Raw genomic sequence first — 922,746 nt, 5'->3', positions numbered from 1 at the left:
ATTTGACAATAATTCATATTGGAATAGATTTGTATGATCGTATTTCGACTTAGATTGAAGCTGCAATATAATTATTTTTGGTTGAAAAAAATTGAAAACTTCCTGATTTAATAAGCGTTAATCAGGAATCTAAGTGCTTTTTTCAATGATCACTGCTAACAAGAATTTGATATAACATACAAAATTCAGTATTTAGCCTATGGAATGAAGAAAAATAGATACGAAAAACGCCTGCAGTGGGGAACTACAGGCGTTTTAACTAACCAAATTATTAACCTAAATTATGAATACTACCTAAACGATTGAAATTTTAAAATAGATACAAGTAGGTTCTGTTTTTAACAGATTTTAACTTTCAAGAGTCAATTTGGTTTGTGTATTTCATTTCTCAGATGGATAAGGAACATTTACCGAAGCGCTTGTTCAAAATCGGAGATGATATCTTGAATAGATTCCAATCCCACACTAATGCGGATAAGTCCATCTGTAATCCCTGTTTGTAGTCTGATTGCTCTTGGAACTCCAGCATGAGACATCGAGGCTGGGTGAGAGACCAGTGTATCTACAGTACCTATCGAAACCGCTCGGGTGCAGATTTGAAGTTTATTGATCAGGTCAATGGATTTTTGATAACCACCTTTAAGCTCAATACTCATCACCGAGCCTGCATGACGCATCTGCTTGTTACTAATAGCATAATCTGGGTGAGAAGGAAGCCCATTATAATGTACTTGTAGGACTTCTTGATGCTCATTCAGAAAGTTAGCCACTTGTATCGCATTTTGGCAATGTTGTTCCATACGAAGCGGTAAAGTCTTGATGCCTTGTAATACTAAAAAGGCATCAAATGGGTTACTATTGACCCCAAGTAGTTTATGGGTTTGATGAATATGTGTATTCATCGCTTGATGATCTCGACCGATCAGCACACCACCAATGGCATTACCATGCCCATTCAGAAATTTGGTCGTGGAATGAAAAACAAAATCTACTCCATATTTAAATGGTTGTTGTAGATAAGGTGTCGCAAAGGTATTATCGACGGAGACGAGTTTGTTATATTTTTTTGACATCTGAACTAGCTGTTCCATGTCTATGCATTGCATGGTTGGATTAGCAGGAGACTCAAAGTGAACCAATTTTATTTCTGGATTTGCCTTTAAAAGATCTTCAACTTGATTCATATCGGTCATCGATAGAAAATAGACTTTTATCCCAAAACGAGGAAGTAACTTACTTATAAACTCGTGTGTACCACCATACAAAGAGGAAGTAGCTAGTATAGCATCACCAGCACTTAGACAGGACAAGAATAAGGTTGCCATTGCCGACTGTCCACTGGAGGTTAATAAGGCCTGTGCACGCAGTGGAGTGCCATCAGGATTGACAATGTTCCAAGTTTCGAGATCAGCAATGGCGTCTGCTGTTGCATCTGTCGTTGGATTGCCAAAACGCGAGTAGATGTATCCCTTTTCTTCGCCTGCAAATCTACGCATTCCCTGTTCAGCACTATCAAAGGTGAAGGTTGAAGAAGCATAAATAGGAGCAATATGCGCATGTTTACCATCAGAGTGTTCCTGATGTATGGCAAGTGTCCCGAAATCAATTTTATTTTTGTTCATATGGATACTGGTTTAGCTGTACTGTTTTCTGTTTATGAGCCTCAGTCAAGGATCTTGTCGATAAGCTCCCTTGACTAGATTTTATTTATACCATTTCAAACAACCGTTTTAGTTTGAATCATTTTCGTTCATCTTTCTTCTTTATAGCAGACGGCATCTTCATAAATTTAAAGAGAAATGCTGGTAAAACCACATCTCAGGTAGCTCTTTTTCATATTATTTGGATTTTGTTTCCATACAGACTATCACTAAAAAGCGAAAAGACTTGATTTCAAAATTTTTTTGATACCAAGTCTACTACTTCTATGTGCTTGTTTTTAAATTGCAAAGATCAATCTACTATACTTGTTTCTATGTTCCAAGTTTAAGAAAATTCTAAAATAGAGTTGTTGTCCATATGTATTCGTCAACAATTTGCAATAGCTATTGCTCAACTTATCTATTCGTTTTCCACTTGCTCAGGAACAAGTTCCTCCGTCAATTTTTTCTGTTTTCCAATGGATCTAACAAAAAATGATACTGCTATCAGTAACAGCACTCCCAATGTAATATAGCTATAAGATAAACCAATTGGTTTATCAATCACATAAAGATGAACAATGATGATGCTGAATACCGAGGTGAATACATAACTCCCGCCACTCGCAAGACCATTGGACACACCAGCAAATTGAGGAAATCGGGTGATGCAATAGGTAAAATAGAGGGTGTAGAGAAAACCTGTTGAAGATTGTAATAAATAGACTATGATCATCATCAAAAGGAGACTATCCGTGTAAAAGCCTGCTCCATATAACAATAAGCCCAATATAACGATACAGATACTTCCTGTCACAAGCTTGGTCGTAAAATCTTTATGTTGAAGTGTTTTCCCAATAATCCCACCAGTCAATAAACCTAACCCAGATATAAGTGCACAATACCCGGTTACAACAGCAGATAGTCCATAATGGTTTTCTATAATGAAAGAGGATGACATGCCAAATACCATTGTCATACTATAACAAGATCCTAGAACAAATAAGCCAAAGGTAAAGTCCTTGGTGGTCAAAATCGTTTTATAGGCATTCCATATTTCAGCTTTGTTGAATTTTTTATAATGCTTTATCGCCTCACCTCCATAAATAAGTTCAAGAACAAGAATCAAAAAAGAAAAGATACCTAAAAAGTAAAAATTGAATGACCACCCAAATAGCTTTTGTAAATAGCCTCCTAAAAAAGGAGCTGTGATCGGAGCCATAGACCAAACAATGGTCAGGATCGACATGTAATGTTGAAGCTTTTTTCCACTAAAGATATCCACTAAAAAAGCACGTTTACTAACTACGATAAAAGCGATAGCCAATCCTTGTAAAACACGCATCAGATTCATCATGTGGATAGAATGTGTCGTCACAATCACGATGTTTGATAAAGAAAAGATAAACAAAGCGAATATACCGATTTTGTACCTGCCAAAACTATCGATTATACTTCCGACAAAAAGCATCGAGACACCATAGCTAATCAGAAAATAAGTTAGTGTTGACTGAACAGCTGTTGGTGAAACATGAAAATAGTTTTGCATCTCAGGAAAAGAAGGCAAATAAATATCAGTCGCTAAACCCGATAATGGGATAAGTAAAAAAGTAATAAACGTACAGATCCACTCGTTTTTGGGATTATAAATTTTCATATGTTGCATCTTATTAGATAAGCAAATATAGAAGCTCTAATCATCTAATAAAATAAAAATATCAAACCAAAATGTACGAAAATCAAATCTTACACTTTTTGCTTACGATATTCATTAGGACTGATATGCATGGCTTTTTTAAAGAAATTGTTAAAATGCTGCGTGTATTCAAACCCAAGAGATTGTGAAATCTCTCCGATTCTCCAGTCGCTGTATAGTAGCAAATTGATAGCTTCTACAAGAAACCGTTCCTGGATAACTTGAGAAGTTGTCTTGCCTGTCTGGTCTTTAATTTTGTGGTTGAGATAGTTCACATGTACATGTAACTTTTCAGCAAATGCTGCTGGTGTTTTAATCAATATAGATTCCGTTGGATTGTCAATTGGAAATTGTTGTTCCAAGAGATCCAGAAACTTGCTTGTTAGATCTGAAGTATAGAGGGGAGACATTCGATGTTGGTTTTCCAATTCAATTTTTATTCCTTGATTGACCAAGATGTTGAGCAGATCTTTTAAAATGTCATGCTTGAATTTAAAGCAAGTACAGTTCTCTTTTTCAATCAATTGGAAGTAGGGAAGAAGTTCGTCGTATTGTGCTTTATTTAAAAATAAAAATGGATATACTTTTGTTTTGAATAATTCGAATAATCTGCGGAATGATTTTTTTAACGTATAATTGATGAAGTATTCGTTGAAAAGAATCGTGTATCCTTCCTGCTGATAATCTTTTTGGTTCTCCCATCCAAAGCGAACAATACGATCAGAGAAAAATAGAGCGGGTTTGTCAATATTGATAATTCCTTTCTCAGTCAACAAAGAGGCATTGCCATTTGTCAATACAATTTTGTAATAATCTCTTCGCATGAACTCGATAGAACGGTAACAGTTTATCCTTTTCATGATATTAAAATGAGGAGTTTTTCCAAGACTCTTCTTTAAATCTTCGGGAATATCTTTTTTGGTTTGTAGATAATACTGTAATAAACTTTCGGTGTGTTCCATGATTTAAAAGTTATATAAATCAAAGATGGGTTTTTTAAGGGAAATGCAAATAGAAGAGACTTGTTCTTTGGTTCAATTAGGTTCTAAGACCTTATGTGTATGCTTCATTGACAGCTATTGTCGACTATAGATACGACAATAGCTGAGTAGCTATCTAACAATGGAAAAGATTAGGTATCATTGTTAGCAATATATATAACGATAATAAACTTACAGGGTGGTTCGATATCGAATCCAAATGGAAAAGGGGAATGGTAAACTATCACTTTCTGCTGCTGTAGGAGTAGGATCTGAGACAATAATATCTTTTGTATCCTTGTCTACGGCTGCGGCATCTTTTTGGAAACTGACTGCTTGACCTGATTCCCAAGTATCGGCAATTCCATTGGCTAACATGTCCTGAAAAGTAGTTGGCATACTGTTTATTAACGTGATTTGAGTTGTTTGAAGATTAAATTTGTCTAGCATAAACTGTGGGAAGTCTGTACGAACGGCATCAATCCAAACTTGTTGGTTTACTGCTGATAAAAACAAGAATTCTTGTTGCAAGGAAGCAACACCCGCATTATCAAATGATTTTTTCATAATAGATTTATTTTTTAAGTACAAATTTATACAAAATAAAAACTGATATGGATATAAAACAAGCAAATATTTGACAAAATGAAGAAATGCACAAATGTGTATATTTATTTTTTACCGTAAGAAGTAGATAAATAGCTCTTTATAAGGATAAATTTATTCTTTAAATAAAAAAGTGACGAAAGTCATTTTTTTAGATTAAAAATCTTTTTTAGCTTACATCAATTGTGTTAAATACTGATGCTCATTTAACCAATTCTACTATCTATGAGAAACAAGATTAAAGCAAAATATACGCTGTATTTTATTGCCGTATTGGCTGTATCGCTATTGATCAATTTAGGAAGCGCTATTGATGATCCATTTCCTCGATTGATAAAACCTCTGTTTAAATGGATGTGCTTAGGAACTTCCTTGTTGCTTGTCATGTACATCCTTTGGATCAATTTCATGAATCATCTTCGCTACAGCAATGTATGGTACTGCAAACAAAAGAAAGATCTGAAAATGACCATTTTTCTATTGGTGACAATAATCCCGATCTGCAGTATCCATCTCTTCATGCTATCATTATTATTAGGGCAAAGATCAACAACTGTATTTACTTGGTTGTATTTTAAAGGAGATTTTTGGTTTTTTATTGTTCCTGTTTGCGTTTATGTGATCTTGGTATATCTGAAGCCAGATAAAGCATTACTTTGGTTATACGATCCGAAAATGCTAATGGATAAAAATAGAAAATTATATGAATTATGGCTGGAGAAGAGAAATATTTTTGTTCTACGCAGCTACCTGTACGCTATTCACCCAAATGAATATTTAGTTTTTGAGTTGAATATACCACTTTGGAAAGCTGTACTTTTTGAAAAAACAGAAATATGCACTTTTGCCGTGTTTGCAAATGGGGAGAAATGGATGATCAAGGATGAGCATATACTGATCAATCCTTGGGTTGTAAAAATTGGGAGAAGCGTTTATGCGAATATGCTATATTTTGAACAAGAAGTAGGAGCAAAAGATATTCTGCAGATGGATAGGGATGCTAAGAACCGTATTGTATCGATAATGGCCGCACATAAGCTCGATATGTTGTTATTGTTGACGCGTCGCATGAAAGCTAATTTCAAATCTTTTTGGGAAATAGATCATCTTTTGCAAATGGATGAAAATAGACTTTATGATACCTTTCAGATATTTGGTGCGAGGCAAAACTAAATTTTATACCTGTTATTTCTATCTGAAGGGACCTTTTTTCTAATCTAGTGGACATATATTGTTAAGAAAATAATCAGCTTATTTTTATTTGTCGATATATATATTACAACCATATGTGTGTAAAATATAAATGTATTTCGTAATTTCAAGGTTGAGAGTAACCAAATATAATTTAAATCAAACCTGTATGAATAGAAAGGACTTTATACGTTATTCAACCCTTTTAACAACTTCTTCCCTTTTTTTTAAATCAAACGAGCTATTTGCTGGAGCTCCTCAGGATATCCGGGTAGGCTTAATTGGGGTGAACGGTATGGGATGGTCTGATTTGGATGCCATTTTAAAAATTGAAGGTGTTTCTTGTTTAGCGCTTTGTGACGTAGATGAACGTATACTTGAAAAAAGAGTGGCTGAATTAGCGCAAAAAAACATACAAGTAGAAAAGTATACCGACTATAGGGAACTGTTGAAAAATCCGAAAATCAATACCATTATTATCGGAACACCGGATCACTGGCATTGCCTACAAATGGTGGATGCTGTAAAAGCTGGAAAACATGTTTATGTAGAAAAACCTATCGGCAATTCTATAGAAGAATGTCAGCTAATGGTGGCTGCAGCTAAAAAACATAAGGCTATCGTTCAAGTGGGACAATGGCAAAGAAGCCAACAACATTTTAAGGATGCTATTGATTTTTTACATACTGGAAAACTGGGGAAAGTACGATTAGTAAAAGCTTGGTCTTATCAAGGTTGGAAAAATAGTATCCCTATCTTGGCAGATGAACAGGTACCTAGTGGTGTACACTATGATCAATGGTTAGGACCTGCACAAAAAAGACCTTTTAATCAAAATCGCTTTCATTTTAACTTTCGCTGGTTTTGGGATTACGCTGGAGGTCTGATGACCGATTGGGGCGTTCACATGCTAGATTATGCGTTACTTGGTATGAAAGTATCGGATCCAAAATCCGTCATGGCAGCAGGAGGAAAATTGGCTTATCCAGATGATGCCGGGGAAACGCCAGATACGATGACTGCGGTATATGAGTTTGAAAATTTCAATATTCAATGGGAACATGCCAAAGGGATAGACTTAGGTCCTTATGGTCGTAATCATGGCGTTGCCTTTATTGGTAATAATGGAACCTTGGTCTTGAACCGTGAGGGGTGGGAAGTTATTCCTGAAAAAGGTAGAATGGAAGCCGTAGTTTTCCAGCCTTCGAAAGATAATGGACTGGAAAAACATATGCAAAATTTTGTAGAGGCAATATCCAAAAGAGATTCATCTTTGTTGCATGCTCCTATCGAAGCAGGGGCACACATTGCTATCTTTTCACAAATGGGAAACATCGCTTATCGAACTGGGAAAAAACTGTATTGGAATAAAGAGAGATCAAATTTTGATGACAAGAAGTCCAATCAATACCTAGCTGCGGTTTATCATAATGGCTATACTTATCCTAAAATTTAATGCTGTAATTGATCAATTAGTTTTATAAGAATCTTGATAACAACATGATCTCAATTATGAGAAAGATTACTTTTGTCATCATCATAATCGGACTATAAAATGATAAAGAAGCACCCCAATAAATGGGGTACTTCTTACAGGTTGGTAGGTTGATTAAAATAAGATATAATTAAATTGATTTTTTCTTCAATGTCACGGTCTGCGTATGAGCAGGAATTCTGTACCTTCCTACTGAATCTTGTTGATAATCGGTTACCGTATACCCACTTTCAGGATTGATGTTCAACAGAAAATGATTAGCCTGTAAGGTGGTATTATTCAATGTTAAAATTACCGTTTTAGCTTTCTTATAATAGGTGAGTTGATCAATCTCACCTACATCTGAAGTAATCCAAAGTTTTTCTTCAGCAAGGAAGATTCTGGCTCTTGATGCAGTCTTAATATCTACCGTTATGGTTTCTTTATTGTCTTTTAAAAGTCCACTAAAAGCCAGCCAACCAAATTCAGGATGTTGGATGATATAGGTGCCAGAGTTGACCGCATAACCGTAGAAGCCAGAGCCATAATCACCCGATATTCCATCGTTTGCTAATGTGGAAGGATAGGAGTGAAAGGCCGATGGGCCAAAGCCCTCTTGTGTGACATTAGCAAGCGCACCTAATGTTCCTGCATGTCCAACACGTAGCAAATAGAAATCTCGAGGATTATTTCTGAAGTCTGTCAATACCGGAATCGCATTTAAAGCAGAACCATAATGATGTAATTGTCTTTCGATGCGAGCAAGTTTACCACCATAGACGAAATCCCAATATCTTCGGGCACTACCATTATATCCCCAATGAGGCAGGGTAGGCATATAGGCTAAGATGGCATTTAAAGTCACTGCTGCTTTGTCATCAAATCCAAAAAATTTAGACCAGAGATAAACTTCTTCCTGACCCGTGGAATCCCAGGGCATTTCACTTCCAAATGGATAGTTTAAGGTTTTCCAATGTTCAGCTCTTTTCCGCATGGCACTCTCCAACAGATTCGCCTGATCGGTAAATCCTTCTCGTCTCAGATCGTTGAGTACAATCAAAAATATACTACCTTCCATCTGTCCAAACTGCGCATAATAAGGAGCCTTATTGATCATCGCCATACTGGTTTCAAAAGCCCTATTCAGGTAGGTTTCCCATTTTTCTTCCGTAACTAAATTGGAATAATTTCTAGCAAGGCGGTAAAATACCCAATGGGCAGCAGCAACATGTGGGTAATTGTACGAACGCCCGATATCATCAGCTTCTTTCTTTGGCCATGCCGACCAGGTCTTATAATTGATGTTCGCATCATAAGTTCCCACTGGCATGGAATCGGGTTCATAATAAAAAAGACTTTTTACAACGCCATATTTTTTCTCACCAGTGGTCAATTGAATCTTAGCAAATAAAGTTTTGTCGACAAATTGCTTTAGTTTATTGATCTCTGTTGGATCAGGAACCAATAGCTGTTTCATGATCGCTGCTAGCCAACTTGCGGCTCCTGCTTCATCACTTAATCCGGCAAACCACGCACGCCTTTCTTGTGTTACAGGCTGATGCGTTTCATTATCGTAGGTGATAATGGACGGAGAGCGGCCAAAAGGGTCGTTGTCATTTTCGTACCATTGTTTGGTCGTCAAGAAATTTCCAAGGTCCTTGACCACCTCTTTTTCCGATTTAATTACTTTATAATGAATGGTCTGTTGTATACCATCCCGATAATTGATTGTCAAGCGTGCTCTTCCCCAATGCTTGCCGATCACCTCATAGGATTTCCAACCATGTTTTGTTGTTGGAAGTTTCTTCAATTGTAGCGCATTACTGGGATAGATATCAATCGATGCAATCGATTTGTGGTATTGGATAAATAGTTGAGCAGGTACATCCAATGGAACGACATAACCAGGTGCTCCAATGGCAACAGGTCTTTTATTTTGAATCAATTCCGATTCTATTTCTTTGATGCTCGGCGCCAAGACAAATTTAAATCCGAATGTTTTTGATTCTCCTGGTTTTAATAGGGTAGAGGTTGCGGTATTCCAGGGTTCTACAGCTTTCCATTCGGTCTCTGTTTTCGCTTTACTATGAATCATCCATTCATGAAATCCCTCAAAGGTAATCCCACGAGGTGTCGGATCTGAGTTCAGTGGTTGATAAGCTTCAAAACCACTGTTTTCCAAAGGCAATACAAGAAGACTGGGACCTAAACCATGCAGTCTATTCACCTGAAGATATCCTGCATCACGACCAATATAAGGATCAAAGAACACATTATCTTGGTGCGCCATATCCAGATTTTTGTTCTCCATATTATTGTTGAATATCATCGGTACACCCAGATCTCCGATTTCATAGCTATCCGAAGTATTATTTTTAATTTCAAACCGAAGAATAAGATCGCCCTGTTGATTTTCCCAACTGCGGATGATCTGTAAGGGTAAATTCGGTAAAGTTGAACTTAAGTCTGCAGCTGCCAGCACAGAACCCTTTGTTTTCAATGGAAGAACGTCTTTTCGTGCTAATGCGGATGAATAAGCTGTCCAAGTTGATTCAGTTGCTTTTCTGATCGATAAATTAATATCTCCAAGATGAAAAAAGCGGTTTTTGTCTCTTTTATTTAATAATTCATCTGCTGTATAATCAAATTCTTTATCCTGAGAAAGTTTAAGCCCAGCAACAGTTTGAGAGGATTTTAGAATTTGAAGATTCAGATTTGTTAAATGAAATTCATGTGTTCCCTCTTGTATATTTAAAGTAGCTGGTTGTTGTTTAATTTCATCCCAAAACGATTGCTGTGCATACGTGTTTGGTATGGATATAATAACGGACAAACAGGCTCCTAAAAATAAGATCTTCATATTGCTTCGTATACTACGTCTTGCTGCTGATTTAAACCTCAAAATTACATTTCTATAACTTAAAACTTTGTTTTGATTTTAACCAATTCAAACATTATTTTGCGCAATAACCAGACTTATACATACTGCTTATCAGAATTTTTGAAGTTTTCTTGCATCAACACTTTTCATGAATTTGATGATAAGTGAAAATAAGGTCAGTTTTGATTAATTCATAAGAAGACCAGCAGTGAAATAGCCTATAGATTTGTCTTAAAGAACTAAAAAAATAGATTTTGATATGGCACATTTAAATTGGAAAGGAATTTATCCTGCGTTGTTAACTCCATTTGATGAAAATGGAAATTTAGATTACAATATGTTTACAAAGAACCTTGAAGCACAAATTAGTGCTGGGGTACATGGTGTAATTATAGCTGGTACATTGGGTGAGGCAAGTGTGTTGCGTACAGATGAAAAGTTTGATTTATTGCGCCATGCTTTAAAGGTCGCCAACCAAAGGATTCCTATTTTATTAAACATTGCAGAGAATACCACACAAGCGGCGATTGAAGTTGCACAGAAAGCAGCTGCTTTAGGAGCCGATGGTTTAATGCTTTTGCCCCCGATGCGTTACCGTGCGGATGACCGTGAGGTTGTCGCTTATTTTCGCGCTGTAGCACAAAGTTCTACACTTCCGATCTTAGTTTATAATAATCCTGTAGATTATAGTACATATATTAGTGTTGAAATGTTTGAAGAGTTATTACAAGAACCAACGATTCAAGCAGTCAAGGAATCTACCCGTGATTTAACGAATGTGACACGATTAAAAAATAAATTTGGAGACCGCTTGAAGATTTTAGGCGGAGTCGATACCATCAGCTTAGAAACATTAATGTTAGGAGCAGATGGTTTGGTCGCAGGTTTAGTCGATGCCTTCCCAAAAGAAACGGTAGCCATGTACGATTTGGTGTTACAAGGTGAATATGAAAAAGCTGTTGCTATCTACCGATGGTTTATGCCGTTATTGGAACTGGATATCCATCCTAAATTGGTACAATACATCAAACTTGCCGCTACAGCAGAAGGAATCAGCACAACTTATACTAGAGCTCCACGATTAGCGTTGCAAGGAGAAGAAAAAGAAAGAATTTCAAGGATTATTCGTGAGGCGATAGCGACGAGACCACAATTACAAGCATGATGAGGAAAGAATGGACAGCTAATGAAATCGATCTTATTGCACAGCAATCTGAAAGTGGATTTCGATTTTTGCAACAACTAAACAGTGATGAACGTGCAAAATTAATGCATCTGATCGCGGATGAGATTGAAGTTTTGGACGAAGCGTTGATTGAAGTAGCAGAGCAAGAAACGGCCTTAGCATTAGGTCGTCTTCAGGGAGAAAAAGCACGGACAGTAAACCAATGGCGTAGGTATGCCAATGCAGTAAAAACGGGCTTATACAGTGAAGCTCGTTTAGATGTGAGTGAAGATGGACAAATGGATTTGAGAAAGTATAACAAGGGCTTAGGCCCTGTTGTTGTATTTGGTGCAAGCAATTTTCCTTTCGCTTTTTCTACTGCTGGAGGAGATACGGCGAGTGCAATAGGCGCAGGCTGTTCCGTTATTGTTAAAGCACATCCTGGTCATGTATATACATCGCAAATGATGGCAGAGAAGATTCATCGTGCTCTGGAGAAATACGGTGCTCCAAAAGATGTTTTTACACATGTCATAGGAGATTCTTTCGAATTGGGACAAAGACTTGTGCAGCATCCGCTTATAAAAGCGGTAGCTTTTACTGGATCTTTTAAAGGAGGAAAAGCATTGTTTGATTTGGGACAAACTCGTCCTGATCCCATTCCTGTTTTCGCAGAAATGGGAAGTGTCAATCCTGTATTTGCATTACCTGATTTCATGACTCAACATGCAGAGACATTTGCCAAACAATACGTATCATCACTCGTTTTGGGAACAGGACAATTCTGCACAAACCCAGGCATTCTGATTGCGTTAGCAGGGCAAGATTTACAGCTGTTTAAGGAAGGTCTAAAAAGTGAATTATCCGAAATCCCTCCGACTAAAATGCTACATGCTGGAATCTTAGCAAATTTCCAACAATTGGCTACAGAAGTTACCCAACAGGAAGGTGTACAACTCATCGCTAAAGGAAAAGGTACCGATCAAACGGAATTAGCTCAAGCAGCCATCTATGAAACGAGTTCAACTTATTTTTTAAATAATCCCAAACTAGCAGAAGAAGTATTTGGACCTTTTGGCCTGATCGTATCTTGTTCTAATAAACAAGAATTATTGACTGTGCTAAACGCTTTTGGAGGACAATTGACAATTACTTTTTCGGCGACAGAACAGGATATAGAAAGCCAACAGGAACTGTTTCAACTGGCACAAGAGAAATGTGGTCGACTCCTATTCCAAGGAATGCCTACAGGAGTAGAAGTACAATATGCCATTCAACATGGCGGACCTTTTCCGGCAACAACAGATACACGATTTACTTCTGTTGGTCCTGATGCGGTCAAACGTTTTCTACGACCAGTTAGTTTTCAAAATTGGCCGAATACTTTTTTACCCGATGAATTAAAAAATGAAAATCCATTGCAGATAGATCGTTTGGTCAATCAACAATGGAGTAAAAATAAAATCATAAAATAGCTGTCGATGAAGAAAACTTTTTTTTGTATTGATTCGCATACCTGTGGTTGTCCTGTACGACTTGTAGCAGGTGGAGCTCCTTTGTTGACGGGAAACTCCATGATGGAACGTCGCTTGCACTTCATGCGTGAATATGACTGGATCCGAAAAGGGTTGATGTTTGAACCTCGCGGGCATGATATGATGAGTGGTAGTATGTTATATCCTCCGTTTGATTCAGATAATGATATGGGAGTTTTATATATCGAAACCAGTGGATGCTTACCGATGTGTGGACATGGAACTATTGGTACGGTGACGATCGCTATTGAAGAGGGGTTGATACAACCCAAGCAACCAGGGAAACTAAGACTGGAAACACCTGCTGGTCTGGTATATATTGATTATGTACAAGAAGGACAAAAAGTGAAAAGTGTGAAACTCACGAATGTGAAGTCTTTCCTGTATGCTGAGGGTTTAAGTGTAGACTGTCCAGACTTGGGTATTATCACAGTGGATGTTGCCTATGGAGGTAACTTTTATGGCATTATCGATCCACAAACCAATTTTAAAGATATTAGCGATTTCTCTGCAAGTCAACTCATCCACTACGGTAAATTGATTCGAAAATTGCTTAACGATCATTACACGTTTATCCATCCTGAAGATCCAAATATCCACGGACTCAGTCATATTCAATGGACAGGGACTCCTACTAAAGAAAATTCCTCAGGAAGAAACGCAGTCTTAGTCGGAGAGAATGCCTTAGATAGATCGCCTTGTGGTACAGGTACTTCGGCGCGTATGGCACAGTGGTATGCCCAAGGAAAGTTGAGCAAAGGACAAGAATTTGTACACGAAAGTTATATCGGTTCTCAATTTATTGGGAAGATCGAAGAGGAAACCACTGTTAATGGAAAGCCCGCGATCATACCATCAGTAGAAGGCTGGGCAAGGATTACGGGATATAATACCATTTTTTTGGATGATGAAGATCCCTATTTTGAAGGTTTTCAAGTCATGTAATGTTGGATATAATTAGAATACAAAAGTGAAAGAAAATAAAGGAACAGTCGTAGTCATTGGTGCTGGAATTGCAGGCCTAGCTTCAGCTTATTATTTAGTGCGCGATGGATGGCAGGTAAAGGTATTGGAAAAGGACACATTGGATAATAATTGCTCCTATGGGAATGCAGGGATGATCGTGCCCAGTCATTTCACTCCATTGGCAGCACCTGGAATTGTTGCACAAGGAGTAAAATGGATGTTAAATAGCAAAAGTCCTTTTTATGTGCGCCCATCATTAAATCCTCGTTTAATCAATTGGGGATTGAAATTTTTGAAACACGCGAATAAGGAGCATGTTGACCAGCACGCCACCAGTATTCGGGATCTGAATCAATACAGCAGTCGTTTATACGATCGTTTGGCCAATGAAGATGGTTTTGACTTCGAATTGGATCAAAATGGAATCTTGATGATGTACAAATCAAAAGAAGTCCAACATGAGGAAATTGAATTGGCAAAAAGAGCGCAAGATCTAGAGTTGGATATCGCTGTTTTGGATCGTGATGAAGCACAAGCGCTAGAACCAGATTTAAAATTAGATATTCTAGGTGCGGTCTTGTATAAATGTGATGGTAAATTGTATCCTCCAAAACTCATGAAACAACTGATTGCTTACTTGAAAGCCAATCAAGTTGAATTTTACGAAAATACAGAAGTTCTTAAATTTACGTTTGCTGACCGTAAAATCGAAACAGCTATAACAAATCAAGGGAGCTTCCCTGGAGATGCTTTTGTAATCACAGGAGGCGCTTATTTACCAAGTTTAACCGCTAAACTGAATATCAGTACCCCACTTATGCCAGGGAAAGGATATTCTTTTATGTATCAACCAGAACAAGAGCAACAGCTTAACTATGCTGCGCTATTGTTGGAAGCTAGAGTAGCGGTGACTCCAATGAATGGTATGATCCGTTTTAGCGGTACTATGGAACTAGGGCCTGCAAATGATAAAATTTACCGCAATCGCGTAAAAGGTATCGTCGAATCCATTCCTAAATATTATCCGGAACTTCATGTCGATTATCCAGAAGATAAAATCTGGTACGGCTATCGCCCTTGTTCACCTGATGGCTTACCGTACTTAGGGCGCCTGAAGAAATTTTCAAATACAGTGATTGCCGGGGGAGGTGGCATGATGGGATTGAGTTTAGGTCCAGCATTTGGAAAGATCGTATCGGATATATTGGCAGATCGGCTTTTGGAATCCGACATTTCTGGGTTTAATCCCGATCGATTTGACAGTTGATTTTTAAACCGATTAGAAAACCTAAATGATGATCATATTTCCTAAATTAAAACCTAAAAAAGTATTCTTCTACAGTTTGCTTTTTATTTTACCTTTTCCAATGAAAGCTCAAAATTTGGAATTATATAGCCATACGACTCCTATTGAACCCTATATTGTTCAATATGCAAAAGATGTCGAAGCGATCAATTATTTCTATGGACCAATGCCTAAAGATTGGGGGAGTGAATCTGCAGCGGCATCGCCAGAACAAATGGATCGCCTGTTGGAACTCAATAAAGAATACCTGGATAAATTGCAGGCATTTCCCTATAAAAAATTGGAAACCAATGGTCAAGTAGACTTTATTCTATTAAAAAGAAAAATAAAAAAGAACCTAGCGACAATAGAACAGAGTAAACAACAGTTCCAAAAGCTTGTACATTACCTGCCTTTTGCTGAAAAAATACTTGCTTTTGAAAAATTAAGACGTAGAGGAACCAGTGTAGATGGAGAAAAAATGGCTAAGGAATTTCAGGCAGTAGGATTAGTGATAACATCAGCAGAGCGGGATCTCAAAAAAGTCGATCATATCCCAAGCACTGATGTCACTTTTTTAACCAATATATTATCATCCTTAGACCTTCGTTTGACCAGCACGTTTGATTTTTATCATGAATACGATCCACAGTTTACCTGGTGGGCACCCGAGGTCTATCAAGATGTCAAGAAAAAATTACAACAGTATAAAGAAGATTTAATTGCTAAAAGTGATTGGAAGGTTTTTAACGACGGGAGTGATATTGGAGGAATTCCAATTGGCAAAGATGAGTTAAATCGACAATTGAAACAAGAGATGATCAGTTACAATGCGGATGAGCTATTGCGTTTGGCTGATCAAGAATTTGCTTGGTGTGAGGCTGAGTTACTGAAAGCCTCCAATGAAATGGGATTTGGTAATAACTGGAAAGCTGCACAAGAGAAAGTTAAAAATTCGTACGTCCCCATAGGCAAGCAACCAGAGCTCATCATGAAACTGTACGATGATGCCCAGCAATTTATAGCAAAACATGAATTAATGGATATCCCAAGCCTAGCAGATGAAACTTGGGGGATGATCATGATGTCCCCTGAAAGACAACTAGTCAATCCATTTTTTACGGGAGGAAGAGAAATTAGTATTTCCTATCCAACAAGTGGAATGAGCCAACAGGCTAAAGAAATGAGCATGCGTGGCAATAATCCTTATTTTTCAAGAGGTACGGTTCAGCATGAACTTATCCCAGGTCATCATTTGCAATATTTTATGAATAGCAGGTACAAGCCTTATCGTGAAGAAGCTTTTAATACACCATTTTGGACCGAAGGCTGGACTTTGTATTGGGAGCTGTTGCTTTATAGTAAAGGATTTGCACAGACCCCAGAAGAGCGGATAGGGATGTTGTTTTGGCGTATGCACCGTTGCGCACGCATTACGTTTAGCATTCGTTTTCATCTCGGAGAATGGACCCCGCAGCAATGTATTGATTATCTGGTAAACCGTGTTGGTTTTGAATCGGCCAATGCGCATGGAGAAGTCAAGCGCTCTTTTGAAGGCTCCTATGACCCATTATATCAATTGGCTTACCTCGTAGGCGGACTGCAACTAATGCGTATCAAAGAAGAGCTTGTAGATAAAGGGAAGATGTCGTATAAAACCTTTCATGATCGCGTGATAAAGGAGAATTATCTACCAATGGAGATGCTAAGAGCAATTCTATTGGAGGAAAATTTACCTGCAGATTATGAGACAAAATGGAAGTTTTACACCTTTAAAAAATAATGTCATGAGCCAAGAAAATCAATCTTTTCAAAAATCCTTGGGATTGTTGGATGCCACGATGTTGGTTGTTGGGAGTATGATCGGTTCAGGGATTTTTATTGTATCTGCTGATATTGCTCGTCATACGGGTTCTGCAGGCTGGATGTTGTTGGTTTGGGCTATTTGTGGTTTCATGACCCTGACAGCCGCTTTGAGTTATGGAGAACTGAGTGCCATGTTTCCTAAAGCGGGTGGGCAGTATGTGTATTTACGAGAAGCTTATGGTCCTGTGGTTAGTTTTGTTTTTGGCTGGACTTTTTTTGCCGTTATCCAAACAGCCACAATTGCTGCGATAGGGGTTGCCTTTGCTAAATTTACCGCCTATTTATTTCCTTTTTTGGATGAAGATGTTTACCTCCTGACTTTGGGAGATTTTAAAATCTCCTCCGCACAGGTATTGGCCATAGCAGTTATCATCATATTGACTTTTATCAATTCAAGAGGTATTAATAGTGGTAAACGTGTACAAACGACGATCACACTCGTAAAAATAGTGAGCCTACTGCTATTGGTATTATTTGGATTTATCGCGTTTAAATATGAAGTCTGGAACTGGAATTGGAAGCAAGCGTCCTGGTGGCAAATGCGGCATTTGAATGCAGATGGTTCCTATTCTTCGTACACAAATTTCTCTGCTATGGGAGCCTTCTCTGCAGCGATGGTAGGCGCGCTTTTCAGTAGCGACTCTTGGCATTCGTCTTCTGCTGTTGCTGGAGAAATTAAAAATCCACAACGAAATATAGGTTTGAGTTTAGCTTTAGGAACGATACTGGTCACGATTATTTATTTGCTGACAAATTTGATGTATACAGGTGTACTGACGTTAGAGCAAATGGTCAATGCACCAAAAGATCGGGTAGCGATGAGTGCTGCACAAGAAATATTTGGACCTTTTGGAATTACCATTATCGCCATCATGATCATGATCAGTACGTTTGGATGTAACAATGGGATTATACTTGCAGGAGCAAGAGTATATTATTCTATGGCTAAAGATGGTCTCTTTTTTAAAAATGCAGGGAAGTTAAATAACAAATCTGTTCCTTCTTGGGCATTATGGATTCAATGTGCTGCTGCTGCGATATGGTGCTTAAGTGGCAGATATGGTGACCTATTGGATATGATTACCTGTGTTGTTGTTATTTTTTATGTATTAGCCATTATTGGTATCATTCGTCTCAGAGTGACAAGACCAGAACTGGATAGACCTTATAAGGCTTTTGGTTATCCATTTTTACCTATTATCTATATCATCATGGGACTTTCTTTTATCTTGTTGATGGTTCTTTTTAAACCGAACTATACTTGGCCAGGTATTGCGATCGCCTTGCTTGGTGTGCCGATCTATTATGTGATCAATCCTAAACGAAAAGAAAGTAATGAAATATCTTAGTACTGTACTCTTATTGTTGGGCTTCCATATGATTTTTGCCCAAGGGACTTCAGCTGATTATAAAAGAGCGAAGGATCTGAAAAGTCAGCTTATGAATAAGGTAGATAATCTACCGGCTCAGTTTTATTGGAATGATAAAGGTGATTTATTTTGGTATGATAAATCAACCTTAAATGGTAAGGAATATGTATTGGTTGCTCCAAGTCAAAAGAAAAAAGAGATTTTGTTTGATACCAAACAGGTGTTTTCAGCAATGGAAACGCAATTGGGAAAGAAAATAGAAAACCCCTCCATCAGTAATGATCGGATTAAACTGATTGATGAAGATTATATTTCATTGGATATGGAAGGTTTTCAATGGACATGGAATCGGAAATTGAATACATTGCAACAAAATGGACAGAGTACTAAAAAAGAGCGAGATGGTGATTATTGGGGCAAAAGATACCAGGATAATACCTATATGGAGATTGAATCCCCTGATAAACGACATGTCGCTTTTATTAAAAACAGCAATGTTTATATAGCACCGAAAGGAAATTTAAATCAGGCAAAACAAGTTACTTTTGATGGGAATCCCCAAGAATATTACAGCAACTACATCCAATGGTCTTCGGATAGTAAAAAATTGGCAGCGTTGAAAATTCAAAAGGTAGATATAAGACAGCTGACCTTGATTGAGTCTTCACCTAAAGATCAACTACAACCCAAAATTCAAACCCGAGATTATGTGAAACCAGGAGATGCGTTGCCTCAAAAATTACCGATTATTTACAATTTAGAACAAGATAGACTTTATACCTGTGATCAAGCGTTAATTGATAATCAGTTTGATTTGAGTGGCTTATCTTGGCACAGTGATAGCCATGCGATCACATTTGAATATAATAAAAGAGGTCATCAAACTTATGCAGTTCTAGAAATGAATGCCAATACAGGAGCCTCCAGGTATTTAATTGAAGAGAGAAGCCCTACTTTCATTGATTATAGTGGCAAAAAATATCGGAAAGATATTCAGGATGGAAATGAAATTATCTGGACTTCAGAACGAGACGGTTGGAATCATCTGTATCTATATGATGGTAAGCATGGTTCGGTTAAAAATCAAATTACAAAAGGGGAGTGGGTGGTTAGAAAAGTAATTTTTGTGGATGAAACAAATCGGAAAATTATATTTGAAGGAAGTGGACGTCATGCAGAGGAAGATCCTTATTTGATTCATTATTATACAGTTGATTTTGATGGACGAAACATGACGGAATTGACAAAAGAAAATGCCAACCATCAAGCGACTTTTAGTCCTGACTATTCGCAATTTGTGGATGTATATTCCCGAGTGGATCAAGCGCCTATTGCTGTATTACGGGATCGAAAAGGTACTATATTAATGGAATTGGAAAAAACCAATACACAAGCACTTACATCCATCGGTTGGAAAGCTCCTGAAGTGTTTACAGCAAAAGGTCGCGATGGACATACAGATATTTGGGGTATTATCATTCGACCGACAAACTTTGATCCTACAAAATCTTATCCTGTGATTGAGTATATCTATGCGGGCCCACACAGCTCTTTTGTGCCTAAATCTTTTTATAGCAATCCAAGTGGGATGTATGAGCTGGCTGAACTAGGTTTTATCGTAGTGCAAATTGATGGGATGGGAACTTCAAATCGCTCCAAGGCATTCCAAGATGTTTGCTGGAAAAATTTGAAAGATGCAGGGTTTCCAGATCGGATACTATGGATGCAGGCTGCCGCTAAAAAATACAGCTATTTGGATATTAGTCGAGTGGGGATTTATGGAACCTCAGCAGGAGGACAAAGTTCTACCGCTGCTTTATTATTTCATCCTGAATTTTATAAAGTTGGGGTTTCTTCCTGTGGTTGCCATGATAATCGAATGGATAAAATATGGTGGAATGAACAATGGATGGGATGGCCCGTAGGTCCTGAATATGCTGCTTGTTCCAATATCGAAAATGCAGCAAAACTGGAAGGAAATCTATTGCTAATTGTTGGTGAATTGGATGATAATGTAGATCCATCGTCGACTTTTCAACTGGTAAATGCCTTAATTAAAGCCAATAAAAATCACGATTTTATTATGGTTCCTGGTATGGGACATTCTTCTGGTGGAAATTTTGGAGAAAGAAAACGTCGCGATTATTTTGTCAAGCATTTATTGGGTGTAGATCCACCTGCTTGGAATTAAGCTGATATTTTCCATAGGTATCGTTTTATACTCTTTTCAGTATGCAGCGTATAAAAAATTTTGTAGAGAATAATTAGCTTGCAGTTTCTGTGCTTTGGTTGTCAAACAGCAAGGAAAGTTGACAGGCACACGAATTGTAAAAGGATAAAAAAGACCTCCGAGGAGGTCTTTTTTAGGATATATTTTATTCGACTAATACACCTATATAATAATTGAAGGTATCAATATCGATATTTTCTTTGGTTAATCCAGGGATGTTGATTTCCGTGAATTTTTTATTTAAAGAGATGAGTTGTTTTTTATTTCCTTTAATGCCAAGATGAATAGGCATTTGAAAATTAGCAACTTCACTTATCCATCTTCCGTATACTTTTCCACTTGCATCAGTACGAATTTCTAATGTTGGAATGTCAGCATGTTGTACGTATTGTTCAAATACTTTGGTTAAATCGATACCTGACTTATTTACAATATATTGAACAATATCTTGGTAATCAACTTGCTGATGATAAAAATCTTTATTTAATCCCCTTAAAATGGCCCGCCATTTTTCGTCATTATCAATCATGGTTCGTATCATGTTGAGCATGACACCTCCCTTAGGATACATATCTCCAGAACCTTCTTTGTTTACATGATAAGGACCTTGCGTTGGGCTATCATTTTGAATACCACTTCTGTTGCCATGTACATAAGCTTGATTGGCTTCTTTACCATAAAAATAATCAATAAATAAGGCTTCTGAGTAATTGGTAAAGCTTTCATGGATCCACATATCTGCCAGGTCTGCAGAAGTAATATTATTTCCAAACCATTCATGTCCAGATTCATGTACGACAATAAAATCCCATTTTTGTCCCCAGCCTGTTCCGGATGCATCTCTTCCTCGATAGCCATTTTGATAGTGATTGCCATAAGCAACAGCACTTTGATGCTCCATACCGGTGTGGGATGTTTCTACCAGTTTATAGCCATCTTCATAGAACGGGTAGGGACCAAACCAATGTTCAAAGGCTGTTAATGTCTCTGTGGCATTTTTTATCAAATGTTGCTTTTTCTCTGCTTGATCATTTTCGCGCAGAATATAATAATCCATTGTTAAAGGTCCCTTCTCACCCTTAAAGTCTTCTTTAAAATGAATATAATCGCCGATATTTAAAGCAACATTGTAATTGTTTATGGGGTTGACAACTTTCCAATGGTACTTGTTATACCCATCTTTCATTTTCTCAACGTTTACAAGCCTTCCGTTAGAAACATTCATGACTTCTTTGGGAACAGCGACCGAAATCAACATACTATCCACTTCATCGTATTGATGGTCTTTATTTGGCCACCAAACACTAGCGCCCATGCCTTGACAGGCTGTGGCAACCCAAGGCTTACCTTTGCTATCTGTTTTCCAATCAAACCCACCATCCCAAGGGGCTCGGGCTGCAACTTGGGGATGACCTTCATAATAAACCGTAAACTCATCTATTTTCCCCTTCTCTATCTTGGATGGAAAATCGACAAATACGGCATTGAATTCTCTTTTGAAAGGGAGCTCCTTTCCTTTATATACGACCTTGTTGACTTTTAAATTGGCAAAAAGATCAAATTGCAGTCGATTAAAATCTTGGGTTGCCTTAAAACGGAACAGATTGGATCCTGAAATATATTTGTTGTCTATATCTACTTTGACGTCCAGGTGATAATATTGGATGTCATAGCATGTCCTTAAGGGTGTTAAATTTCCCCGTAAAGAATCTGCTCGGGTAAATTCAACCTTTTCTTTCATCAGCTGGGCAGATGCGTGTGGAATGCTTATTGTTAATAGCAAAATACTGCCCAATGCATATAAAACTTGTTTGTTCATCATGTTGATTTATCTTGCGCCAGGAGGGCAATGAGTTTTTAAGTAATTGGTAAATAAGGTTTTTAGATGTTCCGAAGTTCCTTCTCCTTCATGAATCGAGTGACTACGATTTGGATAGGACATCAATTGAAATTGAACATTGTGTTTGACCAGTTCATTGATCAATACTTCGGCATTTTGGTAATGTACATTATCGTCACCAGTACCATGAATATAGAGCAAATTTCCTTTGATATTCTTCGCATATTTTAATGGAGAACCATTTTCAAAATCCGCTAAATTTTCTTGAGGCAAGCCCATGTAGCGTTCCTGATACACATTGTCATATAACAATTGATTGGCTACAGCAGCAACTGCAATCCCCGTTTTGTAGATCTCTGGATATTGCCCCAGTAAATTCAAGGTGCTGGAACCGCCACCGCTCCATCCCCATACGGCGACACGGCTGCTGTCTACAAATGACCATTTTAGAATTTCTTTGGCAGCAAGTGCTTGATCGCTGATGTTGAGCTGACCAATTTTACGGTAAACGCTTTTTCTCCATTGGCTTCCTTTTGGAGCTGGTGTACCTCGGTTATCTACTGAAATATAGATATAACCATCTTTGGCCATACTGCCCACATATAAGTTGTTATAGCCTGCATAAAAATTGTCCAATACAGTTTGTGATGCTGGTTCGCCATAAACCATAAAAACTACAGGATACTTTTTAGCGGGATTAAAATCCAATGGTTTAACCATCCACCCATCCAATTCCACGTCTGCTGCAATTTTTACTTTAAAAAATTCGGCAATACCATCCGTTGCTTTTTTTGTTATTTTACGATCGAAATCAATTAATGTTTGATGTAATGGTAAGGATACTAAAGCGTTATTTTTTAATTCTTTATGATTGCTAAAACTAAAAATAGCCATCTTTCCATTTGGAGAAATATCATAGGAGCAGGTTCCCTCATATTCTTTAGGTGTTAATCTAACCGCTTGTCCTCCTTTTGTTGCTATACTATACAGATATTTTTGAGTCGCATTTGTAGGGGAAGCTGTAAAATAAATGGTTTCACCTTTTGGATCCATTAAATCAAAATTGATGATGTCAAAATCTTCTTTGCTGATTAATTTTTCTTTTCCATTGAGATCAATTTGATAGATTTTACGCCATCCATCTTTTTCAGAAATCCAAATAAAAGCTTTTCCATTTTGGATCCAATCCCAGCCAGCAGGGTCATTATTATTCCATCTGGCCTTAATATCGATCCAAGCATCGCTCTTTTCTGTGTAAATATCTTTGGCTAGGTTTTCTTGTATGTTTACCGTGAAGATTTTGCTTTCATTTTGTTTCCGATTGAGTTGTTGCAAAATGATGTTTTTACTATCTAAACACCATTCCATACGGGGGATATAATGTTGAAATGGGTCTCCAGGAAGACTAACTTTGGAAGTTTCCCCAGATTTAATTTGATAAGTCCAGATAGTACAAGCACTAGGATCTTGTCCTACCTTAGGATACTCAATCGGTATGGTATACGAATAGATACTATCGGTATTGTTGATCATTAAAAAATGACGGATGTTTCGAGCATCCAATTTCCAATAAGCAATGGTGGTACCATCTGGAGACCAACGGAATCCATCTTTACAACCAAATTCCTCTTCATATACCCAATCAAAAGTACCATTGATCATCTTGTCACTTCCATCATTGGTAATGGGTGTAATCATTCCATCGGATAGATTTTCGATGTAAATATTATGATCTGCCTTATAAACATAAGCAACATGTGTCCCTTGAGGATTGAATTTAGCGAACATCAATTGGGCTGCAGTAAATTTGGATCCCAATTGATGAAGTTGTTTGTTTTTTTTATTAAAAACCCAATAGTCACCACGCGTGTTTTCTCGCCATACACGTTGGCTGTTCGTAAAAAGCAGTATCTTTTCTTGATCAGTTGAAATTGAGAAGTCCTGAATATCTAATGCTTCCTGTTTTCCATTGGGGATGAGGGATTCACGAGAGAGGAATACAACTCTTTCTGAATTTTTAGGATTAACTATTTCAATGCCTTTTGAGGTAAATTCATAATAATGATCACCCTCAGCTGTCCATAACCGTTTGGCTGATGTGCAGAAAGGAAAAAATAGAATTAAAATAAGGGTAATGTGTAAGATGTATTTTTTCATATCTACTCATGAATTAAATTATACTGATGCAATAAAAAATTAAGATTTATCTTTTAATTGGTAAAGTTCATGGATCTCCCTTTCGAGGTATTTTCCAAGTCGTTGGAAACCTTTTTCTTGGATCAAATAATTATCCTCGATGCGGATACCTCCAAAATCCAGATGCTTAGTCAACAGATCATAGTTAATAAATTCTATGTGCAGACCTTTTTGTTGCCATAGTTGAGTAAGTTCTGGAATGATATATATACCTGGTTCCACTGTCAAGACGAAGCCAGCTTCTAATTTTCGACCTAAACGCAATGATTTTATCCCAAAAGTTTGGGTATCTTTTGGTTCACTTTTCGTGTATCCTACATATTGTTCGCCTAGATCTTCCATATCATGGACATCAAGACCTAGCATATGACCCAATCCACATTGGAAAAACAAAGCATGTGCATGATTTGCAACAGCATCTTGTGCGTTCCCTTTCATAAAACCAACTTGAATAAGACCTTCTACAAGTGCTTCACAAGCTTTAAGATGGATTTCTTTGAAAGTAATACCAGCTGTTAACGCTTGTTCTGCGGTTTTGAAAGCATGCAATACAATTGCATACATTTCTTCTTGTAAAGGAGTAAACCGATTACCAACTGGAAATGTTCTTGTTAAATCTGAAGCATAGCCTAATGAAGTCTCTACCCCTGAATCATTTAATAATAGATCACCATCATGGATGCGATGATATTGCATGTGATTGTGTAGGATTTCTCCATGTTTTGTGACAATGGGGGGGTAGGAATAGGACATTCCTTGATCTTGTGCAAAATGTTGCATTGCATTGCTTATCTCAAATTCATGTAAACCAGGTTTGGTCATTTGAATGGCTAGGCGATGCATATCAACAGCTACGTTCACAGCCTTTTCCAGTTCAGCAATCTCCTCAATAGATTTGATACTTCGTTGCGCCACGACAGCCTGAATAAAAGGTATAGATGGTTCAAGCTCAGTAAATGGGGTATGAAGGACCTGTTGTAATAATAATTTGTTATGGGACTGATAAGGAGGTAAAAAATGGATGACGCTCTTTAGTTTCTGTCTTTGTTGGATATAAGTACCCAATAGATCGAAAGGGTAAACTTGATGAATACCAGAAAGAAAAGCTTTTTCCTTTAATGTTTGTTGTTGTCCCATCCATACGATATCATCAATGGTCATCTCATCACCAAATAAAATTGTCTCTCCCTGGTCGATATCAAAAATTGCAGCAAGTTTAGGACTCTTAATACCGATATAATATAAAAAGTTACTGTCTTGACGAAAGGAATACGTATTGTGTTCAAAATTAATTGGATTCTCAATATTGCCTAATAATAGGAGCATTCCAGAGGAAAACTTGCTAATTAATCCCTTCCTCCGTTGGATGTAAAGTTCCTGATCAAACATCATATGTATTCATTTTAATAGACTATTCGAAGTTAAGAAAATAGTCTTATCATAATCGTGGTTAAGTTTATTTTTTTGATACCACTGTTCGAGCACCATAAATTGGCCCAGCTGAATTGCGTTCATCTTTAGGAATTAATTTGATGGTAACTTTTGATTTTCCTTTAGTTAGCTCTTTAGGAATCTGATAATTAATATCGTAAAATTTACTTTCTTTGAATTGATTCACATCTTGTTGAGCAATAACTTTCCCATCGACCTCTATATTAAATGTACGATCTCTGTTATCCATTCCCCAGTAGGTCAACATCAATTCATTGTTGTCCGTTGGATTCACTTTCATGGTGAAACTCATGTACCCTTTTGGAGATGCTATACGCCATTTTCGATTATGATCTTCACCTGTTTCCAGATGTTCTCCTGTAAATTCATGATCCCGTTCGGGTTGCATTTCACCTGGTCTAAAGAAAGCGAGTGTTCTCGATTCTAATTCACGTTGTGCAAACTTGTCTGCTTCATATTTAGCTTGTTGTACTTTCCATTGATCTGCTGTGAATACATCCCAATAGAGGGTATAGTGTTCATTTACAAATTGATTAAATGGTTTTAAAGCAATTGTGTTTGGATAGGCTGTTTTAGCTTTTGTTTTGAAATTTAAATAATTAGCGTTCTCCATTTGTACCCAATCTTTGGGATCATTGGAATTACTAATAAGAACAGGAATGCCTTCAACCGGATCCGGTTCGTCCAGACCCAATTGAGCGGCTAAAATAACAGGGCCATAAAAGATCGCTCTTCTGTTTGGATTGTCTGGCATTGCTTCCGTATGGAAACCACTACCCAATTGTAGCTGAATCTGATCATTCTTACCCCATTTTTGACTAATTACATAATAGCCACTTTTTTCATCTAAGATAGGTTGTATTTCTTTTCCATTAACAGAAATGGTAAAGACAGTAGTCCATGAAGGTTTACGAAAGTACAAAGGAATTACTTTCTTGGAGGTACTGTTGACTGAAAATGAAACAAAATCTGTTGTCGGAATATTTGACTGCTGGCTTAATTGAATACCTTGACTCTTATCATCCAATTGAGAGGGAATATAAAGATTCACATAGATACCCCCGTTAGGATTTTTGAAATAAATAGATTCATTGTACTTCACATGGTTCTCCATACCTGTACCCATACAACAGGTAAAAGAATGTTCGTGGTCTGAAAATTCTTTACTACCTCCCATTCTTAAGGAGGTATAGTAAGTAACCATACCATCATTGGGGTTTTGAGAAGCTAGAATATGATTATACAGGGCTCTTTCATAATAATCCATCAGGGATGTTTGTGGGTTGATAACAAATAATTGCTGCGCAAGTTTTAGCATGTTATAGGTATTACAGGTTTCAGTTGTATTGTCTGAAAGAGTATTATTGAGTTTATCCTGCTGACCGAAATACTCATAATTACTGTTTCCTCCAGTAGCATAAGTATGATGCTGAAGGACCGTCTGGAAGAAAAAGTTGGCAATATCCTGATCTTTCTTATCACCTGTTAGCTGATATCTTCTTGCACTGGCGATAGCTTTTGGAATTTGTGTATTGGCGTGCTTGCCAGGAAGGGCATCTTCTTGATTGGCTAGCGCATCTAGTAAAGGCTTATCATAAAATCGATAGGAAAGTTTGAGATATTTCTCATTACCAGTAAATGCATAGATGTTTGTCAAAACTTCCGCCATTCCTCCATACTCACATTTTAACATGTTTTGCATTTGTTCTTCGTTTAGATTGGTAAGAAGTTGATCTGCCCAGTCTGCAAATTTTGTCGCAACTGTTAGTGCTGTCGGATTTTTAGCATAAATATGGGCATCTAAAAGACCAGCCATAATTTTATGAATGGTATACCAAGGAGCCCAGCCTCCGTTAAGATCAAAACTATGTGTCCGAATATCTCCTTTGGCTACTTCCGACCAGATACGATCTTCCTCTAGTATGGCACCTATGTATCCTGTTTTTCGAGCACTTTGAATTTCATTTAATTCATCTACAATATAATTGATCCGTTGTAGGATATCATTATCTTTATTTCCCCCATAATAAAGCGATAATGCAGATAGATAATGCCCTAAGCTATGTCCTGCTAATCCCATTGATTCCCAACCACCATATTTATCTGCCTTGGGCTGAAGTCCTGCATTTGTTCTAAATCCTGCTAGAAGGCGATCGGGTTGCATCCATTTTAACAGTTTGACATCCGCTTGTTGTGCAACTAAAAATGGACTTTGGTACAATGTAACTTCTTCCAGATTATACGCTTTGGCTTGTATGTTTACCTTTTCAGAGACAGTGGTTTTTATCTGTGTATGTGGTAAAAACGTTTGAGCCTGAACTGTTGGATAGGCAAATAATAAAGGAATAACGAGGGATATATAATTTTTCATGATATTGGTTGTGGCCATAGTGTCGTCAACTATAAGGTTTTATCAGGGTGAAATTATCTTTAATGGTTACGGCATAAAGTTCTTAATTTTTTGGTTAGCGAAGTACTTGAAATTTATCATTCTCTATTTGTTTTTTAACCTATACGTAAAGAAAGACTTTGTGTTGTTGTTACACAAATAATGCCTACTTATATAGGGTATTCTATGTAAATATTGTCCATATGTAAACATATATTGACATATTTGATTCGTACTTGTAGAGCATTCATTTTTTTTAGTTTTGAATTTGGTAGATTTATGTACAGCAAATAATATCTAAATATTACCTAAAGATGAACAAACTATGAAAACTTTGCAATTTAATGTACCTACTGTTCATGGACAAAGTGTAATGGTTCAAGAAGATGTTATGGATCAGTTTTATCCTTATTTCCATCAACATCATGAAGCACAATTGATGTGGATAATCAAAGGAAGCGGTGTGCTGGTTGTAGAAGATACGTTGCATTCCTTTAAAGAAAACGATATTTTTTTTCTTGGTGCAAATCAACCACATGTCTTCAAATCAATGTCGATGGATGATTACAGTAATGAGTCTAGATCAATCTCTATTTTCTTTGATCCCAAAGGAAAATTAGGTTCCTTATTTAACTTAGGTGAATTTGAGACGCTGTTACAATTTATAAATAATAATGCGAGAGGGTTTAAAGTCCCTGAGGCATATTTTGATGCGGTATCCAAGCGAGTTATTCAGTTAAAATCTTCCGATAGTATAGACAAATTAATGCATTTCTTTTATTTACTGCGAACCTTATCCATGATGTCAAAAGATATTGAACCTTTGTGTGTGGAAAGAGGAGTTACGTTAACGAATGAAACGGTAAGTTCCAATCGGATGCATGATATTTGTAATTATATCAAGGAAAATTATAAAAAAGAGCTCACTCTTGAAGAAGTTGCGAATCAGGCGAATCTTACCCCACAAGCTTTTTGTCGTTACTTTAAAAAACACTGTGGATTGACATTTGTTTCTTACCTCAATCGCATTCGTGTCAGAGAAGTGTGTAGCCAATTGAACGAAGAGCATCTGGATAGCGTTTCCTTTGTAGCCTACAATTGTGGATTTAATAGTATAACCAATTTTAACCGGGTATTTAAACAGATTGTTGGTTGTAATCCGAAAGAATACGTGCAAAATTACAAGAAGACCGTCTCCACGATGTTATAGCTTAGGATAAGCACTATCCCCTTTTTAAGTAGGTTTGCGTATATTTTAACATGAAGGTTAAAATGTGGGGATACGTGGTTAAGATATGGTGATTTTTCAATAAAGAGTTTTAATAATTTAGGCATTACAGATAGCTGATTAAAACCAAACTATTGAAACATCATATTTATGAAAAAAAGAAGTGTAGTATTTCTAGCCGCGAATTTACTCTTAAGTACGGCAATCTATGCACAGACTGTATTAAAAGGTCGGGTAGTAGATAAAGAAGGAAAACCAATCCCCGGAGTTTCCATTACATTAAAAGATGGGACAGGTACCCAAACAGGATCAAATGGAGAATTTTCGATCAGTTACAAACAACAGGGACCATTAAGTATCTCTGCTATTGGATATGAAAGGAAGCAGGTCGCGATCTCTAATCAGACAACGATTGAAGTTACTTTAGCTTCCAATGATGAAACATTGGATGAAGTAGTAGTAACCGCAATGGGGATAACAAGAGAAAAAAAATCTCTTGGTTATGCTGTTCAGGATGTAAAGGCCAAGGAATTAACAAGTGCTGGACAGTTAAACTTGACAAATTCCCTTTCCGGTAAAGTTGCTGGTGTTCAAGTCAATCAATTTGGTGGTGCGGTAGGTGCTTCTGCTCGTATTGCTATTCGTGGTAACTCTTCACTTCTAGCGGAGCAACAACCGCTTATTGTGATCGATGGTGTGCCGATATCCAACAGAACACAACGATCAGGAGATAACACCTATAATGGGGTGGATTATGGATCGGGATTGAATGATATTAACCCAGAAGACATTGAAAGTGTAACCGTACTTAAAGGAGGTTCTGCCGCATTATACGGTATGCGTGCTGGTAAAGGAGTAATCATGATTACGACAAAGTCTGGTAAAAGAGCTAGCGATGGAGTAGTATTGTCTTACGATGGAAATTTCACTGTAGATCAAGCGGCAACTATTCCAAAATATCAAGATTTATATGGTCAGGGTAATCGAGGTGATGAATATCATTATGGTTTATTAGGAAATGGGTTATCGTATCAAGATTATGCACAACAAAAATCATTTACATACGTAGATGGTGCAGGAGCAGGAGTGAACGATAATTTCGATGAATCATGGGGACCTCGATTAGATAAAGGATTATTATTACCGCAGTTCAATAGCCCCGTTGTGAATGGTGTAAGACAAGCTACTCCTTGGATCTCTCACCCAAGTAATGTGAAAGATTTTTTTCAAACAGGGTATTCTCAGAACCACAATATTTCTCTGTTAGCAAAAGGAGCAAATTCATCTACTAGAGCATCTTTATCTTACCGAAATCAAAAGGGCACGGTTCCCAATACCGATCAAAAAAAATATACAGCCCAAGTGAATAATGATTATAAGATAAACGATAAGTTTTCTTTTGATATTATGTCTAATTATACGAGAACAGAAAGTGATAATTTAGTTTCTCAGGGTTACGATGGGGCAAATCCAATGAATGGGTTAATATGGTTTGGTCGCCAAGTGGATATGAAAGATTTGAAGGAGAATTGGGATCAACGAGACGATCAAGGTAACTATACCTATTATAACTGGAATTCATCCTATCATATGAATCCTTATTTTTCGATGAATAAAACATTAAATTCGCTCAATCTCAATCGAATCTTTGGAAAATCATCTCTTTATTACCAACCGTATGAGTTTTTGAAATTTGAAGGACGTGTGGGAATAGATCATGTGGATACCAAGATGTTTGAACGGAATTATTTCAATTATGATCATCCACTGGGTAGTTTTCGGGAGATGAAAAATCGCAATACCGAATTTAATTTAGATTTTTTAACAAACTTTAATAAGCAATTTGGTGATTTTAATGTCGTAGGAACCTTAGGAGCCAATTATCGTGATGCACAATTTGAGTCTAATACCTTAGGTGCTGATGGACTTACAGTATTGGGGGTGTACACAATAACGAATAAAGTTGGTGATGCGGTTACAGCAATGGATCATAGTCATAGTCGTTCCAATTCAGTATATGGACAAGCATCTGTTGGCTGGAGGGATCAATTGTATGTAGATGTTACTGCTCGTAATGATTGGTCTTCTACGGTAAACGATGCCTTTTTCTATCCATCGTTGAGCTTAAGTTGGATTCCTACCACTTCATTTGCCAATTTAAAAAGCGATATTTTATCCTATTGGAAATTACGATTTAATATTGCTGCTGTCGGTAACGGAACAGACCCATATCGCAATCAGAACTATTACTATGCTCAAAATAATTCATACGGAGGTATCGCCCAAATGTATAAAAGTATGATTTATGCTATAAAGGATATCCAGCCAGAACGGATCAATACATGGGAAGTAGGTACTGAAGTTGGTTTCTTTAAAGATCGTTTGCATGCTGATTTTACCTATTATCACAAAAATGCGATCAATCAAATTCTATCTGTGGCAACCTCAAATGTTGTTGGATTTAGCAATATGGTCTTAAATGCTGGAAATATAGAAAGTAAAGGGGTCGAGTTGCAACTGAGAGGTGATATCTTAAAGAATGAAAATGCTTTGAATTGGACGGCAACAATCAACTACTCCAAAGATAAAAGTAAAATTTTGGAATTGTATCCTGAATTAGATTTGAATGTTTATCAATTAGGCTGGACATGGGGAATTGCCAATACGGCTACGGTTGGCGAATCTTGGGGAGCTTTAAGAGGAAATGCTTATGATCGAGTGGAGGATGGCCCCATGAAAGGTGCTATTAAAGTCAATAATAGTGGTTTTGTAGAGAGTAAACCTGGAGAGGTTATTGGACATGTGGTTCCAGATTTTTTAGCTAGCCTGCGCAATGACTTCCGATACAAAGATTTTAGTTTTGGATTTATGCTTGACTTTAGAAAAGGAGGGGATATTTGGTCTCAGACAATGAGTCATAGTTATACAACAGGTGTTGCTGAGATTACTGCTGCAAATGGAATTCGTGAGCGCGCGATAGTAGCGGGAAAAGATGTGATGCAGAATGAACGCTATGCGATGAAACAGGGTAATGATTGGGTAGAAAATACGATCCAAGTAAACGCGCAAGATTGGTTTGAGTCAGGTGGAATTTCAGAATCTTATGTTTTCGATGGTTCATTCTTAAAATTAAGAGAAGCTTATTTAACGTATACAATACCTGAACATGTTTATAACCGCATTAAAGGAATAAAAAGAGCAAATGTATCATTAGTTGGATCCAACTTAGCTTTATTATGGGTGGACAAATCAAATACGATGCGTCTAGATCCTGAAACAGGAGGGGTGTCTAGTGATAGTAGAGGAATGGGATTTGAACAAGCGACAGTACCATCTTCTCGTAGTATTGGTTTAAAATTAGGTTTTTCATTCTAATAAAAGAAATTGATTATGAATAGTGTTCTAAAGAAATTAAGTATTCCTGCATCTGCAATCATTTTGCTGTTATCCAGTTGTACGAAAAATTTTGATGAAATAAATACAGATCCTGATGCACTAAATAATGTGCCTCCTGGTAACATGTTAATAAATGTACTTCGAAACACAGGTGAATCTTTTGGAGGTGATGTGGATGGGTATGGTACATTTGGTGGTTATATTGTGAAGATCCAATATATGGATAAATTAGACGGTTTAATCCCAACAAATAATACCTATGGAAATCGTTGGTATGCCTGTTATTATAACAATACACAGCTGAATGATTTGTTGGAAAAAACCGATGCACAAGTAGAAGGATATAAAAATATACGTATGATTGCTCGCATATGGCAAAATTATATGTGGTCTTATCTAACCGATGGTTGGCGTGATGTTCCTTATACAGAAGCATTGCAAGGAATGCCAGATAAGGGCAGTTTGTTAAAAGCAAAGTATGATAAACAAGAAGATATTTATCCTGCTGTTTTAAAAAGTTTAAAAGAGCTAGCGGACGAGATGGCGACAGGACATGGAACAGATGAGGTGGGGGATTTTGATATCATCTATAAAGGAAATATGCTCTCCTGGCAAAAATTTTGTAATTCTCTAAGACTTCGAATGGCAATGCGGATCTCGGGTGTTTCTCCTGCATTAGCAAAATCAACAATAGAGGAAATAACAGGAAATAAAGCTAAATATCCAATATTGGAAACGAATGAAGAAAATTGCGACATTAATTATCCTGGTGCATTACCTTATTTCGAGCCTTGGTATAACTCTGGAATCTATAGTAAAAGAATAGATAACTGGGGTATGTTTGATATTTTTATCGATTATATGAAATCTGTAAACGATCCTCGAATTGCTGCTGTTGCTCAAAAAAATAATACAGGTGAATATGTAGGTTTTAAAAATGGTTTAACATCTGGTCCTCCAGTACTGCGGTCGGTATCCTGGATCGGAAACCACTATATCAATGATCCTGCTGGATCTACTCCTTTTTATAAATCATGCGAAACTTATTACACGTTAGCTGAAGCAGCTATGTTAGGCTACAATGTAGGAATTTCGGCCAAAGATGCTTATGAAAAAGCAGTAAAATTATCTATGGAAGATAATGAAGTCGCTCAGACAGATATTACAGCATATCTTGCAGCTGGAGGAAAGTGGAATAATACCAAAGAAAGAATTTGGTGGGATATGTGGGTGGCTCTTTTTAAAGAGAATTTTGAGGCTTGGTCGTTATACCGAAGAACTGGTATTCCGACAACCAATTATGCTTCTTTAAATTCAATATATAAGGAGACGCATGATGAGCAACCTTATCGATTACCATATCCAAATAATGAATACTTATACAATAAGGTGAATGTGGAAGCTGCAGCTAAAGAGGTTGCTGATCACGCTTGGGGTAAAAAAATGTGGTGGGATACTCGACCTGTAAAGATTCCGCATCCGGGGGAATAAAAGTTTCATATGGTTATTTTGTAAGAAGGTAAGGCAGCTCAGCTGCTTTGCCTTTTTTTGTAGCGGTTTGGCAACTAATTTTATTCAGTTTACTTTCGCACAGTAACGATGTTAAAAATGTACCAAATAAAAAGTCCTCCAATATTGAAGGACTTTTTTATATGATAAAGGTAACTACGTTTCTATTTTTTAGCGCTCTTTATTTTTTGTGCTACAGGCAAGTCTAAAATTGCCATCAGTAATAAGTAATATCCTTTTTCCAATCCTAATTTTTTCGAGTTTTGATTTTTCGTATTCATAATTACTAAATTTTAGTTATTAGATATATTATGATATGATTTGCAAAGCCTGTGCCAGTCTATGCTGAAATATAAACTTGGACAGTGATTCTTGTGTTTTAGGTATTTAAATAAGATTGTTAAGGGATTTATACCTAATGATACTAGCAATAATACAGATGAACGTATAGTGATAAATCTGAATTGGTTTCGTACAATACTCAATTTTAAATTTATAGCTTGTTAAATATGCTCCTGATAGAAATATTCATTATATTTTGATTACCTTAATCCATTATTGAGAGTATTAACTCTTTTTACAGATGAAAAACACAATATTCTAATTCAATACATGACTATCAATATCATGCGTGTAATAAAGGAAAGTTATGGTCTAAAAAATGACGATAAAGAATATAGAATAGCATTTATTTAAAAACATCATATGACTAAAATTTTATTGGTTGAAGATCATTTGGTTGTACGCAATGGCATCAAAATGTTATTGGAGAGTCAGGATGATTTAGAAGTGATTGGCGAAGTTTCAGATGGTTTAGAAGCCTTGGAATTTTTGACAAATAACGAAAATCCCAATCTTATTGTTACAGATATGGGTATGGAGGGGATGGATGGAATGACATTAATTAAAATCATGAATGAGCAACATCCATCCATTAATATATTGGTGCTTTCTATGGTAGATCAACTCAGTTCTGTAAAAGAAGCATTTCAAAGTGGAGCGAAGGGATATGTACTCAAGAATGCGAATTTTTCTGAAGTACTTTTTGCCATTAGACACATTACAGATAATGGGTTTTATATGAGCGAGCAGATCAGTATGAATCTCCTTCAACAGACATCCGTTGAGTCTAAAGAATGTGTGGATAAAGAACTGTTATTGAAACAGCTGGATATTACTGATCGAGAATACGAAGTCTTAATCCATATTGCGAATGGACTGACCAATATTGAGATTGCAGATCAATTGTTTTTAAGTAAACGAACAGTAGAAGGACATCGTTTTAAACTGATTGAAAAATTAAAAGCAAAAAATTCTGCAGAGTTGGTGAAAGTTAGTTTTCAAATGGGTTTATTGGTTTAGTCTTTCTTATATATATGGGGACAAGTTATTTAAACTGTCCCCATATGCTATATAAAGTCATTAATATGCGATTGACTTCCTTAATTCTTAGCATACTCCTTATAGGTAACCAGTTGCTTCTGAAGTTGCTTTCTAGCCATGTGTATCCGTGTTTTAACAGTTCCTTCTGGGATACCTAAATGTTCTGCAATTTCGTAGTATTTGTAACCTTCAAAATAAAGGAAAAATGCCTCGCTGTAATCTTTATTGATTTTTTCAACAGCCTTTTGGATATCTTCACGTATAAATTTATTTTCTGACATATTATTCGCTGTTTTCTCGATATTAACATTGTTGGATAGCTCGTTATCTAAATGTTGGTGTCGCTGATTTCGACGATAATCATTAATAAATATATTGCGCATAATGGTATATAACCAAGCCATTAACTTGGGACTGTCTAGAAAACGTCCTATGTATTTAAGAGAACGTGTAATGGTCTCTTGAATCAAATCGTTTATCTCATCACTGTCTGTTGTGAATTTCCTAGCTAATGTTGTTAAATTTCGATATTTTTCTGAATAGATGTAATTCACAATTTCTTCCTCGTTTTTAAATCGCATATTTTTTTCCATTACCTATTTGTTTAGTTGTTTGAAATTAATTGCTGTTTTGACGGCAGATCTTCGATTGATGTATACCAAATTGACAATAAGGACTTATCAAAAGGAATGCTAAACTATAGTGTTTTCCAAGGGTTTTTGTATTTCGAGTAATTTTACTTAATGTTGCGGATACTACGTTTTTGTTTTTTAAAACACTGATAATTAATATTTTATGATATTTTTATCAATAGGTAAAAGTGCTCTTATTTTCTCCATAATAATAAATACGTTTTCAAGGGCGTATTAATACCTGTATATAAGAAGTGTCACTGTTTATTTTACTTGAATAAGCTAAAAAATAGCCTGAAAATAAATAAAGTATGCTTAAGTCTATTTTATTTATTTTCAGGCTAGAAAAGGATTTTCGATACTATTTTATCATGTACAGATTAAAAAGAAGACTACGAATCCACGAATGAATTATTGGAGAGTAAGAGAGCTGGTATTTCACTTTTGTTAAAATATAGTTTAACTATTGTTCCTTTCCCAATCTGACTTTCGATTTTAATTTCTGCATCTATACGTTCCAGGATGCGTTTTACGATCGCTAGTCCGATTCCAGCACCTTCAAATCTGTTGGCATTGCTGGTTTTCTTGAAAACTTCAAAGATCCGTGCACTTTCGGGTGCAGGAATACCGATGCCATTGTCTTGAATCTGATAACAAATTTTATCTTTTTCCAGATAACTTTTAATTGTTATATAAGGAGCTTCTTCTTGACTTGAAAATTTAAATGCGTTCCCAATAATATTGTTAAATAACTGCTTAAGTAAGGTTTTCTCCCCATAAACAGGAAGTAGTTGATCAAATTCATAAGATATGGAAGCATCTTTGTATTGGCTAGCACAGTCTGCACAGATGGAAGGAATAATGCGTTCTAACCCGATCCACTCTGGATAAAATTTAAAAACCTTGGCTCGAGAAAACTCCAATATTTTAGCAAGCATATTTTCGATATTGGAAACTGCTTCAAGAATATTTTGTGTTGGTTTTATGATCTTGGGTTGATCTTTTCCTATTATTTGTTGCAGAAATTGTCCTGTTAATTTTATGCTAGAGAGTGGATTTTTAAGATCATGAGCTAACGTATAGGAGTAAGTGTCCAATGCATTATTGAGTTGGATGAGCTCCGCATTAAGTTGTTCAATAGCCTCTGATTTTTGGAGCATACTCTCTTGGATAATCGATCTTAGCATATGTAAACATTGTCGATCACTTTTTGACCATTTGGGCGCTGTTCCTCTATTTTCTTTTTTCCATACTGCAAAGGATTTTCTTGGTGATAGCACATAATTTTTGTTTTTTTCATCATAGACCACCTGTTTCTCTGGATTTCCTGCCCATTCTTCCTCTATTATCTGCTCTTTCCGAAATGCGATTAAACTGAATAAGCGTTGGTGGTCGATATCAAGTTTATATACTCCTGCAAAAGGAAAATTGGACAACGCAAAATCTGTATGATGAATCAAAAACTTGTGATCATCAAAGTGTAATGGTGTGATCGTGTTGATATATTGGTTAAGGTTTAAAAGTTGTTGCTCAGACAGCTCTGCACCGAAAATTAAATTTTGTTCAGGATGAATAATTGCAAGGGCATCTGCTCCAATTAATTCAGCTATTTCAGGTAGAAGCACTTGTAATCCTTTTAATACATGATTCTTCAGTAATACTTGCTCTTTCAACTTTAAGCTGAGCACATTGATCTGTCGATCATAAGCATTATGTTGCTGTTGAAGATTAACTAAAAATGTATTGACCGTAAAGTCCGTCAAAAACTGCACTAACGTCCGTTGATTGTAATCTACGTAACAAGGAAGTTGATTTTGACAAGCGATAAGTCCCCATAATTTACCTTCTATAATGATCGAAAAACTCATGCTGGCAGATACTCCTGCATTTTTTAAATATTGAAGATGAATAGGAGATAGTGCCCGAACAGCACTTTTGGATAGATCAAACTCACGTTGTTGTCGCGATAATAAAGGAAATGTTTCGGCATCAATATCAGCAGTTTGTCGATTTTTATTTTTCAGATATAAGACACGTGCTTGTTTGGGTATATCAAATTCAGGATAACGGTATCCTTGATAAGACTCAGCTTCAGAAATTTTACTTTCTGCAATCACACGCCCACTTTCATCTTCCAAAAATTGATAAACCATCACTCTATCGTATAGAATGATTTTGCGAATATGATCACATAAAGTTGTCCATAAATTATCTCCTGCATAGGGTAGACTTGTTGCATAATCGGATACAATTGTGGCGTCAAAACTCGTATTTCCCTTTTCTTCAAATTCTAAATAACAAAGATCTTCTACCAGATAGATATGGACGAAATAATTATGTATGCCGATCTGCATACTGATCGTCTTCTGTTCAGTTTGCTTCTTAACCACTTGATCGATAGGATGAAGTAAGGTGTTCGCATCGGATAAATTACAAGCATCTAAAAGATCTACTAATGGTTTTTCTAATAGTTGTTGCGCATCCTTGATTCCCCAGTCCGTAACATGATCACTTAAAGCTATTATGCTCAGTTGATTGTTCAGAATAATCAATTTTCCAAAATACTGTGTTCTTCCAATCAAATGAATGGCTTCATGCTCACATAAAATAGGGTCAATTTTCATAGGCTAAAAAAATAGATGTTAATTTAAAGTTACTGTATTTTTATTAATTTAAAGACTAGGATTAATTTTTGTTTTAAGGAAACACTATCTTAGTTGTATATTAAACTGGTTACCTATTGGTTTTCTTTTTATTTGTTTTTATTCCTTGTTTTGGAGTGATTTTTGATATTTAATGTTAGCGTAACATACCCATGTTAAGAGACAAATATGTGTTGATTTTTACGAGATGTCTCCTATGAAAAATGAAAGTAATACTATATGATTTTAATCGTTGATGATACAACTGAGCACATTTTTTCCTTACAGCAACTATTAGCATCTAAAGGTTTTAAAGTGGATACAGCCCTTTCTGGAGAAGAGGCCTTGAAAAAGACGTTAACGAACAATTATGCTCTCATCATTTTAGATGTACAGATGCCCGGAATGGATGGTTTTGAAGTCGCATCTCATTTGGCAGATTGTAATAAAACGAAAAATATTCCCATCATCTTTTTATCAGCAGATCATCGGGATAAACGTTTCATTACGCACAGCTATTTTTCTGGGGGCATCGACTATGTCACCAAACCGATAAATGAAGATCTACTATTACTCAAGGTGAAAACTTTTTATCGGATGTATGAACAGACATTGGCGTTGAATGAAACACAACAAAATCTGCGTGCTGAAATTGAAAGTCGGAAAACGGCGCAACTCTTACTATTAGAAAAAGCAGATCATTTACGCCTAATCTTAGAATCGTTACCTCAAATTGCCTTCACTGTTAATCAGAATGGAAAAATAGATTTTGTCAATGATAATTGGTTTTTATTCGCTGCAAGTAAAAATGATTTTCCAGCATGTCATCCCGATGATCCGCTCATTGACCAAGTTTTGAGAGCACATATTTTAGAGAAAAGTGCTATTAAAATGGAAGTCCGTATAAAACCTTTGAATGCAGAACTTTATCGTTATCATCTGCTTCGTATGGTACCGATTATAGAAAAGGATGAAATAACCCATTGGGTAGGAACATTTACGGATATTGACGATCAAAAGCAGATCGAACAGAAGAAAGATGAATTTCTAAGTATTGCCTCACATGAATTAAAAACACCTTTAACGAGTATGAGGGGCTACGTGCAGTTATTAAAAAGATCTTTGCATGATTCACCCAATACGGTTGCGCATAAATACGTCGATCGTGTTCAAACACAATTGGATAAATTAAGCGCATTAATAGCAGATCTGCTGGATATATCAAAAATTGATCATGGTAAATTGAAGATCAGTCATCGACCATTTGATTTAGATCACTTAATTGATACGGTTATAGAAACGATAGATCACACACATGAAAGAAAAGCACTCAAAATCGAACGAGTAGGACAACGATTGCATACATTGATTATGGGCGATGAAATGCGAATAGAACAGGTTTTAGTTAATTTTATGACCAATGCGCTTAAATATGGACCTGATTCAGATCGGATTATCATTCATACAGAAATAGATGATCAGGAGGTGAAAGTTAGTGTGCAAGATTTTGGTATTGGGATACCTGTCCAAAATCAGGCACCTATATTTGATAAATTTTATCGTGTAGAAGAGACTTCTGTTCGATTTCAAGGCTTGGGGTTAGGATTATATATCTGTGCAGAAATTATTCAACAGCATAAAGGACAATATGGGATGAAGAGTCAATTGGGAGAAGGGACCACTTTTTATTTTACTTTACCCTTAAATTAAATAAGAAGTATGTGTTAACGATGTAAAAAATGAAAACATGAATGCAGATAAAACAATTTTAATTTTCGAAGATGATGCAACGATTTTGGAAATCGTGACCATTATTTTGGAAGATGCTGGATATCAGGTGAGCATATCAAAAACTTCTCATGATGTCATTGAAAAGGTCGCTGCGATTAAACCTGATTTGATTTTAATGGATAACTGGATTCCTAATATCGGAGGAATACAGGCAACTCGATTGTTGAAAAAGAACCCTGAATACAAACATATTCCTGTTATCTATATCACAGCAAATAGTGATATCGCTGCTCTTGCCGAATCCGCAGGTGCGGATGATTTTCTGGCGAAACCTTTTAATTTAGATGATCTGGAAGCCATCGTTGCTAAGTACGTAAACAGATAGCGTAATCGCTTATGTAATATCATCCCAAAGAGCCAGTGGAATTTTCTTCGTTTATATCTTTCTTATCACTTGTATTTAGGATTCTTTAAAGGTGTTTGAACCCTATCCTACATCAAAATATAGTATGTCTGATACCAGCAATGGTGACTATCGACATAACTAGGATACATTTTTATGTGATTTGTTTCCGTTTAATAGACTGTTCAAGCGTAAACTTACCAAAATGGTTTTTAGCTTCTATTTATGATAATTGATTTTATCGGCTACATTACTGATGTAAAACGTTTAAGAATAAAAATCCTGAAAAATGTTAAGATAATTACCCCTCTCTTTGCAAGATAAGGCTTAACAGAACAGAATAATTTCTCGAAAAATTCTGTTCCATTCTCCATGGAAATATTGATTCCTAATCAACTTGTAGTCGTTAGCAATTAACCTTTGATTATAATATTGTGAATTCAAATCATGGCTAATTGGTCTAGTTAACTTCGAAGATATATTTATCAGAAATTATCAAATAAAGCGATAATTACTTCAAGAATTTTAAAATTGAATTCAATAGGATCTAATTAATTTTGCTTTTAACCTAAAATCTTTATATTAGCAGTGCCTAATAGTCGAGGTATGGAAAGATTTATGAAAAAGCTCCTTAAGAGAAAGTTAAAAGCATATAGTTTGACCGAAATTTTGGTCGTAATGGTCATTATCGGTATTCTTGTTTTGTTAGCATTACCAAATTTGATGCCCTTGATTACCAAAGCAAAAAATACAGAAGCGAAAGTACAGCTTCAACATTTACAGACATTGGAAAAGAATCATTTTTATGAAAAATCCAAATATAGCAGTTCATTAGATGAAGTTGGTTTTATCCAAGAGAAATTGAGTACGAATGGCAAAGATGGTAAGGCAAATTACCGCGTAGAAGTGGTTCGTGCTGATCAAAATACTTTTTTAGGAAGAGCAACAGCTGTAGTGGATTTTGATGGCGATGGTACATTTAATGTCTGGGAAATAGATCAAGATAAAAATCTGAAAGAAGTAACACCCGATTAACATGTGGTTACCCGTGACAATCTGTTGTTGTTGTTTGTTTGCAATAGGTTATTTAGACTTCAAAATAAGGGCTGTATATGTCTGGTTGTTTGCGTTTCTTGCTTTGCTATTGTTATTGTTGAAACAGCAGGAAAGTAGAGCCATTCTAATGGATGAACAGGTGGGAATCAATCTGTTTTTTTTATTCCTACAATTTGCAGTTTTGCAAGTCTATTTTCGAATAAAAACCGGTACCTGGCAACAATTAATGGATAAGAAAATAGGATGGGGGGATATGGTGTTTTTACTTTGTATGGCCTTGTATCTTCCTTTCTTAAGTTTCTTTGTTTTTTACATCTTAAGTCTTCTGATCGTCCTGATCCTAACAGCACTACTACCTCGTTGGCGAAATGTTAAGATTGGGATTCCCTTAGCGGGATGTCAAGCATTACTTTTTGGATTGTGGCTCATATTGCAGAAATTAAACATTATTGATTGGGAAACTTTCTTTTCGAATTGGTTCATGAATATGACCGTTTAAAAGGAAATAAATTAACTTAAATTAAATAGAAACACTGACTTAATATTAATATTAACGTGGGGAACGAACCTATATTTTCATCTCAAATATTACACAGCATCTCCAGAGATGTGGCTTGGCATTATCGTGTCATACCTTTTGATGTTAAAGGTGGTGAAATTCATTTTTATATGGACGAAGCTGGAGATCAGCGAGCCTTAGCAGATGAGCTCGCGATCATGTTCGATGAAAAAATTACATTACAAGCTTTACCAAGTGCACAAATTGAGCTATGGCTCAACAAATATTATTTTGGAGACAAGGGTACAGAACAGCGAGATACTGTAAAAAATCTGGTTTTTAATGCTGATTTTTTAGATAACTTGATCTATGAAGCCAAGCAGCTCAAAAGTAGTGATATTCATATTGAAACATATGAAAACCGTTGTCGGGTACGTGTACGTATTGATGGGATGATGGTAGAACGGTATGTGCTACAGAAAGAAGACTATCCAGCTTTGATCAATAAGATCAAAATCATGGCAAATTTGGATATCGCTGAAAAACGATTGCCACAAGATGGACGTATTCATTATCGAAGGAATCAAGATCAATTTGATATCCGAGTATCTGTCTTACCCACACTTCACGGAGAAAAGGTTGTACTACGTTTGTTGAACAATAATGCTACCAATATTCAGTTGGATGCGCTAGGTATGTCAGAAAGTGATTATGAGAACTATTTACATGGCGTTAAGAAACCAAATGGTATTTTATTAATTAGTGGTCCTACAGGTTCGGGTAAAACAACCACCCTGTATGCGACGTTGAAACATTTAAATAAAACAACCAATAATATCCTGACGATTGAAGACCCGATTGAGTATACCTTGGAAGGAATCAATCAAGTACAATTAAAGGAAAATATAGGCTTGTCCTTTGGAGCTGCATTGCGTACTTTTCTACGACAAGATCCTGATATAATTATGGTGGGGGAGATTCGTGACCCAGATACAGCTAACATGGCTATTCGCGCAGCATTAACAGGTCACCTTGTCTTATCAACTATCCATACGAATTCGGCCTGGGGAACCATTTCACGGCTGATTGATATGGGGATACCTAATTTCTTGATTGCCAACACACTAAATACAACAGTTGCGCAACGTTTGGTGAGAACCTTATGTTCATCATGTAAGAAAATCGAACCGATGCTGGATGAGCAATATCCAAAACAATTTAAACCTTATTTCCCCGTCCAACAACAAGCAATAGCAGTAGGTTGTCCCAACTGTTACTACACGGGCTTCAAGGGACGTAAGGCGGTGTATGAAATTATACCGATGGATCAAGGACTTGTGGATGAAATCAAAAAAGGAAATATGCAGGTCGATGAGCTGCTGAAAGAGAGAAAAATAAAAACATTGGGAGAGAATGCATTTGAATTATTCGCTCAACAAGAAACTACATTAGAAGAAATCTATCCGCTATTGTTCAATTATTAAACATGAATTTAAAAATTATTATCATCACCATATTGGTTAGTTTATGTGCGCTGATGAAAGGAGTCGCACAAACTAGCGAAGAAAGCTTTTACCGTGTACAACAGCGGCTGGACGCACTTGCTGTTACAGTTCCAGGTTTGGAAAAGAAAGTTAAGTTATCCGTTTCTGGCGTATCCGTACAGGAGTTTTTAAGAGCATTGGCACAATCCAATGATTTGAATATCAATGTGGATCAAAGTGTAAATTTTAGTATAGTAAATAATTTTACAGGAGAAACAGCAAAAAATGTATTGCTGTTTTTAGCCAAGACCTATAGTTTGGATATCAATGTGATCGGCTCTATTATGTCCATTCATAAATTGCCTAATGCGCAACCTATTTTTCAACCAAAAGATATCAAGGTACAATATAATAGGGAATCAGATGGACTTAGCTATGATTTACAGAATGATACCCTGGCCAGAGTCGCTCAAAAAATTACTGCACTTTCAGGTAAAAATTTAATTGTACCTACACCTTTATTACAGAAGAGTGTGACTGGATTTATGGCGGAAGCTCCGTTTGAAACTGCGTTGGAAAAACTAGCCTATGTAAATGGACTGAAGTACAAAAAGACAAATGACAATGTGTATGTTTTTGAATCATTGGTACCCGGAGAAGAACTCTTTATCAATGATGATCAACAAACAGATGTTCGTTTCCGTCCAGGAAATACGAATAATGCTGCAAATGGAATGAATGGTGGTATGTCACCAGATGGACAGGGAATGGGCGGACAACCTGGAAATTATGCACTATATGGAAAAAGTCAAACGGGTAAAGGTAAACTATTCACCATTCAGGCAACAAATACACCCATCATTGAGTTGATCAAGCGTGCCTCAGAAGAATCTAATGTCAATTATTTCATCTATAGCCAGATTGATGGGAATATCACAACAAGTGTAAAGGATATTTCTTTTGACCAATTTTTAACCTCTATATTCCAAGGCACACCTTATACTTTTAGAGTCGATGATGGTATGTATTTGATCGGTAATCGTCGAAATGAAGGTTTACGGGAAAATAAGATTATCCATTTGCAACATCGTTCTATTGATACCATGATGACCATGATTCCAATGGATTGGCGTAAAGATGTCGAAATCAAAGAATTTCGAGAACAAAATATGTTGTTGGTTTCAGGGTCTGGTCCGCAGATACGTGAAATTGAACAGTATGTCAAGAAACTAGATAAGCTTGTCCCGATGGTATTGATTGAAGTTACCATGTTGGATATTCAAAAAGGCAATACCATCAAAACTGGGATCAGCATGGGAATTGCGGATTCTATTCCTCGAACAGGAGGAAGTATAGCGGATGGAATGACATTTGGTTCGGGATCAATCAATCGGTTTTTATCGCAATTAGGTAAAAATAATTCGTTCAATATCGGTAAGGTAACACCTAATTTTTATGTCCGATTACAAGCATTGGAAGAAAACAAAAATGTGGAATTACGATCGGTACCTAAACTTTCCACGTTAAATGGACATCACGCGAGTCTTAGCATTGGAAGTACACAATATTACAAAACACAAACGCAAAATGTAATCCCTTCATTGCAAACAACATCGGTTTTTACAGAGCAATATACAGCAGTAGATGCTAATTTGAAGATCGATATATGGCCAGTTATTTCAGGTGATGATCAAATTACTTTGAAGATCTCTGTTGATATCTCTGACTTTATTGGTACAGTAGCTAAAAATGAACCACCTCCAACTTCCAACAGTAAATTTGAATCCATTATTCGAGCTCACAATGAAGACATGATTGTATTGGGAGGTATTGAGCGAACAGAAAATGGTAATAGCGGTCGAGGGATTCCGATTTTGTCGCGTATTCCAATCTTGAAATGGTTATTCAGCAGTCGCGAGAAGACAACTAAAAAGGTAGTCTCAGTCGTGTTTATCAAACCAACGATTATCTATTAAAGGACGCATATATGCTTCAACGAATCAAACAGTTTTACAAACTATCGAAGTATACTGGGATTTCCTATCGACAGGAAAATGATCAAGATATTTTTCGATGTTGTACCGTAGAACTGGATAAAGATAAGTTAGAAATTTTGGACACGACAACTAGCTTAGATTGGGAAGAATTTGCAACAAGAAAGGATAAGCAATGGCCAGTTGCATTGCACTTGGAGAGTCGTCAGATACTTTTTAAAGAGTATATGGGACAAGTTGTTGATGAAGAGACGATCAAAAGTATTTTTCCGAGTTATGATGCCGATCGTTTTTATGTTCAACAACTTCAGGGCACTGATCGAACTTGGTTGGCTTTCGTACGAAAAGATTACATCGCGAATCTCTTAGAACGATTTAAGGAAGCTGGTTACTTGATTACAACTTTATTTGTTGGTCCCTTTGTCTTGGATAATATTCTTGGACAACTGAATAGCTACGAACATCGGTATATCATTGATAGACATCGTATTGAAATTGATGCTACTCAGGCTAAATGGCAGCATTATGACTACAACGATGCGCATGCTAGTCAGTTTGTAGTTAAAGTCGGTGATCAGCCTATTAAGCAAGAATATGTATTGGCTTATGCATCGGCTTTCAGTGCGCTGATGGATACATATGTGGAAGATTATAGCGTAGATGTTCCGAGCGTGAAAAAAACGCTGGAAACTGTACAAGAGAAAAAGAAATTTAAAACAAATGCCTTGTTTTTTGTGGGGTTATTTTTTGCACTGCTACTCATCAATACCCTGTTGTTTAGCCATTATTATCAAGATAATGAAGATTTAAGCAATCGTGTCAATACACAACAATCTACCGTAAAAGATCTTGGAAAGATTGAAGAGGACATCAAGCTTAATGAAAATTTGATTACACAATTGGGATGGAATGGAGGAGTTTCAAAAGCTTGGTTGTTGGATCAAATTGGAATTTCAATTCGCAATTTTAACTCAATCAATTTGGAACAGATTCAAATCAATCCACAGCAAAAAGGATTGGGTAATACCCTTATACAACAGCCACAATTCATCTTGATAAAAGGATCTTGTCCTTCATTGAATATATTGAACGAATGGATTCGAGAAATAAAAAACAATACATGGATCATGAAAGTCAATATAGAGGAATATGGAAATAAACAAGTTGGCGAAACAAATGACGCTTTTACGTTAAAAATTGAATACAATGATCAAGTGGAAGGAAATTGATTATAAAAAGCGTAACCAGTTGCTATATGTTGGCGCTATCTTGATGCTTGTATTGGGGTGGTGGCTTGCCTTTGGGAAAACATATGAAGCTTACCGTCTCAATAAACAATTGTCTGCACAAGTCGGAAGCGACGTCAGTCATAGCGCACAGTATCAACTGGAGCATAAAAGTAAAATATTGGATAGTCTTACGAAGGTATACCAGACAGATTCTACGAATTGGGATGATAATTTTCTATCCAATGCTAGCCGAGCTGTCAATAGTCCTACTATACAAGTATATTACAATAACAATCCTTTAAAAAATCGTCTTGTGCAAATTGATTCAAGTGCTACTAGAAATAAATTACTAACCATCAAAGGTGATTATCGAGCTATTGTACAATCCATTGCTGAATTGGAGAAAATAACAACTTTAGGTTATCTGTCTACTATCAATTTGAAAATGGACAATAAAAAAAATTACAGCGAACAACGTAAAGTGATTGAAGGGGAAGTGGGGTTTACAACATTTATTGGAATTAATAGATCATTAAAATAAAGGTCTTGCTGATACATCAGCAAGACCTTTATTCTTATTTGCTACTCTTTAAAGTATTTACTTCCGATTGCAAATCGCGAATTTGCTTGTTCTGATCAATCAGATAAAGCGTTAACTCTTCCACTTTTTGAAGCAATTGTCTATTTAATTCCCCTAATGCTATACCTTCTTTATCTACCTGTGGAGCAGGGGTGATTTTTGGTAAATGCTTATTTGTCTTTACAAACTGCTCTAAACTATCCAAAGGTAATAATGCATAATCATCATGGAATACATAATCAGGCCATGGATCCGCATCAACTTTGATTTCCTTGGCACGAATAGTACCATTGACAGCAAGTTTTTCAGAAGGAGTAGCCGTGCCTATACCGACATTTCCATTGGAAATGGCTTTAATAGCCAAAATACCTGCAGTACTCGTAAATGTATTACCAACAATAAGATCCCAATCATTGGTCATAGGTAATAGATTGACTGGATTTGTTTCTTGACCAACGATATTTGTGGTTACAAATGAGGTATTTAAGTTTATAGATCTAATTTTGATATTGACCAATAATGGTGCAGTTACGACACCTAAGGTATTGATTGCTCTTATTCGAAATGCCTTTGTACCTGGATTATGATCGATGGTAAAATTGACACCTCCTGAGGTATAAACATTGTTGTTCACGCGGCCAGCTTCTTGCCATCTCGCCGAATTTGAATGTGTGGAAGATACAATATGCGTTGCTGCTGCAGCGACGCTATTCCGTATATATGCTATTGAAACTTCATAATATGCAGATGCTCCTGATGCAACTGGTGCTGCGGTAGCAAACTCAATATAATCTCCAATAACATAATCATTTGGAAATGTTACAGTAGTCACAAAATAGTCATTGCTATTTTGGGCATAAATTGTTGGAATAAAAAATAACCAACTCAAAAATAAAATTAATTTTTTCATAAAATAATGATAATAAAGAATAAAATAATGATAATAAAGAATAAAATAATGATAATAAAGATTAAAAACTATTACTCATTTGGAACATCGGTAAATACATGGCTATAAGAATTAAACCGACAACGAGGCCTAAAAAAATAATAATAAAAGGTTCCAATAAGCTGGATAAAGTAGAAGTTTTATATTCCACTTCTTCTGTTAATTGCGTAGCTATCTTTTCGAAGAAAAAATCTAGGCGATTGACCTCTTCACCCACACGGATCAATTGGACCAGCTTGGCAGGATAAAATGTAAAACGAGCAAGTGATGCATGTAAGGATTCTCCTTGCAAGATGAACTTTTCTGTTTCTTGCAACGATTGTGCAATAGGATAGAAATCAGTCATCTGTTGTACCAGTTGAATTGATTGCAGTAAAGGAGTGTTAGTACTAACCAAAAGTCGCATGGTATTTGCAAAGCGAGCAAGATGAATTTTCCGAATGATATCTCCAAATAGTGGTAAACGCAATTGTAGGGTAGAGGACCATTTCCGCCACCAAGTTTTTTTGCGATTCACGTAAAAGAATATAAAGATAGCCAATAGTATGAGTACTCCCCACCAAAAGGTACGGTCTAAAAATTGAGAAACATGGAGAATAAATGCCGTAATGGCAGGTAATTCTCCCCCAAAACGAGAAAATACATCGGCAAACATCGGGACTACAAATTTCAACATAAAGAATACAGCTCCCAAAGAAGTCGTCATGACAATAGCAGGATAAGTCAACGCTGAAATAATCTTACGCTTTTGGCTAATCTTACTCTTGTAAAAAGAACCCAATTCTTTCATGACTTCTCCCAATTTTCCAGTTTCTTCTCCAATACGAATACTGTAAAACTCGTAACTACTGAATCGACCGTTTTTTTGAATAGCCTCTGATAGACTTTCTCCCTGAAGAACAGCATCTTTGATCGTCTGAAAAGTCTTGCCATCTTTGTTGTCTTTGTGATCCAATAGGAGGAGATCAAAGGCCGTTTTCAAATCAACTCCTGAAAGAAGAAGAGTGCTAAACTCCAAATAAAATTCTTCTTTTTTACGATCTGATAATTGTCCATTCCCAAAAGAAATATCTTTATTAAAAAAACCAATCAAGTCAAATCCCTGACGATCATCGGATGATGGAATAGCCGTATTTTTCTTTTTCTTGTATTTAGATACGTCAATCTGTGGCATAGTCAGCTTAATTTGTATGTTGGTTAGCTTGCGCGATTTGCATTAATTGTGTGGCCGCATATTTTTTTTCGAATATAAAAGTATGTGTACTTTTTTCAAAATCAACGCGCAATTGCAATTGATCGATACAAGTTGAACTTGGCGGAGTAGGCTCTATATACTTACCCTCAACTGCTATTAGATGAAGATTAAATGTGTCGGTATGCTGTTGATAATGATCCCGCAAAATATGTTGTTGATCAAACGTATAGCGAATACTACCAAGGCTATCGACTAATTGCAATTGATTTTCGGCATAATAGGCTGCATTTGCTTGCGCCAGGTCTTTTTTTATTAAATGTTGTAATAATGAGAATGCAAAACGTGCTTGTTTATCCTGTTGTTGCTTAAGGTAAAGCTGCTGGAAAAATTGGAACATATAAAAAGCCATACCAATACAAATGGCAGAGATCAATAGTGCAATGCTGATCTCCATCAGGGTAAAGGCTTTTAGTCTCTTATTTTTCATCCTGATATTCCTTTATAACGATCAAACTATCGATTATTTTTCCACTCGTTGTATTCATCGCCAATACGCTGATCCGAATACGATCTGAAAATTGTGGAAGAATCTCTTTGTTAACCTGATAATGTACAGCGTCCAATTCCATTTCTTCTGAAGCCCCTTCTTCAAGAGCCTGTTGTGCCAATACAGCCATTCTTTGCTCCACCTTTTTTGATTCTTCACTCTTTGAAGATAAAATCACATTGGTAAAAATCATCAACCCAATGCCAAACACCACGAGTAAGATCACCATAGAGATCAATACCTCCATCAGTGAGGAAGCTCGGAGTTTATGATGGATGTTAAATCTCATGATACCATTTAATAGGTTTGTTCAAAGGCTTATTTGTACCAGAATTTTGTAAATAAGAACCGATAAAATAAGGCGAACGTTTATACCGATCAAAAGTAATGTTGACCAGAAAGTTTTCGTAAAGAGAAGAAGGACTTTTATATAAAAAACGATAACAGCTTACTTTTCCATATATCGTAAAACCTTTAGCATAATCTAAGAGACCTGCGATGTACATATCACCTTCAATCACACAATCTTTACCAAAACTTGCCATAGGAGGAACGTCAGAACGTTCTTTCTCATGGAGAAACACAGTTCCTGAAATTTTACATGCATTCCCAATACTCATTTTTGGTTGATGATCTTTTTCTGTAATTAAACCAATCGTAGATGGATATTGTAACTGTACTTGATCCTCCAAGACAATGGAGTCACTCGCAAAAAACTGAGCATTTCCGTTAAAACCTTTTTCGATATGAATATTTGGAGCAATGATAATAATATCATTCAAATGACTAGATACTGAAATACGGACGGTCGTATCAGATATCAGAATCAGATTTCCAGTCAAGCTATCTTGTAGTGTCATATCTGAAGGTATGCGATACGTCTGCGTTGCAGCTAAAAAAGATACCGCTATATTGCTCGTAGGTAATACAGGATAAGGAAGAGAGTCAAATGACATTAAAGCCTGAATCCATTTCACACGATTTTCTACCACAGCAGGCATCTTGCGATCGCTATCTTTCGTTTTACCTTCAACGATGTCTTTATATCCCTTAAAATAGTCACCATCTACATAAGAAGGGCGAATACCCGATTTAGGTAAAAAGGTATTTCCTTTAATAACGGTTTTTCCGCTAACCGATAAAGGACGATCTTCATCAACAACGTACAGTACGGTGGAATCTGTTACTTGTTGACCAAGCAATGCCGCTTGTTGCAAACTGTCTTGTTGTATATGCGATTTGACAGTTACAAGATCATAGATACCCCATTGTAACCTTGATAATTGAATGGAATCTCCCTGCATAAGCACATTGGCGAGTAGGCTATCTTTAACATAAGGAAAATCCCGTGAAGATACGAGCTGATACCCAGCATCTAGCTGTTGACGCAATAGATCTTGACGATGGAAACGGGCTTCCTGATCACGAAAAAAGTAGGCCATATAGATCATCGAACCCAAGACAATAGAGACAATGAGCGATATGACCAACACCAGATATAAAGCCGAAGACTTTAACATAGTTATGATGTCTGAGGCATATCAGCAACCTCTTGTTTTTCTTTTTTTCTAAACCATTGATTGATCTTATCACCAATTAATTTTTTAGATTTTCTAAAGATATTCGTATTGGTATAGTCTTCTTTGCTGATGATTTTGCCATCCATAAAGTATAGTGTTGCCACACTGTCTTTTTGTTGTTCCTCGATGATACCATGAAAATGATTATTCTTATAATGACCACGTCTTATCCATTGACCATTTTCTTGATATTCAACAAATGGACCTTCCTGTATACCGGCCAACCATTGGGATTCTTTTTTTAAATTACCATTACTATACCAGGTTTTCCAAATCCCATCTTTCATACCAAATGCATAAGGACCTCGCTCAGCCAGATTCTTGTTGGGATAAAACTCCGTATATTGACCATAGAGCAGTTTCCCTGAATAGCCTCCCATCGTTGTGTGCAAAGTGTTGCTCGCATACCAGGTGTATGTTTTATCACTAACCGTACGGTAATCAAGATTATCAGCATAAAAAACACGCTTAGTACCATTGTCATCCGAAATGGTAAAACGATTAAAAATAGGTAGATCTTTCTTTTGGGAATACGCATGTTGACTACCCAACAAAATAAATAAGATATAGAATAACGTCTTAATTTTCATTTTTATAAATAGTTTTAATCATATTGTCAATTTTAATTTTAATATATTCCTTCGTCATACTGACTAACTTCATGCCTGATTGATGTTCACCATTATTCATCATGTATTGTTTTCCTTCAATCTGGATAATTGCTGTCGGACGTTTGTCCACTAGATTCTCGATATAACCGAGGTACTGGACATCGATTTGAGGAACTGGTTCATAGGGTTGTGGAGCAACATAAGTATCTATTGCGGTATTACTTTCCACTACTAGAGGTTCTGTTAACTCTTCATGAGTCTGATTACGCAACATCGGATCTGAATAATTTAAAAGAAGTGCCCCCGTATTTTTTGTTTTATAAAAGGACAGGTTCATTTCTTGCTCCCCAAAAGTTCGCTTGCCTGTAGTAGGGATAGTGCTATCGGAGGATAAGGAATTAAAAACTTGCATTAAGATATAACCCCAAAGTCCAATAACTGCTGCCAATAAAACGTATGTCATCGCCTTATTTTTCATTTGGTTACTGTGCTAAAATCTTAAACTGTCTACTGGAATAAATTCCTACACTTCCACGATTCTCTGGACGAACTCTCCAATGGTATTGTCCAGGTTGAAGATTAAGTTCAACATAGTCTTTGGAAACAACAGTATCAATAGCGATGCGTTGAATAGACTCAAAGTCTGGTGTCGCAATTTGTAAACGATAAGAGGTCGCATCCTCATGTGGTTCCCATAAAAAAGTTAATGTAGTATCTATTGTGCTGAGACTATCCACTGGACCAATCAAATCGACTGTCTTTTTTTCTAAAGGATAATCAACAAACTCTGAACAAGAGAAAAAACAACTTATAAATAAAACAACAACCAAGAAAGTACTTCTCATCTGAATATAATTAATAAAGCAAATATATATAATTTTTAAGTGATAGGTTTGAAATTTAGTGAAAAATGGCGTATTATATGTTGTTTTTTGTCTGTCAGTTGATGTCCTTACAATATAATAATAGAATCAGTTTTGTTATTTTAATAGATAGATGATATTCTTAATAAACACTATTGCATTGAAGTAGGGTGTCAAAATCAGAAGATTGGCTCTGGTAGTCTCTAATAGATAAGAGTCGTTATATAAATAAGAATTTCCTCCTCCTAATAGTATTAAACTAATGAGATCGGAGGTATAATTTTTTAATTTTAAGTGTGAGTCATTTAGGTATAGTTTTTTTAGTCTAAAGAACTACTTTTAATAGAATATATCCCTATTTAGAATAGAATTTTACTTATTAACCACCACAACTGTATGTTGTGTCAATTATAAATTGTTGTTGGTGAATTATTTGAGTTATTCGAAATTGTTTTGAAAAAATAAATCATCAGAATATTTAAACTTAAAATAAATAATTTTATCTTTGTAAAGTGAAAAATCACACTTTGTATACAAAAGAAGTGATATGCAATTAATGATTGCCAACCTATTAACTAAAAAGAATTTAGCGTGTCTTAAGTAAGTTTCATTCTGTGAATTAAAATGTAATTATATTAATTGAGTAAATACTTTTGATTCTGGATTGTGAAAATTTTGTATGATTTTCTAATAAAATCATATTGATTGAAGTATTTGAAAATAAGTGAACCCATAAAAACCAATTTTGATGAAAAATAAACCTTATTTATTGTATAGCCTACTCTTGTTATGTCTTGGATTAGGACTTTGGAATTTCATCCAGTCTCGTGAAAAGATCGTTTACGTGGACACCGCTAAGTTATTTCAAGAATATAGTGAAACCGTTAAAATAAATAAAAAGCTGGAAGAGCAAGCTAAACAATATGAGGAGAATATAGATACATTGATGAAGGAGGTGCAGTTGGCTATGAGTGATTATGAAAGAAAGGGATCAAAATTGGATGCTACTAGTCGATCAAAATTGGAACAAAAAATCAATGAAAAACAACTGGATCTGCAGCGTTATCAGGCTGTGATAAAAGAAAAATTAGAAAAACAGCGTGGAGAGGAATTTGCTTCTGCGGTCAATAATATCAATAGTTTTCTAAAAGAGTATGGAGTCCGTGAAGGATATCGAATGATCTTGATCGCAAATCCTGCAGGTACGATTGCTTATGCACAGGACAATACAGATATTACAAGTGATATCATAAAAGAACTTAACCAGAAGAGTAAATAACTATGCGTCTCATCTCAGCTATAGCATTGTTCATGATCATAACATTTTTGATTAGTTGTCAAAGTGACATCACAAACCAGAAAGAACTTTATACCTATATGAATAACGAAAAAAATGGGGTGAGTATGGTCAAAAATGATTCACCTTTTACTTTACGTTTGAATTATATTCCGCGTGTTCTTTTAGATGGGTTAGATTCTCAAAAATCAAGCGATCTACAGGATTATTTATATTTTCGACTATCCTATCAGAATAAAGGACGGGATATGCTGTCTACTCTAGATCAATCAGCATATTCTGTGATATTGAATAGACTTTCTTTCAAAATGAATGATTATGTAAAGTTTCTAATTGAAGGAAAAGAAAAGGAAGCTGACGATTTTCAATTTACACCACTTTTCGGAGCCACTTCCTCTACAGATGTTATAGTAGCAATATCTAGATCCAAAATTGGTAAGAGTGAAAGCATACAATTAGAATTATCTGATATTGGCTTAGGAGTGCCTACCTATCATTTTGACTTCAAACTGTCCGATCTTGAACAATTGGAAAAGCTGACCAGCAAACTAAAAATTACCGAATAGCCAAAATAGTAATGAAAAGAAAAAGAAAGATATTTGCATTTGTCTGTTTGAGTACAATACTTTATCAGACATTCAGTCCATTAACAGCTTGGGCATTGACTTCAGGACCTATATCACCTGATGCTTCAAGCTTCGAGCCTGTGGATACTTCTACAATGGTCAACCCATTAACTGGAGATTTTGTATATAATGTTCCTCTTATGGAAGTACCAGGCCCTGAAGGAAGCTATCCCCTTTCACTGTCCTATCATGCAGGAATAAATCCCGAACAGGAAAGTAGTTGGGTGGGTTTGGGATGGACCCTAAATCCTGGATCAATTACAAGATCTGTAAGCGGTTTCCCTGACGATTGGGCAAATACGTTATCCAGTAGACGAGACTACTGGGCTGGGGGAGTCACCAATGTCACTTCGGTTGGTGTCAATATTCCGGTTATTAATGTTTCAGCTGATGTAACAGTTGTAAAAGATACCTATAAAGGACTAGGAGTGGGATGGAATGTCGCGTATGGTTACGGAATCAGTGATGTAGTCCAAGCTAAAATTGGTATAGGTTCGAACCCTTATAGTAGTGGCTTTTCCGTAACAGGTGGGTTAAGTGCGGGTGCATTAAGCCTTATGGGATCTGTGGGCGAGAATAGTAATGTTGGAATATCGATTTCTACACCCTTTAATTTGTTGGGAGCATCTCTCTCCACTCAGGGATCAGGATTTTCATTCTCTCCTGCAGTCAAAACAGATCTTTCCAATAGTAAAGAAGGGATTGTACAGACTGAAACCAAGCGAACAGAACTGAACCTAATTTTCTTTAATTATTCAAAAACACGAACTCGGTATTGGTCTGATGAGACAGAGAATAGCAATATTTACGGAGCTTTAAATTCACAATCTTTCAGTGGTTTACTTACAGATAATAGTTTAGTAAATGATGCTTATCAATTAAATACTGGCCATATTGGTCTAAATGAAGAAAGCAATCCCGAAAAATTGCAGAATGGTGCTTTTCCAGCGTTTGATACTTACTCTGTAACAGGACAGGGGCTGGGGGGCTATATGAGACCGTTCCTTTTTCAAGGCTCTGTTTCCAAGCAAAATGTAATTGAAAGAGAATCATCCTCTTCTACTAAAATGACAGTACAATATGGTAACAATACGAAAGTTTCAAGTAATTTGGGCTTTCGATTTGTGGGCGACTTTTCAAATACGTTACAACAAGATTATACACCATTCTCCACAGATGCCAATACGATTTTAAATAGCACTCTACCTTTCGCATCTCCGACAGGAAATGGAGCTAACTGGTCTTCAGGATATAATGCAACAAATCAAGTTCTTACGGGATCAAAAGCTATCCAATATTTTAAAACGGATGCAAATGGGGACATTATTCTGCCAAATAGTAGTGTTAAATTTATTCAGCCAGTTGCACAGGGATTAGATAGAAAAAAACATGTAGGTCAAATTGCTGTAGGAGCAAGTAATGCAAGTATTAAAAGTATTACTGGATTTTCAATTACCAATGAAAGTGGCATGACTTATCATTATAATTTACCAGCCTATAATTATGATGAAGAAACCTACCAAGAAAATACCGTTAGAGCCAATAGCAGTGATTTAAAATTTAATCGACAAACTAAAACTGCGGGTTATGCCTATACTTGGCACCTAACCGCTGTAACGGGACCTGATTATGTTGATCGTGGATCTATAGGAGTTCTTGACGAAGCTGATTATGGATATTGGGTTAGCTTTGAATACGGAAAATGGAGTGATGAGTTTGTTTGGAGAAGCCCCACAGAGGGTTTTACAAGAAATGTTGATCAACATTTCTTCACAGTTTCAATGGGTAAGAAAGAAGTGTATTATTTAAATGCGATTAAAACTCGTACACATACTGCCTTATTTGAAAAAGATGTTCGTTCAGATGGAAAAAGTGCATCAAAAGAATCTTTCAATAAAAATTGGTCGTCACAAAACAATGTTTCTACCGATTATAGTAACCAAGGACTATTTAATATTAACTCAAATCAGAGTCTTCGTTTAAGCCATATTTATATTTTAAAAAATGATATCGCTGCCGGAATAAACCCAGCTAAAGGTGGAAGTGGAGGTTTAATCCCAGTCGGGCGCTCAGTAGTTTGTTCGGAGTGTGAATTACCAAACAATATTTTGGATAAAAATGATGTGGACTCCTACGGTAGGACACTGTTGGAAGCAAACTCATTAAGAGTAATTGATCTTAATTTTGATTATTCGCTTGCCAAAGGTAGTACAACAAGTTTTGATTTCTCCAATCCTTCCAGCAAGCTAGGTAAGCTTACTCTAAAATCATTCAAAGTTCGAGGTAAGGGAGGTCTAAGTGTATTGCCACAGACTGAATTTGGTTATAATCTCTCTACAATAGATCAAAAGAAAGGACAAGGTACAATTGCTACTGGAAGTATTACGGGTGCAAATTCATTATATGAAGTAGGAGATCTTATAGAAACTGATGAAACAAACCCAATATATTGTGGTTATGTAGACCAAGTTACCCAAAATGGATCTACTTACAATTATGTACTAAAAGGAAATGAGTCTTTAGGAAATCTTGGTCTGAAAAGTATTCGAAGAACCAAGAATCCTCCATATCAGAATGATAAATATGATTATTGGGGCATGTACAAATCTGATTACGTGTATTACTACAATCAAAATATAAGTAGAAATCCTACAAAAATCTCTAATAAATCAACCGATGTTTGGTCATTAAGAACAATCAAAACAACAGGAGGACCTTTGGTTGAAGTAAATTTTGAAGGACATGATTTTGGAGAAAGTGAATATAGTCAGAATATGTCTGTTCGTTTTATGTCAATGACCAAGCTATCTGCTCAAAATTATCGTCTTACAATGGCACCAAATGGTCGACAATGTAAAGACATGTATCAAGTAGGGGATAATATGCTAGGCGTGTTTTTCAGGGAGTTTTATCAAAAAAATCCTGAAAATAACAATAATACCAGCATGAGTACTTTCAGCATAGATCCAATTGATCCCAATTCCACAAAAATATATGATGCGTATCAGGGAGCTGTTGTTTTAGTAAAAGCCGTCAATGGAAATACAATTGATGTTGAATTGAGTGCTTCGTTTGAACAATCCTTATTTAATGTGGGATATTTAGATATATCACAAACCAAAATAATTGACGCAAATTTTTGTCCAACTCCGTATGGCAAAAAATACCTGGGAGGAAATGGGGTAAGAGTAAAATCAATTACCTTAAAAGGTTTAGATGGAGTTAAATTTACCACACAATACAGCTATACGAATGAAGATCAGCTTAATTCATCAGGTGTTGCAAATTTCGAACCTTTAAATTATGATAGTTATGAAGGGGCTGCGCCTGTAACCGGTTATGATGAGATTCGTTTTAATGATGCATTAAATACAGGCTTTTCAGTCGTAATTGGATATGGACCAGAACTATCTGGTCCTAACATGATGTATTCGAGAGTAGAGACGAGCTCGAAAGTAGAATATCCTGATGGATCGAATGACACTTCTCCGGAAAAGAGCGTCTCGGAATTCTTCACCTTTAAAGATATAAAAATAGAAAAAAATTATGCGAGCAATTCGAACTCATCTAGTACCTATTCTATAGTAAACCTAGTACTACGTAAATTTTTCAGTCTTTTGGGCTCTCCTAAATCGATGAGCTATTACGATGGTAATGGCAAATTGACTAAACGAATAATTAAACAATATCTTCATGATGGTATCACAGGAAATTTTTTCGATGATTATAAAGTGAGATTGGAAAAATTTGGGTATCAAGGTCTAGTTGCTGAGCGATTTTCAGAAGTCAAAAAAGTACTAAAAGCATCAAATAATACTTTCGTTACAATGGGTACCATGATTGCACGCGAGGATTATCCGTTGGTGAATACAGGTACAGTCGAATACGACTATATTCACAACACAAAAACCTCTACCCGTGTGAATGCTTTTGACTTCTATAGCGGAGCCGTAACCGAATCAATCAGTACAGACGCCTATGGTAATAGTTTCTTGACTAAAACTCAGGCAGCATACAATAATTACCCTGCGATGGGCTCTAGCCAGCTGATTGGAAGTAACAAGAACATGCTGGCACAGGTTGCTAGCCAGAATGTATATAAATTAAATGCTAGTGGTGTCCCTGAATACCTTGTTTCAGCAAGCTATAACGAATGGAGTAACAAAGGCCAGGTGCTGAATGAGACAGGCGCTAAAATAATACAAGATGGTTCCGTTTCTGCTAATGGAAATGTATGGCGTCAAATTTCGGATTATATCTGGATGCCAACTACAGCTGCAGCCAACGGAATGACGTTAGCTGCCAATTTTGTAGCCTTCCCATTTGCCAATCCTTCTACAGCAAATATATCATGGAAGAATAATGTGACCACGACATTGATGGATCCTTATTCACACACGCTCTCAACACGTGATTTCAAAGGTAACTCAGCCAGTGCGCGTTACGGTTACAACAATGCTAAAACAGTGTTGAGTGGTAGCTTTGCTAAGTATGGCGAGATCGTTTTTAGTGGTGCAGAGGATGATAATCTAACAAATACGAAGCTATTGGAAGTGAAAAAAGGTACAGGTACCCTTTCAACAACAGTTATGCATACGGGACAACAGAGCATACAGGTAGGGGCTGGACAAACCGCCTTTGAATATACAGCTCCTGTATCCGAACTTACCGTTGGACGGACTTACTCCGCTAGCATCTGGGTGAACAAGGGGGCTGTGAACAATATCAAGTTATATTACCAACTGGATAATGTGCAGAAAGCAGTTTCATTAGCATCGAATGTGAGTACAAAAACTTCAGGGGATTGGACATTGATACATTTCGATATACCAGTCACAACGGGTACCAATGTGAAGATCTTTGCCAAAAACGATGGTAGTACAACCACCTATGTGGATGATTTCCGTTTTCAGCCGAAAAATGGATCTGCTGTTGCTTATGTTTATGATGGTAAAACAGGTGAATTGACACATACCTTAGACCAATACAATCTGTTCACGAGATATGAATACAATGCGATGGGACAAGTTGTTACGACCTATAGAGAACAGTTTGGACGGGTGCCATATAAGAGCGCTGAAAATCAGCTCAACTACAGTACAAAAAGTTTTATTGGATTGGGCAATTAAGCAGGAGGACAGCATGAAAAGAAAAAACTACATAAAGATATGGACTCTCAGGGTTCCAATCTCTAAGTATATAGCCATTTTTATCCTGAGTATCAGTACTGCTTTGGGACAGACTCAGGTCAATACGCCAGAGGCAATTGTTTTTCCGGCTGTAGGACAAAGCACTTACATTGTTCAATCAGGACAGAGCTTGACTGCTAAAAGTGGTCAATCGATTACATTGAAGAACGGGGTGCATCTGATGGAAGGATCTAATGTACTCTTACAAGTTGATCCCAGTTTCCAGATTCCATTAGCACCAAATAATCCACAGGCTAATACGGATATGAACTGGATACTAAGTCGTAGTTTCAATGCTTTAGGACAGGTGGTTTCTGAAGGAAAGGTCTTCTATGACGATTTGGGGAAGCCGATTCAGCAACAAGTAAGGAACCTGGAAGCGGGACACGTTCTTGCGAGTCAACCTCTATATGGAGTGTATGGACAAGCTGTTGGAAGTACTTTGTCGGCACCTATTAATAATGCTTCTTTTGCTTATAAAAATGACTTTGCGACCACAACATCAGGAACAGTATACAGCTTCCGCAACTTTGGACGTTACAAGAACGGTAGTACGACTGTAGACAAAACCAATACAGCGGATCTGCTGGGAGGTACCACCGCAGGTACATTAGGCTGGTATTACAGTGCTGGAAATAATTGGGAAAAATACCAAGATGTGACAGGTTATCCCTATAGCATGAATACAGATGCCTCCAATGGTAGCGGAGTATTTAACCGTTCAGCTTCTATAGGTAACGAATTACGGATGGGTAAGGGGCACGAAAGTATCAGCTTTTCAGTGCCTGTGACTACTGAACTAGCGCTTTATGAGAGTATACGTAATAAGTACTTCACAGACGCTGTGATTGGTGGTCGGACTCTACAAGATTCTGCACAGCGAAACATGGCTGTGAGCCTTGACGCAGATCGCAACATAGGCATTTCAATCGCTATCGATGGTCGTACAGTGATGACAGCATTGGGCGGTTCGGAATTGACCATAAACAAAAGCATTCAGGTAGGTACAAGTGGCAATGTTTATTTCCCCATATTGTCCTCACAATCAGTAACATTTAGCGGTGCATCCTCTGCGCTTGTGGATTATGTTCGTAATGAGCAGGTAAGCACAGTTTCTTCAGGGGCAATTACCCTAGACAAGGGGCTTTATGAACTGCGTACGGAAGTTGGTGGACAGACAGCGAACTATAGCATGGGATTAGGTACGATTTCGATGAACTTCTATGATCAACTTGGAAGGTTGAAAGCCAGTATCCCACCCGAGGGTGTTAAGAAACTGTTGAATGGAGGAATTAACAGCTATGCAGCATTGGCAAGTATTCCCTTTGTTAACACCTATGAATACGATGGTTTGGGAAGATTGGCAGCTAATACCTCACCCGATCAGGGAAGATCCGAACTCAAGTATAATATGGAGGGAAAGGTCCGATTCTCGCAGAATGCGCTACAAAAACAAAAAGGGAGTTACAGCTATACGAACTACGATCAATACGGACGTGTGCTGCAGTCAGGAGAATACTTACCATCAGCAACAGGAGTGAAATTTGAGAGTATCTCCCAGGTGATGCTTGATGCAACAGGTCTCCCTTCAACAGTCGGTACACAGAGCGATGTGAATGAGATCCATTATGATGAGGTCAATGCATCGCATGGATTGACGGCTTATGTACAGGATAGTTATTTCCTTGGTGGAGCAGTCAGTTATACAGAGAAGTATTCGCAACTGGCAGGTAATGTGAAGGATGAAACTAAACTTGTCAATCGTACTTGGTACAACTACGATGGAGATGGAAATATCAGCTGGAGTATCTCATTGATTCAAGGCTTGGGTAACAAAACAATGGATTATACATATGACGAATTCGGTCGGGTAGTTAAAGCCATTTATCAGAAAGGCACAACGACAGAGACCTTTGTCCACTACTATGAATATAATCAGAATGGTAATCTAAAGGCTGTATATACCAATACGGTAGACAATACAAACAGTAAGGCTGTGCATGCTAAATATAGCTACTACCTGACGGGAGCACTCAAACGAATAGAATATGGAGACAAGTTACAGGGGGTGGACTATGTTTATACGGTTGACGGAAAACTGAAGAGTATCAACAATGCCGATATAGCAAACGATCCAGGAAAGGATGGTGGTAATGGCTTTGCTAAGGATGTATTCAGCTTAAATCTGGAATATTATGCAAATGACTATTCCCGTACAGGAGTGAATATCAACAGTATTCAGAATGCTACTGCCCCTGCTCGATATGCGGGATTGATCAACGGATTAAGCTGGCAAACGCAGAAACCTAGTTCTGTGACTGGACTGGATGCAGCTGTGATGAATGTGTTTAATTATGATGTTAAAGGACAGCTGTTGAACAGCACGTGGGGTAATCCTAATTATACAACCAAGACTTTTACGGGATTAAGTAATGTCAACCAGGAAAAGGGACTCAGTTATGATGGTCACGGCAATATATTGGCGCTACAGCGTACCAATGTAGCAGGTGCTTTAGCAGATAACTTTACCTATACCTATCAGGCGAATACCAATAAACTAACCAGTGTGCCAGGATATGCAACCTATACGTATGATGCCATCGGTCAGTTGGCGTCACAAGTGAAGGGAACTGTGGGTATGTATATGGATTATGATGTAACGGGCAAGGTAACCAAAATTTACAGCGATATAGGAAAGACAACAATAATCCTTAGCTTTATGTACGATGATGCTGGCAATCGTATCCTGAAAAAGGATCATCGTACTGGCCTGAATACCTGGTATAGTTATGATGCTGGAGGTTCATTGATGGCGATATTTGATAATCAAGGAGTAGCAGGAGCACTACAGTTGATCGAGCAACCTGTATATGGATCAGGCAACTTGGGAACCTTCATCAGACAAGGGGGGAGTTACCGCTATACGTTGACAGATCATTTGGGTAATACACGGGCAGTTGTCAATCGTAACAAATTGTCTAGTGGAAATACTGATGTGCTGTATTACGCCGATTACTATCCATTTGGAATGGAAGTTCGTTCAGGAGGTATTGATAATCGATACGGTTATCAAGGATTGTATGCAGAGAAGGATAAAGAAACAGGCTGGAACAATTTTGAACTGAGAAATTATGATGCTGCAGTCGGCCGTTGGTTGACGACGGATCCTTACGGACAGTATAACTCTCCATATGTTGGAATGGGAAACAATCCCGTAAGTGGATTTGATCCAAATGGTGGATGGAATATTGGCGGATGGTTTAAATCTTTATTTGATGGTGGTGGTGAGAAAATTAAACATTATACTATAGATGAAGTAGTCATTACGAGGTTTTACAATAAGAGTCAAATAACACCAGAGAAACAAAATTTCCTAAAGACATGGGGAAATAACAAAATTTTTTTTATTAGGGGATTATACAGCTTATTTGACGATCCGTACGTATATTTTACTGGGTTTGGAAATATTAATAATGCGAGGCACTTAGGAGGCTACGGAGCTGATCCTAATGAATATAGAACAGCAGGGGTAATTACTATTGCATCAGCATTGGGGCCAATTGCATCAGAAGCTAAAGCGATGACGGCAGTTACTAGCGCTGCTCCTGCTTTAACTCTGGTGGATGATGCTGCTAAGGGGGGAAAGGATATTGTTGGAACGAAATTTAATGAAGTTTTACCAACACAAGATTATATAAATCCTTTAAAAGTGGAAGAATATAAATCATTAATTCAAAGTGGGGCTAAAGTGCCAGCAAGTGAAGCTTATAGAGTTGGAGAAAGGATCTTTCTTGAAGAGGGCCATCACCGATTTGTTGCTCATATGCAACTGGGACTCAAACCTCCTTTAATAATTAGAAACACTGGAGGGCCCGTAGGTTTTCCAAACTGGTTAAACACAACTTATCAATTACACCATTAGGGTACTAAATTTAATATATATGGGACTAGAGGCAATAAACTTCTTCTTTTGTTCAAAAGAGTTGATTAAAACAATCGTGGAAAGTAATAACCAAATTGTTAAATCAAATGAAAAACAATATGTTTATAAGAAGGATGACGTTTTCTGGATAGATCTTGAAATTCAAAATGATTTATGCTTATCTATTAGAATTACTTTATGTAATCCTAAGGAAGCAGTTTTAAATGCCTTAGATAACTTGCTTGTTTTTCTCTTTAGTTTTGAAGGTGGTGTTTTAAATAACTTGAATACTAAAGAACTATTTAAGCACTATAATAAATCAGCTAGAGAAAGGATCTTCAATGCTTACGAAAATAGAAACAAGGTATTTGAGGAAATATATGGAGACTATACGGCAGCAGTAAGTTCAGAAGAGTTTTATAGAATACAAAGAGCTAATAGAGGAATTGAAGATGATAAATAGCATTTGCCACTGAGTGAAGGACAGACGGTTGTTAGAGAAGGGAATGGACTGGTTTGCATACCGGAGAGTTAGAATATTCAACAAATATGAGTATGGGTTATTATGGTCTTACTGCAGAGTTCGATGGAGGGAATTTACGTAAAAATGGAGTTGAAATTGAGCGTAAAATATCTGGAACTATTGGTTATGGAGGATTAAGTATGGAAAACAGTTTGGAGTTGATCCGCAATAAATTTTCTGCAGAATTTAAAAGTGGTTTTAATGGTGGGATCGTAATTGTTGGAGAAGGAAATGTAATCTTGAAAATGGTTCCAGTAAAAAAATAATTATATGTTATTAACAATATCTGATACGTCAATTCGAAGAGTGTTCCCTGTGTTTTTGCTAGCTGTTGGAATTCTTCTTTTTATTTTTTCTATTTCTATAGGCTACCCAATTAATATAATTTGTTTAGTTTTTTTTACATTTTTTTATTTTTTCGCTTTTTTTATAAAAAAAATTGGAATCTACTATAAACTAGAAGATTTATATTATGAAGATGAATCATTTTTCATATCTAAGTTAGATAAGCCATTTAAAGTAAGCGATGTGGAAAGCATAGAAGAACTTAAAAAAATAGATGTTACAAAAATTACATTAAATAATGGAACCATTTATTACGTGATATTTAGCACAGCAGAAAATAAAACGTTACTATCAAAAGATTGAGTAAACTTTAAAGGGACTTACTTCAGGCAGTAATCACGACTTTGATTGCTAAGTATTCAGGTATATAATGAAGTATATTAGAAAAGGCAATAGTTGGCTTTAAATTTCATAAATCTAAATAGACGAAGCAGTTTCCCAATAACATTAAAATGAACAAGCATCTGCGGATGCTTGTCTTGCGTTTATAACAAGAAGCATTAGTAGCTAGTTTTCTAGTTAATAATAGTACAAGTTATCTTAAAATTTTCTCAAAAAATCTATATCCTTATTAGAATAATAATGATTTAAATTATTAATTTTTCAGGTATTTTATTTAATTTTACCGTTAAATAGTAAACTCTATTAATTAGCCTGTAATATTATTCTATTTAATCATATTCAAATTAACCGAATGTTTAAAATAGGTGTGAGCTTTTTATGTTTAAAAGTCTAAGAAATAATATAACTCAAAAGATTATTAATTTTTAAATAACAGAATGAACCATATGAATCGTAAATTATTAGTATCGACTTTATTGTTGTGTTGTATAAGCAGCACAAAGGCACAAAATTTATTAAATCTGAATGAATGGGTGATTGGTTCCGGATCGATATCTGGGTTTAGTATGAATGGACTTATAAGCGAGAACGAACGCGAATGGGGAATTGGCCCACAAGGTACGCAAGTAGTATTATGGAAAGGAACACCGAGTGGAGACGATACTGGCGATGGTGGCTTTACTGGTGTTGGAATTCCCATTAATCATCAAAAAATGTATCGATATACGATCTGGTTAAAAAAAACAAACTCGAACGATGGTACGAGCTATTTAGGCTGTGGAGCGGTTAATACTTTAGCAGATGTAGCCAATGCAAACGCTTATTTTTGGAATGGAGATCTTCCAGAGCTTGATAAATGGTATCTCGTTGTTGGTTATGTTCATGGAAGTAATGATCCATCTACGGAGCACTTTGGAGGAATATATGATGGAACAACAGGACAGAAAGTACGTGCTATAATAGATTATAAATTTGCTTCTGGAGCAGTCAGTAATAATATCAGATCATATCTATATTATGATAAAAATACAAATGACCGACAATATTTTTATGGACCTCGCATAGAGGAAGTGAATGGAAATGAACCAACGATTGCCTCCTTGTTAAATAACCCTATGGGTAGCAGCGACTTTTTCTTTGCTGGTAAAGTCGGAATCAAAACTAATACACCACGAGAATATGATTTAGCTGTGAACGGAAAAATTCGCAGCCAAGAAATTAAGGTTGAAACAGCTAATTGGCCAGATTACGTGTTTCAAAAAGATTACGATTTAAAAAAACTAGATGCCGTTGCAGCCTTTATCGATCAGAATGGGCACTTGCCAGGTGTCCCTAAAGCAAAAGAGATAGAATCCAATGGTGTAGAACTGGGTGAAATGAATAAAATTTTACTGAAAAAGATAGAGGAATTAACGCTATATCTGATTGAGGAGAAAAAATCTAATGCTGAACAACTATTAAAATTAGAAAAAGAGATTGACAAGCTTAAAAAATCAAATAAATAATTTTCTTAAATAAATGAAAAAAATCATTACTCTTTTATTTTTATTTGTCAGTGTATATACGCTATCATTTGGTCAATCGAGCTCCTTTGAAAAAACAATTCTAGCAAATACGACTACTCGAGTTGAATTAACTGATCTTAGTAATCAATCATTAAAAGTAGGGAGTATTTATCGTGTAAAATTATCTATACTGACTACTTCTACACCTACTGGGGCTGAATATTTGGTTTGGTATAGCTTACCTGATTCCCTTTGGAAACTAAGGTTAGTAAGTGCTAACGGAAATATATCCAACCATCCTTTACTTGAGGTGAGTGATAATGTTGTCCGGGTATTTACTAACCATGCAGTGATGTATTCAATCAAAGTATTTGCAGAAGTTTTTACCAGCGGAAATGGAGCAGCTATCCCTGCTGTTTATGGTTCCTCATTTCAATGGCAACGATTTGTTAATAATCTATATTATATGGATGGCTATGTGGGTATTGGCACCACAACACCAAAAGAAGCCTTATCCGTGAACGGCAATATTCGTGCAAAAGAAATCAAGGTCGAGACGACCAATTGGCCAGATTATGTATTTGAAGAAGATTATAAACTTCCTTCTTTAACGGAAACAGAACAATTCATAAAAGAAAATAAACATTTACCTGAAGTTCCTAAAGCTTCTGAAGTGGAAGAAAATGGTGTGTCTTTAGGAGAGATGAATAAGATCCTGCTACAAAAAATTGAAGAGCTGACATTACATCTGATTGAAAAAGATAAAAGATTAGAAAAAGTGGAACAAAAACTGGTTGAATTGGAGTCTAAGAGTAAATAATCAAATTGTGAAAATGAAATACTTAATATTACTCTTTATATTAATCTCTTGCTCAAATCTACAAGCCCAAACACCAGCTTCAGCAACTGTAAATGCAAGTGGTTGGAAACGTGTTGCCCATGTAGATGGATTAGAGGGAAGAGGATTTGGGAAAATTTCCCTGTTTACTATTGGAGGAAGTAGTGCACCTTATTATTTGGATATTGAATGGTTTAAAGATTGGACGGTCACTGGAGGTCTGTCAATAAAATCAAATAGCAAAGCAGGTTTTTGGACTGGAGCCAGGTTAACATATGATAATGATACTACTTTTATTGAAGTTAATTTTTCCAAAGAACTCAGTAGTTTAAGTTTGTTATCGGACACTTACGGTTGGAATGTTGCTAAAGTATATAGTGGTGCTTTGCCTAATGGTGGAGGTACAATTCGAGCTGAAGCAAAAGCTGGACAATTAAGTCTCAATGATCAATTTTTTGTTGGATATAATGGTTTTGTTGGTATTGGTACCAACGCGCCGAAGGAGGCCTTATCAGTCAACGGCAATATTCGGGCACAGGAAATAAAAGTGGAAACGAGCAATTGGCCTGATTATGTTTTTAAAGAGGATTATAAATTAAAGACCTTAGAAGCTGTAGCTAGTTTTGTTAAGGAAAAAGGACATCTTCCAGAAATTCCAAAAGCAACAGATATCGAAAAACAAGGTTATTCTTTGAATGAAATGGATAAAATTCTTTTAAAAAAAATCGAAGAATTAACATTGTATTTGATTGAGAAGGACAATGAACTAAAAATGCTAAGAGAAGAAATGGAAGTGTTGAAAACTCAGACTAAAAATTAGATTTTAACGCTATATTATGAAAGAATAATATTACAGCGTTAATTAGATTAAAAAATACTTCTTCTAAAAAATTATTAGATCGCATATATTCAATTTTAAAAATTAATGAAAAGATATTTATCTATTTTATTTTTTTCTTTGTGTTGTCTTTTTGTGAATGAACCCCCTCTGGTTTAAGTGTTCACTATTTCTGCGGTCACTTAAATCCAATAAAACTAAGGCTTTGTCTAGAAATAGATCAGAACCAATGAAATTAAAAACTGCACGATGGCAACCAGATATAGATTTGTAGTTATGGAAAGGATATGTTCCTATAACTTTATGTAGTGCTGTATTTTGGTCTTGGGACCTCGTGGCTAAAAAGTATTTAAGTGACCCGTTGGAACATTTAAACTAAGGGGGAGTCAATGAACTATTGGCAAAAAAAATAAGAGATTTAGGATATCCGCTGTAAGCAAAGACATTTTTCTTGGTATTTTTGAAAGTACCAAAAAATCCAACTAATTATTATGTTATTAACAGTATCTAATACGTCAATTCTAAGAGTATTTCCTTTATTTTTAATAACTATAGGGATTATGCTTTTCTTTTTTCTTATTCATTTAAGCTATCCAATTAATATAATTTTTTTTACTTTTTATTCATATTTTTTTATATCTGCCTTTTTTATAAAAAAGATTGGAGTATATTATAAATTGGAAGATTTATATTGCGACGATGAATTATTTTTCACATCTAAATTGGACAAACCGTTTAAAGTAAATGATGTGAAATGCGTGGAAGACCTAAAGAAAATGAGCATTACAAAAATTATATTAAATAATGGAACTATTTATTACGTGATATTTAGCACGACAGAAAATAAAGCGTTATTATCAAAAGATTGAGTAAGACTTACTTTTGATAGCAATTAGAACTTTGATTGGCAGCAATTAGGTGTTCTTATTAATATATTGTTATCTCAGATCAGAAGAAGGCAATAGTTAATTAAACTCTCAATATTTGCAACTTATTTTAATTATATGTTATTAACAATATCTGATACGTCAATTCGAAGAGTGTTCCCTGTATTTGGTACTGCAGTAGGAATTTTCCTTATTATTCTTTCTGTTTTTTTTGGTGGTTATCCATTAAATATATTTTTATTAATTATTATAATTATATTTTAGCTTCTTCTGTATAAAACAGTTTGGAATCTACTATAAACTAGAAGATTTATATTATGAAAATGAATCATTTTTCATATCTAAGTTAGATAAGCCATTTAAAGTAAGCGATGTGGAAAGTATAGAAGAGCTTAAAAAAATAGGCGTTACAAAAATTACATTAAATAATGGAACCGTTTATTATGTGATATTTAGCACAGCCGAAAATAAAGCATTATTATCAAAAGATTGAACATTTTTTAGGAGAGGATTTACTTCAAATGTCAATCATAGCTTTGATTTTTACATCAAGTATATGACGAATTAAGTATCTAGAAAAAGGAACAGCTATTTATAGTTTAATTAATTGAACTAGAATATGAATTAATGATAATGCAGAGCTACTGATAGGGTGATCAAAACATCATGTTATCTTAACAAAGATTTATTTTATTGAAAAATACATATAAATTACATAACTATATGATGTATAGATATTTATGTTTATAATTTATTTAAATATTCTCAGCCAGTCATTTAAAAACTTTTCTCGAACTTTCTTTAGACCAACTCCTAACCAACTTCGGACTTTCTTCTAACTTCCAGTACTCTTCTACCGTCCTTTCTCCACTTTTTCACCACAGTTGGCTCGGGAAAAAGGCGGGGCAACAGCGGAAAAACAGCGATCCAGTTGTAGTGAAACTTAGAAGTTGGTTAGAAGAAAGTACGAATAAGGTATCTATTGTATTTAGCTATTTCAGAATAATATGACTTTCTATGTATAGTTATTATAGGATTCTATACACCTTGTGTATAGCTAATCTAGGATAATCAATCAAATTCTGTTCATTCTGTCTCGTCCTAAAAAAACTATACATCAGACTTATTAATTCTTAAATAGTACTTTAGAAGATGTCAATAGAAAAAGCGGACAAGAAATTTGGGCGATATTATTTAGACTCCTTTAAACGGGAAGTGGTATCCGAGGTTGAACGTGAAGGGAATTTAGCTTTAGTCTGTAGCCGTCATGGAATAAGTTATAAATCTATACATACCTGGTTGAAACAATATGGGAGTATTTCTTATCAACAGAATAAGATTAAACTACGTAGCCTTTGCGAACGGGAGGGTATAGCCAGGGAGATCGTTTCGGGCCATATCAGTATAGAGGAGGCGATGCTGAAATATAATGCGAGGAATCGTGATACAGTGAATATGTGGATCCGTCATTATAAACTCAGGCAGCAGGAACTGATAGATTTATTGCCTGCTGAGATCCCCTCAGCAGAGAGAGAATTTGTATCCTCTAATATTGCCACCGATGCTTTAAAGCTGGCGGAGCTGAAAATCAGGTCACTGGAAATAATGCTTGATATTGCAAGTAAAGAATTCCATGTGGACATCAGAAAAAAGTTTGGGGCCAAACCGTGATCACACTCCGGTTACAGGAACCGGATGTAAGTGTTAAAACACTATGTTCACTGTTTGGCAAGACCAGACATGCCCATTATGATTATCTGTGGGGCCTTGAACGTGATATTCTTCTTCAGGATGTTGTGCTACGGGAAGTAGGTCAGATCAGGGCTGACCTACCAAAGCTGGGCACCAGAAAACTGCATTTTTTGCTAAAGGACCCGTTGTTGAAACATGGCATATCTATAGGACGGGACTATCTGTTTGATCTGCTCTGCAGCCGTGGGATGCTTGTCAAAAGGCGCCGAAGGCGCAGCATTACTACAGATTCCAATCACTGGATGCACAAATATGACAACCTGATCCAGGAAATAGAAATCATCCGTGCCGAACAGGTCTGGGTGAGTGATATTACCTATCTGACCCTGAACAACTCATTTGTGTACCTGAGTTTGATCACGGATGCTTATTCTCATCAGATTATGGGTCATCGGGTGCAAAATGATCTCTCGGCAGCAGGTTGCATCGGGGCCCTGGAGATGGCTGTATTAAAAAGGACAACACCCCATTTATCGCTGGTCCATCATTCAGACCGTGGGTCACAGTACTGCAGTAAATCTTATATAGATATATTGAGAACGCAAAAAGTAGCCGTTAGTATGACCCAGAACGGAAGTCCTTATGATAATGCCATTGCAGAAAGGATCAACGGCATTCTTAAATCAGAGTTTGAAATAGAGCGAAATACGGGATCTATGATACAATTACGGGATAAAATAGACCATGCCATCAACATCTATAATAACCTTAGGCCCCATGACAGCTGTGAATCACTTACCCCAAACCAGGCACATCTAAAAACCGGGTTCTTAAACAAAAATTGGAAAAACTACAGAAAAGTCAACTGGGAACGTAAAAAACAAGAAAGTGCAAATGTTAAAAACAGCACTTCAATTGATATAGGGGACTCTTCGACCGCTATATCAACTGAAGTCGCCGAAGGCTTAATCCAATTCAAAATACAAGAAATGAAGCAAACATAAAAAGCAGAGAAAAATTAACTACATTACTGAAATATCCGAATGTATAGCCATTTCAGTACTATGAAAATAGTGTATAGTTATTATAGGATTGTATGCACAAGGTGTATAGCTAATCTAGGATAATCAATCAAATGATGTATAGCCAATTCAGGACGAGACATTTCTCTACCTTCCATACTATTCCTAGGTAGGGCTAAAGCAGGGGATAAGTAGGGACTAAGCAGGGTATAAGCGTAGACTAAGCGTACATACAGTATTAAAAGTATACCTTTAACGCACTATCAACGCTCTTAGTACGCACTTATCATCTCCAAATATCGTGCTCTCTTGAATAACGCTTTATCTATGCTTATACCCTGTAGTATCCCTTCCTAGCGAACGGAAGATCCTTAAAGAGACTGTTTAAGAGATTGAATTTCTTAAGACGTGTATTTAGTTGTTTTGAGTCCGATCGTTTGTGTCAAGGCTTTAAAATATTGTTAAATAAGAATACTGGACATGGTGAGGATACTGGTTGTAAATATGCCTGCCTAGATATTCCAAGATTTCGGCAAGCATAGCTGTGATAACTTCATATCGGGTCAATAATTTGAATTCATCATTGCGGCTGATTGTTGCAAAGAAATCGCTGACCATATTACAACGCTCATGTCATATGGTTTCTGACGTGTGCGTATTTATTCGATTTCTATCCACTTCTTCTCGAAATAAAGGGTGCGCCCAGGATTATTGTTAGCATCGATAAACATTGCTTTAACGAAATTACCTGTGGTATTGATGTATTTCAACTTCTTGGCTTCCATAGCAGAGGTTTCGTAATAGGCTCCCAATGGAAGATCAAACGGATTATTTTCGACATCATCTGTAAAGATAGAAAATAAGAACAGACGTTTTGATTGTGTATCAGGTTGTGCATAGCCAAAGATCCGATGATCGATCCGGATATTGGCATTTAATCGAATGATGCTATCACCACCATCGTTAAGATGAACATAAGCCTTGGTTACTTGATCTCCAGATTCCAAAACACTTTTATTGTTTGTGCGTTCAATACTATCTAGTCTCGATAATGATGGTGTAGGGGATTTGATATCCAAGACAGCTGCTTTTGTTTGCGCTGTTATCGTATCAACAACAATAGGCTTTTTTTGCTTTGCTTGTTCTTGCTTACAACTTAATAAAAATAATAATAATAAAATGATTACTAGTGGTTTATTATTCATTGTTTAAATTGTTTGTTAATGCAAAAATTGTTTTTATACTCTTGTCTCAAAAATTTCTTGCTTAGCTAAATAAAATGCTGACTGAACCATCATTAGAGATTATATAACAAAAAAGTGTATCCTTTACTACCTAATGATCATGTTTAATTGGCAAAATAATGAGTTTATTTGATCGTAACACTGTTCGCTTATATAATGAGTGATAACCTTATAGTTTATTATTTTTGGCATTGAGGATATGCATCAAATGGTGATTACAGTGCCATGCATAAATCCCTATATTGACTTTTAATGAAATCAATTGTTTGGTTTGTGGGTGTATAAATGTTCTCTCCAATTGTTCTTGGGTTAAGTTTCTCAACAGGATTGTCCAACGTTCATGTAGACCTTCCAATAATTTGAGCGAACTGACAATAGGTGCTATCTTTGTATCTGGTAATGCTGCCCATAGGTTTTCTTCATAAGGCTTGATTGTCGGATTTTCTTCTGTTAAAGCCAATTTGAAACGGAGGAAGCTGTTCATATGGCTATCTGCGCAATGGTGTACCACTTGACGAATAGTCCAACTTTCAGGACGGTATTGTTTGTTTAATGTGGCTTCGGAAAGTCCAGCAACTTCGGATGTTAAGCGGGAAGGAAATTCAGTGATCGTTTTTATCCATTCCTCCAGCACTTGACTGTCGATTGTAGCTGGTATAGAAAACTTACCGATTGGATATTTTAATTTTTCAAGTTCTTGTTGCATAGGATAAAGTTAAAGAAATATGCGCTGAAAGTCCTAACGCTTTTTAGAAATTTTGTACAATAATATCCAAACAGTATTCTTCTTTTCAACTTTATGCTGGGGAATCAAAATTAACGTTGTGGATAGGGGGTTAATGCTCTTCAACCGTTACCAATAGGTCACTTTTGAAAATGGAAACAGGAGAAATAACAATTTCTTCAAGTGGTATCTTGTCTCCATAGCGCTCTTTTAGTTTCGCTTTTACCTCTGAACTGCTTAAATCAAAGTCGCCGAGTTTTTCAAGTTTGCCAATGCTTAATCCTGTCGCTCTTTGGTAGATTTTCCAAATTAATTCTGAACAATAAATGCGATCGTCAGACCATTCAAAAGTGGCGTCGTAGTTCTTTCCTAAAAACTCTTTGCCTATCTTTTTCATTTTTGATACTGTTGCTGTTGTTAAGACTTTGTCAGCATTTTTGAGTCTTTTTACAACAAAATGCTTGTCTTTTCCTCTTTCAATCCAATCTTGTAATGCTGTTATAGTGACAGGCTGAACAGCTTCTAAGACATAACTTTTTTCACCTTCAGTAAAGATTAATCCGCAGTGAGAGTAGGGAGAATGTGTCGCTAATTGAATCGCTTTACATTGTGCCGATACCGATGACTGAAAAATCATATCGCCTGACTGAAAACGTTGTTTTGAAAAGATTTCATTGGTTTCTTCACTATCAGTTGCTTTAGGTCCTTTTTTTTGAGAAAAGACTTGAGAATAAACGATCCAACTGATCAGGAAGCATCCAATTATTGCAGTTATTGTTGCCAATTTTTTCATATGAGATAGTATGTTGAGATCATGAATATGTTGATGTAAAATTGTTTGATATCATTATATTGAAAGCATTCATCCTGCAATTTAAGTTTAATTTAAATCTTTCTCATGGTAAATGAGAAAATCCATTTTAATTTAATTATCTGTTAGGAATAGTATTGGACTTGATTATTGGCGGATAAATAGGAGTTATGTTGCCTGTTGGTAGGATACTGAAGGAAAATTAAAAAGTGAACCGTATGTCTTTATAGTAGTAAAACTGAATAGAGATTCTTTTTTTGAGAGCAAATAGCTATAAAAAGAAAAGGTTTTCAAACGGGGAGAATGAAAACCTTTATAACCAATTATAAACCTAAATTATGATGATACAAATATAGTGTTATTTATACACTAAGCAAAATATTTTAAAAAAATGAGATTAAAATGAAAATCGTCCTGTATTCACGTTTGTTTGAAAGGATATTCATATGTTTTTTATTTCTTTGTAAAACTGTAGCCATGTAATGAATGGCGGATGTTTGAGATGAAGTGAAAGGTTGTATCTCTTTAGTAGTTAAATGTAACGAACAGCTGACAGCTTAATTTTTCAATGTAAAATTTTGATAGATTGTTTTAGAAGATGAAAACATTAAAAGAATTAATAAATAAAAAGGAACCAGGTTGGGATTTGGTCAAAGGATGGATGAAAAGTGCGAAAAATAATTTCGAAATTTTACCAAGGAACCCCAAAAAAGCGGATGAAGAATTATTGCGGGTGCAAATTTCTACAAAATCACCCATGGGCGCTATTATTTTTGAAACTGGAGGTATCCTGATTGATAAGGGTTGGTTACGTATATTGGGCTCAGGATCGCATAAGTTGAATAGGGGCATGATGGAGTGGAATAAAAATAAAACGTATGTACATGAAGGTGAAAAGGGTGGTTTTTTACTCATTGCTGATGATATATTAGGTGGATACTTTGCTATTAATGCTGGAGAACTCGGGGATGAAATAGGTAAGATATATTATTTTGCTCCAGATACATTGAAATGGGAAAGCCTGGGCTGTGGTTATTCCGATTTTGTCAATTGGTCTTTAAATGGGGACATTGCACTATTCTATAAAACATTTAAATGGAATGGCTGGGAAAAAGAAGTTCAGGAAGTGGATGGTAATCAAGTTTTTTCATTTTTCCCCAATCTCTGGACAAAAGAAGGAAAGGATCTCAATCAGGTGAGCAGAAAACTAATTTCAGTGGAAGAACATTTTAACTTGACCAGAGATTTATTGTAGACCAGATTTGTATTTGATCATGAGTAAAATCAAAGAGTAAGTGATCAATATTATTTTTAATGCAATAAACTTATTGATATTATCCTAATGTATTATAATAGCCATCTTAAATGGTACCAAATACGGATCAAGATGAATTGTTGGGGGGAATATTAAAAATTTGTTAGTTTAGCATTTTAAATACAATATACTTTGCAAGAGGCTGAACGTAAATTATTATCCTTATTAATGCCTGAAGGGCTTTTAGAATACTTTCAAATTTTAGAGGTCGATCAGGTTGATAATCAACTCCACATTTATTTAGATGAACTTAATATAGTTCCAGCTGGTTTTGAGAACAGTAAGCTGGAGTCGAAAGGTTTTATGCCTTCCACCGAGATTTCAGACTTCCCTATTCGAGGGCAGAAAGTTACGCTACATATTCGTCGTCGTCGTTGGACGGTTCTTGATACTGGAGATATTATCACAAGAGATTGGAACCTCGTACGTGAGGGTGCTCGAATGACAACGGAATTCGGGCTTTTTTTAAAGAAGATATTTGGATAACCATCCTGTAAGCGCCCATTTGGTGGGACTATTTTTTCATGTGGATGGTAAGCAATTACAGGATCAATACAAGAATCATCTCAGTGATTTCCATGACTGGGATCAAAAGCCTCATGCTGAACAATGGATTCTTTTCCCTGAAAACATCTCCGAACACCTAAGCATTGATGAGACCAGTTTTAGTAATGGCGAACTTTATACGATAATAAGTAGCAAATCTGCAAAAGGTAGGAAAGGAACCATTTTAGCCACTATACGGGGCACTAAGGCCGAAGACATCATTACTGTCTTAGAAAAGATTCCTTTACGATCAAGAAACAAGGTTAAGGAAGTGACCATGGATATGGCGCCAAACATGGCCAAAGCTATCCGCAGATGTTTCAGGAATGCTAGACGAGTGGTCGACCGATTTCATGTTCAAAAGCTAGCTTACGACGCTGTTCAGGAGCTTCGAATAAAATATCGTTGGGAAGTATTGGATACTGAAAGTAAGAATATGACGGTATCCAGAAAACAGGGACAAACCTATGAACCTGAGCTGCTAGCCAACGGAGATACTCTTAAGCAGCTTTTAGCTAGATCTAGGCATCTCCTTTTCAAGCACCCAAGTAGATGGACAGAAAGTCAGAAACATCGTGCAGAACTTTTATTCCTGCGGTTTCCCAAACTAAAACAAGCTTACGATCTAGGAATTGCCCTGGGCGATATCTTCAACAAATGCAAAGACAAGAAAATAGCTTTTACCAAGCTAGGCCTGTGGCATAATCAGGTTGAGAATGTAGGAATAATTTCATTTGAGAGTGTAGCAAGGTCAATAGCTGCACATCATCAATATATCTTACATTACTTCGATAACAGAAGTACAAATGCATCTGCAGAATCCTTCAATGCTAAACTTAAAGCTTTTAGAAGTGTATTTCGCGGAGTAAGGGATACTACATTCTTCTTATACAGAGTGATGAAATTATATGCTTAAAAATATGATCCCCCAACTTTTCGGTATGATCCCAAAATACACCGCTACTATACATGGATGTGATCGGTTTAGGGGTAAAAAGAAAAGGTTTTCAAACGGGGAGAATGAAAACCTTTATAACCAATTATAAACCTAAATTATGATGATACAAATATAAGTGTTATTTGTACACTAAGCAAAAGAAATTTTGTAATTATTTTATTTCATGACAAAACGATGATATTCCCATCCTGAATCATAATAAATCCGTTTATATCTTGTAGCGATGTCTTTACTTTTTGATCTTTTGCCGTATTAATTTGTCAAAATTACCTACAGATTTTTTCCTATAGCCTACTTTTATATCGTCCTTCTATACCGAATTGAATTTCATATTTGTCATAATTGTGTGAAAGGAATTATTCCATTCTTTTGTCAATTTAAGTAGCCCAATTTATTTCCGTTTCAACTATATTTGTTTATGTGCACTGATGGTTAATACATTGGAAGTATTGATCAGATGTAGTGACGAAACTGACTTGCTTAAATTAAGACCCCTATACAAATTCATGCATTAATAAACTTAAATAATATGGAAAAGAACAAGGAGATACCATGTGGTTTAACAACGGATGGTCATTGCTTAGATCAGCAATATTGGGATGCACGATGGGAAAACAATCAAATAGCATGGGATATCGGTTATGCGTCACCTGCGATTAAACAGTATATGAGTCAATACGAAAACAAGGATGCAGCTATTTTAATCCCAGGATGCGGAAATGCATATGAAGCAGCCTATTTACTCGAAAATAACTTCACAAATATTACTTTGATCGATATTGCTCCAGAAGCGGTAAGAAGATTGGAGGATAAATTTGCAGGAAATCAGTTTGTAAAGGTATTATGTGAAGACTTTTTTCAGCATAAAGGAAAATACGATGTGTTGATTGAACAAACTTTTTTTTGTGCAATACCAGTTTTGAAGCGAAAAGAATATGCTGAAACTGCAGCATCATTACTTCATACTCATGGAAAGATTGTCGGATTACTTTTTGATAAAACATTTACACAACCTGGACCACCATTCGGAGGAAATACAGTCGAATATCAGCTTATTTTTTCACCGTTCTTTGCTATTAAGAAGATGGAAAAATGCGACAACAGCATCAAATCTAGAGAGGGCGCCGAAGTTTTTATAAATATGATCAAGCTAGGGGAGTAAAAGAATATTGGGTATTATGAGTTTAACACTTCTATTTTTCTACCATAAAGTAATAGACGCTTAAATGCATATAGGGCAGGAAATTTTGGGAATTGCTGATCAATACGTTTTTTATATTCGCTTATAAATTCTTCTTGCTGATTCTCCTCTAATCTGTCCAGATAAGGAATTAAGGCTGATCCAGATATAAAATCAACAAGTTCTTGTGTATTGTTCGCAATAATTGGATACACTTTTTGAATGATTTGCAAATTCTCTAAACCGCCGTTATAGAGTATTTGAGCATATTGATCAATAGATAAAACGGGGGATTCCCTTACCCATCTATCCAAATAAGTTTTAAAAGGCTCTTCTTGTACTAATGTGAGTAATAGTTGATTGAGCATATTGTCATGTTGCATTGGCATTTGTACCGCAAACTGACCTTTTTCATTCAATAATTTTAATAACTCTGGAAATATTTTTTCATGATTATCCGACCATTGTAAAGCGGCATTACTGAATATCAAATCCCAAGTTTGTTGCGTAGCGATAATATCTTCTGTCGTCGCACTTTTAAATATTAATCGTTCATTTTTTAAGTCCGCAGACTTTGACAACATGGCGTCCGATGGATCAATTCCTAAGAAATAAGAATCGTTGAATGTATTCGCTAAAATATAGGTTTGCTCGCCTGTACCGCATCCGATATCAATACAGTTTTGTCCTATTTCTGTTGAGATGAGTTGAATCAAATCATAAAAGGGTTGGTAGCGAACAGTTTTAAATTGATTGTATATTTCCGGATTCCAGTTCATCGCCTTTTTTATTTTTTTATAAGAGCATCCATAGACCAGAGTGCCCAGAAAATCAGTATGGGTTGAAAGAAAAGCCGAGCTATTCTTAATGTATCTGTATTTAAACCAAAAGCATCTCGGTGGTAGATATATTGTTCCCAGTTACCTGGAAATACAGCAATGAAAAATAATCCTATTAAAGTAGGAACCCAAGTTTTACGATGTCCGACGGTCAGAATCAGGATGGCTAATAAAATCTCAACAAAACCTGAGAGGATAACCACCTGATCAACATCTACAGGTATCCACTGCGGAACCTGTGCCTGAAACTCAACTCTGGCAAAAGTAAGATGTCCAATACCTGCGAGTAACATAACTCCGCCCATTAGCAGACGCGCGATATGTTGGAATAAACAAAGTTTTTTGCTAATAGTCTTGTCCAATTGAATTTATTTTTTTGATTTTACAACAAATGAATGATATAAATAGTTTTTGTACGTGGAGGATGTAACAAATTAAAGATTATCTGCCACATAGTCTGCTAGTTATGAAGTGGTGCAAAAAGGAAATCAATCTTCATTTTCGCATCCGATATTTCTGCAAAGAAATGATCATTTCTTTTCTTATATGTAATTTTTTTAGGAAAATCATTTTGTTGATTTTCACAGGTAAAAGATGTTGTTGTGCTTTTAATTAGTGCAAAGTTAGTTGCTGTTTTCTTAGCATCTGTTACTTGATAATACCATTTTTTATTGATTGGGGATAAAATGACATTTTCTTTCCAGATGGTATCCTTGTCTTTTAATGTAAAACTAGTTCCAACGTACGTGGAATCATTTTTTTTTCTCCAGATTTCAAAAGTCTCTTTCCCTTCTTTTTCATTGATTCTCTTCCAAGAGCCAATAATAAAATCAAAATTATGATTTGATTTTTTGTTTCCACGGTCTGCATATTGAGTTTGACAAGCACATAATAAAAGTAAAACTAAAATGATGGTAGATCCTTTATTCATTGTTTACATGTATTAGGGCGATAAAGTTAAAGAATATAATTGTGATTAAGATCATCTTACGTTGCATATTTATTTAGCATATTGACTTTCAATAAACACTCGTAAACAGGTTTTTATTAGAAATTAGACCATTTTCTATAACCATGATTGGTGCTATGGTCAATAACTTATTAAAAGGAACTAATTAGAATAGTTTATGATTAAAAAAAATAGGAATAAAAAAGTTTTGATTTTCAGTTGGTTAATCTTTTATTAGACTTTTGAGGTGTCATTTTGTCTTTTGTTAAAATATTTTTAAGACAAAATGTCTGTAAAATATAAGGGAAGCTGTTTTGGTATAAGAATTGAAATAATCTTAGAAATTGATTTAAAAAAATAAAAATATTAAGGAGGATAAAAAATGGCATTAATTAAATTTCCAACAAAAAGTTTGAATACAGATTCTGTAAATCCATTTGTAAGTACAGTATTTGATAACTTATTTAATGATTCTTTCATTTCAGATCGTTTAATTGCAAGAGTGCCTGCAGTTAATATTTCTGAAACAGAGAAAGCTTATCGTATTGAATTATCTGCTCCAGGATTGGAGAAATCAGATTTCAAAATCAATGTGGATAAAAAAGTAATCACAATCTCAGCGGATAAAAAAGAAGAGTCTGTAAGTGAAGAAAAATTGTATAGTAAAAAAGAGTTTAATTACTCTTCATTTTCAAGATCATTTACATTACCAGATACAGTGGATTACAACAGTATCGATGCGAGTTATGAAGGAGGTATCTTAGCAGTAACGGTAGGTAAGAAAGAAGATGCAATCATTGCAAAAAGATTAATTGAAGTTAAATAAGGTTTAGTTTTAGTGTTGAGCCTCTAGCGTATTTTATGCTAGAGGCTTTTTTTTATTCATTAATTTCTATATAATCTGTTGATTTCGGTATTTTATGAATGAAATCTTGCCATTCGGCTGGGATTGTTGTTAGTTTTCTTTTTTCTAAATCTAACCATGCACCGTCTACATGCACCGTTGCACTTTTGGTTCCATCGGCTTTAAATACAAGATGTCTGAAAGAAAAGCGACTATTGATCGCATTAAACTGGGTCAATTCTACCTCCACATAAATCTCTTCATCCAAGTGAATTTCCCGATGGTACAGAAGCTCTTCTCTAAATAAGATTGGACCAATACGGTGAATAGCAAATTCCGTTAAAGATAAGCCGATACTATTTAACATATTGCTTCGAGCTTGCGCACAAAAATCTGCATAAGCAGAATGACGTAAATGTCTATTGGCGTCAATCTGTGCCCAAAGAACCTGCCCCTTAAAAAATATTTTATCCATATGAATAACCTTTGGTATTGAACTAAATTAGTCAATAAAATAGAATTTTATATTATTATTTTTTGTGTAACATTTCTAAAAATACCGTACTAATTCTATAAATTAAAAGAATTTATGAGCCAATAGGCTAAAAATTTAAATGTGAAACTAAACGAACAGCAATTTTTAAGTCAAATAGAAAAGAACAAAGGTGCTATCATCAAAGTGTCTCGTATGTATATGGACAATTTAGAAGACCAGCAAGATTTGTTTCAGGAAATTGTTATGCAGTTATGGCGCTCTTATGGTTCTTTCAGAGAAGAAAGCTTATTTTCCACTTGGCTATATCGCGTTGCGATCAATACAGCTCTGATCTATCTGAAGAAAGAAAAGCGAAGACCAGATCAACATGAGCTTACGAAAGATCACGATATTGTGGAAGAGTTTGATTTTGAAAAAAAGGAAGAACAATTACGTTATTTTTACCAAGCTGTTCAACATTTGAATGCCGTGGAGAAAGCATTGATTTTTCTTTTTTTGGAAGGGCAGAGTCATCGTAATATCGCGACGAACTTAGGTATTTCGGAAGTAAATGCACGTGTGAAATTGAATCGTACGAAAGAAAAACTACAACAGATTATTAAAACACAAGGTTATGAATTTTGATGAATTAAAGGAACAATGGAATAAACAATCGGAAGATAATTTCGAAGTTAATCCAAATCTTAATCACTATAAATCGGTGGGTAATATTCTTGTGAAATTAAGGAAGAATATTAAGTTTGAATTTATATCCTGGGTATGTGCAATGCTTTTTTTAATTGTGCTGCCTAATATTGAACTCTATAAAATCACCGGTTATGTCAAAGTGATCTATTATTTTTTGCTTTTACAACTGGGATTTGGGAGCATGTTTTATTATAAACGATTTTACTATTTTTATAAAAGTACCAAACAATTTGAGCTATTAACTTCTCGAGAGAATCTTTTAAAGTTGTATTACGATTTGAAGTTTTCTATAGAAACGTATAAAATGTCTTCTTATTTGTTAATTCCTCAAGGCTTAGTTATGTTTTTTATCTTTTTCTCTTTGGGACATGCAGGAGAATGGTTGGAAAAGATTTATCATTTTTCTGATACTTGGCATAACAATCCATCATTTCTCGTTTTTATTGGATTGGGTCTAGTCGTAAGTCTTGTATTTCTCATTATTTGCCTTGAATTGATGAGTTATTATTACTATGGCAAGTTTTTAAAGATGATTAAAAGCAATATAGATGCTTTAGATGAAGAGCTGTAAAAGAAAGTGTTCAATGAACAATTCGGTAAAATTAAGGATGTGGAAATATTATGGGGATATTGGCTTTGTAGGCAGGGTTTTTGTAACTTCAATACCTTTATCGAAATAGATGATCATGCACAATCCTGCTAAAAAACTGCAACGGAGTTCTCATATTATTAGTGTATTAGCTAAGTATGGATTTCGTGATATATTGACCAGACTTCCTTGGAATACGAAACAAACTCATCTAGAAAAAGGTGTCGATGTAGCGAATATCTCTGTTTACAGACGTATTCGGATGACGTTGGAGGAATTGGGCCCTGCGTTTGTGAAACTCGGGCAATCGGCCTCTACACGTGAGGGGTTGCTACCAAAAGAATTGGTTGACGAACTGAAGTATTTGGAGGATCGCGTTGATCCGTTTTCGATCGATATCAAAAGTTATTTAGAGGAAGAGTTAAATATCCATTTCGAAGAGCATTTTTCTCATATTGACTCAGAACCTTTTGCAGCAGCGTCTATTTCTCAAGTGTACAAAGCGAATTTATTGGATGGTAAAGCAGTTGTCGTTAAGGTGCGAAGACCACATGTTGACGAAGTACTGAAGACCGATTTGGCTTTGATGAGGGATATCGCGCGTATACTGGTTGGTTATAGTGAACCGCTACAAAATCTAAATCTACCTTTAATTGTTGACTCTTTCGCAGCGACATTGGAGGAAGAGATTTCCTTGCTTAACGAGCGCTATAATATCGAACGATTTGCTAAAAATTTTAAAGGAAACAGCAAAATTGTAGTCCCTAAAGTATATCCTGCAGTAAGTTCTGATCGTGTCTTGACGATGGAATATATGGATGGTATCAAGGTAACCGATAAAGCGAAGTTAAAGGAGCTAGGATTAGACTTGGAAGAGATCGTAGACAATGGTATCAATCTTTACCTCGAACAAGTGATCGTACATGGTTTCTTTCATGGAGATCCCCATCCAGGAAATTTAATTGTAATGCGAAATGGAAAATTAGCATTTATAGATTTTGGTAATATGGGTAAATTATTATCCATAGATAGACAAAACTTAGAAGGATTTATTCAGGCTGCTGTTTCTTCCAATGCCCCGCATTTGGCAGATATTATTGAAGATGTTGCCATTGTCAGTCATATTCCTGATCGTGCTAAATTTGAACGCTCTTTATATGAGATCTTTGATCTGATCGATAATGTATCATTAGGAGATATCAGCTTAGAATCTCTATTTAATAAACTGTGGAGAATCATTGGAAATAACCGTTTGTATTTTCCAGAATACATTTATCAACTCATCCGTGGAATATCGTTGATGGAGGGAATTGGTCGTCATCTCAATCCCGATTTGAATATCATGAAAAGTATTAAACCATTCGCTAACCGCATTATGCGGGAACGTTTGGATCCAGCTTACTTATTTAAAAAGGGAAAAAATAAAGCTTTTGCTTTTGCTCGCGACATAGAAAAACTTCCTGATGATCTTCGAAGTGTTTTTAGACAGATAAAAACGGGTAATTTCACGCTTAATCATCATTTAATCAGTGCCAAATCCTTCAATCAGATTCTTAAAAAAGGTGTCAATCGTATTGTGATCGGGATTATGATGCTGTCTTTGAATATGCTGGCGGGGATGGTGATTATTGCGCATGTAGAACCTAAGTTTTGGGGTATTCCTATTTGGGCTTGGCTATTTTTAGGATCTTCTTTTGCCTTAGCTATCTATTTATTTATATCCATGCTGCGCGCCAGAAATAAAGATTAGTTTGGAGTCAATTTCCTTTATAAAGACTTTACATAGAAGAGCGTGATCAATCGTATCACGCTCTTACGTATAAGACAATAACCCACCTCAATCATTTACCTATTCTATTTCAGTGTAATTATATTGCGTATACTCGCAAATTTATCTAAGTTTGATTATCTAGATAACAGAGGTCATGCAGATAGATTTAACAGATAAAAAAGCCCTTGTAGGTGCTAGCTCAGGAGGTATTGGTGCGGCCATCGCGCAGCAATTGGCCTTGCATGGCGCAACTGTAACGTTGATGGCCAGAAACGAAGAAAAGTTAATCGCTACATTAGCCACTTTAGATAGGAGTAGGGGGCAGCAACATCAATATCTTGTTGTTGATTTTGATAACTATGAACAGTACTTGCAAATAATTTCCACTTATTTTAAACAGCATGTGGTTGATATATTGATTAATAACACACCAGGGCCAAAGGCTGGGACAATTGCTGAAAAAACATTGGATGATTATCAAAAGGCATTTGAACTGCTGTTTAAAACCCATTGTTATACAACTGAATTGGCGTTGCCGCATATGAAAGAAAGCGGGTATGGTCGAATTATCCATGTTTCTTCATTGACGGTGAAAGAACCCGTTTCTACTTTAGTTTTATCCAATACTGTGCGAACTGCCTTAATGAGCTGGAGTAAATCCTTAGCGAAAGACGTTGCTTCCTATAACATTACAGTCAATAATGTATTGACAGGACTTTTTGATACAGCACGTATTCAATCATTGACGCAAATGGATGCCGATCGATTACATATTTCGTATGAAGAAGCTTTAGCATTGCGATTGAAACAAGTACCCATGAATCGATTGGGTAAACCAGAAGAATATGGATATTTGGTTAGTTTCATTTGTTCTGAATATGCCAACTATTTGACAGGAACGAATATTCCGTTGGATGGAGGTATGATGAATGGATTTTAAATAAAAGGCCTTTAAGATTTCTTATCTTAAAAGCCTTTTATTATGCATGAATCACTTATTCAATACCAACTCGGTATTCACGGTAATTTTCACATTTGAAGTTAGCGATTCAAGTCCGAAAGGTAACTTATTCGTATGTTTCATTCCAAAATCAAAACGATTGATCGTTGTTTTAACGGTAAAGTCTGCACGTGTTTTTTCCCATTGATCTGTCGTGATTTCTCCATTTTGAGTTACATCAAAAGTAACTTTCTTTGTTACGCCACGGATGGTTAGATCGGCTATTAATATATACTTATTGTTTTTAGCTTTTTTAAATGAAATCGTTTTTAATGTGATATTAGGATATTGTTCAGCATAGAAAAAATCAGCTGATTTTAAATCACGATCACGAGTTGTGACATGTGTATCAATACTGGTGGCGTCTATTGTAAAATCTATTTTTGCATTATCAAAGCTCTCTTTATTTGGCGCATCTACAGAACCCTTCACTCTGGTAAACTGTCCGTCAATCAAGTTAATGCCTAAACGAGTAATATTAAATCTTGCATGTGTATGTGTCGGATCGACTGTCCATTTTACCTGTGCCATGGCGCTATTAATCATTAGGATTGTAACGACTAGGGTCTGAAAAGATCTATTCATGACGTTTATAATTGTTAGTTTTTAACAATTCATTGATGGAAATGTTTTTGTTTAGCGTTATTATTGGATCAAGGTCTACAATATGCTATTCATACACCTATTTTATTTGTTTGGTTTTAAAATCTGTCGTTTCATGCGGCTCAGAAACTCTTGAGACACACCAATATAGGAAGCGAGTTGCAGATTAGATATTCTGGGATAGATTTTAGGGTAACGTTTGATAAAATCTAAATAACGTTCTTGTGCGGTAAAGCCAAGTGCAGCGATAATACGATGTTGAGAGGCAACTTGCGATCGTTGAGACATGATCCTAAATAATCGTTCTACTTGAGGGCAGTTATGAAATAATCGCTCCTTTTGCTCCCGAGAAATCACAAGTATTTCAGCGTCTTCTAATGCTTGGATATATAACTGAGCTGGTTCTTGATCATTAAAACTGGCAATATCCGATATCCACCACTCTTCAATAGCAAAATATAAGATATGTTCTTCTCCGTTTGGAGTCAAATAAAAAATCTTAAATGATCCTTTTTTAACAAAACCTTCAAAATTGCAGATTTCACCAGCACGAAGAACAAAATTCTTTCTTTTAACAGTAGTAGGGGTATAGCTAGAGGTGATTAACTCCAATTGTTCGTCTGTAACCGATATTCTTTTTTTAATGTATTCCTTGAAAATTTCCATAGCATTTTACCAAACTAAAGCCATTGAGACTAGTTGACTTTTATAAATGAAATTTCTTCTAAGCTATCAGATACACCAAAAACCTGATAACCGTGTTGATGTAAGGAATTTAATAAAGACTTTGTTTTTTCTTTGCCATTATCAAAGAAACGTTCATGTATTTCCAATAAAATCTGTTTGATTTCAATAGAGGAATTTAATATGCTGTCGATTACCTTGTATTCAGAACCTTCGATATCCATTTTTAAGATATCAATATGTTGATGGTTATTTTCCTTTAAAATATCTTTTAAAGATTTCATTTGTACCTCGACAATATTATTCTCATCCACATTCTGATGATTGATAATGGATCCGGATACATGCTCTTTATTCTTGGGCAAATTAAAATGTGCCAATCCTGTTTCATTATCTAAACCTATCGGTTGAAAATGAAATTTAGGAGATAAATCTGTTCTTTTTGAGATCCAATCAATTGACTTTGGGGTTGGGTCATATCCAAATACATGACAATTGTGTTTTTCAATAATTGCTTCATCAAAAGAAGTGTCTTGACCGATTCCAAATGAATAAACGATTGACTCAGCAGCTAGTAATTCTGGATTCACATAGAAACCTCCGTATGAATTGCCGTACCAAATATGGGTGCATTTATGCTCAATTTTAAATGATGAAATTTTTCCTGAAAGGACTTTATACTGGTTCTTCAATTTACTGATCAAGCTTGGACCCATATCTTATATTGTGTTTAATGTTGCCTGTAAGTTACGAGAAAAAATTAATTTTCGATAAAATTGCAACTGATATTTATAAGATAAGTTCCGCAACTTTTGTCAATTTATCTGAAGCAGCTAAACCATTCGGATTGCAGCCTAATTTGCCTTCTGGAACTGCTAAGTTTTGTTTATGATAGAAATCTATCCAAAACTCGTCCGTTTTACCTGTCGCTGGATTGATGAAAGTCATGGGCTCTAATTGGAAAATATGAAATGTCCGAAAGGCTCTTTCTATAAAATCTGAACAATAATAACTGTCTTCTTGGAGAATATAACTCCAGTTATAAGGTTTTCCGAGCATTTCTTTTGCTTGATGGATAGCCTGAGGAATTGCTTTTTGATTTTCAGATTTGAGTCGGTAAATGATCAAGTTGTTTTCTTTCGTTTTTTGATTATCATAGAATACATGTATTTCTTCCCGAATAGATCCTTGTTTCGCGCTAGCATGCAGTACAAAAATAGTATCCTTATTCATTTCAATTAATCCGATATGATCAAAGGAAATATTTTTATCGCGTTGTGTCACACGGTTAATAGCTCCAGAAAGATTTTCTTTCTCAGCTCCGACAAAGATCAGGTCGCCATTCTTAAGACTTTCGGTATTGATTGTTTGCCCAAAACTAATTTGAGCAGTTATCATCCATAATAAGATGAATAGAAATCGAGATACTTGCATCAGGTAAAAATACAATCTATTTTGGATGAAATACGCGATAAAATAAAGATTTTTAGCATGCTAAAAACCAGCTTGTTTTTTATCTGTTTTAAGCTTGTTTTCTATTTTCCTTTCTAAGGAAATAAAAACAATAATCATAGAATGTTTGTATCTTTGCATTATGGGAAAAATGTACAATGATGTGGTCGAGTTGTTACCAGAGTTAATTCATTGCTTCAATAATCATCTGATGTTTGATAGCTTAGAAGAGGAAGATGTGATCTCGTTTCTACCTATTGAGGATAAAGAAGTTGCTAAAGAGTTTGTATCACACACCAATAAGATGTTAGGGGATTTTTTTGAGGTGGAAGACGGTGAGCTTTGTTACGCAGAAGATAGTTATTTGGATAAGGTTGATAATCCTGTTTTATTCTGGAAAGACTATTTAGGTTGTTTCTTTAATTTTGAATTGGTAGAAGATCTTTTAGATCGGGAAGATATTAAAGGTTCGAGCCTTGGCACCTATCGAATTACTCATATTGCTTATATTAATGAAGTAAATAAACGTATTCAAAAAAGAAGGCTGAATGGTATTCATTTGGAATATAAAGTTAAGTCTACACCTTTAGATAGCAATAAGCATTGGAATCGTACTTACGATAAAGAATGTTAAATTTAACACTCTTTATTGCACCAAGTTCTTGATGATGATGTTGCTGTTCGGACAGGTGTTGATCGTTCTCTAGCAAAGCCGCAATTTGATTTTCTTTTTATAACCTATTTTTATTCAAATTTGAAATAATGAAATATATATTGACAATAATGACTTTGTTTGCTTTGTGGAGCTGTTCAAATCCAGAAGATGAACAAAAATTAGAACAGTTGGATAAAAAATCTGCGCGTGAGGTTACGTTAAAAACGATAACCCAAGGAGATTCTGTCTTGCATATTACTGTTCAAAACATTTGGTATAATGGTGATAAAATAGCGACGAAGAATGATACTATAAAAACAGCTGCTGCTCCTAAAACATGGAATAAAGTTGATTCTACACAAACGCTTAGTAAAGTGCCTATTTTTGTAACGGTGCAATAGTATGAGAAAGAAAACGTCAAAAAGCATTCAGCTCGTTTTAATTACATCAGTTTTGGCTTCCTGCAGTCAGCCACAAGTACAACAACCAGATGCTAATCAGCAACGCATTTTCATGCGGGCTGACTCAACTGCGGAATATACAGAAGTAACCAACAACTACCATCAGCAAGGGCGACACTCTGCAGGAGGAGTAGGGACTGGTTTTTTGTGGTTTATGGCATTCAGACATATGAGTGGCGGATTTGGCTATGCGAACAGTAGCCTTCATCCAAGTTCCGTATCAGGTACCAATGCCGCTAAATCATCTGCTTTTAAAGCGCAAAGAGGTGGTTTTGGTAGAAGTGCGCGCTCTTCTCGATCATCTTCTTTCGGTTCTTGATGCAGATAAAAAAACTTAGAATAGATCCCAATTGGCAAACACGATTAACATCTATTGGCTATGGTTATCACAGTATGGATGGCGTTCCCTATTGGGTAGATGATTATTACTATGAAATCAGTAACAAAGAAGCTGATCTGATCTATAAAGCCTCTATGGAATTGTGGGATATGTGTCTACAGGCGGTAGAGCATGTTGTGCAAAATAAATTATACCATTTATTTCAAATCCCCAATTTTATGATTCATCATATCGAAAGATCTTGGGAGAATGATGAACCTTCGATCTATGGACGCTTTGATTTTGCTTACGATAATGATCAAAAGCAGCTTAAGCTTTTGGAATTTAATGCAGATACACCAACGTCTTTATTCGAATGTGGAATCGTGCAATGGTATTGGAAAAAGCATTATTTTCCAGAATTGACCGATCAATTTAATACCATCCATGAACAATTAGTAGAAAGTTGGGGCAATCTAAAACCTTATTTGAAAGGGGATATCCTTCATTTTTCTTGTGCAAAAGAGACGTTAGAAGATTTGACAAATGTCGAATATCTACGAGATACAGCCATTCAGACAGGTTTGCAAACAAAATTAATTTACATAGACGACATTGGTTGGAATGGACGAAATTTTGTTGACCTAGAAGGAGAACAGATACGTTCGATATTTAAGTTATATCCTTGGGAATGGATGGTTAATGAGGAATTTGGAGTACAAATTGTCAATGACCTCAATCAGGCACAATGGATCGAACCTTCTTGGAAAATGATTTTGTCAAATAAAGCGATATTGCCTATCTTATGGGAATTGTTTCCCGATCATCCTAATTTACTGGCTTCTTATTTTAACGGCCCAAACCATTTAAATCACTTTGTAAAGAAACCTATTTTGTCTCGTGAAGGAGCAAATATCGAAATGTATTATAACAATGAAATCATACATGAAACGAATGGTGAGTATGGTCATGAAGGTTATATCTATCAAGAATTGGCCACTTTACACCGAGAGGAAACTGGGTTTTCCATCATTGGAAGTTGGATGATTGGTCAAGAATCTTGTGGAATTAGTTTTAGGGAATCAACGATGCCTATAACAACAGATCAAAGTAGATTTATACCACATATCATTCGATCATAAAAGGCATCCATAACCTTAAACATCACTGCTCTTCAATAGACTGTTATCTAAAATTTCTTCGTACTCCTCAAACCGATGTTCTCTTATGGGACGAACGTAGGGCTCTGTATTGAAATACAGTAACAGACAAGGGGAGATTTGTTTGTACTTTTCCACATATTCGTATTTAATAAGTTCTCCATTGCTAATTCGTTGCTTTATTTTATTATGATAGGGATACATGCTTTATTTTTAATTAGAACTGTGCTTTTATGTTTTTGAATTAACATAACACATTACGGTTTTTGTAAATATATAATTTAACAAAACAAATTGAAGTGAATTTTGTTTGTATTTAATAAACCAATAAAAAGGAGCGTTATTATGAACCTTATTCACAAAATTGAGCATTGGGGGGATAGTCATCATCCACAATGGATAGATTACCTAAGAATTGCACTGGGCATATTAATTTTAGTAAAAGGAATGAGCTTTGTGGGAGATTTAGATGGGGTTGGTGCTTTAGTGCAGCAGGTGAATTATAAATTATACATTTGGGGCGGAGTTCATTATATTGTTTTTGCCCAAATTGTTGGCGGTTTGTTTTTAATTTTTGGATTTCAAACCAGATTAGCTGCTGCAGTGCTATTACCTATTTTATTTGGAGCCGTGTTTTTTGTTAATATTACAAATGGATTTAGTTTTCTAAATTCAGAACTTTGGTTGTCTATTATCGTATTTATATTTTTAATCGTTTTTCTTATTATGGGATCGGGTAAGTATTCATTGGATAATTTAATGGATAAACCAGGCTACAGTAGAAAAATTTAAGAATACATAGAACATAATCTGGTAGACTTTTTATACTAAACAGATTTTAATTAGCTGGGTGCCGTTTATTGAATGATGTATTCAGTAAACATAAAAAATCCTCTTGTACTTATTTGTGCAAGAGGATTTTTAATATATACTTTATCGTTTATTTTGTGTGTGTTTCGCACCAGTTTTTAGCATTGACAAATGCTTCCAACCAAGGCGTTACTTCATCCTGACGATCTGCTGGATAGTTTGCCCAGTTCCATTGAAAAGTGGAACGTTCAATGTGAGGCATGGTAACTAAATGGCGACCAGTTGTATCACATAACATGGCTGTATTGAAATCAGACCCATTTGGATTTGCAGGATACGCTTCATAAGCATATTTTGCTACAATGTTATACTGTGATTCTTCTTTTGGTAAGTTGAACTTTCCTTCACCATGAGAGATCCAAACACCTAAAGTCGTTCCAGCTAACGTAGACAGCATAATCGAATTGTTTTCCTGTACTTTCACCGACACAAAGTTAGATTCGTGCTTTTGTGAAGTGTTATGTAACATTTTTCCATGTACATCATGATCAGGATTGATTAATTCTAACTCCATGAATAACTGACAGCCATTACAAATTCCTACAGATAGGGTATCAGGACGAGCGAAGAAATTAGTCAAAGCTGTTTTTGCTTTTTCATTGTATAAGAAAGCTCCAGCCCAACCTTTTGCAGAACCTAAAACATCGGAGTTCGAGAAACCTCCAACAGCACCAATGAATTGGATATCTTCCAATGTCTCACGACCAGCAATTAAATCGGTCATGTGCACATCTTTTACATCAAATCCTGCTAGGTACATCGCATTTGCCATTTCACGTTCCGAGTTAGAACCTTTCTCTCGAATGATTGCTGCTTTTGGACGTGGTTTTGATGCATCAATTGACGGTTTTTTACCATCGAATTGCGTAGGGAATACAAAGTTTAAGGGTTGGTTTTTATAATTGTTGTAACGCTCTTGCGCCATTCCATTTTTAGATTGTTTTGAATCTAATAAGAAGGACGTTTTGTACCAAGTGTCACGTGTTTCAGCTACGTTAAATGAGAATGTATCTGCATTATTTTTGAATGAAACTTCTGTTCCTTCAACTGCCTGACCAATTTTTACCGCTTCCACATGGGCAGCTGCTAATGCGCTTTCAAATGCAGCATCATCTTTCGCTTGTAAAACAACGGCTATATTTTCATTGAATAATGCTTTTACCGTATCCGCTTCACCTAAACCAGATAAATCATAGTTAGCTGCTAAGTTCACATCTGCAAAAGTCAATTCTAATAAAGTTGTGATCAAACCACCAGAACCCACATCATGACCTGCTTTGATTTGTCCTGCTTGGATTAATTCTTGAATGGTATTGAATGCTTTTTTGAAATAAGCACCGTCTTGAATAGTCGGAACCTCTTTACCAATCTTGTTTAAGATTTGTGCAAATGATGAACCTCCTAATTTGAAGGTGTCTGTTGATAAATTGATGTAGTAAATAGAACCTGCTTTCTTGTTTAAAACGGGTTCTACAACTTTGTTGATATCTGTACAGTTACCCGCAGCAGAAATAATCAAGGTACCAGGTGCAATGACATTTTCACCATTTGGATATTTTTGTTTCATCGAAAGTGAATCTTTTCCTGTCGGAATATTGATTCCCAATTCTAAAGCAAAATCCGAACACGCTTTTACCGCTTTATATAAGCGCGCATCTTCACCCTCATTATTACAAGCCCACATCCAGTTTGCAGATAATGAAACTCCTGCTAAACCATTTTTGATAGGGGCGAAGACTAAGTTTGATAACGCTTCAGCAATAGCGGTTCTACTTGCTGCAGCTGGATCGATGATCGCAGCTACTGGAGAATGGCCTACAGTCGTCGCAATACCTTCTTTGCCTTTATAATCTAACGCCATTACACCCACATTATTCAAGGGTAGTTGTAAAGGACCTGTACATTGTTGTTTTGCAACACGACCGCCTACGCAACGATCAACTTTATTTGTTAACCAATCTTTTGATGCTACCGCTTCTAACTGCAACACTTGCTTTAAATAGGTTGGTATATTTTCTGTTGTATAAGCGACATCAGCGTAATTTCTAACAACCGTGTTGTCTCGCATGAATGTTTTTGGAGAAGAACCGAAGAAATCTTCTAGTGCGTAATCCATTGGTTTTTCACCTGTGGTTTTAGATTGGAACGTAAAACGATGATCTCCCGTTACATCACCAACAGTATACATTGGTGAACGTTCACGATCAGCAACACGCTTTAATGTATCGATATCTTTTTCTCCAATCACCAAGCCCATGCGTTCCTGCGATTCATTACCGATGATTTCTTTCGCAGATAGAGTAGGATCACCTACTGGTAAAGCATCTAAATCAATCAGACCTCCTGTTTCTTCCACTAATTCAGATAAACAGTTTAAGTGACCACCTGCACCATGGTCATGAATAGAAACAATAGGATTATGATCGGATTCTACCATACCACGAACGGCGTTAGCAGCACGTTTTTGCATCTCTGGATTAGAACGTTGGATTGCGTTTAACTCAATACCTGAACCGAAAGCACCTGTATCTGCAGAAGATACAGCAGCACCACCCATACCAATACGGTAGTTTTCACCACCCAGGATAACGATTTTATCTCCTGTTTGAGGCGTATGTTTTTTCGCTTGATCTAACTTACCATAGCCGATACCACCTGCTTGCATGATGACTTTGTCAAAGCCCAATTTGCGCGCTTCTTCTTCATGTTCAAATGTCAAGACAGAACCAGTAATCAGGGGTTGTCCAAATTTATTACCAAAATCAGAAGCACCATTAGATGCTTTGATTAAGATATCCATTGGTGTTTGGTATAACCAATCGCGCTCGTTCATGGCTTTTTCCCAAGGACGATTATCTTCTAAACGCGAGTAAGAAGTCATGTAAATCGCTGTTCCCGCCAAAGGCAAAGAACCTTGACCACCCGCTAAACGATCACGAATCTCTCCACCAGAACCTGTAGCCGCTCCTGAGAAGGGTTCAACAGTTGTCGGGAAGTTATGTGTTTCAGCTTTTACAGAAAGGACTGCATCAAATTCTTTCTCTTCATAGAAATCTGGTTTGTCAGCTGACTTTGGAGCGAATTGTGTGACACGTGGTCCCTTTACAAAAGCGACATTATCTTTATAAGCGGAAACAATCTCGTTAGGATTTGTTTCCGATGTTTTCTTGATTAATTTGAATAAGGAAGTCGGTTGTTCTTCACCATCAATAATAAAAGTACCATTGAAGATTTTATGACGACAGTGTTCTGAGTTTGCTTGAGAGAATGCGAAAACTTCGGAGTCGGTTAATTTGCGACCTAATTTAATCGCTAAATTAGTTAAATATTGAACTTCTTCCGTGTTTAATGAAAGACCTTCTTGTGTGTTATAAGCAGCAATATCATCAATTTCCAAAATTGGCTCTGGAGCAATATTGATGCTGTACATTTCTTGTGTCAATGATTCGTATTTCTGCGAAATCATGGGATCAAAATCGTTAAAATCTGCGTGTACTTTTTGAAATTCTTCTATACGAATAATTCTTGCTATCCCCATATTTTGGGTGATCTCCACGGCGTTCGTACTCCAAGGAGTAATCATTGCTGCACGAGGACCAACATAATAATCGTTTAGGATAGATTTTTCGATTTTTTTAGCATTTCCAAATAGCCAGTTGAGTTTAGAAATATCTTCGGTTGATAAATCTTGTTGGGTTTGCACACCGTAAACGATGTCGCTAGGGTTCACAAAGAAATGAATCATTATAACTGTAAATTTTGAACGTTCTTCAAATTAAAATACAAATTTACGTTAATCCTTTGACTTATCAGGAATGAAAAGTGCTAAATAATCGTAAAATTATTTTTTAAGAGAGATTTATTTCTTTGGGATCAACTTTCATGAAAGATATTCCAATAATGATCTGAGTGATTGCGAAAAGGCCTAAAAAAGTTAAAACAACCAATGGTCTACCATATCCTAAGATTTGTGTACTGATGATACCTCCAGAAATAGCAAATATAAAAGCGATAATGCTGCTATAGAAAGCGAGTTTAGAAATGACGCTTAGTTTGGCTAATCCAAATGAAAATATACTGGTGCCAATAAAAAAGGGCAAAAGTATAGGAATTAAAAACTTGACTCCTGTTGTCTGCACAAAAGTCATGAGTTGCACGATATTAGTATCCATATGTATAGAGGGATCTGTCATGAAAAATGCGAAAAGGTGAAAAAAAGCATCCACACACATACCCATTGCTCCAATGGCTAATAGGACGCTTCCTGTCATCGTATAGCTGTTGGTTTTGGGTAAATATATATTTATTTTCATTAAACTAATCAGATACAAAACAGAAGACAGGATTCCTACCATTACGGATACCAACACAGGTTGTCTGTTTTGGGAAACAATTGTTAAGATATGTTTGGTATCTGCGGTGCCTTGATCTGGCATCAAAAACCAGCTTAACCAATATAAAATGGCGGCAAGAATGAGTAATAATGCTGAACTTTTCATGTTGTTTATTTCAATCAATGTTAATTGAAAAACAATAATAATGAAAAAAGATACATGCAACTACAAAATTTTAGCAAAAGGAGAGTCTATCATCTTATTTTCTTTATCGTTAAACAAAATAATCCAATTTATAGAACCTGCTATTCAAGACAAAGTATTTTACTTTCGCAATAAAAAACACGCAAAGCTGAGGAGAAAACGATCAATTTGTGTGGATAACAATGTAATTATAATTGCGAATCAGAGCAAATTTATCTAAGTTTGTGCGTAAAATCAGATTCTAACATGAATATTTCATATAAGTGGCTTCAAGATCATATTGATATAAATAAAAAACCAGAAGAGTTATCGTTAATTTTAACCAATGTTGGATTAGAGGTAGAGGTTTTGGAAGTGGTTCAAAGTATTCCAGGAGGATTAGAGGGATTGGTCGTTGGAGAGGTGAAAACTTGTGAACAACATCCAAATGCAGATAAATTAAAAGTAACAACGGTTGATATTGGTGCTGCTGATGTATTACATGTGGTTTGTGGAGCTCCTAATGTGGCTGCTGGTCAGAAAGTAATTGTAGCAACTGTAGGTTCAACGGTACACCCGACTACTGGTGAACCTTTTAAAATCAATAAATCAAAAATACGTGGTGAAGTTTCAGAAGGCATGCTTTGTGGAGAAGATGAGGTCGGTTTAGGTACTTCGCATGCAGGGATCGTGGAATTGCCTTTGGATGCTAAGGTAGGTACATTAGTAAAAGATTTTTATAACGTACAAGACGATTACCGTTTTGAAATAGGTTTAACACCAAATCGTGCGGATGCTGCTTCTCATGTTGGCGTAGCACGTGATATCGCTGCATATTTTAGAACAGCATTGAAAAAAGCTGATCTTTCATCTTTTCAAGAAGGAAACAATAGCAACACAGAAGTTGTTGTTGAAAGTTCTATCGGTAGTCCTCGCTACTCAGGTATTAATATTTCGGGTGTAAAAGTAGCGGAATCTCCAGACTGGTTGAAAGAACGCCTAAATGTAATCGGTATACGTCCAATCAACAATATTGTTGATGTTACGAACTTCATTTTACATGATTTAGGCCAACCGTTACATGCTTTTGATCAGGATAAAATAGCTGGGAATAAAGTCGTTGTGAGACAAGCCAAACAAGATGAAATTTTCGTCACGTTAGATGGGGTTGAACGTAAACTTTCTGCAGAAGATTTAATTATTGCAGATGCTGAAAAACCAATGTGTATTGCTGGGGTTTTTGGTGGAGCTCATTCTGGAGTTTCGGAATCAACAACGAATATCTTTTTAGAATCCGCTTATTTTAATGTGGTCTCTGTTCGTAAGACTTCGAAGCGTCATAATCTGAAAACAGATGCTTCTTTTCGATATGAAAGAGGTACAGACCCTCATATAACGGTAGAAGCATTGAAAAAAGCAGCTATTTTAATCCAACAAGTTGCTGGTGGTCAAATTAGTTCCAAAATTATAGATATCTACCCCGTTGAAGTAGAACCTTTTGCATTCGATGTTAACTATAATCAGGTAAGAAGATTGATTGGTCAAGCTATTCCTAACGAAGAGATCAAGTCGATCATCTTAGCATTAGGTATTGGTATTGCGACAGAATCAGCAGAGCACTTAGCTGTTTTGGTTCCTCCTTATCGTGTTGATGTAACCCGTGAGGTTGATGTCATCGAAGAGGTATTGCGTATTTACGGTTATAATAATGTGGAATTGAAACCACAAATAAAGTCCTCATTAAATACTTCTGATAAACCTGATAAAGAGGTCGTTTTAAATCAATTAGCAGATTTATTGATCGCGAACGGGTATAGAGAGATTTTATCAAATTCGTTAACAAAGTTAGATTATGCTGACGATGAAGCGACTGCTGTGCGTCTTTATAACCCGTTAAGTTCTGATCTGGATACCATGCGTCAAAACATGCTGTTTTCAGCTTTGACTGCGGTTTCTTATAATCAAAAGAGAAAAAATGGAGATTTGAAAGTTTTTGAATTCGGTAAAACATATGCTATTACTGGTGAAGGCTATCAGGAAAAACAACATTTAGCGATTGCAATCAGTGGTAAATCGGAGATTGAGCAATGGAATAATAGCAAACAAGCGGTTAATTTCTATCATATCAAAGCGGTTGTTGATACTATTGTAAAAAGACTGAAAATCGAAGGACTTCAAATTCAAGATGCGCCTAGTGACCATTATGCTTATGGATTAACGTATCTGAAAGGCACTAAACCTTTAGTAAGCTTTGGTGCGGTAGCAACAACGGCACTGAAAAAGGCTGATGTAGAAGGACAGGTCTTCTTTGCTGATTTCGATTGGGATCAAATGATCAAAATCATTCGTAAGAATGTCATCAAATTCAAAGAAGTATCTAAATTCCCTGCGGTAAAAAGAGATTTATCTTTATTGATTGATGAGGCAGTTACATTTGAGCAGTTAAAAACAATCGCTCAAAAAACAGAACGTAAGCTACTCAAAGAGGTGAATGTGTTTGATGTTTATAAAGGAGATAAGATTCCTGAAGGGAAAAAATCGTATGCATTAAGTTTTATTCTCCAAGATGAGGAAAAAACTTTGATGGACAAACAGATTGACGCAATAGTTCAAAAATTAATTCTTAACTTTGAGAAGGAAGTAAGCGCAGAAGTGCGTGGTTAATTTGAATAATAAAATTTAATTGTATAAATTTAATATATGGCAACATTATCTTCACAAATGAATATTATCGTTGAGAAAACGAAAAATTTAATTCAAATGTGCGAAGTCTTGCAAGAAGAAAATGATTTGCTTAAATTAGAAGTTCAATCACTTCAAGTCGCCTTTAATACAAGTAGCGACAAGAATAAGCAACTTGAGGAACAGATGAAGGCAATGGCAGTTGCGCGTACTCTTGATAATTCTGAAGCTGATAAAGATGCAATAAATGAAAAAATACTTGACACAAAGCAAAAAATTAACGATTTTGTGCGAGAAATAGACAAATGTATTAGTTTGTTGAAGTAAGCTAATAGGATAGTGGGTTTAGGATAACTTATTAATACAAACGTAAAGCTCAAATAACAATGGGAGAAATTTCCATAAAAATAAACATCGCTGATCGCGTGTATCCACTACGAGTAGATACGTCGGAAGAGGAGATCATCCGCCATGCAGCGAAATTGATTAATGAAAAAGTAAAAGAATTACAAGATAATTATACTGTACGTGATAAGCAGGATTTATTGTCGATGTGTGTACTTCAATATGCAACAGGTATGTTGAAGGCAGAACGACAGGTGCAGACACAAGATCAAGGGGTGGAGCAATCCGTTCATGAACTGGATCAGTTATTATCTAATTTCTTTACAAAATAATCGTTCTTTATCGAGCTTTATTACAACGAATTTGCCGCAGTTAAATTCGGGTTGTCACTATTTTAAACTTAACGCTTCAATATTACAGGCGAAAAAGATGTAGGCCATTTTGCGTAAGCCATCTAGGTCATGATCATAGCCTAATCATATGATATAGAAGTTTAATTATATTAGATACCCGTTATTTAATTGCGGTTTTTTTTTGAAAGGAATTATAAATAAAATTACATATATAAACAATTAATAAATACATGGACATCGCAATTTATATCATACTTTCTCTGATTGTTGGTATTGCTATTGGCCGTTATCTTTTAGCTATTTTGTTTAAAAAACAAAAGGAAGAAGCTCAAGAAAAGGTGAAAAGCATTATAAAAGAAGCAGAGCAAGAGGCAGAACATCTAAAAAAGAAAAGACTATTAGAAGCAAAAGAAAAGTTTCTTCAGTTGAAATCTGAACATGAAAAAGAGGTTAGCCAACGTAATAATACCATAAGTCAGAAGGAAAATACGTTACGTCAGAAAGAACAATCTGTTAATCAAAAACTAGAAAGTTTGAGTCGTGAAAAACAAGAGTTGGATGGAAGCCGTAAGCAATTGGACAAACTTGTTGAAGTAAATGAAAAGAAATCTGAAGAAGTCGAACAACTCAAGCTTCAACAGATAAAACAATTGGAAGGTATTGCTGGTGTTACTGCTGATGAAGCTAAAAACCAATTGGTTGATTCCTTACGCGAAGAGGCCCGTTCTCAAGCGATTATGCAAATTAAGGATATTGTTGACGAAGCAAAATTAACCGCTACAAAAGAGGCGAAGAAAGTCGTTATTCAAACCATCCAACGTACTGCTACTGAGTCGGCTATCGAGAATACAGTGTCGATTTTCAATATTGAAAATGATGAAATTAAAGGTCGTATCATTGGTCGTGAAGGTCGTAATATTCGTGCTTTAGAAGCTGCAACAGGTGTAGAGATTATCGTTGATGATACACCTGAAGCGATTATTTTATCAGGTTTTGATCCTGTTCGTCGTGAAATTGCGCGTTTGGCTTTACACCGTTTGGTGACAGATGGACGTATCCACCCAGCACGTATTGAAGAAGTTGTCGCCAAAACACGTACACAAATTGAAGATGAAATTGTCGAGATTGGTGAACGTACAGCTATCGATTTAGGCATTCATGGCTTACATCCTGAGTTGATTCGTATGGTAGGGCGTATGCGTTACCGTTCATCTTATGGACAGAACTTATTACAACACTCTCGTGAGGTAGCAAATTTTGCAGCAACAATGGCTGCAGAATTGGGACTGAATGTAAAGCACGCAAAACGTGCAGGTTTATTACACGATATTGGTAAAGTACCTGATGATAATCCAGAATTACCTCACGCTATTTTGGGTATGCAATTGGCTGAAAAATATAAAGAACATCCAGACGTGTGTAATGCGATAGGTGCTCACCACGATGAAGTCGAGATGACAGCAATGATCTCTCCAATTGTACAGGCTTGTGATGCAATCTCTGGCGCTCGCCCTGGTGCTCGTCGTGAAGTGGTAGAAAGTTATATCAAACGCTTGAAAGAGTTGGAAGATTTAGCGTTATCATATCCTGGTGTTGAAAAGACATTTGCTATTCAAGCTGGTCGTGAATTGCGCGTGATTGTTGAAAGCGAGAAAATATCGGATGCACAAGCAGAGGTTTTAGCAGCAGATATTTCAAATAGAATTCAAACGGAGATGACCTACCCAGGTCAAATTAAAGTAACCGTTATTCGCGAGATTCGTTCTGTCGCCTATGCGAAGTAGAATAGGATTTTAGAAAAATAGATACAAAAGCCTCAACATTGTTGAGGCTTTTGTCGTTATTCATGTTTCGGCTACATTTCAATTTTTATTTTTAGTATTTTTGTGGCTATTATTTAGAATAAGGAAAATACCCGTTATCAGATGAAGAAAAAACAAGCTCCTGTACAAGAAATAAAAAGACCTGTCGATCAATATTTTGATGAATTGAATGAAAATTTTCAAGATCCAACCAATCGGGTGATTCAAATTGTTTTTTTGCCTTTGTTCTTTTTTGGTTTAATGGGGATCATTTGGATGATTCCTTTTCCACAATTTGATTTCTTGGTGAAATTGGGATGGCATACATTTTTGAACTGGGGATCTTTTTTTATCGCTATTCTTATCTATTGCTATTTGAAGCTTTCTCCGACATTATCTTATGCTGTCTTAATGTGTATTGGTATCATGAGTTATTTTATCGTACAACTCGAGTATGTGGCGCGAGAAGGAGGGCCAAGTGTTCTATTGGTCTCAGGTCTTATTATGTTGGTTTCTTTAGCGATACTTTGGTTTGGAAAATCAAAAGAAAAAAATACCATTTCCATCGGTCAGTTTTGGAAGTTCTTAACGATAGGCCCGATTTGGCTTTGGCACTTTGCTTTTAAAAGAATTAAACTTAAATATTAATATCCTCATAACAGAGAATCCCAATTAGAACAAATCTAATTGGGATTCTCTGTTTTTTTGAATTTTTTATTTATTAGAACTTGTAGGTGATACCAGCTCCTAGAATTTGTTTTACTTGTAAGTCTGATTTTTTACCAACTTCAACACCATTCACAATTTTTGGTAGTTCTGTATTATCATCATATATCATTTGTACGCCAGCATTAACCGTAATCCATTTATTAACTTTCATTGCTAGGTTTGCGGTATAGTCGACATCTACATTTTGTGGATCTTCCAAGTAGTTGGAGTATAGTTTTAAGATATTTTCAAAAGTGACATTCTCCATGATTTGTGTTTTGTAATAGGCATCGAATGAAGCACCAAATTCAACGCGTGAATTTTTACCCGCATCTACACCGTAAGTTGTCGCTAAACTATCATTGGTCACGAATACAAAGCGCAGAGCGGCAGGAGATAAGTTAAATTTGAAATTATCTGATTTTTTGTATGCGATACCTGGGCCAAAGCTTAAATAGGCTGGCGAAAAAGCGTCAGAGATTAATTTTCTGTTTGTTGAGGTATAATCATATCCTTTTGCAAACTGTGTATTGAAGTTCAGAAAGAAGGTATATAACCATCTTTCCTTTATTTGATACCCTAATAAACTGTTGATAGCAAAGCGATCATCATTCTTTCTCCAATCTGTTTCTTTTTGAAAAGTTTGTCCATAGGCAGCAATAACTTTATTGTCCCATGACCATTTATCTTTTTTGTAATTAAAATCGTAATTAAGCATAATATTTCCTGCGAAAGAATTAACTCCACCGGCTGCCCAGTTCGAGAATGAACTTTGATTGATTAAAAAGGTGTTTTCTCCATGAATTTTCCAATTTTTTGTTGAATCAATTGCTACATCTTGTGCTTGAACTTTAGTGACAAATAAGATTGTTAACGCAAATAATAAAAGTTGTATTTTCTTCATATTTTAAAAATTTAGTAAATTTATACACTTAAACAACACCTACAATTATATTGTTCATTAATTGTCGAATTTTTATTACAAAGTATTCGAAAAATAAGGCATTTTTACAAAAAGAGAATGAAGTATGAAAATTACGCTGTTGTGCATCGGAAAAACAGACGATAAATATTTGATTGAAGGAATAGATAAATATCTGAAAAGATTGAAGTTCTATATTACCTTTAATTTAGTTGTTATCCCAGATATAAAGAATAGTAAAAACTTAACTCAAGATCAGCAAAAGGAGAAAGAAGCACAGTTGCTACAAAAGTACATTAGTGCTCAGGATACAGTTGTTTTGTTAGATGAATTTGGAAAAGAATATCGTTCTATCGAATTTTCATCTTATTTAGAAAAGAATATGATCAATAGCATACAGCATCTTATTTTTATTATTGGAGGACCTTATGGTTTTGATGATCAGTTGTATCAACGTGCTAATCATAAAATATCCTTATCTAAAATGACATTTTCACATCAAATGATTCGTTTGTTTTTTGTTGAACAGGTTTATCGCGCATTTTCGATTTTAAAGGGTGAACCTTATCATCATGAATAATTGTGGAATTTTTGTAATTTGAACATCTACTAAAGAAAGGAGTTTATATGTTACCAAGTAAAAGAGAGTATCACTTTAAAAGTGATAATAATAATTCGAACATCACAAAGATTATTATTGTTGTGTGTATCATTATCGTATTATTATTGGCATATTTCACATAAAATTTATGCTAATACCTGATAATAGAGTCTAAATGGTTATTTAGGCTCTTTTGTTTTTTATTAGTTTTAGATTATTGAAAAAAAATAGGCGATACCGGGAGTATCGCCATAAAATCACACTAACTATTAAATAACCTATAGAACTAGGAATTTACAAATTCATGAACCAATATGTTGCTATACTTTATTTATCTTTTTTAAGATGACATGTTATCACATAATTCATATTAAAAAAATAAAACTTATTCGGGTTTTTTATTAAAGTTGTTTTTCACTTGGTTGACGTAAATTTAATACTATTTTTTATAAATACAAATTTATTTTATATCCTTATAGAAAATATTCCAAGCAGCTTGGTCTGTTTTAAAGGTTAGACTCTTCTCTTCCAAATCTTGTAGCTTTATCCATCGAAATGATTGTGCCTTACCATCTTCATATTCTTGACCTTCAAAATCGAAGGCTATTGTTGTTGTGCGGATCTGAATAGGGCTTAGGTTTTTCACTAAATAATAGATCGATATGATTTGGCTATCATTAAAACTAGATTTTTCATAAAAATCTGTTGTGTAAATATGAGATACAACCTCTATATCAAAGTTGCATTCTTCTTGATATTCTCTTTTCAAGGCATCAATTAATCCTTCCCCATATTCTAAACCACCTCCAGGGAATTTTGTAAATGATACATTTTCAGTTTTCTCATCACTGATGAGTACTTCGTTTTCATCATTAATTAAAATTCCGTATACTCTTACATTAAAAGGAAACATGCGCTATTTTTTTATTTTTTTGATAAATCTTTAAGATATATATATCTAAATTCTACAGATTGGCTCTTTTTGCGGAAACACAAATTAACTTATGGAATAGGGTCCAATGTGTACAATGAAGCCGATCGAAAATAGACGTTTGATCCTCATCCTACAAAGCCATAAAACCATTCTCTACTGTTTGCTCATCAACACCGATGTAGGAATAATGACGAGGTAAAAACCACGAGATAGAAGACATGATTTCTTTAAAATCTTTCTCGGTTTGGAACATGGTCGGTGTAATATTAAAAACTAAATCTTGGCTAACCAGATTTTCATCTTCGTAATTTCTTGCGATTAACATAATCTTAGGGTCTTTGATTCCCATGTTGATTAAGTATTCTCGCAAGTTATGACGTAAATCCTGAGGAAGAATTGTTTCAGAAGGTTGACCTACCAATATTTGTTCATCTTTATTAATATGCGCTTCTTCCGTCTTTTTAGAGAAGATAGAATCGTCTGTATAAAATTCGTTATTTAAATGAAAGTTGACTAAATCACCGTAAGAGAATATCCAATCAGGTTTTTCTTGATGTGCATTGATCGCGATACCCATTCCTTTTTTTAGGAGAAAACTTTTCAATCTATTTTTGATAACAAATGCTTGAAAATTTTGATCTTTTGGTGCATTTTCTAGTTGAAAATAGGGATAGCCATCTGGGCCGATGATCACTTCGGAATCGGCTAATTGAAAAGTTGATTCACCGATATTCTCTAGAAATTCAGCTACCCATTTTTCATCACGTTCATGAAAAGGAACTTCAATCAAGGAATTAATGATGATAGTTTTTGAAAGATCTCCTAGCAGATTTTCGGTAGAATCTTCGCTGTCGTTAAATAAATGTATTGTACTCATATTAAATTTCAATCCTGTAATGATTAGTAAAAATAGGTATTTTTATTAGGAATGGGTTATAGGTCGACCTTAACAATTTGAATTTCTTATTTTTTTCTTCTCTTTCCCTTTTTTAATTCGCTCGTAGAAATCATTTTTTGCCAACTTAATACATAAGGATGTTGGTCTTCGATTTTGATCTGCTTATTTAATGCTAATTGAAGCTGGATCCACTTGCTGTTATCTTCTGCATCACAAAAAGTATAGGCTTTGCCTATAGCTGTGTTGCGTCCTGTTCTTCCAATTCTATGGGTGTAGCCTTCAGCAGTATCCGGAATTTCATAATTAATGACAACGGGCAGATTTTCAATATCTATACCTCTTGCAACAAGATCCGTAGCCACTAATATGTGTATCTTTTTTTCTTTAAAGTCTGTCAATATCTGGATTCTATTTTTTTGAGATTTATCAGCATAAAGTGCTTCAGCACGGATTTCTTCTCTTTTTAGATCTTGCACAATTCGATCTACAGCATGCGTTGTTCTGCTGAATATTAATATTTGATCTGCAGGATTTTGTTGAATTAGATAGTTGATCAGCTTCTTTTTATCTGTTTTGTCGACATAAAATACTTTCTCTTCGATATTCGTATTCTTTTGATCTGTGGTGATCTCTATTCTGTATGGGTTTTGTAACGTTTTATTTGCAATCCGCAAGAGATCATTTGGAAGTGTTGCCGATAAAAATAGATTTTGTCGATCTTTTGGTAAGTGGTTTAGAATTTGATTGACTTCTTTCATAAAGCCTAACTGTAACAGTTGATCAAATTCATCAATAACAATCGTATGAATAGCCTCCAATAAAATTTTTCCTTGAAGAAAGAGATCTAATAAGCGACCTGGTGTTGCTATAATAACAGAGGGGTGTTGGTTGAGCTCCTCTATTTGTTGATCGTAAGATTGTCCACCACAGATTAATATCGTTTTAACGGCACTGTTTTGTGCTAAATCATTAAAGCGTAATTGTGTTTGAATGGCTAACTCGCGAGTTGGATTTAGAATGAGCGTTTTGCTACTAAGTGGAGTTTCTTTTGTTAAATAACGCTGTAAGATAGGAATTGAAAAAGCTTCTGTTTTTCCTGTTCCAGTAGGTGCAATCGCCAACAGGTCATTTTTCTTTAATATTTGGGGAATGGCAAGTTCTTGAATCGGAGTTAAATTTTTTAAACCCGCTTGATCTAAAATGTGTAAAAGATTAGAATGGATATGAAGTTCTTGAAATTTCAATTTACTATTTTTTTATTTTATCAAAGATAAGGTTTACCGATTAAATTGATAAAAATCTTTAGAAGAGTATATACGAGCGAATTATAAGCGCGAATTCTGTTAAACAAATATTTATATTGTTTAACTAGGCTTCTCCAATTTTTTATTAATGTTAATAATGATTATTTTAGAATTTTATTTTTATTAAATTTGTTGGAAACTGAAATATAGTATGTTGGAAACCACATTAGACCACAGCAGTGATTTAACTTCAGAACTAAGTTTTGACGACTTTAAAAAGATCATTGTTCAAGATTATAAGGTTGCAGTAGAAAGCAGGTATGTTAGTCTATTGGGGCGTAAGGAAGTCTTGACTGGAAAGGCAAAATTTGGAATTTTTGGAGATGGAAAAGAATTGGCACAGATTGCTGTGTCTAAAGTATTTCAAAAAGGTGATTGGCGCTCTGGTTATTATAGAGATCAGACATTGGCTTTTGCGAGTGGATTGACTACGATTTACCATTTTTTCTCCCAATTATATGCGCATCCTGATGTTGAACATGATCCTTCTTCTGCAGGTCGACAAATGAATTGCCACTTCTCCGTACGTGTCATAGATGAAGATGGTAATTGGTTGGATCAAACAAAACAAAAGAATACGTTTTCAGATGTTTCGACTACAGGGGGCCAAATGGCTCGTATTTTGGGTTTAGGCCTTGCTTCTAAATTATACCGTGAGAATGCTAATCTATCGTATTTGAAATATTTTTCAAATGGAGGTAATGAAGTTGTTTTTTGTTCAATAGGGAATGCTTCTACTTCTGAAGGTGTATTTTTTGAAGTTGTCAACGCAGTAGGAGTAAAACAAATACCTGTTGTTATTTCTGTTTGGGATGATGGTTATGGTATATCTGTGCCAAATGAAGTCCAAACAACAAAAGGAAGTATTTCCGAAGTATTAAAGGGTTTTCAAAAAGAGAACGGATCCAATGGATTTGAAATCTTTAAAGTAAAAGGTTGGGATTATCCTGGACTTTGTGAAACGTATGAACGCGCCACAAAATATGCCAGAGAAAATCATACGCCTTGTATTGTACACGTAGTCGAATTAACACAACCTCAAGGACATTCTTCTTCAGGTTCTCACGAACGCTATAAATCTAAAGAACGTTTAGATTGGGAATTGGAGAATGACTGTATTGCGAAAATGCAAAAATGGTTAATTGACTCAGCTATTGCTACAGCAGAACAATTAAAAGAAATAGAAGATGAGGCGAAGGAGTTTGTTAGACAAGAACAACGTCGCGCTTGGTCAGATTATAATAAAGCATTGGCTATTGATGCCGCTCAAGCGATTGACTTATTAAGTCAGATTGATAATGAGTTAGTCGAATTACCTTTAAAACAATTGCAGTCGTTAACAGAACCCTCTCTCAAAGAAGTATACGGTACTGTTCGTAAAGTTATTCGTGAATTGAAAGGGAAAGAAGTTTCTGGTAAATCTGAATTATTAACGTGGTATAAACAGCAACAAGAACTCAATACAAAAAGATATAATTCAAAACTTTTTACAGAAGGGGTTGATAGTCCCAGTCATATCGAAGTGATCGCTCCTGTATATTCAGATAATTCAAAAATTATTGATGGACGTGAGATTTTAAATTTTTGTTTTGAGCAGAATTTTTCAAGAGATGAACGATTATTAGCATTTGGTGAGGATGTTGGTAAAATAGGAGATGTTAATCAAGGTTTTGCCGGATTGCAAGAGAAATTTGGAGAGCTTCGAGTTTTTGATACTGGAATTAGAGAAAATTCAATTATTGGAAAAGGTATTGGTTTAGCGATTAGAGGTCTTCGACCTATTGCCGAAATTCAATATCTCGATTATCTTCTTTATGGGATTACCGTTGCGAGTGATGATTTAGCAAGTTTAAGTTATCGTACCTTTGGTGGTCAGAAAGCACCTGTCATTATCCGTACGCGTGGGCATCGTTTAGAAGGAATTTGGCATTCAGGATCTCCGATGTCGATGATCTTAGGGACATTAAGAGGTTTGCATATTTGTGTTCCACGCAATATGACGCAAGCTGCAGGTATGTACAATACATTATTTAGATCTGATGAACCTGCACTCGTTGTCGAATGTTTAAATGGCTATCGTTTAAAAGAACGTTTGCCTGATAATATTGGCGAATTCACCATACCAATAGGTTATGCGGAGCGGATCAAGGAGGGTACTGATATTACGGTGGTTTCTTATGGATCTACGTTACGAGTTGTTGAAGAAGCAGCTATGGAATTGGATCGGTTAGGGGTGAGTGTTGAGATTATCGATGCGCAAACGTTGCAACCTTTTGATAAAGCACAGTTATGTGCTACATCTTTAAAAAAGACAAATAAACTGTTAGTTGTAGATGAAGATGTACCAGGGGGTGCCTCTGCTTTTATCCTGCAACAGATATTAGAAATACAAAATGGCTATTATTTATTGGATAGTCAACCGAGAACATTAAGTGCTAAAGCACATCGCCCTCCTTACGGGTCTGACGGAGATTATTTCACAAAACCATCTAGTGATGATATTGTAGAAACTGTTTTTGAAATGATGAATGAGGGTTATCCAGATAAATATCCCTCACTTTTTAACTAAGTAAGGGATATTAAATTTTAAGAGAATTGAGCTGCTGCTCCAATAATAGCAGCCTCTTCTCCTAAAGTTGCGTTATAGATATGAAAATCTTGGATTAGATTTTTCTTTTGATCTAAAAATAGGGGTAATGCTTTAGAGATATTACCCCCTATGATAAACTCATTACAACTATATTTTTCACTAAAGAACTTTAGGAAATTAACGAGATTGGTTCCATATTCGTCACAAATGACAGGAAATGCTTTGTGATCTTGAAATTCTGTGATAATCTGTTTAAGCCCCGAGACTTCAATACCCGTTAATTCTTTAAATCTTTTTATAAACCATCTGGTTACTAAAAACTCTTCGAAAATTGAATCCTGATAAGGTGTATTCCATAGATCTGCATCAAAGGATTTATCGCCATTATTCCAAACAGCAGAACCAAGACCAGTTCCTAATGTAATACCAAGGACATTATTTTTGGTGTTTAAATTTTGAGCGAATACTTCGCCTTGTAGAAAAGCTGCAGCATCATTGATAAAGTGAATATTTTGTGTTGGTATCCCAGTTAATTCTGACAATGGTGTTTTTACATCCATTTTATAGAGCTCATCATATTTACTTTGTCCAAACATGAGGGAAATTCCATTTTCATAATCAAAGGGGCCTGGCATAGCAATACCAATATGTTTCACTTTGAAATCTACAGAGTTTAAACAAGCATTAATGGTATTTGCCCAAGTATGAAAAATCGATTTAGCATTTTCCTGTGAAAAAACGTGGTTTCTCACCACGTTATCAGAAAGTATTTCCCAATGCAATTGATTAACTAACGCTGCGGTAATATGTGTGCCACCAATATCAACGCCTAAAATGAATTCGCTATTTTCTGACATTTTTGTAAATAGATTGTTTTAATAAATGATCTGCAATCACTAATGCTGCCATTGCCTCGACAATAATAACGGCTCTTGATACGACACATGGATCATGTCTACCTTTGCCTTGTACGGTAGCTTCGTTGCCACTTGAGTCAATGGTTTGTTGATCTCTCATAATTGTTGCAACAGGTTTAAAAGCTGTTTTAAACGTAATATCCATCCCATTTGAGATGCCTCCCTGAATTCCTCCAGAAAAATTCGTATGGGTCTTTACTTTATTGATATCATGTTCATCGGATACAAATAGGTCGTTATGTTCGGAACCTAATAATTCGGAGCCTGCAAATCCAGAACCATATTCAAAGCCATGAACAGCATTAATGCTCATCATAGCTTTTGCTAGATCAGCGTGGAGTTTGTCAAATACGGGTTCTCCCAATCCAACAGGTACATTTCTAATAATCGTTGAAATACGTCCACCCACTGTGTCTCCAGATTTACGAACAGAATCAATGAAAGCAATCATTTCATTTGCTGTTGCAGGATCTGCACATCGCGCGATATTTGCCTCTCTCAATGTTAATAAGGAAGTTAGATCTTTGGTATCCAAATTTGGAGATTCAATTTTACCAACGCCAGAAACGTGTGCAAAAATTTCAATTCCATATTGTTTTAAAAAAGATTTGGCAATAGCTCCTGCAGCAACGCGAGCCGCGGTTTCTCTTGCCGAAGAACGTCCCCCTCCACGATAATCACGATGACCATATTTCATATGGTACGTATAATCTGCATGTGAAGGTCTAAAAATATCTTTTATATGTGAGTAGTCCTTGGATCTTTGATCCTCATTAGGGATCAGTATGGCAATAGGCGTTCCTGTTGATTTTCCTTCAAATACACCAGAAAGAATTTGTGCAGTATCGCTTTCCTTTCTTTGCGTGGTTATTTTTGATTGACCTGGTTTACGCTTATCCAGTTCTGATTGGATAAACTCTTCGTCAATCACGATATTTGGAGGGCAACCATCTAAAATAACACCAATCGCTTTTCCATGTGATTCCCCAAAAGTGCTAATTCTAAATATATCGCCAAATGAATTTCCTGCCATGATTTAATATAATTTCTATAAATATAGGTAAAACAGCAATGATAGGAGTATCATTGCTGTTTTTTTTTGCTAATCAATGATAAATTTTTGATCAGCTAAATGTTTCCAAAAATCTGGATACGATTTTTCGACAACATGTGGTTCTTCAATTTTAATACTTTTGAAAATTAATGAAAGAGGGGCAAATGCCATTGCCATTCTATGATCTTCATAGGTGGCAAAAGAAACGTCCGTTGGTTCAAAAACTTCATCCGTTTTGATATGATAAGTCGTGCCATCTTCTATCAGTTTGGCACCGAACTTTCCAATCTCCATTTGTAATGCTGCAATTCGATCTGTTTCTTTAATTTTCAGTGTTTCTAAGCCTGTTAATGAGATATCTCTTCTTAAAGCGGCTGCAACAACAACGACCGTTTGTGCCAAATCTGGACATTCTTTTAAGTCAAAAAATGTCTTTCCAGAAGGCTCACTAACCTTCGTCAGATGTAATCCATCTTGTTCAAATGATGAAGCTACACCAAAATGGCTCATGATCTCGACGATAGCGATATCTCCCTGCAAGCTATTTTTTTTCAATCCAGGAAGAACAATAGAGCCAGCTTTAGATAGGGCTACGATGGCATACCAATAGGAAGCTGCGCTCCAGTCTGGTTCCACATATATGGTTGCTTCTTGCGTTTCTTGAGGAGCAATATGGATGGTGTTATTTTGCCATTCAGATTGAATACCTACTTCCTTTAGCATATTCAACGTCATGGTGACATAAGGTCTTGACGTTAATTCTCCTTCGATTTCAAGTGTCAATCCTTTTTTTAATGAGGAAGCGATCAGCAATAAAGCCGAGATATACTGGCTGCTGATATTTCCTTTAATCGAAATTTTATCTTTTCCTTGAAACATACCTCCTTCAATTTTAAGAGGAGGGAAGCCAGATTTTGCTTCATAATGAACATCAGCACCAATTGTTTTTAAGGCATCTACCAAAATTCCAATAGGACGTTGTTGCATGCGTTCAGATCCCGTCAGGATAAAGTTACCTTTTATTAAATTGAGGTAAGCGGTCAAAAAACGCATTGCTGTTCCAGCCGGACCGATATCAATGGTGTTGAATCCATCTTGAGGCGTAGCTGCTTTTTGAAGAGCCGCCGCTAGGGTAACCGTATCGAAAGCATCCGAGAGATTTTGTATAGCAACTTTCCCTTTACCCAAAGCCTGTATAATGAGGGCACGGTTACTCTCTGATTTTGAACCAGTGAGTTGAACCGTGCCATGAATACTTTTTGATGGGTGAGAAAGTGTAATCACCTGTTGACTCATTATGCCTCCGCTGTAGGTTGAGCATTCATGATTGCATTTTGCTTACGAATGGATTCATTGTGAACTAATTCTAAGAATTTTACTGCGAAATCATTACTCAAAGTTAAAGCTTCTGCAAGTTGTGTACGTTTTTGGATAATTTCATCCCAACGGTTAACTTGTAAGATCGTTACATTGTTATCACGTTTGTACTCACCAATTTTTTCAGCGATTTTCATACGCTCACCAATTTTTTGGATAATCAAGTCATCTAACTTATCGATACTGCTACGTAATTCTGCTAATTTATCTTCAAAAGCAGGATTATTAGACTCCGCTTTACGTAAGTTTAAATGATCAATTAAATCTGATAATGCAGCAGGTGTAACTTGTTGTTTTGCATCTGTCCAAGCAACAGAAGGATCAATATGAGATTCGATAATTAAGCCTTGTAAATCCATATCCATTGCTTTTTGAGAAATGTATGGTAATAGCTCACGGTTACCACAAATATGACTAGGGTCATTGATGATCGGTAACTCTGGGCATAAAGATTTCAATTGGATGGCTAAATCCCACATCGGTTCATTACGGAAAGCAGATTTTTCGTAAGAAGAGAAGCCTCTATGAATGGCACCTAATTTTTTGATACCAGCACGGTTCACACGCTCTAGCGCGCCTAACCATAATGATAAATCTGGATTCACAGGGTTCTTAATAAGAACAGGAATATCAACGCCAACTAATGCATCAGCAATTTCTTGAACAGTGAATGGGTTTGCAGTAGAACGCGCACCGATCCATAATATATCCACTCCAGCAGCTAAAGCTTCTTCCACATGTTTTGCAGTTGCTACTTCAGTAGCTGTTAGTAAACCTGTTTCAGCTTTAGCTCTTTTCAACCACTCTAAACCAATAGAGCCTATACCTTCAAATTCTCCTGGACGAGTACGAGGTTTCCAGATACCTGCACGTAACACGTTTACTTTACCTGTATTGGCTAATAAATGTGCTGTTGATACTAATTGATCTTCTGTTTCAGCACTACAAGGTCCTGCGATGATTAAAGGTTTGTCGCCTGTATCTAACCAAGATTTCAAAGGGACAATATCTAATGTATTTTTCATTTATATTTTGAGGTTTTTATTTTCTAAAATTATAGTTCATTAATTCTTAAATGCGATCATTTTTTACATATTCACCCATGATATTAAAGTTGATGCTATGTTTTAATACTTTCCGTATGGCTGCATCATAATCCGATTGTTTCTTCCATTCGACATCAACAAAGAAATCGTATTCATTTCTTTTTCCAATGACAGGCATGGATTGAATCTTGCTCAGATTTACATTCTGTTCTGCAAAGCATTGTAAAATCGCGGCTAAAGAACCGACAGAATTTCCTGTTTGAAACGATAAGGAAGCTTTATTTGCATTTTTTTGATCTTCTACGTCATGCGATAATACTAAGAAACGTGTACTGTTCTTTTTGTTCGTTTCAATTTTTGCTTCCAGTATATTTAATCCATATGTTTTTGCAGCAAGTGTACCTGCAATAGCAGCAGTATCTGTTAACTTTTGATTGGCTACTTTAGCAGCGGAGGCAGCAGTATCAGAACTTTCAGAAATTTTGGCATCAGGCAATTCTTGTAAAAACTCTTCACATTGACGAATGGCCATCGGATGAGATTCTATATATTTAATATCCGAAAGCTTAACTCCTGGTAACGCTAATAAGTTCTGATGAATACTTAATGCAATCTCACCAACAATATTGAATTTATAATCTCTCAATAGATTATAGTTCGGTAGTATACTGCCAGCAATTGAATTTTCAATAGCCATCACGACATAATCGACTTTCTTTTGCTTTAATAATTCGCATGTTTTTTTGAAAGTATCACATTCGATGGTTTCGATATCTTCACCAAAATATCGAAATGATGCTTCCTCATGAAAAGAGGCTTTTACTCCTTGTATTGCAATTTTTAAACTCATTGTCTTTTTTATATGTGCATTATAAAAAGCAAAAGTTCCGATGTTGACCGGAACTTTTGCTTTTTAATATCTTGTGATTATACAAATTCGTTCCAGCCCTTATTGTTTAAAATAAAAGTAACTAAAAAAATATGTATGGTTTCGTGTCATTATTTCTTCGTTTCGATATTTCAAATATACAGGTATTTTTTATAAAAACAATAGAAATATTAAATATTTTTTTTAAACTAATTTTTGCTATTTATTGTATATAAAAACTAGTGATTTTTTATGCACTTTTACCATATAAATATCATCATTAATTTAAAGTATTTTTTTATAAAAAAATGCTTTAAATATTGTTTAAATGTATTTATTAACTTATTTGTGTCTATTTTTTAATGTGTTTTTTGTTAAAATATATACTATATTATTTCTTGTATTTTTAATATAAAATTCATTTAAAATAGGTAATTTTTAATGATATATGTTCGATTTTTTATCATTATTTATGACTATTGTTTACTGTTTTTAATGTCATATTCAAGGTAATTATGATCCACTTATTGGCAAATTCACTCAAAATCTTCTGAAAAATAATAACTAGGCATACATGTAAAAGAGAGCAACTGCTATAGAGTACAAAATAGAATTATGCACAATGCAGAGGAGTAATAAGCAACATGATGTAAACATATAGTCGTAAGAATTCTAATCCTGTACACTTCAGGTCGGAATGTAAATATTCAACCGTTTAACTATCCGAATGCTGTAAGGATAATTCAGTATAAGACATAGTAAAATAACTCATATCTAAAACGCAGCTCATACGCACTTGAACCGTACCTTATTCGCTTTTCTTCGAACGAGGTACGAACAAGGTACGAATGAGGTACGAATCAGCTCCCTACTATTTTACCAGTTAATTTTAAGAATATCCAGAATAGGTATGGATATAATTGTGTTTAAATTAGATTTATAGAAACCATAAACAGCTATTATAGCTGATTTTTGATGTAGAAAGGTTTTAAAACCTAGCAATGATTGATTAATTGCTATATCTAGCATGTATACAAAGCAGAGGGGGTGCAATACGCTATTTCAAGAAAATGCTTTAGCAAACATACGGCTAGCGGGAGAAGTCAATAGGAATAACGGATCGCTAATGATTATTTGGAGTATAAAATTGTTACTGTTATTGTGATGTAAAACAATAAGTCTTCTTGCATAATGCAGGCGCAGGTGTAGAAATATGCAGAATATTTCGTAAAATTGGGACAGAAGACCTATGAAATGCAATTGATCTTCGGAATTATTTAAATTTATGATTTTTGTCCTTTTAAGTGTTTTATGTAGTGTAACAGTGGCTGTTTTATTAAAGTATGCAAAACTTCTTCAGTTAAGTACAAAACAAATTATTGTTTGGAATTATCCTGTTGCCGTTTTACTAACCTACTTTGTATTGCAACCCCAATTGGAGATTGTCCATTTTCAAAAAATACCATGGGAACTCTATGTCCCTTTAGCAGTTTTGTTACCTAGTCTTTTTATTTTTATTTCGTTAGCTATTCAATACACGGGATTAGTGAAGGCAGAGATTGCCCAGCGATTGTCTTTATTCATTCCTTTACTAGCCTCTTTTCTGTTATTTTCAGAGACTATTAGTTGGAATAAGGGTTTGGGTATCTTTGTCGGTTTATTAGCGATAATCTGTTCTATAGGTTGGCAAAAACATGCTGGAAATAGAATGGATAGGAGAGGAACAATTGTCTACCCATTGTTGGTCTTTGTTGGGATGGGGATTATCGACATTTTTTTTAAACAGATTGCGCTAAATAAAACCGTACCCTATATTACCGCTATGTTTATTGTTTTCGTTTTGGCAATGGGTGTGGCATTTTTATTTCTTATTTATTTTTTAGTTATAGAAAAGCAGCGATTTTCTATAAAATCTTTGCTTTTAGGGATTTTGTTGGGAGTTTTTAATTTTGGAAATATTTTATTCTACATGAAGGCACATCGTGCAATACCGGAAAATCCATCTATTGTATTTACAGGTATGAATATTGGCGTCATTTCATTAGGTGCTTTAATAGGTGTATTGTTGTTTAAAGAAAAGCTAAGCTTTGTTAATAAAATTGGTTTAGGGCTTTCTATTTTATCTGTTTTAATTATTACATATTTGTGAGTTTATTTGAAGATACTTATCGCACCATTGAAAATTGTGCAGAGGGAATATTTCGTGATAAGGGAAGTAAATTTATTGCTTATGCCTACCCATTTACGCATGAGGATCAACTGAAAGATATTTTATCGGAAGTAAGGGCATTGCACCCTAAAGCGCGTCACTTTTGTTGGGCATACCGCATAAGTCCAGATCGCAACGTATATCGCCTCAATGACGATGGAGAGCCATCAGGAACTGCTGGAAGACCTATATTGAACGTTTTATTGTCCCAAGATGTAACGAATATTATTATTGTTGTTGTTCGTTATTTTGGAGGAACTTTACTCGGAGTGCCAGGACTAATCAATGCCTATAAAACAGCGACACAAGAGGTTTTAGCAGTACTTGATATCGTTGAAAAAACCGTTAATGATCACTATAAAATCGAATTTGATTACCTCGTGATGAATGACGTGATGCGGATTATAAAGGAAGAAAATATAACGGTGGGTAAACAAGTTTTTGATAATAGCTGTTATATGGAGGTAGAGGTTAGAAAAATGCAAGTGAATAGTGTGTTTGCTCGTTTTGATAAAATTGACAATTGTACACTTACATACTTAAGAACGATATGATAAATGATTCGGAATTAATTTTGAATAAAGATGGTAGTGTTTACCATTTGAATTTGTTACCAGAAGATATTGCGGAAACAATTATCACTGTTGGAGACCCTGATCGAGTAGGTAAAGTGTCGCAGTATTTTGATCGTATTGAACTTCAAAAAGGAAAACGAGAGTTTATTACCCATACTGGATATATTGGAAGTAAACGTATTTCGGTTATTTCAACTGGTATAGGAACGGATAATATTGATATTGTTTTTAACGAATTAGATGCTTTGGTTAATATTGATTTTACGTCAAAACTATTGAAACCAAAGTTGACCAGTTTAAATATTATTCGAATAGGGACGTCTGGAGCTGTCCAAGAAGATATTGAGATGGGAACTATTTTAGCGTCATCATTTGGAATCGGTTTTGATGCCCTGATGCAATATTATGTGAAACCATATTCAGTAGAAGAGAAGACGCTAGAAAAAGCAATATGGGAATATTTCCCTGGTTTGTATTTGAAACCTTATGTGGCTGAAGCAAGTACTAACTTATTGGATCAATATGCCTATGATTTGCCAAAAGGAGTAACAATGACATCTCCTGGATTTTATGCACCTCAGGGAAGAAAAGTACGTTCAGAAAATACCTTCTCAAATTTGATTGAATTAGCGAATACGTTTAAATCAAAAGAATGGAGAATAACCAATTTAGAAATGGAAACTGCTGGAATATATGCCTTATCACGTATGTTTGGGCATAAGGCATTATCCATTAATGCCATCTTGGCAAGTCGGGTAGCGGGTCAATTTAGCTCAGAACCAGATCAGGTTGTCGATAGAGCAATTAAACTGATACTCGAAAGAGTGTAGGGGGAAAAGAAACTTTAAATAGAAAAGGAATGGTGTTAAACAATTCCTTTTCTATTTGAATCAAACTTCAGCATAATGAATAGCAAGATGGTGAAACTCCACAAGGAGGACCCACCATAGCTAATGAATGGTAAAGGAATACCAATTACAGGAACAATTCCTATGGTCATTCCAATATTAATGAAGAAGTGGAAGAATAGGATAGAGGCTACTCCATAGGCATATATCCGAGCAAAAGCAGAACGCTGTCGTTCAGCAATGTGAATAATACGCAATAATAGTGTTAGGTAAATGCTGATTAACACGACACAACCTACAAATCCCCATTCTTCCCCAACGGTACAGAAGATAAAATCTGTACTTTGTTCTGGTACAAAGTTATACTTCGTTTGCGTTCCTTGTAGATACCCTTTTCCTAAAAGCTGCCCAGATCCAATGGCAATTTTTGATTGATTTAAATTATATCCTTGTCCTTTGGGATCATCCATTTTCCCAAGGATAATATCGATACGATTTCTTTGATGGGATTGTAATACATTGTTGTAAACAAAACCTACACATAATATAAACGCGGAAGAAACGGCAAAAAGAATTCCGAGATTGATTAAATCTTTTCTTTTCTTTCTCAATGTCCACATGAAAAAAGCAGCAATGATAGCAAGAACAGTAATTAAAATCCACGGATTTATTAATAAGGAAAGCACAAAAAGGACAATACATAATCCACCAAAAATCAGAAAACTGTTATTGACGTATCCCTCTCTATAAAACACAAATATGAGTGAGAAAAATGCTAGTGCAGAACCTGTATCAGGTTGAAGCATAACCAAAAATACAGGAAATAGAACAATTCCTGCACCGATCGCTAATGTTTGTAAATTTGGATTTTTATTACTTTGAGAACTCAGGTAATTTGCGAGGAGTAGACAGGCAGCAAGCTTTCCAAACTCAGAAGGTTGAAGTCTAAAACTACCCAATGGTATCCAGGCTTGATTACCGCCTACATTTCGACCAACAACTAGTACGACTATCAGTAGTAAGATAACCACTGCATAAATTATAGGAGAAACAGAGCTGAAAAATTTGGCGTCAATAATGAGAATCGTGATACCTAGTACGATTGCAGAAGCAATATACATCGACTGTTTACCATAATTTGTTGCCATATTAAATAATCCAGGATTTTCAGGATCATATACTGCCGCATGAATGTTAAACCAACCGATTAAACATAAAGCGAACCATAAAAAAATGGTTAACCAATCTATTTTTCCGAAAAAACTATTTTTTTGGTTATTCATGATTTCTCCTTACCGCGCTATGGTGAACAATTGTTTCTCTTTGATTTATCGCAACCAGACGATTCCCATTTCTTGTTGTATCTTTTTTAGATTTAGTCGAATCTGTTGTTTTTTTCAATTCCGTAGCTTTTGGATCAACTTTTTTGGCAGGCATAAAATTGGCCTTAAATATGCGATCTTGGACATATTTTGGAGTTGTTATGGTATCCTTAATATATTTTTCAATCATCATACTGGCAATCGGACCAGCCCATACTCCTCCAAAACCCGCATTTTCAACAAATATGGCTATGGCAATTTTTGGATTATCTCTAGGAGCAAAAGCAAAAAATACGGCATGATCCTTTCCATGTGGGTTCTGGGCAGTACCTGTTTTACCACACATTTCAATGCCAGGTATGCGATTGGCCCAGGCTGTTCCTTCTGGTGTGTTGACGGCATCACTCATTCCTTGTATGATTAGAGGATAATATTTTGCATCTACGCCAGCACTTATTTTTTCTGTAAATTCTTTTTTAACAATCTTCTTTTCTCCAATTCCTTTTATTAAATGGGGACGATAATAGAATCCTTTATTGGCTACTATAGCCATAATATTGGCCATTTGAAGTGGCGTTATTCCCATTTCTCCTTGACCAATAGACAAGGAAATATTGAATGATGAACGCCATTTGTCATTACCATAGCTTTTGGTGAAATGATCAGACTTATAGAGTAAACCTCCCTTTTCTCCTGGTAAGTCGATACCTAATTTATGTCCAATACCAAATTTAGAGATGGCTTCAAACCACAGATCATATGCTTTTGGACCAGATAATCCACGGCCATCGATCATGCGGGCATATACGTTACCGTAATAGGTATTGCAGGATACTGCAATGGATCTTTGTAAGCTTGTCGCTCCATGATAGTGGGTACAACGCATGAATCCCCTTCCTCCACCGTAACTATAACCGTGTGCGCAAAAGAAATTTGTATTTTGATCAATAAGACCAGCTTGTTGAGCTGTTAGGGCAGAAACTACCTTAAATACAGAACCAGGAGGATAAGATGCTTGGATCGGGCGATTAAATAACGGTTTAGTTTCATCATTTAACAGTTTCATGTAATTATTTCCTGTTTCTCGTCCTACCATATCATTAGGATTGTAGCTGGGACTACTCACATAAGCTAAGACTTCACCCGTTGCAGGTTCAATCGCAACAATAGATCCCAGCTTGTTCTTCATGAGCTTTTCTCCCAGTATTTGCAGCTCTTTGTCTAATGAAGATACAAGACCTTCCCCCGATACCGCTAAGGTATCATATCTGCCTTCCATGAATACACCTTTAGGTCTATTTAAAGCATCCACCATCAGGTTTTTAACACCTCTTTTTCCTCTCAATAAGTCTTCATAAGATCGCTCTACACCACTACGACCAATATAATCTCCAGAACGATAAAAGTCATTTGAAGATTGGATGTCTTTTTCTGTTACCTCGCTGACATAACCCAAAAACTGTGAAGCAATACTATCTGGATAACTACGTACTGTTCTATTCTGAATATAAAACCCCCTAAAGCGATATAAATACTCTTGCAAACTAGCATAAGTACGAGAAGATAGTTGTTTTTCAAAAGCAGAGGCGCGGTAAGGAGAGTGAGCCTTAGCTTTCTCCATTCGTTTAATAAATCCTTCTTTATCAATATCAATTAATTGGCAAAGCAAAGCAGTATCTATTTCTTTAGCTTCTCTCGGGGTAACCATCAAGTCGTACACAGGTTCATTTTGCACTAACACTTGACCATTACGATCTAATATCACTCCACGAGCAGGATATACAATAACTTTGCGCATCACATTGCTATTTGCTGAGCGCATATAAGAATCATCAATAATTTGAAGGTAAAATAGTCTAGCAATGATCAATAATGCAACACTAATAATGATCCCTTGAATTACGAATTTACGTGCAAAAAAACTATTCATAGATTCTTTTTCTCCTGTTTTTAAGCTATGGACTATTAAAGTCTGCTTTTCTTTTTATAAAAAAGGAAACTAAAAATTAGTAAAATAGCCATTGTAAAGATACAACTTAAGCCAATAGTTGCTATGGTATATGGGAATTGTTTGAAACTGAATGTTTCTAACATAACAAGAACAATGTGATGGATTAAGGTTCCGAAAAAGGTATAGGACAAAAACCATTTGAAATTCATTTCGCCTAAAGCAGGAGTGATGAATGATTCCATATCATTGTTTTCAATTGTAATTTTTAGAAAAAATACCCGAAACGCAGCTAAAGCGACACAAGCTGCGGCATTGACTCCCAATGTATCATAAAAGGCATCCACGGATAGCCCTGTTAAAAAAGCAAGTGTAAATAATACAAAGTTCGGTATTCCTGTAGGTAGCAAAAAGATAAAAAGAATGTAGGGAAAGGGGCTAGCTAAATTATAATAGCCAATATTTTTAAACAAAAATACCTGCATGCCAATAAGCACAAAAAATCGAACGATATTAAAAAGTAGTATTCTAGCCATTGTCCTGATTCGTTGCTTCTACTTGTTGTAATTCTTTTGCTAAAAGATCTTTCACAACGTAGACATGTTGAAGGTTTGAAAAATTAGTGCTTAACAGTATTCTTAAATCCAAGAAAGAATCTCCTGAAGATATGCCTGTTTCTACAACAGCACCTACCAGTATTCCTTTTGGAAAGTGTGCAGAGTAGCCTGATGTATATACTTTTTCAGCTTTCTTAACTTTTACGTGATTTGGAATTTCTTTTACCATCGCAAAACGATAATCGACATTATTTCCCCAAACCAATGATCCAAAGATGTCTGTATTTTCCAATGTAACGGATATTTTAGTATCTGGATGTAGGAGAGATTGAACAGTTGAAAAATGCGGGGTAACATTTAAAATAATACCCACAACTCCGTTAGGAGCAATAACACCCATTCCTTTTTCTATTCCATCTAATGAACCTTTATTTAAGGTTAAATAATTACTTTTTTGATGAATACTATTGTTGGTGACACTGGCAATAATAAACTCATATCGTCCAAAATCGCTACTATCTATAGTAGGACGTTTTAGCATAGGTACAGAGTCAGTTGTCAGGTAATTTTCAAGTTTAGCTCTCAAGGATGCATTTTCTTTTACCAGAGCGTCATTGGTTTCTGTCAACGATAGATAACTTTTCCAGGAGTTTACTTTAGCATAAATATTCCCGATAATTCTATTGGAAGAGTTAAGGGCACTTGCGCGTTGGAAAGTATTGTTTTTAACAACTAAAAACATAGAAAATCCAAAAAATAGGATAAACCAAAAGAAAGCGTTGTAACGTCTAAGGAATAACCAAAGGGTTCTCATTGTTTGGTAATTATTACTAGTTGCTATTTAATAAAGAAGCGATATAGTGAAAAATCAACTATATCGCATATAAAATTTTAATGTGAGTGGCAATTACGATTGCATTAAGAATTTAAATCTTCCGATATTTTTCAATGCGATGCCAGTACCACGAACAACGGCACGAAGAGGATCTTCTGCAATATGTACAGGTAACTTAGTCTTTGCTTGAATTCTTCTATCTAAACCTCTTAACAAAGCTCCTCCACCTGTCAAATAGATACCTGTTTGATAAATATCAGCAGATAATTCTGGAGGTGTGATTTCTAAAGCTTTTAAAATTGCTTCTTCAATTTTTGAAATAGATTTGTCTAAACAATGTGCAATTTCTGTATAAGAAACAGTAATCTGTTTCGGAATACCAGTCATTAAATCACGTCCTTGAACAGCGAAATCCTCAGGTGGATCTTGTAACTCTGGTAAGGCAGCACCAACTTCGATTTTGATCTTCTCCGCGGTACGTTCACCAATCATGATATTATGCTGTCTACGAATGTACTGAACGATATCAGAATCAAAATTATCTCCCGCAACACGGATCGATTGATCACAAACGATACCTGAAAGCGCAATAACAGCAATCTCTGTTGTTCCACCACCGATATCAATGATCATATTACCCATAGGCTCTTCTACATCAATACCGATACCTACTGCGGCAGCCATAGGTTCGTGGATTAGATATACTTCTTTAGCACCTGCAATTTCTGCAGAGTCACGTACGGCACGTTTCTCAACTTCAGTAATTCCCGATGGAATGCAGACAACCATTCTTAAAGATGGGAAAAACCAACTTTTTCCATTATTCACTAATTTCACCATTCCACGAATTAAATGTTCTGCGGCAGTGAAATCTGCAATAACTCCATCTCGAAGAGGACGTACTGTTTTTATATTATCATGCGTCTTTCCTTCCATTTGCATTGCCTGACGCCCGATTGCAATTACCTTGTTTGTGGTACGGTCAAAAGCTACAATTGAAGGTTCATCGACTACTACTTTATCATTATAGATGATTAAGGTATTTGCTGTACCTAAATCGATGGCAACTTCTTGCGTAAACCAGTTAAATAAACCCATTTGCTGTATGTTAAGCTACTTTTTATTAATATGCAAACCTACTGAAAAAATATTAATCTTTAGGAGTAAGTAATGAAAATTTTTTGAGAATTTATTACTCTTTTAAAGATTCTTATGCTGACATGAAGTAAACGATTAAAAAGCTATTTTCTTATGTTTTTGATTTTTTAATTAATCTCTTTCGACATCAATATAGTCATTAAAAGTGTCAATCATTATATTTTCTTTAGATAGCTCTGGTATATTTTATGTTTGATCGTTATTGGTACTATTAATTACTTTTAACGTATTTTTTGAAGACCTCATAAAAATAGATATTTCAAAATTCCTGATTATATTTTTCCATTTAGCGTAGATTTTACCTTGACCTTGTCAAAAAACCTTGTAGAAAATTTATTTTTGTTGGTTAATAATTGAGTGTTTGAGATAAAGGGTGATAAAATAACAATTGTGATTTAAATAAGTTAGGTCTTCAATACATTATATAGAGTCATATATATTTAATATAACTGTTTTTTGCAATTATTTCGCTAATCTTATTGGGGTATTGGTATTTAGAATGTAGAAATTGTTATTTTTTAGCGAAAAAGCTTTCTATTTCCTCTAGAGAAAAACTGTTCAAGCAGTTTTTAGCACTCAAACCACCTTTTCTTGCAGCGAAGACCCCATAATGCATATCGCGTAATCCTTCAGTTCGGTGTGCATCTGGATTGATCGATAATAATACACCTTTTTCCAGTGCATAACGATGCCATCTCCAATCTAAATCCAAACGTAATGGATTTGCATTGATTTCAATGACAACTTGATTGGCTGCACAAGCATCAATAATTTTTTTGTAATCTATCGGATAGCCTGATCTACTTAATAAAAGACGGCCTGTTGGGTGACCTAATATAGTCGTATAAGGGTTTTCAATTGCCTTCAATAATCGCGCAGTTGCTTTTTCCTCCTCCATCTTCAGATTGGAGTGAACGGAAGCAACAACAAAATCAAAACCGGCAAGAATTTCATCTGGATAATCCAATGATCCGTCAGAAAGAATATCCGATTCAATTCCTTTGAAAATTTTGAAAGGTGCTAATTGTTGATTGAGTTGATCGATCTCTTGCCTCTGTTGTTGAACGCGCTCAATCGATAATCCATTGGCATATACCGCAGTTTTAGAGTGGTCGCAAATTCCAAAATAAGAAAGTCCAAGATCTTCTTTACAGTATCGAGCCATCTCTGCCAAACTATGGGCACCATCACTATAGGTCGAGTGATTATGCAAGGTTCCTTTTAGATCTTCAAAAGTAATTAATGTTGGTAATTGATTTGTTTTTGCTAATGTTACTTCATCTAAACCTTCCCGTAATTCAGGTTCGATATACGTTAACCCATGTGCCGCATATATTTCTTCTTCAGATCCTAAAGGTGTAATTTTTTGTTGATCAAGTAGTTCGATATGGTTTTGTGAACCTGTTGTTAACAATAAGTTTTTATAAAAATCTTGCGAAGTAGTCACGTAAATATGAAATGAAAATCCATTTTCGTCTTGAAAAGAGATATAATCATTGTCTTCTTTTACATGATTGGGGTAAGTACGATGGATATACTGTAATGTTGCTTCTTTACTCGCATCTAAAATAATATCGATAGCACTTAAGACTTCACATTTTCTACGAAAATCACCTGTAAATGAACTATGGGTAGGAGATAAGCTTTGCTGTAAGGATTTTAATGTTTGATCTGCATGTGCTAAAGCTTTTGCATATAAAAACCAACCTTGGTTGGAAATAGAGAATTCAATAGATTTTTTGATTTCCTCCTGCGTTTTTAATCCAAAACCCTTAGCCTCTATGAGCCTGTTTTCGTTGCAGGCATATAGTAATTCTCCTACACTTTCAATCTCTAGATCATTCCAAATGATTTGAATTTTCTTGGGGCCTAAACCCTTTATGTTAAGCATTTCCAAAATACCTATTGGTGTAATGCTTAACATGGAATCTAATTCATCAAAGGAGCCTGTTTCTACAAGTTTCTTGATTTTTTCAGCGGTACTTTTTCCGATACCGGGTTGTGCACTTATTTCTTCAAAAGAAGCATTTTCAAGTTGAAAAGGAACTTTATCTAATTTAAAGGATGCGCTGGCAATTGCTTTTATTCGAAAAGGATTTTCATTATGTAATTCCATTAATTGACTACATAATTTGAATTTTTTAGCAATTGTCTTGTTATCCATTTTAGTGATTTTCTAATACTTCCTCTATCTTTTTTTCTGGAGTTGGTTGTTTGTATTTATAAAAAATCAAACGTACACCCGAGTTCTTGGTGAAAAATTTCACCGTCCAGTTGATAAAGGTAATCACTTTGTTTCTAAAACCAAAAATAGACATTAAATGAACAAACATCCAAACGATCCAACCGAAGAATCCGTTGAAATGTATTTTACCCATATCGACAACAGCTTTAGCACGTCCAATAGTAGCCATAGAACCTTTGTCGAAATAACTGAATTTTTCAGTAGATTGATTATTCATCACTTTACTGATGTGTTCTGCTACATACTTACCTTGTTGTTGTGCTGCTGGCGCAACACCTGGTAGTCCGCGGGGAAGATCTTCTGTAATAAAGGCCGAAACATCCCCAATTGCATATACATTTTCCATATCCAATACACGACATTGATCATCGGTTTGAATACGATTGCCACGTTGAATATTCTCTTTTTTGAAGCCACTTGGAAATTGACCCGCAACACCTGCACCCCAAATAACTGTTTTTGTTTCTATCGTACTTCCATCACCAAATGATATGGCAGTTCCATCAAAACCTGTAACAGAAACGTTTAATAATATTTTAACACCTAAGGCTTTTAAATATCTTTCAGAATCTTCAGCAGATTTCTCAGATAAGTTCGCTAATACTTTACTCTGACCCTCAACTAAGTAAACGTTCATTTCCTCTTTGCGAAGTTCAGGGTAATCTTTCTCTAGTATATTATTTCTGATTTCAGCGATTGCACCAGAGAGTTCAACGCCTGTTGGGCCACCACCAACAATGACAAAATTTAGAAATGGTTTGCGTTCTTCAGGGTTCTCAATTTGAACAGCCTCTTCCAGATTTTGCAAAACAAAACTTCGGATGTTTAATGCTTCCTGAATGCTCTTCATTGGTAAAGCATATGTTGCAATTTGTTGATTGCCAAAAAAGTTTGTCGTAGCACCAGTCGCAACAACTAGATAATCATATTCGAAGTCACCGATATCTGTTTGCACTAATTTATTGGAAGAATCAATATGTTTAACTTCTGCAATTCTAAAACTAAAATTCTCTTGAGATTTGAACATCTTACGAACAGGGAAAGAGATCGAATCTGCGGATAACGTACCCGTAGCAACTTGGTACATTAAAGGTTGGAATGTATGAAAATTATTTCTGTCTAATAACAGCACTTCTACATCCTTATTTTTTAACTTTTTAGCAACTTCAATTCCACCAAAACCTGCGCCAATGATGACTACTTTTGGGAATTTTGTATCTGAACGATTGCTTAGCATATTATCTAAAATTTATATAAAATATTCGGAAAATTGTAATCCTTCTGCAAATATCTTAATTTTCCATTCAAAAAGCTAAAATATCTTTAGGCATTACTGCTTTTTATTGTCATTTTTATTAGTGATTTGTATTTTCGTTATTTTGTTATTTTTGTTAAGTCTTGTTAATCAATCTATTGCAGATCAAATTAATTGCATAGTCTATTAATTCGATCTGCTGTTATTTTTTTAAATTAAGGTGTATAAAGTACACTTTGTATTATTTGTTATTGAAGCGCGCCTTTGATTTTAATACTTAAACCTTCATTTTCATTTGTTAATCGTAACTGACACGCTAAACGGCTATCGTTATCTGCATCTGGCAAGGTGTCCAGCATATCTAATTCTTGATCCTGGGGTTCTGGTAGGTTTTCTGCTCCAGATTTAATTTGTACATGACATGTGGCACATAAAGCCATTCCTCCACATGTTGCTAAAACCTCATATTCTGAAGCTTTCAACAACTCCATTAAGGATAAGTTAACATCTGTGGGAACTTCAATCACCTGCGTCGTGCCATCACGATCTTCAATTTCTATTTGAATAATATCTTCCATCATTAAAAAGTATTGATTCCGTTTACAGTCGTATATTTAAAGCTTAACTTTTGATCTGGATAAACATATTTGAATGCACTTTGTGCCATTAATGCTGCTTCATGGTAACCACATAAGATCAGCTTCAGTTTTCCTGCATAGGTATTGATATCGCCAATCGCATAGATACGTTCCACATTGGTAGAATAATCCATTGTATTAACTTCAATTGCATTCTTATCAATATTTAATCCCCATTCTGCTATCGGTCCCAATTTTGGTGTCAAACCAAACAAGGGTATGAAATAATCCGCTTCCATTTTAACTTCTTCTTTCAGTTTATTGGTTGCGATTACGTGTGATAGATTCTCCGCACCATGTACATCAGCAAGATTGTGAGACAATAACAGATTGATTCTACCTTTTTGGGCAAGTTCGTACACTTTATCTGCCGAATCGGGAGCTCCCCTAAAAGAATCGCTACGATGGATCAACGTAATCTCTTTTGCAATATCCGTTAAATAAATCGTCCAATCTAAAGCAGAATCTCCTCCACCTGCTATCACAATCTTCTTATCTCGATAGGATTCAGGATTTTTGACCATATAATCGATTCCTTTTCTTTCATATTTAGCTAAGTTGACAATTTCTGGTTTTCGCGGTTCAAAACAACCTAATCCACCGGCAATAACGACAACTTGACAATAAATTTTGGTGCCTTCAGAACTTATCACGATATAAGAACCGTCCTCTTGTTTTTCTAAACCATCAACACGTTCACCTAAGGTAAATGTCGGTTTAAATGGTTCAATTTGTTTCATTTGATTCTCAATCAATTCCTGCGCACGGATCGTTGGATAACCGGGGATATCATAAATTGGTTTATGTGGATATATCTCTGATAATTGACCTCCAACTTGGGGTAAAACATCAATAAGATGGCATCTCATTTTTAATAAACCTGCTTCAAATACAGCAAATAATCCGACAGGACCAGCGCCTATAATACATATGTCTGTTGTAATCATATTACGATTTTTAGTCATTTAAATTATTATAAATCTTATCAAGAATACGGGTCAGCTCTGTAAAGTCCTGCTCTGTTAAATTGTCCCAAGCCTTCATTCGAATGTTGGCAATAATAGGGGATAACAAGGCTACTTTTTTTTGTCCCTCTTCTGTTAAATGAACATAGAGTCCACGGCGATCAGAAGGATGTACTATTCTTTCGGTCAATCCCTTTTTTATTAATATATCGACAATACGTGTCAATGTGGGTTGATCCTTATTACATTTTTCCGCCAATTCTTTCTGTAATAGACTGTCATTTTCGTAGAGCGTTTTAATGATTGTCCATTGGTCTACTGTAATGTCAAATCCGTTATTGGAAAATGAATTTTGAGCAAATTGTTTTACTTTTTTTGCCGTTCGCTCCAGAATGAATGAGTATCGATTGAATTTTTCGTTTTGCATATAAATATTTGTTTTGATAATATTTAGCATAACAAATATAATGATAATAATATTTAGTACAACAAGTATTATTGTAATTTATTTTAAAATAAAAAAGGCTTTCAGATTAATTCTGAAAGCCTTTTAAAAAAGTTGCTTTAGCAGCAGTTATGGTGTCACTGGCTCTGCTTTTTTAGGAGCGTTAGCCAAATGTTTTCCTTTGCTAAAATCATAAACTGCTGGAGCAGCTAAGAATATGGATGAATAAGTACCTACAATAATACCAATTAAGATTGCGAAAGAGAATCCTCTGATTACTTCACCACCAAATATGAATAATACTGTCAATACGAATATGATCGTTAATGAAGTAATAACAGTTCTACTTAAGGTTGTATTGATCGCATGATTAATTGTTTCGCCAAAATCTTTACTTAAAGCATTTGGCTTGTTCACGTCTTCACGAATACGGTCAAATACCACCACCGTATCATTTACGGAATAACCGAGTACAGTTAAAATCGCTGCAATGAAATGTTGGTCAATATCTAACGAGAATGGAACTATACCGTCTAAAATAGAGAATAATCCCAATACGATGATAGCATCATGTAGGGTAGCAATAGCTGCCCCTGCTGAATATTGCCATTTATGGAAACGTAATAAGATGTATCCTGCAATAATAAGTAAAGAGAATATGGTCGCATATATCGATCTGGATTTCATATCTGTTGCGATACTAGGGCCTACTTTCTGAGAAGAAAGAATCTCATGTTTATTTGCACCATCTACTTTAGATAATCCTTCATTCAGTTTCGTTAACACTTCTTTATCGGCATCATCGGAAGTTTCGTTGATGTGATAAGTTGTTGTTACACGAACTTGGTTAGCGGATCCAAATATTTTAACCTCCGTTGTTTTTTGGAAGGCCTGATCTAAATGATGACGTACAGATTCCAAATCAACCGGTTTTTCGTAACGAATGGTATAGGTACGTCCACCTTGGAAATCTACCCCTTGACTAAATCCTTTAATGAAGATAGAGGCAAAGCAGGCGATTACAACAATAATAGAGACAATGTAAAGACCTTTTCTTTTCTTGATGAACTGGAAGTTTGCATTCTGTAATGTTTTTGCTGACCAAGGGAATGAAACTTTAATTTTCATATCACGATCCAACATCCATTCAAAGATAATTCGAGTAAGGAATATACCTGTGAATAAAGAGGTCACGATACCAACCATTAATGTCGTAGCAAAACCTAAAATTGGGCCAGTACCAAAGAAGAATAACACTAAGCCAACTAAGAATGTTGTGATTTGTGAATCTAAGATAGAAGGTAATGCGTGTTTATAACCATCCGCAACAGCTTGTCGCATTGACTTTCCATGTGTTAGCTCCTCGCGTATACGCTCATAAATCAATACGTTTGCATCTACTGCAGTACCCATTGTCAACACGATACCTGCAATACCTGGTAAGGTAAGTACAGCATTCAAAGATGCTAATACCCCCATGATAAAGAATACGTTGATAATAACAGCAATGTTCGCTACTAAACCAGCCGTATTATAATAAGCGATCATAAATACGAGTACCAGTACAATACCGATAACTGCTGAATTTACACCTGAATCAATCGCTGATTGACCTAATGTAGGACCTACGATTGCCTCTTCAACAATTTTAGCTGTAGTCGGTAGACGACCAGCTTTCAATACGTTGGCTAAATCTTTTGTATCTTCTACAGTGAAAGAGCCTGAAATGGAAGAGTTACCACCTGCGATTTCTTCATTTACTCCTGGAGCTGAATACACAACATTGTCTAAAACGATTGCAATAGCTTGGTGACCTTGAGCAGCTTTTCTAGTGATTTTAGCCCATTCACGAGCGCCTTCACTATTCATCTGCATAGAAACAACAGGCTCGTTTCTCTCATTAAACTCATCGCGTGCATTGCTAATAACATCACCTGTTAAAACAGGTCCGTTATCAACACCAGCAGGTCTGATCGCATATAATGAAAGAATGTTAGGTGTTTTAGCCTCAGGTTTTACTGACCAAAGTAACTTTAAGTTTCCAGGAATAATTGATTTTACTTCAGGTCTATTTAGAAACGCATTTACTTTTGCGGTATCTTTAAGATCTGCGCTACCCACCATTGCACCTGGCATTAAAGCCATTTGCTGATTTTCACCCATGTAAACAGCTGGCTTAAAGACGTCAAATAATGGATTTTCTTGTGATAGTTTTGCTGCTGAACTATCTTTACTGTTTTTATTTGCACCTAAATTGGCCAACAGATCATCTGATTTTTTAGTGGAGTCTGTCGTTGCTTTTTCTGTAGTAGCAGTAGTTTTTAAAGTTGCAGATAACGTTTTGTTAATGTTCTCTAACAACGGATATACTTCTTGATTCGCATGTGTTTCGTAAAACTCTAGCTTAGCAGATCCTTGTAATAATTTACGAACACGTTGTTCATCATTAACACCAGGTAATTCAATTAAGATACGATTTGTACCTTGTTGAATTTGAATGTTAGGAGAAGCAACACCAAACTTATCAATACGTGTACGAAGCACTTTGTATGAATTCTGAATCGCATTTTCAGCTTCTTTTTGTAAGAATGACTGTAACTGTGAATCAGAATCTCCCGCTTTAATTAAAGATGCATTATCTTTAGTCGCGAAGAAAGTTGAAAGTGGTGTCGAATTACCTGTAGCTTTATATTCTTCAATGAATAAATTTACTAGAGATTTTTGACTCGTTTTACTTTTTGTAATCGCAGTTGCTAGCGCCGCATTGAACTTTTCGTCTTTAGGATTGTCGGCTAAGTTACGGATCAACTCATCAATTGAGATTTCCATTGTAACGTTCATACCACCTTTAAGATCTAAACCCAAAGCAAGTTCTTGTGCTTTCGCTTCTCTATAGGTATACTTAGCAAAACCTAAGTTATAAACAACCTCGCCAGCGATAGAATCTAAGTACGATTTTTCACGTACCATATCTCCTTTTGCATAATTTTCAGCATCACGCTCAACTTTGCGGGTTACAAAAGTGAATGATAGGGAATATAGACATGCTATTGATACCGCTATCACCAAAAATTTAATCAGCCCTTTACCTTGCATCGTCTGTTTTTAGTGTATTAGTTTGATATTATATTTATATAATTGATAACTTATTCTTGTTCGAAAAATTACAATTCTCCAAGAATGGCAAAGGTATAAAAATTTTGTAGAATGGAAAGTTTTATTTTATGATCTTAACACCATTATTTCAAGGATTTTCGAAAATATCAGTTGTTTAATGAAAATAATAAAATTTTTCTGTGTTTAAAAACAAAAAAGAGGGCTTTCAATTAAGAAAACCCTCTTTTTTGTTTTAATTATAGTTAGATTTATTTCAAAACATATTTAACACCAAAAGTGAATCCGTCACCATTGAATCCAGAATCATTATTCAAACCTAAATATGGTTTGTAATCTAAGTGTAGACCAATTGGAATAGTAGGAATTTTGTATTCCAAACCTACTTGAGGGCGTAATCCAATAAATGTTTTGTTATCAACGTGATCAGCAGTGATGAAACCTACTTGTGCACCAACACCTACATACCAAGCTAAACCTTCAGCTCCACGTAAAGCTTTTTCATATTGCCAATCTGCACCTAATGAAAGCCATTGATCACCAAAAGCAGCTTGAAATTGCGCAGCTGTAGTTCCTGTTAAAGCTGTTTTGTATTGAATACCAACATTTGCACCATCGCTACCGTCAAATACGATACCTAATGCCGATTTGTAAGGAGTTTGAGCTTTTGCTTCTTGAGCACCTAACGCTAATATTGCAACCGCTGCTACTGATAGTAATATCTTTTTCATAATCTTAAATAAATTTTGTTTTTAAATTAATTGTGAGAACCCATGCAAATAGCTTGCCAAAGTTGTATGAGGAGTTACAAAAAAATAAAAAAATAAGGTAAAGAGATTGTTATTTTAATCATTTGAATGTAATTACTCAAATAAATTTTCATTTTTTGTGAAAAATTCTTAATTTTGCCTGGCAAATAGAAAACCCAATACATATTTGCCATGCAATTAGATCCACAAAAATTCGTAGCAGAAGGACTTACCTACGACGACGTATTATTAATTCCAGCTTATTCTGAAGTTTTACCTCGTGATGTCGATACAAGTACTTTCTTGACAAAAAAAATCAAATTAAATATTCCATTAGTCTCTGCGGCAATGGACACGGTTACGGGTGCTGATTTAGCCATCGCAATCGCACAAGCGGGCGGTATTGGTATGTTACATAAAAACATGACGATTGCGGAGCAAGCTGCGGAGGTACGTAAAGTAAAGCGTTCGGAAAGTGGCATGATCCAAGATCCAGTTACTTTATTGCAAACAGCTACGGTTGGAGATGCTTTCAAAATTATGAAAGATCATAAAATTGGGGGTATTCCTGTTATCGATGAAAAAGGTAAATTAGTTGGTATTGTGACCAATCGCGATCTTCGTTTTCAAAAAGATATGAATCAGCCTATTGCAGAATTAATGACGAAAGAAAATCTTGTGGTTGCTCCAGAAGGTACAGATTTAGTGAAAGCCGAAGAGATTCTGCAAAATTATAAAATAGAAAAACTTCCAGTTGTTAATCAAGATGGTATCTTAAAAGGTCTTATTACTTTTAAAGATATTCAGAAATATAAATATTATCCTGACGCAGCGAAAGATACACATGGACGTCTTTTAGTGGGTGGGGCAGTTGGTGTTACTCCAGATACATTAGATCGCGTAGAGGCCCTCGTTAAGGCTGGCGTTGATGTCATTACCATTGATACCGCTCATGGTCACTCAAAAGGAGTAATCGATAAGTTAAAATTAGTAAAATCCGCTTTTCCTGAATTACAAGTCATTGTTGGGAATATTGCTACTGGTGCTGCAGCAAAAGCATTAGCTGATGCGGGTGCAGATGCCGTGAAAGTAGGTATTGGACCAGGTTCTATCTGTACGACACGTATCATCGCTGGTGTAGGTGTACCTCAACTATATGCAGTTTATGAAGTTGCTAAAGCACTAAAAGGTACTGGTGTTCCATTAATCGCAGATGGTGGAATTAAACAAACAGGTGATATCGCAAAAGCAATTGCCGCTGGTGCGCATACCATTATGGCTGGATCATTATTTGCAGGTGTTGAAGAAGCTCCTGGAGAGACCATTATGTACGAAGGACGTAAGTTTAAATCCTACCGTGGGATGGGGTCTATCGAAGCGATGGAAAAAGGATCGAAAGATCGTTATTTCCAAGATGTTGAAGATGATATCAAAAAACTAGTTCCTGAGGGTATTGTTGGTCGCGTTCCTTATAAAGGTACCTTGGCAGAAGTTGTTTATCAGTATATGGGTGGTTTAAAAGCTTCTATGGGATATTGTGGTGCTGCTACGATAGAAAAATTACAAGATGCACAATTTGTTCGTATTACAGGTGCTGGATTACGTGAATCACATCCACATAACATCTCGATCACCAAAGAATCTCCTAACTATAACAGTAGAGGATAATAGATATGAAGGGTTTTAAAAAAGGGTCACGCAACACTGTTGTGTGACCCTTTTTTATGAAATTAAATTTCGTCCGTCTTTTTTCTCAGGTAATTGTAGATTTCAATTTGAGAACGACAGGGTTCTTTTTTATTCTCTACGTAATGATTATTCAGTTGATTGTTCAAGATGCGTGCTTTAACATTATCTCGCAATTGAATGTGCAACATATCTTTTAGCTCATCTTTTATTTTTTTACTGTTAATTTTAATCGCAGCTTCTATACGATGATCCAGATTTCTAGTCATCCAATCTGCTGATGAAATATAGGTGATTTCTTTTCCCGAAGCATAGAAATACATAACTCGCGCGTGTTCCAAGAACTCGTCTACAATACTGATACTGTTCATCGCTTTCTTAAATTTTGTTTGATTTGTTGCACAAAATATACCTCTCACAATCATATCAATCTGTACACCAACCTCAGCCGCATCATAAAGTTTCTTGATCAGAATCTTGTCACTTAGCGAATTCATTTTGAGTATTATTCGTGCCTTTCTGCCTGCCTTTGCTTCCTCCATTTCCTTATCGATATAGTTTAGTATACCTTGACGCATATCAGTAGGGCAAATCAATAAACTGTGACAATTTTTAATCACATCAACTGGATTGCTTTTTGGTTTTTTAAGAAAATGGAATATTTTATTGATATCGGCCATTACACTTCTGTTGCTTGTCAGTAAGCAATAATCACCATATAATTTAGCTGTTTTTTCATTGATATTCCCCGTGCTCACAAAACCATATTGAACCGTTTTATTACCGACTCTTTTTTTAATGATGCAAAGCTTAGCATGCACCTTCTTATTCGGCACACCTGTTAAAACATGAATACCTTCCAGTTCTAACCGTTCTTTCCAGAATAAATTGTTTTCCTCATCAAAACGTGCGCGAAGTTCTAACATGACAATAACATCTTTTCCATTTCTAGCGGCATTAATCAACGCATTTACTATTTTACTGTTAGAAGCTAGTCGGTATGCGGTGATTTGTATTGTTTTGACATCTGGATCCATCGCTGCTTCACGTAATAAGTCGATCACAGGACGGAAAGTATGGTAAGGTAAGGACAACAGAATATCTTTCTTAATAATGATATCGGTTATCCTATGTGTATTATTAAGCTGAGGATGAGTAAAAGGTGTTCTTTCAATAGGGTGATGTGTTTGTTTAAAAACATTAGGGAAATCCATAAAATGCTTGAAATTATGAATTTTCTGACCTGGTATAATGTTATCTTTCTTCGTTAATTGTAATTTCTTGATTAAAAATTCAATAAGCTTGGGATCCATTTCTTTATCGAAGATAAAGCGTGTTGTTTTCCCTTTTCTCCGATTTTTAATTCCTTTAGAAATTTTTTCCGCTAATGTGGTATTGATGTCATTGTCCAGATCAAATTCTGCATCTTTTGTAATCTTGAAAACATGTGCATGAAATTCATCGAAACCAAAATAGGAGAAAATATAAGGTAGATTGAACTTGATAATATCTTCTAGCAAAATGATATGTTTTTCTTTTGCAGAAGCAGGTAGAATAATAAACCGACCATTTAATGTTGTTGGGATTTCTATAATAGCAAATCTAGTTTCATATTCCCATTCCTTTTTACGCATGGAGATACCTAGGTAAAGGCTTTTGTCGCGTAGATAAGGCATTGGGCGATTGTCATCCAACAATAAAGGAATAACATTGGACTCCACTTCTTCGGAATAGAAATTTTCAACAAATTTTTCTTGTTCCAGATTTAATTGGCCAGCATCTTTTATATAGACATGCTGTTTTGCCATTTCTTTCTGTACTTGATTCCAGATGTTGTCAAATTTTCTTTGTTGCTTGATGACGATATCATTGACTTCATCGAGTATAATTTGTGGATCTTCAAAGAAAGAGGAATTCGCTTCTTTATCTTTAATGTCAATTGCCCGTTTTAATCCGGGTATGCGTACCCTGAAAAATTCGTCTAAGTTATTGGAAAATATACCTAAGAATCTTATTTTAGAAGGAAGAGGGACGGTTTCATCTGCTGCCTCTTGTAATACTCTTCCATTAAAACTTAACCAACTGACATCTCTAGGTATGAATTTCCGTGCCATATCTCTTAATAATTCTTGTTTGTGATTCGCTTCAAATGTAAATGTACTTAATTAATATTGTACTCTAAATAATATTAATTAATTGTTAAGTTTATGTTAATTGATAACGGATTAACACAAAAATGTTGTTGCATTTATTTATTATTAATTTTTACCCCAATTCCAACAGAATGTGCTGACATTTCCGGTGCGTATAAATTCTGAATAGTTGTTATTCCGTTCGAAAACTTACCTGCATTATTTGCTCTTAACTCATATTCAAATACATGACTTCCCTGTGGTAAATAATCCATAAAGAAATTCGTTGCTGCATCTTTTGTGCTTTCGTAATAACCCAAACCTTGTTTGTATTTATAAGTGGAAGTTACATTTGTAGGTTCAAAACCTGCAGCACGCATATCTTTTAAATGAATAAACGCTAAATTGCGGTCTGTTTTTATTGAAATTCTGACTTTAACGATATCTCCAAGTTGAATAGGAGTAGTGGCCGTTATGGGGATCAAAACTTCTTTCAATTGCTCTATTTTTTTGATGTATAGTTCCTTTTGTAATGCAATAGTAGAAGAAGATGATTGAATTTTATCTAGATCTTCGAAGTATTGATAGTATAAACCTCCGAGCGCAACGCCAGGACTATTTTTTGCTATTTCGACTGTTCCTAGTGTAGGTTTTATTTCGGTTTTAAACCATACCTCTTTTAAATAGCCAGACCCTGCTTGTTTATTGATACCATGGAGATCTAAGGAATTTCCAGCAACTTTTATACGTAAGTCATCTTGACCATCGATCCAATGCTCACCATAATTAAGTAGTGCATCTACAGCTGCTACAGTAGCTTTGGTTGAGTTCCAGTGACGAACCTGTTTGTTTTTGATTAACCAGATCTTCATGTTCTCAATTGCTTTTTTATCCTGGTTTACTTCTTCAAATGCTTGTATGAGCATGGCTTGGGTTTCAATAGGTGCCTGAAACCATGTCCATCCTGCTTGATTTTGATTCCAATACATCCCTTTTTCTTCGGACTCCACAGATTTTTGTTGCAATTGCTTGATGACAAGTTGAGCTTCTGATTTCTTTTGATAACGATTGAGAATGATGGCTACTTGTGCTTGCTTCGCTAAATCGTAATTAAGCTTGTCCTTATCGATTTCTTTCAAGTAATAGTCAATGACGGGTTGCAACTTATTATTTTTTGCTTGTGCTGGATAGGCACTTCTGATCAGTAAATATTGAATTCCTTGTTCAATACTTGGTTTCAGCTTATTATTTTCTTGGTAACGATTCCAACTATATAAAATCTCGTTATCTAGATATTGCAACCCTTTTGTAAGGATAGGATTAATTTTATCCATCAAGTCAAATTCTTGAATAACATGACGGGCTGTTAATTTAGTGATTCCCGTTAAGATATAACTTGAGATATTGAAACTTTGATTTCCGCCTGGGTACCAAGCAAAACCACCGTTAGCTGATTGATAAGAGGCAAGTTTATTGAGATCTATTTCTAGATTGCTTTTAATGGAATTTTGATTAAATAAATTCGCTATATTTTTCATCGTTTCTTCTTCTCTTAAAGCATCTTGAAGCCAAGGAGTTTCTTGTATCAGTATACTTTTAAGATCATCGTTAATGCTCAATTTTGAATTTAACTGCTTGTTGTTTTTCCACGAATCAAAAACTGTTTTGATTTTTGGATTTTGGTTCACCAGATGTGTCGACAGTGAATTTAAATAGAATTTACTAAAAATAGATTCTGATGATTCGTAAGGGTATTCATTGACATAAGGTAAAGCGAATAATGCATGATAGATGGGATTACTTGTTAATTCTAACGTGTATTGGTAGGGTTCAGTTGTTGCAGAAGAGTTGTTTAAATTCGGCATTTCAAACGTTTTTACCTGTCCCTCTCTTACCGAGATAGGTAAGGTTTCCGTTACGAGCATGCTGTTTTTTAAAACTGGAATCGTAGACTCCTCAGCATCCGAGAATTTCCCTGCTTTTGCTGCAATACGGTAAGTAATGGCTTCTATATTTTTCGGAATTTTAATATCCCATTCAACACTTTTACTATTTTTGGCTGACAATGTCAGTTGTTGTTCTGAAGCAATGATATCCAAAGATTTCAGGGTTAGCGCATCAAATAATTCCAGTGTAACTCCAGCATTCAATTCATTTTCTGAAAGATTATTGACTTTAGATTGGAGTGTAATCTGATCCGTTTCTCTGAAGAATCGAGGCATATTGGGAATAATCATCAAGTCCTTTTGGGTTTCAACAAAAGCTGTATAAGTACCAATGGCTAAGTCTTTGGAATGTGCTAGTGCCATAAACTTCCAACGGGTTAAACTTTCTGGAGAATCGAAACTGAAGATAACGTTTCCATCTTTGTCTGTACGAAGTTGGGGAAGGAAAAATGCCGTTTCTTGTAAGTTTTTACGGATCTGAATCGTCGTTGTCTTCTCAGGTTCGGGTACTACCACAACTTCGGAGACTTGATCGTACATTGCTCCTGCATCGCTCGTCATTGGAGCACTACTTGATACTCCGGCTACTTTTCTTTGTAGTTGACTTGTCATATTGTTAGCATCGCCCTTACTTATACCAGAAATACCTCTTATTCCTATTCTGCTATCTTGATCATAATTATTGATGTTAAATCCAAAAGTTTTAAATCGATCATAAGTGAGCTGACTGTTAAAGTCTATCCACTGATCATTGCGGAAAAACTGACTTTCTACATTCTGGTTATAATAAGACCAAGTGCTGTAAGATGGATAATTGAAACGATTCGGAACGAAGGAGAAGTTATGCGGAGAAACGTCCTTTAATTTATCTAGCGAAGCATCATACATATTCACTAAAACTTCAGCAGCTAATTTTTCACCATTATTTCCCTTAATTAAAAGTTCCCATTGCTCTTTTTGTCCTGGATACAACTTATTCCGAAACGTTCTGGTTTCAAGGATTAATGATGGTATTTTTTGAATGATATCCAATGATTTGGTATGAGTAAATAATTGACCATTCTTCATTCCTGCAAAGTTCAATACCAAACTGTTTTTAGTTGTTTTAGGAATTTCAATTTGAATACTCGTTTTATTTGAAGAGATAGTTTTAAAATCTATTTTTTCATTTTCAGAAGAAGTAATGTTCAGCTGGAGCGCATCAAAATCTGTTTGTAAACTTATTTTTGCAATATCTCCGATTTCATAGCGATCTTTATCTGTTGTTATCTTTAAGGTTGATTTTTGATCGGATTGCAACTTATTATGGAAGACTTCAAAGTTTTGTTCTTCACGAATAGTATCGCGTTCTACAATAGAAATTGCTTCGATGTTATACATTCCGACCATGTCTGTACTGTTCGGCAATTTTATTTTTTTAGATTTTGCTAAATCAAATTCAATTTCGTCTAGATTCGTATATTCATCTTTTTGGGTATATTCATTTCCATAAGATTCATACGGAAATTTCTGTAAGAACTCTTTTTGAGGTATACTGTTGTAATAGCTGTAATTATTTTCGATAGAAAATAAAGGAGGTAAAATTAATCGGGTTCTTTCTTTTTTCTTTTTGAGGATTATTTTACCTTTTGCTAATACTTCCTGTCCAGATAGATTAAGAGCTCTTATACCAATTGAATCTAAGTTATTTGCATTTGTTTGTGATGGGACAGTTAGCACTAAGTTAAAAGGAATATTTCCAATCGTTAAGCTCGTTGCGCTTTCATTCGTTTCACCTGTGACATCCATTACTGAAACCTCTACACGAAAATTCTGGGTTAATTTCAATTTCTTGTCAAGATCCTTCGGCAATTCACTTTTAAAATTAATCTTAAAATTGCCATCCTGATCCGTTAGGATAGTGTCGGCCTTAATTTTTTCGGTTCTCGGTCTAGCTATAATTCTGTCATAAGAATCGCTATAAAATCCGTCATTAATCCTAAACCTACTTTCTATCATATCGACAGTATAGGCTACTTGAGCATGGGGTAGTGGTACTCCATTAAAAGATACAGCTTTTCCAGTAATGAAAATGCTATCTCCTAATGACTTTTTATCTTTAAATTCATCAAAAGTCACTTCAAATTTTGGGCGCTTATATTCTTCGACTTGAAAAGAATAAGTTTGATTGATATTTCCTTCCTTGATCTGAATAGAATAGTTGCCCGTTAGGCCTCCGTTGTTGAGTATAAAAGATCCTGAAGCGGAGCCAAATTCGTTCGTAGTTAATGTCTTTGCGTCTACTTTTTGATTGTTTGCATCAACGAGTTCAACCACAATTTTTTTATCTGGAACAACAGTATATTTAATGGTTTCATAGTTTTTATAAACTATTGCTTTGAAATATACAATCTGTCCCGGTCTATAAATCGAACGATCGGTGAAAACTTTTGCATCATAGGTCGTCTCATTATTCTCAACATTTTGGTTTCTATAGTAATAATAGTTGTTAAATGGAACGATGATGTTTTCATCATTAACGGTTAAAAATGAGTTTCTATTTTTATCGTCATTTAAAAAAACACCTAACTCATTGGTTCTTGATGATGATTGTTCAACGTATTTATCCTGTTGAATAGCATAAAATTTGACAGCAGCACCTGTTTGTTTTTCTCCAGTTTCACGATCCAAAATCAGGACTTTATTGTCTTTATTCAGAATGGCATATTGGCTGTAATTTAATCTTAAATGCCCATAGATTGCTTTCTGATCATAACCTTGATCAAATGGAGTGGATGAATATATAAGGGTATAGGATCCAGCAGGTAATTGTGGTAGGAGTATAGTCGTTTCGTGTACGACATTGTCTTTGAAGTACCTTACTTCAAAGACACCTTCTTTCAATACGACATTATTTTTGATAAATGTATTGATCCTATCGAAGATCGTACTGTCATAATAGGTGATCAACTCGGATTCAAGGCGGTTGAAAATATTTTTAGGTTGTACAATTTTGTAATAAATTTTGTTTGCATTTTGATGTTTGACTTTCAGCAATGCTTCTTTATTTGGTATGTTAAATTCTTTAACCTCTAATTGCACATATGGTTTGAAAATGTTGGCACGGATAGCAGTTAAATAATTCTTCGTGTTTAAGCTGTCTGCTCTGGGTAGGTATGCATCAATTTTTTGAATGAATTCATCCAATTTATTTTGACGAGTTGGAGATGCTGTACTCGCATTATTTCTATAAATATTGATAAGATCAACAATCATTATTTCTTTAAGCGATGAATGATTATACTTTGCAATCCAAGTTTCAAGCTCTTTGGCTTTGAGTGAATCTTGGCTCTGTTTCTTTTGAAAGAGTTGATAGACATTGAATAAGTAGGCATCGTTATTTTTTCCTTGATGGATATCGATTAAGTTTTGATATAAACTATCAACTAATTTTATACGAATATCTTTCTGATTATTCGCTAAGGACATTTGATATTGCTGATTTCCTTCTAACAGATCAATATAGTCATAGACAGCTATATCATAGAGCGTGGGTAGATATTGATGTTTCTCAACCTCAATCAGTTTGATCCATTTTTCTTTTGATTCATTTAACAACGTATTCTTTTCTATCAATACACTTTTATAGAGTGATTCTATGTTTTGATAAAATTGATTTTTTGTCCAAAATGTGAAATCTTGCTTTGTTCCTCCTTGTATTTCTGTGCGTTGATTGATAACATAATAATTGTTTGTTAGATAGTTACTGTAATTTCGAGCCTGTTGAATTGTTAAAATTGCTTTTGCGGCTTTATTATTTACTTGTTTTATCTTATCATCAAATTCTTGAATGACTTGTACTTTTATATCGGTGTTATCAGATGTCTGTAGTTTTACTTTTTCTTGATAAAGAAAAGCTTTAATCTGTTCATCATACCAACTTCTTTTTATTGCTTCTGTTTCTATTTTAGAGAGGATAGGGGGTAATTCTTTCCAAAACTGATGATCTGCCAAGCTATCCACCTGTTTCCAAAGTGAAGAAAGATTATTTTTCTGTGCATATATAGGAGATATACAGCATATACAAAGAATCAGAAGGAGTAATTTTTTCATAATTAAGATCAATGGGACATAAAAAAAGAGAACACATGGTATTCTCTTTAAATATAAATAAATTATCTAGTGTTTTTATTCTTTATCTGATCCCGTTTTTTTGGAAATTTGAATGGCTTCATATTTCTTTCCATCATAATGTGGTGCTTCTAAAGTAAGCGTCGTCGGATAAGGCATATTTTTATCAAAAAAATAAGCTGTAGTTGTACTCCCATAATCATTGACGGGGAGCAGATCTATACAAGCTTGATAATCAGCTGCTGATGGATTACCAACAGAAATTGCATAAATTCGAATAATTTCTCCTTTATTTTGATCGTTTCTAACAAAGGCAACTTCTTTAAAGTCTCCTGGAAGATCTTCAATACTTTTTTGTGTAAATGAATCTTTAAGCATAAACGCTATAATAACGAGAAGGGGTATGATGATAAACCATACCCGTTTATTTTTTTTCATTGAAAGGAATAAGAGTTAAAGTGATATGGTGATTCCTAATAATTTGTAAAACTCTTTAAGGATAGCCTGATGACCTGGCCAAGCAGGCGAAGTAACCAGGTTGCCATCTACGACCGCTTGATCTGCAGGAATATTTTTCCAGGTTCCCCCAGCTAATTCGATATCAGGCCCCACTGCGACATAAGCGGTTAGCGTACGACCCTGAAGCACTTTTGCCGCAGTCAGCACCTGGATTCCGTGACAAATTGCAGCAACAGGTTTATTTTGATCAAAGAAATACTTTGTTATTTCTAAAACTCGTTTATTTAATCGAATATATTCCGCTGATCGCCCCCCTGCAATATACAGGCCGTCATACTCCTCTACCTGGATACTATCGAAATCTTTATTGATGCCAAAATTATGTCCACGTAATTCTTTATAAGTTTGATCGCCTGTAAAATCATGAACTGCTGTCGGTACGACATCTCCCTTTTTACGATCTGGAGCTACGGCATCAACTTCAATACCGATGGCACCCATTGCTTGGAATGGTACCATGGCTTCGTAGTCCTCTACAAAGTCTCCAACAAGTAATAATATTTTCTTAGCCATATATTTAACATTTAATAGTCCTAAGTTACAAAAAAAGCCATAGAAGACTATGCCGATTTCTGTTAAGTTGTTGTTAAACTGATTTTAATAATTTTTCTTTTAGAGCGCGTTTCGTAGCGCGTACTTTAGCTTCTAGCTTACTTCTATGTTCGATACTCGTCACGCCTTTACCTACTTCGAAGTTATTCGCAAATTGTGGTAATGAAAATGAATCCAATACTTCTGCTCCATCCCAAGTGATTCTATTGACAGCTGTGGTCAATACAGTAGTACCTCCCATAGGGCCAGGACTGGTTGCTAGTAAGAAGACGGGTTTTCCATTAAAGGTTTTACGGCCAGCAATTCTCGAAACCCAGTCAATGATATTTTTATATCCAACATTGTAAGATCCATTATATTCGGCAATTGAAATTAATAAGAAATCTGCTTCATCAATTTTAGCAGCAAAATCCAGTGCCAGTTGTGGAATACCAGATTCTAGCTCTCTATCAATTGAATAGATAGGCATTTCGTAATCATTCAGGTCTAAAATATCAATAACATCGTCCTTTTCTTTATAATATTTAGAAACCGAAGTAACGAATGTTTTGTTAATTGAATTTCTGCTATTACTAGCAGCAAACGCTAATATTTTCATGTTGTATTTTTATTTTGAAAACCAAACGTACAATAATATTTTTATGAAATTGTCAAAATAATGTTTTAAACCTATTTAAAGGCTTCTTTATTGATTTAGATCAAGATTAAAACGGTCGTACATACCTAAAAATCCCGTTAGACCTCCTGTATGAATAACTAAAATATTAGCATTGGGTTCAAAATAATCTTTGGAAATTAAGTCATCAATTGCAAAAAATAGTTTACCTGTATAAGTAGGTTCAATCATAATACCACTACTTGAAACAAACTTTTCAATAAACTGTAGTAGAGTAGGTTGTGTTCTTGCATATCCGCCAAAATGGTATCCTGTATGGAGGGTTACGGGTTTGGTTTCGGGGTATATTTTTTGAATTTCCTCTTGAATAAATTCTCCACCTTTTAAAACGGGAATTCCGTGGACTTTAGTATTGAGTTTTAAAGTATCAACAGCATGTTGAATACCTGCTAGTGTGGTTCCTGTACCGCAAGCACAAAAAATATGATCGTAAGTTTGCGTTAAAGACGTGACAATTTCTTCACAACCCTTTGCTCCATCCATTCCATATCCTCCTTCATCAATAAAATAGGCATTTGGATTTGTTGCAAAATGTTTGTCGAAAAGTGTTTGTTTATCTTTATAATCTGCACGATTAGTATAAATTAGTTCCATGCCGAATAACTTACACATAGCAATAACGGGATTGTTAATTCCCTCATCGGCACGTAAAAAAGCGGTTGTTTTGAAACCGAAAGTGGCTCCTGCACAAGCGGTGGCTAAGAGGTGATTTGACCAAGCGCCACCAAAAGTAACAAGTTGATTTTTATGAAGTTCTAAAGCTTTATTTATGTTGAACTTTAGCTTTCTCCATTTGTTGCCAGATATAAAGGGGTGAATCATATCATCCCTTTTTATTGTAACATGAATAAACCTCTCTTGCCACCTTGGAAGGCTGATTTTCTGTTCAGGACTATAAAAATCAAAAGATATCATACACTTTATTCGCAAAGGTAGTAGAATTTATACGAATTAGGTTATTTTTGTACGATGGCTGAAAATTTAGAGTTACAAGAACAAGATGAACAAGAACTATTCGAACATTTACGAATAGAGGTAGATAAAGGACAAGCATTATTGCGTATTGATAAATTCCTGATGAATAGAGTAGAGAATGCTTCTCGAAATAAGATTCAGGCTGCAATTGAAGCAGAATCTGTATTAGTAAATGATAAACCTGTAAAGGCAAGTTATAAAGTAAGACCTTTGGATATGATCACGGTCGTATTGCCTGATCCACCAAGAGATACTGAAGTTTATCCGGAAGATATTCCATTGGATATCGTTTTTGAAGATAACGATGTATTGATTGTCAACAAAGAATCAGGAATGGTTGTTCATCCTGGTTTTAATAATTATACAGGTACATTGGTCAATGCGTTAACGCACCACATTCAACAATTACCACAATTGCCAGGTAATTCGGATCGTCCAGGTTTGGTACATCGTATCGACAAGGATACTTCTGGTTTATTGGTAATTGCCAAGAATGAAAAAGCAATGACTTCTTTAGCCAAACAATTTTTTGATCATAGCATCACTAGAAAGTATGTTGCGCTAGTCTGGGGAGATATCAAAGAAGATGGTACGATAACAGGATACATTGGTCGACATGTGAAAGATAGACGCATTATGGCAATGTATGATAGTGAGGCGAATGGACGTTGGTCTGTCACACATTATCGTGTTTTGGAGCGTTTGGGATATGTTACCTTAATTGAATGTCAATTGGAAACAGGTAGAACACATCAAATTCGTGCGCATATGCAGTCTATCGGACATCCCTTATTTAATGATGCGATGTATGGGGGGGACAAGATTATAAAAGGAACTGTTTTTACAAAATATAAGCAATTTGTAGAAAATTGTTTTAAAATATTACCTCGACAAGCTCTTCATGCACAAGTTATTGGATTTGTACATCCAACAACAAAAGAAAATATCAAATTTGAAGTACCATTACCAGAAGATTTTCGTTTAGGATTAGAGAAATGGCGAAATTATGCTGCTTTATCAAAACCAATGGATGAATAATATTTAATACTTAAATGGCAACAACATATATCAATTTTAACGGAAATATTGTACCCGAAGATCAAGAAATCTTCTCCATAGAGAATAGAGCCGTACGCTATGGTGATGGATTGTTTGAGACAATGCTTTTTAAAGATGGTGAAATTAGGTTTTTATCATTTCATATGGAACGATTACAAAAAGGAATGATTGCATTACATTTTGACGATGTCAATTTGTTTGATGATTTTTTTGTTCGTTCTAAAGTGGAAGAGCTTATACGTAAAAATAATATGGTCGGACAACAGGTTCGTATTCGACTGATTGTTTTTAGAAAAGGAGGAGGGTTGTATAGTCCAAATTCAAATAAGCCATCTTATGTCTTTCAAGTAGCTCGACCTGAACCTAATCTTAAAGATAAGAAAATAGGGCTAATTGTTGATTTATATACCGAGTATAAAAAACCATTTAGTGATTTATCAAAAATTAAATCCCTCAACTCTCAAATTTATGTCTTAGCGGGTATCTATAAGAAGAAGATGGGATATGATGATGTCTTATTGTTAAATCAAGAAGGATATCTTTGTGAAGCATTAAGCTCTAATATTTTTGTACATTATGATAAGACATTATATACGCCAGCTATTTCAGAAGGATGTATTGAAGGTGTTATGCGTCGTGTTGTCATTGATATGGCGATAGACGAAGGGCTTGAAGTCGTGGAAGCACAGATCAGCCCACAGATCATGAAAGAAGCAGAAGAGATTTTCTTGACCAATGCCGTGCAAGGGGTTCAGTGGGTTATGGGGTATAAACAAAAACGATATTTTAATAAAATTTCCAGAATTTTACAAAACAAATTATTGACGTGGAACTACAATGATCCTGTTGAATAATCCCGATTGTTAAATGCTAATAAAAAAGAGTCTAGTAAAATTTATACTAGACTTTTTTTTGTTTTATATATAGCTTAAATATCTTGAAATTTCAACTACCCCCAATGTTCTTTTCTTTTTATAGGAATCTTTCGGAGGTTGAAAACAAGGTTGATTGTGTTATGCTTTCTTTGCTTTACTTCTTTTTACAAGGACATAAGAGATGTAAAGCAAAATCATCCATATCGGAATCAACTCTACTGGAAGTTTCATTCCTGTGATCCACATAATAATAAGAACTCCTGTCAAAAATAAAATACAGATATAATTACTTACGGGATAGAAAAATGATGGAAATTGCGTTTTAATATGCTGGTCCGATTTATTCTTCCTAAAGAAAAAATGCGTAATGGTGATCATAATCCAATTAATAATCAGAGAAGAGACAACCAACGACATTAATATTTCTAAAGCATCCTTAGGCATGATTTTATTGATGATAACACAGATAGCAGCGAATACTGCTGAAACTAAAATGGCGTTAATAGGGACCGAGTTCTTACTCAATTTATTTAAAAATTTAGGGGCATTCCCTTGCGCTGCTAATCCATATAGCATACGGCTATTACTGTAAACACTACTATTATAAACCGATAGTGCTGCGGTTAATACGATTATATTCAGAATATTGGCAATAATGCTCGTGAAGTATACGGTCTTTCCAAATAATGAAAATTGAAAACTTTTTAAGGAGTCAAATACAGTCACGAATGGACTGGTATCTGCTGTAATGCTCTTCCAAGGCGATAAAGAAAACAAAATTATCAATGCACCCACATAAAAGATGAGAATACGGTAGATCACTTGGTTTGTTGCCTTTGGAATATTTTTCTCTGGGTTTTCTGCTTCCGCAGCAGTAATACCCACTAACTCAAGACCTCCAAATGAAAACATGATCAAAGCCATAGCAGCAAGTAAACCTTGATACGAACCATTCTCTTGCTGTGATAACCATCCTTTTGGGAAAAAGCCACCGTCATTATATAGATTGGTTACAGAAGATGTTGGACTACCTGTACCGCTTATCAGTAAGTATGATCCGAATAATATCATGGCGATAATAGCCACAACTTTAATGATAGAAAACCAAAATTCAGCTTCTCCATATATCTTTACAGAAGCTAGATTTAATGCATTAATGACAATAAAAAAGAATAAACTAGATGTCCAAAGTGGTATTTCTGGCCACCAAAATTGGATATAGACACCAATCGCAGTTAATTCTGCCATGCTGACAAGTATATAGAGCACCCAATAATTCCATCCTGAAGCATAGCCTGCAAAGGCTCCCCAATATTTGTTCGCAAAGAAACTAAAGCTCCCGGATACAGGTTCTTCTACAACCATTTCTCCTAACTGACGCATAATAAAGAATGCAATAATCCCAGCTAATGCATACCCTAAAATAACGGAAGGTCCAGCTAATGTCGCTGCTTTACCAATACCCAAAAACAGTCCTGTTCCAATAGCTCCTCCTAATGCAATGAGCTGGATATGTCGATTTTTAAGACCTCTTTTTAATTCTTTGTTCTCTTGGAGATTCTGATCCACGATGCTATAATTTACGAAGTTAATATAGGACTAATATAGTGTTTATGTAGAGATTTTATGGATGCTAACGTAAGGAAAAAGGAATATATGTCCTTAAAAGGGGGACATTACGTTGATTTGAATGTAAACTTGATCTGTATTTTAAAAAATACAATCCATTTAATAAAAGCATTTATGAATCTGGGTAAATGAAAAACCGTTGCAATACTTATCACAACGGTTTTAAATTAATTTTTTACGATACCTCTAGGTGTTCAAACGATGTGATCGTCGAATGCAGCAGTCAGGTTATTATGAGTCGCTTTTTTGATGTATTTTAATCGATTGGTCTACATCACATTCACATCCTTTACCACAACTTTTTTTACCAGCGAAAGAAGCGCGCATGGATTTTGCAAAATATAGAATTGCAGCAATAATGATTACAGCAACAATTGTATATTGAATAGTTAAATTTGTCATGATCTTATTATTTTAAAATCTGAAAGGCAAACAGTGCTGCTATATAAGCAAGACCTGTCATAAAACCTGTCTGAATGAGTGTCCATTTCCAAGAGCCAGTTTCTTTTTTAACAATAGCAATGGTGCTCATACATTGCATTGCAAAAGCGTAAAATAATAACAATGAAACTCCTGATGCCAAATTATAGGCTGGCAACCCAGTATTCCTATTAATTTCACTCTTCATTTTACTCAAAATAGTTCTTTTTGAAGCTTCATCTTCAATATCAGCATCTTCTCCGATACTGTAAACGGTTGCCATTGTACCCACAAAAACTTCACGAGCAGCAAATGAGGATATCAAGCCGATTCCCATCTTCCAATCATAGCCCAAGGGTTCTACAACTGGCTCAATGACCATGCCTAAATACCCCAAATAAGAGTGTTCTACTTTGTAAGAGGAAATTTCATGTGCAAGATCATCTTCAGATAGGGTCGGATTGTTTTTAGTAACGATATCTGTTGCATTTTTAAATTTATCGCCAGGACCAAAACTACCCAATGCCCATAAGATAACAGATATTGCTAAAATAATCTTACCTGCACCAAGAACAAAGCTTGATGATTTATCCCAAACGTTTAAAAATAAATTTTTCCAGTCAGGTAGTTTGTAAGTTGGTAATTCAAAAATTAAAAACGATTTATGTTTCGATTTGATTATTTTACTTAATAGCCATGCCGAACCTAATGCGGCAACAATCCCTAGAATGTATAGGATAAACAGTATAATCCCTTGCAAATTGAATCCTAGATATTTTGTTTCAGGGATGACTAATCCAATAATAACAATATAAATAGGTAGACGGGCAGAACATGTCATAAAAGGAGTCACCAACATGGTCACTAAACGTTCTTTACTGTTCTCAATATTTCTTGCAGACATGACTGCTGGTACCGCACATGCTACTCCAGATATCAGCGGAATGACAGACTTTCCATTCAATCCAAATGGTCTTAACCATCTATCCATTAGAAATACAACGCGGCTCATGTAGCCCGTTTCTTCCATCAAAGAGATGAATATGTATAGAATAACAATTTGAGGAACAAAAATAACAATACCTCCAATACCTTTGATGATACCATTGGATAGTAAATCTGTCAGGGGACCAGTTGGTAGTGTCGCTTGTATGTAAGCTGCAAGATCACCAAATAAGGTGTCAATGAAATCCATAGCTGGACCTGACCAGGTGTAAATACCTTGAAAGATTAGAAATAATAAGCCAAAGAAAACAACATAACCAAAAAAAGGATGCAATAAAATTTTATCAATAGCATTGGTTTTACTTTTGACGTCATTATCCTTGGAAACAATGCCTTTTATGGACTGTTCGAGATTACTATTCCGTTTGATTGATTCTTCCTTTTGCAGTAATTGTGGCGTTAGGTTATACTTTAATCGTATAGCTGCTAAAGAATCATTCTTTTCTTTAGAAAGAAATTCCACATTTCCTTTTGCTAAATATTGCCAAGTACTATACTCATTTTCAAGTGGAAATAAGCGTTTTGATTCTTCTAAAGCAGGAAGGAAAGAAGCTGGAATATCAAAATTACTAATATATAATGGAGGTATTGAATCAAATTCTTTAATGAGTTTATCAATTCCCTCTCCAGTTCTAGCATTTGTTTGAAAGATTTTAGTCTTTAATAAAGATTCTAATTTTGGGATATCAATGCTTATTCCTTTCACCATCGCCTCATCAATCATATTAATGACGAAAATGGCAGGCAAACCTAGTTCTCTAGCTTGTTGATAAAGAATAATTGATCTTTTTAAGTTGGATGGCTCACCAACCACAACGATTAAATTAGGTTTTAAGACATTTTTTTGATCAACTAAAATATTAAATACAACTTCCTCATCCAAAGAGTTTGGGAATAAGGTATAGGTGCCTGGTAGATCAATAATTTTATATGTTTTATTATTTGCTGTTACAGACCCTTCACGTTTCTCAACAGTAATACCTGGATAATTTCCGACCTTCTGATTGAGTTTTGTAATACGATTAAAAAGCGATGTTTTACCCACATTTGGATTCCCCAAAAGTGCAATAATAGGATTGTTCATTTATTTTGAATCGATAATGATTACTTTGGCTTCAGATCTTCTGATAGCAACTAATGAGCTACTGGCAATTATATTTAGACAGATAGGGCCATTTAAGGGAGCAATATGTTTCACTTCAATTTCGGTGCCTGGAATAAATCCCATTTCATAAAACTTAGCTGGAATTTCATTTGAATTAAAATCAACTATGATCGCCTTTTTTCCCTTTTTTAGTGTGTCTAAGCTAGATATATTGCGCATTATTTATCGTATTATGTAGTTTTCAAATATAAGAATTTTATCTGATTTAGAATGATTCTAATGTAATTGTTGTGCATTTATGATAAATATGTGATATATTTAAATCATGAAAATTGATGAAGCTATACAACAAACAAAAAAATTTAGTACGGAATGGCAGAAGGCTGTTATCAATCTCGTGTATACAAGTAGTTGGGTAAGTGCAATTTTGGAAAAGCGAGCCGAACATAAACAAATTACATTAAGTCAATTCAATGTTCTCCGTATTTTGAGAGGTCAATATCCAAATCCAATCACGAATAATCTAATAAAATCTAGAATGTTAACGAATATGCCAGACATTTCAAGATTAATAGATCGATTGGTATTAAAAGGACTGGTTGATCGTTGCAAGTCAAATATTGATAAACGTGCTGTCAGCCTATTGATCACAGAAGCGGGACTTCAAGTATTACAAGAACTAGAAGAAGAAATGCTTTTGAATGATATTCTCCCTAAAAATATTTCTGAAGCAAATTGTAAACGATTAAATGAACTTTTGGATACTTTTAGAGGATGTTTAGAATCCGAATCTGAAAATAATTAGTGGTCGTGATCATGATTGATTTCTTGATGATTTTCTGCAGGATGTTCGTGATCATGACTATCAAATAAGAAATTCATAAGTGCAATTGCAACACCAACAAATACGGCAATCATTTTCTTTTTATTGAATTTGTGATGATCTGCAGACCCTGATTCAAACAGTATGGTTGTTGATATATGTAAAAATATACCAATAACGACAGCCATAATCTTATCAAAATATTGTTGAATATTTCCAATTTCACCAGTGCTGATTGCTTTACTAAAAGAGAATCCTAATGGTGTCATGGCAGCAAAAACAATTAATAGGGTGGTAATACTTTTCTTGGAGAGATGGGTACTAATTAATAAACTTCCCAATGCAAATGCAGCTGGAATATGATGAATGGCTATTCCAAAGACCAATTCTGTCTGATGAGTTGCGGCTAAAGGCATGCCCTCTAAGAATGCATGTAAACATAAACTAATCATGATACCCATTGGAAAAGCATGATGATGTCCTTCTTCGTGATGGATATGACCATGTTCTATTCCTTGAGAGAACTGTTCTAATATTAATTGAAATAAAAATCCTCCAAGTACATAAATACCTAATATTTCTGCATCTGTTGTACGTGTTTGATAGACATGTGGTATGAGATGTAAAACTGTAATAGCGAATAGATAAGCTCCACTGAACGATAGTATTAACTTAAGTAAGCTCGTGTTATTTCTTTTGACAAAGAATACGGCTAGCCCACTTGCTAGTGCAGAGATAAATAGAATACTTACTAAGATGATGGCGTTCATTTCGCTATTTCGGGATTAAAGAATTCGGGTTTTATCTTTTTAAAGATGTAACCAGTTGCTAGACCTATCAGTGTACCTAAAATAGCACCACACAGTACATCAAAAGGATAATGCACCCCTACATAAATTTGTGATATTGAAATTAAAGTAGCCCATGTAATACCTAGCCACATGGCATGTTTCCACCTTCTTTTAAATAATACAATCCAGAAAAAGGCTACCGCAAAATGATTCGTCGCATGAGAAGAAGTGAAACTAAAACCAGAACCACATCGAACACGAATATCCACTTCTTCTTTAAACTCGATATCGTTACATGGTCGTACGCGTTTGATAGACTTTTTAATCAAATGTGAAGATATCGCATCAGATGCACCAAATGTTGCTAATGTCATCACTACAATGAGAATTCCTGTTTTACCATATGTTTTAATGAAAAAAATGATTAAAAATAGATATAAGGGAGCCCATGTGTATGGATTTCTTAAAATGGGAAGTAGCCAATCAAATACAGGATTACTCAATCCTTGATTGATGGCTAAAAAAACATCTTGATCTATGTTTACAATTTGTTCAATCATGTGTATGTGTTAAAATTGAAATTCTGATAGAAAAATTCATCAATCTATCATTTCAAAAGTATAAATAATTTCAATTTAATCGTGTTATATATGTAAAAGAAACAATGTTGCAACAAAAGTATATTAATTATTTTACAAAAGGAAGCGCTTTATTATAAATATTTAGACTATTGTTTTATTTTTACAGAATAAACGTAATTGTAAGATGACTTTAATTAAATCAATATCTGGTATTAGAGGTACCATCGGAGGTCGTTCTGGAGAGGGACTAACACCTATCGATATCGTGAAATTCACCGCAGCTTATGGAAAAATCATTGTTAAGCAAACGGGTATCAATAAAATTGTAGTTGGTCGTGATGCTCGCGTATCTGGTGAAATGGTCAGTAACTTGGTTATTGGTACTTTACAAAGCATCGGTGTGGATGTGATTGATTTAGGTTTATCAACAACGCCTACTGTTGAGATTGCTGTCCCAAAAGAAAATGCTGGTGGCGGTATTATATTAACCGCTTCTCATAATCCAGGTCAGTGGAATGCTTTGAAACTTTTAAATGCTAAAGGTGAGTTTATCAACGATGCTGAAGGAAAAGAGGTACTAGCTTTAGGTGAAAGTTTAGATTTTGATTTTGCAGAATTTGAAAATCTAGGATCTGTAACGAAAGATGAGACCTATATGCAGAAGCATATTGATGATGTATTAGCATTAGATTTAGTAGATGCAGAGGCTGTCAAAAATGCAAATTTCAAAATAGCAGTAGATGCTGTAAACAGCTCTGGTGGATTATTTATACCCGCTTTGTTAGCAGCATTGGGTGTAGAGACAATTTATAAAATTCATTGTGAACCTGATGGTAAATTTTCACACAACCCTGAACCATTGAAAGAAAATCTAACGGATCTTTCTAAAGCAGTATTGGATAATGGTGCTGATTTAGGGATTGCTGTAGACCCAGATGTGGATCGACTAGTTTTTATGATGGAAGATGGTGACTTGTTTGGTGAAGAATATACTTTAGTAGCTGTTTCAGATTATATTTTACAACATACAAAAGGAAATACAGTATCTAACTTATCTTCAACGAGAGCATTACGCGACGTAACAGTAAAGCATGGTGGTCAATACTTTGCTGCTGCTGTAGGGGAGGTGAATGTTGTGACTAAGATGAAAGAGGTAGGTGCTGTTATTGGTGGAGAAGGTAATGGTGGTGTCATTTATCCAGCATCTCATTATGGTCGTGATTCTTTAGTAGGGGTAGCTATTTTCTTAACACATTTGGCTAAATTGGGTAAAAAAGTTTCTGCATATAGAGCAGAATTACCACAATATTTTATGTCTAAAAACAAGATTACTTTAACTCCTGAATTAGATATTGATCATCTATTAGCAAAAATGGAAGAAAAATATAAGCATGAGGATCATACGACTATTGATGGCTTGAAAATAGATTTTGCAAATGAATGGGTTCATTTACGTAAATCAAATACAGAGCCTATTATACGGATCTATTCAGAAGGGCCAACAGCAGAAGCTGCTGAAGCAATCGCACAAAAAATAATAGCTGAAATTGAAGAAATTATTAAATAAGATATATTTATAATTCTTATTAAGCCTCTAAAAACTACGTTTTTAGAGGCTTTTTTAGTCTTTGTAGTTGATATTTATTGCTCTCTTTTTGAATGATCCTATTAATCTTCCAATGTTGATATATCTATCTTTGGTTTAGGAAATTTCATTTTTTCTATTTCCTGTTTGCAAGTATTGACCATTTCCTGAGTCATCTCGTAATCGTATTTTCCATAATCGTCATAGGTAAACTTTCCTACATAAAAGAAACCATAAAGATTAAAAAAATCAGTTAGATCAGTTTTGGATACTTCACAAGCTGTTTTGATAAAGTTTAACTGATAAACAGCAGGGTTACTTCCACGCGACTCAGCCCATTCTCCTCGTGTATTTCTTTGTTCAGATTCTTGAGTACGCAATTTCTCGAATAGGTCAGGATAAAATGAAGGATTGTTTCCCTTCGAGGTAAAGTACAGTTGCAATTGCCAAAATGGAACTAAACGATTAAATACATCGGCGTCTTGTAAATAACTTATCTTACCATTTATGATGCTTTCTCTGGATTTTTTGTAACTCCCTAGTTCTGAAGCTCGACTTTTATTTCCATAAGAAGTGGTGACATACAAGGAAAATATATTGTTACTTACTTCCCCTAAACCACCCCAGTTGAAGTAAGGTCTCAGTTGATGTACATGTCCAACTTCGTGTGAGAACCCCCAACAAGGATCACCTTTTATAACACGAGCTGGGTCAACGACAAGTGGCATAGCATTACCTGGATTTGTTCCCATATAAGCAACGCCATCTCCATCACGAAACATATAATAATTATAATTGACACGAGCAAGAATTTTATTATCAGGTACTTTATTATATTTAATAAGTCCCATAATACGATGTTGTCTGGAAATAAGAGAGTCATAGTTGCTAATCAACTCAACTCCTTTTCCATAAGCATATTTTTTAATGTCAGCGGCAGGATAGGCAATCTGAATATGCTTACCCTTTGCATCTACGATGGGATAAACAGCATGATCAACCAAATTATTCCAATCTTGATCATTATTTTTACGAATATCAAAATAACCATTTACTTGGCTTCCGATAAAATGAACCGATATTGGAGTCTCTTTGGTTGGTTCATCAGAAAAATAATCGATATAAGCTAATCCGTCAAAGTCTTTTACATCAATGATATTTACACCGTTTCGCAATTTGAATTCTTGCTTGATAATACCCCAGCCTTTAGGATCTTTTGTTGGATCCGTTCCTTCTGGAGCATGTCTGTTCCAATTTGGAATAACCAGTTTAATAGTCTTATCACCATCAATGTGATCTACAGATACAATGTGACGACCGATAGGAAGGTATATACCCGTCATATTTTCGTATTTACTGTATCCATCACCAATCATTAATTGGCCACCTAAAGCATCTGGATTTAATAAAGCGCTATAATTTGCTAATCGATAATGATTATCGTATTTATTTTGCAAGATAGACAACGCCACTTCTTTAATCTGTGGATTTTGAATTTTAGCTAAATCGGATTTTTTAATCCCCTTTCTTAGTTTTTCCGCTAATGGTGTTTCAAAAACTTGTAAATCTTTATAAACATTAGCATAATCTTGAGCAGACTGACCCTTTAAAGTGGTTATTGCACATGTGAGCACTAACAAAGGCATAAACTTCATTATCATTTTTAGAATTATTAGGTTAATGAGCTAAAGTATAGATTTATTGACATATTTTATAAATTCCTTTGTAAGAATCTTGTGTATATTATTGTAGGATAGTAACGTGTTGTATATCAGTGGAAAAAAAGAAAGCCTTTCAAATTTACTTGAAAGGCTTTCTGATATGGAATAAGGATATTTTAATGAGCTGATAAATTTTTAGCTTTTTCCTCGTCAAAGGAAGCTTCTAATTCGGCTAGTTTCTTTTTACCATAGGCCAATCGTGTAATCACAACGAATAATACTGGTACAATAAAGATTGCTAAAATTGTTGCTGCTGTCATACCACCAAACACAGTCCAGCCAATTGTTTGACGGGAAATGGCACCAGCACCTTTGGACAACATCAAAGGTATAATACCTAAAATGAATGCAAATGAGGTCATGATAATTGGACGCAGACGAAGCTTAACCGCATCTAGCGTTGCTTCATATAGATTCATACCAATGTCAACACGTTCTTTAGCAAATTCGACAATCAGAATAGCATTTTTAGCAGCTAAACCAATAATGGCAACTAAACCAATCTGAGCATAGATATTATTATCTAATGTTGGAATTAACGTCAATGTTAAGATCGCTCCGAATACGCCAAGAGGTACAGATAATAAGATTGAAAATGGAACCGACCAACTTTCATATAATGCTGCCAATAATAAAAATACAAACAAAATACATAAGCCAAAGATCATGACGGTCATATTCCCAGACTTGGTTTCTTGTAATGCCAATCCAGAGAAATCATAACTATAACCATTTGGCAATGTTTCTGCGGCCACTTCTTGTAGCGCTTTAATCGCATCTCCCGAAGAGAAGCCAGGAGCAGCACTACCACTAACTTCAATACTTCTAAAGATATTATAGTGATTGATAATTGCAGGATTTTGAACCAAATTCCAAGTGACCAATGCACTCAATGGAACAGATTCTCCTCTTGTATTATTAACATATAATTTATTAATGTCTTCAATATTCATCCTATAATTTTGATCAGCTTGTGTCACCACACGGAAATTACGCCCATATCGACTAAAGTCATTGACATAGGATGATCCGAGGTATGCGGATACAGTAGCATAAATCGTTGAAATGGGAACACCCATTTTTTTAGCCTGCTCTCTATTGACCGATAACTTATAATTTGGTGTTTTGGAATTGAATAGGGTATAAGCCATTCCAATTTCAGGACGTTGATTAGCAGCTGCTAAAAACTTACCAACAACACTTTCAAAAACTTTAATGTCAACTGTTTGTTGATCTTGAATCATTAAACTGAAACCTCCAGAAGTACCCAAACCTGGAATGGCAGGAGGCGTAACAGCGAGTACACGCGCTTTATTATAAGTCGCATACTTACCCATGATACCTCCTGTAATTTGAGCTGCGGTACGCGCTCTTTCACCCCAAGGTTTTAATGAAACGAAAACGGTAGCCGCATTGGATTGGAAAGCACGATTTAAAATATTAATACCTGAAATAGCTGTAATATGTTTTATCTCAGGATAATCTGCTCTTAAATCTTTTTCAATCTCCTTAAGAATCTCGTTGGTACGTGTACTTGATGATCCTTCTGGTAAGGTAACACCAGCAAAGAACATTCCGTTATCTTCTCCTGGGATAAATCCTGTAGGTTTAGCACTAAACATATATCCTGTACCGATGAAGATACACAGTAAAATAATTAAAACTAATGGTGCTTTTTTTATACATTGTTTTACGCCATTAGAATATTTATTGGTTACTTTTTCGAACCATATGTTGAACTTGTGAAAGAATTTATTCAGACCTTTTGCTTCAGCATGTACTGCTGTTGGTTTTAACAAAATCGAACATAAAGCAGGGGTTAATGACAAGGCGATAAATGCCGATAACATAACGGAAACTGCAATTGTAATCGAGAACTGTTGATACAATTGACCAACCATACCTGGAATAAAACCTACGGGAACGAATACCGCTGCCAAGATTAAAGCGATCGCAATAACTGGTGCTGTAATATCCTTCATTGCCCTACGCGTGGCTTCTACAGCCGACATTTTATAATGATCGATATAATGCTGCACAGCCTCTACGACGACAATTGCGTCATCGACCACAATACCAATAGCAAGTACGAACGCTAATAAAGTCAAATTATTGATGGAGAAACCAAACAATAAAAAGAAAATAAAGGTACCAACAATGGATACTGGGATTGCTAATACTGGGATTAATGTAGCTCTCCAAGATTGTAAGAAAAAGAATACAACTAATGTAACTAATATTAAGGCCTCAATTAAGGTATGAACAACCGATTCAATAGAAGCATTTACGACAGAAATTGTTTCATAACCGACAATGTAATCCACATCTTCAGGGAAAGATTTTTTTAACTTTTCTAAAGATGCGTATATACCTTCCGCCGTTTGTACAGCATTACCTCCAGGAGTTTGTGCAATTAACATACCCGTAGAGATCATACCATTCACGCTAGTACCTGTTGCATAACTGAATTGACCCAATTCTACTTTGGCGACGTCTTTTAACAAAACAATAGATCCATCTGTATTCGATTTAACAATGATTTCTTCAAAGTCTTGTACAGATGATAAATCTGAATCTGTGATAACAGGATATTCAAATACTTGATCAGACTTTTGCGGAGTGGCTCCTACAGATCCTCCTGGGATTCTTAAGTTCTGTTCCGAGATAGCAGCAGATACATCCGCAGGTGTTAAATTTAAGTTTGTTAATTTATTTGCATCTAACCAAACCCGCATAGAGAAGGGTTGACCAAATGCGGTAACATCACCAACTCCTTGAACCCTTAAAAGGGCATCTTTAATGTATAAGTTGACATAGTTATCTAGAAATTTAGCATCACGTGTGCCTTTTGGTGACACTAATGATACTAACATTAGAATATCAGTATTGGCTTTACGCGTCGTTACCCCTAATCTTCTAACAGCCTCAGGTAAGGCTGGCTCAGCAATACCTACGCGATTTTGAACATCTAATGTTGCAATATCAATATCAGTACCCACTTCAAAGGTAACTGTAATCTGCGACTGTCCATTGGATGTACTATTTGAAGACATATAAAGCATGCCTGGAGTACCATTAATTTGACTCTCAATAGGGGTTGTTACTGTTTGCTCAACAGTTTGAGCATCAGCACCGGTATAATTTGCTGTTACAGAAACTGTTGGAGGAGCTACAGATGGGTATTGACTAATGGGCAAAGACACAATTGCGATTCCACCTATGATCATAATCAATAGGGAAATAACAATGGCTGTGACTGGCCTTTTTATAAAAACTTCTGAAATCATATTTATCGTATATTACGTTAATGCTGTTGAATTATTTTTTTGCAGGAGCGGCAGTACTTGCAGGAGGAGTATCGGTCACTTTTACCCCTGGCTGTACATTCATGATACCATCTACAATAATTTTTTCACCAACTTTAACACCAGATTTAACTACAACTTTATCACCTAATTTTAAACCTAATTCTACTTGACGGTGTTCTGCTTTACTACTATCACCAACAACATAGACATTAAATACACCCAGTTGATCTTGAATGGCTTTATAAGGAATGACAACTTCTTCTTTCGTTGAGTTTGTCTTAATATTGAGCGATACATTCATGCCTGCTCTTAATATATTGCTCGGATTCTCAAAATTTGCACGTACTTTAATCGTTCCTGTTTGCGGATCTACTGCACGATCGATAGTTGCAATTCTACCAGCAGATGTATATGCAGTTCCGTCAGGTAATGTTGCAGAAATTTGTGAAGCAGTTCCTGATTTTTGTAGTGCTACAAATTGCGGGATATCACGCTCGCTCACTTGAATTTCTACTGCAATTGGATTGATGGAAGACACTGTATTTAATTTGGTCGTTCCAGGATTAACCAAAGCTCCTAAGCGTACATCAGATATACCAACAATACCAGCAAACGGGGCACGAATAGTGGAACGGTTTAAGTTTGTTTGAGCAGTTGTCACAGCTGCTTGAGCGGCTACAATTTGTGCTTTTTGATTCGCTAAATCTGTTTTTGCATAATCAAGAGTTTGTTTAGCAATAGCGTCTTTATCTGCCAATGCTTGATAGCGATTTAAGTCTGTTTGAACACGATCAAAATTTGACTGTGCAATTTTAAGATTAGCTCTTGCTTGATCTAAGGCTGCAGTATATCTTGTGCCATCAATTTCATATAATTTTTGACCTTTAGAAACAGATGCACCATCAGTAACATATATTTTAGTAACATAACCAGAAACTTCAGCAAATAAATCAGATTCGTTTAGCGGTTTTACTGTAGCAGGGTAAGCTTGATTTCCTGTAACGACTTCTTCAGTGGCCGTCGCAAAGGTTACTTGAACCACTTTTTCCGCCTGCTGTGCAGCCTGTTGTTTCTGCGCATCTTTATTGCCACATGATTGCCAAATAAGAGTGGTTCCTATAAAAAAAGCTGTTAGTAAATGTCTTTTATTCATGATATTCTTTGGTTTCTTAATGTTATTTATTTTGTATTTACAGTACCTAAAGCTTTTTGAACATCTAACTTGCTCGAAAGAAGTGCATAAAGTGCATTTAAGTAATTTAATTGACTTGTTTTTAAATCAGTCTCAGCTGTCATTAAGTCTAAATACGTTTTAATACCTTCATCATATTGCAACTTAATGGTATCATATACTTCTTTGGACAGATCAACATTCTCTTTTGAAGTCTTCCAATCAATTAGATTTGCATTGTAAGATGCTTTGGCAAGTGAATATTCTGTGTTGATTTGATTATTCAAGTTTGCCATGCTCAAATCAATTTTACTTTCACGAAGTTTTGACTGATAGATTTGGTTTTTTCTTTTGAATCCTTGAAAAATTGGAATAGAAACAGATAACCCAGCTACTGAGCTTGGAAAGTTATCGCTATATAAATCTTTAAACGTATTATTTCTATAATTAAAAGCATAATTATAGAAAGCACTTATATTGGGTAGATAAGTCCATTTATAATATTGAGTTTCTAGTTCTTGCATCTTCTTAGAATTTTGCAATTGTTGAAATTCAATTCTGTTTGTCATATTCGCAGTAGAAGTGGTATCAATTAAGATCTCATTTTCCATACTTGCATTTTCAAAAGATAGGGTAATGTTAGCTTTCTGATCTACTGCTAAGATGTTTTTTAGATAATCATATTTATACCGTTGCAGTTCTATAGTTCTTTTCTCATCTGCATGGGCATTACTTAAAGCAATTTGGGCTCTCTTGAAATCTGTTTTGTCAACCATCCCAACTTCGTATCGCACTTTTGCATCATTATATTGCTTCTGAAGTCTGGTTATATTTTCACGGACAATTTTGATTTGTTCTTCACTTGTTAGAATATCAAAATATGCTTTACTTACTTCTACAACCGTATTAATTTTTTGACTTTCCGTGTTCTGTTTATTCGATTCACGAACGAGGGCAGCTGCTTTTGAAGCTTGCATCAAGCTTGGATTCAAGATTTGTTGATCTGCTTGAAGAACTAACGCACTTGAATTTTTCTGTCCTAAAGCAATATTATTTCCTCCTATAAATGATGTGGGAATCTTAACATTATAATTATAAGAGCCTGTTGCACCTATTTGAGGTAACCATCCTGATAAGGCTATATCAATATCTTTTTCACCAATTTCTTCATCAATTATAGCTTGTTTAAGGCTAATTCTATTGTTAAGTGCATAGTCAATGAGTTGTTGTAAACTTGCTTTAGCGGGTAGTACCTCATTGCCTTTTTGCTGCGCATAACTCACATTCAAGATTGTAATCATGGCTGCAAAAGAAGAGGCTATTTGTCTAAACTTCATATATATTATTTATTTTTAACTCCATCCCAAATGATCGTAATGACGTCTTCAATACTATCAATTGATTTTAATTTATTGTATTTAACACCTTTAATGGCTGAAACGGCAGAGCCAAAAAATATGCAAGCCAGAGCCTCCACATTTAAATTCTTCAATTCTTTTTTATTGATACCTTCTTTTAAAAATTTGAGAATATTACTCTGGCCACTAATCGTTTCGTTTATTTCGGAAGCATTCACCTTGTAATACGGAGAAGAATAAAACTGTTCAAAATAACTGAACATCTCTTCATTTTCTCTGTAAAACCGTACAAATCCTTTCCAGATATGAAAAAACGTTTCTTTGTAAGTTAACTCATCATCTAGCGTTCCAAAAATTGCTTTGTTTAATTTATCTCCACAATACTGAAACAGATGGACAATCAGATCATCTTTAGATGGAAAATAATGGTATATCGTACCTATTGCTACATCAGCTTCTTGAGCAATTTTGCTCATAGCTGTACCGTGAAATCCATGATCTTTTATAAGACGTAAAGTCGTTTCGAAAATGGAAATTACTTTGGGGTTATTTTGTGTGTATTGAACGTTCATTCGGTAACAAATGTACCTGTTTTTATTAAGCTCATCTGTCAAAATAATGTTATAAATAGATTAATTTTATTCGTTGAAGACTTTCGTTTATTTCTTAAGGTAAAAGTTAACAAAATTTAACAGTTAGTTAGTTTGCTAATCAATATCGATGACTTATATTTGTATCATCATAATTTAGGTTTATAATTGGTTAGTAAAGGTTTTCATTCTCCCCGTTTGAAAACCTTTCGTTTTTTAGGCTAACGACAAAAAAAGCCTAGTTAATTAAAACTAAGCTTTTCAAAATGAGATAAATTTTATCTATTTACAACTTTTTAAATCTCTTTGTACTTCCTCTAGACTAAATATTTTATCATGTTTTCCGAAATTAGTTGTTATGTAAGTTAATACATAAGCGATATCTATAGCTGTCAATGCTGCATTTGACGGCATATTGTTCTTGAATGTTTTTCCTGAAACAACTATTTCTTCTTCTAAACCATTTTTGACAATACATGACAACCGATTTCTATTGTTTGTAAGAAAATTAATATCAGTCAAAGGAGGGTATAGAAGACCTAATCCTTCTCCTTTAGCACCATGACAGTTTTTGCAATGGCTAACATATATTTTTTGTCCATTAACCGCGTATTGAGCTGTTTTGATATTAGTACCAGACTGACAACCAATTATGGTGCTCAAAAAATAAACAGAAATGAGAATTCCTAAAATATATAATTTAGCCATCCTATTTTTCTTCTAATAATATGGCTAGATCTTTTTGTAGTTGGGCAACTTGTTCATCATTTGTTCCATCATATGCCCCACGAATTCGTTTTTGTTTATCAACTAAAACCAAGTATCCTTGATGATCGTATCCTCCTGGAGCATTTTTATCTTCAGCAGTATAGACTAAGTATTGATTTGCTATGCCATAAACATCCGCTTTGGATCCAGTTACAAAATTCCAGTGATTATTACTAACACCTAATTTATTAGCATATTCTTTTAATACTGAAGGTTGATCATATTTAAAATCAATACTATGCGATAGGAAGTATACTTCATCATTGTTTTTGTATGCTTCATAAATCTTCAATAAGTTTCTATTCATGGTAGGACAAATACTCGGACAATGTGTGAAAAAGAAGTTCGCAATGTAGACTTTATTCTCATAATTCTTTTCCGTAATGTAGGTGCTATCTTGGTTTAAAAACTTAAAAGCAGGGATGGTATGGTATATAGTATCTGTAATTGTTTTTCCATCGACAGTTTTCTCGACAGGTTCTCGTTGACCATAAATAGGAAGCTTGGGTGCATTTGATTGACAACTTGCTAAGCTACAGGTAGCAACAGCCAAAGATAACGAAGAACGAAGCGTAAATAATTTTATCATCTTAGTACTTATTTAAAATTTCTTGTTTTTCTTTAGATACAGTTTCAAATAATGCTTTCATGGTTTTGACTTTTGCTAACTCACTATTAGCATATGTTAATGTTGTCGAGTCTGAACGATAATCTTTCATCCAGTCCATCATATGATCTGTAGCATCGTCGAGTTTCTTTTGTAATTGTGTTAATTCTTGACGACTATTCGTTGTATCTAAAGCTGGTTTAGCTGTTTTTATTGCTCCAAGATTTGTAAGGATAGAATCAATAGTAACTACACTTTTGTCAAAAGCACTTATTTGAGGCATAATCTCATCATGAATTTTTATAGTCTCTTTTTGAATTTTGACTAGATCATCTTGATTATTTGTTTTTGAACTATTGGCACAGGAAGTAATTGCGAAAGCTGACGCAATTAAAAAAGCTAATTTTTTCATATTGAAATGTTGTTATCTAATACCGACAAAGATACCAAATAGATAAGGAAGATAGTAGCTATCTATACCCTTACATATGTAAAATTCAGGTCACGAATATAGATTTCGTTTTTCGCGATTGCACATATTTCATTGAACTCATTCACGATTTCAATGGAAAAAGTTTTGATCAGTCTTCCTCTATCTTTGAGTGTGTTCATACATTCCTGAAAATCCTCGTCAGTTATTTTAATGGAGAATTTAAGACTTGATAAGCCCGGTTTTTTATATTCGATAGAAGCGGATTTTAACCAAGCTACGGTTTTCGTAAATCCATGCGACTGCAATCTTTGATCAATAAGAATGGCATAGAAAGGGTCAACGGCTGCAAATATAGTTCCACCAAAAATACTATTGTTTGTATTTCTATTGAGAAGACTTTTAATAATCTTGACGTCTGCTTTTTGAAAATCAGGATGAATTTTTTGAACCCAAATACGTTGGAACAAAAATGGAGGGTAAAATCTCAATAGCCATTTAAGGGATTTGGGGGTATACAACATCGCGCAAAGGTACTATATATTAATTAAAATTGAAGATGTTTTTAATTTGTAAAAACGAACATACAATGATATTTTTACTGTAAATTTAAAATATGTCTAACCCATTATCTCCGCGCTCAGCAAATAAAGTTTGGATCATTATCCTGGTGGCCTCTTTGGGCTATTTTGTTGATATCTATGATCTCATTATTTTTTCCATCGTTAGAATCAAATCCTTTGAAGAAATAGGCGTCTCGCCTGAAGATATGCGTTCTAAAGGAGAGTTTGTATTAAATATGCAGATGGCAGGGTTACTAATAGGAGGGATTATATGGGGAATCATTGGAGACAAATTTGGTCGATTAAAAGTTTTATTTGGCTCTATTTTGTTATACTCTTTAGCGAATATCTCTAATGGCTTCGTTCAAGATGTAATGACTTATGGAATCATTCGCTTTATTGCAGGAATTGGTTTGGCAGGTGAATTGGGAGCAGGTGTGACCCTTGTTAGTGAGAGCATGGATAAATCTAAAAGAGGATATGGTACGATGCTAGTTGCCACTGTTGGAGTTTTAGGAGCTGTTTTAGGATATTTCATTTCTGAAGAATTTGATTGGCGAACAGCCTATTTTGTAGGAGGAGGAATGGGATTATTACTATTATTAATGCGAGTAGGGGCGCTAGAATCAGGGATATTCAAAAATGCTGATCAAAAATCGGCAATTAAAGGGAAATTCAGTATGCTCTTTACCGACAAACGACGTTTCAAAAGGTATATGTATTGCCTATGTATTGGTTTACCCATTTGGTTTGTCGTAGGTGTGTTAGTCACTCAAGCACCAGAGATAGGGAAGGCATTGCATGCTCCGACAACCTTAAGTGCTGGGAAAGGAGTTTTATTTACGTATTTAGGGATATCATTAGGGGATTTATTAGCTGGATTATTAGCACAATTTTTAAAATCTAGAAAAAAAGTAGTTTTAATGTGCCAACTCATTATCTTAATTAGCGCTTCATGGTATTTATTAAGTGATGGAATATCGGAAACCAAATTTTTGTGGTTATCCTTTTTTATGGGACTAGGTATTGGCTATTGGGCTACCTTTGTAACGATTGCTGCTGAACAGTTCGGAACGAACCTGCGGGCTACTGTTGCCACTACCGCGCCTAATTTTGTTCGAGGAGCATTGATCCCTTCAACGATGTTATATGGTGTTTTAGTACAATATGGAGGTATAATTGTGGCAGCTTTTGTAATGGTTTTCTTATTATCAGGAATTGCTATTTATGCCTTGACTCAGCTCGAAGAGAGCTTTGATAAAGATTTGAATTATATAGAAGAATAATTACTTATCGCTTTGGACATTTTCCACAACGATTCCCTTTTTTATATTTCTTACAACATTTCTTAAAGCAGGCACATGAAAAAGGAGAAAATGGATTTAATGCTTTTGAATCCGCGCAAAAATCTATTTTCTCCTTTGAAAATGTATCTTGATAACTATCGTTTTGCAATTCTGACGTATTCATATTGCAAAGATATATATTATTTGTAAACAGTCTAAATAAAAAAATGTTAAACTACATCTTTTTTATCAAGCTGTCAATAACTTTTGGATATTGTTGATGTTCAAGTTGCTGTCCTTTGAACTTAATAACTTCTAAAGTGTCATTTGGTTCTATTTTGAACCTACCTTGATAAATGATTTCTCCTTCATCAAAATGCTCATTTGCAAAATGGATGGTAATACCATGTTCAGCTTCCTTATTTGCTAATACAGCTTTATGGACATGATCTCCATACATGCCTTTACCGCCATATTTGGGAAGTAGAGCAGGATGTATATTAATGATTTTATTTGGGAATGCTTTTAAAAGATTATCAGGTACCAACCAAAGAAATCCTGCTAAAACAATTAAATCAATGTTTAAATTTTTTAGCATATTGACAATTTGTTCCGATCTATAAAATTCATCTCTATCAAAAATGTGGGAAGGGATTTCGAAATTATCAGCTCTTTGGATAACATAAGCATCAGGATTATTACTCAAAACTAAAGAGATTTCAGCGTCTTCAGAATATTTAAAATATTCCATTATTTTTTGGGCATTAGAGCCAGAACCTGAAGCAAATATGGCAATACGTTTTTTCACAGTTAATTGTGTTAAATGACGTTCAAAAAAAGTAAATCAACCAAACTTACGGTATTTTTTGTAAAAAAACTAACAGATAATGTTTAATGTACACATTCTGTCATGTATATTTAAAGATTATAAATTTGTTTTTTATTTCTGAATATGATGAAATCTTTTCAACTATTTTTTATTGCTTTATTGTTCTTTTCTTGCCAAATTGTTTGTGCGCAATCTTCAGTTCAAATGCCAGCATTTTCGCTTACAGAAGTTTTCACCTGTAAACGTTTTACACAAAAAGATTTACCTAAAGATGGTGTTATTGTTTTTAATTATTATGATACAGGATGCAGCCATTGCCAGAAAATGGGAGCGGGGATTGCTCAACATATCGATACTTTTAAAAATGTGAAATTCTATTTTATATCCATGAATGATCGGGAATATGTGGAAGGTTTTATTAATATGTTTGCTAAGAAATTGAAACCAAATAATCAAGTTACGTTTATTCATGACCCAGATGGTCAATTTATAGAATTGTTTAAACCTACGCAGACTCCCTCTATTTATATCTATGATGCAAAGACAAAAAAACTACTCAAACATTTAGATGGTGAAGATGATGTTAAGAAATTGCAAGTTGCACTTCCATAAACTTGCCAATAATCTGGTTGTCTTCTAGTTGTAATTTTTATACGTAGGTGTCGTTTTTAATACAAATAATTATAATTATTTGTTATTTTTGCGACATCAAATCAAGATATGAGCGACTCTATTAAACACGAGTGCGGAATAGCACTTATTCGACTGTTAAAACCCCTTTCTTATTATCAGGAAAAATATGGTACGCCTTACTACGGCATTAATAAGCTGTACCTATTGATGGAAAAGCAACACAACCGTGGACAAGACGGTGCTGGTATTGCAACTATCAAATTCGATGTTAAACCTGGAAACAGATACATTTCTCGTTATAGAGCAATGGGGGCAAATGCCGTAGCAGATATTTTTGAATACGTTCAAAAGAAATTTGCTGCAGTACAAAAGGTTTATCCAGAGGAATCTAAGGATACACAATGGTTAAAGGATAATGTAAGTTTTACGGGTGAAGTGTTATTGGGCCACTTACGCTATGGCACACATGGCAAAAATAGCATTGAAAGTTGTCATCCATTTTTAAGACAAAATAACTGGATGTCTCGTAACTTGGTTGTTGCAGGTAATTTTAACATGACAAATGTTGATGAGTTATTGCAACAATTATACGAATTGGGACAACATCCTAAAGAAAAAGCAGATACGATTACTGTTCTGGAAAAAATTGGACATTTCTTAGATGATGAAAATCAAGATCTGTTTGATAAGTTTAAAAAAGAAGGATATTCTAATATTGAAATAAGCTCTTTAATCGCTAAAAATATAGATGTTCCTAAAATTTTAACACGTTCCGCAAAAACTTGGGATGGTGGATATACCATTGCAGGTATATTTGGTCATGGAGATGCATTTGTGATGCGTGACCCTGCAGGTATACGTCCAGCATATTATTATAAAGATGATGAAGTGCTTGTTGTTACCTCAGAAAGACCTGTTATTCAGACCGCATTCAATGTTTCGATCGATAAAGTAAAGGAAATAAAACCTGGTCATGCTTTGATTGCTAAAAAAGATGGAACGGTTACAGAAGAAATGTTTAGAGAACCTGTTGAACAGAAATCATGCTCTTTCGAGCGTATCTATTTTTCTAGAGGTTCAGACGCTGATATTTATAAAGAACGTAAACAACTGGGACGCCTTTTATGCCCACAAGTATTAGAGGCAATCGACAACAATATTAAAAATACGGTATTCTCTTTTATTCCCAATACAGCTGAGGTTTCCTATTATGGATTGATGGATGGCATCAATACCTATGTAAGAGATTTTCAAAAAGATGCACTATTAAATCGTTCAGACAAAATTGAAGATGGAGAGTTAGAAGACATTTTGAATATTCACCCTCGCTTTGAGAAGTTGAATGTGAAAGATGCTAAGCTTCGCACTTTTATCACACAAGATGCTGACCGTAATGATATGGTGCAACATGTTTATGATACCACGTATGGCATTGTGAAAGATCACGAAGATACGATCGTTGCTATTGATGATTCTATTGTACGAGGAACAACTTTAAAACAAAGTATTTTAACCATCTTAGATCGTCTAAATCCTAAGAAAATTGTCATCGTATCATCAGCACCTCAGATTCGTTACCCAGATTGTTATGGTATCGACATGTCAAGAATGGGCGAGTTTGTTGCATTTGAAGCAGCTATATCTTTATTAAGACAACGTGGTTTGGCACATATCATTGATGAAGTATATCAAAAATGTGTTTTATCTATAACAGCAGAGGTGGAAGATATCGAAAATTACGTACAAGAGATCTATGAACCATTTACTGATGATGAAATTTCAGAGGAAATAGCGAAAATCATAACTCCTCATCATTTAAAGGCGAAAGTTAAAGTTATCTTCCAAACTTTAGACAACTTACATATCGCTTGTCCTGATCATAAAGGAGATTGGTATTTCTCAGGTAATTATCCTACTCCAGGTGGAAATAAAGTTGTGAATAAAGCTTTTATGAACTGGGTTGAAGGTAAGAATGTAAGAGCTTACTTCAGTAGTTAGTTTTGGAAATATTAATATAAAGAAAGAGGCTCGATAATTCAATATCGAGCCTCTTTCTTTATATTGTTTTATAAGCGCTTTAATACAAAATAGAATCCAACAGCTGTAAGGGCTAAAAGTGCTGAGGTGCACCACCAAAGTGTTGTGAATCCATAAGTACCAACGATATTCGTACCCAATAGAGGAGAAAATATATTCGCGGCAGAAAAGGCAAGGGAGTTAAACCCCATATATGCTCCTTGTGTTTTAGGTGTTGATCTATTTATTGATGCCGTAGCCATAAAAGGTAAGGTTAACATTTCTCCTATACCAAAAATAAAAAAGGTCACATATAACATGAACAATCCTGCGTGGATATTAAACATGGCATAGGAAATAGAACAAAAGATAGTACCTAAAACTAATGTTTTTGTTAAGGAAAGTCTATTTTCAGCAATATGAACAATAAACATTTCTAATAATACAATGATGAATCCACTCCAACCCATTAAGAATCCAATCTGATGTTCATTGAGATGATGAACCTCTCTGTAGAAGATTGGAAGTGTAGATATAAGCTGAAAGAAGCATAGTGAAAATATACAACATAAGATATTAAAGATGATAAAAGGTCCATCTTTATATGGGTTTCTTTCTTTTTTATCGTGAGTTGTTATTGCAATTGCTGAATTTTTTAAAGCTTTCAGATTATTCTTTTCTTTTTTGTAGAAAAAGAGAAAGAAAACAACAGCTGCTGCTGTTGCTGCCATTGCATTTCCATAAAATATCCAATTAAACGATATACCCGCTAAAAAACCACCAACAGCAGGACCAATAGAAAACCCCAAATTGACAGCCAACCGATTCAAAGAAAACGCACGTGTTATATTTTCAGGTTTAGCATAACTCGCTACCGAGACGGAGTTTGCAGGTCTGAAAGCGTCAAAAACGGTACTGAGTATAAAAATCATAATACCTAATGACGTTACAGTCTTGAAATAAGGAGTAATCAAAAATAATGGAGCAGCTAATACCAAACTCGTAAGCTGAACTTTGAAGCTTCCAAACTTATCTGTCAACCAACCTCCAATATAAGATCCGCACACGGATCCTCCTCCAAAACACATCAAGACAATACCAACTTGCTTAATGTCGAATCCTAAAGCTTTGGTCATGTAAATTCCAAGAAAAGGGATAACCATGCTCCCCATTCTATTGATCAACATAACAATAGCAAGCAGCCATGCAGATTGAGAAAGTCCTCTAAAGGAGTCTATATAAATAGATAAAAGTTTTTTCAATTTAAATATGTAAAAAAGCCAAAGAAATACAGCTTCTGTTTTCTTTGGCTTTATGAGAAATGTATAATTATACTAATTGTGCGTCTTCCAAAGAATTATTAATTTCATAACTAGCGGCTAGTATATTTTTTTTGCCCGTTGATGGTTCAAAAATAATATCAATTCTTCCTAAATTAATACCAGCAAAGCCAACTTGATTAACAGCTGTTTTTGTGCCCTTTAAGTTGGTTATAAAAGTTGGTTCTTTTAAGAATGTATGCGTATGTCCACCGATGATCAAGTCGATATCACTTGTTTCAGCCGCTAAAACAAGATCGGAAACTTTATCACTTTCATATTGATAGCCCAGATGAGACAAGCAAATAATTAAATCGCATTTATGTTTTTCTTTTAGCTCCTTCACGACACGATTAGAAACCGAAATTGGATCTAAATATTTCATGCCTTTAAAGTTATTCGGATCAACAAGACCTTCAATATCAACTCCAAGGCCGAAAACGCCAATTTTGACACCTGCTTTTTTAAAGATTGTAAACTCTTGCGTTTTACCTTCTAAAACTGTTCCTTTAAAGTCATAGTTTGCTGTTAAAAATGGAAATTTTGCATGATCTAAATATTTAACTAAACCGTTTAGTCCATTGTCAAATTCATGATTACCAAAAGTCCCCGCATCGTATCCCAATTTCGTCATGAGATCAAGCTCTAATTTTCCACCAAACATGTTGAAATATGGGGTTCCTTGAAACATGTCTCCGGCATCTAATAAAAGAACATGTGATTCCTCACTTCTTATGGTATTAATTAACGTACTGCGACGGGCAACTCCTCCTAGACCTTGATATCTTCCTCCATCTAGAGGGAAGGGTTCAATTCGGCTATGAACATCATTGGTATGTAAAATCGTTAATTTGACTTTTTTTGAATCAGCAAAAGATGCAAATGGTAATGTACTGAATGCTGCAATAGCGGAAAGATTACCCGCTGTTTTTAGAAAGTTTCTTCTATTTAATAATTTTAACTCTTCCATCTAATTGCATTTTTATTTTTTGACCATTTTTAGTAAAATTCGAAATGTAATCCATCAAACTTTCTCTTACTTTTTGAGGATAATCATTTCTCTTGAGTGCATGGGTGAATAAATCTAAATTATCGCCACCATTAGCAAGATAATCATACGTTACAACTTTGTATACCTTATTCTTATCCAAATTTTTACCCTGTATTTGGATAGCTATCGGTTGTTTATTTTGTATAGATAACGATAGACCCGTAACAGGTTGTCCAGCAGTTGCAGCAATAAACTCGGCAAGTTTTTGAATTTGTTCTCCATTCAACTCAATGATTGTTAATTGGTTTTCAAATGGCATCACCTCAAATACATTTTCAACTGTAATTTCTCCAGCTTTGATCTCATTCCGAATTCCTCCTTTTGTAGCAAAAGCGATATCGGCTTTATTATTGACTCTTTCACTCGCATCCATTAAAGCCTGTGTGAAAAAATTTCCCATTAAAGTTTCAGGAGCTTTTTCTTTTGTCAGCGCGAATTCAGAAAATCCGATCACTCTATTCATCTCGGCCTGCATCTGCTGTTTATAAGGCGTATAAATGGCTACAATTGCATCATCATCACTTGTATTTTTGTTGATTTCGTATTGTTTAAAATCCTTTTGAGTAGGGCTCAACCTTTTACTACAGGATATGCTAAGTAAGACCGCTAAAATCCCGAAGGTTACATATTGAAGTTGATGTTTAAGTAGTTTCATTGTATGTAATAAGTAATTTTTCGATACAAATGTAGACAATAAAAGCTCAACATTTTGTTAAGCTTTTATTATCTATATGAAAAAGAAGTGTTGTTTTTAGCTTGTAAGTTCAGTTTTTTTATGATCTTTTCTAGCAACAGCATCTCGTTGATTTCTCAATTTTATAGACTTCCTACGATCTGCTATGGTAGTCTTTGTTATTTTTGCTACCATTTTGTTGTTTTTATACAATTTCCAATTCATAAGTAGAACAGAAAATAATATCACAACCAGACCGATAATCTGTACAGAAGTAACGGCATGGCTACTGAAGAAATAACTAAGTACCAATGCTACAATTGGATTTACATAGGCGTAAGTGCTGACTTCAGTTGCAGGCCTTACTTGAAGTAACCAAATGTAAGAGCTGAATGCTAAAATAGATCCAAAAAGAATTAAATAAGATAAATTGAACCAGTCCATCGGAGCAACTTGCTCAAAGTTAAAACGTGCGAATTCACCATTAAAGGTTGCGACGATCGTGAATAGAACACCAGCGATAACCATTTGCCATGCCGTTTTCACCATTACGTGTAAATCTTCTTTTTCTTCTTTCTCCGTTTTCTTTTGATATTTAGAATAAAGAGAACCCATTGTCCAAGCGATGGAACCTAGCACCATAACAATTAAAGCAATAACGGTTATTTCTTTATTTGAAGATGAATTACTAGCTACAATTTGTTCAGCAAAAAGAAGTACAACCCCTAAAAAACCTAAAATTAAACCAATAATGGTTGTCTTACTCCTAAAGTTTTCTTTCCATTTGGGTTTATCTAATAATACAAACCAAATTGCAGCAGCAGCAGCGATGATAGCTGCCACACCTCCGGAAACGTATTGTTCGGCCCATATTAAACCACCCATATCAACGAATAGTAATAAAAAACCGACGATAAAAGAATCGCGAATAGCTTTTTTATTGAAAATCTTATAACCTTTTATGATACAGTAGGTCATTAATAAAAGACTTGCTGTAGCGAATCGAAAAGATCCTAAAATAAAAGGAGAAAAACTGTGAAGTGTTTTCTCAATAAAGAAAAATGTCGAACCCCACACAATATACACAACAGCATAAGCCATTAGAACCATTACTGAACTAGTCGTATGTGTTTTATTTTTTAACATATTAAACTCCTTTCTTAATTATTCTGGTATGACTAATTGTTGATCTTCTTTTACCGTTTGTAATACAATGGTAGTACGCGTAGAAATAATGCCCTCAATTTTGGCTAATGTGTTACGCATTAAATCTACCAAAGCTGTAGAATCGGCTGTTCTAACTTTAATGAGATAACCATCATCTCCAGCGATGTCATGCACTTCTTGTACTTCAGGTATTTCCGCTAAAAGAATTCCAACCTTTTGTTCACCAATAATATCATTCGCCTTAATAAATATGAATGATAATAATTTTTGATCGATAGCGGCAGGATTAATTTTAGCATTATACTGTAGGATTACATTCTTTTGCTCCAACTTTTTAACGCGCTCTAATATAGCAGATGGTGCCATACCTAATTCTCTCGCAATATCTGCATTGTTAATTCGCGCATTGTCCTGCATTAGACTTAAGATTTTATAGTCTACATGATCTAAATTATATTCTACTTTTGTCATATCGAGTGCAAATATAAGTAAATTTCGAATTATATTCAAATTTTGTTTAACAAATCAGAATATAATTCTATGTCGGATGCTGTTAATCTAATTTAAAAATGGCTTTTGAATATGTTGTGAGGATTTTAAAATTGTTAAAATATTGATTATTAGAGCTGTATAGTATTTAGAATTATCTTTGGTTTGAAGTCTATTACATTGAATTTTATTCTTTTGGAATTTCAAGTGCATATTGTTCTCTGAGTCTTTTGATTAAATAGCTTGTACATAACGTAACCAGTAAACCAATAACACAGCCAATAGTAACACAAGCAAATCGATCTAATGCGCCAATATAAGATTTGAGTTGTTGTTCATGTATGACCACAATGATTAAGGCTACCATAGCAGTACGCGCTACACTCAAAATGTTCAGTAGCTTGCAGATAGCAACTGATGCAATAATACCTAAGAGCATAGACCACATTTGGGGTAGGTTTGTAAAATAAAAAATGATGCCAGAAGCTGATCCAATTAAATTTGACTTTGTTCTATCAATAGCAATTTTTGTTGCTTCTTTATCATCTGGAGAAATAACCAATACGATTGATATTAAAGCCCAAGTAGCTGAATATTGAGGGAATTTGATATATAGAAAGTAGCCAATGGAGAATCCAATTAAAATACGGATTAAATAAATGATAAAATCGGAGTGTAAGCTATACCTTAAAAGAGTTTTTCGCATTTTTAATCAAAGTAATGTTCCGCAAAAATACAGCTTATTCATATAATCAAGAATTAAATAAATGCGTTTTTATGCATGTTTTTGAGATATTTTTCAATTTCTTGCAATATTGATTTTTTTGATTCTTTAAATTAGTTAGATTTGTTTATAATAAAATACATAAACTGTGAGCGATAATATTTCTTTAGATGAACTAGCACGATCTTTTGTAGGTGAACTTTACTATAATGACTCATCACAACATCATATGGTACGCCTAGCCTATTCAACAGATGCTTCTGTCTATCAGGAAATGCCTTTGGCGGTTGCCATTCCCAAGAATATTGAAGATATTAAAAAATTACTTCAATTTGCTGTTGCATCTGCTGTGACAATTATTCCACGTACAGCGGGTACATCATTAGCGGGGCAGGTTGTCGGAAATGGTATTATTATGGATATTTCCAAAAACTTCAATAAAATTATCGAACTGAATGTTGAAGAGCGTTGGGTAAGCGTACAACCAGGAGTTATTCGAGATGATTTGAATCATTATCTCAAATCATTTGGTTTGATGTTTGGGCCAGAAACTTCAACAGCAAATAGAGCCATGGTTGGTGGAATGATTGGAAATAACTCATCAGGTTTACATTCTATTGTTTGGGGAGATACACGTCAAAATTTAATTTCAGCCAAGGTCATTTTGGATGATCAATCCGAAGTAATCTTCGAACAATTAGACGAAGGATCTTACTTTAAAAAGTTAATCCAAAAAGATCGAGAAGGAACAATCTATCGTCAATTCAATGAGTTATTGACTAAAGAAGAAAATATTAAAGCGATAGAAGAGGGGTATCCGAAGCGTTCCATTACGAGAAGAAATACAGGTTATGCTTTGGATATGGTTTCAGATAAATCACATCCTTTTAATATGTGTCGTCTGTTAGCAGGATCAGAAGGGACACTTGCAATTGTTACAGAAGCAAAATTACACTTACGACCATTACCACCTCCAGAACTAGGACTTTTATGCATTCATTTTGATGATATGATTGAGTGTATGCATGCCAATGTTGTTGCGCTATCACATCAACCAGAGGCCTCAGAGTTGGTCGATAAGTACATCATGGATTTCACAGTAGGACATCCAACCTATCAATATAATCGGTTTTTTATAGAAGGAGATCCTAAGGCACTTTTAATCGTTGAATTTAGAGGGGATACTGCCGCGGAAGTAGAAGCAAAAGCAATGACTTTAAAAGCCGATCTAATGAATAAAAATTTAGGTTATGCCTATCCTTTTATTACAGGAGATCAAACCGATTTGGTGTGGGATGTTCGTAAAGCAGGGCTTGGTTTGATCCGTAATCTCCCTGGTGATAGTCAACCAGTCAATTTAATAGAAGATTGTGCTGTTTCACCTGAAGACCTACCCGCATATGTCAATGACGTTCAAAACTTATTGATGGAAGAGGGCGTACATGCATCTTATTATGCACACGCTGGTGCTGGAGAGTTGCATATAGAACCTTTTGTGAATTTAAAAAGCGAAGAAGGGATTAAAACTTTTCGGTCTATTTTAGAAAAGACAACCGACTTAGTACTGAAATATAATGGTTCATTGAGCGGTGAACATGGAGATGGACGCTTGAGAGGTGAGTTTATTAAAAAAGTATTGGGTAGAAAAGTATATACATTATTGGAAGAAGTAAAAGAAATTTTTGACCCACGAGGTGTTTTTAATGCAAATAAGATTGTGAATACACCACCTATGGACACACATCTTCGTTACGATAATAACAGCAACAGGACTGAAATTAAAACTTACTTTGATTTTTCCAAAGAGGAGAGTATTCTTCGTTTAGCGGAAAAATGTTCTGGTTCCGGTGATTGCCGTAAAACGGAAATTACAGGAGGAACGATGTGTCCATCTTTTATGGCAACAAGAGATGAAAAAGATACAACAAGAGCAAGAGCGAATATGTTGCGTCAGTTTTTGACAAACTCCACACAACAAAACCGTTTCGATCATGAAGAATTGAAAGAGGTAATGGATTTATGTTTAAGTTGTAAAGCTTGTAAAACAGAATGCCCTTCAAGTGTAGATGTCGCTAAAATGAAAGCCGAGTTCTTACAACATTATTATGATGAACATGGAACTCCATTTCGAACCCAAGTAATTGCTCATTTCACGGAATCTCAAAAATTAGGATCACTTGTTGCACCAATTTATAATTTCGTTGTTAACAATAGTTTTTTAGCAGGCCTTGTTAAAAAAACGATCGGATTTGCACCAAAACGATCACTGCCAACAGTCAGTGGAACCACCTTAACACAATGGGTTAAGAAGCAAGAAAAAAACAGTGAAGCGAAGCGAAAGGTCTATTTATTTGCGGACGAATTTACAGAATATAACGATACGACTATCGGTATCACTACTTATAAATTGTTGACAGCTTTAGGGTATGAAGTTGTCATTCCTAAACATATACAAAGCGGACGTACTTACTTATCTAAAGGTTATGTAAAGGAAGCAAAGAAAATAGCGAATAAAAACATCAATTTCTTAAAAGATCTTATCTCAGATGAAACTCCTTTATTAGGGATAGAACCTTCAGGTATCATTACTTTTAGAGATGAATATTTATCATTGGTAGACAAAGATCTGTATCAAAACGCTGTAAATGTTGCTAAAAATGCGTTGATGTTCGATGAGTTCTTATTAAAAGAAATAGAAGCTGGTCGTATTCATCAAGAGCAATTTAGTTCAGAAAGTCGAAAGATAAAATTACATGGCCACTGTTATCAAAAAGCTTTTCACTTGATGCAGACAACAGAAAAGCTGTTATCTTTTCCAATGAATTATCAAGTGGAAGTTATTCCATCAGGATGTTGCGGTATGGCTGGTTCTTTTGGCTATGAAAAGGAACATTATGATGTTTCTATGAAAGTAGCAGAATTAGTGCTATTACCAGCTGTTCGAGAGACAGAAGAGTCAACTTTAATTGCGGCAGCAGGTACTTCTTGCAGACATCAAATAAAAGACGGGGTAGGGCGTAAATCTTACCATCCTGTTGAAATTTTATATGATGCTTTGATAAAGTAAAACATAAGGGGTAATTGTTTTGTTTATCAGTAAAAATCATTATTTTTAGTAAACGAATTCTACTGAGGAACTATAATTACAAACAAGATGAGAAAAATTAGTCAATTTGCTGTTTTATCAGCTTTAGTATTTGCTACGGCATGTGGTAATACTAGCCAAGATCAAAAAGGAGAGAAATCAAAATCGAATAAACCCCTTGTACAGCTGACGCTTAAAGGTCCTGTCACGAATAATAAACATTTGTTTTTACGTATCGTTGACGATGTAAAAACAGACTCTAGTCATATTTATACAACACAGGGGTTACATGATCAAGATACAGTAGGACTTAAAATTGAAGTTGTAAATCAAATTAGAGCTGGAATTATTGATGAAGAGCCTAATGATGATGTAGGATTCTCAAAAGGAAAAATTAAAATTTCTTCATTGGGGGCGCAAAGTGATGCTTTTATAAAGGCATTAGGAAGTATTTATGAAATAAAAACCTCAGATCCCTTTACATCTGCAACACTTCTTCCAAATGTATTCTCTTCTAATAAAGTGAATGTTGATTTGGACAAAACTGCAACCTATAGTTTCAAATTGTTTTTAGATAATAGTTCAGGAACTCCTGCTGAAATGTTTTTTAGTGTTGATACGTACAAAAGATCAGTTGAATTTTCTGAGAAAGATCCTAAATTTAGACCATTATTCATTGGCGCATTGACTGGTAAATAAATAAAAAAGGCTTTCTATGTATTTAGAAAGCCTTTTTTGTTTCATCTATTCTTTAAAAATCAAACTTGACACGTGCTCTTATTCCTGATTTCGGAACACCTGGATGATCCAAATAATTTAATCTCCTCACATAATCCACACGAAGAACCTTGAAAATGTTGGATAACCCAACACTAGCCTCCATGTAAGGGTCTGAACCAAATGTATAAGAAGACTGTACATTGTCAGCATTTTTTTGAAATTGAAATACCTTATTGGTATAATCGGGATTGTTCTCATCTCTAAGACCACCATAGACAGCTTTAAAACTAAATACTTCGCGAAGTTTTAATTTCTTAATTAAAGGAATCTTGTTCAACAAAAAGCCATTCATGTAATATTGTATATTTAAAGAGGCGTGATGATCACTCACAAACTCTAAGAAGTTCATCAAGTTATAGGAATTCAATTGATAAGCATACGTCTGATTGGCTCTATGGATAGTTAAGAAAGGAAACGGTATTTCTTTACCTGCGATATAAGTACCTTCAACATTAACGTCAGCATAACCTAATTGACTTAAATAGAATCTTTTGAAAGCACCAATATTAAAATTATGGTAGCTATATTCTCCCTTAAATACATCTTTTAATCCAGCTGTATAGTTGAAATTAAAGATTGGATACGGATTGAAAATTGGGGTACGGTATACTTTTCCTTGATAGAACTGCTCATGAGGAGCATATCGCACATTTAGAGACAACTCTGTTGAATTAATTTCATTAAATAGTTTGGACTGTCCATTTTCATCCAGCATCTGATAAGTTAATGTACCTGCTGGGCTTTGTTTTGTCGCATTGAATCCTAAACCAATACTTAAATGATTATCAAATTCTTTACGATAATCCAAACGATATACATCATTATAAATATAGCTCTCATTCTCTCCACGTTTAAATGATAACAAGAAATTATCTTCTTGTACAAATTCCAAAGATTGTCCAGGAATCTTAGTGTCTCGTTGAAATGATGCTCGGATATAATGCTGTGGAAAAGAATAGACCGATTTATTATTAAAAGCATATGCTCCGCTTAAAAAATATTTCCACTTTTCATCTTTAAACCCGTAAGCAGCATACGTTTCCGCATAAAATCTTTTACTCAATGCTTCTGTTGTACGACCACCCACGCGTAATCTAAATCCTTCAACTGGATTAAAGCTATAAAAAGTATTGACAGGGCCAATTTCTACAGGGCCAGCCTGTTTATACCCTGAAAATAACAAAGAAGCAATGTCCATAAAACTTTTGAAAGAAGGAATCGTTTGCAATGAATCTATGTTATGATAGATATTAATTTCATTTTGAGCTAAAGGAATTTGACGTTGTGTTTCAAATAATTTTTTAGTGCCTTTAACATCACCTACGGTATACGCAATAACAGTTTCTGGCCCGTTATAGACGCTATCGGGTTGTACAAGTCCACTTCGATAATTTTTATAGTTTACCGTCCTATTACCTCGGATACCAGTTCCTTTATCAGTCAGTGAAAAATCAATACCCAATGAACTTTGACTTAAATAGAATCTTTTATTGTCATCCCTTTCAAATTTTAATGCGATATCCATATCTCTCACAAAGTTCAAGTTGATATCGTCTGCAACGGTCATATTAGCAGCCTGTACAGCATAATTACCATCTAACGTAATATACAATTGCCCCTTGAATAACATGTCAGCTTTATTTCTAGGGAAAAAACTGAGTTCAACTAACCAAGGTTGTTGTGTTTTAATCGTATCTGTAATAAAAAACTTGTAGAAGGAAGGTGAGGAGTTTGCTATTGGACTTAAAAATTGATTCGTGATTAACGTAATATTATTATCATAAATATCAACTTGTTCGTATAACTTATTAAAATACGAACTCAACCCATCATTATCAATAAATTTTGGATCAAATTGTGCTCTTTGTTCACCAAGAATATATTGTTTTGTCTTTTTTGGATCTTTTCGGTAATAAACTTTTGATAATTTTTCTTCAATAAAAGCGGGTAAAAGATATTTATTAGCCGTTTTTGCAGAATCATTTACCTCAAAAAGGAATTGATAATTTTTGAATATTTTTTTATTCACAAATTTTTCAGAAAGATTACTAAGTCCCAATGAAATTTTCTCATATTGATCATATTGAGCATATTGCTGGCCTTCTAATCTATTCTTACTTTTATTTTCAATTACTTTTCTAATGAGTGCAACAGCAGGGTTCTCTTTATTTGAGTATTTTCTCTTTTTAGCTTTTACAACAACTTCTTCAAGCGTATTATCTTGACTATCCATCAAAATTTCAATTTGTTGCGATTCATCATTCGTAACAAATACATCTTTATTGTCATATCCAATACTAGAAACACGAATTTTCGTATAATTCGTTGGAAACTTTAATGAAAACCGACCTGACTCTTGCGTAGAAGTGGCACTACCTGGCGATGCAGGAGCACCTACAACAGCTACAGTAGCATAGGCGATAGGCTCTTTCGTCTTACTGTCTTTTACAATACCCTGTACTGATTTGAGCTGACCGAATGCAGTGGTCATACTCAAAAACAAAAATGAGAAGAGTATAAAAAAAGATTTTAAACTATTATTGCTAGAATGTTGATATTCCATGATTTCTTTACATTTGTTTCGTCTCCATTATAGATATGTGTTGTAACATAATCTTAATTTTTGACTTTTTAACTTAAATGTTCTAATATTTGTATGCAAAAGAAATAAAAAATATAGAATTAATAAAATACTTCCAGTTATTTAATGAAGAAATTTAGATGTGATGAAATTTTAATATGCTGATAAACAGTTGTTTTGTTTAAATGTCATAATTAACTGACTGTAATTTTACTTGTTTATGATTATTCTTGAAAGAAATAGCCTCTTTCTGTATTGACTATTGTAATGAAAAGGTCAATCCTATCATTAATCTCTAAAATTTTGGATTTACTGTAAAACTTATTCGTTCGTTTGATACAGGATGGTTAAATTCAATATAAGCGGCGTGTAAATGTAGTCGATTAGACTTTTGGCCATATAAGTCATCTCCAACGATTGGACAGTTCATACCATTTGGATGAGCGGAATGCACCCGTAATTGATGTGTTCTTCCTGTGACGGGAAAATATTTTATTCTGGTCTTTCCATCTTCAACGCTCAGCTTCTCCCATTTTGTAATTGCTTTTTTACCATAATCATAACAGACCAATTGACGAGGTCGATCATCCAGATCCACGTGAAGAGGTAATGATATTTCTCCAAACTCCTCTTTAATGATACCGTCTAACAATGCGATATAGTATTTAACAACACGATGGTTAATGAATTGACTTTGTAATGCCTTATGCACTTCTTTGTTCTTCGCCAGTACTAAAATTCCTGAAGTAGACATATCCAACCGGTGAACAATTAAAGGACCAGCATCGGGATATTTATTTAACATCCTTGTATATACAGAGTCTTGTATATGAATGCCAGGAACTGATAAAAACTCTTCGGGTTTATTAATGACCAATAGGCTTTCATCTTCATAAATAATAGGAATTTCTATCGTATCATCAGGACTTTGTAACATCGGGTTCTCATCTATAGCTAAACCCTGTAACATAAATCCTAAAATAGGCTCACATTTGTTTCGACAAGCTGGATAATAGTGTTGATGTCTTCTTACTTCTGCAGAAGGGGATTGTCCCCACCAAAATTCCGCTAAAGCAAGTGGTTTATACTTGTTCAAATAAGCATACTGTAACAGTTTAGGAGCAGCGCATTCACCAGAACCAGCTGGTGGTTGTAAATTGTTAAATGCTTTGAAAATTGGGATAACATTTTCGGTTTCTCCCTTGGCATTCCGAAAATTATATTGCTCGAATAATTTATGCTGTAATGCCGAAGAACGTCTTTTACGCTCTTCTTTCAATGAAGCTATACCATTTAAATAATCTAATAGAGGAACTTCAGCTTTTGCTATTTCCTCTTGATTTTGTTTTTGAAAAATGTGTAAATCATGTTTATCTCGGAGACTTTGTTTAATTAAATCTTTTTCTATAACATCGTATTCCTCTTGAGATAGCGCTCTTTTCGACTCCTCTCTTACTTGCTTACGGTTGTGTTTTTGGATCTTTAAATCTTCTTTAAATTGAGCTAAACGTAAGTTCAAAGCCATTTTGGTTTCTTTAAAAGCGGTATCCAATTTTGTTAAAAGTGGATTTTGCTCCAATGCAATTATTTGTTTGTTGAGCTTATTTAAGTTTTCTTCTTCTACAAGAAAGAAGGAATTTTCAGTCAACATATCAAAAATTGGAGGTACAAAATATTCATGATCATTTTTACCCGCCAATTTTCCAGAAAAGGCAGCTAAAAAACCAATATTCTTTTCTTGATCTTCAACTACCAGCACACCAAACATCTTTCCGATAGATTGTCCTTCACCGTGACTGTTTAAACCAAAATTGTGTAGCCATTGACGTTGGGTAGTAATATGTTTTTGAACAGATTCACTTGCCATTTTCGCTAAAATATGCGGTTCATAGCAGAATGGAAAAGTAAAATTTATAGGTAATGGGATAGTCGTAATTTCTTTATTGAAAGTATGAAAAAATGGATCTTTACGTAAACTATTTCCCTTCATCTGTGTTGTATGGATAATGATGGCAAAAATACAAAAATGATGTTATTGTAGTGACATTATAATAGAGTAAATATTGTCCCTTATGAAAGAGAATCATTAATTTAGTTATCAGTAAAACAAGATTGTCGTTTACAACATAAATAATTTATTATGAAAGCAAAAATTGGTATCAAGGAAACAGATTTAGTGAAAGTAACAGCTATTTTGAATAATTTATTAGCTGATGAAAATATTGTTTATCAAAAAACAAGAAATGCACACTGGAATGTAGAAGGGCCAGATTTTCATGCAGCACACCTGTTTTTAGAAACCCAGTATACAGAATTAGCAGAAATTATTGATGAAGTAGCAGAGCGTGTTCGTATGTTGGGACATTATGCAGTTGGTTCCTATGCTAAGTATTTGCAATTGACTCATCTAAAGGAGAGCCAATATGAAAAGACAGATAGCAATGGTTTTTATAAAGAGTTGTTGTCCGACCATGAATCTATTGCAATGAACATTAGAGGAAACTTAGCGGCGGTTGAAAAAGCTGGTGATCAGGCAACAGAAGATTTCTTGATTGGTATATTGGAACAACATGAAAAGATGGCTTGGATGCTACGTGCACATTTTGCATAAAATAGTATAAATTTTCTATTCAAGCAGTAGTCGCATGGGCTACTGCTTTTTTATGATTATAAAATTACTGCATGATAATTGTACTGACCAGTAAAATTTGTAAATAGTTGTTCAATGACTGGTATGCGATACTTTATATTTTTAACGATACTCTTCCTATTATTTTCGTCCTGTTCCGAATCCCTTTTAGTCCAATCAACAGGAGTCTTACAAAATGCTTCTAAAACATATCATTTAAAAAATGGTAATCGCGAGATTATTTATATTCCAATGCGACATTTGGGTAAACGCAACTATTATGATTTTATTCAGCGGAAAGTAGATTCTTTGCAAAAAGAAGGATTCGTTGTTTTTTATGAAAGTATTGCTTACGAAGTAGATAGTGTTCAGCAGAGAGATGTATATGATCGGAAATTTAGAAAATTAGTTGGACATGTGGTAGGAAGTACAAAAGTCTATGAAAAAACTTCCGATACAACAAAAGTATTGATGGCTCCCATTTACAAAAATTTAGGAAGCAGAATTATTCAGCAACCCGAATATTCTTTTTTTAAAGTTGACTATAATACCGCAGTGGTTGCAGATATTCCCAAAAATGTTTTATTAGACGAGTATGAATATACGCATGGACCCATAGTTTTAGATGATTGTGATTGGAATACTCCTTTGAATAAGCCGTATACTTGTAAACCAATAAAAACAAAATGGAAGAACATTTTTAATAAAGACTTTATCATGAAAAGGAGAGAAGAAAATTTAGCAGCTTTAGTTGCAGATGCTTCACAACAAAAAATTCTGATTATGTTTGGAGGCGCACATTATAAAGGTTTCTTGAAATGTTTACAAGAACGCAATCATGCTTGGAAAATTATAAAATAATTAAACATGGAAAAATTATTTATTATCATTTTGGTGCCTGTTGTTATATACTTAGTTTACTATTTATTAAATAAAACAGAAAAAAATAGTAAAGCTATTCGGAAGGTGTTAAGTCAAGAAGGTAAAGCTATTTTATCAAAAGAAGTGCATTATTATCAATCTCTGAATGATCAGGATAAAATTGAATTCGAAGAACGTTGTTTAAAATTTTTAGATCATGTAGCTGTTGAAGGCGTGGGCATAGATATCTCTTTAAAAGACTATATGTTAGTTGCCGCAAGTGCTATTATTCCTGTCTTTGCTTTTAAAAATTGGGAGTACTCCAATTTAACAACGGTATTGTTATACCCTAATACATTCAACCAAGATTACCAATTTGAGGGCTCAAGTGATAGAAAGATTTTAGGCATGGTAGGAGAAGGGGCGATGAATGGTCAAATGATTTTATCTAAATCGGCTCTAGAGGCAGGATTTTTAAATACTACAGATGCACAAAATACGGCTATTCATGAATTTGTTCATTTGTTAGATAAGACCGACGGTGAAGTTGACGGTCTACCTTCATTTTTAGTAGATCATACCTATACCTTAGCCTGGTTAGAAATGATTAGAAAAGAAATAAAAAAGATCGGAGAAGGAAAATCAGATATTGATCCTTATGGCGTAACAAATAGAGCTGAATTCTTTGCCGTAGCATCAGAATATTTTTTTGAAAATCCAGATCGGTTAAAAGCGCATCATCCAGAATTATACAAAGCTTTAAGCGAAGTCTTTAAACAAGATTTGACTTTTTCTTAAGAGTTAGATGACTTTGTAGACAACACATGGCTTTGGAAAGCTTTTCCTGTAGCTTCCATACTATTCATAAGTAGGGGTAAAGCAGTGTATAAGTAGGGGCTAAGTAGAGACTAAGCAGGGATGAAGCGTACATAGTGCGTTAAAAGTATACCTATAACGTACTATCAACGCACTTAGTACGCTCTTACCAGTTCCAAATATTGTGCTCTCTTGAATAACGCTTTTGCTACGCTTATACCCTGGAGTATCCTTGCTTAGGGACCGAATCAAGAACAGATGGGTTTTTATGGAAACAACAAGTATTGTTCCCAGTTTGGCTGATATGATGAAGATCCCTGAAAAATAACGGTTATGTTGGAGTAAAGAACATGCTTTGTCATATAGCATCGAAAGATTTCTTCAAAAACAAAATCTTTCGATGCTTATTCCAAGCGCAAAGCTTGTTAATTCTCAAGGGGAATCAAGGTGTTTCCGACAAGCTGTATGCGAATCAATCTGATTGCAGTAAGTCCCTCATCAAGTTTCTCCACTAAAGTAGAGATATCGATATTACGTCTTTTAAACTCTTGAATCAGGGCTACTTTTAACCGACCTAAAATTTCAACTTCTTGTAACGTATGCACATAAAAATTATGTTCCTGCACGAGTTGCTCGTCATTAAAAGATTCAAATCTTTTTAAAATGTTTTCGTTGTTGTTTTGAATTTGTGTTGCCATACAATTTTAATAGTTAAAGGTAAAAACCTTGATGATTAAATTGTACTCAGGATCTTTGCATGGGTGCTTGCTCATGTTTATTTTGGATGATACCCGTATTAATCTACCACCGTGGTGTCTACACTCGGTTGGTATCGTTTTTCACGATTCTGAATACTATAACACAAATATAGAAAGGATAATTTAGAAAACAAATAATATCTATTGTTTTAATAGATATTATTTGTTTTTAACTCTTTTAATGATTTATATGGCCTCTAATAATTGTTTCTCATGTAATTCGAAGTATTGTCCCTTCAGATTCATTAATTCTTCATGTGATCCCTCTTCTGCAATTTTTCCTGCATCCAGAACAATTATTTTATCTGCATTCTTAATAGTAGAAACCCGGTGCGCAATAAAAACACAGGTTTTACCTTTCATAATACGACTTAACGAAGTCAAGATCTGTTCCTCTGTTTTTGTATCTACAGCAGATAAACAATCATCAAATATAAGTATTTTTGGTTCTTTGATTAAAGCCCGAGCGATTGAAACACGTTGTTTTTGTCCTCCAGATAAAGTAATGCCACGTTCTCCGACAGAAGTCTCAAAACCCTCTTCAAATCCCATGATGTTATCATACACTGCAGCATCTTTAGCCGCTTGTTCTACTTGCTCTTGTGTAAATTGATCTACACCAAATGCAATATTATTACTAATCGTGTCTGAAAAAAGAAATACTTCCTGAGGTACAAATCCAGTTTGTTGTCTTAAATCCTGAAAATCCAGTTCCTGGATAGGTGTATTGTCGTATTTAATAACACCCTTATCGATATCAAACATTCGTAGTAATAAATTGGCGAGTGTTGATTTACCTGATCCGGTTTTTCCAATAATAGCTAATGTCTTTCCTGCAGGAATATGAAAAGATAGATTTTTAATGGCCTGAATACCCGTCTCTGGATAGGTAAATGATATATCCTCCACTTTTAGATCTCCTGTAAGTTCCTTCTTTGTGTTTCCGTTTATAATTGGAGAAGTTGTATTTAAGAATTCATTAATTCTTTTTTGAGAAGCGGATGCACGTTGTACAAGAGATGTTACCCAAGCTAAGGACATCGCAGGAAAAGTCAACTGATTGACATAGATAATAAATTCTGCAATATTCCCAGCAGTTATCGTTCCTTTGGCAACCTCTAGTCCACCAATATAAATGGTTATAATCGTACTTAGACCAATAAGCAACAGAATCAATGGGAAAAATACAGCCTGTATTTTCACAAGAGATAAAGCTGTATTTCGATAGATTGTACTTTCTTTTTCAAAAGAATCCATCTTATATTTTTCTCGATTATACGTCTTGATCACCCTTATTCCTGCAAAGTTCTCTTGTACAAAAGAAGCTAATCTAGCCAATTGCTTTTGAATTTTTTCACTTCTTTTATTGATGATCTTATTGACAAACAAGATGATAACAGAAAGTATAGGGATAGGAATTAATGCATATGTGGCTAGTTTAGCGTTGACATCATACATCGCATAAATGACCATAATAGATAAGACAATTGTGTTGATTGCATACATAATAGCAGGGCCAAGGTAATTCCGAACCTGATTCACATCTTCAGTTGCCCTACTCATGAGATCACCTGTATTATTGCGTCTAAAAAATGCGAAATCTAATTTTTGATAATGCTGATAGATTTCATTTTTTAAATCATACTCAATATGCCTAGATGTCAATATGATGGTCTGACGCATCATGAAAAGAAAAATACCTCTGAGTAATGAAAGTAGCAAAACTACCCCTCCAAAGAAAAGGAGACTAGACCCGAATACTTTATATATAAGTTCTTGTCTTTCAAATCCATTATAAAGTTTATATAAATAGATGTTTTCTTGAACTAAGTCAAAGGCTTCGCGAATTACTTTAGCAGGAAGGATACCAAAATAATTAGAAATGATAACGAAAATGACACCAGGAATTAATTTCCAACGGTACTTGTAAAAGTATTTATTTAAGTAGGATAGCTCTTTCATATAATAGTACAAATGTAAAATTTATTCAGCATTTAATTTTCTAAATTGAAACTTATACTGTCACATCGATTTCATAAGTTTTAGAATTCTTTTGAAAGAAAAATTTAGTGTGAAATATATTTTTTACTTTTGTCCCTTTATTACCATAAATAAAACTTGAAGCAGAATTTTATGTCAGCATCTCAAACACCAATTTTCGAATTATTGGGCCAATTTGGTCACCAGAATTTGTTTTTTTGTAATGATGAATTAGTAGGTTTGAAAGCAATTGTTGCGATTCACGATACTACATTAGGGCCAGCAATAGGCGGTGTCCGTATGTTACCTTACTCCAGCACTGAAGAGGCTATCGAAGATGCCCTTCGTCTTTCTAAAGCAATTACTTACAAATCAGCTATCACAGGTCTTAATTTAGGGGGAGGTAGTGCCGTTATTATTGGTAACCATCGTATCGATAAGTCTGAAGTTTTATTAAGACGATTTGGTCAATTTATTGAAGGGTTAAATGGTAATTTTATTGCTTCTATTGATGTGGGAATTGGTCAACGCGATTTAGAGCATATTTACACAGAGACTTCTCATGTTGCCGGATTGCCAAAAGCAATCAATGGAGGAGGAGATACCTCCGCTTTTGCAGCTCAAGGTGTGTTGTATGGTATCAAAGCATCGTTAAAAGAATTATATGGTTCTGATAGCTTAGCTGGTCGAAAAATAATTGTACATGGTATCGGAAGTGTAGGTGAGCGTTTGATCGAGATGTTACGTGAAGAAAACTCCCGTATATATGTCAGCGATATCACCGAAGATCGCATGTTAAAAATAGCCGCCAAATATAAAGTAGAAACTATTGCTTTTGATAAAGTCTTTGATTTTGATTGCGATGTATATGCTCCTTGTGCACTTGGAGGTACCGTTAATCCAGAAAGCGCTTCAAAAATGCAATGCAAAATTATAGCTGGAGCAGCAAATAACCAATTAAAAGAAGAGTTGATAACCAGTAATATCTTGCATGAAAGAGGTATTTTATATGCACCAGATTATTTAATCAATGCAGGAGCATTAGTGAGTTGCTACTCCGAAATACAAGGTTATGGCTCTGATCATACCGAGTTTGTGATCAAAAACATCTACAATGCGACACGAGAAGTTTTCCAAAAATCAAAACAGGAAAATATTTCTTCGTTCCAAGCTGCTAATCAAATCGCAGAAAAACGTATCTTTGATATTCGAAAACTCAAAAGGTAGCAGAAACATTAAAAATAAAACAATCGTTCTTATATACAACAATCGTTCTTTAAAATACTATGTTAAATAGAAGACACCTACGGGTCAAAGTAGTGCAGACGCTTTATGCGTACAGTTTATCGGAAGATAAAGATATTAAAGCCTTTGAAAAGGCACTTTTACAAAATGTAGATGAAGTGTATGAAATGTACATTTGGACATTAAATCTACTGGATGAAGTGTGTGATTATGCCTTAATAGACGCAGAAGGTCGTGCAAATAAATTTTTGCCAACGGAAAAAGATTTGTCATTAAATACAAAATTAAGTAGCAATACATTTATTGAGTCTTTGAGACAAAATCCGCAGTATGCAGAAGGAGTGAAAAAGTATAAAGTTTCTTGGGGTTTTGATCCTGAAATCGTTCGTACCGTATTTGCTCAATTAAAGCATTCTGAAGATTATGCCTATTATGTGCAATCAGCAGATCGTTCCATTGCAGTAGAAAAAGATATCATTAAGTTTATTTTTAAAAAAATTATCTTAAAATCTCCTGTGATCGAACAAGTTTTCGAAGAAAAATTTATCAACTGGCCAGTGGATAAAGAAGTTTTGCAAGCATTAATTGCCAAAACATTTAAAAACTTTAGTTCGGAAGAACCTAGACAAAATAGATTAGCAGATCTTACCCAAAACTGGTATGATGATAAAGATTTTATCTTGAATCTGATTGCAAAAACAATCCGAAATACCAATGAGTATCAAAAAATGATTACCGAAAAAACTAAAAATTGGGAGTCAGATCGTATTGCACTTATTGATACATTATTGATGCGTATGGCTATTTGTGAGTTGGTGAATTTCCCTTCTATTCCAGTAAAAGTTACGATCAATGAGTATATTGAGATATCAAAAGTGTTCAGTACATTGAAAAGTAATACCTTTATTAATGGTATTTTAGATAAGATTTTAGGTGATTTAAATCAAGATGGCCGCATTCAAAAAGAAGGTCGTGGATTAAAGAATTAGATAGATATTTATGAAAATTTTGAATTACTCGTTAGTTTTAGCATTAGGAATTTTAACATGCACTTCGTGTGGATCTAGTGCTAAAAATGAAAATACTTCTTCAGATTCAACTGTAGAAGTGAATGATGCCTCAGTAAAAGATAAGGGTTCTGCAGATGCTATAGGAACTGTTGAATTTGCTGAACTCGATTATGACTTTGGAAAAATAAAAGAAGGAGAAAAAGTAACACATACTTTTACGCTTACTAATTCTGGAAACGCACCATTAATCCTTTCAGATGTAAAAGCTTCTTGTGGATGTACACAACCTGAATTTTCTAAGAACCCAGTTCTTCCAGGAAAAACATCCGATATTCATGTTACTTTCAACAGCGAAGGTCAAGTGGGTAAACAACAAAAGATGATAACCATTTTTTCTAATGCTTCAAATAAATTGGCAACTGTTCAATTAAAGGGTGAAGTTTTAGCAGCTAAATAATTAAATATAATAAAGATATAACATGAACACAGTTTTTTTACAGGCAGCAGGCTCTGGTAGTAGTTTAATGAGTTTCTTACCTATGGTTCTTATCGTAGTCGTTTTTTATTTCTTCATGATTAGACCTCAAATGAAGAAACAAAAAGACCATAAAAAATACATTGAAGAATTAGGTGTAAACTCTCAAATTGTTACAACAGCAGGTATTCATGGTCGTATTGTTGAAGTTTCAGAGACAACATTTTTAGTAGATGTAGGTTCAGGGGTTAAAATTCGTTTTGACAAATCTGCCGTTGCTTTAGATGCTTCAAAAGCTGCAAATACAAAAGCATAATACTGCTAGACAAAAGGAAAGCCGATCTTACTAAAATAAGATCGGCTTTCTTATTTAAATACATGACAATTGCGAGGTATTTCCCAATGATTTGAACAGCAAAATGTTTAAGTTTGCACTATGGCAAGTAATATTCGTATTAATAAATCACAAAAAAGAAAATTAGTCACATTCACACGTTGTGTACTCATTTCTCTATTTGCCTGGTTATTATTTTCTATTTCTAATGAATATATCATTACCGTTAAAGCAGGAATAGAGTATGTGAACTTGCCAGAGAAGCGCGCCTTTCATCCCCAACAATCGGATACCGTTCAGATTAAGTTGAAAATGACCGGGTGGCAAGTGTTATTTTCCAAGGTGAAAGCAGAAATACCAACCGTCCATGTTGATATCAGCAGTCTGAAAACTAAAAACTGGATTGTCTTCTCCAATCAAATTGGGTTTATCAATCGTCAGTTTCCGCATGAACAATTGGTCGTTTCTGTTAGTCCAGATACGCTGTATTTCGATTTTTCAAAGCAAACACAACGCAAAGTACCTGTTAAGGCGATGGCTGATATTCAGTTTAAAAAGCAATTTGGCTTTATAGGAGAAACAATCGTGAACCCCAAATATGTAACGATTTCCGGACCCTATGAAGATGTTGCTAATATTGAATACTGGGCAACAGATACGATAAAAGGAAAAGAGGTAGACACAGATTTGAGAACAGTTGCTTATTTGAATAAAAATCAGCGGGCAAATATCAATGTCTATCCAACTTCTGTAGAAGTATTGATGCCAGTAGGAGAGCTAACAGAGAAAATTATAGAATTACCGCTGAAAGTCGAAAATAATACCCATTATAAATCAGTAAGAACAATGCCAAGTAAGGTAACTGTTACTGTTTTGATGTCCGTAAAAGATTATAATAATTACACCGCGAGAGATTTTGAAGCTGTTGTAGATCTCAATGATTGGGAAGAAGGAAGCGTTAAATATCTTCCTGTCATATTGACTAAAGTACCGAATTTTTGTTCTATCATAAGAATAGAACCACAAAATGTTGATTTTTTTGTCCGCAAATAATATGGGAATTAAAGTAGGAATAGCCGGAGGAATTGGTTCAGGGAAGACAATTATCTGTCATGTTTTTAAGGTTTTAGGCATACCCATTTATAATGCCGATTTAGAAGCCAAATTGATCATGAATAAAAGTGATCATGTCCGACTAGCAATCATGCAAGTGTTTGGACAAGAAGCCTATCAAAATGGTGTTTTGAACAGGGAATTTCTTTCTGCTCAGGTTTTTAGTAACGCAGAAAAGTTAGCCAAATTAAACAGTATTGTCCATCCAGCAGTTATACAAGCAGCTGCAGATTGGGCTGATGCACAAACAACAGCATATTCGCTGAAGGAGGCATCCATACTCTTTGAAAGTGGATCGTACAAAAAAGTAGATTTTAGTATTTTGGTGACTGCCCCAGAAGAAATAAGAATTGCACGTGTGATGCAACGCGATGAAGTAACAAGAGCACAAGTCTTGGAAAGAATGCGTAATCAGATGTCTGATGAAGAAAAAGCTAAACTGGCAGACTTTGTGATTATTAACGATGGAATAGAACCCATTATTCCTCAAGTGATGGCATTACACCATCGATTTCAGAAATAAATTTATGTTAAATATATTATCAGACTTTTTGGTCAGAAAACCAGAAGGTTACTATTGTCAATATGGAGATTTCTATATAGATGCATTATTACCTGTTGAGCGAGATGTCGTCTCCCACGGTCACGGAGATCATGCTCGGCCAGGGCATCAAGAAATCTATTGTACTGAAGCTACAGCTGCATTTATGCGATATCGTTATAGCCAACAGCCGTTATCCAGTTATAGAAATATTGCCTTTCATAGTAGCTTTCAGATTGGTGCAGTTGTGCTGACTTTTATACCAGCAGGTCATATTTTGGGTTCAGCCCAGATTCTCATGGAGTACAAGGGAGTTAAATACCTCTACACAGGTGACTATAAATTGCAAGAAGATGAAACCTGTGAAGCTATTGAAATTGTTCAAGCGGATGTATTGATAACAGAATGTACATTTGCAGATCCAGAGATTATCCATCCAGATCCAATTGAAGAGATAAAAAAATTAAATCAACAACCCTTTAATATCTTGTTGGGAACCTATGCATTGGGAAAAGCGCAACGATTAACTAATTTAATCAATAAACATTGTCCTGACCGTAGAGTTTTGGTTCATCATGGTATTGTGCCCCTTCATCGTATTTATGACGATATGAGGCTTAAAAAGATGGTCTACGAGCAATATAATAGAAGGGAAATGAAACAAGGAGAACCTAATAAGGTTTATTTAGTACCACCTATGACATTCAATAGTTATATACGTGCAACTAACGTAGTAAGAGCTTTTGCTTCAGGCTGGAAGAGACTACAACAACATAACGATCTTTCTCTTTATATTTCTGATCATGTGGATTGGAATGATATATTACTTTTTATTAAAGAAGTGAAACCTCAAGAAGTTTGGACCTTACATGGTGATGGAAGGATTTTGAAACAATATTTTGATGGAAACCTAGTTGTTAGAGATATATTATAAATTTTAAATCAGTATGTTAACATCTTTAAGTTTAATTTTTAATTAACTTAAAGATGAATACTGACTTTCTTTATTAAAAACGTTTTTCTTAGATTTTTTTATCAAGAGTATACAAACGACAATGCCTGCCAAGACCAAAGTTACGCTAAAAGGAAATATGAAATTCATACCAAATTGTTTGGCAACTAAACCAACGATTGGTCCAGCAACACCTAAAGAAATATCAATAAATAAACCATAAGCACCTAGTGCAGCTCCTTTGTTAGCAGCTGATGTATGTTTAACAGCTTCGACACCTAGTGCAGGAAATACCATGGAAAACCCCAGACCAGTTATGGCTGCACCGATAGTTGTAACCAAAGGAGAAGGTGAGAAGCTGATCAGCAATAGACCTAAGCTTTCAATCAACATGCAATATAACGCTATTTTGACCCCACCAATTTTATCGATACTATTTGTCAAAATAAATCTCCCTAAAACAAACATAACACTAAAACAAGTGATGCAAATAGCAGCATTGTCCCAGCCTTTATAATTGTAATAAAGTGTTATGAAAGTGGATATCGTACCAAATCCAATACCAGCCAAGGCCAATCCAATTCCAAAAGGTGAAACAGATTTTAGAACCGAAAAAAAAGGTTTTCTTGCTTCTGTTGATATCGCATACAATGCTTCTTTACTAAGGGTTGAAATAAGTCCGATTATTCCGACGAAGATGGTAAAGATTGCTATACTCCAATTGCCCACATGCTGTGCTAAAATAACACCTAAAGGAGCAGCTATAGCCATCGAACTGTAGTTTGCTATCCCATTATAAGAAATTGCTGTACTGGTATGTCGATCCCCCAAGCGTAATATAGCCCAATTGATAGGACTAGCACCTACCATACCTTCACCACAACCTGCAATTAACCGTGATAATGCCAGTAAACTAAGGGAGATGAATGGAGTTGAGGTCGTTGAAAAAGCTGTCCATAAAAGTAAGCCTGTTATTATAAAGCAAATCATACTCACAATAACAGCAGGTTTAGGACCTTTTTTATCAACGATAGTTCCTGCATAAGCGCGCATAAAAAAAGTCATTATATACTGTGACCCAATAATTGCTCCAGCGATGATGGTATTGTAACCTAATGTTTCGTGTATAAAGATGGGTAAAACAGCTAGAGATAAACCTATTGTGAAATATCCATAGAAAGTTAAAATAACATAGCTAGCAATTTGAAGGCGGTAATCTGAAGTAGTTTTTTGCAATGATTTGGATAACATGATGCAAAGGAAAGAAACTCAAGGAGTATAAAAAAATAAAACCCAATATTCTTTGATTAAAATAATTGGGTTTTATTATAGAAATAAGAAGATTACTTTACCAACCTTTGATAGCTCCTCCTTTAAATACTTTTTTTGCAGTTGCTTCTACCTCTTTTGATTGATACGCTTCTATGAATTGTTTAATACGTTCATCATTTTTATTGTCTTCTCTCGATACAATTAAATTGACGTAAGGAGACTCTTTATCTTCAGAGAATAATCCTTCTGTCTCAGGATTTAAGCCCGCCTGAGCAGCAAAAGTATTGTTGATAATAGCAATTGTAACTTCTTTATCATCTAAAACCCGAGGCAATTGTGGAGCTTCTAACTCCATTATTTTTAAATTTCTAGGATTTTCGATGATATCGGTTACTTTAGGTAGAAGCCCAACATCAGCTTTCAATTTTATTAACCCTTCTTTTTGAAGTAACAATAGCGATCGACCTCCATTGGTTGGATCATTTGGAATGACAATAGTGGCGCCAGATAGCAACTGGTCAATCGATTTTATTTTTTTTGAATAGGCGACAATAGGAAATACAAAAGTATTCGCCACGGCGGCCAATTGGTATCCACGTTGTCTAGATTGTTCTTGCAGATAAGGAAGATGCTGGAAGGCATTGATATCGATGTCACCTTGGTTTAATGCTTCATTAGGGACCACATAGTCACTAAATGAAACCAATTCAACATCGAGGTTGAACTTCTCTTTTGCCACCTTCTTGGCTGTTTCAGCAATTTCTCGCTCAGGTCCTGCTACAATACCTACTTTTAGGACTTTTGAGTCTGTTTTTTTACCATTACAAGCTATTAAGCCAAATAAGCTTAAAGCTATCATGAAAGTTTTTGAATTTAATCCCATATTTTTTTCTTAAATAGATGTATTAACGATGATTAACTTTTTTAGATAGGTAATCTCCCGTAAATTGTAAAATAAATACAATTAAAATTAATAAAATTAATACAGCATTCATAATAAAGGTATCATATCCAATGTATCCATATTGATACCCGATTTGACCAAGTCCCCCCGCGCCAACTGCTCCTCCCATAGCTGAATAACCAACCAATGTGATCAATGTAATAGTCAAATTATTAATGAGTGATGGTAATGATTCTGGAAGTAACACTTTGAAGATAATTTGAGATGTCGTAGCGCCCATAGCACGAGCAGCTTCAATGAGACCATTGGGGATTTCTAACAGACTGTTTTCTACTAATCTAGCAATAAACGGTGCAGCGGCTATACTAAGTGGTACTAAGGCAGCACTGACACCTATGGATGTACCTACTAATTGTCGGGTGAAAGGTATCATCCAAACAATTAAAATGATAAAAGGAATGGAGCGAAATACATTAACCAGTAAAGCCAGTAGTTGATGTACAAATTTGTTTTCATTCAATTGATTTTTTCTGGTCAAAAAAAGAAAAATACCAGTTGGCAGACCGATTAAAAAACCAAAGAAACCAGCTAGAAAAGTCATAATGACAGTTTCTATAGTCCCTTTTAGCAACAAATCAATAACTGTATCAGACATATCCTATAATTTCTATTTGTGAATAATTTGATTTTAAATAAGTAAGGCCAGCAAGCGTATCTTCTTGTGTTCCTTTAAGCTCTAAGTTTAATATTCCAAATTTTATAGACCCTACATAATCGATTTGAGCACTGATAATGTTTATATCTAAATGATATGCTTGATTCAGGTGTTTGATAATAGAGGTTTGATGTTCACTCTCTGCTAGATAAATCTGAACAAGTGGATGACCAGATTCTTTCAATCTTTCTTGATAAATAGGCGGCAATTCTGCATGTAATGAAGATTGAATAAAATGACGCGTTAAATGCTCTTTAGGTGAAGTGAAAATTTGTTCAATAGTACCCGTTTCGATTAATTTACCTTGATCAATAACAGCTACCTGATCACAAATGGTCTTGATCACCTCCATCTCATGCGTAATAAGCAAGATCGTGAGCTTTAACTTTTTATTGATCGCTTTTAATAGTTGTAAAATAGATTTTGTCGTCGCAGGATCCAATGCACTGGTTGCTTCATCACATAACAATATCTCCGGATCATTTGCTAATGCCCGAGCAATAGCAACACGTTGCTTTTGTCCGCCAGAAAGATTCGCTGGATAATCATTCGCTTTATCTTCAAGACCCACTAAAGAAAGTAATTCCTTTACTTTTTCATTGATTTTTTGCTTTGAAGTTCCGATAAGTTCTAATGGGAAAGCAATATTTTGATAAACCGTCCTGGAAGAAAGCAGGTTGAAATGTTGGAATATCATTCCGATCTTTCTACGTTGTTGAATCAGGTTCTGATGAGACAATGCGGTCAATTCAACTCCATGAATTAAAATCTGTCCTTCATCAGGTTTTTCTAAAAGATTGACACATCTTATTAAAGTACTTTTTCCAGCACCTGAGGTACCGATAACACCAAATATTTCTCCATCTGGAATACGAAGTGTTACTTGATCTAAAGCCTTTGTAAACTTATTTTTTACTTCAAATGTCTTGGAAATGTTAATTAATTCTATCATTTATGTATAGTAAAAACTAATCTTACAAAAAAACCTTTCAAGTATAGTATGAAAGGCTTGTTAGTTATTTAATCAATTGCCTCAAGCGAGGCGATTGTGTTATTCTTATATTTTGGACAAATGTATTAAATGTACAAGGAAATTACAAGACTAAATCGTCCAAATTACAGATTTTTGATACATTCTTCATCTAAAGTGGGGTATTTAAAGAGGAAACCCGTTTGTAATATTTTTTGATTACTTGCAGTTGTACTGGTCAGTAACACTTCATCTGCCATTTGTCCCATCGCAAACTTGATAATAAATGAGGGTATGAAAAGAGGGAGATACAAGAAACCAAATCTTTGTTTAGCAATTCTATTGATAATCGTTTTTTGAGATAAAGGCTCTGAGGAAACAGCATTGTATATTCCAGATAAATTGGGATTGCGAATCGCAGCTAAATATAGGTGACAGAGATCTGTTATATGAATCCAACTTATCACTTGCTTTCCTGATCCTATGTAAGTTGCCATTCGATACTTTAAGGATTGCGTTAACTTTTTTAAGGCACCTTCATTTTTGGTGAATACAACCCCCAACCGAAGTATGACGACTCTTTTATGCAATAACTCTACGGGCTTTATGCAGTCTTCCCAAAGCTTACACGTCCAGCTTAAAAAACTTGTTCCCTGTTCTTCATTTTCTGAAAATGCATGATCGACTTCTTTATCTGCTCCATACCAACCAACAGCTGATGTGGATATAACAGCCTTAACTTTATTAGGAATACGCTGTAAGGCTTCAACAAGTAGTTCAGAACTATTAACCCGACTGGAAATAATTTCTTGACGTCGTTTTTTTGTCCAACGTTTATCTGTGATACTCGCTCCGGCTAAATTGATGATATAATCTGCTTGTTTTATTGCATCACTATTAATCCTTTTTTCGTTTGGATCCCAGTGTATATATTGAACAGTATCATTGCGCTGATTGAATTTTGGGTTACGGGTAAATAAAATCACCTGAAATCCCTCTTGGATAAGCAATTTTGTTAATTGCTTGCCAACTGTTCCTGTGCCTCCAGTTATAATGACTGTTTCCATACTTTCTCTATATAACGCTAAAAATAGAGATAATTTAGGAAAGTCAATTTATTTTTATTTATCAAACCTAACCCGATTAAAGCTAAAAAAATAGTTATTTTGCTTCAGAAGTAAGAAGAGGATAGTATAGTATGAATTATTTTGATGAGCTTATTGCGCTATTAAATATTGAACATCAATATGATCGTGAGCAATATGAACAATTGTTGTTACGATCAAACTTAAATGAAAGACGATTAAAAGGAGTAACCTGGTTTCCTATTCAAATCAAAAATAGTGAGATGGGAAGGGGAGATTATTTGACAATCACCTTATCCAAAACAAATTTTTTAGAAGATGAACACAAGTTTCGTTTTGGAATGCCTGTTTCTCTTTTTTCTAATTATGATCCAAACACAGATCGACTGGGCGGATTGATTTCCTATGTAAGTCGAGATACGATGAAAATATCATTCCGAGTGGACGAACTACCCGACTGGACGAGGAACGGAAAGTTAGGTGTAGACCTGTTATTTGATGAAAATTCGTATAAGGAAATGAATCAAGCCTTGATGAATGCGAAAGAATTTCTTTTGGATCCATATAAAGGAAGATTTATTAGAGAAATTATAGGAGAAGAAAATATAGATGATCATCAAAAACAAGTTGAATATCATCATACCGGATTAAATGATAGTCAAAATAAAGCCATTCAACATGTATTGAGCTCACCTACCATTTCGATCGTTCATGGCCCTCCTGGCACAGGGAAAACAACCACGTTGATCAAAGCTGTAGAAGCCTTGTTGAAAAAAGAAAACAAGCAGATGCTTATTGTTGCGCCAAGTAATACAGCTGTTGATGTATTGACAGAACGTTTAGATGCCGTTGGAATCTTGGTAACGCGTATTGGTAACCCTGTAAAAATTTCAGATCATCTTCAAGAATTGACACTCGATGCCCAAGTGGATAAACATCCAGCAAACAAAGAAGTGAAATCATTAAAGAAACAAGCTCGAGCCTATACGGAGATGGCTCAAAAATATAAACGAAGCTTTGGAAAAGCGGAACGAGAACAACGAAAAGCATTGTTTAATGAAGCGCGAAAAATCATGAAAGAGGTTGAGCAAATTCAGGATTTTATCGTTGAAGATATTTTGAATAAAGCACAGGTCATTACGGCAACTTTGGTAGGCTCTAATCAATATGCGATTAAGAATAGGCTGTATGAAACGGTTATTATTGATGAAGCGGCTCAAGCTTTGGAACCTGCCTGTTGGATTCCCATATTGAAAGCAAATAAAATTGTTTTAGCTGGAGACCATTGTCAGCTATCCCCAACAGTTAAATCAAATTCGAATATGAAAACGGGACTGTATCATACTTTATTTGAGAAATTGTTGACACGTTATCCCGATCACGTCAATCTGTTAAATGTTCAATACCGTATGCATGAACAGATTATGAGATTTCCCTCATTGGCACTATATGGGAATCAATTAATAGCAGCAGAGGAAGTGGCGGATTGGAAACTGAAAGATGATGTAGAACCATTGGTTTTTATTGATACAGCAGGAGCAGGGTTTGAAGAGACTCAAGAAGATAGTGCCATATTTAATAATGAAGAAGCTCTTTTTTTAAGAAACCATTTGAAAGAACTCGTGGCTAATCTTCAAAAGACCTCTATAGAAAATGATTTCCCAAATATTGCTGTTATTGCACCCTATCGAAGACAAGTCGTACGATTGAAGGAAATTCTTCTAGCAGATGAGGAACTGGTTCCTTTTTTAAAATACATTCAAATTAATACTATTGATAGTTTTCAAGGACAAGAAAAGGATATTATTTATATCAGTTTGACACGTAGTAATGATCAACAAATCATTGGTTTCTTATCGGATATAAGGAGAATGAATGTGGCTATGACCCGAGCGAAGAAAAAATTAATTGTTATCGGAGATAGTGCTACGGTAGGTCAACATCCTTTTTATAAAGATTTCATCCATTATGTGGAATCGATCAATAGCTACCATAGTGTATGGGAGTGGGGATTGAATAATTAAAGCGAATGAACAAAAGTTGAACATTCATTTTTCGTTAGAGAATAAATAAAATTACTATTTTCGTAATTTATTAGCTAGTTACAATATGAGGTATGCATAAATATTATCAAAATAAACAACTTGTTTTTAAAACGCGTTGGATGACAACAGAAGGACTTTATTTTTCTGAAAAAGAATTGGATGAAGATACTATACTACCTGTTTTGAGTGGGCAAGAAGCAATGGGAAGTGATATTATTTTTTTACCCTTCAATCAGATAAAAAAAATGATTCCACTTTATGAAAATCAACCACCATTGTTGGATATCGATGTCATTGATGAACGTAAATACAAATCATTAGTAGCGGATTTTGAGAATAAGCATCAATTAGAAGAAGCTATCCATGAAATAGAAGCAAACAGTAGCTTAAAAGAACAGACTGAAGTCTTGAGAAACAAAACCTGGATCCGCAATCTTTTTTACACCATAGCCATCGCTTTTTTTGGATTTTCTTTGGTCATAATGGCTAGAGAAATAGAGCAGGGGCATACAATTGATTTAAATGGTAGCAAGGCAGGATTTAAAAATATCTTGTTTTCTATCGCAGAAAAATTAGGATTTCTAGGATCTATTGTACTGACTGCTGTTCTCGTTTTGGGCTTTGCTTATTTCACCTATACGATTTATAAAAGTAATAACACGGAACGCCAAATCTGGAAGAAGTAGCAGTTGTAATCGAAAGCAGCTCCTATGCGAGTACTATAAAAAAATAAGCTGTCTCGTGAGAGACAGCTTATTTCTGTTTTGTCTACTGATGTTGTTTATGCTGTTTCCTTTTTATTTAAGAAAACAAATTGTCCATCAAATACATCTAACTGAATAATAGCATCTTTATTCACTTTACCTGAAAGAATTTCTTTCGAAAGCTCATTTAAGATACGTTTTTGAATAACACGTTTCAGCGGTCGAGCTCCGTAGATCGGATCATATCCTAATTGTGCTAACCAATCCATTGCATCATCAGAGGCTGTGATGATGATATTTTGTTCTGCCAATTGTTTTTGAATATGACCGAACTGCATACGTACGATACTTCCAATTTCATCTCTACTTAAAGGCGTAAACATGATGATTTCATCAATACGATTCAAAAACTCTGGACGGATTGATTTTTGTAATAATTCAAAAACTTCAGTTCTTGTTTTAGCAATCACTTCATCCCTGTTATGATCATTCAACCGAGAGAAATTCTCCTGAATAATATGCGAACCCGTATTGGAGGTCATGATGATAATGGTGTTCTTGAAATTCACTGTTCTCCCTTTATTATCGGTCAAATGACCATCATCCAATACTTGCAGTAAGATATTAAAAACATCAGGATGTGCCTTCTCAATTTCATCTAAAAGAACCACAGAATAAGGGCGACGACGAACGGCTTCTGTCAATTGTCCGCCTTCTTCATAACCTACATATCCTGGAGGAGCTCCGATAAGTCTAGACACAGCGTGACGTTCCTGGTATTCGGACATATCAATGCGGACCATAGACTGTTCATCATCGAATAAGTATTCTGCCAAAGCTTTTGCTAATTCCGTCTTACCAACCCCAGTTGTTCCAAGGAAAATGAATGAGCCAATAGGACGTTTCGCGTCACTTAATCCAGCTCTTGAGCGACGAATAGCATCTGAAATAGCCTCAATCGCTTCTTCTTGACCAGCAACTCTTTTATGTAATTCGTCTTCTAACGAAAGCAATTTTTCACGTTCAGATTGAATCATTTTATTCACAGGAATACCGGTCCATTTCGATACAACATCCGCGATATCTTCAGAAGTAACTTCCTCCTTTAACATACGCTTGCTATCTTGCTTTTCAGCTAATTCTGCTTTTAATTTTTCCACTTTATCTTGCGCATCTTTGATGCGACCATAACGTATCTCCGCGACTTTACCATAGTCTCCGGCACGTTCTGCTTGTTCTGCCTCTTGTTTATAGTGTTCGATGTTTTCAATTTCTTGATTGACACTATCCACCAGAGTTTTTTCAGATTGCCAAGAAGCGCGTAATGAATCCCGTTCCGCAGATAAGTTCGCGATGGTTTCTGAAAGTTCTTTTACCTTCTTATCATCATGCTCGCGTTTAATTGCTTCACGCTCTATCTCCAGTTGCATGATACGACGATCGAGTTCATCAACAGCTTCAGGGACAGAGTCCATTTCCAGACGTAGTTTTGATGCCGCTTCATCGATCAAGTCAATCGCTTTATCCGGTAAGAAACGATCTGAAATATAGCGTGTCGATAATTCTACCGCAGAAATAATAGCCTCGTCCATAATTCTAACTTTATGGTGAGTTTCATAACGTTCTTTCAGACCACGTAAAATGGAAATAGCATCCTGTGTATCGGGTTCCTCGACCATAACTTTCTGAAAACGACGCTCCAAAGCTTTATCTTTCTCAAAATATTTTTGATATTCATTTAATGTCGTTGCACCGATAGCACGTAGCTCACCTCGAGCCAAAGCAGGTTTTAAGATATTAGCCGCATCCATTGCTCCCTCACCGCCACCAGCACCGACCAAGGTGTGAATCTCATCAATGAATAAGATAATCTCACCATTACTATCAGCAACCTCTTTTACAACTGCTTTTAACCGCTCTTCAAATTCACCTTTATATTTAGCGCCAGCGATCAAAGCCCCCATATCTAAAGAAAATACAATTTTTGTTTTTAAATTCTCCGGAGCATCTCCTTTGATAATACGATGTGCGATTCCTTCAGCAATAGCGGTTTTACCAACTCCAGGTTCACCGACTAAAATAGGGTTGTTCTTCGTTCTACGCGATAATATTTGCATCACACGACGAATTTCTTCATCTCGACCAATGACAGGATCTAATTTTCCTGACTCCGCAAAATCATTCAAATTACGTGCATATTTTCCGAGTGCATTGTATGTTGCTTCCGCATTTTGATCCGTTACACGGCTATTGCCACGCAATTCCTTAATGGCCAATTTAAGATCCTTTTCATTGACACCTTGATCCTTCAGTAAACTAGATGTTTTATCTCCGGCATTCAACAGCCCCAATAGGAGATGTTCTACCGAAACGAAATCATCATTAAACTCTTTTAAATAATTCTGCGCTTTTTGCAAAGCAGCATTCGCATCATTACTTAAATAAATGTTACTTCCGCTAACTTTTGGGAAAGCTAAAATTTGTTTCTCTAGTTCTCCACTTAAATAGGAAATATTAACATTTAATTTTTTTAGCAAATGGCTAACGACGTTTTCGTCAACAGCTAATAATGATTTTAATATATGTGCTGTTTCAATAGCCTGTTGTTGATTGCCGCTGGCAATCTCGGAAGCCTTTTGAATTGCCTCTTGTGCTTTAATTGTATAGTTATTGAAATTCATTTTTGTAAAGTTATTTTTGATTTTATAAAGGAATAACAATCAAAATGCCATATCTGTTTTTTTAGAATATTCGGAAAAAATGTCCTGTGTATTTATTGAGAAATGACAAAATTTCAGTCTTAAGCACTTTAAAGGGACATGTTGACTCCTGAAATCAAAATAAATGATTTGATTTTCAGAAAATTATAAAAAATATCCGATTAAAAAGGTGAGAAAGTTTGATTTTTTAGTCAAAGATTTCGATATTTGCAGCATCATAATTCGAAAGAGTTATTGAAAAAGCCTCTTTAGCTCAGCTGGTAGAGCAACTGACTTGTAATCAGTAGGTCATTGGTTCGATTCCGATAAGAGGCTCACAAAGGTTAATCTTCAAAAAAGATTAACCTTTTTTTATTAAAAAGATTAATTAAACCATAAGGGGGATCAAGGATCAAGACCAAAAGTTGTGGATCTGTTTAAAGTTTAGGGATCAATACCAAAAGTTTAGAGCTTTTCTTTCAGTTGGATGGTAAACTGTACGCTTAAAAGTATCTCCCAACAATTCCGTATAATCCGGTTTTGTACCTTCAGACAGCTAAATCCTTCAGTATCTTCAATCAAAAGTCTTTAGAAGTCCATGCAAGTCCTTAAAAGTCCATAGAAGTGCCAACAATATTCGGTACTTATTCGTATCTACTACGATACATCTACAGTTGTGTCTTACCCGACCTGTGATAGTTGTAAGGTCTCCATTCCATATATCTTCAAGAACAAGGCAGGTAAAATTCTTTTCCCAATCCAAGCGTGGTCAAGTCAGTTTTGAACCCCTTTCAGAACCAACCTGAACAATAACTGAAACCTACTTAAAAAACAGTTGATTGACAGTTGTTCTAAACTCATCCTATAGGCGTACTGCAGATAGCCATTAAGGTATACACGCATTGGCTTAACATGCTTAACCTACAGTTTATCTATGCTAAGCATCTGCTATGATGGTTCTTCTCGAAGAAACGCTTTTACAACGCCTAGCATATGCTTTATCCCTGCTTAATCCACACTTCATCCGTGGCTCAGGAGTATAATCTTACAAGTAATAATCAACTTGATTGGTACAATCATGGATTTTAAACTCAGCTAAAATCCATTAATGATTGAAGAAGACAGAAGATCTATTGGATGCCCTTTTCTCAGATAGCTATATTTTTTATCAAAAATGAGAAAAAGCGTTAAAGATTGTATGATTTATAAAGTTACTTGATCAACACCTTGCAAGTTTTTTCGAGATATCTGAAATTAGAATAGTACCTCATAGAGAATAAATAAAGATGGAACAACCTCAGCCGTTCCATCTCTACTTGTATACTAATTTACCAAAGAGGATCTTGTGGAATATTTAAACTCTTTTGGTTTTAAATGGAACTCCTGCCTGTTGCTTATCAGTTACTGAAGATATTGTAAGTATAAAAGGTTTTAAGCCCAATTCAGGTGAATTATATGAATTTATAGGAGACATAGAATTTTTTGGGATAAGGTGTAAACATAGAACCCTGGTGCCGCACCTAACTTTGCGCTAACGAGAAGGGCTTTACGTTATGGCGGATTTTAACATGCAAAAATTCAATAGAAGTACTTATGTGCTATCATATTGCCAAACCTATATTGTACGTTCGCAGATGTAACTTACTTCATTTCCAATTTCACACTTGCTTTTGTTTGGTCGTAGTATAAATGTAATGCTACAGGTTTTGCACCTGCCGGAATTGTGAATTTATCAAAATCGGAAAGTTTACTTGATTCTGGTTCTGCATTGACAAAAATTGAATTCGGTGCAATTTTATTTCCATTGTCTAATTCAAGTCTAAAATCTGTTGTGGGAATTCCTACAGCAGTGCCACCGATTGCATTTTTATTTGTTAATTCTATTTTATAGCTCAGTTCTATACCTGCGGAAGTTCCGTCTGGATTGGATAGTTCGATTGCTTTCAACTCTTTTATTCTGATGAATGCCTCTTTGTTTTTTCCTAATGATACGCTGTCGGGCAATGCCGTTAATTGATACGTTTTAGGTTCAGCTCCAGAAGTTTTAGGTTCAGCTCCAGAATTTATATCGGTAGTGCTATCCTTTGTCTGCGGTACAGTTGCTGTTTGGTTTTCTTGTTCTTTCTTTTTGTCTTTACAAGAGTAAAAAATAGTTATTACTGACAGCATTAAAATTGCGATAGTGTTTTTTTTCATTTTATTGTTTATTTATAATTTAATATTTTATACGGTTTTTGCAATAACGCATAAACGTTTCGAATATTGCCGAAGGTGGGAATTTTTGTTAAAAAAGTTCAATTTAAGCGCAGAAGCTGAATTTTACACTTCACCCCTCTGGTTTAAGTGTTTCGCAGGGTTACTTAAATCCTCTTTTGAAAACCAAGGTCTCCAGACCGAGATATAACACTAGATGTACATTTTATCTATAAGCTCACTTCTTTGCTTTTTTATCCTATACCTTTCAGATAGTTAATCAAATCAGTTTCCGAGTCCAAGGCAAACTTTTGCTTTAATCTGTATTTTGTCATCCTTACACTTTTAGCCTCTATGTTCAATATAGAAGCAATCTGTTTGGTGTCCAATCCAAGATATAAATATGCGCAGTACTTTTGGTCCAGCGAAGTCAGTTTCTGGATAGCTTTTTCGTTCAGGTTTTTGAAAAAGTTGGGGTGTATTTCCTGTATCTGGTATTTTGCCTTTTCAAATTCGTTGTCGGTACGGGTTTCTTCCCGCAGTATCTGTTGAATATTTATCGGTTCTTCATTAGCTAGTTTTTCTTGTAGCTGCAACAAAATATTGTTCTTATGCTCTAACTGTAAATGATTGGCCATAACCTCGTCATTTAGCTTTTGCTGTTTCAGGGTTAGTAGTTCCTGTTCGACTTTTAGCCGTGCCTGTTCTTCCTGTTCATACAGCACTTGCATAGCTGCTTCATTCCTTTCTGCTGTTGCCTGTTTCTCTCTTGCTATCGAATACCTGAGATTTAAGTGGTAAGATCGGAACACGAAAAATGTACCCGTTAAACCGATTCCGATTAGGGCGAGTAGAAGATAATTCTGTCTTTTTCGGCTTTCCGCCTTTTCCTGGAGGGAAGTGATCTCCTTTTCCTTCTTACCGAATTCAAATTGCGCTTCGAGCCTTTTGGTGGTAGATGCCGACTGTTTATCAAAGAGTAGACCATTGTATTCAGCCATTTTTTGCTGGTATTTCAGTGCATTTTTGTAATCTCCTTTTTTTGTATGGAGGCTCACCAGCGAGTTAAGCACATTTATCAGGGTATGATAGTAGGGTTTTTTCCTTTGTAACTGTAGTTGATATGCTTTGGAAAGGTAACTTTCGGCAGCCGTGAGATCGTTATCCGCCATGCTCAACTCGCTGAGCATACCATAGGCACTGGAGATGACATCATTGTCAGCTGGGGCAACCTCTAAAGCCTGATTGACGTTATCCCGAATTTTCTGCTTTATCAGCGGATCATTGGTGTTGTAGTACAGCAGATAATAGCTTGCTTTATTAATAAGGCAATTCGCATAGGTGTTTTTCATGACCTTCCCCGGATGCTGCTTATAAAGACTGATGACATCGTCCAAAGGTTGCATGATGCTATCGAGGTATTTTTTTTCATTTGTCAGTTCATAACGGAAGGAGTACACAACCGAGATGGCAGAATATACATTTGCCAAGAGGTTCTTATTCCCCGATTTCTGGGCATACAATAATGCGGTTTGGATATACTTTCTAGATTTTTCCATATCGTTCCATTCTGTGTATATGCCATATAGTTGATAGTAGATCTTACAGACAAGCTGTGGTTCCTTATCCTTGTCTGGAATGTTAGCCAGTGACTGTTGAAGAAATTTCAATGTACTTTCCCTGTCAAAAAGTACACTATGGAGCACTGCGGAAGCATAATGGGCATAGGCCATTGCTAGTGTGTTTTTCTGTTTTTTGGCAGACCTGTACGCTTTATCAATATATTCTTTTGAGCGTTCGAAATCCTCTCTATTGGTATATACATTTGACAAAATAGCATCAGCTTTGGTAACGCCAATGTTGTTTTCCGAAATTTCCAAAGATGTTCTTAGACTCTGCTCTGCCAGTTTTATTGCAGCTTCATCCTGTTCATCGGTACGGTACCAGTCTGCAAGCTGCTGCTGTAGATCAACAGTTTTTTCTTTTTCCGTACTTTTTGCGATTAACATCTGAAGACTATCCATATAGCTTTGTTGTGCCGAACTCAACGTACTGCCCCCAACAAGCCAAACTACTATAAGTATAAATCTCCTCATATTGCAAATGTACAAAAGCTGTAAACGGCATTATATACTCAGGTATCAAAATATTGCTTTAAGTTTAATTTTTAAATAACTGAAAATTAAACATTTAAATTCATTGTAGTTGTTTTGTAGTAGATCCATATTTTCATTGTAGCTAGTTTGACGTTACCAAAAAGTTGCAATACAGATACTTGGGGAATATTATTGTCCAATAAAATTTCACAGTATCAAAATCAAAAAAATGAACAACAAAACATTATCGATCGTATCCTACATCACCCTTATTGGATGGTTAATCGCTTATTTTAGTGGTAAAGAAAATGCAGACAGTCTTTTAAAATATCATTTAAAACAATCGTTTGGATTAATGATTGTAAGTGTCATTTTCAACTTAGCCCTAACCGTTTTGATAAACGTTATACCAGCTTTATCCATATTAAGCTTTGTCGGTTTAGTTTTCCTTGTGTTGTTGATTATCGGAATTATTAATGCCGCCAACGAAGTGCAAAAGCCTTTACCAATCTTAGGTAAAATGTTTGAAAACAGGTTTGATTTTATCGGTTAATGGTAATAATACAATCACTATGAACAAAAAACTTAATTATTACCAAGAGATCAGTACTGATGTTTACAAAAGAAAAAACCAGGATATGCAGCATATCATTATGACGGCAATTTTACTGGGTGCTGGTGCTGTTTTCTTTATTATAAAAGGACCGCAATCAGGAGCCTATGTTTTCGCTGGAATTATGTTTCTTTTCGCATGTGGATTTATTGCTAAGATAGGCAGTACGGTTGTCATTGATCTGAACAGGAAGACAATCATCCAGAAATCGGGACTGTTTTCATCCAAGCAGACGATAGCGTTTGGAGATATACAAAATTTTTCCATCAGTAACAAGATTTATGCAATCTTGTTGATTTCATCGGCATATGCGATTATTGAGCATTCAAAAAAACAGGATGGTATCCTTTTAGGGCAGAGTTTGATGAACACCAAAGTTACGGAAGCGTTACTTTTAGAAACCGAGACGTTACTTGGCAGAAGATGAGGGTGCAACTGATGCATTGGCAGGGCGGCGACCTTGTTTTGACACCGAACCGTTGTTATAGCAAAAAAACGAAAGTCTTTTTCTTTGTGGGCTTACTGCTGCTTGTGCTAGCTTTTTACCTGTCTATAAGGGTCGGTGATTTCTGGCAGATGCCCTTAATTGTGGGCGGATGCCTTGCCATCTCTACAACGGTGTATTACCTGTTGGCTGTACGAAAGCAAATCTGCATTCCTAAAGATGGAAGCATGATCAACGTGCAAACCGTTTTTGGAAAAAGACAAATCTGGAATAAACAGGAAGTAGAAATCGTTGGCAGGTCAGCAAATTATAAGCAGTTCGTGGCTATCGCTCATAAAAGCAATCCATGCGGGAGAGCCTATCAAATTAATCCTTACCTAACCAAACGGAGAATAACAGCACTTTTGAAGAGGAAATTCTACCCATTATAATTAATCAATTAAACTCAAAAAGATAATGCAATACATAAGTCTCATACGGGAGGGAAATGGTTACAGGATAAAAAATGTGGTCTCCCCGGCTCATGTCATCTTCGTTATATGGCTACTTGTAGGCATTGGTGTATTTGTTTACAGCAGCTACACCAAAACGGGGTTATCTGTTATCGCTTTTACCCTGTTAGTTTTGATATTGATGATATTGAGATCGTCTAAAACTAGGATAATACCCGATGAAAAAATCATCAAAATTGATACCGGAATACGAGGAAAAGAGCCTATACAATACAGCTTTTCAGACTTTATAAGCTTTGAGTTGGAGACAGTGTATTATTTGCGCATTCCATTAAATACAGAACTTTATGGGCGGTTTAGTGCTGACAGGAAAACCAACCGTCATCTCTTGGGACAATCTTTTGGCAAAGGGGGAATGCAACAACTGAGCAATGAATTAGAAGAATTTCTTAAATCATGAGAAAATTTGATAAAACAAGCGTTTCCGATTTTTTTTCACCCGTAAGAAACAGTACGATATTATACAATCAAATATTTTCCGTCGTCAATCTTTTTGGAAAAGCAGGGATGGAGGATAAATACATAAAATAAAGATTCATTATTGGATAGACTTCTATATGGCTCAATATAAAAATGGGAACTTTTCGCAGCAGTATGACATGTAGGCTGGCAATCCGAATTGAATACCATCATAGGAAAGGGCTGGAACTATTGTAACTGCTAGCAAAAGAATTTATGGAAAGAGATTATTTCGCCCCAATCGAACAAGATATGATTAAAAATATGTTTTCGGAACTGGAAAAATTTAAAGAACAAAAAAATTAACAATAAAATTAGAAATATGAAAAAAGCAATTGGTGTTATCCTAATCCTTATTGGGGTTTTATTAGCGATTATCCTTAAAATGGGCCCTGCTAAGGAAACCAAGTTTTTGTTTACTTATGGCGACTGGCCTCTGATCATTGGTGCATTAGCAATACTTATACCCGGCCTTATTATTTATAACAAAAACAGGTAAATGAAAAAGCTCATAATCCATTTAACTTTTGAGTTTATGTTAATAATTGTAACCGAATTAAATAAAATGCTAAAGCAATCTAATTTTTAGCGATGTAAGCTTCAATTTTCTTCTGGATTTCATTACTGAAATAATAGTAACCGTGCTCACCGTTTGCTTCTACATAATCTTCCAAGTGCAATTTATCTGCCAACTCAATTCCTTCTTTTTCAATAAGGTACACATCATCTCCGAAAAAACCATAGCCAATACCGCTGTATGAAATTACTGGTATTATTTCATCAAACTCTAGTTTAGTTATTTCCTGCCCAGTCAAATCTATAACCCCCCATTTATTTTGCTCCTGTATGGCAAAAAACTCTTTACTTAATGCTTTAAAGTCCTGGTATTTAATATCACAAATCCAGGTTTCGAAATTTGCTATCAAAAAATAAAGTCCGCATAAATTATCTTTAACTATTTTATAAATGTAATAGCGTCCCAACTCTTCTTCTGCTTGTATATTTTTGAAAAATATACTTGGCAAAACATCTAAAATTGTAGTTATTTCTACTATTTCATCATATTCAAAATCTAAAATCAAACCATTTTTACTATGATACAAACCTAGTTTTTTATTTTTTCTTATAATTAGAAAATTGGTTTCGGTTACTATAATTTTCTCAAAATTATCTACTAAAACTTCGCCAGTATTTGCCAATAACAAATTTGTATTTTGATACTTATGGTTAGTTACTAAATAATGAATTGGCTGCAAACTATAATCTAAAATTGGAGATATAAATTTGGTAGAAAACTTGCCTAGAAAATTAAAACTATCAGAATAAATCCATTGAGCGCCTCTTCCATTTTCCTTTACATAATACATTTTATCCCACTGGTCTCCTTCAAATTCGTTATCAAAATCGAATGGGAGAATTAAAGAGTCGTCCAAATTTATAACACCAAATTTACCTTTTAATTTTGCACAATAAAAGGAGCCAGGTGAACCGATTGGTGACAAATTCTCATATTTAGCAGGTAATTTTATTTTACCATCTGCGAAAATTAAACCATATTTTTCATTTTGCTTGATAACTGCATAACCTCCTTCAAAATCGTAAGCATCATCATACAATAATGGAATAACAATTTTACCTTTTTTGTTGATGTATCCATACTTACCAGCTTTAGAAACTACAGCTAAAGTACCATCCTCAAAACCATAGAATTCATCATAAAAAGGCATAATTAAAACCTCACCATTAGCTGACTTTAAACCCCAAAGTTTGTTTACTTCGTAAATTTCAACATCATTGCATTGGCTGCTATCTTCTTCATCCAAATCGAAAATATGACCTAAACCAAAATTATAGTCGGGATAGTTTAATAACTCTTTAAAACTGTTAAATCCTAAAGTTGCATCTCTGTTAAAGTGTTTGAAATCTAAAAAAGATGTATCGTTATTTTCTATAGCATTTTTAATTGCGTCATTGTTTTGTTTAATGCTGACCAATAATTGCTCCGTTTGACTTTCATGTCCTTCCTCACTCATATTAAAAACATCCCAGGCATCTACATGAAAATAGGGGTGTATAAGTCTTGCCAAATAAGTAAATAATTTTTCTTTAGCACTGAGGAAAGCATCTACATCGTCTATCAATTCATCTTGGTGTTGTTCTATAAAATTGTAGAAAAGTTTAATTTCTGCCAATCCTGATTTTGCATCGAAATATAACCCGTAATTCTCGGGCTCAGTATGGGTATTGTAAATATTACCTGTAATAAATGCATCGCCAAAAAATAAAGGTTGTAAAAGCAATGGAACTTCGTAACCCCATTCTACAAACATAACATCTGTTTCTTGAGCTTCAGCTATTTTTTCAACATTATATATATAAACTCTGTGTGACATTTAATTAATCTATAATTTTAAAATGAAAATCTAAATCTTTTTAAATTAATGCATTATTTTATTACCTCCAACACTTCACGACTTTATATTTAGTGGGGCTCGAAGTACAAAAGCTGATATTATTACTACTGTTCAATTGAAAAACAACCATTGAATTTTGCATTTAAGCCTGCCTGAGGCAAAACACCCATGTAAAAGTGATAATCCCGTTGCATCAAAAAAAGATATGGCTTAGCGTTGACTAAGCTGCAAAACAATTGATGTATGGAAATAGAAACTACTGCTTTACCGAAATTATACATTGGTATCGACATTCACAACAAAAGCTGGTCCCCTCTGGTTTAAGTGTTCCGCAGGGTTAATCAATCCCTCTTTTGAAAACCAAGGTGTTCAGACTGAAATACAACATTAAATGTACATTATTGGTACAAGCTTACTTCTTCGCTCATATTACTCCAGACTTTTTACGGTTTCCCATGAATTTAGCACGCTATGAATTGTAATAATAGATAAACCAAAAAAGGATTCCACATCATGATACGGAATCCCTTTTTCTCCTTTATAAAAAGAATGATTAAAAGTTTGGTTTTAATAAATACTTATTATAGAATCTGAAGATATGATCTGCAGCCTCTTCCGCTGTATCAACAACTCGGAATAATTTTAAATCCTCTTCACTGATATACTTATCACCTAACATCGTATTTTGAATCCAATCCAACAACCCACCCCAATAGGCTGTACCTACCAGTACAATTGGGAAACGCGCAATTTTACCCGTTTGGATCAAGGTAATTGCCTCAAATAATTCATCCATAGTACCAAATCCCCCAGGCATGACAATATAACCCTGTGAGTATTTCATGAACATCACTTTCCGAACAAAGAAATAGTTAAACTCCAATAGCTTATCCCGATCAATATATCTATTGTGAAATTGTTCAAAAGGCAATTCAATATTCAAACCCACAGATTTACCCCCAGATTCATAAGCCCCTTTATTAGCAGCCTCCATAATACCGGGACCACCACCAGATATGATACCATATCCTCTTGCGGTTAATAGACTAGCTACGTCTACAGCCATTTGATAATATTTATGATCTTGTGGAGTTCGGGCAGAACCAAATATGGATACACACGGACCTATCTTTGCTAATTTCTCAAACCCATCCACAAACTCGGACATGATTTTAAATATCTGCCACGAATCCTTTACTTTTATCTCTTGCCAAGTTTTGTTCTCAAAGGCACTTCTTATTTTGTCGTCTTTTGTAATATCCATTCGTTAAAATTCATATAAAAAATCTTCCCCATTTATTTCGGGGAATACAAGATAAGGATTATTTTTAAATTGAGATATTCTTAGTCTATTATTATTAAATTTGCGACATGAATTTTTCTTCTAAATTATTAGAAAACGCTGTAGCTGAGTTTGGACGTTTACCTGGTGTTGGTCAAAAAACAGCATTGCGACTTGTTTTGCATTTGTTAAAGCAGCCAGATGCTGAGGTTGCACGCTTTACAGGAACCATTAATCAACTGAAAGAAGAAATAAAATACTGTCGAATCTGCTTTAATATTTCTGATTTCACGGAATGTGAAATTTGTACATCCAAAAAAAGAGATCACTCCATAATATGTGTTGTTGAAGATACTCGAGATGTCATGGCCATTGAAAATACCAATTCTTATCAAGGAAGTTACCATGTGCTAGGCGGATTGATTTCCCCTATGGATGGCGTTGGACCTTCAGATTTAAAGATCGAAGGACTAGTCGATCGTATCAGAAATCAAGAAATCAAAGAGGTGATATTAGCTTTAAGCGCGACTATGGAAGGAGATACAACGATCTTTTATTTGTATAGAAAATTAAAAGAATTTAATATTCAGATCACAACGATCGCAAGAGGGATTGCTTTTGGCGGAGAATTAGAATATGTAGATGAGTTGACACTCGGTAGATCTATTGCGACACGAACATTATATGAACGACATACGATGTAAAATATAGGTCAGTTCTAATGTTTGTAAAAGCTTTGTTACCCAACAAGGCTTTTTTTTGGTCTCAAATGTATTGAAAAATCGTAATTTAACAGATTATTAAATCTAAATACAACCAAAAATCTTATTTATACCAATTACTATGAAAGAAAAAAACAGCTCCAGAAGAGATTTTCTAAAAAAATCCATCACAGGAGCAGCTGCATTCACAATTGTTCCCAGATTTGTATTAGGAGGGCAAGGATATTTGGCTCCTAGTGATCATTTAACAAAAGGAATCATTGGAGTCGGATCAATGGGACGTGGTCACTTTGGATACGCAGGAACCAAGACAGTTGCTATATGTGATGTGGATACAAGGCATTTAGCGATCGCTCAAAAAACGTTAGGGGGAGGGGTTACGGAGTATCATGATTTTCGTGATTTAATAAAATCTCCTGAAGTAGATATTGTACATATTGCTACTCCTCCACATTGGCATGGTTTGATGTCTTTAGAAGCTGCACGCGCAGGTAAAGATATCTGGTGTGAGAAACCAATGACCCGTACGATTGGAGAAGGTAAAAAAGTAAAAGAGGCCATCGCTCAACATGGCAATATATTTCGATTAAACACCTGGTTTCGTTTTGATGCTAATTTTTACGGAATGAATGTTCCAGTGAAAAAAATTAAAAAATTAGTAGATACAGGTATGTTAGGCTGGCCATTGAAAGTGACGATCAGTAAGCATACTGGTTTTGATTGGAAATTTTATTGGGTAGGAAAAGAAAATCTTCCAGTAGAACCAGTCCCTGCAGAATTGGATTACGAAATGTGGTTAGGACCAGCTCCTTATAAACCTTATAGTACACATCGTGTTCACACCACTTTCAGAGGATATTGGGATTATGATGGAGGAGGATTAGGAGATATGGGACAACATTATTTAGATCCTGTTCAATACTTCTTAGGAAAAGATGGTGAAAGCCCTGTTCAGGTAGAAGTAGATGCTCCTCAACAACATAGCGATGCGGTAGGCACTTGGAGAAGAATTACCTATACCTATGCCGATGGTTGCCAAATCATTCTAGATGGAGAAGGTAAAGATGAAGGTATGGCTTATGTAGAAGGACCAAAGGGTAAACTGTATAAAGGCTTTGTTTCCGATATCCCAGATCTAGAAAGAAAATTAGGACAATATCCAGAACCTGCTCCACAAATTACAGATTTCTTAGAGTCCGTACGTACACGAGAGAAATTTGCATTAAATGAGATAAACGGATATCGTTCATGTACATTGGTGAATATGGGCTTAATCGCTGTACGTTTAAATCGCTCATTAAAATTTGATTCTACAAAAGAAGAGTTTATTAATGATGAAGCAGCAAACCGTTTAATTTATCAACCAATGCGTGGCTCTTGGTCTATGTAATTTCCTAATCTATCTAAAATGAAAAAAGTTTTTAATACAATATCTGTTTTATTATTGCTTCAAGTTGCTGCATATGCACAACAACCTCAAAATAGGACGACAGCAACCAAAATTGCAGATGTACTCGGGCAACAACCAGCCAATGAAAAGGTCAAGTTTTTATATGCAATGAACGAACTAGAAGGATTCACTTCTAGCGATGTTGTTGCTTTGTTAAGTCGATTAAAACCGCAAGGACAAAATAATGCAGAGGTTGAATATGCGACAAATAGCTATTCATTCTTTGTGAACCAACCTGGAAAAGAAAAACAAAAAGAAGTGTATGTGCAAGGTCTATTGGAAGCCTTAAGCACAGTGGAGGAAAACACAAACCAGGCTTTTATTCTCCGTCTATTACGCCAATGTGCTGGCAATTCTGCTGTAGCAAAAGTTGCAACTTATTTGAATAATTCTTATTTGGCAGACGGTGCAGCTCGTACGTTGGTTACTATTCATAGCCAAGAGGCTAGTGATGCATTATTGAATGGTTTAGCAAATACGTCTGATGAAAAATCTGCTATAGCGGTAGTAACAGCATTAGGGGATGTTAAAAATCAAGCTGCTGAACAGCCAATTATTGCTTTACTGGATAAGTACAAATCAGACATCTTCAAGCGAACAGCATTAATCGCTTTGAGCAAAATTGGTGGCACAGCGGCATTACCTATTTTTGAGAAAGAACTAAAGGCAGCCAATTACAGTTATGACAATTTAAATGGCATTGGTTTAGGATTGGATTATGCAGAATCTTTAATCGATAACAAGAAAAACACAGAAGCGATCGCGTATTTAAATAGCTTGTTTGCTGAGGCATCTAAATTAAAAGCGATAAACGCACAAGTTGGATCTTTAACATTATTGACAGCATTGGATGCTAAAAAACAAAAGAAAAATTTGTTATTGGCAGTTCAAAATGAAAATAATACCTATCGTCATGTAGCCTTAGGTTTATTACAAAAGTATGGTGATGCCAACGATACGAAAAAACTATTAGGGTTAGCGGCGAAATCAAGCCCTGCAGTTCAAGAATCTTTATTGAATTACATTGCACAGAACGGTTCGATCAACCAATTGAAAGCGATTGAAAAACTTGTTGGTAAATCGACAGATACACATGCGAAACTAGCGGGATTGTCAGCAATCAATTTATTGTCAAAAGGTGCAGAATCAAAGTCGTTGATTTCAAACTTATCTACTGACGATCAATTGAATCAATCCATCAAAGCCTTATTGCTAAGTTCGAAAAATGAAAATACCATTGATGAAGTTAATAATGCATTAGCAAATGTGGATGATGCGAAGAAAATTCAGTTATTGGATATCTTAAGCGTTCGATCAAATAGTAATTCTTCACAAGCAGTGTTGGGATTGAAGAGTTCGAATGCTGAGGTGAATAAAGCAATTAACAATGCACTACCAAATGTAGCGCAGGAAAAAGATTTGGATGTACTCATTAATTTATTAGGAACAGCAGATGAAGCATCCAGTAAGAATTTGGAAACGGCAATTGCGAATGTTATCCAATCGAGTCCCAATAAAGAACAACATATTACCAAATTAGCAGCGAATATTTCGCGATCAGCGGCTCCAAGTGCAACAAAATATTTCCCCATATTTGCTCGATTAGGTGATCAAACATCGCTGACAGCCGTTAGCAATTACTTGAAATCGGATAATCCTGCACTTAAAGAGGCTGCTATTGCTGCTATCGCGGATTGGTCAACACCTTTAGCGTTGAATGAGTTGATTCAGCTATCAAGAGCTGATTTATCTGCTGATTTAAATCAACAGGTATTTTCTGGTTTAGTGAAGAATATCAATAAATCAACAGAAACAAATGATCAAAAAACACTTTTATTAAAAGATGCTTTTGCAGTTGCTAAAAGTAGCAATCAGAAAAAATCTGTATTGGCTTCTTTACAATCGACAGGTACTTATCAAGCGCTGATATTTGCAAGTCAATACATGAAAGATGCGGATTTAAAAGGAGCTGCTGTAAACACAGCGATGAATATTGCCTTAGAGGACAAAAGTTTTGTGGGGGCAGAAGTTCGTAATGTCTTAAACGAAGTTATTGGCAACTTGAGTGGCAGTGAAAGTTCTTACTTAAAAGAAGCTGTTATTAAGCATCTTGCGGAGATGCCAAAATCAGAAGGATTTGTGAGTCTATTCAATGGTCAGGATTTGACAGGATGGAAAGGCTTAGTTGCCAATCCGATCAAAAGAGGTCAAATGTCGCCGAAGGAATTAGCTGCTGCTCAGGTGAAAGCTGATGAACAAATGCGTCAAGGATGGTCTGCCCAAAATGGAGAATTGGTTTTCAATGGTAAAGGAGATAACATCGCCACCATTAAACAATATGGCGATTTCGAGATGTTAGTGGATTGGAAGTTGGATAAAAATGGAACAGACGGAGATGCAGGTATTTATCTTCGCGGTACACCACAGGTGCAGATCTGGGATATCGCAAGAGTAAAAGATGGTGCTCAAGTGGGATCTGGAGGTTTATATAATAACCAAAAAGCAACATCTAAACCTTTGTTAGTGGCTGATAATCCATTGGGCGAGTGGAATACCTTTAGAATTAAAATGGTTGACGACAAAGTCACAGTTTATCTAAATGGTAAATTAGTAACCGATCAGGTTCCATTAGAAAATTATTGGGATCGTAACCAATCTATTTTTCCAACAGAACAAATCGAATTACAGGCGCATGGTACGGTGGTGTATTATAGAGATATTTATTTAAAAGAACTGGCGAGAAAGCAAGTATTTCAATTAAGCGACGCAGAAAAAAAAGAAGGCTTTGAAATGTTGTTTGATGGAACAAATTTAGATAAATGGACAAAATCTGATGGTTATGTTATCAATGACGAAGGATTGTTATGGGTATATCCAAATGCTAAATTTGGTGGTAATCTGTATACCAAAGAAGAGTATAGTGATTTTGTATACCGATTTGATTTCAAATTAACGGATGGAGCAAATAATGGAGTAGGGGTTAGAGCTCCGTTAGAAGGAGATGCAGCCTATGAGGGAATGGAAATTCAAGTGTTGGATAACACGGCAGATATCTATAAAGATTTAAAACCCTATCAATACCATGGTTCTGTCTATGGTGTTGTGACTGCAAAAAAAGGACAGTTGAAACCTGTAGGTGAGTGGAATACGGAAGAAATTATTGTCAAAGGAAACCGCGTTAAAGTGACACTGAATGGCGTCGTTATTGTCGATGCAGATATTGCTGAAGCGAGTAAAAACGGTACCCTGGATGGTAAAGATCACCCTGGTTTAAAACGTACTTCTGGACATATTGCTTTCCTAGGTCATGGTTCCGAGGTATTCTTTAAAAATATAAGAGTGAAAAAATTGAAATAATAATCAGTTATTTTTAATAAAGAAGCTCCCAGTTACTTCACATGTAATTGGGAGCTTTTTGTTATAACCTGCTAATGAGTAGCCGCTTTTGAAAAAACATTCATGATGATTACTCCCAAAACGATTAGGGTTATTCCAATTACAGCTGGAAGATCCAAGGATTGTTTGAATATAATCACAGATATGGCTGTCGTCAATACGATACCCAAGCCTCCCCAAATCGCATACGCAACACTTAATGGAATAAATCTAAGCGCTAATGAAAGAAAATAAAAACAAATAATAAAAGAGATAATGGTGACGACAGATGGAATAAGTTTTGAAAATCCATTGGATACCTTCAAAAAACTACTGCCTAATAATTCAAATGCGATTGCTAAACCTAAAAATAAATATTTCATTTGCGTCTTTTATTAATGTTGTTATTAATTGTACAAAGAAACATTCAATTTGATTTGATTTTTTTGATATATGTCAAAATCATCTATTTTTTTCGAATTCGACTTAAGGTTTCTTGAGCAATACCAAGATAGGATGCGATATGTCCTAAAGAAATCCGTTGAGCAGCCTTTGGTTCGTTTTTTAACAGCGTATGGTAGCGTTCTTCTGCCGATTCTGTTTGTAAAGAAATAACTCGTTCCTCCAATATCTTACAATACTCTTCTGCTAATTTTCTTCCTATAACCTCCATTTGATGATATTTTTGATACAGTTCATTCATATCTTCTCTTGAAATGTAGTAAATAGATGAATCTTCTAAAAATTGGATATTCTCTAAAGAGGGAAGGTTGAAAAATAAAGGAATTACAGATCCCAAAATCATGTTTTCAAGACCAAACCATACTGTGATTTCTCGATCATCTTTTTTGTAAAATGCACGTACCAGTCCTTCTTCGATGACGAATAGGTTGGAAACAATTTGACCTTGTTTTAAGAAAAAATCACCTTTTTGCTTGGTTATGTGTTTTGTTTTTTTTAGCAATTCTTCTTCAAGGTCTAGAGTAAGGCTTCCATATTTTTTTAATTGCTGCAGTAAAACGTTCATCAGGTTATCTAGTTTTGTGTGGTTTTGAATACGCTATCCAATTGCAGTAGCGGCCTTATTTATTCAACAATTGTTCTGAAAGTCAAATTTATTCTTGGAGAATTGACTTTTTTAGTTGGTGGAAGTCGGTGCAACCAGTGAGTCTGTGTCGCATCTTTCATTATTAATAGACTTCCATGTGCTAAAGTCAGCTCTACTTTTTCCTTTGTTTGTTTATGCTTAAAAGCAAATTTACGCTCCGCTCCAAAACTCAATGAGCCTATAGCACCATTTTTCTTGAGATCTTTTTCTCCATCACTGTGCCAAGCCATTCCTTCATCGCCAGTATGATATAAGTTGAGTAAGCAAGAGTTAAATGTTTCACCTGTTTCTTTTTCAACTAGATTTTTCAGTTCCAACAACTCTTTCGACCAAGGTAATGCCTGTTTAGTGGTGTTGGAATAGGTATATTCAAAAGACTTTTCACCATACCAAGCAACTTTTCTTTTGGTCAATATTTTCTTTCCAAAGATAATTGCTTCATCGTTACGCCAGTCAATCTTGTCTAAGAGTTTTTGAAAATATAAATCAGCTGTTTCTGATGGCAATATTTTGCCATAATAGTATACAGTTCCATCTTGGGGAAGCCAGTTTTTTTTATGATCAATAAGATCTTCAAACAATTTCATATTTCCTCCACATTTTTATTATAAGTACTATATCTTAAATGCATGAAGTATTTCTAAAATTCGAGATTTGATTGCGCACTTTCCCAACCAATAATAGCTGTTTTTCTCGTTGGTCCCCACATATATCCCCCAGTAATACCTGTAGACTGAATAACACGATGACATGGAATAAGAAAAGCAACAGGATTACTACCAATAGCCGTTCCTACAGCTCGAGAAGCTTTCGGATTACCGATCTGATTGGCAATATTACCATAGGTAGCAAGTTTTCCCATCGGTATTTTTAGCAAGCTTTCCCAGACTTTCAATTGGAAATCTGTACCCTTTAAATGCAGTTTTATATCCGATAATTGATTCCAGTCATTTTGAAAAATAAATAAAGCATTTTCTTGTAAGCGATCTAACTTACTGTGAAATGTCGCATTTGGAAACTTACTCTTGAGATCGTTCAATGCTTTTATTTCATCTCCTTCGAAGGCAATATAGCAGATTCCTTTAGCAGTAGAAGCAATGATGATCTCACCAAACGGACTATTCGCAAAACTATAATTGATCGAGAGAGATTGACCGCCATTTTTATATTCAGCAGGAGTCATTCCTTCAATATTAATGAATAGATCGTGAAGTCGGCTTGTACTGGAAAGACCAGTTTCATAAGCCATATCAAATAAAGTGATTTGATTGTTTTCAGTCAACATTTTTTTTGCATGTTCAACACTGATGTATTGCAAAAATTTTTTAGGACTTGTACCTGCCCATTCTGTAAAGAGCCGCTGAAAATGTGATGGACTTAAATGTATTTTACCTGCTACCTCATCTAAGTTTGGCTGTCCCTTGAAATGCTGTTGTATATATTCGATTGCCTTTGCAATGCGATTGTAATTAAGACTTGCTTGCGTTTCCATTTTATTCTAATTTATATTCAAAGTTCAACATGATTTTATTTTTATAAAATCCGAAACGTGCTGAATTGATTTTTTTGTTCTAAAGTATACGCTTTGGTTCTTTCTAATCAGAAATTATTTCATACTCGTATTGAAACAACGTGTTTTTACAATTCGATTTAAAAAAGAAATGAATGCATTCTTTTACTAGAACTCAACAACGTGAAGCTATTATGCTATTCAAATATAAATCAAATGCGTGAATTTAAAAATTTAGTCCCGCATTGGTCAGCTGTTATTACTGCTGATGGATATTGTACGCTAAAAATTAGCTTATTTATCAACTCCTAATTATCGGTCTTGTTTACGGATTTCCATAAATCTGAATGATTATGCTACACTATTTTTGACAATTATCCACTAACAATGATTTTACGACACTATCCACGATAAGTTGTCCTATAATTCCATGCTAACTATAGGTTTGGATTAACTAGGGAAGATGCTAATCCAATAACTTTTTGCTTTATTCTTAAGGTGTAGTTCATGTTGTTATGTGTATTAATAAAAATAAACTGATTTGTAATAATTATAATATCTTAAAAATATTTTATATTTTTAAGATATTATCAAAGAGAGAGAAGTCGTTACGCTAATTTTATGAAAAGAAAGTGCCATTATAGAAATATTCTTGTTTTTTTAACACGAATTCAGTCTGGGTTAAAATTTAGAGTTAAAATTTTTCAGGCAATACTTGTATTCTTATTTGTCAACATGGGCTTTACGCTCCAGTCATATTCGCAACAATTAACCACGTTTAGTGGTGAAGCAGAATATAACATATCGCCCATTAATGTTATACCGAACTCACCAGATGTGACTTCATGGATTCAAAATGTTCATACGGAAGTATCACTATCAACTGGAACAGTGAATTATAAAATTCCTATTTATAAGTTTTTAAATAAAAAAATAAATTTACCCATTGAAATTTCTTATAATTCTAATGGAATCAAAGTCTCTCAACTGTCTTCCATTGTCGGACTGGGCTGGAACATGAATGTAGGAGGATTTATATCCAGAAGTATAGAAGGGCAGGCAGATGAGATGACCGGTTATGCAGTTCCACCAGCTGGGACAGATTATGAAAGTGTAGATTGGCAAAATTATATTGCAGGAATGGCTAGTGGATATGGAGATAATATGCCTGATCGATATACCTATTCAATAGAAGGTATAAATGGAACATTCATCATTGAAAATCTCGCAATAAAAAAACTAGAAGATAATAATTTAAAGATAGAAGGAGATGTACTGGAAGGATTTATACTCGTTGGTCCCTCTGGAAATAAATATTATTATCAAGTGATTGAAAATACGAAGTCTGTTAATTCATGTAATCCTACAAATAAGTTATTCAACCCTACATCTTATATGCTGAGCAGGATTGTAGATGTTTCCGGAAAGGAAATACACTTTCAGTATACTGCTGTTTCTTATTCATTCCAAGGAAATGTCGTGCAGACCGGCACAAAATTAATATCTAAAGATCCGGCACTCGAACAAACTAGTATTGTCCCTGAACACTATCCGATGAGTTCTTGTATCACCACCAATGTTGTCAATGGTTTTGTCCTGAGTGGTATTACGAGTACAGAAGGTGAACAATTAATTTTTAATTATATAGACAGACAGGATATAGTCGGCAATAAACAGCTTGCAGAAATTCAGATTAAAAGCGGAACTGAAATTTTAAAAAGGATAAAATTTTATTGTTCCTATATAACTCCTTCATCTGAATTCAGTTCCACTTATTCACCAACTAATGACAAAAGAATGTTCCTGGATTCATTAGACTTTTTAGATGGCCAAAATTCTAATCCTGAGCGATATAGATTTTCTTACGAGCGGAAGGATAAAATCTGTGCCACTGCTTCATTTTCGCAGGATCATTTAGGTTATTTTAATGGCCGGAAAAATACAACCCTGATTCCTAATCAGGACAATCAGCATATTGCTTCTCAATGGGGAATCCCCCAATTTGGGAATAGAATCCCCCAATTTAACTACGCGGTCATCGGTCAACTAAATAAAATCCAGTTTCCTGCAGGAGGGGTTGACAGCATTGTCTATGAACCCCACTATGTCTATTCTCATAAAAGTGATGCATGTACACCTCTGCAATTGATTTCTCTGTCTGGAGAATCGGAATTCAAACAAACTGCTACTTATCAGGGTACGTTAAGTGTACAGGCTAATTTACAAGACTTAAAAGTTCATTATGCCTGTACTCCGGTCGGAGATATTGAATACGACCGGGAATACTACAGTGTCAGCTTGACCATTAGAGATATGAATAACGTCGTTAGATTTTCGGAAGCAGCCTGGAAAGGAGATATCAAAGATGCGCAATTAAGTTTAGCCGCAGGCACCTATTCTGTTGTATTGACCATTAAGGGGGCATGCTGGGGAAATGCTGAGTTTTCAGGATGTATGCCACCTGCTCCGACACCAGAAGGCTTTAAAAATGAGATCGGAGGAGTGCGGGTAAAGGGGATTTATCATAATGATAAGGGAAATGTCAAAGAATCCAAAACCTATGAATATGGGGATTACGGAGGTGCTTCTATAGTCGCCAATCCTTTACCATTTTACCAAAATATTTTTATCAGGTATTTTTATTATAATGCGGGGACGCAATATTATTTTCCAGCCCAATTTATGGAACTTACCTCTTTTAGTTTTTATGATTATCCGCAATATTCCGGTAGTTACATCAGCTATTCTCGCGTTAAAGAAAATTTTGTTAGACAGGGTGAAAACGGAAGGATAGAACACAAATACAATGTATCTCTCGATCAGCCTGCACAGATTGCTTTAGGTAACCCGATACCAAATGTTGCCTTATCAAATTTTGGACTGCATACAGGTCTGGAATATTATACGGGTACGTTTGATGCCAACGACAAATTAATAGAGGAGAAATTCTATTACTATAATCATGTTGCTTCTCAAACAAAATCCAAAGATTATTATATCTTTTCCAATAGATCTTCTACGGTTGTACGGAATACTTACAATAAAATTATGAATGTAGATGTGAATAAATACACGTTGTTCAGCAAATGGAATGTACTGGATTCAGTGACAACTAAAACATATTTTGATAACCAATCCAAAGTATCAACGGAACGTGTCTCCTACAGCTATCTGAACGTGAATCATAAACTACCTTCTCAGATAACGAAAACAGATAGTAAAAATGAGGTTTCTCAAACATATTATTTATATCCTCAGGATTATGCTACAGGTAATGCTATTTTAGATACTATGATTTCCAATAACATTTTGGTCGCTCCGGTAGAGATCGTCTATGGAAAGATAAAAAGTGGAACCTTAAATGTTTTAGCTGGAAAATATACAAGTTATTTAGCTGGAGGGAAAGGAGAAGTGGATAAAAATTATCAATTCGAAAGTGCTTTGCCAATTAGTCTTGCCGGTTTTAAATTTAGCAATAAAAACTTAGGGGTTTTACCATTTACAGGAGCTTCCAATCTTCCTGTTATGGATAGTAAGTATAAGATAGCTCAAATTTTTAGCCGATATGATGGATATGGTAATCCCGTTGAAATACAATCTACTGAAAAATCTCCTCCAATCATTTATCTCTGGGGTTATGGGGGTAAATACCCGATAGCGGAGATCAAGAATGCAACCTATGCGGAAGTATTGGCGGTACTGGGTCAGACCACTATTAATAATCTCAACGCATTGACTGTTTCGGAAGCAACAATCAATACAGCCATGAATACATTGCGTACGCATGCCAGTCTTTCTAAAGCCATGGTGACCAGTTATACCTATAAACCTCTGGTGGGAATGACCAGCAAGACCGATGCACGAGTGGTTACCGAGTATTACGAATATGATGGTATGCAACGCCTGAAAACTGTTCTTGACCAGTTCAAGTACATCAACACAGCCATCGATTACCATTATAAGGCCAATTAACGACATAGATGATGAGAAAGCTCCTTTTGACATTTTTATTGGCCCCGATGCTACATGCTGCACATGGGCAGACTGTTCCCAATGTGGTGAGCGTACCCAGTGTGGGCCAGAATTATATACAGACCAGAACCTTCCGTGATACGGTTACCCTGGCCAAACTGAACAATACCCGTACGATCAAACAGGAAAACCGTACAGTCCAATATTTCGATGGTCTGGGCAGACCGTTGCAGACCGTCCAGCTGATGGCCAGTCCCGGTTATAAGGATATTGTGCAGCATATCGAATACGACGGCTTCGGCAGGGAGAGTAGTAAATATCTTCCTTATGCCGAGCAGACAAGCAATAACGGCAGCTATAAAACCACTGCTAAAACTAACCAGGCCAATTTTTATAAGAGCACAGGCTGGGATACCCATGTTAAGAAAACGGATCAACCGTTTTCGGTTACTGTTTTCGAGAACAGCCCGCTGAACAGGGTACAGCAGCAGGGCGCACCCGGTCTGGCCTGGCAGCCTGCTGCTAACAGAGAAACCATAACCACAACTTCGACCACAGGTCATACCGCTGTTACTGAGTATAGTACCAATGTAGCCAGTGATGTGAAACTATGGACAGTCACTGCTGCAGGTACGGGAGCAACCTCGGCATTCTATGCAGCAGGTAAGCTGTACAAGACCATCATCAAGGATGAGAACTGGATAAAGGCTACGGGTAAGCAGGGAACAGTCGAAGAGTACAAGGATTTTGAAGGCCGTGTCGTGCTGAAACGTGTGTGGGAAACAGATACCAAGAAACTGGAGACCCATTATGTGTATGATGACTTTGGGGACCTGCGCTATGTGATCCCACCTGGGTATACCGCTACTACGGTCACAGACAACAATGCGGACTTCAATGAACTGCTCTATGCCTACAAATATGATGGCAGACGCAGACTGGTGGAGAAAAAGATCCCTGGTAAAGGCTGGGAATACCTGGTCTACAACAAGAATGACCAGATTGTTCTCACGCAGGATGCGAACCAACGGGGACGTAAGGAATGGAGCTATACCCGTTATGATGCCTTTGGCCGTGTCACCACAACAGGACTTTATGTCAATACCAATACAGCACAGCTGACAAGGGCACAACTGGAAACCTATGTGGATACGCATGCAGGACCCTTGTGGGAAAGCCGAAATGGAGCAGCTACTTACCTGACCCCTGCAACCACTTTTCCTACAGCAGGTACGGGCATTACAATCACTCCACTTTCGGTCAACTATTATGACGATTACAGTTTTACAGGTGCAACAACCTTAGCTGTTCAGGGCATAACCAAAAGTCTGAAGATCAAAGGTCTGTTGACAGGGAGTTTAGTCTACAAGGACGATGGTACAGCACCATTGTTGACGATAAATTACTATGATGATTATGGTCGGGTGATCCAGACTGCGAGTCAGAATCATCTTGGTGGTACGGATTATGTGACTAATACCTATAACTTTCCTGGAGAACTGCTGACCAGTAAACGGGTACATACCCCAGCGACCGGAACAGCAACCACGATCCTGACGACCAACGATTATGATCATGTTGGGAGACTACTGACCACCAAGAAGAAAGTGAATGCACAGACGGAGATCCTCCAGAGCAAGCTTGTTTACAATGAGATCGGTCAGCTGAAGAGCAAAGGTATCCATAGTGAAAACAGTGGTACGAATTTCCTCACTAATGTGACCTATGCTTACAATGAACGTGGCTGGGGAATCAAGACTTCTGCTCCGCAGTTTACCTATGAGCTAAACTATAACCTGAACAGTGCAGGAGCGGTATTAACAACAGGTGCACAATACAATGGCAATATCGCCCAGCAGTTATGGGGACATGCCGCTACGATCAGCAGTACGTTTGTCTATACCTATGATGCCCTCAACAGATTGAAGAATGGAACCAGTACAGGTACGGTCATGAGTGAGGCTTTGACCTATGATGATATGGGTAATATCAAGACTTTGACAAGGGACGGTGGTACTACAATTACCTATGCTTACAACAATACGAACAAGAGTAACCGACTGTTGAGTTTGACAGGAGGATTGACAGGAGCCTTCACCTATGATCTGAACGGTAATGCGACCAAAGACCGTACGGGTATGGCCTTTACCTATAATCAGCTGAACCTGCCCAAGACAGCGGCAATAACAGGAAGAACAGTTGCTTATGTGTACGATGCAACGGGAGCTAAACTGAAAAAGACAGCAACAGTTGCAACTGTTACCACAGAACAGGATTATGTGGACGGGATCGAATACAGCAAGATTGGAGCGGCAGCCAGTGTGATCGAACGAATCGCTACAGAGGAAGGCTTTTTGTTGAACAGTGCTGGAATCTACAGTTATCATTATAACCTGACCGACCATCTGGGTAATGTACGTTCGGTGATCAAGCAGACAGGAACTCCTACTGCACCAATTGCGACGGTTGTACAGAAACAGGATTACTATCCATTTGGAAAGACTAAATCTATTGTAACTGGTGTAAATAATAAGTATCTTTATAATGGCAAGGAGATGCAGAGTGACCTGAATGTGGGTACGCATACCTTGGGAAGTTCTTATTTTCTAGAAGGGCAACTGGATTATGGAGCAAGGTTCTATGATGCTGAGATCGGTAGATGGAATGTGGTGGATCCATTGGCAGAGAAATATAGAAGATGGTCTCCTTATAACTATACTGTTAACAATCCGATCAGGTTTGTTGATCCTGACGGGATGCGAGTGGATGATTTTGTGTTCAATGAGAATGGAGACTTTGTCCGAATCGATGAGAATAATAAGCCCGATAAATTAGTGATAGAAAATTCGAAAACTGGAAAATCTAAATCTTATGAATTCAATGATCCTGAAGTGGATACCAAAGCTATAAGAAATAGTGTTGCATCTGGTGGGGAAAAGGGGATTAATCGGGTCGAGATACTGAGTGATAGTAAAGTAGAGGAAATGATTGCTAAAAGTGGGGTGCGTGGAGGAGATGCTCAAGGTTCGCCATTATCCTATGCAAAAAATGAGGGTGCCAGAAATATGGATTATGGGGTCCAAAATGTTGCTTCTGGTGATTTAAGCTCTAACATCCTTTATGTGAGAGAAAATACCGCTTATAATGTGGGAGATATTGGGAATTATATGTGGGGACGTGGTATGGCTGAACTCGGGATTAATTTGGATGTTGCCCGTTTGGGTGCCCATTACAATAATCTAATGAATGGACGTTCCCAAAAAACTTCGGCATACGATTTTGGTCCAGGGACATATGGGAGCATAGGTTTATTGGATTCTCCAGCAGATCAGAGTGCGATAAAGAATGGTTATTCTAATTCTCCTGTGGGAAAGGCAATACTTGAACGAAATACCCAAAGACAACTAGAAAGGATAAAATATGGAACGTATGGCCCTAAATGGTAAAATCGTCATGAAGATTGTTGGTGTCGCACTAATAGTTAGTGTGTTCTTCTCTTGTATGGATCCTAATGTAAAAAAGGTATATAAAAATAGAGAGTATCTCTCTAAACGGTGTTCAAATATTGAACTAATGAAAAGTAGAGGTAATAATCTTCTGTTTTTTGAAACTTATAATGACTCAACTAAGAACCAGTATTTTTTTGATCTGAAAGGTGATACAGCAATTATGGTCAGAAAAGTAATACGATATGAACCCGATGTTGTGATAAAGAACATACATGATAAAGGGGAAATAGAAGAATACGTTGAGGCTTTAAACAAGGAATTGAAAACTTACCGCATTAATGGCTGTAGTGCTGGGTTTGCCTCTTTAGGCGAGAAGATGAAATTCTATATGTCAGACGGTACGGTTGTTGTACATGTGCCAGATCGGAAAGTTATTTCTGATGAGAAGTATCAATCTTCATTAAGAGAAATAGGAGAATCGTGGTACACTTATTAGAGTTTTTTCTACTTCGAACTAAAGGCACCGCCCAATCTTTCATCGGATTGGGCTTTGTTTGATTATCGTCTACATTTTGGTGTGAAGACCTGGTAGCTAAAAAGGATTTAAGTGACCCGTTGGAACACTTAAACCAAAGGGACAATGATATGCAACCAAAGACCGTACAGGTATGGACTTTAGCTATAACCAATTGAACCTACCGAAGACTGCAACAATAACAGGAAGAACGGTTGCTTATGTGTATGATGCAACAGGAACTAAATTTTAATTGATTAGAATGACTATAGATGTTATAATACCTGAATATTCAGAAGATAAGGGCTTTCAAATTACTTGGGAACATGGGTTTGAAATCGAAGCAAAAATGGAGGGCGGATCTTTAATGATTTCAGCTAATAAAGAGGGACTTGTTTCAATAGCAAAGCAATTATTGACTCTAGCTCAGGATAATGTGCCTAAAGACTATCATTATCATTTGGATGAGTACAATTCCTTAGAAGAGGGATCGATACCATTAATTTTTCATAAGCTATAGATCTTTTTAGGATAAGCTTAGATGTGAAATTTATTAAATTATAACAACGTCCAATCCAATAAAGATTGGGCGTTGCTGTTTTATTTGAGTATCGCCTGCATCTTGCTCTTGGCGACGAGTTCATCGAGCAGACAGGAACTCCTGCTGCACCAATTGCGACTGTTGTACAGAAACAGGATTATTATCCATTTGGAAAGACGAAGTCTATTGTAACTGGTGTAAATAGTAAGTATCTTTATAATGGCAAGGAAACCGCTATGCGGTTCATGAGGTCAGCTAAAAGACAAATTATTTTCGAATAAATGCAAGCTGATCTGAATGTGGGTACGCATACCTTGGGAAGTTCCTACATATTTGAAGGACAATTAGATTACGGTGCAAGGTTCTATGATGCGGAGATCGGAAGGTGGAATGTGGTGGATCCATTGGCAGAGAAATATAGAAGATGGTCTCCTTATAACTATACTGTTAACAATCCGATCAGGTTTGTTGATCCTGACGGGATGAGTGTCGACGACTATGTGTTCAACGAGAATGGAAATTTTGTTCGAGTTGACGAGAATAAGAAACCCGATCAAATTGTTGTAGAAAATTCTAAAAGTGGAAAAGTTCAAGGAACCTATGAATTCAATGATCCAGTTAATGATGTAGAAGGTATCAAATCAGGAAAAATTAATCAAGTTTCAGTTATTTCTGAAGCTGATATCAATCAACAGATGAAAGAGAATGGATCCACAACTACAACTGAAAATAGTTTAGTATATATCGAAAGAGAAAGTAGACCGATAGGTAATTCCTCACGTTTATCTGGTGATAGCAGAGGAAAACTAGATCAAGTTGCTACAGCTTCGATCGTAGGTGGAGGAAATACTCTTCACTTGGTTAATGGAAATGGCTCTTCAAAAACAGGTGTTGCATATAATAATTTTGATTTTGGAAATTTCTTATGGGGACAAGCGGGTAAACAGTTAGGATTTAATATTTTTACATTAGAAGCAGCAGCTCATCTAAATAATGCTATAAATGGTAGAAAAGATAATCCTGGAGTTGCTGTAGGTATCTTAGATTCTCCAGAAGATCAACGAGCGATTAGAGCTGGTTTTTACTATCCACGAGGCGAGCCAAAATCTAAAGTAAGTGATCCAACCAAAAATCCAGGGGCACTTAAATATTGGGAATCTAAATGGTAAATCTTATGAAATATTTTTTAATAATGCTTTTGTTCGTTTCATGTAATACACAAAGTAAGAAAAGGGAGATTATATTAGAAAAGATAAAAGTTTGTGATGTCAACTTGTTAAAAGGTATCACAATGGAAGCACGGTTTGAAAAAGATGGCAGGTATCAAGTGCCTTTTTTCTCTAAAGAACTGAGAGGGAGAACATATATTCTTCCAAACTATTCCTATTATGGTTGTCCCTTAAATGATTTATCTTGTTTGAATGATGCTACAAAAAAGAAATTCAACATATTTGAATTTGCAACAGCAAATAGTATAGATGATAAAGCAAGAGCTTTAGAATTTACAGGGAAATATATAGAAGATGTTTTATCTGAATTTTTGAATTTGGGAATTACAGAAGTTTTGAGTTCTTCTGCAATAGGAGAATGTGTTATATTTTACTATGATAAAGAACATTTTGCTGCTTATGTTGCCAATGTAAATGAGGTCATAAATGAAAATTGGAAAATTAAGTTTACAAAAAAGAATAAAATTTCAGAACATTGGTATTCGAACTTCTAATAAGAAGATTTAATTGTTATTCGTAAATATTATAGAGTTAATTTCGCTGTATTTCCCATCGTCTGGTTTAAGTGTTCACTATTTCTGCGGTCACTTAAACCCAATAAAGCGAAGACTTTGTCTGGAAATAGATCAGAACAAATGAAATTAAAAACTGCACGAAGGTAACAAGATATAGATTTGTAGATATGGAAAGGAAGAAGTATGTCTCTATAACATTTATTTAGTGCTGTATTGTGGTCTAGAGACCTGATGGTCAAAAAAGGATTTAAGTGACCCGTTGGAACACTTAAACTAGAGGTATAAATAGTAAGTATCTTTATAATGGCAAGGAAACCGCTATGCGGTTCATGAGGTCAGCTAAAAGACAAATTATTTCCGAATAAATGCAGAGTGACCTGAATGTGGGTACGCATACCTTGGGAGCTACTTACTTTTTAGAAGGGGAGTTAGATTACGGAGCGAGGTTCTATGATGCTGAGATTGGTCGGTGGAATGTGGTAGATCCCATGGCGGAGAAGATGAGGAGATATTCACCCTATGTATATGGAAATAATAATCCGATCCGTTTTATTGATCCAGATGGAATGTTGTCTCAATCCTTTATCGATAATCTTTTGAATACATCAAATGACGGTCAGACAACCTGGACAAATCAGGGAGATGGAAGTTTCTCTGATGGAAATGGTAATTACGTTGAGCATCAGGATTCCCCCCAAGATCCTCCAAAGAAAAAGAATGGAAGTGATTTTGATAATTGGGGTGCAAATTTTAAAACTGCAACAGGTTTATTTGTTCAATGGATATCAGGAGGATTAGGAATATCTACTTACAATTCCTTTGATAATGATAGAGTTGCCAAATCTTTCAAAAATGCATCTCAAATTGAGGCAGCTAGAAAATATTTTTATAATAAATACAAAGGTAAAATCTCTTTGGATGGAGCAAGTGTAACTAGTTTTAAAGGAGTTTTTGGAATAAAGGAAGTTTTTAAAGCTGGCCTGGATCCAATAGAACAATTTGTTGGTAGTTATACTGTGAATATTTACTATCGTAAAATAGGTGGTGAGGAATATCTGGAGTATCAAATTAAAAATACAACGAGTATGACTTCATTCTTTTATCATGCGGCTCCATCTTATGATTCTGGTGGCCCTATGAGTAATGCCAATCAAACATTTTATTTTACTGAAAAACTTGAACGTGAGAAATTATAAAATACTATTAGTTTTCATATTAATACTGGTTCTAAATGGATGTGGATTTAATAAGCAGGTCGAAGTAGTGCCAAATTATTTTGTTATTGAAGTTGATAGTCCTGATGATTTGGATATATGTTACAAACTTAATAACGAAGGTTACTTAGGGTTGTTGGGAGGAAGATTAATAGGGTTGTATCAAAAGAAAGATCTACTGGTTGCTATAAAGAAGCCTAAGTTCGTAATGAATGATAGTATGCCAGAATATTACATCATCCCTGTCTATAAAGAAGGAGAGCTTGATCCAAGTAAGGGAATTTTAGGACCATTAGATAGTATTGAATTGCATAAAGAACTACAAAATTTGGGAACGAAACTTAACCAATTTAAAAAGTTTAATCTTATACAATAATTGTTCATTGAACTATGTAGCTGAGCCTTATGAACACTTCTGTTGTTCTATTAAGATCCTGACGACCAATGATTACGACCATGTGGGCAGACTGCTAACCACCAAGAAGAAAGTGAATGCACAGACGGAGATCCTCCAGAGCAAGCTTGTTTACAATGAGATCGGTCAGCTGAAGAGCAAAGGTATCCATAGTGAAAACAGTGGTACGAATTTCCTCACTAATGTGACCTATGCTTACAATGAACGTGGCTGGGGAATCAAGACTTCTGCTCCGCAGTTTACCTATGAGCTAAACTATAACCTGAACAGTGCAGGAGCGGTATTAACAACAGGTGCACAATACAATGGCAATATCGCCCAGCAGTTATGGGGACATGCCGCTACGATCAGCAGTACGTTTGTCTATACCTATGATGCCCTCAACAGATTGAAGAATGGAACCAGTACAGGTACGGTCATGAGTGAGGCTTTGACCTATGATGATATGGGTAATATCAAGACTTTGACAAGGGACGGTGGTACTACAATTACCTATGCTTACAACAATACGAACAAGAGTAACCGACTGTTGAGTTTGACAGGAGGACTGACTGGTACATTTACCTATGATCTGAACGGTAATGCGACCAAGGACCGTACAGGTATGGCTTTTACCTATAATCAGCTGAACCTGCCCAAGACAGCGGCAATAACAGGAAGAACGGTTGCTTATGTGTATGATGCAACAGGAACTAAACTGAAAAAGACAGCAACGGTTGCAGCTGTTACCACAGAACAGGACTATGTGGACGGGATCGAATACAGCAAACTGGGAGCGGCAGCAAGTGCGATCGAACGGATTGCTACAGAAGAAGGCTTTTTGTTGAACAGTGCAGGAGTCTATAGTTACCATTACAACCTGACCGATCACTTGGGCAATGTACGCTCGGTGATCAAGCAGACAGGAACTGCTGCTGCACCAATTGCGACGGTGGTACAGAAACAGGATTACTATCCATTTGGAAAGACCAAATCTATTGTAAATAGTATAAATAGTAAGTATCTTTATAATGGCAAGGAAACCGCTATGCGGTTCATGAGGTCAGCTAAAAGACAAATTATTTCCGAATAAATGCAGAGTGACCTGAATCTGGGTACGCATATCTTGGGAAGTACTTATTTTCTAGAAGGGCAACTGGATTACGGTGCTAGGTTCTATGATGCGGAGATCGGGAGATGGAACGTGGTGGATCCATTAGCGGAGAAATATTCTAATTTTTCTCAATACAATTATGTTGCCAATAATCCCATAATTGCTAAGGATCCAGATGGCAAAGAGATTATCTTTGTAGTAGGGGAAGCTAAGTACACGTATCGACAAGGCAACCTTTATTTGAATAATAAACAAGTTTTTACTCCATATACTGATGGTAAATATGATTTCTTATCTAAGGACCAACAAGTAGTACTAAATCAATACCGCAATATGGAAAATTCAGAGGATGGAGTTCTTAAAGGGACATTAAATACTTTAGTAAATAGTAGAAATAAGCATGAAGTTCGAAAAGGGGGTAAAGGTGCTATTACAGGTGTTGTTCCTATTGGAAAATGGTCACAAGATGCTTACGAAAAATATTCAAGTGGAAGGGGGAGTGACAGCTATTCAGAATTTGATTTTGAACAAACATCAAAAAGTGACTTTTCACCACTTGAGACAGTTTTTCATGAAATGAGACATATGCTTGATATTGATAAGGGAGTTATGCCGTCAAAAAGTAAATTTTCAGAATTGAATGCTGTTTCTGCTCAAAATTATATTCGTAATAAAGAAGGGAAAGGGTCAAGGAATGATTATACAACAAAAAATGGTGAGACTTATAAGTATAGTAAAAATGATTTACAACAATCATTTAATAAACTATTAAAATTAATTCAAGATAACATGAATAATATTCCTAACAATTTTACAATTTATTTTAGATAATGAAAGTATTTCCGTTCCTTCTTATGATATGTATTTTTGTTTTTTCATGTGGTTTTGATAAAAAAGACTATAGAATAAATAATATCCAAGGTAAGTGGGTATTGGATAATTCTGATTTACCAATTATAGAATCTAATAGAGTTATATCAAAAATTCGTGATAATTGTGGTTTTCAATTCGATAAAGAGGTCTGTCATATGAACTGTTCTTTTTATAGAAAGGAAAAGTCTAATGTTTACACGGGAATGAAAACGGGATATTCCACCCCTTTTAAAATAAATAATGATTCGTTAAAAATATGGGATACAGAAAAAAAAGAATGGCATCTCTATTTAGTTGAAAAACTGACAAAGGATAGCTTAATTTTATTCGATTATAATATGCAATATAACCTAAAATATATTAGGCCTATAACATTTAATGAAAATGAAAGTTTATATAATCAAATAATTATTTCTAAAATATTCTTAGGGGATAGGGATGAACGTGTAGATGAGTTGTTCTATATAGACAGAGATGATTATTTTTATTATAAAAATAGCAGAAACGAAGTTGCCTCATACAAACTGGATAATAAAATAGTGACATCTTTTTTTTCTAATTTTAGATATTTAGATCTAAATAAAATTAAAAACGAATATATAGGAGGTGGAACTGGCTCTTCTGTTCATTATTCCATTTCTTTTCTCAAAAATAATAAAGTAATCAAACGAGTTATTGACCATCAAAATACAGGACCAGATGAACTTCTTATGGGATATGTACCCATGGTTAGTGAATTGAGAGAAATGCCTAAGAGTAAAAGTGAAATAAATAGTGAGGTCAAAAAGATGTCAGAAGAAGAATATAATTTCTTTTCCAAAAAAATGGATTAGTGAAATTTTTTTAAATAATTAGCTCTTTTAATTTATAAAAAGTTATAATAAATCCCGTCCTTCTTCAAGAACGGGATTTATTGTTTGTTTGAAAGCAGGGGGAATGATTCTATGAATACAACTATTGCTTCTATAGAAACATGGTTATTAAACTTTTATAATTATTTAGAGAGGATTTGTTGAAAAAAGAATGTTTTTTTAATCATTTACTTTTATAATCTTAATAAGATTGATTGTTAGCCTTTAGTGTTAAACTAGAAGAATACTATTTGTATCCATCAAGCAGATAAAATAGTTTCTAAAGGTGGAGATATTGTCCATTTTGAGATAGAAGATAATATTTTTTGTTCAGTAAGTCAGTGATTTATATAAAAAATAAGGGAGCAAGTCTTTCTTTAGACTTACTCCCAGATGTGTCCTCGAAGGGAGTCGAACCCATATCGACAGAACCGGAATCTGTAATTTTATCCATTAAACTACGAAGACTTGTTGGCAAAGATATACTATTTCATGAAAAATGAAAAGAGCTATTCACAATCTGTTGCCAACAAGCTCATCTTTAGTCAATAAGATTTAACGTTAAATTCACTGCAATATCAGGTGTACCACCAGCAATACTTTGGTAGTTTTTACTATTCCAATCAGTAGGAGTGACATATCCTTTACTTAAACCGTGCATTAGAACAATTTTCATTGGAATGTTATTTGCCGCTTGTAGTATCTTCCAGTTGCTGGTTAAGCCAACCTGTGCATCTAAATAAGTAAAATTGATTTGTTCTTGACTAGGACCGACAAAGAAAAATTGATGCATGTTGGCATCATCTAAGATTTCTTGTTGTACCTCATGTCCTTCAAAATCGTATAACTTCATTGTCATATCGTAATTCCCTTTTTTCAAGGTTAACACCTTCGTTTCTTTATCTGTCGCATCGATGCTAACGGTTACATTTTCGTTGGTTGTTTTTTCAACGAAAGTCATGGTCATCGTTTTCATTTCCTCATTATCATGCTCGTGTACGGGTTCATCTTTTTTACAAGAATTGAAAATGAATAAAATTGCTAATAATAGAAATTTTCCACTGTAAATGATCTTTTTCATGGTACTGTTTTTAAAATGAATAATTAATGGTAAGTTGTATATTTCGACCTATTCCATGACTGTAGTAACGAAATAAGTCGGTGTAAGATTTGTAAGAAGTATTCAATAGATTTTCAACAAGGACGCGTGTTTGAAGTTTATTATTCCCGATAAGCGAACCTATACTAACGGAACTGTTTAGCAATTGGTACCCAGCAGGAGCGGGCGCCATCTCATTGCTGGTTGTTGTCAAAAATTGTTTTGCATAAATTTCTTGTCCGATTGCTAATTTTAGGTCATTCATCCATTTATTCGTTCCTTTTCTGATGTAAGCAATTTCATGTGTGTAAGAGAAAGGAGGGATGAGGGGTAAATAATTACGTTCGTCCAAATTTCGAGCATAGATAAACGATGAATTTGCTACATATTCAAGATTGGGATGAATGACATATTTTCCTTGCAAATCTATCCCAGTAAGCAAGACATTATTTTGTGTGTATTGCCAAATCGGGAACGTACCAGCGAGATTCTGAATGAATTCTGTCGTAGGTCGTACATAGATATAATTATTGATAAAGTTGGTGTACACATCAACATTTAGGAAATTTTTTCGTTCGTGGATATGTAGACTGCTGATCCATTTAATACCTTTTTCGGCATTCAAATCAGCATCACCTCTCTCAAATCGAGCGGTACTTTGATGAATATTTTGACTGTATAATTCTTGAGCAGAGGGTGCTCGCCATGCTAAACCTAAATTAGATTTTAGACTCATATGGTTATCGATTAAATAGGAAGCACCAATATTGGCAGAAAGATTATGAAATTGATCATTTCCACCGTATTCCTTGCCATAAAAGTCATAACCAGCAGCATCGAAGTTTTTGAAATCATAACGCGCACCCAACTCATAGGTGAAGCGCTCCTTTTGCCATTGATAAATACCATAGGCTCCGATATTGATGGCATCGTAATTTGGAATCAAAGGCGTGTTAAAAGTGCCTACAACATTATTATTGACTTGCGTTTGCGCTTGTAATCCTGTGATGATTTTATGATTTAGCTGTTCTACGGAATAAGAAACATCCAGTGCATGAGACTGTAAAATCATATCCATACTAGGAACAGAGCTGCGCCCAGCACGTCTTTTATCGTATTCTTGGCGATGATTGTTCTGATAAGCATATTTTACCGATAAAATTTTATGCTCAGCCAGTTGTTGATTGTAGATAAATTGCAGGACATCATGATTGACCTGTTGACGAGGTGCGTCGATCGCATAGGAAAACCCGAAAATCTCACTTGGATAAGGACGACCATAAGCTAAGCGCTCTTGAAATGAACTTAAATCACCAATATGCGTGGAAGATAAAATACCTGCTTCGTTATGATAATGTTTGTACGACAATTCAAAATTTGCATCCTTATATTGATAGTCCAAGGCCCCATTCAAATTATAGATACGTTGGCCGGTATTGTTGAGATAATAATCAGGAGTTTGTCTATTTCCACTCTTGGTATAGTTGCCATTAAACGTCCATTTCAATCCAGGGATAGGAGTGATCCCTTCTAAATTTAATGCGCCTTGCATACCTCTGCCATTGGTATAACCATTCAAGTTGATTTGTCCTGAAAGACTATCAATGTTATTCCAAGGTTTGGATGCCAACAGAACAGCTCCTCCTAAAGCCTCACCTCCATAGCGAAGGCTTTCCGCACCTTTGACAACTGTAATGGTATTGGCGGTATATACATCAATTTCAGGTGCATGATCATTACCCCATTGTTGACTTTCCAACTTCATCCCATCGTTCAAAATTGCTAATCGATTACCATATAAACCATTCACAATTGGTTTATTGATGGTAGAACCCGTTTGCAATAGCTGTACCCCTGAAATACTTTTTAAAACTTCAGCTAAAGACCGATTTCTATTTTCCGCTAGTGTTAAGCGATCGACCTGCTGAGCAATTTGTGTCTTTTGATCTACATGATAACCATAGACCTGTGTTTCTGACAATTTTTGAATATCTTTTTTTAAGCGAATGAACACCGATTGGTTATCTTTTACATACGTGGTGTCGTTTTGATACCCAACCAAAGAGGTAATTAATTTTAAGGGTAATGTATTATCGAGTTCAAATTGAAACTCACCAGAAACATTTGTGCTTACCGCTTTCTTATGACCTTCATAATGTAGATTAGCACCATGAATTGGAGACGTAGTTTCCTGATCGATGACACGCCCTTTTACGTATTGTTTTTGAGCAAATAAATGATTGGAATAACTAATCGCTATTAATCCTAATACCAATAGGTGGATGACTTTATATTGTTTCGTCATGTTTGATTTAATTACGAAACAAAAATACAACATTGTTGCATTAATAAAAATTAAAATGCAACAATGTTGTATTTTAATTTTTTAATGTTACTTTGTTAAAGGATTAAAGTCTGACGGATAGGTTCTTATGATTAAGAACGAGGATGGTATTGTGTGATGACACTTTGCAGATATTCTCGGTCGATGTGTGTATAGATCTCCGTTGTCGTAATACTTTCATGTCCAAGCATATCCTGCACAGCACGCAAATCAGCACCACCTTCAACGAGATGAGAAGCAAAACTATGTCTAAAAGTGTGTGGACTTATACTTTTTTGAAGACCAATCTTCTTGGCTAAATCTTTAATCATGATGAATACCATGACACGAGATAAAGCAGCTCCTCTTTTATTCAGAAAAACAAAATCTTCTTGTCCTGCTTTGATTTTGATATGATTTCTAACCTCATCAAGATAAATCTTTAAATATTTTATAGCTTGATTTCCGATAGGTATAAGACGTTCTTTACTTCCTTTGCCTTCGACTTTAATGAATTCTACATCAAGATATAAGTTTGATATCTTGAGTCCTACTAACTCCGATACACGTAGCCCGCAACCGTATAAAACCTCTAATATCGTTTTGTTGCGCATGCCTTCTGATTTAGACAGATCAATAGCTTGTATCAGCTGATCTATTTCTTGAATATTAAGGACACTCGGTATTTTTCGAGCCATACGAGGGGACTGTATTAACTCTACAGGATTGGTTTCCCAATCGTATTCGATTAATAGAAAATTATAGAAAGTTTTTAACCCAGATAACAAGCGAGATTGGGTAAAAGGGGAGATGCCAAATCCATTGATCCACATTAAAAATCGTTGGATATCTTTACTGGTAACTTGTTGTAAGGATAACTTTTGTTCTTCACAATAGACTTCCAATTTAGAAATATCATTTAAATAAGCTTCAATAGAATTATCGGATAATCCACGTTCGAATTTTAGAAATCTTTCAAAATTTTTCTTTAAGTAAATCCAATTTTTTTCTTCGATCATAAATGACAAAAATACAATAGATTAATTGTAATTTCGAACTGTAATTTATAAAATAAACTAAATTTATAATTAAAGGTAAATCAAAAACATGAGATTTATTAAACCTATTGCATTAACATTTTTGTTGCCAGCTTTCTTTTGTACGACTCCAAGTACAGCCGCAACATCATTCCGTGCTGAAGCGAGAGCTATACTAGCACAAGACACGGTCAGTTGGGATCAAAAACTACCATTTGACAATGAAGTTTTAACAGGTAAATTGAAAAATGGCTTTACCTATTATATCCGTCGTAATGTGGAACCTGAAAAAAGGGTGACCATGTATCTGGCAAATAAAGTAGGTTCTATTTTAGAAAACGAAGAGCAGCTAGGACTAGCGCATTTTTTAGAACACATGAACTTTAATGGTCTTAAGCATTTTCCTAAAAATGAATTAATTAATTATCTGCAAAAAGCAGGTGTCAGATTTGGTTCAGATTTGAATGCTTATACAGGATTTGACGAAACAGTATATCAACTTCCGATTCCATCCGATGATCCAGAACTTTTAAAGAATGGTTTACAAGTGATGCGCGATTGGGCACAAGATGCTTTATTAACTACGGATGAAATTGACAAAGAGCGCGGTATTGTAATGGAAGAAATGCGTGGTAATCGTGGGGTAAGTCAACGCTTGCAAGATAAATTTTTCCCTATCGTTTTAAATGGCTCTCGATATTCTAAACGTTTACCAATAGGAACAGAAAAGATTATTACCACTTTTAAACCCGAAACAATACGTAAATTTCATCAAGACTGGTACAGACCAGATTTACAATCCATTATCATTGTGGGCGATATTGATGTGAAAGATATGGAAGCTCGTGTAAAAACGTTGTTTTCTGATTTAAAAGCACCCGCTAAAAAGTTAGAGCGTACGAAATATAATGTTGATTTATTGAATAAAAATCAATTTATTGCCATTACGGATCCAGAACTTCCCTATACGGTTGTTCAGATTATGATTAAGAGCAAAGAGGAAAAAACAGTAACTGTAAAAGATTATAGAAAAGAATTATTGGTATCATCTTTTAATATGATGGTTGCTGATCGCTTTTCTGAAATTATGCAACAAGCAGACGCTCCTTTTATACATGCAGGAGGAAATATTGCTGGATTTATTGCGGGACTTGATGTTTTTTCTTTGATGGTTGTTCCGAAACCAGGTCAGTTGGAAGTAGGGTTCAAGAAGATGATGACTGAATTTGAAAGAATTCAAAAATTTGGATTTACCCAATCTGAATTAGATCGAGCAATCGTTGCGATGAATAAGGGAAATGAAACATCCTATATCGAAAGAAGTAAGAAAAAGTCAGATAGCTATGTACATCGTTATATGAACAATTTCTTAAAAGATGAGGCCGTGTTAAGTAACGACGACAATTACAAAATTACAAAACAACTTTTACCGACTTTAACATTAAAAGAAGTAAATGCCCTTATTGCCAAATATTATACGGATCTGAATCGTGATGTGATCATCATGGGACCTGAAAAAGATAAAGCTACTTTACCAACAGAACAGACTGTAAATAGCTGGATCAAGACAGTCGAATCTGAAAATGTAACGGCTTATGAGGATAAGGTGTCAAAATTACCATTGTTGTCTAAAGAGCCTATAAAAGGTTCAATCGTTTCTTCAAAAGAATTGAAAGACATCAATTCAAAAGAATTAACGTTAAGTAATGGCGTTAAAGTGATCTTGAAACCTACTAATTTTAAAAATGATGAAATTCTGATAACGGCTTCTAGTCCTGGAGGATCTTCATTATATCCCGACCAAGATTATTTTTCGGCAAGTAATGCAGCAGGTTTAGTTGATGCAAGTGGTATAGGACAATTAAAAAATGTTGAATTGCAAAAATACCTGACGGGTAAAAATGTGAGAATGAGTCCATATATCTCTGAAAACTATGAAGGTTTGTACGGAAGTTCTGATAAAGAAGGATTGAAAAATACATTTGAATTAGTTTATGGATACTTTGCAGAACCTCGTTTGGATGATGATGTTTTTCAAAGCACGATCGCTCGTACGATAGGAGGTTTAGAAAATAGAGAGAACAATCCTTCAAATGTGTTTTCTGATCAGATCAAAACAGCATTATATGGTGATAATATCAGAAGAAAAAATGCAACGATAGATTTGGTGAAAACTATTGATAAAAATCGCGCCTTTGAAATTTATAAAGACCGGTTTGCAGATGCTTCGGATTTTACCTTCACTATTGTCGGATCTTTTACCGAAGAGGAGATTAAGCCTTATTTGGAAAATTACTTAGCAGCTTTACCGAACTTAGGTCGTAAAGAATCGTATAAAGATTTAAGAATTATAGAGCCTGCTCAAGGAAAGCGTGTTGTCGTGAATAAAGGTAAAGAAGATAAAGCTTCGGTACAACTTGCTTATTATGGTGATTATGCCTATTCTGAAGCAGAAAATATCAATATGGATGCATTGGAAAGTATCTTAACAATCAAATTGTTAGAACGTTTACGTGAAGCTGAAAGTGGTGTTTATAGTGTAGGAGCTTCTGCAAGCTATGGTAAATTACCGCATGCCCGTTATAGTTTTGGAATCGGATTCGGAACAGCTCCAAGTAAAGTAGATGTATTGATAAAATCTGCTGTTGATGAAGTGTCGAAAATTAAGAAAAATGGTCCTCTCAAAGAAGATATTGATAAATTCGTGATTGAACAAAAACGCCAGCTAGAACTGCAGTTAAAAGAAAATGGATTCTGGGCAGGCTACATATCAGGTTCTTATCAAAATCAAGAGGATGTTGCGGAAATTTTAAGAAGGTTGGATGACCTGAGTAAAGTGTCTGTAGAAAGTGTGAAAGCTGTTGCGGACAAGTATTTAAAACAAGAACGTATGTTTGAGTTTATTTTACTGCCAGACGCAAAATAGATTTTTAAGACCAAAAAAGCTCCTGATCGTTATCAGGAGCTTTTTTTATAAAATTAATTTCAAGTTTTTGAAAAATTATCATACTTCTTTTTTATCGGAATGACCCAACTCTTTAGTTGGATTGATCTGATCTCTTAATAACTGTTTCAACTCTTTTATCTCAGGAAATCTACCCATTTCCTTTCGGTCAAATACGATTAATTCATTGACAGAAATCGTATACTTTCCAGAAGTTACACTTGGGATCAGTAAAACACCATGGACATCTTCTGAAAAAGTACTTAAAATTTCTTGTGCCATATAGGCAGCACGAAGCATCCAATTGCATTTTGGGCAGTATTCAATTAAAATGGTTGGTTTTGATACGTTCATATTATGAATAATGAGAATGATTAACGAATATACGCGATTTTCCCTAACGATTAACTATAAGGGATTTTTATGTCATATATTCGCTTTTCTACCCCGGTAGAACAACTTTATTGACTAACCTATTTTTACAGAAGTCATCGTCAAAGAACCAGCAACAGAGTTGTCATTAAATAAGAACAAATCATCCTTTTTATCTTGCAATGCTAAGGAATAGATCAAAGGTAGATAATGCTCTGGAGTAGGAATGGCTAAGTCAAATTCTTTTCCTTGCTGTCTGAAATTTATTAAAGCTTGATGATCTCCATCTTGAATAAAATTTTTCATCTTTTCATTTGCGATTGAAGCCCATTCATAGGCATAACCTGCTGTATTTAATTTGTCCCAAGCAACCATTCGTAGATTATGAACCATGTTGCCACTCCCAATGATCAAGACCCCCTTTTGACGTAAAGCTGCGAGTTGTTGAGCAAGCTCATAATGATAAGACGCTGGCTGTGTGTAATCGATACTCATTTGAATAATGGGTACATCGGCATTCGGGTATAGATGTTTTACAACTGACCATGATCCATGATCTAATCCCCATTTATCGTCCAAATAAACGTCTGTTTTTGAGATTAACGTTTGTGTTTCTCCGGCGAGCTCAGGACTTCCTGGAGCTGGATATTGTACATCAAACAAAGCTTGAGGAAAACCACCGAAATCATGGATAGTTGTTGGATGTTCCATAGCGGTAACAAAAGTTCCTCTCGTTTCCCAATGCGCGGAGACAACGAGTATTGCTTTTGGTTTTTCAAATGTTTGACCTATTTTTTTGAATCCTTGAACAAACTCATTATCCTCAATGGCATTCATAGGACTACCATGTCCCAAAAATAGCACTGGAAATTTTTCTGTTGCTTCCAATTCGGAAGAGAATTTATATAAAGAATTAGCTTTCATTGCAACTCCTGTTAATGATAATCCTGCCATAATTTTTACAAATTTTTTTCTTTCCATATGACCAATATGGTTACTGTTTCATTTGTTGATACAAAGATACTTCAAGAAAAAGGGGAGGAGGTATGACTTTTTTGTAATTCTGTTGGGTTATTCGGAAATTAATTGTTGCATTTCATTTCGAAATTCCGATGGTGTCAATCCAGCTTTCTTTTTAAATACATTGGTAAAATAAGCCTTATCACTATAACCTAAATCAAAACCAATTTCTGAAATAGTTTTTGTGGTTGTGAGCAAAAGGTTTTTGGCTTCAATTAACTTTCTGGTTTCAATAATTTCTGATACACTTTGTTGTAGAATGCTCTGACAAATTAAATTCAGATTACGTGCAGACATGAATAGCTTTTCTGCATAGTAATTGATACCTTCGGGTCGCCTAAAGTTTTCTTCCAATATGGAAAGGAAATTCTTGAAAGTAGTACTTTGATTTTTGAGTTGAAGATTTGTTTCGGGAAATTGTTTTTTACGTTCCGATTCAATCATGGTAAAAATGGTACTTAATAATTGTTTGATAACCCCATAATCGATTACTGTCTGTTGCATTTCATTTTCCATCATTTCACAAAGACGAATCAATCTATGGAAGCAATTGTATTCTTTGAATTCAAAAGTTGCGGTCTCATGAAATTGTGTATAGAGTTGAAAGGTTGTTTCTGGTATAAATTCACTTTTGAATCGAATGACCCAAAATCGGGCTTCCCCATCCGTCATCATTGGTTTGACACGATGTGTTTTCCCTTGCGTGACAAAACTGATAAAAGGAGCATTAAAAACACGTGATTTAAAATCAATAAAATGTTCCAATTGTCCTGCTAGGCCAATGATCAATTCTTCAAAATTATGCTGGTGTATTTCGTTTTTTGAATAGTTGAAGTTTTTAACTTCTTCAGCACCGATGGTATAAATTTTAAAAAGTTCGTCCAAAAGATATATTTTTAATGATCCTAATTGTACTAATATACAGATAAAGTAAAATATTGTTTAAAGTTAAGGAAAGCTTAACGATAAGATCCTGTTGCATGGTTTTCCACCTTTTCGCGTGATTTCGTCTTTATTTAAGGAAGAGGAAGTCTTAAGGCCGATCATATAAACGGTTATAGACATCCCAGGGATCAAATTAAAACCAAATTGGGACCAACTCTGGACTGTGGGTACCTTGCGTGTGGGGTGTGAGCGCCGTGTGAGTACCAGAAAAGGTGGACTCACGGTGCACGCACCGTGCTCTCACTGTGCTCACGGGCAGGAATTGGTCCCCGTTTGATCCCCAGTTGACCCCCGTCAATGACCGCAATGGAAAGCAGAGCAGTTTATTGTTATCCAGAGAGCCGTACCTATTTTATTTCCCTGTGGTAGAAATTAATCGTTCAATGTTACAGCCAGTTAAGGTTAATATTAAGAAATAAGTCAGAAAAGGTTAGGAAGTGAGGCTAAGAAGTTGCTATCTTTGCACCACTCCGCAAGGGAGTATGGGCTGGATCGCAAGAGAAGGCACCAGAAAAAAGGAGGGTTTAAAGTGATTTGAACGCAGAAATCTGAGGAGAAGCGATAAAAAATAAATTCAGATTTATTTTGGAATTTCGGAAAAGATTTCTACCTTTGCAGTCCCAACGGAGACGAAGGGAATAAAACAAGAGAAGATCGGGGCGCAATGCCGAAGATATAAAAGCAGAAGCGTGAAGCGGATGCGAAGCAAGTTCTTTAAAAATATAATCATGTAACGTAACGAGTAGTGTTGAGAAACAGCGAAAGTTAAAAACTCAACCTGTCAATTTTAGAATTAGAAATAAAAATACAAGACAATTCTATTTATTATAAATAGTCTTGATCTTACCCTTCATTTTACAATGGAGAGTTTGATCCTGGCTCAGGATGAACGCTAGCGGCAGGCCTAATACATGCAAGTCGGACGGGATTGGGATCAAAGCTTGCTTTGGTTCCATGAGAGTGGCGCACGGGTGCGTAACGCGTGAGCAACCTGCCCATATCAGGGGGATAGCCTCTCGAAAGAGAGATTAATACCGCATAACATCATTTAACGGCATCGTTGAATGATCAAATATTTATAGGATATGGATGGGCTCGCGTGACATTAGCTAGTTGGCGGGGTAACGGCCCACCAAGGCTACGATGTCTAGGGGCTCTGAGAGGAGAATCCCCCACACTGGTACTGAGACACGGACCAGACTCCTACGGGAGGCAGCAGTAAGGAATATTGGTCAATGGAGGGAACTCTGAACCAGCCATGCCGCGTGCAGGATGACTGCCCTATGGGTTGTAAACTGCTTTTGTCCAGGAATAAACACCTCTACGTGTAGGGGCTTGAATGTACTGGAAGAATAAGGATCGGCTAACTCCGTGCCAGCAGCCGCGGTAATACGGAGGATCCAAGCGTTATCCGGATTTATTGGGTTTAAAGGGTGCGTAGGCGGTCTTATAAGTCAGTGGTGAAATACGGCAGCTCAACTGTCGCAGTGCCTTTGATACTGTAGGACTTGAATACACTTGAAGTGGGCGGAATAAGACAAGTAGCGGTGAAATGCATAGATATGTCTTAGAACTCCGATTGCGAAGGCAGCTCACTAAGGTGTGATTGACGCTGATGCACGAAAGCGTGGGGATCAAACAGGATTAGATACCCTGGTAGTCCACGCCCTAAACGATGATAACTCGATGTTGGCGATACACAGTCAGCGTCCCAGCGAAAGCGTTAAGTTATCCACCTGGGGAGTACGGTCGCAAGATTGAAACTCAAAGGAATTGACGGGGGCCCGCACAAGCGGAGGAGCATGTGGTTTAATTCGATGATACGCGAGGAACCTTACCCGGGCTTGAAAGTTAGTGAATGATCCAGAGACGGATCAGTCCTTCGGGACACGAAACTAGGTGCTGCATGGCTGTCGTCAGCTCGTGCCGTGAGGTGTTGGGTTAAGTCCCGCAACGAGCGCAACCCCTATGTTTAGTTGCCAGCACGTCAAGGTGGGGACTCTAAACAGACTGCCTGTGCAAACAGCGAGGAAGGTGGGGACGACGTCAAGTCATCATGGCCCTTACGTCCGGGGCTACACACGTGCTACAATGGATGGTACAGCGGGCAGCTACATAGCAATATGATGCTAATCTCTAAAAGCCATTCACAGTTCGGATTGAGGTCTGCAACTCGACCTCATGAAGTTGGATTCGCTAGTAATCGCGTATCAGCAATGACGCGGTGAATACGTTCCCGGGCCTTGTACACACCGCCCGTCAAGCCATGAAAGTTGGGGGTACCTAAAGCATGTAACCGCAAGGAGCGTGTTAGGGTAAAACCGATAATTGGGGCTAAGTCGTAACAAGGTAGCCGTACCGGAAGGTGCGGCTGGAATACCTCCTTTCTAGAGCATTCGGAATTGAAGCTCGTTACGTATACACATGGTTAATATTAAGAAAACAAAGATGAACATTTGAAGAAATGTGCCCGTCCCTTTAGGATGGTCCATTGAGAGATGAAGAATGATAAGCTAGTCCCGTAGCTCAGTTGGTTAGAGCACTACACTGATAATGTAGGGGTCAGCAGTTCAAATCTGCTCGGGACTACCATCTAAGATCAGAGATGAAAGATAAGAGACAAGAGACAGAGTAAATAGTCTCGGATCTCGGCTCTGAACTCTGCTGTCTACACAAAGGGGAATTAGCTCAGCTGGCTAGAGCACCTGCCTTGCACGCAGGGGGTCATCGGTTCGACTCCGATATTCTCCACATCTCTGGATATGAGACGATAGATATGAGACAAGAGACACTTATGGGCAACCATACCAGATCTCAAATCTCCCATCTCTGATCTCACATCTAGAAGAAGAGTTCTTTGACATATTGAAAGAAAAAAAATTACAAGAGAAGACAACAGTAGAGACCATACTGTGGTGTGCTTGATGTATTGAGAAGACCCTCGGTCAAAAGCCGAACGGATCGATGCGTAGCACCATGGTTATATATCAAAAGCAACCCATAGTAGCAAAAGGGCTATGAGGTGAAGAAAGTAAATAAGGGCACACGGGGGATGCCTAGGCTCTCAGAGGCGATGAAGGACGTGATAAGCTGCGATAAGCTTCGGGTATTAGCAAATGTGATTTGATCCGAAGATTTCCGAATGGGGCAACCTAGCATACTGAAGGTATGCTGTATAAAACGCGAACGCGCTGAACTGAAACATCTAAGTAGGCGTAGGAGAAGAAAATAATAATGATTTCCCAAGTAGTGGCGAGCGAACGGGAAAGAGCCCAAACCGGTGATGTTACGGCATGACCGGGGTTGTAGGGCTGCGATGTGGCATTAGCAGACAGAAGTGGAATGGGATGGGAAGCCCAGCTATAGACGGTGATAGCCCGGTACACGTATAGAAAGCTAGCCTAGCAGTACCCTGAGTACCGCGGGGTCGGAGACGCCCTGTGGGAATCTGTCAGCACCATCTGATAAGGCTAAATACTCCTGAGAGACCGATAGTGAACTAGTACCGTGAGGGAAAGGTGAAAAGAACCTCGAACAGAGGAGTGAAAAGAACCTGAAACCGTGTGCTTACAAGCGGTCGGAGCTGGCGGGTCCAGTGACGGCGTGCCTTTTGCATAATGAGCCTACGAGTTACTCTTGTCTGGCAAGGTTAAGCGGTTCAGCCGCGCAGCCGAAGCGAAAGCGAGTCTTAATAGGGCGCATAGTCAGATGAGGTAGACGCGAAACCTTGTGATCTACCCTTGGGCAGGTTGAAGTTGCAGTAACATGTAATGGAGGACCGAACCGATAAACGTTGAAAAGTTTCCGGATGACCTGAGGGTAGGGGTGAAAGGCTAATCAAACTGGGAAATAGCTCGTACTCCCCGAAATGTTTTTAGGAACAGCGTCGGCATGGAGTCTTATAGAGGTAGAGCTACCGATTGGGTGCGGGGGAGTCAAATCCTACCAAATCCAGACGAACTCCGAATGCTATAAGATATGGCCGGCAGTGAGGCTTTGGGTGCTAAGGTCCAAGGCCGAGAGGGAAAGAACCCAGACCATCAGCTAAGGTCCCTAAATATACGCTAAGTTGAACTAACGAGGTCCGGTTGCCCAGACAGCTAGGATGTTGGCTTGGAAGCAGCCATTCATTTAAAGAGTGCGTAACAGCTCACTAGTCGAGCGGCCGGGCGTGGATAATAAACGGGCATCAAGTGTATTACCGAAGCTATGGATTTGCAGCATAAGCTGCATCTGGTAGGGGAGCATTCCATGTGGGGCGAAGCGGCCTGGTAATGGACCGTGGACCGTATGGAAAAGCAAATGTAGGCATAAGTAACGATAAGGCGGGTGAGAAACCCGCCCACCGAAAGACTAAGGTTTCCTGATCAACGCTAATCGGATCAGGGTTAGTCGGGGCCTAAGGCGCATCCGAATGGAGAAAGCCGATGGACAACTGGTTAATATTCCAGTACTTTTTATAACTGCGATGTGGTGACGGAGTAGTGACACTGCCGCGGACTGACGGAATAGTCCGTTAAAAGGCGTAGGTATAGGGACGGTAGGCAAATCCGCCGACCCTGCTGAGACCCAATAGTACAGCAAAGCTTCGGTGGCGCTGATAGAGCAGGTAAACAGACTTCCAAGAAAACCCGCTAAGCTTCAGGTTATAAAAACCCGTACCGTAAACCGACACAGGTAGTCGAGGAGAGAATCCTAAGGTGCTCGAGTGAATCATGGCTAAGGAACTCGGCAAAATGGCCCTGTAACTTCGGGAGAAGGGGCGCTTCCTTGTAGCAGTACAAGAAGCCGCAGTGAAAAGGCCCAGGCGACTGTTTAACAAAAACATATGGCTTTGCAAAATCGAAAGATGAGGTATAAGGCCTGACACCTGCCCGGTGCTGGAAGGTTAAGAGGGGATGTCATCGCAAGAGAAGCATTGAATCGAAGCCCCAGTAAACGGCGGCCGTAACTATAACGGTCCTAAGGTAGCGAAATTCCTTGTCGGGTAAGTTCCGACCTGCACGAATGGTGTAACGATCTGGGCGCTGTCTCAGCCATGAGCTCGGTGAAATTGTGGTATCGGTGAAGACGCCGATTACCCGCAACGGGACGGAAAGACCCCATGCACCTTCACTATAGCTTAACATTGGAATTGGGTACAGGATGTGTAGGATAGGCGGGAGATGTTGAAGTGGCTTCGCCAGGAGTCATGGAATCAACCTTGAAATACCGCCCTTTCTGTATCCGGTTTCTAACTCCCCGATGGGGAGGACATTGTTTGGTGGGTAGTTTGACTGGGGTGGTCGCCTCCAAAAAGGTAACGGAGGCTTTCAAAGGTAAGCTCAGTACGCTTGGTAACCGTACGCGGAGTGCAATGGCATAAGCTTGCTTGACTGTGAGACCGACAAGTCGACCAGGGTCGAAAGACGGACATAGTGATCCGGTGGTTCTGTATGGAAGGGCCATCGCTCAAAGGATAAAAGGTACGCTGGGGATAACAGGCTGATCTCCCCCAAGAGCTCATATCGACGGGGAGGTTTGGCACCTCGATGTCGGCTCGTCACATCCTGGGGCTGGAGAAGGTCCCAAGGGTTGGGCTGTTCGCCCATTAAAGTGGCACGCGAGCTGGGTTCAGAACGTCGCGAGACAGTTCGGTCCCTATCTGTTGTGGGCGTTGGAAGTTTGAGTGGATCTGTCCTTAGTACGAGAGGACCGGGATGGACTGACCGCTGGTGAACCAGTTATGCCGCCAGGTGTACGGCTGGGTAGCTACGTCGGGAATAGATAAGCGCTGAAAGCATCTAAGTGCGAAACTAGCCACGAGATGAGACTTCCTTATAGGGCCGTAGCAGATGACTACGTTGATAGGTTGCAGGTGTAAAGGTAGAGATACCATAGCTGAGCAATACTAATCACCCGAAGCTTTCTCAAGCAACGCATACACTGTTGTCTTCCTCTTTGATTTTTTCTTTCAATTGTCTATAGATTAGATATGAGACGATAGATATGAGAGACCTAGATTTTCCGAAAGGAATGATCTGACCTCCGATCTGATGTCAAATATGAGACTTAAGATAAATACATGGGCGACCATATACTATCTCAAATCTCCCATCTCAAATCTAATATCTAAAAAACATTTTAGGTGCCTATATCGGCGGTGTCTACCTCTTCCCATTCCGAACAGAGCAGTCAAGCCCGCCAGAGCCGATGGTATTGCCGTAACAGGTGGGAGAGTAGGTCGGTGCCTTTTTTTATACAGAAGCCTTTGCTGAAAAGTAAAGGCTTTTTTGTGCACTTTACTTTTCCCCTCAAATTCTCTCTCTTGCTTAAATTCTCATCTTTTTTGTATAGTGGTGAAGTTTGACTTTAAAGATTTTCTGTAGCTGAACATTAATTTTTATACTATATGTATGATTGTTAATATTGCTAAAAGCAATTGATGTAATCAAAGAGTTACTAAAATTACCCCTCTGGTTTAAGTGTCCGCTCTTTCAGCGGTCACTTAAATCCCAATATAAAACCGAAGACTCTGTCTGGAAATAGAGTAGAACCAATGAAATTTAAAACGGAACAATGACAATAAGATATAGAGATAATAGTGTCCACATTTATAACTTTTGCAGTTACCAACTATAACATTTATACAATAATATTTTGGTCTGAGACTTTAGTTTTCAAAGAAGATTGAAGTGACCCTTTGGAACACTTCAACTAGAGGACTGTCTACAACTTTTGTATACTATCATCTATTACTTTTCTGAAATAGGGTAGTAAAAGAAAACAGCTTTAAATTTATACTTAAAGCTGTTTTCTTTTATTGATCAAGTCGGTATGCTACGATTAACGGATCATCATATTGCCTGATTGTAGTTATTATATTAGTAATAGTTAATTTCATGCAATTCGATAGCTGCAATTCAAGAGATAACTAATTAATATATAGATAAAGCATAGTCGCAAGAATACTTCCAATGATTGGTCCAATAACAGGAACCCACGCATAAGAAATATTAAATGATTCTTTATTCTTTATTGGTAATAAGGCATGCATAATTCGAGGTCCTAGATCTCTAGCTGGATTGATAGCATAGCCAGTTGTTCCTCCTAATGATAATCCAATGACCCATACAATAAAGCTCACGGGTATTGCACCGATTGATCCTAAACCAAAAGTTTCTCCTTGATGTGTGGTTGGATTCGTGAAATGTAAAATTGAAAAGATCAATATAAAGGTACCAACGATTTCACTGATGATATTAATTTTAGGATTGAAAATAGCAGGTCTTGTACAGAAAATAGCTTCTTTTGCTCCTGCATCATCTGTTTGCGTAAAATGATCTTTATACATTAACCACACAATAAAAGATCCAAACATAGCACCTAAAAATTGCATCAGCATATATTGAAGCCCTAGAGTAAGGCTCATCTTATCGAGTAAAAGATTTGAGATAGTAACTGCAGGATTCAGATGAGCACCACTATATGGTCCCGCTATAGTTACTCCAGCAAATACGGCTAATGCCCATGCGGTACAGATCACGATCCATCCTGAATTATTTCCTTTTGTATCTTTTAAAACAACATTCGCAACAACTCCACCTCCAAGAAGGATCAGGACAGAAGTGCCAATAAATTCTGCTAATAATGCATTCATAATAAAAATTTAATTAGTCATATCATAATTTGCCCAAAATTTGGCAGTCTCTACAGCTCTATTCCATTCTTTCAAAGAGTGTTTAACTGTATCATCGGGAATAGGAGTAAAGGTTTTGTTTATTGTCCATTGTGCAGCAATCTCTTCAATACTGGACCAAAATCCGACAGCCAGACCAGCCAAATAAGCAGCACCTAATGCCGTGGTTTCTACCACTTCAGGACGTAATGTTACTACGTTTAGAAAATTAGCTTGTGTTTGCATAAGAAAATCATTTGCACTCGCTCCTCCATCCACACGGAGTTCCTTAATATCCGTTTGCGCATCAGATTGCATAGCGGTCAAGATGTCTGTTATTTGAAAAGCGATTCCTTCTAAGGCTGCACGAGCGATATGTGCCGCATTTGTTCCTCTAGAAATTCCCACAATAGTACCGCGTGCATATGGGTTCCAATGTGGAGCTCCTAAACCTGAAAAAGCAGGAACGAGGTAAACACCATTACTGTCTTTTACACTTTTAGCCAGTTTTTCTATCTCTAAAGAAGTTTTAATAATGCCCAATTCATCTCTTAACCATTGAACAACGGCTCCACCAATAAAAATACTACCTTCCAAGGCATAAACGACTTGATTGCCAATCTTCCAGCCAATAGTGGTCACTAAATTATTTTTTGATAGAATTGGTTTTGTACCAATATTCATTAATAAAAAGCATCCTGTTCCGTAGGTATTTTTTACCATACCCTTTTCTGTGCACATTTGTCCAAAAAGAGCCGCTTGTTGATCTCCGGCAATTCCGGCGATTGGAATTTTACTGGATAGGATTTGTCCCGAAGTCTGACCATAAATCTCCGAAGAAGATGCAACTCGAGGAAGGATACTTTCAGGAATATCAAATAATGTTAATAGATCTTTGTCCCAATTCAATGTCTCAATATTGTACAACATTGTTCTGGAAGCATTGGATACATCCGTGACGTGTACTTCTCCATTGGTTAAATTCCATATAAGCCAACTATCCACAGTCCCAAAAGCAAGGTCACCAGCATTTGCCTTTTCTCTAGCACCCTTGACATTATCCAATATCCAATTGATTTTTGATGCAGAGAAATAAGCATCTATACGAAGACCTGTTTTGCGTTGAATAGCATCTCCGTGCCCTTGATTTTCGATATTTTTACAATAGTCTGCTGTTCTTCTGTCTTGCCAAACAATGGCATTATAGATAGGTTCACCAGTCTTTCTATCCCAAATAATGGTTGTTTCTCTTTGGTTTGTAATGCCAATACCTTTTATATTCTTAGGTGTTATTTTCATTTTTGCCATGACTTCTGTAAAAACAGAAAGCTGACTTGACCAGATTTCTTTAGGATCGTGCTCCACCCAACCTGATTCTGGATAAATTTGTGTAAATTCTTTTTGTGCAACAGCTTCAATTTTTCCTGACTTAGAAAAGATAATCGCTCTTGAACTTGTTGTTCCTTGGTCTAATGCCAAAATGTAATCTGTTGTATTCATCAGTGAATAGGTTTATGATAAATGATAAGTATAGTTTTTACAAAGTGCTAGAAATAAGGTTAACTGCTCATCCTTCCATGCTTGCGATTGATTGAGTTCAGTAGCCATAATTCGAACAACGAAGGGAGCAGCTTCCATTGCCGCTTTTGGGTCTAAAAATAACATACGTATTCTTCTAGCTAATACATCTTCTAGACATCTTGCCATTTCATGTCGTACAGCCCAGACAACTTCAGCAGCAATATGATCAAACTTTGGATGAATCTTTTGAGCAAGATTCTCATTTTCTAACACTAAATCTTGAATCAATTTTGCATCAGATCCATAAAATTGCCAATGTCCTTCTTGTTTCTCTTGTTGATAACCATGTATCTTTAATGTTTTGGTGACACAAGGAGCTTGATTTAATTTTCCAATTTCAATGGCTTTATTTACCGTTTCTTCTGCCATTTTACGATAAGTAGTCCATTTTCCTCCTGTGATTGTAATAAGACCGGATGGACTACTGATCAATTTATGATCTCGAGAGATTTCTTTTGTAGAAATTTGACCTTCCTCTTTTGGCGCTGCCAATGGTCTCAAACCTGCAAATACGCTGAGTATATCTGCTCTTGTTGGAGCAGGATTGAGGTAGTTTTTAGCAGTATTGAGAATAAATTCTACTTCTTCTTCTAAAGGTCTGGGTTCAATGCTATGAACATTTAAAGGCGTGTCCGTTGTCCCTAGTAAGATATGATCGTGCCATGGAACACCAAATAACACACGCCCATCTGTCGTCTCTGGAATCATAAGTGCATCTTCTTTTCCTAAAAATTTTTTGTCAATGACGATATGTGTACCTTGAGAGGGGCGTACTAAATTTTTATGATTTGGAGATTCCATTTTTAAAATATCATCAACAAAAATTCCTGTGGCATTAATGACCGTTTTTGATTTTATTTCAAAAGTTTCATTTGATTCAATATCTCGAAATGTAACTCCTGAAACAGATCCGTTAGCATCTTTTTTTATGGCATTTACATCACAATAATTGAGCACTGTTGCCCCTAATGTATTTGCAGATTGAGCTAAATTAATGGCAAATCTAGCATCATCAAATTGGCCGTCATAATAGATAATTCCTCCCTGCAGTCCTTCTTGTTTGACAGAATGAAGTTTGGAGATCACTTGACTATTAGACAAAAACTGAGATGATCCAATTCTATATTTGCCCGCCATCCAATCGTAAACTTTGAGGCCAATTAGAAATTTCCATTTACTAAAAAAGGAGTAGCAAGGGATAATAAAACTTTGGACTCTAGCTAAATGAGGAGCATTTTTGAAAATTAATCCTCTTTCATGCAACGCTGAATAAACAAGTTTAATATCACCATTTGCTAAATATCGTACACCACCATGCACCAATTTTGTGCTTCTGCTGGATGTTGCCTTTGCAAAATCATACTTCTCTAGGAGTAATGTTTTGAATCCCCTGGAAGCTGCGTCAACAGCAATTCCAAGACCAGTGGCACCCCCTCCAATAATGACGATATCCCATTGGGAAGTACTTCTTATCGTTTCTAGGTTCGTATTTCTGTTAAAATTGATCATACATGTATTGGAGTTATTATGCTTGGTTTCATTTGTATTCTTTAATTGTATTGTTCAAATATAAACGAAACATTTTAATAATCAAACGAAAGCTTATGAAGGTTTGTTTTATTTATTTCATAATTAGTAGTAACTTGCGAAAAACCATCTTATTTTCTTATGAATCTAATCGATAGACATGAATACATTTTAGCTCAATTAAAAGAATCAGAGCATATATCTGTTATGCAGTTATGTAAAGATTTAAATGTTTCGACTGTAACCATAAGAAAGGATCTGAAGCAATTAGAAGATTCAAATTTACTTTTTCGAACCCATGGTGGTGCTACCAATAAAAATCCATACATCATCGATCGTAATGTTTTTGAAAAGGAAAAGTATTATTCAAAAGAGAAAGCATTGATTAGTAAACGAGCTGTTTCATATATTGAACCCAATGAATCCATCATTATAGCTTCAGGAACAACTATGCATGCTTTAGCGGATGCAATGGATCCACATATGGAATTGAATGTTATTACCTCATCATTACAAGTGAGCATGAGATTAAATCAATTTGCTGCAGTTGAAGTTTTGCAATTACCAGGCATTCTTAGAAAAAGTAGTATCTCTATTTCTGGTCATTATGCGGAACAAATTCTAGGCGATTACTTTTGTTCAAAGTTATTTATAGGGGTGGATGGTATAGATTTGACCTATGGACTTTCGACGACATCGGGCCAAGAGGCGAAGTTGAACAAGGCAATGATTCAAGCGGCACAAAAAGTGATTGTATTGGCCGATTCTTCTAAGTTTGGAAGAAAATCTTTTGGACGTATATGTGCTTTTGATGAAATTGATTTTATCATAACAGATAACGGAGTGAGTCAATACTATAAAGAAGAGATTGAAAAACTTGGGGTTAAATTGATTATTGCGGAGTAGGAAACAGGCCATTTATTCACAATCGACAGGAATTGATTTTAACAAAAGAAGCTTGTTATTATTTTTTTTCTTTAATTTATGTAAAAAAAAGCTAAAAATATTGTCATTCCTTAAAGAAATGCCTTTATTTGCACAAATCTCAAATTTAAATGGCTAAAAATTTACTCATAGTAGAGTCTCCAGCAAAAGCGAAAACAATAGAAGGGTATTTAGGAAAAGACTTTTTAGTAAAGTCGAGTTACGGACATATTCGTGATTTGGTGAAGACCGATGATGCTATTGATACAGAAAAAGATTTTCAACAAAAGTATGAAGTTCCATCCGATAAAAAGGCTGTAGTCAGTGAGTTAAAGAAATTAGCTAAAGCCGCTGAAACGGTTTGGTTAGCGTCCGATGAGGACCGCGAGGGGGAAGCTATATCTTGGCATTTATTTGAGACTCTAGGATTGAAAGATGAAAGTACCAAACGTATTGTTTTTCATGAAATTACAAAACCAGCTATTTTAAAGGCTATTGAGAATCCTCGTAAAATAGATTATAATTTAGTGAATGCACAACAGGCACGTCGTGTACTGGATCGTTTAGTAGGTTTTGAACTTTCCCCTGTATTGTGGAAAAAAGTAAAACCTTCTTTATCAGCAGGACGTGTACAATCGGTTGCTGTACGTTTGATTGTTGACCGTGAACGCGAAGTCATCAAATTTAATGCAGAAGCTTCATTTCGAATTGTTGCATTTTTTCATACAGGAAAAATTAAAGATAGTTTCAGAGCAGAGTTGCCTCATCGTTTTGCTACGGAGGCAGAAGCAAAGCAGTTTTTAGACGATTGTAGAACTGCAGAGTTTGCAGTTAAAAGTTTAGAAACAAAACCTGCTAAACGCGCTCCTGCAGCTCCATTTACAACTTCTACACTACAACAAGAGGCCAGTCGTAAACTTGGTTTCTCTGTGGCGCGTACGATGCAAGTAGCACAACGATTATATGAAGCTGGACGTATTACTTATATGCGTACCGATTCTGTTAATTTGAGTGATACAGCAATTGAAGCGGCTGAAAAAGAAATCCGTTCTGCTTATGGTGATAAATATCATAAGCTAAGAAAATATAAAACCAAGACATCTGGAGCACAAGAAGCCCACGAAGCCATTCGTCCAACGTATTTTTCTGAACATAGTATCGAAGGCGATGCTGCAGAGAGACGTTTGTACGAATTGATTTGGAAACGTGCCATTGCTTCTCAAATGAGTGAAGCAGAGTTTGAAAAAACATTAGCGAAGATTTCTATTTCTACGCGTAAAGAGGACTTATCTGCTTCTGGAGAGGTGATGAAATTTGATGGTTTCCTGAAAGTTTATTTTGAATCAACAGATGAAGAACAGGATCAGAATAATGATGAGGATAGCGATAATTCAATATTACCTCCATTGTCGATTGGTCAATCTGTGGTATTGAAAAATATGAATGCGACAGAGCGATTCACACGCCCACCTGCTCGTTATACAGAAGCTGCTTTAGTTAAGAAATTGGAAGAATTGGGAATCGGTAGACCTTCTACCTATGCACCAACAATTTCAACGATTCAAAATCGTGGATATGTGGTAAAAGAAGAACGTGAAGGCCGTTCTCGTGATTATCGTGTCTTGAATTTGGAAAATGGAAACGTTTCTGCAGTAACAAAAACTGAAATGACTGGTGCTGAGAAAGGAAAGATGTTTCCGACAGATATTGGTATTGTTGTCAATGACTTTTTGGTGGAACACTTTAAAGGAATTGTCGATTTTAATTTTACTGCTAAAGTAGAAAAGGAATTTGATGAGATCGCACATGGTTCGACTGAATGGACAGATATGTTACGTGATTTTTATGGCCCTTTTCATTCAGAAGTACAAGATACATTGGAAAATGCGGAGCGTGCTAATAATGAAAGAGAACTAGGCATAGATCCTGTTTCAGGAAAACCAGTATCGGTTCGTATCGGTAAATTTGGACCTTTGGTTCAGATAGGTGCACAAGATGATGAAGAGAAACCGCGGTTTGCTTCTTTACGAAAAGGACAAATGATCGAAACGATTACTTTTGAAGACGCGATGGAATTATTCAAATTACCTAAAAAAATAGGAGAGTTTGAAGAAAAAGAAATGACTGTTGCGATTGGTCGATTTGGACCCTATATTCGTCATAATTCTTCCTTCTATTCATTACCAAAAGAGGTTGATCCTTTAGATGTAACGGAAGAAGAATGTATTCAAATTATTAAAGATAAAAGACAAAAGGATATTGAGAAGGTAATTCGTGTTTTTGATGAAAATCCGGAAGCACAAATTGAACAAGGACGTTGGGGACCATTTGTACGTTTTGGAAAGCAAAATTTAAAAATTCCGAAAGGAGCAGAAGTTGAAAAAATTACTTACGAAGATGTCTTAAAATGGGCAGAAGCGGATGCTCCAAAAGGAAAGACAAAGGTTACCGCAAAGAAAACAACAACGACGAAAAAAGCTCCTGCAAAAAAGATAGCCGCAAAAAAAGCAACCGCAGTAAAAGCAAGTAAAGTGAAATAATTGGTATGAAAAAGGATTTACCAGAAAATATCGTTCAAAATATCACAGTAGCCGTTGTTTTGGAAAGTGAGAGTCCAGAATCGAAGGTGTGGAATGTATATTTAATCAATGAAAAAAATCAAGATATTCAAACTGTTTTGGTGACTTCAAAAGGTTATGGTGAGAAAGATGGTAAACATGTCCAAACCACTACACTTCGTCATTTTATAGGGAATTTGGATGCGCATTCTTTTACTAAAATCGAAGCAATTGATGAGCAAGTATTTGGTTTGACCAATGAATATTGGTTAAGTTATTACATCGATCATATTATTTACGATAAAAAATATATCTTCTTGCCTGAGAGTATTGTTGAAGGCAACTTAATACTTGTACCTTTAGTGAATAAGGTGGGGGTGATCATAGGAGGAATGAATTAGTTTATGACACATAGACATAACTTTATTATTGCAATTGATGGTTTTTCTTCTTGTGGAAAAAGCACAGTAGCCAAGGCATTGGCAAAAAAGTTGAAATTTGTTTTCATCGATAGTGGGGCTATGTATCGCGCTGTTACACTCTATTTTATGAGAGAGCAGATCGATTTAGAAAATGGAGAAGCTGTTGCAAATGCGCTAGAAAATATTCATATTGATTTTATCCCAAATTCAGATAAAACGGAAATTCATTTAAATGATGAGGATATTTCTGATGAAATTCGTCAAATGTATATTTCAGATAAAGTAAGTGAAGTGAGCACAATTAAAGCCGTTCGTACAGCGATGGTTGCGCAACAACAGAAATTAGGAAAAAGGCGTAATATCGTAATGGATGGAAGGGATATCGGAACGACAGTATTTCCTGATGCAGATCTTAAAATTTTTATGACTGCTGATCCACAAGTTCGCGCCGCTCGTAGATATTTAGAATTACTCAGTAAAGGCGAACAGGTGACCATGGAAGAGATTATCAAGAATCTTGCCCACCGTGACCATATCGATAGTACCAGAGAGGAAAGTCCATTACGAAAAGCAGAAGATGCCATTGTATTGGATAATTCACATATGACCCAAGAAGATCAATTAACATTTGTTATTGATGAATATACAAAAAGAAGAGCTTCCAAATAGGAAGCTCTTCTTTTTTATTTAACACTATTGATCTGTTGTTGTTCTTTTAGTTTATCAACATGGTTGGCCTCTCCAAATTCATCCGTTTTTTCTTGAAAAGATTCCAATAGCTGTCGAATTGCATCCGAATTATCTGCTGTACGTTGAAAAATATCCGGTAAAGTTTTCTCCAAGTTTTTGTCTCCAAGTTCCATATTATCAACTTCGATTTTCCCAATTTTTTCTAATACAGCTTGTTGACTTTTTCTAACATCTTCTAGCTCTCTTGCGATTTTCTCCATCAATTCAAACTTTTTCAATTTATCCATACTATTTAAAATTAAGTGATCAATTAGTATAATAACGTAAAAAGTACCTAATTTGTTTTATAAAAAAAAGACCTCAATAATTTGAGGTCTTTTTTAACTATATTTTAATCTATTTATACTGTGCGGCCAGGATATACTGCTAATCCTTTTTCTAGGCAAATTAATGCCTTTGTCAAGTCTTCTTGATTCAGTACATAAGCTAAACGTACTTCATTTGTACCTGCACCAGGCGTACTATAAAATCCAGTTGCAGGAGCCATCATAACCGTTTCATTTTCATAAGCAAACTCTTCTAACATCCATTGGCAGAATTTGTCTGCATTATCGATTGGCAATTTGGCAACAACGTAAAAAGCTCCTCCCGGATTCGGAGAAAATGCACCTTCTATTTTATTTAAACCAGCAACTAACGTGTCACGACGAGCGGTATATTCTTTGGACACGGCTTCAAAATAGCTATGAGGAGTATTTACTGCAGCTTCAGAAGCAATCTGACCTTCCAAAGAAGGGCTTAAACGCGCTTGAGCAAATTTAAGTGCTACTTGATATAGTTCTTTGTTTCTAGTGATTAAACAGCCAATACGTGCTCCACAAGCAGAATAACGTTTTGAAACAGTATCAAAGACAACAACATGTTGCTCTAATCCTTCCATGTGCATTGGTGAAATGAATTCGCGACCATCATAACAGAATTCACGATAAGCTTCATCTGAAAACAAATAAAGGTCATACTTTAAACAAAGTTCACGTAAAGCTTCCAACTCTGCTCTCGAGTATAGATAACCCGTTGGATTATTTGGATTACAGATGGCAATAGCTTTTGTTTTTTCAGTAATTACTTTTTCAAATTCAGCAATAGAGGGTAAAGCAAATCCATTGTCAATATAAGACATAATGGGTTTCACTATAATATCTGCTGAACATGCAAAACCATTATAGTTTGCATAGAAAGGTTCAGGGATAATGACCTCTTCACCAGGGTTAAGACATGCTTGCATGGCAATCATGATCGCCTCAGAGCCACCATTGGTAACTAAAATATCTGTAGGCTCAATATTATAATTTAACTTATTGTAGTATGAAGTGAGTTTGTTGCGATAAGAGGCTGTTCCTTCAGATGGAGTATAAGCCCAAACTTTGAAATCAATATTTTTTAATGCATGAAGCATAACCTCTGGAGTCGCGATGTCCGGCTGTCCGATATTTAAATGATAGATTTTCTTGCCTTCTTTTTTTGCCTGATCTGCAAATGGGGTAAGTTTTCTAATTGGGGATGCGGGCATATTATACCCTTTTTGTGATATTGCTGGCATTATTTATATGGATTATCTGCGCAAATTTAAGGAATAAAAAATAAAAAAGCCACTTTAGAAAGTGGCTTTTCCTTATAATTTTTATACGAAAGTGATTATTCTACGATTCCTTTAATATATAATGTTTTTACAGGTGTTTTGGTATTAGATGTTACTGTAAAGCTCTTTGTAAAAGGAGCTTTTGAAGCAGCATTGTATGTTACTTTTATGGTTCCAGCTTCACCTGGTTTGATCGGTGTTTTTGTGAACTCTGCAACAGAACAGCCACATGAAGGTTTTACATCTGCGATAATAATGGGCTCACTTCCAACATTTGAAAATTTGAAACTATAGGAAACTGGAGTTCCTTGTGGGATTTTTCCAAAATCATGTGTCTCTTTCTCAAATTTAAATTCGCTTTGACTTGCTTGCATAGCAGTAAATCCAACGAATGCAATAACAACAGCTAATACGGCTATAAACTTTTTCATATCTTGTTTTTATTTTTTAACTATTTCTTTACTATTGTCAAACAATGTACCAAAGTAAATAATTGAATGTTTGTTTCCACTAAAAAGGAGCCTGATAACAATAATATTACATTAATTTAGCTTAGATAATACCTTCTTTCAAAAGATCTTGAATATGAATGATACCATCATATTTACCAGATTCTAGAACAACCAACTGAGAAATATTATTTTGACGCATCATCTGTAAGGCATGCACTGCGAGTTCAGATTTATCAATTGTTTTGGGATTTGCTCCCATGATGTTGGAAGCAACCAATCCTGTTAGATCTTGATGATTCTCTAACATACGACGAATATCACCATCGGTAATAATACCAATAATTTTATCTTCATTCAAAACAGCAACAGCGCCTAATCGATTTTGTGTAATGGTGAGTATAATTTCTCTGATACTTGCATCGCTTTGAATCTGAGGTTTTTCATTTTGATCAGAAAGGTCTGCTACTTTTAAATACAATTTCTTTCCAAGAGCACCCCCTGGATGGTATTTTGCAAAATCTTTATCTGAAAATTCACGACACTCTTGTAAACATACCGCTAAAGCATCTCCCATGGCAAGTTGAGCAGTTGTACTAGACGTAGGAGCGAGGTTATTTGGACAAGCTTCTTTATCAACCGTGGTATCTAGTACATAATCTGCCTGCTCTGCTAAATACGAGTTAACGTTGCCTACTAGAGCAACCAGTGTATTGCTAGTTTGCTTTAAGAACGGTACCAGAACTTTAATTTCTGGAGTCGTGCCACTTTTCGAAATAGCGATGATTAAATCTTGATTTTGAATGATCCCTAAGTCTCCATGAATGGCATCAGCTGCGTGCATAAAAATAGAGGGGGTTCCTGTTGAATTCATGGTTGCAACAATCTTTTGCGCTATTATTGCACTTTTTCCTATTCCAGTGACGATAACACGACCTTTTAAATTTATGATATGCTTAACCACGTTAACAAAGTCGTCGTCAATTCGTTGCGATAAATCAGCTACCGCTTTAGCTTCTTCCTGTATAGCTTGGACAGCTATATTTTTTATATCGATGTTGCTTTTCACAAAAAAAATATCTACTTTTATATTTAAGAATGACTACAAAAATAGGTTATTTTACATATTATTTGGTCATTTATCTATCTTATTTTTGCCCAAGGCTCGATGGAAATAGAAAAATCACTTTTCGACAATTTACAAGATTTTTTTGGTTTTGATACTTTTAAAGGGGATCAAGAAGCAATCATAACAAATGTTCTTCAAAAGAAAGATACATTTGTCATTATGCCTACTGGCGGTGGTAAATCCATTTGTTATCAGTTACCAGCATTGATGAGTGAGGGGACAGCGATTGTTATCTCGCCATTAATTGCTTTGATGAAAAATCAAGTTGATCAGCTTCGCGTATTTGGCGGAGAGGATAGTATCGCTCACTTTTTGAATTCTTCATTGAATAAAGGTGACATTACGCGGGTTAAACAAGATGTGACAGCCGGAAAAACAAAATTACTTTATGTAGCACCAGAGTCTCTTTCTAAATTAGAAAATGTGGAGTTTCTGAAACAAATTACCGTATCTTTTGTTGCTGTTGATGAAGCACATTGTATATCCGAATGGGGACATGATTTTCGTCCAGAATATCGTAAGATCCGTCAGGTCATCAATGGTATTGGTGAGCATATACCTATTATTGCTTTAACAGCGACAGCTACCCCTAAAGTTCAATCTGATATTCGCAAAAATCTTCAAATGAATGATGCGATGCTCTTTAAATCTTCTTTTAATAGGGGGAACTTATTCTATGAGATCAGACCAAAGAAAGATGTCAATAAGGAAATTGTACGTTTCGTTAAAGGCCAACCTGGTAAAACAGGTATTATTTATTGCCTAAGCCGTAAGAAGGTTGAAGAAATAAGTGAAGTGCTGAATATCAATGGTATAAAAGCATTACCCTATCATGCAGGTTTAGATGCAAAAACGCGTGCCGATACACAAGATAAATTCTTAATGGAGGATGTTGAAGTTATCGTTGCTACAATTGCATTTGGTATGGGTATTGATAAACCTGATGTCCGTTATGTTATTCACCATGATATTCCTAAATCAATGGAAGGTTATTATCAGGAAACTGGTCGTGCTGGAAGAGATGGCGGAGAGGGTATTTGTGTTGCTTTTTATTCAGAGAAAGATGTTGAGAAATTAACAAAATTCATGAAGGATAAACCTGTCGCTGAAAGAGAAATAGGTACACAGATTCTAAAAGAAGTTATTGATTATTCGGAATCTGCAGTCTGTCGACGTAAACAAATTTTGCACTACTTTGGTGAGAATTTTGACGAGACAGGATGCAGCAATATGTGTGATAATTGTCGTTCAGAAAAAACCTACTTTGAGGCTGAAGAATCTTTGTTGGAAGTTCTTTCTTTTATCAAAGAACAAGGGGAAAATTTTGACGATCATCATGTTATTAATGTGATGGTAGGACAAAATAATCAACCTGTTTCCGCCTATAAACATGATGAGCACCCACTTTTTGGAAAAGGAAAAGAAAAAGGTGTTGTCTATTGGGAGTCTTTAGTTCGCCAAGCGGTATTAAATAATTTCTTAGCAAAAGATATTGATCATTATGGATTGTTAAAAATGACCGATATTGGACGCCATTATTTAAATAATCCGTATGCTTTGAAATTTGTCTTGAATCGTCCTTTGGATTTTTCAGACGATTCTGGTTCAGAAGATGCAGGACATGCAACAGGTGCTTTGGATACCGAGTTGTTGAAGATGTTGAAAGATCTTCGTAAAAAGATCGCAAAGTCAAAATCATTACCTCCATTTGTTATCTTTCAAGATCCATCCTTGGATGAAATGTGTACCCATTATCCAGTTTCATTAGATGAATTAAAGCAGATACAAGGAGTCGGTAATGGCAAAGCAGTCAAATTTGGAGCGCAGTTTGTCGAATTGATCAAGAATTATGTTGAAGAAAATGATATTGATCGTCCTGTCGATTTAGTGATCAAAGGAACCGCTAATAAGTCTGCATTAAAAGTGGCTATCATTCAGAATATTGATCGTAAGATTGGTTTAGATGATATTGCTGCAGCAAAAGGTATTAGCTACGAAGAACTATTGAAAGAAGTAGAGACGATCGTTAATGCTGGAACAAAGCTCAACATTGGTTATTTCGTTGATGAGATGATTGATCAAGATCGTCAGGATGAAGTGTATGATTACTTTAAACAAGCTGATTCTGATTCTATAAATGAAGCTTTAAAAGATTTAGATGGAGATGATTATTCGTATGAAGATATTCAATTAATGCGAATTAAATTTATGTCTGAATTAGGAAATTAGAAACGCGTAAATATCATGATAAATACAGTATTACCTCAAATTAAAAACGGAGATTCAACAAATTTCTTTTTAATGGCAGGGCCATGTGCGATAGAAGGGGAAGAAATTGCTTTGCGTATCGCTGAAAAAATAGTTACCATTACTGACCGATTAAATATCCCTTATATTTTTAAAGGTTCTTATCGGAAAGCAAATCGCTCACGCGTAGATTCCTTCACAGGTATTGGAGATGAACAAGCTTTGCGTATTTTAGAAAAGGTTGGAAAGACCTTTGGAATACCGACGGTTACCGATATTCATGAAAGCCATGAAGCGGAATTGGCAGCAGCTTATGTTGATGTACTGCAAATTCCTGCTTTTCTTTGTCGCCAAACAGAATTACTTGTTGCTGCAGCGAAGACTGGTAAAGTGGTTAACATTAAAAAAGGACAGTTTTTGAATGCAGGTTCGATGAAATTTGCTGTTGATAAAGTCATCGATTCAGGAAATACAAAGGTAATGTTAACGGATCGTGGAAATACGTTCGGATATCAGGATTTAATCGTTGATTTTAGAGGGATTCCAGAGATGAAAAGCTTTGGCGTACCTACCATTATGGATTGTACACATTCCTTACAGCAGCCGAATCAAACATCTGGTGTAACGGGAGGTAAACCTGAATTGATCGAAACAATTGCAAAAGCGGCAATTGCAGTAGGAGCTGATGGTTTATTTATTGAAACTCATCCTGATCCGGCAAATGCAAAATCTGATGGCGCTAATATGCTGCATCTAGATTATTTAGAAGGATTGATGGAAAAATTAATCCGTATTAGACAGGCTATTATTTAGTTTTATCTAAATCTCTTATAAAAAAGGTTATCGTGCATGAGTGCGATAACCTTTTTTGTTTTTCGTTGTAGAAAAATAGGATTATTATTTTTACTCAATTACCAAGCTATTGCTAATAGCTTGAGCAACCCAAACACCAGTACTGAAGCACGCTTGTAGCAAATATCCTCCAGTGGGGGCTTCCCAGTCAATCATTTCTCCGGCACAATATATAGTTGGGAATTTATGAAAGGCGAGGCGCTCATCGAGTTCAGCAAAAGATACACCACCTGCTGTAGAAATAACCTCATCAATAGGTCTTAAGCTCAAAATTTGGATAGGAAACTTTTTAATCGCTTGTGCTAATGTTATAGGGTCTGTGAAAGTAGCTTTATCTAAGTTTTTCAATACTGTTAACGCAGTAGACGAGAGCTTTAACTTATTTTTTAAGATTGAACTCACATTGCCCTCACTTTGTAGTTGTTCTAAAATGTCAATTTCAGACATATGAGGTTTAAGATCGATATGAAGAAATAGTGGGAACTCGTGATTTCGAGTATAACGGTTCATGTAATAAATAGGACTTCCTTCTATTCCATATTTCGTAAATACGATCTCACCGAGTTTCCTTTGGTCGCCAAAAGAAATCGATATATTTTTGAGAACTTGCCCTTCTAGATTCTTAAAAGGGGCTATCATGTTATAACCTGAGTTAGCTGATTGAAGCGCTGTTATTGCTATGTTTTTATTTTTTAAAATAGCGATCCATGCTGCGTCTGAGCCTGTTTTTTTCCAAGAGCCACCCCCTAAAGCTAATATAAGTTTTTGATAGTTTCTATTAACGATAATACCATCGGATTCAAATGTTGCTGATTGCTTATCAAAATCAAGCCATGTATATCCATAATGAATACTAACACCCAACTGTTGAAGATGATCTAGCCAGGCTTGTAAAACTTGTATAGGTTTAGTATTTTTTGATGGAAATATCTTTCCTGAGCTTCCGACGTAAGTAGATATTCCAATAGAGGACAACCATTGGATTGTCGCTTCATTATCAAATGATTGCACGATCTTCTTGATCTCGAGGGCATCATACTTTTGAATGAACGTATCTATGGGTTCATTGTGGGTAAGATTGAAACCACCATGTCCAGCAACTAAAAATTTTCTTGCTGCAGCTTTATTTTTTTCATATATATGTACTCGATAACCTTTCAATGCTAATTGCTGAGCGGCCATCAATCCAGCAGGACCAGCACCAATAATGATAATAGGATCTTCATTCATATGGCAACAAAAATAATCATTTTGTCACTAGGAAGAGTGTTTGTTTACTTGGAAATAAAAAGAGGATTATTTTTTCAAATCTTCTTTATACAATAGGGGTTGTTCTTATGGTGTTCCAGCGATATAGATGTACTGCAGTTTATTTTCTTTAAAAACCCATATCGAAGAATAATATTGTGATCCGTCCCCTCCATCAGCCTTTAGATAGTAGTAAGTGTCATTTTTATAGACTTTCCAGTCTCTCGTATTTGGTTGAAAAAAATTATGATAATAAATGGTCTGAATTTTTTCCTCTTTACCATTCCAAATAACTGCAGCATCTTCAATAGTAGATAAACCTTCTTTTGGAATATTTCCTGCTACTCCCAATGGTAGTTTTCCGTACATGCTGATGAATTGATCTCCTTTAAATATGGCATTTTCAGTGGGGAAGAAGTTATGTCCGATTAATAACTCAAGACAAAAATGATGATCTTTAAAGATCATTTCGATAGGATCTTCTACTAAAGGGACAGTATTTATTAAGTTTTTGATACGGGATTGATGTATCCAACCTTTTTTTATCTCATTTTCATATTGATAGATCTTACTATTTTTTGTTTTTGTACCGTATGCTGGATATTCAATGGGTACCATATTGTTTTTTATTGCTAATGTCGCTGATATGGTAAATACCTGATTGTTTAAAAGGCGGTCAATAATCTTTCCATTTTGGTCTCGAATATTGCTGTAACCATCATGATCATGGATGACATATAATTCTTGTGCCTTACTGAAAGGCATATATAGTATTGTAATGAATAAAATGAAGAGTAATCTCATACTTTATTTAGCATTTGTAATGACAGAATAATATACGCCCATGTTTAATAGTTAGTTTGCCGATATAACATAATCAATATGAAGATAGTCATTCAGCGTTGGATCAACAGCATAGGAGATTTCATTATTTTTATTTTTGATGAGTACATAATCATGATCTGCGAAAAAAGGAGAGTCAAAATAATGATGAATATTATTGCTCAAAAAGGATAATTGACCAATTTGCTGTTTTGCTTCCCAATTGTTAATCAAGTTATATTTTTTTAAAAGGTAATTACAGGTGGTCGTAAAGAATGCCGCATATCCCACGCAATGAGCATTTTTAGTATATAAAAGTTTATTTGGGTTATTTTCGTTTTTGGAGAAACTAAAATTTAGTCGTTTAGCAGTAATCGATAATGACAATTCGATAACCTCTTGAATGTTTAATTCTTTTTTATCTATACTGCAACTATCGATGTACGTTGTAAGTTCGCTGTTTGTTGAGGTATAGTTTTGACGTTTGCCAATTGATTTATAGGTAATCAAATGCCTATAAATCCATCCACGAAATAGAAGGCCAATTAGAACGAGCACCAGGATGCTTATTATTATTCCTTTTATCACTTTCATTTGTAAATATAATCGAACTTGGTGATTTTTTCGTTTAATTCAAACAAAATTAATAGTATAAATTTTGTTTCCTATTCTCTCTGCACATTTCTGGTAAAAAGGAAAGTTTGAAGTGTCGAAAAGCTTTCTAAAGAAACTTGATACACAAAAGGAACGAGAAGTCAACTCATGATCAGTTTTTTAAAATTGGTTTAACCTATACTTTCAATTGCATTGAGGAGAGTAAACTTACAGAAGAACAAACTTGCGATGTTATTAAAACAAACAGTATTGGTACTTCAAAATATAAGATCTAATGTGACCGATTAAAATTGAATATAATTGTCCGTATCTGAACATCGAATTTGTAAAGTGTTCGTATCCGTACATCGTATTTGAAAAGAAAATCGTCACAAAGCCGTAAATAAGGCTAATAAAGCATATAAAGTGATATTGAGACAAATGGTATGGTATTTGGCACGCATCATTAAAATTAATCTTATGTTCTCGAACTACTTGAAGATCGCTTTCCGTATTCTTTGGCACAACAAGACTTATGTAATTCTCAACATTGTAGGCTTGGGTTTTGCCATTGCATGTTGTATTCTGTCTTATCTCAACTACAATTACAGGGAGAATTTCGACCAGAATCATGCGAGTTCCAAACAGATTTACCGATTAAACACCACTCGCGTGGTAGAAGGCAGTAAACAGTCCTGGGGTGTTGTACCTTTATCATTGGCAGAGACAGTGTTGAAAGAAAAAACTGGGAATGATCGGATTGCTCGGCTTGGTAATACTTCTGTTATTGTAAAAATCGGAGAGCATACTTTCGATGAGCATGTTCATTATGCTGACAAAACCCTATTTGATTTTTTTAACTTTCCTCTAAAATATGGTAACCTGTCTAGCTTTGACCAATCTAACCAGTTAATCATTAGCGAAGCTCTTGCAAATAAATACTTTCCGAAACAAATGCCTGTAGGTAGATCTCTGACGCTTATCGGACCAGAAGGTAATCCAATGATCTATACAATCGCTGCTGTAACGCAGCAAATCCCAGCTAATTCAAGTATTCAGTTCGATATCATTACATCTTTTGAAAATGAATTTATTCATGGACGATCGACATCTGATGACTGGGCAAATCAGGGCCTCATTACAACATTTGTTGAATTAGAAAATGCTAATGCGATCCGTTCCGTAACGGTTAATCTGAATCCCTATGTAGCACTTCACAATCATCATCGTAAAGATTGGCTAATAGAAGGCTTTACTTTGCAACCTTTTTCTGAACTGGCGACCAGTTCGGATATTGATATGTCTGGATATGTATATGGAAGTCAACTAACAACCAATCCTCGTGGTGTACTCGTTATCGTTCCAGCTATCATGTCGCTGTTTATTTTGCTGATTACCTGTTTTAATTTTACCAATATTTCCATTGCATTTGCTAGTAGTCGGTTAAAGGAAATAGGTATTAGAAAAGTGATTGGAGGTTTGAAACGTCAGTTAATCTGGCAGTTCTTGACCGAGAACATCGTACTTTGTCTGTTAGCAGCCATATTAGCACTGTTGTTTGTCCACTTATTATTACCAACTGTTAATCAGCTTACTGGCTTTGATCTTTCACCTAACTATGGTAGGGATTATGGTTTTTGGCTATTCCTGCTATGCATACCCGCTATCAGTGCCATCCTTTCTGGGTTATATCCAGCTGTGTATGTGAGTTCCTTTCAACCAGTGCAGATCCTTAAAGGAAAAACTGCTCTTGGTGCTTCCAGTCGGTTTACACGTTTCTTATTGATTTCACAGTTCAGTTTGTCGTGTTTTGCATTGGTGGTAGGTATTGTGATGACTCAGAATGTTTCGTTTCAAGAGAAAGCTGATTTTGGTTATAGCATAAATGAGGTGGCGGTGGTAGAAATTAGTACCCCACAGCAATATCTTGTTTTCAGCAAGGCCGTTCAGCAAAATCCAGAAATTAAAGGTGTAGCGGGAAGTGTTCAGCAAATAGGTGATGGCACTTATACCCAAACCATCAAAAATGAGAATAACGAAATACAAGCACAAGTCGCCCAGGTTGGAGGTGAAGCTTATCTTAATACTATGGGTATTCGTTTAGTGCAGGGACGTCATTTTTACAATACTGGTGCAGATGTGGATGCATCTATCATAGTCAATGAGACTTTTCTGCAAAGATTGCAGCTAAAACAACCGCTAGGCAAGCAAGTAACCTTAGATAGCGTACACTATACGATTGTTGGGGTTGTAAGTGATTACAAAGAATATGGTTTGCACGGTCTTGTACCTCCTTGTGTGCTACGCATGGCTAAACCAGAAGATTATAAGTTTATGGTTATTCGCACAGATAAAAATAACTTGATGCAAGTTACCAAAGACTTACAGTCCTCTTGGCATCAACTCGTACCCAATGTCCCATATCGGAGTTATCTACAGTCGGATTTAATTGAAAAAGAAGTCCGTATGACGCAAGCATTTAAGTCAATAGCATTTTTTCTAGCGATTGTAACCTTACTGCTATCAGCATCAGGGTTGTTTGCACAGATTTCTTTAAACGTTGATAAACGAAGTAAAGAAATAGGTATTCGTAAAGTACTCGGTGCATCAATATTTCAAATCATTATTCTTGTTTGCCGAGAGTTTATACGAATTCTTCTCATTGCCTTTGTGATTGGTTCAACTTTAGGTTATTTGTTTACTAGCAAGTTTATTTTTCAAGTTATTTATCATTATCATCCTGCTGCCGGACTAGTGCCATATATTGGAACATTCCTGATTGTATTGCTTAGTTGCGGTGTAATTATTGGTACGAAGGTATTCAACACCAGCAAAGCAAATCCAATTAATAGATTACGTGCTGAGTAATATTGATTAGTGAGGTTATGAAAATTTTAGCCATTATAACCTAATCTATTGAAAATGAAAAACATGCCTGAATGGATAGAAAGACATAAAATAAAGGGAAAATATAATGGTTAATAAAATTCAAGTCTTCATAGCAGTAAACCATAACTTGCTTGCAAATGCATTATTTATAGGTAGGTTATAGTTTGCGCTATTTATCTTTATAATCTACAATAAAATACGGGAATAAATTTTCTGACCCCTCATACATTATTACATAAGTTATAGAATAAGAGGATATACATTTATTTATCTTCATTTTAATCGTAAATATTTATGTAGATTAATTTGAATATTAGTATTGGCTTTATATTAAGTTATTAACCTACAATTTTGTTTGTCCGCTGATAAATCTTGGATATGTACGTAATGCTACTTGTTTATTGGATCGCATAGTGTTAATCGTATTTCAAATATTGCTACCTAAAAACAAATAATATGAAATATACAATTACAATGCTACTCTTTTCTATTAGACTTTATTAAGACCAAACCTCTTCAGGAATCCTTGTTGACGAATTTTTGTAGTTTAGTATAGTTCTTCAATGAAAATAGATATATTAAATTTAAAACTGCTTAGATCGTTTAATAAAAAACCATAATATGAACTTGAGAGAAGCAATTGTAGGAGATATAAAGCAGATTCAAAGAGTAAGGAATTCTGTAAAGGAAAATATGTTATCGGATCCGAATCTTGTGTCGGATCAAGACTGTGAGGAATTTATTACAAAAAGAGGAAAAGGCTGGGTTTACCAAATAGAAGATCAGATTGTTGGATTTTCGATCATTGGCCTACAGGAAAATAATGTCTGGGCATTATTTGTTCATCCCGATTTTGACAGACAAGGTATCGGTAAACAGCTGCATGATGTAATGCTTAATTGGTATTTCAGTAAAACTGTTGAACATGTTTGGTTAGGTACTGCTCCGAATACAAGAGCAGAGACATTTTACCGTAAATTAGGTTGGACAGAAATCGGTACTCATGGAAAAGGTGAAGTGAAATTTCAAATGACTGCCGAAAATTGGAAAATCTTAAAGTCTGATCAACAATAATTTTTGAGGATAGCTAATGAAATAAAAGAACGTTAACTATTACCAATATTGACGCACAAGAAATTTCATTTTTATAAAACGAAAAAAAACAATCTAAGTAAGGCTTTTTGTTTTGTCTCAATCAAAAGTCCTTGAAAGTCCATGTAAGTCCTTTAAAGTCCATAGAAGTGCCAACAATGTTCGGTACTTATTCGTACATACTACGATGCATATACAGTTGTGTCTTAGCCGACCTGTGATAGGTGTAAGGTCTCCATTCCATATATCTTCAAGAACAAGGCAAGTAAAACTCTTTCCCCAACCAAAGTGTAGTCAAGTCAGTTTTGAACCCCTTTCAGAACCAACTTGAACAATAACTGAAACCTACTCAAAAAACAGTCGATCGACAGTTGTTCTAAACTCATCCTATAGTCGTACTACAGATCGCTATAAAGGTATACACGTATCAACTTAACATGCTTAACCTGCAATTTATCTGTGCAAATCATCTGCTATGATGGTTCTTCTCGAAGAAACGCTTTTACAACGCCTAGCATATGCTTTATCCCTGCTTTATCCACACTTCATCCTCGGCTCAGGAGTATGGTTTTACAAGTAATAATCAGCTTGGTTAGTACAATCATGGATTTTAAACTCAGATAAAATCCATGAATGATTGAAGAAGACAGAAGATTTATTGGATGCTCTTCTCTCAGATAGCTATATTTTCTATCAAAAATGAGAAAAAGCATTAAAGATTATATGATTTATAAAGCTACTTGACCAACACCTTGTAAGTTTTTTCGAGGTATCTGAAATTAGAATGAAACTGTATGCTTAAAAGTATTCCCGCCAACAATTCCACTTGATCCGAGGCTTCAAGACAAAATAAAGCCATTCACTTCGTTCATTATTTTTTGTTGTTTATATACTTTTTGTTAAAACTTGCGTTTACAAACGTATATAAACAATAAAACCCGACTATTGTCGGGCTTTATTTTGTCTTGGCGGAAGAGGCGGATTACTCCATGATCCCTGAAGGGGGAGGCTTCAATACAAAATAAAGCCATTCACTTCGTTCATTATTTTTGTTGTCATATACTTTTTGTTAAAACTTGCGTTTACAAACGTATATAAACAACAAAACCCGACTATCGTCGGGCTTTATTTTGTCTTGGCGGAAGAGGCGGGATTCGAACCCGCGGTACCGTTTCCAGTACGACAGTTTAGCAAACTGTTCCTTTCGGCCACTCAGGCACCCTTCCGTGTTTTGACAATGCAAACATAAAGCAATTATTTTATTTTGCAAAGCGTATTTTATAAAAAAACATAAAAATAAGATAAGCTCTTAGTAAGCTATTGTCTGTCAATTTATTGCTGCTGTAATAAAATTCAATTATTTTTTCTTACTTAAATCGTAATCCACGCGCACATGATAAATACTCTTTAACATGGCTTTAAATATATGTGCTGATTCTGTAATTTCTTTTAATGTAATATTACTGTTTGCAAATTGATTGAGCTTCAATTTGTGCTCAATGATTTTATCTACTAATTTGTTGATAGACTCTTCAGTGTGTTCTTTTAATGCTCTAGAAGCCGCTTCAACCGAGTCTGCCATCATCAAAACAGCCGTTTCTTTGGAGAATGGGATAGGACCTGGATACTGATATAAGCTTTCATCAACCAGCTTGTCAGGGTTGTTTTTAATAAATAGATTATAAAAATAATCAACTTGTGTCGTGCCATGATGCGTTTTGATAAAATCTATAATCACATCTGGTAGTTGATTTTTCTTAGCGATCTCCACACCTTTGATCACATGGGAAATAATAATCTGTGCACTTTGTTCTGGTGATAGTTCATCGTGTGGATTCTTTTCCGTTTTTTGATTCTCAATGAAGAATTGTGGACTTGTCATTTTACCAATATCATGATAAAGTGCTCCTGCTCTAACTAATAATGGATTGCCACCAATTCGATAAATTGCAGCTTCAGCTAAATTTGCAACTTGAAGTGAATGCTGGAAAGTACCTGGAGCTTTAAATGAAAGTTCTCGAAGTAATTTTGAATTACTATTTGTTAGCTCCATTAATGTCAAATCAGATACAATTCCAAATAATTTTTCAAAAGCATATACCAATGGATAAGCCATTAAGGTGATCATCACACTCACAATAAATGGCACAATGTCCATTAAATTAATGGTGCTTAAGGAGCCATTTCGAGTCAACAAGAGTCCAAAGTATGCAGTGAGATAAGTGGCTAATATGATGGCAGATGAAATGAAGAATTGTTCCCTTTTAACTAATGACTTAATGCTGTAAATGGCTACTATTCCTGCCATGAATTGTAAGAATACAAATTCATATGAATTTGGAACAAATAGGGCCGCCAATAGCACCATGAGGAGGTGTATATTGAGCGCAACTCTAGAGTCAAATAGAATACGAATGATAATAGGAACGGAACAAAAGGGAATATAATATAGATTTGGAATTTTTATTTTAATGGCCCATGACAATACGGCAAGCATCCCTATGATCACAATCATAATGATGGTTAATAGTCGGTTATTATAATAGATGTCTTTTCTGAAAAGATATAGGAATATCATTAAAATGAACAGAGCAAGAGAGATGATTAAAAATTGTCCAAGGGTAACATAAGTTTGGTTTCCAGATATTTTACCTTCATCTTCATATATTTTCCGTAAGGATTCTAATTTTTGATAAGTTTCATTGCTGATTATTTTGTCTTTTTCAGCAATGAGTTCTCCCTTTTGTACAACCCCTCTAGTGGAAGAAATATTGGCCAGTGCATTTTGTTCTAAACGTTCTGTCTGTTGGTCATTGTAGACATAATTGAGGGTGATGTAATTTTTTAACGTTTCCAGTAACCACTTTTTGTATACAATTTTATTGGAATTGGTAAGTACAGAATTTGCATACTCGTACGATGACTCTATGGTATAACAATCAGCTGTGTTTTTTTGTGTGGCTACTTTATCTTGTATGAGCGTGAAATTATACTGTTTTGCAGCAAGACTTTTATCGTCGTTACGATTTTGAAATCTATTATTAAGCGATAAAATTCCACGGCTATACAAATGGGTTAAAATATCATTTCCGACAGCACGGTAATCTTGAATTTTCTGAGGTGTTGTGTCTAATTTATTGGTTTGCCATTTTTCAGCTAAATCCGTTCCAAATTGATCAACCTGCTCTCTGCTTATGGTTTGATTAACATCATAAATAGGTTGTATAGTTTTAAGAATATTTTTCTTGTCCTCATTTAACTCTTCTTGTGTTTTAAGAATCGCAAAATTATAAGGGGAAATTAAGTTCTCATGATTCCAAACTTTACCTTTTTGAAATTCGTAACGAAAACGAGCTTGTTTTGGTAGGAAAATACAAATAAGAATAATGGTCGCTAGTATTAAACCTATTTTGCTAATGAGGTTCAAACTGCTGTCGGTTTCGCGTTTATATTTAATTTTTAATCTACTCACAGAAATGAATTGCTATTGGATAAAAAGAATTACTCAAACAAATGTACTTAAAAATGATCTATTATAAAGGCTATTATATATTGTAATCAGCAGGATATTTAATTTTTTTGATTTAAATTCGAACCATCCGCTAGACTTAATTATCTTTGTAAAAACAAATCAAAGACTCATGTCAAGTAAAAAGCATCTTATTGCACCTTCAGTTTTGGCTGCGGATTTCGCCAAATTGTATGATGATATTGTAATGGTAAACAAAAGTGAAGCCGATTGGTTTCATATCGATATCATGGATGGTGTATTTGTACCCAATATTTCTTTTGGTTTTCCTGTGATGCAGGCTATTGCTAAGCACGCTACAAAACCATTAGACGTACATCTAATGATTGTTGATCCAGATCGTTATCTACAAGTTTGTAAGGATTCTGGCGCTGAAATCATTACGGTACATTATGAAGCTTGTACACATTTGCACAGGACATTAGCTGCGATAAAAGAATTGGGCTGTAAAGCAGGAGTGGCATTAAATCCACATACATCCGTTTCTTTATTGGCAGATGTAATTGCAGATTTGGACTTGGTTTGTATAATGTCTGTTAACCCTGGTTTTGGGGGACAGAAATTTATCCAGAACACCTATAATAAAGTAAAACAGTTGCGCGCGATGGCAGCGGGAGTAAATGATGGATTATTGATTGAAATTGACGGGGGAGTAGGAGTCAGTAATGCAGGAGCTCTTTTGCAAGCGGGTGCTGATGTATTGGTTGCAGGTAATTCGGTATTTGCGGCATCTGATCCAACGCAAGCTATTGCTGATCTCAAAGCTGTTGATAGTCAGCTGAAAAGTATTTAATCAAAATAAAAATAATATTAAAAGGGGAAAATCAGACATGATTTTCCCCTTTTTTATACGCTTTGCTGACATAATATTTAATATAAGGGTCAAAATTTTCAAATCTTGTCAAGGTGTATTTTTAAAATGGTGAGGTACAAATGATTGTTTTTTAGAGGTTTATTTTCTTTTGTCAATGGAAAATAATTCTTGTTTAGAATATTTCCAAATTGAGGGAATAAATCTCAAGGATGGTTATTAACCATTGATTTTTAGTATTTTTGTACTAACATTTTATTGAAAATTGATCATTAAAATCAAGGAAGTGTGAAGCTAAATTTACGTGTCATCGTGTTACGCATGAAATGTTATTTTTTTGGCTTAATTTATTAAACTTGTGGTCGTATTAAAAAATAGCAATGTGTATTTTTTGAGCTACCTTTAACATATAAAAGACTGATAAACTATGAGTATTTACAACGATTACTTACAAGAGGTTGTAGAACGAAAAGATCAAGGATTAAATCCTAAACCAATTGATGGAGCAGAATTATTAAGTGAGGTTATTGCTCAAATTAAAGATCTAAATAACGAAAACAGAGCAGATTCTCTGAAGTTGTTTATTTACAATACCTTATCTGGTACGACTAGTGCAGCGGGTGTAAAAGCAACGTTTTTAAAAGAAATTATTCTAAGAAAAGAGGTAGTTGCAGAAATTACTCCAACTTACGCATTTGAGTTATTATCTCATATGAAAGGTGGTCCTTCTATCGAGGTGCTCTTAGATCTCGCGTTAGGTCATGATGTGGTTATTGCTAAGCAAGCTGCAGAAGTTCTTAAAACACAAGTTTTCCTTTATGAAGCAGACACAACGCGTTTAAAAAATGCTTTTACTAGTGGTAATGCAATTGCAAAAGAGATTCTTGAAAGTTATGCTCAAGCTGAATTTTTTACTAAACTACCAGAATTAGCAGAAGAAATAAAAGTGGTTACTTTTATCGCAGGTGAAGGTGATATTTCTACGGATTTATTATCTCCTGGTAACCAGGCACACTCTCGTTCGGATCGTGAGCTTCATGGTAAATGTATGATCACTCCAGAAGTGCAGCAAGAAATTAAAGCTTTACAGGCACAACACCCAGATGCTAGTGTGATGTTGATTGCTGAAAAAGGTACAATGGGAGTAGGTTCTTCTAGAATGTCTGGCGTAAACAATGTAGCGTTATGGACAGGTAAACAAGCGAGTCCTTATATTCCATTTGTCAATATTGCTCCAATCGTGGGTGGTACGAACGGTATTTCGCCAATTTTCCTTACTACAGTAGATGTTACGGGTGGTATTGGAATCGATCTTCAAAACTGGAAGAAAAAAGTTGATGCAAACGGTGATGTTATTCGTAATGAAAATAATGAACCGGTTTTAGAACAAGTTTACTCTGTTGCTACAGGTACTGTTCTTACCATCAATACAAAGACTGAAAAATTATATCATGGAGATCAAGAGTTAATCGACATCTCTAAAGCACTTACTCCTCAGAAAAGAGAGTTTATAAAAGCTGGAGGCTCGTATGCAATTGTATTTGGTAAGAAAATCCAAACATTTGCTGCTGAAGTTTTAGGTATTGAAATGCCAACTGTATTTGCTCCTTCTAAAGAAATTTCAGTTGAAAATCAGGGTCTAACAGCTGTTGAGAAAATATTCAATAATAACGCGGTAGGTAAAACTCCAGGAAAAGTGTTACACGCTGGTTCTGACGTTCGTGTTAAAGTGAACATCGTAGGTTCTCAAGATACTACAGGTTTAATGACCTCTCAAGAGTTAGAGGCAATGGCTGCAAAAGTCATTTCTCCAACAGTAGATGGTGCATACCAATCCGGATGTCACACAGCATCTGTATGGGACAAGAAAGCGCAAGCTAATATCCCTAAATTGATGAAGTTCATGAATGACTTCGGGTTAATCACAGCTCGTGATCCTAAAGGGGAATACCACGCTATGACAGACGTTATTCACAAAGTATTAAATGATATTACTATTGATGATTGGGCGATCATTATTGGTGGTGACTCACATACACGTATGTCAAAAGGTGTTGCTTTTGGAGCTGACTCAGGAACTGTTGCGTTAGCATTAGCGACTGGTGAAGCGTCTATGCCAATTCCAGAATCTGTAAAAGTAACATTTAAAGGTAACATGAAGCCATTCATGGATTTCCGTGATGTGGTTCATGCTACACAATCCCAAATGTTACAACAATTTGGTGGAGAGAATGTATTCCAAGGTAGAATTATCGAGGTGCATATCGGTACGCTTCTTGCCGATCAGGCATTTACATTTACGGATTGGACTGCAGAGATGAAAGCAAAAGCTTCTATCTGTATTTCTCAAGACGATACGTTAATTCAATCATTGGAAATCGCTAAGAACCGTATCCAAATCATGATTGATAAGGGTATGGAAAACAAAAATCAAGTATTACAGGGTCTAATTGATAAAGCTAATAAACGTATCGAAGAAATTAAAACGGGTGTAAAACCAGCTTTAACTCCAGATGCAAATGCTAAATATTATGCTGAGGTGGTTATTGATCTTGATATTATTGATGAACCAATGATTGCAGACCCTGATGTGAACAACGTTGATGTTTCTAAGCGTTATACGCATGATGCCATTAGAGAGTTGTCTTACTACGGTGGTGATAAAAAAGTAGATCTAGGTTTCGTAGGTTCTTGTATGGTGCACAAAGATGATTTAAAAATCGTTTCTCAAATGCTTAAGAACGTAGAGAAACAACTAGGTGAAGTTAAATTTAATGCACCTTTAGTTGTCGCTGCTCCAACTTACAACATCATTGATGAGTTGAAAGCAGAAGGAGATTGGGAATACTTACAGAAATATTCTGGTTTCGAATTTAGTGATATTTTACCAAAAAGTACAGCTCGTACGGAATACGAAAACATCATGTATTTAGAGCGTCCTGGTTGTAACCTTTGTATGGGTAATCAAGAAAAGGCTGCAAAAGGTGATACTGTAATGGCGACTTCTACACGTCTTTTCCAAGGTCGTGTGGTTGAAGACAGAGATGGTAAAAAAGGTGAATCTTTATTGGCATCTACTCCAGTTGTTGTGCTTTCTGCCATCTTAGGTAGAATTCCAAACATGGAAGAGTACAAAGCTGCTGTTGATGGTATCAACTTAACTAAATTTGCGCCTATTTCGACAAAGTAAAAACTAATATTTAATATTGACGTTTTAGTAATTAACTAGATAAATATCATAAATTAGAAATATATGGCTTTTGATATAGAAATGATTAAAAAGGTATATAGCCGTTATGAGGAACGTGTGAACGCTGCTCGTAAATTGGTGAATAAACCTTTGACCCTATCTGAGAAAATTTTATATACTCACTTATGGGATGGTAATGCAACTGAAACATACGATAGAGGAGTATCTTATGTAGACTTCGCTCCAGACCGTGTAGCGATGCAGGATGCAACTGCTCAAATGGCATTATTGCAGTTTATGCAAGCAGGTCGTGCACAAGCGGCTGTTCCTTCTACAGTACATTGTGATCACTTGATTCAAGCAAAAGCAGGTGCTGAAGTCGATTTACAAAGAGCAAATACGGAATCAAAAGAAGTTTTTAATTTCTTAGGTTCTGTTGCAAATAAATATGGTATCGGTTTCTGGAAACCAGGAGCAGGTATTATTCACCAAGTTGTATTGGAAAATTATGCTTTCCCTGGAGGTATGATGATCGGCACTGACTCTCATACTGTAAATGCTGGTGGTTTAGGTATGTTAGCTATAGGTGTTGGAGGTGCTGATGCATGTGATGTGATGGCTGGTTTACCTTGGGAGCTAAAATTCCCTAAATTGATCGGTATTAAATTGACCGGAAAATTAAGTGGTTGGACTGCTCCTAAAGATGTTATCTTGAAAGTTGCAGGTATCTTAACTGTAAAAGGTGGTACTGGTGCTATCGTAGAATATTTCGGTGAAGGTGCCACTTCTATGTCTTGTACTGGTAAAGGTACAATCTGTAACATGGGTGCTGAAATTGGTGCTACTACATCAACTTTTGGATATGACGAATCCATGGAACGTTATTTACGTGCTACTGATCGTGCCGATGTTGCTGATGCGGCAAATGCAATTAAAGAACACTTAACTGCTGATGCTGAGGTGTATGCAAACCCTGAATTATATTTTGATCAAGTGATTGAAATTAATTTATCTGAGTTGGAGCCTTCTTTGAATGGCCCTTTCACTCCGGATTTATATACACCTGTTTCACGTATGCGTGAAGAGGCTGCTAAAAATGGTTGGCCAACAAAAGTCGAGTGGGGACTGATCGGTTCATGTACCAACTCTTCTTATGAAGATTTGTCACGCGCAGCTTCAATTGCTAAACAAGCTATTGATAAAGGATTAGTAACAAAAGCTGAATTTGGTATCAATCCAGGTTCTGAGCAGGTTCGTTATACTGCAGATCGCGATGGTTTATTGAAAACTTTCGAAGATCTGAACGCAACTATCTTTACAAATGCTTGTGGTCCATGTATTGGTATGTGGGATCGTGTGGGTGCTGATAAACAAGAAAAAAATACAATTGTTCATTCGTTCAACCGTAACTTTGCAAAACGTGCTGATGGTAACCCAAATACTTTTGCTTTCGTAGCTTCTCCAGAATTGGTTGCTGCTATTGCAATCTCTGGTGATTTAGGTTTCAACCCATTAACAGATACATTAACAAATGCAAACGGTGAACAAGTTCGATTGGATCCTCCTACAGGTGATGAGTTACCAACAAAAGGATTTGACGTAGAAGATGCAGGTTACCAAGCTCCTGCTGCAGATGGTTCATCTGTAGTAATTGATGTTGATCCTAATTCTGATCGTCTTCAATTGTTAGCCCCGTTTGCTGCTTGGGAAGGTACGGACTTGAAGGGTTTGAAATTATTGATCAAAGCGAAAGGTAAATGTACTACTGACCATATTTCTATGGCTGGTCCTTGGTTGAAATATCGTGGTCACTTAGATAACATTTCCAACAATATGTTGATTGGTGCAGTTAACTATTTCAACGAAAAAACAGATTCAGTTAAAAATCAATTAACAGGTCAATACGGGCCAGTTCCTGCTACGCAACGTGCTTATAAAGCTGCTGGTGTTGGATCTATCGTAGTTGGTGATGAAAACTACGGTGAGGGATCTTCACGTGAACATGCTGCTATGGAACCTCGTCACTTAGGTGTACGTGCTGTATTGGTTAAATCTTTTGCTCGTATTCACGAGACGAACTTGAAGAAACAAGGGATGTTAGGTTTGACTTTTGCTAATAAAGAAGACTACGATAAAATACAAGAAAACGATACAATCGATATCTTAGGTTTAACAACATTCGCTCCAGGAAAACCATTAACTTTGGTATTTCATCATGCTGATGGAACTGAAGATCAAATCTTAGCAAACCATACTTACAATGCTCAACAGATTGAGTGGTTTAAAGAAGGCGGTGCTTTGAATATTATTCGCAAAAATCAAGTAAAATAACTTTAATTATTTGCTTATCAATTTATAACCCGGTACTTTTGTGCTGGGTTTTTTATGTACATGAATATGAATAAATTTTTATTAGCCTTAAGTGTGCTAACAGTGTCTGCTTCATCTTTATTCGCTCAAGATAATATTGCTGAAACTTCTTCAAAGCCAATTGCTAAGAGTATTTTTAATCCTAAGTATTCACGTACCCAAAGTAATGAGGGTAAGTTTTATTTTCATTGGGGCTATAATTTCTCTTCTTATGCTAAAAGTGATATCCGTTTCAAAGGAACGGGGTATGACTTCACATTATTGGATGTGAAAGCTGCGGATAGACCGACAAAGCTTTCCATGACCTATATTAATCCAGCAACGATTTCGATTCCGCAGTTTAATTTTCATTTTGGATATTTTATTAAAGACAATTATTCGATTTCATTAGGTTGGGACCATATGAAATATGTGGTTGATATTCCGCAGACCGTAAGAATTAAAGGACATATTAGTCCGGAAATATCTGAACCAGGTATTCCAACTGGTGGTATGGCTGGTACTTATAATGGTGAAGAGGTTACTTTAGTAGACTCAGTATTGAAATTTGAACATACTGACGGATACAATTTTGCCTCTGTTGCGTTAGAAAGACATGATGATATCTGGGTTTCGAGAACAGGAAAATCATATTTGTCGATGGAAACAGGTGCTGAACTAGGTTTATTGGTTCCGCGAACAGATGTGCGCTTATTTGGTGTAGGAGAGAATAATTTTTGGAATATTGCAGGTTATGGTGCAGCTGCAAAAGTAGGATTGCAATACCATTTCTTAAAATGGATGTATCTGCAAACAAGCTTTAAAACAGGATGGACAGATTTGAGTAATATTCGGACTACTGGTAGAAATAATATAGATAAAGCGAGTCAGTCGATTTGGTTCTTCGAAAATTATTGGGTATTAGGCTTTAAATTCTAAGAACAAAATCTTCTGATATTCCCTTTATCCATGCAAAATAAGAGAGGCTGATTTTTAAAATCAGCCTCTCTTATTTTAAATATCCGAAAGTTTAAAGCTTTCTTTTAATCGAATTCCTTTTTCGGTTTGTTGTAAGGTGCAACATGCATTTACGGAATCATGTTCTAAGAAAAGAATATGTTCTTGTTCTACAATTTCTTGCCAGTAGTTTTTTCTTTCCTCCATTGTTGTTAATGGGCGAACATCATAACCCATAACATAGGGAAGAGGGATGTGACCAACAGAAGGTAATAAATCGGCCATATATAAGATCGTTTTACCTTTGTATTGAATCTGTGGTAGCATCATGGATTCAGTATGTCCGTGAGCATATCTGATTTGGATAGCGGAACCAAATGGATTTGTTTCCTTTTCTACAAATTTTAATTGTCCACTTTCTTGGATTGGTTTTATATTTTCTTCTAAAAAAGAAGCTTTTTCTCTTGGATTCGGATTGACTGCCCAGTTCCAGTGTTCGGCATTACTCCAATAGTTTGCCTTGGTAAATGCAGGTCTTAATTTATCTCCCACTCGTGTTATTGCACCTCCACAATGGTCAAAATGTAAGTGCGTCAGGATCACATCGGTTATATCTTCTCTGTTGAAACCATACTTCGCTAAAGATTTGTCTATTGAATGATCACCATGTAAGTAATAATGACTAAAAAACTTTTCAGATTGCTTATCTCCAAGTCCAGTATCAATAAGAATTAATTTAGATCCTTCTTCAATTAATAATAACCGATTCGTCCATGTACACATATTATTTGCATCGGCTGGATTTGTTTTATGCCAAATTGATTTAGGAACTACCCCAAACATGGCACCTCCATCTAATTTAAAATTTTGAGTCTCAATTGTATATAGTTCCATGGTATCGTTCTTTTGAGTTCTTATGACGAATATACTAGTTTCGTTTTATAAAATAACCCTCTTAACAATAAGATAATAGGACTATTTTTTAGCGATCAATTCTGTATATAACGTATTCATACATGCTTGCAATAAAGGATTAAAATCAAATGTATCCGGAGGTATAGCACAACCATTCGTAATGACGACTATACCAAATTTTTCTTTTGGTTCAGAGAACATAGCACTGTAAAGTCCATATGCTGAGCCTGTATGTCCGATTAAGGTTTTATTCTGAATTATTTTGTCACTTACTCTTAGGGCAAGACCATATCCTTCATTAGAAGTGATTGGAATCTGCATAATTTTGGAACTACCCTTTTTAATAATTCGTTTGTTGGTCAATCCTTTACCATAATTCATGTGCATCATCATGTATTTGGCCAAATCAACAGCTGATATTTTCATTCCGCCAGTAGGGGAAAAGGCAGGGGTAGAATAACCTAGTTTGTAATTCTTTATTTCTTCAGATCTTGGATTGTAGGCTGAGGGTTGAGGAGAGAGTTGTTTGTTAACCGTATCGTATTCATAGAGTGTTACAAACTTAGTATTGTCTAAAGAATCTACGCAATATCCTGCATACAATTGCAGAGGATCAAGAATATGCTCTTTGATATATAGGTCAAATCGTTGTCCTGATAATCGTTCGATAACCGCTCCGATCATGTTAAAGTTTAGGTTGCAATATTCGTATTGTGTTCCTGGTTCATAATGATTATAAGAAATCGCATATTTATCCGATTTATCAGGATTGATGACATCCAAATCAAAATAACCGTTCTTATCATTGATACTAGAAGTATGTGATAGTACCATTTTTAGGGTTATTTTTTTATTAGGAAAATTTGGATTTCTGATTTTAAACCCAATTAAATCACTGAAATCATCGTCTAAGTGACATTTTTTCTGTTCTATTAATTGCATAATAGCTGTTGCTGAAAATGATTTAGAAATAGAGGCAATTCTGAAAATATCGTCATTCTTCAGCAGTTGAGCAGATTCTTTATTTTTCCACCCATAAGATTGGTTGTAAATAAGATGATTATCTTTTACAACAGCCACAGACAACCCCATCGTTTGATATTTATTCATGATAGCTATTATCTGTTGATCCACAGCAGACGTTTGTGCAAGTGCAGTATGATGGATAATGAATATCCAAATTAGGAAATTGACAAGGTGTTTTTTCATGATTTATAAATTAGTTCTGAAAGGTAAAAATAATTACGAACTCTTGTGGTAACAATTTGCATTTTTATGCTGTATGTGTGAAGAGTTGTGTAAGAAAAGGCTGTTTTGTTTCATGAATTATTTTTAGAAAATATTTAAGTCAACTAGCATCTTAATCTTATCAGTTTCAAAAAAAATAACCAACTAATGATTAACGCTGATTAATGGATCAAATTGAAAATCATCATAATAGGGACGTCGTGTTAATTTTTGTTTAGATATTTTGTTTATTTTTATTTAAAACAATTCTAAATAAAAGAAAAAAGATGTATGTTTGCATCCGAAATAAATAATCTAATAACATACAAATATGAAAAAGTCATACCTGGGATTGATATTAAGTCTAGGATTGGTAGGGGTACAATTGGATGCTGTTGCACAACATAACGGCATTCAAGGTAAGTTAAAAAATAAATCAGGAGAGCCAATAGAAGCTGCTACTATTACAGTAAAAGAATTGGGAAAATCTACATCAACCAATAGTGATGGTTCTTTTACATTTTCAAAGTTGCCTGATGGTGTTTATACAATCATTGTTAAAAGTTTAGGAAATGTAATTGATGAAGAAACAGTCAAAGTAGTGAATGGATCTTCCCATCATTTGAGTTTAGTTGGTGATATCAATGAATCTCAACTGGATCAAGTCGAAGTGCATGGTTATAATTCTCATAATAACAAGACTGTTTATATTGGTAAAAGTGGAATTCTTGATAAAGACTTACCGCAAAGTGTTCAAATTATCAATGAACAGGTGATCGCTGATCAGCAAGTCAATAGATTGAGCGATGCTTTAAAAAATGCGAATGGAGTTGCTATGGGAGCAAATCGAGGAGGGGTAAATGAAACCTTCTATGCCCGTGGATATAGTCTTGGAGCAAATAACATCTTCAAAAATGGAGCTCGCACAAACAATGGTGGATCAATTGAAGCAAGTACTTTAGAATCTGTTGAGATTTTGAAAGGTAGTTCTGCATTATTGTATGGTGGAGTTTCGGGTGGCGCTGTTGTAAATCTAGTAACAAAAAAACCAAAGTTTGAATATGGTGGCGAAGCTTCTATGCGTGTCGGTAGTTACGATTTTTATAAACCAACGGTTGATGTTTATGGACCTATCTCGGATAAAGTTGCTTTCCGGGTCATCGGTACGTATGAAAAAGCGGGTAGTTTCAGAGATCATGTAAATTCTAAACGATTATATGTTAACCCCTCTGTATTATACAAAATTAGTGATCGTACCGATTTAAATTTTGTATTTGATTATTTGAAAAGTGATTTTACGCCAGATTTTGGTATAGGATCTGTAGATGGTAAACTGAACAAAGGGGTAGGTCGTAACACTTTTTTAAATACAGTATGGGCATACAATAATACCAATTCTACAAATGGTCAAATTAACTTAAATCATAAATTTAATGATAATTGGAAATTAAATGCCATTGCTAGTTCCCAAAGTTATGATCGTGATTATTATGGATCAGATCGTATTCAAGCAAATGCAAATGGTATAGCTGCTCGAAATTTGACACGTTCAAAATCAGAAGAGTTAAGTTTCAATCAACAGTTGAATTTGACTGGAGAAGTGAAAACAGGTCATATTAAGCATAAAATTCTAATTGGTGCAGATGCCGATCAATCAAATACCAAGGCATATGCCTATACGATTGATAATTCTTTGAACATGCGAACAGTAACCTATGATAAAACTGGAGCACCAGTTATTACACCGGGAGCTGTATACGATAATATTAATGTTTTTGATATTGGATCAACTGTATATACCTATATTCCTAGTCATTTCGAAAATAATTTAGCAAATCCTAAGGTTCCAGTTCCTGAAGTAACAAAAACGGGGGCAAGAACAGATATGCCAGGGGCAGATTACTTAACGAGAACAACAACAAATATTTATCGCTATGGTGTTTTTGTTCAAGATTTAGTTGAATTAACAGAACAATTTAAAGTACTGGCTGGTTTACGTTACACCTATCAACGTACTCCATATGGAAAGAAATATACCTATGCAACAGATGTAACGGAGGATGTTAAGAACGTCGACATTAACAAAAACGAATTAGGGGCAAAGGTTGATCAAGCTTGGTCTCCAAAATTTGGTTTAATTTATCAACCTATACCTACTTCTAGTATTTACGTGACTTATGCAAATAACTTCACGTCAAATTCAGGTTATGATGTAAATTATCAACCAATGGGTCCTTCAACAATTGATCAATACGAAGCTGGGGTTAAAAATGATTTCTTCAATGGTCGTTTAACAGCAAATGTAGCTTGGTATAGAATCAACAATAATAAGTTTGCACAACAGTTATTAGTAAAACCTGATGGAACGGATAACGGAGATACTAATATGAAGAAATTTACAGGTAAAACTGCTTCTGATGGTGTTGAAATTGATGTGACAGGTTCTCTTTTTCCAGGTTTAGATATCTTAGCAGGTTATTCTTATAACTATATGCGTTATACAGAAACAAGCCCTATTACGAAGATTACAACTGTTGTAGATGGCACACCAAAAGTAACAGAAGTTTCTGGCAACCAAGAAGATGTTCGTCTGGTAGGAACAACTGCACATACTGCCAATGGAACAATATTCTATACCTTACAAAATGGTGGAGCTAAAGGTTTGAAATTGGGTGTATCTGCATTCTATACAGGCAGGAGAAATGCAGGATGGAATAACACGAAGATTAATGAAAGAGACGGTGTTGATCGTTTGATTACTGTTAGTCCATTTACAACGGTCGATCTATCGGCTGGTTATGCTTTTAAAAACTGGAGTATTTTAGCAAAAATGTCCAATATCAACAATGCTTTCAATTATTATATTCATGAAAACTATAGTGTGAATCCAATTCCACCTAGAAGTTTTATGACGACATTAACGTATAAATTTTAATAAGTTTTGTTTGTTTAGTTTAGAAAAAGGGCTTTAAAAAGCCCTTTTTTTATTGAAGTTAATTTTAATACTTTATCAAGTATAACAGGTACATTCGGGGTTCGATACGTTAGTTATTTGGTTCAAGGTTATTAATTTTTTCTAATAGATCGACTAGTCGATTTGAATAACCAAATTCATTATCATACCAACCGACAACTTTAACTAATCCCCCAACAATCGACGTTAATTCAGCATCAAAAACACAGGAATAAGGATTGTTAATGATATCAACAGAGACAATTGGATCTTCTGTATAATATAATACATTTTTTAGTTCTCCTGCCGCAGCTTCCTTAAACTTTGCGTTGATTTCAGCTACTGTAGGTTGATGAATGAGTGTACAAGTAAAGTCAGTTAAAGAACCGTTCAAGACAGGTACACGAATACCAGCTCCTCCTAATTTCCCTTCGAGATGGGTAAAGACATTGGTGATTGCTTTTGCTGCACCAGTAGTCGTTGGAATAATCGATGAAGAAGCAGCACGTGCGCGACGAAGATCACGATGTGGAGCATCATGCAAGTTCTGATCACCAGTCATCGAATGTACGGTGGTGATATAACCATCTTTAATTCCCCAATTTTGATCTAATATTTTTACCAATGGCGCAACATTATTTGTTGTGCAAGAAGCATTGGAAAGGATAGGAACAGTTAAGTCAAAGTCTTTATCATTAATACCCAATACAATGGTCGGTATATCTTTATCTGGAGATGGAGCTGATATAATCACTTTTTTTGCCCCCGCTAACAAATGTAAATTTGCTTTTTCACGCGTAGTAAAATGTCCTGTAGATTCGACTACGACATCAATATCCAATAATTTCCAAGGAAGATGCTCTGGATTTTTTTCATTTGTGACCATGATCTGCTGACCATTAATAATTAAATGATTCTCATCAAAATCCACTGTACCTGAGAATGGCCCATGTACAGAGTCATATTTGAACAGGTGAGCTAGAGTTTTTGTATCCGTTAGATCATTGATTGCAATGACCTTTAGACGATCAGCATTTCTAATGAAAATATTGCGAAGTGTATTACGACCAATACGTCCAAACCCATTTATTGCAATATTCATCATAAATTGTTTGATTTTTATTTATGAAATTCAGCAATTGCTTCGTTTATATTTTTGTCACCTTCCCAGTGTGCTTTTAGCTGACCATCAGCACCATACACATAGTTTGCTGGGAATTGATTTGGAACATGAATTTTTTGAATAAACTCTTGATTTTTATCTACTAAAATTTCAACGTTATCCAGTTTTGATAACTTTGGAGCAAAATTGTCAAAGAAACCTAATATCAAGGCTGGATCATTCATTGATACATAATAAATATTGACATCTTTCAATCGGGCTATATTTTTCTCTAAAGCGATGGCTTCTTGTTGACAATGACTACATCCTGGATCAAAAAGGACAAAAATATTATTTTTATCTTTGGATATATCAGATTTTGAAACTTTAATGCCAGATTTCAATTGGTAGAAAGTGAAATCAGGAAGTGTTTTTGATACTTCTTTTAACATGGTAGTAGGAGCCTCAGTATGAGCACTGTGATCATGATTACTGTGGTCATGTGCCTCATGCTCATCATGTGTTGTCGTATCAGCTGTTTGTTGGGTTTTGTTGTTTGAATTACAAGAAAACAACAAGGAAGCGGTAAAAATTCCTGTTATGCCTAATATTAACTTTTTGTTCATCGTAATGGTATGTATTATCTACCAAAACTATAAAAAATATTGAATTTTAAACTTAAAAAAGCTGATAAATGACATTATAGTGTATAAGCTGCTATGTAATTATGTTATTGTCATTATTGGAACTCTCTAGTGATGTAGACTCAATGATCTGTGGGGTGCTTCTTCCATATTCGTTACTATAAACTTTTAACAATACACGGACAGAAGAGATAATGAGCGGCCCAAAAATTAGCCCTAACATACCGAATAGATTTAAACCAAGTAATACCCCAAATACGGTTATTAAAGGCGGTACATCTCCTAATTTTCGTAAAATTGTGAAGCGTAAAATATTATCTATACCTCCAATTAATATGAATCCATATAAGGCCAATCCAATCGCATTTCCTGTCGAACCAATTGCTAATAGATAAATAGCAGTGGGTACATAAACGGTCATGGTGCCCAATACGGGAATAATCGTAGATATAGCCGTAATAATTCCTAACAAGATCGGACTATCTACTCCAAAAATCCAATAACCTACAGCTCCAACAATACCTTGGCATATACCTAAAATTGGAATACCAATCGCATTTGATCGGACCATCATATTCACTTCACTCCATAGTTCTTCTTTACTTTTTTCCGAAAATGGTATCGCATTCAAAATCGTTGATTCCATTTCTTTACTATAGTATTGCATGAAATAGAGAACAAATAGCGCTACGATAATATTAATAACAGTCTCGGCTACAGAATTCAGAATATTTGGGATATATTTTGCACCTTTTTGTAAAGAATTCAGGATAGCCTCATCTGACAGATCGATATTTTTTAATATAGATTTATTGTGCATATACTCCTTTATGGAGTCAAATTTGGAAAGAAGATCATCTTTATTTTGGATGAGTTGTTCCAATTGAGGTAGCAAATAATTGATTAAACCCCAAATCGGGAAAATAATAAAAATGACCGATAGAGAAATCAAAAAAATACTGGAGAATGATTTATTCCATTTCTTTTTTTCAGTCAACGTATTATAGATGTTTCGAAATAAAATATAAAGTGTAATCGCTCCTAAAAAACCAGGTAAATAATAAGATAAATTCTTGAAGATTAAGATACAAATCAAAAGAATGATTATAATAAGCATAATCTGATTAATGGAATTATTATTTATCTGTTTATGTTTCATGGTAGAGAGCAAATAAGAAGTTTTATATTCTAAATATATCAATTCTAATTGAAGAAGATAGATGAAACGCGAAAAAAAGAAAGCTTATTTTTACAACTAGCGTTCAAATTTATTAATTTTCGTAGAGTTCAATCGGTAATCCATCTGGATCTTCAAAAAAAGTAAATTTTTTATGTGTTAAACTATCTATTCTAATGGGTTCCACAATAATATCAGAGTAACCTAAATTCTCGACAGCTTTTTCAATATCTGTTACTGCAAAAGCTAAATGTCTTAAACCTGTAGCCTCAGGTCCTGAAGTCCGTTTTGGAGGATTAGGGAAAGAAAACAACTCCACGATATAAATACCATTTAATGCTAGGTCCAATTTATAAGAATCTCGCTCTTGACGATACACCTCTTGTATGATATCTAAACCTAGAATATCTGTATAAAATTTTTTAGATTTTTGATAATCACTACAAATGATAGCAATGTGATGGACATGTTGAAGATTTAATTTCATAACTATTTAGCGCGTTCGTATTGTGATGGCCATTTGATATTGTCTGCAAGTTGCTCTGCAAAATGAAAGGGTAGGTGCGGATTTTTTAGAAATGCTCTTGCAATCATAATGATATCCGATTTTCCATCTTTCAAAATTTCCTCAGCATGATCAGCTTCCCTGATTAATCCAACAGTAGCCGTTATGATTTCTACTTCTTTTTTAATTGCAGCAGCAAAAGGTAATTGATAGTCTTTTTCGACTTTAATTTTTTGATGATATACTGCACCACCTGAAGAAACATCAATAACCTCTACGTCCAATTTTTTTAATTCTTTTGCAAGTTTAATAGACTGTTCCAAATCCCATCCACCATCAGCCCAATCTGTCGCTGAGATTCGGACCCATAAAGATTGAGTTGTTAGTTCTTTTTTAATTGCTTGTACGATTTCATAGAGAAATCGGGCACGGTTCTCAAAAGATCCACCATATTCATCTATTCTGTTATTGGATAGAGGAGAAAGAAACTGATGAATAAGATAACCATGAGCAGCATGAATTTCAATAATTTCATATCCAGCGTTTATAGCTCTTTTTGTAGCCTGTTGAAAAGAGAAAACTGTTTTTTGTATCTCTTCAAGAGACATGGCTATTGGAGCATTTTCTCTTTCTGGATTAAAAGCTATTGCTGAAGGAGCAAGGCTTTGCCAGCCATTTTCTTCATCTGGAGCTATTTGATGGTGATCAACCCAAGGTTTTCCAGCACTAGCTTTACGTCCAGCATGTGCTAATTGAATCCCAGGAACAGCATCATTTTCTTTAATGAAAGTTGTTATTTCTTTTAGTTTTTCAATATGCTCATCTTTCCAAATTCCAAGATCGCTCGCGCTAATTCGACCTTCTGGAGATACAGCTGTAGCTTCTTGAATGACCGCGGCAGCTCCACCAGTGGCAAACTGCCCTAAATGTACAAGATGCCAATTGTTGGCAAAACCATTAATCGCAGAATACTGACACATTGGAGAGACAACCAATCTATTTTTTAGATGAATATGTTTAAGTTGCAAACTGGAGAATAGGATACTCATATTTTTTTGAAAATAAAGTGAAAAATTAAAGGAGCATGTGCTCCTTTAAAATATTATGGGTTTGTTGACCATAGCGATGCCGATTTTAACATGGCCCTTCTTGGTAATTTCAAATTGGCAATTATTAGTTCTGCAAAATCTTCGGGCTGTAGTACCGAATCTGGGTCACCATTTGTTAAACCAAGATCTTTTGACATATCGGACGCAATGGTACTTGGCGTTAATGTACATACTCGAATATTATGTTTACGTACTTCACGCATTAATGAATCCGCTAATCCGATTACCGCAAATTTAGATGCACTATAAGCAGAAGTACCTGCTGCACCATTTAATCCAGCTGTTGAAGATACAAAGATAATATCTCCTTCATTTTTATATATTAACTGAGGTAATACAGCTTTCGTTACATAATATGTCCCTAAAAGGTTCGTATTGATGATGTCAGTCCACGTATGTGGTTCCATATCGGCTACTGTGCCAAATGAGGCAATCCCTGCATTATTAATTACAATATCAAAATTTCCAAAAGTATGGGTTAACTGATCAATGGCTTCTTGAACAGCATCACTATCTGAAACATCAAAGACAGCATAGGTAGCTGTTACACCTAAAGCTTTTAATTCTTCTACTGTTGTTATTAATTTTTCTTCATTGCGACCAGTGATCGCAACATGAACACCTTCTTTCGCTAAAGCCACGGCAGCAGCTCTGCCTAATCCACGAGCTCCTCCTGTCACTAATGCTCTTTTACCTGCTATATTTTCCATGTTTTAAAGATATAAATTCAACTTGATGCTTATGTCAATAGAATTTAAAATTCTAAATATTTTCATCTAAAATATTTTCAATGATTGGATAGGTATTCTGTCTTACTTGTTTTAAACTATGAGCACCAAGCCATTCGGCATTTGTAATATCTTCTTCAGTCTGTGGAATAAGCTTCGGTACTTTATTCACTCCCATTTCATACCAATTCGTTTGTTTTAAAACAAATTCACCATTACGAAGACGATAGGTATGGTATGATGTTTGAATTTTCTTTCCCAAATAATTTATTTTTAAACCACATTCTTCCTCAACCTCTCTAACGGCAGCTTCTTTCATTTTTTCATGACTTTCTACCTTTCCTTTTGGTAAATCCCATTTTCCTAAACGAAATATAAATAAATAGTCTCCGTCACCATTTTTTACCAATCCGCCAGCTGCCTTAATGATTTTAGAGTCGTTTTTAATTTTTTGAAAAACTAATTGACAATCTTTATGTATATATAAATAAGACTTCGGAAAATCTTCTTGTTCAGATATTTTAAAAAGTTTTTCTAAATCAATATCTTGAACATCAATTGTTTGTGGGTATTTTATACCACTAGGAACAAAATCTGCTAAAATTAGGACAGATTGGTTCATATAAATTTTATAAATTTGCGACATGAATAATTTAAATGAGGTTGAACAAAAAGTTGCTGAATCCTTATTGCAAATTAAAGCAATAAAATTGCAACCTAAAAACCCTTTTACTTGGGCGTCGGGTTGGAAGTCTCCAATTTATTGTGATAATCGTATTACGTTATCGTATCCAGCAATCCGTACGTACATGCGTCAGAAGCTTTCAAAGTTGATTCAAGAAGAATTTGGATCAGTGGATATGATTTCTGGTGTTGCTACTGCAGGTATCCCACAAGGTGTTTTGGTTGCTCAGGACTTGGGTTTACCATTCTCTTATGTAAGAAGTAGTGCTAAGGATCACGGTCGTCAGAATATGATTGAGGGGGAAGTCGTTAGTGGTCAGCGTGTTGTTGTGGTTGAAGATTTAATTTCCACAGGTAAAAGCAGTTTAATTGCAGTAAAAGCTTTACGTGAGGCAGGATGTAATGTGGTTGGTTTAGTGTCTATTTTCACTTACGGATTTGATGAAGCTGTGAAGAATTTTGCTGATGCTAAATGTACTTTTCATAGTCTTTGTGACTACAATGCCTTAATTGAAGTCGCTGCTAAAAATGGTTTTATCTTTGAAGAAGATGTTGATTTATTAAAAGAGTGGAGAACGAATCCATCCGAATGGTCACCTGCTGTTTAGAAAAAAAATATGACAACGATTCAAAATAATGTAACAGTTGCAAAGTCAATTCAAGAAGTATACACTTTTTTGGCAGACTTGAACAATCATGAGCAATTGATGCCTGATACTATTTACAATTGGTCTTCAACTGCTGATGAGGCTCGTTTTACGATTCAAAATATGGCTAAATTAGCCCTGAAAGTAGAGCAAAGAATTGAAAATCAAGAATTGAAATTAGTACCATCCGAAAAGGCTCCTTTTGATGTTACATTAAAATGGACTTTGTCAGAGATTTCTGCTACTTCTACATTAGCTACTTTTATTATAGAAGCTGATTTGAATATGATGATGAAGATGATTGCTGCAGGCCCTCTTCAAAAGCTAGCTGATTTTCAAGTGAATAAATTGAAAGAAATTTTAAGATAATTTATCCCTAGATTATTCTAAATATTTTCGGTCTAAAATTAAAATGTCTTCCAATTTGGAAGACATTTTAATTTTATAACTTGATCTTGTTAAGCAATTCTTTCGTGAACTTTTTTCCAGTTGACTATATTCCACCAATTTTTGATATAATCAGCTCTTTTGTTTTGATAATGAAGGTAATATGCATGTTCCCAAACATCTAATGCCAAAATTGGTATCCCTCTATTATCAACCACGTCCATGAGTGGATTATCTTGATTTGCTGTAGAAGTTATTTTTAACTTGCCTGATTCATCTAAAATCAACCAAGCCCAACCAGATCCAAATCTTGTCGTAGCAGCAGCAGCAAAAGCCTCCTTAAACTTATCAAGTGTGCCAAATGAATTATTGATCAATTGCATGACTTTTTCAGATGGCTCTAGTTTTTCAGCAGATAGATTTTCCCAAAAGAAATTATGATTCCAAGCTCCTCCCGCATTATTACGTGCTTTAGCAGAGTATTTTGAAATATTAGCCAATAATTGCTCCTCTGATGTCTCTGAGATATTTTCAGCAACGATAGCTTCATTGATTGCTTTTATATAGGCAGCATGATGTTTTGTATAATGTATTTCCATCGTGAGTGCATCAATATTAGGCTCCAATGCTGAATATGTATAGGGTAATTTGATTTGATTAAAAGAAAGAGGAGCGGCTAAATGATGAACAGGTTCTGCATTTGCTAGATTATTTAAAACACTACCAGATACGGCTACAGCTAATGTCGCTTTAGCTGTGTTATGAAGAAAGTTTCTACGTGTTTGCATTATTTTTCTTTATTAAGTTAATAATAGTAATATAACGTGATTTTTTAACTTTATTACTCTTTAACCTTAGTATTTTTAAAGTACAATGAGAATGTTACCAAACCATGACTTTTTCTCTTATTTTGTATTTTTTGTGTAGTGAAAATAAATTGTTTTGATTAATTTTTTCAATTTAAATGGGATTAACAGCTGAATATCTAGTTCAGTTTTGAAAGAATTTCGATCAATTGATTTGTTTTTATTTGTTAAAGTGGGAAGATATGGAGTTCACTTAATGTTGATGAGAATATTTTGATTTCTTAAAATCTGACAAGACCTCTTTTTCGGTATTATGATAAATCAAGACTGTACAAATTTTATTGAATTTAGAAATAAGATAACTAATCTATTTTTCTTTATTATTTATATCTGATAATTAAGCAATGAATAGAATTGAAAGGTCTAAATAGCTAGTTACTTACTTATGTTTAGTTGTTTATATAGTTGACTTAATTTTAAAAGAAAAAATAGATGCGGTTATTTAAGATAAAATAGTTTTTGAGTTAAATGTGTTGGAAAAGGCAGAGAAAGTAGCTAAAGCCGCATCTATAGCTTCTTGATTATCTTCTTTTGCTACTTCTTGATTGATGATGGAGGTAAATTCATTCCATTTATCTAAAGACTGATCCCCATATCCATTGAAAAAGTTAAAACCTGATTGTACACCTCTGTGCTGTAACATCTTTACAATATGTGGTCCTCCCATGATAGAACCCTCTAACACATATAGTGCTCCAATAGCTTGGTTTTTAGTTTCGATACGCGGTAAAGCGACCTCTGGTAAATTATCAAGGTTACCACCCAGTTCCAAAATATCTTTTTCTACATGAGATGCATTTCTACGTGTTGCAAAATATGGAGCTAAGCTATTTGGTAGTACTTTTTGGATTTGTGCTTCAGCAGCTTTAAAATAAGCGTAGAAATATTTTAAGAGATCAGCATAATCGTTATTGCTTTCAATTGCCTTCAATTTATAAATAACATGTTTCTCTAGTTCTTGGTGACCCGGTTTAGTAGCTTCTTTGATTTTTAAGTTTAACATGATGAATATAAAATTTGGTAAGTAATATTGACAGGGTATTTGTTTATAGCAATATGTTTTTCTGACAAAGGCGTATGAATTGAATTTATTTCAGGTATTTCTTCCCAAAAAAGCCATTCATTATGTTGTTTAATCTTCGCCTTAATAATCATATCTATTTACAAATATACATTATTTATAATAAATCTAAATAATTAAAACTATCATGTTGTTCACATACTATTCAAGACTGAGGCGTATTACATTATGCTAACGCAGTGATGACAAAATTTTCTCTTATCAGGGAGGTTATCTCAGGTTGTAGAATTTGCTTTTGGGTAATGAATGGATTGTGCTATTTGACAGCATTTATCTTTTGGAGAAATACATATTCCTTTTTTTATGTTACAATCTAATCTTGCTGATATCCATTATTAACACCTTTAGGTTAAGTTTTTGTTAATTGATATCACTTTAACTTGATGTTTTCTTAAAAAATTATTAACATTAACTTAAGTTATAAACCGCTTTAAATCACCAACTTTGGTGAAAAATCTAAACCTTATTTTTTATGCAAAAAACAATATTAATTAGTTTTGCGCTTTGTCTTTCCTATCCCAGTTGGGCAAACTATGAGCATACTCATGCAAAAAGATTTCAATCCATGCATTTGCAAACAAAACAAAATTCCATTCGAGGAGTAGTTAAAGACAAAGATGGACAACCACTTTCTGGGGTTACTGTTACCAATTTGACTACTCAACAAACCATTGGGACAAACAATAGTGGAGAGTTTTCAATTCCTGGATCACCTGGACAAAAATTGAAATTTAGTATTATAGGGTATAAAGATAATACCTTACAAGCTGGGAGTGGTTCATTGCAAATCACCATGGAATCTAGTGATACATCCTTGGAAGAAGTTGTAGTTGTTGGTTATGGAACACAGAAAAAAGCAAACCTGACAGGTGCTGTTGATCAGGTTGGTTCTGAAGTATTTAAAGGTCGAGCATTATCCAACGTGAGTCAGATGCTTCAAGGAGCAGTTCCCAATTTAAACATTATACCAGCGGATGGTAAACCTACCCGAAATCCAAGTTTTAATATCCGGGGTACAACTTCTATTGGCCAAGGAGGAAGTGCATTAATTTTAATTGATGGAGTGGAAGGTGACCCTGGGGCTTTAAATCCGAATGATATTGAATCTGTTTCGGTATTAAAAGATGCTTCATCAGCTGCAATTTATGGTTCAAGAGGTACATTTGGAGTCGTCCTTATCACTACGAAAAGAGCAAACTCTGGACGTACTTCTATCACGTACTCTGGAAATGCCTCATTTCAAAAACCAGTTACCTTACCAGATTTCGTGACAGATGGCTACACGTATGCATCGCATTTCTTTACGGCATATAATGCCTGGAATAATTATTCTTCGATTCCCAGTAAGCTCAATAAAACTCAAATCTTCACAACCGATTGGCTAGAAGAATTCAAACGACGTAAGGAACAAGGGATTAGTGAACAGACTACCGTTGATGATAAAGGTAATTATGTATATTATGGTAATGAAGATTATTATGGAACATTAATTAAGGACAATACCTTTGTACAAGATCATAATCTTTCTGTGAGTGGAAATGAGGGAAAATTAGATTATTATCTATCTGGTCGTGCCTATGACTACAATGGTATGTATCGATACAATACCGATAAATACTCCACCTATAATACGCGGGCGAAGGCTGGTTTGCAAGTGACAGATTGGTTGCGGGTAACGAATAATATCGATTACAGCTACGCGAAATATTGGGATCCTTCTACTGGAGGTGAAGGAGGAAATATTTGGCGTAACATCGCTGATGAAGGACATCCCTCTTCTCCAATTTTTAATCCAGATGGCTCCCTTAGTTTTTCTGCAGCCTATACCGTAGGTGATTTTATTTATGGTAAAAATGGTACCGATACAGAAAATCGCGATCTCCGAAATACTTCAGCTTTTGAAACCAAATTTTTGAATAATTCATTGCGTATTAAAGGTGATTTAACTTTCAGAAATCGTGATTTTCATTCATTACGTGTAAAAGTTCCAGTACCCTATAGTGTTCAGGAAGGAAAAATACTCAAATTGGAAACTTCCTTGAACAATAATATCTATCAAGTAGATCAAAATTGGAAGTATCTCTTCTCTAATCTTTACGGAGAATACGAGAAAACAATAGGAGATCACTACTTCAAAGGTTTGTTGGGATATAATTATGAACAACGTCGCTATGAATCGACTTATATCACAAAAACAGGACTTTTAACTGAAAATACAGAGAATATCAATCTCGCATTAGGTCAGAATACAACGGCTACAGCAGGGTATAACAAATATCGCAATGTAGGCGTTTTCATGCGCGCCAATTATATTTTTAAAGATCGTTATTTGTTTGAATTCAATGGACGATATGACGGCTCTTCAAAATTTCCTACACATGAACAATGGGCATTTTTTCCATCTGGTTCAGTAGGATGGCGCGTGTCGCAAGAGCCTTTTTGGACAATCGATAATACCGTAATTTCAGATTTTAAACTGAGAGCTTCTTATGGCTCTTTAGGAAATGGTAATATAGACCCTTATAGTTATTTAGATCAGTATACCATTGCTATTTCAGGAAGAATATTAAATGGTATGAGAAACCCTTATACAAGCGTACCTGTTGTGATTCCGGATAACTTAACATGGGAAACAGCACGAACAGCTAACGTTGGAATAGACATCTCTGCTATCCATAGCAAACTGAGTTTTACCGGAGACATTTATCAACGTAAGACCTTAAACATGTATACTGTAGGACAACAGCTTCCAGAGATCTTTGGTGCCGCTTCTCCAAAAGGAAATTATGCTGATATGACAACAAGTGGTTTTGAATTATCGGTTGGTTACAAAGATAATTTTGACGTTAATGGCAACCAATTTAATTGGTCTTTAAAGGGGACTTTAGCCGATTATCGTTCTACAATCGACCGCTATAATAATGAAACAGGAATTCTGACTGACTATTATGCAGGAGAGCGATTAGGAGAGATTTGGGGATACAAAACTTATGGTTTATTCCAAAACCAAGCAGAAATTGATGGAGCACCTACTCAAAAATTGATCAAATCATCCAATTCGGGGAAAATTTATCCTGGAGATGTTCGTTTTTCTGATTTAGATGGCAATGGTGTAATTGATTATGGTAGCAATACGCTAGCGAACCATGGTGACAAAACCATTATTGGAAATTCGGAACCCCGTTATATTTATGGGTTTAATGTAAACTTAGATTGGAACAATGTTTATTTCGGTACCTTCTTTCAAGGTGTGGGAAAACAACAATGGTATCCGAGTAATGAATCCATTTTTTGGGGACAATACAACCGACCTTATAATAATTTACCAACATGGCATTTAGATAACTATTGGACTGAAGAAAACACGGATGCTTATTTACCACGTTATGCAGGTTATAATGAATCCATTAAAATCAATACACAGTCTCGATACCTTCAAAATGTGGCCTTTATCCGTATGAAAAATATTCAGATAGGTTATAATTTCCCCAATTCAATTACGAGTAAAATGAAACTACGTAGCTTAAGAATGGGATTATCTGGAGAGAACTTATGGACATGGTCGCCATTGTACAAACACACGAAAGATTTGGATGTAGGAAATTTAGGCAAATCGGATCCAGATGTAAGTAGTTCCAATAGTGGAGATGGATTTAATTATCCAGTAATGAAGAGTATCAGTTTTAATTTATCAATAGGACTTTAAACATGAACACAATGAACACAATTAAAAATGTATTTTATATTTCTGCTTTTGCTTTGTTTTTTAGTTCTTGCGAGCTAAATGAAGTTCCCAAAGCCTCTGCTACAGAAGACGATATCTTTGGGACAGAAAGTGGATTGAAAACATATAGTTATTCCTTTTATAATAATATTACTTCAGGTTCTGATGCTTATAAAGGAGATGCAATGAGCGACTATGCTGCGGTAAATAGTCTCAATGATTTTATGGTGAAAGGAGCCTTTTCTGCTGAAACAAGCTCAGGTTGGTCTTGGAGTACTTTGCGAAATATCAATCAATTTATAGTCAAAAATAACAATCCGAATCTAGCCGATAATGTAAAGAACAACTATAATGGCATTGCCCGTTTTTTTAGAGCATGGTTTTATTACGATATGTTGGTTCGGTTTGGAGATTTACCATGGGTAGATCATCCGATTTCTCAAGATGAAAAAGAACTGCTTTATGCTACGCAAGATTCTCGCGAAGTGGTGGTTAAGCATATTTTAGAAGATTTGGATTTTGCTTTCCAAAACATCAATGAAACAGGTGGAGATGGAACGATGATTAATAAATGGACGGCACTGGGATTAAAGACTCGCGTAGCGCTTTTTGAAGGAACATATCGGAAATATCACAATATAAATTTAGAAACCAAACCCGATCAATTTTTTCAAATGGTGGTCGATGCAGGTAAAATATTAATGGAGCAAAGCCCTTATGGATTAAATACGGCACAAGGAGTTCAAGCATCGCAACGACAGTTATTTATCAGTAATACAGCTGTGACGAAGGAAGTCATGCTAGCTGTAGCCTTCAGTAAAGAGCAAGCAGTTTTAAATGATGCCAATTGGTGGTATACCTCCGCAACGTATGGACCGCGCATGAGTTTAACCCGTCAATTTATCAATACCATACTCAATATAGACGGTACACCTTATACAGATCGTGCTAATTTTCAAACGCAAGAATTTTTTGAAGAATGTCAAAATCGCGACTATCGCCTGGCTCAATTAATCCGAACACCAGGATATATGCGAAATGCGGTAGCAACAACAGCAAATTTTAGCAGTCATACCTATACGGGATACCAACCTATCAAATATACATTAGATGATCCTTATTATGACAATGGCGCATATAATACAAATGCTGTTCCGTTAATGCGTTTTGCTGAAGTATTATTAAACGTAGCGGAAGCTAAGGCTGAGCTCAATCAAATGAATGCTACAGACTGGCAAAAAACTATTGGTGCTATCCGTGCAAGATCAGGAGTAACAGGCGGAATAAATGAGCTACCTACGAAAGTCGATAATTACCTAAAACAGACATTTTTTCCAAACATCTCCGATCCAATCTTACTAGAAGTACGTCGAGAAAGACAGATTGAATTGGCTTTAGAGGGTTTTCGTTTTACGGATCTGAAAAGATGGAAATTAGGGACTTTGATGGCTACCCTTCCTTGGACAGGAATATATGTTCCTGCACTGGACAAGCTCATGGATTTAGATCATAATGGAACATCTGATGTCGTTTTTTATGATGGTAACAAATCAGCACCATCGATTACTGTACCTGCGGGTGTGGCAAAAGTCGCGGTTGGTGGAAAAGCAACGAATTTTCAGACCATGACCAGCGATAACCATTTAGAATGGTTTAAAGCACAACCCCGTGACTGGGATGCTACGGATAGACAATACCTTTACCCTATACCAGCAGCGGTTCTTGTGCGAAATAACAATTTAAAACAAAACCCAAATTGGTAGTATGTTAACTTAACTAAGGTACTGTGAATCGATATGACAGTACCTTAGTTAATAATAATGCTTACTATATTAGAAGTATACCTCGATCATTCGTTTTCCCCATCAATCAACTTACATAACAAGTCGACTGTTATTTCATCCCTCTATCTTCCATCAATATTTATGATTTGATAAAACTAGCTATGAGTATTATCTTTGAGGTATGCATAAGCTAAAAATTCAGAATATCATTCCTCGAGAAAATCATAATGTAACTATTAACTTCGAACCTATATCGGGTTCTTACCCTTCCTATAAAGCAGGTCAATTTTTGACTTTATCTTTTGAATTTGGAGATCGGGAAGTGAGAAGATCGTATTCATTTAGCAGTTCTCCAGATGTCGATGAGCCGTTGAGTATCACCGTCAAACGGGTAGAGAATGGAGAGATTTCTAGGTTTCTGCATCATAAAATTGGACCTAATGATGTGGTAAATGCGTTGGATCCACAGGGTCTTTTTACATACGAACCTATCGAAGATAGCGATCGGACAGTATTTTTATTTGCTGCAGGTATTGGTATTACCCCCTTATACTCCATTTTAAAAACAGCTTTAGTTCGCGAACGTAAATCTAAAATTATATTAGTTTATAGCAATAGCTCTCCTGAATTAACTCCCTTTAAAGATGAACTGAAAGATTGGGAAGCCAAATATCCTGATCGGTTTAAAATTGTTTGGATCTATTCAAATAACAAAAATCTCATGACGGCACGGTTGAATAGAGATTATATCCTTTCTCTTTTGAAAACCCATTTGCAAAATAAGCCTGAACAAGCTTTGTTTTATACTTGCGGGCCGGTTATTTACATGGATTTATGTCGTTTCACTTTATTGGGGATAGGGTTTGATGAAAAGCAAATAAAAAGAGAAACCTTTTTGCTCCCTGAGAATGAAGAAGACGACGACGATGGGACCGAAAAAGTAATCGACAAGACCAGTTATTCCATTAAGTTGAACTTTAAAGGAAAAAGCTACGACTTAGAAATTCCGTATAATAAATCGATCTTGGATGTAGGTCTCGAACATAAGATTAAGCTCCCGTATTCCTGTAAGTCAGGTATGTGTAGCACATGTATATCAAACTGTTCTCAAGGCAAAGTTAGAATGGATTATAATGAAGTGTTAACAGATCGCGAAATGGAGAATGGTCGTATTTTGCTTTGTACAGGACATCCCGTAGAAGAGGGAACTGTTGTGGATGTCATTTAATCTATCCGATCAAAAAACATATTTACATATTTGAAAGTATATGTTATTGTACAAGATTTGTTATCTGACTTTGTAAGAACAAGAAGTCCACATACTGTTGTTATTTTTTTAAATAAAGTTCCCATAATCTATATTTTCCATAAGAATCGCCTTGAGAAATTTTGTTGTTGTTAATGTCCGATGTAGATTCTGATTTTTCTTATAAATCAGTCTTTTTGACCTGATTTGTTGTTTTATTTTCATTAGATTTGACTCAAACCAATGAAACGGAAATAATGAGTAATTTAATTTGGCAGCCCTCTGTTCATTATAAACAGGAATCTTCTTTAACTCAATTTAAGCATTTTGTAGAACAAAAGCGCCATAAAAAAATGGATTCCTATCCAGCACTTTGGGAATGGTCGATTTCTGAACTCGCTGAATTTTGGGAAGATATCAGTCAATTCTTCGATCTAAAACTACATACTCCTTATCACCAAGTTCTTGCAGCATCTGCACAAGGTTTTATAGGTTCAAAATGGTTTGATGGTGCTACTTTAAATTATGCAGAGCATATTTTTCGTAAAGCCAGTACGGATAGACCTGCGATTTTATTTCAAGAAGAAAACAAACCCCTTCGCACTTGCTCGTGGAAAGAACTGGAAGATATGGTTATTTCCCTACAGCACCATCTTTTGGAGTATGGTGTTGAAAAAGGAGATCGTATCGTAGCGGTTTTAAGAAACAGTCCAGAAGCAATTGCTCTTTTTCTAGCGGTCAACAGCATAGGTGCTATTTGGTCTTGTTGTTCACCCGATTTTGGGGAGGCGAGTATCGTCGAACGATTTAGTCAGGTAAAACCCAAATTGTTGTTTGCAGACGCTATTTATTCCTATAATGGAAAGCTGTTTGATATTAAATCTTCTATGCTATCGTTAGCTTCCAAGCTAGATACTTTAGTAGATGATGTTATTTTTATAGATGAGCAAAAATGGACAGATATGTTGTCTTTTTCTACTTCAGCGCCGCTAACATTTACCGCTGTTCCATTTGATCACCCTATTTGGATTTTATATTCTTCAGGCACAACAGGAAAACCGAAAGCGATTACCCATAGTAATGGTGGTAATTTAATCGAACATTTTAAAGCTTTGGCTTTGCATCAAAATGTGCAAGAAGAAGAACGATTTGTTTGGTACGCAACGACAGGATGGATGATGTGGAATTACGCCCTATCTTCCTTATTAATCGGTGCGACACTTTGTATTTATGAAGGTGCAATGGTTTATCCAGAAAAATTGTCCTTTTGGGATTTTGTTGAACAGAATAAAATTGATCATGTAGGGGCGGGGGCAGCATATTATATTGCCAATCAACACCTGACATTAGATCAACCGAGATTTCAACCGAAAACAATTGGATCTACAGGTTCTCCATTACCTCCTCAAACTTTTGAATGGCTGCAAAAACAATTTCCTTCCTCACAAATTGTTTCGTTAAGCGGAGGAACAGATGTTTGTAGTGCATTTTTATCGGGAAACCCTTTACTACCCGTGTATGCTGGAGAAATCCAATGTTTAACACTAGGCTCAAAAATTGCCGCTTATAATGAAAATGGCGAATCCGTAAAGAATGAGGTAGGCGAACTGGTTATTGAGCTGCCGATGCCTTCTATGCCGTTGTATTTTTGGAATGACCATGATAATCGACAATACCAGGCAAGTTATTTTGAAAAGTATCCTGGACTGTGGTGTCATGGGGATTGGATCAAGTTTACGGAACATGATGGTATTGTTGTATATGGTCGCTCTGATGCGACTTTGAATCGGGGAGGTGTCCGTATTGGAACAGCTGAAATATATAACGTGTTGAATACATTTGAGGAAGTGGAAGATAGTTTGATTATCTGTCTTGATCATGAAGACGGCACCTCAAAGATGCCTTTATATGTGCAAATGAAGCCAGGAGTGGAGTTATCAGACGATCTTCAAGCTCAGATTAAGTTGAAGCTAAGAAAAAGCTATAGCCCTCGGCATGTTCCAGATGAGATCGTGGCTGTACCCGCTATTCCTTATACCATGAGTGGTAAAAAATTAGAAATTCCCGTAAAGAAAATTATGATGGGAACCCCTGTTGAAAAAGCCGTGAGTCTAGATGTCTTGAAAGATCCGAAGTCATTGGACTTTTGGATCCATATGCAGATGAATAACAAGTAAAAGCTCTCTAGCTATAGTAGACAAATAATAAAGCCCAGTTTTTTTAGAACCTGGGCTTTATTATTTTTTTTGTAGTCAAGTGTTTCGAGATCATCTGTTATGATCAGCGTATTAAGTTTGGATAACACCTACATTATACCGTTCCGTTATCGGATTGTGATTAGCAGCTTCAATACCCAAGCTGATTACTTTTCTGGTTTCATCAGGTCTGATGACACCATCTACCCAGATACGTGAAGCAGCATAATAAGGACTTAACTGCTCTTGATAACGTTGCTTAATAGTATTCAGTAAAGAGTTCTTTTCTTCTTCAGAAATGTTTACCCCTTTGGACTTCAATGCTGACTCTTGAATCTGCAATAGGGTATTACCAGCCGCAGCACCACTCATGACAGCCATTTGAGCTGTAGGCCATGCATAGATTAATCTAGGGTCGTAGGCTTTACCACACATCGCATAATTGCCCGCTCCGTAACTATTACCAATAATAAAAGTGAATTTAGGAACAACAGAATTTGCCATCGCATTCACCATTTTAGCGCCATCTTTTATGATTCCCCCTTGTTCCGATCGGCTACCGACCATAAAGCCCGTCACATCCTGTAAAAAAACAAGCGGAATGAGTTGTTGGTTGCAGTTCATAATAAAACGAGCAGCTTTGTCCGCTGAATCACTGTAGATCACACCACCCATCTGCATCTCTATCGCACCTGCAGGTTTCTTAGCTTTTACAATCTCTCTCTGGTTGGCAACAATGCCTACTGCCCATCCATCTATACGAGCTAAGCCGCAGACAATTGTTTTTCCATAGTCTTTTTTATATTCTTCAAAACTTCCTTCATCAAGCAACGCATCTAATAGCGTATGCATGGAATAGGGTTTTGTTCTATCTAAGGGTAGAATATCCGCTATTTCTTCGCTTTTACATATCGGTAATTTAGCTTCTTTTCTGTTGAAACCTGCTTTAGGGTGAGCACCAAGCTTATCCATAACGCCTTTGATAGCGTCTAAGCAACTTGCTTCATCAGGAAATTTATTATCCGTTACACCTGAGATGACAGAATGTGTACTTGCACCACCTAATGTTTCTGCATCTACGGTTTCCCCAATCGCAGATTTTACTAAATAAGGACCAGCAAGGAATACCGAACCTGTACCTTCTACAATAAAAGCATAGTCGGACATGATGGGTAAATAAGCACCACCCGCGACACAACTGCCCATGATGGCAGCGATTTGTGGGATGCCCATAGAAGACATTTTAGCGTTGTTTCTAAAAATACGACCAAAATGTTCTTTATCTGGAAAGATTTGATCCTGCATCGGTAAAAACACCCCAGCAGAGTCCACCAAATAGATAATTGGAATTTTATTTTCCATTGCAATTTCCTGTGCACGCAGATTTTTCTTACAGCTGATCGGAAACCATGCGCCTGCTTTCACAGTTGCATCATTAGAAACAATTACACATAATTCATCTTTAACATAACCGAGTACACATACAACTCCTGCATTGGGACAGCCTCCCTCTTCGGGATACATGTTTTCGCCAGCAAACTGACCAATTTCAATATATTCTTTTTGAGGATCTAAAAGATATTCTATTCGCTCCCAGGCGGTTAGTTTTCCCTTCTCTTTTAGTTTTTTAATTTTATTTTCACCGCCTCCTAATCGAAGCTGTTCTCTTTTTTTTTCTAACTCTACAATTAATGCGTTCATTGTTATAATTGGATTTTAAAGCATGTTAAATTTAGAATTTAATAATATGAGATAAATTTAACATTATATTTTGAGTATGTCTAAAAAAAGATATTATAATTTTGTTATTTTTGTAAATAACAGAATTCCAATTATAAATTAAAATAACATTTTTATGTTTATTGAAAATGAACAACAAATGATGATGATTCGCCAAAGTGCAAGAGACTTTGCGGAAACTCATATTCGTCCTTACATTATGGAGTGGGATGAATCTCAAACTTTTCCAGTTCCTTTATTTAAGAAATTAGGTGAGCATGGCTTTATGGGTATTATTGTGCCCGAACAATATGGAGGGTCTGGTTTTGGATATCAAGAGTACATCACTATTTTAGATGAAATTTCAAAAGTATGTGGTTCTATAGGACTTTCGGTAGCAGCACATAATTCATTGTGTACAAATCATATATTGAGTTTTGCAAACGAAAACCAAAAACAGAAATATTTACCAAAATTAGCAACAGCAGAATGGATAGGTGCATGGGGATTAACTGAAACAGGTTCAGGATCTGATGCTGGAGGTTTGTCTACAGTAGCCGTTCGGGATGGTGATTATTTCGTGCTAAATGGATCTAAGAATTTTATTACCCATGCGATTAGCTGTGATGTTGCGGTTGTATTGGCGCGTACAGGAGAAAAGGGAGATAAAAAGGGGGTAACCGCTTTTATTATAGAAAAAGGTACAGCTGGTTTTTCTGCAGGTAAGAAAGAAAATAAGCTAGGAATGCGTGCCTCAGAAACCGCATGTTTATTTTTTGATAATTGTCGTGTACATCAAGATCAGATGGTAGGAGAAGAAGGACAAGGTTTTGTACAAGCATTAAAACTATTGGATGGCGGTCGTATTTCTATTGCAGCATTATCACTTGGTATTGCGCGTGGAGCATATGAATGTGCTTTAAAATATGCAAATGAAAGAGAGCAATTCAATCAAAAAATATTTGATTTTCAAGCTGTAGGATTTAAGCTTGCAGAAATGGCAACTGAAATTCAAGCGGCAGAATTGTTGACTAGACAAGCAGGCTATATGAAAGATAGGGGCGAACGTATTTCTAAAATCGGTGCTATGGCAAAATTGTATGCCTCTGAAGCAGCAGTTTCAGTGTCGAATGAGTCGGTACAAATTTTTGGAGGATATGGCTTTACAAAAGACTATCCCGCAGAGAAATTTTTTAGAGATGCAAAATTATGTACCATTGGAGAGGGAACTTCCAGTATTCAAAAAATGGTCATTTCTAGAGAAATTCAAAAAGATGCCTAAAGATCAAGATATCATCCTGGTAGAATGTCCACGAGATGCCATTCAAGGTATTTCACCTTTTATTCCAACAGAAAAGAAGGTGAAATATCTCAATATGCTTTTGGAGAGTAAGCTTTTTGATTGGTTAGACTTCGGCTCATTTGTATCACCAAAAGCTGTTCCTCAGCTTGCTGATACAGAAGAAGTGTTAAGTCAACTGGTTTTAAATGATAAAACAAAGTTATTGAGCATCATTGCAAACGAGCAAGGCGCTTTACGTGCGGTGCAATCTGAAAAAATTACGTTCTTAGGTTACCCGTTTTCAATATCCGAAACTTTCCAGCAACGCAATACCAATGCATCTATTGCAGCATCATTTGAACGATTGCAACGTATCGTTGAGATTGCTCATGCACATCAAAAGCAAATGGTTGTTTATATTTCAATGGCTTTTGGAAATCCTTTTGGAGATGCTTGGAGTGAGGGACTGGTATTGGAGTGGATCGATAAAATAGCAGCACTAGGAGTAATTGAATTTTCATTAGCCGATACTACCTCGGAAGCAACGTTGCCTCAGATTACACAACTTTTTGAACAGGCTATTTCGAAGTTTCCTTCTTTGCATATCGGAGCACATTTTCACTCGCCAAAAGCCAGTAGTTTAGAAAAAATTAATGCCGCTTATTTAGCCGGTTGTCGAAAATTTGATGGAGCTATATTGGGATATGGAGGATGTCCATTTGCCGAAGATGAATTGGTGGGAAATATTCCAACAGAGGATTTGCTGTATTATTTTGAACGAGATGGACAGAATAAAATTCTAGCCATAGGGAATGAGTTTATTAAATTAATATCATAAAATCAGATAGTTATGCATAATGATGTGAATTATAAGTTTATTAAAACCAAACTTGAAAATCATGTTTTCTATTTAACGTTAGCACGTCCGGAAAAACGCAATGCTTTCACTCCACACATGATTAGTGAAATATATCATGCTATTCAATGTGCCAATGATGATGTCAATGTTCGTGTCGTCGTACTCGCGGCAGAAGGTCCAGTCTTTTGTGCGGGCATGGATTTGAAAGCATTTGAAAACCCGGATTTGGCCGAACAATCTGATGAGATACCTAATGTGAAATTATCTTTGGGAGAGGTTATGTCACAATTAAATAAACCCTCCATAGCTGTTGTGGAGGGTAATGTCATTGCAGGAGGATTTCTTCTGATTTTGGAATGTACGTATGTCTTTGCGTATACAGATGTCCAGTTCTCTTTGCCAGAAGTACAGATTGGACTGTTTCCATTTCAAGTGTTAGCGGGTTTATTGAAGCATTTTCCTTATCATAAGGCATTAGATCTATGTATTCGAGGCGAAGTGTCTACAGCACAAGAAATGCAAGATTTAGGATTGGTATATGCATTAATGGATCAAAAGCCAACATTACTTTCAACATTGATCAGCAAATTGACAGCAGCAGCTCCATTAGCAGTAAAAATGGGATTTGAGTCAGCAAAAGAATTAAGGAATCTTAAATCTTCAGAACAGTATCCTTATTTGTTGCAGCAATTAGATAAATTGCGCACAAGTCATGATTTTAAAGAGGGTATGGATGCGCGAGTAGAAAAAAGGACTCCAGATTGGAAGGGAGAATAAAGCTTCTTAGAACGCTCTAAAACTAGGTCTACTCGTTAATGGCGAGAATTCCCAGGGGATAGAAGTGAAGATGATCAAAATAGTCCAAGCAGTGTAGATAAATATAGTTCTAAATTTATCTACACTGCTTTCTTTTTTGAAACCTTTGACCACACCAATACTAAATACAAAGATGCCAATTGCCATCATCGTGATATGCTCCATTCCAAAAAATCGAACCTGACGAAGCTTGATCGCTTCTTTGAAGTTTTCTAAGAAATAATCAACAATAGGACTCTCGAAATACAGTGTTATTCCAAGAACAAACTGTAGATACAATAGTAGCAGCGTCGAAACTTGAAGAATGGTATCTTTTTTTGAAAATGAATACCCTTTTTTCCATCCAAAATAAGCTCGGAACAATAAAATGATCATACAGAGCGTGATTATCCATCGTGTAGCCGAATGTAGGGCAAGAAAAAAAGGGTATTGCATTTGATTATTTTAAGACACTGAATTCAATATAAGAAGCGTTATTCACATCATGAAAAATACGGTGTGTTGCTTTTCTATAATCAGTTGCTGTTGCCTCATAACCTTCAAAAAATTGTTGTGGATTCCTCTCGGCAATTGGGAACCAGGTATTTTGCACTTGAATCATGATACGATGTCCTTTTTTGAATGTATGTGCTACATCGGGCATGGTATATTTGATGTCAGTAACAAAACCTGGTTGCATAGGTTCCGCTTTTTCAAAACTATTCCTATACTTACCCGCCATAATCTCTCCACGAACCAACATTTGATACCCATCCATTACTTTGTTGTTGAAAGATGGACTATTGGCTGGATATACATCGATTAATTTGACTACATAATCTGCATCTGTACCCGAAGTAGACACTTTCAAAAAGTTTTTAATTGGGCCAACGATTGTTATATCCGCTGTCAAAGGTTCGGTTTGATAAACCATTACATCAGGTCGCGAACTAGCGAATCGTTGATCATCAATCATGTATTCGCGTGTTCTGCTTTCCATGACACCACCTTGATAAGGTACTGGTTTGTTTGGATCGCTGACATATTCGTCCCAAGAATCGGTACGACCTACTTTTTCAAAATCAAGTTTACCCTGTGGTTGTAAATACAGCTTTTTGTCTTCTACATCCTTTGGTGGCCATTTATCAAAGCTTTTCCATTGGTTGCTTCCTGTTACGAAAATATTCGCTTCAGCAGCTTTAAAATCGCCTTTTCCCTTTAAATAATAGTTGAAAAAAGGAAGCTCAAATTTTTCTTGATAAGTCACACTTGTTTTTTGATCAAATTGAATGTCACCAAAAGAGCTACCATCACTTCGAACCCAACCGCCATGGAACCAAGGTCCTGCGACAAGTATAGATTTGTTTTGTGGATTCTGTTCTTCAATCTTTTTGTAGGTTTCGAAAGTTCCGTATGCATCTTCAGCATCAAAGAACCCTCCAACAATCATCACAGCAGGTTTTACATTGGTAAGATGAGGTAAAATTAATCGGTCTTTCCAAAACTGATCATAATGAGGATGTGCAAATGCATCATTCCAAAATTTAACAGAATCCGCAAAATAAGTGTTTTTTAAATCTTTCGCTGTTCCCCCAGTTAGATAAAATTGATAGACATCTTTGGAAGGGTATTGAAAAGTGTGAGGCGCTTGGTTGGGTGTAATCGGTTGAGGACGAGGAATGCCAAAGCTTGACATAAACTTGAACGCGTCACCTGTAAACAAAACACCATTGTGGTGAAAATCATCTCCGATATACCAGTTTGTTACAGGTGCTTGTGGTGAAACAGCCTTTAAAGATGGATGTGTTTTAACAAGACTTACCGTAGAATAAAATCCGGGATAAGAAATGCCATACATACCAGCTTTCCCGTTGTAGTTTTTTAAATTTTTACTCAACCACTCTAATAAATCGTAGGTATCTGTACTTTCATCAATATCTTTTTTACCTTTTTTTAAGGTAGTGGGTCTTACATCTTCAAAAGTTCCTTCGCTCATCCATTTTCCGCGAACATCTTGATAAACAAAAATATATCCTTCTTTAGCCATTGCAGGGAAATTTCCTAAACTTGGCTTATATTCATTAGGGCCATAAGGCCCAACAGTGTAAGGTGTACGATTTAGTAAAACTGGATATGATTGACTTTTGTCTTTAGGAGAATAGATGGTGGTAAATAATTTTACACCATCTCGCATCGGTATAGCAATTTCAGTTTTTTCATAATGCTCTTTTACATAGTTAGATTCAGCAGTTGATTGAGCTGCTGCTTTAAATGAAAAAGCAATAAGAAGCGCTGAAAAAATAGTAATTCCTTTTTTCATTGTTTTAGATTAGATTTAAGATGAGACAAGATAAGAAAAATGTCAAAGAGATGGTGAAAAAAATACCAGATTGAAGATCGGAATGACTTCATCTGGTATTTTTTAATATATTTTGAAAAGGATGGCTTCCTTAACTTCTCAATATTCTGATTTTTTTTCCTTTAATTTTTCCTAGATTGGAATGTTTTAAGATGGTACTGACCAATGCACGTTTGACTGCAACAAATGACTCTCTGTCTTTTACTTCAATGATCCCTACGTCATTCTTTTCAATTTGATCTAGGTTGAGTAAGAAGCCGACAATATCGATCTTGTTTACCTTATCTTTTTTACCTGCAGAAATGTATAACGTTGCGAATTCTGAATTTTTAGGAAGATCATAATCACCATCTATCTGTTCAGTTTCAATTTCATTTGAAACGTATGGATAATCTTCTTCTGGTTTCAAAATGATAAAAACTTCTCCTTTTGCCTGCATGCGGGCAGTTCTACCATTTCTGTGCGTAAAATCATCTTCTTTATAAGGCAGTTGATAATGGATAATGGCATCAATTTCAGGGATATCAAGCCCTCTAGCAGCAAGATCTGTTGTGATGAGAATATGATTACTATTATTTCTGAATTTTAATAAAGCCAGTTCTCGATCACTTTGTTCTAAACCTCCATGGAATACATCATGTATAATTTCACGATTCTGTAATAATTCACTGATATGATCTACTGCATCACGGTGATTACAAAAGATCAAGACTTTCTGATTACCAATTTTACATAGCAGATTAAACAATGCTTCCAGCTTCTTCTGCACAGGTACTACTACCTTTTTTATAGTTAATGCAGGAGCACTTTGTATATGATTCAGATAATTAACCTCAATAGAAGAGGAGATACCTGTAAAATCTGGTATTTCTTTCATTGCTGTTGCAGAAGTTAATATACGCGTTTCTAGCTGCTGCAGATGATCAATAATGAAAGACATCTGATCTTGAAAACCTAATTCCAAAGATTTATCAAATTCATCTAATACTAATGTTTTGATCTGATCGGTATTGATATACTTTCCATCTAAATGGTAAACAATTCGACCAGGAGTTCCAATAAGAATAGCGGGAGGATTTTTTAAGTTATTTCTTTCGGTTTTGGTATCATGACCACCATAACAGCAGGTTATTTTGAATCCAGTAGCTACTTTTTTTAAGACCTGTTCGATTTGCAAAGCCAATTCACGAGTAGGTACCAAGATTAAAGCTTGAATATCGGTTGCATCAGGTTTTAATGTTTTCATCAAAGCAAGTGCAAAAGCTAATGTTTTACCGGAACCGGTTGGAGAAAGTAAGAGGAGATTTTCTTTTTCTTGAAATTTATCCAATACTTCCTGTTGCATTTCATTTAAAGCGGAGATATGGAGCTTATTTAATATGGCTTCTATTTGCATAGCGCAAAAGTACACAAACTATTACATAAAAAAGGTCTGCTATTGCAGACCCTTATCTCGATTTCAGAAAACGCTTATAAGAGATTGATCCCTTTTTGTTGCAATGCCTGTTTTTCTTGTTCATCCCATATGCTGACTTGCACTTCACCGATATGTGATTTTTTAAGCATAAACATACAAACACGTGATTGACCAATACCACCACCAATAGATTCTGGTAGCTCATCTTTTAACAGCATTTGGTGAAAAGCCAATTGCGCGCGTTCTGCATTATTTCTTATTTCTAATTGTCTTTGTAAAGCCGTTTTATCAACGCGTATGCCCATAGAAGAAAGTTCGAAAGCCGTATTTAGAACAGGGTTCCAAACTAAGATATCTCCGTTTAGACCATTTGTACCATTTCCATTTTCAGTACTCCAATCATCATAATCCGCAGCACGACCGTCATGCGCTTCACCATTTGTTAAAACTCCACCAATTCCATAAATAAATACAGCACCGTACTCTTTGGCAATTGCATTTTCTCTTTCTTTTGGTGTGAATGAAGGATATTTTTGCAATAGATCTTCAGATGAAATGAACGTAATTTCTTCTGGTAAGACTGCTTTAATATCAGGATACTGACGTTCTACCTGCTTTTCTGTAAAACGTAAGGCATCGTATATTTTGAGTACTGTTTCCTTTAAGAAAGAAAACTTCCGTTGATCGAATGCGATTGTTTTTTCCCAATCCCATTGGTCTACATAAATGGAATGAATAGGTGTGTAGTCCTCATCAGGACGAAGCGCGCGCATATCGGTTAATACGCCTTCACCTATTTCCAATTCCAATTCTTTTAAGCGTAAACGTTTCCATTTCGCTAGCGAATGAACCACCACAGCTTTACGATCCTGTAATGATTTGATTGGGAAAGCAACAGGTCTTTCTATGCCATTTAAATCATCGTTTATCCCTGTACTATCTAATACCACTAATGGTGATGATATCGGAATTAACCCTAAATTATTTCTAAGTTGTTGTGCAAAAGTATCCTTCACAAAACTAATTGCAACCTCAGTTTTTAATAACGTTCTTTTATCCATGAAATATGTATATCAAAAAATAGCTTAATTGGTGAACTATTTTTTATTTTTTGTGTAGAATTTGATGTAAGCAATTCTTTTCAACAAATTCGGTAATTTTCCCTAGGGTCAAAAATAGCAATATTTCAGATATTACAAGGTCTTGTTGGTAAATTTATTTACAAGTTCCTTTATTTTTGATTTTATGGCAAAAAATTAAAGAAATTGATAGTGTTTTTTAAATAAGAAGGTCATCATAGTACTATGATGACCTTCTTTGTATCATGATTGTTATATTTTTTAGACAGAGAAACTCTCTCCACAGGCACATGTTCTTGTTGCATTTGGATTATGGAATTCAAATCCTTTTCCTGTCAACCCGTCTGTATAGTCAAGCTCTGTTCCTGCTAAATACAAAAACGATTTAATATCTAAACAAATTCTGACACCCTTATCTTCACAAAATTGATCTCCCTTTTTTTCTTCATTGTCAAAATCCAACTTGTAGCTTAAGCCAGAACAGCCCCCACTTTCAACAGCAACACGTACAAAGTAACTGCTGTCATAATTTTCAGTATTCATAATCTCATCAAGTCGAGATTTTGCTTTATCTGTAATGGTTACCATAGTGCTGAATAATTGTAATTTATTTCTAATACTACAAAGTACGCTAACTTCTTTATTATTTCCAATTTAAAAGTACGTGTGAATGTAATAATTACGTAATAAGTCCAGCTTGGAACAATTGCCAAATAGGAGAGTGTTCTCTAACCTTTTGAACGGCTTTCTTAATCAATTCAATGGTTTTGTTCACTTCTTCTTGTGTTGTTAACGTACTCAAACTAAAACGAACAGTGGCTAATGCATCTTCTTTTGAGATTCCCATGGCTAGTAAAACATGAGAAGGGTCTCTGGTTCCACTTACACAAGCAGAGCCAGATGATAATGCTAACTGTGGACAAGAAGTCATAAGCTCACTTGCGGTTATATGTCTAAAGCAAATGGACGCTGTGTTTGGAAGTCGGGGAGCCTGTTTTGCATGCACATAAACTTCAGGTAGTTCACATAATGCTGTTTCTAAGTAATCTCTTAAATGTGCTATTTCCTTAGCGTCTCTGTTATTTTCTTGAAAATAAGCAATTGCATTTCCCAGACCGACAATATTCGGGACATTATAAGTACCTGCACGAAAACCATGCTCTTGTCCACCACCTTCTATTAAAGGATGAATTTGTATCGGTTTTGTTTTCCGTCTGATAAACAATGCCCCAATGCCTTTGGGACCATGGAACTTATGTGCACTCAAGCACAGGATGTCAATTTCTGTTTTTGAAAGATCTAAGGGTAGTTTACCGATATATTGTGTCGCATCACAAAAAAATAAACAATCTTTATTTTTACAAATCTGCGCAATGTCGTCAAGAGGGTGAACTAAACCTGTTTCATTATTCGCAGCCATTAGACATAGCATAATGGTCTTTGGTGTAATGCTTTGTTCTAAAGCCGAAAGATCTATGTTTCCAGCACGATCTACCTCAAGATAGGTGATGAGGGCGCCTTCTTTTTCTAAATTTTCTAGGGTGGTTAGAACGGCCTTATGTTCTGTTTTGGCAGTGATGATATGCTTTCCTTTGGACTGATAATTTTTATAAACACCTTTTAGTACGGTATTGATGGATTCAGTAGCACCTGAATTGAAGAAAATTTCTTTTGTTTGGCAATTTAAGGCTTTTGAAACTTGACTTCTGGCCTTTTCTATGGCACTATTTGCTTCCCGTCCCATGCTGTGATAGAGACTGGAAGCATTTGCATAATTATGGATAAAATAAGGGACCATCGTATCCCATACTTGATCTATAATTTTTGTCGTTGCATTATTGTCAAGATAAATTAAATCCTTCATAAGTATAAAGGTAGAAATTATCTTGTTTATAGCGTCTGTCCCGCAGAATTGATTTCTTTCTTTTTGATGTTTGGCACATAATTTAATCCAGGACTTAACCAATACATGAGTACTACTCGAGAATAACGATAATTGAAAGGTGTTAATACGAGTACGGTCATTAATGCGACCGTTGCATACAGCCAAAACGAATTGTCATTACCTGTTATGAGGTATGCTAGTAGGCAAGATGAAACCATTTCGGCTACTGTAAATGCATAACTAACAAACATGGCAACATAAAAATATCCTGGTTCGCGTTCATATCGCAATCCACAATAATCGCAATGTGTATTCATTTTTTGAGTCTTGAGCCCATAAGTACTTCCTGTAAATATTTTTCCTTTTCTACAGCGTGGGCATCGCGCTTCACAAGCCGATTTAAATTCGGATAATTCGTACGTATTTTCTTGTTTTTCCATAGCTAACTGTTGTTTTTTCTAAATTCATCGGGTGTCAAACCCGTTGCTTTTTTAAAAAATTTAGTGAAGTAAGAGTTGTCATTAAAATTCAATTCAACTGCTATTTCATTTATATTCAAGCTTTTATTGATCAATAATCTTTTTGCTTCCAATAAGATCCTTTCTCTAATAATTTCCCCAGCAGAACTGCCTATATAAGATTTGCATATCGCATTCAAATGATTGGGAGTAATAAATAACTGTTCTGCATACGTTTTTGGTAACCTGTTTTCTTTGAAGTTTTTCTCTACCAATTGCTGATAATTATGAAAAATAGTATAATTATAAGGGTTATTGGATTTCTCTAATTTTGTTCCATGCCAAGATTCTATCCAAAGCAAAAGTTGTAATAAACTTACACGTATCAAGTCTGTTGCACTAAGATCTTTACTTGTTTCATATAATGTTTCAAAAATTTTAATTGCCTGCTCCCGATGTGCTTCTGGTATCGTAAAAACGAGCTGATCATTTTGACCACTTAAAAAGGAAAAGCGATTGAGATAATCTGTACGCAGTAAAAAAGATTGAAAATATTCTTGATTAAAATTTACTACATATCCTGCTTCGTCTCCTTTAAAATTCCAGGTATGAACCTGTCCTGGTGCCATAAAATAAATTTGATAATCTTCAATTTCATATTTTTCAAAATCAATTAAATGACTACCTGATCCCTGCGTAAATAATACAAAATGATAAAAATTATGTTTATGAGGAAATACCATATTGTGATGCACTTGTATATAATGCTCCAGATGCTCGACAAGCAATAAGCTATTGGAATCATTGTTAATGCTACAATTATCTAAGACAGGTATGGTATTTTTATTTGTCATAGTACAAATTTACTGTTAATTGAAGTTGTTTTACTGGTTTGTTTATTGATTTTGTGGTGTTTTTCAACGAAATAATATTTTATTGTCTCTTATTGTCATGATTACTATATTTGGCGCAAATTAAAAAGCATTAAGAAATGAATAAATTGGAATCAAGTGTAGAAAAATTGTTAGATGTCGTGATCTTAAAAACCCCGAGTATTATTACGGGAATCATTATTTTAATTATCGGACGTTTCGTTGTCAAATTCTTACTAAACCTTATGCGTAAAAGATTTGAAAAACGGAATATTGATTTATCCATACGCTCATTTGTCTTAAGTATTGTCAGAATTGTGCTTTATGCCTTATTGTTTCTCACTGCGGCGAGCACAATGGGAATTGAAACAACTTCTTTCATTGCTGCTTTATCAGCATTTGGATTAGCTGCAGGTTTAGCATTACAGGGGAGTTTAAGCAACTTTGCTGGAGGAGTGTTGATTCTGTTGTTTAGGCCTTTTGAAGTTGGAGATGTTATTTCGAGTAATAATGGGACTTCGGGGACAGTTGAAAGAATAGATATTTTATATACTACGTTAATTGGTGGTGACGGGATTCGCGTTTTTAGTCCAAATGGACCATTAGCAAACTCAATCATCCATAATTATACTAAAATCGTCAACAGACGTTTTGAATATACAATTGGTATATCTTATGATGCTAATATTAAAGAGGCACGTGAAGCCATTATGAATGTATTAAATAGTGATCCCCGTATTTTGAAAACACCAGCGATAGAGGTATTCGTTAAAGATTTGGGAGATAGTGCTGTTCGATTAACTGTTCGTGCATGGACTAAAAAAGAAGATTTTGCGTCTGCAAATAATGAAAATCAAGAGGCCATTAGAAATGCGTTGGATAAACAGCAGATAGGGGCTGCTTACCCACAAACAGAAATGCGTATCGTAAGTGATCAAAATGGTGGTATTGATCGCATTATGAAATCTTAATCTAAAGAACGGATTAAAACAAAGTATCGATAAGCAACAATTGCTTGTTGATACTTTGTTAACGTTGAAGGGTCTTTCTTCGCATATTTCGGTAAGATCAATTTATTGATCTTGTTGAGTAGTTTATAAATATTTTTCATTTTTGATAGACCTCCAGATTCAATATTTGCGGCATTTTAACTTGATTGGAAAATGCAATTAAATTATTTGCTGCCATCAATGCCATATTATCTCGTGCCTGTTCTGTTGCTGATCCAATGTGTGGCAATACAGCAACATTAGGTAAGTTTAGCAAAGGATTTTGAAAAGACATCGGTTCCGGGTTTGTAACATCAAGCCCTGCACCCCATATTTCTCCCGTTGTCAAAGCTTCATATAGATCTTGTTCTTGGTGTAATCCACCTCTCGCTGTATTGATGAAAATAGCGGTATTTTTCATTCTTTTGAACGCTTCCTTGTTGAATTTTTCCTTTGTCTCTAGAGAAAGGTTAGCATGTACAGATAAAACATCACTGCGCGTCAACAATTCATCATAATTTACATACTCCGCATCTAAAATACGTTTTGCAATTTCATTAGGATGCCTATTATAGTAGATAATGTCCATATTATAAGCATATTTTGCTTTCTTGGCAAGCTCCAGTCCAATTCTTCCTAATCCGAAGATCCCTAAGGTCTTTCCATTCAACTCAATTCCTAAATTTTCGGTTAACTCAAAATCTTTCCATTCATCATTTAGAATTTTTTTATGCATATAAAAAGCTTTCCTAGATACCGATAATAGCAACAAAAAAGCAATGTCTGCTGTTGCATTGGACAATACATCAGTTATATTACTGACCGGTATTCCATGTTTAGTAGCTTCATCCAGATCTACACTGTCATATCCAGCACTCATCAGGGCGATCGCTTTTAGATGAGGGCATGCTTCAAAAAAGTTTTTATCCAAGAGGTTATGTCCTGCGGCAAGTAAACAATCTACCTGTTGGCATTTCTGAATTAAATCGGTTTGACTAATATTCCCTGGATCAGTGCGGTAGGTAATATCAAAACCAGCTGCCCTTAAACTTTCAATTCCTTTTTGTGGTATTTTTCTAGTGATAAAAACTTTCATGATCTTAATCTATCCTGTTATTCAATTGTACTTTCCTATCAAACTTAACTAAATTTGCTTGTATACGCAATATAATGACAATACATATAGATCGGTAAATCATTTAGACCGGTAGCATGATCAGGTATGCATAAGCGCGATGTGAGTAAGCATGTATTCTTCTATCTTGTGAAATTTTTACAGCATAAATAGTGAAAAAAATAGAGGTTATACTTTTACGTATAACCCCTTATGTCTTTGTGCCTAATTTTTCTTTTATTTTTGAGAAAGAAGGAAGTTAAAAATGGAAACTCCTGTTTTTTCGACAGATTCTGCTGCATTTGAAAGTAATACAACTGCAGTTTTTTTATCAGGAGCAATAGCAATGTAAGAACTGCTTCCTGCAGTACCTCCTGTATGATAACAGTAGGTGATGTCGTCGATTAAATCCATATGCCAAGCCAGTCCAATATCTGTATTTGGAGGTAGGAAATAAGTGAACTGTCGGGTTAAAGCCATCGCATTTTCTAAGGGTGTTTCTGGCATCTTAAATTGCGCTTTAGCAAAAGTAAGTAAATCTGTCACATTCGATTTTAAACCTCTGGCTGCACTAAAGGAAAGAAAATCCCATGATTTGGTTTCATCGCCCTTTGCATTATAAACTTTTGACAGATACTGCGTTTTTGGGTTTATGACATCTGATGTGGCAGTTAAACCTAATGGTTTTGCAATGATCTCTTGAATAGTTGTATTGTAGTTCCTCTTATAGATCGTTGTCAAAATATCTCCCAATACAGCATAACCTAAATTGCTATATTCATATTTTTCTCCAGCGGTACTGTCCGATTTGAAAGTAGATAAATATTGATATAAGTACTTTCTATCGTATCCTTTATATGGATTATTTGCGTCGTATCCTTTTATTTTTTCAAAATTATTAGGCAATCGAGGTAATCCTGAAGTATGATTGGCTAAATTTTTGAAGGTTATTGCCTTTAAATTTGGGTTTGCTTTTAAGGTATCAGGTAAAAAATCTGTGATGGATTGATCCAATTTAACTGTACCATTTTCAACAAGATTGGCGAGAAGAGTAGCGGTGAAAATTTTTGATAACGACCCTAATTCATATAATGTTGTCGAAGTAGGTAAGATTTTATTTCCCTTTTCTGTTTCTCCATAGAAATAAGTGCTGAGTTGTTCATTCTGAATAACACCTATCGTTAATGATTGTGTATTTCCTTTTTTGCTATATTCATTTGCTATCGAATCAATAAAAAAATCCATTTTATTCCCGACAACAGTGCTTGTCATGACAGGCTCTTGTTTATCTGCTACTGGTTTGGCATAAGGTTGGAAACCTAAAGTATGGTAATGCATGGTGCTATCCACACCAAAAGGTACTGTGAACGATTTATCTGTAAAGTCTACGAGATATTGAGTAACACCATTGTTGAAATTCAATTTTTCAACATGTTGAATTCTTCCTAATGGATAGATTTCAGTTTCCAATAGATTTTTCAAAGAAGAATAAGGCACCGCTTTTTTAAATCCTTCATTCGCCAAATTATAAATGGAATCTGTCTTTTGTGAATTAATAAAAAACTCTATTTTGTTATAGAACGTATGGTTGATCTGTTCTTGTGTAGAATTTTGAGCGACAGCAGATAATGAACTACTGAATAAAAGTGCAGTAATAATTTTTTTCATAATGAATATACTATTACAAATCTACATAAACTTTATTTATATGCCAATGATTTGTTTTAGGCGTGTATATCCAGATTTGCTGATATTTAGTTTTTCACCAGTGATCAGAGCGGCAATAAAACTATCTTTTTCCCAAGGTTCTATTTTTGCCAATTGATCGATTTTGATAATAAAAGAGCGGTGTATCCTAACAAATGCACGGTCGTCCAAGTGTTTTTCAAAAAATGCCATTGTTTTATTTTTTAGAAAGACACCATCTGCAGTATGAATTTTTACATAATCGTCATAAGCTTCCAGATATTTGATTTGAGGAACAGGTATGATTTTAATTTGAGTACCTGTTTTGACAACAATACGATCTAATTTTGATTCTTCTTGATGAATGACTGCTTCATAATTTGGTGTTGGAGCGGGAACAGGTTTAGCAAAGTTTAATTTAAATTTTTCTAAAGCCTGTTTAAATCGATTTGGAGAAATTGGTTTCATCAAATAATCAATCGCATTTTTTTCGAAAGCCTTAAGTGCATAGTCATCAAAAGCGGTTGTGAAAATAACTGGAGGAGGATTTTCTATCAATTCAAGCATTTCAAATCCTGTTAATTTAGGCATCTGAACATCTAGAAATAATAAATCAGGTTGATGTTGTTGGATGGCTTTTACACCTTCAAATCCATCACCACATTCTGCAACGATAGACACTGAAGGATCTTGGCTTAAATATTCTACGAGGATGGAACGTGCCAACGGTTCATCATCAATGAGGATCACTTTAATCATATTGAGGAATTTTGATACTACTGGTAAATATATTGTTTTCACTATGGGTCAGTAAGAGATCATTTCTTCCGAAAAGAAGAAATAAACGCCTTTGAATACTGGTCAAACCAAATCCAGTACCTTTTGATTGCATAGATTCGTTTGGATCAAAGGGATTTTCAATGACAACACATAAAGTTTTGTTTTCGAAAAAGCATTTTATAGAAATCGTAACATCTTCTGTTACATTGTACAAGCCATGTTTAATGGCATTCTCTACCAAAGGTTGTAAGATCATGGCAGGTATTTTAGCTGTTAATACATCCGTATCATGTTTGATATGAACACTGAGACGATGTCCAAATCTTACTTTTTCAATATCTAAGTACAATTCCAGATGGTTTAACTCTTCTTGCAGAACAATTAATTGATTGTTTTCCTTTCGGAGTGTTCCTCGTAGAAAATCAGATAGCTGAAAAGTCATGTTTCGAGCTTCTGAGGGTTTAGGGCCAATCAGCGCAATAATTGAATTGAGACTGTTGAATAAGAAATGTGGTTGTAATTGCTGTCTCAGATTATATAACTCTGCTTCTCGCAATTGGTTTTCCGAATCTTGTTTTCTTTTAATATTTGTAATGTGTTCCTCTTGAATATTCCAAATAATAATAAAAATGGCAACAGAGGTGAGGATAAGAAAATTGGTAATGAAACGAAAAGGAATGATCAGATCATATATCTTCAAATGTTCTAGAGGAAGATAATATTGAATGACTAAACGACTCGCGATGATGCTTATACCGCTCATGATTAACCCAATAATAAGCACTTTCCAGATTTGATTGGGTTTCGGAATGTAATAATTTAGTGTCGTTGATAAGGCATAACAACAAAGCATCATCACAAGACTATTGATGATACAGTCTTTAATAGTAATGTCGCTTGGAAAACCAGAGCGATACATCAATGCATATTGTATAACAAAATAGCCAATTAGTATACTTAAACAAATGATTAGAATGAGCTTATTTTTATTTTGCAATAAAATCTTATCCTTCATGATTTAGACATTTCTAATAGTCAAATTTCCAAAAAGACAAGTACCGGTAATGTAAAGTTTTTTATTGGGATCTCTTGTTAATCCTACATGGAATCGACGATCATCAACATCTCCAAATACAGAAGATACATTGGTATAAATAGTCCAATTTGCAGGTACAATTATTTTAGCACTTCCAAACATCTGAAATGCATCAATTACAGCCGTATCGGTTATATCTGCCTGTGTTAAGTCTATGGATACACTACCAAACATACAAGCAATATTACCTCCTCTGAAATTTTTGGATAGAATCAGTTTTTTTAGACTTGCAAAAATGGAATTAACATTCAAAACATCTTCAAAACTATTATCAGTATTTGCATAATTTTGAGCTCCAAAGGTCTGCTCGTTAGGCAGACCTTGACTTGTTGGCTCATTACTTATTGTTGTTTCATTCGTTATATTGTTGTCAACAATTAACGAATTATTTTCTGTGTTGGGATCAACAACCCTTTTGTCCCAATCAAAATCTGAGGGTTGTTTTGGAGGGTTGTTCGGATTATTGGGCATAGGAGGGATCTCAGGTAATCCTTTTTTACGACCAATGATAAAGTATGCTCCAACGCCAATAATCAATATTGGAAATATAATTCCTCCAAAATCTGTATGCATAATCTCTCTCGCAAGAAATGCTAAGCCCAGAGCAATTAAAATTATGGAAGATTTTTTTTGAAATTGAGAATTAATCCCGATCACTAAACCGACAATAATCAAAATCATATACCATCCAAACATCCATGATGGAAAGAGATAGTCTATGTTTAGGTTTTTTAATAAAAATAGTATACCAATGAGTATGATTATACCTCCAATGATATTTTTACTGTTGTTACTTTTTGGTATGAATGGTTCTTTTTCCATGACTTTTAAATTTATACCTCAAAGATATATTGGTTACGCGATCTTGAGTAGTTGAAATAGGTAATTAAACTAAATTATTCGGTAAATGTAATAAAATCATCGGTGAAAAAATATCATTACCAGTTTTTACCGATGATTTGTCGTTAAAAAATAAAAGATAGGAACTTTACCAGTATGTTATCGTATATTTTATTTTATTTTTTTTGAATAATATTTGGAAGTTTCATGCTAAATATTATATATTTATCACAGATTAAGATTACTTAAACTTAAATAATAACCAATGGGAGATTTTGAGAACAAAGAGCGCGAAGAGGTTTTTTCAAAAAAGGTGAGAGCCGGTAAACGTACTTATTTTTTTGATGTAAAGGCTACACGATCTAATGATTATTACATTACCATCACTGAAAGTAAGAAACGTTTTGAAGACGGACAGTTTATTAAACACAAAATATTCTTATATAAAGAAGATTTTGAAAAATTTGCTGAAGGTTTAACTGATGTGGTTGAATATATTAAATCTAATCAGGAAGTAGTAGAAAAACGTTACGAACCTAATTTTGATGATACAACATATGCGGCTGAAAGCTCGAAAGATGATTTTTCTTTCTAGCATATGGACGAATTTAAAGAAAAGGTTACAAAAAGAATTGTAACCTTTTTTTATGCAATAGACTTCTTCTTCATGAATAGCCTATTCCACAATTTTTTACCATAACGTAAAATAAGCCAAACGATTAAGATAACAACTACCAGCGCTAAAATTGGAGCTATTATCGTTAAGATCGTCATCACAATAGAACCTGTCGTTTCTACTGTAGAAACAACGGGATTCCCTAATCCTCCAGTAGTAGCGGATGAAGCTGCACGTGTGCCTGCGAAACTTGTTCCGATAAGTGCTGCCGTTCCTCCTCCAGCAATTATTGATAAAGCCCACTGGGGTATATCTTGCATGTCGGTAAATTGGAGGGCAAACAATGCGGATCCAGCAATCGTTGCCAACGGGATAGAAATACTGTCAAGGACATTATCCAAAAAAGGGATATAAAAGCTTAATACTTCAATTAACATCGCTACAGCACTGATAATCAATGTGGGTAGACTTGCTAACCATTCCCAGTTTTCGGCTATTGGTATCCAATTGAAATAACTGGACAAACTGATGATGAAGATCGGTAGAAATACCCGAAATCCTGTCGCTGCAGCCAGACCTATACCAATACAAGCGCTTATGATATAAGATAGAAATGGGATATGGTCCGTCATAATAGATAATGTGTTATTTCGTTTCAACCACAATTGTATTGGCTGCAAAATCATGACAGCCCTTACGTTTGTCATTAAAGAAGAGTATCATGTTGATAATCGGAATTGTTTTTATGATACTTCTGATTAGGTATTGGAAAATAGTAACAGATTTTCCTTCTGTATCTGAAACAATCTTAATGCCACATATCTTCTTACCCAAAGTTCCTTTCAATAACCATTCCATCAGGAAGAAGTAAAGCGCCCATACAGGTAAAAATACTAAAAAATAATTCTCAGGCAAGTAATCTTTAAAACGTGTAGTCAATGTTGCTAACGGAAAGTTAAGTAAGATCAATACGACAAGATCAATGAAATAACTACCAATACGTTGACCGAATGAAGCTAATGGATGAGTCAAGCCATCGATATTCAAAGTAGATGATGTGTACTCTGAAGCAGGTAATATAGATGCAGGTATATAGGCTGTTCTGCAGAAATTGCATTCCAAAGTATCTCCCTGTTTTTCCAAGGGAATCATAGGAATAAAGAATAGCGAAAAATACCTGCGGTTTTGTTTTAATTGATAAGGACGTTCCATTTGACAGCGAGGACAGTGGAAATTACCATATTTAACCGTTTTACCTATTGATTTTGTTCCAAATATGATGAGCATACTGACTTAATTATTAAAAGTTTTCATACAACTGCTGTTTTAATCTTTATTGTTTTATTAAAATTGATACAATATACAAATTCAACGTTTTGTTTCTTATAAATAATTTTATTTTTCACGTCTATTTTAACGTTGTATGTTTTTATAAAAAAATTACTTTTATAAAAAATATATTTCATCTATAGTGCTTTTATTTTTCTATGCTAAGTAAAGTTCAGTACAGGAATGCAATTCGTGCTTAATCTATATCAACTTCTAACCAACTTCGGACTTTCTTCTAACTCCCAACGCCTTTGCACCACCTGTGCATCACTGTTTTACACACCTGCAACGCGAAAAGAGCGGTGCAACAGCGGTAAAAGAGCGTTCCAGCCGTGGTAAAACTCCGAAGGTGGTTAGAATAAGGTACGAATAAGGTTAGGAAAAGGTTTCATAATGATCAGTTTTTACATCAATATCCAGCTTCCGTATTAAGGAACTAAAAAGGAGTGCTCTAGTTTGGTTGTTTTTTAACCGATATTCATTTGCTCTTAATGAAGATCATTCGCTAGAGCGGTTAAAAAGTAGCTTAGTAGCTATCTCGAAGCTGAATGAGAGGAGGTGATTTGTCTTGATGTATTGACAAGTGTTTGTTGTTACAATAGTTGTGTTGTATTTCCTGTGGGTTAATATTGCTTTATTTGATTTTGCAATATTTCTTGTAGATGAATATCGCTTTTATCTTTGTTAGGAGTCCATCATTCAGAATGTATATTTCTGTTGATAATAAGAAATGAAAAATGCGCAGTTTTTGGCTGCGCATCTGAAAAAATACTGTAAATACTATTAACCTAAATAAGATTTTAAGATTTTGCTACGAGACGTATGACGTAAGCGTTGTAAAGCTTTATCTTTAATCTGACGAACACGTTCACGTGTTAAGCTGAATTTCTCACCAATTTCTTCTAATGATAATTGATGATTTGAACCAAGGCCAAAGAATAAAACAATTATTTCTCTTTCGCGTTCTGTTAAGGTTGCTAATGAACGTTTGATTTCTTCAGATAAAGATTCATCGATAAGGGAACTGTCTGTTTCAGGGTCATGATTCTCTAATACATCTAATAGGGTATTTTCTTCCCCTTGCACGAATGGTGCATCCATAGATACATGTCTACCTGAATTACTTAATGTGTCCGATACTTTATCGACTGTTGTTTCAAGAATTTCTGCAAGTTCTTCTGGTGAAGGTTCGCGTTCATATTCTTGTTCTAATTTAGAGAAAGCTTTACTAATTTTACTTAATGAACCGACTTGGTTCAAAGGTAAACGTACAATACGAGATTGCTCTGCAATAGCTTGAAGAATAGATTGACGAATCCACCATACCGCATAAGAGATAAACTTAAAACCTTTTGTCTCATCAAAACGTTTTGCTGCCTTAATGAGGCCCAAGTTACCTTCGTTGATTAAATCGCCTAAGGTTAATCCTTGATTTTGATATTGTTTTGCTACAGATACGACGAAACGTAAGTTAGTTTTAGTTAATTTCTCCAATGCAACTTGATCGCCTTCACGGATACGTTGAGCTAATTCAACTTCTTCTTCTGCTGTGATTAAGTCTACTTTACCAATTTCGTGTAAGTATTTGTCTAGTGACTGTGACTCACGGTTGGTAATCGATTGTGTGATTTTGAGCTGTCTCATTAATTATATTAATACCTTTCTTCTCTGAAATGTTTGCAAAAGTACAAAAATAAAACGACTTATTTTTATATTTATTGCCAATTCATTTGTATATGTGATTGGTTATGAGGATTTTTATTTAATTTTTCTACAAGCAAAAATTATTCCAAAAGCATTGATTTTTAATTATATTATTGTTGGAAATTATATATTTATTTGTAATCTGTTGTAAATGAATATGGTTTAATTTCAATATTTATTTATACGAAAGATTATAAACCAAATGAAAAGTTTTAAATAAAAAAAGAATAAATTTGAGAGGGCCTAAAAATGATTTTATTTTGATAAAACCTTTTTATACTTTCGAATGTTAACCAATAAATATTATAATTTAAATTATGCCAATTACTATTCACTTGGACAAAGTTATGAGAGATCGTAAAATGTCATTGAACGATTTAAGTGCTAAGGTAGGTATTACGTTGTCAAACCTTTCAATTATAAAAAATCAAAAAGCCAAAGCATTACGATTAGATACTTTGGCTTCTATTTGTAAGGCTTTACAATGTCAGCCTTCAGATTTAATGGAATATATAGAGGATTAAAATCTGTAACCTCTTAAAAATTCAACGATTTGCATTTTTTTCTTGCCTTCTATTTGTAATGATGAAACATGGATATACCCATTGTTTCCAGCGAATTTAAGATAAGTCTTCTCATCTGTTTTATAATCTCCAGTTGCTATATCCGGAGCTGTGTATTCTTTTGTCACCGTATATAATTTCACCGTTTTATTGTTTAAGCTTGTAAATGCTGCTGGGTAAGGGCTTAGACCACGAATAAGATTGTAAATACGATCAATGTCTTGGTTCCAATCTATTTGACAGTTTTCTTTAAATATTTTAGGCGCATGTTTTAGCTCACTTTCTGGAATCAACGTGCTTTGTGGGGTTGGACTCAGATTGTTGTTTTTTAATCCTTCAATAGTCTTGAGTAAAAGTTGAGCGCCAGCCACCATTAATTTATCATGTAATATTCCGGCGGTGTCCTCCTCTTCAATGGTTACTTGATCAGATAATAGGATATTCCCAGTGTCAATTTCGTGTTGCAAAAGAAAAGTAGAAACACCAGTTACCTTTTCGCCATTGATAACGGCATGATTGATCGGTGCTGCTCCTCTATACTGTGGGAGTAGGGATGCATGTACATTGATTGTTCCATGAATAGGCATGCTCCAAACTAATTCGGGTAACATTCGAAACGCAACGACAATTTGTAAATCAGCTTGATAAGATTTTAGTTCTTCCAAAAAAGCAGGGTCTTTTAATTTTATGGGCTGTAATACAGGAATATGATGCGCTTCTGCATATACTTTTACTGCAGATTGATGAAGTTTCTGACCACGACCAGCTGGCTTGTCCGGAGCAGTGACTACAGCAACAACATTTTCTCCCGATTGAATAAGAGCATCTAAAGAAGCTACGGCAAAGTCTGGGGTTCCCATGAAAATTATACGCATATACTATTATCTCGTTATATTTTGATAGATTATGATGCAAACAGCAGGAATAAAATAGGCTGATTCACATTTTTTTTTAACTTTGCGAAGTTACATAAATATATTTAAAGCTTGAATTTTCCATACTTTTTAGCCAAGAGAATCACATTTTTAGGAAAAAGAACTTTTTCTAAATTGATTGTACGCATTACTGTTGGGGCAATTGCTTTAGCTATTGCGGCAATCATTCTTTCTGTTGCTGTATTAAGAGGATTTAAGTCAGAGATCACTGGAAAACAGCGTGGTTTTTTTGGAGATGTCATGGTCTTGCGTTATGATTTGAATAATGCATATGAAAATTCTCCGATCAGTTTGGATACAACCCAGTTAAACAAATTGAAAAAACAATCTAATGTTGCTTCAATTTATTCCTTTGCTACAAAAGCTGGAATTATTAACGTAAATGATGAAGTAGAAGGGGTGTTGCTAAAGGGATTAGACTCTTGTTACGATCAATCGTATTTAAAGACAATATTGGTGGCAGGTGATACCATTAATTTTAAAGCAGATCAGGGGTCAGGAGAACAGATTTTGGTCTCAAAATATCTTGCCAATAGATTAATGTTGAAAGTCGGTGATGACTTCATCATGTATTTTGTTCAACAACCAATCCGAAAAAGAAAATTTGAAATTAAGGGAATCTATAATTCTGGTTCAGAAGAACTCGATAAAATATATGTTATCGGTTCTTTAAATCTGATCAGAAGACTTAATAATTTGGATAGCACAGCGGTTGGAGGTTATGAAGTGCGCATTCACGATTTTACACAATTGAATCAGACGACTAGTCAAATTGAAGATGAACTTCCTGTGGATATGCAGGCGGTCAGTATTCGAGATCAAGTACCTGATATATTTCAGTGGTTGGATCTATTGGATATGAATACGAAGGTTATTTTCGTGTTAGTAACACTTGTTGCCATCATTAATATGGTTTCAGCTTTACTCATTACGATTCTAGAAAGAACTTCGATGATTGGGATTCTGAAAGCATTGGGTTTTCATAATAACGGAGTCAGAAGAGTGTTTATGTATAATGCCTTGTACTTAATTGGTTTAGGTGTTATTATAGGCAATTTACTCGGTCTAAGCCTTTATTTCTTTCAATATCATGCCCATTTCTTCAAACTGGATGAACAGACGTATTATATCTCTTATGTCGCTGTGAAACTTTTGTGGACGGATGTCATTTTGATTAATATATCTTTGATGTTGATTGGTATGTTAGCCTTGTTTATTCCTTCTTTATTGATTACCAAAATCAGCCCAATTAAAGCGATTTCTTTCAAATAATTTGAGGGTTTAATTGTGGTTTCGGAATAAATATTTTACTTTTAGAAGTTTGAGAGAAGAACTTTTATCAGTAATTCTTTTCAAATGTGTACTTGAATTAGCTTTATATATCTATGAATAGAAACGTATTAGATCACTTATCGCATGCTTTCGAAGCTCCTTTAAAAAGTCCAGTACTTATTTTCGCGCTTGTACTTGTTATCATCTTATTATCGCCAATTTTATTGCGATCGATAAAGGTTCCAGGAATTATAGGTTTGATTATTTCTGGTGTTATTATCGGCCCACATGGTTTAAATTGGTTAGAAAAAAACTCAGCAGTAGATTTATTTTCAACAATAGGCTTGCTTTATATCATGTTCATTGCTGGTTTGGAGCTGGATATGAATGAGTTTAAAAAAACGAAACATAAAAGCTTCCTTTTTGGCTTTTTTACTTTTATCATCCCCATAGCCATTGGCTTTCCTGTCTGTTATTATTTTTTAAATTATGGCATATTAGCGAGTATATTGATTTCAAGTATGTTTGCTACCCATACATTGGTGTCTTACCCAATTGTGAATAGTTATGGTATTTCTAAAAATGAAGCTGTTGCCATTACTATTGGAGGGACAATCCTGACCGATACAGCTGTTCTGATTATTCTTGCTGTGATTACTGGTGCTGCTCAGGGTAATATCGGACAAGAGTTTTGGGTGACATTGGGTATATCTTTTGCGATCTTTCTCTTTATTATGTTTGGTATTATTCCTCGAATTGCCAAATGGTTTTTTGAAAAAATTGAAAGTGAAAAGACTTCTCACTACATTTTCATTTTAGCGATTGTTTTTTTTGCAGCTTTTTTATCTGAAATAGCAGGTTTAGAACCTATAATAGGTGCATTCGTGGCAGGTTTGGCCTTAAATAAGCTTATCCCTCATTCTTCGGCTTTAATGAATCGAATTGAATTTATTGGGAATGCCATTTTTATCCCATTCTTCTTGATCAGTGTAGGGATGATTGTTGATGTTAGTGTACTTTTACATGGTCCTGAAGCTTTAATTGTTGCAGCTACGTTAACCGTAGTGGCTATAATTGGAAAATGGAGTGCTGCTCGAGTGACACAATTTGTTTTTAAGTATACTAAAGGTCAACGTAATGTTATTTTTGGACTCAGTAGCTCACATGCAGCGGCGACGTTGGCAGTTATCATGGTTGGTCATAAAAATGGCATTATCGATGAAAGTGTATTGAACGGAACGATCTTATTGATTTTAGTAACTTGTATCGTCGCGACGATTGTGACAGAAGGAGCTTCTAAAAAAATCGTTTTGGATGGAGATCAAGATGATTCCCATATTAATATTGTGAAAGAGCATGATGAACATATTTTGATCCCGTTGGCTAACATGGAAAACATGCAGTCTATTTTAGACTTTGCAACGATGATGAAGAGTAAAAAATCGCATCATCCTATTAATATTGTATCCGTTGTAAAGGATAACGAACAAGCGGAAAAGAACATGGCAACTGCTCGTAAAAACTTGGATAATATCGTGAAGTATGCCTCAGGGAGTGAAACGGAAGTAAATATAGCAACGACTATCGATTTTAATATTGCTAGTGGAATTAGCCGCAGTGCCAGAGATATAATGGCAGATTGTATTATTTTAGGCTGGCCAAGTGCAACGAATTTTGTTGATAAAATAGTTGGGGAAAAGACAGAGAGTATTTTAAATCGTACTTCTGCCAACGTGATGATGTGTCAATTTAAAAAACCATTTATTTCGCATAAAAAAATTATTGTTTTTGCCCCACCTTTGGCAGAATCAGAATTTGGTTTTGAATACTGGGTAGAAAAAGTGCTTAAATTAGGACAAGAGCTTACTATTTTAGTCACTTTTGTTTGTGATGGAAGAACTGAATTAGCAACAAAAGAATACCTAGCTGAAATAAAAAATTCAGTTCCAGTAGATTTTAGAATTTATGACAATTGGGATAATATACAAGGTTTAATTCATTTTAGAGAAGATAATGCCTTATTATTTTATGTTTCTTCGCGATACGGAGAAGTATCTTATCGGAGTTCTTTAGATGGTTTGGCAAAGAAATTGGAAAAGATTCATCAGCATGAAAATGTGGTTTTGGTATTTCCGAGTCGTATCGATAATCAACATATCGATGAATATGAGGATGTACAGGCTGCACCAATTTTTAGAAAAATAAGTAAGGAAATTGGCAATATGTTTAATAAGGAAAAATAGATATTCAAGTATGGCGAATAAAATAACAAAATCAGCTCATGGATCGTTACAAGTTCCAGACCAACCCATTATTCCGTTTATTATAGGGGATGGTATCGGACCAGATATCTGGAATGCATCTGTTCGGGTATTTGATCGAGCGGTAGAAAAGGTTTACGTGGGTAAAAGGAAAATTGAATGGAGAGAAGTTTTAGCTGGAGAAAAGGCATTTAATGAGACCGGAGACTGGCTACCCGAAGAAACACTAACCATATTGAAAGAATATTTAGTGGGTATAAAGGGGCCTTTGACGACTCCAATTGGGGGTGGTATTCGTTCCTTAAATGTTGCTTTACGTAAAGAGCTGGATTTGTTTGTCTGTCAACGTCCTACTATATGGTACGAAGGTGTTCCTTCTCCTGTTAAGCACCCGGAATATGTCAATATGGTCATTTTTAGAGAAAATACAGAAGATATTTATGCTGGGATAGAATTTGCTGCAGGAACGGAGGACGCGACGAAGATTCAAGACTTTTTAAAGCAAAATCTTCACGTGGATTATAACTTTTCAAATGATACGGGTGTTGGGATCAAACTTGTTTCAGAAAAAGGTTCTAAACGACTGATTAGAACGGCTATTGAACATGCAATAACACATAAATTACCCTCTGTAACTTTGGTTCACAAGGGTAATATCATGAAGTTCACAGAAGGTGCTTTTAAGAATTGGGGATATGAACTTGCAGAAGCAGAATTTGCAAATCAGACCTATACTTGGGGACAATGGGAACGGACAAAAGAAGAAAAAGGAGAAGAGGCTGCCAATCAGGAACAGAAACAAGCTTTGGCCGCTGGTCGGATCTTGATCAAAGATGTAATCGCTGATAATTTCTTACAACAGATTTTGTTAAACCCTCGTGATTATTCCGTTATTGCTACACTTAATTTAAATGGTGATTATATTTCGGATGCTTTAGCTGCAATAGTGGGTGGTATAGGGATTGCTCCTGGTGCGAATATTAATTACAATACAGGTCATGCTGTGTTTGAAGCAACGCATGGAACAGCTCCTCGTTTTGCGAATACAAATACGATGAATCCTTCATCTGTTATTTTGAGTGGTGTGATGATGTTCGAATATATGGGTTGGCAAGAAGCAGCTGATGCGATTGTGAAAGCATTAGGGGATACCATAAAGGCGAAAACAGTTACAGTTGATTTTTATAATTTAATGGAAGAAGCAACCCTTGTGAAGACAAGTGAATTTGCCGATCGTATCATTGAAAAGTTGTAAAAACAATTCTTAATTCCATCGATAAAGCTGATCTTTGAAATTTAATTTAAGGATCAGCTTTTTTTATATGCAATTTTCAGATTTTCCTACATTTCTAAAAGAATCTTCTGTTTTCAGTGATGCCGAATTACAGTTACTCCTTACGACCGACCAATTACCTTCCGATAGAGAAATTGATGCCATCAGAGATGAACCTGAGGTTTACGATTTATTAAATGCATTTATCGGAGACGAAAATAGTCGTACTATTCATCTACAGCTTTATGCAAAAGAATTATTAAAAAATAATCAAGTCTTGCAAGCCTGGAAAGTTATCTTACTGTAACTCACTGTTAATATCATTTTTAATCAATTTCATTCTATTTAATAGGATATTTTTATTATTTTGCTATTAGTATTTTGTTAATTTCATTAAAATTGATTTTTTCTTGAAATTTAAACAAGAATTCTTGTACCTTTGTGCATTCGTAATCAAACGATTGCTTAAAGGAATTAAAAAAAGCTATTAAAAAACAAACTATATATCGATGAAACATAATTTTGGAGCAGGTCCTTGCATTCTGCCAAAGGAAGTTTTTCAAGAAGCTTCACAAGCTGTAATTGATTTTAATAATACAGGTTTATCAATTTTAGAAATTTCGCACCGTTCCAAAGAATTCGAAGCTGTACTGGATGAAGCAATAAAATTGGTTCGCGAATTGTTAAATGTACCTCAGGGATATTCCATTTTGTTTTTACAGGGTGGTGCAAGTTTACAATTTGCCATGGTTGCGATGAATTTATTGCCTGAGGGTGGTAAAGCTGCTTATTTAGATACAGGTGTTTGGGCTACAAAAGCTGCTAAAGAAGCAAAAAAAATAGGTCAAGTCGAAGTGATTGCTTCATCAAGTGATAAAAATTACACTTACATTCCTAAAAATGTAACCGTTCCTGCTGATGCAGCTTATTTTCATTATACGTCAAATAATACGATTTATGGCACCGAAGTATTTGATGTTCCAGCTTCAAATGTTCCTGTTGTGGTTGATATGTCTTCCGATATTTTTAGCCGTCAGATAACTGTTTCTGATTTTGATCTTATCTATGCCGGAGCGCAAAAAAATATGGGCCCTGCAGGCGCTACATTAGTGATTGTGAAAGATGAGATTTTAGGTAAAACAGGTCGTGTCATACCTTCTATTTTAGATTATTCGGCTCATATAGCTGCTGGATCAATGTATAACACGCCTCCAGTATTTTCAATTTACGTATCCTTATTAAATCTACGTTGGTTGAAAGCGAAAGGCGGTGTATCGGTAATCGAACAAGAAAATATCATTAAAGCACGTACTTTATATGATGAAATTGACCGCAATCCTTTCTTTAAGGGAACTGCTGTTGTGGAAGATCGTTCTCGCATGAATGTCACTTTTATTATGGATTCTGCAGAATTAGAAGCAGAGTTTTTGGCTTTATCAAAAGAGCGTGAGCTTATTGGTATCAAAGGTCATCGTTCAGTAGGTGGTTTTAGAGCGTCTATATACAATGCATTGTCGATTACAAGTATCAATGCTTTGGTAGATGCGATGAAAGAGTTTGAAGAATTACACAAATAATCAGAGACAAATAATGAGAATATTAGCAAATGATGGTATTGATCCAATAGGAAAAAAAATATTGGAAAATGCTGGATTTGAGGTAGACACAAATCATATACCGCAAGCAGAATTGGCGGAAAAATTACAACAATACGATGCGATTACAGTACGTAGTGCTACGCAAGTTAGACAGGCTTTAATTGATGTTTGCCCTAATTTGAAAGTTATTGGTCGTGGTGGAGTGGGTATGGATAATATTGATGTGGACTATGCGCGTTCAAAAGGTATAGCTGTAGTCAATACACCTGCAGCCTCTTCATTGTCTGTTGCTGAGCTTGTGTTTGCTCATCTTTTAAATGGCGTACGTTTCCTATATGATGCTAATCGTCAAATGCCAGTTTCTGGTGATACTAAATTTGGCTCTTTGAAAAAAGCATATGCTGGTGGAGTAGAGCTAAGAGGTAAGACGTTAGGTGTTGTTGGCTTTGGACGTATTGGTCGTGAAACAGCGAAAATTGGTCTGGGATTGGGCATGGATGTCGTGTACTATGATTTATTTGAAGGACCAAAAACCTTAATACTAAATTTGACACAAGGTATCGAGGTTGAACTTCCTGTTCAACAAATCGAAATGGAAGAGTTATTGAAAACTTCAGATTTCATTACGTTACATGTTCCATTTTTAGATAAACCAGCTATTGGTCAAGCAGAGTTTGCTTTATTGAAAGATCAAGTTGGTTTGGTAAATGCATCACGTGGTGGTGTAATTGATGAATTGGCGTTAATTGAAGCGTTAAATGCAGGAAAAGTTGCTTTTGCTGGCTTAGATGTATTCGATAATGAGCCAACACCAAGAACTGAAATCTTGAAACATCCGAAAATTTCTTTAACTCCACATATTGGAGCAGCAACAAATGAAGCACAAGAACGCATTGGCGAAGAATTGGCTCAGTTGATTATTGAGAATCTGAAGAAGTAGTCATCCGCAAGAAAATATTTATATTTGCGGCACAAAAACTTAATTGTATTTGTGCCGCTTTTTTATGCAAAAAGTCAAAAGTTAGCCGTTCATCTTTGTCCTCACTATCGTCAATCCGTTGCTCGTTAATGGCAAGAAAACTAATAAACTAGAAAATAATAAACTTGATGATTGAATTAGAAAATTTTGAGCAACATTTAAATACTTTATCATTCCACGATTGGAATAAACTTTTTGAATTAATTCCTCAAATTGAAAAAAATCAAAAATTTAGAGAACCTAAAGATTCTGAAAAACTTAAAAATGGTTCTTATTCATTTCCATATTGGGCATCATCTGAATTAGTAGACAAAACGTTTGAAATTATTAATACGTTAAACCTTGTACCAATATTTGATTGGACTTCTTGGATAGCGGGTAAAACTATTTTAAATGACAAAGAATTTGATTATTTAAAACTGGACACCATTACACTATGTAAACTATTTACTTTAATTATTAGAGCAGATAGATTTAGTGAAGGATTTATGGCGTCTTGTTTTGAAAGCGGAGTGATGTTGAAAATTATTAAAGCATTGAAAAATCGTTCAAATCAAAAAATAAATATAGATGTAGTAAGGTCAGCACTTTTTGGTGTCGCTGTGGGGGACGCATTAGGAGTGCCTGTTGAGTTTAAAAGCAGAGAAACAATAAGCAGGAACAAAGTTACTGATATGATTGGCTTTGGAACATACAATTTACTTCCTGGAACTTGGTCAGATGACAGCTCATTGACTTTCTGTCTCGCTGAAGCATTGACGAATGGATTTGACCTTCATGAAATAGGACAAAACTTTATAAAATGGGCTTATGAAGGTTATTGGACACCAAGAGGAATTGTTTTTGATATAGGAATTGCTACAAGTCAAGCTATTTACAGACTAAAAAAAGGAGAAATTCCAGAGCTAGCAGGGGGATTTGATGAATATGAAAATGGCAATGGTTCTCTTATGAGAATTTTACCATTATTATTTTACATTTCAGACAAACCATTGAATGAACGATACCAAAAAATAAAACAAGTTTCGTCTATTACACACGGACATATTCGTTCAGTAATTGCTTGTTTCTATTATCTTGAGTTTGCCAAACAACTGATAGAGCAGAAAGACAAATTTGAGATTTATCAAAATCTAAAAGTAGAAATTACGAATTTTTTGATTACGCTTTCAATTAACCAATCGGAAATTTCATGGTTTGACAGTTTGCTAAAATCAAACATTTACGAACAAACAGAAGCTAATATAAAAAGTAGTGGTTATGTCCTTCATACCATTGAAGCAAGTATCTGGTGTTTACTTACAACAAATAATTATAAAGATGCTGTTCTAAAAGCTGTAAATCTAGGAGAAGATACTGATACAACAGGAGCTGTCACAGGCGGACTCGCAGGACTATTATATGGAATTAATAATATTCCTAAAAGTTGGTTACAACAATTAGCAAGAAAAAAAGATATTGAAAATCTAGCAGAACGGTTTGCGAAAAAATTTGCTCGCCACTAACATAGATACTTAGCGAGATGAAATGCTAAAACTAAAGACCCCGTCTATCTTTGTATCGCCAAGTCGTTGCTCGTTGTGCGACATTTTGACCAATTGCACTTCAAACAAAACTCAAATGAAAATTAGTTCTATTATTGAGGTGCACTGCTGATTGTAGTCGGTTGTATCATTATTATAAAATATTGTTTATAACGATTTTAATCACTTTGTTTAATTTCGTTTTTTAATCATCTTTTTATTTAAAAAAAATTAAGTAAATGCCTATATTCACGGCAAAATTTAAATATAATGTAATTTAGTATGAAAATTTTAAAATTTGGTGGTACATCTGTCGGTAGTGCAGAGCGCATCAAAGGGTTGTTAGACATCGTAAACCCTTCCGAGCGTCAAATTGTTGTGTTGTCAGCCGTATCGGGGACAACAAATGCTTTAGTAGAAATCGGTCAAGCTTATTTAGCAGATAAGAAGGACTTAGCAAAGGATTTAATAAAGAAGCATAAAGACAAGTACGAAGACCTAATTAAAGAATTATTCAAAACTGAAGAAGGCTATAAGAACGGGAAAAGTTTAATCGATTCTCACTTCAATTTTATTGAAGGTTTCGCGAATGAACTTTTTACTTCTATTGAGGATAAAATTATTTTAGCACAAGGAGAGTTAATTTCAACAGCTTTATTCCATTTTCATTTACAAGAAATCAATGTTCCGTCGGTGTTGTTACCTGCATTGGATTTCATGAAAATTGATGAAGATAATGAACCTGTAGTTGGTTATATCGGAGAGAAATTATCAGCGATATTAGCTAAATACCCTGAAAATACATTGTTTATTACGCAAGGCTTTATTTGTCGGAATTCTTTTGGGGAGATTGATAATTTACGTCGTGGGGGATCTGATTATACGGCATCATTAATTGGTGCTGCTATTGGTGCGGAAGAGGTTCAAATTTGGACAGATATTGATGGCATGCATAATAACGACCCACGTATCATAAAAAATACAACTCCAATTGCTCATCTGAGTTTTGATGAAGCAGCTGAATTAGCCTATTTCGGTGCTAAGATTTTACATCCACAGTCTGTTTTTCCGGCTCAGAAATATAATGTTCCTGTCCGACTATTGAATACAATGGATCCACAGGCAAAGGGAACATTAATCAGTAAAGAGGGGGCTCAAAAGGGTATTATTCGTGCAATTGCGGCGAAAGATGGTATTACTGCTATTCATATTCATTCTTCACGTATGCTATTAGCTTATGGTTTCCTGCGTAAGGTTTTTGAAATCTTTGAACGTTATAAAACGCCAATTGATATGATCACAACATCTGAAGTTGCTGTTTCGGTGACCATTGATGATACAACAAACTTAAAAGATATCATTGCAGAAGTGGAAGATTTTGGAACAGTTGCTGTTGATGAGCATCAAACCATTGTGTGTGTGGTTGGTGATTTTGGTATGAACACACATGGGTATGCTGCACGTGTATTGGATGCAGTAAAACATTTGCCTATTCGTATGATTTCTTATGGTGGTTCAAATTATAATATATCTATTTTATTAAATTCTGATCATAAAATAGAAGCACTGAAGTCATTACATAACCGTTTATTTTAATTGAATTTTGATAAGATGATGAAGGAAAATATAGGTGATCGTTTCGTAGGAAAAGAAACACCATTTTATTATTATGATATGAAAGTCCTCGAAGAGACATTGGATGCAGCTTATGTGGCATCGAATAAAAGAGGTTTTCACGTTCATTTTGCGTTGAAGTCAAATTTCAATAGTCGTTTGCTATCGATGATTCAAAGTAAAGGCTTTGGAGGAGATTGTGTCAGTGGAAATGAGGTGCAACGCGCTATCGATGCTGGATTTGCTGCCAAGATGATCACTTTTGCAGGTGTTGGTAAGTCGGATAAAGAAATTAAATCAGCTTTATCACATGATATCTTTGCCTTTAATGTGGAATCTATTCAAGAACTTGAAGTGATTAATGAGCTGGCTGCAGAACAGGGGCGTAAAGCTAAGGTGGCCTTACGTATTAATCCAAATGTAGATGCACATACCCATCATTATATCACGACTGGGTTGGATGAAAATAAATTTGGCGTAACAAATGCGGAATTAGAAAAGGCTGCTGCTATTATTCGGAAATGCGAAAATATTGAATTAATAGGTTTGCACTTTCATATTGGTTCTCAGATAACGGATATGAATGTTTTCAAAAGCCTGTGTGTGAAAGTTAATGAGTGGAAGAATTGGTTTGAAGAGCATGGAGTTACGATCAAAGTTTTGAATGTTGGAGGAGGTCTAGGCGTTGATTATCATCACCCTGATGCGAAAGCAATACCAGATTTTGAAGCTTATTTCGATATTTTTGATAAATTCTTAGAAAGAAACCCACAGCAAGAAGTTCATTTTGAATTGGGAAGAGCATTGGTTGCACAGTGTGGTTCACTCATTAGCAAAGTTCTTTATGTAAAGAATGGATTAAAAAAGAATTTTTTAATTTTAGATGCAGGGATGACCGAATTAATGCGACCAGCACTTTACCAAGCTTTTCATAAAATTGAAAAACTAGGAGATGCTGCTGCAACAGAATTGGTTAATTACGATGTCGTAGGTCCAATCTGTGAAAGCTCAGATTGTTTTGGTAAAGAAGTTAGCTTACCGCTATCTCAAAGAGGAGATCTTATCGCTATTCGTACAGCAGGTGCATATGGTGAAGTGATGGCTTCTCGTTATAATCTTAGGGAAGAAATTCGCTATGTTTATAGCGATGATTTAGCGTAAGGGATTGCTTTAAACTAGAAAAAAGGCTTAAACTCATTGTTGTGAGTTTAAGCTTTTTTTTGTTGCGTTGTTTTTGTTTTCATATTGGTAATTCGTATTTTATTGTAGAGAAAGAATGATCAATAAAATTTTAATGTTGCATAGCATATCTGGTCGTTTTGTTTTAAATTAGTACAATAGGTAATTGAAAAAGAGTAGCTAAAATGATGATGCAAATTTTTAAAATAAACGTATATAGCGTATTTGGTTGTTTCGCCTGTTTATTTTTTAGTTGCACGGGAATAGCTGAAAAAAATGCAACTAAAGTTGAAACCAGTAGCAAAGATACTTTGGTTCGGGCGTTGGTTGTGAAGGATACAAGTAAAGAAATTGTAATGGATACAGCTGGTTGCGTCTTTTCTAATGATATAAAAGGAGATACTGAAAAAGCAATCTTTGCTTTTAATAAAGGGCTTAAAATAAATTGGAATAAAGACCATACTCGTGCATCTGTTTATCTGGATAATGACGATCAGTTGGAATTGAGTATAGGAGGCTGTGATCATTATAGTTACGATGCTTATTTGAAGACTGCTATAAATTATCGAGATCAATCGGCTGGTTTGGGTGGCGCATACTTTCTTTGGACCAGAGTATGGAAAAGACTATCAGGCTATTGTTGCAAATAAATGGTACCATGAAGAACGGAAGGAGCATAGCCCTGAAGGAATATATTATGCTATCCAAGATACAAGTACGGAAGAGACAAATATCATCAAAGAGGGATTTACATTTCAGGATTTAAAAGAGAAGGGATCGGGGATAGTTCTTAATTTTTATATGAATTAATTCGTAATCGGCTTTCATGAAGTAGTCTGGACTTTATCTTTTATGATAGCTTCTGCTTAAATAGCTTGTGTTTGTATCTTCATTTCTTTTAAGGTCGAATATATTTTGTTTTGAAGTGCATCCTCGTACCTTTGTGTATGCAAAATATCCAAAATATTCTTCAAAAATTATTTAGACATCAAGCTGAGATTGACTTTGATTTAGATGCATCATCCACGATTTTGTTGGCTCACTACGCTTATTTTCCAATCAAAGAGTTACTTGATTTTAAACCTACGTTTAAAATTGGATATCAAGAAGCTTTAAAAGACTTAGAGACACGGGTAGGAGTAGATCCCGCTACACTAGTCTTGTTAAAAGGTATTGCAGGAATTAAACTGGATGATCCAAATACAGAACATCATTTGTTGGAAGCACAGCGATTTCATGCTTCGGCTTTGGGCTATAGCTATTTGGCTTTATATTATTTTCTAAATGAAAATTTTGAACAGGCTTTACATGTTTATACGGAGGCAATCGATCATTTTCCAAAGGAACCATATTTTTATGCTTGTCGCTGTGTCATTAATCGAGCTTTGGAAGACGATGAGGGTGCTTTTTACGATTATCAAATCGCAAAACGGCTTGATTTTAATTACCATAGTTTATTAGAATGGCAAGAACATTTACCGTTTTTGACAGAGTTAAAACGCGAACACACCGAGATTCAGGAACTAGAAACTTCTTTGCAACATGATACAGATAATCTGGAGATTATGGTAAAATTGGCTTTGGAATATGTGCATATCTATGACTATCAGGCAGCGTTACGTTTGTATCATAAAGGATTGGAAATAGTAGGGGACAATCCGGAATTATATGTTTATAGAGCAGCTATCTATACGAAATTAACGATTTATATTGCCGCTATACATGATTGTAACCAAGCTATCGAAATTGATCGTAATTGTGTTCCTGCTTACGTACTGCGTGCAAAATTGCAGGAATGCCTAAAAGATGATCAGAAAGCGATTTCCGATTATCAACAGGCAGAATTGATTAATCCTGCACAATCAACTATTTATGAAGAACGAGCTTCTTTGTTTGAAAGAATGGGGAAATTTGAGGATGCAATACGCGACTACTCTACACTCATCAACTTGTTAAAAGATGATTTTTATCCCTACACGTTGCGTGCAGATCTTTTTGAGCGATTAGAGCGATGGGAGGATGCTTTAGGTGATTATAATGAGGCAATACTATTAAATCCTTATTATTCGGACTTGTATCAATATCGTGCTGCTGTAAAAGAAAATTTAGGAGACCGTGCTGGGGCAGAGGAAGACTTGAAAAAATTTGAAGAATTAGAAGAAGAATATGAATAAGAAAGGTCCAGTGTAAAGCACTGGACCTTTCTTATTTTGTTTAAATCAGCTCCTATAGCGCTGTTTGTTTTTCTAAAGTTTGGATATCTTTATGTGACCTACCAAAAGTTACGTCCTATTTAAATAGCAGGTTCTTGTTGACTTAAACAATGAAAACTGCCCAGCCCCCAAATAATATCTGTGGAATCAATACCTACAACCTTTCGATCAGGAAAACATTTTTGAATAATATCTAATGCAATTGTATCTTTAGCACAACGATAGGTCGGGACAATCACGGATTTATTGGCAATGTAAAAATTTGCATAAGATGCAGGTAAACGTTCTCCTTCACAGTAAACGCCATCTGGCATCGGTAATGTGATGATATTTAAGGAACGTCCATCTTCAAGTTTCATTTCTTGCAATTGACGTAAATTCGTTTGCAACAATTCGTAATTATCGTCTTCTATATGGTCTTCAATAACTGTCAAAACGGTATCTTCATTGATAAATCGAATGGTGTCATCAACATGTCCATCTGTATCATCACCAACAATTCCATCCTCTACCCACAATATTTGTGAAACACCGTAGTAATTTTTTAGGTATTCTTCAATTTGTTCTTGTGTATGTTCAGGATTCCGATTCTCATTTAATAAACAGGATTTGGAAGTTAATAAAGCTCCAGCACCATTAAATTCTACGGAACCACCTTCCATAATAATTCCAGGGTAGAAGACAGGTAGATTAAATGCTTTTGCTATTTTTGTTGGGATAACATCGTCATTTTCAAAGGGTGGATATTTTCCTCCCCAAGCATTAAAACCCCAATCGACAATTACTTTTTTATGATCAGGCTGTTGACGATTGATTAGGAAAGCAGGTCCATGGTCACGACACCAAGCATCATTGGTTTCATGAAAAAAGAATTCCACTTGATTTAAATCAGCATCTGTTTGCTCAATGTAGGATAAGGCAAATGCCTTCATCTCTTCGTTTTTAACATTAATCCTTACTTTTTCGCCTTTTGTCAATTCAGCAATGAATTGGGCATAAGCAGGAAATATCAAGTGGATGCGGTCTGGCCATGATTCATTCTTATGTGGCCAAGATAACCAGGTTGCTTCATGTTTTTCCCATTCTGCAGGAAATGTATATCCTAAATCTTTAGGATATAATGCTGTATTTACTGTATTCAATTTTTATTTCTGATTTAGTAATTCCTTTGTTCTCTCTAGATGTCCATCTAATTTCCAATTATCATGACCACTGATCACTTTTTTGATAACAGGATGTGCATGTTCTAGTTTTTGTATGGTAGCTGGCCATGCTGCTACATTTCCATCTCCTACAAATCCTAGATTCGTTGCTTCTGCACTTTTAATTAAACATCCACCGTTTAAGACCTGATATTTTGGAAACCAAACAACGGTATTATCCAAGCTGTGACCTTCTCCAAAATATTCAATCTTAAATTTTTCACCGCCAATACGATATGTTTTTCCTAAAACAATTTCTTTTGTTGAACTTGCTTTATTATTTGCTTTTAGTATCGTATTGGTTTGTGCTGTTGCATAAGTCGGGACACCAATCTTATTGTAGTAAGCAAAACCTCCTGCTCGGTCTTCATGCCAATGCGAAGCAAAAATGGCTATAACGGGCAAATGATGCTTGTTCTTAATGGAATCCAATAAAGGCTGGTATTGGGTTTGATCCCAAGGGGTATCAAAAATTACCACTCCTTTTTTGGTAATTAAATACAGACCATTTGCTGAATATTGTTGTCCATTAAACACATTATAAGTCGTATGGACATAGAGCTTGGGATTGATTTTTTCTATTTTAAGAACTGGATTTTGTGCAAATAAAGAGGTAATGCTTAAGGAAAAAATACTTATTACATACATCTTTATTAATGCTGTTTTGAAGTTAATCTTCATCAATAAATCGTTTTGTTATAGGAGCGTAAGTTTCTATTCTTCTGTCTCTTAAGAACGGCCAATGCTTGCGGAAATAATCGGTTTGAGACAAATCTAATTCAATTACTTCAGTCTCTTCTTGATCATGTGAAGCGAGGTATAACAGTTTTCCTTGCGCATTAGCAACAAAGCTTCCTCCCCAAAATTTCATCGCTCCTTCTTGTTCAAAGCCTACTCGGTTTACAGATACAACTGGAACACCATTAGCCACTGCATGGGAGCGTTGTATGGTTTGCCAAGCATTATATTGATCTTGGTTTGTTTCTTCATCTTGTGTGGTATCCCAACCAATTGCTGTTGGATAAAACAAAATATCTGCACCCATTAAAGCGGTTATACGAGATGCTTCAGGATACCATTGATCCCAACAAATCAAGACACCAATTTTACCAAATTTTGTTTTAAATACTTTATATCCTAAATCACCAGGTGTAAAGTAGAATTTTTCGTAGAATGCGGGATCATCAGGGATATGCATCTTACGGTATTTACCTAAATAAGAACCGTCAGCATCTAAAATGGCAGTCGTGTTATGATATAGTCCTTGCGCACGCTTTTCAAATAGAGAAGCAATGATAACAACTCCACATGCTTTAGCAACGGTAGATAACGCGTCTGTTGACGGCCCTGGAATAGCTTCTGCTAAATTAAAATTATCATAGTCTTCTACATCACAGAAGTATAAAGAAGTGAAAAGCTCTTGAAGACATACTATTTGTGCTCCTTTTGCTGCAGCTTCTTTTACTTGCTCAATCGCTTTGTTTAGATTTTCTTGTTTATCGGATCCACAAGTCATCTGTACAACACCAACTTTTACTTTGCTCATGCTTATTTTATATTTTAATTCAAAATACAAAGATAATAATCTAATTGGAGATATAAAGATGATATTTGATATCGTAGATAAATGAGAAAAGCCACTTGATCAAGTGGCTTTTCTCATTTTATTATAATTCTTTACGTAGTCGAGCTACTGGTATGTTCAGTGCTTCTCTATATTTGGCGACGGTTCGCCGAGCAATGTTGTAACCTTTATCTTTTAAGATTTCAGTTAATTTTTCATCAGCGAGAGGTTTGCGCTTATCTTCATTCGAAATACATTCCTCCAATATTTTTTTAACTTCTTTGTTTGAAACTTCTTCGCCTGAATCTGTTTGAATGGCTTCTGAAAAGAATGATTTTAATAGGAAAGTACCGAATTCTGTTTGCACATATTTGGAGTTGGCAACACGAGAAACCGTGGAGATATCCATGGCGATACGATCTGCGATATCTTTTAATATCATTGGTTTTAACTTTACATCATCTCCTGTTAAGAAATAGTCGTATTGATATTCCATGATTGCATTCATGGTTTTTAGCAACGTCTGTTGTCTTTGTTTGATGGCGTCAATAAACCATTTTGCAGAGTCCAATTTTTGCTTAACAAATTGAACTGCTTCTTTCATTTTTTTATCTTTTTGATCAGATTTTTCGTAATGCTCAAACATGCTTTGGTATGATCTGCTGACACGTAGCTCGGGAGCATTTCTACCATTCAATGTTAGGTGTAATACACCATCATTATTGGTGATATGGAAATCAGGAATTACATGGAGCTGTTTTCCTGCAACCGCACCTGAATCCCCAGGTTTGGGGTTCAATTTCAAGATCTCATTGACAATGTTTTTCAAATCTTCGGAACTCAACCCTAATGATTTTTCAAGTTTGTCATAATGCTTCTTGGTAAACTCGTCAAGATAATTTTTGACTACTTTAATTGCTTGAATAATGATGGGATTATTTTGATCTTTCTTTTGTAATTGGATCAGTAAGCATTCTTGAAGATCTCGTGCACCAATTCCTGCAGGCTCAAAGTCTTGAATAACTTTCAGCATGTCTAGTACTTCATTTTCATCAGCAATCACATTTTGAGAAAAAGCAAGATCATCAATCAAACTTAATATGGGTCTTCTCAAATATCCGTCATCATCTAAGCTTCCAATAATCTGTTGGCCGATTAAAAAATCACGATCATCTAAAGCTAATAAATCGAGTTGTTGTTGTAAGTTTTCAAAGAATGAGTCTTGTACAGCGATAGGGATTTCTTTTTTATCGTCCTCATCATCTGCGTAATTGTAATTGTTGGAATAATCACTGTAATCATCCTCCTGTATATATTCATCGACATTGAATTCGTCTCCTTCATAACTTTCCTCACTATCAAAATTGTCATCAGGATCACGATCTGGATATTCTTCGTTTGGTTCAGCCATGTTTGCTAAACTTCCGTCTTCAAGCGCTGGATTTTCTTCTAATTCTTCTTTAATACGCGCATCTAAAGAGACGGTAGGTACCTGTAAAAGTTTAATAAACTGAATCTGCTGAGGAGATAGTTTTTGTAATAACTTTTGTTGTAAGGTTTGCTTTAACATGTTTCGAATGACTAATTACATGATAAATTTATATAAATTATATCTATTTATGAAAAAAAACTTCTTATAAGCACGTTCGGGTATAATTATTGTAGGCTTGTTAAATTCTTATACACCTAATTATCAGAATTTGAATAATGAAATGTTAAATTTCGTTAATTCTTTATTTGAGTATATAAATCATTGTTTTTTTTGCTTGAATTCACAAAACATTTTTAGACCTTTACCGTATGTTCAAACGCATTAAAAATAAATTTTTACGCTATATAGTAATCGCTATATATTTTTTAGTTATCCTAGTTTGTGCCATCCAACTTAATTTTTTAGGTCTATTTGGTTATTCTCCTACAAAGAAGGATATTGTCATGCCAAGCGTGAATATTTCAACAGAATTGTATACAGCGGATAGTGTTTTGATTGGTCGTTACTTTGACGAAGATCGTAATCCGGTAGCTTTTGATAGTATTTCTAAGCATGTGATTAATGCATTGGTTGCAACTGAAGATGTTCGTTTTTATAAGCATAATGGCGTGGATTTTTTAGGTCTTGGATCTGGTATTATATCGACATTAACAGGAGATAAAAGGGGAGCAAGTACGATAACACAACAGCTGGCAAAGAATTTATACCGGACAAGATATAATAAATCAGAAGGGTTAATGGGTAAAATTCCTGGAGTTGGTTTGATTGTTACTAAGTTCAAGGAATGGATGACTGCATATAAATTAGAGTCAAGGTATTCCAAAAACGAGATCATCACCATGTATTTAAATACGGTATCGTTTAGTAATAATTCCTATGGTATTCAAACTGCTGCTCGAAGATATTTCAGTAAAAATGCCAGTGATTTAACGATTAATGAAGCCGCTGTTTTAGTTGGGATGCTAAAAGGTACAACCCTTTATAATCCTATTAGAAATATTGAAAAATCTCGAGAGAGAAGAAATATCGTCTTGTTCCAAATGGAAAAAGCCAATTTTATTGATCAAGCAAAAGTAGATCAATTGTCGAAAGAGCCCTTGGTTTTACATACGGAGAATAAAGATATTCATGCTGGAGAAGATTCTTATTTACGTGCAGCTGTAGAGCGCTGGTTAGAGAAATGGAGTGAGGATAATGATATGGATATTTATAAGGATGGCTTAAAAATATATACAACCATTAACTCTAAGCTTCAGAAGCATGCAGAAGAAGCGGTAGCCAAGCAGATGGAGGCATTACAACGACGTTTGAAAAATGCCTGGGGAAGCGAAGAGCCATGGCGTGATTTGGAAGGCAATATCATTCCTGGATTTATTGATAATTTGGTAAAAAAAACAGATTATTATAAATATTTAACAAAAAAATATAGTAGCACTCCTGATAGCATAGATTTTCATTTAAATCGGAAGAAAGAGATGGAAGTTTTCTCTTGGAAAGGGGAGCGCCTTCGTGAGAAAGTACAGATGTCTACTGTTGATTCAATTAAATACTATGTGACGATGTTGAATACCGGAATGATGAGTATGGATCCTTTTTCTGGAGAAATTAAAGTTTGGGTAGGAGGGATTGATCATCAGTATTTTAAATATGATCACGTGAATCAATCTAAAAGACAAGCAGGTTCTACTTTTAAACCATTCGTTTACCTAGCGGCATTGGAATCAGGTAAAAATCCTTGTGATCAATATCAAGATAAACCAGTAACAATAAAAATCGATAAAGGAGATTCTGTGGAAGTTTGGGAACCTAAAAATGCAGATTGGAATTTTAGTTATCGCAATATGTCATTGCGTTGGGCGATGGCACGTTCTGTAAATTCGATAACTGTTCAATTAACAGATGAGATTGGAGCTGACAAAATTGCTGATGCGGCTCATCGTGCAGGTATTGAAAGTAAACTGAATCCCGTAGCTTCTATTGGTTTAGGTCCAAATGATGTTTCTGTTTTTGAAATGGCGAACGGTTATGCCACAATGATGAATCATGGAGAACGTGTAACACCTATTTTGGTCTCTCGGATAGAGGATCATGATGGTAATGTCATTGCTACCTTTACACCAGAACGTAAACAAGTGATTAATAAGCAAGATGCTTGGTTGATGACTTATATGTTACGAGGTGGTATGGAAGAACCAGGTGGAACTTCTCAGGCGCTTTGGGATTATGATCTATTTGATAAAGAGAATGAAATTGGAGGGAAGACAGGTACTTCTTCTGAATATGTAGATGGTTGGTATATGGGTATCACCAAGGATTTGGTAACTGCGGTTTGGGTCGGTTGTGACGATCGTAATATTCACTTTAAAAATTCACAGACTGGAGAAGGATCAAAGACGGCACTGCCTATCTTTGGTTTATTTATGGAAGCTGTGTATAAAGATAAAGCATTAGGTTATACGCAAGGTAAATTTCCAGAACCGACTGTGGAGATTACTAAAAAATACAAATGTGAAACTCCAAGACCTCCTCGTGAAGAATCGGTATCTGATTCTACTGCTACAGAAGAAATACCTTTGGAAGGGTTAGAGGGAACTAATGAAGAAGGAGGAGAAGGTGTGACAGAGACTACTGGTCCTAATCAAGACAGGGCTTTGGATTCGGAAAAAGATGCTGTTGCTATTAAACCCGAAGATTACTCTAATACATTGGATTAAGAGTATACTTAATAGTTTTTAAATCGGTTGTTTATGAAGTATAAACAACCGATTTTTTTTGCACGATGTTTATTGTCGATGGACATAGATTATTCCAGTTAGCGTTATACTTTCTAATGAGCCTTTCTTTTTGCATTCTGGTGAAATGATGTAGCTCGCTTTTTCTTTTTGCAGCTATTTCTTTTGAATCAAACGTTTCCAAGTGTACAATTCTTGTCAAATGTGGTCCATTTGGAAAAAATAAATTGATACTACTTTTGATTTCGTTTACAGTTAAAGCTAAATCAGTGGTTATATCTACATTTAAGAATTGTCTGTTGCTGTCGGTAATAATGTATAAGGTGTATGAATGCATATTTTCGCTAATAAATTTGGTTATCTATAAAGTTTTTACTAATTTTATTGGCACAATAATACTAATATTTTTAGATATTCAAAATTAAATTTAAAAAATATGCCAAATATAGCTTCAAATCTTAAGTACTTAAGAAAGAAAAAAGGACTTACACAGCAGCAGTTTGCTGATCTAATGGAGATAAAACGTGCTTCAGTAGGTGCGTATGAAGAGGATCGGGCGGAACCAAAATATGAATTGCTAAAAAAAATAGCTGAATTTTATGAACTTTCGATGGATGATCTCGCTAATGAGGTTATCAATGAGAAGTGGAAACCTATATCTAAAAGTAATGCTTCAAATTTACGTGTCTTAAGTGTGACAGTGGATGGGCAAGATCGTGAAAATATAGAGTTGGTTCCTGTGAAGGCTAGTGCAGGTTATATGAATGGGTATGGGGATCCAGAATATGTGGCAACTTTACCACGATTCTCTTTGCCTATGTTTAACCAGGGAACATATCGTGCATTCGAGATTAAAGGGGATTCTATGTTGCCGCTTCCGAGTGGTTCTATTATTATTGCTGAGTATGTAGACAATTGGAATGATATAAAACCAGGTCAAACCTATATAGTTGTCTCCAAAGAAGATGGTGTGGTATATAAGCGGATTGCATTTAAGTATAAAGAAGATAAAGGTTTGAAACTAGTTTCTGATAATAAAAGTTATGATCCTTATTGGGTAGAAGCTTCTGATATTATGGAAGTGTGGAAAGCAAAAGCATTCATTAGTACAGAGTTGCCAGAACCAAGTCACGAACCGTCGATGGAAACGTTGACAAACATGATGGCTCAAATGCAAAAAACAATAAATTCAGTTGTTGATAAAAGCTAGTTTGCTTCCATGTGTGAAGTTTTTAATCTATATTTTGATAGTTTGAAAAAAATATTTATCTTTGTCATATCTGAAAGGAAGGGGGCGCCGTATGCCCCCTTTTTTAATTCATTGATTTCAGTTTTTTATTCGCTTTCGAAAGAATATGCAAAATGTAGAGAAAAGAGTTGTTGAACTCATTCAAGAAAAGTTAGCAGATCGCGATGATTTGTTTATTGTAAGTGTCAAGTTTCATCCCAATAGTGTGTTGGAAGTTTTACTTGATGGTGATCAGGGAATTAGTATTGACGATTGTGTACAGGTGAGTCGTTTTGTTGGCTTTCAGTTGGAGGAGGAAGAGGTTGTTGAAAAAGCATATCGATTGGAAGTTTCATCTCCAGGTATTGATACTAATTTTGTACATATCAGACAGTATCAAAAAAATATAGGTCGCAATGTACAAGTGAAGTTGAATGATGGAACAAAAACTGAAGGTACGTTAGTCGCAGTGGAAGATACACAGATAACAATTGAAGAAACAATAAAAGAAAAAGGAAAAAAGGCGCAGCAAGTTGCTCGTATCATTCCTTTCGAACAAATAAAAGCAACTAAGGTGTTAATTTCATTTAAATAAAAATGAGCAGCAATATCAATTTGATTGACTCTTTCCAGGAGTTTAAAGAGTTTAAAAACATTGACCGTCCTACGGTAATTTCTGTCTTAGAAGAAGTGTTTCGTAGTATGATCCGCAGACGTTTTGGTACAGACGAAAACTGTGACGTTATTGTAAATCCAGATAATGGAGATTTAGAGATATGGAGAACACGTGTTGTTGTTGAGGATGAATTTTCAGAAGATGATGATTTAGAAATAGAATTAGCAGAGGCTAACAAATTTGACGTCGATTTAGAAGTAGGAGATGACTTCATTGAGCAGATCACGTTAGAAAGTTTTGGTCGTCGTGCTATTTTGGCAGCACGTCAAACATTAGTTTCTAAAATTTTAGAATTAGAGAAAGACGAAGTTTTCAAGAAATATAAAGATCGTGAAGGTGAGTTGGTGATCGGTGAGGTTTACCAAATTTGGAAAAAAGAACTACTTGTTCTGGATGAAGACGGTAATGAATTAATTTTACCAAAAACGGAACAGATCCCTGCTGATTATTTCAAAAAAGGAGATAGTATTCGTGCGGTAGTCTATAAAGTAGATATGATGAATAACAATCCTAAGATTCTTATTTCTCGTACTGCTCCAGAATTCTTACAACGTTTATTCGAATTAGAAGTTCCTGAGATTTTTGATGGTTTGATTACCATTAAGAAAATTGTTCGCGAACCAGGAGAACGTGCTAAAGTGGCTGTTGAATCTTACGATGATCGAATTGATCCAGTTGGAGCTTGTGTGGGTATGAAAGGTTCTCGTATCCATGGTATCGTACGTGAATTGCGTAATGAAAATATTGATGTGATTAACTTTACAACAAATCATTCGCTATACATCACGCGTGCATTAAGCCCTGCTCGTATTAGCTCCATCAAAATTGATGAAGAAAATAAAACTGCAGCTGTTTATTTGAAATCTGATCAAGTATCATTGGCAATTGGACGTGGTGGACACAATATTAAATTGGCAGGTAAATTGACTGGTTATGAGATCGATGTATATCGTGAAAATGATGAGTTTGATGAAGATGTGGATATCGAAGAATTCAGCGATGAAATTGAAAGCTGGGTTATTGATGAATTGAAACGAGTAGGTTTAGATTCAGCACGTTCTGTATTAGCTTTATCAGAAGAAGAATTGGCCAGAAGGACTGATTTGGAAGAAGATACAGTAAAAGATATCCTGCGCATTTTACAAGCTGAATTTGAATAGATTCAGTGACATAATTAATTTTCATCTCTATTTTCGAATTTAATTGTTATAGAGATGTAAAAAAAACATATTTTTGTATTAAATATTTATATAGTTAAAATAATAGATGACTGAAGGAAAAGGTACAAACCTGCTTAAAGCAGCAAAGGAACTCAATATTGGCATATCTACTGCCGTAGATTGTTTAGTAAAAAAAGGATACGACGTAGACGGAAAGCCAAACACTAAACTATCGGGAGAGATGTACAATGTGCTGTTGAAAGAGTTTCAAGGTGACAAAATCGTGAAAGATGAAGCTAAACAAATAGTTATTGGCAAAATTCGTCGTGATGAGTCTCCAGCAGCTTCTCCTAAAGAATCATCTAAAAATGACGATTACGAAGAACCTGTAGAATCAAAAGAGGTTTTGATAAAAAATGCTACAGCGAATACAATAGAAAATTTTGATGCTGCTAAAAAGGATACAACTGCTGAGAAAGTAGCTGCTGAACCTATTGTATCAGAAAATTCTACAAATACACACACTGGAGGGATGAAGGTTGTGGGTAAAATTGACTTAGATGCTTTGAAAAGAGGATCTAAACCAAAAGAAGAAACTCCAAAAGAAGTGGAGAAAAAAACTGAGGTCATTCAAGCTGAAACTCCTATCGTGGAGAAACCTGTAGAGAAACCTATTGTAAAAGAAGAACCAAAAATTGAGGTTCCAAAAGAAAAAGCAATAGAATCTCCAAAAGTAGAAGAAAAAGCTAAAGAAGAACCTGTGGTTGTCATCCCTACACCTCAAAAAGTTGAAGTTAAAACTGAAGCTCCTAAAGTTCAAGAGAAGAAAGTGGTAGAAGAAAAACCAAAAAATGAAAAGCCTGCTGTAAAAGCACCGGTTGAAATTCCTGAAAAGGAAGAGAAAAAAATTACTCCTATAGATGAGGTAATCAGTGCTAAAGCTGAGCGACTAACAGGTCCTAAAGTAATTGGTAAAATTGAATTGCCATCTGCAAGACCTTCTCATAGGGATAAGCCCGTAGCATCTTCTTCAAGTGCGACAGGGAATAATAATGATCAAAAACGTAAGCGTAAGCGTACAAATAATACTGGAAATGCCCCTCAGGGTAATCATCCAAACAATCAAAACCGTACAGTTGGCCCTAATCAAGGTGGTAATAACCAAAACCGCCCTGGAGGTAATCATCCTGCAGGTAATAACCAAAACCGTCCAGCTGGAACAGGTCAAGGTAATCAAAACCGTCCTAGTGGACCAGGTCAAGGTGGTAATCACCAAAATAATCGTCCTGGTGGTAATAATGCGGGACCTCATAAAGGTCGTCCAGACTTCAAAAATAGAGGTAAAGGACCTAACGAGCCGAAAGAGGAACCTTCAGAAAAGGAAATCCAAGATCAAATCAAAGCTACATTAGCTCGTCTAAGCGGGGCTGGTAAGTCTGGTAAATTTGCACAACGTGCTAAGTTGAGACGTCAGAAACGTGACGATGTTGCTCACCATGCAGAAGAGGAAGCATTAGAAAGAGAAATGCAAGCAAAAGTATTGCGTGTTACAGAATTTGTAACTGCAAATGAACTTGCAAACTTGATGGATGTTCCAGTTACGCAGATTATCGCGACATGTATGAGCTTAGGTATGTTTGTGTCAATTAACCAACGTTTAGATGCAGAAACATTAACGATTGTAGCAGATGAGTTTGGATATCAAATTGATTTCATAAAACCTGAAGACGAAGAGATTGCTGATCTTGAAGAAGCAGATAGTGAAGCAGCATTGGTATCTCGTGCACCAATTGTTACGGTAATGGGTCACGTCGATCATGGTAAAACATCTTTGTTAGATTATATTCGTAAAGCTAACGTTACAGGTGGTGAAGCAGGGGGTATTACACAACATATCGGTGCTTATGCCGTGAAGTTGGAAGATGGTCGTAAGATTACATTTTTAGATACTCCTGGTCACGAAGCCTTTACAGCGATGCGTGCTCGTGGTGCAAAAGTAACCGATATCGTTATTATTGTTATTGCAGCAGACGACGCGGTGATGCCTCAAACGAAAGAAGCTATTAACCATGCACAAGCTGCTGGTGTTCCAATTGTTTTCGCTTTTACAAAAGTGGATAAACCTGGAGCTAATACAGATCGTATTAAAGAACAATTGTCTCAAATGAATATTTTGGTCGAAGATTGGGGTGGTAAATATCAAGCGCAAGAGATCTCGGCAAAAACAGGATTGAACGTTGACTTATTGTTAGAAAAAGTATTGTTAGAGGCAGAGATGCTAGACCTCAAAGCGGATCCAAAGAAACGTGCTGTAGGTTCTGTTATCGAAGCTGCTTTAGATAAAGGAAGAGGTATTGTTACGACAGTATTGATTCTAGGTGGTACTCTTCGTGTTGGAGATCCTATATTAGCAGGTTCTCATAGTGGTAAAGTGAAAGCTTTAACAAATGAGCGTGGTGAACGTGTAAAAGAGGCAGGTCCTTCTGTACCTGTTCAAATATTAGGTATGGCGGGCGCGCCAACAGCTGGTGATAAATTCTACGGAATGGATAGTGAGTCAGAAGCTAGAAATGTCGCAAATAAACGTCTGCAATTACAACGCGAACAAGGTATGCGTGCTACTAAACACATTACTTTGGATGAAATTGGTCGTCGTTTGGCAATTGGTAACTTTAAAGAATTGAACGTTATCGTTAAAGGTGATGTTGATGGGTCTATTGAAGCATTGTCAGATTCATTATTGAAATTGTCTACTCAAGAGATTCAAGTGAATGTGATTCACAAATCTGTTGGTGCGATTTCGGAGTCAGACGTATTATTAGCTTCAGCTTCAGATGCGATTATCATTGGTTTCCAAGTTCGTCCTTCTCAAGGTGCGCGTAAATTGGCTGAACAAGAACAAATTGATATTCGTCTTTATTCAATCATCTATGATGCTATTGAAGAAATTAAATCGGCAATGGAGGGTATGTTAGCGCCTAAGTTTGAAGAGAAAATTGTTGCTAACGTTGAAATCCGTGAGACATTTAAAATCTCTAAAGTAGGTACAATCGCAGGTTGTATGGTATTAGATGGTAAAATTAACCGTAACAATGATATTCGTATCGTACGTGATGGTGTAGTGGTTTTCACAGGTAAACTAGCTTCATTAAAACGTTTCAAAGACGATGTGAAAGAAGTTGCATTCGGTTATGAATGTGGTTTGAATATTCAAGGCTACAATGATATCCAAGAAGGAGACATCGTTGAAGCATACGAACAAGTTGAAGTAAAACGTAAATTGTAATCCTACAATTTATTACATAGAGAAAGAGCGTTCATTATTGAACGCTCTTTTTTGTTTAGCAATTTCTTAAAATCCAGAAACTAATCACGATTAGAAATACGATAATAATAGCTTGATACCCAAAGATAATTTTTCGCCATTTTAACACTTTCTCATTAGGTTGCTTGATAGATTCAAAGACAAATCCTGTAATGATATAAGGGATAGCGATAACGAGTAGTAAATTTTCCTTTAACGCATTTTGAAGGTCAAAATTTAATAAATAATGTACGGCTCTTTGTGATCCGCAACCAGGACACTTGTATCCAGTAATAGCATAAACGGGACATTTTGGGAAAAGAGCATACTGAACAGGGTTAAAATTTTTATAAATTACAATAAGAATACCCAATCCAAGTATTGCTAAAATAAATCGTGTAGATTTCTTAATTACCATTTGTGGATATTGATCCTGCAATTCCCAATAATATGAATACTAAATAGCTAGCATATAGGGCAATTTGTACGAAGAAACTAATTTTGGTCCACTTTTTAGCTTCGTCTGATGCCCGTTGTGAACCTTCAAAATCTCCTGCGTAAAATTTTGATTCCACTTTTGCGGCATTGGCAATCCCTACTATTCCAAATGGTAAACAACAAAATATAGTAACCAATATGGATTCAACTAACCATGTTCTTGGTATTACTTGTTGCGGATTGTTAAATGGGTTATTTTGTGAACTGTTAAACGGAGTATTTTGTGGGCTGTTAAATGGATTATTCTGTTGATTATTAAATAATGGGTTATGAGATATAACTTCTGGAGTCTGTTCAGTGTGAAATGGGTTAGGAACAGCAGGTGATGAATTGGAGAATAATATAGCTAATTCTGGTAGATCGACAGCTTGATACCATTGCGCTAAACCTTGATACCAAACATAGGTTTCCCGGGTTATATTTTTATATTTTAGCTCTTCTAAAGTAAAAGGTCCAAAATTGGTATATCCATCTGTATAAAAGTATTTTCTCATATTCAACATTTTAATTATAGCCGTTCAATTCATTTTAAATATAGGAAAAACAGTAGAATTACGATGCTTATCTCTGTTTTTTTATGATATTCTTGATCCTATTTTTGTAATGGCTCTTAAACAATACATCTTGACTAGGATCAACCGATCGTGTTCTAAACGATCCATTCCTATCTTTCAAATCAACAATTACTAATTCTTATTTTTGATTATTTGTTTGAATTTCATAATTTAGTAAAATGAATAATAAGGAAAGTGTTGTTACATTTTATAACCGCCACGGACAGAAACATCCCGAGTCAAGTCAATTTAATATCTATCGTAGAGAAGAATTTGTCTGCGGCTCTACTTCTTTACCACCCAACCGAAGAGATTTTTACAAGATTTCGTTGGTTTTAGAAGGGGAGGGTATTATATCAACGGCTGATAAAACAATTCATATAAAAAACAATGCCATTACATTCATGAACCCTTTAATTCCCTATTCTTGGGAACCGATTTCGGAGAATCAAACAGGATATTTTTGTCTGTTTACGGAAGATTTCATTAGTCAGAATTTAAAAAATGAAAGTCTTTCAAAATCATCACTATTTAAGGTTGGAGGAAATCACGTTTTTATCTTGTCAGAAGAAAGAGCAAATTCAATAGGTGGGATTTTTGAGAATATGCTGAATGAAATCGCATCAGGTTATACCAATAAATATGAACTGTTACGAAGCTATGTGCAGATTATTATGCATGAAGCTTTAAAGATTCAACCTCCGGAAACATTTTATAAACCGTTAAATGCTTCGGAGCGTATCACATCGTTATTTACGGAACTATTGGAAAGACAATTTCCAATTGACTCTCCAAATCAGGTTTTAAAATTTAAGAATGCAAATGAATTTGCGCTACAACTCAATGTACATACCAACACCTTAAACAGAGCCTTAAAGGAAATCACGGGTAAAACTACTACGGAATGGATTGCCGAACGTATGACTAAGGAGGCTAAAGCTTTATTGCAATATAGCAGTTGGGATATTGCGGAGATTGGTTATTGTCTAGGATTTGAACATGCTTCCAATTTTGTTATCTTTTTCAAAAAACAAACGCAAGAAACGCCATTACAATACAGGAAATTTATTTCTGTTGGTATTTAAAATGAACTGATATTGTTTTAGTCTTTAGTCAAGAATTCACCTTGCTCACTCACGATCTGATTTCCCCATTCTGTAATAGCTTCTAAAACAGGAATGAAACTTTTTCCGAAATCAGTGAGATTATAAATGACTTTTAAGGGGGGCTTTTCGCCATATGCTTTTCTCAATACCAGACCATCTTTTTCTAATTGCTTCAACTGTAGACTCAAAGTCATTTCGGTAACATCTGGCATTTCTTTACGAAGTTCACTATATCTTTTTTCACTGTCTTTTAAATGGTAGAGTATAACAGCTTTCCACTTGCCACCAACTAAATCCATCGTTAGGCTTACCGTACAAGGGTAAGTTTTTCCTTTAAGCTTTACGAAATCACCAATACATTCTGTTTTCATGTTACACGTTTTTTCAACTTATCGGATTTGATAGTTATTACAAATGTAATTTGCTGAAAATGGTTTTGCAACTAAAATAAGTATAACATCAAAATATGATTATGGGATTCATCATTTGAAACCTTAGGATGACTATCGAAAACGAGGAGGGAGAAACGTAGTTGTTATATCATAATCATCCGTTTGATTTGCATAATTTTAGTCGTCGTCTATCTTCTACTTTTGTTTCATAAAATTTAAATAGTTATGAAAGCAATACAATTAGAACAGTTTGGCATTGACCATTTACAACTCAAAGAAGTACAGATTCCTGCATTTGGTGAAAACGAAGTGTTGGTCAAAACAACAGCTGCTTCACTACAATACTTAGATTTATCAGTGGTGGAAGGAGTTATTGCTCCTCATTTGCCCTTGCCACATATTCCTGTTTCAGAAGGAATAGGGGTAGTGGAAAACATAGGTAAAAATGTAACACAATGGAAAAGGGGTGATCGTGTGTTGATTCCATTTATTCCAAGGTGGGAAGCAGGTGAAATAACAGCTTATAAAAACGAAATCAGAACGGGTCTGCAGGTTTCGGGAACTTTAGCGGAATTTACTGTACAGCCTGAAAACACATTGGTTAGCGCACCAAAAAATCTATCCGATGAAGAAGCAGCATCTTTACCAGTTGCTGGTCTTACCGCTTGGACAAGTCTGGTTACTAAAGCCAATATAAAAGCTGGACAAACTATTTTAGTGCAGGGTAGTGGTGGTGTTTCTCTCTTTGCCTTACAGATTGCTAAATCTTTCGGACTAAAAGTAATTGCTACCACTGGAAGTAAGGAAAAAGAACAAAAACTAAAGGGTTTAGGAGCAGATGAAGTTATCAACTACAAAGAATTTCCGAATTGGAGTGATGAGGTAAAGCGACTGAACAACGGTATTGGTGTCGATGTAACGTTGGATGTGGCAGGGAATACTACCATCGAACAAAGTATTCTTTCCGTCAAGGAAAACGGATATGTGGGTATCATTGGTTTTATGTCAGGAAACAAAATTACGATAGATGTTTTCCCTCTTATCATGAACTATGTCCGTCTGCAGGGGTATTCGGTGGGGCATGCTGAGGAATTAAGGGAACTGGTAAATGCTATAGAAAAGAACAGCATTAAACCAGTTGTTGGTCGGGTTTATTCTATCGAACAGACACAGGAAGCTTTCCATAGACTCAAATCGGGAGATGCATTTGGAAAAATCATAATCAAATTCTAAAATAATCAACTTAATGAAATTAAGAAACATGCTAATCGCAGCCTTTATTTGCATTAGCTTAAATAGTTTTTCGCAACAAGTTATCAACGGTTTTGCAATGCCTGAAAGCGTTACATCGGATGGGAAAAGGTTTTTCGTGTCCAATCAAGGACAGGATTTCAGCAGTCGGGATAGTGACGGATTTATAAGTGAAATTTCCGCAGATGGTAAGTTAGTAGAATTGAAATTTGCACCAATCGAGAGTGTTTTACACGCCCCCAAAGGTATGGCTATTGAGCACAATATTTTGTACGTGGCGGATTTGGAACGTGTACTAGGGTTTGACATCAATACCCGAAAAACCGTTTTTGAACTCTCCATCCCAAAGGCTATCATGTTAAATGATATTTGTCTTTTGGAGAATGGCTTTATCGGTATCACAGATACTTACTCAGGGAATATCTATAAAGTAAATACCCGAACAAAGTCGTTTGAAATCATTGGAAATATCCCGACCATAAATGGTATTTCGTTCAATAAGAATACCAATCAGCTAGCTGTCTGTACTAATGGAAAAACGCTAGGTGAGGGTGCTGTTTATATTAAAACTGGAAATGAAGATTTTCGACAATTGCCTAATATTTCCAATGGATTTTTTGACGGTATAGTATGGATCGATGATAGTCGTTTACTGCTTTCGGATTGGGTAACATTTCCGACTAAAGGCTATGGTAAGCTTTGGTTTTATGATTTGAAAAATCAACAAGCTGAGATGCTGCTCACCGAAGAAAGTATTGCAGATATATACTATGACTCTGCTACTCAAAAAATCTACATGCCTCAAATGCAGAAAAATAAAGTAATCATCACGGATAAAAAGGAATTGGAAACAGTAAATAAAGAGAAATACAACAGATTATATCAATATGGGATTGCTGACGCCTTTGTGGGTGGATTATACAGAGGAACTTTACCCTTGAAAGATTTGAAGTTAAAGGGTGACTTCGGTTTAGGAGCTCCTGATATGCTGGATGGAGAACTGACCATTTTGGACGGTAAGGTATATCAGACAAAAGCTACAGGCGAAACCGTTGAACCTGAAAATGATTTTAAAACTTCCATGTCGTTTGTTACATTCTTTAAAGCTGATACTGTTTTTAATGTTGAAAATGCAGTTGGTGAAAAAGCTCTTTGGGAACAGATAAGTGAGGTATTAAAGAACAAGAATGCCATGTATGCTATTAAGATAACTGGGAAATTTGATCACATCAAAACAAGGGCATTTCCATCTGTAAAAAATGAACCGTTTCCCGTGATCACGACTATTTTTGACACCCAAAAGTTTTTTGAGTTTTCGGATACTCAGGGTATTTTAGTTGGTTATCATCTGCCCGAATACTTGAATGGTATCAACAGTAAAGGATTTCATTATCATTTCCTTTCTTCAAACAAAACACAAGGGGGACATGTTTTGGATTTCACAGCAAGAAATCTGACAATAGAAATTGCGGAGATGAAAAGTTTTGAGCTGAACATACCAACAGATAAATATTTTCAAAATTTCAAGTTTGACACCAAAGACAATGAAGCATTGAAACGAGTGGAACAAGGGAAGTAAAAACAATAACTTGAACACTTTTCTGCATTTGTTTATGCAATTTTAAAAGTTAGTTTTGAGCTGCGTAAAGTATTTTACACAGCTCAAAACTAACTTTTATGCTCTTTATGAATATACTTTCAGAATCTTTCCGTTTACAGCTCCTTCGATACTCAGGATATAGGCATTTACCAGTTTACCCATGGGTACAAGATTATAGCCAGGAAAAAATTCACCATAGCGTTCCTTGCTATCTTCCACCAAGCCTGGACTTACTGCGTTAATTCTTTTATCTTCTTTGAGCTCTTGTGAAGCTGCTAGTACGAAACTATTAATTGCACCATTGATCATTGCAACACAAGATCCATTTCGAGCGGGATGACTCGCTGCAATGCCTGTTGTTAGGGTAATTGATCCTTCGGGGTTCAAAAAGTCTTTGCCTATTAAAACCAGGTTCATCTGACCTAATAATTTCCCGTAAATTCCTGGCATAATATGTTCCTGTGTCATCTCTTCAAAAGAACCATAATACCCAGTCCCTGCAATACAGACAATACTATCTAGTTTACCAATTTTTTTGAACATTTCAGAAATGGATGTCGATGAAGAGATGTCTACATGAACATCACCCGTATTTCTTCCTCCGATAATCAGATCATGTTTCTGAGACAGTCCTTCAGCTACCTTTTTTCCTATTGTACCATTACCACCTACTATTAAAATTTTCATATTTGTTTTTTTAACAAAATTAAAGCAGTTTATCACGGTACAATACTTCTAATGGCTCATTCGATAGTAATTTTAGCTCTCATTCTTTGTGGTGTAATACCAAACTCCTGCTTGAAGATGCGGATGAAATATGAGGTGCTCTCAAAAGCGCAATCGGTCGATATTTCAGAAATTTGCTTATCTGTATTCTCCAGCAACATCTTGGCATGGTTTAACCGGTGTTTGTTGATATATACTCTGGGTGAAGTATGATATTGTTTTTGAAAATCCCTTTTAAAAGTAGCAAGGCTTCTATTACATAGGCTAGCAAGCTCAGCAATGGTAATGGGGTGCAACATATATTCTTGTATGATAGCATCCATATCCTGTACATTCTTGCTAACAGCGGCATCAATAAAAGCTAAGGCTTGTTCTTTATAACCTGAAGATAGCAGAAGGATCAGAATTTCCTTTTGTTTCAATGGAATTAACTGTTCGTAATTAAACAAAGGATGTTCAAAATATTGTCGGAACTGAATCTTGAAATCTTGGATAAGCATGTTAATTGGAAAAACTATATAGGGATCGCTTTTATTTAAGCCAATGTATTTATTGGATTTTGGTATAAAAGATTTTAAGATGTTTTCTGGTAAGAATATCAGAAGTGCCTCGAAGGCTAATCCTTCTTCAATGTATTCTGCCATTACATATATTCCTTTCTTCAAAAGAACAACTTGACCTGGAGTGATTTTTAAGGTTTGGTCTGAAAAATGTAAAAGCTTTATTCCACTTATTACAAAAATAAGCGTATGCTCAGTCATAAAGACGGTTCTTTTCCCTGCTTTAAATTCGATTTTCAGCTTTGCAAATGTTTCTGAACCACTGGATAAAAAAGTGGAGTCATTTATGATTGGAGCAGGTGGTGGAAAACGAAATAGCATGTTGCAAAGTAACCGATTTTTAATTATTTATTTGCTTGAAATTATATTTGTTATATTTGGTTATATCGTAAAATAAATAGCAAATAGATATAATAATTTTAATGATTTATATGGATGCTCAAAAATTTGCTCAAGAATGGATAAATTCGTGGAACTCTCATGATTTAGAGAATATAATGGATCATTATGCTGATGATATTGAAATTATAACACCAATGATCAAATTGGTAGCAGGTATAGAAAATGGTTCATTAATAGGAAAAGACTTGATCAAAGATTATTGGAATAAAGCTTTACTAAAATTCCCAGATTTACATTTTGAGCTTATTGCAGTTACCTCGGGAGTTAATTCTGTGGCTTTGTATTACAAATCTATCATGAATAAAATGTCAATAGAAGTTATGTTTTTTGACGATAAAGGGTTGGTAAATAAAATGATCGCTCATTATACTAATTAATTTAGAGTATAAAATCTCATTAATGTGAATAGATCAAGAAGAAAATATATTTTTGATGGAATATTACTTCTTAATTAAGCATTAGGTAAATATAAAAGAGAATGTCTTTATGTTATTCTTTTTTGAAAGTATTCAAATTTTACACTACTAAAACATGACCTGTGTAAAAGAACGCAATCAAAAATCAACTACTTGAATTATGTGCTATATAGTTTCTTTTCCTTACTACAATAAAGATTAACATAGCTAATAGCAATTTTAAAGGTGTAAAAACTACTTTTTCAAATAAGAGTTTCTACCAGTAGATTCCCAATTGAACTTATTAGAAAAAAACACAGTATAATATTAATATTTTGTGATAAATACTATGTTTTATATAGTTGCCTTTCAAAACAACGACAACAATAAGGAAATATTGATGTCTATTGAAATGAATTCAAGAAGATACATTTTATTAACCGGTTCGAGCTTTCCCACTCAAACAATAGAATAGGGTATAAGTTGGGTTATAATTGCAAGACAGTATTAATTCATTTAAACAGACAAAATTTGTATGAGTAACATTTTATTTGAAAATATCGATTGGAATAACATTCCAAAAGTTCAACACAAAGGAGAGACTGGTGTTGCAATTTGGCAGACGATGCAATATGAAGGATTGAGATTGCGAATGGTAGAATATTCTTCTGGTTATCTCGCAGATCACTGGTGCGAAAAAGGACATATCGTATATTGTGTAGATGGAGAATTTGAAAGTGAACTTAAAAATGGGAGTATTTTTAAATTAGAAAAAGGTATGTCTTACATCGTATCAGATGATTTAAGCTCACATTGTTCCAGTAGCAAAAATGGTGTAAAATTGTTCATCATAGATGGTGATTTTTTGAAAAACAAACCGAAAATTTAATTTTATATTCGATGTTGTTGCTAAAAGTCCACTAGAAAACAGTTGGTGATTTAATTAGTAACATGATAATGTTAAAGAACATTTTTTATTCTAAAATTGATTTAATATGAAAAGTCAATATGACAAAGCAGTTATTTTTAGTGAATTACACAAAGAGAAATCAGCTTTTATTATGCCTAATCCATGGGATATTGGAAGTGCAAAGATTTTAAGTTCTTATGGTTTTAAAGCGTTAGCCACTTCTGGTGCTGCATTTGCATTGTCAAATGGAGCTGATGATAATTCATTAGCTCTGGAAAAGGTATTAGTTCATTTAAGAGAGCTTACCTCAGCGACTGATTTACCTGTGAGTGCCGATTTGGGTTACGGTTTTTTTGATAGCCCCAAAAATATTTATGATACTATACTAAGAGCAGCTGAAACTGGAATTGTTGGTGCTTCAATTGAAGATACAAATTCAAATAAAAATTATCCTTTTGAACTTGCAGTAGAAAGAGTAAAAGCTGCTTCAGAAGCAGCCAAAAGCCTAAATTTTCCTTTTATACTAACTGCTCGTGCAGATAATTATTTTATTGGTAATCCAGATTTAGACGATACAATAAAACGTTTACAGGCATATCAAAGAGCGGGAGCCGATGTTCTCTTTGCTCCAGGAATAATCTTAAAAGAAGAAATTGAATCTGTAATAAGCTCCATTGATAAACCTTTGAATGTATTTATGGGATTAAAAGGTGGTACTTTAAGTTTTGAAGAGCTATCAAAGATTGGTGTAAGACGTATTAGTCTAGGGGCCTCACTTTATAGAAATGCGATGAGCAGTTTTATCAAATCGATACAACATATTAAATCAGGTCAATTCGATTTTGCAAATGATTCGTTAAGCTTTCAGGAAATTAATACTTTAATCCAAAAGTAGCATAATAGTCTTTTATAAGATAAAAAATCCATAAACAACAAAATCGAAACTTGTCTTTTTTGAACGAGGATTATTCCATGATCCCTAATGGGGAAGGCTTCATATAACAATAAAGCCATTCGCTGCGCTCATTTCTTTTGTTGTTTATGTCTTTTGTTCAAACCTTGTTTGCAAAAGTCCATAAACAACAAAACCCGATTGACATCGGGCTTTCTTTTTATTATGGCGGAGAGCGAGGGATTCGAACCAACTCTTTCCAAACACTTTAAAACCTCATTTCTAAGTACAATCATATTGGCTGCCACGATTTTGCCATAACATTATTACTGCTTTAACAAAACTCTTGAGTGCTTAAATATGTAACCTTTAACAATTTGATAAAGAACAACTAATTCTTAGATTATAAACAAATATAACCAAAAAATATTAGGTTAAATTAAGAAAAAATTATTATCTATCTATTTCTAAATTAATAGTTTCAATCCCATAGGTGATATTATTAATTTTTTAAATTAATTCGTTTTTGTATTTGACGTAATTTGATATATTTACCATAAATTAAATAATCTTTCATGACTGCAATAGTAGGAGTATTAAATTCACAAGGGATTTCGGTTGCTGCGGACAGCGCTGTAACTGTTACAGGCACAAATGGTAAAAAAGTTTACAATAGAAGTAATAAAATATTTACCCTTTCCAAATATCACCCTGTCGGTATTGCAATCTATAGTAATGCAAATCTTTTGGGTATGCCTCTAGAAACATTGATTAAGATGTACCGAAGGCAGTTAGGGGATCGCTCATTTAATACAATGGTTGAATATCAAAATGATTTTATTGGGTTTTTAAATGGAAAACTTGGGCAGGTACCAGCAGAAGTAAAGAGAACTAACTTTTACGGTTTTTGTGGTTGGGCTCACCTATCGATTATCAATAATACTATAGAGAATTTATATAATGATGATGTTGATGTAGAAAGTTTGTCACCAGAACAGAGGAATGAATTTTTTCACCGTACAATCTCCGAAGAACTACAGAGATATTCAGAAAAATTGTCTACATACCCGCAAGCAGTTTATAGCGATTTATCTTACGAAGATTATTGCAATTATTACTCAGTCGAATTGTCGGAGATCGAAAATTTTATTGAGCAAAAGATTAAAGAGGAATTTGATGAATTTAGTATTAATGATGAACATAAGGAAAGAATCAAAAGTGTTTTATATTCATTAATTAATATTGAATTTATAATGGAAAGTTTTTGCGGTTTCGTCTTTTTTGGTTTTGGGGAAAATGAAATGTATCCGTCGAGCCATAATATATTAATTGGGGCATTAATTGGTGATAGATTAAGAATTAGAGTTTTGGAACCAATATACATTCAGCCAGGCACTGTTAATAGCTCAAATATCATTCCTTATGCTCAAGCTGATGTTACAACTACAGTTTTGACAGGTGTAGATCCGATTTTTAAAAGTGAAATGCATAATTCAGTTAAGAAAAGTTTTAAGAGTGCTTCTGATCAAATAGAACAACTTTTGGGAGATGCAGATTTATCAGATCAAATAAGGGTTGCGTTGACAAATATTTCCACCCAGTTAATAAAAGGTTTAGATGATTATCAATTTAGTAACATAACAAAACCTTTATTGGATACCTTAGCATTTATGGGGAAGGAAGATATGTCAGAACTTGCTGAATCGTTAGTGAATATTACTTCACTTAAACGTAAGTTCACTTCATTGGATTCTTCAGATGAAAGTGTGGGAGGGCCAGTTGACGTTGCAATCGTTACCAAGGGGGACGGTTTTATTTGGATGAAAAGGAAACATTATTTTGATATGGAAAATAATCAATCATTTGCTAATAAGTATTTTAAAATTTAGTATGAAAAATTCTTCATTAAAAAAATCTGTTTATATTCAGAAAAAAGAACAACTAATAAAAAAGAGTAGAAATTCTGATAATGTAGTTTTTAATATTCAGAATACACTTGGTAAAAAAGTAACAACAGTCTCTGTATCTTTGCGAGTTGAGGAAATAGTAAAAAATGAATTTGCTAAAATTAAGTACTCACATAAATAATTTTACAATAATTCTTCATCAGTTATACCTGTTTTTTAAAACCATTTTCACCTAACAGAATTGTTATTTTATTTAACAACTCTTTGTACAATTTGTTGTAATCAAGGTACAAGTAAGATTAGCAATTAACTCATAATTCTCAAAAAGAGGGAACAAATGTTTTCATCGCTTTCAGGATAAATAGACTAATTTCTTCCCTAATCATTAAGGGATTGAAATTTTTGACTATAACTGTTATAATCTTGTGGAACTTTGAGAAATATGGTTTTCAAAATAGATGAAATCCCATATTGCTCGTAATGTGTCTCCGAATTTAGACCGAGAAAAGCTCCTGAAGTATTGAAGTTTTTTACTATCTGAATTAGGATGATTATAATAATTCTATTGTACTACGATAGCCTGGATGATATGATGGGGTATATTTAATGTAGCCATAATTTTGTAGTTCTTTAAAATATTTGTGATAGGTGGGGGTAGTATTGATATGTGACATTAACATAAGTTTACTTCTGCTGACCCTTATAATGTTGCTTTCACTTTGTCGATAGGCTAATCGAACTATTGCAAGGAGTAAGCTGATATGCCAAACAGTAAGTTTAGGATCATTACAAATGTTATCAAGATATATCAAACCTCTTTTAGATGTATCAGTTTTCATCTTCAAATAATTTTAGTAGATCTATTCTGCTGTAATAATAAGAGCCCATGATCTTTTTGTGGCGGATTTTTCCAGTGATTCTTAAGTTCTGCAAGGTTGCGGGAGATATGTCCATCATTTTTCTGATAGCCTTACTTCTTAACCAGTCAAATTCGTCTTTGGAATGACTATGACTAACTTCCAATAATTGTTCTATATCTGCAATTATTCTTATTCTGAATATTTCAAGATCTTGTTTTGATACCATTTCTATATTTTAAATTTTGTATGACTCAAAATTGAATATGAATTATTCTGAAGTAGGAAAACATTCTTATTGGTGCTTATTTTGTCTTAAGATGTCCGTTCAGTGAACTTGACAGTATTATCTTCGAACACTTTTATTGCTGATATTGAAAAAATATTAGAAATATGTATTTGATTAATAGGATTTTACGTTTTTTTTTCTTGACTCTAATCCTTTTTGGTATATCCAAGCAGACTTTGTAGGGCGTTCGATGCAATCACATAGGGCATTTAGCAAACTGCAATAATTAATGAAGGTTATAATTAGGAAAGTATGATCCAGTTTTATATAGAAGAAAATGTTGGTTTTGTGGTTTATGATGTGGTAAGTCACATTCGTTACGGATAACCATAATTTTAGTAAATGCTATTAACTTATATTTACTACTTAAAATAGTATATATGATTAATATTTATCAGCAAACGACATTAAGTAGGATCTTCACATACGAAGTTTTTGTCTAATCTCTTAAAAATGTCTATTTTAGTACAAATTAACAACCATATTTAATCTATGTCCGATTCAGCCTCTGGTTCAATATCAGGTTTTCTCTTTCAATTTGAAAAGGCTTTGGTTCTTTTAGCTACTCTCGATAATATAACGGATGTGGTTTCTATTGAGCAAGTTGACGATGTTGCTGTTCAGACTGACGAAGACCTTGTCTTGGTAACAATCCAATCAAAGCATAGTATAGCACCAAATGGAACTACATTTGAGGATACTAGTAAATCATTGTGGAGAACCTTACAAATATGGATTGAAAAGCTTGAAAGCGGTATTTTTAATGATTCGACGAAATTTATATGTTCGACCAATAAAAAAATTGCAGACCATTCTTTGCTGAGAAGAATTCTCACTGGCTCCTTTGACGAGGTAATACAAGATATTAAGTTGCTATTAGATAGGCAGAAAGCTAAGCTACAAAGTTTACAATCTTCAAACGAAGATGCAGGAAAATCAATCAAACCCATTATTAAACTTATTGAATTCGTTCTTTCAAAGGAGGATAAGTTTCGAGTTATAAAGGAAAATCTCTCTATTGAAGACAAGGAGTCTTTAATGGAAAGATTTTTTATTGCAACCCATATGACAACAGATAACTATTCCCAAGCAAGAAAAGAATTTGTATATGACGCCATGTATGGATGGTTACTCAACGGAAGTAAGGCAAAATGGCTCCAGGGAATAAAAATTGGAGCGACATTTACCAAAAAGGATTTCGATTCCAAGTTATCTATTGTAAATGCTAATCCTGCCATTGTTAATGCCGTTTTTAGAAAAAAAGATGATTTAGGAACAATTGATTTCAAGCGTCTTTCGGAAGTAAAGAAGGAATTATTCGTGGCACAGATTTCTGATCTCAATCGTAAGAAATCTGCAAAAGAAAGACTTATTGAAAATGCAGTATTGGATTTCATATATCATGATATTGAAATGGCACACATTGTAATAGGAGGAGACTTCACTGAGCCAGATTTTAGAGCGTTTCAAAAAGCCTGTATGGATAGGTGGCAAAGTTACGTAGATACGGTCATAATAAAAGAACTGGAGGAGTATAATGATATGGAGAAAAATGAGATGGCTATCAAAATTTTTGATTATATAATGCATAATATCGAAGTCAATTTTCAAGAGGGTTTTACTTTTAACTCCTCGAATAGTTATATACGTAATGGTACATTCCTAAAACTATCTAATATACCAGAAATCGGTTGGCATCCTGACTGGGAATTAAAATATAAAAAATTATGAGCATAAGAGACGGCCAATCACTTGATAAAGGATATAATCTTTTTGAATTAATGCAGAATGATGCTTTAAGTGTAATAGCCCTACATAGTTTTACTCTAGGTTACCACACTATTGCCAAAAATAGAAAAAGTGAAGTGACCTTTCCAAAACTTGATTATCTTTTTTTTGTGCTACCGATTGTTTATAATTATTCAGCTATGCTTAGCTTTTTAAATTCAAACGAATTGTATACTGCATTGATGAAGGAACATTCTATACTTCTTGGCCTTCAGGAAAGAGCACTTAAGATGTCAGTACAGACTTTTGACGGACTTAATGTAGCCTTTAGTAAAAAGATTTTAAGCATCAATAAAGAAAACGGCACAATAACTCTCCTAAAACCATACACCTCAAAGAAATTAGTATTGGCACTGTTATCTAATAATTCTTTTGATAGTGTTAAACAAATTCAGGATAGTGCTTTTAAATTAGGGAGTATTTTCGCGAAAAAACATGATAACAATTTACAGAACGATCTAAACATTAGGTTTTAATGAAACTCAAGATAAAAAATATTATACTATATCCACTTGACGAGACCCTGAATCCGAGAATTATTAAATTTCATGAGTCCAAGGTTAATGTGATTACTGGTTATAGTCAACGAGGGAAATCTGCAATTATTTCTATTATTGATTACTGCCTCGGTAGCAGCGAGTGTGATATACCTGTAGGAACAATAAGGGAGAAGGTTGATAAATTTGCAATCTATATTGCTATAGGAGATCAGTCAATTTTTTTAGCGAGGGACTGCCCAGGAAATGATAATAAAGTTTCTGATGTGATGTATATGTATGATGTGCAGGGAAAGGGCGATAATCCTAAATTGAACACAAATGAATGGATTAAAGAAGCAGGTAAATATAAAACGAATAGAGATAAGGTAAAAAACTATCTTAGTGTCAAAGCAGGCTTTGAGAATATTTCAATCAATAACGAATCTCAAAAAGATGATGCTCCAGCAAGTTTCCGAGATACTACTGCATTTATGTTTCAACCTCAAAATATTATCGCCAATCCAACAACCATATTTTACAAAACTGATACTTTTGAACATTTACGACGCCTAAAGACACTTTTCCCTTTAGTTTTGGGGTATAAATCATATGAAATTTTAAATCTCGAAAGTGAAATCGACGCTTTAGAACGTGAAGAGAAAGAAAAAGCCAGAAAATTAGATGACCTCCGTTTGCAATATGAAAGCTGGCAAACAGACGTTTACGAATATTATTCCAAAGCGATAAATCTGGGATTGTCAAACGCCGATATTAGTATCGAGAGTGGAAGCGTAAATTTGATAAAAAGCGAGTTGAAAAAAGTTGTTTTGGATGTGAAAAATAACAGGTTCTTTAAAGAGGGCTCTGCTATAAGATATTCCGAGAAGTTGGAGGAGCTAGATGGTGATCGTATCCGATTTACGCGGGAGTTAGATGAACTTAGAGTTGGACTACAGAAAATACAGCAGTTTGATCGCTCTAAAGTTGAATATATTGAAAGTGTAGCTGTTGAAATTGATAAAAGGTTGAAGCCAGTTGATTGGCTGCTAAAGCAGAAAGGTACTAATATATGCCCTTTTTGTGATTCGGTATCTGAAAAAGCGATTAATACACTCCTTAATCTTCAAAGTGAAAGCCAAAAAAATGGTAAAGTTTTGGAAGCCTCAAGATCTGAAAATTTTAGTTTTGAGAAAGAAAAAGGAGATTATAAAGAAAAGATTAAGGCTAAAGAACGGGATATTGTAAAGATAGATGCAAATATTCTAATTCTCAGAAACGAGGATCGTAAAAATTTTAAGAAACTTCAAGATATCTTTGAATTTAGTGGAAAGATTGAACATGTTCTCGAAAATTTAGAAAAGATTTCACCTTCGGCAAATTTAGCTTCTGAACTGGAAAGAATTGCAGGTCAATTAGCAGGCAAGAGGAAAACACTGAAGGGTTTGAAGGAAAAATTCGATAAAGAGTATTGTTTAAAAAGGGTATCAGAGGCGATTGCAAACTATGTCAAAATTCTACCAATAGAAAATAAAGAGCAAAGACGTGTTTTATTGGATCCTGACGTAAGTGTGGGTATCCGTATCGAAGATACACGATCGAAGAATATTAACTTTTTATATAAATTGGGTAGTGGAGCAAACCATATGTGTTTTCACTTGGCAACTATGCTGGGACTACATGAGTACTTTTTAAATCTCCCAAAATCTGGTAAAAAGAATTATATCCCTTCATTTCTGATCCTAGACCAGCCCAGTCAAGTATATTTCCCAGAGGATTTTAAGGATCTGGACAAAGATAATATTGATCTTAACAAAAAAAAGAAAATCTCGGAAGATATTCAAAATACAACACTAATATTTAAAGCCTGTAGTAAATTCATCGAAAGTAATAAATTTCAGACCCAGATAATTGTGCTTGAGCACGCTTCAGAATCTACGTGGAGCGAGGTCTCTAATGTACATCTGGTGGAGGAGTGGAGAGGCTCATTCGACCAACCCGATACTTATAAGGCACTTATTCCAAGAGCATGGTTTGATTAGGTAAAAAGATCAATTTGGGCTTTTTTAAATTCTGTGAAGATATTCCATGTTGCGGAGCGTGAAGATTTTCTTAAAAAAATAAGGTATGAAAAATTATAAAAAAGTTTCGCAGAAATATTTTCTTGATTTTTTTCTAAAAGAATGGGAGAAAGAGGATGGAGTAAATTTTGCCATTGCACTTGCAAGAGTGAGTGGCTGGCTAATTCACGTTGATTGGTGGACGCCATATAACGACGCACCATTGGAATTAAGAAAATCCTTACGAGTGTACGTAGGTACTGACAACGACGATATTTTCGATTTTATTGGTAAAAAAAAGATACAAAGTTTTAACCAAAATGTTATACTTCCAATTGCGGCTAAACGTGGAGGATCATTTAGTGGTGGCATTCAGACAACTTTTTATAGTGAAGAGCAGGTTTGGAAGCTTCCTCTTAGGGTTATGCCAAGTGAAGAAAAAATTTTGAAAGCCGTAAGTATTATTTTAAAAAGTGAATTATACTTAAAAAAGCTACCAAAAAGATTAAATCCAAATGTTCCTGCTCATTTGGCGGCCAGTTTTTCGTTTGGTCATTGTGCAGTTTTCGCCCATGTATTACAGGAAAAGAAAGGATTGACGGCTACAGCAATAATAGCTGAGAAATATACATCACAATATGCATTTTCGAGATTAGGTTATTGCCATAGTGTAAATATTCATTTGGATGGGGAGTATGAGGATTCTTTTGGCAAACAACCTTTAGATAGGATATTAGCTCGCTTCGGTGTTGAAAAATATCGTCTAGATGAGGTCACTCAGATTGAGGTCCATGCAACTTTAAAAAGAAATTCTCCGGCTAAATATGAAGAAATCTTTAATCTTGCAACGGAGTTAATTACTCTTGGCTAGCTAAAACCTTCATTGGTATGCAGAATCTATATCTTCTGAAGCTGGAATATAGATAAATTTAGTATGAAAAACAACTAGTTGAGGTTTGAAGGGGGTAACTTGGATTTTTTCTTCGCATTTTTTACCTTATAAATTCGTACGTTGAAGTATATGATTACTAAAATTTAATCAAATGAGAACCCATCTGGATACACGATACCTATAAATTCTGCATGATCATAAAATTGCATAAATATTGTGAAGAGACCACCATAATCCAAGTATCGGTATTTGAAAACCTCAGGATTATTGTAATCTCCTTCTTTCATAATATTTGGAGTTAAGTCCTTTTTTAAATCATTAAATACTGCTATCGTATTAAAACCTTCATAGATAATTCTGTTTGTCACACTTTGAATAATTCCTTTTGTAGGTTTCTGTTTATGATAGAAATATATTCCTCTGACAATTTTTTCAGCAAATAATTCAGCTTCATTTTCTTTCAATGCAAGAAAAAAATGTGGTCTTCCATATATTTTCCCAGATCTTGCTGTACGTTCCAATTCTTCAACAAATTTTCGTTTTTCTTTTCTTTCGAATCCCCGCCTAACACGATCATTTAAGTCCTTTATTGCTACATTGTTTGTTTTGAATGCTTTAATGAATAACTGGAACTTTTCATCGATTTCAGACAGATTGTTATTATGTGACTTACATGATGGAACCGTCATTAGATTATGTCTATGACCTTTTGGGAAAAAACTGAAAGCTGGTACGTGTTCTCTATTTACTGATTCAGTTGTCAAAGAATCTCCGCACCAGTAGCATATATTTGGTAAGTTATTTTTCAAGATTTGTAGGAATATTTTTGGTATTAATGTCAAGTTCTAAAATTTCGTCAGATATTTTAAGTATTCTGAAAAAAAATTAAAACCTCAGGATTTTCTTTCTTTCTTATAATGATGGTTGCTACAGTCCATTTGTCTGTTTTCGAAATATGAGGAAGAATAGCTTCTGGGTTTCTTTCTCCAAATACATAATATCCTTTTTCTTCTAATTCATCAAGTAATTTTTGTAAATCATATCCCATTTGAATTTTGTCGTAAGCTTCAACCATCCCGCTTATGTCTCCGTAATCAATGAAAGTTTGGATAATACTTCCAATGTATTGTGCTTCCTCATGGTCTTTTATATCATCATAGTCTGTGTTATATGCATGTGCTTCGTTAACTATATTTAGCAATTCCTTTCCTGATAAAATCCTCATTATAAATTTTGGTTTATATTCATTCTCAGTATCCTCGACAGCTTTAGATATTGTATTTTTAATCCAGTTTTCATGACTGGTCTTAACATAACGCAATAATTCTTCTGTATACGTATCTGTAAACTCATCAATTTCTTTGTGGTGATTTCTACATAAGAGAAGCAAGTTTTCATAGATGTCATATTCTTTAAGATCGGGGATATGCCGTGGTCCGTTCGGTTTTGAACTAATAATATGGCACTCTTCACCAATATTGAATTCATTTAATGTGGTCTTTTTAGTTATCAATTCGACTTTACAAACTGCACATCTGTTGCCAGATTTAGCCCAGAGAAATTTTCTTGTTTTTGATGAAATAGCCATTTTATTATTAAAAATAAAAAAATGTTTCGAGTTATGCATTATATAGATAAGCAATCATTGTTTTGTTGACGCTTTATGAATTAATCCACTACATTTTTTTTCTAAAAGCCATTATAGAATTTAATTGCTGCGCTAAAATATCGTCGCAATAATTTAATGAAATATTTTTTAAATGTTTCATTTATCAATAGTGGAATTCCTATAAGGCTGACTCATTGATAATAGCAGTAATTGTTTTTACGTGTTCTTTACCCGATTCTTAATATGTATCAATTCTGCAGAATACACTTTCATTAGCAGAAGAGTGAAGGAAAAGATAATATATTTCTCCGATAAGTAATGGCGATCCTGCTCTTAAATCTATGTTTGTACTTTCAAAATCAGGCATTTTTTCAGAAAAGACCCGCTCTCTTTTCTCTGCGATATTTCTTAAAATGATATTACACCAAGCTTCCAATATATTATTTTTTGAAGGGCGTTGTCTTTTAATTAAGTTTTTAACATGCTTTAGAGGAGTTCATTAATTTCCTTGCTTCAGTTCTTTCAAGTGACTGTTTATTTTTTCGTTTACCAACAAATTTCCAAAATATTTATTACAAACATATTCTACTATAATTGGTATACAGCACTGAAACTGGATACTACTAGGAGAATATAGGCGGAATAAATTTCGTTGCATGAAACGAAGAGATTATGCATAGTTTCGATCTAATTTTTGAAAATTAATAAAAGTTTTACAAGATTTTTTTATAAAATTTTAATGCGACGAGTTTTGGCGCATCGATCATCGTTATTTACCATATTAACAAAACACAAATATTCTATTATGGAAAGAAACAAAAATGTGAAAACATTTCACAAGCTTCGTGAACCTATCTCATCAAAACATAAAGTAAGAAATAAAAGATCTGTATTACTTTTTTGAAGCTTTTATTTAGCTATTTAATACTCAAACCTACTTTTTTACCACTTTTTAAGTATTGAAATCTGCAAGTTTTCGGTATATCTCATATACCGCTTACAAATTGCAGTTTTCATAGTTTTTTATCTCATTGACTAAGTAATTTAGCAGAGTCATTGAGCAGTCCACTAGGGCTTTCAAGTTTTATGTTTAACAGTTGAAAGATCAAAGAGGACGTACTAAAATAGTGAGGGAGATAAAATGATATTAACAGCTTAATGATCACAAAATTCCAGAAGGAGTGTAAGCATGCGCACAGTGACTGGAAGATTAATTAACAAGAAGCCGCCGTGAGAACGGAACGGTATTGACAACAAATTCAAAATTTTTATTATGACAACAAAATCAGAATTAAAGAAGTTTTTTGAAAATGGGGATGTCCCCGATCAAGAACAATTTTGGGCATGGCTGGAGAGCTACTGGCACAAGGAAGAAATGATGGATGCTGCATCCATGCAGTATACCAATCCGCTTCCGAGCATTTACCCAGTAGGGGGAGTACCTGTTGGGACAACATTCGACCAGATGCCTATCAAGGATTTATTAGATTTAATTTTCTACGGAAAGACAAAACGTACATTGACGATCACCACAACACCTGACGATGCGACGGTTAAGATCAATGACGTTGTGGGAAATACCAGCAATGTGACCATAGGAACAACGGTGAGCTATACGGTAGAAAGACCTGGCTATTTTCCAAAAACAGAAACCGTGACCGTAACAGAAGACATGACCATCGCAGTAACACTCGAACCAGATCTATCGAATACGGAGATTACATTCACAGTAAGAACTACCCAACTAAATGAGCAGGTGCCTATCGCACTTTTGCGGACTTCGGACACCCAGACACTCGCTAAGATTAACTATGGGGATGGGAAAGAAGACCTGGTTTCGGTGCCTACTTTCAATGGTTCCCAGTCCTGGACGGATAATGAAGGAAATATTCATTATGTAGACAATGGTAATACTTTTTATCATATATTCGATAATATTGGAGACTATGTAGTCACCATTAATGCTGGATCCAACGTCAACTATGTACGATTCTGTGAAGGTTTGACAAGCGGGGCAGGATATCTATCTCCAACCATCAACAACTATGTACAGGAGATTTCGAAGTTCAGGTCCGATTCATTAACAAATCTGGATTTTACCTTTGCAGGCTTGTCCCAGGCGAATGTTAACCCAAGTTTTAAATTGGAAACACCGCAAGTAACCAGCATGAACGCCACATTCTACGGTTTTGGGGTAAGCAGGGAATTTGACAGTTTTCCAGCAGACATGCTTGCGCAGATTACCAAACCCACGATATTACTGGGTACATTCTTTAAAGCAGGACTTAAAAAGATCCTTCCGGGCCTATTGGACAGTTTCGCTGAACTGGTGAGTGTTTTTGAATGTTTTAAAAACTCCAAATTAGGGAAAGGATACTACAATGGGATCACAGCAGGAAATTATAGAGATAAACACAGTATAAACTCATCTTACGATTTTATACCGGTATCCTTATTCTGGAAGAATCCGAAATTGAAAGATGTATCGCATTGTTTTAATTATATCGGAGAAGGTGGATTTGGTAACCTGACTTCAGGGTACCTGGCGTTTAATATCGTTCGAAGAGAACTGTTCTGGAACGGAAAATCAGTGGGTAATGCAACGGGTACAATTGAAAATGCATTTTACCTATTTGCTAAAAACAATCGGATCCTATGTGAAGCGAACTTCCTGAAATATGCGCCCAATATGAAACATATCGGCGGTATGTTCACACAGACCAACCATGTGTCCCATGCGATTAGCTGGGGAGGAATGATTCCTATTGCCAAGAATGAGACGACTTCCATTCGTTCCAATGATGGGGGACAACCATTTGAAGTAGCAGGAAATGGCTTAACCTATGATTTAAATGTGATGTTCCCGGATGCGAGTTATCCGAATATCCTGACTTTAAACGGTGCGTTTACGGCAGCTGCTACAGGAGCGACATATGGATTTAACCATGATCTGAACTATACTGCTAGTGCTAGTCCGGTCACCATCAACCAAAGTTTCAATGCTGCAGACTTCCTGGCTAAATTTCCAAATGCGAAAGCAGGAAGTGTAAACGCGTATGCACAACAGATGCTTGGACAGTCGGGAGGAACAACAGATGAGAAGAATGATGGCCGTAACGGTGTGTTCTATCTGCTGAATCAGGATGCTAGAATCACGGACAAAGCGACTTTGCCAGCACTTGTTTTCAATAACGCGATTCCATATTAAGCTTTTAGAGACAAGAGAGTTCCTCTTGATCCAGGCACATTAACAAATAAATTTTTACCCTTAAAAATTGATCTGCAATCAGGTCAACAGGTAAAACTATGTCTAAAAATTTAAAAAAATAAAAGAATGAGTACAAATAATAATAACGCATCACAAACACTTTTTCGTTTAGCAGGTTTACGAAGCCCGCAATTAACAGAAACAAGAAAAGAAAATCTGGGCTTTATCCACCGTCCGGATGTAGAAGGGATAAAAGGCTTTTTTGATGCCATTTTAGAAGCGGGAGCTACAACTGATGGTATTACAAAATTTACAGCATTAGAAAGAGCTTCTAAGGATTTTACTGTTCCAGAAGATTTTAAATCAGATATAAAACTGGAAAACCTATATCCGGCATTATCCAGTCTGGGAAAAAGCCTTTGTAGAAGAGAAGAAATTACAATGGGTGCTATCAATAAGGCTACATCAGAGTGGAGTGCCAAAACTTCAGGTCTGAATGCAGATGAGACTATTGCACAGCAGAAGATCCTTTGGGACAATATGATCTATCAGACTGTAACACAGCATGATTTTCAAGTAAAAGAAGTGATCATTCAGATCCTCAAAGCGATTCACTACCTGGATGCCGATTCATTGGAGAGAACCGAAGAAACCATCAAAATCAATGGTGAAGATTTTCGAGTAAAAGCAGCAACAGCAGCAATTGTCTTTCCTGATGCTTTAGTGCTGCATACCACAACAGAGAATAATGGAATTCCATTTACCGTGAATCAAAGTACCATTGGAGGTGCCAGTATAAAATATGCTAACAGTAGAACTTTATCGGTAGCGGAGCAAAATCAGCTGACCAATATGGCAAATATCGAAGTTGGAACTTCCGACAGTTTGATGAAAAAAGATGCACAGGAGGTACTTAAAAGCGAGCTGGAAAATGCTCGAAAAGAGTATACTATTGCCTATAATGCCTCGTATAACACGCAGTATTCCGCTTATCAGGCCAGTATACAGCCAGAAAAGAACAGATACGAAAGTGAGATCAGAGCGGTAGAAGCGGGCTTTACGGATCAGACGACAGAAGCTGAAAAAGCAGCGGCGTATCAAAGCGTTGCTCCGCTGAATATTCCTCTGTTTGAATTTGTTTTCAATAAAGAAATTGATCTGACAGTTTTAAAGAATAAACTGACAGCAACCTCTTTTGCTTTATTTGTGGAGTTATTCACCAATTATGGTGAAGATTTAAAGACGTACATCTCCCAAAATCCAGATACCGAAATGGACATTCAGGTGATTTCACCGACATTGACCGAGATCAGCGGTTTTACCCTGTCATTGAATGCTATATATTCAACTTTTGAAGCTGTAATAACAAAATTAAACAGCGGAATTTCTGAAAATTTTTCACAAGCATTATCGCTTCAAACGCTACCCCAAAGACAATTTGCGAATATTGGAGGTGTATTAATCCCTATGGCGGAAAGCGCGCAAGTATTTCCAAACAGCTATTATTTGCGGGTACAGAAAATTAGTTCCTTCGTCAGGATAAAGTCTCTATATTTTGGTTTCACCGTTGAAGATAGTTCCTGGTCAGTTTCATCTATAAAAATTACAATTGGCAATGGTCTTATTCCTCAGGAAGAAACACATTATAACATTGCTGTTTCTGATGGGAAAATAACAATTCCACCAATAATCCTTGATTATAGCGAGAATATAGGCTATATAAACATACATGCCTGGTTTGATAACGGATGTGAAGGTATGTTGGATTTTGCTTCAGTAGCTGATGATGCCGATTTGAGTGGTATTTTGAATATAATCAAACCTCAGGATTCAACGGATACATCGTCAGAATCACCCTCAGTTTTCCAGCCTAAACATTTTGGCGTAAAACGTTTGGGAATTGCTGATTATTTAAAGGTAGAACAAAGTATTCATGCCTATGTGCCGGGTGAAATTTCCAATATTGAAAATGTGATGGCCAGTGAGCTGAGACATAAATCCTCGACATCCAGAGAATATTCGGAAATTACAACCAGTACATCCAAAAGTCAGGAAATAGAAAAGCTTTCCGATACCACTAAAACATCCAGAGCCGATATGCAGACTGAAGTGGCACGCCAACTGGAAAAAGAGCAAAGCTATGATGCCGATACCAGATTTGGTAAATCGGGAACCTGGTATTTTGAAGCTGGTGGCAGTTATGCAAGTAACAGTGCACAGCAGGATAGTACCAGACAGGCTGTCGCAAAATCTCAAGAAATTACAGAGCGAGCGCTAGAAAGTGTGTTGACGAAGATTTCAGAGGAACGTGTAGAAAAGATCATCAAAGAATATACAGAGACCAATGTCCATGAATATGATAACCGTGGTAAAGTGATCGGAACGAATACCCCTGAAACCCGTCCGCAGCATATTTCAGGAGTTTACCGCTGGGTGGATAAGAAAATGAAAAATCAGATCTTCAACTACGGAAAGAGGATGATGTTTGAGTTTATGATTCCGGAACCTGCGAGACTTCACACTTTGGCGACAAAATCAGTAAAGAAAACACTCACGGAGCCTATAGATCCAAGAAAAGCACCTTTTCCTTTTACGATGAAAAATGCGGCCAAAGATGAAAGTATTCTAGCCTACTGGGCTGATCATTATGGAGTTGTTTTGGATAACCTTAAACCAAATACCGAAGTCAGCCATCAGGCAAATGGTGCCCCTCACAATGAAGATAATGGTTTATTTGGTGATACAGCTTTTCAGATACCGGACGATTATATTGGAAAAAGCTATACCATAACTTGGCGAACCACTAGAGAAGACAATAGATCCAGCTGGCTTGAAGGATATTATACGAGACCAAGTTCTATAAAATTTAGTGATTTGGCAGGAGGAGAATATAACTTCAAGAATTATGAAGATGCAATGAGCGGAACCGAAGAAAAAAGCGGATTAAGCTTAAAGGGAAGTAATGTTTTTAGCGTTTCTGGTAGTAATGTGGCGGAGTTTAGCTTTGCAATAACGGTGGATTGTGTGTTAAGTGACGAGTATATCACGAATTGGAAGAAAGAGCAATTCGCTAAAATTATTGAAGCTTATGAAGCGGAATATCAAAGCTTCCGCGATGAACAGGTAGCAGTTAATGAACAGGCAGCGGAACAGGAAAGACAGAATCAGGAAAAAGCGGCCATATTCTACCGCAGTACAGAATCCAATATCTTAAAACATAACTGTATAGCTTATCTGTTGCAGAATTACAATTCCCTTGGATCAGCAATGTCTGTCGATGATGGTCAAAATATGACAAGCTTTAGCATGAAGTTTGGGGACAATCTGGATCAGTACACCGCTCTTGCCAAATTTATGGAACAGGCTTTTGAATGGAATGTAATGGATTATACCTTTTATCCTTACTATTGGGCAAATAAAAACCATTGGAAAGATCTGTATATGTCAGAAGAGCTGAATCCATTGTTCCGTAGTTTTTTACAGGCAGGTATGGCACGTGTCATTGTCACTGTAAAACCAGGCTTTGAAGATGCAGTACAGTTCTTTATGAATACCGGAAGAATCTGGAATGGCGGGATAGTGCCTGTTATTGGTGATCCGTTATACCTATCGATTGTGGATGAAATGCGTGAACCTACCGGCGTTCCACAAGGAAAATTCTGGATTACACGTGTACCAACAACCTTGACCATATTGCAGGCAAAATCTGCAGGTCTTGAAGTGGAAGATGCATTACCGATTTTCCCTGAAGATAATCCGGAGAACTGTGAAAATCCGAAGGAATTGGAAACCGTAAGTGCTTTTGGAGCACCTGTAGATGCAGTTATGCTGTCTCTACCAGGTACGACAAGTACGTTAGGCTAAATTAATTGAAGGAAATGGTGGTAAAAACCACCATTTCTATTTTGTTAACATTTAAAAATTAAAAAAATGAGTATTATAAAACCATTAGGGGTTCCAGGAATAAAACCATTAGGACTTAGTAATACAGAAGGTGTAGAAAATCCATCTGAAAAAATCTTACATATAAAATTTTTATCATTTAAAGAAGAGGAGGGATTAATAAATTTGGAATTTGAAGTAGAAGCAAAAGGACTTAATAGTTCTGAGGGAATTTTATCTTTATTTAAAGCAGAGTCTTTAGGATTCTATTTTGAAGGTTTTAGCAAACAAGTGAAAATTTCAAATGGGATTTCAAGAGTGAAATTTAATCTTGATAGATATTCCAGCAGTAATATATTTACTAATGAAAAGAATAAGTATTATGTTTTAATTGCAGTTAATGGGATTTCAAAAAGATCTGATAATTTTGATATCAATTTGAAAACCGATTATTCAACTTCTTTTGAAACAAAATTAACAGCAAATCATTTGTCACAAATGGGAGTGCCTGCAAAAACAGCACAGAAATATATAAAAGACCTGAATGCTACTTTCGATAGATATGAAATAAATACTCCTTTACGAAAAATTTCTTTTTTCGGTCAGGTTTTATCTGAAACAGAAGCTTTTAGAATTAAGACAGAAAATGGAGTCTCCGATACCGCTTACGGTGGATTCAAAGGTAGGGGATGTATGCAACTCACAGGAAAAGAAAATTATGTAGGCTATGAAGAATATAAGAAAAAAGATCTTCCTAATATTGATTTTACAAGTACAACAAGTAATAAAAATAAAGTTAATGATCTCCCATATTACTTAGATTCAGGAGGATGGTTCTGGTCAATAAGAACAAAATTAAATGACGATGCGGATATAAATGATTTTATTTATATAGCTTTTAAAGTCAATGGTGGGTTTAATCATTTTGATAAACGTGTGGAATACTATATAAAGGCTGCAAAAGTTTTAGATAAAAGACTGGTAAATCCAATTTTTAATTTTCGTACAAGTGCTTGTTTCAATATACAAAAAGCCTGTTGTGCTTGGGGTTTATGGCATGATCCTGCTTCTCCTGAGGATCCATATTTTGGAGTAAAAAGGGACACAAAAGAGGCAATCTTGGGCTACACGAGATTTTTAGAACTTCATACTAAAGCGGGTAGGCCAAAAATAAAAGAAATGTATGATAAAATAGATTATCAAATTATTAACTTTGTAGACAGACGGTTAAATTCGCTAAAACAATGAACCAAATATTAAAAATATCAATACTATTCTTAGTTCTTGTATCTTGTAAAGACAATAAAGATAAAATCAAGGATAGAAGCTATTATTATTCATTAGAGAATAATGAAAATATTGTCTTGAGCTTTAATTATGACACATTAATTACAGATAAAGGCTTTTTTTTAATTAAACATTTTTTAGATCATAAAAAATCAAATATATATCATTTATCATACAAAGATAAAGTTATGGGTATGGTAATTGAGGATCCTACTGATGATAAAACTTCAATAATTAGTTTAGACATTGATTCGACTTTTACAATTAATAATAATGATTGGTTTAAATTGTATAGAACAGATAATAAACAGCTCTCACAATTGTCATTGACTAAAACAAAACTTGAGTTTCTTAAAAAATACAAAATCATCGAATAATTGTTTGTCATATAGCATTTATAACATAATAATAGCGATTTTTCGATCTCATTTCATCATCAGACTTTTTAAAATATAGCTTCTCAGAAATAAACGATTTTTTAAGAGATTATTTTACTATGCCTTCAGAAAGTGTCTAACTTTCTGAAGGCTTTTTTGTGAGAAAGTAAAAACCTTTAATGCATCTAAGACATATCTTCTCATGGAGATTATGATTAAAGTAGACAGAGAAACAAGTAGATGAGTTGAGAATAGAAGTAGAAGTGCAAACCACCATGAACACTCTTCTGGTTTATTGTTCCAAAAGAGCACTTCTTCAGTCATCTTTTGAAAACCAAGGTATCCAGCCCGAAATACAGCCCGACAAATACTTAATCCTTTTTCTGTCATACAGAATCTAAAGCTCTCAACCATTTTCTCTTTGCAGAATTTCTAGAGGTAGTCTCTATTTTTATTGACCACTAAAAGAGCGAGCAATAAACCAAAAAGTGCTACTCTAAAGGCCTTTTATAATGAAATAAGTGAAGAAGTAGCATAATCATTACATATTTATATATAAGCGAAATATGGGGCTAGATAGTGAGCGAAATTAAATTTATCTTTAGTGAAATTTTAAACAAGGTCATGAAAATACTTAGCTTAGTCGTACTGTTAATAATCTGTTCTTTTGATTCTAGGAATAACCAGAAGATTAAGCAGGATGCGCCGCATCAGGATTCCATACTTAAGGAAAATAACGTTAAAGATACAATCATCTTCAAAGATTATTATCATTATTCATTCGAAAATGATGCAAATATTATTTTAACCTTTACCTATGATACCCTAATTACAGATAAGGGTGTGTTTCCAGTAAAAGTTATTTGGGATTCGAAAGAACTTATTAGATATGATTTATTATATAAAAATAAAGTTATTGGTATGGTAGTTCAAGATCCCACTGATGATAATGAATCAGTACTTACTTTATATATTGATTCGGCTTATGTAACTAATCATAATGATTGGTTTAAACTATATAGAACAGATAATAAAAAGCTTTCTCAACTGCCACTGGTTAAAACAAAGCTTGATTTTCTTAAAAAATACAAAATCATCGAATAGTTATTGACGATATAACCTTTATTATTAAGCTTCTATAATAATAGCAACACATCCACCAAAACAATATCCTCTATATGGAAAATTCAACGAAAATAGCTCTTTTAGCTTCTTTATTTGTTTATATTTCTTGTGGGAACAACCTAAAAGAATGCCAAGACTGTACAACAAATAAAGACAGTCTAATTTTTATTGATAAGGATGATGAGGTTTATGTGAGACTAAAGGCAAAAGATCGTCACCCGATGAAACAAGAAAAATTGAAAGCAAATAACTATTATGAATTTTACAATTTTGTTTATATCTACTCTTTAGATAAGGAAGTTCGTGTGAAAGATATTATTGATCAGAAATCCTTCAAAATAATCAATTCCAGTTATTTTGAAGACGATAAATTCATTTATTTTTCTCCAACTCTTCCTGGAGACCATTTTAATCTATTAGATAAAAAGGAATATGTAAAATTTAGTAAGGATAAATATACTGTTTATAGTAGATATGGAACATTTCACCTTGGCGATCCTATAGAAGCTAGAAATATAAAATAAGAAGTTGTTTTTAAAAATACTTTAAAAAATGATAAAATAAACGATTTTCCAATTGTTGATAAAGCTCTTTTTGTAGGGTATCATCACATTGGAATAGATGAGATTTGTACTTCAAAATTGATCCAAAAATCTGATACTGCTGATATTTCTGATTTACAAAGATATAATTGCTATGAACGGAAAAGATAATGAAATTAAGGATTCCCAATGAGCTTAAAAATTGATATGATGGAAATACAATATTTAACCAAAATGAAAAATAATCCTAAAGTAGGAAGATTTGAAAATGAAGGAATATCCGAGGTAGAAATTGAAAAATTAGAACAATGGTTCACTATCAAATTTCCTCAGGCCTATAAAGAATTCTTATATTTAGGAGGAAAAACTGAACAGATTATAGATGGTTGGAGTTCAGAAGCAAAATATCTAAATTGGCGACAACAAAATATAAAGGAGAGTATGGAAAGTATTGATTTGAAGCTAAGACCATATTTTGCTTTTGCTGATTTTAACGGAAGTAATTGTTTCTTTTTCTTTATTGGAGAAGGAGATAACCCTTCAATTTACAAGTATGATGAAAATAAGATTTATACAAATGAAAATGGAGATGAAATTTATTATAAAAAAACGGAAGATTCTTTCAGTGACTTCATAGATAGTTTTATTGATTATGCATTAAGTAATAAATAATTTTCACAGAGGTTGTCAGTTAAGCTGACCCTAAAAGGTGGACAAATTTAGTTATTAGATTTGTTATAATGAGCTCGATATTCTATTGGGCTCATTCCATTTAAAGACACTGTCTCATAAAGTGTTCGTTAATACCGTCCTCCAGTTTATTGTTCCGAAGGACCACTTCAATGCTCTCTTTTGAACTCTGGTCTCCAGACCGAAATACAATACTGCCCCAATTATAATACGCTCCACTTTATTCCCAGACAAGGTCTTTGTTTGTATTGACCACTGAAAGAGCGAGCAATAGCCTAAATAGAGACTACTTTAGAGGTCTTTTAGAATGAGATAAATGGGGTTGTAGCATAATCATTGCATATTTGCAGTTAGACGAAATATGGGGTTGGATAATGAACGAAATTAAATCTATATTTAATTAAATTTAAATAAGTACATGAAAATACTAAGCTTAATAGTACTGTTGACAATTTGTGCTTGCGGTTCTGGGAATACCCAAAAGGTTAAGAATAATGCGCTGAATCAGGATTCCATACTTAAAAAAAAATAACGTTAAAGATAAACTCATCTTCAAAGGTGATTATCATTATTCATTCGAAAATGATGCAAATATTATTTTAACCTTTACCTATGATACCCTAATTACAGATAAGGGTGTTTTTTTGATAAAAGATAGTTTAGATGATAAAAAATCTAATATATCTCATTTGTTGTATAAAGATGTAATTATCGCTACTTTATATCAGGATTTTACTGAAGAGGAAACCTGGGATCCTACTCTAGATATAGATTCAACTTATACAATTAATAATATTTCCTCGTTTAAGTTATACAGAACAGATAATAAAGAGCTTTCTCAGCTGCCATTGGCTAAAACAAAACTTGATTTTCTTAAAAAATACAAAATTATAGAATAGTTATTGACATATAACCTTTATTATATAATGATTGTAATCTTATCTTACCGCAATACTTAAGTGTTAAATAAGTAAGTGGGGTCATCTAAATAACCCCACTTACTTATTTAATATTCCTTTCTTGGTATTTATCTTTTTTTCTGCATATTCTTATCAATGACTTCCCAGTCCATATAGTCAAAATGAACTCCATTAACAATATAATTTTTCCATCGCCAAAAACATAATGGATTAATTTTGTATAACCGGTAAAGCTTCTGATTTTCTTTAGCAGGAGAGGTTTCTTTAATAAAGTGTTCAAAGCTAAAAGTAGAGAAACCAGGACTTTTGAAAGAAAAATTTTGAGTTATGATAAATGATCCGTCTAAATTAGCATATCTAAAATGTCCTTCATCTAATCGATGAGCAATATACTTATTGATTATTGGTAAATTGGGAACCAATAATATACTAATAAATACAATAAGGATTGTTTTCTTCTTCATATCTTTCTATTTAGTTGCATGCAGGTGTACTGGTAGGTGCCATGCTCTGTGTAAGTGAAATACCAGTGACTCCCGCTGTCTTCATTTGGCTTAATCGGCCATATAAGCCTGCTGGGGTCGTATAGCCTATAGTACTATTTGGCACTGCTAGTCCGGCCCCACCCAACGCTGCATTAAAAACTTCCTCTGCATAATCCGTACAATTATAATCATTAAGATCGTACGGCCTCGTACTTCCTGTCAATGCAATGTTACGCGCATTATTAAAGGTGGCTGCAGTTACGTTTATTGTATAGCTTGCGTCGCTTCTACGTTGTTGTGGGTCTTCCCGTCCAATTGATGCGCCTTCAGCATCTTTTACCGCAGTCATCCAAGAATCTGAAGAAGGATAAAAACCGAAAGTGAGTGAACGGGTGGTTGAACCATTGGATTTCTGCATTGTTATATAAGCGTGTCCAGGATCATCCGTTGAAAAATTGTAAACTTGAGTGACGTTGTTTGGATTTGCAAGATGAGCATGAATAGTTATTTTATATGTGGTTTGAGCGTTTGATGGAACATTGTTGAAACAATTTAATAATTGCTGAAGATTAATTGGTTCTGATGGAGATTCGTACAAATAAGAAGCACCACCGCCTCCTCCTCCGGTGCCGCCACCGCCACCGCCGCCATTTCCCGATCCACTACCACTGCAGGCTGTGTATAAATACATCCAATATTCGGAACCATCATCATAATACTCAACTAAATACCACTCTTTACAAACAACAGGTATATTTTTACCTGTAGAAGGTGCGTCGTTGTGAGCTTTGACCTTGCTATCTTTATTCTTAGTAGTCAGGCGCAAATTTACAGGTTTAAATCCCTCAGCGTCCAAAAGCTGGCTATACAGCAAACTTTCTTTCAAGTCATAAACAAGAAAATATACTTTTCCCTGGTCTTGACTGTTGCTATCCTGTTTTTTAACAAATTTAGAAATTGCTTCCTTTCCATGTTCAGTTATCGTACGTGTATCCGAAAATACGACCACTTTATTTCCTTTAACTACATCATGTTCGTCAATAGTGAAAACAAGGTTTTGTTGTATAGAGTTATCCGGCCCTAAGTTTAAGCCATTTTCTAAAGGGACGACAATCGTTGTACCCCCTTTGTTCCCCTTTATAATTTCTGATTTTGACCATTCTAATGGAAATGGTTTTCCATTATCCTCATACCATTTTTTTGCTAATGAGGTTTCCTCGGTTTGCGGATATCTTTCCACATCCCTTTCACACGACTGTAAGAGCATAATCGCAAATACTGCATAGATTAATTTTCTGCAAATTGATTTTAACATTTTATGTGATTTAAAATTAGTGTACTTATATTTCTTCGTTTAATGAATTAATGACTCAAAATTAGAACTATAAAAGTTATTGTCTTTTGACAAAAGGCAAAAAATATATAGATATAACAGAAATCAATTTATCAATTAAAGAACACTAAGATAGAGGCGATTTCTCAATGCGTGAGTGATAGAGACGGCATCCTTTTGCATGCAAAAGATATAGCGGATAGTACGACCCTCCGTTCCTTTTGGGAGATTGAACTGCAGGAACTTGGGACGGGGTCAGAAGAGCTATCTGATTAATGATTAAAAGTAGGTAGTATCACTTGACTGCTTTTGTTTTTTCTCTCTTTGCCCGAATTCTACTTAAAGTTGATTGCGTAATTCCAAGGTATGATGAAATAATACCTAACGGGATGCGCGCAACTATATTGGGTTGTTTTGCGATAAGATGCTGATAACGTTCCGTCGCACTAAATATGCGTAGTTCGTTTGCTTTTTCCTCTCCTTTAATATAATAAGTTTCCGTTAAGACCCGGCCTATATAGTTGAATTCTGGAAATGATTGATATAAATGCATCAGATCGGCGTAATTTAATACTAGAAGGACTGAATCTTCCAAAGTTTCAAGGACTTCAAAAGATCTTTTTTGGCTAAAAAAACTATAAACGGAAATGGCAAGATCTCCTTCAAAAAGAAGCCATGAAGTTGTGTCTTTACCTAGGCTATCAACATAATATGATCTCACAGCCCCTTTTATAATAAAATAAATAGATTTTTGAATTTGGTCAATGTTGAGTAGGATATTTTTCTTTTTTACTTTTATCAAATAAGTATTTGAAATAATAGCGTTTCTAAGTGCAGATGACATAAAATGAATGTTCTCGAAAAAGTTCAGAACTATTTCTTTCGCTGAATTTTCTTCTATTTCATTTACTGCATTTTTCATGTGTGAAAATGATAAAACCGAATATTTAATAATAAACGGTAATCAAAATATACGAAAAAAAATCTAATAAAGGCTATTTTTTTTTGCCTTTCATCAAAAATAATAAGGATAAATAGTTTTTATTTTGTACTACCAAAAAGCATATTACAAATAATTATACTGTGAAAAGAAGGACAAAAGGACTGTTGTTTGACAATTCTTAATGTTCTTAGGAATGAATTTATTATCGGTGCCGAGAAAGAGTTTGTATCAAGCCAGGAAAATATAATGCCCAAAAATGATCTAGGTATTGTTTCTTCATAGCATTAATATATTTATTCAATACGAAAAATTTCATGCGGTAATAATTAAACTTGTTGATAAGCTCAAATTTTTACAAAATCCGAGCGAATACCAATTACATTGCTTCAAATAATTAAATATCCTTGTAATCAATGAATAAGAATTAAATTATAATGTATATTTAAGTAAACATCTCACCGTGGCGAGATATAATTTAAAGCGAAATACTGTGTGGAGGTTATTCACTTTTAATCATAGTCACCATGAAACAATTGTATAAAAACATTTTATTAACGATAGAGCAAGAAGAAAAGAATGTTTCGAAAAGTTCTAAAAGTGTTATTGATGAAGCATATCATATGCTATCTTTTCTGCGAGGTTCCCTGACCGATTTAAAGTTAGAAATAGCAGCTAACAGTTTTGATAGTATTCTGGATGAAATAACCTTTTTTAAACATGTAAAGCCTGAAATTCTTGGTAAACTAATCTATTATAATAAGCTTATCCGGATTGAATCAGTAAGTCCTAAGAATTTAGAGCTGCTGGAACTTTATTATGCAGAGCAAATTAAGATTCTTAACAAAGAGTATAGAAAATATATCGCAAGCTCCGATTTTTACAAGTATTATAGATCTGGACGTATCGATAGAGATGAGTGTTATTTTAGGTTGGGGAATATCAATTTCTTTGATGGCTTAAACAGCTTTTTTTTCGAAGTGGATTCGGAATTTTCTACCTTTTATGACTATAAAATTGCGCGCATATTAGCTTTTGATCTTATCCATCATTACGTTTCAGATAAAGTGAATGCTAAAGGAGAAAGTGCAAAGATTTCATTTGAAAGTGCTGATGGTTCAGAATTTTCCTGGACTGATTCTAAAAATGCATTGATAGAGCTGATTTATGCACTTCATATATCCGGTAGTGTATCCAATGGAAGGGCGGGTTTAAGAAGAATGAGTAAATTATTTGAAGACCTCTTCGAAGTCAAACTTGGCGATATTCATCATGCTTTTCATCAAATGAAATTCAGAGCAGGTGAAAAGGCAAGTTACTTGCGTTTCCTAAAAAATTCGCTGGAACAGTATATGAATAAAGATCTTTAAACGATTTTGATAAAACAATAGAACCCAAAGCAGGCAATCAATAAGATTGCCTGCTTTTTTTGTACCCATCCTATACCAATATACTACCCATATTGAAGCCCTGAAAATGGTCAATAGTTGATTTCTTTGCCTTGAAGAATTTTAAAAAAAATGTATTTCTCTTGGTATTTCCTTGCTAAGACCTTGTACGATTTGGTGGAAAATGTAGGCCAATTTTGATCTGTAAACCAAACATCAAAAGCAATGAATATCGACAGACTTGAATTCCTTGCATGGATGGATCGTATTATGAAGCGATTTGACATTCTTGCAGGTGATTTAGAAATCAGAGAAAAAAAGAGATTGAGTGTTGACGGCGAAGAGCTTCTCGATAATCAGGACGTTCTTCAGATGCTAAAGATCACCTATCGCTGTCTGCAGCGCTACCGTACGATAGGCCGAATAAAGTATTTCACCATTAGCGGTAAGATCTATTACAAGAGTTCTGATGTGCAGCAGTTTATCCGTGATAGTTATCACGGTGGAACATACAGGCAAAAATAGGTAACCAAAGGATATACAACTATGAACCCTATTGCCGATAGATACTTTCGGTAAATCTTAAAATCAATTTATTATGAACGAACAAAATATCACAGACGAAAAAGCAGCTGTTGTGCTGGAACCTTTATCTGATATCCTGCTTGTGCTTGATAAGATAAAGAATCGGATTGAAGCGGTAAAGGGAGTGGATAAGGATGGCAATCTGGAAACAGTTGCCCCTCAAAAGAAAAACGAAATTGATTTTATGCGGGTTGATAAAAATGGTGATGTTTTCAGCAATTTCTTTTCCAATTTCTGGCGAAAGCTGAATAATCCGTCGGGTTACAAATTCCTGAAGATTTCGAATATTGATATGGAATCAGTGGCTAAAAAACTGCAGACTGCCATAGACCATCCGACACCGGAAGGAAATAAGCTTTTGGATGCCCTTGAGGTGAAACATAACAATACACTAAAAAAAGAAAATATGGAAACAAAACAAGAAGTAAATCAAGAACAAGCAAAAAACGATAATAAGCCAGAATATCGTTACAATGCCAATGAAATTGACTGGGATACTGCCCATAAATTTGGTCTGAACAAAGAACTGTTAGAAAAAAATGGACAATTGGAGAAATTGTTAAAAGGTTACAAATCGGACACTATCTTTAGGATCGAGGGAAATTTTGATGGAGTGGTATTAAAAGGAGACGCCCGTTTATCATTGAGGCAATCTGACAACAAGATTGTTATCCTTACACATGGTATAAGACATAAGGCTCCATTGGATACCCCTTTTTATGGACATACATTCAGTAAGGAAGATAAGGAGAATCTGTTGAAAACCGGAAATATGGGGCGTGTCGGAGAACTAACGAATTATCAGGACGGAACTAAAGTCAAGGTCTTAATCAGTTTGGACAAATACACAAAAGAACCGGTGTCATATCCGTTAGAATGGATTAAAATTAACGATAAATTCGGTGGCGTGAAATTGAACAAAGAGCAAAAGCAGGATCTCATGGAAGGAAAGGCTGTGCTTGTTGAAGGAATAACGAATAAAACTACCGGGGAATTATTTAGCCAGATGCTACAGTTTAGTGCGGACGACAGAAAGCTCGTATTTGCAGGAAATAGAGAAGCCCTGAATAATGAACAGCAAGTAAGTAGGGAAATACCTACGGATTTTAGAGAACGTCAACTGACCGAGAAAGAGCAAGGTTTGTTGAAAGAGGGAAAAGCTGTCTACCTTGAAGATCTTGTAAATAGAGACGGAAACAAATTATATTCCGGTTACGTTTTCTATAATGAACAAGAGCGAAAATTAGATTTTTCCTTTAGGAAGCCGGAGCTGAACAATCAATTAGAACAGGTGGCCAATGACGGAGCACAAAAACCACGACAAACTCCAACAAAAAATGATCCCGCAAAAGCATCAACACGTAATACAGTGACGACTAATTCTCCGCAGAAAAAGACACCTTCAAAAGGGCCTAAAATTCATTAAAATAAAACGTCATGAAAGCAATTATAGCTGAAAAACCGTCGGTTGCTCATGAACTTGCGAGAATAGTGGGAGCTACAGAAAAAAAGGAAGGATATTTTATTGGGAATGATTTTATGGTCACCTGGGCGTTCGGTCATTTAGTTGGGTTGGCTATGCCCGAGGATTATGGGATAAACGGGTTCAATAGGGAATCCCTTCCTATAATCCCGGAATCTTTCCGACTGATCAGCAGGAAAGTCAGGTCGGGGAAGGAGTATGTCTTTGACCAGAGTGCAAAACGGCAATTGGAGATTATCGGTCAAGTTTTTGAACGCAGCAACGGTATAATTGTTGCCACCGATGCAGGACGGGAAGGAGAGGTGATTTTCAGATATATCTACGAATATTTAGGCTGTAATAAACCGTTTGAACGGTTATGGATCAGCAGTTTAACAGAAAATGCAATTATAAACGGACTGAGTAATTTAAAGATAGGAAGCGATTTTGACGGACTTTATTTTGCAGGACGTGAACGATCCCAAGCGGATTGGCTGATCGGGATCAATTCGACACAAGCACTTACCATTGCTATAGGAGATGGGCTATATTCTTTGGGACGAGTGCAGACACCTACACTATCGCTTATTTGCAAGCGATATCACGATCATCAATCATTTGAAATAAAAAACTATTTCCAGATTCAGCTGGAACACCAAAAGGAAGGTACTGTTTTTACCACGGTATCCACGGATAAATGGGATGAACAGGCCAAAGCTGAGGCGGCAGCAAGGACGATTGAACGTGCAGGTACAGTGAGTATAATTGATATTGAGCAAAAGTCGAGTTCTGTTCAGGCTCCATTACTCTTTGACCTTACAGGTTTACAAAAAGAAGCCAATAAGAAGCTAGGTTTTTCTGCTGAAAAAACGCTAGAAATAGCACAGAGTTTATATGAAAAGAAGTTCATCAGCTATCCCAGAACTGGTTCCAAGTATATTCCTGAAGATGTATGGGCAGAAATTCCAGCTCTTATTCGTGCGCTAGGTACAAGGGAAGCTAGTAAAGGTGCTGTAGATCAAATAAAATGGGAACGTTATAATAAGCACATCGTAAATGATCTTAAGGTCACCGATCATCATGGTATATTGATTACTGAAAATATACCGACAATGTTGGCAGCACACGAAAATACACTTTATGACATGATTGCAAACCGTTTGTTGGAAACTGTATCACCGGCATGCCACCGCGAAATCACAACTGCTGTTTTTTCTGTTCTCCATTATGAATTTGGATTAAAAGCGATCAAGATTACCTCGCCTGGATGGAAATCAATTAACGGAAATTTTGAGGATGAAGATGAAGATATTTTTGATCTTCCTCATTTAGAAAAAGGAAATGAAATTAATATCCGAGGGGTAAAGGTTCTTGCAAAAAAAACAAAACCACCAGCATTGTTTACTGAGGCAGAACTGCTATCTGCAATGGAAAATGTCGGAAATGCAATGGAGGACAAAGAAGAACGAAAGGTATTGAAAAGCATAGGAATAGGTACACCTGCCACCCGTGCTGCTGTAATTGAAACCCTTTTTGATAGAGATTATATCAGACGTGAGAAAAAAGCCATTATACCTACAGAAAAAGGACTTTTAGTGTATCAGATCGTCGGTGATAAGATAATTGCTAATGCAAACATGACGGCTCAATGGGAAATGTCATTCGAAAAAATTCAGAATGCAGAAATGAGTCCTGCGGAATTCCATCTGGCTCTTGAAGAGCTCACCAAAAAGGTGACAGAAGAACTTTTGCAAGTAAAGGTAAATGTACCCAGACAAGAAGAGTTATGTTGTCCTAAATGTAAGTCCAAGGTATTTCTTCGCGAGAAAATAGTGAAATGCGCGAACGATGAGTGTGGATGGATGCTGTTCCGATATGTATGTGGCATCAATCTTTCTTACAATCAGATTGAAGCCTTGCTGAACACGAACCGCACACCACTTATCCGAAAGATGGTTGGCCGTAGCGGAAAGCAATTTGATGCTTATATTATAATGGCAAAAGATGGTTCCACCACTTTTGATTTTGAAAAGAAAAAGAAGCGATAGTTCGTATAGTTTTCGTGATGTTGTATTGTGAGGCCTAAGATTCCCGTAATCTTAGGCTTTTTTATTCCCGGTTCCCAGATTAGGAAAATACAGGAAATTATAGGTCACATTATCCTTAAAAAGGTTTCCCATAGCCTATGGTGACTAGGTTTACATGTCAGCTGATTGACAAGTAAACGATAGACACATGAAAAAAGAACAAAAGGATTTTTCCTACTACCAATTAAAGTTACAGGATCATATAGAGGCCAGCTTCCCGGAGAAGTCCGGTGATTATAAGTTTATTAATCAAAGAGCCAGATGGGCAGCCAATGCTTATGAAGGGGCGTTCAGATCTGGAAACCATGTTAATAAATGTGATGAAATAGCAAATTTTATTCTGTATGAAGGATTGCACTTTTCAAAGTTTGATACCCTATTTGAAGTACTGACCTATGAATTTGCTGACCTTCTGTTTGATTTTGAATTCAGGGATTTTGCAATTAAGGTACTTCCTCAGTGTACGGAGGTATTTGACAACTACGATCTGACGGATGATTTTGCCTATACAAACGATTATGATCTGTTGTATACAGAACTTACGGGTTTCATAGCTATATGGATCGAGCAAAATGGCATTCAGTAGGAGGCTGCATCTACAGCAGAATATTGATGCCTTAAGAATTGCTTTCAAAGTGGAAAAAGAGCAACGGGAAGCGTCTCAGAGTGAGTGGAAACTGATGTCACTTTATGCTGGTTTTGGTGGACTAAAATGTATTCTAAATCCAATAGAATCTCCATCCGATGTAGAAAAATGGAGCAACTCCGATAGACCATTGTTTGCGCTGACAAAGGAGCTCTATAATTTACTAAGCGAACATGCAGAAAATGATTTAGAATATAAAAAGTGGGTACGGGGAATGAAAAGCTCTATCCTTGATGCATTCTATACCCCCACAGAAATTACAACAGCAATTGCAGAAGTCATAATGGATATGGGTATACCCATCCAAAACGTTCTTGAACCGTCTGCTGGTACCGGAGCATTTGTCGGGCCTTTTGAAGCAGTGGCAGATCTTCAGGTCACTGCCTATGAACAAGACCCATTAACGGGTAAGATCTTACAACAACTGTATCCACAAGCTGATGTTAGGGTAGACGGTTTCGAAACCATTTCAGATCAGGAAGAAGGATTCTATGACCTTGTCGTTGGAAATATACCATTTGGTACCAGTTCAGTTTTCGATCTTTCATTTTCCAGAGGCAAAGATCCCGCGCGAAAATTAGCAGCACAAAGTATTCATAACTATTTCTTTTTAAAAGCTTCGGATAAGCTACGTGAGGGTGGCATTCTTGCTTTTATTACCTCACAAGGAATGCTGAACAGCCCCTCTAACCAGTTGATCCGTGATACATTGATGAAAGAGCACCAATTAGTTTCTGCAATACGTCTTCCCAACAATCTGTTTGAAGAAGCTGGAACAGCGGTGGGCAGTGATCTGATCGTGCTGCAAAAAAACACCAAAGAAAGAACATTATCACACAGGGCAAAAGACTTTATGCGGACTTTACCTACACAAGGGGGAGAGAACCGTAATCTATTTTTTGATAATCCAAATCATATCATATTCACCCGGTCTCTGCTGGAGAAAGATCAGTATGGAAAAAAAGGAACATTGTATTTACACGATGGGCAGATTATAGGAATCTCCCGTGATCTGAAAAGTAAACTTACTTCGGATTTCAGTAATTATTTTGATTCCAATTTGTACCAATCCCACAATCCTGAAAAAAAATCCCATACCCTGAAAAAAAGTATCAAAGCACCCGATGCTATTACAAATTTTAATGTTAAAAATAAAAAACACGAAACGCTCCAAGAGCGACCTGTTCAACTTAGTTTATTCTTTGAAGAGCAAATTGAACGTGGTTCTCCGCAAGTAGATGCTACGAAAAAGCCAATACGCAAATCCCGAAAACAAGATCAATCACAGCAACTGACCTTATTTGATAAGACTCCTTCTAAAGAAGATGTATATGATAAGTCTTCCAACATAAAGAATCCTGACTCGGAACTAAGAAAGGAAAATGCGATTACATATTCAAAAAAAGGTCCTGTTAAAAATATTCAGACCCCTTCTCTTTTCTCAGATATTTTAGATCAGGTGAACATACTTGAACCTCTAAAGTTTGAAGGCTCAAAGAAAGAATATTACAGGGATAATACGTTGGTCAATTACAAAGACCACGTAGGAACTATTAAGTGGAATTTTCGGGAGGGCCAATATGTTTTTCATCCGATTTTAAACGCTGAAAGCCAAAAAAGTCGCATAGCGGATTATATAAGACTACGGGATAGTTACCATGATCTGTATATCTATGAAGCGACGATGCAGCAAGAGGATACAGACAGACGGAAATTGCTCAATGATCGATATGACACATTTGTCAGGAAATACGGTAATCTAAATGCTTCGGAGAATATTAAGGTGATCAAACTGGATGCGTGTGGAAATGAAATGCCTTACCTCGAACGTGTCATTGGCGGGGTAGTTCGTAAGGCTGATATTTTTGAGCATCCTGTTAGCTTCTCTACTGCCGTATTAACGGTAGATAATGCTAATGAAGCATTATCAGCCTCACTAAATCAATCATCTACTGTTGATCTGGATTTCATGCACAAAATATCGGGGATTTCAGTGGTTGAGCTGAAAGAACAGTTAAAAGGCTATATCTATTTTAATCCCCTTAGCAGAGAGTTTGAAATTTCTCAAAAATTTCTTTCCGGAAATGTTGTTGAAAAGGCAAAACAGCTAAAAGATTATACTATAGAGCATCCAGCTGATAAAGAGAGTAAAGAAAGTCTAAAAGCACTTGAAGCGGTTAGGCCAGCTGTGATATCCTTTGAAGATCTTGATTTTAATTTAGGCGAAAGATGGATTGATACGGAAGTCTACAGCCAATTTGCGAGCGATCTCTTTGAAACAAAAGTCACTATTCATTATACCGAAAGTTCGGATGATTTTGCAGTTCAGAGCAAAGGCAGCAATATCATCATCACTGAGAAATATGCGGTGAAATCAGAGAGCAGAACTTTTGATGGACTGAATCTTCTTAGGCATGCACTTGTCAATACAACACCCGACATTACCAAGAAGGCCTATCTAGCAGATGGCAAAGAAGTCAAAGTACGGGATATGGAAACGATTCAGGTTGCCAATGCGAAGATCGATGATATTCGAAGGGCTTTTAACGACTGGCTATTTGAACAAAACGAAGAATTTAAGGATGAACTTACGGCAAGGTATAATGATCTTTTCAATTGTCATGTCCGGCCTCAATATGACGGAAGCCACCAAGAATTTCCAGGACTTGATCGAAAGGCTTTAGGAATCGTGGACCTGTATGACAGTCAAAAAGATGCTGTCTGGATGCTTAAATGCAATGGTGGGGGTATCTGTGATCACGAAGTAGGAGCAGGGAAGACCCTTATTATGTGTACGGGAGCACAGGAAATGAAACGTTTGGGACTGGTTCATAAGCCTATGATTATCGCTTTAAAAGCCAATGTACATGAAATTGCAGAAATCTATCGGAAAGCCTATCCACATGCAAAATTATTATACCCTGGTAAAAAAGATTTTACGCCGCAAAACCGATTAAGGATCTTTGGTGAGATCAAAAATAATGATTGGGATTGTATCATTTTGACTCATAGACAATTTGAGATGATTCCGCAATCCTCCGAGTTGCAGAAAGAAATATTGAATATTGAACTGGAGGGAATAGAGCGGAATCTTAATGTTTTAAGAAAAGAAGGAAAAGATGTGTCCGGCGCCATGCTAAAAGGCGTTGAAATAAGGAAAAAGAACCTGAATGTAAAACTGAAAAATCTGGAACATAATATAGAGAATCGTAAGGATGATGTTGTTGATTTCAAAATGATGGGGGTAGATCATCTTTTTGTGGATGAAAGCCACCTTTTTAAAAACCTTACATTTAATACACGGCATGATCGAGTAGCGGGGTTAGGTAATGTACAGGGTAGTCAACGCGCCCTCAATCTGTTGTTCACAATCCGAACGATACAAGAGCGAACAGGAAAAGACCTAGGAGCTACATTTTTGTCCGGTACAACAATAAGCAATTCCTTAACAGAACTCTATCTTTTGTTTAAATACCTACGTCCAAAAGCAATGGAGAAGCAGGGGATCACGTGTTTTGACGCTTGGGCTGCAATTTATGCCCGAAAATCAGTAGACTATGAATTTTCAGTAGCCAATAATATTGTGCAAAAAGAAAGGTTCAGACATTTTATAAAAGTACCAGAACTGGCGCAGTTCTACTCAGAGATCACAGACTATAGAACGGCAAAAGATATAGGAATTGATCGGCCTGAGAAAAATGAACAGTTGGTACATATACCTCCTACACCTGACCAGGAAATTTTTATTAAAAAATTAATACAGTTTGCAGAAAGAGGCAATGCAGAATTATTGGGTAGGCCTCCACTTACTCCAACAGAAGAGAAGGCTAAAATGTTAATTGCAACGGATTATGCCCGAAAAATGTCATTGGATATGCGGCTAATTTCGCCTGTATATGGTGATGATCCTGGCAATAAGGCATCGATATGTGCTGCAAACCTTGCAAAATATTACAGGCAGTTCCATGCACAAAAAGGGACTCAACTTGTCTTTTCAGATTTGTCTACCTATAAGACAAACGCATGGAATATTTATGCTGAGATCAAGAGAAAGCTGATGCATGATCATGATATTCCTGTTCATGAAATTCGTTTTATCCAAGAGGCCAAGACAGAAAATCAGCGAAAAGAGCTTATAAAGGCCACGAACGAGGGCCGAATACGTATACTTTTTGGTTCAACGGAAATGCTGGGGACGGGTGTTAATGCGCAAAAGCGTGCCATTGCAGTTCATCATCTGGATATTCCGTGGCGGCCGTCAGACCTGGCTCAACGTGATGGACGAGCAATCAGGACTGGAAATGAAATTGCTAAATTTTTTGCGGATAATAAGGTGAATGTTTTCATTTATGCCGTTGAGAAATCTTTGGACAGCTATAAATTTAATACGCTGTATAACAAACAGGTTTTCATTGACCAGTTAAAAAGCAATAATTTAGGGGTGCGGTCTATAGATGAAGGCGGAATGGATGATAAAACAGGAATGAGCTATTCTGAATATCAGGCTATTTTGTCAGGAAATACAGACTTATTGGAGAAGGCTAAACTGCAAAAACAGATTGCAGCCCTTGAAAGTGAAAGACAGTCATTCATGCGATCCAAGAGAACTTCTTTATGGAAACTGGAGACTGTTTTGGAAGAATTGAAGGAAGGACAGTCCCTTCTTGAACGGCTTAAAGCGGACTGGGATAATTTTAGTAAGCGTGTCCGGAAATCGGATGCTGGAGATATCTTAAACCCTATTGATCTTACTGGTTTGAAAGGCAATGCGACAGTCAAAGAAATCGGAGCCTATTTGAATAAGATATCAGCTTCGGCCAGAACCGCTGGTGATTACCAAGAAATTGGTTCATTATATGGTTTTCGATTGCTGGTAAAAACTGAATTTTCTGAAAAGATGGATTCGCTGGAAAGAGATAATCGTTTTTTTATCAGTGGTGAGGGTAATTTAAAATATACCCATAATAATGGAATTATGGCCAGTGACCCTGAGCGTGCTTCAATGAATTTTTTGAATGCCTTGCACAAGATTCCAGGGTTGATCGAGACCGAAGAAAAGAAGGTTGCCTCTTTGCAGAAAGATGAATTGATTCTCAATGAAATTGTAAAAGGAGAATGGAAAAAAGAGGGAGTCCTTGAAGAGCAACGGATAGGGTTAGCTGCAATGGAAAGAAAGATCATGTTATCCCTAGATCATGAAAAGGAATCTTCCAAACAGACACATGAGGAGATGTCAAAAATGGATAATTCAAAAAGAATATCTCAGATTAAACCTTAAAATAAATTAACCCCTCTAAATAAAATTTATGGAGGGGTTAATTTTTAGCCTTTTGAAGCTTCCAAAGATGTTTTTCTAAACTCTTTTAAAAGCTTTTCTAATTCAAGTGAGGTTTTGCGAGCTCTTGTTCCCGCTGCCTTATTCCCTTTTTCATTTTGTAATTCCGCATCAATTTTAAATGCATCGAATACAGCAGTGATTTTTTCGTTCAGTTCTTTCATGTTGTAGTAAAATAATTTTTCACAACAAAAATAAGCTTTTATAAATTTTAAACAAATAACGGGCTTGGTCAGGGAATAAAAGTTGCTCAGCTAATTCTGCCGAATCAAATGAGCAAGGTTGGGATCATTTTCTATGCGTCTCATTTCATCATCAATGATATTGGAAACGTCCTGTTTTATTTGATTGTAATTTGCATTTATCTGTTCCTCCATCATATCTTCACCGGAATCAGATATAAAGGAGCGAATTTGAGGAATGGGCTTATAGCTTTTCATTTCACTTGCTACCTTTTCGTTATCTACAACAATTTGAGCGTGAAATATTTTTTGTTCTATTTTTTCGTCAAAATTGTCTGCTACCGCCCCTACGAACATTCCTTGCGAGAGTGTTGATATTTTTGAAGCAGGTATAAGACTGTCTAGCTGAGTCGAAATTGAAGTATTGGTATCATTTCGATTAATCGAAATGGATTGTCTTTTCTGTACAACTTTGCCAAATCGTTCCGAGAGTGTTTTTGCTGTGTCTCCCAATACTTGGCCTGCGAAGATATTCCCAACAATATTCTGAATAACTTTGCTCTCTTTATCGCCGTAGTCCCTGGCTAACATGGAGTAGTCCTGCAATCCCAAGCATACAGAAATTAAATTGGATCTGGCGCTGGCAACCAGGTTATCTACGCCCCTCCAGAAAATTTGTGGAAACTCATCGACGATCAAAGAGCATTTTAATTGCTTTTTTTTGTTGATTAATCGAACAATTCTTGAATTGTAAAGCCCTAATGCAGCGGAGTAAATATTCTGCCTGTCGGGATTACTACCAACGCATAATACCTTTGGTTCTTTTGGATTATTGATGTCAAGTGAAAAGTCATCACCACTCATTACCCAATAAAGTTTTGGTGAAATAATTCTTGATAAAGGAATTTTTGCTGAAGCTATTTGACCTTGAAGCTGGTCTTGCGCTCCGCCTTCCCAAGCATCCAAGAATGGACTTAGGTAATTTTCAAGTTGTGAGTAACTGGTTAATATAGTAAAAAGATCTGCATACTTTTTATTGAGAAGTTCAATTGCATGCGGAAACGTACAGTATTTTCCATTTTTATAAATTTTTAAGAACCATATGATCGCCGCTAGTAAAATGATTGGAGATTCGACAAAAAAATCTCCCTGCTTTTGGATCCATGTTCTATTGAGATTTAGCATAATGGTATAGGCGGACTCATAGGCGTCTGAAATATCTGTCATGAATTGTGGGTTAAGCGGATTGCATCTGTGGGAGTGACGAGGGTCATCAAAATTTATTACATAAAATTGAGGCTTAACTTTATACTTATCTACATGTGTTAGAAGGTGATTATATGCGATGACTGAAAGATCATCGAATTTGAAGTCAAAGATATACATCGCGAATCCCTTCTCGATATGCTGCTTGATATAGTTATTGATAATAGCATAGCTTTTTCCAGATCCAGGTGTACCAGCCACAATTGACGCTCGAAATGGGTTCACAATATTTATCCATCCATCGTTCCACTTTCCTTTGTAGTAGAATTTTGTTGGTAGATTAACAGAATATTCATTTTCGATTAGTCTGGTTTCCTGTAGGAAGCTTTCATTTTCGTTATTGAAAGGATCATCCATCAACCTATTTTTTAATAGTCTGCTCATCCAGAGACCAGCTACCATCAATAAAATAAAACCAATCGAAGTAGTGAGCATATACAGTATGCCAGAGACATGAAGCAAGGGAAAATTTAGTAGGTAAAGAATAGCTCCAGCGATCAGGCAAGTGTTAATATTTACCCATTTAATTTTTTCATTTTTGACACCTTTAGTACCTAAACAGCTAAGAGCCAGTAGAACCAATGCGAATAGTTTGCTATTAAAGGTTGTATTAAACAGTCCCGTTGTCCTTTGGAAGTTCCGAAGTATCTTCTCAAGAACTTCAAGTGTCCAGCCTTGCTGGCTAAAGAAAGAATAGCAGAACCAATAATAGTTCATCAGTACCACTATGATACTCACAGCGCGCATGAATGCCATTATCTTTGCGAGTCCTCGTACGTCGTCTTCCTGCATAAAAATTTATTTTTAGCATAATTATCGTTTGTGGCAGCAGAAGGAGTGAAAGTGTATTCAGTATGTATAACTTTGCCTTTATTGTCCTCTTTGTTTTTAGCTATTATTTTGAAGAGGACTAAGCATTTTTTTATATTCTGTTTTGCTTTTTAATCATCCATATGATATTTCTGGAGTAAAATGTGGATTCACATTTCATAATTTAATCTTCATCTTATCGTTTATCATCAGGATCTGGATTAAGTGGAATATGCCGGGCTGTTTTTTCAGTGATTTTAATTGTCACTAAATAATATGACAGAGATGAAGATAGTATCTGACCTTTTTTGTTGTCCCATCAAACTTTTTTTATCACTAATAACTCTCTTTAAGTGATAAATATTCGTTACGAAGATGGTAATACGAAGTCCAATTTAAAGCTGGAGAGATCTACATAATGCTTATAAGTTAGATGATGTTGTTCCTGTTGTAGCAAAGAATTCAGAAGTATTTCAGGGATTCGTCCAGATTTCGTAGATTTTGAGTCAAAACAATTTACGAATTGAAACCATTTAATCCTAATGCATTAAAAGCGGCAGAAAAACAATTACAGATGTATATGGAAGAATTGCAATCACCAGCGGTGCTTGAAAAATATCCCGAATTTAAGGATGTACAGTGGAAAAAAGTTTTAGAAGCATATTATAAAAAGTAATTTATGAATAATAAAGGATTTAAATCCATATTCGGCGATGAATGATTAGCTAAGAAATAATAAATATTATGGACATTTTAAAAGAAATTACAAAATCTATTACGCCATTTATCAAAGAAAAAGGATATAGTAAAAAAGGGAATAGTTTTCACTTAAAATCAAATAACAATTTTGGAATTATAAATTTTCAAAAAAGCCAAGATGGTAATAAAGATGAAGCAAAATTCACAATTAATTTTGGTGTATATTCAGATCTTTTAGGAAAAGTTGTAGATTTTGATTATGATAATTCAAAAGTACCAGATGTATGGTCATCCCAATGGCAAGCTAGGATTGGACATTTTATGCCTGATGGTCATGATTTTTGGTGGAAGGTTCAAGCAGAAGATAATTTATATGAGATTACTTCAAATATAATAGATAATATACAAAATATTATTTTACCTGAAATTGATAAGCGCTTAACAGATGAAGGTCTTATGAAGAGTTTGATAAAAGGAGATTTTATTAGATCAACAGCTGTCGAAAAATTTAAATATTTGACCATATTTTTAAAAGCCACAGGAGATATTGAGGCCTTGAATGAAGTTGTTGAAAAATTTATGCAACAAGACGGTAAGAAATATCATAATATAGTTAAAGAACATTTGGAGGAAATAGAATACCGTAAGTAGCAATTTTTGATAGAACATTGAAATTTTAATGCTCTATTTGAAAAATATAAAATAATGAAAATATGGAAGGATTTTTAGAAGCGCTTAAAGAACGGGCGCGCTTTTTTTGCTTCAAATCGGTGGATTTAGACCTTTTAGAATATTTCTTAAAGCTGGAAAAGTGATGGATTCTATAAGTGCATCAGAAGTTTGACTGAAAATGAAATCTATGAATTACTTATTAATCAAGTAAAGCAAGGCAGGCAAGATCCTGACACCGAAACATTAGTAGTAATTTGGATGTGAATCAGGTGTTTATGATGTATTGGTGATAGGGATTTTCAGAAATCTTCACAAGAAATATCAAATAGTATTTCCTTATTTTCATAAAAATAGCAATATTATTTTCGGGGAAGATCTTAATAAAAAATATCAAACAGATACCGAATGGTAAATACTATCTTTTTTTTCTGTGTTTCTTTTTTTTCATATTGTTTACAAATTCCTGCTCCTCTGGATCGTCAGCATATGTCGCTAAAAGTAGTGAGTCAAATAATCCAAAATCGCTAGAATTTGATAATGAACTCATAAAATCAAAAAGAGGGTGTAAATTAATGAGTTCAGACATGGCTGTGCGTGGATTTTCAGAAGTGGTACCTAGCAACTCAGTTGGTTTATCTATAGGTTTCATATTGCTATTAGAAAACCATTCCTGAAATACGTTTGCTGAGAATTGTTTTCCAAGCTGTGAACCGTTAAACACATTTCTGCTGTTGTGATCAATGAATGTAATCCCAAATATTCTACCTTGCTCATTTTTCCTGATGACGGTATTGATACCATGTTCAACTAAATAGGATACAAATTCCTGCTGATCGGATGTAATTTTCATGGCCTGAACCAGGAGCTCTCTTGTTGAAGATTTGGCTATGGAACTATTCTGTTTGCTTTTCTCAAACTGAGATCTAAGGGCAGAGAGTCCTGCCTGTTTACCAAATAAAGATGATTTATAAGGGTTACTCACTTTATTTCCCGTCTGGTCAAGTGCAAAATAGACCAGACCCTCTTTGATTTCACCGTTGTATTCTCTTTTAACTTCTTCTGCTGTAATATTAAAGAGCGATAACAACGCATTATAACTTCCCAATGTCTGAAAATGGTAAAATTTTGGAAGATAACGAACGACTGATGCTATTTGATTCTTTACATTTTTCTTATGATAATCAACAGGAGCGAACTGTAGATTATCCGTATGACCCTGTTTTTCGGTTATGAGTATCAGATTATATTTTTTTTCGATATCCCTGCAGATCTCCATTGATCTTTTTTTTTCAAATGTATCCGATATTTTAATACCGCCGTGATCAACTGCAGTAGAAACAATATGGATGTGGGAACGCTCTATATCATTATGCTTAAAAACGACATATGGCTGCTGGCCATAACCCATTTTGTTCATGTACTCGTCTGCAATTTTCATGTAATCTTCATCAGATAGATTATCATTAGGATCTGGATTGAGCGAAATATGCAGGGCTGTTTTTTCAGTATTTTTATTTGCGAATAAATAGGGTAGAAAAGAAGATAACAATTGACCTGTTGTATATATGCCATCAGGCGTTTCCTTCATATTGTTCAAGTGCAGAATTTCGCCTTTTTTTTCAGCAACTTTAATATTATTGTACTGCAATGCTCCATAAATGTTGGTACCTCTTCCAATTTTTGCGATCATAAATTTTCCTTTTTAAGAAGATATTCCTTTTCAAAATGTTGAGAAAGAATCAATATTTCCTTGCACAGACCAGCTAATTCAATGGTTTGTTTTTCAAGTTTCCCAATGTAAAGGATTGTCTTTTTATCACTGAAATTTGTATGAAGAACCTTTACTACCTGGTTGTAATTCACCCCAATCGCTCTGAATTGAGAGAAGAACTGGGACAATTTTGTTGTGTATTCTGCAGCTCCGGCATCTATTTTAATGGATCTTATCTGCCTGTTAAATAGTACAGAAACTATAAATTTTGCCTTTGTATCCAATCCTGATTCTTCAAATAATGAAAGAAACTTACTGTTTTCCTGATCTGTTAAACGAAAAACATAACGGTGAACCGCCCTGTTTAGTTTGGGATTTCTCCCGCCTTTACGTACCGCTTTCATACCTTTTTCCGCAAAACATAGATGCTTTTAGAGCAACAGTAGGAGCTCTGACCTTCATGTTCCTAATTCGGCCATTTATAACCGAAAAGAATACAAATAGTAAGAAGAAAATAAAATAGTGCATCCGACTTCGGAGGATGCACCTGGCCCTCGGCAGGAGCAAGTAGTTTTGGGGCACAAAACGAGTTTTGAGGCACTCTAAACACAACTTGCTCCGTTCACGGGAACGGAAATAAAAGAACGCTAAAAATAGATATTAGTTTAAAAGGTATTTGGCAAATGCCGGACAAAATAGGCTAGCATTTCCATGTTAGCCATAACCTCCCATATTCCTTGTTTTCTTTATATCAAAGCATTACGATTGGTAAACCTGTAAGCTTGCAATTTGTGGAAACTATCAATTCGTAAGCAATAAAAACATTGGGTTTTAAAAATATAAAAGCATAAAAGTGTAAAAGCGGTAAAACTGCAAACAGGTTATATAGGTAAAAGTCTGTACATGAAATTAAATTATTGACAGAATAACTTGTTGCTTTCATAGTTGTGTACACTCCTTCACAGTGATGAATATGAATAACTGTACATCTAGCAAACAGGTAGAATAGTTGTAGGTAAATATACTTGCACACTTAAAAAGTAAAACAATAAAGAATATGGAAACAATGGAAACAAGAAAGCAAACTTTAAAGGTCAGTATCTACACCCAAAAAGGCGGAGTAGGAAAATCAACAATTACCACATTGCTTGCAAGTGTCCTTCATTACCGTTTAGGGTACAACATTCTGGTTATGGATTGTGATTTTCCGCAGCATAGTTTGACCAATATGAGGGATCGCGATAAGAAGAATATCATGGAGAGCGATTTTCATAAAAAAGCAGCGATGAAACAATATCAGAGCATCAATAAAAAAGCATACCCGATTGTTAAGTGCAAAGCGGAGGATGCTTTACACAAAGCTTTGGAGCATGTGAACCAGTTAGCGGTTGAGCCGGATATTATTTTCTTTGACCTTCCTGGAACAGCGAATACAAAAGGGGTATTAAGTGCCCTCAAGTCAATGGATTTTATTTTTTCTCCTATAACTGCTGACCGTTTGGTTGTGGAAAGTACACTTGCGTTCAGTAAAGCATTTCTGCAGCATCCTTCTTCGGTCGATGAAAACCAGAATCAGGCTTTATGGCTATTCTGGAATCAGGTCGATGGCCGAGAAAAAACAGGTCTTTATCAGGCATATGGTGAGGTCATCCGTGAACTGGACTTGTCCATCATGAAAGCCAGTATTATGGATAGTAAACGATTTCGAAAAGAAACGGACGATACCCTCAATTATGTGTTTCGCTCAAGCCTTTTGCCAGCTGAACCGCAGTTATTGAAGGCGACGCGATTAGACAATTTTATATCAGAGTTTTTGAGAATTATTCATTTGTAATATCAGGAAAATGACAAGAGATAAAGGACGTAAAGATTTTGAAAAACCCATCGTTGATGAGGATTACCTGATGAACGTGATGAGCGGAGAAGAACCTCTGGTGGATGATTCTTCAAAAAAGCAGCTTCAGGAGAAAGAAGTTAAACCACGGGAAAAGTTTCGGGCAGGTACATCAAAAAAAATGGATTATGAAGAAACATTTCTGGTCAACCGTTTTCCGGCAGGGCGTAACGGAAAAGTCGTTTATATCAGGTCTGAATATCATGAACGGTTACTGCGCATTGTGCAATTGACAAGGGAGGAAAAAATTACGCTGTATTCCTATATTGACAATATCCTTGAACAGCATTTTAATGAGTATGGCGATGATATTACGCAATATTTCAATGACCGGTTTAAACCAATTTTATAACCATATAAAGTTAATTATCATGAAAAAGCAAATGAAAAGAGTTCAGGTGACCATCCAGCTCAGTGAGCATATACAGTCAGGCCAAACCAGTTATGAAAGCTTGTTCCTGAGGACAAAAATAATGGATAAATGTGGGTGTAAAATTATCTATCTGCGCCCGGAATATCATCAGCGGCTATCGCGGATTGCCCAAGTTATAGGAGAAGACAAAATACCGCTGTATGCCTACTTTGATAATATCCTTTCGCACCACTTTGATCTTTTTGAAAATATGCTTATAGCAGAATTTGAAGCTAAATGTAAACCTCTTTTTTAATTAGATGTCATGGATAGTTTATTACAGATAGTCATTGTGATCTGCTTATTAGTAGTCATTTTTCTCCTATCGATTGACAAGGTTAAAATTGTAAAAAGCAATGAGAGCGAGCCTGAAAATTTGGTTCAAATAAAGAACCCAGATATTATGGGGAGAGCTAATGTGGATAGCGTACGGCAACGATCATTTGAAGATAAAATCGCTGACAAGAGTACTATAATGGAACCAATTCCCAAGATTGTGGAACCAAAAACTGATGTAAAGAATATTATAACTTCAAATATGTTTGAAGATAATACTATTGATGGGGAGTGGGACGATGAAGAGTTTCCAGCTTATGATAACAGATTCAGTCAGGGTGTTTCCCTTGAAGAGCTGACGAGCGTTGGTAAACTCCTCCAGCAAAATACTCTGGAGTCTGAGCAGCAAAATTTAGTTATTGATGTAGTTCAAAAAGTACAGGGGACGGAATTATTCAGTGTATTGGAAGATTCAATAGAAGGAGCTTCCAAAAGAATAGCAATCCTTCTTGATAAAACTTTAGAACGTAAAAGTGTTGGGGCTTCTATGGTACAAAAAAATGATGTTGATGATTTCGATATCAACAATTTTGTGTAAGGTATGAACTTTTTCTTTGCAGAAAATATTGGCATTTACATTCTTATTTAGGACATTTTAGGTCACGTAATATTCTTGCCTTACTGCAATTTTTACCTTCATTTCCCGGAAGGATAAAAATTAAAATTTTATGAAAAAAGAAAGAGACCTGCCAATATACAAGTGTGGCAATTTTGAGTGGATTGTTGATGTGAATAAAAATGAATTACGGGAAAAAGGGAATGAGAAGAATAGACATTCAATTTTTGAGATGAAAGATTTAACGGACGCTTACTATTTTGAGTGCTATCATGAGGAAATGAAAAAAAATGTACCTGTTTCCGTTCCACAACTAACCAGGTTAGATCCTGAGGGAATGTGCAAGAAATATAAAGTCACAGATGTTAGTGGTAAGAATGATTTTGATGTGATGGTTGATCAGGAGGCTTTTCACCGAAGGATAAAATTAGGACAGCTGCCAACGATCTCAATTTGTGGGCATACATTTTACGCAGACGCACGAAATGATTTTTTAAGGCCAAAAGACGATTTTTCCACTATGGGAATCAGCTTTTCGGAATTACGTGACCATTATGTACCGATGAAAAAATGTTACATGTTTCCCTATAATCCTAAAACCCATCGGCTGCAGGATCTTGATTATGACAATATACGGGAATATCCAAAAGACCTTGTTTTTGTTAAAGTTCCGTTTGTACGGGTGCTTGACCCGGTAGGATGGAACCGCAAAAATGGCTTTCGTGAGACAGATTTTCTAAAAGAGCTCGGTTTGAAACTTCGTTTTGTAGGACGCATAATCCCGAGGCAAAAAGTAGGAATCGATGAACTGATTGCCCGAAATCAGCTCGATCGTCCCGTGAAAGCAAAAATTGAGTTGCCTCAAAGTGACAACTTTAAGAAAAAGGGTAAGGGGCCAAAAATGTGATTGGATCCCCAGTATAGAGAAACGCCAAATTCAAAATGAGTTTGGTGTTTTTTTTTGGCTGTGTATATCCAATTAGGACAATGACGGCAAATATAGTCCCCTTGATACAACTCTTCCCGATCTCCTTTGATTCCTGCAACACCTTTGTTTCCAAGCCCGCAAGAGCGGGGATTTTAAACAAAAATTATTGGAAAGCATGAAAAATCAAAGACAAAAAATTCTGTTAGGCATGGCAATCCTGTTTCTGTCCTCTGAACTTGTACTTGCTCAGGGAAATGGAGCGGCCGGAATTCAGGAGGCTACACAGATGGTGACTTCGTATTTCGAGCCTGCCACGAAACTGATATACGCAATTGGAGCCGTCGTCGGTTTGATCGGAGGCGTAAAAGTGTATAATAAGTTCTCATCGGGAGACCCGGATACATCAAAGACGGCAGCAAGCTGGTTCGGAGCCTGTATTTTCCTGATTGTAGCAGCAACCATTCTCCGCTCATTCTTCTTATAAAATTCTTGCTATGAAGTACAATATCAATAAAGGAATAGGAAGAACAGTCGAGTTCAAAGGATTGAAGGCACAATACCTTTTCATTTTTTCAGGAGGGCTTCTTGCCGTGCTGATCTTAGTCATGATCTTCTATATGATTGGCATCAACACGGTTGTATGCCTGGTCATTGGCGCGTCTTCAGCTTCGCTTATCATCTGGAAAACCTTCACGCTGAATGGCAGGTATGGAGAACATGGTCTTATGAAAATTGCGGCCAGAAAGCGTCATCCCCGATATATAATCTGCCGGAAACCTGTGAGAACCTGTCTTAGATTAACCTCACCTGATAAGAATTCAAGATGAATACGGATGTAAATGAAGAAAGAATACTGCCGACCATTGAGATAGCAGGAGCTTATTTCTATGTCGATTCCCTCCATGATATTCTTATCGATACCGCAGATAAAAACAACACGATCCATGTCCTTGAAATGATGGTATTGGAGGACCATTACGAGATGCTGTTTGATAAGGTCAATCGTAATCTCAAAGAATACAACTGGCTGGAAAGGGATGATAACCGCTACGAGTACATATGGCTCCATCCATTGGAGATTTATGATCCTGAAGGTGCAAAGATAGCATTAGAGCGTTCAAATGTGAATTTAGAAAGATTTCCTGTTATCGACATTGCAGGTATACCATTTCTATGGAATCAGCAGCGATCATGTCTGATGTTGTGTGAAAATCCTTTCAACCGCATACATAAATGCAGCTATACCACTTCTGATAATGGCACATGGGGAATCTATATAGATACAGATAAGAAAGTTCTCCCTTTTCCATATGAGCTGGAAGCTCTCAAGTCCAAAAATGGTAACCTGCCTGCGCATATCAAATTTGTGGATATCAGTCAGATAAACAATCAGATCAATGCAATGAAAAATAAGCAGGCCATTCCTTTAAAACGAAAGAAACCAAGATTAAGCTAATCCGAAAACTTAAAAAAATGAGAAATATATCAAAGACAACAACTCTGGAAAATAAGTTCCCTTTGCTAGCTGTGGAAGGCAATTGCATCATTTCAAAAGAAGCGGATATCACAGCATGTTTTAAAGTAAAATTGCCTGACCTGTTTACTGTTTCATCACCGGAATATGAAGCCATCCATTCTTCTTGGCACAAGGCTATTAAGACATTGCCGGATTACACGATTATTCACAAACAGGACTGGTTTATGAAAGAAAATTATGCGGCAGATTTAGGACAGGAGGATCAAAGTTTTTTGTCCAGATCCTACCAGCAGCATTTTAATGAAAGGGCATTTTTGAACCATTACTGTTATTTATTTCTGACCAAAACGACAAAAGACCGTATGCGGATGCAAAGTAATTTTTCATCGCTGTGCAAAGGAATGCTTGTGCCCAAAGAAATGAGAGATAAAGAAACGATCTCTCTTTTTATGGAGGCCGTTGCACAATTTGAAAGAATCGTAAACGACAGTGGGTATGTAAAAATGGAACGCTTAAGTGAAGAGGATATTGTTGGAGGGGATGATACACAGGGATTGCTGGCGCAGTATTTCACCTTGTCAAGGAATATAAAGACACCCATGCAGGATATCGCTTTGGGAGCAGAAGAAATCAGAATCGGCAATAATAGAATTTGTTTGCATACACTTTCAGATACCGATGACCTTCCAGGAACAGTATCTGCAAACAGCCGTTATGAGAAGCTTTCAACGGATCGTAGTGATTGCCTTTTGTCTTTTGCTGCACCTGTTGGTCTTCTTTTAAGCTGTAACCATATCTACAATCAGTATCTGTTTTTGGATAATAGTGATGAAAATTTGCGCAAGTTCGAGAAATCAGCCCGTAATATGCATTCCCTGGCAAGGTACAGCCGATCCAACCAAATTAATAAAGAATGGATTGAAAGGTACATGAATGAAGCACATTCTTTTGGTCTGTCGTCCATACGTGCACATTTTAATGTATTGGCATGGTCTGATGATCGGAATGAACTCAAGCAGATAAAAAATGATACGGGGAGCGCGCTGGCTTTAATGGAATGTTCACCCAGACACAATACGGTAGATGTCGCAACCCTGTACTGGGCGGGAATCCCCGGTAATGCGGGTGATTTTCCTGCAGAAGAAAGTTTCTATACATTCATCGAGCCTGCGCTATGTTTCTTTACCCAAGAAACCAATTATCAGAATTCCCCTTCACCATTCGGGATCAAAATGGCTGACAGGCTTACAGGAAAGCCTATTCATTTGGATATTTCCGACTTACCCATGAACCTGGGGATTATCACCAACCGGAACAAGTTTATACTCGGGCCATCAGGCTCAGGTAAATCGTTCTTTACCAATCATATGGTGAGACAGTACTATGAACAGGGAACCCATGTTCTGCTCGTGGACACGGGAAACAGTTATCAGGGACTGTGCCAGCTGATCAATGCAAAGACAAAGGGTGAAGACGGTGTCTACTTTACGTATACTGAGGAAAATCCAATTGCGTTCAATCCGTTTTTTACTGATGACAGAATTTTCGATATCGAAAAGAGAGAAAGTATCAAGACGCTGATCTTAACCCTGTGGAAGCGAGATGATGAACCTCCCAAACGCAGTGAGGAAGTAGCATTATCCAATGCAGTGAGCGGATACATTGAACAGATTAAAAACTCACCTGAGCAACCATCTTTTAATGGTTTCTATGAATATGTTAAAGGTGATTACAAAAAAATACTTCAGCAGAAGGAAGTCCGCGAAAAAGACTTTGACCTGGCTAATTTTTTAAATGTGCTGGAACCTTACTATAAAGGCGGAGAGTACGACTACTTGCTGAACTCAGAAAAAGAACTCGATCTGCTTAACAAAAAGTTTATTGTCTTTGAAATTGATGCCATAAAAGACCATAAAATTCTTTTTCCTGTTGTAACCATTATCATCATGGAAACCTTTATTAATAAGATGCGAAGACTGAAGGGTATTCGTAAGATGATATTGATCGAAGAGGCATGGAAGGCTATTGCCAAGGAGGGAATGGCAGAATATATTAAGTATCTGTTTAAGACCGTAAGAAAATTTTTTGGAGAAGCCGTAGTGGTGACACAAGAAGTGGACGACATTATTCATTCACCGATTGTGAGAGAAAGTATTATCAATAATTCAGACTGCAAGATTCTGCTTGACCAAAGAAAGTATGCGAATAAGTTCGACGACATCCAAAATATGCTCGGTTTGACCGAACGTGAAAAATCTCAGATTCTTTCGATAAACCAGGATAATGATCCAAGTCGGAAGTACAAAGAGGTCTGGATCGGTCTTGGCGGAACGCACTCGGCTGTGTATGCTACTGAGGTAAGCGGGCAGGAATATCTGGCCTATACGACCGAAGAATCTGAAAAAATGGAAGTCATGAATCTCGCACATGAAATGGGGGGTGATGTTGAAGCTGCCATAAAGAAAATCTCGCTCCGTAAAATCAAAGGTTCTGGAGAACGAGAAAATTAAACTATTTAATAACAATCCTAAAAATTTAGAACATGAAAAATTTCATTATTACTGTGGTAATGGTGCTAACATTAGCCCTATCACAAAAAGCAAATGCACAATGGGTAGTTACCGACCCTACCAATCTGGCTTCGGGGATTTTGAATTCTGCCAACGAAATTGTGCAAACCTCGAACACGGTTTCCAATGTGGTGAAAAATTTTAACGAAGTAAAAAAAGTGTACGAACAGGGTAAGGAGTATTACGACAAATTAAAAGCTGTAAACAATCTGGTTAAAGATGCCAGAAAGGTGCAACAAACCGTCCTTCTAGTTGGTGATGTTAGCGATATGTATGTCAACAACTTCGGGAAAATGCTTAATGATAAAAACTTTTCCGCAGATGAGCTTATGGCGATTGGAAATGGTTATTCCGCTCTTATGAACGAGAGTACAGAACTGCTGAAAGAATTGAAGCAGATCGTCACTTCAAGCAGCTTATCCCTTAATGATAAAGAAAGGATGGAAATTATTGACCGGGTATACAAGAATGTAAAAGAATACCACAGCCTGGTTAGATATTTCACCAGTAAAAATATATCGGTCAGTATTCTTCGGGCGAAAAAGCAGAATAATACGAAAAGGGTAATGGAACTATATGGAACAGCAGGTGAGAAATACTGGTAATAAATCTTAGAATCATGGAATTTAATAATCTACACGAGCTGTTAAGAGGGCTCTACGATGAGATGCTGCCAATGTCCGCAACAATGGCCAGCGTTGCCAAAGGAGTAGCAGGACTTGGGGCTCTATTTTATGTCGCCTTAAAAGTGTGGCAGGCACTTAGCAGAGCGGAGCCAATTGATGTTTTCCCATTATTGCGACCTTTTGCAATAGGTATCTGTATCATGTTTTTTCCAACTATTGTATTGGGAACGCTTAATGGAGTTATGAGTCCGATAGTACAAGGTACGCATGGAATGCTGGATACTCAGGTACTGGATCTCAACAAACTCCAGCAACAAAAGGATCTGCTTGAAAAAGAAGCTACGCTAAGAAACCCTGAAACGGCTTATATGGTCAATAATGAAGAATTTGATAAGAAATTGGAGGAGCTTGGCTGGTCACCCAATGATCTGGTTACAATGGCAGGCATGTATATGGATCGGACAGCCTACAATATGGAGCAGGCAACAAAGAAGTGGTTACGGGAGCTACTTGAGATCCTGTTTCAGGCTGCTGCTCTTGTGATCGATACGATCAGGACATTTTTCCTCATTGTGCTATCCATATTAGGGCCAATCGCATTTGCAATTAGTGTGTGGGACGGGTTTCAAAGTACATTGACACAATGGCTGACCAGATATATCAGTGTTTATCTCTGGCTTCCTGTTGCTGATATGTTCAGTGCCATGCTTGCCAAGATCCAATCATTGATCTTGGAACAGGACATAGAAATGTTAAACGATCCGACCTTCATTCCTGATACAAGCAACACTGTTTATGTGATTTTTATGATCATAGGCATTGTGGGTTATTTCACGATACCTACGGTGACCAGTTGGATCATTCAGGCAGGAGGAGCTGGTAACTTTACCAGAAATGTGAGCCAGGCAGCGATGCGAAGTGGAAATGTAGCAGGAGCGGGAGCAGGTGCTATCGCAGGAAGTATTTCGGGAGAACTGTTGCAAAAAAAGGGATCTGAACAAAAATAAAAATAGAGTTATGGAATTTAAGACACTTCGAAATATTGAAAATAGTTTTAAGCTGATCAGGTTATATACTATTGTTTTTGCGCTGCTCTGCATTTTAGTGACAGGATTAGCAATCTGGAAATCGTACGCTTTTGCAACAGAACAACGGGAAAAAATCTATGTACTTGACCAGGGTAAATCACTGATGCTGGCCTTGTCGCAGGATGCGTCTATCAATAGACCGGTTGAAGCACGGGAACATGTGAGAAGATTTCATGAGCTGTTCTTCACATTAGCCCCTGATAAAGCAGCTATTGAAAGCAATATGAAAAGAGCATTTGATCTTGCTGACAAAAGTGCATTCGATTATTATCGGGATCTATCAGAGAAAGGATATTATAACAGGATTATTTCGGGAAATGTGCAGCAGCGCATTGAGGTTGATAGTGTGGTCTGTGATTTCAATTCCTATCCTTATTCGGTCACAACCTACGCGAAACAGTTTATTATCAGATCCAGCAATTTGACCAGAAGAAGTTTGGTGACCTCCTGTAACCTGCTGAATAGTGTAAGATCTGATAGTAATCCACAGGGATTTCAGATTTTGAAATTCGGGGTAATTTCCAATAAGGATGAAGAAGTTATTGAACGTTAGTTTTTAGAAAATTGAATGAAAACCTCGGTAAAGCAACTGTGATAATCCTATATGGAAAAGGCTGATAAAGAGATTTTCGTTTTTAACAAAGAAATACTATGAAAAATTTTAGAGCAGCTATAAATGGTGAGTTAGATAAACTTGACCTCAAGTGGCGGGCTTTGCCGCTGAAGACCCAGTGTAAGTATGTCATTGTGTTTTTTATGCTATATCTCCTATTGGGTATCGGCGTACTAGCAAAAGTTTGGTATGATCTGGGTAAGGAGGATCAGATTTCAATTAATCATATTGAATCCACAGCGAGAGTTAATGGAGAATCTTTAAGCAAAGATTCAGTTTTGATCAACAATAAAAACCTTAGAAATGGAAGAGAAAGAGAATAAACGAGTGAACATCATCGTAGATGACGGAACTCCCGAAAATAACACATCTGGTATTGTATCAAAAAAGGAAAGGTTTACCAAACCCTTGATTTTTGTTCTCATGGGTATCGTATTTATTGGATGCCTTTATTTGATCTTCAAACCTGAAGGTACTGATGATGAGAAAAAGGATATTGGACTAAAGAATGCGGTTCCAGAAGCAACCGATAAGGGGCTGCAGGCTGACAAGCAAAAAGCATATGAAAAACAGCTTGCGGAAGAAGGTGAAGCGGCGAAAAGAAATTCACTGAATTCATTGTCGGATTACTGGAACAGTAGCGATAGTGGAGCAGCAGGTGAAGTTCCCGCTTCGGGCATAACCTCTGATGGCATGACTGGTAGTCCCGGAAATACGGGATATCAAAACAGCCCTTTGGCAAGCTATCGGAATGCACAGAACACACTCAGTTCTTTTTATCAAGATGATGATCGGGAAAAGCTGGAATTACGCAGGCAGGTTGATCAATTAAAGGAACGGCTTTCAGAAAAAGATGTACCTGCGACACCTACTTTAAATGATCAATTAACCCTTATGGAGAAGTCATATGCGATGGCATCAAAATATCTTCCAATGGGAGCACAAACGGGATCTGTACCTGTAGATTCAACGGGCAATACAAATCAGACAGCACTTACCCAAAATGATAGGTTGGAAGGTGTTAAAGGAGTGAGGAAAAATATAGTCACAGCGCTGTACCGAGAACCGGATGACCAAAGTTTTCTTACCAGTATGGAAGAAGAACGAAACCGTTCTTTTATCACTTCTGGAGTAACCCGGCAGGTAGACATTGTAAAAAACAGCATTCGAGCAACAGTTATGGAAACCCAGATCATTAGCGGTGAAGGATCTGTCAAACTTCGTTTGCAGGAAAATGCGGTGCTTGCCAGTCATACTGTACCAAAGGGGACTATTTTGGTAGCAGGAACTAAGTTTCAGGGTAACAGGTTACAGTTAAAGATTTCCTCGGTTGAGGTTGATGGCAATATCCTGCCTGTTGAGATCATCGTGTATGATCTGAATGGGCAGCCTGGACTGTCAGTACCAGGATCAGATGAAATCAATGCTGCAGGCGAAATAGCAGGGAACATGAGTCAGAGTTCATCAGGAATGAACATTTCGATGTCAAGTTCGGCGGGACAACAAGTTGTCGGGGATCTTGCGCGGAGTGCCATTCAGGGAGTGTCCGGCTATTTTTCAAAAAAAATAAGGATGACCAAAGTGACATTAAAAGCAGGTCACCAGGTATTATTACTGGCAAAAAAATAATCGTTAAATCAAAAATTGAATTATGAACTTTATTAAAAATACACTGGCGATAGCCCTATTTTTTGGCTTGTTTTTCAAAAGTTTTGGACAGCAGTCTCTGGAAGCAGGCAAGGTAGAACCCTATCAATTAGAAGTTACTTATAACAAGACCACTCATTTAATCTTTCCTGCCTCGATACGATATGCCGATCTGGGATCAGATTATCTTATTGCAGGAAAGGCCGAAGATGCACAGAACGTATTGCGTGTTAAGGCGGGTGTTAAAGGTTTTGCAGAAGAGACTAATTTCAGCGTAATCACGGAAGATGGAAAATTTTACAATTTCAATGTAACCTACAGTCCAGCTCCCATGACATTAAACTATGACCTCTTAAAAATGCAGCAGGATAATGAAAGGGAAGAGGGAAAGACTGTGCAATTTGAGGAATTGGGGTTCAATCCGCCATCGTTAACCGAAGGATTACTGAAAGCCATCTACCAGAAAAATAAAAGGAATATCAGACATATTGCTTCCAAATCTTATGGGATACAGTTTCTTTTAAAAGGGATATATGTGCATAACGGTAAATTTTACTTTCATACAGAGGTTAAGAATACATCGAACGTTCCGTTTATAACGGACTTTTGCACATTCAAAATAGTTGACAAACAAGTTGCAAAGAGAACCGTTTCGCAGGAAAAGCAGCTTATCCCATTGCGGGAGTACCCAATGATGGAGATCATATCGGACGATTCGTCAGCTTCTAACGTTGTACTCGTGGATCAATTTACCATTACTGATGACCAGATTTTAAAAATAGCATTATATGAAAAAAATGGTGCGAGAAACCAGGTTCTGGAAATAAATAATTCTGATTTGGTTGATGCGAAACCTGTGTCCGAAATGAAAATAAAAATTAATCAATAAAGCAAAAACTTATGAAAAAATACATCATTGTTTTAGTGCTTTGCCTCATCAGTATTACTGGATATTCGCAGCGCATGATTTATAAACAAAAGGCGATTGAAGTAAACACAGGCATTTTGTCGGCCAAAGAAGCCAATAGAAATTTCTATGTCAATGTAACTTTGAACAGATTCGCAAGACAAGGAAATTACTGGATCTGGGGAGCAGAGTATCAGCGAAAGACAACAGCATATAGGGAATGGCAGATTCCGTTGGAAAGCTATCTAGGAGAAGTTGGTTACAGTGTACAGTTACTTTCGGATGCAAAAAAGTTTATTACACTTAATGTTGGATTGACCGGTGTTGGAGGCTATGAAATTGTCAATAAAGGCGACAGTCTTTTGCTTGACGGTGCAAAGTTGCTGGATGAAAATAATTTCATTTATGGAACAGGGGGAAGATTGTCCTTAGAGACCTATCTGTCCGATAGAGTGGTACTTATGCTGCAGGGACGAATCAGGGTGCTTTGGGGTACTGATCTGGAGCAATTTAGGCCGTCTACAGGAATAGGTTTTCGTTTTAACTTCTGAAATCAAAAAACGTTATGAAAAAAATAATGAATAAATGGCAAATGTCACTGGGTACATTTCTTCTTGGATTGATGATGATGGCAGGAACCGTAATTTTATCCGGTTGCGATAAGGAAAGTTTGGACATTCAGGAGAACTTTTCTTTTGAGCTCAACGTCATGCCTGTACCAAAAAGTATTACGTTTGGAGAAACTGTTGAGATTAGAATTTCAATAATTTCTAATGGAGATTATGCAGGAAACAAATATTATCTGCGCTACTTTCAGAATGAGGGCCAGGGATCATTGAGCTATTTTGGTCATAAACCCTATTTCCCAAATGATCTTTATGCATTGCCTGAAAAAGAATTTAGGCTTTATTATACTTCTGGATCAACCGTATCGCAAAATTTTGATATTTGGATAGTGGATAGCTTTGGTAATGAAAAGCAGATTTCTTTCCAATTTAACAATCAGAATCAAGGCTCTGTAAGGATAAATTAGTGAAGGATAAAAATATGCTTGGACAGTCTATTAGACTGTCCTTTTTTGTTACAATTAAAATAGAAAAGGAGTGTAATTGAGTAACAAAGTATAAGTTGTAATTCATTATTCCGTGAAAATACCTATGTTTTAATATTTTAAAATAGAATAAATTGCGCAGGAAATTTCAACTTAGAAAAAACACATCTCAACCTATGAAAAAAATTATATCCAGTTTCTACTTAAAAGTAGATCCGGCTATTACAGAGCAGAGAATGCCTTTTAATCCTAGAGGGAAAACACAACGGGTAAAAAAAAATCTGCCATGAACAATCAAATCATAATTGAAGTAAATCAAGACTATATATATGCTGTTTACAAAGCCAAAAACACAATATGGTATTTTAATGAATTGATAAAAAATGGTTTTTCGGGATATAATTCAATTAAATATAGTAATAATAATCAGGTATTTGTCTGGCTGGAGAATGTTAGGATTGAAGGCGAATACTATGTAGGAGTTCTGGCGGAAAATGGTGATCCCGAACGTGTTCCATTAGCTGATGCTATAGATTGGTTGGTTATTGAAGATGCAAGATTGATTGGAGGTTACACAATTAGATATTACAGAAGAACACTTGATGAAGATGAAAGAATAAATTTCGATGGATATTATGGAGTTAGAATTGATGAGGGGAATGATTTTTTCAGACCGGATCGATCAAGTGCTGAAGGAGCAATCATCACTATTGAAAATTTTTACAATAATAAAGACCTTAACGGTATACTTTCATGTAAAGATTTCAGGAAAGAAGCTGAAAATATATTGATTGAGAATAACATAGAGATCAATGAAGAAACACGTAGCAAGATAGAGGCAGTTCTGAAAATATCTTTTGTCGAAGATTTAGAATTAAATGGGTTTCCAAATTTTGATGAAATAGACCGGGTATTTACTTTGAAAGATCAAAAGAAAGATCAGCACTTGATTGAGGAAAAAGTTATTTATCGGGACGGTTCAATAACGATAAATAATTTATGGGTAGGATTTTTAAAAGATGATGGCTGGAAAGTATTGAACCGTGTTGATTAGAGTTAATTATAAAATGTAAATAAATGATAAAACTAGAAGAAATTATTAACGCAGTAAGAGGAAAAACAATAAATGATTTATTAGGTGATGATTTAGCTACTAAACATTTGAAGGAGATTCTAATCTATGCTCAATATTCTATTAATGCCGATACTGATTATAAGTTTTTTTATTCAAAAAAAGGTTTTGGAGAAATAATAGTAGAGAACAATATCCCCTACGAACGTCTCTGTTCTTTAGAGGCACTAACTAAATTAATAAATTTTTACCTTGCCGCATATGATAAAAAAACCGATGATGTGTTGGTGATTGATATCATTGATCACTTGGATACTGAGAGCAATTAATAGTCTTTATTACTAATATAGGTTGAATGCATAATAAAAAGAAATCAAATAACGACTAATCTATTTTTGAATTACTTTCCCTTTAATTTCTTTTACTTCTTGCATTAACTTGAAGAGCATTGATTTTACATCCTCATCTGTTAAATCAACCACTTCTAATTCCTGACTTGAGAAGCTGCCTGCATATTGCCAGGCTTCATACAAATCGACAAATGGAATATTGTAGTTTTCATAAAAAGTATTATCTGATTTTACGGTAATAGATGTTTCATTGATGCTTTCAATTCGTTTAAATATAAATCCGGTACGGGTGATCAATAAATAAGTCTTATTGATTTTAAGCTCCTGTAAACTTTCTATATATCTTCCGATAATGTATGTTCCATCTTTATAAGGCGGCATAGAATCACCTTCGACTGGAAAAGCTCTGTACTTTCCATTGTGCAAAAATGGAAGAGACATAGTCTGTAAATTTTCAATGTATTCTGGGTCGGAATAACCGGCTAAATAACCCATTGAAGCTTTATAAGGAATAACTTCGATTTTGTTTTCGCCTTTAGTGTCAGTTTTAATCGGTAGTAATATTCGATTATCGGGTAATTTGAGTATTTCGTCTAGCCTATATTTTCTCAGATCGACAGATATCAGCAGATCAACACTAATCCTATAAAAGCGCGACAACTTAAGCAAAATCTCAATAGGAGGATCATTTGCTCCATCTTCATACTTGGCGTAGCGCCCTCTTGTAATCAGGAGAGTGTCTGCCACAGATTGCTGTGATGCCTTTATTTCATTCCTCAGAAAGCGCAGATTTTCAGCGAGTAATAACATTGCTATGATTTATAGCAACAAATGTAGGATATTTTGCTAAAAAACATAGCAAATTTGTGAAATAAATTCTACATCATGCAGCGTGCTATAGTACATATGGATCTGGATACATTTTTTGTATCCTGTGAAAGGTTGGTCAACTCACAGTTGAATGGCATTCCACTCATTATTGGAGGCGGTGACAGGGGAGTAGTTTCCTCTTGCTCCTATGAAGCAAGGACATTTGGAGTACGCTCTGCAATGCCCATGAAAATGGCACTTCGTCTCTGTCCGCAGGCTAAAGTAGTGAAAGGCGATATGGAACTGTATTCAAAATTGTCACATACAGTAACTGAAATTATCGAAGAAAGAGCACCTGTTATGGAGAAAGCTTCGATAGATGAATTCTACCTGGATCTTACAGGAATGGATCGGTTTTTTGGGGCTTATAAATGGACTAATGAACTAGGTGCAAGAATTGAAAAGGAGACGGGCTTACCGATCAGTTACGCACTTTCCATCAATAAAACCGTCAGTAAAATTGGAACAGGAGAATCCAAGCCACATGGCCATCGTGAGATACCTTCGGTAGGCGTTCATTCCTTTTTAAATCCATTGTCAATTAAGAAAATGCCAATGGTTGGCAATGCTACTTTTCAGTTATTTTCCAGAGTTGGCATCAGAACGATTGGGACATTGTCGGAAATGCCTGTTGAGGTCTTGCGGCAGATGATCGGAAAAAATGGTACTGATCTATGGAAAAAAGCAAATGGAATTGATGAGAGTCAAGTAGTACCTTACTCAGAAAGAAAGTCAATTTCGAAGGAGCGAACATTCAGCAGTGATACAATGGATATCCATGAGGTAAAAAGTTTAATTTCTGGCATGGCTGAGCAACTGGCGCACCAGCTCCGTCAGGAAAAGTGGTTAACTTCTACTGTGGTGATCAAGATCAGGTATTCAAATTTTGACACAGAAACTAAGCAATGTCGTGTTACCTACACATCTGCAGATCATACACTGGCAAAAGTAGCTTTGGAACTTTTTGATAAAATATATTCTCGGCGGATGCGCTTGCGATTGATAGGGTTGAGGTTTACCGACCTGGTGCATGGAAACTATCAGATGAATTTGTTTGAAGACACCTCCGAATTGATCTGTCTATACCAAGCGATGGATGATATCAAAAATAGATTTGGAAAAGATGCTGTTGGTCGGGCAGTGGGGTTTAATTTTTCACGTTAAAGACTCATAATATGTTTATAAACTGCCACTCATTTCACAGTTTACGGTATGGAACTTTATCTGTTGACGATCTGGTCTTTCAAGCTTCTAGCTTGGGAATAAAAGAACTTGTCCTTACTGATATTAATACCATCACAGGAATTTATGAATTTAAGAAAAAATGTGAGGAGAAGGGTATAAAACCTATTGCTGGGGTTGAAGTTCGCAAGGGAAGTGAGCTGCTCTACGTTGTTATCGCCAAAGAATTTGCAGGATTGGCAGAAGTTAACAGAATGCTGACTTTATTTAATTGTGATGGAATAGATTTACCATCACAGCCAAAATTGTCAAATAATTTTATCATATATCCCTTAAGTAATTACCCTAAGAATCTTGATAAAAATGAATATATAGGGATCTGCGAGGAGGAAGTGAATTTGTTGATCCGTCCGGAATTTAGCAAGCTTGTTCCGAAAATGGTAATCTTACAACCGATAACATTCTGTACAAAAAAAGAATACAATCTACACCGGATTTTAAGGTCTATTGATAAGAATGTGCTGCTTTCAAAGCTCTCTGAAAACGAAGTCTGTAAAAAATCAGAATATTTTAAACAGAATATTTTAGATAATTTTCAATACTACCCTCAAATTATTCAGAATACAAAGGCGATTCTTTCACAATGTAGCTTTGAATTTGAGTTTTCTACTCCTAGAAATAAGAAGCATTATATGGAGACTAAGGCCGATGATCTTAAATTATTAACGCGATTAGCCTACGCAGGATTAGAAAGAAGATATGGCAGAAGTAATGATCAAGCTGCAAAACGAGTAGACAAGGAGCTAAAAGTTATTGATGAACTTAATTTTAGCGGATATTTCCTGATTACTTGGGATATCATCAGATATAGTAATAGTATGGGTTTTATGCATGTAGGAAGGGGGAGTGGCGCAAATAGTATTGTTGCCTATTGTCTTGGTATCACTGATATTTGTCCTATAGAATTGGACTTATACTTCGAACGCTTTCTCAATCTCAATCGAAAAAGCCCGCCTGACTTTGATATCGATTGGAGCTGGCAAGATCGGGACACTATCTTGGAATATATCTTTAATCGGTATGGTAAGGAATATGTTGCATTTTGCGGAACAAACGTAGAGTTTAAGTATCGGTCTATTATTAGAGAGGTTGGAAAAGCATTTGGACTCCCCAAAGAGGAATTGGATGAACTGAGTAAAAATCCAGAGAAGGTTTTTAAAGATAAAGTAGTGCAACAAGTTCAAAAATATGGAATGCTTTTACAAAAATTTCCGAACCAACGTTCCATGCACTCCTGTGGTATTATTATTTCCGAAGAGCCGCTTGTTAATTTTACAGCGCTTGAAATGCCTCCCAAAGGCTTTGCTATTGTACAATGGGATATGCATGTAGCAGAGGATCTGGGATTTGAAAAATTCGATATCCTATCACAACGAGGGTTAGGAACGATAAACGACACTGTAAGACTTCTCGAAGAAAAGCGAGGAATAAAAGTAAATATAGAAGATACAATACTATCTAAAGATGAAGAAAAGTGCAATGAATTTTTAAGCCAGGGGAGGACAATAGGCTGTTTCTATATTGAAAGTCCGGCGATGAGAGGTTTATTACGACGGCTCAAATGTGATAATTATAAAGTTCTGGTGGCCGCATCATCAATCATCCGGCCAGGTGTTGCCCAATCTGGTATGATGAAGGAATATATTTTTCGACATAACAACCCCGACAAATTTGAATATTTCCATCCTGTTTTTGAACAGCAACTAGGGGAGACATATGGCATCATGGTATATCAGGAGGATGTGATCAAAATAGCGCTACATTACGGAGGGGTATCGGCAGCAGATGGAGATATATTAAGAAGAGCAATGAGCGGAAAAGGTAGGTCACTTTCGGCCCTTAAAAATGTAAAGGATGATTTTTTCGCATCTTGCAAACAGCAAGGACACCCAGAAGAACTAAGCGTAGAAATATATCGCCAGATCGAATCTTTTGCGGGGTATTCTTTTTGTAAGGCCCACTCTGCATCTTACGCGGTGGAGAGTTACCAAAGTTTATATCTGAAAGTCTACTATCCTTTAGAATTCATGGTATCCGTGATCAACAATATGGGAGGATTTTATCGCACAGAGGTATATGTACATGAAGCAAGAATGTCTGGTGGTAAAATCTTAAATCCATGCATGAATAGGAGTGAGCAACAAGCAACGATTTATGGGGATGAAATCTATTTGGGTTTCATGCATCTTGAAAAAGTAGAATCAAAGCTTGGAGCGCTAATTCCAGAAGAAAGAAAGAGGAATGGTGAATACAAGTCGTTAGAAGATTTTATCAAGAGGATTCCAGTAGGTATTGAAACTTTGCAGATTTTGATATTCATTGGGGCGTTCCGGTTCACAGGTATACCAAAGAATGAACTACTGTTAAAAGCTAGATTACTGCTTGGTGATTTTAAACCAGAGCGTAGATTTGAAACTCTTTTTGACGAGCCTTTAAAGGACTTTAAGTTTCCCGAATTGAAACGAAATATTTTTGAAGATGCTTTTGATGAGATTGAAATTCTGAGTTTCCCGGTCTCTTGTTCTGTCTTTGATCTGTTGCAGACAAAATACAGAGGAACGGTAATGGCAAATGAACTCATTCAACATCATAAAAAACAAGTCAGGATGCTTGCGTATTTAATTTCACGTAAGCATGTACCAACAAAAAAAGGAACCATGTATTTTGGAACCTGGATTGATGATAACGGAGATTACTTCGATACTGCTCACTTTCCCGATAGCCTTCAAAAATATCCTTTTCAGGGTGGGGGATGTTACCTTCTATTGGGAACAGTGGAAGTAGATTTCCATTTTCCAACGATTACAATAACTAAAATGGCAAAGATGCCTTTCATACCTGATCCGAGATATTCACACGATGAGGAAAAGCGCTACGAAGCGCAAGAACGGATGAAGGAAGATGTAAGCATGACTTTCAGAGCACCTTATCCGCAGGAACATGAAATCAATCTTCCGAGAAATAGCTACAACGGAAACTCAAATTGATTCTTCTGTTTTAAGGTTTTTATCCAGTTCTTTTTTCTGTCTTGAATAAGTCCATAATAAAAGAATACCAAGTATAATGAGGATATAGGCCAACCATTTTCCAATTCGTTCTAAGAAACGAACGAACAATGATTTTTCATAACTGGAAAATCCTTCAATTCCAGCAACATTGCGGCGGTTAAATTTTCGTTTGCTAATCCAGAAAAGTAAAAATATACCTGGTAGCAGAACTATTATAGCAATTACTAAAGTTTCCATGACCTGTACTTTTAAGTAATAAATATAAAAAAAATCTCATTATCGGGAAATGAAAATTTGTATATATTGCTATATGACAGTCTGTTTACTTGCAGAAAGGCGTTAGCTCAACTATTGATTGATATAATAAAAAGGCCACAGTAAATGTGACCTTTTCTCAATTTATTCAATCTTATCTAAATATGGATTTAAACGTCTGTAAATTTTTCGAGATTCAATGTAAAGCCAGGTATGATTTCATTCAGCTTTTTTATCTTCAAGGTAGGATTGACTATAAGCAGTTCGAAATTTGAAATGTTGCTTTACCATTCTCTCCATTCTTCCGTAATATCTTCATCGGATGAATTGTAGCCCATTTCATGCCCTGCTAAAATCATTATTTCAGCTATCTGCTCTCTTTCATTAGTTTCTATAAGCGAGAAATCACACTTTTCATTGAGGTCATTCAATTTAAGCACTGTTGATTTGACAATCTCCATAGCCTCATCTTTTGAGTCTGTACTAAAGATTCTTGTCACGTAGTTAGTCAACAAAGACATACATTCGTCAATGTCATTTTGATTATATGATGGATCTGCATCCCTCATATAATCTTCCATGTTCTTTTTCAAATCAAGAATTAAATTATTAATGTCTTGGTTTCCTGTTGATTTTATATCCATAGATTGGGTTGTTATTTTTGTCTCTTTTCTGGGAGGCCAAACTGATGTTACAGATAAAGGTAAGTTGCTAATATCTAATTTTTTGCAATTTTCTATCATTACATTCTGAAGTTTATGATCCTTGTACAAGAGAACTTGTTCTAACTTTGTACAGTAATGGATATCTAATTTTTCAAGATGTTTATGGTTTCTAAGATCTAACTCTGTCAAGCTTCCTTTATTAACTGTCAATTCTATAAGGTTAGGAAGCATTTCATGTAATAAAGAAGTTTGAGTACTATCCCACAACACGGCTTTCTTCACGGTACTAAGCTGATTTAGGACTTTTCCCTTGTACGTCTTGATTTCCAAAAAAGTAACTTCTTTAAGGTTCTTAAAGTTCTCCATTTTTAGATTAACTTTGGATTTATCTCCTATGAGAAGATGTTGGACATCGATTACAACATCCGATAAATCTATATTTGACTCATGAAATGCGACAGCCTTTAAATTAATCTTTGAAAATATACTTTTTATACTTTGGAAATAATCGTTCTCTACCCTTTTAAATCCGATTGTGTCAAAAGAATAATTGCTTAGATCCGAGATAGATAACTTTATATACTCTATTTTAGGATCTATACCTGTATCCATTCGTCTTTGTTCTTCGGCAAAATCACTTGTAATTGAGATTGTGTGATGAGCCGGAATATAATAAATGTTAGTATCCATCCTGTGATTGATAATTTTTTCCTGGTGATTGTATCATATTATAATTTATTGGGTTTTTATACCCTTCGTCATATAAGTTTATTACTTTATCAGTTTGCATCCTTCTATATTCTGACTTAAAAGCTTCGCGTGCTGTAGGAGATGGTGTCCAGTCAAAAGATTTTACGGTCGTCTGATACCTTGTCATTTGTAATATCGCTGATGTAAACATTCTTTCAAGTGGTCCTTTACCATGATATTTGTGATTGTTCCCAAATATAATGGTATAAGAACCATCGCCTTGATTTTTTTCTCTTACTTTGTATTCAGCCTTTACTTCAGTAATCGTTAACGGAGTTGATCCTGTATACCTCCAGGCATAATCTGCATGGTTGGGGATATGTGCTGAGCCAAACACGTTATTCATCGCATACCATAAAAAGCCCACTGCACCTCCTCGGGATGCTGCTCCACCTTCTGCTAAAGTGGCTGTTAATCCACCTCCAGGACAGCAATCTTCAGCTCCGTACTGTTTAAAGTCAAACTGAGAAAAGCTAAACTGAGCTCCAGCATCACTTTTTGATAATATATCTTGTAACATATCATAAGCGTCTTGCCCATAGTATGTTTTGTTTCCTGGAGTGCTGGAACCATCGGAACCATCACCACCACCACCTGTAAAGCCTTGCGAAAGAAGACTTGAACCGGCAAACGCAGTTTGACTTGCAAAATCCGCACCCGCAAACCAAGCCGATCCACTAATGGTTGTTAAGGGGTCAAATTCCCAACGCATCACTCCCCCTGCATTATAAATCATAGGCTTTCTTCCATCCGGATCTATAAAGCTTATAGGATTATTGTAGGCATAATTATATGGAGAATGTCTTCTCATCTCCTCAGCGAGGGGATCTAATACACCCCATCGTCCCAAATCAGGCATATACAATCTTGCCCCAAAATCGTACATCCCTGTTTCCTGAAGCTCTTTACCATTAAATTTATAGCTATGCCAGGTACCAAAAGCTGAACTGTTGAGTCCATTTCCTCCAGTATGGTTCAATCCAAACGGATAATAATTATTGGTATCTAAAATTTCTGGAGCGCCTGCGCTGTTTCTCGCGAAACTTACCCTTGGATTGCCGAGGTGGTCTTTGTATTGGTAAATATAACGGTTTTCCGTGAAACTGTAAAAGCCTTCTGCCGTAGGTATGAAATCAAGTTTCCACTCGGGTAGACTAGGTACCACAGGGATAATTTTTCGATAAGCCTGTTCTTCATACGCATTTTCCGTTCTACAGGTAATACAACTTCCTCCCTTATCTAGGTAAGTGTACTGAAAGCCATCTAAATAATCTGTCATCTGGGTTGTAGGGAGCCCCATCGGAGCCTGAAGAACATACGTTTTGTGAAGTTTTACACCATCTGCACGATAGAGGACACTAATATTTGTCGTTGATATTTTACCAATTGGGTTCGTGTTCTGGATTTCTAATTGATCAGGTAAATTCAAATAATTGTAAATAATGTTTTGAATACCCTTATCTTTCATGTTTGTCATATTTCCGTTCAGGTCATAGTCTATCATGTTATTTCCACCCTCATACCCTGAATCATTCAGTGAATTTTCTATCACCTTATCCAGGCGATTTCCGGTATACTGATAGACAAGATCATCTACTAATGTGGAAGTTGCGCCCAGGACAGGGAATGCATTTCTTTTGAGAGTGGTAATATTCCCATTCAGGTCATATGTTACATTTTCATTATAGTTGTTGTTATATGGTGTTGTAGTATTGGGCTCTGTGTATATAGCATCCTTTAATCTATTCAATGGGTCATATACATAAGAATATCTTTTAAGGATTCCATCAGAAGCAGAATTCCAGTCTATTTCTGAAATATAACCATTGCTTTTCCCCGACGTTAGATTTACATACACCGGGTTCTGGTATTTAAGCGAATAAGCAAAAAGATTAGCGCCCAGAATAGATGGGTCATTGATCTTTGTCAGCGCTCCGCGAACATTGTAGGTGTAATCGATACTTTGTAGATTGCTTCCTACTTTTTTATTTGAAAGCCTCGAAAGTTCATTATAAGTGTTTTCACTCAGTAATTCTTCTGGTTGACTGTCAACCTGATGATAGTGTTTTTTTAATCTGCCTTGGGGATCGTACTCGAATTTTTCTGAAATAATTTTTTCACTATCCGAAGACAATCTTTTATGATAGATTTTACTTCGTTGTACCAATCCTGTAAAATCAACATCAGATTCTGTTTTGGTATAACCTCCCAAATGGTTGATCGCATATGTTCCTACAAGTTTTCCTTTTGTATTATACCAATTATAGTTTTTTGTCCAATTATCATCTTCGATGTTTTTAACTAGACTCATCACGGGAACGCCTTTTGTATTTATATCCGAAGTCACATTGTCAGTAAGGATTTGACTTCCATACACTGTAGCAGGGGCAGACGGATTGAAGCTGTAGGAAGGATATGTATCATAATAATTAACGCTTAGGATTGTGTCCAGATTAAAGAAGTATACATTAGAGTAGTATATCTGTATCCCGTTCTTCATAAATCCTGTCAGATCTCTTTTTTCTGAAACTACAGCTTCTGTAATTTGGCTTTGCATCATTACACGTTCACCACCAGAAATGAGCCCGGTATAAGCTAATCGACCAAATGGATCATATTTTGTGATCATCCATTTACCTTGTGCTTTGAGATTTGAATCCTGAGATAAGATCACTCGGTCTGCTTTGTCATATGCCATGTATTCCCAGCCTTTGCCAGGAATCTTTTTCTCCACCAATCGGCTCCAACTATCATATCGGTATTGATAGCATAGCTTCTCCAGTACATCTGGAGTCACCGTGACACTAGCCGTTAAAGGAGGCAGAACATATACTAGCTGACTATATTCGTTATATACATAATAGGTATCAGTATTATCCGCAGTGCCTACGCCTTTTTTTACCAGAATAATCTGGCCCTGTTTATTTTTAAACTCAACAGATATATTTCCATCTTCATCCGTTACGGTGTTTTTGACCAATGTATTGGCTGCATAGTTACCCGAAAGTGAAAGAGCAGACTCTGTCCGTCCTTCGATCCAGGTCGTGGACACAGTATATTTTTTAACCTCATTAGCTGTATTAGCATTATATCTCATCGTAACAGGATGAGTCAGCCATTCTTGTCCGGGAGGAATCTGGTTCAGTGCTCTGTTTAAAGGGGAGTTTTCCAGTATGGTATGCGAAAACGGACGACTATCGCCATATACTGTCAGTGCATTACTTTTTACCGAACTACTGTCCTGTACAGCGCCGCTCGTTGTAGTCATAGGGACGGGAAACCAGGTATCAACTGATCTTCCATAGCTGTCGTATGGAATATGCTGTACCACATCTTTTCCTGTCGGAGAAGCCTTAATACCTATGGACTGGTATGGACGCCCGTAGCTATCAAAATACTGTACATTTTCCGAAGATTTGGTACAATCGTCATTGAGACAGTTTTTGCTATATATATAATTTTCTGTATTCGTAAGGTTGGTCTGTGCGGTAATAAAAACTGCAGACAGTACGCCGAATATGCTTAAATATTTTTTCATCTTTTTACTGTTTGTAGTTGTATTGATATTCTCTTAGCTTCTTGTATATAACATTCCCGGAGACATCTTTCTCCATCTTTTTGACGGTCTTTAACCTTCCAGCACCATCATATTCATAGACCTCACGCTGTCCATTGGGAGTTGTTGTTGTTGTAAGCCCGATTAATGGATTATATGTATATGCAGTGATTTGGTATTCTGCCATAGAACTGTCTTTTCGAAGATTATCAAGTGCTGTGATCAAAACGCTCTCTGAAGCAGGGTTTACATTATCATCATTAGATGCAGTGATAGCTGTAATCAGAAGGGGGTTATTTTTGATATCATCATATCTGGCACCTTCTATTTTGGCAATGATCTGCGTTTTATTGTATCCATAAAGGAATGATGTCGGAAGTCCTGCAACTGAAGTGAGTTGTACCAGATTTCCTTTATCATCATAAGAATCAATCTTCATGACTTGTTTCATACTTCCATCACTGATACTGGCTGCAAGTGCAGAAGTGGGAAGCAATAAGGCAGTATTTTCATATTTTGTAACTGATTTAGAAATGGTTTTTCCGTTCTTTTTTGCTTCCTTGATCACTGGGATCCCTGTCATATTAGCTGCTTCAAGATGGTTATATCCGACGAGCCCGTTCGTGTAGGTCAGGAACTGTTCTGAAGTTTCACCATCTGCAAAGCTTTTTATATAATAAGGTTTAAGGTTCGTAGGACTTACCCAGGTTTCAGATCCAGTTTCCAACAAACCGCCACCAGAAAAAAATGCTTTATTATTAACCATGCTCTTCTTTACGTAAGCAGGTTTTGAAGTAATTTTATAACTGCCTGAGAAACTGTAATCGTTATCAGAGTATTGATCTAGTTCATAATCATACAATTCTGCACTAAGCAATGTATTCTGCTCATCATATGTTTCTTTTTTAGATAGCAGTCCGCTTTTCGTGATATTATAGTATGGCCAGAAATACTGAGGCTCTAATGCCGTTCCTCCAATCTGCTGTTTAGGATAATCATCTGGAGTTTTAAATGAATACCTGATCGATCCTTTTCCTGATTCCGATACTTTTACACTTTTATATAAAGTATATTGGATAGCCGCATCTTCTTCACTGTCCCTTTCATTATCAAACATATAGCCACTCGAACTGTTCGAGAATTCAAAGGAATCATAACCATAATTCACTGTTCTATAAGCATTTGTATCGCTGTTATTTTTATAATATTTTATATTTTGTATTCTTGACTGGCCTCCAGAATAGGCATTTCTGAATGGCCCAGGGTGTATCTTGACCTCTGACACCGAGAAATTTCCCATTCCCACAGCTCCTTCTGTAGATATTAATTCTAGGGTATAATTGCCTGGATAGTCATCCAGATTAAATTGCTTATTTTCAAATGCCTCTTTAATTGTGAAAGTTTGAATAATAATATCATTTCCTCGCTTTAATGTAATCTTCAGGTTATCTTTTCGAGGTTTTGCGGGAAGTGGAGGAAACCCTGGAATCTCATGAATCTCAGGAAGTTGAGGTGGTAAAGGATATGAATAATCAGGAATGCTGAGTGTAAATTTAAACTTCTTTTTCACAGAAGGATTGCCAGATACACTGAAATTATATTGTAATGTCTGGTTCGTATTAACTTGTGCAGTAGCCATAATAGACCGATATTGTATCGTAGGATTGGTAATGTCAGTGCTTCCGTCAAGTTGTGCCAGATACGCAGGATCATTGTAGTTAAAAAAGATATCACCGCTTTCAAAATTATATTCCGTGACCGCTCCTGTTGGAGAGATTACTCTTTTTAGAATTCCTTCTCCAGATGGTGAAGCATATATAAAACTATTCTTTTCAATCAGAGTCCCGTTTTTATCATTTTTTAATACTGAATTTAGTACCCTGAATTTATCAGAAGGCTCAATTCCTTTAGAAATCATAGTATAGTTAAATACATATGAGTATAGTTCTTCTCCAGCAGGATTTTTAAGGGTGATTTTCTGCAGACTGTACGGATCACTAACTGCCTCATCATTTGCTTTTTTAGGTTCTAAAGTATCATCATATACATAATTAAATGCCACCTCTCCAGTTCGGCTGGTGATTGCTTTGAGTTTATTCTGAACAAATAGGAGGTTTGTCGTACTGGTTCCCTTGTATTTTTTCCGCTCGTCATAATTCATTATCGCAACTTCCACACCTATAGGGTTCAGGATTTTGGTAAGGTAGTATGCTGTCTTAAATTCTTTACCTGTCAAAAGATCGCCACAATCATATTTTGCTAGATCAGTTTTGTCAAAAAAATATTTGAACCCATTATCTGCGGTAATTGTAAAGCTGTCTGCTTTAAAGATGGCCGTATTACTGTTTCTTATATATTCTATCTTTGCATGATTTGGGGTAAGATTAATCAGTGAAAAAGTATTGTTGATGGTATCCCTCTTTACTTTGAATTTACCGGAAAGACCTGGGAGGTTATAGTAATAAAGGTCATCGAATTCATTCTTTTTATAAGATGTCAATGCTGTATTATCATAGCATTCATCTAAATAATTAATGACTTTTTTATAGATGACACCCGCTCCGAAAAATGACCAGCCATTACCTACATCACTTGCTATTTCGTCTCCTTGAGTACTTCTTGTATTATAGCTTAAACTCAATGGCCAACTGGTACTGCCATCTGAAATCGGGGCACTTAAAAGCGAAATTCCAATATCAGGAAGTCCTGTAGTCATTGAGACTGATACATCAGAATACTGTGACATCGCGGCCATTGATGGTGATGCAACGCCACTGGTCACTACGTCACCTGCCCCTAACTGCGCGTATCCTTTCTGCATCCCAAGTATGAGAAAAAGACAGAGCAACATTATTTTTATATAATTAAATTTTTTCATTGTTTTCAATCGTTTATTTCTTGATCAATTTGACATTTGCCGTTTCATTAGTGTCGGTTTTAATCGCAATCAGGTAAACTCCCTGAATCAAATTCTGGGTATTGATCTTCGTCACCTTATTCTTGGTTTTAAAGTTCTGCAGCTGTCTACCACCCATATCATACAAAGTGATGTCTGCTTCTTTGAATTCGAATCCTGTTTCTACATAGGCATAATCGGTTACAGGATTTGGGTAAATCTTGATGTCTTGTTTTACAATCAACTGGTCGATCTGGCTATCCCCAAGCTTTATGATCTTCCAGTTCTCTTTTCCAAGTTCTTCGGCGCTAGTTCCAACAAGAATGATTGAGCCATCCCTGTTTAATTTAATATCCGAAAGTCTCTCTTCTCGTTTTCTGGATTCTCCTTTCACATACTTTCTCCATATCTCATTCCCTTGCTGGTCAATATATAGCATCCAAAATGTTTCGTCATCACTTTCTACTCTGCCTTCCGCCTGAGTGTATCCACCGAGCAAAATTCCTTTTGAAGATTTATCATCGGCTGAATGCAGGACACTCATTCCCATTAGCACATCTCGATTTTTGAAATTGAAAGATTTCTGCCAGATCTCTTCGCCTCTTTCATTCAGTGAAATTAGCCACAAATCGGTGCCTTCTTCAATGCCCACGGTTTTATTGCCTGATCTTTCGGATCTGGATTCACCACCGATAATGTAACCGTTTGAGGTTAGTGCTAAGGTTCTTAAATGATCATCACCTTTTCCGCCATAATTTTTTTCCCATTCTACTTTTCCTTCTTTGTTGAGTTTGATGATCCAGTAATCACCCTCGCCAAAATTTTCAGTTTTCTTTGAACCTCCAATAGTACTTCTCGAGTATATCCCTACCAAAACACCTCCGTCTTTAGTTGGAATCATCTTTTCAACTTCATCAAGACCTTTTCCGCCCAAAATAAGTTGTGATAATTCTTTTCCATCTTTATCCAATTTTATAATCAAAGCGTCTTTTGAACCATAACCTTTGGTCGAATTTTGGACATTTCCGGTAATAAAGAATCCAAGATCTGTCGTCTGAACAACCGCCCGAGCTTCTTCATCGGAGCTGCCCCCAAGGGTTTTCTGCCACATTTCATCACCAAATTCATTGATCCGGATCATCCAGATGTCAGAACCACCTTTGGAATCTTCTTTTTTATCAAGCCCCTGGTTTGAATATGAAGTTCCTGAGATCAAAAAACCGCCCTCTTGGGTCGCTATAGAGGAGGATAAGTAATCATGATTCTGACCTGATAAGTATTTTTCCCAGACTTGTTCCCCTTGCTGGTTAAGTTTTACTAAATGAAAATCGTAACCATTGTTTTGTTTTTTTTCAGTTGTCTGTGACTTTGAAGACTGAATGGAACTGCCAGTAATTAGATACTGTTGATCCACAGTTGTGGTTATTTGACTTAAAAAATCCTGAGTACTGGATTTAATATCTTTCTGCCAGAGTACTTCCTGGGCAGAAATAATAAGTATAGGGCACAAACTAAGAAGTGCGCCAAAATAATTTTGTTTCATAGGCTTTGGGTTTTTGCGTTGTTAAATTTATGATGCTTTTTTATATTACAGTATGGGGGTTTTCCCCATATTTTATTCCGTTGAAATACTATAACTCATTTTAAAGTGAATATAAATTGAAGAAATTACCCCATTATTATATTGATGTATATCCGATAAATAGGCCGATGTTCAAAAATAGGTTTACACTTATAAACAGAATTATATTTTATTTTTTAGCCAATTTAAAATATAATATTTCAATATTTAGTGATTTTAGTTATAAATTTAATAACTGCAGTTATAAATTTATTTTTAATATCTTAGCATGAAAATTTGGAAATGTCTACAATTGGAACTAAACTAGCAAGATTACGTAAGCAGAGAGGTTACTCGCAGGAGGAAGTTGCAGCTCATTTAAAAGTTTCACAGCCAGCATACCATAAATGGGAAGCAGAATCAAGTCGGCCTACCAATGAAAATCTGGCAAAAATTTGCGATTTTTATAACATTGATATGGAGGAATTACTAGACGAGAACCGTTCTGTTTTTTCACATAACACGATTAGTAATGCAACTATTTTAAATCCTACCAATTCAACAATTTCAAATATTAACATGAATTCCCCGGAGCTTTTGCAAACGTTAGTCAATAATCAGCAGGAAATTTCCAAATTAATTGACATGCAGGGCAAGCTCATTAATGAGCTCATAAAAAAATAGGGATATTTCTGCCATGTTGACCTTAGTTAAGGGAGCTTAAAACAAGAAATACGATTTGAAGATTTGCTTTCACAAAAAAATTCTTTAAAGAATTTAAAATTTCTTAACTTTATGTATCTGTCAATTGCCTTATTATGACATCCAGATATGTGATCGAAGAAGAGGCACTGCTAATTAAATTTCAAAGCGGTGACAGGAGGGCATTGGATAAAATTTTTCGAATATATCATCCAGCCTTGCTTTTCTTTGCCAATAGACTTCTTATTAATTGTGACTCTGCAAATTCGCAGGAAGTGGTACTCGATACATTCTTTAAAGTATTCGAGCGAAGAGAATCATTTGTTTCTTTTGCCGGTCTAAAAGCATTTCTATACTTATCAACAAAGAATGCGTGTCTGAACGTTATAGAAAAAGAGAAAGTTAGATTAAAAAGACTTAATAAGTATACGCAAGATTTTGAAGAGTTTGACGATGAGAATATATTAAGCCGCATTGTACAAACTGAGGTGCTTCGGGAATTGCGTTATGCCATAGAGCTTTTACCAGAACAGTGCAGAAACGTAATGCAGAAATTAATGGAAGGAAAGACCGCTAAAGAGATCGCAGAAGAGCTTGATATCACTGTCAGTACGGTCAATAGCCAGAAATCAAGAGCGGTTTTTTTATTGAAAAAATCCCTCTCCAGCAGCGGTATGGTATTTCTTTTATACTATTTGTAATTTTTTAATTTTTTTTTGGACAAATCATAACCTTTTCCGGTTTCTATAATAAAAGGAAAATGGAAGAAGATGCAATGTTCAAAGGATTGGAGATAGTTCCGCTACTTAAAAAGTATATAAGAGGATTGGAACTTTCGATAGCAGAAAAAGAAGCTGTCGAAGAATGGATTGCGGAAAGTGATTCAAACAGGGCGACTTTTCAATATTTAACAGATGACTATCTTCTGGCTTTTGATCTGCTGGAATTTGAAGAATCAAATTCCACTACCGAACAGCAACTGGAAAAATTCAATAAACTTGTTGAAGATCCCAAGCCATCCCGGATCTGGTTACATTTAGTTTCTGCAGCTGCAGTGCTTTTCATTATTTCCATTTCTGTATGGATTTACAGATACTACCAATCAAATAAAATCATAGACAGCGAAGTCGTTATAGGTAACTTATCCGAAGATATCTTACCGGGTACTGATAAGGCCGCGCTGACTTTTGAAGACGGTAAAGTCATTGAGCTGATCGGAGATAAGAAAACCATAAAAGTAGACGACCAAGGAACCTCATATTTGGACGGCACTTCAATTTCTACCAATAAAGTACAGTATGCTACGCTTACAACACCACGCCAGGGACAGTACAAAGTAACCTTACCGGATGGTACTAAAGTTTGGCTCAATGCCGAGTCTTCATTAAAGTATCCTACCAAGTTTTCATCAGCCAAAAGATATGTGGAATTGAAGGGAGAGGGTTACTTTGAGGTTGCTCATGACAGGACAAAACCTTTCATTGTAGCTTCCAATGGTCAGCAAGTGAAGGTTCTAGGAACAAAATTCAATATCAATTCATATGACAATGAAGCCAGTTTGCTGACCACTTTAGTTAGTGGAAGTGTTGAGCTGAGCAGTTTACAAAGTAAGGAATTTGTGAAACTAAAACCAGGAGAGCAGGCAAATCTGGTAAATGATGGTTTTGATATCAAGTCAGTTGATACCGAGCCTTTTACTGCGTGGACTAAGAACGAATTTCAGTTTAATGGAGCTAATTTACAGGAGGTGCTACGACAGCTCGAACGCTGGTATGATATACATGTAGATTACAGCCACATTCCCAAAGATATAGTCGTATATGCAACAATCAGTAGAGATAAGAAACTATCCACAGTCCTATATTCACTGGAAAAGATAAGCAGTCTAAAGTTTCAACTAAACAAAGGAAGGAGGCTAGAGATCAACGAGTAAATAAACTGTTTCACATCCTAGTGTGGCCTGATCAAAAACCGGAGTGTTCGAGCACTCCGGCAATCGGGTGAACATTCTAATTTTTAGCAACTATATATTAACCCTACTACTCACAAATGTATGAAATATCATGACGTTTCCAAATGGGAAAGCATATTTCCATTATTATGTATGCTTTTCTCACCCAGGCGAACTATGCCCAAGATCATTGTATGTGCTGCACTGGTTACAATTACGACTAGTTTACATGCGCAGACCATCAATCTTTCACTTAGGAAAGCATCACTATCCACTGCGCTGAACGAAGTACACAAGCAGTCTAAATTGGATTTTGTCTACAATAATGATTTATTAAAAAAGGCCGGACTGATCACAACCTCGGGTAGGAATCTTACGATTGAGAAAGCGATGCATATGATCTTAGCGGAGCAACCGATAACCTTTGAGATCAGCAACGGCATAATAATTCTCAAAGAAAAAAATAATTCCGATAAAAAACAGATACCATCCGCCCAAAAAAAAGAAGGCCTCAAGGGTAACATCATAGACGAAAAAGGTAATCCGATGGCAGGGGCAACGATCCATGTCCAAGGAGGTAATTTTGTTACCAATTCGGATGTAGACGGCAATTTTGAATTGCCGTACGAATATTTGGAGTCTGAGCTACAAATCACATTTCTAGGCTATTCACCCCTTACTGTATCAGCGAAATCTATCGATCGCATTCGGCTTATCACTAATAGCAATCTAATAAATGAGGTATCTGTTGTCGCTAGTGGTTATCAATCCATTCCAAAAGAAAGAGCAACGGGGTCTTTTTCCAAAGTGGATAACGAGACCTTTAACAGACAAGTTTCAACCGATGTTATCAGTAGACTGAAAGGGATAGCGCCATCTATATTATTTGATGAGCGTTCGGGAAGTCCTAAACTTACGATCAGGGGTCAGGCCACGATATTTGGTAATGATCAACCTTTAATTGTTGTTGATAACTTTCCTTATGAGGGTGATATCAATAATATCAATCCGAACGATATTGAGGATATTGATATATTAAAAGATGCGGCGGCCGCTTCAATATGGGGCGCAAGAGCTGGCAATGGAGTGATCGTCATTAAGACTAAAAAAGGACGATCAGATCAGACCATGAATATTGGATTAACGTCTAATCTAACGATTGGTCAAAAACCTGATCTGAAGTATCTGACGAAAATCAATTCAACAGATTTCATTGACATTGAAAAAATGTTGTTCGAAAAGGGATTCTATAACACTATAATTAGTAATACTGCTGCAAACAGACCCTATTCGCCAGTTGTAAGTATTCTCAGCGATCAGAAAGATGGGCTTATCAATGAGCAGCAAGCTAACGCGCAAATAGATGCATTGCGGGGGCATGATCTCAGAAATGATATGAATACATATTTATACCAACTGAGTGTGAAACAACAACATGCTCTGAATTTTAGTGGCGGTACAAATAAGTACATGTATTATTTTTCTGCGGGATTTGATAAAAACCAAAATGCAGAAAAAGGGAATGGATTCAGCCGTGTGAGCCTTAACAGTAATCAGATATTCCGTCCCTTTGATAAATTAGAAATCTCCGCAGGGTTGAGCTATACCCAAAATAGACAATCAACCTCCAATGTAGTTTCCATGCTTTCCAATATGGGGCAGGAGATGATGTATCCATATGCTAGACTTGTTGATGATGATGGAAATCCTGTAGTTATTATTAAAGATCACAGCAACTTATTAAAACAGAAGGCACTGAATGAAGGACTACTCAATTGGGATTTTATACCGCTTAATGAACTAGAATATCAGGACAATACAAGTAAGGAATCTGAGATGCGGGTGAATGCTGCCATTAAGTACACTATAGTACCATCTTTATCTGCCGAAGCCAGATTTCAATACGAAAATGAAAGTGGCAAATTCGGCAACTACTATGACCAAAATAGCTATTATATGCGTAACCAGATCAATTTGTACACAACCTTTGCCAATGCGGTGATGACGCGCAATATACCTTTAGGTGGCATGTTAGATAAAACAAACACCGAACTTGGGGCACTTAATGGACGGTTCCAGTTGAATTATGACCAAAAGTGGAACAAACATCAGGTCAATGCAATTGGAGGTTTTGAACTAAGGGAAACAAAAACAAACGGAATAGCAAATCGACTCTACGGTTTTGATCCTAGTATTGGTTCTAATATTATTGTCGATTATTTAACCCAATTTGAACAGTATGGTAAAGGTGTAACAGTATCAATACCTCCATTAAGTGATTATTCAGAGACATTAGATAGAATGCGATCTTACTACATGAATGCTGCATATAACTATGATTTAAGATATGTATTTTCGGCTAGTGCCCGTATCGATCAGTCCAATTTGTTTGGTGTTAAGACAAATCAAAAATCTGTTCCTCTTTGGTCGATAGGAGGTAAATGGAATATTGGTAAAGAATCGTTTTATCATATTGACTGGCTACCTGATCTAAGCATAAGATCAACCTATGGATATAGTGGAAATATAGATCGAAAACTGACGGCATATACCACAGCAATGGTGAGTATGAACTATACAAACTACCTCCCGGCGGCATATTTACTTAACCCTCCCAATAAAAACTTAAGATGGGAAAAAAATGCTATGTGGAATATAGCGGTAGATTTTAGTTCCAAAGATCATAGAGTAGCAGGTAGTTTTGAATACTTCAATCGCAACGGAACTGATCTGATCGGAAATGGAGTAATAGATCCAACTACAGGTTTTCCATCATATCGAGGAAACCTTGCGGATATGACTGGCAGGGGAATCGACATAGAACTCAATTCGATAAACATACAATCCAAAGATTTTTCTTGGTTGACAAATGTTATTTTTTCATACGCAAAAGATAAGGTAACCAAATATCAACGAACAGTTGCTATCAATGATTTTTTAAATGACAATAGTCTTTACCGAAATCCAACAACCTATACCCCGGTTGTTGGAAAATCTTTATTTAGCATTTATTCTTATCCCTGGGCTGGCCTTGATCCAGAAACTGGCCAAGGGCGAGGATATTTGAATGGACAACCTTCAACTGAGTATTCAAAGATTACAGCCTCCCTAGCAGCTGATCCTGCAAATAATCTGATATATAATGGAAATGCTTTACCTCCTTATTTTGGTGCACTTCGCAATACATTCAATTACTGCGGCGTAGAACTTTCATTCAACATTACCTTTCGCTTCGGATATTATTTTAGACATAATTCTATTATGTATTCGGCTTTGTACAGCGATTATGGAATTCATGGTGACTATTACCAAAGATGGCAACATCCAGGTGATGAACTTAAGACAAATGTTCCCGCTTTGATTTACCCTGCAAATAATCTTGCTGACGAGTATTATAAGAGTTCAGAAATCTTAGTTTCGAAAGGTGACCATATTAGATTGCAGGATGTGAGGATGTCATATACATTTGGTCAAAAAGCTTTAAATAATTTCAAGATGAAAAACCTGCAAGTATTTGCCCTGGCAAATAATCTGGGAATTCTGTGGAAAGCAAATAAAGCCAATTTAGACCCAGATTTTCCAATAAGCAAACTAACCAGAAGTTTGACCATTGGCCTCAATTGTAACTTTTAAACTAGACAATTATGAAAAAGATAAATTTTATTTTCCTTTTAAGTATTATCTGTTTTTGCACAACGAGTTGTTCCAAAGATTGGCTGGAAAAAAAACAAGATGTCAAACTAATCATACCTACAACATTGAACGATTTAGATATGTTGTTAAATACTGGCTTTGACTATGATGGTCGTGGCGCTTCCGAAATTTCTTCGGATGAAGCAGAATATTCGTTAGATCAATTTAATGCACTTCCTTATTCATTTCAACGAAGCCTTGCTACATGGAATGTGTTACAATTTGAGCAGATGGGAGCTAATATGGATGAATGGGACATTGCATACAAACAAATTCAAGTGTGCAATGTAGTTCTTAATAGCTTGCAAAAAATTTCAAGGGCTCATGCTAACGAGATTTTATATGACAGGATTAGGGGTACAGCACTTTATCACCGTAGCAGGCAATTTCTGAATTTAGCTATGACATTTTGTAAATATTATGATCCGTCCACAGCAAAAAGTAATCTTGGTATACCACTCAAGCTTTCTGATGATATTGATGAACCTATTTTCAGGGCTTCTCTGGAAGAGACATATCAAAGAATTGTGGCTGATCTCCAATCAGCTTCTACATTATTGCCTGTGCAGAAGGTTTCTTATACCCATATAGCAAAAGGCGGTGCTTATGCTTTATTGGCACGCACATTTCTATTTATGGACAGATATTCTGATGCAAAAATGGCCGCTGATTCGAGCTACAGTAATCACAATTTTATTGAAGATTATAACTCCGTAAATAGTTCCCCAAGTCGACCGTTAAATATCCAAAGTAAAGAAATGCATATCCCAGTAAATCCCCGGATGGCTTTGGGGTATCCGACTGTAGCTCGAATTAATGGAGAATTATATAATAGTTATGATGTGAATGATTTGAGAAAGATTTTATTTTTTAAAAGAGAGCCAGACAATAAGTTTTCTTTTAGAGGACATTATCTTTCAGCTTTATTTTCAGGAACTACGACTCCAGAAGTATTGTTGATCAGTGCCGAATGCAATGCTAGACTAGGCAATTTTTCTAAATCAATGGAAAGACTTAATCTCATATTGGAAAAACGATTTAGGAAAGGAACTTTTGTTCCCATGCAGGCACGTACAAAAGATGAGGCATTGGACATAATTTTATCAGAAAGAAGAAAGGAACTCCTTACCAGATGTCTCCGTTGGCAAGATTTGAAGAGATTGAATAGAGATCCTCGCTATGCAAAAACGCTTCAACGGGCAGTAGGTTCACAGGTATTCAACTTACCTCCCAATGATCCAAGGTATGTATTACCGATTCCACAATACATTATCAACTTTAATGATATAGAACAAAACAAATACTAAACATGAAAATTCAATTCCTTATAATAATATTTTTGAATGTAATTACGTTACCGTCAATTGCTCAAAAATTAACAAAGATTACCGGATTTGTTCCTGAAGCTAAAGATTCATCCTGGACGGTAAAAGTTTCAGTAGAAAATAAAAATTCAATTTCTGCAAATCGTTATACATTTTTTGAAACAGAAACTCAAAATGGTAGATTTTCTTTTGATTTCGAAATTGATAAAGCGAGTCTGATCACCTTGCATATCAATGGATACAGATTATTCTTTCCTGGAGTATATCAAGTTTTAATTGAGCCCAAAGATAGTCTTGATTTTAGAGTTAATAATATAAAGAAACTTGGTTTACTTGATATCGAAGTAACAGGGAAAGGATGTGAGAAAATCAATTTTACAAAAGAAACAACAAAAGCTACCTTTAAAATATTTAAAACAGACCCCGTATACTCGAAACAAACTATTCAATATAAATTTGAAACTACAGACCGGAAACTGAGTGTGATTGATTCGGTATATGATTTTTTCAGAGATAATGTGAGCCAGCAAGCAAAAGATATTATTAAAGCAATTACATATCATGATGTATTGGATAACCTTTTTGTTTCGGCTACAAGAAGTGAAAGTGATTCTTTACATTATTTATTTGATAAATACATTGTAAAAAAAAGTCGAATGAATGTCTTGCTAAAAAAGGAAGTTGTCAATTATTTTCCCTATCATGTTTTAGGTAATTATATCCTATTATCAGAGTTTAGAAATCCCGTCAAAGATGTAGGGTATAATTTTTTTTGGAAAAGATCATTGGAGTACGCGAACTTAGTTGAAAAATACTTTGGTGAAAATATTCCAATCAAAGAATTTTTATTAGCTGATCTAACTGTGAAGACGTTAAAAAAAGAGATGCTAAGTGATAGTACTAAAGCACTTCATGATTTTTACAATATGAATGTTAAAGGTAATAGTATCTTCTATCAGGAAGTGCAGAATTTTTACAACTACTTTTCAAGAACTCTTGTGTCAGGGGTACCATTTTATAGATTTGAATTACCTGATACTGCGGGAAATTTACACCGGTTGGATGATTTTAAGGGTAAAGTTGTTGTAATGGATTTTTGGTTCAATGGTTGTGTCGGATGCGCACAGATGACAAAGGTCTTAGACTCACTGGAATCACAAGTCTCAAAAAATGAAGTAGAATTTATTTCTGTCAGTATTGATACAAAAAAGAGGTGGCTTGATGGAATCGGAAGATTTTCTAGTGTAAACTCCCTCCAGCTTTATACCAACGAAAAGGGATCTGATCATCCTTTGCTTAAATATCTGAAATTCTCGTCTTATCCCATGCTGGTGCTAATTGATAAAAAAGGAAATTTTGCAGGTATCCCCCCTGATCCAAGAAGTAAAAGTAAGGAATTTGTTGAATTTGTAAATTCATTTTAAAGGAAATGGAGAACCAGTAGGTTCTCCATTTTTTTAAGGTCTATTTCCTGTTTTAATCAGAGCAGGATTGTTAGTGGGCTGATGGGTTTGTAAATTATACTCCTGAGAGCAAATTCTCGAAGTTTCTTCATCACAGTTACTTTGTCCTGTAACTTGTGTTCCCATCGATCCATCTGGATTGACGTAAAAAACTCCTGTTGCTAATTTTGAATCAGCTTTTGCCGGAGCAAAAGAAAATGCAGTTACCGTGCCCAGTGCAATTGCTGCTACTCCAAGGGCGATTCTTAAATTTTTCATGATGTTGGTTGCTTTTTAAATCAAAAAGCTAAACTTTAGTTTTATGCCTACTCTGAATAAGGTTTTCGGCTTCGCCTGTTTTCTTTTATTTTTAAATTTAGTTAGTGGTCAGTGGTCTGAATAGTACTGTGTGGCGGTCGGTTAAACGAAAATATGATCAGACCAATTATATTTAGCGGTAACACTATCAGATTTACTACAAGCTGGTTTTCCCAGGTCATTCCCCTCAATAAAGCAATGCAGGTACATGGAACTGATGGGGCAAACTTTAGGATATATAGAAGATACCCAGTATAAAGAACAAGGAGTGAGATGGAAGTTATCAGACCCGCTTTTCTCCAAGCTTTAACCATAAGCAGGACTACAATGACGGCATGAACTGCTTGCAGAATATAGGGCAGCATCCGGCCAGTACCAGAGATCAGGTATGAACCAGTGATCTGCCGTTTAAAAGTATCAAAATCAATTGCCTTACTTACAAATGTGTATACCCACATAAGAACGAGCAAGAACACTATAGCTTCACCTATCGTCTTTGTATTTTTCATAGTTTTAGGTTTTTGTGATCAGTATTTTACAGTCCCTGTAACACATATAAATAATTGATTCATAAGTATCGTATATGTATGTGATCAAATTTATAACGGTTTAATACTGTGCTACAAATTTCTATGGTGCGAATGGATCAATTAGCACCAATTAATGTCTTGGATACGTGGCTTTCCATTGTCCTCGATCCTTTGGTGGCGGATCATCATCATTCGAATAATCTGAAAATCCAGATGCACTTGTACTGTCAATTCCGGATTTGATAAACATACTTTTGTTTTGTTTTTCTACTTTTTGGATGTCTATGTTAAGCTCATCCATCTGACCTGATTCACTTTCTCTGCAAGACTCCAGTGAACAAATTGCTGTGAGTGTTAATATCACGGAGATAATCGTTTTTTTCATTGTTAATTAAGATTATCCCGGCCGGGTGGTTAATAGAATTCTATAGCCAAAGTATCAGTCTTTTCTGAGGCAGAAAATTGTTGTATGCACTAATCCGGCAATGAACATGTGCTAATTGACCATTTAGAACATTGTTATCTGATTGATATATAGTATATTATGTAATGACAGTTTTTGCGTGGTATGATTGAGATATAGATAACCCACATTTGTTTGAATTTTTATAAATTTATCATGGCACAAAATCATGGAAAATTTTCTAAACCTCTATTTTACTCTTTTTTTTCTATTTCTTTGCGAGTTGGTTTTCGCACAGAAGGAAGAATACAGTGATTATTATAAACTTCAAAAGAAGTATGAAAATCGACCTGAAAATGATTCTACTGTGCTTCCACTTGTCGCGAAATATATTCAGAAGGCCAAAAAGGAAAAAAACTACCAGAAGCTAGTGCTGGGTTATAAAGACGGTCTTGTGTTTTCACCCGATCCTGCTGATAAATTAAAGTATGCTGACAGTGTAGTATGTGCAGCGCTGCTGACCAAAGATCATGAAATGATCAGTAATGCATTTATGAACAAGGGGGTGGTCTATTATTTTAACCTAAAAAAATATAAGCTGGCCTTGACAGAATACCTCAAAGCATACGAATACTGTAAAGACAGCAAAGACCAATATCATAAGAACAGGCTCCGATATTTGATCGGTGTCGTTAAAAGTTATATTGGTTACTATGATGAGGCACTTGCTGAGTTCAAAAATACAAGATCATTTTTTGAATCTGAAATCAAAAAAGACCTACACTCAAACTTAATATATAGTAATAGGAGGGGGTATTTCAATAGCCTTCATCAGATGGCTGTCTGTTATCGAAATCTAGGCCAATTAAAAACTGCAGACTCTATTGTTTACATCGGACTTTCAGCAACATTAGTAAATAGGGAATATAATCAGGAACATGGTTATTTTCTTAAAGAACGAGGGATCAGTGAATATTTTAGGGAAGAGTATGACAGGTCAATAAAAACCCTGGAGAGCTCGCTGAAAGAAATTGCTGATGTTGATGATTTTGCATGGACAACAGTTTGTTATTCATATATAGGAAAGTCTTATAAGAAACTTGGTGAAATTAATCACGCGATCACCTATTTCCAGAAGGTCGATTCCATAAATGAAAAATATGATTTTATTCTGCCCGAAGTTCGGAACAATTATGTGTTATTGATCGACTATTATAAAAAGCAACGAAACACAGATAAAGAGCTGTATTATACCAAGCGGCTGTTACTAGCTGACAGTTTAATTGCAAAAGACTTCATAGTTCTTTCTTCCCGCATTCATAAAGAATATGATACCCGTTCTTTACAGGAAGATAAGAGTAAACTAGAAAGGAACTCGTCACGTCATGGTTATTTTATAGCCCTATTGATCATGCTGGCCATAGCTTTGTTGATCGTTCTGCTTGTGAGGTATCGGATCGAGAAAAAAATACGTCAAAATTATAATCAATTGGAACAGAAAATTCTCAATAAAGAGAATTCACGCGGTAATAAGGTGGTGGTGATAAAACAGTCCGATAAAGTAGAGATCGAAGGAAAAATTGTGACTGACATCATAATGAAGCTCGAGGAATTTGAAATAGCTCGGGGATTTTTACAAAGTGGGCTAACCATAAACCGATTAGCATCAACATTCGACACCAACAGAAATTATCTTTCGCAAGTTATCAATGACTACAGAGGGATGAACTTTAATCGATACTTGAGCGAGTTGCGGATAGGTTTTATCACGGAGAAATTGTATACGGACAAGAAATATTTGAATTATAAAATCGAGACATTGGCTGAGGAATGTGGCATCGCATCCCGGAGCAATTTTTCAAATTTATTCCGCGAAATTAATGGTATCAGACCTGTCGATTTTATCAAGAAACGACAAGAGGATAACCGTTCGGATTATACATAAGGTAGTTGTCTTTGGTGAAGGAGGAAAAGTATTTTATTTTTAATACGATCTCCATAATTGAATGTAACAAGCTGATTAGTAGAAATACTACAATTTCTTAAATAATGACTAAATCATTTTGCTGTGAATTTATAAGGTTATATATTGCAAAAACAAAATCACAAAAAAAACTATGAAAAAAATGAAAACCAGACTAAGAGAATAGTATTGTTTAGTACTTCAAGAAGAATTTCACTCCCGTGAATTTCCAGTTCGCACCCATCTCAGAACAGTCATGTTGTAATCTTGCCCGCGAGACCGCTGCAAATTATTGATTGTATCTCCTGAGCAGAATGGTCTCACCCTAGCAGGTGGAAAATCCAATTTAAAACAACACAACCGAAAAAAATTATGTCATGTTTCAAGAACAGAAGGATCTTCCCAAACCGGGAGTAGATTTGGATAAGCTCGATGTTGTAAAAAATGTCCAAGAAAATTCAATTATAAAAGATGCTACAAAGACCATCTCACAAGTGAAGAATGTTGTGGATACCGGGCAGCAATTTCTAAACCAGCCTTTGGTACCCAATACTCCTTCAATCAGTGAAGAAAAAGTATGGGAAAAACAACCCACATCAAAGATATTTAATGCAGAGGGAATTGTACAAAATGCAATTTCAGGGATCAATAGGATTGTGATGCTCGACATTCATGTCGAAGGAAAACCAATTAAATATTTCAAGCATTTTAAATTGACGCAAAGTGCTACCAAGCATCATGAATTTGATCTGATACTCGCTCATGATACGTTGGGCAGTGCAGAAAATCATAATCTGGAAATAGCGCAGAGTTTTCTTGGTAAAAGAATTACTATTGTTTTTAAATACAAAGATGTCGAAAATGGGCCAGAGAGAAATTTCGTTGGAGTGATCACAGAAGTAGGCTTCAGCCAGGAAAAGGGTAATCTTGGAAATCTTGTATTATCAGGTAACAGCCCAACAGTATTATTAGATGCTGCACCGCACATCCAAAGTTTTGGTGGCGCACAGCCTATCAGCCTAAATAGTATTGCTACTGATGTGATCAGGGAGGGATTAGGACAGGGGAAATTTGATTACCGGGTTGATTCACGTTATGGAAACGTGCCTTATAGTTCTCAATACGAAGAAACGCATTATAATTATCTCGCCAGAATTGCGGAAGCCTATGGAGAGCAGTTCTTTTATGACGGCGAAGTACTGCATTTTGGACAGCTCCCGCCACAGGAAAAACCTGTCAAGCTAACTTATGGAAGCAACCTGACAGATGTTAAGATCAAAATGAAAGCCCAGCACGTGAACCCATCATTCTATGGGTACAATAGCAGCAAAAATGAGAAGTTTATAGGTGGCAGTACAAAGATCAACCACACTTCCGATATTGCCAAACGTGCCTATGAAATTTCAGAAAAAACTTTCCAGACACCTTCTTTACGGGTGGCACCGATAAAAGCAGTGTCCTTTATGGATATTGACGCCTCTCAGAAAGGGACTGCTGGAAGTAAAGCTGCAGAAGTATTTATCACTTCAGGAAATACGACCGTTCCGTTTCTTTATCCCGGCTGTATTGCTGATGTTGAAATGCGTAAAACAGACAGCAATCAAACTTCTTATTTTACCAAATTGATGCTTATAGAAGTAGTTCATGAAGTAGATGCAAGAGGGTATTATGATGGTTCTTTTGAGGCTATCGCATCAGATACTGGGTTTATTCCAAGACCCGAATTTTCCGTTCCGCTTGCAGAACCTCAGTTTGGTAAAGTAATCTCAAATACTGATCCGCTCAATCAAGGCCGTGTACAGGTACAGTTGGACTGGCAACGTGGAAAAGATTCAACAGAATTTATCCGTGTAATGTCCCCAGATGCAGGAAGCAGTGAAAAAGTCAGCAAAAATCGTGGGTTCATGTCTGTACCTGAAGTAGGAGATCAGGTCATTGTCAACTTTGTCCACCTTCATCCTGACCGCCCTTTTGTAATGGGGGGAATGTATCATGGGAAAGTTGGTGCTGGCGGTGGAGAGGCTAATAATGTCATGAGTTTCAGCGGCCGAAGCGGAGCTGAATTAAAATATGACAATGGGGCTGGCTCCATGAATCTAAAAGATAAGGGTGGGGCAAATATGCATTTTGATGGATCAGGAAACGCTACCACAAATGCAAATACCAATCATACGGTAAATGCAGGAGCAACCACAGTTATCAATGTAGGAGCAAATAAAAATCAACCTGCACAATCAATAATTAAAGCAGATAGCAATGGGAATGTAATAATTGACGCGAAGACCAGTATCACTTTTTTAGTAGGAAAAAATCAGATCAAGATAAGTAAAGAAGGAGTTATTACCATTGCAGATCAAGGAAAAGTAGAATCAACGGCAAAAAATGGAGAAATCATTGTAAAAAGTCTGACCAGTGATGTTACTATTGAAAGTGCTGCAGCAAAAGCAAGTATTAAAGGAGCTACTGAGACGAATCTTGGAGGAGGAGCAACAACCAATACAACAGGGGGGACAGTAAATATCAACGAATTATGACCTTATTTGCTCACATTTTAAAAGAGGCTAAAGAAACTATAAAGAATAGTGAAAGCCAAGGGTCTGTATATGATGTTTTTGGTACAACACAGACCAGAAATGGGATTACTTTCATAGAAAACACTTTTTCGGCTACAGTTTCATACCAGGAGAACTTGATAGGTACGGCTAAAAGTGTAAAATATAAGGTTAAAGACTTAAATCAGTCATGTACTGGTTTGATTTTTCAATTTGCACAGTATTTCAATGATATTACTTCAAGCCTGGAACTTGCGATAAATGAAGGGTATGAGGTTGAAAGCATATTAAATCTTCCTGAAATATCTCAGAAATGGTTATCAGAAAAAAAAGTACTTGCTGAAAAATTTAAGTCTATACCCAATCTTGACGAGTTGCTCGATAACTATGAAAAAAACATTGCCAATGAAGCAAAACTGAGAAATAGTATTTTTTATATCGGGATCGCACAATTATTTTTTCCACGAATCAAGCATTTACTACAATTCCCAATTGATTCAAAAAAATTTTTGAGAAAGAGAATCTTACACGGATTTTACTTTGGAATAAAGATCCCGATAAAAGAAGAACTGGTCATTCAGAAAAACAGTAGTAATCTAATAACTGCCAATATTTATGGAAATCTTGATATTGAAAGTATTGAAAACAAAAAAGAATTTCTTTCTGCATTTAGAATGCTTTACGGTGAAGGAGTTGAAATGGAGGATATTACATTTCAGTCAAAAGAGAAGTATGAGCTGTCTCATGAATTAGAATACAAAACTGGGAAAATAGATCAGTACTTTGAAGTTAAGGGTGTGCATTTCAAAAAAGATATAATAGAATATAAACACATTCACGATGAGCGATGAAAATAAAAAATATGTACCAGAAGGCGTATTCCTTGTATGCGACATGGGAGCCACGCCATCCCAGCTCATTGCTACACCACGAAAAGTAAACCTATACGGCCCAATGCTAGCTACAGATGCTGATAATAAGTTTACCATAAATATTCTTCCTTTTGGAGCCTGTAAAAAATTAGGTGCTCCGTGTACCTTTGCCTGTGTAGAATGGACAAAAACAAAATCAGGCAGTGTATTTGCCAATAATCAAAAACCTCTTTTAGAGGATTCTGAGGCCATTTGTGCTGTAGGACAGGGTAAAATCAAGATTTTTTTTGATAAATATGAGGCTGATCTGGCCAATGAAAACAACAATGAAAGTGATTTTGTCTCTGAAGAAATTTCCTCAAATATATTGGGGCAAGCATTAACATTTCCTTATGGAGCTATTGTAGACCTGTTTTGTGATGATGACAAAAAATTCACTGAGGGTGCTGGACGTGGTTTCAAAAAAGGAATGGAAGGCACTTTTAATTTTTTTACACATGATATATGGCAGGGTGAAACATGGGTTGGCCTTGGAAAAATGGCCGTTATTGGAGTCGCTTACTCAGGACCTTTGGGACCAGTGATGGGCGATTCTAACCTTCAGGCGATTGATCAGGCTTTCGGGACAGATTTTAGAAAGACCAAAGATGCTTTGGTAGAAGGTGTAAATAACGTAGCTTCTAATGCTTGGGAAGATGTTAAGCGAGGTGAAACGGGAGAAGTAGGTGAAAGTATAGGACAAATTCAATACGCAATAGTAGAGGCTGTTGCAGGAAGTAAAGGAGCTGGACTGGTTGTAAAAGGATTAAGTGCTGGAGCTAAAGCCTTAATTGGTGCTGAACGTTTGGTTGCACTTTCAGCTAAAATTTCTAAATTCGCTAATGCTCTAAAGCAAGGAATTTTAGCAATCGTTAAAGTAGGTAGTAAAACCAAAACCATTATATTGCCATTGAAAGGAGGAATGATTGAGTTGAAAAATATATTGGAAGAGCTTTTTACTTATACTAAACGAAGTGCAGATGAAGCAGATGCATTACGAAAAGCTTTTAACAATACTGAAAAGAAAAAATTTTTTCAGGAATTACTTAAAGATGAAAATCGCCTTAAAGCAAAAGGTCTTACAGATACCGATATTCAAAGAATGAAAGATGGGCTAAACCCAAAAGGATATGATGTACATCATAAATACCCTTTGGACGATAGTGGAACAAATGCTTTAGACAATTTGGTATTGATTAAAAATGACCCATATCATAAAGCACTGACCGTCTATCAAAATACTGTAACAAAAGGAATGGAAGCCGGTGCAGTGAAAGAATTTCCTTGGTACACGATGCCTGGAAACATTTACCCTTAATTTTTAATATATGGAAACAATAAAATCTTTAATAGAAAAAATAAAAGATCAAAATCTAAAATATGGTGATGAAATTCAATTACCAGCAGTTTCATTTGATCTAGAAAAACTTAAATCTTTATTTATACAACTATTCAAGTTTGAAATACCAACTACATTTGTTAAAATACTAGAAATCACAAATGGAATAGATAATAATGGAACAGTTTTGTATGCTACAATGAGGGCATTAATAAATGGATATGAGGATAGGTATATAGATGGGATATTCGAGGCTAATGAAGAGTGGCATACAAATGCATATTTTGCAGAATATATTTTTTATGCAGATTCAGAGCAATATTTATTTGTGCAAAATATACAGTCTAAATTATTTAGTTTCCATCCAAGAGATAATTTTGAAACCAATTTGTTTTCAACTACTAATGAAGAACTCTTTTTCCAAATTATATTGGAATGTGCGTTAGGAGAAGATATTGAAAATAAATATGCATAAATTATATTATTGTTTTTGCTGATATTTAATACTAGTATGTTTTTCTTTTTATGTGCAATTTTATACTCCTGAACAGAGGTACGAGGTTATGGATCGGAGCAAGTTATATTATCTAGAGTAAATTCAATCGACGATTGGAATTCTTACTTTGCTGTATAAAAACATAGACCTGAAAATAAAGGGTTGATTTTTCTTGATTCGCTAACCTTTAAAGACACGGTATAGTAATGAAATAAATTCAAATAATGGATTTTTGACTTCTTCTGTTTTAGAAAATATCTTAAAGAGCTTGATGTCCATTTTAAAAAAAATCTGAAATCAAAACAATGATAAAATAATAAATAGTTTGCTTTGCATGTACTATAGATAACTTTAACAATTAAAATCCTATGAACTTTGAGCAACTTTTAAAAGATAAAATTTTTGAGTTACCGTTGAACCAAACTACAAATGAGAATTATAAAACATTTATTATTGCTAAACTAAAACTATTTTTAGAAAAAGTTAACGATTTAGATCCAGGACCTATTCATATTGAAAAAAATCATATTTCATCGGATTTTGTAAAGGAAGTTCAAAGAAAAGTTATCGAAAGTCTTATACTTTGTTTTGAAGACTACTATAATGGGAATCCTTTCAATGCTTATGAAAAAATTGATACAGTCTTTCGTAATGATTTTAAAGACTTATACGCAATTATTAATCAAAAGGAATATGCAGTCAATGAAAGTTTTTTCAGAATCAGATTAAGTGATAAAAATTATCTGTACAAAAGGTCAGAAATGTTTCATATTCCTTTCGAATTAAGAAATAAAGTCTCAACCCAAAGATTTAGCATACCAGGTTTTCCCAGTTTATATTTGGGTAGAACGATTTATATCTGCTGGGAAGAATTAAATCGTCCGTCAATAGATAAAATTCAGGCTATAAAATTTAAAAATATAAAAGAAATCAAACTACTTGATCTAACTCCACCTTCAAAAGATTGTACAGATATTGATGAGTTATACAGATTTTTTATGACTTTTCCGATAATAATGTGTTGTAGTGTGAAGGTCAAGGACCCTACTGATACATTTAAACCAGAATATATAGTTCCACAATTAGTTTTGCAGTGGATAAGGAATAATGACAGGTTAGATGGAATACAATATAAATCAACTCATATCACATCAAAGGTATTTAATGAAAATACTGAATTAATAAATATTGTTTTGCCAGTCAAAACAAGTGAAGGTGTTGGAATATGTAACAGACTTACATCATATTTTGAAAGTACAGATGTAGCATCTTGGAATTTATATCAATTTGCAACTGGTGGTCAAATTTTTCTTTATGGAGACGGTGATGCTCAAATTGTAAATAGGAAAATTCCAAATTTAGAAATTATTGATGGTAAAAAATATCCTTATTTTTATTCGACCTTAGGAAAATTGGAGTATTATTTAGAAATCAGTCAGACAGCACCTATATTATAGTAATTGCTAAAATAACTCAAAGTTGAAATTATAAAAGGTGCCATGTAATCCTTAATGAACTATTTATTAAAAAATGATAAATTATTATGGAAGAAAAAATAAATTCAGATATTGTAATTGACAATGTAATAGATTTAAAAATCAACCTTTTAAAAGTATTATCTGCTTCTGGAAGCAGAACAGAAGAAGAACGTTTGGGATTAATAAATGAAATTATAAATGTTTTTTCCTACACCAATGATAGTTGCAGAAATGAGTTAGATCAAAATTATGAAGTTAATATTTCTAAATTCAGTTACATATTAAAAACTATTGACTTTTCAGAACGCAGTAAAAGTCTAATAATTAATCCTAATGATTAGTCGTTTACAATCTATAATTTTTAAAAGTAGAATATTAACTAAAATAACTAACAGCCCGCAAACCTTTTTGAAAATACGCATCGCCAGGTGATAGGGAGTTATTTTCAAAAAGGCTTGCACCGCTTTACCGCCAAAAGGCTGTTTCGACCATAGGAAGGAACTGCCTTTTGGCCGCGGGCAATTTTTGTCAACTGCCCACGGGAATTGGCTGAGTCCTGAAATTTTGGAGGTTAAGAAAGAAACCTCGATTTTCAGTCATGCCGAACCTAAAAAGATTCCATAGAAGGGAAGCCCCCATCTGTGCCAAAGTAGCATTGATAAAAAGATCCTGCTTGTCAAGAGATTCCGCAAGGGAACAGCTAGGCGTATCATCCGTTTTTTCAGATTCTTGAAGTAAGTCAGCATATTCATCGGTAACAAACGGTAGTTCAGCCACAGTTGCAAACTTTTTTGATCGAGGTTGTTCAATCTTACCTATTGTTGAAAGGATTACCTGCCCTGAATATTTACTATTTCCGAAATCTAACCAGTAGTTTGCGCTATACCTATGATGGTTATATTGTCCTTTCAGTTTTCGCACGATGTTAGCAATCTCAAATCTCGATTCTACATTATCTGTACAGGATATATAAATTGATGCTCCTGCATTTTCGGGAATTTCACCTTGTACATCACGTTCAAATTTTTGAGTTTCCGCTTTCCAATTAAAACCAGACCAACGATTGATACGATTGATAATCGCCACGGACTTGTACAGACCTTTTTCCGATTCCGCAAAACGTTGGCGACCGATATTAGCCTGAGTTATGATATCATCGTCCCACAAATGTACCTGTAAACCTGCATGGCCTAGTTCAATTAAACTATGATTAATCTCTATCAGCGATGTCATGAACTTAGAACCTGTTCCCCCTGCGCCGATAACGTTTACACGGATGGGATTCGTTGGACTTAATAAGTCATTTGGGAGAAAATGAACTTTGTTTTTTATCGTTTTCATAACAATATATCTTTAAGTTTTCTATTATTTTTTATAAGAGCTTCATTAGGGAACGGCTTTTCTGAATTGATCAGACTTTCCCATAAGAGTACGCAATTGCCGTTTACAGGATTGTGCTCGGACATCAAATGCGTAAAATAGCTGTTAAAAAAATACGATTCCCATAGGGTCGTCAATTGCTTTATAGAACCTGTTTCGTTCACTTCTATATCCACCGTGCCCATACAGACATTTCCATTTTGATAGACATTAAAAAACGGAGCATAATAAAGTTGGGTATTAGGTGTAGGCCTTCTGTTGCCTGATAAGGCATGTATATTCAGTGATTCTTTGTGCGCTATCCATAACAATGCAGGAGTATGCGCCATGCCTGAAGCTATTCCGAGACCCTGGCCAAAGTGGAGCTGTCGGAACTGAGCCTTTGTAAACCATATGATTTTTCCAATTTTGGCATCAAAAGACAAAATATTACTATCCAATAGTCCATCAGAATGTAATAGATTATTCTTTTTTTGATCAATATGAAGTGATTCTGCTAATTTTTTTGCTTCTCGCACCGTTAAGGGATGTGCATTTATAGGATTTCCACTCTTGTCGATGTCATAATGTTCCACATACGACTCTCTTGTGTAATTTTCACTCTGATAAAATACGAGTGCAGATACAGGATGAAAATAAGTTCCGAAGCTGTTGGTTATATCTTTCATACTATTTTATTTTTAGAAGGTTGAATTTTGCCAAATTGCGATCAGATCATCAAGGCTGTCAAAAACGGCACTTTCAAAATCGAAATTGTTATCGACAATGGTTCTATTATCAAATGGCAGGAATCGGGTAGGCTCATCAATTTCACCATATTCCTGTAAATCTTCATTAACAAACTGGCATATGCATTCAAATAGGTTTCCCTTTAAAGATGAGCAGAAAGATAGATAGTTATCCAGCATCACATATCTATCTTCATATTCCTGTTCTTCCCTAAACCGAAGTGGAAAATACTTTCTGTCTACTCGGGTGTTAGGAAATTTTTTGTAAAGGTCAAAAAATTGCGTGGCTACTTTTAAGATTTTCCTGTCAAAATCAGTCTTTGCTTTAAAGCTTATTAATCGGGTTTCAAAAGAATCTAAATTTTCAGCGCAAATCTTATTTTTCATTAAATCTCCAATATCCTTGGCATATTGAAGATCGTCAAATATTTGATCTTCCCCATCTTCTAAAATCCACTCCTCAAATGTTTCATAGGTCGAATACAGGTAGCTATCCTCATTTCTGTAGTATGGAACCCCCAGTATCTGATAGAGGTAAGCATACACGGATAGTAAAAGTACACCCGTATTTTCGTGTTTAGCGTTTTGCAAAATTTCATACAATGGAATAACGGGGATATAGTACAATGTCATCCCTGTATTGTACCTTTCTTCTTTTGCGAAATACGTGCAGTTATTTTCATATATCAGTCTGACTTCTTTCCAATCTGCTGTGCGTTCCTTTAATTGCTGTCTTACATCTGCGAGTGAAGCAGAAATATTATAGGGAAAGGGAATAGCCGTTGTGTCCTGTGGGTTAATGCCATATTTTTGGGCGACTAGAGAAAGGAAATCATAATACTCCCTTTCCATTTTGTTACAATCTTCTATGAGTTCAGGTTCCTGCAACCTTGGTAAAAATTTCAATCTTAAAAAGGCATTGGCAACATGGAAGGGGGCAGGGACTGGCGTTTGTCTTTGCCAATTTCCCCTGCATCCTTTGTTCTCTTCATCCAATACTCGAACGCTCCTAACTGCTGATGTAGCCGATGTTGCTGTTCGTTTCTTGGTCGCTTTACTGTTGGTGGATATTGTTTTTGCATGATGTTCCATCGTATTAAATTTTATATTAACCTTTTGTTCCGATTACTGTTTCGAACCTGTAAACGATCTGATCATCCTGTATTACAGGTGACGATATTTTTGCCGTTGTTAGTATTGGATACATATTGGAGTAAAAGAACAGCACATCCTGTTCAGACCAATTTCGCTCAGGGTCTGTGAGCTTAATTTCATTTCCTTTATCTTGGAGTATAAATACTCTTTGAAGTTCTGTCGCTAATATCATTTTTATTCGATTTTTAATTAAACATTCTATTCTTCTTCTTCCTGTTCGATTTCCTTCACCTGATGTTCCGTATTGGCAAACAGATCAGGCCAGATCTTATGTTCAATAGCAGTCTGTCGGCTCCTGATCAATTCTGCATGTTCAGGATATTCTGATGCTTTGGGAAGTGCAGTCCATGCATCGTTATATTTTTTCTGCTTTTCAAGTTCCTCCGATTTGTTCAAGGCATCATGGTATTTCTGAGTACGTTTTTCTGCTTCTCCCTGCGGTTTGGACGTTTTGCTTTTCTCCTTTTGCGGTTTAGCTTTAGCATTCTCCATTGATTTTAAATATTCCTCCATGTTATCAACGATTTCCCCTGCCTTTTGCGCAGGTGCGGTGATTCGATCAAAATAACAGTTGTCCAGTTCCTCTGCTCTTGCTGTAAGGTTATAGGGAATAATTTTGCTTGGAGCTGATTCAGAAGAGGACAGGGCACGTACCAAAGTCGAAACGATAAAGGTATCATCTGCTGATCTTGCTATTGTGAGCACAATATGTCCTTTGATGTCCAATTGTGCAAGCTGTGTGAAAAAATTAGTTGTTTCCATAATTCATTTTTTTAATAGTTATCAATTTCTCATACATGTCTTTCCAGTACTCATTTTGACGTTTATCAAAATCAGCGAAGCTAGGGTCAGTATGATAATAATCTTTATATGATCTAGCCTGTTTAATGGCTTTATTAAGATCGGTTACTTCAATAGAGTGCCCTTTTAAATCGGTAATTTTCATGGAGTTTTAAATTTTTTAATCTTTAAACTTTTCTATTTCTCTAGCTATTGCAGTATTCATTTTAGTAGCATGTTCAGTTGCTAGTTTTTTTGTTCGGAACGGTGTACCATAAACTTTCCAAATGACCTTTGTTTTACGAATTGTTGACGGTGTTCTAAAGGCATAATAATTTATCCATAATAATTCCTCTTCTCTTTCAACTTGTACAGGATGGATATAAAATCCCTTTCCGTCTACATCAGGGAAATTCGTCGAAGCCAGTAATTTTTTATTGCAGTCAAAGATTTCAAAGCGGATAAAATCCTCATCTTTTAAGATGATTGTAAATAGTTCATCTGCATTGAAAAAGGCATTTAGTAGCACATTTTCATCATATTTTTTATAAGTTATTATACCGATATTCATAGCTTTAACTTTAGATTTTCCAATTTTAAGTAATCTTAGTTTCCAGATTCTTTCAAAATTTTAGGAAACATTTAAGTGGGGACAATCACTTTTTCGATTCGCTCTGTATATTCATCCTATAGTATTTCATGAGTGCTTATTTTTTTTAAATTTTTTATTGCTATTCTAGGACAATTCTCTGCCATAGTTATCTGCTTAATTGCTCCTTCTTCGCCACTTAGCGATACTATTGTTAATCGTCGCTTGCCGTGATCATGTTTTAATGTTGCTGTAAAAGTTTCTATAATTAGCATGGTATTTATTTTTTATAGACAACCGCCTTTGGCGGTTGCCTTGGTTAAAACTGGTATTTATACGTTAAGGAATATGTAGCCGTCCTCACTCCAATAGTCACTGCAAAAGAGGTCTCTTGCATAGGCTTCATAGTCAAGATATTGTCTTGCGAAATCTGTCAGATCTTCTCTGTTCGCGATAAGTTCCGTTGCAAAATCTTCCTCACTTTTGTACAATCCAATAAATTCACAATCAAAATCACTGATCAGGTCGCCTATATCTTTGTCTGCTAAGCTGTGGTGGCCGTTATTGCTCCATATTAAGAAAGCTTCTCTTTGGCTTTCGTTCATGTCTTGCAGTGCTTCTAAAACGTAGAATGCATTGTCGCTGATCCAACTTTCTCGGATCAATCCATCAGGAACATTTTCATAATCCTGAAACATAAATTCGGGGTCTTCTTCATCTTTGTGCAGTTCTCTGCACCCCCGATAAAAGTCGTCTTTGTCTGCATAGTCGGATAACTTTAACCACTCTCCGAAAAGTGATCCCTCATTGTATTTTCGATAGGTTCCGACATATACTTTTGCTTCTGTAATATCTATCTTTTGTGCCATGATGTTGAATTTTAGAATGATTAATCCTTGCTATCCTCTTGTGCGAGCAATAGTTTAAGCTGTGTTTTTACCCGTCTTGCAGTTTCACCTCTCCAAGTTGATGCATTGGCTAGGAAGTAATTGACTATCATTTTTGCAGAGTCCTCAAAATAAGGATCATGAATACTGTTGATAGACTGCATAGCCATTAAATACGGTTTTGCTCCGAAATAGACATTTTTCCAATCCTGCCATATCAATTCTGCTATCAGTGCTATATTGTCAGGTAATGATTCTTGCGTTTTCGTTGAATTTTTCATAACTAACTTTATTAAAGGGTTGAAATCTTGTGCTTTGCTTTTTTAAAATGGAAGGTCGTCCTTGCCTTTTCCTTTTTTGTTGTTGTTTGGTTCTATACTGTCCTGTACAGAATTAGTATCGTTCTTACCACTTTTTGCGAGGGGCTTAATGGTTGTGGTGTGAAAATTTAAGCCTGCTTTTGGTTTACCATCTTCTTTGTCTAGCCATGCTCTAACGCTTATCTGTCCTGTAAGTTCTACCAATAACCCTTTTTGTAGCCATGAAGCAGCTTTAGCGGTTCGCCAGTAGGCGCAATCAAAGTATGCAGTCTGTTCGATGCGCTGTCCGTCCTTAGCCTTGTAGCTTTCGTTCACTGCGATGGAGAAGTTTACCACCTCTCTTCCTGTTGGTGTTGTGGTGACCTGTGCATTGCGTGTCAGTCTTCCTGTGATGTTCATAATCTTTTGTTTTAGTTATACAGTCTTGTTACGTTTTTCCCTCTTCCAGTCCTGTCGAGGCTCGGCCCCGATATTATTTTTCAAAAGAAAAAACAGGAAAAAAAAGAAAGTAATTTGTAACGTAGGACATGGCCGCAAAAGGAAACGGAATAAAGGAAGGACTTGTGCGGCAGCTTGTGTTTATGCCGTAGTCTTTTGCCCGTGGGTTGAGCGTCCGGAGTATTTTTACTTCCCTTTTTCGACTGTTCTTTTGCAAAATGATATAAATTGTACATTCATAAAAAGCATATAAATGAACAGAAAATACATTGGGTAGGTAATTGGAAAAAAGGGAAAGAATAAGCACTGTCTTGGCCTCCCGTTTTACAATTTTCTACTACTGAGGATGCCAAAAGCTCTTTTACAGCAAGGGATTGTGTTGGAAGGTAAATAAATGTGCTTTGGTGCGTGGAAGGGGAAGAAGAAAACAGAACAATGGAAATTTAAATTAAAGAAGTCTTATTTCGCGTCAGTGATAGAAGTGGCATCCTTTCGCGATGCAAAAGATATAGTGTATAGCAGGACCCAACTGTATGTGGTGTTTTATGATATATGCTGGTAAATACCGTTGGGAGACCCGAATTTTATCACAGCAAAATAGGGTGGGAAGTACACTCTAAAACTATCCGTAATAATACAGACTTGTGATGTCGTAAGAAAACTTGTAACCGATATTTCAATTGGTTTAATATATTTTTAGTTCATTGATTTTCAGTCAACATAAGATGGGAAAGATCCTAGGTAATGAATCTTAATATCCACAGATCAATGGGTTTGATTTCGTTACATGTAAACATGTATCGTCATTTAAAAGTTTGACATTATCTACTATTATTGATTAAGTTAGTCCTTTTTGGGGTAATTAATTTTCTCGTGTAGTTGATATTATACGATGAGATTGTTTCATTTTCTGTACATGTAATTATGAATAATTTGATTTGAAATAATTATTGCATAATTAAAAAAAACATGTTTATTATTAAATATATTAAAAAATTTATATATTTACGTATTGACCATCACAAATTGTGCTATTTATTAAATAATAAGTACTAACCTGGTTCTAAGGTATGAAAAGTGTCAAATTAACAATTGATTTTGTTGTTGATGTACCGTTATATCGGTGCTAACAACAATTCCTGTTCTTATTTAATGAATTTTTGAAGTTTTAAAAAAAATAATGGTAAAGAAAAAATTTTCCTATTGACGAGTTACGTTCATTATTGTAATAAATTTTTTAGGATAGGAGAGTTAAAGCCTTTATTACAATTGCTACGTCTTACTTCTTTAGTAACCAATCTGATTAAATAGATGGAATTATCTTTTTGTAGTATGCGAAACAAGCGGACAATTAATGATCAAAAAGGAAAGAAATATTTTAATTGCTGAGAGAACCATGACATTAACTAGATAAAAATAATATGTATAGAAATACGAGAAAAAGAGTATTCTGCAAAGCGTAGTATTTCTGCAATTTTAACTGATGTCAGATAAGCCAAGTTTAGAATTTTACAACACGATATATGAATAGAAATAGAATAATTGCATTCGTCATTTGTATGATATTCTTTGGTGTTCCATTCCAGGGATCAAGCCAACAGACCAAAAATAATGAGGGATTTAAACTAACACCGGTTTCGCCCAATACAGCGTCCTTAGGTATGTATGGACATACCCCTGTAGGGCATTATACAGGAGTACCCAATATTGATATTCCATTTTATGAAATCGATCTGGATGGTAAAAAGATACCGATCAGTTTATCTTATCATGCTTCAGGCATCAGAGTTTCGCAGGAAGCTAGTTCAGTAGGTTTGGGATGGACACTTAACGTGGGGGGATGTATTACCAAAACTATAAATGGAGAAGATGATTTTAGATCTTCTAATCTTGCCTTCAAGAGCTATTATACTGATACAGTTTCAATTGCAAATATGCAGAACCTTGTCCGAAAGAGTGAAAAGCTTAAAGGCAACGTAATGGGTGCATATTCAGAATACATTTCCTCAGGGGGAAAAGGGGAACCAGATTTATATTATTATAATTTTGGCGGTTTTTCGGGGAAAATGGTTTTTGATCGAATAGGCACTGTTTATAAAGGACACATCAACACAGCCACAGCAGCAAAAGCTGTTCTGCTAAATCCCAAAGCGTATATCGATGTGCTTTATAATCCAACCGATGGTACTTGGACGGTGAAAGATATGGATGGGTATACTTATGGCTTTGAGAGTGGTGAATCATCGTCTTCGTTCTCTTTGCACCAATTAGGTCTATTGGACAAAACTGAACAGGAATTAAAGACTTTATCATTCAGTCCGGCAGAAACTCAAACAACAGCTTATTATTTAACCTATATCGAATCACCATTAAAAAATCGGGTCACATTCAATTACGAAGTTGAATCGATATGTACCCCCATAAGTTTACAAGAGCAGATGTATAGTTCAACTAGTCCTCATCTTCTCCAATTTTATAGATATGATAAGTTACCCCCAACCGATGTACAATTGTTAAGAAAATATAATGATGTTACCTATTCTTACAACAGGATAAAACAATTACGTCCTACCAGCATAACTTTTAATGGGGGCAGCATTCAGATCAATGCTATTAACAGAACGGATTTGCAGATTATCCCCAATGAAACCGCTCCTAAGAAAATATCCTCTGTAGAAATAAAAGATACCTCAGGTAAATTGATCAAATCTTATTCATTTACACAGTCTTATCGTGGCAGTATACCGGTTGGTGGACTGAATTATCTCTCCACCAGACTCATGTTGGATAAAGTAACAGAAAATAATGGTGCTGTACACTCCTTTACGTATAACGCTGGAGAGCTACCTGCAAAAAATTCATTTGAAACGGATTTTTGGGGATTTTATAATATGGGAGAAATAGAAGGGTATCCCAAAACCTTCGAAACGGTTCCTTCTACGGGGTTATTGGGAGAAATGTTCTATGGCCGCAACAAACGTCCAAAACCTGAACTGTTACAAAATATGATGCTTACCCAGATTCAGTATCCAACTGGAGGTACATCGGACTTTTATTTTGAGCCTCATGATATTCATCAAACGCTTTCTTATCTTTTTGACAAGGTACAATACGCAGGTGGGATCAGCACTACGGTTCAGGGGCCGGATTATAATGATCCTTGCAATCTTTATGGAACCACAGGTAAAATTGTAACTCAAGATTTTGAACTGGATAATGCTGTTGAGACTGCTAAATTGAATTTCAGGGTAAGCAATATTTCTGGAACAACAAAAAGCTGCGGATCAGCGACGAACAGCTTTAATGTTTCACTGGAAGTATTTGATGGAACTAATTATGTAGCATGGAGGGAACCTGGTTACAGCTTCTCTGTGTCCCATACCCAGTTAAATTATGAAAAGAATAATTCCACGGCTTTTACTTATCTCTCTAAGGGAAAATATAGATTAAAGGTGCAGGTGGGCACGCCCAGTTATGTCAATTTTTCTGTTTTTGCAGGTTTAGAGTATATTGGCCGAAGTGAAGTGAATGAAGAAATTATAGCTGGTGCAGGTTTAAGAATTCAAAAAATAATTGATAAAGTAGGAAATAAATCAGAAACAAGACATTTTAGTTACTCAGGAACTATACCAATGTATAATCCTGTATTTTCAACACCAGAGATTGTTGCCCCAAATTATTATAATGTTTCCAGTCTTCCTGGTTACCCTTCATTTGACCCTAATAATACTGTCCCCTTACATGCTGAATATTTAATATCCAGTACTTCATCTATTGTACCATTTAGTAATGCTGCTCAGGGAAATCTTGTAGGGTATACGAAGGTTACTGAGCATTTTGGAGAAAATAGTGAAAATGGTTATACGGAATATTTATTTAGAAATCAAAGTAATAGTAGACTTGGGGCAGGAGCAGATCAACATATTCCCTTTTTTCCGACAAAAGAAGATTATCTAAATGGATCGCCTAGAAGTGTCACCGTATACAACAAAGATGCGTTAATCGTTCAAAAAGATACCTTCAATTATAAGATTAATTCAGTAAAAAATATTGCTGCGTATAAGATTTTTCTGCCAAAACCATTGGATGCTTTAGATGGTGCTTATTTTGGGTATTATGACGTGAAAGCTGAGGAAAATGTGCTGGAAAACAAATCTACCACAGCATATGTTAATGGTTTGATTGCACAGGATATAAAAGAAAATTACATCTATGATCTAAGCTATTCTTTGCTTATCTCAAAGGAGACAATAAACAGTCAGGGAAAAAGTAGGCAAGAATTGATCAAATATCCCTTCGACTATACGGATGTCATCAGTACAGGGATGCTCAGCAAAAACCTGAAAGGTATCCCCATCGAAAGATTATCGATTGTAGACAATAAGGTCGTTCATGGGTATAAAACAGTTTATAAGGATACATTGAGCATGTATCTTCCTTCAAAATCTTATTCCTTTGAGTCAACAGTGCCGCAAGCATTAACTACTTATAGTAATTACTATAAGAATGATTATACCTTTACCAAGTATAACGATAAGGGTAAGCTTTTAGAGTTTTTAAGTCCCGATAAAACGATGACTACCTATTTATGGAACACTTCGGGTGTATATCCAATTGCCATCATAAAAAACGCCAATTATAGTCAGGTAATGACTGCATTCAGCGGATATGATTTTTCAGGAACAGGCACCCTGAACAGCAGTAAGGAGCTACTGGTTAGAGCCAATTTGCCCAACTCTTTGATCAGCACCTATATCTATCAGCCTTTGGTGGGTATGAAGAGTAAGACAGATACACGTGGAATAACAGAGTCTTATCAATATGATGGTATGCAGCGCCTACAGGCGATACTGGATCATTTGAACGATGTGACCAAATCATTTGATTATCATTACAAAAGCAATTAACCAAAGTCAAGATGATGAAAAGATTAATGAAAATATTATTCCTGTTCCCACTACTTGTTCAAATCTGCCACGTATATGGGCAGGTGGATACGTTGGAAGCAGATAAAAAGATACAGAATATGTCAATGGGCATGCAGGCATTTGCAGCAAGCTCTTCCATTCAGGCATTATCAGCAACAGTCAAACCCGCGATCAGTTATGGAAGTGCGCAGACGTTTACGCCCAATCAACAAATTGACTGGTCTCCAACCAACAGTGGTGGAGCTGCTGAATTTGTGGTGACGGTGGAACAGACCCTAACAAACTATTATAATCCGTTGAATACCTTCATGGGATCGGATGGATCACTCTATATTGCTAATGCAGGTTACCATTCGATCATGAAGAGGACTGCTGCAGGTACAGAAACCGTTTTTGCAGGAGGAAACTCTACAGCTTGGGACTATGTTGACGGTACAGGAACTGCGGCGAGATTCAGGCATCCCAGTACTGTTGCAATGGATGCTGGGGGCAATCTCTTTGTGACCGATCAGCAGAACCATCGGATCCGCAAGATTACCCCTGCAGGAGTAGTGAGTACCTTTGCAGGAAGTGGAACCGCGGGAGCGACAAATGGAACGGGAACAGCGGCTTCCTTTAATAATCCGATGGGTCTTGCATTTGATGCTTCGGGTAACTTGTATGTTGCCGATGGTATGAACCATCTTATTCGTAAGATCACAGCTGCAGGAGTAGTGAGCACCTATGCAGGAACTGGAACCTTGGGACTTCAGGACGGAGCGTTGTTAAGTGCACAGTTCAACAGTCCGATGGGATTGGCCTTTGACACTAACGGCGATCTGTATATTGCCGACAGACAGAACCATGCATTACGAAAGATCGTAGGTGGGATAGTGAGTACTATCGCTGGTAATGGAACTTCAGGTAATGTTGACGGACAAGGAAGTGCAGCACGTTTCTATGCACTGAACAACCTGGTTGTTAAAGGGGGAAACATCTATGTGGTGGATATGAACAACAATGCGCTTCGTTATGTTTCACCTACTGGAGCTGTAATCACGATTTCAACCAGTGGGATGCTGAGTAATCCATTTGGAATTTCGACAACTTTGGATGGCAAATATTATATTACGGAGAACCTTGCTAATCAGATCAAGAAGGTGGCGGTCAAAGCTGCTTATAGCATTAGCCCGGCACTACCTGCGGGACTTATTTTCGATGCTTCTACAGGGAAGATCAGTGGTAAAATTGCCACTCTCACGGCTTCACAGAGCTACACTGTCACGGCATTAAACGGGATTGGGTCATCGACAGCAACAGTCAGCTTTTCTATTGCCAATCCACCTGTATCTGGCTTTTCTGCCAGCACTGATCAGAACTATGTGGTCGAGCGTACTATAAGAAAAGCCGGTTTAAAAACTGTAGCGGCAGTAATAGGACGAACGGTTGACAGTGTTAATGTATCCATACAATACTTTGACGGTCTTGGCCGATCTTTGCAGTCTATTCAATGGCAAGGTAGCCCATTGAAGAACGATATAGTACAGTACAGCGAATACGATGCCTTTGGTAGGGAAAGCAAGAAATATCTTCCCTATGTAAAAAATATGGCAAAGGATGGGAGCTTTAAAACCACTTCCGCAGCTGATCAAGTGGCTTATTACGCAACGACCAATACATGGGATGCACATATCAAGAAGATGACTACACCTTTCTCTGTTACAGTTTTTGAAAGCAGTCCGTTGAACCGTGTGCAACAACAGGGCGCCCCTGGTCTGGCCTGGCAACCTGCTGCCAATCGTGAAACCGTAACAACTGCTTCAACCACAGGTCATACGACTGTTACAGAATATGGTACCAATGTCGCCAGTGATATAAAGCTATGGAGTATGAAGCCGACCAATAATGGAGCAACTTCCACATTTTATGCTGCAAACAAACTTTATAAAAAGGTTAGCAAGGATGAGAATTGGGTGAAAACTACTGGTAAACAAGGAACCGTTGAAGAATTTAAGGACTTTGAAGGTCATATTATACTAAAACGTATCTGGGAAACAGATGTCAAAAAGTTAGAGACTTATTATGTCTACGATGACTTTGGAAATCTAAGGTATGTTATTCCACCTGGATATACGACAGGGACTGTTACTGATAATGATGCTGATTTCAAGGAACTAATCTATGCGTACCGGTACGATGCAAAGCAAAGATTGATAGAGAAGAAAGTTCCAGGTAAGGGTTGGGAGTGGTTAGTATACAATGGCAGTGATCAGGTTATTCTGACCCAAGATTCTGTACAACGCGGAAAGCCAGTTAAAGAATGGAGCTATACTAAATATGATGCTTTGGGTAGGGTCGTCATTACAGGTATATATAAAAGAAACTATGTGAACCAAGCTGCTGCTCAGAAGTCTGCTGATTCGGTCGTTGTTTATTGGGAAGAGCGAAGCATACAGACGAAGTTAGTGGGTACCGTTAAATACACGAAATATACGAACAACGCCTTTCCAAAAGTAGCGGCTCAGATGACTCCATTAACGGTTAACTATTACGATGATTACCTGTTTGAAGGAGGAGACACAACTAAGTTGGCAGCTGTAGGGATTACAAAAAGTACGAAACTCAGGGGCTTAGCGACAGGTACCAAGGTCTATCAGGATAATGGAACTTTACCACTTTGGAGCATCAGTTATTACGATGATTATGGTCGGGTGATCCAGAGTGCTTCACAAAATCATCTGTTAGGTGTTGATCTGGTCACCAATACGTATAGTTTTACAGGAGAACTGTTGACCACTAAGCGTGAGCACAAGCCTGTCACTGGTACAGCTACTACAGTCCTAACCACGAATATATATGACCACGTAGGCAGGCTCCTGACCACGAAAAAGAAAGTGAATGCACAAGCAGAGATTATTCAGAGCAAACTAGCCTACAACGAAATCGGTCAGCTTAAGAGCAAGGATATCCATAGTGAAAATAATGGAACGAACTTTCTCACCAATATGGCTTATTCGTACAACGAACGTGGATGGGGAACTAAAACATCTTCTCCACAGTTTACTTACGAGCTAAATTATAATGTGAACAGTGCAGGTTCAACGGTACTTCCCAATGCGCAGTACAATGGTAATATCGCCCAGCAGTTATGGGGGCATGCAGCAACGACGAGCAGTATTTTTACCTATACCTATGATGGCCTAAATAGGTTAAAGAATGGTACCAGTACTGGAACGATTATGAGTGAAGCGTTGACCTATGATGATATGGGAAATATCAGGACTCTTACACGTAATATTGACAATACTACTACAACCAGCACGACGACCTATACTTATAACAATGCGAACAAGAGTAATAGGCTTTTGAGTCTGACCGGGGGATTGACTGGGACATTCACTTATGATGGCAATGGTAATGCAACTAAAGACCGTACAGGTATGGCTTTTATCTACAATCAGTTAAATTTGCCGAAATCTGCAACAATAACAGGAAGAACGGTCACTTATCTGTATGATGCGGAGGGTAATAAGCTGAAAAAAACCGCGGTAGTTGGGGCAGTTACAACAGAGCAGGATTATGTGAACGGAATCGAATATAGTAAACTGGGTGCGGCTACCAGTACAATTGACCGGATCGCTACAGAAGAAGGTTTTTTGTTGAACGGAACAGGAACCTATAGTTATTACTACAACCTGACTGACAATCTTGGTAATGTACGCTCGGTGATCAAGCAGGCAGGAACTCCCACAGTACCAGTTGTAGCGGTGGTACAGAAGCAAGATTACTATCCATTTGGCAAGACTAAACCTATTGCAACCAGTATAAATAATAAGTATCTTTATAATGGCAAGGAGATGCAGGATGACCTAAGTTTGGGTACACATACCTTGGGAAGTTCTTATGTTTTTGAAGGACAGTTAGATTATGGGGCTAGATTCTATGATGCAGAAATTGGAAGATGGAATGTTGTGGATCCCAATGCGGCTCTTTATGGTTCCCACTCACCTTACGCTTATGGATTTAATAATCCTGTTATGGTTATAGATCCAAATGGAAAGGACGGTATAGTTACTGGTACAGGAACATTAGACGACCCATTTAGGATTAAAGCTAATTATTACTATTATGATTTAGAAGAAGATCAAGTAGCAGCTTTGAATAAGGCAATAGCAGAATATAATAATGGTGGAAATGCACATACTTTTAAGGATAAAGATGGGACAACATACTTTTCAGTTTTTGAACTTAAATCTATTAAAGTTGATGCACAGGACGCTGGGACAGCACATGATTTCGCCTATAAAGATAAGGTGGAAGTAGATGGGAAGGAATATCAATATGGTAATGTTATCAGTAATGGCCAATCGAGTGGAAAAGATATAGGAAATGCAACAAGTACTACTGTTAAAATAAATAGAGAAAAAGTTGAAAATCTACTAACAACTAATCCGGGAGGTGACAAAATGAAACTTATGACAGGAACTTTTGTTCATGAAATTGGCCATAATTTAGGTGCAAGTCATGGAGATCCAGGGAGTATCATGAGCCAATTAGATATTAAAGAAATAGGAAAGGCGAGTTCCAGTGGTGAGGTAGGAACTGGTACTTATAATTATAAGTATCCAACTGTAAATAGTAGCGGAATACGTGCGATTATGGGTCGTGTAGGTAATCCTAATTCTTTAGAGTCAATGTATTTAACACCAAAGGAAGTAAGAAACATTATTAAAAACACAGATTCAGGTGCACCTGGAGCTATATATAAAGCAAGATGATATGAAAAATTATATAATATTTTTTCTTTTTAGTTTTTTAATCCCAGTATTTGCTTCTGGTCAGAAATTGGATTCTATTGATTTCACTAAAAAAATGAGAATACAGGGATATTTAATAATTGAGGGAAATCACGAAGTTTTAAAAGAAGGATCCGATATACCGCGTAAGTTTCTATTTATTCCAATTGAAAAGCTCAAAAATGAAAATTTTTCATCGATTTACAAACAAGAAAAAGAACCATCACATACAGATTTGTTTATTCCAACTTCTTTTTTAGAAAAAATGAAAGTGATTGAACTAAATGCATTTTTAAAATTAGCGCTTCAATCTCCATTAAGATTGAAAATTGAAGAAATTGTAAATGATTGTTTTGAAAATAGTTTAAGAAATAATGGTACATTTTATAGATTAAAAGATTCAACTAAGGAGTTGTCAATCATTTTCATTGATGGGATTTGGGGTAAAGTGTCAGTGCCTTCTAAATATTTGAGTAGATCCAATATCGAAGGATATAATATGAGTAGATTAAAAGTTAACGAAACACTCTATGATTATTATTATTTATTAGAAACCAAAAGTTTCTCTTATCTAAATTATATAAATGATCGATCATTAATAAAAATAGAATAAAATATAAATTATTATAATCTTGATATTAGTAAAGATTCTAAGATTAAATTTAAAATGAAAGCAAATGATTTTGTCGAAGGACTAAAAAATATTAAGATAGACGTCGATTTATTGAAAGAACAAGGTATTTCTGACCACGCGATAGAAGGACTAAAAAACAATTATATAGTAGATTATAAAGGTGATTTAAGTGTTTCCACCATCCCAGTAATACAGTTGGTTGAAAATTACAATTGCTCTAAATTGGAAATCGGAATGATCACTTTTAAAGAAATATTAGAGGAGACCGAAGATTATATTTACTTTGGTAAATTTGAAATGGATGATTTCGCAATCGATAGAATTACTGGTAAAATCATTATGCAGGACTTAGGACTGGATTATAATCTTTATGAATTGCTGTCAGTACCGACAGTTTGAACTGAGAACTAAAAACTCTTTTTCCTTTTCTGGAAAGAAGCCCAGGCACTCCTTGGTGTTGGTATACGCTAAGCCAATCTTTGAACAGTGAATTGGTAATCCCATATTCTTCTGACAGCGATTTTGCGGAACGGTATTGTTCCGACATTTGTCTTACACAATGCAGTTTGAATGCAAAACTGTGTTTCTTTTTCTTTATCATAAAAATGCCCCCAGAAAGTGTCTAACTTTTTGGGGGCATTGCATAATGGGGCTTTTTTATATTTCTTATAATCGACAGTAATTTTGATGGTGAATTACTTTGAAATAAATTCCACTAAACATATACCTAAATCGATATTTAAGCCACACGATATTAAAATGCAACGTTTTTACTTAAGATCTAAAATTATGATCTTTAATGGTTATTGATTATTGGAATATTAACAAAATAGATGTAAATTTCTGCATCATGCAATTTTACCCTAATTAAAAGTAAAAGTTTACCAATTCGTAGCTTTTGACTCCTTCAAAATATAAGATTGAATTATGGCATAGGTTAGCCAAATAAGATGTTGAATTTCATTGTGAGCTGATAAATAGCTTTTGATGATGGAGGTCATAGAAAAATAATGAAACTTTTCTCGGGTTGCTGGCAAAACAAGATTACTAAATTTATGATTACAATTGATAAAGTTGACTTTAACAGACTTAAACCTTTTAATGGGAAATCTACCCAGTGTTTCGAACATTTATGTTATCAACTTGCAATCAAAGAGTATGGACATATGGGTACATTCACAGCTATTGACGGCAGCGGTGGTGATGGTGGCGTAGAATTTTATTTGGATCTTGATACAGGTGAAAGGTGGGGATGGCAATGCAAATTTTTTGGAGATACTGGTCGACTGAGTGTAGCTAAAAGAGATGTTGCTATTGCGGAGTCACTTGAAACAGCGATAAGAAATCATGGAAATCTAACCAGATATTTTGTTTGCCTCAAAACAGACCTGACAACGGAGAGTACCTCAAAGAAGTCAGGAAAGTTTAGTAAAGGGGAAAAGAATTGGTTCGACGAAGAGCTAATAAAAAAGATTCCTGTGGACAGGTCAATATCGCTAGAATTTTGGGGAGAATCACAATTTATTGCATTCTTAAAAGAGCCTAAAAACGTAGGAGTACGTAATTTCTTTTTTGGAGAACTAGAGCTAAGTCAGGAATGGTTTACCGCAAAGTTTTATGAAAATTTTGAGAAGGTAAAGGATAAATACGATCCGGATTTGCACGCTATTGATCAGTTTACGAAATCGATAATAGATTGTGTGGTGCTTGATTCGAACTATATTAACATAACTGGAAAATTAAAAAGTGATCTGCAGCAAATAGCCATTCAAGTACATAGCGAATTACATGAATTTCATAATAAAACAATGATCAGTCCCGCGGAGGAAGCTCTAAGAAAAGATTTTTTTTCAGCTAGTCATGAATTTGAAAATCTAGTAAAAGTTAGTTTTAGTAAAATTGACTTTGTTGATGAATGCTTCAAAAATTGTGAACCCGAAAAACTCGCGCTATTTAGTTCTGAAGATTTGAGAGCGAGTTGGAATACTTTCCTTACTAAACTTGATAAATTTAATTTTGATGAAAAGTCACGTGCTTATCGAGAGTCAGAGAGTATAACTTCATTAATGTCAAAGTTCTCAGAAACTTATGGTCGTTTTTTTAGAAATTATTTTCACGGAACCCAGCGGCAGCTACATTTAATTGCTGATGCGGCCAAAGGTAAAACCCATATTTCCACCGATATTGCTTATAACAGGATTATAGATTTGAAACCTGTTATATTTTTAACAGGGGACAAATTTACAGATGAGACCAGTATTAGCGATGCAATCCGGAAAATTCTGGACATACCACTAGAATATTCATTTGATGACCTTTTGAATGCAATGGAAGTTTATGGGGCAATCCATAATGTACGGATTCCTATAATTATAGATGGTCTGAATGAGACTGTATCGAATAGACTGTTTTCGCCTATTTGGAGGAATCATTTGCAAGGTTTCATAGCAAAGATTTTACAGACAAAGAACATTGTTATATTTACCACTTGTCGAGGTTCTTATGCGGATAGGATCTGGGATAATACTTTTAAGGAAGAGTTTCATCGTATAGATGGTTTCGGTGATTTCGAAACAATTCATGAAGCAGTTGATAAATATTTCACAAAATATAAACTAAAAGCGGATTTATTTTTTGCTTCTATTGAGAAGTTTGCCGACCCTATCTTTCTTAAAATATTTTGTGAAATAAAAAATCCTAATTGGAAGAGGTCAGGTGAAATTTCAGTAAACATCGAAGAAGAGTCATCTTATGATATCTTTAAGGAGTACTTGAGCCAGATCAATAGGAAGGTAACTCGGCAAAATTCGATCTTTAGGAACAATGAGGATTTTATTGCGGTATCACTAAACAAATTGGCAAATTATCTCTGGGTAAACAATCTCCGTGAACTAACGGTCGTAGATTTTTATAGCCTAATTGATGAGAACGCTAGCTATGAGAAAGATCGATCAAAAGCAGATGTCCTTCTTGATGAGGGACTTGTAATAAATAGGGATATTAGAAATGAAATTGAATATATCAGTTTTACTTACGATGTACTTGCAGGTTATATGATTGCTGAAAATTTGATTGATAATCATACAAATCTTTCATATTTTAAGAGCAATAAATTTATCAGACAAGTCTTTCTTAGAGAAGGTCAGCATCCACTTTTTGAGGACGTTATAGCTGCATTATGTTTGTTATTGCCACAGCTAAGAGGGATATCATTCCATCAGCTACTGTATGGGGACTGGCTTATAAAACTTTCCGATTTTAGGATTGTTAAATATTTACCGAAATTCGCGAAGGCCAGATTGACTGATTTAATTGCTTATTCGGACTATGTATTTGACAGATCGTTCCAATCACTTTTTGTATTACCAGGAAGGCTGGTAAAAACTAGCGACATCGATTTAGTACGTGAAGTTTTTTTGATAGATAATGACAATAAAAACCTGATTTTTGGACTTTCGCTTAAAACAATTGGAGATGCAAATCACCCGCTCAATGCCATTTTCTTTAGTGAACTTTTGTCCAAACTTAAGATGAACGAACGAGATATAACTTGGACGGAATACCTTCGGACGAACAGCTATCAATTGGAACAGTTTATTTCTGAATTTGAAAATCAATGCCGTAGTAACAGTCCAGAAACGGACATAATGTCAAGAAAGCAAAAATTAGTCTCTAAAATTATTGTCTGGTTTTTAACAAGCACCGATAGAACCTTACGTGATAAAGTTACGAGGGCTCTTTATTTTTATGGCATAAAGTTTCCCGAGGAATTCATAGCTTTAGTGGAGGAATCATTGGGGTACAATGACCCATATATCTGGGAGCGTACGTTGGCAGCTTCTTATGGTATTGCAATGGCCCAATATAATTGTAAATCTGGGGAAGACTTTCGTATTAACCTGCTACCTCGACTATGTAAATCTCTATATGAGCTGATTTTTGCCGAAAATGCACCGTTTGGAACAACTCATATATTAGCAAGGGACTATGCCAGAAGGCTTATCGAAATTGGATTAAAACATCACCCTAAATTATTGAAGACAAAACAGCAAGAAAATATTAGACCGCCTTATTCTTTTGGTGGTATCAGAGAATTAAAAGAATTCGATTATGGAGAAAAAGAATATGGATACGACGGGCCAATTCAAATGGATTTTAGTAATTACACATTAGGACGCATTGTAAAGGGAGGTCATGCCTATTCCAATCCAGTGGAAAAAATTAAGGTACGTAAACAAATATATTCGCGGATCTACGACTTGGGGTGGAGCAAAGATTTGTTTGCTGAGTTTGAAAGGGCCTTAGGAAACGCTAATTATTACAATATTGGTAGAACAAGGCAAGCCAAGGTGGAGCGGTATGGAAAAAAATATTCGTGGATCGCATACTTTGAAAATGCGGGATTACGTGCTGATCTTGGCTTGCTGGAGAAAGATTGGGATAGCTTTCGACTATCAGATGCAAATATAGACCCCAGCTTTCCTGAGAAACTAGAAAATGAACCCTTTTTTAAAGATGACATATTGGGTGATAGATCAACATCTCTAAATGAATGGTATGAAAACGGGGGAATGCCTAATTTAAATGGGTATCTGGAAGTAACGGAGATTAACGGAAACCCAGGGCCTTGGATTTGCTTGGATTCCTTCATTGGACAGGAGGAGATATCAACGGGAAGAAGTAGTTATATAGTCATACGTGGGTTGGTTATTAAAAATTCGGAATTTGATGAGGTAATCAAGCTATTAAAAGATCAAGACTTTTCGCAGATTCATATCCCTGCAAAACGGGAAAATCATCACACCTTCGCTGGTGAACTGTATACTATTGATGAGGCCACGTATAGCAATTACGCTGATTTACGATGCGATATTGAAAAGCAGAAACGGACGATCAAGAAATATGAACCTGATTACTTTACTTACTTGTCTTGGTTGGAAGATTACACCGAGTCTAATTTGCCAGAAGAGATTGAAATTGAAGTTGATGTAACTAAAGATTTTGAAATATTATTTCCGGTAATGGAATATAATTGGGAAAGTTATCACAGTCCTGTTAATGATGCTGGGCATACAACGGTTCTGGGAAAGGAGGTTGTGAACCAGCTGGGTCTTATATGTGAGCCGCAAACATTTGATTTATTTGATCAAGATGGGAAATTAGCCGCAATCCACTTGCAAAATGTTGAGGATTATAATAATAATGATAGTTTCGTGTACATCAGAAAAGACTTACTGGATCGGTTTCTAACTGAAACAAAATCTAAGCTAGTTTATACTATTTGGGGGGAACGCGAAGTTCGTTTTAAAACGAATGAAAGAAGGGATACGTTTTTTATAGCTCATCCTTATAAAAAGGATCAAAAATTTAATAAGATAATTGAATATAAATAGCTTCATTCACCCTTTTATTTCACATTCGAAGAAAAATGGATTTAGTTGGAAAAGCAGTGAAAAAATTTGCTATTATTAAGAGTTAAATTAGTTTTGAATTTTCTATAAAATATAATAACATATGTATCATTTGCATTCTTTGGGCTGGTATGGTTTTCAACAGCTATGCAACTCTATTATTCGAGAAGTATTAGGGCAGACTGCACACATTTTTTCACCTTCAAATGATGAGGGTAAAGATGGAAGTTTTAGAGGTAAATGGAGTCCCTCAGAAAATGAGAACTATACCGGAGCCTTTATTATTCAATGTAAATTTTCTTCCATTCCTGACTCAAAATGCGGTACTGCAGTTTTTAAGGAAGAGATTCAAAAGGTTGAAAAACTTGTTCAAAAGGGAGAATGTGATCTATATATCATTATGACTAACTCTAAGTTATCTGGCCAGACAGAAGGAAAGTTAAAGAAGGCATTTAAGGATAAAGGGGTAAAAGAAGTTTTGATATTCGGTACAGAATGGATTACCCAACAGATTACGGAAAACGCACGATTACGTAAATTAGTACCGAGAGTATACGGGCTAGGGGATTTGTCCCAAATTTTGGATGAGCGTGTCTACGAGCAGGGAAAGGCTTATCTTGATACTTTAAAATTTGAATTAGAAAAGGTTGTGATCACAGGGGCTTACAAAAAGTCTGTTAAAGCTATAGAAGAACAGAATTTTGTTCTACTGATTGGGGAAGCCGCAACAGGTAAGAGTACTATTGCTAGTCTTTTAGCAATGGGTGCATTAGATCATTGGAAAGCTTCGACTTTTATGGTAGGTAGAGCAGAGAAGGTGGTAGAACACTGGAATCCACATGATCCAAATCAATTTTTCTGGATAGATGATGCTTTTGGGAAAACACGTTATGAAGCGCCTTTATGCCACGAGTGGAATATGTGGCTACCTCAAATTTCAGCAATGTTAATGAAGGGAGCAAAAATTGTAATGACCTCGCGCGATTATATATACAATTTAGCAAAGAAAGATCTAAAAAAGAATATGTTTCCTCTATTTAATGAAAGTCAAGTCGTTATCGATGTGAAAGATCTTAAATTAGAAGAGAAGAAACAAATGTTGTATAACCATATGAAAATGGGGAAGCAGCCTATTGCATATAAATCTGCCATTAAACCTTTTCTTGATTCTGTAAGTGAAATGAATATGTTTATTCCGGAAACTGCAAGGAGACTTTCTGACCCATATTTCACGAAAAAACTTAATTTAGGCTCTCAAAGCATTGTAAAATTTGTTTCTACACAGGAGGGTTTTCTATTGGATGTTATAGAAGGGCTGGATAGAAATAGTATCGCAGCTCTGGCATTAATATATATTAATAACGATAATCTTTCTTCACCTTTAGATTTAAATGAAGAGGATTTACATACTATAAAGCAATTAGGAGCAGATGAACATGGTTGTAAACAGGCTCTTACTGCCATGGATGGAAGTATGGTACACAAAGCCTACATATCTGATGAGGTCATATGGAAATATAAGCATCCAACAATTGGTGACGCTTTTGCAAAATATATAGTTAAAGATCTTGAATTACTTAAAATTTTTATAATTGGAAGCCGGGTTGACAAAATGCTAAGCCAGATCACATGTGGTGATATTAAGTTAAAAGGTGCTACCATCGTTCCAAGGTCTTTATTTCCAAACATTATTCAGAAGTTAATGAACTATAAAAAAAGTGAAGATTTTAAATCTGAATCACACGCTAACTTTTATGCTAAGGACCGACTTTTGGTTTTTCTTTCTAACAGGTGTTCAAAACAATTTTTAGAACTTTATATAAGAGAAAATCCAAAGATTTTTGATGTAATTAATCTGGCGAAACATAACTATAGCTATAATCCTGAGCTTGACCTGGCGATAAAGCTATTTGAGTATGGACTTTTACCAGATATAAATAGGCAATTAGTCGCCCAAGAGCTTTTGAGAACTGCCTTTACTGGGAAAAAACTCGACATTTTAGGTTCTGGAAAAGGCCATCAACTTTTGACTGAAAAAGAGAAGACGGAGTTGGAAGCGGGAGTTAAGGAGGTCTTGATACCGAATCTTACAGCCCTACTGCTAGAAGCAAAAAAGGAGTTTAAGGACGGTGAAGATGCTGAATATCATATGAGTGAACTTAAGGATAAATTGTGGCTTCTCGAAAATTATTATGAGGAGACCATGCCTGAAATTGGCATGCTTGTTCAATCACAAATGGAAGAAATAGATGCTTGGATAGAGGATAATAAAATCGAAGAGAGTGATGAAAAGGAGAATTCTCTCTATGAAAATGAAAGTGAGTTAAAGGATGGTATACTAGGTACGAAGGATGTAAGTATTTTTGAAGATGTAGACTTATAATCTGTTCGTGGATTCCTAAACTTTTCTGTCAGAATGTAGGAATTATTTTAATGTATTCCGAAATTGTTGTTTACAGGAACTATAATGTTCGAAAATAATATTGGAATTTGTTATTTTAGCTTTTTGCTGAATCCCCCAATTCGTCAATGCATTCACCAATTCCTCAAGACTTTGGATCTAGCTTTTAGTTTAAAAATGAAATTCTGTGATACGAGGGAACAGGTGGATTTCTGTTACAATTTGCCCACCGTGCCAAAATGGTCTCAATAGCACGAAAACTCCCAAACAACAAATGTAATTTAGGAGTTTTGTGAAATAGACATTCTGACATATCCAAACTAAAAATTTTATTTAAAGATTATTGAGTTAGGAGCATTTCTTTGATAGAGTCAAGTCTTTTTGTAATTGCTCTTAACTCTTCTTGTGGTAGCTCATTTTCATTTTGCATTTGTTGTTGTCTTAACTCAGCGACCTCATGCTCAAGCTTTAGTAATAAATGCATAGGATTTTCATTATTCTGATTGTTGTTATTTTTAGCAAGTTTATCTTTTAACTGTTGCATTTCTATGCCAATTGATTCTTGCTCAGTAATAGCATATTCTTCTGTTTGTTTTACAGAATGATGCCCCATCATTTCCTTGACAATGTGGATAGGCACTCCGTTTTTAAGAGTTACAGTGCTCCCAAATGTTCTTCTCGCTTTATGAGTGTTGAGAGTGCTTGTCAAATTACATAATGTGGCTATTTCTTTAAGATATTCATTCATTTTTTGATTAGATTTTACAGGTAAAACCGCTCCTCTAGTAATACATAAAGGATTATCTTTATATCGCTCCATAATTTCAATTGCCTTAGGTAAAAGTGGAATATCTGTCTTTGAACGTGATTTTTGACGTCTGGACATAATCCATAAACTTCCGTCAATTCCCTCTTTAATATCGCTTGGTTTTAGTTGATATGCATCAATATAAGCCAATCCAGTATAACATTGAAATACAAATATATCTCTAATCACAGATAGTCTTTCAGAGGAAAAGACTTTATTTTCTAGTCGATACAGTTCATTTGTAGATAAAGGTTGTTTGTTGCATTTCATTTTTTTTCCTTTGAAAAGTTTAAAAGGGTCTTTAGGAATGATTTCTTTTGCAACTGCCCTTAATACAATTTTTTTGAAATTGGATATGTATTTCAAAGTTGTATTATTTCCACATTCTCGTACGGTCTTCAAATAAAATTCAAAATCTTTTATAAATTCAAAATTTAGTTCTCTGAATTCTAGATCTTCTCGCTTATATTTAAACTTTATAAATTCCGCTACATGGGATCGTGCAATTTTATATCTTTCATATGTACCCATCGCATATTCCTTGGTTTTGACCAATGCAAGTATTTCCAAATTATGCTCTTGAAATTCCTTTAAAACTTTTATTTTTGAAATGTTATTTCCTTTTACAAAATCAATAAGTCTTTGCGAAGTAATAGTTTGATTATTGTTTATTAGCTCTGTCCTGTAGTTAGAAATTCTAGTATTTATTGATTCTATATAATAATTCAGTGACTTCGCGTCTTCTTTATTTCCGACTGCGCGTCCTGTTTTTTGATTCCAGCGTGTTATATCCCATTTTCTTTTAGTAGAAATGTCTTTGGGAACACCATCAACAGTAATCCTTAGATATAAGACTCTCAAACTCTCTTTTTTCTCAGGTGTTTTCAAAAAAAATATTACACCAAAACTCTTTTCAATCATAACACAATTTTTAAGTTATTAAATATCGAATTATGTTGTATCTAAATCAAGTCGTTAATGATATTTACGTGTTGATTTACAGTTTGTTAAATCTGTTTTTGTGGCAGTTTTTTTGACATTTTCAACTGCCACTAATCTGCCATGAAAATTATGAGTATTTTTAAAAAGTTTGGTTATACTCTTAAAAACAAAAAACCTGTAATTTCTTGAAATTACAGGTTTTTAAAGCCTTTTGACAATTTTGAAAGCTATTAACTTTCTTTTCTTGCAGAGAGGAAGGGATTCGAACTTTTTTCGTTTTTAACCCTGTTAGCGCTGTTTTTCAACTGATCTAAAACCGTTCTGCCACGATTTTGCCACAATCTTATTATACATGCCCCTAACTGCATTTTTTATGTCAATGCGGAGAGCGAGGGATTCGAACCCCCGGACCTGTGACAGTCAACAGTTTTCAAGACTGCCGCATTCGACCACTCTGCCAGCTCTCCGCGACAAAAGTACGAATTTTAGCTTTCCTACCAAATTTATTTTTAAAATAATAATGGATTAACACTGCTTTCATATTAATTCGTTTGGCTGTTAGGATATTATAGTTAATTTAATTGTTATGCTCTTATAATTTCGATGATAACTGATGATAGAATTAACTAAGATTATCATATCCATAAATACTTTTAGAATAGGATGGGGAGTTCAAATTTTTTATAGAAAATACGTTTAATTACATTTATTAAAGGAAAATATTTTGTGAAAACAAAACTTCTCTCATTAAGAATGCACCTTATTTATATTGTATCTTCTGGTATAAATTAATTAGCTTGAAATGCAGGGACTTAATATTCTAGGGTGAAAAAAATACATTTAAGTTTTGTAAATATGGATGATTTAACTACTTTTGCATCACCGAAAGGTATGCGCTCATAGCTCAGCTGGATAGAGCATCGGTTTTCTAAACCGACGGTCTCAGGTTCGAATCCTGATGGGCGTACAAAAAAGCCTCTTTACATTTGTAGAGAGGCTTTTTTGCATTTGATGTTATCGTTTAAATATTCCTTTCGACCCAAGCTTCAAACTTTTCAAGAAAAGTTTTTAGAAAATCTTGCGTGCTTTTATTTATTAATTCTCCCGTTTCATCAAATAAACTTGCGGCATTGCTAATATATGCTTCAGGTTGTTGTAATACGGGCATATTTAAAAAAACAAGAGATTGACGAAGATGATGATTGGCTCCAAAGGCGCCTAATCCTCCTATTGTAGAACTAATAATAGCAGCAGGTTTAGCATCCCATATATTTTTTCCGTATGGTCGTGAAGCTACATCTAGAGCATTTTTAAGAACACCTGGTACAGATCGATTATATTCAGGTGTAACGAAAAGGACGGCATCAAAGGATTGGAGTTCTTCCCGAAAGTTTTTCCATTCTATAGGAACGTCTTTTTCTAGATCTTCATTATATAAAGGTAAGTTACCGATATTTAATAAACCAAAACTTATATTTTTGATCTCTAGTTTTGTTATTGCATGAGCGATTTTTCTATTGAAGGACTCTTTTCTTAAACTTCCAACAATCAGGGCTACTTTAAATGATGTCATAATATATACTCCTTATCTTTAAAGAACAGCGAATCGGTTTTTTTGTTTAGATATTATATGTAGTCAGGTAAATTATAATTAACCTTTTGTATAGCTTATATCTACGATCAGTATTCGTAGATGTGGTTTCTTACTCACACATTTGTACCTTCAGATAGCTAAATCCTTCAGTAATCTTACAATCAAAAGTCCTTAGAAGTCCATGTAAGTCCTTTAAAGTCCTTAGAAGTGCCAACAATGTTCGTTACTTATTCGTATTTACTACGATATATATACAGTTGTGTCTTACCCGACCTGTGATAGTTGTCAGGTCTCCATTCCATATATCTTCAAAAACAAGGCAAGTAAAACTCTTTCTCCAATCAAAGCGTGGTCAAGTCAGTTCTGAAACACTTTCGGAACCAACTTGAACAATAACTGAAACCTACTCAAAAAACAGTTGACCGACAGTTGTTCTAAACTCATCTTACATACGTACTACAAATAGCCATCAAGTTACACACGTATCAACTTAACATGCTTGACCTACAATTTATCTGTGTTGAGCATCTATTATGATGGTTCTTCTCGAGGAAACGCTTTTACAACGCCTAGCATATGCTTTATCCCTGCCTAGTCCCTGCTTTATCTGCGGCTCAGAAGTATGATTTTACAAGAATAATCAGCTTGATTAGTACAATCACGGATTTTAAACTCAGATAAAATCCATTAATGATTGAAGAAGACAGAAGATCTATTGGATGCTCTTCTCTCAGATAGCTATATTTTCTATCAAAAATGAGAAAAAGCGTTAAAGATTATATGACTTATAAAGCTACTTGACTAACGCCTTGCAAGTTTTTTCGAGATATCTGAAATTAGAATAGTACCTCTGTAATGAAATTGTATGTTTAAAAGTACCCTCTCAACAATTCAGAATAGCATCGAATTCGTGAAAATATTAGTTTTTGGAGTATAAAAAAAGAGCTTCAACACATACTGTTGAAGCTCTTTTAAAGTGGTGCCAGCTGGATTCGAACCAGCGACACAAGGATTTTCAGTCCTTTGCTCTACCGACTGAGCTATGGCACCTTCCAAGTTTTTTATTTGAATCTGTTACTTTCAGATCTGGTGGTGCCAGCTGGATTCGAACCAGCGACACAAGGATTTTCAGTCCTTTGCTCTACCGACTGAGCTATGGCACCTTCCAAGTTTTTTATTTAAATCTGTTACTTTCAGATCTGGTGGTGCCAGCTGGATTCGAACCAGCGACACAAGGATTTTCAGTCCTTTGCTCTACCGACTGAGCTATGGCACCTTCCAAGTTTTTTATTTAAATCTGTTACTTTCAGATCTGGTGGTGCCAGCTGGATTCGAACCAGCGACACAAGGATTTTCAGTCCTTTGCTCTACCAACTGAGCTATGGCACCTTTGTTTGCTTTATCGTTTAACTTTAAACGCGTTGCAAATATACCCCGATAATTCGAATTCTAAAATTTTTACCATAAATATTTTAGGTATTTCTTTGAAAGGCTTGATTTTGATAGAGATAAAATTACAAGAAATTAACACGTAAAAATTGGAAATAGCCTATCTTTGCAGTTCAATAAAATAAAATGAGTAAAAGAGGAAGAGTATTGGTTGCTATGAGTGGGGGAGTTGACAGTTCGGTAGCGTCTGTCATGCTTCATGAGCAAGGATATGAAGTTATAGGGATCACGATGAAAACTTGGGACTATGCGTCTTCAGGTGGTTCATCTAAGGAAACCGGCTGTTGTAGTTTGGATAGTATCAATGATGCACGCTCATTGGCAGTTAATTATGGTTTCCCACATTATATATTAGATATCAGAGATGAGTTTGGAGACTTTGTAATTGACAATTTTGTTGATGAATATATTGCTGGCCGAACGCCTAATCCATGTGTATTGTGTAATACGCACATTAAATGGGAAGCTTTAATCAAACGTGCGAACAAATTAGACTGTGAGTTTATTGCAACGGGTCACTACGCTAATATTCGTCTTCATGACAATGACCGTTATGTGATTTCAAAAGGTAAAGATGAGAATAAAGACCAATCTTATGTACTTTGGGGAGTTTCTCAGGAAAATTTAGCGCGTACACAATTTCCATTGGGCTCTTTTACGAAGAAGGAAATTCGTCAAATGGCTTTAGATATGGGTCAGGTTGAATTGGCAAATAAATCAGAAAGTTATGAGATTTGCTTTGTTCCTGATAACGATTACCGTTCTTTTTTGAGACATAAGGTACCAACCTTAGATCAACAAATTGGTAAAGGAAATTTTATTTTAACTGATGGAACAGTTGTAGGACAACATATTGGATATCCATATTTTACGATAGGACAACGCAAGGGATTGGGTATTGCATTAGGTAAACCGATGTTTGTGGTGGAGATATTACCTGAAAGCAATACAGTAGTACTAGGAGAAGAACATGAACTGGAAAAGTCATTTGCTTATGTTAGAAATGTGAATCTAGTCAAATATGCTTCTTTAGAAGAACCTATGGAAGCAATTTCCAAGGTTCGTTATAAAGATGCTGGATGTCTATCAACAATTTCACAAGAAGATGATAAAGTTCGAATAGACTTTGTTCATAATGTGAAAGGAATTGCCCCAGGTCAATCTGCAGTTTTCTACGAAGGTAATGATTTAATTGGTGGTGGATTTTTAATGAAATAGCATTATTCTCACGATAATAGAAAAGGTCTTGAAATTTGTTTTTTTAAGACCTTTTCTATTTTATTTTGGCTTTTTAGTTGTAGGAAACTATAATCTGATTTATTTTCCATTCTTTATTTTCATTACAAATTGTCACATATTCTACCCTTGTGAAATTTTCATATTTCATTAATACTTTTGCGATGAAACAGTTTGTATTTTCTTCAACGACTGTGTAGGATATTTTACAGTTTTGTTTTTGACCTTTGTTTGCTTTCAAGAATTTTATAATGTCTGTTCTTGCGTATGTTAATGCTTTAGCATTGGATGACATGGTCTGTTTGAAGTCGTTGGAAAATAAGTTTTGTAGATTTTCTACATTTCCTAGCGATATAATTTCAACATAATTATCGAGGACAGCAGTTGCTGTTAGATTTTCAGGAAATTTATCTTTAGCAAAGCTGGATGTCGTGAGTGCAACTAGGATGCCTACTAATAATAGTACGACAAAGATGGAGGTGAAAGAGTTTTTCATGGTTTTAAGATTTAGTTTTACTTTTTTTTGTAATTGATTGATTCAAAGGTATTCATGATTTGGATATAACCAGATAGAAATAAGGTGAATCACCAAGTAAACTCGGTTAATAGGGGAGTATTTTCGGTGAGTGGTAGTCCCCGAGTTATGAAAGTCGGTAAGTATATTTGTTCTAAACATAAACAGCTCTTTATCTACTAGATAAAGAGCTGTTTACATGTTGGTGTATATTAAATTAATATTTCATCCACTTTATAATTTCTTTGAAATTTGCTTTTTTACCATAAATCAAAATACCAACACGATATATTTTAGCTGCTAACCAGGTAACCAATAAAAAAGTTATAATCAATAAGAAAAGGGAAACAACGATTTGCCAGGTTGGAACACCAAAGGGAATACGAACGAGCATGGCAATTGGTGAAGTGAAGGGAATAAAACTTAACCATGTTGCTATAGGACCATTCGGATCATTGATAATCACACCAAAGGATAATACATATGTCAATAACAAAGGCATAGTAATCGGCATGGTAAATTGATTAGCTTCTGTTTCACTATCTACAGCCGAACCCACAGCAGCAAAAATAGCGCTATACAAAAGGTATCCCGCCAAAAAGAATAGAAAAAAACAAATGGCAATTTCAAGAAAATTAACAGATTGTAGATTCTGTATAACCCCTAATCCAGTATCTTGATGTAAAGATGGGTTCACATTACTCATCCTAGAAGGTATGGATTGTTGTGTAGTAACTTCTTTTAAATCGTTATCGTTCATGAACAGGCTACTTGCCAGCACTGTTAATCCTCCTGTCAGTAAAATCCAAAGTAAGAATTGTGTAAGCCCTACCATCCCAATCCCAATAATTTTTCCCATCATTAACTGAAAGGGTTTTACGGATGAGATGATGACTTCAATAATTCGATTACTCTTTTCCTCAATAACCCCCCGCATCACTTGTACACCATATAAAAAAAGAGATAAGTAGACTAAAATAGCCAAACCAACTCCAATTCCCATAGCGATACCCGTATTGCTATTTTTCTCTTCTCCATCATCAGTAAGTTCCTTGGCAGAGACATTTATTTTAGGTTGAATAGATTTTAACAATTCGCTGTTGATGCCAAGGTTTTTATATTCCTTTAACCGGATGATTTCTTCCATTTGTTTTGCAATGGCATCTTGAATTGTAATATTTGATTTATCGGCTGAAATTAATTCGATAGCAGATTTTTCATATATATTTTTGGGTATAACCAGAATTGAACTGTTTTGCTCATCATCTTTGATTTTTACTTTTAACTTATCCAAGGTTTGATCACTTACTGTAAATGTAATATTGGGATCGTTTTTCAGTTGCCCAGCATAACTTCCTTCCTGATCAAGGATATATATATGCGCATGAGCATCTTTAAAACTTTTCTTTGTTAGGTAAAAAATACCACCATATAAAGCGATAAAAAACAAAGGAACCAAAAATGTCATTAATAAAAAGGATTTCTTTTTTACCCGCGAAAAGTATTCACGCTTAATGATTAATAATATTTTATGCATGGTTGATTTCTTTAGTTGAATTATTTGATAGAGTCACTTGTTCGATGAAAATATCATTGATAGAAGGAACGATTTCTAATATTTGATGTATCTCTCCTAATGGGAGTAACTGTTGGATAACTTGATTGATGCTACTATTGTTATTTAATTTGATATTCAGAGTCGTTTTGTCGTCGCTCTTTTCTTGACTAATGATATGATATAGTTCATTATCCACTAGGACTTTTCCATCTAAAATGGATTGTAATTCGATCTTATACGTTTGATTTCTGTAGGTATTTTTAATATCTCGAATATTCCCATCTAGTATTTTTTTTGAACGATTAATCAATGCAATATAATCACACAATTCTTCTACCGATTCCATTCTATGCGTAGAGAAAATAATAGTAGTTCCTTTTTTATTCAGTTTGATAATTTCATCTTTAATGATATTAGCATTGACAGGATCGAATCCTGAAAAAGGTTCATCCAAGATGATTAGATCGGGTTCGTGTAAAACTGTAGCAATAAATTGAACCTTCTGTTGCATTCCTTTACTTAAATCTTCTACTTTTTTATCCCACCAGGTTTGCATTTCTAGTTTTTCAAACCATTCTTTGATTCTTTTTGTTGCTTCATTTTTAGATAAACCCTTAAGCTGTGCTAAGTAAAGCATTTGTTCACCTATTTTCATCTTTTTGTAGAGCCCTCTTTCTTCAGGAAGATAGCCTATGCGTTCTATATGTTGTGGAGATAAGGGTTGTCCATCGAATAAGATTTCACCCGAATCAGGCCCCGTTATTTGATTAATAATTCGGATTAAAGATGTTTTTCCAGCACCGTTAGGACCTAATAAGCCAAATATTTTACCCTTAGGTATACTCAATGATACATGATCTAAGGCTCTGTGATTAGCGTAGTCTTTGACGACATTTTTGATTTCTAAAAACATGTTTTATTTAGTTAGTTTTAATAATTAGTAATCAATAGCAACGAAATGTTACAATAAAACAAATTGCCGTTGCTTTTATAAATGTAGCAATAGGAGTTGAGTTTGTCAAAAGGATAGTTTTATAGTACCTTTGCAACATGCAAATTAAAAAAGCCGAATTCATCTGTAGTAATACACGAGTTGATAAATTGCCTGCAGGTACACTACCAGAGTATGCTTTTATTGGTCGTTCCAATGTCGGGAAATCATCCTTAATCAATGCGATGGTTCATAAGAAAGGTTTAGCTAAAACTTCGCAAAAACCTGGAAAGACGCAACTTATCAATCACTTTATTATCAACGATGAGTGGTTTCTAGTCGATTTACCTGGTTATGGATTTGCCAAAACTTCAAAAGCAAATCGAGAAGCATGGGAGAAGTTCATCCGTCGATATTTAACACATCGCGATAATTTGCAATGTATATTTGTACTGATTGATAGTCGACATGAACCTCAAAAAATAGATTTAGAATTTTGTTGTTGGCTAGGAGAGAATGGCTTGCCATTTATGTTAGTCTTCACCAAAGCAGACAAACAATCCGCAGTTAAATCAGATGTCAATATGGCGAAATTTAAAAAAGCCCTTTCTGAATGGTTTGAAGAAATTCCTCAGTGTTTCTTAACTTCTGCAGAAGTAAAATCTGGTTGCGATGCGATATTGGATACTATTGCTGATATCAATACACGATTTGTTTTACCTGAAATAGATCCTTCTCCAGATTTTGAGTAATATCGTATGAAAAAATATTTATCCTTGGTTTTGTTTGCGCATAGCATTTTTGCTTTGCCTTTTGCTATCATTGGTTTTTTCTTGGCTATTCATACAACCAACCACGTGTTCGATTGGAAGTTATTGATCTTGATGCTTGTTTGTATGGTTACCGCAAGGAATGCAGCAATGGCTTTTAATCGCTATTTGGATCGTGATATTGACGCTATTAACCCCCGAACAACGATGCGTGACATTCCTGCAGGTCGAATTACGGCTAAAGGCGCTTTGCTTTTCACCATATTCAATTGTTTCGTGTTTGTCGTTGCAACTTATTTTATAAATAGCCTATGTTTTATGCTTTCACCTATTGCTTTATTTGTCGTGCTCTTTTATTCTTATACCAAGCGGATAACGGCGTTATGTCATTTAGTATTGGGGTTGGGGTTAGGGTTAGCACCAATAGGTGCTTATTTAGTTGTAACCGGGCAATTTCATATTGTGCCCATATGGTATGGCCTAGCAGTATTATGTTGGGTAAGTGGATTTGATATTATTTATGCATTGCAAGACGAAGAATTCGACCGTGAAAATGGATTGAATTCCATTCCTGCTTGGCTAGGAGCAAAGGGAGCATTGCGGGTTTCAGAAGTGCTGCATGTACTCTCTTTTATATTTGTATTACTACCCGCTTTTTATATGCATGTAGGTTGGTTTTATTATATCGGAGTTTTATTTTATGCAAGTTTGCTTATTTATCAGCATCGTATTGTAAGCCCCAAAGATTTGAGTCGAGTTGATCGTGCTTTTATGACCACGAATGGAGTAGCATCTGTTATCTTTGCAGTTTTCTATTTATTAGATATTATTACGCAATAAAGGGGGCTTGAAATCAAATTTATACTTATCATAATAATAAAAGCCAAATTAATGTTGAATTAATTTGGCTTTTATTTATTTAAAGAAACTGTTATTGCCACTTCAAAATTGATATATTAAATTAGTATGTGGAAATAACAATATTCTCTAGTTAAGCTAGATCACTACTTAGTTTATAGTACCTAATCTGTCCGCACCCATATCGTCTTGATAATGAGCCATCAGCTCGTTATGATGATTAAGTACGGTCGACTTCGCTAAGTATTCTTTGTTATCAGCATAAATAAAGAGGAGTGATCCATCTTTAATCGTATTGATAATTGGCCTGCTTAATTCTCTTGGCAATGCCGGACAGCCATAACTACGACCTAGTCGCCCCAAGATATCCACTACATTTAGACTACAGTAATCAGCACCATGTATAACAACCGCTCTAGCTTTAGCTTGATCATTAAAACCTTTCTCTAATCCATTCAATACCAAAGAATATCCGTTTTCACCTTGATAAGTGTTTTCGGTAACGTAAAACCCTAATGAACTTTGGAATGATTCCGGTCTATTTGAGAAAGAAGTAGCGTAATTATCACCACTATTTTTACCATGTGAAACGAGTGAATGAAATAACACCTTCTCGTTTTTAAGATCCAATACGACTAGTCTTTTTTCTGTTGATGCTAATGTAAAATCAATAATTGTTATTATATCCTTATTCTTAGCAGGAAGTAGTCGATAGCCTTCCATCGCTTCTTTGAATGCTTTGTAATTGACAACATTCGACAGATTCATATTTTCGTATAACGAGTCAACCTTCGATATTTTTTTTGTAATTGTAATTTGCTTTTCATGGTTTTCTGTGCTTGGTAAACTATCTGATTTAGAAAAGATAGATAAATTTAAACCCATAAAAAAAATGAACAGTAATTTTCCCATAATTAATCCTTTTTCGTTTTTCAAGTACAAACTTAAGAATTAAAGATAGTAAAAAATTGGAAACCAATATGTTAATTATTGTTAATCAATAATTATGACTAAAGTCTGAAAGTCTTTTGACCTTTTATAAACAAACTGAGCATGTGATGACGCGTTTCTGACACACATATGAGACCGAGGTATCGTACCCAAAGTTGAACTATATTCCACGATACTTCCCTTAGGATTATTGACAGGAACGCCGTGTATATAGGCACCAGCAGTGAATCGACTTGCAAAAGGAGCATAGCCCTCGTAAGTCTTCGTACCATCCTTATAATAGAACATTTTAGACTTATGCTCTTGAATAACATACATCCCAGTGGGGGTTTCTTGTGCATGTGGAGGCTTGTGCCTGCCTGTTGTAGAAGGGTTCATGCTACGAACTACCCATCCTTTTTCTGTACGATCTAATGTGCAAATATTTTGATTTGTAACATCGACAACGATAACTTTATCAAATATCACTGAATCACCAATGGTTTTTAAATATTTCTTAGGAACTTCCCAAACCCCATTAAAGGAGACACCTTCAACTTTTACGGGTTCCAATGTATCACTACTTTGTAACTTGACCAACCACCCATCTTTTCCGTAGATTGTCGGTAATTTTGTTTCCCCATCACTGTACAAGGGTGCAGCTTGGTACCGTTCAGTTCCTAAAGAATCTGTAACACGTTTGTATACATCTCTTTTAAAATTAGAGATCGTGGGTGCTTCTCCATTTGAATTTTGATAATTTTGTAAAACACCATAGACCGATTTACCATCTTGGAAATTCTCAACAAAGGCTAACCTTTCTTTAATTTTATCCCATTGAAAATGACGAACTGTATCTTTGTAGGGATAAGTATCTTCAAGTGTGTATTTGTCATACTGAAGATCTTTTGAAATTTCGATATCCTCTGCCTTTTTTGGTTTGGATTTCTCTATTTCTATTTCTTTCTTTTTTATTTCTGCTAATGAGTCTGCAGTATGTTTCGTTTTATTGTCTTGTCTATTATTTTTTGATTGTCCATCTTGACAAGAAATAAATAAAGCAGAGACTAATATACTATATAGTAAAATAGAGGTAATATGCGAATACTTCATAAAATATGGCTCATTGTTATTGAGTGTTTCGAATGAATCGAGTTTTCCGAAAAGTTTAAAATCTTAAATATGTACTTTTCTGGAATAATTGATTACCAAACATAGTGCCGAGATTTTACCTTATAGTCATATTGGAATAAAACGAAATTGCTATAAATCCAATTAAATAATTTATATATTGAATTTAACAGAACAATTTTAGAATAATGACGTTTTAACACTATTTTAGAATAAAATTTTTAAGTCATATGAATTTACACTTGCGTTATTTATTTTTAGTAATTTTTATTTCTTCATGCGGAATTATGCATAATGTACCTAGTTCCCAAACACCTAATTCATTTGTAAAGCCAAATATTGTAAATTCATTCGTTGACCAAAATGGTAATTTTTATCCAGATAACTGGCGTAAAAATTATGGAAATCCACCTCGCAATGGAAAAAAGGATGAATATTCTTTAATGAAGATAGCGACTGAGCGTGGAATTACCGATAAGCTTACCGGTTTTGAAGGTAATAAACTAAAGGAGCTCAAAGAAAAAGTGAAATCAAAGAAACGTGTTTTTATTTTAGTTCATGGATTTAATGCCGCCAATGCACAAGTGAATGAGAGTTACAGTTATATTCAAAAGTTAATTAAAACAAATACGCAAGATGATGAGATTATCCGTTTTTATTGGGATGGATTATCGACTTCTAATCCTTTTGGAGGTGCTAAAGTCTGGTTTACTGCCACTTCATTTAGTCAAATGGCTGGTGAGTTTGGTTTGCGCAGAATCCTAAATGCTATTTCGAACAAAGATGTTTATATCATTTCACATAGTCGAGGAGCCTCCGTTGTTCTGAGTGCATTAAGTACACCCCCTTTCAATGAAAAATTTGCACAGGAAACAAAAGAAATTCATAATGTAGATGTGGATGGTTCCAAAACACTATTGGAAAATGGGAATAGAATCACCTGTATTATGCTTGCTCCAGCTGTAGGTTTAGTTGATTTTAAATCAAAAGACCTGCATAATGGCGATGATTCTTTTCGTTCTTTTAGCCCTCAAGTAAAAAAGATACATATCACCATCAATAACACGGATAATACACTGAAGAAATTTGTTGGATTTCTTTCTGATAAATTAAATCCAACGGATCTGGGTTATAGAGACAATGTATACAATGAATTAATAAAGCATTATGACTTTTTTGAAAAAACTGATTTTTCAGGGATGAAAAGTCATGAGTTTAATCGTTATATCCGGAATTCAAAGTTTAAAACAATGTTAAAAGAGAATTCTATTTCGTTGAAATAACTGGACTATTTTTTTGATTTTTATTATCGAATTGAGTTTCTATTAATTATCCATATCCCAGTTCATAAAACTACCTACAGCTTCAAATTGATCATTTACATAGGTGAAGTTTAAGTCAATATAGTCTGATTTACAGGAATTAATGTCGCTACAACAAAACTGTCTGTTTATATTAAAGGTAAGTCTAAATCTTCCTTTGGTTTTCAAATTGTCCATATCAAATATAGAGACAAAGAGATCTCCAACTTGAGGAGCCCCATCTTTATCTGTTAAACTATCAAAAACAGTATCTTGAATTTGCTTCATATCATCTAGCGACATCTTTGTCAAGAGGATTTGATGATTTTGCTCTATTTCCTGCAATTCAATGTTACTTATATTTATTTTTAATCTGATTGTTGACATGATTGAAGTGTATATGCAATTTGATCTTGAATGATTTGTGCTGTAGGAAAATACTGATGTATACTTTCAGAAGTAAATCTAAATAAATCTGCAATAGCTTTAAATATGAGATATTTCATTTCAGAAATTGATAAATTCATTATTTTAGAATGAAAAGTAATCGTTTTTTTGGACTGATTAATAGCATAGAGATTTTTGCTAAGAGATTTTAAAGCAATACTTTCAAGCAACACGTCCAATTTTTCTTCCCAATAAGCAACAACATCCAATAATTGATTCATGGCAAATTGTTTTTGCCATAGGACTAATTGTGTCCGATAATTACTATTCTTTTTACAATAAATGGTAACGGTTTTATTTTTCAGTATTACTTTGTTTGATGGTTGGTTCTTAATAATCTTTATCAGATAATTTTGTTGAAAAATACAGATAGGTTCATCCGCGTAAACTATTTCCTCAGATATGAGGGTATTTATCTTGTTGTTCTTGACAAATTGTTCTACAGTCGTCAGATTAAAATTAGCGGAAGTATATAGGATAGGAGGATCTTGATGATTATCAATTCGAATACTTTTTGTATCCGTCATTACGATTTGATATTTTTTTCCAGCTATTTCTACGATCATATGGAATTTAACAATATTGTTATGCAAACATAATACTAACTTTTACTAAGTTTGTCATTAAATTAAAACAAAATAAACTATAATATGAAAAAACATGCAGTCCTAGCTGCTTTAATGATGTGTGGAGGAGCGATTTTTGCACAAGAAAAACCAGCAATAAATCCAGCATTTATGGATAAAAGTGTACGTCCTCAAGATGACTTTTATAATTTTGTAAATGGTCAATGGATGAAAACAGTAACCATACCTTCTGATAGAGCTAGATGGGGCTCTTTCGATGAACTTCGTGAAAATACAGATATTGCTACTTTAAAAGTTTTAAAAGAGTCATTAGGCAAAACTTTTGAAAAAGGTTCAGATGGTCAAAAAATTGGTGATTTATATCAATCCTATATTAATTTTGATAAACGTGATCAATTAGGTATAAGTCCTATTAAACCTTATTTAGATAAGATAGATGCGATTAAGAATTTTAAAGGACTATATCATTACTTAGTTGAAGTAACGCCAATAGGAGGCAATCCTTTTTTTGGAGCGTATGTACATGCACATTTAAAAAATAGCAATCTCAATACGGTTTATCTAGGAGCAGCAAGTCTTGGTTTAGGTCGTTCTTATTATCAAGTCGTAGATACTAAAAATACAGAGACATTAGGAGATTATTCAAACTTCATTTCTTCATTATACAGTAAAGTAGGCCAGAAAACACGCGATTTAAAAGGTCCTAAAATTGTAGAATTTGAAAAGCAATTAGCTAAAAATTTAAAAACGGTAGAACAATCTCGTGACGCAGAGAAGCGCTATAACCCAGTAGCAGTTTCTGACTTGAAGAAATTGGTTAAGAATTTTGACATCGCACAATATTTGAAGGATGTAGGATTTCAAGCAGATACAGTAATTATTTCGGAATTAGCATATTACCAAAATCTAGATCAAGTTTTGAAACCAGAGAATTTGGAAACAATTAAAGATGTTTTAAAATTCAATGTGATGAATGATGCAGCAGCATATTTGACAAAAGATCTTGATCAACTTAATTTTGATTTTTGGGATAAAAAACTCAAAGGTCAAAAGGAGCAACGTGATTTAGAAAAAAGAGGTGTTGAATTTGTGAATAGTATTGCTGGAGAGCTTTTAGGTAAGTTATATGTGAAAGAAAATTTTCCTCCAGAAGCGAAAGCACAAGCGGAAGAATTGGTTGGCTATTTGATCAGATCGTTTGAACAACATATCAATGGTTTGAAATGGATGTCAGCTGAGACTAAAGTGAAAGCTTTGGAAAAATTGTCAAAGTTCAATGTGAAAATTGGTTATCCTGACAAATGGAAAGACTATTCAGATTTGACTGTAGGAACTTCTTTATTTGAAAATGTACTCAATGCACGTCAATGGGGTTTTAAAGAAAATTTAGCAAAACAAGGAAAACCTGTTGATAAAAGCGAGTGGGGAATGACTCCTCAAACGGTTAATGCTTATTATAATCCATTGTTTAACGAGATTGTTTTTCCTGCAGCTATTTTGCAACCCCCATTCTATGATTATAAAGCAGATGCTGCTGTTAATTTTGGTGGTATTGGAGCAGTCATTGGACATGAGTTGTCACATGGATTTGATGATCAAGGGGCTAAATATGATGGAAAAGGAAACTTGAATAATTGGTGGACTGCAGATGATAAAAGAAAGTTTGAAGCTTCTACAGATGCCCTAGTAAAACAATTCGAAGCTTATGAACCAGTTCCAGGGGTCAAAGTAAATGGTCGTTTCACCTTAGGTGAGAATATTGGAGATCTAGGTGGTTCTTCTGTTGCTTTTGATGCCATGAAAATGTACTTAAAAGATAAAGGAAATCCAGGATTAATTGACGGATTTACACAAGAACAACGTTTCTTCTTATCTTGGGCTACTATCTGGAGAGCAAAAACAACAGATGAAGCTGTTGTCAATCAAGTAAAAACAGATCCACATTCTCCTGCTCAGTATCGCGCATTTGCACCAATCATCAATTTAGATGGTTTTCATGACGCTTTCGAAACGAAGGAAGGTGATAAGTTGTTTGTACCTAAAAACAGTAGAATTGTAATTTGGTAATTATACTGGATTCCCTATAAAAAGATAAAGGCTAGCTCATTGAGCTAGCCTTTATCTTTTTAATCTTATTTTTTAGAAAAGTAAAGATCTAATTTGTTTTTCGTCCTCCAGAATTTGTTCTTTCATTTCCTGTAGTGAATCAAATCTTTCATCGTGACGTATAAAGTGTAAAAATTTCACACGTAATGTTTTGCCATATATCTCTTCATTGAAGTCGAATAAGCTAATTTCAATGCTTCTGTTCATTCCATCTACTGTTGGACGCGTACCAATGTATCCCATTCCTTTAGCGACCTTAAATGGTGGATTTTCGACATATTCACCCGTTGTAATATTTTGAAGGTGATCAAAGATATGTACCTCAACAGCATAGATACCATAGGCCGGGATCAGCTTGTGGTGTTCATGAACTTGCAAATTTGCCGTTGGAAATCCAATCGTACGTCCAATTTGGTCTCCTCTTATGACCGTTCCTGTCAATTCAAAAGGATAACCTAGATAAAGATTAGCGGTATAAATATCACCCGTTATCAATGCTAGTCTGATCCGCGTTGAAGAAACCGCTACATCATTGATATCTTGCTCTGGTATCTGTTCTACAGAGTAATCAAATATGTCGGCAAATTGTTGTAAATCTTTTAAAGTTCCTTTTCTATCTTTTCCAAAATGATGATCGTATCCGATAACAATCTTTTTAGTTCCTAATTTCCCAACCAGAACATTGCTGATATATTCTTCTGGAGTTTGATTAGAAAAATCTCTAGAAAACGGTGTGATAATTAAATGATCAATATCTAATTCAGCAAGCCTGCTGACCTTCTCATCAATATCATTGATGAGACGCAAACTGTCATCATCTGGATTGATAATAAGTCTCGGATGAGGATAGAAGGTTAGTAATACCGTTTCACCGTTTATTTTTTTAGCACATTCTTTTAGATGAGTTAATATTTTTTGATGGCCAATATGAACACCGTCAAATGTGCCAATTGTAACAACAGCATTGTCCAATGCCTTAAAATCATCTAAACTTCTATAAATTTTCATTTACTGGAATATTTGCGACAAATTAACGAAAAAAAACAAATTTTATACTTGATTTTCTGCTACGCTAATTTCTTTGTGAGCCTTTATTTTGTGGATTAATTCTTCCAGATTCCAAGCATTTTCTACTTGGTAATCTCCGCTTTTGGTTCTTCTCAATGAACTCAGATGTCCTCCACTTTGGAGTGCCTGTCCAAAATCATATGCGAGAGAACGGATGTAGGTTCCTTTACTACAAGATACCCTAAAATGAACAACTGGCATTTCTATTTTTTCAATAGTAAAGCTATTAATACTTACATGACGAGTTTTCAATTCTACCGTTTCACCACGACGTGCCTTTTCATACACACGTTCGCCATTTATTTTTATAGCCGAATGAGCAGGGGGGTATTGGTCTATTTCTCCTTCAAAGCTTTTAGCAGCTGCGTAAATCATTTCTTCCGTAATGTGATCCGTCGGAAAGATTTCATCAACTGCAGTTTCTAGATCGTAAGAAGGCGTTGTTCCACCTAAAGTAATTGTCCCGATATATTCTTTATCTTCTGCTTGGTAGCTGTCAATTTTTTTTGTGAATTTACCCGTACAGACGATCAGCAATCCAGTTGCTAATGGATCTAATGTACCCGCATGTCCAACTTTTATTTTTAGCGGTTTGATGGAATTGCGAATTTTTCCAACTACATCAAAACTTGTCCAAGTTAGCGGTTTATCTATCAACAACATTTGTCCTTCTGCAAAAGAGAAAGGTTGTTCTCTTTGATCTTTTTCTTTGTTTTCCATTAATTCATTCAACTTCACTAGATCACTGATGTTAATTTTTCTTTGTAGTATAATCTGCTAACAAGACAAAATCAAGCGATTTTATTGCGTTGTACAAAGGTAGTAATAATTTTTACGATAGGTTGCAAATGTAATAGGAGCGTTTTCTAAGCATTTATTGGTTCCAAAAAAACACAAGTAAAGCAATACCAATAATAATGCGGTACCAACCCCAAAACTTAAATCCGTATTTCGTTAATACAGTGATAAATGATTTCACTGCAATCATAGCAACAATAAATGCGACCACATTTCCAACGATAAACACAATAATATTTTCATGGCTAGCGAAAATCATTTCATAACCTTTTTGTGCATGTGCAGTTCCTTCACCCCATGTTTTTACAAATACGGAATAAACAGTAACCGCCAACATGGTTGGCACAGCCAAGAAGAATGAGAATTCAGCAGCAGCTTTTCTATCTAATCCTTGTGTTAGACCGCCAATGATTGACGCGGCAGAACGTGATGTTCCTGGCATCATGGCTAAACATTGCCAAAAACCGATAACCAATGCTTTTTTTACAGGAATTTCCTTCTCATCTGTAATCGTCGGATTTTTAAACCATTTGTCCACAAATAGCAGGATAACACCTCCAAGAACCAATACAGAAGAAATAGCGATTTGATTACCTAAAACAGCTTCGATTTTATCATCTAATAATTTTCCTAATACTAAAGCAGGAATAACAGCAATTGCTAATTTGTAATAAAGTTGGAGATTTTTTAGATCAAAAAATTTCCTCCAATAAAGTATGACAATTGAAAGAATTGCACCAAATTGGATAGATACTTGAAACATCTTCAAGTATTCACTTTCTTGCATTCCCATGAGGGCTGCAGTAAAACCCATGTGGGCTGTAGATGAAATTGGAAGATATTCGGTTAACCCTTCTATAATTGCTAGAATGATAGCTTCAAATAAAGACATAGTTTGGCTTTTCTTTTATTTAGATTTCGGTTTGTAAAGAATTGCTACAAAACCTAAAGCAAACCCAAGTACAATAACAATGGGAGCCAAAGTAATTTTAGTAAAATTGTAGATGTCAGTTTTTCCACTCATCAAAACAAAACCTATAACCACAATGATTATACTTAAGATAAATAATTGATAATTCAATTTTCCGAAAACAAAAGAACCTTTGTTTGTCGATTCAGATTTTTTGATTTGAGCCATTTTTAACTATATAAATCGTTAGATTTTGCTTTTAAATATTTCGTTACTGCGAAGTAAGTACTTAATCCTGAAATTAAAATTCCAATTGCGATAACCACTATAAATATAGCAGCGAATTCATACCAGTTTCTTAAAAACACTAATTCAGGAATTTGTTGCTGCGCAAATTTTAAGGTAAATATCAATAATAAAATAGCGATTAAAGCCCCTAATAAACCATGAATAATGCCGTAAGTGATGAAAGGTTTACGAATAAAATTCTTAGTCGCTCCAATTAATTGCATACTTTTAATTAAGAACCTTTGCGAATAAATCGCTAAACGTATTGTATTGTTAATTAATGCAACTGCAATTACCAATAAAATAGCTGCAAACGCTAATACAACAATACTGATGATCCGCACATTTTTATTCACCATATCAATTAACGATTCTTGATAAACGACTTCTTTAATTTTAGTGTTTCGCGATATTTTATCAATAAATGTCTTGATACTATCAGAGTTAGCATAGTTTTCCTTCATGTATACATCAATCGAAGGAAGGAGTGGATTATGGCCTAAGTATTGAACAAAATCTTCACCCAAATCTTCTTTGAGCGATTTTGCAGCAAGTTCTTTACTGATATATTCTGTACGAAGAACATAATTATCTTTCTCTAAATCTTTTTGTAATGAAAGCACATCACCTTCGTTTGTACCATCATTAACGATAACATTTAAAACGATGTTTTCTTTTACATATTTAGATAAATTCTTTGCGTGAACAAGTAATAAACCTAATAATCCAGTCACTAAAAGGACAAGCGCAATACTGATAACAGTAGAGACATAAACTGATTTAGTTTTTCTTCTTTGCGTGCTTGATTCGTATTCTGACATAATAAGCAATAAAAATTTATTTGCGAAAGTAATGATTTGAGTGGATTAAATCGAATTAATCTTGTAATAAGTTTCCTATTAAAAGCTGAAAAATTCAATTTGCTCCTTGTAAATAACTTTTCAATACTATAATTTATTGTTCAAACTACAAAACTTTTCTTACAATTCACCATTAAAATCGTAATTTCGCAAGTCTTAATAAATTCCTCAATACAAAACATGGAGTACAATCACAAATCGTTAGAAAAAAAGTGGCAAAAGTTTTGGGCTGATCATGAAACCTTCAAATCAGCAGATACACATGAAAAACCGAAATATTATGTGTTAGATATGTTTCCTTATCCTTCTGGAGCTGGTTTACATGTTGGACACCCACTTGGTTATATCGCTTCGGATATTTTTTCAAGATACAAACGTTTAAAAGGTTTTAACGTATTGCATCCGATGGGATATGATTCATTTGGTTTACCTGCCGAACAATATGCTATCCAAACAGGTCAACATCCTGCAATTACAACGGAGACGAATATCAATCGTTACCGCGAACAATTGGATAATATTGGTTTTTCTTATGATTGGAGCAGGGAAGTACGTACTTCAGACCCTACGTATTATAAATGGACACAATGGATATTCATGCAATTATTTAATTCTTGGTATAACAATGAATCAAATAAGGCAGAGACTATCGATACGTTAATTTACAAGTTTGACACGGTTGGATCCGAAGGTATTAAAGCAGTTTCTGACGATGATGTTTTGTCTTTCACAGCTTCAGAATGGAAGGCATTTAACGAAGAACAACAACAACGCGAGTTGCTAAAATACCGTATTGCTTATTTGCGCGAAAGCACCGTTAACTGGTGTGCAGCATTAGGTACTGTACTGGCAAATGATGAAGTTATCAATGGGGTTTCTGAGCGTGGTGGCTATCCTGTAGAACAAAAGAAAATGATGCAATGGTCTATGCGTATCACTGCATATGCAGATCGTATGCTACAGGGGTTGGATCATGTTGATTGGCCTGAACCTTTAGTTGAAATGCAACGTAACTGGATTGGGAAATCTGTTGGCGCTCTCGTCAAGTTTCCAGTTCCTCAACTGCAAACCAATATTGAAGTTTTTACAACTCGAGTAGATACCATTTATGGTGTTTCATTTGTTGTATTGGCACCTGAGCATGAATTGGTTGCTCAATTAACAACAGCAGAGCAACAAGCAACCATTTCCGCTTATATTGATAAGACAAGTAAAAAATCTGAACTAGACCGTATGGCAGATACAAAAACCGTATCTGGAGCTTTTACAGGCTCTTATGCCAAACATCCAATTACAGGTGAAGATGTACAAATCTGGATTGCCGATTATGTATTAGCAGGATATGGAACAGGTGCAGTAATGGCTGTTCCTTCAGGCGATCAGCGTGATTACTTATTTGCAAAACATTTCAACTTACCTATTATTCCAATTTCTGATTCTCAACATATTGACGAAGAAGCGGATGCGAATAAAGATGGAAAATATATCAATTCCGGATTTATTAATGGAATGACCTACCAAGAGGCAGTACCAGCTTTAATCGCCAAATTGGAAGAATTGAAACTAGGAAAAGCAAAGATTAACTTCCGAATGCGGGATGCTATCTTCGGACGCCAACGATATTGGGGAGAACCTGTTCCTGTTTATTTTAAAAATGGTTTACCTTATTTAATTAAAGAGGAGGAACTTCCTTTATTGTTACCTGAGGTTAATAAATATTTGCCTACGGAAACAGGAGAACCTCCTTTGGGAAGAGCTGAAAATTGGAAATATGAAGATCAGTATGAATATGAATTAAGTACAATGCCAGGTTGGGCAGGTTCTTCTTGGTATTGGTTCCGATACATGGATCCAAAAAACGAAGGTAACTTTGCATCCAAAGAAGCTGTCGATTATTGGAAAGCTGTCGATTTATATATTGGTGGTTCTGAGCATGCTACAGGTCACTTGCTATACTCACGCTTCTGGAATAAGTTCTTGAAGGATTTAGGATTCCATAATGAAGAAGAGCCTTTCAAAAAATTGATCAATCAAGGTATGATTCAAGGACGTTCAAATTTTGTGTACAAATTGGCTAACACTTCAACTTCTGGAATAGATTCATCAATTCAAAATGTATTAGTATCATTAAATCATTATTTAGATTTTAAAAATTTTACAAAAAATTTTACGGTTTATCAATATTTGTTTTTATATAAGGATGGAATATACTTTAATGAATTAGATAAAGTTGAAGAATTAAGTGAATTTGGTGATTTACTTTCAAAAACTGTATTTCAAAAATATCCGGGTTTAAATTATGTTTTACTAAATAACGATTCTTTTCTTCCATCGCACGTTGATGTTAATATTGTCGTGAATGATGTTTTGAATTTGGATAAATTTAAAGCTTCTCGGCCAGATTATATGCAAGCTGAATTCATCTTAGAAGATGGCAAATATGTTTGTGGAACGGAAGTTGAAAAAATGTCCAAGTCAAAATTCAATGTAGTAAACCCTGATGACATTATTGAAACTTATGGAGCAGATACCCTGCGTTTATACGAAATGTTCTTAGGGCCTTTGGAACAATCAAAACCTTGGAATACAAATGGTATTGAGGGGGTTTATAAGTTTCTGAAAAAAGTATGGCGTTTATTTCACGATACGGAAGGTAACTTTAGCGTATCTGATGAAGAACCAACAAAAGCAGAATATAAAGCTTTGCATAAGATCATCAAAAAGGCGGAGGAAGATATCGAGCGCTTTTCTTTTAATACATCTGTATCTGCATTTATGATCTGCGTCAATGAACTGACAGATTTAAAATGTAATAAACGCGCCATCTTGGAGCAGCTTGTTATTGTTCTAGAGCCTTATGCGCCACATATTGCTGAAGAACTGTGGTCATTATTAGGAAACGAAGCAGGATCGATATCATATGCGGCCTATCCAACATTTATTGCTGATTATTTAGTAGAATCAGAGTTCGCTTATCCTGTTTCCATCAATGGAAAGATGAAAATGAATTTGCTATTGGCATTGGATTTAGAAGCAAAAGCTGTTGAAGAAATCGTGTTGTCTCATGAAGAAGTCTTACACTATATGGATGGTAAACCTTTGAAGAAATTAATCTTTGTAAAAGGTAAGATTATCAATATTGTCATTTAATGATGCACTTAACAAAAAGAAGCTTTCTCAAAAGGAAAGCTTCTTTTTTATATAGAAATGACTGTTATTGATACATAAATTCAGCAGTTATACTGCTACATATCATTTTCGTTAATTTATCTTGTCTTAAAAAATAAATTACCTTAAACTCTTATCGTAATTTTTTGTTCCGCTATACATTAATCCAGCGATTGCATCTGGACTTATTTACTTTTAACCTCCTTAACCTGATCATTATCTTAAAATAATACATCTTTAAAAGCTTCTGTTCTGTCAAATACAGATTTGGCGAAGGGACATAAAGGCATAATTTTAACATCATTATTACGAGCGTAATCGACAGCTTCTAAAACAAGTTTTTTTCCGACACCGTGTCCTTCAAATGCTGCGTGAACTTCTGTATGGTCAATGATAAATTTATCTGAACCTGCCCAAGTATACTCCATTACACCTGCTTCTTTCCCTTCAATTTCAGCGATTATTTGACCTTTTTTTTCTCCTTCAATATTTTTAATAGTCATATGCGTTTTTATTTAAATATACAGCTAAACCGGGAATTTAGTTTTGATAAAAATAAGATTTTTAGAATAAATTTTTCTCATTTAAATATTTCCAATACCGCTTTGGCAGACTTTGGACATGTAATTTTGTGTTTTTTCTTTCCTTAATATTAACGGAATCAAAGTAATTTTTCCATAAGTAACTATAGTGCAATTCATCATCATCTAAATGAATATGAATGGTATTCCTATCTAAAGTATGACTAAATTTAACTTCTGTAATATCTTGTAAATCATAATATATTCCATATTTTCTCTTTAGGTCATAGATCAACCATTTTTGATCTGCAAATCGATCTTTAAAAAAATTTGCTATTAAAGGTAATACATTAAAATCAGGTTCAATATTCGCAAAATATAAACCATCTTTCATTTTCTGAAATCTGACAAAGGCTGTCATCCGATGTCTTTCCCTAGATACTGATCGTACTGTTTTTTTTATTTTTAAGATATCATCATGCGCATAGTTGAGATTTGCTTTTGGATTGGATTTAAAATAATAATGAGTGCTACGAAGAATCAACAACTCCCGATGTTTACATTCAGAAAGAAAAACATAATATAATTCTTTGATACCTTGAAGACCAATTTTCTTTTCTAAACCCAGTAATACGCGTTTAGTTTTTAATTCATCAGTCAAAATGGTTTCGGTCGTTACAAATAATCCAGATTGTACAGGCTCATCACGATGTTGAATAGTTGCAATTTGCCATTTGTATTCAAATGAGCAAAATATTGTGGTTAACAGACCTGCCCATGTACCGTCGTAAATAAGTGTTTTTAACATCTAAAATAGTGATAATTGTTCACTGTTATTTTTGACGTATTTACTGCTCGACTGCGCCAATATATACTGTTTGATGTTTGCACCCGATTTATCAGCATATAGTTGCTGAAATCCTAGACAGATAATAAAGTATTTTGCACGGTTGATGGCTACACCTAACTTTTGTAAATTCTCGATCCGCAATGGGCCGAAACGACGTGCCATAATGATTTTTTTTGCAGATTGAACACCAATGCCTGGTATGCGGACAATCAAATTATAATCGGCTCGATTGATATCTATAGGAAACAGCTGTTGGTTACGAAGCGCCCAACTTAATTTTGGATCAATATCCAAATCCAACAATGGATACATGTCATTTACAATTTCTTCTGCCTTAAAACCATAAAATCGCATTAACCAATCCGATTGATACAATCTATTTTCACGAACCATAGGAACCTGAGAGCCAATTTCGGGAAGTCTTTTGTCATGGGATATGGGTACATATCCAGAGTAATACACCCGTTTTAACTGGAATTTTGTATAGAAATGCTGAGCTGTTTGAATGATATGTTTATCGGATTCGCCTGAAGCGCCAATGATCATTTGTGTACTTTGACCAGCAGGAGCGAAGGTGGGAGTTGATTTAATGATTTGTCGTTCTTCTTTGAACCGGACAATTTCATTTTTTAAATATTTCATCGGCAGGATCATTTCCGCTCTACTTTTATCTGGAGCTAAAAGTTTTAGACCTTCTTCAGTCGGAATTTCCAGATTGACACTAAGACGATCTGCGTACAAACCAGCTTGATGTACAAGTTCTTCGCTGGCTCCTGGAATTGTTTTAAGATGAATATATCCGTTAAATTTATGCTCCTGACGTAGTTTTTTAGCAATGGAAACTAACCGTTCCATGGTATAATCGGCATTTTTGAATATACCAGAACTTAAGAATAAACCTTCAATATAGTTTCTTCTATAAAAATTGATCGTCAAATCAACAACTTCCTGTACAGTAAAAGCTGCTCGCTGTATATCATTACTCTTTCGCGAGACACAATATGCACAGTCATAAATACAATGATTGGTCAATAAAATTTTTAATAAGGAGACACAGCGACCATCTTCCGTATAGGAATGACAAATGCCACCTTGATCTGCATTTCCTAGTCCTTTGTTCTTATTTGATCTATTACTACCACTAGAGCTACAGCTTACATCGTATTTTGCAGCATCTGCTAAAATATGAAGTTTTTGAAATACGCGATCTGACATAATCTAAAAATATTAGCAAATATACTAATATTTTTAGACTTTAGAATGTTTTACTATCATTAATTCCAAGTTTTTAAATTTTCGGGATAGAATTTCCATTCTGGTGTTCTGATCACTTCACCTGATAGAACATACCAAGGGCTTAATGATTTGTTGATGGGATTATTGATGATTTGCAATTCCTGAGCAGGCATATAACTTTGTGCCATTAATACTAATTTCTGACCATTTTCAGGGTTTACGACCATATCCACGACAATAATCGCATGACCAATCGGATTTCCTTTTTGGACAAAAGTATCACCTATATGGACATCCTCCAATGATTTGATAGTTGTTAATTCGTCATGAAGTGAGGCTGTATTGGCATAAGAAAAAATATATTCCAGGTATTTCCAGTATTTTGGATAAGAATAGTCTCCGTTTACAAATTGCTTATAATACTTAGGTTTACCATCAGATAACAAATCGAAATGGATTTCATCATACCTTTTGTTTTGATATAGATAATCAGCACGTAATCGCATGACAGCATCGGCACATTGATGAAGATCTCTTTTACCGATCGGCAGATCGATGACACTGGCATAAATATCCCTTCTTTCTTTCGTTCTTCCATTATAATACGTAACGAGATCTTGAATAGGCTTGAGCGGGAGATGTTCTAAGAAATAACCAAATTCCTTTTCTTTATAAGATTCTCTTTCATAACCTGTTGGAGGTAAAAATCTGTCTTTAATGGTTTTCCCTTGAGCATGAACTAAATCCATATTATAGCCATCAACAAAACGTAATTGTTCTGGTTTATCTTTTGATTTATCTTGACTAGAAGATGATGTACAGTTTATCAGGGTTAAAGAAATAAAAATAAGATATAACTTCTTCATAATTTTATTCATTAAAATAAAACATTATACCCAAGAGATAAACGAGCAAAAGGATAGCTTTTGTCTACATCAGGGTAATCTTTAAAATTACCCTCTAATCTAAAATATCCTGAGTTAAGATTCAAGGAAAAATTTTTCAATAAGCGTAAACTACCACTGATCGATGCCGTATGTAAAAAATAATGTGATTCATTACCGCTAATCGTTGCGAAATATCCACCATGATACTGTGCGCCAAACTTAAGCCTATTCCATACACTTATTTCTCCAGATCCGCGAATATCGACACCAGGTCCATAATTATAATTTCGACTGTCTCCAAAGAGTAAGTAGGGGTCGGGTACCGCTGCTAATATAACGGGGCCTCCACCAAAAGTAGTGGTTAATCGATTTCTTCTTCCTAAACTATAGGTAGAGATGATATTATAGTTCATACTTTGAGCCCCATAGAAAAATGCTTCATTATGATAAAAGTCATAATTAGCCGATAAGATACCCAAGTGTTTGCCTGGTAAATTTCTTAAAATACGTTTACCATAAAGAGATGCATATACATTTACGGTATTAACAAATGAACTATCATCGCCACCAACCTCTAGATTGACATAAAAATCATCAAAAGGTTTTTTATTTTCAATCATATCATTCGTATACACTAAACTCATTCGAACAAAATAATCTGTTTTTCCTTTGCTAATAATATCCAAATCTTTTGTGTCAAAACGACGAAAACCAAAATCAATTTCAGCTCTTACTTTTGAAGAATCGACAACGGCTCCTTTAACAACTCTTCCCCATCGACCATCTAATAAACGATTTAATCCATTGACAGGATTAATAAAGAAAGCAAGTACTTCTTTACCTTGTCTTTCTGCTAATGTTTTTGTTGGTCGTGATAATACATTTTGAGAGATCCGATGGGTAATCTCCCCTAAAATAATACCACCATAGGTTGTATTGACTAAATCATTGATAGAAGGAGCTTGTGTTTCTCCAGCTGTTTCCCAGATAAAACTTCCTGCTAATGTAGCTAGTGAGGATTGTAGAAATGAATAGTTGTTGGAACGGAAGGCATTGAAATATAATTGCCCATGATAAGGGTGAGCGATTTGATTCGTTGCAAAAGCATTATCATCCCAAGCCCATGCATTTGGTTTCAAATGTTTAAACCAATTATTAAATGTAATATGTGAATAAGGATCTTCTCGTATAAAATAATTGAAAGAAGCAGGTAACGCTTGGAACATAAACCATTCTACTCCTGCTCTTGCAAAGTGCTTTCGGGGATTATTACGAATTGTATCTTGATAATTGGGAATTTGATAATTTTTTTCAACAAAGATTTGCGATGATACCGAATCTTTAAAAAAGTAAGATTGCCCATGCTGTTTTTTTTCAACGGAATCTAATTTACCGTTCTCCAGGACAGGTTTAAAATTATTAACAGTATCTATATATTCTTGTATTTGCTCTTGTGCTGTAGCTGTTTGTGGTTGGGAAAATATAAAAAGACCAATGGCCAATGAAAAAAATGAAAGAAGTGTACTTTTGCGAATTGAAGTCATATATATACCGTTTAATTTCTCAAACAAGTTACAAACTTAACTAGTTTTAGAATAAATAGTAGAAATTGATCACATGGATCAAGGAATATGACGAAAGCCTGATTAGAAGCTGTCCATTTCCTCCCTAACAAATCGGTCACTTTCATGTATTGATCGAATGACCCGACAGGGATTACCTGCGGCAATGACATTTGACGGAATGTTTTTTGTCACGACGGATCCAGAACCAATGATGCTATTTTCACCTATATGTACGCCAGGATTGACAATCACATGTCCACCTAACCAAACGTTGTCTGCAATAGTAATGGATTTTGAAAATTGCCAACCTTTAGCACGATCTTCTGGATGGATAGCATGCCCAGAAGTATACAAAGATACATGTGGGCCAAATAATACATTTTTTCCAATAGAAATAGGAGCCGAGTCTAGTAGCGTACAATTGTAGTTAGCAAAAAAATTATCATCAATGGAAATGTTAAACCCATAGTCACAGTAAAAAGGAGGTTCTATAAAAAATCGATTGGTACTCGTGTTGATCAATTTTTTAATAATCAATTGCCTTTCTTTAAATGATTTGGGATCAGCGTCATTAAATTTCTTAATTTCCACTTTCGCATGAAGTCTTTTTTCGAAAAGCTCTTTTCCAGATTCACGAAAGTACTCCTTCTTTAGTTTCTTACCATCCATATGTCTAAATTACTTCAAAAAAACTAACTTTGTTCTCGAAATAGAGAAATTATGATAAATAGTAATTTAGAATCTTTAGCTCCTCAGGAGTTATGGAAAAATTTTGCGGCATTGAATGCCGTTCCTCGTGCCTCAAAGAAGGAAGAACGTGTTATCGCATTCATGATGGATTTTGGAAAATCTTTAGGACTTGAGGTGAGTAAAGATCAAGTTGGAAATGTACTCATAAAGAAATCTGCGACAATAGGTATGGAAGACTGTAAGACGATCGTTTTACAATCACATTTAGACATGGTTCATCAGAAAAATAACGATACCGTTTTTGATTTCGATACACAGGGGATCGATATGTTTATTGATGGAGATTGGGTAAAAGCTAATGGAACGACATTAGGTGCTGATAATGGTATTGGTGTAGCGACCATCATGACGATTTTAGCATCTACAGATTTACCTCATCCAGCGATTGAAGCACTATTTACAATAGATGAAGAAACAGGGATGACAGGTGCTATGGGATTGCAAGCAGGAGTACTTTCTGGTGAAATTCTATTAAACTTAGATACGGAAGAGGATAATGAAATCGATATTGGTTGTGCAGGAGGTATCGATGTAACGGCTTCAAAAACATATAAAGAGGAAGCAAGTCCTTCAGGAGCTGTTGCTTTTGAAATTTCTGTAAAAGGACTTAACGGGGGACACTCGGGAATTGAAATTCATAAAGGATTGGGCAATGCCAACAAAATTATGAACCGTTTATTGTTTAAATCCTATGATCAATTTGGTTTACAAATAGCATCCTTAAATGGGGGTAGCTTACGTAACGCTATTCCTCGTGAGTCTGTTGCTGTTGTGATTGTATCTTCAGAATATGAAAATAATTTTGCTGAGGATTTAGCGCCTTTGATTAGTAATATCCAATTGGAATTTAAAACGGTTGATCCAGGATTAACGATTTCAATTGAAAAATTGACAACAGTGCCTGCTCAGGTAATTCCTGTTGTAGATCAAGAACAATTGATTCAGGCTATTTATGCAGCACAAAATGGTGTATATCGTGTTAGTCCAGATTTTGAAGATCTCGTAGAAACGTCAAATAATATCGCAAGAGTTACTGTCGGAAAGGGAAACATCAATATCCAATGCTTGACTAGATCATCTGTGGAAAGTTCTAAAATGGACTTAGCGCAATCATTACAAGCAACGTTTGAATTAGCTGGATTTAAAGTTGTTTTTTCGGGTTCTTATCCAGGATGGACACCCAATCCCAATTCTGATATTTTAGATGTCTTAAAACGCATTTATAAAGAACAGCACCAAGAAGAACCGGCAGTTGTTGCTTGTCATGCTGGATTAGAGTGTGGTATTTTGGGAACAAATTATCCTGAAATGGATATGATTTCATTTGGACCTACTATTTTAGGAGCCCATTCTCCAGCAGAGCGTGTATCTGTATCTTCTGTTCAAAAATTTTGGGAGTTTGTCAAACAAATCTTGAAAGAAATTCCTAAAAAATAAAAAGGAATTATTACATAAAAAGGCTTAAAATTAATTTTAAGCCTTTTTTATGTAATTTGATTTTACAGAGAACATCCAGAGGTACTCGTTTTCAAGCCAGCCTGTATAACAAAGATTTTAAGATTATAGGTATGAAAAATAGTTCTTATTCTTATCAATAAAAGACAAACTTTTATTTTGACTAGAATTATTATCTATGCAACTAAAATGCATTGTTATTAATGAAATCTATAATTACAAAACTCTTTTCGTTTTATTTTCACACTTTATTATCTTAATTTATGGGTTTTTGTTAATTTTTAATACATGGAAAAGTGTATTTAAATAGAATTATGTAATGTTAAAATTAGTTAAATAAACAATTGAATTTTACTTTTGCAGGATTAAACGATATCAAACACATCTTACATGAAAAAGTCTTTACTTTTTTTTGCTCTTACTGTTGCTAGTTATGGAGCCATCCATGCACAAACAACAACAAGCAGTGTTACAGGAGTTGTAAAACAATCAACTGGACAAACAACAACAGGTGCAACCATCAAAATTACGCATCAATCAAGTGGAGCCACCTTCAGTGGGTCGGCAGATGCTAACGGACATTTTAACATCGCGAATCTACAAGACGGTGGTCCTTACAAAATCGAAGTCACCTATCTTGGCCAAAAACCACTCATTTACGACAATGTTTTCTTAAAAGCTGGTGAAGCACTTCAATTAAATCCGGTTTTTTCAGAATCTTCTTCTACAAACCTGGACGAAGTTGTTGTTGTAGGACGAGGTTTGATTGACATTGCAGAAGATCGCAAAACTCCCATTGCTGTTTCTACAATCACACGAGAAGTAATCGAAGAAAAAGTAGGTACACAAGATATCACTGCCTCTATGGTAAATACTCCTGGTGTTTATGTATCAGGTCAGGCAAAAGGTTTTGGTGAATCTTCGATGACAACGCGTGGTTTTGATCAATCCAATACCGCATTTTTATTAAATGGTCAACCCATTAATGGCATGGACAATGGTCGTGTATATTGGTCTAATTGGAGTGGGTTGACTGACATTGCTTCGTTAGTTCAAATTCAACGTGGTTTAGGTTCTTCAAAATTAGCGATATCATCAGTAGGAGGTACGGTTAATTTTGTTACAAAATCAACCGATATGAAAGAAGGAGGGTTTGTTAAAACTTCTATTGGTAACGATATGTTTGTTAAATCCACAATTGCTTACAATACTGGTTTAATGAAAAGTGGTTTTGCTGTTTCAGCAATGCTAACCGGTTGGAAAGGTAATGGCTACATGGACAAAACCGAGGGGGCTGGACAAAACTATTTCTTGTCAGTAGGGTATAAAGTAAATGAACATCATAATCTAAATTTAATGGTAACAGGTGCACCTCAGTGGCACAATCAAGGTTACACATCTAAATTAAGTAATTTTCTACAATACGGTAAAAGATACAACGATAACATCAAAACAATCAATGGTATTGAAATGAATCCACGTAAAAACTATTACCACAAACCAGTAGCGAATTTAAACTGGGATTGGACCATCAATGATAAATCATCCTTGTCAACTGTTGTATATGCTTCTATGGCACGGGGAGGAGGGCAATCACAACGCAATGATAGTAAAATTAACCCCAATTATTATTTAGCTGCTGATGTTAATAATCATCAGTGGTTTGGAATCGTTTCCAATTACCAACGTAAATTGAGCGATAATTTAAACTTAAATGCAGGGTTTGATTTACGTGATTTCAAAGGTGAGAACTACAGACAAGTGACAGATCTATTAGGCGCTACTTCGGTAACGCACAGTGGAAATGTAAACATAGGAACTGTGACAACTCTGCATACCTATAGTACTAATCCATGGAAATCGTGGCGTGATAAACCGGCTGCAGCTGAAGATCGTTTAGCTTGGGATTACGATCAAATCATTCGTTACGCAGGTTTATTCGGCCAGTTAGAGTATGCGAAAGATGGTTTTACTGCTTTCGTACAGGGATCAGTTTCAGAACAACACAATAGCCGTAAAGATTATTTCTTATATACATATGGTACTGGAGATTCGGAAAGTGTGAACAACCTAGGTTACAATGCTAAAGGTGGTGTAAGCTATACATTAGGTCATCATACCTTATTTGGTAATGCTGGTGTGTATTCACGTCAACCATATCAAACGAATATCTTCATGAACTACAAAAATGATATCAATCAAAATGCTGTAAATGAAGATATACTGGGATTAGAAGCAGGTTATAAATTTAGCTCTCGTTATTTTGATCTTAGCGTTAACGCCTATCGTACGACTTGGGAAAACCGAGTAACAGGAAGTTCGAAAAATGCGAGTGCAGCTGATGTAAAAAAATATAATCCAACAAATGATCCTACTATTTTAAGTGAAGGACAGTATATCTATCTTTCCAACTATGGTGTAAAACAAGTGCATAGAGGTTTAGAATTGGATTTTGCAGCAAGACCACTAAAAGGGTTAACTGTCAAAGGTTTTGCATCCATTGGCGATTGGAAATATGAAGGAAATGCTACAACAATCGTCCGTAATGAAAATCGTGTTGAATTGGCTGTAGAAAATAGAGATTTAACTGGCGTTTATGTTGGAGATGCCGCCCAAACGACATTTGGTCTTGGTGCTACTTATTTTATCGTAAAAGGCCTATCTATTGATGCTGACTACAGACGTTTTGAAAGATTATATGGAGCACTGCCTACAAATTCAAATGAAACATTAAGATTGCCTAACTACGATTTAACGGATGCAGGTGTATCGTATAAATTACACGTTAGTCCTAAAAACGCATTGAGTTTCCGTGTGAATGTGAACAATCTATTCAACACATTTTATATCTCGGAAGCAACTTCTAATAATACGACAACAAGCACAACAACATATTGGAAAGGTATTGATACCTCAAACTATGTTTTGGTTGGTTGGGGACGTACTTGGAATGCTTCTGTTAAACTTACGTTCTAAAGAATTCAATTCTACCGATTGAGTAAATATAATACTATTCATAAGAAGCCATTGTATTCAAGTACAATGGCCTTTTTATGAACTATTATACAATAACAACGTATACTAATTTACAGATTCAAAATAGCATGCTGATGCCTGATTCTGGACACAATATAACGATATAGACTTATAGTACGTCGATTTTTAAATAGAAGAAGGGCTAAACAATTTTGTTTAGCCCTTCTTCTATACTATACGATTGAAAGAATAACTATCTAGACATCGCTTGAATCACATTTACGTGTGACTTAAAAGCAGAATTTAAGGTCTTATATTCTAAATATTTTACATTGAACTCTTGACAAGTTTCTCTGACTAATTTGTTGATAGCAGGATAATGAATGTGACTTATTTTAGGAAAAAGATGATGTTCAACTTGATAATTCAAACCTCCTAATATCCACGTTAAAAACTTATTTTTTGTTGCAAAATTTGCAGTAGAACTTAATTGATGTATCATCCACTCATTCTCCATTTTGGTTGCATCTGTTGTTTCTTCCATGGCGACAAATTCTGTTTCTGTCACAACATGTGCTAATTGAAAAATAGTTGCTAAGCAAATACCACAGGCAATTCCAGACACAACTAATCCGATCAATGTGGGTAACCAACCGACAACTAATACAGGAATAACAATGAAGATCGTTAGATGAATAATTTTACTTACCCAAAAGATTACTTTTTCACGAGCTGGAAAGTCAAATGATTTTTTTCTACTTCCCATTGCTTCTAAAAAGTATTTCTCATAATCCTGATAGAAAATCCAAGCCAAGTAAGAGACACTATAGAGCGCCATGAAATAATATTTTTGATAGGAGTGATGTTTCTTTAACTCTTGGTCTTTATGTACACGCATAAATTTAATATCAATATCATGATCTTCTCCCTCAATATTGGTATAGGTATGGTGTGCAATATTATGTTTCAATTTCCAAAAATAGATATTACCCCCTAAAAGATTCAAACTATAAGATAATACACTGTTCAATTTTTTGCTTTTAGAAAACGTATCATGTCCCGCATCGTGCATGACATTAAAACCTATAGCAGCAAAATTTATCCCCAACAAAATACAGACAACAATACTGATTAACCAATGTGGTTGTATAACCACCAAAGTGATGTAAAAAGAAACAGCAGTCAAAAACAAAATAATTGCTTTTGTAAGGACTCTGTGTTCTCCTGTTTTTTGAATTTGATTAGTTTTGAAATAATCGTTAATTCTTTCCTTTAAAGACTTAGAAAATAAAGTGTTAACGTTATTAAATTTGATTGTTGTTTTCATTGAGATTGATTAGCCCTGTAAAAAAATAATAGTAAAAATTAGGTTCATATACGGAGCTTACGTTGATAAAAATATTATTCTCTAAAGATAGTAATTATTTTTTTTAATAATGTTAATTAAAGTTAAAGCTTTTGAAAAGTAATTAATACCAGGGTGAATATGGAATAGATATGCTAGAATTTATGTACAGATTGCGTAAGAATTAAATATAGAAAAAAATTAAACCGGATAATCTAATAATAATAAAAAAGGGATTGCAAATGAATGCAATCCCTTTTTTATTATTAGATTAAGTTTAAAACTTAGTTTAAAGCATTGATTTTTGCTGTAATTTCAGAAGTTTTAGCCTCATCTTGCATGAAAACATAATAGTTTTTCAAGTTTGTTAACGCGTCAACATTTTTAGGTTGTAATTCAACAGCTTTGGTTAAATAAACTAAAGCAGGTTTAATTTCTTCCTTGATTTTAGCAACACCTTCATTATATTTCGCTTGACTAAGTGAGCGATCATTATTTAACGCATTTAATTTTTCACGAACACCATTCATCATTGTAATAGCAATATTTGTATTTGCTTCAAAATAATCAGGATCTACAGCCAATGCTTTTTTGTAAGCTTCAATAGCTGCTGCATCATTTTTATTTGCTGAGTGAGCGATACCCAAGTAATAATTTAAATTTTTATTGTTTGGATCTTTAGCCAATTGAGAAGTAATACCTGCTAATATCTCTTTTTCATGTCCAGTGATCAAATTAAATTCGATATTTTGTACTGCTGCAGCATTATCTTCAGGGTAAAGCTCTACCGCTTTTGCAGCGTACTCCAAAGCAGAAGCCGTATCTTTAGACTGTAAATATAATTTAGGTAAATCTACGACCACTTGTTTATGAGACGAAAAAGTTTTACTTGGAAGCAACTCCTTGTATTTTGCAATCGCTTTACCATAATCATTAAACTGTAATGCAGAAATACCACCATAGTAAATTAATGTGGTGTCACCTGGTAAATAAGTTAATGCTTTTTCAAAAGAATCATAAGCCTCTTTATATTTTTGACCTTGATATTGTTCAGCACCATTATTAAAGTTAAATTGACCCAATACTTGCTCAGAAACACGAATGTTATCTTTGTTAGCGCCATCAGTGTCTAGTGATTTTGCTTTAGCAATTCCGTCTTCAGCTTTTTTAGCTTCATCAGCTGATTTGTCCAAAGTCGCTAAATTGGCATATACTAAAGAATAGATCGTCCAAGCCTCAGCATTGTCTTTTGTTTTTTCATGAACAACGGCAAGATCAATCGCTTCCTGCGCAGTCTTCAAATTTGGCAAAGCAAGTTGTGCTGTTCCTGCTCCTTTTAATTCTTCATATTTTGCAATACTCGTTTTTGCTTTATTAACATTATTTTTTTGTGCATAAACGGAGGTTCCTGCTGATGCCAAAGCTGCCAATAGTAATAATGATTTAATTTTCATCGCTAATTAACTGTTAATTGATTTAATAATATATTCACCCGATCCAATTGCACAAAATCTTCTATTGCTGTGTAATAAGTCGATAGAGCTTTGAGTGCATTGATATCATAGGGTTTAATTTCATTTGCTTTCAAAAGAAAAGCTTGTGCAGATTGTTTATCCTCTTCAGATTTAGACTTTAGAAAATCTTTTAAGTATATAAGGCCTAAAGCTAAATTTGAAGCATAGTTATTAGCATCTAAACGCAACACATTGTTATAATATTGTTTTGCGCTATGCATATCTTTAGCTTCTTCATAAGCATAACCGGCTAAATAATTCAATTCGATATTTTCAGGTTCTAACTTAATGGCCTCATCCACTATTGGTAAAATAGCGTCATAAGATTCATTTTTTGTATAGATATCGATAAGTTTAAAAAGAATTTCCTTATTCTGAGGGAATTGTAATCGACCAGCTGTTAACGTATTGAGTTCATCCTGCTTTGTCCCGATTTTTTCATATACCGAAGCAAGCTCCAAGTAATATTGAGGTTTTGGGGAATCCTGTTTAATTAACTCTTGATAATATTTAATAGCATCTGGATAATTCTTACTACTGACCGCTAAAGTTGCTAAATTAAATTTTAGATCTGTATTTTTAAAGCCTAGAGAATCTACTTTTAAAAATCCACGATAGGCATCTTCTACTTTTGTATTTTTTAAATCAACATTCGATTTGTAGATTAATGCAGTCGCTAAATTTTGTTTAATATAATCCACTTCAGTAGGGAAATTTTTATAAGCCTTTTTCCTATTGATTAGTTTTAACGTATTTAAACTTTCATCAATAGGATCTCTGGTATACTGTTGTTTTCTAGTGGAATCAATCACTGCTAAAGAGCTATAAACTAAGCCTCTTAAAATATTATTACGAACTGAAGAGGAATCTTTTCTAGTTTGAAATGCAGCATCGCTAAACTTTCTTGCATTTTCAAGATTCTTTATATCTCCAGTTTGTGTATAAAGAGCAAAACTGTTGTTGCCCTCCTTAATATTGGATTGGGCAACAACAGTTAAACTCGTAGCTGACAATATAAACGATGTCAATAATGCTTTCATTCTATTTTATTCTTCGTTTGATTCAGAATTTTCTTCTTGATTGTCTGCTGCTGTATCTTCTGAGGTGATCTCTTCTTCAGTAATTCCTTCTTCTTCATCCTCTTCTCGATCTACTTTCGTAATGGATGCGATTTCATCCTCTCCTTTAAGATTAATTAAACGAACACCTTGCGTTGCACGTCCCATCACTCTTAATTCTTGTACTGAAATACGAATAACAATTCCCGATTTATTGATGATCATTAAATCTTCGGTATCATTCACACCTTTTACAGCAACCAAACTACCAGTTTTCTCTGTAACGCTAATTGTTTTTACACCTTTACCACCACGATTTGTAACACGATAATCGTCAATATCGGTACGTTTACCATATCCTTTTTCAGATACAACAAGTACAGTCGTCTCTGGATCATCTACACTAATCATACCAATTACTTCGTCACTTTCACTACCTAAAGTAATACCACGAACTCCAGTAGCGGTTCTACCCATAGGTCTTACCGTCGATTCGTTGAAACGGATCGCACGACCTGATCGTAAAGCCATCACAATTTCACTGGTACCGCTCGTTAAACAAGCTTCTAATAACTGATCACCCTCATTGATATTGATCGCGTTGATACCATTAGCACGAGGGCGGGAGTAAGCTTCTAAAGAAGTTTTCTTAATTGTACCTTTTTTCGTACACATAATGATGAAATTATTTTCCAAGTAGTCTTGGTCTTTTAAGTTCTTCACTAATATGTATGCTTTTATTTTTTCGTCTTTTGGAACATTGATGATATTCTGTAAAGCCCGTCCGCGAGAAGTTCTACTTCCCTCCGGTACTTCAAATGCACGTAACCAGAAACAGCGACCAGATTCTGTAAACAACAACATATAATTATGAGCCGAAGCGGTAATGATATGTTCTGTAAAATCTTCTTCACGCGTGGTTGATCCGATAGATCCACGACCGCCACGTCCTTGTCGTTTATACTCCGTAAGAGGCGTACGTTTTACATAGCTATTATGAGAGATGGTAATGACGATTTCTTCATCATCAATAAAATCTTCCATACGCATATCCTCTGCCGAATGGACAATGATCGATCTTCTCTCATCACCATATTTCTCTCTGATTTCGATCAATTCATCCTTAATAATCTGCATACGAAGACCTTCATCTGCTAAGATAGATTTTAAGTAATCGATCGTTTTCATTAATTCAGCATATTCGTCTTTAATTTTGTCGCGTTCTAGTCCTGTAAGACGACGTAACGTCATATCTAGGATTGCACGAGATTGAAGATCAGACAAACCAAATTTCTCCATTAATCCTACGCGTGCATCTTCAGGAGTTTCTGAAGCACGTATTAATTTAATGACTTCATCTAAATGATCAAGCGCAATTAGATAACCTTCTAAAATATGCGCTCTTTTCTCTGCTTCCGCTAACTCGAAACGCGTACGACGCGTAATCACATCATGACGGTGATCCACAAAAACTTGGATCATGTCTTTCAGATTCATCAATACAGGTCTCCCTTTAACAAGAGCAATGTTATTAACTGAAAATGAAGTTTGTAAAGCAGTATATTTGAATAAGTTGTTTAAAACAACATTTGCATTTGCATCACGTTTAATATCATACACAACCCGTAGACCTGTACGATCGGATTCATCACGAATAGCAGAAATACCTTCTAATTTCTTTTCATTCACCAATTCAGCGGTACGTTCAATCATATTCGCTTTATTGATTTGATAAGGAATTTCAGTAACAACAATTGATTCTTTTCCAGATTTGGATACCTCAATTTCCGTTTTAGCACGCATCACAACACGTCCACGTCCTGTATTTGCAGCATCTTGCACACCTGAATAGCCATAGATCAAACCACCAGTAGGAAAATCTGGACCTTTGATATGTTGCATTAATTCAGGAATGTCGATATCACGGTTATCGATATAAGCAATTGTACCATTGATTACTTCCGTCAAGTTATGTGGCGCCATATTCGTTGCCATACCAACAGCAATACCTGAAGCACCATTTACTAATAAATTAGGAATACGTGTTGGTAATACAGTTGGCTCTTGTAAAGAGTCATCAAAGTTCAATTGAAAATCGACTGTGTCTTTGGTGATGTCTGATAAAATATCCTCCGCAATTTTCTTTAACCTTGCTTCTGTATAACGCATTGCAGCAGGAGGATCTCCATCAACAGAACCGTAGTTACCCTGGCCATCCACTAAAGGATAACGCATGTTCCAGTCTTGTGCTAAACGCACCATGGCATCATAGACTGAAGTATCTCCATGCGGATGGTACTTCCCTAAAACATCCCCAACGATACGTGCTGACTTCTTGTAAGGTTTACTACTTGTCACACCTAAATCTAGCATGCCATAAAGAACACGACGGTGTACAGGCTTCATACCATCTCGAGCATCTGGTAACGCACGGGAAACAATAACTGTCATTGAATAATCAATGTAAGCAGTTTTCATTTGATCCTCGATACTTACCGGAATAATACGATCGTTTGCAGGTACTAAATTATTATCATTTTCTGTTTCTTCAGCCATATTAATTTGGTTTCGATAAAACTATTAAGCAATACCGTTTAAGCGGATTGCTACGCATGCGAAGTTACAAAAAAATAACCTCAAAAGCGAATATTTTGCACAGGAAGATATAGAAAAAATAGACGAATTTTTAATTGATTTTGAAATGATAATGTAGAAATGATTACTTTTTTATTTTAATTTTTTAAAACGAAGACGAAGGGAATTTCCAATCACAATAATATCTGAAAAAGCCATTGATAATGCAGCCAACATCGGCCCTAGAAAGCCCATGGCTGCCAATGGAATCGCAATGATGTTGTACGCAAAAGCCCAAAATAGATTTTCCTTAATCGTTTGTAACGTATGTTTTCCAATCAAAAGAAGATTTTCAATGGATTTCAGATCACTATTGAGTAAAATAACTTTTGCTGACTGAATGGCGATATGACTAGCATCACCTAAAGAAATGCCAACATGTGCTGTTGTAAGTGCGGGAGCATCGTTTATTCCATCGCCCACCATTGCTGTAATACCAGATTTCTTAATTTTATTGATGATGTTAAGTTTTTCTGCAGGACTGCTATCCGCATAAACATCGGCTATCCCTAATTTTTGAGCCACGAGATCACATTTACTTTTACGATCACCACTCAGCATCACGGGAGTGATATTTTTAAGTTTGAGCGCTTGAATCAACTCTTTAGCGTACGGTTTTATTTGATCCTCTATTACCAAACCAGCAACAACAACATCATTAATCGCTAAAATTAAGTCATAGCGATTGGAATAATCAACCTTTCCTAAGCGCGCATTGATCAATTTATATTCGTTGTTATTTGTGTCTACAGCGTAAATGCCTTCACTCTTAATTTCTTTCACGTTTTGAAAGATAATACGATAAGCTTTTACCTCTACCATATGCTGCCGAATAGATTTGGCAATAGGGTGATTAGAGTAACCTTCTAGTTGGGCAATGATGGATTCTACTTGGCTTTGCTCGATACCAAATGTCTGAATGGCCTTAATATTAAAATTTCCTGTTGTTAATGTACCTGTCTTGTCAAATACCATGTACTTTAAATCCGACATTTCCTCAATGGTATCTCCACCTTTAATCAATATGCCCATTTTTGCAGCTCTCCCTAAACCAACCATGACAGCAGTAGGAGTGGCTAGTCCCATTGCACAAGGACAAGATACCACAAGTACAGCAATCGCATTCATTAGAGATTGTTGTAAAGGCACCTCTGCGATAAAATAAGTGATGAAAAATGTAAATAATGAAATGACTACTACTAAGGGGACAAAATAAGAAGCAACTTTATCGCCTAATTTCTGAATCGGTGGCTTTTTTGATTGTGCTTCTCTGATCAGTTGAATGATTTGAGACAAGGTACTTTTGCTACCCACCTTTGTCGCGGTTATTTTTAAATTTCCTTCAGACAAAATAGTACCTCCAACAACAGTATCGTATTTCTTTTTCGCAACAGGGAGGCTCTCTCCAGTGATCATCGATTCATTGACAAAACCATTTCCTGCTATGATGTCACCATCGACTGGAATCTGATCTCCATATTTTACCAATAAAATATCACCTTGTTTGACATCTTTTGCCTGTATCGTTTCTTCCTTATCGTCTACAATTTTTGTGGTAGTTACCTGTTGAATTTTGATTAAGTCCCCAATAGCGGAAGTTGTTTTTTTGATGGATTTCTTTTCTAAAAGATTACCCAAAAGAACCAAGGTGATAATCGTTGCTGATGTCTCATAAAATAGATAACTAGGTCCAAGATGATTAATTGTCCCAATGAGGCTATAGGTAAAAGCAGCAGTTGAACCAATGAAAATTAGCACATCCATATTAGGCATCCCATTTTTTACAGAGAAAAATGCACTTTTTCCAAAATGGAAAAATCCCAATAAAAATACTGGTATACATAATCCAAGTTGCAGATAAGGGTCATGCAATAAAGGATGATGTATAAACATATGTGCAAATAGGGGGAGCGTAAAGATCAGACTAAACCAAAATTTAGTTTCTATTTTTTTATAGAACTTTTCTTTTGAAGAATTGGCTGTAATTACCTTGTATCCTAACTCCTCTATTCCTTTTGTTATTGTGAGCAGGTTGCGGTCGTCTATACCGGAGAATTTGACCTCATCTTCAGCAAAATTGACAAATATATCTTTGCCACCTTTTTTTTCTAAATATTGATGGATAGCAATTGCGCAATTGTTGCAATGCATACCTGTTACCGTCAGTTCTGTGTACTTAGTTTCTTCGTTCATGCTTTTCTGACCAAAAAGGTCTGTTGCAAATATACTTATTTTACATAAACCTGTTTTTTGTATTGATTGAAAAATGATTAGTTTAGCTGTTGAAGTAAATCTTGTCTACATGATTAAAAATAAATTGTCTTTATCTTTTGTTATCCGTTGCATCGTTTGGTTAGTCTTAAATTACTCATTTGTGGGTTTTGCTTCTTTTTATGAAAAGCATACCCTTATTCTGCACTTTGCCTATGCGTTAAATACATTTTTGACAGCAAACTTATTGATCTCCATTGGGCGATTTTTAATCATTTCATTGTATAATCGAAAGCATGCGAACCATACTGTTAGAGGTAACTTTGTTTTGGGTATATCACGAGTAGCACGTGTATTTAATGCTGTGATGATTGTCATTACAGTAATGATTGCACTAGGGATCGATCCGAAGGAATTTGTGACCAGCATGACGATTGTTGCGATGGCTATAGCTGTCATCTTTCGAGAATATATTACCAATATGATCAGTGGACTTTTAGTAATGTTTTCTGATCAATTTTCCATCGGAGATCATATTAAAATCAACAATTATCAAGGAAAAATTGTTGATATTACATTAGCGAATATCGTGGTACGCGATGAGGATGATGATGTCGTATTGATTCCCAATAATTTAATATTTACGTCAACAATGGTGAATAAATCTTCGCAGAAGTCGAATAAATTGATTGTCAAGTTTGAACTTCCTTTGGAAAAAATGCTACCCATCAATCAGTTTGAAAACCACTTGGAACCCTTATTGAAAGTAAATAAAAATATTATTTGGGATGATGTATTTAAAGTAAAAGTTGCGGAAGTAGGGAAGGATTTTGTTAAATATAAAATTGACCTAACAACCATATCCAGTAGCAATAAGTTACATTATCAAATTCAGAATGAAATTTTAAATGAAGTGCTATTGTTTACCTCCAGAGAGAATTAAATCTTGCGCACTTTTATATTCTTAACGAAATGGTGACTACCTTTTTCTAAAATTAAATCAGCACGGTAGCGTGTCGGTAAAATATTGTGTTCTAAATTTGGTTTATTGATCTCGTTCCAGATTTGATGAGCCATTTGCACACTCTCTTTGGTATTCATATTGGCGTAACGGTGAAAGAATGAAGCCGGATCCTGGAAAGCTGTATTTCTTAAAGATTCAAATCGATTGGTATACCATTCTAACAGGTTTTTTTCACTTGCATGGACATAAATAGAATAATCAAAAAAATCAGATACAAAGACACTGTTATGTCCTTTTTTAGCTCTTTGTGAATTGACTTGTAAGACGTTGATACCTTCTACGATCAAAATATCAGGATGATCAATGATCTGTTGCTGATCATCAGGTAAGACGTCGTATGCTAAGTGACTATAAACAGGAACAGAAACTGAACCAACACCAGATTTTATTGCAGATAAGAATTGAATTAACTTTTTAGCATCGTAGCTTTCAGGAAACCCTTTTCTATTCATGATGCCTTTTTCATTCAATTCCTTGTTTGGATAAAGAAATCCATCCGTCGTAACCAAGTCTACTTTTGGTTTTGTGGGAAGTAAAGCGAGAACACGTTGCAATACCCTTGCTGTTGTACTTTTACCTACAGCAACTGATCCAGCAATCCCAATGATAAAAGGAAGTCTACTTTCATTTTTTTGAAAAAAAAGATTGGATCTTTTATGCAAATCATGAAAACGTTCGATATGAATACCAAGTAAATGACTTAAAGGGAAATACACATCTTCAATTTCTTCTGCATTTAGCGGTTCGTTAAGTGCATGCAATTGATCCAGATCTTGCTGTGCAAATGTATGTGTGAAGTGACCATTTAGTTTTTTCCAATCTTCTCTTTTAATTGATGTAAAAGGAGAATCAATGGGCGTGTACTGTTCATTTTGCATGTTACTGGATTCTTTGTGGCGACAAATATACTATCTCATCTATATAATCAAAAATTATGAATAATTATTTTAGATGAGATTAGAAGAAATGACAATTGGATTAGTCAGTAATTTGTGGATAGGACATTTATCTGCAATTTCAAATAATTTCGCTTTTTGTGCTTCATCCAATTCTCCTTTAAAGGAAATATGGCATTTTATATAAGTGGTTTGCTGCAGTTCACTTTTGAGAATTTCATATGAAAGCTTGATGTTTACCTCTTCCAAATCCCATTTTTTACGATCAGAATACATTCTTACTGTCATCGCTTTACAAGATCCTAATGAAGATAAAAGGAGGGAAGCTGGATTAAAACCCTTGTCTTTTCCGCCTACTTCTTCTGGTTCGTCTGCTATAAGGGTGTTTTTCCCATGGGTAATGGTCGTAGTATAAGCAACTTGACCTATAGAAACTGAAATTTCATTATCGTTCATTCCCTAAAAATAAAAAAAAATAGTTAAATAATGGTTATCTAACTATTTTTTCTATCAATATGATCTTTTACTCATCTTCTAATATGCCTTCAATAATCAGACTCCCTGTTGCTGGATTGGTCGCTAAGGGAACATTATACAAGTCACAGACACGCATCAACATTTGGATATCTGGTTCGTGGGCATGCTTACCTAAAGGATCTCTAAAAAATATGATACCGTCTATTTTTCGTTCTGCTGTAAGCGCGGCAATTTGTGCATCACCTCCCATAGGACCACTCAACTTTAGTTCAACTTCCAATCCTGTTTGTTTTACATAGGATCCCGTAGTACCAGTAGCCACTAAATGTGCTTTTTTAAGAAACTCGATATGATCTTTTACAAAAGCAACCATTTCTGGTTTTTTACCATCATGAGCGATTAATGCAATTGTTTTTTTCATTGAAATATAATTATTTATGCATGTAAGTTTTCAACGTAATATATAGAGTCGTGATACCTGATTTGTTAACGTACTATATTAACCAAAGAAAATATAAGCTAAAATAATAGCAGCGACTAAGCCAACTAAATCGGCAATTAAACCACACACAAGAGCATGTCTCGTATTTTTAATTCCTACTGAACCAAAATACACGGCCAATACATAAAAAGTCGTTTCTGAAGACCCTTGAATAACACTCGCTAGCCTTCCTTGAAAGGAATCAGCACCATATGCCTGCATCACATCGACCATAAGACCTCTTGCTCCGCCACCACTTAATGTTTTCATCAGTCCAACTGGAAGAGCTGGTACAAATCGGGTATCTAATCCAAAATATGCAAAACAAGACCCAATGGCATTAACAATATAATCCATACAGCCAGTTGTTCTAAATGCAGAAATAGCCACAAGTATGGCGATTAGAAAAGGAATAATCATGATGGAGGTTTTAAAACCTTCTTTTGCACCATCAATGAAAGCATCATAAACATTTAGTTTTTTGAATGCTCCATAAACAATAAATAAGATGATAATTGAAAAAATTAAAATACCACCAATCAAACCGGTAATAACTTCAATTTTATCAGCAGGAAGGCCATTTAATCCAAAATATAAAGCCACCATCAACGCTATAAAACTACCTAGAAAGATAAGAATTGGTAGTTTAAAAAGATTAATTTTTTGAAAAAATGCAACAGCTAACATCCCTGAAATAAAGGAAATAAATGTTCCAATTAAAGAAGGGATAAAGATATCTGCGGGATTGGCTGCCCCATTTGCCATTCTTAACGCAATGACTGATGTCGGGATTAATGCGATACCAGCCGTATTGAGCACTAAAAACATAATTTGTGCATTTGTTGCCGTTTCCTTTTCGGGATTCAATTCTTGCAGCTCTTGCATTGCTTTTAAACCTACTGGAGTAGCCGCGTTATCCAAGCCAAGCATATTCGCTGAAAAATTCATAATAATCGATCCGTTTGCAGGATGATTTTTCGGAATACCAGGGAAGAGCTTACTAAAAAAAGGATTGACAGCCTTTGCAAATAACGTAATCATGCCCGCTTTTTCACCAATCTTCATGATGCCCAACCAAAAAGTCATCATTCCCACTAGTCCCAATGAAATTTCAGCGCCGTTCTTGGCACTATCAAACATGCCATTCACAACTTTCATAAAGATCTCCGTATCTCCAAAGAAAATCAGCTTTACTAACGCAACAATGAATGCAATAACAAAAAACGCTATCCAAACGATATTTAATGCCATATAGATTTAAAATATGCGTAAATGTAAACTTTTACAACCTATCCATCAACTTCGACCAAGGATTTTTCTTGTTTTTAGCGTTATTTTCTTTTATCAGATGCTCCACAATTTCATTGAGTTGATCTTCATGATCGCCCATTAATCTATCCGCTAATGAGATAAGCTTTTGAATATTGTTTTTCGAGGCAGCATCCATAGAAGATTCCACACTTGATAAATTGGTGGGTTCTAATCGGATGTAATTTTGTGAGCTTCGATTGAATTTAAATAATTGTTCCATAAAAAATTCCGTACTTTCGGACGAAGCACTGGTCATGATATCGACCAAAGCGGGGCCAATTTGAATGGCAAGTTTTTTCTTGAAGTGCTCATAATTGTACGCTTTCTTTGCAATTCCTGTCCCTAATGAAACCATAAATAGGTCATTAATCTCCGTATCCTCAAAAGCTTTCATCACTTCCAATAAAGCACAAATAGAAGGGTTTTGAGCAACCATTCCACCATCCACTAGTGGAAACCGGGTGCCAGAAATGGAATATATTTCAGCAACAGAAAAGTAAGTAGGAGCCGCAGAAGTAGCGCGACAAACATCTTTTAAATAAAAATCTCGTGCTTGCCCGTGCGTAATTGCTTTCTGCTGTCTAAAGAAATGATTTTTTCGAAGCTCAATATTATATGCAGTCATGATGCACGGCTTAATGAGCTGACTTAATTTGGTATCTCCAAAGTATTCATGCAACACATTTTCTAAAGCATTTGCAGAATATAATTCGCTGACCAATCCAAACTCACTTAAAAATTTTCGCCACTTGGTCGTTTTGAAAATCTCTGTGCCGTGTGATACATAAAGATCTAAGGCATCTTTCGCCGAAAACTTAGGCTTGGAAGGATCCTCATCACTCGGATATAACAAAATACACGCTAAAATACCACCTGTACTTGTACCTGCTATAAAATCAAAATATTCAGCAATCCTTGCATTGGGATTATTACTTTTTTTTTGAAGAATTTCTTCTAAAACCACGAGTACTAAAGCTGGTATTATGCCTCTAATTCCACCACCATCTATGGAAAGTATACTTTTCATCTTTAATCTTTATATTCTAAAGTACAAAAAATAGTTATTAAACGCTTGTCATTCAAAAAAAGTTGTTGAGGAAAATCCTTTTGAATGACTTAGTTAGATTTCATCAAGATTTTAGAAATTTACAGTATACATACTATAGACAAACCACTTGAAATGGATGTTATCCTTAATCTGTATCATTATTAACGATTCGATTAAAGAAATTTTAATGCTTAAAAAAATAATAAAGGAATAATATTAAAAGTGTATTAATTTTTTATATTTGCTCAACATGTTTTTTTGGTTATATGTAAGCCATATAATTAACCATAATGTCTCTGTTAATTTAGTTGAAAATAAAAATATTAGGTCACATATACTAATAGTTATTTTATTGGGATTTGCTTTCTACTTAAGATTCTGTAAAGCATTCTTAGAGGAATCAATACCATTCAAATTAAATAACGTAGAAAAATAAGAATATTGAATGAAATAAATGTCTGATTAACAATAATATATTAGATAGGAAAGTATTATACGAACTATACGTACACATAAAAAACAGCTGTAACTGTTGTTAAACAAAACGCTTTTTTCCATAATTCAGGAATACTGATATGGTGGAAAACTAAGTGTTCATTAATTATTAAAGAAAAGATGATAAAAATACTAAAAAAAAATACGCTGACACTTGCTATATCTTTCTTATTTACTTTGCAGATTAAAGCACAAAATGTTGTTGAGCTACCAAATGTTATACCTCCATCACCAAATGCTCAGACATTTATTAAGTATGGCAATTTTCCAGTATCCAATTACACAGGGGTGCCTGATATATCAGTCCCTATATATAATATTTCACTTAAAGATATTACTCTTCCCATTACTTTATCTTACAATTCATCAGGTATTAGGGTTGAAGAAGAAGCTAGTCGTGTTGGGCTAGGATGGGTTTTAAATGCAGGTGGGTTAATTACACATAATATAAGAGAATCTAATGATTTTTACTCCTATGATTACTTAAACAATCCTGCTGATAATGACTTACCTGATCTGAAAGGAATTAATCCTAACGATTATACAATAAAACAGAATTATCAATTTATACTTCATAATCCTAATGCAAATAGCTCTACAGGAACTAATCCTCTTGATAACTATTACAGAGTGGTGCAAGACCCCGTTAATAAAACCGCTATTCCATTCTCCTTACCATCTAATCTGACGTATGATAAATTTATAGCAGGAATTAGCAGCTTATATAATGACCCAGAATTAGGATATGATTTTGAGCCTGATATATTTAATTACAATTTTTTAGGATATTCGGGTAAATTTATTGTTTTAAGAAATGGCCAGGTATTAAAGGAAAAAGAAGACAATTTAAAAATTGAATATACGGTCAATTCTACTGTCACGACAACTGATGTTGCATCTTGGAAAGTAACAACGCCTGATGGAACAAAATATTATTTTAATGAAACAGAAAAAGTGAAATTTGTAGATCGTCCTCAAAAGGACACTCACAATAGTAGTTTTTACTTAACAAAAATAGAAACGATAAATGGTTCTATTATAAGTTTAAATTATAAAAAGAACAATATGCTTTTGGGAACTTTTTCTCGGTCTCAAGACTCCCGAGACCTAGGAAAATATGTACAATCTAGTACTGGATATTATGAAGTAGTATATTTAGATAACATACAGTTCGCAGGTGGTAGTGTCAGGTTCGAATATAAATTTGATAGAGAAGATAATGAACCTGAACCTCGATTGAAAACCATCTATATTGATGACGAATATGGATCTAATAAACATAAATGGGAATTCATTCAAAACTATTTCAATGCGAATGTATCTGGAGTAGATCTTCCCACTTTAGAACAATTAAACTTAAATTTTGCAGGACAACATTATTATATAGATGCCGCCAATAGGGGAAGTTTTTCCAAATCTTGGAATGAAAAAAGATTGAGATTGGATGAAATATGGCGAACAAATACGGACAATCAGCCAGAAGTATATAAGTTGACTTATAATGAGGATAAATTACCTTCAAAACTATCCTCATCGATTGATCATTGGGGGTATTATAATGGCGCTAATAACTTAGCATTAATACCAGATTTAATTCAGTTTGATTCTTATGAAAATGGAATGCCAAAATTCAATTATGGAGGATATGGTGCAAACAGAGAGGCTAATGCTGAGTATAACAAAGCTTTTATCTTAGAAAAAATTACGTATCCAACGGGAGGACAGACACAATTTGCCTTTGAGCCGAATAGATTTCATACGGACAACTTTGAAAATGATTCCTATAAAAGGAATCTCATGTATACTCGGGAATCTAATTCTTTTACAGAAAGTCAAGCAAATGGATTAAATAATATGCCTCATCAGTTAAAATCTTTCATCGTTGCGAATAGCTCAAAGAAATTCAATATTTCTGTAGAGTTCGTTCTGGATCAATATTTGTACACAGGCGACCCCTCTTTGGAAATAAGTATTAAAAAAGATATTAATGATTTGAATCCATTATTTAAATACACTTTACATGGTAATAATTTCTTGCCAGCCCCCCCTGTTTCAGAAAACAAGAAAATGACATATATTTCAGAAGATATTTTGATACCACCTGGAAATTATATTTTTATGGTCGGAGGCAGTTTGTTTAAACAATTAAAGTCAATCACAGCTAGTGCCACAGGAATAAATGGTTATCCAGAAGATTATATAAAGAAAAATTATTTAGGGATAGGCGGGGGCTTAAGGATTAACATGATAAACAATTATGATAGGAATAATAAGTTTGTTTCTGGGAAATCATTTAAGTATACGACTAATTATTTCCGATATGATTATTATTCTCCAGGATTTTCATCAGGTAAATTAATGTTCTACCCTCGATACATGAAAAATCGTTTGTATCAGACGTCTGATGGAGGAAGAGGTAATGGTTTTTCTGTTGGTTATTCATCGGTATATGTAACAGATGTTGACCTCATTAATGGCTCTAAAAATGGTGTGGCTTTATATGAGTATATAAATAAACCTGATAAAAACTTATACTACAATTTTAAATTCAGTGATTCCAATTATGCTTATGATATTAATCCTTCTGGTGTAGAGGGATTTAAATATCAAGAAAATGGAACATTGTTAAGAGACAGTCTATTTAGGGAGGAAAATCAGAGCCTAAAGCCAGTAAAGACAACGGAATATATATATAATATATTAGAAAAAAATATAGCTTGGGGTATTAATAAGAGCAGATATACAACGACCTCTCTTCCTTACCTTATCCCAAATGGAGATATATATACACATGAAAATAATACTCAAGTAACAAGGCTTAATTTTCTTTATCCAGCCTTAAGACCAATATGGGTGAGACTTGACCAAAAGAAAGAAACAATCTTTGAAAATGGTGTGCCGATAGAGTCTATAATGAATTATACGTATAATCCTACCTACAATTATATAACAAAGGAAGAGTTAAAATCTGGTACTGAAGTATTAAAGACTATTGATTATAAATATCCACCAGATATAACAGGTAATTCTGTCGTAAATAAATTGACAGAGACGAATAGAATCAGTATTCCAATTGAAACTAAACAAACAATTAATGGGAAGTTTTCGCAAGTTATTAATGATTATGCCTTATTTAATAGTGTGCCTCAATTGTCTACAGTAAAATCGAATACAGGAGTTAATAAAACTATTGAACCACGAATTATCTATCATCTTTATGATACATACGGTAATCCTACTCAAGTTAGTATGGATGCGTCAACAACTACCGTCTATATTTGGGGTTATATAGGCCAATATCCTGTTGCGAAGATTGAGAATGCGACATATGCAGAAGTACTTACCGCATTGGGATCTGGTACTATAGCTACAAACAAGCTAGATGCTTTAAATGCAAATGGAGTAACAGCAGAAACCATCAATAGTACGATCCAGTTACTCAGAGCAAACCTACCAAAATCGCAGGTTAGTACTTACACGTACAAACCACTTGTAGGTATGACGAGTAAGACAGATCCACGAGGAGTTACAGAGTACTACAACTACGATGGCATGCAAAGATTACAGGTCATTTTGGATCAGTTCAAGAATGTGAACAAATCCTTTGATTATCATTACAATCCCAATTAATCAAGTTAAGTTATGAAAAGACATATTCTAGCCATATTATCCTTATTTGCAACCAGTATTGCTCAAGGACAGACCATACAGAATGATCTCATTCTTAATAGCTATAGCAACCAAACGAACATACAAGCACTAAAAAGCGTTACCCTCACCAATGGATTTTATATTCCTACAGGCAAAACAGTCACAATCAGTATAGCAGGCTTTCCTACATTGATGAGTCAGCCTAGTATAGGGCAGAATTATATATTGACACGAACATTTCGAATATCAGGAGTAACACCTCAGACTCTGAATACCTTACGGAATATTGGACAAGAGAATCAAACCATCCAATATTTCGATGGATTAGGGAGATCTCTTCAAACAGTGCAGTTAATGGCAAGTCCATTATACAAGGATATTGTAGAACATAAGGAATACGATGTATTTGGAAGGGAGAGTAATAAATATCTGCCTTATGTGCATACCGAAGGCAATGGTGCATACAAGACAGGAGGAAATACAAATGTAACTACCTTTTACAGCAAAACGACTGGAGGAGACATCGTCGGTATTGTTCGTACGAACAAACCTTTTTCAGTAACAATCTTCGAGAACAGTCCGCTGAATCGTGTTATTGAGCAGGGAGCACCCGGAGACGCTTGGCAACCAGCAGCTATTGTGGGAACAGGTCATACAGTAAAGACGAACTATGCTACCAACACAACGACAGGAAACGACGCGGTAAAACTATGGAATATAGGAGTGGATGGGGCAAGCAGTACAGGTAATTATCTTACAGGTAAACTGCATTTGATTACCATTCGCGATGAGAACAGTACCAATACAACCAGCCGTACAGGATCTGTGGACGAATACAAGGATTTTGCGGATCGAGTGGTGTTAAAACGTGTTTGGGAATCGGAGACGAAGTCATTGAATACATACTATATCTATGATGATTTTGGTGATCTGAGGTATGTTATTCCTCCAGGAGTAACGGCAAACAGTTTTACAATCAAGTCTACTGACCCTAATTTTGGTAAATATATCTACGCCTATAATTATGATGATAGGAGAAGACTGATTGAGAGAAAAATTCCAGGTAAAGGCTGGGAATGGTTAGTTTACAACAAGAATAATCAGGTAGTGATGACTCAGGATTCAGTACTACGTACACAGAACCAATGGTTGTATACAAAATATGATGCATTTGGACATGTTGCGATCACAGGTAAATTTACCAAGTCCTACAGCAACCAAATCGCTGCTCAGACGGATGTAAATACAGTAACCAAATATTGGGAGGACCGTGTTGGAACTGCAGAGTATACGACAAATCAAGCTTTTCCATTGGGATCGCCCTCAATATTAGTGACAAATTATTATGACGACTATACCTTCAATGGAAATACGACAACAGGTCTCCAACCTATAGGAATTACGAAAAGTATCAAAACCAAGGGATTGCTGACAGCTACGAAGGTTGCTAAAGATGATGGTACATCTACGCTGCTCAGGATCAACTACTACGATGACTATGGCAGGGTAATACGGACAGCCTCTCAAAATCATCTAGAAGGAACGGACGTGGTGACCAATGAGTACAACTTTCCTGGCGAGCTGATCAAAAGTACACGGGTCCATACACCAAAGACAGGTACAGCTACCACCATCGTAAGTAAGAATGACTATGATCATGTTGGTCGTTTGATAGCTGTGAAGGAAAAAATCAATGCTCAAGATACAGTGATATTGGCCTCTAATAGTTACAATGAGATTGGTCAGCTCAAGAACAAATCGGTGGGGAAAGCGATGTCAACAGAGAGCAGCTTTGTTAACAATACGGACTATACATATAATGAACGAGGCTGGTTAAGCAAGAGCATTTCGGATAAATTCAGCCAGCAGTTGAAATATCAAGATGGTACGAATCCACAATGGAATGGTAACATCAGCCAACAGTTTTGGGGCGATGATCGTACACTCCCTAATATCTTCAGTTATCAGTATGACGCGCTCAATAGACTACTCAACGGAAGTAATACAGCCATGACAGAGTTGATAACTTATGACGATATGGGCAATATCAAAACCTTGAAGCGGGATGCAGGAACAGTGACGACCTATACTTATAATGGCAATCAACTAACTGGATTGACTGGTGGATTAGGAGGTAACTATACCTATGATGGCAATGGCAATGCCAAGACCGATCGAATGGGTATGACTTTTACATATAACCATCTAAACTTGCCCAAAATTGCTGTTAAGACAGGTACCGATGTGAGCTATTTATATGATGCAATGGGTACGAAACTACGCAAGACCGCTATAGTCAGTGGAATTACAACTGTAAAGGAGTATGTTGGAAATATTGAGTACAATGGCACGACTATCGATATGATTCACAATTCGGAGGGTTATGCCCTGAAGAGTGGTAATAACTATATCTACCATTATAATTTGACAGACCATCTCGATAATGTTCGCGCAACTTTGAAACGAGGAAGTTCTGCCACAACAATAGATCTGGTTCAACGCGATAATTATTATCCATTTGGTAAGCGTAAGGGGGTATTTGTAAGTGGTGCAGGAAATAAGTATCTTTATAATGGCAAGGAAATTCAGTCAGAATTAGGTGATCAATATGACTACGGGGCTCGGTTCTATGATGCAGAGATCGGTAGATGGAATGTAGTGGATCCTTTGGCGGAGAAAATGCGCAGACATTCTCCATACAACTATACCTTTGATAATCCGGTTCGGTTTATTGATCCTGATGGAAGAGGACCAACTGATAAAATACTATTAAATTTAGATGGAAAAGAAATAAGCAGAATAAAAGATTCATATATAGATCAATATTATCTAGCTATAAATAGTAACGCTGACTTTATTTGGACTACAGGGGATAAAAAATCTTTTAATGCTGTAAGAGTTTTAAGTTCGGAATCTGTTTTAGGTGATCCTCGAGAAAATAGGAGATCAGGAATTGGATTAGGAGCGAGGTTTACTGGGGAATTTAACAATAGTTTTACTTCAGATGTTCAAAATGAGATGGTTTCGAATAGTATTCAAGGAATAAATAGTTATGAAGATGTCGTACGTGAATCTGACGGAGGAAATTTAGATTTTAGACCTAATTTCGCTCCTGGAGAGTTGATTAATTTGGATGGAATTTATATGAATAATCATGAAGCATTGAATTATATGTGGGGTAAAAGTATTGCTGAATTAGGGATAGATTTAAATACTTCTTTGAACGCGGCTGAGGGGTATAACACTTATGATAACTATTTTGGAGATAGCCCTAAGGACAATCAAAACAATCATATTGAATCTATTATAAGGGGTTATCTAAATCAAACAAATAAAACAAGAAATGACAATAGTAATCTTGAAGAAACAACCACATTATATTATCAATACTTAAGGGATAGAAAATGATTAAAATAATATTAATGTATGTATTAGTTTTACTAATAATTGCATGCGATAGTAGATCCAATACATTAGATTTAGAAAGAATTAATAAAGATCATTTTAAAATAGATACTTTAATCAGCATAACTAGTAAAGGAATAATAATAGGAAATATTATAAATGATAGTCCTTTTGGAAAGTTTTCTATTAATCGAGTAGTTATACAAAATTCTGGAAAATACTCTGCAGCATATAAAATAAACCTTGCAAAAAAAGAAGATTTATTTATTACAAGCAAATATTTATGTATTGTTGATAAAGAAAAAAGCAATTTTCAAGGATGGTATGCTATTGAAAAAGGAAATATAATTGAAAGATTACCAAATGATAAAATAATTTTAGATAGCTTAATAGATGAATTCCCTAATTATATGATTTTGAAAAAAAATGGAATATATAACTTTTATGATCCAAAGAATAAGCTTGAAAAAAGTCTTAATTACGGAAATTTGATAGGCCTAAATTTAAATTTTGAAAATTTACCTATTGGTATTTACTCACTAGACAATGGGAATTTGAAGAAAATAACAAAAGATCTATCCGATTTCAAAGATATAAAGGACGGTGTATATTTTGTCTCAAAGCCAGGAACTAACGTTATTCAATATGTAGAACAAGAATCATTCTTTAATCAGTTTCAAGAAAAGATGAATAAAAGTAATCCTCCAATGAAAATAGAAATATCTATGAATCTTTTATAGCTTTTGATTAACTAAGTAAGATTCAAAATAACATGTGAAATTCAAACTCAATTTTTTAAGGTTAAGTGTTTTCCCCCTTGGTTTAAGTGTCCGCTATTTCTGATGACACTTAAATCCAATATATAAAACTAAGACTTCGTCTAGAAATAGATCAGAACCGATGAAACCTGTCCAAAACAGCAACAATAACAGGAAGAACGGCTGCTTATTTGTATGATGCAACAGGAGCTAAACTGAAAAAGACAGCAACGGTTGCTGCTGTAACTACAGAGCAAGATTATATTGGTGGTATCGAATACGGCAATCTTGGAGCAGTAGCAGTGTGATCGAACGGATCGCTACAGAAGAAGGCTTCCTGTTGAACAGTGCTGGAACTTACAGCTACCACTACAACCTAACCGATCATCTGGGCAATGTACGCTCGGTGATCAAGCAGACAGGAACTGCTGCAGCACCAATTGCAACGGTTGTATAGAAACAGGATTACTATCCATTTGGAAAGACCAAGGCTATTGTAAATAGTAAGTAGCTTTATAATAGCAAGGAAACCGCATAGCGGTTCATGAGGTCAGCTAAAAGACAAATTATTTCCGAATAAATGCAGAGTGACCTGAATGTAGGTACGCATACTTTGGGAGCTACTTATTTTCTGGAAGGACAGTTGGATTATGGTGCAAGGTTCGCAGCTTGTCCCGATCTATCGGGGATGCAGAGATAGGAAGATGGAATGTGATCGATCCGAAATCCGAGGTTAATAGAAAATGGTCACCATATCGTTATGCATATGACAATCCATTACGGTTTATTGATCCAGATGGGATGCTGGAAAATATTGTTGTCCAAGGAACTGATAATAAAGAGTGGAGAGTAAAAACTGCTGGGGAGGATATCGTTTATAATGTTCCTTTTGACTTAAAAAATAACACTACAATTGATATTGGTGCAGGCAATGTAGATCCAAGTAGATTTGCAATAGGTTATACAGTACAGGCGGATCTAGGTGGATCATTAGGAGTTGGTGGAAGCGGTGGGGCTGAATTATCTGTGGTAAATTTTACTGATAAGAATTATAGCGATTATAATTACGTTTATGCGGGTACACATTTAAGCATTTCGGTGGGAGCACAAGCACCCTTAAATGCAAGTGTTGGTGGTAGTGTTTCCATTGCATATAATACTTCAGTAAGAAGAATAGATCCCCAGAAGGTTATCCAGGTATAACGATCTCTCAAGGAGCTGCAGCAGACGTTAAAGTGGTAGCAGGAGGAGTGGTTACTGGTTCGGCAGATAAACTGGGTTGGAAAGGAGTGTTGATAGGAATGAATGTAGGAGTAGGTGGTAATTTAGGAGTGGTAGTTGGTATGGGTGCTCAGACATGGTTAATAAATGATGTTAAGCCTACTGCTCAAAGAGGATTTCTGGACAGGCTCAATAATAAGATAAACCCTATAGGTTCTGCCATATAAACAGGAACGGTGGCTAAATTGAGAAATTTACTAAAAGTAAGTTTCATTAAGTCTTTTTATTCAGAACCTTTAAAATATAATAAAATGAAGAAGTTAAGATATTTAGGGTTAATCGTCGCGTTATCTATTTTTTCTTTTTTGATGATTCGTGATTTCGATTCATCAAAAAAGGAAGCAATAAGATCTGATAAGCTTTTGAGTAATAACATAACATTCGAAGGGGTAGTTATAGGAATGTGAAAGTCGACGAATCATTCTTTTGGGATAATTGAGTTAAAGCTATTGGAGTCCAATGTTAAAAACTTTAATGAAAATATTGGAAAAGATGATGGTGGAGGAATTTACCCTTACAAAATTAGAAATGGTATAGCAGAATTATATTGTACCATTTCGGTTGACAGAAAGTTGGGAGATCAAGTAAAGGTCGTCTCAAACAATTTTATGATTTATTTTAATCCTAAAACATCGGGTGAAGTAGATAATCTTTATATTATAACTAAAGGCTATAATTTAAACTATGTGCGAGAACATACAAAGTTTAAATAAGGCTAGGTAAGCTTGGGGACCATTACGACTACGGAGCAAGGTTCTATGATGCGAAGCTGGAGTGTTATTGACCCACTTACAGAAAAGTATGTTAATTATTCAATATATAATCGAAGTAGATATTGCTAATCAGAATGAGGAAACTTCTCCAATAATACTTGGAAATGAAATGTTTTTATACCTAAAGGGATATACTGATGATCCAAAAGGAAAAAGGACTCCTCTGGTTTAAGTGTTCGCTATTTCTGCGGTCACTTAATCCAACATAGGGTATGTCCATATAACATTCGTGTAGTACTGTATCTTGGTCTGGAGACCTGGTGGCTAAAAAGGATTTAAGTGACCCGTTGGAACACTTAAACCAAAGAGGGCTCAGACATGGTTAATTAATGATGTTAAACCTACATCTCAAAGAGAATTTCTGGACAGGCTTAATAATAAGATAAACCCTATAGATTCTGCCATATCAATTGGAACGGTGGCTAAATTAAGGGAAATAATGAAATGAGGTCATTATGACATCTGTTGTTGAATCAGAATTATTACTAAATAAAAAAAATGAAAAATTTTAGGCATATAGTACGGATCTTTACTGTATTTGTTATTTCTTATTTGATATATTATAATTTTCAATTATCAAAGAAAGAGATTGCAAAGTCTAATAGATTATTACATAATAATGTTGCATTTGAAGGTATAATCGTTAGAATTCAAAGGTCGAATAATCATGCTTTTGGAATCATTGAATTAAAACTCATTAAATGCAATGTCAATGACTTCTATAAAAGCATTGTTCATAATGAATTTAAGGGAATTTATCCATACAGAATTAAGAATGATTTAGCGGAATTATATACTACAATTTCGAATGATATAAAAGTAGACGATTCTGTGAAAGTGGTTTCTAATGATTTAACAATCTACTATAATCTTCAAAAAGGATATGAGGAGGGAAGTCTTTACATGATATCCGAAGGTTCTGATTTAAACTATGTACGTGAAAATACAACGTTTAAATAAGGCTAGGTGAGCTTGAAGGCCATTACGTTGAATATTTAAGAGGTTGGTATGGGGATAGTAAAATTTTTAATAATGTTGAACGAGAAAAAAGAGAATCAAATCATAATAATGTTAATTCTAGCAATTAGCTTGTTTCTTCATGGATGTAATTCCAAATCTAATGTTAGAGTTTTTGAGCTTAGGGATTTTAAAACAAAGCAATTAAGAGTTATCTATAAATATTATGAAACAAACTATAATAATGTATATTTAATAAAAAGGCACTATGAGTCAAAAAACGACTCTACAAATGTCCAAGAATATTTTCTTTCAGTAAAACGAGACACAACTTTTATCGGTAAAAAATTGAATAATACATTGATTTTTCTTCCTTATTTGTTAAGAAAATCAAATAAAAAAAGTGCATTTGATTTTACATCATTTTCAGCTAAAGATGAAGTAATTCTTGATGCATCTGGAGGGCTAGAAAAAATGAAAGAAGTATTTAAAGATATAGAAGTATATCAAGGAAATGACTATGGCAATATTTATAGTGAAAATATAACATTAAGCTTTGTTGATGGATATATTGTGAAATTTATAAAGACAAAAGACTTTGAATTCAAGTTGGACACAAATTTTACAGAAAAGTCTGATAAAGTCAAAGTATAGAATTTAAAATATTTAAAGTAATTAAATTTATAATCTTATTTTCCTTCAATTGAGACAAATTCATTAAAGTTTGACACTATATCATAAAATGTGTAAGTTATAGAAATGCGGAGTTCGATATGGACTTCGCATTTTTTATTGACTTAAAATTTATAACATTATGATTGAGAAGAAATCATTATTAAAGGGAAAAGAGTTCTTAACGAGTTAAAGATATGTCCTGTATTTCTTAAAGATATTAGACAGAAATAGGATAAAATAAGGATTTAACTGGTAACATAGTAGGGAGCTGAATCGTACCTCAATCGTACCTTGTTCGTACCTCGTTCGAGCAGAAACGAACAAGGTATGAATGAGGTTCGAATAAGCTAGGTTGAAAACAGGATTAATTTTAGAACTTAATCTCTTTGTCCTATATGTTATTAACCATTATGTAGTTTATTGTTTTCTCCGCTTCTAACTATTGAGATTCTCTTCAAGCATTAAATATGAAATTGTAAGAAAAAAACAAGATCAATAACAAGCTAATACAGTATGCTGACAGAAGTAGTCAATGCAGGGTTTTCACTATAATAAAGATGTTAGGGTTGCTAGTAGTATGACGGAGAGGAGTGACCCTTATAGAAATGCAGAAGGAGATAATGGTATTCTTAAAGGGATTTCAAACGCAATAGCATATTCAACAATCAGTAAGAAGAATTTTCGACAACAGAAGCTGCGGCTTCTCCATAAAAAAAGCCGATTCTAACACAGAATCGGCTCTTTATTTCGTTGATGATGCTTATGCAAACCAAGCTAAGACTTCGTCTTTCGTTGGCATAGCGATCTCTAATTTCATTTTTTTGCGCATTCCACCTAAATCGTTGAACACTTTATTTGGATTTGCTTCTTTCAATTCAGGAATGGTATTGAATCCCATTTTCTGTAGTACAGGAACCCATGCTGCAGGAATACCTAAGGCAACATAATCTTCTGTAGAAGCAACTGTTGTTATTTTCTCTGGACGCATTTGTGGGAAGAATAAAACCTCTTGAATAGAAGCATTATTCGTTAAGAACATAATCAAGCGATCCATGCCAATACCTAAACCAGAGGTAGGAGGCATACCATACTCCAATGCGCGTAAAAAGTCCTGATCAATAAACATCGCCTCGTCATCTCCACGTACTGATAAGGCCATTTGTGCTTCAAAACGCTCACGTTGATCAATCGGATCATTTAACTCTGAATACGCATTTGCAATTTCTTTACCACATACCATCAATTCAAAACGCTCTGTGATTTCTGGATTATCACGGTGTTTTTTCGTCAATGGAGACATCTCTTTCGGATAATCGGTGATGAATGTTGGTTGGATGTATTTTCCTTCACATTTTTCACCAAAGATCTCATCGATTAACTTGCCTTTACCCATGGTATTGTTGACTGCAATACCCATTCCTTTTGCAGCTTCGAAAATCTCTTGTTCAGATTTTCCGGTAATGTCAAAACCTGTAAATTCTTTGATCGAATCAGCCATCGTGATCCTTTTGTACGGTGCACGGAAATCAATCTCATGTTCGCCAAAAGTCGCTTTTGTCGTTCCGTTCACCGCAATAGCACAATGCTCTAATAAGCGCTCTGTGAAATTCATCATCCAGTTGTAGTCTTTATAGGCTACATAGATTTCCATTGCTGTAAATTCAGGGTTATGCGTACGATCCATCCCTTCGTTACGGAAGTTCTTAGAAAACTCGTAAACACCATCAAAACCACCGACGATCAAACGTTTTAAATACAACTCATTTGCAATACGCAAATATAATGGGATATCTAAAGCATTATGATGGGTAGTAAACGGACGGGCAGCTGCACCTCCAGGGATGGATTGCAATACAGGAGTTTCAACCTCCATGTATCCTGCATCATTGAAGAAGTTACGCATCGCACTAAATAACTTGGTACGTTTTACGAAAATCTCTTTATTCTGAGGATTCACCACAAGATCAACATAACGCATTCTATAGCGTAATTCTGGATCTGTAAAAGCATCATAGGTTTTACCTTCAGCTGTTTTTACGATCGGAAGTGGGCGCAATGATTTTGATAATACGGTAAGTTTCTCGACATGCACACAGATCGCTTCTGTTTGTGTTGTGAATACGTATCCATGGATACCAACAATATCACCGATATCTAATAATTTTTTAAAAACAATATTATATAAGGTTTTATCTTCGTCAGGACAGATATCATCACGTTTGATATACGCTTGGATACGACCCGAGCTATCTTGAATCTCAAAGAATGAGGCATTTCCCATTACACGACGACTCATGATACGTCCAGCAATCGTTATATTCTTATAATTTAGCTTATCTCTATCGTAATTTTCTAATATATCAGCAGCATTCGCATTGATTTCAAACTCATGTGCAGGATAAGGGTCGATACCCAAATCGATTAGAGATTGCAATGCCTGTCTTCTTAATTGTTCCTGTTCGGATAATACAGTACTCATTGGTAAGGATTAAATAATAAAAAAATCATGCAAAAATAGCTTTTTTTTTGCACTTATGAGGGTTGAATTTTCATAATATTTATGTAGAGAACCTGTAGCGTTTCATCCGATCCTCACGTTATGACAACGTACTTGATCAATAGCATGATAAAATTAGAAAAAAGACTTTCCTAATCTTAGTTTAGAAAGTATTATTTTAGATAAAGATTGGGAATTAATATTAGTCTTATTGAGTGAGCGTTATTCAAACATATTTTAAAAAACAAAAACAACAAACACTTAAACGTGCGCTGGAAGAATGTTTACAAAATCGTGAGCAAGGGAAAGCTTTTGTCTATAAAAAATATTATGGCTACTTAATGGCTATCATTATTCGCTATGTTAAATCTGATGTCGATGCCGAAGAACTAACAAATGAATCATTTATTCGCGTTTTTAAACGATTAGATTCTTTTAATAGTCAAGTAGAGGAGGATGTTTTAGAAAAATCATTTCGTGCCTGGATAGGTAGAATTGCCGCTAATATTTCGATTGACTTTTTACGTTCAAAAAAACATATGACATCTTTAGAGGATGTTAATGAAGGTGATCTACAGGTTCCGATGATTTATAATTCAAGCAGTTTAGAGGTTAGTGATATTCTAAAATTGTTACATGCATTGCCCGAACTACAGCGTGTTATCTTCAATCTATATGAGATAGAAGGTTTTTCACATGATGAAATAGCAAAACAACTGAATATACCCGATAGTACTTCTCGTACTTATCTGACGAGAGCCAAGCAAAAGTTAAGGACGCTTTATTTGGAACAAAATACGATAAGACAAGAATTTAAATAAATAGAAGTAGTAAAGTACAATGGCAAACGAAAAAAATAGGGAATTGATAGACAATATTGTCGACAAACTGAAAGCTCATGAGCTTCCTTATCAGGAAGGTTCGTGGGAAAGATTTGCGTCAAAAAATAACCCTTTTGTCGGAAATAAAAAATCAAACTGGAAATACTGGAGTGCCGCCGCAGCTGTATTGCTGATCTCGGGTGCTTCGTTTTTCTACCTGAATCATGGAAATGATCCATTGGATTTACCTGTTCAAACGGCATCAACTGTTGATGTGAAATCACTAAATGTAAAAGTAGAACCAATAACAACAGATATCGATACTTCAACATCAGTACCTGAAAACTCTTTTTTAGGTGATATTGCAATTGCTGCGATCGCTAAACAAGCTGATCAGGAGATTTTACAAGGGGATCAGACTGAGCATTTGACGAATACAGATGTTTTGTCCTTAGAACATCTGGTAAGTCCTCGTATCAATCCTAATTTTAGCTTAAGTGATAAAAATAAACAGATAACTGTTGGTAATGTAACCGTTCCGAATAATGTTGTTTCAACTAAAAAAGAAATAATCAACCCCAATCATACAGCGCTTAATGAAACCGTTAAGAAAGAAAATCAAACGATGATGTCTGTAGGTGAACAGTTAGCGCGATTAGGTTCTCTTTATCCTTCAAAATCTGAGAAACATGATTTTGCTTCGGCTTTGAAAAAATGGGAGGTCGGCGCTTTTGTTGCACCTGCTTCTACAGCTGACAAAATTGGATTGGGTGGTGGTTTAAGCTTGGCTTACCAAGTGAGCGATAAGGTGAGTATTCGATCTGGTGTATCGATGCAAGAATATGGGGCAGGAGCAAATAGACAAACGAATCCAGGTGCTGTACAGTCAGCTAGTTTGGCTTACAATGATGCGATTGCACAGAATACAGTACCAAAAAATAATGAATCACTTTTATTAGCTAAACAAACAGTAGATAAAGATTTAAGTGGGGTAAGTAATAAATTGTTGACGGTTGACATACCCGTTGATGTACGTTATCATGTTACAAAATCATTGTATACATCAGTGGGTGTATCTTATGTGGGGGTGGTAAACCAGACACAAGATAACTATTTTGTTGACGGAATTAACGAAGATTCATTTGTCAATAATAAATCTGTAGTTTCATCTCCTGAAACTGTGAAGCAGTCTTTTAAAGGAAACTCTGTCAGCACCGATAAGTTTAACGGTTTTGTCAACTTCTCCATTGGAAAGAAGATAGGAGTAGGATCAAAATTATCAATCGCTGTAGAACCATTTGTTAAACTTCCCATTGGAGGTCTCAAATCTACCGATCTTAATTATACCAATGGCGGATTAAAAATTGTTACCAGTTTTTAATCTAGCAGATCAATACGTACAGATCCCATTCCTGCTGCGGTAGCTCCTTGCACACCCGGTTCGCCATCTTCGTATACCAAACATTTTGATGGTTCGATTTGCAATCTTTCTGCTGCTAATAAAAATGGTTCAGGAGAAGGTTTACCATTGAGAGTGTCACCTGCACATACCAAGGTTTCTAATTTATCAAGCACATCAATCACAGTTAGCGTAATGGTTAATGTTGATCGGGTACCACCTGATACAGCTGCAATACGTTTTTTTCCTATTTGAAATTTTAGGTGCTCAACAACATAATCAATAGGCTGCGTTTGTTGAACAAAACGTTCGATAAAGATGGTAGATTTTCGTTTCGAAAATTCTACTACATCAAAAGTTTTTTGATAGCGAATTCCGATTTCTTGAGCCACAGCCACAGTAGGCCAGCCTGCAGTTTCATCAATCAAACGATCATCTAAAGTAACACCATATTCAGCTGCAGTAGCTACATAAGCCGCTTTATGCGCATGCATATTATCGGCTAAAGTTCCATCAACATCAAACAACAAAGCATCATATGATGCTGCTATTTCATTTAGTTTATTAAATTTTTCTATTGATTCGGGTGACATATACGAGGTTATAGGGAGTGTTTTTTTGTAAAAAAGCTAATCTTATCGACTAGCTTTTCTTCTTCGTTTTTCTTTCATGATTAATCCCAGCTCTCGTCCAGTTTGTCCTGCTACTGAAGTATTTTCTTGAGCGCGACGGAATAAGTACGGCATAACAGCTTTTATTGGACCATAAGGCATATATTTTGCCACATTATAATAAGATGCTGAAAGATTAAAAGTTAAATTATCTGACATCCCTAATAATTGAGCAAAGAATATACGATCACTTCTATGGTCAATACCACGTCTATCCAACTCATTTGCCAACAATAAACTACTCGCCTCATTATGTGTACCGGCCATAAAACCAAAACGATCAAGATGATCTAAAATGAAGTGAATAGCAGCATCATAATCCGCATCTGTAGCTTCTTTAGTTGGTTGAATAGGATCTGGGTACCCTTTTTCTGCTGCACGCTGTCTTTCTATTTCCATGTAAGCACCACGGACGATTTTAGCACCTATAAAGAAATTTTGTGTATTGGCGTAAGCTAAATCTGCTTTTAATGAAGCTAACTTGTCGTGGCGATATAATTGATACGTATTATAGACAATAGGCTGTTCTTTATTGTACTTTTCCATCATCTCACGTGCAATGTCATCAATGGCATCTTGGATCCAAGAGTGCTCCGCATCGATTAATACTTTAACATTTGCCTCATAACATGCTTGACAGATCTGATCACAACGATCATACATTCTATTATATTCCGCTTGCTCAGACTCCGTTAATACTTCTTTCGCATTTACTTTTTCAAACAATTCAAAACGACCTAAGCCAGTTGGTTTGAACACAGAGAAAGGAATGTATTTATTAGTTTTTGCCGCTACTACAGTTCGCAGTGTTTCTTTGAACGTCGCATCAAACGCAGCTTCTGTTTCTTCCCCTTCTACCGAATAATCTAAGATTGTACCGACATGATTCTCTCCTAAGTGATTAATTGCTTCTGAACAGCCCTCAATGGTTTCACCTCCACAAAATTGTTTAAAGATTGTTGATTTGATGATTCCTTGAATAGGTAGTCCGATATTAAGTGCAAAATTAGTGATAGGAGGACCTACTTTTACTAAAAAATTGCTCGCTATTACTTTGTAAAGTAGATAAGCACGATCTAAATCTTTATCGGTTTTACTTTTGAATGCAATTTCTGTATTATCAAAAGAAAGTTTTCTGGGTTCCGAAATCTGTGTCATTATTATATTATAATCCTCACAAATGTAGTAAATTCCAAAATATTAAAACTTATTGATTAGGAGATTGCTAAAATATTAACTTATTTTTGCGGCATGCAAACATTCAAAATAGAAGGAGAGTATATTCAATTAATTCAATTACTTAAAGCTTTAAATTGGGTAGAACATGGCGCTATGGCTCAACAGGTTGTATCCGAAGGGATGGTGCTTTATAATGGTCAGGTTGATTATCGTAAAAGGCTAAAACTAAGACCCAATGATGTGGTTGAATTTGAAGGTCAACAAGTAAAATTGGTATAATATTTAACAAAATTTGTTTATTAAAAATATAAACTGAAACAATAAAAATGCAGGTTATTGAAAGTTTGGGCTATCAGGTAGTCTTTGAAGACTCTTTAGACTCTTTAAAAACATTTATAGAAGAAAGAAATTACTCTAAAATCTTTGTGTTGGTGGATGAAAACACCAATGATCATTGTTTACCGATTATTCAACCTCTTTTAGCTGATTTGGGTAATTACGATATCATAGCGGTTGATTCTGGAGAAGAAAATAAAAATATCGATTTTTGTATTGGTGTATGGAAAACCATGCTTGATTTTGGAGCAGATCGCCATAGTTTAATGATCAATTTAGGGGGAGGAGTAGTGACCGATATGGGTGGTTTTGCGGCTTCTACGTTTAAGAGAGGAATTGATTTTATTCAAATTCCAACTACCTTATTATCACAAGTAGATGCATCCGTAGGTGGTAAAACAGGCATTGATTTAGACAATTTTAAGAATATCATTGGTACGTTTACGCAACCTCAGGCTGTTTTCATCAGTAGTGAATTTTTGAAAACATTAGAAAGAAGACAGCTTGTCTCTGGTTTCGCAGAAGTGATTAAGCATGGCTTAATATTCGACGCAGCTTATTATCAAACGATTAAAAATCTAGATGCTTCTGCCATCAATACGGATTATGTGAGCCATTCTGTTGGTATTAAAAATACGGTCATTACACAAGATCCTACCGAAAAGGGTTTACGCAAAATATTGAATTTTGGACATACCATTGGTCATGCGATTGAAGGATACTCATTATTGAACGATAAAAACTCATTATTGCATGGTGAAGCGATCGCTATAGGGATGATCTGTGAAGGTTACTTATCGCATAAATTGAACGGTTTATCGCTAGATGAACTAAATGATTTGATTGCTACGTTTAGAAAAAACTTTACCGATTATCATTTTGATGAATCCATTGATCTTGAATTGTTGAGTTTGATGAATAATGATAAGAAGAATCATTCCAATCAGATTGGATTCGCCTTATTAAATAAAATCGGTGCATGTGACTATGATATTTATGTGACAGAAGATTTAATTATTGAAAGTTTAGATTTTTATCGTAATTTAATCTCACAATCTTAAACTCTTGGTTATGACTATTCTCGTTAGAAAAATAATATTCCTTTTGTTGGTACTTTGTACCATACAAGGGTATGCACAACATCGAATTCTTATTTTTTCTAAAACGACCGGATTTAGACATGCGAGCATAGAGCATGGCACTGAGGTGATAAAAGCATTAGCTTCGTCAGCAAATATAGCGTCTGATCATACTGAAGATAGCCGTCTGTTTACAGATAGTACACTTTCGAAATATGATGCAGTGGTGTTTTTAAGTACAACAGGGGATATTTTAAACGAAAATGAAAAGACTTCTTTTGTTCGCTTTATTCAATCGGGTAATGGCTTTGTCGGTATTCATGCCGCAAGTGATACGGAATATAACTGGCCTTGGTATGGTCAACTGGTTGGAGGTTACTTTGCATCACATCCCGCAGTACAAGATGCTAAAATTCAGGTGAAGAACCGTAAGCATCTTTCCACCAAACATTTACCTCAGGTTTGGTTTCATCGGGATGAATGGTACAATTATAAATCCGTGAAAAAGGGGCTTCATGTATTGATGAACTTGGATGAAACAAGTTATAAAGATGGAAAGATGGGAAAATTTCATCCTATAGCCTGGTATCAGGATTTTGATGGAGGACGTTCATTTTATACCGGACTCGGTCATACAAGCGAATCCTTTGACGAGGAGAATTTTCAAAAGCATATTTTAGGGGGTATCTTATATGCCATTAAAAAGAAATAAGGAAAGGTCAGCTTATCAGCTGACCTTTTTTATTTCTTAATAACCCATACTGTATTTTATTCCCATCGTATACCAAGTGCCTGGCATGGGTACTGCACCCGCTTCAATGTATTTGACATTGAATAAGTTCTGCGCATCTACATATAAATTGAGTTTAGCTATGTTATGGGAAAGTCGAATATCGGAGATAAAATAAGACTTATAAGATATACGTTCATTGAAACGGTTAGCTGTTGTTAAACTCCATTCCTTGTGTGAAACAGTAAAGTTCACATTTGCTTGGTGTCTCAGGCTTTCAATCGCATATTTAGAAGCATTCCCCATAGTCGCATCTTTTACTTTTGGATGCAGGTAATTATAGCCTAAAGTGGTGTAATACTTGGTGGTAGCTACTGGATCATTAAGATCCAGACGGAAATTAAAATTAAAACCTTGTACTTCATTTTTATCCATATTTTGCGGTTGCCAAGGTTCTGTATTCACCTCACGTGTCCAATCGATAAAATCATTGATGGTTCGATAGAAATAACCTGCGTGGGCGATGATATGTGCATCAGCATATTTTACAGCTCCTTCGACCTGTCTTGCGCGTTCAGAAGTTAATGCTGGATTACCAATATTCGCAGGTCTTTGATTCAAATATAAGTCCGTAAATGAAGGTATTCTTTGGCTAGAACCAGCATTGAAAACCAATTTCCATTGATTATTGATCTCATATCCTAAATCTATTCCTGGGAAAACTTGCCAACTATAGTCACTATTATAATTGACATAAGTACCGATGTTGATTAATAGGTTTTTAATCATTTCTGTCTTGAATTCGAAATATCCACCGTAATTCTCACGGCTATGACGTCCAATATTCGAGCTGTTAATGTTTTCAAATCGACTTTCAACCCCAATACCAAAAGAACCATAATCTTGTTCATATACCGCATTCAGTTCGGTCATAAAAGCATTATTATAATGTTTACTTCTCGCTTTCGTTAAGTCATGTCTTAAATAACGGTAATCATCCTCATTGTATCGATTGGAAATCCGTGGAGATAGCGTGAAGCGCTTTCCCAATTGATGTTTAGACTGTAGGGTTGCAAAGGCAGTTTTCACTAACTCATACGATTCTTTATCTCCAGGAGCTGCATAAAAGCCATTCGCTCCAAATTGATTGTCGATGTATCCAACAGCAGTAGAAACTTCATTATTACTGTTCGGAGTATAGTTTCCTTGGTAATAAATTTTATTGTTTTTTGAAGCGGTATTATAACGTTGTCCATTTGAATCTTCATGACCTAGGTAAAGCTGTTGGCCAAAATGTCCCATTTTATTTGCAAATCCAAGTTGGATTCCCTTACCGTAATATTTTCCATGCTGTGCATCTTCACTTTTTTCAAATGAGCTACCCGCATAGACCTGAGCACTTATGAGATTACTCTCAGCAGTTTTTGTGACGATATTAATGGCACCCGTTAAACTATTGATTCCATAGATGCGAGATGCAGGCCCTTTAATAATTTCTATTCTTTCAATGGCATCTGTAGGAATTGGAAGATTTAAGGAGTGATGAGCTGTCTGTGGATCTGATATTTTCGCTCCATTCAACAGGATTAACGTTTGTTCGAAAGTACCACCATCAATATTGACGTCTGCCTGAGACCCAAAAGGACCTCTTTGACGAATATCAACGCCACTGATATAGGCTAAAAGTTCATTGATCGATCGAGCAGGAAATCGCTTGATATCCTCTTTCGTTATAATTTGAATATTTCTAGTTTGCTTGGAAAAAGGAATCTGCAAACGATTCTGATTAATAATAACTTCATTGAGATTAGTGGTATCTCTTAAGGAGTATGCTTGAGCATTTGCTATTTGACTAAAAGCATAAGAAGATCCCAGCAATAAAGAAAAAGTTAATAAGGTAGTTTTTTTATTCATTTGGCTTTTCTTAATTTTTTTTGACAAAAATAGCTTCAGCTGTTCTTACTTCAGGGTACCACTTTTTATATATAACATAGTCCGGTTTGTTTACCATTCTTCTCGACCCATATTTTTTTTGTTATCGGTATTAATGGTGGTCTCTTCTAATTTATTGGTTGATAAATTTTTGAGTTCGGGTTGACCTGCTTCCACCCAAGCAGAATACCAAAAGGAACCTACCTGTTGTATGGCATTTGCCATTCTTTTCTCCACCATTCCATTAAGTGCGAGGTGATATGCCTTCGCATAATCATCAGAATACGTTCTGATAAGCACATTATTTCGTTCTATAAAAGCATATTTCTCATGTTTTGAAAAAGAGGCAGATAGTTCTTTCTCCATCATTAATACGGAATCCACTAAGCTATTGCTCTGTTTCACAATTGCCCAGGCTTCACGAAGGGGATCTGTAATAAAATGCGATCTGCCTTTTATAAATTTGTAATGATTGGCAAACATTTCTGGTAGTCTGCTTTCCCAAAAGGCATGTATGCCAATTTGATTGGTCAATTGTCCATTATAATTTTTTGTTGTATGTAAGGGAACATGCGCATCTCCAATGTAATGACCCAAATCCGCTGAATATCGGATGATCTGACGAAGATCTTTATTTTTAAATGCTTTAACGAGCTTATTATAGGTAAATGATATTTGCCAAGGAACAATTCCATTTAATAATAACTGTTTTTCCTGATATTTCTGTTTGGCTTTTGTCCAGTGTATGGGGATAGAGTCAATGGAAGGCTCTTCGTAGTCGTCAATGTCGATATAATGACGAGGAGATTCTAAACTATCGATATAACATCTTTTATCTGGATCTACTGCTTTTTCACTGATGAGGTAGATATTTTTTTTATAAAATGAGGCTAATGCTGGCGGAAGTGTATATATGGCATATTCATTGATTTTTTTATGGGCAAAAAATCCCCATGACGTGCATACTATAAAAATAGTCACTATGGTGATAGTGACCGATAATCTTTTCATCATAAAATAATTGGTTAATTAAAAGTAAGTTACCGATTATAATTTAAATTTAGATAAAGAGATATGACATAGTGGAGAATACGTAACATAAATTTAACACTGTTTGTCATCAAAAATTTTTATTTTGGCCTAAATAATCGCGCAGTTTATGAAAATACTTTATGCGGTACAAGGAACAGGCAATGGCCACCTCAGTCGAGCGATGGATATTGTTCCTTGTTTACGCAATTTGGGAGAGGTAGATGTTTTGGTCAGTGGCATTCAAGCCGATTTGGTTTTACCATTTGAAGTGAAATATCGGTTACATGGTTTAAGTTTTATTTTTGGGAAATCTGGAGGGGTAGATCTTTGGAAAACATTTCTGAGTTCTACTGTTCGTAAATTTACACAAGAGATTAAATCACTTCCTATTGAAGAATATGATTTAATTATCAATGATTTTGAACCCATATCTGCTTGGGCTGCTCATATGAAAGATGTAAATTGCATTGGGTTGAGCCATCAAATAGCAGCATTAGACGCTTCAAGTCCTAAGCCCGAAGAGACTGAAATGTTAGGGAAATTCATCATGAAAAATTACGCACCTTCTACACATGCCTATGGTTTTCATTTCAAAAGCTATAACAAAAATATTTTCACACCTGTTATACGAAATTCAGTTCGGGAATTAGAAATTCAAGACCGCGGACATTATACCGTTTATTTACCCGCGTATGATGATGCGCATCTATTGAAACACCTCATGAAGTTTCCAGATGTTAAATGGGAAGTTTTTAGCAAGCATAATTCTAAAGCTTTTGATATGAAAAATGTCACCATTCAGCCTATAAATAATGATGCATTTATTCACAGTATGGCCAGTTCTTCTGGAGTGCTTTGCGGTGCAGGTTTTGAAACTCCTGCAGAAGCATTGTTTCTACAGAAAAAATTATTGGTTGTTCCGATGAAAAATCAATACGAACAATATTTGAATGCTGCTGCCTTAGAGGAAATGGGTGTTTCTGTTATTTCTAGTTTAAAACAAAAAAATATGTTGTCTATAGAAGCTTGGTTGAACAGTAGATCAAAAGTTGTTGTCGATTATAAAAATAATACACAAGAAATTATTACTAATATTGTAAATAAACATAGTTAAATATTTTATGAAATATATTGCTCTAGCAATCTTGTCTTTGGCTACATTATCTGTATCTGCTCAACAAAAAAAGAAAACAGTTAAAAAAACGACAACGGTAAAAACATTATTATCGACAAAAGCAGATTCTGTGTCGTATGCTTTCGGTCGTGATATCGGTGGTTCTTTAAAAAGTCTAGGAATCACAAATTGGAATCAGGAATTAATTGGAAAAGCATTGATCAGTGCACTTAATGACCAGAATTCTTTGATCGAAGAAGATAAATTGAAGGGTATTATACAGCAAGCTGTTACTGAAGTTAAAGAACAGAAAGAAAAAGAAAACCTTGCAAAAGAGCAAGCTTTTTTTACTGAAAACGCGAAAAAACCAACGGTTAAAAGTACGCCAGAAGGGCTTCAATATGAAGTTTTAGTGGCTGGTACAGGAGATAAGCCTAATCCTGAAAACGAAGTAACGGTTCATTATACTGGAACATTATTGGATGGTAAAAAATTTGATAGTTCTTATGACCGCAATGAGCCTTTGAAAATGAAATTGGATCGGGTGATTGAGGGTTGGAAAATTGGAGTTCCACTCATGTCTAAAGGGGCTAAGTACCGCTTTTATATTCCAAGTCGTTTGGGTTATGGAAGCCGTGACATGGGAGCTATTCCTCCGAATAGTATCTTAATCTTCGATATTGAGTTAGTGGATTTTGTAAAAAATGCAGCGGAATAAATTAGGTAAATCTACCATAGAAGTTTCCTCCATTGGTTTGGGTTGTATGTCTCTGAAAGGCAACAAGCATAAACAGGGGTTGGATATCATTCATAAAGCTATTGATAGCGGTATCAATTTTTTTGATACCGCTGACTTATATGAAAAAGGTTTCAATGAGATGCTCGTTGGAGAAGCGATATATGGATGTAGAAAACAGCTGGTTCTGTCTACGAAGGTAGGAAATAGCTGGCGAGCAGACGGAAATGGTTGGGATTGGAAAGCTTCTAAAAACTACATTATAAAAACCGTCGAGTCTTCCTTATCGCGATTAAAGACAGATTATATTGATTTGTATCAACTTCATGGCGGCACTATAGAAGATCCAATCGATGAGATTATAGAAGCTTTTGAACTATTGGTTCATGCAGGTAAAATCAGAGCTTATGGAATATCCTCTATACGTCCTCAAGTAATCCGTGAATATGTGCAGAAATCCAATATCAGCGCCGTAATGATGCAATATAGTCTATTAGATAGGCGTCTGGAAGAGGAAATGGGAAACTATTTATTGGAAAATCAAATTTCTATTTTAGCTAGGGGAGCAGTAGCAAAAGGAATGCTGATCAATAAACCTGCAGAAAAATTTCTACAATATACTTCTAGTGAGGTTCAGCATATTATACGTAATCTGAATACTTTTGCAAGTCAGCATCAATTTAAAAATCTAACGGCTGCGATTTCTTTTGTCCTTTCTAATGAAACGGTTGCTGCTATACTTTTGGGGATAAATACACCATTGCAAATGTCTGAACTTTTAAATGTGAAAGATCAGGTGCGCCAATTGACAGGAGTAGAAAAAAAAGAATTGTTAAACGGTGTTCGAGAATTATTTTTCACTGAACACCGATAATCATTATTTTGTGAAATAAGTTTGCATGATACGTTCCAAATCTTCTTTGGTATCTACCGCAATTGTTTCATGTTCTGTCTCGGCAGTTTGAATAGCATATCCATTTTCAATCCAACGCAACTGTTCCAATGCCTCAACTTCTTCCAATGTTGATATGGGTAATTGTGTTAGTTTTTCTAAAATAGCCGTTCTATAACCATAGATGCCGATATGTTTGAAGTAAGTTTGTTTCGATAACCATTCTTTTTGTTCGACTCCTCTTAAGTAAGGGATAGTTTGTCTAGAAAAATAAATGGCTTCTCCACGAATGTTACGAACTACTTTTGGGATATTGACATTGAATAATTCATCTTCGGTATGGATTTTCTTAACTAAAGTTGCTATTTGAGTCTGTTCTTGATTAAAACAAGAGGCTAATAATTCAATTTGTAATGGATTGATAAAGGGTTCATCTCCTTGGATATTGATAGCAATATCAAACCCAGTTACTTTAGAGACAACTTCTGCACATCGATCTGTTCCCGACTGATGCGAAGAGGAAGTCATAACTACGTTTCCAGCGAAACTTCGAACATGTTCTTCAATCCTGCTATCATCTGTCGCGACAATAACTTCATTTAAACAACCTGTATTTTTAACTTGTTCATATACGCGTTGGATCATAGATTTACCAGCAATGTCAACCAAAGGTTTTCCTGGAAATCTGGAAGAAGCATAGCGAGCGGGGATGATACCTATTATTTTCATCAGTATATATATTTTATTTAGGTCTGTAATTTTTCAAACTAGCTTACTACATACCGTTTGTTTCTTTAATGATAACGAAGCTATTGTAAGGAAATTTCACATTTTTAGTGAAAGAATTCATTTGGTGGCATTACGTTCGGTTCGTTATCGCTTTTGAGTATCATACTTATGATCATCTCCTCATAAGCGTTTTAAAAAGAAAGCCAGTTTTAATAAAAAAAGCTGGCTTTCGGATCTTATACATTTTTCGGATTAAAACAATCCAAATAATTGTGATTCAATTTTCTCAATGATGGTACCTAGATCTTCCGGTTTATTCGTGAAATCCAAATTATCTTTATCTAACACCAATAATTTACCGTCTTTGTAATTATCGATCCATTTATCATATTTCTCATTCAATTTGGATAAATAATCCAATCGGATTCCCGATTCATAATCACGTCCTCTTACTTGAATATTATTGACAAGTGTCGGAACTGAGGCTTTTAGATAAATTAATAAATCCGGAGGTTTGATATAATGGATGATACTTTGAAAAATATTACTATAATTTTCAAAATCCCGAGCACTCATCAATCCCATATCATACAAGTTTTCTGCAAAGATGTATGCATCTTCATAGATTGTACGATCTTGGATCATATCAATATTTGTTTGTTGCAATTCAACAATTTGTCTAAAGCGGCTGTTTAAGAAGAAAATCTGCAAATTGAATGACCAACGTTTCATATCAGCATAAAAGTCTTCTAAATAAGGGTTGTTTTCCACAGCTTCAAACTGAGGCTCATATTTAAAATGGTTCGCTAATAATTTCGTTAAAGTTGTTTTTCCAGCACCAATATTTCCTACAATAGCAATATGCATATTTCTATCTTTAGTTCTTAATAAAATCTTTTTATACCAATAATCTCACGGACTTCTTTTAAAGTTTTACGTGCAGATTCACCTGCTTTTTCAGCACCCAATTTCGCTACTTTAGCAATATAAGCATCATCGTTGGAGATATCTTCTATACGTGAACGTACTGGCTCGGTTGCAGCAACCATATCTTCAGCCAATTGCTTTTTGAAATCACCGTAACGAATCTGACATGTATTGTAAAGTTCGTCAAAGTGTTGTAAAGTATCAGGAGTAGAAACCACTTTCATCAAATCAAAAAGATTTTGAACAGACTCAGGTTTCGGTTGGTTCATTTCTGTTGGTCCCGAATCAGAAACAGCACGCATCACTTTTTTACGAATCACATCAGCGCTATCTGACAAATAAATACAGTCGGCTTCGCCATTCGATTTACCCATTTTACCTTGTCCAGCTAGACCTGGTATTTTTACTAATTTGTCTGAATAAGTAAAGGCAAAAGCTTCTTTGAAGTAATCAACTTCGTATAGACGGTTGAAACGATTACCGAAAGTTCTGGTCATTTCCAAATGTTGTTCCTGATCTTTTCCTACAGGTACCTTGGTTCCATGATGGATTAAAATATCACAAGCCATCAAAACAGGATAAGTTAATAAACCTGCATTGACATTATCTGGATTGCTGCGTACTTTATCTTTAAAAGCTGTAGCACGTTCAAGCTCTCCCAAATAGGCATTCATATTCATGTATAAATACAATTCTGCGACTTCAGGAACATCAGATTGCACATAGATCGTAGATTTTTCCGGATCAATTCCTGCAGCTAAATATTCCACAATCACCTGTCGAACGGTACCTTGTAATCCGTGAGGGGTAGGGTGGGTTGTTAAAGAATGTAAATCGGCAATGAAGAAATAACAATTATATTCATTTTGCATCTTCACAAAATTGCTTAATGCGCCGTAATAGTTTCCTAAATGTAATTTTCCGGTACTTCTAATACCACTGACAACAGTTTCCATATTGAATGCGAATTTAAGGATAAATTCCTTAAATATCGTTCTGTGAACTTTTTCTTTTGTAGAAAATTGATTAAATCATTTTTCTAAAAGAGAAACTAGACATGAAGTGGTCAAAATCAGTGTATAACAGAAGTCAAAGAGCAAAAGTGTCAGGAGCTTTTTCTATTTGCACCGTTGCTTTTGCTCTTTTTTATGCTATTTATTAACTACACGAAAGATAAGATCAGCAGCCAATTTTGCCGTACGCCCATCGATATCAAAAGATGGATTGAGTTCTGCAATATCTATACTGACTAATTTTTCAGAAGTTATGATTCGATTGAATATACGAAGAAAGAATGCATCAGGTACGACCCCGTTAAAAGCAGTGGCACTCACTCCCGGAGCATAGGCTACTGCAAAAACATCCAAATCTACCGTTACATACAGATGATCGATATGGTCAATAAAAGCATCTATTTGAGCATCTATAGTTTCTTGATTCAGTCCATTAAAATCTTGCGCTTCTATCCATTTTATTTGATTTGCTTGTGCGGCATCAAATAGCACTTGTGTATTGCTGATTTTTTGAATGCCAATAGGAAGATAGTTGATCGGTTTTTCCAACTCTGCAATCTGATAGAATCCAGTCCCTGAAGTTGGTATTTTATGCTTGGGTTGACGCATATCAAAGTGGGCATCGAAGTTGATGATACCAATCCGATTGTTGTAAGCTGCTTTTAGTCCGAGATAGTGTCCAAAGGTAATCTCATGACCACCACCTAGAAGAATCGGAAAACCACCACGCTGCAGGATAAGCTTGACCATAAAACCTAACGCTTCCTGTGCCTCTTCGAGTTGTTTATCAATACACTGAACATCACCAGCATCTATTAATTTGATTTTTTTGTTACTACATACAGGAAGATTAGATAACGTTTTTTTTAACGTCTCCGGTCCTTTAACAGCACCTGATCTTCCTAAGTTTCGTATCACTCCTTCATCAGAAGCGAAGCCTAATAGGACAAATGAACCCTGAAGATCCTCTTCTGTTTTTAAATCGATAGCACGGATAACTTGATGCCAGCGTAAATGTTCTTCCGTTGTACCATCAATTCGACCATTCCAAAGTTGTTGATCGCCTTTGCTGTAGTATTTCCAAGGACTAGTTTCCATATGTATCAAAAAGTTTAGCTAATAGGTGACCATCGACCTCATTTGCTAAGGTCACTTTCAAGGATTTTGTTCTGCCCAATTCTACTTCAATAGCCTGTCTAGCTTCGGGATTCCGAGCCCAAGCACGTCGAGCAATGCCATTATTAACATCATAGAATAACATATTTTCCAATTTCCGTTCTGCATCAGCAGAACCATCCAATAACAGACCAAAGCCGCCATTGATGACTTCACCCCAACCGACACCTCCGCCATTGTGAATAGATACCCAGGTTGCTCCTCGGAAGCTATCACCGATCACATTATGGATAGCCATATCGGCTGTAAATTTACTACCATCATAGATGTTGCTTGTTTCGCGGTAAGGGGAGTCCGTTCCGCTCACATCGTGATGATCTCTTCCCAGCACGATAGGTGCAGTTATTTCGCCACTACGTACAGCGTGATTAAATGCTTTTGCAATTTGAATTCTACCGAGTGCATCTGCATATAGAATTCGTGCTTGTGAACCAACTACAAGTTGGTTTTTATCCGCTTGTTCAATCCATTTAATATTATCGGTTAATTGTTGTTGGATTTCAGGATATGCTGTTGTTTGTAATGTTCTTAAAATCTGCGTAGCGATGCGATCTGTCGTTTTTAAATCTTTCGGATCACCAGAAGTACATACCCATCTAAAAGGTCCAAATCCATAATCAAAACACATAGGTCCTAAAATATCTTGCACGTAAGAAGGATAACGGAAGTTGATGCCATCGGCTGCCATGATTGCTGCACCTGCACGACTACTTTCTAATAGAAAAGCATTTCCATAATCGAAGAAGTAAGTACCACGTGCTACATGATCATTAATAGCTTTTACATGTCTGATTAATGATTCTTGTACTTGTTGTTTAAACTGCTCTGGATGTGCTGACATCAGGGTATTAGCTTCTTCGAAACTTAATCCAATCGGATAATATCCTCCAGCCCATGGATTGTGCAAGGATGTTTGATCGGATCCAACTGAAATATGAATTCCTGCTTCATAAAATACTTCCCAGACTGTTACGATATTACCAATATAAGCGATGGAGATCACTTCTTTCAACTGTATGGCTTGCTTCACACGTTCCAACAGTTGATTGATATCGTCGACTAATACATCTACCCAACCTTGTTGATGTCTTTTACGAGCTGCTGTAGGATTAACTTCAGCACAAACAGTGATGCAACCTGCTATATTTCCAGCCTTGGGTTGTGCGCCACTCATTCCTCCTAAACCCGATGTTAGAAATACTTTACCTTGTATGGTATCATCTTTTGCTAACTGTTTTCGAAAGGCATTCATGACCGTAATCGTTGTCCCATGAACAATACCTTGAGGCCCAATATACATGTAGGAGCCTGCAGTCATCTGTCCATATTGCGTAACACCTAATGCATTAAATCGTTCCCAATCATCTGGTTTGGAATAGTTGGGTATCATCATACCATTTGTGATGACAAGTCGAGGTGCTTCTTTTGATGAAGGAAATAAGCCCATCGGATGTCCACTATACATATGTAAGGTTTGCTCATCTGTCATATTGGACAGGTATTGCATCGTTAGTAGATACTGAGCCCAGTTTTGAAAGACAGCACCATTTCCTCCATAAGTAATTAACTCATGGGGATGCTGTGCAATTGCTGGATCTAGATTGTTTTGAATCATCAACATGATACTGGCAGCGTGTTGACTTACTGCAGGATATGCTGCAATTGGTCTTGCATATAGGGCATAAGTAGGACGGAAACGATACATGTAAATTCGACCAAATTGAAGGAGTTCTTCTAAAAATTCTTGTCCCAATTCCTCATGCCATGCTGCAGGAAAATACCTTAGCGCATTTTGTATGGCTAATTTCTTCTCTTCTTTGGATAATATATCTTTTCGTTTAGGTGCATGACTTACGGTTGTATCATAAACAGCCTTTGCTGGTAAAACGGTTGGTATTCCCTGTCGGATTTCTTCTTTGAACGTCATCGTTGTTCTCCTTTCTGATAGATCATGATTCCTTTTTTCCAAACCTGTTCGGGTTGCATGGTTCCTTGCAAATATGTTATATTTTGATAATTGTCCGTTTTGTAGATGGAGAAGTCAGCCCATTCTCCTACAGCCATTCGTCCACGATCTGTCAAATGGAGTGCTTGAGCTGCTCTAAAGGTAATTGCGGCGAAGACTTCAGCATTCGATAATTTTTCTGCAGTAGCAAGAATTGTTGCTTGTGTCATTAGTTGACCCATAGGAGCAGAACCGGGATTCCAATCCGTTGCAATTGCTAAGCAGGCTCCTTGATCCAATAGTTTTCGAGCAGGAGTAAAGGCACAGCCAATGCCTATCGATGCACCAGGTAAGGCTACAGCTACTGTATTGGAGTTGGCTAAATGTGCAATTTCTATAGCTGTCGATGCTTCCAGATGATCGGCACTAACCGCATTAAATTGGATGGCGACTTGTGAGCCAGCGGTAGAAAATTGATCGGCATGCACCGTAATATCAAATCCCAGCGCTTGTGCTTTGCGGAAATAGGATTGAATTTCTATTGCTGAAAAAGCACTTTTTTCGATAAAAGCATCTATTCTATTGCTGAGTTCCTCCGCTTTTAATACAGGGAAAAGATGGGTTGCCATCTCTGTTAAGTAATCTTCACTAGTGCCTTCATAATCTTTGGGTTTCATATGTGCAGCTAAACAGGTTGGAACGAGGTCAACGGCTACAAAGTCTTGTGCCTTTTTCAGCGCACGAAGTATCTTTAATTCTTCCTGAATGGATAAACCATAACCACTTTTAACCTCTATGGTTGTAATTCCCTGCGACAGTAGAAAATTTGCACGGTCAATAATAGCTGTGATCAATTCCTTTTCACTTGCTGCGCGCGTGTGCTTTACTGTGCTCCAAATGCCCCCTCCAGATTCCGCAATTTCCAAATAGCTCGATCCGGCATTCCGCAAAGCAAAATCATTTGCTCGATTTCCTGCAAAAGCAATATGGGTATGGCAGTCAATATATCCAGGAACACATACTGCATCAGCTTCAATCCGAATCAATTCAGCCGTTGATGTATGTTGTTCTTTTAGTTCATCATAGTCCGTTAGGGCTATAATTTTACCCTTTTCTATCAATATACCAACATGGGTGAGCAGATTGATTTGTTGATCTGAAATCGCTCCTTTTAAAGGAACATGATCCAAGGATAGGAGCTGTTTAAATGGTCCTATTAGTTTTTTATCTAACATCTTAAAAGGCATTAAAATAGGCATGATGTAGTCCGTGATATGGACTGTTTTGTTGATCGGCAATTTCTTGTGCGATTTGGACTAATCTTCCCGATGCAATAAGATCTTGTGCTGCCAAAAGTATGTATTCCATGATTTGATCTTCTTCGACATGGAGAATAACTTTTCTAATTTCTTGATGAATCGCTTCTATAATGGGTGTGGACTGAAGTGGTTTATGAAAATCAAATGCCTGTGCAGCACAAATTAATTCGATACTTAAGATCTTACTGACATTATTGATCACTTGAAGGAGCTTCCGGGATCCGATAGAACCCATACTTACATGATCTTCCTGACCTAATGAAGTCGGGATGCTATCTGCACTTGAAGGAAAACATAAACCTTTGTTTTCGCTAGCCAAAGCAGCGGTACTATATTGCAGAATCATAAAGCCTGAATTTAATCCTGTTTCTTTTAACAGTAATTTGGGTACATTTGGGGTATCACCTTCTAAAGAAAGATACACACGTCTGTCCGAAACATTTCCGATTTCTGAAACAGCCAGGGTTGCATAATCAATGGGCAATGCGATGGGCTGTCCATGAAAACTACCTCCGCTAATCGTCAATTCGCTATTGATGATGATGGGATTGTCAGTAACAGCATTGATTTCAATTTCGATCGTTTCTTTTAAATGCAACCATGCATTTCGAGAAGCACCATGTATTTGAGGGATGCAACGTAAGGAATATGGATCTTGTACGCGCGAACAGTTTCTATGCGATTCGACAATTTGCGATCCTTTCAATAGATTATAAATAGTACTGGCTACATATTGATTTCCTTTATAGGGTCTTAGTTCATGCAGTTGAGCGAAAAAGGGTTTGATAGAGCCATTTAAACCTTCTAACATCAATGTCGCGATCAAATCTGCATTTTGAAGTAGATTTTGCATTTCCACAACAGCTTTCACCGCATGTGCCGCCATAAATTGTGTGCCATTGATCAAAGCAAGCCCTTCCTTTGCGCCTAAAGTGATGGGTTGCAGATTAAACTTTTTAAGTACTTGTGCCGTCTCCATCAGTTGATCTTGGTACCAAACTTTCCCTAATCCTATTAAAGGTAAAAATAAATGGGAGAGAGGAGCTAAATCTCCAGATGCACCGACAGAACCTTGCTTAGGAACTACTGGGGTTATATCGTGTTCAATAAACCATAAGATACGTTCCAATGTTGTCAATTGAACGCCTGAATAACCTTTCGCTAAAGCATGTGCTTTTAATATCAGCATTAATTTTGCTAATTCTTTATCAATAGGTTCTCCAACACCTACGGCATGACTTTTTAGAATATTTTCTTGCAGTTTCTTAGTGTCCGCAGGATTAATTCTGGTTGTGCAAAGTGGGCCAAATCCTGTATTGATGCCGTATACTATTTTCCCAGAATCCACAATTTCCTGAACGTATTGGGCACTTTGTTCAACGCTTTTTTTTGTTTCTGGAGATAATTCAGCTTGTATGGCTCCTTGTGCAAGTTGGATGGCTAGGGAACTTGTCAATTGATCGATACCGTATTGAAATTTTTTCATGTTGTTTTTCATTGGGATGTATGATATGGCTGTGTACGTTTTTCAACGGCGTAAATGAGCTCGTTAGACACGGTTTAATTTATTATTAAAGGCATTGCTGTTGTCTTAGTGGTTTTCATCATGATCATGCTTTCTTACTTTTTTCAATGCTGTTCATGAACGCAATCTATGAGAGCAGATGCAAACCATTATTCTTTACCAATGGAACATTCATGCTGTTTTTCTTATGTTATTTCAAATTTAACGCTTACATTTAATAATTATAAATACCAATTTCATCAATAGTTGATTACTATGAGTTATCAAATAGAACTTCGGCATCTCTATTATTTTAAAGTTTTGGCAGAAGAATTACATTTTAGGAAAGCTGCGGAGAGACTTTATATTTCGCAACCTGGATTATCTCGACAGATCAAACAGATGGAAGAGATTTATCAAGCGACATTATTTGAAAGGGGTAAACGATCGGTTCGATTGACAGGAGCGGGGAACTACCTGAAAAAAGAAGTGGATATTATTTTTACACACATGGATAAAGTACAACGGGAGCTTCGTGTGCTGGGAGAAAATAAGGTGACAGAACTACGGTTAGGTTTTATTGGTTCGGCAGTACAATCCATTCTGGCCAAAGTGTTGGTGACGCTGAAACACGATTTTCCTTCCATCGAAGTGGATCTGCAGGAACTTTCTAACGAAATGCAGGTTGCTAAGGTGCTCAAGGAAGAACTTGATTTTGGACTTGTTCGATTGGATGAGCTACCTAAAGGATTGAAGAGTATACCCGTAATCAAGGAACATTTTAGCTTGGTGGTTCCGCATGATTACACGATTCAGAAAACCAATTTTTCCTCTTTAAATGATTTCAGAAATGAACCGTTTATTCTTTTTTCAAAGGATTATAGTCATTCTTATTTTGATTTGGTCATGAGTATTTTCAGAGATGCAGGATTTGAACCAGATGTGGCATTAAGAACAGTAAATGCCATGACCATTTTTAATTTGGTAGAACAAGGTTTGGGTGTTGCAATTGTTCCAGCCTCTTTAAAAAAGGGGTATACTTCTAAAGTAAAATTTATTGACCTGCATCATATACCCCAAAGAACAACTTTATCGTTAATTTATAATGCCAATGTTCATCATCCTGGAATAGATTTATTTTTGAATGTTATTCAAAAGGAATTGACGGATAAAATATCCAGTTGATTCCAGATACAAAATATTCAATGATTACGGCTGTATTTGGTTTATAACAATGGTTGATTGGGTTTAATGTCCGCTATCGACTAATACATAACCAAAAAATTTACGAAATGATTCTGGATTATCGACTGTCCCACGTTCCGAAATTAATTTAATATGGATATTATTGTTCTTCGCTTTTACTTTAAATTCATCTAAGTACTCAATGATGTCGTAATCTAATATTTTGGTTTTACGAACATCAAGCTCTAAATAAGAACCTGGCGCCAAGCCATCCAATTCTTTTACGATTGCACCTCTATTCACAAAAGTGACTTCTTCCGCGAAGTTCATATGAAAAACATTTCCTTCTTTCACTAGCATCACATGTGAATTATTGTAGGATTTAATTAAGGAAACAACAACAGCGACAACTAGACCGACAATGATGCCCTTTAATAGATCTGTCGTTAATATCCCAATCACTGTTACGGTAAAAGGTATTAATTGATCTTTTCCTAATTTCCTCATATCAAGAAATTGTTTAGGATTTCCAAGCTTATATCCAATGACTAATAAAATAGCTGCTAAAACAGCATTGGGGATTAAATTAAGGAATGTGGGTATGGAAATGATACTAAATACAAGTAATAACCCATGAAATATGGTGGATAATTTGGAAACACCACCACTCATGGCATTCGCTGATGAACGTACAATAACTTGTGTCACAGGTAATCCACCTATTAAACCGGATAGAGAATTTCCTATTCCTTGCGCAATAAGTTCGCGATTAGTAGGGGTTTGACGTTTTAAGGGATCTAATTTATCCGTAGCTTCAACAGATAGTAAGGATTCTAATGAAGCAACAATTGCGATCGTAAATGCAATTTGCCATACAGATGGATTGAATATACCGTTAGCAAAATCAGGTACTGTAAATTGACCAATAAAATCAACAACATTTTGAGGAACAGGAACTTTTACCAGTAGATCTTGATCAATAGAGAATACTTCGTGATTGGACTCTCCAATGGTAACTTGATAAAGAATACCAACCAGAACAGCAATTAGAGAGCCTGGTAGTAATTTAAAAAAATTAGACTTTTTCCCAAGAAAATTATCCCATATAATGAGTATGAATAGTGAAATAAGGGTGATAATTATAGCCCCAGGTGTAATGAATGCAGCATCAAAAGTTTTAAAGGAAAACTCTTCGGTATATCCAAATGCTAAAGGGATCTGTTTGATAAAAATAGATATACCAATGGCACATAGCATACCTTTAATGACGGATGAAGGAAAATAGTAACCAATAACACCAGCCTTCAATAAACCGAGTATAATTTGTATTAAACCTGCAATGACAACAGCGACTAAGAATATGTTATACGATCCTAAATCAGTAATAGCTGTATATACGATCACAACTAAACCAGCGGCTGGCCCTGAAACACCAATCGGAGATTTAGAAATAATCCCGACAATGATACCGCCTATAATTCCTGCAATAATGCCAGAAAATACAGGTGCTCCACTAGCAAGAGCAACGCCTAAGCATAAGGGTAAAGCAACAAAAAAAACGACAATACTTGCGGGTATGTCTTTTTTCCAATTTTGTAGTAGATTCATAAGACAGTTTAATTGGTGGATTTAACATCTGCTTCTTTAGTGTAACTATCGTTCCTGTTTTATACAGAAAGTATGGATTAGTGACAATACTAATTTGTTTACTTTTTTTAATCACAATTTCAAGTAAAGCAATCGTTAATTTCCTCCCAACTAAATTGTTCATCGGGTTTCTACCCTTAAGTTGAATATGATCGTGACGATTAACCCATGGCAAAATTTTATATAGTTGGTTTTTATTGATCTTGAAAATTGTAGTTTTTTTCTGTTTGTTGTACGTTGTTAATCGATAATGTCAATTCTTTTTGGAATTTTAATATTTCTTGTTTTTTAAGAAAATACTTTTGCAATATTAATCCTTGATAATGATGAATAGCTGAAAATAGAAGAGATAAATTTTCATCATTATAGGTGTCTATATAAAAATAGGATAAGGTATTTTCAAGATACTTCTGTAAAGATTCTTTGTGTTCTTGATCAATTTTATCAGCTAGAAGAGGTGTTTCCAATAGAACTTTAAGTCTGGTTTTAAGTTTTATTTCAAGATGTTGTAAATCTACAAGATAAGATGTGATCTCATTAAATGCTGTAGTCTGGAAAATAAATCTCGTATTTTCTATAAGTTTCGCATATAGTTCCAATTCCTCTACATTTGCCTGATCTATTTTAGCAAATTCATAATACAAAGAAAACAACTGATCTTCCTTGTTTTGATCCTTAGCAACTGTATAATAATAGCGAAAGACTTCTTCGTTGTTGTTGCTGATGGTCAACTTCTTTTTTTCTATTTCCTTTTCCACCTGTTGTAGGATTACAGAAGCTTCTTGGACAGGATATTTAGTTTGATCATAATCAAAAGATTTTATTTTAATTTCACCGTCTTGAATGGCTAATAAGGCCTCTTGATCATTTTTGAGTGAAGAAAGTTCGTAAATCGTTTCAATTCTTTGGTCACTGAAGAGTTGTTCTGGACTAGAATCAAAGGATGATTTGTCTACGTAAGCAAGTTTTTCTATGACTGGATTATTATTATCATAAAATCCATTAAACATCGCATCAAAAGATCCTTCTTCGATTTCTTTTATAAAATCAGTTGAAAATTGTTCCAGACTTAATTCTTTCGGTAATTCAGTATATTGAATCTGTTCAAAAATCCTGTCTGAAATTTGTTTCGCTACGTGGGCATTATTTGCAAATAATTTTATTGCAGGTGAATCATCTATATTACTTTTGACAATGTTTAAGCTATCTAGTGCTTTAATGCGGTCTTCATCTGAAGGGTGCGAAGCCCATTGGTTCTCAATATTTAGTTTTGATTTGTTGTATTTTTTAATCTGATTTAATCCAATATCTGGAAACATTCCGGACATCGCATACTTATATTTCTTAGCAAAATATTCGATCACAACGAGTTGTTCTTTATATAAGTTTTCGCTTTTTAAATTTTGTTTTATCTGTGTATCATAGTAATTTAATACATGATCTAAAGCAAAACTGGAGAAACTCAATCGCAATAAAGATTCTGATAAGGCTTTTGATCCTGCGACATGAGCTGCGATTTCATCTGCATGAAACTCCATCTCGCGAGATAATGCCATGTAATTGATATTGATATAAGAATATAGTTTCTCCAATATTTTCTGAATCCCTCTAATAATAGACATCGAAATACGAATAAATATAACGGCATATCCATTTATTGAACTCCATTGTTCATTCATTTTGTTGATGGATTCATTTTTGTATAGCATGTTATATATAATTTCATTTACATTATAAACATAGCTACCGACTTTCATGCTCTTCTGAGAAAAGTGACCAAATTCATGTGCAAGAATCGCCTTTAATTCCTGTTGAGTAACAGAGTTGACTAATCCTATTCCGATTTGAAGATTTTTTCGAATGGGAAAGAACATGCTCCAAAAATTTGAATCATAAAATACACAGGCATTTACATCATAAGATAAGTATACTTTTTTAGGAAATTTTGTATCAACTTCTTTGACAATTTCAGCAATGAGCGCAAATAATTGTGGTTCGTCGATGGCGTTGATTTCTGTTAAATTGCTAATATCTCTTTTGGATGAAGCAAAAATAAATTTGAGAAGATAGAAGAGTATGGTGAATGCAGAAGCAATCAATCCTAATCCTAGTCCAAGGGTTAAGATGTTAGGTATGAGTCTGATAATCCAAATACCTCCATATATACAAGCTGCTGTCAAACCAATTGAAAGTGCGAATAACAATAGATAAGTGATGATAAAAACAAATATGGAAAAAATAGTCTTTTTTGTCTCTTTCTTAAAATTGACAGAAGTTTGAACTTTCATAAATATAGGCCTAATAATCAAAGTGAAAATAATTAAAATATTCAAAACTTGAAAATGAAATTTAACTGTTCTGTGAATACATTGACTCGCTTTTTAGATCATTCTCTTTATCGTTATCTGTTCTGTTTTTTATCTAACTTTATTTAAGTTGTTGATTTTTAGAGATGAATGTGAAGAGGAGATGTTTAATCAAGATGCTATTATACAATTACTCAATTTATTGTAATTATTCATCTTGATAGAATATACTATCTTAATTTTTTTTATATTTATGGCCAAACTAAATCAAGGCGAGGGGGAGCGTATATGCCAGTCAGGATACCAGATAATTTACCAGCCATAGAGCTACTAAAAAAAGAAAATATATTTGTGATGAGCGATCTTCGGGCTAACGGACAAGATATCCGTCCGATGCAAGTGCTGATCCTGAATTTAATGCCCATTAAAATTTCTACAGAGACTGATTTTATTCGATTGCTCTCGAACAATCCATTGCAAGTGGAAGTAGAATTTTTAAGACTAGATACCCATTCTTCTAAAAACACACCACAAGAGCATTTGGAATTATTTTATAAGTCTTTCTCAGAAATTCAACATAATAATTACGATGGTATGATTATTACCGGAGCTCCGGTGGAAATGATGGAATTTGAGGAAGTGAACTACTGGGAAGAAATCACAACTATTTTTGATTGGGCTAAAAAACATGTGACTTCTACCTTGTATATCTGCTGGGCTTCACAAGCGGCGCTCTACCACTTTCATGGCGTTCAAAAAACACCTTTAAAAGAGAAATTATTTGGTGTCTTCAAACATACGGTTATTGATAAAACGAATCCGTTGTTCAGAGGTTTTGATGATGAATTTTTCATTCCTCATAGTAGACATACGACCATCTTAAAATCAGAAATAGACCGTAAAGAAGAAATTTCATTGCTTTCAGAATCTCCGGAAGCTGGTGCTGCGATTTTATCGACAAGAGGAGGGAGAGAAGTTTATTTAACCGGCCATTCGGAATATGCGCCACTAACGCTGCATAGTGAATATATACGGGATATAGAAAAGGGGCTTCAGTTGGATGTTCCGGATAATTATTATCAGGACAACGATCCGAGTAAATCTCCTTTGGTGCGATGGACGGGTCATGCCAACTTGTTGTTTAACAATTGGCTAAACTATTATGTGTATCAAGAGACTCCATTTGATCTACGAGATGTAGAATCGTTAGATGAGATAAAAACATCCTAATAAAAAAAGAGTCATTTGCATCACAAATGACTCTTTATACTTTTATCCAATGCTATTTGGAGCTAATATTTTAGTTCTTCCCCAATTTTTTGGCTTCGTTCCAATAGACGTCCATTTCTTCAAGTGTCATATCCTGTAATCGTTTTCCACTTTCTGAAGCTTTTTGTTCCAAGTAAGTAAACCGGTCAATAAACTTTTTATTGGTTCGCTCCAATGCATTCTCTGGGTTAATGCCGATATGACGGGCATAATTGATTAATGAGAATAGTAAGTCTCCAAACTCACTTTCAGCTTTATCCAAATCTGCTTCTTCAGGACGTTCAATATTGTATTCCGCTTTAAACTCAGATAATTCTTCTTCTACCTTTGCCCAAACTTCTTTCTTATCTTCCCAATCAAAACCTACTCCTCGGACTTTATCCTGAATACGGTAGGCTTTTACAAGGGCAGGGAGTCCCTTAGGTACACCTGATAATACTGATTTGTTACCCTCTTTTAGTTTAAGTGTTTCCCAATTTTGCTTCACTTGCTCCTCATTATCCACGTCGATATCGCCATAAACGTGAGGGTGACGGCTGATTAACTTATCACAGATACTATTCAAAACATCTACTAGGGTAAAACGATTCTCTTCTTCTGCTATTCGGGCATAAAAAATCAAATGCATCATCACATCCCCTAATTCCTTTTTGATTTCCGGATAATCTTCGTCTAAGATAGCATCTGTCAGTTCATATAGCTCTTCTATAGTGAGGTGACGTAGTGATTGCATCGTTTGCTTCTTGTCCCAAGGACAAGCTACACGAAGCGTGTATAAAACATCTAAAAGGCGTTGAAAAGCTAAAGTTGGGGTTGACTGTGAGGCTGGGATAGGATAGCTCATATTTTTAAATAATTTGAAACAAAATTAGGGATTTAAAGTTGAAGAGAGGAAACATTATTGTTTTAATATGGCTAAGGACTTAACAATAATTTCGACACTTTTTTCCATTTCTGATTGATTCAAACTACCGAAACCAATGCGAATGGCTGAAATATCTTTCGCTTGATACAAAATGGTTTTGGGAAGAAAAAGATTTGCTTTTGCACATTCTTTGCTCAGCTGAATTAAATTAATTTCTTTCTTCCAGTTGGTCCATAAGGCTAGCCCTCCATCAGGAATATGAAAATCGACATATTCATGTAGGTCACGCGCAAGTAAATAGCTCATATAATTGCGTCGTTCTTGATATAGCTTGCTTGATTTTTTGAGATAGCGATGTATTTCCCCTTCTTCGATCAAATCGCTTAGTACCTGTTCCATGACAAAGTCCCCTTGATGATCCAATAGGTTCAATAGCTTTTGTAGTTCTGCAATTAGGTTTTCAGGAGCAACAATAAAACCTGTTCGAAACCCTGGGGCTAACGATTTTCCAAAGCTACCGGTATAGATAACCATCCCCTGATAATCAACAGCAGCCATGGGCATAAGGGGTGCCTGATCGTAATGAAAGTCATAATCGTAATCATCTTCTAGGATAGCAAAACCATACTTCGAAGCTAATTCCAATACAGCAGATCTTCTTTGCGGACTCAATGTTACTGTTGTTGGATAATGGTGATGGGGAGTCAGATACAGTAACCTAATGTTTTGGGTTTGACAAATTTGTTCCAGTGCTTCTATGCTAATTCCTTCCTCATCAACTGGAATTGATTTTATCTTAGCTCCAGCTTGTTGGAAAATCATATTGGTTGCAAAATAGCTCGGTTGACCAACGATAACCAGATCATTTGGTTGCAATAGTGTCTGTGTAATCACAAAGATGCTTAATTCTACCGATCGTGTTATCAACAGGTTCTTTGGTTGGATATGCAACCCTCTGCTTTGATTTAAAAAATTACATAATTGCTCGCGAAAAGTAGCTGGCCTTCCTTGATGTGTATAGCCAAGGTATTTCGCATTTTTTTTTCGTTTAAGATTTGCCGTGTAAAATTTGGAAAGTTGTTGCAAAGGGGATAGTCTGCTGTCGGGAATACCATCATCCAGTTTTAAGGAACAGGTATTGGATTCAAATGGATCTTCTAAGATGGTACTTTTTTCAAAATCATAACCTGTATGAACAGCATATTGGTTTTGAAATGACAGGTCAATGGGTTCACTATTCTTTTTTGCTTTGCTGGTATTTTTGAGCACATAGGATCCGATATTCGCTTTAATCGCTATCCAACCTTGTGCTTCGAGTTCTTGGAAAGCAGCGACCACCGTATTACGGTGGATAGATAAAGCTTGCGCGAGCTGACGGCTCCCTGGAAGCTTTGTCCCTACGGGTATAAAGCCGCGTTGAATGGCTTGAATAATTTGTTGTGCCAATTGCACATAGATGGAAGTTTGATCCTTTCTATTTAAGTTGATAAAACTATTAAATGGAATTTGACCCGGACTACTCATGTGTTGCCTATATTGAAAATATTAATAGTCCGGAAAGTTAAGGATTATTACTTTACTGCTGGAGTTTTTTAATAACTTTTCGAACACGTGCTTTTTTAGATTCTTTTTCGATTGTATCCAATCGGGAAGTCAAACTGTTTACAAATTCAGCTTGATATTCCTTAGGAATAAATAAAAAAGCTTGTTCCGCATACATGGGAAGCTGGTTGGTCGGACATTTTAGCAATTGTTCATTTAATAAATGAAATACCTGATCATATTTTTGAAGGGATAGGTATTTAATCAATATGGAAATGCATTTATCCATTGTAATGACAGAACCTTGCTCGGCAACGGTTATCAGTTGTGGTAATACAGGATAAATAACGTCGTGTTTTAACAAAAGAATAGTATCAAGTGCTGTCATGGCACCCCATTGCATGCGATTATTGGTACTGCTTAAAAGAGAGATAAAATCTAAATGAAAGGGAGCTATTAAATCGGGGGATACAGCGCCAATTTCGTACAATACTTTGATGCTATCTTGTTGAATATTTTTATTTTTCCCCTTCAAGAGTGCGATTAAATCTTGAATGGCTTGTGCGTCTTGTTCACTAACAATTTGTTTTGCCAAATCTTGGTTTGGCAATTCATCTCTTCTTCCTAAAGTTGTGGCTAAATGGTCTATTACATTCATAATTTCCGATAATCAATGGATTTCTGATAAAGATAATAATATGGTCTAAACTATGCACAACCCGTTAGAACTTTCTGTATTTTTGCGCTTTCAATAGCATCAACATGAACGCACTACTTCGATATTTAAATCCACATGGTAAAATCAATTATAGCGTAGAAATTTTAGCTGGATTGACAGTAGCAATGACCATGATTCCCGAATCGTTATCATTTGCTATTCTCGCTGGTTTATCACCTTTAACAGGTTTGTACGCTGCTTTTATGATGGGGTTGATCACTGCTATACTAGGTGGGCGACCTGGAATGATTTCAGGTGGAGCGGGAGCAACTATTGTGACGCTGATTGCCTTGATTCAGATGCATGGAATCGAGTATTTATTTGCTACTGTGGTATTGGCAGGTATTTTACAGTTTTTAGTAGGTGCTTTGAAGCTTGGAAAGTTTGTGCGATTGATTCCACAACCTGTTATGTATGGCTTCCTTAATGGTTTAGCTGTTATTATCTTTATGTCTCAGGTAGAGCAGTTTAAATGGGTTGATGCTTCAGGTGTCAGTCATTGGTTATCGGGTTCGACGGGGTATATTATGTTGGGTTTAACATTATTCGCGGCGGTTGTGGTTTATGCATTTCCTAAACTTTCAAAAGCTATTCCTGCTTCATTAGTGGCTATTTTTGCTACTTTTCTTTTGGTATACATTTTTAAAATTGATACGAAAACCGTTGGAGATATTGCTTCTGTTAAAGGGAGTTTACCGAGTTTTAATATCCCAACCATTCCTTTGAATTGGGAATCACTAACCATTATTTTTCCATTTGCATTGGTTATGGCTGCTGTTGGTCTGATTGAATCTTTGCTAACACTATCAATGGTGGATGAGATTACCAGTACGAAAGGTCATGCGAATCGGGAAGCTATGGCGCAAGGGACAGCGAATTTCGTAAATGGCTTTTTTGGAGGTATGGGTGGTTGTGCGATGGTCGCACAAACATTGGTTAATATCAATGCGGGTTCCAGATCTCGTTTATCGGGAATTATAGGTGCTTTAACTATTCTTGCAATTATTCTTGTCGCTTCACCATTTATAGAACGGATACCAATGGCTGCTTTAGTAGGTGTTATGATGGTTGTTGCTATTGGAACATTTCAATGGGTTTCTTTTCGAATTATTAACAAAATGCCGAAATCTGATATTTTCGTTGGTGTGCTTGTCGCATTGATTACCATTGTTTTGCATAATTTGGCTTTAGCAGTGTTAGTCGGTGTCATCATTTCTGCTTTGGTATTTGCTTGGGATAATGCAAAACGCATTCGTGCTCGAAAAACAACGGATGAACAGGGGAATAAGGTATATGAAATCTACGGTCCGCTATTCTTTGGTTCGGTTACCGGATTTTTAGAAAAGTTTGATATTGATGATGATCCCGAAAAAGTGATTATCGATTTTAAAGAGAGTAAAATAACAGATATGAGTGCTATAGATGCGGTTAATAAACTGGCTAGCCGATATGAATCTCAATCGAAAATTGTTCATTTAAGACATTTAAGTCCTGATTGTATGGCTATACTAAAAAAAGCCAATAGTCCCGTACAAATAGAAATTTCTGAAGAGGATCCGACATATAAAGTTATGCCAAAATAAATTTTTTCTACTGACAAACTGTTGTCAATGACTAGCCTACTTTTGTTATATAAATCAAATCATAAAAGACATGAACACGATAGCAGTTATTACAAAAGAGGAATTATTGAAGTATTGGTTGGGACATCGAAATCTAACCAAAAGAGTAATTGAAAAGTTTCCTGAAGATAAACTATTCACTTTTTCATTGGCTAATATGCGCACATTTGGTGAGATGGCTAATGAATTGATAGCGATTGCCGTACCAGGGTTAACAGGTATTGTGAATCAGACGGTAGAAGCTTATGGCGAAAAGAATAGTTACAATACAAAAGTTGAAATTTTAGCGATATGGGATCAACATACAGAGGAGCTGAAACAATTATGGGCACAACTTCAGGAAGAAGATTTTCATAAGACCTTTAATCTGTTTGGTCAATATGAATTTCCCATTATTGATAACATTCTATATTTTATAGATAATGAAATTCACCACCGTGGACAGGGTTATGTGTACTTGAGGGCATTAGGAATCGAACCTCCTTTTTTCTGGGAACGCTAAACTTAAACGACCATAAATGAAATAACAAGCGTATTGTCACTATGGAAGACTGAACAGGTATTGAAATAGTGCTATCGTTTTGGAGTTAAAGAACTTATGTGTATGCTTTTGTTAAAATAGGAGAAGACCTGATCTGTTATCAGGTCTTCTTTTTTATTCTAAACGTAATAGTTGTAATTGGAGTAATTCTTTTACTTTTTCTTTTAATGCTTTTGGGCTGATGATATCTGCATGATCTCCAAACATCATAAACCATCTCGCAAAGCCCATATGAACATTTTTGACATCAAAGACCATCTTGACTTTTCCATTTTTTATCGTTTCCTCTTGGAAGCCGAAATATTTCCTTTCCCAATGTAAATAATGGGCAAATTGTTGATCAACTTGAATGATGACACGTGTGCGTTCCACTTCTACTTCTCTTTCTGCTAGATACTGTTCCAGATCGGGGTGCTGTTTAAACTGTGTTTGATCTAAGATTTTTATATTGGAAATGCGATCGGTTCGAAATTGTCTGTAGTCGTTTCGAACTAAGCAAAAGGCGTAGATATACCAATGATTATTTTCATGAAAAACTCCGATAGGTTCAATTTCTCTTTGAATAGATTCTTGTTGATAAGTTGCCTGATAACTTATTTCTAATATATTTTTTTGTGCGATAGATTGAAAAAGAACGGTTAATGTATTGGGTAAGGCACTACTCAGTTGACTGTGCTGATTGGATTTCATGACAACATGTTTATCAATCGTCTCCATCCAATCTTTATCAGCACTACGCACGATGGATTTTAATTTATAGAGTGCAGCGGAAAAATGATTTTTCAATTCCTGATCGATAAATTTATATACGAGCTTTTCAGCAGCAACAAAGCTTGTGATTTCAGCTTTAGAAAACATCATGGGTGGTATTTTATACCCTTCTACAAGTTCGTAACCTACTCCAGCTTCACCAATAATCGGTATACCAGCAGCAATTAAACTTTTAATATCCCGATAAATCGTTCTTAAGCTTACCTCAAAACGCTCAGCCAATTCCTGTGCTTTTATTGTTTTTTTTGATTGTAGCTGGATTAAAATTGCAAGTATACGATCAAATCTATTGAGTGGTTCCACTGTTAAAAGTTCTTTTTAATGCGATTGAATTTGACTTTAAGATATAGAATAAATTTTAATTAATCTATTCAAATCGTATTTTCATTCATGCTTTACCTTCACGTTTTTTGAGCCTATATTATTTCTTTTATTCCGTTTTATTTTTTCCATTGGATTTTTCAAGATCTTCAATAATTGCAGCTGCATAATCTTCGCCATTCAGTTCTGATGCTTGGAGTAATGCTCCAGGACTAAAGACATTGATCTCCATTATTTTATCATCAATGATGTCTAATCCTACGAAGTACATACCATCTTGTATGAGTTTTTCAGCAACCTTTTCCACCATTTGAAGCATTTCAGGGCTGATGACAGCTTTTTGAGCCTTGGCTCCTTGATGGATATTGCTTCTGATTTCGCCAGTAGATTGTACACGATGGACGCTTGCGTACTTTCCGTTCCGGATTAATGGTTTTCCATTGAGTAGGAAGAAACGAATATCTCCATACTGCGCTTTTGGGAGGTATTCCTGCGCGATTAAATAGCCGTCTCGACAGATCACTTCCACAATTTGTTTGAGGTTTTTACTTTCTTGCTTATTGACCAGAAATACGTTCTTACCACCAGATCCTTTTAATGGTTTTAGGATAATTTCATGATGCTGCTCCTCAAAAAATTGTTTGACATCATCATAACTTCGGGTCACGATGGTACGGGGACGAATTTCTTCAGGGAAATTCTCCAGATAAAGCTTGTTTTCTGCATCAACGAGTGCACGGGGATCATTGAGTACGCGTACACCAAGTTTTTGCGCCAGTTGTGCAAATTGCAATCCCATTGCCGCAGCCCAAGGTCTATTAATCATGTCAAGAACAGGATCAAATCGGAGCCAAAGGACATCAAAATCATCCATAAACACACGTTCTTTGCTGGTGGACTTAAGGGCATCTATCAATTGTTGAGTGTCAGCAATATTGCCTATCTGACGTATGATTCGAGCATGAGCGGCGATCTTGTCGTGATCAAGATAGACAAAATCTGCCAAACCAATATAATAGACGGAATGACCACGTTGGAGGGCACTATAGGCTAATAATGTTGTCGTAAAACCAGCTTTTTCTTTGTGGGTTTGATTGATAACAAATGCGATTTTCATAGGATCGTATGTTAATAATTGGAAAGGTTGAAAATATTATCTCCTGATTTTATTCTTTCTAAATTCGCTATATAAGGATCTGATAAGTAACGTGGTTTCAAGATAGGGTTACGTAGAAGACCTCTTTGTGTTAATTCTTTTACGATGGGGATATAATCTTCTCTGATCTTGCCAATAAGAAGCGTAGAGAGATCTCTTCCTTCTCGAATGTAGGTAATGATGCTCATCAATCCCTTGAGATACAGGGCATCCTTGGTAAAACCTCCTCCTCGATATACACGTGTACAGATGTGAAAAGCTGTTTCTTCAATAAAATGATATTGATCAACCAATAAGAAGAATGTATCGCTGAAATTATGACCGGCTAACATATGATGTACGGCAACCACTCGAGCAGCAATAATACGCAATCGCTCTGCACTGAGTTCATTGACCATATATTCTGAGAATACAGCGAGTCCTTCCTGCAATTGTTCATAACCCGGTACACCAAGGCTGAAAAGTTTAAAAGGTTGTGACTTCCCATTAAAGTAGGTGACAATGTGTGTCCCGACTTCATGCTGTATCAGGGCAATTGCCCTGGATTCTTCTATTTCATAGTACTTACTGATATTCAGAACGCCACGATTGACCATGATACCTGTAATATCTTCTCGAATCCGAACACCAGTCTCCAAAGAAGGGAGCTGTAGTCTTAAGTATTGTAATTCTTCTTTTGCTAGCTTGGCAAATTCGGTGGCGTTGATGAGTTTTTTAGGAGGGGTAGATTTTCTTCCAACATGTTCGTACACGAATAATATGGCTTTTGCTGTTTCCAATAAATGATCATTGACATTGCCAAAAACCTGTAGACTACCAAGCAAAAATCCTTCATTACCTCGATCGATGAGCATGGTCATCATGGCGTCCAATTCTTTTCGTTTGTCTCTAAAAAGATAAGCGATCGTTGGATCATCGATATCTTCTATCTGCAAATTATATAAATTACGCTTGACCAATTCGGGATCTATCGGCATGGGTCTGTACCGAAATTTCGGAGATTTCAGAAATTTATCTTTTTTAAATTGTAACCAAGCTTCACGAGCGTTTAAGGGACTGACTAACAACAAAAAATCAAACTTTTGACTTTCAGCGGCTAAACTTTGATCAATTTCCAGAACAAGGGGTTGCAGTTCTGTGGTTTTTAACATTCTGAATTGCGAGACTTTTAAAGAAGTATGCAGACGTACAAATTCTAAAAAACTCTTTCGTAAGCTTTTTGTAAATAGATCTCGGTAATTCCTGAGAATAAGAGGATAAACCGTCCCTGATACTGTATCTAAGTAATGCGGTTTGATCGCTATTCCCATGTAAAGCAATTGTTTGAATTCCGCTGCTAACAGATTGATAATCGGAGATGTTTCAGGAGGTTTTGGTGATTTAGCATCCTTTTTAATTTCACTTGTTAAACCTAGGTTTTGCTCATCGGTTTTAAAATCTTTGATAAATTTTTGAGCAACTGATAAGGCTGATTTTTGTGAAATATGAATGGTGACATCAGCCTCCATGTCTTTATCTTGCCAAATTTCTATCAGTTGGCAGGCTCCAAATTCATCAATAAGTTGTCGAATAATAGGAGTAATAACCGCAGTAAAGTCCAGATCAGATTCTTTGCCTACCAGTGAGCAGGTTTCTGATTTAGCTAAATTGGATATCATCTGATCTTTCCCACCAGTAGGTATCCGATAAATCAAAAGTAATGGACTGATGCGTTTAAGAACAAGTTTACTATCTTTCGAAAACTGGATATGAACGGGTTCTTTTTGTATGATGGATGTAACTGCTTTTGCTATTGCTTTACTTGGATCCATAATGATGTTGATAGCTTTGTTTTATGAAAGATAGGGAAGAGTGTAATAATTTTCTAAGCGCTTCGACATGGTTGAGATTTGGAATCCCTGTCCATTCATTCATAAAATCTTTTCTAAATTCAATTGATAGGACACAACCTTTTTGTCCATATTTACTGGTAATCCATTGAGAAAGATAACCACCTGAGAATTTCACATTTTCTCGTACATCAATGGATTGTCCGTTAATGTTGTTCTCTGTCAGATATTTCATAAATGTGTCGATCAGCGGTCTCCAAATACCTTTGTTATGGATAGTTCCAATATTTATCTGCGGATTCGCGTTAGTATCAATAGTCTCATCAGGACCTAAGCGTTTGGCATTATAGCTATGAATATCATAAATGATAAAATAACCATAACGTTGAATGCTTTTTTCGATAACAGAGGACAGTACTTTTTGGATATAGCGATAGGAGTGACGGATTTGTTCTATCATTGTTTTAGAAGGTGTTTCTCTCCATACGTGTAGACCCCAAGCTTGATCGGGCCGTAGGTAAACGGAATCTTGAATAGGTCTGTTGAGATCGACTTGGAACCTGGATGTTTTAACAATGAACCGATTGGTACCAATATCCGTTAATAATCCTGTAAAGGGGTCTTCTTCTCTTCGTCGTTCTGATGCTGAAAGGTTCATGAAAGGAGCAAGTTGATCCGCTAGTTGATGTCCATCGTGGATGGCCAATGCGAGGACTGGTCCACCTTTTTCTTCTAAAACATAATGTATTTCCATATGTATATTCGCTTAAATAAGTAGATCGTATAGGATTAACAATTGGGTCGGTAAATAGTTTGATGGGCAGACAATAATGGGAGAAGGATGAACTAATTGCCATCAGGCTTGTTATTAAGGTCATGGCTTTAATAACATTTACAAATAGAGGTATTTATTGCAAACAGGGTGACTTTTATATTGATCCTTGGTTGCCCGTTGATTATGCTGTAACGACGCATGGACATGCTGATCATGTTCGGTGGGGAAACAAATACTACCTATGCCACCATTTAACCAAGGCTATTATTAAGTGTAGAATTAGTGAAGATCTGGTTGTCGAATCATTAGCTTATGGGGAAACAGTTGTCAGAAATGGTGTGCAAATTTCTTTTCATCCCGCTGGTCATGTAATTGGTTCAGCGCAAGTTCGTTTGGCTTATAAAGGGGAGGTTTGTGTTATTTCTGGGGATTATAAAATCGAGTACGATGGCATCAGTACCGCTTTTGAACCCGTTAAGTGCCATACTTTTGTTTCGGAGAGTACCTTTGGTCTTCCTATTTACAATTGGTTGCCTCAGGAAAATATAATTGCGGATATCAAACAATGGGCGACACAGAATCAAGTGGATCATAAAACCACAGTTCTGATTGCTTATAGTTTGGGAAAAGCACAACGGCTACTGCAAAATTTAGCTGGACATATGCCGATCTATGTGCATAATAGTATTGCTCGATTAAATGAAGCGATTGAACATGCTGGTGTTCCACTACCTTTTCATACAAAAATAACCGCAGAGATGAGTAAAGATGAATTGCAGGGCGGTATTTTAATTGTTCCACCAGCGATGCAGGATACCAAGTGGATCAAGAGTTTACATACAGCAGCTGTAGGTGTATGTTCCGGATGGATGCAAGTGCGATCGCACCGGAGATGGCAAAGTGCTGATGCAGGTTTTGCTTTAAGTGATCATGCTGATTGGAATGGTCTGACAAGTGCAATTCGTGCAACAGGAGCGGAAAAAGTATATGTCACACATGGCTTTACCTCTGTTTTTGCACGTTATTTATCAGAAATCGGTATCTCTGCTGAAGCTGTCTCAACCCAGTTTGGGACAGAGGAAGATGAAGGAGAAATGGCAGGGAAGGAGGTTGCTTCTTGAAACGTTTTACAGCATTAATTTCAAAACTTGAACAAAGCAATAAGACCAATGATAAATTAGCTGCGTTGGCTCAATACTTTTCCGAAGCCGATGATGCAGACAAGGTATGGGTAATTGCTTTATTTACAGGTAAAAAACCAAAGAGAACGATTAAATCTTCGCTATTGAAAGAATGGATTATCGAAATTACAGGTCTACCTGAATGGTTATTCACAGAAAGCTATCATAATGTCGGTGATCTCAGTGAAACCATAGCCCTGTTATTGCCACTCGCAACTTCAGATTCTGACATTCCTTTGCATCACTGGATAAGAGGTTTACAAGATTTAACAACGAGCACGGATGAGGAAAAAAGATCGTTTGTACGAACTGCTTGGGGCATGCTCAATACGCAGGAACGTTTTGTTTTTAATAAATTAATTTCAGGAAATTTTAGAATTGGTGTATCTGCCAAGAATTTGATTCTTGCTTTAGCTAAATTAACCCATTTAGATAGTAATCACATCACCCATAGCATCATGGGGAAGTGGGATCCCGACAAAATAAGCTATTCAGATTTGATGGATGGGGTACATGTCAATACGGATAGCTCTTGGCCTTATCCTTTTTGTCTGGCAAATCCTTTGGAGGTTCCTGTACAGGAGTTAGGATCAATTTCTGATTGGCAAGCAGAGTGGAAATGGGATGGCATCAGAGGACAAATTATTAAGCGGAATGATGAATTATTTATTTGGTCTCGTGGTGAAGAACTGGTGACCGATCAATTCCCTGAATTACATATTGCATTGACAGGCTTACCTAATGGAACGGTCATCGATGGCGAAATATTAGCGATGCGTCAGGATGAAGTTTTATCTTTTAGTACGTTACAGCAACGGTTAAATAGAAAAAACGTTCTTAAAAAGCAACTTGAGCAGGCTCCCATTGCTTTTTATGCTTATGATGTGATGGAATATGGAGGTATAGATTATAGAAATGAACCGTTAAAACAGAGACGGGCTATTTTAGAACAACTATTGCCGATAGGCAATGCATTACTATGCTCACCAATTGTTCCTTTTACTTCTTGGGAATCTTTAATCGAACTTCGCAAAAAATCAAGGGATCTGAATAGCGAAGGTATCATGTTGAAACATCAAGACTCTATCTATCACAGCGGTCGGAAAAGGGGAGATTGGTGGAAATGGAAAATAGAGCCTTTTACCATAGATGCCGTTATGATCTATGCGCAGAAAGGGAGCGGGAGAAGAGCAAACTTTTTTACGGATTATACCTTCGCCGTCCGCGAGGGAGATCAATTTATTACCATCGCGAAAGCTTATTCCGGGCTTACAGATAAAGAAATTAAAGAGGTAAATAGCTTTGTTGTTAAAAATGCCATTGAAAAATTTGGTCCTGTGCGAACGGTGAAACCAGAATTGGTTTTTGAAATTGCTTTTGAGGGTATTGCTGAAAGTAAAAGACATAAAGCAGGACTAGCATTACGCTTTCCTCGGATTCTGCGCTGGCGGAGAGATAAAAAAGTGGAAGATATTAATACATTAACTGATTTGAGAAATTTATTGTTATCAACCATGAGGGATAGCGAGCGATGAAAAAAACAATTGGTTATCGAAAAGTATTGGCATGGCTCAAAAGCAATAAACGAAAACCTTTTCCTTTTCAAGAACAGGCATGGCAATCTTATTTGGAAGGATACAGTGGTTTGGTCAATGCTCCCACAGGGTTTGGGAAAACATATGCACTTTTTTTAGCCCCTATTATTGCCTATTTGAATGAAGAAAATAAGCAGAAAAAGAATAAGGAAAAACTAGGGTTGCGTTTAATTTGGATCACACCGTTACGTTCCCTGGCAAAAGATTTAGCTCGAGCAATGGAGGATGCGCTTGCGCAATTGGAGATCGATTGGCAGATTGGCGTTAGAAATGGTGATACCTCTATCTCTGAAAGGCAGAAACAAAAGAGGAATATACCGCAGGTATTATTGATTACGCCAGAGAGCCTGCATTTGCTTTTGGCCCAGAAAAATATAGATTCTTTTTTTGATGATTTACAATGCGTCGTGGCAGATGAATGGCATGAATTGTTGGGGAGTAAACGAGGGGTTATGGTTGAACTGGCTTTATCGAGAATAAAAGGAATTGTGCGGTTTCGAAAACATACAGATTTACGTATTTGGGGGATTTCGGCTACTATTGGAAATTTACAGGAAGCTTTAAATGTCCTTCAGCCTGATCATCAAACACCGAAAATCATTGTCAGATCAGATGCAGAGAAAAAAATACGTATTCAATCTATTTTCCCTGATACCGTGGAGATGTTGCCATGGGCAGGTCATTTGGGAATCAAATTAGCTGATCGGTTAATCCCGATTATCAAAAAAAGCAAAACAACTTTGGTCTTTACCAATACCAGGAGTCAAGCGGAGATCTGGTTTCAATATTTATTGAATATCTATCCTGATTTTGCTGGTCAAATAGCTATCCATCATGGTTCAATTGATTTTGAATTACGGAATTGGATTGAAGAGGCATTGCATACTGGTATTTTGAAGGTGGTGATCTGTACCTCTTCTCTGGACTTGGGTGTCGATTTTAAACCAGTGGATACTGTGGTACAAGTTGGATCACCAAAAGGAGTAGCACGGTTTTTACAACGTGCCGGAAGGAGTGGTCATTCCCCTTTTGAAACTTCAAAAATTTATTTTATGCCTACACATGCGCTCGAATTGGTTGAAATTGCGGCAATAAAAACAGCATCCAAAACACATCAAATAGAAAATAGAGAACCTTTTATCATGACTTTTGATGTTTTGGTGCAATACCTGGTCACCTTAGCGGTGGGAAATGGATTCGATGCTAACATCGTTTTTGATGAAGTTCGCCATACGTATGCTTTTCAAGAATTATTAGAAGAAGAGTTTTCGTGGTGTATGCGCTTTATTTCTCAAGGAGGGGAGAGTTTACATGCTTATCCTGAGTTTCATAAAGTTGTCCAAGATGAAGATGGACTATGGAAAGTGACGAGCAGACAAATGGCCATGCGCCATCGTCTACATATCGGTACCATTGTGAGTGATGCAATGCTGAAAGTAAAATTTATGTCGGGTGGTTATATCGGTATGATTGAAGAGTTTTTTGTGTCTAAGCTAAAACCTGGGGATCGCTTTAATTTAGCCGGTAGGGGATTGGAATTTGTTATGGTGAGAGGTATGATGGTTTTGGTCAAAAGAAGTCAGCATAAGAAGGCAATAACGCCAAGTTGGCTAGGTGGAAGGTTGCCCTTAAGCGCTAATTTAGGGGCTATTTTGCGGACTAAATATAGTCAAGTACTTACCTCATTTCAGAAAGAAGAGGAATTGACTTTTATCCGTCCATTATTTGAATTACAGGCGCAAATAACCCATGTTCCTATGGAAAACGAATTCCTTGTAGAACTTATCCAAACAAGAGAGGGTTATCATTTATTTGCCTATCCTTTTGAGGGAAGATTCGTGCATGAGATTATGGCGGCCTTAGTTGCTTATCGTATTTCAAAACTAGTTCCCATTACGTTTTCGATCGCTATGAATGACTATGGTTTTGAATTGCTAAGTGATCAGGAAATCCCTATCGATGATGCTCTGGTATATGATCTGTTTTCTCCTGATCATTTAAATGAGGATATTACAGCGAGCATCAATTCGACTGAAATGGCGAAAAGAAAGTTTAGGGATATTGCCTGTATTTCGGGTTTAGTCTTTCAGGGTTATCCTGGAAAATATTTAAAGAATAAGCAGATTCAATCGTCCTCTTCGCTCTTTTTTGATGTGTTTGCAGATTATGATAAAAACAATCTATTACTACGACAGGCGTATGATGAAACTTTTCATTATCAATTGGAGGCTCCTAGATTGCTGGCAGCTTTACAGCGGATTCAACAAAGTACGATTGTGTTAAAATTTGCACATAGATTTACACCATTTTCGTTCCCTATTAAAGTAGATAGTATGCGAGAGAGTATGAGTTCTGAGGAACTGGAAACCAGAATTGAGCGTATGAAGGCTGAAGTGTTTAAAAATTTAGATCATGATGAGCAGTATCGTAAAAAGAGGAAAAGAAATAATATTGGATAAGGAACGTGCTTTATATATTCCTTTTTATCAACTTTTAGTGATTAGCGATCTGCATTTAGGAAAGTCTGGTCATTTCAGGAAGGAGGGCTTGCAGATTCCAAAGGAAGTTTCTGAGACGGATATTCAACGGTTGGCAGTTCTTGTCAAGAAATATCAGCCGCGTACTTTATTAGTGACTGGAGATATGTTTCATCATCATTATAATTCAGATTTAGCAAGTTTTCAAGCGTGGAGATATGAAAATGCTTCATTAGCAATTATCTTGGTGAAGGGAAATCACGATCGACTTCAACTGGCTCTTTATGAAGAATTTAATGTACAGATATTCCCCAATCATTATACTATTGGTGAGTTTTGTTTTGTTCACGAAAAAGAGGATGCACCATTGGAAGATAAATATATCTTCTCTGGTCATTTGCATCCTGGTATATTAATGAAAGGGCAAGCTAGACAGCGACTGAAGTTACCCTGCTTTCTGTTTACTGCAACGTCTGCTTTACTTCCTGCATTTAGTTTGTTTACAGGCTTGTATCTCGTCAAACCGAATCCACAAGATCAGGTATTTGTGATCACTGAGAATCGGGTAGCATCTGTTAACACATTTTAGCTCTTGTTTGCTCTATATCTTGACCAAGCTATATTGAGAAAGTGCTGTTGATATGTTAAGCTATACTCTTATTGATTACCTAAATAATAAATATTTAATTTTTCAATTTTCTGAATATCAATTTCATGGACGCTGGATCAATCGCATCCATATCTATTAACTTTAAAGCCTTGACCATTTTAAGTGTCATCGTTTTATATTTTAGAAAATGCGGAGTTTTCAAATGAGATTGATATGCCTTATTACCATTGTATATTTCTACTATCCTTATTTGCGTGGAATCTTCTTTTTGATACATTGGGAAAATGGCAACGACTCCTGCTTCCAGCTTCATGGATGCTTCGGCTTCTTCTTGTAAGATCACTTTATATGCAGTCAGATGTTCTGGATATATTTCGATTTCTGATATACGTATTAGCATGTCTTTTTTTTGTGCTATAGCTTTATTATTAGCAAATAGTCCTGTCAGGAGGGTGATCAATACAAATCCTATTTTATAAAGATTACGCTGCATATTCATGTTTATTTTCATATCTTATATTTTTGATCTGCTGATATTCTAAAGATACGGACTGAAGTTGAAGGTTCGAAATATAAGAACTTCAAAAGTCTCTTCAACGCATAGAAATCCCAGAAAATCTGTGAAAGTATCAACAGTATGAATATTTACCTATTGTTTTTATCCTTATCTTTGACAGATAAATTTAATAACATGCCAAAAGAAACAAAAAAAGGATTATATCAAGGAATAATAGAAAAAGATGCAAAGGGTAATTACTTCTGTGGTCCTTATTTATTGGATTATCAGTTAGTAGAATCTAATTTTAGATTAGGTGATAAAGTTAGCATCAAAAAAATAGTTGGTAATACAAGTAGGAAGAGTTTTGAGGACTATCCTCAAAAATCCATTAAGTTCTCATTAGTTGGTGAAGACAACGATAATTAATAATTCATTTATACGAGTCTAAGTTCGATTAAAACTAGCTATTGGACTTAGACTATTATAAACAAATTTTTGAAACTATGTACCCAATCATTGTACTATTCATACTGTTAGGATTTATAATTTAGTGTTTCGTTTACATTCTCCATAAACTCCATTTGGATTTTACGGCCTCGGGTTTAATCAATTTAATTTTATTATAAAATACCAAAAAGTTTTTGTTCCAAATCGTGTAGTTTGGTGCGAACTTAAATGTAATCTCTTCATTAGAAGAAGCTATTTTTAGCTGCCAAATTCTTCTATTTGTAATGGTAATAGCTGTACCCTTTAACTCTGTTATATCGTTAAGAGGAAATGTTGCTTTTTCTCCGTATGTGTTTATCGCATAAAAGTTATCCTCATCAAAATAGAAATCCTCAGGGCTAAGCAGTTTTTTCTCAAGGCCAAAGAAAAAAGGTCTTTCAGATATGTTTTTCAATTTTCCTTTGTCATCTGTGTTGTCAAAGGGTTGATAACGAATTGTTGTATTGTTTATCGGTTTAAATTCTGAACTATATTTTTTAACAATTTCTCTTATCAACATCAATAGAAATGACATGCTAGTAATTAGTATGAATGGGATATAATAATTACTCATTGAGTTGATCGTCAGTGTCACTCCTAAAATAATAGCTGCATATAAAATAGATAGTATGATAATATTCTTTAGCATTTATGTAGCAAGCTTTATTTGTTGAATTTAATTTTTTACACCTTCTTCTGGTATTCGTTTCTTTTCTATCAATTCACCACCAATTGTATAATAATATTCATATCCATTTTTTGTTGCTCGTAACTTTTCATCATAAATAGTAAGAGTCTCAAAATCAAATGGTAAAATTGGTTTAAGATGATAATCAACTAGTCCAAATTTATTGTCCTTTTCAGCTAAAATTGATTTCTTCGTCAAGGCTATTAACGCTGTTTCCGTCAATGGGAATAGGTATTTATTGTCCTGATTAATGACTGTATAATGTTGATTTATTTCAGCTATAGCATAGAAACCATTATCATTTTCATTAGGGGATGTTTCAGAAATATAATCATAATCGAATGGTATAATTATTTCGTTTATATAATTAAGAATACCATATTTTCCATTCTTTTCAGCAATTATTCTGTTTTTATCTTCAATGGTAATATTGCTATATTCTATTGGAATTACAATTTGGTTTTTGTCATTTACAACGCCATAAAAATTGTTTTTTAAGACGTAAATTATTCCTTTATCTACAGCAATGTAGTCATAGTCGTTTTTGAAGTCAATTATAAATTGACCTTTACTGTTAAGCAATCCAAATTTCTCTGTGTTAGGTACATGATTTTCTGTTCTATTTCCGTGAATATCAAATTCGTGTTCGGCTTTTGATACGCGATAATAGCCATCCATATGATAAGATGCAGAGCAGAATTGAGGTTTCACAATGTTTGTTCCATCTTTAAGATAATAGCCTAAATAACCTACTTTTCTATCATTGACAGGAAATAATTTAGGATCATTTTGAGCATAAATTGATAAGTGGAATAATATAACAGAGAGTGTAAGTAGTATTTTCATTGATTTGTATTTTAATAAATTTAATACTTCCATGACGTACATAACAAAATCATTTACAATTCGTTGAGGTTGTTTTATTATTCGCAAAGTTCGTTTTAATATATTGTGATTAAAACTCCATTCCTTTTTTCCATTTGTATTGTTCAAATGCCGTCCATTTGTTTTGTTTTTGGATGAACCAAATAGTTAGCAAGGTTGTATCGTTTATTTCCCAGGTTACTTCTTTGATGAGTGTTGGCTGCTTTCTTTGAGTTTCATTAAAGTGATTATAAAGGGGTAATCTAAATTCAGAAATAGATGCTTCATTGAGCGGAAAGATCTCTTCATTAACAGCATCATATTTTTCTTTAAGTTCCTTTAATGTTTGGTTTTTTATTTTTTTAGGTTGAATATATTGATTTTTAATTCCTTGCTGTCCATCATAATCTGGACAGATATAATAGTTTTTGATGTCGTTTTGTTCGTAGTATTTGACGAAAGTGAGCATCGCCGTATCGATACCTGCATCTGGTTCTTTGTTGTTATGATAACCTAAAACTATCGTGTCATTTTTATTTACAGATGCGTTTAGTGAGTTGATAATTTTGAATCTTGCCATTGAGGCTTTATCTCCACTTGCAAAAGAGATGAACTTACCGATAGCTTTTTCAGTATTTAATAATACAACACTGGCAAGTAAAAATTCCTGCTTTGTTGTGTCTAAGCTCCCTTCAATATCAAAATAAATAGGTTCTTGGGTAGCAGAATCAATAAAACCGACTTTTTTAAACCATTGGTTCAAGTGGTTATTACACTTTGCATCACAAGGAATTAAATGATAAGTTTTCCCCGTCTGTGGTTCGGTAAAGAACATTTTATTATCGTCTTGGATTTTTATTGTACCTATAAGTCTTAGTCTTTTTCCATTCTCTAGTAATTCACAATCAGCACATTTTTTATGAGTTGTCCATTCTCCAGCATTTCGGTTTAACCATATATAAATTGTGATACTAATCAATATCAGTATACTGATTGAAAAAAATATTTTTAGGGGTTTCATCAATTTTATACTATTTTTTAGATAATCTTATTTGTTCTGATGCAAACAAGAAAAGCATTACAGACAATTCTCTAACTAGCGAAGATTTCTATTTTAAATTATCTTATATCTAAATCTAATACTTCCACTTTCCAAGTTATAAAATCATTTACAATTCGTAGGAGTTGACTTATTATTCGTAAGAAAGAAGGCTCATGAGGACGCAGACTATAGCGGAGAAGGAAGAGCGTGAAATGATATTGAATTTTTTAACAAAAAAGGTCATATTCTCCCTCAGGAAAACATGACCTTTTATATGCTATAAATCGCTTAAATTTAGCTTAATATAAACTGTATTTCCGCTTGAAATTTAACATCATCACTCACCATTACACCACCTGTTTCTAATGCTGCATTCCAAGTTAAGCCATAATCTTGACGGTTTATTTTTCCTGTCACGGTATATCCAGCTTTTTGATTCCCCCAAGGGTCTTTCGCTAATCCTCCAAATTCTACATCAAATGTGATTTGTTTTGTAATTCCTTTTATAGTTAAATCACCTACTAAGGAAATATCATTCCCATCAGTTTTGATTGCAGTTGAAGCGAATGTAATAGCAGGATAATTTGCTACATCAAAAAAATCGCCACTTTTTAAATGCTGATCTCTTTGTTCATTTTTAGTATTGATTGAATCTGTTTGTATGGTCACATTTATTTTCGCATCTTCTAACTGCGCAGATTCTCCTGTTACCGTAATATCAAAATTTTGAAATTGACCTTTTACATTGGTAATCATCATGTGTCTGACTTTGAACTCAATTTCACTGTGTGCTTGATCTAAACTCCAAGTTGCCATAATTTTATATTTATTAAGTTAATGAAAATTTATTTTTTCTTTTTTTATAATATGATACAAATGTAACTCAGGTTTTTATCATTTTTATTGACCTACATCAATATCGGATCTTATTTCAGTAATAATCATAATAGATAAACAATAATTTGATAGATAGGTTTTGAAATACCTCGTGAGACGACTATTCCTCTATTTTTTGATTTTTTTATCCGAAACAATATGGAATATTCTTAATTGTGACATCTTATTGATGAGTATTAACCAATTCCTATTATTTAAATAACCGTATCATGGCAGAGTTAAATCAAAAACAACCAGAAACAGGAAAAAAGAAAATTAGAAGTAAAAAGCTAGCGCCTAAAGTGGATCTAACAGCTATGGTCGATCTTGCGTTTTTACTGATTACTTTTTTTATGCTGACCACCTCTTTGAATAAGCCGAGTCGCTTGGATGTCGTGATGCCCGATAACAGTCCCGATAAACCTTTATTATTGGATGAACGGCGCGTAGTCTCCTTGTTGTTAAGTGACAAAGGTGTTATGTGGTATCATGGTGATTTTAACCATCCCATATCCAAACCTGAACACACAGATCTAACGGAAAAGGGGATAAGAGCTGTATTAAATAAAATGAAACTGAAAATTCCTTCACTTGCTAATGGAAAGGATATGATTGTTTTGATTAAACCGAGTAAGGAGGCTTGTACGAATGATGTGGTTCAGGCTTTGGACGAGATGACAAAGGTAAATATAAAACGCTATAGCATTAGTAAAATTAGTCCTGATGAGGAGAAGCTGGTTTTAGCATCTTTATAAAATAAGCATTACTCTTTCGTCTATAAAATACGAAAGAGTAATGTATTTTTATTCTTTATCTAAGTTTTGCCAAAACTGCGAAACTTTATCTTTAACGATTTCTGGTAGTTCTTTATAGTTATCAGAGTAAGTAGTTTTTTGATAGCCATCGGTTTGATCTGCTTGAAGTCTGTAAAACTGTTTCTTATAGAGCACTAATCCAATACAGCTTAATTGCTTATCCATATCTCCTTTTGGATGACGTGAATATACAAAGATAGCATCTAGATGCCCGTCCTTATCTGCATCAAAAAAAGCTTTTCTAGCATCCCATACCGACGTTACGATTCCTTTTTCTGAAACATAATCTTCTGCTACGGCTGTCCATTGGTTATCAATTTTTTGGAATTGTTGGATATAAAGTTGATCTGGATCCGCATTGCGTTCTTCTTTTGAGAAGACGATATAGTTATCTTCTTGGCTTGTCGTAATATGCTCAACCTGTAGTACTCTTTTTCCTTTGTAAGGAAAGCCTGATTGTTCAAAATTTTCTTTGTTAACCGAAATATCGGTAATCTGTGCTTGAGCAACACTGACGCTTAATCCAACTATTAATAAAGTAGCAATACGTGTAACCATTTTTCTTAATTTAATTTAGTTTATTATGTATTCAGTATACCTCTAGACAAGACATTTTTAAACTGAACTGTTACAATAACACCTGTTTTTGTTATGTATAATAAAAATATGCGTTAACATCAATATGAACGAATCTGTTTACAATCCGCAAACGTTGAATTACAATTCGTAGGTGTTAAACAATAATTTATAACTTGATATGTGTAATGATATTAAATTTTTAATGTTAAACTGAGTTCCCCTTCGAGTTATAAAAAATTGCCAATTCATTCTGTTTTTATTATGCAATTTTTAAACCTATCTATTTGGATAGTTATTGCAAATGTAAAAGACTAAAAATACTTTTGAACTATAATAATTATAGTTCAAATTTCATTTAATCAATAAAAAAATGATATCTAATTCAAAAGAAAAAACTATGGAGCATAGTGATAAACCACTCATCACTATCGTCGGAGTCTTAGGCAAACAGGGGCTTAGTGCTGCGTGTACGTTGCTACAAAGTGGGAAGTATCGCGTACGTGGTATTACTCGCCGAGTTGATTCACCAGAGGCACTTCGTTTGATTAAGCAGGGAGCTGAACTTGTGAATATACCACTTAATCTTGGATATAAAGAAGATTTTGTGGAAGCATTTTGTGATTCGTATGGCGTTTTCATGATGACTCCAAACATTGCACCTCCATTAACTCACGAGATGGAATTGGGGAAACAGTTGGCAGATGCAGCAGTTGATGCTGGGGTACAGCACATTATCTTCAGCAGTTTGGAAAATGTAGAAAAAATTACAGAAGGGAAAAAGTTTGCTCCACATTTTACTGATAAGGCTAAAGTTGAAGCATATATTCGAACGCTTCCAATAACAAGTTCTTTTATTTACATGGCTTTTTTCTATACCAATCTTATGGAGTTTTACACTCCCCATCTAACGGGTGATACGCTTGTATTCCCTATTTATTTACCTCAGGATTTTCGTGCACCATTTGTTGATCCACTTACTGCTACAGGTCCAGCTGTTCTGGAGATCTTTTCGAATCCAAGTCAATATAAAGGAAAATCCTTGCCAGTAATTGGTGATATGATATCGCCTCAGGAAATGGTCGATACTTTCATTAGAGTAACAGGCAAGAAGGCTGTATATAGTTCAGCATATACACAGGAAAACTTGCTCCATCATTTCCCAGATTTTAGCTCAAACGAGTTGCTCGTTCGTGAGATTTTGGGAATGGCAGAATATGCTGTTGAATATGGCTATTTTGGTAAAGATCGTGACTTGCTATGGAGCCGTCAAATAAACCCAAATAGTCTCACATGGGAACAATTTCTACAGACTACGGGCTGGGAAGGTCAAAAATTGTCCTATTGATTATTTTTAAAATCTTTAGGGCTAAAATGAGTGTTGACAAAATTTTATACTAATCTCCTCAAATCTATCATTCATCTATTTTCTTTTTTGAATACAAGGGAATCAGAAATGGGTAATAATTGAAATAATGCCATTTATTATTTGTTCGTAAATATAGAACAGTAATAATGGTATTAAATTCCGTAATCTGTATACTAATTCATTCCCTATCAAAACGGAACTTTGTATTTATGGTTCTATTGGTATAACATAAAAAATAAGAAAGAAATGAGAACGGTTACATTGAACAACGGAATAGAGATGCCCATCTTGGGATTTGGTGTTTTTCAAATACCTGATGCAATAGAGTGTGAAACAGCGGTTATGGATGCTATTGAAACGGGTTACAGACTAATTGATACTGCGGCTTCTTACTTAAATGAGGCTGCTGTAGGTAATGGCATTAAAAATAGTGGTATTACTAGAGCAGATTTGTTCATCACAAGTAAACTATGGGTGCAGGATACGGGTTATGAAAAAACAAAAGCTGCATTTCAAAGATCTTTAGAAAGACTGCAACTGGATTATCTGGATTTGTATCTTATTCATCAACCTTATGGTGATGTGTTTGGTTCATGGAAAGCCATGCAGGAATTACATCACGAAGGAAAAATTAAAGCTATAGGTGTCGCTAATTTTCACTGCGATCGAATGTTGGATCTGATCATAAACAGTGGTTTTACACCTGCAGTTAACCAGATTGAAACTCATCCGTTTCATCAACAGGTAGAGCAGCAAAAATTTCTTCAAGAAAATAGGGTGCAGATGCAATCATGGGGTCCATTTGCAGAGGGGAAAAATAACATATTTCATAATGAGACATTATCCGCTATTGGTAAAAAATATAATAAATCGGTGGCACAGGTTACTCTTCGTTGGTTAATTGAGAGAGATGTTGTTGCTATTCCGAAATCGGTTCGTAAAGAAAGAATGGTTGAAAATTTTAACATTTTCGATTTTCAGCTTTCTATCGAAGATTCGCAAGCTATAGCAAGCTTAGATACGGGTTCAAGTTTGTTCTTTGATCATCGAGATCCTGCAATGGTAAAATGGTTGAGCGAGAGAAAATTAGCTAGATAGTATAGCTGAAGAATTTAATGAATAATACAGGATACCAAAAGGAATATAAGAAGAACAGTTAAACTAAATTATAATGAGAAATAGACACTATAACAGAAATGCTTGGCTGGCTTTTGAAATGCCTTCAATAGGGATAAATGCTTCTATATGGTTTGCTATTATGCTATGTTTTTCATCTTGTTCTACAATAAAAGATAATAATAGTAACCTTATGGTTATTAAAGAACAGGGAAGCTTTATGGTTGGTGGTACAAAAACTACTCAAACGGGCACATTTGATTTGAGTAATGCTTTAAAACCACAAGGGCAAACTTTTCATGGTGATCACGCTTATGCGTTCTATCAAATTCCTGAAAAAGCTCATAAGCTTCCTTTGGTTTTCCTGCATGGAGCTGGGCAGTCTAAAAAGACATGGGAAACAACGACTGATGGAAGAGAAGGCTTTCAGAATATTTTTCTAAAACGTGATTTTGCTGTTTATTTGCTTGATCAACCCAGACGTGGCGATGCAGGAAAGAGCTCCGTTGAAGCAACTATAACACCAACTCCAGATGAGCAGTTTTGGTTTACACAATTTCGAATTGGTAATTATCCTGACTACTTTCAAAATGTACAGTTTCCAAAAGATGCTGCTTCGTTGGAACAATTCTACAGACAGATGACTCCCAATACAGGTAGTTTTGATGCAAAAGTTATTACAGATGCAGTTTCACAATTATTTGATAAAATCGGTGAAGGAATTTTAGTTACACATTCGCAAGGAGGTGGACCAGGTTGGCTAACCGCAATAAAGAACGATAAGGTTAAAGCTGTAGTTGCTTATGAACCTTATAGTAGTTTCGTATTTCCTGAAGGAGAGTTACCTGCAGCAATAAAATCAAATGGTCTTTTCGGAGCGTTAACAGGGGTAGAAATACCAGTGGCTGATTTCAATAAACTGACCAAAATACCAATTGTTATTTATTATGGTGATAATATCGCCAAGGAATCTACCAAAGTATGGAACGAAGATCATTGGCGTTCTGGTCTTGAAATGGCAAGGATCTGGGCGGCAACGATCAATAAACATGGGGGAGACGCAACGGTGGTGCACCTTCCGGAAGTCGGTATTAAGGGAAATACGCACTTTGCTTTTGCTGACCTTAACAATATTCAGGTGGCTGACGAATTATCAAAATGGTTAAAGGAAAAAGAACTGGATAAGTAATATTGGTAGTAATTCCTGTAATTGGTATACCAAAAAAATGCTGATGTATGCAGAAATTTGTATATATAAATGATAGAAGCGATGAAAAGATTAACGATATACTGGTTCATGTCATGCATATTCCTGTTTACAGTAACATCCTGTTCTCGTGCGGAACAACCAAAAATAGTGAATGACCATCCAACAATAGAAAAAGGTGATTCATTACAGAATAAGAAAATCTTAATCGTCTATCTGTCACGTACAAAAAATACCAAAGCCGTTGCAGAAATTATCCACAACCATGTCGGTGGTGATATGGTTGCATTAGAACTGGAAACACCTTATCCTGAAAACTATCAACAAATAGTCGCACAAGTGGCTAATGAAAATGAAACAGGCTTTCTACCACCTTTAAAAACAACGATTGACAATATCCAAAAATATGATGTGGTATTTGTTGGTTTTCCAACCTGGGGAATGCAGTTGCCACCACCCATGAAAAGTTTTTTGACCCAATATGATCTGAGTGGAAAAACAGTTGTCCCTTTTAATACAAACGCAGGTTATGGGATTGGCAGTAGCTTTGAAACACTAATGAAATTATGCCCGAAAAGTAAAGTCCTCGAAGGTTATTCAACGAAAGGTGGTATAGAAAGGGACGGGGTTTTGTTCGTCATGGAAGGGGAAAAAGAAAAATCGGTGCAGACCGATATCCAGAATTGGCTAAAGAAATTAAAGTTTATTAAATAGCATAAATCATCTTATGATTATATGTTTATTTTTTCTTGTATTTAAAATAAAACTTATCCTATTACAAAATCTGTAAAACAATTATGACGATGAAAACATTAATTCTCGGACTTTTTTTAAGCCTTATCGCTACACAAGGATCCTTTGCACAGCATGCATCTGGAGATCAGGAAATCATTGCTCTTTCTAAGAAGAAATGGCAATGGATGGCTGATAAAAACACAACTGTTCTGGATAGTCTTTTTCACGAAAAATCCGTGTTTGTTCACATGGGAGGTTCTTGGGGAAAAGACCAGGAGATGAATATCATTAAAAGCGGAGGCATCTGGTATAAGAAAGCAGACATCCATGAGGTATCTGTCAATATACTGGATAATACGGCCATCCTTCTCAATAGAATTGATCTGTTGGCTGTTGTAGGAGGAAACGAAGTGACTAATCCATTTATGGTGACAGAAGTCTATGTTAAACAGAATGGAAGTTGGAAATTAGGCTCATTATCGTTTACTAAGCTAATGGCACCTCCTGCAAGCAAATAGAAGTGATGAAAATATTCTTAAAATCGATAACACTAATGATGGTGATGATCGTTTCTACTATGGCAGGAGCCCAAACTAATACAGAACAAAATTTAAGTGTTAAACAACAGGCATTTGTTCGTATTTCTGCACTTACAGGAAAAGGTGATCTGCAAAAATTAAAGCCAGCCTTGACTTCTGGTTTTGAAGCGGGATTGACCGTTAACCAAATTAAGGAAGCTATTATACATGTCTATGCCTATGCAGGATTTCCTCGTAGCATTCGGGGATTGCAAACCTTGATGACTGTATTGGACGAACGTAAAACCAAAGGTATTCAGGATGAAATCGGAGTAGAGGTCTCTCCTATAAAAGATGAGCGTAGTAAATACGACAGAGGTAAGGCTATTTTAGATACACTATTAGGTGCTCCACAAAACGGACCTCAAACAGGCTATTCAGCATTTGCCCCTACAATCGAAGTATTTCTAAAAGAACATCTATTTGCTGATATTTTTGAAAGAGATGTATTGAGCTATGTGCAAAGAGAATTGGTAACCGTGTCTGTACTTGCTGGTATCGGTGGGGTGGAACCCATGTTACAATCGCATTTGAAAATTTGTTTGACTGTAGGTTTAACGGAAGGTCAGCTACAACAATTTGTTACTATTATTAAAGAGTCAGTGGGTAAAAAAGAAGCTAAGACTGCTCAAAAAGTATTGGACGAAATCCTGAAAACAAGAAGTAAAAAATAAAATATGAAAAAGTTATCATTGATACTTGCATTAACAATTTCAATAACTGTAACTCATATGGCAAATTCATAGTCCACTCAAAAAAGGGATCGATCAAATCTCTATACTTTAGTATATGAAGGAGCCATTAGCAAAAATGAAAAAGGAAGAGTGAGTATCCATCCCATAACCCAAAAAACTGAATTAAACCTTTTTGATCAAGAATTGCTGACTTTGAATCTATTTAGGAAGCTTATAAAGCTCGTAAAAATGAAAGCCCAACTTTCGCTGGGCTTTCACAAAAGCGTTCATCATCTTAAGATTAGTACTTTTAATTTAAAGACTTCGAATATCAGGTGATAGCCAAACTTTAGTTTTTTTGTGGGATGAGTACTTCCTTGATATCGGTATAATTATACCTATTGGTGGCATCAAAGGCTACTTGTGAACGGGCACCAAATCTAAAAAAGAATTTTCTACTATAATCCGGAAAAGCTTGATGCGCTTGCGAAGTTGTAACGGTCAAAATTATTCCTTCATTGTCCAATATTGTTGAAGCCGTAAGCCCCATCTGAGCTGGATTTAAGATCACGGTATAATTCGGACTAAAACTGAAATCCCCAACGTATTGATTCTCGCTCACAAATAATCTCGATTCTACTAATGGTGTTCGGTATTTAACGTCATTGCTTCCATAGGTGATTTTGACTTTAAATGTTACCGTTCTATCTGCATTAAGAACAGGTTCTCCAATCCAGTCTACATGTAGTATGGGTTCGACTTCATATACTTTTTCAATGGTTCCTTTGATGTCCAAGCGTTCTTCTTCCAATGGTACGAATGCTCCAGAAGGAGTTACTCCATAAGTGCCTGGAAAAATCTTATCGTTATAAAAAGTACCATCCATTTTACCATTGAAGTCATATGGTTGTGGATTATCCGACCAGCTATACTCCATCATTCGTATTCGTATTCCAGTATTTCCTATGGCAGTCTGAAATGGCTTTCCTGTGTTTTTCTCGATAAACTTCCCTTTGAAGGTTTCACTTGGCTGGGAGAAGTCATCTTGCTTACAACCCATAGCAATAAATAGGAGTAGACATATTTTTGCAAGAAGTTTTAATGTTTTCATGTTGCTAAATTCTGATTTATAAATAAATGTCTAATAACCTGGGTTTTGTTTGCAATTCGGGTTCTTAGTTATTTCTGCTGATGGAATCATTTGATAATAGTTACGACTATCATAGTTGAATACATAATCGGCACCAGGTCCTTTCGACTCCATATATCGGGAATCTAAAAAATACTTGTCAGCATCAGTAGAAAAGAAAGGGTATAGAACTCTATAACGTTTATTATTTTGTTCTACATCCATCGTTCTCCATCTCTTGAGATCCCAATACGTTTTGTGTTCAAAAGCCAGTTCTTTTTTACGTTCTTTACGGATAATTTCTACATTATCAAGAGACCCAGGAGTGGTTAATAACAATGCACCTGCTCGTTCTCTTATTTGATTGATACAGTTAAATGCTTCTTGTCGATACTCTTCACCTCCAGCACCCGCTAATAATAATTCATAAGCAGCTTCAGCTCTATTGAGTAAAACTTCTGCATAGCGTATCTCTATCCAACTTTGCTTAGATTTATTACCGTTATTATCTTTTTGATCTGGATTTAAGTACTTTCTTAAATAAAAACCAGAAATATTGCCAAAATCCCATCCAGATACAATGCCACTCTCTCCAGATCTTTTCTTTTTGCTTCCATCTTTTAAAACAACTTGATTATTCGGGTCATTATTGAAAGCAAAATTACTGGATAGTTTAAGTAAACTGGTTTCATTATATACATTTGCATAATTTACCACACTTCCAGCAGGCATTAATGGAGATATACCATTTTGACTGGATCCTGTCCAGATACCCCGACGGATATCGATTACTTTACCCATGTATTCAGACATAGGAAGAATTACTGTTCCTTTCAGTCGAGGTTCTGCATTCGCAAAGGCATCCAAAGGAGACGTATACAATTTGTATTTATTGTTGGCATCCAAAAAAACAAATTTTCCATTCGCGTCTTTTTCGATCCCATCAAACATTTCGATGAAGTCAAGAGTTGGGCAAAGCTCGGAATTATTACCTCCTGATGAAGTTTGCATCGGTTGAGAAGAATCATCAAAATTGTGTAAACTTTCTGGATCCTTGTAATAGCGGACAAATATATTCTCATAGGTATCTTTGAGGAAGATACTTGTGAAATTATTGGCTTGTGCGGTAGGATCATTTGCAAGCCATTCGTCCTTATAAAGGCGATGCTTATTTGTTTCATCTAAGATTTTGCTCGCATCATATGCCGCTTTAAAATAACCTGTTGCTCTAGCCGCAGGCACTCCACATATTCTTTTTCCATTGTCTACTTCTTCAATTTTGTTATATTTTGCTATAGACCCTGCATGCAACATTACCCTGGATTTAAAAGCTGCTGCTGCATATTTAGTTGCTCTCCCTTTTTGATTGTTTATTGGAAGATTGTTTATTGCATAGTCGAGATCCTCACCGATGAAATCCCAAATCTCTTCTTCAGATGCTCGTGGAAGCATGGTTTCTTCTAAGGTCACAGAAGCTGGGTAATCAATAACATGATCTACTTTAGGGACTCCACCGTATCGTTTTACCAACGAGTAATAAATAAATGCCCGAATGAAATGAGCTTCAGCAATGAAAGTTTTAGAATCTGCTTCCGAATGCGAACTTTGGTATTGCGGAAGTGTTTCTATCAGCATATTGGTTGTCCGGATTCCGGAGTAAGCAGCATCCCAATAGGTGGCACTTTCGGCTTCAGCACTTTTTGTGTCTCTTCCAAGGGCTTCACCAGTCAGTGCAGATTGTTGTTTATATTTTGTTCCACTGTTGTTAAACAATCCATTCGCTTCAAAATTGTACCTAAAATCTTCCATCGGGAGCGTACTGTACATCCTTGCTACGTAACTCAAAACCCCTTCACTCGTGCCAAAAATTTCCTGATCACTTATAATATTTTTAGGTGGAATATCTAGTTTTGTACAGCCCGTTGTTAACAACAAGAGTGTTGTATAAATAAATTGACGTGTTTTCATCTTCGTTAAATTTAAAAATTCACATTTAAACCGACCGATATTGTTTTATTTAACGGATAGTTATATCCATAATCTCCTAGACCTCCTTTTGCTGGATCTGGGTTAGAATAGAATTCGGGATCCATGTGTTTTAATTTTGTAATCGTTAGCAGGTTATATGCGTTCATATAGATTCTCACATTCTTCAGATTTGCTTTACTTAACCATTTTGAAGGAAGTGAATATCCAAGCTCTAGTGATTTCAATCGAATATAGGCTGCGTTTTGAATATTAAATTCGGAATTATAGTTGGGGCTGGTACCAGTAAAGGCATAGTCACCTGTTATCCATTCTGTAGAAGGATCATAAGGACTCGCATCAGCATTTGCTGGTCTCCATCTATTTAAAAATTGAGTTAAGGCGTTAGTATCCGACCATAGTGGTTGATATAGAAACTCACGAGCAGCAAAATAACGCTTTCCAGCTCCCTGCCATAACATATTAAAATCAAAGCCTTTCCAGCTCGCTGAGAGTGTGATACCATAGTTAATTAAAGGAACCATTCCATTTGTCGCCAATGGATGGACGTCCAGATCACTGATCATTCCATCTCCATTCCAGTCTTCGTACTGATAGTCACCAAGGGTAGAGCCTCTATTAATATATGTTTCATTGTAATAGAGTTGATCCCAGTTGGTTAGTATGCCATTATCACTGTATCCCCACCAGATATTATTATAGCGTTGGTTGTTGTTTTGGCGCCAGTTTAAATAAGAGTTTCCAGCTTTTGCTTGTTCGAAATGTAATGTTTTTACTCTTGTATACGACATGTTTCCAGAAATCCTATAAGTCACATCATTCCATTTATTGGCATGATGAAGTTCGATCTCTAATCCTCTCGTTAAATCACTATTTAGGTTTTCCTGCGGTTGGTTAGCACCAACTATACCAGGTAATGATTGACTTCTCGTAGCAAGAAGTCCTTGTCTTTTACGTTGAAATAACTCCAATGTACCCCCTAGTTTTCCTTTCCAAGCATCAAAATCTAACCCTAGGTTAAACATGTCAGATCTGTACCAAGTAATGGCTTTGTTCGCAATACCTTTATCACTGGAACTATTAATGAAGCTGCCATCAAATACAGATCCTGAAGGGAGACCTGAACTGCTACCACCTACAGCAGGGTAGTAGTAGCCTGTTAAAAAGTTATATTCATTTGTTGCTGCATCATCCAACATTCTACCATAAGATGCTCTTATCTTCAGTAAGTTTATGAAATTTAAAGGAGAGTTTTTAAAGAAGTCCTCTTCAGATAATAACCAACCAGCCATTACTGCAGGTGTGCCAGCCCAACCGGATTGACCAGAAAAACGAGAAGACGATTCATATCTATACGTAAATTCAGAAAGATATTTGCTTTTGTAATTATAGCTTAATCGTCCAATGTAAGCATTATATGCGTAATCATACAGAGAGGCACTGCTAACACTCTGGTTCATTTGCATTTTTTCTGTTATACCTGCAAAAATTTGATCCAGTGGTAGCGCAAGTTGTCTATTGCCGTAAAAATTATCACCTTGACGATGCGTGTCTTCAAAAAGAACTGTAGACGATATGAAGTGGTCTTTAAACTGTTTTTCATACCCTAATTGAACATTCCACAGCATGGCATCTTTACCATAAAAATACCTAGCTACGTTATTTGGTGCATTGCTTTGTGCATTCCAAGTTTTTGGATTTCCCCCTGAATCATAGAGTTTATAGGCTTTTGAATATTCCTTATTATCATTCAGGGTGTAATCGTAACTATATAAACCTTTTAAATACATTCCTTCTAGGAATGGTAAATCATATCGTAATGAAAAATTAGATTGAAACCATTTACTTTTATACTCGTTTCCACCAACTAGATCACGATTCATCATTGCGGCTGGATTTTGAAGTCCTCCATTGGATGGTTGCCAGTACATTGTTTTCGCATCATCATAGAAAACTTTGTCCATTGGTTGCATAAGCCACATTGATCGAATGATATCAGAAGCGCTGAATACAGAAGATGTTCTTTCATCCATAATTCCTGCAAGGTTCATATCGAATTTCAAATTATCAGTGATTTTGGCAGACAGATTAGAACGTATATTAAACTTTTTGTAATCGATCGCATTGGTTCTTAAAAAGCTTTCCTGAGTCTGCATGCCTAAGCTGGAATAGAATGATATTTTTTCACTCCCTCCAGACGCATTAAGCGTATGGGATTGCTGTGGTGCACTTTCTCTAAATATTTCTGAGACCCAATCCGTGCTCTTTAATTCTCCACTTCTGTATTTTTCAATTTGTTCTTGTGTATAGGGACGCGTTGAATTGTCTACATTGTGCGAACTACGTTCGTTATACAATGTCATCCAATCGACTGCATTCACAAGTTTAGGGAAATTGGAAGGTCGTTGCCATTGGTAATTACCCGAGTAACTCAGATCTATTTCACCTGGTTTTCCTTTTTTTGTTGTTATTAAAATTACTCCATTCGCCGAATTGACACCGTATATTGCAGCTGAGGCATCTTTTAATACCGATACACTTTCTATATCTTCTGGATTAAGACGAGCCATGTTGTTACGTGGGACACCATCAACGATAATCAAAGGAGCTCCAAGACCACGTATATCCATGGAATTATTAAACTGGCCTGGTTCGGCGGAATTTTGGACAACTCTCAATCCGGGTATTTTTCCAGTCAGCATATTCGGCAGACTTTCATTCTTTGTCGTGGTTATCTCTTTTCCCTTAATGGCAGAGACAGCCCCTGTTAATGTTTTTTGCTTTTGTTGACCGTATCCTACGACAATAACTTCCTCAATCATTTTATTGTCATGTTCTAGTATGACTTCAATGTTGCTAGCATTGGATATGACACGCTCTTGTGGGGTATAACCCACATATTGGAAAGTAAGCTTACTTCCAATTGTAAGAGCAATAGTGAATTGACCATCGGCATTACTGGTTGTGCTATTGTTGCCATCTTTCTGACGAATAGAAACACCCCTGAGCGGTCCGTTAGTGTCCTTTACCACACCTCGTATGGTGACAGGTTGTTTGTCCTGTCCAAATAATGCTGTAACCAACAGTAACAGCATTAATGTTATAACTGTTATTCTGTGCATTTATTTAAAGGTTTTAGGAGAATTAATAAATAAGATCTCTTGTGAATGTGTTTGTTACTCATTGCTTTATGGTTTATTTATTTGGTGAATAATATGGTGTCGTTATGCATCAACTATTACTTAATACTTCAATCCAAAGACAGCAGAATGCAAGGATTTGAGTTTATTCTAATTGGTTATTTTATTGGTTATTTATTCTTAACAATTAAATGTTCATACAAATATAGTTTGTAAGTATTTTATATCAAAATAAATTTAGTAGATTTTTGTTTTTTATGAAAAAATCACACAACTGTCTTATGTTTATAGTCTAATTTTAACCATAAAACACTGTTAATATTGTTTTTATTAATGAAAATAAGATTTGTTGATAATTTTAGATTAGATAAGGTAATTTTTTTGTATGTATAAACAAACTGCTGATGTAGGTGTTAATTATGATCAATCTTAAGAAATGCAAAATCATAGGCACCCATAGCAATAGCTTGATTCGTACCCAATGATGAGACAGTTATCCCAGTTTGTTTTATTGTATTGAATAGTTGATTTATCCAATATCTTCATTTTTCCTTCAGATAGGAAGCGATTATCTGATCTATCTGTGTAGAATTTTTCTTGATCATCAGTATTTTCAGAAGAATACTTCCATTGGTTTGAAATGGAAGTATTCTTCTGAAAATACAAGCAAAAAGGTACTATTGCCTGTTTTTAGGTGAGAACTTAAAAGCTATGAATAACAGGTAGATTACGAGGAATAATAGGAGAGAGAAACCAACTGTGATAGTTGTTTTTTGTGCAATGAATCCCAATATTGGTGGAATGATTGCTCCTCCAGCAACCCCCATAATCATCAACGATGACACTTCATTTTGATCATTCGGTTTGAGTTGAAGTGCAAAGGTAAATAAGATAGAAAAGACGTTTGCACAGCAGAACCCAATAATAATGATTCCTAGGTATATTGTCCAATCTTTGTGCGTGAACAGGAGTAAACATACCCCTAGGATGGCAGTAAGCATATTAATTTTTAAAAAACCTGCAGGCGGTATGCGTAAAAGCAGTATGGATCCTAAAAATGCTCCAGCAATACGTGCACCGAAGTACAAACTTGAACTTAATCCTGCTTTGCCAGTTTCTATACCTAATTTCTGTATGAGGAGTTGTGCAGAGAAAGTATTCATGGAGACATCTAAGCCAACGAGAAGCAGTATGCCCATAAAAAGCAGCACGATATTTCTGTCATTTAAATGCCCAATTATTTTACTAAAACTAGATGTCTCTACTTTCATTATCTTTTCTTTTATAGGGGTGATAATGAGGTAAAAACCAGTAGCTGCTGATATGGAAGCGTATGTCAGCAATGCAAGCTTCCAATTTCCATAGTATGATGCGGCAAAACTTGCTAATATAGGACCTAAAAAGGAAGCGATAGCTTTTGTAAATTGACCGAAAGTAAGCATACCTGCAAGCTTTTGATCGCTCACAATATTTGTTACCAGCGGATTTATTGCTACCTGTAGAATGGTATTACTTATTCCTAAAAGAACAAAAGCAAAGAGAACAATGGGAAATGAATAGTGCAATGATGGTAAGATCAGTGCGATGGTATTTATTCCGATAGCAAATGCTACCGTGTTTTTTTGTCCATATTTATTCATAAGGAGACCTGCTGGTATTGAAAATACGGCGAACCATAAAAATACCATCATTGGCAACGCAGAAGCCGCGAATGCATCTAAATTAAAATCTTTACTAACGAAGTTCGTGGCGACACCTACGATGTCAACCATGCCCATGACAAAAAAGCTAAGCAGTATTGGGGGGAGTATTCTGGAGTAAGTTACGTTGTTTTCCATATCTTTTAAATCTATGCTTTGAAACGGACATATGCTTTTATTGTCATGCATTCTTTTCCTTCTGATTTTCCATAAGGTCTTATGCTGTATTTTCCAAGGTGCGCAGGGATAATAAATGTTTCAGCATAATGCACAATAAAAGATTCGAAGCTAGCGTCTAAGCTTTCCACTATTGCTTCTTCGCCTGCTACTAGATTCAGAACATTTACACTTTCTTCGGTCTCGTGAATAACTGTTTTGCTAAACCGGTGCCTTCTGGTTTCAATAAATTGATGGTTATGAAGCCCTGTTCTTTCTTCTTCCCATCCCTCACCAGTAGCCATAGGCTCAATCGTATTAACGAGGTTTTGCATGGTGTAATCGTAATCCCTTTCCCAGTTTATTACTTTTAGACCCCGTTCTACATTAATTGGACGTGGTTTTCCATCCAATCCTAGTCTTCCCCAATCCCACATTTTAAAAGTAAAATGATTAGGTGTTGCACTTATTTCTAAGACCAAAGCTTCTGGACCTGAGCAATGTACCGTCCCTGCTGGAATTAAAAAATGATCGTGTTTTTTTGCTGCTATTTTATTGGAATATTTTTCTGCATCGAATGGTTTGACATTATTCTGAGCATCTCGGAGATCCTGAGACATCTGCTCCTTGTCCACACCATTTTTAAGTCCTAAGTAGACTGTGGCACCTTCTTGCGCATCTAGGATATAATAACTTTCGTCCTGGGTATAATTCATTCCGAAATGCTTTTGTATATAGTGCGTGGTAGGGTGTACTTGAAAACTTAGGTATCCACCACCGACTGTGTCCAGAAAGTCAAATCGGATTGGAAAATCTTTCCCAAAACGGGATTCTACAGGTCCGCCCAACAAGGCTTTGGCACGTAGTAACACCAGATTAAGAGACGGAAGTTCAAAGGTAGTTCCTTCTATTGAAAACAAGAGGCTATTTTCCTCAGGGACACAGTCAAAACACCAACCATAATTGATGATCTCTCTATCAAGGTCGCAGACATCCTTCATCCATTGTCCTCCCCATGGAGCAGGAGCAAAGAAAGGTACCACGCGAAAAGGACGATTTACTGTTGCATCAATGCCACGCATAAAGGTTTCTTTGTCTATCAGTTTAGGTGAACCTTCTATATGTGTATCTAGCCAATAAGCTATTCGATCGAATAGTGATTCTTTGTGAGCGTCACAAATTAACCAATCATTGAAGTAACATCTTTTGTGCTGACTTTCGAAAGGCTCCTTGCTGTTGTCAATTCCTATCGCGTGGACGTTACCTTTGCGCATTCGAAGTTGATGTTCCCAACGGGCTAGATCTGCATAAACCAATGTTGCATTATCAGGAGCAAGTAAAGAAGCACCTGTTCCTAGCACTAAGATTGTTCCTTCAGTATGTTTAAGTTGTTCTTGAGCAGCAGCCAATAATGTTTGGTCAAAGTAGTCTACAAGCCTTAGCGGTGTCACATAACCAAATAACGTATCTTCTGTTACGTATGAAGCTGTCATTTTCAGAATTTCTGCTTCTGTTTTTAGTAGATCATGGGTAAAAATGACAGTATCTGGTTGTAATGCTTGCAGAGCATCAGCTATTTCCGTTTCATATACGCCTACATACATATCCAAAGCCAATAGTTGATTGGTTTTGAGTAGAGGAGCTAAAATATCGCAGATTTTGTTCCAACCTAGATGTATCTGACCAGATATAGATGTAGCAGGATGCTTGTCATAATTTGAACTTCTATTTTGATAATTCATTTTATAATTTTAATGTATGAACAAAGTTAGTATGTGCAAATATATAATTTATTTCAACTTCTCAAACTGTTTTTGAATAAATATTATTTATTTCATACTTTTATCAAAAAATGTCTGTTATTTAATATCATTCGTGTACATGGAAAACAATTCAGTTGATAAAAAAGAGTTAGATCCTCTTCATATTCAGGCAGAAGCATATCTTCGACAATTGATCGAAAAAGAAGAGTATAAAAGTGGGAAGCTACTACCTACCGAAGTTGAGTTAGCAAAAATGTTGAACATTTCAAGGAATACATTGAGACAAGCTATCAATAAGTTGGTATATGAAGGTTCGCTATTACGGAAGAGGGGCCATGGAACTAAGGTTGTACGGAAAGGTATTGTCGGAGGTGTCAAAAATTGGTTAAGTTTCTCTCAGGAAATGAAAATGTTAGGGATAGAGGTCAAGAACTTTGAACTCTACATTCGCTATAGTGATGCTCCTGCGGAAATATCTAATTTTTTTATGCTGGAAGAAAAAGGGAGCAGCAAATGTTTGCTGATGGAACGTGTTAGGGGCAATACCAACTATCCATTTGTATATTTTGTTTCTTATTTTAATCCTAGTATACCCTTATCGTCCGATGAAAATTTCAATCGTCCATTGTATGAGATTTTGGAGAAAGATTTTGGTGTAGTTGTGAAGACTTCGAAAGAAGAGGTTTATGCACGTTTAGCAGGCGATCTTGTGGCACAAAAGCTCGAAATCAAAGCTAGTGACCCTATTTTGGTACGAAAGAGATTTGTATATGATGATAAAGGAAATCCTGTCGAATACAATATTGGCTATTATCGTGCAGATAGTTTCACTTATACTATTGAAGCTGAGCGATAGCTTCAATGGTATAAGGATATCGTTTACATACTTTTCTCAAAAGGTTTTATCTGTTCTTTTAGTGTTTTTATGATCTTACCATAACTTGGCTTGTTATATACATTATTAGTTTCCTGTGGATCTTTTTTCAGATCATAAAATTCCCAATGATCAAATTCGGATAGTTTAGTTTTGGGATCTATATTTTTCCAATGTATTAATTTATAACGATCGGTTCTCACGCCATAGTGCGGACGTACAGCACCCACAGCGGGATAGTCGTAATAAGCGTAATACAGCATATCTCTCCACTTCAGGTTTTTATCTTTCTTTAATATAGGTATAAGTGATTTTCCATCCATATCTTTTGGGATCGCTACACCGGCTACATCAAGTATTGTAGGGGCAAAGTCAATATTTTGTACCAGTTTATCACTACGCCATCCGCCTTCAATTTGACTAGGGTAGGACATGATCAAGGGTGTTCTGAAGCTCTCTTCATACATAAATCGTTTATCATAAAGTCCATGTTCTCCCATGAAAAAACCTTGATCTGAAGTGTAAACAATCATTGTGTTATCCTCAAGACCATTTTGCTTTAAGTAATTTAATATACGACCTACTTCCTCATCAACAGATTTAACCGTTTTGCAATAATCCCGAATGTAGCGTTGGTATTTCCAACTGACTAGCTCTTTGCCTGTAGGTTTATTTAGTAAAAAATCGCGATGAATGTTTTCATAAGCTTTATCCCATATAGCACGTTGTTCTCCATCGAGTCTATTCATCGCCAATGGCCAGCTATCTCTAATATAATCCTGGGTGGGTACATCCTTCAGCGCTTCTACTTTTAAATCAAACGCGTAGCCCAAATGATTAGCAACACTCAACTCATGGACTTTCATCTGTTCACCACGGGTTTTGTAATCGTCAAACAGAGTAGGGGGTTCTGGAAATGTTACGTCTTCATACGCATTTAAGTATTTGAGATCGGGCATCCAATTGCGATGAGGAGCTTTGTGTAATATGACAAGACAGAAAGGTTCTTCCTTGTCTTTTTCTTTATCTAACCAGGCAAGTGCATGATCTGTAACTAATGTTGTCGCATAGCCTTTTTCTTGGATATACTTGCCATTTGTAGATGAGTTTCTAAATGTCGGATTATAATAATCTCCTTGATCTTCAAAAATATCATAGTATGTAAACCCTTTCGGTTCTACAGGGAGATGCCATTTTCCGAATACAGCTGTGTGATAACCAGCTTTTTGTAAATATTCTGAATAGAACATTTTGCTGCTATCTAGACCATAGCCAAAATGAGTTTGTCCATGATTTTTACTATACATACCAGTAAGTAATGTGGCCCTACTTGGTGTACATATAGAGTTCTCCACAAATGCTTGATCAAATACGACTCCCTTTTCTGCTATTCGGTCTATATTAGGTGTTGGTGCAAGTTGCGAGATAGGATGCCCATAGGCACTGATTGTCTGAAAGGAATGGTCATCCGACATGATCCAAATGATATTTGGCTTTTTGGATTTCTTTACTTTTGTTTGCGCATCAGCGATTTGAGTGTTAATAAACAAGCTAGAAAACAACAGCAATAAGAAGTTATTTCTCATATCTCCTTTAGTTTAAAGTTATTTTTTAGTGATAAACTTTAATTCTCCTCCCTTGACAAGATCATCAAATCTGATCTCGATCCCTTTTACCCGTTTGTTGTTGAAGTAAGTGGATTGAATATAGATAGCATCGTCACTTTTCTTTTCTGTGAGTATGTCTATTTTCTTTCCGGAATAGTAATCAGGGTTTAGTGTTATACTGATTTTATTGAACAAAGGGGTGCTAAATTGAAATGTAGGTGTTTCTGCTGTCAGTCCTTTAACATCAAAAATACCCATTGCAGCCATGACATACCAGGCACCCAATTGGCCTTGATCTTCATCTTGACCGAATCCATAACCATGTACATCGGATACACCATAGAATTTGTCACATATAGCTCTAACCCATTTTTGGGTTAAGTCAGGTCTACCTGCAAAGTTAAAAAGCCAGGATGCATGTAGATTTGGCTGATTTCCATGATTATAAACTGCTTGAAGCCCTGAGAAGGCATCGAGTGTAGTGCCTCCTCCAAAATAGTCCGCTTCAGATAAAAGCATAATACTATCTAAGCGATTTACAAATTTCTTTTTACCCATTCTATTGATCAATTGCTCAATATGATGGGGCACATAAAAGGTATATTGTATAGCGTTCCCTTCTTGAAATCCTCGCCACGGTTCCTGGGGTTTAAATTGATCGATAAATACCCCGTTACTATCTTTTGGTCGGATCAAGTCCAAATGATCATCATAAAGAAAGCGCCATCCATTAGCCAGTTTTTTTAACTTTCTATAATCATCTTTTTTGCCTAACGTCTTTGCAAAATTAGCAACCGCATAGCTGCTGAACGCATATTCTAATGTGTGAGAAGCCGCAAATCCTGATCCTTCTGATGTCGTTTGCATACGAAGCTTTTCTGAATAAGGAGAGTATCCTTTATTTACGAATTGGGTAACATCAAGTTTACCTGCTCCCGCTAGACGATTATTACCGTCCAACTCATTTTTTAAGGCTGCCTGATACGCTAATGGAACATCAAAATCTCTAATCCCAACATTATGAGCCGCAGCAATTGCCAGGCTAGTAAAATTTGTACCTACACCAGATACATATCTGCTCGCTGCAATCCCATCACCAAGCCATCCCGCATCCTTGTATACAAGGAGCTGACTGTTGATCCAGTCATTATAGTATTCAGGATATACCAAAGACCATAATTGTGTCAGGTTCCAGAACGCTCCCCATATAGCGTCCGTATTATAATGTTGGTGTTTAGGAACATTGTTCCTGTCCGTAGGAATATAGCCGATACTACCATCATTTTTTGGATATGCACCATTACAATCACTCGCCAGACCTCGCCCTAATAGCGCGTGATAAAGCCCGGTATAAAATTTTATCTTGTCATCATGTTTGCCACCCTCTACCTGTATACGTCCGAGCATACCATTCCATTCTTGCGAAGCGAGGGTTTTAGCCTGATCGAAAGAAATTCCATCAGCTTCCTGACTTAAGTTTTTTCGGGCATTTTCTACCGAAGTATACGATAAACCTGCTTTGACCGATATCATTTCTTGATCGTCTGTATTGAAAGTTAGGTATAAACCGGCTCCCACACCATCTTCAGTAGACTTTCCCTGATTTTTAACTTTCCCTTTAAAGGTTCCCCATGAGCTCGGTTTTTTATCGATCACAGCAGAAAAATACATCTTTACATCTGCTCCTTTTTGATAAATATCCACATAAACAGGATTCGTGATCACATACCCTTCGATTCTGTAATTGCCATCATACTCGACATGAGCGTTTAGTACAGGGCCGCTTTCTCCCTGTCTATTTCCAATATCAAATAGAATATGCGATTGTTTAGATCGTGGAAAAGTGTAGCGATGGAAAGCTACCCGTTTAGTTGCTGTCAATTCAGCCCTTACTTGATGTTTTTTCAAGTACACCGCATAATAACCTGGTTGAGACACTTCGTCCTTCTTGTCAAATAAAGATCGATATCCATCATCTGGTGTTTCCAGTTTTCCTGGATATGTTACCAATTCGCCAGTAGTAGGAGCGAACACTATGCCGCCGATTTGAAATTCATGAAAATTTGGAAAACCCTCTATAGAATTGTGATGAGGATCATACCCCACAGCCTGCCAACCTCCAGCATTTCCATAGTGTCCATTGGTAGAAGGACCTGCTTTTGCCATTCCAAAAGGAACAGATGCTGGTGCAAAGTGAAACCACCTCGAGTGTGCAGTCCCTATATCTGTCTTTACATAGGTTGTCCAATTTTGTGCAGAAGAATTTTGAATGGAAAATCCTGATAATCCAATCGTTAGAAATAATATAGAAAGCAATTTCTTTTTCATATTTTCACTTTATTTAAGGTAATCAGGATATTTCATTACTATTCTACACCCCAATTCATGTTCGGTGTTGCGCCCATTTCCAACACAAGATTCCCTCCTTTGAGTAGTTCCTTTGCTGAGAATTTAAAGCTCTTAAGAGGGGTGCCGTTTAAGGTTGCCTGTTGTACATACACATTTTTACGGGATGCATTTTTTGCGTTGATGACGAATTTTCCACCTCTATTGTATCTGTTACCGAGATCGATTTCAATATTTTCAAACATAGGGCTACCGATTTCGTAAATAGGGTCTACACTAGCTCCACCATCAGTCTGAAATAAACCTAATGAAGCCATGATAAACCAAGCACTCATTTGACCTTGATCTTCATCTCCAAGATAGGCATTCGCTTGACCACTACCATAGTAACGATCTACGATAGAACGCGACCACTTTTGTGTAAGCCATGGTTTGCCAACCCAGTTGAAAAGAAATGCAAAATGCATCGATTGTTGATTACCCTGTACGACTGGAAAATCCCAATATTGATCGTTAGGGGCATTATATCGCCAAGGTTCACTTACTTTAAATCCCCACTCCAAACGTTCTAAAAATTTATCTTTTCCAATATAATCAGCCAATCCCTTGACATCCTGAGGTACGAAGTAAGTCAGCTGCCAAGCATTTCCCTCCACATAGTGTTCGTTTTTACCAGAGCGGAAAGGATCAAAAGGTGTTTCAAACTTTCCTTCGCTATTTTTAAGTCGTGCATAGCCCGTTTCCCTATCCATGGCATTCTTCCACCAATTTCCGCGATCACTATAGATGGCATACGCTTTGTCTTTACCTAGAGATTTTGCGAATTGAGATACTGTCCAATCATCGTAAGCATATTCTAACGTATTAGAAAACCTTCCCTTATCTGTAGGTACATATCCATATTTTAGGTACGCTTTTAAATCCCTGTTACCAGCAAATCCACCTGCTACCGGTTGCGCAGGAGTCGTTTGCATCTTATTTGCTGCTTCAAAAGCCTTCTCGCTATCAAAGTCACGGATCCCCATTTGATAAGCACTTACAATCAATGGTATTTCATGTTCCGCTACCATAACTGGAATATATTTCATTCCAGCAGGGCCTTTAGCCAGCCAACCGTTTGCGTCATACATCGCCAATTGGGAATTGACCCAACGTGACGACCACTCAGGTATTACCAGATTCCAAAATTGATTTAAGTTCCAAAACGTATTCCAAAAGGCGTCACAACCTAATGCCCGATGTTCAGGATTTTGTAACGTATGCTTCGTATTATCAGGTCCAACCCAGTCTCCATTAATATCGCTCCAAGTGTTTCTACTACAGATCGATCGATACATGTTGTTGTAGAATCTTATTTTTTCATTTCTATCGTTGCTCTGTATCTTGATGCGGTCTAAGTAACCATTCCAAACAGCTATTTGATTTGCTTCAACATTTTCAAAGTTCCATCCAAATGGGTCTGTAATTTCCTTTTTTAAATTTTCAGCGGCGTTTTCAATCGATACCATAGATATTCCTGTTCGCGCTTGTACGACAGCATGATCCGAGGTTTCGAACTCAACAAACATTCCGGCATCTTTAAGATTTTTACCGCTGATGGTCGATATACCTTGTTTTACATCATTATTAACCCATCCTCCTACATTTTTGATAGGCTGGTCGAACTCAATGACAAAATTCACCACATAGTTTTGATCCGCATCATTGCTCCACACATGAGGTCGGGGAGATAGCTGATGACTACTGCCTTCAATACGATAGTCACTGACTTTATTTATTTTAACATCGAGTAGCTGATAGTCGTATTCCGCATTGATGTGCATATCGATCATTACTCTACCATCTTTATCTTTTGGAAAGGTATAGCGAGAAAAGCTAGCCCTCGTTGTAGCAGTCATCTCTGCTTTAATATTATAATCAGTTAGTAAGACCTCATATTTACCGATCTGCGCACGCTCGGTAGACTTGTCAATCGCCGATCTATATCCAGACTTACTGTTGTCTTTTTCATCACCGATTTTAGTTTTTAGAGGTCCATTTACTGGCATTAATCCAAGTCCTCCCATCGTCCATTCGTGAATATGGCTAAATGTACCTACCGATTCAAAAGTAGGTTGATATCCTGCTTGCCAACCCGCATTTTGGTTATCAGGACTAATTTTTACCATACTAAAAGGCATCCAAGGACCAGGGGCAATCATCCAGCGGGAGTGAGCTGTACCAGTTTTGGTATCTACATAGTTGGCCAAAGTTTGTTGTCTCTTTTTACTTCTCCAGACAATGCCTTCCTGTTCGACTTTACCATTAACCAGAACTTTATATTTGCTTTTTCTATCCTTTGATACTGCAGGCATCAAAGCCTCAAAAATATAGCGTCCTGTGTCCAGTTTAGAACTGAAAATCTCTTTGTCATCCAGAAGTACACTTAATTCAGGATTCTTTTCCAGATGTTCAACATCCAATAGTAGGGGTTGATATCTTTTATCATGTTGTTGTATTTCATAATCAGCTGTTGACACCTGACGGATGAAAACCTGATCATGCTCAAGCAATTTTGTTCCATCTGGTCCTTCTAGCTTTAATTGATCGAATATAATCCAAGATCCCTCTAGTACAGAGATACTCACTGTATTGCCTCCTTCTTTAAGATCGGCGCTGGTTAATTCCAATTCCAATATGGATTCCTTGGCATTAGAAGTGTTTCCAGTTAAAGATTCTTCTGACCCGTTATTGGATAATCTAAATGTCTTACTTTTATTATTTATGGACAATTTAACCACAGTTTGTTGCTTATGATTATCTACCAAGTCTAATACTAGCTTCCATTTTTTATTTTTGGCTACCTTGCCAAGTCCAAAAAGTACATTAACATCGTGTGTACGCCAACCTGATGTTGGTCCAGTACCACCCCAAGAATCCGATGGCCCAGGTAGTACATAGGGAAAATCTTGGTTGATTTGAGAATGACCCAATAGGAAATAGCGATCTTCATAACCAAAATCTTTTTCCAAAAAGCGTTTATACTCGTTTGGAGCTAAGGAAAATTCTCTAGCATTGTTGTTATTTTCACCTAATTGCCAGATAATGTGTTCTGCTTTACCATTGCAGACAAAAGACAAGTTGAGCAAGAAAAAGAGTAAAATCGGTTTATAAGTCATAATTGATGATTATTTTTAATGTATGAACATTTAGAATATGTTCAAATGTATATTGAAAATTTTAATAATGCAAATACTCCAACAAAAAAAATACGAACTTAATTGATGATAGTCAAATTTAAAGTGTAGGTAAGGAATTGTTAAAAGCGGCCTTATAAGATCCAGCTGAATTATCCAATACAAATTAATGTTATTCTGAATAAACAAGTAGATCTGAATTGTAATATTAAAGTATCGAACCTCTGATCGATTTTGAAATCAATAACTTTTGGTCAATGAAAACTAAACAGACAATTATGTGAACCTAATCTTGTATAATGAAAAATATAAATAAAACAGTCAATGAGTTTTGAGACGCTGGTAATTTAGATGTATTCAGAGACGTAATCTCGGTAATTTTTGAAGCTATTGTGGTTTCAAGTTGCAAGATATGATTGTATGAATTCGCTGCATACACTTCAGATGGAAGGAGAGCAATGCATGATAAGAATTGCACAATTAGAAATTTTTTAGATAATTCCATAGATGCCTTTTTTCAGAAAATACTACATAAATATGGTCATCATTTATCTGACAAAGTAGCTAGCGATAATCAAGTCCTATATTTGAGATGATGGTAAGTTAGAAAGCCTGAATTTTAATTCAGCACTAATTGAAAAAAGGTGTTTATTCTTTACTTAATATTGAAAATGAAAAATACAATGGCTTTCGACAAAAAAGTGAAATGTCTCAATTTTTCAAAAAAAACATATGATGTTAGTGTTTCTCACTTTTTATAAAATTCCCCTCTTCATCATAATGTTTCCATAATCCTGTTAGGATACCATTCTTAAATTTTCCAACACCTTCTATTTTACCATTGCTATGAAAAATTTTATATTCACCATCTTTGATATGATCATTTTCATACTGTATAATCGCATAAAGATTTCCACTCTTATGATAGAATTTCCATTCTCCATCCCGATTATCATTGTCATAAACTCCAATTTCTTTTAATAACCCATTTGCTTTAATAGTTTCATTGGGATAGTCTTCATTTTCAAAATAATACTGCCACTGCCCGAATTTCTTTCCAGATTTATAATACCCTATACTTTCTATAGAACCATTCTTATGAAAAGATTTCCATTCTCCAATAGCAATTCCATTTTTATATTTACCAATTTTGGCCAAGGTGCCCGTTTCATAGTAGTATTTCCATTCGTCAGTTGCTTCACTATCTTTATATTTTCCAATGCAAAATAATTGGTCATTATCATAATATTCTCTCCACTCATCGATTTTATCTCCTTTTTTATCAACCTTCCCATACTCCTTTATTTTACCGTTTTCAAAAAATAATTTATGATCGGTCTGTGAAAAAGCAAAGTTGTAAAAAAAAAGAAAAAGGGAAAGAGTCATTATTTTTATCATCTTTTATATTTTTAGACTATTGAGGAAGTTTATCAAATGACGTAAATTGAAGACGAAAAGCACCATTTTACCCGATGATTATTAAAAACTATTGATATAGTTGCAATATACATCCTAATTGACTGAAAACTTCTATTATCAGAAATAATATTGTTGACATAGATCCTTTTAGAATGTCACAATAATTCTATATTCTTATTGTTTTCATTTGAAGTTATTTAATAATTTTTTTTTGTATTACCATGATAAGTACATTTTTAGAGCTTAAATACAACGTAGCCAATTTAGGTAATCTTTCCATAAAGCCCTTAGGGTTGCATGCTAAAAATTTAACTGCCACTTGTTTTTTTAAATATAAAAATAAAGTAATTCAATCCAAAATTAAGTTTAAGTCTTTTTCTCTCAAATAGAGTTATTTTTTTCCAATATAATAAAATGGAAGAATATCAAAGTAGACAGTAATATTGATAGTAAAAATAAACAAAATATTTTAACTATCTGATTTACAATATTTTGTTTTTATTTTATGAACCTACTGGAATTAGTTCAGACCCCAAATATCAAAACACTTACCTGAGTCTCTTATAGATCGAACCCATCCCAACTCCTCTGTTCGAATCCGATTACGTTAAACAAGAAAAGCTAATCGCAAAATTAGCTTTTCTTTGGTGATCCCGTTGGGAATCTGTTTTGTATTATAAAAGTGCGTTTAAAATGCGTAAGAGCGATCCCTAAAAATGGGTCACCATTTGGCTCAACATCTTTAATTTAGCTTGGTGACAAAGGTTATTTTATTTCTTCGATTAGTTCATAAATCTGAAAATCTCCTGGAATGTTTTTTATATCATTAATAATACCAGCATCCACAAAATTGAAATATTTCACAAGTCTTGCATGCGATGTTGATGATACTAAAATTTGCTTGTCCTGAGTTCTTGATTCGATTCGCGCAGCTAGATTTACAGCAGACCCTAATGCAGTGTATTGATCTCTTATTTCAGTGCCAACACTTCCAACCAAACACTCTCCAGTGTGCATACCACATCCGAGACCAATTTTTATGATTTCAGGTGTGTAAAGATTCCACTCTTTGATCCATTGCTCAAGCAAAACCTCAAATTGTAATTTCAAATCAATCGCTGCTTTGGCTGCGGACGAGGCATCCTCAATAGAATCTCTCTCTTTTAATGAACCAAAAAGAGCCATTATTCCATCACCAATAAATTTATCTAAAACACCACCATGTTGAAAAATGATTTTAGAAGCGAGGTCAAAATAGTCTTTTAAAAATTTAGCAATGGCCTCGGGAAATGCTTTTAGTATTTCACATGCCTTTGAAAAGCCTCTTATATCCCAAAAAACAATCGTTATTGTTCTACTTTTTAATGTAAGAACATCAGCATTATTTTCTAACTGCGTAAAAACTTTTGGGTCAAAGTATCTTTTTAATACAGTTACTTTTTTCTGCGATTCGATTTGATTTTCAATCATCTCGCGAAAAAACAAGGCTGTTTTTGTCTTTGCAATTATTTCGTCGGTTGTTTTTAAACCCGGAGTTGATTTTGCAATGCAATCAAATGCACCATTTTCAAACGCCGCATAACGATCCATTTTATCAGCATAAGCAGTTACCATTATGACCATTGTAAGAGGTTGCTTTTCTTTTGAACAACTCAACACCCGCATCCCACTTTGATCATCAATCATAGCAAGGTCAGTAATAATAACATCAAAATCCTCGTTTGAGATCAGTTCTTCTGCCTCATTTTCGTTTGCTGCCGTTTTAATATCATATAAAGAAGAGTCTAACTCTAATGCTCTTTTATATGCATCTGCATTTGGCTTCTCGTCATCTACTATTAATATTTTTGCCATATAATGTTTATTTTAAAGGAAGAAAAATTTCGAATATAGCTCCTTCGCCAGGTTTTCCAACCTCTTGAATTTTGCCTCCATGCGCCTCTATTGCATTTTCGCAGAAAGCTAATCCTAATCCAGTTCCATGTATATAGCTTCTCTCAAAGGGTATAAAAATTGATTTTTTCCGATCTAATGGAATACCACAACCGTGATCTGAAAAGGATATTTTTATGTAGCTTTTTGTTTTGTCAAGGTCTTCAGGTAATTCGGTTTGTGCGCAAAGATGAGTTGAGATTTCGATAGATTTGTTTTCTTCCTTAATGAAGTGCAACGAATTATTCACAATTTCTTGGAAACAATCAGTTATCTTTTTGACATCGACCTGAATATCAGGAGTAATAGCTAAATCATAGTCAATCTTAACGCCATTATCGACCGCTTTTTTCGCACAATAAACCAGAATTTCTCTTAGCTTTTCATAGTTTATTCTTTCTGTCTTTATCTCTTGGGCGATCGACAGGTTTCTAAATTCCGAAACAATAGACTTTGCTCTCTCTACTGGGATTTCCATACTTTTGATGATGTCCTGCAGCATGTCAGTTCTTCCTACGGACAGGGCTTTTCGCAGATTTGACAATTCGGAATCTATGGCATCCATAGGATTACCTAACCTATGTGCTGCTGTAAACGATAATAATTTCCATGCTGCGTCTCTTTCTAGTGTTTCAATTTTTTGTCTCTCTGCAAGAAGCATCGCATTTTTCTTTGTTAATTCTTCGTTTATAATCGTATTTTGGTTATAAAGCTCCTCATAGGAAAGCCTAACACCAGAACGAGTCAAAGAATCTGATGAAAAATATTTTCGAGCCAAGGATGAATTATTTTGAACTAGCTTTGTAATAGTATCCTGGTCCCAAAATCGAATTCTCAACGAATTGTATCTACCTCTTCGAGAATGTCTGAATTCTCGTTCATGAAATTCCTTAATCAACCTTTGAGCATACTTGTTTTTTTCGGGCAGAACTATCAATAAAGTTATGGGACTGTAGGTATTGTATCGTAAACGTCTATTTATTTCTTCATTGTATAGATTGTTATGGATATGCTCAAGAAAGAATTCAGGATCATGCAATGCAATATCGAGCATCTTTTGATTTTGTATTATTCCTGAAAATGCAATTAGCCAAAACTCTTCATATTCAAAGCCGTCTGGATCACGTTTTTTAATTGAGGTTATTGCATCAATGAAATCCTCTTTAAATTGCCATTCGAGTTTTTTATATCCCAATTGTGCTAATAATTCAAAACAAAGATTTTCGAAGTCTCTTGGACCAATTTTTTCAATGTCAACATCAACTGGAGCATCAATTTGATGGCCAATTATATTTCTCGGTGAAAAACGTTCTGGTTTTTCAGCAAATTCAATTAAAAATTGCAGTAACTGTGTTTTTAATTCTTCAGGACGGGTATAAGTCAAGAAATAGCTCTGTTTTATTGCTAATGGTAAATCTTCGAAATCTGAGTCTTTAGAAATGAACACAATCGGTTTACCCACCGCTCTTGCAATGCCGATCTCAAAAAAATCAGAGGAAGAAATACCTGAAAGATCAGACAAAACCAAATCAATATTTTTCAATAGAGCTCCAAATGATTGTGATTTCAGATTATCTAAATCTTTGGATGACTGAACAGCTATCTCGATTTGTAGAGTTCCGCTATCTATTATTTCTCTAACAAGCCTTTGAATATAATTGTTAGATCTAAAGGATGAAAAATAGAGTATTCTGATCTTTTTTTTTCTTGCCATTGTACTTACTTAAGAGTTCAGTAAATGTAAGAAAATTAGTACATCTTAATTGACATTTACCCATTATTTTATAAAACAAAAAAAGACATTAGGTTGCAACTATTATATCTCTATATTTATATTGAACTAACATTTGCCTTACCACAGATGTATTTGTGAGGCCGTTGTTTAATGATATTTTGGTATAAAGTTTAAATTATAGTAGAATAAATTTGGGGCTCGATTATATTGTTGGAGTATAATGCCCAGTAGTTTCAGATTTTGTAAATGAGGCTTGTCATTGGAAATATAGCAGTTCAATAGATTATTGTGATGGCAAAGGTTTGCTTAATATTGAATATTTATAATTGGGTTTTATGATGTACACGCAATACGCGTGCAGCAGTGAGGGGTTATTGATTTGAAGTTTTCCAGCTTGGTTGTGTTCAATTATTTTGGAAAACAAGCATGATATTTTTAAAAAAATCCAAAAATGTTTGGTTGGTATTTTTTTTTCATTTACATTTCAAATTGTATTACGAAAAATACAAATAAATTGAAGAAAACAATGATGAGATTACTATTTGGAACCTTATTAGGACTTTTTATAACTAATTGTTCTGCACAAGATTTATCAGCATATATCAATATTGAAAGCGATGTAAGTGTAAAAAAAACTGTACAGAAAAATTTTGAAATCACATCTATTGGAGCTTATTTCAACACAGTCAATAGTAAAAATGAAAAGCAGATAATTGCCTCTTATCGTGAGGTTTTGTACAAATTCGACCAGCAGGGCAATTTGATTGATAGCTTGAGTGTACCAGATGCCTCAGCGGTAATCTTCAATATACAGCCCGAAAATCACTTCATTTATTTAGAAGACGGCTATTTCCCCAATTGGATAAAAACAGGCGATAAAACCAAACGCAAATATGACAAGGAGTATAACCAAGATTTGACGATGGATGCCGATGTCTTGAAGCGATATGAAGAAGATGTACTCAATTTTGAATACAAAGACCCAGATAAGCCGATTAAAGAATATTATGATTTTTTAGACAAAAAAGTAGAAAATTTTGAATTGATAAAACTTCTCAAAAATCTTAATAACCAAGCAAATTATCGTAGAAATGTATCTTTTTCAACATCATATTCCAGCAATATTTTTGTCATTAACGATGAAGTGATTAAAGTAAATTTTCCACATGAATTAGATTATCACAGCAATAAAATAGCGGGCGAAAACATTGGTGATAATTCAAAACCTGAACTGGTTGTTATTCCTGAATTTTCGGAAGAACGAAAACCTTTTCATTTTAAAAAAGAAGAACACATAAAAAGAAATGTGAACATTTTATCAACCCATAATGGTGGTTATTGGTTAGGAACTGCATTTTACAATATGCCAATTGTAAAGGACACTCTTAAAATAAAGGTAGAAAACATTATTGAAATGGAGGAAAATAATATTAAAATCGATAGAAATATTTTTCCGGAAAACAAATATTTTGTACTTATAGAAGTACACCACGGATGGTATTTCATTAAAGAAAATTAGATGGAAAACAAAGGAAAAGAATCATTATGATTACCTGCATAATAATCTAGTAGTCTCAGGTTTTGTAAATGAGGCTTGACATTGGAAATATAGCAGTTCAATAGATTATTGTGATGGCAAAGGTTTGCTTGATATTGAATATTTATAATTGGGTTTTAATGATGCACACGAGATACGCGTGCAGCAGCGAGGGTTCAGGGCTGATTGGGACTGTTCCTGTTTTTTTACAGTAGTCAGTTTACTTGGTATAATAGAGAATATACCCAACCCTAATCCAATGCACTAACAACGATTAAAAATTTAAAAGCAAATAGCATTAACTTAATATTGTAGGAAACAATATGTTGACATAAAATTATTTCAAATATGAGTTGGGACGTGATTGCATTCAAGTTTAATAGAGATCTTAAAGACGTTAGCGAAATTGACGAAAATACAATAGAAGACATAGGAACGTGGGACTTTGTCTTAGGCTTGATAAAAGAACAATTTGCAGATTTAGAGATAAGCGATTTTTGGTGTTGTATAAGACGAAAAGATATTTTTGAAATTCAATTTTCTATTGATGAATTGACAGAAATTACAAATTGTATTATTTTTCATTTGTATGGCGAGATAGCACTTTATTCTATCGCCGACTTGTGTAAGAAAAATAATTGGCAATTATTAGATACAACATTGGGAGTATTATTAGATTTGGACAATCTTCAAAAAAATGGTTATAATAAATTCAACCAGCTAAGGGGCCGAATAACTTAGACCCGCACTACCGCTAACAGAGGTTTGGCGTTATACGTAAACTGTATGCTTAAAAGTATCCCCCAAAACAATTCCGTATGATCCGGTTTTGTATCTTCAGACAGCTAAATCCTTCAGTATCTTACAATCAAAAGTCCTTGGAAGTCCATGCAAGTCCTTTAAAGTCCATAGAAGTGCCAACAATGTTCGTTACTGATCCGTACATACTACGCTATAGCTACAGTTGTGTCTTACCCGACCTATGATAGTTGTCAGGTCTCCATTCCATATATCTTCAAAAACAAGGCAAGTAAAACTCTTTCCTCAATCAAAGTGTAGTCAAGTCAGTTTTGAATCCCTTTCGGAACCAACCTGAACAATAACTGAAACCTATTAAAAAAACAGTTGACTGGCAGTTGTTCTAGATTCATCTTATATGCGCACTACAGATAGCCATCAAGGTATACACGTATCAACTTAACATGCTTAACCTACAGATTATCTGTGTTAAGCATCTGTTATGATGGTTCTTCTCGAAGAAACGCTTTTACAACGCCTAGCATATGCTTTATCCCTGCTTAGTCCCTACTTATGCACTGCTTTACGACTACAGCTCAACTAAATTCTTCCTATATCGTGTAATGAAACTGTATGCTTAAAAGTATTCCCCGCAACAATTCAGAATAACATCGGATCACTTACCTGAGCCTCATAGATCGAACCCATCCCAACGCTTCTGTTCGAATCCGAATTGTCTTAAACAAGAAAAGCTAATCTTGCGATTAGCTTTTCTTTTGTGATCCCGCTGGTACAAAACTCGAACTCTTTGTTAGAAGATTTGCGACGGCTAAACCAGTTAAAAGATGTTCAAAATCAACCAGATGAAGATGTTGCCAAAGCCTGCAAATCTTCCATTGTTCAAGTCCAACATTCTTCCAAAGCGAATAAATTAAAAAGATAATATTTCATAATGACGAAAAATATGCTCAAATAAAAGTATATGATTAGTTGATTTCTAAAGTTACCATCTCCTTTCTATATTTTCCCAAAAGAGATTCATTCAATTTTGAAAATTTTTCTAACTCTTCAATTCTCTTCTTAAGTTTTTCAGTTTGATATTTCTTTTGGAAATCATCATCTTTATAATTTTCAAAACCAATAGCTGGGTCGCTATCTAAAACTATTCTTATGCAGTTAAAGATGCAGTAAAAATCAATGGTAACGGTAAAACCTTAATACCCGGTTTAATTGACGCCAATGTGCATATGGTATTTGGTTCCTTAACCATGGCTCAAATGATGGCCCCCACCGTTTTTGCCATAGACGATATGCGCACCCAAAACCAATAAGGTACAAATGATTCCGATGCCGATTACACCATTCCATTGGTAATATTTCCACGCTTGAGAAGCCAAAAAAGTTCCCAGAGAACCACCTACAAAATAGCTGAACATATAAACCGTATTTAACCTGTTGTTAGCTCCCAGATTCAAAGCAAAAAAACTCGATTGATTCATTATATGCATAGATTGCAATCCAAGGTCGAGCAATATTACGCCTACAACTAATCCAATGTAGGTATAGCCACCAAAATATAATATCATCCAACTTATCAATAAAAGTATCGTAGCTGTTAATACAATATTAAAAGGCGGAACGCGTGTGGCTATTTTTCCTACAAATGCCGCAGCAAGCGCTCCAACAGCTCCTACCAAACCAAATAATCCGGCGACTGAAGATCCTGCATGAAAAGGAGCTTCTTCCAAATGAAATACGAGCGCTATCCAAAAAGCACTGAATCCTGCAAACCCTAATGCCCCGCGAAATGCAGCCAGTCGCAATACCGGCTGTGTTTCGGTCAAATGAATGAGAGACTTCATTAGTTTGCTGTAATTTCCTTTAAAGGAAGGATGAATGTCTGGCAACTTAATAAAGATAAGTGCAGCCAGGGTTATCATGGCAACTGCTGCAATATAATAAATCATTTTCCAACCCCAGATCTCTCCAACAAACCCGGAAACAACTCTGGACAATAGGATTCCTAATAATAACCCGCTCATCACCATGCCAATCGCTGAGTTTCTTTTTTGGGGCGTTGCCATTTCTGCTGCCATAGGAACAAACATTTGTGGTGCTACGGATGTAAATCCTACCAGAAAGCTTGCAACACAGAGGAATCCTAAATTGGGAGCGATTGTCATAGCTATAAGGGAAATGGTCATAAAGGAAAATGTTACCAATATTAGCTTTTTCCTGCGCATCATATCTCCTAATGGAACGATGAATAGCAAACCAAGTGCAAATCCAATCTGTGTCAGCATCGCTATAATACTAATCTGAGATTCTGTAACCCTAAAATCTTTGGCCATTAATCCTAATAATGGTTGATTGTAGTAATTATTACCAACGACAACACCAGTGGTAATCGTCATAAGCCATAAAGTAGAACGCGTTAACAAAGGTTTATCCTTGACTGTATAGGGATTTATTTTTTGTTCTACATTTTTTTGTTCTTGCTGTTTGGGTTCTAACCGCACTTCACTATTGTTCATTTTAAATTTTTTGTGTATTCATTTATTGATCAAAACGATAAAGGACACTACCTGTTTTAGATCATGTAGTACCCTTAGATGTTTGTGTATTTGTTGACCTTTAATACACAATATTACCTTCGTGAATAAGAGATTTTACTGGAGAAATGCGAGAAACTGCCTCTGCCGAGCAGCTTGCATCAAGGAATGCCAGATTTGCAACATCACCAGCTTTGGGCCACTGCTGTACACCTTTATCATCCAATGGCAAAATATTTCCGGTTGCCAATTTTAAACTTCTGGACAACAAAAACTCCGTTGCATAGCCATATAACTGAGCCATCACATTCGTTTTCTGAAGTACACTTCCGCTTCCCCATGTATTCCAATGATCTATGATGCAATCATTACCGGTAAGAACGTTTACATTGTATTTATATAAAGTTGGAATCGGCATAATCAATTTGCCAAAAGGAATTGTAGAGGCAATTCCAATACCTGCTGCACCCAACTGCTCTGCGATTTCTTCCTGTTTTGGAGGATCTAATTTTCCCAAAACAAAACAATGACTTAGAAAAGTTTTATTTTTCAAAACGGGATTTTCATTTACCTTTTTGATTAGATATTCTACGGTTTTTAGTCCGCTCTCGCCTGTTTCGTGCAAATGTATATCGATACCTTTGTTGTTATCGACTGCCAGTTGAACCGTAAAATCCATTGTCTTTTCAATGGCGCCATCAACGGTATAAGGATCAACGCCTCCGATAAAATCAACATCCATCTTTGCCGCTTCTTTCAGGTACGGAACTGAATCGGTATAAAACACACCATGTTGGGGAAAGGCTACGAGTTCGGCACCAAAACCTTTCTTTTTATTTTCTAATGCTACCTGCAAGTTTTTAAGTGATTGCAATTTTGATGTGGGTTCGATATTCACATGACTTCTTGCATAGGAAGTACCTCTTGATTGTAGCAGTTCGATAAGCTTCTCTGCATGGTCAACAGAATTTTTCAACAATCCGGGAATGATTTGCTTTTCTAGTTCAATCATACCTTTTACACCACCCGATCTTCTGCGTATTGCTTGCCATGGACCACCATAATAGGTCTTGTCCAAATGAATGTGCATATCTCTAAAAGCGGGTAACATTAACAAACTCTTAGCATCAATCGCTTTAGAATCATTAGGTTTATTGGCCGTTACGCTCTTAATCTTGCCGTCGCTGATCGTTACGCAAAATAATCCCGTTTTGGTATGGATAACCTCATCACCGTCATACTCAAATCCCGTTTCCAAAAGAACATTCTTTAATGTAAATGTGCCTTTTGCGAAATTTGAAGCACTTTCATTACTTCCTTGTGATAAAATACCTTTAGCGCTTAACAATCCTGGGATGATAGCCATGCCCAAAACTGTGAGTCCAGTATTCTTCAAAAAATCCTTACGTGATATCTCTGATTTCTTCATAGCTTGAAAATATATAATACAAATTTACCTGATATTTTGCTTTATGAGGTGTAGGATTCATTCCATCACTTGAAACATTTATCACAAAATCATAGAAAGAAGTATGTATAAATATTTCAAGCATTGCGATGTATTTTGCAAAGTTATGAGAAAAAACAAACCGAACTTTGTTGCAACAATCTTTCAACAATAAATAATGGACATGAAAATATTATTGTTTTTATTATCAATAGGTGTATTTACCACTTGTGGGGCAAAGGACCTTCCGGCAGCAAAAGAAAAAGTTATGCAACAGCAAAATATCATCAAACTGGTTAACAGCAACGATATTGAGGGAGTAAAAAAAGCACTCAGAAACGGTGCAGATGTCAATACGCAGGATAAGAATAATCGAAATCTGCTCTTGTTGGCAACCATTAATAAGCAAGATACAATGGCAAAACTTCTTGTAGAAAAAGGGGCTGATGTGAACATGCAGACCAATAACCAGGATAGCCCATTTCTGTATGCCGGGGCGAGCGGACAAACCGAACTGGTCAGACTATTCCTGGCGCATGGTGCTCGTTTTGATCTGTTTAATCGCTACAATGGTAGCGCATTGATTCCGGCTTGCGAACGAGGACACGTAGAAACCGTAAGGCTTTTAGTCAATACAAAAGGCTATCCGATAGACCATGTAAACCGCTTGGGATGGACGGCTTTGATGGAGGCAATTGTATTGGGTAACGGTACCAAAAAATACCAGGGAATCGTGCAGATACTTAAGGATGGAGGGGCAAACCTTCAGATTCCGGATCACGATGGCATTACACCAATACAACATGCAAAAAATCGTGGCTTTAATGAAATCGTAAAAATCTTATCTAAGTAAAAATGGAAAACAAAACCTATATTTTAAAGAATGTATTGCTCGAAACGGGCTTTGAATTCGATGGTGATGAAGTCGTAAAAACCAAAACAGATTTGTTTTGTGTAGAAATAGAAAGCGGTAAAATCAAAAGTATCAAACCCAACGATACTAATGCTTCTGCAATTGATATGAAAGGAAGTCTCATGTTGCCGGCCTTCAAGGACATGCACGCCCATCTGGACAAAATGTTGTTCGGCTTGCCTTGGCAAGCCGTATCTGCGAAAAGGAAAACGGTTAAGGACGTGATTGCTTATGAACAGAAAATGATACCCGAATGGCTGAAAACTTCTGTTGAAAGAACTGAAAAAATGATAAATTTTTTACAGGCCTATGGTACCGATTTTATCCGTTCACATTTCAATGTTGACCCAACCTCTGGTCTGGAATCATTGAAACATCTGGAAAAAGCATTGCAGAACAAAAAGGCAACTGTAGATGCTGAATTAGTAGCTTTTCCGCAGCACGGCTTATTTTATACAGATACGCTTCCGCTTTTAAAAGATGTAGCAAAAATGGATGCGGTTAGTTTTATCGGAGGGGTAGATCCTTATTCGTTAGATGGCAGTATCGAAAAGGCAATGGGACAAATCGTACAACTGGCTGTTGACAACAACAAAGGTGTCGATGTTCACTTGCACGAAATGGGAGAAAGTGGTATTAAAACGATAGAATTTCTAATCGACAGAGCGCTGGAAAATCCGCAGCTACGTGGAAAAGCTTTCATAAGCCACGCGTTTGCGCTCAGCCGTCTTAGTAATACCGATGCCGAAAAAATAGCAGAAAGGCTTGCCCATGCAGGTGTAGGTATTGTTTCTTCTGTACCTTTTGGAGATATTATAATGCCTATTCCTATCCTTAGAAAACATGGTGTGGAAGTTTTGGTAGGGAACGATAACATTCAGGATCATTGGAATACTTTCGGCTCGGGTAATATGCTTCAAAAAGCGAACCTTATCAGCGAGCTCTACGGTTATGGAACCGAATGGCAACTATCAAGAACACTGGCTTTTGCTACTCGCTATAAATTGCCTTTGGATGATAACGGAAACCAGCAATGGCCAAAGGCGGGGGATCGTGCAGACATGGTGTTTTTAGATGCAAGTTGTTCGGCAGAAGCAGTATCCCGCATTTCTCCTGTAAAATCGCTTATCCACAAAGGAGAGGTTGTGCTTTAGTTATAAATTCTTCAAGTAACAGGATGAAAAGAGCAAAGAAACCTCTATTTAATGGACGAACTTTGCCGAAGCAAATATTAAATAAGATGAAAGCATTAAAACAAATCACATTAACACTTTTGGTAGCCTTATGTGCCACCCTGATTTTTAGCTGTAAAAAAGATAGCAATACCGCGCCCGAGAAAGAACTGTCTCCAAGCGAAACTCTGGCAAGTACAGCCTGGGAAACAACGAATGCAAAAGACAATGCCGGTAATAAAGTTGCATTAACAGATGCCAACGTATCTAATTTTGTCGGCTTTGCATACTTCAAAGCTGATGATACATTTACTATGTTCAATTTGGATGATTCTCCAAAAATGCATGGTGACTGGACTGTTTCTGCAGATGGGAAAACACGTACCATTGTTGCTAAAAATGATGCAGGCGCAACATTGTTTACGCGCGTAGTAGATATCACAGTACTAACAAAAAGCGAATTTACTTATAGGATATATCCAAATAACGACGATAAAACTGTATATTTCGATATTATTCATACACCGACTACACATAAAGAACCAAAGTAAATCAGAATCATACAGGTTGTATTATAGTCGAGAGTACCAATGTCAATTGGTGATATCGAAATCTGGATATGAATTAACGGGTTGAAATAGCTCGTTAATTCATGGTTTTCGTAAATTTCCAGATGATCGAAAAAATGTAAGAAAAGATGCTTTAGACTATGAGCGCAAATACTGAGAAAATATATGTACCAGTTGTTGGTATTCAGGAGTTCCGAAAAGGGCAAACAGCCGGAAGAAAAGAGTTGCTTTATAATGAACTTCATGGGGAAAGACACATTGATAAACCACACAAACATGACTTTTTCATTATTGTATTATTTGACAATGCCAAAGGTGTACACAATATAGACTTTCAGGATTATACCATAGGAAACAAACAGGTACATGTATTGTTTCCCGATCAAGTGCATAAATGGGATATAGAGACTGATACAACTGGATATCAGTTGATGATTGATAAAGTTTTCTTTGAACGTTTTGCTCCTTATTTTCGTTTCTCGTTTACGAATTATATAAACCATCCGGTAATTCCGCTAACTGGTAATGATTTCAATTTGCTCAAATACGAATTTGATGCAGTCAAAGACGAGTTGGAAGCTGAACATTCACTTCAGGACATTATCAGTGCACGGGCTGCGGTCATCGCAGCAATCGTAAGCAAGGCAGCCGAGGATATCTTCACTGATGCTAAAGTGTTCCAATCTAACCCAAGGCTTGCAAAATTCAATATGTTGATAGACCGATTTTTTAAAGAAGAAAAGCTTGTTACCTTCTATGCCTCCAAGCTCAACATATCTGCCAATTATCTTAATATCCTCTGCAGAAAAAATCTGAATGTATCCGCCACACAGCTGATCCAGCAGCGTGTATTGCTGGAAGCCAAGCGCATGCTCCAATCAACGGATCTCTCGATTAAAGAAATTGCATTTGAACTCGGCTTTGTGGATCACGCTTATTTTTCTAACTTTTTTAAAAGTCAGACAAAGATCACTCCCACAGAATTTAGGGATCAATCCATTTAGCCGATTTATCTAATGGTTATATCACACGAAATTTGAAAAACGCTATCAAAATGCACTTTTAAAGAATGCTGATGGAGAAATGGCAGACGATGATTTCCAAGAAGTAAAAAAACTACTCACTTAATCGCTCACCTAAATTTTGCGAATTTTTTGAGGTTTTCACTAAAACACAAAAAGATTTGAGGCGGTTAAATCAAGTAAAAGACATTCAAAATCAAACGAATATACCTTCTCTAAAAATGGATAAACCCACCACTGCTCAATCCCAATCCCCAAACACTTACCTGAGCCTCGTATAGATCGAACCCATCCCGACGCTTCTGTTCGAATCCGAATTGTCTTAAACAAGAAAAGCTAATCTTGCGATTAGCTTTTCTTTGGTGATCCCGCTGGGATTGGCTCAGTCGCTCAATCCCCAAACACTTACCTGAGCCTCGTATAGATCGAACCCATCCCGACGCTTCTGTTCGAATCCGAATTGTCTTAAACAAGAAAAGCTAATCTTGCGATTAGCTTTTCTTTGGTGATCCCGCTGGGATTGGCTCAGTCGCTCAATCCCCAAACACTTACCTGAGCCTCCATAGATCGAACCCATCCTAACGCTTTTGTTCGAATCCAGCAGACACGAAAAAAGCTTCACATTTCTGTGAAGCTTTTTTTGTGATCCCGCTGGGATTGGCTCAGTCCCCCAATCCCCAAACACTTATCCTGAGCCTCCTATAGATCGAACCCATCCCGACGCTTCTGTTCGAATCCAGCAGACACGAAAAAAGCCTCACATTTCTGTGAAGCTTTTTTGTGATCCCGCTGGGATTGGCTCAGTCCCCCAATCCCCAAACACTTATCCTGAGCCTCCTATAGATCGAACCCATCCCGACGCTTCTGTTCGAATCCAGCAGACACGAAAAAAGCCTCACATTTCTGTGAAGCTTTTTTGTGATCCCGCTGGGATTGGCTCAGTCCCCCAATCCCCAAACACTTATCCTGAGCCTCCTATAGATCGAACCCATCCCGACGCTTCTGTTCGAATCCAGCAGACACGAAAAAAGCCTCACATTTCTGTGAAGCTTTTTTGTGATCCCGCTGGGATTGGCTCAGTCCCCCAATCCCCAAACACTTATCCTGAGCCTCCTATAGATCGAACCCATCCCGACGCTTCTGTTCGAATCCAGCAGACACGAAAAAAGCCTCACATTTCTGTGAAGCTTTTTTGTGATCCCGCTGGGATTGGCTCAGTCCCCCAATCCCCAAACACTTATCCTGAGCCTCCTATAGATCGAACCCATCCCGACGCTTCTGTTCGAATCCAGCAGACACGAAAAAAGCCTCACATTTCTGTGAAGCTTTTTTGTGATCCCGCTGGGATTCGAACCCAGGACCCATACATTAAAAGTGTATTGCTCTACCAGCTGAGCTACGGAATCTTATTTCCTGTTGTTTGAAGTGCTGCAAAGGTAGAAAAATCTACTTTACAGCACAAATAAATTTGAGACTTTTTTAAAGGTATGCTGTAACTTATTCTTTTTTAAAAGATTATTTTTCATCAAGCGGATAGGGGGTATCCAAAAAAAAGAGGAAGCTTAAAAACTTCCTCTTCTTACTTTTTAGATGAAAATGATGATTATTCTACAACAACACCCATGTTGCTAAATTTTTCTATGCGTTCATCAACTAATGTATCTTTATCTTTAGCAATTAACATCGCTAAATCTTCCACTAATTTTGTTTTTAGAAATTCTGCCGCTAATTCTGGATTTTGATGTGCCCCACCTAACGGTTCAGCAATAATACCATCAATAAGACCATTTTCAAACATGTCTTTAGAAGTTAGTTTTAAAGCCTCTGCTGCCTTTTCTTTATGATCCCAACTTCTCCATAAGATAGAAGAACAAGACTCTGGAGAAATAACAGAATACCAAGTATGCTCCATCATATAAACGCGATCACCTATACCAATCCCAAGTGCACCACCTGACGCCCCTTCACCAATCACAACACATATAATAGGTACTTTTAAAACAGACATTTCTAATAAGTTACGTGCAATGGCCTCACCTTGTCCTCTTTCTTCAGCTTCTAAACCTGGATAAGCGCCCATTGTATCAATTAATGTAATAACAGGCTTATTAAATTTTTCGGCCATTTTCATCAGACGAAGTGCCTTGCGGTAACCTTCTGGATTTGCCATACCAAAATTACGGTATTGACGCTCCTTTGTGTTTTTTCCTTTCTGATGACCTATAATCATCACTGATTGACCTCCAATAGAGGCAAATCCTCCGATAATTGCTTTATCGTCTCTTACAGTACGATCACCGTGTAATTCAATAAAGTCTTCACAAATCATCTGAATATAATCCAATGTTTGTGGTCTTTCAGGATGACGTGACATCTGCACATTCTCCCAACCAGACAAATTACCATATATCTCTTTTTCAGCGTTTGCTAATTTTTGTTGTAGCTCTAACACAGTAGCACTCATATCAACTTTCGTTTTTTGAGCCACTTGTTCCACTTTCTCTATTTGCAATTGCAAATCCGCAATTGGCTTTTCAAATTCAAATGTTGTTTTCATATCAAGTTTTTATGAAAAAATCAGATGGCTAATTTAGTGCATTTTTTTCGAAATTAAAATTGGTATGACATTTACATTGCAAATCCTTTATTACATTTGTCTTTCTATTAACTAGGGATGGCTTAGTTTTTGTTTAGCCTTCACTGTCAATTTATATGTATGCTGAGATATTTACTATTCATTATAGGGTTAACCTTTTATTCTACAACAAGCTTATATGCACAAACTTACCCTGAGGTTGTGTTCGAAAATAGCCTATTACCAGGTAATTATGCCAAGAGTAAAGTAGAGTATATGGGTAATAGCTGGGTTCAGAATGTCAAGAAAAATTTACCAGTTACAGATTCTTTGTTTTTTACTCCTGGAAATTCACTTTCTCTACGCTATTTTTCTTCAAAAGATGGAACTTGGAAAGTTACTTTGTTAAATGATCATCATAAAATTGATTATCAGACGGTAAACAGTGATGTATTGACCATAAAAATTTATGTGCAATCGACCTATACAACATTAAAAACGCTGCCTAATATTCAACTGAGTCAAGGTTCATCTCAAACAAGTATGTTGGATTTGGCACCGTTTATTGATGATTTTGATTATGATACATGGCTAAATGTTGAGATTCCACTTTCTAAATTTGCTAATTTAAAAATGGGAGAGTCCATCTCTGAAATTATATTTCATCAAAATGCTTCAGATGAGCAGACCCATCAAATATTTATTGATCAAATAGAATTTTTACCTAAAAACCCATCTCGCGTAAAATTATCGTCTGCAGCTATTTTATCTAAAATAGCAAGCATCGATAAACAAGTAGAATTACAATGGCAATTGCCACTGACACCTAGTATTCGTTATATTAAGATTTATAGATCGACTGATAATATAGATTTTAAACCCATAGGTATTCGTCCTGTATTTATGCAAAAATGTTATGATCTGGTTGATGAGTTTAATAAAACCTATTATTACAAAATTGCCTGGGTTGATTATGATTATTTGGAGTCACCTTTTTCTGCAGTAAGAGAAATCAAAACGAAGAGAGCGAGTGATGAAGAGTTAACGGATTTGGTCAAAAATGCTAATGTTAATTACTTTATTGAGAACTATGACATCAATAGTGGACTTTTTTTACCAAATAAAGCCAACAAAAGAGCTATTGTTTCGATTGAAGAATCAGGTTATGCAATTCTTTCTTTATTAATAGGCGTTGAAAATGAACTTATTTCAAGACAGGCAGCTCTGACACGATTAAACAGAATGGTCAAGTTCTTGAGTAAGGCACAACATCATGATGGTGTCTTTTCATCGTTTTATGATGGTCGAGATGGCGTTCCATTTTATAGAAATAATGTACCCATGTATGATGTCAAAGCAACAGCAACATTAGTAGAAGCGATGTTAGTAGCACGTGAATATTTCTCTAAAGAAGAGTCTGATGAAAAAGAGTTAAGAGAACAAATTACAGCATTGTGGAAGCGTATCGATTGGTCAGAATATAGTTCTAAAACAAATCCTGATGCTTTAATTGATAGCTGGTCTGCTGTTGATAGTACAGATCAGTCTAAAATTCTAAGTGGATTAAATGAGAGTCTTCCGATCTATTTATTAGCAATGTCTTCTCCGACTTTCCCATTAAAAGAGACAAGTTATATGAATGGATATGCAAGGAAAAGTGCTGTACTAGATACCGTTGCCAAACCTTTATTATCTTTAGATAAAGGAAAGATAATGGATTCTGCTTTGAAGTCATCGAATTTGACTAAGACAGATTTAAATCCTTCTGTAGATAGTTTAATTTTTAAAAATCAAATTCTTTTTGGAAAAAAGATTGAAATTGGAGACTTGAATACATCGATGATTGAATTTTATAGACCATTCCTTACTTTCGACCCACATGGAAAGTATGACGGACATATTGATTATGGTGAATTGGTGAGTAACTATATTTTAGCTTATAAAAGAAGAGATAATGAACTCAATTTGGGTTCCAGCTTTACAGACGTTTGGGGTGTACAAAATCCTACAGATAGCTTAGAGCACTATCTCATAAATCCAGCAATTTCTATTTCTTCGATAGCCTTCGAAAAAGAGATAGGGCAGAAGTCGTTGCGTAAGTTTTATGATCAGTATGCAAATGTACTGTTTACCCAATATGGTTTTAGATCTTGGATTGATTTGAAAAATAATGATGTATCAGATGGATTTATGGCTAAAAATCAAGCTACAATGGCCATCATGATGGAAAATGCGAAATCAGGTCTGATTTGGAAGTTGTATAATAAAATACCTGAGATAAATGCAACACTAAAGAAAATCTATAAGGAAAAGTAACTATCTGTGCCCACAGAATAATAGCTATACCCGTTGGGTGTAATTAAATTGTTTAATTTTAATATTGTTTATTCAAATAATACCCCGATTGCTCTGCTTCGGGGTCATTCATTTTTACTTCAAATCATTACACCCAACAGGTTATTATAATAGTATCGATTTTCCACCTTTTCGGCTGATTTCGCTTTTATTTGAGCATAGAGGAAGTGTTCTGGATGAACATCTAAACCTCGACAAACGGTTATAGGTGTCCCAGGGATCAAATTAAAACCAAATTGAGACCAACTCTGGACTGTGAGTACCTTGCCAGTAGGGTGTGAACGCCGTGTGAGTACAGTAAAAGGTGGACTCACGGTGCACGCACCGTGCTCTCACTGTGCTCACAGGTAGGAATTGGTCCTAATTTGGTCTCCAGTTAATCCCCATCATTGCCTGCGATGGATAGTAGAACAGTTTGTGGTCAGGAAGATGTTATGGAGTGAGCGGAAGATATGATTATTCCCTGTTAGTCCAACGGGTTAATAGGTATATGTTATTATTTTTAGTGATAGGAATGAGTTGGTGACTTTTCAAGACTTCACTTTTTTTTATATCTTTACGGATACTTTTTTGTTTTCATAAAAATCTAAACAATCGATGATTAAAAATTTAAATATTATAACCATTGCTTTAATTTGTTCGTTTTCGTTGTTCTCATGCAAGCAACAGGCTGTTATCGTTAACCCGGGAGCTGTAGTAAGTGTTGATGGAACAGATGATGGTTTGAAAGATGTTAAACGAGATTTCGAGAATGCCACACGTACAGACGAAGGCATTAAATTTACAATTTCATCTGATTTATTGTTTCCTACAAATTCTTCCTATTTATCAGATAAAGCGAAATTGGAATTAAGTAAAGTAGCAAAACTTTTGAAAGAAAATAAAAAGAAGATTCGTGTTGACGGACATACGGATGCAACAGGTACTGAAGTCTATAACCAATGGTTAGCGGAGAAGAGAGCAAACTCAGTAAAGAAGTTTTTGACCGATGCTGGTATTGATGATGCTAGAATTTTAGCAAAAGGTATTGGACAAACAAAACCTGTAGCAAATAATAAGACACCTGAAGGCCGTCAAAAAAATAGACGAGTAGAAGTGATTATTTTAAATTCAAAATAGAGTTTTAAAAGGACTTTGATACTATAGACCCCCAAAAGTTAAATGCTTTTTGGGGGTATTTTTATGATTACGATTATCAACATATTTACTAGCTGGAATAATGACTATATGAAAGATCTGGACTTTCCGAAACAAGGTATTTGAACGGATAGATCACAGGGCCTATGGAAATTATTTTTTGCTGTTGCTATGTGTACGGAAACAGTTCATGTTTCTTTGTAAAATTACTTATTTCTCCATTTTTGTGATGAATAATTTTGTAAATTAGTAGACTTGTAAGATGTTCAATTAAAGAATATTTTATGAGAGTTTAATTGCTCAAAATTAGCTGTTTAGAAAAAGATAAAGGAAGAAGTATGTACATTATATTTGATACGGAAACAACAGGATTACCAAAACGTTGGGATGCGCCGATTACAGATACAGATAATTGGCCCAGATGTATTCAAATAGCTTGGCAGTTACATGATGAAATGGGTAACATGCTTGAGCATGAGGATTATTTAATAAGACCAGATGGTTATAATATTCCTTACGATTCGGAAAAAATCCATGGTATATCTACCGAATTGGCTCAAGAGCAAGGAGTTCCTATTCAAGAGGTATTAATCAAATTTAACGAAGCTTTAGCAAAAGCTAAATTTGTGGTAGGCCAAAATATCGGGTTTGACTTAAACATCATGGGCTGTGAGTTTTATCGATATGCCGTCGACTCTCCTATGAGTGCAATGCCTATATTGGATACCTGTACAGAGGTTACAGCTGAATTATTGCGATTGCCTGGTGGTCGTGGAGGACGATTTAAATTACCTAATCTAACGGAGCTTCACTCTTATCTTTTTGGAGTACCATTTGCAGAGGCACATAATGCAACAGCCGATGTGGAAGCAACAACACGTTGTTTCTTAGAATTGGTTAGAAGAGAGGTTTTTACTCCTCAACAATTACAAACAGATACAGGATATTTCGTCAATTTCAAAGAGCACAATCCAACTGAAATTGCTACTGCAGGATTAAAGCATATTAATTTAAAGGCCGCTTCAGATGAGATTCGTCAACGAAGTAAACCTACTGGAGATGCAGGAGTTATTATTGATCATGAAGTATTAAATGACTTTGAGAATGCTGTATTTGCTCATTTACATAACCATTCTCAATTCTCAGTGCTACAATCCACGATATCAATTGCTAGTTTAGTGGATACCGCGGCAAAACATCGAATGCCAGCTGTTGCATTAACAGATCATGGGAATATGATGGGAGCCTTTCATTTTGTGTCAAAAGTTGGTGATTATAATAAAGCGGCGAAAGCTAAAAATGAAGAGTTAGAAGCTGCAGGGGAGAGTCCTACAGAAAAAATAATCAAACCGGTTGTCGGCTGTGAATTTTTTGTTTGTGATGATCATTTTGACAAATCCAGAAAGGATAATGGTTACCAGATCGTTTTTCTTGCTAAGAATAAAAATGGTTACCATAATTTGGCAAAAATGGCTTCTGTTGCCTATACGGAAGGCTTCTATTATGTGCCACGTATCGATCGAAAAGTTGTAGAAAAATATAAAGAAGATTTAATTGTATTATCAGGGAATCTACAAGGAGAAGTTCCAAATAAAATATTAAATATTGGTGAAAATCAAGCAGAAGAAGCTTTATTGTGGTGGAAAGAGCAATTTGCAGATGATTTTTATATGGAAATTATGCGTCATGGTCAGGAAGATGAAGACCGTGTCAACAGTACATTGGTCAGTTTAGCTCGAAAGCACGATGTCAAATTAATTGCAACAAATAATACATACTACATTAATAAAGCGGATGCGCATGCACATGATATTTTACTTTGTGTAAAAGATGGAGAAAAACTAAGTACCCCGAAAGGGCGGGGACGTGGCTTTCGTTTTGGTTTACCTAATCAGGAATATTACTTCAAATCTGCAGAAGAGATGAAGAAAATGTTTAAGGATATTCCAGATGCGATTATCAATATACAGGAGATAGTCGATAAAATCGAAATTTTTACGTTGTATCGAGATGTCTTATTACCAGCATTTGATATTCCTGATGAATTTCAGGTTGCTGAAGATCAGGAAGATCAAGGCAAGAGAGGGGAGAATAAATACTTAAGACACCTTACTATAGAAGGGGCCAAGCGACGTTATAAAGAGGGGTTGACAGATGATATTATGGAGCGCCTGGACTTCGAATTAACGACAATTGAAAAAACAGGATATCCTGGATATTTCTTGATTGTACAAGATTTTATTGCAGAAGCTCGAAAAATGGGTGTTTCGGTTGGTCCTGGACGTGGTTCTGCTGCAGGTTCTGCAGTAGCCTATTGTCTAGGAATCACGAATCTAGATCCGATTAAATACGATCTACTATTTGAGCGTTTTTTAAATCCCGATCGTGTGTCCATGCCAGATATTGATATTGATTTTGACGATGAAGGTCGTGGTCGTGTGATGCAATATGTAATTGATAAATATGGCGCCTCTCAGGTAGCCCAAATCATTACATATGGTACAATGGCTGCAAAATCATCTATTAAAGATACCGCTCGTGTATTGGACTTGCCTTTGCAGGATGCCAATGATATCGCTAAACTGATTCCTAATTTAAAGTTGTCCAAGATTTTCAATATGGATGAAAAGGCTTTGAAAGAAGTCTTACGTGGAGATGAATTGGAAGCTGTTAATCGATTAATTTCAATTGCTGAAGGAGCAGGGTTAGAGGCTGAAACCATCAAACAGGCTCGGGTGCTTGAAGGCTCCATGCGTAATACAGGTATTCACGCCTGTGGGGTAATTATTACACCTGATGATATTACGAATTTCGTTCCGGTTTCTCTTGCCAAAGATTCAGATCTTTATGTGACACAATTCGATAACTCCGTAGTAGAATCTGCAGGTTTGCTGAAGATGGACTTCTTAGGGTTGAAAACATTGACGCTGATTAAAGATACTGTTGAAAACGTCAAGTTAAGCAATGGATTGGAGTTGGATCCTGATGAGTTTCCGATTGATGACCTGTTGACTTACGAGTTATTTCAAAGAGGAGAGACTGTAGGGGTATTTCAATATGAGTCGCCTGGTATGCAAAAGCATATGAAGGATTTGAAACCGACAGTTTTTGCCGATTTAATTGCGATGAATGCTTTATACCGACCTGGCCCGATGGAGTATATTCCAAGCTTTATTAAACGGAAGCATGGTACGGAACCAATTCTGTATGACCTCGATGCTTGTGAAGAATACCTCAAAGAAACCTATGGTATTACTGTTTACCAGGAGCAGGTTATGCTTCTTTCTCAGAAATTGGCAGGATTTTCAAAAGGTGATGCCGATGTACTGCGTAAGGCTATGGGTAAAAAGCAAAAGGCTGTATTGGATAAAATGAAGCCAAAGTTTGTTAAGCAAGCGGAAGAAAAGGGGCATAATGCAAAAGTATTAGAAAAAATATGGACGGATTGGGAAGCTTTTGCAAGTTATGCTTTTAACAAGTCGCACTCAACTTGTTATGCGTGGATAGCCTATCAAACAGCTTACCTGAAGGCTCATTTTCCAGCGGAATATATGGCGGCAGTACTGTCTAACAATATGAATGATATTAAGCAGGTAACCTTCTTCATGGAAGAGTGCAAGCGCATGGGGCTGGAAGTATTAGCGCCAGATGTGAATGAGTCACACTATAAATTTACGGTGAATGATCGTGGAGCGATTCGATTTGGCATGGGTGCTGTAAAAGGTGTGGGGGCAGGAGCGGTAGATACTATTGTACAGACGCGTGCTACAGGTCCTTACAAATCCGTCTTTGACTTGGCAAAACGTATTGATTTACGAGCAGCCAACAAAAAGGCATTCGAGAGTCTAGCTTATGCTGGTGGATTTGATGGGTTTCAAAATACGCATCGTGCCCAATATTTTCATGCAGATGATACTTCAACAGGATTGGAGAAAGCGATTAAATTTGCACAAAGATTTAAAGAGAATGAAAACTCAGCACAAGCGAGTTTATTCGGAGGAGAGGGAATTGCAGAACTTCCTGAACCTGTTTTAACTTCCTGCTCACCTTGGGGATTAATCGAAAAATTAAAATATGAGAAAGAAGTAATAGGTATCTATCTTACAAGTCATCCTTTAGATAATTATAAGTTTGAGATCAAACACTTTTGCCAGAATAAAGTGAGTGACTTGCAGCTCATAAATAAAGTAAAAGCTTCTGAAGTAGAGGAAGAAGTGCTATTGGACTTTAATCGAATAAAAAATAAGGAAGTGGTGGTTGGTGGTATAATTGCTGTAGCAAATCATCGTATAGCCAAATCGGGTAAACCATTTGGATCATTCATAATTGAAGATTATTCTGATTCTTACGAGATCATGGTTTTCGGTGAAGATTATGTCAAATTTAAGGGATACTTGGAGGAAGGTTATTTTGTTCAAATTCGTGGCCTGGTACAAGAAAGATTTAAACAGGTAGGAAATTGGGGCTTTGAAATTAAGGGAATCCAATTACTATCCGATTTACGAGAAAAAATGGCAAAGATTTTCACCATTAATATTTCGTTGCCCGCCTTAAATAATACTTTTTTGGAAGAGATGAAACAAGTGTTGGACGATAATCTGATCGAAGGTGTAGTGCCTAATTGTCAACTGCGTTTCAAAATTTGGGATCCACAAGATGAAATTTCAGTTGAAATGCCTGCAAAGCAAACGCGCATTCACCTAACAAACGAGTTTTTAGATGCAATAGAAAGGTTTGAGGGCGTAAATTACAGATTAAACTAGACTTTTACTCTTTAATTATTACACTTATATTACGGACATCTTTATTATATTTGTTGTTATATAAAGAGTAAATAATATTTAATCATATAACTTCGGTTAAAAAAAATAAGAATATGGCTTTAGAAATTACAGATAGCAACTTCGAAGAACTTGTATTAAAAGCAGATAAACCCGTTTTGGTTGATTTTTGGGCAGAATGGTGTGGTCCATGCCGTATGGTTGGTCCAATTGTTGAAGAATTGGCTAAAGATTATGGCGATAAGGCAGTAATTGGGAAAGTAAACGTGGATGAAAACCCTGAAATATCTGTTCGTTTTGGAATTCGTAATATTCCAGCATTGTTATTCTTCAAAAATGGAGAAATTGTAGATAAACAAATCGGTGCTGTTCCAAAATCAGTATTAAATGAAAAATTAGAGAAACAATTGTAGTTTTTCTAATAAAATTGTATTTAAAAAGGTGGATTTTATAAAATTCACCTTTTTTTTGTGTCTATATATTTTATTTTATCTGGTTTAAAGGTTATTTTAATCTGTTTTTTTATAAAAAATGTATTTTTTGGTTTATTATTTTAAATAAATATTGTTTTTTATATATTTTTTCGTTTATTTTGATAAAAAATAAAAGTAATTATTAAAAATGATTAAAAAATCTGCTGTTCCGTTTTATTTTATGCTAATAATTGTACTGTTAGCTTTGTTTTTGCCCTCTTTGCCTAAAAATAATCATCATTTTGTATATAATGCAGCAGATATTGCATGGATGTTAACTTCAACAGCATTAGTATTAATTATGACTCCAGGATTAGCATATTTTTATGGAGGAATGGTCAGAAAAAAGAATGTTATCTCGACAATGCTGCAAAGTTTCATCTGCATGGCGATCGTTAGTGTTATTTGGGTAGTCTTTGGTTTTAGTTTGGTATTTGGAGATACTGTAGGGGGGATTATCGGTAACCCCTTAACCTATTTTATGTTTAATGGTGTCATTGATGGAAAACCTTGGGTAGGAGCACCTACTATTCCTTTTGCTTTATTTGCTATGTTTCAATTGAAGTTTGCTATTATTACTCCAGCGTTAATTACAGGTGCATTTGCTGAACGGATACGTTTCACATCTTATATTTTATTCATTTGTTTATTTTTTGTTTTTATATATGCACCGCTAGCACATGCGACCTGGCATCCTGATGGTGTATTATTTAAAATGGGTGTATTGGATTTTGCTGGAGGTACTGTTGTTCATATGTCAGCAGGTCTTACAGCGTTAGCCTCTGCTATATACCTTAAACAAGGAAAAGAGACTGGTCATCATACACCTGCTCGTGTTACCTACGTATTATTAGGAACGGGTATGCTTTGGTTTGGATGGTTTGGCTTCAATGCAGGATCAGCATTTTCGGCATCTAGCCTGGCATCTACAGCTTTATCAACGACAATGACCGCTTCTGCAGCAGCAGCATTAACATGGATATTCTTTGATGCGCTTCGAGGTGCCAAGCCATCGGCAATGGGTACTTGTATAGGTTTGGTTGTTGGCTTAGTTGCTATTACACCTGCTGCAGGTTTTGTGACGGTTGCTCACTCTTTAGTTATAGGTGCCGTTGCAGCTATTATCAGTCGTCTTGTAGTAGATTGGAGAACGAGATCTAAAGTTGATGATACCTTAGATGTTTTTCCTTGTCATGGTGTTGGTGGGATCGTAGGAATGATTTTGACAGGTGTGTTTGCACATAAACAGATAAATCCCGCTGTTAAGGATAATGGCCTTTTTTATGGAGAAACAGCTTTGTTTCAAGCGCACATGCTTGGGTTGTTTGCTTCAGCTGCTTATATTTTGATTGTTTCCTTCCTATTGTTGAAAGTAACAGATCTTATTTCACCTCTTCGGGCTTCTGAAGAAGAGGAGTTGATAGGTATGGATATTTCGCAACATGCGGAGAAGTTATAAAGATTTCCCTTTCAAATTCCCTAGATTATGAGCTCGCGCCATCTCCCGATGGCGTGAGCTTTTTTGATTTAACGGGTACAATTTGCCGTCCAAGTTTTATTATCTTTTACATATAATATCGTTAACGAATTATTGTCAATTCTAATATAATTGGTGGACGTTTCATCTGCATTAACAAGAACATGATCTCCTTTTTTCTCAAATTTCACTCCTGTTAATTTTGGAATGCTTTTATTGAAGATAAAATTGTAACTGTTTCCTACTTTAACAACTTCGACAGTTCCATCTGAATTTTCGTTAATTGTTGTTGACCCGTCTCTGTAACCGACAGAACCTTTATAATTCCCAATAAAAAAATCATTATCCGCAGGATCATCATCTTTGCTACATGCTGAAAAGGTTGTTAATACAGTGAAGAAAATCGCCATCAATCCAAACAATTTCCCTAATTTCATGATTTTTGTCATAACTAACATCTTTAATATTTGTGATTTAATTTAAACTTGTAACGGGGGAGTTACAAAAAACAGGCCAATTAGGTACTTAAGTATTTGATGTGCTTATAATCAAGTATTTATCAATATTTCAATAAATGCTAATGAATCAATCCAGAAATAATATTGATACTTAAGGCAACTACAAATGTATTCAAGGCAAAGGAAAGGAGTCCATGAAATAAAACAACTCTTCTAATTTTTCTGGATGAAACCTCAATATCGGAAACTTGAAAAGTACAACCTAAAACAAATGAGAAGTAGGCAAAATCGACATAATCTGGTTTTTCGTTTCCAGGGAAATCCAATCCTTTCCCATCAACACCATCTGCATAATATAGATGTGCGTAATGGAAGACATAAGTGGTGTGAACAAGAAACCAGGAGCTGATGATACTCAGAACACATATGCCAACGCTCAAGCTTTTTGGCATATTGGTGGATGAATCTGCTATAATAATTAGTAGAACAGCAAATAAGCAAGTAAAGCTGGCTAGTAGAATAAAAATAGAGACAAATAATCGGCTTCCATCTTCTGATGCTGCTTTTTTGACAATAAGTGCCACGGGCATATGATAAAAGATATACCAGGATAGTAGGATATAGCTGAGGCAAAACGTAATCCAAAAAAGCAGCGTGGTCATGAGTAAATTAATGTCGCAGTGATAGCACATTGCGGCCATCACTATACTAATGAATAGAGAGATCAGGCTTTTTTGAATCGGATTGAAATCTTGTATGACTTTTTTTATATGCATGGTTAACAGTCAAATTGCACACTCTGTTGGAAGCTGCTTTTTTCAATATTGTTGTCTTTTATCTGTGATGATAATATCAATAAGATACCATTTTCTTCATAATTGGTGGGATTGGAGATGATGAAATCAAGTTTACCATCACGATCAATATCCCCAACAAATAGTGTTTTTATAAAAGTATCATTAAAACTATCTACTTGTAGCATATTTATTTCTTTACCTCTATTTAAAGAATAGGTTAATTTATAATTTTCAACATCATGAAATACTTCTTCGTGACCTTTTTCATTAGTCTGAACTGATGTTGAATTAATCTTTCCATAACCTTTTAACTGATATTGTTGATTATTGAACGTGTAAAGAACATTATCATTCGGCCATATTTCACCCTGAATAATTTTTAAATTTTCTATTTTTCCAACCTTTAGAAAGGGAAAGTTTAAGAATAGGATGGAATTTCTTTTAGATAGTACTGATTTTGTGGGAACTCCAGCACATTCACTATAACCATCTTCAATCTTATAATCAACTTTTGCTAAGTAATATTGACCATTTTCCTCATACAGATCTAGCCAATTTTCATTTAATATTGTACTTGGATCTTCAGATTCTTCATAAATACGGTACGTATCAATCATAAAGATAGATGGAACGGTTGGACGTTTTATATTTGAGCTATTCGTTGAAACAGTATCGTTTAACGTATCCGCATCTTTTAGGGTAACAGTGTCAACATGGTTTGATTTTTTAACTTGACTATTAGGTTGACAAGACTGAAAAGTTACAGCTAAAATTATTGTTATTAGACTTAAATATTTCATCGGGTATTATATTATTTAAATTAAATATAGAAATTATAATGCACGATATTAGCATTCTTTTTAATCTGTCAATGCTTCTTTTAATAATGTAAATGATTTAAGACACTTTTGATCATCATAAATATAGGATATGACCATAAGCTCATCGATTTGTCGTTCGTCAATAAAAGGTTCTAATTGATTCTTTACTGTTTGTTTGTCTCCAATGAAACTACAGGATAACATGTTATCAGCCGCTTGTTCAATACTTGGTATACCCTTGTAAATTACTTCTGCAGTTGGGAGAGATAATGGTGCTCTTGTGTTTGTTAAAATTCCTGCAAACAAATTTTTTAAGCTTGATGATAAAAACTCCGCTTCTTCGGTTGTATTTGCGATAATGACATTGACACAAACAATAAAATAAGGTGCTGATAATGCGTTTGAAGGCTTGAAATTTTGATGATATATCGCACTCGCTTGCGCCAGTTGAGCAGGCGCAAAATGAGCCGCAAAAGCATAGGGAAGACCTAAGCTGGCCGCCAAATAAGCACTATCGGTACTTGAACCTAAAATATATAAAGGAACGTTTAAACCTTCAGCAGGAAAAGCTCTTACCTTAGAATCGCAGTTTTGTTCATCAAAATAGCGCTGTAATGCAGCAACGTCTTGAGGAAACTGATAAGCCGTATTGAAATTATTGCGGCGTAGAGCCATAGCTGTTTCTTGATCTGTGCCAGGTGCTCTTCCTAGGCCTAAGTCTATACGGTTTGGAAATAATGTCTCCAATGTTCCGAATTGTTCAGCAATTACTAAAGGAGAGTGATTCGGAAGCATAATACCTCCCGAACCGACTCGGATACTTTTTGTGTGGGCAGCAATATGTTGGATGATAAGGGAAGTTGCCGAACTGGCGATATGTTCCATATTATGGTGTTCGGCAACCCAAATTCTTTTATACCCAATGTTTTCAGCATGTTGAGCTATTTGTATAGTCCTGTTGTAAGCATCTAATGTGTTGCAACCTTTTTTGACGGGAGCAAGATCTAAAACTGATAAAGCAATATTTCTCATAATTCTAAAGTATGTTTTATTTTAGAAAACTATGTAATAGGAATGTCGCTTTACTATTTTCTTGAGGCATGGATGACAATGAGTTCATCCGTCGATCCAGTTGTGAAAAAGCTGTGTAATTCTCCTCCATCAATGATTTTAAATTTCTTTTTGATCTCTTCTGTTTTCAACGGAAAATTCTTCGCAACAGCATTTGTTTTTATTTTTTCTTTTGATTTTTTGAAAATGGAGAAAGGAATGATATTCGAAACTTCGTAAACTTTACCTAAGAAATTCGGATGATAAACATCAGAAGTATATAAATGTGTGTGCTGGTGAAGTTTTTGGAGGTCAAACGCTTTTGCTATACTCTTAAATGCGCCTGCCTTAGTTAAGCACACATCTGGCTCATAAAGATAATGTAGGGGTGTTGAAAGAGAAATTTCGGTTTCGGTTTCCTGTTGTTGACTGAAAGGAAATTTCTGAATAACATCGCCAACAATGCGAACAGCTGTTATCGTTGGTTTTAAGACATAACCTTTTTCTTGAATAAATAACAGCTCCTTACAATCATTTTGTATACTGATGACATAAATTTCCTTTACATGCTTTAGTTCTGTTAATGCTGCAGAAATATCCAAGAGAGGAGCTACTTTAATGAATACATGATTTGCTCTTTCCAAAAATTCTTCTTGTAAGTGAACGATATTAGGTTCACAATCGCTTAAAAGAAAAACCTTTTTTTGAGCAACTCGACGAGAAGGGTCTATATATATGTAATCGAGTTTAAGTTCTTGATTATCATGTAAAAAATCAAAGCCATTTAAAGCTTTTACTTCTATATTATTTGCTTGCAATTGTTTCGCATTGTATTGCGAGATGGCTGCTAAGGATTCATTAATTTCACAAGATATGACTGTTTTTGCTCTTTGAGAGAAGTAAAAATCATCAACACCGAAACCACTTGTAATATCCATTAACATCGTGTTTTCTTGAATTAAAGATGCTTTAAATTGCGCAGTTTTTTCTGAGGAACATTGCTCCAGATTTAATTTATCAGGATAGTAAATTTTTGTTGTTTGCGCCCAAAGCGGTAATTTTTTTAAGCATCGCTGCTTGCCATCAATTTGTGCAGCAAGTTCTGAGGAAGTAACGCCTTCAAAAGGAGATTTTTTTAAAGCAATCTTAGTGGAAGATTCTGTTAAATGTTGATTAATAAAATCTTGAACCTCCTGTTGAAGGATGCGTGTATTCATTTATATTTTTTTAACGAGTAATTGACAAGTATAAGTGTCTTTTAATTCGCTAATCACTTCCTTATCGATTAAAACTCTATTGATAGTCTCTTGATTATAATAACGGATGGTAATCAATTCTAAACCCGTTTCAATATGTACTTTAAATTTTTTCTTCAATTCCTCTAAAACATCGGTAATATTTTTACCCGTATCCTCTACTGCTACAGAAAAGTTGATCGCACTATTATGCATCATGTTAATCTTGATGCGGAATTGATGAAATAGATTGAAAATATCCCTTAAATTATCTTCCACAATAAAAGAGAAGTCACGTGGTGAAATTGAAATCAATATTTGATTAACTTTGAATATAAAGGATGGAACCGGCAATGAAGCATTGGTACTCTTTATTTTAGTTCCAGGAACTTCTGGATTTAAAAAAGAACGAACATTGAGTTGAATCTTTTTGTTTTGAAGAGGTTTAATCGTTTTGGGATGAATAACCGTTGCTCCATAATACGTTAATTCAATAGCATCTGTATATGATAGTTCGGGTATAAGTTCAGTCTTTTCGAACCATTTCGGATCGGCATTCAAAACACCCGGTACATCTTTCCAAATGGTTACATTTTCTGCATTTAAACAAGAAGCAAAAATAGCGGCAGAATAGTCAGAACCTTCACGTCCCAATGTTGTCGTGAAATTTTCTGATGTAGAACCTATAAATCCTTGTGTGATGATAATATATTCGTCTAATATCTGAGGGATCTCTGAGCGGATTATCTCTTCTGTTTTTTCCCAATTTACATTTGCTTCTCTATAGGTATTATCCGTCATGATATAGTTACGCGCATCTACCCATTTGGCTTTTTCGCCAATATAGGTTAAATAAGCGGCTAATATTTTAGAAGAAACGATTTCACCTGTAGAAACAATTTGATCAAACAAATAATCAAATGAATCTTGAGGATCTTCTTCTAATATCCATTCTATTTCGACAAAGCAATTGGCGATCTCATCAAAGATAGGATGATGAGCATCTTCAAATAATTGAGATAAAATATCGAAATGAAACGCTTTTGCTTTTTCTAAGATTTCAAACGCTTCTCCTGTGCTATTAAAATATGCTTTTGTGACATCTTCTAATAAGTTTGTTGTTTTACCCATTGCTGATACAACGACAAGTAGGGTATCAACTTTATATTTAGAAATAATTTGTGCTGAATTTATTACACTTTCAGCGTTTTTGACTGATGCGCCACCAAATTTAAAAACTTGCATCGATATAATTTCGTTGAGGTTGATTGCTAATTTATACTATTGATATATTCAAGACCTTTGGCTGAAATTAAATGCTTAATATCTTTATACGGAACTTTTAAAGCTGTATTTCCTTCTGCATATGATTTTATTTCATACACATTATAATAAAATAGAAGTCCATCTTTATTTAAAGCAAAATTGTCGGCAAGTGTGAAATTACCAGCTTCAAAGAAAAATTTGTCATTTAAGGATTCAGTATCTGATAATTTTTCCAATTTTCGAAAATATCTTTCTGCAATTTTAATCAATTCTTTCTGGTTTTCCTTATTTACAATATCATTTAATGTTATTTTTTGATCTGTATGGGTGTCAAAATGACTAAATAATGTAAAATGATCACCATGTGCACCACCAGTATATTCAGTTTGACTAGTTTCTATACTGATGAATTTGGATGTGTTTTGATATACTTTTGCTTGAAGATCTCGAAACCAAGTTGCTGTGGAATTGCCATTGTTTTCCTCCACATATTCATCATAGGCATTTACAAATCGCTTAGCAGAAGTAACCATTTGCGAATCACCTTCTAAATTGATGGATGTTTGGAGTAAATTGTTAATAACAGTGTCTTTAAATTGTGGATATTGTGCTTTAAAATAGGTGGTATCTATTTTTTGACCTTCTTTTACAAAAAATCGACTGTACTCATGTAACTCCTTCATTTCATAATGAAGCGTGTCCGCATTCACCACTTTTTGCATTTTTACTTTGTTTCCATTGGTACATGAAGTGCCAATGCATGCAGATAAAATAATACAAAGGTTTAAATAGTACTTTAGTCTCATTTAATTTAACCGTCCTTTTCTCTTAATTAATAGGTGATTGATACATTAATCCATTCTTCATCAAAGTCGGCTTTATATTTTTTATAGAACTGAATAGCAGGCTCATTCCAATCCAATACCTGCCAAACCATTCCATGATATCCTTGTGATTTGCCAAAATTTAGCGTTTCTTCGAAAAGTTGTTTACCAATTCCGTAACCTCGCATACTTTCTGTCACAATAAGATCCTCCAGATAAAGCCTTCTTCCTTTCCAGGTGGAATAACGAAGGTAATATAACGAAATTCCTACAATTTTCCCATTAAATTCTGCAACAAAAGCCCCCCAGACAGGATTTTTTCCAAAACCAGCAGATATGAATTCATCCATCGAGACAGTCACTTCATCAGGTGCATTTTCGAAAACTGCTAACTCCTGAATCAGTTCTAGCATCGCTGAGCAATCCGCTTCAACTGCCTTTCTAATCGTTGCTTTAGTCATTGTTTTTAACATGTTTAATGACACGTTTTCCAAAAATAGTACTTCCCAGTCGGATCATCGTGGAACCCTTTTCTATCGCCAATTTATAATCCGAAGACATACCCATCGATAACGTGTCAAAATGGTCATCTTTGCGATAGAAACTTGCTTTAATACCATCATATAAAGATTTTAATTCATAAAATTCTTCCTTAATTTCCTTTTCTTTTTCAATGTTGGACGCAATTCCCATCAGCCCGCGTATACGAATATTTTTTAATGTTAAGAATTCTTCATCACGTAACATTTCAACTAATTCTGCATGATCAAAGCCAAACTTCGTGTCCTCTTCAGCAATATGAACCTGAAGTAAACAATCGATAATACGATCGTTTTTGGCAGCATATTTATTGATTTCTTTTACTAGTTTCAACGAATCAACAGAATGGATCAATGTGATAAAAGGGGCAATATATTTTACTTTATTAGATTGAAGATGACCAATCAGGTGCCATTCAATGTCTTTTGGTAAAGCTTCGTATTTCTCAACAAGTTCCTGAACCATATTTTCACCGAAAACCCGTTGTCCAGCTTCATAGGCTTCCATGATATCTTCATTTGGTTTTGTTTTGGATACGGCGACTAGCTGAATGCCCAGGGCTTTAACTTCTAAATTAATCGCTTCAAGATTACTTGCAATACTCATGATAATTGTATATTTAAGAATTCAAAGAGCCAAATGCCAGCCCTTTTTATAAATTTGTACAAAATTACGAAATGCAACGATTAATACTGAATGTACTTGCTTTGATTTTTTTATTTGTTTCTTGTAAAGGTGCAAATGAGAAAGATATTATCTCGAAAAAAGATTTTGTAAAGGTCTTAACGGAGATTTATTTGACTGATTCATATTTATCAACGATTAATACAGATAGTGCGAAAAAAGTTATTTTCCCTTTGTATGATCATACTTTCAAGAAATATGATCTCGACTCGACCACTTTTAAAAAGAATTTAGCCTATTATGCCAGTGATGCTGAAGCGATGACTAAAATTTATGAAGAAGTGGGTAGTAATCTTAAAAAGATGAATGAGGGGTACATGAAGATAGACAAAGCGAAAATGGATTCAATACGTGCTAGAGATTCCATTCGAAATGTACGTTATCAGGATAGCATGACTCGTATTAATAATTTTATAGCACTTTATGAGATGCAAAAGAATATGATTTTGCATTATAAGCCCGATAGTATCCGGTTGAATTATAAAAATTCAGCACATGATTTTTTTGAAAAAACAGGACTGAAAGGAGGCTATAATCTGGAAACTTATATATTAGAAAAAGCAAGACAGACAGCACCTTCTCCTGTTGGGGTGAATCCTGCAGCAGTGCCTGTAGCAACACCCTCCACAAGTGCTGGACATACTTCGACAGTGGGAACGCAAAAGGTACCAACTGAAGTGCCAGTTACAAGTGAAAGTAAGGAGGTTAAAAATCCGGAAAAACCTCCGATTTTATTGGATGGAAAATCCAGATTGAAAAAGGATGTTCTACATCCAAAACCAGTTAATTAACAAGAATAAAAAAATGATTTATCCTAATAACGCAAGTGATAAGCTCGGTTTTGCCGAGATTAAGGAATTGATAAAGCAGAAATGCATCAGTGAGTCGGGGCGTAATTTGGTTGATAAAATACAACCACAAACTCGATTTGACCAAATTGATAAGTTTTTGCGTCAAACAAATGAATTTAAAGATCTTTTGACTAGTGACGATGCACTACCCGTGGATCATCTTTATCCCATTCGAGCTTTAGTCGAAAAGGCTAAAGTCGAAGGTGCTTTTTTAATGGAAGAAGAGTTTTATCGTGTTCTCCTTTCTTTAAAAACAGTATATGCTATTATTCGCTATTTTAATGATCGCGAAGGTCAATACCCAAATTTAGAATTACTTTTTGAGCATTTACCTATTGAGAAACAGATTATTCGAGATATCGAAATGATTATTGATGATCGAGGTAAAATGAAAAATAATGCGTCACGTTTATTGCTCGATCTTTCTCAAAGTATTTTAAAAGCGGAACAAGAAGCTCGTAAGCGTATTGATGTTATTTTTAAAAATGCACAAAACAGTGGTTGGACAGCTGACGGTAATCTCACTATTCGTGATGGTCGACTGTGTATACCAATTTTAGCGGAGAATAAACGCAAGCTAAAAGGCTTAATTCATGATGAATCTGCAACTGGGCAAACAGCTTATATTGAGCCAGAAGAGGTCTTTCATCTCAATAATAAGGTTAGAGATCTGGAATTTGAACGTAGGAGAGAGGTTATCCGTATTTTGGTTGAATTAACGACTAAGCTCAGACCACATGTTCCTTTGTTATTGGCCTATGATGGTCTGTTAACGAAAGTTGATTTTGTACGATCTAAGGCTTTATTTGCTTTGGATTTGGACGCTGAAATGCCAGAATTGTCCAAGGAAGCAGAAATCAATTTGGTAAATGCTCGTCATCCACTATTGATGCTGAATACCCAACATGAACGAGCAACGATTGTTCCATTAAATATAAAAATAGATGAGATACAACGTGTGATTGTCGTTTCAGGCCCAAATGCTGGAGGAAAATCTGTTTGTATGAAAACCGTTGGTTTGATGCAAATTATGGTACAATCAGGATTACTCATCCCTGCAGACGCTAATTCTAAAGTGGGTGTTTTTAAACAAATTTTTGCAGATATCGGAGATGATCAATCTATAGAAAGTGATTTAAGTACTTATAGTGCGCATCTGTCAAAAATGAAATATTTTACAGAATTTGCTACTGCACGTACGCTTGTTTTGATCGACGAATTTGGAACCGGTACAGATCCTTTGTTTGGAGGGCCTATTGCAGAAGCTGTTTTGGAAACGCTGAATAAAAAATCCATTCGAGGTGTGGTAACAACGCACTACTCAAATTTAAAAGTGTTTGCTAATCAAACAGTGGGTTTAGAAAATGCATCAATGCTTTTTGATAATGTAGCGATGAGACCGCTGTATATTTTACAGATTGGAAAGCCAGGTAGTTCTTATGCCTTCGAGATTGCACAAAAAATTGGATTAAATAAAGAAATCATCCATCTTGCTAAATTGAAGGTAGGTACGCATCAAAAGAAGGTGGACACACTATTAGTGGATTTAGAGCGTGAGAAGAAAGAAATATTTGATACAAAATCTGCTATAACGAAAAGAGAAAAAGAGTTAATCCGTATAAAGTCAGAATACGAAGATTTGCAAGGATATCTGGAAGATAATAAAAAATTAATTCTTAAAAAGGCAAAAGAAGAAGCACAGATACTTTTGAAAAATTCAAATAAATTAATTGAAAATACGGTTGCCGAAATCAAATCTGTACAAGCTGATAAAGAGAAAACAAAAGCTATACGCGCTAAATTGGATAGTTCCTTTTCGACCATTCTTCCTAAGGAGAAAAAAGTTGAAAAGAAACCAATTATTATACCTGATAACACCGAAGAGCTTAGTGTTGGCGATTGGGTTCAGATAATTGATTCAGGTAATGAAGCGATTGTATTGGAAGTCGCTAAGAATAATTTGATTTTAGCCATGGGTGAATTAAGGACAGTCCAAAAACGTAAAAATGTTATTAAACTCAATGGTAAAGAGCTGAAAAAAGCAGTTAAAGCAGGAACTAAGACAATTTCATCTCATGCTGTTGCTGACTTTAATCCTGAACTTGACTTACGAGGTATGCGGACAGAAGATGCTTTATATGAATTAGAGAAAGTATTGGATAGGGTAGTTATGATTGGTTATCCATCTTTAAAAATTATTCATGGAAAAGGAGATGGTATTCTTCGTAAGTTTATTCGTGACTATCTTCGGAAATATAGTCATATTTCTCGTTTTGAAGACGAACACCAGGACAGAGGTGGAGATGGTATTACGTATGCTTATTTATAAAAATCTTTGATTGCTATGGATTCTTTTTTCGACTTTTTCGATAACCAGTATATTTGGAACGTTGTCGTTTCCATATTTTGTGGTGCTTTAATTGGGTTTGAACGAGAATACAGAAATAAATCAGCAGGATTCAGAACAATTGTATTGATCTGTTTTGGTTCTGCTGTTTTTACTGTTGTTTCCCGAATGATAGGAGGAAATGGAAATGATGATCGGATTGCTGCAAATATTGTAACAGGTATTGGTTTTATTGGAGCAGGAGTAATTTTTAAAGGAAAACTTTCGGTTAAAGGACTAACCACATCTGCGGTAATTTGGTCAACTGCTGGTGTAGGAATGATTGCTGGAATAGGAGAAACAAAATTAGCGTTGTTTTTCACCATTTTTATGGTTATTATTTTATCATTATTCCAACAAATTGAACAACTATTATCCCGCTATTATTTAATCCGTACGGTTCATGTTCGATTTGCAACCTGTGACTTTGATCAAATTTCTAATTTTGAACAGGAGGCAACAAAATTCAATGTAAAGTTTAGTCGAAAAACGATAGAGAAACTTGATGGTGGATTGGCCATTATATATGATTTATCTGGAAAAATGGAAAATATAAATAAGTTCAATGAAAGGCTAATTTATATCCCAGAGGTGAAAGAGTTTTACTATAATTGAGCAATTCTTGGATAATGCGAATAGTCTCTTTCCCTTCTAAATTTTAAATGCGAATCCGATCTAATAATATTTAAAATTAATGCTTAACCATTCAATTATTCTTATAGTGAATAGATTTTGGTTGCAAATATTTAGGAAGAGTTTCGTGCAACCAATTTTTAAAATCTGTTTCATTAAAATAAACATCATTTTTTAAAGTAGCTTCTAATCTCAATTCGGTGATTAAATTTTCGTTTTTATGACCTACCACTTTAGTTTTCATAATAGACGGATATACAGCTATTGTTTTCTCCAATTCATTACAATTAACGATTTCACCTCCAATATTGAGTGAATTGTTAATTCTTCCTAAATAATATAATAGTCCAGTATCATCCTGGCGAATGAAATCTCCCGTGCTGATATATAGGCTATTATCGTGATCTTGCATCCAAGAGCATTTTACTTTGAGTTCATGATCAGCCTCCAGATTGTATTTTATCCCTTTTAGAAAGCGTCCGATTGTATCATTGGCCATCATTAAATCATCGTGAGCAGCAATGCTGCAGATACCTAATTCAGTTGTGCCATACAAATTGAAGATTTTGGTTTTATTGTACTGGTTGATCACATAGGAAGTCCATTGCGGCTCAAGCTTGTCAGCACCAGAGATGATACACTTGCAGTTCCCAAGTGCATATGCATCTATATCTATTAATTTGCCAATCATAGAAGGTATCACAACAAGACAGTCTATGCGATTATTGTTAATCGAATGTACGATCAGTTTTGAATTAAAATGCGAAGAAAAATAGATGTCATGTTTTAGAAATAATGCCAAAATTAAACTCGCTAAACCATAACCATGATAAAAAGGGACAGTGATTTGACTAGAAGAATAATCTAATAAAGATAATTTAGAGACCAATTCTATAAATGGGTTCCAAATTTTCGTTACCTCAAGTTTACGTTCAATCGCTGTCGCCATATTTGAACTACCTGTACTTAAAATGGTTATTTTTCCTTGATTTCGTTTTAATTTTCGGATACTCTTACTTATGGGAAACGCATTAATCTCTGCAAAAGAATAGACAATTAGTTGAAGGTCAATATTTTTTATCTGCACACTATTGTCTGTAATAATCAGATTAGCGCTATAGTTGCTTAAAATTTTTTCTAATTGACCTTCAGCTAAATGCGGATTGATAATAATCACTTCTCGAGAAAGCGCAGAAAGTGCAAATAAATATTGAATAAAATTAAAACTATTGTCAGCAATAAGAACAACTTTTTGAGAGATGTGATTGGAGGGAAAGTTTTTTAATTTGTCTATAACAAGCAGAGTTTCTTTGTAAAGTGTCGCATAACTAATCTTGTTGTAGCCATCATTTATAAATGTATTATTTAAATTTTTAACAGACTTTAATAATGCATACAGGTTAACTCCAAACCGAAAGGTAGAAAAGATTGATTTTAATACTTGTATAGAAAAACTCATTCTTTGTCGTAATGTCATAGTATACCAGTTAAAAACGATCCCATATTTTTCGACTGAAAAAACCTAATGTTATCGGTAAAAATGACCACCATGGTTTAGAATAATTGGATGTACTTAACAAAAGTTTTAAAATACGTAAAGCTGCTTCATCCTTTTCCATCGCAGGAACTTGTTGATAGGCAAGGTTAGGAACAATCATTCCTGTTTTTACGAGAGGTAAATAAATTGTTTTAAGTCAAATGTTCATTTTTTTCCATTCGGATTGATTCGATCGACAATATTGATCAAAAGCAGTTTTGGACGCTTGATAAGCCGCCCATTGGGCTGTAGGTAATAATAAAACATTTAAAGCAGAAACATTGACGATTTGTCCTTTTTGCTTGGATAGGATCGGAGTTAGGGCTAATGAAATTTTTAAAGGAGCTAAATAATTGAGAGAATTGGTTCTTGTAAAATCGTGATAGCGAAGTAACGAATTTTGTAAGGGACGTTTAATTGATTTTCCTGCATTAGAGATGAATATATCTATTGGCGTCTGTTTCGTACAAAGATGTTCAATTAAATGATCGACCTGCTCTTCTTTATATAAGTCAGCAATAAGGATAGTAGCAGTGGAATTGTTTTTGACGATAACTTCCTTCAGAGCTTCTAATTTTTCCTTTGAACGTGCAACTAAAATCAAATGAACTTGAAATTTGGACAAGAGAATGCAACAAGCGTTTCCAATGCCTTCACTAGCTCCTGTAATTAAAATAGTTTTTCCTCGGAAAGCTTGTAAAGCCTTCTTTTTATTGAGAAAAACTTTTGGGAATGCTATGCTTTCTATCCAGGTCGATTTCACTTTACTTTGATAAAAAAGGATATACAATAAACAAATTTATTGCATATCCTTTTTAAAAGATGAATATAATTAATCTTCTAATGCTATAATTTCTTCAGCTAAATCTTCCCAATTTTTTTGTAACTGTGTTAGCTCAGCTTTTGAAGAATTGTAATTACGCGTATATTCCTGCAATTTAATAGCATCAGAATAAATCTCTTCTTTTGCTAAATCTGTTTCTAAACGGTTTACTTGAAGCTCCTTTTCAGCAACTTTTAGCTCCAAAGAAGCCAATTCTTTATTCTTTTTACTGATTAATTTGAATTTATCCTCAGTAGGAGCAGGTTTTACCTTTTTTGGTTCCTCAACGACAATTTTCTTTTCAACCTTTTTTTCTACAGGTTTGATAATTCGCTTAGCATTCCATTCTTCGTATTCTTGATAAGTACCTGGATACTCCTTAATCTCTTTATCTTCGATAAACCAAATTTTATTGGCAACATTATCTAAAAAATAACGATCGTGAGATACCACGATTAATGTTCCTTCAAACTGTTGAAGCGCTTGGATCAATATATTGACCGACTGCATATCCAAGTGGTTGGTAGGCTCATCTAATGCTAAGAAATTCGCATCCGCTGTAAGTGCTTTAGCTAATGCGACACGAGATTTTTCACCTCCTGAAAGAACTTTGATCTTTTTGAAAGCATCATCTCCAGAAAACAAGAAACAACCTAGAATTGATCGAAGTTCTGTTTCTGTATGTTTTGGTGCAAATGCTTGCATTTCAGCAATAATGCTATTTTCTAAATGCAAAGCCTCTAATTGATGTTGAGCAAAGAATGTTTGAGATACATTGTGCCCGTGCTCAGATTTTCCTTCATATTCTTTGTCAGCTCCAGCTACAATACGTAATAAAGTTGATTTACCTTTTCCATTTGCACCGATTAAAGCAATTTTATCTCCTTTTTCAATGATTCCTTCCGTATTTTGAAGAATCTCTAAATTGGGATATGACTTTGAAATATTTTCCAAAGTAACCACATGCCGTCCAGATGGTTTTGTAAATTTGAAACTGAAGTTTACAGTAGGATTATCATCATCCACATCTTCCACACGCTCCATTCTGTCTAGCGCTTTAATACGGGACTGAGCCATTTTTGCCTTTGAAGCCTTTGCACGGAAACGCTCAATTAAGCGCTCTTCCTGTTTTATTTTCGCTTGTTGATTTTTGAATTGACCTGCCTGGATCTCACTGCGCAATGCCTTCTCTTCTAAATAAAAGCTATAGTTACCTGCATAAAGTGTCAATTTACCTTTGCGAGATTCAACAGTCTTTTTAATAATACGATCTAAGAAATACCTATCGTGAGATACAATGACAATAGCCCCCTCAAATGCTTGTAGATAATTTTCCAGCCATTTGATAGAAGGTAAATCCATGTGGTTGGTTGGCTCATCTAACAACAAAATATCAGGAGTTTGCAATAAGATCCTGGCTAACATGACACGCATACGCCATCCTCCAGAAAAGGTAGCTAAAGGGCGTTTTTGTTCATCTTCTGAAAATCCCAAACCAGCCAAAATCTCATGCGCACGAAATTCAATACTATAGCCATCTAAAGCATCGAATTCCATTTGCTTGTCACTTAATTTATTTAGAATATCATCAGAATAATCTGTTTCTAATTTTTGTAGCAGGTTTTCTATTTCTGTATGCAATTGATTTTGGCGCTCGAAAGCCTCCATCGCCACATGTAAAATACTTTTATCAGAATGATAAGACAATAAATCTTGGTTTAAGTAACCAATTTTTAAGTCTTTCGCCATTGATATGGTACCTGAAGTAGGGGTATACTGTCCTACGATCAATCGTAATAAAGTGGATTTGCCGGTACCGTTGGCTCCAATTAGACCAACCTTGTCTCCAGGTTTAATATGCCAATTGGCCTCATCATATAATGCTCGAGACCCAATTTCAAATGTTAAGTTATTTATTGATATCATTTCGATTGCAAAAGTAGTGAAATTTCTTCTTCTTTGCCTACCTTTGTGGATATGTACAAATTAGTCAAACCTATTTTCTTTTCAATGAATCCTGAATCTGCTCATCATACAGTAACAGGAGGATTAAAAACATTTTCAAAAATCTGGGGTGCTAAAAAGTTAATAAGAAGCCTTTATACTTTTGAAAATAAAAACTTAGCACGTGAAGTCTTTGGTCTTAAGTTTAAAAATCCAGTAGGATTAGCCGCTGGATTCGATAAAAATGCCGAATACATAACCGATATGGCAAATTTTGGATTTGGTTTTATTGAAATTGGTACCGTGACACCAAAACCTCAACCTGGCAATGATAAACCACGAATGTTTCGCCTTATTTCAGATAAAGCATTAATTAACCGAATGGGTTTTAATAATCAAGGGGCTGACGTAGCAGCAAACCGTTTAAAACACCTGTCATCGGAAGATCGGAAAGGACTTTTAATTGGAGGAAATATTGGTAAAAATAAAGTAACCCCAAATGAACAAGCAGTAGATGATTATATTTACTGTTTCAATGCTTTATTTGATTATGTGGACTATTTTGTCGTTAACGTAAGTTCTCCGAATACACCAGGATTACGTGACTTACAAGAAAAAGAACCACTAAAACAAATTTTGAATACGCTTCAGGGATTGAACGAGCAAAAAACAAATAAGAAACCTATATTGTTAAAAATAGCACCTGATTTGACCGATAGTCAATTGGATGATATTGTAGAAATCGTTCAGGAAACACATATAGCAGGTGTTATTGCGACCAATACCACTATTTCAAGAGAGGGATTGCGTAGTGAAGAACATTTGGTTAAAGAAACAGGTGGAGTGAGCGGTGCTCCTTTGACCAAGCGTTCTACAGAAGTAATTCGGTATTTATCAAATAAATCAAACAGATCTTTTCCTATCATTGGAGTAGGTGGGATCCATTCTGCAGCAGATGCAATTGAAAAGCTGGATGCAGGAGCGAGTCTCGTTCAGATATATACTGGTTTTATTTATGAAGGACCTGCTTTAATTACGAATATTTGCAAAGGCATCGTGCAAGCTGGAAAGTAATAAATAACTGATTTTATACAAGAAAAGGCTTAACAATTGTTAAGCCTTTTCTTGTAATACCGATTGGATTATACTAAAGGAGCAGGAGCTTCTTCTTCAAACAATGGCAAATCTTTTATAATGTTGTACCACGTGTAAATCTTTTTGATATCAGATGAATATACACGAGATTCATCATGACCAGGAGCTACTTCGTTAAAAGTATTACGTAGCGTTTGACCATCCGCTTTCGGATCTACTGTCAATCCCTTTTCTTTGATTGTTTCAAAAACATTCAACAAACGAATTTCTTCCTCTTCTCCGTATATGGTAATATCTTCTAAAGTAGCCATTTTAGTCGTAGACAAACTAACTACAGATTTAATTTTAGCGCTATCTAAAGTCTCTAAAATAAATCCTCCTTTATTTTGCCCAATTAATTTGAACAACCCTGGTTTTCCTGTTACAGAAACTAATGCTCTTAAATTCATAATATTTTTTTTCTTACTGAAAACTAGTCTTCAATAACTTCAATACTTAAAATACGATCGCCTTGACGGATATCATCCACTATATCTACATTCTCAATAACTTTACCAAAACACGTATGGTTTCTATCTAAATGAGCAGTATTGTTACGGCTATGACAGATGAAAAATTGAGAACCACCGGTATTACGACCAGCATGTGCCATAGATAATACACCTCTGTCGTGGTATTGATTTTCTCCAGTCAATTCACAATCGATTTTATAACCAGGACCACCTGTTCCAGGCATGCCAGAAGCACCTTCACGAGAATTTGGGCAACCCCCTTGAATAACGAAATCTGGAAGTACACGGTGAAAAGTTAATCCATCATAATAGCCTTCTTTAGCCAATTTGATAAAATTTGCAACTGTATTTGGAGCATCTGCTGTATAAAATTGTACAGTCATGTCGCCTTTTTCTGTTTTGATAATCGCTTTACTCATTTTATTAAACTAATATGTTCAACGACAAAGATAAGATTTCAAAACGATTTGAAAAAAAGAATCCTACAGCAAATCCGATGTTTAAGAAAATTCTTTATTTTAAATTGTGGATAATAATTATTTTATATTTTAAATAATATGATTAATTTGGTTAATAATATATACCTATTTATATTTAATTACTTATTAATATGCAAAAACTGGTTATTAGAGATTGGGCGGAGTCAGATCGTCCAAGAGAAAAATTAGTAGAACAGGGAAGAAGAGCATTATCAGATGCAGAATTATTAGCTATTTTAATTAGTTCTGGTTCTCGAGAAGAAACAGCTGTCGAGTTATGCCGAAGAATTTTATCCAATGTTCAACATAATTTAAATAACCTTTCAAAATTAGAAGTTAGTGAGTTGTGTACCTTTAAAGGAATAGGAGAGGCTAAAGCTGTAGCTATTATTGCCGCTTTAGAGTTGGGACGTCGACGCAAAGAAGCTAGTCATGAAGAGAAACCAGTATTGAATAGCAGCAAACGTGTGTATGAATATTTTAAATATCAAATGCAAGATCTTCCTCATGAAGAGTTTTGGGTACTATATCTCAATACAAGGTGCAAAATTTTAGACAAACAATTAATAGGGCGAGGTGGAAATGATTTTACTCCAGTGGATGTTCGTATTATTTTGCGAAATGCGCTTAATTGCAAAGCTAGTTCACTCATTTTAATTCACAATCATCCATCTGGCACATTATCGGCAAGTCAAGCGGATAAAGTTTTAACAAAAAAAATTATTGAAGCATCTAAAATAATGGACATCAAGATCAATGATCATGTGATTTTTACAGACGATTCTTATTATAGCTTTCGAGATGAAGGTTTAATGGATTAAAAAAATAGCATAAGGTTGTTAGCAGACGGTAATGAAAGAAAAAGGGAAGCTTAGCTTCCCTTTTTCTTTCATTATTCATTGAATTTTCTTTTCTGTCTTCTATACAGAATAAATATAATTGCAATTAAAGCAACAACTGCCAGAATTATATAACTAGAATTAGAATGATGTTGTGAATCGTTGATGGTATCTGTATCTGCAAAAACCAAGTTGCCTACCATTATCAGTAGAATTGTTAACCACTTAGCCATAATTTATAAGTTTTTATATATTAGTTACCACACAATGTAGTGATAATAAAATAATAATGCAAATTTTAGGCCACAGATTTAATTATACATAATTAAATCTGTTCCACGAATCAAAAAACGCTGAATAGATAAAGGTATTCAGCGTTTTTTAAATAATATTACTTAAGGATCAAGTCCTTGCCTTAATTAGTTTTACTAAAATTTATGCAATCTCTGCAATAAAGTTACCATCTTGGTGAATTTCAGCTTTCAAATCACTGATTTGTCGTAAATTGATGGTTCCTATAACATATTTAAAATCAGGAGCGTAATATCTTTCAATGATTTCTGTAAAACCTAATTTTTCAATTAAGCGATCATCTTCATATCTTAAATACACTTTGATCTCATGATCATTGCTATATGTCAATGCATTTGTATTCAAGTGTTTCTTATATTCATATCTATAATCATAACGAAGAGCTGTAATATCGGATAATACAGCAGAGCCTGTTGGGTGGCCTCCAGCTCCTTTGCCATAGAAAAACTGTTCATCTGCAAAAGCCGCTTTAACTAAGACTCCATTATTTTCATTCTCAACATTAAATAAAATGTTGTCTGAGCTGACAAACTTAGGAATAACATAGAGAATGACCTTGCTATGATCAACTTCTCTGGCAGTTGGAATCAATTTGATTTTGAAATTTTTTTCTTTTGCAAAACGAATATCCTGTGAGCCCAATTTGTCAATTCCAATATTGAAGACATCATCAGGATTCACATAAATACCATAAGCATGAGAAGCTACAATAGTTAATTTATATTTAGGGTCAAATCCACCTACATCTAAAGTTGGGTCAGTTTCTGCAAATCCTAAGTCTTGTGCTTCTTTTAATGCATCTCCATAAGCTTGATTTTCATTGAATACCTTCGAAAGGATAAAATTAGATGATCCATTAAAAATACCAGTTACAGCATGTAGCAATTCATTATCATAATATTCTTCTAGATTACGGATAATTGGAATACTTCCACATACCGCACCTTCATATAATAAGCTCGTGCCATACTCTTGTTGAATAGAAGCCAATTCTTCTAAATGAGTAGCAATCATTTTTTTGTTTGCAGAAACAACATTCTTACCTGATTTGAGTGCACGCACTGTTAACAGATAAGCTGCCTCAGCATCGTCGATCAATTCAACTACGGTGTTGATTTCTGGATCTCCAAGAATTACTTCAGCATCTGTTGTAAACAATTCTGCAGGTAATGTTCTTTTTTTGTCAGCATTTTTGATGACAAATTTTTTAATCTCTAAATTTAAATTTTTGGTCTTGATAATGTCATATAATCCTTGTCCTACAACTCCGAATCCAAACATTCCAATCGTCAATTTTTTACTCATGCTGGTTTTACGCTTTATATAATGTTAGTTTAAAGATGAATATGCTTCATCAGTTATTGTTTTTTTATTTAAAAAATTTGAAATTCCTTTCGAAAGAATCTTTGTTTCGATTAAAAAGCCATCGTGTCCATAGAAAGATTCTATTTCAAAATAAGTAGCCTTAGGAATATATTTAGCAATAAATTTTTGTTCATCCGTTGGGAATAAATTATCCGTAGATACGGCAATTACCAATGTCGGACATTGAATTTTTCGAAGTGTATCTTCAATTGAAATACGCCCTCTGCCTAGATTATGGCTATCCATCGCTTTAGTTAAGTACCAATAGCTATAAGCATTGAAACGTTTACTAAATTTTTCTCCTTGATAGTTTTGATAAGATGCAGCTTTATAATCACTTATTTTTTCATTCGAATCTTCTAATTGTGTTGCCCCATAGGTATCGTAAGTCCTGTACGATAATAGGGCAATAGAACGAGCTGCTTTTAATCCTTTTAAACCACCATCAGCCTGGTTGGCATAAAATGTACGATCTGTTGTAATGGCAAGTCTTTGACTTTCATTAAATGCAATGCCCCAAGGTGAATGCGCCGCATTTGTGCCAATAGCAATTAGATTTTTGATAATCATGGTATTGGATACCGCCCATTCTAATGCCTGTTGCCCACCTAAAGAACCACCAATAAGCACTTGAAGCTGTTTGATTTCCAGGTGATCCGCAAGTAATTGATGTGCTTTCACTAAATCGCGGATCGTAAATGTAGGGAAAGACAGATAAAAAGGTAGACCTGTTTTCTGGTCAATACTCAAGGGGCCTGTACTCCCGTAGCCGGATCCGATAACATTAGCACATACAATAAAGTGATCCCTTGGATTAAACAAATCATGTTCACCAAATAATCCTGGCCACCAATCCAAAACATCTGAATTGGCAGTTAACGCATGGCATACCCAAACAACATTGCTGTGGTCAGCATTTAATCTTCCATAAGTATGATAAGCAATTTCAAGGTTATTGATTTCCTCTCCATTTTCAAATGTAAAGGTTTCTTTGTATTGATATGTGTTGATACTCATGCTCCCTTTTTCTTATAAAAATACTCTCCGGATCTATGTTAATCTATTTTATCTTATCAAAAGCCTGTTGTAAATCTTCTTTGATATCATCAATATGTTCAATACCAACAGATAAACGAAGTAAACCAGGAAATACACCAGCAGTTTTTTGCTCTTCTTCACTTAATTGTTGATGTGTTGTCGCTGCTGGGTGAATGATTAATGATTTTGTATCACCCACATTTGCCAGATGACTTATTAATTCAAGACTATCGATAAAATCATTAGCTTTTGTAGGATCACCTTTGATTTGAAAGGAGAGGACAGCACCGTATCCATTCTTTAAATATTTTTGAGCATTCCCATAGCTAGGAGAGCTTTTCAAACCAGGGTAATTTACTTTTTCTACTTGAGGATGTGCTTCAAGCCATTTTGCAACCTCTAAAGTATTGTCTACATGACGTTGAACACGTAATGATAATGTTTCTAATCCTTGTATTAATTGAAAAGAATTGAAGGGTGAAATAGCAGGACCAAAATCGCGAAGACCTTCCACGCGAGCGCGGATGGCAAACTGAATATTCCCAAAAGGACCATGAATACCAAATACATCAGAAAAAATTAATCCATGATAGCCATCCGAAGGTTCAGAAAATTGCTTGAATTTACCATTGCCCCAATTGTATGTGCCACCATCAACAATAACACCTCCAAGGCTAGTACCATGGCCACCAATCCATTTTGTAGCGGACGCTACTACTACTGCAGCACCGTGTTCCAATGGCTTAAATAAATAACCGGCAGCCCCAAAAGTATTGTCAACGATAAGAGGGATATCATGCTTTCTAGCAACAGCAGCTATTTTGTCAAAATCAGGGATATCATAGCTCGGATTTCCAATAGTTTCCAAAAATAAAGCCTTTGTCTTCTCATTGATTAGCGCCTCGAATTCTTCAGCTGTTGTTTCTTGGGTAAATCGGACTTCAATACCTAATCTTTTGAAAGCAACTTTAAACTGATTGTAAGTACCCCCATAGATGTTGCTGCTTGAAATAAAGTTGTCACCCGCTTCTAAAATATTATTAAGAGCAATAAATTGTGCAGCTTGACCTGAAGCAACTGCCAAAGCAGCTACACCACCTTCTAGTGCAGCTACCCGTTTCTCAAAAACATCCGTAGTTGGGTTCTGCAAACGTGTATAGATGTTGCCAAATTGCTTTAGAGCAAATAGATTCGCTCCGTGCTCTGCATTTTCAAATACATAGGAGCTTGTTTGATATATAGGAACAGCACGCGAACCAGTTGTTGGATCCGCAACTTGACCTGCATGCACTTGAAGTGTTTCGAATTTAAGATTTTTATTATCAGACATTGTAGTTCTAATTAATTGGTTGAAAATTTGTTAAGAAAACTTTTGGATAAGGCTTCGCACATGGATATGTACTTGCAAACAATAAAATTTTTAAAAAATAAGATTGATTAACAAGACAATGTAAACATGTGCGAACACATTCGAATACATGAAGATGTAACCGTGCTACAGTTTACGTTAACTTTTGGACTAGTCGTCTTATTTTGTTGTAATGTAATCATCATTGTCGTTTCATTTATATGCTCCAAAGTAATATTGCTTTGGACAGGAATTGGCACCTTTTCAAACGTATTTTGAAGGTTGCCAGTGGGTCATTGAGCCAGTCTCTCGCCACTTCTTTATAAATCAAGACCAAAAAAGAAAGGTGTTGATTAGATGTATTTCTATTTGAAGTACAGTGCAAATATAGGTCTTGAATTTAATAAACCAAAATAATTTTGAATTATTTGTTTAAAACATTGTAAAACGATGAGGTAGTACTTTTATTGAAAAATAGGAGTATAAATTTTGAAATATTAACAGTGTTAAGTATATTTGAATAACGATTAACTATAGAATCAAAGAAAATGAAAGATAAGGTCGATTTGCGTAAGCGTATCCTGGAAGAGGCAAAAAAACTTTTCGCTCAAGATGGTTATAATGCGACATCCATTCGTAAAATTGCAGCCAAACTAGACATAAGTCCAACAACTATCTATCTGTATTACAAAGATAAAAGTGACATTGTATATGCGCTACATCAAGAGGGTTTTAATATGATGAAGGAAATGTTTTTTGCTTTGGAATATGTAGAAGATCCTTTTGAACGCCTAAAAGCGATTGGAAAATCTTATATCAAATTTGCGATTAGTCATCCAGATTTTTACGAATTGATGTTTGTAACCAAAGAACCAATGGAGTTTTTAGATCACCATTGTATGGGTGGACAATGGGAAGAAGGAGATGATGTCTTTAGTTTTTTGTTACAAACTGTAATCGCTTGTCAATCAAAAGGCTATTTTTTAGGTGATGATAGTTTGACTGTTGCATTGCAAGCCTGGACAACTGTTCATGGTCTATGTAGTATTTATATTTCTGGGCATTTGGTCAAATTGTTGTCTGAAATTAGCGCTAAAAAAAATACCGAACAAATTATAGATGATGTATATCGATTGTATACACATTACATGGAATCAACAAAATAATTTAAAATAAAAAACACTGTTAATAATGAAGATTTATTATCGTTTTGTTCCTATTATATGTTGTATTTTTTTATTGATAGAACCAGCTAAAGCGCAAGATGAGGTGTTGCAAAATTATGTCCAGCATGGGTTGGATAGTAATTTGATCATACAACAAAAGAATTTATCACTTCAAAAAGCATTAAATGGACTACAGGTTGCTAAATCTTTATATTTACCTTCCGTTAATGTTGATATTACCTATACAGAAGCACAAGGAGGTCGTAGTATCAATCTTCCTGTAGGAGATATGTTAAATCCTGTTTATAATACTTTAAATGCCCTGACGCAATCGTCTAATTTTCCAGCAATTGAGAATCAACAGATTAACTTCCTACCTCAAAATTATTATGATGCAAAGATTAGAACCAGTATGCCTTTGCTAAATACAGATCTTGGACATAATAAAAATATTAAAAAGAATCAGATCATATTGCACGAAAATGAGGTGGAGATCTATAAAAGAGAATTGGTTAAGCAAATTAAAGAATCTTATTTTAATTATAATATGGCACTTCAGGTTGTTGCTATTTATAAATCATCTTGGGAGCTAGCAAATGAAAGCCTACGTGTAAATCAAAAATTGATCGATGCAGGAAAAGGATTACCTGCTTACTTGATTCGTGCGCAAACTGAGATCGCACAAGCAGAAGCACAGATCGTAACCGCAGAACAACAAGTAAAGAACACGAAAATTTATTTCAATTCCTTATTGAATAGAAATATGAATGCTGAAATTCTGATCAGTGATTCAACACAAGTAACGCAGGAGTTAGAAAAGATAGACTTATTGTCTTTAACCTATCAGAAAAGAGAAGAGCTGAAATCATTACAAACGAATATAGAAATTCAGGAATCTTTATATAAAATGAATAAGCAATTTTTGGTTCCAAAACTGAATGCTTTTTTGGACTTAGGTTCTCAAGCAGAGGGGTTAAAATTTAATAATGACTCTCGATATTTTATGATTGGAGCACAATTGCAAATGCCTATTTTTAATGGTAATAGAAATCGATTAAAAATTCAAGAATCTAAAATTGATATTGCCGACGCAAAAAATAAATTGGCTCAAGCCGAGCAACAGCTGAATATGGTTGTCGAAGTTGCTAAGAATGAAGTTGTAGCAGCAAATAAGAACTATCAACAAGCTCAAGTACAATTGGAATCTGCAGGTACTTATCAAAGATTGATTCAAAAAGGCTTTTTAGCTGGTGTAAATACCTACATAGAAACAATTGACGCCCGAACACAATATACCTCAGCAAAATTAGCTTTAAATATACAGAAATATAAACTTTTGACATCTTTAGCAAAGTTGGAAAGAGAATCTGCAACTTATTTATTCCCTTAATCATGAATACAGCAAATACGCGTATACTATTTAGTTTACTCTTGAGTTCAAGTCTGTTGGCTACAAGTTGTTCGCATAATGAAAGAAAAAATCAGATAACAGTTTTGGATACGATTCCTGTTACTTTAATGGTTTTACAGACCAATGGATTGACTGCTAGTGTAGAAGCGACAGGTGTTTTCACTACAGATGATGAGACATTATTAAGTTTTAAAAATGGGGGAATTGTGGAGAAAATATTTGTTAAGGAAGGTGATACCGTTAGCAAAGGTCAGCTATTAGCACGTGTAAACACTTCTGAAATTAATGCAAAAGCTGCGCAAGCTAAATTGGGTTATGAGAAAGCAAAAAGAGATTTCGAACGAGCCAGTAAGCTGTATTATGACAGTGTCGCTACGTTAGAGCAGATGCAGAATGCTAAAACAGCCTTGGAAGTTGCTAAGCAAGATTTGAATACAGTGCAGGTTAATCAAAATTTCTCTGAAATCCGATCCAACTCGAATGGTTATGTACTTGCAAAATTAGCACAGGATGGTCAGGTTGTTGGTCCTGGAACACCTATTTTACAAGTAAATGGGGCTGCTGATGATAAATGGAAATTGAAAGTTGGTGTGGCCGACAGACAATGGGCTGGTATACAAGTAGGAGATGCTGCAACAATTATCTCAGACGCATTAGGGAATCAAAAGCTAATAGCCTTTGTGTCCAAAAAATCTGAAGGAATTGATCCCAAATCTGGAACCTTTTCCATAGAACTCATGCTCAAAGAAGTACCTAAAGCAAAAATTGCTGCAGGACTTTTTGCAAAAGCAACAATATTGTCCAATATGAACAATCAATCTGTATGGCATATTCCATATGAATCGCTATTGGATGGAGATGGAAAAGAAGGTTATGTATTTATTACAGAAGATAATAAAACAGCTAAACGTGTCAAAGTCCAAGTTGCATCTATTGATAAAAATACAGTAACAATTGTTGCAGGTTTGGAGAATGCGCAAGCATTAATTGTAGCAGGAAGTCCGTATTTAGTTGATGGATCACCTATACAGATTAAAAGTAAAAAATAGGAATAAGGGAAAACGTTATGAGTTTAATTAAATATCCCATTAAAAACTATCAGTTTACCTTAATCATGGTGCTGATGGTATTGGTAGTGGCAATTAGTACCGTGTTGACAATGCCGAGAGCGGAAGATCCCGATATGAAACCGCCAAATTATCCTGTGGTGGTTATTCATCCCGGAACAAGTCCTAAAGACATGGAACAGTTGATTGTTAAACCATTAGAGGCCCGATTTTATGATCTCGATGGGATTAAGCGAATCAAAACAACGATCAATAATGGTGTTGCTTTTTTCATGGTAGAATTTGCATATGGAACGGACTATGACGATAAGTATCAGGAATTGGTACAAGAACTTGCCGCATCAAGATCCGAATTACCCGACAATATTTATAGTGCCGAAGTATTGAAAATCGACCCTACAGGGGTAAGTGTGATTCAAGGGGCTTTAATTTCAGAAAATGCGTCTCAGTCAACCATGAAAAAATTGTCGGATGATCTTAAATCTCGTTTACAAAAGGTTAAAGCACTCAAGGACATAAAAGTAAATGGATTATCGGATCAGCTGATTCGAGTGGACATGAATCAGGCGAAAATGGCTGAATTAAAAATACCTTTAGACCGCGTTATTCAAGCCATTAAAAATGAAAATCAAAATATTCCTGGAGGTAGCGTCATTGCTGGAGATAAATCTTTTAGTGTTAAAACAAGTGGCAATTACCAAAGTATAGCACAAATTCAAAGCACAATCATTGCTAGTGCTGAAGGGAAGAATATGTTGTTAAAAGATATTGCACAAGTATATCCAACTTTTGGAGCCGAAACCCACATCACCAGATTGAATGGTTATCAGGCTGTATTGATAAATGCGGCACAAAAGGAGGGTATGAATATTACAGAAACCCAAAAAGAATATGAAAAGGTATTTGCTGAATTTCAAAAAACATTGCCTGCCAACGTAACTTTTGTCGTTAATTTTGATCAAGCAACCAATGTAAATAAACGATTAGGTGGATTGGGTATTGACTTTATGATCGCTATTGTATTGGTTTTAGTTACCTTATTACCCCTGGGAATTCGAGCATCCCTTGTTGTCATGATCGCTATACCTTTATCATTGGGACTAGGTTTGATTGCATTAAACATTTTTGGTTATTCCATGAACCAATTGAGTATTGTTGGCTTTGTGGTGGCATTGGGACTTGTTGTAGATGATAGTATTGTTGTCGTAGAAAATATAGAACGTTGGATGCGAGAGGGATATTCAAAATTTGATGCAGCGGTAAAAGCCACCAATCAAATAGCTTTGGCTGTTTTAGGTTGTACAGTTACTTTAGTCATCGCATTCTTACCTTTAATGTTCATGCCAGAGATGTCAGGGGATTTTATTCGTAGTCTGCCAACTGCTGTTATTACTTCTGTCATTGGATCCATGCTTGTAGCACTTTTAGTCGTACCGTTTTTAGCCAGCAAAATTTTAAAACCTCATGCATCGGAAGAAGGTAATTTTCTATTAAGAGGCTTACAAAAACTGATTCATGGAACCTATGCCGTTTGGTTAGATAAAGCCTTGCAAAGACCTGTCATGACCGCTTTGATTGCTCTTGCTATCTTTATTGGATCAGTAGCACTTATTCCCTTGGCGGGATTTAGTTTATTTCCTCCTTCAGAAAAACCTCAATTTATGATACATGTGAAGGCGCCATTGCAAAGCAATATCTTACAGACAGATCGTATTACTAAAAATATAGAAAATGAATTGAGACAAATTCCAGAAATCAAATATTTCACTAGTAATATTGGGAAAGGAAACCCACGCATATACTACAATATGCAACAAGGATCCGAAAACTCTTCTTATGCCGATATATTTGTACAGTTACATGATGACGTGAATTCTGAAGAGAAGTTAAAACTCATTGAAAATTTACAACGAAAGTGGACACCATATTTAGGAGGGGTGATTGAAGTCCGTAATTTTGAGCAAGGAGTTCCTGTTATCTCACCCATTGAAGTAAAATTGTTTGGTGAAAATTTGGATAGCTTACAGTCGCTAGCTGCACAGGTGGAAAAAATATTAAAGACAACCAATGGATCCATTTATGTCAATAATCCGATTAAGAATAATAAGACTGATATTAGAATTAACATCAATCGAGAGAAAGCGATGGCCTTAGGGGTGCCTGCTATCCAAATTGACCAAACAATTCGTGTGGTGTTGGCTGGTTTTAATATTGGCACATTTACCGACCCCAATTCAGAAGATAATGAATATCAAATCCAAGTGACAGTTCCCCGAAGCAATTATCCTGATTTGGATGTCTTTAAAGGTGTTTTCGTTAACAATGTTATGGGAACAGCAATTCCATTAGCACAATTAGCGTCTGTTGAATTTGAATCTTCTCCAGCGAACATCTATCATCAAAATAAAGATCGTACTGTTTCTGTAAATTCTTTTGTTGCAAAAGGTTTTAATAACAATGATGTCATTCAGGAAGTGATCGCCAAAATGGATAAGTTTCCATTTCCTAAAGGTTATAGCTACGAGATGGGGGGAGATGTGGAAAGTCGGAAAATTGCTTTTGGAGGTTTTGGGACAATCATCATGATTACCATATTTATGTTTATTGCGGTTTTGATATTAGAATTCAAAACATTTAAAAGCACACTGATTGTATTGTCCGTTATACCTTTGGGTATTGTAGGTGCTATTCTAGCTTTGTTAGTAACGGGTAATACGCTTTCATTTGTAGCTACTATAGGATTGATAGCCTTGGCAGGAATTGAGGTGAAGAATACGATCTTACTCGTTGATTTTACAAATCAATTAAGGAGAGAGGGGATGGCATTAAATGATGCTATTGAAAAAGCAGGAGAGCTTCGGTTTCTACCTATTATTTTGACCACTTTAACTGCAATAGGAGGTTTACTACCCATTGCTTGGTCCAACAATCCGTTAATCTCTCCTTTAGCGATTGTTATGATAGGAGGATTGATTAGTTCTACTTTGTTGTCAAGGATTATGACACCAGTTATATATAAACTGATTCCACCTAAAATACAACCAGAATCAAAAGTCTAATATAGAAAAAGAGTTGCTGATTTTAATCAGCAACTCTTTTTTATTACTTAAGAATACGTTTAATCTTGTTCGATTTTTTAATAAGTTTATGTAAATGCGTATAATCTTCTTCTTGAATAGCATCTCGTAATGCTTGCAATTGTTTGATATTCTCCTCCAAAACCTCTAAAACGTTTATTCTATTTTGCTTGAAAATAGGTGTCCACATGTCTGGGGAACTCTTGGCAAGACGAACAGTAGACTCAAATCCAGATCCTGCCAATTCAAATATTCTTCCTTGAGATTTCTCCTTTTCCAGAACAGTCAAAGCTAAAGCAAAAGACGTTAAATGCGAAATGTGAGAAACATAAGCCGTATGGGTATCATGTTCTTCAGCAGTCATAAAGGAAGTACGCATCTCCAATTGCTCCGTAATGGCATCCGCTAGTTCAAAGGCATCTTCATCCGACTTGAATGCCTCCACATAAACCATCATCTTGTCTTTAAACAAATTTGGTAATGCTGCTTCAGGTCCAGAATATTCTGTACCTGCCATTGGATGTGCTGCCACATAGCGACCACGATTGGGGTGGTTGTAAATCAACTGAAGAATATTCAGTTTTGTTGATCCCATGTCAATGATTACCTGATCTTTTACCTGATCCAATAACTTAGGAGCTAATGCGATAATCGCATCTACAGGTGCTGTCAAAATGAGAACTTTACAGTTCGCTAGTGCTTCTTCTAAAGTCGCTTTTTGATCTATAAAACCAATCTGCAATGCTTTATTTAAGTTTGCATCACTTTTGTCAACACCAAAGACCTGATCACAGAATTTATTTTCTTTTAGTTTCATGGCAACCGAGCCGCCAATTAAACCAACGCCTATAATGGCTATATTCATCATTTTCTTCTAATCTAAACTAATTTTAGCCTCTTTTATTCGTTCAATAGCCTCTTTCAATACGTCAACAGAAGCACATAGACTAATTCTAATATAGTTATTTCCCGCGCTACCAAAGATTCCTCCAGGAGTGATGAAAACACGTGTACTATTTAAAATTTCGTCACTCAAATCATATCCGGATGTATATCGATCTGGCGTCTTCGCCCAAACAAATAACCCTACTTGATCCTTTTTGTATGTACAACCTAACAAATCCATGATTATAAACACTTGCTCACGTCTTGCATGATAGGTTGCATTTAATTTGTCATACCAAGATTTATCTAATTGTAATGCCTTCGCAGCGGCTAATTGAGCAGGTAAAAACATACCCGAATCCATATTACTCTTGAATCGTAAAACTTCATTAATCCGTTCTTCTGCACCAACTAACATACCCATACGCCATCCAGCCATATTAGAAGACTTGCTTAGCGAATTTAATTCCAAAGCAACCTCTTTAGCTCCTGCAATTGTCATGATACTCTTAGGTGCATCTGTCAAAATAAAACTATAAGGATTATCATGACAAATTAAGATATTATGCGCTTTGGCAAATGCAATCAGTTCATGATAAAATTGTTCATTTGCACTTGTGCCAGTAGGCATATGCGGATAGTTGATCCACATTAATTTAACCTTAGATAAGTCGCTTTCAGCAAGAGCTTTTAGATCCGGGAGCCAATTGGTTTCCTCAGATAAATCATAAGTAACCGCTGTTGCACCGCTGAGCCTTACAGCTGCCGCATAGGCAGGATATCCAGGGTTGGGAATCAACACCTGATCACCTTCTTGCAAATAAGTCATACAAATATGAACAATACCTTCTTTAGAACCTATTAAAGGTAATATTTCGGTGTTGGGATTGAATGTAGCTTGGTAATAACGTTGATACCAATCCGCAATTGCCTGCCTCAGTACTGGAGATCCTTTATAGTTTTGATAACCATGTACATTTGGTTTAGCCGCCTCTATAGTCAAAGTCTGAATCACATCAGGATGAGGAGGTAAGTCAGGACTTCCAATGCCTAAATTAATCACGCGAGCACCAGCTTTATTGAGCTCATCAATCTCTCTTAATTTTTTTGAGAAATAGTATTCTTCGGTTTGTTGCAACCTTTTGGCAACTTCTATTTGCATTATATTCTAGTATTTTAGTCTTTATAAAGACTAAAGTAGGGTTTTATCTATTAAAATAATAGTAATTCATCGTATTTATTGCTATTTATTGAATGTAATCGATTGTATCATCGCATTGCAAGATTTCAAAGCCATCCAGCTATTGATGCTATATTGTGCGTATTTTTGCTATTTTTGTTTCCTTAATCTTATAAATGAAAACTTACTTTAGGTTATTATCTTTTGCAAAGCCGATTGAAAAATATGCAATTCCGTATATTCTTTGTACGTTAATTACAGTCGTATTCAGTACCTTAAACCTAGCTTTATTAGCACCCTTATTACAAACCCTCTTTAATACAGATCAAGTTTCGTCCCAAGCGGTTGTAGTAAAACCAGAAGGATTTTTTGATATACTAGGTTATTTCAATTACTACGCAAGTTTGGCCAATCAACAATTTGGAGCATATGGAGCATTGAAATATGTATGTATTGTCATTGTTATTTCCGTATTCATCAGTAATTTATTCCGCTACTTATCCCAGCGGATTATGGAAAACTTACGAATCCATACTTTATTGAATTTGCGTAGAACTGTTTTTGATAATGTAATGGATTTGCATTTGGGTTATTTTAATGGACAGCGTAAAGGAGATATTATTTCAAAAGTATCATCTGATGTACAAGTTGTACAGTATTCTGTTACAGGTACTTTGCAGGTTGCTTTTAAAGAACCTCTTCAGTTGATCGCTTATTTAGTGATGCTATTTGTCATCTCAGCAAAATTAACACTTTTCGCTATGCTTGTCATTCCAGTATCCGCGTTTTTTATATCGAAAATTGTAAAAACGTTAAAAGCACAAGCAATTGCAGGACAAACATCTTATGCCAATATGATTTCCTTTTTAGATGAAGCATTATCGGGTGTTCGTATCATTAAAGCCTTTAATGGTACAAATTTCGTCAAAAAGAGATTTAATGATGAGAATGATCGGTATGCAGGTATCATGCGTGCAATGGCAAGACGTCAACAAATGGGTTCTCCTGTATCGGAATTATTAGGGGTAATCATGGTCGCCGTTATTCTATTATACGGTGGAAATTTGGTATTATCTGGAAGTAAAGAATTCGGAGCTTCTGAATTTATAGCTTACATCGCTATTTTCTCTCAAGTTATGCGACCAGCAAAAGCGTTGACAGATGCGTTTAGTAATATTCATAATGGGATTGCTGCAGGTGAACGTGTTTTAGAATTGATTGATACAAAAAGCGAGGTAAATGATAAACTCAATGCTATATGCGTACGTGATTTTAATCAAACGATCGATTTTCAACAGGTAAATTTTGCTTACGGTGAAAAGACGATTTTAGACAATATTAATTTAACGATCGAGAAGGGACAAACAATTGCTTTAGTAGGACCTTCAGGAGGAGGGAAATCAACTTTAATCGATTTAATTCCACGTTTTATGGATGTGACTGGAGGTAAAATCCTATTTGATGGCACTGATTTAAGAGATTTAGATCAAGAGTCTTTACGAAGCCTAATTGGTGTTGTTAATCAAGAGTCAATTCTGTTTAATGATACGATTTTTAATAATATTACCTTCTCCAACACTACCGCCACACAAGAAGAAGTCGAAGCAGCAGCGAAAATCGCAAATGCGCATGACTTTATCTTAAAAACTGAAGAAGGGTATCAAACTAATATAGGCGATCGTGGAGCCAAACTTTCTGGTGGGCAACGTCAACGTATCTGTATTGCTCGTGCTGTTCTTAAAAACCCACCAATCATGTTGCTGGATGAAGCTACCTCAGCATTGGATACCGAATCAGAAAAATTGGTGCAAGATTCATTATATAAATTGATGGACAATCGTACAACTATTGTTATTGCACATCGTTTGAGTACGATTCAAAATGCAGATAAGATTGTCGTTATAGATGGGGGGCAAATTATAGAATCAGGTAATCATAATGAATTGATTCAAAGAGAAGGATTATATAAAAAACTGATCGATATGCAACAGTTCACGGATTAATTTGTTGTGTAAACATATTGTTGTACCAAAAACTAGGTTAAATTCGTAGAAATTAACCTAGTTTTTGGTACATTTGTTATAGACTAGGAGACATGCTAATGGATGCTAAAGAAAAATTAAGTTTCTTAATTTCTAATCCTCTTTTGGATAATGAGTTAAGAAGTATAGCGAATAAAGTGTTGCAAGAAGAACGCATCACATTTGATGAAGGAGTATACCTTTACGAGAAGGCCGAATTAGGTTATTTAGGCGTTTTAGCGAATTATATTCGGGAGAAAAAACACGGAGATATCACCTATTTCAACCGTAATTTTCACATTGAACCAACCAATGTTTGTGTATATGACTGCAAGTTTTGTTCCTATTCTAGGATGATTAAAGAACGAGCAGAAGGCTGGGAGATGGACGTGGATGGTATGATGGACATTGTTAAAAAATATGACAATGAACCGGTAACGGAAGTGCATATTACCGGAGGTGTAGTGCCAAAACAGAACCTTGAGTTTTATGCAGAATTCTTTAAAAGATGTAAAGAACACCGTCCGGAATTACATATTAAAGGTCTGACACCTGTTGAGTATTACTATATTTTCAAAAAAGCTAAACTAGGTCATTACGAGGGTATGCAATATTTGCAATCTTGTGGTTTAGATTCCATGCCTGGTGGTGGAGCAGAAATTTTCCATCCAGAGATCAGGGAAAAAATAGCACATGATAAATGTACCGCTGAGCAATGGCTGGATATTCATGAACAAGCCCATAAATTAGGTATGCATACCAATGCAACGATGCTTTACGGTCATATCGAAAAGTTTTGGCATCGTGTAGATCATATGGAGCGTCTTCGTCAATTACAAGATAAAACAGGAGGCTTCCAAACCTTTATTCCGCTGAAATTTAGAAATAAAGAAAATCAAATGTCCAATGTGGCTGAAGTTTCCGTAATTGAAGATTTAAGAAATTATGCAATAGCGCGTATTTATATGGATAATTTTGATCATATAAAAGCATATTGGGCTATGATTTCGAGAGATACTGCGCAGATGTCATTAGCATTTGGAGTGGATGATATTGATGGAACATTGGATGATACAACAAAAATATATAGCATGGCAGGTGCTGAGGAACAGAACCCTGGTATGTCTACACAACAGTTAGTGGAACTGATCCGAAAAGTAGGTCGACACCCTATCGAGAGAGATACCTTATACCGTGTCGTAACAGATTATAAAGATGTTGTTTTTGATGAAGATAATAAAAAGAAAAACTATTACGCACTTCCAGTCGTGAATAACTAAGGATTTTATATTTTGAAAAAGACTTTTTATTTTATTCGTCACGGACAAACTGATTTGAATTTGAAGGGTATTGTTCAAGGGCGTGGCGTAAACTCTCCGTTAAATGAAACTGGATTCGCACAAGCCTTGGCTTTCTATGAAGCGTATAAAGATGTTGCTTTTGATAAAGTCTATACATCAACCTTACTTCGAACACATCAAACGGTCGAAGCTTTTATTAAAGATGGTATAGCATGGCAAGAACTAGCGGGTTTGGACGAGATCAGCTGGGGTATTTACGAAGGAAAAGAGCAAAATGAATCCATTATGACGGGTTTTAGTCAATTGGTTTCATCTTGGAAGGATGGTAAATTAGATGTGTGTGTTGCACGAGGAGAGTCTCCAAATGCATTAATGAAACGTCAAAGTGAAGCCATCAAACACATGGTAGAACAAAAAAATGAACAAACTATACTCGTGTGCATGCATGGCCGTGCATTGCGAATTATCCTTTGTCTTTTGACAGGCATTGATGCATCTAAAATGGATGAATTTCCACATACCAACACTTCACTCTATAAATTAACGTATGACAATGGTCAATTTGAGATTGTTGACTATTATAATACAAAACATTTAGAAGTATTGACAAATGGATAAAGTGAGAGTATCGGCAGTATCATACACGAATACGCTGCCGTTTTTGAATGGACTGAAACAAGCACCAGTTTTAGATCGAATAATATTGAGTTTGGAAAATCCAAGTGCATGTGCACAAAAGGTAATTGATGATGAAGCTGATTTAGGAATAATTCCTGTAGCTGCATTGTTGAGTCTACCTGAAGCACATATTATTACAGATTATTGTATTGGTACCGAAGGAGCAGTAGATTCTGTTTTTATTTTTTCTCATAAACCCATTGCAGAAATCGAGACCTTATATTTGGATAAGCAGTCCCGAACTTCGAATGGATTGGCAAGAGTATTATTAAAACATCATTGGAAAAAAGAAGTTGAAATTATTCATGATCAGGGTGCTGCTGACGCATTTGTACTGATTGGTGATCGTACCTTTGGTCAGAAAAAATCTGTACCTTTTGTTTATGATTTGGGATTAGCATGGAAAGAATTTACAGGTCTTCCTTTTGCATTCGCCGTTTGGGTAAGCAATAAACTATTACCAGCAGATTTTATCTCCGAATTTAATGAAGCTTTGAAAGTTGGAGTCAGCAATCCATCAGCTGTAATTCCGGGATTACCAGTGCATGAAAACTTTGATTATCATCATTATTTAACAGAAAGTCTAAATTATCATCTTACCCCACAAAAGCGTGAAGCAGTTGAAAAATATTTGGAACTTTTGAGAGGTTTAGAGAACTGATTGGAAAGAATAAATAAAAAGCGGTTACCTAAATAATCGCTTTTTATTTATATCTAAAATATTCATGTATTCATAATTAAAGGTAAGAAAGAATGAATAAGCTATATTTAGCAGGGGCGATGATTGTCGATCCTGAAAATCGATTGCTAGTAGTAAGGAAAAGAAAATCTTCCTATTATATGTTGCCTGGAGGTAAAATTGAAAAAGGAGAATTATCTTCACAAGCCCTTGTAAGAGAATTAAAAGAAGAGCTTAACTTAACCGTAGTTTTAAAAGAATTGGAATATTTAGGATTTCATGAAACAGAAGCGGTGAATGAATCCGATACCATCGTAAGAGGAGAGATATTTCGTCTGGAATTAAAAGAAAATCTTAACCTAATTCCCCAAGCAGAAATTGAAGAAGCAATTTGGCTAACAGTCACTAACTATAAAGAGTACAAATTGGCTCACCTTCTAGAAGAATTTACTGTACCTATTTGGTTGGCAGGAACTTTTGAATATTAAAATAGATTATATAATTTTATAACACTATCTTTTATCACGTACACGTTATGCTGTCTTTTGCAAATGCTAAAATAAATCTTGGTCTTCATGTTGTTCATAAACGATCGGATGGGTATCATGATTTGGAGACCATATTTTATCCCGTTAAAATCTATGACGCTGTGGAAATAACACCTTCAAAATCAGGTGAAATAACTTTTCATTCCGATGGAATACCTATTCCTGGTCATGGTGCTAATCTGTGTGAAAAAGCATACAAGCTATTAAAGCAAGATTTTGACATTCCAGCGGTTACTATTCATTTAATTAAGCAAATTCCAATTGGTGCTGGACTAGGGGGAGGATCTGCTGATGCAGCATTCGTACTTAAAATGTTGAATGAAACCTTTAATCTTGATATCACAACAACACAACTGCAGCTATATGCAAAGCAGCTAGGTGCTGATTGCCCATTCTTCATTGAAAATAAACCTGTATATGCAACAGGTATCGGTACTGATTTCTCTCCAATAGATTTAGATTTGAGTACTTATTATATGGTGCTGATTAATCCGAATATTCATATTGCTACTGCAGAAGCATATCGTGGAGTGCAAGTAAGAAAATCGGAATTTGATTTAAAATCAATTACGCAACTGCCAATACAAGAATGGAAATATTATTTAAAAAATGATTTTGAAGAGGGGATCTTTGAACAGTTTCCAAAAATCAAGAAATTGAAAGAAGCCCTATATACATCGGGTGCGCTATTTGCATCTATGTCCGGTTCCGGGTCCTCTGTTTACGGACTTTTTGAAAAACCCATTGTACTGGATCATTTGAAGGAATTTGGTGATATCTATTATCCGATTGATTTATAAAGAAAAAGGAGCGCTATTAAAAGCTCCTCTTTCTCCATCTATACATGCTTTCATACAACCTCCTGCTGTATATTATTCAGATTCATCCATTTTATAGTCAATTAATTCTCTTGCCTCCTCAAGTACAGCTTTTAACTTTTCAGCAGATAATTGAAGAACCGTTAATACAGCCTCATTATTCAAAATATCTTTTACTAATATGACTTGATGTTGTAGGAGCACTTTTTCTTCTTCATCGGTCAGGGTTGTCAAGCAAGTCACGGGATAAAAGACAGCTGTATCCACACGCTTTTTAATGCTGCTATCCGCTGGATAATCCCAAGCAAGCAGATTGACGTTATAATATTTACCAAAGTCTTTGGAATCAGAAGTTAAATAAGCATTTGTTACCAACCAACCCTGTGTGAATTTTCTATTTTGCTCAAAAAAATGATAATCGATAGCGCTGATATCTTTAAATCGAGATAGAAAATACATCGGAGTAGTGACTGAAATCTTGGCATCGATATCATTTCTAAATTTACATTCTATAGCTAACATCTCCGCATCTTTGGCTGCAACTACGTCGATTTCATGCGATACAGCATGGCCTTGAACGGTTTGACCTGTTGTGCTTTGATAGCCATATTCTTGAAACAATCGACCAATCCACTTTTCGAAATAAAAACCCTCTGGACCAAGTTCTCTAAGCGCTTTTTTGAGACTGTATCGAGCGGCAAAAGAATTTCGTTGCGATTTTAGCGCATCAAAGGCCAACTGATAAAGTTCTTTGGTACTAATACCATCAAATAATTGCTCTTTTATTTGTGCATATACCTTTTCGACCTGCTCTTTATTGGCTCCCGAACGCGTCAATGAATGGTATAAACTATCACTATTAAACGGAACTAATTCGCCTGAATATTTTTTTACTAGCATCTTATCAAACATGTTTTTTTATTTAAATAAAAATACAAAAGGAAGTCATCCACTTTCCCACTCCTTATAAAAATAGTTAAAACAGTTCTTTAATTAAAATATAAATACCCATCAAAAGAACAAACCAACCAAATAACGGCTTAAGAAGATCTGCTGCTATTTTTTTCTGTAGATAATTTCCAATGAAAAGACCAAAAATAGTAACAGACAATAGTTTAAGTAAAAAGATCCAATCGATGCTGACATGATCCATATCACCTAAAAATCCAATTAAAGAATTAATAGTAATGATCATTAAAGAAGTACCAATAGCTTTTTTAATTGGCATATCCAGTAAAACAACTAAAGCCGGAATAATCAGAAAACCACCTCCAGCTCCCAAAAATCCAGTGACCAACCCAATGCCAATACCGCAAACAATCATTTTTATCACCTGATGTTTAATCAGATGAAGAGATGTCATTTGGTTTTGCTTATTTGTAATCATGCTCCATGATGAACCCAACATCAATAAGGCGAAAGCGATCATAGTAAGTGCAGATTTTGTCAGTTGAAAATGATCCATAGCTATGATGACTTCAGGAATATGAATTAATAGTATTTTTCGAACGACCAGAACCACAATCACAGAAGAAAGACCAAAATATCCTACCGCTTGATAATCAATACATTTTTCTTTTGTTTTGATTAAACTGCCAATTAAACTGGTAAAACCAACAATAAATAAAGAATAAGAAGTGGCTAGTGTAGGATGTACATGGAATAGGTAGACTAAGACTGGTACGGTTAAAATGGAACCACCTGCACCGATCAAACCGAGCGTGATACCGATGAAAATAGACAAAAGATATCCAATAATTTCCATCATGTCAGTATTACAGCTACAAATAACGGAATAATTATGAGGAAACAAAACAAAATTAATTGACCAACTGTTATATATGGAATAATGAATAAAATTTATACATATGAGTACATTAGTAGATAAAGCAATAAGCAAAATAAAAAGTAAAATAGATGAAGATTGTGAAAATGGAAAGATCGAAACTTCAGAACGTATACTCTCTGTTGTTGCAGGCGGATTTATCTTAGGAGCTGGTGTTAAATATTTATTTAAACACCCACTTACAGCGCTATCGGGATTATCATTAGGAGGCGCCCTTGTTTATCGCGGTGTGACAGGTAAATGTGCGATTAAAAAAGCAATTGAAGATGATTCGGAACAGCTTGAAATGATTGAACGTCGCTATTTTGTAAAAAAGGATTAGGAAAACCACGAATAAGCTACATGTACACAAAGGTTCAATATGTTAAGTATTGGGCCTTTTATAATTTTATACTGTTCACTTGTATAGGATGGTATAGTATAATGTTTTGACAAATTAATCTTGGTTCTTAATTATTGTAAAACAATAAATTAGAATAATTATCATGGTCTTTTATCGATGTTATACCATAAATTAGAAAAAAATTCCTACATTATCCTGATTTTACAGTAAACGAAAATAAAAATTGAAATTCACAGAATTTGGTTTAGCACCTTTGTTGGAAGAGGGCTTAGATAGCATGGGATATTTGGATGCAACACCTATACAAGAACAGGCTATACCCGTAGTTCTCCAACAAAAAGATTTGATAGCCTGTGCACAAACAGGAACAGGAAAGACAGCATCTTATTTATTACCTGTCTTACACAAAATAGCCGTTGAACAGGCTGATTATATCAATACCTTAATTTTAGTTCCTACGCGAGAATTAGCCTTGCAGATTGATCAACAGATCATGGGCTTAGGTTATTTTACTGGTGCGACTTCTATTGCCGTATATGGAGGAGGAAACGGAATGGACTATGAACAACAACGGATAGCAATTAAAGAAGGTGCAAACATCATCGTAGCGACTCCTGGACGCTTAATCGCACATTTATCTTCTGGGAAAATTCATTTTAATAAAGTGAAACACTTTATTTTGGATGAAGCCGACAGAATGTTAGATATGGGCTTTAACGAAGATATCATGAAAATTATTAGTTTTTTACCTGAAAAAAGGCAAAACCTACTGTTTTCTGCAACAATGCCCCCTAAAATTAGAACATTAGCAAAAAATATCTTACACGAGCCTGAAGAAATAAATATTGCATTATCTAAACCGTCTGAAGGAATAAATCAACAAGCCTATTTGGTTTATGATGATCAAAAGATTGCGTTGATCAAGCATATTTTATCCGATCCAAAATACAGCAGTACGATCGTTTTTGCTTCAAAAAAGGAATTTGTTAAAAGATTGACGAGTGAGTTGCATAAGAATGGAATCGCTGCAGAAGCCTTTCATTCAGACTTGGAACAAGTACAACGGGAAGATGTCATGAATCGTTTTAAAGCAAAACAAATCAATGTTTTAATTGGTACCGATGTGATTTCTCGTGGTATCGATGTCGTAGGCATTAGTCTGGTCATTAATTTTGATGTACCCCCAGATCCCGAAGACTATATTCATCGCGTAGGACGAACAGCCCGTGCAGCAACAACTGGTACAGCCATCACATTTATTAATCCGAAAGATCAACAACGTTTCGCAAGGATAGAAGAGCTGATCGGAGATCATGTTGAAAAGATCCCCTTACCAGAAGGATTTTCTGAAGGACCTGTTTATAGCCCTAAAAGTTTTTCAGATCATAAAAAACCAAAGAGGAAAAAGAAAAATTTTAAAAAATTCGTAAAAAAAGTAGAATAAGAAAAGGTTTGATTTTTATCAAACCTTTTCTTCTATAAGGGATTTGTTATTTTAGATAATGAACCATACATATCGTTATATTTTAGTAAGTTCTCTGTCAAATAATCTTTGCAGGTTCAACTTAAGCATTTCACTCATAAAACTATGCTAATTCCTCTTGAGATTCTTATTTTTAAGAGACTTGTTCTTTTCCACCAAAGGTGACCAACAACATTCCTATAACAATCACAGCAGATCCCACAATTTGCAACCAAGCTAAAGGTTGTTTAAAAACTAATGCCATCGAAAGTTGTACCGTTAGAAACGTACCTCCGGAACAAAGTGCAATAACAATAGGTTGTGGAAATGATTTAAATAATTGAATAAGAAACCAACTGGCAACAACTAAAATGATATTGCCTGCAATAAGTGCTGTCCAGTGATATTTTGGATGGATACCGCCGTATTTAAAAATAATAGTAGACACAATTTGACAGATCCAAAAAGAAATAAAGTAGAAGTAATTCATGTTCTTATTTGTTGATATATAAAATCAAATCTAATTGAAATTTAGAAAATTATCGCTATTTTTTGATTAGCAATAAGTTTTTTCTCTTCTTTAACTTATTATTGAATGCAAACAATTAGTAGCCTATCGTGTTCTAAGGGTTAAAGAAAATACATGGATTTATACGCAGGATTACCTTTTTGGCTTATTAAAAATGAACTTTATGATTATTTTAACTCATTAGAAAAGGATTATGAAATTGATGTCGCTATCATTGGTTCAGGTATTACGGGCTCTTTGGTCGCCCATGAACTTTGTGAAGCAGGTGTTCACTGTGCCATCTTCGACAAAAGAATTGTTTCCAATGGAAGTACGGTTGCAAGTACAGCACAATTACAGTACGAGATTGATGTACCTTTGCATAAAATGATTCAAGATATTGGAGAGGATCGAGCAGTTAAAGCCTATAAAGCAAGTCTACAGTCAATTACAGCTATTGAGAATCTATTCAAAACAACAGGTATAAAAGGAGATTTTAAACGTGTGTCGACTTGTTATCTGGCCAGTAATCATCAGGGATTAAGAAGTATAAAAAAAGAATATGAAGCCCGATCTACTCATCAACTTCCTGTTTCTTATTTGGATGCTGATCGATTAGAAAAGGAGTATCATATAAAAGGCCTTGGGGCTTTATACAATGATACCTCCGCACAGATAGATACCTACAAATCAGCGATAGGAATATTAAAATATCATCAAAAAAAACATCAACTTCCTATTTTTTCACCTGTTGAAATTATCGAATATAAAGAGCAGGACAATGGGTATATTTTATTGACGAAAGATGGTTTTAAGATCAAGTGTAAATATGTGATTGTAGCAGCTGGTTTTGAAGCTGGTCAATTCTTACCAAAACAAGTGATGGAACTTAATTCTACCTATGCATTAGTCTCAAAGCCCATTCGTCCAGAACAGTTCTGGAAAGAAAGAAGTTTAATTTGGGAAACTGCAGAACCTTATTTTTATATGAGAACTACGTCAGACAATCGGATTATGATGGGAGGAGAGGATGAAGAATTTCGAAATCCAGATAAGCGAGATCGTTTGTTAAAAACAAAGGTTAGTAAATTATTGAAGAAGTTTGCAAAACTATATCCTGCTATTGCTATTGAAGTGGACATGGCTTGGTGTGGTACTTTTTCATCAACCAAAGATGGTTTACCGTTTATTGGGGCATGGCCAGGTAAAAAAAATATGTTGTATGCACTAGGCTATGGAGGGAATGGCATTACGTTTAGTATGATTGCGGCACAAGTGATCCGCAATATCATAACAGGTGAAAAAGATGATCGTATTGAAGTTTTTGGATTTGAAAGGTTAAAAAAGTAATAAGTTAATATTGGTCGAAAATACTGATAAATTTACTTAACGTATTTTTAGAATATAGAAAAGGCTTGTCTTATTGGAAAAGCCTTTTCTATATAGACGTAAAATCTTAGATTCCCATCTCTTTCAAAATAAATTGGGCATGATCAATCTTGTCAGCTACCCATAATACATAACGAATATCTACACCGATAGAACGGCTATAGCTGTCGTTCCAAGCAAAATCATTAATGGTTGCATCGTAAGAACGATCAAAATTGACTCCAATTAATTCGCCATATGCATTCATAATAGGAGAGCCTGAATTACCACCTGTTGTATCCATATTATACAGTAAATTAACAGGTACATCATTAAGTTCTTTCTTCACATAGGGTCCGAAGTTCTTGTTTTCCCATGCCGTTTTTATTTCAGAAGGATAGTCAAAATCTGTCTCTCCAAGGTTTCCTTTTTGGATGATCCCTGCAATTGTTGTGAAAGGGTTCATATAGGTAGCATCTACAGGAGAATATCCTTTTACATTTCCGAAAGTAAGCCTTAATGTCGAGTTCGCATCAGGAATAAAGTTTTTAGATTGATACATTTCTTTGACAGCAACATAATCACCCATTAACTTATTTAAGATACCATCTCTTCTCTTTTGCTCAACAGCAAATTGTTGAATATCCTGGTTCAGTGAATTCTGAAAGTCTAACAACGGATCTGAAAAAGCTAAGAAAGCATTTGGACTCGATAAGATTTGATTTAATACTTGCGTGCACCCATTCAATTTTGTATTCCGAATTAACTGACTTCCATATGCATTGGCAAGGTTAGCATCACGTAGTTTTAACTTTTGAATAGTTTCAATTTGATTATTACCTTGGAATGCTTGTGCATCAGCAAACATGTGAGCTAGAATACGCTCATCTGCATAGTTGCTATAACTTTCATAGATCTCTAGTAAAGCCGTTTTCACGTTCTCTTTATTTGCTTCAAAAAATGCCTTTTGTTGCTCAGAAGAATTTTGTTGCTGTAGTGTCAATTTGAAACTATTAATTTCTCTTGCAATACGCATTAAGCTTGTGCTAGTATAAATGTTATTCATCCACAACTCTTTATACGCATCCTGATTGATTAACGTATATAAACCATCAATTTCACTCATCAAAGAACCATATTTTGATTTCAGATCTGGTTTACTCAAGATAAATGCTGCCAATGCTTGATCATCCTTTTTCTTTGTATTGATCAAATCAATGTTACGTAAACCCTTCAATTTACCTTTATAATTTTTGAGTACATTCGCATTTCTTTTGATACGTGTGGCTAAAGCAAGTGCAGTTGCACGATCTGTTTTCCCAGCTTCATACATACGTTCATTTTGAAATTCATATAAATTAGAGACATAAGGTAACAAGAAGTTTTGTTGATATTGAATGTATTGCGCAGGGCGATGTCTAAAAGTCTTTCCCGGATAACCCAAAATAAACACAAAATCATTTTCATTTACTCCTTTTGGATTTACTTTTAAGAACTTTTTCGGCTGATACGGAATATTATCCTTGGAGAACTTCGCCGAAGCACCATCTTTTCCAACATAGGCCCGTAGAAAAGAATAATCACCCGTATGTCTAGGCCATACCCAATTATCCGTTTCACCTCCGAATTCACCAATAGTTTGACGAGGAATATAAACTAATCGAACATCTTCAATCGTTTTATATCGAAATAAGACGTAGGTTTTACCGATAAACATTTCAGAAACTTCAGCTTTAATAGTAGGATCTTGCTTTTGAGCTTCTTCCACTAATTCTTGCTGTTTCTTCTTGATCAAGGTAATTCTTTCCGAAGGATCTGTAATATGCGCCACAGCTGCCAATATTTTATCTGAAACATCTTCATAAGAATCTGTGATACGTATTGTTAATCCTCGTGCTTCAATTTCTTGCTCATGCGATTGGGCAACAAATCCATTTCTTAAATAATTATCGATAGGTGTACTTGCTAATTGAACAGCCGAGAATGCGCAGTGATGATTGGTGATGATCAAACCACTGGAAGAAATAAAGGAACCTGTACAACCACTTACTTGAACTAAAGCATCAACCAGACCAACTTTCCCTGGATTGTAAATATCTTTTTCACTTATTTTTAATCCAGCATTCTTTAATCCGGCACGGCTTAACTCACTTAACGGAAACATGCCTTCGTCAGGAGACTTGGCCATAATAGTAGGAGCTGATACTGCTAAAAATAGGAGCAAGCTCCATGATTTTTTATTGAATAATTTCATGTTCATTTAACTAAATTATAGGAGATGTTTCTTCATATATAAAAGCTCAAAGATAAAAAATATTAAGTACATATCTTTCGCTGGTTTATGGATGACTTGGTATGAAATATGTTTGCTACTTTTGTATAAATAAAATTGATAAGATGACCCTCATCCAATTAGAATATATAATCGCCGTTGATACATATAGAAGTTTTGTAGCCGCTGCCGAAAAATGTTTTGTAACACAACCAACTTTGAGTATGCAGATCCAAAAGTTGGAAGAATCTATAGGAGTGAAGATCTTTGATCGAAGTCGACAACCTGTTGTTCCAACTGAAATTGGTGAAAAGATCATTACACAAGCCCGAATTATTCTGATTGAAAGTAAAAAAATACCTGAAATTGTTCAAAACCAAAATGGCGAGTTAGATGGAGAGCTAAAAATTGGAGTGATTCCAACAATAGCCCCTTATCTACTTCCTCATGTATTAACGCGTTTCATGGATAAATTCCCCAAATTGCAATTACAAATTTGGGAATATACGACGGAAAGAATTGTTCATGAATTAAAAGTAGGGATATTAGACTGTGGTATCTTATCAACTCCTCTGCAGGAATCTGGAATCATAGAAAAACCGCTTTTTTATGAAAATTTTGTTGCTTATATATCAGAAGAAAGCACTCTTTTTAATAAAAAAATGTTGAGTTCTGATGATATAGGAGAAGATAAACTATGGTTATTGAATGAAGGACACTGTATGCGAGGACAGGTGTTGAATATTTGTCATCATAGACATAATCATGATCATTCAGGTGGTTTTGAATATAATACGGGAAGTGTTGAAACATTGAAAAAAATGGTCGACATCAATTCTGGTATCACCATTCTGCCAGAATTATCCATTATGGATTATAGCGAAGATCAATTAAATCGGATACGTTATTTTAAATCCCCTGAACCCGTTCGGGAAATTAGTCTGGTGACAACGCAAAATTTTGTTAAAAAACAAGCTATCGATGCACTGACACAAGAAATCATGGAGACAATACCGGAAAAATTCAAGACAAAGAAGAAAAAGGAAGTGCTAAGTTTTCAATAAAACAGAATGAATAACTATACCTGGAGAAGCAAACTCATTAAAAAATTAAATGACCTGAACAATTGGAGGATGCATAAAATTTCCAATCGAAATTTTATTATTATTCTTGCTTTTGTTGTAGGAGTCATTGGTGGTACAGCAGCCTCCGTGTTAAAGGCTTTGACACATTTTATTGCGCGTACTTTACAAGACGATATTGATTGGCATTATAAGTATTCGTTTTATTTATTCTTCCCCTTACTTGGTATCTTACTCAGTGTGTTATATGTCCGAAAAGTGTTGAAGTCAAAACATTTGGAACACGGAATTACACCCATTATTTATGCTATATCTAGAAAATCAAGCCGTATTCCAGTTCATAATATCTATTCGCAGATTATCACTTCTGCGATGACTGTCGGTTTTGGAGGTTCATCTGGCTTAGAGGCACCCATCGCCATGAGTGGCTCAGCAATAGGATCCAATACAGGCCGATTTTTTGGTTTACAATATAAAGAGTTAACCATGTTATTAGCCTGTGGTGCAGCCGCAGGAATTGCAGGCGCTTTTGATAGCCCGCTAGCAGGGACAATTTTTGCAATTGAAATTTTACTGCCTGAATTTTCGATCCCCGTATTGATTCCTCTATTGATCTCGGCTGCAATAGCATCAGTTGTATCACAGACTTTATATAGCGAACCACTATTTCATACATTTAGCACCGATTGGCAAGTATCAGCCTTATTCTTCTATCTCTTGCTAGCCATCTTGGTAGGTGGGTATTCTGTTTATTTTGCAAGAATAAGTACAGTAGTCAAAAATTGGTTTTTAACTATTAAAAACCCATATACCAAGGTCTGGGTAAGCGGTATCTCATTGGGTTTGATGATCTTTATTTTTCCTGCTCTTTATGGTGAAGGCTATATTGCCATTCAGCAAATTTTAAATGGTCAGTTTAATGCCATAGTCAAAAACAGTTTGTTTTCTGATTATCAAGATATTGGACTTGTCATTTTAGCTTATTCAGTTTTAACACTCTTTGCAAAATCTTTTGCCGCATTATTCACATTGAATGGAGGAGGGAATGGGGGAGTCTTTGGACCAAGCTTAGTGATGGGGGGATTATTGGGTTTTGCCTTTGCCTATGGAATCAATCTGACAGGAATAGCAGAATTAAATGTGCCGAATTTTGTCGTAGTAGGTATGGCTGGAGCGTTAAGTGGAATTATGCATGCACCATTGACAGGTATTTTCCTAATAGCCGAGATCACAGGTGGATATGGCTTGATGGTTCCCTTGATGTTAGTGACTTCTATATCTTATTTAATCAATAGATCCATTCAAAAATATTCTATCTATACAAAAGTGTTAGCCGATTCTGGAGATTTACTTTCCTATGAGGACAAAGATCGCTCAGTGTTGAGTATGATGAAAATCAGATACGTATTAGAAACTAATTTTGTGATTTTAAGACCAGATGAAACACCAAAAATGAGGCAGTCTGATATCATACACAGTAAGCGTAATATTTTTCCTATTGTTACAGAGAAAGGCAAATTGCTAGGGATATTATATAGTGAAAGACTATTTTCAATTCTGTTGGGAGAAGAAGAAGGTATTGATGAAACGTTCAAAAAATTGGCAGAGATACCGAGTGATATCGTTAAGATTCATGAGGAAAATATGGAATCTGTTATGATTAAGATGAGAAAAGACGATGTGTGGATTTTACCCGTTATTGATGATCAGGATAATTATCTGGGCTTTGTTTCCAAATCAAGTGTCTTCAATAAGTACAGGGCATTATTGATGAGGCAGGGACATTATTTAGAATAAGAAAATTATGGCTTTGAGATTAACCTCTCAAAGCCATAATTTTTGAAACATATTTTCCAATAATATCAAATTCTAAATTTACGTTTGTACCAATCTCCACATGTTGTAGGTTGGTATGTGCAAGGGTATAAGGGATGATAGCAACAGAAAATTGATCAATTTTAGAATTTACTACAGTTAAACTAATTCCATTAACAGTAACAGACCCTTTCTCAACAGTAATATTCTGTATTGCAGGATCATATTGAAAAGTAAATAAAAAACTACCATTTTGATCTTGCTTAGCAATACAGGTGGCTATCTGATCAACATGGCCTTGTACAATATGTCCATCAAAACGACCATTAGCTTGTGTACAACGCTCTATATTCATCAAATCGCCCACCTCGAGATTATTAAAATTTGTTTTTTGAAGAGTTTCATCTATTGCAGTCACCTGATGGATATTATTTTCAATACCAACAACTGTAAGGCAAACGCCATTATGAGAAACACTCTGATCTATTTTCAATTCATTGGAAAGACTCGACTCAATAAATAAATGAATGTTCGAATTTTCTTTCACTATATTTTTAACCTTTCCTAAGGTTTCGATAATTCCTGTAAACATGTATTTTCTAATTTCACCAAAGGTAATGATAAACAAGAAATATTAAAAGTATGCTGAATACGATATTGTTTTGTAGCTAAACAGCCACAAAATTTGTTTTTGAAAAAAGAAAGTGATAAATAATTTTAATTAGTGTATTAAATACACTATCTTTATGCTATCATAATTTAGGTTTATAATTGGTTATAAAGGTTTTCATTCTCCCCGTTTGAAAACCTTTTTTTGTTCTAAAACGATGAAAACATTCATTTTCAGTAATATATAATTCTTATTTATTTTTTAATAAAAATTCTTTTTAACATAAAGTTTATGAAAAATTTATCATAGTGTTTTAAATACACTAACTTTGTGTTATCATAATTTAGGTTTATAATTGGTTATAAAGGTTTTCATTCTCCCTGTTTGAAAACCTTTTTTATTTTAAAACAATAAACATTTAATGTTTTTTGCCTCTTTTTCTTTCTTACGTTGTTTGATCATTTAAATAATATTTTGCTAGAATAATAAATATATTTTACCTTTGACGTAGGTTTAGGTTGATTACCTCACATCATGAGGTACTTAAAGCCTGGGAAATCGCTCGATTCTCTCAGGCTTTTCTTATTTTTAACCAGATTATCAATCATTTTTTTATTTTTGACTATGAATCATTTATTCCAAGGCATACGTATTTTATATGTAATACTATTCCTTACTTTAACACAATCATTGTTTGCTCAAAAGGGTATTTTGGTCGAGTATCAAAGGTCTAACAATAATAAAATCATGGAGGCTCAAGATCCTATATTGGTATATGCGAGTGACTCGCAAACAACCATTACCAGTCGTAAAATAATGAATGGTGAGCGCAAGACACCTTATGAAGTATTGTTCATTAAAAGACCTACTAATAGCTATTACAAATTGACGAATCTTGATGCACAAAAACAGTTGGCTACCTTAGATTCAACAGTCATCAACAAGCAACAATTCGAGATTACAAAGGAGAGAAAAAAAATATTGGGTTATACCTGTTATAGAGCAAAAACAAGTATCAATTCAAATAGTATTGATGTTTGGTATACAACAGAGTTAAACCTAAAAGGAGGACCTTCCGAATTAGGTCAAAATTTAGGATTTGTACTTGAGGTCGTGCGTAATGGGAATTCGGCGATAACAGCAAGTAAAATTGAGCAAGTGAAATCTTTTCCCTCATCTGTTTCACTGCCGTCAACTTTAGACCTCGTTGATGATCTTACCTATAAAGATTTACTCTGGAAAAGTAGATTTATTCAAATCCCCATTTTTAATAAACAAAAAATTAGTTTTTCAGATAACAGTAAATCAGATAGTATTTTACGATTTGCAAGTGGTACTGTCATTGTTAAAAAGGTTAAAATCCCTAAAATAACCGCAGGTCAAGACGTATTTATTCAGGTAACTGAACAATCAAAAGGTGATGCATACGATCGCACGGGTTCTGTTTTTATTATTCCAGAGGATCAGGGAATCTCATTTCTTGATGGAATGAAAAATGGGATGAATACCTTACCAATATACAATAATGGCAATGGAAAAGACTATCAAGGTGTTATTCGAACAGCCAATTATACACCAATATTAGAACTAATGCGCTTTTTTACGCCATTTGGAGTAAGCCAATTTAATTACTTGAAATTAAAAGATAAAAACTGGCAAGATTCAGTTCTATATAGACAGGATATCGGAGAACTAGCAAGCGCGATAAGTGATAAGGATGTATATGTAGGGGCATTTATTGGTAACTATGACAAAAATGGTCATGAAGTAAGTGTGGAAATTACCATACATCCCGGATCTGATAACCATAAATCTTTGAAAAAATTATTACCAATTTTCAATAGTACCAACGTGATGGAAATGGGAGGGCAGGAATATGGAACAATGTTCAATAAGGAAAAAGGTTTAGAAGTTACTTTTGAGTTGAAAGAAGAAGCTAAAAATGTGCAACTGCGTTATATCACAACTGGTCATGGAGGCTGGGGTGATGGTGATGAATTTGTTCCGAAAACAAACAGTATCTATTTAAATGATCAATTGGCATTCAGTTATACACCTTGGAGAAATGATTGTGGATCTTACCGATTAAGCAATCCAGCATCGGGCAATTTCGCTAATGGATTGTCTTCTTCCGACCTAAGTCGTTCGAACTGGTGTCCAGGGACAGTTACTTATCCCATTTATATTGATTTAGGAGTGTTAAAAGCAGGAAAACATACTATTCGTGTACAAATTCCACAAGGAGAAAACGAAGGAACAAGTTTCAGTAGTTGGAATGTATCAGGCGTATTACTATATGACTAAATTAAAAAAGGGGTGAAAAAAAAATCTTTTCACCCCTTTTTTAAGAAACTTAATAGCAATTATACATTGAATCTAAAGTGCATAATATCACCATCTTCTACAAGATATGTTTTTCCTTCTACCGATAGTTTTCCAGCTTCCTTGCAAGCAGCTTCAGAACCTAAAGTAACGAAATCCTGATATTTGATAACCTCAGCACGGATAAATCCTTTTTCAAAGTCCGTATGAATGACACCTGCAGCCTGCGGTGCAGTGAATCCCTTTTCAATCGTCCAAGCACGCACTTCTTGTACACCAGCAGTAAAGTATGTTGCTAGGTTTAATAAAGAATAAGCTGCAACGATCAATTTAGAAACACCAGATTCTGTTAGACCAAGATCATCCAAGAACATTTGACGCTCTTCAAAGCTTTCTAATTGCGCTATTTCGGATTCAATTTGAGCAGAAATAATTAACACTTCAGCTTTCTCATCTTTTACAACCTCTTTAACACGATCTACATAAGTATTTCCTGTATTCACAGAAGCTTCATCTACATTACAAACATAAAGAACTGGTTTTGCTGTTAACAATGCTAATTCTTGAATAAATTCAAAATCATCTGCTTCAATAGGTGCTGTACGGGCCGATTTTCCAGACTCCAAGTGTTCTTTGACAATAGACAAGATTTCATAAGTGCGTTTAGCATCTTTATCTCCACCTGTTTTAGCCATTTTTTCAACCTTTTGAATACGTTTGACAACAGTATCCAAATCTTTTAACTGCAATTCAGTATCAATGATTTCTTTATCACGGATAGGGTCTACAGATCCATCTACGTGGATGACATTACCATCATCAAAACAACGTAAAACGTGGATAATGGCATTCGTTGTACGAATATTTCCTAAAAATTGGTTACCTAAACCTTCACCCTTAGAAGCGCCTTTTACTAAACCAGCGATATCCACAATCTCAATGGTATTAGGAACAATCTTTTGAGGATTAACTAATTCTGCTAATTTATTAAGACGGGTATCTGGAACAGTGATAACCCCAACATTTGGTTCAATAGTACAAAAAGGAAAGTTTGCCGCTTGTGCTTTAGCGTTGGACAAACAGTTAAATAATGTTGATTTACCTACATTAGGTAATCCAACGATACCGCATTGTAAAGCCATAAAATATGCTAGTTTTTTGAATTTACGCAAAGATAAAAAATAAGTCGATACTTTCTATGTATCTTTAATTATGTTGCAATGGTATAAAATAGATCGAACAAGTTCGTTTGACTCCAATCGAATATATGAAGTGAATGCAGGTCGTACACGGGTGTGTATAGTCAACGATAAAAATGGCTGGAAAGCTTTCTCTAGAAAGTGTCCACATGCTGGTGCATCATTTCTGACAGGTTGGTGTGAAGATAATGAGGTGGTTTGCTCATATCATCGACATCGGTTTGATTTAACAACAGGAAAAGGCTGTCCTGGTCAAGGTGATTTTATTAAAATATATCCAACTAAAGTTGAACAAGATGAACTTTATATCGCCATTGAAACAGCAACTTCCTTTTTTGAACGATTATTTAAATAAGAGGTCATTTTTTTGTCTTAGCTTCTAATATATTGATTCTTCCTCATATCACTAAAGCTTCATTGTCATACTAGTCCAGCCCCTAAGTAGGGATACTGCAGGGTATAAGCGTGTCAAAAGCGTTATTCAAGAGAGCACAGTATTTGAAGGTGCTAAGTGCGTGGTAAGTGCGTACATAGTGCGTTAAAGGTATACTTTTAACGCACTATGTACGCTTTATCCCTACTTGATCCCTACTTAGGGACAAGGTCTATAATAAAGGAGCCTTTGAAATGGGTAAAAAAGAACGGATATCCATGCAAGATGTACAAATATAAAATGACTCATTTTTATATCAGTAGGCAAGTTTATATTTACCGTGGCAGTACGAGTAAATTTGGAAAGAAAAATGTATCTGTCTAAATTTAGATTAATGAATAGTACTTTAACCTACACAATTAGCTATAAGTCTTTTATTACTGCATTAAGACCAGTATTAATCGATGGTAGCATTTTTTTTGCACTCTATATGCTTATTGTTTTCAAGACGAACTCAGTAATATGGTTTTTCGTTGGAGTTGTATTGTATTTCTTTCTTTTTTTTATTCCAGCTGTCTATCTATTTTACAACTATAAAAGGTACAATATTTGCAAAACACTCGTTCTTGAATCAGATAACATATGGATCAATGATAAGATGATCGCAGTTAAGATGGTAAAAAAGATACGCATTATTGGCACAGCATATGCTTTGCAAAAGCGATATCAACGCATACTGCCATATGACTATTTCTTCTATATAGAGTTGATATTAGATGACGAAAAAATCTACCTTTCTCGAATTATAAGCCCAAATTTGGTCGAAGTTTTTAGAAAACGATACCACACTGTAGAGAAAGAAGAGCTTATGGTGTTCTATCCCATGATTAAAATTGAGAATGATAAAATAAATTAAATAGAAAAATAACATTTGTTATAACAGAACATTAAAAAAAACTGAACGATGAGAATCAGTTTGAAATCATTTACTATTATTCTTGGGATAATAGGATTATTGTATATTCCTTTAACAAGCTATTACCGCTATAAGAACTTAACGATAGTAAAGGAAACGTTGAAAGAGGTCATAAAAACACGTACTAGAATTCCATATTATGAGTTTCACCTGAACGAATACGATAACCTGTTTTACAATGAAGGTAGGGGCATGTTAACTTTTTTTAAGCAGGACATAACCAAGAGCCAAGACTCCATTTCATTCTCCATTTTGACAAGTGATTCCAATTTATTGGGAACAAGTAAACCTATTGTATATATGGGGTTCAACGAGAATAATTTGTGTATAGACTTGATTTATAGTATTACAAAACCAGGATTATTTACGCAGCTTTTAACCCTGTTACTGTATTTTATAGAAATATTTCTAATTTTCATCTGCATTTATACATATCGAAGCCGTCTGTTTGAGATGCTATCTGTAGCATATCTTATTATGATAACGTTATTAATGGCATTATAGATTGTCTGCATTAATTTATGTTAATTAAGTAGCTCTATAAGAATCCATTAACAAATAGTCGTGTTATGTATGAGTAATATGCGTAAGGTATATCAATCTAAATTTGGATTTTTAATCCTCGATCCATTAATTGTGGGTGTTTTATCACTTTTTTTGGCGTTAGGAATCTATCATATCTTTGATTTTAAGAATGATATATTATCCTGTTGGGCGATAAGCGTTCTTATTTTTATTCTCCGGGTTTCCTATAATTGGGAGAAAAATGAAGAAAGAATCTTCCGAGATCGGTATGTTATTGTACATCAAACTAGATTGAGTAAAGAACAACCTAAATACCACCATCAATACAAAGAACATCCTGAATTTTATTTTTTTCTCGTTTTTGGCGCTGGTATTTTCGGTTATGGCGTTTATATCTTGATGGCGGGATATATTTGGGCATTAATTATCATCTTAGTGGGTAGTGGTTTTATTTATCAAGTGTTAAAGCCTAAGAAAGAAATCAAAATAGGAAATAAGGGTATTTGGTCTACAGAGTTTGGGTTTATTTATATCACAAGCATTCAAAAAATAGAATATTATTCCTCTACAGGAAAGTTTACCTCACGACATGTCAAGCTTTATATTCATAACCATAATCTGTATGAATTAAAACGACCTTATTTACAACTTTCCATCATGAACTATGAAAATGAAAGCAGTCTAAAAGAAGAACTGTTGAAATTAAAATAAAGACAGTTGTTCGTATCATCCATTCCATATTTTTCATTTATTTTATCTAAATGTGTTGTTCTCTAGCGATAAATATATTGTGTGGGAAATTATTTAACAGTTGACCAAATCAAGAAAATGTTAGTTAATCAAAATGATTTCTTTTGCTAGATAAGGATTGTTTTATGGATTTAAGTCGTGTTTTTAATATTATTCCATTAAATCTACTAAATCAGTAGACTTTTTAAAATTTATTTCTATATTTGCCTTATCGTTATGCAATTGGTGTTGGCAAACGAATTTAAATGAAGTATTTATTATTAAAAATGTTTATGAACCAAATCTACATCACCTCATCAAAAAAAGCAGTCTTCATAACTGATCTTATTGTTTTTTACTGCCTATCAATTCGGATGCGAATGTGCATCTAAGCACAATCTTCTTATTAATAAAATAGGGGAAGCGAACCGCTCCCCCAGAGTTTGCAAATAATGAACCGCAAGTTATCAATTGGCGTTGGCACTTGTTAGTATCCACTATTAAACACAGTAAAATTATGAAAAAATTAGGAGTACTACGGTATTCTATTCTTATTTTGTTCTTCATATCCCGCATAAATTCTCTTTATGCACAGGTAGAACCTAAACCTATTATTAATGCATCTCTAGTGGGGCAAGTGATCGATGCGACTACGAAAGAACCCATTGAAGGTGTTACAGTACAATTAGAAGCAGTAACGCATAGTGTAAAAACAGATCGAGACGGTAAATTTCAATTCGTAACGGGGCAAAAACTTCCTTTTACATTGCTCGTATCCTTTGTAGGTTATGAAAAGAAAAAAATTATTGTTAATTCTTCTCCTACTGTCATTGAACTACGACCTGTTGCTGAGAATTTGGATGAGGTCGTCGTGGTTGGCTACGGAACACAGAAACGTAGGGATCTCACAGGATCTGTTGCTTCTTTATCCGAACCACTACTCAAACAAAATGTAGCTTCTCTGGACCAGACTTTAAAAGGTGGAATCTCAGGTGTTCAGGTAACCCAAACATCAGGACAACCTGGAGGAGGGGTGAGTATTCGCATCAGAGGAGGAGCATCTATTCAAGGAGGAAACGAACCGCTCTATGTCATTGATGGCTTTCCCGTCTACAATCAAACAGAAAGTACAGGAGTAGGAAGTGGAACTCCTGTTAATCCATTAGCAAGTATCAACCCTGGAGATATTGAAAGTATTGAGGTCTTGAAAGATGCCTCCGCAACAGCTATCTATGGCTCCAGAGGTGCTAATGGTGTTGTATTGGTTACTACGAAAAAAGGTAAAGCTGGACGGGTACAACTGCATTATGATGGAAGTATTGGCAAGCAAAATGTGTTGAAAAGGATAGATGTATTACATGCATATGATTTTGCTATCCTGCGTAATGAAACCTTGTATGACGCTTATCCGAACTTAGGAAAATTTCAATATCTGTCTCAGGAACAAATTGATCAACTAGGGGAAGGGACGAACTGGCAGAAAGAAGCTTTTCAAAATGGAAAGTTGACCAATCACCAATTATCATTGTCTGGAGGAGCTGAGCGTGTTCAATATTTTATTGGGGCCAACTATTTCGATCAGGAAGGCGTGATTACCAACACAAATTTTAAACGTCTGGGCTTTAGATCCAATATCAATGCAAATCCTTTTAAACGCTTGAATGTAGGAGCCAACCTGTCGATTAACAAAACAAATTCTCAAATTGCTCCGTCTGGAATTGTCAATGCACTTCTGATCATGCCACCAACGGCGAGCATATATAATGCTGACGGTTCTTATACCTTGCGTAATCCGTTTGAAAATATCTTTGCAAATCCTATTGCAACGTTAAAAGAGACAACCAATACTTCAAATGCGTTAAGGGTACTAGGCACCTCTTTTGCCCAATATGAAATTATCAAGGGATTACAGACTAAGGTTTCGTTTGGGGTAGACCTAAATAGCAGAACAGATAAATATTACCTCCCTTCTTATATTTTTGAAGGAGCAGGAAATAATGGAAAAGCGAGTTTGGGAAATTTAGACGCTTATTCTTGGTTGAATGAGAATACATTAGATTACACAACCTCTTTTCAAAAGCATCATTTAAATGTACTGTTGGGATTTACCCAACAAGACGCTAGAAATGAAATCTTTAATGCAGGTTCTGAAAATTTCGTTACCGATGAATTTTTATACAACAGTCTACAAAGCGGATCGACAATTGTGCGTCCCAATTCAGATGCCTATTCTTGGGTACTGCATTCGTATTTGGCTCGTGTCAACTATAATTATGCAAATAAATATTATGTATCAGCGAGTATTAGACGTGATGGGAGCTCAAGATTTGGAGCGGATAATAAATGGGGTAATTTCCCCTCAGTAGCTTTCTCTTGGAGAGCTAGCAATGAAAACTTCTTCAAAGAAACATTTCCTGCAATCAATGACCTCAAGCTAAGAGCCAGTTTTGGAACTACGGGTAACCAAGAGATCGGACAATACCAATCCCTTTCTACTTTATATAGTTTAAACTATCTCTTTGGTAATAATATGGTAACAGGTTTTGCTCCGCAACGCATCCCGAATAAAAACCTGGGATGGGAGACGACCTATCAATATGATGGAGGGTTGGATATTGAGCTATTGAACAGTAGATTGCAACTTACATTAGATTACTACTATAAAAAAACAACGGATTTACTTTTAAATGTGGAGATACCTTGGACCTCGGGTTATGCTTCTTCCTTGCAAAATTTTGGATCAGTTTCCAATAAGGGTTTTGAACTGGGTTTGAAAACTAAAAATCTAAAAGGAGCATTGATCTGGAATACTGATTTGAATTTTTCATTTAATCGAAATAAAGTACTGACCATTGGTACAGGTTCTGGATCCTATATTACAGGTAATTATATCATTAAAGTAGGAGAACCGCTAGGAACTTTTTATGGAACAGAGACTGATGGAATCCTACAAAAAGGAGAAGAATCCACTAAAGGTGTATTTACGGGCAATGCGGTACCGAAAGTTGGAGATCGACTATATAAGGACATTGATGGTGATGGTAAATTTACAACAGCCAATGACCGAACCCTCATTGGAAATGCGCAACCTGATTTTATATTTGGATTGACGAATAACCTTTCTTATAAAGGATTTGATCTGACGTTTTTGCTACAAGGTGCAGTAGGTAATGGGTTGCTCAACATTAATCGGCAAAATCTGGAAATGTTTACAGGACAGCAAAATGCTTCAACGGACGCTTTGCTAAGATGGACAGAAACTAATCCAAGTCAAAGCTATCCAAGAGCAAAGTTGGATCCTGCTCCTGTATTTTCTAATCAGTTTGTAGAGGATGGTTCTTTCGTAAGGTTGAAGTCTCTTCAATTTGGATACAGCATTCCCAAACATTTATTAAGCGCTGCAGGCATTTCTAATCTGAATGTGTATCTCTCTGGTCAGAATTTATTGACATGGACCAAATACAAAGGTTTCGATCCAGAGGTTACTTCAGGTAACAATGTACAAATTGGAACAGATTCAGGTATTTATCCCACTTCTCGCTCATTGACCCTGGGTCTATCATTAACATTTTAATCAGGAGGTTTTTGTGAAAATTACATATATACTTATAACAAGTGCAGTTCTGATGGGATTTTTATCCTGCTCGAAACTTGACGAAAAACCAGAAAGTTTACTGGTATCAGAACAATTTTATCTCAATGAGAATCAAGCTGTGTCTGCAGTAAACGGTACTTATCGAAAATTGTATGAAACTGGTCAGTCGATTTACAATAGTCTTTTTCAAATTGCTGTAGAAATGGCTACAGATGATTACGAAGCAGGACCACGAGCACGTAATGCACATGTTCGTGCAATTAGCAACCTCACTCACGATGCTTCAAATGATCGGATGGAGCAATTGTGGAAACAGAGCTACGATGCGATTAATGCTTCTAACCAAAATATCGAATATATCACATTAATTGCTGCCGACAAGATTAATGAAACAATACGTCAGCGTTTGATCAATGAAGCTAAATTTTTGAGATCATTACATTATTTCAATTTGGTTCGTTGGTTTGGTTCTGTTCCATTGGTTCTTAAACCTGTAACAGCGCTCACTCCTGAAGAACTATATGTGTCAAAGGCATCTGAAGATGAGGTTTATCGACAGATTATTGCTGATTTGAAGGCTGCAGAAGGTTTACCCAACTATAAATTATATGGTGATGCTGATAAAGGAAGGGCTTCTTCAGGAGCTGCTAAAAGTGTATTGGCCAAAGTGTATTTGACACAAAAAGATTGGGCAAATGCAAAACTAAAAGCAGAAGAAGTGATTGATAAGGAAGGTTACGATTTATTTCCAGCTTTTACTGATGTTTTCAATATCGATAAGAAAAATGGCATTGAACATATTTTTTCTGCACAGTTCAAAGGTAATAGTGGTTACCAAGGTAACTCTCTTGCCAGTCGTTCTGCACCTGCTGACATCCCTGGAATCAATGGAGATTATGCGGACGCTTGGCATGCCGAAGGTGGACTTTATCAGGCATTTTCTGCTCAAGATAAAAGACTTACAACCACATTCACAACAGGTATGGTTTCTCCAGTAGATGGTAAATATTATGCACTGACTAAGCCACAGTTTAATAAATACTATGATGAAAGTGTTGTGGGTAACCAAAGTCAATCTTCCAAGAATTTGCCAATTATCCGATATGCAGAAGTGTTGTTGATCTTGGCTGAGGCCGAAAATGAGCTAAATGGTCCTACAAGTGTGGCTCAGCAGGCGATCAATAAAGTCAGAGAACGTGCTGGTATTGGAGCAATTGGAACAAACTTATCTAAAGATACGTTTCGGGAGGCTGTATTTGAGGAAAGACGCAAAGAATTAGCATTTGAATATCAACGTTGGTTTGATCTGGTTCGTCGCGGAGCAGATTATTATGTCATTAAACTAAAAGCTGCTGGTAAAACGAATGCTGCTCCAAGACATATACACTTCCCAACTCCTCAGCGTGAATTGAATTTAAATCCTAATCTGAAACAACATCCCGATTGGATCAATAATTAATAGTGATGAGATGATCCTAACATTTACAGACAAGATAATTATATTCCAATGAAAAGAAATTACTATTTACTGATACTCTTACTTTCCCTGAATTCTTTAGGGGGATGGGCTCAGGATAAACGACCTAACGTTGTCTTGATTTTGGTGGATGATCTGGGATTCTCCGATATTGAACCTTATGGTGCAACCGATGTCCATACCCCTAATTTAACGGAATTAGCGAATCAGGGAACACGTTTCCAAGAGTTTTACAACAACTCCATTTGTGCACCTACACGAGCCTCTTTGTTGACAGGACAGTATTCCCATAAAGCTGGAATTGGGTACTTCAATGTTAATCTTGGACTTCCTGCTTATCAAGGTTTCCTCAATAAAGAATCACCGACATTGGCAGAGGTACTGCAACAAGCGGGTTATTCGACTATTATATCAGGTAAATGGCACGTTGGTGACGATTATGACCAATGGCCAGCACAACGTGGTTTTGAGCGTTCATTCAATTTTGTTGGGGGAGCATCTAACTTCTATGAGATTAACGATGTAGATAAAACTACAGTGCCATTATATAGAAACAATAAAGCATTCTACCTACCCAAGGACCGTTACCTGACAGATGAAATCACAGATCAAGCGATTGGTTTTTTAAAGGAACAACAAAAGGATAAAAAGCCGTTCTTTTTATATTTAGCTTTCAATGCCCCTCATTGGCCACTACAGGTTCCAGAAGAGGAAACTCAAAAATATAAAGGAGCATACGATATTGGCTGGGATAGTTTGCGTACCAAACGGTATGAAAATGCTATTCAACATGGTGTATTTCCCTCTGGACAGGATATTACAGCAAAGGATACGACGATTCAGGAATGGAAAAAGCTGACCTACGATGAACAACAATACTGGAAACGTAGACAACAGGTATATGCAGGAATGATTGATCGTGTGGATCAAAGTATTGGAAAGATTCGTCAGACATTGAAAGAACTTCATGTGGATAATAACACCGTGATCATTTTCTTATCTGATAACGGTGCGCAGGGAGGTGATCGTGCACGGATCTATACGGCGAGAAATTCGGGACCTGTAGGATCACCTGGTTCTTATGACATACAGAATAGCAATTGGTCACAGACGGGAAATTCACCATTGCGAAGCTATAAGGACAATCCTTATGAGGGTGGAATTGGAGCTCCGTTTATCGTGTGGTATCCAAAGGAAGTGAAAGCGAATGTAATCAAAAGAGGTACTGGACATTTGATTGATATCGCACCTACATTATATGATTACGCACAGGCGAAATATCCAAGTAAGAACGATGAAGTTGCAACGAATAAACTTCCAGGTGTTAGTTTACGTACTTTGTTGAAAACGGATCAGGGACAGGTGGATCGTAAGCAGGCCTTATGTTGGGAACGTGCCGGTAATCGTGCTGTACGTTACGGAAAATGGAAATTGGTCGCTACTTATCAAAAAGGTAATAAAGCGGAATTGTATAATATCGATGAAGATCGAGCTGAAAATCATAACCTAGCAACTCAATATCCAGAAGTCGTAAAACAGTTAGAGGAACTGTACACAGTATGGGCTCGAGAGAATAATGTCGTTAACTATGAACGTATCAAAACACAATCCTCATTTCGCTAATCTTTTAACATATACATGGACATGAAAAGAATATTTTCAATAGTATACTTAACTGTTGGTCTTACTACTTTAGGTATGGCACAGCAAAAAAAACCGAATATCATCTTAATCCTAGCAGATGACCTAGGATATTCGGATTTAGGAGCATATGGTGCAGAGATAGCAACACCCAATCTCGATCGTTTAGCATCGGAAGGACTTCGGTTACAGGAATTTTATAACAATTCTATCTGTGCACCTACAAGAGCTTCGTTATTGACAGGTCAATACCAACATAAAGCAGGAGTGGGTTATTTTTCTAATGATTTAGGTCTCCCAGCTTATCAAGGCTATATCAATCAAGAGTCTTTGACCATTGCTGAAGTTTTGAAAGAAAACGGATATACGACGATCACTTCAGGAAAGTGGCACGTGTCAGGAAAAGGAACGAGTCTTCCATGGCAGCGTGGATTTGATCTTGTTTTTCCAAAGGATGAAAAGAGTTCGGACTCAGGAGCTCCTACTTTCAGGGATGGTAAAACTGACTCACTCGGATATCCATTGTCGGCTTCCTTTTCTACAAATCTGATTAATCAGCATGCATTGACATTTTTGGATCAGGTCAAAGATGATAAAAAACCATTTTTTCTCTACTTGGCTCATACAGCCCCACATTGGCCTTTAGTGGCATTACCAGAAGATATTGCAAAATATAAAGGAAAATATGATCGGGGATGGGAGGTGATTCGTCAAGAAAGATTTGTCCGTCAAAAACAGCTGGGATTAATTCCTTCTGATACGAAGTTATCGGTACGTGATGAAGATATCTATGATTGGGATCGATTATCGTATGATCAACGTCAATTATGGGCAAAGAAAATGGAGGTCTATGCAGCAATGGTGGATCGGTTAGATCAAAGCATTGGACAATTAATTCAAAAGCTTAAAGATAATGGACAACTGGACAATACGTTGATTGTATTCTTATCGGATAATGGTGCTCCTGCCGAAGATTTGGTAAAATGGCATCATGGTGCTCGAATAAACACAGGAACAGTGGGTACGTTAGGTTCTTATGAGTCACAAAGTAAGAACTGGTCGTATGCTTCCAATACGCCTTACAAAGCTTTTAAGGACTATACCTATGAAGGTGGAATCAATACCGCTTTTATTGCTTGGTTTCCAAATCGGATACAGGCCAATACCATTAAACATGGGGTAGGACATATTATTGATTTGGCTCCTACATTCTACGAGCTTGCGGGTGCAAAATATCCGAAAACATATAAAGGTGTCACTCCAAATCCGTTAAAGGGTAAAAGCCTGTTACCCGTTTTATTTGATGAGAAAAGTCAAATTGAAAGACCTGAGGGATTATTTTGGGAAAGAGCTGGTAATCGTGCTGCTCGTATAGGAAAGTGGAAACTAGTTTCTACATGGCCTTCTTATAAATGGGAACTCTATAATTTGGAAACAGATCCTACAGAAATTAAAGATGTCGCTGGGCAAAATCACGATGTCGTATCACAATTATCACAAGCTTATTTCAGATGGGCGAAAGAAAATGATGTGGTTGATTTTGCTGAACTTGAAGAGCGGGAACCAGCATCCATGAAAGAGTTTAGAAAAAGTAAGTTACAAGAGATTGCAGCCCCTGCAGTCCGATTTTAACAAGTTTATTTACGTATACGTTCGCCTTATTAAGAAGATAAGGTGAACGATTTAGACCCTATAATTTAATAGCAAAATAAGATGAGAATATTTAAAATAATATTTCTGACACTATTTGTAAGTGTAGGAATTGCTGCAAAAGCACAAAATCCATCCAACAATACAGTCGTAAAAACAGAGAAAAAAGATTTTCGGACGAAAGCAGATTTATTTTATCAAAAAATAAACGAACAGCAAGAACCACAAATTTTAGATGCTCGTACTGAGGAAGAGTTTGAACAGGCACATTTACCGAAGGCGATTCAAGTTGATCCTGCTATTGATGGATATGAAAAAGCATTTGATCGACTGATTAAAAATAGTCCTGTATTCATTTATTCTATTCAAACGGGTAGATCGACTAAAATCGCCAATTTATTAAAAGATCAAGGTTTCGAAAATATTTACGTCTTGTCTCCTGGTATTTCAGCATGGATTGGAGCTGGTTATCCAGTTGTGGCATCGGCTAATAATAGGAATAGAATTGTATTGAATGATTTCAAAACAGCATTGAAATCACAGCAATATGTTTTGGTAGACTATGGCTCAAATTATTGCGCTCCATGTAAAAAGGTCATTCCAGTGTTAGATTCACTTAATAGAACCTCGAACAATAAGATTAAAACCATCCAAGTTCAAATAGATGCTAATCCTGAAATTATAAAAGAATTTAAAATAACCACTTTACCAACAATTATCCTTTATAAAGACGGAACTCCGGTTTGGGAAAAAATAGGTATCCCTAGTGTGACAGAAATAATTGAGGCAAGTATTACAAAATAATGGTTAAACATGCATTTTAAATTAACTTTTTCTCAGAGTGGCCAGATTTGATCGTGCGTGTCTAATTTCGTAGCCCGTCGTAATGAAAAGACGATTTTAACAACTGTTCTGATCAGAGTATCATGATGAAGTAGGGGTAAAACTTGTTTTTTCCCTTAAAAAATCTTATCTTTGTGGACATTTACTATCCAATGTGGATGCTCAGATGGTTATGCCATTTTTGTTATCCTACTGATAAGAGCTATGTATTATTTGATTTCCGAAATCACTTTGGCTTGATATTTGAACTCTATTATCCAACTAAAAGAATATATATGATAAAAAAAGAAAGAACAAGAAAATCAAAAATCGAAATGAACCCGTACATGTATTACATGACAAACTGGGGATTTATGGAAACGGAGATTAAAGAAGATCGTCCCGTTGAATTGAAAAAACAAAATGATAAGCTTGAGAAATAATTCTCAAAGCTTTTAAAATCACAAATCAGACACTTGCTTTTCTTACCAGAAAGCATTTTGTGTTTATAGACTTTTCCTCATCTTTTATTGATTATTTAAATATGTTCATGTCTAGTCATTATTGTCCATGTGTCTACATATAAAAGCCGCTATAAAATGAATATATAGCGGCTTTATATTTTATATAGGATCTGCTCTTAATTTTTGGTGCTTAAATATTGAGTCAAATCTTTCGCATTTTTAACCTTTTTATCTAATAGACCTAATTTAATGACTTCAGACATTTCGGTAACATAATTAAACTTCATGTCTTTGATGTAGCTTTCTTTAATTTCTTCTATATCTTTCTGATTCGATTTGCATAAGATGATTTCCTTAATATTCGCCCGTTTAGCCGCCAATATTTTCTCTTTAATACCACCTACAGGAAGTACTTTTCCACGTAATGTAATCTCGCCTGTCATGGCTAAATTTTCTTTGATTTTACGTTGTGTAAATAGAGAAGTTAGTGCAGTTAGCATGGTTACACCAGCTGATGGTCCATCTTTTGGTGTTGCTCCGGCAGGTACGTGAATGTGTACATCCCAATGATCAAATAAACGATAGTCGATACCAAATTCTTCAGCATGTGAACGCAAATAAGCCATTGCTATAGATGCTGATTCTTTCATAACATCTCCTAAATTACCCGTCAAGCTCATTTTTCCTTTACCAGGACTCAAACTTGATTCAATAAATAAGATATCACCTCCAACGGAAGTCCATGCTAATCCAGTTACTACACCAGCTACATCATTATTTTCATAGCTATCTTTATCAAAGATAGGAGCACCCAATATCTCCACCAAATCCTTATCGTTGATGTTGATATTATATTCTTTTTCCATAACAATTCGTGTTGCCACTCCTCTCACCGTAGAGCCAATTTTCTTCTCTAATCCACGTACCCCAGATTCTCTGGTATAGTCTTCAATTATTTTTTCAATAATTTTTGATTTTAGGGTAATGTCTTTTGTTGTGAGACCATGTGCTTCTCGTTGTTTTGGTAGCAAATGTTTTTTAGCAATTTCAATCTTTTCTTCAATCGTATAACCATTTACTTCAATAATCTCCATACGATCCAACAAAGCGGGTTGAATATTATTTAATGAATTTGCTGTTGCAATAAACATTACTTTTGATAAGTCATATTCCATCTCTACATAATGGTCGTAGAAACTGGTATTTTGTTCAGGATCTAAGACTTCCAATAATGCAGATGAAGGATCACCTTTAAAATCAGCACTCATCTTATCAATCTCATCTAGAACGAAAACCGGATTGGCTGCGCCTGCTTTTTTTAGCGATTGGATGATACGTCCTGGCATAGCACCTATATAGGTCTTGCGATGTCCTCTAATTTCAGCTTCATCTCGCACTCCTCCAAGGGCCATTCTGGTGTATTTTCTACCCAACGCTTTGGCAATAGATTTTCCTAAAGATGTTTTACCAACTCCTGGGGGGCCTACTAAACACAAAATTGGTGCTTTCATGTTGTTTTTTAACTTTAATACAGCTAAATACTCAATGATGCGTTGCTTAACTTTATCTAAACCGTAATGATCTTTATCTAAAACTTTTTGTGCTCGATTTAAGTCAAAGTTGTCTTTGGTAAATTCATTCCATGGAAGATCCAACAATAATTCCAAATAATTAATCTGAACGGAATAATCCGCAGCAGCAGGATTGATACGTGCTAATTTTTCGATTTCTTTGTCGAAATGCTTAGCTACCACTTCATCCCATTTTTTCTTTGCTGCTCTTTTTTTCAACTCGACAAGCTCCAGGTCAGGTGTGTTACCACCTAATTCTTCTTGAATCGTTTTTAATTGTTGATTTAAAAAATAATCGCGTTGCTGTTTATCTAAATCTATTCTTACCTTATTTTGAATCTGATTTTTTAATTCTAAAATTTGAATCTCAGAAGTCAATAATTCCAATAATAAGCGTGCTTTTTCTTCTGCATTTAATAATTCCAACAACTGTTGTTTTTGGATCAAATCTACATTGATATTAGAAGAAATGAAATTAATCAAGAAAGTCGGACTTTCGATATTTTTTATAGCAATACCAGCTTCGCTTGGTAAATTGGGTGATAATTGAATAATTTGAAGCGCCATTTCTTTTAAAGTAGCAATAAGCGCTTTAAACTCTTTTGTTACTTTAGGTTTTTCTTCTTTATATGGCGCTACATTCGCTTTTAAATAGGGCTCTGTTTGGATAGCCTCCAATAATTTGAAACGTTGCTTACCCTGCAAAATGACAGTTGTATTGCCATCGGGCATTTGTAGTATTTTAATGATGTGAGCAATGGTACCTACTTGATACAATTCATCAGGGGTAGGATCCTCTAAAGACATATCCTTTTGTGCAACAACTCCAATTGTTTTATCTCCTTGATAAGCCTCTTTGACCAATTTGATGGATTTGTCTCGACCTACAGTAATCGGAATAACAACACCAGGGAATAAAACAGTATTACGTAAAGACAAAATTGATAATGATTCAGGAATTTCCGCATTTCTCATTTCATCTTCATCCTGTTGACTCAATAGAGGAAAGAACTCGGTATCTTCAGAAATGATGGGAATTGCTTGGTTGAAATCAAATGTTTCGAATTTGCTCATATTATTTTGCGGTATATTTATATTTTTCTGTCAGCCTATGACAACATGTCGCTAAACTGATAAAAAGTTATTTTAAAATTGTGAAACTACAGTATTGCAAGTAAGATGCCAACCTAATAATTGAAAATGAATGGGTAAATAATAGAAGTATTTAAGAAAAAAAGGCAGTCAAGCCGTGTGCTTTGTCAGATTATTTCAGATAGTAATTGTGAAAATAGGCATAATAATTGTAATATTGAATCCGCATACAGCGTTGTATAGTAAAATGAAACAACAAGGCTGTTGTTATTCCATGCTAAAAACATGGTTATGAGTTATATAGTGTAAAATGAAACGTAATTTTTTAAATATGAATCTTAAATCGATTAAATTAGGCTTATTAACTGGTGCATTTGCATTTATGGCACTTTCTAGTCATGCACAAACGGCAAAACAAGAAGAACATGCGAATCCAAATGTTCGCTTAGGTCAAAAAGCGCTATTAGATGGAGACTTCAAAAATGCTGCTGTTTACTTAGAAAAAGCATTACCAGCTGAAAGTAAAGATGCAAACGTATTATATATGTTAGGTTATTCGCAATTTCAAAATGGCGAATTCAAGAAATCTGCAGAATCCTTTGGCAAAGTTGTTGCCTTGGACGGTAAAAATGCAAATGGTTATTATTTCAAAGGTAAAGCTAATAATAATTTAGCGACACAAACATCGACTAAATTAAGCAGCTCTGCACGTGAAACTTTGTTAAAATCGGCTATTGAAGATTATTCTAAGGCTATTGCTTTAAATGCAAGTGATGTAAAATTATTTCAAAATAGAGCATTGGCATACCGAGATTATGGTATTTTAGTTGGAACGTCAGGTGTTGCTAATTATAATAAAGTGGCGGCTACAGACGCTTATAATAATGCCGTTAAAGACTATGAAAAAGTTTTAACTTTTGATGCTTCTCGTAAAGACATTCAAACAGAGATCAAAAAAGCTAAAATATATCGCGATAATTTAAAATAGAAATTAAATTCTACCTAATAGAGGGTCTATATTATATAATATAGGCCCTTTTAATTTATTTTAATTTTCCAATTATTTTGTAATGACTATCTCCTAATACAAGAATATCTTGATTCTTTTCAATCTCATAGATAGAATCAACCACATAGATTAGCTTTTCTTTACTAGAATACAAACTATTATCAGTTTTTCTTTCAATGACCACCTCTTTGATATTACCTTTCAAATTATGTTCAACGGATAAATATTGAATAGCTAAATGCTTATCTTTAGCTTTGTATAGCATTTTACAGTCTATTTCTTGAAAGTCATAAAGCGTAGGATCAGCATCTTTCGTTATATCAGCTGAAATGAATCCGCTGAGTTCATTTTTCCAATTTGAAATCTTTAAAGATTTAACTTCTTGTTCTGCATCTTTGATCACTGTTTTTTCAACAGTTGGATTCAATTTGCTTAGTTTCTCAATCTCAGTATTAAAAAATGAATCCAGAGACAATTTAGATTTTGTTGAGCCTTTGTAATTTGAAGGTCGCTCAGATTGACAAGACCAAAATAGTAAAGCACCCCCTAAGAAGAGTGGGAGTGCTTGAAGTATATTTTTATTTTTCATATTAGTCTTGTACCAATATCTCACCATCCATTTCAACTGGAATCTCTATCTGTAATAATTTCAAGATAGTAGGAGCGATATCTCCAAGTTTACCATCTTTAACTGTTTTATAATCTTTATCAATTAAAATACAAGGAACTAAATTTGTCGTATGTGCAGTATTGACAGAACCATCTTCATTTAACATAAATTCTGAATTCCCGTGGTCTGCGATAATAATAAACGAATAGCCATATGGTAGACCTTTCTCAACAACTTGTTTCGTACATTGATCTACTGTTTCAACAGCCTTAACAACAGCATTGAATACTCCAGTATGACCGACCATGTCTGGATTTGCAAAATTCAAACAGATAAAATCTGGTTGAACATCTTCTATATCTTTTATAATCGCATTTGTGATTCCCTGCGCAGACATCTCCGGTTGTAAATCATAGGTTGCCACTTTTGGAGAGGGCACCAATAATCGATGTTCTCCTTCAAATTCCTGTTCGCGACCTCCAGAGAAAAAGAAGGTAACATGTGGGTATTTTTCTGTTTCTGCGATACGTACTTGTGTTTTATGATTGGCTGCTAAAATCTCTCCTAAAGTATTTGTTAAATTGTCTTTATGGAAAATAACTTTGACGTTCTTAAATGTTTCATCGTAAGAAGTCATGGTCACATAATAAAGATCTAAAGGCTTAAGGTCGTATTCTGGAAATGCCTTTTGTGTTAATGCAATTGTAATTTCCCGTCCACGATCTGTTCTGAAATTAAAACAGATGACCACATCTCCATCCTGAATAGTGGTTATTGGCTGATTGTTATCATTGGTCAAAACAATAGGTTTTACAAACTCATCTGTAACTTCTTGTTCATAAGAAGTTTGAATAGACGCTGCTAAATCTTTTGATGCAGTACCCGTTCCATGTACCAATAAGTCATACGCCAATTTTACTCTTTCCCAACGGTTATCACGATCCATAGCATAGTAACGACCGATAGCCGAAGCTAATGTACCTACAGATTGTGGTAAAAAAGCTTGTAAATCTTTAACGTATGTTAATCCTGAATTGGGATCTGTATCACGACCATCAAGAAAAGCATGGATAAATACTTGATCTGACGTTAGTCCAGCATGTTTGGCAGCATCACATAATCCACGTAAATGGCTCGTGTGGGCATGTACACCACCATCTGATAATAAACCAATAAGATGAACCTTCTTGTTCTTTTCTAGAGCATATTTGAAAGCATCTTGAATCGTGATATCCGTATTAAATATACCTGTACGAACAGCTTTATGTATACGTCCTAATTCTTGATAAACAACTCTACCTGCGCCTAAATTCATGTGCCCAACTTCTGAGTTACCCATTTGACCTTCAGGTAGGCCAACAGCTTCTCCTGATGCTTCTAATTTTGAATTGGGGTAATTTGCCAACAGATAATCCAAATAAGGAGTGTTGGCTGCAAATGCTGCATCAGATTGATCTTGTTTCCCATATCCTAATCCGTCAAGGATTAATAGTGCTACTTTTTTTTCCATAATTATATAAGCAAATATAATTTAAAACAACTGATATTTCAAGATTAAATTATTGTAATAAAATGAATTGGTTTTAAATGTTATTTTTATTTAAATTTGGCATTATTTATGTGAAACATCTACCAAATCACAAAAATTAGTCTTAATATCATAAGTTATTAAGCAAATTTATTGGACTATATGAAGTTTAAACCTTTGTGTTAATGAAAAAGATTATATTTTTTATTAGCCTTTCTATATGCATGAGCATACACTTATTTGCTAGTGACGAAAGAAGAGATAACCCTATTTTTAATTTAAATAACTTATCTATCGATTTTTCATCAGATATCAATGATGCCCTTTTATCCCAATTAAAAGTAGGGAATGCTAAAAATATTGCCCGTTATTTTGCTTCTAGTATGACTTTGTCGATCCTGAATGAAGATGGTTTATATTCAAAGTTTCAAGCAGAAATGTTGTTAAATGATTTTTTTTCCAAAAACAAACCAAATTCTGTTAAACTATTGCAGAAAATAACAAATAATAGTAATTACAATTACTATGTGTACAGCCTGTCTAGTAACAAAAGCTTATTTAGAATTTTTGTTAAAGTGAGCTCTGCTAAAAATGCAGAAACAATTGAAGAATTCAGAGTTGAGAAACAAGCTGCTAAATAAAATTTCCAAATTATTTTCTTGAATAAAATTTAAATTTCCATATTCGCTTCGTATTAGTTAGTGAAGAATCATGATGGAAAAAAAAGAATACATTAAAAAATTCGTCAAAGAAGCAATTCTGGAAGACGTAGGGGATGGAGATCATACGACTTTGTCCACTATTCCAAAGGACAAAATTGGGGAAGCTAAATTAATTGTAAAAGAAGATGGCATTTTAGCAGGGGTAGAGATTGCTTTAGAAATTATCAATCAAATAGATCCAACACTTATTTATGAAGTTCTTATTCAAGATGGAGCAGCAGTAAAAGTAGGGGATATTGCCTTATTTTTAAAAGGAAAAATACACAGTATTCTTATTGCAGAACGTTTAGTTTTAAATGTCATGCAACGCATGAGTGGAATTGCTACAACAACGCATCGTTATGTCAAGCTGTTGGAAGGAACCAAAACAAAAGTTCTAGATACAAGAAAAACAACCCCTTTAATTCGATTTTTAGAAAAAGAAGCTGTTCGGATTGGCGGTGGTACTAACCACAGGTTTGGTTTGTATGATATGATCTTAATTAAAGATAATCATGTGGATTATAGCGGTAGCATAACGAAGGCATTGGAAAGTGCAAATGCATATCGAGATACTTTAAATAAGCCAATTCAGATAGAAATTGAGGTTAGAAATTTTGATGAACTGAATGAAGTTATTACCTTTGGGCGGGTCGATCGTATCATGTTGGATAATTTCAGTCCTGAACAAGTAAAGAAAGCAGTTGATATTATTGCAGAAAGATTTGTAACTGAAGCTTCTGGAGGAATTACAGAAGATACTCTTCAGGCATATGCAGCAACAGGGGTAGATTATATTTCGGTAGGTGCGTTGACTCATTCTTTCAAGAGTTTGGACTTAAGTTTAAAAGCCAAATTAATTTAGGACTTAAAAAGAATTAATGATTTCTATTTATTTAGTAAGTGCGGTAATACTAGCTTATTTATTTGGCTCAATTCCTACAGCTGTGTGGTTTGGACAGGCATTTTATGATGTCGACGTAAGGGAGTATGGTAGTGGAAATGCAGGTGCAACGAATACTTTTCGTGTTTTAGGACCTAAAGCAGGTGCTGTGGTCATGTTCGTGGACATTTTTAAAGGTTGGACGTCTACGAATTTAGCTTATTTAATAGAATCTGGACAAAGTACAAGCAATATCCAATTTGTAAACTATCAATTAGCATTGGGTGTGATTGCTGTTTTAGGGCATTTATTTCCCATATTTGCTGGCTTTAGGGGTGGTAAAGGAGTAGCAACCTTATTTGGGATGATTTTGGCTATTCATGCTCCTGCAGCTTTATTATGTGTTTCTGTCTTCATTATAGTTGTATTAACCACTCATTATGTATCACTAAGTTCCATCATGGCTGGTTTTACTTTTCCATTTAGTATAGCTGTTATTTTTAAAACATCAATCCCTTCGGTTTTACTATATGGTATTGCCATCTGCGTCCTCATCTTAATTACACATCAGAAAAATATCGAACGATTATTAAAAGGACATGAATCTAAAGTTTATCTTTTCAAAAGGAAAAAGAAATTTTAGGCATAGGAATTGTATACTTATTATTCGTTAAATAGACTATAACGATCAATATATGAAAAAGGTTTTTAAATATACGAGTATGCTAATGATTGGGGCTACATTAGCATCTTGTTCTACTGTTCCTATTACAGGACGTAAGCAGTTAAGTTTGGTTAGCGATAGCCAAATTCAAGAACAAGCAGCCTCTTCTTATAAAGAGTTTTTAAATTCTTCTAAAACTAAAGTAATTACAGGTACCAGTCAGGCAACTTTAGTAAAAAAGGTAGGCAATAAATTAGCAGTAGCTGTTAATCAATATTTAACACAACAAGGATTAGCTGATCAATTTAATTTCAATTGGGAATTTAATCTTGTTCAAAGTGATGAAATTAATGCTTGGTGTATGCCAGGTGGTAAAGTTGCCGTTTATTCAGGTATTCTTCCAGTTACACAAAATGAGACTGGATTAGCGACTGTAATGGGGCATGAGATTGCACATGCTATTGCAAGACACTCTATGGAGCAAATGTCAAGACAGTATGCAACACAAGCACTAGGAAGTGTGCTTGGAGCTGCGACTTCGGGCAGTAGTTATGCAGGAATCATTAATGGTGCGTATGGTCTCGGAGGACAATTAACGTCTTTAAAATATTCAAGAGGGAATGAGTCTGAAGCTGATCGTATGGGACTCGTGATTATGGCAATGGCTGGTTACAATCCTAGTGAAGCCGTTAAGTTTTGGGAACGTATGTCTAGTGGGGGAGCAAAAGGAACTCCTGAGTTTTTAAGTACCCACCCAAGTGATGCTAGACGTATTTCAGATATTCAAAAATTGCTTCCTGAAGCATTAAAATATTATAAAAAATAAAATTTTATAAAATGAAAGAAAAAGAGGTTTACGAACCTCTTTTTTTGTAGCTTTATAGCTAAGAGTCAATGTGTCATTGGCTTAATTATTGTTCAATTTGTTCCACTAATATATTAAAATAAGAAAAATATGGGAATGACAGATTTAATAACTGGCGGTTTGGGTAATCAAATTGCTGCTGGTTTGGCCAAAAAATTAGGCATTGATGAAAGTAAAGCCACTTGGATTTTAGCGATTGCAGTTCCTTTAATAGCAGGAGCAATCAAATATAACCAAAGTAAAGGCGATAGTAGCCAAGCAAAAGGTTTTGCTGATGCTTTGGACACAAAACATACAGGTGAAATTCTAAATAATGTTGACCAAGTAATTGACCAAGGACCAACAGAAGATGGTAATAAAATTGTTCAACATATTTTTGGTGCTAATACCGATTATGTAGCGCAAGGTTTGTCTCAAAAAAGCGGTTTTAGCAGTGCACAGATTACAGGTGTCCTAGCTACTTTAGCACCTATTGTTATGGGATATTTAGGTAAAGAGAAAGCAAACGCAACAAACACGGGAGCAAGTAATCCTTTAGGAGATCTCCTTGGAGGCTTTTTAGGAGGAAATTCAGGTGCTGCTGTTTCAGGTGGAATTGGTGATTTGATCGGAAATCTTCTTGGAGGAGAAAAGAAAGAGGAGCAACAACAACCTGCAGAAACTTCTGGAGGTTTAACAGACCTAGTTTCTGATTTCTTTGATAAGAATAAAGATGGTAGTGCAATCGATGATATCGTGGGCATGTTTGCTAAAAAATAAGATATAAATAAAACTTTTATTTGCTTAAACTGTTTATTCAGAGTAAGATTAAAATAAGTTTTATGGAAAATATAAATAATTATGACTCTGCTTCTGTCGCTTTGGACAAATTAAAAGATGCTGGTTATATAGTAGATTATAATATCGAATTGGAAACATTAATTTGTAATCCATCTAATTTTAAAATCGATTATATTTATCGTTATGAAGGAGATTCAAATCCAGATGATGAAAATACAGTATATGGCATTAGTGAAAAAAACAGTTCAAATAAAGGTGTTTTTGTCCTTGGTAATTTGTCATTTGTAGAAGGTAAAGTTCGAGATGTAATCTTGAATTTAGAAATAGAGCATAAACAATAAAAGAAAAGAGACCTCAGTCTCTTTTCTTGCTTACTATATTTTCAGGATAAAATGGCTGTGCTCTCTATTTAAAAATTACGCGTTATCAAACTCCCTTTTTCTTCATCTTTAGTCACTTTTATAGCAGTCGGAATTCGTTCTTGCAATTCATCTACATGAGAGATAACACCAACTATACGGTTCTCTTTATGTAGCGTATTTAAAGTCTCAAAAATAAGATGAACGGCGTCAGTATCCTGTGTGCCAAATCCTTCATCTATAAAAAAGAAATTCTTTTCATTTTGATTTAAACTACGTGTACTTTCTGCTAAAGCCAAAGCTAGGCACAAAGATGCTTGGAAAAATTGTCCTCCAGATAATGTTTTGACAGATCGTGATTTACCTCCATTGAGATGATCAATTACTTCAAAGTCATTATCTTGATTGATCATCAATTTGAGATGACCTCTTGTCAATCGTTCGAATCTTTGATTTGCAATCTGACATAAATCTTCGAGATATTGGGTAGATATATAATCGACAAAGCCATTTCCCTTAAATAGGTTTGAAAGGACAGTTAAATTTTTACTTCTGATTGTCAATTCCCCAAATTCGCTTTGCAACTGCATTTTTTCAGCATATCTTTTTTGTGAGACCAAGAGTTGATCTTTCAACGATTGTAATTGACCGATCAATTTTTCTTTTACTTCTTTAGCTTGTTGTAATTCCTGTTTTACAATTGCTATTTGAGAGATATCGACGGTTTCCTGTTTGAGCTTTTCTTCTAATTGTTCCAAAGCTACTTTCAATCCTGTAAATTGCTCTTCAAATTGCCTGATGCGTGCTTCCTCTTTATCTAGGTCAAATTGCTGTTGCAAGATTTGCTGCACAGTGTAAACAGATTCAAAACTATATTCATTCAATAATTCGGCAATTAATTTTTGTTGAGATTCAATTTTTAATTGCATAGTACTTAGCTGCATCTCTAAGGTTTTACTTGTCGTTGAATGTGTTGCTACCGTAATATTTAAATGATTTATTTCATCTGACAACTTCTTGTATTCCTGTTCAATATGTGTTATTGATTGAAGTGATTGTACAATTTTGTTTTCGATATTAGGAATAGGGAATTGCTTGAAATCTGATAGATTTAGCCGTTTGATCAATAGCTGATGACTAGCGGCACTGCCTTCGAACGCCGATTTTGATAGGGCAATGTTGTTTAATCCTTTGTTGTATTTTTCTTTTTTTATCTTTAGTTCTTCGAGTTCATTTAGGAATAATGTTAAAGCTGTTTCTGCGGTTGTACAGTTCTGTTCTACTGCTGCCGCTTGTAGTCTCCACTGATCAAATGCTTCGCGGTCATGAGGCTGAAATGTGCTCCATGTAAATTGTTTGAGGTGATGATCTAAGTCCACAGAAACAGTCTTCAACTTTATTGCATTTACATCCACATCTTTTTGTAAGTTAGATAAGTTTGTTGCTAGTTGAATAAGTCGCTGTCTCTGTTGCTGTATTTCAAGTATTGTCGCAAGTGCCCTCGTTTTTTCGGATTTCACGGTATTTAATCGTATAGAAACGTCTTCAGTCTGCATGATATGAGGATGATGCTCTGAACCACATAATGGGCATGCTTCACCATCTGTCAACGCATGAGAATAGCTGGCCAACTGTTGTTGTACCTGCACTTTGTTTTCTTCCTCCTGCAGTTTTTCCAATCGATCGGCCGTAGTAGTTTCCAATTGCTCAAGTTTTTCTTTCCAGGTTGTCGGATCCAGATTCTCTTGTTCAAATAAAAGTCGAATAGCTTGAAGATCTTTTTGTTTAGCGACTAAATCAATCTGTAATTCTTCCTGGCTCTTGACATATAATTCTTGCTTCGTGTACCAATCATTAATGGAAATCAGTAGGCTACTTGAAATGCGGCTTTCTTTTAACTTTGTGATTTCTTGTTGTTTTTCCTGAATAAAGGTTTGTTGTTTTAAAATTTCTTTCTCGACATCTTGAAGAGCAAGCTGTCCATTAGCTAATCGTTCATTGTCCCTGTTGATATCAAGTTGCAATTGCAAGAAATGGACAATATTTTTTAGATCTTCTACTTCGATTTTTTTATTATCAAGCTGATTGAAGTTGTCTTCAACCTGTTTGAATTTATGATTTGCTGCTAATAAGGCATTATTGACTGTATCCAGCTGTTGTTGTGCACGACCTATATCTTCTTGCAACTGTATCTCTGCTTTATGATCTTTTGCTAAATTATCAAGTGAATTCTTAAAAATACGTTCGACTTTTTGGAATAATTGAATCTTACTTTTTAGTGCTTCAATATCAACTTGCGTTGCGCTTAGCTTAGCAAAAGTCTCTTTCTTTGCCACAATCTCTTGGTAGAGCTGCTGTACTTCTAACAACTTCTGATAGTGCTGATCCAATTGTACATGCTGCTTCGTTACCTCGCTGAGATTACTTTCTTCTTTCTCCAATTGCGTGAGCAATCCTGCAATACTTTCCTCCGTATAATCTTCCAATGTTTGAACTGCCCCTGAAATATTTTGAAGTTTCAGCTCAGTTTCTTTATTGAGTATAGCAACTTTATAGAAGAGGTCATAATGATCCAGATTGAAGAGCTCTTTCATCATACTGGAACGATCTGAACCTTTCAGCTCAAGAAACTCTTTAAACTGTCCCTGTGGTACAATGACTGTACGATTAAAGTTTTTGTATGAGATACCTAGAATTACTTCAGCATCAGTACTTTCTAATGGCACTTTTTCATTATTTTCAAAAATATAAGCTTTCCGGATAGGAGTTGTCACTTTTTCAAATTGCTTACCATTTCTCTTCCATGATACTTCAAATGCATATTTTTTGTTTTCCTTACCAATAAAATGAAATTCAATCCGCAATTGATTGGAATTCAGATTCATCATATTGTAAGCTCTATTGTTGTTATTGAGACGATTTGTATTTCCAAATAAAACAAAGGTAATGGCTTCAAGTATAGAAGATTTTCCTGAACCTACTTTCCCAAAAATGCCGAATAAGCCTGCAGCAGTTAAGCTTGTGAAATCAATTTCCTGTTTGGCTTGATAGGAATACAATCCTTCAATTGATAGATATAATGGCAACATATCCTAATTCTCCTGCTCTTTTTGAATACCTAAAACTTCATTAAATAAAGCTAACAACTCTTCTGATGGTAATTGATCGTTGTTTCTATAGCGATAGTAATCTGAAAAGTTCTCGTTTATACTTTTACTTCTCCGAGAGACATGGACTTCTTGATTCAAAGCTATATTACTTTTTACTTCTGGTATGAGATAGATAATTCCCTGATGACTGTCTTCGATTTGTTTCTTTTCTGCTTGTGTTAAAGAGATTTCTGATACAAGTGTCAGTTCAACTAAACAATCTTGATTGGCTGTTAACCAATCAATGGTATCTGCCAACGATTCAAATCTTTTGCGGACTAAATCTTTGCCGGATTGAATATCAATAGGGGTATAGTTGACTTCTTTATTAGGTTCTAGTTCTACGATGACTACTTTCTTACCTTGTCCAGCTTCCGAAAATGAATAACAAAGTGGACTGCTGGAATAAACAACAGGGGAAATGTGTCCACCTATTTCTTGATAACGATGTAAATGCCCCAGTGCAGTATACTGAATTTGAGGGGGAATACAATCTGTAAATACAGTATCTGCAAAACCAATACGTAATGGTTTTTCTCCTTCAGGTTCTTCCAATACAGCACCACCTCTCTTATTCATATAAAGATGTGCCACTAACACATTAGCACCTTGGTTATCGCAATATTGCTCTGCCAAAGATTGCCATTTATGTGCTAGTACTTCATTTAGCCCTTCTTGTTCATCTTCACCTAAATACTCTTTAAGACGATGTTCATTAGCGAATGCTGTCACGATCAATCGCAATGGAAAATCGATATGTGGAAATTTGATTTCTAAAAAACCGATGTCACCTTTGCTGATTTCAAAACCATTTTCTATTTGATAGGGTACAAACTGCATATTAGGTTTACCTGCGAAGATAATACCACAATCTCTGGCCAAACTATCGGGTGCATCTACACGATCAGGGGAATCGTGATTACCTGCAATAGCAATGACGGGTCTTGTACCATTTTTTGTTAATCGCTTTAAGGTTTTATAGAGTAATTCAATCGCTTCGACAGGAGGATTGAAAGTGTCAAATAAATCACCTGCAATAAGGATAACGTCTACTTTTTGGTCATCCGCAATTTCAACAATCTCTTCCAGTACTTTTTTTTGTTCTTCAAATCTGGAAAAATAGTCCAGTCGTTTACCCAAATGCCAATCAGCTGTATGTAGTATTTTTAGTGACATATCTTTGTGAAAGTTTAAAATTACCTCGAATTTTTTATAAAAAAGAAGTTAATTTGGATTAATAACTATTTTGCTGATTCAGAATAAAATGTATTTTTGTTTCTTATGCATATTATAAAACATTCTAATAATCGTACTTCTTGGCTTTTGAATATCATTTTAATCACGATATTTAGCCTATTCAGCCACTTTTGTCAAGCACAATTGAAAGCCATAAAAGGTGAAACTTCCTATCCCTTTTTATTAAATTTACCAGATAATGAGAAGACAGATAAACAACCTATTGTGGTATTTTTACATGGTAGAAGCCTTTCGGGAACAAATTTGGATCGTGTAAAGAGATATGGTGTATTATATGCGATGGATAAAGGACAAGAAGTACCAGGGATCATCATTGCACCACAATCGAAAGGTGGGTGGGATCCTGATAAAGTTATGGAGATTGTGGATTATGTGATTAAAAATTACAATGCTGATCCCGATCGAGTATATGTTTGCGGCATGAGCATGGGTGGATATGGAACTATGGATGTTGCTGGTAAATATCCTGATCGGATAGCTGCTGCTGTTGCAATATGTGGTGGTGGAAATGTAAAATATGCCGATAATCTGGCTCAAGTTCCATTATGGCTACAACATGGAAACCGTGATCGCGCTGTCCCTATGTCAGAATCTAAGAAAATAGTTAAAGCGATAAAAAAATCTGATCCTGAGGCAGATGTAACCTTGACCATTATACCTGGAGGCACTCATGGAAGTGTAGAACGTCTCTTTCATCATGATGATATTTATAATTGGCTTTTCAAACATAATAGAAAAGGATCTTAAACAAATTAGATCCTTTTTTTATTTCCCATTTTTACAAATATTACAGAACAAACGATTTCTTTTAATTTATATTCAGTATAAACTGAATTTTAATGTGAAAACTAATTTTATTATTTTTTCAATTGCAAAGTCTTAAAAATAATAAAATACTAAATCTAGTTGTTAAAATTTGTTAAAATTTCACTTTTCACAATTGTTTAAATAATTGTTGTGAATACTAAAATTACAACAAGCTTACTATTCGTATATTAAGTTTTTGTTAAGTGTAATCTTTGTTAAATACTCTTATTACTTTTGTGCCATAACATACTAACAAAATTTTTCTTTATGAAAAAACCTTTACTCTTTTTTGCACTTGTTTTAGCAAGTTATGGTACTATTCACGCTCAGGTAACCACGAGTAGTGTAACGGGTATTGTGAAAGAATCTTCGGGCCAGATTACATCTGGAGCTACCATTAAGGCAACGCATGAACCATCTGGTACTGTGTATTCAGGTTCTGCAAACGCAGCAGGACGTTTCAATTTAGCCAATATGCGTGTGGGTGGACCTTACAAAGTTGAGGTTACATTTGTAGGACAACAACCGATCGTTTACAATGATGTTTACTTGCAATTGGGACAACCATTCATTCTTAATCCTGTCTTCGGAGAATCTTCAACAAGCTTAGATGAGGTTGTTGTAACAGGAAGAGCGATTAAAAGTGAAAAGAATGGAACGGCTACAGTTGTAGGTCGTCAACAAATTGATAATCTCCCTTCTATTTCTAGAAGTATCAATGATTTAACAAGATTGTCACCACAAGCGAATGGTACTGCAATTGGAGGAGGTAATTACCGATCCAATAATTTTACAGTGGACGGCGCTAATTTTAATAATCAATTTGGTATTGGTCAAAATATGCCAGCAAATGGATCTCCAATTTCAATTGATGCTATTGAACAAGTTGTGGTCAATGTGACTCCATTTGATGTTCGTCAATCTGGTTTTACTGGTGCAGCAGTTAATGCTGTAACACGTTCAGGTAGAAATCAATTTTTTGGATCTGCATTTTATACAGGACGTTCAGATCAACAACAAGGTACTCGTGTTAAAGATAAACAAGTTCCTTTCAATGATATGCATGAAAAGCAATATGGTGTTAGTTTAGGGGGACCAATTATTAAGGATAAATTATTCTTCTTTGTCAATTTAGAACAAAATAAAACCACTGAACCAGGGCCAACTAAAATTGCTGATGATGAAAATAATAGAATGTATGGTCAAGGAAATACAAATATTGCAAGACCTACATCTCAATTTATGAACGAGGTTCATGATTATTTAATCTCTAAATATGGTTATGATCCAGGTGCTTATCAAGGGTACTCAAACAAAAGCAATAATGATAAACTATTTGCCAAAATAGATTGGAATATTTCTAATAATCACAAAATTAACTTTAGATATAACCAAGTTAAAGGAAAATCACCTGCTACTATTAGTAACTCTTTTACAGGTTCAGGTGTATCTAACTTAAGTCGTACAGGAACAAATGCATTAAGCTTTAGTAATTCAAACTATTTTCAAGAAACCAATTTATATTCAGGTGTAGTAGAATACACGGGTAAATGGGGAAATACTAATAATACGGTTCGTGTTGCTTATGTCAATCAAAATGAACCTCGTTCTTCAGCTGGAGCAGATTTTCCATTAGTGGATGTTAAAGAAGGTGATAATATTATTACGACTTTTGGTTACGAACCTTTTACTTATGGAAATCTTCGAGATGTAGAAACACTTACTGCATATTGGGATGGTAATTATGCTTTAGGTAAACATGATTTTACTTACGGAGTGCAATATGAAACAAGTAAAACGAAAAATGGTTTCCAACGTTTTGGTGCAGGATATTATCTTTTCAATTCTTGGGATGATTTTGTAAATGGAAATAAACCTGCAAACTACGCTTTAACCTATCCTTTGACAGCAGATGGTTCTCAAGCCTTTCCTTCTTTCCGATTTGATCAATTCTCGTTCTTTGCACAAGATCAGTATACTGTAAACAGTAAATTGAAATTAACAGGAGGTATTCGTTTGGAGTTACCTACCTATCCGGATGTTTCCGAAATGAAAACTCATCCGCTAGTGGCAGATCTAACTTTTGCTAATGGTTTGAAATTGAATACAGGTGCGATGCCGAAATCAAGATTAATGGTTTCTCCTCGTATTGGTTTTAATTACGATGCACTAGGAGATCGTTCATTGATCGTTCGAGGAGGTACTGGTATATTTACAGGTCGTATTCCATTTGTTTGGATTGTTGCTCAATCAGGAGATGCGGGTATGCTTCAAGCAACTAAGATTTTCCAAGCATCGGAAATGCCAAACTTCTCTCCAGATATCAAAGCCAATTATCCTTCAACAATTCCTGAAGCTGGAACAATTATTCCTTCTAATATCTCAGCGATGGATAAAGATCTTAAATTTCCATCTGCTTGGAAATCAAGTTTAGCGGTTGATTATACATTACCTTGGGGAATCCAAGCAACTGTTGAAGCGATCTATAATAAAGATATCAACGCTGTTGTTGCAAAAAATGTAAATTTAGTTGATCCAACTCGTTTAAATATTGCTGGATATAATGACAATAGATATATTTATCCATCAGCAACAGCTGACAAATATATCAATAAATTAACAAGTGCAGGTCAGGTTACACCTGGCGCAACAGGTCGCTTTGATCCAACGTATATGACCAATGCAAACGGAGGTCACTATTATTCCGTTACTTTCCAATTGCAAAAGAACAATTGGAATGGTTTTAATGGATCAATCGCCTACACGCATTCTGGAGCTAAAAACTTTGGTGATGGAGCAGGGGATCAAATTGCTAACCTTTGGTCAATTCCTCCAACAAATACAGGAAATCCAAATGACCCTTCATTAGGCTTTACAACCAATGTTGTTCCTAATCGTTTAGTAGGCATGCTATCTTATAAAAATAATTGGATTGGTAAATTGAATACTGCAATGACGCTATTTTACTCTGGTTCGTCAACTGGAAGAATGAGCTATGTTTATGGTGGTGATTTTAATAGAGATAATAATAGCAACAACAATGATTTAATTTACGTTCCTAAGGATGCATCTGAAATCAATTTCGTTAACATTCCTGCTTCTCAAGCAGGTGCTGGTAAAAATTATGCAGAAGCTTATACTGCCGAACAACAATCTAAAATGTTTTTTGACATGATTGATGGTGATGACTATTTGAAATCACGTAAAGGAAAGTATGCTGAGCGTAATGGTGGTACTATGCCTTGGAGAAATCAATTTGATTTCCGCTTATCACAAGAAATCGTTAAGAATATTGGTGGTGGAAAAAATGGTTTAGAATTCTATTGGGATGTATTTAATATCGGGAATTTGTTTAACTCTTCTTGGGGAATTTACAAATCTTCAAATACCTTGTTGTTAAGACCTCAAAATACGAGTGCACTAACACCTGATGGTACTGTTAAACCGAATTTCCAAATAGGTTACAATAATGGTGATGCAATAAAATCAACAACATATGTTAATGAATCAATAACATCAACATATTATATGCAATTTGGAGTGAAGTTCACTTTCAATTAATACATCAGGATTTTATAAAAGAAAAGGGGCTTTACATTGTAAAGCCCCTTTTCTTTTATACGTATTCTTAATCAGTTCCATCTTCTCTATGTACTTGTTGTAAAGTAGTATAGTACATTACTATTCATGTGTGTAGAACATGTTTATTACATTAATATCAAAAAAAAAGCTTAGTGATTCTTTTAAATCACTAAGCTTTTTTTTGATAGACTAAAGGTCAGCTTATTAAGCTTTTATTTCCTTTGATTTACGAAAGATAAAATACAAACCAACTAAAATAAAGGGTATGCTTAATAGCTGTCCCATATTGAGTGCCATACCTTGTTCAAAATCTTCTTGATCAATTTTGAAGTTTTCAAGATATAGTCGAGCGGAGAATAGTAAAACAAAGAAAATACCCATTAGGGCACCCGGTTTTTGTATTTTCTTGCTTCTAAATAAGTAAACAATAATGAAAAAGATAATGATATAAGCAATAGCCTCATATAGCTGCCCTGGATGACGCGGTACTTGATCGATCTGTTCAAATATGACTGCCCAAGGTTTATCCGTTTTAGGGCCAATCATCTCGGAATTAAAAAAGTTACCAATACGAATAAGAGCACCAGCAATCGGTACGACAACAACAAGACGATCTGCTAGCCATAGAAAATCTGTTTTGGTTTTACGACAGAATAAATATAAAGCTGCTAATATACCTATAGCTCCTCCATGACTTGCCAGTCCCGCAAATCCAGTCATTTGAAATTGACTATTGACAAATCTGAATGGTAACACTATCTCCAATAAGTGGTCTTTATAATAATCAAATTCATAGAAAAGACAATGTCCTAATCTGGCACCTATTAAAGTGCCTAAAAATATATAAATGCTTAATTTGTCCAACAATTCTTGACTCTTATTTTCATTTTTAAATATTTTAAGCATAATTATATACGATACTCCAAATGCTGCTAACCAACATAATGAATAATAACGAAGACCGAATGTGCCTATTTTAAATATTTCATGATCTAAATTCCAGTGAATGACGCTGAATAAACTCTCCATATTATCTAATTAATTTTTACAGCTGTAAATATAATGTTTAAAATCATTTTCAAACTATGATTTTGAAAGGAACCCGTGTAAAAGGGGTCAGATTTTGCTATCTATGCTTTCTTCGAAATAAAATCTGCTTTTGCTTTTGTCTTTATTATAATTTTTCATAATTTGACGACGATAATTAAATAATGAGCATGGCAGATAAGAAGAAGAAAGCAGATAAGCATATTTCTATCGTAACAAAGGATTCCATTTCTTTTTTTGAAAAATATATTAATAATCCTTCACCTACAGGATTCGAATGGGAGGGACAACGACTTTGGTTAGATTATTTAAAACCGTATGTTGACGAAACATTTACAGATAATTATGGTACAGCTGTAGGTGTGATCAATCCCAAAGCTGATTACAAAGTAGTCATTGAGGCACATGCAGATGAGATTTCTTGGTTTGTCAACTATATTAGTAAAGATGGGTTGATCTCTGTTATTCGTAATGGTGGTTCCGATCATCAGATAGCACCGTCAAAGAAGGTGAATATCCACACAGATAAAGGGTTTGTAAAAGCTGTTTTTGGATGGCCTGCTATACACACTCGATCTGGAGAAAAAGAAGAATCACCTACTTTGAAGAATATTTTCTTGGATTGTGGATGTATTTCTAAAGAGGAAGTAGAAGCGTTAGGTGTTCATGTTGGCTGTGTCATTACTTATGAAGATGAATTCAGTATTTTAAATAATCGCTATTATGTAGGTCGCGCAATGGACAATCGCGCTGGTGGTTTCATGATTGCAGAGGTGGCTCGATTATTAAAGGAAAATAAAAAAGATTTGCCTTTTGGATTATATATTGTAAATTCGGTTCAGGAAGAAATTGGTCTTCGTGGCGCGGAAATGATTGCTGATCGTATCAAGCCTAATGTGGCGATAGTAACGGATGTGACGCATGATACACAAACGCCAATGATCAATAAAGTCACGCAAGGAGATCTGGCATCAGGAGCTGGCCCAGTATTGTCATATGCGCCAGCCGTTCAGATTAATCTGAATAAGCTGTTGGTGAAAGTCGCAGAAAAAAATGCGATTCCATTTCAACGTCAGGCATCGTCACGTTCTACTGGAACAGATACAGATGCTTTTGCGTATAGTAATGGGGGTGTGCCTTCTGCGTTGATTTCTCTTCCTTTACGTTATATGCATACAACAGTAGAAATGGTACATAAAGAGGATGTTGATAATGTTATCCGTTTGATTTATGAGACATTGTTGAATATTAAGGCAGGACAAGATTTTAGAACTTTTACCAACTAGAATAAAAACATATATTAAATACTTATAATAAATTTTATGGAAAATAATCAAAATCAAAACGAATTGAGTATCGAGTTGACAGAAGAAGTAGCAGAAGGAATCTACTCAAATCTAGCGATCATTACACACTCAAACACAGAATTTGTGATTGATTTCGTACGTGTAATGCCAGGTGTGCCGAAAGCTAAAGTGAAATCTAGAATCGTTTTGACACCTGAACATGCTAAACGTTTGTTAGGTGCATTGCAAGATAATGTGACTCGCTTTGATGCTATCGCTGCTGCTGGTAATCAGGTTTCTGATGCTACAGTTATCGGTGGTGATCCAACTGTAGCTTTCCCTTTTGGTGGAACAACTGGTCAAGCGTAAATATTATTGCTTTTAAAGCGATAAAGAAACCGTAAGGAAAGAGCTAGGACATCATTGTTCTAGCTCTTTTTGCTTAAAAGTCTTTTAGGCGTGAATTTTGTTTTAACTAGGTAACTAAAAAATTTTACTTTATGGATATTCAGGTTAGGAACTTGACGAAGAAGGATTATGTTGATTTGAGAAGATCAATGACAGAAGCTTATCAAGGTACAGGGGGAGAGGTATGGACACGAGAAAATATCGTTGACTTAATCGATCTATTTCCTGAAGGACAATTGTGTGTAGAGATCGATGGCCACGTAGTGGCTTGTGCATTGTCGATTATTTTAAACTCAAAAAAGAATAATATCTACGACAGTTATTACGAGATCATTGACAACGGTAAATTTTCTAAACATAATGATGACGGTGACACCTTATATGGTATAGAAGTTTTTGTACACCCTGACCATCGTGCGCTTCGTTTAGGTAGACGTCTGTATGATTCAAGAAAAGAATTATGTGAACAGATGAACTTGAAGTCTATAGTGGCAGGTGGAAGAATCCCAAATTATCATAACTATTCGGATAAAATGAGTCCTAGGACTTATATTGAAAAGGTAAAACGTAAAGAAATTTATGACCCAACCTTAACTTTTCAACTGTCGAATGATTTTCACGTAAAAAAAATACTGAAGCATTACTTGCCTGAAGATTCCGAATCGATGGAATTTGCGACGTTATTGGAATGGAATAATATTTATTACGAGTCGGAGACCCGATCTATTTCGACAACAAAACAAACGATCCGTTTGGGGCTAGTGCAATGGCAGATGCGCTTGTTTGATAATATCGAAGCTTTCTATGACCAGATTGAATTCTTTGTTGATACGGTGAGTGATTATGGAACAGATTTTATTATGTTCCCCGAGTTTTTCAATTCACCTTTAATGAGCCCATACAATGAGCTTCCTGAACGGTTGGCGATGGAAAAACTAGCGGAGAAAACCGCGGAGATTATCGATAAGATTCAGCAATTGGCTGTTTCTTATAATGTCAATATTATTGCTGGATCAATGCCGATTATGGAGCATAAAAAATTGTATAATATATCTTATTTATGTCATAGAAACGGGAAATTAGATTCGTTTAAAAAAATACATATTACACCTAATGAATCTAAATATTACGGTATGATCGGTGGAAGTGAGGTTAAAGTATTTGATACCGATTGTGGCAAGGTTGGTTTATTGATCTGTTATGATGTTGAATTTCCAGAGTTGAGTCGAATATTAGCAGATCAAGGTATGCAAATTCTATTTGTACCGTTTATGACGGATACACAAAATGGCTACATTCGAGTGAGAACTTGTGCGCAAGCACGTGCCATTGAAAATGAATGTTATGTGGCCATTGCAGGTTCAGTTGGCAATTTACCTCGGGTAAATAATATGGATATTCAATATTCGCAGTCTGCTGTTTTTACACCCTCAGATTTTGCCTTTCCAAACAACGCAATTAAAGCGGAAGCGACACCAAATACTGAAATGGTGTTAATTGCAGATGTGGATTTGTATGCACTTCGAGATTTGCATGAGTATGGGACTGTGAAAGTAATGAAAGATCGTAGAAAGGATCTGTATGAGGTAAAATTGTTAAAATAGGATGAGTATAATCTTATTTGGATCATGTACTTATTGTTAAATCAAAAAAGCACCAATATGGTGCTTTTTTGATTTAATTGTTGACTAATCCATATTGTGCTTCTGTGTAGCGTTCTCCAATATGAGGGTATTTTTTGAGGATATCTTCAATTTCCTTTAATTCTTGTTCGTTTAATTTGAAATCTATAGCTCCTGCATTTTCTATTAACCTTTTTTCGCTCCTTGTACCTGGTATAGGGATAACATCATCACCTTGATGTAATAACCAAGCTAAAGCCAATTGAGCTGCAGTCATATTTTTGCTTTGAGCAAAAGCTGCGAATACATGAGCCAACTGATTATTGTTTGCTAGATTGCTACCTTGGTATCGAGGAAGCATCTTTCTAAAATCGTTATCATCAAGTTTGTCGACCTGAAGTGTATTGGTTACCAAACCCCGAGAAAGAGGAGAGTAGCAGACTAAACTAATGCCTAGCTCACGTGTTGTTTTCAAGACTTCTTTTTCAACATCTCTGGATAAAATAGAGTATTCATTTTGTAATGCTGAGATCGGATGAATCTTGTGCGCTTTTCGAATGGATTCAGGAGAAGCTTCGCTCAATCCTAAATATTTGACTTTACCTTCCTTTACCAGATCTGACATCGCACCTACAGTCTCTTCAATAGGGACGTTGGGATCGACACGATGTGCGTAATACAAATCTATAACATCGACTTTTAATCTTCTTAGACTGTGTTCCACAGCACTTTTTATCCATTTAGGTGAGCCATCAAAATAAGTTTCTAATGAATTGCTAGGAGCTGCAATACCATTCTTAAAGCGAAATCCAAATTTTGTAGCGATAAAAACTTTGTCTCTGTTTGGAACTAAAACTTTAGCAATTAATTCCTCATTCGCACCATTGCCATACATGTCTGCTGTGTCCCAAAAATTAAGACCAATTTCCAATGCCTTTTCTAATGTAGCGATACTTTGTCCTTCATCAGAGGGGCCGTATGCAAAACTCATTCCCATACAACCTAAACCAATTGCAGAAATTTGTTCATTTGTGTTTCCTAATGTTCTGTATATCATATCTTATCTTTTTGATATAACAAAGATAGGAGCAACATTTCTTTACAGCTTATACTAATCAAGTCATTAATTATACTAATCAAACTGTTTGTCGCAATTGCATGGGCGTCCTTTGTGTTCGTTTTTTTATGAAGTTGTTGAAATATGAAGGGTATTCAAAACCCAATGCATAGGCAATTTCAGCGATTTGCCAATCCGTTTGCTTTAAAAGGCGTTGTGCTTCTCTAGTCGTCCTTTCTGCAATAAGTTCACTCGTTGTTTTTCCAGTTTCTTCTTTTAGTGCTTTATTCAAATGATTAGGGTGAATAAAAAGCTGTGCGGCAAAATCCGCTGGATTTTTCAATAGTAAACCCTCTTGATTCTGAATGGGGAATTGGCGTTCTAATAGCTCAAGAAACAAGTGTGAGATTCTTGAACTTGCCTTATTGCCAATTTCGTATACTTCAACGGGTTTTAACTTTAACCCTTCGTGTACCAACAATTCAATATACGTCCTCGCTAAATCAAAACGAAAAGCATAATCAGATTGCAAAGTATCATCTATTTTCATAAATAAACTGTTCAATGACTTTACTTGATCATCAGTTAGAAAATAAATAGGGTTTTCACTTACATCCATCAACCGCGATTCCTTAAAAATATGTGAATTTCCATTGCTATTAATAAAATCGTTATCAAACACACAAAACCATCCATTTTGATCATGTTGTACATTTTCCCATGAATAAGGAATCATTGGATTCGAAAAAAGTAAAGCAGGGCGATCGATCTTTATCCATCTCTCTGCATAATGCAATTCACCTCGACCTATAATCAAAGAAATCTTAAAAAAATCTCGCTTAATATATGGTGTGGTGGGTTTACAATGCCCTCGAGAGAATACGCTGATATGACCATAATCAGCATTTTTTAAAGGATAGTCTTTTTCTCCTGGAATTTGTATCTGTAATCTGTGATAAAAATCTTGAAGGTTTTCCGAACTCATATCGTGCTGTTTTATGAAATAAATATAATGGTTTTCAATTGAATGTGTTTCAAATTAAAGTCAGTTTATTGATTGCAATTGAAAAACTGCGGATCTAACTTTTATATTTAAATTAATTAGGAAGAATTTATTCTCTATGCAGAATGATCGATTTAGGAATGCGGAGAACAATCCTAATGGGTATAAAACAAAAGAGGGATTTAATGAATAAATCCCTCTTAAATTATATTGCTTGTTATTACTTTTGTAACTTAACATTTACCGCATTCAGACCTTTAAGTCCTTTTTCCGTTTCAAATGTTACTTTATCATTTTCTTTAACAGCGTCGATTAAACCATTAACGTGGAAAAATATTTTATCTTGAGTTTTAAGGTCACGAATAAAACCAAATCCTTTATCTGTATTGTAAAAGTTCACGATACCAGATTTAATTAAATCTTCTGGATTTGCTTCATATTTAGCAGTTGATATAGCAATATCTTCTACATTAATTTTTTGTTTTTTTGTAGGATCTGGAGGTGTTGAAGTTATATTTCCAAATTCATCGACATAAGCAAACATCTCTTCTAAACTTTTACCTTTATCGGTATTGTTCTTTCTGTCTTCTTTTTTTTGCTCTTTATCTTGTTTCTTTTTTAACTTTTTTTTCTCTTTTTCTTTTTTGCTAAAGCTTTCTGAACTACTCATTTATTTATTTAAAATTAATATTATACCATATAAAACCACTCAATTTTAGCAGTTTAAAATAAACAAAAGTCAGTGAGTTAACTAAAATCAAAAGGTGAAAGCCATATCTCGAACAAGATAATTGAATTGTTTTAAAACGTAGGGACTCTGCTTATTGTCACAAATATACTAAAAAATAATCAACATCATATTTTATTATAAAAAATATAGGTCAAAAAAATAATTTAATTTAAGTTAGGAGATTTAGGGAAATTAGCAACATGTGCATATTTTGCACCTAAACTTATAACTGATTGTTTCCAAAGTAGTTCGGTGTCATTTTCAAAGACTAATGAAGAATGAAATTTGTTCTGTACAGCCCAGCTATTTTCTTTTATTTCCTTGTCCAATTGATCAGGTTGCCAGCCAGAATAACCGATGAAAAACTTGATATCTTCTTCCTTTATTTTGTTCTCATTTATCAAGGAAAATAGGAGTTCCGCATCTCCTCCAAAGTATATATTCTCCCGTATTTCTTCTCCACTTAATAGTAAATCAAATCTAGCATGAATGAAGAATAACTCATTCTGCGCAACTGGACCTCCAATATGTAGGGGGAATGAACAACCTGAGATTTCTTTAATTAAGTCTCCAACAGTTCCAACAACTTTTTGATTGAGAATAAATCCTAATGTCCCTTCTTTCTGATCATGGTCACATAACAAGATCACTGATCTTTCAAAATGTGGATCAAGCATAAAGGGTTCGGATATTAATAAACATCCTGTTTGTGGATCAAGTTCGCTAAACATTTTATTTTAATTACATTTAAATACTATAAAATTAATGCCAAAGTCATTGAAAAATTAATTTATACTAGATTAGTCGATTAAAATAAGTGAATTTAGTATGTTTGTGACATATAAAAATTAAAAGTCATGGCAATCGAACATAAAGATATTGCTGCTATTCGACAGGATTATGCATTAGGTAATCTATCTGAAAGCGATGTTAGCAATGATCCTTTAGTACAATTTGAAAAATGGTTTAATGAAGCTGTTCATAGTGAGGTTATTGAACCCAATGCAATGGTTTTATCTACAGTAGGGGCTTTTTCATTACCATCATCTCGGGTGGTATTGTTGAAAGATCTAAAGGAAAACGGTTTTAGTTTTTTTACAAATTATAATAGTCGTAAGGGTATAGAGGTGGAGGGTAATCCTCATGTTGCTGCTTTATTTTTTTGGCCAGAATTGCAACGTCAGGTTCGTATAGAAGGATTGATTGAAAGATTGTCAGAGGAAGATTCTAATGAATATTTTCAATCAAGACCTAAAGGTAGTCGAATAGGTGCTATAGCTTCCCCGCAAAGTGAAACGATTCCAAATAGAAATTTTTTGGAAAGTCGTGTCGTAGATCTTGAAAAAGAATTTGAAAATCAAGATATTATCCCTCGTCCTGAATCTTGGGGTGGCTTTTTAATTAAACCTATTTATCTTGAATTTTGGCAGGGGAGATCAAGTCGTCTTCATGATAGAATTGCCTTCCAGAAAATAGAAGATTCTTGGAAAATAATCCGTTTAGCACCATAGCAATCATGGGTACGCAAGAAATTTCAAATTTAATAAAAGAGCAGTTTGGTGAAGAGGCTGTTTTGAGAGTAGAAGAATCTGGTCTGCAATCTGCTATTTATATTGATGCTTTACGTCTGGAGGAAATTTGTTATTATTTACGAGACCAAGAAGTTTTATATTTTGATTTTTTAAATAATATTTCTGCAGTTGATCTGAATGAACATGGATTTTTAGTCACTTATCATTTGACATCCATCCCTTATAGACATACTGTAGTTTTAAAGATAGAAGTAGAAAATGATCGTGATTTAAATAATTTGCCAGAAATTCCGTCTGTTTCTGCTGTATGGAAAACGGCAAATTGGCATGAGCGAGAAGCGTTTGATTTAATGGGAATATTCTTTGTTAATCATCCCGATTTACGACGTATTTTGCTTCCCGATGACTGGGAAGGTCATCCGCTAAGAAAAGATTATCAGGATCCCGAAAGTTATCATGGAATAGCTATTAAATAAATAACAATTCGATTACCACGGAATATGTCTAATACAAAGTATACAGCTGCTTTAGAAAAGTACGAAAAACATCTGGATGATATTGGTTCGCAGGAAATGATCATCAATATGGGACCCCAGCATCCTTCTACACATGGCGTTCTTCGACTGCAATTGATAACCGATGGAGAGATCGTGAAGGAAGTGATTCCGCACTTGGGTTATTTACATCGATGTTTTGATAAGCATGCAGAATCCATGAATTATGGGAAAACAATACCTTTTACTGATCGATTGGATTATTTGTCTTCAATGAATAATAGTCATGCATTTGTGATGGGCGTAGAGCGTATGTTGGGAATAGCGGATAAAATTCCAAAAAGAATCGAATACATACGGGTGCTCGTTTGTGAATTGAATCGTATTGCTTCTCATTTGATTGGTATAGGTACTTATGGTATTGATATTGGTGCTTTTACACCTTTTATGTGGTGTTTTAGAGATCGTGAGCATATCATGAATATGTTGGAATGGGCTTCTGGTTCCAGGATGTTGTATAATTATATTTGGGTAGGAGGTTTATTTTATGATTTGCCAGTAGGTTTCGAAGAGCGTTGTTCAGAGTTTGTAACCTACTTTAAACCAAAACTAATTGAATTAGATGAATTGCTAACCAATAATCAGATTTTTATTTCGAGAACAGCGAATATTGGTATACTTCCTGCAGATGTGGCTATTAATTACGGGGTTTCAGGGCCAATGCTTCGGGCATCAGGTATTAAATGGGACTTGAGAAGAATAGATGCATATTCTGTTTATCCAGAAATTGAATTTGAAATTCCAGTTGGAAAAGGAGAGATGGGAAGTGTGGGAGACTGTTGGGATCGTTATAAAATAAGAGTAGATGAGGTCAAAGAATCGGTGAAGATTATCGAGCAGTGCCTAGCTCGTTTAACTAAGGATTTTGCACGTACAAATGAATTCGATCCAAGGGCATTAGTTCCTAAGAAAATTAATCTAAAAGCACAAGACTATTATGTGAGAGCAGAGAATCCGAAAGGGGAGTTAGGTTTTTACTTTGTAACGCAAGAAAAGTCTGATATTCCTAAACGTGTAAAAGCGAGAGGGCCAAGTTTCAACAATCTATCTGTTCTCCCAGAATTAGGAAAAGGGACGCTAATTGCAGATTTGATTGCCATATTGGGTTCAATGGATATTGTCTTAGGAGAAGTCGACCGATAGTTTACTTCTTTTGTAATTTTTATGTTATCAAACCGCATAAAGATGCAATATGATTTGGTTGTTTATGCATTTTCTTATACATTTGTAGTCTCATAATTTAAGTTTATAATTGGTTAATAGAAGTCTGCTGTTGTAAAATAGCAGACTTTTTATTTTGTTTTAGACCCCGATTATTGCTTTTAAAGTCCAATTATAATTTCAATTAAATTAGTAACTTTACGGCATACAAAATGTTTTTTAAAGTGACCGATAGTTTAGTTATCATTCCTACATACAACGAGAAAGAGAATATCGAAAAAATTATTCGTAAAGTATTCTCACTTTCAATACCCTTTCATATTTTAATAGTTGATGATGGCTCTCCTGATGGTACTGCACAAATTGTGAAATCACTTCATGAAGAATTTGATGGCCGTTTGTTTATAGAAGAACGTCAGGGAAAATTAGGGCTAGGTACAGCTTATATCCATGGGTTTAAATGGGGATTACAAAGATCTTATGAATTTATTTTTGAAATGGATGCTGATTTTAGTCATAATCCCGAAGATTTAATTCGTTTGAGACAAAATTGTTTGAATGGTGCTGATATGAGTATTGGTTCTCGTTATGTCAAAGGCGTAAACGTTGTCAATTGGCCGATGAGTAGAGTTTTGATGTCTTATTTTGCTTCGGTTTACGTCCGTTTTATCACAGGCATTACCATTCAAGATGCGACTGCAGGTTTTGTCTGTTTTAATCGAAAAGTGTTGGAGAAGATTCCTTTAGATAAAGTTAAATTTGTAGGATATGCTTTTCAGATAGAGATGAAGTATACAGCAATCCAATTTGGATTTAAAGTTGAAGAAATACCTATCATTTTTACAGATCGTACAGAAGGAATTTCTAAAATGAGTACAAGTATTTTTAAAGAGGCTTTTTTGGGAGTTATTCAATTAAAGATTTCTAGTTGGACTCGAAAATATAATTAAATCTAAGAAAGGAACAGAAATGAATGAGCATTTAGATCCTAATGCTGAAAATTTGAGTCACACTGATCGTGATATTGAACGTGTGTTGCGACCACAAGTTTTTGAAGATTTTACGGGACAAGAAAAAATTTTAGAAAATCTTAGTATTTTTGTTAAAGCGGCAAAGTTAAGAGGTGAGTCATTAGATCACGTTTTACTTCATGGCCCCCCAGGTCTTGGAAAAACGACACTTTCAAATATTATCGCGAATGAGATGGGCGTAGGGATAAAGATTACCTCTGGTCCTGTTCTGGATAAACCTGGTGATTTAGCAGGTTTATTAACCAACTTGGAAGAAGGAGATGTCTTATTTATTGACGAAATTCATCGCCTGAGTCCTATCGTAGAAGAATACCTTTATTCAGCTATGGAGGATTTTAAGATTGATATCATGCTGGAAACTGGGCCCAATGCGCGTTCCGTTCAAATATCGCTGAACCCTTTCACCTTAATCGGTGCTACAACACGTTCGGGATTGCTGACATCTCCTTTGCGAGCAAGATTTGGTATTAATGCCCGTTTACAATACTACGATGTCAAATTGCTTACTACTATCGTATTGCGATCGGCTGACATCCTTAAAACTCCAATTAGTGATGAAGGTGCTTATGAAATTGCAAGAAGAAGTAGGGGTACGCCCCGTATTGCTAACGCACTATTACGGAGAACGCGAGATTTTGCACAGATCAAAGGAACAGGTTCTATAGAACGTGAAATTGCTAAATATGCCCTGAATGCCTTGAATGTGGATGAAAATGGACTGGATGAAATGGATAATCGTATATTGAGTACCATTATTGATAAATTTAAAGGTGGACCTGTTGGATTAAAAACGATTGCAACGGCGGTGGGTGAAGATGAAGGGACTATAGAAGAGGTCTATGAGCCTTTCTTGATTCAAGAAGGTTATTTAATGCGTACGTCAAGAGGAAGAGAGTGTACTGAGGCTGCTTTTAGACATCTTGGTCGAACATTCTTAAATAAAGGAAATACACTTTTTTAATGCTCGCTCATTTTTCTATCGTATGTATAGGCTAATCTTTTTTTGATGTTTTTAAAATTTTTAAAGCTCTACTTCTAATGGCTGGGGTTGGGTTGATCCTTAGCAAATAATCAATCTGGGTATGGACCTCTTCTTTTAACCAAGGAAATTGAACGCTCATTTGGTTTAATATATCCATGCAATTAGTTAGTACAGCAATAGGGCAGTTAGGATCTGTTAACCAATTAAAACAGACCTCTATTATGACTTCTGATTCTTCATCTTTTAATTCAATATGGTTAGCTTTTGAAGAAGTTATATACAATAAAACTTTACTGTAACTTCTCGCACAGCTCCAGTTATTCAAACCGCTTAGATTTTTGATAAGCGCTCTATAGATAGCTACGCTAAGTAAGCTTTTATCTTTTAATACGATCGTCTCAAACATCCAAGCGCTTCTAAATGCCAGTTGTTTATCTTCCTGATATGTGGATAATGCAAGTAAATCTGCAATAGAGAGTCCTTGTAATATATCTAAAGAAAAATCCGCTACCTGATACTGTGTATAGATAGCGGAAAAAATTTGTAATTTTTGTTTTGTAATCATTGATTATCTACTCAGTGGTATTTCTCTATTCATTTCAGTCATATTGACTTCTTTAGTTTTAGAATCACCAATCAGATATTCAGCAAAATAATCTCCCATCTTCCAGAAGAAATATTCTGTCATATCACCAAATCCATGGCGTTGCCCTGGCAATAATAAGAAGTCAAAACGTTTATTCGCTTTAATTAATGCATTTACCATTCTAATCGAGTTGGCTGGATGTACATTATTGTCTATGTCTCCAGTAGCAATCAACAATTTACCTTTTAAGTTTTTAGCTAGATCTGGATTTTTGTCAATCTCATAGGAAAATGTAGTATCTCCTTTACTACTGATTTTTTCCGTTATACCATTATGTCTCTCACTCCACCATCTGTTATATATATTGTTCTCATGATTTCCAGCACCAGAAACGGCTACTTTGAAAAAATCAGGATAGACAAGCATGGCAGCTGTAGACATGAAACCTCCACCTGAATGCCCAGTAATACCAACACGATTGATATCGATAAATTTGTACCGATCTGCTAATTGCTCTGCAGCTACTTTTTTATCTTCCAATCCATAATCTCTGAGGTTGCCATATCCATAGGTATGATACCATTGGGATCTTGCTGGATGTCCACCTCGATTACCGACTGTGATGACAATCATGCCAAACTGAGCCAAACGATCAATTCTATCCATACTTCTTCCGAAAGATTTGTTTACAGCTTCGGTTTGGGGACCAGGATAGACATACTCGACAATAGGATAGGTCTTTGTACTATCAAAATCAAAAGGTTTGTACATCACGCCATACAAGTCTGTAATACCATCTCCAGCTTTAACTTTAAAAGGTTCAGGGAATTTATAGCCTGCAGCAAATAATAAGGAAAGATCGGCCTTTTCTAGTGTCATTAATTTTTGTCCATTTGCATTACATAAAGTAACTTCAGGAATGGTATTCACCCTAGAAAAATTATTGACAAAATATTTAGCACTTCCACTAACTTCCACTTGATGATCGAAATTTCCTATATTTAATAATTTCAAGTTTGTACCATTAAAGTTAACACTGTAATGATGTAAGTAATATGGATCTTCATTTTTTTCTCTTCCATTTGCAGTAAAATACAAAGTTTTTGATGCCATATCAGAACCTGTGATCTCTTCACAATTGAATGATCCACTTGTTAATTGTTGCTGCAAGTTTCCTTGATTGTCATATAAATAGAAATGTCCCCATCCATCACGTTGCGACCAATGGATAAATTCCGAACCATTGTTGATCAATAATGGTTTTTTGATGTCTTGATAGACATTGGATCGTTCTTCAACTAATACTTTAGATGTGCCATCTACATTAACCTTTAACAAGTCAATACGTTTTAAATCACGACTAGAACGAGCCATATAAAAGGCATCATTCGTGCCTAACCAATAATTGATAAAATAATCACCTTTGTAACTGTTTTTATCCGTTGTTTTTGACCAATTACTTAAAGTTTGATTTTTAAATGCATCAATTTTTATTTGCTTATAAGATTTATCAGAAGCTGTAAAAATAAATAACTGTGTCTCCGTTGAGTCCGTTTCACCTGGCATTTGATATTTGTATGTTTCTAATGTTGGACGTTTGCTTCCAACATTATTAATCACCCATAACGGATTGAGACTTCTGTTATCTTTGCGGGTTATGACAAAATACTTTCCATCTGGAGACCAATTCATCCAAACTTGTTTCCTTTTGACAAGATCCTCTTCCTTTTTATCTTCGCCAGTAGTGGTGCTATACTCATCACCAGCCCAAGCATAATATTGAACTCCGTCTTTTGTAATTTGATGCTCAACTACGGTGCTATCTTTTTCATTCTTCAATGCCTTTTCGTAATTAGTACGATCCATCCAATACAAATTATAATCTTTAGCAAAATAAATTGTATTCGTATCTGGGGAAAAGGTTGCCCAATCTAATTTTTTCTTTTCTTTTGTCTTATCATTCAACTCGATTACCTTCTTTGTTGCTAAATCATACTCCAGGTAAAAAAGTTTCTTTTTTAACGTGTCTGTTTTAACTTTTAATTTTTCAATTTCCTCTTTCGATTTGATCGTATCTTTGCTGCTTGCTACTTCAAATCTAATTTTCTTCTCATCTTTTGTAAATCTTAGATTTTGTAGCAATAAGTGTTGAGCATCAAATGGATTCTTAACAATTTTAGTAATTTGTGCGGCTAAGTTTTCATTATCAAATAAAAGTTCTTTTTTCTTCACCACAGGATCTACGAGATACCAGTTTTTTCCTTGCGGAGAGGTGAAATCATACCAGAATCGATCTGAAAAATTAATCCAATTTGGTGTAACCGTCGTAGAAAAAATCATTTTTCTAAGCTTATCAGGTGAAAATTTGGAGGCTAATTGATAGTTTGCTTGAGGTTTTGAAATTGATTCTTGGGCTGACGCACAAAAAGTTGTGAGCAACAGCCCTAAGAATAAGTAAATCTTATTCATTTTAGGTTTTATAATGTAATTAAAAACCAAAAGTATTAAGTAATCAGGTGAGAAAAAAGTAAGTCTTGTAATATTTTAGTTAACCATAGCTATGAATAGAACTTTTCATTGAAATTTACTAAAAATAACTCTTCTGTTGCTCGTGTTATTCCAGTATATAGCCAGCGTAAAAATTCTGTCGTTAACATTTCATCTGTCAGATAACCTTGGTCGACAAAAACAGCTGGCCATTGTCCTCCTTGTGCTTTGTGACAAGTAATAGCAAAAGCAAACTTAATTTGCAAAGCATTATAATAAGGATCTTTCTTGATGGCATCCAAACGATCTTGTTTTAAGAAAATATCTTCATAATCCTGTGCTACGGCTTCATAAAGTTTTTTTTGCTCCTCATAAGGAAGATTTGGGCTATCGGTATACAGGCTGTCCAAAATAACGCGACAGGTAATCGGTTCCTGATTTTGGGTATCCATAAACTCAAGGGTGATATCTGCAAACCGAAAACCATGCTGTTCATGCACATGACTTACTTTTCTCACTTTAGCCATGTCACCATTTGCAATAAACCCATTTTCAATGTCGTTTTCTTGTAGCCAAAAATAATTGTTGCGGACGACCATAATATGATCCCCACCTGTTATTTCTTCTTCACGAAATAGAATTTGATTGCGGATATGCTGATTATAAAGGTTAGCAGATTTATTTGACCGACAAATAATCATCGTGTTTTCGATGCCAAATTTGTCATAAGCATAATGTATTCCTTCAATTAAACGTTCTCCTGTCATACGATAAATATCTTTAAATCCATTTGTTATGAATTTAGGAAAAGGGTAGGTTCCTTCTAATTCTTCCAAATTGATTTCTTGCCTAATCTTAGTCGCATTAAAAAGAATACCAGAACTTTTCTGTTGTCGTACGACATCTGTTAGTTCAAAAGTGTAAGGATGGAAATAGAATTCATTTTCCAGGTAAGCGGCATTCAATGCTGGACTTTCCCATAGACCCACTGGAGGTAATTGGGCAGTATCGCCTACAAACATAATAGCACAATTCTTTCCACTGCGTACATACCTGACTAGATCATCCAATAAACTTTTTGAAAACATATTGACACTTTCATTCGAGATCATCGAAGACTCATCAATAATGAATAGCGTATCTTCATGCAAATTTTCAGCTAAAGTGAAGTCTAACTGAAAGGACACAGCGTTTTTTTTGCGGTATATTTTTTTATGTATGGTTAGCGCCGGTCTTCCTGAATAATAGCTCATAACTTTAGCTGCTCGACCTGTAGGTGCAAGAAGAACAGCTTTTTTCTTAATATAAGGTAACGTTTGTACAAGGGCAGAAATAATAGTTGTTTTACCCGTTCCTGCATAACCTTTTAAAACAAAACAGTCTTGTGTACGGAAGGAACTCAAAAATGTAGCTAACAATTCAAAAACAGAATTTTGCTGTGGAGTTGCTGTCCAAGGAAAGCGTTGAATCAATAATTCTTTAATATGCACGATCAAAGTTATCTAAAAGGTTTGTCTTATCGTTTAGAAAAGTTAATTTTGTTAGGTTGTACAATTTAATAATTGAATTTGGAAAGCATACATATGAATTATATATCTGAGGAGTTTAATATCCATTTTTTGCCAGAATATACCTTATCTGCAAAAGCAGGTTTTAGCAAAGATGTTATCATGGTAACAGACAAACAGTTAAACTTGAATCTATTGCTGGAATATGATGCAGAAAACCCGCGATTGGAAGCTACTCAAATTTTGAGCTTACCTTTTCGATATGTTAAGGTCGTTATACCGCATCAAAGCCTGACCTTTATTCCTAAAGAAGTTTTTCAAGAAGATCGATTAAACGAATATGCTTCTTATCTAGTCGAGCACGTTCCTCATCATATTCATACACAGGAGTTGAAAAATTTAGGTATAGTAGCTGTATTTGAATATGATCTGATATTATATAACAGATGGAAAGCCCTCTTTCCTGATGCTGAAATATTTCCTGAATTTTGCATTGTCTTAGATCAAGCGCAAGATCTGGTGCCGATAAGAGGATCTGTCTTAGGTGTTCATTTTGTTTCGGACCATTTAGTAGATCTATATGTATTTCAAAATGGACAATTTATATTGTACAATTCTTTTGATGTACATTTTACGGATGATTTGAATTATTATATTTTAAATATTTTAAAGCAATTGTCACTAACAGATCAAGTTTCTAAAGTGTTGGTTTCTGGAGATATACCTCATGATAGTTATATAAAGTGTTTAGAAAGATATTCAAGCACAATAGCCTATCTAGAATCAAAAAGCAAAGTTTATGTAAGAAGTGCGGAGCAAATAAACTTCAATAATTATCAGACATTACTTGACGCTGTGTTATGCGAATAATAGGAGGGCAATATGGTGGTATACGTCTTAATCCACCGACAGACTTACCCGTAAGACCAACTACGGATATTGCAAAGGAAGCGTTATTTAATATCTTACAAAATCGTCTTGATTTTGAAGAATTAGATTGTTTGGATTTATTTGCGGGTACAGGCAATATTAGTTTTGAATTGGCTTCTCGTTATGTAAACTCTGTTGAATCTATTGACTTACATTTTAAATGTGTTCAATACATTGCGGATACGGCAAAAAAGATGAATATCGTTAATATTAAGACTAAAAAGGCTGATGTATTTAAATATATTCAGACCACTAAAAGAAAGTTCGACTTTATTTTTGCTGATCCTCCTTATGATATTCCAAAATTACCGCAATTGGCGCAGCTGATATTTGAAAGTGAACTGCTAAATAAAGGTGGCTTACTTGTTATTGAACATCCTTCAACAAGAGAGATGGATCCGCATCCAAATCTTATAGAGAAGCGGAAGTATGGATATTCATCATTCTCATTTTATACTTTTTAATTATGAAGATTGCTGTTTTTGCTGGGTCATTTGATCCATTTACATTGGCACATCAAGATCTTCTTGAAAGGGCTTTACCTCTTTTTGATAAGATTTATATTGCTATTGGTGTGAATAGTGCCAAGCAAGGTTTATTGACCGTTGCTGAAAAATTAACAACTATTCAGTCTGTTTTTAAAAACATTGAAACGATTGAAGTAGTTTCTTTTGAAGGATTAACAATTGCCTTTTGTAAACAGGTGGGCGCTAATTTTTTGCTAAGGGGACTTCGCAATACTGCAGATTTTGAGTTTGAGAATAGCATCGCGCAAAATAATTTAATTTTGGCTCCTCATATAGAAACATATTTCTTGATGAGCAGGAGTGGACTTGCACATATTTCTTCTACGATCGTTCGTGATGTGTGGAAGAATAAAGGATCAATTAGCAATATGGTTCCTGCAGAAATAGACAATTTTTTAAAAAATAAATAATTCAAGTGAAAAAGGGATGTTTTTAAGAATATCCCTTTTTTATTGTGAAATCCAGAGATTTTTAACACCAAATTATATTTTGTTGATAAGCGTAATTGTTTATATTACAGATTGTTGTGAATGACATCTAAACTTCATGTATAGTTATATCAATTTTCTTATATGTATTATTCAAATTGATGCCAAATAAAATTCTGTTTAACAAAAACTTTTGTTATAACAGATTGAAAATTAGTAAATTAATATATGCTTGGTTAATTTAAGAATCATATCTTTCGAAGGCATTTAGAAAGGATGTTCGCATGGTATTGAAGTTACCCAAGACCTCTGTAATAAAAGCATTATCCAATAATTCAAAGACGCCATTGATACCATCCACGAGATCTATTTCCGCGATTTTATAAGACTGCTCTAAGGTTCCTTGCTCAAACTTGATGATGAACTTTTGGTTCATGCTGAAGATGGATATCTTACATTCCGGATGTGGTAATTCTGCTAATATTCTCATGTTACTAATTTTTACAAAGTAAATAAAAAAACGGTTAATCCTACAAAAGGACTAACCGTTATATGGAAAAATACGATATTAAATTAAACGATTCCTTGTTCTTTCATTGCTCTGGCTACTTTTAAGAATCCACCTATATTGGCGCCTTTTAGGTAGTTGATGTAATTTTTATCATGACCATACTTGACACATGTTTTGTGAATATTGATCATAATATCTTTTAGTTTGCTATCGACTTCTTCTTTCGTCCACTGTTGTCTAATCGAATTCTGAGACATCTCTAATCCCGATACGGCTACACCACCTGCATTGGCAGCTTTACCTGGTGCGAAACTAATTTTTGCATCATGAAAGATCTTAATTGCTTCAGCTGTTGATGGCATGTTAGCTCCTTCAGCAACACATTGGCAACCATTGCTAATTAATGTTGTAGCATCTTCTTTTGTTAATTCATTTTGAGTAGCACATGGAAGTGCAATATCACATTTGAAATCCCAAGGTTTTTTATCAGTAAAATATTGTGCGTTCGGATACTTGATGATATATTGGTCTAAATCGCGTCCAATTGTGCCGATATAGGCTAATTTTTCAGAAGTAATTCCTTCTTCATCATAGATTGTTCCTTGACTATTGGAAAGTGTAATTACTTTGGCCCCCAATTGAATTGATTTTTCAGCTGCGTAATAAGCTACGTTACCAGCACCTGATATGGCTACAATCTTATCTTTTAAATCTTGATTGTTGAAATCATAAATACATGCTACAAAATAAAGCAAGCCGTAACCTGTGGCTTCTGGTCTCGTGTAAGATCCACCCCAAGCACTTCCTTTACCCGTTAACACACCTGTAAATGCATTTTGTAATCTTTTATACTGTCCAAATAAATAACCTATCTCACGTGTTCCTACGCCTATATCTCCAGCAGGAACGTCTGTATCTGGACCAATATGTCTAAACAATTCAGTCATGAAACTTTGACAGAAACGCATAATTTCATTATCTGACTTTCCTTTTGGATTAAAGTCAGAGCCACCTTTACCACCTCCAATAGGTAAGCCTGTTAAGCTATTTTTAAAGACCTGTTCGAAAGCCAAAAACTTCAAAATACTTAAGTTTACAGAAGGAGCGAAGCGTAACCCGCCTTTATACGGACCTATAGCACTACTCATTTGAACACGGTAGCCTCTATTGACCTCAACTTCATTCTTATCGTTTAACCAAGCCACACGGAATGAAATAACACGTTCTGGCTCAACTAATCTTTCTAAGATTTTTAATTTAAGTAGCTCTGGATGACTTTTAGAGATAAATGGAATTAGATCCTCTGTAACTTCTTGTACAGCTTGTAGAAATTCTGGTTCATTTGGATTACGTTTCTCAACGTAATTTATGAATTCGTTAAAAGTGTGTGACATGTATTATAGTAAATTTTTTCCCTTTTGAATTGCTAATATATGAAAATTAAACTTATTTCTTTACACTTTTTTTATAAAAAATTCATTTTATGTGTAAAAATTAAAAATGAATGGTAAGTTTCCTATTATTGATTAATTTATTATTTTTGTAGTATATTCAACTGAAGAATTTGAAGATATTTGTCTATATATTAAGCTTATATTTCATTGCATTGACGATGATACCTTGTTCAGATCATGTACAAGAGGTATCTATGCGTACAACTGCATCGAAACAGGTGCATCATGAAGACGAAAATCATATGGATTATTGTTCGCCATTTTGTGTGTGTTCTTGTTGTTCTACAGTGATGCATGTTGAAGATACAACTGTCCTGTCTTTTATAGTTGTGTTGCTACAATCTAAAGATGAAATTGCCCACGAGAGCAATTTTTACTCGTTTGACTACTCCAGCATCTGGCAACCTCCCCAACTCGTTTAATTTTACTTCTTTATTAAGGTCTTAATCGACTACATTTCATACGCTCATATATGTTGTGGGCATTTGTCTAGCTATTTAAGTAAATTATTATGTTGAACGCAATCATCAGGTTCAGTATCCGAAATAAAGTTATTATCGGACTATTGACACTGATATGGATCATCTGGGGGGTATGGAGTGCTTTACACATTCCTATTGATGCCAATCCGGATATTACGAATAATCAAGTACAAATTATCACCAGTTCTCCCGCTTTAGCGACACAGGAAGTGGAACAATTTGTAACGTATCCCATTGAACAAGAATTAACAAATTTACCAGATCTAACAGAGCTACGCTCCATCTCTAGATTTGGACTATCTGTGGTCACCGCAGTTTTTGACGATGACGTCGATATTTATTTTGCCAGGCAATTGATCAGTGAAAAATTGCAGGAAGCTAAAGAAAATATTCCTCCAGGTCTTGGAAGTCCAGAATTGGCGCCAATAAGTACTGGATTGGGAGAAATTTATCAATATGTCATTCATCCTGCAAAGGGAGCTGAATCTAAATATACCGCCACAGACTTGCGAACCATGCAAGATTGGATCATTGCAAGACAATTATATGGAACTTCTGGTGTTGCTGAGGTGAACAGTTTCGGTGGTAAGTTAAAGCAATATGAGGTCGCAGTCAACCCATATAAATTAAAAGCGACAGGTGTGGGGATCAATGAAATATTTGCAGCCTTAGAACAAAACAATCAAAACACAGGTGGAGCCTATATTGATAAAAAGCCCAGCGCCTACTTTATACGTGGGATAGGACTTTTGACTTCTATGGAAGACATTGGGAATGTTGCTATAAAAAGCAAGAATGGCTTTCCTATTTATATACGTGATGTAGCAGAAGTTCGAGAAGGTTCTGCTGTGCGCTATGGAGCTTTGACTTATAATGGAGAAAAAGAGGCTGTTGGGGGTATCGTCATGATGCTAAAAGGTGAGAATTCTGCTGAAGTAGTCGCTGCAGTTAAGGAAAAGCTAGAACGAATCAAGCAATCTCTTCCTCAAGATGTTGTTGTGGAAGCATTTTCTGATCGTACTGATTTAGTTAATCGAGCAATCAGTACAGTAGAGAAAAATTTAATTGAAGGGGCTTTAATTGTCATTTTTGTTCTGGTGATTTTCTTAGGAAATCTAAGGGCAGGATTGATTGTTGCATCAGCGATTCCGTTAGCGATGCTTTTTGCCTTAGGAATGATGCGCTTATTCGGCGTTAGTGCCAATTTAATGAGCTTAGGGGCAATAGACTTTGGTTTGATTGTCGATGGGGCATTGATTGTGGTGGAAGCCACGATGCATCATTTGGGACTAAGAAAGAGTCAACATGTGTTGACACAAGCCGAAATGGATGAGGAAGTTTACAAGTCTTCTTCCAAAATTAGAAATAGCGCAGCTTTTGGTGAAATCATCATTCTGATTGTTTATATCCCGATATTGACACTTGTAGGAGTTGAAGGGAAAATGTTTGGTCCAATGGCACAAACGGTTAGTTTTGCCATTATAGGGGCGTTGCTGTTGTCATTGACCTATATCCCGATGATGAGCGCTTTATTTTTATCTAAAAAACCTCAACATAAGATCACGTTTGCGGATAAGATGATGGCTAAACTACAGTCGTGGTATGCACCAGTTGTTCAGAAAGCAGTTCGCGTGAGAAAAATAGTACTCTTATTAACGGTAGTGGCTTTGGGTTTCTCTGGTTATCTCTTTAGTAAGATGGGGAGTGAATTTATCCCTCAGCTCCAAGAGGGAGATTATGCTTTTCATTGTATCTTACCACAAGGGTCTTCCTTATCTCAAAGTATTGAGACCTCCATGCAGGCTGCGAAGATTATTAAAAAATTTCCCGAAGTGAAGATTGTTGTTGGAAAAACAGGTAGTGCAGAGATCCCAACTGATCCCATGCCACCAGAAGCAACCGATATGATTATCACGTTAAAACCGATGTCGGAATGGAAGTCAGGGGACACCTATACGGGATTGGCTGATCGTATGTTGGATTCGCTTTCGGTAATTCCAGGTGTATTCTTCGAGGCATCACAACCCATCCAAATGCGATTTAATGAGTTGATGACAGGGGTTCGACAAGATGTTGCTATTAAGATTTTTGGTGAAAACATCGATACATTAGCCTCGATTGCAGGTCGTGTGGAACAAGTGGTACAAAGTGTCAATGGTGCATCGGCTCCACAAATCGAACGTACAACGGGTTTACCTCAGATATCAATTGTTTACAACCGAACTCAGCTAGCTTTGCATCATGTGACAGTCAATGATTTGAATAAGGTTATTGCGATGTCATTTGCAGGTACAAGTGCAGGGGCGATGTATGAGAATGAACGAAAATTTGATTTAGTCGTTCGCTTAGATAGTGCTTTTAAAACTTCCACGGCTGATGTTGAAAATCTTCCAATTCTAACAGGTAACGGTGATCAGATACCATTGAGCCAACTGGCAACTATTGCCATAAAAGATGGGCCAGCACAGATAAGTCGTGAATCTGGAAAAAGACTTATTGTCATTGGTTTTAATATCAAAGATCGTGATGTTACCTCTGTTGTGAATGAAATTCAAGGAAAACTCACGGAAATGAATGTTATGCCGACAGGTTATTATTACACTTTTGGAGGAACGTTTGAAAATCTAAATGCAGCAACAAAACGATTGACCCTAGCGGTACCAGGCGCTTTATTACTTATTTTTATTCTCTTATATCTGACATTCAGATCTTTGAAAGAGTCTTTATTGATCTTCACAGCTATACCGATGAGTGCTATAGGGGGTGTCTTTGCGCTTCTGATTCGAGATATGCCTTTCAGCATCTCTGCTGGTGTTGGGTTTATTGCCTTATTTGGTGTAGCAGTACTCAACGGGATTGTGTTGATTTCTACTTTTAATCAACTGGAAAAAGAAGGAATAACAGATGTATTCAATCGTGTATGGGAGGGAACAAAAATCCGTTTGAGACCAGTTTTGATGACAGCTACTGTAGCCTCTTTAGGTTTTTTACCAATGGCTATAAGTACGGGAGCTGGAGCTGAAGTACAAAAACCTCTGGCAACGGTGGTGATCGGTGGTTTGTTATCAGCAACTTTCTTAACACTTTTTGTGTTACCCTGTCTCTATGTTTTATTCTATCATACTAAAAAAATGAAAATAGGTAAGACCACAATCATTACTTCTTTTGTTATCTTGTTTCTTTCGTTTTCTAACACCACTTTTGCACAAAATAATTTGAAACGGATTCAATTGGATGATGCCATAGCACAAGCTGTAAATGCAAATTTAAATTTTAAAAATACAGCTTTAGAAGTGGAGAAATCAGTGCTTGATCAGCAAAAATCCTTTGACGGGAAAACAGGTGTTTTTGTCGAGAATGAGGATTTCTCGCCATTGGATCCCAATGGATCTTGGAAGGTTGGGATTAGTCAGGATTTTGCATGGCCTGGCTTCTACAAGGCGAGAAAAGAATTGTTAAGGAAGACTTCCCAAATGGTTTTGGAACAACGAGAGGATGCTCGAAAACAATTAATACGTGATGTATCGTTAAATTATTATGAACTCATTTATCTAGAGACAAGACAGTCCTTCTTTTTACAGCTGGACAGTACCCATCAAAGGTTATATGAATCTGCAAAGCTTCGGGTTAAAACTGGAGAGGCTGCTGGATTGGAAATGATAGCGGCTGAAACAAAATGGCAACAAAATAAAACCATTCTATTGCAGAACGAACAGGATTTAGCGATAGCTGCTCAAAATTTCAGTGTTTTATTAAATGATAATACGCTTATTTTACCCGTAAAAGGCTCTTTACAGAAGATTAAAACGCTGCAGTATTCAGATTCTATAGGGGAGCATCCTTTAATTAAAATACAGCAAAAGTCTATTGAGGTGTCCGAGGCTAATGTTAACATGGAAGAACAGGCTAAATTACCTGATTTCTCTGGAAGGGCATTTTCTCAAAAGCTTTGGGGACAGCGTAATCCAGTTACTGGAATTTCTTTAACGATGAATGTGCCAGTCTTTTCTAATACATACTATCAAAATAAAGTAAAGGTAGCTGAGCTGGAAACAGCAATAGAAAAACAAGAACTAGCACAACTAAGAATGAATATTGTGGCACAGCAAGCCAATGCAAAAAAAGAAATTACCAAAAATGAAAAACAATTACAGTTTTATGAACAATCTGGATTGAAGCAATCAGAAGAAATTATGAAAGCCGCTAATTTGGCTTATCAGAGTGGTGAAATCAGTTACGCAGATCTAATCCAATTTTTATCACAGTCTATTGATATAAAAATCAATTACCTAACAGCTTTGCATGCTTATAATCAAAGTGTGATTCAATATCAATATTACCAGTCAAATTAAATCGTCATGAAACTAAAATTTTTAATTCAATATAGTTTAATTTTAGCGAGCAGCATTATTGCTGGTTGTCAAACAGAATCTTCGAATAACAAGAAAGTTGTAGAAGAGGCCACACATGAGCACGAACATGAAGAGGCACTTACGTTAACAGCAGCCCAAGAGAAACAAGTCGGAATAACGTATACCGCATTGTCCTACCAAATGTTGAGTAATGGTTTGATATTAAACGGTGTTCTGGATGTTCCTAACGACATGAAAGCATATGTTACGTCTGTATATGGTGGCGTACTGGAAGAGTTGTATGCTAGACCCGGAGACTTTGTCAAGAAAGGACAGGTGTTAGGCAAAGTATTAAATCCTGATTTGATTAAAATGCAAGAACAATTGCAGCTGATTAATAACCAAATTTCATTGACACAAATTGAAGTTAATCGTCAACAAGAATTGGTGGAAGGGAATGCAGCACCATTAAAAAAACTACAACAGATAGAGGTGGAGCTTGCTAACTTGAAAGCGCAAAAAAACAGTTTATCTAGGCAATTATCTGCTGGTGGTGGTTCTTTACATATCTCATCGCAGATCACGATTAAGGCGCCAATTTCAGGTGTTGTCGCATCGATACAAGGATTGATTGGTACGCGTATAGAAGCTTCATCGCCAATTTTAGAGATCGTAAATAATGATGCATTGCATGTGGATATGTATGTGTATGAAAAGGATTTTTCAAAAGTGAAAAAAGGACAAAAAATTCTATTTTCTCCTGTAAATAATGCGAATGTTTCTTACGAGGCGCAAATTGATCAGCTTGGACAAGCATTTGAAAAAGAAACGAACGCCATAGCCGTACATGCGCAAGTTCTAGGTAACAAAGAAGGGCTAATAAACGGTATGCAAGTTCAAGGAACACTCATCGTCAGTGATGATAAGTCTTTGGCTGTTCCTACAGATTGCATCGTTAGTGCAGAAGGTAAGGATTATATTTTCCTATTAAAGGATGAACATACTGTGCCTGAATCTCCTAAAAATCTTGTTCACAAAGAGAGCGAAGAGAGGCATGAGAACCATAAGCATGAAGAGGGTCTTAATCATGAGTATGATAGGATAGCAGTTGTTAAAGGTGTTTCTTCCCGAGGTTTTACAGCTATTACACCTGTAAAAGAGATTGACGAAAATGCTAAGATTGTACAGAAGGGTGCTTTCTTTTTATTAGCAAAGATGACAAATTCAGGAGAACATGCTCATTAATCGTTTCATTAGAGAAGCTGTTTTATTTACAGAACAGCTTCTCTAATGAAATTTTTATTTTTTTGTCAAAACATCGCCATCAAACGATACAGAATTCCATCCATTAGCCATAAATTGACGAATATTCTGATGATTATTGCCTTCAGGATCATTTAGAACAGACTCATAATGCTCTGCAAATAAGGATAATGTTTGATCTTGATCTAAATTATTCAACTTAGCAAAAGCGAGAACCTTTGCGCTTCCTTGATTTTCTGTTGCTAAATTAGATTGATCACCATTTTTAAAAGCAGTGGGAGTGTGGTCGTACTGTGATTCTATATGATTGAGTACATCAGAAAAGTTAATTTCTTGTTTCTTTAATTTTGTTAAAAGTTTTTGTGTCATTACAATGAAAATAGTTGATATTGCTACGCAAAATAACAATTTTATTGTTCTTTGCCTAGTAATAAATTTATTGTAATATCTATATCTTCATCAATCAATAAACTATTTGCTTCCAATACAGAGTTGTATTTCATATCAAATTCCCAACGACTTACTTTTCCAGTAACTTCAAATGAAATCTTTTCACATCCTTGTTGATCTGTTATTTTTCCATTGTATTCAACCATCAATTCGACTAATTTTGTGTGCCCGTGCATGGTTAGATGACCTTCTAATCTAAACTTTTCATTTTTAATCTTTTTAAAACTGGTTGATTTAAAAGATATGGTTGGGTAAAGTTCAGTGTCAAAGAAATCTTTTGAACGAAGATGTTTATCTCTTTCTTCCACATTTGTATTAATACTGTTGGCGTCAATATTGAATTCTATTGCAGCATTTTGAAAATTCTCATCCCATTCAGCGAAGCCATGAAACGCATTAAAACAACCTCTAATTGATGCAATTACAAGATAAGTAATGCGAAACTGTACGGAGGAATGGCTAGAATCTATTATCCATTTTGACTTTTTCATAGCGCTTATGATTTAAGTATAATGATACCTAAATTTACGAAATATAAGACTGATATTCAAAATTTTAAATTAGAATGATGTTTTAAATTTATGATTACGAACACAAGATTACTTCTAAAAATAAGTTTTCCTACAATCTGATTTCGATTTTAAAATAACGTCATTTAAGCTGAAAAACTCGTTACAAACTGAATAGTAAACCGATACCAACTCCTAACCAACTTCGGGCTTTCTTCTAACTCCCAATACAGAAATACCGCTGTTGCACCGCCTTTTTACCACATCTTCATCGGGAAAAAGGCGGTGCAACAGCGGAGAAATAGCGCTCCAGGTGTAGTGAAACTTAGAAGTTGGTTAGAAGAAAGTCCGAAGAAGGTTCGAATAAGACTACTACAGAACAGAGGTTGTCTTATCCTGAATTATCCTTACAGCATTCGGATAGTTAAACGATTAAATCCTTACAATTTAAAAAGATATACGGATATATCCTTACAGTCTAATTGTACCGTTTCTTGTTTTAGTGATTTCCTGACTATGTCTTTGCGTTGGTGTCATCATTTTACAGCTCATGTGCGTGCGGTCTGACATTATTGCATCCTTCATACATACGTTGTTTTAATTGTAAAATTGATCTAACTATATGCTTTTATAAATGAATATAATAAGTCGTATAATTTATATTATGTTAAATAAAAAATTATAGGATACCCTATTACTAAGTTTTAGTCCTTATATATAATAGCAAAATTATAACGGTGATTTGTACGAGCGATATGATAAGGAAAGTTTGCCTATAGAATTTTCTTTTAATAATTATCTTAAGGATCAAATTAAGTTTAAATTGATCATCTTATTTTTGTTTTCTGTCCAGAATAAAAAATACCTCAAAAAGTGTTTAGCTTTTTGAGGTATTTTTTATTTGTATTTGAGCTAGATCTTTTTGCTATGCAACACTTTCGATCATAAATGCACCTACAGTAAGATTCGTTCTTGGATCAATAATGATTCCTCGACCAGTTGCAGGATTATTATTGTATAAATCAAATGGAATCTCGTTCGCTGCTTTAATAGAAACACGTCCAATATCATTCAATTTAATATCTTCTTCGTAGATATATTCGTGTGTGTTAATATCTACTTTATGGATGATTTCATTGATTTTAACTTTTGTTGTGCGACTAAAGTTCTGAAGTAAATAAATCTGGGTAGTATCCAAAGGTTTGTTGTCAAACCAACAGATATTGGCTTCAAAATTACGTTCCAATAATGAGCTGTTATTTGCGCTGATAATTAAATCACCTCGGCTAATATCTACATCATCAGCCAGATGAATAATAATTGATTTCCCACTTTCTGCAGTTTGTAAATTTTCTCCAGCAAACTCTATAGACTCTATTTTGCTTCTTGCTTCTGATGGTAAAATAACGACCTCTTCCCCTACTCTTAAACCATTTCCAACTACCTGACCAGCATATCCACGATAGTCGTGTAATTCCTCTGTCTGTGGGCGTACAATCCATTGTACCGGGAATCTCCATGATTGTTCAGCGTCGTCATCAATTTCTACTGTTTCTAAATAAGATAATAAAGAAGGTCCTTGATACCAAGGCATATGTTTGGATTCGTAGACAATATTATCGCCTTTTAAGGCTGAAACAGGAATGAAATCAACTTGTTGTAACTTCAATTTTTCGGCTAAGAATTGAAATTCTTGTTTAATAGACTCATATGCTTCCTGACTGTAATCGACCATATCCATTTTATTGATACAAACTAATACTTTCTTTAAGGAAAGTAATTTAGCTAAGAAAGAGTGACGTTTAGTTTGTTCAATAACACCTTTACGTGCATCAACTAAAATGATGATTAAGTCGGAGTTAGAAGCGCCAGTAATCATATTTCTTGTATATTGAATATGACCAGGTGCATCCGCCACAATGAACTTACGATTATCTGTTTGAAAGTATTTGTAGGCAACATCAATGGTAATACCTTGCTCACGCTCCGCTTTTAGACCATCTGTTAAAATCGCTAAATCTACAGTACCATCATTATTTTTGCGGTTTGCTTTTTTTATTGCATCTAGTTGATCATCTAAGATGGAATCAGTATCATATAATAGACGACCGATCAATGTGCTTTTGCCATCGTCAACAGATCCTGCCGTTATAAATTTTAATATATTCATGTTAAATCGATTGGATTGAATAAATAGAATTAGAAATAACCTTGTTTTTTACGCTCTTCCATAGCAGCTTCAGATACTTTATCATCCATACGGGCACCTCGTTCACTCACCGTTGAAGCTTTAATTTCAGAAATAATATCATCTAATTCTGTTGCAATAGAATCTACTGCGGCAGTACAAGTCATATCACCTACAGTACGAAAACGTACTGATTTTGTTTCTACAATATCCTCTTCATCCATATTTAAAAATGGAGAAGCGGCCATCAGTTGACCATTGCGCGTAATAACTTCCCGTTCATGACTGAAATATATGGACGGAAGTTTGATTTTTTCACGTTTGATATAATTCCACACATCTAATTCTGTCCAGTTTGAAATTGGAAACACACGTACATTTTCTCCTTTATGTATCTTACCATTGAAGATATTCCACAATTCTGGTCGTTGACGTTTAGGATCCCACTGTCCGAATTCATCACGAACAGAGAAAATACGTTCTTTTGCTCTTGCTTTTTCTTCATCACGACGTGCTCCACCTATGCAAGCGTCAAATCCATACTTTGCGATCGTATCCAATAACGTTACTGTTTGCAACGCATTTCTACTCGCATTTTTGCCTTTTTGTTCTACAACCTTTCCTGTATCAATACTTTCTTGAACATTACCAATAATTAGTTTTTCTCCAATTTCTCCAATTAACCAATCACGATATTCGATGGTCTCTGAGAAATTATGCCCTGTATCAATGTGAACTAACGGGAAAGGAAATTTTCCAGGTCTAAATGCTTTTAAAGCTAAGTGAACTAACGTTATGGAATCTTTTCCCCCTGAAAATAGTAATGCTGGGTTTTCAAATTGTCCAGCCACCTCACGTAATATATAGATAGATTCTGCTTCTAATTGATCTAAATAATCCATTTAATTCTTTTTATTTTGTTGTCACATGTAACCCACACTCCTTTTTACTTTGATCTTCCCACCACCAACGTCCGGAACGAAAATCTTCTCCTTCACGTACTGCGCGTGTACAAGGTTCGCATCCTATACTTGGAAAACCTTTGTCGTGTAGACTATTGTAAGGAATATTTTCTTTACTAACATACGCTTTCACTTGATCAAAACTCCAATAAAATAAAGGATGTACTTTGATGATGTTATTCACTTCATCATATTCAACATCACTCATATCATGACGATTTGGAGATTGTTCTGCTCGAATACCCGTTATCCAGATCTTCGCACCTTTTAACGCTCTTTGTAATGGTTCAATTTTACGAATATGACAACAAGCTTTTCTATTGTCTACAGATTCATAAAAGGCATTTGGTCCTTTTTCAGAAATAAACGCTTGTATTTGTTCCGTATTTGGATAAAAAGTAGAAATTTGGACTTCATATCGCTCTATCGTCCTGCTCCACAGTGAATACGTTTCCTTAAATAATCGTCCTGTATCTAGTGTAAATATCTGAATATCCAATTTATTTTTACCAATCCAAGAGGTAATAATTTGATCTTCTATACCGAATGAAGTTGAAAACACAACCTCAGATGGGTAGGCTTGAGCAATGGTTTGAAGGAGTTCAACACCTTGCTTTCCTTGTATAATATCTTTGATTTTATTTGTGTCCATCGTTGTCAATCAATGATTTAGTATGTTCGTTTAATGCTGATACCTTAGCTTGAAAATCTCCTTTTAACTGATCTCGTAATTGACTCATGAGATGCAATGTTTCATCAATTTCATCAGGAAGCATATCCTGTAAAAATTCCTTTACACGTTTTGCTATCGTTGGTGATTTTCCATTTGTAGAAATTGCTATCTTTAAATTTCCTTTTTTTACAATAGAACCGAGATAAAAATCACACAATCCAGGCTTGTCAGCAGCATTCAATAAGATGTATTTTTCGTTTGCTAGGGTCCTTATCTTTTGATTAAGTTGATCATTATTTGTAGCTAAAATTACAATATGTTTCTTATCAAGATCCGTATTTATAAAATCACGTTCTGCCACAACGATATGATTATATTCTGCTAATATAATTTTAAATTCTTGACATATCTCCGTTGCAACAACTGTTATCTTCGCTTTTTCATTGTTTTGAATGACTGCTTGAAATTTTTCTAATCCAACAGGTCCACCTCCTACTAATAGGATTTGAATTTGATCTGGTTTTAAAAAAATTGGAAATAGTGTATTCATTTAAGCTGTAGCAAATTTTTTAATTATATTTTTGAAATCACGGTGTTTAGCGACTACTTCTCCTAAAACAATGATGGCAGGCACTCCTACTCGCTTTTCTTGCGATTCATCCAAAATATCGTCAATAGTACCCATAATGATTTTTTCATTCGGTAATGATCCATTCTGAATCAATGCAATAGGAAGATTACCTTTTCCACGTTGTTGATACAATTCAACAATTTCTGTCAATTTTCCAAAACCCATCAGTACAACTACTGTTGCATTTGTCTGTACTGCAGTATATAAATCTTGGGATAGTTTTCCAGCTGTAGTTGAACCAGTTATTACCCAAAAACTTTCACTTATACCTCTATAAGTCAATGGAATTTGCTGAATACCCGTTAAACCAATGCTTGAAGAAATTCCAGGAACAACTGCTGTTTCGATATTAAATTGATGAACAAAATCTAATTCTTCTCCACCACGTCCAAATACAAAAGGATCACCCCCTTTTAATCGAACAATATGACCATGCGTTAATGCATAATCCACCAACAATTGATTGATTTGATCCTGTGATGTCGATAATTGTTCTGCACGTTTACCGACATATATTTTAGTACATTTTTCGTTTGCGTACTCCAATAAACTTTCATCGACTAATGCGTCGTATAAAATCACATCAGCAGCTTTAATCGCTTTTATTCCTTTTAAACTGATTAATTCAGGATCTCCAGGACCTGCTCCGACTAAGGTAACTTTTGGTTTAATATTCATCTTCTACCCCTCTCATTAATTAATTTTCACTAAATTTTTGCGCTCATAAATGACATCAAAAAATGCTTTTGACTTCGCTAAATAAGATTCAGCAAATGCTTTAGATGGCTCATTTTTATTAATTTGCAACACCAATTCTGGAAAAGATGTTTCGAATTCAAATTCACCCGATTCCACAAATTGTGTTTGAAACTCTTGAATAACAGCATGCTGTGAACTCACATTTATACCTTTGTCTAATAATAACGCTTTAGCACAACCCACAAATGTACTGTATGTATGATAAATGGCATCTGCATATTTTTCTTCTGAAAAAGCAGAAATTGCCCATTCTAGTTTTTCTTCAGCCTCGTAGATTAAAGTAGCAACTAAATCAATCATCACACCAGCACATTCCCCAACACCAATGGCTGTTTCGAAGGTTTCTTGATGTCCCCAGTCGATATACTCATCATCAGATAATGTTGTTAAATCTGCTAATGGTTTTAATAAATTGTAGAAATAGTTTTTTGTTTGCCGATCATAATAAGCGTGAAAATTCTCATTTTCTTGTACATTTTTTTTATAATCTGTCAACACTAGGTCAACAACATGAAGCACTCTCTTTGTAGGAACCTTGATAATACGCTCTGCAACACGACCTACTCCATCCCCAACAGTTCCTCCACCAATCATCACTTGAGCTGCAGGAACAACTTTTCCATTTGCTTTTACCGAACTACCATGAAATCCCAAATGAGCCAAGCCATGTTGTCCGCAGGAATTCATACAGCCCGATATTTTTATTTTCAATTCCCGGTTATAGACAAAATCTGCATAAAACTCATGGATATAGTTTTCAATCACACGTGCCATTTCTGTACTATTCGAAATACCAAGATTACAGGTATCCGTTCCTGGACAAGTTGTGACATCTGAAGTGCTTTCAAATCCTGGAGAAGCTAAATCAAGTTCTGTTAGTAGTTTGAATATATGTGGTAAAGATTGTTCAGTAGCATATTTCAATAATAATCCTTGATTCTGAGTGAAACGAATTTCATCAGCAACCAATCCTGTTAATCCAGCAACCAAAATTCTTGCTTTCGCTGTCGGTAAATCTCCCGTAGATACTTTTACAAAAACACCAAAATAACCCTTTTGCTTTTGTTCAAAAGTATTGGTTGATTTCCAAACCTGATATCCTAAATCTAAATCTGAATCTAAATCTAGATCCTGAACAGTTGTGGTATCTGGAGGAGTTGGTTGTTCGATCGTATGACGATCTATTGTAAAAGATTTTACGTTATTCGCTATTCTTTCTTCTCCAATTAATCTGATGACTTCATCTATACCTAATTTTTGAATTAAATATTTAAAACGTGCTTTATTTCTATTATTACGTTCACCATAGCGATCAAATACACGTAATGAAGATTCCACAAATGGAATTAATTGATCTTCCGGTAAAAACTCATGTACCAAGTGTGCTAAGAAAGGTTGTGATCCTAACCCACCTCCTAGTAATACTTTAAAACCTCGTTGTTCTTGCCCATCAACAATCTGTATCTTAGGAATAAATCCAAGATCATGAATATAAGAGAAAGCGGTATCATCATCAGATGAAGAGAAAGACATTTTAAATTTTCTTCCCATTTCAGCACAAATAGGATTTCTTAAGCAGAATTCGAATACAGCTTGTGCATATGGTGAAACATCAAATGGTTCTTTGGGATCTATACCAGCCGTTGCTGAGGCTGTAACATTCCGAACCGTATTACCACAAGCCTCACGTAGTGTGATATCATCTTCCGCTAATTTCGCCCATAATTCTGGTGTTCTATCCAAACTTACAAAGTGAATTTGGATATCTTGTCTTGTCGTGATATGTAGATTGCGAATTGCATATTCATCCGAAACATCGGAGATCTTTAGCACTTGCTTAAACGTTGCTTTTCCAAAAGGCAATTTAATACGAACCATCTGTACGCCGGGCTGGCGTTGGCCATATACTCCCCTTGCAAGTCGTAATGAACGAAATTTTTCATCTGAAATTTTACCTTCTTGAAAAAGTCTAATTTTCTTCTCTAATTCAATAATCTCTTGTTCAACCACAGGGTTTTCAAGTTCTGTACGGAAACTTTGCATATGCTGAAATTGTATTTATGGGGTCTTCTATTCTTTTCTATTGGTTCAAAATTAGAAAAAAAAACTAGATAATCTATAAAATCTATTAAATTAATATATATTTGTCAGAAATATTTTTGTAGACCAAATCCATAGATATAAAGAAAATGATAAAAAATAGCGCTAACTTACTTATATTGGGATTATTGTTGTTGTTAGGTAATAGTGCATGTGCGCCAAAAGTAAAGAATGGATATACAAAAGAAAGAGGTTTTGAGGGAAATATTTCTTTATCGGGAGCATTTGCACTCTATCCATTAGCTGTGTTATGGAGTGAGGATTTTAAAAAAGAACATCCTCATGTGCGCTTTAATATTTCAGCAGGTGGAGCTGGTAAGGGAATTGCTGATGCTTTGACAGGTATGGTTGATATTGGACTTGTTTCTCGTGATTTACATCCAGAAGAAATGAAAAATGGCGCCTTCCCTATTCATGTTGCAAAAGATGCTGTCATCTGTACAATTAATGCTAATAATCCAAATTTCACTTTGTTAAAAGAAAGAGGTTTGACAAAGGATGAATTAAAAAATATATTCATTCATAATAAATATAAAACGTGGAAAGAAATTGATTCCAGATTTACAAATGATCCCATTATCGTTTACATACGCGCTGATGCAGCTGGTGCAGCAGAAACATGGGCTAATTTTTTCAAAAGCAAACAAGAGGATTTAAAGGGTATTGGGATATTTGGTGACCCAGGGATTGCTCAAGCGGTAAAAGATGACAAAAATGCCATCGGTTTCAATAATATAAATTATGTGTATGATTTAAAAACTAAAAAAGTTGCATCAAAAATTGACGTATTACCTATTGACCTGAATCAAAATGGTAAAATTACTGAAGATGAAAATTTTTATAGAACCATCAATGAATTAACAGCTGCGATCGGTAACAGTACATATCCTTCACCTCCAGCTCGAGATTTAACATTTGTAACAAAAGGTAAACCGGATAATTTACTTATTAACGAGTTTATCCATTTTGTACTGAAAAAGAAATCACAGAGTTATCTGTTGGAAAATGGCTATGTTCCTTTAAACGACTTATTAATAGAAAAAGAATCGAATAAACTATAAGATGCTAGGTACGAGGTTAATAAAAAATACAATAGTGAAGCAATTGACATTTGTTTTATTGCTGATCTCACTTTCTGTGGTGATTATCATTGGTATTGGACTTACGTTCAAGTCAGTGCCCTTATTTGAATCATTTAATATCTGGAACCTATTAACAGATAAGGTCTGGTCGCCAATGAAAGGAAAGTTTGGTTTTCTTCCTTTTATTGCCGGGACACTAAGCGTCACTTTAGTTGCATTGGTAATTGCTATTCCATTATGCATTTTAACATCCATTTATTTGACAGAATATGGATCCAAAACGTTAAAAAATACCATACTTCCTCTTATCAATGTATTGGCTGCCATTCCTCCTGTTTTATATGGTGTATGGGGTGTCTTATTTATAGTTCCTGCTATTCAATCTTATATAGCTCCTATATTTGCTGTCTCAACATCTGGTTATACAATTCTAGCTGGAGGTATAGTGCTTGCGGTTATGATTTTCCCTATTATGATTAGTATCATGGTAGAAGTTCTTAAAACAGTACCAACGGAATTAAAATCTGCTTCTTTATCATTGGGAGCTACAAAATGGGAAACGATTCAACAAGTCATTCTTCGTAAAGCAAAGCCTGGTCTTATAGCAGCGATTGTACTTGCGATATCTAGAGCCTTTGGTGAAACGGTTGCTGTTTTGATGGTGTGTGGGAATGTACCTAAGATACCAACTTCAATCTTTGATGCAGGTTATCCTATCCCAGCTTTAATTGCTAATAATTTTGGAGAAATGATGTCTATTCCATTGTATGATTCTGCTTTGATGTTTTCTGCTTTACTACTTTTTGTTATCATTTTTGGTTTCAATTTAATCTCTCGTATCATATTAAATAAATTGGAGGGCAAGCACAATGGCTAGTTTAAAAACGAGACTTTTAAAAGAAAAAATTGCGAAGGGATTTATGCATCTCTCAGGCATGTTGGTTACGGGCTCACTTTTTTTTATTGTTGGCACGATCTTATACAAAGGACTACCCTATTTATCTTGGGAAATGATCAGTCAATTACCAAAGGGTGGTTTTTATATTGGTAAAGAAGGTGGTATATTAAATGCTATTCTTGGTTCCCTTTATTTAGCAGGAGTTGCCACTTTATTGGCGACTTTAATAGGTGTTCCCATTGCGCTATTTTTAAATATATATATCAATACAGCTTCAAAATTAGCTCAATTTTCAAAACTAATGTTTGATATTTTATACGGGATTCCTTCTATTGTTTACGGAGCTGTTGGGTTTACGATTATGGTTTACTTTGGTATTCGAGCATCCTTACTAGGTGGAATCATTACCATTACACTGCTGACAATCCCTATTGTAGTTCGTACTGTAGACGAATTAATCAAAACGGTACCAACAGATCTAAAAAACGTAACACTTTCTCTAGGGGCTACAAATTGGGAAGTTGCTAAAGTATTTTTATTACATATTAAACCTGGAATCTTGACTGCTATTCTACTCGCTTTTGGTAGATCAATTGGAGATGTAGCGGGCGTTTTATTGACAACAGGATTTAGTGATAATTTACCTCGTTATATCGACGAACCTGCGGCAACATTGCCCCTAGCCATCTTTTTTCAATTAAGCAGCCCAATTCCAGAAGTTCAAGGTCGTGCTTATGCATCGGCTCTTATTTTAACGTTTATCATTCTAATTATTGTTATATGTACCCACATTCTATCATCGAAACAGAACAAACACAAAATATAGTGGTTCCTATTCAACCGCATATTCAGATCAAGGATTTGAATGTCTATATTGATGGTCATCATATCTTGAAAAATATCAATTTATCACTACCAAACAACAGTGTAACATCGATTATAGGACCATCTGGTTGTGGGAAAACAACTTTACTTAAAACATTGAATCGTTTGATTGATGATACGATAGGTGTTCAGGTATCAGGATCCGTTTTTGTTAATGGTGAAGATATTTATGCTCCGAAAGCAGAAGTGACACATATACGAAAGAAAATGGGGTTACTATCTCAAAAACCTTTTCCACTACCGATGTCTATTTATGATAATATCGCATATGGACCACGCATACATGGAACTAGAAATAAGAAAGTACTGAATGAGATTGTGGAAAGACAATTGAAGAATGTCGGCCTTTGGGAAGAAGTCAAAGATCGATTGGATCAATCGGCTACCAGACTTTCTATTGGTCAGCAACAAAGACTCTGTCTTGCTCGTGGGCTTGCCGTAGAGCCGGAGATTATCTTGGGAGATGAATCAACTTCAGCTTTAGATCCAATTTCTACACAGACGATTGAAAATTTACTTATTGAACTCAAAAAGGATTATACCATTGTGTTAGTTACGCATATTTTAAGGCAAGCTCGACGTGTTTCTGACTACGTTATTTTTGTTTATGGAGGTGAAATTCTCGAATTTGGACCTACTGAGGAAATATTACTAAATCCTAAACATGAAATCACTCGACAGTATGTAAAAGGTTTTATTTCATAGAACTTGCATGTTATGTGTCTTTTTCTGATTTATTATTTATATTTTTATATGATATGAAACAGCTCAATTTGTCTATAAAAAGTAAATTAGCCACGATCTTGGTTAGTTCTTTAGCTTTATATTCTTGTTCAAATGGCACTAGCAATGCGGAAATAAATACAGCAGATAGCTTATATCCTCCTGTAGAAACCAATGCTGCGAATACAAAATATAAACCAGCTTTTGAAGGCCAAACGCGTATCAATGGTGTGAAAACAAAAACAGCTTTCGAAGGAGTTGTCTTAAATGCGACCTTAAAATCCCCTTGGGATATAACGACGTTACCTGATGGTCGATTATTGATTTCAGAAAAAGAAGGTACTTTACGAATAGCAACTACGGATGGAAAGGTCTCTGAACAAATTACTGGACTTCCAAAAGTAGATACGGATGGTCAAGGTGGTTTATTAGGTTTGACGATAGATCCTAATTTCGAATCCAATCGAATGATTTACTGGGTTTTTTCAGAACCTTCTGCAGATGGAAACTTGACTGCTGTAGCAAAAGGAAAATTAGCGGCAGATGAGAAAACCGTAGAAAATGCTTCTGTTATTTATCGTGCTACTCCTAGATATAAGGGTAAATTACATTATGGTGGCCGTATTTTATTTGATAAAGAGGGTAATTTGATTGTAAGTACAGGTGAACGTTCAGATTTGGAAACTAGACCTCAAGCTCAAGATTTAAAATCTGGATTAGGTAAAATTGTTAGAATCACTACTGATGGAGCTGCTGCAGCAGGTAATCCATTTTTAGGGAAAGCTGATGTGAGACCTGAGATTTATAGTTATGGGCATCGAAATGTTCAAGGTTTGGCGATCCATCCAGAAACGGGTGACCTTTGGGAAACCGAATTCGGTCCTCGTGGTGGAGATGAGTTGAATCGTATTGAATCGGGTAAAAATTACGGTTGGCCAACCATTACCTATGGATTGGAATATAGTGGAGAAAAAGTTGGAGGTGCTATACAACAAAAAGAAGGATTGGAACAACCTGTTTATTATTGGGATCCTGTGGTGTCACCTAGTGGAATTACATTTTATACCGGAGATCATATTCCAGAATGGAAAAACAATCTATTTATCAGTGGTCTCAGCAGCACACATATTGCTCGTTTGGTCATCAAAGATAATAAAGTAGTGGGTGAAGAAAGATTATTGGCAAAAGAAGGACAACGTTTTAGAGATATTACACAAGGTAAAGATGGTGCGTTGTATGCGATCACGGATTTAGGTCGTCTATATAAAATTGACAAAAAGAAATAAGCATTTCTTTATTTAAATAATTGAAGGTAACCTTTATGGTTACCTTTTTTATTAATATGTATTAATAAAAAAGCAGTTGTCATGGTAAAACATGTTGTCATTCGAATCTTATCATTAATAGCGCTTCTGCTTATCGCTATCCCCATAGGTTTGTCGCAGCTAGATCCTAACCGACGCTGTGGTACAGCTGATGGTCTAGTTATTGTGTTTTATATGGGTATATTTTTTCTAGTCTGGATTCTTTATTTACTAGTAGAGTCATTTTTTTTATATCGTAAAAGCGAAATATCAAAATTTAAATTCAATATCATCTCGGCACTCATCGTTCCCATCTTTATTTTGGTATCCTTTCTCTTCAGTCTATTTGATTAATGCCTCAGTTCCAAGCTATATAAATCAAAATCTTTAGCCCAATAATCTTTCACGATTTGATGGAGAATAAATCCGTTTTTTTGATAAAACAGATAGGTTAATTGAGAAGTTCGAACAGTTATCTTATCTATAGATTCCATATTTTTCAAAATAGAAATTCGATGTTCTAACAACTTCCTTCCATAGCCTTTCCCCTGTTCAGCAGGAAGTACCATATCCCAACTAATCACTGCACGTTTCTCTTCCAGCTCGACGTTTATACCTCCGCAGGCCACAATATTTTCATCAACTTCAAGAACAAAATATTGTTCTATTTCGAAATCAAGATAATATTTTAGATCCTCTATTTCAGCTTCTGCAAAATAAGCTGGAACGTTCTGTTGCATAATATGTAAAACAGCGTCTCTATCTTTTGGGTCATATGCTCTAATTAAAACCATAATGTCCATATTTTAGGAATAAAAATTAACATAGCAATTATGATGGAAACAATAGCTGCTATCAATACTGCAGCAGCGGCCAAATCCTTTGCTTTTTTTATAAATTCATTTGGTGTTTGACAAACCAAATCTGCTAAGTTTTCAATAGCTGAATTAATAATTTCCAATGAAAAAACAGCACCAATACAGAGTATAACAATCAACCATTCTGTTGTGGAGATGTGAAAAAAGAAACCCGCTATGATAACAATAATTGTTGCTATAAAATGAATTCTAGCATTATGTTCTTCTTTAAAGAGAATCTTAAAACCATTCAGTGCGTAGGTAAAACTTTTTATTCGATCTTGAATTGAAAATTTTTGGTTTTTCATGTAAATTAAGCTATAAAAACAAAAGCCGTTTCCTATTTATATAAAGAAACGGCTTTTATTTGAATATTTTAAATTAAATCAAATGAAATATATCATCAACACCTAATATTTTCTTAGACGTAAATCCTTCAGCATATTTAACCTGTATAGATCGACCAAACTCCCGAGCTCTGGCAGCAGTAGATTCCATAAAATCAGGATTTGATATATAGGTTTGAGGTTCATCAGGATTGACTACCTCTCCTGTATAGAATTGTGTTTTATAAGCTAAAATAGATTGCTCTTTGATGGTATAATAATCAGTAATATCTAAAACGATATCTGGTTTAATATAATAATCCTGAACAACCTGTAACACTAATCTAGGACGATGTACTTCCTGATTAACACCATCTACTGACGTTTCTATCTTCCTTAAACCCGCTAAAAAGCAAGCTTCTGAAACCATTTGAGCAGCTCTTCCATGATCAGGATGACGATCTGTAATGGCATTTGTAATAATTATTTCTGGTTTATATTTGCGAATAGATTGAATGATAGCCATTTTTTCCTTTTCAGCATTTTCAAAGAAACCATCTCTCAATTCTAAATTTTCTCTTACAGCCAAACCTAAAATAGCAGCTGCAGCCTTCGCTTCACTATCTCTAGTTTCGGGAGTACCACGTGTACCCAGTTCACCTCTGGTTAAATCTACTATACCTACTTTTTTGCCTTCAGCAACGTATTTTGCCATTGTACCCCCAGCTCCCAGTTCTGCATCATCTGGATGAACAGCAATTATTAATAAATCAAGTTTTAACATCTAAGTTTGTTTATGTGTTTAACCAACTAAAGCAAAAGTAATAAACATTTAGATCATTTTCTACTCTTCAGATAATAACTGTTCGACGCGTTTTTTAACCTTACTTGCTGTTGGGGAAGTCATAGAATAAAAATAATCTACCACCTCGCCTTTTTTATTGATGAGATATTTATGGAAATTCCACATGGGTTTACTTTCGATAAAACCATTTTCTTCCTTATTGGATAGATACTTATACAGAGGTGATGTATATTCTCCAATCACATGTGAGCGTTTGAATATTTGGAAATTAACTTGTTGATTGATTCGACAGAATGTTTCTAAGGTATAACCCGTTAGGGGTTCTTGTTTTCCAAAATTGTTGGAAGGAAAAGCAAGAATTTCAAATCCTTGATTCTTATATGTTTGATAAAGTTTTTCTAAAGATTTAAATTGTCTTGTAAAAACGCATTGACTAGCTGTGTTGACAATCAATAATACTTTTCCTTTATAATCAGCCAATGATTTTTCTTTACCATTAAACTGTAAGGCTTCAAAATCATAAACTGTTTTCATCATTATTATCTTTTAGAAATACCTTGGGTCTTGTCTCGTTTTTTGAAGTTCTCTGATAATATTTTCTATTTCAAAATCTTCTTGAGGGTTATACGTGGTTTTTAAGTTGTGTCCAAATATTTTAGCCACACCTTGATATAGAAAAGCCGTTAATCCTCCCTTCATCTCCTTCACCATTTCATAACTGGAGTGTCCTGTTTGTCGATCAATTAACTTGATTAAAATTTGACCTTGCGATATGCTCATGTTTTTAATTTCCTTATTAAACATGTTTTTAACTTCAGCTTCGCAACTTTCTATTAATCTTTTCTGTTCTTTTTTATCCGTTACCAACGCTAATTCTCGATCTAATTGATCGTATCTTTTTTGAGCGAAAATAGCATAGGGTAAAACCTTTAATACATTACGTCTTAACCTTAAATATTCCTTTTTGGCGTCTTCTGAAGTCCATATTCTAGGTTTTGATATTTTCACTTCAGGGATTAAAAACCAAGGAAGTCTTTCCCCTGTTTCCAGAGTTGTCATATTAAATTCTTGGCGTACCTCTTGCTCCCCCTCTCCATAAAGAGGAACTGTCAATGCTTGAGCTTTTCCTAAAAAGGGAATAAAAAAGAGCACAGATAGTATCCAATGCAAGTTAATTTTGATCATCACAATTTAAAAATTGTCTTTATTTTGTCAATAGTATTAAAAAATTATTACATTTAATAAAATAAATGTGATTTCCTATTTATTCCTTAAAATTAACATTAACTAATTTAAGAAATGTATTTTTAAAATCATAATAAAACTGCAAGTTTATGAAAGATTATGTGATTGATATAGAAGCAGAAAATAAAGAAATACGTAAAAGATACCGAGCATTACTACGCGCATGTAAACCAACGATGCAACGAGGTGACAAGCAAATGATCAGAAAAGCTTTTGATCTAGCTTTGGAGAGTCACAAAGAAATGCGTCGTAAATCTGGCGAACCCTATATTTTCCATCCCATTGCTGTAGCGCAGATTGCTGCAGAAGAAATAGGTTTAGGTACGACTTCAATTGTGTGTGCCTTACTACACGATGTTGTCGAAGATACCAACATAACACTTGATGAAATAGAGCAAATGTTTGGTAAAAAAGTTCGTCGTATTATTGATGGACTAACCAAAATTTCAGGAATATTTGATCCCAATAGTTCAATGCAAGCGGAGAATTTCCGCAAAATGTTATTGACACTGGCGGATGATGTACGTGTTATATTAATAAAACTAGCTGATCGTCTTCATAACATGCGGACGATGGAGTTCATGGCGCGGGATAAACAGTTAAAAATTGCATCTGAAACCAGCTATCTCTATGCCCCTTTAGCGCATCGATTAGGTTTGTATGCGATTAAGTCTGAGTTGGAAGATCTCTCCATGAAATTTACCGATCCGGATACTTATAAATTTATTGCGAAAAAACTCAATGAGAAAAAGGCGGAACGAGAAAAATTTATCGCTGATTTTATCGATCCTGTCAAAGAAATTCTGAAAGAGCAAGGCATATCTGCTCAGGTGTTTGGTAGACCAAAATCTATTCATTCGATCTGGAATAAAATGCGTAAAAAATCTATTCCCTTTGAGGAAGTATATGATTTATTTGCCATTAGAATTATAATCGATACCGTAGATGAAAGAGAAAAGACAGAATGTTGGAAAGTTTATTCCATTGTTACGGATCTTTATCGCCCTAACCCAGATCGTTTAAGAGACTGGGTATCATCTCCAAAAGGTAATGGTTATGAATCATTACACACCACAGTAATGGGACCTCGTGGACAATGGGTAGAAGTTCAGATCAGGACTAGTCGCATGAATGAAATTGCAGAGAAAGGTTTTGCTGCGCATTGGAAATATAAAGAATCAAATTCTGATAGTGGTCTAGATCAATGGATCAAAAAAATTAGGGATGTCTTAAGCAATCCAGAACAAAATGCGATGGATTTTGTTGATGACTTCAAAATGAATTTGTTCTCAGATGAAATCTTCATTTTTACGCCTAAAGGTACACTGATCCAATTACCTAATGATGCGACGGCGCTTGACTTTGCCTTCGAGATTCACTCCGATATTGGAGCTACTTGTATTGGAGCAAAAGTAAATCACAAACTAGTTCCGTTGAGTCATGTATTACAAAATGGTGATCAAGTAGAAATAATTACCTCAAGTAAACAAACGCCAAAAGAAGATTGGCTAAATTTTGTTGTTACTGCTAAAGCAAAATCCAAAATTCGTTCTTCTTTAAAAGAAGAAAGACGTCGGGTTGCTGAAGATGGTAAAGAGATCTTGGAACGTAAGTTGAAAACATTAAAGATCACTTATAACACAGAGAATATTCATAAAATCGCAAATTATCTGAAATTTCCGAGTTCACAGGATTTATTTTATAATGTGGCAAAAGGATTAGTTGATATTAAGCATTTACGTGAATTTGTAGCACATGAAAAGAATAACGATGCAACATTAAGTACGCATAATCATCAATTCAACTCACATATCGGTGGATTAGTGGATAAGTTGAATAAGAAAGATCAGGATACCTTATTAATTGGGGATGATCTACAAAAAATAGATTATACGCTTGCCCCTTGCTGCAATCCTATTCCCGGAGATGATGTTTTTGGCTTTTTGACTGTTAATGATGGGATGAAAATACATCGAACAAGTTGTCCAAATGCTTCCAAATTAATGGCTAATTATGGCTATCGGATCATGAAGGCTAAATGGACTTCTAAGAACGATTTATCATTCTTGACTGGACTTCGAATTGTTGGTATTGATGATGTTGGTTTGGTTAATAAAATCACTACCGTTATTTCTCAAGAATTTCATGTGAATATTCGTTCATTGAGCATTACGAGTAATGAGGGTATTTTCGAAGGAAATATTATGGTGTTTGTCAATGATACAGAACAACTGGAAAGTTTGATGAAAAATTTAAAGCAAATTAGAGGAATTACAAGTGTAACACGATATGAATCTGAAAATTAAATAATCAGTTGAATCTCACATTTTTTTTATCCTTAAATAATTGAATCAAAAGTGGTAAATTTGTAAAGAATCTTAAAGATTAATATGAGCACATCTGAAAATTATACAACAGTAAAAAAAATCTTTGAAGCTTACTTAGAGAACAAGAATCTAAGGAAAACTCCAGAGAGATATGCTATTTTGGAAGAGATATATTCTCGGACGGATCACTTTGATGTAGAATCATTGTATATCCATATGAAGAATAAAAAATATCGCGTTAGCCGAGCTACTGTTTACAATACATTAGAGTTATTGGTATCTTGTGATTTGGTGACTAAACATCAGTTTGGTCGGAACATGGCACAGTTTGAAAAATCCTATGGTTTCAAACAACATGATCATGTGATTTGTATTGAGTGTAATAAGGTGGTTGAATTTTGCGATCCTCGTATTAATCAGATCCAAAGTCTAATGGGAGATTTATTAAAGTTTGATATCAAACATCACTCTTTAAATCTATATGGTGTTTGTAATGAATGTCAGCAAAAAGAATCTGTTTCTAAGGTAAAAACCAAAAAAGAGGTAATTTCAAATTAATCTCAGGATTGGTAAAATATAATAGTACATTTGTTCAGAAATATGATTTAGTCATGTTTCTGAACATTTTGTTTTTAGATAAATTCAAAAATTAACATAAATTCTTAATCACAATACTTTAAAAGCTATGCAAGTTGATGTGCTTTTGGGCTTACAATGGGGAGACGAAGGTAAAGGTAAAATCGTTGATGTATTTTGTCCTCAATACGATTTAATTGCTCGTTTCCAAGGCGGCCCTAACGCCGGACACACATTGGAGTTTGATAACAAAAAATTCGTTTTAAACACCATCCCTTCTGGTATCTTCAATGAGGGAACTCTAAACCTAATCGGAAATGGTGTTGTTATCGACCCGATTATTTTAAAGAGAGAACTCGATAATTTAAAAGCTGCTGGTTTCGATCCAGTAGGTAAAGGAAATTTAGTATTAGCGCGTAAAGCACATTTAATCCTTCCTACACACCAATTATTAGATGCCGCTTCAGAATCTAGAATGGGTGCTGGTAAAATTGGTTCTACTTTAAAAGGTATCGGTCCTACATATATGGACAAAACAGGTCGTAATGGACTTCGTATAGGTGATACAACATTAGCAGATTTCAAAGAGCGGTATGAAAAATTGAAAGAAAAACATCTTTCTATTTTAGCGCATTATGGTGAAATTCCTGATTTTTCAGAAAAAGAACAGGCTTTCTTAGCAGCTATCGAATTCATTAAAACTATCCCTCATGTTGATTCTGAACATTTGGTGAATCAATACCTAAAGGATGGTAAAAAAGTGTTAGCAGAAGGAGCTCAAGGTACTTTATTAGATGTAGACTTCGGTTCTTATCCTTTTGTTACTTCATCTAATACAACTACTGCTGGTGCTTGTACAGGTTTAGGAGTTGCTCCCAATAAAATTGGTGCAGTCTATGGTATTTTCAAAGCTTATGCAACACGTGTAGGTGGTGGTCCTTTTCCTACTGAATTGAATGATGAGGTTGGTGAGAATTTACGTCAACTAGGACATGAATTTGGTGCTACCACGGGTCGTGCTCGTCGTACAGGTTGGATTGATATCCCTGCGTTAAAATATGCAATCATGTTAAACGGTGTTACTGAATTGATCATGATGAAAGCTGACGTATTGGATACTTTTGAAAAAATCTATGTTTGTACGCATTACAAGCATGATGGAAAAGTGATCGATTACATGCCATACGAAATCATCACGAATGAGGCAGAACCTATTCTTGAGGAAATTCAAGGATGGAATCAAGATTTAACAGGTATTACACAACAAAGCGAAATTCCTACTGCATTACAACATTATATCGCTTATTTGGAAAAAGCATTAGAAGTGCCTATCACTTTCTTATCTGTTGGTCCAGATCGTAAACAAACATTAAAATTGACAAAATAGTTAATGCGAGTCGAAAACAGTTTTGTTATAGATTCAAAAAATAATTTTCATCAAAAAGCGCTGCAATGGGCAGCGCAGTTTGATGAAGTCTCCTACCTTCGTTCAAATGATTACCAAGATCAATGGAGCGAATTTGAATGCTTAGTTGCAGTAAAAGCAACATTCACCTATATTTCTACAGGTAATCATACTTTTCAAGAAGTTCAAGATTTTATTGCTCATCATCCCGATACCTATATTCCTGGTTTTTTCTCCTATGATCTGAAAAATGAGATTGAAGAACTTTCAACAATCCACTCGAATCATTTGGATTTTCCACTTGCCTATTTTTTTGTACCTGCTATTGTTATAAAAATAAAAGGAAATAAAATAACAATAACAGCTGAAGACCCGAATCAAATTCATCAATCTATAGTAGATTTTCAGTTGAAGTCTGATAACATCGGTTTTAATGGAAAGATAAAATCCAGATGGACTAAGGCTGAATATATTGCAGCTTTTAATAAAATGCAAGATCATATTCAGCGAGGGGATATTTACGAAGTAAATTTATGTCAGGAGTTTTTTGCTGAGAATATAACGTTAAATCCAGTAGCAGCATATGAAAAACTAAATAGCATCTCCCCTACGCCATTCTCTGCTTTTTTCAAATTTTCTGATAAATTTATTTTATCAGCATCACCTGAGCGATTTCTAGCAAAACGGAACAATCAGTTGATTTCTCAGCCGATTAAAGGTACTGCAAAGCGCGGAAAAACGAATGAAGAAGACGAACAAATTATACTTGAAATGTTGAATTCTAAAAAAGAAATTGCTGAAAACGTCATGATTGTAGACTTAGTGCGTAATGATTTAACTAGAAGCGCAGTTCCAAAATCTGTCAAAGCAAATCGTTTATTTGAAATTCAAACCTTCAAATTGGTACATCAAATGATTTCAACCATAACCAGTGAAAAACGTGATGATGTAACGGATTTAGAAGCTATTAAAAACACATTTCCTGCAGGATCTATGACAGGAGCTCCAAAAATTGCAGCTATGCGTATCTGCGATCAGGTTGAGGCTGCTCAACGATCAGTATATGCTGGATCTATCGGCTACTTTGCTCCTAACGGTAATTTTGATTTCAATGTCGTTATTCGAACGATCCTGTATAATTCCCAAAACAATTATCTATCCTTTCAAACTGGAGGAGCTATTACGAGCCAGGCAAATGCGGATGATGAATACCAAGAATGTTTATTGAAAGCCAATGGTATGTTGAAAGCATTAGATAGTCAAATAAATTAAATATCTACATATTTAGTAGATAAAATTCCCAAACATCATTTTTTTTTCAGAAATTTGCACCCAATCATGGCGCATGTCTTTATTGATATTCATACACATCGTATACCTTCTCTATCTCCTGATATAAGGAGTATATGGAACAACATACTCAATAAAAATGTAGAGATATCATCTTCTACCTATACTACTGCAGGATTACACCCTTGGTATATTAATGAAGATAGGCCTTTAGAAGGTATTCTATCGCTAGAAGATGTATTATCTAAAAATGCGATTATCGCTATCGGTGAATGTGGTTTGGATAAAGCGATTGCCATTAACATGACGGTTCAACAAGAAGTTTTTCGAGAACAGATTAGGTTGGCTCATGATTATCATAAAGCATTGCTTATTCATTGTGTACGTGCTTATGAAGAAGTTTTATTTTGTATTCAATCAGAACAATTCATTGGAAATGTCGTTTTTCATGGGTTCAATAAAAATAAGCAATTAGCCACTTCATTGATAGCTAAAGGATATTACCTTTCCTTTGGAGCAGCTATTTTATCAGGTAAATTGGATGATGTACTTACGTACATACCTATTCATCGTCTTTTTTTAGAAACGGATGATACATATGTCGATATCAGAGAGTTATACCATTATATAGCGAACTTAAAAAAGATACCGCTAGATGATTTAAAGAAAAATATATTAGAAAACTATCAACTTGTATTTGAATAAAATATGAAAGACTTATCATGGTTATCACGTACTGAAGCATTAGTGGGACGTGAAGCTTTAGCAAAATTGGCAAATTCTCATGTCTTGGTGTTAGGGTTGGGAGGAGTTGGCTCCTTTGCAGCAGAATTTATCTGTCGTGGAGGTGTCGGAAAAATGACTATTATCGATGGGGATACCGTCGATCCTACCAATAGAAATAGACAACTACCAGCACTTGCTACTAATCATGGACAATCTAAAGCGCAGATTATGAAAGAACGCTTGTTATCTATAAATCCCGAACTAGATTTAACGGTGATAGAAGATTTTGTTCTTCCAGAAAAAATTTCAGATTTGTTAGATCTTCAACCTGATTATGCTGTAGAAGCTATTGACAGCATCACGCCCAAATTATTTTTTATTCGCCAAGCATTAGAACGCAAAGTTAATTTTGTGAGTTCCATGGGAGCTGGAGGAAAAATGGACCCAACGAAGATTGTAATTGCAGATATTGGTGATTCTTATAATTGCAAGCTTGCACACCATATCCGTAAAAAACTAAGTAAACATGGCATAAAGAAAGGTTTTAAAGTAGCCTTTTCCACGGAACTACCTGATAAAGCATCCTTATTATATACCGATGGTAGTAATTTTAAGAAATCGGCCTATGGTACCATGTCTTATCTTCCCGCGGCATTTGGGGGAGCAATAGCATCTGTAGCAATACGTGATTTAATCGGGAGTCTTTAATATTTTTCTGGTCAATACAGCACAAAGTATTGACTAGAAATTGTAGTTTTGACTATGGAAAAACTCTTAAAGTTAATTGATCAAAATAAGATTGTTCAGAACCTTGTTCACGATTATTCATTGGTTATTGATGATAAACAAATCACACACGGAGCTATTTTTATTATAAAAATTGATAAAAAAACATTCAAACTTTTTATTCCAGCACCTTTTTATACCGCTGTACTTGATGGAGAAAATAAACCATTAATCAAAACGATCATTAAACATCCCGAAGTTATGCTGCTTATGTAGGTGGTTATGTTAAGTTAAACACCAATAATATAGAAGCTGCAAACAAAACAAAAAGACCACTTAAAAATATTATATCTGCAATATTTTCTAAGCGTTTGACTTCCCTTAGATCAGATCTTTTCATAGCAATAAATGAAATAATGCAGCTGATCATAAATATAACAACAGCAACTGCGGCAAATTCATCAATTAAGCTTCCTTCAGTTAATTTCATTTTCTTCATAGAGGTCAACACAAGAAAACAAATTCCCAATAAATTAGCAGATGTATTCAAAATATGAGAAGTGCGTCTCTCTGAATTTCCTTTTTCCATTTTATACTCTTTTCAAAATCCAATTCCCCAGTTTGATATGTAGAAACAAAATAATGTTTTTTTTGTTGTTTTTATTAATATTTTGATGCAATTGAGCAGAACTATTTATAAAAATTATAAATTAATCCCTGAATGTTACAGTTTTATTTTTTGTTTATAGGAGATATTTGTAGGAGTTAATTGAAAACAGATTATGAATAAAAAATATCAACTAGTGGGCATGTCTTGCAATGGCTGTCGTACAAAAATTGAAAAAGTATTCAATACTATACCTAACGTAAAAGCACAAATTACTTTAGATCCTCCTGAAGCAGTTATTGAGAGTGGGGATGATATTGATGTCGAAAAATTAAATGCAGTGCTATCGGAAATTGGTAATTATCAATTAATTGATCATACCAATTGCAATTCACACCAACATGTTAACAATAAGCCAGATTTAACGTCTTCTCGTCAATATATATGTCCTATGTACTGCGAAGGACATGACAAAACGTATGATCAAGCAGGCTCCTGCCCTGTTTGCGGTATGTTTCTCGTTCCTATAGAATCGTTAACTGAAAAAAAAGATAACAATAAGAAAATCTCCTGTTGCTCTTCTCATCATAAAACTGAAAAACCAAAGATCACTGCAACTTCTGCCGGAAAGTATTATTGTCCTATGATGTGCGAGGGAGACAAACTTTATGACAAAGCTGGGTCATGTCCTCTTTGTGGTATGAACTTAGAAAAAATCCCAGAGAGAAAAATAGTAGCAACATACAGTTGTTCTATGCATCCTGAAGTAACAAGTGATAAGCCAGGATCTTGTCCTATCTGTGGAATGGATCTAGTTCCCAATGCTGTAGCAGAGGAAGAAGATCATACCTACTTGAACTTAAAAAAGAAGTTTTGGATAGCGATATTATTCACCATTCCATTGTTTATACTTTCTATGGGCGAAATGATTCCTGGCAATCCAATTGGGAAGATCATCACTCCACAGTTATCAGGTTGGATTCAGTTCTTATTAACCATTCCTGTTGTTTTTTATGCCGCTTGGATGTTTTTTGAACGGGCATGGACATCCTTTAAGAGCTGGAACTTAAATATGTTTAGTTTGATCGGTTTAGGAGCAGGTGCAGGCTTTATTTATAGTATTGTGGCCTTATTCTTTCCATCAATATTTCCAGATGCTCTACTGGGTCATCACGGTCAGGTCGCGTTATATTTCGAGTCCGTTGCTGTCATATTAACATTGGTTTTATTGGGCCAGTTGATGGAAGCTAAAGCGCATTCAAGAACGAACTCCGCTATAAAGGAACTCATTAAGTTATCACCTGCTGAAGCGAATTTAGTTGAAAATGGAGTGGAGAGAAAAATCGTTGTGGAAGATATTCAACTGGATCAAATTCTGCGCGTTAAACCAGGAGAAAAAATTCCTGTAGATGGAGAGATTACTTCTGGATATAGTGCTATAGATGAATCGATGTTAACAGGAGAACCAATTCCAATAGATAAAAATGTAGGTGATCAAGTAAGTGCGGGAACAATCAATGGTAATCAGACATTTCTAATGAAAGCTTCTCGCGTTGGTGACGATACGCTATTGGCACAAATTATTGAGATGGTCAACAGTGCAAGTCGTAGTAAAGCGCCTATTCAAAAAATGACAGATCGTGTAGCTCGTATTTTTGTTCCAGTCGTAATTGGAATTGCAATTTTGACTTTTATTGTTTGGATGATGTATGGAGTTGAATCTAAACTGGCTTTTGCATTAGCAAATGCATTGGCAGTTCTAATCGTAGCATGTCCTTGTGCATTAGGTCTAGCAACACCAATGTCGGTGATGGTTGGTATTGGTAAAGGTGCGAAAAATGGAATTTTAATCAAAAATGCTGAAGCATTGGAAAAGTTAGACAAGGTGAATGTTTTAGTGACAGACAAAACAGGTACCATAACAGAAGGAAGACCCAGTTTAGAAGCTGTTCAAAGTACATCAACCAGTACCCATGATGAATTATTAATCTTAGCGGCATCATTAAATACCAATAGTTCTCACCCCTTAGCGGAGGCTGTTGTCAAAAAAGCAAAAGAACTCCAATTAGATTTACTAGAAGTAGAAGACTTTGATACCATTAACGGCAAAGGTGTTATTGGTCATATTCATAATGAAAAGGTTCTTTTAGGGAATGAGTCTTTATTATTAGACCATAACATAGCAATTACAGCTGATGTTAAGGAGCAAGTTGCTATTGAACAGAAAAAGGGTCGTACGGTCTCCTATTTAGCAAAAGGAAGTGAACTATTGGGGTATCTTGTTATTGCTGATAAAATTAAAGATACAGCAAAACAAGCTATTCATTATCTCTTGGATCATGGAGTCGATGTCATTATGCTAACAGGTGATAATGCAAGAACTGCAAAGGCTGTAGCAGATGAGTTGGGTATTCAACATTTTAAAGCACAAGCGCTCCCTGAAGATAAATTAATGGAAATTAAAAAATTACAACAAAACAATAAGATCGTTGCTATGGCAGGTGATGGTATCAATGACGCCCCGGCTCTTGCACAAGCAGATATAGGTATTGCTATGGGAACAGGTACCGATGTTGCCATTGAAAGTGCTGAAGTAACATTATTACAAGGAGATTTATTAGGCGTCGTTAAAGCAAAAATACTGAGTCATAAATTGGTGCGAAATATCAAACAAAATTTACTTTTTGCATTTCTATACAATGTCTTAGGAATCCCCATTGCAGCAGGTATCCTCTACCCTACTTTTGGGATATTATTATCACCAATGCTCGCGGCTGCTGCGATGAGCTTAAGTTCTGTATCTGTGATTTTGAACTCTTTGAGATTGAATACAGTTCGCATTGATCCACAGTAGAATACATAATTGCAGGATTTTAAAATTATTTAAAATCCTGCTTCTTAAGAGTTAAATAATGGAAGTTAATGGTCATATATGTTCATCATAAGTAATCAAATATTATTCTTTTCAAATACAATGCTTAATTTTGAGATGAAAAATAGAACTAAAATGAATTTTAAAACGATCATACTTTTAATTTTAGTCGTATTGATTACGATTTTTTTTATGCATAATACTGCTCCTGTTGAATTCTGGTTTTTTGGTTCTCATCATATTTCCTTATCCTGGATTATTGCCATTACTCTTTTTATTGGGATAATTACTGGCGGTATATTACTACGACCCCGAAAACGAAAGACAGAAGTTATTCAAATAAATGAAGAGGCTTCTTCAGAAATGGATGGTTTCTCCAACTCAAAATCTTCATTAAGCGATGAAGATCGCGATTATATATCTTAGAGATAAAAATTAATTCCCTATAAATGAAAGGAAAACAGCGTCTATTGTAAATAAATCAGGTTTATACTTGCACTATATGCTAGTTTTTTCTACCTTTGCAGCACTTCAAACAAGAAGAATTAGGATTCCGTAGCTCAGCTGGTAGAGCAATACACTTTTAATGTATGGGTCCTGGGTTCGAATCCCAGCGGGATCACAAATAGCGTGCCTTAGCACGCTATTTTCGTTTATATCATCTAATGTCTGCCTATTTTTGGTAACTGCGAAAGGAAAATTTGATTTGTGAAATTGATCAAAGACGTGAATAAAAATTTTGTTTAACTCTTTAATGTGTTGTGTGATGAAAATTAGAAAAAAAAAGAATTGGTTGATAGTTTACTTCCTTTCCACAATAATATCAAATTTCATACTGCCACCTTTCGTGCTTTTAGGTATTATATTCTTTATGCGCATTAATGCTCTTAATGAATTGCTAAACTTGATACAATACACTCCTGTGGTAGGATTTGTATAGTTAGCATACTGGCCGTCCATATTATTGGAATAGGCGGCATTAAAGGCTTTCCAACTATTATCCTCCATTAATTTTTCAAATGCTAAATCGCTCATGCTTCCTTTGTACAGTTCCCCAGAGTTGATATTCTCTTGTTCCCATCCGCCCATACCGTCTTCTTTAAACATATCAATATCATCATAACTAGTGCTTAAGTCGGATTCTTTGGCATTGGCCGGAAAAGTAAGAATCATCGCCCCGCCATATCCACTAAAAAATACCATTGCCACATCTCCTTGCATTTCATTCGCGGTTTCTATATCTACACAATGACCGGTGTGTGGGACAAAAAAGGGACCGAATTTAGTGTTTTTTTGATCGCCCATCATGATATCCTGATAATAAACAACATACTTTCCCGATTTTTCTTTTGGAGAGGAAATACCTGTGGATTCAGTTTGTTGCCCGACAGCACCTTTTCCTACCGTTTGATTGCCAGTTATTTTATCACCTACTTCTTCAGGGTCAAGTTTTACTTTTTTCGTTTTCTTCTTTTTAGAAAAGAAAGAATCCACATCAATTTTACCAATGACTTTATCTATCGTTTCACTTGCTTTGCTTTCCAATTTTTTTCCAACGTTTTGCGCTGATGCTGTCATGCTTGCTGCAAGCAGTAACAGGAGGACATTGTATTTTATCCGTGTAATATTTTTCATTATATATCTTATTAAAGTAATTTATTTGTGTCTTTCTTAGATTATCTTGTTGTTTTTAGGTCTTTCAAAATGGTATTTTTGCGCTTACCGTTTTATCGCTCCATTACGATTATAAAGTATGACATCTTTTAGCGTAATGGTTCCTGCTTTGGCATCATCGTCGTTTACGGTAATGCTTTTCAAAGCAGCATCTTCATCAGAAGACTTTTGTCTGTTCTTACATGCAACGGAGAATGTAAGCAATGCCAACACGATTATGGTAAGATTTTTCATATGATTTTTTAATTGATCAGTTTGAAAGATTACTTTAGGGTACTTTCGAGTATTGTTATTTTGGAGCTGTTGGTTCAACAAATGTTACCTCCGGGTCGGGTATTCTCTTCACGTGGGTTTTCGGTATTATCTTTTTTGCAGGAGATCGCTGCAATAGCCATCAGTAGTACAAGAATAATTAGCTCGTTCATATCGGTGATTTTTGGATTTTAAGGAATTAAAATATCTGTAAAGCTGCGTTTAGTGTCGGTATTGCCAATACCCAATTGACTGGCGTTGTTATTGCCCACCGCTTGAAACTTCCCATCAGTTTTTAAAATAATAGTATGTGCTGTACCCACGCTTATGGCTTTTACCCCGGTTGTAATTTCTTTCCATGAGGCTGCATCGGTTATACTTGCATCTCCCAATTGGCCATATTGGTTTTTACCGGATCCCAACAACGTTCCGTCTGTTTTTATAATAAAGCTATTATCACCGTTTTGGCCTACAGCAATGGCACTTGCATTGTCTGCTACCTTTATAAAATTCCTGGCAAATGCCTGATCAGCGACGCCCAGTTGCCCATTACTATTAAATCCGCAGGCCCATACCGTATTATTGTTCTTTAGCAATAAAGTGTGGGCTCGCCCTGCAGCTATTGCTTTTGCATCTGTTGCTATAACAGTGAAAGTCGGTATCGCATCAAAATCTCCCATACCCAACTGCCAGGCACTATTACTACCAGCGCCTACCGCAGTGCCATCCGCTTTCAAAATAACGGTGAAGTCCGGGCCGGGGGCTACAGCGACTACATTGTCCATAATTTTTGTAAATGGATTTATATATTTACCCATACCTAAATCCACTCCACCGGAAATCATGTTTCTTGTATCACCGCCAGCACCCCAAAGTGTATTATCATTTTTAATAATAAAGCTGGAATAAGTTCCTGCATATATAGCTTTGCCATTATCGGCCACTTTTACAAAAGATGTTTTGGTATCTCTAGTATCATCACCCAGCTCTCCAGCTATATTTTTGCCAGCAGACCATACGGTATTATCTTTTTTCAAAATAAGTGTGTGCTGATAACCTGCAGAGACAGACTTTACATTATCTGCAATTTTAACCCATTTGTTAGGGTTGGCCGTATTGCCCGAGCCTAGGGCACCATAATCGTTCCAACCGATGCCCCAGAGTGATCCGTCGGTTTTTATAAGCATGGTATGTCCACCGCCTGCAGAAAATTGTTGTACCTGTATGGTTGATTCGTCAGGAGATTTAGGTGTATTGGAATTGTCTTTTTTGCAGGAGATTGCTGTAGTAGCAATCAGCATTGTAAGGATAAAAAACTTTTTCATTGTCCGAAAGTTTAAATGGATGCTTATTATTAATTAATTGCATCACAAATTTACCCTGCAGTATTGTATGCACCGTTATTTTATTGACGAAGGGATAGGTTTAATTGACGAAAAGAAAAAACTAGCTTCTAACTGTAAAAATCACTTCGGCTCTCGTCCCATTAGCCAAAGCCGTAAAGCGCACAACAGCGTTCATCTTGTCTGACAAATCCTTTATCAACTGCAGTCCAAGCCCATTAAGGGTCTGGGAGCTGCGTACTGCTTGCACCTGTTGTTCAAAATCTTCCTGTGTAAAGGTAAGTCCGCTATTTTGGATAGACAATATAGTACTGCCATCCTGAATAGTTATGTCAACAGCAATTATTGCATCTGGTGGAGATGCCTTAATGGCGTTCTGCAAAAGATTTCGGTAAATGGTCTGCAGAAAATTGTCATCTGCCATTACGGTTGTGTCTGGCATAATATTATTTTGCAACTGAATGTTTTTTTCTTCAATGGGTAATTGTAGCAATTGTTCAACTGGTCGTAAAGCAGGCAATAACACGACTGGTTTTATGCTTGGATTTAGTCTGCTCATCTGTGTCTTACTCCAGAGTAGCAGGTCTTCCATCATTTCCAACAATGATTCGGTGGCTGTTTCCATTTTGTTGGCACGCTCGGCTTTTTCCTGTTCATTGTGAACATTCAGTTTTTGCAATTTTAAAAACTGGTACATCTGCTTTACTGGAGTACGCAGATCGTGACCAATTATACCGAAGAGTTTTGCTTTGGTCTGATTGGATTCCTCCAATTCGTTATTCAGTTCTGATAGTATTTTGTTCTTGTCATCCAGTACATCTGCCATTTTTTTCTTGTTCCTGTAAAATATGACCAACATTGTAGCGATAATACCTGTCAGCAAAAGTCCGGTAATAAGCCACAGTCGTTGCTTTCTAGCAAACCCTAGGTCTTTTTGCTGTCCATCAATCTGTTGTTGTTTTTCTTTATTTTGAAATTTGGCTTCTGCATCGGCTATACTTTTTTGTATATCCACAGTGTACAAGGAATCACGAATAGGCAAATATTTTTCGTAATACAGTACTGCCTGTTGCCATTGGCCCGTACCAGAGTAGCATTTGGCCAGTTCACGTAACACGTTACCATATTGTTCTGGCCCCTGATCCAAACCTATTTTCTCAGCGCTCTTCAAATAAGGGAGTGCAGCAACGTAATCTTTTGCGGCGACAAGAATCTGGCCCATTTTATAATTATATCCAGTAATAGTAAGTGTATCGGTGACAGATACGTCAATGAGTGATTTTGCAATGTTCATATAGAGTAAGGCACTGTCATTTTTCCTATTGACCAAGTAATAATCTGCAAAGGCCAGATCGGACAACATCCTTATATCCCAGTTATTATTCCTATCTACTGGTGGGCCGTATTCCTTTTTTGTCATGTTCGTCACCGAATCGCGATAGACCAAGGCAATATCTGGTTGGAATAATTGCAGATAAGCATCTGCTGTATTTTTATAATAATGAATGATGGCAGTTCTATATTGATCAAGAAATATTTTCGATGGTCTAAGGTACTCCAATGCCTTCTGAGGTTGTTTCAATTCTAAATATAACGCGCCGATATTGATGTAGCTCACACCGAGGTTTGCAGAATCTGCTCCATCAAACTTTCGCAAGGGCAGCTCTTTCTTATAGATTTCAAGATCTGCAAGCATTATGTTCATCTGTTGTTCACGTCGGCCGAGTACTTCATAATATTTTGTTAGTGCGTTATACATACTATGCTTAATACGATTACTGTGCGTAGTATCAACGATATGAAGAACTTCTTTGGCAGTTTGATCACGCTGCCTGGAATAACCATCCATCGCACTATACATATACAGCAACCGTTCTAGTCCGTTTACAATTCGTTTAGGATAATCTGTACGCCGACCATAAGCCACCGATTTTTCCAAATAAAATATAGAAGAATCTCCATTGATCCCTTGATAATAGACGCCAATGTAGAAATTGAATAAGGAAAGATTGTAGTAATCATTTGATGGTGTAAATCGCAATGCGTAACGGGCTGTTGTAAACGTTTTCTTATACATTTCAATTCTATTTAAAGAATCGCATATATCCGAAAGCGCTTTAAGTCGTTCCTTGGAAGTTTTGTACTTTGCTCCATAAAAATTAGGAACAGGTTGTTGGGCTACAATACCAATAGTTATTAAAAAACAAAGAAATGTAAGCAGGGTTTTTTGCATTATCTAATGATTTCATTTTTTATAATGTCCTTATAAGTTTTGCCAATTGGTAGAGTGATGTTACCACAAATAATCTCATCGGACGAAATCCATCCATTGATTTTATCCCTAGCTATTGCATAACTGCGATGAATACGTAAAAAGCTGTTCTGTGGCAATTTGTTTAAAAAGGTATTGAATCCTACAAGGGTAAGATAGCTGCGTTGACGGGTTACAACTTTGGTATAGTTTTGCATAGCTTCCAGATAAATAATTTCATTAACTGGTACTTTGATCTTATTGCGTCCCTCACTAATGAGCAATGTTTCCGTCCCTTGCAAAAGTTCATAGGTAGCTGCTTTTTGTTTCATATTCCAGTAATCTTTCAGCCTTTGTACTGTAGAAGTAAAGCGTTTTTCGGTAACAGGTTTAAGGATATAGTCAAAGGCAGATAGCTCAAAACTCTCCAATGCAAACTCAGGGTGGGAAGTAACAAAGACGGCTAGTTCAATTTCACTTCGTAATAGCTTTAGGATTTTCAATCCTGTAACGCCAGGCATCTCTATATCTAGAAAAACAAGATCGGGACGTAGCGAAATGATCGTCTGCAGACCGTCTGAGGGAGCAGAAAAGCTACCAATACAGGTTAATGCAGGCTCAGCTTTTATATATTCGTTGAGTAACATTAGATCGTCCTGTTCATCGTCAATACAAATACAGCGAATATTGGTTATCATGCTAATCGGTTAAATCTAATCAAATATACATAATGTATAATTTTTAGCGGGTCTAAAGAGCAATTAAAATCATAAAATAAAATATTTTAACCAATCAAATGGTTTATCTGAAATTCCTTAATTTTAGGTAATAAATTATTTTTCTTAAAAAAAATGGTTTGACAATAATTTCATATTGCAAACCATAACAATCGCCAAAGACAGGATAAAAAAAGAAGATTAGGGTCAAATCCTACTGAGGTTTGTCAAAAGTATATAATTCCAACACGATTAATAGAAATATCATTCTAAATGACTCGAGATCAAAAGATATGATTACACACATGTTATTTCAGACATGCCGGACTAAAATAATTTTCTCCAAATAGCTTTTGTCTGTATTATTCAATTATTTTTGATTCCTTTAAGTATTTTTTCAGAGCAGAAATCGATTTTTCGCTTTCTGGCATTCCTCCAAAAAAACCTGCTACTCGTGTAGATTCTGCTTCCCAAAGTAAAGATTTGATGGAAGTATCATATAAACTAAATAGATACTTAACACTTTCCAAATCTTTTGTTCTTTCTTTTGCAGTTGCCCCAGTTATGATAATTTTAAAAATGTAGGGATTACCATTTTTTTTAGCGATTTCCCAAACATCAGGTTCTGTACCTCTATAAGCATCTAGTGCAATCATTTCTTTAGTAGCTTTCTCTGACATTGTTCTTATTTGTTCAATTACCATTCCAGTGGTTTTCAAATCATCATATAACGGATCAATGAAAAACGACTCTTCCGCAGATAACTTAGAATTAATGGTAGATGTTTTCTCTAATTCCTCTTCGTGCCAAAATAAAGCATTTTTTATTGGAGATGAAATTTGCGCGGATTTAAGTATTCTAAATTCCGGATCGGCAAAATTTCTATTATAAATTGATTTGATAGCGCCAAAAACTAAAAAACCAATAATAAGCAGTCCTATAATTCCTTGAATTTTTCCTTTCATATTTTTTTAACGTTTTTATATTAACTTGTTTTATAATTTTTTATACGGTTATACAGTTAAGCTCACCTATTGGCAAAAGTTTTTGTTGCAATTGTTTTATATAAATTATTTGCATCTAAATCTAACACTTCCATAACCCAAGTGCCAAAGCCATTTACAATTCGTAGGGTGTCATTTACGATTCGTAAAATGGGTACTTTTTGTAATCATTTGTATCAATTGTTCATCCCGAATAGCCTTCCAGGTTGCAATCACCTCGACTGATACGCTTACCAAAAGGACACCCAATAAACATAGGTTTAAATATTGCTAATTTTAGAATTATGCCAAGCTGTAACCTGATTAGCATAAAAATACGAACATTCCAATTCGTCCAGAACACGAAGAAGGTTCAGATCTGTCAGGCTATAAATTCCGATTTATCCCCATTACCTGCTTATACCCTTACTTTGTATTTTCCGTTCTTTCTCTTTTTCTTCTTTTCCAACAGAGTTGATAACCATACTGAGATCATAAAAGAAAAGCTAATCGCAAGATTAGCCTTTTTTGTTTAATCGGATTCGATCCAAGAGAGATTCAGGATTTTGTATGGAAACTTAAGTTTTTATATCTTCTTCAAAAGAGGCATTCCAAAACCACCCGTAGCAGGAGGAATCAATTTACCATTCACAACCTTATAGCCTGATAAATCAACATCGTCAGAAGTGCTTGTTACTCCTTCTATCGTTACTGTATTGCCAAGACCTCCTGCTAAATGTGCTGTGTAATAGGTTTTCAACAAAGAGCCCCAAGCATGTGGTGAAGCCTGTGCTCCTAATTGTTTTAGTTCAGGCATCAATCTCCTCCAATTTGTAAAACCAAGTCCTTCGATATCCGTCAAATGCACATCCAAAAGCTTCTTTTCGAAAAGCTCTTTTAGAAATACTGGATCTGGATCGGCTTCTCCGTCAGCTAATAAGGTGCTTCTACCTTCAGTTTGCATATAGCTCCTTAACTTTTGATAATCAGAAACGTTTTCATGAAAAGGTTCCTCGATCCAGAACAAATCTACTGTAGGAATACCCTCAAGATATTGAATGAACTGCTCAATCGAAAAACCGTTGTTTCCATCAACTAATATCCTACAATCGGGAAAAGCACTTGCAACCGTATTCGTTACATCAATATCACGTTGTAGACCCTCCTTAAACGGCATCCATTTATGACCTCGACCAATTTTCAACTTGAACTGTCTATATCCTACTTCATAATCGTATCGGCATTCCTCTAGTATGCGATCAATCCCACTCGGTTTGCCTGCTGGTTCCAGATCATCAAAGTAAATCATGCCACTATAATAATCTGTTATGAATGGCTTTTTTCTACCCAATAATGCGTATACAGGCTTCTGTAATATTACTCCTGCCAAATCATGGAGTGCCATATCAAAAGGAATATGCCTGTCCTCCAAGGTGCCAATATTGACAACAAACAATTCTGATACTCTTTTGCCTAGTAGTTCCTTCGCTATCTGTTCAGCATCTCGCTTTGAACCGCGTAATGAAGCCCATCCCATTGCTCCTTTGTCGGTCTTTATACAACATATTTCAACATTAGGACCATATCCGTGAAGGTCAAGGCGTGCATTTTTTCCGACAAGGCGCGGGTATTTTAACTGTACTGTCGAAAATTTGATCTCCTGAATCCGATGATAAGCCAAGTCCTTACCGTCATCTGTACTATCCAGAAAGGATGTCAAAGACATTCCATATCCTGCACCATTGTACAATGCGGTAGATGCAATACTTAAATTTAGTGCTTGCAAAAATGTTCTTCTTCTCATAGTTGGTTTATTTGTTTCTCATGATTAGTAAATGGTTTGTCTTGCCTCTTTAACCTTACTCCCTTTTAGAACTCGTTTGTATGGTTCGTCAACCAATTGAGAGGTGGTGAGCAAATAACTTATAATTGATTAATGAAGATACGCGTTAAGCAAAAGTCTTTTATAACAATTTTGTATCAATACATTGATAATCTGTCTCAATTTGTGGATGATAACAGAAGCGTTGGGAACGTTGGAATAAGTTAGTTGAAAACTTGCTTGCGGATATGGTGGGACGCAAGACGTTTGTTCTCTAATTTATCAATCATATGGTGAATTTTCTTTCTGGCTGATATTGATAAAGAAAAAATTGGCATCGGTTTTATTTATACAGGGAACATACTGAATACTTATTTAATTTGAGGACACCATGAGGTCCAAATTCTAACGGAGGAATGAATGACTATAATTACAGCAGACTTCATGAATCATTTGGTGGCCCCCCATGCAGCTTTGACATGTTGTTATTAGGTTAACTTGTAATAACAACAACTATTTTATATTTGAAAACTCTTCCAGATACCAATCCGAAAACAGTGAGAGTTATACTTGTAAACATTTAGAAAAATATTTGAAACAAAAGTATTATCTTGTAAGAAATAAAAAATATCAAAATTGTAACACCAGCTTGAATAACACTGTTTTACAATTGTAAAACAAACAGAATAAATTTTCTAGTCTGGATTAACTTAAAATCAAAATGAAATATATTATTCTTTTTTTAGTTTCTATATTACTTAATCAAAATACAATAGCGCAGGAAGAACAACTAAAATCATTTATTCAGTCTTACACTTCTAAAAATAATTTTGATGGAACCATTTTAGTTAAGAAGGATTCTACCATAATTTACCACGAAAGTTTTGGTATTGCGGATCGTAGATATAACCAACCAATAACTAATGAGACTATATACAATATTGCATCTATAACTAAGTTTTTTACAGCTGTTTAAATCCTTCAGCTCAAAGAACAGCGTAAACTCGATTTAAACAAACCATTCAAAAACTATTTACCAGACTATCCAGATAAAGTTAGCCTAAAAGTTACACCTCATCAACTACTTAATCATACATCAGGAATTATTTTAATTGATACCGTTTCTAGTGTAAACAATGCAATGAAATATGGTCTGGGCATATATCAAACACCAAATACTTCCGACCAAATTTTAAAGAGTTTTATAAATAATTCTCTTGTAAGTAAACCTGGCGAAAAATTTAATTACAATAATGCGGAATACATAATTTTAGGAAAAATTATTGAAAATATCTATCACAAAACTTATGAAGAGGTGCTGAATGAAAGAATATTAAAACCATTAGCAATGACCAGTTCTGGTATGGCTCGAGAAAGGGATATTATAAAAAATTTAGCAAGTACATACTTCAAAGAAAATAATTCAGATATATTCATTAACGATATTCCTATGTTTATAGAAAATTGGTATGCTGCTGGTGCAATGTATTCTTCGCCAACCGATTTGCTGAAATTTTCTAATGCATTGTTTAGTCTGAAATTAATAAACAAAAAAAATTTAGACTTAATGCTTACTGCTGGACTTGACAATTATGGATATGGAGTATGGATTAATGGTAAGGGAGATGAAAAAAGAATGGAAAGGTATGGACAAATAATGGGTATTAATGCATTGTGGATGAGATTTATAAACAAACCTATAACCATTATTATTCTTAGCAACACAAATTCAGCCAATCTGGGAGAGTTAGCATTAGGAATAAAAATGAATGTATCTAAAAAATAAAGAATAAGTTATTACGTTAAATCTGTTAAATACTCAAAGGGAAACCGGCTGAAAAATAAACTATTGGCAATACGATCTTTTGACGATATAGTGGCAGAGTTACCTCCATAAACATTTGAGCAAAATCAGACTAAGGCAATAACCCATTAACCATGTTACTCCGTGTTCCAAATAGAAAGATTAAAGCTGATGACCAATATTTGGAAATCAACAACACACCCTATGCCCTATTTACCGTAGAAAAAACAACTGGTAAAAAAAATGTTTTTCTTACAGAACATACTTTAATGTTTGTCTTGAACGGCGCAAAAATTATTCATCTAGGTGATGAAAGCCATTTTTTTGGAAACGATGATTTGGTTTTTTTGAAAAAAGGTATTTATGTGATGTCTGAATTTATTCCAGAGAATGAAAATTTTGAAGTATTACTGGTTTACGTTCCAGATCATGTTATCAGAAAATTCCATTCGAAGTTCTCACACAAAACAGATATCGATGCTGCTAAAAAAATGTTTACCTGCAAGCTAGACCATAATCTTTTGTTACAAAGTTTTATACAGCAATACAAGCATCTTTTCGGTATTCAAAATAGCAATTCACAATACATTTTGGAAAACAGGTTAGAAGAATTGTTTCTTATTTTATCTGGAGCAAAAGCTGGGAAAACCTTTTTACACTTTTTATCTTCGCTTGTCAACCCAAAAGCAGATATTGAATTTATAGTGAACGAAAATCTATTCCAGCCTATTGCTATTGATGACTTTGCAAAATTGAGTGGAAGAAGTTTACCCACATTTAAACGGGAGTTTGAACAACATTTCCATACATCACCCAGAAAATGGATTAACCAACAGCGACTTAAAAGAGCAAGTGAAATGCTCAAGAATACTAATCTCAATGTATCTGAGGTCGCATTTGAATGTGGTTACGAACATGTATCCCATTTCATTCGTATCTACAAAGCTGAATTTGGAGAAACACCCAGTGAAACCAAAAAAGCAATTTTTTGAGCTTTTTAAGCTATCCATACGCATAAGTTATTGCAGAACTTTGAATAAAAAATTCAAGTATGAAAAATTTTATAAAATTTGCAACAGCACTTACATTTATTCTTATGGGTTTTCAATTCTCTTATGCCCAACAGCATACACTATTTACAGGAATTCCAAATCCGGAAAGCGTTATTGCTGATGATAATTTCATTTATGTAACCAGCCTTGGCAAGGAACTAAAACCAATGGAAAAAGATAGGGATGGGAAAATATGGCGACTTGCAAAAGATGGAAAGTTTGTTGATAATGATTTCTTTAAAGCAAAACTCAATTCACCAAAAGGAACTGCAATTTGTAATTCTCTACTTTACATTGCTGATATTGACAGAGTTGTTGTTTTCAATACAGAAACTGGAGATCTTGTAAAAGAGATTAGCTTAGAGAAATTTGGTGTAAAGCTATTAAACGATCTTTGCATCAAAGATGGAAAAGAATTATTTGCAACTTGTACCATTTTGGGTAAAGTATTTGATATTCCACTAAACGATGAGAGTAAAAGTTCTATGCTTGACATCCCTGAAATTAAGGGGGCAAACGGAATTGCATACAATCCATTTAGCAACACATTAGCTGTGGTTGGCTTGGGTTCATTTGATACACCAAAAGGAATTGGAGAAATATATATTGTTTCATTAAATGGAAAGCAACCCACATTAAATAAACTAAACGGCATTACGGGTTTCTTTGATGGCGTGGAGTGATTGGATGAAGATCGAATCATAGTTGATGATTGGATTTCACTTTCCTTAAATAAAGGAAAAGTAAGTATGATCAACATAAAAACACTCCAAGTAAAAAAGTTAAGCAAAAGACCAATAGGCGGCAATGCGGATTTCTTTTTGGACAGAAAACAAAAGCAGTTAATTATTCCTGCTACTTTGCAGGGACGACTAGCTAGTGTTTACTTCAAGAATTGAAAATTTAATATCATATCATCAATATCCAGTTTTTAATTTCATTGGTTCTATCCTATTTCTAGACAGGGTCTTCGTTTTATCTTTGATTTAAGTGGCCGCAGAAATAGCGAACACTTAAACCAGAGTAGGTTGAATTATTTTAATCACATTATTTATTATAAAACATATCAAAACTACGATACGATATCCATTCTTTATATTTTGGAGAAGACTTATCCAACACAAAGATTTTTAGCATGCTATCATTCTTAGAATAATTAATTGTATTAATAAAAAAATATATAGTTTGAGACTGTAACGAGAACTGTGTCAACGGAATAATTTAATAAGATTTTTTATATTTAATTATTCAAACGACATGGTCATGAAAGAAAAGACCCCATTCGACTTTGACCGCTTCAAACAGGAAGCCATGCAAGGTCTCTACAACGGCAAGAGTCTATCTCCCAACGACGGCGTTCTAGCGCCCTTAATGAAACATTTACTGGAGTCTATGATGGATGGAGAGCTAGAGAATCATCTTCAAGAGGAGAAGGCCTCTGGCAGCTCTAATCGTCGTAATGGAAAGACAAAAAAGACAGTTCGAGGTCTTAATACAGGTACTTTTGAACTAGAATCAGGGCGTGATAGATCTGGCACATTCGAACCTAAAGTAGTTCCCAAGCGTCAGCTTATTATTACAGAACAGCTAGAAGGGCATGTTCTTGGTATGTATGCCAAAGGCATGAGTACGCGTGCTATCAGCGATTTTATTCGTGAGATGTACGCTATGGATATTTCTGCTACTGAAATATCCCGTATCACAGAAAGTGTCATGCCAGCAGTAAATGAGTGGAGAAGTCGTCCATTGGAAGCAGTATATCCCTTTGTGTTCTTAGACTGCATGCACTATAAAATACGTCAGAATGGTACAGTTGAATCTAGGGCTATTTATAATATATTAGGTGTAGGGATGGATGGACGTAAAGATCTGATAGGTCTTTATAGCTCAGAGAATGAAGGTGCAAAGTTTTGGTTATCTGTTCTCACAGACCTAAAACAGCGTGGTGTCGAAGATATTCTAATTGCCTGTATCGATGGTTTGAAAGGCTTCCCCGAAGCTATTGAAGCTATTTTCCCTAAAACTAAAGTTCAGTTATGTATTGTCCACCAGATCAGATCAAGTATGCGCTATGTTACAGAAAAAGATAAAAAAGCAGTCATTGAAGATCTAAAACCTGTTTATAAAGCGATTAACGAAGAAATGGGCTACGAAAACTTACTCGCCTTTGAGGAGAAATGGGGTAAGAAATATCCAATTGCTGCTAAATCCTGGCTGGACAATTGGATCAACTTATCTACTTTTTTCGAATACGATGAACAGGTTCGCAAGGCTATTTACACCACTAATCCTATTGAAGGCATGCACCGTCAGATCCGTAAAATTACGAAGTCTAAAGGTGCATTCAGTTCTGAGCAAGCTCTTATGAAGTTAATGTTCCTGATAATTAAGGATATCTCTAAAAAGTGGACAATGCCGATGCACAACTGGGGCTTGACGATATCTCAACTTTATATTAAATTTGGAGATAGGCTCAAGCTGGATAGAGGATTTTAGCATTAGATAATTATCCAATGACACAGTTTGAGTTACACTCCCTATAGTTTTATTTTTTACATCTTCCCACACTTCCTTAGTTTCCTCTATATGGTCTGTTTTAGGTTCTCCATTTTCATCAATAAAAACAGGCCTTTCTTTTGTATTGATGTTTTTTTCAAAATACGCTACCTTAGAACCAATTGATTTTGTGATAGAATTAATAATTCCACCAGTATCCTTATGATTTATCAATTCCATTTCATAACACCAAACTCTTTTACTGTCTTTAAGATAAAAAATGGAAATATTATCTGAACTTGATACGATATTACCTGCTAATAATAAATTCAATTTCTTGTTTTTGGGAAATCGAAACTCCTCAAAATCACCTGACATATTATAGGACATATCTGGCGATGCATTATCGTGAATAGTTAATCCTATCCTTTTTAATATTTCTTCTATATTAGAACCAAATTGTATCTCTTTAAAATCTAATTGTGAATTATTATTTTTTGAAACAGGATTATTTAACTCATTTATTTTAGAATGTGATTTTTCAGTGGTTTTCCCCTGGCAGCTAATTAGAATAAAGCTTAAAACTATTTGACTTAAAATTATTTTTTTCATATGATAAATTCTTAGTTTATTTCGCTATTGCCAGACCAATATTATTTATTGGATTAAATCTGTTTGCCTTAATAATTGGGCATTAATATCATTAAAAGCGATAACTATGAATTTATCATTATTATTTTCGATGATATCTTTCACTTCTTTACTAAAATGTAAAAAGCTAAATTGACCTTGATAAACGTTTTCTCCTTCTGTAAAAGCACTTGGCAAAAGGATTGACATACTATTGGGTTGAGCGAATTTTTCACCAAACATATTTTTTATTTTACGTTTTAGTTTTTCATCTTGTTCCTGGTCAATGTTAAATATTTTGTCTGCAATTGATTCTATAAAGTCAAGATCGTGACGCTTGTTGCCAGTCGTGTAGATTCCATAATATATTTCAGCATTATCATTCCCATAAACTTTTTTAGCAATGCAAACAGGAACATTTTCTATATTTTCTATTACCTTTTTCTTTGCATCTTTTTGGATAAAAATTACAGCGATTAAACAAATGATTGCAACTATTACACATATATATAAGTAAGTATTAAAGCTACTGTCTGTTTTGGATAAGTCATAAATCGGATAAATTCCAGCAGCACTAAATAAGCCTAAAATTGTTGGCAGATATACTACTTTGTTTTGTCCCCAGCTTCCCAGTACTGCGTATTTTTTCTTAATTTCTGAATTTCTTTCAAGTTTTTCTAAAATGTCTTTTGTAAATAACATGTGTCAGTTGAATTTATATAGTTGAATAATTTGTTTGCAAAATGTTAGGTTATGGTAATCCTCTTTATATAAAAATAGGATTACAACGATTTAAGTACAAAGACCATTTACAATTCGCGGATTTGATTTACGATTCGTATTATTAGTTTTTACGTTAATTAAAAAACATTCCTATATTTGTAGCTGTAAACACATAGCAGACATATCCATGTAATATATAATTTCTTTTTGCAAAAATTAACCGTAAGCTTTCTCTAAGCTTACAATCATTCATGCTTCAAAAAAGAAATTATGCTTATTCTACAAAACATTTCATATAAACATCCAAACAAAGATGTGTTGTTTCATGACATCCATCTCAGTTTACAAGACAATAAAAAAATTGCTTTAATTGGTAATAATGGTGTTGGCAAATCCATTTTGTTAAAAATTATTGCAGGAGAATTAACACCCGCAAGTGGTCAGCGAAGTGTAACGGGGACAACTTATTTTGTACCTCAAATATTTGGACAATATAATGAGTTATCTATTGCTCAGGCGCTAAAAATTGAAACGAAGCTGGTTGCGCTCCATCAAATACTATCAGGTATTGCTACAGAAGACAATCTAACAGCACTTGATGACGATTGGAATATTGAAGAACGTTGTCAGGAAGCCTTACACTATTGGCAATTATCCGATCTCGACCTCGAACAAAAATTAGGTACATTGAGTGGTGGACAAAAAACTAAAGTTTTCTTAGCTGGTATCAGTATTCATCAACCAAGAATTGTACTATTGGATGAACCTAGTAATCAACTTGACAGTATAAGCAGAACATTATTATATCAATTTATTCGATCTACTTCTAGTTCAATCATTGTGGTTAGCCATGATCGTTATTTACTAAATCAACTTGACTCCATTTACGAATTGAGTTCTTCTGGATTAATGTACTATAATGGGAACTATGATTTCTATTTGGAAGAAAAGAAGCTTCGTCATGACACACTGCAGCTAGACCTGAAGCATAAGGAGAAAGAGTTACGGAAAATAAAGACTAAAGCGCGTGAAACATTGGAGCGACAACAAAAACTGGATGCCCGAGGCAAAGGTAAGCAACAGAAAGAGGGTGTTTCCAGAATCATGATGAATACCTTGAGAAATAACGCAGAAAAAAGTACCGCTAAATTAAAAGATACACATGCTGAAAAAACTGCTAGTATAACCCAAGAGCTACTCAGTTTACGTCATGAAATACCTGATATTGACAAAATCAAATTTGGTTTAACAGATTCTACTTTACATACAGGAAAAACGTTATTTAAGATCAATAATCTTAATATCAGTTATGACAATCAACCGCTCTGGCAAGAAAACTTGAATCTGCAAATTACAAGTGCTGAACGTGTTGCCTTAAAAGGAAAAAATGGATCTGGAAAAACGACCTTTATTCAGATTCTATTAAATAAACTGGCAAATTTTACAGGAGAAGTATATCGCTCCGAAAATAAAGCTGTATACATTGATCAAGACTATTCTATGGTTAATAATGCGCTCAGCATCTATGATCAAGTGCAAGAATTCAATGATACAGGGTTACAAGAACATGAAATCAAGATTAGATTAAATAGATTCCTATTTTCAAAAGACACATGGGATAAACCTTGTTCAATATTGAGTGGAGGAGAAAAAATGAGATTATGCTTATGCTGTTTAACTATTCATCAACGAACTCCCGATATTATTGTGATGGATGAACCTACAAATAATTTAGATATTCAAAATATAGAAATATTGACTGCTGCGTTAAAGGAATACCAAGGAACACTTCTTATCGTATCTCATGATGATTATTTTTTAAATGAAATTAATATAGGACGTACAATAATGTTATAGAAAAAAGAACGAACGTATTCCTCTATTTCATATTGACGGATTAAACGTAAAAATCAAAGCGCGTTTTCCTATATTTGAAACAACAGATCGAATCTCATTTTATATGAAACATCGTTTATGATCCACAATATTACTACAGTAATTAAAAGAAATCGAATGGATGGAAAACTTTATTAAACTAGATCAATATTTAGAATAAAATAAGCGATTACCTTTCATATAACAAACAATATGGGATACAGTTATAAAACCAAAATGTATAAAAACTGTTCCATATATTAACAATCAAAACACTAGAACATGTCAAACATTGGTATCATTATAGAAGAGCGTGCTGCAGATATCGGCAATTTTATGGTTGGTAGACTTTTACCATTTCGTCAGAAAAGAATGGTAGGTCCTTTCATATTTATAGATCATATGGGTCCTGCCGCATTGAATGAATACCAAAACCTAGATGTAGGACCGCATCCTCATATTGGATTATCAACGTTAACGTATTTGTTTGATGGCGCTATTATGCATCTCGATAGTTTGGGTACGGAGATGGAAATAAAACCAGGAGCAGTCAATTGGATGACTGCTGGTAAGGGCGTGACTCATTCTGAAAGAACTCCAGAATACTTAAGGCATACCGATAAGTTTTTGCATGGTTTACAAATTTGGGTGGCACTACCCAAAGAATTAGAAGAATGTGAACCATCATTTGAACATACCAATGCAGAAGATTTACCTCATTGGGAAGATGAACAAGGTGTCAGTTATACATTAATAGCAGGAGAAGCATTTCGAAAAAAATCACCCGTATCCGTATATAGTAAAATGTATTTTATCGAAATTAAATCTAAAAATAAAGCTAAAGTGCATATTGGGAAAGATCTATATGGTGAATCAGGTCTTTATATTTTAGATGGTAGCATCATCGATAATGGAACAACATTCGAACCTAAACAGTTGCTCGTAGCTAAAGACGCACAATTGTGTGAATTTGAAATTGAAGAAAACTCCAAGATATATATTTTTGGAGGTGAACCTTTCCCTGAGGAACGTTATATCCTTTGGAATTTTGTTAGTTCATCTAAAGAAAGACTAGAGCAGGCAAAACAAGACTGGATAGATAATAAATTTCCTTCAGTTCCTAATGAAACTGGTGCCATTGCGCTTCCAGAATTTTATCTAAATAAAAAAATATAAAGCAAAAATAAGCTAGTGAAATCAAGTAATAACAAGTTCCTACCCTATACGTAAACTTGCTGTCACAAATAATGATGGAGACTAGAGTAATCATCTAATGTTTATTTTATAAAAAAGCACGATATTTAGGAATAGATATCGTGCTTTTTTATACATTATTTTTAAGTTTTTCTGTAACAGAAAGAATATTCCGAATACTAATTTCATACAATAACTCATAAAATATGAAAAAAATATGTTTGATGGCTTTCTTAGCCTTTATCGTAGCCACACTTTCACTGCATGCGCAGGATAATACTGTTTTATGGAAAATTTCAGGAAACGGTTTAGAAAAAGATTCTTATTTATTAGGGACAATACATATCATGTGTGCAGAAGATTATGAATTAAAAGAGAAAATAAAAAAGGTAATTCAAGAAGTAGACGCGGTTACATTAGAAGTAAACTTAGATTCTGAAGAAAACAAAGCTATGCTTCCTGAAATGATGAAACCCGATCCAAATTTTTTAACTGGATTAACAGCTTCTGAAATTACACAAATTGATAGCACTTTAAACACAAAACATTTATCCATTAAAATGCTAGACATGATGTCACCCGCCGTATTTGTTTCCTTGCTTAGTCTACAATCCATGAACTGTACTGATCCAAGAAACATCAAAACGATGGAAACAGACATCCAGGCAATAGCGGCGAGTTCAAACAAAAAAGTCGATGAATTAGAAACATTGAAGTTTCAAATGGATATGCTGACGAAAATGTTAAAAGCTCCTGATTTATTGACTTATATAAAAAAAATCGATGAAATGCCCGCGATTTCAAAGAAAATGGTGGTTGCTTATAAAGCTGAAAATTTAAAAGAATTAGAAACCATTATCTATGAAAGCAGTTACATGTCAAAAGAAGAACAAGCAGATTTTCTTACGAAACGGAATGAAAATTGGATGACTCAAATTCCTTCGAAAATCAAGGACTCTTCTCATTTAATTGCCGTAGGTGCTGGTCATCTTATTGGTGAGAAGGGGCTTATCAAATTGTTAAAAGATAAAGGTTATACACTTACTCCTATTTTGTAATTATGGTCAAAAATAAGACCATCGCAACAGAGGAATCTGTTTTACAGTATATAGAACAGGTACCAGAAGAACAAAAGAGAATTGATAGTCACAAACTCATTGCATTAATGGAACAAGTAACTGGTGAGCCAGCGAAAATGTGGGGTCCTAGTATCATTGGTTTTGGGCAATACCATTATCAATATGAGAGTGGTCATGAAGGTGATGCAGCTTTAATTGGATTTTCTCCCCGCAAGGCGGCCATCTCCTTATATGTTTATGCTTGTCAAGACGATCAAAAAGCTTATTTGGAATCATTGGGGAAATTTACAATGGGGAAAGCTTGTATTTACATCAAAAAACTAGCTGATGTTAATGAAGATGTACTCATTAAAATCATGGAAAGTACCATTCGGTTCCTAAAAACCAAATACGATTAAAAGTAAAAAGGCGAAAGATAAATCTTTCGCCTTTTTCATGTCAATTATTGAACATGCAAAAGTGATAAATACATACTGTGTATTTATTTCGCTATTTAAAGTAATTTTTCTTTAACAATAGATAAGCATTTTTTACACTCTTCTTCAGCATTGGTGTCGTTGTTTTTTAGATGGATAGTTAATTTATAGTTTAAAAAGTCAATAATAACCCCTATTTGTTCTGGATTCAGTATCCTAAAATCATCAAAATTATGGGCATATGTTAGCGCAAAATAAATAGGATTGTCTGTATCTGGTTTTTCTAATTCCTGTAATAAAAAACAAGGTAAAATAAAGCGTTTTCCTTTAGCATCCATAAATGTCCAACAAGAAGAATTGAAACGCTTGTGAATCTCATCACTTAAAAAAATAGGTAATAATTTTTGCCAATCAACTCGTTCATCCTTTGCCTTCCAAGTAATATACTCGATATCGGTTGGCTGTAAATAATCATCTATGCAATCAGCTTCGTACATGCCAATACCATCTTCTAAATGCACATTAACAAAAGCTTGATTTATTTTGTTAATCAGTTGGATTTTGGTCATTTTTAATGTTTATTGATCGTTTAATACTTTATTTATAAACAGCAATTGGTTTTCGGGTACAGATTTAGCAGTTGCAGGTAATGGAAATACAATTGCTCGCACTTGATCTTCTTCATTTTCTAAAGAAATCAACGCTACATCTTTGCCGTTGGTAAATTTCATTTGCCCATCTATGGTGACAATAAAAAAAACGTTTTGATCATCCAATACCATTTTATTACGATCTCCATCTAGGTTGATGAAATAATCCTGTTGCTCATTAGGTTTTATCATTTTTAATGTGCCATTGTTGTATTGTGTTATTAATGATGTTAAATCTTCCCGTTTAAAAATTATTCTACGTTCATCAACTACAGCTCTGTAAGGTTGAGTATGTTTTCCCAATTGGTTAGCATAGAAAATATTATTTGAATGAGATAAATTAAAGCCAATGGTTTGTTTACCAGTATTTTTAATGGAAAATTTTAAAAAATATGCTACTGGCACTTTTTCTGATTGATATAGCATTTTATCAATATAAACCTCTACAAACTGTCTTCTTGCTATAAGATGTTGATTTGTTTCAAGTTCATATAATTTTTTCTTTTCGTTCCATATTACGGTAGCTCCAAGTTGATAGAGCTGGTTTTTGTGACTAGTTACCCAACCGTCAGTTTCACCGCTTGATACATAATTTGGATAGGCAAAAGGACGTTCGTAACTATCCAAGTTTTCTGAACTCCAGCTGTTCAATTTTTGTAGTAACTTGTTTATCTCTTGTTTTTTGGATTTGATCCGTATCATTTGGTTGGGTAACCATAATTTATTTTGTACGATCAATTTACCTAATTTCCCAGATTTATCCTTGATATAGCTCCCGAAGAATTGGATGTTGTATAGACTATCACTTTCTCTTTGGGTTATTTTAAAACTATTATTATATACCTTTTTGTTGCTCGTTTCTGGCTTGTTATCCCACCAAAGATCTTTTATGTTAAAAAATATTTCATTTGTCTCGGGTACAAATAAGTAGGTTCCTTTTGCTACGACATAATAATAATTACTGCCATTATACCATTCCTTCATTTCAAATTTATTATTATCAAAAAAGGAATAGGTTCTACTTTGCACCTTGGGATTAGAATAGACCAGTTGCCATACCTCGCCTGACAGGTCAGCTGTTATATCCATAGTTTGTGCATGGTTTGTTGTATTTACAAAAAGCAAAAACAGCAAAGTGAATATTTTATAAGTTGGTTTCATTTTATTTTTCTTCAATAACAGTGATAACTGTATACAATATTGATGATTTCTTCATTATAACCAACTTTTTTTCTTGTGTCTTACTTATCTATATAAAATTAATCCCAGACGCAACTATGAAATCGTACCACAATAAGTTGACAATTTTGCTTACGTCGCTATAATCATCTTATTTCATACTGAATTTCTTTTCATTGTTGATTTAATATCCAAATTCTTCAAAGTTTGCTTTTTCCATTTTTGTCCAACTTGTCCAATATGATTTACCTGTCGAACCCGCACCTTTAGGATCAATTGTGTAAAAGTCTGGTATTACTTCAAAGCGTTTTCTCGTCTTAGTTTCAGTTAAAAAATGTATCAAACATTCTAACATTTTATCAAATGATGAGAATATAATTTCGCTTAAACCATCCAAGTCACCATCGTATTCATGATCATAAACTCTAATAGGAAAATCTTTCTTGTCATTTGTGTTTCTTGTGTCAAATACTAATGGCCCTGCGTCATTCCCTTCGTTTGCAAATGGAATGAGTCCAAGTGGAATAATCTGTTCTGGGATGTACCAGTCAAGATTATCGATTAAGCTCTCCAACGGTTTTGTTGGCAAAGAATGTGGAAGTCTTATTATTGAACAGTCACAGTCTGCGAAAAAATAACGCTTATGCCATTCTATAAAGTTGTCTGGAAATGTTGCTTTAAATTTTGTTTCTATTTTTTTATAATCATCAGCAGTCAAAGTTCCTGGAATAAGTTTCCATTTATACCAACCGTCTTTGTCAATTGTCGATTGCATCATTTCTTTTGGAACGTTGTTGGTATAAATAGATTTCATTTCTGTCATCCAATATGCTTTGAAAAATTGTTCGATTTTGTCAGTCATTGTTATCGTCTTTTAAGATTGGAGTTAACATTTTTGGACTTGGTGAAGTACGGGACTTTTAGCACTATATCTCAATCGAAGCATCAATGTTCAAAACCTGTCATGAGAGGTAGAAAACCTCAAATTTCACCAAGCCCTTGCTCCAGATTTGAGCTTTTGTCAATTAATTGTTTTACTGTTTGTTTTAAAGTTTCATAGTCCCCAATTGAAATTATCGTCAAGTTGTCTGTTGGTGATAGTCCGCAAGCAGTTGTTGTAATCACGGGAATATCTGCCGCAAGTGCTCTTAATAAAAGTCTTGGCTGATGCTCAACATAAGTTGGATAAACAACCACACGAATATTGTCAAATGGATTATTACCAGCAAACTCTGTTGTTACTCCATCCCAAAAGTTATTGTCTTCTATTACTTTTCCTGTTAGGACAATACAAAGATTTAATTCTTTAGCAAGTCGTTTCATTTCGTAAGCACCTTTACGTCCCAATGCAGATGCAGGAAAAAGTATTTTGTCTCCTGATGTTTGTTTTCTCGTAACAATCGGTAAAATCCAATCTAATTTTATTGATTTATTGTTAAAGGTATCCGCAATTTCTTGATGTGGAGTTATGATATGTCGTGCTTTTGTTAAAGCAATATTTTCTAAACCAATCAACGCTTGTGAAGCTCTGAAATCATTTAAAGTTTTGCTTTCTGGAAATTGTTTGTGTGCTATGTCTAATCGTTGATGTAGTTTTTCCATTGGCAAGCGGCTCATCAAAACATCAAATGTCCGTCCACCCAAAACACCTTGCTCCCAAAGAAACGGCAACAAGTTTTGGGAGATTACAAGATGTGTGCTTTCAATCGGAATAAGATTTGTTGCTACCTTTGCCACTTTTTTGTCCAATCGAAGTATTAAAGCAAAAATATTGCGTTGCATTTTAGCAGCAATACGCAATTGCAATGCTCTTTGCATGGCAGCAAATGAAATTGCTTTTACATTCTTTACATTTTTAACTGTCCAATCGTAACGATTTGTTTTGATGAATTTGTTTTTGAAAAGCGGAACGATGAAAAAGTCTTTATCGGTTGATATTTTTTCTATGTAGTTTTCATACTCACTCCATTTGTCATCAAGGATGAAAGTTGTAATCGCCTTTTCTTGTTTAATGGAAGTTCTGTCGGGATGTTTGAAACATTCAAAGCTACCGCACGAATAGCAGTCGTTGAGTTTTGATGCTTGAAGTAAAATATTTGTGTTCGAAACAACATGAGAACTATTTTTTTCGATGCTACGAAACTTTACGATTAGTTTGTCGGTGGTTAGGTCAATTTCAATTCTGAAAGAATGATTTGATTTAAAACGCAAATCAAGATAATTCCACTTTACTGTTGCATCTCTGTCTTGTTCGGCTAATGAACCTTTAATTACTTTTGTGTGTCGGTGTCGTTCAATGATTTCAAAATTTGCTTTCAAAGCAGCATCATACAAAGCATTTGAAAGTTGGCAAAGTCCGCCTGCAATTGTCGGTACTATACAACCTTCTCTAATTTCTCTACCGAGTACATAACCTTGTCCAATGTTTGGGTTTCCTAAATGTTTCCAAAAACTGAAAGGTTTGTTTGCATCAATTTCAACTCCGTTAAGTCGTTTTGTCGCTAAACGCAGATTTTGAACTTTACCTGCAGTCAAAATCCAATTCTGTTCGTTGTCGTTAATATTCCAAAGGTTGCTTTCAGAAACAGAAATAATGGGTTGTGATTTTAGTTGTTGTTGATCTGTGAACTTTTTAGTGTCTGCAAAAGTGTTTTGAAGTTGTCGTCTAACGATTAATAAAAATGACTTTAACTGAAACTTGGTCTCACTTATTAGATTGTGTTTTTCAGTTAATGTCTTTAATGTCTTCATTTTGTTTTATGTACAAATTTTCAAGATCGAACGGTCGTCATAACCTGAGTGCTAACTCATAAATATGAGCAACTTGTTCGTGTATAGACAGTTATTTTAATATATGTTATACATGGCTAAATGCACTCCTTAAAAATACAATTAATAATCAAATTAGATCAATCCTTTTACAATTCGTTGGGTTTCATTTATAATTCGCTAAAAATTAATATTTTAGAGGTGTTTTCTCATACTCCTCTGGTTTAAGTGTTCCAAAGGAAGTGTCCTGTTATCCTGGCTGTTCAAGACGACATCATAATCTTTCAGGATAGCCTCAAAATCTTCAGTTTTATAATCGATCTGTTCCTGAATCTGCTTATCGCTTAATCCAGAGGCTTCAACCACCTCATTCCAGGAGAGCTCAAATTCACTACTATCTATCGCATCCGGCCGATATAAAAAGAGCTTTTTTTTTGTAAATGAAATTTGAAGTGAATGTTGGCTTCCCGGGTCCTTCAGCTTTGGTCAATAGAGATTATGTATCTTTTTTATAATGATGCCTTTGCAATCGAGCTGAAAATTCATAAGGAATGAGGAGGCGGATTATTCTGTAAGGTAATTATTGAAGAACAAGACCACAAGACAGGCTATTGCGATTATAATCCATCAATGTTGCTATTTTGTCCATTTTTCTGCCGACGATTCTTCTTTACATTGCCAATTATTAATGCATTTTTTTTGCAATTTTCTTTCGGGCATTAGATGGGCATTATCAAGGTTGCGTTTTTAGGTATGGTATAAATAAATTTAATAGCATCCGATTCGTTCTAAGATCATGCATTAGATTCTCCCAGAGAATAAAAATAATGATAACCAAATATGAAAAAACAAATTACTTTTTGCTTTCTAAGCTTTATGCTGATTGAAGCATACTGTTTAACTGTGAGCTGTTTTGCTCAAGAAAAGGCGCTTTACCTGCAATCTGAAGATCATTTAAACAAAATTACGCTAAGCTTAAGCCAGAATGGAGCATTATCGTATAGTGTAAGCCGAAGGGACAGGACTATAATTAAAAATTCACCTTTGGGCCTGGTTTGCGATGATCAAGACTTCACATCGGGCTTGTCGGTTAATGAAATTTCACCTGTAGAAAAGAAGCGGGAAAAGTATGAATTAAAGGTTGCGAACAATAAAAATATCGACCATGTTTTCCAGCGTAAGAGTATAACTTTTACAAATCCGACAGGCGCGAAACTAATACTGGACCTTGCGGCGGGAAAAGAGGGTGTGGCCTTTCGTTATCGGTTCCAAGACTCTGACAAACGCATAAGGTTGATCAACGATGAAATTACCGGTTTTCACATGGATAAGGATGTCAAAGGATGGCTTCAGCCCTATAACAAGGCAGGACAATACGAACCTGGATATGAGGATTTCTACCTGAATGTAAATTCAGGGGATCCCATGACAGGTGCCCGAAATCCTTCGGTTGGGTGGTGTATGCCTGCACTTTTCAATGTAAACAATAAGCAAAGCTGGGTACTGATAGCAGAATCAGGAACTGATGGGTCCTATCCGGGCTGTCATCTAAAACCAGAAGTAAAAGACGGTATGTACAAAATTGCATTCGCACAAGGGGATGAAAAATTCACCTTGCCTTTAAAAGATAAGCAATTTGCCTACCCCGAGTCAACTCTTCCCTGGACCATGCCCTGGCGTACGATTATAATCGGGGATCAGGCTGGAGACATATTGCTGTCTACTATGATTACTGATCTGGCCCCTGCCTCAAAGATTGAAGACACTTCATGGATAGAAGCGGGTAAAGCGGCCTGGTCCTGGTGGTCACACCCTGATGATCACTCGCCTGAAATTTACAAAGAATTTTCCGAGCTCTCGGCATCTCTTGGCTTTAAATACACACTCTTTGATGCCGGCTGGGAAAAAGCCAACAAAGAAGGAAAAATTGTTGATCACGCTTTATCTTTAGGGGTAAAGCCACTGATTTGGGGTTATTCTTCGGAATATTTTGATGCTGAAAAAAGAAAAAAAAGATTTAAAGAACTGGCTCAAATGGGCATTAAAGGTGTTAAAATTGATTTCTGGTGCTCGGACCGGCAGGAAGTAATGGCGGCACTTCAGTCTGTTTTTGAGGATGCGGCAAAAGAGCATTTATTGGTTAACCTTCATGGCACGACAGTTCCGAGAGGCTGGCACAGAACCTGGCCAAATTTTATGACAGCTGAAGCAATTTTGGGCACAGAAAGTTATTTTTATGAGCCAAGATTTCCCGAACTGGCTGCCCAACAGAACACGGTCTTGCCTTTTACCAGAAACGTAGCCGGACCAGCCGATTACACGCCTTTTGCGCTGACCGTTAGAAAGTTCCCAAGGGTGAACACTGCGGCCCATGAACTTGCGACCGCTATGACCTATACATCAGGCATCATCCATTTTGCAGATTCCAAGGAGGTTTTTGATTCACTTCCTATTGAGGTTAAGAATTTATTTAAACAGATGCCTTCAACCTGGGACAAGACCGCCTATATCGTAGCAGATCCGGGAAAAGTAATTATACTCTCACGCGAAAAAGATTCACTTCATTATATTGTTGGTATTAACGGCTCAGATAAACAGCTACCTGTTCAACTTGATCTAAAAAAATGGGGAAGAGGGTTTTCCAAATTTAGGATCATATCTGAAGGAAAGGATAAACTGATGGAATTTAATGTACAGACTTTTCCCCTTAATTCCCGATGGGTTTACCAGCTGGCCCCAAAAGGCGGCTTTGTCATTCAATTCATTAAATAATCAAGGCTAAAACCAGGCGTATTCTAGGTTTAATTAAATGCGCCTGGGCTTGCTTACAGAGATTTGGTGCTCATCTTTGCAAGTTTCCATGCCAATTTCATTATTCGTGAGTATTCCATTTAATGTACACTGGAAAAGATGATACTACGACCTTGCAGCGGTAGTGGATAGACCGTTTAATCAAAAGCAAACTTATCAAGAGATCATACAAAATCTTAACAGTCCAATTGCTCCTGCGTGGTATCAAAACTTTTGCGACGCAGGAGTAATTGAATGATCAAATATTAGCCATTCCGATTGTTTAATTAACTTTTTGTATTTCTACGATCACACTCGTCCTGATAGAAGTTACATCGGGATTAAAGCCCACTTTCATCAAAAAATCACCTGAATAGAGTTTGTCTTTCGGCAAAGTGGTTTTCGTACCCGGATAAAGATTTATTTCGGTCAAGCGGTACTTTGAGTCTGGCTCCAATCCGTTCAATATTATGGGGTGATGGCTTTTTTCACCATATCTGCTATTCACCAAGTAATTAAAGACAACGCCACGGGCAGCATTTCTGGATAAGTATAGCATAGAGGCTACACTTCCATCCAAAGGGTTTGCCAGTCTATATTGGTCGCCTTGATAGATCATATCTTTGATTTTATTATATTCCTGAACAGACTGCTTTGCAAAGGAAAGATCTTTTTCATTAAGCCCACTGACAACGATATCGAAGCCCAGTTTTCCCATCATAGCTACATCTGTACGAAATTTTAATGGCTGCTTGCCCCAGTCTGTAACATGGTTTGAACTTGCGATAGCCGGATAAAAATATGAATATTCCCATTGCATAAAAATCCGCTCTAAGGGGTCAGTGTTATCACTCGGCCAGTATTCGGTAAAATACTGAAGCGCCGCATAATCTACCCTTCCTCCGCCACCAGAGCAGAGCATCATCGGAACGGTAGGATATTTTTTCCTGATTTTAGCCAGTACTTTGTATAAGCCTTCTACATAGTCTACATAAAAATAAGACTGATCTTTAAGCGTCTGGGAAAAGGCGTTATAGATAACGGCGTTACAGTCCCACTTTATATAGGCAAGTCCTGGATTTTTAATGAAGAGGGAATCTACTACATTAAAAACAAATTCCTGCACTTTGGGATTTGTCAAATCAAGCACCAGCTGGTTGCGGAAATAATATTCCTCGCGCATTGGTTGCTTGACTACCCAGTCGGGATGTTTTTCATAAAGAACACTTTTTGGGTTCACCATTTCCGGCTCTATCCAGATTCCAAATTTCACCTGGTTTTCCTTTGCATTTCTGACCAGGGAGGAAATCCCGTTGGGTAGCTTCTGTTTGTTTTCTTCCCAGTCCCCTAGCCCAGCAATATCTCCGTTTCGGGGGTATTTATTTGCAAACCAGCCATCGTCTAGTAGGAAAAGGTCTACCCCAAGGGCTTTAGTATCCTTTAAAAGCATGGAGAGCTTTTGCTCATTGAAATCAAAATAAGTCGATTCCCAGTTATTGAGCAGGGTTAACCTATCTCCTTTCCCGTCCAAAAGCTTATAATTGCGTGCCCAATCATGAAGATTGCGGCTTGCCGTTCCCTTTCCCGTAGTGGACAGGGTAAACAAAAATTTGGGGGTCACCAGTTCGCTACCAGCTTCAAGCGTATATGCAGAAGCGTAGTTATTGATTCCCGAGATTATTCGCAGGTTATCCTGGTTATCGAGTTCCAGGTCTGTTCTGAAGTTTCCACTCCACTCTAGCGCGGCAAATAATACAGTACCTTGATCTTCTGTGGCGGGCTTATCTAGCGAGACCATAAATACCGGGGGCTGAAACAAATCTGCCCTAGTACCGAGTTTGGAATCTAGTGTTTTGATTCCATGGGTTAGCCTGGCTTCCTCGGATTTCATTTCTTTTGCCCAGTCACCATGATACTGGTTAAGAAAGAAAGCATCACCCTGAAAGTACAGATTGGCCGAAGCGTATTTCTGAAGAATTACTTTTCCCTTTTCCTTGTTGCGTATTGTGCTCCATTGTTCAATAACATCATGAATGTGGTAAATTTTATAATGAAGGATTACCTCCAGGTCATACTGTGGGTCTTTAAGCACAATTTCCAATGAGGAGACATTATCTGTTTTCTCAACGATATGCTTCACATACCTGAGATCAAGAGAGGGGTTTCCATCAGCATGAGTTAGGCTTATAGCAGGTTCAAACAGGTTTCTGGATCCCGATGGGGTATAAGCGGAAGAAAGCAGGCCGGTATAATCGGTTTCCAGCTTGGACATATGCTGAACCTCAGCGTATTCTTTTTCATTACGGAGTTTTTTGCCATTGTAAATAATCCTCAACACCTTATCGGTCCCTACCTCTAAAGCAACTGCATTATTTTTAGTTTCTATCGGGATAATTGTCTGCGCAGAAAGCAGGCCTGCAAAAATCACCTTACAAAACAGTATCAGGCAGAGCAGTGATGGACTATTAAAAAACTTAAATTTCATATTATTGGGTTATCCTTGTGTTTAAAATCTGTCTGGATTGATTGAGTGCAAGCTTTAAATGGGTAATTGCGCCGGAATGTGCCGCATCCTGACTGAGTACCTCCTCAAAGGTTTTGATTGCAAGCTGAGTATTTCCGCTGCCCAGATGGCCCAGACCGGATATAAATCTGCAATGAATCTGGTTCCTGCGTGTAAGGTCATCTTCAAAAATAAGCATGTCAGGTAATGAAACCGCAAAATAATCTATTTTTACAGCATCATCGTAGTGTTCTTTTCCGTAACTAATCAGCCCATTGAAGATTTCTTTTGCCTGATCGGCTTTCCCCAACTGATTCCAGGCAAGTCCCTGATAAAAAATCTTATCAGGTTGCTGGTCATTGTAAAACATGGCCGCAGACGGCTCGGAAGTTCCGAGCGTTGCAAGGGAAAAATTTCCTTCCGCTGCATCCTTATCACCGGTCGCTGCATAAGCGCAGGCAAGCCAGTAGAATATGTCATTTTCACGTGTTCCAAAAAGTTTTCCCTCCCCTAGGCTGTGTGGATATTGCTGTGCTTCTTTTAATAATGTGATCGCCTGCTGGAAGTTATTTTCAATGATGGCAATTTTAGCGAGCTCAAGCTTACCCATCACATATTGGTTGGAAACTTTTCCTTCTCCCCCTTCCCATGGATGAAACTTTCTTGACAAAAGCATGTTAAGCGCTTCCTCGTGGTTACCCATAATATTCAGCAGGGTCACCATTTCCAGATAAAGATCATCGCGTTCCATCACGCTTGTCATATTGGCCTGTAAAAACCTGAGCCTAAAAGCATTGTCCCAGTTGAGGCGTTTATACAACTGGTGTAGTTCCATGCAAATTCTGTCATCGGCCGGATCTAAGTTGAGCGCGGTTTCAAAATATTTCAACGCCATTTGAGAATTGCTACGTTTATTAAAATATGCAATGCCTAGGTTGCGATAAACTGTCGCAAACTCACCGTTCCGTGCAAGCGATAATTCCCAGTTTTCAATCGCCATATCATACTGCCTTTTATCATAATAAAGATTACCCAGGTAGTAAGGTGCAAGGGCATCTTCAGTATTGATTTTTATAGCGGCTTCAAGGACAAGGATTTCTTCCAATCTGTTGGGAAAACATAGATAGGGACTTTCCTCAGAAGCTTTTCTAAACCACTCCAGTGCTGTAGCATCTTCTCCTTTTTTATGAAAGAAGTACCCAATGAAGTAACAGGACATTGGCCCTGAACTACCAGGCTGGATAAAAAGTGATAGAAGTTGTATTGCATCAGTATATAATCCTGCCCAGAAATAATCTATCGCATATTCGATGATGTTGTGGATATCGCCTCTTGATAAATCAAAAAGTTCCTGTTTGAAATAATTATAGCCAGCTGAATCCTCAGCATCTTTGCTGCTGCACATCTGCTCATAAACTATTCCTAAGTTAAATTTATCTTTTTGTCTGGCCAGTTTACAGATGTTATTGGCCTGATCGGACAAAGAAAGCCTGCGCATCACTGTAGCCAATAGAACGTATGCCTTGCTATTGGCCCCGTTATTTTCTATAGCGCGTTCCAGATGTTCCAGAGCGAGTGTGTAATTTTCATTACAAATGTCGATACGGCCGATTGAAAAATATGCGGTATCCTTCCAGGCTTTTCCCCAGGAAGATTTATAAAAGGCATCATAGGCTTCCTTTTCCCTTCCGAGAAATTTTAGGCACAGACCAAGGTTATAATATGGCTCACTGTCATAAGGATTGGGGTTTCTCTTTACAGAAGTATTTATAGCTGTTCTAAAAAAGCCTTCACTCAAGCCGAACTGTCCCCGTCTTAGGTACCAAAGCCCCATGGCATTGTTTGTCCTGATATCCGAGGGTTCCCGGCGAAGGGCCTCCTGATAATAAGGAACTGGGCTAAAGGTTGCGTGACGATACTGTTCTAAATGTTGCCCAGTGAGGAAGAGCTCTTCGATACTGTTTATTTCTTGGGGAGATAGGGCTGGTTTTGCAGACTCGGGGAGCTTATTTTCCCTTCCCGTTTCCGGATCAAAACGGAGCAGTTCCCTGCCTGCTGCATTTTTAATGATTATAAGAATACCTTTAATACCCTGTGAAAGAGCTGTTTTGATAATTTTGAGATAAACTTGTTCCACAGAAACAGTTGCCTCTTCTTTAAAAATTTCCTCCCCATTTTGATAGACCTCGATACCAAGCGATTTCTGGACTGAAGTAACCTGGATTTTCAGTTCCATGCCTTCAACAACGGGCTGGATGGCAAGCAGAATATCCTTACTTGCATTTTGGATCATTCCAAGTTCTCGGTAAGGCAGGAAATACTGTTTAAAGGATTTCTCCTCATTTGGCATGAGCCAGGTAAAATCCGGCTGGTTATCGGTGAACATTCCGGTCATCAGCTCGATGTAAGGCCCGTCCTGGTCTGTCAGATTGCGGTCCCAGGCGATCCCAAAATCGCCATTCCCCCAGGTCCATTGTTTTTTTCCAGGCGATACATGATGGTTGGCAACATGGAGCATACCTGCCATGGTATCGTGCTCGTATCCGCCTACAAAATCGTAATCTGAATTTATCGCCATATAGGAAGTGGGTACAGGAATATTTTTGTACATCGAAATATCTGTACCGGGCGCATAGTCAACTTTATAATAGGTTCCTGTTGCGATAGGAAATGAAGAAACATCACGTTTTCCATGATCGAAAACAGCATTTACATCTGGTGGGAAAACCGATTGGTAGTAGTCATTTACTTTTACGGCAGGGTTTGCCCACCATAGAAAGGTCTGTGGAAGTTCTGACCTGTTGAGGAGTTTGGCGCTGATTTCGATATATGCCTTGTCAGGGTAGAGCGTGAAGCCAGCCATCCCCTTGGTATGGAACATTTTCTCAATCTCGTTTACCCATATTGTTTTACTTCCGTCTGCATTTTCCTCAATGGCATAGTCTACCGGATCAAAGGTACTTGGGCGGTGGTGCTGTGGCCAGTTAAATTCAATCCCGCCCGAAATCCAGGGGCCAGTCAATCCTACCAAAGCAGGTTTAATGACCTGATTATAATAAACAAAATGACGATTTTTTATTTTGTCAAAAGCCATCTGAATTCTGCCCCCAAGTTCAGGAAGCACCATCATTTTGATGTAGTCATTTTCCAGAAAAAGACCAATATAAGTTCTGTCCTCTTTTTCATCGTGAATTTTTTCAACCACAGCATGAGGATAAACCACTCCGCTGCTTCCCTGATATACCCTGTTCTCTAAAAACATGGGGTTTTTATTTCGTTTTCCTATGCTGTATGTCGGGATGGTTACCATTTCCATCCACAGCTTTACACCCTTGTTATCCATAATGATTAATGTCTTATTAAATTTTCTTCCAATTCTTCAAGTGTCTGTCCTTTGGTTTCTTTAACGCGGAATTTTATAAATAAAAATCCCAGCAGGCATATTGCCCCGTATAAATAAAACGGACCAAAAGTTCCAAGCTGCTTGGCCAGAACCGGAAAGGTAAACACAAGAATAAAATAGGCACCCCATAAAGAAATTATGGCCACTGATGAGGCTGTCCCTCGGATCTGGTTGGGGAATATCTCCGATATCAGTACCCATGTCACCGGGGCAAGCGAAATTGCATAAAGGCCGATGGCCAGTAAAACAAAAACGGAAACCATTCCTGCAGGGTAATGATTCTGTAGCAGAAAGGCCAGCACAATATAAACAACCGAAAGTCCGAGCGATCCTATAAGCATTAGTGGTTTTCGGCCAAGCCGGTCTACCTGCCACATGGCCAGAAGCGTAAAAAAGAGATTGACTACTCCGATCGACACGGTTTCAAAAAGCTGCCTGTTCAGATCGGCCCCTACAGATTCAAAAATTGTGGAGGTATAGTTGAACACCACATTGATGCCGCAGAACTGCTGAAAGACCGCTAAGATGATTCCTACAATTACCGCTGGTCTTACTGACTTCTCAAAAACTGCCTTCAATGAGGGTTTTTGTCCCTTAACGAGTGTTTTGCTAATGCTTTTTACAGTGGTTTCTACAAAATTTGCCGAACCGATTTTTGCAAGAACCTCCCGTGCTTTTTTGCTTTGGCCATCCTTCATTAACCATCTTGGGCTTTCCGGGAGCCAAAGTACTCCTATCAAAAAGATTACTGAAGGTACAACGCCGAGTCCGAACATCCAGCGCCACGCATCCGGGCCACTATCGGCAAGAAAATAATTTACCAGATTAGTGACCAAAATACCAATCACAACGGTAAGCTGGTTGATTGCTACGTTTCTGCCCCTAACCTTTGCTGGCGAAATCTCGGCAATATACATCGGGCACAGCATCGACGCCATGCCTACACCGATTCCCGCAATAAAACGGAGCGCGACGAATTGAGTCAGGCTGCTACAAAAAGCAATGGCGAGCGAAGAAAGTGCAAAGATTATCGCTGCAGCCATCAGACCCGGTCTTCGTCCTAGACGGTCTGCAATCCTGCCAGCGATCACGCAGCCCAAGATACAACCCAAGGCCAAGGATCCGGTTAAAAATCCCTCCCACCATGCATCAAGCTGAAAATTGATCCTTAAAAAAGGCAAGGCACCTGAAATGACGGCAAAGTCAAACCCAAAAAGATACCCGCCTAGTGCAGAAATAAAGGATATACCAATAATATAAAGGTGATTAAAGCTTTCTTTTTCTTCTTTCATTTTCTTATTTGATTTTCTTATTTGATCAGAACACCCCTTGGGACGTATAGTTAAATTAGCTTATTTTTTTAAAAAATTTACGTCAATATTTTTAATATGACCGGAGTCCAAACTTCAATTTTATGAAATGATTGTACGGTCTTTCAGCGCTAAATATGGCAGATGGAAAACTGGGCTGATTCGGGCTATCGGGAAAATACTGACATTCCAGACACAGGCCATCGAAAGCTTTGTAGGATTTTCCGCCATGCCCGACAAAACGGCTTTGCAGAAACTCCCCGGTGTAAAGGAGCATGCCTGGATAATCAGTATATACCTCCATTGTTCTGCCGGATTGTTCTTCTTCCAATCTTGCAACGGGTTGATCTTGAGGCAAGGCATCAAGCAGAAAAAAAGTATTCAGGCCAATAATTCCCTGGCTTTTATCCCCTGGTTTATCTCTTATGAAAGCGTCATTGAAGAGCATCTGCTTATCGCTTAAAATCTTGCCACTTGGAAGATGCGCTTTATTTAATTCAAGGTAAGCGGAGGAAGCGACCTTTAGCCGATGATCCATTATAGAATTATGCTCGCCGCCTAAATTAAAGTAGGCATGATTGGTTATACTTATCGGAAGCGCCTGATCTGTTCTAAGCTGATAAGCAATCATTAGTTCCTGTTCATCGTTCCAACTGTATCGGACGCTTAATTCACGGTTTCCTGGGAAGCCATCTTCCCCATCTTGTAAAGAAAGGCTAAAAGTAACAGCGGCATCATCCGTCGAAAAATCAAAAACGGCAGCATGCATACCCAGGTTTCCAGAATGATTTAAATGCCCCCCGTCGTTTTTTTCAAAAACGTACTTTTTCCCATGGAGCTCGAAGGCTCCATTAGCAATCCTATTGGCAAAGGGGCCTATGGTTACCCCGATATAGCAGGTGTCCTGGAGATATGCTTCCAGATTTGAGAAGCCCAGAACAACATTTCCGGGCTTCCCATTCTTATCGGGGACTACAACAGAGACTATCCCTGCCCCATAGCTGCTAAGCTCCACGTAAGCGCCGCCTTTGTTCTCTAGCCTGATGAGGTAAACTGGTTTTCCCGATTTATTGCCCCATAGCCTTTTAATAACGCCATTTACCATGTGTAGTTATTGATTCAGGTAGCCCTGGTTTTGATCGGTTTCTTTGATATCGTCGTTCTGTTTAATTTCCTGCAAAGGAATCGGGTAGCGGTTATGAAAAGCCTGGATAGATCCAGTTTCCCTTGCCCACCGGTTTCTCAGTTTTACTAGGTCGACCAGTTTTCCGGTTCTGATTAGGTCCATTCTTCTCCAGCCCTCAAAACAAAGTTCGCGCATGCGTTCATCCAGAATATTATCTCGGAACTGCTGCTGGCTCATGCCGGCATTCCATTTCTTATCTGCGGGCAGGTTTCCGTTCCAGGCCCTTGTCCGAACCGTTGTATTGACCAAATCTACTGCCTGTGCGGTAGCTCCGGTCTCGTTAAGGGTTTCAGCATAACATAAAAGAATATCGGCATAACGCAGGTAAAAAATGTTTTTACCCGACAGCCAGAAACTCAAGGTGCCCTGAGTACGGATATCCTCAAATTTTTTCACATGCGGATCAAGTTCATCGCCGCCGAATGCCGGGTTGAGTACAGGGACCTTACCGTTGTAAGTGAAATCATAACGAATACTTTCCGCTTTGCGCAGGTCACCATCTTCCCAGATGCCGCCTTCACTTGTTTTGCCATAGCAATATTTCGTTGGGACCATTAAGTCATATCCACCAAAGTAAGCGTACTGATCGATGTCGGCAAGCGATCGGGAGCCCATCTGCCATTGGGTCTGGTTGTTATCGGGATAAACATTATTAAACTGGAATTCAAAAATTGATTCGCTTGTATTTGGTTTTGTCGGATTCCATAGATCACTATAGTTTGCGACCAAACTGTATGTACCGGCATCTATCAACTTTTTAAAGGTATCCTTTGCCTTGGCGTAATCACGCTGACCTGATGCCAATGGTGCATATAGATATACTTTTCCCAAAAGGGCAAGCGCCGCGCCGCTCGTCGCCCTGCGTTTATCGGTTTGAGTGACTGGCAGATATTTTACGGCATTTTCCAGATCTGCAATTATACTGGTGTAAACCAGTTCTAAGGATTGTCTTCTGGTGCCATATTCTGCAAATTTTGCCTGATCGATCAAAGGGATTTCGCCCCAGTACTGACTCATTTCAAAGTTTAGTGCTGCCCTGATAAAACTCGCATCCCCAAGAATTTTGTTTTTACGCTGGATATCAGAATCCTGGCTCAGTCCTAAAGCGTAAATTACTTTAGCTGCCGCTGAAATTACAGGCCAGCGGCTGTTCCACTGCTCGGCAAGGGCTGTGTTACTCGCAGTCAGGAATGCACTGTAACGGTCAAGGCTTGCCTGACGTTCATCGGTCCTTACCTGATAGGCACCCTGTTGCGCCTCATCGCTACCCAGGGTAAATATAAAGCCTCCACGGTCTTTTTTGGTATTTCTCCAACTGGTATACAGACCCAAAACCAATGGCTCGATGTTATCGAGACTTTTGAAAACCTGTTCTTCGCTCAGCGCTGTCTGAGGATCTTCTGTTATAAATTTTTTGCACGAAGGGCTGATCAATATCAAAGCCGACATGAACAGGAGCATATAATGTTTTTTCATTTTCTTATCGTTAAAATCCAACGTTTAATCCAAATACAATCATCTTAGAGGTCGGATAACTGTCCCCGCCTTCAGGATCATATCCCTTGTAATTGGTTATGGTAAACAGGTTGCTTCCTGTCATATACAACCTGAAACTAGTCATTTTTGCCTTTGTCAATATAGCCTGGTTGAAATTATAACCCAGGGTTAAAGCGGTCATACGTAAAAATGAAGTACTCTGTACCGAGTAATCCGTTTCTCCTACACCATAGCGGCTACCGCCCACATAAGCGCGGGGAATATTGGTTCCAGTATTCTGAGGGGTCCATCGGTTGAGCTGATCGGTATGTCCTGCATATTCCCCGGTGCCGTTCATGAGTCCATCATATAGGGAGTTTATACCCTTGCCCCCGTAATTATAGTTGAATACAGCGTTCAATGAGAATCCTTTATAGGCAAGGTTGCTGGAAAAACCCCCATAAAATTTGGGATCCGTCTTACCAACGACGATCCTGTCCTGGTCATCGATTTTGTTGTCGCCATTTACATCCACAGGAATGATGTCCCCCGGTTTAATGGTATGGCCACCAAAATTGATATTTTTGATCCTGTCTATATCTTCTGCCTGAGCAATTTTATCAAACTTATAAGTATAGATCGAGTTAAGCGATTCGTTTAAGAACAGATTGCCCGTACGCTGGATTTCTACCCCAGTGAACCCCCCATAGTTGTATATTGCATCCACGCTACCATAAAGCTTGGTAATTTTATTCTTGTAGCTTGAGATATTAAGCCCCAGGGACCACTGAAAATCTTCCTTTTCGATAATTTTTGCCATAATATTCAGCTCTGCTCCCTTATTTAGCAGGGAGCCCACGTTGGCAATCGTATTTCTAAAGCCGGTTGTGGTCGAAAGGGTTCTTTCCATCAGCAGGTCATCATTGTGTATGACAAAATAGTCTGCGTTAATGGTCAGCCTGTTTTTTAATAGGCCGACATCGATGCCAATATTAAGCTGTTTCTGTTTTTCCCAGACCAGATCCGCATTTCCCAAACGGCCATCTGATATATAACTTACCGAACCATTAGAGAATACCGGCCTGTAAAGCGAGCTATAAGCGAAATTCGGAATATTCTGATTGCCAGCAATTCCATAGCCTGCTCGGAGTTTCAGCATATCTAGGTTAACATTTTTGAAAAAATCTTCTTTGGAAATGTCCCAGGCGAGGGCAAGTGAAGGAAAAAGGCCCCATTTTTTGCCATTACCGAATTTTGAAGAGCCATCATACCTTGCCGTTAAAGTTGCAAAGTATTTTCCGCCATAATTATAATTGCCTCTGGCAACATAACTTATCAATGAATTGGTTACAAAATCCGAAGCAAGCTGCGTCCTATCCTTCAGGTAAGCACCACCGAGATATTTGTAAGAGAAATCATCTGTAGCAAAACCAAATGCATCAACCTGGTTGTAGTTATAGTTGTTTTGGGTAAGGCCGAAACTTGCCAGACCTGAAAAATTGTGCTTGCCGATTGCTTTATCGTATGAAACTGAATTGTCCCACTGCCAGTTCAACCAGTTTTCCTTTTTCTGTGTTGCACTGCCCGACGTGGCGTTTCTGATCGACTGTCCGAGGGTTTTGGGAATGTAGTTTAAGTAATCCTGGTTTCTCACATCCAGGGAGATACCGCTTCTCACGGTAAGCCCGGGTATCGGGTTCACTGCAAGATAATTCGTGGTGAGCAAACGGTTCAGGTTACCCTTTCCATCAATATCTAGGCTTCGTATCGGATTATAAAGATCCGTGCTCTGAATACCCTTCCAGCTCAGATAAGGAATATCGGCATTGATGGGCAGTAATGGATTCGCATTGGCTGCGATATTGAAAACTCCACCATCAATATAGGATTCATTTGTTCTTGAGAAATTGGTGTTTGTCCCAATTTTCAACCATGGCTTTATTTTCTGTTCCAGGTTTACCTGTCCCCCATACCTTTTGTAATTTGAGGTTTTCAATAATCCTTTCTGATCGGTATAATTGAAACTGACATAAGCAGAACCATTTTCTCCGCCCTTTGAAAAGGTAGCGGTATGATTCTGCTGAACGCCGCGCTGGGTAATTTCTTCCAACCAGTTATATGAATCTCCGGAACGATAAACGGCAAGCTCATCCTGGCTAAAAATAGGCGAACTGGTGCCAAGTAGCGTATTAATGTAGCTCTGGCGGTTTGCTGTAGGATTATCATCCATATATTTATTAGCATATGCATCTATCCGTAAGTCCGCGATTTGCTGCGCATTTAGATAGGATACATTTTTAGTGAATGACTGTATGCCCACCCAGGCATTATAGCTGATGGCCCCATCTGGATTTTTGCCTTTTTTGGTAGTCACCAAAATAACACCATTAGCACCTCTGGAACCATAAATAGCTGTCGCCGATGCGTCCTTTAGAACATCAATACTCGCAATATCATCTGGATTGACAGAATTGAATGCTCCATCATCGATCACCAGGCCATCTACAACATAAATGGGACTTGCCCCGAAACGAATGGAGTTATTTCCCCTGACCTTGATGCTGCCACTGCTTCCAGGACGAGGGTTTGTGTTCTGTACGAGCACTCCGCTAATGCGGCCCTGGATAGCTTGGTTAATGTTTGTTGCCGGAAGTTCGCGGATTGTTTTCTCATCAATACCTGCCACCGCACCGGTTAGGTCACTTTTCCTTACTGAAACACCTACAACGGTGACTTCCTGTAAATCCTTATACGAACTGCTCAGTACCACATTCATATTTTCTGCCCCGGGCAGTTCTTTTGTCAGGTAACCAATGGAAGATATGACCAGAATTGTGCGAGGTGGAGCGGATAGTGAAAATCTGCCGTCTTTATCCGTTGAGACGCCTGAAGATCCATCTTTAACTTTTACAGATACACCCGGAAGAGGTAATCCGTTCTGCTGGTCGGTTACTCTCCCGGAGAGATTGACCGTGGTCTGGGCTCGGAGTACCAGGGTACTGAACAAGCTCAACAAGGCCGTCAGCATTAGCATACCCAGTTTTTTTTTGGTTAGGTTTAGAATCATGTTAGAATAATTGATTAGAATATCTTTTTTGTGCAGGAGCTTTCCTGAGTTCTTCAGTTCAACCTGATACTGCTCATAATAAAGTTAAAGTTACAAGTGAACCTGCTAATGAAAATGGACTATTTCAAATAAAACATGGACAATATCCGCATATTTCAATAAGACATTAGATCAAATTTTATATTTTTATATTTTCAACGGATAAAAATGGAAGAACAAAAAAAAATAAAGGAAGGATTCCTCGGCCAGCGAATGATCGTACTTACACCGAACATTCGCAAAGAAATCAAAAAAAATCCGCTTATCAATACTTTTTACCTTACCGCAATCGGTTATTATCCCAATGCAGCGGGCCATGACCGGGAAAGGAAAACAGGGAGCAACGAATTTATTCTTTTATATTGTATGGACGGCGAGGGTCGGATCGATATCCAGGGCAAGACATATCAGCTGAAGGCCAATATGTTTTTCATCGTTCCCAAAAACATACCGCACCGGTACTACAGCCATCCAAAACACCCATGGTCAATCTACTGGCTTCATTTCAGCGGAAGTAATGCATCAGAAATTTATCAGCGCTCACTCATCGACGGCTGTCCTTTGGCGCACTCGGTTCCATTCGAAGAGTACCGGGTAAAGCAGTTTAACCAGATTTTCACAATTCTTGAGCACAGCTTTAGCAATAAGGATATGGAAATCATGAATTTCAGGGTACTGCATTTCGTAACATCCTTAATTTACTATAAGGAAATTAATCCGGCCGTTTATAGCCAGGATGCGGTGAGCAGTTCTATAAATTTTATGAAATCGAACCTGTCTGCAAGGCTTTCTGTTCATGAGCTTTCCGATCAGCAGAAGATGTCTTTATCACAATACCTTCGGATATTCAAGCAAAAGACGGGGCAGTCTCCTATAGCCTATTTCAACCAATTAAAAATCCAACATTCCTGCCAGTATTTATATTTTACCGATAAAAGTATCAAGGAAATCTGTCTGAAACTTGGAATAGACGATCAGTATTATTTTTCAAGGCTATTCAATAAACTCATCGGCGTTGCTCCATCTATGTACCGTAAAATGCATAAGAAATGAAAAGATTATTTTTCAAATCGGGGCTAAATTATATTATTATTAATGTCTTAAGATGTCAATCATTTTTTGGAGTTCTGTTTCTGAAGAGACATAAAGATTTCCGTAATCATTAATTTTACGATTAATATAATGTAGCGGATTGACAGCCACCTCTCTTGCCGAGGCATGGAACTCTGTGGCCTTAGTTTCATCAACCAATTGTTTTAAGTTGCTAGACTTTATACCTGCACCAGGCATAATGATAATGCGATCACCTGCCTGCTCTACTAATTTTTTCAAAATCTCTGTCCCCTGAGGAGCCCCAATTTCACCACCCGAGGTCAATACCCTTTCGCAGCCGCACTCGATGATATCTTCTAAAGCTTTAAAAATGTCTGGGACACCATCGAAGGCCCTATTACAGGTTACCTTTAACGAACCTGCCCAATCTACGATACGTTTTAGCCAATCCTTATCTATTTCTCCATTGATAGTTTGAGCCCCAATAGAGATACCATTGCATTCCAAAATTCTACAAGCCTCAATATCATTTTTAATGATCTGGTACTCGTCCGCAGAATAATAATAGTTCCCTGATCTGGGACGGACTATTGGAAAAAGATCTATTGAAATATTTTCTCTAACTTGTTTGATTGTACCGAATGAAGGCGTGGTGCCTCCCTCAATCGGGTTATCACAAAGTTCTACCCGACTGGCTCCTATTTTTTGTGCGATTAGGCTAGACTGAATGTTAAAAGCGCAAACTTCGAGTTGTTTTATCTGCATATTAATTTTTTTTCTAAGTTAGAGATATTTAGTTTATGCTAAAATAATAAGTTTATTGCCTGCATTGTTTCCAATTTAAACAACTATAACTTTCATATTGCGAATGGAATGCATTAACTTTTATCAGCAAGTATTTCCAATGCTTTGGTATTTAGATTTGAAATAAGCAAATGAAAAGGAAGGGAGTGATCAGCTTTTATACCATCGATAATCAACCACCTAAGTCTCGCAATCATCCTGGGCAATGCCCTGCTAGGGCTGATCTTGGATGATGCAATAACTACACTTTGCAGTTTATCTCCAATTTTCACCAAATCTGCCATTAATGATAAGAGAAGGCTGATTGGTTCGATGTTCCCCGAAAAATTCGATTTTGAAAACCTACAACATCAAACCGCTTTGATGAGCGAAATGTTTTAATGTATCTGCTTGATAAACAATAAATTAGAAGATAAAAAAAGGGACAAAAGATTGTTAAAAATCTCTTGCCCCGTCAGGGGTAAGTGATGGGGCTCGAACCCACGACCCTCGGTACCACAAACCGATGCTCTAACCAACTGAGCTACACCTACCGTGTTTGTGATACAAAAGTAGAATTTTATTCCATATCCTCCAAATGTTTTTAAACAAAAAATCCCCATTATAACGTATCATAATGAGGATTAAGCTATTATTTTAGATCGTTTAGATCAACTCTACACTACGTTTTACAAACGAAGTCAATGCTGATCCGGTTAGTAATCCACGTGACAATAAAGCTAAATCAAAAGCTTGTTTTGCCAACTGCGAACCTTCTTCTTCAGAACTTGATAAAATACGTTTTACCAAAGGATGGTTACCATTTACACTGACTTTATAATTATCAGGTAAGCTTCCATAGAAGTTCATACCACCATTTGTTTTTGCCATATCTTTCATCCGACGCATAAACTCATCGATCGTTACAGAAACAGGTAATTCATCTGCAGATAAAGGCTCCACTTCCACTTTCATATCGGCACGACTGATCGCTTTTTCAAATATCGATAACGCTTGTTTTGATTCTTCTTCAGAAATCGATAATTCTTGTTTTTCGTCTTTTTGGATCAACTTATCGATTATATCAGCATCAACACGTTTCAACTGTACCTTCTCTCCTCCTTTTTGCTCCAAATAAGAAGTCATATGGGTATCCAAAGGTCCATCTAATACCAATACATCATATCCTTTTGTTTTTGCAGTAGCGATGAAACTATCTTGTTGCGCGACATCATGTGTATATAAGTAAATAACCTGACCGTCTTTATCAACTTGAATATCTTTTACTTTTTCGTAATATTCCTTGATCGTATAGTTTTCTTTATCCGTATTCGTCAACAAGCAAAAATCATTTGCTTTTTCTGCAAATTTTTCATCGCTCAACATACCGTATTTAATAAACAAACCAATATCATTCCATTTTTCCTCAAAACCTTTACGATCAGTCTTGAAAATCTCCTGCAATTTATCTGCTACTTTCTTGGTAATGTAGTTGTTGATTTTCTTCACATTACTGTCCGCTTGTAAGAAGCTTCTTGATACGTTCAACGGAATATCTGGTGAATCGATTACCCCATGCAACAACATTAAGAATTCGGGAACAATATCTTTAACCTCATCTGTAATGAATACTTGACGAGAATACAACTTGATTTTATTACGTTGAATTTCTAATTCATTCTTAATCTTAGGGAAGTATAGAATTCCAGTTAAATTAAATGGATAATCAACGTTTAAATGGATCCAAAATAAAGGCTCATCCATGGAGTATGGATACAATTCTTTATAGAAAGCCAAATAATCTTCATCTGTCAATTCCGCAGGAGCTTTCGTCCATGCAGGGCTTGTATTGTTAATAATATTATCAACCTCAACAGATTTATATTTTGCTTTTCCTTCTTCATCTTCACCATCTGGTTCAGAAGTAGTTTTTGTTCCAAAACGGATATTAACTGGAAGAAAACGAGCATATTTATCCAATATCTCTTGTAGACGAGATTTGTTTAAAAACTCAGCAGACTCATCGTTTATATGTAAAATGATATCTGTACCACGTGTTGTACGTGTACCCGCTGAGATTTCATAAGAAGTACTACCATCACAAGTCCAATGTGCTGCTTCTGCACCATCTTGGTAAGATAAAGTTTCAATCTCAACATGATCCGCTACCATAAAAGCTGAATAGAAACCTAACCCAAAACGACCGATGATTTCATTTGCATCATTAGCCTCTTTGAACTTCTCCATAAATTCAGTTGCACCTGAAAATGCAACTTGGTTGATGTATTTTTTGATTTCATCAGCTGTCATACCAATACCATTATCAGAGATGGTAATTGTTTTTGCTGCTTCATCAAGTTTCACATCAACAAGTAAATCACCTACTTCGCCTTGGTATTGACCTAAAGAAGCTAAGCGCTTAATCTTTTGAGATGCATCCACCGCGTTCGATACTAACTCGCGTAAGAAGATCTCGTTATCAGAGTATAAGAATTTTTTAATGACAGGAAAAATGTTTTCCGTGTGGATTGAAATAGATCCTTTTTCTGTGTTCATATATATTTTATATTTAAATGCTAATTGATTTAACAGTTAAATATCAATCCATATTCCAAAGACACAATTTAAGACAAGATGTCATATTTTATCGTCGAAAGCTAATTTTTGTCACTTGATATTGAAATCCACTTTCTATTCTTCCTGCTATCTTTCCAAAACTTACACCATATCTTTATATCCTATTCAATCAATTATTGATGTGTGATTGCATATAAAGCAAATGTACCTAACCAGTGCGATCCCATATAATCATCATTGCTGATATTTGGTAAGGAATATTGTAAATGATGATATGCTAGCACATGTAAATGTTTAAGCTCAGGTAATTTATGTGCAATTCCGTTGAGACATGTTGCACGACTGAAGTTAAGTCCATCCAAATGCACCAATTTACCATCTGTACGATCTTTCACGATACCAGGTTCAAGCTTAAAATCTTTCTTAAATAAATCCGGCATAAAGTCTTTCAGCCATTTTTTGGAATCATCCAGATTCAAAATCTTTGACATGAGATATGCCTCTTCCAGACAAGGAGAGAGAAAATCAGATCCACTAGGTTCATAAGCTATATTACAAGATTTATCATGACTGTACAAACGGTTGGCATGTTCTATAATTAAATTTTCAAAAGCAGTATCTTGTGTTACCTTAGCATAATCGAGTGCTAAACTAAATCCAAAAGCTGAATTATCATGCTGACCTGAACGAATAGGATAAACTAATTTGGGTAGATATTCTTCATAGTTTTTTACTAATAGATCAGCAAGAGGTTGTAATGCCTTTGCCCATTTCTCAGCATCTGGATCTTTCCAATTTATAAGTTCAGCTTGCAATTGCAAAAGCCAAGCCCATCCATAAGTTCGTTCAAAGCCCTTATTATTTTTGTCCAAAAAGAATGCTATTTCTTTATTTACATTATCGGTATTAATTTTTGAATTCAGCAAAGCGCGAACAGCTGTGCTTTCACTCAAATTTGGAAATGTTTTTAAAACCTTAACCATAGACCAATATCCATGAACAGATGAATGCCAATCAAAGCATCCATAAAAAATGGGATGCAGTTGTGATGGTGTTTTTAAATCTTGTTCAGATCCGATCACTTGTCCTAATTTATTTGGATATTCTACTTCAAGACAATGCAAGGGTAATGTCAGTATACGTTTTGCTTCAGTAGAATCTAACAATACTTGTTCGGTATTATTTATTGTAGAATCTTGATGGGTAGCATTTTTATTTTTACCTCTATGTTTACAAGACACTAATACAGAACAGGCGATAATGGTTAATATAATTTTGGTCATTTATGGCACATTTATTTAACTCTAAAATAATAAAAAAAAGTTAACATCAAAGTACTTTAGCTTTTTAATAAAAATCAGCTAAAAAATAGCATTACATCTTAGCATCCATTAATTTTTCAACCTTGACTACCTGGCTTCCAACTTTCATTTTTATCACAAATGCCCTATCCGTTTGAAAGATGTTGGGTATAAGTACATCATAATAGGTGTTTTTGTCTAGATCTAGACCTATATCTGCATGCTTCACCGCTAAAGATTGCCCATTCGCCAATAATGTTGCTGTTAATGGAACTTCGCTTGCTATTTTAGGAACCGATACCCTTACACTATTATTGATTGGTCTATTGAAAACAGTTAGGTACAGATTGTCTTCCTTTTTGGTGAAGTAACCCAGCTTAGAATTGGTCATTCCTGCATGATGAGCTCCATAAACGGCTTCTCCATTTACTTTCATCCATTCTCCAAGCTCTTTAGCGATTTTATCCTCTTCAGGATGCATATTCCCTTGCCCGTCTGGACCAAAATTTAAAACAAAATTACCGCTCAAAGATGCCGAATAAAGTAGCATGTCTAAAATGTCATCAGTTGTTTTTGTATAAAGACCGGACCAATCTTTCATATAACCCCAGCCATTAGGTGGAATAGTCATCACACAATCCCAATCACGACCTTCTAACCAAGAAATATCGGCAGGTAATTTACGCTCCCACCCTTGTTCATAATCGCCTAACATACGACCGTTAGCATCAAAGTGTCGTTTACCATATTCATCGTTACGAAAGCGAGATCCAATGATTATTCCTGGATGTTTTTCTCGTAATTCCTTTTCTAAATTATAGGTAAATTCGTAAGATTTGATCCAAGATTGATCCCAAGTACCATCAAACCAAAAACCTTTCATTTGCGGATAGTTTTGCATCAATTCCAATAACTGGTTGCGGGTATACTGTAGAAATCGATTGAATTTTTTCTTCTCTTTAGGAGTTTTAGGTTCTTTTCCCATATAGTCTGGATTATTCCATTCTAAAATCGAAAAATATAAGTATACATCAATTCCTTCAGCTGTATATGCATCTACCACTTCCTTTACGATATCTTTTTTATAGGGCGTTTTGCTGATGTTATAATTGGAATATTGAGTAGGCCACATGGCAAAACCATCATGATGTTTTGTCGTAAAAATCACATACTTAGCACCCATATTTTTCGCCTGTTTAGCCCAACGTTTGGCATCAAAATCTTTAGGATTAAATTCTTTATAAAGATTGTCATAAGTCTTCACCCAATCCTTTGGTGCAGTAGTACCTCCCCAAGATCGGATCCACTCAGATGCGGCAGCTCCACCCCTAGCACTGACACCTTCCCACTCGTTTCCTGGAATTGCATATAAACCCCAGTGTATAAATTGTCCCAATCCATAGTTCCGAAATGTGACCATATCGACATCAGTTCGATGTGCTGGTGATATCGGACCATATTTGATTTCTTTTAATGCTGTAGGTTTAGTCTTTGGACCAGTCCACTGTCCGTTAACAGAAGATGCCAAGATCATCAAAGTTATTGCAAGAAAGGATTTTTTCAAAAAAATAGTCATCTTTATGGGGTTATTCAGGGTTATCTATATAAGAACGCTGTACCTTCTTCATGACTACAGGTTCTGGATTAGATTTATTAAAAGGATCATAATAATATAAATTTGCTTCACGATACAAATTCAAGTGTTTCTTCAATGATTCCTTGAACTCCTCATAATTTTTATTCCCTTTTTTTGTCCAAGCTACTTCAGCTAATGCAGCAATCCGAGGAAAAATTAAATAATCCAATCGATTGGTATTGGTGACAGTCTCTGTCCAAAGATTAGCTTGAATTCCTAAAATTTGATTTTTTTCAATCGCTAGTGAATCATAATTGCTTGGAGAAAAATTATAAACATCCTCTAAAGGATTGTACAATTTTCCCCATTTACGACCATACTTATGCGATTCTTCTTGTACAAAGTCAAAATAGAATGGCAATCTTGGTGATAATATTGTTTTGTAACCAGACTTCAATATTGTTGTTAATTGTTCCGGTTTATCATGTCTCCACCAGATCAAAAGAGTTTTATCTTTCGATAAGCCCGCATCAACCATTTCATCCCATACCAATAAAGTCGCATCCATGGTCTTTAACGAATCTGCCATTCGACGCATAAAGTAATTTTCTACGGATTTATTATCTTTTAGATTTTCTTTGCTTTTTAACCTCTGTATAGCACTATCCGAGTTCCACGCGTCACTACCGAAGGAGACCTCATCACCGCCGAGATGAATAATGGAAGATGGGAATAATGCTTTCGTTTCTCGCAATACATTCGTTAAAAAACTATATGTAAGATCCTTTGCTGGATGAAAAGTGAAATCTGGATGCTTATCATTTCCACCACCACTTAATTGCGGATAAGCCTTGTTCGCTGCTGTTGCATGTCCCGGCATATCAATTTCAGGAATAACTTCGATTTGTCGTTCATCAGCATAAGCGATTATTTCGGCTATATCTGCTTGTGAGTAATATGCTGCAGGAGCTAATGAATTAGTATAGGTTCCGATACCACCAACGAGTGTCAAGAGTGGATATTTTTGAATTTCCAATCGCCATGCAGGTTCATCTGTCAAGTGCCAATGAAATTTATTCAGTTTATAAAAAGCCATCCAATTCAATAGCGATTTTACTTTTTCTTTTCCAAAAAAATGACGCGATTCATCAAGCATAAAACCACGCCATGGATAAGCCGGTTTGTCCTTTATCGCAAAGGCTTTCATACTGATGTTCTGCGGAGAGCGTTTTCCAAAACTAAAAGCTTGTAGTATCGAACTTACAGCATAAGTCGCACCTACACGAGTACTCGCATAAACCGTAAGGATATTTTTTTCAATTTTTATTTCATATTCCTCTTGTTCTAGACTTGCCCTTCTTTCAAATTGAATAGAGGAAAAAACAGATTTATTAGGAGCAATGGTGCTCGTAAAACCAAATTTGGAAAGAAGTTGTTGCTGAAGATATCGGCCAACAGATTCAAATTCTTCATCCAATATGTTAATTTTACTTGATGCTGGAAAGACATATTCTTCCTCCAATACCTGTATACGTTCAGGTTTAGGTATAATCGATAATTGCGCTTTAGCTGAATTGTAACTAACAATAAAGATGGTGATTAGCAAAGCTATTCTATTCAGTTTGTTGACTATCATAATATTTCATAAAATCCACCCATACTCAACAATGATCTGAATAAGATAAGATGGAGGGATAATTAGTTTGACGATTTATTAAAACTTAAATATAGGTTTATTAAGCGTTATAAGGATGAAATACAGGTTATGCAAACGTTTGCTTCAACTACGAAAACGTTAGCGGAAGAAATAGATTACAAAATTGTATTGTGGGCTATTAATTGGTTCACCAACTTTGGAACCATCTCTGAAGCAGTTCCTTCCATTGTAATCGACTTTTTTGGTATACGAGCAAGATTTATATGTTTATCAATGACATATAAGTCACATGTAGGAACGATAACTTCTACTAAACTCGCAGCAGGATATACCGTTAAAGAGGTTCCGGTAACAATCATGATATCTGCCTGTTCTGAAAGCTGTATAGCAGGTTCCATATTCGGGACAGATTCACCAAACCAAACAATATTTGGACGTAATTGTGAGCCCTTTTCACAGCAATCTCCCATCTTAATTTCATGTCCAACTACAGGATAAATCAATCGTTTATCGAGTGATGAGCAAGCCAGATCCAATCTTCCATGCAAATGTAGTACATGAGAAGAGCCAGAACGTTCATGTAATAAATCGACATTTTGTGTGATAATATGTACATCAAATACCTTTTCAAGAGTCACTAAGGCACAATGAGCAGCATTTGGTTCTGCATTCAGTGCTATTTGACGCCGCATATTATAAAAGTTCTGTACAAGACTTGGATTTTTATTCCACCCATCAATGCTGGCAACATCTTCCACATGATGACCTTCCCATAAGCCGTTGGCGTCACGAAAGGTTTGAATACCACTTTCAGCTGAAATACCAGCTCCTGTAAAAACAACAATCTTTTTTTTCATATACGGCACTTCATTTTATGTTACCAAGTTAAAACTGAATCTTGGAAATTAATGGGTAATTGTAATAGTAAAGAATCATTACTATTGGCTGCCTTTTTATTCGATTCAATAAACGCTCTTTCAAAATTAACAAATATACTATTGGGTATATGTAGATCCAAAGCAGATTTTACCTTAAAAACATACCGGTTATTTTCTAAACTTAAATTTTTATAAATCCTATAGGAAACAACCTGAGCTTTAATTTTCTCGATCCCTGTTAACTTTTTTATATCTGTTGAATGTTGAAAATAAGCCTCATCAAAATACATGAAATGATCCGAATTTGCGAGTGTTCTTATATCCATTTGTTGCTTAAGAACAGCATTGGCAAGGGAATCCGCAAGCGATTTTTGTTTTTGTGTTCCATTTCCGTTATGGCAAGATAGAAAACATAAAAAGAAGATAATCGGCAAAAAGTTTTTCATATGCATAAAAAAGAGGCAATTTTAATTGCCTCTTTACAAATTTATAAATTACTTTCAATAGCACCGACCTTTTCCCGATACAATTCAATTGGTTTGTCCAATAAAACTGCAATTACGGTCATTTTTTTATCCAATCGTTCTTTTGGTACATCAATATACACAATACCTGGTGTTGCACTCCAATACAATTTATTGAAGATATCATGCCCGATCATCGACCCTTCACCGACAATGCGAATACGAGCAATAGTATTTTTAAGCCCCTTTACAGCAATTGGCCCAGTCGGAGTGCCTTCAACAAAAAGATAAAGCGTCTGGTTATCTTTGGACAAAGCACTTAAGCCCGCATAATGCCCTTCTACAATTCCTGCTTGTGCATCATGTAAAACTTCTGCATTTTTTGTCACCCAGTCCTTTAATTCTTTTGAAGAGAACTGCAAATTCGTATCCAGTATATCACCATCTAAACTAATTTTATCTTGAAATAGATTTGAACCCTGTGCGGTGTACTTACTGATTTCAGCTATTGCTGCATCAAGTTTACTTTCCTTAGCTATTGAAGTGGCTGTCGGAATAGTCTCTTTTCTGTCTAGTCTAAAATCAGGTTTTTCAGCAAATGTAATGGCTACAACCGTCACAGCAGGATCAAAATTATCAGTAGGTAAGTTGAGATTAAGGGTGTAACCATCATATTTCACATTAATCTTTTCTTTATTTCCAACAAATCGTACTGATGTCGGTTTCGTATATAAACCAGTCAAGACCAATTTATCTTTTATGTTATCCATATAAACATAGAGTGTTTTTCCATCTTTGGAAAAGGCATTTTTATCCGTTAAAAACTTGCTAGCAATACCTGCTCTGGTTCCATAAATTCCTTCTTTATACTTTGATGTCCATCTCCCTAATTCTTTCAATATTTGAACTTGTTGCTCTGGAATTGTTCCATCTTCTCTAGGGCCGATATCGACCAATAAATTACCTCCCATAGCAATACAATCAACCAAAGTGCGGACAATCATATTTGGTGATTTATAATGTTGATCAAAAGGTTGGTAACCCCATGAGTCATTCATCGTATAACAGAGCTCCCAATACTTAGCTTCTGGTCGAACAACAGGGATGCCTTGTTCCGGTGTTTCATAATCCCCATGATGATTAAGTCTCGAATTTATGATGATATTCGGGTTGTATCTCCGAAGTTTGGTTAACGTTTCAGAAGCATGCCACTCTTGGTCATTATGTTCCCAATCCCCGTCAAACCAAATTAAATCAGGTTTATATGCTTTTGACAATTCTTCCAATTGACCTTGGTAATAGTTAACAAATCGACTCCAACGCTTGGTATCATCAGTAACTACATAACGTTTTTTTGTTCGGGTATTGACATCGTAATCAGGATGACTCCAATCCGGCAAAGAATAGTACAAGCCTGTTCTCAATCCCGTTTTTTGGAGAGCCGCAATAAAAGGCGTTAATACATCCTTTTTTGCAGCAGCATCTTTTGTCGTAGTAATGGCATTGTTTGCCTTACTGTCCCACAATGAAATACCGTCATGATGTCTTGTGGTGATCACCGAATACTGTGCCCCAGATTCATGAATCAAATTGGCCCATTCTTCTGGTTGATATTGACTGGCTGTAAATCCGTTCAACTGCTTCATGTAGTTTTCATGACTGATATAATTATTGAAAAAAGCCCAAGATTCAGAGATTCCCTTCACAGAATAAATTCCCCAATGGATGAAAACACCCAATTTAGCGTCTTCAAACCATTCCATTTTTTTTACTTCCTCTTGCTTGTTTTGATTTTTCTGCGCAAAAACGTTATAGCTAGACATCGCTATTAAAAACACACATAATGTAGACTTCTTTCGAATCATGATAACTAAGTAAGATATTGGGTTTTAAAAAGGAAAAATAAGAATTTATTCATGCAATTCAAACTTAAAATCGCTATTTTAAAGGATTAAATTATCTTTGTACAGATGATTGAATTATATACAGATGGTGCTTCAAGTGGTAATCCAGGACCTGGTGGATTCGGTACGATACTAAGAACAGTGTATACAGGAGATAATGAAGCATATAAGGGAAAACTGATTGAGAAAGAATTTTCTGGGGGTTATCGTAAAACTACGAATAATCGAATGGAATTGATGGCTGTAATTGTTGGTCTCGAAGCTTTGAAAAATTTAAACCAAAAGGTTACGATATACTCTGATTCAAAATATGTGATTGATGCCATTGACAAGAAATGGGTATATGGCTGGATTCAAAAAGGATTTGCTGGCAAAAAAAATAAAGACTTGTGGATTCGACTGATGAATGCGTATAAATTACATCAAGTTAAACTCGTTTGGGTTAAAGGTCATGCGGGACATCCCTTGAATGAACGTTGTGATCAATTAGCGGTGAAAGCATCTAAAGATAAATCTTGTTGGCAAATTGATTCCGTATTTGAGATGGAGGAAGCCAAAGGATTATTGTAATGATAGTCGTAGACATGCATAAAAAAGCCAGATCTATTATGAAAGATCTGGTTTTTTTACAATTGCTGTTTTTTATACAATATCCTCTTTAGCCGCTAAATAACGTTCTGCTTCTAAAGCAGCCATACAACCAGTACCAGCAGCAGTAATTGCTTGACGGTAAACATTATCTTGCACATCACCACAAGCAAATACCCCTGGTATGTTTGTCGCAGTTGTATTTGGTTGTGTAATTAAATAACCTGTTTCGTCCATATCCAAAATACCTTTGAAAAGATCTGTATTCGGTTGATGACCTATCGCAACAAAAAATCCCGTTACATCCAATGATTTTTCCGATTGATCTTTATTATTTAAAACACGAACACCCGTTACAACTTGACCATCACCTAAGATTTCAAGAGCTTCTGAATGATAATGCACTTCAATATTTGGTGTATTTAATACGCGATGTACCATCGCTTTTGATGCTCTAAATTCGTCACGACGAACTAACATATGTACTTTCGAGCATAATTTAGCTAAATAAGTTGCTTCTTCAGCTGCAGTATCACCTGCTCCAACAATAGCTACTTCTTGATTTTTAAAGAAAAATCCATCACATACCGCACATGCAGATACACCGAAACCATTGTATTTTTGTTCGCTATCCAATCCCAACCATTTTGCCGTCGCTCCTGTCGCAATGATCACTGTATCAGCCGTAATCGTTTTGATACCATCTATTTCAACTTGATGAACCGATCCTGAAAAATCTACTTTGGTTGCATAACCAAAACGAACGTCTGTACCAAAGCGTTCTGCCTGCATACGCAAATCTTCCATCATAATGGGACCTGTAATTCCTTTTGGATATCCAGGGAAATTATCAACCTCAGTTGTTTGCGTCAATTGACCTCCTGGTACCATCCCTGTATAAATAACAGGTTTCATATCAGCACGTGCTGCATAAATAGCAGCAGTATATCCAGCAGGGCCAGAACCAATAATTAAACACTGTAGATGTTCTACTTCTTGAGACATAAAATACTAATTTATAAAATGTTGTTTTACTTGATCAGAACTGAAGATTAACCAAATTTATTTTTCAAACTTGCTAACATATCATTTGTTATCTCCGTTGCTGAACTTTTATTTTCTTGTTTTTGAAAATCTTTTTTAGCTTGTTTCTTATCTTCAGCAGCGTGAATTGGTTCAGTAGACTTCGCTGCTTTTTTTGCTGCTTTATGACTATTCCAAATATTTTCTAAACACTTTTTGGTGTATAAAGGAAAATCTCCATTTTGCATCCAAGCGTAGTAACTAGGTTCTACTTCAAAAACTTCTTTGACAGGTCGTCCTTTATGTTTACCAAAATTAATTACTTCTATTCCATCTTCATTGTAAACAATTCGACCAGCAAAATCGACTGGTTTACTCAAATTCGTAAATGCTGATAATGCTTGCACATCATTAACAACAGGAACCGATTGTTTACCATGTTTATCTTCATATACAGCCCCTTCATACTTGCTTAACTGTGCTTTCAAAACTTCATAAGTAGCACGCACATCCGCTTCAGCTGTATGGGCATTTTCTAAACTTTCATGGCAATAGAATTTATATGCAGCTTTCAATGTTCTTTGTTCCATTTGATGGAAAATATTTTGAACATCAACGAAAACACGGTTTTCTAAAGAAAAATCTACTCCTGCACGAAGAAACTCCTCCATGAGCATCGGAATATCAAATTTATTCGAATTATACCCCGCCAAATCTGCATCGCCAATAAAGTCGGCAATTTCTTGACCTACTGCTTGAAATGTAGGTGCATCAATAATATCATCGTCATAAATACCATGAAACATAGATGATTCTGCCGGAATCGGCATAAGCGGATTGATTCGTTTTGTATAGACCTGTTCTTCTCCATTAGGAAGTACCTTTAATATAGATACTTCAACAATTCTGTCTGCTGATATATTGATTCCGGTAGTTTCTAAATCAAAGAATGCTAACGGTTTCTTGAGTTTCAATTCCATTACGAATTTTAATTTTTAAATTGTTCGATACATCATTGTGTCGAACAAAAATACAAAGTATGAATGGTTTTTTAGTATTGTAAATCTATAATTACAATTAGAAGACCATTGCTATTTTTAATTCATTTTTCCGACCACAATCTTGATCATTTGATTATAATCAAAGTATTTAATGGCAATTTCCTTTACCTTTTCAGCTGTCATTCCATTGATCAGCGTCATGTAATTATCATAATAAGATAAATCCATATTTGATAATAAGACATTTTTGAATTTATCAGCATGAGAAAATATACTTTCTAAAGAACCAAGCATAGAACCAGACATATAGTTTTTCACTAAATCAAGTTCTTCCTTTTCAGCGAATACTGTTCTTAAGGTTTCAATTTCTTTTTCAATTTCTACGAGTGTGTCATTCGTTACTTCTACCCCAACTTCAGTTGCAATAGTCATAAAACCACCATATCTTAAGGTCCCCACTGCAGATCCAATGCTATACGTATACCCCTTTTCTTCTCTAATATTTCGCATCAATCTAGAACCAAAAAAACCACCCAGCAACGTATTTACAAATTGTACTGCGGGATAATCAGGGTGTGTTCGGTTGATACTTGGCATACCAATTCGAATAGCAGATTGTAAAGCATCTGGCTTCTCTTCATAGATCAATTGACTAAGATTTGATTGCAATACAGGTGCTACAGGATGATCTTTTTGCTCCGAATGCCATTCGTTGCCAAACTGCTGATTAAGTTCTTTCAACAGATCTTCTGATACATTCCCGGATACGATCAATTGACAATTTGAAGGATCAAATTGTTTGTGATATAACGCCAATAAGTCATCTCTATGAATCTGGTCATATTCTTCAAGAGAGGGTGTTTTTCCATAACGATTCGTAACACCAAACACATGATTATAGAACGTTCTTCTTGCCAAGTAATCATTTTTTTGCAAAGATACCTGAAGCTTCTGCTTATTATTTCTCAAATAAGTATCTAGCTCCTTTTGAGGTAAAGTAGATGCTGTCAGAATCTCTTTAATTAAGGGTAAAAGAACTGCACTGTGCTTGTTTAAGGTATATAAGGTCAAAGAAGTAATATCAAACCCATATTCCGGCATTAAATAAGCACCATAGAAATCTACCTTATCCGCAATAGCTGCACTGGTATAATTTATTGTCCCCTCTTTCAATAAGGCACTCAATGCACTATTTAAAAGTGGATTTTCCGTTTCATTAAAAACATTATTAAAAATCCATTCAATACGTACCAATTCTTGGTCAGGTGAATGAAACACATAAACAGGTAAACCATTTTCAAAGGAAAGTACCTTTGGACTTTTTAAATGAATATCTCCAATAGGATTGGCTATAGGCGCTTCAGCTCTATTCAGCATGAGACACCTCCTTTGCTTTGTAATACAATATAGATGAATTTTCTTTTGTAAAAATTTCTTGTGCTTGTTTCTGAATATCCTCGGCGGCAACAGCTAAGTATTTATCTGTTTCGGTATTTAACCCATTTGCATCTCCCAATAGCTCATAATAAGCTAAATTCATTGCCTTATCAAGAATCGATAATTCAGCAAAAACATTTGTTGATTCTATTTTATTTTTCACCTTTTCAAGCTCCTCTCTTGTAGCTTGGGTAACTTTTAAAAACTCTAATTCTTTCCAAATCGCTTCTTCAGCTTGACTTAGACTAACACCCTCCGAAGGTTTTCCCTCAATAATAAATAAATTAGGATCTATGCTTCCCATCACATAAGCGTTAATTTCGCTAAATAATTCTTGTTCTTTTACCAAACGGCGGTATAAGCGAGAAGATGAACCTCTAGAAAGCAAATCAGAAGCTAAATCCATGGCATGGTAGCTTTTATCCAATCGCGCTGGAGCATGAAATGACATAAACAAAGCATCCAAAGGCACTTCAGCTTCAAGAATTTCTCTACGTTGTGCATGTTGTTTTGGTTCTTGAGGCAGATTTCTTACATATTTATTTCCTGCAGGAATATCTGAGAACCACTTCTCTACCAAAGTTTTAATAGAATCAAATTTTACATCGCCAGCAATGACCATAATAGCATTTTGTGGGGTGTAATGTTTTTTGAAAAATGCTTTTACATCTTCCATTTTTGCATCTTCGATATGCTTTAATTCTTTACCAATAGTTGCCCAACGATAAGGATGAACCTGATAAGCTAATGGTCTCATTTTTAACCAAACATCTCCATAAGGTTGGTTTAGATAGCGTTGTTTAAATTCTTCACAAACAACACTCCGCTGTGTTTCCAGACTTTGTTCAGAAAAAGAAAGACTCAACATGCGGTCCGATTCCAACCATAACGCAGTTTCTAAATTTGATGAGGGCAATGTAATGTAATAGTTTGTAATATCATTACTTGTAAACGCATTGTTCTCTCCTCCTACACGTTGTAGTGGTGTATCATAATCTGGAATATGAACCGAACCGCCAAACATTAAATGTTCAAATAAGTGTGCAAATCCTGTTTGATCTGGTGATTCATCACGTGCACCAACATCATATAATATATTAACACAAGCCATAGCCGTGTTGTTGTCTTCATGAACAAGAACGCGAAGACCATTTTTAAGTACAAATTTCTGATAAGAAACCATTTAGGTTGTAGATTAATTTTAATTTATCCAATTAATATCTTTCTTCAATAAAGAAAGTGTTTTAGCTTCCTCTGAGCCTTCCTCAGGATGAAAATCATAAGCCCAGTTTGCTTGTGGCGGTAAGCTCATCAAAATAGATTCGATGCGACCATTCGTTTCCAGACCGAATTTAGTTCCGGAATCCCAAACCAAATTGAACTCTACATAACGTCCCCGACGTAAGTATTGCCAATTTTTGTTGCTATCGGAATAGACTTTGTTTCGATTTCTGTTTACTAATTCTGTGTAAGTTGGGGTAAATGAACGTCCCAATTCACAAGAAAAAATGAAGATATCTTCATACGACAAGCCTGTCTTCTCAGGAGTCAATTTATCATAAAAAATACCACCTATTCCACGAGTTTCTTCTCGATGACGAACATAAAAGTAATCATCTGCCCACTTTTTAAAATCCTTGTAAAAATCAGGATGATTAGCATCACAAACATTCTTCAACTGTTGATGAAAAAATTGTGCATCTTCTTCTAGCACATAATGTGGTGTCAAATCAATACCACCACCAAACCAACGAATTTGTTCGTTCAATTCAAAATAACGAATGTTCATATGGATAATTGGGACAAAAGGATTATTTGGATGGATAACAATGGAAACGCCAGTTGCGAAAAATTCATCTTCGTCCACTCCAAATGATTTCTTTATCTGTTCAGATAATTTACCATGAACAGCAGAAAAATTTACACCACCTTTTTCAAATATGTTACCATTTTGAATGATTCTGGTGCGTCCGCCTCCACCGCCTTCACGTTCCCAAACCTCTTCTTCAAATGTTGCTGATCCATCTAATTGTTCAAGCGCTTGACAGATTTCATCTTGAATTGTTTTATAGGTTTCAGCTATCTTTATTCTATCGATCATCATAAACTAACTTAATTTTTCAGCCAATTGGCTAATGATTATAGCCGCAGATTGATGCTGATATATAATTTGATACACCGCTTCACAGATAGGCAATTCAATCTGATGTTTGCGCATATAATGTTGAATACATGCTGATGCATAATAACCTTCGGCCACCATATTCATCTCAAGTTGAGCGGATTGTACACTGTATCCTTTACCGATCATTGCTCCAAAAGTTCTATTTCTACTGAACTGAGAGTACGCGGTTACTAGCAAATCTCCCAAATAGGCAGATTTGTTTATATCACGATTGACGTCCGGATCAATTGTCTCCACATATTTTTCCATCTCACGAATAGCATTCGAGATCAAAACAGCTTGAAAATTATCTCCATACCCTAAAGAATGACAGATTCCTCCTGCTAATGCATAAATATTTTTCAATACGGCACCATATTCAATACCAAATACATCATTTGAAATAATGGTTTTAATATAGCGACATGCTAATAATGAAGCGACCAATGCTGCATTTTCTTGAGATTTAGATCCGAAAGTCAAATAAGACAACTTCTCCAACGAGACTTCTTCCGCATGGCAAGGTCCCCCGACAACTAAGATATTGTCCAATGGGACATCATAAACTTGCTGCAAATACTCCCCAATAATCAGATTTTCATCTGGTACGATACCTTTTATCGCTGAAACAATTATTTTCCCCTCAAAATCTGCTTTATCAATATCTTTTAATGCATTTTTTAAATAAGCAGCAGGCGTATTCAAAATAATAATATTAGATGCTTTTATGACTGCTTTAGCATCTGTAGAAATATTTTTCGTATCTAATTTTACTTCAACCGCACTTAAGTAACTTGGATTTCTTCTATGTTCTTTAATGTATTCAGCATCTTCTTGTTTGCGAACCCACCAGTGTATATCCTTTTTAACAGGATTATCTCCCAGCATCTTAATCATTGCTGTAGCCCAACTCCCACTACCAATAAGTCCTACTCTATTTTTTTGCATTCTATTTTTGTTACTCGACAGTTTCAGCAAATATACTTATTTAAAGATTATTTAATATTGCTTCCATCCCTTACTTGTATTTTATGACCTTAAAATAGGGATTTTTACAACAATAAGATCTATACGATCACAAAATTCATTTTATATCCAATCGTAAAGTTATAAGTGTATTCGGATATGTTACTGACTTCGCTTATTTCCAGCTTTCATGTATAAAACAAACCTTTGTAAAATTTTTATTTCAATAAGTACTTTATTCGTGATAGACATCAGATCGAAATGTAAATATTTAACGATCCTTATTCTTTAAGGGTAAAACAAGACTTTTACTGGATATCAAATAGTAAAATAACTCATATTTAAAACGTACTTCAACCGAACTTCAACCATACCTGATTCGTGTTTGTTCGAACGAGGTACGAACAAGGTACGATTGAAGTACGAATAAGCTCCCTACTAGTTTACCAGTTGGTCCCTCTCTGGAATTGCATTATCATAGGGTGATCCGGACTGAGTCATACTGATCTGGATATGGTTTCTCTGCAATAGTTCCACATAGGCAAGCTGTCTTATACTGAAATACTTCACCGCTTTGATGAATGGATTTGTAAAGCCAAACATAATACTTCATTCAATATCACTGATATCAGGGATAAAAAATTCTTTCAACTATAGCCACCTTTGTGATAGAATTACATTCATATCATGAAAAGATTAATACTTACACTAACTGCAGTATGTCTCACTTGTTTCACTGCGCTCGCTCAAAATAAAAAATTCTTTCGTATCGACTACAGCATAACAACTGAGGCTCCTACGACAGATTCCAACAGAGAAATCTATATGAAAGCTTGGGTAAATCAAGATGTTTTTCGCATTACTTATACTCAAGAAGATAGTCAAATTGAAGTAATGGATAAGAAAACAGGAAAATCATTTCTATTGTTTCCAGATATAGAAGCTTATTCAACTCTCTATGCTGGAGTTGATGACGAACAAATAGATTACAGTCAATTACCCATTGCATATATCAAAGGTCAAGAAAAAACAATAGCAGGTTATCCATGTAAATTAGCCGTTGTTAATTTTGGTGTTGAGGACGTGAAATGGGATATTTGGTACACAGAACAAATTCCGAAACTTTATTGGAGTGAATTTAATTTTTTACAACTCTTACCTGGAGCACCATTATCCATCACCTCAGCTGGCAATGGTTATGTTGCTCAAAAAGTAGTGATGGAAGAGCTGGCAAAAAACCTTTTTCAAATTCCTGAAAACTATAATCTTTTGGCATCAACTATGGAAGAAGTCCTGATTCAGGCTTTTCTATATACCAACGAAACTGGAGAATTGTATGGTTTAGAAGACGGACAACACCATGTTCTTATCGCTCCAAAATATAGCTATATTGCTCCTTTCAATGGAGATATCGCCATCGTAAACAATTCAGATGAAAAATATGGTGCTATTAATTTAGCGGGTAAAGAGGTGATTGCTCTACAGTATGATTTCTTAAGTTATGATGAAAATACGTCTAAATATCTATATGGTCAAAATGAAAAATATGGCTTATTGAATGCTGATGGAACTATCTATATTAAAGCAGGGTACGATATGGTTTCTTATCTTAAAGATGGGCTTTTTGAATTTCCAAAAGATGGTAAGAGTGGATTAATGGATGAAAAGGGACATGTAATTGTTCCTGCTATTCATGAGAGTATATTTGAACGAAACAAAGATTATTTTGTAACTATAGAAAATGATAGTTATTATCTCTATTCCGTTAAAAACAATAAAAAATTAACAGATGGATATGAATACATATAGAGCTATTACATTAACACTAAAGGCGAAAAAATAATCGCAAAAGAAATAGAATAATTTTCAATTCCCTCTGTTCAAATTTTAAGCAGAGGGAACATGAACTATTTATCCTGCATGATGTACAATTTTAGTTTCGCATTCGTTCACTGTATGAAGAAAATGATATATTAGTCTTTTTTACACATAGCAACACTTAATTTAGATGAGAAGTAACATATTAGGGCTCCCCCATATTTTAAGAGTGACCCTGTTATGTGTCAGTTTTTGTTTTCTGATTAACTATTCTTCTGCGCAGGAACTATTGTATCATTTGCAACAGCAATATGAGAAAACTTCCATTACAAATCCTGAACGGTTTTATCATGCTGGAAAATATATTCAAGGGTTATTTTTTAATCAGCAGGAAGAAAAGGCATCTCAACTACTGAAAGAAAATATTCAGCTCGCTATGCATCGGAAAGATGGCAAATATGCCGCTTACTTATATGCTATCCAAGCCATGAATAACCGTATTTTGGAAAATATAGCTGCTTCTGAAATAAGCATAACAAAAGCGAAAGAATATGCTGATAAATCGAATGATTTGGAAATTAAAGGCTATGTACATTATTGTGAAGGCTGGCTTCGGGTACGTAATAATAAGGAAGGTGATGCCGTGCGTAGTTTTCTGGCTGCAATAACCTATCTCGATAAAGCTCCTCCATCTCCCACTTTAATGGGGCGTAAATCGTTTACGTATAAGGAACTTACCTCCATATATGCCAACTGGAATGAATATGCGTTGCAAGAAAAGTATAGTTTGTTAACGTTAGATCTCGCTGTTCAACAGCAAGATCCAATGGCCATCTTTGATGCCTATATGTCAATGGGCTATATGCATGAACAACAGTACATGAAAGATGAAAGCCAACAAAAACAAAGAGATCAAGCCGAAAAATACTATTTACAAGCAATCCATACTTATCACAAAAATAAAAACAAGATCCCCTTTCCTTCCAACCTTTCATTTGTAGCCATTAACTTGGCCAATCTTTATTTTAAATTTTATCCGGATAATTATAAAAACAAAGTGCTTTATTATGCAGAATTAGCAAAAAAACAAGGGATAGAGACACAGCAATATACGCATGTTGCTTCTGCTTATGGCATCATGGCAGAAATAGCTAAAAAGGAAAATAATCCCAAGAAAGCGAAAGAATATCTCATATCGGCATTAACTGAAATAACTAAATCTACGGTAACAGATCAAAATATTATCCTTAGCATTTATCAGAATCTTTCTGAATTAGCAGAAACAGAAGGCGATTTGCCAGAAGCTATTCGCTATCATAAAGCGTATATGGAAACGTTCAAATCGTTATATGATCAGGAGCAACTGGAGATCGGTAAACGACTGGAAGCGCAATTTGATAAGGAAAGACAGCGTCAACAGCTCGTTACGATGCACCTAGAGGCTGAAAAAAAAGAACAGCAGATTAGCTTGATGCAAACGATCAGTTTACAACAAAAACAGGAATTTGAAAATCTAAAACTCCATGAGGAAAACCAGCGAAAACAATTGGAACTTACACAGCTGGAATCTGAAAAGCGTACACAAGAGCTTAAACTTGCTCGATTGGAAACCCAAAATCGTGCACAAGATATCTTAAGTTATCAAAATGAAATCTCCTATAAAGAGAAGATCAATACCTATTATGTTGCGTTAATTTTGGTGTTCTTGCTTTTGGTACTTCTACTCCTCTACGCTTACAAACAGCGATCAAAAAGTTTAAAACAGCATAAGGAATTGTATAATTTTTCATTGGAAAAGGAAAAGCAAAACTCTAAAATATCGACATTAACGGCCATGTTGGAAGGTCAAGAACAGGAACGAGGACGTATGGCTCGTGATTTACACGATGGACTTGGTGGATTGTTATCCAGTACGAAAATAACGCTTTCACGTTTGCATGATCATGTTGCCAATCCTATACAAGGCGATATCATGGAGAAATCTCTGAAACAATTGGATACTGCTGTGGAAGAGCTCCGCCGTATAGCGCATAATCTAATGCCCGATTTATTAAATCGTTATGGCTTACAAGAAGCATTACAGGATTATGCCATCAGAATGTCTCATGATCTATTGGATATCGATGTTCAGTTTCTACATTACTCCAATCAATTAGAAAAAGATCAACAACTTTTGGTCTATCGGATTATACAGGAACTTGTCAACAATGCCATTAAACATGCTGATCCAAAACAAATTATTATCCAGATTGTGGAGGAAATAGATAATTATAGTATTATCGTTGAAGACGATGGTAAAGGTTTTGACATTGAAACAACTAGAGGAAGTCAATCTGCTGGGCTTCATAATATCCAATCTCGAATAGATTTTCTGAAAGGAAACTTCCATATTCAATCCGAAGAACAACTTGGGACAAGTGTCGAAATTACTTTTCCTAAAATAGATAAGAAAAATGATTAAAATAGCCATTACTGATGATCATCCTTTACTATTAGAAGGATTAAAGAATATATTATCAAAAGAAGAATCTTTTGAGGTTGTAGGTTGTTATTCGAATGCGAAAGCTATGCATGCAGCACTTCCATCAACACCAATAGATATTCTCTTACTCGATATTAATTTACCCGATGCTAATAGCATTGAATTGATTAAACCTTTGAGGATAAAATACCTGGATATGTCTATTATTATCATTAGTGTACATAATGAATATGCTGTGATCAATAGTGTACTTCAAGAAGGAGCTCAGGGATATATTCAAAAAAATGCTGCTGTAGATGAGATTATCTCAGGAATCAAGCAAGTATTGAAAGGTCAGAGGTTCTTCTGTTCGCAAACTAAAAGTATCGTGGATAAGAAAACTAAAGATGAATTAAAAAGCGTGCCCAAATTAACCCGTAGAGAAAAGGAAGTTCTTACAGAAGTGGCCTCAGGATTGACCACAATACAGATTGCAGATAAACTATTTATTAGTCCGCACACTGTAGAAAGTCATCGGAAAAATTTAATAGAGAAATTTCATACTAAAAATTTAAGCTCAGTAATAAAACTAGCGTTAGAATATGGTTTAATTAGGCAATAATTGTAGTATAAAAACCACTATTTTCAGGGAGGGAATAATTGTTAACTTATTCGTACTTTTGTTTTATTCAATGATCGAAGCCATATAAAAATAAAGATTGTTTCAATTTCTATATATCCAGCTCAAACAAGACATTAAAGTGGATTTTTAATTATACATCTTTGACATAAAAAAATAATGAAAAAACTGAAATCATATTACGTGTTATTTGCGCTCATTTGCTCTTGTACGCTTTTTACGAGCTGTTTTGACTTCATCGAAGAAATCAATCTAAAAACAGACGGATCAGGTACGATAAAAGCGACTTTAAATTTGAGTAAGAGTAGTACAAAAGTCGCTTCGTTAATGAAGCTAAAAAGTGTCAATGGTATCCAAATTCCTTCAAAAGAAAAAATAAAAAAGGAGACCGAGGATATGATCCGTATACTGAAAAATACAGAAGGTATCAGCCAAGTACAACACAGTCTGGATTTTAATAATTATATCGCAACCGTTTCCTGCAATTTTGCTTCCGTACGTGCATTGAACAGTTTTAGTAAAGCCTTAGCCACTCATTTCAAAAGTTCTTTAGGAACAAATAACAGCTATGCTTATGATACTAAAACGAGGGTATTCTCACGATCATACACTTATGCACCTGCTATAAACAAAGAATTTTCGCGTATATCCGAAGCTGATAAAAAATTTTTTAATGATGCTTTTTATACTCAAATTATTCGATTTGATCAAACAGTAAAAGCGCAACAGCATGCTGCTGGCAAAATCTCAAGTTCAGCAAAAGCCGTATTATTAAAACTAAAAGCGACGGATCTCATTACTGGAAAAGCTTCATTGGCAAATGCAATCACCTTAAATAATAAATAAAACTATGTATATAAAATACTTCACCTTACTGATACTGACAAGTTTTGCAATTTCAGTTGTATCGGGACAAGATCTAAGTAACAGAATTCCAGCACATGCTGATTTCGTAGCAGTTATCAACAACAAAGCTATTGTCGAGCACAGTTCTATAGAATTATTGAATGAGACCTTAACCAAACTAGGAGCTTTTGATAATACTACAGAAGATAGTGAGTTTCCTGTTAAAAGCTTAATGGAACTGGATTTAAATTTTGATAAACATGCATATGTTTACAGAACGAATACAGATAGTTTATATTATGTGGGTATTTTACTTCCTCTGAAACAAAACCATCAAGTAAAAGAACATATGTTTTCAAAATTTGAAAAACTTCCTACTTATAGTGGTTATGAAAGAAGGGTTTCGAAAGATGGTAAGACACAAGTCGCTTGGAACGAAGAAACCCTATTTATCTTAACGGGTAGTGTTCATAGTAATTATTTTCAAATGAAAGAAATCGCGGATCGATATGGTTTGGATGTAGGATATTACAGCAGTGTTGATACCTTGTCAGACATCGTAGCCGATGCAGCTGCTGATGTTGCAGAGCCAGAAGAGATTACAGCAGAAGCTGACACTACGGTTGCAGAGCCAGAAGTTTTTTACGATATCGCCCCACCTTTGGCAGAAACAGATACCTCTATTAGTACAATCGTTGCTGATCCACCAGAACTCGATGTGGAAGATTATAACTTAGCATCCGATTCTTTATATCTTGCTAATCAAGCTCAAGTAACCAAGAATGATTCAATCAGCAATGCCTTATTTAGTAAATGGTTAGCGGCTGATTTTGGAAATTATCTGAATCCCAAAATCACAATGATCAAAAACAAAGCAATTAAAATTGATGATAAAAAGACTTTGTTACGTCTATGGGTGAGCGATCTGGATGATATGTATCGAAAAAATCTCCCTTTTGATGTATTAAGAATGAGCTATGGTATCAATATGGAAGACTTGAAGTATGGGTATCAAGATGCTACATTGGAGCTCGTTCAAGATTTGCATACCCTTAAATTTGTGGGGTCTATAGGACTAGATAAAGATATCGCGCAAATTTTTAAAAATATCTATAAAAATAAGATGAATCCAAAATTCGCGCAATATATTCCTGAAAACCACTTGGCCTATATGTCGATGAATATCAGTACCGAAGCTTATCTAAAAGAATTACCAGGATTAATTGAACGCTGGTATGCACCATTAGCTCAAGATTATGCAGATGTCCTGACGATAAGTGCGACAGCATTAGAAATCGGAATGGACGAAAAAGCGATTGCTAAAGTCATGAATGGTGATCATGTTATCTTTCTGAATGATCTTCAAAAAGTAAAAAAAGAATATACCGCTTATGAATATGATGATGATTATAATTCTACAGAGGTCACAAAAACAAAAGATGAATTTATTCCTAGTTTCTTATGGATGTTCACGGCTCAAGATCAACGCTTGTATAAGAAATTATTACAATTTGCTGAAAAACGCCAAAAGATAAAAATTGACAATGGTCTATACGAACTTACTGAATTGAAAAATAGTATACCTGTTTATATACTTCTTAAAAATGATATCGTATTTATTGGAAGTAGTAAAGAACAGATGGTATCTATTTTGGAAAATAGATTTAAAGCGAGTAAGAACGCTAACCAACTAAAAAAACAACTAAGATCCAATAATTTTAATGCTGTACTTCATACTGCAGCAATTCCTGAGATGGTGAAAAAACTTGAAATTCCAGTTATTGAACCATGGCAAAAGACATTAAGAGATTTATCTACTTACGGTGATGTTCGTATCCAAGCAAATGGTCTTAAGCAAAATAAAATGGTTGGTGAAATAGCTGTCGATTTCCCACAACAGGATAAAAATGCTTTGCAATATCTTTTAAAACACATCATTGAAAATATAGACTCCAAAAAAGATAATCGGTAATACATGAAGAAGATTACGATTATAGTAGGTGTTATTCTAGTTTTACTTGTATCCACTGTTTGTATTATTTATACTGTTCGAAAAAACAAAATAGATCATCAACATGTGAGTAAGGCAAGCACAAGTTTGCTTTCTATTGCTGTCGACGATTTACTCATAGACAATGTTTCTAGTCTATGGAGCTGGGATACTAAGCGATCAAAAGAAGATAGTAGTGCTGGACAATTAGTAAAAGAATTGATTTTGGATGCTGGAATTGCTATTCCAGCCCGAATCTATTTATTCTCTACAACACCTCAAAAGACAGATTTTTACGGAATATTGACCATAGACAACTATGATGATTGCTTTTCTTTTTTTGCAGATCATTATAAATCAGGGCTTAATTTTATCGATAAAAAACAAGGGCTTATTCATGTTAAAATAAACAAACAGATCTATGTTCTTTTTAATAAGAATTTTCTAGTTTATAAAATTTCACCTCAAGCTAGCTCAGAATTTGAAGATCTTCAATTGTTGTTAGAGCATCCGGAAAACTGGTCTCAGATTAATGCTCTTAAAGGATTTGAACAGACAAAGTCAAGTAAGCACATTCAATATGTTCAGAAAGATAAAAGTTTGATTATTGAGGCTACTGTGTCAAAACACAAAACTGAGATCGAAGGAGAATGGAGGCTTGCTGAAAGTTTATATTCAAGTATGGAGGTCAGAAAAATTGATACTAATAATCAAACCCTTACTTTTTGGAATATGTTGCCTTTAAAAGAGATTCCTGCTCTCTCCTATCTCATTCGTAAATACACAGGACTTGATCAGGAAAGTTTACAAGCAAGTTATGGCAATTATTTCGACTTGGAGATTAAACCTGAACTGATCATACAACAGGATACGGTGATTTCCTATACCTACGATGACAATTTTAATGCGGTAGAACAAAAACAAATACAAAATGTACACGTTCCCTATCTCGTGCATACATGGAAATATAGCAAGTCTTTGGATGAAGTATTACCCGATCGGATGTTCTATAAATTTCATAAAAAACAAATGAATCAGTATCTGGTAAATAGCACTTCAACGATACTACCTAAGCAAGTGAATCAGGAAAGGACTGCATATCCATTTTATTGTTTTATTGATTTTGAAAAATGGCCTGAACCTTGGATGATATCACCATTCACCTTACTAAAAGATAAAAAAGTCAAGGTGTGTATTCACACAGAACTTAAGAACATTAACGTCCTATCTATCAAAGGGTATGTGACTTACTAGAAATATAATCCGAGTTATTTGTATAGCTACTATCATGTCCCGTTTCTAATTGATACTGGACATGATTGTTTGTACATGCTGCTATCCTTATCATGTATATTTATTTCAAATTGTTTCACCACCTTTAATTGTCTTCATTCTTCAAAAGAATTTGCTACAGGAATAACCAAGTCTCGTTATATTTGTATTCATGATATTGAATTTAGAACATGTTAATATGAAGAACCCTAAAGTTGATGAATATGTAAATAAAGCCACAAAATGGCAAGATGAAATCATAATTTTGCGAAGGATTGTTCTTGACTGTCAATTGACGGAAGAGCTTAAATGGCGCATTCCTTGTTACACCTATAATAATAGTAATGTTCTGTTGATAAATTCATTCAAAGATTACTGTGAGATCGGTTTTTTTAAAGGTGTTCTATTAAGTGACGAGCATGCTTTCTTGATATCGCATGGTGAAAATTCGCAATCGTCACGAAGTATTCAATTTACGAATGTGCAAGATATCCTGGACAAGGAAGTTATTTTGAAAGCGTATATTTTCGAAGCGATTGAAGTAGAAAAAGCTGGATTAAAAGTTGAGTTAAAAAAAACAGAAGACTTTTTTGTTCCTGCAGAATTTGAGGAAAAATTAAAGGAAGACAAAGCATTAAAAACTGCCTTTGAAGCTTTGACTCCAGGTAGACAAAGGGCTTACCTCCTCTATTTTGCTGCCCCTAAACAATCTAAAACAAGGCTATCAAGAATTGAAAAGTCTGTTCCTCTAATCATGATGGGAAAAGGACTAACCGATTGCCTGTGTGGTCTTTCTAAAAGGATGCCTTATTGTGATGGTTCTCATAAATATATACAGTCCAGTGGTTTGGAAAATAACAGATAGCAATATCAAAAAAGAAGATTCTAATCAATTAAATAGTATTAAATTAGTTCTATAAATTGGCAAATTATCCCAGTCTAAACACAGTACTCGAACAGATTGACAAATTGGTTTTTCAAAGGTGTGATGTAACATTATCGAACTTGAAAGCAGAATTAGAAAGTCAAGAATATGCTGCTCAAAACTTTGATTTGGAATCACAGTGTGTGAAATTTAGAGTTGCCAAAATAACACCTACTAAAATAGGGCAATTCGTTACCTTGTGGCATCGCAATATAGCGGGGATTACCGCTCCCTTTGAGGTTGATGATCCAATTGATATGTATATTATAGCAACTCAAAAAGATCATAATTTAGGGCTTTTTATCTTTCCTAAGACTGTCTTATTCCAAAAAGGAATTTTATCTCATAATGGTAAGGGAGGTAAACGTGGATTCCGTGTGTACCCGATTTGGGATATAACCATAAATAAGCAAGCGCAACAAACACAAGCCTGGCAGAAGTTATACTTCTTAGATTTGACTGATCATGAATCAGTCGATCTACAGCGAGCGATAAAATTATTAACGTCTTAAGACATTATAAGTCATACAAAATTTGCATTTATCAGTTATTATCAGTACCTTGTATAAAGCAATTGTAAACATAATCAACCCATGATGCACCCATTTCATAGAAAAATCGGAAATCATTCCAAGTTGAATGAAAATAGTCCTGATCAAGGTATGTCATTTCACCCTTTTGTTAGATCACAGGGAAAGTTACACATGGAAAACCTGTCTACAATATCTTATGATAAGATGAAATCAAACCTCGAACCCATCATCATGCAAGAAACATTGGAGCATGTGTTACTGGAACTGAGTTTACTTAAAAACAAAAATTAACAAGATCCATTTTTTTAATTATCAAATAAACAAAAAACTCCATTCTTTCGAATGGAGTTTTTTGTTTATTTGATGTCGATGATACTACTATAAAGTAGCGATCGCATTATTCAATGTTTCTGAAGGACGCATTGCTTTTGTTGCTAGTGCATCATTAGGGAAATAGTAACCACCAATGTTCTGTGCTTTACCTTGAGCACCAATCAACTCTTCATTAATCTTAGCTTCGTTTTCCAATAATATTTTTGCTAAAGGAGCAAATTTAGCTGCTAATGTTGCATCTTTTGTTTGTGCAGCTAAAGCCTCCGCCCAATAAGCTGTTAAATAGTAGTGAGAACCACGATTATCAATTTGACCTACTTTACGTGCAGGTGATTTATCATTTGCTAAGAATTTCTCTGTAGCCACATCTAATGCTTCTGCCAATACCAATGCTTTCGCATTATCTTGAGTTTGTGATAAGTGTTCTAAAGAAGCCCCTAACGCTAAAAATTCACCTAAAGAATCCCAACGTAAGTACCCTTCTTGTAAGAATTGTTCAACATGTTTTGGAGCAGAACCCCCAGCACCTGTTTCAAATAAACCACCGCCATTCATTAAAGGAACGATTGAAAGCATTTTTGCAGATGTACCTACTTCTAGAATTGGGAATAAATCCGTTAAATAGTCACGTAATACGTTACCTGTAACAGAAATGGTATCTAGTCCCTCACGAATACGATCTAATGAGAATTTAGTCGCTTCAACAGGATTCATCACAAAAATATCTAATCCATTTGTGTCAAAGTCTCCTAAATATTTTTCTACTTTTTTGATAATCTCTCTATCATGAGCACGATTTTCATCCAACCAGAATACAGCAGGTGTCGCAGATAGACGCGCACGGTTAACCGCTAATTTTACCCAATCTTGAATTGGAGCATCTTTCGTTTGACACATACGGAAAATATCACCAGACTCCACCGCTTGTTCCATTAAAATAGCACCTGTAGCATCTACAACACGGATTGTTCCATTTTCTGAAGCTTGGAATGTTTTATCATGAGAACCATACTCTTCCGCTTTTTGAGCCATTAATCCAACGTTGGGAACAGAGCCCATTGTTGTTGGATCCAACGCACCGTTTTCTTTACAATCTTCAATAGTGGCTTCGTATACACCAGCATATGAACGGTCTGGTATAATAGCAATGGTATCTTGAGATTTACCTTCTTTATTCCACATCTGGCCCGAAGTACGAATCATCGCTGGCATAGAAGCATCTACAATAACATCTGAAGGGACGTGTAAGTTTGTAATTCCTTTATCCGAATTAACCATGGCTAGATCAGGACCGTTTGCAATAGCCGCTTCAATAGCTGCTTTTACTTCAGCTTCTTGTGTGTTACCAGCGATTTTAGCATAAACTTCACCTAGACCATTGTTTTTGTTGATACCTAAAGAGTCAAATAATGAACCATATTGCGCAAATACATCTTTGAAATAAACTTCTACAATAGCTCCGAAAATAATAGGATCTGAAACTTTCATCATTGTCGCTTTCAAGTGAGCGGACAATAAAACATCTTCAGCTTTAGCTGCAGCAATTGTGTCAGCAACAAAACCTTTTAATGCTGATAAGCTCATTACTGATGAATCGATCACCTCTCCTGCTTTTAATGGAGAAAGCCCTTTTAATTCTGTCGTAGTACCATTTGCGTTAACAAATTCAATTTTGAATTGACCTGCTTGATCTACTGTTATTGATTGTTCAGTAGCATAAAAGTCACCATGAGTCATGGAAGCGACACGTGTTTTTGAATCAGCAGACCATGCACCCATTGAATGCGGATTTGCTTTCGCATAGTTTTTAACTGCTTTAGGTGCACGGCGATCGGAGTTACCTTCACGTAGAACTGGATTTACAGCCGAACCTAATACTTTTGCATATGTTGCTTTTATCGCTTTTTCTTCTTCTGTTTCTGGATTATCAGGAAAATCTGGAATGGCATATCCTGCAGCTTGTAATTCTGCAATCGCTCCTTTTAATTGTGGAATAGAAGCGGAAATATTTGGTAATTTGATGATGTTGGCCTCTGGAGTTGTTGCCAACTGACCCAGTTCAGCTAAAGCATCAGCTACTTTTTGATCTTCTTTTAATACGCTTGAAAAATTGGCTAGAATACGACCAGCAAGAGAAATATCTCTTAGTTCAACATTGATATCTGCTGTTTTAGAGAAAGCTTGTACAATAGGTAAAAATGAATACGTAGCCAATAAAGGCGCTTCATCTGTCTTGGTGTAAATGATTTTAGATGACATAATTTTTTTATTGAAATCTTTTAAGTTGCTTAAACAAAATTAAAATTCAAAACAAACCGTAAAGCTGTCTTAAAATTCGCCTAAAGATAATAAATTGAAATTTAAATCGCCACAAAAGGTTGAATTATGACGGTTAAAAGTAAAATGTTGGCTAGACTAAATTAAATGGAATTTTTATCAACAGAAATCAAGCTATAGTTGAACAGTATATACAAACATATTCATTGCTAGTCAAAGACCAACTCAGAGAAGAGTACGCACTAATTTGTCAGCCTTTGTATTTCCTTTAGCGATAACACATGAATCGGTTTTTTATACTGAAAGAAGCTTTCGATCATTGCTTTCGCTAATAGATGAGTTTGAATCGGTTCATATTGCTTGAAGAGACCAACGCTATTGAAAACCTTTAATACTTTTAAACCAATCTTCTCCCCTAACCGATCTGTATTGGGACGATCAATTCCTCCTGGTTGTAGGATTAGGAATTGTGCAAATCCAATTTTTTTAATCGCATCTTCTAATGATCCTTTCATTCGGTTATAAAAGATACTTGATTGTGCATTTGCTCCCGCAGCTGATAATAATACAAAACTGGCAATTCCATTATCATAAGCCATTTTTGCAAAATGATATGGATAATCATAATCGATGTGCCATTGTGCTTCTTTACTTCCGGCGTCTTTTAACGTTGTACCTAAGCAAGAGAATGCGACATCTCCTTTAATAACATCTTGAGAAGAGGCTAAGTGCTCAAAATCAACGATGATTTCTTCCAACTTCTGATGTGACTCGAAGTAAGGCCTACGAACCAATGTAATCACTTTACGGAAACGCTCATCTGACAGTAACTGTTTAACTAATTCTCTTCCTGTAGCGCCACTGCCTCCAATAACTATTGCTTTCATAGATTAAAGGTATACATTTTCCCAGAATATCTATTTTTTGAAGCGTTTGCATGTTTATTGAAATAAACAATACAAACTGATCACTTTATTTTATTTCATTGAAAACTTTGCAATTACTGCTCTATTGTCTATGTTTGCGGACATGTCAACTACAGAAAAAAATCCCTATCATTTATTTAATAAATTGATCTGGTCCAATTGGAAAAATCAAGCTGTCATCTGTATAAAAGTGGAGGAATTATCACAAATGAATGGGATTACGTTCTTCGAACTTATTCCAGATTCAGAGTTATTAGATGCAGATGCAGAGACTTTGTATCCAATTGATTCAGACGATGTGTTGGATATGTTTCTTCCTAACGCACATGTTAAATTTGTTGTACACGATATTTATATGGATGATTTAGATGACTGATACAGCATAAATCCACTAAATAGTAAGCATTATCAACTTATTGAACTGACTACAATTGGATGAAAAAAAAGCATAAAAACTAAGTCTTGCTTAATTTTTATGCTTTTTTTCGTTAACCACTTCATGGATGAATAGAAAATCAATGATCAGAAGCTCATCGAGTGGTTACATAGATTTCGTTATAACAGCCTTTTGTTTATCTGCTTGAACAATTTTTTTATAAAAATCTACATAAGTATTGTATTTCTCTGGTGGATATGTTTTGCCATTCATGGTCTGTGTTCGACGATAAACAATCTGATCATCTTGCACATTAAATTTCGCAGTATAGTTCCCAAATTCTGATTCAATGACAATATCTTTTGGAATAAAATCAACTTGATAACCTTTCGGCAATTTGAAGGTGATTTCATCTTCGTCATCATATGCATAGGGAACAGAAAAGAAAGTTTTTCTATTCTCAACTTTGATTGGCGCAGATTCTTTTCTATTCACTTGATTTAATACAAGAAATAATTTATCGCCTCCCTTACTTAATAATTGTTGTGCTTTAAATGCTATTTCTTCCGTTATTTCAGGCTTATTTTTATCTACCTGTTCACATTTGTAAGAACCAAATGTTGCAATCGGAATTTCACTGCTTTCTAGCACTTTTTTCTTCTGATCATTGGGTTGCAATAGCATCGTGCTCAAATTATCTTCAAACTGTGCATTGCCATAGGTCGTGTTCATTAAAACATCAATATCTTGTTCATTATTAAAGGTGATGCTCGTTTTTCTAGTTTGATAATTGTTCTTAGCAGTGTATATAGGGGTATTAACGAGTTTACCACCAGATTCTGTTACTAATAAGACCTTTCTATTGGCATTTCCATATCCGATAAATCCCATTGGATAATATTGGCTTGTGCATTCTAGAAATGTCGTATCTGTAGCAGAAGGAACTGCTAAAATCATATGGTTTGCCTGACCAATACTTGAATATTGTGTATGTAAACTTGGTTTTCCATTTCCAATCATAACCAAGTTAGAAGCGATTCCTACCTCATTCAACATGGCTTTCATAAAATTAGATAATGCTTTACAATCACCATAATTAACCATCGCCACTTTCTCAGCAAGTATGGGTTTAAATCCTCCAATACCCAATTGAACACTCACATATCGCGTATTTTGTTGTAAATACTGATATAAAATATGCATCTTTTCTTTTGCAGATTTAGCATCTTTTGTCAGGGCTTGAATTTTAGCTCTAAATGCTTCAGGTAAGTTATTACCTCCTTCATTTAAGGTATATATCCATTGACCAAAATTCTTCCAGGTATTAAAGTTTCCGCTCGATCCATCATACTCAAATAAGTTAGGAGACGCTTTTACCCAAGCAGAAACATTATCAATTCCAGTTGCTAAAGGCTCTCTGGATAAAGCTGGAACGGCTGTACTTTGCCATTTATAGATTACTTTATCAGCCGTAGTGCTTGAATCAACTTTTAGCCCTGTACTAGCAATGTATTTCATTTGATAGTCCTTGCTTTTTTGAATCGTATAGCTTGATTTTTCTACTGAAACTCCAAAATCTTTTAAATCTCGCCATTGCGGAAAATAAAGTAAACCTTTGAAGTCTTGACTAAAACTATATTCAATTGTATACGGATAACTATTGCTAACAAATTTTATATTTTTCAATCTGTTATCTTCAAAAATTGAAAATCCGGAGATTAAACTTTGATCTTTAATATCCGCTGATTTGTATTCCTTTATTTTTTTACCAGATGCGTCATACAAAGTTGCTTTGATATTGTAAATGTTTGAAAACTTATCATAAACTTCTTGCATTTCAGCAAAGTCATCGGCCGCTTTACTTAATATAGTTGCTGTGATTTTGTATTCGTATTTTGCAGCACTGGGACTTTTTATATCCAAAAACTGTTCTTCATTTCGAATGATCATTACGGCATCTTTCGTTAACGTTTCTGGAATTTTTGCAACATCCCAATTCGTTTGTGCCTGTATACTGATACAGCTTGACAGGAATAGTAAAGAAAGTATATATTTCATTAGATTTTCTTTTTGAATACGATTTGTTCAGCTTGTTTCTCTACAATCGCATTGTATAGTTCTTTTAAATAAAAGTATTCTTCTGAACTATATATTGATTTTTCAAGTTTAATCACACTTTTTACCAAGAGTGATTGCCCCTCAATTAAATACGTTATGCTAAAGGATCCTAAATCTTCAGGAAGCTTATAGACTGCTCCTTTAGGGAGTTTATCTACTTGATAATCTTCTGGAAAAGATATAACAATGCGACAATTTTCATTTATCGGATGAGCAAAATCTACTGGAAAAGCTCGCTCTTCATGTTTGAATGGGCTCTCTTTTGTTCTTTCATACAACAATGGGGTAAAATAAATTAAGTCACCAGCTTCTTCAACATTATCTTCAATTTCAACTTCCATAGATTCAATAAATCGTTGATCTAAACTATCTAAGTTGAGTGTCTTAAAATTATTGAGCATTAATCCATTTCTGTTCTTTTTAAAATCTTTTAAATAATCTGCTTCGTTTACAGCACTTCTATAGCGAGTTCTAGAACTTAAACCTGCATAACCATTAGCATAGTTCGTCAAATTTCCTTTTAACTTATTTTCCTTATCCAACACCAAATTATAAACATGCATGGTTTCATCAGCAAAATTAGTTTCTGTACTAATCCATTGACCATTTTTTTGATCTATATTAATTACAAAACCTTCATGATTTAAATTTTGATAATTGATCATGCCAAATGGCATATCTTTGATAGTTGCATCTAAATAATATAAGCTATCGTTAATATTCACTACCGCAATAACGTTATCAAATTTACTGATTATAGGGTATCCAGGATGTTTTCCGTTGGATCGCGTACTGATTAATACTGGATAAACGGCAAAATTAGCTTCTTTTAAAAAATTAATCAAGGCTAGATTAAGATCCGCAGAATTACCTGTCTTTTTTTCAAAAATAGATTTTGGATTTGTTTCTGTACTATAGTAATTGTAATTATTGTTCCACTTCAGATTATCCTTAACATATTTAAAGATTAATTTAGCATTTGCTAATGAATCATTCTCTTTTTTAATAATTGATGTTAAATTGTTTTTTGCATAGCCGCTTTTAGTTATGTACCTTCCAAAGTTTTCATCTTCAAGAATGCTTGAAACAATTTTTGGCCATGACCCGGTATAATCTTTATAAAATTCACCTGGAAAATTAGTGGATCGCAATTCAAAATCTAAGGAGGGTCTATAATCATCTAAATTAGAGATAAAAGGTTCATCTTTTAATGCGGGAACATTTTCAACGACAAAACGGTCTCGTGTAGCAGTTGATTGAACACCTGGAACATAATTTGCACTTACCTTTTCATGTAGTGTTTGAGGAATATTATAATAGCCATTTTTATTAAACTTATAGTCTAAATATTCGGGTATTGTAACTGTATACTCCGATCGGAGGGTTGGAATATCGCTTTGAAAATTCCAGCTCGCTAAATTAAAAACGTAGTCCGATATAATTTTATATTTATACTCAATGATAGAACCTTCTTTCACATTCGGTAAGGTAAATTTTCTAAAAGTATAGTTTTTGTTAAATTCTTCTGTAAATTTTGAATCCTTATCAATTTTATCAACTTTCATAACCCCATCAACCATGTTATAGGTTGCGGCATTCATTGCATCTAAAGATTCTTTCGACTGACCATTACTTTTGTATAATCCCACCGAATAATTCGCATATTCATATCCCTTTTTATTTAGGATTTTATACCTTACGTGTCTTTCAAAAACATAACAAAATGATTTTGTAATGGGGCTTATTTGGAAATAGCAATTTCCAATATCAAATAATTTTATTGCAGAAGCAGCAGAATCTACTCCAGAGGCCTCTATCAGAAACTCTGAAGGTTGGATTTTTCCAAACTTATATTCAACTTTTTCTTGTTTGGCTTTTGTTTGTGCAAATAAATCTGATTTACCAGTGAAAATAAATATCACTAGCACTAAAAATAATTTTTTATATGGCATTTTTATTAAATAATAGGTTGCACGAATATATAAAAAATATAACAATACAAATAACCACAAACGATTTTAGTTATATTATTATTAAATATTTTCTTTAAAAATCTAGTATACAGAAATATATTGTTATCAATATGAAATCTAGTTCGTGTTATTATAGAAATTACACTTGTAAGACTACTTTAATTTCATTCATTGCAATAAGTTTTATTTCTTTTTTTTTCAGAATAAATTTGTAATCTACATTAGATAAATAAATCTAAAAGAATCTTAATCCTCACTATCGCGAAAAATAAGCTAAAAAATTAATGCTTTGAAATTGGACGAGATTATTAATTAACATTAAAAAATATGTTCGATTGAAATTGATCATTTCAAATGAGCACATAGAAATGAAAATAAATGAATAATTTTTGGTCGGTTTGGTCAATCAGAAAGTATTTATTTTCAAATATACGTTCAACTTTCTAAATAGTAGGATAAGGCTGTAAAAATACGCTTAGCTATAGCGATAATATAAATAAGACTGTGAATCGATCAAATCAATTATTGTATTAAACAATAATATAAAAAAGAGTAATTGGAGGATTATTAATGGAGGGTATAAATTAAAATCAAGAGAACACTATCAGCGATTGCGTTAAGTGCTCTCTTGATTTAATATTAGTTATTTAATCTTGAAATAAGATTTTGCACTTTATTTTCAAAGTCTTTCAACTCCTGATTTTGTTGTAGAATAAAACTATTTTCTTCTAATTTTCCTACGACAACATCTCGTTCTTCAGCACTGTTATAAACCATATTTCGAAACGGGTTTTCATAATCTTTAGCTCTGCTTTTATAGATTTCATTAACCATCCAAGTTCTATGCTCAATGGCATCTTCTAACCAATTGATAATTTTTTCCAAGGTTAATGATTCTATTTTTTCACCCGTAATTTCAAGTAAAGATGCAAAAGCATGTGACATTTTTGCTTCTGGGTATGATTTACTTAGTAGATGATAATGACTATGAATATCATCCCAGTCGTCAATTTTAGCAGTTTTAATTGCATTCAAAAGATCTTCAATAGCATCTTTTTCAATCAATTGTCCACCAATGTTTTCCCATTCCAAACGTGTACAAGCTTTTAATCTATTTTTTAAGTTCTCAAAAGTATGATTTTGTAAAAAATCGATTACATGAATAGTACCATAGTATTTGATAAACTTCTTAAATAAGTCATAGGCCTCTCCCACTTTCACTAATTCGACCACTCGTTTTGAATTTTCAAATCCTTTGACAATAACAGAAGACTGGGATAAATCAACAGTATCTGCTAAAATCAGTTTCCCTCGATTTACCGCTTCCTCTGTGGATAATTCTTGTACAAAATTGTTCCCTTGGCCAACAGCTTTTTCGATAATATGCAATGAATCAAAAAGTTCATTCACCGTATCTGGAGCAAGCATATTATACTCTAGATACTGATTTCTTAGTAATCTTTTATCCCTAGCTTCATATTTATTCGAATTACGAACTAAGGCATACATATTATACATGAACCAATAACCAGGTATAATGGTCAACTTATCATTTTTGATATCATTATTTATTAATGAAAATGGAATTTTAATATCCAATTCATAAGGAAAGTCACCTTTAACTAAGAGTGTGTAAGATGCAAATCTTGAATTATGCTTTAGACTGACACATAGACCTGGCCAAAAACCTCTTCCTGCTATTAGTTCTCCGTCTGCAGCTCGTGAATTATGATTCGATCCAACTGTTGCTCCTGCAGCCATATTGCTTTGCCCCATAACCATAGCAGCACAAAGGAAGGAATTATTGTGGTGCTGCTCATGAGCTGGAAAAATTAAAGAATTTAGAACCTCACAACAAGAGATGGTGGAATTATCCCCTAAAAATGAATTGATTAATCGTGCACCATATTTCAATTGTGAAAAAGAAGATAGAATAAATCGAACAGCTTTCACGCCATAAAAAATCCGACAACCATAACCAACGATACCGTTAACCAATTCACAACCTTCTCCTATCTGTGTAAATGCTTCAGGAGAAGAGTTAATCGTCAAGTTTTTCAGCTTATTGATTCCTTTGATATAAGCGTCAGAACCAATCTTCACATTTTTTATTATCTGTGAATTCTTAATGATACAGCGATCACCAATGACACTATATGTTCCTCTGGATTTGTTAAATCTTTTATCGGTAAGCTCCTGAAATCTATTTTGCAATACCTTATCTTGTCTATTTCTAGTCCAAAGATACGCATCCGCAGCCTGCATACCATCAAAAGGTAAGATAGATCGTACACCATTTTCATTGCATAGCTCTAAAGCAATGCGTAGGTCTTCGGATTCACCTTCTCGCAAGATACCGTTTCCAAATTTTGCTGTACTGCTCGTCTCCATCTCACTGATGTTACTCAAAATAACATCATGTCCTATGATAAAATGGGACATATATTTTACATGATGGATCGCAACATGATCACCTAAATCACAACTTACGATGGTACTGTTATAAATCCCAGATTCTAATTTCAGATTTCGATACTCAAGATAAATCGAATCCATATTTCCAATACGAACCAAACCAAAGAAATTATTTTGTTTGATTTGATTCGGTAAAAAAGACGGAGTGACTAAAATTTGATTCCAATCATCAGCATGATTTCCATTTTTCACTAAAATAGCAATTTCTTCTGCTGTCAAATTCCGATAATCTGATCTAGGGTTTTGTTCAAAACGAATATGATTCTCATTCTTATCCACCGGAATAAAGGCAGAGGGAATAAAATCATACCCTAAACGTTCAATGTTACCTTTTTTTATTTGACTCATTATCTACTATTCAACTGTAACTGATTTTGCCAGATTACGAGGCTTATCAACATCTTGATTCCGCTCTACTCCTATGTAATACGAAAGTAACTGCAATGGAATGACTGATAGAATTGGTGCTACAATCTCATCCGCATCTGGAATCTCAATATAATCTTCTGCTAATTGTTTCGAAATCTCATCCCCTTCTGTAATAACGGCAATGACATGTCCTTTTCTAGCTTTAACTTCTTGAATATTACTAACTATTTTTTCGTGGTAACGATCTTTTGTTGCAACAAATACCACAGGAAGATTTTCATCGACCAATGCAATTGGTCCATGTTTCATTTCTGCAGCAGGATAACCTTCAGCATGAATATAGGTAATCTCTTTTAGCTTCAAAGCACCTTCTAATGCAATCGGGAAATTGTATCCACGGCCTAAATAAAGAAAATCTCTTGCGTCTTTGTATTTCCGCGCTATTTCTCTAATTTTTGGTATCTGTGAATCTAAGATGATTTGTACTTTATTAGGTAAGTCACTCAATTCTTTCAAAAGATGAGCGTACTGTTGATCATCGATTGTTTTTTTGATGTGTGCAATTTTCAGGGCAATCAATTCTAAAACTGTCAATTGAGCCGTAAATGCTTTTGTACTCGCAACTCCGATCTCAGGTCCTGCATGTGTATAGGCACCTGCGTGAGATAGACGAGCTATCGATGAACCCACTACATTCACAACACCTAATATAATAGCGCCTTTACTTTTAGCATTCTCTAAAGCGACTAACGTATCAGCTGTCTCACCACTCTGAGAAATGGCTAAGATAACATCTCCTTCATTGACAATCGGATTTCTATAGCGGAATTCAGAAGCATATTCAACTTCTACATTGATGCGACATAGTTCCTCAATTAAATATTCAGCTACCAATCCCGCATGCCAACTGGTACCACAAGAAACAATAACAATTCTATTGGTATTACAAATTTGTTCAGCATATTGTTCAATGCCACTCAGCGTAATGGTCAATTTTTCCAAATCTAATCGTCCACGCATAGAATCATAAATAGCCTGAGGCTGTTCGATGATTTCTTTCAGCATAAAATGCTCATATCCTCCTTTTTCAATAGCGGCTAACTCTAAATCGAGTTTTTGAACATAAGGAGTTACGCGTTCATTTCCTATATTTTTTAGAATTAGCTCATTTGGCTTAACAATCGCTAATTCATAATCGTTGATGTAAACCACCTCATTTGTATAGGCAAGCATAGGAGATGCATCGGATCCTAAAAAATGTTCACCATTACCAATACCAATGACTAACGGGCTCCCCTTACGAGCAGCAATGATTGTTTCTGGATGTTCAGGTTCAACTAGCAAAATAACATAGGCTCCAACGACACGTTTTAAGGCAATGCGAACAGCTTCTTCTAAACTGCAATTATTGTTTTGCTTAATTTCTGAAATAAAATATAATAAAACTTCAGTATCTGTATCACTTTTAAATTCATATCCTTTGCTGATTAATTCATTTTTAATGGTTTGATAGTTCTCAATAATACCATTATGAATCATCGCAATTTGCCCATCAGGAGTATAATGTGGATGGGCATTCACATCTGAAGGTTCGCCATGTGTTGCCCATCTCGTATGACCGATAGCCGTATGAGAAGTGACATCATGATTCGCTACTGCAGCTTCTAAATTTGCAACTTTACCTTCTTTTTTAAAAATACTAAGTTTATCATTTTGTACAAGTGCTATTCCTGCACTATCGTAACCTCGATATTCTAATCTTTTAAGTCCGTCAAGAACAATTGAAAAAGCTTGACGTGGACCAGTATAACCAACTATACCACACATAATTTTTTGTTTACGTTATTGTTTAAAATAATAGGCGAATTTAATATTTTTTTTTCATGCAATCGATTGATTAACATTTTTTAATAAAAATATAACACGATACAGGTATAAAAACAAAAAAAACCTTGCATAGTTTGCAAGGTTTTAATAATAAGTAAAATATAAAATTTAATGTTTCGTAGACATCTCATCCACATAGTCGTCACTCTCTACATAATCAGCAACCATCTCGGCCTCATAATCTACTTTTTTATTGCTTCCAAATCTTCTTTGGATACCATCAAAGATCGAATACACAACAGGTACAATGACCAGTGTCAAGAATAAAGAAGATAATAAACCACCGATAATGACAATTGCCAATCCACGATTCATGTCGGCACCATCACCTTGTGCCATAGCAATAGGAACCATACCAATAACCATCGCAATAGTGGTCATCAAAATTGGACGGAAACGTGCATGGTTTGCGGCAATTAAAGATTCATACGTAGTAAAACCAGCGTCTCTTTTATGGTTTGCAAAGTCGACCAACATAATCGCATTCTTTGCCACTAAACCAATCAACATGATGATACCTAAAATTGTAAAGATATTTAATGTTTGATCTGTCAGCGCTAAGAACAATAGCGCTCCAATAAACGATAATGGAATCGAGAACAAGACAATAAATGGTGTTGCAAAGCTATCATATAAGGCTACCATCACAAAGTAAACCAATATAATAGATGCCAACAAAGCGATACCTAATGTACCAAAACCTTCTTGTTGATTTTCCATGTTACCCCCCCATTTAAAGGAAACACCTGGTTTTACTTTCATTTTTTTAAACTCAGCTTCCCATTCCGTAGCGATCGTACCCGCTGGTTTACCCACCACCTGTGCTTGAACGGAAACCGATGGAGATTTATCACGACGCTCCAATAACGTTGGGCCTGAACCATATGCTATATCGGCAAATTGCTCTAATTTAATAGACTGACCTTGCGTATTAATAAATTTTAGATTTTTCACATCTTCCATAGATTTTCTACCAAATTCATCATAGCGGATGTTGATATCATATTCGGTATCTCCTGCACGGTACTTTGTATCTGTATTTCCAGAGAAAGCGGTTTGCATGGTCATACCTACAGTAGCGACATTTAATCCCAAAGAATTCATTTTATCACGATCCAATTTTACGTTAATCTCCGGATTTCCATCTTCTGAGGTTAATTTTACTTCAGAAGCTCCAGGGATTTTACGTAATAAATCTGCTGCGTTCGAAGCAACTTCCAACGCATCTTTTTGGGAAGAGGCAATTACCGTCAAATTTAATGGTGCTTGTTCGGCTCCCATAATACCCATAGCTACAGTTTTCACTTTTGCTCCCACTAAAACTTTTTCCATTTCACGTTTTAGCTTGGCAGCATAAACTTTAGTTGGCTCGATTTTATAGTACCCATCTTTCAAATAAATCTGCATTTCAGATTTATATTTAGTCCCAGATGTGGTCATCATACCATCAGAAGCTTGACCCACGGTCGTAATTATTTTTTCAATTTCAGGTTTTCCTGTCAAATATGATTCGGCCTTCTGCGTCATAAAGTTTGTTTCCTCAATGGAAGCATCTTTATTCATCTCCAATTGCAAATAGAACTCTCCCTTATCATTACCTGGAAAGAAATCTGTTCCAATATACCCTTTAACTAATAATCCAATTGATGCAAAAAATAAGATAATAGCGAGCAATAAGGAGACAATTTTATTTGTTCTACTCGCCAAAGCCCATTCTAAAATACCAGAGATCCAATGTGTCAATTTTTGTAATCCTGCTTCAAATCCTACTAAAATTCGACCAAAGAAATTATCATTACTAATATGTGATAACTTACCAAAACGAGAATACAACCATGGAACGACTGTAAAGGAAACCAATAAAGACAACATGGTAGCGATAATGACAGTCACACAGAATTGACGTAAAATATCAGAAACGAAACCTGTTGACATCGCAATTGGTAAAAATACAACCACAATAACTAACGTAATGGCCGTAACTGTAAAACCAATTTCCGAAACCCCATCATAGGCAGCACGAACTTTGTTTTTACCCATTTGCATATGGCGGTGAATATTCTCAATTACAACAATTGCATCATCCACCAAAATACCGACCACTAATGACAGTCCTAACAAGGACATTAAGTTGAGGGTATACCCCATTGCAAAAAGACCAATAAAAGTTGCTACTAATGATAATGGAATCGCTATAACAGCAATAAAGGCATCGCGTAAACTATGTAAGAAAAACAACATGATGAAACCTACTAAGGCAACTGCAATCATTAAGTCATGCATCACATTGTCCGCCGAATTGATTGTATATTGGGTTGTATCACTGGCCACCTCAATGTTTATTTTTTGCTGAGCGTAATCCTTTTTAACCACATCAATCGTTTTGTTCACTAAGTTTGAAACTTCAACAGCATTGGCATCAGATTGCTTGAACACTTGCATTAGAATTGTATTCTTGCGATCAATACGGGATATTTTATCGACATCCTTGATACCATCCTGCACATCAGCGACATCACTCAAACGAATCGATACACCTGAAGGGGTCGTGATCGGTAAATTACGCATCTGATCTAAAGAAGTAAATTTCCCTGATAAACGAATGGTTGTTTGATTATTTCTAGACTTGATATTACCCGTAGGAAAATCCAAGTTTGAAGCTGCAATAATTTGTTGAATTTGACTGATTGTCAAGCCATATCCTTCCAATTTCTCAGGATTAACACTTACTTGAATCTCACGTTGTTCCCCACCTGTTAAATCTACTTTTGCAACACCGTTAATACGAGCAAAAACAGGTTGGATTTTTTGATCCAATAAATCATATAATTCTTTTTCAGATAAATTAGACGTTACGGACAAATTCATAATAGCCACGTCATCCAAAGAGAATTTACTTAAAGAGGGGGTTTCCACATCTTCTGGTAAATCATTGATGACTGCATTGATCTTTCGTTGTGCATCTGTCAAAAGAAAATTGACATCAGCCCCTGTATTCAGTGTAATCATCACGACCGAAACACTTTCAAAAGATTTTGTTTCAATTTTTTTTACGTTTTCCAATGATGAAACCGCATCTTCAATGACCTTAGAGACAGAGGTCTCCACTTCTGAAGGTGCAGCTCCTGGGTAAACCGTTTGCACCGTGATTACATTGATATCAAATTTAGGGATTAATTCGTACCCCAAACTTAAGTATGACATAATACCACCAAGAGTCAGTAATAGAAATACGACAATGATGATACTGGGTCTTTTTATAGATATTTCAGATATTTTCATTTAAAATTGACCTTAATTATTTAATGATTTCTACTGCTGTACCGTCCAATAGATTGATCTGTCCAGTAGTAATAACTTGCGTACCTTTTTCAATTCCGGAAATGATTTCGATATTATCCCCAAAAATTCTTCCTGAAGTTACTTTCGTCAAAACTGCTTTGCCATCTTTCACGACAAAAACTTGATTTGAACTCACACTACCCACAAACGCATTTCTAGGAACTACTAAGGCATTTGCAGATTGCTCGTCACCAAAGTAAGCTGTACCATACATACCTGCTTTTAAGTCGTTTGTAGCATTATTATTAATTTCTAATTCAACTGGAAAGTTTAGACTTCCATCCGCTTTAGGTGCAATAAAGGTTACTCTACCTTGGAAAGTTTGATTTGCTAGCACTGCTGATTGGACTTTAATACTTTGACCTAGTTTTATATATCCGATATTTTTCTCATCCACATTTACTTTCAGTTTAAGGGAAGAAACATTAACAATTTCGAATAACTCGTTACCTGGACTTACATAAGATCCTGGTTCGATACTTCTTTTGTTAACAATACCAGCAAATGAAGCTTTAACATTGACATCGGAAGCCTTTATTTGTGAAGAACGTAAATTATTCTTGGCATTTTCTAATTGCAATTTTACTTGATCCAATTGTTGTTTCGTAACCCCTCCCGTTGCAAATGCACTTTCAAATCTAGCGACTTCATTTTTAGCATTATTGTATACTGCTTGTGCATTATTAACATCCACGTTTTGTTTATCACTTTCTATAATAGCCAATGTCTGTCCAACTTTTACGTAAGCACCTTCATCTACCAAAACGCGAGCTACTCGACCAGCTACTTCTGCAGAAAGTTTAACCTCTTGTTTAGGCATAAAAGTACCATTCGTGATGTATTGATTGTTGACGTCTTTAAAGTCTACCTCAGCAACACGTACAGCTACTGCTGCATTTTTCTGGCCTACAACTGCTGTTTGTGATTCGTTCTCTTTCTTATTCTTCTTCAACACGTACATAATACCTGCTAAAGCTGCAATTACTACGACTGCTGTTATGATTATCTTTTTCATATATCCGGTTACTATTTGCTGTTTAATAATGTGTTTAATTCCCCTTTTGCTTTAATTAATTGTACTTCAGCAATTTTGTAGTTTAATAGTGAAGTGTTTAAGTTATTTTGCGCATCCGAATAGGCATTTTCGGCATCCAATAAATCTGTCAATGTCGCTAATCCGTTTTTATAATTGTTTTCAGTGTTATCCAAAACTTCTTTTGCCAGTTGCACATTCGCACGATTGCTGTTAATTGTTAACAAACTATTTGTAATTTGTGATTTCGCATTTTCATTCGACAGACTTAATGCTAACTTGGTGTCTTCCAAATCTACTTGTGCTTGCTTCAATTGAATTGTTGCTTGGTTAATTTTAGCTTTCGTTGCACCACCATTAAAGATTGGAATAGATAGATTTAACCCTAATCCAGAGGTAGAATTCCAACTAAACCCTTTTCCACCTAATGGGAAGTTTTTACCAAATCCTGTATAACCTATATCTCCTCCAAAGGATAAGTTTGGATAATAAGCAGCCTTCATCGCATTACGATTTAACTCTAAAAGTTGTGTTTGTTTTTCCAACAACTTTACTTCTGTTCTTGATGATAAATCAGAAGCTACTAAATCTGCTGTCGATGAATTGATTTCAAAAGTTTCATTTGGTAATTTAACTTCTTGCTCCATAGGCATACCTATTGCAAATTTTAGTGCATTTTCTTTTAATTCTAATGCATTTACCAAAATTTGACGATTTGCTTTCAGATTATTTACCGCAACACTTGTTCTGTCCAGATCAATTTTTTTACCTAAACCCGCATTCACTAGTCCAGAGATAACATCTCTCGTTTTAGTGGTACTATTTAAATTATTATCGATCGTTTGTAACTGCAACTGCGTCTGAAAAACATCATAATAAGCATTTGCCACTTTTTCAATTAATTGTTCATCCGACAAATCTTTATTTATGGTATAGAATTCCTTAGTTGTTTTCGCAGCTTTTAAACCTGTAAATAATGACTGATTAAAGAGCTGTTGATTTACAGAAAGAGCTGCAGTTGAATTCCATGGTTGCCCCATTTTAATAATTTGAGTTTGACCACCAGCCTCTAATGCCATTGATGGTATCAAAACATTGTATTTAAGAGATGCAGATCCATTAATTTGTGGAAGTGCTCCTGCGCGAACCTCATCAATCTGATATTGAGCATTCTCTAAATCTAATTTAGATTTTTTTGCCTCAGCTTTGTTTTCTAGCGCATATTTAATCGCTTGATTCAATGTCAAAATTTCTTGCGCTTGCAAAAAATTCACCGAAAACAAACTAGCTAATAGCACCCCTATTATTTTTATTTTTTTCATTTTTCTAATTAATTCGAACTCTTATTCAATTTTAAACCATTGTATAACATTATTGTAGCATCCTTTTGATTTTGTAATACATTACCAACATTACACTGCGTTGGAATTCCTGTGAATACATCGGAAAGTATTCCGATCAATCCTATACTCTTCATAATATGTACATATGTTTCACTTGCTTTGTTTACATCAGCTATATATAATTCTTTTTGATCAATCCCTTTTTGAAACAATAATGCTACCTGTGCAATTTCTTTTGCATGCAATTCTCGCATCAACGTCTGCAATGGAGCACCTTTTATCCATTCCAAATTTTCATTCATGTGTAACATATAATGACGTTCAATAAAAGAAGATTTTAATTCCAACAATTCCAATAAAAGGTCAATAATGGATGATTTTGAGTTTTCTATTACCTCTTGCTCCATTTTTCTAAAATCATCTGTTATCGATAAAATGACATCATGAATGAGGGTTGTTTTATCTGGATAATAGTAGTAGAGATTTGCTTTTGTAATCTTCAAATCGTCTGCTATTTCATTCATAGCTGTCTTAGAAAATCCATAATGCGAAAATCTTCTAATAGCTGCAGCAATAATGAGGTCTTTTTTATTATCCGTATTCGTTGACATTTTTAGTATTTAAACTTTTGACTTTATATAAATTTTGGTCAAAGATACAAAAAGCAAAAATATAGCACAAATTTATTGTCAGCTTTACGTAAAAATTGACATAAAAAAAAAGTGCAAACCTTTTGATTTGCACTTTATTATCGTTTATTGAAATGCTAAATGTTCATTTTTAGTTTAGTTTTTTAGTTATCACACAACTCTTGAATATGAAATTGAATAAATCGCTAAACTAAAAAGTAATACTGTTTTGAAATTGCTTCAAAAATTTCCTCTTATCAAGTTTATAAAGTCTTGCTGCCCGATAAGCAACCCCCTTTTGTACCTCGTCCAATTCTTTTAGAAAACCATAATTAATCATTTTCTTTCTAAAGTTTCGTTTATCTAGGACTCTTCCTAGAATACTCTCATAAACCAATTGAAGTTGAGTAAGTGTAAATTTCTCTGGTAAAAGCTCAAACGCAATAGGTGTATTTGCAATACGACGTCTCAATTTATCAACACTTTGCTTCAGTATGATACTATGATCAAAGGCCAAGTCAGGGACTTTTGTAAGTGGGAACCATTTCGCCTGACGCATATAAGAAGTAATTGGCTTTAACTTAATCTTCGTTTTATCTAATTGAAGTAAAGCATAATAAGCAACAGTAAGAATCCTTCCCTGTGGATGCCTTTTCAAACCAGCAAAAGCATATAGTTGATCCAGATATACGTCCTTAAGTCCCGTATTTTCGTATAGAATACGTTTAACAGCATCCTCCATTTCTTCGTCATTATTAACGAAAAACCCTGGTAATGCCCACCAATCCTTAAAAGGATATTCATTTCTTTCAGTTAAAAGAACATGGAGTTCACCTTCATAAAAACCGAAAATAACACAATCGACTGTAAATGTAGTATACAAAACTTTTCTAATTTTATTATCTTTACCTAAACCAATAAGTTAAATATGTAGCTTTTGCTATAAAGTTAATAATAATAGCGTAATTTCCCCGAAACAAAAAAAATAAAAAAAATTTCAATAGTGTAGAAAATACACTATATTCGTAAAACCTAAAATTTTTAACAGTGGTAAATATTAAAAAAATCGGAGTTTTTACATCAGGCGGAGATGCCCCAGGCATGAATGCGTGCATAAGAGCAGTGGTCCGGACAGCATTATATGAAAAATTAAGTGTTACAGGAATCTATCAAGGTTACCAAGGTATGCTGGAAGGTAATTTTGAAGAAATGACATCACGTTCTGTAAGTAATATTATTCAATTAGGTGGAACGATCTTAAAAACGGCAAGATGTCTTGAATTTAAAACAAAAGAAGGTCGTGCAAAAGCTTATGAAAATATCAAAGCAGCAGGTATTGATGCCTTAGTTGCTATTGGTGGAGATGGTACCTTTACAGGTGCAGATTTTTTTTCAAAAGAGTATGATATACCAGTAATCTGTATTCCAGGTACAATTGACAATGATTTATATGGATCAGATTTTACATTAGGTTATGATACAGCGACTAATACAGTAAGAGATGCGATAGACAAGATTCGAGATACTGCCGCTTCTCATGAACGTCTTTTCTTTATTGAAGTTATGGGCCGTGATTCTGGTTGTATTGCATTAAACGCAGGCATTGCTGGAGGTGCTGAAGCTATTTTATTGCCAGAAAAGGAAACTGCAATTGATGAATTGATTGATCATTTAACAGCTGCAGATGGTAGTGGTAAAAAATCATCTTCTATCGTGATCGTTGCTGAAGGTGACCACAATGGAGGTGCTTATAATGTAGCAAAAAAAGTCAAAGAAAAATTTGATTATTATGACACAAAAGTTAGTATCTTAGGACACCTACAACGAGGAGGATCTCCAACGAGCTTTGATCGTGTATTAGCGAGTCGTTTAGGGTATGCTGCCGTAAAAGAATTATTAAAGGGAAGCAATCGGTTAACTGTAGGTGTCAGAGGGAATGAGGTTGTTACAACTCCGTTAGAGGAAGCATTAAATAAAAAGGAATTTAAGTTAAGTCCTGATATGTTAGAACTTGTTCAAGTTTTAGCTATCTAAATAAAGAAATAGAATTCAGATGATCGCAGTAGTCTATAGTGGTTCAAAATTCGCAGATTGGAGATTAGCCGACAAAGGTCGTGTGGTTACTGGTTTTCGTACGAGTGGAATTAACCCCTATTTGCAAGACGAAAGATACATCGCGCAACTTTTAAATAAGAATACGAATCTGATCAATAATGCTGAAAAAATTAAACGGATCTATTTTTTCGGTGCAGGATCTTCTTCTCCAGAGCGTAAAAATAAGATCAAAATAGTATTCGAAAAGTTCTTTGTAAATGCCAAAGTCAAAGTTGAACACGACGTGATTGCATCTGCTATTTCTTCTTATGGCGATGAAAAAGGAATTATCGGTATTATCGGTAGTGGTTCAAATGCAGCGTTCTATACAGGTAAAAAGATTGTTAATAACAATTATGGTCTTGGATATATCTTAGCAGATGAAGGTTCTACAAACTGGGCTTCCAGAATGTTATTGAAACATTTTTTAACAGACACACTTCCTCAGGATTTAACAGATAAATTACTCAGTAAGTTTGTCATTGATCGTAAGATCATCTTAGAAAAGGTTTATAATTCACCTCAACCCACTATATTTCTTAATTCTTTCTCTGACTTTGTTATAGAAAATAAAAATCATCCCTTTATTGTTCAAATAATAAAGAATGGATTTCGTTTATTCTTAAAGACTTTTATCAAGCCTTTATATAAAGAACATCCGGACAATGATATTAATTTTACTGGTTCAGTGGCAGCAAATTTTGAAGACCTATTAAGAGAGGTTGCAATAGAAGAATTTAATTTATCAATAGGAACAATTATAAAAGAACCTATTCATAATCTTATCAAGTATTATATCAATAAAAATTAATAATATGAAAATTGGAATTAACGGATTTGGCCGTATTGGTCGTTTAGCATTCAGAGCTGCGGTAAATCGTCCAGATGTTGAAGTTGTTGGTATCAATGACTTAGTAGAGCCAGATTATATGGCGTATATGTTGAAATACGATTCAACACACGGTAAATTTGATGGTACTGTAGAAGTTGTTAATGGACATTTAGTTGTTAACGGTAAAACGATTCGTGTTACAGCAGAAAAAGATCCAATCAACTTAAAATGGAATGAAGTTGGTGCTGAAGTTATCATCGAATCGACTGGTTTCTTCTTAACACAAGAATTAGCACAAAAACACATTGATGCTGGTGCAAAAAAAGTTGTTATGTCAGCTCCTGCAAAAGATGATACTCCTACTTTTGTTATGGGTGTTAATCATAAAGAATTAAAAGCAGATCAACATATCGTTTCTAACGCATCTTGTACAACAAACTGTTTAGCACCTGTTGCTAAAGTATTGAATGATAAATTCGGTATTGTTGAAGGTTTAATGACAACTGTACATGCAGTTACAGCGACTCAAAAAACAGTTGATGGCCCTTCTGCTAAAGACTGGAGAGGTGGACGTGGTGCTTACCAAAACATTATTCCTTCTTCTACTGGTGCAGCTAAAGCAGTTGGTTTAGTATTACCAGAATTAAAAGGTAAATTAACTGGAATGTCTTTACGTGTACCTACTGCTGACGTTTCTGTTGTTGATTTAACAGTACGTTTAGAAAAAGCGGCTTCTTATGAAGATATCAAAGCAGCGATGAAAGCAGCTTCTGAAGGTGAATTGAAAGGTATCTTAGGTTATACAGAAGATGAAGTTGTTTCTTCTGATTTCTTAGGTGATGCACGTACTTCTATCTTCGATGCTAAAGCTGGTATTTCATTGAATGACAATTTCGTTAAAGTTGTATCTTGGTATGACAACGAGTGGGGTTATTCAAATAAAATCGTTGATTTGGTTCAAGAAGTTGGTAAATTAAGCTAATCTGAAATCAAACGTATAAAAAGGGCTTTTAATTTTTATTAAAAGCCCTTTTTCGTATTAATAATTATGTTATCGTTTATTTTTCAGAAATAATAGAACGATCCAGATGCACATAACCCCCATCCACGTGAATCAACTGCCCCGTTGTATGACTTGATTTATCCGATAACAGAAATAAAGCAGTATGTGCAATTTCTTCAGCTGTAGTCATCCGATGCTCTAAAGGAATACGATCAGTGATTTTCTTTAATATTTCCTCTGGATTCGTTAAAGTCTGTATCCAGCTATCATATTGTGGCGTTGCACATTCTGCTACCACAATTGCATTTACACGTATACTATACGGAAGTAATTCGACAGCCCATTCTCTGGTCAGTGCATTTCGGCCTCCATTGGATGCTGCATAAGCCGAAGTATTACCCTGTCCTGTTTCAGCTGTTTTTGAACTAATATTAACAATACTTCCTTTTGCTGCAATCAATGCATCCAGTGCATGATGCGCCATTAAATAATAGTGAACTAAGTTTTTATGCAAAGAAGCGATAAATTTTTCATAATTACCAGATGACAATCCGACACCGTCATTAACACCCGCATTATTGACCAACCCATCTATTCTTCCAAACTTTGTCAAAGTTTGTGCTACAGCCATTCGACAAGCTTCAGGATCTGAAAGCTCAGCCTCTACCGAATACGCCTGTCCACCAAGTGCTTCGACCTCTCGTTGAACAATGTCATTGTCTTCCTGCTTACGTCCCACAATAACAGGAATAGCACCTTCTTGAGCTAATCCTAAAACAATAGCTTTACCAATTCCTTTTGCACCACCTGTTACAATAACAACTTTATCTTTTAAATTTAGATTCATATAAGTAATCTTTACAAATTATAGATTTTGATAGCATTTAAGCCCCAAAAAGATTCTTTTTCTGCAACCGTGAAATCTGTTAACTTAGATTCAACAATAGCCACACTTTCTTCATAAGAAGCAGCCAATAAGCATACTGGCCAATCTGAGCCAAACAGAACACGTTCTTTTCCAAAAGAGTGGAATACATGATCTAAATATTGACTAAAATCATCCAGATGCCAGTTTTTCCAATCTGCTTCTGTTGCTAATCCAGAAACTTTACAACTGACATTTGAAAAACCAGACAATTCTTCAATAAATAATGCCCATTCCTCAAACTCTTTCGATTTAATCGGAGGTTTTGCAATATGATCCAAAATGAACTTTTGATTTGGATTTGCACGAACACAAACAGTCGTCGCTGTATAATGACGAGGACGAATCAATAGATCGTATGTATAATCATGTTTAGTCAAAAATTCAAATCCATTTAAGATAGCATCACGAATAAGAAAATCAGCATCTTCTTCCCCTTCCACAATATGTCTAAAGCCTTTAATAATAGGTTCTTCTTTATATTGGGTTAATTGCTCATCAATATCTTCAGCACCTAAATCCACCCATCCTACTACTCCTTTTACAAATGAATAGTCTTTAGCTTGCTGTACTAAAAATTTCGTCTCTGCAGCTGATTGATCCGCTTGTACAGCAATACAGCCATCAATACCATTCCTCTCTAAAAGAAATTTCAAATCCAATGGTAGAAAATCTTTCTGCAATACTTTCATCTTATCCGTGATCCAATTATCACGGATTGGGTCAAACTGCCAAAAATGTTGATGAGCATCTATACGCATGGGAATGTCTTACTTTCCTGAATATTCAATAACTTCCTGACGAGATTCACCTAAACCGTCAGCACCAAGCTCAATTACATCACCAGCTTTCAAATAAATTGGTGGATTAAAACCTAATCCCACACCTGCTGGAGTTCCTGTGGAAATGACATCACCAGGTAACAAGGTCATAAATTGAGATACGTAACTCACAACAAATGGTACAGAGAAGATGAGATTTTTCGTGCTCCCGTTTTGGTATACCTTACCGTTTACTTTCAACCAAATATTTACATCATTGATATCTTTGATTTCATCTTTAGTTGTCAGATAAGGTCCCATAGGCGCAAAGGTATCACAGCCTTTTCCCTTGTCCCAAGTACCCCCGCGTTCTAATTGGTATTCACGCTCAGAGACATCATTATGCAATACATATCCTGCAACATAATCCAAAGCCTCAGATTCTTTTACATAAGATGCTTTTTTGCCAATCACAATACCAAATTCTACTTCCCAATCTGTTTTTACAGAATCACGAGGAATCATCACTTGGTCATAAGGACCAATTAGAGACGTTGTTGATTTCATAAAAATAATCGGTTCCGCAGGTATTGCAGCTCCTGTTTCTTCAGCATGGTCCTTATAATTCAAACCAATACAAACGATTTTAGAAGGTCTTGCAAACGGTGCGCCTATTCTTTCATTATCAGGTACAGGTATCAGTTTACCTTTATTTGCTTTAACAAATTCTTCCAATGCAGCGATACCGTCATTCTCGAAGAAAGATTCATTATAATCACCTCCGAAAGCTGAAGTATCATAATTTATTCCATCAATCTGAACACCAATTTTCTCTTTTCCAGCTGCTCCAAAACGTATTAATTTCATAGTTTCTTTATTTTTTAGCGATGACTACAGATCATCCACATTGCTTTTCTCTTAATTATTTAGTTTAATAAAACCTCCATCAATAGGATAGTCATTACCTGTGATAAAACCAGCATCATCACTACATAAAAACAAAGCCAATTTAGCAATTTCTTCTGGCTTTGCCATACGTCCAATAGGTTGGCTCTTTGACAGTTTTTCGAAGATCTCTGCTTCCTGTCCTGGATAATTCTTTGCAATAAAACCATCTACAAATGGCGTGTGCACACGTGCAGGTGAAATACTATTGCATCGAATGCCATCAGCCATATAATCACGTGCCACAGAAAGTGACATCGCAAAAATAGCTCCTTTACTCATTGAATAAGCAAAACGATCACTTATACCTACCCAAGCTGCTATAGAAGCTAAATTTAAGATCGCTCCTCCTCCATTCTTTTTCATCGTTGGAATTACTGCGTATAAAGCATTGTAAGCCCCTTTTACATTCACATTAAATATGCGTTCGAAATCTTCAGTAGCACAATTCTCAAGGTTACCAACATGCGCTATACCTGCGTTATTGACTAAAATATCTATTTTATCAATTGTTTTAATGATTGATAATACTTCCTCCTGAATACTGACATTACAGGCATGAACAAAGCCTTTACCCCCTTTGTTTTCTATTTCGGCAATTACAGCTTCTCCTCCCTCTGTATTCAGATCTAAGATATGAACTATAGCTCCTTCTTCTGCAAAGAGTAAACTAATGGCACGACCAATTCCACTTCCTCCTCCTGTAATGACAGCTACTTTATTTTGCAATTTTGACATATTATTTTGTTGTTAATGTTAAAACAAGATCATTTTGTTCCTGATGTGTTGGAATATTGATCTTTATATTTTCTCCTTTTATTTTATAAGTCACAGAACGATTATCAATAAATGTTTTTAATGACTTGATTTTTATACCCAGTGTAGGAATGACAATAGTTGTCAATTCTGGTTTTAAGACATGGATAAAGATTTTGTTTTCTTTTTGTGTTAAAGCATATTCGTTAGAAGCTGCTACACCCAAGCCAGCAGTACCGTAGATCGTTTCTCCATAAGATGCTAACCAAGTACCCAATTCTCCTAATCGCACTTGTTGATAGTCTTGGATTTCCCCATTTGGCATAGGTCCTACATTTAGCAACAGGTTAGCACCATGTCCAGCAGCTTTCACGAGGTAATGTAATACTTCTTGAAACGTCTTTTGCTTTCTGTCTTTGATATCAAATCCCCATGACCCTGCTATTGTACCGCAAACTTCTTTTGGTAAAACTCCAACATGATTAGCAGAAGTGCCGAAACCTGTGGTGTTTTCTCCTGGAAGATCACGCTCAAACATTTGAAAGTCTTCTCCATCAATTGTTGCTATATGATGGTTATTTCCAACTAGACACTGTGGTTGTAATTGATGAATCAATTGATAGATTTCATCATAATGCCAGTTTGCATCTGGTTTATCCCAATGTCCGTCAAACCAAATCCCATCTATTTTTCCATATTGTGTGAGTAATTCTGTCAATTGACTCTTCATAAACTGAATGTAAGACGGCCAATCCCCACGTGTGCTATCACGACCAATAATTCCCTTCCCTACTTTTCCTGTTGGTAGATAGTCATCTCTTTTCCAGTCTAATAATGAATAATAAAACATCACTTTAATTCCCTCTTCATGACACGCATTCACCAATTCTTTCACAATATCACGTTTGAAAGGACTCGCTTTCACGATATTATAATCCGAGGCCTTACTGTCCCACATGGAAAAACCATCATGGTGACGAGTGGTAAACGTAATGTATTTTGCCCCTGATTTTTTAAACAGTTTAGCCCATTGTTTTGCGTCAAAATCAATCGGATTGAAAAATTTAGGCAATAAACCATATTCTTTAATCGCAAAATTTTGATTATTCATAACCCATTCACCATCCCCAAGCACACTATACACTCCCCAATGAATAAATACACCGAAACGCGCTTGATTAAACCAAGCACGATTTTCAAGGTTTTCCGGACTCGGTACATACGCTTTCTGCTGCGCATATCCATAGAAAGTGGCCAGCAATAGATAAAGGACTGTGATTACTTTTTTCATATTAGATAGAATTTATAAAGAAACACCTCTTCTCCAAGGAATGAAATCATCTTGTCCCAATAATACTGCTTTTGGAACAGCTTCACCGCTTGCTACTTGGATTACATAGTTTAAAATACGATGAGCAGCTTCCTGAATGGATTCTTCTCCTTCGATAATCGTTCCGCAATTCAAGTCGATGATATCCGGCATTTTTTCGAATGTTTTCGTATTGGTCGATAGTTTAACTACAGGAGTGATTGGGTTTCCTGTTGGTGTACCTAAACCCGTTGTAAACAGAACAATATTGGCTCCAGCTGCAACTTCAGCAGTGGTACTTTCGACATCATTTCCTGGGGTACACAGTAGATTCAGTCCAGGTTGGTTTGCTAATTCTGGATAATCGACTACAGCTGTTACAGGTGATGTGCCACCTTTTTTTGCTGCTCCTGCGGATTTAATTGCATCTGTAATTAAACCATCACGGATATTTCCAGGTGAAGGATTCATGTAGAAACCACTTCCATCAGCTTCTGCTTTAGCATTATATACACGCATCAATTCCATGAATTTATCTGCTGTAGCTTCATCGACGCAACGATCACTCAACTCTTGTTCTACACCGCATAGCTCAGGAAACTCAGCCAAAATAACGGAACCACCTAAGGTCACTAAGATATCGGATAGGTATCCCAATGCTGGATTGGCAGATATCCCAGAGAATCCATCCGATCCACCACATTCTAGACCTATGCATAATTTATCTAAAGATGCTGGTTGACGAGTATGTGTATTGGCTTTCATCATTCCTGCAAAAGTTGCTTTTACAGCTTTTTGCATCAGTTCTTTTTCAGTACCTTCTTTTTGTTGTTCGAAAACATATAGCGGTTTATCAAAAAGAGGATCTCTCTTCGCTATCTCTGCCTGCAAAATAGAAGCTTGTGCATGTTGACAACCTAAGCTCAATATCGTTGCTCCTGCGACATTCGGATGGGTAATATATCCTGCCAGTAAGCCGCACAATGCATCTGAATCCATCCGTGTACCCCCGCACCCCATTTCGTGATTCAAAAACTTAATACCATCTACGTTTTCAAATAGACGATTATGTTGATCTCCTACTATTGATGTACTTAAATCTTGTGCAATAATCTGATTCACATCTGCTCCAGATTGATATAAACGAATTAATTCGTCAACCTCTGTCGTATAATCATTCGCCTTTACTTTGTAGCCTAACTTTTCTTCAAAAGCTGTTTTTAAAGTAAGGACATTCCTATTCTCACAAAATACTAATGGAATAACGAGCCAATAATTAGCTGTACCGACAGTTCCATTGGAACGATGAAAACCATTAAAAGTCTTATCTTTAAATAAAGAAACATCAGGCTTCGTCCAGTCTATATTTCTTTTACTTAACTTAAAATCATCAGCAGCATGTCGCAAATTCTCTGTCGAGATTAATGCACCTGTCTCTAATGCATAATTTGTTTTTCCGACCAATACACCATACATATATACTTCAGCATCTTTTGCTAAAGGTTGAATAGTAAACTTATGCTTGGCAGCAATATTTCCCAATAATGGAAAACGATTATCTTGCCATTCTATTAACATTCCTTGGGGTAAATCTTGTAAAGCCACTAAAACATTATCTGTCGGATGGATTTGCAAGTACATTTTTTTATCCTTCATTATCTTCTTTTTTCAATTCAAATATCTTATCCATTAAAACCCATTTTTCATTTTCTTTAGCTCCCGGAATAGCACTTTGATATTTCCACATCAATTGTTCCCATTCCTGCACTTTAGGATTTTCAGCATCCATTTTCGTTTTTCTTTCAAACGAAAAAGTAGCATCAACTTCCATGATCATAAATAAACGATTTTCGAATCTAAAGATCTGCATGTGTATCACTCCAGCATCTAAAATCGAATCCTGAATTTCTGGCCAAACAGCACGATGGTACTGTTCATATTCGGCAATCAGTTGTGGATCATTAACCAGATCCAAAGCAAATGTATATTGTGTCATAGCAGTATTATTCTTGAGAAGATAACAAGGATTGATTATCCTTCTTTTTGTTTGCTAGTGAAAATAATAACACGACAACAAAACAAATTAAGGGTACCCAATAACCTAGTTGAAGGTTACCTGTTTTATCTGAAATTAGCCCTAATAAAGGAGGTAACGCTGCTCCTCCTACAATAGACATAATAATTAAACTAGATGCTGATTTTGTATCTGGTCCTATACCAGCTACACCAACAGCAAATATTGTTGGAAACATGATGGACATAAAAAAAGCAATTGTAATTAAAGCATAAATCGTTATTGATCCACTTCCGTATATCACAATCAATGACAATGAAATACATATAATAGAGTAAATGGTTAATAAAGTTAAGGGTTGGACATATTTCATAAAAAAAGTCCCAACAAAACGACCTAGCATAAAAGCTAATCCTGCAAAACTTGCATATTTCGATGCCTCTAAAGGTGGGATACCCGCGACTTCAGTTGCATACAAAACCATGAAGCTTAATATACACACCTGTGCACCAACATAAAAAAATTGTCCTATCACTCCCCATCTTACATTTTTATGTTCAAAAGCGTGAAAGAACCCTGATTTTTGTTCACCCTCATCATTTTTGATGTCGGGTAATTTTGTAAATAAAAGAATAGCTGCAACAAGTAAGATGATGATCCCTAAAATCATATATGGTCCCTTCACTGCCGCAGTTTCAGCCTGAATGTAAGCTGTCTTGATTTGTTCGCTCATCGCCGCAACCTCTGTATCTGACTTCGGTTGTTCCGCTAAAATAAACTTACCTCCTAAAATAGGAGCTATAAAAGCAGCTAATCCATTGAATGACTGTGCAAAGTTTAACCGTTGTGTGGCTTTACTTGGGTCTCCCAATACTGTTACGTAAGGATTTGCAGCCGTTTCTAAAATCGTTAAACCACAAGCAACAATAAACAAAGCACCTAAAAAGAAAATATAACTGATGTGATTGGCTGCAGGTATAAAGAGAAAGCAACCTATCGCAAAAAGAGTCAGACCAATTAAAATACCCGACTTATAACCATATTTTTTCATAATAATACCTGCTGGAATAGCTAAGAGAAAATAGGCTATAAAAACAGCAGAATCAACTAAAGACGCCTGTAAATGCGTTAAACTAAAAGCATTACGTAGATGTGGAATGAGTATCGGATCTAGATTATGTACAAATCCCCAGAAAAAGAACAAGGAAATTACAAGTGAAAGTGCTAATTTATTGTTATTATTTGATGACATATAAATTGAGATTTATCATTGGTTTATGTAAAATAAGGAATAAATAATGAAACAAAATTTAGATATTTTACCCAATTATTAAGTTATTTTATCATAATATACACTTCATATTTAAATATATTGCATATATTTATTAGTAATGAAGCCGCAGTTATTAAAAGTCAATAATAATCATGTTCAATCTTTCAGTGTCAGGAATGATATCATTCCTCAAAACCACAATATTTGGCACTATCATGAAGAGCTAGAATTAATCCATTTTGAAAAGGGTTCTGGAACCCAATTTATTGGTGACAGTGTCAAAAACTTTACAAGTGGTGATATTGTGTTGGTCGGATCCAATTTACCACACTATTGGCTTTTTGACGCGCATTATCTGACTACAACACCTGGTCCAGCAGATATCCGTGTATCTCACTTTAAAGAAAATTTTCTTGGTGATCAGTTTTTCAATTTACCTGAAAATCATAAGTTAAAAAATTTATTGAAGAAAGCTAAAAAAGGTATTCAATTAAATAGATCAATCCAAAATAACACTAAACATCTCATAGAGAAAATATTAAATAGCAATAATTCAACAAAAATAGTAGCTTTAATAGAAGTACTTACACTAATTGCCGAGTCGGATGAATACAGCTTATTATCCAGTGATAATTATCCGATTGACAGTCAGGATCTAGATTTCGGAAGGATGACAGTCATTATGGATTACATCACACAACATTACAAGACACAGATCAAATTAGATGATATTGCGTCCATGACAGGTATGACTGCCAATTCTTTTTGCCGTTATTTTAAAGCTAAGTCAGGAAAAACCTTATTTCAATATTTAATTGAAATGCGTATCGGATACGCTTGTAAATTGTTAAATGAGCGGAAGTTGAATGTCAAACAAATTTGTTTTGAATGTGGTTTTCAAAACTTTGTTAGTTTTCATAAATATTTTAAGGAAGCAACAGGCTTTACCCCATTGCATTATCAAAAGCAACTCTTATAAACATATATTAGAGCACAAAAAGCAATTTACCCATAAAATCACCTGAATCCAGCAGTGCATGAGCATTAGAAGCGTCCTCTAGTGTGAAGGTACGGTAGATAGTCGTTTTAAATAACCCTTTTTCCAATAAAGGAAAGATCTGCTTGACAATCTCATCCCGTAACCCCTTCTTAAATGAAATCGATCGGCTTCTCAATAAACTACCTGATAGATAAATGCGTTTCTGCATCAACACAAAAAGATTCAATTCTACCTTTCCACCTTTCATTGCATTGATATAAATCAAGTGACTATCTGGTTTTAATACTTGTATATTTTTGGGGAAATAGTCACCACCGATACTATCCAAAATCACATCAATCTGACTGTCACCAATCACCTTTTCAAACTCTTGTTCTTTATAATTGATAACAATATCTGCCCCAAGATGTACACAATAATTTGCTTTTACGCTTGATCCTACGGTTGTATATACTTTTGCTCCAGCCAGTTTTGCCAACTGTATCGCCATAGAACCAATTCCACCACTACCTCCGTGAACCAAAAAATTATCCTCTTTCTTGAGCGCACCACGCTGGAAGACATTGTGATAAACCGTAAATAAAGTCTCTGGTAATGCAGCTGCTTCTGTATAAGTAAAACCTTTAGGTATGGGTAGACATTGTCCCTGATTAACAGCTACATATTCAGCATAACCTCCACCCGCCAACAAGGCACAAACCTGATCACCAATTTGCCATTCATCCACAAGATCACCTACTGCAACAATTTCGCCAGACACCTCCAAACCTGGGATGTTTGCAGGAACACCATCTGGAGCAGTATAATGTCCTTTTCGTTGAAAAACATCTGGTCTATTCATCCCAGCCGCTTTTACAGCAATTAATACTTCATAGTCATCACACGACGGTTTTTCAACGTCAAGCACTTGTAAACATTCTGGTCCTCCAAACGAAGTAATAACAACAGCCCTCATTATGATTTTTTCGGATATTTCTGTAAACGGAAATTGAGTGATAACATAAAATAACGAGACAAACGTGTATTCTGTACATCTAAAATATCATTTCCTAAGACATCTCTTGTTATTCCTGAGTTTTGATTTAGCAAATCAAATCCCTGAACTCGAAGCATAGTCAATTTATTTCGCATAAAAGTGTATTCAAAATAAGCATTTATAATGGTGGGATTTATATTTGTCCAAGAGGAAGAAGAATATCCTGCATTCAATCTTTGGGAAATTTCCATACCAAACGAGCTATGTTCACTTACATAATATTTTGACCCCAGTCCCAAAACTCCTGAATGTGCAATAATTTGATCATTATAAGGCAGCTTATAAGTCGCTTTATTCAAAGAATAATTACCATTCAACTCTGCTTCAAATATATCATTAAACATATAGCGGAACTGTAACGATTGTGAAAATAAAAAATGTCCACCATCATTCCGTCTATCATTAATATAAGTCACATTATTATAGAAGTCTGCATTACCATTTAAACTCATTTGTACATTATCATTTAACAAACTAGCTGTAAATAAATAGTAAGACTTTATATCATAATAACCAGGAGTATTTAAAAATGTTGTTTTCTGAGCAGTAGAATTTGCAATAGTCGTCCTATTGGAAACAATTTTATCTGAAATAAAATTATAAGCAAGGCTTCCTTCAAAATATTGCCCCTTTTTAACAATAGATTTCCGATATTTTGCTAAGATTCGATTAGCAAACTCAGCTCTTAACTCTGGATTTCCTTCTACTATATTTTGAGAATTCGTATTGTCTAATACAGGTTGGATCTGATAAAAATTGGGTTGATTATTCTTTCCTAAATAATCGATAGACAGATCTGAATTTTCATCAAATTTCCATTTGATACCCGCTGCAGGTACCAAATTAACATTACTATAAGATGTCTTAATTGATTTATCTTTCGAATAACCGGACAATTCAGTTGGTTGAACGGCAAACCCAATATTATATTTAAACTTTGAAAATATATCTTGTTGGTACTTCATCCCAATTCGATTGGAAGAGAAAATATAATCATAATTTAAACTCAGTGAATCTACTCGATTTAAAACAGATTGTTCATTATCTCGTTCATGCACTAAACGTCTTGCATCAATAGCTGTATAATTAAAATCATAATTTAATTCTAACAACCCACCTTTATCCATAGGTTCAATAATGGATAATGCACTTTTTACGTCACGATTTTCATTATCACTTCTTACAAATTGGTTTAAATAATTATGTTTGGTGATAACCTCATTGAACGCACTATCTATAATGGTATTTTGATCAATAATATCTTCGTTTTTATCAACAGAATTGTAACCAACATGTAGATTATAAACTAATTTTCGTCCAGGCTTCTTAAAACTTTTAGCGTATAAAACATCTAGTTCAGCATTGGGACTCGTGCTACTATTATCTGCTGTATAATTTCCGTTATTTGTAATTGATTTATTTTTGATATAACGATCCCTAAATTCATCTCCATTTGATTTTGTCCAAGAAAATGTCGGTGATATTTTTAAGAAATCCGAATCCGTCAATTTAATATCAAAACCCCAGTTCATTTGATGTGTATTATCAGTTGTTGTGGTTACATAATCTTCTAAATTTGTGATGGTATTATAGCCATAGATCGACTGTAAAAAAGAATTACCTTTCGTTTTATTCTTATTATTTGTAAAGGTATAGCGTCCATATGCAGCTATTTTATCTGTCAAATTACTAGAGAAACTAGCACCTAAAGACCCAACATTATTAAATCCATCTGTTGGATCTGCAAAGTCGGCTAATTCTCCCATAACACGATCTCGAGATCCACCGCCATTTGGAGAACCAAATGAAAATAGATTTGTATTGGTATTATTGATAGAACCAATGAAAGATAATTCTTGGCCATCATTGAATTTATTAATTCCTGCACTTGCTAGATACCGATCCTTATTCCCTATTCCCCCTGTCACTTGTCCAAAGGTGATCTTCTTCTTATCATCTTTAAGCACAATATTGATAATTTTTTCAGACTCTGCACCTTTTGTACCTTTCGCATTTGCCACATCTCCATAATAATCAATTACTTGAATATTTTTAACAAAATCTGCTGGTAGATTTCGTGTAGCGGTTAATACGTCACCCCCAAAAAACTTTTTGCCATCCACTTGTACAGAGGTAATGGGTTTTCCAAAGGCATAAACAGAGCCGTCTCTCGAAACCTGAAAATTAGGAATTTGCTTTAATGCATCCTCCAAAAGCGTACGGCGATCAAATTGAAAAGCGCCCATATTAAATTGTACGGTATCTTCTTTAAATATAATCGGTTTGTATTTGTTGATGACGATCTCCTTCAACATAGATGCTTGAGGTTTCATAGTCACTGTTTCCGCGATCACACGATCTGTACTATTGTATTGCGGATAAGAACGATCCACAATCTGCAAGCCAAGCAAATTATAATTTAATCGAATATTATTTCCTTTAATCTGATGAAATTTATAGAATCCTGTTTTAGAAGATACGGTCATAACCGTATCCAAGGAAGTTGTCAATCGTACATTCACACCTTCTAGTGGTTGCCCCTCTGCATCTACCACAAAGCCGTACACTTCTTTTTTTTGCAATTGAGCCTCTACTCTTCCCCCAATGAAAAAGAGTAAGACAAATACAATCATCTTACAATTATTTCCTGATATTTCGAATTTATCCGACATCAAAACAACTTATTCTATTATTATGTCAATATACATAAATAATTCATACATCTTTAACGTAAAACAATGAATTATTGTATAAAAAAAGAGCTGTTTATTTTAGATAAACAGCTCTCCTTATATTGTAAAGAAAATTAATTATTCACCAAAAAAAGTAACTTTCACCAAATGTTTATCAATCTCCCAACGTCCAGTTCCCTCTTCACCGATCACATCAAATAGTTCTAATATTCTTCTAGCAACATACTCTTCCTCTACTTGCTCTGACAAGAACCATTGTATAAAATTAAAAGTTACATAATCTTTTGATTTCATGCATTTATCAGCTATATTATTGAATTGTTCTGTTACAAACATTTCTTGTTCCAATGTCGATTCAAAAATACCACGGAAAGAATCAAAGTCAGAAGGAATTCCTGTTACCTCAGGAGAAATAGCACGTCCGCCTCTATTACTGATATAGTTAAAGAGTTTCAACATATGCTCACGTTCTTCGTTTGATTGTTTAGCGAAAAATTCTGCTGCATTATCTAAACCTTGATCATCACACCATGATGACATAGCCAAATATAAAGATGAAGAATGTGCTTCTACTTTAATTTGTGCATTTAATATATTTTCAATCTCTTCTGTTAAAGAAGATTTTAATTTCAATAAATCTTTCATATTCTCTAAGTTTTAATTACCCATATTAATGACCAAGTTTCCTAACACTTGGCTTACCTGAACAATACAAAGATAGAGGAGAAATCTCGAATCTGTATAAAAAATATACAATACAAATTCAGTCTAAATTAGACTTTAAAAAGATAAGTTGTTTAGAATCAGTATAATTATAAGTAGGTCTCTTATACCAATATGTTTACCTTAGAACTGCGTAAGCAGGCTTTAACTACACTATTCAATTCCATTATAAATTTTGCGCCAGACAATAGTTCACGTAAATCTAATACGTCTTGAACATTCAATATAAAACAACGTTCAGTACGAAATGGCATTACAACAGCAAAATCAGAAGAACGTGATGTATCTGTCAGCATTTTTTCTACATCGATTTGATCGATTGATTTTTTGAATTTGAAAAAATCAGAAACAGAAAATGAAGTCGTAGTTCCTGCAAACTCTAACCAATAACAATTTTTACGACTACATTGATAAATCGCACCAGCCTCAGTTATAAAAACTTCTTCTACATTTGTTAACGGACAGATTGTGTTCAACATGTTGTAATTCTTCTCTTTTTATATTGTGATGGTTCAAAAATAATCATTATTTATAATCAATCCAAGTAAGAATAAAAATATTTTTAAAAATATTTTTGAACCTCAATTAGCTTATTCTATAAAAAGATAACAATCAGAAGTTTCAGGTTTTTACATCTGATATATGGCCACTTTTTGATATCCAGCAAATAACAAGAGCTTTAGAAAACAACTTCATTTAAATTACAGAAGATTGATAAGCCATTATAAAAAAAGACTAATCTCATCGATTAGTCTTTTCTAAAATTAAGTATGCTATATTATTTACTAAAGCTCTTCTTCTTCTGTACTCAAAATTTCTTTATGATTACTTACCAATGTTTTGGTCTTCGTTTTATGTTTATTAATTTGTCTTCTTATTGATTCTACTGCAATATCAGTTGCTTCTTCAAAACTTTTAGCCTGCCCCTTTGCAAAAAGCTGATTCCCTGGTATACTTATTTTAATCTCTGACACCTTATTCGCTTCATCATCTACATTTTCTAAACGTAAATAACATTCCCCACCAATGATTGAGTCTAAAAACTGATTCAATTTACTTGTCTTTCTTTGGATAAATTCAATTAGCTTTTGATCAGCATTAAATTTGATTGATTGCACAGTAACGTTCATTTTTCCTCCTTTTTTTTAAGCTTTTGGATGAGCTTGTTTATAAATAGACTTTAGACGCTCCACCGAATTATGCGTATACACTTGCGTTGCAGCAAGTCCAGCATGTCCGAGGAGCTCTTTAATTGCATTCAAATCAGCACCATTATCCAACAATGCTGTAGCAAATGTATGCCTCAATATATGGGGGCTCCTTTTTTGTTGCAAAGAAACCATTGAAAGATACTTATGTACGATTCGATAGATTAATTTTGCATAAGCGGGTTTCCCCTCTTTAGTAACGATTAAGAAACTTGATTTAGTATTGTTAATATTTAAGGATTTCGCTTGTAAGTAAAGTTGCAATTCCTTTATTAATGTCGCATTAATGGGGACTAATCTTTCCTTACTCCTTTTACCGAATATAAGAATATTTTTATTATAATAATCAATATCTCGGTCTTGAATTTGTAATAATTCTGCAAGACGTATTCCTGTACCAAATAAGAGTTCCATCACCAATTTATCGCGACGACTTTCAAAGTCATTGACCTCTCCTTCCAAATGATCCAACAACTGAACCAATTTTTCCTTTTCCACTACAACAGGTAATTTCTTAGGGGTTTTTAGTGCTTTTATTTGAATAGGATTTCCTTTCATTACTCCTTCTCGTTGCAAATATTTAAAGTATGTCCGCAAAGCTGAGATACTCCGATTCACTGTAGTGGCCGATTTTTTCGCTTCCGTCATCAAAGCAAAGTAATGACGCATATCACGATGAGTGACTTGTTCAAATGCCAAATTTTCATGCTCCAGAAAAGTCAAGAACAAACTTACCTCGTGTAAATACGCTGTTAAAGTGTGTTTGGAATAACGTCTTTCAAATTGTAGATACCGTTCAAACTCTTTCTGATACATATTCCATCCTATTTATAACTAATTTAGAAAAATAAAGCACATAAAAAAAGGGGAAAGCAAACTTTCCCCTTTTTTATATCTGATTAGAAACCTTAGATTGAAACTTCTTGGTTCAATCCTTGTTTGTAAATCGCTTTCTTAACTTGAATACGACGAGTTACAGATTTCTTCTCGTAAGCTTGACGTGAACGTAGTTCTCTTAAAACTCCAGTTTTCTCAAATTTCTTTTTGAAACGCTTCAATGCTCTATCTAAAGATTCTCCTTCTTTTATATTTACGATAATCATGCTCTGTATATACCTCCTTTCGTAGCCTTTTAATTTTTAAAGTGATGCAAAGGTACGATTATCATTGATATTGACAAAACATTTTTAAAAATTATTGATGTTATTTAAAATAGCTCCTTGAATAAGAAGTTGTTTCTTTATTCATCGGAAACATCGATTCAGTATTCTCTTAATCTTTCAAAAGTCCTTCTCGATAAAGCAAATTCTTTAACGTATCTGGTTTCGTTAACAAATAAGTCTGTAACCCCAATTCTTTTGCTGTTTTAAGATGTTGTGGACTATCATCAATAAAAACTGTTTCCTGTGGCTCTAAATTGTGTGCCTCTAAAACAAATTCAAATATTTCCTTATTAGGTTTTCGCATTCCCATTAAATGGGAGTAATAATCTTTTTCAAAAAATCCAACATTGTCATCCAAATTAAACGTTCTTTTCAAGTAATCCATAATCCATTGATAATGAATTTCATTGTTGTTACTCAATAAAAACAAGCGATATTTTTGTTTTAACAACATTAATAAATCATGATTTCCTTCTGTCACACCGATCAACATAGCATTCCAGGCTTCGTTAATTTGATCATCACTTAGCTCATGTGCACCAGTAATTTCACGAAGTCCGTTTCTAAAGGTATCTGCAGAAATTTTTCCTTGTTCAAAATCATCAAAAAGTGAAGTTTGTGCACCATGACCATAATATTCTCTTACATTTTTGATACCCAAGGCTCTAAAGGCTTCTTCCATCCTTAAAAAGTCAATCATAAAGATCACATCGCCATAATCAAGGATAATATTTTTAATTTTTTCCATCATTTTATTTTGAAATATCAATACAAATATCAATATTTGCATCGTCAAAACGGGATAAATATTCTATTTTTGATAAAATAAAAATAACCGCTCCTATAGCTCAGTTGGTTAGAGTAGAAGACTCATAATCTTTTGGTCACTGGTTCGAGCCCAGTTGGGAGCACTGAATAAATCCCTTAATCTTCAATAGGTTAAGGGATTTTTATTTAAGTTCTTTTGTTTAAAGTAGCGTGAGACAAATTTTAACATTTCACTTGTTTTTGCTAATTTATTATAGGTGTTTTTCTCATTTCTTTTCTCATTTTTCAATAGGATTATTAAGCTCTCCCTTATAATAAAGAAAACACCTTTGTAATATCCTTACATCTCCCTCCCATCTACAAAACTGGGATCATACCGAAAAGTTGGGGGATCATATTTTTAAGCATATAATTTCATCACTCTGTATAAGAAGAATGTAGTATCCCTTACTCCGCGAAATACACTTCTAAAAGCTTTAAGTTTAGCATTGAAGGATTCTGCAGATGCATTTGTACTTCTGTTATCGAAGTAATGTAAGATATATTGATGATGTGCAGCTATTGACCTTGCTACACTCTCAAATGAAATTATTCCTACATTCTCAACCTGATTATGCCACAGGCCTAGCTTGGTAAAAGCTATTTTCTTGTCTTTGCATTTGTTGAAGATATCGCCCAGGGCAATTCCTAGATCGTAAGCTTGTTTTAGTTTGGGAAACCGCAGGAATAAAAGTTCTGCACGATGTTTCTGACTTTCTGTCCATCTACTTGGGTGCTTGAAAAGGAGATGCCTAGATCTAGCTAAAAGCTGCTTAAGAGTATCTCCGTTGGCTAGCAGCTCAGGTTCATAGGTTTGTCCCTGTTTTCTGGATACCGTCATATTCTTACTTTCAGTATCCAATACTTCCCAACGATATTTTATTCGAAGCTCCTGAACAGCGTCGTAAGCTAGCTTTTGAACATGAAATCGGTCGACCACTCGTCTAGCATTCCTGAAACATCTGCGGATAGCTTTGGCCATGTTTGGCGCCATATCCATGGTCACTTCCTTAACCTTGTTTCTTGATCGTAAAGGAATCTTTTCTAAGACAGTAATGATGTCTTCGGCCTTAGTGCCCCGTATAGTGGCTAAAATGGTTCCTTTCCTACCTTTTGCAGATTTGCTACTTATTATCGTATAAAGTTCGCCATTACTAAAACTGGTCTCATCAATGCTTAGGTGTTCGGAGATGTTTTCAGGGAAAAGAATCCATTGTTCAGCATGAGGCTTTTGATCCCAGTCATGGAAATCACTGAGATGATTCTTGTATTGATCCTGTAATTGCTTACCATCCACATGAAAAAATAGTCCCACCAAATGGGCGCTTACAGGATGGTTATCCAAATATCTTCTTTAAAAAAAGCCCGAATTCCGTTGTCATTCGAGCACCCTCACGTACGAGGTTCCAATCTCTTGTGATAATATCTCCAGTATCAAGAACCGTCCAACGACGACGACGAATATGTAGCGTAACTTTCTGCCCTCGAATAGGAAAGTCTGAAATCTCGGTGGAAGGCATAAAACCTTTCGACTCCAGCTTACTGTTCTCAAAACCAGCTGGAACTATATTAAGTTCATCTAAATAAATGTGGAGTTGATTATCAACCTGATCGACCTCTAAAATTTGAAAGTATTCTAAAAGCCCTTCAGGCATTAATAAGGATAATAATTTACGTTCAGCCTCTTGCAAAGTATATTGTATTTAAAATGCTAAACTAACAAATTTTTAATATTCCCCCCAACAATTCATCTTGATCCCAAAACTGTAATATTTATTAGCTGAGATAATAAGGTGGTCACAAACTTCAATATCTAGCAGTTTACCAGCTTCTATAATTTTAGATGTTAATTTTTTATCTGCTATACTAGGAATAAGATTTTCAGAAGGATGATTATGCGCAAGTATGATTTTTCTAGCTGACGCTTTTAAAGCAGTAGAAAATATAATTTTTGCATCTACCTGTACTGAATCCATCGCACCTTTAGCTAAATCTAAAATACCTATAACTTGATTGGCACTATTTAATAGCATGACCTTAAATTCTTCTTGATAAGCTATCAAACCTTTATCCCATTTAAAAAGAAAAGCTCTAAAGGCATCTTTAGAGCTTTTAACTATTGTTCTTTCATCTGCCCTGATTCTAGGCTTAAATGAAACTGTTACTTCTGATATATTCATATTTAATTTTTATTCACCAAATTCTCTGTAAGCTTCTACAATAACGAAATCTGTAGCTAAATCAATTATTTTATGTTTAGATTTTATATTATTAACCTTTGATACATAAGTCAAATAACTCCCTAATTTGATAGCTAGTTCATCAGCAGATGACAAAATTAACCCAATTTCTTTTTGAGTTAACCTTTCTAGGTCTATCAAGCCTGAAATATCTACACGACTTGTATTTTCAAAAGGGTCATAAAAGAATCCTAAATTTTCAAAATCTTTTGTTTTTAATCTTGCCTTGATAGAGTTAGAAATAGGCTTATTTAACTTTTTTTGAGACAATTTAATTTTCTCCTCATTTTCCTTTCTACTTTTGTCGTCAGAAGCTATTTTATAAGCGCTATTTGTTTGTCCTATATCACCAGACTTTATTAAGTCGCTTGTACCAATTATTACTATTATTGTAATAATTCCTATTATTGCATATTTAATTATAGACATTTTTTCTTTCATATATCATTTTCATTATTAGTCTTTTGAAAGTAATCTACTTCCAATTAACATACCTAAAACACAGCTTCCAATTCCACCTATTATTGAAGCTAGGTTTATATTGAATTCACAAGGAGGTCTGTCACCTGTCCAGCTATCTGCGCACTCTGGAAATACTATCCCACAAATCATTGCAAGTAAAATTATAGAAACCAATAAAGTTGCAATAAGGGTTGCAAATTTCGTTTCAAAAATTATATCTATTGTTATATAAATTAATACTGACAGTGCTAATGTAAGAACGTAATAAAAATTATTCATTCCTCCCAATGGTAACCACTGTAGTCTATCCATTTTAGATGTAATAAATCCAAATACAATACTTACACAACCAATAATTAACCATATGCCAATAAGATTATTCCTAGTTTTTTTATTTTCCATTTCTTTATGACTTATTTTGCATATTAAATTTTACTGAATCCATCCCATATCACTATCAAAATCTTCATCTGACCATCTTTCTCTTTCTTTAGCTTCATGAGTTTTAATGGTAGATTTTAAAAAGTAATCGAAAAAGCTTTCCTTATTTGAATGAATTTTTAACTTATCGCATCGCACAATAATGCTTAAACATAACTCTGTGAACTGATATTCTCTTTGGATTGTCCACTCGTAAGATGTATATAATGGAGATTTATTTATTTGTTCCATTAACTTCTTCACCACAATAAAAGATGCAAGACAAACAGTTTCTGGTATAGAAAGCATAAAGTATCTGCTTGAAGTTACAATTCGTACAATTTCGTTTCCAGATGGAACAACCTTTAAACTTACAGCATTTACTAGCAATTCGTTACAGATGTTAGAATTACTTACTTTATCAAATATTTTTCTTGAGTCGCCAAATCTCATATTATAGGCATAAGTAAAATAACCTATGTAGTCTGTTGCATGAGTTTCTAGTAGAATCGGATTATTAGTATCCATAAAATAGTTTATATATGGCTCAACACTATCCCATATGTTGATTAGATTAAAGAATAAAAGCGTGGGACTATAACCTAGAGCTGTTGAGAGAGGTACCTAGGAGACCCTGCACAAACAGATAGACTACGCCCCACGCTTTTATGCGCAGAACGTTACTCTAGCTGTCCTTAATGTGCATTTGAAAATTTCCTAGGTTTTCTCTACTATTAAGAACTTTAGATAACGTTTTTATATGTTATTTACTACTATTTCTTTTTTGAAAATTACTTTTAAATTTTTGTTAATTCTGACACAATAATACGAAATTTCTTATTCTATATACAAATTTACATTCAGAAACTATATCATAATCAACATGTGGTTTAATCTCACCTTCTATATCATATAAAATAATATTGTCATCATCAATAATAATTCGTTTCACAATCAAAATAGATGTATTTAAATCATGTCGTTTCCATTTAACTTGAAAAGGACACTTTTTTCTAAATAATTTGCCATTTTGGTCAACTAAAAGACAAGTAGCAGTTTTAAGTCGTTTCATTAAATTCAAATTTAAATGGTGCAAGAATTTTAGCTCTTGCACCATACAATTATACCGTTTCGAATACAGCTTCTTCCATTGTACTATCTTCATAATACTCATATCGGAAATCAAGCTTAATAACTTCACCACTTTCAGGAACAATATATTCATATACTCCACATTCAACCTTTTTAATTGTGCCAGTAAATTTTGTTCCTATCAAATCTTTACACGTTTGTTCGTTAAATGTCGTTGAGACAGAGGTTCTTCGTGCGTTCATATAAGACTTGCCACTTTGACTTTTAACTATTTCTGGTTGACCTTGCAACACTAAAAGAAAGAAATCTGTTCCATCTTCTTTAACTCTTTTTTTTAAATCTACTACAGTAACTGCCATTTTTTTAAGTTTTAAATTATAATACCATAATTCGATGGCGGGGTATTCTAACCCACCAAAACTTAGGGGGTGGTTTATTATGATGTGGTACTGCTGTGTAAATGTTCTCTAATTGTTTTATATTATATCTGCCTGAAAAGAGTGTATTAATTAAAGTCTATTTCATTCTCTTAAAAGGGATAATGTTCTTGAAACATGTGAATATTGACCCTTATAAAAAGAAAAGAACAATATTTATATCTTGCATTTGTATCTATAATCCCTGAATTCTAATTAATATTGATTGGTATTATTCCATAGAATCTTATAAAAAACTATATATTATATACATGTATAATCAACATTTGGTTCAAATGAGCTCAATTTCTAACGTGAGCTTGTACATATAAACACAAATGAATTTGGATTTAAGATTTAAGTTTTCTTTATAATATAGGGGTATATTCTTTTTTCTTACCTATAGCCCCCTGTTATATAGAAAACTTAAATCTTAAATCACGATAAAATTTTGAGGATTCCTTTCTTCATTAATTTGCACTCCATGTTGTTATCTTGCAAGTATGATTTTAAGGCATTTGTAAAACCTCTTTGCTGAATTTCAGGACTTTTATCATCATCTACATATTCTTTGTACATTTCCTTTGTACTGTACTCTTGAGTGCTTGTAAATGATAACTGCTCAAAATATAAGTACATATCAATACCATACTTTTGAATAAAAGCATTCTTTTTAAAATTAAGTCGAGGAGTTTTTACTAAACCATGTATAAGGTAAAATTTGATGCAATTCATCATAAACGAAAAAAATTTATTCCATTCAGATGTATCCCAATCTTCAGTAAAGAAACGACTTTTATGTTCGCTAATTATAGGCTTTAGATTACCTTCTCTGTACTTATCTTTGTAGAATGAGGAGAATTGAAGTATATATTGCCTTCTTTCTCTAGTGGAACCTTCGTAGGATAAGATATGGTTAGAGCTGACAATGAACTTTGGGGTTTCTTCTTTGGGCAATTCGATAATATCCCTGAATTTTTTCTCTACATTGATACCTTCTGATAAAACAGAGTTAAGACCGTCAATATCAAAATTTGTAGATACATCGTCGATAAAAACAACATCTGTATCTTCCTTTATCTGTTGAAACGCAAACTGCGATGTCAATTTCGCATTCTTTCCATTTATTTGAACAAAACCTTTAACGACCTGACGTATGGCTTGTGCAAACAACCCTTTCCCTGTTCCACCTTCTGGTATATTTCTCCCTGACATGACTTCATCGTATAATATTATTGCTTGTGCATTGCTGACATCATTATGTCTATGCAATAAATAACCCATTGCACTTCTAAAGGCATTTTTCCTTTCCTTAGTATCGTTCGTTATGTTTTTAATATAATCTCCAAATATAGAACACTTCCATTTTTCGGTATACTCAAAATCATGTTGAATAATTTGAGTAGAATAGAACACTTTCTCTCCCAAATCTGTATAACTCACCTCTTCTATGCTATCTGCTGTTATTTTTATGACAACATTTCTGAACGGCACATAAGATTCGTTTATCTTATCTCGGACTATTTCAAATGGAAGTATATCCATACTACCTAAAAAGTTTGGGTGAAATACAGCATCTATATTTCGCAGTAGTATTTCTTTTAACTGCTCTAGAGTAACTAAAGTATTCGAAGAGCCATAATTAATTTTATATCTCAAATTATTTTCTTCGATATATTTTACAACAAACTCTCTTATTTCTGTATGAGTGTAAGCTGTAATGATATGTGCATCTTTCCTATAAAACAAATAGCTCTTGTTTGGCAACTGCTTTTTATAGAAACCATTTTCCTTTAGGAACTCTAATAATCCATTTCGATAAATACTTACTACACCTTTTTTGTCAAAAGCCCAAATAGAATAACCTTTGATGCCCTCTTTATTGATTTTTGTTAAGTTGTTGAATTTTAATTCTAACATACGTTTAAATTATAACACAAGAAGTTTATTCGTCTTGTTGCCACAAAACAATGAAGAAATTTAAAGATATTAGAATCTTGGTCGCAGTTAGTCGCAGTTAAAAATTAGAGATATATTATTTAAAAAATTCAGTGAATTGTTTTCTTATAAATGTGTCATTATCTTTCTTAGTAGAATTGTTTATTTTATGCCTTTTTTTAGGTATTGGGATTTGACCACCCATATATTTCCAAAGAGCTTGCATGTACTCAGGGTCTGATAATCCAATAAAGAATAATCCCTCACTACAAAATAAATCTTTTATAGCCCATAAAATAGAACGGTTGTTTATACCCCCTCTATTATTCATCAAGCAGTTTCCTAATTCATCAACAGCACCTATTTTAAAAAGTATCTTGTCTAAAATAGCTAAGTATTTATCTTTCTGCATTTCTGAACCAACTAGTTTGGCTCTTAGATTAGAATAGTTCTCTTCTATTTGTAGCAGTTCCATAATCGAACCATAGCTTATACAATTGAAATCTGAAATTTTAGATTCAAGGTTGTTATAATTTTCTAATTCAATTCCATTTATTTGGATATAAGAATTTTTATGAATATAAAGGTCATTCTCGATTTTAAAGTTGTTTTTTAATTTTGTTAACCTATTGATTAATAGATTGTGTCTTTTTTTCCCTACTTGATATAATTCGGTTTCATTTGTCATAAACTCATACTCTATTCCATTTATAAATTGATGTAGGGAATATGATATTTTATTTTTCAAAGCCTGTTCTAAAATAATCTTAAGTGAAAGTAACTTTACCCGAAATGAAGCCATCTCATTGTATCCATTATAGTCGATAGAATACCAATCATCTGTATACAGTTCTTTAAAATTTTCTTTTACTATTTTAATATTTGCCCGTGATGTTAATTCAATATAACTGATAAAAGCATTTCCAACTAAATCACTCTTTGAAAATATCATTACATTTAAATTTTAATTATTGTAAATTGTTTTTTAATATTATCCAATATAATATATATTTATGAATCCTATTATTTTAGTGGCTATTATTTCTGCTACAGCTAGTATAATTGTAGCTACTGTTAGTTTTATTTTAAATAAAAGAGCAGAAAGGCGAGATTATTTACAACAGAAACGTTTAGCTCATTATCAGGAACTATTAGCTTCAATATCTGACCTTGCAATAAAACAAGATTTAGCAAAAGCAAATTTAAGGTTCGCAAATGCAGTTAATACTATTGGTTTGATAGCTCCACAAAATGTCATTACAGCACTTATGGAATTCCATAGAGAAATTAGAATATCAAATCCTAATTTCTCTATAGAAGGGCATGATACAAGACTAAAAGTGCTTATTTTAGAAATAAGAAAAAGTCTAAACTTACCTTATAAAGATAATCCTGAAACTTTTACATTTCATTTGGTTGGGATTTAATTAGAGTTCTTATATTTTAAAAAGATAATTTTTAATACTCTCATTATCAACAACTCCTAAACCCCTAAGATATTTTAAAGTAACTATCATATCTGAATGTCCCATTATCTGCTGTAATAAATGTATTTCTTTTGTTTTACGATAAATACTAACAGCAGACGTATGTCTAAAAGAATAGATAGTGTGGTTCTTTTCAACTATACCCAATTTAACCATTTTTGAATGACATCTTGTCCAAGCTGTACTAAAATAGGCTTCGTTATAGGGTGTACATGTAAAAGAAAAGATATTATCAATTACATCTATTCCCTTTATAAGGGAAAATATTTCGTCTCTTAAATTATCAGGTACAAAAACAATTCTAGGTCTACCACTTTTGTTTTCTTTAGGAGATAAATGAATTTCTGTTAAATCATTATAAAAATGCCCCTTAGTCAGTTTACGAACTTCTTGATGTGGTCTTAATAATGAAAAGTAGCTAATAAGGCAGCATAGATATAAATTATAATGATTCACTTTCAAATACTGAAGAACATTTTTAAGCTGTTCTTCAGTATATATTTTATGCAAATTTGGCTTGGACTTTAATCTACTGGTATTCTTTATATTGGGAACAGCAACCCCAAATTGTTTATCAACCTGTGAAAAAAGTACTGCTAAATCTCTTCTTTTATTCATATAGTACGTTCCTGAACTATTGAATTTTAAAAGGAAATTCTGAATTTTAGATTGTTCAATATTATTTATTTCTCCTTCCCTTTCGTCTTTTGATAGAAATTGAAGGAAATCATCACAAACTCTTTTCAAATTCCTAATATAATTGTGATTTAGATTTAATAGTTTTTTCTGTTTTAATGCTTCTATTAAAGCACACTCTGTTGAAAGTACTTGATTTATTTGTTTTGGTGGATAGTCGCCTTTTTCGATTACTTTCTTAAATTCAAAGAGCAATTCATTTAATAATGAAGTTCTTTTGCGAATAGTTGAAGCCAAATTAGGTTTTATTTCTACACCTATTTTCTTTCCATTATATTCTTTTATCCATTTATTATTGTGCTTAATTATAATGAACGCTCTCTTTTTTAAATCTTGGGGATTATATACTTTTATTTGGATTTCAGACATAATATTTTCTCATATTATATCTCACATTATTTTAAACATCTATTAACTGATTGATTATTAGCAGCTCAGTTGGTTAGAGTAGAAGACTCATAATCTTTTGGTCACTGGTTCGAGCCCAGTTGGGAGCACTTGATTTAAAACCCGTTTCTATTGTATAGAAACGGGTTTTATTCTTTCTATAACTGAACTATCAGATAGCTTTATAAATCAATACAATCTTTAACACTTTTTCTCACTTTTGATAGAAAATATAGATCTCTGAGAGAAGAGCATCCAATAGATCTTCTGTCTTCTTCAATCATTAAATGGATTTTATCTAAATTTACAATCCAGGATTGTACCAATCAAGTTGATTGTTACTTCTAAATCCATACTCCTGAGTCGAGGATGAAGTGAGGATAAAGCATATGCTAGGCGTTGTAAAAGCATTTTCTCGAGAAGAACCATCATAGCAGATGCTTAACACAGATAAACTGCAGGTTAAGCATGTTACGTTAATACGTGTATCCCTTGATGGCCATCTGTAGTAAGCATATAGGATGAATCTAGAACAACTGACACGTAAGACACAACTGTAGATATATCGTAGTAAATACGAATAAGTACCGAACATTGTTGGCACTTCTATGGACTTTAAAGGACTTACATGGACTTCCAAGGACTTTTGATTGTAAGATTACTGAAGAATTTAGCTGTCTGCAGGTACAAAACCGGATTATACGGAATTGTTTGGGAGATACTTTTAAGCATGCTGTTTACCATCCAATCTAATGACCCTTCGGGCATCAATAAAGTCAAAAGGTTTACGTTCGGTCTCTTGCAATATATATTCTTTAATAATGCTAAATTAAGAATTATTTAAATATCCCCCAGCAATTCAACCTGATCCCTTTTTCCACTAATTATAAAAGGCAATAAATAGTAACGATAAAAGCTGATTAAATTTCCATCATCTAATTAAATACAATTTAGTAATGATCTAGATACACCTTTTAGTGCAGTACAACGCCTATTGACTAAACAGTAGGATATTCGGATCAAAGCCTCACATACTTAACAAGTAAGGCAATGATTTCAGTTTTATCAGCTAAATACCGATTACATAAAAACACAGCACCCTGCCCTGTCGTAGGATTGAAAAAAAGAAAAGAACTCACTCCAGGGTCATCTCCATCATGTCCAATAGTACCGTTATTATACAGGTTCCAGAATATGCCTTTATTTCGATAAGCTAAACTTATGCCTTTGGGCGGATTGTCTTTTAAAAACTGTGGGGTGAACATCATTTGATATGATTCTTTGGTTAAAAGTCTTTGATTTCCGTTATAACCATTGATCAACGCTATTAAATATTTGCTTAGATCAGTTGTGTTTGTTCTAAGCCCACCGTCGGGATAAGTGATACACTGATAAAAAGGAAATGATGTCACCAGGTTATAATAAGGTTTGGCATATTTATTTAATTCTTGGGCATTTAAAAACCAACTGGAGTTTTTCATTTTAAGTGGTTTTAAGATATATTTTTCTGTAAACTCAGCATAAGTCATACCTGATTTGACCTCAATCAGATAGGCCGCTAGTGCAGATGCAATGTTACTATAATGTACTGAGCTACCTGGTTCATTTTCTGCAAAGTTGTTTGTATTATAATATCTTCCATCTCCCGCTAGGTAGTCACATAAGAATGTTTTGAGTGAGGTGTTCCTAACCTGTTTACGATAACCTAGATTTTGTAATATTTTATATGCCGAAGCATCGTATTCTGCAAATCCTTCATCAAATTGATAAGTGTCAGGGAAAATCGCAGGATTATCCAGAATACTGGAGCTATGGTTACTCAATTCCCTTACAGTAATCTCAGTCATTGGATAATTAGGATTCACTACTTTAAAAGGAAGTATGCTGTTGATATTGGTTTCTAAATTGAAATAGCCTAATTCAACTGCTTTCATCAAAGCGATAGCAATAAAAGTTTTACTTACAGAACCAATATTCTGTATCGTGTGTGAGGTGTATTTGGTTTTTTTTGAAACATCAGCGTAACCAAAATTGTGTTCATACAAGATTTGCTTTGAATTAACTAATATAACAGACATTCCAGTTAAACTGTCTTTTTTTACGATTTGCTCTAGTAATGTTGTAAGTGTATCAAGTCTAGACTGTCCGTAAGTAATTTGCGCATTGGCACAAAACAATACGCATCCAATAATAATCTGTTTCCATCTTTTCATCATGATTAATCTTAATTAGATTACAAAATTAGCTGACAGGAAAGTTCTATAATTGTAAAAAATCGAAATGTCCTGTTAACGGCAATATATATTCGCTTACCTTAAATTGAGCAGGTGCTTCTGAAATAATGCGTTTATATGATCGAATAAAGTGCGATTGATCGTAATACCCATGTCGGAGGGCAAGAGTGCCTAAATGACAATTATCGTTCGGATTACTCAAATCATCTATTAATTTCCTTAGTTGTAAAATAGATTGAATTTCTTTAGCAGTAAGGCCTACCAAAGTTTTAAATTTTTGCTCAACACGCCGTTGTGAATATCCAGAGGCAAAGGCTATATCGGAAATGTTTGCCTGTACTAATTTACCTGAACATAATCTCTTATACAACCATTGTATAAAACGGCTATCAACGTCTACATACATGTAAGCGTCCATCGCTTTATACAATGCCTGGATGACCGCTGCGTCGTTTCTTAGATCAATACCTAGAAACTGTTGGTGTATAAACTGATTGAGATATTCCAAGCTCACGATATCATTAACCAACTCATGCATAGAAATATTGGTAATAACTGGTGGCAACCAAGGTTTAATCTGTGCCATTATAGCTTTGGAATAAGGTTTCAAGATCATGCTTGCCCGTTTACTTATCTGTCCTGATAGATAAGTACCTGCAGGCAGTTCAATTGTTTTGCTTGCTAAATTTAACCAGATCCCATTACCACTAACGAAAACAATTGTACAGCATCCATTCGGTAGTGTATAGCTAGCTGGCGTAGAGAATGGATGTTGCAGATTATTTAATATCCAAAATTTTTGAATGTATGGCTTATAACATTCTTTAGTTGAAACCTCACTATAAAATTCACTCATGTTCCACTCATTTATTACAAATAAACAAGATTAATGAAAATATTCTGTAAAATAGAAGATACCATTCCTATACACGGTATTATTTATACTTGGCTAATCTTTTAAAATACGTAAAATTCTTACCTAGAAGACCTTTATTTTCATCAAGATTGTATGACAACAAACAGCTATCAATACATGAAAAACGAAATCCCTATCCAAAGCTACAGCCTATTGCTCGTTGATTATTTCAACAACAATAATCTGAAAATAATTTATTAACAAATCATTGCCGATTTTACTCTTAGACTTATAAGCTTTACACAATATACGTGTTACCTTAATCCAACCATGTACTGTAGTAATATGGTTGGTCCAAAGAAGAACAAAAGCATGAAATATTAAAAGCCCAAGATATAACCGAAACTATTCTTTTTATCTTGAAACAACCTAAACAAATAAATATCATAGAAATTCGTATAAAATCACTGCGTCAGTTTATGTAACTGCATTCGCTATAAAACATGAAGTTGGATTAAATGCGTATGTGGCAACAAGTACATATACGTAGAAGTAAAAGATTAACTCGTTTTTTACGTCAAATAAGCTTCTTATTTCAACATTCAACATCTTTGATTGTTCTACTCTAAACATGAGTTAATAAACTTAGCATTGACAGTAAGTGAAAAACCATTAAAACTAACATTGAAACACATGAAAATAGCTATCATAGGAACATACCCTCCACGAAAATGTGGAATTGCGACATTCACGCAGGATCTGTATAAATCTCTTATCATATTATCTGATGAAAAACATGGGATATTTTCTATTTCTGATGGATGTGAGGAAACTGTCCCAACAGAAGTTTCTTTCATCATCGATAAAGATGATGTAAATAGCTATCATCATGCTGCACAATTGATCAATCAAAACTACAATGCTTGTCTTATACAACATGAATATGGAATCTTCGGTGGTGAGACAGGATGTTATATCATAGATCTACTCCAAAAATTAACAGTACCTGTTGCTACCAATTTACATACAATCTTACAAAATCCCAGTATAAACGAAAACAAGATCCTCTGTCAATTGGCTCAATACAGTGACAAAATTACGGTAATGACTCCCTATGCTATTCAGATGTTGAAAGAAATCTATCAGATTGAGGAAGAAAAAATAACATTTATCCCGCATGGAGTTCCAGAGTTTACATATAACCAAAAAATAGCCAAAGAAAGACTTGGTTTACAAGATAAAAAAATTATGTTAAGCTTTGGATTTGTTGGACGAAATAAAGGTTTTGAAACGGCATTAGAAGCTATCGCAAATGTGGAAGAAGAAGATTTTGTTTATATCATATTAGGTACTACGCATCCCAATATATTAAAAGAAGAAGGAGAATTTTATAGGCTATCACTTATTGATAAAGCAAAGAAATTAGCGATTGACCATAAAATACAGTTCATCAATTCTTTTGCTTCCGAAGAGCTCCTGATCAAATATCTTAATGCTTGTGATATCTATGTCACTCCTTATCCTAATGAAAATCAGATAAGCAGCGGCACGCTATCTTTTGCTATTGGCGCAGGAGCAGCCGTCATATCAACACCCTATTGGTACGCAAAAGATCTTTTAGCAGAAGAAAGGGGCTTGCTTTTTCCATTTAAAGATGCAAAAGCACTCTCATTAATAATCAATCAGTTACTCAAAGATCCTGATTTATTAAAAAGATACAGAAGTAATGCAGCAAACTATGGTGCACAAATATCATGGCTAAATATTGGAAAACTTCAGCTTAATCTCATAGAAAGTCTACAGCAAGATCGGGCTGTATCAACACCGTCTTCATACATTACGAAGCAAAACAAACTAGTTGCTCCGATGTTTCCGACGAGCAACCATCATAGATTGTCATCGTAAACATACTGATGAATAGTGACGATAGCGGTTAGTTCTACTTGCTTCTATCCATTTACAACATTTATTATATAGCTAAAACTTAAAAAGGCATCTTAATTTATATTAGGATGCCTTTTGAAATTACAATCGTTTCCAATATTTTTCTTTTATCTATCATGGATAAAGTGAATAACGACCTATCGCGTTTTTGAATCCTTTCCCTTCATTAAATTAGCTAAAAAGAAGGATCAGCTTATTTTTTAGCCCTATTAGTTTTTTCCTTCTCCATCAAATGTTTGGAAAATCGCCTTCAATTCTGCCAGTTTTTCAGGATATTCATGAATTAAATTTGTTCGTTCACTAGGATCCCAAGCTATATTATAAAGCTCTTCTAGCGTAGATTCAGTTTTCCCTGCAGCTAAATTGGTTTTTTGTGTCGTCACGCGATATTTCCAATCTCCCACTTTCACAGCTTCCGCTTTGCCATAATTCACTAAGAAAATAGGTCGATGACTATAGGTTAAATCATCTGCTTTTCCTTCCAATAAAGATTGTATAGACTGACCATCCAATGTGTGTTCTGGTAATTTAGCTCCTGTCCATGCAGCAATAGTGGGCAATATGTCCAAATTACTAATAGATGACCTGATCACTTTTCCTGCTGGAATAATTCCTTTTCCAAAAGCGATAAATGGTACCCGTGTTCCTCCCTCATAGGTTAGTGCTTTCGAACCTTTAAACACACCAGCTGTTCCCACATGCCAATTTTTAGTTGCCTGATCATCCGACATACGGGTTGGATATTCGATCCAAGGACCATTATCACTAGAGAATAGGATAATCGTGTTTTTGTCCAGTCCTTTTTTTTCTAAGGTATGCCATAATTGCGCTATGTAATGATCAAATTCTAGCAATACTGCACCTAGTGGCCCTGCATTCTGTGCTGCTGCATAAGGATTTTTTTTATTAGCAAAAGCGATAGGCAGATGTGGAAAATTATGGGCATAGTATAAAAAGAAAGGTTTATCCTTTTGTTGTCGATTGATGAAATTGATCGCTTCATGGTTATAAAGTTGACTTAGATCCGAATCATCTGGAGCAAATACCTCTGGTTTATGATTTCTAAAAATCTTAATAATGGTATCTGTCTTTACATAAGGAGCTCGGTAGTCATGGCTATACAACATACCATAAAAGAAGTCGAACCCTTGAGCATTCGGTAAGGATTCAGGTTTATCACCTAAATGCCACTTCCCTACTAGAGCGGTTTGATAGCCTTGTTTCTTCAACATCTCGGCAATTGTCACCTCGTCATCTGGCAAACCTAATTCAGATCCTGGACCAATAGGTTGTGGTAAATTATAGCGCGAAGCATAGCGACCAGTCAATAGTGAAGCCCTAGAAGGTGTACAGGAAGGTGTAGAAACGACATAATTCGTCGCCCTTACTCCTTGACTTGCCAAAGAGTCCAAAAAAGGTGTGGAAATGTTGGGACTTCCATAACTCCCCAAATCCGAATACCCCATATCATCTGTCAATATAAAGATAATATTAGGAGGTTGTTTTTGAGCATATAAAAATGGAGACCAGCTTATACAAGACAATAGTAATAAAGATCTTTTGAGTATTAATAGCATTTTCATATAATATCACTGAGGTAAAGGTTTGTTATTTATATTCTTTTATTACAGAAAGTAGATTTTATTTGCTGTTTCCAGTATTAATATCAACTTAAGAATGGGATAAAAATAACAAATACAACTAAAGATTTAATTTATTTTATGAAAAACATAAAATAAAGCTAGACTTCACCATCATTCTTCTATAAGAAAACTATACTCCTTTAGAAAGTAAAGCTGAAATATTTTGGTATTAAAGGATTGAAAAACGGATAGCAAAACGTGTTAATTTTTAGTCATTCAGGATTATTGTTCAAAATTCAGCGGTATTTTATACAGACAAATAGAAAACCATGGGGATTTAACTTATGTACGGATTGTTGAAAAATTGGAATAAAGGTGTCTGCATTTGTGGTGACTATATGTTTAATGAGTCTATCGTCGAAATGTTTTTCTAAATTAAAAAGGTGTCCCCTTTTATCACATGCTTCCGGAAGTTAACCCCTTTTTGGAAACACATGACTTTTTGGGAGACACCTTTTTAGAAATCGAATGTTACTAATAATAAGTCTTCAAATAACGTTCAGTTGCTTCTTTATCATGATTCATACGTATCCGCCAAATCAATTCCTGAACATTAACCTGTTCAAAGTCTGCGTTCAAATGATTATTCATCAATTTAGCTGCAGAAGCTCCTCCCAAGTTTCCGTCATTGTTCTCAGCCAAAGGATCAGTTCCTTTACCGATATCCGTAAATTTGCTCCATGCATGAACACTTATTACTGAAAATTTGTTATCTCCGTCAGCGGTCAGTTTTTGGGCAATATATGCTGGAGTACCTTCCCGATCATGATTAACGTTTCCAAAATTCCATAAGCTATAACGTATACTGATAACAGGAATTTCATACCCTTGTTTATTTTTCAGCCAAATAACCTCACCTTTTCCACCAGCGTATGGACTATATTGTAGCACGACAAGTCCCTCAAGCTGATCATTTGCATCAATAAACGCTTGATAGCCTTCCTTGGCCGCAGCAGATTTTACATCTTTCGCCATCAATCCCAATACCTTGATCCGATGTTGTCGCATATTTTGTGCTACATTCTCTGCTAAATTATTGATACGTGTCGTTCTATTTTCTTCCAGTCCAAAATTATCCACATATTGATACCCTCCACCAAGTGCTTCGATCAGCGTATAGTCACGATGTTGCTTATTGAAAATATTATTGAATTGACTTGGAGCCATTTGCAATAGATTACTCGCTGAAATTCCAAATCCCATTTTCATACCCGCAGCATCTCCATTCAGGTAAAAATCGGAAACAAAATCGTTCATCATCCATTGTACATTATCACCATCCGAAAGATAGTAAGAGACGAATTTCTTATCCTTTTTCCAATCGATGAATTGCGGATTGATGACTTTTGCAAGCACGGCAGTCTGCCGCTGTTTGTAAGTAAGTGAAGTGAGCGGAATATTATAAGTCCAGTCACTTGGTACCCAGACATGTCCTTTGACAGATGCCCTGTTCACAAATAAGGATTCGTCCACGCCTTGCTCCCAACCATAAATTGGTGCACCAGGCGCTAACCAAGACAAAATTTCCTCATACAACTGTAGATTTTGTCCTGAAGAAGGATTTTCCTTTTGCTTATTGATATTGATGACGAACAGATTATTGGCGATAGCAAAATCACGTAATTCACCCGTTTGAACAGGCATGACAACCAAAGCTTTATTACTCACCTTTGTCTTAAATTCGTTCCATGCATCTACCGTTGATTTAGTACGCGCATCATATTTCATTGTATATCCAGCTGCATCGTAATTGGCCTTATCCCGCACATCGACAATAAGCGCATTATACACGGAAGAAGCTACAGAAGCCACGATATTGCTTTCCGGATTATTAGTCACATCAGTAAGTACATAGCCGTCAAATAGATCTTTCAGCTGTAACTTGATACCTTCTGATGGACCATAATTATTTCTTGCCAATTCGATGGCACTCTGCATCCCCTGCTCACTGATTCCCATATCCGTCAATGCTTGTTTGGAAAGTCCATAGGATTCTCGTCCAGCATGATCATGTAACCAAACACCAATTTCACTTTTCCCTTGTTGTACGGCACGATTGGTCAGTCCAGCCAATGATTGTGCCAGTAGGTGATATTGTAACCCACGGATTTCATTGCTCTCGCCAATATTATTTCTTGAGCCAACATTGAGAACCTCCACAACAGACCAGTATCGTTTGGGTTTTACAGTCATTTCAGGTAAATTGTATTGCCCGTTATCTTGAATAGGATCATACAGATCTTCATATAACTGAGGGTCTGAATCATTGATACCCTGATTAATTTCAGGACTTTTATATTTTGAACAGCTCAAAGATAAACTGCAGAGCACAAGTACTATTCCATTCATTTTATATCGTTTCATAAAGTATTCAATTTAATTGTAACCATTATTTTGGGTCAAACCCTCCGTTTTATTGATTTCATCCTGCGGAATGGGTCTCAATAGATGAATGGTATTTAAGTTATTGTATTTTTGAACCAATGGATTATTTGCTTTGACACGTGTAAGAAGCTTTCCTGTTCGTTTAAGGTCAAACCAACGGTCATGTTCCCCCATCAATTCCCGCGCACGCTCATCGAGTAGGCCATCTAAACTAATGGTCATTATCTTGAGATGATCGTTAAAAGCCGATTCTGATACTGCCGCACGTTTCCGTAAATCATTGATCAGGTTGAGCGCATCTTGATTTTGGTGCATACCCAGATAAGCTTCTGCAGCCAATAAATAAGTATCTGATAGCCGGAAAATAACATCTTCGCGAGTACCTGCACCTCCCCATGGCATTTTGGTATCTTTAAATTTTTCGATAATCGGCATACGATCAATCGCATTCGTCAAAATAGGCAATGCGGTAGACTGTGGATACCAATTGTATTCAGTTCCAGTTTTAAATGGATAAAATCGCAATGCTCCTGGCGTGTTACCTGACTCATCGTTCCATCGTGGAAAATAAATCCCCAGTTTACCAAAATCCTTATTCGTTGGATTATTAATCGTGAATGATCGTTTAAAGGTTACATCATAACGAGTATCCAACTCAGGGTATTCAAAATATTCATGTGCTTTGGGAATCACCCAATACTGTCTGCTCATAGCACTGTAATCAGCCTGATTTCGTACAAAAAGGTCTGGTTCCAACGCTGTAATATTAAATCCGAAAAGTTGCTGTTGCGGATTCCCGCTACCAACATAATTCTTATCTGTACCATATTGCATGGCCCAGATTACTTCACTGTTATTTTGATTATTTTCATCATAAACACTTGCGTAGGAACTCAGCAAACGATATTGACTTGACTGCTTAATAGTCGTAAAGTTTTGAGCTGCGTCTTTGAAATCTGTTGCGACTGCGTAAGGTTTGTAAGCACGGGTCAAGTATAACTTACCTAACAAAAAGCGGATAGCAGCATCGTTAATTTCACCAGCTTCGCTATTTCCAAAAGTTAATATCCCCTTTGCGCTTTCAAGATCTTCGATCAACTGCTTGTAAACCTGCGCTTCTGGAACGCGCTGCACAGTTTTTAAAACCTCCTTTTGTTCTTCTAAATAGAGTGGTACATCTCCAAATGTTTCTACTAAATAATAATATGCTAAGGCACGGAAGAATTTTCCTTTGGCAACCATTTTTTGATAATCGTTGCCTGCAATTTCCACAGAGGTTCTTGTTAACAAGATATTGGATTCCTGTACTATTTTATACAGATTATTCCAATACCCGCCAATTACAGGTGCAGTACCATTAAAAGTCTTGTCATAACCATTAAACATTCGCTCTGATTCTCCCTCGGTAATAGCCATATACAAATCGGTTCCGAAATATTGTATTTCTCCCGTATTGAAAATTGCACGGCTTTTTACATATAGATCGACAATGAGCTTTTCCTGTCCTTCTTTACTGTCATAAAATTGATCAGTCACTACAGAAGGTGAATCGACATCCAAAAAGCTGGAACAGCCTTCCATACTGGACAGTAGCAATAACCCCAATAAGAAAAGGCTCATCTGATTTTTCAATATATTCTTCATGTTGTAAAAATTAAAATGAAACATTTACCCCAACATTGAATGTTCGAGGAAAAATAGACAATTGAGTATACAAGTTTTCACCAATAATTTCGGGATCTGGACCCATATACTTGGTGAATGTAAAAGGGTTAAGAACAGAAGCATACGCCCTAAATGATTTACTCTTTATACGTTTGGCCCATGCTATTGGAAGTGCATATCCAAAAGTGATATTCTGAACCTTCACAAAGGTTCCACTTACTTTTCCCAATACTTGGGTATAATAAGATTGTGCTCCGATTTGTGGATAAGCATTGCTTCTATTCTCTGGAGTCCAATAAGGCACATCTAGTTTATTCCAATGTTCATTGTCCCATGCCGTAAACGTATAAGTGAAATCATCATTATACAAGCCACCTATACGCCCGTAAACATAAACGGAAAGATCAAAATTCTTGTAATTGAATGTATTGGTCAGTCCAAATGTATAGTCAGGAGAAGGTGTCCCTAATACTTTGTAGTCTCTTTCATCCAATACACCATCATCGTTCAGATCTGCAACTTTGATATGTCCTGGTGATTGACCATACTTGGTTGCCATTTCTTTTTCTTCCTCCTGCCATATACCAAGGCGTTCAAAATCATAGATCACCCGAATTGGTTGTCCGATAAACCATCGATTGGCAAGATCGTCCTGACCATTTCCGAAGATATCTTTGATACGATTTCTGTTAAGGGAGAACACCGCATTTGTTTTCCATGAGAAATCAGTCTTTTGAATATTGATGCTTTTCAAACTAACTTCAACACCTTTATTACCTGTTGTACCTACATTACGCAGAATGGATGTATACCCATTCAAACCTGCTACAGATTGTCTGAATATCAAATCTTTGGTAGTTCGATCATAAACATCTACTGTACCTGAAATACGGTTATTTAATACCGAGAAATCCAATCCAAAGTTCCATTCGGAAGTCATTTCCCATCGGAGATCGGGATTACCTTTGGTAGCACCTATTCCATAGCCGTTTTGACCTTTTCCATTGATGGCGTATTTAGAGAGATCCAACACACTGTTGACCACATTATAATCCATATTATTATTACCGCTTTTTCCCCAGCTCAATCTTAGCTTAAGATCATTGAAAAGATGTTGATCTTTCATAAAGCTCTCGTTTGATATCCGCCAAGCCAATGCTGCTGATGGCATAAATCCCCATCGATTTTGAGGTGACAAGCGCGAAGTACCATCTCGACGACCAGTCAAAGTAACCAAATAACGATCCTTATATCCATAGTTGAAACGCATCATATAGGATAACATGGCAGCTTCCCAATAATAGCTCGATACATCAATAATTTCTTCTGCCGATTGAATGGCATGCCAATCTGAATCAAAAGGCATTCCTACACCACGCATTTGGGATCCCTGGTGTGTTTCTTTCTGCATGCTAAACAGGCCAACAACATTAATTTTATGGATATCAGCCCAATTCTTATCGTAGGTCAATGTGTTATCCCACACGTAGTTGAGATTTTTACTTTCCTTACGAAAGGCATCTGGTGCATTCACCCCACTTTTGGCCTGCGTATATTGTCCGATCCATTCACCATAGGTATCATTGTCCAACTGAATAGCAAACTGCGATTTGAATGTCAGATTTTGTAATGGCTTAAATTCTGTAAAACCTGCTAGATTAATATAGTTCGCTTCGGTTATTTTTTTATTGTTTTCAATCTGAACAAACGGATTTATTTTGCTGGAGGTCGGCTGCACTTCAAACGCATAATTTCCATCTTTATCATATGGGCTTGCAATCGGTGGAATAAAATACGCATTGATAAGAGCATCGTCTGCACCATGGTTAGTCCTATTGAATGAAAAATAATTGTTCATACCCACTTTGAAACGATCTGAAATACGGTGCTGTAAACCCATATTCGCGGTATAACGTTTAAAATTTTCATTGCCAACAAGACCATCGTCATTGTTATATCCAGCTGAAAAAGAATAACTGCTTTTTTCGGACTGCCCGTTCGCGCTGAAGTACTGTACATTTCCTAAACTATTTGAAGTGATTTCCCGTAACCAGTCATAGTATTCACCATATTTGATTCTTCGTTTCTCGTCAGCGGTCAAGAAATCTGATCTTCCCAGTGAACTTTCACCGTATTTCTTTTTCCATAGCGCAATCTTGTAATCTACATATTCGAGACCATTACCCATGTTACCGATCATATCAGGAATACGGGTTGGAGTTTTTAAGCTAAGCGAACCCGAATATTCCAATTGAAAGCCCTGTTTTTTACCTCCTGCTTTTGTGGTAATAATAACAACACCGTTGGCTCCCCTTGAACCGTAAATGGCCGATGAAGAAGCATCTTTTAAAATATCAATGGTCTCAATATCGGCAGCATTCAGATGGCGCATGCCGGAGTAAGATGGAATACCATCAATTACGTACAAGGGCTCATTAGAATAGTTAAATGAATTGGTTCCCCTAATCTGTACACTCATATCAGCTCCTGGTCTATTGTTGGATTTGGTCACCAACACACCGCTTACCCGACCATTCAATGCTTCCGTTACATTGGTAGCCTGTGCTTGAACCAATTCCGAATTTTGAATATTCGCAATTGAACCCGTCAGATCTTTTTTCTGAACCTTACCGTAGCCATACACAACCACTTCATCCAAATTTTTATCTAAAACAGACAGTAATACCTCCATACTCCCATCCGTAGGAACAACCAAAGTAATTGGTTCGTATCCCAGTAAGGTGAAAGTTAATGAACTACCCACTTGCACATTCAATTCGAAAGTACCGTCCAGTTTACTGGAAGATAAGGCTTTCACATCATTTGCTATGGAAACACCCGCCAAGGAAGTTCCATTTTGATTTTTCACTCGGCCTTTCACCATCCTTTGTTGTCCCATGGTTACAATGGACACCAACATCAGCAAAAAGACAGATAGAATAGGTTTATGATAGATTTTCATAATGTTTCAATAAAGGTTATTTTAATTTGTGCCATTTATATTGTCCAACGATTTTGGCCTGGAATTTATTTGTCTTATCTGGAATAGCTTGGCTATTTTCAGGTACTTTTACAAAATCCCATGCACAGATCAGGTCTGATT

Annotated in this window: 748 protein-coding genes, 16 tRNA genes, 3 rRNA genes, 2 pseudogenes and 2 riboswitches (2 of these 771 only partly in view); of the genes and pseudogenes, 366 read left to right on the top strand and 403 right to left on the bottom strand. The window is 35.4% G+C overall.

Annotated elements, in window-relative coordinates; translation table 11 throughout:
• From LZQ00_RS10235 to LZQ00_RS10215, 5 genes are all read right to left on the bottom strand, one after another.
• Positions 1–17 carry the start of a family 10 glycosylhydrolase gene (locus LZQ00_RS10235; RefSeq protein WP_234509186.1) on the bottom strand. It extends 1,369 nt beyond the left edge of the window, so the window shows 17 of its 1,386 coding nt (coding positions 1–17); it begins with the start codon at positions 15–17; the stop codon falls past the left edge of the window.
• Between the two features lie 390 nt (positions 18–407).
• Positions 408–1,622, bottom strand: coding sequence for a trans-sulfuration enzyme family protein (locus LZQ00_RS10230; protein ID WP_234509185.1), 1,215 nt, complete (start codon positions 1,620–1,622; stop codon positions 408–410).
• A 439-nt stretch (positions 1,623–2,061) separates the two neighbouring features.
• Entirely contained in the window at positions 2,062–3,297 is a 1,236-nt protein-coding gene (locus tag LZQ00_RS10225; protein WP_234509184.1) for an MFS transporter, read from the bottom strand.
• A gap of 89 nt (positions 3,298–3,386) precedes the next feature.
• On the bottom strand, positions 3,387–4,298 hold the full coding sequence (locus LZQ00_RS10220; protein ID WP_234509183.1) for a helix-turn-helix domain-containing protein: 912 nt from the start codon (positions 4,296–4,298) through the stop codon (positions 3,387–3,389).
• 210 nt (positions 4,299–4,508) lie between these two features.
• Positions 4,509–4,883: a hypothetical protein gene (locus LZQ00_RS10215; protein WP_234509182.1), complete on the bottom strand. Its 375-nt coding sequence runs from the start codon at positions 4,881–4,883 to the stop codon at positions 4,509–4,511.
• Positions 4,884–5,147: 264 nt separating this feature from the next.
• Between LZQ00_RS10215 and LZQ00_RS10210 the strand changes: the two genes are divergently transcribed.
• The gene (locus tag LZQ00_RS10210; RefSeq protein ID WP_234509181.1) at positions 5,148–6,095 is read left to right on the top strand and encodes a hypothetical protein; all 948 of its coding nucleotides are present in this window, start codon (positions 5,148–5,150) and stop codon (positions 6,093–6,095) included.
• 187 nt (positions 6,096–6,282) lie between these two features.
• Positions 6,283–7,569: a Gfo/Idh/MocA family protein gene (locus LZQ00_RS10205; protein ID WP_234509180.1), complete on the top strand. Its 1,287-nt coding sequence runs from the start codon at positions 6,283–6,285 to the stop codon at positions 7,567–7,569.
• Between the two features lie 169 nt (positions 7,570–7,738).
• Here the strand turns inward: LZQ00_RS10205 and LZQ00_RS10200 are convergent, their stop codons facing one another.
• The gene (locus tag LZQ00_RS10200) at positions 7,739–10,447 is read right to left on the bottom strand and encodes a DUF5695 domain-containing protein (RefSeq protein ID WP_234509179.1); all 2,709 of its coding nucleotides are present in this window, start codon (positions 10,445–10,447) and stop codon (positions 7,739–7,741) included.
• A gap of 280 nt (positions 10,448–10,727) precedes the next feature.
• Here LZQ00_RS10200 and LZQ00_RS10195 point away from each other — a divergent pair, with 280 nt between their 5' ends.
• Genes LZQ00_RS10195 through LZQ00_RS10165 form a run of 7 tightly spaced genes read left to right on the top strand, consistent with a single transcriptional unit; the run spans position 10,728 to position 20,846 of the window.
• On the top strand, positions 10,728–11,633 hold the full coding sequence (locus LZQ00_RS10195; RefSeq protein ID WP_234509178.1) for a dihydrodipicolinate synthase family protein: 906 nt from the start codon (positions 10,728–10,730) through the stop codon (positions 11,631–11,633).
• Positions 11,630–13,108, top strand: coding sequence for an aldehyde dehydrogenase (NADP(+)) (locus LZQ00_RS10190; RefSeq protein ID WP_234509177.1), 1,479 nt, complete (start codon positions 11,630–11,632; stop codon positions 13,106–13,108). The genes LZQ00_RS10195 and LZQ00_RS10190 overlap by 4 nt, the downstream gene beginning before the upstream one ends.
• 6 nt (positions 13,109–13,114) lie before the next feature.
• A complete protein-coding gene (locus LZQ00_RS10185; RefSeq protein WP_234509176.1) occupies positions 13,115–14,113 on the top strand; it encodes a 4-hydroxyproline epimerase in 999 nt (332 codons plus the stop codon).
• Positions 14,114–14,138: 25 nt separating this feature from the next.
• Positions 14,139–15,401, top strand: coding sequence for an NAD(P)/FAD-dependent oxidoreductase (locus LZQ00_RS10180; protein WP_234509175.1), 1,263 nt, complete (start codon positions 14,139–14,141; stop codon positions 15,399–15,401).
• A 25-nt stretch (positions 15,402–15,426) separates the two neighbouring features.
• Positions 15,427–17,202 (top strand): DUF885 family protein, encoded by a 1,776-nt coding sequence (locus LZQ00_RS10175; RefSeq protein ID WP_234509174.1) that lies wholly within the window; start codon positions 15,427–15,429, stop codon positions 17,200–17,202.
• Complete coding sequence (locus LZQ00_RS10170; RefSeq protein WP_234509173.1) at positions 17,165–18,634, top strand: APC family permease; 1,470 nt, start codon at positions 17,165–17,167, stop codon at positions 18,632–18,634. The genes LZQ00_RS10175 and LZQ00_RS10170 overlap by 38 nt, the downstream gene beginning before the upstream one ends.
• Positions 18,621–20,846 carry a S9 family peptidase gene (locus LZQ00_RS10165; RefSeq protein WP_234509172.1) on the top strand — a complete coding sequence of 742 codons (2,226 nt, stop codon included), beginning with the start codon at positions 18,621–18,623 and terminating at the stop codon, positions 20,844–20,846. The genes LZQ00_RS10170 and LZQ00_RS10165 overlap by 14 nt, the downstream gene beginning before the upstream one ends.
• A 184-nt stretch (positions 20,847–21,030) precedes the next feature.
• Here the strand turns inward: LZQ00_RS10165 and LZQ00_RS10160 are convergent, their stop codons facing one another.
• From LZQ00_RS10160 to LZQ00_RS10145, 4 genes are all read right to left on the bottom strand, one after another.
• Entirely contained in the window at positions 21,031–22,707 is a 1,677-nt protein-coding gene (locus tag LZQ00_RS10160; protein ID WP_234509171.1) for a M1 family metallopeptidase, read from the bottom strand.
• A 6-nt stretch (positions 22,708–22,713) separates the two neighbouring features.
• Entirely contained in the window at positions 22,714–24,882 is a 2,169-nt protein-coding gene (locus tag LZQ00_RS10155; protein ID WP_234509170.1) for a S9 family peptidase, read from the bottom strand.
• Positions 24,883–24,921: 39 nt separating this feature from the next.
• On the bottom strand, positions 24,922–26,313 hold the full coding sequence (locus LZQ00_RS10150) for an aminopeptidase P family protein (RefSeq protein ID WP_234509169.1): 1,392 nt from the start codon (positions 26,311–26,313) through the stop codon (positions 24,922–24,924).
• A gap of 64 nt (positions 26,314–26,377) precedes the next feature.
• Positions 26,378–28,744 (bottom strand): glycoside hydrolase family 127 protein, encoded by a 2,367-nt coding sequence (locus tag LZQ00_RS10145; protein ID WP_234509168.1) that lies wholly within the window; start codon positions 28,742–28,744, stop codon positions 26,378–26,380.
• A 343-nt stretch (positions 28,745–29,087) separates the two neighbouring features.
• On the opposite strand from LZQ00_RS10145, the gene LZQ00_RS10140 reads away from it, so the two are divergent.
• The 4 genes from LZQ00_RS10140 to LZQ00_RS10125 all read left to right on the top strand — a co-directional run bounded on the left by LZQ00_RS10140 (position 29,088) and on the right by LZQ00_RS10125 (position 36,257).
• Positions 29,088–29,972, top strand: coding sequence for an AraC family transcriptional regulator (locus LZQ00_RS10140; RefSeq protein ID WP_234509167.1), 885 nt, complete (start codon positions 29,088–29,090; stop codon positions 29,970–29,972).
• Positions 29,973–30,140: 168 nt separating this feature from the next.
• Positions 30,141–33,365 carry a SusC/RagA family TonB-linked outer membrane protein gene (locus LZQ00_RS10135; RefSeq protein WP_234509166.1) on the top strand — a complete coding sequence of 1,075 codons (3,225 nt, stop codon included), beginning with the start codon at positions 30,141–30,143 and terminating at the stop codon, positions 33,363–33,365.
• A gap of 15 nt (positions 33,366–33,380) precedes the next feature.
• On the top strand, positions 33,381–34,877 hold the full coding sequence (locus tag LZQ00_RS10130; protein ID WP_234509165.1) for a SusD/RagB family nutrient-binding outer membrane lipoprotein: 1,497 nt from the start codon (positions 33,381–33,383) through the stop codon (positions 34,875–34,877).
• Positions 34,878–35,600: 723 nt separating this feature from the next.
• Positions 35,601–36,257, top strand: a complete 657-nt coding sequence (locus tag LZQ00_RS10125) for a response regulator (protein WP_234509164.1) — start codon at positions 35,601–35,603, stop codon at positions 36,255–36,257.
• Positions 36,258–36,337: 80 nt separating this feature from the next.
• On the opposite strand, the gene LZQ00_RS10120 is transcribed toward LZQ00_RS10125, so the two are convergent.
• Positions 36,338–36,871, bottom strand: coding sequence for an RNA polymerase sigma factor (locus LZQ00_RS10120; protein WP_234509163.1), 534 nt, complete (start codon positions 36,869–36,871; stop codon positions 36,338–36,340).
• Positions 36,872–37,302: 431 nt separating this feature from the next.
• Positions 37,303–39,534 (bottom strand): ATP-binding protein, encoded by a 2,232-nt coding sequence (locus LZQ00_RS10115; RefSeq protein ID WP_234509162.1) that lies wholly within the window; start codon positions 39,532–39,534, stop codon positions 37,303–37,305.
• A 258-nt stretch (positions 39,535–39,792) separates the two neighbouring features.
• Between LZQ00_RS10115 and LZQ00_RS10110 the strand changes: the two genes are divergently transcribed.
• From LZQ00_RS10110 to LZQ00_RS10075, 8 genes are all read left to right on the top strand, one after another.
• Positions 39,793–41,262 carry an ATP-binding protein gene (locus tag LZQ00_RS10110; protein ID WP_234509161.1) on the top strand — a complete coding sequence of 490 codons (1,470 nt, stop codon included), beginning with the start codon at positions 39,793–39,795 and terminating at the stop codon, positions 41,260–41,262.
• 37 nt (positions 41,263–41,299) lie between these two features.
• The gene (locus tag LZQ00_RS10105; protein WP_234509160.1) at positions 41,300–41,668 is read left to right on the top strand and encodes a response regulator; all 369 of its coding nucleotides are present in this window, start codon (positions 41,300–41,302) and stop codon (positions 41,666–41,668) included.
• Positions 41,669–42,304: 636 nt separating this feature from the next.
• Positions 42,305–42,721 (top strand): type IV pilin protein, encoded by a 417-nt coding sequence (locus LZQ00_RS10100; protein WP_234509159.1) that lies wholly within the window; start codon positions 42,305–42,307, stop codon positions 42,719–42,721.
• 1 nt (position 42,722) lies between these two features.
• Positions 42,723–43,241 (top strand): hypothetical protein, encoded by a 519-nt coding sequence (locus LZQ00_RS10095; protein ID WP_234509158.1) that lies wholly within the window; start codon positions 42,723–42,725, stop codon positions 43,239–43,241.
• Between the two features lie 56 nt (positions 43,242–43,297).
• Positions 43,298–44,725, top strand: a complete 1,428-nt coding sequence (locus LZQ00_RS10090) for a GspE/PulE family protein (RefSeq protein ID WP_234509157.1) — start codon at positions 43,298–43,300, stop codon at positions 44,723–44,725.
• A 2-nt stretch (positions 44,726–44,727) separates the two neighbouring features.
• Positions 44,728–46,701, top strand: coding sequence for a general secretion pathway protein GspD (locus tag LZQ00_RS10085; protein ID WP_234509156.1), 1,974 nt, complete (start codon positions 44,728–44,730; stop codon positions 46,699–46,701).
• Between the two features lie 11 nt (positions 46,702–46,712).
• Positions 46,713–47,948, top strand: a complete 1,236-nt coding sequence (locus LZQ00_RS10080; RefSeq protein WP_234509155.1) for a hypothetical protein — start codon at positions 46,713–46,715, stop codon at positions 47,946–47,948.
• Positions 47,926–48,489, top strand: a complete 564-nt coding sequence (locus tag LZQ00_RS10075; RefSeq protein WP_234509154.1) for a hypothetical protein — start codon at positions 47,926–47,928, stop codon at positions 48,487–48,489. The genes LZQ00_RS10080 and LZQ00_RS10075 overlap by 23 nt, the downstream gene beginning before the upstream one ends.
• Before the next feature lie 34 nt (positions 48,490–48,523).
• Here the strand turns inward: LZQ00_RS10075 and LZQ00_RS10070 are convergent, their stop codons facing one another.
• From LZQ00_RS10070 to LZQ00_RS10035, 8 genes are all read right to left on the bottom strand, one after another.
• Complete coding sequence (locus LZQ00_RS10070) at positions 48,524–49,438, bottom strand: hypothetical protein (RefSeq protein WP_234509153.1); 915 nt, start codon at positions 49,436–49,438, stop codon at positions 48,524–48,526.
• 61 nt (positions 49,439–49,499) lie between these two features.
• Entirely contained in the window at positions 49,500–50,651 is a 1,152-nt protein-coding gene (locus LZQ00_RS10065; RefSeq protein WP_234509152.1) for a type II secretion system F family protein, read from the bottom strand.
• Between the two features lie 7 nt (positions 50,652–50,658).
• Positions 50,659–51,159, bottom strand: coding sequence for a PilW family protein (locus tag LZQ00_RS10060; protein ID WP_234509151.1), 501 nt, complete (start codon positions 51,157–51,159; stop codon positions 50,659–50,661).
• Positions 51,149–51,508 carry a hypothetical protein gene (locus tag LZQ00_RS10055; protein WP_234509150.1) on the bottom strand — a complete coding sequence of 120 codons (360 nt, stop codon included), beginning with the start codon at positions 51,506–51,508 and terminating at the stop codon, positions 51,149–51,151. The genes LZQ00_RS10060 and LZQ00_RS10055 overlap by 11 nt, the downstream gene beginning before the upstream one ends.
• A complete protein-coding gene (locus LZQ00_RS10050; protein WP_234509149.1) occupies positions 51,498–52,739 on the bottom strand; it encodes a hypothetical protein in 1,242 nt (413 codons plus the stop codon). Before LZQ00_RS10050 ends, LZQ00_RS10055 begins: the two co-directional genes overlap by 11 nt.
• 2 nt (positions 52,740–52,741) lie before the next feature.
• Positions 52,742–53,389, bottom strand: coding sequence for a toxin-antitoxin system YwqK family antitoxin (locus tag LZQ00_RS10045; RefSeq protein ID WP_234509148.1), 648 nt, complete (start codon positions 53,387–53,389; stop codon positions 52,742–52,744).
• Positions 53,379–53,888 carry a hypothetical protein gene (locus tag LZQ00_RS10040; protein WP_234509147.1) on the bottom strand — a complete coding sequence of 170 codons (510 nt, stop codon included), beginning with the start codon at positions 53,886–53,888 and terminating at the stop codon, positions 53,379–53,381. The genes LZQ00_RS10045 and LZQ00_RS10040 overlap by 11 nt, the downstream gene beginning before the upstream one ends.
• A gap of 4 nt (positions 53,889–53,892) precedes the next feature.
• On the bottom strand, positions 53,893–54,255 hold the full coding sequence (locus LZQ00_RS10035; RefSeq protein WP_234509146.1) for a hypothetical protein: 363 nt from the start codon (positions 54,253–54,255) through the stop codon (positions 53,893–53,895).
• A gap of 766 nt (positions 54,256–55,021) precedes the next feature.
• Here LZQ00_RS10035 and LZQ00_RS10030 point away from each other — a divergent pair.
• From LZQ00_RS10030 to LZQ00_RS09975, 12 genes are all read left to right on the top strand, one after another.
• Positions 55,022–55,552, top strand: coding sequence for an OmpH family outer membrane protein (locus tag LZQ00_RS10030; protein WP_234509145.1), 531 nt, complete (start codon positions 55,022–55,024; stop codon positions 55,550–55,552).
• 98 nt (positions 55,553–55,650) lie between these two features.
• Positions 55,651–56,136: a hypothetical protein gene (locus tag LZQ00_RS10025; RefSeq protein ID WP_234509144.1), complete on the top strand. Its 486-nt coding sequence runs from the start codon at positions 55,651–55,653 to the stop codon at positions 56,134–56,136.
• 11 nt (positions 56,137–56,147) lie between these two features.
• On the top strand, positions 56,148–61,325 hold the full coding sequence (locus tag LZQ00_RS10020) for a hypothetical protein (RefSeq protein WP_234509143.1): 5,178 nt from the start codon (positions 56,148–56,150) through the stop codon (positions 61,323–61,325).
• Positions 61,326–61,338: 13 nt separating this feature from the next.
• Complete coding sequence (locus LZQ00_RS10015; protein ID WP_234509142.1) at positions 61,339–65,307, top strand: RHS repeat domain-containing protein; 3,969 nt, start codon at positions 61,339–61,341, stop codon at positions 65,305–65,307.
• A gap of 19 nt (positions 65,308–65,326) precedes the next feature.
• Positions 65,327–65,770: a hypothetical protein gene (locus LZQ00_RS10010; RefSeq protein ID WP_234509141.1), complete on the top strand. Its 444-nt coding sequence runs from the start codon at positions 65,327–65,329 to the stop codon at positions 65,768–65,770.
• A gap of 86 nt (positions 65,771–65,856) precedes the next feature.
• Positions 65,857–66,096: a hypothetical protein gene (locus LZQ00_RS10005; RefSeq protein ID WP_234509140.1), complete on the top strand. Its 240-nt coding sequence runs from the start codon at positions 65,857–65,859 to the stop codon at positions 66,094–66,096.
• 4 nt (positions 66,097–66,100) lie between these two features.
• A complete protein-coding gene (locus LZQ00_RS10000; RefSeq protein ID WP_234509139.1) occupies positions 66,101–66,478 on the top strand; it encodes a hypothetical protein in 378 nt (125 codons plus the stop codon).
• 485 nt (positions 66,479–66,963) lie between these two features.
• A complete protein-coding gene (locus tag LZQ00_RS09995; protein ID WP_234509138.1) occupies positions 66,964–68,022 on the top strand; it encodes a hypothetical protein in 1,059 nt (352 codons plus the stop codon).
• A 13-nt stretch (positions 68,023–68,035) separates the two neighbouring features.
• Entirely contained in the window at positions 68,036–68,842 is an 807-nt protein-coding gene (locus tag LZQ00_RS09990; protein WP_234509137.1) for a hypothetical protein, read from the top strand.
• 13 nt (positions 68,843–68,855) lie between these two features.
• Positions 68,856–69,680, top strand: a complete 825-nt coding sequence (locus LZQ00_RS09985; RefSeq protein ID WP_234509136.1) for a hypothetical protein — start codon at positions 68,856–68,858, stop codon at positions 69,678–69,680.
• A gap of 2,057 nt (positions 69,681–71,737) precedes the next feature.
• On the top strand, positions 71,738–72,256 hold the full coding sequence (locus LZQ00_RS09980; protein WP_234509135.1) for a transposase: 519 nt from the start codon (positions 71,738–71,740) through the stop codon (positions 72,254–72,256).
• Positions 72,253–73,281, top strand: a complete 1,029-nt coding sequence (locus tag LZQ00_RS09975) for an IS3 family transposase (protein WP_234509134.1) — start codon at positions 72,253–72,255, stop codon at positions 73,279–73,281. Before LZQ00_RS09980 ends, LZQ00_RS09975 begins: the two co-directional genes overlap by 4 nt.
• 677 nt (positions 73,282–73,958) lie before the next feature.
• On the opposite strand, the gene LZQ00_RS09970 is transcribed toward LZQ00_RS09975, so the two are convergent.
• The 3 genes from LZQ00_RS09970 to LZQ00_RS09960 all read right to left on the bottom strand — a co-directional run bounded on the left by LZQ00_RS09970 (position 73,959) and on the right by LZQ00_RS09960 (position 76,060).
• The gene (locus tag LZQ00_RS09970; RefSeq protein ID WP_234509133.1) at positions 73,959–74,504 is read right to left on the bottom strand and encodes a hypothetical protein; all 546 of its coding nucleotides are present in this window, start codon (positions 74,502–74,504) and stop codon (positions 73,959–73,961) included.
• Positions 74,505–74,712: 208 nt separating this feature from the next.
• On the bottom strand, positions 74,713–75,249 hold the full coding sequence (locus LZQ00_RS09965; protein WP_234509131.1) for a YfiT family bacillithiol transferase: 537 nt from the start codon (positions 75,247–75,249) through the stop codon (positions 74,713–74,715).
• Positions 75,250–75,379: 130 nt separating this feature from the next.
• On the bottom strand, positions 75,380–76,060 hold the full coding sequence (locus LZQ00_RS09960; protein ID WP_234509130.1) for a YiiX family permuted papain-like enzyme: 681 nt from the start codon (positions 76,058–76,060) through the stop codon (positions 75,380–75,382).
• A 616-nt stretch (positions 76,061–76,676) separates the two neighbouring features.
• Between LZQ00_RS09960 and LZQ00_RS09955 the strand changes: the two genes are divergently transcribed.
• The 4 genes from LZQ00_RS09955 to LZQ00_RS09940 all read left to right on the top strand — a co-directional run bounded on the left by LZQ00_RS09955 (position 76,677) and on the right by LZQ00_RS09940 (position 80,059).
• On the top strand, positions 76,677–77,333 hold the full coding sequence (locus LZQ00_RS09955; RefSeq protein WP_234509128.1) for a DUF2625 domain-containing protein: 657 nt from the start codon (positions 76,677–76,679) through the stop codon (positions 77,331–77,333).
• A 192-nt stretch (positions 77,334–77,525) separates the two neighbouring features.
• Positions 77,526–77,879, top strand: coding sequence for a transposase (locus LZQ00_RS09950; RefSeq protein ID WP_234509126.1), 354 nt, complete (start codon positions 77,526–77,528; stop codon positions 77,877–77,879).
• Positions 77,872–78,855, top strand: a complete 984-nt coding sequence (locus tag LZQ00_RS09945) for a transposase (RefSeq protein WP_234509124.1) — start codon at positions 77,872–77,874, stop codon at positions 78,853–78,855. The genes LZQ00_RS09950 and LZQ00_RS09945 overlap by 8 nt, the downstream gene beginning before the upstream one ends.
• Before the next feature lie 571 nt (positions 78,856–79,426).
• The gene (locus LZQ00_RS09940) at positions 79,427–80,059 is read left to right on the top strand and encodes a methyltransferase (protein ID WP_234509122.1); all 633 of its coding nucleotides are present in this window, start codon (positions 79,427–79,429) and stop codon (positions 80,057–80,059) included.
• A 14-nt stretch (positions 80,060–80,073) separates the two neighbouring features.
• Here the strand turns inward: LZQ00_RS09940 and LZQ00_RS09935 are convergent, their stop codons facing one another.
• From LZQ00_RS09935 to LZQ00_RS09925, 3 genes are all read right to left on the bottom strand, one after another.
• A complete protein-coding gene (locus LZQ00_RS09935; RefSeq protein WP_234509121.1) occupies positions 80,074–80,856 on the bottom strand; it encodes a methyltransferase domain-containing protein in 783 nt (260 codons plus the stop codon).
• An 8-nt stretch (positions 80,857–80,864) separates the two neighbouring features.
• A complete protein-coding gene (locus LZQ00_RS09930; RefSeq protein ID WP_234509119.1) occupies positions 80,865–81,278 on the bottom strand; it encodes a hypothetical protein in 414 nt (137 codons plus the stop codon).
• Between the two features lie 98 nt (positions 81,279–81,376).
• A complete protein-coding gene (locus tag LZQ00_RS09925; RefSeq protein ID WP_234509118.1) occupies positions 81,377–81,847 on the bottom strand; it encodes a DUF6265 family protein in 471 nt (156 codons plus the stop codon).
• Between the two features lie 400 nt (positions 81,848–82,247).
• On the opposite strand from LZQ00_RS09925, the gene LZQ00_RS09920 reads away from it, so the two are divergent.
• Positions 82,248–82,691 carry an Hsp20/alpha crystallin family protein gene (locus LZQ00_RS09920; protein ID WP_234509117.1) on the top strand — a complete coding sequence of 148 codons (444 nt, stop codon included), beginning with the start codon at positions 82,248–82,250 and terminating at the stop codon, positions 82,689–82,691.
• 52 nt (positions 82,692–82,743) lie between these two features.
• On the opposite strand, the gene LZQ00_RS09915 is transcribed toward LZQ00_RS09920, so the two are convergent.
• A complete protein-coding gene (locus LZQ00_RS09915; protein ID WP_234509115.1) occupies positions 82,744–83,184 on the bottom strand; it encodes an acyl-CoA thioesterase in 441 nt (146 codons plus the stop codon).
• A 141-nt stretch (positions 83,185–83,325) separates the two neighbouring features.
• On the opposite strand from LZQ00_RS09915, the gene LZQ00_RS09910 reads away from it, so the two are divergent.
• From LZQ00_RS09910 to LZQ00_RS09895, 4 genes are all read left to right on the top strand, one after another.
• Positions 83,326–83,829 (top strand): RNA polymerase sigma factor, encoded by a 504-nt coding sequence (locus LZQ00_RS09910; RefSeq protein WP_234509113.1) that lies wholly within the window; start codon positions 83,326–83,328, stop codon positions 83,827–83,829.
• The gene (locus tag LZQ00_RS09905) at positions 83,819–84,463 is read left to right on the top strand and encodes a hypothetical protein (protein WP_234509112.1); all 645 of its coding nucleotides are present in this window, start codon (positions 83,819–83,821) and stop codon (positions 84,461–84,463) included. The genes LZQ00_RS09910 and LZQ00_RS09905 overlap by 11 nt, the downstream gene beginning before the upstream one ends.
• Positions 84,464–84,578: 115 nt before the next feature.
• The gene (locus LZQ00_RS09900) at positions 84,579–86,231 is read left to right on the top strand and encodes an ABC1 kinase family protein (protein WP_234509110.1); all 1,653 of its coding nucleotides are present in this window, start codon (positions 84,579–84,581) and stop codon (positions 86,229–86,231) included.
• Positions 86,232–86,406: 175 nt separating this feature from the next.
• Entirely contained in the window at positions 86,407–87,192 is a 786-nt protein-coding gene (locus LZQ00_RS09895) for an SDR family oxidoreductase (protein WP_234509109.1), read from the top strand.
• 51 nt (positions 87,193–87,243) lie between these two features.
• On the opposite strand, the gene LZQ00_RS09890 is transcribed toward LZQ00_RS09895, so the two are convergent.
• The 4 genes from LZQ00_RS09890 to LZQ00_RS09875 form a co-directional block, all read right to left on the bottom strand.
• The gene (locus LZQ00_RS09890; protein ID WP_234509107.1) at positions 87,244–87,837 is read right to left on the bottom strand and encodes a YceI family protein; all 594 of its coding nucleotides are present in this window, start codon (positions 87,835–87,837) and stop codon (positions 87,244–87,246) included.
• 102 nt (positions 87,838–87,939) lie between these two features.
• Positions 87,940–88,521, bottom strand: a complete 582-nt coding sequence (locus LZQ00_RS09885; RefSeq protein ID WP_234509105.1) for a Crp/Fnr family transcriptional regulator — start codon at positions 88,519–88,521, stop codon at positions 87,940–87,942.
• A gap of 29 nt (positions 88,522–88,550) precedes the next feature.
• Positions 88,551–89,255 carry an FkbM family methyltransferase gene (locus tag LZQ00_RS09880; RefSeq protein ID WP_234509103.1) on the bottom strand — a complete coding sequence of 235 codons (705 nt, stop codon included), beginning with the start codon at positions 89,253–89,255 and terminating at the stop codon, positions 88,551–88,553.
• Positions 89,256–89,328: 73 nt separating this feature from the next.
• Entirely contained in the window at positions 89,329–89,937 is a 609-nt protein-coding gene (locus tag LZQ00_RS09875) for a YiiX/YebB-like N1pC/P60 family cysteine hydrolase (protein ID WP_234509101.1), read from the bottom strand.
• A 196-nt stretch (positions 89,938–90,133) separates the two neighbouring features.
• On the opposite strand from LZQ00_RS09875, the gene LZQ00_RS09870 reads away from it, so the two are divergent.
• The 4 genes from LZQ00_RS09870 to LZQ00_RS09855 all read left to right on the top strand — a co-directional run bounded on the left by LZQ00_RS09870 (position 90,134) and on the right by LZQ00_RS09855 (position 92,568).
• Complete coding sequence (locus tag LZQ00_RS09870; RefSeq protein WP_234509099.1) at positions 90,134–90,625, top strand: hypothetical protein; 492 nt, start codon at positions 90,134–90,136, stop codon at positions 90,623–90,625.
• 128 nt (positions 90,626–90,753) lie between these two features.
• Entirely contained in the window at positions 90,754–91,047 is a 294-nt protein-coding gene (locus tag LZQ00_RS09865; RefSeq protein ID WP_234509098.1) for a hypothetical protein, read from the top strand.
• Position 91,048: 1 nt separating this feature from the next.
• Positions 91,049–91,426, top strand: coding sequence for a hypothetical protein (locus LZQ00_RS09860; protein WP_234509096.1), 378 nt, complete (start codon positions 91,049–91,051; stop codon positions 91,424–91,426).
• The gene (locus LZQ00_RS09855) at positions 91,426–92,568 is read left to right on the top strand and encodes a glutathionylspermidine synthase family protein (protein ID WP_234509094.1); all 1,143 of its coding nucleotides are present in this window, start codon (positions 91,426–91,428) and stop codon (positions 92,566–92,568) included. The genes LZQ00_RS09860 and LZQ00_RS09855 overlap by 1 nt, the downstream gene beginning before the upstream one ends.
• Before the next feature lie 15 nt (positions 92,569–92,583).
• On the opposite strand, the gene LZQ00_RS09850 is transcribed toward LZQ00_RS09855, so the two are convergent.
• Positions 92,584–92,790, bottom strand: a complete 207-nt coding sequence (locus tag LZQ00_RS09850; RefSeq protein ID WP_234509092.1) for a hypothetical protein — start codon at positions 92,788–92,790, stop codon at positions 92,584–92,586.
• Between the two features lie 141 nt (positions 92,791–92,931).
• On the opposite strand from LZQ00_RS09850, the gene LZQ00_RS09845 reads away from it, so the two are divergent.
• Positions 92,932–93,378, top strand: a complete 447-nt coding sequence (locus tag LZQ00_RS09845; RefSeq protein ID WP_234509091.1) for a DoxX family protein — start codon at positions 92,932–92,934, stop codon at positions 93,376–93,378.
• Between the two features lie 148 nt (positions 93,379–93,526).
• On the opposite strand, the gene purL is transcribed toward LZQ00_RS09845, so the two are convergent.
• Both purL and LZQ00_RS09835 read right to left on the bottom strand, forming a co-directional pair.
• Entirely contained in the window at positions 93,527–97,201 is a 3,675-nt protein-coding gene (gene purL / locus LZQ00_RS09840) for a phosphoribosylformylglycinamidine synthase (RefSeq protein ID WP_234509089.1), read from the bottom strand.
• Between the two features lie 103 nt (positions 97,202–97,304).
• Positions 97,305–97,955 (bottom strand): hypothetical protein, encoded by a 651-nt coding sequence (locus LZQ00_RS09835; protein WP_234509087.1) that lies wholly within the window; start codon positions 97,953–97,955, stop codon positions 97,305–97,307.
• Positions 97,956–98,240: 285 nt separating this feature from the next.
• Here LZQ00_RS09835 and pheT point away from each other — a divergent pair, with 285 nt between their 5' ends.
• The 5 genes from pheT (at position 98,241) to LZQ00_RS09810 (ending at position 103,803) form a co-directional block, all read left to right on the top strand.
• The gene (gene pheT, locus LZQ00_RS09830) at positions 98,241–100,637 is read left to right on the top strand and encodes a phenylalanine--tRNA ligase subunit beta (protein ID WP_234509086.1); all 2,397 of its coding nucleotides are present in this window, start codon (positions 98,241–98,243) and stop codon (positions 100,635–100,637) included.
• 36 nt (positions 100,638–100,673) lie between these two features.
• The gene (locus LZQ00_RS09825) at positions 100,674–100,982 is read left to right on the top strand and encodes a hypothetical protein (RefSeq protein WP_234509084.1); all 309 of its coding nucleotides are present in this window, start codon (positions 100,674–100,676) and stop codon (positions 100,980–100,982) included.
• 59 nt (positions 100,983–101,041) lie between these two features.
• A complete protein-coding gene (locus LZQ00_RS09820; RefSeq protein ID WP_234509082.1) occupies positions 101,042–101,332 on the top strand; it encodes a cell division protein ZapA in 291 nt (96 codons plus the stop codon).
• 251 nt (positions 101,333–101,583) lie between these two features.
• Positions 101,584–103,137 carry a ribonuclease Y gene (rny, locus tag LZQ00_RS09815; RefSeq protein ID WP_234509080.1) on the top strand — a complete coding sequence of 518 codons (1,554 nt, stop codon included), beginning with the start codon at positions 101,584–101,586 and terminating at the stop codon, positions 103,135–103,137.
• Positions 103,138–103,278: 141 nt separating this feature from the next.
• Positions 103,279–103,803 (top strand): hypothetical protein, encoded by a 525-nt coding sequence (locus LZQ00_RS09810; RefSeq protein WP_234509078.1) that lies wholly within the window; start codon positions 103,279–103,281, stop codon positions 103,801–103,803.
• Positions 103,804–103,876: 73 nt separating this feature from the next.
• Here the strand turns inward: LZQ00_RS09810 and LZQ00_RS09805 are convergent, their stop codons facing one another.
• On the bottom strand, positions 103,877–104,767 hold the full coding sequence (locus tag LZQ00_RS09805; RefSeq protein ID WP_234509076.1) for a DUF3078 domain-containing protein: 891 nt from the start codon (positions 104,765–104,767) through the stop codon (positions 103,877–103,879).
• Positions 104,768–104,891: 124 nt separating this feature from the next.
• Here LZQ00_RS09805 and rlmH point away from each other — a divergent pair, with 124 nt between their 5' ends.
• On the top strand, positions 104,892–105,365 hold the full coding sequence (gene rlmH / locus LZQ00_RS09800; RefSeq protein ID WP_234509075.1) for a 23S rRNA (pseudouridine(1915)-N(3))-methyltransferase RlmH: 474 nt from the start codon (positions 104,892–104,894) through the stop codon (positions 105,363–105,365).
• Positions 105,366–105,846: 481 nt separating this feature from the next.
• On the opposite strand, the gene LZQ00_RS09795 is transcribed toward rlmH, so the two are convergent.
• From LZQ00_RS09795 to LZQ00_RS09785, 3 genes are all read right to left on the bottom strand, one after another.
• A complete protein-coding gene (locus LZQ00_RS09795; RefSeq protein ID WP_234509074.1) occupies positions 105,847–106,299 on the bottom strand; it encodes an NUDIX domain-containing protein in 453 nt (150 codons plus the stop codon).
• Positions 106,300–106,450: 151 nt separating this feature from the next.
• Positions 106,451–107,197 carry a hypothetical protein gene (locus LZQ00_RS09790; protein ID WP_234509072.1) on the bottom strand — a complete coding sequence of 249 codons (747 nt, stop codon included), beginning with the start codon at positions 107,195–107,197 and terminating at the stop codon, positions 106,451–106,453.
• Positions 107,198–107,283: 86 nt separating this feature from the next.
• On the bottom strand, positions 107,284–108,462 hold the full coding sequence (locus tag LZQ00_RS09785) for a DEAD/DEAH box helicase (protein ID WP_234509071.1): 1,179 nt from the start codon (positions 108,460–108,462) through the stop codon (positions 107,284–107,286).
• A 211-nt stretch (positions 108,463–108,673) separates the two neighbouring features.
• Between LZQ00_RS09785 and LZQ00_RS09780 the strand changes: the two genes are divergently transcribed.
• Entirely contained in the window at positions 108,674–111,091 is a 2,418-nt protein-coding gene (locus LZQ00_RS09780; RefSeq protein ID WP_234509069.1) for a thiamine pyrophosphate-dependent enzyme, read from the top strand.
• 17 nt (positions 111,092–111,108) lie between these two features.
• On the opposite strand, the gene LZQ00_RS09775 is transcribed toward LZQ00_RS09780, so the two are convergent.
• From LZQ00_RS09775 to LZQ00_RS09755, 5 genes are all read right to left on the bottom strand, one after another.
• A complete protein-coding gene (locus tag LZQ00_RS09775) occupies positions 111,109–111,969 on the bottom strand; it encodes an ROK family protein (protein ID WP_234509068.1) in 861 nt (286 codons plus the stop codon).
• The gene (gene aroC / locus LZQ00_RS09770) at positions 111,956–113,062 is read right to left on the bottom strand and encodes a chorismate synthase (RefSeq protein ID WP_234509067.1); all 1,107 of its coding nucleotides are present in this window, start codon (positions 113,060–113,062) and stop codon (positions 111,956–111,958) included. Before aroC ends, LZQ00_RS09775 begins: the two co-directional genes overlap by 14 nt.
• A gap of 69 nt (positions 113,063–113,131) precedes the next feature.
• Positions 113,132–114,379 (bottom strand): 3-phosphoshikimate 1-carboxyvinyltransferase, encoded by a 1,248-nt coding sequence (aroA, locus tag LZQ00_RS09765; RefSeq protein WP_234509065.1) that lies wholly within the window; start codon positions 114,377–114,379, stop codon positions 113,132–113,134.
• On the bottom strand, positions 114,379–115,485 hold the full coding sequence (locus tag LZQ00_RS09760) for a chorismate mutase (protein ID WP_234509064.1): 1,107 nt from the start codon (positions 115,483–115,485) through the stop codon (positions 114,379–114,381). Before LZQ00_RS09760 ends, aroA begins: the two co-directional genes overlap by 1 nt.
• 46 nt (positions 115,486–115,531) lie before the next feature.
• Positions 115,532–116,356, bottom strand: a complete 825-nt coding sequence (locus LZQ00_RS09755) for a prephenate dehydratase (protein WP_234509062.1) — start codon at positions 116,354–116,356, stop codon at positions 115,532–115,534.
• Positions 116,357–117,659: 1,303 nt separating this feature from the next.
• Here LZQ00_RS09755 and LZQ00_RS09750 point away from each other — a divergent pair.
• From LZQ00_RS09750 to LZQ00_RS09740, 3 genes are read left to right on the top strand one after another with little or no spacing between them, the layout of a single operon-like run.
• Entirely contained in the window at positions 117,660–118,523 is an 864-nt protein-coding gene (locus tag LZQ00_RS09750; RefSeq protein ID WP_234509061.1) for a DMT family transporter, read from the top strand.
• Entirely contained in the window at positions 118,520–119,137 is a 618-nt protein-coding gene (locus tag LZQ00_RS09745; RefSeq protein WP_234509059.1) for an IMPACT family protein, read from the top strand. Before LZQ00_RS09750 ends, LZQ00_RS09745 begins: the two co-directional genes overlap by 4 nt.
• Complete coding sequence (locus tag LZQ00_RS09740) at positions 119,134–119,988, top strand: nucleoside phosphorylase (protein ID WP_234509057.1); 855 nt, start codon at positions 119,134–119,136, stop codon at positions 119,986–119,988. The genes LZQ00_RS09745 and LZQ00_RS09740 overlap by 4 nt, the downstream gene beginning before the upstream one ends.
• A 35-nt stretch (positions 119,989–120,023) precedes the next feature.
• Here the strand turns inward: LZQ00_RS09740 and rodA are convergent, their stop codons facing one another.
• From rodA to LZQ00_RS09680, 12 genes are all read right to left on the bottom strand, one after another.
• Entirely contained in the window at positions 120,024–121,289 is a 1,266-nt protein-coding gene (gene rodA / locus LZQ00_RS09735) for a rod shape-determining protein RodA (RefSeq protein ID WP_234509056.1), read from the bottom strand.
• Positions 121,282–123,258, bottom strand: coding sequence for a penicillin-binding protein 2 (gene mrdA / locus LZQ00_RS09730; RefSeq protein WP_234509054.1), 1,977 nt, complete (start codon positions 123,256–123,258; stop codon positions 121,282–121,284). The genes rodA and mrdA overlap by 8 nt, the downstream gene beginning before the upstream one ends.
• Before the next feature lie 35 nt (positions 123,259–123,293).
• Positions 123,294–123,812, bottom strand: a complete 519-nt coding sequence (locus LZQ00_RS09725) for a rod shape-determining protein MreD (RefSeq protein WP_234509052.1) — start codon at positions 123,810–123,812, stop codon at positions 123,294–123,296.
• On the bottom strand, positions 123,805–124,647 hold the full coding sequence (mreC, locus tag LZQ00_RS09720) for a rod shape-determining protein MreC (protein ID WP_234509051.1): 843 nt from the start codon (positions 124,645–124,647) through the stop codon (positions 123,805–123,807). Before mreC ends, LZQ00_RS09725 begins: the two co-directional genes overlap by 8 nt.
• A gap of 93 nt (positions 124,648–124,740) precedes the next feature.
• On the bottom strand, positions 124,741–125,766 hold the full coding sequence (locus tag LZQ00_RS09715) for a rod shape-determining protein (protein WP_021191193.1): 1,026 nt from the start codon (positions 125,764–125,766) through the stop codon (positions 124,741–124,743).
• A 571-nt stretch (positions 125,767–126,337) separates the two neighbouring features.
• A complete protein-coding gene (locus LZQ00_RS09710; protein ID WP_234509049.1) occupies positions 126,338–127,990 on the bottom strand; it encodes a DNA polymerase/3'-5' exonuclease PolX in 1,653 nt (550 codons plus the stop codon).
• A gap of 1 nt (position 127,991) precedes the next feature.
• Positions 127,992–129,308, bottom strand: coding sequence for an NAD(P)/FAD-dependent oxidoreductase (locus LZQ00_RS09705; RefSeq protein WP_234509047.1), 1,317 nt, complete (start codon positions 129,306–129,308; stop codon positions 127,992–127,994).
• 266 nt (positions 129,309–129,574) lie between these two features.
• Entirely contained in the window at positions 129,575–129,904 is a 330-nt protein-coding gene (locus LZQ00_RS09700; RefSeq protein ID WP_234509045.1) for a 2Fe-2S iron-sulfur cluster-binding protein, read from the bottom strand.
• Positions 129,905–129,906: 2 nt separating this feature from the next.
• On the bottom strand, positions 129,907–130,911 hold the full coding sequence (locus LZQ00_RS09695; protein ID WP_234509044.1) for an NAD(P)/FAD-dependent oxidoreductase: 1,005 nt from the start codon (positions 130,909–130,911) through the stop codon (positions 129,907–129,909).
• Positions 130,912–130,921: 10 nt separating this feature from the next.
• On the bottom strand, positions 130,922–131,356 hold the full coding sequence (locus tag LZQ00_RS09690; protein WP_234509043.1) for a MarR family winged helix-turn-helix transcriptional regulator: 435 nt from the start codon (positions 131,354–131,356) through the stop codon (positions 130,922–130,924).
• Between the two features lie 147 nt (positions 131,357–131,503).
• Positions 131,504–134,470 carry a protein translocase subunit SecDF gene (secDF, locus tag LZQ00_RS09685; protein ID WP_234509041.1) on the bottom strand — a complete coding sequence of 989 codons (2,967 nt, stop codon included), beginning with the start codon at positions 134,468–134,470 and terminating at the stop codon, positions 131,504–131,506.
• A gap of 269 nt (positions 134,471–134,739) precedes the next feature.
• Positions 134,740–135,219 carry a hypothetical protein gene (locus LZQ00_RS09680; RefSeq protein WP_234509039.1) on the bottom strand — a complete coding sequence of 160 codons (480 nt, stop codon included), beginning with the start codon at positions 135,217–135,219 and terminating at the stop codon, positions 134,740–134,742.
• A 210-nt stretch (positions 135,220–135,429) separates the two neighbouring features.
• Here LZQ00_RS09680 and guaB point away from each other — a divergent pair, with 210 nt between their 5' ends.
• On the top strand, positions 135,430–136,905 hold the full coding sequence (gene guaB / locus LZQ00_RS09675; protein WP_234509038.1) for an IMP dehydrogenase: 1,476 nt from the start codon (positions 135,430–135,432) through the stop codon (positions 136,903–136,905).
• Between the two features lie 62 nt (positions 136,906–136,967).
• Here guaB and ppk1 read toward each other — a convergent pair whose 3' ends face one another.
• From ppk1 to LZQ00_RS09645, 6 genes are all read right to left on the bottom strand, one after another.
• Positions 136,968–139,037: a polyphosphate kinase 1 gene (gene ppk1, locus LZQ00_RS09670; RefSeq protein ID WP_234509036.1), complete on the bottom strand. Its 2,070-nt coding sequence runs from the start codon at positions 139,035–139,037 to the stop codon at positions 136,968–136,970.
• A gap of 134 nt (positions 139,038–139,171) precedes the next feature.
• Positions 139,172–145,093: an alpha-2-macroglobulin family protein gene (locus LZQ00_RS09665; protein ID WP_234509035.1), complete on the bottom strand. Its 5,922-nt coding sequence runs from the start codon at positions 145,091–145,093 to the stop codon at positions 139,172–139,174.
• 75 nt (positions 145,094–145,168) lie between these two features.
• The gene (locus tag LZQ00_RS09660) at positions 145,169–145,549 is read right to left on the bottom strand and encodes a hypothetical protein (RefSeq protein ID WP_234509034.1); all 381 of its coding nucleotides are present in this window, start codon (positions 145,547–145,549) and stop codon (positions 145,169–145,171) included.
• Positions 145,550–145,564: 15 nt separating this feature from the next.
• Positions 145,565–146,143 (bottom strand): DJ-1/PfpI family protein, encoded by a 579-nt coding sequence (locus tag LZQ00_RS09655; RefSeq protein ID WP_234509032.1) that lies wholly within the window; start codon positions 146,141–146,143, stop codon positions 145,565–145,567.
• A gap of 73 nt (positions 146,144–146,216) precedes the next feature.
• On the bottom strand, positions 146,217–146,780 hold the full coding sequence (locus tag LZQ00_RS09650) for an NADPH-dependent FMN reductase (protein WP_234509031.1): 564 nt from the start codon (positions 146,778–146,780) through the stop codon (positions 146,217–146,219).
• A gap of 87 nt (positions 146,781–146,867) precedes the next feature.
• Positions 146,868–147,773: a 1-aminocyclopropane-1-carboxylate deaminase/D-cysteine desulfhydrase gene (locus LZQ00_RS09645; RefSeq protein WP_262910904.1), complete on the bottom strand. Its 906-nt coding sequence runs from the start codon at positions 147,771–147,773 to the stop codon at positions 146,868–146,870.
• A 54-nt stretch (positions 147,774–147,827) separates the two neighbouring features.
• Here LZQ00_RS09645 and LZQ00_RS09640 point away from each other — a divergent pair, with 54 nt between their 5' ends.
• Both LZQ00_RS09640 and LZQ00_RS09635 read left to right on the top strand, forming a co-directional pair.
• Complete coding sequence (locus LZQ00_RS09640) at positions 147,828–148,871, top strand: RluA family pseudouridine synthase (RefSeq protein ID WP_234509028.1); 1,044 nt, start codon at positions 147,828–147,830, stop codon at positions 148,869–148,871.
• Between the two features lie 14 nt (positions 148,872–148,885).
• Positions 148,886–149,746, top strand: a complete 861-nt coding sequence (locus tag LZQ00_RS09635) for an aminotransferase class IV (RefSeq protein WP_234509027.1) — start codon at positions 148,886–148,888, stop codon at positions 149,744–149,746.
• A gap of 159 nt (positions 149,747–149,905) precedes the next feature.
• Here the strand turns inward: LZQ00_RS09635 and LZQ00_RS09630 are convergent, their stop codons facing one another.
• The 4 genes from LZQ00_RS09630 to LZQ00_RS09615 all read right to left on the bottom strand — a co-directional run bounded on the left by LZQ00_RS09630 (position 149,906) and on the right by LZQ00_RS09615 (position 154,145).
• Entirely contained in the window at positions 149,906–151,336 is a 1,431-nt protein-coding gene (locus LZQ00_RS09630; protein ID WP_234509026.1) for an amino acid permease, read from the bottom strand.
• Positions 151,337–151,627: 291 nt separating this feature from the next.
• Positions 151,628–151,798, bottom strand: coding sequence for a hypothetical protein (locus LZQ00_RS09625; RefSeq protein WP_234509025.1), 171 nt, complete (start codon positions 151,796–151,798; stop codon positions 151,628–151,630).
• A 7-nt stretch (positions 151,799–151,805) separates the two neighbouring features.
• Positions 151,806–153,905: a ferrous iron transport protein B gene (gene feoB / locus LZQ00_RS09620; protein ID WP_234509024.1), complete on the bottom strand. Its 2,100-nt coding sequence runs from the start codon at positions 153,903–153,905 to the stop codon at positions 151,806–151,808.
• A complete protein-coding gene (locus LZQ00_RS09615) occupies positions 153,906–154,145 on the bottom strand; it encodes a ferrous iron transport protein A (RefSeq protein WP_234509023.1) in 240 nt (79 codons plus the stop codon).
• A 106-nt stretch (positions 154,146–154,251) separates the two neighbouring features.
• Between LZQ00_RS09615 and LZQ00_RS09610 the strand changes: the two genes are divergently transcribed.
• Positions 154,252–154,731, top strand: a complete 480-nt coding sequence (locus LZQ00_RS09610) for a MarR family winged helix-turn-helix transcriptional regulator (RefSeq protein ID WP_234509022.1) — start codon at positions 154,252–154,254, stop codon at positions 154,729–154,731.
• Here the strand turns inward: LZQ00_RS09610 and LZQ00_RS09605 are convergent.
• Positions 154,728–155,519 (bottom strand): ZIP family metal transporter, encoded by a 792-nt coding sequence (locus tag LZQ00_RS09605; RefSeq protein ID WP_234509021.1) that lies wholly within the window; start codon positions 155,517–155,519, stop codon positions 154,728–154,730. The two genes, LZQ00_RS09610 and LZQ00_RS09605, sit on opposite strands and share 4 nt — an antisense overlap.
• On the bottom strand, positions 155,516–156,100 hold the full coding sequence (locus tag LZQ00_RS09600; protein WP_234509020.1) for a phosphatase PAP2 family protein: 585 nt from the start codon (positions 156,098–156,100) through the stop codon (positions 155,516–155,518). Before LZQ00_RS09600 ends, LZQ00_RS09605 begins: the two co-directional genes overlap by 4 nt.
• 205 nt (positions 156,101–156,305) lie before the next feature.
• Here LZQ00_RS09600 and glmM point away from each other — a divergent pair, with 205 nt between their 5' ends.
• A complete protein-coding gene (gene glmM, locus LZQ00_RS09595; RefSeq protein ID WP_234509019.1) occupies positions 156,306–157,688 on the top strand; it encodes a phosphoglucosamine mutase in 1,383 nt (460 codons plus the stop codon).
• 101 nt (positions 157,689–157,789) lie between these two features.
• Here glmM and LZQ00_RS09590 read toward each other — a convergent pair whose 3' ends face one another.
• The 9 genes from LZQ00_RS09590 to LZQ00_RS09550 form a co-directional block, all read right to left on the bottom strand.
• Positions 157,790–159,367, bottom strand: coding sequence for a M60 family metallopeptidase (locus LZQ00_RS09590; protein ID WP_234509018.1), 1,578 nt, complete (start codon positions 159,365–159,367; stop codon positions 157,790–157,792).
• Positions 159,368–159,543: 176 nt separating this feature from the next.
• Complete coding sequence (locus LZQ00_RS09585; protein WP_234509017.1) at positions 159,544–162,714, bottom strand: efflux RND transporter permease subunit; 3,171 nt, start codon at positions 162,712–162,714, stop codon at positions 159,544–159,546.
• A 31-nt stretch (positions 162,715–162,745) separates the two neighbouring features.
• Entirely contained in the window at positions 162,746–163,888 is a 1,143-nt protein-coding gene (locus tag LZQ00_RS09580) for an efflux RND transporter periplasmic adaptor subunit (RefSeq protein ID WP_234509016.1), read from the bottom strand.
• Positions 163,889–163,914: 26 nt separating this feature from the next.
• Positions 163,915–165,243, bottom strand: a complete 1,329-nt coding sequence (locus tag LZQ00_RS09575; protein WP_234509015.1) for a TolC family protein — start codon at positions 165,241–165,243, stop codon at positions 163,915–163,917.
• 5 nt (positions 165,244–165,248) lie between these two features.
• Positions 165,249–165,836 carry a TetR/AcrR family transcriptional regulator gene (locus LZQ00_RS09570; RefSeq protein WP_234509014.1) on the bottom strand — a complete coding sequence of 196 codons (588 nt, stop codon included), beginning with the start codon at positions 165,834–165,836 and terminating at the stop codon, positions 165,249–165,251.
• Positions 165,837–166,136: 300 nt separating this feature from the next.
• Positions 166,137–166,562, bottom strand: coding sequence for a c-type cytochrome (locus LZQ00_RS09565; RefSeq protein WP_234509013.1), 426 nt, complete (start codon positions 166,560–166,562; stop codon positions 166,137–166,139).
• Position 166,563: 1 nt separating this feature from the next.
• Positions 166,564–167,211, bottom strand: coding sequence for an SCO family protein (locus LZQ00_RS09560; RefSeq protein WP_234509012.1), 648 nt, complete (start codon positions 167,209–167,211; stop codon positions 166,564–166,566).
• 1 nt (position 167,212) lies between these two features.
• Positions 167,213–167,641, bottom strand: a complete 429-nt coding sequence (locus tag LZQ00_RS09555; RefSeq protein ID WP_234509011.1) for a transposase — start codon at positions 167,639–167,641, stop codon at positions 167,213–167,215.
• Between the two features lie 62 nt (positions 167,642–167,703).
• Positions 167,704–168,183, bottom strand: a complete 480-nt coding sequence (locus LZQ00_RS09550) for a DUF4442 domain-containing protein (protein ID WP_234509010.1) — start codon at positions 168,181–168,183, stop codon at positions 167,704–167,706.
• A gap of 92 nt (positions 168,184–168,275) precedes the next feature.
• Between LZQ00_RS09550 and LZQ00_RS09545 the strand changes: the two genes are divergently transcribed.
• Entirely contained in the window at positions 168,276–169,508 is a 1,233-nt protein-coding gene (locus LZQ00_RS09545) for an MFS transporter (RefSeq protein WP_234509009.1), read from the top strand.
• A gap of 235 nt (positions 169,509–169,743) precedes the next feature.
• On the opposite strand, the gene purN is transcribed toward LZQ00_RS09545, so the two are convergent.
• Positions 169,744–170,316, bottom strand: coding sequence for a phosphoribosylglycinamide formyltransferase (purN, locus tag LZQ00_RS09540; RefSeq protein ID WP_234509008.1), 573 nt, complete (start codon positions 170,314–170,316; stop codon positions 169,744–169,746).
• A 144-nt stretch (positions 170,317–170,460) separates the two neighbouring features.
• Between purN and LZQ00_RS09535 the strand changes: the two genes are divergently transcribed.
• A complete protein-coding gene (locus tag LZQ00_RS09535; RefSeq protein ID WP_234509007.1) occupies positions 170,461–170,949 on the top strand; it encodes a peroxiredoxin family protein in 489 nt (162 codons plus the stop codon).
• Between the two features lie 108 nt (positions 170,950–171,057).
• Positions 171,058–172,968 carry an amidophosphoribosyltransferase gene (locus LZQ00_RS09530; RefSeq protein WP_234509006.1) on the top strand — a complete coding sequence of 637 codons (1,911 nt, stop codon included), beginning with the start codon at positions 171,058–171,060 and terminating at the stop codon, positions 172,966–172,968.
• Positions 172,969–173,036: 68 nt separating this feature from the next.
• Here the strand turns inward: LZQ00_RS09530 and LZQ00_RS09525 are convergent, their stop codons facing one another.
• The 6 genes from LZQ00_RS09525 to LZQ00_RS09500 all read right to left on the bottom strand — a co-directional run bounded on the left by LZQ00_RS09525 (position 173,037) and on the right by LZQ00_RS09500 (position 178,391).
• Positions 173,037–174,248, bottom strand: coding sequence for an MFS transporter (locus LZQ00_RS09525; RefSeq protein ID WP_234509005.1), 1,212 nt, complete (start codon positions 174,246–174,248; stop codon positions 173,037–173,039).
• Positions 174,249–174,315: 67 nt separating this feature from the next.
• Positions 174,316–175,275, bottom strand: coding sequence for a bifunctional metallophosphatase/5'-nucleotidase (locus tag LZQ00_RS09520; RefSeq protein ID WP_234509004.1), 960 nt, complete (start codon positions 175,273–175,275; stop codon positions 174,316–174,318).
• Positions 175,250–176,011, bottom strand: a complete 762-nt coding sequence (locus LZQ00_RS09515; protein ID WP_234509003.1) for a 5'-nucleotidase C-terminal domain-containing protein — start codon at positions 176,009–176,011, stop codon at positions 175,250–175,252. Before LZQ00_RS09515 ends, LZQ00_RS09520 begins: the two co-directional genes overlap by 26 nt.
• 96 nt (positions 176,012–176,107) lie before the next feature.
• Positions 176,108–177,175: an EamA family transporter gene (locus LZQ00_RS09510; RefSeq protein ID WP_234509002.1), complete on the bottom strand. Its 1,068-nt coding sequence runs from the start codon at positions 177,173–177,175 to the stop codon at positions 176,108–176,110.
• Positions 177,176–177,193: 18 nt separating this feature from the next.
• On the bottom strand, positions 177,194–177,667 hold the full coding sequence (locus LZQ00_RS09505) for an Lrp/AsnC family transcriptional regulator (protein ID WP_234509001.1): 474 nt from the start codon (positions 177,665–177,667) through the stop codon (positions 177,194–177,196).
• A gap of 205 nt (positions 177,668–177,872) precedes the next feature.
• Positions 177,873–178,391: an FUSC family protein gene (locus LZQ00_RS09500; RefSeq protein ID WP_234509000.1), complete on the bottom strand. Its 519-nt coding sequence runs from the start codon at positions 178,389–178,391 to the stop codon at positions 177,873–177,875.
• A gap of 166 nt (positions 178,392–178,557) precedes the next feature.
• Between LZQ00_RS09500 and LZQ00_RS09495 the strand changes: the two genes are divergently transcribed.
• Both LZQ00_RS09495 and LZQ00_RS09490 read left to right on the top strand, forming a co-directional pair.
• A complete protein-coding gene (locus tag LZQ00_RS09495) occupies positions 178,558–181,476 on the top strand; it encodes an FAD-binding and (Fe-S)-binding domain-containing protein (RefSeq protein WP_234508999.1) in 2,919 nt (972 codons plus the stop codon).
• A gap of 87 nt (positions 181,477–181,563) precedes the next feature.
• Positions 181,564–182,193, top strand: coding sequence for a hypothetical protein (locus tag LZQ00_RS09490; RefSeq protein ID WP_234508998.1), 630 nt, complete (start codon positions 181,564–181,566; stop codon positions 182,191–182,193).
• Between the two features lie 52 nt (positions 182,194–182,245).
• On the opposite strand, the gene LZQ00_RS09485 is transcribed toward LZQ00_RS09490, so the two are convergent.
• Both LZQ00_RS09485 and LZQ00_RS09480 read right to left on the bottom strand, forming a co-directional pair.
• The gene (locus LZQ00_RS09485) at positions 182,246–184,765 is read right to left on the bottom strand and encodes a DUF5686 and carboxypeptidase-like regulatory domain-containing protein (RefSeq protein WP_234508997.1); all 2,520 of its coding nucleotides are present in this window, start codon (positions 184,763–184,765) and stop codon (positions 182,246–182,248) included.
• Between the two features lie 385 nt (positions 184,766–185,150).
• Positions 185,151–186,845 (bottom strand): RluA family pseudouridine synthase, encoded by a 1,695-nt coding sequence (locus LZQ00_RS09480; RefSeq protein ID WP_234508996.1) that lies wholly within the window; start codon positions 186,843–186,845, stop codon positions 185,151–185,153.
• 150 nt (positions 186,846–186,995) lie between these two features.
• On the opposite strand from LZQ00_RS09480, the gene LZQ00_RS09475 reads away from it, so the two are divergent.
• The 3 genes from LZQ00_RS09475 (at position 186,996) to LZQ00_RS09465 (ending at position 189,143) form a co-directional block, all read left to right on the top strand.
• A complete protein-coding gene (locus LZQ00_RS09475) occupies positions 186,996–187,466 on the top strand; it encodes a Dps family protein (protein WP_234508995.1) in 471 nt (156 codons plus the stop codon).
• A gap of 114 nt (positions 187,467–187,580) precedes the next feature.
• Positions 187,581–188,345, top strand: coding sequence for a hypothetical protein (locus LZQ00_RS09470; protein ID WP_234508994.1), 765 nt, complete (start codon positions 187,581–187,583; stop codon positions 188,343–188,345).
• 6 nt (positions 188,346–188,351) lie between these two features.
• Positions 188,352–189,143, top strand: coding sequence for a zinc-dependent peptidase (locus LZQ00_RS09465; protein ID WP_234508993.1), 792 nt, complete (start codon positions 188,352–188,354; stop codon positions 189,141–189,143).
• A gap of 443 nt (positions 189,144–189,586) precedes the next feature.
• On the opposite strand, the gene LZQ00_RS09460 is transcribed toward LZQ00_RS09465, so the two are convergent.
• Both LZQ00_RS09460 and LZQ00_RS09455 read right to left on the bottom strand, forming a co-directional pair.
• On the bottom strand, positions 189,587–189,859 hold the full coding sequence (locus LZQ00_RS09460; protein ID WP_234508992.1) for a hypothetical protein: 273 nt from the start codon (positions 189,857–189,859) through the stop codon (positions 189,587–189,589).
• Positions 189,860–189,927: 68 nt separating this feature from the next.
• Positions 189,928–190,021, bottom strand: a riboswitch (SAM-I-IV-variant riboswitch).
• 84 nt (positions 190,022–190,105) lie between these two features.
• A complete protein-coding gene (locus LZQ00_RS09455) occupies positions 190,106–191,881 on the bottom strand; it encodes an ABC transporter ATP-binding protein (RefSeq protein ID WP_234508991.1) in 1,776 nt (591 codons plus the stop codon).
• Between the two features lie 171 nt (positions 191,882–192,052).
• Between LZQ00_RS09455 and LZQ00_RS09450 the strand changes: the two genes are divergently transcribed.
• From LZQ00_RS09450 to LZQ00_RS09420, 7 genes are all read left to right on the top strand, one after another.
• Positions 192,053–193,126 (top strand): Glu/Leu/Phe/Val family dehydrogenase, encoded by a 1,074-nt coding sequence (locus tag LZQ00_RS09450; protein ID WP_234508990.1) that lies wholly within the window; start codon positions 192,053–192,055, stop codon positions 193,124–193,126.
• A gap of 59 nt (positions 193,127–193,185) precedes the next feature.
• Positions 193,186–194,133 (top strand): transcription antitermination factor NusB, encoded by a 948-nt coding sequence (gene nusB / locus LZQ00_RS09445; RefSeq protein WP_234508989.1) that lies wholly within the window; start codon positions 193,186–193,188, stop codon positions 194,131–194,133.
• A 10-nt stretch (positions 194,134–194,143) separates the two neighbouring features.
• Complete coding sequence (locus tag LZQ00_RS09440; protein ID WP_234508988.1) at positions 194,144–194,611, top strand: DUF1573 domain-containing protein; 468 nt, start codon at positions 194,144–194,146, stop codon at positions 194,609–194,611.
• A gap of 22 nt (positions 194,612–194,633) precedes the next feature.
• On the top strand, positions 194,634–194,945 hold the full coding sequence (yajC, locus tag LZQ00_RS09435; RefSeq protein WP_234508987.1) for a preprotein translocase subunit YajC: 312 nt from the start codon (positions 194,634–194,636) through the stop codon (positions 194,943–194,945).
• 120 nt (positions 194,946–195,065) lie between these two features.
• The gene (locus LZQ00_RS09430; RefSeq protein WP_234508986.1) at positions 195,066–196,016 is read left to right on the top strand and encodes a hypothetical protein; all 951 of its coding nucleotides are present in this window, start codon (positions 195,066–195,068) and stop codon (positions 196,014–196,016) included.
• A gap of 1 nt (position 196,017) precedes the next feature.
• The gene (coaE, locus tag LZQ00_RS09425; protein ID WP_234508985.1) at positions 196,018–196,599 is read left to right on the top strand and encodes a dephospho-CoA kinase; all 582 of its coding nucleotides are present in this window, start codon (positions 196,018–196,020) and stop codon (positions 196,597–196,599) included.
• A 4-nt stretch (positions 196,600–196,603) separates the two neighbouring features.
• Positions 196,604–197,551 carry an MBL fold metallo-hydrolase gene (locus LZQ00_RS09420; RefSeq protein WP_234508984.1) on the top strand — a complete coding sequence of 316 codons (948 nt, stop codon included), beginning with the start codon at positions 196,604–196,606 and terminating at the stop codon, positions 197,549–197,551.
• Positions 197,552–197,593: 42 nt separating this feature from the next.
• Here LZQ00_RS09420 and LZQ00_RS09415 read toward each other — a convergent pair whose 3' ends face one another.
• The 5 genes from LZQ00_RS09415 to LZQ00_RS09395 all read right to left on the bottom strand — a co-directional run bounded on the left by LZQ00_RS09415 (position 197,594) and on the right by LZQ00_RS09395 (position 202,497).
• Positions 197,594–198,820, bottom strand: a complete 1,227-nt coding sequence (locus tag LZQ00_RS09415) for an MFS transporter (protein ID WP_234508983.1) — start codon at positions 198,818–198,820, stop codon at positions 197,594–197,596.
• Positions 198,821–198,917: 97 nt separating this feature from the next.
• Positions 198,918–199,724 carry a methionine ABC transporter substrate-binding lipoprotein MetQ gene (gene metQ, locus LZQ00_RS09410; protein WP_234508982.1) on the bottom strand — a complete coding sequence of 269 codons (807 nt, stop codon included), beginning with the start codon at positions 199,722–199,724 and terminating at the stop codon, positions 198,918–198,920.
• Between the two features lie 22 nt (positions 199,725–199,746).
• Positions 199,747–200,400, bottom strand: coding sequence for a methionine ABC transporter permease MetI (gene metI, locus LZQ00_RS09405; protein ID WP_234508981.1), 654 nt, complete (start codon positions 200,398–200,400; stop codon positions 199,747–199,749).
• Positions 200,393–201,412, bottom strand: a complete 1,020-nt coding sequence (locus LZQ00_RS09400; protein ID WP_234508980.1) for a methionine ABC transporter ATP-binding protein — start codon at positions 201,410–201,412, stop codon at positions 200,393–200,395. The genes metI and LZQ00_RS09400 overlap by 8 nt, the downstream gene beginning before the upstream one ends.
• 164 nt (positions 201,413–201,576) lie before the next feature.
• Positions 201,577–202,497 (bottom strand): TIGR01777 family oxidoreductase, encoded by a 921-nt coding sequence (locus LZQ00_RS09395; RefSeq protein ID WP_234508979.1) that lies wholly within the window; start codon positions 202,495–202,497, stop codon positions 201,577–201,579.
• 131 nt (positions 202,498–202,628) lie between these two features.
• Between LZQ00_RS09395 and LZQ00_RS09390 the strand changes: the two genes are divergently transcribed.
• Positions 202,629–204,539: an ATPase, T2SS/T4P/T4SS family gene (locus tag LZQ00_RS09390; protein ID WP_234508978.1), complete on the top strand. Its 1,911-nt coding sequence runs from the start codon at positions 202,629–202,631 to the stop codon at positions 204,537–204,539.
• A gap of 92 nt (positions 204,540–204,631) precedes the next feature.
• On the top strand, positions 204,632–205,246 hold the full coding sequence (locus tag LZQ00_RS09385) for a hypothetical protein (protein WP_234508977.1): 615 nt from the start codon (positions 204,632–204,634) through the stop codon (positions 205,244–205,246).
• A gap of 95 nt (positions 205,247–205,341) precedes the next feature.
• Here LZQ00_RS09385 and clpB read toward each other — a convergent pair whose 3' ends face one another.
• Positions 205,342–207,945: an ATP-dependent chaperone ClpB gene (gene clpB, locus LZQ00_RS09380; protein ID WP_234508976.1), complete on the bottom strand. Its 2,604-nt coding sequence runs from the start codon at positions 207,943–207,945 to the stop codon at positions 205,342–205,344.
• Between the two features lie 281 nt (positions 207,946–208,226).
• On the opposite strand from clpB, the gene LZQ00_RS09375 reads away from it, so the two are divergent.
• Positions 208,227–208,299: transfer RNA gene (locus LZQ00_RS09375), tRNA-Thr, on the top strand.
• A gap of 1,305 nt (positions 208,300–209,604) precedes the next feature.
• On the opposite strand, the gene LZQ00_RS09370 is transcribed toward LZQ00_RS09375, so the two are convergent.
• Complete coding sequence (locus LZQ00_RS09370; RefSeq protein WP_234508975.1) at positions 209,605–210,159, bottom strand: hypothetical protein; 555 nt, start codon at positions 210,157–210,159, stop codon at positions 209,605–209,607.
• Between the two features lie 251 nt (positions 210,160–210,410).
• Entirely contained in the window at positions 210,411–212,252 is a 1,842-nt protein-coding gene (locus tag LZQ00_RS09365; protein WP_234508974.1) for a helix-turn-helix transcriptional regulator, read from the bottom strand.
• Between the two features lie 229 nt (positions 212,253–212,481).
• Here LZQ00_RS09365 and LZQ00_RS09360 point away from each other — a divergent pair, with 229 nt between their 5' ends.
• From LZQ00_RS09360 to LZQ00_RS09340, 5 genes are all read left to right on the top strand, one after another.
• A complete protein-coding gene (locus LZQ00_RS09360) occupies positions 212,482–212,805 on the top strand; it encodes a DUF4870 domain-containing protein (RefSeq protein ID WP_234508973.1) in 324 nt (107 codons plus the stop codon).
• 19 nt (positions 212,806–212,824) lie between these two features.
• Positions 212,825–213,292, top strand: coding sequence for a hypothetical protein (locus tag LZQ00_RS09355; protein WP_234508972.1), 468 nt, complete (start codon positions 212,825–212,827; stop codon positions 213,290–213,292).
• Positions 213,293–213,303: 11 nt separating this feature from the next.
• Positions 213,304–213,741 (top strand): hypothetical protein, encoded by a 438-nt coding sequence (locus LZQ00_RS09350; protein ID WP_234508971.1) that lies wholly within the window; start codon positions 213,304–213,306, stop codon positions 213,739–213,741.
• A gap of 25 nt (positions 213,742–213,766) precedes the next feature.
• Positions 213,767–214,222: a hypothetical protein gene (locus LZQ00_RS09345; RefSeq protein ID WP_234508970.1), complete on the top strand. Its 456-nt coding sequence runs from the start codon at positions 213,767–213,769 to the stop codon at positions 214,220–214,222.
• A gap of 381 nt (positions 214,223–214,603) precedes the next feature.
• The gene (locus tag LZQ00_RS09340) at positions 214,604–214,780 is read left to right on the top strand and encodes a hypothetical protein (RefSeq protein WP_234508969.1); all 177 of its coding nucleotides are present in this window, start codon (positions 214,604–214,606) and stop codon (positions 214,778–214,780) included.
• 79 nt (positions 214,781–214,859) lie between these two features.
• Here the strand turns inward: LZQ00_RS09340 and LZQ00_RS09335 are convergent, their stop codons facing one another.
• Positions 214,860–216,674, bottom strand: coding sequence for a WG repeat-containing protein (locus LZQ00_RS09335; RefSeq protein ID WP_234508968.1), 1,815 nt, complete (start codon positions 216,672–216,674; stop codon positions 214,860–214,862).
• A 574-nt stretch (positions 216,675–217,248) separates the two neighbouring features.
• Positions 217,249–217,953 (bottom strand): TIGR00730 family Rossman fold protein, encoded by a 705-nt coding sequence (locus LZQ00_RS09330; protein WP_234514803.1) that lies wholly within the window; start codon positions 217,951–217,953, stop codon positions 217,249–217,251.
• A 113-nt stretch (positions 217,954–218,066) separates the two neighbouring features.
• Between LZQ00_RS09330 and recR the strand changes: the two genes are divergently transcribed.
• From recR to LZQ00_RS09315, 3 genes are all read left to right on the top strand, one after another.
• The gene (gene recR, locus LZQ00_RS09325; protein WP_234508967.1) at positions 218,067–218,681 is read left to right on the top strand and encodes a recombination mediator RecR; all 615 of its coding nucleotides are present in this window, start codon (positions 218,067–218,069) and stop codon (positions 218,679–218,681) included.
• A gap of 139 nt (positions 218,682–218,820) precedes the next feature.
• Positions 218,821–220,089: a Gfo/Idh/MocA family oxidoreductase gene (locus tag LZQ00_RS09320; protein ID WP_234508966.1), complete on the top strand. Its 1,269-nt coding sequence runs from the start codon at positions 218,821–218,823 to the stop codon at positions 220,087–220,089.
• 18 nt (positions 220,090–220,107) lie between these two features.
• Positions 220,108–223,506, top strand: a complete 3,399-nt coding sequence (locus LZQ00_RS09315; protein ID WP_234514779.1) for a DUF1080 domain-containing protein — start codon at positions 220,108–220,110, stop codon at positions 223,504–223,506.
• A gap of 71 nt (positions 223,507–223,577) precedes the next feature.
• On the opposite strand, the gene LZQ00_RS09310 is transcribed toward LZQ00_RS09315, so the two are convergent.
• The 4 genes from LZQ00_RS09310 to LZQ00_RS09295 all read right to left on the bottom strand — a co-directional run bounded on the left by LZQ00_RS09310 (position 223,578) and on the right by LZQ00_RS09295 (position 226,124).
• The gene (locus LZQ00_RS09310; RefSeq protein WP_234514778.1) at positions 223,578–223,907 is read right to left on the bottom strand and encodes a DMT family transporter; all 330 of its coding nucleotides are present in this window, start codon (positions 223,905–223,907) and stop codon (positions 223,578–223,580) included.
• Between the two features lie 83 nt (positions 223,908–223,990).
• Positions 223,991–224,551: a Crp/Fnr family transcriptional regulator gene (locus tag LZQ00_RS09305; protein ID WP_234514777.1), complete on the bottom strand. Its 561-nt coding sequence runs from the start codon at positions 224,549–224,551 to the stop codon at positions 223,991–223,993.
• Positions 224,552–224,610: 59 nt separating this feature from the next.
• On the bottom strand, positions 224,611–225,219 hold the full coding sequence (locus LZQ00_RS09300) for an alpha-ketoglutarate-dependent dioxygenase AlkB family protein (protein WP_234514776.1): 609 nt from the start codon (positions 225,217–225,219) through the stop codon (positions 224,611–224,613).
• Between the two features lie 53 nt (positions 225,220–225,272).
• Entirely contained in the window at positions 225,273–226,124 is an 852-nt protein-coding gene (locus LZQ00_RS09295; protein ID WP_234514775.1) for a bifunctional helix-turn-helix domain-containing protein/methylated-DNA--[protein]-cysteine S-methyltransferase, read from the bottom strand.
• Between the two features lie 753 nt (positions 226,125–226,877).
• On the opposite strand from LZQ00_RS09295, the gene LZQ00_RS09290 reads away from it, so the two are divergent.
• From LZQ00_RS09290 to LZQ00_RS09235, 12 genes and pseudogenes are all read left to right on the top strand, one after another.
• On the top strand, positions 226,878–230,114 hold the full coding sequence (locus LZQ00_RS09290) for a hypothetical protein (protein ID WP_234514774.1): 3,237 nt from the start codon (positions 226,878–226,880) through the stop codon (positions 230,112–230,114).
• An 11-nt stretch (positions 230,115–230,125) separates the two neighbouring features.
• Positions 230,126–233,560 (top strand): DUF6443 domain-containing protein, encoded by a 3,435-nt coding sequence (locus LZQ00_RS09285; protein ID WP_234514773.1) that lies wholly within the window; start codon positions 230,126–230,128, stop codon positions 233,558–233,560.
• Between the two features lie 127 nt (positions 233,561–233,687).
• The gene (locus LZQ00_RS09280; protein WP_234514772.1) at positions 233,688–234,059 is read left to right on the top strand and encodes a hypothetical protein; all 372 of its coding nucleotides are present in this window, start codon (positions 233,688–233,690) and stop codon (positions 234,057–234,059) included.
• 280 nt (positions 234,060–234,339) lie between these two features.
• A complete protein-coding gene (locus LZQ00_RS09275; protein ID WP_234514771.1) occupies positions 234,340–234,597 on the top strand; it encodes a hypothetical protein in 258 nt (85 codons plus the stop codon).
• Positions 234,598–234,662: 65 nt separating this feature from the next.
• Positions 234,663–234,899 carry a hypothetical protein gene (locus LZQ00_RS09270; RefSeq protein ID WP_234514770.1) on the top strand — a complete coding sequence of 79 codons (237 nt, stop codon included), beginning with the start codon at positions 234,663–234,665 and terminating at the stop codon, positions 234,897–234,899.
• Entirely contained in the window at positions 234,900–235,787 is an 888-nt protein-coding gene (locus tag LZQ00_RS09265) for an RHS repeat-associated core domain-containing protein (protein WP_234514769.1), read from the top strand.
• A 5-nt stretch (positions 235,788–235,792) separates the two neighbouring features.
• Positions 235,793–236,341, top strand: coding sequence for a hypothetical protein (locus tag LZQ00_RS09260; protein WP_234514768.1), 549 nt, complete (start codon positions 235,793–235,795; stop codon positions 236,339–236,341).
• Between the two features lie 443 nt (positions 236,342–236,784).
• A pseudogene (locus LZQ00_RS18520) lies at positions 236,785–236,931 on the top strand (RHS repeat-associated core domain-containing protein); the annotation flags it as partial.
• 613 nt (positions 236,932–237,544) lie between these two features.
• Positions 237,545–237,952, top strand: a complete 408-nt coding sequence (locus LZQ00_RS09250; protein WP_234514764.1) for a hypothetical protein — start codon at positions 237,545–237,547, stop codon at positions 237,950–237,952.
• A 7-nt stretch (positions 237,953–237,959) separates the two neighbouring features.
• A complete protein-coding gene (locus LZQ00_RS09245) occupies positions 237,960–239,063 on the top strand; it encodes an RHS repeat-associated core domain-containing protein (protein ID WP_234514762.1) in 1,104 nt (367 codons plus the stop codon).
• Positions 239,064–239,915 carry an RHS repeat-associated core domain-containing protein gene (locus tag LZQ00_RS09240; RefSeq protein WP_234514761.1) on the top strand — a complete coding sequence of 284 codons (852 nt, stop codon included), beginning with the start codon at positions 239,064–239,066 and terminating at the stop codon, positions 239,913–239,915. It begins immediately after the preceding gene.
• Complete coding sequence (locus tag LZQ00_RS09235; RefSeq protein ID WP_234514760.1) at positions 239,915–240,790, top strand: hypothetical protein; 876 nt, start codon at positions 239,915–239,917, stop codon at positions 240,788–240,790. The genes LZQ00_RS09240 and LZQ00_RS09235 overlap by 1 nt, the downstream gene beginning before the upstream one ends.
• A 414-nt stretch (positions 240,791–241,204) precedes the next feature.
• On the opposite strand, the gene LZQ00_RS09230 is transcribed toward LZQ00_RS09235, so the two are convergent.
• The 4 genes from LZQ00_RS09230 to xerD all read right to left on the bottom strand — a co-directional run bounded on the left by LZQ00_RS09230 (position 241,205) and on the right by xerD (position 245,249).
• A tRNA-Arg gene (locus LZQ00_RS09230) sits at positions 241,205–241,276 on the bottom strand.
• A gap of 73 nt (positions 241,277–241,349) precedes the next feature.
• Positions 241,350–241,889 carry a hypothetical protein gene (locus LZQ00_RS09225; protein WP_234514759.1) on the bottom strand — a complete coding sequence of 180 codons (540 nt, stop codon included), beginning with the start codon at positions 241,887–241,889 and terminating at the stop codon, positions 241,350–241,352.
• A 10-nt stretch (positions 241,890–241,899) separates the two neighbouring features.
• Entirely contained in the window at positions 241,900–244,212 is a 2,313-nt protein-coding gene (locus LZQ00_RS09220; protein WP_234514758.1) for a TonB-dependent receptor, read from the bottom strand.
• A 131-nt stretch (positions 244,213–244,343) separates the two neighbouring features.
• Positions 244,344–245,249: a site-specific tyrosine recombinase XerD gene (xerD, locus tag LZQ00_RS09215; protein WP_234514757.1), complete on the bottom strand. Its 906-nt coding sequence runs from the start codon at positions 245,247–245,249 to the stop codon at positions 244,344–244,346.
• A gap of 88 nt (positions 245,250–245,337) precedes the next feature.
• Here xerD and LZQ00_RS09210 point away from each other — a divergent pair, with 88 nt between their 5' ends.
• Entirely contained in the window at positions 245,338–248,193 is a 2,856-nt protein-coding gene (locus tag LZQ00_RS09210) for a M16 family metallopeptidase (RefSeq protein WP_234514756.1), read from the top strand.
• Positions 248,194–248,271: 78 nt separating this feature from the next.
• Here the strand turns inward: LZQ00_RS09210 and LZQ00_RS09205 are convergent, their stop codons facing one another.
• The 3 genes from LZQ00_RS09205 to LZQ00_RS09195 all read right to left on the bottom strand — a co-directional run bounded on the left by LZQ00_RS09205 (position 248,272) and on the right by LZQ00_RS09195 (position 250,488).
• A complete protein-coding gene (locus LZQ00_RS09205) occupies positions 248,272–248,565 on the bottom strand; it encodes a SelT/SelW/SelH family protein (protein WP_234514755.1) in 294 nt (97 codons plus the stop codon).
• Positions 248,566–248,679: 114 nt separating this feature from the next.
• A complete protein-coding gene (ygiD, locus tag LZQ00_RS09200) occupies positions 248,680–249,564 on the bottom strand; it encodes a 4,5-DOPA dioxygenase extradiol (RefSeq protein ID WP_234514754.1) in 885 nt (294 codons plus the stop codon).
• A 90-nt stretch (positions 249,565–249,654) separates the two neighbouring features.
• A complete protein-coding gene (locus tag LZQ00_RS09195; RefSeq protein WP_234514753.1) occupies positions 249,655–250,488 on the bottom strand; it encodes a helix-turn-helix transcriptional regulator in 834 nt (277 codons plus the stop codon).
• 917 nt (positions 250,489–251,405) lie between these two features.
• Here LZQ00_RS09195 and LZQ00_RS09190 point away from each other — a divergent pair.
• From LZQ00_RS09190 to rrf, 5 genes are all read left to right on the top strand, one after another.
• Positions 251,406–252,935 (top strand): 16S ribosomal RNA (locus tag LZQ00_RS09190).
• A gap of 128 nt (positions 252,936–253,063) precedes the next feature.
• Positions 253,064–253,140, top strand: a tRNA-Ile gene (locus LZQ00_RS09185).
• A gap of 85 nt (positions 253,141–253,225) precedes the next feature.
• Positions 253,226–253,299: transfer RNA gene (locus LZQ00_RS09180), tRNA-Ala, on the top strand.
• A 274-nt stretch (positions 253,300–253,573) separates the two neighbouring features.
• Positions 253,574–256,461 (top strand): 23S ribosomal RNA (locus LZQ00_RS09175).
• A 210-nt stretch (positions 256,462–256,671) separates the two neighbouring features.
• Positions 256,672–256,783 (top strand): 5S ribosomal RNA (gene rrf / locus LZQ00_RS09170).
• The 16S, 23S and 5S rRNA genes sit together here with 2 tRNA genes alongside, the layout of an rRNA operon.
• Before the next feature lie 678 nt (positions 256,784–257,461).
• Here the strand turns inward: rrf and LZQ00_RS09165 are convergent.
• From LZQ00_RS09165 to LZQ00_RS09155, 3 genes are read right to left on the bottom strand one after another with little or no spacing between them, the layout of a single operon-like run.
• Complete coding sequence (locus LZQ00_RS09165; protein WP_234514752.1) at positions 257,462–258,187, bottom strand: MIP/aquaporin family protein; 726 nt, start codon at positions 258,185–258,187, stop codon at positions 257,462–257,464.
• A 9-nt stretch (positions 258,188–258,196) separates the two neighbouring features.
• On the bottom strand, positions 258,197–259,705 hold the full coding sequence (gene glpK / locus LZQ00_RS09160) for a glycerol kinase GlpK (RefSeq protein ID WP_234514750.1): 1,509 nt from the start codon (positions 259,703–259,705) through the stop codon (positions 258,197–258,199).
• A 12-nt stretch (positions 259,706–259,717) separates the two neighbouring features.
• Positions 259,718–261,295 (bottom strand): glycerol-3-phosphate dehydrogenase/oxidase, encoded by a 1,578-nt coding sequence (locus LZQ00_RS09155; protein WP_234514748.1) that lies wholly within the window; start codon positions 261,293–261,295, stop codon positions 259,718–259,720.
• 159 nt (positions 261,296–261,454) lie between these two features.
• On the opposite strand from LZQ00_RS09155, the gene LZQ00_RS09150 reads away from it, so the two are divergent.
• The 4 genes from LZQ00_RS09150 to cmk all read left to right on the top strand — a co-directional run bounded on the left by LZQ00_RS09150 (position 261,455) and on the right by cmk (position 265,886).
• Positions 261,455–262,219, top strand: coding sequence for a DeoR/GlpR family DNA-binding transcription regulator (locus LZQ00_RS09150; RefSeq protein ID WP_234514746.1), 765 nt, complete (start codon positions 261,455–261,457; stop codon positions 262,217–262,219).
• Between the two features lie 149 nt (positions 262,220–262,368).
• Positions 262,369–264,777 carry a type I DNA topoisomerase gene (topA, locus tag LZQ00_RS09145; protein WP_234514744.1) on the top strand — a complete coding sequence of 803 codons (2,409 nt, stop codon included), beginning with the start codon at positions 262,369–262,371 and terminating at the stop codon, positions 264,775–264,777.
• Between the two features lie 5 nt (positions 264,778–264,782).
• Positions 264,783–265,196, top strand: a complete 414-nt coding sequence (locus LZQ00_RS09140; RefSeq protein ID WP_234514742.1) for a hypothetical protein — start codon at positions 264,783–264,785, stop codon at positions 265,194–265,196.
• A 3-nt stretch (positions 265,197–265,199) separates the two neighbouring features.
• Positions 265,200–265,886 (top strand): (d)CMP kinase, encoded by a 687-nt coding sequence (gene cmk, locus LZQ00_RS09135; RefSeq protein ID WP_234514741.1) that lies wholly within the window; start codon positions 265,200–265,202, stop codon positions 265,884–265,886.
• A 14-nt stretch (positions 265,887–265,900) separates the two neighbouring features.
• Here the strand turns inward: cmk and LZQ00_RS09130 are convergent, their stop codons facing one another.
• The 4 genes from LZQ00_RS09130 to LZQ00_RS09115 all read right to left on the bottom strand — a co-directional run bounded on the left by LZQ00_RS09130 (position 265,901) and on the right by LZQ00_RS09115 (position 269,064).
• Positions 265,901–266,194, bottom strand: coding sequence for a hypothetical protein (locus tag LZQ00_RS09130; protein ID WP_234514740.1), 294 nt, complete (start codon positions 266,192–266,194; stop codon positions 265,901–265,903).
• Between the two features lie 113 nt (positions 266,195–266,307).
• Positions 266,308–267,507 (bottom strand): pyridoxal phosphate-dependent aminotransferase, encoded by a 1,200-nt coding sequence (locus LZQ00_RS09125; protein WP_234514739.1) that lies wholly within the window; start codon positions 267,505–267,507, stop codon positions 266,308–266,310.
• 95 nt (positions 267,508–267,602) lie between these two features.
• Positions 267,603–267,977, bottom strand: coding sequence for a DUF1573 domain-containing protein (locus LZQ00_RS09120; protein ID WP_234514738.1), 375 nt, complete (start codon positions 267,975–267,977; stop codon positions 267,603–267,605).
• Positions 267,978–268,098: 121 nt separating this feature from the next.
• Positions 268,099–269,064: an SIS domain-containing protein gene (locus tag LZQ00_RS09115; RefSeq protein WP_234514737.1), complete on the bottom strand. Its 966-nt coding sequence runs from the start codon at positions 269,062–269,064 to the stop codon at positions 268,099–268,101.
• 99 nt (positions 269,065–269,163) lie between these two features.
• Between LZQ00_RS09115 and recQ the strand changes: the two genes are divergently transcribed.
• A complete protein-coding gene (gene recQ / locus LZQ00_RS09110; RefSeq protein ID WP_234514736.1) occupies positions 269,164–271,353 on the top strand; it encodes a DNA helicase RecQ in 2,190 nt (729 codons plus the stop codon).
• A 15-nt stretch (positions 271,354–271,368) separates the two neighbouring features.
• A complete protein-coding gene (gene kdsA / locus LZQ00_RS09105; RefSeq protein WP_234514735.1) occupies positions 271,369–272,184 on the top strand; it encodes a 3-deoxy-8-phosphooctulonate synthase in 816 nt (271 codons plus the stop codon).
• Positions 272,185–272,274: 90 nt separating this feature from the next.
• Here the strand turns inward: kdsA and LZQ00_RS09100 are convergent, their stop codons facing one another.
• The 3 genes from LZQ00_RS09100 to LZQ00_RS09090 all read right to left on the bottom strand — a co-directional run bounded on the left by LZQ00_RS09100 (position 272,275) and on the right by LZQ00_RS09090 (position 274,887).
• The gene (locus tag LZQ00_RS09100) at positions 272,275–273,453 is read right to left on the bottom strand and encodes an NAD(P)/FAD-dependent oxidoreductase (protein WP_234514734.1); all 1,179 of its coding nucleotides are present in this window, start codon (positions 273,451–273,453) and stop codon (positions 272,275–272,277) included.
• Positions 273,454–273,558: 105 nt separating this feature from the next.
• On the bottom strand, positions 273,559–274,236 hold the full coding sequence (locus LZQ00_RS09095) for a hypothetical protein (protein ID WP_234514733.1): 678 nt from the start codon (positions 274,234–274,236) through the stop codon (positions 273,559–273,561).
• A 90-nt stretch (positions 274,237–274,326) separates the two neighbouring features.
• The gene (locus LZQ00_RS09090) at positions 274,327–274,887 is read right to left on the bottom strand and encodes a hypothetical protein (protein WP_234514732.1); all 561 of its coding nucleotides are present in this window, start codon (positions 274,885–274,887) and stop codon (positions 274,327–274,329) included.
• A 426-nt stretch (positions 274,888–275,313) separates the two neighbouring features.
• On the opposite strand from LZQ00_RS09090, the gene LZQ00_RS09085 reads away from it, so the two are divergent.
• On the top strand, positions 275,314–277,755 hold the full coding sequence (locus tag LZQ00_RS09085) for an ABC transporter permease (protein ID WP_234514730.1): 2,442 nt from the start codon (positions 275,314–275,316) through the stop codon (positions 277,753–277,755).
• 642 nt (positions 277,756–278,397) lie between these two features.
• Positions 278,398–278,850, top strand: coding sequence for a GNAT family N-acetyltransferase (locus LZQ00_RS09080; protein ID WP_234514729.1), 453 nt, complete (start codon positions 278,398–278,400; stop codon positions 278,848–278,850).
• 1,154 nt (positions 278,851–280,004) lie between these two features.
• Here LZQ00_RS09080 and LZQ00_RS09075 read toward each other — a convergent pair.
• Positions 280,005–280,094: transfer RNA gene (locus tag LZQ00_RS09075), tRNA-Ser, on the bottom strand.
• Between the two features lie 131 nt (positions 280,095–280,225).
• Entirely contained in the window at positions 280,226–282,340 is a 2,115-nt protein-coding gene (locus LZQ00_RS09070; protein WP_234514727.1) for an HD family phosphohydrolase, read from the bottom strand.
• Between the two features lie 169 nt (positions 282,341–282,509).
• On the opposite strand from LZQ00_RS09070, the gene rpe reads away from it, so the two are divergent.
• The 4 genes from rpe (at position 282,510) to LZQ00_RS09050 (ending at position 289,686) form a co-directional block, all read left to right on the top strand.
• Positions 282,510–283,190, top strand: a complete 681-nt coding sequence (gene rpe, locus LZQ00_RS09065; RefSeq protein WP_234514726.1) for a ribulose-phosphate 3-epimerase — start codon at positions 282,510–282,512, stop codon at positions 283,188–283,190.
• 445 nt (positions 283,191–283,635) lie between these two features.
• The gene (locus LZQ00_RS09060) at positions 283,636–286,398 is read left to right on the top strand and encodes a bifunctional aconitate hydratase 2/2-methylisocitrate dehydratase (RefSeq protein ID WP_234514725.1); all 2,763 of its coding nucleotides are present in this window, start codon (positions 283,636–283,638) and stop codon (positions 286,396–286,398) included.
• Positions 286,399–286,461: 63 nt separating this feature from the next.
• Positions 286,462–288,729, top strand: coding sequence for an aconitate hydratase (locus tag LZQ00_RS09055; RefSeq protein WP_234514724.1), 2,268 nt, complete (start codon positions 286,462–286,464; stop codon positions 288,727–288,729).
• Positions 288,730–288,795: 66 nt separating this feature from the next.
• Entirely contained in the window at positions 288,796–289,686 is an 891-nt protein-coding gene (locus tag LZQ00_RS09050; protein WP_234514723.1) for a hypothetical protein, read from the top strand.
• 75 nt (positions 289,687–289,761) lie between these two features.
• Here LZQ00_RS09050 and LZQ00_RS09045 read toward each other — a convergent pair whose 3' ends face one another.
• Entirely contained in the window at positions 289,762–290,598 is an 837-nt protein-coding gene (locus LZQ00_RS09045; protein ID WP_234514722.1) for an MBL fold metallo-hydrolase, read from the bottom strand.
• An 81-nt stretch (positions 290,599–290,679) separates the two neighbouring features.
• Entirely contained in the window at positions 290,680–291,828 is a 1,149-nt protein-coding gene (locus tag LZQ00_RS09040) for a serine hydrolase domain-containing protein (protein WP_234514721.1), read from the bottom strand.
• A gap of 349 nt (positions 291,829–292,177) precedes the next feature.
• On the opposite strand from LZQ00_RS09040, the gene LZQ00_RS09035 reads away from it, so the two are divergent.
• Positions 292,178–294,781, top strand: a complete 2,604-nt coding sequence (locus LZQ00_RS09035; RefSeq protein WP_234514720.1) for a TonB-dependent receptor — start codon at positions 292,178–292,180, stop codon at positions 294,779–294,781.
• Positions 294,782–294,890: 109 nt separating this feature from the next.
• Here LZQ00_RS09035 and gap (LZQ00_RS09030) read toward each other — a convergent pair whose 3' ends face one another.
• The 7 genes from gap (LZQ00_RS09030) to LZQ00_RS09000 form a co-directional block, all read right to left on the bottom strand.
• Positions 294,891–295,901, bottom strand: a complete 1,011-nt coding sequence (gene gap / locus LZQ00_RS09030; RefSeq protein WP_234514802.1) for a type I glyceraldehyde-3-phosphate dehydrogenase — start codon at positions 295,899–295,901, stop codon at positions 294,891–294,893.
• Between the two features lie 17 nt (positions 295,902–295,918).
• Positions 295,919–296,527 carry a TlpA family protein disulfide reductase gene (locus LZQ00_RS09025; protein WP_234514719.1) on the bottom strand — a complete coding sequence of 203 codons (609 nt, stop codon included), beginning with the start codon at positions 296,525–296,527 and terminating at the stop codon, positions 295,919–295,921.
• Positions 296,528–296,618: 91 nt separating this feature from the next.
• Entirely contained in the window at positions 296,619–297,662 is a 1,044-nt protein-coding gene (locus LZQ00_RS09020; RefSeq protein ID WP_234514718.1) for an AI-2E family transporter, read from the bottom strand.
• A gap of 154 nt (positions 297,663–297,816) precedes the next feature.
• On the bottom strand, positions 297,817–298,209 hold the full coding sequence (locus LZQ00_RS09015; RefSeq protein ID WP_234514717.1) for a VOC family protein: 393 nt from the start codon (positions 298,207–298,209) through the stop codon (positions 297,817–297,819).
• 2 nt (positions 298,210–298,211) lie between these two features.
• Complete coding sequence (locus LZQ00_RS09010) at positions 298,212–299,276, bottom strand: NADH:flavin oxidoreductase/NADH oxidase (RefSeq protein WP_234514716.1); 1,065 nt, start codon at positions 299,274–299,276, stop codon at positions 298,212–298,214.
• A 53-nt stretch (positions 299,277–299,329) separates the two neighbouring features.
• Complete coding sequence (locus LZQ00_RS09005) at positions 299,330–300,046, bottom strand: 3-ketoacyl-ACP reductase (RefSeq protein WP_234514714.1); 717 nt, start codon at positions 300,044–300,046, stop codon at positions 299,330–299,332.
• Between the two features lie 52 nt (positions 300,047–300,098).
• A complete protein-coding gene (locus LZQ00_RS09000) occupies positions 300,099–300,686 on the bottom strand; it encodes an NUDIX domain-containing protein (protein WP_234514712.1) in 588 nt (195 codons plus the stop codon).
• Between the two features lie 22 nt (positions 300,687–300,708).
• On the opposite strand from LZQ00_RS09000, the gene pyrE reads away from it, so the two are divergent.
• Both pyrE and LZQ00_RS08990 read left to right on the top strand, forming a co-directional pair.
• Positions 300,709–301,356, top strand: coding sequence for an orotate phosphoribosyltransferase (pyrE, locus tag LZQ00_RS08995; RefSeq protein WP_234514710.1), 648 nt, complete (start codon positions 300,709–300,711; stop codon positions 301,354–301,356).
• 9 nt (positions 301,357–301,365) lie between these two features.
• Positions 301,366–301,764, top strand: a complete 399-nt coding sequence (locus LZQ00_RS08990) for an SRPBCC family protein (RefSeq protein ID WP_234514708.1) — start codon at positions 301,366–301,368, stop codon at positions 301,762–301,764.
• A gap of 89 nt (positions 301,765–301,853) precedes the next feature.
• On the opposite strand, the gene LZQ00_RS08985 is transcribed toward LZQ00_RS08990, so the two are convergent.
• Both LZQ00_RS08985 and LZQ00_RS08980 read right to left on the bottom strand, forming a co-directional pair.
• Positions 301,854–302,570 carry a superoxide dismutase gene (locus LZQ00_RS08985; protein ID WP_234514707.1) on the bottom strand — a complete coding sequence of 239 codons (717 nt, stop codon included), beginning with the start codon at positions 302,568–302,570 and terminating at the stop codon, positions 301,854–301,856.
• A gap of 520 nt (positions 302,571–303,090) precedes the next feature.
• Entirely contained in the window at positions 303,091–303,651 is a 561-nt protein-coding gene (locus LZQ00_RS08980) for a biliverdin-producing heme oxygenase (protein WP_234514706.1), read from the bottom strand.
• Positions 303,652–304,201: 550 nt separating this feature from the next.
• On the opposite strand from LZQ00_RS08980, the gene LZQ00_RS08975 reads away from it, so the two are divergent.
• From LZQ00_RS08975 to LZQ00_RS08960, 4 genes are all read left to right on the top strand, one after another.
• On the top strand, positions 304,202–307,435 hold the full coding sequence (locus LZQ00_RS08975) for a SusC/RagA family TonB-linked outer membrane protein (RefSeq protein WP_234514705.1): 3,234 nt from the start codon (positions 304,202–304,204) through the stop codon (positions 307,433–307,435).
• Positions 307,436–307,446: 11 nt separating this feature from the next.
• Positions 307,447–309,216 carry a RagB/SusD family nutrient uptake outer membrane protein gene (locus LZQ00_RS08970; protein ID WP_234514704.1) on the top strand — a complete coding sequence of 590 codons (1,770 nt, stop codon included), beginning with the start codon at positions 307,447–307,449 and terminating at the stop codon, positions 309,214–309,216.
• 202 nt (positions 309,217–309,418) lie between these two features.
• Positions 309,419–310,465 carry a ferredoxin--NADP reductase gene (locus LZQ00_RS08965; protein WP_234514703.1) on the top strand — a complete coding sequence of 349 codons (1,047 nt, stop codon included), beginning with the start codon at positions 309,419–309,421 and terminating at the stop codon, positions 310,463–310,465.
• 275 nt (positions 310,466–310,740) lie between these two features.
• Positions 310,741–312,660, top strand: coding sequence for an acetoacetate--CoA ligase (locus tag LZQ00_RS08960; protein WP_234514702.1), 1,920 nt, complete (start codon positions 310,741–310,743; stop codon positions 312,658–312,660).
• Positions 312,661–312,771: 111 nt separating this feature from the next.
• Here LZQ00_RS08960 and LZQ00_RS08955 read toward each other — a convergent pair whose 3' ends face one another.
• Positions 312,772–314,379: an acyl-CoA carboxylase subunit beta gene (locus tag LZQ00_RS08955; protein WP_234514701.1), complete on the bottom strand. Its 1,608-nt coding sequence runs from the start codon at positions 314,377–314,379 to the stop codon at positions 312,772–312,774.
• Between the two features lie 154 nt (positions 314,380–314,533).
• Between LZQ00_RS08955 and LZQ00_RS08950 the strand changes: the two genes are divergently transcribed.
• Genes LZQ00_RS08950 through LZQ00_RS08940 form a run of 3 tightly spaced genes read left to right on the top strand, consistent with a single transcriptional unit; the run spans position 314,534 to position 317,315 of the window.
• Positions 314,534–315,679, top strand: a complete 1,146-nt coding sequence (locus LZQ00_RS08950) for an acyl-CoA dehydrogenase family protein (RefSeq protein ID WP_234514700.1) — start codon at positions 314,534–314,536, stop codon at positions 315,677–315,679.
• Positions 315,672–316,517 carry a hydroxymethylglutaryl-CoA lyase gene (locus LZQ00_RS08945; protein WP_234514699.1) on the top strand — a complete coding sequence of 282 codons (846 nt, stop codon included), beginning with the start codon at positions 315,672–315,674 and terminating at the stop codon, positions 316,515–316,517. The genes LZQ00_RS08950 and LZQ00_RS08945 overlap by 8 nt, the downstream gene beginning before the upstream one ends.
• A gap of 12 nt (positions 316,518–316,529) precedes the next feature.
• The gene (locus LZQ00_RS08940; protein ID WP_234514698.1) at positions 316,530–317,315 is read left to right on the top strand and encodes an enoyl-CoA hydratase/isomerase family protein; all 786 of its coding nucleotides are present in this window, start codon (positions 316,530–316,532) and stop codon (positions 317,313–317,315) included.
• Between the two features lie 6 nt (positions 317,316–317,321).
• Here LZQ00_RS08940 and LZQ00_RS08935 read toward each other — a convergent pair whose 3' ends face one another.
• The 8 genes from LZQ00_RS08935 to LZQ00_RS08900 all read right to left on the bottom strand — a co-directional run bounded on the left by LZQ00_RS08935 (position 317,322) and on the right by LZQ00_RS08900 (position 325,385).
• A complete protein-coding gene (locus LZQ00_RS08935) occupies positions 317,322–317,729 on the bottom strand; it encodes a hypothetical protein (protein WP_234514697.1) in 408 nt (135 codons plus the stop codon).
• A 64-nt stretch (positions 317,730–317,793) separates the two neighbouring features.
• Positions 317,794–319,653, bottom strand: coding sequence for a CocE/NonD family hydrolase (locus LZQ00_RS08930; RefSeq protein WP_234514695.1), 1,860 nt, complete (start codon positions 319,651–319,653; stop codon positions 317,794–317,796).
• A gap of 130 nt (positions 319,654–319,783) precedes the next feature.
• Positions 319,784–321,088, bottom strand: a complete 1,305-nt coding sequence (locus LZQ00_RS08925; protein WP_234514693.1) for a DEAD/DEAH box helicase — start codon at positions 321,086–321,088, stop codon at positions 319,784–319,786.
• Positions 321,089–321,162: 74 nt separating this feature from the next.
• Positions 321,163–322,170, bottom strand: coding sequence for an aspartate--ammonia ligase (gene asnA, locus LZQ00_RS08920; protein WP_234514692.1), 1,008 nt, complete (start codon positions 322,168–322,170; stop codon positions 321,163–321,165).
• 279 nt (positions 322,171–322,449) lie between these two features.
• Positions 322,450–322,776 carry a HesB/IscA family protein gene (locus LZQ00_RS08915; RefSeq protein ID WP_234514691.1) on the bottom strand — a complete coding sequence of 109 codons (327 nt, stop codon included), beginning with the start codon at positions 322,774–322,776 and terminating at the stop codon, positions 322,450–322,452.
• Between the two features lie 91 nt (positions 322,777–322,867).
• The gene (locus LZQ00_RS08910) at positions 322,868–324,052 is read right to left on the bottom strand and encodes a cysteine desulfurase family protein (RefSeq protein WP_234514690.1); all 1,185 of its coding nucleotides are present in this window, start codon (positions 324,050–324,052) and stop codon (positions 322,868–322,870) included.
• A gap of 26 nt (positions 324,053–324,078) precedes the next feature.
• Positions 324,079–324,513 (bottom strand): DUF983 domain-containing protein, encoded by a 435-nt coding sequence (locus tag LZQ00_RS08905; RefSeq protein ID WP_234514689.1) that lies wholly within the window; start codon positions 324,511–324,513, stop codon positions 324,079–324,081.
• 2 nt (positions 324,514–324,515) lie between these two features.
• Positions 324,516–325,385: an AraC family transcriptional regulator gene (locus LZQ00_RS08900; protein WP_234514688.1), complete on the bottom strand. Its 870-nt coding sequence runs from the start codon at positions 325,383–325,385 to the stop codon at positions 324,516–324,518.
• Positions 325,386–325,522: 137 nt separating this feature from the next.
• Here LZQ00_RS08900 and LZQ00_RS08895 point away from each other — a divergent pair, with 137 nt between their 5' ends.
• Entirely contained in the window at positions 325,523–326,374 is an 852-nt protein-coding gene (locus LZQ00_RS08895) for a mechanosensitive ion channel family protein (RefSeq protein WP_234514687.1), read from the top strand.
• On the opposite strand, the gene LZQ00_RS08890 is transcribed toward LZQ00_RS08895, so the two are convergent.
• The 6 genes from LZQ00_RS08890 to LZQ00_RS08865 form a co-directional block, all read right to left on the bottom strand.
• On the bottom strand, positions 326,371–326,514 hold the full coding sequence (locus LZQ00_RS08890) for a hypothetical protein (protein ID WP_234514686.1): 144 nt from the start codon (positions 326,512–326,514) through the stop codon (positions 326,371–326,373). The genes LZQ00_RS08895 and LZQ00_RS08890 overlap by 4 nt on opposite strands.
• The gene (locus LZQ00_RS08885) at positions 326,511–327,488 is read right to left on the bottom strand and encodes a 2-hydroxyacid dehydrogenase (RefSeq protein WP_234514685.1); all 978 of its coding nucleotides are present in this window, start codon (positions 327,486–327,488) and stop codon (positions 326,511–326,513) included. The genes LZQ00_RS08890 and LZQ00_RS08885 overlap by 4 nt, the downstream gene beginning before the upstream one ends.
• A gap of 255 nt (positions 327,489–327,743) precedes the next feature.
• Entirely contained in the window at positions 327,744–329,174 is a 1,431-nt protein-coding gene (locus LZQ00_RS08880; RefSeq protein WP_234514684.1) for a serine hydrolase domain-containing protein, read from the bottom strand.
• A 36-nt stretch (positions 329,175–329,210) separates the two neighbouring features.
• Positions 329,211–329,951, bottom strand: coding sequence for a LytR/AlgR family response regulator transcription factor (locus LZQ00_RS08875; RefSeq protein WP_234514683.1), 741 nt, complete (start codon positions 329,949–329,951; stop codon positions 329,211–329,213).
• Positions 329,944–330,987: a sensor histidine kinase gene (locus LZQ00_RS08870; RefSeq protein WP_234514681.1), complete on the bottom strand. Its 1,044-nt coding sequence runs from the start codon at positions 330,985–330,987 to the stop codon at positions 329,944–329,946. Before LZQ00_RS08870 ends, LZQ00_RS08875 begins: the two co-directional genes overlap by 8 nt.
• Positions 330,988–330,990: 3 nt before the next feature.
• Complete coding sequence (locus LZQ00_RS08865; protein WP_234514680.1) at positions 330,991–331,890, bottom strand: LiaF transmembrane domain-containing protein; 900 nt, start codon at positions 331,888–331,890, stop codon at positions 330,991–330,993.
• Between the two features lie 283 nt (positions 331,891–332,173).
• Between LZQ00_RS08865 and LZQ00_RS08860 the strand changes: the two genes are divergently transcribed.
• On the top strand, positions 332,174–332,503 hold the full coding sequence (locus LZQ00_RS08860; protein ID WP_234514678.1) for a DUF3276 family protein: 330 nt from the start codon (positions 332,174–332,176) through the stop codon (positions 332,501–332,503).
• Positions 332,504–332,553: 50 nt separating this feature from the next.
• Here the strand turns inward: LZQ00_RS08860 and LZQ00_RS08855 are convergent, their stop codons facing one another.
• The 3 genes from LZQ00_RS08855 to LZQ00_RS08845 all read right to left on the bottom strand — a co-directional run bounded on the left by LZQ00_RS08855 (position 332,554) and on the right by LZQ00_RS08845 (position 335,497).
• Complete coding sequence (locus LZQ00_RS08855) at positions 332,554–333,156, bottom strand: DUF4126 domain-containing protein (protein ID WP_234514677.1); 603 nt, start codon at positions 333,154–333,156, stop codon at positions 332,554–332,556.
• Positions 333,157–333,169: 13 nt separating this feature from the next.
• Positions 333,170–333,811, bottom strand: a complete 642-nt coding sequence (locus LZQ00_RS08850; protein WP_234514675.1) for an RDD family protein — start codon at positions 333,809–333,811, stop codon at positions 333,170–333,172.
• Positions 333,812–334,636: 825 nt separating this feature from the next.
• Positions 334,637–335,497, bottom strand: a complete 861-nt coding sequence (locus LZQ00_RS08845; RefSeq protein WP_234514673.1) for an RNA polymerase sigma factor RpoD/SigA — start codon at positions 335,495–335,497, stop codon at positions 334,637–334,639.
• 377 nt (positions 335,498–335,874) lie between these two features.
• On the opposite strand from LZQ00_RS08845, the gene LZQ00_RS08840 reads away from it, so the two are divergent.
• Positions 335,875–336,081 carry a helix-turn-helix domain-containing protein gene (locus tag LZQ00_RS08840; protein ID WP_234514671.1) on the top strand — a complete coding sequence of 69 codons (207 nt, stop codon included), beginning with the start codon at positions 335,875–335,877 and terminating at the stop codon, positions 336,079–336,081.
• On the opposite strand, the gene fmt is transcribed toward LZQ00_RS08840, so the two are convergent.
• Positions 336,078–336,995 (bottom strand): methionyl-tRNA formyltransferase, encoded by a 918-nt coding sequence (fmt, locus tag LZQ00_RS08835; protein ID WP_234514670.1) that lies wholly within the window; start codon positions 336,993–336,995, stop codon positions 336,078–336,080. The genes LZQ00_RS08840 and fmt overlap by 4 nt on opposite strands.
• Before the next feature lie 111 nt (positions 336,996–337,106).
• Here fmt and LZQ00_RS08830 point away from each other — a divergent pair, with 111 nt between their 5' ends.
• The 11 genes from LZQ00_RS08830 (at position 337,107) to LZQ00_RS08780 (ending at position 350,928) form a co-directional block, all read left to right on the top strand.
• Positions 337,107–338,327, top strand: coding sequence for an ABC transporter permease (locus LZQ00_RS08830; RefSeq protein ID WP_234514668.1), 1,221 nt, complete (start codon positions 337,107–337,109; stop codon positions 338,325–338,327).
• A 113-nt stretch (positions 338,328–338,440) separates the two neighbouring features.
• Positions 338,441–340,570: a cation:proton antiporter gene (locus LZQ00_RS08825; RefSeq protein ID WP_234514667.1), complete on the top strand. Its 2,130-nt coding sequence runs from the start codon at positions 338,441–338,443 to the stop codon at positions 340,568–340,570.
• 10 nt (positions 340,571–340,580) lie between these two features.
• The gene (gene icd, locus LZQ00_RS08820) at positions 340,581–341,843 is read left to right on the top strand and encodes an NADP-dependent isocitrate dehydrogenase (protein WP_234514665.1); all 1,263 of its coding nucleotides are present in this window, start codon (positions 340,581–340,583) and stop codon (positions 341,841–341,843) included.
• 67 nt (positions 341,844–341,910) lie between these two features.
• Positions 341,911–342,168, top strand: coding sequence for a hypothetical protein (locus LZQ00_RS08815; protein WP_234514664.1), 258 nt, complete (start codon positions 341,911–341,913; stop codon positions 342,166–342,168).
• Positions 342,169–342,370: 202 nt separating this feature from the next.
• Entirely contained in the window at positions 342,371–343,438 is a 1,068-nt protein-coding gene (gene serC / locus LZQ00_RS08810; protein WP_234514663.1) for a 3-phosphoserine/phosphohydroxythreonine transaminase, read from the top strand.
• Positions 343,439–343,451: 13 nt separating this feature from the next.
• Positions 343,452–344,399 (top strand): D-2-hydroxyacid dehydrogenase, encoded by a 948-nt coding sequence (locus tag LZQ00_RS08805; protein ID WP_234514662.1) that lies wholly within the window; start codon positions 343,452–343,454, stop codon positions 344,397–344,399.
• 167 nt (positions 344,400–344,566) lie between these two features.
• A complete protein-coding gene (locus tag LZQ00_RS08800; RefSeq protein ID WP_234514661.1) occupies positions 344,567–345,943 on the top strand; it encodes an ADP-ribosylglycohydrolase family protein in 1,377 nt (458 codons plus the stop codon).
• 300 nt (positions 345,944–346,243) lie between these two features.
• The gene (locus tag LZQ00_RS08795; protein WP_234514660.1) at positions 346,244–347,557 is read left to right on the top strand and encodes an aspartate kinase; all 1,314 of its coding nucleotides are present in this window, start codon (positions 346,244–346,246) and stop codon (positions 347,555–347,557) included.
• A gap of 15 nt (positions 347,558–347,572) precedes the next feature.
• Positions 347,573–348,736: a diaminopimelate decarboxylase gene (lysA, locus tag LZQ00_RS08790; protein WP_234514659.1), complete on the top strand. Its 1,164-nt coding sequence runs from the start codon at positions 347,573–347,575 to the stop codon at positions 348,734–348,736.
• A 206-nt stretch (positions 348,737–348,942) separates the two neighbouring features.
• Positions 348,943–349,404, top strand: coding sequence for a hypothetical protein (locus tag LZQ00_RS08785; RefSeq protein WP_234514658.1), 462 nt, complete (start codon positions 348,943–348,945; stop codon positions 349,402–349,404).
• Between the two features lie 297 nt (positions 349,405–349,701).
• A complete protein-coding gene (locus LZQ00_RS08780) occupies positions 349,702–350,928 on the top strand; it encodes a hypothetical protein (protein ID WP_234514657.1) in 1,227 nt (408 codons plus the stop codon).
• Positions 350,929–351,047: 119 nt separating this feature from the next.
• On the opposite strand, the gene LZQ00_RS08775 is transcribed toward LZQ00_RS08780, so the two are convergent.
• From LZQ00_RS08775 to rpoN, 4 genes are all read right to left on the bottom strand, one after another.
• Positions 351,048–352,109, bottom strand: coding sequence for an agmatine/peptidylarginine deiminase (locus LZQ00_RS08775; protein ID WP_234514656.1), 1,062 nt, complete (start codon positions 352,107–352,109; stop codon positions 351,048–351,050).
• A 3-nt stretch (positions 352,110–352,112) separates the two neighbouring features.
• The gene (gene bla, locus LZQ00_RS08770) at positions 352,113–352,850 is read right to left on the bottom strand and encodes a BlaB/IND/MUS family subclass B1 metallo-beta-lactamase (protein ID WP_234514655.1); all 738 of its coding nucleotides are present in this window, start codon (positions 352,848–352,850) and stop codon (positions 352,113–352,115) included.
• Complete coding sequence (locus LZQ00_RS08765; RefSeq protein WP_234514654.1) at positions 352,840–353,715, bottom strand: carbon-nitrogen hydrolase; 876 nt, start codon at positions 353,713–353,715, stop codon at positions 352,840–352,842. Before LZQ00_RS08765 ends, bla begins: the two co-directional genes overlap by 11 nt.
• Before the next feature lie 121 nt (positions 353,716–353,836).
• A complete protein-coding gene (gene rpoN / locus LZQ00_RS08760) occupies positions 353,837–355,303 on the bottom strand; it encodes an RNA polymerase factor sigma-54 (RefSeq protein ID WP_234514652.1) in 1,467 nt (488 codons plus the stop codon).
• A 230-nt stretch (positions 355,304–355,533) separates the two neighbouring features.
• On the opposite strand from rpoN, the gene LZQ00_RS08755 reads away from it, so the two are divergent.
• A complete protein-coding gene (locus tag LZQ00_RS08755) occupies positions 355,534–357,939 on the top strand; it encodes a penicillin-binding protein 1A (RefSeq protein WP_234514651.1) in 2,406 nt (801 codons plus the stop codon).
• 31 nt (positions 357,940–357,970) lie between these two features.
• Here the strand turns inward: LZQ00_RS08755 and LZQ00_RS08750 are convergent, their stop codons facing one another.
• Positions 357,971–358,294 (bottom strand): hypothetical protein, encoded by a 324-nt coding sequence (locus tag LZQ00_RS08750; protein ID WP_234514650.1) that lies wholly within the window; start codon positions 358,292–358,294, stop codon positions 357,971–357,973.
• 99 nt (positions 358,295–358,393) lie between these two features.
• On the opposite strand from LZQ00_RS08750, the gene LZQ00_RS08745 reads away from it, so the two are divergent.
• The 4 genes from LZQ00_RS08745 to infB all read left to right on the top strand — a co-directional run bounded on the left by LZQ00_RS08745 (position 358,394) and on the right by infB (position 364,307).
• A complete protein-coding gene (locus tag LZQ00_RS08745) occupies positions 358,394–359,167 on the top strand; it encodes an XRE family transcriptional regulator (RefSeq protein WP_234514648.1) in 774 nt (257 codons plus the stop codon).
• Between the two features lie 145 nt (positions 359,168–359,312).
• The gene (rimP, locus tag LZQ00_RS08740) at positions 359,313–359,780 is read left to right on the top strand and encodes a ribosome assembly cofactor RimP (RefSeq protein WP_234514646.1); all 468 of its coding nucleotides are present in this window, start codon (positions 359,313–359,315) and stop codon (positions 359,778–359,780) included.
• Between the two features lie 2 nt (positions 359,781–359,782).
• On the top strand, positions 359,783–361,021 hold the full coding sequence (nusA, locus tag LZQ00_RS08735; RefSeq protein WP_234514644.1) for a transcription termination factor NusA: 1,239 nt from the start codon (positions 359,783–359,785) through the stop codon (positions 361,019–361,021).
• A gap of 106 nt (positions 361,022–361,127) precedes the next feature.
• Positions 361,128–364,307: a translation initiation factor IF-2 gene (infB, locus tag LZQ00_RS08730; RefSeq protein WP_234514642.1), complete on the top strand. Its 3,180-nt coding sequence runs from the start codon at positions 361,128–361,130 to the stop codon at positions 364,305–364,307.
• 55 nt (positions 364,308–364,362) lie between these two features.
• Here the strand turns inward: infB and LZQ00_RS08725 are convergent, their stop codons facing one another.
• Positions 364,363–364,743 carry a DUF2752 domain-containing protein gene (locus tag LZQ00_RS08725; RefSeq protein WP_234514641.1) on the bottom strand — a complete coding sequence of 127 codons (381 nt, stop codon included), beginning with the start codon at positions 364,741–364,743 and terminating at the stop codon, positions 364,363–364,365.
• Entirely contained in the window at positions 364,733–365,317 is a 585-nt protein-coding gene (locus LZQ00_RS08720) for a CD225/dispanin family protein (RefSeq protein WP_234514639.1), read from the bottom strand. Before LZQ00_RS08720 ends, LZQ00_RS08725 begins: the two co-directional genes overlap by 11 nt.
• Before the next feature lie 239 nt (positions 365,318–365,556).
• On the opposite strand from LZQ00_RS08720, the gene LZQ00_RS08715 reads away from it, so the two are divergent.
• Positions 365,557–366,462, top strand: a complete 906-nt coding sequence (locus LZQ00_RS08715) for an AraC family transcriptional regulator (protein ID WP_234514638.1) — start codon at positions 365,557–365,559, stop codon at positions 366,460–366,462.
• Positions 366,463–366,479: 17 nt separating this feature from the next.
• Here LZQ00_RS08715 and LZQ00_RS08710 read toward each other — a convergent pair whose 3' ends face one another.
• Positions 366,480–366,854 (bottom strand): winged helix-turn-helix transcriptional regulator, encoded by a 375-nt coding sequence (locus LZQ00_RS08710; RefSeq protein ID WP_234514636.1) that lies wholly within the window; start codon positions 366,852–366,854, stop codon positions 366,480–366,482.
• A 246-nt stretch (positions 366,855–367,100) separates the two neighbouring features.
• On the opposite strand from LZQ00_RS08710, the gene LZQ00_RS08705 reads away from it, so the two are divergent.
• Both LZQ00_RS08705 and budA read left to right on the top strand, forming a co-directional pair.
• Positions 367,101–368,108: a zinc-dependent alcohol dehydrogenase family protein gene (locus LZQ00_RS08705; RefSeq protein ID WP_234514634.1), complete on the top strand. Its 1,008-nt coding sequence runs from the start codon at positions 367,101–367,103 to the stop codon at positions 368,106–368,108.
• 13 nt (positions 368,109–368,121) lie between these two features.
• Entirely contained in the window at positions 368,122–369,705 is a 1,584-nt protein-coding gene (budA, locus tag LZQ00_RS08700) for an acetolactate decarboxylase (RefSeq protein WP_234514632.1), read from the top strand.
• Between the two features lie 105 nt (positions 369,706–369,810).
• Here budA and LZQ00_RS08695 read toward each other — a convergent pair whose 3' ends face one another.
• Together LZQ00_RS08695 and LZQ00_RS08690 are read right to left on the bottom strand one after the other, a co-directional pair.
• On the bottom strand, positions 369,811–370,413 hold the full coding sequence (locus tag LZQ00_RS08695; protein WP_234514631.1) for a short chain dehydrogenase: 603 nt from the start codon (positions 370,411–370,413) through the stop codon (positions 369,811–369,813).
• Positions 370,414–370,469: 56 nt separating this feature from the next.
• Entirely contained in the window at positions 370,470–371,333 is an 864-nt protein-coding gene (locus LZQ00_RS08690) for a helix-turn-helix domain-containing protein (RefSeq protein ID WP_234514630.1), read from the bottom strand.
• Between the two features lie 110 nt (positions 371,334–371,443).
• Here LZQ00_RS08690 and LZQ00_RS08685 point away from each other — a divergent pair, with 110 nt between their 5' ends.
• The 5 genes from LZQ00_RS08685 (at position 371,444) to LZQ00_RS08665 (ending at position 375,699) form a co-directional block, all read left to right on the top strand.
• Entirely contained in the window at positions 371,444–371,791 is a 348-nt protein-coding gene (locus tag LZQ00_RS08685; protein WP_234514629.1) for a nuclear transport factor 2 family protein, read from the top strand.
• Between the two features lie 553 nt (positions 371,792–372,344).
• A complete protein-coding gene (locus LZQ00_RS08680; RefSeq protein ID WP_234514628.1) occupies positions 372,345–372,698 on the top strand; it encodes a DHCW motif cupin fold protein in 354 nt (117 codons plus the stop codon).
• A gap of 106 nt (positions 372,699–372,804) precedes the next feature.
• Entirely contained in the window at positions 372,805–373,614 is an 810-nt protein-coding gene (locus tag LZQ00_RS08675; protein WP_234514627.1) for an oxaloacetate decarboxylase, read from the top strand.
• Between the two features lie 572 nt (positions 373,615–374,186).
• Entirely contained in the window at positions 374,187–375,500 is a 1,314-nt protein-coding gene (locus tag LZQ00_RS08670; RefSeq protein WP_234514626.1) for a hypothetical protein, read from the top strand.
• A 1-nt stretch (position 375,501) separates the two neighbouring features.
• Positions 375,502–375,699 (top strand): hypothetical protein, encoded by a 198-nt coding sequence (locus tag LZQ00_RS08665; RefSeq protein WP_234514625.1) that lies wholly within the window; start codon positions 375,502–375,504, stop codon positions 375,697–375,699.
• A gap of 647 nt (positions 375,700–376,346) precedes the next feature.
• On the opposite strand, the gene LZQ00_RS08660 is transcribed toward LZQ00_RS08665, so the two are convergent.
• Positions 376,347–376,604, bottom strand: a complete 258-nt coding sequence (locus tag LZQ00_RS08660) for a helix-turn-helix domain-containing protein (protein WP_234514624.1) — start codon at positions 376,602–376,604, stop codon at positions 376,347–376,349.
• 552 nt (positions 376,605–377,156) lie between these two features.
• Here LZQ00_RS08660 and LZQ00_RS08655 point away from each other — a divergent pair.
• The 4 genes from LZQ00_RS08655 (at position 377,157) to LZQ00_RS08640 (ending at position 381,859) form a co-directional block, all read left to right on the top strand.
• Complete coding sequence (locus LZQ00_RS08655) at positions 377,157–378,395, top strand: ABC-three component system protein (protein ID WP_234514623.1); 1,239 nt, start codon at positions 377,157–377,159, stop codon at positions 378,393–378,395.
• Positions 378,392–378,928: a three component ABC system middle component gene (locus LZQ00_RS08650; RefSeq protein ID WP_234514622.1), complete on the top strand. Its 537-nt coding sequence runs from the start codon at positions 378,392–378,394 to the stop codon at positions 378,926–378,928. Before LZQ00_RS08655 ends, LZQ00_RS08650 begins: the two co-directional genes overlap by 4 nt.
• On the top strand, positions 378,928–380,970 hold the full coding sequence (locus LZQ00_RS08645; protein ID WP_234514621.1) for a DUF3732 domain-containing protein: 2,043 nt from the start codon (positions 378,928–378,930) through the stop codon (positions 380,968–380,970). The genes LZQ00_RS08650 and LZQ00_RS08645 overlap by 1 nt, the downstream gene beginning before the upstream one ends.
• An 85-nt stretch (positions 380,971–381,055) precedes the next feature.
• A complete protein-coding gene (locus LZQ00_RS08640; protein WP_234514619.1) occupies positions 381,056–381,859 on the top strand; it encodes a hypothetical protein in 804 nt (267 codons plus the stop codon).
• A gap of 164 nt (positions 381,860–382,023) precedes the next feature.
• Here the strand turns inward: LZQ00_RS08640 and LZQ00_RS08635 are convergent, their stop codons facing one another.
• Both LZQ00_RS08635 and LZQ00_RS08630 read right to left on the bottom strand, forming a co-directional pair.
• On the bottom strand, positions 382,024–382,689 hold the full coding sequence (locus tag LZQ00_RS08635) for an HNH endonuclease (protein WP_234514618.1): 666 nt from the start codon (positions 382,687–382,689) through the stop codon (positions 382,024–382,026).
• 56 nt (positions 382,690–382,745) lie between these two features.
• The gene (locus LZQ00_RS08630; protein ID WP_234514616.1) at positions 382,746–383,468 is read right to left on the bottom strand and encodes an HNH endonuclease; all 723 of its coding nucleotides are present in this window, start codon (positions 383,466–383,468) and stop codon (positions 382,746–382,748) included.
• A gap of 1,294 nt (positions 383,469–384,762) precedes the next feature.
• On the opposite strand from LZQ00_RS08630, the gene LZQ00_RS08625 reads away from it, so the two are divergent.
• From LZQ00_RS08625 to LZQ00_RS08590, 8 genes are all read left to right on the top strand, one after another.
• Entirely contained in the window at positions 384,763–386,697 is a 1,935-nt protein-coding gene (locus tag LZQ00_RS08625; protein WP_234514614.1) for a PEGA domain-containing protein, read from the top strand.
• A gap of 126 nt (positions 386,698–386,823) precedes the next feature.
• Positions 386,824–390,561, top strand: coding sequence for a hypothetical protein (locus LZQ00_RS08620; RefSeq protein WP_234514612.1), 3,738 nt, complete (start codon positions 386,824–386,826; stop codon positions 390,559–390,561).
• A 66-nt stretch (positions 390,562–390,627) separates the two neighbouring features.
• Complete coding sequence (locus LZQ00_RS08615; protein WP_234514610.1) at positions 390,628–391,827, top strand: glycoside hydrolase family 19 protein; 1,200 nt, start codon at positions 390,628–390,630, stop codon at positions 391,825–391,827.
• A complete protein-coding gene (locus LZQ00_RS08610) occupies positions 391,824–392,243 on the top strand; it encodes a hypothetical protein (protein ID WP_234514609.1) in 420 nt (139 codons plus the stop codon). Before LZQ00_RS08615 ends, LZQ00_RS08610 begins: the two co-directional genes overlap by 4 nt.
• A gap of 624 nt (positions 392,244–392,867) precedes the next feature.
• A complete protein-coding gene (locus LZQ00_RS08605) occupies positions 392,868–393,347 on the top strand; it encodes a hypothetical protein (RefSeq protein WP_234514608.1) in 480 nt (159 codons plus the stop codon).
• 74 nt (positions 393,348–393,421) lie between these two features.
• Positions 393,422–393,892, top strand: coding sequence for a hypothetical protein (locus LZQ00_RS08600; RefSeq protein ID WP_234514607.1), 471 nt, complete (start codon positions 393,422–393,424; stop codon positions 393,890–393,892).
• 207 nt (positions 393,893–394,099) lie between these two features.
• Positions 394,100–394,582 (top strand): SMI1/KNR4 family protein, encoded by a 483-nt coding sequence (locus LZQ00_RS08595; RefSeq protein WP_234514606.1) that lies wholly within the window; start codon positions 394,100–394,102, stop codon positions 394,580–394,582.
• Between the two features lie 662 nt (positions 394,583–395,244).
• Positions 395,245–395,499, top strand: coding sequence for a hypothetical protein (locus LZQ00_RS08590; RefSeq protein ID WP_234514605.1), 255 nt, complete (start codon positions 395,245–395,247; stop codon positions 395,497–395,499).
• Between the two features lie 128 nt (positions 395,500–395,627).
• Here the strand turns inward: LZQ00_RS08590 and LZQ00_RS08585 are convergent, their stop codons facing one another.
• The 3 genes from LZQ00_RS08585 to LZQ00_RS08575 form a co-directional block, all read right to left on the bottom strand.
• Complete coding sequence (locus tag LZQ00_RS08585) at positions 395,628–395,984, bottom strand: hypothetical protein (protein ID WP_234514604.1); 357 nt, start codon at positions 395,982–395,984, stop codon at positions 395,628–395,630.
• A 10-nt stretch (positions 395,985–395,994) separates the two neighbouring features.
• Positions 395,995–397,245, bottom strand: coding sequence for a hypothetical protein (locus LZQ00_RS08580; RefSeq protein ID WP_234514603.1), 1,251 nt, complete (start codon positions 397,243–397,245; stop codon positions 395,995–395,997).
• Between the two features lie 388 nt (positions 397,246–397,633).
• Positions 397,634–398,260: a Crp/Fnr family transcriptional regulator gene (locus LZQ00_RS08575; protein ID WP_234514602.1), complete on the bottom strand. Its 627-nt coding sequence runs from the start codon at positions 398,258–398,260 to the stop codon at positions 397,634–397,636.
• A 545-nt stretch (positions 398,261–398,805) separates the two neighbouring features.
• Between LZQ00_RS08575 and LZQ00_RS08570 the strand changes: the two genes are divergently transcribed.
• The 6 genes from LZQ00_RS08570 to LZQ00_RS08545 all read left to right on the top strand — a co-directional run bounded on the left by LZQ00_RS08570 (position 398,806) and on the right by LZQ00_RS08545 (position 409,724).
• Entirely contained in the window at positions 398,806–399,648 is an 843-nt protein-coding gene (locus LZQ00_RS08570) for an RteC domain-containing protein (protein WP_234514601.1), read from the top strand.
• Between the two features lie 243 nt (positions 399,649–399,891).
• On the top strand, positions 399,892–400,191 hold the full coding sequence (locus LZQ00_RS08565) for a helix-turn-helix domain-containing protein (RefSeq protein WP_234514600.1): 300 nt from the start codon (positions 399,892–399,894) through the stop codon (positions 400,189–400,191).
• A 73-nt stretch (positions 400,192–400,264) separates the two neighbouring features.
• Positions 400,265–401,677, top strand: coding sequence for a DUF4099 domain-containing protein (locus tag LZQ00_RS08560; RefSeq protein WP_234514599.1), 1,413 nt, complete (start codon positions 400,265–400,267; stop codon positions 401,675–401,677).
• Positions 401,678–401,688: 11 nt separating this feature from the next.
• Positions 401,689–403,761 (top strand): type IA DNA topoisomerase, encoded by a 2,073-nt coding sequence (locus tag LZQ00_RS08555; RefSeq protein ID WP_234514597.1) that lies wholly within the window; start codon positions 401,689–401,691, stop codon positions 403,759–403,761.
• Between the two features lie 187 nt (positions 403,762–403,948).
• Positions 403,949–404,386 carry a DUF1896 domain-containing protein gene (locus tag LZQ00_RS08550; RefSeq protein ID WP_234514596.1) on the top strand — a complete coding sequence of 146 codons (438 nt, stop codon included), beginning with the start codon at positions 403,949–403,951 and terminating at the stop codon, positions 404,384–404,386.
• Positions 404,373–409,724, top strand: coding sequence for an N-6 DNA methylase (locus LZQ00_RS08545; protein WP_234514595.1), 5,352 nt, complete (start codon positions 404,373–404,375; stop codon positions 409,722–409,724). The genes LZQ00_RS08550 and LZQ00_RS08545 overlap by 14 nt, the downstream gene beginning before the upstream one ends.
• Before the next feature lie 44 nt (positions 409,725–409,768).
• Here the strand turns inward: LZQ00_RS08545 and LZQ00_RS08540 are convergent, their stop codons facing one another.
• Positions 409,769–409,945, bottom strand: a complete 177-nt coding sequence (locus LZQ00_RS08540) for a histone H1 (protein ID WP_234514594.1) — start codon at positions 409,943–409,945, stop codon at positions 409,769–409,771.
• A gap of 90 nt (positions 409,946–410,035) precedes the next feature.
• Complete coding sequence (mobC, locus tag LZQ00_RS08535; protein ID WP_234514801.1) at positions 410,036–412,027, bottom strand: conjugal transfer protein MobC; 1,992 nt, start codon at positions 412,025–412,027, stop codon at positions 410,036–410,038.
• 526 nt (positions 412,028–412,553) lie between these two features.
• Between mobC and LZQ00_RS08530 the strand changes: the two genes are divergently transcribed.
• The gene (locus LZQ00_RS08530; protein WP_262910932.1) at positions 412,554–412,715 is read left to right on the top strand and encodes a hypothetical protein; all 162 of its coding nucleotides are present in this window, start codon (positions 412,554–412,556) and stop codon (positions 412,713–412,715) included.
• Between the two features lie 68 nt (positions 412,716–412,783).
• Positions 412,784–413,389 carry a DUF4304 domain-containing protein gene (locus LZQ00_RS08525; RefSeq protein ID WP_234514592.1) on the top strand — a complete coding sequence of 202 codons (606 nt, stop codon included), beginning with the start codon at positions 412,784–412,786 and terminating at the stop codon, positions 413,387–413,389.
• Between the two features lie 436 nt (positions 413,390–413,825).
• On the opposite strand, the gene mobB is transcribed toward LZQ00_RS08525, so the two are convergent.
• Together mobB and mobA are read right to left on the bottom strand one after the other, a co-directional pair.
• A complete protein-coding gene (mobB, locus tag LZQ00_RS08520) occupies positions 413,826–415,100 on the bottom strand; it encodes a conjugal transfer protein MobB (RefSeq protein WP_234514591.1) in 1,275 nt (424 codons plus the stop codon).
• Positions 415,097–415,525 (bottom strand): conjugal transfer protein MobA, encoded by a 429-nt coding sequence (gene mobA / locus LZQ00_RS08515; RefSeq protein ID WP_234514590.1) that lies wholly within the window; start codon positions 415,523–415,525, stop codon positions 415,097–415,099. Before mobA ends, mobB begins: the two co-directional genes overlap by 4 nt.
• Positions 415,526–416,187: 662 nt before the next feature.
• Between mobA and LZQ00_RS08510 the strand changes: the two genes are divergently transcribed.
• From LZQ00_RS08510 to LZQ00_RS08420, 19 genes are all read left to right on the top strand, one after another.
• Positions 416,188–416,955 (top strand): ParA family protein, encoded by a 768-nt coding sequence (locus tag LZQ00_RS08510; RefSeq protein ID WP_234514800.1) that lies wholly within the window; start codon positions 416,188–416,190, stop codon positions 416,953–416,955.
• A gap of 10 nt (positions 416,956–416,965) precedes the next feature.
• Entirely contained in the window at positions 416,966–417,367 is a 402-nt protein-coding gene (locus tag LZQ00_RS08505; RefSeq protein WP_234514589.1) for a DUF3408 domain-containing protein, read from the top strand.
• A 19-nt stretch (positions 417,368–417,386) separates the two neighbouring features.
• Entirely contained in the window at positions 417,387–417,683 is a 297-nt protein-coding gene (locus LZQ00_RS08500; protein ID WP_234514588.1) for a DUF3408 domain-containing protein, read from the top strand.
• Positions 417,684–417,692: 9 nt separating this feature from the next.
• On the top strand, positions 417,693–418,301 hold the full coding sequence (locus LZQ00_RS08495; protein WP_234514587.1) for a conjugal transfer protein TraD: 609 nt from the start codon (positions 417,693–417,695) through the stop codon (positions 418,299–418,301).
• A 130-nt stretch (positions 418,302–418,431) separates the two neighbouring features.
• On the top strand, positions 418,432–419,226 hold the full coding sequence (locus tag LZQ00_RS08490; protein ID WP_234514586.1) for a hypothetical protein: 795 nt from the start codon (positions 418,432–418,434) through the stop codon (positions 419,224–419,226).
• Positions 419,227–419,455: 229 nt separating this feature from the next.
• Entirely contained in the window at positions 419,456–419,731 is a 276-nt protein-coding gene (locus LZQ00_RS08485; RefSeq protein WP_234514799.1) for a DUF4134 domain-containing protein, read from the top strand.
• 10 nt (positions 419,732–419,741) lie between these two features.
• The gene (locus LZQ00_RS08480) at positions 419,742–420,074 is read left to right on the top strand and encodes a DUF4133 domain-containing protein (protein ID WP_234514584.1); all 333 of its coding nucleotides are present in this window, start codon (positions 419,742–419,744) and stop codon (positions 420,072–420,074) included.
• Entirely contained in the window at positions 420,071–420,703 is a 633-nt protein-coding gene (locus tag LZQ00_RS08475; RefSeq protein WP_234514582.1) for a hypothetical protein, read from the top strand. The genes LZQ00_RS08480 and LZQ00_RS08475 overlap by 4 nt, the downstream gene beginning before the upstream one ends.
• Before the next feature lie 17 nt (positions 420,704–420,720).
• Positions 420,721–423,234, top strand: coding sequence for a TraG family conjugative transposon ATPase (locus LZQ00_RS08470; RefSeq protein ID WP_234514581.1), 2,514 nt, complete (start codon positions 420,721–420,723; stop codon positions 423,232–423,234).
• Between the two features lie 32 nt (positions 423,235–423,266).
• Entirely contained in the window at positions 423,267–423,899 is a 633-nt protein-coding gene (locus tag LZQ00_RS08465) for a DUF4141 domain-containing protein (protein WP_234514579.1), read from the top strand.
• A gap of 14 nt (positions 423,900–423,913) precedes the next feature.
• Positions 423,914–424,927, top strand: a complete 1,014-nt coding sequence (gene traJ, locus LZQ00_RS08460) for a conjugative transposon protein TraJ (RefSeq protein WP_234514578.1) — start codon at positions 423,914–423,916, stop codon at positions 424,925–424,927.
• Positions 424,928–424,937: 10 nt separating this feature from the next.
• Positions 424,938–425,561, top strand: a complete 624-nt coding sequence (gene traK / locus LZQ00_RS08455) for a conjugative transposon protein TraK (protein ID WP_234514576.1) — start codon at positions 424,938–424,940, stop codon at positions 425,559–425,561.
• A 98-nt stretch (positions 425,562–425,659) separates the two neighbouring features.
• Positions 425,660–425,944: a nitrogen regulatory IIA protein gene (locus LZQ00_RS08450; RefSeq protein ID WP_234514574.1), complete on the top strand. Its 285-nt coding sequence runs from the start codon at positions 425,660–425,662 to the stop codon at positions 425,942–425,944.
• Positions 425,925–427,250, top strand: coding sequence for a conjugative transposon protein TraM (gene traM / locus LZQ00_RS08445; RefSeq protein ID WP_234514572.1), 1,326 nt, complete (start codon positions 425,925–425,927; stop codon positions 427,248–427,250). Before LZQ00_RS08450 ends, traM begins: the two co-directional genes overlap by 20 nt.
• A gap of 22 nt (positions 427,251–427,272) precedes the next feature.
• Positions 427,273–428,157, top strand: coding sequence for a conjugative transposon protein TraN (gene traN, locus LZQ00_RS08440; protein WP_234514570.1), 885 nt, complete (start codon positions 427,273–427,275; stop codon positions 428,155–428,157).
• 74 nt (positions 428,158–428,231) lie between these two features.
• Positions 428,232–428,726 carry a conjugal transfer protein TraO gene (locus tag LZQ00_RS08435; protein ID WP_234514569.1) on the top strand — a complete coding sequence of 165 codons (495 nt, stop codon included), beginning with the start codon at positions 428,232–428,234 and terminating at the stop codon, positions 428,724–428,726.
• Positions 428,727–428,740: 14 nt separating this feature from the next.
• Positions 428,741–429,208: a DUF3872 domain-containing protein gene (locus LZQ00_RS08430; RefSeq protein WP_234514568.1), complete on the top strand. Its 468-nt coding sequence runs from the start codon at positions 428,741–428,743 to the stop codon at positions 429,206–429,208.
• A gap of 304 nt (positions 429,209–429,512) precedes the next feature.
• Positions 429,513–430,280: a DUF2314 domain-containing protein gene (locus LZQ00_RS08425; RefSeq protein WP_234514566.1), complete on the top strand. Its 768-nt coding sequence runs from the start codon at positions 429,513–429,515 to the stop codon at positions 430,278–430,280.
• Between the two features lie 23 nt (positions 430,281–430,303).
• A complete protein-coding gene (locus tag LZQ00_RS08420; RefSeq protein ID WP_234514564.1) occupies positions 430,304–430,627 on the top strand; it encodes a hypothetical protein in 324 nt (107 codons plus the stop codon).
• A gap of 60 nt (positions 430,628–430,687) precedes the next feature.
• On the opposite strand, the gene LZQ00_RS08415 is transcribed toward LZQ00_RS08420, so the two are convergent.
• Entirely contained in the window at positions 430,688–431,458 is a 771-nt protein-coding gene (locus LZQ00_RS08415; protein ID WP_234514562.1) for an XRE family transcriptional regulator, read from the bottom strand.
• A 75-nt stretch (positions 431,459–431,533) separates the two neighbouring features.
• Between LZQ00_RS08415 and dinB the strand changes: the two genes are divergently transcribed.
• Both dinB and LZQ00_RS08405 read left to right on the top strand, forming a co-directional pair.
• Positions 431,534–432,682 (top strand): DNA polymerase IV, encoded by a 1,149-nt coding sequence (gene dinB, locus LZQ00_RS08410; RefSeq protein WP_234514561.1) that lies wholly within the window; start codon positions 431,534–431,536, stop codon positions 432,680–432,682.
• 11 nt (positions 432,683–432,693) lie between these two features.
• Entirely contained in the window at positions 432,694–435,747 is a 3,054-nt protein-coding gene (locus LZQ00_RS08405) for a DNA polymerase III subunit alpha (RefSeq protein WP_234514560.1), read from the top strand.
• On the opposite strand, the gene LZQ00_RS08400 is transcribed toward LZQ00_RS08405, so the two are convergent.
• The 5 genes from LZQ00_RS08400 to LZQ00_RS08380 all read right to left on the bottom strand — a co-directional run bounded on the left by LZQ00_RS08400 (position 435,739) and on the right by LZQ00_RS08380 (position 445,433).
• Complete coding sequence (locus tag LZQ00_RS08400) at positions 435,739–436,005, bottom strand: molybdenum ABC transporter permease (protein ID WP_234514559.1); 267 nt, start codon at positions 436,003–436,005, stop codon at positions 435,739–435,741. The genes LZQ00_RS08405 and LZQ00_RS08400 overlap by 9 nt on opposite strands.
• 302 nt (positions 436,006–436,307) lie before the next feature.
• Positions 436,308–437,378, bottom strand: a complete 1,071-nt coding sequence (locus LZQ00_RS08395) for a hypothetical protein (protein ID WP_234514558.1) — start codon at positions 437,376–437,378, stop codon at positions 436,308–436,310.
• On the bottom strand, positions 437,368–440,976 hold the full coding sequence (locus tag LZQ00_RS08390; RefSeq protein ID WP_234514557.1) for a DUF6443 domain-containing protein: 3,609 nt from the start codon (positions 440,974–440,976) through the stop codon (positions 437,368–437,370). Before LZQ00_RS08390 ends, LZQ00_RS08395 begins: the two co-directional genes overlap by 11 nt.
• A gap of 4 nt (positions 440,977–440,980) precedes the next feature.
• Complete coding sequence (locus LZQ00_RS08385) at positions 440,981–443,872, bottom strand: RHS repeat domain-containing protein (RefSeq protein ID WP_234514556.1); 2,892 nt, start codon at positions 443,870–443,872, stop codon at positions 440,981–440,983.
• A 13-nt stretch (positions 443,873–443,885) separates the two neighbouring features.
• A complete protein-coding gene (locus LZQ00_RS08380) occupies positions 443,886–445,433 on the bottom strand; it encodes a T9SS type A sorting domain-containing protein (protein WP_234514555.1) in 1,548 nt (515 codons plus the stop codon).
• A 321-nt stretch (positions 445,434–445,754) separates the two neighbouring features.
• Here LZQ00_RS08380 and LZQ00_RS08375 point away from each other — a divergent pair, with 321 nt between their 5' ends.
• The 6 genes from LZQ00_RS08375 (at position 445,755) to LZQ00_RS08350 (ending at position 454,546) form a co-directional block, all read left to right on the top strand.
• Complete coding sequence (locus LZQ00_RS08375; RefSeq protein ID WP_234514554.1) at positions 445,755–446,135, top strand: helix-turn-helix domain-containing protein; 381 nt, start codon at positions 445,755–445,757, stop codon at positions 446,133–446,135.
• 134 nt (positions 446,136–446,269) lie between these two features.
• Positions 446,270–446,854: an RNA polymerase sigma factor gene (locus LZQ00_RS08370; protein ID WP_234514553.1), complete on the top strand. Its 585-nt coding sequence runs from the start codon at positions 446,270–446,272 to the stop codon at positions 446,852–446,854.
• 74 nt (positions 446,855–446,928) lie between these two features.
• Positions 446,929–448,086 carry a FecR family protein gene (locus LZQ00_RS08365; protein ID WP_234514552.1) on the top strand — a complete coding sequence of 386 codons (1,158 nt, stop codon included), beginning with the start codon at positions 446,929–446,931 and terminating at the stop codon, positions 448,084–448,086.
• 195 nt (positions 448,087–448,281) lie between these two features.
• Positions 448,282–451,737 carry a SusC/RagA family TonB-linked outer membrane protein gene (locus LZQ00_RS08360; protein WP_234514551.1) on the top strand — a complete coding sequence of 1,152 codons (3,456 nt, stop codon included), beginning with the start codon at positions 448,282–448,284 and terminating at the stop codon, positions 451,735–451,737.
• An 11-nt stretch (positions 451,738–451,748) separates the two neighbouring features.
• Positions 451,749–453,104, top strand: a complete 1,356-nt coding sequence (locus LZQ00_RS08355; protein WP_234514549.1) for a RagB/SusD family nutrient uptake outer membrane protein — start codon at positions 451,749–451,751, stop codon at positions 453,102–453,104.
• Positions 453,105–453,106: 2 nt separating this feature from the next.
• Complete coding sequence (locus tag LZQ00_RS08350; RefSeq protein WP_234514547.1) at positions 453,107–454,546, top strand: TlpA family protein disulfide reductase; 1,440 nt, start codon at positions 453,107–453,109, stop codon at positions 454,544–454,546.
• 33 nt (positions 454,547–454,579) lie between these two features.
• On the opposite strand, the gene LZQ00_RS08345 is transcribed toward LZQ00_RS08350, so the two are convergent.
• The 3 genes from LZQ00_RS08345 to LZQ00_RS08340 all read right to left on the bottom strand — a co-directional run bounded on the left by LZQ00_RS08345 (position 454,580) and on the right by LZQ00_RS08340 (position 455,797).
• On the bottom strand, positions 454,580–454,843 hold the full coding sequence (locus LZQ00_RS08345; protein ID WP_234514546.1) for a hypothetical protein: 264 nt from the start codon (positions 454,841–454,843) through the stop codon (positions 454,580–454,582).
• Between the two features lie 101 nt (positions 454,844–454,944).
• Entirely contained in the window at positions 454,945–455,391 is a 447-nt protein-coding gene (locus tag LZQ00_RS18515) for a MauE/DoxX family redox-associated membrane protein (RefSeq protein ID WP_411028063.1), read from the bottom strand.
• A 151-nt stretch (positions 455,392–455,542) separates the two neighbouring features.
• Positions 455,543–455,797 (bottom strand): hypothetical protein, encoded by a 255-nt coding sequence (locus tag LZQ00_RS08340; RefSeq protein WP_234514544.1) that lies wholly within the window; start codon positions 455,795–455,797, stop codon positions 455,543–455,545.
• Between the two features lie 247 nt (positions 455,798–456,044).
• Between LZQ00_RS08340 and LZQ00_RS08335 the strand changes: the two genes are divergently transcribed.
• The 7 genes from LZQ00_RS08335 (at position 456,045) to LZQ00_RS08305 (ending at position 464,895) form a co-directional block, all read left to right on the top strand.
• Entirely contained in the window at positions 456,045–457,760 is a 1,716-nt protein-coding gene (locus tag LZQ00_RS08335; RefSeq protein WP_234514543.1) for a helix-turn-helix domain-containing protein, read from the top strand.
• 395 nt (positions 457,761–458,155) lie between these two features.
• A complete protein-coding gene (locus tag LZQ00_RS08330; RefSeq protein WP_234514541.1) occupies positions 458,156–460,312 on the top strand; it encodes a type VI secretion system Vgr family protein in 2,157 nt (718 codons plus the stop codon).
• A complete protein-coding gene (locus LZQ00_RS08325) occupies positions 460,309–461,181 on the top strand; it encodes a hypothetical protein (RefSeq protein WP_234514539.1) in 873 nt (290 codons plus the stop codon). The genes LZQ00_RS08330 and LZQ00_RS08325 overlap by 4 nt, the downstream gene beginning before the upstream one ends.
• Entirely contained in the window at positions 461,171–462,559 is a 1,389-nt protein-coding gene (locus LZQ00_RS08320; RefSeq protein WP_234514538.1) for a PAAR-like protein, read from the top strand. The genes LZQ00_RS08325 and LZQ00_RS08320 overlap by 11 nt, the downstream gene beginning before the upstream one ends.
• Positions 462,560–462,569: 10 nt before the next feature.
• Complete coding sequence (locus LZQ00_RS08315) at positions 462,570–463,055, top strand: YrhA family protein (protein WP_234514537.1); 486 nt, start codon at positions 462,570–462,572, stop codon at positions 463,053–463,055.
• A 389-nt stretch (positions 463,056–463,444) separates the two neighbouring features.
• On the top strand, positions 463,445–464,533 hold the full coding sequence (locus LZQ00_RS08310; protein ID WP_234514536.1) for an RES domain-containing protein: 1,089 nt from the start codon (positions 463,445–463,447) through the stop codon (positions 464,531–464,533).
• An 86-nt stretch (positions 464,534–464,619) separates the two neighbouring features.
• A complete protein-coding gene (locus tag LZQ00_RS08305) occupies positions 464,620–464,895 on the top strand; it encodes a hypothetical protein (RefSeq protein WP_234514535.1) in 276 nt (91 codons plus the stop codon).
• Positions 464,896–465,082: 187 nt separating this feature from the next.
• Here LZQ00_RS08305 and LZQ00_RS08300 read toward each other — a convergent pair whose 3' ends face one another.
• The 11 genes from LZQ00_RS08300 to LZQ00_RS08250 form a co-directional block, all read right to left on the bottom strand.
• On the bottom strand, positions 465,083–465,895 hold the full coding sequence (locus LZQ00_RS08300; RefSeq protein ID WP_234514534.1) for a PRTRC system ThiF family protein: 813 nt from the start codon (positions 465,893–465,895) through the stop codon (positions 465,083–465,085).
• A complete protein-coding gene (locus tag LZQ00_RS08295) occupies positions 465,892–466,602 on the bottom strand; it encodes a prokaryotic E2 ligase family D protein (RefSeq protein WP_234514533.1) in 711 nt (236 codons plus the stop codon). Before LZQ00_RS08295 ends, LZQ00_RS08300 begins: the two co-directional genes overlap by 4 nt.
• A gap of 12 nt (positions 466,603–466,614) precedes the next feature.
• Positions 466,615–467,754, bottom strand: a complete 1,140-nt coding sequence (locus tag LZQ00_RS08290; protein ID WP_234514532.1) for a hypothetical protein — start codon at positions 467,752–467,754, stop codon at positions 466,615–466,617.
• A 16-nt stretch (positions 467,755–467,770) separates the two neighbouring features.
• Complete coding sequence (locus LZQ00_RS08285; protein WP_234514531.1) at positions 467,771–467,989, bottom strand: PRTRC system protein C; 219 nt, start codon at positions 467,987–467,989, stop codon at positions 467,771–467,773.
• Positions 467,990–468,015: 26 nt separating this feature from the next.
• Positions 468,016–468,579, bottom strand: coding sequence for a hypothetical protein (locus tag LZQ00_RS08280; protein WP_234514530.1), 564 nt, complete (start codon positions 468,577–468,579; stop codon positions 468,016–468,018).
• Positions 468,566–468,763: a hypothetical protein gene (locus LZQ00_RS08275; protein ID WP_234514529.1), complete on the bottom strand. Its 198-nt coding sequence runs from the start codon at positions 468,761–468,763 to the stop codon at positions 468,566–468,568. The genes LZQ00_RS08280 and LZQ00_RS08275 overlap by 14 nt, the downstream gene beginning before the upstream one ends.
• Positions 468,764–468,778: 15 nt before the next feature.
• The gene (locus LZQ00_RS08270; protein ID WP_234514527.1) at positions 468,779–469,168 is read right to left on the bottom strand and encodes a hypothetical protein; all 390 of its coding nucleotides are present in this window, start codon (positions 469,166–469,168) and stop codon (positions 468,779–468,781) included.
• 116 nt (positions 469,169–469,284) lie between these two features.
• A complete protein-coding gene (locus tag LZQ00_RS08265) occupies positions 469,285–469,461 on the bottom strand; it encodes a hypothetical protein (RefSeq protein WP_234514525.1) in 177 nt (58 codons plus the stop codon).
• 57 nt (positions 469,462–469,518) lie between these two features.
• Positions 469,519–470,055, bottom strand: a complete 537-nt coding sequence (locus LZQ00_RS08260; RefSeq protein ID WP_234514524.1) for an antirestriction protein ArdA — start codon at positions 470,053–470,055, stop codon at positions 469,519–469,521.
• A 20-nt stretch (positions 470,056–470,075) separates the two neighbouring features.
• Positions 470,076–470,354 (bottom strand): hypothetical protein, encoded by a 279-nt coding sequence (locus LZQ00_RS08255; protein WP_234514523.1) that lies wholly within the window; start codon positions 470,352–470,354, stop codon positions 470,076–470,078.
• 42 nt (positions 470,355–470,396) lie between these two features.
• Positions 470,397–470,792, bottom strand: coding sequence for a single-stranded DNA-binding protein (locus LZQ00_RS08250; protein WP_234514522.1), 396 nt, complete (start codon positions 470,790–470,792; stop codon positions 470,397–470,399).
• Between the two features lie 1,562 nt (positions 470,793–472,354).
• Here LZQ00_RS08250 and LZQ00_RS08245 point away from each other — a divergent pair.
• From LZQ00_RS08245 to LZQ00_RS08230, 4 genes are read left to right on the top strand one after another with little or no spacing between them, the layout of a single operon-like run.
• Positions 472,355–475,738, top strand: coding sequence for a hypothetical protein (locus LZQ00_RS08245; protein WP_234514521.1), 3,384 nt, complete (start codon positions 472,355–472,357; stop codon positions 475,736–475,738).
• A gap of 11 nt (positions 475,739–475,749) precedes the next feature.
• Entirely contained in the window at positions 475,750–480,516 is a 4,767-nt protein-coding gene (locus LZQ00_RS08240) for a DUF6443 domain-containing protein (protein WP_234514520.1), read from the top strand.
• A gap of 1 nt (position 480,517) precedes the next feature.
• On the top strand, positions 480,518–481,147 hold the full coding sequence (locus LZQ00_RS08235) for a hypothetical protein (RefSeq protein ID WP_234514519.1): 630 nt from the start codon (positions 480,518–480,520) through the stop codon (positions 481,145–481,147).
• 54 nt (positions 481,148–481,201) lie between these two features.
• Positions 481,202–481,567, top strand: a complete 366-nt coding sequence (locus tag LZQ00_RS08230; RefSeq protein ID WP_234514518.1) for a hypothetical protein — start codon at positions 481,202–481,204, stop codon at positions 481,565–481,567.
• Here the strand turns inward: LZQ00_RS08230 and LZQ00_RS18510 are convergent.
• Positions 481,506–481,769 carry a helix-turn-helix domain-containing protein gene (locus LZQ00_RS18510; RefSeq protein ID WP_411028062.1) on the bottom strand — a complete coding sequence of 88 codons (264 nt, stop codon included), beginning with the start codon at positions 481,767–481,769 and terminating at the stop codon, positions 481,506–481,508. The two genes, LZQ00_RS08230 and LZQ00_RS18510, sit on opposite strands and share 62 nt — an antisense overlap.
• Positions 481,770–482,223: 454 nt before the next feature.
• Here LZQ00_RS18510 and LZQ00_RS08225 point away from each other — a divergent pair, with 454 nt between their 5' ends.
• Both LZQ00_RS08225 and LZQ00_RS08220 read left to right on the top strand, forming a co-directional pair.
• The gene (locus tag LZQ00_RS08225) at positions 482,224–486,561 is read left to right on the top strand and encodes a hypothetical protein (RefSeq protein ID WP_234514517.1); all 4,338 of its coding nucleotides are present in this window, start codon (positions 482,224–482,226) and stop codon (positions 486,559–486,561) included.
• A 121-nt stretch (positions 486,562–486,682) separates the two neighbouring features.
• Positions 486,683–488,962 (top strand): restriction endonuclease, encoded by a 2,280-nt coding sequence (locus LZQ00_RS08220; RefSeq protein ID WP_234514516.1) that lies wholly within the window; start codon positions 486,683–486,685, stop codon positions 488,960–488,962.
• Positions 488,963–489,320: 358 nt separating this feature from the next.
• Here the strand turns inward: LZQ00_RS08220 and LZQ00_RS08215 are convergent, their stop codons facing one another.
• Together LZQ00_RS08215 and LZQ00_RS08210 are read right to left on the bottom strand one after the other, a co-directional pair.
• Positions 489,321–490,709, bottom strand: a complete 1,389-nt coding sequence (locus LZQ00_RS08215; RefSeq protein ID WP_234514515.1) for a site-specific integrase — start codon at positions 490,707–490,709, stop codon at positions 489,321–489,323.
• 403 nt (positions 490,710–491,112) lie between these two features.
• Positions 491,113–491,197: transfer RNA gene (locus tag LZQ00_RS08210), tRNA-Ser, on the bottom strand.
• Positions 491,198–491,623: 426 nt separating this feature from the next.
• On the opposite strand from LZQ00_RS08210, the gene LZQ00_RS08205 reads away from it, so the two are divergent.
• Positions 491,624–491,697 (top strand) — tRNA-Arg (locus LZQ00_RS08205).
• Between the two features lie 54 nt (positions 491,698–491,751).
• On the opposite strand, the gene LZQ00_RS08200 is transcribed toward LZQ00_RS08205, so the two are convergent.
• From LZQ00_RS08200 to LZQ00_RS08180, 5 genes are all read right to left on the bottom strand, one after another.
• The gene (locus LZQ00_RS08200; RefSeq protein WP_234514514.1) at positions 491,752–492,303 is read right to left on the bottom strand and encodes an NADPH-dependent FMN reductase; all 552 of its coding nucleotides are present in this window, start codon (positions 492,301–492,303) and stop codon (positions 491,752–491,754) included.
• 998 nt (positions 492,304–493,301) lie between these two features.
• Positions 493,302–493,374: transfer RNA gene (locus LZQ00_RS08195), tRNA-Phe, on the bottom strand.
• Positions 493,375–493,411: 37 nt separating this feature from the next.
• Positions 493,412–493,487: transfer RNA gene (locus tag LZQ00_RS08190), tRNA-Phe, on the bottom strand.
• Positions 493,488–493,524: 37 nt separating this feature from the next.
• A tRNA-Phe gene (locus LZQ00_RS08185) sits at positions 493,525–493,600 on the bottom strand.
• A 37-nt stretch (positions 493,601–493,637) separates the two neighbouring features.
• Positions 493,638–493,713: transfer RNA gene (locus LZQ00_RS08180), tRNA-Phe, on the bottom strand.
• Positions 493,714–493,899: 186 nt separating this feature from the next.
• Between LZQ00_RS08180 and mnmA the strand changes: the two genes are divergently transcribed.
• Positions 493,900–494,991, top strand: a complete 1,092-nt coding sequence (mnmA, locus tag LZQ00_RS08175) for a tRNA 2-thiouridine(34) synthase MnmA (RefSeq protein ID WP_234514513.1) — start codon at positions 493,900–493,902, stop codon at positions 494,989–494,991.
• Between the two features lie 73 nt (positions 494,992–495,064).
• Here mnmA and LZQ00_RS08170 read toward each other — a convergent pair whose 3' ends face one another.
• From LZQ00_RS08170 to LZQ00_RS08160, 3 genes are all read right to left on the bottom strand, one after another.
• On the bottom strand, positions 495,065–495,505 hold the full coding sequence (locus LZQ00_RS08170) for a nuclear transport factor 2 family protein (protein WP_234514511.1): 441 nt from the start codon (positions 495,503–495,505) through the stop codon (positions 495,065–495,067).
• Positions 495,506–495,740: 235 nt separating this feature from the next.
• Entirely contained in the window at positions 495,741–497,060 is a 1,320-nt protein-coding gene (locus LZQ00_RS08165; protein WP_234514509.1) for an ABC transporter permease, read from the bottom strand.
• Positions 497,053–497,994 (bottom strand): ABC transporter ATP-binding protein, encoded by a 942-nt coding sequence (locus LZQ00_RS08160; protein WP_234514507.1) that lies wholly within the window; start codon positions 497,992–497,994, stop codon positions 497,053–497,055. The genes LZQ00_RS08165 and LZQ00_RS08160 overlap by 8 nt, the downstream gene beginning before the upstream one ends.
• 137 nt (positions 497,995–498,131) lie before the next feature.
• Here LZQ00_RS08160 and yihA point away from each other — a divergent pair, with 137 nt between their 5' ends.
• Positions 498,132–498,764, top strand: a complete 633-nt coding sequence (yihA, locus tag LZQ00_RS08155; RefSeq protein ID WP_234514505.1) for a ribosome biogenesis GTP-binding protein YihA/YsxC — start codon at positions 498,132–498,134, stop codon at positions 498,762–498,764.
• Between the two features lie 6 nt (positions 498,765–498,770).
• Entirely contained in the window at positions 498,771–499,622 is an 852-nt protein-coding gene (locus LZQ00_RS08150) for a UbiA-like polyprenyltransferase (RefSeq protein ID WP_234514504.1), read from the top strand.
• A gap of 168 nt (positions 499,623–499,790) precedes the next feature.
• Here LZQ00_RS08150 and LZQ00_RS08145 read toward each other — a convergent pair whose 3' ends face one another.
• Both LZQ00_RS08145 and LZQ00_RS08140 read right to left on the bottom strand, forming a co-directional pair.
• Positions 499,791–500,552, bottom strand: coding sequence for a murein L,D-transpeptidase catalytic domain family protein (locus LZQ00_RS08145; RefSeq protein WP_234514502.1), 762 nt, complete (start codon positions 500,550–500,552; stop codon positions 499,791–499,793).
• 81 nt (positions 500,553–500,633) lie between these two features.
• The gene (locus LZQ00_RS08140; RefSeq protein ID WP_234514500.1) at positions 500,634–501,683 is read right to left on the bottom strand and encodes a L,D-transpeptidase; all 1,050 of its coding nucleotides are present in this window, start codon (positions 501,681–501,683) and stop codon (positions 500,634–500,636) included.
• Between the two features lie 248 nt (positions 501,684–501,931).
• Between LZQ00_RS08140 and LZQ00_RS08135 the strand changes: the two genes are divergently transcribed.
• Positions 501,932–502,984, top strand: a complete 1,053-nt coding sequence (locus LZQ00_RS08135) for an alpha/beta hydrolase (RefSeq protein ID WP_234514498.1) — start codon at positions 501,932–501,934, stop codon at positions 502,982–502,984.
• Positions 502,985–503,026: 42 nt separating this feature from the next.
• On the opposite strand, the gene LZQ00_RS08130 is transcribed toward LZQ00_RS08135, so the two are convergent.
• Positions 503,027–503,389: a hypothetical protein gene (locus LZQ00_RS08130; RefSeq protein WP_234514496.1), complete on the bottom strand. Its 363-nt coding sequence runs from the start codon at positions 503,387–503,389 to the stop codon at positions 503,027–503,029.
• Complete coding sequence (locus LZQ00_RS08125; RefSeq protein ID WP_234514495.1) at positions 503,371–504,015, bottom strand: DUF45 domain-containing protein; 645 nt, start codon at positions 504,013–504,015, stop codon at positions 503,371–503,373. Before LZQ00_RS08125 ends, LZQ00_RS08130 begins: the two co-directional genes overlap by 19 nt.
• An 84-nt stretch (positions 504,016–504,099) precedes the next feature.
• On the opposite strand from LZQ00_RS08125, the gene LZQ00_RS08120 reads away from it, so the two are divergent.
• Positions 504,100–506,103: a M13 family metallopeptidase gene (locus LZQ00_RS08120; protein WP_234514494.1), complete on the top strand. Its 2,004-nt coding sequence runs from the start codon at positions 504,100–504,102 to the stop codon at positions 506,101–506,103.
• Positions 506,104–506,175: 72 nt separating this feature from the next.
• On the opposite strand, the gene LZQ00_RS08115 is transcribed toward LZQ00_RS08120, so the two are convergent.
• From LZQ00_RS08115 to LZQ00_RS08095, 5 genes are all read right to left on the bottom strand, one after another.
• A complete protein-coding gene (locus LZQ00_RS08115) occupies positions 506,176–507,150 on the bottom strand; it encodes a bifunctional riboflavin kinase/FAD synthetase (protein ID WP_234514493.1) in 975 nt (324 codons plus the stop codon).
• A gap of 42 nt (positions 507,151–507,192) precedes the next feature.
• Entirely contained in the window at positions 507,193–507,930 is a 738-nt protein-coding gene (truB, locus tag LZQ00_RS08110; protein WP_234514492.1) for a tRNA pseudouridine(55) synthase TruB, read from the bottom strand.
• Positions 507,931–508,084: 154 nt separating this feature from the next.
• Positions 508,085–508,900 (bottom strand): undecaprenyl-diphosphate phosphatase, encoded by an 816-nt coding sequence (locus LZQ00_RS08105; protein ID WP_234514491.1) that lies wholly within the window; start codon positions 508,898–508,900, stop codon positions 508,085–508,087.
• A 15-nt stretch (positions 508,901–508,915) separates the two neighbouring features.
• Positions 508,916–509,146, bottom strand: a complete 231-nt coding sequence (locus tag LZQ00_RS08100) for a DUF3098 domain-containing protein (RefSeq protein ID WP_234514490.1) — start codon at positions 509,144–509,146, stop codon at positions 508,916–508,918.
• A gap of 2 nt (positions 509,147–509,148) precedes the next feature.
• Positions 509,149–510,027 carry a cell division protein FtsX gene (locus LZQ00_RS08095; protein WP_234514489.1) on the bottom strand — a complete coding sequence of 293 codons (879 nt, stop codon included), beginning with the start codon at positions 510,025–510,027 and terminating at the stop codon, positions 509,149–509,151.
• Between the two features lie 219 nt (positions 510,028–510,246).
• On the opposite strand from LZQ00_RS08095, the gene LZQ00_RS08090 reads away from it, so the two are divergent.
• On the top strand, positions 510,247–513,216 hold the full coding sequence (locus tag LZQ00_RS08090; protein WP_234514487.1) for a leucine--tRNA ligase: 2,970 nt from the start codon (positions 510,247–510,249) through the stop codon (positions 513,214–513,216).
• A 239-nt stretch (positions 513,217–513,455) separates the two neighbouring features.
• Here the strand turns inward: LZQ00_RS08090 and LZQ00_RS08085 are convergent, their stop codons facing one another.
• The 6 genes from LZQ00_RS08085 to LZQ00_RS08060 form a co-directional block, all read right to left on the bottom strand.
• Positions 513,456–513,737, bottom strand: a complete 282-nt coding sequence (locus LZQ00_RS08085) for a GNAT family N-acetyltransferase (RefSeq protein ID WP_234514485.1) — start codon at positions 513,735–513,737, stop codon at positions 513,456–513,458.
• 61 nt (positions 513,738–513,798) lie between these two features.
• Complete coding sequence (locus tag LZQ00_RS08080; protein ID WP_234514484.1) at positions 513,799–514,563, bottom strand: TIGR03915 family putative DNA repair protein; 765 nt, start codon at positions 514,561–514,563, stop codon at positions 513,799–513,801.
• Entirely contained in the window at positions 514,564–515,820 is a 1,257-nt protein-coding gene (locus tag LZQ00_RS08075; RefSeq protein WP_234514482.1) for a putative DNA modification/repair radical SAM protein, read from the bottom strand. It lies immediately after the preceding gene.
• Positions 515,821–515,879: 59 nt separating this feature from the next.
• Positions 515,880–516,707 carry a DUF4846 domain-containing protein gene (locus tag LZQ00_RS08070; RefSeq protein ID WP_234514480.1) on the bottom strand — a complete coding sequence of 276 codons (828 nt, stop codon included), beginning with the start codon at positions 516,705–516,707 and terminating at the stop codon, positions 515,880–515,882.
• Positions 516,708–516,718: 11 nt separating this feature from the next.
• The gene (locus LZQ00_RS08065; protein ID WP_234514478.1) at positions 516,719–518,272 is read right to left on the bottom strand and encodes a DUF3943 domain-containing protein; all 1,554 of its coding nucleotides are present in this window, start codon (positions 518,270–518,272) and stop codon (positions 516,719–516,721) included.
• 102 nt (positions 518,273–518,374) lie between these two features.
• Positions 518,375–518,962 carry a sugar O-acetyltransferase gene (locus tag LZQ00_RS08060; RefSeq protein WP_234514476.1) on the bottom strand — a complete coding sequence of 196 codons (588 nt, stop codon included), beginning with the start codon at positions 518,960–518,962 and terminating at the stop codon, positions 518,375–518,377.
• Between the two features lie 51 nt (positions 518,963–519,013).
• Here LZQ00_RS08060 and LZQ00_RS08055 point away from each other — a divergent pair, with 51 nt between their 5' ends.
• Positions 519,014–520,480 (top strand): aminoacyl-histidine dipeptidase, encoded by a 1,467-nt coding sequence (locus LZQ00_RS08055; RefSeq protein WP_234514475.1) that lies wholly within the window; start codon positions 519,014–519,016, stop codon positions 520,478–520,480.
• A gap of 408 nt (positions 520,481–520,888) precedes the next feature.
• A complete protein-coding gene (locus LZQ00_RS08050; protein WP_234514474.1) occupies positions 520,889–523,474 on the top strand; it encodes a TonB-dependent receptor in 2,586 nt (861 codons plus the stop codon).
• A 253-nt stretch (positions 523,475–523,727) separates the two neighbouring features.
• On the opposite strand, the gene LZQ00_RS08045 is transcribed toward LZQ00_RS08050, so the two are convergent.
• The 5 genes from LZQ00_RS08045 to LZQ00_RS08025 all read right to left on the bottom strand — a co-directional run bounded on the left by LZQ00_RS08045 (position 523,728) and on the right by LZQ00_RS08025 (position 532,218).
• A complete protein-coding gene (locus LZQ00_RS08045) occupies positions 523,728–524,801 on the bottom strand; it encodes a fatty acid desaturase family protein (RefSeq protein WP_234514473.1) in 1,074 nt (357 codons plus the stop codon).
• A gap of 302 nt (positions 524,802–525,103) precedes the next feature.
• Complete coding sequence (locus tag LZQ00_RS08040) at positions 525,104–526,273, bottom strand: tetratricopeptide repeat protein (RefSeq protein WP_234514472.1); 1,170 nt, start codon at positions 526,271–526,273, stop codon at positions 525,104–525,106.
• A 2-nt stretch (positions 526,274–526,275) separates the two neighbouring features.
• Positions 526,276–527,373 (bottom strand): tetratricopeptide repeat protein, encoded by a 1,098-nt coding sequence (locus LZQ00_RS08035; protein WP_234514470.1) that lies wholly within the window; start codon positions 527,371–527,373, stop codon positions 526,276–526,278.
• 6 nt (positions 527,374–527,379) lie between these two features.
• A complete protein-coding gene (gene gyrA / locus LZQ00_RS08030) occupies positions 527,380–529,947 on the bottom strand; it encodes a DNA gyrase subunit A (protein WP_234514469.1) in 2,568 nt (855 codons plus the stop codon).
• A gap of 171 nt (positions 529,948–530,118) precedes the next feature.
• The gene (locus LZQ00_RS08025) at positions 530,119–532,218 is read right to left on the bottom strand and encodes a heavy metal translocating P-type ATPase (RefSeq protein WP_234514467.1); all 2,100 of its coding nucleotides are present in this window, start codon (positions 532,216–532,218) and stop codon (positions 530,119–530,121) included.
• 73 nt (positions 532,219–532,291) lie between these two features.
• Here LZQ00_RS08025 and LZQ00_RS08020 point away from each other — a divergent pair, with 73 nt between their 5' ends.
• Positions 532,292–533,179 carry a mechanosensitive ion channel family protein gene (locus tag LZQ00_RS08020; RefSeq protein WP_234514465.1) on the top strand — a complete coding sequence of 296 codons (888 nt, stop codon included), beginning with the start codon at positions 532,292–532,294 and terminating at the stop codon, positions 533,177–533,179.
• On the opposite strand, the gene coaA is transcribed toward LZQ00_RS08020, so the two are convergent.
• The 5 genes from coaA to LZQ00_RS07995 all read right to left on the bottom strand — a co-directional run bounded on the left by coaA (position 533,176) and on the right by LZQ00_RS07995 (position 537,452).
• Positions 533,176–534,138, bottom strand: a complete 963-nt coding sequence (gene coaA, locus LZQ00_RS08015; protein WP_234514464.1) for a type I pantothenate kinase — start codon at positions 534,136–534,138, stop codon at positions 533,176–533,178. The genes LZQ00_RS08020 and coaA overlap by 4 nt on opposite strands.
• Before the next feature lie 69 nt (positions 534,139–534,207).
• Positions 534,208–534,612 carry an OsmC family protein gene (locus LZQ00_RS08010; protein WP_234514462.1) on the bottom strand — a complete coding sequence of 135 codons (405 nt, stop codon included), beginning with the start codon at positions 534,610–534,612 and terminating at the stop codon, positions 534,208–534,210.
• Positions 534,613–534,679: 67 nt separating this feature from the next.
• On the bottom strand, positions 534,680–535,054 hold the full coding sequence (locus tag LZQ00_RS08005; protein ID WP_234514460.1) for a methylglyoxal synthase: 375 nt from the start codon (positions 535,052–535,054) through the stop codon (positions 534,680–534,682).
• Between the two features lie 78 nt (positions 535,055–535,132).
• Entirely contained in the window at positions 535,133–536,365 is a 1,233-nt protein-coding gene (locus tag LZQ00_RS08000; RefSeq protein WP_234514459.1) for a nucleoside recognition domain-containing protein, read from the bottom strand.
• 31 nt (positions 536,366–536,396) lie between these two features.
• Positions 536,397–537,452 carry a patatin-like phospholipase family protein gene (locus LZQ00_RS07995; RefSeq protein ID WP_234514457.1) on the bottom strand — a complete coding sequence of 352 codons (1,056 nt, stop codon included), beginning with the start codon at positions 537,450–537,452 and terminating at the stop codon, positions 536,397–536,399.
• Between the two features lie 636 nt (positions 537,453–538,088).
• Between LZQ00_RS07995 and LZQ00_RS07990 the strand changes: the two genes are divergently transcribed.
• The 8 genes from LZQ00_RS07990 (at position 538,089) to LZQ00_RS07955 (ending at position 549,447) form a co-directional block, all read left to right on the top strand.
• On the top strand, positions 538,089–541,598 hold the full coding sequence (locus LZQ00_RS07990) for a hypothetical protein (protein WP_234514455.1): 3,510 nt from the start codon (positions 538,089–538,091) through the stop codon (positions 541,596–541,598).
• A 12-nt stretch (positions 541,599–541,610) separates the two neighbouring features.
• Entirely contained in the window at positions 541,611–545,027 is a 3,417-nt protein-coding gene (locus LZQ00_RS07985; RefSeq protein ID WP_234514454.1) for a DUF6443 domain-containing protein, read from the top strand.
• On the top strand, positions 545,024–545,764 hold the full coding sequence (locus LZQ00_RS07980; RefSeq protein ID WP_234514452.1) for a hypothetical protein: 741 nt from the start codon (positions 545,024–545,026) through the stop codon (positions 545,762–545,764). Before LZQ00_RS07985 ends, LZQ00_RS07980 begins: the two co-directional genes overlap by 4 nt.
• 729 nt (positions 545,765–546,493) lie before the next feature.
• Positions 546,494–546,985: a hypothetical protein gene (locus LZQ00_RS07975; RefSeq protein ID WP_234514450.1), complete on the top strand. Its 492-nt coding sequence runs from the start codon at positions 546,494–546,496 to the stop codon at positions 546,983–546,985.
• 32 nt (positions 546,986–547,017) lie between these two features.
• Positions 547,018–547,230 (top strand): hypothetical protein, encoded by a 213-nt coding sequence (locus tag LZQ00_RS07970; RefSeq protein ID WP_234514448.1) that lies wholly within the window; start codon positions 547,018–547,020, stop codon positions 547,228–547,230.
• A gap of 282 nt (positions 547,231–547,512) precedes the next feature.
• Positions 547,513–547,776, top strand: a complete 264-nt coding sequence (locus tag LZQ00_RS07965) for a hypothetical protein (RefSeq protein ID WP_234514446.1) — start codon at positions 547,513–547,515, stop codon at positions 547,774–547,776.
• 558 nt (positions 547,777–548,334) lie between these two features.
• Positions 548,335–548,796, top strand: coding sequence for a hypothetical protein (locus LZQ00_RS07960; protein ID WP_234514445.1), 462 nt, complete (start codon positions 548,335–548,337; stop codon positions 548,794–548,796).
• Between the two features lie 72 nt (positions 548,797–548,868).
• Positions 548,869–549,447 (top strand): hypothetical protein, encoded by a 579-nt coding sequence (locus LZQ00_RS07955; RefSeq protein WP_234514443.1) that lies wholly within the window; start codon positions 548,869–548,871, stop codon positions 549,445–549,447.
• Positions 549,448–550,228: 781 nt separating this feature from the next.
• On the opposite strand, the gene lysS is transcribed toward LZQ00_RS07955, so the two are convergent.
• Complete coding sequence (lysS, locus tag LZQ00_RS07950) at positions 550,229–551,947, bottom strand: lysine--tRNA ligase (protein ID WP_234514441.1); 1,719 nt, start codon at positions 551,945–551,947, stop codon at positions 550,229–550,231.
• Positions 551,948–552,180: 233 nt separating this feature from the next.
• Between lysS and LZQ00_RS07945 the strand changes: the two genes are divergently transcribed.
• Together LZQ00_RS07945 and LZQ00_RS07940 are read left to right on the top strand one after the other, a co-directional pair.
• A complete protein-coding gene (locus LZQ00_RS07945; protein ID WP_234514439.1) occupies positions 552,181–552,786 on the top strand; it encodes an RNA polymerase sigma factor in 606 nt (201 codons plus the stop codon).
• A 19-nt stretch (positions 552,787–552,805) separates the two neighbouring features.
• Positions 552,806–554,167: a hypothetical protein gene (locus LZQ00_RS07940; protein ID WP_234514438.1), complete on the top strand. Its 1,362-nt coding sequence runs from the start codon at positions 552,806–552,808 to the stop codon at positions 554,165–554,167.
• Here LZQ00_RS07940 and LZQ00_RS07935 read toward each other — a convergent pair.
• Both LZQ00_RS07935 and LZQ00_RS07930 read right to left on the bottom strand, forming a co-directional pair.
• Entirely contained in the window at positions 554,164–554,778 is a 615-nt protein-coding gene (locus LZQ00_RS07935; RefSeq protein ID WP_234514436.1) for an HAD family hydrolase, read from the bottom strand. The genes LZQ00_RS07940 and LZQ00_RS07935 overlap by 4 nt on opposite strands.
• Before the next feature lie 42 nt (positions 554,779–554,820).
• A complete protein-coding gene (locus LZQ00_RS07930; protein ID WP_234514435.1) occupies positions 554,821–556,014 on the bottom strand; it encodes a proline dehydrogenase family protein in 1,194 nt (397 codons plus the stop codon).
• Between the two features lie 93 nt (positions 556,015–556,107).
• Between LZQ00_RS07930 and LZQ00_RS07925 the strand changes: the two genes are divergently transcribed.
• Genes LZQ00_RS07925 through LZQ00_RS07915 form a run of 3 tightly spaced genes read left to right on the top strand, consistent with a single transcriptional unit; the run spans position 556,108 to position 558,162 of the window.
• Positions 556,108–556,314, top strand: coding sequence for an RNA-binding S4 domain-containing protein (locus LZQ00_RS07925; RefSeq protein ID WP_234514433.1), 207 nt, complete (start codon positions 556,108–556,110; stop codon positions 556,312–556,314).
• A 47-nt stretch (positions 556,315–556,361) separates the two neighbouring features.
• Positions 556,362–557,432 (top strand): 3-dehydroquinate synthase, encoded by a 1,071-nt coding sequence (gene aroB / locus LZQ00_RS07920; protein ID WP_234514431.1) that lies wholly within the window; start codon positions 556,362–556,364, stop codon positions 557,430–557,432.
• 10 nt (positions 557,433–557,442) lie between these two features.
• Positions 557,443–558,162, top strand: coding sequence for a ThuA domain-containing protein (locus LZQ00_RS07915; RefSeq protein ID WP_234514429.1), 720 nt, complete (start codon positions 557,443–557,445; stop codon positions 558,160–558,162).
• 36 nt (positions 558,163–558,198) lie between these two features.
• Here LZQ00_RS07915 and LZQ00_RS07910 read toward each other — a convergent pair whose 3' ends face one another.
• Positions 558,199–560,094, bottom strand: coding sequence for a TonB-dependent receptor plug domain-containing protein (locus tag LZQ00_RS07910; RefSeq protein ID WP_234514428.1), 1,896 nt, complete (start codon positions 560,092–560,094; stop codon positions 558,199–558,201).
• 90 nt (positions 560,095–560,184) lie between these two features.
• Positions 560,185–561,126: a zinc dependent phospholipase C family protein gene (locus tag LZQ00_RS07905; protein ID WP_234514426.1), complete on the bottom strand. Its 942-nt coding sequence runs from the start codon at positions 561,124–561,126 to the stop codon at positions 560,185–560,187.
• Between the two features lie 145 nt (positions 561,127–561,271).
• Here LZQ00_RS07905 and LZQ00_RS07900 point away from each other — a divergent pair, with 145 nt between their 5' ends.
• From LZQ00_RS07900 to LZQ00_RS07890, 3 genes are read left to right on the top strand one after another with little or no spacing between them, the layout of a single operon-like run.
• A complete protein-coding gene (locus tag LZQ00_RS07900) occupies positions 561,272–562,258 on the top strand; it encodes a glycosyltransferase family protein (RefSeq protein ID WP_234514424.1) in 987 nt (328 codons plus the stop codon).
• Between the two features lie 7 nt (positions 562,259–562,265).
• Positions 562,266–562,976: an FKBP-type peptidyl-prolyl cis-trans isomerase gene (locus LZQ00_RS07895; RefSeq protein WP_234514422.1), complete on the top strand. Its 711-nt coding sequence runs from the start codon at positions 562,266–562,268 to the stop codon at positions 562,974–562,976.
• Complete coding sequence (locus tag LZQ00_RS07890) at positions 562,963–563,868, top strand: aldo/keto reductase (protein ID WP_234514421.1); 906 nt, start codon at positions 562,963–562,965, stop codon at positions 563,866–563,868. The genes LZQ00_RS07895 and LZQ00_RS07890 overlap by 14 nt, the downstream gene beginning before the upstream one ends.
• A 3-nt stretch (positions 563,869–563,871) precedes the next feature.
• Here LZQ00_RS07890 and kdsB read toward each other — a convergent pair whose 3' ends face one another.
• From kdsB to hutH, 7 genes are all read right to left on the bottom strand, one after another.
• Positions 563,872–564,615, bottom strand: a complete 744-nt coding sequence (gene kdsB, locus LZQ00_RS07885) for a 3-deoxy-manno-octulosonate cytidylyltransferase (protein ID WP_234514419.1) — start codon at positions 564,613–564,615, stop codon at positions 563,872–563,874.
• Between the two features lie 252 nt (positions 564,616–564,867).
• Positions 564,868–565,482, bottom strand: coding sequence for a deoxynucleoside kinase (locus LZQ00_RS07880; RefSeq protein ID WP_234514417.1), 615 nt, complete (start codon positions 565,480–565,482; stop codon positions 564,868–564,870).
• Between the two features lie 17 nt (positions 565,483–565,499).
• On the bottom strand, positions 565,500–566,498 hold the full coding sequence (gene trpS / locus LZQ00_RS07875) for a tryptophan--tRNA ligase (protein ID WP_234514416.1): 999 nt from the start codon (positions 566,496–566,498) through the stop codon (positions 565,500–565,502).
• Between the two features lie 195 nt (positions 566,499–566,693).
• A complete protein-coding gene (gene hutG / locus LZQ00_RS07870; protein ID WP_234514415.1) occupies positions 566,694–567,653 on the bottom strand; it encodes a formimidoylglutamase in 960 nt (319 codons plus the stop codon).
• Positions 567,643–569,658: a urocanate hydratase gene (locus LZQ00_RS07865; protein ID WP_234514414.1), complete on the bottom strand. Its 2,016-nt coding sequence runs from the start codon at positions 569,656–569,658 to the stop codon at positions 567,643–567,645. The genes hutG and LZQ00_RS07865 overlap by 11 nt, the downstream gene beginning before the upstream one ends.
• Positions 569,655–570,911 (bottom strand): imidazolonepropionase, encoded by a 1,257-nt coding sequence (gene hutI, locus LZQ00_RS07860; protein ID WP_234514413.1) that lies wholly within the window; start codon positions 570,909–570,911, stop codon positions 569,655–569,657. The genes LZQ00_RS07865 and hutI overlap by 4 nt, the downstream gene beginning before the upstream one ends.
• 1 nt (position 570,912) lies before the next feature.
• The gene (gene hutH / locus LZQ00_RS07855) at positions 570,913–572,481 is read right to left on the bottom strand and encodes a histidine ammonia-lyase (protein WP_234514412.1); all 1,569 of its coding nucleotides are present in this window, start codon (positions 572,479–572,481) and stop codon (positions 570,913–570,915) included.
• Positions 572,482–572,775: 294 nt separating this feature from the next.
• On the opposite strand from hutH, the gene LZQ00_RS07850 reads away from it, so the two are divergent.
• Positions 572,776–573,684 (top strand): LysR family transcriptional regulator, encoded by a 909-nt coding sequence (locus tag LZQ00_RS07850; RefSeq protein WP_234514411.1) that lies wholly within the window; start codon positions 572,776–572,778, stop codon positions 573,682–573,684.
• A 63-nt stretch (positions 573,685–573,747) separates the two neighbouring features.
• Here LZQ00_RS07850 and LZQ00_RS07845 read toward each other — a convergent pair whose 3' ends face one another.
• Positions 573,748–575,292 carry a SulP family inorganic anion transporter gene (locus tag LZQ00_RS07845; protein ID WP_234514410.1) on the bottom strand — a complete coding sequence of 515 codons (1,545 nt, stop codon included), beginning with the start codon at positions 575,290–575,292 and terminating at the stop codon, positions 573,748–573,750.
• A gap of 233 nt (positions 575,293–575,525) precedes the next feature.
• Complete coding sequence (locus LZQ00_RS07840; RefSeq protein WP_234514409.1) at positions 575,526–577,619, bottom strand: M48 family metalloprotease; 2,094 nt, start codon at positions 577,617–577,619, stop codon at positions 575,526–575,528.
• 306 nt (positions 577,620–577,925) lie between these two features.
• Between LZQ00_RS07840 and metA the strand changes: the two genes are divergently transcribed.
• Entirely contained in the window at positions 577,926–578,867 is a 942-nt protein-coding gene (gene metA / locus LZQ00_RS07835) for a homoserine O-succinyltransferase (protein WP_234514408.1), read from the top strand.
• Between the two features lie 70 nt (positions 578,868–578,937).
• On the opposite strand, the gene mazG is transcribed toward metA, so the two are convergent.
• The 3 genes from mazG to LZQ00_RS07820 are packed head-to-tail and all read right to left on the bottom strand — an operon-like array spanning position 578,938 to position 581,971.
• The gene (mazG, locus tag LZQ00_RS07830) at positions 578,938–579,750 is read right to left on the bottom strand and encodes a nucleoside triphosphate pyrophosphohydrolase (RefSeq protein WP_234514407.1); all 813 of its coding nucleotides are present in this window, start codon (positions 579,748–579,750) and stop codon (positions 578,938–578,940) included.
• A 54-nt stretch (positions 579,751–579,804) separates the two neighbouring features.
• Positions 579,805–581,295 carry a PLP-dependent aminotransferase family protein gene (locus tag LZQ00_RS07825; RefSeq protein WP_234514406.1) on the bottom strand — a complete coding sequence of 497 codons (1,491 nt, stop codon included), beginning with the start codon at positions 581,293–581,295 and terminating at the stop codon, positions 579,805–579,807.
• Positions 581,296–581,347: 52 nt separating this feature from the next.
• Entirely contained in the window at positions 581,348–581,971 is a 624-nt protein-coding gene (locus tag LZQ00_RS07820) for a hypothetical protein (RefSeq protein ID WP_234514405.1), read from the bottom strand.
• A 104-nt stretch (positions 581,972–582,075) separates the two neighbouring features.
• On the opposite strand from LZQ00_RS07820, the gene LZQ00_RS07815 reads away from it, so the two are divergent.
• Together LZQ00_RS07815 and LZQ00_RS07810 are read left to right on the top strand one after the other, a co-directional pair.
• Positions 582,076–583,614 carry a SulP family inorganic anion transporter gene (locus LZQ00_RS07815; protein ID WP_234514404.1) on the top strand — a complete coding sequence of 513 codons (1,539 nt, stop codon included), beginning with the start codon at positions 582,076–582,078 and terminating at the stop codon, positions 583,612–583,614.
• A gap of 70 nt (positions 583,615–583,684) precedes the next feature.
• Positions 583,685–584,155: a DinB family protein gene (locus LZQ00_RS07810; protein ID WP_234514403.1), complete on the top strand. Its 471-nt coding sequence runs from the start codon at positions 583,685–583,687 to the stop codon at positions 584,153–584,155.
• 153 nt (positions 584,156–584,308) lie between these two features.
• On the opposite strand, the gene LZQ00_RS07805 is transcribed toward LZQ00_RS07810, so the two are convergent.
• The 4 genes from LZQ00_RS07805 to LZQ00_RS07790 all read right to left on the bottom strand — a co-directional run bounded on the left by LZQ00_RS07805 (position 584,309) and on the right by LZQ00_RS07790 (position 589,025).
• Entirely contained in the window at positions 584,309–585,268 is a 960-nt protein-coding gene (locus LZQ00_RS07805) for a helix-turn-helix transcriptional regulator (protein ID WP_234514402.1), read from the bottom strand.
• 127 nt (positions 585,269–585,395) lie between these two features.
• Positions 585,396–586,403 (bottom strand): glutathione synthase, encoded by a 1,008-nt coding sequence (locus tag LZQ00_RS07800; RefSeq protein ID WP_234514401.1) that lies wholly within the window; start codon positions 586,401–586,403, stop codon positions 585,396–585,398.
• Between the two features lie 11 nt (positions 586,404–586,414).
• Positions 586,415–588,253 (bottom strand): flavohemoglobin expression-modulating QEGLA motif protein, encoded by a 1,839-nt coding sequence (locus LZQ00_RS07795; protein ID WP_234514400.1) that lies wholly within the window; start codon positions 588,251–588,253, stop codon positions 586,415–586,417.
• Positions 588,240–589,025 (bottom strand): N-formylglutamate amidohydrolase, encoded by a 786-nt coding sequence (locus tag LZQ00_RS07790; protein ID WP_234514399.1) that lies wholly within the window; start codon positions 589,023–589,025, stop codon positions 588,240–588,242. Before LZQ00_RS07790 ends, LZQ00_RS07795 begins: the two co-directional genes overlap by 14 nt.
• Before the next feature lie 122 nt (positions 589,026–589,147).
• On the opposite strand from LZQ00_RS07790, the gene LZQ00_RS07785 reads away from it, so the two are divergent.
• From LZQ00_RS07785 to pdeM, 4 genes are read left to right on the top strand one after another with little or no spacing between them, the layout of a single operon-like run.
• Entirely contained in the window at positions 589,148–590,167 is a 1,020-nt protein-coding gene (locus tag LZQ00_RS07785; RefSeq protein ID WP_234514398.1) for a ligase-associated DNA damage response exonuclease, read from the top strand.
• Entirely contained in the window at positions 590,164–591,762 is a 1,599-nt protein-coding gene (locus LZQ00_RS07780; RefSeq protein ID WP_234514397.1) for an ATP-dependent DNA ligase, read from the top strand. The genes LZQ00_RS07785 and LZQ00_RS07780 overlap by 4 nt, the downstream gene beginning before the upstream one ends.
• Positions 591,759–594,281, top strand: coding sequence for a ligase-associated DNA damage response DEXH box helicase (locus LZQ00_RS07775; protein WP_234514396.1), 2,523 nt, complete (start codon positions 591,759–591,761; stop codon positions 594,279–594,281). Before LZQ00_RS07780 ends, LZQ00_RS07775 begins: the two co-directional genes overlap by 4 nt.
• The gene (gene pdeM, locus LZQ00_RS07770; RefSeq protein ID WP_234514394.1) at positions 594,235–594,888 is read left to right on the top strand and encodes a ligase-associated DNA damage response endonuclease PdeM; all 654 of its coding nucleotides are present in this window, start codon (positions 594,235–594,237) and stop codon (positions 594,886–594,888) included. The genes LZQ00_RS07775 and pdeM overlap by 47 nt, the downstream gene beginning before the upstream one ends.
• Positions 594,889–594,982: 94 nt before the next feature.
• Here the strand turns inward: pdeM and LZQ00_RS07765 are convergent, their stop codons facing one another.
• A complete protein-coding gene (locus LZQ00_RS07765; protein ID WP_234514379.1) occupies positions 594,983–595,420 on the bottom strand; it encodes a putative quinol monooxygenase in 438 nt (145 codons plus the stop codon).
• Positions 595,421–595,600: 180 nt separating this feature from the next.
• Between LZQ00_RS07765 and LZQ00_RS07760 the strand changes: the two genes are divergently transcribed.
• On the top strand, positions 595,601–595,834 hold the full coding sequence (locus LZQ00_RS07760) for a hypothetical protein (RefSeq protein WP_234514377.1): 234 nt from the start codon (positions 595,601–595,603) through the stop codon (positions 595,832–595,834).
• A gap of 133 nt (positions 595,835–595,967) precedes the next feature.
• Here LZQ00_RS07760 and LZQ00_RS07755 read toward each other — a convergent pair whose 3' ends face one another.
• The 4 genes from LZQ00_RS07755 to LZQ00_RS07740 form a co-directional block, all read right to left on the bottom strand.
• Positions 595,968–596,543 carry a hypothetical protein gene (locus LZQ00_RS07755; protein WP_234514375.1) on the bottom strand — a complete coding sequence of 192 codons (576 nt, stop codon included), beginning with the start codon at positions 596,541–596,543 and terminating at the stop codon, positions 595,968–595,970.
• A 27-nt stretch (positions 596,544–596,570) separates the two neighbouring features.
• Positions 596,571–597,428 (bottom strand): WG repeat-containing protein, encoded by an 858-nt coding sequence (locus tag LZQ00_RS07750; RefSeq protein ID WP_234514373.1) that lies wholly within the window; start codon positions 597,426–597,428, stop codon positions 596,571–596,573.
• A 109-nt stretch (positions 597,429–597,537) separates the two neighbouring features.
• Entirely contained in the window at positions 597,538–598,425 is an 888-nt protein-coding gene (locus tag LZQ00_RS07745) for a hypothetical protein (RefSeq protein WP_234514371.1), read from the bottom strand.
• A gap of 357 nt (positions 598,426–598,782) precedes the next feature.
• On the bottom strand, positions 598,783–599,304 hold the full coding sequence (locus LZQ00_RS07740; protein WP_234514369.1) for a YceI family protein: 522 nt from the start codon (positions 599,302–599,304) through the stop codon (positions 598,783–598,785).
• 290 nt (positions 599,305–599,594) lie between these two features.
• Here LZQ00_RS07740 and LZQ00_RS07735 point away from each other — a divergent pair, with 290 nt between their 5' ends.
• On the top strand, positions 599,595–600,119 hold the full coding sequence (locus tag LZQ00_RS07735) for an ExbD/TolR family protein (RefSeq protein ID WP_234514364.1): 525 nt from the start codon (positions 599,595–599,597) through the stop codon (positions 600,117–600,119).
• A 48-nt stretch (positions 600,120–600,167) separates the two neighbouring features.
• On the opposite strand, the gene LZQ00_RS07730 is transcribed toward LZQ00_RS07735, so the two are convergent.
• Complete coding sequence (locus tag LZQ00_RS07730; RefSeq protein WP_234514362.1) at positions 600,168–600,737, bottom strand: hypothetical protein; 570 nt, start codon at positions 600,735–600,737, stop codon at positions 600,168–600,170.
• Positions 600,738–601,128: 391 nt separating this feature from the next.
• On the opposite strand from LZQ00_RS07730, the gene LZQ00_RS07725 reads away from it, so the two are divergent.
• The 6 genes from LZQ00_RS07725 to LZQ00_RS07700 all read left to right on the top strand — a co-directional run bounded on the left by LZQ00_RS07725 (position 601,129) and on the right by LZQ00_RS07700 (position 606,434).
• Positions 601,129–602,103: an NmrA/HSCARG family protein gene (locus LZQ00_RS07725; RefSeq protein WP_234514361.1), complete on the top strand. Its 975-nt coding sequence runs from the start codon at positions 601,129–601,131 to the stop codon at positions 602,101–602,103.
• 267 nt (positions 602,104–602,370) lie between these two features.
• Positions 602,371–603,222: an aldo/keto reductase gene (locus LZQ00_RS07720; protein WP_234514360.1), complete on the top strand. Its 852-nt coding sequence runs from the start codon at positions 602,371–602,373 to the stop codon at positions 603,220–603,222.
• Positions 603,223–603,295: 73 nt separating this feature from the next.
• Positions 603,296–604,429 (top strand): alpha/beta hydrolase, encoded by a 1,134-nt coding sequence (locus LZQ00_RS07715; RefSeq protein WP_234514359.1) that lies wholly within the window; start codon positions 603,296–603,298, stop codon positions 604,427–604,429.
• Between the two features lie 81 nt (positions 604,430–604,510).
• Entirely contained in the window at positions 604,511–605,161 is a 651-nt protein-coding gene (locus LZQ00_RS07710) for a flavodoxin (protein WP_234514358.1), read from the top strand.
• 89 nt (positions 605,162–605,250) lie between these two features.
• Entirely contained in the window at positions 605,251–605,700 is a 450-nt protein-coding gene (locus tag LZQ00_RS07705; protein ID WP_234514357.1) for a nuclear transport factor 2 family protein, read from the top strand.
• 5 nt (positions 605,701–605,705) lie between these two features.
• Positions 605,706–606,434, top strand: coding sequence for a carboxymuconolactone decarboxylase family protein (locus tag LZQ00_RS07700; protein ID WP_234514356.1), 729 nt, complete (start codon positions 605,706–605,708; stop codon positions 606,432–606,434).
• Positions 606,435–606,783: 349 nt separating this feature from the next.
• Here the strand turns inward: LZQ00_RS07700 and LZQ00_RS07695 are convergent, their stop codons facing one another.
• The 5 genes from LZQ00_RS07695 to LZQ00_RS07675 form a co-directional block, all read right to left on the bottom strand.
• Positions 606,784–607,545, bottom strand: coding sequence for a DUF3823 domain-containing protein (locus LZQ00_RS07695; protein ID WP_234514355.1), 762 nt, complete (start codon positions 607,543–607,545; stop codon positions 606,784–606,786).
• Positions 607,546–607,575: 30 nt separating this feature from the next.
• Positions 607,576–609,531 (bottom strand): RagB/SusD family nutrient uptake outer membrane protein, encoded by a 1,956-nt coding sequence (locus LZQ00_RS07690; RefSeq protein WP_234514354.1) that lies wholly within the window; start codon positions 609,529–609,531, stop codon positions 607,576–607,578.
• An 11-nt stretch (positions 609,532–609,542) separates the two neighbouring features.
• Entirely contained in the window at positions 609,543–612,671 is a 3,129-nt protein-coding gene (locus LZQ00_RS07685; RefSeq protein WP_234514353.1) for a SusC/RagA family TonB-linked outer membrane protein, read from the bottom strand.
• A 695-nt stretch (positions 612,672–613,366) separates the two neighbouring features.
• Complete coding sequence (locus tag LZQ00_RS07680) at positions 613,367–614,527, bottom strand: MFS transporter (RefSeq protein WP_234514348.1); 1,161 nt, start codon at positions 614,525–614,527, stop codon at positions 613,367–613,369.
• A gap of 11 nt (positions 614,528–614,538) precedes the next feature.
• Positions 614,539–616,287 carry a class I mannose-6-phosphate isomerase gene (locus tag LZQ00_RS07675; RefSeq protein WP_234514346.1) on the bottom strand — a complete coding sequence of 583 codons (1,749 nt, stop codon included), beginning with the start codon at positions 616,285–616,287 and terminating at the stop codon, positions 614,539–614,541.
• A 139-nt stretch (positions 616,288–616,426) separates the two neighbouring features.
• Between LZQ00_RS07675 and LZQ00_RS07670 the strand changes: the two genes are divergently transcribed.
• Positions 616,427–617,164 (top strand): GntR family transcriptional regulator, encoded by a 738-nt coding sequence (locus tag LZQ00_RS07670; protein ID WP_234514344.1) that lies wholly within the window; start codon positions 616,427–616,429, stop codon positions 617,162–617,164.
• A gap of 23 nt (positions 617,165–617,187) precedes the next feature.
• Here LZQ00_RS07670 and LZQ00_RS07665 read toward each other — a convergent pair whose 3' ends face one another.
• The 6 genes from LZQ00_RS07665 to LZQ00_RS07640 all read right to left on the bottom strand — a co-directional run bounded on the left by LZQ00_RS07665 (position 617,188) and on the right by LZQ00_RS07640 (position 629,376).
• Positions 617,188–618,768, bottom strand: coding sequence for a sulfatase (locus tag LZQ00_RS07665; RefSeq protein ID WP_234514342.1), 1,581 nt, complete (start codon positions 618,766–618,768; stop codon positions 617,188–617,190).
• Positions 618,769–618,786: 18 nt separating this feature from the next.
• Entirely contained in the window at positions 618,787–621,117 is a 2,331-nt protein-coding gene (locus tag LZQ00_RS07660) for a GH92 family glycosyl hydrolase (protein ID WP_234514340.1), read from the bottom strand.
• A gap of 38 nt (positions 621,118–621,155) precedes the next feature.
• Entirely contained in the window at positions 621,156–624,293 is a 3,138-nt protein-coding gene (locus LZQ00_RS07655; RefSeq protein WP_234514339.1) for a GH92 family glycosyl hydrolase, read from the bottom strand.
• A 756-nt stretch (positions 624,294–625,049) separates the two neighbouring features.
• Positions 625,050–625,709, bottom strand: coding sequence for a toxin-antitoxin system YwqK family antitoxin (locus tag LZQ00_RS07650; protein ID WP_234514337.1), 660 nt, complete (start codon positions 625,707–625,709; stop codon positions 625,050–625,052).
• Positions 625,710–626,495: 786 nt separating this feature from the next.
• Complete coding sequence (locus tag LZQ00_RS07645; RefSeq protein ID WP_234514335.1) at positions 626,496–627,584, bottom strand: adenylate/guanylate cyclase domain-containing response regulator; 1,089 nt, start codon at positions 627,582–627,584, stop codon at positions 626,496–626,498.
• A 7-nt stretch (positions 627,585–627,591) separates the two neighbouring features.
• Positions 627,592–629,376, bottom strand: coding sequence for a sensor histidine kinase (locus tag LZQ00_RS07640; protein ID WP_234514325.1), 1,785 nt, complete (start codon positions 629,374–629,376; stop codon positions 627,592–627,594).
• 547 nt (positions 629,377–629,923) lie between these two features.
• Between LZQ00_RS07640 and LZQ00_RS07635 the strand changes: the two genes are divergently transcribed.
• Entirely contained in the window at positions 629,924–630,916 is a 993-nt protein-coding gene (locus LZQ00_RS07635) for a hypothetical protein (RefSeq protein ID WP_234514323.1), read from the top strand.
• Between the two features lie 366 nt (positions 630,917–631,282).
• Complete coding sequence (locus LZQ00_RS07630) at positions 631,283–631,675, top strand: hypothetical protein (protein ID WP_234514321.1); 393 nt, start codon at positions 631,283–631,285, stop codon at positions 631,673–631,675.
• 1,259 nt (positions 631,676–632,934) lie between these two features.
• Here the strand turns inward: LZQ00_RS07630 and LZQ00_RS07625 are convergent.
• On the bottom strand, positions 632,935–634,206 hold the full coding sequence (locus tag LZQ00_RS07625; protein WP_234514320.1) for an MFS transporter: 1,272 nt from the start codon (positions 634,204–634,206) through the stop codon (positions 632,935–632,937).
• A 100-nt stretch (positions 634,207–634,306) separates the two neighbouring features.
• Positions 634,307–635,653 (bottom strand): amidohydrolase, encoded by a 1,347-nt coding sequence (locus tag LZQ00_RS07620; RefSeq protein ID WP_234514318.1) that lies wholly within the window; start codon positions 635,651–635,653, stop codon positions 634,307–634,309.
• 202 nt (positions 635,654–635,855) lie between these two features.
• Here LZQ00_RS07620 and LZQ00_RS07615 point away from each other — a divergent pair, with 202 nt between their 5' ends.
• The 4 genes from LZQ00_RS07615 to LZQ00_RS07600 all read left to right on the top strand — a co-directional run bounded on the left by LZQ00_RS07615 (position 635,856) and on the right by LZQ00_RS07600 (position 639,329).
• On the top strand, positions 635,856–636,524 hold the full coding sequence (locus LZQ00_RS07615; RefSeq protein WP_234514316.1) for an ankyrin repeat domain-containing protein: 669 nt from the start codon (positions 635,856–635,858) through the stop codon (positions 636,522–636,524).
• 2 nt (positions 636,525–636,526) lie between these two features.
• Positions 636,527–637,738, top strand: coding sequence for an amidohydrolase (locus tag LZQ00_RS07610; RefSeq protein ID WP_234514314.1), 1,212 nt, complete (start codon positions 636,527–636,529; stop codon positions 637,736–637,738).
• An 86-nt stretch (positions 637,739–637,824) separates the two neighbouring features.
• Positions 637,825–638,307: a DUF4822 domain-containing protein gene (locus tag LZQ00_RS07605; RefSeq protein WP_234514313.1), complete on the top strand. Its 483-nt coding sequence runs from the start codon at positions 637,825–637,827 to the stop codon at positions 638,305–638,307.
• A gap of 158 nt (positions 638,308–638,465) precedes the next feature.
• On the top strand, positions 638,466–639,329 hold the full coding sequence (locus LZQ00_RS07600) for an AraC family transcriptional regulator (protein ID WP_234514303.1): 864 nt from the start codon (positions 638,466–638,468) through the stop codon (positions 639,327–639,329).
• Positions 639,330–640,680: 1,351 nt separating this feature from the next.
• Here LZQ00_RS07600 and LZQ00_RS07595 read toward each other — a convergent pair.
• Positions 640,681–640,753, bottom strand: a tRNA-Lys gene (locus LZQ00_RS07595).
• A 197-nt stretch (positions 640,754–640,950) separates the two neighbouring features.
• Positions 640,951–641,904, bottom strand: a complete 954-nt coding sequence (locus LZQ00_RS07590; RefSeq protein ID WP_234514301.1) for an acetyl-CoA carboxylase carboxyltransferase subunit alpha — start codon at positions 641,902–641,904, stop codon at positions 640,951–640,953.
• A 159-nt stretch (positions 641,905–642,063) separates the two neighbouring features.
• Between LZQ00_RS07590 and LZQ00_RS07585 the strand changes: the two genes are divergently transcribed.
• The 5 genes from LZQ00_RS07585 (at position 642,064) to LZQ00_RS07565 (ending at position 652,127) form a co-directional block, all read left to right on the top strand.
• Positions 642,064–644,238: a glucoamylase family protein gene (locus tag LZQ00_RS07585; RefSeq protein ID WP_234514299.1), complete on the top strand. Its 2,175-nt coding sequence runs from the start codon at positions 642,064–642,066 to the stop codon at positions 644,236–644,238.
• A 636-nt stretch (positions 644,239–644,874) separates the two neighbouring features.
• The gene (locus tag LZQ00_RS07580; protein ID WP_234514297.1) at positions 644,875–645,396 is read left to right on the top strand and encodes an OmpA family protein; all 522 of its coding nucleotides are present in this window, start codon (positions 644,875–644,877) and stop codon (positions 645,394–645,396) included.
• Between the two features lie 356 nt (positions 645,397–645,752).
• Positions 645,753–650,177, top strand: a complete 4,425-nt coding sequence (gene dnaE, locus LZQ00_RS07575; protein ID WP_234514295.1) for a DNA polymerase III subunit alpha — start codon at positions 645,753–645,755, stop codon at positions 650,175–650,177.
• 113 nt (positions 650,178–650,290) lie between these two features.
• Positions 650,291–650,608 (top strand): thioredoxin, encoded by a 318-nt coding sequence (gene trxA / locus LZQ00_RS07570; protein ID WP_234514293.1) that lies wholly within the window; start codon positions 650,291–650,293, stop codon positions 650,606–650,608.
• Between the two features lie 208 nt (positions 650,609–650,816).
• The gene (locus tag LZQ00_RS07565; protein ID WP_234514283.1) at positions 650,817–652,127 is read left to right on the top strand and encodes an ammonium transporter; all 1,311 of its coding nucleotides are present in this window, start codon (positions 650,817–650,819) and stop codon (positions 652,125–652,127) included.
• A 68-nt stretch (positions 652,128–652,195) separates the two neighbouring features.
• Here LZQ00_RS07565 and LZQ00_RS07560 read toward each other — a convergent pair whose 3' ends face one another.
• The 9 genes from LZQ00_RS07560 to LZQ00_RS07520 all read right to left on the bottom strand — a co-directional run bounded on the left by LZQ00_RS07560 (position 652,196) and on the right by LZQ00_RS07520 (position 659,742).
• On the bottom strand, positions 652,196–652,594 hold the full coding sequence (locus tag LZQ00_RS07560) for a hypothetical protein (protein WP_234514265.1): 399 nt from the start codon (positions 652,592–652,594) through the stop codon (positions 652,196–652,198).
• Positions 652,595–652,722: 128 nt separating this feature from the next.
• Entirely contained in the window at positions 652,723–653,265 is a 543-nt protein-coding gene (locus LZQ00_RS07555; protein ID WP_234514798.1) for a DUF1345 domain-containing protein, read from the bottom strand.
• Positions 653,266–653,381: 116 nt separating this feature from the next.
• On the bottom strand, positions 653,382–654,200 hold the full coding sequence (locus LZQ00_RS07550; protein WP_234514263.1) for an FG-GAP repeat protein: 819 nt from the start codon (positions 654,198–654,200) through the stop codon (positions 653,382–653,384).
• A gap of 60 nt (positions 654,201–654,260) precedes the next feature.
• On the bottom strand, positions 654,261–655,253 hold the full coding sequence (locus LZQ00_RS07545) for an LLM class flavin-dependent oxidoreductase (protein WP_234514261.1): 993 nt from the start codon (positions 655,251–655,253) through the stop codon (positions 654,261–654,263).
• Between the two features lie 53 nt (positions 655,254–655,306).
• On the bottom strand, positions 655,307–656,488 hold the full coding sequence (locus LZQ00_RS07540) for a class I SAM-dependent methyltransferase (RefSeq protein WP_234514236.1): 1,182 nt from the start codon (positions 656,486–656,488) through the stop codon (positions 655,307–655,309).
• Positions 656,489–657,751 carry an aspartate kinase gene (locus LZQ00_RS07535; protein WP_234514234.1) on the bottom strand — a complete coding sequence of 421 codons (1,263 nt, stop codon included), beginning with the start codon at positions 657,749–657,751 and terminating at the stop codon, positions 656,489–656,491.
• Positions 657,752–657,777: 26 nt separating this feature from the next.
• Positions 657,778–658,494 carry a DUF3298 and DUF4163 domain-containing protein gene (locus tag LZQ00_RS07530; protein WP_234514225.1) on the bottom strand — a complete coding sequence of 239 codons (717 nt, stop codon included), beginning with the start codon at positions 658,492–658,494 and terminating at the stop codon, positions 657,778–657,780.
• Between the two features lie 110 nt (positions 658,495–658,604).
• Complete coding sequence (locus LZQ00_RS07525) at positions 658,605–659,069, bottom strand: GNAT family N-acetyltransferase (protein ID WP_234514216.1); 465 nt, start codon at positions 659,067–659,069, stop codon at positions 658,605–658,607.
• Positions 659,050–659,742: a YggS family pyridoxal phosphate-dependent enzyme gene (locus tag LZQ00_RS07520; protein ID WP_234514214.1), complete on the bottom strand. Its 693-nt coding sequence runs from the start codon at positions 659,740–659,742 to the stop codon at positions 659,050–659,052. Before LZQ00_RS07520 ends, LZQ00_RS07525 begins: the two co-directional genes overlap by 20 nt.
• 71 nt (positions 659,743–659,813) lie before the next feature.
• Here LZQ00_RS07520 and LZQ00_RS07515 point away from each other — a divergent pair, with 71 nt between their 5' ends.
• Genes LZQ00_RS07515 through LZQ00_RS07505 form a run of 3 tightly spaced genes read left to right on the top strand, consistent with a single transcriptional unit; the run spans position 659,814 to position 663,672 of the window.
• Positions 659,814–660,611, top strand: a complete 798-nt coding sequence (locus tag LZQ00_RS07515; protein WP_234514212.1) for a DUF4296 domain-containing protein — start codon at positions 659,814–659,816, stop codon at positions 660,609–660,611.
• A gap of 13 nt (positions 660,612–660,624) precedes the next feature.
• Positions 660,625–663,000, top strand: a complete 2,376-nt coding sequence (locus tag LZQ00_RS07510) for an endonuclease MutS2 (RefSeq protein ID WP_234514210.1) — start codon at positions 660,625–660,627, stop codon at positions 662,998–663,000.
• 15 nt (positions 663,001–663,015) lie between these two features.
• The gene (locus LZQ00_RS07505; RefSeq protein ID WP_234514199.1) at positions 663,016–663,672 is read left to right on the top strand and encodes an MgtC/SapB family protein; all 657 of its coding nucleotides are present in this window, start codon (positions 663,016–663,018) and stop codon (positions 663,670–663,672) included.
• Positions 663,673–663,763: 91 nt separating this feature from the next.
• On the opposite strand, the gene LZQ00_RS07500 is transcribed toward LZQ00_RS07505, so the two are convergent.
• The 4 genes from LZQ00_RS07500 to LZQ00_RS07485 form a co-directional block, all read right to left on the bottom strand.
• A complete protein-coding gene (locus tag LZQ00_RS07500; protein WP_234514197.1) occupies positions 663,764–665,167 on the bottom strand; it encodes an AMP-binding protein in 1,404 nt (467 codons plus the stop codon).
• Between the two features lie 10 nt (positions 665,168–665,177).
• On the bottom strand, positions 665,178–665,348 hold the full coding sequence (locus LZQ00_RS07495; RefSeq protein ID WP_234514195.1) for a hypothetical protein: 171 nt from the start codon (positions 665,346–665,348) through the stop codon (positions 665,178–665,180).
• A gap of 36 nt (positions 665,349–665,384) precedes the next feature.
• Positions 665,385–665,990 carry an SDR family NAD(P)-dependent oxidoreductase gene (locus LZQ00_RS07490; RefSeq protein WP_234514193.1) on the bottom strand — a complete coding sequence of 202 codons (606 nt, stop codon included), beginning with the start codon at positions 665,988–665,990 and terminating at the stop codon, positions 665,385–665,387.
• A gap of 69 nt (positions 665,991–666,059) precedes the next feature.
• Complete coding sequence (locus LZQ00_RS07485) at positions 666,060–667,976, bottom strand: ABC-F family ATP-binding cassette domain-containing protein (protein WP_234514191.1); 1,917 nt, start codon at positions 667,974–667,976, stop codon at positions 666,060–666,062.
• A 51-nt stretch (positions 667,977–668,027) separates the two neighbouring features.
• Here LZQ00_RS07485 and LZQ00_RS07480 point away from each other — a divergent pair, with 51 nt between their 5' ends.
• Positions 668,028–669,068: a quinone-dependent dihydroorotate dehydrogenase gene (locus LZQ00_RS07480; RefSeq protein ID WP_234514189.1), complete on the top strand. Its 1,041-nt coding sequence runs from the start codon at positions 668,028–668,030 to the stop codon at positions 669,066–669,068.
• 68 nt (positions 669,069–669,136) lie between these two features.
• Here LZQ00_RS07480 and LZQ00_RS07475 read toward each other — a convergent pair whose 3' ends face one another.
• Together LZQ00_RS07475 and LZQ00_RS07470 are read right to left on the bottom strand one after the other, a co-directional pair.
• Positions 669,137–669,538, bottom strand: coding sequence for a DUF5606 domain-containing protein (locus tag LZQ00_RS07475; RefSeq protein WP_234514187.1), 402 nt, complete (start codon positions 669,536–669,538; stop codon positions 669,137–669,139).
• A 23-nt stretch (positions 669,539–669,561) separates the two neighbouring features.
• Complete coding sequence (locus LZQ00_RS07470) at positions 669,562–670,020, bottom strand: peptidylprolyl isomerase (protein WP_234514186.1); 459 nt, start codon at positions 670,018–670,020, stop codon at positions 669,562–669,564.
• Positions 670,021–670,211: 191 nt separating this feature from the next.
• On the opposite strand from LZQ00_RS07470, the gene radC reads away from it, so the two are divergent.
• Positions 670,212–670,901 (top strand): RadC family protein, encoded by a 690-nt coding sequence (gene radC, locus LZQ00_RS07465; RefSeq protein WP_234514185.1) that lies wholly within the window; start codon positions 670,212–670,214, stop codon positions 670,899–670,901.
• 453 nt (positions 670,902–671,354) lie between these two features.
• On the opposite strand, the gene LZQ00_RS07460 is transcribed toward radC, so the two are convergent.
• From LZQ00_RS07460 to LZQ00_RS07450, 3 genes are read right to left on the bottom strand one after another with little or no spacing between them, the layout of a single operon-like run.
• The gene (locus LZQ00_RS07460; RefSeq protein ID WP_234514183.1) at positions 671,355–672,536 is read right to left on the bottom strand and encodes a homoserine dehydrogenase; all 1,182 of its coding nucleotides are present in this window, start codon (positions 672,534–672,536) and stop codon (positions 671,355–671,357) included.
• Between the two features lie 24 nt (positions 672,537–672,560).
• A complete protein-coding gene (metX, locus tag LZQ00_RS07455) occupies positions 672,561–673,613 on the bottom strand; it encodes a homoserine O-acetyltransferase family protein (protein WP_234514181.1) in 1,053 nt (350 codons plus the stop codon).
• A gap of 43 nt (positions 673,614–673,656) precedes the next feature.
• Positions 673,657–674,964: an O-acetylhomoserine aminocarboxypropyltransferase/cysteine synthase family protein gene (locus LZQ00_RS07450; RefSeq protein WP_234514179.1), complete on the bottom strand. Its 1,308-nt coding sequence runs from the start codon at positions 674,962–674,964 to the stop codon at positions 673,657–673,659.
• 232 nt (positions 674,965–675,196) lie between these two features.
• Positions 675,197–675,311: riboswitch (SAM riboswitch) on the bottom strand.
• Positions 675,312–675,530: 219 nt separating this feature from the next.
• On the opposite strand from LZQ00_RS07450, the gene LZQ00_RS07445 reads away from it, so the two are divergent.
• From LZQ00_RS07445 to LZQ00_RS07430, 4 genes are read left to right on the top strand one after another with little or no spacing between them, the layout of a single operon-like run.
• Complete coding sequence (locus LZQ00_RS07445) at positions 675,531–676,148, top strand: TetR/AcrR family transcriptional regulator (RefSeq protein ID WP_234514169.1); 618 nt, start codon at positions 675,531–675,533, stop codon at positions 676,146–676,148.
• A 25-nt stretch (positions 676,149–676,173) separates the two neighbouring features.
• Complete coding sequence (locus LZQ00_RS07440) at positions 676,174–677,538, top strand: TolC family protein (RefSeq protein ID WP_234514167.1); 1,365 nt, start codon at positions 676,174–676,176, stop codon at positions 677,536–677,538.
• Positions 677,539–677,540: 2 nt separating this feature from the next.
• Positions 677,541–678,608 (top strand): efflux RND transporter periplasmic adaptor subunit, encoded by a 1,068-nt coding sequence (locus LZQ00_RS07435; protein WP_234514165.1) that lies wholly within the window; start codon positions 677,541–677,543, stop codon positions 678,606–678,608.
• Between the two features lie 17 nt (positions 678,609–678,625).
• The gene (locus tag LZQ00_RS07430) at positions 678,626–681,685 is read left to right on the top strand and encodes an efflux RND transporter permease subunit (protein ID WP_234514163.1); all 3,060 of its coding nucleotides are present in this window, start codon (positions 678,626–678,628) and stop codon (positions 681,683–681,685) included.
• Between the two features lie 43 nt (positions 681,686–681,728).
• Here the strand turns inward: LZQ00_RS07430 and LZQ00_RS07425 are convergent, their stop codons facing one another.
• Positions 681,729–682,571, bottom strand: a complete 843-nt coding sequence (locus LZQ00_RS07425; RefSeq protein ID WP_234514161.1) for a prephenate dehydrogenase — start codon at positions 682,569–682,571, stop codon at positions 681,729–681,731.
• A gap of 6 nt (positions 682,572–682,577) precedes the next feature.
• Positions 682,578–683,750, bottom strand: a complete 1,173-nt coding sequence (locus LZQ00_RS07420; protein WP_234514151.1) for a pyridoxal phosphate-dependent aminotransferase — start codon at positions 683,748–683,750, stop codon at positions 682,578–682,580.
• A gap of 194 nt (positions 683,751–683,944) precedes the next feature.
• On the opposite strand from LZQ00_RS07420, the gene LZQ00_RS07415 reads away from it, so the two are divergent.
• The 6 genes from LZQ00_RS07415 to ispE all read left to right on the top strand — a co-directional run bounded on the left by LZQ00_RS07415 (position 683,945) and on the right by ispE (position 689,795).
• Positions 683,945–685,771 carry an ABC transporter ATP-binding protein gene (locus LZQ00_RS07415; RefSeq protein WP_234514149.1) on the top strand — a complete coding sequence of 609 codons (1,827 nt, stop codon included), beginning with the start codon at positions 683,945–683,947 and terminating at the stop codon, positions 685,769–685,771.
• A 98-nt stretch (positions 685,772–685,869) separates the two neighbouring features.
• Positions 685,870–687,069: an aminofutalosine synthase MqnE gene (gene mqnE, locus LZQ00_RS07410; RefSeq protein WP_234514141.1), complete on the top strand. Its 1,200-nt coding sequence runs from the start codon at positions 685,870–685,872 to the stop codon at positions 687,067–687,069.
• A gap of 12 nt (positions 687,070–687,081) precedes the next feature.
• Positions 687,082–687,708, top strand: a complete 627-nt coding sequence (locus tag LZQ00_RS07405; RefSeq protein WP_234514131.1) for a histidine phosphatase family protein — start codon at positions 687,082–687,084, stop codon at positions 687,706–687,708.
• A complete protein-coding gene (locus LZQ00_RS07400; RefSeq protein WP_234514130.1) occupies positions 687,701–688,429 on the top strand; it encodes a menaquinone biosynthetic enzyme MqnA/MqnD family protein in 729 nt (242 codons plus the stop codon). Before LZQ00_RS07405 ends, LZQ00_RS07400 begins: the two co-directional genes overlap by 8 nt.
• Positions 688,430–688,521: 92 nt before the next feature.
• Positions 688,522–688,935, top strand: coding sequence for an NUDIX hydrolase (locus tag LZQ00_RS07395; protein WP_234514128.1), 414 nt, complete (start codon positions 688,522–688,524; stop codon positions 688,933–688,935).
• A 47-nt stretch (positions 688,936–688,982) separates the two neighbouring features.
• Complete coding sequence (gene ispE / locus LZQ00_RS07390; RefSeq protein ID WP_234514126.1) at positions 688,983–689,795, top strand: 4-(cytidine 5'-diphospho)-2-C-methyl-D-erythritol kinase; 813 nt, start codon at positions 688,983–688,985, stop codon at positions 689,793–689,795.
• A 72-nt stretch (positions 689,796–689,867) separates the two neighbouring features.
• On the opposite strand, the gene LZQ00_RS07385 is transcribed toward ispE, so the two are convergent.
• Both LZQ00_RS07385 and LZQ00_RS07380 read right to left on the bottom strand, forming a co-directional pair.
• Positions 689,868–690,725, bottom strand: coding sequence for a restriction endonuclease (locus tag LZQ00_RS07385; protein WP_234514116.1), 858 nt, complete (start codon positions 690,723–690,725; stop codon positions 689,868–689,870).
• A gap of 64 nt (positions 690,726–690,789) precedes the next feature.
• Positions 690,790–691,581, bottom strand: a complete 792-nt coding sequence (locus tag LZQ00_RS07380; protein ID WP_234514113.1) for a sulfite exporter TauE/SafE family protein — start codon at positions 691,579–691,581, stop codon at positions 690,790–690,792.
• A 100-nt stretch (positions 691,582–691,681) separates the two neighbouring features.
• Between LZQ00_RS07380 and LZQ00_RS07375 the strand changes: the two genes are divergently transcribed.
• Positions 691,682–691,981, top strand: coding sequence for a DUF2892 domain-containing protein (locus LZQ00_RS07375; RefSeq protein WP_234514097.1), 300 nt, complete (start codon positions 691,682–691,684; stop codon positions 691,979–691,981).
• Positions 691,982–692,225: 244 nt separating this feature from the next.
• A complete protein-coding gene (locus tag LZQ00_RS07370) occupies positions 692,226–693,446 on the top strand; it encodes a DEAD/DEAH box helicase (protein ID WP_234514089.1) in 1,221 nt (406 codons plus the stop codon).
• A 172-nt stretch (positions 693,447–693,618) separates the two neighbouring features.
• Here LZQ00_RS07370 and LZQ00_RS07365 read toward each other — a convergent pair whose 3' ends face one another.
• Positions 693,619–693,954, bottom strand: coding sequence for a hypothetical protein (locus LZQ00_RS07365; RefSeq protein ID WP_234514087.1), 336 nt, complete (start codon positions 693,952–693,954; stop codon positions 693,619–693,621).
• Between the two features lie 153 nt (positions 693,955–694,107).
• Between LZQ00_RS07365 and LZQ00_RS07360 the strand changes: the two genes are divergently transcribed.
• Positions 694,108–695,322 (top strand): NAD(P)/FAD-dependent oxidoreductase, encoded by a 1,215-nt coding sequence (locus tag LZQ00_RS07360; protein WP_234514077.1) that lies wholly within the window; start codon positions 694,108–694,110, stop codon positions 695,320–695,322.
• A 106-nt stretch (positions 695,323–695,428) separates the two neighbouring features.
• On the opposite strand, the gene LZQ00_RS07355 is transcribed toward LZQ00_RS07360, so the two are convergent.
• Positions 695,429–697,594, bottom strand: a complete 2,166-nt coding sequence (locus LZQ00_RS07355; RefSeq protein ID WP_234514075.1) for a S46 family peptidase — start codon at positions 697,592–697,594, stop codon at positions 695,429–695,431.
• A 143-nt stretch (positions 697,595–697,737) separates the two neighbouring features.
• Here LZQ00_RS07355 and LZQ00_RS07350 point away from each other — a divergent pair, with 143 nt between their 5' ends.
• Both LZQ00_RS07350 and LZQ00_RS07345 read left to right on the top strand, forming a co-directional pair.
• The gene (locus LZQ00_RS07350) at positions 697,738–698,676 is read left to right on the top strand and encodes a hydrogen peroxide-inducible genes activator (protein ID WP_234514066.1); all 939 of its coding nucleotides are present in this window, start codon (positions 697,738–697,740) and stop codon (positions 698,674–698,676) included.
• A gap of 6 nt (positions 698,677–698,682) precedes the next feature.
• A complete protein-coding gene (locus LZQ00_RS07345; protein WP_234514065.1) occupies positions 698,683–700,491 on the top strand; it encodes a chloride channel protein in 1,809 nt (602 codons plus the stop codon).
• 19 nt (positions 700,492–700,510) lie between these two features.
• On the opposite strand, the gene LZQ00_RS07340 is transcribed toward LZQ00_RS07345, so the two are convergent.
• Positions 700,511–701,101 (bottom strand): riboflavin synthase, encoded by a 591-nt coding sequence (locus LZQ00_RS07340; RefSeq protein WP_234514063.1) that lies wholly within the window; start codon positions 701,099–701,101, stop codon positions 700,511–700,513.
• A gap of 642 nt (positions 701,102–701,743) precedes the next feature.
• Between LZQ00_RS07340 and LZQ00_RS07335 the strand changes: the two genes are divergently transcribed.
• Complete coding sequence (locus LZQ00_RS07335; protein ID WP_234514061.1) at positions 701,744–703,423, top strand: GLPGLI family protein; 1,680 nt, start codon at positions 701,744–701,746, stop codon at positions 703,421–703,423.
• 59 nt (positions 703,424–703,482) lie between these two features.
• On the opposite strand, the gene ychF is transcribed toward LZQ00_RS07335, so the two are convergent.
• On the bottom strand, positions 703,483–704,583 hold the full coding sequence (ychF, locus tag LZQ00_RS07330; protein ID WP_234514059.1) for a redox-regulated ATPase YchF: 1,101 nt from the start codon (positions 704,581–704,583) through the stop codon (positions 703,483–703,485).
• A 70-nt stretch (positions 704,584–704,653) separates the two neighbouring features.
• On the opposite strand from ychF, the gene LZQ00_RS07325 reads away from it, so the two are divergent.
• From LZQ00_RS07325 to LZQ00_RS07285, 9 genes are all read left to right on the top strand, one after another.
• Positions 704,654–704,995, top strand: coding sequence for a Rieske (2Fe-2S) protein (locus tag LZQ00_RS07325; RefSeq protein WP_234514043.1), 342 nt, complete (start codon positions 704,654–704,656; stop codon positions 704,993–704,995).
• A gap of 982 nt (positions 704,996–705,977) precedes the next feature.
• On the top strand, positions 705,978–706,493 hold the full coding sequence (locus LZQ00_RS07320; RefSeq protein ID WP_234514041.1) for a hypothetical protein: 516 nt from the start codon (positions 705,978–705,980) through the stop codon (positions 706,491–706,493).
• A gap of 69 nt (positions 706,494–706,562) precedes the next feature.
• On the top strand, positions 706,563–707,225 hold the full coding sequence (locus LZQ00_RS07315) for a hypothetical protein (RefSeq protein ID WP_234514039.1): 663 nt from the start codon (positions 706,563–706,565) through the stop codon (positions 707,223–707,225).
• Positions 707,226–707,760: 535 nt separating this feature from the next.
• Positions 707,761–710,817, top strand: a complete 3,057-nt coding sequence (locus LZQ00_RS07310) for a SusC/RagA family TonB-linked outer membrane protein (RefSeq protein WP_234514037.1) — start codon at positions 707,761–707,763, stop codon at positions 710,815–710,817.
• A gap of 52 nt (positions 710,818–710,869) precedes the next feature.
• Positions 710,870–712,297 (top strand): RagB/SusD family nutrient uptake outer membrane protein, encoded by a 1,428-nt coding sequence (locus tag LZQ00_RS07305; protein ID WP_234514035.1) that lies wholly within the window; start codon positions 710,870–710,872, stop codon positions 712,295–712,297.
• Positions 712,298–712,345: 48 nt separating this feature from the next.
• Positions 712,346–713,938: an arylsulfatase gene (locus LZQ00_RS07300; protein ID WP_234514033.1), complete on the top strand. Its 1,593-nt coding sequence runs from the start codon at positions 712,346–712,348 to the stop codon at positions 713,936–713,938.
• Between the two features lie 21 nt (positions 713,939–713,959).
• Positions 713,960–715,588 carry an arylsulfatase gene (locus tag LZQ00_RS07295; RefSeq protein ID WP_234514031.1) on the top strand — a complete coding sequence of 543 codons (1,629 nt, stop codon included), beginning with the start codon at positions 713,960–713,962 and terminating at the stop codon, positions 715,586–715,588.
• 81 nt (positions 715,589–715,669) lie between these two features.
• Positions 715,670–716,410 (top strand): thioredoxin domain-containing protein, encoded by a 741-nt coding sequence (locus tag LZQ00_RS07290; RefSeq protein ID WP_234514022.1) that lies wholly within the window; start codon positions 715,670–715,672, stop codon positions 716,408–716,410.
• Between the two features lie 314 nt (positions 716,411–716,724).
• On the top strand, positions 716,725–716,871 hold the full coding sequence (locus LZQ00_RS07285) for a hypothetical protein (protein ID WP_234514012.1): 147 nt from the start codon (positions 716,725–716,727) through the stop codon (positions 716,869–716,871).
• A 197-nt stretch (positions 716,872–717,068) separates the two neighbouring features.
• On the opposite strand, the gene lon is transcribed toward LZQ00_RS07285, so the two are convergent.
• On the bottom strand, positions 717,069–719,537 hold the full coding sequence (lon, locus tag LZQ00_RS07280) for an endopeptidase La (RefSeq protein WP_234514010.1): 2,469 nt from the start codon (positions 719,535–719,537) through the stop codon (positions 717,069–717,071).
• A 328-nt stretch (positions 719,538–719,865) separates the two neighbouring features.
• Here lon and LZQ00_RS07275 point away from each other — a divergent pair, with 328 nt between their 5' ends.
• Positions 719,866–720,543: a tetratricopeptide repeat protein gene (locus LZQ00_RS07275; protein ID WP_234514008.1), complete on the top strand. Its 678-nt coding sequence runs from the start codon at positions 719,866–719,868 to the stop codon at positions 720,541–720,543.
• Between the two features lie 55 nt (positions 720,544–720,598).
• Here LZQ00_RS07275 and LZQ00_RS07270 read toward each other — a convergent pair whose 3' ends face one another.
• Positions 720,599–721,153: a hypothetical protein gene (locus tag LZQ00_RS07270; protein WP_234514007.1), complete on the bottom strand. Its 555-nt coding sequence runs from the start codon at positions 721,151–721,153 to the stop codon at positions 720,599–720,601.
• 1 nt (position 721,154) lies between these two features.
• Entirely contained in the window at positions 721,155–722,687 is a 1,533-nt protein-coding gene (gene gpmI / locus LZQ00_RS07265; RefSeq protein ID WP_234514797.1) for a 2,3-bisphosphoglycerate-independent phosphoglycerate mutase, read from the bottom strand.
• Positions 722,688–722,887: 200 nt separating this feature from the next.
• Here gpmI and LZQ00_RS07260 point away from each other — a divergent pair, with 200 nt between their 5' ends.
• The 6 genes from LZQ00_RS07260 (at position 722,888) to LZQ00_RS07235 (ending at position 726,936) form a co-directional block, all read left to right on the top strand.
• Positions 722,888–723,343 carry a DUF4783 domain-containing protein gene (locus tag LZQ00_RS07260; protein ID WP_234514006.1) on the top strand — a complete coding sequence of 152 codons (456 nt, stop codon included), beginning with the start codon at positions 722,888–722,890 and terminating at the stop codon, positions 723,341–723,343.
• A 70-nt stretch (positions 723,344–723,413) separates the two neighbouring features.
• Complete coding sequence (gene nadC / locus LZQ00_RS07255) at positions 723,414–724,268, top strand: carboxylating nicotinate-nucleotide diphosphorylase (protein ID WP_234514005.1); 855 nt, start codon at positions 723,414–723,416, stop codon at positions 724,266–724,268.
• 16 nt (positions 724,269–724,284) lie between these two features.
• Positions 724,285–724,929, top strand: a complete 645-nt coding sequence (gene plsY / locus LZQ00_RS07250) for a glycerol-3-phosphate 1-O-acyltransferase PlsY (RefSeq protein ID WP_234514004.1) — start codon at positions 724,285–724,287, stop codon at positions 724,927–724,929.
• A gap of 52 nt (positions 724,930–724,981) precedes the next feature.
• Positions 724,982–725,776, top strand: a complete 795-nt coding sequence (locus LZQ00_RS07245) for a M48 family metallopeptidase (protein ID WP_234514003.1) — start codon at positions 724,982–724,984, stop codon at positions 725,774–725,776.
• Positions 725,777–725,911: 135 nt separating this feature from the next.
• Positions 725,912–726,574, top strand: a complete 663-nt coding sequence (locus LZQ00_RS07240; RefSeq protein ID WP_234514001.1) for a DUF937 domain-containing protein — start codon at positions 725,912–725,914, stop codon at positions 726,572–726,574.
• Positions 726,575–726,636: 62 nt separating this feature from the next.
• Complete coding sequence (locus tag LZQ00_RS07235) at positions 726,637–726,936, top strand: hypothetical protein (RefSeq protein WP_234513999.1); 300 nt, start codon at positions 726,637–726,639, stop codon at positions 726,934–726,936.
• Positions 726,937–727,004: 68 nt separating this feature from the next.
• Here the strand turns inward: LZQ00_RS07235 and LZQ00_RS07230 are convergent, their stop codons facing one another.
• Both LZQ00_RS07230 and LZQ00_RS07225 read right to left on the bottom strand, forming a co-directional pair.
• Positions 727,005–730,043 carry an AAA family ATPase gene (locus tag LZQ00_RS07230; RefSeq protein WP_234513997.1) on the bottom strand — a complete coding sequence of 1,013 codons (3,039 nt, stop codon included), beginning with the start codon at positions 730,041–730,043 and terminating at the stop codon, positions 727,005–727,007.
• A 3-nt stretch (positions 730,044–730,046) separates the two neighbouring features.
• Positions 730,047–731,279: an exonuclease SbcCD subunit D gene (locus LZQ00_RS07225; RefSeq protein WP_234513995.1), complete on the bottom strand. Its 1,233-nt coding sequence runs from the start codon at positions 731,277–731,279 to the stop codon at positions 730,047–730,049.
• Positions 731,280–731,384: 105 nt separating this feature from the next.
• On the opposite strand from LZQ00_RS07225, the gene LZQ00_RS07220 reads away from it, so the two are divergent.
• Positions 731,385–732,107: a prolyl oligopeptidase family serine peptidase gene (locus tag LZQ00_RS07220; RefSeq protein WP_234513993.1), complete on the top strand. Its 723-nt coding sequence runs from the start codon at positions 731,385–731,387 to the stop codon at positions 732,105–732,107.
• 327 nt (positions 732,108–732,434) lie between these two features.
• On the top strand, positions 732,435–735,728 hold the full coding sequence (locus LZQ00_RS07215; RefSeq protein ID WP_234513991.1) for a carboxypeptidase regulatory-like domain-containing protein: 3,294 nt from the start codon (positions 732,435–732,437) through the stop codon (positions 735,726–735,728).
• Between the two features lie 225 nt (positions 735,729–735,953).
• On the opposite strand, the gene lgt is transcribed toward LZQ00_RS07215, so the two are convergent.
• Positions 735,954–736,778, bottom strand: a complete 825-nt coding sequence (lgt, locus tag LZQ00_RS07210) for a prolipoprotein diacylglyceryl transferase (protein ID WP_234513989.1) — start codon at positions 736,776–736,778, stop codon at positions 735,954–735,956.
• A gap of 188 nt (positions 736,779–736,966) precedes the next feature.
• Here lgt and LZQ00_RS07205 point away from each other — a divergent pair, with 188 nt between their 5' ends.
• The 3 genes from LZQ00_RS07205 (at position 736,967) to LZQ00_RS07195 (ending at position 740,094) form a co-directional block, all read left to right on the top strand.
• Positions 736,967–738,082: a M42 family metallopeptidase gene (locus tag LZQ00_RS07205; protein ID WP_234513987.1), complete on the top strand. Its 1,116-nt coding sequence runs from the start codon at positions 736,967–736,969 to the stop codon at positions 738,080–738,082.
• Between the two features lie 36 nt (positions 738,083–738,118).
• Positions 738,119–738,451 carry a DUF3467 domain-containing protein gene (locus tag LZQ00_RS07200; RefSeq protein WP_234513985.1) on the top strand — a complete coding sequence of 111 codons (333 nt, stop codon included), beginning with the start codon at positions 738,119–738,121 and terminating at the stop codon, positions 738,449–738,451.
• A 131-nt stretch (positions 738,452–738,582) separates the two neighbouring features.
• Complete coding sequence (locus LZQ00_RS07195) at positions 738,583–740,094, top strand: carbon-nitrogen hydrolase family protein (protein ID WP_234513983.1); 1,512 nt, start codon at positions 738,583–738,585, stop codon at positions 740,092–740,094.
• 73 nt (positions 740,095–740,167) lie between these two features.
• On the opposite strand, the gene LZQ00_RS07190 is transcribed toward LZQ00_RS07195, so the two are convergent.
• The 4 genes from LZQ00_RS07190 to LZQ00_RS07175 form a co-directional block, all read right to left on the bottom strand.
• Complete coding sequence (locus LZQ00_RS07190) at positions 740,168–741,169, bottom strand: aldo/keto reductase (RefSeq protein WP_234513981.1); 1,002 nt, start codon at positions 741,167–741,169, stop codon at positions 740,168–740,170.
• A 79-nt stretch (positions 741,170–741,248) separates the two neighbouring features.
• Complete coding sequence (locus LZQ00_RS07185; protein WP_234513979.1) at positions 741,249–742,154, bottom strand: helix-turn-helix domain-containing protein; 906 nt, start codon at positions 742,152–742,154, stop codon at positions 741,249–741,251.
• A gap of 238 nt (positions 742,155–742,392) precedes the next feature.
• Entirely contained in the window at positions 742,393–742,842 is a 450-nt protein-coding gene (locus LZQ00_RS07180) for a cold-shock protein (RefSeq protein WP_234513977.1), read from the bottom strand.
• Between the two features lie 224 nt (positions 742,843–743,066).
• The gene (locus LZQ00_RS07175; RefSeq protein WP_234513975.1) at positions 743,067–743,633 is read right to left on the bottom strand and encodes a YqgE/AlgH family protein; all 567 of its coding nucleotides are present in this window, start codon (positions 743,631–743,633) and stop codon (positions 743,067–743,069) included.
• A gap of 126 nt (positions 743,634–743,759) precedes the next feature.
• Between LZQ00_RS07175 and pdxH the strand changes: the two genes are divergently transcribed.
• The 5 genes from pdxH to ruvB all read left to right on the top strand — a co-directional run bounded on the left by pdxH (position 743,760) and on the right by ruvB (position 748,141).
• Positions 743,760–744,413 carry a pyridoxamine 5'-phosphate oxidase gene (gene pdxH / locus LZQ00_RS07170; protein WP_234513973.1) on the top strand — a complete coding sequence of 218 codons (654 nt, stop codon included), beginning with the start codon at positions 743,760–743,762 and terminating at the stop codon, positions 744,411–744,413.
• Complete coding sequence (locus tag LZQ00_RS07165; protein ID WP_317259292.1) at positions 744,386–744,910, top strand: NADH-quinone oxidoreductase subunit C; 525 nt, start codon at positions 744,386–744,388, stop codon at positions 744,908–744,910. The genes pdxH and LZQ00_RS07165 overlap by 28 nt, the downstream gene beginning before the upstream one ends.
• 24 nt (positions 744,911–744,934) lie before the next feature.
• Positions 744,935–746,131, top strand: a complete 1,197-nt coding sequence (locus tag LZQ00_RS07160; protein ID WP_234513963.1) for an NADH-quinone oxidoreductase subunit D — start codon at positions 744,935–744,937, stop codon at positions 746,129–746,131.
• 242 nt (positions 746,132–746,373) lie between these two features.
• Positions 746,374–747,099 (top strand): polyprenol monophosphomannose synthase, encoded by a 726-nt coding sequence (locus tag LZQ00_RS07155; RefSeq protein WP_234514795.1) that lies wholly within the window; start codon positions 746,374–746,376, stop codon positions 747,097–747,099.
• A gap of 19 nt (positions 747,100–747,118) precedes the next feature.
• Positions 747,119–748,141, top strand: coding sequence for a Holliday junction branch migration DNA helicase RuvB (gene ruvB, locus LZQ00_RS07150; protein WP_234513961.1), 1,023 nt, complete (start codon positions 747,119–747,121; stop codon positions 748,139–748,141).
• Positions 748,142–748,172: 31 nt separating this feature from the next.
• Here the strand turns inward: ruvB and LZQ00_RS07145 are convergent, their stop codons facing one another.
• The 3 genes from LZQ00_RS07145 to LZQ00_RS07135 form a co-directional block, all read right to left on the bottom strand.
• Positions 748,173–748,727, bottom strand: coding sequence for a hypothetical protein (locus LZQ00_RS07145; protein ID WP_234513959.1), 555 nt, complete (start codon positions 748,725–748,727; stop codon positions 748,173–748,175).
• Positions 748,728–748,730: 3 nt separating this feature from the next.
• Positions 748,731–751,217 (bottom strand): S9 family peptidase, encoded by a 2,487-nt coding sequence (locus tag LZQ00_RS07140; protein ID WP_234513950.1) that lies wholly within the window; start codon positions 751,215–751,217, stop codon positions 748,731–748,733.
• Positions 751,218–751,306: 89 nt separating this feature from the next.
• The gene (locus LZQ00_RS07135; RefSeq protein WP_234513948.1) at positions 751,307–752,725 is read right to left on the bottom strand and encodes an ATP-dependent RecD-like DNA helicase; all 1,419 of its coding nucleotides are present in this window, start codon (positions 752,723–752,725) and stop codon (positions 751,307–751,309) included.
• 93 nt (positions 752,726–752,818) lie between these two features.
• On the opposite strand from LZQ00_RS07135, the gene LZQ00_RS07130 reads away from it, so the two are divergent.
• From LZQ00_RS07130 to coaD, 3 genes are read left to right on the top strand one after another with little or no spacing between them, the layout of a single operon-like run.
• Positions 752,819–753,613: a DUF3822 family protein gene (locus tag LZQ00_RS07130; protein ID WP_234513946.1), complete on the top strand. Its 795-nt coding sequence runs from the start codon at positions 752,819–752,821 to the stop codon at positions 753,611–753,613.
• Entirely contained in the window at positions 753,604–754,137 is a 534-nt protein-coding gene (locus tag LZQ00_RS07125; protein WP_234513944.1) for an RsmD family RNA methyltransferase, read from the top strand. The genes LZQ00_RS07130 and LZQ00_RS07125 overlap by 10 nt, the downstream gene beginning before the upstream one ends.
• 2 nt (positions 754,138–754,139) lie before the next feature.
• On the top strand, positions 754,140–754,610 hold the full coding sequence (gene coaD / locus LZQ00_RS07120) for a pantetheine-phosphate adenylyltransferase (RefSeq protein ID WP_234513933.1): 471 nt from the start codon (positions 754,140–754,142) through the stop codon (positions 754,608–754,610).
• A gap of 259 nt (positions 754,611–754,869) precedes the next feature.
• On the opposite strand, the gene LZQ00_RS07115 is transcribed toward coaD, so the two are convergent.
• On the bottom strand, positions 754,870–755,118 hold the full coding sequence (locus LZQ00_RS07115; RefSeq protein WP_234513923.1) for a hypothetical protein: 249 nt from the start codon (positions 755,116–755,118) through the stop codon (positions 754,870–754,872).
• 83 nt (positions 755,119–755,201) lie between these two features.
• Entirely contained in the window at positions 755,202–756,533 is a 1,332-nt protein-coding gene (gene gdhA, locus LZQ00_RS07110) for an NADP-specific glutamate dehydrogenase (protein WP_234513922.1), read from the bottom strand.
• A gap of 170 nt (positions 756,534–756,703) precedes the next feature.
• Here gdhA and LZQ00_RS07105 point away from each other — a divergent pair, with 170 nt between their 5' ends.
• The 3 genes from LZQ00_RS07105 to LZQ00_RS07095 all read left to right on the top strand — a co-directional run bounded on the left by LZQ00_RS07105 (position 756,704) and on the right by LZQ00_RS07095 (position 762,672).
• Entirely contained in the window at positions 756,704–757,015 is a 312-nt protein-coding gene (locus LZQ00_RS07105; RefSeq protein WP_317259291.1) for a DUF6660 family protein, read from the top strand.
• 89 nt (positions 757,016–757,104) lie between these two features.
• Complete coding sequence (locus LZQ00_RS07100; protein WP_234513918.1) at positions 757,105–761,427, top strand: CusA/CzcA family heavy metal efflux RND transporter; 4,323 nt, start codon at positions 757,105–757,107, stop codon at positions 761,425–761,427.
• A 6-nt stretch (positions 761,428–761,433) separates the two neighbouring features.
• Positions 761,434–762,672 (top strand): efflux RND transporter periplasmic adaptor subunit, encoded by a 1,239-nt coding sequence (locus LZQ00_RS07095; protein ID WP_234513907.1) that lies wholly within the window; start codon positions 761,434–761,436, stop codon positions 762,670–762,672.
• A 54-nt stretch (positions 762,673–762,726) separates the two neighbouring features.
• On the opposite strand, the gene LZQ00_RS07090 is transcribed toward LZQ00_RS07095, so the two are convergent.
• The 8 genes from LZQ00_RS07090 to LZQ00_RS07055 form a co-directional block, all read right to left on the bottom strand.
• Positions 762,727–763,059, bottom strand: coding sequence for a HopJ type III effector protein (locus tag LZQ00_RS07090; protein WP_234513905.1), 333 nt, complete (start codon positions 763,057–763,059; stop codon positions 762,727–762,729).
• Between the two features lie 41 nt (positions 763,060–763,100).
• Complete coding sequence (locus LZQ00_RS07085) at positions 763,101–763,631, bottom strand: YceI family protein (RefSeq protein WP_234513903.1); 531 nt, start codon at positions 763,629–763,631, stop codon at positions 763,101–763,103.
• A 943-nt stretch (positions 763,632–764,574) separates the two neighbouring features.
• Positions 764,575–765,819, bottom strand: a complete 1,245-nt coding sequence (locus tag LZQ00_RS07080; protein ID WP_234513901.1) for a sulfate adenylyltransferase subunit 1 — start codon at positions 765,817–765,819, stop codon at positions 764,575–764,577.
• 29 nt (positions 765,820–765,848) lie between these two features.
• On the bottom strand, positions 765,849–766,739 hold the full coding sequence (cysD, locus tag LZQ00_RS07075) for a sulfate adenylyltransferase subunit CysD (protein ID WP_234513890.1): 891 nt from the start codon (positions 766,737–766,739) through the stop codon (positions 765,849–765,851).
• Positions 766,740–766,749: 10 nt separating this feature from the next.
• Positions 766,750–767,451: a phosphoadenylyl-sulfate reductase gene (locus LZQ00_RS07070; RefSeq protein WP_234513888.1), complete on the bottom strand. Its 702-nt coding sequence runs from the start codon at positions 767,449–767,451 to the stop codon at positions 766,750–766,752.
• Positions 767,438–768,022, bottom strand: coding sequence for a bifunctional precorrin-2 dehydrogenase/sirohydrochlorin ferrochelatase (locus LZQ00_RS07065; RefSeq protein ID WP_234513886.1), 585 nt, complete (start codon positions 768,020–768,022; stop codon positions 767,438–767,440). Before LZQ00_RS07065 ends, LZQ00_RS07070 begins: the two co-directional genes overlap by 14 nt.
• Positions 768,023–768,781 carry a uroporphyrinogen-III C-methyltransferase gene (gene cobA / locus LZQ00_RS07060; RefSeq protein ID WP_234513884.1) on the bottom strand — a complete coding sequence of 253 codons (759 nt, stop codon included), beginning with the start codon at positions 768,779–768,781 and terminating at the stop codon, positions 768,023–768,025. It abuts the gene before it with no gap.
• Positions 768,782–768,796: 15 nt separating this feature from the next.
• Positions 768,797–770,905, bottom strand: a complete 2,109-nt coding sequence (locus LZQ00_RS07055; protein WP_234513875.1) for a HEPN domain-containing protein — start codon at positions 770,903–770,905, stop codon at positions 768,797–768,799.
• Positions 770,906–771,051: 146 nt separating this feature from the next.
• On the opposite strand from LZQ00_RS07055, the gene LZQ00_RS07050 reads away from it, so the two are divergent.
• From LZQ00_RS07050 to LZQ00_RS07030, 5 genes are read left to right on the top strand one after another with little or no spacing between them, the layout of a single operon-like run.
• Positions 771,052–772,023: a PstS family phosphate ABC transporter substrate-binding protein gene (locus LZQ00_RS07050; RefSeq protein ID WP_234513873.1), complete on the top strand. Its 972-nt coding sequence runs from the start codon at positions 771,052–771,054 to the stop codon at positions 772,021–772,023.
• 34 nt (positions 772,024–772,057) lie between these two features.
• Complete coding sequence (pstC, locus tag LZQ00_RS07045) at positions 772,058–772,921, top strand: phosphate ABC transporter permease subunit PstC (RefSeq protein ID WP_234513871.1); 864 nt, start codon at positions 772,058–772,060, stop codon at positions 772,919–772,921.
• Positions 772,914–773,768: a PstA family ABC transporter permease gene (locus LZQ00_RS07040; protein ID WP_234513869.1), complete on the top strand. Its 855-nt coding sequence runs from the start codon at positions 772,914–772,916 to the stop codon at positions 773,766–773,768. Before pstC ends, LZQ00_RS07040 begins: the two co-directional genes overlap by 8 nt.
• Positions 773,723–774,532 carry a phosphate ABC transporter ATP-binding protein gene (locus LZQ00_RS07035; RefSeq protein ID WP_234513859.1) on the top strand — a complete coding sequence of 270 codons (810 nt, stop codon included), beginning with the start codon at positions 773,723–773,725 and terminating at the stop codon, positions 774,530–774,532. Before LZQ00_RS07040 ends, LZQ00_RS07035 begins: the two co-directional genes overlap by 46 nt.
• A 53-nt stretch (positions 774,533–774,585) precedes the next feature.
• A complete protein-coding gene (locus tag LZQ00_RS07030; RefSeq protein ID WP_234513858.1) occupies positions 774,586–775,836 on the top strand; it encodes a PQQ-dependent sugar dehydrogenase in 1,251 nt (416 codons plus the stop codon).
• Between the two features lie 368 nt (positions 775,837–776,204).
• Here LZQ00_RS07030 and LZQ00_RS07025 read toward each other — a convergent pair whose 3' ends face one another.
• From LZQ00_RS07025 to LZQ00_RS07005, 5 genes are all read right to left on the bottom strand, one after another.
• Entirely contained in the window at positions 776,205–776,657 is a 453-nt protein-coding gene (locus tag LZQ00_RS07025) for a GNAT family N-acetyltransferase (RefSeq protein WP_234513856.1), read from the bottom strand.
• The gene (locus tag LZQ00_RS07020) at positions 776,639–777,019 is read right to left on the bottom strand and encodes a diacylglycerol kinase family protein (RefSeq protein ID WP_234513854.1); all 381 of its coding nucleotides are present in this window, start codon (positions 777,017–777,019) and stop codon (positions 776,639–776,641) included. The genes LZQ00_RS07025 and LZQ00_RS07020 overlap by 19 nt, the downstream gene beginning before the upstream one ends.
• 73 nt (positions 777,020–777,092) lie before the next feature.
• Positions 777,093–777,821, bottom strand: coding sequence for a bacillithiol biosynthesis deacetylase BshB1 (gene bshB1, locus LZQ00_RS07015; RefSeq protein WP_234513852.1), 729 nt, complete (start codon positions 777,819–777,821; stop codon positions 777,093–777,095).
• Between the two features lie 60 nt (positions 777,822–777,881).
• Positions 777,882–778,376, bottom strand: a complete 495-nt coding sequence (locus LZQ00_RS07010) for a glutathione peroxidase (protein WP_234513850.1) — start codon at positions 778,374–778,376, stop codon at positions 777,882–777,884.
• 12 nt (positions 778,377–778,388) lie between these two features.
• Positions 778,389–779,027 carry a DUF4294 domain-containing protein gene (locus LZQ00_RS07005; RefSeq protein ID WP_234513842.1) on the bottom strand — a complete coding sequence of 213 codons (639 nt, stop codon included), beginning with the start codon at positions 779,025–779,027 and terminating at the stop codon, positions 778,389–778,391.
• 149 nt (positions 779,028–779,176) lie between these two features.
• On the opposite strand from LZQ00_RS07005, the gene LZQ00_RS07000 reads away from it, so the two are divergent.
• The 7 genes from LZQ00_RS07000 (at position 779,177) to LZQ00_RS06970 (ending at position 786,413) form a co-directional block, all read left to right on the top strand.
• Complete coding sequence (locus LZQ00_RS07000) at positions 779,177–781,393, top strand: RelA/SpoT family protein (RefSeq protein ID WP_234513840.1); 2,217 nt, start codon at positions 779,177–779,179, stop codon at positions 781,391–781,393.
• Between the two features lie 84 nt (positions 781,394–781,477).
• Entirely contained in the window at positions 781,478–781,972 is a 495-nt protein-coding gene (locus LZQ00_RS06995) for a Fur family transcriptional regulator (RefSeq protein WP_234513838.1), read from the top strand.
• 127 nt (positions 781,973–782,099) lie between these two features.
• Entirely contained in the window at positions 782,100–783,377 is a 1,278-nt protein-coding gene (locus LZQ00_RS06990) for an adenylosuccinate synthase (protein WP_234513837.1), read from the top strand.
• 3 nt (positions 783,378–783,380) lie between these two features.
• Complete coding sequence (locus LZQ00_RS06985; protein WP_234513835.1) at positions 783,381–784,667, top strand: anthranilate synthase component I family protein; 1,287 nt, start codon at positions 783,381–783,383, stop codon at positions 784,665–784,667.
• A 66-nt stretch (positions 784,668–784,733) separates the two neighbouring features.
• Positions 784,734–785,390, top strand: a complete 657-nt coding sequence (locus LZQ00_RS06980) for a TatD family hydrolase (protein ID WP_234513833.1) — start codon at positions 784,734–784,736, stop codon at positions 785,388–785,390.
• Between the two features lie 3 nt (positions 785,391–785,393).
• Positions 785,394–786,119: a ThiF family adenylyltransferase gene (locus LZQ00_RS06975; RefSeq protein ID WP_234513831.1), complete on the top strand. Its 726-nt coding sequence runs from the start codon at positions 785,394–785,396 to the stop codon at positions 786,117–786,119.
• 54 nt (positions 786,120–786,173) lie between these two features.
• On the top strand, positions 786,174–786,413 hold the full coding sequence (locus LZQ00_RS06970; RefSeq protein ID WP_234513829.1) for a hypothetical protein: 240 nt from the start codon (positions 786,174–786,176) through the stop codon (positions 786,411–786,413).
• 4 nt (positions 786,414–786,417) lie between these two features.
• Here LZQ00_RS06970 and LZQ00_RS06965 read toward each other — a convergent pair whose 3' ends face one another.
• Positions 786,418–786,726 carry a hypothetical protein gene (locus LZQ00_RS06965; RefSeq protein WP_234513827.1) on the bottom strand — a complete coding sequence of 103 codons (309 nt, stop codon included), beginning with the start codon at positions 786,724–786,726 and terminating at the stop codon, positions 786,418–786,420.
• Positions 786,727–786,919: 193 nt separating this feature from the next.
• Between LZQ00_RS06965 and LZQ00_RS06960 the strand changes: the two genes are divergently transcribed.
• The 3 genes from LZQ00_RS06960 to LZQ00_RS06950 all read left to right on the top strand — a co-directional run bounded on the left by LZQ00_RS06960 (position 786,920) and on the right by LZQ00_RS06950 (position 790,238).
• Positions 786,920–789,598, top strand: coding sequence for a heavy metal translocating P-type ATPase (locus tag LZQ00_RS06960; RefSeq protein ID WP_234513825.1), 2,679 nt, complete (start codon positions 786,920–786,922; stop codon positions 789,596–789,598).
• 153 nt (positions 789,599–789,751) lie between these two features.
• Entirely contained in the window at positions 789,752–790,042 is a 291-nt protein-coding gene (locus tag LZQ00_RS06955) for a LapA family protein (protein WP_234513812.1), read from the top strand.
• A gap of 123 nt (positions 790,043–790,165) precedes the next feature.
• Positions 790,166–790,238: transfer RNA gene (locus tag LZQ00_RS06950), tRNA-Lys, on the top strand.
• Positions 790,239–790,417: 179 nt separating this feature from the next.
• On the opposite strand, the gene LZQ00_RS06945 is transcribed toward LZQ00_RS06950, so the two are convergent.
• The 7 genes from LZQ00_RS06945 to LZQ00_RS06915 all read right to left on the bottom strand — a co-directional run bounded on the left by LZQ00_RS06945 (position 790,418) and on the right by LZQ00_RS06915 (position 798,639).
• Complete coding sequence (locus LZQ00_RS06945) at positions 790,418–791,251, bottom strand: hypothetical protein (RefSeq protein WP_234513809.1); 834 nt, start codon at positions 791,249–791,251, stop codon at positions 790,418–790,420.
• An 84-nt stretch (positions 791,252–791,335) separates the two neighbouring features.
• Entirely contained in the window at positions 791,336–791,524 is a 189-nt protein-coding gene (locus tag LZQ00_RS06940; RefSeq protein ID WP_234513806.1) for a hypothetical protein, read from the bottom strand.
• 209 nt (positions 791,525–791,733) lie between these two features.
• The gene (locus LZQ00_RS06935; RefSeq protein WP_234513804.1) at positions 791,734–792,867 is read right to left on the bottom strand and encodes an RCC1 domain-containing protein; all 1,134 of its coding nucleotides are present in this window, start codon (positions 792,865–792,867) and stop codon (positions 791,734–791,736) included.
• Positions 792,868–792,988: 121 nt separating this feature from the next.
• Positions 792,989–794,962: a tetratricopeptide repeat-containing sensor histidine kinase gene (locus LZQ00_RS06930; RefSeq protein ID WP_234513801.1), complete on the bottom strand. Its 1,974-nt coding sequence runs from the start codon at positions 794,960–794,962 to the stop codon at positions 792,989–792,991.
• Positions 794,963–795,117: 155 nt separating this feature from the next.
• Positions 795,118–795,834: a LytR/AlgR family response regulator transcription factor gene (locus tag LZQ00_RS06925; RefSeq protein WP_234513782.1), complete on the bottom strand. Its 717-nt coding sequence runs from the start codon at positions 795,832–795,834 to the stop codon at positions 795,118–795,120.
• A gap of 380 nt (positions 795,835–796,214) precedes the next feature.
• Positions 796,215–796,817 (bottom strand): hypothetical protein, encoded by a 603-nt coding sequence (locus tag LZQ00_RS06920; RefSeq protein ID WP_234513779.1) that lies wholly within the window; start codon positions 796,815–796,817, stop codon positions 796,215–796,217.
• Between the two features lie 604 nt (positions 796,818–797,421).
• The gene (locus tag LZQ00_RS06915; protein WP_234513776.1) at positions 797,422–798,639 is read right to left on the bottom strand and encodes an enolase C-terminal domain-like protein; all 1,218 of its coding nucleotides are present in this window, start codon (positions 798,637–798,639) and stop codon (positions 797,422–797,424) included.
• Positions 798,640–799,378: 739 nt separating this feature from the next.
• Here LZQ00_RS06915 and LZQ00_RS06910 point away from each other — a divergent pair.
• The 4 genes and pseudogenes from LZQ00_RS06910 to LZQ00_RS06895 all read left to right on the top strand — a co-directional run bounded on the left by LZQ00_RS06910 (position 799,379) and on the right by LZQ00_RS06895 (position 804,009).
• Positions 799,379–800,443, top strand: a pseudogene (locus tag LZQ00_RS06910) (serine hydrolase domain-containing protein).
• A 152-nt stretch (positions 800,444–800,595) separates the two neighbouring features.
• Positions 800,596–801,453 carry a helix-turn-helix transcriptional regulator gene (locus LZQ00_RS06905; RefSeq protein WP_234513773.1) on the top strand — a complete coding sequence of 286 codons (858 nt, stop codon included), beginning with the start codon at positions 800,596–800,598 and terminating at the stop codon, positions 801,451–801,453.
• A gap of 59 nt (positions 801,454–801,512) precedes the next feature.
• The gene (locus LZQ00_RS06900) at positions 801,513–802,196 is read left to right on the top strand and encodes a YncE family protein (protein WP_234513770.1); all 684 of its coding nucleotides are present in this window, start codon (positions 801,513–801,515) and stop codon (positions 802,194–802,196) included.
• 580 nt (positions 802,197–802,776) lie between these two features.
• Positions 802,777–804,009 carry an IS256 family transposase gene (locus LZQ00_RS06895; RefSeq protein ID WP_234509583.1) on the top strand — a complete coding sequence of 411 codons (1,233 nt, stop codon included), beginning with the start codon at positions 802,777–802,779 and terminating at the stop codon, positions 804,007–804,009.
• A 657-nt stretch (positions 804,010–804,666) separates the two neighbouring features.
• Here LZQ00_RS06895 and LZQ00_RS06890 read toward each other — a convergent pair.
• Positions 804,667–805,341, bottom strand: coding sequence for a hypothetical protein (locus LZQ00_RS06890; protein ID WP_234513767.1), 675 nt, complete (start codon positions 805,339–805,341; stop codon positions 804,667–804,669).
• 291 nt (positions 805,342–805,632) lie between these two features.
• On the opposite strand from LZQ00_RS06890, the gene LZQ00_RS06885 reads away from it, so the two are divergent.
• From LZQ00_RS06885 to LZQ00_RS06870, 4 genes are all read left to right on the top strand, one after another.
• On the top strand, positions 805,633–807,219 hold the full coding sequence (locus LZQ00_RS06885; protein ID WP_234513764.1) for an ABC-F family ATP-binding cassette domain-containing protein: 1,587 nt from the start codon (positions 805,633–805,635) through the stop codon (positions 807,217–807,219).
• Positions 807,220–807,519: 300 nt separating this feature from the next.
• A complete protein-coding gene (locus LZQ00_RS06880) occupies positions 807,520–808,413 on the top strand; it encodes a pirin family protein (RefSeq protein ID WP_234513761.1) in 894 nt (297 codons plus the stop codon).
• Between the two features lie 224 nt (positions 808,414–808,637).
• Positions 808,638–809,489: a TraB/GumN family protein gene (locus LZQ00_RS06875; protein ID WP_234513758.1), complete on the top strand. Its 852-nt coding sequence runs from the start codon at positions 808,638–808,640 to the stop codon at positions 809,487–809,489.
• A gap of 2 nt (positions 809,490–809,491) precedes the next feature.
• Positions 809,492–809,908: a DUF1801 domain-containing protein gene (locus LZQ00_RS06870; protein ID WP_234513755.1), complete on the top strand. Its 417-nt coding sequence runs from the start codon at positions 809,492–809,494 to the stop codon at positions 809,906–809,908.
• A gap of 95 nt (positions 809,909–810,003) precedes the next feature.
• Here LZQ00_RS06870 and LZQ00_RS06865 read toward each other — a convergent pair whose 3' ends face one another.
• From LZQ00_RS06865 to LZQ00_RS06850, 4 genes are all read right to left on the bottom strand, one after another.
• A complete protein-coding gene (locus LZQ00_RS06865) occupies positions 810,004–810,495 on the bottom strand; it encodes a DUF6714 family protein (protein WP_234513752.1) in 492 nt (163 codons plus the stop codon).
• A 9-nt stretch (positions 810,496–810,504) separates the two neighbouring features.
• Positions 810,505–811,665, bottom strand: a complete 1,161-nt coding sequence (locus tag LZQ00_RS06860) for a hypothetical protein (RefSeq protein WP_234513750.1) — start codon at positions 811,663–811,665, stop codon at positions 810,505–810,507.
• Between the two features lie 274 nt (positions 811,666–811,939).
• Entirely contained in the window at positions 811,940–812,617 is a 678-nt protein-coding gene (locus tag LZQ00_RS06855) for an SMI1/KNR4 family protein (RefSeq protein WP_234513747.1), read from the bottom strand.
• 119 nt (positions 812,618–812,736) lie between these two features.
• Positions 812,737–814,506: a VanW family protein gene (locus LZQ00_RS06850; RefSeq protein ID WP_234513744.1), complete on the bottom strand. Its 1,770-nt coding sequence runs from the start codon at positions 814,504–814,506 to the stop codon at positions 812,737–812,739.
• A gap of 858 nt (positions 814,507–815,364) precedes the next feature.
• On the opposite strand from LZQ00_RS06850, the gene LZQ00_RS06845 reads away from it, so the two are divergent.
• Positions 815,365–817,296: a glycoside hydrolase family 97 protein gene (locus LZQ00_RS06845; RefSeq protein ID WP_234513741.1), complete on the top strand. Its 1,932-nt coding sequence runs from the start codon at positions 815,365–815,367 to the stop codon at positions 817,294–817,296.
• Positions 817,297–817,597: 301 nt separating this feature from the next.
• Here the strand turns inward: LZQ00_RS06845 and LZQ00_RS06840 are convergent, their stop codons facing one another.
• The 6 genes from LZQ00_RS06840 to LZQ00_RS06815 all read right to left on the bottom strand — a co-directional run bounded on the left by LZQ00_RS06840 (position 817,598) and on the right by LZQ00_RS06815 (position 830,259).
• The gene (locus LZQ00_RS06840; protein ID WP_234513729.1) at positions 817,598–819,799 is read right to left on the bottom strand and encodes an alpha-galactosidase; all 2,202 of its coding nucleotides are present in this window, start codon (positions 819,797–819,799) and stop codon (positions 817,598–817,600) included.
• Between the two features lies 1 nt (position 819,800).
• Positions 819,801–823,160, bottom strand: a complete 3,360-nt coding sequence (locus tag LZQ00_RS06835; RefSeq protein ID WP_234513726.1) for a DUF5107 domain-containing protein — start codon at positions 823,158–823,160, stop codon at positions 819,801–819,803.
• 5 nt (positions 823,161–823,165) lie between these two features.
• The gene (locus LZQ00_RS06830; RefSeq protein ID WP_234513724.1) at positions 823,166–824,512 is read right to left on the bottom strand and encodes a sugar porter family MFS transporter; all 1,347 of its coding nucleotides are present in this window, start codon (positions 824,510–824,512) and stop codon (positions 823,166–823,168) included.
• A gap of 91 nt (positions 824,513–824,603) precedes the next feature.
• The gene (locus LZQ00_RS06825) at positions 824,604–825,635 is read right to left on the bottom strand and encodes an aldose epimerase family protein (RefSeq protein WP_234513721.1); all 1,032 of its coding nucleotides are present in this window, start codon (positions 825,633–825,635) and stop codon (positions 824,604–824,606) included.
• A gap of 6 nt (positions 825,636–825,641) precedes the next feature.
• Entirely contained in the window at positions 825,642–827,192 is a 1,551-nt protein-coding gene (locus LZQ00_RS06820; RefSeq protein WP_234513718.1) for a RagB/SusD family nutrient uptake outer membrane protein, read from the bottom strand.
• 10 nt (positions 827,193–827,202) lie between these two features.
• Positions 827,203–830,259, bottom strand: a complete 3,057-nt coding sequence (locus LZQ00_RS06815) for a SusC/RagA family TonB-linked outer membrane protein (RefSeq protein WP_234513716.1) — start codon at positions 830,257–830,259, stop codon at positions 827,203–827,205.
• A 207-nt stretch (positions 830,260–830,466) separates the two neighbouring features.
• On the opposite strand from LZQ00_RS06815, the gene LZQ00_RS06810 reads away from it, so the two are divergent.
• Positions 830,467–831,351 (top strand): AraC family transcriptional regulator, encoded by an 885-nt coding sequence (locus tag LZQ00_RS06810; RefSeq protein ID WP_234513713.1) that lies wholly within the window; start codon positions 830,467–830,469, stop codon positions 831,349–831,351.
• Positions 831,352–831,390: 39 nt separating this feature from the next.
• Here LZQ00_RS06810 and LZQ00_RS06805 read toward each other — a convergent pair whose 3' ends face one another.
• The 10 genes from LZQ00_RS06805 to LZQ00_RS06760 all read right to left on the bottom strand — a co-directional run bounded on the left by LZQ00_RS06805 (position 831,391) and on the right by LZQ00_RS06760 (position 842,452).
• Positions 831,391–832,116 carry a copper homeostasis protein CutC gene (locus LZQ00_RS06805; protein ID WP_234513711.1) on the bottom strand — a complete coding sequence of 242 codons (726 nt, stop codon included), beginning with the start codon at positions 832,114–832,116 and terminating at the stop codon, positions 831,391–831,393.
• Positions 832,117–832,229: 113 nt separating this feature from the next.
• Positions 832,230–832,439, bottom strand: coding sequence for a hypothetical protein (locus LZQ00_RS06800; RefSeq protein WP_234513708.1), 210 nt, complete (start codon positions 832,437–832,439; stop codon positions 832,230–832,232).
• 175 nt (positions 832,440–832,614) lie between these two features.
• Positions 832,615–832,688: transfer RNA gene (locus tag LZQ00_RS06795), tRNA-His, on the bottom strand.
• Between the two features lie 112 nt (positions 832,689–832,800).
• Complete coding sequence (gene htpG, locus LZQ00_RS06790; protein ID WP_234513706.1) at positions 832,801–834,690, bottom strand: molecular chaperone HtpG; 1,890 nt, start codon at positions 834,688–834,690, stop codon at positions 832,801–832,803.
• Positions 834,691–834,884: 194 nt separating this feature from the next.
• Positions 834,885–835,994 carry a DUF2891 domain-containing protein gene (locus tag LZQ00_RS06785; protein ID WP_234513690.1) on the bottom strand — a complete coding sequence of 370 codons (1,110 nt, stop codon included), beginning with the start codon at positions 835,992–835,994 and terminating at the stop codon, positions 834,885–834,887.
• A 91-nt stretch (positions 835,995–836,085) separates the two neighbouring features.
• Positions 836,086–837,588: an alpha-L-fucosidase gene (locus tag LZQ00_RS06780; RefSeq protein WP_234513687.1), complete on the bottom strand. Its 1,503-nt coding sequence runs from the start codon at positions 837,586–837,588 to the stop codon at positions 836,086–836,088.
• A 10-nt stretch (positions 837,589–837,598) separates the two neighbouring features.
• A complete protein-coding gene (locus LZQ00_RS06775) occupies positions 837,599–839,224 on the bottom strand; it encodes a beta-N-acetylhexosaminidase (protein WP_234513684.1) in 1,626 nt (541 codons plus the stop codon).
• 176 nt (positions 839,225–839,400) lie between these two features.
• Positions 839,401–840,102, bottom strand: a complete 702-nt coding sequence (locus LZQ00_RS06770) for a Sir2 family NAD-dependent protein deacetylase (RefSeq protein WP_234513681.1) — start codon at positions 840,100–840,102, stop codon at positions 839,401–839,403.
• A gap of 20 nt (positions 840,103–840,122) precedes the next feature.
• Entirely contained in the window at positions 840,123–840,569 is a 447-nt protein-coding gene (locus tag LZQ00_RS06765) for a hypothetical protein (protein ID WP_234513678.1), read from the bottom strand.
• A gap of 41 nt (positions 840,570–840,610) precedes the next feature.
• Entirely contained in the window at positions 840,611–842,452 is a 1,842-nt protein-coding gene (locus tag LZQ00_RS06760; RefSeq protein WP_234513675.1) for an alpha-L-fucosidase, read from the bottom strand.
• Between the two features lie 105 nt (positions 842,453–842,557).
• On the opposite strand from LZQ00_RS06760, the gene rnhA reads away from it, so the two are divergent.
• Entirely contained in the window at positions 842,558–843,061 is a 504-nt protein-coding gene (rnhA, locus tag LZQ00_RS06755) for a ribonuclease HI (protein WP_234513674.1), read from the top strand.
• A gap of 72 nt (positions 843,062–843,133) precedes the next feature.
• Here the strand turns inward: rnhA and trxB are convergent, their stop codons facing one another.
• The 7 genes from trxB to LZQ00_RS06720 form a co-directional block, all read right to left on the bottom strand.
• Positions 843,134–844,084, bottom strand: a complete 951-nt coding sequence (gene trxB, locus LZQ00_RS06750; RefSeq protein WP_234513671.1) for a thioredoxin-disulfide reductase — start codon at positions 844,082–844,084, stop codon at positions 843,134–843,136.
• 47 nt (positions 844,085–844,131) lie between these two features.
• Complete coding sequence (locus LZQ00_RS06745; RefSeq protein ID WP_234513668.1) at positions 844,132–845,082, bottom strand: 3'-5' exonuclease; 951 nt, start codon at positions 845,080–845,082, stop codon at positions 844,132–844,134.
• A gap of 117 nt (positions 845,083–845,199) precedes the next feature.
• Entirely contained in the window at positions 845,200–846,480 is a 1,281-nt protein-coding gene (locus LZQ00_RS06740) for a M16 family metallopeptidase (protein WP_234513667.1), read from the bottom strand.
• Positions 846,470–847,723 (bottom strand): M16 family metallopeptidase, encoded by a 1,254-nt coding sequence (locus tag LZQ00_RS06735; protein WP_234513664.1) that lies wholly within the window; start codon positions 847,721–847,723, stop codon positions 846,470–846,472. The genes LZQ00_RS06740 and LZQ00_RS06735 overlap by 11 nt, the downstream gene beginning before the upstream one ends.
• 18 nt (positions 847,724–847,741) lie before the next feature.
• Positions 847,742–848,641: an oxygen-dependent coproporphyrinogen oxidase gene (gene hemF, locus LZQ00_RS06730; RefSeq protein ID WP_234513662.1), complete on the bottom strand. Its 900-nt coding sequence runs from the start codon at positions 848,639–848,641 to the stop codon at positions 847,742–847,744.
• A 6-nt stretch (positions 848,642–848,647) separates the two neighbouring features.
• Positions 848,648–849,652, bottom strand: a complete 1,005-nt coding sequence (locus tag LZQ00_RS06725) for an NAD(P)H-dependent glycerol-3-phosphate dehydrogenase (RefSeq protein WP_234513661.1) — start codon at positions 849,650–849,652, stop codon at positions 848,648–848,650.
• A 456-nt stretch (positions 849,653–850,108) separates the two neighbouring features.
• Positions 850,109–850,273 (bottom strand): hypothetical protein, encoded by a 165-nt coding sequence (locus LZQ00_RS06720; protein ID WP_234513660.1) that lies wholly within the window; start codon positions 850,271–850,273, stop codon positions 850,109–850,111.
• Positions 850,274–850,357: 84 nt separating this feature from the next.
• Here LZQ00_RS06720 and LZQ00_RS06715 point away from each other — a divergent pair, with 84 nt between their 5' ends.
• The 9 genes from LZQ00_RS06715 (at position 850,358) to LZQ00_RS06675 (ending at position 860,446) form a co-directional block, all read left to right on the top strand.
• Positions 850,358–851,479, top strand: coding sequence for a WG repeat-containing protein (locus LZQ00_RS06715; protein WP_234513658.1), 1,122 nt, complete (start codon positions 850,358–850,360; stop codon positions 851,477–851,479).
• 199 nt (positions 851,480–851,678) lie between these two features.
• On the top strand, positions 851,679–853,949 hold the full coding sequence (locus LZQ00_RS06710) for a sensor histidine kinase (protein ID WP_234513657.1): 2,271 nt from the start codon (positions 851,679–851,681) through the stop codon (positions 853,947–853,949).
• Positions 853,942–854,571, top strand: a complete 630-nt coding sequence (locus LZQ00_RS06705) for a response regulator (RefSeq protein WP_234513646.1) — start codon at positions 853,942–853,944, stop codon at positions 854,569–854,571. The genes LZQ00_RS06710 and LZQ00_RS06705 overlap by 8 nt, the downstream gene beginning before the upstream one ends.
• A gap of 177 nt (positions 854,572–854,748) precedes the next feature.
• On the top strand, positions 854,749–855,435 hold the full coding sequence (locus LZQ00_RS06700) for a hypothetical protein (RefSeq protein WP_234513635.1): 687 nt from the start codon (positions 854,749–854,751) through the stop codon (positions 855,433–855,435).
• 4 nt (positions 855,436–855,439) lie between these two features.
• Complete coding sequence (locus tag LZQ00_RS06695; protein WP_234513633.1) at positions 855,440–857,407, top strand: DUF4836 family protein; 1,968 nt, start codon at positions 855,440–855,442, stop codon at positions 857,405–857,407.
• Positions 857,408–857,410: 3 nt separating this feature from the next.
• The gene (locus tag LZQ00_RS06690) at positions 857,411–858,679 is read left to right on the top strand and encodes a hypothetical protein (protein WP_234513623.1); all 1,269 of its coding nucleotides are present in this window, start codon (positions 857,411–857,413) and stop codon (positions 858,677–858,679) included.
• A gap of 217 nt (positions 858,680–858,896) precedes the next feature.
• Positions 858,897–859,562, top strand: a complete 666-nt coding sequence (locus tag LZQ00_RS06685; RefSeq protein ID WP_234513621.1) for a YdeI/OmpD-associated family protein — start codon at positions 858,897–858,899, stop codon at positions 859,560–859,562.
• Positions 859,563–859,618: 56 nt separating this feature from the next.
• A complete protein-coding gene (locus tag LZQ00_RS06680; protein WP_234513619.1) occupies positions 859,619–860,134 on the top strand; it encodes a MepB family protein in 516 nt (171 codons plus the stop codon).
• Between the two features lie 81 nt (positions 860,135–860,215).
• Positions 860,216–860,446, top strand: coding sequence for a hypothetical protein (locus tag LZQ00_RS06675; RefSeq protein WP_234513617.1), 231 nt, complete (start codon positions 860,216–860,218; stop codon positions 860,444–860,446).
• An 87-nt stretch (positions 860,447–860,533) separates the two neighbouring features.
• On the opposite strand, the gene LZQ00_RS06670 is transcribed toward LZQ00_RS06675, so the two are convergent.
• Together LZQ00_RS06670 and LZQ00_RS06665 are read right to left on the bottom strand one after the other, a co-directional pair.
• Positions 860,534–862,747, bottom strand: a complete 2,214-nt coding sequence (locus LZQ00_RS06670) for an NADP-dependent isocitrate dehydrogenase (RefSeq protein WP_234513616.1) — start codon at positions 862,745–862,747, stop codon at positions 860,534–860,536.
• Between the two features lie 260 nt (positions 862,748–863,007).
• A complete protein-coding gene (locus LZQ00_RS06665) occupies positions 863,008–863,652 on the bottom strand; it encodes an NAD(P)H-binding protein (RefSeq protein ID WP_234513606.1) in 645 nt (214 codons plus the stop codon).
• Between the two features lie 142 nt (positions 863,653–863,794).
• Between LZQ00_RS06665 and LZQ00_RS06660 the strand changes: the two genes are divergently transcribed.
• A complete protein-coding gene (locus LZQ00_RS06660) occupies positions 863,795–864,067 on the top strand; it encodes a hypothetical protein (protein ID WP_234513604.1) in 273 nt (90 codons plus the stop codon).
• Positions 864,068–864,232: 165 nt separating this feature from the next.
• Here LZQ00_RS06660 and LZQ00_RS06655 read toward each other — a convergent pair whose 3' ends face one another.
• The 9 genes from LZQ00_RS06655 to LZQ00_RS06615 all read right to left on the bottom strand — a co-directional run bounded on the left by LZQ00_RS06655 (position 864,233) and on the right by LZQ00_RS06615 (position 880,119).
• The gene (locus LZQ00_RS06655; RefSeq protein WP_234513602.1) at positions 864,233–866,125 is read right to left on the bottom strand and encodes a DUF3857 domain-containing protein; all 1,893 of its coding nucleotides are present in this window, start codon (positions 866,123–866,125) and stop codon (positions 864,233–864,235) included.
• Positions 866,125–868,137, bottom strand: coding sequence for a DUF3857 domain-containing protein (locus LZQ00_RS06650; protein WP_234513600.1), 2,013 nt, complete (start codon positions 868,135–868,137; stop codon positions 866,125–866,127). Before LZQ00_RS06650 ends, LZQ00_RS06655 begins: the two co-directional genes overlap by 1 nt.
• A 660-nt stretch (positions 868,138–868,797) precedes the next feature.
• Positions 868,798–870,981, bottom strand: a complete 2,184-nt coding sequence (locus LZQ00_RS06645) for a DUF4954 family protein (RefSeq protein WP_234513598.1) — start codon at positions 870,979–870,981, stop codon at positions 868,798–868,800.
• 6 nt (positions 870,982–870,987) lie between these two features.
• The gene (gene glmS / locus LZQ00_RS06640; protein ID WP_234513596.1) at positions 870,988–872,829 is read right to left on the bottom strand and encodes a glutamine--fructose-6-phosphate transaminase (isomerizing); all 1,842 of its coding nucleotides are present in this window, start codon (positions 872,827–872,829) and stop codon (positions 870,988–870,990) included.
• 168 nt (positions 872,830–872,997) lie between these two features.
• A complete protein-coding gene (locus tag LZQ00_RS06635; RefSeq protein ID WP_234513594.1) occupies positions 872,998–876,171 on the bottom strand; it encodes an efflux RND transporter permease subunit in 3,174 nt (1,057 codons plus the stop codon).
• Between the two features lie 16 nt (positions 876,172–876,187).
• Positions 876,188–877,246 (bottom strand): efflux RND transporter periplasmic adaptor subunit, encoded by a 1,059-nt coding sequence (locus LZQ00_RS06630; protein ID WP_234513592.1) that lies wholly within the window; start codon positions 877,244–877,246, stop codon positions 876,188–876,190.
• An 11-nt stretch (positions 877,247–877,257) separates the two neighbouring features.
• A complete protein-coding gene (locus tag LZQ00_RS06625; RefSeq protein ID WP_234513582.1) occupies positions 877,258–878,586 on the bottom strand; it encodes a TolC family protein in 1,329 nt (442 codons plus the stop codon).
• A gap of 8 nt (positions 878,587–878,594) precedes the next feature.
• Positions 878,595–879,218, bottom strand: coding sequence for a TetR/AcrR family transcriptional regulator (locus LZQ00_RS06620; RefSeq protein WP_234513580.1), 624 nt, complete (start codon positions 879,216–879,218; stop codon positions 878,595–878,597).
• Positions 879,219–879,447: 229 nt separating this feature from the next.
• Entirely contained in the window at positions 879,448–880,119 is a 672-nt protein-coding gene (locus tag LZQ00_RS06615) for an NUDIX hydrolase (protein WP_234513578.1), read from the bottom strand.
• Positions 880,120–880,283: 164 nt separating this feature from the next.
• Here LZQ00_RS06615 and pfkA point away from each other — a divergent pair, with 164 nt between their 5' ends.
• From pfkA to gap (LZQ00_RS06600), 3 genes are read left to right on the top strand one after another with little or no spacing between them, the layout of a single operon-like run.
• A complete protein-coding gene (gene pfkA / locus LZQ00_RS06610; protein ID WP_262910927.1) occupies positions 880,284–881,270 on the top strand; it encodes a 6-phosphofructokinase in 987 nt (328 codons plus the stop codon).
• Between the two features lie 19 nt (positions 881,271–881,289).
• Complete coding sequence (locus LZQ00_RS06605; protein WP_234513576.1) at positions 881,290–882,141, top strand: hypothetical protein; 852 nt, start codon at positions 881,290–881,292, stop codon at positions 882,139–882,141.
• Between the two features lie 4 nt (positions 882,142–882,145).
• Positions 882,146–883,144: a type I glyceraldehyde-3-phosphate dehydrogenase gene (gene gap, locus LZQ00_RS06600; RefSeq protein ID WP_234513574.1), complete on the top strand. Its 999-nt coding sequence runs from the start codon at positions 882,146–882,148 to the stop codon at positions 883,142–883,144.
• Between the two features lie 76 nt (positions 883,145–883,220).
• On the opposite strand, the gene LZQ00_RS06595 is transcribed toward gap (LZQ00_RS06600), so the two are convergent.
• From LZQ00_RS06595 to fucP, 8 genes are read right to left on the bottom strand one after another with little or no spacing between them, the layout of a single operon-like run.
• On the bottom strand, positions 883,221–884,012 hold the full coding sequence (locus LZQ00_RS06595; RefSeq protein ID WP_234513572.1) for an SDR family oxidoreductase: 792 nt from the start codon (positions 884,010–884,012) through the stop codon (positions 883,221–883,223).
• Positions 884,013–884,023: 11 nt separating this feature from the next.
• Entirely contained in the window at positions 884,024–884,851 is an 828-nt protein-coding gene (locus LZQ00_RS06590; RefSeq protein ID WP_234513570.1) for an amidohydrolase family protein, read from the bottom strand.
• A 9-nt stretch (positions 884,852–884,860) separates the two neighbouring features.
• Complete coding sequence (locus tag LZQ00_RS06585) at positions 884,861–885,718, bottom strand: fumarylacetoacetate hydrolase family protein (RefSeq protein WP_234513568.1); 858 nt, start codon at positions 885,716–885,718, stop codon at positions 884,861–884,863.
• A 51-nt stretch (positions 885,719–885,769) separates the two neighbouring features.
• The gene (locus LZQ00_RS06580) at positions 885,770–886,534 is read right to left on the bottom strand and encodes an SDR family NAD(P)-dependent oxidoreductase (RefSeq protein WP_234513567.1); all 765 of its coding nucleotides are present in this window, start codon (positions 886,532–886,534) and stop codon (positions 885,770–885,772) included.
• 1 nt (position 886,535) lies between these two features.
• Complete coding sequence (locus LZQ00_RS06575) at positions 886,536–887,843, bottom strand: alpha-L-fucosidase (RefSeq protein WP_234513565.1); 1,308 nt, start codon at positions 887,841–887,843, stop codon at positions 886,536–886,538.
• A gap of 12 nt (positions 887,844–887,855) precedes the next feature.
• The gene (locus LZQ00_RS06570; RefSeq protein WP_234513563.1) at positions 887,856–889,517 is read right to left on the bottom strand and encodes a UxaA family hydrolase; all 1,662 of its coding nucleotides are present in this window, start codon (positions 889,515–889,517) and stop codon (positions 887,856–887,858) included.
• Positions 889,507–889,857: an L-rhamnose mutarotase gene (locus LZQ00_RS06565; RefSeq protein ID WP_234513553.1), complete on the bottom strand. Its 351-nt coding sequence runs from the start codon at positions 889,855–889,857 to the stop codon at positions 889,507–889,509. The genes LZQ00_RS06570 and LZQ00_RS06565 overlap by 11 nt, the downstream gene beginning before the upstream one ends.
• A 7-nt stretch (positions 889,858–889,864) precedes the next feature.
• The gene (fucP, locus tag LZQ00_RS06560; protein ID WP_234513551.1) at positions 889,865–891,127 is read right to left on the bottom strand and encodes an L-fucose:H+ symporter permease; all 1,263 of its coding nucleotides are present in this window, start codon (positions 891,125–891,127) and stop codon (positions 889,865–889,867) included.
• A gap of 139 nt (positions 891,128–891,266) precedes the next feature.
• On the opposite strand from fucP, the gene LZQ00_RS06555 reads away from it, so the two are divergent.
• Positions 891,267–892,127 (top strand): AraC family transcriptional regulator, encoded by an 861-nt coding sequence (locus LZQ00_RS06555; protein WP_234513544.1) that lies wholly within the window; start codon positions 891,267–891,269, stop codon positions 892,125–892,127.
• A gap of 7 nt (positions 892,128–892,134) precedes the next feature.
• Here LZQ00_RS06555 and LZQ00_RS06550 read toward each other — a convergent pair whose 3' ends face one another.
• From LZQ00_RS06550 to LZQ00_RS06515, 8 genes are all read right to left on the bottom strand, one after another.
• Complete coding sequence (locus LZQ00_RS06550; protein WP_234513534.1) at positions 892,135–893,103, bottom strand: NAD(P)H-quinone oxidoreductase; 969 nt, start codon at positions 893,101–893,103, stop codon at positions 892,135–892,137.
• Positions 893,103–895,817, bottom strand: coding sequence for an outer membrane beta-barrel protein (locus LZQ00_RS06545; RefSeq protein WP_234513525.1), 2,715 nt, complete (start codon positions 895,815–895,817; stop codon positions 893,103–893,105). The genes LZQ00_RS06550 and LZQ00_RS06545 overlap by 1 nt, the downstream gene beginning before the upstream one ends.
• A gap of 177 nt (positions 895,818–895,994) precedes the next feature.
• Positions 895,995–896,522 carry a ferritin gene (locus LZQ00_RS06540; protein ID WP_234513523.1) on the bottom strand — a complete coding sequence of 176 codons (528 nt, stop codon included), beginning with the start codon at positions 896,520–896,522 and terminating at the stop codon, positions 895,995–895,997.
• A gap of 182 nt (positions 896,523–896,704) precedes the next feature.
• Entirely contained in the window at positions 896,705–897,079 is a 375-nt protein-coding gene (locus LZQ00_RS06535; protein WP_234513521.1) for a DUF6686 family protein, read from the bottom strand.
• Positions 897,080–897,385: 306 nt separating this feature from the next.
• Positions 897,386–897,730: a ribosome hibernation-promoting factor, HPF/YfiA family gene (gene hpf, locus LZQ00_RS06530; protein ID WP_234513518.1), complete on the bottom strand. Its 345-nt coding sequence runs from the start codon at positions 897,728–897,730 to the stop codon at positions 897,386–897,388.
• Between the two features lie 15 nt (positions 897,731–897,745).
• Complete coding sequence (locus LZQ00_RS06525; RefSeq protein ID WP_234513516.1) at positions 897,746–898,624, bottom strand: tyrosine-type recombinase/integrase; 879 nt, start codon at positions 898,622–898,624, stop codon at positions 897,746–897,748.
• 92 nt (positions 898,625–898,716) lie between these two features.
• Complete coding sequence (gene rpsU / locus LZQ00_RS06520) at positions 898,717–898,911, bottom strand: 30S ribosomal protein S21 (RefSeq protein WP_234513506.1); 195 nt, start codon at positions 898,909–898,911, stop codon at positions 898,717–898,719.
• 169 nt (positions 898,912–899,080) lie between these two features.
• Complete coding sequence (locus LZQ00_RS06515) at positions 899,081–899,719, bottom strand: HAD family hydrolase (protein WP_234513505.1); 639 nt, start codon at positions 899,717–899,719, stop codon at positions 899,081–899,083.
• Positions 899,720–899,808: 89 nt separating this feature from the next.
• Here LZQ00_RS06515 and LZQ00_RS06510 point away from each other — a divergent pair.
• Positions 899,809–899,882 (top strand) — tRNA-Ile (locus LZQ00_RS06510).
• Between the two features lie 257 nt (positions 899,883–900,139).
• Here LZQ00_RS06510 and LZQ00_RS06505 read toward each other — a convergent pair.
• The 10 genes from LZQ00_RS06505 to LZQ00_RS06460 all read right to left on the bottom strand — a co-directional run bounded on the left by LZQ00_RS06505 (position 900,140) and on the right by LZQ00_RS06460 (position 907,298).
• A complete protein-coding gene (locus tag LZQ00_RS06505) occupies positions 900,140–901,123 on the bottom strand; it encodes a transposase (RefSeq protein WP_234509124.1) in 984 nt (327 codons plus the stop codon).
• Positions 901,116–901,469: a transposase gene (locus LZQ00_RS06500; protein ID WP_234509126.1), complete on the bottom strand. Its 354-nt coding sequence runs from the start codon at positions 901,467–901,469 to the stop codon at positions 901,116–901,118. The genes LZQ00_RS06505 and LZQ00_RS06500 overlap by 8 nt, the downstream gene beginning before the upstream one ends.
• A 36-nt stretch (positions 901,470–901,505) precedes the next feature.
• Positions 901,506–901,958, bottom strand: a complete 453-nt coding sequence (locus LZQ00_RS06495; protein ID WP_234513503.1) for a JAB domain-containing protein — start codon at positions 901,956–901,958, stop codon at positions 901,506–901,508.
• A 9-nt stretch (positions 901,959–901,967) separates the two neighbouring features.
• Positions 901,968–902,459 (bottom strand): hypothetical protein, encoded by a 492-nt coding sequence (locus tag LZQ00_RS06490; protein WP_234513494.1) that lies wholly within the window; start codon positions 902,457–902,459, stop codon positions 901,968–901,970.
• A 15-nt stretch (positions 902,460–902,474) separates the two neighbouring features.
• On the bottom strand, positions 902,475–902,882 hold the full coding sequence (locus LZQ00_RS06485; RefSeq protein ID WP_234513492.1) for a hypothetical protein: 408 nt from the start codon (positions 902,880–902,882) through the stop codon (positions 902,475–902,477).
• A 30-nt stretch (positions 902,883–902,912) separates the two neighbouring features.
• Entirely contained in the window at positions 902,913–903,428 is a 516-nt protein-coding gene (locus tag LZQ00_RS06480; RefSeq protein ID WP_234513491.1) for a hypothetical protein, read from the bottom strand.
• A 280-nt stretch (positions 903,429–903,708) separates the two neighbouring features.
• The gene (locus tag LZQ00_RS06475) at positions 903,709–903,972 is read right to left on the bottom strand and encodes a hypothetical protein (protein WP_234513489.1); all 264 of its coding nucleotides are present in this window, start codon (positions 903,970–903,972) and stop codon (positions 903,709–903,711) included.
• A 49-nt stretch (positions 903,973–904,021) separates the two neighbouring features.
• Positions 904,022–904,351, bottom strand: coding sequence for a hypothetical protein (locus LZQ00_RS06470; protein ID WP_234513487.1), 330 nt, complete (start codon positions 904,349–904,351; stop codon positions 904,022–904,024).
• A gap of 495 nt (positions 904,352–904,846) precedes the next feature.
• Positions 904,847–906,328, bottom strand: a complete 1,482-nt coding sequence (locus LZQ00_RS06465) for a primase-helicase family protein (RefSeq protein WP_234513485.1) — start codon at positions 906,326–906,328, stop codon at positions 904,847–904,849.
• Positions 906,329–906,443: 115 nt separating this feature from the next.
• Positions 906,444–907,298 (bottom strand): hypothetical protein, encoded by an 855-nt coding sequence (locus tag LZQ00_RS06460; RefSeq protein WP_234513483.1) that lies wholly within the window; start codon positions 907,296–907,298, stop codon positions 906,444–906,446.
• Between the two features lie 61 nt (positions 907,299–907,359).
• Here LZQ00_RS06460 and LZQ00_RS06455 point away from each other — a divergent pair, with 61 nt between their 5' ends.
• Positions 907,360–907,773, top strand: a complete 414-nt coding sequence (locus LZQ00_RS06455) for a hypothetical protein (protein ID WP_234513481.1) — start codon at positions 907,360–907,362, stop codon at positions 907,771–907,773.
• 9 nt (positions 907,774–907,782) lie between these two features.
• Here LZQ00_RS06455 and LZQ00_RS06450 read toward each other — a convergent pair whose 3' ends face one another.
• Positions 907,783–908,898 carry a tyrosine-type recombinase/integrase gene (locus LZQ00_RS06450; RefSeq protein ID WP_234513479.1) on the bottom strand — a complete coding sequence of 372 codons (1,116 nt, stop codon included), beginning with the start codon at positions 908,896–908,898 and terminating at the stop codon, positions 907,783–907,785.
• A 60-nt stretch (positions 908,899–908,958) separates the two neighbouring features.
• Between LZQ00_RS06450 and LZQ00_RS06445 the strand changes: the two genes are divergently transcribed.
• Positions 908,959–909,026: transfer RNA gene (locus LZQ00_RS06445), tRNA-Met, on the top strand.
• 909 nt (positions 909,027–909,935) lie between these two features.
• On the opposite strand, the gene LZQ00_RS06440 is transcribed toward LZQ00_RS06445, so the two are convergent.
• Both LZQ00_RS06440 and LZQ00_RS06435 read right to left on the bottom strand, forming a co-directional pair.
• Positions 909,936–911,132, bottom strand: coding sequence for a serine hydrolase domain-containing protein (locus LZQ00_RS06440; RefSeq protein WP_234513461.1), 1,197 nt, complete (start codon positions 911,130–911,132; stop codon positions 909,936–909,938).
• A gap of 43 nt (positions 911,133–911,175) precedes the next feature.
• Complete coding sequence (locus LZQ00_RS06435; protein WP_234513452.1) at positions 911,176–912,006, bottom strand: helix-turn-helix domain-containing protein; 831 nt, start codon at positions 912,004–912,006, stop codon at positions 911,176–911,178.
• 693 nt (positions 912,007–912,699) lie between these two features.
• Between LZQ00_RS06435 and LZQ00_RS06430 the strand changes: the two genes are divergently transcribed.
• Positions 912,700–913,911 (top strand): glycosyltransferase family 4 protein, encoded by a 1,212-nt coding sequence (locus tag LZQ00_RS06430; protein ID WP_234513444.1) that lies wholly within the window; start codon positions 912,700–912,702, stop codon positions 913,909–913,911.
• Between the two features lie 248 nt (positions 913,912–914,159).
• Here the strand turns inward: LZQ00_RS06430 and LZQ00_RS06425 are convergent, their stop codons facing one another.
• The 5 genes from LZQ00_RS06425 to LZQ00_RS06405 all read right to left on the bottom strand — a co-directional run.
• Entirely contained in the window at positions 914,160–915,533 is a 1,374-nt protein-coding gene (locus tag LZQ00_RS06425) for a sulfatase-like hydrolase/transferase (protein WP_234513442.1), read from the bottom strand.
• Between the two features lie 534 nt (positions 915,534–916,067).
• Positions 916,068–917,957: a GxGYxYP domain-containing protein gene (locus LZQ00_RS06420; protein WP_234513440.1), complete on the bottom strand. Its 1,890-nt coding sequence runs from the start codon at positions 917,955–917,957 to the stop codon at positions 916,068–916,070.
• 12 nt (positions 917,958–917,969) lie between these two features.
• Positions 917,970–919,622, bottom strand: a complete 1,653-nt coding sequence (locus LZQ00_RS06415; RefSeq protein WP_234513439.1) for a RagB/SusD family nutrient uptake outer membrane protein — start codon at positions 919,620–919,622, stop codon at positions 917,970–917,972.
• Between the two features lie 10 nt (positions 919,623–919,632).
• Entirely contained in the window at positions 919,633–922,605 is a 2,973-nt protein-coding gene (locus LZQ00_RS06410; protein WP_234513437.1) for a SusC/RagA family TonB-linked outer membrane protein, read from the bottom strand.
• 16 nt (positions 922,606–922,621) lie between these two features.
• A protein-coding gene (locus tag LZQ00_RS06405; RefSeq protein WP_234513435.1) for a LamG domain-containing protein crosses the window boundary here: on the bottom strand, positions 922,622–922,746 show its final stretch. The gene runs 937 nt beyond the window's last position; the window shows 125 of its 1,062 coding nt (coding positions 938–1,062); its start codon lies beyond the right edge, outside the window; its stop codon occupies positions 922,622–922,624.

Origin of the sequence: Sphingobacterium sp. SRCM116780 (assembly GCF_021442025.1) — a bacterium.
Classification (GTDB): Bacteria; Bacteroidota; Bacteroidia; order Sphingobacteriales; family Sphingobacteriaceae; genus Sphingobacterium.
This window is presented reverse-complemented; position numbering and strand designations above follow the sequence as displayed.

What these genes read in the sequence shown, in the direction of transcription:
- LZQ00_RS10230 (WP_234509185.1), bottom strand. Translation starts at nt 1,622, where the DNA reads ATGAACAAAAATAAAATTGATTTCGGGACACTTGCCATACATCAGGAA.
- LZQ00_RS10225 (WP_234509184.1), bottom strand. Translation starts at nt 3,297, where the DNA reads ATGAAAATTTATAATCCCAAAAACGAGTGGATCTGTACGTTTATTACT.
- LZQ00_RS10220 (WP_234509183.1), bottom strand. Translation starts at nt 4,298, where the DNA reads ATGGAACACACCGAAAGTTTATTACAGTATTATCTACAAACCAAAAAA.
- LZQ00_RS10215 (WP_234509182.1), bottom strand. Translation starts at nt 4,883, where the DNA reads ATGAAAAAATCATTTGATAATGCGGGTGTTGCTTCCTTGCAACAAGAA.
- LZQ00_RS10210 (WP_234509181.1), top strand. Translation starts at nt 5,148, where the DNA reads ATGAGAAACAAGATTAAAGCAAAATATACGCTGTATTTTATTGCCGTA.
- LZQ00_RS10205 (WP_234509180.1), top strand. Translation starts at nt 6,283, where the DNA reads ATGAATAGAAAGGACTTTATACGTTATTCAACCCTTTTAACAACTTCT.
- LZQ00_RS10200 (WP_234509179.1), bottom strand. Translation starts at nt 10,447, where the DNA reads ATGAAGATCTTATTTTTAGGAGCCTGTTTGTCCGTTATTATATCCATA.
- LZQ00_RS10195 (WP_234509178.1), top strand. Translation starts at nt 10,728, where the DNA reads ATGGCACATTTAAATTGGAAAGGAATTTATCCTGCGTTGTTAACTCCA.
- LZQ00_RS10190 (WP_234509177.1), top strand. Translation starts at nt 11,630, where the DNA reads ATGATGAGGAAAGAATGGACAGCTAATGAAATCGATCTTATTGCACAG.
- LZQ00_RS10185 (WP_234509176.1), top strand. Translation starts at nt 13,115, where the DNA reads ATGAAGAAAACTTTTTTTTGTATTGATTCGCATACCTGTGGTTGTCCT.
- LZQ00_RS10175 (WP_234509174.1), top strand. Translation starts at nt 15,427, where the DNA reads ATGATGATCATATTTCCTAAATTAAAACCTAAAAAAGTATTCTTCTAC.
- LZQ00_RS10170 (WP_234509173.1), top strand. Translation starts at nt 17,165, where the DNA reads ATGAGACAAAATGGAAGTTTTACACCTTTAAAAAATAATGTCATGAGC.
- LZQ00_RS10165 (WP_234509172.1), top strand. Translation starts at nt 18,621, where the DNA reads ATGAAATATCTTAGTACTGTACTCTTATTGTTGGGCTTCCATATGATT.
- LZQ00_RS10160 (WP_234509171.1), bottom strand. Translation starts at nt 22,707, where the DNA reads ATGATGAACAAACAAGTTTTATATGCATTGGGCAGTATTTTGCTATTA.
- LZQ00_RS10155 (WP_234509170.1), bottom strand. Translation starts at nt 24,882, where the DNA reads ATGAAAAAATACATCTTACACATTACCCTTATTTTAATTCTATTTTTT.
- LZQ00_RS10150 (WP_234509169.1), bottom strand. Translation starts at nt 26,313, where the DNA reads ATGATGTTTGATCAGGAACTTTACATCCAACGGAGGAAGGGATTAATT.
- LZQ00_RS10145 (WP_234509168.1), bottom strand. Translation starts at nt 28,744, where the DNA reads ATGAAAAATTATATATCCCTCGTTATTCCTTTATTATTTGCCTATCCA.
- LZQ00_RS10140 (WP_234509167.1), top strand. Translation starts at nt 29,088, where the DNA reads ATGAAAACTTTGCAATTTAATGTACCTACTGTTCATGGACAAAGTGTA.
- LZQ00_RS10135 (WP_234509166.1), top strand. Translation starts at nt 30,141, where the DNA reads ATGAAAAAAAGAAGTGTAGTATTTCTAGCCGCGAATTTACTCTTAAGT.
- LZQ00_RS10130 (WP_234509165.1), top strand. Translation starts at nt 33,381, where the DNA reads ATGAATAGTGTTCTAAAGAAATTAAGTATTCCTGCATCTGCAATCATT.
- LZQ00_RS10125 (WP_234509164.1), top strand. Translation starts at nt 35,601, where the DNA reads ATGACTAAAATTTTATTGGTTGAAGATCATTTGGTTGTACGCAATGGC.
- LZQ00_RS10120 (WP_234509163.1), bottom strand. Translation starts at nt 36,871, where the DNA reads ATGGAAAAAAATATGCGATTTAAAAACGAGGAAGAAATTGTGAATTAC.
- LZQ00_RS10115 (WP_234509162.1), bottom strand. Translation starts at nt 39,534, where the DNA reads ATGAAAATTGACCCTATTTTATGTGAGCATGAAGCCATTCATTTGATT.
- LZQ00_RS10110 (WP_234509161.1), top strand. Translation starts at nt 39,793, where the DNA reads ATGATTTTAATCGTTGATGATACAACTGAGCACATTTTTTCCTTACAG.
- LZQ00_RS10105 (WP_234509160.1), top strand. Translation starts at nt 41,300, where the DNA reads ATGAATGCAGATAAAACAATTTTAATTTTCGAAGATGATGCAACGATT.
- LZQ00_RS10100 (WP_234509159.1), top strand. Translation starts at nt 42,305, where the DNA reads ATGAAAAAGCTCCTTAAGAGAAAGTTAAAAGCATATAGTTTGACCGAA.
- LZQ00_RS10095 (WP_234509158.1), top strand. Translation starts at nt 42,723, where the DNA reads ATGTGGTTACCCGTGACAATCTGTTGTTGTTGTTTGTTTGCAATAGGT.
- LZQ00_RS10085 (WP_234509156.1), top strand. Translation starts at nt 44,728, where the DNA reads ATGAATTTAAAAATTATTATCATCACCATATTGGTTAGTTTATGTGCG.
- LZQ00_RS10080 (WP_234509155.1), top strand. Translation starts at nt 46,713, where the DNA reads ATGCTTCAACGAATCAAACAGTTTTACAAACTATCGAAGTATACTGGG.
- LZQ00_RS10075 (WP_234509154.1), top strand. Translation starts at nt 47,926, where the DNA reads ATGATCAAGTGGAAGGAAATTGATTATAAAAAGCGTAACCAGTTGCTA.
- LZQ00_RS10070 (WP_234509153.1), bottom strand. Translation starts at nt 49,438, where the DNA reads ATGAAAAAATTAATTTTATTTTTGAGTTGGTTATTTTTTATTCCAACA.
- LZQ00_RS10065 (WP_234509152.1), bottom strand. Translation starts at nt 50,651, where the DNA reads ATGCCACAGATTGACGTATCTAAATACAAGAAAAAGAAAAATACGGCT.
- LZQ00_RS10060 (WP_234509151.1), bottom strand. Translation starts at nt 51,159, where the DNA reads ATGAAAAATAAGAGACTAAAAGCCTTTACCCTGATGGAGATCAGCATT.
- LZQ00_RS10055 (WP_234509150.1), bottom strand. Translation starts at nt 51,508, where the DNA reads ATGAGATTTAACATCCATCATAAACTCCGAGCTTCCTCACTGATGGAG.
- LZQ00_RS10050 (WP_234509149.1), bottom strand. Translation starts at nt 52,739, where the DNA reads ATGTTAAAGTCTTCGGCTTTATATCTGGTGTTGGTCATATCGCTCATT.
- LZQ00_RS10045 (WP_234509148.1), bottom strand. Translation starts at nt 53,389, where the DNA reads ATGAAAATTAAGACGTTATTCTATATCTTATTTATTTTGTTGGGTAGT.
- LZQ00_RS10040 (WP_234509147.1), bottom strand. Translation starts at nt 53,888, where the DNA reads ATGAAAAATAAGGCGATGACATACGTTTTATTGGCAGCAGTTATTGGA.
- LZQ00_RS10035 (WP_234509146.1), bottom strand. Translation starts at nt 54,255, where the DNA reads ATGAGAAGTACTTTCTTGGTTGTTGTTTTATTTATAAGTTGTTTTTTC.
- LZQ00_RS10030 (WP_234509145.1), top strand. Translation starts at nt 55,022, where the DNA reads ATGAAAAATAAACCTTATTTATTGTATAGCCTACTCTTGTTATGTCTT.
- LZQ00_RS10025 (WP_234509144.1), top strand. Translation starts at nt 55,651, where the DNA reads ATGAATAACGAAAAAAATGGGGTGAGTATGGTCAAAAATGATTCACCT.
- LZQ00_RS10020 (WP_234509143.1), top strand. Translation starts at nt 56,148, where the DNA reads ATGAAAAGAAAAAGAAAGATATTTGCATTTGTCTGTTTGAGTACAATA.
- LZQ00_RS10015 (WP_234509142.1), top strand. Translation starts at nt 61,339, where the DNA reads ATGAAAAGAAAAAACTACATAAAGATATGGACTCTCAGGGTTCCAATC.
- LZQ00_RS10010 (WP_234509141.1), top strand. Translation starts at nt 65,327, where the DNA reads ATGGGACTAGAGGCAATAAACTTCTTCTTTTGTTCAAAAGAGTTGATT.
- LZQ00_RS10005 (WP_234509140.1), top strand. Translation starts at nt 65,857, where the DNA reads ATGAGTATGGGTTATTATGGTCTTACTGCAGAGTTCGATGGAGGGAAT.
- LZQ00_RS10000 (WP_234509139.1), top strand. Translation starts at nt 66,101, where the DNA reads ATGTTATTAACAATATCTGATACGTCAATTCGAAGAGTGTTCCCTGTG.
- LZQ00_RS09995 (WP_234509138.1), top strand. Translation starts at nt 66,964, where the DNA reads ATGAATCGTAAATTATTAGTATCGACTTTATTGTTGTGTTGTATAAGC.
- LZQ00_RS09990 (WP_234509137.1), top strand. Translation starts at nt 68,036, where the DNA reads ATGAAAAAAATCATTACTCTTTTATTTTTATTTGTCAGTGTATATACG.
- LZQ00_RS09985 (WP_234509136.1), top strand. Translation starts at nt 68,856, where the DNA reads ATGAAATACTTAATATTACTCTTTATATTAATCTCTTGCTCAAATCTA.
- LZQ00_RS09980 (WP_234509135.1), top strand. Translation starts at nt 71,738, where the DNA reads ATGTCAATAGAAAAAGCGGACAAGAAATTTGGGCGATATTATTTAGAC.
- LZQ00_RS09970 (WP_234509133.1), bottom strand. Translation starts at nt 74,504, where the DNA reads ATGAATAATAAACCACTAGTAATCATTTTATTATTATTATTTTTATTA.
- LZQ00_RS09965 (WP_234509131.1), bottom strand. Translation starts at nt 75,249, where the DNA reads ATGCAACAAGAACTTGAAAAATTAAAATATCCAATCGGTAAGTTTTCT.
- LZQ00_RS09960 (WP_234509130.1), bottom strand. Translation starts at nt 76,060, where the DNA reads ATGAAAAAATTGGCAACAATAACTGCAATAATTGGATGCTTCCTGATC.
- LZQ00_RS09955 (WP_234509128.1), top strand. Translation starts at nt 76,677, where the DNA reads ATGAAAACATTAAAAGAATTAATAAATAAAAAGGAACCAGGTTGGGAT.
- LZQ00_RS09940 (WP_234509122.1), top strand. Translation starts at nt 79,427, where the DNA reads ATGGAAAAGAACAAGGAGATACCATGTGGTTTAACAACGGATGGTCAT.
- LZQ00_RS09935 (WP_234509121.1), bottom strand. Translation starts at nt 80,856, where the DNA reads ATGAACTGGAATCCGGAAATATACAATCAATTTAAAACTGTTCGCTAC.
- LZQ00_RS09925 (WP_234509118.1), bottom strand. Translation starts at nt 81,847, where the DNA reads ATGAATAAAGGATCTACCATCATTTTAGTTTTACTTTTATTATGTGCT.
- LZQ00_RS09920 (WP_234509117.1), top strand. Translation starts at nt 82,248, where the DNA reads ATGGCATTAATTAAATTTCCAACAAAAAGTTTGAATACAGATTCTGTA.
- LZQ00_RS09915 (WP_234509115.1), bottom strand. Translation starts at nt 83,184, where the DNA reads ATGGATAAAATATTTTTTAAGGGGCAGGTTCTTTGGGCACAGATTGAC.
- LZQ00_RS09905 (WP_234509112.1), top strand. Translation starts at nt 83,819, where the DNA reads ATGAATTTTGATGAATTAAAGGAACAATGGAATAAACAATCGGAAGAT.
- LZQ00_RS09900 (WP_234509110.1), top strand. Translation starts at nt 84,579, where the DNA reads ATGCACAATCCTGCTAAAAAACTGCAACGGAGTTCTCATATTATTAGT.
- LZQ00_RS09895 (WP_234509109.1), top strand. Translation starts at nt 86,407, where the DNA reads ATGCAGATAGATTTAACAGATAAAAAAGCCCTTGTAGGTGCTAGCTCA.
- LZQ00_RS09890 (WP_234509107.1), bottom strand. Translation starts at nt 87,837, where the DNA reads ATGAATAGATCTTTTCAGACCCTAGTCGTTACAATCCTAATGATTAAT.
- LZQ00_RS09885 (WP_234509105.1), bottom strand. Translation starts at nt 88,521, where the DNA reads ATGGAAATTTTCAAGGAATACATTAAAAAAAGAATATCGGTTACAGAC.
- LZQ00_RS09880 (WP_234509103.1), bottom strand. Translation starts at nt 89,255, where the DNA reads ATGGGTCCAAGCTTGATCAGTAAATTGAAGAACCAGTATAAAGTCCTT.
- LZQ00_RS09875 (WP_234509101.1), bottom strand. Translation starts at nt 89,937, where the DNA reads ATGATAACTGCTCAAATTAGTTTTGGGCAAACAATCAATACCGAAAGT.
- LZQ00_RS09870 (WP_234509099.1), top strand. Translation starts at nt 90,134, where the DNA reads ATGGGAAAAATGTACAATGATGTGGTCGAGTTGTTACCAGAGTTAATT.
- LZQ00_RS09865 (WP_234509098.1), top strand. Translation starts at nt 90,754, where the DNA reads ATGAAATATATATTGACAATAATGACTTTGTTTGCTTTGTGGAGCTGT.
- LZQ00_RS09860 (WP_234509096.1), top strand. Translation starts at nt 91,049, where the DNA reads ATGAGAAAGAAAACGTCAAAAAGCATTCAGCTCGTTTTAATTACATCA.
- LZQ00_RS09855 (WP_234509094.1), top strand. Translation starts at nt 91,426, where the DNA reads ATGCAGATAAAAAAACTTAGAATAGATCCCAATTGGCAAACACGATTA.
- LZQ00_RS09850 (WP_234509092.1), bottom strand. Translation starts at nt 92,790, where the DNA reads ATGTATCCCTATCATAATAAAATAAAGCAACGAATTAGCAATGGAGAA.
- LZQ00_RS09845 (WP_234509091.1), top strand. Translation starts at nt 92,932, where the DNA reads ATGAACCTTATTCACAAAATTGAGCATTGGGGGGATAGTCATCATCCA.
- purL (WP_234509089.1), bottom strand. Translation starts at nt 97,201, where the DNA reads ATGATTCATTTCTTTGTGAACCCTAGCGACATCGTTTACGGTGTGCAA.
- LZQ00_RS09835 (WP_234509087.1), bottom strand. Translation starts at nt 97,955, where the DNA reads ATGAAAAGTTCAGCATTATTACTCATTCTTGCCGCCATTTTATATTGG.
- pheT (WP_234509086.1), top strand. Translation starts at nt 98,241, where the DNA reads ATGAATATTTCATATAAGTGGCTTCAAGATCATATTGATATAAATAAA.
- LZQ00_RS09825 (WP_234509084.1), top strand. Translation starts at nt 100,674, where the DNA reads ATGGCAACATTATCTTCACAAATGAATATTATCGTTGAGAAAACGAAA.
- LZQ00_RS09820 (WP_234509082.1), top strand. Translation starts at nt 101,042, where the DNA reads ATGGGAGAAATTTCCATAAAAATAAACATCGCTGATCGCGTGTATCCA.
- rny (WP_234509080.1), top strand. Translation starts at nt 101,584, where the DNA reads ATGGACATCGCAATTTATATCATACTTTCTCTGATTGTTGGTATTGCT.
- LZQ00_RS09810 (WP_234509078.1), top strand. Translation starts at nt 103,279, where the DNA reads ATGAAGAAAAAACAAGCTCCTGTACAAGAAATAAAAAGACCTGTCGAT.
- LZQ00_RS09805 (WP_234509076.1), bottom strand. Translation starts at nt 104,767, where the DNA reads ATGAAGAAAATACAACTTTTATTATTTGCGTTAACAATCTTATTTGTC.
- rlmH (WP_234509075.1), top strand. Translation starts at nt 104,892, where the DNA reads ATGAAAATTACGCTGTTGTGCATCGGAAAAACAGACGATAAATATTTG.
- LZQ00_RS09795 (WP_234509074.1), bottom strand. Translation starts at nt 106,299, where the DNA reads ATGTTTCCTTTTAATGTAAGAGTATACGGAATTTTAATTAATGATGAA.
- LZQ00_RS09790 (WP_234509072.1), bottom strand. Translation starts at nt 107,197, where the DNA reads ATGAGTACAATACATTTATTTAACGACAGCGAAGATTCTACCGAAAAT.
- LZQ00_RS09780 (WP_234509069.1), top strand. Translation starts at nt 108,674, where the DNA reads ATGTTGGAAACCACATTAGACCACAGCAGTGATTTAACTTCAGAACTA.
- LZQ00_RS09775 (WP_234509068.1), bottom strand. Translation starts at nt 111,969, where the DNA reads ATGTCAGAAAATAGCGAATTCATTTTAGGCGTTGATATTGGTGGCACA.
- aroC (WP_234509067.1), bottom strand. Translation starts at nt 113,062, where the DNA reads ATGGCAGGAAATTCATTTGGCGATATATTTAGAATTAGCACTTTTGGG.
- aroA (WP_234509065.1), bottom strand. Translation starts at nt 114,379, where the DNA reads ATGAGTCAACAGGTGATTACACTTTCTCACCCATCAAAAAGTATTCAT.
- LZQ00_RS09760 (WP_234509064.1), bottom strand. Translation starts at nt 115,485, where the DNA reads ATGAAAAATACATTAGATATTGTCCCTTTGAAATCTTGGTTAGATACA.
- LZQ00_RS09755 (WP_234509062.1), bottom strand. Translation starts at nt 116,356, where the DNA reads ATGAGTTTAAAAATTGCAATACAAGGAGTAAAAGCCTCTTTTCATGAG.
- LZQ00_RS09750 (WP_234509061.1), top strand. Translation starts at nt 117,660, where the DNA reads ATGATTTTTGTCCTTTTAAGTGTTTTATGTAGTGTAACAGTGGCTGTT.
- LZQ00_RS09740 (WP_234509057.1), top strand. Translation starts at nt 119,134, where the DNA reads ATGATAAATGATTCGGAATTAATTTTGAATAAAGATGGTAGTGTTTAC.
- rodA (WP_234509056.1), bottom strand. Translation starts at nt 121,289, where the DNA reads ATGAATAACCAAAAAAATAGTTTTTTCGGAAAAATAGATTGGTTAACC.
- mrdA (WP_234509054.1), bottom strand. Translation starts at nt 123,258, where the DNA reads ATGAATAGTTTTTTTGCACGTAAATTCGTAATTCAAGGGATCATTATT.
- LZQ00_RS09725 (WP_234509052.1), bottom strand. Translation starts at nt 123,812, where the DNA reads ATGGCTAGAATACTACTTTTTAATATCGTTCGATTTTTTGTGCTTATT.
- mreC (WP_234509051.1), bottom strand. Translation starts at nt 124,647, where the DNA reads ATGAGAACCCTTTGGTTATTCCTTAGACGTTACAACGCTTTCTTTTGG.
- LZQ00_RS09715 (WP_021191193.1), bottom strand. Translation starts at nt 125,766, where the DNA reads ATGGGTTTATTTAACTGGTTTACGCAAGAAGTTGCCATCGATTTAGGT.
- LZQ00_RS09710 (WP_234509049.1), bottom strand. Translation starts at nt 127,990, where the DNA reads ATGGATAACAAGACAATTGCTAAAAAATTCAAATTATGTAGTCAATTA.
- LZQ00_RS09705 (WP_234509047.1), bottom strand. Translation starts at nt 129,308, where the DNA reads ATGCTAAGCAATCGTTCAGATACAAAATTCCCAAAAGTAGTCATCATT.
- LZQ00_RS09700 (WP_234509045.1), bottom strand. Translation starts at nt 129,904, where the DNA reads ATGGAAGATATTATTCAAATAGAAATTGAAGATCGTGATGGCACGACG.
- LZQ00_RS09695 (WP_234509044.1), bottom strand. Translation starts at nt 130,911, where the DNA reads ATGATTACAACAGACATATGTATTATAGGCGCTGGTCCTGTCGGATTA.
- LZQ00_RS09690 (WP_234509043.1), bottom strand. Translation starts at nt 131,356, where the DNA reads ATGCAAAACGAAAAATTCAATCGATACTCATTCATTCTGGAGCGAACG.
- secDF (WP_234509041.1), bottom strand. Translation starts at nt 134,470, where the DNA reads ATGCAAGGTAAAGGGCTGATTAAATTTTTGGTGATAGCGGTATCAATA.
- LZQ00_RS09680 (WP_234509039.1), bottom strand. Translation starts at nt 135,219, where the DNA reads ATGAAAAAGATATTACTATCAGTAGCAGCGGTTGCAATATTAGCGTTA.
- guaB (WP_234509038.1), top strand. Translation starts at nt 135,430, where the DNA reads ATGCAATTAGATCCACAAAAATTCGTAGCAGAAGGACTTACCTACGAC.
- ppk1 (WP_234509036.1), bottom strand. Translation starts at nt 139,037, where the DNA reads ATGGCACGGAAATTCATACCTAGAGATGTCAGTTGGTTAAGTTTTAAT.
- LZQ00_RS09665 (WP_234509035.1), bottom strand. Translation starts at nt 145,093, where the DNA reads ATGAAAAAATTACTCCTTCTGATTCTTTGTATATGCTGTATATCTCCT.
- LZQ00_RS09660 (WP_234509034.1), bottom strand. Translation starts at nt 145,549, where the DNA reads ATGAAAAAAAATAAACGGGTATGGTTTATCATCATACCCCTTCTCGTT.
- LZQ00_RS09655 (WP_234509032.1), bottom strand. Translation starts at nt 146,143, where the DNA reads ATGGCTAAGAAAATATTATTACTTGTTGGAGACTTTGTAGAGGACTAC.
- LZQ00_RS09650 (WP_234509031.1), bottom strand. Translation starts at nt 146,780, where the DNA reads ATGAAAATATTAGCGTTTGCTGCTAGTAATAGCAGAAATTCAATTAAC.
- LZQ00_RS09645 (WP_262910904.1), bottom strand. Translation starts at nt 147,773, where the DNA reads ATGATATCTTTTGATTTTTATAGTCCTGAACAGAAAATCAGCCTTCCA.
- LZQ00_RS09640 (WP_234509028.1), top strand. Translation starts at nt 147,828, where the DNA reads ATGGCTGAAAATTTAGAGTTACAAGAACAAGATGAACAAGAACTATTC.
- LZQ00_RS09635 (WP_234509027.1), top strand. Translation starts at nt 148,886, where the DNA reads ATGGCAACAACATATATCAATTTTAACGGAAATATTGTACCCGAAGAT.
- LZQ00_RS09625 (WP_234509025.1), bottom strand. Translation starts at nt 151,798, where the DNA reads ATGACAAATTTAACTATTCAATATACAATTGTTGCTGTAATCATTATT.
- feoB (WP_234509024.1), bottom strand. Translation starts at nt 153,905, where the DNA reads ATGAACAATCCTATTATTGCACTTTTGGGGAATCCAAATGTGGGTAAA.
- LZQ00_RS09615 (WP_234509023.1), bottom strand. Translation starts at nt 154,145, where the DNA reads ATGCGCAATATATCTAGCTTAGACACACTAAAAAAGGGAAAAAAGGCG.
- LZQ00_RS09610 (WP_234509022.1), top strand. Translation starts at nt 154,252, where the DNA reads ATGAAAATTGATGAAGCTATACAACAAACAAAAAAATTTAGTACGGAA.
- LZQ00_RS09605 (WP_234509021.1), bottom strand. Translation starts at nt 155,519, where the DNA reads ATGAACGCCATCATCTTAGTAAGTATTCTATTTATCTCTGCACTAGCA.
- LZQ00_RS09600 (WP_234509020.1), bottom strand. Translation starts at nt 156,100, where the DNA reads ATGATTGAACAAATTGTAAACATAGATCAAGATGTTTTTTTAGCCATC.
- glmM (WP_234509019.1), top strand. Translation starts at nt 156,306, where the DNA reads ATGACTTTAATTAAATCAATATCTGGTATTAGAGGTACCATCGGAGGT.
- LZQ00_RS09590 (WP_234509018.1), bottom strand. Translation starts at nt 159,367, where the DNA reads ATGATAATGAAGTTTATGCCTTTGTTAGTGCTCACATGTGCAATAACC.
- LZQ00_RS09585 (WP_234509017.1), bottom strand. Translation starts at nt 162,714, where the DNA reads ATGATTTCAGAAGTTTTTATAAAAAGGCCAGTCACAGCCATTGTTATT.
- LZQ00_RS09580 (WP_234509016.1), bottom strand. Translation starts at nt 163,888, where the DNA reads ATGAATAAAAGACATTTACTAACAGCTTTTTTTATAGGAACCACTCTT.
- LZQ00_RS09575 (WP_234509015.1), bottom strand. Translation starts at nt 165,243, where the DNA reads ATGAAGTTTAGACAAATAGCCTCTTCTTTTGCAGCCATGATTACAATC.
- LZQ00_RS09570 (WP_234509014.1), bottom strand. Translation starts at nt 165,836, where the DNA reads ATGAACGTTCAATACACACAAAATAACCCCAAAGTAATTTCCATTTTC.
- LZQ00_RS09565 (WP_234509013.1), bottom strand. Translation starts at nt 166,562, where the DNA reads ATGGCTAAATTATATATTTTAGGAATTCTCATTTCTGTTTATTTTTTG.
- LZQ00_RS09560 (WP_234509012.1), bottom strand. Translation starts at nt 167,211, where the DNA reads ATGATAAAATTATTTACGCTTCGTTCTTCGTTATCTTTGGCTGTTGCT.
- LZQ00_RS09555 (WP_234509011.1), bottom strand. Translation starts at nt 167,641, where the DNA reads ATGAAAAAATTAGCTTTTTTAATTGCGTCAGCTTTCGCAATTACTTCC.
- LZQ00_RS09550 (WP_234509010.1), bottom strand. Translation starts at nt 168,183, where the DNA reads ATGTTGTATACCCCCAAATCCCTTAAATGGCTATTGAGATTTTACCCT.
- LZQ00_RS09545 (WP_234509009.1), top strand. Translation starts at nt 168,276, where the DNA reads ATGTCTAACCCATTATCTCCGCGCTCAGCAAATAAAGTTTGGATCATT.
- LZQ00_RS09535 (WP_234509007.1), top strand. Translation starts at nt 170,461, where the DNA reads ATGATGAAATCTTTTCAACTATTTTTTATTGCTTTATTGTTCTTTTCT.
- LZQ00_RS09530 (WP_234509006.1), top strand. Translation starts at nt 171,058, where the DNA reads ATGAGCGACTCTATTAAACACGAGTGCGGAATAGCACTTATTCGACTG.
- LZQ00_RS09520 (WP_234509004.1), bottom strand. Translation starts at nt 175,275, where the DNA reads ATGGAAGAGTTAAAATTATTAAATAGAAGAAACTTTCTAAAAACAGCG.
- LZQ00_RS09515 (WP_234509003.1), bottom strand. Translation starts at nt 176,011, where the DNA reads ATGAAACTACTTAAACATCAACTTCAATATGTAACCTTCGGGATTTTA.
- LZQ00_RS09510 (WP_234509002.1), bottom strand. Translation starts at nt 177,175, where the DNA reads ATGTTAAAAAATAAAACACATACGACTAGTTCAGTAATGGTTCTAATG.
- LZQ00_RS09505 (WP_234509001.1), bottom strand. Translation starts at nt 177,667, where the DNA reads ATGACAAAAGTAGAATATAATTTAGATCATGTAGACTATAAAATCTTA.
- LZQ00_RS09500 (WP_234509000.1), bottom strand. Translation starts at nt 178,391, where the DNA reads ATGCGAAAAACTCTTTTAAGGTATAGCTTACACTCCGATTTTATCATT.
- LZQ00_RS09490 (WP_234508998.1), top strand. Translation starts at nt 181,564, where the DNA reads ATGAGAAAAATTAGTCAATTTGCTGTTTTATCAGCTTTAGTATTTGCT.
- LZQ00_RS09485 (WP_234508997.1), bottom strand. Translation starts at nt 184,765, where the DNA reads ATGACCACTGCATTCGGTCAGCTCAAATCAGTACAGGGTATTGTAAAA.
- LZQ00_RS09480 (WP_234508996.1), bottom strand. Translation starts at nt 186,845, where the DNA reads ATGAAGGGAAATAGTTTACGTAAAGATCCATTTTTTCATACTTTCAAT.
- LZQ00_RS09475 (WP_234508995.1), top strand. Translation starts at nt 186,996, where the DNA reads ATGAAAGCAAAAATTGGTATCAAGGAAACAGATTTAGTGAAAGTAACA.
- LZQ00_RS09470 (WP_234508994.1), top strand. Translation starts at nt 187,581, where the DNA reads ATGACTGGTATGCGATACTTTATATTTTTAACGATACTCTTCCTATTA.
- LZQ00_RS09465 (WP_234508993.1), top strand. Translation starts at nt 188,352, where the DNA reads ATGGAAAAATTATTTATTATCATTTTGGTGCCTGTTGTTATATACTTA.
- LZQ00_RS09460 (WP_234508992.1), bottom strand. Translation starts at nt 189,859, where the DNA reads ATGGCAACACAAATTCAAAACAACAACGAAAACATTTTAAAAAGATTT.
- LZQ00_RS09455 (WP_234508991.1), bottom strand. Translation starts at nt 191,881, where the DNA reads ATGAAAGAGCTATCCTACTTAAATAAATACTTTTACAAGTACCGTTGG.
- LZQ00_RS09450 (WP_234508990.1), top strand. Translation starts at nt 192,053, where the DNA reads ATGTCAGCATCTCAAACACCAATTTTCGAATTATTGGGCCAATTTGGT.
- nusB (WP_234508989.1), top strand. Translation starts at nt 193,186, where the DNA reads ATGTTAAATAGAAGACACCTACGGGTCAAAGTAGTGCAGACGCTTTAT.
- LZQ00_RS09440 (WP_234508988.1), top strand. Translation starts at nt 194,144, where the DNA reads ATGAAAATTTTGAATTACTCGTTAGTTTTAGCATTAGGAATTTTAACA.
- yajC (WP_234508987.1), top strand. Translation starts at nt 194,634, where the DNA reads ATGAACACAGTTTTTTTACAGGCAGCAGGCTCTGGTAGTAGTTTAATG.
- LZQ00_RS09430 (WP_234508986.1), top strand. Translation starts at nt 195,066, where the DNA reads ATGGCAAGTAATATTCGTATTAATAAATCACAAAAAAGAAAATTAGTC.
- coaE (WP_234508985.1), top strand. Translation starts at nt 196,018, where the DNA reads ATGGGAATTAAAGTAGGAATAGCCGGAGGAATTGGTTCAGGGAAGACA.
- LZQ00_RS09420 (WP_234508984.1), top strand. Translation starts at nt 196,604, where the DNA reads ATGTTAAATATATTATCAGACTTTTTGGTCAGAAAACCAGAAGGTTAC.
- LZQ00_RS09415 (WP_234508983.1), bottom strand. Translation starts at nt 198,820, where the DNA reads ATGTTATCCAAATCATTGCAAAAAACTACTTCAGATTACCGCCTTCAA.
- metQ (WP_234508982.1), bottom strand. Translation starts at nt 199,724, where the DNA reads ATGGGATTAAATTCAAAAACTTTCATGATAGCTTTAAGCTTATTTGGC.
- metI (WP_234508981.1), bottom strand. Translation starts at nt 200,400, where the DNA reads ATGTCTGATACAGTTATTGATTTGTTGCTAAAAGGGACTATAGAAACT.
- LZQ00_RS09400 (WP_234508980.1), bottom strand. Translation starts at nt 201,412, where the DNA reads ATGATAGAATTAATTAACATTTCCAAGACATTTGAAGTAAAAAATAAG.
- LZQ00_RS09395 (WP_234508979.1), bottom strand. Translation starts at nt 202,497, where the DNA reads ATGGAAACAGTCATTATAACTGGAGGCACAGGAACAGTTGGCAAGCAA.
- LZQ00_RS09390 (WP_234508978.1), top strand. Translation starts at nt 202,629, where the DNA reads ATGAATTATTTTGATGAGCTTATTGCGCTATTAAATATTGAACATCAA.
- LZQ00_RS09385 (WP_234508977.1), top strand. Translation starts at nt 204,632, where the DNA reads ATGCATAAATATTATCAAAATAAACAACTTGTTTTTAAAACGCGTTGG.
- clpB (WP_234508976.1), bottom strand. Translation starts at nt 207,945, where the DNA reads ATGAATTTCAATAACTATACAATTAAAGCACAAGAGGCAATTCAAAAG.
- LZQ00_RS09370 (WP_234508975.1), bottom strand. Translation starts at nt 210,159, where the DNA reads ATGAAAAAAAACACTATCGCAATTTTAATGCTGTCAGTAATAACTATT.
- LZQ00_RS09365 (WP_234508974.1), bottom strand. Translation starts at nt 212,252, where the DNA reads ATGAGGAGATTTATACTTATAGTAGTTTGGCTTGTTGGGGGCAGTACG.
- LZQ00_RS09360 (WP_234508973.1), top strand. Translation starts at nt 212,482, where the DNA reads ATGAACAACAAAACATTATCGATCGTATCCTACATCACCCTTATTGGA.
- LZQ00_RS09355 (WP_234508972.1), top strand. Translation starts at nt 212,825, where the DNA reads ATGAACAAAAAACTTAATTATTACCAAGAGATCAGTACTGATGTTTAC.
- LZQ00_RS09350 (WP_234508971.1), top strand. Translation starts at nt 213,304, where the DNA reads ATGCATTGGCAGGGCGGCGACCTTGTTTTGACACCGAACCGTTGTTAT.
- LZQ00_RS09345 (WP_234508970.1), top strand. Translation starts at nt 213,767, where the DNA reads ATGCAATACATAAGTCTCATACGGGAGGGAAATGGTTACAGGATAAAA.
- LZQ00_RS09340 (WP_234508969.1), top strand. Translation starts at nt 214,604, where the DNA reads ATGAAAAAAGCAATTGGTGTTATCCTAATCCTTATTGGGGTTTTATTA.
- LZQ00_RS09335 (WP_234508968.1), bottom strand. Translation starts at nt 216,674, where the DNA reads ATGTCACACAGAGTTTATATATATAATGTTGAAAAAATAGCTGAAGCT.
- recR (WP_234508967.1), top strand. Translation starts at nt 218,067, where the DNA reads ATGAATTTTTCTTCTAAATTATTAGAAAACGCTGTAGCTGAGTTTGGA.
- LZQ00_RS09320 (WP_234508966.1), top strand. Translation starts at nt 218,821, where the DNA reads ATGAAAGAAAAAAACAGCTCCAGAAGAGATTTTCTAAAAAAATCCATC.
- LZQ00_RS09315 (WP_234514779.1), top strand. Translation starts at nt 220,108, where the DNA reads ATGAAAAAAGTTTTTAATACAATATCTGTTTTATTATTGCTTCAAGTT.
- LZQ00_RS09310 (WP_234514778.1), bottom strand. Translation starts at nt 223,907, where the DNA reads ATGAAATATTTATTTTTAGGTTTAGCAATCGCATTTGAATTATTAGGC.
- LZQ00_RS09305 (WP_234514777.1), bottom strand. Translation starts at nt 224,551, where the DNA reads ATGAACGTTTTACTGCAGCAATTAAAAAAATATGGAAGCCTTACTCTA.
- LZQ00_RS09300 (WP_234514776.1), bottom strand. Translation starts at nt 225,219, where the DNA reads ATGAAATTGTTTGAAGATCTTATTGATCATAAAAAAAACTGGCTTCCC.
- LZQ00_RS09295 (WP_234514775.1), bottom strand. Translation starts at nt 226,124, where the DNA reads ATGGAAACGCAAGCAAGTCTTAATTACAATCGCATTGCAAAGGCAATC.
- LZQ00_RS09290 (WP_234514774.1), top strand. Translation starts at nt 226,878, where the DNA reads ATGGGCTTTACGCTCCAGTCATATTCGCAACAATTAACCACGTTTAGT.
- LZQ00_RS09285 (WP_234514773.1), top strand. Translation starts at nt 230,126, where the DNA reads ATGAGAAAGCTCCTTTTGACATTTTTATTGGCCCCGATGCTACATGCT.
- LZQ00_RS09280 (WP_234514772.1), top strand. Translation starts at nt 233,688, where the DNA reads ATGAAAAGTAGAGGTAATAATCTTCTGTTTTTTGAAACTTATAATGAC.
- LZQ00_RS09275 (WP_234514771.1), top strand. Translation starts at nt 234,340, where the DNA reads ATGACTATAGATGTTATAATACCTGAATATTCAGAAGATAAGGGCTTT.
- LZQ00_RS09265 (WP_234514769.1), top strand. Translation starts at nt 234,900, where the DNA reads ATGCAAGCTGATCTGAATGTGGGTACGCATACCTTGGGAAGTTCCTAC.
- LZQ00_RS09260 (WP_234514768.1), top strand. Translation starts at nt 235,793, where the DNA reads ATGAAATATTTTTTAATAATGCTTTTGTTCGTTTCATGTAATACACAA.
- LZQ00_RS09240 (WP_234514761.1), top strand. Translation starts at nt 239,064, where the DNA reads ATGCAGAGTGACCTGAATCTGGGTACGCATATCTTGGGAAGTACTTAT.
- LZQ00_RS09235 (WP_234514760.1), top strand. Translation starts at nt 239,915, where the DNA reads ATGAAAGTATTTCCGTTCCTTCTTATGATATGTATTTTTGTTTTTTCA.
- LZQ00_RS09225 (WP_234514759.1), bottom strand. Translation starts at nt 241,889, where the DNA reads ATGAAAAAGATCATTTACAGTGGAAAATTTCTATTATTAGCAATTTTA.
- LZQ00_RS09220 (WP_234514758.1), bottom strand. Translation starts at nt 244,212, where the DNA reads ATGACGAAACAATATAAAGTCATCCACCTATTGGTATTAGGATTAATA.
- xerD (WP_234514757.1), bottom strand. Translation starts at nt 245,249, where the DNA reads ATGATCGAAGAAAAAAATTGGATTTACTTAAAGAAAAATTTTGAAAGA.
- LZQ00_RS09210 (WP_234514756.1), top strand. Translation starts at nt 245,338, where the DNA reads ATGAGATTTATTAAACCTATTGCATTAACATTTTTGTTGCCAGCTTTC.
- LZQ00_RS09205 (WP_234514755.1), bottom strand. Translation starts at nt 248,565, where the DNA reads ATGAACGTATCAAAACCAACCATTTTAATTGAATACTGCCCAAAATGC.
- ygiD (WP_234514754.1), bottom strand. Translation starts at nt 249,564, where the DNA reads ATGGAAAGAAAAAAATTTGTAAAAATTATGGCAGGATTATCATTAACA.
- LZQ00_RS09165 (WP_234514752.1), bottom strand. Translation starts at nt 258,187, where the DNA reads ATGAATGCATTATTAGCAGAATTTATTGGCACTTCTGTCCTGATCCTT.
- glpK (WP_234514750.1), bottom strand. Translation starts at nt 259,705, where the DNA reads ATGAATACAACAGATTACATTTTGGCATTAGACCAAGGAACAACAAGT.
- LZQ00_RS09155 (WP_234514748.1), bottom strand. Translation starts at nt 261,295, where the DNA reads ATGATCAATTTTAACAGAAATACGAACCTAGAAACGATAAGAAGTACT.
- LZQ00_RS09150 (WP_234514746.1), top strand. Translation starts at nt 261,455, where the DNA reads ATGAATCTAATCGATAGACATGAATACATTTTAGCTCAATTAAAAGAA.
- topA (WP_234514744.1), top strand. Translation starts at nt 262,369, where the DNA reads ATGGCTAAAAATTTACTCATAGTAGAGTCTCCAGCAAAAGCGAAAACA.
- LZQ00_RS09140 (WP_234514742.1), top strand. Translation starts at nt 264,783, where the DNA reads ATGAAAAAGGATTTACCAGAAAATATCGTTCAAAATATCACAGTAGCC.
- cmk (WP_234514741.1), top strand. Translation starts at nt 265,200, where the DNA reads ATGACACATAGACATAACTTTATTATTGCAATTGATGGTTTTTCTTCT.
- LZQ00_RS09130 (WP_234514740.1), bottom strand. Translation starts at nt 266,194, where the DNA reads ATGGATAAATTGAAAAAGTTTGAATTGATGGAGAAAATCGCAAGAGAG.
- LZQ00_RS09125 (WP_234514739.1), bottom strand. Translation starts at nt 267,507, where the DNA reads ATGCCAGCAATATCACAAAAAGGGTATAATATGCCCGCATCCCCAATT.
- LZQ00_RS09120 (WP_234514738.1), bottom strand. Translation starts at nt 267,977, where the DNA reads ATGAAAAAGTTTATAGCCGTATTAGCTGTTGTTATTGCATTCGTTGGA.
- recQ (WP_234514736.1), top strand. Translation starts at nt 269,164, where the DNA reads ATGGAAATAGAAAAATCACTTTTCGACAATTTACAAGATTTTTTTGGT.
- kdsA (WP_234514735.1), top strand. Translation starts at nt 271,369, where the DNA reads ATGATAAATACAGTATTACCTCAAATTAAAAACGGAGATTCAACAAAT.
- LZQ00_RS09100 (WP_234514734.1), bottom strand. Translation starts at nt 273,453, where the DNA reads ATGAATGAAGATCCTATTATCATTATTGGTGCTGGTCCTGCTGGATTG.
- LZQ00_RS09095 (WP_234514733.1), bottom strand. Translation starts at nt 274,236, where the DNA reads ATGCCTTTCAGTAAGGCACAAGAATTATATGTCATCCATGATCATGAT.
- LZQ00_RS09090 (WP_234514732.1), bottom strand. Translation starts at nt 274,887, where the DNA reads ATGAAAGTGATAAAAGGAATAATAATAAGCATCCTGGTGCTCGTTCTA.
- LZQ00_RS09080 (WP_234514729.1), top strand. Translation starts at nt 278,398, where the DNA reads ATGAACTTGAGAGAAGCAATTGTAGGAGATATAAAGCAGATTCAAAGA.
- rpe (WP_234514726.1), top strand. Translation starts at nt 282,510, where the DNA reads ATGTCAAGTAAAAAGCATCTTATTGCACCTTCAGTTTTGGCTGCGGAT.
- LZQ00_RS09060 (WP_234514725.1), top strand. Translation starts at nt 283,636, where the DNA reads ATGAGTATTTACAACGATTACTTACAAGAGGTTGTAGAACGAAAAGAT.
- LZQ00_RS09055 (WP_234514724.1), top strand. Translation starts at nt 286,462, where the DNA reads ATGGCTTTTGATATAGAAATGATTAAAAAGGTATATAGCCGTTATGAG.
- LZQ00_RS09050 (WP_234514723.1), top strand. Translation starts at nt 288,796, where the DNA reads ATGAATAAATTTTTATTAGCCTTAAGTGTGCTAACAGTGTCTGCTTCA.
- LZQ00_RS09045 (WP_234514722.1), bottom strand. Translation starts at nt 290,598, where the DNA reads ATGGAACTATATACAATTGAGACTCAAAATTTTAAATTAGATGGAGGT.
- LZQ00_RS09040 (WP_234514721.1), bottom strand. Translation starts at nt 291,828, where the DNA reads ATGAAAAAACACCTTGTCAATTTCCTAATTTGGATATTCATTATCCAT.
- LZQ00_RS09035 (WP_234514720.1), top strand. Translation starts at nt 292,178, where the DNA reads ATGAAAAAGTCATACCTGGGATTGATATTAAGTCTAGGATTGGTAGGG.
- gap (WP_234514802.1), bottom strand. Translation starts at nt 295,901, where the DNA reads ATGAATATTGCAATAAATGGGTTTGGACGTATTGGTCGTAATACACTT.
- LZQ00_RS09025 (WP_234514719.1), bottom strand. Translation starts at nt 296,527, where the DNA reads ATGAACAAAAAGTTAATATTAGGCATAACAGGAATTTTTACCGCTTCC.
- LZQ00_RS09020 (WP_234514718.1), bottom strand. Translation starts at nt 297,662, where the DNA reads ATGCTTATTATAATCATTCTTTTGATTTGTATCTTAATCTTCAAGAAT.
- LZQ00_RS09015 (WP_234514717.1), bottom strand. Translation starts at nt 298,209, where the DNA reads ATGAAATTAAATCTTCAACATGTCCATCACATTGCTATCATTTGTAGT.
- LZQ00_RS09010 (WP_234514716.1), bottom strand. Translation starts at nt 299,276, where the DNA reads ATGAGTATCCTATTCTCCAGTTTGCAACTTAAACATATTCATCTAAAA.
- LZQ00_RS09005 (WP_234514714.1), bottom strand. Translation starts at nt 300,046, where the DNA reads ATGGAAAATATAGCAGGTAAAAGAGCATTAGTGACAGGAGGAGCTCGT.
- LZQ00_RS09000 (WP_234514712.1), bottom strand. Translation starts at nt 300,686, where the DNA reads ATGAACCAATCTGTCCTAATTTTAGCAGATTTTGTTCCTAGTGGTATA.
- pyrE (WP_234514710.1), top strand. Translation starts at nt 300,709, where the DNA reads ATGAATAATTTAAATGAGGTTGAACAAAAAGTTGCTGAATCCTTATTG.
- LZQ00_RS08990 (WP_234514708.1), top strand. Translation starts at nt 301,366, where the DNA reads ATGACAACGATTCAAAATAATGTAACAGTTGCAAAGTCAATTCAAGAA.
- LZQ00_RS08985 (WP_234514707.1), bottom strand. Translation starts at nt 302,570, where the DNA reads ATGCAAACACGTAGAAACTTTCTTCATAACACAGCTAAAGCGACATTA.
- LZQ00_RS08980 (WP_234514706.1), bottom strand. Translation starts at nt 303,651, where the DNA reads ATGTTAAACTTAAAAATCAAAGAAGCTACTAAACCGGGTCACCAAGAA.
- LZQ00_RS08975 (WP_234514705.1), top strand. Translation starts at nt 304,202, where the DNA reads ATGCAAAAAACAATATTAATTAGTTTTGCGCTTTGTCTTTCCTATCCC.
- LZQ00_RS08970 (WP_234514704.1), top strand. Translation starts at nt 307,447, where the DNA reads ATGAACACAATTAAAAATGTATTTTATATTTCTGCTTTTGCTTTGTTT.
- LZQ00_RS08965 (WP_234514703.1), top strand. Translation starts at nt 309,419, where the DNA reads ATGCATAAGCTAAAAATTCAGAATATCATTCCTCGAGAAAATCATAAT.
- LZQ00_RS08960 (WP_234514702.1), top strand. Translation starts at nt 310,741, where the DNA reads ATGAGTAATTTAATTTGGCAGCCCTCTGTTCATTATAAACAGGAATCT.
- LZQ00_RS08955 (WP_234514701.1), bottom strand. Translation starts at nt 314,379, where the DNA reads ATGAACGCATTAATTGTAGAGTTAGAAAAAAAAAGAGAACAGCTTCGA.
- LZQ00_RS08950 (WP_234514700.1), top strand. Translation starts at nt 314,534, where the DNA reads ATGTTTATTGAAAATGAACAACAAATGATGATGATTCGCCAAAGTGCA.
- LZQ00_RS08945 (WP_234514699.1), top strand. Translation starts at nt 315,672, where the DNA reads ATGCCTAAAGATCAAGATATCATCCTGGTAGAATGTCCACGAGATGCC.
- LZQ00_RS08940 (WP_234514698.1), top strand. Translation starts at nt 316,530, where the DNA reads ATGCATAATGATGTGAATTATAAGTTTATTAAAACCAAACTTGAAAAT.
- LZQ00_RS08935 (WP_234514697.1), bottom strand. Translation starts at nt 317,729, where the DNA reads ATGATCATTTTATTGTTCCGAGCTTATTTTGGATGGAAAAAAGGGTAT.
- LZQ00_RS08930 (WP_234514695.1), bottom strand. Translation starts at nt 319,653, where the DNA reads ATGAAAAAAGGAATTACTATTTTTTCAGCGCTTCTTATTGCTTTTTCA.
- LZQ00_RS08925 (WP_234514693.1), bottom strand. Translation starts at nt 321,088, where the DNA reads ATGCAAATAGAAGCCATATTAAATAAGCTCCATATCTCCGCTTTAAAT.
- asnA (WP_234514692.1), bottom strand. Translation starts at nt 322,170, where the DNA reads ATGGATAAAAGAACGTTATTAAAAACTGAGGTTGCAATTAGTTTTGTG.
- LZQ00_RS08915 (WP_234514691.1), bottom strand. Translation starts at nt 322,776, where the DNA reads ATGGTAACCATTACAGATAAAGCAAAATCTCGACTTGATGAGATTATG.
- LZQ00_RS08910 (WP_234514690.1), bottom strand. Translation starts at nt 324,052, where the DNA reads ATGAAGGATTTAATTTATCTTGACAATAATGCAACGACAAAAATTATA.
- LZQ00_RS08905 (WP_234514689.1), bottom strand. Translation starts at nt 324,513, where the DNA reads ATGGAAAAACAAGAAAATACGTACGAATTATCCGAATTTAAATCGGCT.
- LZQ00_RS08900 (WP_234514688.1), bottom strand. Translation starts at nt 325,385, where the DNA reads ATGACAAATAAAAATACCATACCTGTCTTAGATAATTGTAGCATTAAC.
- LZQ00_RS08895 (WP_234514687.1), top strand. Translation starts at nt 325,523, where the DNA reads ATGAATAAATTGGAATCAAGTGTAGAAAAATTGTTAGATGTCGTGATC.
- LZQ00_RS08890 (WP_234514686.1), bottom strand. Translation starts at nt 326,514, where the DNA reads ATGAAAAATATTTATAAACTACTCAACAAGATCAATAAATTGATCTTA.
- LZQ00_RS08885 (WP_234514685.1), bottom strand. Translation starts at nt 327,488, where the DNA reads ATGAAAGTTTTTATCACTAGAAAAATACCACAAAAAGGAATTGAAAGT.
- LZQ00_RS08880 (WP_234514684.1), bottom strand. Translation starts at nt 329,174, where the DNA reads ATGAAAAAAATTATTACTGCACTTTTATTCAGTAGTTCATTATCTGCT.
- LZQ00_RS08875 (WP_234514683.1), bottom strand. Translation starts at nt 329,951, where the DNA reads ATGATTAAAGTGATCCTCATTGATGATGAACCGTTGGCACGTTCCATC.
- LZQ00_RS08870 (WP_234514681.1), bottom strand. Translation starts at nt 330,987, where the DNA reads ATGAAGGATAAGATTTTATTGCAAAATAAAAATAAGCTCATTCTAATC.
- LZQ00_RS08865 (WP_234514680.1), bottom strand. Translation starts at nt 331,890, where the DNA reads ATGGAAAAAGAACCATTCATACCAAAAAGTAACAACAGTAAAAATATC.
- LZQ00_RS08860 (WP_234514678.1), top strand. Translation starts at nt 332,174, where the DNA reads ATGGGAGATTTTGAGAACAAAGAGCGCGAAGAGGTTTTTTCAAAAAAG.
- LZQ00_RS08855 (WP_234514677.1), bottom strand. Translation starts at nt 333,156, where the DNA reads ATGACGGACCATATCCCATTTCTATCTTATATCATAAGCGCTTGTATT.
- LZQ00_RS08850 (WP_234514675.1), bottom strand. Translation starts at nt 333,811, where the DNA reads ATGCTCATCATATTTGGAACAAAATCAATAGGTAAAACGGTTAAATAT.
- LZQ00_RS08845 (WP_234514673.1), bottom strand. Translation starts at nt 335,497, where the DNA reads ATGAGACAGCTCAAAATCACACAATCGATTACCAACCGTGAGTCACAG.
- LZQ00_RS08840 (WP_234514671.1), top strand. Translation starts at nt 335,875, where the DNA reads ATGCCAATTACTATTCACTTGGACAAAGTTATGAGAGATCGTAAAATG.
- fmt (WP_234514670.1), bottom strand. Translation starts at nt 336,995, where the DNA reads ATGCGTATAATTTTCATGGGAACCCCAGACTTTGCCGTAGCTTCTTTA.
- LZQ00_RS08825 (WP_234514667.1), top strand. Translation starts at nt 338,441, where the DNA reads ATGAATAGAAACGTATTAGATCACTTATCGCATGCTTTCGAAGCTCCT.
- icd (WP_234514665.1), top strand. Translation starts at nt 340,581, where the DNA reads ATGGCGAATAAAATAACAAAATCAGCTCATGGATCGTTACAAGTTCCA.
- LZQ00_RS08815 (WP_234514664.1), top strand. Translation starts at nt 341,911, where the DNA reads ATGCAATTTTCAGATTTTCCTACATTTCTAAAAGAATCTTCTGTTTTC.
- serC (WP_234514663.1), top strand. Translation starts at nt 342,371, where the DNA reads ATGAAACATAATTTTGGAGCAGGTCCTTGCATTCTGCCAAAGGAAGTT.
- LZQ00_RS08805 (WP_234514662.1), top strand. Translation starts at nt 343,452, where the DNA reads ATGAGAATATTAGCAAATGATGGTATTGATCCAATAGGAAAAAAAATA.
- LZQ00_RS08800 (WP_234514661.1), top strand. Translation starts at nt 344,567, where the DNA reads ATGATTGAATTAGAAAATTTTGAGCAACATTTAAATACTTTATCATTC.
- LZQ00_RS08795 (WP_234514660.1), top strand. Translation starts at nt 346,244, where the DNA reads ATGAAAATTTTAAAATTTGGTGGTACATCTGTCGGTAGTGCAGAGCGC.
- lysA (WP_234514659.1), top strand. Translation starts at nt 347,573, where the DNA reads ATGATGAAGGAAAATATAGGTGATCGTTTCGTAGGAAAAGAAACACCA.
- LZQ00_RS08785 (WP_234514658.1), top strand. Translation starts at nt 348,943, where the DNA reads ATGATGCAAATTTTTAAAATAAACGTATATAGCGTATTTGGTTGTTTC.
- LZQ00_RS08780 (WP_234514657.1), top strand. Translation starts at nt 349,702, where the DNA reads ATGCAAAATATCCAAAATATTCTTCAAAAATTATTTAGACATCAAGCT.
- bla (WP_234514655.1), bottom strand. Translation starts at nt 352,850, where the DNA reads ATGAAGATTAACTTCAAAACAGCATTAATAAAGATGTATGTAATAAGT.
- LZQ00_RS08765 (WP_234514654.1), bottom strand. Translation starts at nt 353,715, where the DNA reads ATGAGCAAAGTAAAAGTTGGTGTTGTACAGATGACTTGTGGATCCGAT.
- rpoN (WP_234514652.1), bottom strand. Translation starts at nt 355,303, where the DNA reads ATGTTAAAGCAAACCTTACAACAAAAGTTATTACAAAAACTATCTCCT.
- LZQ00_RS08755 (WP_234514651.1), top strand. Translation starts at nt 355,534, where the DNA reads ATGTTCAAACGCATTAAAAATAAATTTTTACGCTATATAGTAATCGCT.
- LZQ00_RS08750 (WP_234514650.1), bottom strand. Translation starts at nt 358,294, where the DNA reads ATGCATTCATACACCTTATACATTATTACCGACAGCAACAGACAATTC.
- LZQ00_RS08745 (WP_234514648.1), top strand. Translation starts at nt 358,394, where the DNA reads ATGCCAAATATAGCTTCAAATCTTAAGTACTTAAGAAAGAAAAAAGGA.
- rimP (WP_234514646.1), top strand. Translation starts at nt 359,313, where the DNA reads ATGCAAAATGTAGAGAAAAGAGTTGTTGAACTCATTCAAGAAAAGTTA.
- nusA (WP_234514644.1), top strand. Translation starts at nt 359,783, where the DNA reads ATGAGCAGCAATATCAATTTGATTGACTCTTTCCAGGAGTTTAAAGAG.
- infB (WP_234514642.1), top strand. Translation starts at nt 361,128, where the DNA reads ATGACTGAAGGAAAAGGTACAAACCTGCTTAAAGCAGCAAAGGAACTC.
- LZQ00_RS08725 (WP_234514641.1), bottom strand. Translation starts at nt 364,743, where the DNA reads ATGGTAATTAAGAAATCTACACGATTTATTTTAGCAATACTTGGATTG.
- LZQ00_RS08720 (WP_234514639.1), bottom strand. Translation starts at nt 365,317, where the DNA reads ATGAGAAAATACTTTTATACAGATGGATATACCAATTTTGGACCTTTT.
- LZQ00_RS08715 (WP_234514638.1), top strand. Translation starts at nt 365,557, where the DNA reads ATGAATAATAAGGAAAGTGTTGTTACATTTTATAACCGCCACGGACAG.
- LZQ00_RS08710 (WP_234514636.1), bottom strand. Translation starts at nt 366,854, where the DNA reads ATGAAAACAGAATGTATTGGTGATTTCGTAAAGCTTAAAGGAAAAACT.
- LZQ00_RS08705 (WP_234514634.1), top strand. Translation starts at nt 367,101, where the DNA reads ATGAAAGCAATACAATTAGAACAGTTTGGCATTGACCATTTACAACTC.
- budA (WP_234514632.1), top strand. Translation starts at nt 368,122, where the DNA reads ATGAAATTAAGAAACATGCTAATCGCAGCCTTTATTTGCATTAGCTTA.
- LZQ00_RS08695 (WP_234514631.1), bottom strand. Translation starts at nt 370,413, where the DNA reads ATGAAAATTTTAATAGTAGGTGGTAATGGTACAATAGGAAAAAAGGTA.
- LZQ00_RS08690 (WP_234514630.1), bottom strand. Translation starts at nt 371,333, where the DNA reads ATGCTATTTCGTTTTCCACCACCTGCTCCAATCATAAATGACTCCACT.
- LZQ00_RS08685 (WP_234514629.1), top strand. Translation starts at nt 371,444, where the DNA reads ATGGATGCTCAAAAATTTGCTCAAGAATGGATAAATTCGTGGAACTCT.
- LZQ00_RS08680 (WP_234514628.1), top strand. Translation starts at nt 372,345, where the DNA reads ATGAGTAACATTTTATTTGAAAATATCGATTGGAATAACATTCCAAAA.
- LZQ00_RS08675 (WP_234514627.1), top strand. Translation starts at nt 372,805, where the DNA reads ATGAAAAGTCAATATGACAAAGCAGTTATTTTTAGTGAATTACACAAA.
- LZQ00_RS08670 (WP_234514626.1), top strand. Translation starts at nt 374,187, where the DNA reads ATGACTGCAATAGTAGGAGTATTAAATTCACAAGGGATTTCGGTTGCT.
- LZQ00_RS08665 (WP_234514625.1), top strand. Translation starts at nt 375,502, where the DNA reads ATGAAAAATTCTTCATTAAAAAAATCTGTTTATATTCAGAAAAAAGAA.
- LZQ00_RS08660 (WP_234514624.1), bottom strand. Translation starts at nt 376,604, where the DNA reads ATGGTATCAAAACAAGATCTTGAAATATTCAGAATAAGAATAATTGCA.
- LZQ00_RS08655 (WP_234514623.1), top strand. Translation starts at nt 377,157, where the DNA reads ATGTCCGATTCAGCCTCTGGTTCAATATCAGGTTTTCTCTTTCAATTT.
- LZQ00_RS08650 (WP_234514622.1), top strand. Translation starts at nt 378,392, where the DNA reads ATGAGCATAAGAGACGGCCAATCACTTGATAAAGGATATAATCTTTTT.
- LZQ00_RS08645 (WP_234514621.1), top strand. Translation starts at nt 378,928, where the DNA reads ATGAAACTCAAGATAAAAAATATTATACTATATCCACTTGACGAGACC.
- LZQ00_RS08640 (WP_234514619.1), top strand. Translation starts at nt 381,056, where the DNA reads ATGAAAAATTATAAAAAAGTTTCGCAGAAATATTTTCTTGATTTTTTT.
- LZQ00_RS08630 (WP_234514616.1), bottom strand. Translation starts at nt 383,468, where the DNA reads ATGGCTATTTCATCAAAAACAAGAAAATTTCTCTGGGCTAAATCTGGC.
- LZQ00_RS08625 (WP_234514614.1), top strand. Translation starts at nt 384,763, where the DNA reads ATGACAACAAAATCAGAATTAAAGAAGTTTTTTGAAAATGGGGATGTC.
- LZQ00_RS08620 (WP_234514612.1), top strand. Translation starts at nt 386,824, where the DNA reads ATGAGTACAAATAATAATAACGCATCACAAACACTTTTTCGTTTAGCA.
- LZQ00_RS08615 (WP_234514610.1), top strand. Translation starts at nt 390,628, where the DNA reads ATGAGTATTATAAAACCATTAGGGGTTCCAGGAATAAAACCATTAGGA.
- LZQ00_RS08610 (WP_234514609.1), top strand. Translation starts at nt 391,824, where the DNA reads ATGAACCAAATATTAAAAATATCAATACTATTCTTAGTTCTTGTATCT.
- LZQ00_RS08605 (WP_234514608.1), top strand. Translation starts at nt 392,868, where the DNA reads ATGAAAATACTTAGCTTAGTCGTACTGTTAATAATCTGTTCTTTTGAT.
- LZQ00_RS08600 (WP_234514607.1), top strand. Translation starts at nt 393,422, where the DNA reads ATGGAAAATTCAACGAAAATAGCTCTTTTAGCTTCTTTATTTGTTTAT.
- LZQ00_RS08595 (WP_234514606.1), top strand. Translation starts at nt 394,100, where the DNA reads ATGAGCTTAAAAATTGATATGATGGAAATACAATATTTAACCAAAATG.
- LZQ00_RS08585 (WP_234514604.1), bottom strand. Translation starts at nt 395,984, where the DNA reads ATGAAGAAGAAAACAATCCTTATTGTATTTATTAGTATATTATTGGTT.
- LZQ00_RS08575 (WP_234514602.1), bottom strand. Translation starts at nt 398,260, where the DNA reads ATGAAAAATGCAGTAAATGAAATAGAAGAAAATTCAGCGAAAGAAATA.
- LZQ00_RS08570 (WP_234514601.1), top strand. Translation starts at nt 398,806, where the DNA reads ATGAAACAATTGTATAAAAACATTTTATTAACGATAGAGCAAGAAGAA.
- LZQ00_RS08565 (WP_234514600.1), top strand. Translation starts at nt 399,892, where the DNA reads ATGAATATCGACAGACTTGAATTCCTTGCATGGATGGATCGTATTATG.
- LZQ00_RS08560 (WP_234514599.1), top strand. Translation starts at nt 400,265, where the DNA reads ATGAACGAACAAAATATCACAGACGAAAAAGCAGCTGTTGTGCTGGAA.
- LZQ00_RS08555 (WP_234514597.1), top strand. Translation starts at nt 401,689, where the DNA reads ATGAAAGCAATTATAGCTGAAAAACCGTCGGTTGCTCATGAACTTGCG.
- LZQ00_RS08550 (WP_234514596.1), top strand. Translation starts at nt 403,949, where the DNA reads ATGAAAAAAGAACAAAAGGATTTTTCCTACTACCAATTAAAGTTACAG.
- LZQ00_RS08545 (WP_234514595.1), top strand. Translation starts at nt 404,373, where the DNA reads ATGGCATTCAGTAGGAGGCTGCATCTACAGCAGAATATTGATGCCTTA.
- LZQ00_RS08540 (WP_234514594.1), bottom strand. Translation starts at nt 409,945, where the DNA reads ATGAAAGAACTGAACGAAAAAATCACTGCTGTATTCGATGCATTTAAA.
- LZQ00_RS08525 (WP_234514592.1), top strand. Translation starts at nt 412,784, where the DNA reads ATGGACATTTTAAAAGAAATTACAAAATCTATTACGCCATTTATCAAA.
- mobB (WP_234514591.1), bottom strand. Translation starts at nt 415,100, where the DNA reads ATGATCGCAAAAATTGGAAGAGGTACCAACATTTATGGAGCATTGCAG.
- mobA (WP_234514590.1), bottom strand. Translation starts at nt 415,525, where the DNA reads ATGAAAGCGGTACGTAAAGGCGGGAGAAATCCCAAACTAAACAGGGCG.
- LZQ00_RS08510 (WP_234514800.1), top strand. Translation starts at nt 416,188, where the DNA reads ATGGAAACAAGAAAGCAAACTTTAAAGGTCAGTATCTACACCCAAAAA.
- LZQ00_RS08505 (WP_234514589.1), top strand. Translation starts at nt 416,966, where the DNA reads ATGACAAGAGATAAAGGACGTAAAGATTTTGAAAAACCCATCGTTGAT.
- LZQ00_RS08500 (WP_234514588.1), top strand. Translation starts at nt 417,387, where the DNA reads ATGAAAAAGCAAATGAAAAGAGTTCAGGTGACCATCCAGCTCAGTGAG.
- LZQ00_RS08495 (WP_234514587.1), top strand. Translation starts at nt 417,693, where the DNA reads ATGGATAGTTTATTACAGATAGTCATTGTGATCTGCTTATTAGTAGTC.
- LZQ00_RS08490 (WP_234514586.1), top strand. Translation starts at nt 418,432, where the DNA reads ATGAAAAAAGAAAGAGACCTGCCAATATACAAGTGTGGCAATTTTGAG.
- LZQ00_RS08485 (WP_234514799.1), top strand. Translation starts at nt 419,456, where the DNA reads ATGGCAATCCTGTTTCTGTCCTCTGAACTTGTACTTGCTCAGGGAAAT.
- LZQ00_RS08480 (WP_234514584.1), top strand. Translation starts at nt 419,742, where the DNA reads ATGAAGTACAATATCAATAAAGGAATAGGAAGAACAGTCGAGTTCAAA.
- LZQ00_RS08475 (WP_234514582.1), top strand. Translation starts at nt 420,071, where the DNA reads ATGAATACGGATGTAAATGAAGAAAGAATACTGCCGACCATTGAGATA.
- LZQ00_RS08470 (WP_234514581.1), top strand. Translation starts at nt 420,721, where the DNA reads ATGAGAAATATATCAAAGACAACAACTCTGGAAAATAAGTTCCCTTTG.
- LZQ00_RS08465 (WP_234514579.1), top strand. Translation starts at nt 423,267, where the DNA reads ATGAAAAATTTCATTATTACTGTGGTAATGGTGCTAACATTAGCCCTA.
- traJ (WP_234514578.1), top strand. Translation starts at nt 423,914, where the DNA reads ATGGAATTTAATAATCTACACGAGCTGTTAAGAGGGCTCTACGATGAG.
- traK (WP_234514576.1), top strand. Translation starts at nt 424,938, where the DNA reads ATGGAATTTAAGACACTTCGAAATATTGAAAATAGTTTTAAGCTGATC.
- LZQ00_RS08450 (WP_234514574.1), top strand. Translation starts at nt 425,660, where the DNA reads ATGAAAAATTTTAGAGCAGCTATAAATGGTGAGTTAGATAAACTTGAC.
- traM (WP_234514572.1), top strand. Translation starts at nt 425,925, where the DNA reads ATGGAAGAGAAAGAGAATAAACGAGTGAACATCATCGTAGATGACGGA.
- traN (WP_234514570.1), top strand. Translation starts at nt 427,273, where the DNA reads ATGAACTTTATTAAAAATACACTGGCGATAGCCCTATTTTTTGGCTTG.
- LZQ00_RS08435 (WP_234514569.1), top strand. Translation starts at nt 428,232, where the DNA reads ATGATTTATAAACAAAAGGCGATTGAAGTAAACACAGGCATTTTGTCG.
- LZQ00_RS08430 (WP_234514568.1), top strand. Translation starts at nt 428,741, where the DNA reads ATGAAAAAAATAATGAATAAATGGCAAATGTCACTGGGTACATTTCTT.
- LZQ00_RS08425 (WP_234514566.1), top strand. Translation starts at nt 429,513, where the DNA reads ATGAACAATCAAATCATAATTGAAGTAAATCAAGACTATATATATGCT.
- LZQ00_RS08420 (WP_234514564.1), top strand. Translation starts at nt 430,304, where the DNA reads ATGATAAAACTAGAAGAAATTATTAACGCAGTAAGAGGAAAAACAATA.
- LZQ00_RS08415 (WP_234514562.1), bottom strand. Translation starts at nt 431,458, where the DNA reads ATGTTATTACTCGCTGAAAATCTGCGCTTTCTGAGGAATGAAATAAAG.
- dinB (WP_234514561.1), top strand. Translation starts at nt 431,534, where the DNA reads ATGCAGCGTGCTATAGTACATATGGATCTGGATACATTTTTTGTATCC.
- LZQ00_RS08405 (WP_234514560.1), top strand. Translation starts at nt 432,694, where the DNA reads ATGTTTATAAACTGCCACTCATTTCACAGTTTACGGTATGGAACTTTA.
- LZQ00_RS08400 (WP_234514559.1), bottom strand. Translation starts at nt 436,005, where the DNA reads ATGGAAACTTTAGTAATTGCTATAATAGTTCTGCTACCAGGTATATTT.
- LZQ00_RS08395 (WP_234514558.1), bottom strand. Translation starts at nt 437,378, where the DNA reads ATGGATACTAACATTTATTATATTCCGGCTCATCACACAATCTCAATT.
- LZQ00_RS08390 (WP_234514557.1), bottom strand. Translation starts at nt 440,976, where the DNA reads ATGAAAAAATATTTAAGCATATTCGGCGTACTGTCTGCAGTTTTTATT.
- LZQ00_RS08385 (WP_234514556.1), bottom strand. Translation starts at nt 443,872, where the DNA reads ATGAAAAAATTTAATTATATAAAAATAATGTTGCTCTGTCTTTTTCTC.
- LZQ00_RS08380 (WP_234514555.1), bottom strand. Translation starts at nt 445,433, where the DNA reads ATGAAACAAAATTATTTTGGCGCACTTCTTAGTTTGTGCCCTATACTT.
- LZQ00_RS08375 (WP_234514554.1), top strand. Translation starts at nt 445,755, where the DNA reads ATGTCTACAATTGGAACTAAACTAGCAAGATTACGTAAGCAGAGAGGT.
- LZQ00_RS08370 (WP_234514553.1), top strand. Translation starts at nt 446,270, where the DNA reads ATGACATCCAGATATGTGATCGAAGAAGAGGCACTGCTAATTAAATTT.
- LZQ00_RS08365 (WP_234514552.1), top strand. Translation starts at nt 446,929, where the DNA reads ATGTTCAAAGGATTGGAGATAGTTCCGCTACTTAAAAAGTATATAAGA.
- LZQ00_RS08360 (WP_234514551.1), top strand. Translation starts at nt 448,282, where the DNA reads ATGCCCAAGATCATTGTATGTGCTGCACTGGTTACAATTACGACTAGT.
- LZQ00_RS08355 (WP_234514549.1), top strand. Translation starts at nt 451,749, where the DNA reads ATGAAAAAGATAAATTTTATTTTCCTTTTAAGTATTATCTGTTTTTGC.
- LZQ00_RS08350 (WP_234514547.1), top strand. Translation starts at nt 453,107, where the DNA reads ATGAAAATTCAATTCCTTATAATAATATTTTTGAATGTAATTACGTTA.
- LZQ00_RS08345 (WP_234514546.1), bottom strand. Translation starts at nt 454,843, where the DNA reads ATGAAAAATTTAAGAATCGCCCTTGGAGTAGCAGCAATTGCACTGGGC.
- LZQ00_RS18515 (WP_411028063.1), bottom strand. Translation starts at nt 455,391, where the DNA reads ATGAAAAATACAAAGACGATAGGTGAAGCTATAGTGTTCTTGCTCGTT.
- LZQ00_RS08340 (WP_234514544.1), bottom strand. Translation starts at nt 455,797, where the DNA reads ATGAAAAAAACGATTATCTCCGTGATATTAACACTCACAGCAATTTGT.
- LZQ00_RS08335 (WP_234514543.1), top strand. Translation starts at nt 456,045, where the DNA reads ATGGAAAATTTTCTAAACCTCTATTTTACTCTTTTTTTTCTATTTCTT.
- LZQ00_RS08330 (WP_234514541.1), top strand. Translation starts at nt 458,156, where the DNA reads ATGTTTCAAGAACAGAAGGATCTTCCCAAACCGGGAGTAGATTTGGAT.
- LZQ00_RS08325 (WP_234514539.1), top strand. Translation starts at nt 460,309, where the DNA reads ATGACCTTATTTGCTCACATTTTAAAAGAGGCTAAAGAAACTATAAAG.
- LZQ00_RS08320 (WP_234514538.1), top strand. Translation starts at nt 461,171, where the DNA reads ATGAGCGATGAAAATAAAAAATATGTACCAGAAGGCGTATTCCTTGTA.
- LZQ00_RS08315 (WP_234514537.1), top strand. Translation starts at nt 462,570, where the DNA reads ATGGAAACAATAAAATCTTTAATAGAAAAAATAAAAGATCAAAATCTA.
- LZQ00_RS08310 (WP_234514536.1), top strand. Translation starts at nt 463,445, where the DNA reads ATGAACTTTGAGCAACTTTTAAAAGATAAAATTTTTGAGTTACCGTTG.
- LZQ00_RS08305 (WP_234514535.1), top strand. Translation starts at nt 464,620, where the DNA reads ATGGAAGAAAAAATAAATTCAGATATTGTAATTGACAATGTAATAGAT.
- LZQ00_RS08300 (WP_234514534.1), bottom strand. Translation starts at nt 465,895, where the DNA reads ATGAAAACGATAAAAAACAAAGTTCATTTTCTCCCAAATGACTTATTA.
- LZQ00_RS08295 (WP_234514533.1), bottom strand. Translation starts at nt 466,602, where the DNA reads ATGAAAGATATAACCAACAGCTTCGGAACTTATTTTCATCCTGTATCT.
- LZQ00_RS08290 (WP_234514532.1), bottom strand. Translation starts at nt 467,754, where the DNA reads ATGGAACATCATGCAAAAACAATATCCACCAACAGTAAAGCGACCAAG.
- LZQ00_RS08285 (WP_234514531.1), bottom strand. Translation starts at nt 467,989, where the DNA reads ATGATATTAGCGACAGAACTTCAAAGAGTATTTATACTCCAAGATAAA.
- LZQ00_RS08280 (WP_234514530.1), bottom strand. Translation starts at nt 468,579, where the DNA reads ATGGAAACAACTAATTTTTTCACACAGCTTGCACAATTGGACATCAAA.
- LZQ00_RS08275 (WP_234514529.1), bottom strand. Translation starts at nt 468,763, where the DNA reads ATGAAAATTACCGATTTAAAAGGGCACTCTATTGAAGTAACCGATCTT.
- LZQ00_RS08270 (WP_234514527.1), bottom strand. Translation starts at nt 469,168, where the DNA reads ATGAATATCGGTATAATAACTTATAAAAAATATGATGAAAATGTGCTA.
- LZQ00_RS08265 (WP_234514525.1), bottom strand. Translation starts at nt 469,461, where the DNA reads ATGCTAATTATAGAAACTTTTACAGCAACATTAAAACATGATCACGGC.
- LZQ00_RS08260 (WP_234514524.1), bottom strand. Translation starts at nt 470,055, where the DNA reads ATGGCACAAAAGATAGATATTACAGAAGCAAAAGTATATGTCGGAACC.
- LZQ00_RS08255 (WP_234514523.1), bottom strand. Translation starts at nt 470,354, where the DNA reads ATGAAAAATTCAACGAAAACGCAAGAATCATTACCTGACAATATAGCA.
- LZQ00_RS08250 (WP_234514522.1), bottom strand. Translation starts at nt 470,792, where the DNA reads ATGAACATCACAGGAAGACTGACACGCAATGCACAGGTCACCACAACA.
- LZQ00_RS08245 (WP_234514521.1), top strand. Translation starts at nt 472,355, where the DNA reads ATGAATAGAAATAGAATAATTGCATTCGTCATTTGTATGATATTCTTT.
- LZQ00_RS08240 (WP_234514520.1), top strand. Translation starts at nt 475,750, where the DNA reads ATGATGAAAAGATTAATGAAAATATTATTCCTGTTCCCACTACTTGTT.
- LZQ00_RS08235 (WP_234514519.1), top strand. Translation starts at nt 480,518, where the DNA reads ATGAAAAATTATATAATATTTTTTCTTTTTAGTTTTTTAATCCCAGTA.
- LZQ00_RS08230 (WP_234514518.1), top strand. Translation starts at nt 481,202, where the DNA reads ATGAAAGCAAATGATTTTGTCGAAGGACTAAAAAATATTAAGATAGAC.
- LZQ00_RS18510 (WP_411028062.1), bottom strand. Translation starts at nt 481,769, where the DNA reads ATGATAAAGAAAAAGAAACACAGTTTTGCATTCAAACTGCATTGTGTA.
- LZQ00_RS08225 (WP_234514517.1), top strand. Translation starts at nt 482,224, where the DNA reads ATGATTACAATTGATAAAGTTGACTTTAACAGACTTAAACCTTTTAAT.
- LZQ00_RS08220 (WP_234514516.1), top strand. Translation starts at nt 486,683, where the DNA reads ATGTATCATTTGCATTCTTTGGGCTGGTATGGTTTTCAACAGCTATGC.
- LZQ00_RS08215 (WP_234514515.1), bottom strand. Translation starts at nt 490,709, where the DNA reads ATGATTGAAAAGAGTTTTGGTGTAATATTTTTTTTGAAAACACCTGAG.
- LZQ00_RS08200 (WP_234514514.1), bottom strand. Translation starts at nt 492,303, where the DNA reads ATGACATCATTTAAAGTAGCCCTGATTGTTGGAAGTTTAAGAAAAGAG.
- mnmA (WP_234514513.1), top strand. Translation starts at nt 493,900, where the DNA reads ATGAGTAAAAGAGGAAGAGTATTGGTTGCTATGAGTGGGGGAGTTGAC.
- LZQ00_RS08170 (WP_234514511.1), bottom strand. Translation starts at nt 495,505, where the DNA reads ATGAAAAACTCTTTCACCTCCATCTTTGTCGTACTATTATTAGTAGGC.
- LZQ00_RS08165 (WP_234514509.1), bottom strand. Translation starts at nt 497,060, where the DNA reads ATGCATAAAATATTATTAATCATTAAGCGTGAATACTTTTCGCGGGTA.
- LZQ00_RS08160 (WP_234514507.1), bottom strand. Translation starts at nt 497,994, where the DNA reads ATGTTTTTAGAAATCAAAAATGTCGTCAAAGACTACGCTAATCACAGA.
- yihA (WP_234514505.1), top strand. Translation starts at nt 498,132, where the DNA reads ATGCAAATTAAAAAAGCCGAATTCATCTGTAGTAATACACGAGTTGAT.
- LZQ00_RS08150 (WP_234514504.1), top strand. Translation starts at nt 498,771, where the DNA reads ATGAAAAAATATTTATCCTTGGTTTTGTTTGCGCATAGCATTTTTGCT.
- LZQ00_RS08145 (WP_234514502.1), bottom strand. Translation starts at nt 500,552, where the DNA reads ATGGGAAAATTACTGTTCATTTTTTTTATGGGTTTAAATTTATCTATC.
- LZQ00_RS08140 (WP_234514500.1), bottom strand. Translation starts at nt 501,683, where the DNA reads ATGAAGTATTCGCATATTACCTCTATTTTACTATATAGTATATTAGTC.
- LZQ00_RS08135 (WP_234514498.1), top strand. Translation starts at nt 501,932, where the DNA reads ATGAATTTACACTTGCGTTATTTATTTTTAGTAATTTTTATTTCTTCA.
- LZQ00_RS08130 (WP_234514496.1), bottom strand. Translation starts at nt 503,389, where the DNA reads ATGTCAACAATCAGATTAAAAATAAATATAAGTAACATTGAATTGCAG.
- LZQ00_RS08125 (WP_234514495.1), bottom strand. Translation starts at nt 504,015, where the DNA reads ATGATCGTAGAAATAGCTGGAAAAAAATATCAAATCGTAATGACGGAT.
- LZQ00_RS08120 (WP_234514494.1), top strand. Translation starts at nt 504,100, where the DNA reads ATGAAAAAACATGCAGTCCTAGCTGCTTTAATGATGTGTGGAGGAGCG.
- LZQ00_RS08115 (WP_234514493.1), bottom strand. Translation starts at nt 507,150, where the DNA reads ATGAAAATTTATAGAAGTTTAGATGATTTTAAGGCATTGGACAATGCT.
- truB (WP_234514492.1), bottom strand. Translation starts at nt 507,930, where the DNA reads ATGGAAAACAAAGAAAAAGATCAAAGAGAACAACCTTTCTCTTTTGCA.
- LZQ00_RS08105 (WP_234514491.1), bottom strand. Translation starts at nt 508,900, where the DNA reads ATGTCTTTATTTGAAGCTATCATTCTAGCAATTATAGAAGGGTTAACC.
- LZQ00_RS08100 (WP_234514490.1), bottom strand. Translation starts at nt 509,146, where the DNA reads ATGGCTCAAATCAAAAAATCTGAATCGACAAACAAAGGTTCTTTTGTT.
- LZQ00_RS08095 (WP_234514489.1), bottom strand. Translation starts at nt 510,027, where the DNA reads ATGTCAGAATACGAATCAAGCACGCAAAGAAGAAAAACTAAATCAGTT.
- LZQ00_RS08090 (WP_234514487.1), top strand. Translation starts at nt 510,247, where the DNA reads ATGGAGTACAATCACAAATCGTTAGAAAAAAAGTGGCAAAAGTTTTGG.
- LZQ00_RS08085 (WP_234514485.1), bottom strand. Translation starts at nt 513,737, where the DNA reads ATGACTATTAAAAATATTGAAGGAGAAAAAAAAGGTCAAATAATCGCT.
- LZQ00_RS08080 (WP_234514484.1), bottom strand. Translation starts at nt 514,563, where the DNA reads ATGTTAAAAACACTTATTTACGACGGTACATGGGCAGGTCTGTTAACC.
- LZQ00_RS08075 (WP_234514482.1), bottom strand. Translation starts at nt 515,820, where the DNA reads ATGTCAGATCGCGTATTTCAAAAACTTCATATTTTAGCAGATGCTGCA.
- LZQ00_RS08070 (WP_234514480.1), bottom strand. Translation starts at nt 516,707, where the DNA reads ATGAAGAAGTTATATCTTATTTTTATTTCTTTAACCCTGATAAACTGT.
- LZQ00_RS08065 (WP_234514478.1), bottom strand. Translation starts at nt 518,272, where the DNA reads ATGACTTCAATTCGCAAAAGTACACTTCTTTCATTTTTTTCATTGGCC.
- LZQ00_RS08060 (WP_234514476.1), bottom strand. Translation starts at nt 518,962, where the DNA reads ATGGATGGTAAGAAACTAAAGAAGGAGTACTTTCGTGAATCTGGAAAA.
- LZQ00_RS08055 (WP_234514475.1), top strand. Translation starts at nt 519,014, where the DNA reads ATGATAAATAGTAATTTAGAATCTTTAGCTCCTCAGGAGTTATGGAAA.
- LZQ00_RS08050 (WP_234514474.1), top strand. Translation starts at nt 520,889, where the DNA reads ATGAAAAAGTCTTTACTTTTTTTTGCTCTTACTGTTGCTAGTTATGGA.
- LZQ00_RS08045 (WP_234514473.1), bottom strand. Translation starts at nt 524,801, where the DNA reads ATGAAAACAACAATCAAATTTAATAACGTTAACACTTTATTTTCTAAG.
- LZQ00_RS08040 (WP_234514472.1), bottom strand. Translation starts at nt 526,273, where the DNA reads ATGAAAATTAAATCATTATTACTATTGGCAGCTTTGGCATCAGCAGGA.
- LZQ00_RS08035 (WP_234514470.1), bottom strand. Translation starts at nt 527,373, where the DNA reads ATGAAAGCATTATTGACATCGTTTATATTGTCAGCTACGAGTTTAACT.
- gyrA (WP_234514469.1), bottom strand. Translation starts at nt 529,947, where the DNA reads ATGGCTGAAGAAACAGAAAATGATAATAATTTAGTACCTGCAAACGAT.
- LZQ00_RS08025 (WP_234514467.1), bottom strand. Translation starts at nt 532,218, where the DNA reads ATGAACGAAGAAACTAAGTACACAGAACTGACGGTAACAGGTATGCAT.
- LZQ00_RS08020 (WP_234514465.1), top strand. Translation starts at nt 532,292, where the DNA reads ATGATTAGTTTAGCTGTTGAAGTAAATCTTGTCTACATGATTAAAAAT.
- coaA (WP_234514464.1), bottom strand. Translation starts at nt 534,138, where the DNA reads ATGCAAAATGAACAGTACACGCCCATTGATTCTCCTTTTACATCAATT.
- LZQ00_RS08010 (WP_234514462.1), bottom strand. Translation starts at nt 534,612, where the DNA reads ATGAACGATAATGAAATTTCAGTTTCTATAGGTCAAGTTGCTTATACT.
- LZQ00_RS08005 (WP_234514460.1), bottom strand. Translation starts at nt 535,054, where the DNA reads ATGAAAAAAACAATTGCATTAATCGCTCATGATGGTAAAAAACCAGAA.
- LZQ00_RS08000 (WP_234514459.1), bottom strand. Translation starts at nt 536,365, where the DNA reads ATGGCATTAAATATCGTTTGGATAGCGTTTTTTGTTATTGCATTCATT.
- LZQ00_RS07995 (WP_234514457.1), bottom strand. Translation starts at nt 537,452, where the DNA reads ATGAAAAGTATACTTTCCATAGATGGTGGTGGAATTAGAGGCATAATA.
- LZQ00_RS07990 (WP_234514455.1), top strand. Translation starts at nt 538,089, where the DNA reads ATGATAAAAATACTAAAAAAAAATACGCTGACACTTGCTATATCTTTC.
- LZQ00_RS07985 (WP_234514454.1), top strand. Translation starts at nt 541,611, where the DNA reads ATGAAAAGACATATTCTAGCCATATTATCCTTATTTGCAACCAGTATT.
- LZQ00_RS07980 (WP_234514452.1), top strand. Translation starts at nt 545,024, where the DNA reads ATGATTAAAATAATATTAATGTATGTATTAGTTTTACTAATAATTGCA.
- LZQ00_RS07960 (WP_234514445.1), top strand. Translation starts at nt 548,335, where the DNA reads ATGAAAAATTTTAGGCATATAGTACGGATCTTTACTGTATTTGTTATT.
- LZQ00_RS07955 (WP_234514443.1), top strand. Translation starts at nt 548,869, where the DNA reads ATGTTGAACGAGAAAAAAGAGAATCAAATCATAATAATGTTAATTCTA.
- lysS (WP_234514441.1), bottom strand. Translation starts at nt 551,947, where the DNA reads ATGAGTACTGTATTATCCGAACAGGAACAATTAAGAAGACAGGCATTG.
- LZQ00_RS07940 (WP_234514438.1), top strand. Translation starts at nt 552,806, where the DNA reads ATGGCAAACGAAAAAAATAGGGAATTGATAGACAATATTGTCGACAAA.
- LZQ00_RS07935 (WP_234514436.1), bottom strand. Translation starts at nt 554,778, where the DNA reads ATGTCACCCGAATCAATAGAAAAATTTAATAAACTAAATGAAATAGCA.
- LZQ00_RS07930 (WP_234514435.1), bottom strand. Translation starts at nt 556,014, where the DNA reads ATGACACAGATTTCGGAACCCAGAAAACTTTCTTTTGATAATACAGAA.
- LZQ00_RS07925 (WP_234514433.1), top strand. Translation starts at nt 556,108, where the DNA reads ATGCAAACATTCAAAATAGAAGGAGAGTATATTCAATTAATTCAATTA.
- aroB (WP_234514431.1), top strand. Translation starts at nt 556,362, where the DNA reads ATGCAGGTTATTGAAAGTTTGGGCTATCAGGTAGTCTTTGAAGACTCT.
- LZQ00_RS07915 (WP_234514429.1), top strand. Translation starts at nt 557,443, where the DNA reads ATGACTATTCTCGTTAGAAAAATAATATTCCTTTTGTTGGTACTTTGT.
- LZQ00_RS07910 (WP_234514428.1), bottom strand. Translation starts at nt 560,094, where the DNA reads ATGAATAAAAAAACTACCTTATTAACTTTTTCTTTATTGCTGGGATCT.
- LZQ00_RS07905 (WP_234514426.1), bottom strand. Translation starts at nt 561,126, where the DNA reads ATGATGAAAAGATTATCGGTCACTATCACCATAGTGACTATTTTTATA.
- LZQ00_RS07900 (WP_234514424.1), top strand. Translation starts at nt 561,272, where the DNA reads ATGAAAATACTTTATGCGGTACAAGGAACAGGCAATGGCCACCTCAGT.
- LZQ00_RS07895 (WP_234514422.1), top strand. Translation starts at nt 562,266, where the DNA reads ATGAAATATATTGCTCTAGCAATCTTGTCTTTGGCTACATTATCTGTA.
- LZQ00_RS07890 (WP_234514421.1), top strand. Translation starts at nt 562,963, where the DNA reads ATGCAGCGGAATAAATTAGGTAAATCTACCATAGAAGTTTCCTCCATT.
- kdsB (WP_234514419.1), bottom strand. Translation starts at nt 564,615, where the DNA reads ATGAAAATAATAGGTATCATCCCCGCTCGCTATGCTTCTTCCAGATTT.
- LZQ00_RS07880 (WP_234514417.1), bottom strand. Translation starts at nt 565,482, where the DNA reads ATGCATATTGCTATTGTAGGAAATATTGGTGCTGGAAAAACAACTTTA.
- trpS (WP_234514416.1), bottom strand. Translation starts at nt 566,498, where the DNA reads ATGGAAACTGTTGTCAGTGGTATTAGAAGTACCGGAAAATTACATTTA.
- hutG (WP_234514415.1), bottom strand. Translation starts at nt 567,653, where the DNA reads ATGGAAACTAGTCCTTGGAAATACTACAGCAAAGGCGATCAACAACTT.
- LZQ00_RS07865 (WP_234514414.1), bottom strand. Translation starts at nt 569,658, where the DNA reads ATGACGTTCAAAGAAGAAATCCGACAGGGAATACCAACCGTTTTACCA.
- hutI (WP_234514413.1), bottom strand. Translation starts at nt 570,911, where the DNA reads ATGTTAGATAAAAAACTAATAGGACCATTTAAACAGCTCCTATCCTTG.
- hutH (WP_234514412.1), bottom strand. Translation starts at nt 572,481, where the DNA reads ATGAAAAAATTTCAATACGGTATCGATCAATTGACAAGTTCCCTAGCC.
- LZQ00_RS07850 (WP_234514411.1), top strand. Translation starts at nt 572,776, where the DNA reads ATGAGTTATCAAATAGAACTTCGGCATCTCTATTATTTTAAAGTTTTG.
- LZQ00_RS07845 (WP_234514410.1), bottom strand. Translation starts at nt 575,292, where the DNA reads ATGAATCTACTACAAAATTGGAAAAAAGACATACCCGCAAGTATTGTC.
- LZQ00_RS07840 (WP_234514409.1), bottom strand. Translation starts at nt 577,619, where the DNA reads ATGAAAGTTCAAACTTCTGTCAATTTTAAGAAAGAGACAAAAAAGACT.
- metA (WP_234514408.1), top strand. Translation starts at nt 577,926, where the DNA reads ATGCCAGTCAGGATACCAGATAATTTACCAGCCATAGAGCTACTAAAA.
- mazG (WP_234514407.1), bottom strand. Translation starts at nt 579,750, where the DNA reads ATGAGCTATCCTATCCCAGCCTCACAGTCAACCCCAACTTTAGCTTTT.
- LZQ00_RS07825 (WP_234514406.1), bottom strand. Translation starts at nt 581,295, where the DNA reads ATGAGTAGTCCGGGTCAAATTCCATTTAATAGTTTTATCAACTTAAAT.
- LZQ00_RS07820 (WP_234514405.1), bottom strand. Translation starts at nt 581,971, where the DNA reads ATGAATGTAATAGACCATTTAGCCACAACTTTAGGAAGAAGAGATGAA.
- LZQ00_RS07815 (WP_234514404.1), top strand. Translation starts at nt 582,076, where the DNA reads ATGAACGCACTACTTCGATATTTAAATCCACATGGTAAAATCAATTAT.
- LZQ00_RS07810 (WP_234514403.1), top strand. Translation starts at nt 583,685, where the DNA reads ATGAACACGATAGCAGTTATTACAAAAGAGGAATTATTGAAGTATTGG.
- LZQ00_RS07800 (WP_234514401.1), bottom strand. Translation starts at nt 586,403, where the DNA reads ATGAAAATCGCATTTGTTATCAATCAAACCCACAAAGAAAAAGCTGGT.
- LZQ00_RS07795 (WP_234514400.1), bottom strand. Translation starts at nt 588,253, where the DNA reads ATGGATCCAAGTAAAGCAATAGCAAAAGCAGTTACATCCATCATACAA.
- LZQ00_RS07790 (WP_234514399.1), bottom strand. Translation starts at nt 589,025, where the DNA reads ATGGAAATACATTATGTTTTAGAAGAAAAAGGTGGACCAGTCCTCGCA.
- LZQ00_RS07785 (WP_234514398.1), top strand. Translation starts at nt 589,148, where the DNA reads ATGGCTTTAATAACATTTACAAATAGAGGTATTTATTGCAAACAGGGT.
- LZQ00_RS07775 (WP_234514396.1), top strand. Translation starts at nt 591,759, where the DNA reads ATGAAAAAAACAATTGGTTATCGAAAAGTATTGGCATGGCTCAAAAGC.
- pdeM (WP_234514394.1), top strand. Translation starts at nt 594,235, where the DNA reads ATGATGAGCAGTATCGTAAAAAGAGGAAAAGAAATAATATTGGATAAG.
- LZQ00_RS07765 (WP_234514379.1), bottom strand. Translation starts at nt 595,420, where the DNA reads ATGAAAATAAACATGAATATGCAGCGTAATCTTTATAAAATAGGATTT.
- LZQ00_RS07760 (WP_234514377.1), top strand. Translation starts at nt 595,601, where the DNA reads ATGCCAAAAGAAACAAAAAAAGGATTATATCAAGGAATAATAGAAAAA.
- LZQ00_RS07755 (WP_234514375.1), bottom strand. Translation starts at nt 596,543, where the DNA reads ATGCTAAAGAATATTATCATACTATCTATTTTATATGCAGCTATTATT.
- LZQ00_RS07750 (WP_234514373.1), bottom strand. Translation starts at nt 597,428, where the DNA reads ATGAAAATACTACTTACACTCTCTGTTATATTATTCCACTTATCAATT.
- LZQ00_RS07740 (WP_234514369.1), bottom strand. Translation starts at nt 599,304, where the DNA reads ATGGCAACTTGGAGTTTAGATCAAGCACACAGTGAAATTGAGTTCAAA.
- LZQ00_RS07735 (WP_234514364.1), top strand. Translation starts at nt 599,595, where the DNA reads ATGGCAGAGTTAAATCAAAAACAACCAGAAACAGGAAAAAAGAAAATT.
- LZQ00_RS07730 (WP_234514362.1), bottom strand. Translation starts at nt 600,737, where the DNA reads ATGGTTACACGTATTGCTACTTTATTAATAGTTGGATTAAGCGTCAGT.
- LZQ00_RS07725 (WP_234514361.1), top strand. Translation starts at nt 601,129, where the DNA reads ATGATATCTAATTCAAAAGAAAAAACTATGGAGCATAGTGATAAACCA.
- LZQ00_RS07720 (WP_234514360.1), top strand. Translation starts at nt 602,371, where the DNA reads ATGAGAACGGTTACATTGAACAACGGAATAGAGATGCCCATCTTGGGA.
- LZQ00_RS07715 (WP_234514359.1), top strand. Translation starts at nt 603,296, where the DNA reads ATGAGAAATAGACACTATAACAGAAATGCTTGGCTGGCTTTTGAAATG.
- LZQ00_RS07710 (WP_234514358.1), top strand. Translation starts at nt 604,511, where the DNA reads ATGAAAAGATTAACGATATACTGGTTCATGTCATGCATATTCCTGTTT.
- LZQ00_RS07705 (WP_234514357.1), top strand. Translation starts at nt 605,251, where the DNA reads ATGAAAACATTAATTCTCGGACTTTTTTTAAGCCTTATCGCTACACAA.
- LZQ00_RS07700 (WP_234514356.1), top strand. Translation starts at nt 605,706, where the DNA reads ATGAAAATATTCTTAAAATCGATAACACTAATGATGGTGATGATCGTT.
- LZQ00_RS07695 (WP_234514355.1), bottom strand. Translation starts at nt 607,545, where the DNA reads ATGAAAACATTAAAACTTCTTGCAAAAATATGTCTACTCCTATTTATT.
- LZQ00_RS07690 (WP_234514354.1), bottom strand. Translation starts at nt 609,531, where the DNA reads ATGAAAACACGTCAATTTATTTATACAACACTCTTGTTGTTAACAACG.
- LZQ00_RS07685 (WP_234514353.1), bottom strand. Translation starts at nt 612,671, where the DNA reads ATGCACAGAATAACAGTTATAACATTAATGCTGTTACTGTTGGTTACA.
- LZQ00_RS07680 (WP_234514348.1), bottom strand. Translation starts at nt 614,527, where the DNA reads ATGGAAAACAACGTAACTTACTCCAGAATACTCCCCCCAATACTGCTT.
- LZQ00_RS07675 (WP_234514346.1), bottom strand. Translation starts at nt 616,287, where the DNA reads ATGAATTATCAAAATAGAAGTTCAAATTATGACAAGCATCCTGCTACA.
- LZQ00_RS07670 (WP_234514344.1), top strand. Translation starts at nt 616,427, where the DNA reads ATGGAAAACAATTCAGTTGATAAAAAAGAGTTAGATCCTCTTCATATT.
- LZQ00_RS07665 (WP_234514342.1), bottom strand. Translation starts at nt 618,768, where the DNA reads ATGAGAAATAACTTCTTATTGCTGTTGTTTTCTAGCTTGTTTATTAAC.
- LZQ00_RS07660 (WP_234514340.1), bottom strand. Translation starts at nt 621,117, where the DNA reads ATGAAAAAGAAATTGCTTTCTATATTATTTCTAACGATTGGATTATCA.
- LZQ00_RS07655 (WP_234514339.1), bottom strand. Translation starts at nt 624,293, where the DNA reads ATGACTTATAAACCGATTTTACTCTTTTTCTTGCTCAACTTGTCTTTT.
- LZQ00_RS07650 (WP_234514337.1), bottom strand. Translation starts at nt 625,709, where the DNA reads ATGATAAAAATAATGACTCTTTCCCTTTTTCTTTTTTTTTACAACTTT.
- LZQ00_RS07645 (WP_234514335.1), bottom strand. Translation starts at nt 627,584, where the DNA reads ATGGCAAAAATATTAATAGTAGATGACGAGAAGCCAAATGCAGATGCA.
- LZQ00_RS07640 (WP_234514325.1), bottom strand. Translation starts at nt 629,376, where the DNA reads ATGGCAAGAAAAAAAAAGATCAGAATACTCTATTTTTCATCCTTTAGA.
- LZQ00_RS07635 (WP_234514323.1), top strand. Translation starts at nt 629,924, where the DNA reads ATGATGAGATTACTATTTGGAACCTTATTAGGACTTTTTATAACTAAT.
- LZQ00_RS07630 (WP_234514321.1), top strand. Translation starts at nt 631,283, where the DNA reads ATGAGTTGGGACGTGATTGCATTCAAGTTTAATAGAGATCTTAAAGAC.
- LZQ00_RS07625 (WP_234514320.1), bottom strand. Translation starts at nt 634,206, where the DNA reads ATGAACAATAGTGAAGTGCGGTTAGAACCCAAACAGCAAGAACAAAAA.
- LZQ00_RS07620 (WP_234514318.1), bottom strand. Translation starts at nt 635,653, where the DNA reads ATGAAGAAATCAGAGATATCACGTAAGGATTTTTTGAAGAATACTGGA.
- LZQ00_RS07615 (WP_234514316.1), top strand. Translation starts at nt 635,856, where the DNA reads ATGAAAATATTATTGTTTTTATTATCAATAGGTGTATTTACCACTTGT.
- LZQ00_RS07610 (WP_234514314.1), top strand. Translation starts at nt 636,527, where the DNA reads ATGGAAAACAAAACCTATATTTTAAAGAATGTATTGCTCGAAACGGGC.
- LZQ00_RS07605 (WP_234514313.1), top strand. Translation starts at nt 637,825, where the DNA reads ATGAAAGCATTAAAACAAATCACATTAACACTTTTGGTAGCCTTATGT.
- LZQ00_RS07600 (WP_234514303.1), top strand. Translation starts at nt 638,466, where the DNA reads ATGAGCGCAAATACTGAGAAAATATATGTACCAGTTGTTGGTATTCAG.
- LZQ00_RS07590 (WP_234514301.1), bottom strand. Translation starts at nt 641,904, where the DNA reads ATGAAAACAACATTTGAATTTGAAAAGCCAATTGCGGATTTGCAATTG.
- LZQ00_RS07585 (WP_234514299.1), top strand. Translation starts at nt 642,064, where the DNA reads ATGCTGAGATATTTACTATTCATTATAGGGTTAACCTTTTATTCTACA.
- LZQ00_RS07580 (WP_234514297.1), top strand. Translation starts at nt 644,875, where the DNA reads ATGATTAAAAATTTAAATATTATAACCATTGCTTTAATTTGTTCGTTT.
- dnaE (WP_234514295.1), top strand. Translation starts at nt 645,753, where the DNA reads ATGTACATTATATTTGATACGGAAACAACAGGATTACCAAAACGTTGG.
- trxA (WP_234514293.1), top strand. Translation starts at nt 650,291, where the DNA reads ATGGCTTTAGAAATTACAGATAGCAACTTCGAAGAACTTGTATTAAAA.
- LZQ00_RS07565 (WP_234514283.1), top strand. Translation starts at nt 650,817, where the DNA reads ATGATTAAAAAATCTGCTGTTCCGTTTTATTTTATGCTAATAATTGTA.
- LZQ00_RS07560 (WP_234514265.1), bottom strand. Translation starts at nt 652,594, where the DNA reads ATGACAAAAATCATGAAATTAGGGAAATTGTTTGGATTGATGGCGATT.
- LZQ00_RS07555 (WP_234514798.1), bottom strand. Translation starts at nt 653,265, where the DNA reads ATGACCACGCTGCTTTTTTGGATTACGTTTTGCCTCAGCTATATCCTA.
- LZQ00_RS07550 (WP_234514263.1), bottom strand. Translation starts at nt 654,200, where the DNA reads ATGAAATATTTAAGTCTAATAACAATAATTTTAGCTGTAACTTTTCAG.
- LZQ00_RS07545 (WP_234514261.1), bottom strand. Translation starts at nt 655,253, where the DNA reads ATGAGAAATATTGCTTTATCAGTTTTAGATCTTGCTCCCGTCAAAAAA.
- LZQ00_RS07540 (WP_234514236.1), bottom strand. Translation starts at nt 656,488, where the DNA reads ATGAATACACGCATCCTTCAACAGGAGGTTCAAGATTTTATTAATCAA.
- LZQ00_RS07535 (WP_234514234.1), bottom strand. Translation starts at nt 657,751, where the DNA reads ATGCAAGTTTTTAAATTTGGTGGCGCATCAGTCAAAAACGCTGAAAGT.
- LZQ00_RS07530 (WP_234514225.1), bottom strand. Translation starts at nt 658,494, where the DNA reads ATGCAAAAAGTGGTGAATGCGGACACGCTTCATTATGAAATGAAGGAG.
- LZQ00_RS07525 (WP_234514216.1), bottom strand. Translation starts at nt 659,069, where the DNA reads ATGTTAAAAACAATGACTAAAGCAACGATTAGAAAGGCAGTTGAAGCG.
- LZQ00_RS07520 (WP_234514214.1), bottom strand. Translation starts at nt 659,742, where the DNA reads ATGAGTATTGCAAGTAATCTTGAAGCGATTAATTTAGAAGTTAAAGCC.
- LZQ00_RS07515 (WP_234514212.1), top strand. Translation starts at nt 659,814, where the DNA reads ATGCAACGATTAATACTGAATGTACTTGCTTTGATTTTTTTATTTGTT.
- LZQ00_RS07510 (WP_234514210.1), top strand. Translation starts at nt 660,625, where the DNA reads ATGATTTATCCTAATAACGCAAGTGATAAGCTCGGTTTTGCCGAGATT.
- LZQ00_RS07505 (WP_234514199.1), top strand. Translation starts at nt 663,016, where the DNA reads ATGGATTCTTTTTTCGACTTTTTCGATAACCAGTATATTTGGAACGTT.
- LZQ00_RS07500 (WP_234514197.1), bottom strand. Translation starts at nt 665,167, where the DNA reads ATGACATTACGACAAAGAATGAGTTTTTCTATACAAGTATTAAAATCA.
- LZQ00_RS07495 (WP_234514195.1), bottom strand. Translation starts at nt 665,348, where the DNA reads ATGATTGTTCCTAACCTTGCCTATCAACAAGTTCCTGCGATGGAAAAG.
- LZQ00_RS07485 (WP_234514191.1), bottom strand. Translation starts at nt 667,976, where the DNA reads ATGATATCAATAAATAACTTAACATTTGAAATTGGGTCTCGAGCATTA.
- LZQ00_RS07480 (WP_234514189.1), top strand. Translation starts at nt 668,028, where the DNA reads ATGTACAAATTAGTCAAACCTATTTTCTTTTCAATGAATCCTGAATCT.
- LZQ00_RS07475 (WP_234514187.1), bottom strand. Translation starts at nt 669,538, where the DNA reads ATGAATTTAAGAGCATTAGTTTCTGTAACAGGAAAACCAGGGTTGTTC.
- LZQ00_RS07470 (WP_234514186.1), bottom strand. Translation starts at nt 670,020, where the DNA reads ATGAGTAAAGCGATTATCAAAACAGAAAAAGGCGACATGACTGTACAA.
- radC (WP_234514185.1), top strand. Translation starts at nt 670,212, where the DNA reads ATGCAAAAACTGGTTATTAGAGATTGGGCGGAGTCAGATCGTCCAAGA.
- LZQ00_RS07460 (WP_234514183.1), bottom strand. Translation starts at nt 672,536, where the DNA reads ATGAGTAAAAAATTGACGATTGGAATGTTTGGATTCGGAGTTGTAGGA.
- metX (WP_234514181.1), bottom strand. Translation starts at nt 673,613, where the DNA reads ATGAGTATCAACACATATCAATACAAAGAAACCTTTACATTTGAAAAT.
- LZQ00_RS07450 (WP_234514179.1), bottom strand. Translation starts at nt 674,964, where the DNA reads ATGTCTGATAATAAAAATCTTAAATTCGAAACACTTCAAGTGCATGCA.
- LZQ00_RS07445 (WP_234514169.1), top strand. Translation starts at nt 675,531, where the DNA reads ATGAAAGATAAGGTCGATTTGCGTAAGCGTATCCTGGAAGAGGCAAAA.
- LZQ00_RS07440 (WP_234514167.1), top strand. Translation starts at nt 676,174, where the DNA reads ATGAAGATTTATTATCGTTTTGTTCCTATTATATGTTGTATTTTTTTA.
- LZQ00_RS07435 (WP_234514165.1), top strand. Translation starts at nt 677,541, where the DNA reads ATGAATACAGCAAATACGCGTATACTATTTAGTTTACTCTTGAGTTCA.
- LZQ00_RS07430 (WP_234514163.1), top strand. Translation starts at nt 678,626, where the DNA reads ATGAGTTTAATTAAATATCCCATTAAAAACTATCAGTTTACCTTAATC.
- LZQ00_RS07425 (WP_234514161.1), bottom strand. Translation starts at nt 682,571, where the DNA reads ATGATGAATATAGCCATTATAGGCGTTGGTTTAATTGGCGGCTCGGTT.
- LZQ00_RS07420 (WP_234514151.1), bottom strand. Translation starts at nt 683,750, where the DNA reads ATGCAAATAGAAGTTGCCAAAAGGTTGCAACAAACCGAAGAATACTAT.
- LZQ00_RS07415 (WP_234514149.1), top strand. Translation starts at nt 683,945, where the DNA reads ATGAAAACTTACTTTAGGTTATTATCTTTTGCAAAGCCGATTGAAAAA.
- mqnE (WP_234514141.1), top strand. Translation starts at nt 685,870, where the DNA reads ATGGATGCTAAAGAAAAATTAAGTTTCTTAATTTCTAATCCTCTTTTG.
- LZQ00_RS07400 (WP_234514130.1), top strand. Translation starts at nt 687,701, where the DNA reads ATGGATAAAGTGAGAGTATCGGCAGTATCATACACGAATACGCTGCCG.
- LZQ00_RS07395 (WP_234514128.1), top strand. Translation starts at nt 688,522, where the DNA reads ATGAATAAGCTATATTTAGCAGGGGCGATGATTGTCGATCCTGAAAAT.
- ispE (WP_234514126.1), top strand. Translation starts at nt 688,983, where the DNA reads ATGCTGTCTTTTGCAAATGCTAAAATAAATCTTGGTCTTCATGTTGTT.
- LZQ00_RS07385 (WP_234514116.1), bottom strand. Translation starts at nt 690,725, where the DNA reads ATGTTTGATAAGATGCTAGTAAAAAAATATTCAGGCGAATTAGTTCCG.
- LZQ00_RS07380 (WP_234514113.1), bottom strand. Translation starts at nt 691,581, where the DNA reads ATGATGGAAATTATTGGATATCTTTTGTCTATTTTCATCGGTATCACG.
- LZQ00_RS07375 (WP_234514097.1), top strand. Translation starts at nt 691,682, where the DNA reads ATGAGTACATTAGTAGATAAAGCAATAAGCAAAATAAAAAGTAAAATA.
- LZQ00_RS07365 (WP_234514087.1), bottom strand. Translation starts at nt 693,954, where the DNA reads ATGAATTACTTCTACTTTATTTCTTTTTGGATCTGTCAAATTGTGTCT.
- LZQ00_RS07360 (WP_234514077.1), top strand. Translation starts at nt 694,108, where the DNA reads ATGGATTTATACGCAGGATTACCTTTTTGGCTTATTAAAAATGAACTT.
- LZQ00_RS07355 (WP_234514075.1), bottom strand. Translation starts at nt 697,594, where the DNA reads ATGAAATTATTCAATAAAAAATCATGGAGCTTGCTCCTATTTTTAGCA.
- LZQ00_RS07350 (WP_234514066.1), top strand. Translation starts at nt 697,738, where the DNA reads ATGACCCTCATCCAATTAGAATATATAATCGCCGTTGATACATATAGA.
- LZQ00_RS07345 (WP_234514065.1), top strand. Translation starts at nt 698,683, where the DNA reads ATGAATAACTATACCTGGAGAAGCAAACTCATTAAAAAATTAAATGAC.
- LZQ00_RS07340 (WP_234514063.1), bottom strand. Translation starts at nt 701,101, where the DNA reads ATGTTTACAGGAATTATCGAAACCTTAGGAAAGGTTAAAAATATAGTG.
- LZQ00_RS07335 (WP_234514061.1), top strand. Translation starts at nt 701,744, where the DNA reads ATGAATCATTTATTCCAAGGCATACGTATTTTATATGTAATACTATTC.
- ychF (WP_234514059.1), bottom strand. Translation starts at nt 704,583, where the DNA reads ATGGCTTTACAATGCGGTATCGTTGGATTACCTAATGTAGGTAAATCA.
- LZQ00_RS07325 (WP_234514043.1), top strand. Translation starts at nt 704,654, where the DNA reads ATGTTGCAATGGTATAAAATAGATCGAACAAGTTCGTTTGACTCCAAT.
- LZQ00_RS07320 (WP_234514041.1), top strand. Translation starts at nt 705,978, where the DNA reads ATGAGAATCAGTTTGAAATCATTTACTATTATTCTTGGGATAATAGGA.
- LZQ00_RS07315 (WP_234514039.1), top strand. Translation starts at nt 706,563, where the DNA reads ATGAGTAATATGCGTAAGGTATATCAATCTAAATTTGGATTTTTAATC.
- LZQ00_RS07310 (WP_234514037.1), top strand. Translation starts at nt 707,761, where the DNA reads ATGAAAAAATTAGGAGTACTACGGTATTCTATTCTTATTTTGTTCTTC.
- LZQ00_RS07305 (WP_234514035.1), top strand. Translation starts at nt 710,870, where the DNA reads ATGGGATTTTTATCCTGCTCGAAACTTGACGAAAAACCAGAAAGTTTA.
- LZQ00_RS07300 (WP_234514033.1), top strand. Translation starts at nt 712,346, where the DNA reads ATGAAAAGAAATTACTATTTACTGATACTCTTACTTTCCCTGAATTCT.
- LZQ00_RS07295 (WP_234514031.1), top strand. Translation starts at nt 713,960, where the DNA reads ATGAAAAGAATATTTTCAATAGTATACTTAACTGTTGGTCTTACTACT.
- LZQ00_RS07290 (WP_234514022.1), top strand. Translation starts at nt 715,670, where the DNA reads ATGAGAATATTTAAAATAATATTTCTGACACTATTTGTAAGTGTAGGA.
- LZQ00_RS07285 (WP_234514012.1), top strand. Translation starts at nt 716,725, where the DNA reads ATGATAAAAAAAGAAAGAACAAGAAAATCAAAAATCGAAATGAACCCG.
- lon (WP_234514010.1), bottom strand. Translation starts at nt 719,537, where the DNA reads ATGAGCAAATTCGAAACATTTGATTTCAACCAAGCAATTCCCATCATT.
- LZQ00_RS07275 (WP_234514008.1), top strand. Translation starts at nt 719,866, where the DNA reads ATGAAACGTAATTTTTTAAATATGAATCTTAAATCGATTAAATTAGGC.
- LZQ00_RS07270 (WP_234514007.1), bottom strand. Translation starts at nt 721,153, where the DNA reads ATGAAAAATAAAAATATACTTCAAGCACTCCCACTCTTCTTAGGGGGT.
- LZQ00_RS07260 (WP_234514006.1), top strand. Translation starts at nt 722,888, where the DNA reads ATGAAAAAGATTATATTTTTTATTAGCCTTTCTATATGCATGAGCATA.
- nadC (WP_234514005.1), top strand. Translation starts at nt 723,414, where the DNA reads ATGATGGAAAAAAAAGAATACATTAAAAAATTCGTCAAAGAAGCAATT.
- plsY (WP_234514004.1), top strand. Translation starts at nt 724,285, where the DNA reads ATGATTTCTATTTATTTAGTAAGTGCGGTAATACTAGCTTATTTATTT.
- LZQ00_RS07245 (WP_234514003.1), top strand. Translation starts at nt 724,982, where the DNA reads ATGAAAAAGGTTTTTAAATATACGAGTATGCTAATGATTGGGGCTACA.
- LZQ00_RS07240 (WP_234514001.1), top strand. Translation starts at nt 725,912, where the DNA reads ATGACAGATTTAATAACTGGCGGTTTGGGTAATCAAATTGCTGCTGGT.
- LZQ00_RS07235 (WP_234513999.1), top strand. Translation starts at nt 726,637, where the DNA reads ATGGAAAATATAAATAATTATGACTCTGCTTCTGTCGCTTTGGACAAA.
- LZQ00_RS07230 (WP_234513997.1), bottom strand. Translation starts at nt 730,043, where the DNA reads ATGTTGCCATTATATCTATCAATTGAAGGATTGTATTCCTATCAAGCC.
- LZQ00_RS07225 (WP_234513995.1), bottom strand. Translation starts at nt 731,279, where the DNA reads ATGTCACTAAAAATACTACATACAGCTGATTGGCATTTGGGTAAACGA.
- LZQ00_RS07220 (WP_234513993.1), top strand. Translation starts at nt 731,385, where the DNA reads ATGCATATTATAAAACATTCTAATAATCGTACTTCTTGGCTTTTGAAT.
- LZQ00_RS07215 (WP_234513991.1), top strand. Translation starts at nt 732,435, where the DNA reads ATGAAAAAACCTTTACTCTTTTTTGCACTTGTTTTAGCAAGTTATGGT.
- lgt (WP_234513989.1), bottom strand. Translation starts at nt 736,778, where the DNA reads ATGGAGAGTTTATTCAGCGTCATTCACTGGAATTTAGATCATGAAATA.
- LZQ00_RS07205 (WP_234513987.1), top strand. Translation starts at nt 736,967, where the DNA reads ATGGCAGATAAGAAGAAGAAAGCAGATAAGCATATTTCTATCGTAACA.
- LZQ00_RS07200 (WP_234513985.1), top strand. Translation starts at nt 738,119, where the DNA reads ATGGAAAATAATCAAAATCAAAACGAATTGAGTATCGAGTTGACAGAA.
- LZQ00_RS07195 (WP_234513983.1), top strand. Translation starts at nt 738,583, where the DNA reads ATGGATATTCAGGTTAGGAACTTGACGAAGAAGGATTATGTTGATTTG.
- LZQ00_RS07190 (WP_234513981.1), bottom strand. Translation starts at nt 741,169, where the DNA reads ATGATATACAGAACATTAGGAAACACAAATGAACAAATTTCTGCAATT.
- LZQ00_RS07185 (WP_234513979.1), bottom strand. Translation starts at nt 742,154, where the DNA reads ATGAGTTCGGAAAACCTTCAAGATTTTTATCACAGATTACAGATACAA.
- LZQ00_RS07180 (WP_234513977.1), bottom strand. Translation starts at nt 742,842, where the DNA reads ATGAGTAGTTCAGAAAGCTTTAGCAAAAAAGAAAAAGAGAAAAAAAAG.
- LZQ00_RS07175 (WP_234513975.1), bottom strand. Translation starts at nt 743,633, where the DNA reads ATGTTTAGCGAACTTGATCCACAAACAGGATGTTTATTAATATCCGAA.
- pdxH (WP_234513973.1), top strand. Translation starts at nt 743,760, where the DNA reads ATGGCAATCGAACATAAAGATATTGCTGCTATTCGACAGGATTATGCA.
- LZQ00_RS07160 (WP_234513963.1), top strand. Translation starts at nt 744,935, where the DNA reads ATGTCTAATACAAAGTATACAGCTGCTTTAGAAAAGTACGAAAAACAT.
- ruvB (WP_234513961.1), top strand. Translation starts at nt 747,119, where the DNA reads ATGAATGAGCATTTAGATCCTAATGCTGAAAATTTGAGTCACACTGAT.
- LZQ00_RS07145 (WP_234513959.1), bottom strand. Translation starts at nt 748,727, where the DNA reads ATGATTACAAAACAAAAATTACAAATTTTTTCCGCTATCTATACACAG.
- LZQ00_RS07140 (WP_234513950.1), bottom strand. Translation starts at nt 751,217, where the DNA reads ATGAATAAGATTTACTTATTCTTAGGGCTGTTGCTCACAACTTTTTGT.
- LZQ00_RS07130 (WP_234513946.1), top strand. Translation starts at nt 752,819, where the DNA reads ATGAATTATATATCTGAGGAGTTTAATATCCATTTTTTGCCAGAATAT.
- LZQ00_RS07125 (WP_234513944.1), top strand. Translation starts at nt 753,604, where the DNA reads ATGCGAATAATAGGAGGGCAATATGGTGGTATACGTCTTAATCCACCG.
- coaD (WP_234513933.1), top strand. Translation starts at nt 754,140, where the DNA reads ATGAAGATTGCTGTTTTTGCTGGGTCATTTGATCCATTTACATTGGCA.
- LZQ00_RS07115 (WP_234513923.1), bottom strand. Translation starts at nt 755,118, where the DNA reads ATGAGAATATTAGCAGAATTACCACATCCGGAATGTAAGATATCCATC.
- gdhA (WP_234513922.1), bottom strand. Translation starts at nt 756,533, where the DNA reads ATGTCACACACTTTTAACGAATTCATAAATTACGTTGAGAAACGTAAT.
- LZQ00_RS07100 (WP_234513918.1), top strand. Translation starts at nt 757,105, where the DNA reads ATGTTGAACGCAATCATCAGGTTCAGTATCCGAAATAAAGTTATTATC.
- LZQ00_RS07095 (WP_234513907.1), top strand. Translation starts at nt 761,434, where the DNA reads ATGAAACTAAAATTTTTAATTCAATATAGTTTAATTTTAGCGAGCAGC.
- LZQ00_RS07090 (WP_234513905.1), bottom strand. Translation starts at nt 763,059, where the DNA reads ATGACACAAAAACTTTTAACAAAATTAAAGAAACAAGAAATTAACTTT.
- LZQ00_RS07085 (WP_234513903.1), bottom strand. Translation starts at nt 763,631, where the DNA reads ATGAAAAAGTCAAAATGGATAATAGATTCTAGCCATTCCTCCGTACAG.
- LZQ00_RS07080 (WP_234513901.1), bottom strand. Translation starts at nt 765,819, where the DNA reads ATGAATATATTAAAATTTATAACGGCAGGATCTGTTGACGATGGCAAA.
- cysD (WP_234513890.1), bottom strand. Translation starts at nt 766,739, where the DNA reads ATGGATTATTTAGATCAATTAGAAGCAGAATCTATCTATATATTACGT.
- LZQ00_RS07070 (WP_234513888.1), bottom strand. Translation starts at nt 767,451, where the DNA reads ATGGACACAAATAAAATCAAAGATATTATACAAGGAAAGCAAGGTGTT.
- LZQ00_RS07065 (WP_234513886.1), bottom strand. Translation starts at nt 768,022, where the DNA reads ATGAATACACTATTTCCAATTTTTTTAAAACCAGATCAAATTCAAATC.
- cobA (WP_234513884.1), bottom strand. Translation starts at nt 768,781, where the DNA reads ATGAATATTAAACCAAAAGTTACCTTAGTCGGAGCAGGTCCTGGAGAT.
- LZQ00_RS07055 (WP_234513875.1), bottom strand. Translation starts at nt 770,905, where the DNA reads ATGCAAAGTTTCCGTACAGAACTTGAAAACCCTGTGGTTGAACAAGAG.
- LZQ00_RS07050 (WP_234513873.1), top strand. Translation starts at nt 771,052, where the DNA reads ATGATAAAAAATAGCGCTAACTTACTTATATTGGGATTATTGTTGTTG.
- LZQ00_RS07040 (WP_234513869.1), top strand. Translation starts at nt 772,914, where the DNA reads ATGGCTAGTTTAAAAACGAGACTTTTAAAAGAAAAAATTGCGAAGGGA.
- LZQ00_RS07035 (WP_234513859.1), top strand. Translation starts at nt 773,723, where the DNA reads ATGTACCCACATTCTATCATCGAAACAGAACAAACACAAAATATAGTG.
- LZQ00_RS07030 (WP_234513858.1), top strand. Translation starts at nt 774,586, where the DNA reads ATGAAACAGCTCAATTTGTCTATAAAAAGTAAATTAGCCACGATCTTG.
- LZQ00_RS07025 (WP_234513856.1), bottom strand. Translation starts at nt 776,657, where the DNA reads ATGGACATTATGGTTTTAATTAGAGCATATGACCCAAAAGATAGAGAC.
- LZQ00_RS07020 (WP_234513854.1), bottom strand. Translation starts at nt 777,019, where the DNA reads ATGAAAAACCAAAAATTTTCAATTCAAGATCGAATAAAAAGTTTTACC.
- bshB1 (WP_234513852.1), bottom strand. Translation starts at nt 777,821, where the DNA reads ATGTTAAAACTTGATTTATTAATAATTGCTGTTCATCCAGATGATGCA.
- LZQ00_RS07010 (WP_234513850.1), bottom strand. Translation starts at nt 778,376, where the DNA reads ATGAAAACAGTTTATGATTTTGAAGCCTTACAGTTTAATGGTAAAGAA.
- LZQ00_RS07005 (WP_234513842.1), bottom strand. Translation starts at nt 779,027, where the DNA reads ATGATCAAAATTAACTTGCATTGGATACTATCTGTGCTCTTTTTTATT.
- LZQ00_RS07000 (WP_234513840.1), top strand. Translation starts at nt 779,177, where the DNA reads ATGAAAGATTATGTGATTGATATAGAAGCAGAAAATAAAGAAATACGT.
- LZQ00_RS06995 (WP_234513838.1), top strand. Translation starts at nt 781,478, where the DNA reads ATGAGCACATCTGAAAATTATACAACAGTAAAAAAAATCTTTGAAGCT.
- LZQ00_RS06990 (WP_234513837.1), top strand. Translation starts at nt 782,100, where the DNA reads ATGCAAGTTGATGTGCTTTTGGGCTTACAATGGGGAGACGAAGGTAAA.
- LZQ00_RS06985 (WP_234513835.1), top strand. Translation starts at nt 783,381, where the DNA reads ATGCGAGTCGAAAACAGTTTTGTTATAGATTCAAAAAATAATTTTCAT.
- LZQ00_RS06980 (WP_234513833.1), top strand. Translation starts at nt 784,734, where the DNA reads ATGGCGCATGTCTTTATTGATATTCATACACATCGTATACCTTCTCTA.
- LZQ00_RS06975 (WP_234513831.1), top strand. Translation starts at nt 785,394, where the DNA reads ATGAAAGACTTATCATGGTTATCACGTACTGAAGCATTAGTGGGACGT.
- LZQ00_RS06970 (WP_234513829.1), top strand. Translation starts at nt 786,174, where the DNA reads ATGGAAAAACTCTTAAAGTTAATTGATCAAAATAAGATTGTTCAGAAC.
- LZQ00_RS06965 (WP_234513827.1), bottom strand. Translation starts at nt 786,726, where the DNA reads ATGGAAAAAGGAAATTCAGAGAGACGCACTTCTCATATTTTGAATACA.
- LZQ00_RS06960 (WP_234513825.1), top strand. Translation starts at nt 786,920, where the DNA reads ATGAATAAAAAATATCAACTAGTGGGCATGTCTTGCAATGGCTGTCGT.
- LZQ00_RS06955 (WP_234513812.1), top strand. Translation starts at nt 789,752, where the DNA reads ATGAATTTTAAAACGATCATACTTTTAATTTTAGTCGTATTGATTACG.
- LZQ00_RS06945 (WP_234513809.1), bottom strand. Translation starts at nt 791,251, where the DNA reads ATGAAAAATATTACACGGATAAAATACAATGTCCTCCTGTTACTGCTT.
- LZQ00_RS06940 (WP_234513806.1), bottom strand. Translation starts at nt 791,524, where the DNA reads ATGAAAAATCTTACCATAATCGTGTTGGCATTGCTTACATTCTCCGTT.
- LZQ00_RS06935 (WP_234513804.1), bottom strand. Translation starts at nt 792,867, where the DNA reads ATGAAAAAGTTTTTTATCCTTACAATGCTGATTGCTACTACAGCAATC.
- LZQ00_RS06930 (WP_234513801.1), bottom strand. Translation starts at nt 794,962, where the DNA reads ATGTATAAGAAAACGTTTACAACAGCCCGTTACGCATTGCGATTTACA.
- LZQ00_RS06925 (WP_234513782.1), bottom strand. Translation starts at nt 795,834, where the DNA reads ATGATAACCAATATTCGCTGTATTTGTATTGACGATGAACAGGACGAT.
- LZQ00_RS06920 (WP_234513779.1), bottom strand. Translation starts at nt 796,817, where the DNA reads ATGAAAGGAAAAATTCAAGGAATTATAGGACTGCTTATTATTGGTTTT.
- LZQ00_RS06915 (WP_234513776.1), bottom strand. Translation starts at nt 798,639, where the DNA reads ATGAGAAGAAGAACATTTTTGCAAGCACTAAATTTAAGTATTGCATCT.
- LZQ00_RS06905 (WP_234513773.1), top strand. Translation starts at nt 800,596, where the DNA reads ATGTTACTCCGTGTTCCAAATAGAAAGATTAAAGCTGATGACCAATAT.
- LZQ00_RS06900 (WP_234513770.1), top strand. Translation starts at nt 801,513, where the DNA reads ATGAAAAATTTTATAAAATTTGCAACAGCACTTACATTTATTCTTATG.
- LZQ00_RS06895 (WP_234509583.1), top strand. Translation starts at nt 802,777, where the DNA reads ATGAAAGAAAAGACCCCATTCGACTTTGACCGCTTCAAACAGGAAGCC.
- LZQ00_RS06890 (WP_234513767.1), bottom strand. Translation starts at nt 805,341, where the DNA reads ATGTTATTTACAAAAGACATTTTAGAAAAACTTGAAAGAAATTCAGAA.
- LZQ00_RS06885 (WP_234513764.1), top strand. Translation starts at nt 805,633, where the DNA reads ATGCTTATTCTACAAAACATTTCATATAAACATCCAAACAAAGATGTG.
- LZQ00_RS06880 (WP_234513761.1), top strand. Translation starts at nt 807,520, where the DNA reads ATGTCAAACATTGGTATCATTATAGAAGAGCGTGCTGCAGATATCGGC.
- LZQ00_RS06875 (WP_234513758.1), top strand. Translation starts at nt 808,638, where the DNA reads ATGAAAAAAATATGTTTGATGGCTTTCTTAGCCTTTATCGTAGCCACA.
- LZQ00_RS06870 (WP_234513755.1), top strand. Translation starts at nt 809,492, where the DNA reads ATGGTCAAAAATAAGACCATCGCAACAGAGGAATCTGTTTTACAGTAT.
- LZQ00_RS06865 (WP_234513752.1), bottom strand. Translation starts at nt 810,495, where the DNA reads ATGACCAAAATCCAACTGATTAACAAAATAAATCAAGCTTTTGTTAAT.
- LZQ00_RS06860 (WP_234513750.1), bottom strand. Translation starts at nt 811,665, where the DNA reads ATGGATATAACAGCTGACCTGTCAGGCGAGGTATGGCAACTGGTCTAT.
- LZQ00_RS06855 (WP_234513747.1), bottom strand. Translation starts at nt 812,617, where the DNA reads ATGACTGACAAAATCGAACAATTTTTCAAAGCATATTGGATGACAGAA.
- LZQ00_RS06850 (WP_234513744.1), bottom strand. Translation starts at nt 814,506, where the DNA reads ATGAAGACATTAAAGACATTAACTGAAAAACACAATCTAATAAGTGAG.
- LZQ00_RS06845 (WP_234513741.1), top strand. Translation starts at nt 815,365, where the DNA reads ATGAAAAAACAAATTACTTTTTGCTTTCTAAGCTTTATGCTGATTGAA.
- LZQ00_RS06840 (WP_234513729.1), bottom strand. Translation starts at nt 819,799, where the DNA reads ATGAAATTTAAGTTTTTTAATAGTCCATCACTGCTCTGCCTGATACTG.
- LZQ00_RS06835 (WP_234513726.1), bottom strand. Translation starts at nt 823,160, where the DNA reads ATGGATAACAAGGGTGTAAAGCTGTGGATGGAAATGGTAACCATCCCG.
- LZQ00_RS06830 (WP_234513724.1), bottom strand. Translation starts at nt 824,512, where the DNA reads ATGAAAGAAGAAAAAGAAAGCTTTAATCACCTTTATATTATTGGTATA.
- LZQ00_RS06825 (WP_234513721.1), bottom strand. Translation starts at nt 825,635, where the DNA reads ATGGTAAATGGCGTTATTAAAAGGCTATGGGGCAATAAATCGGGAAAA.
- LZQ00_RS06820 (WP_234513718.1), bottom strand. Translation starts at nt 827,192, where the DNA reads ATGAAAAAACATTATATGCTCCTGTTCATGTCGGCTTTGATATTGATC.
- LZQ00_RS06815 (WP_234513716.1), bottom strand. Translation starts at nt 830,259, where the DNA reads ATGATTCTAAACCTAACCAAAAAAAAACTGGGTATGCTAATGCTGACG.
- LZQ00_RS06810 (WP_234513713.1), top strand. Translation starts at nt 830,467, where the DNA reads ATGGAAGAACAAAAAAAAATAAAGGAAGGATTCCTCGGCCAGCGAATG.
- LZQ00_RS06805 (WP_234513711.1), bottom strand. Translation starts at nt 832,116, where the DNA reads ATGCAGATAAAACAACTCGAAGTTTGCGCTTTTAACATTCAGTCTAGC.
- LZQ00_RS06800 (WP_234513708.1), bottom strand. Translation starts at nt 832,439, where the DNA reads ATGGCAGATTTGGTGAAAATTGGAGATAAACTGCAAAGTGTAGTTATT.
- htpG (WP_234513706.1), bottom strand. Translation starts at nt 834,690, where the DNA reads ATGAACACAGAAAAAGGATCTATTTCAATCCACACGGAAAACATTTTT.
- LZQ00_RS06785 (WP_234513690.1), bottom strand. Translation starts at nt 835,994, where the DNA reads ATGACCAAAATTATATTAACCATTATCGCCTGTTCTGTATTAGTGTCT.
- LZQ00_RS06780 (WP_234513687.1), bottom strand. Translation starts at nt 837,588, where the DNA reads ATGACTATTTTTTTGAAAAAATCCTTTCTTGCAATAACTTTGATGATC.
- LZQ00_RS06775 (WP_234513684.1), bottom strand. Translation starts at nt 839,224, where the DNA reads ATGATAGTCAACAAACTGAATAGAATAGCTTTGCTAATCACCATCTTT.
- LZQ00_RS06770 (WP_234513681.1), bottom strand. Translation starts at nt 840,102, where the DNA reads ATGAAAAAAAAGATTGTTGTTTTTACAGGAGCTGGTATTTCAGCTGAA.
- LZQ00_RS06765 (WP_234513678.1), bottom strand. Translation starts at nt 840,569, where the DNA reads ATGAAAAACTTTTTGCCGATTATCTTCTTTTTATGTTTTCTATCTTGC.
- LZQ00_RS06760 (WP_234513675.1), bottom strand. Translation starts at nt 842,452, where the DNA reads ATGATTCGAAAGAAGTCTACATTATGTGTGTTTTTAATAGCGATGTCT.
- rnhA (WP_234513674.1), top strand. Translation starts at nt 842,558, where the DNA reads ATGATTGAATTATATACAGATGGTGCTTCAAGTGGTAATCCAGGACCT.
- trxB (WP_234513671.1), bottom strand. Translation starts at nt 844,084, where the DNA reads ATGTCTCAAGAAGTAGAACATCTACAGTGTTTAATTATTGGTTCTGGC.
- LZQ00_RS06745 (WP_234513668.1), bottom strand. Translation starts at nt 845,082, where the DNA reads ATGGAATTGAAACTCAAGAAACCGTTAGCATTCTTTGATTTAGAAACT.
- LZQ00_RS06740 (WP_234513667.1), bottom strand. Translation starts at nt 846,480, where the DNA reads ATGCTGAATAGAGCTGAAGCGCCTATAGCCAATCCTATTGGAGATATT.
- LZQ00_RS06735 (WP_234513664.1), bottom strand. Translation starts at nt 847,723, where the DNA reads ATGGTTTCTTATCAGAAATTTGTACTTAAAAATGGTCTTCGCGTTCTT.
- hemF (WP_234513662.1), bottom strand. Translation starts at nt 848,641, where the DNA reads ATGATCGATAGAATAAAGATAGCTGAAACCTATAAAACAATTCAAGAT.
- LZQ00_RS06725 (WP_234513661.1), bottom strand. Translation starts at nt 849,652, where the DNA reads ATGCAAAAAAATAGAGTAGGACTTATTGGTAGTGGGAGTTGGGCTACA.
- LZQ00_RS06720 (WP_234513660.1), bottom strand. Translation starts at nt 850,273, where the DNA reads ATGTTTGGCTTTACAAATCCATTCATCAAAGCGGTGAAGTATTTCAGT.
- LZQ00_RS06715 (WP_234513658.1), top strand. Translation starts at nt 850,358, where the DNA reads ATGAAAAGATTAATACTTACACTAACTGCAGTATGTCTCACTTGTTTC.
- LZQ00_RS06710 (WP_234513657.1), top strand. Translation starts at nt 851,679, where the DNA reads ATGAGAAGTAACATATTAGGGCTCCCCCATATTTTAAGAGTGACCCTG.
- LZQ00_RS06705 (WP_234513646.1), top strand. Translation starts at nt 853,942, where the DNA reads ATGATTAAAATAGCCATTACTGATGATCATCCTTTACTATTAGAAGGA.
- LZQ00_RS06700 (WP_234513635.1), top strand. Translation starts at nt 854,749, where the DNA reads ATGAAAAAACTGAAATCATATTACGTGTTATTTGCGCTCATTTGCTCT.
- LZQ00_RS06695 (WP_234513633.1), top strand. Translation starts at nt 855,440, where the DNA reads ATGTATATAAAATACTTCACCTTACTGATACTGACAAGTTTTGCAATT.
- LZQ00_RS06690 (WP_234513623.1), top strand. Translation starts at nt 857,411, where the DNA reads ATGAAGAAGATTACGATTATAGTAGGTGTTATTCTAGTTTTACTTGTA.
- LZQ00_RS06685 (WP_234513621.1), top strand. Translation starts at nt 858,897, where the DNA reads ATGAAGAACCCTAAAGTTGATGAATATGTAAATAAAGCCACAAAATGG.
- LZQ00_RS06675 (WP_234513617.1), top strand. Translation starts at nt 860,216, where the DNA reads ATGATGCACCCATTTCATAGAAAAATCGGAAATCATTCCAAGTTGAAT.
- LZQ00_RS06670 (WP_234513616.1), bottom strand. Translation starts at nt 862,747, where the DNA reads ATGTCATCTAAAATCATTTACACCAAGACAGATGAAGCGCCTTTATTG.
- LZQ00_RS06665 (WP_234513606.1), bottom strand. Translation starts at nt 863,652, where the DNA reads ATGAAAGCAATAGTTATTGGAGGCAGTGGCGCTACAGGAAGAGAATTA.
- LZQ00_RS06660 (WP_234513604.1), top strand. Translation starts at nt 863,795, where the DNA reads ATGTCAACTACAGAAAAAAATCCCTATCATTTATTTAATAAATTGATC.
- LZQ00_RS06655 (WP_234513602.1), bottom strand. Translation starts at nt 866,125, where the DNA reads ATGAAATATATACTTTCTTTACTATTCCTGTCAAGCTGTATCAGTATA.
- LZQ00_RS06650 (WP_234513600.1), bottom strand. Translation starts at nt 868,137, where the DNA reads ATGCCATATAAAAAATTATTTTTAGTGCTAGTGATATTTATTTTCACT.
- LZQ00_RS06645 (WP_234513598.1), bottom strand. Translation starts at nt 870,981, where the DNA reads ATGAGTCAAATAAAAAAAGGTAACATTGAACGTTTAGGGTATGATTTT.
- glmS (WP_234513596.1), bottom strand. Translation starts at nt 872,829, where the DNA reads ATGTGTGGTATAGTTGGTTATACTGGTCCACGTCAAGCTTTTTCAATT.
- LZQ00_RS06635 (WP_234513594.1), bottom strand. Translation starts at nt 876,171, where the DNA reads ATGAAAATATCTGAAATATCTATAAAAAGACCCAGTATCATCATTGTC.
- LZQ00_RS06630 (WP_234513592.1), bottom strand. Translation starts at nt 877,246, where the DNA reads ATGAAAAAGATAATCATAACAGCAGTCGTAGTAATTGCAGCTTTAGCA.
- LZQ00_RS06625 (WP_234513582.1), bottom strand. Translation starts at nt 878,586, where the DNA reads ATGAAAAAAATAAAAATAATAGGGGTGCTATTAGCTAGTTTGTTTTCG.
- LZQ00_RS06620 (WP_234513580.1), bottom strand. Translation starts at nt 879,218, where the DNA reads ATGTCAACGAATACGGATAATAAAAAAGACCTCATTATTGCTGCAGCT.
- LZQ00_RS06605 (WP_234513576.1), top strand. Translation starts at nt 881,290, where the DNA reads ATGATCGCAGTAGTCTATAGTGGTTCAAAATTCGCAGATTGGAGATTA.
- gap (WP_234513574.1), top strand. Translation starts at nt 882,146, where the DNA reads ATGAAAATTGGAATTAACGGATTTGGCCGTATTGGTCGTTTAGCATTC.
- LZQ00_RS06595 (WP_234513572.1), bottom strand. Translation starts at nt 884,012, where the DNA reads ATGAATCTAAATTTAAAAGATAAAGTTGTTATTGTAACAGGTGGTGCA.
- LZQ00_RS06590 (WP_234513570.1), bottom strand. Translation starts at nt 884,851, where the DNA reads ATGCGTATAGATGCTCATCAACATTTTTGGCAGTTTGACCCAATCCGT.
- LZQ00_RS06585 (WP_234513568.1), bottom strand. Translation starts at nt 885,718, where the DNA reads ATGAAATTAATACGTTTTGGAGCAGCTGGAAAAGAGAAAATTGGTGTT.
- LZQ00_RS06580 (WP_234513567.1), bottom strand. Translation starts at nt 886,534, where the DNA reads ATGTCAAAATTGCAAAATAAAGTAGCTGTCATTACAGGAGGAGGAAGT.
- LZQ00_RS06575 (WP_234513565.1), bottom strand. Translation starts at nt 887,843, where the DNA reads ATGAAAAAAGTAATCACAGTCCTTTATCTATTGCTGGCCACTTTCTAT.
- LZQ00_RS06570 (WP_234513563.1), bottom strand. Translation starts at nt 889,517, where the DNA reads ATGAAGGATAAAAAAATGTACTTGCAAATCCATCCGACAGATAATGTT.
- LZQ00_RS06565 (WP_234513553.1), bottom strand. Translation starts at nt 889,857, where the DNA reads ATGACACAATATACATTTGCTTTGGATCTGGTTAATGATCCACAACTG.
- fucP (WP_234513551.1), bottom strand. Translation starts at nt 891,127, where the DNA reads ATGTCATCAAATAATAACAATAAATTAGCACTTTCACTTGTAATTTCC.
- LZQ00_RS06555 (WP_234513544.1), top strand. Translation starts at nt 891,267, where the DNA reads ATGAAGCCGCAGTTATTAAAAGTCAATAATAATCATGTTCAATCTTTC.
- LZQ00_RS06550 (WP_234513534.1), bottom strand. Translation starts at nt 893,103, where the DNA reads ATGAGGGCTGTTGTTATTACTTCGTTTGGAGGACCAGAATGTTTACAA.
- LZQ00_RS06545 (WP_234513525.1), bottom strand. Translation starts at nt 895,817, where the DNA reads ATGATTGTATTTGTCTTACTCTTTTTCATTGGGGGAAGAGTAGAGGCT.
- LZQ00_RS06540 (WP_234513523.1), bottom strand. Translation starts at nt 896,522, where the DNA reads ATGAAAGATTTATTGAAATTAAAATCTTCTTTAACAGAAGAGATTGAA.
- LZQ00_RS06535 (WP_234513521.1), bottom strand. Translation starts at nt 897,079, where the DNA reads ATGTTGAACACAATCTGTCCGTTAACAAATGTAGAAGAAGTTTTTATA.
- hpf (WP_234513518.1), bottom strand. Translation starts at nt 897,730, where the DNA reads ATGAACGTTACTGTGCAATCAATCAAATTTAATGCTGATCAAAAGCTA.
- LZQ00_RS06525 (WP_234513516.1), bottom strand. Translation starts at nt 898,624, where the DNA reads ATGTATCAGAAAGAGTTTGAACGGTATCTACAATTTGAAAGACGTTAT.
- rpsU (WP_234513506.1), bottom strand. Translation starts at nt 898,911, where the DNA reads ATGATTATCGTAAATATAAAAGAAGGAGAATCTTTAGATAGAGCATTG.
- LZQ00_RS06515 (WP_234513505.1), bottom strand. Translation starts at nt 899,719, where the DNA reads ATGGAAAAAATTAAAAATATTATCCTTGATTATGGCGATGTGATCTTT.
- LZQ00_RS06495 (WP_234513503.1), bottom strand. Translation starts at nt 901,958, where the DNA reads ATGAATATATCAGAAGTAACAGTTTCATTTAAGCCTAGAATCAGGGCA.
- LZQ00_RS06490 (WP_234513494.1), bottom strand. Translation starts at nt 902,459, where the DNA reads ATGAAAGAAAAAATGTCTATAATTAAATATGCAATAATAGGAATTATT.
- LZQ00_RS06485 (WP_234513492.1), bottom strand. Translation starts at nt 902,882, where the DNA reads ATGGAAAATAAAAAAACTAGGAATAATCTTATTGGCATATGGTTAATT.
- LZQ00_RS06480 (WP_234513491.1), bottom strand. Translation starts at nt 903,428, where the DNA reads ATGGATACTAATAATCCGATTCTACTAGAAACTCATGCAACAGACTAC.
- LZQ00_RS06475 (WP_234513489.1), bottom strand. Translation starts at nt 903,972, where the DNA reads ATGAAACGACTTAAAACTGCTACTTGTCTTTTAGTTGACCAAAATGGC.
- LZQ00_RS06470 (WP_234513487.1), bottom strand. Translation starts at nt 904,351, where the DNA reads ATGGCAGTTACTGTAGTAGATTTAAAAAAAAGAGTTAAAGAAGATGGA.
- LZQ00_RS06465 (WP_234513485.1), bottom strand. Translation starts at nt 906,328, where the DNA reads ATGTTAGAATTAAAATTCAACAACTTAACAAAAATCAATAAAGAGGGC.
- LZQ00_RS06460 (WP_234513483.1), bottom strand. Translation starts at nt 907,298, where the DNA reads ATGATATTTTCAAAGAGTGATTTAGTTGGAAATGCTTTTATCAGTTAT.
- LZQ00_RS06455 (WP_234513481.1), top strand. Translation starts at nt 907,360, where the DNA reads ATGAATCCTATTATTTTAGTGGCTATTATTTCTGCTACAGCTAGTATA.
- LZQ00_RS06450 (WP_234513479.1), bottom strand. Translation starts at nt 908,898, where the DNA reads ATGTCTGAAATCCAAATAAAAGTATATAATCCCCAAGATTTAAAAAAG.
- LZQ00_RS06440 (WP_234513461.1), bottom strand. Translation starts at nt 911,132, where the DNA reads ATGATGAAAAGATGGAAACAGATTATTATTGGATGCGTATTGTTTTGT.
- LZQ00_RS06435 (WP_234513452.1), bottom strand. Translation starts at nt 912,006, where the DNA reads ATGAGTGAATTTTATAGTGAGGTTTCAACTAAAGAATGTTATAAGCCA.
- LZQ00_RS06430 (WP_234513444.1), top strand. Translation starts at nt 912,700, where the DNA reads ATGAAAATAGCTATCATAGGAACATACCCTCCACGAAAATGTGGAATT.
- LZQ00_RS06425 (WP_234513442.1), bottom strand. Translation starts at nt 915,533, where the DNA reads ATGAAAATGCTATTAATACTCAAAAGATCTTTATTACTATTGTCTTGT.
- LZQ00_RS06420 (WP_234513440.1), bottom strand. Translation starts at nt 917,957, where the DNA reads ATGAAACGATATAAAATGAATGGAATAGTACTTGTGCTCTGCAGTTTA.
- LZQ00_RS06415 (WP_234513439.1), bottom strand. Translation starts at nt 919,622, where the DNA reads ATGAAGAATATATTGAAAAATCAGATGAGCCTTTTCTTATTGGGGTTA.
- LZQ00_RS06410 (WP_234513437.1), bottom strand. Translation starts at nt 922,605, where the DNA reads ATGAAAATCTATCATAAACCTATTCTATCTGTCTTTTTGCTGATGTTG.